General features: G+C 71.1%; 830 protein-coding genes, 8 tRNA genes, 6 rRNA genes, 12 pseudogenes and 3 riboswitches (2 of these 859 cut by a window edge). Of the genes and pseudogenes, 512 read left to right on the forward strand and 344 right to left on the reverse strand.

What is annotated here, in order from left to right; genetic code table 11:
* From OG522_RS27900 to OG522_RS27915, 4 genes are all read left to right on the forward strand, one after another.
* Positions 1-731, forward strand: the 3' portion of a protein-coding gene (locus OG522_RS27900) for a PAC2 family protein (RefSeq protein ID WP_329465761.1). The gene continues 208 nt to the left of window position 1, outside the view; only the last 731 of its 939 coding nucleotides appear in the window; its start codon lies beyond the left edge, outside the window; its stop codon occupies positions 729-731.
* Positions 732-820: 89 nt separating this feature from the next.
* A complete protein-coding gene (coaE, locus tag OG522_RS27905) occupies positions 821-1420 on the forward strand; it encodes a dephospho-CoA kinase (protein WP_329465762.1) in 600 nt (199 codons plus the stop codon).
* Positions 1421-1738: 318 nt separating this feature from the next.
* Complete coding sequence (locus OG522_RS27910; protein ID WP_329465763.1) at positions 1739-2125, forward strand: DUF3592 domain-containing protein; 387 nt, start codon at positions 1739-1741, stop codon at positions 2123-2125.
* A gap of 100 nt (positions 2126-2225) precedes the next feature.
* The gene (locus OG522_RS27915) at positions 2226-2597 is read left to right on the forward strand and encodes a tetratricopeptide repeat protein (protein ID WP_329465764.1); all 372 of its coding nucleotides are present in this window, start codon (positions 2226-2228) and stop codon (positions 2595-2597) included.
* Here OG522_RS27915 and OG522_RS27920 read toward each other — a convergent pair.
* Positions 2594-2764, reverse strand: a complete 171-nt coding sequence (locus tag OG522_RS27920; RefSeq protein ID WP_329465765.1) for a hypothetical protein — start codon at positions 2762-2764, stop codon at positions 2594-2596. The genes OG522_RS27915 and OG522_RS27920 overlap by 4 nt on opposite strands.
* Positions 2765-3023: 259 nt before the next feature.
* Here OG522_RS27920 and OG522_RS27925 point away from each other — a divergent pair, with 259 nt between their 5' ends.
* From OG522_RS27925 to OG522_RS27935, 3 genes are read left to right on the forward strand one after another with little or no spacing between them, the layout of a single operon-like run.
* Positions 3024-3341 (forward strand): type VII secretion target, encoded by a 318-nt coding sequence (locus tag OG522_RS27925; RefSeq protein ID WP_329465766.1) that lies wholly within the window; start codon positions 3024-3026, stop codon positions 3339-3341.
* A 41-nt stretch (positions 3342-3382) separates the two neighbouring features.
* Positions 3383-4096 carry a hypothetical protein gene (locus OG522_RS27930; RefSeq protein WP_329465767.1) on the forward strand — a complete coding sequence of 238 codons (714 nt, stop codon included), beginning with the start codon at positions 3383-3385 and terminating at the stop codon, positions 4094-4096.
* Between the two features lie 24 nt (positions 4097-4120).
* Positions 4121-4435 carry a hypothetical protein gene (locus OG522_RS27935; protein WP_329465769.1) on the forward strand — a complete coding sequence of 105 codons (315 nt, stop codon included), beginning with the start codon at positions 4121-4123 and terminating at the stop codon, positions 4433-4435.
* A 221-nt stretch (positions 4436-4656) separates the two neighbouring features.
* On the opposite strand, the gene OG522_RS27940 is transcribed toward OG522_RS27935, so the two are convergent.
* Positions 4657-4926 (reverse strand): DUF6343 family protein, encoded by a 270-nt coding sequence (locus tag OG522_RS27940; protein WP_329465770.1) that lies wholly within the window; start codon positions 4924-4926, stop codon positions 4657-4659.
* Between the two features lie 137 nt (positions 4927-5063).
* On the opposite strand from OG522_RS27940, the gene OG522_RS27945 reads away from it, so the two are divergent.
* Positions 5064-5960, forward strand: coding sequence for an acyltransferase domain-containing protein (locus OG522_RS27945; protein ID WP_329465771.1), 897 nt, complete (start codon positions 5064-5066; stop codon positions 5958-5960).
* A gap of 38 nt (positions 5961-5998) precedes the next feature.
* On the opposite strand, the gene OG522_RS27950 is transcribed toward OG522_RS27945, so the two are convergent.
* Positions 5999-6367: a hypothetical protein gene (locus OG522_RS27950; RefSeq protein ID WP_329465772.1), complete on the reverse strand. Its 369-nt coding sequence runs from the start codon at positions 6365-6367 to the stop codon at positions 5999-6001.
* A 426-nt stretch (positions 6368-6793) separates the two neighbouring features.
* On the opposite strand from OG522_RS27950, the gene OG522_RS27955 reads away from it, so the two are divergent.
* The 3 genes from OG522_RS27955 to OG522_RS27965 all read left to right on the forward strand — a co-directional run bounded on the left by OG522_RS27955 (position 6794) and on the right by OG522_RS27965 (position 12568).
* Positions 6794-8248 carry a carboxylesterase/lipase family protein gene (locus tag OG522_RS27955; RefSeq protein ID WP_329465773.1) on the forward strand — a complete coding sequence of 485 codons (1455 nt, stop codon included), beginning with the start codon at positions 6794-6796 and terminating at the stop codon, positions 8246-8248.
* Between the two features lie 100 nt (positions 8249-8348).
* The gene (locus OG522_RS27960; RefSeq protein WP_329465774.1) at positions 8349-11327 is read left to right on the forward strand and encodes a DEAD/DEAH box helicase; all 2979 of its coding nucleotides are present in this window, start codon (positions 8349-8351) and stop codon (positions 11325-11327) included.
* Entirely contained in the window at positions 11324-12568 is a 1245-nt protein-coding gene (locus tag OG522_RS27965) for an SWIM zinc finger family protein (RefSeq protein WP_329465775.1), read from the forward strand. Before OG522_RS27960 ends, OG522_RS27965 begins: the two co-directional genes overlap by 4 nt.
* 127 nt (positions 12569-12695) lie before the next feature.
* Here the strand turns inward: OG522_RS27965 and OG522_RS27970 are convergent, their stop codons facing one another.
* On the reverse strand, positions 12696-13238 hold the full coding sequence (locus OG522_RS27970) for a hypothetical protein (protein ID WP_329465776.1): 543 nt from the start codon (positions 13236-13238) through the stop codon (positions 12696-12698).
* Between the two features lie 60 nt (positions 13239-13298).
* Positions 13299-13967: a DUF2293 domain-containing protein gene (locus OG522_RS27975; protein WP_329467763.1), complete on the reverse strand. Its 669-nt coding sequence runs from the start codon at positions 13965-13967 to the stop codon at positions 13299-13301.
* A gap of 155 nt (positions 13968-14122) precedes the next feature.
* Here OG522_RS27975 and OG522_RS27980 point away from each other — a divergent pair, with 155 nt between their 5' ends.
* Together OG522_RS27980 and OG522_RS27985 are read left to right on the forward strand one after the other, a co-directional pair.
* Positions 14123-14854, forward strand: a complete 732-nt coding sequence (locus OG522_RS27980; RefSeq protein ID WP_329465777.1) for a DUF7873 family protein — start codon at positions 14123-14125, stop codon at positions 14852-14854.
* 410 nt (positions 14855-15264) lie between these two features.
* Positions 15265-15903, forward strand: a complete 639-nt coding sequence (locus tag OG522_RS27985; protein ID WP_329465778.1) for a uridine kinase — start codon at positions 15265-15267, stop codon at positions 15901-15903.
* Between the two features lie 3 nt (positions 15904-15906).
* On the opposite strand, the gene OG522_RS27990 is transcribed toward OG522_RS27985, so the two are convergent.
* On the reverse strand, positions 15907-16833 hold the full coding sequence (locus tag OG522_RS27990; protein WP_329465779.1) for a carbohydrate kinase family protein: 927 nt from the start codon (positions 16831-16833) through the stop codon (positions 15907-15909).
* Positions 16830-17744, reverse strand: a complete 915-nt coding sequence (locus OG522_RS27995) for a pseudouridine-5'-phosphate glycosidase (RefSeq protein WP_329465780.1) — start codon at positions 17742-17744, stop codon at positions 16830-16832. Before OG522_RS27995 ends, OG522_RS27990 begins: the two co-directional genes overlap by 4 nt.
* A 208-nt stretch (positions 17745-17952) precedes the next feature.
* Between OG522_RS27995 and OG522_RS28000 the strand changes: the two genes are divergently transcribed.
* Positions 17953-18336 (forward strand): cupin domain-containing protein, encoded by a 384-nt coding sequence (locus OG522_RS28000; RefSeq protein WP_443074845.1) that lies wholly within the window; start codon positions 17953-17955, stop codon positions 18334-18336.
* Here OG522_RS28000 and OG522_RS28005 read toward each other — a convergent pair.
* On the reverse strand, positions 18326-19630 hold the full coding sequence (locus tag OG522_RS28005) for an MFS transporter (RefSeq protein ID WP_329465782.1): 1305 nt from the start codon (positions 19628-19630) through the stop codon (positions 18326-18328). The genes OG522_RS28000 and OG522_RS28005 overlap by 11 nt on opposite strands.
* Before the next feature lie 164 nt (positions 19631-19794).
* Positions 19795-20346 carry a methylated-DNA--[protein]-cysteine S-methyltransferase gene (locus tag OG522_RS28010; RefSeq protein WP_329465783.1) on the reverse strand — a complete coding sequence of 184 codons (552 nt, stop codon included), beginning with the start codon at positions 20344-20346 and terminating at the stop codon, positions 19795-19797.
* Positions 20347-20581: 235 nt separating this feature from the next.
* Between OG522_RS28010 and OG522_RS28015 the strand changes: the two genes are divergently transcribed.
* The 5 genes from OG522_RS28015 to OG522_RS28035 all read left to right on the forward strand — a co-directional run bounded on the left by OG522_RS28015 (position 20582) and on the right by OG522_RS28035 (position 27643).
* Positions 20582-21442: an MHYT domain-containing protein gene (locus OG522_RS28015; RefSeq protein ID WP_329465784.1), complete on the forward strand. Its 861-nt coding sequence runs from the start codon at positions 20582-20584 to the stop codon at positions 21440-21442.
* A 51-nt stretch (positions 21443-21493) separates the two neighbouring features.
* Positions 21494-23617 (forward strand): excinuclease ABC subunit UvrB, encoded by a 2124-nt coding sequence (uvrB, locus tag OG522_RS28020; RefSeq protein ID WP_329465785.1) that lies wholly within the window; start codon positions 21494-21496, stop codon positions 23615-23617.
* Between the two features lie 166 nt (positions 23618-23783).
* The gene (locus OG522_RS28025) at positions 23784-24362 is read left to right on the forward strand and encodes a TerD family protein (RefSeq protein ID WP_329465786.1); all 579 of its coding nucleotides are present in this window, start codon (positions 23784-23786) and stop codon (positions 24360-24362) included.
* A 106-nt stretch (positions 24363-24468) separates the two neighbouring features.
* Complete coding sequence (locus OG522_RS28030) at positions 24469-26379, forward strand: TerD family protein (protein ID WP_329465787.1); 1911 nt, start codon at positions 24469-24471, stop codon at positions 26377-26379.
* A gap of 283 nt (positions 26380-26662) precedes the next feature.
* Positions 26663-27643, forward strand: coding sequence for a TerC family protein (locus OG522_RS28035; RefSeq protein ID WP_329465788.1), 981 nt, complete (start codon positions 26663-26665; stop codon positions 27641-27643).
* Positions 27644-27665: 22 nt separating this feature from the next.
* On the opposite strand, the gene OG522_RS28040 is transcribed toward OG522_RS28035, so the two are convergent.
* The 3 genes from OG522_RS28040 to OG522_RS28050 form a co-directional block, all read right to left on the reverse strand.
* Positions 27666-28952: an MFS transporter gene (locus tag OG522_RS28040; RefSeq protein WP_329467764.1), complete on the reverse strand. Its 1287-nt coding sequence runs from the start codon at positions 28950-28952 to the stop codon at positions 27666-27668.
* A 222-nt stretch (positions 28953-29174) separates the two neighbouring features.
* A complete protein-coding gene (locus tag OG522_RS28045; protein ID WP_329465789.1) occupies positions 29175-29831 on the reverse strand; it encodes an MBL fold metallo-hydrolase in 657 nt (218 codons plus the stop codon).
* Positions 29832-29852: 21 nt separating this feature from the next.
* A complete protein-coding gene (locus tag OG522_RS28050) occupies positions 29853-30542 on the reverse strand; it encodes a maleylpyruvate isomerase family mycothiol-dependent enzyme (RefSeq protein WP_329465790.1) in 690 nt (229 codons plus the stop codon).
* A 209-nt stretch (positions 30543-30751) separates the two neighbouring features.
* Here OG522_RS28050 and uvrA point away from each other — a divergent pair, with 209 nt between their 5' ends.
* Positions 30752-33721, forward strand: coding sequence for an excinuclease ABC subunit UvrA (gene uvrA, locus OG522_RS28055; RefSeq protein WP_329465791.1), 2970 nt, complete (start codon positions 30752-30754; stop codon positions 33719-33721).
* Positions 33722-34173: 452 nt separating this feature from the next.
* Here the strand turns inward: uvrA and OG522_RS28060 are convergent, their stop codons facing one another.
* Entirely contained in the window at positions 34174-35094 is a 921-nt protein-coding gene (locus tag OG522_RS28060; protein ID WP_329465792.1) for a carbohydrate kinase family protein, read from the reverse strand.
* Between the two features lie 163 nt (positions 35095-35257).
* Between OG522_RS28060 and OG522_RS28065 the strand changes: the two genes are divergently transcribed.
* Complete coding sequence (locus tag OG522_RS28065; RefSeq protein ID WP_329465793.1) at positions 35258-35686, forward strand: Rieske (2Fe-2S) protein; 429 nt, start codon at positions 35258-35260, stop codon at positions 35684-35686.
* 135 nt (positions 35687-35821) lie between these two features.
* Here OG522_RS28065 and OG522_RS28070 read toward each other — a convergent pair whose 3' ends face one another.
* A complete protein-coding gene (locus OG522_RS28070) occupies positions 35822-36745 on the reverse strand; it encodes a hypothetical protein (RefSeq protein ID WP_329465794.1) in 924 nt (307 codons plus the stop codon).
* 236 nt (positions 36746-36981) lie between these two features.
* Here OG522_RS28070 and OG522_RS28075 point away from each other — a divergent pair, with 236 nt between their 5' ends.
* From OG522_RS28075 to pgi, 14 genes are all read left to right on the forward strand, one after another.
* The gene (locus OG522_RS28075; protein WP_329465795.1) at positions 36982-37593 is read left to right on the forward strand and encodes a papain-like cysteine protease family protein; all 612 of its coding nucleotides are present in this window, start codon (positions 36982-36984) and stop codon (positions 37591-37593) included.
* A 5-nt stretch (positions 37594-37598) separates the two neighbouring features.
* The gene (locus OG522_RS28080) at positions 37599-38423 is read left to right on the forward strand and encodes a hypothetical protein (protein ID WP_329467765.1); all 825 of its coding nucleotides are present in this window, start codon (positions 37599-37601) and stop codon (positions 38421-38423) included.
* Between the two features lie 109 nt (positions 38424-38532).
* The gene (gene uvrC, locus OG522_RS28085) at positions 38533-40578 is read left to right on the forward strand and encodes an excinuclease ABC subunit UvrC (protein WP_329465796.1); all 2046 of its coding nucleotides are present in this window, start codon (positions 38533-38535) and stop codon (positions 40576-40578) included.
* The gene (gene rapZ, locus OG522_RS28090; protein WP_329465797.1) at positions 40575-41519 is read left to right on the forward strand and encodes an RNase adapter RapZ; all 945 of its coding nucleotides are present in this window, start codon (positions 40575-40577) and stop codon (positions 41517-41519) included. The genes uvrC and rapZ overlap by 4 nt, the downstream gene beginning before the upstream one ends.
* Complete coding sequence (locus OG522_RS28095) at positions 41516-42538, forward strand: gluconeogenesis factor YvcK family protein (protein ID WP_329465798.1); 1023 nt, start codon at positions 41516-41518, stop codon at positions 42536-42538. The genes rapZ and OG522_RS28095 overlap by 4 nt, the downstream gene beginning before the upstream one ends.
* Positions 42529-43518, forward strand: coding sequence for a DNA-binding protein WhiA (gene whiA / locus OG522_RS28100; RefSeq protein ID WP_100574436.1), 990 nt, complete (start codon positions 42529-42531; stop codon positions 43516-43518). The genes OG522_RS28095 and whiA overlap by 10 nt, the downstream gene beginning before the upstream one ends.
* A gap of 159 nt (positions 43519-43677) precedes the next feature.
* Entirely contained in the window at positions 43678-46626 is a 2949-nt protein-coding gene (locus OG522_RS28105; RefSeq protein ID WP_329465799.1) for a M14 family metallopeptidase, read from the forward strand.
* Between the two features lie 209 nt (positions 46627-46835).
* Positions 46836-47840: a type I glyceraldehyde-3-phosphate dehydrogenase gene (gap, locus tag OG522_RS28110; RefSeq protein ID WP_329465800.1), complete on the forward strand. Its 1005-nt coding sequence runs from the start codon at positions 46836-46838 to the stop codon at positions 47838-47840.
* 117 nt (positions 47841-47957) lie between these two features.
* Positions 47958-49169 (forward strand): phosphoglycerate kinase, encoded by a 1212-nt coding sequence (locus OG522_RS28115; RefSeq protein WP_329465801.1) that lies wholly within the window; start codon positions 47958-47960, stop codon positions 49167-49169.
* Positions 49170-49175: 6 nt separating this feature from the next.
* Complete coding sequence (gene tpiA, locus OG522_RS28120) at positions 49176-49952, forward strand: triose-phosphate isomerase (protein ID WP_329465803.1); 777 nt, start codon at positions 49176-49178, stop codon at positions 49950-49952.
* 110 nt (positions 49953-50062) lie between these two features.
* Entirely contained in the window at positions 50063-50296 is a 234-nt protein-coding gene (gene secG / locus OG522_RS28125; RefSeq protein ID WP_329465805.1) for a preprotein translocase subunit SecG, read from the forward strand.
* A gap of 113 nt (positions 50297-50409) precedes the next feature.
* Positions 50410-50745, forward strand: a complete 336-nt coding sequence (locus tag OG522_RS28130) for an RNA polymerase-binding protein RbpA (RefSeq protein ID WP_079110552.1) — start codon at positions 50410-50412, stop codon at positions 50743-50745.
* Positions 50746-50922: 177 nt separating this feature from the next.
* Positions 50923-52146, forward strand: coding sequence for an MFS transporter (locus OG522_RS28135; protein ID WP_329465806.1), 1224 nt, complete (start codon positions 50923-50925; stop codon positions 52144-52146).
* A 66-nt stretch (positions 52147-52212) separates the two neighbouring features.
* Positions 52213-53865 (forward strand): glucose-6-phosphate isomerase, encoded by a 1653-nt coding sequence (gene pgi / locus OG522_RS28140; RefSeq protein WP_329467766.1) that lies wholly within the window; start codon positions 52213-52215, stop codon positions 53863-53865.
* Between the two features lie 70 nt (positions 53866-53935).
* Here the strand turns inward: pgi and pgl are convergent, their stop codons facing one another.
* From pgl to tkt, 5 genes are read right to left on the reverse strand one after another with little or no spacing between them, the layout of a single operon-like run.
* Positions 53936-54718, reverse strand: coding sequence for a 6-phosphogluconolactonase (gene pgl, locus OG522_RS28145; RefSeq protein WP_329465807.1), 783 nt, complete (start codon positions 54716-54718; stop codon positions 53936-53938).
* A complete protein-coding gene (gene opcA, locus OG522_RS28150) occupies positions 54715-55737 on the reverse strand; it encodes a glucose-6-phosphate dehydrogenase assembly protein OpcA (protein WP_329465808.1) in 1023 nt (340 codons plus the stop codon). Before opcA ends, pgl begins: the two co-directional genes overlap by 4 nt.
* Entirely contained in the window at positions 55734-57257 is a 1524-nt protein-coding gene (gene zwf / locus OG522_RS28155; RefSeq protein ID WP_329465809.1) for a glucose-6-phosphate dehydrogenase, read from the reverse strand. Before zwf ends, opcA begins: the two co-directional genes overlap by 4 nt.
* 3 nt (positions 57258-57260) lie before the next feature.
* Positions 57261-58379, reverse strand: coding sequence for a transaldolase (gene tal, locus OG522_RS28160; RefSeq protein ID WP_329465810.1), 1119 nt, complete (start codon positions 58377-58379; stop codon positions 57261-57263).
* 35 nt (positions 58380-58414) lie between these two features.
* On the reverse strand, positions 58415-60502 hold the full coding sequence (gene tkt / locus OG522_RS28165; protein ID WP_329465811.1) for a transketolase: 2088 nt from the start codon (positions 60500-60502) through the stop codon (positions 58415-58417).
* Between the two features lie 307 nt (positions 60503-60809).
* On the opposite strand from tkt, the gene OG522_RS28170 reads away from it, so the two are divergent.
* From OG522_RS28170 to OG522_RS28180, 3 genes are all read left to right on the forward strand, one after another.
* Positions 60810-61763 (forward strand): heme o synthase, encoded by a 954-nt coding sequence (locus tag OG522_RS28170; RefSeq protein WP_329465813.1) that lies wholly within the window; start codon positions 60810-60812, stop codon positions 61761-61763.
* 89 nt (positions 61764-61852) lie between these two features.
* Positions 61853-62194, forward strand: coding sequence for a hypothetical protein (locus tag OG522_RS28175; protein ID WP_329465814.1), 342 nt, complete (start codon positions 61853-61855; stop codon positions 62192-62194).
* Positions 62195-62259: 65 nt separating this feature from the next.
* Positions 62260-63342: an amidohydrolase gene (locus OG522_RS28180; RefSeq protein WP_329465816.1), complete on the forward strand. Its 1083-nt coding sequence runs from the start codon at positions 62260-62262 to the stop codon at positions 63340-63342.
* Here OG522_RS28180 and OG522_RS28185 read toward each other — a convergent pair.
* The 3 genes from OG522_RS28185 to OG522_RS28195 form a co-directional block, all read right to left on the reverse strand.
* Positions 63328-64332 carry a COX15/CtaA family protein gene (locus OG522_RS28185; protein ID WP_329467767.1) on the reverse strand — a complete coding sequence of 335 codons (1005 nt, stop codon included), beginning with the start codon at positions 64330-64332 and terminating at the stop codon, positions 63328-63330. The genes OG522_RS28180 and OG522_RS28185 overlap by 15 nt on opposite strands.
* A 130-nt stretch (positions 64333-64462) precedes the next feature.
* Positions 64463-65230: an ABC transporter permease gene (locus OG522_RS28190; protein WP_329465817.1), complete on the reverse strand. Its 768-nt coding sequence runs from the start codon at positions 65228-65230 to the stop codon at positions 64463-64465.
* Complete coding sequence (locus OG522_RS28195) at positions 65227-66153, reverse strand: ABC transporter ATP-binding protein (protein WP_329465818.1); 927 nt, start codon at positions 66151-66153, stop codon at positions 65227-65229. The genes OG522_RS28190 and OG522_RS28195 overlap by 4 nt, the downstream gene beginning before the upstream one ends.
* A 307-nt stretch (positions 66154-66460) precedes the next feature.
* Between OG522_RS28195 and OG522_RS28200 the strand changes: the two genes are divergently transcribed.
* The 9 genes from OG522_RS28200 (at position 66461) to OG522_RS28240 (ending at position 74734) form a co-directional block, all read left to right on the forward strand.
* The gene (locus tag OG522_RS28200) at positions 66461-67213 is read left to right on the forward strand and encodes a helix-turn-helix transcriptional regulator (RefSeq protein ID WP_329465819.1); all 753 of its coding nucleotides are present in this window, start codon (positions 66461-66463) and stop codon (positions 67211-67213) included.
* The gene (sufB, locus tag OG522_RS28205; protein ID WP_329465820.1) at positions 67210-68631 is read left to right on the forward strand and encodes a Fe-S cluster assembly protein SufB; all 1422 of its coding nucleotides are present in this window, start codon (positions 67210-67212) and stop codon (positions 68629-68631) included. The genes OG522_RS28200 and sufB overlap by 4 nt, the downstream gene beginning before the upstream one ends.
* Before the next feature lie 62 nt (positions 68632-68693).
* The gene (gene sufD / locus OG522_RS28210) at positions 68694-69872 is read left to right on the forward strand and encodes a Fe-S cluster assembly protein SufD (protein ID WP_329465821.1); all 1179 of its coding nucleotides are present in this window, start codon (positions 68694-68696) and stop codon (positions 69870-69872) included.
* Positions 69872-70189, forward strand: coding sequence for a bifunctional 3-phenylpropionate/cinnamic acid dioxygenase ferredoxin subunit (locus OG522_RS28215; protein ID WP_114035884.1), 318 nt, complete (start codon positions 69872-69874; stop codon positions 70187-70189). The genes sufD and OG522_RS28215 overlap by 1 nt, the downstream gene beginning before the upstream one ends.
* A 7-nt stretch (positions 70190-70196) precedes the next feature.
* Positions 70197-70961 (forward strand): Fe-S cluster assembly ATPase SufC, encoded by a 765-nt coding sequence (sufC, locus tag OG522_RS28220; RefSeq protein WP_329465823.1) that lies wholly within the window; start codon positions 70197-70199, stop codon positions 70959-70961.
* Positions 70958-72214, forward strand: coding sequence for a cysteine desulfurase (locus tag OG522_RS28225; protein ID WP_329465824.1), 1257 nt, complete (start codon positions 70958-70960; stop codon positions 72212-72214). Before sufC ends, OG522_RS28225 begins: the two co-directional genes overlap by 4 nt.
* 98 nt (positions 72215-72312) lie before the next feature.
* Positions 72313-72777, forward strand: a complete 465-nt coding sequence (gene sufU, locus OG522_RS28230) for a Fe-S cluster assembly sulfur transfer protein SufU (RefSeq protein ID WP_329465825.1) — start codon at positions 72313-72315, stop codon at positions 72775-72777.
* Positions 72774-73112, forward strand: coding sequence for a metal-sulfur cluster assembly factor (locus tag OG522_RS28235; protein ID WP_329465826.1), 339 nt, complete (start codon positions 72774-72776; stop codon positions 73110-73112). The genes sufU and OG522_RS28235 overlap by 4 nt, the downstream gene beginning before the upstream one ends.
* Positions 73113-73402: 290 nt before the next feature.
* Positions 73403-74734, forward strand: a complete 1332-nt coding sequence (locus tag OG522_RS28240; protein ID WP_443074846.1) for a hypothetical protein — start codon at positions 73403-73405, stop codon at positions 74732-74734.
* 7 nt (positions 74735-74741) lie between these two features.
* Here the strand turns inward: OG522_RS28240 and OG522_RS28245 are convergent, their stop codons facing one another.
* Positions 74742-75767, reverse strand: a complete 1026-nt coding sequence (locus tag OG522_RS28245; protein WP_329465828.1) for a DUF7847 domain-containing protein — start codon at positions 75765-75767, stop codon at positions 74742-74744.
* Between the two features lie 233 nt (positions 75768-76000).
* On the opposite strand from OG522_RS28245, the gene OG522_RS28250 reads away from it, so the two are divergent.
* Both OG522_RS28250 and OG522_RS28255 read left to right on the forward strand, forming a co-directional pair.
* Positions 76001-76537, forward strand: coding sequence for a TetR/AcrR family transcriptional regulator (locus OG522_RS28250; RefSeq protein ID WP_329465829.1), 537 nt, complete (start codon positions 76001-76003; stop codon positions 76535-76537).
* 80 nt (positions 76538-76617) lie between these two features.
* Positions 76618-76941 (forward strand): DMT family transporter, encoded by a 324-nt coding sequence (locus OG522_RS28255; protein ID WP_329465830.1) that lies wholly within the window; start codon positions 76618-76620, stop codon positions 76939-76941.
* Positions 76942-76992: 51 nt separating this feature from the next.
* Here the strand turns inward: OG522_RS28255 and OG522_RS28260 are convergent, their stop codons facing one another.
* Positions 76993-77217, reverse strand: a complete 225-nt coding sequence (locus OG522_RS28260; protein ID WP_329465831.1) for a hypothetical protein — start codon at positions 77215-77217, stop codon at positions 76993-76995.
* Between the two features lie 141 nt (positions 77218-77358).
* Between OG522_RS28260 and OG522_RS28265 the strand changes: the two genes are divergently transcribed.
* Complete coding sequence (locus OG522_RS28265; RefSeq protein WP_329465832.1) at positions 77359-78081, forward strand: GntR family transcriptional regulator; 723 nt, start codon at positions 77359-77361, stop codon at positions 78079-78081.
* A gap of 165 nt (positions 78082-78246) precedes the next feature.
* Positions 78247-79242, forward strand: coding sequence for a 2,3,4,5-tetrahydropyridine-2,6-dicarboxylate N-succinyltransferase (gene dapD / locus OG522_RS28270; protein ID WP_329465833.1), 996 nt, complete (start codon positions 78247-78249; stop codon positions 79240-79242).
* 286 nt (positions 79243-79528) lie between these two features.
* Here dapD and dapA read toward each other — a convergent pair whose 3' ends face one another.
* Positions 79529-80413, reverse strand: a complete 885-nt coding sequence (gene dapA / locus OG522_RS28275; RefSeq protein ID WP_329465834.1) for a 4-hydroxy-tetrahydrodipicolinate synthase — start codon at positions 80411-80413, stop codon at positions 79529-79531.
* 85 nt (positions 80414-80498) lie between these two features.
* Positions 80499-82049, reverse strand: coding sequence for a N,N-dimethylformamidase beta subunit family domain-containing protein (locus OG522_RS28280; protein WP_329465835.1), 1551 nt, complete (start codon positions 82047-82049; stop codon positions 80499-80501).
* Positions 82050-82171: 122 nt separating this feature from the next.
* Between OG522_RS28280 and OG522_RS28285 the strand changes: the two genes are divergently transcribed.
* On the forward strand, positions 82172-82906 hold the full coding sequence (locus OG522_RS28285; RefSeq protein WP_329465836.1) for an SDR family NAD(P)-dependent oxidoreductase: 735 nt from the start codon (positions 82172-82174) through the stop codon (positions 82904-82906).
* 55 nt (positions 82907-82961) lie between these two features.
* On the opposite strand, the gene OG522_RS28290 is transcribed toward OG522_RS28285, so the two are convergent.
* On the reverse strand, positions 82962-83369 hold the full coding sequence (locus tag OG522_RS28290; RefSeq protein ID WP_329465837.1) for a PPOX class F420-dependent oxidoreductase: 408 nt from the start codon (positions 83367-83369) through the stop codon (positions 82962-82964).
* Between the two features lie 68 nt (positions 83370-83437).
* Here OG522_RS28290 and OG522_RS28295 point away from each other — a divergent pair, with 68 nt between their 5' ends.
* Complete coding sequence (locus OG522_RS28295; protein WP_329465838.1) at positions 83438-83878, forward strand: MarR family winged helix-turn-helix transcriptional regulator; 441 nt, start codon at positions 83438-83440, stop codon at positions 83876-83878.
* Positions 83879-84029: 151 nt separating this feature from the next.
* On the opposite strand, the gene OG522_RS28300 is transcribed toward OG522_RS28295, so the two are convergent.
* Positions 84030-85865, reverse strand: a complete 1836-nt coding sequence (locus OG522_RS28300) for an endonuclease/exonuclease/phosphatase family protein (RefSeq protein WP_329465839.1) — start codon at positions 85863-85865, stop codon at positions 84030-84032.
* A gap of 291 nt (positions 85866-86156) precedes the next feature.
* On the opposite strand from OG522_RS28300, the gene OG522_RS28305 reads away from it, so the two are divergent.
* Together OG522_RS28305 and OG522_RS28310 are read left to right on the forward strand one after the other, a co-directional pair.
* Positions 86157-87599 (forward strand): hypothetical protein, encoded by a 1443-nt coding sequence (locus tag OG522_RS28305; protein WP_329465840.1) that lies wholly within the window; start codon positions 86157-86159, stop codon positions 87597-87599.
* Positions 87600-88019: 420 nt separating this feature from the next.
* Positions 88020-89597: a TROVE domain-containing protein gene (locus OG522_RS28310; RefSeq protein WP_329465841.1), complete on the forward strand. Its 1578-nt coding sequence runs from the start codon at positions 88020-88022 to the stop codon at positions 89595-89597.
* Between the two features lie 58 nt (positions 89598-89655).
* Here the strand turns inward: OG522_RS28310 and OG522_RS28315 are convergent, their stop codons facing one another.
* Positions 89656-91092 carry an MFS transporter gene (locus OG522_RS28315; RefSeq protein WP_329465842.1) on the reverse strand — a complete coding sequence of 479 codons (1437 nt, stop codon included), beginning with the start codon at positions 91090-91092 and terminating at the stop codon, positions 89656-89658.
* 127 nt (positions 91093-91219) lie between these two features.
* Between OG522_RS28315 and OG522_RS28320 the strand changes: the two genes are divergently transcribed.
* Entirely contained in the window at positions 91220-91810 is a 591-nt protein-coding gene (locus OG522_RS28320; protein WP_329465843.1) for a TetR/AcrR family transcriptional regulator, read from the forward strand.
* Positions 91811-91862: 52 nt separating this feature from the next.
* Here OG522_RS28320 and OG522_RS28325 read toward each other — a convergent pair whose 3' ends face one another.
* The 4 genes from OG522_RS28325 to OG522_RS28340 all read right to left on the reverse strand — a co-directional run bounded on the left by OG522_RS28325 (position 91863) and on the right by OG522_RS28340 (position 95887).
* Entirely contained in the window at positions 91863-93086 is a 1224-nt protein-coding gene (locus OG522_RS28325) for a beta-ketoacyl-[acyl-carrier-protein] synthase family protein (protein ID WP_329465844.1), read from the reverse strand.
* 193 nt (positions 93087-93279) lie between these two features.
* Positions 93280-93831 (reverse strand): flavoprotein, encoded by a 552-nt coding sequence (locus tag OG522_RS28330; protein ID WP_329465845.1) that lies wholly within the window; start codon positions 93829-93831, stop codon positions 93280-93282.
* A gap of 243 nt (positions 93832-94074) precedes the next feature.
* Positions 94075-95415 carry a hypothetical protein gene (locus OG522_RS28335; protein ID WP_329465846.1) on the reverse strand — a complete coding sequence of 447 codons (1341 nt, stop codon included), beginning with the start codon at positions 95413-95415 and terminating at the stop codon, positions 94075-94077.
* Between the two features lie 25 nt (positions 95416-95440).
* Complete coding sequence (locus OG522_RS28340; protein WP_329465847.1) at positions 95441-95887, reverse strand: DNA-processing protein DprA; 447 nt, start codon at positions 95885-95887, stop codon at positions 95441-95443.
* 63 nt (positions 95888-95950) lie between these two features.
* Between OG522_RS28340 and OG522_RS28345 the strand changes: the two genes are divergently transcribed.
* Positions 95951-96394, forward strand: coding sequence for a hypothetical protein (locus OG522_RS28345; protein WP_329465848.1), 444 nt, complete (start codon positions 95951-95953; stop codon positions 96392-96394).
* Positions 96395-96523: 129 nt separating this feature from the next.
* On the opposite strand, the gene OG522_RS28350 is transcribed toward OG522_RS28345, so the two are convergent.
* Together OG522_RS28350 and OG522_RS28355 are read right to left on the reverse strand one after the other, a co-directional pair.
* Positions 96524-97735 carry a TerD family protein gene (locus OG522_RS28350; protein ID WP_329465849.1) on the reverse strand — a complete coding sequence of 404 codons (1212 nt, stop codon included), beginning with the start codon at positions 97733-97735 and terminating at the stop codon, positions 96524-96526.
* A gap of 222 nt (positions 97736-97957) precedes the next feature.
* Positions 97958-98767 carry an NAD-dependent epimerase/dehydratase family protein gene (locus OG522_RS28355; RefSeq protein ID WP_329465850.1) on the reverse strand — a complete coding sequence of 270 codons (810 nt, stop codon included), beginning with the start codon at positions 98765-98767 and terminating at the stop codon, positions 97958-97960.
* A 296-nt stretch (positions 98768-99063) separates the two neighbouring features.
* Here OG522_RS28355 and OG522_RS28360 point away from each other — a divergent pair, with 296 nt between their 5' ends.
* The 3 genes from OG522_RS28360 to OG522_RS28370 all read left to right on the forward strand — a co-directional run bounded on the left by OG522_RS28360 (position 99064) and on the right by OG522_RS28370 (position 102165).
* Positions 99064-100017: a 5-dehydro-4-deoxyglucarate dehydratase gene (locus tag OG522_RS28360; RefSeq protein WP_329465851.1), complete on the forward strand. Its 954-nt coding sequence runs from the start codon at positions 99064-99066 to the stop codon at positions 100015-100017.
* Positions 100014-101156, forward strand: coding sequence for a hypothetical protein (locus OG522_RS28365; RefSeq protein ID WP_329465852.1), 1143 nt, complete (start codon positions 100014-100016; stop codon positions 101154-101156). The genes OG522_RS28360 and OG522_RS28365 overlap by 4 nt, the downstream gene beginning before the upstream one ends.
* Positions 101157-101376: 220 nt before the next feature.
* Positions 101377-102165 (forward strand): HAD family acid phosphatase, encoded by a 789-nt coding sequence (locus tag OG522_RS28370; RefSeq protein WP_329465853.1) that lies wholly within the window; start codon positions 101377-101379, stop codon positions 102163-102165.
* 64 nt (positions 102166-102229) lie between these two features.
* On the opposite strand, the gene OG522_RS28375 is transcribed toward OG522_RS28370, so the two are convergent.
* The 5 genes from OG522_RS28375 to OG522_RS28395 form a co-directional block, all read right to left on the reverse strand.
* A complete protein-coding gene (locus OG522_RS28375; RefSeq protein ID WP_329465854.1) occupies positions 102230-103690 on the reverse strand; it encodes a peptidoglycan D,D-transpeptidase FtsI family protein in 1461 nt (486 codons plus the stop codon).
* Between the two features lie 118 nt (positions 103691-103808).
* Complete coding sequence (locus OG522_RS28380; protein WP_329465855.1) at positions 103809-104465, reverse strand: response regulator transcription factor; 657 nt, start codon at positions 104463-104465, stop codon at positions 103809-103811.
* The gene (locus OG522_RS28385) at positions 104462-105712 is read right to left on the reverse strand and encodes a sensor histidine kinase (protein WP_329465856.1); all 1251 of its coding nucleotides are present in this window, start codon (positions 105710-105712) and stop codon (positions 104462-104464) included. Before OG522_RS28385 ends, OG522_RS28380 begins: the two co-directional genes overlap by 4 nt.
* A complete protein-coding gene (locus tag OG522_RS28390; RefSeq protein ID WP_329465857.1) occupies positions 105712-106680 on the reverse strand; it encodes a hypothetical protein in 969 nt (322 codons plus the stop codon). Before OG522_RS28390 ends, OG522_RS28385 begins: the two co-directional genes overlap by 1 nt.
* A 213-nt stretch (positions 106681-106893) precedes the next feature.
* Positions 106894-107664: an IclR family transcriptional regulator gene (locus OG522_RS28395; RefSeq protein ID WP_329465858.1), complete on the reverse strand. Its 771-nt coding sequence runs from the start codon at positions 107662-107664 to the stop codon at positions 106894-106896.
* A 104-nt stretch (positions 107665-107768) separates the two neighbouring features.
* Here OG522_RS28395 and OG522_RS28400 point away from each other — a divergent pair, with 104 nt between their 5' ends.
* Positions 107769-109346, forward strand: a complete 1578-nt coding sequence (locus OG522_RS28400) for an aldehyde dehydrogenase (NADP(+)) (protein ID WP_329465859.1) — start codon at positions 107769-107771, stop codon at positions 109344-109346.
* Positions 109347-109479: 133 nt separating this feature from the next.
* Here the strand turns inward: OG522_RS28400 and OG522_RS28405 are convergent, their stop codons facing one another.
* Positions 109480-110862: an MFS transporter gene (locus OG522_RS28405; protein ID WP_329465860.1), complete on the reverse strand. Its 1383-nt coding sequence runs from the start codon at positions 110860-110862 to the stop codon at positions 109480-109482.
* A gap of 70 nt (positions 110863-110932) precedes the next feature.
* Between OG522_RS28405 and OG522_RS28410 the strand changes: the two genes are divergently transcribed.
* From OG522_RS28410 to OG522_RS28420, 3 genes are all read left to right on the forward strand, one after another.
* Complete coding sequence (locus OG522_RS28410) at positions 110933-111892, forward strand: GlxA family transcriptional regulator (RefSeq protein ID WP_329465861.1); 960 nt, start codon at positions 110933-110935, stop codon at positions 111890-111892.
* A gap of 79 nt (positions 111893-111971) precedes the next feature.
* Positions 111972-112679, forward strand: a complete 708-nt coding sequence (locus tag OG522_RS28415; RefSeq protein ID WP_329465862.1) for a DsbA family oxidoreductase — start codon at positions 111972-111974, stop codon at positions 112677-112679.
* Between the two features lie 83 nt (positions 112680-112762).
* Entirely contained in the window at positions 112763-113812 is a 1050-nt protein-coding gene (locus OG522_RS28420; RefSeq protein WP_329465863.1) for an aminotransferase class V-fold PLP-dependent enzyme, read from the forward strand.
* Between the two features lie 52 nt (positions 113813-113864).
* Here the strand turns inward: OG522_RS28420 and OG522_RS28425 are convergent, their stop codons facing one another.
* From OG522_RS28425 to OG522_RS28450, 6 genes are all read right to left on the reverse strand, one after another.
* The gene (locus tag OG522_RS28425; RefSeq protein ID WP_329465864.1) at positions 113865-114527 is read right to left on the reverse strand and encodes a hypothetical protein; all 663 of its coding nucleotides are present in this window, start codon (positions 114525-114527) and stop codon (positions 113865-113867) included.
* Positions 114528-114678: 151 nt separating this feature from the next.
* The gene (gene thpD / locus OG522_RS28430) at positions 114679-115539 is read right to left on the reverse strand and encodes an ectoine hydroxylase (protein ID WP_329465865.1); all 861 of its coding nucleotides are present in this window, start codon (positions 115537-115539) and stop codon (positions 114679-114681) included.
* A 2-nt stretch (positions 115540-115541) separates the two neighbouring features.
* Positions 115542-115946: an ectoine synthase gene (locus OG522_RS28435; protein WP_329465866.1), complete on the reverse strand. Its 405-nt coding sequence runs from the start codon at positions 115944-115946 to the stop codon at positions 115542-115544.
* A 48-nt stretch (positions 115947-115994) separates the two neighbouring features.
* A complete protein-coding gene (gene ectB / locus OG522_RS28440; protein ID WP_329465867.1) occupies positions 115995-117263 on the reverse strand; it encodes a diaminobutyrate--2-oxoglutarate transaminase in 1269 nt (422 codons plus the stop codon).
* The gene (ectA, locus tag OG522_RS28445; RefSeq protein WP_329465868.1) at positions 117260-117781 is read right to left on the reverse strand and encodes a diaminobutyrate acetyltransferase; all 522 of its coding nucleotides are present in this window, start codon (positions 117779-117781) and stop codon (positions 117260-117262) included. The genes ectB and ectA overlap by 4 nt, the downstream gene beginning before the upstream one ends.
* Positions 117782-118094: 313 nt before the next feature.
* On the reverse strand, positions 118095-119192 hold the full coding sequence (locus tag OG522_RS28450; RefSeq protein ID WP_329465869.1) for a pyridoxal-phosphate-dependent aminotransferase family protein: 1098 nt from the start codon (positions 119190-119192) through the stop codon (positions 118095-118097).
* A gap of 89 nt (positions 119193-119281) precedes the next feature.
* On the opposite strand from OG522_RS28450, the gene OG522_RS28455 reads away from it, so the two are divergent.
* Positions 119282-120367, forward strand: a complete 1086-nt coding sequence (locus OG522_RS28455) for an amidohydrolase family protein (RefSeq protein WP_329465870.1) — start codon at positions 119282-119284, stop codon at positions 120365-120367.
* Positions 120368-120821: 454 nt separating this feature from the next.
* Entirely contained in the window at positions 120822-121802 is a 981-nt protein-coding gene (locus OG522_RS28460) for an SCO1860 family LAETG-anchored protein (RefSeq protein ID WP_443074758.1), read from the forward strand.
* 184 nt (positions 121803-121986) lie between these two features.
* Here the strand turns inward: OG522_RS28460 and cobC are convergent, their stop codons facing one another.
* Positions 121987-123504 carry an Rv2231c family pyridoxal phosphate-dependent protein CobC gene (cobC, locus tag OG522_RS28465; RefSeq protein WP_329465871.1) on the reverse strand — a complete coding sequence of 506 codons (1518 nt, stop codon included), beginning with the start codon at positions 123502-123504 and terminating at the stop codon, positions 121987-121989.
* An 87-nt stretch (positions 123505-123591) separates the two neighbouring features.
* Between cobC and OG522_RS28470 the strand changes: the two genes are divergently transcribed.
* Entirely contained in the window at positions 123592-124314 is a 723-nt protein-coding gene (locus tag OG522_RS28470; RefSeq protein WP_329465872.1) for a ZIP family metal transporter, read from the forward strand.
* A 5-nt stretch (positions 124315-124319) separates the two neighbouring features.
* Here OG522_RS28470 and OG522_RS28475 read toward each other — a convergent pair whose 3' ends face one another.
* The 8 genes from OG522_RS28475 to OG522_RS28510 all read right to left on the reverse strand — a co-directional run bounded on the left by OG522_RS28475 (position 124320) and on the right by OG522_RS28510 (position 133763).
* Positions 124320-125789 carry a cobyrinate a,c-diamide synthase gene (locus tag OG522_RS28475; RefSeq protein WP_329465873.1) on the reverse strand — a complete coding sequence of 490 codons (1470 nt, stop codon included), beginning with the start codon at positions 125787-125789 and terminating at the stop codon, positions 124320-124322.
* Positions 125783-126391 carry a cob(I)yrinic acid a,c-diamide adenosyltransferase gene (gene cobO / locus OG522_RS28480; protein WP_329465874.1) on the reverse strand — a complete coding sequence of 203 codons (609 nt, stop codon included), beginning with the start codon at positions 126389-126391 and terminating at the stop codon, positions 125783-125785. The genes OG522_RS28475 and cobO overlap by 7 nt, the downstream gene beginning before the upstream one ends.
* A complete protein-coding gene (locus OG522_RS28485; protein WP_329465875.1) occupies positions 126391-128487 on the reverse strand; it encodes a putative cobaltochelatase in 2097 nt (698 codons plus the stop codon). The genes cobO and OG522_RS28485 overlap by 1 nt, the downstream gene beginning before the upstream one ends.
* Before the next feature lie 52 nt (positions 128488-128539).
* The gene (locus OG522_RS28490) at positions 128540-130045 is read right to left on the reverse strand and encodes a cobyric acid synthase (protein ID WP_329465876.1); all 1506 of its coding nucleotides are present in this window, start codon (positions 130043-130045) and stop codon (positions 128540-128542) included.
* Positions 130027-130983 (reverse strand): cobalamin biosynthesis protein, encoded by a 957-nt coding sequence (locus OG522_RS28495; protein ID WP_329465877.1) that lies wholly within the window; start codon positions 130981-130983, stop codon positions 130027-130029. Before OG522_RS28495 ends, OG522_RS28490 begins: the two co-directional genes overlap by 19 nt.
* Positions 130984-131081: 98 nt before the next feature.
* Positions 131082-131220: riboswitch (cobalamin riboswitch) on the reverse strand.
* Positions 131221-131319: 99 nt separating this feature from the next.
* On the reverse strand, positions 131320-131544 hold the full coding sequence (locus tag OG522_RS28500; RefSeq protein ID WP_329465878.1) for a hypothetical protein: 225 nt from the start codon (positions 131542-131544) through the stop codon (positions 131320-131322).
* 35 nt (positions 131545-131579) lie between these two features.
* Positions 131580-132830 carry an inorganic phosphate transporter gene (locus tag OG522_RS28505; RefSeq protein ID WP_329465879.1) on the reverse strand — a complete coding sequence of 417 codons (1251 nt, stop codon included), beginning with the start codon at positions 132828-132830 and terminating at the stop codon, positions 131580-131582.
* A 165-nt stretch (positions 132831-132995) separates the two neighbouring features.
* On the reverse strand, positions 132996-133763 hold the full coding sequence (locus OG522_RS28510) for a lysozyme (RefSeq protein WP_329465880.1): 768 nt from the start codon (positions 133761-133763) through the stop codon (positions 132996-132998).
* A 130-nt stretch (positions 133764-133893) separates the two neighbouring features.
* On the opposite strand from OG522_RS28510, the gene OG522_RS28515 reads away from it, so the two are divergent.
* The 3 genes from OG522_RS28515 to OG522_RS28525 all read left to right on the forward strand — a co-directional run bounded on the left by OG522_RS28515 (position 133894) and on the right by OG522_RS28525 (position 137351).
* Entirely contained in the window at positions 133894-134544 is a 651-nt protein-coding gene (locus OG522_RS28515; RefSeq protein ID WP_329465881.1) for a class II aldolase/adducin family protein, read from the forward strand.
* Positions 134545-134628: 84 nt separating this feature from the next.
* Complete coding sequence (locus OG522_RS28520; RefSeq protein ID WP_329465882.1) at positions 134629-135756, forward strand: alpha/beta hydrolase; 1128 nt, start codon at positions 134629-134631, stop codon at positions 135754-135756.
* A 287-nt stretch (positions 135757-136043) separates the two neighbouring features.
* Positions 136044-137351 carry a hypothetical protein gene (locus tag OG522_RS28525; protein ID WP_329467769.1) on the forward strand — a complete coding sequence of 436 codons (1308 nt, stop codon included), beginning with the start codon at positions 136044-136046 and terminating at the stop codon, positions 137349-137351.
* A 58-nt stretch (positions 137352-137409) separates the two neighbouring features.
* Here the strand turns inward: OG522_RS28525 and OG522_RS28530 are convergent, their stop codons facing one another.
* Together OG522_RS28530 and ypfJ are read right to left on the reverse strand one after the other, a co-directional pair.
* Positions 137410-137799, reverse strand: coding sequence for a VOC family protein (locus OG522_RS28530; protein ID WP_329465883.1), 390 nt, complete (start codon positions 137797-137799; stop codon positions 137410-137412).
* 90 nt (positions 137800-137889) lie between these two features.
* Positions 137890-138783 (reverse strand): KPN_02809 family neutral zinc metallopeptidase, encoded by an 894-nt coding sequence (ypfJ, locus tag OG522_RS28535; RefSeq protein WP_329465884.1) that lies wholly within the window; start codon positions 138781-138783, stop codon positions 137890-137892.
* A 320-nt stretch (positions 138784-139103) separates the two neighbouring features.
* Between ypfJ and OG522_RS28540 the strand changes: the two genes are divergently transcribed.
* The 3 genes from OG522_RS28540 (at position 139104) to OG522_RS28550 (ending at position 142251) form a co-directional block, all read left to right on the forward strand.
* A complete protein-coding gene (locus tag OG522_RS28540) occupies positions 139104-140702 on the forward strand; it encodes an ABC-F family ATP-binding cassette domain-containing protein (RefSeq protein ID WP_329465885.1) in 1599 nt (532 codons plus the stop codon).
* 378 nt (positions 140703-141080) lie between these two features.
* Complete coding sequence (locus OG522_RS28545) at positions 141081-141302, forward strand: helix-turn-helix domain-containing protein (RefSeq protein WP_006123601.1); 222 nt, start codon at positions 141081-141083, stop codon at positions 141300-141302.
* Between the two features lie 148 nt (positions 141303-141450).
* Positions 141451-142251 (forward strand): enoyl-CoA hydratase/isomerase family protein, encoded by an 801-nt coding sequence (locus tag OG522_RS28550; RefSeq protein ID WP_329465886.1) that lies wholly within the window; start codon positions 141451-141453, stop codon positions 142249-142251.
* Positions 142252-142336: 85 nt separating this feature from the next.
* Here OG522_RS28550 and OG522_RS28555 read toward each other — a convergent pair whose 3' ends face one another.
* The gene (locus OG522_RS28555; RefSeq protein ID WP_329465887.1) at positions 142337-143005 is read right to left on the reverse strand and encodes a hypothetical protein; all 669 of its coding nucleotides are present in this window, start codon (positions 143003-143005) and stop codon (positions 142337-142339) included.
* Between the two features lie 88 nt (positions 143006-143093).
* Here OG522_RS28555 and OG522_RS28560 point away from each other — a divergent pair, with 88 nt between their 5' ends.
* The 5 genes from OG522_RS28560 to amaP are packed head-to-tail and all read left to right on the forward strand — an operon-like array spanning position 143094 to position 145454.
* Complete coding sequence (locus tag OG522_RS28560; RefSeq protein WP_329465888.1) at positions 143094-143591, forward strand: Asp23/Gls24 family envelope stress response protein; 498 nt, start codon at positions 143094-143096, stop codon at positions 143589-143591.
* 52 nt (positions 143592-143643) lie between these two features.
* Complete coding sequence (locus tag OG522_RS28565; protein ID WP_329465889.1) at positions 143644-143835, forward strand: hypothetical protein; 192 nt, start codon at positions 143644-143646, stop codon at positions 143833-143835.
* 3 nt (positions 143836-143838) lie between these two features.
* The gene (locus tag OG522_RS28570) at positions 143839-144189 is read left to right on the forward strand and encodes a hypothetical protein (protein WP_329465890.1); all 351 of its coding nucleotides are present in this window, start codon (positions 143839-143841) and stop codon (positions 144187-144189) included.
* The gene (locus OG522_RS28575; protein ID WP_329465891.1) at positions 144186-144872 is read left to right on the forward strand and encodes a DUF6286 domain-containing protein; all 687 of its coding nucleotides are present in this window, start codon (positions 144186-144188) and stop codon (positions 144870-144872) included. Before OG522_RS28570 ends, OG522_RS28575 begins: the two co-directional genes overlap by 4 nt.
* Positions 144873-144875: 3 nt before the next feature.
* Positions 144876-145454 carry an alkaline shock response membrane anchor protein AmaP gene (amaP, locus tag OG522_RS28580; RefSeq protein ID WP_329465892.1) on the forward strand — a complete coding sequence of 193 codons (579 nt, stop codon included), beginning with the start codon at positions 144876-144878 and terminating at the stop codon, positions 145452-145454.
* Between the two features lie 137 nt (positions 145455-145591).
* On the opposite strand, the gene OG522_RS28585 is transcribed toward amaP, so the two are convergent.
* The 6 genes from OG522_RS28585 to OG522_RS28610 form a co-directional block, all read right to left on the reverse strand.
* A complete protein-coding gene (locus OG522_RS28585) occupies positions 145592-146347 on the reverse strand; it encodes an SDR family oxidoreductase (protein WP_329465893.1) in 756 nt (251 codons plus the stop codon).
* 4 nt (positions 146348-146351) lie between these two features.
* Positions 146352-148160, reverse strand: coding sequence for a glycoside hydrolase family 15 protein (locus OG522_RS28590; protein WP_329465894.1), 1809 nt, complete (start codon positions 148158-148160; stop codon positions 146352-146354).
* 160 nt (positions 148161-148320) lie between these two features.
* Positions 148321-149115 carry an SURF1 family cytochrome oxidase biogenesis protein gene (locus tag OG522_RS28595; protein ID WP_329465895.1) on the reverse strand — a complete coding sequence of 265 codons (795 nt, stop codon included), beginning with the start codon at positions 149113-149115 and terminating at the stop codon, positions 148321-148323.
* A gap of 55 nt (positions 149116-149170) precedes the next feature.
* The gene (locus OG522_RS28600) at positions 149171-149404 is read right to left on the reverse strand and encodes a hypothetical protein (RefSeq protein WP_329465896.1); all 234 of its coding nucleotides are present in this window, start codon (positions 149402-149404) and stop codon (positions 149171-149173) included.
* Between the two features lie 54 nt (positions 149405-149458).
* Positions 149459-150436 (reverse strand): DEDDh family exonuclease, encoded by a 978-nt coding sequence (locus OG522_RS28605; RefSeq protein WP_329465897.1) that lies wholly within the window; start codon positions 150434-150436, stop codon positions 149459-149461.
* 151 nt (positions 150437-150587) lie between these two features.
* Positions 150588-151226 carry a TetR/AcrR family transcriptional regulator gene (locus OG522_RS28610; RefSeq protein WP_329465898.1) on the reverse strand — a complete coding sequence of 213 codons (639 nt, stop codon included), beginning with the start codon at positions 151224-151226 and terminating at the stop codon, positions 150588-150590.
* Between the two features lie 122 nt (positions 151227-151348).
* On the opposite strand from OG522_RS28610, the gene OG522_RS28615 reads away from it, so the two are divergent.
* From OG522_RS28615 to OG522_RS28650, 8 genes are all read left to right on the forward strand, one after another.
* On the forward strand, positions 151349-152146 hold the full coding sequence (locus OG522_RS28615; protein ID WP_329465899.1) for an acetoacetate decarboxylase family protein: 798 nt from the start codon (positions 151349-151351) through the stop codon (positions 152144-152146).
* Position 152147: 1 nt separating this feature from the next.
* Entirely contained in the window at positions 152148-153032 is an 885-nt protein-coding gene (locus OG522_RS28620) for an SDR family NAD(P)-dependent oxidoreductase (RefSeq protein ID WP_329465900.1), read from the forward strand.
* Positions 153033-153042: 10 nt separating this feature from the next.
* Positions 153043-154329 carry an amidohydrolase family protein gene (locus OG522_RS28625; protein ID WP_329465901.1) on the forward strand — a complete coding sequence of 429 codons (1287 nt, stop codon included), beginning with the start codon at positions 153043-153045 and terminating at the stop codon, positions 154327-154329.
* Positions 154326-155552 carry an amidohydrolase family protein gene (locus OG522_RS28630; RefSeq protein WP_329465902.1) on the forward strand — a complete coding sequence of 409 codons (1227 nt, stop codon included), beginning with the start codon at positions 154326-154328 and terminating at the stop codon, positions 155550-155552. The genes OG522_RS28625 and OG522_RS28630 overlap by 4 nt, the downstream gene beginning before the upstream one ends.
* A 24-nt stretch (positions 155553-155576) precedes the next feature.
* The gene (locus tag OG522_RS28635) at positions 155577-156290 is read left to right on the forward strand and encodes a VIT1/CCC1 transporter family protein (RefSeq protein WP_329465903.1); all 714 of its coding nucleotides are present in this window, start codon (positions 155577-155579) and stop codon (positions 156288-156290) included.
* Between the two features lie 188 nt (positions 156291-156478).
* Positions 156479-157363 carry a sterol desaturase family protein gene (locus OG522_RS28640; protein ID WP_329465904.1) on the forward strand — a complete coding sequence of 295 codons (885 nt, stop codon included), beginning with the start codon at positions 156479-156481 and terminating at the stop codon, positions 157361-157363.
* Entirely contained in the window at positions 157360-158046 is a 687-nt protein-coding gene (locus tag OG522_RS28645; RefSeq protein WP_329465906.1) for a lysoplasmalogenase, read from the forward strand. Before OG522_RS28640 ends, OG522_RS28645 begins: the two co-directional genes overlap by 4 nt.
* Before the next feature lie 18 nt (positions 158047-158064).
* Entirely contained in the window at positions 158065-159105 is a 1041-nt protein-coding gene (locus tag OG522_RS28650; RefSeq protein ID WP_329465907.1) for a zinc-dependent alcohol dehydrogenase family protein, read from the forward strand.
* A 47-nt stretch (positions 159106-159152) separates the two neighbouring features.
* Here the strand turns inward: OG522_RS28650 and OG522_RS28655 are convergent, their stop codons facing one another.
* Complete coding sequence (locus tag OG522_RS28655) at positions 159153-160697, reverse strand: S8 family peptidase (protein ID WP_329465908.1); 1545 nt, start codon at positions 160695-160697, stop codon at positions 159153-159155.
* Between the two features lie 340 nt (positions 160698-161037).
* Here OG522_RS28655 and OG522_RS28660 point away from each other — a divergent pair, with 340 nt between their 5' ends.
* The 3 genes from OG522_RS28660 (at position 161038) to moaA (ending at position 164211) form a co-directional block, all read left to right on the forward strand.
* A complete protein-coding gene (locus tag OG522_RS28660; protein ID WP_329465909.1) occupies positions 161038-161406 on the forward strand; it encodes a DUF485 domain-containing protein in 369 nt (122 codons plus the stop codon).
* Complete coding sequence (locus OG522_RS28665) at positions 161403-163034, forward strand: solute symporter family protein (protein ID WP_329465910.1); 1632 nt, start codon at positions 161403-161405, stop codon at positions 163032-163034. Before OG522_RS28660 ends, OG522_RS28665 begins: the two co-directional genes overlap by 4 nt.
* 187 nt (positions 163035-163221) lie before the next feature.
* The gene (gene moaA / locus OG522_RS28670) at positions 163222-164211 is read left to right on the forward strand and encodes a GTP 3',8-cyclase MoaA (RefSeq protein ID WP_329465911.1); all 990 of its coding nucleotides are present in this window, start codon (positions 163222-163224) and stop codon (positions 164209-164211) included.
* On the opposite strand, the gene OG522_RS28675 is transcribed toward moaA, so the two are convergent.
* The 5 genes from OG522_RS28675 to OG522_RS28695 all read right to left on the reverse strand — a co-directional run bounded on the left by OG522_RS28675 (position 164194) and on the right by OG522_RS28695 (position 169576).
* Positions 164194-164433, reverse strand: a complete 240-nt coding sequence (locus OG522_RS28675) for a hypothetical protein (RefSeq protein ID WP_329465912.1) — start codon at positions 164431-164433, stop codon at positions 164194-164196. The genes moaA and OG522_RS28675 overlap by 18 nt on opposite strands.
* A 211-nt stretch (positions 164434-164644) precedes the next feature.
* Positions 164645-165004, reverse strand: a complete 360-nt coding sequence (locus OG522_RS28680; RefSeq protein WP_329467770.1) for a DUF3099 domain-containing protein — start codon at positions 165002-165004, stop codon at positions 164645-164647.
* Positions 165005-165255: 251 nt separating this feature from the next.
* Positions 165256-166524 carry a tyrosine--tRNA ligase gene (tyrS, locus tag OG522_RS28685; protein WP_329465913.1) on the reverse strand — a complete coding sequence of 423 codons (1269 nt, stop codon included), beginning with the start codon at positions 166522-166524 and terminating at the stop codon, positions 165256-165258.
* A 51-nt stretch (positions 166525-166575) separates the two neighbouring features.
* Positions 166576-167973 (reverse strand): metallopeptidase TldD-related protein, encoded by a 1398-nt coding sequence (locus OG522_RS28690; RefSeq protein ID WP_329465914.1) that lies wholly within the window; start codon positions 167971-167973, stop codon positions 166576-166578.
* A 91-nt stretch (positions 167974-168064) separates the two neighbouring features.
* Entirely contained in the window at positions 168065-169576 is a 1512-nt protein-coding gene (locus OG522_RS28695) for a TldD/PmbA family protein (protein ID WP_385098161.1), read from the reverse strand.
* A gap of 209 nt (positions 169577-169785) precedes the next feature.
* Between OG522_RS28695 and fabG (OG522_RS28700) the strand changes: the two genes are divergently transcribed.
* From fabG (OG522_RS28700) to OG522_RS28710, 3 genes are all read left to right on the forward strand, one after another.
* The gene (fabG, locus tag OG522_RS28700) at positions 169786-170505 is read left to right on the forward strand and encodes a 3-oxoacyl-[acyl-carrier-protein] reductase (protein ID WP_329465916.1); all 720 of its coding nucleotides are present in this window, start codon (positions 169786-169788) and stop codon (positions 170503-170505) included.
* Positions 170506-170510: 5 nt separating this feature from the next.
* A complete protein-coding gene (fabI, locus tag OG522_RS28705; RefSeq protein WP_329465917.1) occupies positions 170511-171272 on the forward strand; it encodes an enoyl-ACP reductase FabI in 762 nt (253 codons plus the stop codon).
* Positions 171273-171402: 130 nt separating this feature from the next.
* Positions 171403-171777 carry a hypothetical protein gene (locus OG522_RS28710; RefSeq protein ID WP_443074759.1) on the forward strand — a complete coding sequence of 125 codons (375 nt, stop codon included), beginning with the start codon at positions 171403-171405 and terminating at the stop codon, positions 171775-171777.
* Positions 171778-171784: 7 nt separating this feature from the next.
* On the opposite strand, the gene OG522_RS28715 is transcribed toward OG522_RS28710, so the two are convergent.
* Positions 171785-172468, reverse strand: a complete 684-nt coding sequence (locus OG522_RS28715) for a FadR/GntR family transcriptional regulator (RefSeq protein ID WP_329465918.1) — start codon at positions 172466-172468, stop codon at positions 171785-171787.
* A 150-nt stretch (positions 172469-172618) separates the two neighbouring features.
* Between OG522_RS28715 and OG522_RS28720 the strand changes: the two genes are divergently transcribed.
* From OG522_RS28720 to OG522_RS28735, 4 genes are all read left to right on the forward strand, one after another.
* Positions 172619-173905: a CynX/NimT family MFS transporter gene (locus tag OG522_RS28720; RefSeq protein WP_329465919.1), complete on the forward strand. Its 1287-nt coding sequence runs from the start codon at positions 172619-172621 to the stop codon at positions 173903-173905.
* Between the two features lie 30 nt (positions 173906-173935).
* Positions 173936-174052, forward strand: coding sequence for an SGM_5486 family transporter-associated protein (locus tag OG522_RS28725; protein ID WP_329465920.1), 117 nt, complete (start codon positions 173936-173938; stop codon positions 174050-174052).
* 201 nt (positions 174053-174253) lie between these two features.
* Positions 174254-174460 carry a hypothetical protein gene (locus OG522_RS28730; RefSeq protein WP_329465921.1) on the forward strand — a complete coding sequence of 69 codons (207 nt, stop codon included), beginning with the start codon at positions 174254-174256 and terminating at the stop codon, positions 174458-174460.
* Between the two features lie 84 nt (positions 174461-174544).
* Positions 174545-175063 carry a SixA phosphatase family protein gene (locus OG522_RS28735; RefSeq protein ID WP_329465922.1) on the forward strand — a complete coding sequence of 173 codons (519 nt, stop codon included), beginning with the start codon at positions 174545-174547 and terminating at the stop codon, positions 175061-175063.
* A gap of 110 nt (positions 175064-175173) precedes the next feature.
* Here OG522_RS28735 and serB read toward each other — a convergent pair whose 3' ends face one another.
* The gene (gene serB / locus OG522_RS28740) at positions 175174-176415 is read right to left on the reverse strand and encodes a phosphoserine phosphatase SerB (RefSeq protein WP_329465923.1); all 1242 of its coding nucleotides are present in this window, start codon (positions 176413-176415) and stop codon (positions 175174-175176) included.
* Between the two features lie 108 nt (positions 176416-176523).
* Entirely contained in the window at positions 176524-178125 is a 1602-nt protein-coding gene (locus OG522_RS28745; protein WP_329465924.1) for a streptophobe family protein, read from the reverse strand.
* A gap of 348 nt (positions 178126-178473) precedes the next feature.
* On the opposite strand from OG522_RS28745, the gene OG522_RS28750 reads away from it, so the two are divergent.
* On the forward strand, positions 178474-181017 hold the full coding sequence (locus OG522_RS28750; protein WP_329465925.1) for an ABC transporter ATP-binding protein/permease: 2544 nt from the start codon (positions 178474-178476) through the stop codon (positions 181015-181017).
* A gap of 80 nt (positions 181018-181097) precedes the next feature.
* On the opposite strand, the gene OG522_RS28755 is transcribed toward OG522_RS28750, so the two are convergent.
* From OG522_RS28755 to OG522_RS28765, 3 genes are all read right to left on the reverse strand, one after another.
* On the reverse strand, positions 181098-181769 hold the full coding sequence (locus OG522_RS28755; protein WP_329465926.1) for a transglycosylase SLT domain-containing protein: 672 nt from the start codon (positions 181767-181769) through the stop codon (positions 181098-181100).
* A 269-nt stretch (positions 181770-182038) separates the two neighbouring features.
* A complete protein-coding gene (locus OG522_RS28760) occupies positions 182039-183118 on the reverse strand; it encodes an S-adenosylmethionine:tRNA ribosyltransferase-isomerase (RefSeq protein WP_329465927.1) in 1080 nt (359 codons plus the stop codon).
* Positions 183115-183876 carry an SDR family NAD(P)-dependent oxidoreductase gene (locus OG522_RS28765; protein ID WP_329465928.1) on the reverse strand — a complete coding sequence of 254 codons (762 nt, stop codon included), beginning with the start codon at positions 183874-183876 and terminating at the stop codon, positions 183115-183117. The genes OG522_RS28760 and OG522_RS28765 overlap by 4 nt, the downstream gene beginning before the upstream one ends.
* A gap of 212 nt (positions 183877-184088) precedes the next feature.
* On the opposite strand from OG522_RS28765, the gene OG522_RS28770 reads away from it, so the two are divergent.
* From OG522_RS28770 to OG522_RS28780, 3 genes are all read left to right on the forward strand, one after another.
* Positions 184089-185288, forward strand: a complete 1200-nt coding sequence (locus OG522_RS28770; RefSeq protein WP_329465929.1) for a GAF domain-containing sensor histidine kinase — start codon at positions 184089-184091, stop codon at positions 185286-185288.
* Positions 185281-185925, forward strand: a complete 645-nt coding sequence (locus tag OG522_RS28775) for a response regulator transcription factor (RefSeq protein WP_329465930.1) — start codon at positions 185281-185283, stop codon at positions 185923-185925. The genes OG522_RS28770 and OG522_RS28775 overlap by 8 nt, the downstream gene beginning before the upstream one ends.
* Positions 185926-186067: 142 nt before the next feature.
* On the forward strand, positions 186068-186313 hold the full coding sequence (locus OG522_RS28780) for a chaplin (RefSeq protein ID WP_329465931.1): 246 nt from the start codon (positions 186068-186070) through the stop codon (positions 186311-186313).
* 80 nt (positions 186314-186393) lie between these two features.
* On the opposite strand, the gene OG522_RS28785 is transcribed toward OG522_RS28780, so the two are convergent.
* The gene (locus OG522_RS28785) at positions 186394-187182 is read right to left on the reverse strand and encodes a hypothetical protein (RefSeq protein WP_329465932.1); all 789 of its coding nucleotides are present in this window, start codon (positions 187180-187182) and stop codon (positions 186394-186396) included.
* A gap of 147 nt (positions 187183-187329) precedes the next feature.
* On the opposite strand from OG522_RS28785, the gene OG522_RS28790 reads away from it, so the two are divergent.
* The 4 genes from OG522_RS28790 (at position 187330) to OG522_RS28805 (ending at position 190526) form a co-directional block, all read left to right on the forward strand.
* Complete coding sequence (locus OG522_RS28790; protein ID WP_329465933.1) at positions 187330-188121, forward strand: ABC transporter ATP-binding protein; 792 nt, start codon at positions 187330-187332, stop codon at positions 188119-188121.
* A gap of 47 nt (positions 188122-188168) precedes the next feature.
* On the forward strand, positions 188169-188597 hold the full coding sequence (locus OG522_RS28795) for an NfeD family protein (protein ID WP_329465934.1): 429 nt from the start codon (positions 188169-188171) through the stop codon (positions 188595-188597).
* Between the two features lie 83 nt (positions 188598-188680).
* Complete coding sequence (locus OG522_RS28800; RefSeq protein WP_329465935.1) at positions 188681-189631, forward strand: SPFH domain-containing protein; 951 nt, start codon at positions 188681-188683, stop codon at positions 189629-189631.
* A gap of 121 nt (positions 189632-189752) precedes the next feature.
* Positions 189753-190526 carry a sulfite exporter TauE/SafE family protein gene (locus tag OG522_RS28805; protein ID WP_329465936.1) on the forward strand — a complete coding sequence of 258 codons (774 nt, stop codon included), beginning with the start codon at positions 189753-189755 and terminating at the stop codon, positions 190524-190526.
* Positions 190527-190595: 69 nt separating this feature from the next.
* On the opposite strand, the gene OG522_RS28810 is transcribed toward OG522_RS28805, so the two are convergent.
* The 3 genes from OG522_RS28810 to OG522_RS28820 all read right to left on the reverse strand — a co-directional run bounded on the left by OG522_RS28810 (position 190596) and on the right by OG522_RS28820 (position 192666).
* On the reverse strand, positions 190596-191111 hold the full coding sequence (locus tag OG522_RS28810) for an HNH endonuclease (protein WP_329465937.1): 516 nt from the start codon (positions 191109-191111) through the stop codon (positions 190596-190598).
* 179 nt (positions 191112-191290) lie between these two features.
* A complete protein-coding gene (locus OG522_RS28815; protein WP_329465938.1) occupies positions 191291-191827 on the reverse strand; it encodes a YbhB/YbcL family Raf kinase inhibitor-like protein in 537 nt (178 codons plus the stop codon).
* Between the two features lie 56 nt (positions 191828-191883).
* The gene (locus OG522_RS28820; RefSeq protein WP_329465939.1) at positions 191884-192666 is read right to left on the reverse strand and encodes a sporulation protein; all 783 of its coding nucleotides are present in this window, start codon (positions 192664-192666) and stop codon (positions 191884-191886) included.
* A 94-nt stretch (positions 192667-192760) separates the two neighbouring features.
* Here OG522_RS28820 and OG522_RS28825 point away from each other — a divergent pair, with 94 nt between their 5' ends.
* The 6 genes and pseudogenes from OG522_RS28825 (at position 192761) to OG522_RS28850 (ending at position 201628) form a co-directional block, all read left to right on the forward strand.
* Positions 192761-193402, forward strand: coding sequence for a DNA-3-methyladenine glycosylase (locus OG522_RS28825; RefSeq protein ID WP_329467772.1), 642 nt, complete (start codon positions 192761-192763; stop codon positions 193400-193402).
* A 551-nt stretch (positions 193403-193953) separates the two neighbouring features.
* A 16S ribosomal RNA gene (locus tag OG522_RS28830) occupies positions 193954-195479 on the forward strand.
* Positions 195480-195766: 287 nt separating this feature from the next.
* Positions 195767-198891: ribosomal RNA gene (locus OG522_RS28835) — 23S ribosomal RNA — on the forward strand.
* A gap of 105 nt (positions 198892-198996) precedes the next feature.
* Positions 198997-199113: ribosomal RNA gene (gene rrf / locus OG522_RS28840) — 5S ribosomal RNA — on the forward strand.
* Together the 16S, 23S and 5S rRNA genes form the textbook arrangement of a ribosomal RNA operon.
* Before the next feature lie 700 nt (positions 199114-199813).
* Positions 199814-200659, forward strand: a pseudogene (locus OG522_RS41275) (hypothetical protein); the annotation flags it as partial.
* Between the two features lie 87 nt (positions 200660-200746).
* Positions 200747-201628 carry a tetratricopeptide repeat protein gene (locus OG522_RS28850; protein ID WP_443074847.1) on the forward strand — a complete coding sequence of 294 codons (882 nt, stop codon included), beginning with the start codon at positions 200747-200749 and terminating at the stop codon, positions 201626-201628.
* Between the two features lie 109 nt (positions 201629-201737).
* On the opposite strand, the gene OG522_RS28855 is transcribed toward OG522_RS28850, so the two are convergent.
* Positions 201738-203021: a DUF1015 domain-containing protein gene (locus OG522_RS28855; protein WP_329465940.1), complete on the reverse strand. Its 1284-nt coding sequence runs from the start codon at positions 203019-203021 to the stop codon at positions 201738-201740.
* 71 nt (positions 203022-203092) lie between these two features.
* Between OG522_RS28855 and OG522_RS28860 the strand changes: the two genes are divergently transcribed.
* The 4 genes from OG522_RS28860 (at position 203093) to OG522_RS28875 (ending at position 207169) form a co-directional block, all read left to right on the forward strand.
* Positions 203093-204127 carry an HAD-IIA family hydrolase gene (locus OG522_RS28860; protein WP_329465941.1) on the forward strand — a complete coding sequence of 345 codons (1035 nt, stop codon included), beginning with the start codon at positions 203093-203095 and terminating at the stop codon, positions 204125-204127.
* Positions 204128-204192: 65 nt separating this feature from the next.
* Positions 204193-205248 (forward strand): FecCD family ABC transporter permease, encoded by a 1056-nt coding sequence (locus tag OG522_RS28865; protein ID WP_443074848.1) that lies wholly within the window; start codon positions 204193-204195, stop codon positions 205246-205248.
* Positions 205245-206273 carry a FecCD family ABC transporter permease gene (locus OG522_RS28870; protein WP_329465942.1) on the forward strand — a complete coding sequence of 343 codons (1029 nt, stop codon included), beginning with the start codon at positions 205245-205247 and terminating at the stop codon, positions 206271-206273. Before OG522_RS28865 ends, OG522_RS28870 begins: the two co-directional genes overlap by 4 nt.
* 89 nt (positions 206274-206362) lie before the next feature.
* Positions 206363-207169, forward strand: coding sequence for an ABC transporter ATP-binding protein (locus OG522_RS28875; protein ID WP_329465943.1), 807 nt, complete (start codon positions 206363-206365; stop codon positions 207167-207169).
* A gap of 276 nt (positions 207170-207445) precedes the next feature.
* Here OG522_RS28875 and OG522_RS28880 read toward each other — a convergent pair whose 3' ends face one another.
* Positions 207446-207793, reverse strand: a complete 348-nt coding sequence (locus tag OG522_RS28880; protein ID WP_329465944.1) for an SCP2 sterol-binding domain-containing protein — start codon at positions 207791-207793, stop codon at positions 207446-207448.
* A 42-nt stretch (positions 207794-207835) separates the two neighbouring features.
* Here OG522_RS28880 and OG522_RS28885 point away from each other — a divergent pair, with 42 nt between their 5' ends.
* The 3 genes from OG522_RS28885 to OG522_RS28895 are packed head-to-tail and all read left to right on the forward strand — an operon-like array spanning position 207836 to position 209971.
* Positions 207836-208186: a hypothetical protein gene (locus OG522_RS28885; RefSeq protein WP_443074760.1), complete on the forward strand. Its 351-nt coding sequence runs from the start codon at positions 207836-207838 to the stop codon at positions 208184-208186.
* 49 nt (positions 208187-208235) lie between these two features.
* Positions 208236-209051, forward strand: coding sequence for a TlyA family RNA methyltransferase (locus OG522_RS28890; RefSeq protein WP_329465946.1), 816 nt, complete (start codon positions 208236-208238; stop codon positions 209049-209051).
* Entirely contained in the window at positions 209048-209971 is a 924-nt protein-coding gene (locus OG522_RS28895; protein ID WP_329465947.1) for an NAD kinase, read from the forward strand. The genes OG522_RS28890 and OG522_RS28895 overlap by 4 nt, the downstream gene beginning before the upstream one ends.
* A 21-nt stretch (positions 209972-209992) precedes the next feature.
* Here the strand turns inward: OG522_RS28895 and OG522_RS28900 are convergent, their stop codons facing one another.
* Positions 209993-211345, reverse strand: a complete 1353-nt coding sequence (locus OG522_RS28900) for an FtsX-like permease family protein (RefSeq protein ID WP_329465948.1) — start codon at positions 211343-211345, stop codon at positions 209993-209995.
* Between the two features lie 151 nt (positions 211346-211496).
* Between OG522_RS28900 and recN the strand changes: the two genes are divergently transcribed.
* From recN to OG522_RS28915, 3 genes are all read left to right on the forward strand, one after another.
* Complete coding sequence (gene recN, locus OG522_RS28905) at positions 211497-213233, forward strand: DNA repair protein RecN (RefSeq protein WP_329465949.1); 1737 nt, start codon at positions 211497-211499, stop codon at positions 213231-213233.
* Between the two features lie 47 nt (positions 213234-213280).
* Positions 213281-214003 (forward strand): hypothetical protein, encoded by a 723-nt coding sequence (locus tag OG522_RS28910; protein WP_329465950.1) that lies wholly within the window; start codon positions 213281-213283, stop codon positions 214001-214003.
* A 257-nt stretch (positions 214004-214260) separates the two neighbouring features.
* Complete coding sequence (locus OG522_RS28915; RefSeq protein ID WP_329465951.1) at positions 214261-215340, forward strand: glycosyltransferase family 4 protein; 1080 nt, start codon at positions 214261-214263, stop codon at positions 215338-215340.
* 116 nt (positions 215341-215456) lie between these two features.
* On the opposite strand, the gene OG522_RS28920 is transcribed toward OG522_RS28915, so the two are convergent.
* Together OG522_RS28920 and OG522_RS28925 are read right to left on the reverse strand one after the other, a co-directional pair.
* The gene (locus OG522_RS28920; RefSeq protein WP_329465952.1) at positions 215457-217091 is read right to left on the reverse strand and encodes a PucR family transcriptional regulator; all 1635 of its coding nucleotides are present in this window, start codon (positions 217089-217091) and stop codon (positions 215457-215459) included.
* 139 nt (positions 217092-217230) lie between these two features.
* Positions 217231-219036, reverse strand: a complete 1806-nt coding sequence (locus tag OG522_RS28925) for a glycoside hydrolase family 15 protein (RefSeq protein ID WP_443074761.1) — start codon at positions 219034-219036, stop codon at positions 217231-217233.
* Between the two features lie 424 nt (positions 219037-219460).
* Between OG522_RS28925 and OG522_RS28930 the strand changes: the two genes are divergently transcribed.
* From OG522_RS28930 to OG522_RS28990, 13 genes are all read left to right on the forward strand, one after another.
* The gene (locus OG522_RS28930; protein ID WP_329465953.1) at positions 219461-221137 is read left to right on the forward strand and encodes a CTP synthase; all 1677 of its coding nucleotides are present in this window, start codon (positions 219461-219463) and stop codon (positions 221135-221137) included.
* A 94-nt stretch (positions 221138-221231) separates the two neighbouring features.
* A complete protein-coding gene (locus OG522_RS28935) occupies positions 221232-221858 on the forward strand; it encodes an NUDIX hydrolase (RefSeq protein ID WP_329465954.1) in 627 nt (208 codons plus the stop codon).
* A 162-nt stretch (positions 221859-222020) separates the two neighbouring features.
* A complete protein-coding gene (locus OG522_RS28940; RefSeq protein ID WP_329465955.1) occupies positions 222021-224048 on the forward strand; it encodes a tetratricopeptide repeat protein in 2028 nt (675 codons plus the stop codon).
* A gap of 163 nt (positions 224049-224211) precedes the next feature.
* Positions 224212-225327, forward strand: coding sequence for an alanine dehydrogenase (gene ald / locus OG522_RS28945; protein ID WP_329467776.1), 1116 nt, complete (start codon positions 224212-224214; stop codon positions 225325-225327).
* A 404-nt stretch (positions 225328-225731) separates the two neighbouring features.
* On the forward strand, positions 225732-226883 hold the full coding sequence (locus OG522_RS28950; RefSeq protein ID WP_329467777.1) for a ParA family protein: 1152 nt from the start codon (positions 225732-225734) through the stop codon (positions 226881-226883).
* Entirely contained in the window at positions 226868-227401 is a 534-nt protein-coding gene (locus OG522_RS28955; RefSeq protein WP_329465956.1) for a hypothetical protein, read from the forward strand. The genes OG522_RS28950 and OG522_RS28955 overlap by 16 nt, the downstream gene beginning before the upstream one ends.
* Positions 227402-227455: 54 nt before the next feature.
* Complete coding sequence (locus tag OG522_RS28960) at positions 227456-228460, forward strand: segregation and condensation protein A (protein WP_329465957.1); 1005 nt, start codon at positions 227456-227458, stop codon at positions 228458-228460.
* Positions 228457-229077 (forward strand): SMC-Scp complex subunit ScpB, encoded by a 621-nt coding sequence (gene scpB / locus OG522_RS28965; protein WP_329465958.1) that lies wholly within the window; start codon positions 228457-228459, stop codon positions 229075-229077. Before OG522_RS28960 ends, scpB begins: the two co-directional genes overlap by 4 nt.
* Positions 229077-230234 carry a pseudouridine synthase gene (locus OG522_RS28970; protein WP_329465959.1) on the forward strand — a complete coding sequence of 386 codons (1158 nt, stop codon included), beginning with the start codon at positions 229077-229079 and terminating at the stop codon, positions 230232-230234. The genes scpB and OG522_RS28970 overlap by 1 nt, the downstream gene beginning before the upstream one ends.
* Before the next feature lie 123 nt (positions 230235-230357).
* A complete protein-coding gene (gene pnuC, locus OG522_RS28975; RefSeq protein ID WP_329465960.1) occupies positions 230358-230954 on the forward strand; it encodes a nicotinamide riboside transporter PnuC in 597 nt (198 codons plus the stop codon).
* The gene (locus OG522_RS28980; protein ID WP_329465962.1) at positions 230951-232033 is read left to right on the forward strand and encodes an AAA family ATPase; all 1083 of its coding nucleotides are present in this window, start codon (positions 230951-230953) and stop codon (positions 232031-232033) included. The genes pnuC and OG522_RS28980 overlap by 4 nt, the downstream gene beginning before the upstream one ends.
* Positions 232030-232878, forward strand: coding sequence for an NUDIX hydrolase (locus OG522_RS28985; protein ID WP_329465963.1), 849 nt, complete (start codon positions 232030-232032; stop codon positions 232876-232878). Before OG522_RS28980 ends, OG522_RS28985 begins: the two co-directional genes overlap by 4 nt.
* Positions 232875-233888, forward strand: a complete 1014-nt coding sequence (locus tag OG522_RS28990) for an ADP-ribosylglycohydrolase family protein (protein WP_329465964.1) — start codon at positions 232875-232877, stop codon at positions 233886-233888. The genes OG522_RS28985 and OG522_RS28990 overlap by 4 nt, the downstream gene beginning before the upstream one ends.
* A gap of 27 nt (positions 233889-233915) precedes the next feature.
* Here OG522_RS28990 and OG522_RS28995 read toward each other — a convergent pair whose 3' ends face one another.
* The 3 genes from OG522_RS28995 to OG522_RS29005 all read right to left on the reverse strand — a co-directional run bounded on the left by OG522_RS28995 (position 233916) and on the right by OG522_RS29005 (position 235649).
* Entirely contained in the window at positions 233916-234677 is a 762-nt protein-coding gene (locus OG522_RS28995) for a nucleotidyltransferase domain-containing protein (RefSeq protein ID WP_329465965.1), read from the reverse strand.
* A 17-nt stretch (positions 234678-234694) separates the two neighbouring features.
* Positions 234695-235156 (reverse strand): Rieske (2Fe-2S) protein, encoded by a 462-nt coding sequence (locus tag OG522_RS29000; protein WP_329465966.1) that lies wholly within the window; start codon positions 235154-235156, stop codon positions 234695-234697.
* A 157-nt stretch (positions 235157-235313) separates the two neighbouring features.
* The gene (locus OG522_RS29005) at positions 235314-235649 is read right to left on the reverse strand and encodes a DUF952 domain-containing protein (RefSeq protein ID WP_329465967.1); all 336 of its coding nucleotides are present in this window, start codon (positions 235647-235649) and stop codon (positions 235314-235316) included.
* Positions 235650-235926: 277 nt separating this feature from the next.
* Between OG522_RS29005 and aroH the strand changes: the two genes are divergently transcribed.
* From aroH to der, 5 genes are all read left to right on the forward strand, one after another.
* Positions 235927-236289 (forward strand): chorismate mutase, encoded by a 363-nt coding sequence (aroH, locus tag OG522_RS29010; RefSeq protein ID WP_329465968.1) that lies wholly within the window; start codon positions 235927-235929, stop codon positions 236287-236289.
* Entirely contained in the window at positions 236286-237371 is a 1086-nt protein-coding gene (locus tag OG522_RS29015; protein ID WP_329465970.1) for a prephenate dehydrogenase, read from the forward strand. The genes aroH and OG522_RS29015 overlap by 4 nt, the downstream gene beginning before the upstream one ends.
* Positions 237372-237471: 100 nt before the next feature.
* Positions 237472-238179 carry a (d)CMP kinase gene (cmk, locus tag OG522_RS29020; RefSeq protein ID WP_329465971.1) on the forward strand — a complete coding sequence of 236 codons (708 nt, stop codon included), beginning with the start codon at positions 237472-237474 and terminating at the stop codon, positions 238177-238179.
* Positions 238180-238283: 104 nt separating this feature from the next.
* Complete coding sequence (locus OG522_RS29025) at positions 238284-238871, forward strand: lysophospholipid acyltransferase family protein (RefSeq protein ID WP_329467778.1); 588 nt, start codon at positions 238284-238286, stop codon at positions 238869-238871.
* Between the two features lie 70 nt (positions 238872-238941).
* Positions 238942-240390: a ribosome biogenesis GTPase Der gene (gene der, locus OG522_RS29030; protein WP_329465972.1), complete on the forward strand. Its 1449-nt coding sequence runs from the start codon at positions 238942-238944 to the stop codon at positions 240388-240390.
* 24 nt (positions 240391-240414) lie between these two features.
* Here der and OG522_RS29035 read toward each other — a convergent pair whose 3' ends face one another.
* Together OG522_RS29035 and OG522_RS29040 are read right to left on the reverse strand one after the other, a co-directional pair.
* Positions 240415-240750, reverse strand: a complete 336-nt coding sequence (locus OG522_RS29035) for a hypothetical protein (RefSeq protein ID WP_329465973.1) — start codon at positions 240748-240750, stop codon at positions 240415-240417.
* A 185-nt stretch (positions 240751-240935) separates the two neighbouring features.
* Complete coding sequence (locus OG522_RS29040) at positions 240936-241706, reverse strand: hypothetical protein (RefSeq protein WP_329465974.1); 771 nt, start codon at positions 241704-241706, stop codon at positions 240936-240938.
* 506 nt (positions 241707-242212) lie between these two features.
* Here OG522_RS29040 and OG522_RS29045 point away from each other — a divergent pair.
* The 3 genes from OG522_RS29045 (at position 242213) to OG522_RS29055 (ending at position 245243) form a co-directional block, all read left to right on the forward strand.
* On the forward strand, positions 242213-242875 hold the full coding sequence (locus tag OG522_RS29045) for a LysM peptidoglycan-binding domain-containing protein (protein WP_329465975.1): 663 nt from the start codon (positions 242213-242215) through the stop codon (positions 242873-242875).
* 269 nt (positions 242876-243144) lie between these two features.
* Positions 243145-244425 carry a glycosyltransferase family 4 protein gene (locus tag OG522_RS29050; protein WP_329465976.1) on the forward strand — a complete coding sequence of 427 codons (1281 nt, stop codon included), beginning with the start codon at positions 243145-243147 and terminating at the stop codon, positions 244423-244425.
* Entirely contained in the window at positions 244422-245243 is an 822-nt protein-coding gene (locus OG522_RS29055; protein ID WP_329465977.1) for a hypothetical protein, read from the forward strand. Before OG522_RS29050 ends, OG522_RS29055 begins: the two co-directional genes overlap by 4 nt.
* On the opposite strand, the gene ctaD is transcribed toward OG522_RS29055, so the two are convergent.
* Entirely contained in the window at positions 245240-246958 is a 1719-nt protein-coding gene (gene ctaD / locus OG522_RS29060; RefSeq protein WP_329465978.1) for an aa3-type cytochrome oxidase subunit I, read from the reverse strand. The genes OG522_RS29055 and ctaD overlap by 4 nt on opposite strands.
* 457 nt (positions 246959-247415) lie before the next feature.
* On the opposite strand from ctaD, the gene OG522_RS29065 reads away from it, so the two are divergent.
* On the forward strand, positions 247416-247631 hold the full coding sequence (locus tag OG522_RS29065) for an I78 family peptidase inhibitor (protein WP_329465979.1): 216 nt from the start codon (positions 247416-247418) through the stop codon (positions 247629-247631).
* Between the two features lie 103 nt (positions 247632-247734).
* On the opposite strand, the gene OG522_RS29070 is transcribed toward OG522_RS29065, so the two are convergent.
* A complete protein-coding gene (locus OG522_RS29070; RefSeq protein ID WP_329465980.1) occupies positions 247735-248736 on the reverse strand; it encodes a phosphatase PAP2 family protein in 1002 nt (333 codons plus the stop codon).
* A gap of 508 nt (positions 248737-249244) precedes the next feature.
* On the opposite strand from OG522_RS29070, the gene OG522_RS29075 reads away from it, so the two are divergent.
* Positions 249245-250915, forward strand: coding sequence for an MFS transporter (locus tag OG522_RS29075; RefSeq protein ID WP_329465981.1), 1671 nt, complete (start codon positions 249245-249247; stop codon positions 250913-250915).
* A 73-nt stretch (positions 250916-250988) separates the two neighbouring features.
* A complete protein-coding gene (locus OG522_RS29080) occupies positions 250989-252182 on the forward strand; it encodes an acyl-CoA dehydrogenase family protein (protein ID WP_329465982.1) in 1194 nt (397 codons plus the stop codon).
* Between the two features lie 59 nt (positions 252183-252241).
* Here OG522_RS29080 and OG522_RS29085 read toward each other — a convergent pair whose 3' ends face one another.
* Positions 252242-252679 (reverse strand): cell division protein SepF, encoded by a 438-nt coding sequence (locus tag OG522_RS29085; protein WP_329465983.1) that lies wholly within the window; start codon positions 252677-252679, stop codon positions 252242-252244.
* A 322-nt stretch (positions 252680-253001) separates the two neighbouring features.
* Between OG522_RS29085 and OG522_RS29090 the strand changes: the two genes are divergently transcribed.
* From OG522_RS29090 to OG522_RS29115, 6 genes are all read left to right on the forward strand, one after another.
* Positions 253002-254147 carry a DUF5685 family protein gene (locus tag OG522_RS29090; protein WP_329465984.1) on the forward strand — a complete coding sequence of 382 codons (1146 nt, stop codon included), beginning with the start codon at positions 253002-253004 and terminating at the stop codon, positions 254145-254147.
* 406 nt (positions 254148-254553) lie between these two features.
* Entirely contained in the window at positions 254554-256341 is a 1788-nt protein-coding gene (locus OG522_RS29095; protein WP_329465985.1) for an FAD/NAD(P)-binding protein, read from the forward strand.
* Between the two features lie 55 nt (positions 256342-256396).
* Positions 256397-257410, forward strand: coding sequence for an LLM class flavin-dependent oxidoreductase (locus OG522_RS29100; RefSeq protein ID WP_329465986.1), 1014 nt, complete (start codon positions 256397-256399; stop codon positions 257408-257410).
* The gene (locus OG522_RS29105; protein WP_329465987.1) at positions 257407-258699 is read left to right on the forward strand and encodes an LLM class flavin-dependent oxidoreductase; all 1293 of its coding nucleotides are present in this window, start codon (positions 257407-257409) and stop codon (positions 258697-258699) included. Before OG522_RS29100 ends, OG522_RS29105 begins: the two co-directional genes overlap by 4 nt.
* Before the next feature lie 410 nt (positions 258700-259109).
* Positions 259110-260015, forward strand: coding sequence for a S1 family peptidase (locus OG522_RS29110; RefSeq protein WP_329465988.1), 906 nt, complete (start codon positions 259110-259112; stop codon positions 260013-260015).
* A gap of 164 nt (positions 260016-260179) precedes the next feature.
* Entirely contained in the window at positions 260180-260659 is a 480-nt protein-coding gene (locus OG522_RS29115; RefSeq protein WP_329465989.1) for a hypothetical protein, read from the forward strand.
* 11 nt (positions 260660-260670) lie between these two features.
* Here OG522_RS29115 and OG522_RS29120 read toward each other — a convergent pair whose 3' ends face one another.
* Positions 260671-261567: a DUF4231 domain-containing protein gene (locus tag OG522_RS29120; protein ID WP_329465990.1), complete on the reverse strand. Its 897-nt coding sequence runs from the start codon at positions 261565-261567 to the stop codon at positions 260671-260673.
* A 219-nt stretch (positions 261568-261786) separates the two neighbouring features.
* Here OG522_RS29120 and OG522_RS29125 point away from each other — a divergent pair, with 219 nt between their 5' ends.
* The 4 genes from OG522_RS29125 to OG522_RS29140 all read left to right on the forward strand — a co-directional run bounded on the left by OG522_RS29125 (position 261787) and on the right by OG522_RS29140 (position 266200).
* The gene (locus OG522_RS29125) at positions 261787-261951 is read left to right on the forward strand and encodes a hypothetical protein (RefSeq protein WP_329465991.1); all 165 of its coding nucleotides are present in this window, start codon (positions 261787-261789) and stop codon (positions 261949-261951) included.
* A 139-nt stretch (positions 261952-262090) separates the two neighbouring features.
* Positions 262091-264283 (forward strand): radical SAM/SPASM protein FxsBH, inactivated beta-hydroxylase extension form, encoded by a 2193-nt coding sequence (fxsBH, locus tag OG522_RS29130; RefSeq protein ID WP_329465993.1) that lies wholly within the window; start codon positions 262091-262093, stop codon positions 264281-264283.
* Positions 264273-265058 (forward strand): aminoglycoside N(3)-acetyltransferase, encoded by a 786-nt coding sequence (locus tag OG522_RS29135; RefSeq protein WP_329465994.1) that lies wholly within the window; start codon positions 264273-264275, stop codon positions 265056-265058. The genes fxsBH and OG522_RS29135 overlap by 11 nt, the downstream gene beginning before the upstream one ends.
* A 182-nt stretch (positions 265059-265240) precedes the next feature.
* Complete coding sequence (locus OG522_RS29140) at positions 265241-266200, forward strand: slipin family protein (RefSeq protein ID WP_329467779.1); 960 nt, start codon at positions 265241-265243, stop codon at positions 266198-266200.
* A gap of 30 nt (positions 266201-266230) precedes the next feature.
* On the opposite strand, the gene OG522_RS29145 is transcribed toward OG522_RS29140, so the two are convergent.
* Positions 266231-267247: a DUF3533 domain-containing protein gene (locus OG522_RS29145; RefSeq protein ID WP_329465995.1), complete on the reverse strand. Its 1017-nt coding sequence runs from the start codon at positions 267245-267247 to the stop codon at positions 266231-266233.
* A 166-nt stretch (positions 267248-267413) separates the two neighbouring features.
* Between OG522_RS29145 and OG522_RS29150 the strand changes: the two genes are divergently transcribed.
* The 3 genes from OG522_RS29150 (at position 267414) to OG522_RS29160 (ending at position 272775) form a co-directional block, all read left to right on the forward strand.
* A complete protein-coding gene (locus tag OG522_RS29150) occupies positions 267414-268202 on the forward strand; it encodes a VOC family protein (protein WP_329465996.1) in 789 nt (262 codons plus the stop codon).
* A 119-nt stretch (positions 268203-268321) separates the two neighbouring features.
* Positions 268322-271810 (forward strand): DNA polymerase III subunit alpha, encoded by a 3489-nt coding sequence (locus OG522_RS29155; protein ID WP_329465997.1) that lies wholly within the window; start codon positions 268322-268324, stop codon positions 271808-271810.
* Positions 271807-272775: a DNA polymerase Y family protein gene (locus OG522_RS29160; protein ID WP_329465998.1), complete on the forward strand. Its 969-nt coding sequence runs from the start codon at positions 271807-271809 to the stop codon at positions 272773-272775. The genes OG522_RS29155 and OG522_RS29160 overlap by 4 nt, the downstream gene beginning before the upstream one ends.
* 16 nt (positions 272776-272791) lie before the next feature.
* On the opposite strand, the gene OG522_RS29165 is transcribed toward OG522_RS29160, so the two are convergent.
* Positions 272792-273478, reverse strand: coding sequence for a hypothetical protein (locus OG522_RS29165; protein ID WP_329465999.1), 687 nt, complete (start codon positions 273476-273478; stop codon positions 272792-272794).
* 255 nt (positions 273479-273733) lie between these two features.
* On the opposite strand from OG522_RS29165, the gene OG522_RS29170 reads away from it, so the two are divergent.
* Positions 273734-274594 (forward strand): esterase/lipase family protein, encoded by an 861-nt coding sequence (locus tag OG522_RS29170; protein ID WP_329466000.1) that lies wholly within the window; start codon positions 273734-273736, stop codon positions 274592-274594.
* Between the two features lie 59 nt (positions 274595-274653).
* On the opposite strand, the gene OG522_RS29175 is transcribed toward OG522_RS29170, so the two are convergent.
* Positions 274654-275706 carry a lytic polysaccharide monooxygenase auxiliary activity family 9 protein gene (locus tag OG522_RS29175; protein WP_329466001.1) on the reverse strand — a complete coding sequence of 351 codons (1053 nt, stop codon included), beginning with the start codon at positions 275704-275706 and terminating at the stop codon, positions 274654-274656.
* 203 nt (positions 275707-275909) lie between these two features.
* On the opposite strand from OG522_RS29175, the gene OG522_RS29180 reads away from it, so the two are divergent.
* The gene (locus OG522_RS29180) at positions 275910-276392 is read left to right on the forward strand and encodes a GNAT family N-acetyltransferase (RefSeq protein WP_329466002.1); all 483 of its coding nucleotides are present in this window, start codon (positions 275910-275912) and stop codon (positions 276390-276392) included.
* Between the two features lie 29 nt (positions 276393-276421).
* Positions 276422-276994, forward strand: a pseudogene (locus OG522_RS29185) (class I SAM-dependent methyltransferase); the annotation flags it as partial.
* A gap of 167 nt (positions 276995-277161) precedes the next feature.
* On the opposite strand, the gene OG522_RS29190 reads toward OG522_RS29185, so the two are convergent.
* Positions 277162-277662, reverse strand: coding sequence for a DUF402 domain-containing protein (locus tag OG522_RS29190; protein ID WP_329466003.1), 501 nt, complete (start codon positions 277660-277662; stop codon positions 277162-277164).
* A gap of 99 nt (positions 277663-277761) precedes the next feature.
* Between OG522_RS29190 and OG522_RS29195 the strand changes: the two genes are divergently transcribed.
* On the forward strand, positions 277762-278136 hold the full coding sequence (locus tag OG522_RS29195) for a GntR family transcriptional regulator (protein ID WP_329466004.1): 375 nt from the start codon (positions 277762-277764) through the stop codon (positions 278134-278136).
* A 167-nt stretch (positions 278137-278303) separates the two neighbouring features.
* Here the strand turns inward: OG522_RS29195 and OG522_RS29200 are convergent, their stop codons facing one another.
* Positions 278304-279404, reverse strand: coding sequence for a DUF5925 domain-containing protein (locus OG522_RS29200; protein ID WP_329466005.1), 1101 nt, complete (start codon positions 279402-279404; stop codon positions 278304-278306).
* A gap of 119 nt (positions 279405-279523) precedes the next feature.
* Between OG522_RS29200 and OG522_RS29205 the strand changes: the two genes are divergently transcribed.
* Complete coding sequence (locus tag OG522_RS29205) at positions 279524-280894, forward strand: xylan 1,4-beta-xylosidase (RefSeq protein WP_329466006.1); 1371 nt, start codon at positions 279524-279526, stop codon at positions 280892-280894.
* Positions 280895-280899: 5 nt separating this feature from the next.
* On the opposite strand, the pseudogene OG522_RS29210 reads toward OG522_RS29205, so the two are convergent.
* The 5 genes and pseudogenes from OG522_RS29210 to OG522_RS29230 form a co-directional block, all read right to left on the reverse strand.
* Positions 280900-282189: pseudogene (locus tag OG522_RS29210) on the reverse strand (lipopolysaccharide biosynthesis protein); the annotation flags it as partial.
* Between the two features lie 28 nt (positions 282190-282217).
* Positions 282218-283027 (reverse strand): polysaccharide deacetylase family protein, encoded by an 810-nt coding sequence (locus tag OG522_RS29215; RefSeq protein WP_329466007.1) that lies wholly within the window; start codon positions 283025-283027, stop codon positions 282218-282220.
* Entirely contained in the window at positions 283024-284058 is a 1035-nt protein-coding gene (locus OG522_RS29220; RefSeq protein WP_329466009.1) for a glycosyltransferase family 2 protein, read from the reverse strand. Before OG522_RS29220 ends, OG522_RS29215 begins: the two co-directional genes overlap by 4 nt.
* Positions 284055-284918 (reverse strand): glycosyltransferase family 2 protein, encoded by an 864-nt coding sequence (locus OG522_RS29225; RefSeq protein WP_329466010.1) that lies wholly within the window; start codon positions 284916-284918, stop codon positions 284055-284057. The genes OG522_RS29220 and OG522_RS29225 overlap by 4 nt, the downstream gene beginning before the upstream one ends.
* 317 nt (positions 284919-285235) lie before the next feature.
* A complete protein-coding gene (locus OG522_RS29230; protein ID WP_329466011.1) occupies positions 285236-285625 on the reverse strand; it encodes a hypothetical protein in 390 nt (129 codons plus the stop codon).
* 306 nt (positions 285626-285931) lie between these two features.
* On the opposite strand from OG522_RS29230, the gene OG522_RS29235 reads away from it, so the two are divergent.
* Positions 285932-286741 carry an SGNH/GDSL hydrolase family protein gene (locus tag OG522_RS29235; protein ID WP_329466013.1) on the forward strand — a complete coding sequence of 270 codons (810 nt, stop codon included), beginning with the start codon at positions 285932-285934 and terminating at the stop codon, positions 286739-286741.
* Here OG522_RS29235 and OG522_RS29240 read toward each other — a convergent pair.
* Complete coding sequence (locus OG522_RS29240) at positions 286711-288360, reverse strand: serine/threonine-protein kinase (RefSeq protein ID WP_329466014.1); 1650 nt, start codon at positions 288358-288360, stop codon at positions 286711-286713. The two genes, OG522_RS29235 and OG522_RS29240, sit on opposite strands and share 31 nt — an antisense overlap.
* Positions 288361-288651: 291 nt before the next feature.
* On the opposite strand from OG522_RS29240, the gene OG522_RS29245 reads away from it, so the two are divergent.
* Positions 288652-288915 (forward strand): hypothetical protein, encoded by a 264-nt coding sequence (locus OG522_RS29245; RefSeq protein ID WP_329466015.1) that lies wholly within the window; start codon positions 288652-288654, stop codon positions 288913-288915.
* Between the two features lie 28 nt (positions 288916-288943).
* Here the strand turns inward: OG522_RS29245 and OG522_RS29250 are convergent, their stop codons facing one another.
* The 3 genes from OG522_RS29250 to OG522_RS29260 are packed head-to-tail and all read right to left on the reverse strand — an operon-like array spanning position 288944 to position 291933.
* Positions 288944-290140, reverse strand: coding sequence for a CaiB/BaiF CoA transferase family protein (locus tag OG522_RS29250; protein WP_329466017.1), 1197 nt, complete (start codon positions 290138-290140; stop codon positions 288944-288946).
* 51 nt (positions 290141-290191) lie between these two features.
* Positions 290192-290974: an ABC transporter permease gene (locus OG522_RS29255; RefSeq protein ID WP_329466018.1), complete on the reverse strand. Its 783-nt coding sequence runs from the start codon at positions 290972-290974 to the stop codon at positions 290192-290194.
* On the reverse strand, positions 290971-291933 hold the full coding sequence (locus OG522_RS29260) for an ATP-binding cassette domain-containing protein (protein WP_329466019.1): 963 nt from the start codon (positions 291931-291933) through the stop codon (positions 290971-290973). Before OG522_RS29260 ends, OG522_RS29255 begins: the two co-directional genes overlap by 4 nt.
* Positions 291934-291997: 64 nt before the next feature.
* Here OG522_RS29260 and OG522_RS29265 point away from each other — a divergent pair, with 64 nt between their 5' ends.
* Together OG522_RS29265 and OG522_RS29270 are read left to right on the forward strand one after the other, a co-directional pair.
* A complete protein-coding gene (locus OG522_RS29265; protein ID WP_329466020.1) occupies positions 291998-292705 on the forward strand; it encodes a TetR/AcrR family transcriptional regulator in 708 nt (235 codons plus the stop codon).
* 170 nt (positions 292706-292875) lie between these two features.
* A complete protein-coding gene (locus OG522_RS29270; protein WP_329466021.1) occupies positions 292876-293409 on the forward strand; it encodes a GNAT family N-acetyltransferase in 534 nt (177 codons plus the stop codon).
* Between the two features lie 7 nt (positions 293410-293416).
* Here OG522_RS29270 and OG522_RS29275 read toward each other — a convergent pair whose 3' ends face one another.
* The 3 genes from OG522_RS29275 to hmgA form a co-directional block, all read right to left on the reverse strand.
* Positions 293417-294655, reverse strand: a complete 1239-nt coding sequence (locus OG522_RS29275; RefSeq protein ID WP_329466022.1) for a type ISP restriction/modification enzyme — start codon at positions 294653-294655, stop codon at positions 293417-293419.
* 126 nt (positions 294656-294781) lie between these two features.
* Positions 294782-295534 (reverse strand): GntR family transcriptional regulator, encoded by a 753-nt coding sequence (locus OG522_RS29280; RefSeq protein WP_329466023.1) that lies wholly within the window; start codon positions 295532-295534, stop codon positions 294782-294784.
* A gap of 23 nt (positions 295535-295557) precedes the next feature.
* Positions 295558-296883, reverse strand: a complete 1326-nt coding sequence (gene hmgA, locus OG522_RS29285; protein ID WP_329466024.1) for a homogentisate 1,2-dioxygenase — start codon at positions 296881-296883, stop codon at positions 295558-295560.
* 103 nt (positions 296884-296986) lie between these two features.
* On the opposite strand from hmgA, the gene OG522_RS29290 reads away from it, so the two are divergent.
* The 5 genes from OG522_RS29290 (at position 296987) to OG522_RS29310 (ending at position 304054) form a co-directional block, all read left to right on the forward strand.
* Positions 296987-297607, forward strand: coding sequence for a TetR/AcrR family transcriptional regulator (locus OG522_RS29290; RefSeq protein WP_329466027.1), 621 nt, complete (start codon positions 296987-296989; stop codon positions 297605-297607).
* Between the two features lie 77 nt (positions 297608-297684).
* Entirely contained in the window at positions 297685-299910 is a 2226-nt protein-coding gene (locus OG522_RS29295) for a molybdopterin oxidoreductase family protein (RefSeq protein ID WP_329466028.1), read from the forward strand.
* A gap of 122 nt (positions 299911-300032) precedes the next feature.
* Positions 300033-301412 (forward strand): CitMHS family transporter, encoded by a 1380-nt coding sequence (locus tag OG522_RS29300; protein ID WP_329466029.1) that lies wholly within the window; start codon positions 300033-300035, stop codon positions 301410-301412.
* Positions 301413-301498: 86 nt separating this feature from the next.
* Complete coding sequence (locus OG522_RS29305) at positions 301499-302893, forward strand: aldehyde dehydrogenase family protein (protein ID WP_329466030.1); 1395 nt, start codon at positions 301499-301501, stop codon at positions 302891-302893.
* Between the two features lie 81 nt (positions 302894-302974).
* A complete protein-coding gene (locus tag OG522_RS29310) occupies positions 302975-304054 on the forward strand; it encodes a Zn-dependent alcohol dehydrogenase (protein WP_329466031.1) in 1080 nt (359 codons plus the stop codon).
* An 11-nt stretch (positions 304055-304065) separates the two neighbouring features.
* On the opposite strand, the gene OG522_RS29315 is transcribed toward OG522_RS29310, so the two are convergent.
* Both OG522_RS29315 and OG522_RS29320 read right to left on the reverse strand, forming a co-directional pair.
* Positions 304066-305064: a DMT family transporter gene (locus tag OG522_RS29315; RefSeq protein ID WP_443074762.1), complete on the reverse strand. Its 999-nt coding sequence runs from the start codon at positions 305062-305064 to the stop codon at positions 304066-304068.
* Positions 305065-305104: 40 nt separating this feature from the next.
* Positions 305105-305788, reverse strand: coding sequence for a TetR/AcrR family transcriptional regulator (locus OG522_RS29320; protein WP_329467781.1), 684 nt, complete (start codon positions 305786-305788; stop codon positions 305105-305107).
* Positions 305789-305842: 54 nt separating this feature from the next.
* Here OG522_RS29320 and OG522_RS29325 point away from each other — a divergent pair, with 54 nt between their 5' ends.
* The 3 genes from OG522_RS29325 (at position 305843) to OG522_RS29335 (ending at position 308067) form a co-directional block, all read left to right on the forward strand.
* Entirely contained in the window at positions 305843-306994 is a 1152-nt protein-coding gene (locus OG522_RS29325; protein ID WP_329466032.1) for an acyl-CoA dehydrogenase family protein, read from the forward strand.
* A gap of 77 nt (positions 306995-307071) precedes the next feature.
* The gene (locus OG522_RS29330) at positions 307072-307359 is read left to right on the forward strand and encodes a YiaA/YiaB family inner membrane protein (RefSeq protein ID WP_329466033.1); all 288 of its coding nucleotides are present in this window, start codon (positions 307072-307074) and stop codon (positions 307357-307359) included.
* A gap of 72 nt (positions 307360-307431) precedes the next feature.
* Positions 307432-308067 (forward strand): TetR/AcrR family transcriptional regulator, encoded by a 636-nt coding sequence (locus tag OG522_RS29335; RefSeq protein WP_329466034.1) that lies wholly within the window; start codon positions 307432-307434, stop codon positions 308065-308067.
* A 126-nt stretch (positions 308068-308193) separates the two neighbouring features.
* On the opposite strand, the gene OG522_RS29340 is transcribed toward OG522_RS29335, so the two are convergent.
* Positions 308194-308655 carry a MaoC family dehydratase gene (locus tag OG522_RS29340; RefSeq protein WP_329466036.1) on the reverse strand — a complete coding sequence of 154 codons (462 nt, stop codon included), beginning with the start codon at positions 308653-308655 and terminating at the stop codon, positions 308194-308196.
* A gap of 128 nt (positions 308656-308783) precedes the next feature.
* Here OG522_RS29340 and soxR point away from each other — a divergent pair, with 128 nt between their 5' ends.
* Entirely contained in the window at positions 308784-309245 is a 462-nt protein-coding gene (gene soxR / locus OG522_RS29345; protein WP_329466037.1) for a redox-sensitive transcriptional activator SoxR, read from the forward strand.
* 289 nt (positions 309246-309534) lie between these two features.
* On the opposite strand, the gene OG522_RS29350 is transcribed toward soxR, so the two are convergent.
* Positions 309535-310146, reverse strand: a complete 612-nt coding sequence (locus tag OG522_RS29350; protein ID WP_329466038.1) for a hypothetical protein — start codon at positions 310144-310146, stop codon at positions 309535-309537.
* A gap of 655 nt (positions 310147-310801) precedes the next feature.
* Here OG522_RS29350 and OG522_RS29355 point away from each other — a divergent pair.
* On the forward strand, positions 310802-313630 hold the full coding sequence (locus OG522_RS29355) for a penicillin acylase family protein (RefSeq protein WP_443074763.1): 2829 nt from the start codon (positions 310802-310804) through the stop codon (positions 313628-313630).
* Between the two features lie 168 nt (positions 313631-313798).
* On the opposite strand, the gene OG522_RS29360 is transcribed toward OG522_RS29355, so the two are convergent.
* Positions 313799-315109 carry a serine-threonine protein kinase gene (locus OG522_RS29360; protein WP_329466040.1) on the reverse strand — a complete coding sequence of 437 codons (1311 nt, stop codon included), beginning with the start codon at positions 315107-315109 and terminating at the stop codon, positions 313799-313801.
* 120 nt (positions 315110-315229) lie between these two features.
* Positions 315230-316471: an exo-beta-N-acetylmuramidase NamZ family protein gene (locus OG522_RS29365; RefSeq protein ID WP_329466041.1), complete on the reverse strand. Its 1242-nt coding sequence runs from the start codon at positions 316469-316471 to the stop codon at positions 315230-315232.
* A gap of 341 nt (positions 316472-316812) precedes the next feature.
* On the opposite strand from OG522_RS29365, the gene OG522_RS29370 reads away from it, so the two are divergent.
* From OG522_RS29370 to OG522_RS29380, 3 genes are all read left to right on the forward strand, one after another.
* Complete coding sequence (locus OG522_RS29370) at positions 316813-317586, forward strand: SDR family oxidoreductase (RefSeq protein WP_329466042.1); 774 nt, start codon at positions 316813-316815, stop codon at positions 317584-317586.
* Entirely contained in the window at positions 317583-319238 is a 1656-nt protein-coding gene (locus OG522_RS29375) for a class I adenylate-forming enzyme family protein (protein ID WP_329466043.1), read from the forward strand. The genes OG522_RS29370 and OG522_RS29375 overlap by 4 nt, the downstream gene beginning before the upstream one ends.
* Before the next feature lie 68 nt (positions 319239-319306).
* On the forward strand, positions 319307-319903 hold the full coding sequence (locus OG522_RS29380) for a TetR/AcrR family transcriptional regulator (RefSeq protein WP_329467783.1): 597 nt from the start codon (positions 319307-319309) through the stop codon (positions 319901-319903).
* 760 nt (positions 319904-320663) lie between these two features.
* Here the strand turns inward: OG522_RS29380 and OG522_RS29385 are convergent.
* From OG522_RS29385 to OG522_RS29410, 6 genes are all read right to left on the reverse strand, one after another.
* Positions 320664-321878: an acyl-CoA dehydrogenase family protein gene (locus OG522_RS29385; protein ID WP_329466044.1), complete on the reverse strand. Its 1215-nt coding sequence runs from the start codon at positions 321876-321878 to the stop codon at positions 320664-320666.
* 9 nt (positions 321879-321887) lie between these two features.
* Positions 321888-322910 carry a phosphotransferase family protein gene (locus OG522_RS29390; RefSeq protein WP_329466045.1) on the reverse strand — a complete coding sequence of 341 codons (1023 nt, stop codon included), beginning with the start codon at positions 322908-322910 and terminating at the stop codon, positions 321888-321890.
* Positions 322911-323019: 109 nt separating this feature from the next.
* On the reverse strand, positions 323020-323337 hold the full coding sequence (locus tag OG522_RS29395; RefSeq protein WP_329466046.1) for a DUF202 domain-containing protein: 318 nt from the start codon (positions 323335-323337) through the stop codon (positions 323020-323022).
* Entirely contained in the window at positions 323337-323729 is a 393-nt protein-coding gene (locus OG522_RS29400) for a YidH family protein (protein ID WP_329466047.1), read from the reverse strand. The genes OG522_RS29395 and OG522_RS29400 overlap by 1 nt, the downstream gene beginning before the upstream one ends.
* Before the next feature lie 27 nt (positions 323730-323756).
* Positions 323757-324272, reverse strand: a complete 516-nt coding sequence (locus OG522_RS29405; protein WP_329466048.1) for an NUDIX hydrolase — start codon at positions 324270-324272, stop codon at positions 323757-323759.
* A 58-nt stretch (positions 324273-324330) separates the two neighbouring features.
* Positions 324331-325227, reverse strand: a complete 897-nt coding sequence (locus tag OG522_RS29410) for a DMT family transporter (RefSeq protein WP_329466049.1) — start codon at positions 325225-325227, stop codon at positions 324331-324333.
* Positions 325228-325393: 166 nt separating this feature from the next.
* Between OG522_RS29410 and OG522_RS29415 the strand changes: the two genes are divergently transcribed.
* The 5 genes from OG522_RS29415 (at position 325394) to OG522_RS29435 (ending at position 331355) form a co-directional block, all read left to right on the forward strand.
* A complete protein-coding gene (locus OG522_RS29415; protein WP_329466050.1) occupies positions 325394-327049 on the forward strand; it encodes an FAD-binding dehydrogenase in 1656 nt (551 codons plus the stop codon).
* Between the two features lie 253 nt (positions 327050-327302).
* Positions 327303-328253, forward strand: a complete 951-nt coding sequence (locus OG522_RS29420; protein ID WP_329466051.1) for a hypothetical protein — start codon at positions 327303-327305, stop codon at positions 328251-328253.
* Positions 328254-328328: 75 nt separating this feature from the next.
* Entirely contained in the window at positions 328329-329921 is a 1593-nt protein-coding gene (locus OG522_RS29425) for an APC family permease (RefSeq protein WP_329466052.1), read from the forward strand.
* A gap of 83 nt (positions 329922-330004) precedes the next feature.
* On the forward strand, positions 330005-330748 hold the full coding sequence (locus OG522_RS29430) for a molybdopterin-dependent oxidoreductase (RefSeq protein WP_329466053.1): 744 nt from the start codon (positions 330005-330007) through the stop codon (positions 330746-330748).
* Positions 330690-331355, forward strand: coding sequence for a cytochrome b/b6 domain-containing protein (locus OG522_RS29435; protein ID WP_329466054.1), 666 nt, complete (start codon positions 330690-330692; stop codon positions 331353-331355). The genes OG522_RS29430 and OG522_RS29435 overlap by 59 nt, the downstream gene beginning before the upstream one ends.
* Here the strand turns inward: OG522_RS29435 and OG522_RS29440 are convergent.
* The gene (locus OG522_RS29440) at positions 331341-332747 is read right to left on the reverse strand and encodes a GntT/GntP/DsdX family permease (RefSeq protein WP_329466055.1); all 1407 of its coding nucleotides are present in this window, start codon (positions 332745-332747) and stop codon (positions 331341-331343) included. The genes OG522_RS29435 and OG522_RS29440 overlap by 15 nt on opposite strands.
* A 12-nt stretch (positions 332748-332759) precedes the next feature.
* Positions 332760-333269, reverse strand: a complete 510-nt coding sequence (locus tag OG522_RS29445; protein WP_329466056.1) for a gluconokinase — start codon at positions 333267-333269, stop codon at positions 332760-332762.
* 139 nt (positions 333270-333408) lie between these two features.
* Here OG522_RS29445 and OG522_RS29450 point away from each other — a divergent pair, with 139 nt between their 5' ends.
* Both OG522_RS29450 and OG522_RS29455 read left to right on the forward strand, forming a co-directional pair.
* Positions 333409-334110, forward strand: coding sequence for a FadR/GntR family transcriptional regulator (locus OG522_RS29450; protein WP_329466057.1), 702 nt, complete (start codon positions 333409-333411; stop codon positions 334108-334110).
* Positions 334111-334318: 208 nt separating this feature from the next.
* Positions 334319-335776 carry an amino acid permease gene (locus tag OG522_RS29455; protein WP_329466058.1) on the forward strand — a complete coding sequence of 486 codons (1458 nt, stop codon included), beginning with the start codon at positions 334319-334321 and terminating at the stop codon, positions 335774-335776.
* A 146-nt stretch (positions 335777-335922) separates the two neighbouring features.
* Here the strand turns inward: OG522_RS29455 and OG522_RS29460 are convergent, their stop codons facing one another.
* Positions 335923-336630 (reverse strand): TetR/AcrR family transcriptional regulator, encoded by a 708-nt coding sequence (locus OG522_RS29460; RefSeq protein ID WP_329466059.1) that lies wholly within the window; start codon positions 336628-336630, stop codon positions 335923-335925.
* Positions 336631-336802: 172 nt separating this feature from the next.
* Here OG522_RS29460 and OG522_RS29465 point away from each other — a divergent pair, with 172 nt between their 5' ends.
* From OG522_RS29465 to OG522_RS29480, 4 genes are read left to right on the forward strand one after another with little or no spacing between them, the layout of a single operon-like run.
* Positions 336803-338245, forward strand: coding sequence for an APC family permease (locus OG522_RS29465; RefSeq protein ID WP_329467784.1), 1443 nt, complete (start codon positions 336803-336805; stop codon positions 338243-338245).
* Between the two features lie 28 nt (positions 338246-338273).
* Positions 338274-339917 (forward strand): amidohydrolase, encoded by a 1644-nt coding sequence (locus tag OG522_RS29470; RefSeq protein ID WP_329466060.1) that lies wholly within the window; start codon positions 338274-338276, stop codon positions 339915-339917.
* A 46-nt stretch (positions 339918-339963) separates the two neighbouring features.
* A complete protein-coding gene (locus tag OG522_RS29475; protein WP_329466061.1) occupies positions 339964-341052 on the forward strand; it encodes an S-(hydroxymethyl)mycothiol dehydrogenase in 1089 nt (362 codons plus the stop codon).
* A complete protein-coding gene (locus OG522_RS29480) occupies positions 341052-341687 on the forward strand; it encodes an MBL fold metallo-hydrolase (protein ID WP_329466062.1) in 636 nt (211 codons plus the stop codon). Before OG522_RS29475 ends, OG522_RS29480 begins: the two co-directional genes overlap by 1 nt.
* Before the next feature lie 122 nt (positions 341688-341809).
* Here OG522_RS29480 and OG522_RS29485 read toward each other — a convergent pair whose 3' ends face one another.
* Positions 341810-342772, reverse strand: coding sequence for a pseudouridine synthase (locus tag OG522_RS29485; RefSeq protein WP_329466063.1), 963 nt, complete (start codon positions 342770-342772; stop codon positions 341810-341812).
* A 208-nt stretch (positions 342773-342980) separates the two neighbouring features.
* On the opposite strand from OG522_RS29485, the gene OG522_RS29490 reads away from it, so the two are divergent.
* The gene (locus OG522_RS29490; protein ID WP_329466064.1) at positions 342981-344507 is read left to right on the forward strand and encodes a beta-ketoacyl-[acyl-carrier-protein] synthase family protein; all 1527 of its coding nucleotides are present in this window, start codon (positions 342981-342983) and stop codon (positions 344505-344507) included.
* Between the two features lie 71 nt (positions 344508-344578).
* Here the strand turns inward: OG522_RS29490 and OG522_RS29495 are convergent.
* Positions 344579-344666 (reverse strand) — tRNA-Leu (locus tag OG522_RS29495).
* 186 nt (positions 344667-344852) lie between these two features.
* On the opposite strand from OG522_RS29495, the gene OG522_RS29500 reads away from it, so the two are divergent.
* The 3 genes from OG522_RS29500 (at position 344853) to OG522_RS29510 (ending at position 347542) form a co-directional block, all read left to right on the forward strand.
* On the forward strand, positions 344853-346184 hold the full coding sequence (locus OG522_RS29500) for a M20/M25/M40 family metallo-hydrolase (RefSeq protein ID WP_329466065.1): 1332 nt from the start codon (positions 344853-344855) through the stop codon (positions 346182-346184).
* Positions 346185-346358: 174 nt separating this feature from the next.
* Positions 346359-346592, forward strand: coding sequence for a chaplin ChpH (chpH, locus tag OG522_RS29505; RefSeq protein WP_329466066.1), 234 nt, complete (start codon positions 346359-346361; stop codon positions 346590-346592).
* A 140-nt stretch (positions 346593-346732) separates the two neighbouring features.
* A complete protein-coding gene (locus tag OG522_RS29510; protein WP_329466067.1) occupies positions 346733-347542 on the forward strand; it encodes a chaplin in 810 nt (269 codons plus the stop codon).
* 88 nt (positions 347543-347630) lie between these two features.
* Here OG522_RS29510 and OG522_RS29515 read toward each other — a convergent pair whose 3' ends face one another.
* Entirely contained in the window at positions 347631-347819 is a 189-nt protein-coding gene (locus OG522_RS29515) for a DUF5703 family protein (protein WP_018535088.1), read from the reverse strand.
* Positions 347820-347866: 47 nt separating this feature from the next.
* On the opposite strand from OG522_RS29515, the gene OG522_RS29520 reads away from it, so the two are divergent.
* Positions 347867-348556: a hypothetical protein gene (locus OG522_RS29520; protein WP_329466069.1), complete on the forward strand. Its 690-nt coding sequence runs from the start codon at positions 347867-347869 to the stop codon at positions 348554-348556.
* Between the two features lie 159 nt (positions 348557-348715).
* On the opposite strand, the gene OG522_RS29525 is transcribed toward OG522_RS29520, so the two are convergent.
* Together OG522_RS29525 and OG522_RS29530 are read right to left on the reverse strand one after the other, a co-directional pair.
* A complete protein-coding gene (locus tag OG522_RS29525) occupies positions 348716-350992 on the reverse strand; it encodes a helix-hairpin-helix domain-containing protein (protein WP_329466070.1) in 2277 nt (758 codons plus the stop codon).
* Entirely contained in the window at positions 350989-351972 is a 984-nt protein-coding gene (locus tag OG522_RS29530; RefSeq protein WP_329466071.1) for an aldo/keto reductase, read from the reverse strand. The genes OG522_RS29525 and OG522_RS29530 overlap by 4 nt, the downstream gene beginning before the upstream one ends.
* Positions 351973-352130: 158 nt before the next feature.
* Here OG522_RS29530 and OG522_RS29535 point away from each other — a divergent pair, with 158 nt between their 5' ends.
* The gene (locus tag OG522_RS29535) at positions 352131-353186 is read left to right on the forward strand and encodes an LLM class F420-dependent oxidoreductase (protein WP_329467785.1); all 1056 of its coding nucleotides are present in this window, start codon (positions 352131-352133) and stop codon (positions 353184-353186) included.
* Between the two features lie 217 nt (positions 353187-353403).
* A complete protein-coding gene (locus OG522_RS29540; protein ID WP_329466072.1) occupies positions 353404-354183 on the forward strand; it encodes a ferritin-like domain-containing protein in 780 nt (259 codons plus the stop codon).
* A gap of 17 nt (positions 354184-354200) precedes the next feature.
* On the opposite strand, the gene corA is transcribed toward OG522_RS29540, so the two are convergent.
* Complete coding sequence (gene corA / locus OG522_RS29545; RefSeq protein ID WP_329466073.1) at positions 354201-355196, reverse strand: magnesium/cobalt transporter CorA; 996 nt, start codon at positions 355194-355196, stop codon at positions 354201-354203.
* A 59-nt stretch (positions 355197-355255) separates the two neighbouring features.
* On the opposite strand from corA, the gene OG522_RS29550 reads away from it, so the two are divergent.
* From OG522_RS29550 to OG522_RS29570, 5 genes are all read left to right on the forward strand, one after another.
* A complete protein-coding gene (locus OG522_RS29550) occupies positions 355256-355942 on the forward strand; it encodes a histidine phosphatase family protein (protein ID WP_329466074.1) in 687 nt (228 codons plus the stop codon).
* A 68-nt stretch (positions 355943-356010) separates the two neighbouring features.
* Entirely contained in the window at positions 356011-356601 is a 591-nt protein-coding gene (locus OG522_RS29555; protein ID WP_329466075.1) for a DUF3090 domain-containing protein, read from the forward strand.
* On the forward strand, positions 356565-357413 hold the full coding sequence (locus tag OG522_RS29560) for an SCO1664 family protein (RefSeq protein WP_329466076.1): 849 nt from the start codon (positions 356565-356567) through the stop codon (positions 357411-357413). The genes OG522_RS29555 and OG522_RS29560 overlap by 37 nt, the downstream gene beginning before the upstream one ends.
* A 285-nt stretch (positions 357414-357698) precedes the next feature.
* The gene (mshC, locus tag OG522_RS29565; RefSeq protein WP_329466077.1) at positions 357699-358928 is read left to right on the forward strand and encodes a cysteine--1-D-myo-inosityl 2-amino-2-deoxy-alpha-D-glucopyranoside ligase; all 1230 of its coding nucleotides are present in this window, start codon (positions 357699-357701) and stop codon (positions 358926-358928) included.
* Positions 358929-359043: 115 nt separating this feature from the next.
* Positions 359044-362088: an NPCBM/NEW2 domain-containing protein gene (locus OG522_RS29570; protein WP_329466078.1), complete on the forward strand. Its 3045-nt coding sequence runs from the start codon at positions 359044-359046 to the stop codon at positions 362086-362088.
* A 60-nt stretch (positions 362089-362148) separates the two neighbouring features.
* Here the strand turns inward: OG522_RS29570 and OG522_RS29575 are convergent, their stop codons facing one another.
* The 9 genes from OG522_RS29575 to OG522_RS29615 form a co-directional block, all read right to left on the reverse strand.
* Entirely contained in the window at positions 362149-362670 is a 522-nt protein-coding gene (locus OG522_RS29575) for a hypothetical protein (protein WP_329466079.1), read from the reverse strand.
* Between the two features lie 52 nt (positions 362671-362722).
* Positions 362723-364459 (reverse strand): S8 family peptidase, encoded by a 1737-nt coding sequence (locus OG522_RS29580; RefSeq protein ID WP_329466080.1) that lies wholly within the window; start codon positions 364457-364459, stop codon positions 362723-362725.
* Between the two features lie 247 nt (positions 364460-364706).
* Positions 364707-366113 (reverse strand): NADP-dependent succinic semialdehyde dehydrogenase, encoded by a 1407-nt coding sequence (locus OG522_RS29585; RefSeq protein ID WP_329466081.1) that lies wholly within the window; start codon positions 366111-366113, stop codon positions 364707-364709.
* Between the two features lie 212 nt (positions 366114-366325).
* Complete coding sequence (locus OG522_RS29590) at positions 366326-367309, reverse strand: PAC2 family protein (protein ID WP_329466082.1); 984 nt, start codon at positions 367307-367309, stop codon at positions 366326-366328.
* 249 nt (positions 367310-367558) lie between these two features.
* On the reverse strand, positions 367559-368230 hold the full coding sequence (locus tag OG522_RS29595; protein ID WP_329466083.1) for a FadR/GntR family transcriptional regulator: 672 nt from the start codon (positions 368228-368230) through the stop codon (positions 367559-367561).
* A 120-nt stretch (positions 368231-368350) separates the two neighbouring features.
* On the reverse strand, positions 368351-369961 hold the full coding sequence (locus OG522_RS29600) for a glycerol-3-phosphate dehydrogenase/oxidase (RefSeq protein ID WP_329466084.1): 1611 nt from the start codon (positions 369959-369961) through the stop codon (positions 368351-368353).
* 5 nt (positions 369962-369966) lie between these two features.
* Positions 369967-371508 (reverse strand): glycerol kinase GlpK, encoded by a 1542-nt coding sequence (gene glpK, locus OG522_RS29605; protein ID WP_329466085.1) that lies wholly within the window; start codon positions 371506-371508, stop codon positions 369967-369969.
* 42 nt (positions 371509-371550) lie between these two features.
* A complete protein-coding gene (locus OG522_RS29610) occupies positions 371551-372327 on the reverse strand; it encodes an MIP/aquaporin family protein (protein WP_329466086.1) in 777 nt (258 codons plus the stop codon).
* A gap of 370 nt (positions 372328-372697) precedes the next feature.
* A complete protein-coding gene (locus tag OG522_RS29615) occupies positions 372698-373462 on the reverse strand; it encodes an IclR family transcriptional regulator (RefSeq protein ID WP_329466087.1) in 765 nt (254 codons plus the stop codon).
* Between the two features lie 301 nt (positions 373463-373763).
* Here OG522_RS29615 and metH point away from each other — a divergent pair, with 301 nt between their 5' ends.
* The 4 genes from metH to OG522_RS29635 all read left to right on the forward strand — a co-directional run bounded on the left by metH (position 373764) and on the right by OG522_RS29635 (position 381856).
* On the forward strand, positions 373764-377273 hold the full coding sequence (metH, locus tag OG522_RS29620) for a methionine synthase (RefSeq protein WP_329466088.1): 3510 nt from the start codon (positions 373764-373766) through the stop codon (positions 377271-377273).
* A 129-nt stretch (positions 377274-377402) separates the two neighbouring features.
* Positions 377403-378104, forward strand: a complete 702-nt coding sequence (locus tag OG522_RS29625; RefSeq protein ID WP_329466089.1) for an HAD family hydrolase — start codon at positions 377403-377405, stop codon at positions 378102-378104.
* Positions 378105-378593: 489 nt separating this feature from the next.
* Positions 378594-380195, forward strand: a complete 1602-nt coding sequence (locus tag OG522_RS29630) for an ABC transporter substrate-binding protein (RefSeq protein ID WP_329466090.1) — start codon at positions 378594-378596, stop codon at positions 380193-380195.
* A gap of 71 nt (positions 380196-380266) precedes the next feature.
* Positions 380267-381856, forward strand: coding sequence for an ABC transporter substrate-binding protein (locus OG522_RS29635; RefSeq protein ID WP_329466091.1), 1590 nt, complete (start codon positions 380267-380269; stop codon positions 381854-381856).
* Between the two features lie 90 nt (positions 381857-381946).
* Here OG522_RS29635 and OG522_RS29640 read toward each other — a convergent pair whose 3' ends face one another.
* Together OG522_RS29640 and OG522_RS29645 are read right to left on the reverse strand one after the other, a co-directional pair.
* Complete coding sequence (locus tag OG522_RS29640; protein WP_053723497.1) at positions 381947-382618, reverse strand: response regulator; 672 nt, start codon at positions 382616-382618, stop codon at positions 381947-381949.
* Positions 382619-382750: 132 nt separating this feature from the next.
* Positions 382751-383608: a RecB family exonuclease gene (locus OG522_RS29645; protein WP_329466092.1), complete on the reverse strand. Its 858-nt coding sequence runs from the start codon at positions 383606-383608 to the stop codon at positions 382751-382753.
* 178 nt (positions 383609-383786) lie between these two features.
* Here OG522_RS29645 and OG522_RS29650 point away from each other — a divergent pair, with 178 nt between their 5' ends.
* The 3 genes from OG522_RS29650 to OG522_RS29660 all read left to right on the forward strand — a co-directional run bounded on the left by OG522_RS29650 (position 383787) and on the right by OG522_RS29660 (position 386775).
* Positions 383787-385061, forward strand: a complete 1275-nt coding sequence (locus OG522_RS29650) for a site-2 protease family protein (RefSeq protein ID WP_329466093.1) — start codon at positions 383787-383789, stop codon at positions 385059-385061.
* 59 nt (positions 385062-385120) lie between these two features.
* Positions 385121-386008: a tRNA (adenine-N1)-methyltransferase gene (locus OG522_RS29655; protein WP_100577078.1), complete on the forward strand. Its 888-nt coding sequence runs from the start codon at positions 385121-385123 to the stop codon at positions 386006-386008.
* A gap of 188 nt (positions 386009-386196) precedes the next feature.
* Entirely contained in the window at positions 386197-386775 is a 579-nt protein-coding gene (locus OG522_RS29660) for a hypothetical protein (protein ID WP_329467786.1), read from the forward strand.
* A gap of 49 nt (positions 386776-386824) precedes the next feature.
* On the opposite strand, the gene OG522_RS29665 is transcribed toward OG522_RS29660, so the two are convergent.
* Positions 386825-387103 carry a ferredoxin gene (locus tag OG522_RS29665; RefSeq protein ID WP_329466094.1) on the reverse strand — a complete coding sequence of 93 codons (279 nt, stop codon included), beginning with the start codon at positions 387101-387103 and terminating at the stop codon, positions 386825-386827.
* Positions 387104-387343: 240 nt separating this feature from the next.
* Here OG522_RS29665 and arc point away from each other — a divergent pair, with 240 nt between their 5' ends.
* From arc to prcA, 6 genes are all read left to right on the forward strand, one after another.
* Positions 387344-389110, forward strand: coding sequence for a proteasome ATPase (gene arc, locus OG522_RS29670; protein ID WP_329466096.1), 1767 nt, complete (start codon positions 387344-387346; stop codon positions 389108-389110).
* A gap of 235 nt (positions 389111-389345) precedes the next feature.
* A complete protein-coding gene (gene dop, locus OG522_RS29675; protein WP_329466097.1) occupies positions 389346-390857 on the forward strand; it encodes a depupylase/deamidase Dop in 1512 nt (503 codons plus the stop codon).
* 120 nt (positions 390858-390977) lie between these two features.
* Positions 390978-391196, forward strand: coding sequence for a ubiquitin-like protein Pup (locus OG522_RS29680; protein ID WP_011027899.1), 219 nt, complete (start codon positions 390978-390980; stop codon positions 391194-391196).
* A 72-nt stretch (positions 391197-391268) separates the two neighbouring features.
* Positions 391269-391496, forward strand: coding sequence for an endonuclease domain-containing protein (locus tag OG522_RS29685; protein ID WP_443074764.1), 228 nt, complete (start codon positions 391269-391271; stop codon positions 391494-391496).
* The gene (gene prcB, locus OG522_RS29690; RefSeq protein WP_329466098.1) at positions 391448-392293 is read left to right on the forward strand and encodes a proteasome subunit beta; all 846 of its coding nucleotides are present in this window, start codon (positions 391448-391450) and stop codon (positions 392291-392293) included. The genes OG522_RS29685 and prcB overlap by 49 nt, the downstream gene beginning before the upstream one ends.
* A 55-nt stretch (positions 392294-392348) precedes the next feature.
* Complete coding sequence (prcA, locus tag OG522_RS29695; RefSeq protein ID WP_329466100.1) at positions 392349-393107, forward strand: proteasome subunit alpha; 759 nt, start codon at positions 392349-392351, stop codon at positions 393105-393107.
* A 33-nt stretch (positions 393108-393140) separates the two neighbouring features.
* On the opposite strand, the gene OG522_RS29700 is transcribed toward prcA, so the two are convergent.
* Positions 393141-394184 carry a LacI family DNA-binding transcriptional regulator gene (locus tag OG522_RS29700; RefSeq protein WP_329467787.1) on the reverse strand — a complete coding sequence of 348 codons (1044 nt, stop codon included), beginning with the start codon at positions 394182-394184 and terminating at the stop codon, positions 393141-393143.
* Between the two features lie 153 nt (positions 394185-394337).
* Here OG522_RS29700 and OG522_RS29705 point away from each other — a divergent pair, with 153 nt between their 5' ends.
* From OG522_RS29705 to OG522_RS29765, 13 genes are all read left to right on the forward strand, one after another.
* Positions 394338-395597, forward strand: a complete 1260-nt coding sequence (locus tag OG522_RS29705; protein ID WP_329466102.1) for an MFS transporter — start codon at positions 394338-394340, stop codon at positions 395595-395597.
* A 9-nt stretch (positions 395598-395606) separates the two neighbouring features.
* Positions 395607-396968, forward strand: coding sequence for a Pup--protein ligase (gene pafA / locus OG522_RS29710; protein ID WP_188271644.1), 1362 nt, complete (start codon positions 395607-395609; stop codon positions 396966-396968).
* 173 nt (positions 396969-397141) lie between these two features.
* A complete protein-coding gene (locus tag OG522_RS29715; protein ID WP_329466104.1) occupies positions 397142-398152 on the forward strand; it encodes an FKBP-type peptidyl-prolyl cis-trans isomerase in 1011 nt (336 codons plus the stop codon).
* 40 nt (positions 398153-398192) lie between these two features.
* Positions 398193-398564, forward strand: coding sequence for an FKBP-type peptidyl-prolyl cis-trans isomerase (locus tag OG522_RS29720; RefSeq protein WP_329466105.1), 372 nt, complete (start codon positions 398193-398195; stop codon positions 398562-398564).
* Between the two features lie 147 nt (positions 398565-398711).
* Positions 398712-399662, forward strand: coding sequence for a helix-turn-helix transcriptional regulator (locus OG522_RS29725; protein ID WP_329466106.1), 951 nt, complete (start codon positions 398712-398714; stop codon positions 399660-399662).
* 16 nt (positions 399663-399678) lie between these two features.
* Entirely contained in the window at positions 399679-400653 is a 975-nt protein-coding gene (locus tag OG522_RS29730) for a helix-turn-helix transcriptional regulator (protein ID WP_329466107.1), read from the forward strand.
* A 15-nt stretch (positions 400654-400668) separates the two neighbouring features.
* Positions 400669-400923, forward strand: a complete 255-nt coding sequence (locus tag OG522_RS29735) for a hypothetical protein (RefSeq protein WP_329466108.1) — start codon at positions 400669-400671, stop codon at positions 400921-400923.
* An 11-nt stretch (positions 400924-400934) separates the two neighbouring features.
* On the forward strand, positions 400935-401132 hold the full coding sequence (locus tag OG522_RS29740) for a hypothetical protein (protein ID WP_329466109.1): 198 nt from the start codon (positions 400935-400937) through the stop codon (positions 401130-401132).
* 212 nt (positions 401133-401344) lie between these two features.
* Positions 401345-401629, forward strand: coding sequence for a Sec-independent protein translocase subunit TatA (gene tatA / locus OG522_RS29745; protein WP_329466110.1), 285 nt, complete (start codon positions 401345-401347; stop codon positions 401627-401629).
* Between the two features lie 71 nt (positions 401630-401700).
* A complete protein-coding gene (gene tatC, locus OG522_RS29750) occupies positions 401701-402654 on the forward strand; it encodes a twin-arginine translocase subunit TatC (RefSeq protein WP_329466111.1) in 954 nt (317 codons plus the stop codon).
* A 37-nt stretch (positions 402655-402691) separates the two neighbouring features.
* Positions 402692-403624 (forward strand): diacylglycerol kinase, encoded by a 933-nt coding sequence (locus OG522_RS29755; RefSeq protein WP_329466112.1) that lies wholly within the window; start codon positions 402692-402694, stop codon positions 403622-403624.
* A 45-nt stretch (positions 403625-403669) separates the two neighbouring features.
* Entirely contained in the window at positions 403670-406498 is a 2829-nt protein-coding gene (locus OG522_RS29760; RefSeq protein WP_329466113.1) for a DEAD/DEAH box helicase, read from the forward strand.
* 182 nt (positions 406499-406680) lie between these two features.
* Entirely contained in the window at positions 406681-407310 is a 630-nt protein-coding gene (locus OG522_RS29765) for a TetR/AcrR family transcriptional regulator (protein ID WP_329466114.1), read from the forward strand.
* A 30-nt stretch (positions 407311-407340) separates the two neighbouring features.
* Here the strand turns inward: OG522_RS29765 and OG522_RS29770 are convergent, their stop codons facing one another.
* Positions 407341-408312: an ADP-ribosylglycohydrolase family protein gene (locus OG522_RS29770; protein WP_329466115.1), complete on the reverse strand. Its 972-nt coding sequence runs from the start codon at positions 408310-408312 to the stop codon at positions 407341-407343.
* A 153-nt stretch (positions 408313-408465) separates the two neighbouring features.
* On the opposite strand from OG522_RS29770, the gene OG522_RS29775 reads away from it, so the two are divergent.
* The 3 genes from OG522_RS29775 (at position 408466) to OG522_RS29785 (ending at position 411238) form a co-directional block, all read left to right on the forward strand.
* Positions 408466-409134, forward strand: coding sequence for a PadR family transcriptional regulator (locus OG522_RS29775; protein ID WP_329466116.1), 669 nt, complete (start codon positions 408466-408468; stop codon positions 409132-409134).
* A 275-nt stretch (positions 409135-409409) separates the two neighbouring features.
* Entirely contained in the window at positions 409410-410420 is a 1011-nt protein-coding gene (locus tag OG522_RS29780) for an ABC transporter ATP-binding protein (RefSeq protein WP_329466117.1), read from the forward strand.
* On the forward strand, positions 410417-411238 hold the full coding sequence (locus OG522_RS29785) for an ABC transporter permease (RefSeq protein ID WP_443074765.1): 822 nt from the start codon (positions 410417-410419) through the stop codon (positions 411236-411238). Before OG522_RS29780 ends, OG522_RS29785 begins: the two co-directional genes overlap by 4 nt.
* 240 nt (positions 411239-411478) lie before the next feature.
* On the opposite strand, the gene OG522_RS29790 is transcribed toward OG522_RS29785, so the two are convergent.
* Together OG522_RS29790 and OG522_RS29795 are read right to left on the reverse strand one after the other, a co-directional pair.
* The gene (locus tag OG522_RS29790) at positions 411479-412324 is read right to left on the reverse strand and encodes a siderophore-interacting protein (protein ID WP_329466118.1); all 846 of its coding nucleotides are present in this window, start codon (positions 412322-412324) and stop codon (positions 411479-411481) included.
* Positions 412325-412373: 49 nt separating this feature from the next.
* Complete coding sequence (locus OG522_RS29795; protein ID WP_443074766.1) at positions 412374-413297, reverse strand: 5'-3' exonuclease; 924 nt, start codon at positions 413295-413297, stop codon at positions 412374-412376.
* A gap of 181 nt (positions 413298-413478) precedes the next feature.
* Between OG522_RS29795 and OG522_RS29800 the strand changes: the two genes are divergently transcribed.
* From OG522_RS29800 to OG522_RS29810, 3 genes are all read left to right on the forward strand, one after another.
* Positions 413479-414582, forward strand: coding sequence for a quaternary amine ABC transporter ATP-binding protein (locus OG522_RS29800; RefSeq protein WP_329466119.1), 1104 nt, complete (start codon positions 413479-413481; stop codon positions 414580-414582).
* Entirely contained in the window at positions 414575-416374 is a 1800-nt protein-coding gene (locus OG522_RS29805; protein WP_329466120.1) for an ABC transporter permease/substrate binding protein, read from the forward strand. The genes OG522_RS29800 and OG522_RS29805 overlap by 8 nt, the downstream gene beginning before the upstream one ends.
* A 205-nt stretch (positions 416375-416579) precedes the next feature.
* Complete coding sequence (locus OG522_RS29810; RefSeq protein ID WP_329466121.1) at positions 416580-417134, forward strand: helix-turn-helix domain-containing protein; 555 nt, start codon at positions 416580-416582, stop codon at positions 417132-417134.
* A 170-nt stretch (positions 417135-417304) separates the two neighbouring features.
* On the opposite strand, the gene OG522_RS29815 is transcribed toward OG522_RS29810, so the two are convergent.
* Positions 417305-418417, reverse strand: a complete 1113-nt coding sequence (locus OG522_RS29815; RefSeq protein WP_329466122.1) for a TDT family transporter — start codon at positions 418415-418417, stop codon at positions 417305-417307.
* A gap of 70 nt (positions 418418-418487) precedes the next feature.
* On the opposite strand from OG522_RS29815, the gene OG522_RS29820 reads away from it, so the two are divergent.
* A complete protein-coding gene (locus tag OG522_RS29820) occupies positions 418488-419417 on the forward strand; it encodes a LysR family transcriptional regulator (protein ID WP_329466123.1) in 930 nt (309 codons plus the stop codon).
* Positions 419418-419486: 69 nt separating this feature from the next.
* On the opposite strand, the gene OG522_RS29825 is transcribed toward OG522_RS29820, so the two are convergent.
* From OG522_RS29825 to OG522_RS29840, 4 genes are all read right to left on the reverse strand, one after another.
* Positions 419487-420170, reverse strand: a complete 684-nt coding sequence (locus tag OG522_RS29825; RefSeq protein WP_329466124.1) for a GNAT family N-acetyltransferase — start codon at positions 420168-420170, stop codon at positions 419487-419489.
* Positions 420171-420482: 312 nt separating this feature from the next.
* Positions 420483-421169, reverse strand: a complete 687-nt coding sequence (locus OG522_RS29830) for a gamma-glutamyl-gamma-aminobutyrate hydrolase family protein (protein WP_329466125.1) — start codon at positions 421167-421169, stop codon at positions 420483-420485.
* Between the two features lie 34 nt (positions 421170-421203).
* Positions 421204-422655: an ethanolamine permease gene (gene eat / locus OG522_RS29835; RefSeq protein WP_329466126.1), complete on the reverse strand. Its 1452-nt coding sequence runs from the start codon at positions 422653-422655 to the stop codon at positions 421204-421206.
* 150 nt (positions 422656-422805) lie between these two features.
* A complete protein-coding gene (locus tag OG522_RS29840; RefSeq protein WP_385101876.1) occupies positions 422806-423561 on the reverse strand; it encodes a FadR/GntR family transcriptional regulator in 756 nt (251 codons plus the stop codon).
* A gap of 77 nt (positions 423562-423638) precedes the next feature.
* Here OG522_RS29840 and OG522_RS29845 point away from each other — a divergent pair, with 77 nt between their 5' ends.
* The 5 genes from OG522_RS29845 (at position 423639) to OG522_RS29865 (ending at position 429580) form a co-directional block, all read left to right on the forward strand.
* Entirely contained in the window at positions 423639-425003 is a 1365-nt protein-coding gene (locus OG522_RS29845; RefSeq protein ID WP_329466127.1) for a glutamine synthetase family protein, read from the forward strand.
* A gap of 8 nt (positions 425004-425011) precedes the next feature.
* Positions 425012-426382 carry an aldehyde dehydrogenase family protein gene (locus tag OG522_RS29850; protein WP_329466128.1) on the forward strand — a complete coding sequence of 457 codons (1371 nt, stop codon included), beginning with the start codon at positions 425012-425014 and terminating at the stop codon, positions 426380-426382.
* 6 nt (positions 426383-426388) lie between these two features.
* A complete protein-coding gene (locus OG522_RS29855; RefSeq protein ID WP_329466129.1) occupies positions 426389-427174 on the forward strand; it encodes a 3-oxoacyl-ACP reductase in 786 nt (261 codons plus the stop codon).
* Between the two features lie 137 nt (positions 427175-427311).
* Positions 427312-428589, forward strand: coding sequence for a haloacid dehalogenase-like hydrolase (locus tag OG522_RS29860; RefSeq protein WP_329467791.1), 1278 nt, complete (start codon positions 427312-427314; stop codon positions 428587-428589).
* Between the two features lie 55 nt (positions 428590-428644).
* Positions 428645-429580: a DUF2510 domain-containing protein gene (locus tag OG522_RS29865; protein WP_329466130.1), complete on the forward strand. Its 936-nt coding sequence runs from the start codon at positions 428645-428647 to the stop codon at positions 429578-429580.
* A 14-nt stretch (positions 429581-429594) separates the two neighbouring features.
* Here the strand turns inward: OG522_RS29865 and OG522_RS29870 are convergent, their stop codons facing one another.
* Complete coding sequence (locus OG522_RS29870) at positions 429595-430797, reverse strand: amino acid deaminase/aldolase (RefSeq protein WP_329466131.1); 1203 nt, start codon at positions 430795-430797, stop codon at positions 429595-429597.
* 373 nt (positions 430798-431170) lie between these two features.
* Here OG522_RS29870 and OG522_RS29875 point away from each other — a divergent pair, with 373 nt between their 5' ends.
* The 3 genes from OG522_RS29875 to OG522_RS29885 are packed head-to-tail and all read left to right on the forward strand — an operon-like array spanning position 431171 to position 434017.
* A complete protein-coding gene (locus OG522_RS29875) occupies positions 431171-432040 on the forward strand; it encodes a hypothetical protein (RefSeq protein ID WP_329467792.1) in 870 nt (289 codons plus the stop codon).
* Positions 432037-433230 (forward strand): type VII secretion-associated serine protease mycosin, encoded by a 1194-nt coding sequence (gene mycP, locus OG522_RS29880; protein ID WP_329466132.1) that lies wholly within the window; start codon positions 432037-432039, stop codon positions 433228-433230. The genes OG522_RS29875 and mycP overlap by 4 nt, the downstream gene beginning before the upstream one ends.
* 58 nt (positions 433231-433288) lie before the next feature.
* On the forward strand, positions 433289-434017 hold the full coding sequence (locus tag OG522_RS29885) for an SseB family protein (protein WP_329466134.1): 729 nt from the start codon (positions 433289-433291) through the stop codon (positions 434015-434017).
* A 30-nt stretch (positions 434018-434047) separates the two neighbouring features.
* On the opposite strand, the gene OG522_RS29890 is transcribed toward OG522_RS29885, so the two are convergent.
* Positions 434048-434407 carry a DUF1844 domain-containing protein gene (locus OG522_RS29890; RefSeq protein WP_329466135.1) on the reverse strand — a complete coding sequence of 120 codons (360 nt, stop codon included), beginning with the start codon at positions 434405-434407 and terminating at the stop codon, positions 434048-434050.
* 350 nt (positions 434408-434757) lie between these two features.
* On the opposite strand from OG522_RS29890, the gene infC reads away from it, so the two are divergent.
* From infC to OG522_RS29940, 10 genes are all read left to right on the forward strand, one after another.
* Positions 434758-435450, forward strand: coding sequence for a translation initiation factor IF-3 (infC, locus tag OG522_RS29895; RefSeq protein WP_329467793.1), 693 nt, complete (start codon positions 434758-434760; stop codon positions 435448-435450).
* Between the two features lie 103 nt (positions 435451-435553).
* The gene (rpmI, locus tag OG522_RS29900; protein WP_329466136.1) at positions 435554-435748 is read left to right on the forward strand and encodes a 50S ribosomal protein L35; all 195 of its coding nucleotides are present in this window, start codon (positions 435554-435556) and stop codon (positions 435746-435748) included.
* A 103-nt stretch (positions 435749-435851) separates the two neighbouring features.
* The gene (rplT, locus tag OG522_RS29905) at positions 435852-436235 is read left to right on the forward strand and encodes a 50S ribosomal protein L20 (RefSeq protein WP_003970214.1); all 384 of its coding nucleotides are present in this window, start codon (positions 435852-435854) and stop codon (positions 436233-436235) included.
* A gap of 184 nt (positions 436236-436419) precedes the next feature.
* On the forward strand, positions 436420-437274 hold the full coding sequence (locus tag OG522_RS29910; RefSeq protein WP_329466137.1) for a TrmH family RNA methyltransferase: 855 nt from the start codon (positions 436420-436422) through the stop codon (positions 437272-437274).
* 54 nt (positions 437275-437328) lie between these two features.
* Entirely contained in the window at positions 437329-438453 is a 1125-nt protein-coding gene (locus tag OG522_RS29915) for a sensor histidine kinase (RefSeq protein ID WP_382808518.1), read from the forward strand.
* Between the two features lie 174 nt (positions 438454-438627).
* On the forward strand, positions 438628-439749 hold the full coding sequence (gene pheS, locus OG522_RS29920; RefSeq protein ID WP_329466139.1) for a phenylalanine--tRNA ligase subunit alpha: 1122 nt from the start codon (positions 438628-438630) through the stop codon (positions 439747-439749).
* Positions 439749-442277 (forward strand): phenylalanine--tRNA ligase subunit beta, encoded by a 2529-nt coding sequence (gene pheT, locus OG522_RS29925; protein WP_329466140.1) that lies wholly within the window; start codon positions 439749-439751, stop codon positions 442275-442277. Before pheS ends, pheT begins: the two co-directional genes overlap by 1 nt.
* 229 nt (positions 442278-442506) lie before the next feature.
* Complete coding sequence (locus tag OG522_RS29930; protein ID WP_329466141.1) at positions 442507-443568, forward strand: PP2C family protein-serine/threonine phosphatase; 1062 nt, start codon at positions 442507-442509, stop codon at positions 443566-443568.
* A 251-nt stretch (positions 443569-443819) separates the two neighbouring features.
* Positions 443820-445160 carry a transcriptional regulator gene (locus OG522_RS29935; protein WP_329466142.1) on the forward strand — a complete coding sequence of 447 codons (1341 nt, stop codon included), beginning with the start codon at positions 443820-443822 and terminating at the stop codon, positions 445158-445160.
* Positions 445161-445211: 51 nt separating this feature from the next.
* Complete coding sequence (locus tag OG522_RS29940; protein WP_329466143.1) at positions 445212-445748, forward strand: NUDIX domain-containing protein; 537 nt, start codon at positions 445212-445214, stop codon at positions 445746-445748.
* Between the two features lie 12 nt (positions 445749-445760).
* Here the strand turns inward: OG522_RS29940 and OG522_RS29945 are convergent, their stop codons facing one another.
* Positions 445761-446018 (reverse strand): hypothetical protein, encoded by a 258-nt coding sequence (locus OG522_RS29945; protein WP_329466144.1) that lies wholly within the window; start codon positions 446016-446018, stop codon positions 445761-445763.
* Between the two features lie 192 nt (positions 446019-446210).
* Complete coding sequence (locus tag OG522_RS29950) at positions 446211-447071, reverse strand: 3-hydroxybutyryl-CoA dehydrogenase (protein ID WP_329466145.1); 861 nt, start codon at positions 447069-447071, stop codon at positions 446211-446213.
* Positions 447072-447235: 164 nt separating this feature from the next.
* Between OG522_RS29950 and OG522_RS29955 the strand changes: the two genes are divergently transcribed.
* Positions 447236-448492 carry a glycoside hydrolase family 10 protein gene (locus tag OG522_RS29955; protein WP_329466146.1) on the forward strand — a complete coding sequence of 419 codons (1257 nt, stop codon included), beginning with the start codon at positions 447236-447238 and terminating at the stop codon, positions 448490-448492.
* 49 nt (positions 448493-448541) lie between these two features.
* Here OG522_RS29955 and OG522_RS29960 read toward each other — a convergent pair whose 3' ends face one another.
* Both OG522_RS29960 and OG522_RS29965 read right to left on the reverse strand, forming a co-directional pair.
* Positions 448542-448736: a DUF1918 domain-containing protein gene (locus OG522_RS29960; protein ID WP_329466147.1), complete on the reverse strand. Its 195-nt coding sequence runs from the start codon at positions 448734-448736 to the stop codon at positions 448542-448544.
* A gap of 38 nt (positions 448737-448774) precedes the next feature.
* Positions 448775-449692 carry a DMT family transporter gene (locus tag OG522_RS29965; protein WP_329466148.1) on the reverse strand — a complete coding sequence of 306 codons (918 nt, stop codon included), beginning with the start codon at positions 449690-449692 and terminating at the stop codon, positions 448775-448777.
* On the opposite strand from OG522_RS29965, the gene OG522_RS29970 reads away from it, so the two are divergent.
* Positions 449691-451127, forward strand: coding sequence for an aminotransferase-like domain-containing protein (locus OG522_RS29970; protein ID WP_329466149.1), 1437 nt, complete (start codon positions 449691-449693; stop codon positions 451125-451127). The two genes, OG522_RS29965 and OG522_RS29970, sit on opposite strands and share 2 nt — an antisense overlap.
* 152 nt (positions 451128-451279) lie before the next feature.
* On the forward strand, positions 451280-451711 hold the full coding sequence (locus tag OG522_RS29975; RefSeq protein ID WP_329466150.1) for a GNAT family N-acetyltransferase: 432 nt from the start codon (positions 451280-451282) through the stop codon (positions 451709-451711).
* 26 nt (positions 451712-451737) lie between these two features.
* On the opposite strand, the gene OG522_RS29980 is transcribed toward OG522_RS29975, so the two are convergent.
* On the reverse strand, positions 451738-452295 hold the full coding sequence (locus OG522_RS29980; protein WP_329466151.1) for a sugar O-acetyltransferase: 558 nt from the start codon (positions 452293-452295) through the stop codon (positions 451738-451740).
* Between the two features lie 230 nt (positions 452296-452525).
* Between OG522_RS29980 and OG522_RS29985 the strand changes: the two genes are divergently transcribed.
* The 3 genes and pseudogenes from OG522_RS29985 to OG522_RS29995 form a co-directional block, all read left to right on the forward strand.
* Complete coding sequence (locus tag OG522_RS29985) at positions 452526-452882, forward strand: YciI family protein (RefSeq protein ID WP_329467794.1); 357 nt, start codon at positions 452526-452528, stop codon at positions 452880-452882.
* On the forward strand, positions 452879-454123 hold the full coding sequence (locus OG522_RS29990; protein ID WP_329466152.1) for an RNA polymerase sigma factor: 1245 nt from the start codon (positions 452879-452881) through the stop codon (positions 454121-454123). Before OG522_RS29985 ends, OG522_RS29990 begins: the two co-directional genes overlap by 4 nt.
* A 47-nt stretch (positions 454124-454170) precedes the next feature.
* Positions 454171-454629 (forward strand): annotated as a pseudogene (locus OG522_RS29995) (alpha/beta fold hydrolase); the annotation flags it as partial.
* 164 nt (positions 454630-454793) lie between these two features.
* Here the strand turns inward: OG522_RS29995 and OG522_RS30000 are convergent.
* On the reverse strand, positions 454794-455381 hold the full coding sequence (locus tag OG522_RS30000) for a TetR/AcrR family transcriptional regulator (protein ID WP_329466153.1): 588 nt from the start codon (positions 455379-455381) through the stop codon (positions 454794-454796).
* 69 nt (positions 455382-455450) lie between these two features.
* On the opposite strand from OG522_RS30000, the gene OG522_RS30005 reads away from it, so the two are divergent.
* Positions 455451-456344 (forward strand): NADP-dependent oxidoreductase, encoded by an 894-nt coding sequence (locus OG522_RS30005; protein ID WP_329466154.1) that lies wholly within the window; start codon positions 455451-455453, stop codon positions 456342-456344.
* Positions 456345-456468: 124 nt separating this feature from the next.
* On the opposite strand, the gene OG522_RS30010 is transcribed toward OG522_RS30005, so the two are convergent.
* From OG522_RS30010 to OG522_RS30020, 3 genes are all read right to left on the reverse strand, one after another.
* Positions 456469-457470 (reverse strand): MerR family transcriptional regulator, encoded by a 1002-nt coding sequence (locus OG522_RS30010; protein ID WP_329466155.1) that lies wholly within the window; start codon positions 457468-457470, stop codon positions 456469-456471.
* 3 nt (positions 457471-457473) lie between these two features.
* A complete protein-coding gene (locus tag OG522_RS30015) occupies positions 457474-458145 on the reverse strand; it encodes a HEAT repeat domain-containing protein (protein WP_329466156.1) in 672 nt (223 codons plus the stop codon).
* Positions 458146-458275: 130 nt separating this feature from the next.
* Entirely contained in the window at positions 458276-458740 is a 465-nt protein-coding gene (locus OG522_RS30020) for a MarR family winged helix-turn-helix transcriptional regulator (RefSeq protein ID WP_329466157.1), read from the reverse strand.
* Positions 458741-458897: 157 nt separating this feature from the next.
* Here OG522_RS30020 and OG522_RS30025 point away from each other — a divergent pair, with 157 nt between their 5' ends.
* From OG522_RS30025 to OG522_RS30060, 8 genes and pseudogenes are all read left to right on the forward strand, one after another.
* Positions 458898-459881, forward strand: a complete 984-nt coding sequence (locus OG522_RS30025; RefSeq protein ID WP_329466158.1) for an amidohydrolase family protein — start codon at positions 458898-458900, stop codon at positions 459879-459881.
* Between the two features lie 77 nt (positions 459882-459958).
* Positions 459959-460672, forward strand: a complete 714-nt coding sequence (locus OG522_RS30030) for an SDR family oxidoreductase (protein ID WP_329466159.1) — start codon at positions 459959-459961, stop codon at positions 460670-460672.
* A gap of 83 nt (positions 460673-460755) precedes the next feature.
* Positions 460756-460884, forward strand: a pseudogene (locus tag OG522_RS30035) (MerR family DNA-binding transcriptional regulator); the annotation flags it as partial.
* Between the two features lie 78 nt (positions 460885-460962).
* A complete protein-coding gene (gene argC / locus OG522_RS30040) occupies positions 460963-461994 on the forward strand; it encodes an N-acetyl-gamma-glutamyl-phosphate reductase (RefSeq protein ID WP_329466160.1) in 1032 nt (343 codons plus the stop codon).
* Complete coding sequence (gene argJ, locus OG522_RS30045) at positions 461991-463148, forward strand: bifunctional glutamate N-acetyltransferase/amino-acid acetyltransferase ArgJ (RefSeq protein ID WP_329466161.1); 1158 nt, start codon at positions 461991-461993, stop codon at positions 463146-463148. Before argC ends, argJ begins: the two co-directional genes overlap by 4 nt.
* Positions 463145-464065 carry an acetylglutamate kinase gene (gene argB, locus OG522_RS30050; RefSeq protein WP_329466162.1) on the forward strand — a complete coding sequence of 307 codons (921 nt, stop codon included), beginning with the start codon at positions 463145-463147 and terminating at the stop codon, positions 464063-464065. Before argJ ends, argB begins: the two co-directional genes overlap by 4 nt.
* 35 nt (positions 464066-464100) lie before the next feature.
* Positions 464101-465258 (forward strand): acetylornithine transaminase, encoded by a 1158-nt coding sequence (locus OG522_RS30055; RefSeq protein ID WP_329467795.1) that lies wholly within the window; start codon positions 464101-464103, stop codon positions 465256-465258.
* Between the two features lie 7 nt (positions 465259-465265).
* Positions 465266-465808 (forward strand): arginine repressor, encoded by a 543-nt coding sequence (locus OG522_RS30060; RefSeq protein ID WP_329466163.1) that lies wholly within the window; start codon positions 465266-465268, stop codon positions 465806-465808.
* A gap of 50 nt (positions 465809-465858) precedes the next feature.
* Here OG522_RS30060 and OG522_RS30065 read toward each other — a convergent pair whose 3' ends face one another.
* Both OG522_RS30065 and OG522_RS30070 read right to left on the reverse strand, forming a co-directional pair.
* Positions 465859-466548 carry a L,D-transpeptidase family protein gene (locus tag OG522_RS30065; RefSeq protein WP_329466164.1) on the reverse strand — a complete coding sequence of 230 codons (690 nt, stop codon included), beginning with the start codon at positions 466546-466548 and terminating at the stop codon, positions 465859-465861.
* 91 nt (positions 466549-466639) lie between these two features.
* Positions 466640-467227 (reverse strand): pyridoxamine 5'-phosphate oxidase family protein, encoded by a 588-nt coding sequence (locus OG522_RS30070; RefSeq protein ID WP_329466165.1) that lies wholly within the window; start codon positions 467225-467227, stop codon positions 466640-466642.
* Between the two features lie 244 nt (positions 467228-467471).
* On the opposite strand from OG522_RS30070, the gene argH reads away from it, so the two are divergent.
* From argH to OG522_RS30085, 3 genes are all read left to right on the forward strand, one after another.
* A complete protein-coding gene (gene argH / locus OG522_RS30075; protein ID WP_329466166.1) occupies positions 467472-468899 on the forward strand; it encodes an argininosuccinate lyase in 1428 nt (475 codons plus the stop codon).
* A 68-nt stretch (positions 468900-468967) separates the two neighbouring features.
* Positions 468968-469519 carry a TetR/AcrR family transcriptional regulator gene (locus OG522_RS30080; protein WP_329466167.1) on the forward strand — a complete coding sequence of 184 codons (552 nt, stop codon included), beginning with the start codon at positions 468968-468970 and terminating at the stop codon, positions 469517-469519.
* A gap of 38 nt (positions 469520-469557) precedes the next feature.
* Positions 469558-471051, forward strand: a complete 1494-nt coding sequence (locus tag OG522_RS30085) for an MFS transporter (protein WP_329467796.1) — start codon at positions 469558-469560, stop codon at positions 471049-471051.
* 23 nt (positions 471052-471074) lie between these two features.
* Here OG522_RS30085 and OG522_RS30090 read toward each other — a convergent pair whose 3' ends face one another.
* Entirely contained in the window at positions 471075-471695 is a 621-nt protein-coding gene (locus OG522_RS30090; protein ID WP_388439019.1) for a lysophospholipid acyltransferase family protein, read from the reverse strand.
* 315 nt (positions 471696-472010) lie between these two features.
* Between OG522_RS30090 and OG522_RS30095 the strand changes: the two genes are divergently transcribed.
* The 3 genes from OG522_RS30095 (at position 472011) to OG522_RS30105 (ending at position 474292) form a co-directional block, all read left to right on the forward strand.
* Positions 472011-473171, forward strand: coding sequence for a glycerophosphodiester phosphodiesterase (locus OG522_RS30095; protein ID WP_329466168.1), 1161 nt, complete (start codon positions 472011-472013; stop codon positions 473169-473171).
* Between the two features lie 86 nt (positions 473172-473257).
* Complete coding sequence (locus OG522_RS30100) at positions 473258-473752, forward strand: sigma-70 family RNA polymerase sigma factor (protein WP_329467797.1); 495 nt, start codon at positions 473258-473260, stop codon at positions 473750-473752.
* Between the two features lie 36 nt (positions 473753-473788).
* On the forward strand, positions 473789-474292 hold the full coding sequence (locus OG522_RS30105) for a GNAT family N-acetyltransferase (protein WP_329466169.1): 504 nt from the start codon (positions 473789-473791) through the stop codon (positions 474290-474292).
* A gap of 90 nt (positions 474293-474382) precedes the next feature.
* Here the strand turns inward: OG522_RS30105 and OG522_RS30110 are convergent, their stop codons facing one another.
* Together OG522_RS30110 and OG522_RS30115 are read right to left on the reverse strand one after the other, a co-directional pair.
* Complete coding sequence (locus OG522_RS30110) at positions 474383-474799, reverse strand: hypothetical protein (protein WP_382813397.1); 417 nt, start codon at positions 474797-474799, stop codon at positions 474383-474385.
* 2 nt (positions 474800-474801) lie between these two features.
* Positions 474802-475161, reverse strand: a complete 360-nt coding sequence (locus OG522_RS30115) for a hypothetical protein (RefSeq protein ID WP_329466170.1) — start codon at positions 475159-475161, stop codon at positions 474802-474804.
* A gap of 152 nt (positions 475162-475313) precedes the next feature.
* Between OG522_RS30115 and OG522_RS41280 the strand changes: the two are divergent.
* From OG522_RS41280 to OG522_RS30160, 9 genes and pseudogenes are all read left to right on the forward strand, one after another.
* Positions 475314-475442, forward strand: a pseudogene (locus tag OG522_RS41280) (HAD family hydrolase); the annotation flags it as partial.
* A 406-nt stretch (positions 475443-475848) separates the two neighbouring features.
* Positions 475849-476901 carry a methionine ABC transporter ATP-binding protein gene (locus OG522_RS30125; RefSeq protein ID WP_329466172.1) on the forward strand — a complete coding sequence of 351 codons (1053 nt, stop codon included), beginning with the start codon at positions 475849-475851 and terminating at the stop codon, positions 476899-476901.
* A complete protein-coding gene (locus tag OG522_RS30130) occupies positions 476898-477566 on the forward strand; it encodes a methionine ABC transporter permease (RefSeq protein WP_329466173.1) in 669 nt (222 codons plus the stop codon). Before OG522_RS30125 ends, OG522_RS30130 begins: the two co-directional genes overlap by 4 nt.
* Positions 477567-477633: 67 nt before the next feature.
* Positions 477634-478497 carry a MetQ/NlpA family ABC transporter substrate-binding protein gene (locus tag OG522_RS30135; RefSeq protein WP_329466174.1) on the forward strand — a complete coding sequence of 288 codons (864 nt, stop codon included), beginning with the start codon at positions 477634-477636 and terminating at the stop codon, positions 478495-478497.
* 190 nt (positions 478498-478687) lie between these two features.
* A complete protein-coding gene (locus tag OG522_RS30140) occupies positions 478688-479344 on the forward strand; it encodes a GNAT family N-acetyltransferase (protein WP_382813392.1) in 657 nt (218 codons plus the stop codon).
* 156 nt (positions 479345-479500) lie between these two features.
* Positions 479501-480712 (forward strand): precorrin-6y C5,15-methyltransferase (decarboxylating) subunit CbiE, encoded by a 1212-nt coding sequence (gene cbiE, locus OG522_RS30145; RefSeq protein WP_329466177.1) that lies wholly within the window; start codon positions 479501-479503, stop codon positions 480710-480712.
* Between the two features lie 334 nt (positions 480713-481046).
* On the forward strand, positions 481047-484433 hold the full coding sequence (gene cobT, locus OG522_RS30150) for a nicotinate-nucleotide--dimethylbenzimidazole phosphoribosyltransferase (protein ID WP_329466178.1): 3387 nt from the start codon (positions 481047-481049) through the stop codon (positions 484431-484433).
* 167 nt (positions 484434-484600) lie between these two features.
* Positions 484601-485821, forward strand: a complete 1221-nt coding sequence (gene cobA, locus OG522_RS30155; RefSeq protein WP_329466179.1) for a uroporphyrinogen-III C-methyltransferase — start codon at positions 484601-484603, stop codon at positions 485819-485821.
* Positions 485822-486007: 186 nt separating this feature from the next.
* Entirely contained in the window at positions 486008-486826 is an 819-nt protein-coding gene (locus OG522_RS30160) for a TrmH family RNA methyltransferase (RefSeq protein WP_329466180.1), read from the forward strand.
* Here OG522_RS30160 and OG522_RS30165 read toward each other — a convergent pair.
* A pseudogene (locus OG522_RS30165) lies at positions 486793-488095 on the reverse strand (serine/threonine-protein kinase). The gene OG522_RS30160 and the pseudogene OG522_RS30165 overlap by 34 nt on opposite strands.
* 200 nt (positions 488096-488295) lie before the next feature.
* Between OG522_RS30165 and OG522_RS30170 the strand changes: the two are divergent.
* Positions 488296-488574 (forward strand): hypothetical protein, encoded by a 279-nt coding sequence (locus tag OG522_RS30170; protein WP_329466181.1) that lies wholly within the window; start codon positions 488296-488298, stop codon positions 488572-488574.
* Between the two features lie 198 nt (positions 488575-488772).
* Entirely contained in the window at positions 488773-488982 is a 210-nt protein-coding gene (locus OG522_RS30175) for a hypothetical protein (protein ID WP_329466182.1), read from the forward strand.
* Between the two features lie 217 nt (positions 488983-489199).
* Here the strand turns inward: OG522_RS30175 and OG522_RS30180 are convergent.
* The 5 genes from OG522_RS30180 to OG522_RS30200 form a co-directional block, all read right to left on the reverse strand.
* A tRNA-Val gene (locus tag OG522_RS30180) sits at positions 489200-489274 on the reverse strand.
* 22 nt (positions 489275-489296) lie between these two features.
* Positions 489297-489368 (reverse strand) — tRNA-Val (locus OG522_RS30185).
* Between the two features lie 44 nt (positions 489369-489412).
* A tRNA-Val gene (locus tag OG522_RS30190) sits at positions 489413-489484 on the reverse strand.
* Position 489485: 1 nt separating this feature from the next.
* Positions 489486-489559 (reverse strand) — tRNA-Cys (locus tag OG522_RS30195).
* 39 nt (positions 489560-489598) lie between these two features.
* A tRNA-Gly gene (locus tag OG522_RS30200) sits at positions 489599-489671 on the reverse strand.
* Between the two features lie 190 nt (positions 489672-489861).
* Here OG522_RS30200 and OG522_RS30205 point away from each other — a divergent pair.
* The 3 genes from OG522_RS30205 (at position 489862) to OG522_RS30215 (ending at position 492652) form a co-directional block, all read left to right on the forward strand.
* The gene (locus OG522_RS30205; RefSeq protein ID WP_329466183.1) at positions 489862-490917 is read left to right on the forward strand and encodes a chorismate-binding protein; all 1056 of its coding nucleotides are present in this window, start codon (positions 489862-489864) and stop codon (positions 490915-490917) included.
* On the forward strand, positions 490918-491739 hold the full coding sequence (locus OG522_RS30210) for an aminotransferase class IV (RefSeq protein WP_329466184.1): 822 nt from the start codon (positions 490918-490920) through the stop codon (positions 491737-491739).
* Between the two features lie 79 nt (positions 491740-491818).
* A complete protein-coding gene (locus tag OG522_RS30215; RefSeq protein WP_329466185.1) occupies positions 491819-492652 on the forward strand; it encodes a GNAT family N-acetyltransferase in 834 nt (277 codons plus the stop codon).
* 7 nt (positions 492653-492659) lie between these two features.
* On the opposite strand, the gene OG522_RS30220 is transcribed toward OG522_RS30215, so the two are convergent.
* Entirely contained in the window at positions 492660-493181 is a 522-nt protein-coding gene (locus OG522_RS30220; protein ID WP_329466187.1) for a DsbA family protein, read from the reverse strand.
* A 141-nt stretch (positions 493182-493322) separates the two neighbouring features.
* Between OG522_RS30220 and OG522_RS30225 the strand changes: the two genes are divergently transcribed.
* Positions 493323-493769: a hypothetical protein gene (locus tag OG522_RS30225; protein ID WP_329466188.1), complete on the forward strand. Its 447-nt coding sequence runs from the start codon at positions 493323-493325 to the stop codon at positions 493767-493769.
* A 135-nt stretch (positions 493770-493904) separates the two neighbouring features.
* Positions 493905-494078 carry a hypothetical protein gene (locus OG522_RS30230; RefSeq protein WP_329466189.1) on the forward strand — a complete coding sequence of 58 codons (174 nt, stop codon included), beginning with the start codon at positions 493905-493907 and terminating at the stop codon, positions 494076-494078.
* 27 nt (positions 494079-494105) lie between these two features.
* Here the strand turns inward: OG522_RS30230 and OG522_RS30235 are convergent, their stop codons facing one another.
* On the reverse strand, positions 494106-494663 hold the full coding sequence (locus OG522_RS30235) for a CGNR zinc finger domain-containing protein (RefSeq protein WP_329466191.1): 558 nt from the start codon (positions 494661-494663) through the stop codon (positions 494106-494108).
* A gap of 195 nt (positions 494664-494858) precedes the next feature.
* The gene (locus tag OG522_RS30240; RefSeq protein ID WP_053723613.1) at positions 494859-495275 is read right to left on the reverse strand and encodes an SsgA family sporulation/cell division regulator; all 417 of its coding nucleotides are present in this window, start codon (positions 495273-495275) and stop codon (positions 494859-494861) included.
* Positions 495276-495624: 349 nt separating this feature from the next.
* Between OG522_RS30240 and OG522_RS30245 the strand changes: the two genes are divergently transcribed.
* The 3 genes from OG522_RS30245 (at position 495625) to OG522_RS30255 (ending at position 496379) form a co-directional block, all read left to right on the forward strand.
* A tRNA-Val gene (locus OG522_RS30245) sits at positions 495625-495696 on the forward strand.
* 70 nt (positions 495697-495766) lie between these two features.
* Positions 495767-496234, forward strand: coding sequence for an SRPBCC family protein (locus tag OG522_RS30250; protein WP_329466192.1), 468 nt, complete (start codon positions 495767-495769; stop codon positions 496232-496234).
* A 73-nt stretch (positions 496235-496307) separates the two neighbouring features.
* Positions 496308-496379, forward strand: a tRNA-Val gene (locus OG522_RS30255).
* 51 nt (positions 496380-496430) lie between these two features.
* Here OG522_RS30255 and OG522_RS30260 read toward each other — a convergent pair.
* Entirely contained in the window at positions 496431-497156 is a 726-nt protein-coding gene (locus OG522_RS30260; RefSeq protein WP_329466193.1) for a 3'-5' exonuclease, read from the reverse strand.
* Positions 497157-497347: 191 nt separating this feature from the next.
* Between OG522_RS30260 and OG522_RS30265 the strand changes: the two genes are divergently transcribed.
* From OG522_RS30265 to OG522_RS30280, 4 genes are all read left to right on the forward strand, one after another.
* Positions 497348-497926 (forward strand): DUF4365 domain-containing protein, encoded by a 579-nt coding sequence (locus OG522_RS30265; RefSeq protein ID WP_329466194.1) that lies wholly within the window; start codon positions 497348-497350, stop codon positions 497924-497926.
* Positions 497926-499116: a hypothetical protein gene (locus tag OG522_RS30270; protein WP_329466195.1), complete on the forward strand. Its 1191-nt coding sequence runs from the start codon at positions 497926-497928 to the stop codon at positions 499114-499116. Before OG522_RS30265 ends, OG522_RS30270 begins: the two co-directional genes overlap by 1 nt.
* A 98-nt stretch (positions 499117-499214) precedes the next feature.
* Complete coding sequence (thrS, locus tag OG522_RS30275; RefSeq protein ID WP_329466196.1) at positions 499215-501191, forward strand: threonine--tRNA ligase; 1977 nt, start codon at positions 499215-499217, stop codon at positions 501189-501191.
* Positions 501192-501301: 110 nt separating this feature from the next.
* Positions 501302-501862, forward strand: coding sequence for an HIT family protein (locus tag OG522_RS30280; protein WP_329466197.1), 561 nt, complete (start codon positions 501302-501304; stop codon positions 501860-501862).
* Between the two features lie 3 nt (positions 501863-501865).
* Here the strand turns inward: OG522_RS30280 and OG522_RS30285 are convergent, their stop codons facing one another.
* Entirely contained in the window at positions 501866-503539 is a 1674-nt protein-coding gene (locus tag OG522_RS30285) for a hypothetical protein (protein ID WP_329466198.1), read from the reverse strand.
* 164 nt (positions 503540-503703) lie between these two features.
* On the reverse strand, positions 503704-505902 hold the full coding sequence (locus OG522_RS30290; protein WP_329466199.1) for an elongation factor G-like protein EF-G2: 2199 nt from the start codon (positions 505900-505902) through the stop codon (positions 503704-503706).
* A gap of 272 nt (positions 505903-506174) precedes the next feature.
* Here OG522_RS30290 and pgsA point away from each other — a divergent pair, with 272 nt between their 5' ends.
* From pgsA to OG522_RS30365, 15 genes are all read left to right on the forward strand, one after another.
* Positions 506175-506831, forward strand: a complete 657-nt coding sequence (gene pgsA / locus OG522_RS30295) for a phosphatidylinositol phosphate synthase (RefSeq protein WP_329466200.1) — start codon at positions 506175-506177, stop codon at positions 506829-506831.
* Complete coding sequence (locus tag OG522_RS30300) at positions 506828-507724, forward strand: phosphatidylinositol mannoside acyltransferase (protein ID WP_329466201.1); 897 nt, start codon at positions 506828-506830, stop codon at positions 507722-507724. The genes pgsA and OG522_RS30300 overlap by 4 nt, the downstream gene beginning before the upstream one ends.
* Entirely contained in the window at positions 507721-508881 is a 1161-nt protein-coding gene (locus OG522_RS30305; RefSeq protein ID WP_329466202.1) for a glycosyltransferase family 4 protein, read from the forward strand. Before OG522_RS30300 ends, OG522_RS30305 begins: the two co-directional genes overlap by 4 nt.
* Positions 508882-508983: 102 nt before the next feature.
* On the forward strand, positions 508984-509529 hold the full coding sequence (locus tag OG522_RS30310) for a hypothetical protein (protein ID WP_329466203.1): 546 nt from the start codon (positions 508984-508986) through the stop codon (positions 509527-509529).
* A 131-nt stretch (positions 509530-509660) separates the two neighbouring features.
* Positions 509661-510581: a pyridoxal 5'-phosphate synthase lyase subunit PdxS gene (pdxS, locus tag OG522_RS30315; protein ID WP_053723628.1), complete on the forward strand. Its 921-nt coding sequence runs from the start codon at positions 509661-509663 to the stop codon at positions 510579-510581.
* 6 nt (positions 510582-510587) lie between these two features.
* Positions 510588-511172: a pyridoxal 5'-phosphate synthase glutaminase subunit PdxT gene (pdxT, locus tag OG522_RS30320; RefSeq protein ID WP_329466204.1), complete on the forward strand. Its 585-nt coding sequence runs from the start codon at positions 510588-510590 to the stop codon at positions 511170-511172.
* Between the two features lie 114 nt (positions 511173-511286).
* Positions 511287-512039 (forward strand): YebC/PmpR family DNA-binding transcriptional regulator, encoded by a 753-nt coding sequence (locus tag OG522_RS30325; protein WP_329466205.1) that lies wholly within the window; start codon positions 511287-511289, stop codon positions 512037-512039.
* 117 nt (positions 512040-512156) lie between these two features.
* Positions 512157-512687 carry a crossover junction endodeoxyribonuclease RuvC gene (ruvC, locus tag OG522_RS30330; protein WP_329466206.1) on the forward strand — a complete coding sequence of 177 codons (531 nt, stop codon included), beginning with the start codon at positions 512157-512159 and terminating at the stop codon, positions 512685-512687.
* Positions 512684-513289 (forward strand): Holliday junction branch migration protein RuvA, encoded by a 606-nt coding sequence (ruvA, locus tag OG522_RS30335; protein WP_329466207.1) that lies wholly within the window; start codon positions 512684-512686, stop codon positions 513287-513289. Before ruvC ends, ruvA begins: the two co-directional genes overlap by 4 nt.
* A 55-nt stretch (positions 513290-513344) precedes the next feature.
* Entirely contained in the window at positions 513345-514442 is a 1098-nt protein-coding gene (gene ruvB / locus OG522_RS30340) for a Holliday junction branch migration DNA helicase RuvB (RefSeq protein WP_329466208.1), read from the forward strand.
* A 164-nt stretch (positions 514443-514606) separates the two neighbouring features.
* Positions 514607-515065 (forward strand): preprotein translocase subunit YajC, encoded by a 459-nt coding sequence (gene yajC, locus OG522_RS30345; RefSeq protein ID WP_329466209.1) that lies wholly within the window; start codon positions 514607-514609, stop codon positions 515063-515065.
* A gap of 145 nt (positions 515066-515210) precedes the next feature.
* The gene (gene secD, locus OG522_RS30350; RefSeq protein WP_329466210.1) at positions 515211-516956 is read left to right on the forward strand and encodes a protein translocase subunit SecD; all 1746 of its coding nucleotides are present in this window, start codon (positions 515211-515213) and stop codon (positions 516954-516956) included.
* Between the two features lies 1 nt (position 516957).
* A complete protein-coding gene (secF, locus tag OG522_RS30355) occupies positions 516958-518064 on the forward strand; it encodes a protein translocase subunit SecF (protein WP_329466211.1) in 1107 nt (368 codons plus the stop codon).
* Positions 518061-518612 carry an adenine phosphoribosyltransferase gene (locus tag OG522_RS30360; RefSeq protein WP_329466212.1) on the forward strand — a complete coding sequence of 184 codons (552 nt, stop codon included), beginning with the start codon at positions 518061-518063 and terminating at the stop codon, positions 518610-518612. The genes secF and OG522_RS30360 overlap by 4 nt, the downstream gene beginning before the upstream one ends.
* Positions 518613-518806: 194 nt before the next feature.
* The gene (locus OG522_RS30365) at positions 518807-521278 is read left to right on the forward strand and encodes a RelA/SpoT family protein (RefSeq protein WP_329466214.1); all 2472 of its coding nucleotides are present in this window, start codon (positions 518807-518809) and stop codon (positions 521276-521278) included.
* Positions 521279-521365: 87 nt separating this feature from the next.
* On the opposite strand, the gene OG522_RS30370 is transcribed toward OG522_RS30365, so the two are convergent.
* Positions 521366-522595, reverse strand: a complete 1230-nt coding sequence (locus OG522_RS30370; protein WP_329466215.1) for a DUF349 domain-containing protein — start codon at positions 522593-522595, stop codon at positions 521366-521368.
* Between the two features lie 204 nt (positions 522596-522799).
* Positions 522800-523582 carry a peptidylprolyl isomerase gene (locus OG522_RS30375; RefSeq protein WP_329466216.1) on the reverse strand — a complete coding sequence of 261 codons (783 nt, stop codon included), beginning with the start codon at positions 523580-523582 and terminating at the stop codon, positions 522800-522802.
* A gap of 152 nt (positions 523583-523734) precedes the next feature.
* Between OG522_RS30375 and OG522_RS30380 the strand changes: the two genes are divergently transcribed.
* From OG522_RS30380 to OG522_RS30395, 4 genes are all read left to right on the forward strand, one after another.
* Complete coding sequence (locus tag OG522_RS30380; RefSeq protein ID WP_329466217.1) at positions 523735-524445, forward strand: MBL fold metallo-hydrolase; 711 nt, start codon at positions 523735-523737, stop codon at positions 524443-524445.
* A gap of 14 nt (positions 524446-524459) precedes the next feature.
* Positions 524460-525722, forward strand: a complete 1263-nt coding sequence (gene hisS / locus OG522_RS30385) for a histidine--tRNA ligase (RefSeq protein WP_329466219.1) — start codon at positions 524460-524462, stop codon at positions 525720-525722.
* Positions 525723-525918: 196 nt separating this feature from the next.
* Positions 525919-526557 (forward strand): vitamin K epoxide reductase family protein, encoded by a 639-nt coding sequence (locus tag OG522_RS30390; RefSeq protein ID WP_329466220.1) that lies wholly within the window; start codon positions 525919-525921, stop codon positions 526555-526557.
* A gap of 56 nt (positions 526558-526613) precedes the next feature.
* Positions 526614-527969, forward strand: coding sequence for a replication-associated recombination protein A (locus OG522_RS30395; protein WP_329466221.1), 1356 nt, complete (start codon positions 526614-526616; stop codon positions 527967-527969).
* Between the two features lie 25 nt (positions 527970-527994).
* On the opposite strand, the gene OG522_RS30400 is transcribed toward OG522_RS30395, so the two are convergent.
* Positions 527995-528675, reverse strand: a complete 681-nt coding sequence (locus tag OG522_RS30400; protein WP_329466222.1) for a DUF2470 domain-containing protein — start codon at positions 528673-528675, stop codon at positions 527995-527997.
* Between the two features lie 231 nt (positions 528676-528906).
* On the opposite strand from OG522_RS30400, the gene rpsD reads away from it, so the two are divergent.
* A complete protein-coding gene (rpsD, locus tag OG522_RS30405) occupies positions 528907-529521 on the forward strand; it encodes a 30S ribosomal protein S4 (protein WP_053723667.1) in 615 nt (204 codons plus the stop codon).
* A gap of 29 nt (positions 529522-529550) precedes the next feature.
* On the opposite strand, the gene OG522_RS30410 is transcribed toward rpsD, so the two are convergent.
* The gene (locus OG522_RS30410) at positions 529551-531707 is read right to left on the reverse strand and encodes an ATP-binding protein (protein ID WP_329466223.1); all 2157 of its coding nucleotides are present in this window, start codon (positions 531705-531707) and stop codon (positions 529551-529553) included.
* A 158-nt stretch (positions 531708-531865) separates the two neighbouring features.
* On the opposite strand from OG522_RS30410, the gene OG522_RS30415 reads away from it, so the two are divergent.
* The 14 genes from OG522_RS30415 to nusB all read left to right on the forward strand — a co-directional run bounded on the left by OG522_RS30415 (position 531866) and on the right by nusB (position 545413).
* Positions 531866-532306, forward strand: coding sequence for a DUF948 domain-containing protein (locus tag OG522_RS30415; RefSeq protein WP_329466224.1), 441 nt, complete (start codon positions 531866-531868; stop codon positions 532304-532306).
* A 7-nt stretch (positions 532307-532313) separates the two neighbouring features.
* Positions 532314-532643, forward strand: a complete 330-nt coding sequence (locus OG522_RS30420; protein ID WP_329466226.1) for a DUF6167 family protein — start codon at positions 532314-532316, stop codon at positions 532641-532643.
* The gene (gene alaS / locus OG522_RS30425; protein ID WP_329466227.1) at positions 532643-535312 is read left to right on the forward strand and encodes an alanine--tRNA ligase; all 2670 of its coding nucleotides are present in this window, start codon (positions 532643-532645) and stop codon (positions 535310-535312) included. Before OG522_RS30420 ends, alaS begins: the two co-directional genes overlap by 1 nt.
* The gene (gene ruvX / locus OG522_RS30430; RefSeq protein ID WP_329466228.1) at positions 535312-535776 is read left to right on the forward strand and encodes a Holliday junction resolvase RuvX; all 465 of its coding nucleotides are present in this window, start codon (positions 535312-535314) and stop codon (positions 535774-535776) included. Before alaS ends, ruvX begins: the two co-directional genes overlap by 1 nt.
* A 101-nt stretch (positions 535777-535877) precedes the next feature.
* Complete coding sequence (mltG, locus tag OG522_RS30435) at positions 535878-537623, forward strand: endolytic transglycosylase MltG (protein WP_329466229.1); 1746 nt, start codon at positions 535878-535880, stop codon at positions 537621-537623.
* Entirely contained in the window at positions 537604-538446 is an 843-nt protein-coding gene (locus OG522_RS30440; RefSeq protein ID WP_329466230.1) for a shikimate dehydrogenase, read from the forward strand. The genes mltG (OG522_RS30435) and OG522_RS30440 overlap by 20 nt, the downstream gene beginning before the upstream one ends.
* Before the next feature lie 244 nt (positions 538447-538690).
* The gene (gene aroC / locus OG522_RS30445) at positions 538691-539875 is read left to right on the forward strand and encodes a chorismate synthase (RefSeq protein ID WP_329466231.1); all 1185 of its coding nucleotides are present in this window, start codon (positions 538691-538693) and stop codon (positions 539873-539875) included.
* Positions 539872-540390, forward strand: a complete 519-nt coding sequence (locus OG522_RS30450; protein WP_329466232.1) for a shikimate kinase — start codon at positions 539872-539874, stop codon at positions 540388-540390. The genes aroC and OG522_RS30450 overlap by 4 nt, the downstream gene beginning before the upstream one ends.
* Entirely contained in the window at positions 540387-541481 is a 1095-nt protein-coding gene (aroB, locus tag OG522_RS30455) for a 3-dehydroquinate synthase (RefSeq protein WP_329466234.1), read from the forward strand. Before OG522_RS30450 ends, aroB begins: the two co-directional genes overlap by 4 nt.
* On the forward strand, positions 541478-541930 hold the full coding sequence (aroQ, locus tag OG522_RS30460) for a type II 3-dehydroquinate dehydratase (RefSeq protein ID WP_329466235.1): 453 nt from the start codon (positions 541478-541480) through the stop codon (positions 541928-541930). The genes aroB and aroQ overlap by 4 nt, the downstream gene beginning before the upstream one ends.
* A gap of 131 nt (positions 541931-542061) precedes the next feature.
* Positions 542062-543009 carry a Pro-rich N-terminal domain-containing protein gene (locus tag OG522_RS30465; RefSeq protein WP_329466236.1) on the forward strand — a complete coding sequence of 316 codons (948 nt, stop codon included), beginning with the start codon at positions 542062-542064 and terminating at the stop codon, positions 543007-543009.
* Between the two features lie 227 nt (positions 543010-543236).
* Complete coding sequence (locus OG522_RS30470) at positions 543237-544343, forward strand: M24 family metallopeptidase (protein ID WP_329466237.1); 1107 nt, start codon at positions 543237-543239, stop codon at positions 544341-544343.
* A 69-nt stretch (positions 544344-544412) separates the two neighbouring features.
* A complete protein-coding gene (efp, locus tag OG522_RS30475; protein ID WP_329226688.1) occupies positions 544413-544979 on the forward strand; it encodes an elongation factor P in 567 nt (188 codons plus the stop codon).
* A 2-nt stretch (positions 544980-544981) separates the two neighbouring features.
* On the forward strand, positions 544982-545413 hold the full coding sequence (gene nusB / locus OG522_RS30480) for a transcription antitermination factor NusB (RefSeq protein WP_329466238.1): 432 nt from the start codon (positions 544982-544984) through the stop codon (positions 545411-545413).
* Positions 545414-545567: 154 nt separating this feature from the next.
* Here the strand turns inward: nusB and bldD are convergent, their stop codons facing one another.
* Positions 545568-546068 (reverse strand): transcriptional regulator BldD, encoded by a 501-nt coding sequence (gene bldD / locus OG522_RS30485; RefSeq protein ID WP_014044812.1) that lies wholly within the window; start codon positions 546066-546068, stop codon positions 545568-545570.
* 296 nt (positions 546069-546364) lie between these two features.
* On the opposite strand from bldD, the gene pyrR reads away from it, so the two are divergent.
* From pyrR to OG522_RS30555, 14 genes are all read left to right on the forward strand, one after another.
* The gene (pyrR, locus tag OG522_RS30490) at positions 546365-546967 is read left to right on the forward strand and encodes a bifunctional pyr operon transcriptional regulator/uracil phosphoribosyltransferase PyrR (protein ID WP_329466239.1); all 603 of its coding nucleotides are present in this window, start codon (positions 546365-546367) and stop codon (positions 546965-546967) included.
* A 92-nt stretch (positions 546968-547059) separates the two neighbouring features.
* Positions 547060-548043, forward strand: coding sequence for an aspartate carbamoyltransferase catalytic subunit (locus tag OG522_RS30495; protein ID WP_329466240.1), 984 nt, complete (start codon positions 547060-547062; stop codon positions 548041-548043).
* A 2-nt stretch (positions 548044-548045) separates the two neighbouring features.
* Positions 548046-549332 (forward strand): dihydroorotase, encoded by a 1287-nt coding sequence (locus OG522_RS30500; protein ID WP_329466241.1) that lies wholly within the window; start codon positions 548046-548048, stop codon positions 549330-549332.
* On the forward strand, positions 549329-549958 hold the full coding sequence (locus tag OG522_RS30505) for a PH-like domain-containing protein (protein ID WP_329466242.1): 630 nt from the start codon (positions 549329-549331) through the stop codon (positions 549956-549958). Before OG522_RS30500 ends, OG522_RS30505 begins: the two co-directional genes overlap by 4 nt.
* Positions 549955-551097: a glutamine-hydrolyzing carbamoyl-phosphate synthase small subunit gene (carA, locus tag OG522_RS30510; RefSeq protein ID WP_329466243.1), complete on the forward strand. Its 1143-nt coding sequence runs from the start codon at positions 549955-549957 to the stop codon at positions 551095-551097. The genes OG522_RS30505 and carA overlap by 4 nt, the downstream gene beginning before the upstream one ends.
* Positions 551090-554398 (forward strand): carbamoyl-phosphate synthase large subunit, encoded by a 3309-nt coding sequence (gene carB / locus OG522_RS30515; RefSeq protein ID WP_329466245.1) that lies wholly within the window; start codon positions 551090-551092, stop codon positions 554396-554398. The genes carA and carB overlap by 8 nt, the downstream gene beginning before the upstream one ends.
* Before the next feature lie 68 nt (positions 554399-554466).
* The gene (locus tag OG522_RS30520) at positions 554467-555579 is read left to right on the forward strand and encodes a quinone-dependent dihydroorotate dehydrogenase (RefSeq protein WP_329467800.1); all 1113 of its coding nucleotides are present in this window, start codon (positions 554467-554469) and stop codon (positions 555577-555579) included.
* Positions 555576-556409, forward strand: a complete 834-nt coding sequence (gene pyrF, locus OG522_RS30525) for an orotidine-5'-phosphate decarboxylase (RefSeq protein ID WP_329466246.1) — start codon at positions 555576-555578, stop codon at positions 556407-556409. The genes OG522_RS30520 and pyrF overlap by 4 nt, the downstream gene beginning before the upstream one ends.
* Before the next feature lie 374 nt (positions 556410-556783).
* Positions 556784-557107: an integration host factor gene (locus tag OG522_RS30530; RefSeq protein ID WP_053724505.1), complete on the forward strand. Its 324-nt coding sequence runs from the start codon at positions 556784-556786 to the stop codon at positions 557105-557107.
* Between the two features lie 38 nt (positions 557108-557145).
* On the forward strand, positions 557146-557739 hold the full coding sequence (gene gmk / locus OG522_RS30535) for a guanylate kinase (RefSeq protein ID WP_329466247.1): 594 nt from the start codon (positions 557146-557148) through the stop codon (positions 557737-557739).
* 71 nt (positions 557740-557810) lie between these two features.
* On the forward strand, positions 557811-558083 hold the full coding sequence (gene rpoZ / locus OG522_RS30540; RefSeq protein ID WP_017242218.1) for a DNA-directed RNA polymerase subunit omega: 273 nt from the start codon (positions 557811-557813) through the stop codon (positions 558081-558083).
* A 113-nt stretch (positions 558084-558196) separates the two neighbouring features.
* Entirely contained in the window at positions 558197-559429 is a 1233-nt protein-coding gene (gene coaBC / locus OG522_RS30545; protein WP_329466249.1) for a bifunctional phosphopantothenoylcysteine decarboxylase/phosphopantothenate--cysteine ligase CoaBC, read from the forward strand.
* A gap of 210 nt (positions 559430-559639) precedes the next feature.
* On the forward strand, positions 559640-560848 hold the full coding sequence (metK, locus tag OG522_RS30550) for a methionine adenosyltransferase (RefSeq protein WP_329466250.1): 1209 nt from the start codon (positions 559640-559642) through the stop codon (positions 560846-560848).
* Between the two features lie 112 nt (positions 560849-560960).
* Positions 560961-563093: a primosomal protein N' gene (locus OG522_RS30555; protein ID WP_329466251.1), complete on the forward strand. Its 2133-nt coding sequence runs from the start codon at positions 560961-560963 to the stop codon at positions 563091-563093.
* 78 nt (positions 563094-563171) lie between these two features.
* Here the strand turns inward: OG522_RS30555 and OG522_RS30560 are convergent, their stop codons facing one another.
* Positions 563172-563711, reverse strand: a complete 540-nt coding sequence (locus OG522_RS30560) for a hypothetical protein (protein WP_329466253.1) — start codon at positions 563709-563711, stop codon at positions 563172-563174.
* Between the two features lie 335 nt (positions 563712-564046).
* On the opposite strand from OG522_RS30560, the gene fmt reads away from it, so the two are divergent.
* From fmt to OG522_RS30600, 8 genes are all read left to right on the forward strand, one after another.
* Complete coding sequence (gene fmt, locus OG522_RS30565; protein WP_329466255.1) at positions 564047-564991, forward strand: methionyl-tRNA formyltransferase; 945 nt, start codon at positions 564047-564049, stop codon at positions 564989-564991.
* A gap of 38 nt (positions 564992-565029) precedes the next feature.
* Positions 565030-566487 (forward strand): RsmB/NOP family class I SAM-dependent RNA methyltransferase, encoded by a 1458-nt coding sequence (locus OG522_RS30570; RefSeq protein WP_329466257.1) that lies wholly within the window; start codon positions 565030-565032, stop codon positions 566485-566487.
* A gap of 250 nt (positions 566488-566737) precedes the next feature.
* A complete protein-coding gene (locus OG522_RS30575) occupies positions 566738-567157 on the forward strand; it encodes a hypothetical protein (RefSeq protein ID WP_329466259.1) in 420 nt (139 codons plus the stop codon).
* The gene (locus tag OG522_RS30580) at positions 567154-567897 is read left to right on the forward strand and encodes a hypothetical protein (RefSeq protein WP_329466261.1); all 744 of its coding nucleotides are present in this window, start codon (positions 567154-567156) and stop codon (positions 567895-567897) included. Before OG522_RS30575 ends, OG522_RS30580 begins: the two co-directional genes overlap by 4 nt.
* A 74-nt stretch (positions 567898-567971) precedes the next feature.
* Positions 567972-571361 (forward strand): WD40 repeat domain-containing protein, encoded by a 3390-nt coding sequence (locus OG522_RS30585; RefSeq protein ID WP_329466263.1) that lies wholly within the window; start codon positions 567972-567974, stop codon positions 571359-571361.
* Positions 571362-571414: 53 nt separating this feature from the next.
* Positions 571415-572533, forward strand: coding sequence for a Vgb family protein (locus tag OG522_RS30590; protein ID WP_329466265.1), 1119 nt, complete (start codon positions 571415-571417; stop codon positions 572531-572533).
* A 283-nt stretch (positions 572534-572816) separates the two neighbouring features.
* The gene (gene rpe / locus OG522_RS30595) at positions 572817-573500 is read left to right on the forward strand and encodes a ribulose-phosphate 3-epimerase (protein ID WP_329466266.1); all 684 of its coding nucleotides are present in this window, start codon (positions 572817-572819) and stop codon (positions 573498-573500) included.
* Positions 573501-573592: 92 nt separating this feature from the next.
* Positions 573593-574642, forward strand: coding sequence for a sugar-binding transcriptional regulator (locus OG522_RS30600; RefSeq protein ID WP_329466267.1), 1050 nt, complete (start codon positions 573593-573595; stop codon positions 574640-574642).
* Positions 574643-574661: 19 nt separating this feature from the next.
* On the opposite strand, the gene OG522_RS30605 is transcribed toward OG522_RS30600, so the two are convergent.
* The 3 genes from OG522_RS30605 to OG522_RS30615 are packed head-to-tail and all read right to left on the reverse strand — an operon-like array spanning position 574662 to position 578646.
* Positions 574662-575747 (reverse strand): amidohydrolase family protein, encoded by a 1086-nt coding sequence (locus tag OG522_RS30605; RefSeq protein WP_329466268.1) that lies wholly within the window; start codon positions 575745-575747, stop codon positions 574662-574664.
* The gene (locus OG522_RS30610; RefSeq protein WP_329466270.1) at positions 575748-577097 is read right to left on the reverse strand and encodes a glutamine synthetase family protein; all 1350 of its coding nucleotides are present in this window, start codon (positions 577095-577097) and stop codon (positions 575748-575750) included.
* A gap of 4 nt (positions 577098-577101) precedes the next feature.
* The gene (locus tag OG522_RS30615; RefSeq protein ID WP_329466271.1) at positions 577102-578646 is read right to left on the reverse strand and encodes an ATP-dependent DNA ligase; all 1545 of its coding nucleotides are present in this window, start codon (positions 578644-578646) and stop codon (positions 577102-577104) included.
* Between the two features lie 71 nt (positions 578647-578717).
* On the opposite strand from OG522_RS30615, the gene OG522_RS30620 reads away from it, so the two are divergent.
* The 3 genes from OG522_RS30620 to OG522_RS30630 all read left to right on the forward strand — a co-directional run bounded on the left by OG522_RS30620 (position 578718) and on the right by OG522_RS30630 (position 581055).
* Entirely contained in the window at positions 578718-579140 is a 423-nt protein-coding gene (locus tag OG522_RS30620) for a ribonuclease domain-containing protein (RefSeq protein WP_329466272.1), read from the forward strand.
* A complete protein-coding gene (locus OG522_RS30625; protein ID WP_329466274.1) occupies positions 579137-579484 on the forward strand; it encodes a barstar family protein in 348 nt (115 codons plus the stop codon). Before OG522_RS30620 ends, OG522_RS30625 begins: the two co-directional genes overlap by 4 nt.
* 89 nt (positions 579485-579573) lie before the next feature.
* Entirely contained in the window at positions 579574-581055 is a 1482-nt protein-coding gene (locus OG522_RS30630) for a GuaB1 family IMP dehydrogenase-related protein (RefSeq protein WP_329466276.1), read from the forward strand.
* A gap of 128 nt (positions 581056-581183) precedes the next feature.
* Here the strand turns inward: OG522_RS30630 and OG522_RS30635 are convergent, their stop codons facing one another.
* Positions 581184-582248, reverse strand: a complete 1065-nt coding sequence (locus OG522_RS30635; protein ID WP_329466277.1) for a GDSL-type esterase/lipase family protein — start codon at positions 582246-582248, stop codon at positions 581184-581186.
* A 336-nt stretch (positions 582249-582584) separates the two neighbouring features.
* Between OG522_RS30635 and OG522_RS30640 the strand changes: the two genes are divergently transcribed.
* Positions 582585-584054 carry an amino acid permease gene (locus OG522_RS30640; protein ID WP_329466278.1) on the forward strand — a complete coding sequence of 490 codons (1470 nt, stop codon included), beginning with the start codon at positions 582585-582587 and terminating at the stop codon, positions 584052-584054.
* Between the two features lie 10 nt (positions 584055-584064).
* Positions 584065-584520 carry an Lrp/AsnC family transcriptional regulator gene (locus OG522_RS30645; protein ID WP_053724485.1) on the forward strand — a complete coding sequence of 152 codons (456 nt, stop codon included), beginning with the start codon at positions 584065-584067 and terminating at the stop codon, positions 584518-584520.
* On the opposite strand, the gene OG522_RS41285 is transcribed toward OG522_RS30645, so the two are convergent.
* Positions 584496-584780, reverse strand: a complete 285-nt coding sequence (locus OG522_RS41285; protein WP_443074767.1) for a hypothetical protein — start codon at positions 584778-584780, stop codon at positions 584496-584498. The genes OG522_RS30645 and OG522_RS41285 overlap by 25 nt on opposite strands.
* A 107-nt stretch (positions 584781-584887) precedes the next feature.
* On the opposite strand from OG522_RS41285, the gene OG522_RS30655 reads away from it, so the two are divergent.
* Together OG522_RS30655 and OG522_RS30660 are read left to right on the forward strand one after the other, a co-directional pair.
* Complete coding sequence (locus tag OG522_RS30655) at positions 584888-585685, forward strand: carbon-nitrogen hydrolase family protein (RefSeq protein ID WP_329466279.1); 798 nt, start codon at positions 584888-584890, stop codon at positions 585683-585685.
* A gap of 50 nt (positions 585686-585735) precedes the next feature.
* Entirely contained in the window at positions 585736-587427 is a 1692-nt protein-coding gene (locus OG522_RS30660) for a flavin monoamine oxidase family protein (RefSeq protein ID WP_329466280.1), read from the forward strand.
* A 12-nt stretch (positions 587428-587439) separates the two neighbouring features.
* Here OG522_RS30660 and OG522_RS30665 read toward each other — a convergent pair whose 3' ends face one another.
* Both OG522_RS30665 and OG522_RS30670 read right to left on the reverse strand, forming a co-directional pair.
* Entirely contained in the window at positions 587440-588174 is a 735-nt protein-coding gene (locus OG522_RS30665) for a DUF5995 family protein (protein WP_329466281.1), read from the reverse strand.
* Positions 588175-588322: 148 nt separating this feature from the next.
* Positions 588323-589699, reverse strand: a complete 1377-nt coding sequence (locus OG522_RS30670) for a uracil-xanthine permease family protein (protein WP_329466282.1) — start codon at positions 589697-589699, stop codon at positions 588323-588325.
* Positions 589700-589928: 229 nt separating this feature from the next.
* Between OG522_RS30670 and OG522_RS30675 the strand changes: the two genes are divergently transcribed.
* Positions 589929-591206: an alginate lyase family protein gene (locus OG522_RS30675; RefSeq protein ID WP_329466283.1), complete on the forward strand. Its 1278-nt coding sequence runs from the start codon at positions 589929-589931 to the stop codon at positions 591204-591206.
* Positions 591207-591321: 115 nt separating this feature from the next.
* Positions 591322-591771 carry an acyl-CoA thioesterase gene (locus OG522_RS30680; protein ID WP_329466284.1) on the forward strand — a complete coding sequence of 150 codons (450 nt, stop codon included), beginning with the start codon at positions 591322-591324 and terminating at the stop codon, positions 591769-591771.
* Here the strand turns inward: OG522_RS30680 and OG522_RS30685 are convergent.
* Entirely contained in the window at positions 591731-592942 is a 1212-nt protein-coding gene (locus tag OG522_RS30685; protein ID WP_329466285.1) for an MFS transporter, read from the reverse strand. The two genes, OG522_RS30680 and OG522_RS30685, sit on opposite strands and share 41 nt — an antisense overlap.
* Positions 592943-593064: 122 nt before the next feature.
* Here OG522_RS30685 and OG522_RS30690 point away from each other — a divergent pair, with 122 nt between their 5' ends.
* The 11 genes from OG522_RS30690 (at position 593065) to OG522_RS30740 (ending at position 603282) form a co-directional block, all read left to right on the forward strand.
* On the forward strand, positions 593065-594204 hold the full coding sequence (locus tag OG522_RS30690) for an ROK family transcriptional regulator (RefSeq protein WP_329466286.1): 1140 nt from the start codon (positions 593065-593067) through the stop codon (positions 594202-594204).
* Positions 594205-594488: 284 nt separating this feature from the next.
* Positions 594489-594619: riboswitch (FMN riboswitch) on the forward strand.
* 165 nt (positions 594620-594784) lie between these two features.
* Positions 594785-595873 (forward strand): bifunctional diaminohydroxyphosphoribosylaminopyrimidine deaminase/5-amino-6-(5-phosphoribosylamino)uracil reductase RibD, encoded by a 1089-nt coding sequence (ribD, locus tag OG522_RS30695; protein WP_329466287.1) that lies wholly within the window; start codon positions 594785-594787, stop codon positions 595871-595873.
* Between the two features lie 2 nt (positions 595874-595875).
* Entirely contained in the window at positions 595876-596484 is a 609-nt protein-coding gene (locus OG522_RS30700; RefSeq protein WP_329466288.1) for a riboflavin synthase, read from the forward strand.
* A 5-nt stretch (positions 596485-596489) separates the two neighbouring features.
* The gene (locus OG522_RS30705; protein ID WP_329467801.1) at positions 596490-597134 is read left to right on the forward strand and encodes a nicotinamide mononucleotide transporter family protein; all 645 of its coding nucleotides are present in this window, start codon (positions 596490-596492) and stop codon (positions 597132-597134) included.
* Positions 597131-598429, forward strand: coding sequence for a bifunctional 3,4-dihydroxy-2-butanone-4-phosphate synthase/GTP cyclohydrolase II (locus OG522_RS30710; protein ID WP_329466289.1), 1299 nt, complete (start codon positions 597131-597133; stop codon positions 598427-598429). Before OG522_RS30705 ends, OG522_RS30710 begins: the two co-directional genes overlap by 4 nt.
* 29 nt (positions 598430-598458) lie before the next feature.
* On the forward strand, positions 598459-598944 hold the full coding sequence (gene ribH, locus OG522_RS30715; RefSeq protein WP_329466290.1) for a 6,7-dimethyl-8-ribityllumazine synthase: 486 nt from the start codon (positions 598459-598461) through the stop codon (positions 598942-598944).
* 34 nt (positions 598945-598978) lie between these two features.
* Complete coding sequence (locus tag OG522_RS30720) at positions 598979-599260, forward strand: phosphoribosyl-ATP diphosphatase (protein ID WP_267054274.1); 282 nt, start codon at positions 598979-598981, stop codon at positions 599258-599260.
* Positions 599261-599304: 44 nt separating this feature from the next.
* Positions 599305-600153, forward strand: a complete 849-nt coding sequence (gene hisG / locus OG522_RS30725; protein ID WP_329466291.1) for an ATP phosphoribosyltransferase — start codon at positions 599305-599307, stop codon at positions 600151-600153.
* Positions 600154-600190: 37 nt separating this feature from the next.
* Complete coding sequence (locus tag OG522_RS30730; RefSeq protein ID WP_329466292.1) at positions 600191-600670, forward strand: PH domain-containing protein; 480 nt, start codon at positions 600191-600193, stop codon at positions 600668-600670.
* Between the two features lie 183 nt (positions 600671-600853).
* Positions 600854-602191: a hemolysin family protein gene (locus tag OG522_RS30735; protein WP_329467802.1), complete on the forward strand. Its 1338-nt coding sequence runs from the start codon at positions 600854-600856 to the stop codon at positions 602189-602191.
* Complete coding sequence (locus OG522_RS30740) at positions 602188-603282, forward strand: hemolysin family protein (RefSeq protein WP_329466293.1); 1095 nt, start codon at positions 602188-602190, stop codon at positions 603280-603282. The genes OG522_RS30735 and OG522_RS30740 overlap by 4 nt, the downstream gene beginning before the upstream one ends.
* A gap of 3 nt (positions 603283-603285) precedes the next feature.
* On the opposite strand, the gene OG522_RS30745 is transcribed toward OG522_RS30740, so the two are convergent.
* A complete protein-coding gene (locus tag OG522_RS30745; RefSeq protein WP_329466294.1) occupies positions 603286-605175 on the reverse strand; it encodes an AAA family ATPase in 1890 nt (629 codons plus the stop codon).
* A 374-nt stretch (positions 605176-605549) separates the two neighbouring features.
* Entirely contained in the window at positions 605550-606161 is a 612-nt protein-coding gene (locus tag OG522_RS30750; protein WP_329466295.1) for a uridine kinase family protein, read from the reverse strand.
* A gap of 282 nt (positions 606162-606443) precedes the next feature.
* Here OG522_RS30750 and OG522_RS30755 point away from each other — a divergent pair, with 282 nt between their 5' ends.
* A complete protein-coding gene (locus OG522_RS30755) occupies positions 606444-607808 on the forward strand; it encodes a peptidase C39 family protein (protein ID WP_329466296.1) in 1365 nt (454 codons plus the stop codon).
* Here the strand turns inward: OG522_RS30755 and OG522_RS30760 are convergent.
* Both OG522_RS30760 and OG522_RS30765 read right to left on the reverse strand, forming a co-directional pair.
* Positions 607739-608200 carry a hypothetical protein gene (locus OG522_RS30760; protein ID WP_329466297.1) on the reverse strand — a complete coding sequence of 154 codons (462 nt, stop codon included), beginning with the start codon at positions 608198-608200 and terminating at the stop codon, positions 607739-607741. The genes OG522_RS30755 and OG522_RS30760 overlap by 70 nt on opposite strands.
* Positions 608191-608805 (reverse strand): DUF6230 family protein, encoded by a 615-nt coding sequence (locus OG522_RS30765; protein ID WP_329466298.1) that lies wholly within the window; start codon positions 608803-608805, stop codon positions 608191-608193. The genes OG522_RS30760 and OG522_RS30765 overlap by 10 nt, the downstream gene beginning before the upstream one ends.
* A gap of 103 nt (positions 608806-608908) precedes the next feature.
* Here OG522_RS30765 and OG522_RS30770 point away from each other — a divergent pair, with 103 nt between their 5' ends.
* The 4 genes from OG522_RS30770 to OG522_RS30785 all read left to right on the forward strand — a co-directional run bounded on the left by OG522_RS30770 (position 608909) and on the right by OG522_RS30785 (position 613445).
* Entirely contained in the window at positions 608909-609535 is a 627-nt protein-coding gene (locus OG522_RS30770; protein ID WP_329466299.1) for a TetR/AcrR family transcriptional regulator, read from the forward strand.
* A 314-nt stretch (positions 609536-609849) separates the two neighbouring features.
* Positions 609850-611022, forward strand: a complete 1173-nt coding sequence (locus OG522_RS30775) for an acyl-CoA dehydrogenase family protein (RefSeq protein ID WP_329466300.1) — start codon at positions 609850-609852, stop codon at positions 611020-611022.
* Positions 611023-611202: 180 nt separating this feature from the next.
* Positions 611203-612324, forward strand: a complete 1122-nt coding sequence (locus OG522_RS30780) for a hypothetical protein (RefSeq protein ID WP_329466301.1) — start codon at positions 611203-611205, stop codon at positions 612322-612324.
* A 26-nt stretch (positions 612325-612350) separates the two neighbouring features.
* Positions 612351-613445, forward strand: coding sequence for a phosphotransferase family protein (locus OG522_RS30785; protein WP_329466302.1), 1095 nt, complete (start codon positions 612351-612353; stop codon positions 613443-613445).
* Positions 613446-613510: 65 nt separating this feature from the next.
* Here OG522_RS30785 and OG522_RS30790 read toward each other — a convergent pair whose 3' ends face one another.
* The gene (locus OG522_RS30790; RefSeq protein ID WP_329466303.1) at positions 613511-613930 is read right to left on the reverse strand and encodes a hypothetical protein; all 420 of its coding nucleotides are present in this window, start codon (positions 613928-613930) and stop codon (positions 613511-613513) included.
* 204 nt (positions 613931-614134) lie between these two features.
* Between OG522_RS30790 and OG522_RS30795 the strand changes: the two genes are divergently transcribed.
* The 4 genes from OG522_RS30795 to fxsA all read left to right on the forward strand — a co-directional run bounded on the left by OG522_RS30795 (position 614135) and on the right by fxsA (position 618250).
* On the forward strand, positions 614135-614575 hold the full coding sequence (locus OG522_RS30795; RefSeq protein WP_030116435.1) for an Lrp/AsnC family transcriptional regulator: 441 nt from the start codon (positions 614135-614137) through the stop codon (positions 614573-614575).
* Positions 614576-614638: 63 nt separating this feature from the next.
* Positions 614639-616276, forward strand: a complete 1638-nt coding sequence (locus OG522_RS30800) for an amidohydrolase (RefSeq protein WP_329466304.1) — start codon at positions 614639-614641, stop codon at positions 616274-616276.
* A gap of 576 nt (positions 616277-616852) precedes the next feature.
* A complete protein-coding gene (locus OG522_RS30805) occupies positions 616853-617620 on the forward strand; it encodes a polyprenol monophosphomannose synthase (protein WP_329466305.1) in 768 nt (255 codons plus the stop codon).
* Between the two features lie 60 nt (positions 617621-617680).
* Positions 617681-618250 carry an FxsA family membrane protein gene (gene fxsA, locus OG522_RS30810; RefSeq protein ID WP_329466306.1) on the forward strand — a complete coding sequence of 190 codons (570 nt, stop codon included), beginning with the start codon at positions 617681-617683 and terminating at the stop codon, positions 618248-618250.
* Positions 618251-618346: 96 nt separating this feature from the next.
* On the opposite strand, the gene OG522_RS30815 is transcribed toward fxsA, so the two are convergent.
* From OG522_RS30815 to yczE, 4 genes are all read right to left on the reverse strand, one after another.
* The gene (locus OG522_RS30815; RefSeq protein ID WP_053724453.1) at positions 618347-618721 is read right to left on the reverse strand and encodes an RNA polymerase-binding protein RbpA; all 375 of its coding nucleotides are present in this window, start codon (positions 618719-618721) and stop codon (positions 618347-618349) included.
* 254 nt (positions 618722-618975) lie between these two features.
* Complete coding sequence (locus OG522_RS30820; RefSeq protein ID WP_329466307.1) at positions 618976-620343, reverse strand: MFS transporter; 1368 nt, start codon at positions 620341-620343, stop codon at positions 618976-618978.
* A 48-nt stretch (positions 620344-620391) separates the two neighbouring features.
* Positions 620392-621120 carry a glycerophosphodiester phosphodiesterase gene (locus OG522_RS30825; protein ID WP_443074849.1) on the reverse strand — a complete coding sequence of 243 codons (729 nt, stop codon included), beginning with the start codon at positions 621118-621120 and terminating at the stop codon, positions 620392-620394.
* Positions 621121-621152: 32 nt separating this feature from the next.
* Positions 621153-621848 carry a membrane protein YczE gene (gene yczE, locus OG522_RS30830; RefSeq protein WP_329467803.1) on the reverse strand — a complete coding sequence of 232 codons (696 nt, stop codon included), beginning with the start codon at positions 621846-621848 and terminating at the stop codon, positions 621153-621155.
* A 106-nt stretch (positions 621849-621954) separates the two neighbouring features.
* Here yczE and OG522_RS30835 point away from each other — a divergent pair, with 106 nt between their 5' ends.
* Positions 621955-623460 (forward strand): SCO1417 family MocR-like transcription factor, encoded by a 1506-nt coding sequence (locus OG522_RS30835; RefSeq protein ID WP_329466309.1) that lies wholly within the window; start codon positions 621955-621957, stop codon positions 623458-623460.
* A gap of 73 nt (positions 623461-623533) precedes the next feature.
* On the opposite strand, the gene OG522_RS30840 is transcribed toward OG522_RS30835, so the two are convergent.
* The gene (locus tag OG522_RS30840) at positions 623534-625099 is read right to left on the reverse strand and encodes an ATP-binding protein (protein ID WP_329466310.1); all 1566 of its coding nucleotides are present in this window, start codon (positions 625097-625099) and stop codon (positions 623534-623536) included.
* A 49-nt stretch (positions 625100-625148) separates the two neighbouring features.
* On the reverse strand, positions 625149-625343 hold the full coding sequence (locus OG522_RS30845; RefSeq protein ID WP_329466311.1) for a hypothetical protein: 195 nt from the start codon (positions 625341-625343) through the stop codon (positions 625149-625151).
* A gap of 296 nt (positions 625344-625639) precedes the next feature.
* Here OG522_RS30845 and OG522_RS30850 point away from each other — a divergent pair, with 296 nt between their 5' ends.
* From OG522_RS30850 to OG522_RS30870, 5 genes are all read left to right on the forward strand, one after another.
* Positions 625640-626032, forward strand: a complete 393-nt coding sequence (locus OG522_RS30850; RefSeq protein WP_329466312.1) for an ankyrin repeat domain-containing protein — start codon at positions 625640-625642, stop codon at positions 626030-626032.
* 266 nt (positions 626033-626298) lie between these two features.
* Positions 626299-627726, forward strand: a complete 1428-nt coding sequence (locus tag OG522_RS30855; protein ID WP_329466313.1) for a HEAT repeat domain-containing protein — start codon at positions 626299-626301, stop codon at positions 627724-627726.
* A gap of 131 nt (positions 627727-627857) precedes the next feature.
* Entirely contained in the window at positions 627858-628973 is a 1116-nt protein-coding gene (locus OG522_RS30860) for a glycosyltransferase family 4 protein (RefSeq protein ID WP_329466314.1), read from the forward strand.
* A complete protein-coding gene (locus OG522_RS30865; RefSeq protein ID WP_329466315.1) occupies positions 628970-630136 on the forward strand; it encodes a glycosyltransferase in 1167 nt (388 codons plus the stop codon). Before OG522_RS30860 ends, OG522_RS30865 begins: the two co-directional genes overlap by 4 nt.
* The gene (locus OG522_RS30870) at positions 630133-631110 is read left to right on the forward strand and encodes an SGNH/GDSL hydrolase family protein (RefSeq protein WP_329466316.1); all 978 of its coding nucleotides are present in this window, start codon (positions 630133-630135) and stop codon (positions 631108-631110) included. The genes OG522_RS30865 and OG522_RS30870 overlap by 4 nt, the downstream gene beginning before the upstream one ends.
* Here the strand turns inward: OG522_RS30870 and OG522_RS30875 are convergent.
* From OG522_RS30875 to OG522_RS30895, 5 genes are all read right to left on the reverse strand, one after another.
* On the reverse strand, positions 631011-631880 hold the full coding sequence (locus tag OG522_RS30875) for a biotin-dependent carboxyltransferase family protein (RefSeq protein WP_329466317.1): 870 nt from the start codon (positions 631878-631880) through the stop codon (positions 631011-631013). The two genes, OG522_RS30870 and OG522_RS30875, sit on opposite strands and share 100 nt — an antisense overlap.
* A complete protein-coding gene (gene pxpB / locus OG522_RS30880) occupies positions 631877-632512 on the reverse strand; it encodes a 5-oxoprolinase subunit PxpB (RefSeq protein WP_329466318.1) in 636 nt (211 codons plus the stop codon). The genes OG522_RS30875 and pxpB overlap by 4 nt, the downstream gene beginning before the upstream one ends.
* Positions 632509-633282, reverse strand: a complete 774-nt coding sequence (locus OG522_RS30885; protein ID WP_329466319.1) for a LamB/YcsF family protein — start codon at positions 633280-633282, stop codon at positions 632509-632511. Before OG522_RS30885 ends, pxpB begins: the two co-directional genes overlap by 4 nt.
* Before the next feature lie 63 nt (positions 633283-633345).
* The gene (locus tag OG522_RS30890; protein WP_329466320.1) at positions 633346-634140 is read right to left on the reverse strand and encodes a putative hydro-lyase; all 795 of its coding nucleotides are present in this window, start codon (positions 634138-634140) and stop codon (positions 633346-633348) included.
* Entirely contained in the window at positions 634137-635426 is a 1290-nt protein-coding gene (locus OG522_RS30895) for an MFS transporter (RefSeq protein WP_329466321.1), read from the reverse strand. Before OG522_RS30895 ends, OG522_RS30890 begins: the two co-directional genes overlap by 4 nt.
* Positions 635427-635619: 193 nt before the next feature.
* Here OG522_RS30895 and OG522_RS30900 point away from each other — a divergent pair, with 193 nt between their 5' ends.
* The 4 genes from OG522_RS30900 (at position 635620) to OG522_RS30915 (ending at position 643559) form a co-directional block, all read left to right on the forward strand.
* Positions 635620-636306 carry a GntR family transcriptional regulator gene (locus OG522_RS30900; RefSeq protein WP_329467804.1) on the forward strand — a complete coding sequence of 229 codons (687 nt, stop codon included), beginning with the start codon at positions 635620-635622 and terminating at the stop codon, positions 636304-636306.
* 91 nt (positions 636307-636397) lie between these two features.
* A complete protein-coding gene (locus OG522_RS30905; protein ID WP_329466322.1) occupies positions 636398-637924 on the forward strand; it encodes a hypothetical protein in 1527 nt (508 codons plus the stop codon).
* Positions 637925-637994: 70 nt separating this feature from the next.
* Positions 637995-638903 (forward strand): hypothetical protein, encoded by a 909-nt coding sequence (locus OG522_RS30910; protein WP_329466323.1) that lies wholly within the window; start codon positions 637995-637997, stop codon positions 638901-638903.
* Between the two features lie 48 nt (positions 638904-638951).
* Positions 638952-643559: a hypothetical protein gene (locus OG522_RS30915; protein ID WP_329466324.1), complete on the forward strand. Its 4608-nt coding sequence runs from the start codon at positions 638952-638954 to the stop codon at positions 643557-643559.
* Positions 643560-643592: 33 nt separating this feature from the next.
* Here the strand turns inward: OG522_RS30915 and OG522_RS30920 are convergent, their stop codons facing one another.
* Positions 643593-644075 (reverse strand): hypothetical protein, encoded by a 483-nt coding sequence (locus OG522_RS30920; RefSeq protein WP_385101646.1) that lies wholly within the window; start codon positions 644073-644075, stop codon positions 643593-643595.
* A gap of 198 nt (positions 644076-644273) precedes the next feature.
* Between OG522_RS30920 and OG522_RS30925 the strand changes: the two genes are divergently transcribed.
* The 4 genes from OG522_RS30925 to OG522_RS30940 are packed head-to-tail and all read left to right on the forward strand — an operon-like array spanning position 644274 to position 648699.
* Positions 644274-647201: a sensor histidine kinase gene (locus OG522_RS30925; protein WP_329466326.1), complete on the forward strand. Its 2928-nt coding sequence runs from the start codon at positions 644274-644276 to the stop codon at positions 647199-647201.
* A complete protein-coding gene (locus tag OG522_RS30930; RefSeq protein WP_329466327.1) occupies positions 647198-647644 on the forward strand; it encodes a roadblock/LC7 domain-containing protein in 447 nt (148 codons plus the stop codon). Before OG522_RS30925 ends, OG522_RS30930 begins: the two co-directional genes overlap by 4 nt.
* Positions 647645-647672: 28 nt before the next feature.
* Positions 647673-648113, forward strand: coding sequence for a DUF742 domain-containing protein (locus OG522_RS30935; RefSeq protein WP_329466328.1), 441 nt, complete (start codon positions 647673-647675; stop codon positions 648111-648113).
* The gene (locus OG522_RS30940; protein ID WP_329466329.1) at positions 648094-648699 is read left to right on the forward strand and encodes a GTP-binding protein; all 606 of its coding nucleotides are present in this window, start codon (positions 648094-648096) and stop codon (positions 648697-648699) included. Before OG522_RS30935 ends, OG522_RS30940 begins: the two co-directional genes overlap by 20 nt.
* A 61-nt stretch (positions 648700-648760) precedes the next feature.
* Here OG522_RS30940 and glpK (OG522_RS30945) read toward each other — a convergent pair whose 3' ends face one another.
* The 5 genes from glpK (OG522_RS30945) to OG522_RS30965 all read right to left on the reverse strand — a co-directional run bounded on the left by glpK (OG522_RS30945) (position 648761) and on the right by OG522_RS30965 (position 653481).
* The gene (gene glpK / locus OG522_RS30945) at positions 648761-650272 is read right to left on the reverse strand and encodes a glycerol kinase GlpK (RefSeq protein WP_329466330.1); all 1512 of its coding nucleotides are present in this window, start codon (positions 650270-650272) and stop codon (positions 648761-648763) included.
* A 181-nt stretch (positions 650273-650453) separates the two neighbouring features.
* Entirely contained in the window at positions 650454-651644 is a 1191-nt protein-coding gene (locus OG522_RS30950; protein ID WP_329467805.1) for a lipid-transfer protein, read from the reverse strand.
* Positions 651641-652096 (reverse strand): Zn-ribbon domain-containing OB-fold protein, encoded by a 456-nt coding sequence (locus OG522_RS30955; protein ID WP_329466331.1) that lies wholly within the window; start codon positions 652094-652096, stop codon positions 651641-651643. Before OG522_RS30955 ends, OG522_RS30950 begins: the two co-directional genes overlap by 4 nt.
* Positions 652097-652197: 101 nt before the next feature.
* Positions 652198-652545 carry a DUF962 domain-containing protein gene (locus tag OG522_RS30960; RefSeq protein WP_329466332.1) on the reverse strand — a complete coding sequence of 116 codons (348 nt, stop codon included), beginning with the start codon at positions 652543-652545 and terminating at the stop codon, positions 652198-652200.
* Between the two features lie 129 nt (positions 652546-652674).
* Positions 652675-653481, reverse strand: coding sequence for a M15 family metallopeptidase (locus OG522_RS30965; protein ID WP_329467806.1), 807 nt, complete (start codon positions 653479-653481; stop codon positions 652675-652677).
* A gap of 224 nt (positions 653482-653705) precedes the next feature.
* Here OG522_RS30965 and OG522_RS30970 point away from each other — a divergent pair, with 224 nt between their 5' ends.
* On the forward strand, positions 653706-654230 hold the full coding sequence (locus OG522_RS30970; protein ID WP_329466333.1) for an NUDIX hydrolase: 525 nt from the start codon (positions 653706-653708) through the stop codon (positions 654228-654230).
* 94 nt (positions 654231-654324) lie between these two features.
* On the opposite strand, the gene OG522_RS30975 is transcribed toward OG522_RS30970, so the two are convergent.
* Positions 654325-656679 (reverse strand): glycoside hydrolase family 31 protein, encoded by a 2355-nt coding sequence (locus tag OG522_RS30975; protein ID WP_329466334.1) that lies wholly within the window; start codon positions 656677-656679, stop codon positions 654325-654327.
* 218 nt (positions 656680-656897) lie between these two features.
* Here OG522_RS30975 and OG522_RS30980 point away from each other — a divergent pair, with 218 nt between their 5' ends.
* Positions 656898-658886, forward strand: a complete 1989-nt coding sequence (locus OG522_RS30980) for an acetoacetate--CoA ligase (protein WP_329466335.1) — start codon at positions 656898-656900, stop codon at positions 658884-658886.
* Here the strand turns inward: OG522_RS30980 and OG522_RS30985 are convergent, their stop codons facing one another.
* Complete coding sequence (locus OG522_RS30985) at positions 658887-660206, reverse strand: aminotransferase class I/II-fold pyridoxal phosphate-dependent enzyme (RefSeq protein WP_329466336.1); 1320 nt, start codon at positions 660204-660206, stop codon at positions 658887-658889.
* Between the two features lie 46 nt (positions 660207-660252).
* Between OG522_RS30985 and OG522_RS30990 the strand changes: the two genes are divergently transcribed.
* Together OG522_RS30990 and OG522_RS30995 are read left to right on the forward strand one after the other, a co-directional pair.
* A complete protein-coding gene (locus OG522_RS30990) occupies positions 660253-661527 on the forward strand; it encodes an MFS transporter (RefSeq protein WP_329466337.1) in 1275 nt (424 codons plus the stop codon).
* A gap of 24 nt (positions 661528-661551) precedes the next feature.
* The gene (locus OG522_RS30995; RefSeq protein WP_329466338.1) at positions 661552-662436 is read left to right on the forward strand and encodes a hypothetical protein; all 885 of its coding nucleotides are present in this window, start codon (positions 661552-661554) and stop codon (positions 662434-662436) included.
* Positions 662437-662584: 148 nt separating this feature from the next.
* Here the strand turns inward: OG522_RS30995 and ptsP are convergent, their stop codons facing one another.
* Both ptsP and OG522_RS31005 read right to left on the reverse strand, forming a co-directional pair.
* Complete coding sequence (ptsP, locus tag OG522_RS31000) at positions 662585-664255, reverse strand: phosphoenolpyruvate--protein phosphotransferase (protein ID WP_329466339.1); 1671 nt, start codon at positions 664253-664255, stop codon at positions 662585-662587.
* 81 nt (positions 664256-664336) lie between these two features.
* Entirely contained in the window at positions 664337-664786 is a 450-nt protein-coding gene (locus tag OG522_RS31005; protein WP_329466340.1) for a PTS sugar transporter subunit IIA, read from the reverse strand.
* Between the two features lie 675 nt (positions 664787-665461).
* Here OG522_RS31005 and OG522_RS31010 point away from each other — a divergent pair.
* From OG522_RS31010 to OG522_RS31070, 13 genes are all read left to right on the forward strand, one after another.
* Positions 665462-666987 (forward strand): 16S ribosomal RNA (locus tag OG522_RS31010).
* 289 nt (positions 666988-667276) lie between these two features.
* A 23S ribosomal RNA gene (locus OG522_RS31015) occupies positions 667277-670400 on the forward strand.
* Between the two features lie 88 nt (positions 670401-670488).
* Positions 670489-670605: ribosomal RNA gene (gene rrf / locus OG522_RS31020) — 5S ribosomal RNA — on the forward strand.
* Between the two features lie 174 nt (positions 670606-670779).
* On the forward strand, positions 670780-671388 hold the full coding sequence (locus tag OG522_RS31025; protein WP_329466341.1) for a CDP-alcohol phosphatidyltransferase family protein: 609 nt from the start codon (positions 670780-670782) through the stop codon (positions 671386-671388).
* A gap of 113 nt (positions 671389-671501) precedes the next feature.
* The gene (locus OG522_RS31030; protein WP_329466342.1) at positions 671502-673997 is read left to right on the forward strand and encodes a mannose-1-phosphate guanyltransferase; all 2496 of its coding nucleotides are present in this window, start codon (positions 671502-671504) and stop codon (positions 673995-673997) included.
* 97 nt (positions 673998-674094) lie between these two features.
* Positions 674095-675018 carry a DUF881 domain-containing protein gene (locus OG522_RS31035; protein WP_329466343.1) on the forward strand — a complete coding sequence of 308 codons (924 nt, stop codon included), beginning with the start codon at positions 674095-674097 and terminating at the stop codon, positions 675016-675018.
* The gene (locus OG522_RS31040) at positions 675015-675347 is read left to right on the forward strand and encodes a small basic family protein (protein WP_031069011.1); all 333 of its coding nucleotides are present in this window, start codon (positions 675015-675017) and stop codon (positions 675345-675347) included. Before OG522_RS31035 ends, OG522_RS31040 begins: the two co-directional genes overlap by 4 nt.
* A 5-nt stretch (positions 675348-675352) precedes the next feature.
* Complete coding sequence (locus OG522_RS31045; protein WP_329466344.1) at positions 675353-676156, forward strand: DUF881 domain-containing protein; 804 nt, start codon at positions 675353-675355, stop codon at positions 676154-676156.
* 82 nt (positions 676157-676238) lie between these two features.
* The gene (locus OG522_RS41290; RefSeq protein ID WP_382798982.1) at positions 676239-677183 is read left to right on the forward strand and encodes an FHA domain-containing protein; all 945 of its coding nucleotides are present in this window, start codon (positions 676239-676241) and stop codon (positions 677181-677183) included.
* Between the two features lie 18 nt (positions 677184-677201).
* Positions 677202-677945 carry a transcriptional regulator FtsR gene (gene ftsR / locus OG522_RS31055; protein ID WP_329466346.1) on the forward strand — a complete coding sequence of 248 codons (744 nt, stop codon included), beginning with the start codon at positions 677202-677204 and terminating at the stop codon, positions 677943-677945.
* A 53-nt stretch (positions 677946-677998) separates the two neighbouring features.
* Positions 677999-678472 (forward strand): bifunctional nuclease family protein, encoded by a 474-nt coding sequence (locus OG522_RS31060; RefSeq protein WP_006123076.1) that lies wholly within the window; start codon positions 677999-678001, stop codon positions 678470-678472.
* Positions 678473-678690: 218 nt separating this feature from the next.
* Positions 678691-679284: a MerR family transcriptional regulator gene (locus tag OG522_RS31065; RefSeq protein WP_329466347.1), complete on the forward strand. Its 594-nt coding sequence runs from the start codon at positions 678691-678693 to the stop codon at positions 679282-679284.
* A 57-nt stretch (positions 679285-679341) separates the two neighbouring features.
* Positions 679342-680844, forward strand: a complete 1503-nt coding sequence (locus OG522_RS31070; RefSeq protein WP_329466348.1) for a DNA polymerase IV — start codon at positions 679342-679344, stop codon at positions 680842-680844.
* Here the strand turns inward: OG522_RS31070 and OG522_RS31075 are convergent.
* Positions 680760-681137 (reverse strand): PRC-barrel domain-containing protein, encoded by a 378-nt coding sequence (locus OG522_RS31075; protein ID WP_329466349.1) that lies wholly within the window; start codon positions 681135-681137, stop codon positions 680760-680762. The two genes, OG522_RS31070 and OG522_RS31075, sit on opposite strands and share 85 nt — an antisense overlap.
* Positions 681138-681274: 137 nt before the next feature.
* Positions 681275-681382, forward strand: a riboswitch (glycine riboswitch).
* 190 nt (positions 681383-681572) lie between these two features.
* Here OG522_RS31075 and gcvP point away from each other — a divergent pair.
* Positions 681573-684458: an aminomethyl-transferring glycine dehydrogenase gene (gene gcvP, locus OG522_RS31080; RefSeq protein WP_329466350.1), complete on the forward strand. Its 2886-nt coding sequence runs from the start codon at positions 681573-681575 to the stop codon at positions 684456-684458.
* A gap of 117 nt (positions 684459-684575) precedes the next feature.
* Here gcvP and OG522_RS31085 read toward each other — a convergent pair whose 3' ends face one another.
* Positions 684576-684782, reverse strand: coding sequence for a DUF5999 family protein (locus OG522_RS31085; protein ID WP_329467807.1), 207 nt, complete (start codon positions 684780-684782; stop codon positions 684576-684578).
* A 320-nt stretch (positions 684783-685102) separates the two neighbouring features.
* Positions 685103-685690 carry a hypothetical protein gene (locus tag OG522_RS31090; RefSeq protein ID WP_329466351.1) on the reverse strand — a complete coding sequence of 196 codons (588 nt, stop codon included), beginning with the start codon at positions 685688-685690 and terminating at the stop codon, positions 685103-685105.
* Positions 685691-686178: 488 nt separating this feature from the next.
* Here OG522_RS31090 and OG522_RS31095 point away from each other — a divergent pair, with 488 nt between their 5' ends.
* Entirely contained in the window at positions 686179-687690 is a 1512-nt protein-coding gene (locus tag OG522_RS31095) for a glutamate--cysteine ligase (RefSeq protein ID WP_329466352.1), read from the forward strand.
* A gap of 149 nt (positions 687691-687839) precedes the next feature.
* Here OG522_RS31095 and OG522_RS31100 read toward each other — a convergent pair whose 3' ends face one another.
* The gene (locus tag OG522_RS31100) at positions 687840-689624 is read right to left on the reverse strand and encodes a substrate-binding domain-containing protein (protein WP_329466353.1); all 1785 of its coding nucleotides are present in this window, start codon (positions 689622-689624) and stop codon (positions 687840-687842) included.
* A 182-nt stretch (positions 689625-689806) separates the two neighbouring features.
* Here OG522_RS31100 and OG522_RS31105 point away from each other — a divergent pair, with 182 nt between their 5' ends.
* A complete protein-coding gene (locus OG522_RS31105; protein ID WP_329466354.1) occupies positions 689807-690589 on the forward strand; it encodes a CPBP family intramembrane glutamic endopeptidase in 783 nt (260 codons plus the stop codon).
* Between the two features lie 67 nt (positions 690590-690656).
* Here the strand turns inward: OG522_RS31105 and OG522_RS31110 are convergent, their stop codons facing one another.
* Positions 690657-691472, reverse strand: coding sequence for a PhzF family phenazine biosynthesis protein (locus OG522_RS31110; RefSeq protein ID WP_329466355.1), 816 nt, complete (start codon positions 691470-691472; stop codon positions 690657-690659).
* Positions 691473-691633: 161 nt separating this feature from the next.
* On the opposite strand from OG522_RS31110, the gene OG522_RS31115 reads away from it, so the two are divergent.
* Positions 691634-692236 carry a PadR family transcriptional regulator gene (locus tag OG522_RS31115; RefSeq protein WP_329466356.1) on the forward strand — a complete coding sequence of 201 codons (603 nt, stop codon included), beginning with the start codon at positions 691634-691636 and terminating at the stop codon, positions 692234-692236.
* Between the two features lie 87 nt (positions 692237-692323).
* Here the strand turns inward: OG522_RS31115 and OG522_RS31120 are convergent, their stop codons facing one another.
* Both OG522_RS31120 and OG522_RS31125 read right to left on the reverse strand, forming a co-directional pair.
* Positions 692324-692752, reverse strand: a complete 429-nt coding sequence (locus OG522_RS31120; RefSeq protein WP_329466357.1) for a type II toxin-antitoxin system Rv0910 family toxin — start codon at positions 692750-692752, stop codon at positions 692324-692326.
* A 118-nt stretch (positions 692753-692870) separates the two neighbouring features.
* Complete coding sequence (locus OG522_RS31125; protein ID WP_329467808.1) at positions 692871-693062, reverse strand: hypothetical protein; 192 nt, start codon at positions 693060-693062, stop codon at positions 692871-692873.
* 246 nt (positions 693063-693308) lie between these two features.
* Here OG522_RS31125 and OG522_RS31130 point away from each other — a divergent pair, with 246 nt between their 5' ends.
* The 3 genes from OG522_RS31130 to OG522_RS31140 all read left to right on the forward strand — a co-directional run bounded on the left by OG522_RS31130 (position 693309) and on the right by OG522_RS31140 (position 696052).
* Positions 693309-693827, forward strand: coding sequence for a Clp protease N-terminal domain-containing protein (locus tag OG522_RS31130; protein ID WP_329466358.1), 519 nt, complete (start codon positions 693309-693311; stop codon positions 693825-693827).
* 99 nt (positions 693828-693926) lie between these two features.
* On the forward strand, positions 693927-694910 hold the full coding sequence (locus OG522_RS31135) for an EamA family transporter (protein WP_329466359.1): 984 nt from the start codon (positions 693927-693929) through the stop codon (positions 694908-694910).
* A 191-nt stretch (positions 694911-695101) separates the two neighbouring features.
* Entirely contained in the window at positions 695102-696052 is a 951-nt protein-coding gene (locus OG522_RS31140; RefSeq protein WP_329467809.1) for a DMT family transporter, read from the forward strand.
* Positions 696053-696127: 75 nt separating this feature from the next.
* On the opposite strand, the gene OG522_RS31145 is transcribed toward OG522_RS31140, so the two are convergent.
* On the reverse strand, positions 696128-696799 hold the full coding sequence (locus tag OG522_RS31145) for a pyridoxamine 5'-phosphate oxidase family protein (RefSeq protein WP_329466360.1): 672 nt from the start codon (positions 696797-696799) through the stop codon (positions 696128-696130).
* 35 nt (positions 696800-696834) lie between these two features.
* On the opposite strand from OG522_RS31145, the gene OG522_RS31150 reads away from it, so the two are divergent.
* Complete coding sequence (locus OG522_RS31150) at positions 696835-698175, forward strand: aminotransferase class I/II-fold pyridoxal phosphate-dependent enzyme (RefSeq protein ID WP_329466361.1); 1341 nt, start codon at positions 696835-696837, stop codon at positions 698173-698175.
* On the opposite strand, the gene OG522_RS31155 is transcribed toward OG522_RS31150, so the two are convergent.
* Positions 698169-699158 (reverse strand): DMT family transporter, encoded by a 990-nt coding sequence (locus OG522_RS31155; protein WP_443074768.1) that lies wholly within the window; start codon positions 699156-699158, stop codon positions 698169-698171. The genes OG522_RS31150 and OG522_RS31155 overlap by 7 nt on opposite strands.
* 74 nt (positions 699159-699232) lie before the next feature.
* On the opposite strand from OG522_RS31155, the gene OG522_RS31160 reads away from it, so the two are divergent.
* A complete protein-coding gene (locus tag OG522_RS31160; protein WP_329466363.1) occupies positions 699233-700141 on the forward strand; it encodes a LysR family transcriptional regulator in 909 nt (302 codons plus the stop codon).
* A gap of 93 nt (positions 700142-700234) precedes the next feature.
* Here OG522_RS31160 and OG522_RS31165 read toward each other — a convergent pair whose 3' ends face one another.
* Positions 700235-700711, reverse strand: a complete 477-nt coding sequence (locus OG522_RS31165) for a pyridoxamine 5'-phosphate oxidase family protein (RefSeq protein WP_329466364.1) — start codon at positions 700709-700711, stop codon at positions 700235-700237.
* Positions 700712-700811: 100 nt separating this feature from the next.
* Here OG522_RS31165 and OG522_RS31170 point away from each other — a divergent pair, with 100 nt between their 5' ends.
* The gene (locus tag OG522_RS31170) at positions 700812-701462 is read left to right on the forward strand and encodes an isochorismatase family protein (protein WP_329466365.1); all 651 of its coding nucleotides are present in this window, start codon (positions 700812-700814) and stop codon (positions 701460-701462) included.
* On the opposite strand, the gene OG522_RS31175 is transcribed toward OG522_RS31170, so the two are convergent.
* The gene (locus OG522_RS31175) at positions 701449-701904 is read right to left on the reverse strand and encodes a Rieske (2Fe-2S) protein (RefSeq protein WP_329466366.1); all 456 of its coding nucleotides are present in this window, start codon (positions 701902-701904) and stop codon (positions 701449-701451) included. The genes OG522_RS31170 and OG522_RS31175 overlap by 14 nt on opposite strands.
* Positions 701905-702062: 158 nt before the next feature.
* Between OG522_RS31175 and OG522_RS31180 the strand changes: the two genes are divergently transcribed.
* From OG522_RS31180 to OG522_RS31210, 7 genes are all read left to right on the forward strand, one after another.
* Entirely contained in the window at positions 702063-702917 is an 855-nt protein-coding gene (locus tag OG522_RS31180; protein WP_329466367.1) for a HipA family kinase, read from the forward strand.
* Positions 702914-703297, forward strand: coding sequence for a DUF3037 domain-containing protein (locus OG522_RS31185; protein WP_329466368.1), 384 nt, complete (start codon positions 702914-702916; stop codon positions 703295-703297). The genes OG522_RS31180 and OG522_RS31185 overlap by 4 nt, the downstream gene beginning before the upstream one ends.
* A gap of 149 nt (positions 703298-703446) precedes the next feature.
* Positions 703447-704208, forward strand: a complete 762-nt coding sequence (gene fabG, locus OG522_RS31190; protein WP_329466369.1) for a 3-oxoacyl-ACP reductase FabG — start codon at positions 703447-703449, stop codon at positions 704206-704208.
* A 17-nt stretch (positions 704209-704225) separates the two neighbouring features.
* Positions 704226-704987, forward strand: coding sequence for an SDR family oxidoreductase (locus OG522_RS31195; RefSeq protein ID WP_329466370.1), 762 nt, complete (start codon positions 704226-704228; stop codon positions 704985-704987).
* Between the two features lie 179 nt (positions 704988-705166).
* Complete coding sequence (locus OG522_RS31200) at positions 705167-706702, forward strand: ABC transporter substrate-binding protein (protein ID WP_329467810.1); 1536 nt, start codon at positions 705167-705169, stop codon at positions 706700-706702.
* Between the two features lie 94 nt (positions 706703-706796).
* The gene (gene ung / locus OG522_RS31205) at positions 706797-707480 is read left to right on the forward strand and encodes a uracil-DNA glycosylase (protein WP_329466371.1); all 684 of its coding nucleotides are present in this window, start codon (positions 706797-706799) and stop codon (positions 707478-707480) included.
* Positions 707481-707662: 182 nt separating this feature from the next.
* On the forward strand, positions 707663-708100 hold the full coding sequence (locus OG522_RS31210) for a hypothetical protein (protein WP_443074850.1): 438 nt from the start codon (positions 707663-707665) through the stop codon (positions 708098-708100).
* A 43-nt stretch (positions 708101-708143) separates the two neighbouring features.
* On the opposite strand, the gene OG522_RS31215 is transcribed toward OG522_RS31210, so the two are convergent.
* From OG522_RS31215 to OG522_RS31225, 3 genes are all read right to left on the reverse strand, one after another.
* A complete protein-coding gene (locus OG522_RS31215; RefSeq protein WP_329466373.1) occupies positions 708144-708608 on the reverse strand; it encodes a hypothetical protein in 465 nt (154 codons plus the stop codon).
* A gap of 95 nt (positions 708609-708703) precedes the next feature.
* On the reverse strand, positions 708704-709240 hold the full coding sequence (locus tag OG522_RS31220; RefSeq protein ID WP_329466374.1) for a DinB family protein: 537 nt from the start codon (positions 709238-709240) through the stop codon (positions 708704-708706).
* Positions 709241-709279: 39 nt separating this feature from the next.
* Entirely contained in the window at positions 709280-709882 is a 603-nt protein-coding gene (locus OG522_RS31225; protein ID WP_329466375.1) for a TetR/AcrR family transcriptional regulator, read from the reverse strand.
* A gap of 74 nt (positions 709883-709956) precedes the next feature.
* Between OG522_RS31225 and OG522_RS31230 the strand changes: the two genes are divergently transcribed.
* Both OG522_RS31230 and OG522_RS31235 read left to right on the forward strand, forming a co-directional pair.
* Positions 709957-711195, forward strand: a complete 1239-nt coding sequence (locus OG522_RS31230) for an FAD-dependent monooxygenase (protein WP_329466376.1) — start codon at positions 709957-709959, stop codon at positions 711193-711195.
* Complete coding sequence (locus OG522_RS31235; protein WP_329466377.1) at positions 711192-712097, forward strand: Gfo/Idh/MocA family protein; 906 nt, start codon at positions 711192-711194, stop codon at positions 712095-712097. Before OG522_RS31230 ends, OG522_RS31235 begins: the two co-directional genes overlap by 4 nt.
* Here the strand turns inward: OG522_RS31235 and lnt are convergent.
* Together lnt and OG522_RS31245 are read right to left on the reverse strand one after the other, a co-directional pair.
* Positions 712021-713592 (reverse strand): apolipoprotein N-acyltransferase, encoded by a 1572-nt coding sequence (lnt, locus tag OG522_RS31240; protein ID WP_329466378.1) that lies wholly within the window; start codon positions 713590-713592, stop codon positions 712021-712023. The genes OG522_RS31235 and lnt overlap by 77 nt on opposite strands.
* Positions 713593-713839: 247 nt before the next feature.
* Positions 713840-714325, reverse strand: a complete 486-nt coding sequence (locus OG522_RS31245; protein ID WP_329466379.1) for a nuclear transport factor 2 family protein — start codon at positions 714323-714325, stop codon at positions 713840-713842.
* 103 nt (positions 714326-714428) lie between these two features.
* On the opposite strand from OG522_RS31245, the gene OG522_RS31250 reads away from it, so the two are divergent.
* Positions 714429-715214 carry a crotonase/enoyl-CoA hydratase family protein gene (locus OG522_RS31250; RefSeq protein ID WP_329466380.1) on the forward strand — a complete coding sequence of 262 codons (786 nt, stop codon included), beginning with the start codon at positions 714429-714431 and terminating at the stop codon, positions 715212-715214.
* A 90-nt stretch (positions 715215-715304) separates the two neighbouring features.
* On the opposite strand, the gene OG522_RS31255 is transcribed toward OG522_RS31250, so the two are convergent.
* The 4 genes from OG522_RS31255 to OG522_RS31270 all read right to left on the reverse strand — a co-directional run bounded on the left by OG522_RS31255 (position 715305) and on the right by OG522_RS31270 (position 717201).
* A complete protein-coding gene (locus OG522_RS31255; RefSeq protein ID WP_329466381.1) occupies positions 715305-715652 on the reverse strand; it encodes a hypothetical protein in 348 nt (115 codons plus the stop codon).
* Between the two features lie 198 nt (positions 715653-715850).
* Positions 715851-716651, reverse strand: a complete 801-nt coding sequence (locus tag OG522_RS31260; protein ID WP_329466382.1) for a GNAT family N-acetyltransferase — start codon at positions 716649-716651, stop codon at positions 715851-715853.
* A gap of 53 nt (positions 716652-716704) precedes the next feature.
* Positions 716705-716905 (reverse strand): hypothetical protein, encoded by a 201-nt coding sequence (locus OG522_RS31265; protein WP_329466383.1) that lies wholly within the window; start codon positions 716903-716905, stop codon positions 716705-716707.
* A 119-nt stretch (positions 716906-717024) separates the two neighbouring features.
* The gene (locus OG522_RS31270; protein ID WP_329466384.1) at positions 717025-717201 is read right to left on the reverse strand and encodes a hypothetical protein; all 177 of its coding nucleotides are present in this window, start codon (positions 717199-717201) and stop codon (positions 717025-717027) included.
* A gap of 348 nt (positions 717202-717549) precedes the next feature.
* On the opposite strand from OG522_RS31270, the gene OG522_RS31275 reads away from it, so the two are divergent.
* Positions 717550-717924 (forward strand): hypothetical protein, encoded by a 375-nt coding sequence (locus OG522_RS31275; protein ID WP_329466385.1) that lies wholly within the window; start codon positions 717550-717552, stop codon positions 717922-717924.
* Positions 717925-717961: 37 nt separating this feature from the next.
* Here the strand turns inward: OG522_RS31275 and OG522_RS31280 are convergent, their stop codons facing one another.
* Both OG522_RS31280 and OG522_RS31285 read right to left on the reverse strand, forming a co-directional pair.
* Positions 717962-718834 carry an undecaprenyl-diphosphate phosphatase gene (locus tag OG522_RS31280; protein WP_329466386.1) on the reverse strand — a complete coding sequence of 291 codons (873 nt, stop codon included), beginning with the start codon at positions 718832-718834 and terminating at the stop codon, positions 717962-717964.
* A 238-nt stretch (positions 718835-719072) separates the two neighbouring features.
* Positions 719073-719777, reverse strand: a complete 705-nt coding sequence (locus OG522_RS31285; RefSeq protein ID WP_329466387.1) for a TVP38/TMEM64 family protein — start codon at positions 719775-719777, stop codon at positions 719073-719075.
* A 380-nt stretch (positions 719778-720157) separates the two neighbouring features.
* On the opposite strand from OG522_RS31285, the pseudogene OG522_RS31290 reads away from it, so the two are divergent.
* A pseudogene (locus tag OG522_RS31290) lies at positions 720158-720889 on the forward strand (GTP-binding protein); the annotation flags it as partial.
* A gap of 208 nt (positions 720890-721097) precedes the next feature.
* On the opposite strand, the gene OG522_RS31295 reads toward OG522_RS31290, so the two are convergent.
* The 6 genes from OG522_RS31295 to OG522_RS31320 all read right to left on the reverse strand — a co-directional run bounded on the left by OG522_RS31295 (position 721098) and on the right by OG522_RS31320 (position 728992).
* Positions 721098-721940, reverse strand: a complete 843-nt coding sequence (locus OG522_RS31295) for an alpha/beta fold hydrolase (RefSeq protein WP_329466388.1) — start codon at positions 721938-721940, stop codon at positions 721098-721100.
* A 49-nt stretch (positions 721941-721989) separates the two neighbouring features.
* Complete coding sequence (locus OG522_RS31300) at positions 721990-722715, reverse strand: alpha/beta fold hydrolase (protein ID WP_329466389.1); 726 nt, start codon at positions 722713-722715, stop codon at positions 721990-721992.
* Between the two features lie 281 nt (positions 722716-722996).
* Entirely contained in the window at positions 722997-724634 is a 1638-nt protein-coding gene (locus OG522_RS31305; protein ID WP_329466390.1) for an ATP-binding cassette domain-containing protein, read from the reverse strand.
* On the reverse strand, positions 724631-726364 hold the full coding sequence (locus OG522_RS31310; protein WP_329466391.1) for an ABC transporter ATP-binding protein/permease: 1734 nt from the start codon (positions 726362-726364) through the stop codon (positions 724631-724633). The genes OG522_RS31305 and OG522_RS31310 overlap by 4 nt, the downstream gene beginning before the upstream one ends.
* Positions 726361-727632: a cytochrome d ubiquinol oxidase subunit II gene (locus OG522_RS31315; protein WP_329466392.1), complete on the reverse strand. Its 1272-nt coding sequence runs from the start codon at positions 727630-727632 to the stop codon at positions 726361-726363. Before OG522_RS31315 ends, OG522_RS31310 begins: the two co-directional genes overlap by 4 nt.
* A complete protein-coding gene (locus OG522_RS31320) occupies positions 727625-728992 on the reverse strand; it encodes a cytochrome ubiquinol oxidase subunit I (protein ID WP_329466393.1) in 1368 nt (455 codons plus the stop codon). Before OG522_RS31320 ends, OG522_RS31315 begins: the two co-directional genes overlap by 8 nt.
* A 397-nt stretch (positions 728993-729389) precedes the next feature.
* Here OG522_RS31320 and OG522_RS31325 point away from each other — a divergent pair, with 397 nt between their 5' ends.
* The 3 genes from OG522_RS31325 to OG522_RS31335 all read left to right on the forward strand — a co-directional run bounded on the left by OG522_RS31325 (position 729390) and on the right by OG522_RS31335 (position 732467).
* Positions 729390-730475, forward strand: coding sequence for an LLM class flavin-dependent oxidoreductase (locus OG522_RS31325; RefSeq protein ID WP_329466395.1), 1086 nt, complete (start codon positions 729390-729392; stop codon positions 730473-730475).
* Positions 730472-731086, forward strand: coding sequence for an FMN reductase (locus OG522_RS31330; RefSeq protein WP_329466396.1), 615 nt, complete (start codon positions 730472-730474; stop codon positions 731084-731086). The genes OG522_RS31325 and OG522_RS31330 overlap by 4 nt, the downstream gene beginning before the upstream one ends.
* Before the next feature lie 151 nt (positions 731087-731237).
* Complete coding sequence (locus tag OG522_RS31335; protein ID WP_329466397.1) at positions 731238-732467, forward strand: MFS transporter; 1230 nt, start codon at positions 731238-731240, stop codon at positions 732465-732467.
* Between the two features lie 131 nt (positions 732468-732598).
* On the opposite strand, the gene OG522_RS31340 is transcribed toward OG522_RS31335, so the two are convergent.
* Positions 732599-735352 (reverse strand): helix-turn-helix transcriptional regulator, encoded by a 2754-nt coding sequence (locus tag OG522_RS31340; protein WP_329466398.1) that lies wholly within the window; start codon positions 735350-735352, stop codon positions 732599-732601.
* 204 nt (positions 735353-735556) lie between these two features.
* Here OG522_RS31340 and OG522_RS31345 point away from each other — a divergent pair, with 204 nt between their 5' ends.
* Complete coding sequence (locus OG522_RS31345; protein ID WP_329466399.1) at positions 735557-736567, forward strand: helix-turn-helix domain-containing protein; 1011 nt, start codon at positions 735557-735559, stop codon at positions 736565-736567.
* On the opposite strand, the gene OG522_RS31350 is transcribed toward OG522_RS31345, so the two are convergent.
* Together OG522_RS31350 and OG522_RS31355 are read right to left on the reverse strand one after the other, a co-directional pair.
* Complete coding sequence (locus tag OG522_RS31350) at positions 736568-737482, reverse strand: AraC family transcriptional regulator (RefSeq protein WP_329466400.1); 915 nt, start codon at positions 737480-737482, stop codon at positions 736568-736570.
* Between the two features lie 115 nt (positions 737483-737597).
* On the reverse strand, positions 737598-738752 hold the full coding sequence (locus OG522_RS31355; RefSeq protein ID WP_329466401.1) for an AAA family ATPase: 1155 nt from the start codon (positions 738750-738752) through the stop codon (positions 737598-737600).
* A 322-nt stretch (positions 738753-739074) separates the two neighbouring features.
* Here OG522_RS31355 and OG522_RS31360 point away from each other — a divergent pair, with 322 nt between their 5' ends.
* The 6 genes from OG522_RS31360 to OG522_RS31385 all read left to right on the forward strand — a co-directional run bounded on the left by OG522_RS31360 (position 739075) and on the right by OG522_RS31385 (position 747156).
* Positions 739075-740055 carry a helix-turn-helix domain-containing protein gene (locus tag OG522_RS31360; RefSeq protein ID WP_329466402.1) on the forward strand — a complete coding sequence of 327 codons (981 nt, stop codon included), beginning with the start codon at positions 739075-739077 and terminating at the stop codon, positions 740053-740055.
* A gap of 226 nt (positions 740056-740281) precedes the next feature.
* The gene (locus OG522_RS31365) at positions 740282-743029 is read left to right on the forward strand and encodes an ATP-binding protein (protein WP_329466403.1); all 2748 of its coding nucleotides are present in this window, start codon (positions 740282-740284) and stop codon (positions 743027-743029) included.
* Between the two features lie 83 nt (positions 743030-743112).
* Positions 743113-743883, forward strand: a complete 771-nt coding sequence (locus OG522_RS31370; protein ID WP_329466404.1) for an alpha/beta fold hydrolase — start codon at positions 743113-743115, stop codon at positions 743881-743883.
* A gap of 189 nt (positions 743884-744072) precedes the next feature.
* Positions 744073-745323, forward strand: coding sequence for a sugar ABC transporter substrate-binding protein (locus tag OG522_RS31375; protein ID WP_329466405.1), 1251 nt, complete (start codon positions 744073-744075; stop codon positions 745321-745323).
* 112 nt (positions 745324-745435) lie between these two features.
* Positions 745436-746329, forward strand: a complete 894-nt coding sequence (locus OG522_RS31380; protein WP_443074851.1) for a carbohydrate ABC transporter permease — start codon at positions 745436-745438, stop codon at positions 746327-746329.
* Positions 746330-746340: 11 nt separating this feature from the next.
* On the forward strand, positions 746341-747156 hold the full coding sequence (locus OG522_RS31385; protein WP_329466406.1) for a carbohydrate ABC transporter permease: 816 nt from the start codon (positions 746341-746343) through the stop codon (positions 747154-747156).
* Between the two features lie 120 nt (positions 747157-747276).
* Here OG522_RS31385 and OG522_RS31390 read toward each other — a convergent pair whose 3' ends face one another.
* The gene (locus OG522_RS31390; RefSeq protein WP_329466407.1) at positions 747277-747852 is read right to left on the reverse strand and encodes a Dps family protein; all 576 of its coding nucleotides are present in this window, start codon (positions 747850-747852) and stop codon (positions 747277-747279) included.
* A 241-nt stretch (positions 747853-748093) separates the two neighbouring features.
* On the opposite strand from OG522_RS31390, the gene OG522_RS31395 reads away from it, so the two are divergent.
* On the forward strand, positions 748094-749455 hold the full coding sequence (locus OG522_RS31395; RefSeq protein WP_329466408.1) for a dihydrolipoyl dehydrogenase family protein: 1362 nt from the start codon (positions 748094-748096) through the stop codon (positions 749453-749455).
* An 85-nt stretch (positions 749456-749540) separates the two neighbouring features.
* Here the strand turns inward: OG522_RS31395 and OG522_RS31400 are convergent, their stop codons facing one another.
* On the reverse strand, positions 749541-750023 hold the full coding sequence (locus tag OG522_RS31400; RefSeq protein ID WP_329466409.1) for a carboxymuconolactone decarboxylase family protein: 483 nt from the start codon (positions 750021-750023) through the stop codon (positions 749541-749543).
* Positions 750024-750149: 126 nt separating this feature from the next.
* On the opposite strand from OG522_RS31400, the gene OG522_RS31405 reads away from it, so the two are divergent.
* Both OG522_RS31405 and OG522_RS31410 read left to right on the forward strand, forming a co-directional pair.
* Positions 750150-751139, forward strand: coding sequence for a pirin family protein (locus OG522_RS31405; RefSeq protein ID WP_329466410.1), 990 nt, complete (start codon positions 750150-750152; stop codon positions 751137-751139).
* Positions 751140-751179: 40 nt separating this feature from the next.
* Positions 751180-751518 carry a GNAT family N-acetyltransferase gene (locus tag OG522_RS31410; protein ID WP_329466411.1) on the forward strand — a complete coding sequence of 113 codons (339 nt, stop codon included), beginning with the start codon at positions 751180-751182 and terminating at the stop codon, positions 751516-751518.
* A 252-nt stretch (positions 751519-751770) separates the two neighbouring features.
* Here the strand turns inward: OG522_RS31410 and OG522_RS31415 are convergent, their stop codons facing one another.
* The 4 genes from OG522_RS31415 to OG522_RS31430 all read right to left on the reverse strand — a co-directional run bounded on the left by OG522_RS31415 (position 751771) and on the right by OG522_RS31430 (position 755746).
* Positions 751771-752505 carry a YoaK family protein gene (locus tag OG522_RS31415; protein ID WP_329466412.1) on the reverse strand — a complete coding sequence of 245 codons (735 nt, stop codon included), beginning with the start codon at positions 752503-752505 and terminating at the stop codon, positions 751771-751773.
* Positions 752486-753010 carry a DoxX family protein gene (locus tag OG522_RS31420; protein ID WP_329466413.1) on the reverse strand — a complete coding sequence of 175 codons (525 nt, stop codon included), beginning with the start codon at positions 753008-753010 and terminating at the stop codon, positions 752486-752488. The genes OG522_RS31415 and OG522_RS31420 overlap by 20 nt, the downstream gene beginning before the upstream one ends.
* Before the next feature lie 54 nt (positions 753011-753064).
* Positions 753065-753727, reverse strand: a complete 663-nt coding sequence (locus OG522_RS31425) for a hydrolase (protein ID WP_329466414.1) — start codon at positions 753725-753727, stop codon at positions 753065-753067.
* 129 nt (positions 753728-753856) lie between these two features.
* The gene (locus OG522_RS31430) at positions 753857-755746 is read right to left on the reverse strand and encodes an amidohydrolase (RefSeq protein WP_329466415.1); all 1890 of its coding nucleotides are present in this window, start codon (positions 755744-755746) and stop codon (positions 753857-753859) included.
* Positions 755747-756195: 449 nt separating this feature from the next.
* On the opposite strand from OG522_RS31430, the gene OG522_RS31435 reads away from it, so the two are divergent.
* A complete protein-coding gene (locus tag OG522_RS31435) occupies positions 756196-757167 on the forward strand; it encodes an alpha/beta hydrolase (RefSeq protein ID WP_329466416.1) in 972 nt (323 codons plus the stop codon).
* 20 nt (positions 757168-757187) lie between these two features.
* On the forward strand, positions 757188-757907 hold the full coding sequence (locus OG522_RS31440; protein ID WP_329466417.1) for an alpha/beta fold hydrolase: 720 nt from the start codon (positions 757188-757190) through the stop codon (positions 757905-757907).
* A gap of 678 nt (positions 757908-758585) precedes the next feature.
* Here the strand turns inward: OG522_RS31440 and OG522_RS31445 are convergent.
* The 9 genes and pseudogenes from OG522_RS31445 to OG522_RS41295 all read right to left on the reverse strand — a co-directional run.
* Complete coding sequence (locus OG522_RS31445; RefSeq protein ID WP_329466418.1) at positions 758586-759224, reverse strand: DUF4232 domain-containing protein; 639 nt, start codon at positions 759222-759224, stop codon at positions 758586-758588.
* 215 nt (positions 759225-759439) lie between these two features.
* Positions 759440-759646, reverse strand: a complete 207-nt coding sequence (locus tag OG522_RS31450) for a hypothetical protein (RefSeq protein WP_329467899.1) — start codon at positions 759644-759646, stop codon at positions 759440-759442.
* A 98-nt stretch (positions 759647-759744) separates the two neighbouring features.
* Positions 759745-759954 (reverse strand): annotated as a pseudogene (locus tag OG522_RS31455) (hypothetical protein); the annotation flags it as partial.
* 224 nt (positions 759955-760178) lie between these two features.
* The gene (locus OG522_RS31460; protein WP_329466419.1) at positions 760179-761141 is read right to left on the reverse strand and encodes a hypothetical protein; all 963 of its coding nucleotides are present in this window, start codon (positions 761139-761141) and stop codon (positions 760179-760181) included.
* Entirely contained in the window at positions 761126-761557 is a 432-nt protein-coding gene (locus OG522_RS31465; protein ID WP_329466420.1) for a fumarylacetoacetate hydrolase family protein, read from the reverse strand. The genes OG522_RS31460 and OG522_RS31465 overlap by 16 nt, the downstream gene beginning before the upstream one ends.
* A gap of 36 nt (positions 761558-761593) precedes the next feature.
* Positions 761594-761944 carry an SsgA family sporulation/cell division regulator gene (locus OG522_RS31470; RefSeq protein WP_329466421.1) on the reverse strand — a complete coding sequence of 117 codons (351 nt, stop codon included), beginning with the start codon at positions 761942-761944 and terminating at the stop codon, positions 761594-761596.
* Between the two features lie 480 nt (positions 761945-762424).
* Positions 762425-763630, reverse strand: coding sequence for a low temperature requirement protein A (locus OG522_RS31475; RefSeq protein ID WP_329466422.1), 1206 nt, complete (start codon positions 763628-763630; stop codon positions 762425-762427).
* A 338-nt stretch (positions 763631-763968) separates the two neighbouring features.
* Positions 763969-765639 carry a hypothetical protein gene (locus OG522_RS31480; protein WP_329466423.1) on the reverse strand — a complete coding sequence of 557 codons (1671 nt, stop codon included), beginning with the start codon at positions 765637-765639 and terminating at the stop codon, positions 763969-763971.
* Positions 765640-765869: 230 nt separating this feature from the next.
* A pseudogene (locus OG522_RS41295) lies at positions 765870-766382 on the reverse strand (IPT/TIG domain-containing protein); the annotation flags it as partial.
* Positions 766383-767165: 783 nt separating this feature from the next.
* Here OG522_RS41295 and OG522_RS31490 point away from each other — a divergent pair.
* Positions 767166-768026 (forward strand): spermidine synthase, encoded by an 861-nt coding sequence (locus tag OG522_RS31490; RefSeq protein WP_329466425.1) that lies wholly within the window; start codon positions 767166-767168, stop codon positions 768024-768026.
* Here the strand turns inward: OG522_RS31490 and OG522_RS31495 are convergent.
* Both OG522_RS31495 and OG522_RS31500 read right to left on the reverse strand, forming a co-directional pair.
* Positions 767988-769286, reverse strand: coding sequence for an MFS transporter (locus tag OG522_RS31495; RefSeq protein WP_329466426.1), 1299 nt, complete (start codon positions 769284-769286; stop codon positions 767988-767990). The genes OG522_RS31490 and OG522_RS31495 overlap by 39 nt on opposite strands.
* A 136-nt stretch (positions 769287-769422) precedes the next feature.
* Positions 769423-770475: a hypothetical protein gene (locus OG522_RS31500; RefSeq protein ID WP_329466427.1), complete on the reverse strand. Its 1053-nt coding sequence runs from the start codon at positions 770473-770475 to the stop codon at positions 769423-769425.
* 109 nt (positions 770476-770584) lie between these two features.
* On the opposite strand from OG522_RS31500, the gene OG522_RS31505 reads away from it, so the two are divergent.
* The 3 genes from OG522_RS31505 (at position 770585) to OG522_RS31515 (ending at position 774479) form a co-directional block, all read left to right on the forward strand.
* The gene (locus tag OG522_RS31505; RefSeq protein ID WP_329467812.1) at positions 770585-771022 is read left to right on the forward strand and encodes a DUF4442 domain-containing protein; all 438 of its coding nucleotides are present in this window, start codon (positions 770585-770587) and stop codon (positions 771020-771022) included.
* A 244-nt stretch (positions 771023-771266) separates the two neighbouring features.
* Positions 771267-773747, forward strand: coding sequence for a beta-glucosidase family protein (locus OG522_RS31510; RefSeq protein WP_329466428.1), 2481 nt, complete (start codon positions 771267-771269; stop codon positions 773745-773747).
* A gap of 75 nt (positions 773748-773822) precedes the next feature.
* Complete coding sequence (locus OG522_RS31515) at positions 773823-774479, forward strand: DedA family protein (RefSeq protein WP_329466429.1); 657 nt, start codon at positions 773823-773825, stop codon at positions 774477-774479.
* A 36-nt stretch (positions 774480-774515) separates the two neighbouring features.
* Here OG522_RS31515 and OG522_RS31520 read toward each other — a convergent pair whose 3' ends face one another.
* Complete coding sequence (locus tag OG522_RS31520) at positions 774516-774953, reverse strand: SRPBCC family protein (RefSeq protein WP_329466430.1); 438 nt, start codon at positions 774951-774953, stop codon at positions 774516-774518.
* 95 nt (positions 774954-775048) lie between these two features.
* On the opposite strand from OG522_RS31520, the gene OG522_RS31525 reads away from it, so the two are divergent.
* On the forward strand, positions 775049-775579 hold the full coding sequence (locus OG522_RS31525) for a gamma carbonic anhydrase family protein (protein ID WP_329466431.1): 531 nt from the start codon (positions 775049-775051) through the stop codon (positions 775577-775579).
* Between the two features lie 90 nt (positions 775580-775669).
* The gene (locus OG522_RS31530) at positions 775670-776413 is read left to right on the forward strand and encodes an acyltransferase (RefSeq protein ID WP_329466432.1); all 744 of its coding nucleotides are present in this window, start codon (positions 775670-775672) and stop codon (positions 776411-776413) included.
* 14 nt (positions 776414-776427) lie between these two features.
* Here the strand turns inward: OG522_RS31530 and OG522_RS31535 are convergent, their stop codons facing one another.
* Entirely contained in the window at positions 776428-777294 is an 867-nt protein-coding gene (locus tag OG522_RS31535) for a DMT family transporter (RefSeq protein ID WP_329466433.1), read from the reverse strand.
* 131 nt (positions 777295-777425) lie between these two features.
* Between OG522_RS31535 and OG522_RS31540 the strand changes: the two genes are divergently transcribed.
* The 5 genes from OG522_RS31540 (at position 777426) to fxsT (ending at position 786550) form a co-directional block, all read left to right on the forward strand.
* Positions 777426-777998, forward strand: coding sequence for a helix-turn-helix domain-containing protein (locus OG522_RS31540; RefSeq protein WP_329466434.1), 573 nt, complete (start codon positions 777426-777428; stop codon positions 777996-777998).
* Positions 777999-778405: 407 nt separating this feature from the next.
* Positions 778406-778597: a hypothetical protein gene (locus tag OG522_RS31545; protein ID WP_329466435.1), complete on the forward strand. Its 192-nt coding sequence runs from the start codon at positions 778406-778408 to the stop codon at positions 778595-778597.
* A 20-nt stretch (positions 778598-778617) separates the two neighbouring features.
* Positions 778618-781044: an FxsB family cyclophane-forming radical SAM/SPASM peptide maturase gene (locus tag OG522_RS31550; protein ID WP_329466436.1), complete on the forward strand. Its 2427-nt coding sequence runs from the start codon at positions 778618-778620 to the stop codon at positions 781042-781044.
* 189 nt (positions 781045-781233) lie between these two features.
* Positions 781234-782583 (forward strand): TIR-like protein FxsC, encoded by a 1350-nt coding sequence (locus OG522_RS31555; protein WP_329466437.1) that lies wholly within the window; start codon positions 781234-781236, stop codon positions 782581-782583.
* Complete coding sequence (gene fxsT, locus OG522_RS31560; protein ID WP_329466438.1) at positions 782576-786550, forward strand: FxSxx-COOH system tetratricopeptide repeat protein; 3975 nt, start codon at positions 782576-782578, stop codon at positions 786548-786550. Before OG522_RS31555 ends, fxsT begins: the two co-directional genes overlap by 8 nt.
* A 168-nt stretch (positions 786551-786718) precedes the next feature.
* On the opposite strand, the gene OG522_RS31565 is transcribed toward fxsT, so the two are convergent.
* Entirely contained in the window at positions 786719-787582 is an 864-nt protein-coding gene (locus OG522_RS31565; protein ID WP_329466439.1) for an alpha/beta fold hydrolase, read from the reverse strand.
* A gap of 102 nt (positions 787583-787684) precedes the next feature.
* Positions 787685-788092, reverse strand: a complete 408-nt coding sequence (locus tag OG522_RS31570) for a CoA-binding protein (protein WP_329466440.1) — start codon at positions 788090-788092, stop codon at positions 787685-787687.
* Positions 788093-788190: 98 nt separating this feature from the next.
* On the opposite strand from OG522_RS31570, the gene OG522_RS31575 reads away from it, so the two are divergent.
* From OG522_RS31575 to OG522_RS31585, 3 genes are all read left to right on the forward strand, one after another.
* A complete protein-coding gene (locus OG522_RS31575; protein WP_329466441.1) occupies positions 788191-788817 on the forward strand; it encodes a YigZ family protein in 627 nt (208 codons plus the stop codon).
* A gap of 137 nt (positions 788818-788954) precedes the next feature.
* Positions 788955-790121 carry an exonuclease SbcCD subunit D gene (locus tag OG522_RS31580; RefSeq protein WP_329466442.1) on the forward strand — a complete coding sequence of 389 codons (1167 nt, stop codon included), beginning with the start codon at positions 788955-788957 and terminating at the stop codon, positions 790119-790121.
* Positions 790118-793132 carry an SMC family ATPase gene (locus OG522_RS31585; protein WP_329466443.1) on the forward strand — a complete coding sequence of 1005 codons (3015 nt, stop codon included), beginning with the start codon at positions 790118-790120 and terminating at the stop codon, positions 793130-793132. Before OG522_RS31580 ends, OG522_RS31585 begins: the two co-directional genes overlap by 4 nt.
* A gap of 28 nt (positions 793133-793160) precedes the next feature.
* Here OG522_RS31585 and OG522_RS31590 read toward each other — a convergent pair whose 3' ends face one another.
* Positions 793161-793607 (reverse strand): Lrp/AsnC family transcriptional regulator, encoded by a 447-nt coding sequence (locus OG522_RS31590; RefSeq protein ID WP_329466444.1) that lies wholly within the window; start codon positions 793605-793607, stop codon positions 793161-793163.
* 95 nt (positions 793608-793702) lie between these two features.
* Here OG522_RS31590 and OG522_RS31595 point away from each other — a divergent pair, with 95 nt between their 5' ends.
* Positions 793703-794188 (forward strand): rhodanese-like domain-containing protein, encoded by a 486-nt coding sequence (locus OG522_RS31595; RefSeq protein ID WP_329466445.1) that lies wholly within the window; start codon positions 793703-793705, stop codon positions 794186-794188.
* Between the two features lie 61 nt (positions 794189-794249).
* On the opposite strand, the gene OG522_RS31600 is transcribed toward OG522_RS31595, so the two are convergent.
* Positions 794250-795926 carry a DUF885 domain-containing protein gene (locus OG522_RS31600; protein WP_329466446.1) on the reverse strand — a complete coding sequence of 559 codons (1677 nt, stop codon included), beginning with the start codon at positions 795924-795926 and terminating at the stop codon, positions 794250-794252.
* Between the two features lie 169 nt (positions 795927-796095).
* Entirely contained in the window at positions 796096-797484 is a 1389-nt protein-coding gene (locus tag OG522_RS31605; RefSeq protein WP_443074852.1) for a GNAT family N-acetyltransferase, read from the reverse strand.
* A gap of 384 nt (positions 797485-797868) precedes the next feature.
* Here OG522_RS31605 and OG522_RS31610 point away from each other — a divergent pair, with 384 nt between their 5' ends.
* On the forward strand, positions 797869-798279 hold the full coding sequence (locus OG522_RS31610) for a VOC family protein (RefSeq protein WP_329466447.1): 411 nt from the start codon (positions 797869-797871) through the stop codon (positions 798277-798279).
* 73 nt (positions 798280-798352) lie between these two features.
* Here the strand turns inward: OG522_RS31610 and pdxR are convergent, their stop codons facing one another.
* The gene (gene pdxR / locus OG522_RS31615) at positions 798353-799795 is read right to left on the reverse strand and encodes a MocR-like pyridoxine biosynthesis transcription factor PdxR (protein ID WP_329466448.1); all 1443 of its coding nucleotides are present in this window, start codon (positions 799793-799795) and stop codon (positions 798353-798355) included.
* A 47-nt stretch (positions 799796-799842) separates the two neighbouring features.
* On the opposite strand from pdxR, the pseudogene OG522_RS41300 reads away from it, so the two are divergent.
* Positions 799843-800256 (forward strand): annotated as a pseudogene (locus OG522_RS41300) (EamA family transporter); the annotation flags it as partial.
* Between the two features lie 447 nt (positions 800257-800703).
* On the opposite strand, the gene OG522_RS31625 reads toward OG522_RS41300, so the two are convergent.
* Positions 800704-801573 (reverse strand): alpha/beta fold hydrolase, encoded by an 870-nt coding sequence (locus tag OG522_RS31625; RefSeq protein WP_329466449.1) that lies wholly within the window; start codon positions 801571-801573, stop codon positions 800704-800706.
* A 398-nt stretch (positions 801574-801971) separates the two neighbouring features.
* Here OG522_RS31625 and OG522_RS31630 point away from each other — a divergent pair, with 398 nt between their 5' ends.
* Positions 801972-802736 carry a GntR family transcriptional regulator gene (locus OG522_RS31630; RefSeq protein WP_329466450.1) on the forward strand — a complete coding sequence of 255 codons (765 nt, stop codon included), beginning with the start codon at positions 801972-801974 and terminating at the stop codon, positions 802734-802736.
* A 74-nt stretch (positions 802737-802810) separates the two neighbouring features.
* Here OG522_RS31630 and OG522_RS31635 read toward each other — a convergent pair whose 3' ends face one another.
* From OG522_RS31635 to OG522_RS31645, 3 genes are all read right to left on the reverse strand, one after another.
* Entirely contained in the window at positions 802811-803968 is a 1158-nt protein-coding gene (locus OG522_RS31635) for an ROK family transcriptional regulator (RefSeq protein WP_329466451.1), read from the reverse strand.
* An 88-nt stretch (positions 803969-804056) separates the two neighbouring features.
* The gene (locus tag OG522_RS31640; RefSeq protein ID WP_329466452.1) at positions 804057-804707 is read right to left on the reverse strand and encodes a response regulator transcription factor; all 651 of its coding nucleotides are present in this window, start codon (positions 804705-804707) and stop codon (positions 804057-804059) included.
* 81 nt (positions 804708-804788) lie between these two features.
* The gene (locus OG522_RS31645) at positions 804789-805961 is read right to left on the reverse strand and encodes a sensor histidine kinase (protein WP_329466453.1); all 1173 of its coding nucleotides are present in this window, start codon (positions 805959-805961) and stop codon (positions 804789-804791) included.
* A 108-nt stretch (positions 805962-806069) separates the two neighbouring features.
* Between OG522_RS31645 and OG522_RS31650 the strand changes: the two genes are divergently transcribed.
* The 3 genes from OG522_RS31650 (at position 806070) to OG522_RS31660 (ending at position 808323) form a co-directional block, all read left to right on the forward strand.
* Positions 806070-807002: an ATP-binding cassette domain-containing protein gene (locus OG522_RS31650; RefSeq protein ID WP_329466454.1), complete on the forward strand. Its 933-nt coding sequence runs from the start codon at positions 806070-806072 to the stop codon at positions 807000-807002.
* Between the two features lie 3 nt (positions 807003-807005).
* Positions 807006-807752, forward strand: a complete 747-nt coding sequence (locus tag OG522_RS31655) for an ABC transporter permease (RefSeq protein ID WP_329466455.1) — start codon at positions 807006-807008, stop codon at positions 807750-807752.
* 136 nt (positions 807753-807888) lie between these two features.
* A complete protein-coding gene (locus OG522_RS31660) occupies positions 807889-808323 on the forward strand; it encodes a hypothetical protein (RefSeq protein ID WP_329466456.1) in 435 nt (144 codons plus the stop codon).
* Between the two features lie 132 nt (positions 808324-808455).
* Here the strand turns inward: OG522_RS31660 and mug are convergent, their stop codons facing one another.
* The 3 genes from mug to def (OG522_RS31675) are packed head-to-tail and all read right to left on the reverse strand — an operon-like array spanning position 808456 to position 811206.
* A complete protein-coding gene (gene mug / locus OG522_RS31665) occupies positions 808456-809004 on the reverse strand; it encodes a G/U mismatch-specific DNA glycosylase (protein ID WP_329466457.1) in 549 nt (182 codons plus the stop codon).
* A gap of 10 nt (positions 809005-809014) precedes the next feature.
* A complete protein-coding gene (gene purB, locus OG522_RS31670; RefSeq protein ID WP_329466458.1) occupies positions 809015-810457 on the reverse strand; it encodes an adenylosuccinate lyase in 1443 nt (480 codons plus the stop codon).
* 59 nt (positions 810458-810516) lie between these two features.
* Positions 810517-811206: a peptide deformylase gene (gene def, locus OG522_RS31675; RefSeq protein WP_329466459.1), complete on the reverse strand. Its 690-nt coding sequence runs from the start codon at positions 811204-811206 to the stop codon at positions 810517-810519.
* A 178-nt stretch (positions 811207-811384) separates the two neighbouring features.
* Here def (OG522_RS31675) and OG522_RS31680 point away from each other — a divergent pair, with 178 nt between their 5' ends.
* Complete coding sequence (locus OG522_RS31680) at positions 811385-812104, forward strand: GNAT family N-acetyltransferase (RefSeq protein ID WP_329466460.1); 720 nt, start codon at positions 811385-811387, stop codon at positions 812102-812104.
* A 214-nt stretch (positions 812105-812318) separates the two neighbouring features.
* Here OG522_RS31680 and OG522_RS31685 read toward each other — a convergent pair whose 3' ends face one another.
* Positions 812319-813155: an SGNH/GDSL hydrolase family protein gene (locus tag OG522_RS31685; RefSeq protein ID WP_329466461.1), complete on the reverse strand. Its 837-nt coding sequence runs from the start codon at positions 813153-813155 to the stop codon at positions 812319-812321.
* Positions 813156-813329: 174 nt separating this feature from the next.
* Between OG522_RS31685 and OG522_RS31690 the strand changes: the two genes are divergently transcribed.
* Complete coding sequence (locus OG522_RS31690) at positions 813330-813584, forward strand: holin (RefSeq protein ID WP_329466462.1); 255 nt, start codon at positions 813330-813332, stop codon at positions 813582-813584.
* A gap of 120 nt (positions 813585-813704) precedes the next feature.
* Here the strand turns inward: OG522_RS31690 and OG522_RS31695 are convergent, their stop codons facing one another.
* From OG522_RS31695 to bioB, 8 genes are all read right to left on the reverse strand, one after another.
* Positions 813705-814727 carry a hemolysin family protein gene (locus OG522_RS31695; RefSeq protein ID WP_329466463.1) on the reverse strand — a complete coding sequence of 341 codons (1023 nt, stop codon included), beginning with the start codon at positions 814725-814727 and terminating at the stop codon, positions 813705-813707.
* Positions 814724-816073: a hemolysin family protein gene (locus OG522_RS31700; RefSeq protein WP_329466464.1), complete on the reverse strand. Its 1350-nt coding sequence runs from the start codon at positions 816071-816073 to the stop codon at positions 814724-814726. The genes OG522_RS31695 and OG522_RS31700 overlap by 4 nt, the downstream gene beginning before the upstream one ends.
* A 170-nt stretch (positions 816074-816243) precedes the next feature.
* A complete protein-coding gene (locus tag OG522_RS31705; RefSeq protein WP_329466465.1) occupies positions 816244-816666 on the reverse strand; it encodes a GNAT family N-acetyltransferase in 423 nt (140 codons plus the stop codon).
* Between the two features lie 307 nt (positions 816667-816973).
* Positions 816974-817654, reverse strand: coding sequence for a class I SAM-dependent methyltransferase (locus OG522_RS31710; protein WP_329466466.1), 681 nt, complete (start codon positions 817652-817654; stop codon positions 816974-816976).
* A 61-nt stretch (positions 817655-817715) separates the two neighbouring features.
* Positions 817716-818078, reverse strand: a complete 363-nt coding sequence (locus OG522_RS31715) for a VOC family protein (protein ID WP_329466467.1) — start codon at positions 818076-818078, stop codon at positions 817716-817718.
* Positions 818078-818770 (reverse strand): dethiobiotin synthase, encoded by a 693-nt coding sequence (bioD, locus tag OG522_RS31720; protein ID WP_329466468.1) that lies wholly within the window; start codon positions 818768-818770, stop codon positions 818078-818080. The genes OG522_RS31715 and bioD overlap by 1 nt, the downstream gene beginning before the upstream one ends.
* Position 818771: 1 nt before the next feature.
* On the reverse strand, positions 818772-820061 hold the full coding sequence (locus OG522_RS31725; protein ID WP_329466469.1) for an adenosylmethionine--8-amino-7-oxononanoate transaminase: 1290 nt from the start codon (positions 820059-820061) through the stop codon (positions 818772-818774).
* Positions 820054-821277 carry a biotin synthase BioB gene (bioB, locus tag OG522_RS31730; protein WP_329466470.1) on the reverse strand — a complete coding sequence of 408 codons (1224 nt, stop codon included), beginning with the start codon at positions 821275-821277 and terminating at the stop codon, positions 820054-820056. Before bioB ends, OG522_RS31725 begins: the two co-directional genes overlap by 8 nt.
* Positions 821278-821422: 145 nt before the next feature.
* Here bioB and OG522_RS31735 point away from each other — a divergent pair, with 145 nt between their 5' ends.
* Positions 821423-822565, forward strand: coding sequence for an 8-amino-7-oxononanoate synthase (locus OG522_RS31735; protein WP_329466471.1), 1143 nt, complete (start codon positions 821423-821425; stop codon positions 822563-822565).
* A 7-nt stretch (positions 822566-822572) separates the two neighbouring features.
* On the opposite strand, the gene OG522_RS31740 is transcribed toward OG522_RS31735, so the two are convergent.
* A complete protein-coding gene (locus OG522_RS31740; RefSeq protein ID WP_329466472.1) occupies positions 822573-822794 on the reverse strand; it encodes a DUF397 domain-containing protein in 222 nt (73 codons plus the stop codon).
* Positions 822795-823681: pseudogene (locus OG522_RS31745) on the reverse strand (helix-turn-helix domain-containing protein).
* A gap of 243 nt (positions 823682-823924) precedes the next feature.
* Here OG522_RS31745 and OG522_RS31750 point away from each other — a divergent pair.
* Positions 823925-824359 carry an ATP-binding protein gene (locus OG522_RS31750; protein ID WP_329466473.1) on the forward strand — a complete coding sequence of 145 codons (435 nt, stop codon included), beginning with the start codon at positions 823925-823927 and terminating at the stop codon, positions 824357-824359.
* 135 nt (positions 824360-824494) lie between these two features.
* On the opposite strand, the gene OG522_RS31755 is transcribed toward OG522_RS31750, so the two are convergent.
* The 3 genes from OG522_RS31755 to OG522_RS31765 all read right to left on the reverse strand — a co-directional run bounded on the left by OG522_RS31755 (position 824495) and on the right by OG522_RS31765 (position 826449).
* Positions 824495-824980, reverse strand: coding sequence for a C40 family peptidase (locus tag OG522_RS31755; RefSeq protein ID WP_329466474.1), 486 nt, complete (start codon positions 824978-824980; stop codon positions 824495-824497).
* A gap of 524 nt (positions 824981-825504) precedes the next feature.
* On the reverse strand, positions 825505-825813 hold the full coding sequence (locus tag OG522_RS31760) for a hypothetical protein (protein ID WP_329466475.1): 309 nt from the start codon (positions 825811-825813) through the stop codon (positions 825505-825507).
* 6 nt (positions 825814-825819) lie between these two features.
* Entirely contained in the window at positions 825820-826449 is a 630-nt protein-coding gene (locus tag OG522_RS31765) for an ATP-dependent Clp protease proteolytic subunit (protein ID WP_329466476.1), read from the reverse strand.
* 291 nt (positions 826450-826740) lie between these two features.
* Between OG522_RS31765 and OG522_RS31770 the strand changes: the two genes are divergently transcribed.
* From OG522_RS31770 to OG522_RS31810, 9 genes are all read left to right on the forward strand, one after another.
* On the forward strand, positions 826741-827436 hold the full coding sequence (locus OG522_RS31770; protein ID WP_329466477.1) for a lysophospholipid acyltransferase family protein: 696 nt from the start codon (positions 826741-826743) through the stop codon (positions 827434-827436).
* 150 nt (positions 827437-827586) lie between these two features.
* Complete coding sequence (locus tag OG522_RS31775; RefSeq protein ID WP_329466478.1) at positions 827587-827868, forward strand: type II toxin-antitoxin system Phd/YefM family antitoxin; 282 nt, start codon at positions 827587-827589, stop codon at positions 827866-827868.
* A 404-nt stretch (positions 827869-828272) separates the two neighbouring features.
* The gene (locus OG522_RS31780; protein WP_329466479.1) at positions 828273-828575 is read left to right on the forward strand and encodes an urease subunit gamma; all 303 of its coding nucleotides are present in this window, start codon (positions 828273-828275) and stop codon (positions 828573-828575) included.
* Positions 828576-828588: 13 nt separating this feature from the next.
* Positions 828589-828900 carry an urease subunit beta gene (locus tag OG522_RS31785; protein ID WP_329466480.1) on the forward strand — a complete coding sequence of 104 codons (312 nt, stop codon included), beginning with the start codon at positions 828589-828591 and terminating at the stop codon, positions 828898-828900.
* Complete coding sequence (locus OG522_RS31790) at positions 828893-830614, forward strand: urease subunit alpha (RefSeq protein WP_329466481.1); 1722 nt, start codon at positions 828893-828895, stop codon at positions 830612-830614. Before OG522_RS31785 ends, OG522_RS31790 begins: the two co-directional genes overlap by 8 nt.
* A 14-nt stretch (positions 830615-830628) precedes the next feature.
* A complete protein-coding gene (locus OG522_RS31795; RefSeq protein ID WP_329466482.1) occupies positions 830629-831303 on the forward strand; it encodes an urease accessory protein UreF in 675 nt (224 codons plus the stop codon).
* 144 nt (positions 831304-831447) lie between these two features.
* The gene (ureG, locus tag OG522_RS31800) at positions 831448-832125 is read left to right on the forward strand and encodes an urease accessory protein UreG (RefSeq protein WP_329466483.1); all 678 of its coding nucleotides are present in this window, start codon (positions 831448-831450) and stop codon (positions 832123-832125) included.
* Positions 832113-832922 (forward strand): urease accessory protein UreD, encoded by an 810-nt coding sequence (locus OG522_RS31805; protein WP_329466485.1) that lies wholly within the window; start codon positions 832113-832115, stop codon positions 832920-832922. The genes ureG and OG522_RS31805 overlap by 13 nt, the downstream gene beginning before the upstream one ends.
* Before the next feature lie 166 nt (positions 832923-833088).
* Complete coding sequence (locus OG522_RS31810; RefSeq protein WP_329467814.1) at positions 833089-834612, forward strand: alpha/beta hydrolase; 1524 nt, start codon at positions 833089-833091, stop codon at positions 834610-834612.
* Positions 834613-834688: 76 nt separating this feature from the next.
* On the opposite strand, the gene OG522_RS31815 is transcribed toward OG522_RS31810, so the two are convergent.
* From OG522_RS31815 to OG522_RS31845, 7 genes are all read right to left on the reverse strand, one after another.
* A complete protein-coding gene (locus OG522_RS31815) occupies positions 834689-835717 on the reverse strand; it encodes an NAD-dependent epimerase/dehydratase family protein (RefSeq protein WP_329466486.1) in 1029 nt (342 codons plus the stop codon).
* Between the two features lie 93 nt (positions 835718-835810).
* Positions 835811-836512 carry a lysophospholipid acyltransferase family protein gene (locus OG522_RS31820; RefSeq protein ID WP_329466487.1) on the reverse strand — a complete coding sequence of 234 codons (702 nt, stop codon included), beginning with the start codon at positions 836510-836512 and terminating at the stop codon, positions 835811-835813.
* A 205-nt stretch (positions 836513-836717) separates the two neighbouring features.
* Positions 836718-836879, reverse strand: coding sequence for a hypothetical protein (locus OG522_RS31825; RefSeq protein ID WP_329466488.1), 162 nt, complete (start codon positions 836877-836879; stop codon positions 836718-836720).
* Between the two features lie 63 nt (positions 836880-836942).
* Positions 836943-837899 carry a cytochrome c oxidase assembly protein gene (locus OG522_RS31830; RefSeq protein ID WP_329466489.1) on the reverse strand — a complete coding sequence of 319 codons (957 nt, stop codon included), beginning with the start codon at positions 837897-837899 and terminating at the stop codon, positions 836943-836945.
* 124 nt (positions 837900-838023) lie between these two features.
* On the reverse strand, positions 838024-839049 hold the full coding sequence (locus OG522_RS31835) for a 6-phosphofructokinase (RefSeq protein ID WP_329466490.1): 1026 nt from the start codon (positions 839047-839049) through the stop codon (positions 838024-838026).
* A 171-nt stretch (positions 839050-839220) separates the two neighbouring features.
* The gene (locus OG522_RS31840; RefSeq protein WP_329466491.1) at positions 839221-839949 is read right to left on the reverse strand and encodes a type 1 glutamine amidotransferase; all 729 of its coding nucleotides are present in this window, start codon (positions 839947-839949) and stop codon (positions 839221-839223) included.
* Between the two features lie 25 nt (positions 839950-839974).
* The gene (locus tag OG522_RS31845; RefSeq protein ID WP_329466492.1) at positions 839975-841222 is read right to left on the reverse strand and encodes a Mur ligase family protein; all 1248 of its coding nucleotides are present in this window, start codon (positions 841220-841222) and stop codon (positions 839975-839977) included.
* A 117-nt stretch (positions 841223-841339) separates the two neighbouring features.
* Here OG522_RS31845 and def (OG522_RS31850) point away from each other — a divergent pair, with 117 nt between their 5' ends.
* Positions 841340-841876 (forward strand): peptide deformylase, encoded by a 537-nt coding sequence (gene def / locus OG522_RS31850; protein WP_329466493.1) that lies wholly within the window; start codon positions 841340-841342, stop codon positions 841874-841876.
* Between the two features lie 140 nt (positions 841877-842016).
* Here the strand turns inward: def (OG522_RS31850) and OG522_RS31855 are convergent, their stop codons facing one another.
* On the reverse strand, positions 842017-842673 hold the full coding sequence (locus OG522_RS31855; RefSeq protein ID WP_329466494.1) for a TetR family transcriptional regulator: 657 nt from the start codon (positions 842671-842673) through the stop codon (positions 842017-842019).
* Positions 842674-842846: 173 nt separating this feature from the next.
* Here OG522_RS31855 and OG522_RS31860 point away from each other — a divergent pair, with 173 nt between their 5' ends.
* Positions 842847-844076 carry an acyl-CoA dehydrogenase family protein gene (locus tag OG522_RS31860; protein WP_329466495.1) on the forward strand — a complete coding sequence of 410 codons (1230 nt, stop codon included), beginning with the start codon at positions 842847-842849 and terminating at the stop codon, positions 844074-844076.
* Between the two features lie 21 nt (positions 844077-844097).
* Here the strand turns inward: OG522_RS31860 and OG522_RS31865 are convergent, their stop codons facing one another.
* Positions 844098-844943: a class I SAM-dependent methyltransferase gene (locus OG522_RS31865; protein ID WP_329466496.1), complete on the reverse strand. Its 846-nt coding sequence runs from the start codon at positions 844941-844943 to the stop codon at positions 844098-844100.
* A gap of 143 nt (positions 844944-845086) precedes the next feature.
* Here OG522_RS31865 and OG522_RS31870 point away from each other — a divergent pair, with 143 nt between their 5' ends.
* Positions 845087-845704 (forward strand): TetR/AcrR family transcriptional regulator, encoded by a 618-nt coding sequence (locus OG522_RS31870; RefSeq protein WP_329466497.1) that lies wholly within the window; start codon positions 845087-845089, stop codon positions 845702-845704.
* Positions 845705-845896: 192 nt separating this feature from the next.
* On the opposite strand, the gene OG522_RS31875 is transcribed toward OG522_RS31870, so the two are convergent.
* The 3 genes from OG522_RS31875 to OG522_RS31885 are packed head-to-tail and all read right to left on the reverse strand — an operon-like array spanning position 845897 to position 849906.
* Entirely contained in the window at positions 845897-846385 is a 489-nt protein-coding gene (locus OG522_RS31875; RefSeq protein WP_329466498.1) for a glutathione peroxidase, read from the reverse strand.
* 31 nt (positions 846386-846416) lie between these two features.
* A complete protein-coding gene (locus tag OG522_RS31880; protein ID WP_329466499.1) occupies positions 846417-847301 on the reverse strand; it encodes an acyl-CoA thioesterase in 885 nt (294 codons plus the stop codon).
* Positions 847302-847323: 22 nt separating this feature from the next.
* A complete protein-coding gene (locus OG522_RS31885; RefSeq protein WP_329466500.1) occupies positions 847324-849906 on the reverse strand; it encodes a DEAD/DEAH box helicase in 2583 nt (860 codons plus the stop codon).
* An 84-nt stretch (positions 849907-849990) separates the two neighbouring features.
* On the opposite strand from OG522_RS31885, the gene OG522_RS31890 reads away from it, so the two are divergent.
* The gene (locus OG522_RS31890) at positions 849991-850782 is read left to right on the forward strand and encodes a metal-dependent hydrolase (protein WP_329466501.1); all 792 of its coding nucleotides are present in this window, start codon (positions 849991-849993) and stop codon (positions 850780-850782) included.
* Between the two features lie 333 nt (positions 850783-851115).
* Here the strand turns inward: OG522_RS31890 and OG522_RS31895 are convergent, their stop codons facing one another.
* Together OG522_RS31895 and OG522_RS31900 are read right to left on the reverse strand one after the other, a co-directional pair.
* Positions 851116-852897: an ABC transporter ATP-binding protein gene (locus OG522_RS31895; protein WP_329466502.1), complete on the reverse strand. Its 1782-nt coding sequence runs from the start codon at positions 852895-852897 to the stop codon at positions 851116-851118.
* Complete coding sequence (locus OG522_RS31900) at positions 852894-854723, reverse strand: ABC transporter ATP-binding protein (protein ID WP_329466503.1); 1830 nt, start codon at positions 854721-854723, stop codon at positions 852894-852896. The genes OG522_RS31895 and OG522_RS31900 overlap by 4 nt, the downstream gene beginning before the upstream one ends.
* A 162-nt stretch (positions 854724-854885) precedes the next feature.
* On the opposite strand from OG522_RS31900, the gene OG522_RS31905 reads away from it, so the two are divergent.
* Positions 854886-856493 carry a peptide-N4-asparagine amidase gene (locus OG522_RS31905; protein WP_329466504.1) on the forward strand — a complete coding sequence of 536 codons (1608 nt, stop codon included), beginning with the start codon at positions 854886-854888 and terminating at the stop codon, positions 856491-856493.
* A 235-nt stretch (positions 856494-856728) separates the two neighbouring features.
* Here OG522_RS31905 and OG522_RS31910 read toward each other — a convergent pair whose 3' ends face one another.
* Entirely contained in the window at positions 856729-857187 is a 459-nt protein-coding gene (locus OG522_RS31910) for a MarR family winged helix-turn-helix transcriptional regulator (RefSeq protein WP_329466505.1), read from the reverse strand.
* A 119-nt stretch (positions 857188-857306) separates the two neighbouring features.
* Here OG522_RS31910 and OG522_RS31915 point away from each other — a divergent pair, with 119 nt between their 5' ends.
* Together OG522_RS31915 and mltG (OG522_RS31920) are read left to right on the forward strand one after the other, a co-directional pair.
* Entirely contained in the window at positions 857307-859118 is a 1812-nt protein-coding gene (locus OG522_RS31915; protein ID WP_329466506.1) for an ABC transporter ATP-binding protein, read from the forward strand.
* Positions 859119-859285: 167 nt separating this feature from the next.
* A complete protein-coding gene (gene mltG / locus OG522_RS31920; protein ID WP_329466507.1) occupies positions 859286-860116 on the forward strand; it encodes an endolytic transglycosylase MltG in 831 nt (276 codons plus the stop codon).
* 106 nt (positions 860117-860222) lie between these two features.
* On the opposite strand, the gene OG522_RS31925 is transcribed toward mltG (OG522_RS31920), so the two are convergent.
* Genes OG522_RS31925 through OG522_RS31945 form a run of 5 tightly spaced genes read right to left on the reverse strand, consistent with a single transcriptional unit; the run spans position 860223 to position 865263 of the window.
* Positions 860223-861305 (reverse strand): NAD(P)-binding domain-containing protein, encoded by a 1083-nt coding sequence (locus OG522_RS31925; RefSeq protein WP_329466508.1) that lies wholly within the window; start codon positions 861303-861305, stop codon positions 860223-860225.
* Between the two features lie 54 nt (positions 861306-861359).
* A complete protein-coding gene (locus OG522_RS31930; RefSeq protein WP_329466509.1) occupies positions 861360-862568 on the reverse strand; it encodes an LLM class flavin-dependent oxidoreductase in 1209 nt (402 codons plus the stop codon).
* Positions 862568-863590: an ABC transporter substrate-binding protein gene (locus tag OG522_RS31935; RefSeq protein WP_329466510.1), complete on the reverse strand. Its 1023-nt coding sequence runs from the start codon at positions 863588-863590 to the stop codon at positions 862568-862570. Before OG522_RS31935 ends, OG522_RS31930 begins: the two co-directional genes overlap by 1 nt.
* Positions 863591-863626: 36 nt before the next feature.
* Positions 863627-864376, reverse strand: a complete 750-nt coding sequence (locus OG522_RS31940; RefSeq protein WP_329466511.1) for an ABC transporter ATP-binding protein — start codon at positions 864374-864376, stop codon at positions 863627-863629.
* On the reverse strand, positions 864349-865263 hold the full coding sequence (locus OG522_RS31945; protein ID WP_329466512.1) for an ABC transporter permease: 915 nt from the start codon (positions 865261-865263) through the stop codon (positions 864349-864351). The genes OG522_RS31940 and OG522_RS31945 overlap by 28 nt, the downstream gene beginning before the upstream one ends.
* A 461-nt stretch (positions 865264-865724) precedes the next feature.
* Between OG522_RS31945 and OG522_RS31950 the strand changes: the two genes are divergently transcribed.
* The 5 genes from OG522_RS31950 (at position 865725) to OG522_RS31970 (ending at position 869558) form a co-directional block, all read left to right on the forward strand.
* The gene (locus OG522_RS31950) at positions 865725-866147 is read left to right on the forward strand and encodes a secondary thiamine-phosphate synthase enzyme YjbQ (protein ID WP_329466513.1); all 423 of its coding nucleotides are present in this window, start codon (positions 865725-865727) and stop codon (positions 866145-866147) included.
* A 155-nt stretch (positions 866148-866302) separates the two neighbouring features.
* A complete protein-coding gene (locus tag OG522_RS31955) occupies positions 866303-866878 on the forward strand; it encodes a hypothetical protein (RefSeq protein WP_329466514.1) in 576 nt (191 codons plus the stop codon).
* The gene (locus OG522_RS31960) at positions 866875-868089 is read left to right on the forward strand and encodes an MAB_1171c family putative transporter (protein WP_329466515.1); all 1215 of its coding nucleotides are present in this window, start codon (positions 866875-866877) and stop codon (positions 868087-868089) included. The genes OG522_RS31955 and OG522_RS31960 overlap by 4 nt, the downstream gene beginning before the upstream one ends.
* Positions 868086-869045: a DNA-binding protein gene (locus OG522_RS31965; protein WP_329466516.1), complete on the forward strand. Its 960-nt coding sequence runs from the start codon at positions 868086-868088 to the stop codon at positions 869043-869045. The genes OG522_RS31960 and OG522_RS31965 overlap by 4 nt, the downstream gene beginning before the upstream one ends.
* 36 nt (positions 869046-869081) lie before the next feature.
* Positions 869082-869558, forward strand: a complete 477-nt coding sequence (locus OG522_RS31970; protein WP_329466517.1) for a DUF3574 domain-containing protein — start codon at positions 869082-869084, stop codon at positions 869556-869558.
* Between the two features lie 3 nt (positions 869559-869561).
* Here the strand turns inward: OG522_RS31970 and OG522_RS31975 are convergent, their stop codons facing one another.
* From OG522_RS31975 to OG522_RS32010, 8 genes are all read right to left on the reverse strand, one after another.
* Positions 869562-870275, reverse strand: a complete 714-nt coding sequence (locus OG522_RS31975) for a DUF4142 domain-containing protein (protein WP_329466518.1) — start codon at positions 870273-870275, stop codon at positions 869562-869564.
* A 44-nt stretch (positions 870276-870319) separates the two neighbouring features.
* Positions 870320-870964, reverse strand: coding sequence for a phospholipase domain-containing protein (locus tag OG522_RS31980; protein ID WP_329466519.1), 645 nt, complete (start codon positions 870962-870964; stop codon positions 870320-870322).
* Between the two features lie 125 nt (positions 870965-871089).
* Positions 871090-871668 (reverse strand): PspA-associated protein PspAB, encoded by a 579-nt coding sequence (gene pspAB, locus OG522_RS31985; RefSeq protein WP_329466520.1) that lies wholly within the window; start codon positions 871666-871668, stop codon positions 871090-871092.
* A gap of 38 nt (positions 871669-871706) precedes the next feature.
* Complete coding sequence (gene htpX / locus OG522_RS31990) at positions 871707-872612, reverse strand: zinc metalloprotease HtpX (protein ID WP_329466521.1); 906 nt, start codon at positions 872610-872612, stop codon at positions 871707-871709.
* A 220-nt stretch (positions 872613-872832) separates the two neighbouring features.
* On the reverse strand, positions 872833-875685 hold the full coding sequence (locus tag OG522_RS31995; RefSeq protein ID WP_329466522.1) for an NHLP bacteriocin export ABC transporter permease/ATPase subunit: 2853 nt from the start codon (positions 875683-875685) through the stop codon (positions 872833-872835).
* A 1-nt stretch (position 875686) separates the two neighbouring features.
* Positions 875687-877966 carry an NHLP family bacteriocin export ABC transporter peptidase/permease/ATPase subunit gene (locus OG522_RS32000; protein ID WP_329466523.1) on the reverse strand — a complete coding sequence of 760 codons (2280 nt, stop codon included), beginning with the start codon at positions 877964-877966 and terminating at the stop codon, positions 875687-875689.
* Positions 877963-878769 (reverse strand): HlyD family efflux transporter periplasmic adaptor subunit, encoded by an 807-nt coding sequence (locus OG522_RS32005; RefSeq protein ID WP_329466524.1) that lies wholly within the window; start codon positions 878767-878769, stop codon positions 877963-877965. The genes OG522_RS32000 and OG522_RS32005 overlap by 4 nt, the downstream gene beginning before the upstream one ends.
* Positions 878770-878844: 75 nt before the next feature.
* The gene (locus OG522_RS32010; RefSeq protein ID WP_329467815.1) at positions 878845-879072 is read right to left on the reverse strand and encodes a type A2 lantipeptide; all 228 of its coding nucleotides are present in this window, start codon (positions 879070-879072) and stop codon (positions 878845-878847) included.
* Between the two features lie 654 nt (positions 879073-879726).
* Here OG522_RS32010 and OG522_RS32015 point away from each other — a divergent pair.
* Positions 879727-879855, forward strand: a complete 129-nt coding sequence (locus OG522_RS32015; RefSeq protein ID WP_329466525.1) for a phosphopantetheine-binding protein — start codon at positions 879727-879729, stop codon at positions 879853-879855.
* A gap of 115 nt (positions 879856-879970) precedes the next feature.
* On the opposite strand, the gene OG522_RS32020 is transcribed toward OG522_RS32015, so the two are convergent.
* Positions 879971-880447: an Lrp/AsnC family transcriptional regulator gene (locus OG522_RS32020; protein WP_329466526.1), complete on the reverse strand. Its 477-nt coding sequence runs from the start codon at positions 880445-880447 to the stop codon at positions 879971-879973.
* Positions 880448-880671: 224 nt separating this feature from the next.
* Between OG522_RS32020 and OG522_RS32025 the strand changes: the two genes are divergently transcribed.
* The 3 genes from OG522_RS32025 to OG522_RS32035 all read left to right on the forward strand — a co-directional run bounded on the left by OG522_RS32025 (position 880672) and on the right by OG522_RS32035 (position 884168).
* Entirely contained in the window at positions 880672-882222 is a 1551-nt protein-coding gene (locus OG522_RS32025) for an FUSC family protein (RefSeq protein WP_329466527.1), read from the forward strand.
* 219 nt (positions 882223-882441) lie between these two features.
* Positions 882442-882903: a hypothetical protein gene (locus tag OG522_RS32030; RefSeq protein ID WP_329466528.1), complete on the forward strand. Its 462-nt coding sequence runs from the start codon at positions 882442-882444 to the stop codon at positions 882901-882903.
* Between the two features lie 221 nt (positions 882904-883124).
* Positions 883125-884168, forward strand: coding sequence for a lactonase family protein (locus tag OG522_RS32035; protein ID WP_329466529.1), 1044 nt, complete (start codon positions 883125-883127; stop codon positions 884166-884168).
* Positions 884169-884241: 73 nt separating this feature from the next.
* Here the strand turns inward: OG522_RS32035 and OG522_RS32040 are convergent, their stop codons facing one another.
* Both OG522_RS32040 and OG522_RS32045 read right to left on the reverse strand, forming a co-directional pair.
* Entirely contained in the window at positions 884242-885171 is a 930-nt protein-coding gene (locus OG522_RS32040) for a sirohydrochlorin chelatase (protein ID WP_329466530.1), read from the reverse strand.
* A gap of 121 nt (positions 885172-885292) precedes the next feature.
* On the reverse strand, positions 885293-886276 hold the full coding sequence (locus OG522_RS32045) for an N-acetylglucosamine kinase (RefSeq protein WP_329467816.1): 984 nt from the start codon (positions 886274-886276) through the stop codon (positions 885293-885295).
* Between the two features lie 257 nt (positions 886277-886533).
* Between OG522_RS32045 and OG522_RS32050 the strand changes: the two genes are divergently transcribed.
* Positions 886534-887211 carry a uracil-DNA glycosylase gene (locus OG522_RS32050; protein ID WP_329466531.1) on the forward strand — a complete coding sequence of 226 codons (678 nt, stop codon included), beginning with the start codon at positions 886534-886536 and terminating at the stop codon, positions 887209-887211.
* Positions 887212-887257: 46 nt separating this feature from the next.
* Here the strand turns inward: OG522_RS32050 and OG522_RS32055 are convergent, their stop codons facing one another.
* Both OG522_RS32055 and OG522_RS32060 read right to left on the reverse strand, forming a co-directional pair.
* Positions 887258-888346, reverse strand: coding sequence for a WD40/YVTN/BNR-like repeat-containing protein (locus tag OG522_RS32055; protein ID WP_329466532.1), 1089 nt, complete (start codon positions 888344-888346; stop codon positions 887258-887260).
* Between the two features lie 90 nt (positions 888347-888436).
* The gene (locus OG522_RS32060) at positions 888437-889045 is read right to left on the reverse strand and encodes a TetR/AcrR family transcriptional regulator (RefSeq protein ID WP_329466533.1); all 609 of its coding nucleotides are present in this window, start codon (positions 889043-889045) and stop codon (positions 888437-888439) included.
* A 116-nt stretch (positions 889046-889161) separates the two neighbouring features.
* Between OG522_RS32060 and OG522_RS32065 the strand changes: the two genes are divergently transcribed.
* Positions 889162-889986, forward strand: coding sequence for a class II aldolase/adducin family protein (locus OG522_RS32065; protein ID WP_329466534.1), 825 nt, complete (start codon positions 889162-889164; stop codon positions 889984-889986).
* Between the two features lie 92 nt (positions 889987-890078).
* Here the strand turns inward: OG522_RS32065 and OG522_RS32070 are convergent, their stop codons facing one another.
* The gene (locus OG522_RS32070; RefSeq protein WP_329466535.1) at positions 890079-891170 is read right to left on the reverse strand and encodes an NADH:flavin oxidoreductase/NADH oxidase; all 1092 of its coding nucleotides are present in this window, start codon (positions 891168-891170) and stop codon (positions 890079-890081) included.
* A 107-nt stretch (positions 891171-891277) separates the two neighbouring features.
* Here OG522_RS32070 and OG522_RS32075 point away from each other — a divergent pair, with 107 nt between their 5' ends.
* Positions 891278-891640, forward strand: coding sequence for an ArsR/SmtB family transcription factor (locus tag OG522_RS32075; RefSeq protein WP_329466536.1), 363 nt, complete (start codon positions 891278-891280; stop codon positions 891638-891640).
* A gap of 53 nt (positions 891641-891693) precedes the next feature.
* On the opposite strand, the gene OG522_RS32080 is transcribed toward OG522_RS32075, so the two are convergent.
* The 7 genes from OG522_RS32080 to OG522_RS32110 form a co-directional block, all read right to left on the reverse strand.
* Complete coding sequence (locus tag OG522_RS32080) at positions 891694-893043, reverse strand: FAD-dependent oxidoreductase (protein ID WP_329466537.1); 1350 nt, start codon at positions 893041-893043, stop codon at positions 891694-891696.
* Between the two features lie 94 nt (positions 893044-893137).
* Positions 893138-893740 carry a TetR/AcrR family transcriptional regulator gene (locus OG522_RS32085; RefSeq protein WP_329466538.1) on the reverse strand — a complete coding sequence of 201 codons (603 nt, stop codon included), beginning with the start codon at positions 893738-893740 and terminating at the stop codon, positions 893138-893140.
* A 148-nt stretch (positions 893741-893888) separates the two neighbouring features.
* Positions 893889-894593, reverse strand: coding sequence for an HAD family hydrolase (locus OG522_RS32090; protein ID WP_329466539.1), 705 nt, complete (start codon positions 894591-894593; stop codon positions 893889-893891).
* A gap of 19 nt (positions 894594-894612) precedes the next feature.
* The gene (locus OG522_RS32095; protein ID WP_329466540.1) at positions 894613-895290 is read right to left on the reverse strand and encodes a phosphatase PAP2 family protein; all 678 of its coding nucleotides are present in this window, start codon (positions 895288-895290) and stop codon (positions 894613-894615) included.
* 33 nt (positions 895291-895323) lie between these two features.
* Positions 895324-896259, reverse strand: a complete 936-nt coding sequence (locus OG522_RS32100; protein ID WP_329466541.1) for a M56 family metallopeptidase — start codon at positions 896257-896259, stop codon at positions 895324-895326.
* 105 nt (positions 896260-896364) lie between these two features.
* Positions 896365-896928 carry a DUF5134 domain-containing protein gene (locus tag OG522_RS32105; RefSeq protein WP_329466542.1) on the reverse strand — a complete coding sequence of 188 codons (564 nt, stop codon included), beginning with the start codon at positions 896926-896928 and terminating at the stop codon, positions 896365-896367.
* 149 nt (positions 896929-897077) lie between these two features.
* Entirely contained in the window at positions 897078-897464 is a 387-nt protein-coding gene (locus tag OG522_RS32110) for a VOC family protein (protein WP_329466543.1), read from the reverse strand.
* Between the two features lie 74 nt (positions 897465-897538).
* Here OG522_RS32110 and OG522_RS32115 point away from each other — a divergent pair, with 74 nt between their 5' ends.
* Positions 897539-898087: a GNAT family N-acetyltransferase gene (locus OG522_RS32115; protein WP_329466544.1), complete on the forward strand. Its 549-nt coding sequence runs from the start codon at positions 897539-897541 to the stop codon at positions 898085-898087.
* A gap of 6 nt (positions 898088-898093) precedes the next feature.
* Here the strand turns inward: OG522_RS32115 and OG522_RS32120 are convergent, their stop codons facing one another.
* The 3 genes from OG522_RS32120 to OG522_RS32130 form a co-directional block, all read right to left on the reverse strand.
* Positions 898094-898777: a glycerophosphodiester phosphodiesterase gene (locus OG522_RS32120; RefSeq protein ID WP_329466545.1), complete on the reverse strand. Its 684-nt coding sequence runs from the start codon at positions 898775-898777 to the stop codon at positions 898094-898096.
* A 328-nt stretch (positions 898778-899105) separates the two neighbouring features.
* Positions 899106-899744 carry a PadR family transcriptional regulator gene (locus OG522_RS32125; RefSeq protein ID WP_329466546.1) on the reverse strand — a complete coding sequence of 213 codons (639 nt, stop codon included), beginning with the start codon at positions 899742-899744 and terminating at the stop codon, positions 899106-899108.
* 102 nt (positions 899745-899846) lie between these two features.
* Positions 899847-900488, reverse strand: coding sequence for an HAD family hydrolase (locus tag OG522_RS32130; RefSeq protein WP_329466547.1), 642 nt, complete (start codon positions 900486-900488; stop codon positions 899847-899849).
* A gap of 202 nt (positions 900489-900690) precedes the next feature.
* On the opposite strand from OG522_RS32130, the gene OG522_RS32135 reads away from it, so the two are divergent.
* The 5 genes from OG522_RS32135 (at position 900691) to OG522_RS32155 (ending at position 905318) form a co-directional block, all read left to right on the forward strand.
* The gene (locus OG522_RS32135; protein WP_329466548.1) at positions 900691-902091 is read left to right on the forward strand and encodes a DUF6421 family protein; all 1401 of its coding nucleotides are present in this window, start codon (positions 900691-900693) and stop codon (positions 902089-902091) included.
* Between the two features lie 26 nt (positions 902092-902117).
* A complete protein-coding gene (locus tag OG522_RS32140; protein WP_329466549.1) occupies positions 902118-902864 on the forward strand; it encodes an SDR family oxidoreductase in 747 nt (248 codons plus the stop codon).
* On the forward strand, positions 902861-903922 hold the full coding sequence (locus tag OG522_RS32145) for a threonine aldolase family protein (RefSeq protein ID WP_329467817.1): 1062 nt from the start codon (positions 902861-902863) through the stop codon (positions 903920-903922). Before OG522_RS32140 ends, OG522_RS32145 begins: the two co-directional genes overlap by 4 nt.
* 78 nt (positions 903923-904000) lie before the next feature.
* Positions 904001-904600: a transglutaminase family protein gene (locus tag OG522_RS32150; protein ID WP_329466550.1), complete on the forward strand. Its 600-nt coding sequence runs from the start codon at positions 904001-904003 to the stop codon at positions 904598-904600.
* A gap of 13 nt (positions 904601-904613) precedes the next feature.
* Positions 904614-905318, forward strand: coding sequence for a B3/B4 domain-containing protein (locus OG522_RS32155; protein ID WP_329466551.1), 705 nt, complete (start codon positions 904614-904616; stop codon positions 905316-905318).
* A gap of 4 nt (positions 905319-905322) precedes the next feature.
* On the opposite strand, the gene OG522_RS32160 is transcribed toward OG522_RS32155, so the two are convergent.
* Entirely contained in the window at positions 905323-906054 is a 732-nt protein-coding gene (locus tag OG522_RS32160) for a lysophospholipid acyltransferase family protein (protein ID WP_329466552.1), read from the reverse strand.
* Between the two features lie 263 nt (positions 906055-906317).
* Here OG522_RS32160 and OG522_RS32165 point away from each other — a divergent pair, with 263 nt between their 5' ends.
* The 3 genes from OG522_RS32165 to OG522_RS32175 form a co-directional block, all read left to right on the forward strand.
* Positions 906318-906638 (forward strand): TlpA family protein disulfide reductase, encoded by a 321-nt coding sequence (locus OG522_RS32165; RefSeq protein ID WP_329466553.1) that lies wholly within the window; start codon positions 906318-906320, stop codon positions 906636-906638.
* A 199-nt stretch (positions 906639-906837) separates the two neighbouring features.
* Positions 906838-907353 carry a flavin reductase family protein gene (locus OG522_RS32170; protein ID WP_329466554.1) on the forward strand — a complete coding sequence of 172 codons (516 nt, stop codon included), beginning with the start codon at positions 906838-906840 and terminating at the stop codon, positions 907351-907353.
* Between the two features lie 199 nt (positions 907354-907552).
* Positions 907553-907615, forward strand: the 5' end (the start) of a protein-coding gene (locus OG522_RS32175; protein ID WP_329466555.1) for an electron transfer flavoprotein subunit beta/FixA family protein. It continues 723 nt past the right edge of the window; only the first 63 of its 786 coding nucleotides appear in the window; its start codon is at positions 907553-907555; its stop codon lies off the right edge, out of view.

Genomic DNA, 907615 nt, shown 5'->3' on the forward strand with positions numbered 1-907615 from the left:
TCGACTACCGGGCCCGCCGTCCCCTGTTGACCTTCAAGCGGGACCGCTGGACGGACTTCGAGGTTCCGGCGCTGGAGGTCCGCTTGGTCCAGGACGCCACCGGCGCGCCCTTCCTGCTGATGTCCGGCCCCGAACCGGACGTCGAGTGGGAGCGCTTCGCGCTCGCCGTCCGCCAGATCGTCGAGCGACTCGGCGTGCGCCTCTCCGTCAACTTCCACGGCATCCCGATGGGCGTTCCGCACACCCGCCCCGTCGGCATCACGCCGCACGGCAACCGCACGGACCTGATGCCCGGCCACCGTTCGCCGTTCGACGAGGCACAGGTGCCCGGCAGCGCCGAGTCGCTGATCGAGTACCGCCTGATGGAGTCCGGGCACGACGTCCTGGGCGTCGCCGCGCACGTCCCGCACTACGTGGCGCGGTCGGCCTACCCGGATGCGGCACTGACCGCGCTCGAAGCGGTCACGGCGGCAACGGGCCTTGTCCTGCCGAGTGTTGCGCACGGCCTCCGTACGGAAGCGCAGCGCACGCAGACCGAGATCGAGCGTCAGATCGGCGAGGGCGACGAGGAGTTGGTCACCCTGGTCCAGGGGCTTGAGCACCAGTACGACGCGGTGGCGGGCGCCGAATCCCGCGGCAACCTGGTCGCCGAACCGGCGGACCTCCCGTCCGCGGAGGAGCTTGGCCGCGAGTTCGAACGTTTCCTCGCGGAGCGGGAGGGCGACGCGTAGGGCGGCCCGCCCTCGTCCTGGCCCGACGGGAGGCCGCGTATCCGCCTCCGCGCGGGCGGTGTTCGCACACAGGCTCTAGGCTTCGGCTCATGCTGAAGGTGGGCCTGACCGGCGGTATCGGCGCCGGCAAGAGCGAAGTTTCCCGGCTCTTCGTCTCGTACGGAGCCGTGCTGATCGACGCGGACAGGATCGCGAGGGAGGTCGTCGAGCCCGGAACTCCGGGCTTGGCGGCGGTGGTCGAGGCATTCGGCCCCGGCGTCCTGTCCGCGGACGGCACGCTGGACCGCCCCAAGCTGGGCGGCATCGTCTTCTCCGACCCCGACAAGCTCGCGACCCTGAACAAGATCGTGCACCCACTGGTGGGCGCGCGATCCGCGGCGCTGGAATCGGCCGCGGGCCCCGACTCGGTGGTCATCCACGATGTGCCCCTGCTGGCCGAGAACGGCCTGGCCCCGCTGTACGACCTGGTGGTGGTCGTGGACGCGGCCCCCGAAACCCAGCTCGACCGCCTCGTGCGCCTGCGCGGCATGACGGCGGACGAAGCCCGCGCCCGCATGGCCGCCCAGGCCGACCGCGCCCAGCGGCTGGCCGTGGCCGACATCGTGATCGACAACGACGGCCCTCTGGAGGCGCTGGAACCACAGGTGCGGAAGGTGTGGGAGAGGCTGGCGGAGCGGGCGGGGCGGTAGGGGCTTGTTACCGGCTGGCTTGCGCGGTGGGCTCGGACGGGGGCGAAAGCGGCTCGCTACCGGGGTGGCTTGTGCGGTGGGCTGAGGGCGGTGTTCTGAGGCGGGCAGCGAAACGGCGCGGGGGTAGCAGTGCGGGTGCCGGGACGTTGAATCCGGCACATGGCCGACCCATAGGCGGACACGGTCGCACGCCTCATGGGGGCGCGGACCCGGCTGTCAGGTGAACCGGCGCGTACGAGGACCGTACGGATCCGCCTTCGCGCGGGGTTTCCGCGGCTTGGGCCGCCGCCCCGGCCGAGGCGGGATTACGATCCGACTGTGCTCTTCATACTGGCGGCTTTCACAGTGCTCGGGGGCCTCGTGGCGGTGCTCGCCGGAGCGTACGGGCTGCGGGAGACCCGGCGCGTGGAGGCGGCGGGTGCGCTCGCCTGGGCGCTGGTGAAACCGGCACCGCAGGGCGCGGTGCGCCCCCTTCTGCAATACGAGACGGCTGATGGCAGGGTCCTCGAACTCCCTTCGCCGGTCCCGCCCTGCCGCCGTTCGCCGCTTCCGCCGGGTAGCAGCGTCCGGGTGTCCTACGACCCGGCGGACCCGCGCACCGTCGTCCTCCTCGGCCGGGAACGCACCGGTGTGGACCGGGCGTTCATGGTGTCGGGAGCCGTGATCGTGCTGCTGGGGCTGACGCTGGCGGCAGCCGCGCTCTGAGTACCTGCCTGCCGCTCGGGGCGCGATCACATTCGTATGCGTACGGAATACACCAGCTGGGCATGGCGTTGACAACCCGCAGCGAGGGAAGGACATGTACGTGGCGGAGAGCACTCCCGAGACGCACGTGATCGACTACCGCGCGGCCGAACAGCTCCTGGCCGCCCGGGACCCGCGTGGCGCCGTCAAACTCCTCGACTCGGTCATCGCGGCCCATCCCGAGAACACCGCGGCCCGCCTGTTGCGCGCCCGTGCCTTCTTCGCCTCGGCCCAACTCCGCTCCGCCGAGCTGGAGTTCCAGCTCGTCCTGGAACGCGAACCGGACAACGCCTTCGCCCACTTCGCGCTCGCCCGCACCTACGAACGCGAGTCCCGCCCCGCCCAGGCCAAACGCCATTTCCGCCTGGCGGCAGCGCTTGATCCCAAGCCGGAGTATCTGGCGGCGGCCCGGTTCGAGGAGGAGGGGGACTAGCGGCGGCGCCGGCCGGAAGCAGTGGGCTTCCTGCGCCGCAGGCGTCGGCGTTCGTGGTGGAAATAGGCGGCCGTGCCGACCAGGAAGAAGCCGCCCCGACTCTCGGTCCACCCGAGGTCGCGGACGAAGGCGATCACGATGAACGTGCACCAGAAGATGATCGCCATGGCCGTGAAGGTAAAGGCTGCCATTGACACGATCGAGTGATCCAGAGCAGACCAACGGGCTCGTCGACGCTCATTCTCCGGGGTGGTCAGGTAAGCGAGCACGCGGCCCGCAGGGTCGAGATCTTTGTTTCGCCCGGGCATCGTGCCCCTGATTCCCTCTCGGTGAGTGGTTCTCACTCTGTGTATCTGTCTGATGTCATGACGTTGTCAGCATGCCGCGGCATCGGCATCGAACCACCAACGGACGGAGCACCTTCTGATGGACCGCCTACGCGTCAGGACGACCGATCTCGACGGGTTCGCCGGGCTGGTGCGGAGAGCGGCCGACGACGCGACGGAGGCGACGGGGTATGTGGCGAAGTTCGGGACCATCCCGCAGGGTGAGCTGGGCCTGTTCACCCGTCTCCTCGATCTCCATGGCGATCTGCACCAAGACGTCAAAACCACCATGGAGCGCCTGCGGACCATTCTGGATGGCTCATCCCGGGAACTGTGCAACTCGGCTCGCTACTACCGCGAGACGGATCACGCCGTCGCGGCGTCGATGGACGCCCAGCACCCGGCGCCCCGCCGATGAGCCCGCAGGCGGCGACGCGGTTCGCGGATGTGGCGGAGCCCGTGTCCCATCTCCAACCCCCGTCGAAACCCGATGAGTTCAAGACGCCGTTGGACGCGTTCAACGAAGTGAGTGACCTGGTCAGCCCCACCGCCGGGCTCTCCAAGATCTTCGACTGGGCCTTCGGCGAAGACGTGAACCCGGTGGAACTGGTCAAGAAGTACTTCGCGGGCGACTGGGAAGCGTACGTGAAATGCGGCCAGGTATGGCGGAACCTGTCGGCCTTCTGCGAAGGCGTCTCCGAGAACATCAAGGCCGGCAACGAACTGCTCGACGGAACATGGGACGGCAACGCCGCGGACGCGGCCTTCGTCTACTTCGACACCTTGCGGCGCAACCTGCTTGACATCCAGGGCTCGTTGGCGGCAATGGGAGCGGAGTACGAGACCGCGGCCTACGGGGTGTGGTCCACGGCTGAGGTCCTCGGGCAGATCATCGCGCAGCTCTGCGATCAGGCGCTCCTCGCCCTGATCAAGCTGGCGGCCACCAGTGCGCTGGGGTGGACGGTCATCGGGGCGGTGGCCGGCCTTGCCGCGATCGCTCTGGAGATCGAGCAGATCGCCGACCTCTGGTCGCAGGCCACCGCCAAGATCAACGCTCTCCAGATGGCGATCGACGGCATCTACAGCCAGCTTGCGGCCCTCGGCGGAGAAGTCGCCGCCGGGCTCAACGGATTCCCGTTGCCACGCGCCAGTTACGACTTCCCCGACGCCTGACCGAACCGTACGACGGAGGACCGGATGTCCCACCCCGGGAACGAACGAGAACTCGCCCCCGAAGAGTTCGTCACCCCCTACCGGGGCCTCGCCCAGGCCCGGACCCTGCGTGACTCGCTGCGGACGCTGGCCGGAGGTGGAGCCGGGGCGGCGCTCCAGGAGATGGCGCGGGATGTGCTCGATGGGCGGATCGGGCTGCGGGAGGCGGTGCGAGCGCCCGCGTACGCCGACGCGCTGGGCGAGCGGGTGGCGGAGGCCCGGCGGGCATGGGAACGGATCCCGGCAGAGGAGCGGGAACGGCAGCTGGAGGCGGCTCGCGTCGCTCGGCGGGAGAGGTAGGGCTCACGGTCAGCACGCAGCGGGGCTGGGCACGCCCATGCGGAACCTCTGGCCGGCGGTGCTGGGCACGCCCCGTGCGGTGGCCTCCACGGCGCGGCGACGGCGCCCCGCGCGGAAGCCTCTGACCAGCGGTGCTGGGCACGTCCATGCGGAACCCTCAGCGGTGCTGCTGGAAGCCCGGATGCCCTCCCCGCCGCCCCATCGGCGGCGGGGGCCTGGGGTCACGGCCGCCGGGTGCTCGGGGGCTCGTAGGGAGGGATGTCGCGGCCCGGCTGATAGTGGGGGCCCTGGTGGATGTGGCGGATGATCATGATCAGGTCGACGATGATCACTACCGTCAGCACTGCACACGCCGCGGCCCAGCCCGGTCGGGCCTCCAGGGCGAAGCCCACCGTGCCCCCGAGGGCCCAGATCAACCCCCAGATGCTCAGCCACAGCCGCATCCGCAGGGGGCTGCGGGCGGTGATCGGTTCGTTACCGGTACGCAGCATGACGATCGCCTCTAAAGGGGGTGTACCCGCTGCCACGAGCGTGAAAGCCGCAGCGGGGAACGGATCTCCGGGCTCGGCCGCGGGCCACGCTCGTATTACGGCGGTGTCGCGGGGACGCGGTGACTAGGGTGGCGCGCATGCTGCCAGTCGACGACCTCCCCGCGACTCTGCTCGATCTCGCCGTCCCGCACGAGGACATCAACGAACTGACCGCCCTGGCCGCCCGGTTCGCCGCGGAGCCCGAACTCGGTGAGCTCCTGGAGCGGTCGGCGCACGTGCTTGTGCAGGACATCGGAACCATCGGCCATCACCCCCAACTGCCGGAACTTCCCGAGGGGTTGGGTGAGCTCGAGCGCTGGTTCCCGGTGTGCGTGGCCGTCGCGGCGCTGCCGGACATCAGGGCGTACCACCGTCGCCGGGGGATCCCCGAGGACATCGCTCGCCGCACGCTCGCCGACCTCGGCCGGCACATCGCGGTGCACCGCAGGCGGCGTGGAATCGGCGGGCTCACCGTGCCGGGGTGGATGCGGCTGCACTTCCGCGGGGAGATCTACCAGCTCGGCCGGCTCCAGTTCCAGCGCTCGCGGCTCGGGGAGCGCATGTGCCGGGCCGTGCGGGCCGCCGGTCTTGAAGCGGACCCCGGCGACACCTGCCTCGACCTCCACATCCCGGACTTCCAGGGTCCGTTGACGCCGAGCGCCTGCGCCGACGCCATCGCACAGGCCAGGGAGTTCTTCGCGCGCCACTACCCCGAAGAGCGGTACCAGGTGGGTGCCTGCCACTCCTGGCTGCTCGATCCGCAGTTGCGCGACCATCTCCCCGAGTACTCCAACATCCTGCGCTTCCAAGGTTTGTTCCGTACCGCCTACAAAGACGACGAACCGGCGGACCAGGATCCGGTCGGCTTCGTCTTCGGTGACCCGGAGCTCTCCGTGGCGCGGCTTCCCCAGCGCACCCGGGTTGAGCGGGCCGTCGCCCGGCATCTGCTCGGTGGCGGTCACTGGTACCGGGGCCACGGATGGTTCGAGTTCTAGCAGCGGGCCATGGACTTCGGCGCCGCGTTTGGTGTTGTTCAGTGCACGAAGGTGTAGCTGCGCCAGGGTGCGGTGTTCCGTGCCACGTTGTTGGCGAGCTGGCTGCCGATGTACGTCGTCGGCTCGCCGGTGCAGTTTCGGGCCGGGTACATGATCATGTCGACCAGAGTGTTGTTGTTGACGTACGTCGCGCCGGTCGGGGCGAGCCGGTGGCAGCCCCTCACGTTCGGGCTGACCACCATGACGACCTGCTGCGCCCCGGTCGTGTAGGAGACGACGCCGACTGCCGTACGGTCGAGCTCCGTGCAGGCCGCGGTGGCGAGGGTGAGGAGTACGGCTCCGGCGGCCATCGCCATGCGGCGGCGGCGCGGATCCGGGGCGGGGGACTGGGACGCGGGCACGGACATGAGTGGTCCTCGTCTGTACGGCATGACTGCGGCGGTCAGTGCCGCCAGCCTGCCCCGTGGCCGTGCTTCCGGCATCCGGTGTGCCGCGTTGCTAGCCCGGCCGGGCGACCGGACAGCCGCGACGACACCTACGCCCACACTCTGCCGTCTCGTGTGGCGCGTACACATCACCTTCCACGCCACCCGCTGCCCAGCGTCCAGGCGGTGGCCCACCCCGGTGCCCTGGGCGCCGTGCCCGGCTGGGACGGCACCCCGGCCCAGCCCATGCTCGGCCCAGACCCGGCACGCGCTGGGGCTTTACGCACGGGCCGGCGGCAGGGTACGAGAGATTGTGGTGCCCGCAGCCGGGCACGCGGTTCATGTCGAACGTCCCGAGGAGTTCGGCGCGGCACTGCTCGAAACCCCGTCGGAAGGCGCACGAACCTGATGGAACCCATCCGAACCACCCGCCAGGGTGCGGTGCGAGGCCGGCTCGTCACCGACGACGTGGCCGCCTTCCTCGGCATCCCGTTCGCCGCGCCCCCCTTCGGGGAGGCGCGCTTTCGCGCGCCGGCACCGGCCGCCTCCTGGGACGGCGTCCGCGACGCGCTCTCCTATGGAGCGAGCGCCCCCAGAGCGCCGTACCCGCCGCCCTTCGACACCCTCATCCCGGACGACGGCCCCCAGGGCGAGGACTGCCTCAACCTCAACGTCTGGACGCCGCACCCCACTCCCGGTGGCGGACTCCCCGTGATGGTGTGGATCCACGGCGGAGCCTTCGCGAATGGCTCGGGATCGGCGTCCGGATACGACGGAAGCACCTTCGCCCGCGACGGCGTGGTGTACGTGAGCATCAACTACCGGCTTGGCAGCGACGGCTTCCTGCGCCTGCCCGACCGGCCCGACAACCGCGGACTGCTCGACCAGATCGCCGCGCTGGAATGGGTTCGCGACAACATCGAGGCGTTCGGCGGCGACCCGGGTCAGGTGACCGTCTTCGGCGAGTCCGCGGGAGCCATGAGCATCGGCGCGCTCCTGTCGATGCCCCGCACGCGCGGACTGTTCCGGCGCGCGATCCTCCAGAGCGGCGCCGCCCACCACTTCCTGCGGCCCGCCTCGGCCGAGCTGATCACCGCCAGGCTCGCCGAGAAGCTCGGCATCGAGGCGACTGCCGAGGACTTCGCCGCCGTGCCCCTCGACGAGCTGCTGCCCGCGCAGGCCGACCTGAGGCGCGAGATCGGCGCCCGTCCGGATCCGGCGCTGTGGGGCGAGGCGGCGCTCAACATGATGCCGTTCGAACCCGTCCTCGATGAGCTGCCGCTTCCCGCGCCGGACTGCGGGGTCGAGATCCTGGCCGGGACCAACCGCGAGGAGTACCGCCTCTTCCTGGTGCCGACGGAACGCATCGACGTGCTGCCCCAGTCCAGGCTCCGGGTTGCTGCGACCGCGTACGGACTCGACCCGGACAAAGCCCTGCCGGTGTACGCGGAGCGGCGGCCGGACGCCGTACCCGGTGAGCTGTTCGACGCGGTCACGACCGACTGGTTCTACCGGATCCCGGCGATCCGCATCGCCGAGTCGGTGCCCGGTTCGTACCTGTACGAGTTCGCCAGGCGTTCCCCGGCCCACGGCGGCAGGCTCGGCGCCTGCCACGCCTCCGAGCTGGCGTTCGTCTTCGACCGGCTCGACGACCCGGAGTACGCCCCGATCCTCGGCGAGCGGCCCGAGCAGCCGCTCGCGGACGCCATGCACGGGGCTTGGGTGGCCTTCGCGAAGACGGGCGATCCGGGCTGGGCCGCATACGACCGCGAGACCCGGACGACCAAGGTCTTCGACGTCGCCCCGACCGTCGAGAACGACCTCCGCGCCGAGGAACGTGCCTTGTGGGAGGGGGTGCGCTGAGGTCGAGGGGTCGATTGTCAGACCCCGCCCGTAAGGTCGTAGATCAGTCGCGGACCACGCGCTGAACGATGACCTGCGGACGAAGGGAGGTGACCGGCCCATGATCCAGCCGACACCGACGCACCACCAGGAGCGGGGGCCGGTGACCTCATCGGCCTGGCGGGGACAGCGGGAGCGCCGGTACGGGTCCGAGCTCGGCCAGAGGGCCGCCGGGCCGGGGCCACGGTCGTGGTCCTGGACGGCCGCGGCCGCCGTGTTCCTGCCCGCCGGGTTGCCGCGCGAGGGAAAGGTCGCCTTCTGGGACCCGGCCCAGGGACCGGTTCCGCAGGGGCTGCCGGGCGAGGTGACCGAGCTGACCGTGGTGCGCCGCCACGGCGCGGGCGCCCGCAGCCGCAAGGTGCCCGCGCTGCTGGTGCCCGTCGCCGACGCCCTCCCGGTGCTGACCGGGGCCCGCCGCCACCCCGCCGGGCACCCCGCGGCCGCGTGCTGGGGCGCCGCCGCCCTGCACGCCCTGCACCTCGTCGCGCGGGGCAGACTGCTGCCCGGTCTCACCTCGACCAGCCACGACGCCTGGCGGGCCGGCCCGCTGGACGCCGACGACATCGCCCAGCTGAGGGCCATCGCCGCCGCCATGCCCTACGAGGCGTACGCCGTCCCCGTGCCGGGGCGGGGCGCGCTCCAACTGCCCGACCCCGAAGCCCTGGTGCGGTCCTTCCTGGACGCGGTCGCGGACACCCTGCCGCGCACCCCGGCGGCGGCGTACGCGGCGGGAGCCCCGTTCGCCGCACCCGCCGCCCAGCACCTGCCCGCGGCCCGCGCCTGGGCGGCGGAGGCGGCCGCCGGCATGGACGCCGGCGTGCGGGTGTCGCTGCGCCTGGATCTGTCCGGGTACGAGCTGTTCGACACGGCGTCCGACGAGGAGGGCGAGGCCCGGCGCGCGGGCTCGGCGATCGTCCAGGTGCACAGCCTCGCCGACCCCACCCTCGTGGTCGACGCGGCCCGCCTCTGGGCGGACCAGGAACCAGGCAGCCCGACCGAAGCTGGCGACCGGACGCGAACCGGCCCCGTCACAACCGGAGTTGACGCCTTCGGCCCGCGTGCCCGGATCGACGCGCTGCTCGCCCTGCGCCGCGCCGCCCGCGTCTGGCCGCCGCTCGGACTGCTCCTGGAGCGGAGCGTCCCCGATGTGCTGCCGCTCACCGAGACCGAGCTGTACGAACTGCTCGGCGAAGCATCGGCGAAGCTGGACGCGGCGGGCGTCACCGTCCACTGGCCGCGCGAACTGGCCCGCACCCTGAGCGCCACCGCCGTGGTGCGGCCCGCCCCCGGTTCGGCGACCGACGGGACCTCCTTCTTCGACGCCGGGGAACTCCTCGCCTTCAACTGGCAGTTGGCGCTCGGCGGCGAACCGCTCACCGAAGCCGACATGGACGTGCTCGCCGAATCCCACCGCCCGATCGTGCGGCTGCGCGATCAGTGGGTGGTCGCCGACCCCGAGCTCGTCCGCAAGGCGCGCAAGCGCGACCTGGGCCTGCTCGACCCGGTGGACGCGCTGTCCGTCGCGCTCACCGGCACCGCGGAGATCGACGGCGAGACGGTCGAGGCGGTCCCGGCCGGCGCGCTTGCGGTGCTCCGCGACCGGCTCCTCGAAGGGCCCGCGGCGGCCGAGCAGCCGCCCGGCCTCGACGCGACACTGCGCGACTACCAACTGCGCGGCCTCGCCTGGCTGGAGCTGATGACCTCGCTGGGGCTCGGCGGCTGTCTCGCCGACGACATGGGACTCGGCAAGACGATCACCCTGATCGCCCTGCACCTGCGGCGGGCCCGCACCGAGCCGACCCTGGTGGTCTGCCCCGCCTCCCTGCTCGGCAACTGGCAGCGCGAGATCGCCCGGTTCGCGCCGGGCGTGCCCGTACGCCGCTTCCACGGCAGTAGCCGCACCCTGGAAGATATCGACGGCGGCTTCGTCCTCACCACCTACGGCACGCTGCGCACCAGCGCACCCCAACTGGCCGCCCACACCTGGAACATGGTGGTCGCGGACGAGGCCCAGCACGTCAAGAACCCCTTCTCGGCGACCGCGAAGGCGCTGCGCTCGATCCCGGCCCCGGCCAGGATCGCACTCACCGGTACCCCGGTGGAGAACAACCTGTCCGAGCTGTGGGCCCTGCTCGACTGGACGACGCCCGGCCTGCTCGGCCCCCTGAAGGCCTTCCGCGCCCGGCACGCCCGGCTGGTCGAGAACGGCGAGGACGACGACGCGGCGGCCCGTCTCGCCCGCCTGGTCCGCCCCTTCCTCCTGCGCAGGAAGAAGTCCGACCCGGGCATCGTGCCCGAGCTGCCGCCGAAGACGGAGACCGACCATCCGGTGCCGCTCACCCGTGAGCAGGCCGCCCTCTACGAGGCGGTGGTCCGCGAGGTGATGGCGGCCGTCGAGGCCAGCGAAGGCATCGCCCGCCGCGCCCAGATCATGAAACTGCTCACCGCCCTGAAGCAGATCTGCAACCACCCCGCGCAGTACCTGAAGGAGACGGCGCCCCGCCTCGCGTCCCGCTCGGGGAAACTGGCCCTGCTCGACGAGCTGGTGGACACCATCCTCAGCGAGGATGGCTCGGTGCTGGTCTTCACCCAGTACGTCGCCATGGCCCGGCTGCTCTCCACCCACCTCACCGCCCGCGGCGTGCCCTCCCAACTGCTGCACGGGGGAACGCCGGTGACCGAGCGGGACCGTCTGGTCGACGCCTTCCAGTCCGGCGAGGTCCCCGTCTTCATCCTGTCCCTGAAGGCCGCCGGCACCGGCCTCAACCTCACCCGCGCGGGCCATGTCATCCACTACGACCGCTGGTGGAACCCGGCGGTGGAGGAGCAGGCCACCGACCGCGCCTACCGCATCGGCCAGACCCAGCCGGTCCAGGTCCACCGCCTGATCGCGGAGGGCACGGTGGAGGACCGCATCGCCGACATGCTGGAGCAGAAACGCCAGTTGGCGGAGGCGGTGCTCGGCTCCGGCGAAAGCGCCCTGACCGAACTCACCGACCGGGAACTGGCCGACCTGATCTCGCTGCGGAGGACGCCATGACAATCCGTCCGCCCGTTCGCGGCCCCCGCCACGACGATCGCCGCCGCACCTATCCCGCGCTCGGCGCCCGCTCCGAGCGGGCCGGAACCTGGTGGGGCGACGCCTGGATCGAGGCGCTGGAGGAGCTTGCCCTCGACCCGGCCAGGCTGGCGCGCGGGCGCGCCTACGCGGCGGCTGGCCATGTGGACGCGATCACCGTCACGCCCGGCCGGATCACCGCGTACGTCCACGGCTCCCGCCCGCGCCCGTACCGTACGGAACTGCGCCTGCGCACCCTCCCCGACCAGGCATGGGAGGAGTTCCTCGACACCGCGGCGGCGGCGCCCGCCCACATCGCCGCGCTCCTCGACAAGGACCTGCCGCACGCGCTGGCCGACGAGGCGGCCCTGCTGCCCGGCTCCGGCGACCTCATCCCCGACTGCTCCTGCCCCGACGACGGCTACCCTTGCAAGCACGCGGCGGCACTCTGCTACCAGACCGGCCGCCTGCTGGACGAGGATCCGTTCGTGCTGCTGCTGATGCGCGGGAGAGGCGAGCAGGAAGTCCTCGCCGCGCTCACCCGGCGCAATGCCACCCGCATGGCCGTCGAGCGGGTGGCCCCGACGCCTCAACTCCCCACCGTCCAGGCCCGTACGGCGGTCCAGTCACGCACGCTCCCTCCCCTGCCGCCACCGTTTCCCGCGCCGCCCAGGCCGGGCCACCCGCCCGCCTTCCCCGCGGTGCACGGAGGCCCCGACCCGCTGTCCCTGGACCTCCTCGCCACCGAGGCGGCCATCCGCGCCCACACGCTCCTCACCACCGGCGAGGACCCGACCGGCTCCCTCTCCACCTGGCAGGACGCCGTCCGCCTGGCCGCCGTGCACCCCGGCTCCGGCCTGACCTCCGCGACCCGCGCCCTCTACACCTCCCTGGCCCGGGGCACCGACCGCACCCCCGCCGACCTGGCACGCGCGGTGGCCGCCTGGCGGCAGGGTGGCATGGAGGCACTCGCGGTACTGGAAACCCCCTGGGACCCGCCGGCGGGTCCCTTCGACCGGGCCCGCCCCGCCCTGACCGCCGCCGGTTTCCCGGACTTCCGCCCCAGCCGCAACCGCCTCTCCACCCCCACCACGCAACTCCGCTACGGCCGCGACGGCCTCTGGTACGGATACGAATCGGACCCGGGCCGGGACGACTGGTGGCCGCGCGGCACCCCGGACGCGGATCCCGTGGGGGCGCTCACGGCGCGCCTGGGCGGCTGACACCCAGGTCGGCGGGCCTGGGGACGAGCAGTAAAAGGCCCAATGCGCCGGGGAGTTCAGACGGACGCCGCGACAGCCGGCGCAGGAGAAATGGTGCCCGCGGCCCAGGAGGTGCGCGGCGGTGGCACTACGTGCTCGCCGCCCACCGCGTCAGCTTCCTGAAGTCCGCCTCCCGCAACCCTTGTCGTGGGTGGACGCGCATCAGCAGCGCCGGCGAATCATGGTTGTCGCGCACATAGGCCTCGTCCAGATCGGTGATCATGTCGTCCACCCAGGCGAACGGGCGGCCCGCGGCCCACTTCAGCAGGGGCCTGGTCTTCCAGTACAGGCCGTCGGGGTCGGTGGCGAAGAGCTCGGGCCACGCTATGAAGGGAAGGTCGGGCGGGAGGCCGATGGCCGGGGCGATCATTTCGTTCGCCTCGTTCATCCATGTGGTGGCCCACGCCAGTTCGTACGGCAGGGAGCGCAGTCGTGGGCCGTGGGCCGCGTTGAGGTACACGCGCAGGCCCCACCTGTGGGCGCGCGAGCCCGGCGTCTGACGGGAGAGCCAGCATGACGGGTGGAGGCGATGGGTGCGGTAGCCGCGCAACTGGGGGAGGCGGGCGGCGTACGGGTTGAGCGGGCCGTCCACGTCGAGAAGCAGCAAGGGGCGATCCGGCGCAGTCGTCATGGGGGAGGGATACCCAGGTGAGCGCCTCAAGTGCCGGACGATCAAGGGCGGTTGTGGAGGTCAGGAGTCCGTTCCGGGCGGCTCGGCTTCCCGGGCCCAGGAGGCCATGACCGCGTCAATGGCCGCGGCGACCCTCGCCCGCGCCCGGTTGTGCGGCACCCGGGCCATGAGCAACGCGTCGTACTCCGTGTCCAAATGGCGCACCGAGGCGCGGACGGCGGCCGTCACGGCGGCTTCGTCCAGCGCGCGGCCGGCCGCCGATCGGCCCACCCTGCCACTGCCGCGCACCGAGGTGTGCTCGGCGATGTCGCGGGCCCGTTCGGGCGGGCAGCCCGGAAACAGGCGCTGGATCTCCTCGGTCAGCGCCGCGGTGAACCGTAGGTCCTGGTTGGCCCGGCGCTCGGCGTCCCGGGCGCGTCGGCGGGCGCGGGCCTCCATGTCGGCGAGGCAGGCGGCCTCCGCGGCGGCGAGGGCCCGCTCCTCGACGAAGACGCCCTGACGTTCATATCGCCGCCGACGTCGGTTGAAGCGGACCACGACGGCGGACAGTGAACTGCCCGCGCGTGCCCGGCGGGTCAGTGCGGTGTCGCCGCGCGGCAGGAAGACCAGATGACCCAGGTCCGAACAGTCCAGGCAGCGCGGAGCGCCGGATTCCAGAACGAGATGGCGCAGCGGGGCGCGGTCGCATTCGACGCAGCGATGGCGCCGGCGGGGTTCTATGACGAGAATGGGACAGCCTCCTTGTGCGCGCCGCCCTCAGTGGCGGCGACCGGCCCTGCCTCCACGCTTCCCCCGCAGGACTCTCTTCACGTGCTTTTCCTTGTGTGATTCCCCGGTCAATAACCGGTGGAACAAGCCGGATCGGCCTTGCTACGTTTCCACACGTGGCGAAACTCAATCAGATCATCGCAGTCGAAAAGGGAATCAAGTCGAAGTCCCATCAGGACCTGACGGCCATTCAGCACGGGCTGCATAAGCCCGCGTTGCTGGCCGGGATCTCCCGCACCTACCAGCCCAAGGACGAGGAGGGCGAGCAGCTGCCGCCCGAGTCCACCCGGGTGCAGGTCAAGTCCGAGGACGTGCTGCGCGAGACGGCCGCCACGCTGACCCGGCTGTTCGACGTGACCGCCACCAAGGACTGGGCGAACTGCGAGGCGCGCGCCGACATCACCGTCGAAGGACGGGTCCTCATAGCCGCGGTGCCTGTCTCCTACCTGCTCTTCCTGGAAAAGCAGCTGGCGGACATCAATGCCTTCGTGCGCAAGCTTCCGGTGCTCGACGCCGCCGAGTCGTGGGTGCAGGACCCCTCCACCGACTCCTGGAAGACGGAGCCGGTGCGGACGCTGCGCACGAAGAAGGTGCCGCGCAACCACGTCAAGGCGGAGGCCACCGAGAAACACCCGGCGCAGGTCGAGGTGTACTACGAGGATGTACCGGTCGGATACTGGACGACCGTCAAGTTCTCCGGTGCGCTGCCCGCCCGCCGCGTCAACGAACTCCTCGGCCGCATCGAGAAGGTGCAGCAGGCCGTGAAGTTCGCGCGCGAGGAGGCCAACGGCATCGACGTCACCGACCAGCGAGTGGGCGACGCCGTATTCGGCTACCTTTTCGGCTGAGCGCCGGATAGTTTTCCCAAGACTCCCGGCTGTGCGTCAGCACGGCCGGGTGCGCGAGGAGCGCAAAGCTGAAACTGAAGCTTGTCGTGACGGTGCGGCCGCAACTCAAGCGTGCCGCCATCAATCTCAGACTCTCGCTCCAGACTCAGCATTCGCCGCCGATCGCCGGAACAACCGGGCCCAGGCCCATGTGCGTCGAATTGCCGGTTCAAGTCCGGCCCGCGGAGCTTCAGTCGAGTTCCATCCCGATCCGCGGTGGTCCAAAGGCAGGACGCGACGGCTTGAGACTGACCTGGGCCCTCAAGAGGGCCGGCGTGTGCAGTCCGGTGGCATCACCCAGGGCCCGGGGGCCGGCTACGCCTCCGGGCCCGCTCCCGTTCCACCGCTCACGCACCACGCATGATGGAGGCGTGCGACTCGAAGCGATCACCTGGGAACGGCTGACCGAGGCTCTCACCGAACGGGCCATGGACCTGAAGGCGGCCGACGCCGGCCCCTGGCTGCGCATCGGCATCGACGGCGCCCCCGCGGCCCGCCCCGCGGAACCGGCGGAACGTCTGGCGGAATCGCTCCGCGTGCGCGGCAGGTCCGTCCTCACCGTCTCCACCGAGGGCTTCCTGCGCCCCGCCTCGCTGCGCTACGAGTACGGCCGCGAGGACCCGGACACGTACTACGACGGCTGGTTCGACACCGGCGCCCTGTGGCGGGAGGTCTTCGGGCCGCTGGAACGGGGCGGCACGGGCCGGGTCCTGCCCGACCTCTGGGACCCGGTGACCGACCGGGCGACCCGGACCCCCTACCGGTCGCTCCCCGAAGGCGGCGTGCTGATCGTGCACGGCCCGCTCCTCCTCGGCCGCTGGTTCCCCTTCGACCTCACGGTGCACCTGCGGCTGTCCGCCGCCGCCCTGCGACGCCGCACGGACGAGAGCGCGCGCTGGACGCTCACCGCATTCGAGCGGTACGAAACCGAGGTGCGGCCGGCGGACGCCGCCGATGTGGTCGTACGCGTCGACGACCCCCGGCATCCGGCGTGGACGGTTGAGGGGTGAGCCCTAGCGGGATTCCGCCGGGGGCCTCCCTCCCACGATGCCGACCGCCAGCGCCCCCGCCCGGCACCCCGCCCCCGCCGCCTCCGTCGGGGAGGCTCCCCTCAGACGGGCGGCGAGGAAGCCGCCGGTGAACGCGTCGCCCGCACCCGTGGAGTCAAGAGCCCGCGCCTGCGGGGTCGCCACCTGCGCGATGACCTCCCCGGCCGCGGCCACCAGCGCCCCCGCCGCGCCCAGGGTGACGGCCACGAGGGGGAACTGTCGGCTCAACTTGGCTGCGGCTTCGGCGGGTTGGGGGAGTCCGGTCAGGAAGGACGCCTCGGCCGCGTTGGGCAGCAGGACGTCCGTGCCCTCGGCCATCGCAAGGAAGCGGTCGATGCCGAGGTCGTTGATGAAGCCGGTCGAAGCCGGATCGAGGCTCACGGTGATATTGGCCCGGCGGGCGGACCGGATGGCGGCGCGGGCGAGTTCGCGGCAGGAGTCGGCGAAGAGCAGATACCCGGAGAGGTGGAGGTGAGCCACCCCCTCCAGGAGGGTGGGCGACCAGTCGGCGGGGTTCATGCGGTGGACCGCGCCGCTGTCGGTCAGGAACGTGCGCTCCGCCGTCGCCGTGTCGACTAGGGCGATCACGGTCGCGGTGGGCGCGTCGGCATCCGGGATCAGCAGGGGGCGTACGCCCGCGTCACGTAATCGGAGATCGTGCCAGGCCATCCGGTCCGGGCCGACCCGGGCCAGCAGCCGCACGTCCGGACAGCCCGAATGGGCCGCCCAGCAGGCCGCGTTGGCGCCCGCACCGCCCGGCACCGTAAGGATGTCGGCGGCGGTGTCGGTGGCGGATGCGAGCGGGCCGCGGTGGCGGGCGATCACGTCGGTGACCACGTCCCCGACGACCAGGAGCCCGCCGCCCGCGCCGGCGGCCGCCTCGTCGCTCACAACGCCGCCGCGATGTCCGCGGCGAGCCGCACGTTCGCGCGAACCGCCGCCACGTTCGCCTCCAGGGAGGCGCCGTCCGTGTGCTCGACCAGGTAGCGGAGGAGGAACGGGGTCACCGCCTGGCCGGTGATACCCGCCGAACGGCACGCGGCGAGGGCCGCCGCGAGCACCTCGTCGTGCAGCCGCGGATCCAGTTGTTCGCCCTCCGGGACCGGATTGGCCACGATCAGCGCCGACTTGAGGGCCAGCGAGCGATGGGCCCGCAGGACGTCCGCGGCCTCCTTCGGGGTGCGCACGGTCCAGTCCACCGGCTGGCCCGAGGAGGAGAGGTAGAACCCGGGGAAGTGTTCCGTCCCGTAGCCGAGCACTCCGATTCCCAGAGTTTCCAGCCGCTGGAGCGTGGCCGGGACATCGAGGATGGACTTCACGCCCGCGCACACCACCGCGATCGGAGTACGGGCCAGCAGCCGCAGATCCGCGGACTCGTCCTGCGTCTCGCACCATTGGCGGTGTACGCCGCCGAGGCCGCCGGTCGCGAAGACGCGCAGGCCCGCCCGCTCGGCCAGGAACGCGGTCCCCGACACGGTCGTCGCCCCGCTCGCGCCGGTCGCCACGGCCATCGGCAGATCGCGGTGCCCGAGCTTGCGCACCTCCTCGTTCGCCACCCGCTCCAACTGCCCCTTGTCCAGGCCCACCAGGGGCCGCCCGTCGAGGACGGCGACGGTCGCGGGGACGGCGCCCCTGGTCCGCACCAGCTGCTCCAGCTCCGCGGCGACCCGCAGATTGCGCGGCCGGGGGAGGCCGTGCGAGATGATCGTCGACTCCAGGGCGACGATCGGCCGGCCTTCGCCGAGAGCGGTCCGTACTTCTTCCGACACCTTGATCGCATCAGGTACGTCGTCAAAAGGCATGAACCATCCCTGGCACGTTCGGGAGCCGGGTAAACGTTCTGCCGCAGGCGCCGCTGCGCAACTCCGCCCGGCGGAATCGGGTTTGAGAGGCCGTGCGCTCGCCATGGAGGCGTGCTGGACACACTGTCGCGCAGGGGTGGCCGGAACGGGCCGGACTGTCGGTCGGAGCCGGTGGCGTACACGGCTAGATTGACCGGCCATGAGCACCATGAACCCGGCCCACACCGCCTCCCCCGGCTCCTCACCGGCACCCGCCTCCTTTGCCGTGCACATCGCCGACGCCGAACTGGAGCCGGAGCCCCTGGACCCGGACCAGATCGTCTCCGGCGCCCCGGAGGTGAGCGGCAAGGTGCTGTGGGAGTCCGCGGACGGGAAACAGATCCGGGGCATCTGGCAGATCACGCCGGGCGTGGTGACCGACACCGAGGCCGATGAACTCTTCGTGGTGGTCAGCGGGCGCGCCACCGTCGAGGTGGCGGGCGGCGGGACGCTGGAGATCGGTCCCGGCGACGTATGCGTGCTGCGGGAGGGCGACCGCACCACGTGGACCGTCCACGAGACGCTGCGCAAGGCCTACCAGATCAGTTGCTGAGCCGGTTCTCAGCCGCGTCCCGCACGCCATGGCGACGGGACGTGAACAGGGCCAGACCTGCCATCGGCAGCAGCAACGACGCGCCCACCGCGTTCAGCCAGCCGTATCCCGCGTGGGCCACGATCAGGCCGGCCGTGAGGCCGCCGAGGCCGGCTGCCACGTTCATGGTCAGGTCGCACAGGCCCTGCACGGCGGCGCGGGCGGGGCCCGGCACGGAGTCGGTCAGCAGGGCCGAACCGGAGACGAGCCCCGCCGACCAGCCGAGGCCCAGCAGGAAGAGCCCCGCCATCGTCTGACCGTGGCTCGCGCCCGCGGTGCCCGCCAGCAGGGCGGCGCAGCACAGCAGTCCGGCCGCCAGGCCGATCACCGAGAGACGTCCGAGCCGGTCGGCCAGCCAGCCCATCACCGGTGAGAACGCGTACATCCCCGCGATGTGGATGCTGATGACCAGGCCGATCAGCTCGATGCCCGCGCCGTGACGGGTGAGGGCGACCGGTGTCATCGACATGATCGACACCATGGTGGTGTGCGACACGGCGACGGTGACCAGGGCGAGGCGGGCCCGCGGCGACTCCCTGACCGCGGCGACCCCGGCCCGCAGCGAGCGGGCCGCCGGAGGGTGCGCCGCGCTGCCGTCCAGTTCGCGGGCGGTCAGCAGAGGGTCCGGGCGCAGGAGTACGGCGATGAGGACGGCCGCGACGAGGAACACCCCGGCCGACCAGACGAAGGGGCCCGCGGCCGCCGGTATGCCGAAGCCGGTGACGCTGCGACCGGCGGGCGCGGCGATGTTCGGGCCGAGCACCGCCCCGATCGTGGTCGCCCAGACCACGGTGGAGATGGCGCGGGCGCGCCGTGCGGGCTCGGCGAGGTCGGCGGCCGCGTACCGGGCCTGGAGGTTGCTCAGGGACCCGGCCCCGAAGACGGACATGCCGACGAGCAGCATCGGGAAGCTGCCGAGCACCGCGCTCGTGACCACGACCACGGCCCCCACCACCCCGAGCAGATAGCCGAGGACCAGGCCGGGACGGCGGCCGCGCCTGGATATCAGCGCGGCCAGCGGCATCGCGAGCAGCGCGGGTCCCGCCACCATGGAGGCGGAGGCGAGCCCGGACAGGGCCTGGCTGCCGCTGATATCGGCGGCCAGGACGGCCGCCAGCGCGATCCCCGTGGCGTTCGCGAGGCCGCCGAGTATCTGACTCGCGATCAGCACGGCGGTCGTGCGCCGTCGCAGAGCGGGCAGCGCCGCACGGTCGGGCACACGGCCGGTGTCGGATGCGTCCGGGAGCGTAGTCACTGGCGCAGTGTGCCAGCCCGTACACCCACACGAAACAGACGGCCCCTGGGCCGCGGTCGCCCGCTACCGGGGCCCGGCAGGCCCCGCACGGCTGGGACCGGCGGTCCCGGGCAGCGCCCCCTGAGCAACTCGGCTCGGTGGCACCCCGTTCGCTTCGGCAGCGGTCAGAACAGCGGCTCCGGCAGCACCCCCTCCAGGGCGAGGAGGCGCCGCTTGATTTCCAGGCCACCGCCGAATCCGCCCAGCCCGCCGTCGCTCTCCACCACGCGGTGGCAGGGCACCACCACCGGCAGCGGGTTGGCGCCCATGGCCGCGCCCACCGCCTGGGCGGCCGCGGGCCGGCCCACCCGGCCGGCCAGATCCCCGTAGCCCACCACCGTCCCGTACGGAACGCCCGTCGCCAACTCGCGCAGCACCTGCCGGTTGAAACCGGACGCCAGCGACCAGTCGAGCGGCAGCGTGAACTCCCGCAGCCCGCCCGCGAAGTAGGCCGTGACCTGACGTATGGGCTCCTCCAGCGGGCCCGCGCGGCCGGGCACGGCCGGGGCGGGCTCGGTTCCGAAGCGGGCGGCCAGGGCCCGCACGGCCCGGTCGCGCACCGCTTCGTCCGCGTGGAACACCACGTTCACCAGGCCCTGGCGGGTGGCGGCGAGGAGCAGCGGGCCGATGTCGCTCTCGACCACGGCCCACTCGACGAACTGCGCACTGCTGTCCATGCCGCCCACGGTACGACCGCCCACTGACACCGCCCGCCTCTCACGAGAAGACCGCAGATGGAAAGCGGCACGAAAGCAAACAGATCCGAACGGAACCGGACTCCTGCGGCTTCGGAGTCGATAAATTGCCCGGAAAATGTTTGCCTGTCGCGCAGCGCGCCCTAATGTCGCCCCGAACCAGGCCGCAACAGGAGTAGGGCCTCTTCAGTCGGTACGGGGTGAAGGGCACACGGGTATGCACGGGACGGTCGACGGATTCACCTATGGCCTCGTGACGCCGGTCGCGGCGTTCATCATGGCCTGTCTCGGCGGAGCGCTGGGACTGCGCTGCACCGCCCGGTCCCTGCGGACCGAGCGCTCCTTCAAGGCGCTCTGGCTGGGCCTCGGCGCCACCGCCATAGGGTCGGGCATCTGGACCATGCACTTCATCGCGATGATGGGCTTCACGGTCCGCGAGGCGCCGCTCGGCTACGACCGGGGCATCACCTTCGCCAGCCTCGCCGTCGCGATCGTGATGGTGGGCATCGGCATCTTCATCGTCGGCTACCGCGGCGCCACTCCCATGGCGCTGGTCACCGGGGGCACGATCACCGGCCTGGGCGTGGCCACCATGCACTACCTGGGCATGGCCGGGATCAGGATGAACGGGGAGTTCGAGTACAACACCCTGGTCGTCAGCATCTCCGTGGTGATCGCAGTGGTGGCCGCCACCGCCGCGCTGTGGGCCGCCGTCTCCGTGCGCGGCTTCCTGGCCAGCCTGGCGGCCAGCCTCGTCATGGGCGTCGCGGTCAGCGGCATGCACTACACGGGAATGGCCGCGCTCAGCGTCCGGCTGCACGGCGCCGGCGGCGCGGGCGGTGGGGAGTCGCCGGCCTCGCTGCTCGCACCGATGCTGATCGGCCCCGTCGCCTTCCTGCTCCTCGCCGGGGTGGTCGTGATGTTCGACCCGCTGGTGGTCATGGGCAAGCCCGACTGGGACAAGCGCCCGCCCCGTGCGGTACCGGTGCCGCGGCATCGCCCGTCCTTCCCGGAACGCACCAGCTGGGCGGCGCCCGAGCCCCCGCGCGAGGGCTCGGCCTCCCCGCACGACTGGTGACCGCGAGGCGATCGGAGCCCGGTTGTCAGTGGCGGGTCGTACGGTGGTTGCATGCGGCCCGTTTCCAAGATCGAACGTACGGTGGCGCCCTTCGAGGTCGTCAGTCCCTACCAGCCCAGCGGTGACCAGCCGACGGCCATCGCCGAGCTGGAGAAGCGCATCCGCGCAGGTGAGAAGGATGTCGTCCTCCTCGGCGCCACCGGCACCGGAAAGTCGGCGACGACTGCCTGGATGATCGAGAAGCTCCAGCGCCCCACGCTCGTCATGGCGCCGAACAAGACGCTGGCGGCCCAGCTGGCCAACGAGTTCCGGGAGCTCCTGCCCAACAACGCCGTCGAGTACTTCGTGTCGTACTACGACTACTACCAGCCTGAGGCGTACGTCCCGCAGTCGGACACCTACATCGAGAAGGACTCCTCCATCAACGAGGAGGTCGAGCGGCTGCGCCACTCCGCGACCAACTCGCTGCTGACCCGTCGCGACGTGATCGTGGTCGCCTCCGTCTCCTGCATCTACGGCCTCGGCACCCCGCAGGAGTACGTGGACCGGATGGTCCAGCTCAAGGTTGGCGACGAGATCGACCGCGACCAGCTGCTGCGCCGCTTCGTGGACATCCAGTACACCCGCAACGACATGGCGTTCGCGCGCGGCACCTTCCGGGTGCGCGGCGACACCATCGAGATCTTCCCGGTGTACGAGGAACTGGCCGTCCGCATCGAGATGTTCGGCGACGAGATCGAGGCGCTCTCCACGCTCCACCCGATCACCGGCGAGATCATCAGCGAGGACCAGTCGCTCTACGTCTTCCCGGCCAGCCACTACGTGGCGGGCCCGGAGCGCATGGAGAAGGCCATCAACGGCATCGAGAAGGAGCTGGAACAGCGCCTCGCCGAGCTGGAGAAGCAGGGCAAGCTGCTTGAGGCCCAGCGACTTCGCATGCGCACCACGTACGACATCGAGATGCTCCGCCAGATCGGCAGCTGCTCCGGCGTCGAGAACTACTCGATGCACTTCGACGGGCGTGATCCCGGCACCGCGCCGAACACACTGATCGACTACTTCCCCGAGGACTTCCTGCTCGTCCTGGACGAGTCGCATGTGACCGTGCCGCAGATCGGCGCGATGTACGAGGGCGACGCCTCCCGCAAGCGGACGCTGGTGGACCACGGCTTCCGGCTGCCCTCCGCGCTGGACAACCGGCCGCTGAAATGGGAGGAGTTCCTCGGCCGCATCGGCCAGACCGTCTACCTGTCGGCCACCCCCGGCAAGTACGAACTGTCGCGCGGCGACGGCTTCGTGGAGCAGATCATCCGCCCCACCGGCCTGGTCGACCCTGAGGTCGTCGTCAAGCCCACCGAGGGCCAGATCGACGACCTGGTGCACGAGATCCGCCGGCGCACCGAGAAGGACGAGCGCGTCCTGGTCACCACCCTCACCAAGAAGATGGCCGAGGACCTCACCGACTACTTCCTCGAACTGGGCATCCAGGTGCGGTACTTGCACAGCGACGTCGACACCCTGCGCCGCATCGAGCTCCTGCGCGAACTGCGGGCCGGTGAGTACGACGTGCTGGTTGGCATCAACCTGCTGCGTGAGGGCCTCGACCTGCCCGAGGTCTCCCTGGTGGCGATCCTCGACGCCGACAAGGAGGGCTTCCTGCGCTCCGGCACCTCCCTGATCCAGACCATCGGCCGCGCGGCGCGCAACGTCTCCGGCCAGGTCCACATGTACGCCGACCGCATCACCCCGGCGATGGAGAAGGCCATCGAGGAGACCAACCGGCGCCGCGAGAAGCAGATCGCGTACAACAAGGAGAAGGGGATCGACCCGCAGCCCCTCCGCAAGAAGATCAACGACATCGTCGCGACCATCGCGCGCGAGGAGGTCGACACCGAGGAACTGCTCGGCACCGGATACCGCAAGGGCAAGGACGGCAAGGCGGCCAAGGCACCGGTGCCCTCGCTCGGCGGCAAGGCGGCGAAGACGGCCAAGGGTGCCAAGAAGGAGCTCACGGACCGGCCGGCGGCCGAACTGGCGGGAATCATCGAGGAGATGACCGACCGGATGCGGGCCGCGGCGGCGGACCTCCAGTTCGAGGTGGCGGCCCGGCTGCGCGACGAGGTGGGCGAGTTGAAGAAGGAGCTGCGCCAGATGAAGGAGGCGGGGCTCGCCTGACCGGCGCCACGGGGGGTCGCGGCGGGAGGGCACGCGGTGTGTTGCAACACCGCCACAAAACGCTCCCGTGGGACGGTGCGGCCCGCACCACTGCGTAGGGTCTGCCCGGAGAACGTAGAAGAACGCAAAGCGCATCAGAACAACACATGGGGAGAGGGGACAGCGCGTGACGGTCAATCTGTCCAAGGGCCAGGCCATCAGTCTGGAGAAGCAGGGTGGCGGCACCCTGACCGCGGTGCGGATGGGGCTCGGCTGGCAGGCGGCACCGCGACGGGGCCTGTTCGGCAAGCGGACGCAGGAGATCGACCTGGACGCGTCGGCGGTGCTCTTCGCCGACAAGCAGCCCGTCGACGTGGTCTTCTTCCGCCACCTCGTCAGCGACGACGGCTCGGTCCGGCACACCGGCGACAACCTCGTGGGCGGTGCAGGCCAGGGCGGTGACGACGAGTCGATCCTGGTGGACCTCTCACGAGTGCCCGTCCACATCGACCAGATCGTCTTCACGGTGAACTCGTTCACCGGCCAGACGTTCCAGGAGGTGCAGAACGCGTTCTGCCGTCTGGTCGACGAGACCAACGGCCAGGAGCTGGCCCGCTACACGCTGGACGGCGGCGGTCAGTACACCGCGCAGATCATGGCCAAGGTGCACCGCTCCGGCGCCGGCTGGCAGATGACGGCCATCGGCAACGCGGCCAACGGCCGCACCTTCCAGGACCTGATGCCGGCGATCCTGCCGCACCTGTAACCCGCTCCGGATCACGGACACCGCAGCTCCCGGAGGCCTCGCGCCACCGGGAGCTGCACCACAACCGCACACGCACCACCATCAACTCGACGAGGGGACAGAGGCGATGACGGCCGAGTTGGTACGGGGACAGAACCATCCCCTGGCCCAGACCCGACTGGAAATCAGGGTGTCGGTCGGCACCCCGGTCGTGGTGGGCGCCACACTCGGCGACGAGCACGGCACGGTGCGCGGAGCGGAGCGGGTCTGCCACCCTGGCGCGCCGACCCTGCCCGGCCTGGAAGTCTCCCAGCAGGCCGCCGCCGACCACCGCATGGCCGTCGACCTGGAGGCACTGGACGACGAGGTGCACCGGGTGAGCGTGCTCCTCGCCCTGCCCGCCAACCAGGGCCCCAGCCGTTTCGCGGCCGTCGCAGCCCCCTTCGTCGCCGTCACAGGCCTCGACGGCACCGAGATCGCCGGCTACACCATCACCGGCCTCGGCGTGGAGTCCGCCGTCGTCGCCCTGGAGCTCTACCGCCGCCAGGGCGCCTGGAAGATCCGCGCCGTCGGGCAGGGGTACGCGGGCGGCCTCGCCGAAATGCTCGCCGACCAGGGCCTGCCCGAGGCACGGCAGCTGGCCGCCGCGATCCAGGACGCGATCGCCGTCGGTGCCTCCCGCTCTGTGGCGGCGCCCCTGCCCCGTACGGGCGACGATGCCCGGGTACGGACGTCCGCGCCCGGTCCGGCGGGCGGGCCCGCACCGGTGGACGGTCAACAGCCCCTCGCCCCGCCCCAGTCGGCGGCCGGCGGTGCCATCGACTACGCGCATCCGCGCCGGCAGAGCACCGCGCCACCGCCACCGCCCCCGGCCGCGCCGCCCGCCGCCCCCGGCGAGCCCGCCCGGCCCGTCGCGGGCGACGCCACCGGCTGGTCCATGGACGAGCGGCTCTACAACCAGGTGTGGGGCATGTTCGAGGACCTGGCCCGCACCATCGCCGCCTACCGCAGCGCCGTCGACTTCGCCGACTCGCGGATGGAGCAGGAGCTGGACCGCGCCTTGTCCGACCCGCGCGGCCGCATCGGCTCGGCAGGGGACCAGGCGCGCGAGGAGGCCCGGACCAAGCGCGAGCAGCTCGTCGAGCGGGCCCGGGAGGCGCTGGATCGCGATCTCGCCCAGCTGACCGCCGAATCCGAGGTCGTCGAGCCGGCTCTGCCGCCCGCCTACGCCCGCTGGGACAGTCCGGTGTGGCACGCCTACCGGGCTCCGATGGAGCTCCCCATGGCGCTGCGGATCGGCGATCTGCATCTGCCCGAGCAGCCGGAACTGCGCATTCCGATGCTGGTCCGGCTGCCGCTCGAGCGGGGCCTGTGGATCGATTCAGGTCGTACCGGCTTCGAAGAGGCCGCCTTCATGGACCCCGACCGGATCAAGGGCCTGGCGATGGACACGGCGGTGGCGGTCGCGGCCCGGCTGCTCGCGGTCTATCCGGCGCATGAGTTCGCGGTCCACGTCATCGACCCGGCGGGCTCGGCCGCGGTCCGCCTCGCCCCGCTCACCCGCGCGGGGGTGCTCGCCGCACCGCCCGCGGCGGGAGCCGCCGGGGTAAGCGAAGTACTCGCCCGGCTCACCCAGCGTGTGGACCTCGTGCAGATGGCGGTCCGGGGCGGCGCGGGCGCCGACGCGCTGCCGCCCGGCGTGGACACCGCGGAACAGTTGTTGATCGTCAATGACTTTCCGCACGGTTTCGACGACCGTGCCCTGAACCAACTGCGCTACCTCGCCGACGAGGGGCCGTCGGTCGGCGTGCACCTCCTGATGGTCGCCGATCGCGAGGAGGCCAGCGAGTACGGGCCGGTCCTCCAGCCGCTGTGGCGCTCGCTGCTCAGGCTGACGCCGGTGCCCGACGACCACCTCGCCGACCCGTGGGTGGGGCACGCCTGGACGTACGAGCCGCCGTTGGAGCCGCCCGCCAGCCGGATCCTGGAGCAGGTCCTCGGCCAGGTCGGCGCCGCCCGCGAAGCCGGGCCCCGTTAGCGGCCTCCGCCGCCGGAAACCCGAACCGTCGGCGTAACGACCGGGGCAGCCCAGCCCACCTGGGCATTTGAGCAGTCTTTACCAATCTCTTTACTGTTCCTTGGTGATTCGGGTAGGCTCCCTTCCAGCGGAGGGGAGTACTCCCGGCTGCGGCGTTCCCGTCAATACGGACCCACGGGACGGGTCCCGGGACGCCGGCCCGCGGCGCGAGGAAGGCGCCCGGGTGGAAGAGACCTCCGGCAGCGACGACGCTGATCAGTAGCCGTACGACGCCGGAGGCGCAGTGGACGTTTCAATGACCCTGTGGGTACTGACCATCCTTGGTCTGTGTGCCCTGATCGCGGCCGACTTCTTCATCGGGCGCAAGCCCCATGACGTGTCGGTCAAGGAAGCCGGCATCTGGACCGTGGTCTGGATCGTGCTGGCCGCGCTCTTCGGCCTCGGCCTGCTGTTCTTCGGCAACAGCCAGGCGTCGGGCGAGTTCTTCGCCGGCTTCATCACCGAGAAGTCGCTCTCCGTCGACAACCTCTTCGTCTTCATCCTGATCATGGCGAAGTTCTCGGTCCCCTCGCACCTCCAGCAACGGGTGCTGCTCTTCGGCGTGTTGATCGCCCTCGTGCTGCGCGCGATCTTCATCGCGGCCGGTGCCGCGGTGATCGCCAACTTCTCCTGGGTCTTCTACATCTTCGGCGCGTTCCTGATCTACACCGCGTGGAAGCTCATCCAGGAGGCGCGATCCGGCGACGAGGAGGAGGAGTTCGAGGAGAACCGTCTCCTGAAGTCCGTCGAGAAGAAGTTCGGCGTCGCCGACAGGTACCACGGCACCAAGCTCTTCGTGCGGAAGAACGGCAAGAAGATCCTGACGCCGCTGATGGTCGTCATGCTCGCCATCGGCACCACCGACGTGCTCTTCGCGATGGACTCCATCCCCGCGATCTTCGGCCTGACCCAGGACCCGTACATCGTCTTCACCGCCAACGCCTTCGCGCTGATGGGTCTGCGCCAGCTGTACTTCCTGATCGGCGGACTGCTCAAGAAGCTGGTCCACCTCAGCTACGGCCTCTCGGTGATCCTCGGCTTCATCGGTGTGAAGCTGGTGCTGCACGCCCTGCACGAGAACGGGGTGCACGTCCCCGAGATCTCCATCCCGGTCTCGCTCGCCGTCATCTGCGGAGTGCTGATCATCACCACCATCACCAGCCTCGTGGCCACCAAGGGGCAGGCGCCGGCCGAGGAGCCCCAGAAGGACAGCGTCGGCGCCTGACCGGCGGTGGTGAGGCGGCCCGTTACGCCGGGGCCGCCTCCGGCTTCGCCCCGGAGCCCGGCTCCGCCACCGCGGTGGGCCGGGTCTCCGGAAGCAGCGCGAAACAGCCCAGACTCAACAGCCCGACCCCGGTCAGATATCCGGCGACCCCCCACGGTGTGCCCTCACCGCGGGACAGGGCCGTCGCCACGATCGGGGTGAGCGCACCGCCGAGCACCCCGCCCAGGTTGTAGCCGACCGCGGCACCCGTGCAGCGCACCCTCGGGTCGTACAGCTCCGGCAGATACGCCGCGATCACCGCGAACATCAGGATGAACGCCAGCATCGCGCCGAGGAATCCGGCGAACATCAGCAGCGGCTCGGCGGTCGCGAGCAGCGCGACCATGGGGAACATCCACACGACGGTCGCCGCGCAGCCCGCCAGGCAGAGCGGTCGTCGGCCGTAGCGGTCGCCGAGCAGGGCCGCGAACGGAGTCAGCACGCCCATGACCGCGACGGCCGCCATGATGCAGACCAGCATCACCGTGCGGTCGACGCCCAGCCGTTCCGTCGCGTACGCGAGTGACCAGGTGGACACCGTGTAGAAGACGGCGTAACCGACCGCCAGGGCCCCCGCAGTCAGCAGCACCAACCGCCAATGGCCGCGCGCCACTTCGAGCACCGGCAGCCTGGCCGGCTCGCCCATCTCGCGGAACTGCGGCGTCTCCGCCAGTGAGGTGCGCAGCAGCAGCCCGGTCAGCGCGAGCAGCCCGGCACCCCAGAACGGCACCCGCCATCCCCAGTCGCGGAACTCGGCGTCGGTCAGCCCGGCGGACAGTGCGAGCACCACCCCGTTGGCGAGCAGGAAGCCGGTCGAGGGCCCGATCTGCGGAAAGCTCGCCCACAGGGCGCGGCGGTGTGCGGGCGCGTGCTCGGCGGTGAGCAGCACCGCGCCGCCCCATTCGCCGCCGAGCCCGAGCCCCTGAAGGAAGCGCAGCAACAAGAGAAGAACGGGCGCGGCGACGCCGATCGTGGCGTACGGGGGCACACAGCCGACCGCCACCGTCGCGAGGCCGGTCAGCGTCAGCGAGGCGAACATCACCGGGCGGCGGCCGTAGCGGTCGCCGATGTGTCCGAAGACGACCGAGCCCAGGGGGCGGGCCAGGAAACCGGCCCCAAATGTGCCGAAGGCGGCCAGAGTTCCCGCGAGCGCGGAGAACGTCGGAAAGAAGAGCGGGCCGAGGACGAGGGCGGCAGCGGTCCCGTAGACGAAGAAGTCGTAGAACTCGATGGCGGTCCCCGCGAGCGAGGCGGCCGCGAGGCGGACCATCGAGGGGGCGGCCAGTGCAGTGGTGGTGCGCATGGTGCGCCAACTACCCGCAGTGATCATGTGTTACGGGGGCGCGCGGAAGCTCACCGCACGGCGGTCGGGGGCACTTCCGCGCCCCCGATTGTCAGTGGCGGGTGCCACGATCGAAGCATGGACCACTTCCTCGCGCCGATCGTGCCGGTTCCGCCACCGGACCCGGCGGCGGAACCCGCCGCCGGGCGGCTACCAGCCCCGTGCGTGCCACTCCGGCAGGTGCGGGCGCTCGTCGCCGAGCGTCGTGTCGTCGCCGTGGCCGGGATACACCCAGGTCTCGTCCGGCAGGGCGTCGAAGAGCTTGGCCTCGACATCGCGGATGAGGCTGGCGAACGCCTCCGGGTCCTTCCAGGTGTTGCCCACGCCGCCGGGGAAGAGGCAGTCGCCGGTGAACACGTGGGGGTGGCCGTGCGGGTCGTCGTAGACGAGGGCGATCGAGCCGGGGGTGTGGCCGACGAGGTGGCGCGCGGTCAGTTCGACCCGTCCGACCTTGATCGTGTCCCCGTCCTCGACGGCGACATCGGTCGGCACCGGGATGCCTTCGGCGTCGTACCGGCCGGCATAGGTGCGCGCGCCGGTCGCCGCGACGACCTCGGCGAGCGCCTGCCAGTGGTCGCCGTGACGGTGCGTGGTGACGACGGACGCGATGCCGTCGTCACCGATCAGCGTCAGCAGCGTCGAGGGCTCGGCCGCCGCGTCGATGAGCAGCTGCTCGCCGGTGTTCCGGCAGCGCAGCAGGTACGCGTTGTTGTTCATCGATCCGACGGCGACCTTGGAGATCATCAGGTCTGTCAGCTCGTGCACATCGGCAGGGCCGCCGACCTTCACCGCTCCGCTGTACGTCATGGGCTCAGCCTATCGCCGGGGTCACAGCGGGGGCAGGGCGGGCAACGCCCCGCCGGTCGCCTTCAAGGCCGCGCCGTCGCGCCGTCCCGCGAGCCAGCCGACCAGGTCCGCGGCCGGGCCCGTCACCTGGACCGGGCCGCCCTGGGCGCCGCCGCCGGTGGTCCAGCTCCGGCCCTGGTCGTCGGTCAGGGTGAGGGCGGGGAGGCTCTTGTGCCCGGCGAACCGATCCGTGAGGAAGTCGATCTCGCGGCGCACGAAGTCCCCGGGCAGGTCCTCCAGCTCGTATCCGAGCCCGAGGTCCACGTGGTGCAGCTCGACCTCGATGAGCCGCCTGAAGGGCACGCGGGCGGCCTCGTCGGTCACGCCGTTGCGGAGCTCGACCGTGCGCGACCAGTCGGCGGGGCGGTCGCCCGTAGCCTGGAAGGTGGCCGCGCTCTCGCGCACGTCGGCGAGCTGGACGTCCAGTGGACGCGGCGCGTCCCGGTCGATGTCGGCGTCCCGGGCCTCGGAGCTCGCATACATGGGCCGCCCCTCCAGCACGTTGACGAGCGCATCCGCGTTTCGTGCGATATGGGCCAGCACATGACCGCGGCTCCAGCCGGGGAGCCGTGACGGCTCAGCCACGGAGGCGTTGTCCAGTGCGGCGGCCGCGGTGAGCAGCCGTTCGGTGGCTTCGCGTACAGAGGCCAGGTCGCGCGCGTGATCAATCATGGCGCCGACGATAGCCCCGCCACTCATTTGGGTGAAGGAGGCTGGACGAGTCCGTAAATCGAATGCGCGTGCTATACGCTCGATGTGGGATCGCTCATCGACCTTTCGCTGAGCCGCACAGTTCCCCCAAGACTTCACCGACAGCAATCCGGCGCCCCCCATACCCTGGGACGGGGGCTCCTGTAGCTCCCTCGCTTCTCTCTAGAAAGGTGCGGACCGGCGTGGCCGACCGTCTCATCGTCCGTGGCGCGCGCGAGCACAATCTCAAGAACGTCTCGCTCGACCTCCCGCGCGACTCCCTCATCGTCTTCACCGGGCTCTCGGGGTCGGGCAAGTCCTCCCTGGCGTTCGACACGATCTTCGCCGAGGGGCAGCGCCGGTACGTCGAGTCGCTCTCGTCGTACGCCCGCCAGTTCCTCGGCCAGATGGACAAGCCCGACGTCGACTTCATCGAAGGTCTGTCGCCCGCGGTCTCCATCGACCAGAAGTCGACCTCGCGCAACCCGCGCTCGACGGTCGGCACCATCACCGAGGTCTACGACTACCTGCGTCTGCTCTTCGCGCGGATCGGTAAGCCGCACTGCCCCGAATGCGGCCGGCCGATCTCCCGCCAGTCGCCGCAGGCCATCGTGGACAAGGTGCTCGAACTGCCCGAGGGCAGCCGTTTCCAGGTGCTTTCGCCGCTGGTTCGCGAGCGCAAGGGCGAGTTCGTGGACCTCTTCGCCGACCTCCAGACCAAGGGCTACAGCCGGGCCCGGGTCGACGGCGAGACGATCCAGCTCGCCGAGCCGCCCAAGCTGAAGAAGCAGGAGAAGCACACCATCGAGGTGGTCATCGACCGTCTCACGGTGAAGGACTCGGCCAAGCGCAGGCTCACCGACTCCGTGGAGACCGCCCTCGGTCTCGCAGGCGGGATGGTCGTCCTCGACTTCGTGGACCTCCCGGCCGACGACCCCGAGCGTGAGCGGATGTACTCCGAGCACCTCTACTGCCCTTACGACGACCTCTCCTTCGAAGAGCTGGAGCCGCGCTCCTTCTCCTTCAACTCGCCCTTCGGTGCCTGCCCCGACTGCACCGGCATCGGCACCCGCATGGAGGTCGACCCCGACCTGATCATCCCGGACCAGGACAAGTCCCTCGACGAGGGAGCGGTCTCGCCGTGGTCGCTCGGGCACACCAAGGACTACTTCGCCCGCCTGGTCGGCGCGCTCGCCGACGAACTGGGCTTCCGCACCGACATCCCCTGGGCCGGTCTGCCGCAGCGCGCCAAAAAGGCGCTGCTCCACGGCCACAAGACCCAGATCGAGGTCCGCTACCGCAACCGGTACGGCCGCGAGCGCGCGTACACCACCGCCTTCGAGGGCGCGGTGCCGTTCGTCAAGCGGCGCCACTCCGAGGCGGAGAGCGACGGCGCCCGCGAGCGCTTCGAGGGCTATATGCGCCAGGTGCCCTGCCCCACCTGTGAGGGCACCCGCCTGAAGCCCCTGGTCCTCGCGGTCACCGTGATGGAGAAGTCCATCGCTGAGGTCGCCGCGATGTCGATCAGCGACTGCGCGGACTTCCTGGCCGAACTCAGGCTCAATGCCCGCGACAAGAAGATCGCCGAGCGGGTTCTGAAGGAGGTCAACGAGCGGCTGAAGTTCCTGGTCGACGTCGGCCTCGACTACCTCTCGCTCAACCGCGCGGCCGGCACGCTCTCCGGCGGCGAGGCCCAGCGCATCCGCCTCGCCACCCAGATCGGCTCCGGTCTGGTCGGCGTCCTGTACGTCCTGGACGAGCCGTCGATCGGTCTGCACCAGCGCGACAACCACCGCCTGATCGAGACCCTCGTGCGCCTCCGCGACATGGGTAACACCCTGATCGTCGTCGAGCACGACGAGGACACCATCAAGGTGGCGGACTGGGTGGTCGACATCGGCCCCGGCGCCGGTGAGCACGGCGGAAAGGTCGTCCACAGCGGGCCGTTGAAGCAACTCCTCGCCAACAAGGAGTCGATGACCGGGCAGTACCTGGCGGGCAAGAAGTCGATCCCGCTGCCCGACATCCGGCGTCCCGCGGACCCCACGCGCCGGCTCACCGTGCACGGCGCGAAGGAGAACAACCTCCGCGACATCGACGTCTCGTTCCCGCTGGGCGTCCTGACCGCCGTCACCGGAGTGTCCGGCTCCGGAAAGTCGACGCTGGTCAACGACATCCTCTATACGCACCTCGCGCGGGAGTTGAACGGCGCGCGCAGCGTGCCCGGCCGGCACACCCGGGTCGCGGGCGACGATCTGGTCGACAAGGTCGTCCACGTCGACCAGTCGCCCATCGGCCGCACCCCGCGGTCCAACCCGGCCACGTACACCGGCGTCTTCGACCACGTCCGCAAGCTGTTCGCCGAGACGATGGAGGCCAAGGTCCGGGGCTATCTGCCCGGTCGCTTCTCCTTCAACGTCAAGGGTGGCCGCTGCGAGAACTGCTCGGGCGACGGCACGATCAAGATCGAGATGAACTTCCTGCCGGACGTGTACGTCCCCTGCGAGGTCTGCCACGGGGCGCGCTACAACCGGGAGACGCTGGAGGTCCACTACAAGGGCAAGTCCATCGCCGAGGTCCTGGACATGCCGATCGAGGAGGGTCTGGAGTTCTTCGAGGCCGTCCCCACCATCGCCCGGCACCTCAGGACGCTCAACGAGGTCGGGCTCGGGTACGTCCGGCTCGGCCAGTCCGCGCCCACGCTGTCGGGTGGCGAGGCCCAGCGCGTGAAGCTCGCGAGCGAGCTGCAGAAGCGGTCCACCGGCCGGACGGTGTACGTGCTGGACGAGCCCACCACCGGCCTCCACTTCGAGGACATCTCGAAGCTGATCAAGGTGCTGTCCGGTCTGGTCGACAAGGGGAACTCGGTGATCGTCATCGAGCACAACCTGGATGTCATCAAGACCGCGGACTGGGTGGTCGACATGGGGCCCGAGGGCGGCAACGGCGGCGGTCTGGTCGTCGCCGAGGGCACGCCCGAGCAGGTCGCCTCGGTGCCGACGAGCCACACCGGGAAGTTCCTGCGGGACATTCTGGGGGCCGACCGGATCAGCGACGCCGCGCCCGCGCCGGCGCGGAAGCCTGCGAAGAAGGCCGCGGCCAAGAAGGTGGCCGCCAAGCCTGCGGCCGCCAAGAAAGCGGTCCGGGCCCGCAAGAGCTGAGCCATGCGCCCCGCCCCTCCGCTCCCCGAAACCCTCCTGGGGTGGGGAGCGGCGGGGGCCCCGGGACCAGCAGTCCCGGGGCGCTGCCCCTCTCCCGTGACGGGCTTGGTGGTGGCGGGGCGGGGACGTGCGGGCCGGCGGCTGGGTCTGGGCTCCGCCCCCCCGGCCTCTGCCCCGGGGCCTGGTCCTCAAGCGCCCCAGGGGCTCACGCCGGGTGGCTGGGTCGGGGTTCCCCCGGGGCTTCTCTGCCCCCGGGCTTCGGCCCCGGGCAAGCGCCCCAGGGGCTCACGCCCGGCGGCTGGGTGTGGCCTCCACCCCGGGCTTCGGCCCGCCCGGGTTTCCGCCCCCCGGGCCTTCGCCCCCGGGCCTTCGCCCCCGGGCCTTCGCCCCCGGGCCTCTGCCCCTTGGGTTTCCGCCCCCGGGCTTCGCTCTCCCCCCCCGGGCGTCCGTCCTCAAGCGCCCCAAGGGCTCACGTCCGGTGGCGAAAGGTCGGCTGCCGTTGGGGGCTGGGCTCCCTCTTTTGTGCAGGTCAGGGCTGCTGCCCTTGCTGCGTAACGCAGGACCTCGGGCCAGTTCGCCGACGTGAGGGCCGTGCGGGGGGCGAAGGCGTGCAGTCGGTGCAGCAGCGCTGCGTTCACCGTGTCGCCCGCGCCGATCGTGTCCACCACGTCGACCCGCTCGCCCGACACCGAGACCTCGTCGCCGTCCCGGGTCCACACCGTCAGGCCGGCGCCGCCGCGCGTCAGCACCACCGCCTGCGGGCCCGCCGCGAGCCACTCCTCGACCGTGCCACCCAGCCAGGCGGCGTCCTCCCCTGAGAGCTTCAGGAGTGAGACGTACGGCAGCCAGCTCCTGAACCGCGTCCGGTAGGCCTCGGCGTCCGGGATCAGGCCCGGCCTGACGTTGGGGTCGAGCAGGGTGAGGACCCCGCGGCCGGACTCCCTGCGCAGCAGCGCCTCATACGCGCTCGCGCCGGGTTCGAGTACGAGCGAGCACGTGCCGAGCGCCAACGCGCTGACGGTGGGCGGCAGTTGAGGGGGAAGCTCGAAGAGCCGGTCGGCGGTGCCGTCCGCGTAGAAGCCGTACCCCGCGGAGCCGTCCGCGCCGAGCGACGCCACCGCGAGCGTCGTCGGCTCCGGGCCGCGCTGCACCAGCGAGGTGTCGACCCCGGCCGCGCGCAGCCCGCCCAGCAGGGCCTCGCCGAAGCCGTCCGTGGACACCCGGGAGCAGAACGCGGCCCGCGCGCCGAGCCGGCCGAGGGCGACCGCGGTGTTGTACGGGCCGCCGCCGGGCCGCGGCGCCAGCGGCCCCAGCGGATCCCCAGGCTGCTGCGGCACCAGGTCGATGAGGGACTCTCCGGCGACGACGATCACGGCCCAGAACGTAACCCATCGCGGCGTGCGCGGGCAGCCCCCTCGAAGGGGGCTCGATCTGCGCCGGTATCGTCGGTTCCGCAACCCCCCCCCGAGTCGGTTGCGCGCCGACCAGGATCGGCACGCGGACGACCGGCCGAGACCAGTGATCAGTGGAGAGCCCATGACCGGCCAGCCCGCCGCCCGTCGCACCGTGCTGAAAGGCGCCGCCCTCGCCGGGGCAGCGGGGCTCGGCACGGCCGCCTGCTCCACCGAATCCAAGCTGGGCCATGCCGAGACCCCGACCCCGACCGCGCCCGAGCCGCTCGGCTCGCCCGACGCGGTCCCGGTGGGCGGCGCCAAGCTCTACCGCGAGCAGCGGGTCATGGTGGCCTGCCCGGCGAAGGGCGAGTACAAGGCCTTCAGCGCCCAGTGCACGCACGCCGGCTGCCTCCTGGAGAAGATCGAGGACGGCCACGCCAACTGTCCGTGCCACGGCAGCCGCTTCAACGTGATGACCGGCCAGCCCGTGCACGGCCCGGCCACCGTGCCGCTGCCCGCGGTCCCGGTGAAGCTGAAGAACGGCCAGCTCGTCGCGGGACCGGACGCGTAAGGCGGACCCGGGGCAGCGCGAGGAGCCGGTTCGTCGCGGCACGGGATGTGTAGTGCGGGCGGCGCTTGGAGCGGCCGGTTCGTCGCGTCGGACGCGTAAGCGGAGGCAAACGCGGCAGCGGACGCGTCCGGGGGTTCACTCCCACTCCCAGTCGATCCCCAGGATTCCCGGCCGCACCCCCTGCTCCACCAGGTGCACCGTCCGGTGCCGACCGCTGAGGGTGAGGTCGCTGCGGCCGGAGCGGGTGGCGCCCGTCGAGGTCTGGGCGAAGCGGTGGCAGCGGGCCGGCAGGGCCGCCTCGTCGAACCGCACCTGAAGGACGTACTGGCCGCCCGCGAAGCTGAAGCCGCGCACGTACTCCCGGCTCGGGCCGCCGGTGCCGTCCTCGAAGCCGTAGCCGAAGAAGTACGTTTCACCGGCCCGCAGCCGGGCGTCGAAGAGCAGCTCGGCGACCAGCACCCCGCTCCCGGCGTCCCAGCGGACCCGGCCGGTGCGGCAGTTCTCGCCCGCCCGCACCCGCACCCGGGCCGGATCGCATTCGGCGTCCCCGCGGTGGATGGCCAGATAGCGGTCGATGCCGTCGCGGTGGGAGCGTACGACATGCTGCGAGTCGCGGCAGAGCAGTTGCCGGTCCGTACCGATGCGGACCCGTTCGTGGTGGCCGACGGTGTGCAGGCCGCCGTCCACCGGGGACTCCAGGTCGGCTATGAGCTGTTCCACCACGCCCGACGCCTCGACGAGCGAGCGGTAGGAGCGGCGGCCGGGCCGTTCCACTTCGGCCGCCGAGGGCTCGTCCAGGAGCCGGAGCAGGGAGTGCGCGGGCAGGCCGAGCACCTCTTCGAGGCCGCGCACCGCGCGCAGCGACTCGGGGCGCTGCGGCCGGCGCGCTCCCTGCTGCCAGTAACTCAGGCTGGTCACCCCGACCTTGATGCCGCGGCCGGCGAGATGGTGCTGGACGCGCTGGAGCGGCAGGCCACGGGCGGAGAGGGCGGCGCGCAGCGCCAGGTGGAACGGGCCGGTGCGCAGCGCCTGCGTCAGATCGGCCTCGGTGTGGAACATGAGGGGACTCCTCGGTGAACGTTCACGGTGGGGGGTGGGTCCGCGGTGGCGGCGAGCCCGGAAAACCTGGTGGCGGGGAAGGAGTTGTTCACACTCCGGCCACCTCGTTCACATCCGCGTCCCACTCCGCATTGAAGCGCGTTGACCAGTTCCCGACAACGGCCGATGCTCAACCGCAAGCGTCCGGACGCGATCCTCCACCATCCCCACCCCCCACCCGCCATGGGAGGAACGCGATGCGCAACCGAAAGAGACGACTGTCCGCCGTCGCCCTTGTGGTGACGGCCCTGTTTGCCGCCCCCACGGCAACGGCCACCGCAGCCGCCCCGCACCACGACAAGGCAGTGCCCGCCGCAGCCGCCGCGGCGAACTCCAAGCGCCTCAACATCACCATGCAGGCGCAGCAGAAGGACAACTGGTGCTGGGCGGCGAGCGGAAACACCATCGCCACCTGGTTCGGGCGCGGTTACACGCAGAACCAGTTCTGCAACGCCGCCTTCGGCCGCACGCAGGGCTACGACTGCCCCAACTGGCAGGCGGACCTGGGCAATGTGCAGACTGCCCTGAACTGGGCGGGCATCAACTCGGGCTCCTACGTGACGGGTTGGCTGCGCTACCCGACCGTACAGACCGAGATCAACAACAACCGCCCGATCGAGACGCGGATCCAGTGGTCGAGCGGCGGCGGCCACATGAACGTCCTGTACGGCTACGACGACGCCAACAGCTGGGTGTACTGGGGCGATCCGTGGCCCTCCGACAACCGCTACAACTGGGCCGCGCACGACTGGTACGTCGACAACGACTCCTTCTCCTGGACCCACTCGCTGTACCGGATCGGGGCGTGACGACGATGAAGCCGAACCGCCTCGTCCCCGCGGCCGCTGTCGCCGCGGCCCTCGTCGCCCTGGCCGCGCCGCACGCCGCGGCCGACCAGGCGCCCCTCGCCTCCGCGCAGTCGAAGGCCGCGGCCCGCCAGGCCGCGACCGCTCCCGCCACCCTCGACACGCTCTCCCACTTCTTCGCGCGGGACGGCAAGGTCGCGCTGAAGGCCGCCGCCCCGAAGATCGAGGGCGACACGGTGCCCGTCTACATGCTGTCCCCGCGGTTCGTGGCGGGGAAGGCGGGAGCCCCCGTCGCGCAGCTGGAGTACCTCGCCTCCACGGCCGTCTCCTCGGACGGCCAGAAGGCCTCGCTGTGGACGGTTCAGCAGGGCTCCTCGTGGAAGGTGGTCAACATAGCCACCGGCGACGACGAGTCCCGCTACGCCGCGTCGGGTGCCGCCGAACTGCCCGGCGGCACCGTGTTCCAGGAGCCGCAGATCAACGCCTGGTACGTGCAGAAGGGCAACAAGGTGCTGCCGCTGGACGAGGACGCCGTCAAGGCGATCGGCGCGGGCGGGACCAGCCTCACCGCCTATCAGAAGCGCGTCTCGCGGGCGTACGGAGACAAGCTGCCGGGCTCGGCCTACGACCGGTCGGGCAAGGCCGGCGGCTACAACGAGACGGCCCAGGAGAGCCGGGACCAGGCCGCCCAGGCCGCGGCCGTGGCGGCCGGCCACGAGGACACCTCCCTGACGGTGGTCTCCACTGTGGCCGGTGCCGGCGCGCTGCTTGCGCTCGGCCTGACCGGCGCGGCGGCGCTGCGCAGGCGCCGCCGCGCGGCCGGGCAGGCGTAGCACACACCGCGGTGCGGGGGTTCGACGGCGTGCCCCCGCACCGCGGCGTTCACCGGCCGCCCCCAGGGGAGAGGCCGCGTTGTCAGCCCCCGCCAGTAGGGTGGTGGCCATGGCAGACCCCTCCAGCTACCGCCCCAAGCCGGGACAGATCCCCGACTCGCCGGGGGTCTACAAATTCCGCGACGAACACCGCCGGGTGATCTACGTCGGGAAGGCGAAGTCCCTGCGGCAGCGGCTCGCCAACTACTTCCAGCCGTTGACGAGCCTGCACCCCCGCACGGCCACGATGGTGACCACCGCGGCCTCCGTGGAGTGGACGGTCGTCGCCACCGAGGTCGAGGCGCTCCAGCTCGAATACTCCTGGATCAAGGAGTTCGACCCCCGTTTCAACGTCAAGTACCGCGACGACAAGAGCTATCCGTACCTCGCGGTGACGATGAACGAGGAGTTCCCGCGCGTCCAGGTCATGCGCGGCGCCAAGAAGAAGGGCGTGCGCTACTTCGGTCCGTACGGACACGCCTGGGCGATCCGCGAGACCGTCGACCTCATGCTCCGCGTCTTCCCGGTGCGCACCTGCTCGTCCGGCGTCTTCAAGCGCTCGGCCCAGATCGGCCGCCCCTGCCTGCTCGGCTACATCGGCAAGTGCGCGGCCCCCTGCGTCGGCCGCGTCACCCCCGAGGAACACCGCGAACTGGCCGAGGACTTCTGCGACTTCATGGCCGGCCGCACCGGCGCCCACCTGCGCCGCATCGAGCAGCAGATGATGGCCGCGGCCGAGGAGATGGAGTACGAGCGGGCGGCGCGGCTGCGCGACGACATAGGGGCGCTGCGCAAGGCCCTGGAGAAGAACGCGATCGTCTTCAACGACGCCACCGACGCCGACCTGATCGCGCTCGCCGAGGATGAGCTGGAAGCGGCCGTCCAGATCTTCCACGTGCGCGGCGGCCGGGTGCGGGGCCAGCGCGGCTGGGTCACCGACAAGGTCGAGGCAGTCGACACGGCGGGCCTGGTCGAGCACGCGCTCCAACAGCTGTACGGGGAGGAATCCGGCGAGTCCGTCCCCAAGGAGGTTCTGGTTCCGGCGCTGCCGGAGGACGCGGAGGCGGTCAGCGGCTGGCTCGCGAGCCGGCGCGGCTCGAACGTCTCGCTGCGCATTCCGCAGCGCGGCGACAAGAAGGACCTGATGGCGACCGTCGCCCGCAACGCCCAGCAGGCCCTGACACTGCACAAGACGAAGCGTGCCTCGGACCTCACCACCCGCTCGCGGGCCCTTGAGGAGATCGCCGCCGCCCTGGAGCTGGACAGCGCGCCGCTGCGCATCGAGTGCTTCGACATCTCGCACCTCCAGGGCGACGACGTGGTGGCGTCCATGGTGGTCTTCGAGGACGGCCTGGCACGCAAGAGCGAGTACCGGCGCTTCCAGATCAAGGGCTTCGAGGGCCAGGACGACGTCCGGTCCATGCACGAGGTGATCAGCCGCCGCTTCAAGCGCTACCTGGCCGAGAAGGTGCGCACGGGGGAGTGGGGCGAGGAGGAGGGCCCGGAGGGCGGCGAGGCACCCGGTCGGGCGGCCGACGAGCTGTCCGGTCCGGTGTCCGGGGAGGTGCCCGCCCTCCAGGACGACGACGGCCGCCCCAAGCGCTTCGCCTACCCGCCGCAGCTCCTCGTCGTCGACGGCGGCCAGCCGCAGGTCGCCGCCGCCAAGCGGGCCCTGGACGAGCTGGGCATCGACGACATCGCGGTGTGCGGGCTCGCCAAGCGGCTCGAAGAGGTCTGGGTGCCCGAGGAGGACGACCCGGTGGTGCTGCCCCGCTCCAGCGAGGGCCTGTACCTCCTGCAACGGGTGCGTGACGAGGCCCACCGCTTCGCCATCACCTATCAGCGGGCCAAGCGGACGAAGCGCTTCAAGGCGGGCCCGCTGGACGTGGTGCCCGGTCTCGGTGACACCCGCAAGCACGCCCTGATCAAGCATTTCGGTTCGGTGAAGAAGCTCCGGTCGGCGACAATCGACCAGATCTGCGAGGTGCCCGGCATAGGCCGCAAGACGGCCGAGACCGTTGCCGCGGCCCTCGCCGAAGCGGTCCCGGCCGCGCCCGCCGTGAACACGGCGACAGGAGAGATCATTGAAGAGGACGACGGGGGCAGCACGACATGACTGAGCACCGTGAAGAAGACCGAGAAGCGGGAGTAGACGTGAGTACGGGCACGACGATCGAGGCCGGCGGGGCCGATGCGGCCATCCCCGAGCTGGTGATCATCTCCGGTATGTCGGGCGCCGGGCGCAGCACCGCCGCCAAGTGCCTGGAGGACCTCGGCTGGTTCGTGGTCGACAACCTGCCGCCCGCGCTGATCCCCACCATGGTGGAGCTCGGCGCCCGGTCCCAGGGCAATGTGGCCCGCATCGCGGTGGTCGTGGACGTGCGCGGCCGGAGGTTCTTCGACAACCTCCGCGAGTCGCTCGCCGACCTCGACGCGAAGGAGGTCACCCGGCGGATCGTTTTCCTGGAGTCCTCCGACGACGCGCTTGTGCGCCGCTTCGAGTCGGTGCGCCGCCCGCACCCGTTGCAGGGCGACGGCCGGATCGTCGACGGCATCGCCGCCGAGCGCGACCTGCTGCGCGAGCTGCGCGGCGACGCCGACCTGGTGATCGACACCTCCAGCCTCAACGTCCACGAGCTGCGCGCCAAGATGGACGCCCAGTTCGCGGGCGACGAGGAGCCGGAGCTGCGCGCCACCGTCATGTCGTTCGGCTACAAGTACGGTCTGCCGGTCGACGCCGACCTGGTGGTCGACTGCCGCTTCCTGCCCAATCCGCACTGGGTGCCGGAGCTGCGTCCCTTCACCGGTCTGAACGAGGAGGTGTCGGGCTACGTCTTCAACCAGCCGGGCGCCAAGGAGTTCCTCAACCAGTACAGCGAGCTGCTCCAGCTGATCGCGACGGGCTACCGCCGCGAGGGCAAGCGGTACGTGACGATCGCGGTGGGCTGCACCGGCGGCAAGCACCGCTCGGTCGCCATGTCGGAGAAGCTCGCCGCGCGCCTCGCCTCCGAGGGGATCGAGACCGTCGTCGTACACCGGGACATGGGGCGCGAGTGAAGGTGTACCGCCGGCGCACCGTCGGACCGGTGCTGCGCACCGGCCGCAAGCGGGGCGCCCAGCCCAAGGTCGTCGCCCTCGGCGGCGGCATGGGCCTCTCGGCCTCGCTGGCCGCACTGCGCCGGATCACCGGCGACCTCACCGCCGTCGTCACTGTGGCCGACGACGGCGGTTCCAGCGGGCGGCTGCGCGACGAGCTCGGCGTGCTGCCCCCCGGCGACCTGCGCAAGGCCCTGGCGGCGCTGTGCGGCGACGACGACTGGGGCCAGACCTGGTCCCGGGTCATCCAGCACCGTTTCCAGTCCAAGGGCGACCTGCACGAGCACGCGGTGGGCAACCTGCTGATCGTGGCCCTGTGGGAGCAGCTCGGCGACCATGTACAGGCCCTGGACCTGGTGGGCAAGCTGCTCGGCGCCCAGGGCCGGGTCCTTCCGATGTCCGCGGTCCCGCTGGAGCTCGAAGCCCTCGTACGGGGTCACGACCCGGAGCGCCCCGAGGACGTGGACACCGTGCGCGGCCAGGCCACCGTGGCCCTCACGCCCGGCGAGGTGCTCTCCGTGCAGCTGGTTCCGCACGACCCGCCGGCCGTCCCCGAAGCGGTCGCCGCGGTGCTGGACGCGGACTGGGTGGTGCTCGGTCCGGGCTCCTGGTTCTCCTCCGTGATCCCGCACCTCATGGTGCCCGAGTTGCTCGACGCGCTCACCGAGACCAAGGCCCGCAAGGTCCTCTCACTGAACCTCGCGCCACAACCGGGTGAAACCGATGGGTTCTCTCCGCAGCGTCATTTGGAGGTTTTGGGACGACACGCCCCTAAACTCGCCTTCGACGTGGTGCTGGCCGATACGGCCGCCGTGCCCGACCGGGGGAGCCTGACCGACGCCGCCAAAAGGCTCGGAGCCGAGGTCGAGCTGGCGCCAGTGGCCAGGCCCGACGGTTCTCCGAAGCACGATCCGGAGCTGTTGGCCGCCGCGTACGACCGTATTTTTCGGATGCATGGAAGGATCGGCCCATGGCGATGACGCCGGCGGTGAAGGACGAAATTTCCCGGCTGCCCGTCACCCGGACCTGCTGCAGGAAGGCGGAGGTCTCGGCGATTCTTCGGTTCGCGGGCGGGCTGCACCTGGTGAGCGGCCGCATTGTGATCGAGGCGGAGCTGGACACCGCGATGGCGGCACGCCGGCTGAAGCGGGACATTCTGGAGATCTTCGGGCACAGCTCCGAGCTGATCGTGATGGCTCCGGGCGGCCTGCGCAGAGGCTCGCGGTTCGTCGTACGGGTCGTGGCGGGCGGCGATCAGCTGGCCCGTCAGACCGGGCTCGTCGACGGCCGCGGCCGTCCCATCCGAGGCCTGCCGCCCCAGGTGGTCTCGGGGGCCACCTGTGACGCCGAGGCCGCCTGGCGCGGCGCCTTCCTGGCCCACGGCTCGCTGACCGAGCCGGGCCGCTCCTCGTCCCTCGAAGTGACCTGCCCGGGTCCGGAGGCCGCTCTCGCGCTGGTCGGCGCCGCACGGCGGCTCCAGATCGCGGCGAAGGCCCGTGAGGTCCGCGGTGTGGACCGGGTGGTCGTCCGGGACGGCGACGCGATCGGCGCGCTGCTCACGCGTCTCGGCGCGCACGAGTCGGTGCTGGCCTGGGAGGAGCGGCGGATGCGCCGCGAGGTCCGCGCCACCGCCAACCGCCTGGCCAACTTCGACGACGCCAACCTGCGCCGCTCGGCCCGCGCCGCGGTGGCCGCCGGGGCCCGCGTCCAGCGCGCCCTGGAGATCCTCGGCGAGGAGGTTCCCGAGCACCTCGCGGCGGCGGGCCGGCTGCGCATGGAGCACAAGCAGGCCTCCCTCGAAGAGCTGGGCGCGCTCGCGGACCCGCCGCTGACCAAGGACGCGGTCGCGGGCCGGATCCGCCGGCTGCTCGCGATGGCCGACAAGCGGGCGCAGGACCTGGGGATCCCCGGGACCGAGTCCAACCTGACGGAGGAGATGGCGGACGGCCTCGTCGGCTGACCCCCCGCCCTCAACTCACGTCACCCGGCGCCCACTTGGTGGGCGCCGGTTCCGTTTCCGCTCCTGGCCGCCGTATGTCCGGCGCTATTGACATGATCATGAGGAGTCATGAATCTGGCGTCTGTTCACTTTCGTGGCAGACAACAGCAAGGGGGGCTTATGAGACGCGGAGCGAGAGCGGTCCTCGCCGCTGCATCACTCCTGACGGCCGGACTGGTGGCGGCACCCGTCGCCCACGCCGGCCAGAGCTCCACCGACGGCGAGTCCATCGTCGTCTGGGACGCCCAGGTCAGCCGCGCGCAACTGCCGCTGCTCCTGGAGGCCGGCGCCGACGCCCAGGAACTGGGCCCCGAGCTGCCCGCCAAGGGCTCGGCCGGTGTCGAGCTGTACCTCACCGCGACGCAGGCCTCCGCCTTGCGCGCCAAAGGGGTCGCGCTCGCCGAGCACAAGGTCTCCGCCCAGGCGCAGAACCGGCTCAAGGCGGCGGGTGACGGGGTGTTCCGCCCGTACAGCGGCAAGAACGGGCTGAAGCAGGAGATCATCGACACCGGCAACGCCCATCCGGAGCTCACCAAGGTCGAGTCGATCGGCAAGACCGTCAAGGGCCAGGACATCCTCGCCGTCAAGCTCACCAAGGGCGCGAAGAAGTCCAGGGACGGCTCGAAGCCCGCCATGCTGTACATGTCCAACCAGCACGCCCGTGAGTGGATCACCCCGGAGATGACCCGGCGGCTGATGCACTACTACCTCGACAACTACGGCAAGGACCCGCGAATAACCAAGATCGTGGACTCCACCGAGCTGTGGTTCGTGATCTCCGCCAACCCGGACGGCTACGACTTCACCTTCACGCCCGGCCACCGGCTGTGGCGCAAGAACCTCCGCGACAACAACGGCGACGGCAAGATCACCGCCGGCGACGGTGTCGACCCCAACCGCAACTTCCCCTACAAGTGGGGCTACGACAACGAGGGTTCGTCCCCCGACCCGGCCGACGAGACCTACCGCGGCCCCAGCGCGGGCAGCGAGCCCGAGACCAAGGCGCTGGACTCCTTCGAGAAGCGAGTCCACTTCAACTACGCCATCAACTACCACTCCGCGGCGGAACTGCTGCTGTACGGAGTGGGCTGGCAGGTCGCCACGCCGACCCCCGACGACGTCATCTACAAGTCGCTCGCGGGCACACCCGACAAGCCGGCCATCCCCGGCTACCTCTCCGAGGTTTCCTCCGCGCTCTACACCACCAACGGCGAGGCCGACGGCCACGCGGCGAACGTCAACGGAATGATGATGTTCACCCCCGAGATGTCGACCTGCACCACCGCCTCCAAGGTCGACCCGAACGACGAGTGGAACGCGGCCGACTGCCCTTCCGACTTCAACTTCCCCGACAGCGAGAAGCTGATCCAGGGAGAGTTCCAGAAGAACATCCCCTTCGCGCTGTCGGTCGCCGAGACCGCCGCCCACCCCGACCAGCCCTCGTCCTCGGTCGGCATCGACGCCCCCGACTTCACCCCGGACACCTTCGCCACCTCGTACACCCGCGACGACGACCAGGAAGTGGCCGTCACCGTACGCAAGTCGGTGCGCGACAAGACCCTCAACTACCGCATCAATGGCGGCCGTACGCAGACCGAGGACCTGGAGCCCTGGAAGGGCGGCAAGGTGTTCGGCGGGCACGACAACATCCGCTTCGACCAGTACCGGGCCAAGGTCGAGGACGCGGACGCCGGTGACAAGGTCGAGGTGTGGTTCACCGGGCGGACCGCCGCGGGCGCGAAGACGTCCAGCACACCGTTCACCTACACCGTGGCCGACCGGCCCAGGGCGGACACCCTGGTGCTCGCCGACGAGGGTGGCACCGCCCCGGCCAAGAACGCCGCCCTCTACACCAAGGCGCTGGCCGACAACGGCAAGAAGGCCGCGGTCTGGGACGTCGCCACGCAGGGCACGCCCAGCGCGCTCGGGGTGCTCAGCCACTTCAAGAACGTCATCTGGTACACCGGCGACCACCAGTCGGCGGCCGCCACCATGTTCGCCGTACGCGACTTCGTCAACGAGGGAGGCAAACTCGTCGACGCGGGTGAACAGGCCGGCGGCAGCGTCGACCTCGGCGGCGGCGCCCTGTCCGACGACTTCTCGCAGTACTACCTCGGTGCCTACAACAAGGCCGGGATCAAGGCCCCGCCGGCCTTCGCCGGAACCGGACGGCTCGCGGGGGCGAAGGCGTCGCTGGCCGCGGGCCCCGGCAGCCCGCTGACCGCGGCCGGTACGTACACCGTCACCTCCGACACCCTGAAGCCGAAGGACTTCCCGCAGTTCGCGAGCGCCGCCGCCGGTGACTATCCGGGCGTGCGCACCCCGTTCGAGCCCGCCGAGGGGTCCTGGTTCGCCGCGGCGAAGCACCAGGACAACGCGTACATGAGGCTCGCCCGCACCATAGATCTGACAGGAACGGCCGCCACCGCGAAGCCGAGCCTCGACTTCCAGCTCAGCTACGACACCGAGCCCGGCTACGACCAGGTGGTCATCGAGGCCCACACCGTCGGCCAGGACGACTGGACGACCCTGCCGGACGCCCATGGAGGCACCACCACCAGCGTGCCCAGCCAGTGCGAACAGGGCTTCCTGCTCCAGGCGCACCCCTTCCTCACGCACTACCTCACCGCCGGCTCGCCCGCCTGCAAGGCAACCGGCAGCACCGGCGGCTGGAACCGCTTCACCGGATCCTCCAACGGCTGGCAGCAGGTCTCCGTGGACCTCGGCGCGTACGCGGGCAAGCAGGTCGAGGTGGCCGTCTCCTACGTCAGCGACCCGGGCACCGGCGGCCTCGGCGCCTTCGTCGACGACACCCGGCTCGTCGTCGGCGGCACCCCGCAAGGAGCGGAGGGCTTCGAGACCTCGCTCGGGCCCTGGAGCGTGCCGGGAGCACCGGCCGGCAGCCCCGGAAACAGCGGCGACTGGGCGCGTTCCCAGGCGCTCGTCCACTCCTCTGCAGCCGTCACCACCCGCAACACCGTCCTCCTCGGCTTCGGCCTGGAGAACGTGCCCACGGCCGCCGACCGCAAGCAGGTGATCGCCAAGGCGCTCGGCGCACTGCACCGCTGACACCGCGTCGTGGGGCCGAAGCCCCCCGGAGGCTCGTACCCGCTGGTAGGTACGGGCCTCCCGGTCGCTCCGGGCGTCATTTCGGAATCATCCGGACGCGCTCGATGTCACTCCGGCGGCCCCGGGGAGGTAGGGTCGTAAGCGGTCGGGGACATCCCATACAACTCGCCGGCGTCGAAACCCGGCGTACCTAACGAGGAGATCGGTTCGTGACGATCCGCGTAGGCATCAACGGCTTTGGCCGCATCGGGCGCAACTACTTCCGCGCGCTCCTTGAACAGGGTGCTGACATCGAGATCGTGGCTGTCAACGACCTTGGTGACACCGCGACCACTGCTCACCTGCTGAAGTACGACACCATTCTGGGTCGTCTCAAGGCCGAGGTCACGCACACCGCCGACACCATCACGGTCGACGGCCACACCATCAAGGTGCTCTCCGAGCGCAACCCGGCCGACATCCCCTGGGGTCAGCTGGGCGTCGACATCGTCATCGAGTCGACCGGCATCTTCACCAAGAAGGCCGACGCCGAGAAGCACATCGCGGGCGGCGCCAAGAAGGTCCTGATCTCGGCTCCGGCCAAGGACGAAGACATCACCATCGTGATGGGCGTCAACCAGGACAAGTACGACGCCTCCCAGCACCACGTCATCTCCAACGCCTCCTGCACCACCAACTGCGTGGCGCCGATGGCCAAGGTGCTCGACGAGAGCTTCGGCATCGTCAAGGGCTTCATGACGACGGTCCACGCGTACACCAACGACCAGCGCATCCTGGACTTCCCGCACTCGGACCTGCGCCGTGCCCGCGCCGCCGCCGAGAACATCATCCCGACCACCACCGGTGCCGCGAAGGCCACCGCTCTGGTCCTCCCGCAGCTCAAGGGCAAGCTCGACGGCATGGCCATGCGCGTCCCGGTCCCCACGGGCTCCATCACCGACCTGGTGATCGAGCTGACCCGTGAGGTCACCAAGGACGAGGTCAACGCCGCGTTCCAGAAGGCCGCGGAGGGCGAGCTGAAGGGCATCCTCTACTACACCGAGGACCCGATCGTCTCCTCCGACATCGTCAGCCAGCCGGCGTCGTGCACCTTCGACTCCCAGCTGACCATGGTCGACGCCAAGACCGTCAAGGTCCTCGGCTGGTACGACAACGAGTGGGGCTACTCCAACCGCCTCGTCGACCTGACCGTCTTCGTCGGCGGCCAGCTCTGACACGGTCCGGTAGGCACCTGATGTGAGCTACAGGGCTCGGGCAGCGCAACGAAGCGCTGTACGGGCCCTGTCGCCTGTCCAAGTCCTCCCGTCACGTACCTCCAAGGAGTCCCCGTAATGAAGACGATTGACGAACTTCTCGCCGAAGGGGTCGCGGGCAAGCGGGTATTCGTCCGCGCCGACCTCAACGTGCCGCTGGCAGAAGGCCTGATCACCGACGACGGCCGCATCCGCGCGGTGCTGCCCACCATCAAGGCGCTCGTCGCTGCCGACGCCAAGGTCGTCGTGGCCTCGCACCTGGGCCGCCCCAAGGGCGCCCCGGACCCGCAGTCCTCGCTGCTGCCCGCCGCCGAGCGGCTCGCCGAACTCCTCGGTGCCCCGGTCGCGTTCGCCCAGGACACCGTGGGCCCCGCCGCCCACGACGCGGTGAACGGGCTCCAGCCCGGCCAGGTCGCGGTCATCGAGAACCTGCGTTTCAACGCCGGTGAGACGGCCAAGGACGACGTCGAGCGCGGCGAGTTCGCCGACCAGCTCGCGGCCCTCGCCGATGTGTACGTGGGTGACGGCTTCGGAGCCGTGCACCGTAAGCACGCCTCCGTCTTCGACCTCCCGGCACGCCTGCCGCACTACGCGGGCTACCTCATCGCCACCGAGGTCGGCGTCCTGAAGAAGCTCACCGAGGACGTCCAGCGCCCCTACACCGTCGTCCTCGGCGGCGCCAAGGTCTCCGACAAGCTCGCCGTCATCGACGAGCTGCTCGGCAAGGCCGACCGCCTGCTCATCGGCGGCGGCATGGCGTACACCTTCCTGAAGGCCAAGGGATACGAGGTCGGCATCTCCCTGCTCCAGGAGGACCAGATCCCGGTCGTCCAGGAGTACATGAAGCGCGCCGAGGAGACCGGCGTCGAGCTGGTGCTCCCGGTCGACGTGCTCGTCTCCAAGGACTTCCCCGACCTGAAGACCAAGGCCCCGGCGACCTTCCAGACCGTCGACGCGGACAAGATCCCCGCGGACGAGGAGGGCCTGGACATCGGCCCCAAGTCCCGTGAACTGTTCGCCTCGAAGATCACCGACGCCGAGACCGTCTTCTGGAACGGCCCCGTCGGCGTCGCCGAGCACCCCGACTACGCCGGTGGCACCGCCGCCATCGCGCAGGCCCTGCTCGACAGCAAGGGCTTCACCGTGGTCGGAGGTGGCGACTCCGCCGCCGCCGTCCGCAACCTGGGCTTCGACGAGACGAAGTTCGGCCACATCTCGACCGGTGGCGGCGCCAGCCTCGAATACCTCGAAGGCAAGACGCTTCCCGGCCTCGCCGCACTGGAGGACTGAACACCTGTGAGCACCCGTACCCCGCTGATGGCGGGCAACTGGAAGATGAACCTCAACCACCTTGAGGCCATCGCGCACGTCCAGAAGCTCGCCTTCGCGCTCGCCGACAAGGACTACGAGGCCGTCGAGGTCGCGGTCCTGCCCCCCTTCGTCGACCTGCGTTCCGTGCAGACCCTCGTCGACGGCGACAAGCTCAAGATCAAGTACGGCGCCCAGGACATCTCGGCGCACGAGTCCGGTGCCTACACCGGCGAGATCTCGGGCTTGATGCTGGCCAAGCTGAAGTGCACCTACGTCGCCGTGGGCCACTCCGAGCGCCGGCAGTACCACGCCGAGAACGACGAGATCTGCAACGCCAAGGTGAAGGCCGCCTACAAGCACGGCCTGACCCCGATCCTCTGCGTCGGCGAAGGTCTGGACGTCCGCAGGGCCGGCCAGCAGGTCCCGTACACCCTGAGCCAGCTCGACGGCGGCCTCAAGGACGTCCCGGCCGAGCAGGCCGAGTCCATCGTGATCGCGTACGAGCCGGTGTGGGCCATCGGCACCGGCGAGGTCGCCACGCCCGAGGACGCGCAGGAGGTGTGCGGGGCGATCCGCGCCCGCCTGGCCGAGCTGTACTCGCAGGAACTCGCCGACAAGGTGCGCATCCAGTACGGCGGCTCGGTGAAGTCCGGGAACGTCGCCGCGATCATGGCGCAGCCCGATGTCGACGGCGCCCTGGTGGGCGGCGCGGCACTGGACGCCGACGAGTTCGTCAAGATCGTCCGCTTCCGCGACCAGTAAGTATGCGGTAGCGCGGATCCGTCGTACCCTTGCGGGGGCCGGTTGGGTGTTATGGAACATGACGCCGCCGGCCCCCCTCGTCATATCAGTCCTAGGAAGTTGGTCCAGCCGTGATTGTCGGGTTCTCGATTGCCCTGATCGTCTTCAGCCTGCTGCTGATGCTGCTGGTGCTGATGCACAAGGGAAAGGGTGGCGGCCTCTCCGACATGTTCGGCGGTGGCATGCAGTCCTCCGTCGGCGGCTCCTCGGTCGCCGAGCGCAACCTCGACCGCATCACCGTCGTGATCGGTCTGCTGTGGTTCGCGTGCATTGTCGTACTTGGTCTGCTGATGAAGCTCAAGTAAACCGTCGTCGTTCGGCGTTTCGGGGCCGGGGTGTAACTCCAATCGCTGGACGCGCGTTGGGCCTTACGTAGACTGGGGCATCTTCGAGCACCATCACGCAGGGAGTTACGACCGTGGCAAGTGGCAACGCGATCCGGGGAAGCCGGGTCGGAGCGGGGCCGATGGGGGAGGCCGAGCGGGGCGAGTCTGCGCCGCGCCTCCGCATCTCCTTCTGGTGCTCGAACGGGCACGAGACGCAGCCGAGCTTCGCCAGTGACGCACAGGTTCCGGACACGTGGGACTGCCCGCGCTGCGGATTCCCCGCGGGACAGGACCGGGACAGCCCGCCGGACCCGCCGCGCACGGAGCCGTACAAGACCCACCTCGCGTACGTGCGGGAACGGCGCAGTGACGCGGACGGCGAGGCGATCCTCGCGGAGGCGCTCGCCAAGCTCCGGGGCGAGATCTGACAGATGAAGGGCCCAGAGGGTGAACTCGGTTCGCCTGCCGGGCCCTTCGGCGTATCCGGCCCCTGCCAGGCGCCCGAACCCGCGCGATCTCGCTCCTACGAGGCTGTAAGCCCAGGTCACAGCCGATTGTCAGTGGCGCCCTCTACCTTGTGAAGCAGCCGATCACCAGGGGGAGTTGTGGCAGCAGCGCAGACCGTCCAGAGCGCGGCGGCGACGGTGCCGGCCTGGCGCGGGGGGTTCGGAAGGCTGTGGACGGCTGCGGTCGTCAGCCGTTTCGGTGATTCTCTGCGCACCGCCGCGCTGCCCCTGCTCGCCACCACGCTCACCGCCGATCCGTTCCTCATCGCGCTCGTCACGGCCTGTGGCTATCTGCCCTGGCTGCTGTTCGGACTGCTCGGCGGGGCGATCGCCGACCGGGTGGACCAGCGCCGCGCCATGTGGGCGGTCGACCTGGTCCGGGGCGCCCTGGTGGCCGCCTTCGCACTGGCCGTCGCCCAGGGGTACGCCTCGATGGCCCTGCTGATCGCCCTGGCCTTCGCGCTCACCACCCTCCAGACCCTCTTCGACAACGCCGCCACCGCGCTGCTGCCCTCGCTCGTGCCCAGTACGGCGCTGGGCAGTGCGAACGCCCGGGTGATGACCGGCCAGCAGATAGCGGGCGGCTTCCTGGCCGCCCCGCTGGTGCCGGCGCTCCTCGCCGTCTCGGTCGCGGCGCCGTACGGGGTGGACGCGGCCAGCTACGGATGCGCTGCCGCGCTCGTCGCCTCGCTGCGGCCCGAGGCCCCGCAGCGGGCGGCTGTGAAGCCCGGGTCCACCCTGCGGGCCGAGATCGCCGAGGGGCTACGGGCCCTGTGGGCCGATCGCGGGCTGCGCGGGCTGTGCGCCGCCACCACCGTCTGCAACATCGGCATGGGCGCCCTCATCGCCACCCTGGTCCTCCACGTCACCGGCTGGCTGCACGCCGGGCACGGCGGCTACGCCGTGACCATCACGGCGTACGGGGCGGGCAGCGTGACCGGTGGGCTGCTCGCTCAGCGGCTGGCACGGCGGCTCGGGCGGATACGGAGCGTGCTGGTCGCCACGGTCGTCCAGACCGGCTGTCTGGCGGCCATGGGCACAGTGCGCGCGCTGTGGGTGACCGTCGCCGCCATGGCGCTGTTCGGGCTCATGGGCATGGTGTGGAACGTGAACCTGGCGACTCTGATGCAGGAGCGCGCGCCGGAGGCGATGCTGGGCCGGGTGAGCGCGGCGTTCCGGACGATGGCCGTGGCCGGTGCCCCGCTGGGCGCCCTCGCGGGCGGCGCGGCGGCGGCGTCCTGGGGCCTCAACACACCGGCGCTGCTGGCGTCCGGCTTGTTCGTGGCCGCCGTCGGCGTTCTGATTCCTGCCCTCGCCGCCTGATCAATTAGGTTGGAGGAGCAGCGGGGCAGGTACGCAAGTACGAGAAGAAGTGGGCTGATGCCGCAGATGAACGCAGGAAGCCGTACCAGGCTCAACCAGATGCCGGAGTGGATCGCACTGGGCAAGCACCGGGAGCAGTTGGGCGACACCCATCTGCGTGAGCTGTTCGCCGCCGAACCCGGTCGCGGCACCGGATGCACCCTGCAGGTCGGCGACCTCTACCTGGACTACTCCAAGCACCTGGTGACCGACGAGACCCTCGCGCTGCTGCGCGAACTGGCCGCGGCCGCCGATGTAGACGGCCTGCGGGACGCGATGTTCCGCGGCGAGAAGATCAACACGTCCGAGGACCGCGCCGTCCTGCACACCGCGCTGCGCGCCCCGCGCGACGCGGTGATCGAGGTCGACGGCGAGAACGTGGTGCCGGGCGTGCACGCCGTGCTCGACAAGATGGCCGCCTTCTCGGAGCGGATCCGCTCGGGCGAGTGGACGGGCCACACCGGCAAGCGCATCAAGAACGTGGTCAACATCGGTATCGGCGGCTCCGACCTCGGCCCGGCGATGGCGTACGAGGTCCTGAAGTCCTTCGCCGACCGGGAGTTGACGGTCCGGTTCGTGTCCAACGTCGACGGCGCCGACCTCCACGAGGCCGTGCGCGACCTGGACGCCGCCGAGACGCTGTTCATCATCGCGTCCAAGACCTTCACCACCATCGAGACCATCACCAACGCCACCTCGGCGCGCGACTGGCTGCTCACCGAGCTGAAGGCCGATCAGGGCGCCGTCGCCAAGCACTTCGTGGCGCTGTCGACCAATGCCGACAAGGTCGCCGAGTTCGGCATCGACACGGCCAACATGTTCGGGTTCTGGGACTGGGTCGGCGGACGCTACTCCTTCGACTCGGCCATCGGCCTCTCCCTGATGATCGCCATCGGGCCGGACCGGTTCCGCGAGATGCTCGACGGCTTCCGCCTGATCGACGAGCACTTCCGCACGGCCCCCGCCGAGTCCAACGCACCTTTGCTGCTCGGCCTGTTGGGCGTCTGGTACGGCGCGTTCTTCGACGCGCAGTCGCACGCGGTGTTGCCGTACTCGCACTACCTGTCCAAGTTCACCGCCTACCTCCAGCAGCTGGACATGGAGTCCAACGGCAAGTCCGTGGACCGCGACGGCAACCCGGTCGAGTGGCAGACCGGGCCGGTCGTGTGGGGCACCCCGGGCACCAACGGGCAGCACGCGTACTACCAGTTGATCCACCAGGGCACGAAGGTCATCCCGGCCGACTTCATCGGCTTCGCCGAGCCGGTCGCCGACCTGCTGCCGGGCCTGGTCGCCCAGCACGACCTCCTGATGGCCAACTTCTTCGCCCAGACGCAGGCGCTGGCCTTCGGCAAGACGCCGCAGGAGGTGCGGGCCGAGGGCGTGGCCGAGGAACTCGTGCCGCACAAGACGTTCAAGGGCAACCACCCCACCACCACGATCCTCGCCAAGGAGCTGACCCCCTCGGTCCTCGGCCAGCTGATCGCGCTGTACGAGCACAAGGTGTTCGTACAGGGCGCCATCTGGAACATCGACTCCTTCGACCAGTGGGGCGTCGAGCTCGGCAAGGTCCTGGCCAAGCGCGTCGAGCCCGCTCTGACCGAGGGCGCGGACGTGCCGGGCCTCGACCCGTCCAGCAAGGCCCTGGTCGCCAAGTACCGTGCGCTGCGCGGCCGTTGAGGCCTCGCGAGACACAACGGCCCGGTTCGCCCCCGAGGGGGTGAACCGGGCCGTTGCCCAGGGGCCGGTGTCAGGCGGACGCCGGCGGATACAGCGATCGCGGGAGCCGGGAAGCGGCCGCCGCGTCCAGTAGCCACAGCGTTCGGGCGCGGCCGTAGGCGCCCGCCGCCGGGGCCTGGACCTCGCCGGCGCCCGACAGGGCTATCGCCGCGGCTTGCGCCTTGTCCTCGCCCGCCGCGAGCAGCCACACCTCACGGGCCGCCCGGATCGCCGGAAGGGTCAGCGAGATCCGGGTGGGCGGCGGCTTCGGGGCGCCGTGCACCCCGACGACCGTCCGCTCGGTCTCCCGCACCGCGGGCAACTCCGGGAAGAGGGACGCCACATGGGTGTCCGGGCCGACACCCAGCATCAGGACGTCGAACGTCGGCACCGGTCCGTGGTCCTCGGGGCCCGCGGCCGCCGCAAGCTCCGCCGCGTAGGCGGCCGCGGCCGCGTCGGCGTCGCTGCCGTACGCCCCGCCCGAAGCCGGCATCGCGTGCACCCGCTTCGGGTCCAGCGCCACCGCATCGAGCAGTGCCTCACGCGCCTGCGTGTAGTTCCGCTCCGGGTCGCCCTCGGGCACGAAGCGCTCGTCGCCCCACCACAGGTCGAGGCGCGACCAGTCGATCGCATCCCGGGCCGGTGAGGAGGCCAGCGCCGCGAGGAGGCCGTTGCCGTTGCGGCCGCCCGTGAGGACCACGGACGCCGAGCCGCGAGCGGCCTGGGCGTCCACGACCTTCGTGATCAGGCGGGCCGCGGCGGCCTGGGCCATCAGCTCCTTGTCGCGGTGGACGACGAGCTGCGGCGTGCTCACTTGGCCGCTGCCTTCTTGGCCACGGCCGCCTTCTTCGCCGGGGCCGGCTTGACGTCCGGTTCGGCGGTGGCCGGTGCGGCGGTCGCCCCGCTGCCGTCGCCGAGCCGGTCGACGCCGTACTTGAGCGCGGACGCGTAGGTGTCGTCCGGGTCGAGGCGGCGCAGTTCCTCCGCGATGAGCTCGGCGGTCTCGCGGCGCTTCAGAGCCACCGCGCGGTCGGGCTGGCCCTGCACGGAGAGCGTGGCGAGCGAGCCGTCGGCGCGGTCCAGGACGATCGGGCCGCCCGTCGTCTCCAGGCGTACGGCGGTGAGGCCGGGGCCCGACGACACGGAGCGCTTGACCGGCACGTTCAGCCGGTCCGCGAGCCACATGCCGAGCAGTTCGCAGCTCGGGTTGAACTCCTCGCCCTCCACCTCGACGGCGGTCACCTTGCAGGCGATCTGGTCGAGCGCCGCGGCCAGCATCGAACGCCACGGCGTGATGCGCGTCCACGCCAGGTCGGTGTCGCCCGGGGTGTACGCCTCGGCGCGGGCGGTCAGCTCCTGGATGGGGTGCTCGGCCGCGTAGGTGTCGGTCACCCGGCGCTGGGCGAGCGCGCCCAGCGGGTCCTTCGCCGGATCGGACGGCGCGCTCACCGGCCACCAGACGACGACCGGAGCATCCGGCAGGAGCAGCGGCAGGACCACCGACTGGGCGTGGTTGAGTACCTCGCCGTACAGCCGCAGGACCACCGTCTCGCCGGTGCCCGCGTCCGCGCCCACCCGCACCTCGGCGTCGAGCCGGGAGCTGGTGCGGTCGCGCGGCGAGCGCGAGACCCGCTTGATGACGACGAGCGTGCGCGAGGGGTGCTCGCGCGAGGCGTCACTGGCCGCCCGCAGGGCGTCGTAGGCGTTCTCCTCGTCGGTGACGATGACGAGCGTGAGCACCATGCCGACGGCGGGGGTGCCCACGGCCCGGCGGCCCTGCACGAGGGCCTTGTTGATCTTGCTGGCCGTGGTGTCCGTAAGGTCGATCTTCATGGCCGACGCCAGCTCCGTCCGTCTCGTGCGAGCATTTCGTCCGCCTCGTCCGGTCCCCAGGTCCCGGACGGGTACTGGGCGGGCTTGCCGTGGGCGTCCCAGTACCGCTCGATCGGGTCGAGGATCTTCCAGGACAGCTCGACCTCCTCCACTCGCGGGAAGAGGTTGGAATCGCCGAGCAGGACGTCCAGGATGAGGCGTTCGTAGGCCTCGGGGCTCGACTCCGTGAAGGACTCGCCGTACGCGAAGTCCATGGAGACGTCCCGGACCTCCATCGAGGTACCCGGCACCTTGGAGCCGAACCGCACCGTCACGCCCTCGTCCGGCTGCACCCGGATGACCAGGGCGTTCTGGCCCAGCTCCTCCGTGGCGGTGTGGTCGAAGGGGGAGTGCGGGGCGCGCTGGAAGACGACCGCGATCTCCGTGACGCGGCGGCCGAGGCGCTTGCCGGTACGCAGGTAGAACGGGACGCCCGCCCAGCGGCGGTTGTCGATCCCCAGCTTGATCGCGGCGTAGGTGTCGGTCTTCGACTTGGGGTCGATGCCGTCTTCCTGGAGGTAGCCGACGGCCTTCTCGCCGCCCTGCCACCCGGCCGCGTACTGGGCGCGCACGGTGTCCTTGCCGAGGTCCTTCGGCAGTCGCACGGCGCCGAGCACCTTGGTCTTCTCCGCGGCGAGCGCGTCCGCGTCGAAGGAGGCGGGCTCCTCCATCGCGGTCAGCGCGAGCAGCTGGAGCAGGTGGTTCTGGATGACGTCGCGGGCCGCGCCGATGCCGTCGTAGTAGCCGGCCCGGCCGCCGATGCCGATGTCCTCGGCCATCGTGATCTGCACGTGGTCGACGTAGGAGCGGTTCCACAGCGGCTCGAACATGGTGTTCGCGAACCGCAGGGCCAGGATGTTCTGAACGGTCTCCTTGCCCAGGTAGTGGTCGATCCGGAAGACCTCGTCGGGCGGGAAGACCTCGTGCACGACCTGGTTGAGCTCCTTGGCGGAGACCAGGTCGTGGCCGAACGGCTTCTCGATGACCGCGCGGCGCCAGGAGCCGTCCTTCTGGTCGGCCAGACCGTGCTTCTTGAGCTGCTGGACGACCTTGGGGAAGAACTTCGGCGGTACCGACAGGTAGAAGGCGAAGTTGCCGCCCGTGCCCTGCGCCTTGTCGAGTTCCTGGATGGTCGACTTCAGCGTCTCGAAGGCGTCGTCGTCGTCGAAGTCGCCCTGGACGAAGCGCATCCCCTGGATGAGCTGCTGCCAGACCTCCTCGCGGAACGGCGTACGGGCGTGCGCCTTGACCGCGTCGTGGACCTCCTGCGCGAAGTCCTCGTCCTGCCACTCGCGGCGGGCGAAACCGATCAGGGCAAAGCCCGGCGGCAGCAGACCCCGGTTGGCGAGGTCATAGACGGCGGGCATCAACTTTTTACGGGACAAATCGCCCGTGACGCCAAAGATCACCAGGCCCGACGGCCCCGCGATACGCGGGAGCCGTCGGTCTGCGGCGTCACGCAGCGGATTGCTGCTTGACAAGATTTACGCCTCCGCGGGTGCGAGGCGCTTGAGCTCCGCCTCGGTGGACTTGAGCAGGTCGTTCCAGGCGGACTCGAACTTCTCGACGCCCTCGTCCTCCAGGAGCTGCACGACCTCGTCGTAGGAGATCCCCAGCTTCTCGACGGCGGCGAGTTCGGCGCGGGACTGCTCGTAGGTGCCGGTCACCGCGTCGCCGGTGATCTGCCCGTGGTCGGCGGTCGCGTCGAGAGTGGCCTCGGGCATGGTGTTCACCGTGTTGGGAGCCACCAGGTCGTCGACGTACAGGGTGTCCTTGTACGCCTTGTCCTTCACGCCGGTCGAGGCCCACAGCGGGCGCTGCTTGTTGGCGTGCGCCTTGTCCAGGGCGTTCCAGCGGTCGGAGGAGAAGACCTCCTCGTACGCCTCGTAGGCGAGCCGGGCGTTGGCGACGCCGGCCTTGCCGCGGGCGGCCTTGGCCTCGTCGGTGCCCAGGGCGTCGATCCGCTTGTCGATCTCGGTGTCCACGCGGGACACGAAGAAGGACGCCACGGAGTGGATCTTCGAGAGGTCCAGGCCGCGCTCCTTGGCCTTCTCAAGACCGGTCAGGTAGGCGTCCATGACCTCGCGGTAACGCTCCAGCGAGAAGATCAGCGTGACGTTGACGCTGATGCCGAGACCGATGGTCTCGGCGATCGCCGGCAGGCCCGCCTTGGTGGCCGGGATCTTGATGAGCGTGTTCGGGCGGTCCACCAGCCAGGCCAGCTGCCTGGCCTCGGCGACCGTCGCCCTGGTGTTGTGCGCCAGGCGCGGGTCGACCTCGATGGAGACCCGGCCGTCCTGGCCCTCGGTGGCGTCGAAGACCGGGCGCAGGATGTCGGCGGCGTCCCTCACGTCAGCCGTCGTGATCATGCGGATGGCCTCTTCGACGGTGACCTTGCGGGCGGCGAGGTCGGTGAGCTGCTGCTCGTAACCGTCACCGGACGAGATCGCCTTCTGGAAGATCGACGGGTTGGTCGTGACGCCCACCACGTGCGACTGGTCGATCAGCTCGGCCAGGTTGCCGGACGTGATCCGCTTGCGCGACAGGTCGTCGAGCCAGATCGCGACGCCTTCGTCGGAGAGGCGCTTGAGTGCGTCTGTCATGAGAATTGCATCTCCTACTAGTTCGTGTACCGGCGTCAGCGCGCTGCGGCTTCGAGAGATTCCCGGGCGGCGGCGGCCACGTGATCGGCGGTGAAGCCGAACTCCTGGAAGAGGACCTTGCCGTCCGCCGAAGCGCCGAAGTGCTCCAGCGAGACGATGCGGCCCGCGTCGCCCACGTACCGGTGCCAGGTCAGACCGATACCGGCCTCGACCGCGACCCGGGCGCGGACCGACGGCGGCAGGACGCTGTCCTTGTACGCCTGGTCCTGCTCCTCGAACCACTCGACGGACGGCATCGAGACCACCCGGGTCGGGATGCCGGCAGCCTGCAGCTGCTCGCGCGCGCCGACGGCGAGCTGGACCTCGGAGCCGGTGCCGATGAGTACGACCTGGGCCTGACCGCCCTCGGCCTCGACCAGCACGTAACCGCCCTTGGCGGCATCGTCGTTGGCCTCGTATGTCGGCACGCCCTGGCGGGTCAGCACGAGGCCGTGCGGGGCCCCCTTGCCGAACACCTTGGTGTGGCGCTTGAGGATCTCGCGCCAGGCGATCGCGGTCTCGTTGGCGTCCGCCGGGCGGACCACGTTGAGGCCGGGGATCGCGCGCAGCGAGGCGAGGTGCTCGACCGGCTGGTGCGTGGGGCCGTCCTCGCCCAGACCGATGGAGTCGTGCGTCCACACGTACGTCACCGGCAGGTGCATCAGGGCGGAAAGGCGTACGGCGTTGCGCATGTAGTCGGAGAACACCAGGAAGGTGCCGCCGTAGACGCGGGTGTGGCCGTGCAGCGCGATGCCGTTCATCTCCGCGGCCATGGAGTGCTCGCGGATGCCGAAGTGGACCGTGCGGCCGTACGGGTCGGCCTCCGGCAGCGGGTTGCCGGCCGGCAGGAACGACGACGTCTTGTCGATGGTCGTGTTGTTCGAGCCGGCGAGGTCGGCGGAGCCGCCCCACAGCTCGGGCATGACCGCGCCGAGCGCCTGCAGCACCTTGCCGGAGGCGGCGCGGGTGGCGACGCCCTTGCCCGGCTCGAAGACCGGAAGGTGCGACTCCCAGCCCTCGGGCAGCTCGCCCGCGTTGATGCGGTCGAACTCGGCGGCGCGCTCCGGGTTGGCGGTGCGCCAGGCGGCGAACGTCTTCTCCCAGGCGGCCCTGGCCTCGCGGCCGCGGTCGAGCGCCTCGCGGGTGTGCGCGAGAACCTCGTCGCTCACCTCGAAGGACTTCTCCGGGTCGAAGCCGAGGACGCGCTTGGTGGCGGCCACCTCGTCGTCGCCGAGCGCCGAGCCGTGGGCGGCCTCGGTGTTCTGGGCGTGCGGCGCGGGCCAGGCGATGATCGAGCGCATCGCGATGAACGACGGCTTGTCGGTCACGGCCTTCGCGGCCTCGATCGCGGCGTACAGCGCCTCGACGTCGAGGTCGCCGTTGTCCTTGGGCGCCACGCGCTGGACGTGCCAGCCGTACGCCTCGTACCGCTTCATCGTGTCCTCGGACACGGCCGTCTCGGTGTCGCCCTCGATCGAGATGTGGTTGTCGTCCCACAGAAGGACCAGGTTGCCGAGCTTTTGGTGACCGGCCATCGAGGACGCCTCGGCGGAGATGCCCTCCTGGAGGCAGCCGTCGCCGGCGATCGCGTACACGAAGTGGTCGAACGGGGAGGCGCCGAGGGCGGTCTCCGGGTCGAACAGACCGCGCTCGTAGCGGGCGGCCATCGCCATGCCCACGGCGTTGGCGACGCCCTGGCCCAGCGGGCCGGTCGTCGTCTCGACACCGGTGGTGTGGCCGTACTCCGGGTGCCCGGGGGTCTTGGAACCCCACGTCCGGAACGCCTTCAGGTCGTCCAGCTCCAGGCCGAAACCGGCCAGGTACAGCTGGATGTAGAGGGTCAGGGACGAGTGGCCCGCGGAGAGCACGAACCGGTCGCGTCCGACCCAGTCGGCGTCCGCCGGATCGTGGCGCATCACCTTCTGGAAGAGGGTGTACGCGGCCGGGGACAGGCTCATCGCCGTACCTGGATGGCCGTTGCCGACCTTCTGTACAGCATCCGCGGCCAGTACGCGGCCGGTGTCTACGGCCCGCTGGTCCAGCTCGGTCCACTCGAGGTCTGTGGTGGTCGGCTTGGTGCTCACCCTGAGTCAGGGCTCCTCTCCACATGTTGAATCCCGGTGACTGAGGGCGCACCGGGCGCTGTCGAGCCTACCCCTGCCGGAACGCTCACTTTTTCGACTGTCTGCCCCTTGGGACAGACACCTCAAGGGTGCCGGGAGGCGGCGGATTCCGCCTCCCGATGAACGGCGCCCAACACGACGCCACCCCCGGGGATGGCGTCGTATGGGCAACGTCTACAGTGGCGTGGTACGCGCAAGTCTTTACCGGGCCTTCACGTCCGGGAACGTCCCGGATCACCGGGGACTTGCTGGGAATTCTCTGTCAGGGGTGTGCGTGACGGCCGTCGAGTCCCGACCCGCAGGGGTCGTCTTGACTCCCAGCCCGGGGGGCCACCGGCCATTCGGGGCCCGCGTCAAGGCATTCGTGGCGCTGACCAAGCCACGGATCATCGAGCTGCTTCTCATCACCACCATCCCGGTGATGTTCCTGGCCGAGCAGGGCGTTCCGCCGCTGTGGCTGGTGTTCGCCACCACACTGGGCGGTTACCTCTCCGCGGGCGGCGCAAACGCGCTGAACATGTACATCGACCGCGACATCGACGCGCTGATGGACCGCACCTCGCAGCGACCGCTGGTGACCGGGATGGTCTCGCCGCGCGAGTGCCTGGTCTTCGGCATCTCGCTCGCCGTGATCTCGACGCTGTGGTTCGGCCTCCTGGTCAACTGGTTCTCGGCGGCCCTCTCGCTCGGCGCGCTGCTCTTCTACGTCATCGTGTACACGATGATCCTCAAGCGCCGGACCTCGCAGAACATCGTGTGGGGCGGCATCGCGGGCTGTCTGCCGGTGCTGATCGGCTGGTCCTCGGTCACGAACTCCATGTCGTGGGCGCCGGTCATCCTCTTCCTCGTGATGTTCTTCTGGACGCCGGCGCACTACTGGCCGCTGTCCATGAAGGTCAAGGACGACTATGCGCGCGTCGGCGTGCCGATGCTGCCGGTGGTCGCGTCCAACAAGGTCGTGGCCCGCCAGATCGTCCTCTACAGCTGGGTGATGGTCCTCGTCTCGCTGCTGCCGACCCCGCTCGGCTACACCGGCTGGCTCTACACGGCCGTCGCGGTGCTCGCGGGCGGCTGGTGGCTGTGGGAGGCGCACGCGCTCCAGTCCCGCGCCAAGTCCGAGGCGACGGGCACCCAGCTGAAGGAAATGCGGCTCTTCCACTGGTCCATCACCTACGTGTCGCTCCTTTTCGTGGCCGTCGCGGTGGACCCGTTCCTGCGCTGACCGCACCGCTTCGCGACCTCGGGGGCCAGTGGCGCAAGCCACTGGCCCCTCTTGTCGCACCATGGGCTACCCGCTAGTAGCATCGCGGCATGGCAGACACCCAGGTTGACGAGAAGCAGGCCGCCAGGGCCGAACGGCGCGCGGCCAGGCTGGCCCGCCAGATCGGCTCCTTCGCGCAGAAGCACGGCGGTGCCGAGGGCCAGATCGCGTACATCGGGCAGAAGGGCGCCCGCATCGTCCTCGTCGGCCAGGACGGCGGCTGGGGCGACCTCGTGGCTCCGGATCACGCCGTCGCGCGGAGCGCCGTCGAGAAGGCCGGGATCACCGTCCACGAGGACTTCGACGGTGAGTTCGCGGGCAAGGTGAAGACCGGCCCGTACGAGTGGACCCGCATGGCCGGCATCCAGCTCGGCGGTCCGAAGAACACCTGAGCAACACCGATCCGGGGCTCACCCGTTAGGAGTGGTGGAAACGCGTCCACCGCAGGGAGCCCCGGATGATCGACACCCCGACCCTGGTGGACCAGTACTGCCACGGCGTGCTGCGCACCGAGCTCGGGCTCGGCACCTTCGAGACCGCGCTCGGCCGCACCGGAGCCCTGCCCGCGCCCGGCACCACCTTCTTCGACACCCAGACCGGCTTCGCCGTACGCCGCTGGTGCCCCCCGCTCCTGGGCCTCGAACCGCACTGCGCGCCGGCCCGCTATCTGGCCCGCCGACGCGAGCTCGGCGTACTGGAGTCGGGAAGACGGCTGCTGCGCGGCTCGGGGATCTCCACCTATCTGGTGGACACCGGGCCGCCCGGAGACCTCACCGCCCCGCACGAGATCGCCGCGGCGGGCGCGGCCGACGCCCATGAGATCGTCCGTCTCGAACTTCTCGCCGAACAGGTCGCCGACACCTCGGGGACCGTCGAGTCCTTCCTCGCCAACCTCGCCGAGGCCGTGCACACCGCGGCCGCCTCCGCCGTCGCCTTCGCCTCGGTCGCGGGCCGGCGCGACGGGTTCGACCCCGAGCCGCCGGGGCCGGGGGAGGTGCGCGGCGCGGCCGGGCGGTGGCTGGCGGGGCGGCGCAAACACGGGCGCCTTGAGGATCCCGTCCTGCTGCGGCACCTGCTGTGGAGCGCGGTCGCCTCCGGGCGGCCGCTCCAGCTCAGAATGGGAATGGCGGACCCCATGCCGCTCGGCCCGTTCGCAACCGCGACCGCCGGGCTCGGCACCGATCTGGTGCTGCTGCACGGCTATCCGTACCACCGCCAGGCCGCCCACCTGGCCAGCGTCCATCCGCACGTGTACGCCGACGTCGGGCCGGCCCTGGTGCGCACGGGGGCCGGGGCCGCGGCCGTGCTCGCGGAGATCATGGAGCTGGCCCCGTTCGGGAAACTGCTCTACTCCAGCGGCGCGCGCGGGCTGCCCGAACTGCACGTGGTGGGCGCGCGGCTGTTCTCGGAGGCGCTCGGCCGGGTGCTGGGCGGCTGGGTCGGCGACGGCGCCTGGTCACGCACGGACGCGCAGCGGGTCGCCGGGATGATCGCGGCGGGCAATGCCCGCCGCGTCTACGGACTGTCAGGCGCTGGTTAGGGCGGCGTCGGCCGGTGCCGGAAGCTCGACGGTGGCCTCGGGGCGCTCGCGCAGCGCGAGCAGGACGCGCAGTACCGCCACCCACACCAGGCAGGAGCCGAACATGTGCAGGCCCACCAGGATCTCGGGCGTCTTCGTGAAGTACTGGACGTAGCCGATCACGCCCTGCGCCATCAGCACCACGAACAGATCACGGGCCCTGTCGCGCGGTCCGGCCGGTGCGTCGACGGCCTTCAGGACGAACCAGAGCGCGACGGTCAGCGCCACCACGACCCACGCGAGGTCCGCGTGCAGCTGCGTGATCATCGTCCAGTCGAGCGGGATGCGCGGTACGTCCTTGGAGTCGCCGGGATGCCGCCCGGTGCCGGTCACGATCGTGCCGACCGCGATCAGCGCGGCCGACGCGCCCACCAGAAGCCAGGTCAGCTGCACAACCGCCTTGCCCACCAAGGGCCTTGGCGCGCCGTCGCCCTCCTGGGTGCGCTGCCAGGTGACCACCGCGACCGCGATGAGCGCGCTGGAGAGCAGGAAGTGGGCGGCCACCGTGTACGGGTTGAGGCCGACCAGGACGACGATGCCGCCCAGCACCGCGTTGCCCATGACCACCCAGAACTGCACCCAGCCGAGCCGGGTCAGCGGGCGCCGCCACGGCTTCGCGGAGCGGGCCGCGATGATCGCCCAGCCGACCGCCGCGCACAGCACGTACGTCAGCATCCGGTTGGTGAACTCGATGACGCCGCGGAAGCCCATCTCGCTGGTGACGGTCAGGCTGTCGCTGGTGCACTTGGGCCAGGTGGGGCAGCCGAGCCCGGAGCCCGTGAGCCGGACCGCGCCGCCGGTCACCACGATGGCGACGGACATGACGAGGGCGGCGAGGGCCGCGCGCCGCACGATCCGGGGGGAGGCGGTCCAACGCTCCGCGATGTAGAGGAGCGGATTGCGGGCCGCTGCGGTCACATCGGCGCGGGTCACTTTCGGCATGCGCACTATCGTAGGCGGCCGTTTGTGCATGTTTTCACGAGGGGGGTGCGCCGGGCCGTACCGGGAGGAAGCTCACTCCCGTCCCGGAGCGCCCGGCCGTACCGGGAGGGGCAGCTCACTCCCGTCCCCCGCCCCCCGCTCACTCCCAGCGGAAGAACTTCGCGGCCGCGCCGAGGCCGAGAACCGCCCACACCGCGAGGATCCCGACATCGCCCCACGGCATCGAAGCGCCCTGCTGGAGCACGCCGCGCAGCCCGTCGGACAGGGCCGAGATGGGGAGCAGGTCCAGCACGGACCGCACCGAGCCGGGGAACTTGTCCATCGGCACGATGACGCCGCCCGCCACGAGCAGCAGCAGGAACACCAGGTTGGCCGCGGCCAGCGTCGCCTCCGCCTTCAGGGTGCCGGCCATGAGCAGCCCGAGACCGGAGAACGCCGCTGTGCCGAGCACGAGCAGCAGGAACACCGCGAGCGGGTTGCCGTGCGTGGACCAGCCGAGCGCGTACGCGATGACGGTCAGCAGGACGACCTGGAACACCTCGGTGATCAGGACCGCCAGCGTCTTCGAGGCCATCAGCGCCCAGCGCGGCAGCGGCGAGGCACCGAGCCGCTTGAGCACCCCGTACCGCCGCTCGAAGCCGGTCGCGATGGCCTGGCCGGTGAACGCGGTGGACATCACGGCGAGCGCGAGGATGCCCGGTGCCAGGAAGTCGACGGACTTGCCGCGGCCCGTGTCGATGATGTCGACGGTGGAGAAGAGCACGAGCAGCAGGCTCGGAATGATCACGGTGAGCAGCAGCTGCTCGCCGTTGCGCAGCAGCATCCGCGTCTCCAGCGCGGTCTGCGCCCCGATCATCCGCCCGAGCGGCGCGGCTCCCGGCTTCGGTGCGTACGTACCAGCGCTCATGCGCGCAGCTCCTTGCCGGTCAGTTCCAGGAAGGCGTCCTCAAGGCTGTGGCGCTCGACCGAGATGCCGTCGGGCATCACGCCGTGCTGGGCGCACCAGGAGGTGACGGTGGCGAGCAGCTGGGGGTCGATGGCGCCGGTGATGCGGTAGGCGCCCGGAGTCAGTTCGGCCGCGGCGGTGCCGTCGGGCAGGGCCTTGAGGAGGGAGCCGAGGTCGAGGCCGGGGCGCCCGGTGAAGCGGAGGGTGTTCTCGGCGCCGCCCTTGCAGAGCTGCTCGGGGGAGCCGTGGGCGACGACCCGGCCCGCGTCGACGATCGCGACGTCGTCGGCGAGTTCCTCGGCCTCGTCCATGAAGTGCGTGGTCAGCACCACGGACACGCCGTCGGTGCGCAACTCGCGCACCAGGTCCCAGGTGGCGCGCCGGGCCTGCGGGTCGAGCCCGGCGGTCGGCTCGTCCAGGAAGACCAGCTCGGGGCGGCCCACGACGGCCATCGCGAGAGCCAGGCGCTGCTGCTGGCCGCCGGAGAGCCTGCGGTAGGTGGTGCGTCCGCAGCTGCCGAGGCCGAGGCGCTCGATGAGCGCGTCCACGTCCAGCGGGTGCGCGTGCAGCTTCGCCATGTGGCGGAGCATCTCGTCGGCGCGGGCGCCGGAGTACACGCCGCCGGACTGGAGCATCACCCCGATCCGCGGCTTCAGCAGGGAGGCGTCGGCCACCGGGTCGAGGCCGAGGACGCGGACGGTGCCCGCGTCCGGCCTGCGGTAGCCCTCGCAGGTCTCGATGGTGGTGGTCTTGCCGGCGCCGTTGGGGCCGAGGACGGCGGTCACGGTGCCCGCGCCGACCGTGAGGTCGAGGCCGTCCACAGCGGTCTTGGGTCCGTACCGCTTGACCAGGCCGGTGACCTGGACGACGGGCTCGCTCTTCATGACGGGCAAGTCTAGGCAGGGGCCGGGGATCGAAGTGGCGCGGGGCCCGGGTCCCCCGACTGCCACGTGGGGCGCAGAAAAGGCGACCCGGTCCCTGCCTGGCCGAGTCGCGGACGACAAAGGCCCGGTCACAGGGGGTGCGGGCGGCGCCGCAGGGCCGCTTCGGAGGTCGGCCCAGGAAACCGGAGACTGATCGATCAAAGATCGTTTCCGCAGGTCAGATTAGGTATGCCTAAGTGATGTACCGCACCGGCCGCGATCCGGACGTGGGTTGTCAGGCTCCGAGGAATTACGCAACAATGGCGTTGTGAAAAACATCGGCGAGGCTCCCCAGGAGGAACTCGCGACCGGTGAGCGGTCCACCCGCAACCGGGTCGCGCGGTCCATCCTGGACCACGGGCCCTCGACCGCCCTGGACCTCGCGAAGCGCCTCGGCCTCACCCAGGCCGCGGTCCGCCGCCACCTCGACGCCCTGGTGGCCGACGAGGTCGTGGCCCCCCGCGAACAGCGTGTGTACGGGGCCCGGACCCGCGGCCGGCCGGCCAAGGTCTTCGCGCTCACCGACTGCGGCAGGGACGCCTTCGAGCAGTCCTACGACAAGCTCGCCGTCGACGCGCTGCGCTGGATCGAGCAGTCCGCCGGAGGCGGCGCGGCAGGCCGCAAGGCCGTCGCCGCGTTCGCGCGGACCCGCATCGAGGCTCAGGCGGGGGCGTACCGGGACGCGATCGAGGCCGTGGAGCCCGAAGCGCGGACCGAAGCCCTGGCCAGGGCCTTGAGCGCCGACGGGTACGCTGCTACAGCGCGCAGCGCGCCCCTTCCGCAGAGAGGCGAGCAGCTCTGCCAGCACCACTGCCCGGTGGCCCACGCCGCCGAGCGGTACCCGCAGCTGTGCGAGGCGGAAACGGAGTTCTTCTCCCGCCTCCTGGGAACGCATGTGCAACGCCTGGCCACGATCGCCCACGGCGACGGCGTGTGCACCACGTTCATCCCGCACGGCGCGCCACCACAGACCACACATCAGCAAGCATCCGCTAGCACGGCCGGGAGGAACCCCGCATGACTCTCCCCACGGAGACTGCCCACCCTGAGCTCGAAGGCCTGGGCACGTACGAATACGGCTGGGCCGACTCCGACGCGGCGGGAGCCGCTGCCAAGCGCGGTCTCTCCGAGGCTGTCGTGCGCGACATCTCGCAGAAGAAGAACGAGCCCGAGTGGATGCTGAAGCTGCGCCTCAAGGGTCTGCGGCTCTTCGACAAGAAGCCCATGCCGAACTGGGGCTCCGACCTCTCCGGCATCGACTTCGACAACATCAAGTACTTCGTGCGGTCCACGGAGAAGCAGGCGGAGTCCTGGGAGGACCTGCCCGAGGACATCAAGAACACGTACGACAAGCTCGGCATCCCCGAGGCGGAGAAGCAGCGCCTGGTGGCCGGTGTCGCGGCCCAGTACGAGTCCGAGGTCGTCTACCACCAGATCCGTGAGGACCTGGAGGAGCAGGGCGTCATCTTCCTCGACACCGACACCGCGCTGAAGGAGCACCCGGAGCTCTTCCAGGAGTACTTCGGCACCGTCATCCCCGTCGGCGACAACAAGTTCGCGTCGCTGAACACCGCGGTGTGGTCGGGCGGCTCGTTCATCTACGTGCCCAAGGGTGTCCACGTCGACATCCCGCTGCAGGCCTACTTCCGCATCAACACGGAGAACATGGGCCAGTTCGAGCGGACGCTGATCATCGTCGACGAGGACGCCTACGTCCACTACGTCGAGGGCTGCACCGCCCCGATCTACTCCTCGGACTCGCTGCACAGCGCCGTCGTGGAGATCATCGTCAAGAAGGGCGGCCGCTGCCGCTACACGACGATCCAGAACTGGTCGAACAACGTCTACAACCTGGTCACCAAGCGCGCCGTGGCGTACGAGGGCGCGACCATGGAGTGGATCGACGGCAACATCGGCTCCAAGGTCACCATGAAGTACCCGGCCGTCTACCTGATGGGCGAGCACGCCAAGGGCGAGACGCTCTCCATCGCGTTCGCGGGCGAGGGCCAGCACCAGGACGCCGGCTCCAAGATGGTCCACATGGCGCCGAACACCTCCTCCAACATCGTCTCCAAGTCGGTGGCGCGAGGCGGCGGCCGCACTTCCTACCGCGGCCTGGTCGAGATCGGCGAGGGCGCGCACGGCTCCAAGTCCAACGTGCTGTGCGACGCGCTCCTGGTCGACACGATCTCCCGCTCGGACACCTACCCCTACGTGGACGTCCGCGAGGACGACGTGTCCATGGGCCACGAGGCGACCGTCTCCAAGGTCTCCGACGACCAGCTCTTCTACCTGATGAGCCGCGGTCTGACCGAGTTCGAGGCCATGGCCATGATCGTGCGCGGCTTCGTCGAGCCGATCGCCAAGGAGCTGCCCATGGAGTACGCCCTGGAGCTCAACCGGCTGATCGAGCTGCAGATGGAGGGCTCGGTCGGCTAACGACCGTTCCCCGTCCGGCAGTTGAGCAGATTCTGATCTAGGAAGAGAGCACTACGACAGCCATGGCTGAGGCAAACATCCCGGTGGGCTCCACCACCGCCGGATCCATCGCGGTGGCCGCCGAGTCCACCGTCGCCACCCGCATGAGCGCGCCCCCGTCCTTCGACGTGGCCGACTTCCCGGTCCCGCACGGGCGCGAGGAGGAGTGGCGCTTCACTCCGCTGGAGCGGCTGCGCGGGCTGCACGACGGCACCGCCGTCGCGACCGGTGACGGTGTGAAGGTGGCCGTCGACGCGCCCGAGGGCGTCGTCGTGGAGACCGTCGGGCGCGACGACGCCCGGCTCGGCCGGGCCGGCACGCCGGTGGACCGGGTCGCAGCCCAGGCGTACTCGTCCTTCGAGAAGGCCTCCGTCGTGAGCGTCCCCAAGGACACGGTGCTCACCGAGCCGATCCGCATCGCCGTGCACGGCGAGGGCGGCATCGCCTACGGCCACCAGGTCGTGGAGCTCGGCGCGTTCGCCGAAGCCGTCGTGGTCATCGACCACACCGGTGAGGCGGTGCTCGCCGCCAACGTCGACTACATCCTGGGCGACGGCGCCAAGCTGACCGTCGTATCCGTCCAGGACTGGGACGACAAGGCGGTCCACGTCGGCCAGCACAACGCGCTGATCGGCCGGGACGCCACCTTCAAGTCCTTCGTGGTCACCTTCGGCGGCGACCTCGTACGGCTGCACCCGCGGGTCGCCTACGCGGGCACCGGCGGTGAGGCCGAGCTCTTCGGCCTGTACTTCACCGACCAGGGGCAGCACCAGGAGCACCGCCTCTTCGTCGACCACAACACCCCGCACTGCAAGTCCAACGCGGTGTACAAGGGCGCCCTCCAGGGCGACAACGCGCACGCGGTATGGATCGGCGACGTGCTCATCCAGGCGGCGGCCGAAGGCACCGACACCTACGAGATGAACCGCAACCTGGTTCTGACCGACGGTGCCCGCGTCGACTCGGTGCCGAACCTGGAGATCGAGACCGGTGAGATCGCCGGTGCCGGTCACGCCTCGGCCACCGGCCGTTTCGACGACGAGCAGCTCTTCTACCTGATGTCGCGCGGCATCCCGGCGAACGAGGCCCGCCGCCTGGTCGTCCGCGGATTCTTCGCGGAGCTCGTCCAGCAGATCGGTCTGCCGGACGTCGAAGAGCGCCTGCTTGCCAAGATCGAGACGGAGCTGGAGGCTTCCGTCTGATGGCCTTCGTCAAAGCCTGTGCGCTGAGCGAGCTGGAGAGCGACACCCCCAAGCGGGTGGAGATCGACGGCACGCCGGTGTCCCTCGTCAAGACCGAGGGCGAGGTGTTCGCGATCAACGACATCTGCTCGCACGCGAACGTCTCCCTCTCGGAGGGCGAGGTCGAGGACTGTGCCATCGAGTGCTGGCTGCACGGCTCCAGTTTCGACCTCCGCACCGGCAAGCCGTCCGGCCTTCCCGCGACGCGCCCCGTCCCCGTATACCCCGTAAAGATCCAAGGGGACGATGTGCTCGTCTCCGTCACCCAGGAGTCCTGAGTTCCCCATGGCAACGCTTGAAATCCGCGACCTGCACGTCTCCGTCGACACCGAGAACGGTACGAAGGAGATCCTCAAGGGCGTCGACCTGACCGTGAAGCAGGGCGAGACCCACGCCATCATGGGCCCCAACGGCTCAGGCAAGTCCACCCTCGCGTACTCGCTGGCTGGTCACCCCAAGTACACGATCACCAGCGGCACCGTCACCCTCGACGGCGAGGACGTCCTGGAGATGACCGTCGACGAGCGCGCCCGCGCCGGCGTGTTCCTCGCCATGCAGTACCCCGTCGAGGTCCCCGGCGTCTCGGTCTCGAACTTCCTGCGCACCTCCGCCACGGCGATCCGCGGCGAGGCCCCCAAGCTGCGTACCTGGGTGAAGGAGGTCAAGTCCGCGATGGAGCAGCTCCAGATGGACCCGGCCTTCGCCGAGCGCAACGTCAACGAGGGCTTCTCCGGCGGTGAGAAGAAGCGCCACGAGATCCTCCAGCTCGAGCTCCTCAAGCCGAAGATCGCGATCCTGGACGAGACCGACTCCGGCCTCGATGTGGACGCGCTGCGCCAGGTCTCCGAGGGCATCAACCGCGTCCGTGAGAACGGCGACGTCGGCACCCTCCTGGTGACCCACTACACGCGCATCCTGCGCTACATCAAGCCCGACTACGTCCACGTCTTCGCGGGCGGCCGCATCGTCGAGTCCGGCGGCGCCGAGCTCGCCGACAAGCTCGAGGCCGAGGGCTACGAGTCGTACACGAAGGGCGGCGCTTCCGAGTGACGTTTCTGCCGGGCCTCCTCGACACCGAGGCGATCCGCAAGGACTTCCCCTTGCTGGACCGCGTGGTCCACGACGGGAAGAAGATCGTCTACCTCGACTCCGCGGCGACCTCGCAGAAGCCGCGCCAGGTGCTCGACGCGCTCAACGAGTACTACGAGCAGCACAACGCCAACGTCCACCGTGGCGTGTACCTGGTGGCCGAGGAGGCCACGGCGCTGTACGAGGGCGCCCGTGACAAGGTCGCCACGTTCATCAACGCGCCGAGCCGCGACGAGGTGATCTTCACGAAGAACGCCTCGGAGTCGCTCAACCTCGTTGCCAACATGCTGGGCTGGGCCGATGAGCCCTATCGCGTGGACAGCGACACCGAGATCGTCATCACGGAGATGGAGCACCACTCCAACATCGTGCCGTGGCAGCTGCTCGCGCAGCGCACGGGTGCGAAGCTGAAGTGGTTCGGCCTGACCGACGACGGCCGGCTCGACCTGTCGAACATAGACGAGATCATCAACGAGAAGACGAAGATCGTCTCCTTCACGCTGGTCTCCAACCTGCTCGGCACCCAGAACCCGGTCGAGGCGATCGTGCGCCGCGCGCAGCAGGTCGGCGCGCTGGTCTGCATCGACGCCTCGCAGGCCGCTCCGCACATGCCGCTGGACGTGCAGGCGCTGCAGGCCGACTTCGTGGCCTTCACGGGCCACAAGATGTGCGGCCCGACCGGCATCGGCGTCCTGTGGGGCCGCCAGGAGCTCCTTGAGGACCTTCCGCCGTTCCTCGGTGGCGGCGAGATGATCGAGACGGTCTCGATGCACTCGTCCACCTACGCTCCGGCGCCGCACAAGTTCGAGGCGGGCACGCCCCCGATCGCGCAGGCCGTGGGCCTGGGCGCCGCGGTGGACTACCTGTCGGCGATCGGGATGGACAAGATCGCCGCCCATGAGCACGCGATCACCGAGTACGCGGTCAAGCGCCTCCTGGAGGTCCCCGACCTGCGGATCATCGGCCCCACCACGGCCGAGGACCGCGGCGCCGCGATCTCCTTCGTGCTCGGCGACATCCACCCGCACGACGTGGGCCAGGTCCTCGACGAGGAGGGCATCGCGGTCCGGGTCGGCCACCACTGCGCACGCCCGGTCTGCCTGCGCTACGGAATTCCTGCGACCACGCGGGCGTCTTTCTATCTGTACTCCACGCCCGCCGAGGTCGACGCCCTGGTGGACGGCCTGGAGCACGTACGAAACTTCTTCGGCTAGGAGTCGAGACGTGCTGTGCTTTCCCGGGGGACAACCCCCGGACCCCCGGCCCGTAGGGCACGTCACGCAAGGGACGCGAGGACGCGAGGTAATTCGCTGTGAAGCTTGATTCGATGTACCAGGACGTCATCCTGGACCACTACAAGCACCCGCACGGCCGGGGCTTGCGGGACGGTGACGCGGAGGTGCACCACGTGAACCCGACGTGCGGGGACGAGATCACCCTGCGCGTGAAGTACGAGGGTTCGCGCATCGAGGACGTGTCGTACGAGGGGCAGGGCTGCTCGATCAGCCAGGCGAGCGCCTCCGTGCTGAACGAGCTGCTGGTGGGCAAGGAACTGACCGAGGCGCGACAGATCCAGGAGACCTTCCTGGAGCTGATGCAGTCCAAGGGCCAGCTGGAGCCGGACGACGCGATGGAGGAGATCCTGGAGGACGCGGTGGCTTTCGCCGGCGTCTCCAAGTATCCCGCCCGCGTGAAGTGTGCTCTGCTGAGCTGGATGGCGTGGAAGGACGCGACCGCCCAGGCACTGGGCGAGCTCGCCGAAAGGAAGACGGCATGACCGAGAACGCAGAGGCGGCGATCAAGCCGGCGACCGAAGAAGAGATCCGCGAGGCGCTGTATGACGTCGTCGACCCCGAGCTGGGCATCGACGTCGTCAACCTCGGGCTCATCTACGGCATCCACGTCGACGACTCCAACGTCGTCACGCTGGACATGACCCTGACGTCGGCGGCCTGCCCGCTGACCGACGTGATCGAGGACCAGGCGAAGGCCGCGACCGACGGCATCGCCAACGAGCTGAAGATCAACTGGGTCTGGATGCCGCCGTGGGGCCCCGACAAGATCACCGACGACGGTCGCGAGCAGCTGCGCGCGCTGGGCTTCAACGTCTGATCCCCGCTTGCGAGTTGAGGCCCCCGGCACCGATGGTGCGGGGGCTTTTCGCGTTGCGCGGCCGAGGCCTGCCGTGTTCGCGGGCCCCGGGGCCAACGAGTTTCGCGTGCCGCGGCCCAGGCGGAGCTGATCGGCTGACGTTCGTCTGCCGTACGAGTGGCGTACGCCTCTCATTGGCGGGGTGACCGGAACCTACTCGGCGACACCCCGCCGACGAGAGGCCTCCCGTGCCGCATCACGTACCGCTCCGCCGTGCCAGAACCCTCGCGGCCGCGTCCGGCGTTCTCACGCTGGCCGCCGTGGGACTGAACACCCCGGCAGACGCCGCGAGTTACGGGACGCCGACCATCTCCCTCTCGGCCTCCTACCTGTCGGGGGCCGTGGGAGCCACGGGCGACCCCCAGGTCACCGTCACCGTCGCGCAGAGCGGGGCCGACGTCTCGGCGCTCACCGTGGCCGCGTCCGCCAGCAGCAGGAGCGCGGTGGCCGGGACCGGGGACGTCGGCGTCAGCGGCACCGGCTCCACCCGTCGGCTGGCCGTGACCGCGCACACCAGCGGGTACACCGATCTGACCATCAAGGTCACCGGGCTCGGCGGCAAGACCGCCACCAGGACGCTGCACTTCGCGGCCTCGGCCGCCGTCCAGAAGGCCGCCGACACCCGCTACTTCACCGGGTCCAGTGACGCCTCCGCCGCCGTCGACGTGGGCGGCGGGTACGCCGTCGTCGCCGACGACGAGTCCAACACGCTGCGGCTCTACGACCGTTCGGCCTCCGGGGCGCCCGTGAAGACCTGGGACTTCAGCTCCCGGATCGGGGTGTCCAAGGAGATCGACATCGAGGCCGCGGCCCGGGTCGGCAACACGATCTACTGGACCGGCTCGCTCGGCAACAACAAGGACGGCGAGTACAAGGCCGACCGGAACACCGTGTTCACCACCACCGTCACCGGCTCGGGCGCGAGCACTCAGCTCACGCTCGGCGGCTCGTACCACAAGCTGCGGGACGACCTCGTCGCCTGGGACCACGCCAACGGGGACCGGTACGGCTTCGCGGCCGGCACCGCCGACGGTCAAGTGCCCAAGCAGATCGACGGGTTCAACGTGGAGGGCCTGGAGTTCGCGCCGGGCTCCGCGAGCACCGCGTACATCGGCTTCCGGGCGCCGCTGGTGCCGCCGGCGAACGGCGGCAAGGCGCTGATCGTGCCTGTCACCAACTTCGACAAGGTGGTCGTCGGCGGCGCCAAGCCGGTCTTCGGCGCCGCCATCCAGCTCGACCTCGGCGGGCTCAGCATCCGTGACATCCGCAAGAACGCCGCCGACCAGTACCTGATCGTCGCCGGTTCCTGGGCCGCGGACGACAACTCCGACCCGTACGCCGTCTATTCGTGGGACGGCGTCGCCGGTCACGCCCCCGTCAAGCGGGCCGACCTGCCGACCGGCGACCCGGGCGGCTGGGAAGCCGTGGTGGACGTGCCGGACCTCGGCCAGGCGGGCGCCCGCGCCCAGTTCATCACCGACGACGGCTCGGCCGACCTCTACGGCGACGGCACCGAGGCCAAGGACCTCACCCACCCGGAGTGGAAGAAGTCCCGGGCCACGTGGTTCACGGTGACCAACTGATCCGGCGCTACCAACCGCCCGTGGGCGGGGCTTCCGCCGACGGGACGCCGGCCGCCTCGGCCAGGGCGGCGGCCAGGTTCTCGCGGCGGATGCGCTGGTCGACGTAGAGCAGACCCGCGGCGAGCTGGGGCAGCGTGGTCGACAGGAACTGGCTGATCACCGTGCCGATCAGATACAGCACCGCGATGATGACGACGGCGCTGACCTTGCTGCCGGCCGAGTCGCCGGACAGGGCCAGCGGCATGGCCGCGAAGATCCCGCCGTAGGTGAAGGGCAGTTGGACGAAGTAGCCGATCACTGCGCTGATCATGCCGACGACGATCAGGATGCCGAAGGTGCGCCACCAGGCGTCCTTCACCAGGTGGGCCGAGCGGCGCAGCGCCTCGATGGGCCGCTGGTTCTCCAGGACCGCGGCCGCCGGCGCGAAACCGAAGCGCACCCACAGCCACATGCCGACCGGGACCAACGCGAGGAAGCCCAGGATGAACAGCACAAGCAGCGCGACCGGCGGGTGGTCGTGGTGGGAGGCGGCGAGGACCGTCGCCACCATCAGGCCCATGAACAGGAGCACCGCGCCCAGCATGGCCCCCCACTGGATCGCCAGCGTGCCGAGCACGGCCGGGAACCGGGACCAGGCCTTGCGCCACACCGCGCCGAAGGTGGTGCGTCGTCCGAGCACCGCCTCCTGGAGCACGGCCGGGGCCGCCGAGTACATCACCGCCATCGCCACGAGCCACATCGCCAGCGCCACGACGAAGACGACGACCGCGGCGATCACCACCGGCTGCACGTCGGAACGCGCCGGATCCACTCCGTAGTCCGGGTGGAAGATGGGGTCGAGATGGTCGTGCACCGTGGACACGGCGAGCGCGACCGCCCCGCCGACCACCAGCGCCGCGATCCCGTACGCCACGAGGGCCATGCCGAGCAGCTGCTTCCAGTGGCGGCCCAGGGCCGAGAAGGCGCCGCCGAGTACGTCGCCGAGGTTCAGCGGCCTCAGCGGTATCACGCCCGGCTTCGGTGGCGGCGGCATCCAGCCGCCGCCCCAGCCGGGTCCCCACCCGGGCGGGCCGGGCGGCGGTCCCGGAGGTCCGCCCGGGGCGCCGTAGCCCCACCCCATGTCCTGCGTCACTGAAACCTCGCACTTCCCGCACGTCGCCGTACGTCCCGTCCCCTGATCGATCGGCTTTACCGTAGCCGCGCGCGGCCTGCCGGTACGGTCGGGGGCATGCTCTGTGACCAGGCCGGAACGACCCGGGGCCGCTGATGGCCCGCCGTTACGACCCCGACCGGCGCCGGCGCATCATCGACGCCGCGATGCGGGTGGTCGCCGAGCGCGGCATCGCCGGTCTCAGCCACCGCAGCGCCGCCGCCGAGGCCGATGTGCCGCTGGGTTCCACCACGTATCACTTCAAGACACTCGACGAACTCCTCGTCGCCGCGCTGCGCCAGGCCAACGAGGGCTTCGCCGCGGCGGTCCGCGACTGTCCGCGCCTGGATGCCCCCGGCGCGGACCTGGCCGCCGAACTGGCCCGGCTGATGGGCGACTGGCTCACCGGCGACCGGGCCCGCGCCGAGCTGGAGTACGAGCTCTACCTCGCGGCCCTGCGCCGCCCCGCGCTGCGCCCGGTCGCCGCCGAGTGGACCGACTCGGTGGCCGAACTGCTCGCCCGGCACACCGATCCCGTCACCGCCCGCGGCCTGGTCGCCACGATGGACGGCATCTGCCTCCAGTCGCTCCTCACCGGCGGCGCGTACGACGAGGAGTACGCCCGCGATCTGCTCGGCAGGCTGCTGAGGTAGAGCGGCGGGGAGGGGCAGCGGCGACAAGTCGCGACCCGACGATATGTACGGGCGTACGCATCCTGGATATCCTGATCCGTATGCCCTATGTCCTGCTCGGCTGCGCCATCGGCTCGGAGATCATCGCCACGTCCGCGCTGAAGTACAGCGAGGGATTCACCCGGCTCTGGCCCTCGCTGGTCACCGCCGTCGGCTACCTGTTCGCCTTCTATCTGTTGTCGCTCACGCTCAAGTCCCTGTCCGTGGGCACCGCGTACGCGATCTGGTCCGGCGTCGGGACGGCCGTCATCGCCGCCGTGGGCATGGTCTTCATGGGGGAGGCGATGACGGCCGCGAAGCTCGCCGGAATCGCCCTCGTCATCGGGGGAGTGGTCCTGCTCAACGTCGGTAGCGCCGCGCACTGAGCTGTGGCTCGGGCGCCGTGACCGGATCCCCCGACTCGCCGCCGAAACCGGTCAGTTGGAGGGCGGGAGCGGCAGCTCCGTGCCGTGTTCCCGGCGCATGTGCCGCCTGATCCTTACCCGGGCGTCGACCTCGGCCGACTGATCGCGGTCCTGTACGGCTTGGCGGAGCTGGGCGGCGAGGTGGGAGCAGGGTCCGCACCCTTTTGTCCCCTGGATCGAAGCTGCGGCGGGCGGCATGGAGTAGTAACCGTTCCCCGGCGGTTGGCTCGCGAACATGGTGTTGTTGCTCCCCTCGTCCCCCCGACTCGTCTGTGTACTAGTTCAGTCTCTGGAGTGTTAGAAGCACTCCACAAGGGTGCTCAGTGCACTAGGGTGCCGAGCGTCAGACGTGCTCAACTCCCGTGAGGAGAACGGCAGATGCCCGGAGAGAAGACCTTCACGAAGATCGCTGACCACTTCCGCGAACGGATCATGTCCGGGGAGCTCCAGCCGGGGGCCAGGCTTCCGACCAACCGGGAGATCGCAGGCAGCTGGCAGACCGCTGCGGCCACGGTGTCGCGTGCGTTGCAGGCGCTCCAGGTGGAGGGATACATCAGGACCACCCCGCGTGGCACGTTCGTGGAGGACGACCCGGTGTGGACCCTGACGCCGAAGGACCGGCTGGAGCGTGTCCAGCGCGTCAAGAGCTTCCTCGCCGAGGGCGAGACGTCGCGTGTGACGGCGGCCGAACTCGTCAAACCGCCGCTGTACGTCGCGGACATCCTGGACCTTCAGGCCGGAGACCAGGCTGTCAGGCGGGAGTGGCTCGCCGGGCGCGGCAAGACCCGCACCGTGTTCGCCGTGACCTGGTACCCGGCACCGTTCGCCGCCCTGGTGCCGGATCTCCTCAACACCTCGCCCGGCCGGAACCACGGGCTCACCGCCAGGGTCCTGGAAGCCACGGGGCGCACGATCACGCACGCCCGCGACGACATGCACGCCCGTGAGGCCGACGCCCGCGAAGCGAGTGCCCTGGCCCTGCCGGTGGGCGCTCCAGTGCTGGCGGGCGCCCACCGCTGGTCCGACGACGAGGGGATCATCGAGTACGGGGAGTGGTGCCTGCCGCCGCGGTTCACGATCGGATACGAGTACACGCCCTGACCCCAGGGGCGCAGGGTCTGCGAAGCACCCCGTCATCGCGTCGGCGGCACGTCGCAGGTCAGGCGGACCGGCCGCGCGGGGCCCGGTGCGCCGGCCGGGGCGGACACGGGACCGGGAGGTGAGACCGGTTCGCCCCGGCAGGTCGTGGCCGGTTAGGTTTTGGGCATGACCGACACGACTGCTACTGCTACGACCGGCGCCGCGGCCGCCGGACTCGCCACCATCGCCGCCGACGGCACCATCCTGGACACCTGGTTCCCCGCTCCCGAGCTCGTGGCCGTCGCCGAGCCCGGCCCGGCCGGCACCGAGCGCCTGTCCGCCGAGCGCGCCGCCGAACTGCTGGGTGCCGCCGCGCTCAAGGCCGTCGGCCCGGACGAGCGCCGCGGGGTCGAGGTCGTCGCCGTCCGCACGGTCATCACCTCGCTCGATGACAAGCCCCTGGACACGCACGACATCTACCTGCGTCTGCACCTCCTCTCGCACCGGCTCGTCAAGCCGCACGGCCAGAACCTGGACGGCATGTTCGGGCTGCTCGCCAACGTCGCCTGGACCTCGCTCGGCCCGGTCGCCGTCGACTCCGTCGAGCAGGTGCGCCTGAACGCCCGCGCCGAGGGCCTGCACCTCCAGGTCACCTCGATCGACAAGTTCCCGCGCATGACGGACTACGTCGCGCCCAAGGGCGTACGCATCGCCGACGCCGACCGGGTGCGCCTGGGCGCGCACCTCGCCGAGGGCACCACGGTCATGCACGAGGGCTTCGTGAACTTCAACGCGGGCACGCTCGGCACGTCGATGGTCGAGGGCCGCATCTCGGCGGGTGTCGTCGTCGGCGACGGCTCCGACATCGGCGGCGGCGCCTCCACCATGGGCACGCTGTCCGGCGGCGGCAACGTCCGCATCATCATCGGCGAGCGGTGCCTAGTCGGCGCCGAGGCGGGCGTGGGCATCGCGCTCGGCGACGAGTGCGTCGTCGAAGCCGGGCTCTACGTCACGGCGGGTACGCGCGTGACGATGCCCGACGGCCAGATCGTCAAGGCCCGCGAGCTGTCCGGCGCGTCGAACATCCTGTTCCGCCGGAACTCGGTGACCGGCAAGGTCGAAGCGCGCCCGAACAACGCGGTGTGGGGCGGCCTGAACGAGATTCTGCACGCGCACAACTAGCCGGGGTCGTCCGGCAGCCGGGGTCGCCGGGGGCTCCGCCCCCGGACCCCCTGGGCGTTGGCTCACCCGCCCGCCCGTGCACGGGGTTGGATGGGCCGACCCCTGGGGCTGTGCCCCAGACCCCTGCGGTGGCTCCGCCCCTGCACCCCTCTCGGGGCAACCCCCTTCAGGGGCGCGGGGAACTGCGCGACCAGCCACGTACGGTCCGCAGCCGAACGGGAACGGCTGGGTGGCCGCACGGTTCGTCCGGCCGGTTTCGCCCACCTCAGAGGCGGGCGAAACCCCCTCACCCCCTCAGCAGCGCATCCCGGGCCGCCCGCAGGCGGGTCAGCTCGGCCGGGCTCGCCGGCTGCAAGGGTGCCCGCACCGCGAACCCCAGCAGGGCCTTCGCCGTCACTGTGCCCGGCAGCCCCGACGCCATCATCAACTCCGTGAGCGGCAGCGCCAGTTGGTTGCGGCGGGCCGCCTCGGCCGGGGTGCCGGCGTCATGCGCGTCCAGTACCGAACGCATCGCGCCCGGCGCCACGTTCGCCACCGTGCTCACGTAACCCGCCCCGCCCACCGCGTACAGCGGAAGGTTCAGCTCCTCGCACCCCGAGTAGTACGCCAGCGAGGTGCGGCCGATGACCTTGGTGGAGCCGAGCAGGTCGTACGAGCAGTCCTTCACCGCCACGATGCGCTCGTGCTCCGCGAGCCGGAGCATCGTGGCGGTCTCGATGCGGGTGCCCGTGCGGCCCGGGATGTCGTACAGCATCACCGGCAGGGCGGTGGCGTCGGCCACCGTGCGGAAGTGGGCCTCCACGGCATCCTGGGGCGGCCTGCTGTAGTACGGGGTCACCACCAACAGGCCGTCCGCGCCGGCCTGTTCGGCCGCGCGGGCCAGCGCCACGGTGTGCGCGGTCGACGCGCTGCCGACGCCCGCCACGACCGCGGCGCGGTCGCCGACCGCCTCCACCACGGCCCGCACCAGCGCGGTCTTCTCCTCGTCCGAGGTGGTCGGTGACTCCCCGGTGGTGCCGTTCAGGACCAGACCGTCGCACCCGTTGTCGACCAGGCGCGCGGCCAGCTCCCGCGCCGCCGCGAGGTCGAGCTCGTACGAGGCGGTGAACGGCGTGACCATGGCGCAGAGGGCGCGCCCGAATGGGCGGGCCGGGTGGCGTGATGTCGTCATACGCCAGTTTTGCCCGCCACGACGGTTAACGTCTACTTAGACTTCGTGGAGGGCTGTGGTAGCGCTGCTGAAGTGTCGATGTCTCCTACCAGAGGTTCCGCTTCGCCCAGGTCGGGTCACCCGCGTACGGATGGAAGGTGTCCAGGTTGTCCTTGGCCGGGTGGCTGCGTCCCGCGGGACCCGCCGCGAAGATCCGCAGCAGGTTCTCCGTGACCCGCGAGGTGAACTTCGCGGTCGTGGCGTCGATGCCGTGGCCGCCGTCCCCGATGGTCGACTGGACCCAGCGCATGGTGCCCGTGTTGAAGACGCCGGCACCCGAACTCACCGTGTAGTAAGCCGAGTTGGCGTACGAGTGGACCCCGCGGCAGGTCAGCGGCGAATGCGAGACGACCTCGATCGGCCGGGGTGTGCTCTCCTCGCCGTTGGCGCGGTCGTATTCCGTGCCGACCAGACCCGGGAACGCCGAGCCGTGCTTGACGCCGGTGCCCTCGAACAGCCAGTGGCCGGGCGAGGTGACCACATAGTCGGCGGTGGTCGGGTTGGACTCGTACAACGTGCCGGTCAGGGAGTTCTCCGGCTGGGCGTGCGGGGGCTCGCGGAAGTTGGTGGTCGGCGGCTCGCCCTCGCGGCGGCCGGGGTCCTTGGCCCAGTCGTTCTTGTAGCAGACGATCAGCCGGTGGTCGCCGAGGCCGGTCTTCTCCAGGCGGATGCGGCGGAAGCAGGCGTTCGCGCCGAGGAAGGCGATGTTGGTTCCCCGGTCGCGGACCGCGGTGACCCGCTCGCGCATGGACTGCGTCCAGTACTCGTCATGTCCGAGCGACAGCACGGCAGTCGCGCCGTCCAGGAGTCGCGCGTCGCGCTCGATGTCCATGGTGGTGACGTAGGCGGGCGCCAGGCCCATCTTCTCGGCGAGCGCCACGACGGGCTGCTCGTAGGTGAGGAACAGGCCGTCGCCGTCGCGATGGTAGGGGCGGTCGCAGCTCACCGCGCGCGAGCGGTCCGCGTCGTCGCCGGTCGGCCCGTTGTAGAGGCTGTAGCCGCCCCATTCGTTGTACGCCTGCCAGGTCGCGACCGCGTTGACGATCACCACCCGGCCCTTGGTGGTGGCCGACCTGACGGTGACCGGGACGTAGCGCTGGCCGCCGCTGTCGGCGGTGAGCCGGACGAGGTAGGAGCCCTCGGGCCAGTCCTTGGTGGGGACCTCGGTGCTCGCCGGCCAGTCGGCGGTCACCGTGTACGTCCCCGGCTCCACCTTGGCGGCGGGCTGGCGGACGCCCTTGACGGGGCCCGACTCCCACACCTTGCGGGCCAGCGCACCTGCGTACCAGCCCATCCGGAACGCCTCGGCGCGGAAGGTCTTCGCGGTGGTGTGCACATGCAGCCGGAACGCTTCGCCGGGCGCGACGCTCGTACGGTCCGCGTACCCCTCGACCTCGTGCTCGGCGCCGCGCCCCTTCAGCCGCCAGCCGGCGTCACCGGGCCGGTCGTTCTCCTTCGCGGGCGGCTTCGAGGCGCCGCCTTCCGAGGGCCCGTCCTTGCCGGGGCCCTCGCCGGACGAGCACCCCGCCGCCCCCGCGGCGGCGACGGCTCCCGCCGCGCCGAGGAAGGCCCTGCGACTGAAGGCCGCGCGGTCCATCGCACAACTCCGCTCTGCTGATCGGTCCCTGACAGGCCCAGTGTGCGGGAGCAGGCCGCGGCGCGCGCTGTGGCATGATCGGTGGCGGGCGCGGCTGAACACCGCATGTGGGGAACAGCAGTATGAGCGAAGCACGGGTCGCCCTGGTGACCGGGTCCTCGTCGGGCATCGGCGCCGCGACCGCCCGCCGACTGGCCGAGTCCGGCGTCCGGGTCGTGATCAACTCGCGGTCGCGGGAAGCGGGCGAGAAGCTGGCCGCCGAACTGCCCGGCGCCGTTCACATCCAGGCGGACATCTCGGTGGACGGTGAGGCCGAACGGCTGGTGGGCGCCGTCATCGAGGCCTGCGGACGGCTCGACATCCTGGTCAACAGCGCCGGCACCACCCGGTTCATCCCGCACGACGACCTCGCCGCCGCGAGCCCCGAGGTGTGGCGGGACATCTTCGACGTCAATGTGCTCGGCGTCTGGCAGACCATCACGGCGGCCGCCCCGCACCTGAAGGCGAGCGGTGCGGGCGCCGTGGTCAACGTGTCGTCGCAGGCGGGCATCCGCCCGAACGGCAGCTCCATCCCGTACGCCGTCTCGAAGGCGGCCGTCAACCACCTGACGCGGCTGCTCGCCAAGACGCTCGGACCGGAGATCCGCGTCAACGCGGTCGCCCCCGGCTTCATCGAGACGCCCTGGTACGAGGGTGTCGAGGGCTTCGCCGAGACCAAGCGGCACGTGGAGAGGGCGGTCCCGCTGAAGCGCACCGGCACCGCCGAGGACGTGGCCGAGGAGATCGTCCACCTGCTCAACGCCTCGTACATCACGGGCGACGTGGTGTTCGTGGACGGCGGCGGCAACCTCGTCTGAGCGGTCCCGGGGCTCGCCGCCGAACGCCCGCGGAGCGCCCGGCGGGCGCCGCGCGTCACTGCGAGGTGGTGCGCTCCGGGCGTACGACCAGGACGACCCGGCGCTCGGCGTCGCCGACCGGGGCCTCGTACTCCAGGCCGTACCGCTTGGCGAGGACGTCGAAGAACGCGCCCGAGGGGTCGGGCTCAATGCGCTCGACGGTGCCGCGCACCTCCAGGTAGCGGTAGGGCTGTTCCGGATCGTTGACCGACAGGGACACCTTGGGATCGGCCGTCACGTTCTTGCACTTGCGGCGGTCGGTGGTCGTGGTGAAGCGCAGGAACTCGCCGTCCCAGAGCTGCCAGACGGGGTTGACGTGCGGGATGCCGTTGGGGCCCTTGGTGGCGAGGTGCACGAAGAGGGGGCGGGTCAGCAGGTCGGCGTGGCTGGCCGGGATCACGGAGTCGTTCGAGCTCGTCGTCATGATCCCGAACGTTATCAATGTTTTGATGATGCACAAGGGTTTTATGTCAGCCCCGTATGCTCGGAGCCATGACCATGCCCGCCGAGGAGCGCCTCGGCCTCGACATCAAGCGCGCCGAGCAGGAGCTGATCGCGGCCAAGAGCGCGGCCGTCAAGGCGGCCGGCCTCACCGTGCCGCAGTACGCCGCGCTCTTCGCGCTGTCCGGTGCGCCGGGGATCTCGGCGGCCGCGCTGGCCCGCGCCTGTCTGGTCACCCCGCAGGCCATGAACGTCGTACTGAAGAACCTGGAGGAGCGCGGCCTGGTCGAGCGCAGCCCGCACCCCTGGCACCGCAACGTCCTGGAGACCCGCCTCACCGACCCGGGACGCGCGGCGCTGGCCGCCGCTGACGAGCGGGCGGTCGCCATCGAGCGGCGGATCGCACGCGAATTCACCGACGGGGAACGGGAGTTGCTGCGTTCACTGCTCGGCCGGGCCGTCGCCGCGATCAGGGACTGCGGGACCTCTTGACGTTGGGGGCGTCGCGCCACCTTGCGGCGCTGACCCTCACCCACCCCGCGTGGAAGCCCGGCGCGCTACCGCGCCCTGAAGGGGCGCGGGGGCTGCGACACCGTGCCGCTCCGCCGGGGAACGTCACCTCCGGCGGAGCGCTCGGCGGCCGCTACGGGCGGAAGCGGATGACCTGCGGGTCGTGGTCGCTGGTCTGGTTCGCGAACTCCGCGTTGATGTGCACGCTGTCGTAGGCGAAGCCCCGGATCGCGGGGCTGGTCAGGATCTGGTCGAGGACCTGGGTGTTGCCCTGGTAGACGTAGGAGTAGCGCTCCTTCTCCGGCAGGGTGCGGAACGCCGAGCGCAGCGCGCCGCCGTCCTCCAGCGCCTTGGTCGTGCCCGAGAAGTCGAAGTCGTTGATGTCCCCGATGGCCAGGACGTCCGCGTGCTTGTCGACCGCGAGCAGCTGCTTCACGAACGCGTTGACGGCGCGGGCCTGCTGGAGGCGCTTGTCCTCCGAGGAACGCGGCACCGGCTGGTGCTGCGAGACCAGGCTCTCGTCGCCTCCCTTCGACGCGAAGTGGTTGGCGATCACGAAGACCGTACGGCCCTTGAAGACGAACTCGCCCGCGAGCGGCTTGCGGCTGTCGGTCCAGGCCGGGTTGGCCGGGTCGACGCGGCCGGGGGACAGGGTGAGCGCGGGGTGGCCCTTGCTGCCGGTGACGCCGACGGCGGTCTTGTAGTCACCGCCGGGGCGGTCGGTGAAGGAGACCCGCGCGGGGTTGAAGAGGAAGCCCTGGCGGATGTTGCCGCCGGGCTCGCCGCCGTCCTTGTCGTTCTCGGGGTCGATCGAACGCCACTGGTAGGCCGGGCCGCCCGCCGCGGCGATCGCGTCCGTGAACTTCTTGACGGTCGCCGAGGCGTCCACGGTGCCGTCGGTCTTCGCGCCGTTGTTGTCCTGGATCTCCTCCAGGGCCACGATGTCCGGCGAGGCCAGGTTCGTCACCACGCCCTGCGCCAGCGCGTCGAACTTCGACTGCGGGTCGCTCGGGTCCAGGTTCTCCACGTTGTAGGTGGCGACCGCGAGCTCGCCCGTGCGCTGCTTGCGGGTGATCTCGCGCTTGAGCCCGTTGTCCTTGACGGTGCCGAGGGTGCGCGCGGCGATCGTGTAGCCGCCGAACTGGTTGAAGTCCAGGGGGCCTTCGGTGGTCCCCGTCAGCGCGTCGCCGACGTTCGCCGTCGGGAAGGGCTGCTGGGCGGCCGGCGTCAGGCTCTGGATCTGGAGACGGCCGGTGTTCTGGTCGTGGTACGAGGAGTAGAGCGAGCCGCCGCGAGGGGTCCGGTTCTCGTGCGGCTTCACCGTGACCCACAGCTCGGAGTACGGGTCCGTGGCGCCGACCACCCGCGAGGTGCCGATGCGGACGTTCATGCCCTCCAGGGACTCGTAGTAGTCCAGGGCGTACTTCTTGGGCTGGAGCGTGAGGCCGTTGATGCTGTTGCCGGCCGCCGGATCGCCGTTCGGCGTGTACCGGTCGGGAACCGAGCGGTCGGTGATCACGACCGGCGCGGGCAGCGCGTTGCCCGAGGAGACGACCGTGAGGGTCGGCTTGGAGATCTGGGTGAGGGACTGGTTGCCCGAGGCCAGGCCGCCCGGCACGTACTCGGTGACGGTGCCCGCGACGTTCACCGCGTCGCCCACCGTGACGGCCGGGTTCGACCCCGTGAAGACGAAGATGCCCTCGCTGGTGGCCGGGTTGGCGTCGGGCGCCGTGTCCTGGAACCAGAAGCCCTTCGAGGAGCCGTACGTACGCACACCGGTGACGACACCGGTCACGCCCGTGACCTGCTGGCCCGCCAGCGGCGATATCCGGGTGGTGCCCTGGATGTCGTGGATCTTCGCCGCGACGGGCGCGGCGGGGGCCGCCTGCGAGGAGGCGGCGCCGACCAGGCCGGCGGCGAGTGCGGCGGCGACCACGGCGGACACGGCGGCGGTTCTGGGAACGGGCATTCACGGACTCCGGAGGTGATGAGGGAGGAAGGTGCGGGCGGCGGTGCAGTGTTCTACGCGCGTCAATCTCTTGTCTGGGGTGGGGAGTTGTCAAGACTTGCCGGGTGGACGGAACCTGACGGATGGGTGAACCACCGGGTGCGCCGCGCGCCGGGCGCACCACGCGGCGCGGGTGCGCGCGACCGACGGGGCGGGACCCCGTCCGCAGCGTCTACGCTGGGTGCCGCTCAACCATCGCTGACCCAGCGCGACCAGAGCACCCCAGACCGTACGGCCGAGGAGTACCCCCAGATGTCCCCAGACCGCCCCACCCTGCCGCCGGTACGGCTGAACTCCGAGGCGGAGCTGGCGCGGGACGCGCTGTCCGCCCCGCTGCTCGCCCGCGCCGTACGGCTCGCCCGCTGGGCCGGGCCGCACACGCGGGTCGGGGCCGGCGGCGAGCTCGTCGAGGAGCAGCTGCCGGCGGCCGCCGACGAGCTCGGCCTCGGCGACGACCAGGACGGACCCGCGTACGCCAGCGAGGCCTGGCGGGTCGCGGTCGACACCGGCCTGGTCGAGGTCGAGGACGGCGGTGACGACGAAGAGACGGACGGCACCGCCTCGGTCGGCGAGAACCTCGGCGTGCTCACCTCCGGCTCGCCGCAGGACGTGCTCGCCATCTGGCTCGACGCCTTCGACGTGGTCTTCGCGGACGCCACCGCGCCGATGATCGACGACTTCGCCGATCTGGTCGGCGAGGACGGCGAGATCGACTTCGAGCGCCTGGAGTGGGACCCGGAGGAGGAGGCCGAGTTCCTGGAGGGCGTCCTCGGCAACCTGTACCTGCTGAGCGTGAGCGAGTCCGGCGCCCCCGAAGGGCCCGTGCCGCTGCCCGCCCTCGCCGCCTCGATGATCGTCCCGGACGACATGGGGGAGCCCACCGACGACATCCTGGAGCAGGTCTCCGACGCGATGATGCGGCTGGACGACCAGTTCCGGCTCCTGGAGCCGATCGGTCTGGTCGAGTACGAGCCCGTGGACGAGGCGTTGATGGCCGAGGAGGGCGACGAGCCCGCGCCGCCGGTGGACGACGAGGACGTCTCCCGGTACGGAATGGTCCGGCTGACGCCGCTCGGCCTCTACGGGGTGCGCGCCCGGATGCTGGACGCGGGCGTGGACGCGCCGGCCGTCGGCGATCTGGCCGACAAGGGCGCGGACGTCCTGCTCGACGGCATCGCCTACTTCCCCGAGCTCTCCGCCCGCGCCGAGACCGAGCAGTGGCTGGCCCGCCGCGAACCGGCCGAAGCGGCACGGGAGTTGCTCGCCGCGGCCCGGGGCGGCGACGCGGGCGGCCCGCTGCGCAGGCTGCACTGCCAGCAGGCCCTGGCTCTGACGGGCGCCTCCGCCGAACCGGCCGTGCGCGACGTGCTGCCCGACCCGGAACTGGGCGGCCTCGCCCGGGTCTGGCTCGCCGAGCGCGGCGCACCGGACGTGCCGCCGCCGTCCGAGACGATGATCTTCTGGCTGGCCATCGACACGATCGCCGCGCAGTTGGCGGTGGAGGGCGACCTGGAGGAGCTCCAGGAGCTCGTGGAGGGGCTGGTCGGCCAGCACAGCGGGTTCTTCGACGCGGCCTGGCGGGTGGAGCACCCCGCGACCGCGGACGTCCTGGAGGCGATGGGGCGGCTGCACCCGGACAAGTCCACGGCCAAGGAGGCCCGCAAGGCGGCTTTCAAGGCGCGTTCGCGCGCCTGAATTCCGCGCCGCGTTCAGGGGGTTGAACCCCGCGCCGCATTTCCGCGGTCGAACCGCGTCCGAATCCGGGCCGCCCGGAGGCCGTTGCCTCCGGGCGGCCTTTCGCTTGCCGCCGTCCGTCGTCGCCGCCCGGAAAACACTTGGCGTGCCGTCAGGCGCTCCCTCTATGGTCGTTCTCGTCCGGGTGCGCAGGCACGACCTACTTCCACTGTTAATGGGGAGGCCGCGGGTTCGAATCCCGCCGCCGGTGCTCGTACCGGTGTAGCTCAGAGGCAGAGCACCAACTCGTCGGTTTTGCCGCCCAGTTCTCCGGACACCCACACTTCATTCGTTTTTGTGCACCTCCCGGTGCGCAGGCCGCGGCTACTTCTTCGCAATGAAATCCGCCGTCGCCGAATTGATCTCGGGAGGCCATTCACCATGGCTCGGTTCAATCTGCGCGCCACCAGGAAGCGCCCCACGTCGCCGGTCGCGTCCACCGGCGTCGCCGCCCTCACCCACGAGGGCGGTGCGGGCCGGCTGCGGGACGCCAAGTCGGAACTCTTCGTGCTGGCCGTCGCCAACTTCGTCGCGCAGCGGACCTTTTACGAGACCGGCGCGGCCCGCGACGACCGGTTCGCGACGCTGGTCCGCAAGCTCGCCGTCGAGGACCCCGAGTGGACGGCGGGGCTGCTCGGCTGGCTGCGCGGCGAGGGCGGACTGCGTACCGCCTCGATCGTCGGCGCCGCCGAGTACGTCAAGGCCCGCCTGGACGCGGGCACTTCGGACGGCCCCGCCAACCGGCAGGTCGTCGCCTCGGTGCTGCTGCGCCCCGACGAGCCGGGCGAACTGCTCGGGTACTGGACCGCCACGTACGGCCGCGCCGTTCCCAAGCCCGTGAAGCGGGGCGTCGCCGATGCCGTACGCCGCCTCTACAACGCGCGGTCGCTGCTGAAGTACGACACCGCGTCGAAGGGTTACCGGTTCGGCGACATCCTCAACCTGGTGCACGCGGCGCCCGACCCGGCCAGGCCGTGGCAGGGCGAGTTGTTCCGGTACGCGCTCGACCGCCGCCACCACCCCGACACCGCGGTGCCGCCGGCCGGGGACCCGGTGCTGAGCGCGCACCGGGCGCTGATGGCCCTGCCCGTCGGGGAGCGCCGGGCCGTCGTGCTCGCTCCGGACGGAGCCGAGCGGCTCGCGGCGGCGGGGCTGACCTGGGAGGCACTCGCGGGCTGGCTCCAGGGACCGATGGACCGGGCGGCCTGGGAGGCGGTCATCCCGTCGATGGGCGCGATGGCGCTGGTGCGCAACCTGCGCAACTTCGACGAGGCGGGCGTCTCGGACGAGGTGGCGGCGCGGGTGGCCGCGAAGGTGTCCGACCCCGAAGCCGTCGCGAAATCACGGCAGTTCCCCTTCCGCTACCTCGCCGCGTACCGCCACGCGCCCTCGCTGCGCTGGGCGTACCCGCTGGAGCGTGCGCTGGGCCACTCGCTGGCCAACGTGCCCGCCCTCGGCGGCCGGACACTGGTCCTGGTCGACCGTTCGGGCTCGATGTGGTCGCCGCTCTCGGAGCGCTCCCGCCTCAACCGGGCGGACGCCGCCGCGATCTTCGGTACGGCGCTGGCGCTGCGGGCGGCCGACGCGGACCTCGTGCAGTTCGGCACGGGCAGCGCGCCGGTCACCCACCGGGCGGGCGAGTCAGTCCTGAAGGTCCTGGGCCGCTTCGGCGACCTCGGCGGTACGAACACGGCCGACGCGGTGCGGCGGCACTACCGGGGGCACGACCGCGTGCTGATCGTCACGGACGAACAGACGTCGTACGGCGGCGACCCGACCAGCCTTATTCCTGCCGAGGTCCCGGTGTACACGTGGAACCTCGCGGGCTACCGGGTCGGCCACGGCCCGTCGGGCGACGCGAACCGCCATGTGTTCGCGGGCCTGACGGACGCGGCGTTCCGCATGGTGCCGCTGCTGGAGGCGGGCCGGGACGCACGCTGGCCGTGGACGGCGCCCTGATGCTCCGGTCCGGAGCGGGGGCGCCCACGGCCGGGGCCGCCGACCCACCGGACAGCGCCTAGCGCCGCCCCCGGATCACCACCGCGGCCACCAGCACCGCGGCGAGCGCGATGCAGGCCCCCACGCCGAACGCGCTCGTCGCCCCCAGTGTCAGCAGCTCCGCCGGGCTGTCGGCCGAGTGCCGCGTGGCCGTTCCCGCGACCGTCACCAGGACCGACAGGCCCAATGTGCCGCCCAGCCACTGAAGCGTCTGGAGCAGTCCGGACGCGGCGCCGGCCTGCTCCGGGGTGACCCCGGTCAGGATCGCCGCATTGAGCGGCATGAAGCTCAGGCCCACCCCGGTGCCGAGCACCAGCATCGGACCGAGCAGCCCGGTGGCGTACGAGCCGGTGGGGCTGAGCCGGGTGAGCCAGAGGGCCGCGAGGGTGATCAGGGTCATCCCCGTGACGAGCACGGGCTTCGGGCCGTGGCGCTGGAGCAGTCCGGGCACGAACCGGAGCACGGTGAACATCGCGAAGGTCAGGGGCAGGAAGGAGATTCCCGCCCGCAACGGACCGTAGCCGAGCACGTGTTGCACGTACTGCGTGAGGAAGAAGAACGCGCCGAACATCCCGGCGGGCAGCAGCAGGATATCGAGATAGGCGCCCGCGCGGTTGCGGTCGGCGAAGAGCCTCAGCGGGGCGATGGGCTGACGGGCCCGTGATTCGACGTACACGAACAGCGCGAGGAGAACTCCGGCCGCGGCGAAGGAGAGTTGGGCGAGCGCATCGCTCCAGCCGCTTTCGGCGACGCGTACGAAGGCGTACACGAGGGCGGTCATTCCGGCGGTGCCGGTGACCGCTCCCGCCGCGTCGAAGTGGCCCGCGCGGCGCGGGGTTTCGCGGACGAAGCGGGGCAGCGCGACGGCGACCGCGGCGCCGATGGGCACATTGATCAGCAGGGCCCAGCGCCAGGACGCCCAGGCCGTGAGCGCGCCGCCGAGCACCAGACCGAGGGACGCGCCGATGGAGGCGACCGAGGTGTAGATGGAGAGGGCGTGGTTGCGGCGCGGGCCCTCCTCGAAGTTGGTGGTGATCAGGGCGAGGGTGCTGGGCGCGGTGAGCGCCGAGCCGACGCCCTGGAGCGCGCGGGCCGCGAGCAGCCAGCCGCCGTCGCCCGCGACTCCGCCGAGCAGGGAGGCGAGGGCGAAGACCGTGACGCCGACGGCGAGGGTTCGCCGGCGTCCCGCGATGTCACCGATCCGCCCGCCGAGCAGGAGTAATCCGCCGAAGGTGAGGGTGTAGGCGTTGAGCACCCAGGACAGCGCGGCTGGGCCGAAGTGCAGATCGCGCTGGATGTCGGGCAGGGCCACGTTGACGACGGTGGAGTCGACGCCGACCATCAGGTAGGCGGTGACGATCACGGCGAGTACGGCGCCGGGGCGTCCGGTCCGCGGCGCCCCGGCCGCGGTGCGGCGCGGGGGTGCGGTGGAAGGGGCGGCTGGCGTGGTCGACATGTTCAACTCCCGGTATGCGTGACCCGGTTGAACGCGGGCAGCACGAACCGCCCGCAAACCGGGGAGTGTCTCCGTTTGGTGTCAGGTAAGATACGGAGACAGTCCCCGGTTGGCAAGGAGTTCTGGAATGGCGCAGGTGGGAGCGGGTGCCGCGGCCAAGCCGATGCGGGCGGACGCCCGGCGCAACTACGAGGCCATCCTGAAAGAAGCCGCGATCGCCTTCGCGGAACGCGGTGAACAGGCCTCGCTCGACGACATCGCCAAGCGCGCGGGCGTCGGATCCGGCACGCTCTACCGGCACTTCCCGACCCGGCAGGACCTCCTCGAAGCCGTCTACGTCGAGAGCATCGAGGAAATCGCCGCCCGCGCCGACGAGTTGAGGGCAGGCCGGGATCCCGGCGAGGCGCTCAGCCTGTGGCTGCGCGAGCTCGCCGAGCAGATGATCCGCATCCGGGGGCTCAAGGCGCTGCTCGGCGCGGCCGTCACGGACGGCGGTTCGGCGGTCATGTCGGCGTGCAGCGACAAGCTCAAGACCGCCGCCGACCGACTCCTGTCCGCCGCCCAGGACGCGGGCGCGGTCCGCCGCGACCTCAAGCGCATCGAACTCCTGCGCCTCACGCACGCCCTCGCCACCGCCGCCGAACTGGCACACGGCGGCAGCGAGGACGTGGGCCGCTATCTGACCCTGCTGCTCGAAGGGATCAGGCCGCCGTCCTGAGAGCCCGCGTCCACGGCTCGGGCAGGGGCAGGACGCGGACTCCGAGGAGGGCTCAGGAGGATGCCTTGGCCAGCACCAGGCTCACGTTGTGCCCGCCGAACCCGAAGGAGTTGGCGAGCGCCGCATCCCAGGATCCCGTGCGGTTGCGGCCCGCGGCCACGTCGAGTTCGACCGCCGGGTCGAGGTTGTCCAGGTTGCGGGTTGCGGGCACGGTGCCGTCGCGCAGCGCGAGCAGCGCGGCGATCGCGCCAACCGCGCCGGAGGCGCCCAGCATGTGTCCGGTCATCGACTTGGTGGCCGTGACCACCGGATGCCTGCCGATCGCCAGGGCCACCGCCTGCGCCTCGGCGAGGTCGCCCGACGGAGTCGAGGTGGCGTGCGCGTGCACCACGCCGATGTCCGACGGGCCCAACCGGGCGTCCCGCAGCGCCGATTCGATCGCCCGCACCTGACCGGCCACGTCGGAAGCGGTGATGTGGTCCGCGCTGGAGGTGACGGCGGCGCCGGCCACCGAGCCGTACACCCGCGCCCGCCGCGCCCGCGCGAACTCGGCGCGCTCCAGCACGAGCAGGCCCGCGCCCTCGCCCATGACGAAACCGCTGCGGTCGGCGTCGAACGGCCGGGACACCGACTCCGGGTCCTTGTCCTGGGTCGACAGCGCCTTCATCTGCGCGAACGCGGCGATCGTGAACGGGTGCACACAGGCCTCGGTGCCGCCGGCCACCACGACGTCGGCCCGCCCGGCGCGGATCAGATCCAGCCCCATCGCGATCGCCTCGGCGCCGGACGCGCAGGCGCTGACCGGGGTCCGGGCGCCGCCCTGCGCGCCGAGTTCCATGGACACCCAGGCTGCGGGCCCGTTCGGCATCAGCATCGGCACGGCGTACGGAGAGAGCCGCCGGGCGCCGCTCTTCTCGAACGTGTCGTCCTGGCTCAGGGTCGTCAGGACGCCCCCGGTGCCGGTGCCGATCACCACCGCGAGCCGCTCGGGTGCAACCTCCGGGGCGCCCGAGTCCCGCCAGGCCTCGCGGGCGCTTATCATCGCGAGTTGTTCACACCGATCAAGCTTGCGTGCCTCGACCCGGGCGAGCAGCAAGCTTGGGTCCACCGGCAGCCCGGCGGCGACCCGGACCGGCAGCCCGGCCCCCCACTCCTCCTCGATCAGCCGGACCCCGGACGCTCCGTCCAGCATTCCTGCCCAGGTCGTAGCGGTATCCACGCCGAGCGGGGTGATCGCGCCGAGCCCGGTGACGACTACTTCTCCAAGATCACTCATGCCTCGACTGTGCCAGCGGGGGCGCTCCGCGGGGGATGGGGAGGGGGTAGCGATTTGTCCGGTGGGTGTTGTGGAGTTCCTACAGTGGGTGTGTGTGCGAGTGAGGGTGGGGGGAGGTGGGTCCGGTGTCTGAGGGGGGTGGGGGCGCGGTTGGGATGGCGGGAGGTGGGTCCGGTGCCTGAGGGGGCGGGGGTCACGGTTGGGGGGCGGCCACCGCGCTCACCGTGTCCAACGCGATTCGCCACGGATAGCCTTCTGGCCGCTGCTCGCCCGGCTGGTTCGGTACGAATCCGCTGTCGCCGTACAGCACCGTCACTCCGGCCGCGCGCAGCGTGGCCAGCGACTGCTCGAACTGCGGATGCCGCACGTAGGCCGCGTTCACGCAGGGCATCGCCACCGTCGGAACGCGTTTGCCGATTCCCTCGGCCGCGACCCCCAGGACGAATGCCGAAGTCAGCCCGAGCGCCCACGCGTTGATGCTGTTGAAGGTCGCCGGAGCGAACAGGATCACGTCCGCGGGCGGCCACACGTCCGCCTCCCCGGGCCGCTTGTACTCGCTGCGCACCGGGTGTCCGGTCAGCGTGGCGAGGCCCCCGAGCGACTCCTCCAGCCACCCGGACGCGGTCGGCGTCAACCCGAGGCACACGTCCCAGCCGTCGGCCTGAGCCGCCTCGATGACCCGGGCGACATCGAAGACCGGCGGGGCCGCGCTACAGAACAAATACAGCGTCCGTGAAGTCGTCATGAGACCAGTGGATCACATGCAACTACCGCCGAACCGAAGTGAATTCGGGGGCGGAGCAGCCTCCCTCTCCACCAGTAGCCGCGGCTACTCACCCCATCCCAGCCAGCCCGCCTCAACCAAGCGCCGGATCTCCTCGTTCCTCGGCGCCGCAGCACGCGGCGAAGGCGGCACGGGGCCGTCAGGCAGGGGAGTTGGGGCATGGATCGAGGGCAGTGGCGGGGGTTAGGCAATGGCGCATGGCCGTCAGGATCCGAGGACATCCATCAGATGGTCATCAAGATCGGCCACCCAGTCCTCCCGCCGCCATGGACGCAGCGCCTGACGGGCTCGCCGCAACCGGATCGCCGGAACCCTCCCGCCCGTCGTCGCAGCCGCCAGCACGCACTCGTGCAGCAGACCAGCCGCCGACTGCGGTTCGTCCATCCGGATCCGGGCCAGCGCCTGATCCGTCGTCGTAATCGCCCGCTGCACCTGTTCCCGCGGCGCCACCAGCGCGCCAGCCGCCGCGGCGAACCGGTCGTGCGCCAACGACGGATCACCGACATACAGCTCGCAGACCCCCTCGAAGCCCCGCAGATGCCCAGCCGTGAAACTCGACTCCGACGGGTCACCGCCGCCGTCGCGCTCCATGTCGTACCAGGCCAGCCCCAACGCGGCCTGAGCCTGACGTTGTTCGCCCGCCCGCGCCGCGAGCTCTGCTTGCAGCGCATGCGCCCGAGCCCTCACCACAACGCTGCCCCCGGTGCGGGCATCGCGCACAGCCGAGTCCACCAGTACCCGGGCAGCATCCAGACCCTGCGTTGAATACAGCGTGGTCAGGGCGTGACTCATGTGGACGGTCGCCCGCCGCCATGGGTCGGGCAACAGCCCGGCCTCCCGGGTCGCGACCGTGTACAGATTGCGGGAGGCGACATCATCGCGGGTTTCGAACGCAAGCCTCCCGGCCAGCGTATGGGCGGTCGCAGAAACACTTCTCAGCCTGGGCAGGAGAGGCTGGGGGACCGGACCGGCGGTCAGCTGGCGGCAGGCCTCCAGCGCGGGGGCGAGCAGCAGTTGCAGCCGCACGAAGGGCACACTGCCGACCTGGGCGTTCACGTCGGACACGACCGTCGACAGCCCGGCCACCAACTGGTCGTCAGCCAGGGACGGATCGGCCATAGCGGCGGCGAGCCCCCTCTGCACGCTCGGCGACAGCAGCGCGAGCAGCCCGCCGCCCTGGTCGGTGGCTGTCCTCACCAGCATGGACCGGAGCTCGCCGAGTTGCCGCGCACCTTCGCCGAGGTGCGCGAGGGCGTCGATCAGCCTGGCGAAGTCGGAGCCGGTTCCGAGGGCGATGTCACCGGCGGGGGTGCGCCCGTAGAGGTGGGCGAGGAGGAGCTGGTGGCGGGCGTCAGGCAGCGTGGGGCGGCTGGATTCCCAGCGGGCGACGGACCGCTGTAGTCCCGCGACGGTGGGCAGGGATGTGCGGGGCTGGCCGAGCCGCCCGGCGATGGCGATGAGAGCGCGGGCGGTGTCGGCGAGCGACAGGCCACGGCACTGTCGCAGCCGCTTGAGGGCCGTCGCGCCGGTCGCTCTGTCGTCCATCACGCCATCGTGGCGCACATCGCGTCTACACGGGGACGATCAGGCGCGGTTTCCCCTGCTGGGCCGTGTAGTTGAGGGTCTGCCAGGTGCCGCTCCCTGGCTCGGTGGCGTTCGGGAAGCCGATGGTCATGCTGCTGCGGTCGACCATCCACCGGTTCCGGGCGTGGAATGCGGGGGTGTGGAGTTCGCCGGCGCCGAGCTCGACGATGTCCGTGATGCGGTTCCTCATACGGGCGATGGCCTGACGCGCCTCGGCGGGCTGGTGGTCGACGGTGCCGGGTACGACGACGGTGATGTGCGCGCCGGTGTTCCCGGCGAGCCAGATCAAGCTCAGGCTGTCGATGCCCTTGGCGCCGCCGATATAGAAGTGAGAGTCGGCGAACGGCTGGAGGTACGCCGTGAAGAGGCTGGTGTAGTCGTCCAGGTCGCGGTGCCCGGTTTCGCGCGTGCCGGTAATCGCCACCGTTCGCATGATCAACTCCGTGTCATAGGGTGTCATATCCCGCCCAGCCTTCCGCGTTGAGATCGTTCCTGCATGGACACCGACCTGCAGAAACTCGCAGGCCGCCTGCAGAGTCGCGGACCCCATGTCGCCCTCAGCGACACGGGATCCCTGCGGGCGGCCAGCCCTCTCGGCGAACACCTCACGGAACAGATTGCCGTGGACGGCAGCCGCTACGTCACCTCGTTCGGATACGAGATGGGCGAGCGCGGCCACGAAGCGAGCTGCGCCGAACGCATTGCCCATCCTCGCAGTCCCCATCCGGACAGGCCCCAGAAAGAAGGCGTCATGAAGGCCGAGAGCCGCGTCAAGATCTGCATCTACTGCGACCGGCCCATCGAGGGAGCCTCGATCAAGGTCGCCGACACCAGCCGCGTGGCCGCACCGAGTGGAGCCAGGGGAGACGACTACCGGCACGTGCAGGGCGACCCCGCCTGCCGTCCCCGCGGGTATCGCCCAGCTCAGGCCACGAATTGACGTTCGCCACCGGTTCGCACCCCGCGTACGCATGGAGCCCGCATATTTGTACTGCGCACCGGTAGCGATCACCGGAATTAGGGCAGCACCCAGGGGGCCGCCGCTGCGGGCCCCCCGACCCGCGAATACCTACAGCGCCTCCGCCCCCGGCTTGACCATGCCGCGGACCGTGCGGGACTTGGCGAAGGTGCCGAGGGCGGTCATGTCCCACTCTCCCGAGAACTGCCTGACGAGTTTCGCCATCATGACGCCCGTCTGTGGCTCCGCGCCCGTCAGGTCGAAGCGCACCAGTTCCTCGCCGGTGGCCGCGTCGACCAGGCGGCAGTACGCCTTGGCGACCTCGGTGAACTTCTGGCCGGTGAAGGAGTTCACCGTGAAGACCAGGCCGGTGGCCTCGGCGGGGATGCGGCCGAGGTCGACCACGATCACCTCGTCGTCGCCCGCGCCCTCGCCCGTCAGGTTGTCGCCGGAGTGCTTGATGGCGCCGTCCAGGATGGAGAGCTTGCCGAAATAGCAGCTGTCCAGGTGGTTGCGCTCCGGGCCGTAGGCGATCACCGACGCGTCCAGGTCGATGTCCTTGCCGCCGTACGCGGGCTCCCAGCCCAGGCCCATCTTGACCTGGGAGAGCAGCGGGCGGCCGGCCTTGACCAGCGACACCGTCTGGTTCTTCTGGAGACTGACCCGGCCCTTGTCCAGGTTGACCTTTCCACTGCCCACGGGGGCGGGCGGTGCGGCGGGTGCCGCCGGGGCGGGCGCGGCCACGCGCGGATCGGCCGGGGGAGCGGACGGCATCGCGGGCGCGGCGGACGGCATCGCGGGGGCGGCGGACGGCGCCGCGGGCTCCTCGACCGAGACGCCGAAGTCCGTGGCGATCCCGGCCAGTCCGTTGGCGTACCCCTGGCCCACCGCGCGGGCCTTCCACGCGCCGCCGCGCAGATAGATCTCCATGACCACCAGGGCCGTCTCGGCGCCCAGCCTGGGCGGGGTGAAGGAGGCGATCGCGCTGCCGTCGTCTGCGTTTCGCAGGGTGGCCGTGGGCTCGATGCCCTGGAAGGTCTGGCCCGCCGCGTCCGGGCTCGCGGTGACCACGATCTTCTCGATCCCCGGCGGGACGGCAGAGGTGTCCACGACGATCGCGTCGGGCGCGGTGCCGCCGCCGGAGCGGTGGGTGACACCGGGGCCCTGCGGCTGGTTGTAGAAGATGAAGTCGTCGTCCGAGCGGACCTTGCCGTCGGCGGTGAGCAGCAGGCCCGAGACGTCGAGCCGTACGGGAGCGGCGACATCCACCGTCACGCGGCCGGTCGGGAGCGGAAGATTCGAGCCTGGGGTCATTTCGGTCATGTCCCGGGAACGAGCGGCGCCGCTTTGCGGTTCCTTGAACCTCGGCCGAATGCCGTCGGGGCTTCCGTCGAGCGTGCCGGTGCCCGTCGGTCTGTTCTCTATCGGCCGGAGGCTTGTCGGCGGGTGCCCGTCGGCCTGTTCTCTGTCGGCCGGTGCCCTGCCGGTCTGTTCTCTGTCGGCCGGGAGCCTGTCGGCCGGTGGCCTCTCGGCCCGGGGGCGGTGTCAGTGCGGCCACCTCGGCGGGTCCGTCGCGAAGTGGCCGCCGAGCAGCGTCTGGTCGGGGATTTCCGGGTCGAGCTCGCCCTGTTCCGCCAGGAGCTTCGCGGCGTACGGCTCGGAGTCGTCGCGCGGCTCGTAGCCGAGCGCCCGCGCCGATGAAAGGTCCCACCACAGGCGGGAGTTGGCGGAGGAGCCGTACACCACGGTGTGCCCGACGTGCTCGGCCGTGAGCGCGGCGTGGAAGAGGCGGGCTCCGTCGCCGGGGCTCAGCCAGATCGACAGCATCCGTACGGACGTGGGCTCCGCGAAGCAGGAGCCGATGCGCACGGACACGGTTTCCAGGCCGTGCTTGTCCCAGTAGAGCTGCGCGAGGTCCTCGCCGAAGGCCTTGGACAGGCCGTAGAAGGTGTCGGGGCGGTGCGCGGTGGCCACCGGGATCAGCGGGTCCGTGCCCTGGGGGCGCGGCGTGAAGCCGACGGCGTGGTTGGAGGAGGCGAAGACGATCCGCCGTACGCCCTCCTCGCGCGCGGCCTCGTAGAGGTTGTACGTGCCCTCTATGTTGGCCCGGACGATCTTGTCGAAGGAGGCTTCGAGGGAGATGCCCGCGAGGTGCAGCACTGCGTCGACGCCGCGGACCGCCTCGCGCAGCGCCGCCTTGTCGGCCAAATCGGCGGTGATCGCGTCCGGCTCGCCGGGCACGGGCAGCATGTCCAGGAGCCGCAGTTCGTATCCGTACGCCGGGAGCAGCCCGCGCATCAGGGTGCCGAGGCCGCCGGCGGCGCCGGTCAGCAGGACGGTGCGGGCAGCGGGCACGGGCTCTCCTCGGGGTACGGGGCGTTCCGGGGGAGCCCCAGGTCGCCGGTCTGATCCATTCATGGATGACATTCACATCCGTGGACACGCTAAGGAGCGCGTCCGAACTCCGTCAAGTGGCGCGCCGGGGCGGTGAATTCCCCCGGTGTGGCGGGGTTTCCGGCTTGACCGTCACCAAGGCGCTGCCTTAGCGTGGCGGCGTTCATGAATATAGACGTCAGTCAGAATCATGCACGACGCCTTGTGCAGGCCTCGTTCACGCCTTGTTCGTTCACGCCTTGTTCAGGGAGCAGCCCGTGACCTCAGCCCCGCTCGCCGCCCGTCTCACCCAGGTCCGCGGACCGCTGTTCTTCCCGGTGACCGCGTACGGGCCGGACGGCTCCCTCGAACTCGACGCCTTGCGCGCGCACGTGAGGAACGGGATCGAGGCCGGTGCGGCCGCCGTGTTCGCGTGTTGCGGCACGGGGGAGTTCCACGCGCTGACCCCGCAGGAGTTCCGTGCCTGCGTCGCCGCGGCGGTCGAGGAGAGTGCGGGGCGCGTCCCGGTGGTCGCCGGCGCCGGATACGGCACCGCGCTCGCCGTCCAGTACGCCCGGCTCGCCGAGGAGGCCGGTGCCGACGGGCTGCTCGCGATGCCGCCCTACCTCGTCGCCGCCGACCAGGCGGGCCTGCTCGACCACTACACCGAACTGGCCGCGGCGACCCGGCTCGACGTCATCGTCTACCAGCGCGACAACGCGATCCTCACCCCCGAGACCGCGGTGGCGCTCGCCCGCGTCGATGGCATCATCGGCTTCAAGGACGGCCACGGCGACCTGGACCTGATGCAGCGCATCGTCAGCGCCGTACGCTCGGCGGGGCTCAGCCCGCTGTACTTCAACGGACTGCCCACCGCTGAACTCACCGGCCTCGCCTACCGCGGCATCGGCATCACCCTCTACTCCTCGGCCGTGTTCTGCTTCGCTCCCGACATCGCGCTGGCCTTCCACCGCGCCCTCGACTCCGGCGACGACGAGACGGCCAACCGCCTCCTCGACGGGTTCTTCGTGCCGCTCGTGGAACTGCGCAACCAAGGGCGCGGATACGCCGTTTCGCTGGTCAAGGCAGGCGTGCGGCTCGCTGGTCTGGAGGTCGGCGAGGTCCGGCCGCCGCTGAGCGAGCCCGACGCCGGACACGTCAAGCAGCTGGCCGCGCTGATCGAACGGGGGCGGGCACTGCTCGGCCCGCACGAGCCGGCGGTGGGCGCGTGAAGACCTCCGCGTTCCTCTACCCCTGGGACGTCCTCGGCGATCCCAGCGCCCCCGCCCGTATCGCGGACCTCGGGGTGTGCCAGGTGACCCTGGCCTCCGCCTACCACTCGACGCGGGCCCTGACGCCGCGCCATCCGCGCCACCGCATCGTCACGGCCGAGTACGCGGCGGTGCTCTACCCGCCGGACGAACTGTATTGGCGCAGACGGGAGTTGAGGCCGTACGCGGCCGGTCCCTGGGCGCCCGGAGACGCGTACGGCCGGGCCGCCGAGGCTCTGGCGGCGGCAGGGCTCGACGTGCATTCCTGGGTCGTGCTCGCCCACAACTCCCGGCTGGGCGCCGAGCACCCCGACACCTCGGTGGTCAACGCGTACGGCGACCGCTACCCCTGGGCGCCGTGCATAGCCCAGCCCCAAGTCCGCTCGTACCTCGTCGCGTTGGCCGCCGAGGCGGCGGTACGCCCCGGGGCCCGCGGCACGGAACTGGAGTCCTGCGGCTGGTACGGACTCGCGCACCTGCACGCCCACGACAAGATCGCGGGCGTGCCGCTCGACGACATCGCGCAGTACCTGATGTCACTGTGCTTCTGCGCCGCGTGTGAGGCGGGGTACGCGGAATCCGGCCTGGACCCACAGGAGTTGAGAAGGCGCGTCCAGGGAGCGCTGGAGCCGGTGTGGCGCGGTGGCCCGGTGGGCGCGCGCGGCGCCGAACTGCTGGCGGACACACTGGAGTTCCGCGCGCGCACCGCGCGGACCCTCCAGGAATCCGCCGTGGCGGCGGTACGGGGGCGGGCTCACGCGGGGTTCCAGGTGCTGCTGCACGCGGATCCGGCGGCCCATCGCTGCGGGCCCAACGCGGGCGTCGACCCCGCACACGTTCTCGGCCTGGCCGATGGGGTGGTCGTGCCCTGCACGGGCGGGGCGCGACTCCTTGAACCCTTTGCGGCGTGCGGCGCTCGGGAGGCGGTGATCGCGGCGAACTTCACGGTGGTGTCGGGGATGGGGGGCCGGCCCGGAGCGCTGGCGCAGGACGCCGCGCGCGCCGCGTCGCTGGGAGCGACGGAACTCCGGCTGTATCACGCCGGGTTGGCGTCCACGGCGGATCTTGAGGCGGTGCGGAAGTCGGGGGCGGTGGGGTAGGGGCGGCGTTTCCTCTATACCCGCTCCTTCCCGCAGTGACACCGCGCGGCCTTCGCCGCGTGAGGGCTTCGCCTCCAACTCGCTCCTCCAGGTGCCCGAGCCCCCGTCCGGTCAAGTCCGCGGACCGGGCACCCACGCCTGGTCACGGCAGGACACAGTGCGGCAAAGATTTCCGCGTTTCCCCTGGCGGGGCGCGTGTGATGCGCGTAGACAAGCCACCATGCGCACTCTTACCAAAACCGCAGCCACCGCCGCTGCGCTCGCCGTCACCGGTGTCGCCTTCTACGGAGTCGGCGCGGCCACCGCCGACAACGCGACGCCGAAGTCGGACCGGGAGATCCCCAACATCACCAAGGTCGAAGACAAGATCAACGCGTACTACGGCGGTACGGCGGATGCCGCCGGGAACTACCAGGCCTCGCCCACCAGCAACTACGCCAAGCAGGTCGCCGAGATAGAAGGGCGCGCCAAGCGGCAGATCAAGCACGCCGCCGAGCACCCGGGGCGGGACGGACGCAAGCCCGCCATCGTGCTCGATGTCGACGACACCACGCTGCTGACGTACGACTACGAGAAGAAGAACGGCTTCGCCTACAACGCGGCCGCCTTCAACGCCTATGTGCAGAGCGCGCAGTCGATCGCCGTGTTCGGCATGCCGGACCTCGTCAACTACGCTGCCAAGAACGGTGTCACGGTCTTCTTCCTCACCGGCCGCGACGCCACCCAGCGGGACGCCAGCGCCGCCAACCTCACCAAGGCCGGCTACAACGTGCCGGTCGACGCGGCGCACTTCTTCCTCAAGGACAAGGTCAACCCGCCGGCGTACCTGAGCTGCGGGAAGCCCACCTGGACCTGTTCGACGGTCGACTACAAGGCGGGCACCCGCAAGCACATCGAGTCGCTCGGCTACGACATCGTCGCCAACCTCGGCGACCAGTACACCGATCTCTCGGGCGGCTACGCCGACAAGACGTACAAGATCCCGAATCCGATGTACTTCCTGCCCTGACCCATGCCCCGGTCCGGGGCGCGCGCCGTCCCGCGCGCCCCGGACCGGCCCCAGGGCCCGGGTCTCACTGCGAGGCGAGCGCGGCCTTCATCATCGCCTGGGCGACCGGGCCCGCCAGGCCGTTGCCGCTGACCTCGGAGCGCTCGGCGTCGGAGTCCTGGATGACCACGGCCACCGCGACCTCCTTGCCCGTCTTCGGGTCCTTGGCGAACGAGGTGAACCAGGCGTAAGGCGTCTTGGAGTTGTCCACGCCGTGCTGCGCCGTACCGGTCTTGGCACCGACCTCCAGGCCGGGCGTCTTCGCGTTGGACGCGGTGCCGTCGGTGACCACCGAGACCATCGCGCTGTACATCTGCTGCGCCGTCTTCGAGGACAGAATCCTCTTGCCGTCGGAATCCGGGTACGACTGGAGCGTGGTGCCGGTGGAGTCGGTGACCTTCGAGACCATGTGGGGCGACGACAGTACGCCGTCGTTGGCGATGGCGGCCGACACCATGGCCATCTGGAGCGGCGTCGCGGTCACGTCGAACTGGCCGATGCCCGACAGGGCCGTGGACGACTGGTTCATGTTCTTCGGGTAGACACTCGGCCACGCCCGTACGGGAACGTCCAGCTCGGTGTCGTTGAACCCGAACTTCTCGGCCATCGCCCGCACCTTGTCCTGACCCAGGTCGACGGCCATCTTGCCGAAGACGTTGTTGCACGAGTATTCGAGCGCGGTGCGGATCGAGGCGTTCTCACAGGGCGCGGACGCCGACTCGTTGCGCAGATCGGTCGTCGTACCCGGCATCCGGTACGGGTTGGGGCTCGCGGTCTGCTGGTCGATCGAGGAGTAGAGGCCGTTCTCCAGCGCCGCCGACGCCACCACCAGCTTGAAGGTGGACCCCGGCGCCAGCGGCTGGCGCAGCGCCCGGTTGAGCATCGGCTGGCTCTTGTCCTCGGACAGCTGCTTCCACGCGTCGCCGTCCGCCGACGAGGAACCCGCGATCTTCGACGGGTCGAACGACGGGGTGGAGACCATGCCGAGGATGCGGCCGGTCTTCGGGTCCATCGCGACGGCCGCGCCCTCCTTGCTGCCGAGCGCGGTGTACCCGGCCTTCTGCACCGCCGGGTCGATCGTGGTCAGGACGTCGCCGCCGGCCGCCCGCCGACGCATCAGCGCGTCGAACGGGTTCTGCATGCGCGGATCGCTGCCGTCCAGGACCTTGGAGTAGATCCCCTCCAGCTGGGTCGAGCCGTACACCTGTGAGGCGAAGCCGGTGACCGGCGCGTACATCGGTCCGTCCTTGTAGGTGCGCCGATACGCGAGATCGCCGCTGTTCTTCCTCTCCGAGCCGGTGACCGGCGAGCCGGCCACGATGATGTCCCCGAGCGGCTGCGAGTACTCCGCGATGGTGTTCCGCCGGTTCAGCTTGTCGTCCGCGAGGGCCTGGCCTTTGTAGAACTGCACATAGGTGGCTCGTCCGAGGAGGGCGAGCACCATCAGCAGACAGAAGACCGAGGCGCGCCTGATTGTCTTGTTCATCCCGTACGCAAGACGGCCGGCCGCCGGCAGGAAGTTCCACTTGTCCCGGTTTCTCAGAAAACATTCATCGGGCCGGAGCGCTTTCGGGAAGGAGCCCGGGAGGGCTCGCGGTAGGGCGTCACCGCGGCCGTACGAAGCCCGACTCGTACGCCGCGATCACCGCCTGGGTGCGGTCGCGGGTGCCCGTCTTGGCCAGGACGGAGGCGACATGGGTCTTCACCGTGGCCGGGCCGACGCCCATGCGGGCCGCGATCTCCGCGTTGGTGAGGCCCGTCGTCATCAGCCGCAGCACCTCCGCCTCCCGCTCGGTGAGGCGCGCGGTCCAGGCCGGGGCGGCGGCGCGGGCGGGGGCGTGCCGGGCGGCGAGGTCGCGGACCTGCGCGGGGAAGAGGAGCGAGTCGCTGCGGGCGACCAGGCGGACCGCCTGGATCAGCTCCTCGGCCGCGGCCCGCTTGAGCAGGAACCCGGCGGCGCCCGCGCGCAGCGCGTCGTACACGTAGCTGTCGTTCTCGAAGGTCGTCACGACCACGATCCTCGGCGGTGACGCCAGCGTGGCCAGGATCTGCTCGGTGGCGCGGATGCCGTCGATCTCCGGCATCCGGACGTCCATCAAAACCACGTCGGGCAGTCTGTCGCGGACGACGGAGACGGCCTGGGCACCCGTGGTGGCCTCGCCGACCACCTCCATGTCGGGCTCGGCGTCGAGGATCACCCGCAGCGCGGTGCGCACCATGTGCTCGTCGTCGGCAATCACCACGCGGACCGCGGCGCTCATCGGCCACCGCCCAGCGGGAAGCGCACGCTCAGCCGCCAGACCCCGTCGTGCGGGCCCGACGCCGCGCATCCGCCGAGCAGCCGGGCCCGCTCCGCGATGCCGTGCAGCCCGCGGCCGCCGCCCGGCCGCACCACCGGCACGGCCCCGGACAGGGGGTTCTCCATCACCATCTCCAACTCTCCGCCAGCGATGGCGACTTGAAGGGTCGCGGTCGGACTCCCGCCGTGCCTCAGGGCATTGCTCAGGCCCTCCTGGACGATCCGGAACGCCTCGCGCGAGACCAGTTCGGGCACGGCGGCCGGGTCGCCGTCCAGGGAGTACGCCACCTTCAGACCGGTGCGGGACAGCAGGCCCTCAAGCGCCGTCAGGTCCGGTGCCGTGAAGTCGCCGCCCAGGCCGGCGGCCCCCGTGGCACTCTCGTCGTCCTGCCGCAACAGGCCCAGTACGGCGTCGAGTTCGTCGACGGTGCGGCGGGTGGTCTCCTCGATCGCGGTCAGCGCCTGGCGCACGAACTCCCGGTCCACGTCCAGGACACGGCGCGCGGCACCCGCCTGGAGGGTGACCGCGCTGAGTGCGTGCCCCACCGAGTCGTGCAGTTCGCGGGCGAGCCGGTTGCGCACCGCGAGCTCGGCCGCGCGCTGCTCGGCGACGGCCAGCCGGTCGGCGGGGGTCGGGCCCAGCAGGACCGGAGCGAGCCGAGCGAGCAGGGCGCCGGCCGCCGCCGAACACGCCGCCAGGCCGAGCAGCATCGCGATCCCGGCGAGCGGGGCGAGCGCGACGCCCCAGTCGGTGGAGAGCGGGCCGCCCGCGTCGTACGGAGTGCCGCGCAGGCCGGGGAAGACCGGGAGCACGATGAGGAACACCGAGAACGGCGGCAGGGCCAGGCTCATCCCGCTCAGGATCCCGCCGGCCGCGAGGTGCAGCGTGTACCAGGCGGAGGCGCGAAGGCGGGCGTCCCGGGAGCGCGCGGGGCCGTCGGCGAGCGCCGCGGGGTCGCTCCCGCACAGCGCCCGCACGCCGAACACCAGGAGCGGCCGGGCGATCGGCACCAGTGCGGAGACGGCGGCGAACGGCAGCGCGACGGCGAACGAGAGGAGTGAGAGCGGCAGCGAGGTCAGGATGCCGGGCCCGTGCGTATAAGCGCCGACGATGATGGAACCCACCAGGAAGTACGGCATCAACAAGGCTCCGCCGAGGACCAGATGGACCCAGCGGTGCCGGGCCCGTATCCCGAACAGCGCGCGCATCACGGCGTGAGGTCCGGCTGCCGGGAGCGCTCGGCGAAGAAGTAGGTGCCGACGGTGGCGACCAGAATCCCGGTGATCATCTGCACAGCGTAGGTGAGGTGCATCAGCGCGGTGGGCAGATCCTGGGGGTCGCCCGAGCTGCCGAACGAGGCGAGCGCGAGCCAGCCGCCCCAGCAGGCGGTGGCGCCGGAGCCCAGCCACGCCAGCGCCAGCGGCACCCGCAGAGGCAGCGACCTGCCGAGGCCGAAGGCGAGCATCACGACGCCCGCCGCGGCAAGCACGACGAAGAGCGTGAACACCGCGTCCAGGGTGTACTGGTCCGAGGTGCGCGCCTCGGCCATGCCCCGGCTCAGGCCCGCCGTCGAGCCGGCCGCCCACGTCAGGTGTGCCCCGGCCGGAAGCAGCGAGAGCGCCGCCGCGGCGACGGCGGCCGCGCGCTGTGCGGGCCGGGTGGGGCCGTCCGCCAGCTCGCCGATCCGGCCGCGCCACAGGTGGCCCCAGCGGTCGCGGGCGTAGAGCGCGAACAGGGTGCCGAGCGCGAGGCCCTGGAGGATGAAGCCGGTGTAGACGACGCCGAAGACCCACTCGTCGAGGAAGGGGGCGCCGCCGGTGCCCGACGGTCTGTTCGGACCGGCGCCGAGCGCGCGCACGAGGAGCTGGAGCGGGTAGCCGGTCATGATCGGCGCGAGGAGGCCGGTGGCGACCCACATCGGCAGCGCGAGCAGCCACGCCTTCACGCGCAGGCCCCAGGGGCGGGTCAGGAGCAGCGCGAGCAGGACCACGCAGCCGTCCATCAGCACGCTGCCACTGTTGACCACGGCCATCGAGACGCGGTGTTCGAGCAGGACGCTGTGCTCGGGGATGCCGAGCCGGCTGCCGCAGACCCAGGCGATCTTGAGACAGATGTACGGGAGGCAGGCGACGATGGCGACGGCGCGCAGTGCCGGGCGCAGGGCGGGAGTGGTCATGTCCTCACCCTGGCGGGCCGCCCGGGGTTGCCACGTCCTGCGCCTGGACGATCCGCCTCCGCCGTGCGGAGGAGTGCCGGGTGTCTGCCGGGGGCACGGGGCGCCGCCCCGGACCCCGCTCCTGGCCCCAGGGGCTCGATCCGCCTGCGGCCCACGCCCGTTCCGGCCGGAGTCGGAGGCGGCGCGTCCCCAAGGGGGCCCGACGGCTCGGAGTCAGAGGCGGCGCGTCGCCAGCGTCAGACGGTCCCGGGCGTCGAACAGGGCGTCCTTCACCGTCTGTTCGTGGGCCGGGGTCAGCCGGGCCACCGGGACCGAGCAGCTGATCGCGTCGCGGGCCGGGGTGCGGTACGGGATCGCGACGCCGAAGCAGCGCAGGCCGAGCGTGTTCTCCTCGCGGTCCACGGCGTAACCCTGCTCGCGGATGAGGTGCAACTCCTCGATGAGCTTCTCGCGGTCCGTGATGGTGTGCTCGGTGAGCTGCTGGAGGGTCTCCGGGAGCAGCTTGCGCACCTGCTCGTCGCTGTGGGTGGCGAGCAGCGCCTTGCCGAGCGAGGTCGAGTGGGCCGGCAGGCGGCGGCCGACCCGGGTGAAGGGGCGCAGATAGTGCTGGGACTGGCGGGTGGCGAGGTAGACCACGTTGGTGCCGTCGAGCCGGGCGAGGTGGATGGTCTCGGTGGTGTCGTCCGAGAGGCGGTCCAGGGTGGGGCGGGCCGCCGCCACCACCTCGTCTCCGTCGATGTAGGAAGTGCCCACCAACAGGGCCCGGACACCGATTCCGTACCGGGTGCCCGTCGCGTCGGTCTCCACCCAGCCGAGCTCGACCAGGGTGCGAAGGAGCATGTAGAGACTGGACTTCGGGTAGCCCACCGCCTCCTGGACCGCGGCGAGGGAGTGCATTCCGGGGCGTCCTGCGAAATACTCGAGCAACTCGACGGTCCGCACCGCGGACTTGACCTGTGCTCCACCTGAATCGGCAGCCGACATCCCGCACCCCGCTCCTTCTCGCCAAGGCGTCTTGCCAAGGCGGAACGCCCGTTAATAGAGTCCCAGCATATTCAGCATCGGGAACTCCGTTCAGAATACCGAACATGTCCTGGTGGGCGGCAGTAGTGGAACGGCAGTGGAAGGACAACGCGGTGAGCGCAGCAGCACCAGTCTGGAGTGTCGACCCCCGAACCGGGAAGCCGCGTGAAGAGGTTGCCCTCGAAGCCACGCCCGAAGAGGTCGACCAGGCGGTCCGAGCCGCCTGGGCCACCCGCGGGACGCTGGCCGACCTGAGCGTACGCGCCGTGTTCCTGCGGACCGCGGCCGACCTCCTGGACGCCTCCGCCGAACACGTGGTGGAGGCCGCCGACGCCGAGACGGCCCTCGGACCGGTCCGCCTCGCCGGCGAACTGGCCCGTACCACCGCCCAGTTGAGGGCCTTCGCGGAGGCCGTCGAGGAGGGGTCCTTCCTCGACATACGCATCGACCACGCCGATGCGTCCCGTACCCCGCCGTGGCCGGACCTGCGGCGCGTCAAGATCCCGCTGGGTGTCGTCGCCGTCTACTCGGCCTCCAACTTCCCGCTCGCCTTCTCCGTGCCCGGCGGTGACACCGCGAGCGCGCTCGCGGCCGGCTGCCCGGTCGTCGTCAAGGCGCACCCCGACCACCCGGCCACCTCCGAGCTCTGCGTCTCGCTGCTGCGCCGCGCCGCCGCCCAGGCGGGGCTGCCCGAGGACGTCGTGGTGCTGGTGCACGGCTTCACCGCGGGGGTCGAGCTCGTACGCCATCCGCTGGTGTCGGCCGCCGGGTTCACGGGGTCGGTGCGCGGCGGACGGGCCCTGTTCGACGCGGCGGCCGCCCGGCCCGTGCCCATCCCCTTCCACGGCGAGCTCGGCTCGCTGAACCCGGTGGTCGTCACGGCCGCCGCCGCCGAGGAGCGCGGCGAGCAGATCGGGGCCGCGCTCGGCGCCTCCATGACCATGGGCGTCGGCCAGTTCTGCACCAAGCCCGGCTTCGTTCTGGCCCCCGCCGGCGAGGCGGGCGACGCCCTGCTCAAGGCGCTCACGGCGGCGGTCAGCGACACCGACGCCGGGGTGATGCTCGACCACCGGATGCGGGACGCGTTCGTCGCCGGGGTCACCGAGCGGGCCGCGCTGCCCGGGGTCGAGGCCCCGGTCACGCCCGGTGCGGGCGGCGAGCACACGGTGAGCGGCGGATTCCTGACGGTCCCGGCCGCGCTGCTCACCGAGGAGGGCGCGTACGACCTGCTCCTGGAGGAGTGCTTCGGCCCGGTGACCGTCGTCGCCCGGTACGCGGACGACAGCGAGATCGGCGCGGTGCTCTCCCGGCTGCCCGGCAACCTCACCGCCACTCTCCAGCTCTCCTCGGTCGAGGCGGAAGGCGAGGGACCCGGGGCCCAACTCCTCGCGGAACTCACCCAGTTGGCGGGACGGGTCCTGGTCGACGGCTGGCCGACCGGTGTCGCGGTCGCCCCCGCCCAGCACCACGGCGGCCCCTACCCGGCGACCACCTCCACCTCCACCTCGGTGGGTGCCACCGCCGTGGAGCGCTGGCTTCGCCCGGTGACGTACCAGAGCACCCCGCAGGCCCTGCTGCCACCGGAGCTGCGCGACGACAACCCGCTGGGGCTGCCGCGCCGCGTGAACGGCATCCTCGGGTGACGGCGCGGCTGCTCTGACCGCTGGAGCAGTACGGCCCTGATGAGCCCTGGGTTCCATGGCGACGGCGTGCTCCCGGTACGCGCCGGAGGCCGTTCCCAGGGCCGCTGGCCGGTCCGGGGAAGGGGCGGGGAGGCTACTTCGCCGACCGAAGCCGCAGCGTCGCCGCCGCGGAGATCGCGAACAGCCCCGCCGCGATCAGCAGACTCGTACGCAGACCCGGTACGAAGCCTTCGCCGCCCGCGACCAGCGCGCCGAACACCGCGATGCTGAGGGCGCCCGCGACCTGTCGGCCCGCGTTGAGCACCCCGGCCGCCAGGCCCGCCCGCTCCTGGGGCAGCGCCTCCATCATCGCGGCGGTCAGCGCGGGCACCGAGATGCCGCAGCCGAGCGCCAGCGGAACCATCAGGAACGCGGCGAGCAGCGTAGGGGTGTGCTCGTCGGCGAGCAGCAGCACCAACAGGCCGGCCAGGGCGGTCAGTTGGCCGATCAGCATCGGCACGCGCGGCCCGAAGCGGTTCGACAGCTTTCCGGAGAGCACGTTCATGACCGGGATCAGCGCGGTCATCGGCAGGAACATCAGCCCCGCCGTCAGCGCCGACTCGCCGCGCACCCGCTGGAAGTAGAGGCTGAAGGCGAAGATCACGCCGTAGAAGGCGACGCTGGCCGCGGCGCCCGCGCCGATGGCGACGGTCACGGTGCGGCTGCGGAACAGGCCGAGCGGCACCACCGGATGCGCCACCCGCCGCTCGATCAGCCAGAACGCGACCCCGGCGGCCAGCGCGACCGCGCCCGCCGTGATCCGTACCGTCCCCTGCTCGATCACCGCGAAGGCGAGCGCCGCAAGCGCGACCGCGGCGGCCAGCTGGCCCGGCAGGTCCAGCGGCGCGGGACGGCGTTCGGCGCGCGGGGCGCGGGAGGTCAGGGCGAGGGCGACGAGGCCCAGCGGGAGGTTGATGAAGAAGATCCCGCGCCAGTCCCAGACCGTGGTCAGCGCGCCGCCCGCGACCGGGCCGAGCGCCACCGCGACCGAACCCCCGGCGGCCCAGAGCGCCACCGCCCTGGCCCGCCGCGCCGGATCCGGGTACGCCTGCCGCACCAGGGCGAGCGAGGCGGGCAGCACCACCGCGGCCGCCACGCCCTGCACGACCCGGGCGCCGATGAGCACACCCAGGGTCGGGGCGATGCCGCAGGCCGCCGAGGCGAGGGTGAAGACGATGGTGCCGAGCGCGTACGCCTTCGCCGATCCGACCCGGTCGGCGAAGGCACCGGTCGAGAGCATCAGCGCGGCGAAGGCGAGCGTGTAGGCGTCCACCACCCACTGGAGGCCGGACATGCCGCCGCCGAGGTCGGTGCCGATCGCGGGCAGCGCCACGTTCACCACGGAGGCGTCCAGGGTGATCAGGGCAAAGCCGACGAGCGCGGCGGCCAGGGTGAGAGAGGGGGAGGCTCCGTGCGGCGGCTTCGAGGTCAATTGGCGTTCGGCGGGGGCGGTTTGGAGTGCGGCGTTCGAAGACATGCCCTCAGCCTGACGGGTGGAAGCCGCGTAGAGTAGTGGCCCGAATGCCATACCTCCGGAGGTTCTGGCCATGCCGCTGCACCGGGTCGCCGTCATCGCGCCCTCGCCCGTCTCGATGTTCAACCTCGCCATCCCCGAGCTCCTCTTCAGCAAGGTCGAGGTCGACGGCGGCCCCGGCTACGAGGTGGTGGTCTGCACCCCCGAGCCCGGCCCGATCGCCACGACCGGCGGGCTTGACCTGTACGTGGGCCGGGGCCTGGAGGCGGTCGAAGGCGTCGACACCGTACTGGTCGCCGGGACGGGCCAGCGCTACGTACCCGATCCGCGCACGGTGGCCGCGGTCCGCCGGGCCGCCGCGGCGGGCACGCGCATCGCGTCCATCTGCAGCGGGGCCTTCGTGCTCGCCGAGGCCGGGCTGCTCGACGGGCGCAGCGCCACGACGTACTGGGAACTCGCCGAGGAGCTGCGCAAGCGCTACCCCGCGCTCGACCTCAAGGGCGATGTCCTGTACGTCCAGGACGGCAATGTCATGACCTCCTCCGGGTACGCCGCGGGCATCGACCTGTGCCTGCACATCATCCGCACCGACTACGGCGCCGCCATCGCCAACAAGGTGGCCCGCCAGGCCCTCGTCGCGCCGGTGCGGCCGGGCGGTCAGACCCAGTTCACCCAGACCCCGCTGCCCGCCGAGCGCGGGGTGGTCTGCGCGGACACCCGGGGCTGGGCGATGCGCAACCTCGACAAGCCGCTCACCCTCACCGATCTGGCCCGCCACGCGGGCGTCAGCGTGCGCACCCTGACCCGGCGCTTCCACGCCGAGAGCGGCGCGAGCCCGCTGCAGTGGCTGCTTCACCAGCGCATCGAGCGGGCCAAGGAACTCCTGGAGACGACCACCCTCGCCATGGACCAGGTCGCCGAGGCGAGCGGCCTGGGCAGCGCGGACTCCCTGCGCGGCCACCTGGTGCGGCGCACCGGCCTCACCCCGAGCGCCTACCGGGCCATGTTCAGCAGACTGGCCGCGACGGCCTGACCCCGGGGAATGGTCCCGGTCCGGCAGGTGTTGTGCGGAGGCAAAACGTACGGGGTTCAACAAGTCTGAGAGAAGTGACATGCGCGTCGAGATCTGGAGCGACATCGCCTGCCCGTGGTGCTACATCGGCAAGGCCCGCTTCGAGAAGGGCCTGGCGGAGTTCGCCCACGGCGACGAGATCGAGGTGGTCCACCGCTCCTTCGAGCTCGACCCCAACCGTGCCAGGGGCGACATCGGCCCGGTGATCCCGATGCTGGCCAAGAAGTACGGCCGCACCATCGATCAGGCCCGCGAGATGGAGGCGCACGTCGCCTCCAACGCGCACGCCGAGGGCCTGGGCTACCTGGCCGACGGCCGCGACCACGGCAACACCTTCGACATCCACCGCCTGCTGCACCTCGCCAAGGCGCGCGGCCGCCAGGAAGAGCTGCTCGACCTCGCCTACCGGACCAACTTCGCCGAGGAGCGCTCCGTCTTCGACCCCGAGGTCCTGGTGGAGCTGGCCGTCGAGGCCGGTCTGGACGCCGACGAGGCGCGTACGGTCCTCGGCGACGTGGACGCGTACGCCGACGAGGTGCGCGCCGACGAGCGGGAAGCGGCCGAGCTCGGCGCGAGCGCAGTCCCGTTCTTCGTGCTCGACCGGAAGTACGGGATCTCCGGCGGCCAGCCCGCCGAGGTCTTCACACAGGCCCTTGAGCAGGCCTGGCAGTCGCACACCCCGGCCCTCAAGACCATCGCAGGCGACGCGGAGGCCTGCGGACCCGAGGGGTGCGAGGTCCCCCGCTGACCACCCATTCATAAGCCTCACTTAGGGGCACCAGTCAATTGTTCTCAATTGACTTGGGGTTGGCGGGCGTTCAGGGTGGAGTCATGGAACTGGACTCCCTAGTGCGCGGCGAGTTCGCGCCGCTGACCACCTACCTCAACACCGCGAGCACCGGGCTGCTGCCCGCCCGGACCGTGGCGGCCATGGGTGAGGCCGTGGCCGCCTCGGCGGCGGGGCGGCCGACCGACATGTTCGGCGACGTGGAGGCGGCCCGCGCGAGCTACGCCCGGCTCGTGGGCGTCCCCGTGCGCCGCGTCGCGACCGGCGCGTCCGTCGCCGTCTACACCGGCCTCGTCGCGGCGTCGCTGCCCGTCGGGGCCGAAGTCCTGCTCGCCGAGGCCGACTTCAGCTCCGTGGTGAACCCGTTCCACATGCGCGGCGACCTGAAGGTGCGCACCGCGCCGCTTGAGGGCCTCGCCGAAGCGGTTCGGCCGGGCACCGCGCTGGTCGCGGTCAGCTCGGTCCAGTCCGCCGACGGCCGGATCGCCGACCTCGCCGCCATCCGCGAGGCCGCCCGCACCCACGGCGCCCGGACCCTCGTCGACGTGTCCCAGGGCGTGGGCTGGTACCCGGTCGACGCCGGGGCGTACGACTACACCGTGACCGTCGGCTTCAAGTGGCTCACCACCCCGCGCGGGGTCGCCTTCCTCACCGTCCCCGACGACCTCGGTGGGCTGAACCCCCTGTTCGCCGGGTGGGTGGCCGGCGAGCGTCCCTGGGACAGCTGCTACGGCCCGGTCGAGGAACTCGCGCACTCCGCGCGCCGGTTCGACGAGAGCCCCGCGCTGTTCTCGTACACCGGCGGCCGGCACTCCCTCGCGCTCATCGAGGAACTGGGCACGGACCGCATCCACGCCCACAACACCGCGCTCGCCGACCGCTTTCGCGCCGGGCTCGCCGCGCTGGGCCACGAACCGGTGCCCGCGCCCGGATCGGCGATCGTCTCGGTGCCCGGCCTTGGCCACCGCCAGGCGGAGTTGAGCCGGGTCGGCGTCGAACTATCCGACCGGGCGGGCAACTTGCGCGCGGCCTTCCACTTCTACAGCTCGGCCGCCGACGTGGACCGGCTGCTCGATCTGCTGCCGGGACGCTGAGGGCGGCGCTGCGCCGCCGGGCCGTGACCTGGACGGAGCCTGGCCGCGGGGCTCAGCGGGTCCTCGTGCCGGAGCCGAGTGGCTCGCCGTACCAGCGCCACCTCTCCGGGCGGGGCCTGCCCGGCAGATCGGCCCGGCCGGTGGCCCACAGCAGCACCTGCCAGCGGTCCTGATCGTCCGGCACGTCCCGGAAGAGCCGGGCGAGCACCCGGTCGCACAGGCCGCCCGGCGGGGCCCAGACGAGGCCGAGGCCCTGGGCCACGTCGTGGGTGTGCAGCAGGGTCTCCACGATCCCCATCGCCGCGAAGCCCTCCGGGTCCGAGACCCCGAAGCTGTGATGGGCCCGCACCTGCGGCGAGGTCGTGCGCACCATCGCGGTGAGCAGGGCGCCGCTCGCCTCCAGCGTCTGGAGGAGTCCGGCGGGGCCCGCGGCGCGGTCGGCGTGCACCGCGTTGCGGGGGCCGCCGGGCCGCTTCGCCTCCCACAGGAACGGCACGTCGCCGTCCAGCGGCGGCTGGGCGGGCCCGAGCTGCGCGGCGTACGCGAAGAGGTCGTCCGAGAGGTGCTCGACGGTCTCCCAGCAGTCCCACTCCAGCGAGCCGGCCTTCACGCTCCAGTCCGCGCCGAGTCCGGCGCGCAGTGCGGTGACGGACAGCCGCACGGAGTGCTCGACGTCGGCGGCGGTGACGGGAGTCCGTGAAGATTCATCAGCCATGGGGGGACCGTACCAACGATCTCTGTGCGAATGATCTATCACGGTGTGATCGTTGTGCGAACGCTCAGAGGTGGTCGCGGGGGCGGGCGAAAGGGGCGGCCGACGGGTCGGGAACTCCCTGCCCGTCTGCCGCCCCTTTCGCCGGGTGCGCTCACCGCACCGGCGTGAAGTCCCTCGCCCCGATGAACTCCGGGCGGCGGATCGGAGCCGCGAACGGCTCGACCGCCGCGTTCTCCACGCTGTTGAACACGATGAAGACGTTGCTGCGCGGGTACGGGGTGATGTTGTCCCCGGAGCCGTGCATGGCGTTGCAGTCGAACCAGGTCGCCGAGCCCGCGCGGCCGGTGAACAGCCGGATGCCGTGCCGGTCGGCCATCTTCGTGAGCGCCTCGTCGGACGGCGTCCCCGCGTCCTGCATCTGCAGGGACTTCTTGTAGTTGTCCTTCGGGGTGGCGCCCGCGCAGCCGAGGAAGTCCCGGTGCGAGCCGGGCATGATCATCAGGCCGCCGTTGGTGTCGTGGTTCTCGGTCAGCGCGATCGACACGGAGACCGTGCGCATGTGCGGCAGACCGTCCTCGGCGTGCCAGGTCTCGAAGTCCGAGTGCCAGTAGAAGCCCGAGGCGCCGAAGCCCGGCTTGACGTTGATGCGCGACTGGTGGACGTAGACGTCCGAGCCGAGGATCCGGCGGGCCGTGCCCACGACCCGCTCGTCGCGGACCAGTTGGGCGAAGAGCTCACTGATCCGGTGCACCTCGAAGACCGACCGCACGGACTGCGACTGCGGCTCGATGATCGACCGCTCATCGGCACGAACGGAAGGATCGACGATCAATCGCTCAAGTTCCGAGCGGTAGACCGCGACCTCGTCGTCGGTGAGCAGGTCCTCGATCGCGAGGAAGCCGTCCCGCTCGTACGATTCGAGCCCGGCGGCCGGTCCCCAGACGACCGGGTCCTGGCGGGGGGTGATCACCTCGGCGGTGCCACGCGTGGGGTACAGATCCTGGGCGGTCATGGTCAGCCCTCCTCGGGTTCGGTCAGCAGGGGGTAGACGCCGTTCTCGTCGTGGTCCTCCCGTCCGGTGACGGGGGGATTGAAGACGCAGACGCAGCGGAAGTCGGTCTTGGGGCGCAGGGTGTGGCGCTCGTGGCCGTCCAGAAGGTACATCGTGCCGGGCGCGATCCAGTGGGTCTCGCCGGTCTCCTCGTTGGTGAGCTCGGCCTCACCCTCGGTGCACAGCACCGCCTCGATGTGGTTGGCGTACCACATGGCCGTCTCGGTGCCCGCGTACAGCACGGTCTCGTGCAGGGAGAAGCCGACCTTCTCCTTCGCGAGGACGATCCGCTTGCTCTCCCAGGTGCCGGAGGCGGCCTTGACATGGCGGTCGGTGTTCTCGATGTCCTTGAACGATCGGACAATCACGGTGAGTTGATCCCTTTCGGTGTACGTCGGTGGGGTGCGGGTGGGAGCTCAGACGGTCGCGGCGACCGCGCGGGCCAGCGACCGCAGCCCCTCGTCCAGCTCCTCGGGCGTGATGGTCAGCGGCGGCAGCAGCTTGACCACCTCGCTCTGGGGACCCGAGGTCTCCAGGAGCAGCCCCAGCTCGAAGGCGCGGGCGCAGACCTCGGAGGCGCGGGCCGGGTCGGCGAACTCCAGGCCCCAGACCAGGCCGCGGCCCCGGTAGCTCGCACCGAGCCGGACGTGTTCGGTGCACAGCGCGAGCAGCGCCTGCTCGATCTGCTCGCCGCGCGCCAGGGTGTGCTTCTCCATCTGGCCGTCGGCCCAGTACGCGTCGAGCGCGGCGGTCGCGGTGACGAACGCCGGGTTGTTGCCGCGGAAGGTGCCGTTGTGCTCGCCGGGCTCCCACACGTCGAGCTCGCCCTTGAACAGGCAGAGCGACATGGGCAGGCCGTAGCCGCTGATCGACTTCGAGACGGTGACGATGTCCGGCACGATGCCCGCCTCCTCGAAGGAGAAGAAGGCGCCGGTGCGACCGCAGCCCATCTGGATGTCGTCGACGATGAGCAGCATGTCGCGGCGCCGGCACAGATCGGCGAGCGCGCGCAGCCACTCGGTCCGAGCCACGTTGATGCCGCCCTCGCCCTGCACGGTCTCCACGATCACGGCGGCCGGCTTGTTGAGGCCGGAGCCCTGGTCCTCCAACAGGCGCTCGAACCACAGGAAGTCGGGCACCCGGCCGTCGAGGTAGTTGTCGAACGGCATGGGCGTGCCGTGCACCAGCGGGATGCCGGCCCCGGCCCGCTTGAAGGCGTTGCCGGTCACCGCGAGCGAGCCGAGCGACATGCCGTGGAAGGCGTTGGTGAAGGAGACGATCGACTCGCGGCCCTTGACCTTGCGGGCCAGCTTCAGCGCGGCCTCGACCGCGTTGGTGCCGGTCGGGCCCGGGAACATCACCTTGTACGGCAGGTCGCGCGGCCGCAGGATGACGTTCTGGAAGGTCTCAAGGAACGCGCGTTTCGCGGTGGTCGCCATGTCCAGGCCGTGCGTGATGCCGTCCCGCTCGATGTAGTCGATCAACGCCCGTTTCAGTACGGGGTTGTTGTGGCCGTAGTTGAGTGAGCCGGCGCCGGCGAAGAAGTCCAGGTAGCTGTGGCCGTCCTCGTCGGTGAGGCGGGCACCCTGCGCACGGTCGAACACGGCGGGCCAGCCGCGGCAGTAGCTGCGCACCTCCGATTCGAGCGACTCGAAGACACTGAGGGCGGGCGGGGTGATGGTCACAGCGATTCTCCCTGGGGGTGGAGGGGGCCGATGCGGTAGAGGACCTCGGGTTGGTGCCCGTCGTCGGGGAACAGCCCGGCATCGAAGAGGAGTTCACGGCTGAGCAGGGCACCGCGCCGCTGGGCGTACGAGGTGAACAGCCGGTCGGAAGGGGTGTTGTCCGGCGACACCGTCGTTTCGAGGCGGGTGATCCCGTGCGAGCCGGTCACCTTCGCGGTCAGCGCCTCCAGCAGCAGTCCTGCAAGCCCCCGGCCCCGGTGGGCGTGGTCGACGGCGACCTGCCAGACGACCAGCGTGTCCGGCCGCTCCGGCCGTACGTAGCCGGTGACGAACGCGATCGGCTCGCCGGCCTCGCCCCGGGCCACCACGGAGGTCCGGGCGAAGTCGCGGCACCAGAGCAGATAGCTGTACGAGGAGTTGAGGTCGAGCACCTCGGAGTCACGGGCTATGCGCCAGATTGCGGCTCCGTCCTCCACTCGTGGGCTTTCGATTTGGACTGCTGTTTGGGCGGCGGTCATGCCGAGGGAATTTACCGATCGGAAATTGAAATCGCATTCCCGTCAGGGGGTGTGCAAAGAGAGGTTCTGTGTTATCACGCGAGCATGCGCGCGATCCGATTTGTCCGGTAATTACCGGACAAAAGGGTCGGGTTGTGGAGTCGATCACACCCCTGTGACACCTCGGGAACCTTGTTGAAATCTTTGTGTTTGAGGTCGGGAAGTCGGGGCAGAAGAAAACGGGAAGCTGCGGTGGATAAGCAGCTTCCCGTTATGTGGAACGTTTTGCGGAATTCAGTTGTGCTTTACGCGCCGGAGGGTCGCCGGAAAAGTGTCACCAGGTTTCGGAGACGGCCCTGCGGGCAGCGTCCAGGTCCACCGCCACGCCGTGCTCGCCGAGCGCCGCCCCCAGCGCCGCGAGCGAGGACTGGACCGCACCCCGGGTGGCGTCCACGCCGTAGTGGTTGACCCGGATCATCGTCGCGGACAGCGCGCCGCCGCCCGCGATCAGCGGCAGCGAGGGGTCCGAGGCGAGCGCCTTCGCGACCAGCTCGCGGGCGTCGACCGCCTCGGGGACCCGCAGGGTCGTGGCCACCGGGGCGGCGTCGACGGCCTCGTGGACGTACGGCGCGAGCCCGCCGCCCAGCGCGAGCGCACCCGCCCGGGTCGCGGCGGCCGCCGAAGCGTGCCGGGCCATCACCGCCGCCAGGCCCTCGGACTCGATGCGCTCCACACAGGCTTCGAACGCCAGCATCTCCAGCTGGGCGGGCGCGTGCAGCAGGGCCTTGCGGCCGCCGTCGATCCAGCGCTGCTTCCAGTCCAGGAGCGAGAGGTAGGAGTGGCGCGGCGCGTTCGGGTTCGCGGCGATGCGCTCCCAGGCGCGGGCACTGACCGATACGGCCGACACCCCGGCCGGGCCGCCCATCGCCTTCTGTGCGCCGATCACACACAGGTCCACGCCCCAGGCGTCCGGACGAAGAGGCTCGGCGGCCACCGACGCCACCGCGTCCAGCATGAACAGGGCGCCGTGCCGGCGTACGACCTCGCCGATCTCCGCGACCGGGTTCGTATTGCCGGTCGCCGCCTCCGCGTGCACGAGCGAAACGAAATCGATCTCCGGGTGCTCGGTGAGCGAGCGGTCGATCTGCTCGGCGGTGACCGCGGTGTGGAACGGCACCTCCAGATCGATCACCTCGGCCCCGCAGTCACGCAGCCAGTTCCCGAAGGTCTGCCCGTAGGGACCGGTCACGACGTTGAGCGCCGTGGAGCCGGGGTGCGCGGCGCCCCGGATACAGCCCTCCAGGGGGAGCAGCGCCTCGCCCTGCATGATCACCACGTTCTGCTCGGTGCCGAGCAGGACGGCCACCCGTCGCTCGATCGCCGCGAAGTGGTCGGCGGTCAGCGGGGCCAGGTCCAGGAGCGGGTGTGTCACGGCGATGCCTTCTTCGGTCGGGTCGGGGGCCAAGTCGGGTGTTCGATCCTCTGGATGGAGACTACCCAGCGCCTCGTACAGTGCTGACCATGAGCGATCGCACGGTGCTGCATGTGAAGGGGCGCGTCCTCGCCGGACCCGAGGACGTTCGGGACGAGCTGTGGGCGGTCGACGGGCGGATCACCTACGAGCGGCCTCCGGGCGAGGCCCTCACCCTCACCGGCTGGGTGCTGCCCGGCCTGGTCGACGCGCACTGCCACGTCGGTCTCGACCGGCACGGGCCGGTGCCGGACGAGGTGAGCGAGAAGCAGGCCCTCACCGACCGCGACGCCGGGACCCTGCTGGTGCGCGACGCGGGTTCGCCCTCCGACACCCGCTGGATCGACCACCGCGAGGACCTGCCGAAGATCATCCGGGCGGGCCGCCACATCGCGCGCATCCGCCGCTACATCCGCAACTACGCCCACGAGATCGAGCCCGGCGATCTCGTGGCGTACGTCGCCCGCGAGGCGCGGCGCGGCGACGGCTGGGTCAAGCTGGTCGGCGACTGGATCGACCGCGACACCGGCGACCTGGGCGCCTGCTGGCCGCGTGGCGAGGTGGAGGCCGCGATCGCCGAGGCCCACCGGCTGGGCGCCCGGGTCACCGCACACTGCTTCGCCGAGGACTCGCTCAGGGACCTGGTCGAGGCGGGCATCGACTGCATCGAGCACGCCACGGGGCTGACCGAGGACACCATTCCGCTGTTCGCCGAGCGCGGCGTCGCGATCGTCCCGACGCTGGTCAACATCGCCACGTTCCCGCACCTCGCGGACGGCGGCGAGGCCAAGTTCCCGCTGTGGTCGGCCCATATGCGGCGGCTGTACGAGCGCCGCTACGACACGGTGCGCTCGGCGTACGACGCGGGGGTGCCCGTCTTCGTCGGTACGGACGCGGGCGGCTCGCTCGCCCACGGCCTGGTCGCGGCCGAGGTCGCCGAACTCGTCAAGGCGGGCATCCCGGCGCTCGACGCGCTCTCCGCGACGGCCTGGGGCGCCCGGTCCTGGCTGGGGCGCCCGGGGCTCGACGAGGGAGCCCCGGCCGACCTGGTGGTCTACGACCAGGACCCGCGCGTGGACGTGCGGGCCCTCGCGGCGCCGAGCCGGATCGTGCTCAACGGACGCGTGGTGGGCTGACGGGCGGCCAACTCCCGCTGCGGCGGGGCGATTTGGCGGCGTACCCCGCCGGTCGGTCAGGTCGGCCCGTGGCCCAGGCCGGTCCGGTCGGTCAGCGGGCTGAGCGGGGCGAGCGCGGGGTCGGGCTCGCCGGAGAACTCGCGGTTGACCGGGCGTTACGCGTGGCGTGCCGATTCGTTGAGCACTTTCATGCGTACGCCGGGTGGTGGGGTGGCGTAGGGGGTGCGGCCCGGGGTGGCGGTGACGAGCGGGAACTCCTGTGCCGGAAGAATCGAATACAGGCACGGAAACCACCCTTTGGGGTGAACTCACGCCACGCTACTGTCAGTTCACTCTCAGTGCGTAAAGATTCCGGTGTCTCAAGTCGCAGGCGCGCCCCGTGATTCGCAGGAGTCCCACGAGTCCCCGTGGCGGGCGCCCGGACAGTCATGTCTCCAGTGGGGGTTCCACCATTTTGAACAGCAACAACTTCCGCCTGCCCGCACCCGGTCCGGCCGCCTGTCGTCCCCTCGGCCGCCGCTCCGCCCGGATCGCGGCCTGTGTGGCGCTCGCCGCCGGACCGCTGCTGCTCGCGGCGCCGGCGCGAGCCACCGGCGGACCGGGCGACAGCGGGGGCCGGGCCAGTGCCGTCGTGCTGCGCACCGGGCTCGACGTCTCCCTGCTCAACAAGGCCGTCGACGTACCGCTCAAGGCCACGCTCAACGAGGTACAGGCGCCGGCCGGCGCCGACAGGACCGCGCTGACCGTGAAGCTCGACGCGGTCGGCGGCGGCCGGCCCGTCGATGTGCTGAAGGCGGACGTCGCCACGGCCAGGGCGAGCGCCGACGCGAAGAAGGCGGCGGGCTCCACCCGGCTCGTCAACGCCCGGCTGCATGTGCCGGGGCTGCCGCTGCTCTCCCTGGTGGAGGTCGGCGAAGTGACGTCCAGCGCGGTCTGCGAGGCGGGCCGGGCGCCGGTCGCCCAGTCCAATGTGCTGGGCGCGGTGACCGTGCTCGGGCGCAAGGTCACCCTGTCGTCCGGCGGCACCACGCGCGTGCAGGTACCGGGGGTCGGCGAGGTCACCCTCGACCTGTCGAAGACCACGACGACGTCGCGCACCGCCGCGGCCGTCGCCCTTCAGCTGAAGGTGTCGGTCAACCCGCTCCATCTGAACGTCGCCGACGTCAAGGGCGAGGTCACCCTCGCCGAAGCGACCTGCGAGACGCCCAAGGCGCCCGAACCGCCGGCACAGGGCGGCACCGTGGCCAAGGGCGCCCCGGCGAAGGCTCCGGCCGGTACGGATGTGAAGGCGCAGAGCGGCGCCGCGGACACCAAGCTCGCGCAGACGGGGGGGAGTTCGGCCACGCCGTACCTCGCCGGTGGCGCGGCGGTCCTGCTGGTGGGCGGCGCGGGCGCGCTGGTCCTGACCCGGGCGCGGGGCGGCCGCGCAGAGTAGGCGCTCCGCGGGGAGGGGGGCTCGCCCGGCCGCGGTTGACCGTGTCTTGTGGCGCGGTTCCCGCGCCCCTTCGGGGGCGCGGTGGCGCGCCGGGCTTGCACAGGGCGGTCTCGGCCGGAGGCCCGAAAGGGCTCCCGGACGGGACCGCCCAGCGCTCGGCCTCGTGCGCTTGTCCGCCGCCCCTTCAGCGCCCGGTCAGGGTCAGCGCCTGGTCCAGGGCCTGGAGGAAGCGGTTGGTGGTGGTGCGGTCGCGGACCGCGAGGCGCAGCCAGTCGGGACCGAGGCCCGGGAACGTGTCGCCGCGCCGGACGGCGAAACCGAGACCGCGCAGCCGCTCCCTGACCTCCGCCGCACCCTCGACGCGCATCAGGACGAACGGGCCTTCGGCCGGTTCCACCGTCAGGACGTCCTCGAACTCCCCGAGCCCCGCCAGGAGATGGGCCCGGTCCTCGGCGATCCGCACCGCCGCGGCCTCGGCCTCCGCCAGCGCGTGGGGCTCCACGCAGGCGCCCGCCGCGACCAGCGCCAAAGTCGACACCGGCCACAGCGGCTGGGCCCGCTGGAGTGCGGCGATCGTTTCGGGTCCGGCCAGTACGTAACCGATCCGCAGCCCGGCGAGCCCCCACGTCTTGGTCAGGCTGCGCAGTACGACCAGACCGGGAAGGTCGGTGCGCCCCGCGAGGGCCTCGCGCTCGCCCGGCACCGCGTCCATGAACGCCTCGTCCACCACCAACACCCGCCCCGGGCGCGCGAGTCGGGCCAGTGTGTCGGCCGGGTGCAGCACGGACGTGGGATTCGTCGGATTGCCGACCACCACCAGGTCCGCGTCGTCCGGCACGGCCGCGGGGTCCAGCCGGAAACCGTCCTCGGCCCGCAGCAGCACCCGCCGCACCTCGTGCCCCGCATCGCGCAGTGCCGCCTCCGGCTCCGTGAACTGCGGGTGCACCACCACAGGCTGACGAAACGTCAGGGAACGGGCCAGCAGGACGAAGGCCTCCGCGGCGCCCGCCGTCAGGAGCACCCGCTCCACCGGCAACCCGTGCCGGTCGGCCACCGCCGCGCGGGCCGCCCGGCCGTCCGGGTAGGCGGCGAGCCCGGTCAGCGAATCGGCGATGCGCTCCCGCAGCCAGACCGGGGGCGTGCCCGTGCGGACATTGACCGCGAGATCCGTCAACTCGCCCCCACCGTCACGTACTTCGGCGTCACCGTGATGCCGCAGATCGTGTTCGGCTTCGGAAGGCGCCCCGGCGTTCCGCGGGGCGGCTGGGCGGCGTCGTACGATCGCGCAGGTCGCCATCGCGGGCCGGCCCGCCGGGCTCGACTTCCGCTTGGGCACGAGCAGTTCGCCGCCCCCGGCCAGCGCGGCGGCCTCCGCCACGGAAGGGGTCGCGACGGCGGCCAGTACCGCCTGCGAGCCGCGCGGCACCCCTACCGCCGCCAGCTCATCGGCTCCGTACGAGACGATCGGCACCCCGAGCTTCGCCGCGGCCCGCACGATGCCCGGCTCCCGCGATTTGCCGTCCACCGTGGCTAGCGCGGCGACGGCGCACCCGTCGAGACCCGCGTCCGCGAGCGCGGCCCCGATCAGGCCGAGCACCTCGTCGGCCGAGACCCCCTTCGAGGCGCCGACCCCCACGACGAGCGGGGCCCCGGCGTCCTGCGGGGCGGGGGCGGGTGTGCCGCGGGTGGCGTCGTCGGCCATGGCTGGTTCCTCTCAGGCCGCTCTGGTACCGCGGCGGGGGAAAAGGTGGACGTGCGGAGTAGGGGCCGCGTCGGTTAGCAAGGGCGCATGGCGGTAATCGTCGCGCTCGGCGCGTTCCTGATGACCCTGGTGGGCGGCTGGACCGCCCAGCGGGTCACCGACCGGCGCCACCTCGTGCTCGGCCTCGCCGGCGGGCTCATGCTCGGCGTGGTCGGGCTCGACCTGCTGCCGGAGGCCCTGGACGCGGCCGGCGACGACGTCTTCGGGGTGCCGCGGGCGCTGCTCCTGTTCGTCGGCGGCTTCCTGTTCGCGCACGTCGTGGAGCGGGTACTCGCGGTCCGCCAGGCGGCACACGGAGCGGGCGACGAAAGGGTTCCGCAGGTCGGCCTCACGGCCGCGTCCGCGATGGTCGGACACAGTCTGATGGACGGCGTCGCGATCGGCGCGGCCTTCCAGGTGGGCGGCGGCATGGGCGTCGCCGTGGCCCTCGCCGTGATCACCCACGACTTCGCCGACGGCTTCAACACGTACACGATCACCAGCCTGTACGGGAACGAGAGGCGCAAGGCGGTGGCGATGCTGGTCGCCGATGCGCTGGCCCCGATGGTGGGCGCCGCCTCGACGCTGCTCTTCACCCTTCCGGCGCAGCTGCTCGGCAGCTATCTGGGCTTCTTCGGCGGCGTGCTCCTCTATCTGGCTGCCGCCGAGATCCTCCCAGAGGCCCACCACGACCACCCCGCGCTGTCGACGCTGCTGTTCACGGTCGCGGGCGTGGGATTCATCTGGCTGGTGGTGGGCATCGCGGGCTGAGCGTGTCATCCCGCGCAGCCCTCGGTGAAGCGGCGGGCCACCTCGGGGCGGGCCGCCCAGTGGGTGTGCAGGTAGCTCGCGTGCACGCCGCCCTGCACGAAGCCCTCGACCCGGCGCTCCGGGTGCACCAGACCCCAGGCGGGGGTGGCTCCCGCGCCCGGCTCGATGACGGTGCGGTGGAACTCGTGGCCGCGCAGCCGGGTACCCGCGACGGCCAGGCTGTTGTCGCGCACCGCGACTGCCTCCCGGTAGCCGAGGGTGAGGCGGCCCGACATGCGAGCGTCGGCGTCGAGCACCCCGCACATGGGCTGCCCGTCGAGGGAGCGCGCCAGATAGAGCAGGCCCGCGCACTCGGCGGCCACGGGCGCGCCCGAGCGGGCGAGCTCGGCGACGGCCTTGCGGAGCCGTTCGTTGGCGGACAGCTCGGCCGCGTACACCTCGGGAAAGCCGCCGCCTATCACCAACCCGCCGGTGCCGGGTGGGAGTTGCTCGTCCCGGAGCGGGTCGAAGGTGACGACCTCCGCGCCGGCGGCGGCCAAGAGCTCGGTGTGCTCGGCGTAGGAGAACGTGAACGCGGAGCCGCCCGCGACGGCGACGACGGGCCGCCGTGCCGGGGCCGTCCCCACCCCGTTCCTCCCCGAACCCGGGGCTTTGCCCCCGGACCCTCCCTCCTCAAACGCCGGAGGGGCTGGATTTCGCTGAGCCCGAAGGGCGGCGGCGGAGCCCCGCGCCGACTGGTCGGGGCCGAGTGCGGACCCCGGCTCCCACGGCTGCACGCCCAGCGGCGGAGCCGTCCGCGCCAGGGCGAGCAGCGCGTCCAGATCGCAGCCCGCCCGCACCTGCTCCGCCATCGCCGCCACCGCGGCCACCGCGTCGGCCCGGCGTTCCGCCACCGGTACCAGGCCCAGGTGGCGGGACGGGGTGTCGACCTGAGGGGCGCGGCGCAGGGCGCCGAGAACCGGCACCCCCACGTCCTCCATGGCCTCCCGCAGCAGTGCCTCGTGCCGATCCGAGCCCACCTTGTTCAGGATCACGCCCCCGATCCGCACCTGTGGGTCGAAGGACACGAAGCCGTGCACCAGCGCCGCCACCGACCGCGACTGCGAGGAGGCGTCCACGACGAGGACCACCGGGGCGCGCAGAAGCTTGGACACCTGGGCGGTGGAGGCGAGTTCACCGAGGCCGCTCGCCCCGTCGTACAGCCCCATTACCCCTTCGACCACGGCGAGGTCGCAGCCGCGCGCCCCGTGCGCGAACAGCGGGGCCACGAGCTCGGGGCCGCACATGTACGCGTCCAGGTTCCGGCCGGGGCGGCCGGTCGCCAGCGAGTGGTACCCGGGGTCGATGTAGTCCGGGCCCACCTTGTGCGGCGACACCGCGAGCCCGGCCTGCGCGAACGCGGCCATCAGCCCCGTCGCGACGGTGGTCTTCCCGCTGCCCGACGACGGGGCGGCGATGACGAGACGTGCTACCACTCGATGCCCCGCTGGCCCTTCTGACCGGCGTCCATCGGGTGCTTGACCTTGGACATGTCCGTCACCAGATCCGCGAACTCCACCAGCTGCTCAGGTGCGTTGCGGCCGGTGATGACCACGTGCTGGGTGCCCGGACGGTCGCGAAGCACCGAGACGACCTCCTCGACGTCGACCCAGCCCCAGTGCAGCAGATAGGCGAACTCGTCGAGCACGTAGAACTTGTACGTCTCGGCCGCCAGGTCGCGCTTGACCTGCTCCCAGCCCTCGCGGGCCTTGTCCTCGTGGCTGGGCTCGCCCTCGGCGGGCTCCCGCTGGATCCAGGACCAGCCCTCGCCCATCTTGTGCCAGTCCACCGCGCCGCCCTCGCCGGACGCCCCGAGCACCTTCAGCGCGTTCTCCTCGCCGACCTTCCACTTCGCCGACTTCACGAACTGGAACACCCCGATGGGCCAGCCCTGGTTCCAGGCGCGCAGCGCCATCCCGAACGCGGCCGTCGACTTCCCCTTGCCGACACCCGTGTGCACCATGACCAGATGCCTGTTACGCCGCTGACGCGTCGTCAGACCGTCCTCGGGTACGACACTGACCTGTCCCTGCGGCATTAAGCGGCCCTCCTCGAAGTTCCCTGTACGTCCTTGACAAGACCGGCGATGGAATCCGCCCGCAGTTCGTCCAACGTGACGGCGCTGCCGCCCAGTTCGCGCGCGAGCTCTCCCGCGAGCCCGAGCCGAACCATCCCCGACTCGCAGTCCACCACCACCGACGCGGTGCCCTCGGCGGCGTGCAGCCGGGCGGCCCGGGTGCCGAGCGCCACCGGCTCGGGGCCGCCCGTCGCCCGGCCGTCGGTGACGACCACGAGCAGCGGCCGCCGCGAGGGATCGCGCAGCCGCTCCACGCGCAGGACGTCGTGCGCCTTCAAAAGCCCGGCCGCCAGTGGGGTGCGGCCGCCGGTGGGCAGCGTCGCGAGCCGGGCGGCCGCCGCGTCCACCGACGAGGTGGGCGGCAGCGCCAGTTCCGCGTCCTTGCCGCGGAACGTGATCAGACCGACCTTGTCGCGCCGCTGGTAGGCGTCGAGCAGCAGCGAGAGCACCGCCCCCTTGACCGCGCTCATCCGCTGCCGGGCCGCCATCGACCCCGACGCGTCCACCACGAACAGCACGAGATTGCCTTCGCGGCCCTCGCGGGTGGCCTGGCGCAGATCGTCCCGCCGCACCACCAGACCGCGGCCCGACCGGCCGCGCGCCCGCTGGTGGGGGGCCGCGGCCTGCACGGTCGCCGCCAAGTGCAGCTTGGTGAGCGCCCCTTGGGGCCGCCGCGAACCGGTCGTCCTGCCGTGCTCGGTACGGGCCCGCGAACGCCTGCCCGCCGCGCCCTCGCCAAGACCGGGCACGCTCAGCATCTTCGTCCGGAACGGCTCGGCGGCCTGCACCGCCGCGCGCTCGCCGGGCCCGGCGGGGGAGGGGGCCCCGGAAGTCTCCGGCACCTCGGGGGCTTGTGAGGCTTGGGGACTCCCGGCCGCGCCGTCGGGGGCACCGCCCTGCGGCGGGATGCCCCCGCCCCCGCCGGGACCGCCCGGCCCCTGGGGACCCGGGTCCGGATCGTCGTCGTCCTCGTTCCCGGTGGACTCGGTGGACTCGGTGGACTCGGTGGACTCGGTGGACTCGGGGGACTCGGGGGGCGCGTTGTCGTTCTTGAACCGGTCCAGCGTCTCGTCGAGCTTGTCCTGGTCGAGCCCCGGCGCATCGAAGGGGTTTCGCCTGCGGCGGTGCGGCAGAGCGAGCAGCGCGGCCTGCCGGACGTCCTCACTCGTCACGTCCGTACGCCCGTCCCAGGCGGCCAGCGCCGTCGCCGTCCGCGCCATCACGATGTCGGCGCGCATGCCGTCCACCTCGAACGCCGCGCAGGTGGCGGCGATCTGGAGCAGCGCCGCGTCCCCGAGCACGACGGAGGGCAGGAGCTCGCGCGCGGCCACGATCCTGGCCCGCAGCGCGCCCTCCTCCGCGGCCCAGCGGGAGGCGAACGCGACCGGGTCGTCGTCGTGGGCCAGCCGGCGCCGTACGACCTCCACCCGCTGCTCGGGCTCCCGCGAGGCCGCGACCTCGACGGTCAGCCCGAACCGGTCGAGCAACTGCGGCCGCAGCTCGCCCTCTTCCGGGTTCATCGTCCCCACCAGCAGGAACCGCGCGGCGTGCCGCACCGAGACGCCCTCGCGCTCCACGTACGAGGACCCCATCGCGGCGGCGTCGAGCAGCAGGTCGATGAGGTGGTCGTGGAGCAGGTTGACCTCGTCGACGTACAGGATGCCGCGATGGGCGTCCGCGAGCAGCCCCGGCTCGAAGGCCTTCACGCCCTCGCCGAGCGCGCGCTCGATGTCGAGGGCGCCCACCAGACGGTCCTCGGATGCGCCCACCGGAAGCTCGACCATGCGCGCCGCGCGGGCGACGCCCGGCCCGGCCTCGTGCGGCCCGTCCGGGCACCGGTCGTCGGGCCCCGCGGGGTCGCAGCTGAAGCGGCAGCCCGCCACCACCGCCACCTCGGGCAGCAGGTCCGCGAGGGCACGGACGGCCGTGCTCTTCGCGGTGCCCTTCTCACCCCGGACGAGGACGCCGCCCACGGCCGGGCTCACCGCGTTCAGGAGCAGCGCAAGGCGCAGGTCGTCCATGCCGACGACGGCGGTGAACGGATACCGGGTGCTCATGTGCTGATCTCTCCTTCGAGTAGTGCTGTACGCCACGGGCTCGCGGGGGTGGTCATGGCGCCCCCGGCGGGATGAACGGCAGCCCGGCGGGCGGGCCCTGCTCGATCAGCCTCAACAGGGCGCCGGTGTCCGCGTGTTCTTCGATCAGGTCGCCCAGCCGGTCCAGCTGCTCCTCGCGCAGCGCGCCGAACGACGTGCCGGGCGCGGGCACGAACCGGCGCCCCGCGGCCCGCGCGACCTGCTCCAGGAACCGGCGCCGGAAGCCGTCGCTCTCCAGCGAGCCGTGCCAGTGCGTACCCCACACAGCGCCGGTGCGGCAGCCGTCCAAGAACGGCTCGCCGCCCAGGACTTCGGCCACGCCGTGGTGGATCTCGTACCCCTCGACGCGTTCGCCGAGGGCCTCGCCGACCGGCCTCGCGAGGGTCTTCTCGGCGGCGAACCGCACCCGCACGGGTAGCAGCCCGAGACCGGGCACCGAGCCCGCCTTCGACTCGACGTCGTCCTCGATGTGCTCGCCGAGCAGCTGGAAGCCACCGCAGATCCCGAGCACCGGGCGCCCCTCGGCGGCCCGGCGCGCCAGCTCCGCCGCGAGTCCCCGCTCCCTCAGCCACTCCAATGCCCGGACCGTGCCGCGCGTTCCCGGCACCACCACCAGGTCGGCGTCGGTGAGTTCCTCGGGCCGGTCCACGAAGCGGACGACCACGCCGGGTTCGGCCGCGAGTGCGTCGACGTCGGTGAAGTTGGACATCAGCGGCACCGCGCAGACCGCGACGCGCAGCACGTCCTCGCCGACCGGCGGTGCCACCACGGACTCCCGCACGGCGCCGCGCATGGAGACCCTGAGGCCGTCCTCCTCGTCGATGCCGAGGCCGTGGGCGTACGGCAGGATCCCGTAGGTGTGCCGGCCGGTGAGGCCGCGCAGCATCTCGATGCCGGGGTGCAACAGCGTCACGTCGCCCCGGAACTTGTTCACGACGTACCCCGCGACCAGCGCCTGGTCCTCGGGGCTCAGCAGCGCCGTCGTCCCGAAGAACGAGGCGAACACGCCGCCCCTGTCGATGTCGCCGACCACGACCACGGGCAGCCGCGCGGCCCGCGCGATGCCCATGTTGACGATGTCGGTACGCCGCAGATTGATCTCGGCCGGACTGCCCGCCCCCTCGCAGATCACGGCGTCATATGTGCCCCGCAGCTCGGCCAGGCACTCCAGGACGGTGCCGAGCAGCGCCTGCTGGCGGCCCCCGTGGTAGCCGCGGGCGCTCAACTCGCCCACCGGCTTGCCCATCAGGACGACCTGGCTGGAACGGTCGCTCCCCGGCTTGAGCAGCACCGGGTTCATGAGCGCGGTCGGCTCCACGCGCGCGGCCTGCGCCTGCATCGCCTGCGCCCGCCCGATCTCCGCGCCCTCGCGCGTGACGAACGAGTTCAGCGACATGTTCTGCCCCTTGAAGGGCGCGACCTTGACGCCCTGGCGCACCAGCCAGCGGCAGATGCCGGCCGTGACGACGCTCTTGCCCGCATCCGACGTCGTGCCCGCGATCAGCAGCCCGCCACCCATGTACGTCCCTTCCTCACAGCGGCCCTCGTCGCGACGGCGGTGGCCAGCGTCAGCCAGCCCACCCTGCGCGAGAGCCGTACCGCCCGCTCGATGTCCGCGACTTCGACGGCCCGCCCCGGTGCGTTCAGGACCGGCCGGTGCTCGACGCGCCCCGCGTACGACAGCGTGCCGCCAAGACGCACCCCGAGGGCCCCCGCGAACGAGGCCTCGACCGGGCCCGCGTTGGGGCTGGGGTGCCGGGCGGCATCGGCGCGCCAGGCGCGCAGCGCACCCTTCTTGTCCGGGCCCGCGAGCACCGCGAGGACGGCGGTGAGCCGGGCACCCGGCCAGCCCGCCACATCGTCCAGGCGCGCCGAAGCCCAGCCGTACCTGCGGTACTTGGCCGACTTGTGCCCGACCATCGCGTCCAGCGTGTTGACCGCCCGGAAGCCCACGAGACCCGGCACTCCGGCGAGCGCGCCCCACACCAGGGCGCCGACGACCGCGTCCGAGGTGTTCTCGGCGACCGACTCGACGACGGCCCTGGCGATCTGGTCCGCGTCCAGGGACTGCGGGTCGCGCCCGCACAGGTGCGGCAGCCGCTCCCGGGCCACCTCCACGTCGCCCGCGGCCAGCGCGCCGCCGATGGCCCGCGCCTCGCGGCCCAGCGAGGTGCCGCCCATCACCGTCCAGGTGGCGGCGGCGGTCAGCGCGGCGGCCGCGGCGGGACGGCCTCGTACGGCACGGGAAAGGAGGGTCGCGGCGCCCGCGGCGCCGCCCGCGCACACGAGGGTGTGCAGCGCGCCCCACCCGCGGTGGTCGCGCCACAGGACGCGCTCGACGGCCCCGGCCGCCCGCCCGAACGCGGCGACCGGATGCCCACGGCGCGGATCGCCGAGCAGCAGGTCGCCGAGGAGTCCGGCGGTGGCGCCGTACGCGAAACTGCGATCGGCCGGCACGGGATCAGCCCGCCAGGACGTCGCGTGGAACTGCGGTACTTCTCAACAGGCAGGCGCGCATGGCGGTGGGTCCTCACTCAGGGTGTCCGCGCCCTGGTACGACGTGACCGGCGGTGAGAGTTCCTGGCTCGCGGGGATCGCTCCCCGGTGACAGTGGCGGGACCGCGCCGGATTCGCACCGGCTTCCTCTTCTGCCGCCGTAGCTGGCCGGTGCAGTCCACCACGCTGCGAGAACACCCGTCAACTTGCCGTTGACCTGCGGCGCGGGAGTGTGCCGAGACACACAGCGAACCGCCCCCCGGCGGAGCCGGAGAGCGGTTCGCGAGCACGCGCGGGTCAGGCGACGATCAAGAAGATCCCGTACGCGACGGCCGCCGCGCAGAGCGCGAAGCAGGCGTACGCGCCGGTGCGGGCCAGGGCCGCGCTGCCGGCGGTGCCGGAAGCCGCGGCCTCCTGCTTGGTGAGGCCGACGATGCCGAGGGTGAACAGGCCCACCAGGCCGACGGTCACCGCGAGGCTGACGCCGAAGACGGAGCCGAGGGACGCCCAGTCGATGTGCATGAGGATTCCTTAGCTGTTCCTGGTCGGATGCCCGGTCAGACCGTTGCCGGGGTGGGCGGGTCGGCGGGGGCCACCGGGGCCGGGGCCTGGATCGTGGCCTTGAGGTCGGTGGCCGCGACGGCGACGCCGGTCGGCGGCGGGCTCACCGCGGCGATCGCGGTGGTGATGACACCGGCGGGCTCCGCCTCGTCGTTGGTGACGTGGGTGTGGTCGACGGGCTGGCGGCGCGAGAGCGACCAGATGACGCCGGAGCCGGCGATCAGGAGCACGGCGACGGCGGCGATGCCCCAGCTGCCCTGCTTGGTGAGGAACTCCGCGCCCGCGCCGACCAGTCCGGCCGCCGGAAGCGTCAGACACCAGGCGACGACCATACGGGTGGCGGTGGACCAGCGGACCACGCCGCCCTTGCGGCCGAGGCCCGCGCCCATGACGGAGCCGGAGCAGACCTGGGTGGTGGAGAGCGAGAAGCCGATGTGCGAGGAGGCCAGGATGACGGTCGCGGCACCGGTCTGGGCGGCGAAGCCCTGCGGCGGCCGGAGCTCGGTGAGGCCCTTGCCCATGGTGCGGATGATGCGCCAGCCGCCGATGTAGGTGCCCATCGCGATGGCCATGCCGGCCGAGACGATGACCCACAGCGGGGGGTTCGAGCCCGGGTGCAGCACACCACTGGTGACCAGGGCGAGGGTGATGATGCCCATCGTCTTCTGGGCGTCGTTGGTGCCGTGGGCGAGCGAGACGAGGCCGGCGGAGGCGATCTGGCCGGCGCGGTAGCCCTTGGCGGTGGCCTTCTCGCTGGTGTTGCGGTTGAACCGGTACGTCAGCTTGGTGGCGAGCAGCGCGGCGATGCCCGCGACGATCGGGGCGGCGGCCGCGGGGAGCAGCACCTTGGTGACGACGGTCGAGCCGTGGACCGAGGACCAGCCCGCCGACATGACCGCGGCGCCGATGAGGCCGCCGAACAGGGCGTGCGAGGAGCTGGAGGGCAGTCCGAGCAGCCAGGTCAGCAGGTTCCACAGGATGGCGCCGACCAGCGCCGCGAAGATCACCTCGGTTCTGATGCCTTTTTCATCGATGATCCCGCCGGAGATCGTCTTGGCGACCTCCACTGACAGGAACGCGCCGACCAGGTTGAGCACGGCGGACATGGCGACCGCCATCTTGGGCTTCAGGGCGCCGGTCGAGATGGTGGTGGCCATCGCGTTGGCGGTGTCGTGGAAACCGTTCGTGAAATCGAACACGAGAGCTGTCGCGATCACAATCGCGAGCAGCAGTGTGGTGTGTTCCATTTACCCAGGCAATCGTTCGACGTCAGTGGCGGGACGAACGTAAGTAACCTGGGTGAACGGAAGGTGAACTGGGGCGGGCGCGGCGGTGTATGTGGCCGCTTCTTGACCCCATCAGCCCCGCGGTCGGCCTCCTCGGCCCGCCGTGAGCCCGTTCCCGGCCCGGCCTCAGCCCCTCGCGAACTTCTTCAACTGCGCAAAAGTCCCATTGAAGAGATTCTGGTCACCCGGCAGGCTTCCGCTGCCATTGGCGTACTGCCAGAACGTCCAGCGCGACCAGCCGGCCGGCAGCGCCCCCGGCGAGGCGGCGTACCGCGCGAGCCACAGCGGGTGGGTGGCGGCGAAAGCCCGGCTGTCGCGGGTGCAGTCGTGCCACCAGGGCGCGGTCGTGTAGATCACCGGACGGCGGCCGGTACGCAGGTGCACCTCGTCGCTGAACGCCGTGATCCACTCGGTCATCGCGGCGGGGCTCAGCCCGTAGCACTTGTCGCTGCTGTCGCCGTTGGAGTACGGGTTGTGCTCCAGGTCGAGCGCGGGCGGCAGCGTCCAGCCGTCGCGCCGCCAGCCGCCGCCGTGCTGCACGAAGTACGCCGCCTGCGCCTGGCCGGACGACTGGTCGGGCACCGCGAAGTGGTAGGCGCCGCGGACCAGGCCCGCCTGCCGGGCGCCGTCGTACTGCTGCGTGAAGTAGGGATTGCGGTACCAGGTGGACTCGGTCGCCTTGACGTAGACGAACGACGCGCCCCGGCCCTTCGCGGCACCCCAGTCGACGTTCTTCTGGTGCGAGGAGACGTCGTCGCCGAGCGGCTTGCCGGCGGCCGCCGCGCCGGGCAGCGCGGCGAGCCCGAGTGCCTCCATGGCCAGCGCGGCCAGCACGGCCGCGACCGCGGCCCGGATGCCGAGGTGGCGCACGAACGGACGGTGGTCGCGAGCCATGGTGTCCCCCTGAATCCCGACGTACGTCCCGATGTACGTCCCGGCGTACGGAACAAACGGCCAGAGGCTAGTGGAAGATCGCGCCACGACCGCGTGCCGCGGCCGTGGCGGGCCTGGCAGGATCAGCCGCATGAGTGACGAGGCGGCGACGGCCGCGGCCTGGGCCGAACTGATCGACACCGCGCGCAGGACCGCTGCGGAAGGACTGGTCGTCGGCACCTCGGGCAACGTCTCGGTCCGGGTCGGCGAGCTGGTCCTCGTCACCCCGACCGGCGTCCCCTACGACCGGCTCGGCCCCTCCGACACCGTCGCCGTCGACCTCGAAGGCCGTCAGGTCATGGGCACGCTCCGGCCCACCAGCGAGATCCCGATGCATCTCGCGGTGTACCGGAACACCGACGCACGGGCCGTCGTCCACACCCACGCCGTGCACGCCACGGCCGTCTCCACGCTCGTCGGCGAACTGCCGCTGGTGCACTACATGGCCGCCGAGCTCGGCGGCCCGGTGCGGGTCGCCCCGTACGCCCTGTACGGCAGCGAGGAACTGGCCGAGAACATGCTGCGTGCCCTGGCGGGCCGCACCGGATGCCTCCTCCAGAACCACGGGGCCCTCACGTACGGAACCGGCCTGGCCCAGGCCTACGACCGCACCGCCCAGTTGGAGTGGATGTGCCGCGTGTGGCTCACCGCCGCCGCGCTGCCCGGCCGCACGCCGACCCTGCTCAGCCCCGCCCAGCTCGACGAGGCCGCCGAGCGGCTGCGCGGCTACGGCCAGCCGTAGCGGCGCCCCGGGTCCGCGGCGGCCAGGCCGCCCCGATGGTCCCGCCCACTGGCACCGCGGCCGACCCGGGCCGAGACTGGACGCGTGCGCCCCGCTATGAAGACGGCAGCGGCCGTCACCACACTCATCGGCGTCGGCGCGGCAGCGGTCGTCGCCGGACGCTACGCCAGCGACGCCGCCCTCAAGGCGCCGCCGGGCCGCCCGCTGCCGACCGACCCCCGGCTGACCGTGCACGCCACGGCCCCCGGCCGGATCACCCTGACGCGCTCGCTCGCCGCGCTGCGTCCGGGGACGTACGGCCTGGAGGGCGACGGCGTCCGCGCGGTCGTCGGTGACATCCTCGACGGCGCTCCGCACACCGCGGACACGGTGGTACGCCGACTGGAGCGAGTCACCCAGGGCGGCGTCGCACCGGGCGACCGGGTGCGGCTCACCCCCCAGGTGCACCGCGGGACTCCGCACACCGCGCTCGGCCTGGACCACCGGGACGTCGAGATCCCGGCCGAACTCGGCCCGCTGCCAGCCTGGTTGGTGCCCGGACCCCGCACCACCTGGGTGATCACCGTGCACGGCCTCGGCACCACCCGCGAACACCCCCTGAACATCATGGGCTTCCTGCACCGCCAGCAACTGCCCGTGCTGGACATCACCTACCGCGGCGACGACGGGGCGCCCCGCCCGCCGGACGGCCTCGGCCACCTCGGCGACTCCGAATGGCGCGACCTCGACGCCGCGATCCGGTTCGCCGTCCGGTCGGGGGCCGAGCGCGTCATCCTGCACGGCTGGTCCACCGGCGCCACGATGGCCCTGCACGCCGCCGCGAACTCCCCGCTGCGCGAGCGCATCAGCGGCATCGTCCTCGACTCACCCGTCCTCGACTGGGAGTTCACCCTGCGCGCCCTCGCCACGGCCCGCCGCACCCCGGGCGTGCTGCTGCCGCTCGCCGTCCGCGCCGCCCAGGGCCGCACCGGCATCCACGGCGACCGGCTCCAGGAAGCCGTCGACCCCGCGGCGCTGCGCGTGCCGACACTGCTCTTCCACGGCCCCGACGACACGCTCGCCCCCTGGGGTCCGTCCCGCGAACTCGCCGACCGGCGCCCCGAACTGATCACCCTGCACACGGTCGCCCACGCTCCGCACGCCTCGATGTGGAACGCCGACCCGCCCCGCTACGAGGAAACCCTGCGCCGCTTCCTGACCCCCCTCATGTGAGACCCCGGCGGCAACCGGCACGGCGGCCGTGGCCGGTTCCGGGCGCGCCGCCGGCCCCCGGCGGACGGCCTTCGCCCGGTCGCCCACCCCGGCCCCGGCAACCCCGGCCGTCCCCCCCGAGGGACAGGCGTGGCCGATTCCGTTTGGGCTTTCGGGCCGTCAACGGGAAGACTGCATCCGTGACCTCCCGGAAGCCTGAAGAGAAGTTGCCGCGCGACTCCGGACTGCGGCTTGTCCGCGGTCCGCAGCCGAGGGAAGCCCGACCTCTTGCCACCGCGCGCAGGGCGGTGACCGACCGGCGCACCAGGCCGGCCCCCCGGCCGCCCGCGGGCACCCCTGCCGCCGCCGAACTGGCCCGCCAGGCAAGGGTGGTGCTCGCCGACGCCGTACGCGTCGCCCGCTGGATCGACGCCGAGCGCGCCCGCGGCGGCGCCTGTGGCCCCGGGCGGCCGGGACCACTGCCCGCCCCCGTCGCCGAGCGGGCCGCCGCCGCACTCGGTCTGACGCAGACTCAGGTGCGGGCCGGCTGGGACCGTGCACGGCTCGCCGGGCTCGTCGAGCTGCACGGCGCCACCGTGCGTCCGGGCTGGCGGCTGCGCGCCTGGGACCGCGACGACGCGGCCGTGCTGCGCGGCTGGGTCGCGCTGTTCGACGCCTGGTCCATCGTCCATCCCGCCCCGGACGACATCGCCCCCACCGCGGTCGCCGAGGTCGTCGAGGCCGTGCCCCAGGTGCTCTCCCTCCTTCAGCTCTCGGCCGGGCCCGTGCTGGTCCCGGCCCTGCTCGACCTGCTCGGGCAGCGGGTCGCCGAACTCCGCGAGGAACGCTGCGAGGTCCCCTACCGCCCCGAGCCCGACCCCGAGGCGCTGCCGCCGCTCCTTCCGCACCTGCTCGGCTGGGCCCTGGCCGGCCTCGCCGCCGTCGGCGCGCTCACCCTCGGCGAGGGCCAGGCCACCTTGACCCCGCTCGGCAACTGGGCGGTCTGGGTCAAGCTGGAGCAGATCTGTGTGGCCGCGCAGAGTCCGGCCGGGAACATCGAGCAGTCCGCCGAGGACATGCTGCGCGGTTGCGCGGGCCTGACCCCCGGCCCGGCGCGCGCCGAGTACCGCGCCTGGATCGCCGCCCGCACCGTCGGCAGCGCCGTCACCGAACTCCTCGACGCGGCGCGCGGCGACGACGCGCTGCTGCGGGGGCTCTCCTTCGAGGCGCTGCGCGTGGTGGGGGCACCCGCCGAGCCCGGGGTGCGCGCCGCCGCGACGGAGACCTCCCTGCGCCCTTACGCCCTGCTCTGGCTGGCGGAGTACGAGGGCGGCGATCCGGAGGACGTGCTGGGTGTCCTCACCCGGGAGGAGGCCACCTGGCTGTGGGTCGACACCGCCGCCGCCGTGGCCGACCACGGCGAGAGCGAACTCCTCGTGCGCCACCTCGACTCGGCGGTGCAGGGCACGGTGCCCGCGCTCCTCGACGAGGTGCGGGCCGTGGGACATCCCCGCACCGTGCAGGTCCTGGTCGCACTCGCCGCGGCGCACCCCGACCCGGCCCTGGCCAAGGCGGTCCGCCGGGCCGCCTTCCAGGTCCACAACGGTTCCGCCTAGCAAGCGTGTGCCCGCCCCGGCCGGGGCGGGACCGAGCCGCCCCCCGCCCCCCGCCCCCTCATCCCGCCCCGCCCGGCACGTACGTGCCGAAGCTCCACACGTTGCCCTCCGCGTCCCTCGCCATGTAGTCCCGCGAGCCGTAGTCCTGGTCCGTCGGCTCCATCAGGATCTCCATGCCCTGCTCGGCGGCGTGCTTGTGGTGCGCGTCCACATCGCTCACCACCACGTACACCCCCACCGGGCCCGCGTCCGCCATCGTCTGGGCGAAGAGGCCCGCGCGGTCCTTGGAGCCGATCATCACCAGGCCGGTGCCGTAGGACAGTTCGGCATGCATCACGCTGCCGTCCTCCCCCTCGTACACGCACACCTCGGTGAAACCGAAGGCGTGTGTGAGCCGGCTGATCGCCGCTTTCGCGTCGCTGTAGAGAATCGTCGGACAGACGCTCATACCGATCACTCCTTGGGTGGCCAGGCCGATGACTATGACCTGGATCTCAGTCTCGCACCCGGCACTGACAACGCCCCGGCCCGGCGGACTTCACGGCGTGAAGGTGTTGCAGGCCGCCATGTCGCCGCTCCGGAACCCGGTGTGGAACCACTGCCGGCGCTGCTGTGCCGAGCCGTGTGTCCAGGTCTCCGGGGTCACCCGGCCCTGGAACCTCTCCTGGATCCGGTCGTCGCCCACGGCGGCCGCCGCGTCCAGCCCGTCCTTGATGTCCTGGCCGGTGAGGCTGGTGATCAGCGGGCGGCCCGTCGAGGGGTCCGCGGTGGTCGTCGCGTGGTGTGCCCAGACACCGGCGTAGCAGTCGGCCTGCAACTCCACTTTCACCGCATCGCTGTTGGCGCCCTGTTGGCCGTTCTGCGCCTTTCGCAAGGTGCCCATCAGGTTCTGGACGTGGTGCCCGTACTCGTGCGCCACCACGTACGCCTGCGCGAAGGGGCCGCCGCTGGAGCCGAACTTGGTGCGCAGCTCGTCGAAGAACCCCAGATCGAGATAGACCTGCCGGTCTCCCGGACAGTAGAACGGGCCGACCGCCGAAGTCGCCGCACCGCACGCGGTGTTGACCCGCTGGGTGAAGAAGACGGTCCGGGCGGGGGAGTACGTGCCGCCGCGCCGGGGGAACTCCTGACTCCAGTAGTCCTGCACGCTGTTGACCACCGCGACGATCCGGCAGTCCTCCTTGGTGTTGGCGTCCGAGCCGCGCTTGCAGCTCTGCGACACCTGCGCCTGGGACGAGGAACTGGCCGCCGGTGTCGTGTCGCCCGACGAGAGGCCGAGCTCCTCCGGGCCCACCCCGAAGAACAGCGCCAGGAGCAGGGCGATGAAGCCGACGACGCCGCCGCCCACCGTGGCCCGGCCGCCCGGGATCCGGCTGCCGCGCGCGTCCTGGACCTCGGATGTGTCCAGCTCGGCGTCGTCGTCGAACCGCATGGGGCGCACCACCCTCTGATCCACCGGGGCCGGCACGCGGGCAGCCCTCCGTACGTCACCCCGAGTATCAGACAGTTCACTGCGCTACGCCCGTTTTGTACGGCTGTTTCGCTGCCCCGGCCGATGCGCTCGGCCCGATCACCCCGGACCGCACCCCGCTCGGCAACGATCTCCCTGGTGAGCGGCGCACGGACCGCGGCGAAACCGGGTTGCGTGGCCCAGTTAGAATTGGCCCATGGCAATTCTCCTTGTGCATTAGACGGCGTCGACCTCCGCGACCCCCGTCCCGTCCGCCGTCCATTCCGCCCTGGAGTCTTTCCGTGATCACCGCCACCGGCATCGAGCTGCGCGCCGGCGCCCGAATCCTCATCGAGTCCGCTTCCTTCCGCGTCGCCAAGGGCGACCGCATCGGCCTGGTCGGCCGCAACGGAGCGGGCAAGACCACCCTCACCAAGTGCCTGGCCGGCGAGGGCGTCCCGGCCGCCGGCACCATCACGCGCTCGGGCGAGGTCGGCTATCTGCCGCAGGACCCGCGCACCGGCGACCTCGACGTCCTCGCCCGCGACCGCGTCCTGTCCGCCCGCGGCCTCGACGAAGTCCTGCGCAAGATGCGCGAGAACGAGGAGCGCATGGCGAACGGCAAGGGCGCCACGCGTGAGAAGGCGATGAAGAAGTACGAGCGCCTGGAGACCGAGTTCCTCACCAAGGGCGGGTACGCCGCCGAGGCCGAGGCCGCCACCATCGCCGCGGCGCTAGGCCTGCCCGACCGGGTGCTCGGCCAGCCGCTGCACACGCTCTCCGGCGGTCAGCGCCGTCGCATCGAGCTCGCCCGGATCCTCTTCTCGGACGCCGACACCCTGCTCCTGGACGAGCCGACCAACCACCTCGACGCCGACTCCATCGTGTGGCTGCGCGACTACCTCAAGTCCTACCGCGGCGGCTTCATCGTGATCTCCCACGACGTCGACCTGGTCGAGACGGTCGTCAACAAGGTCTTCTACCTGGACGCCAACCGCGCCAACATCGACGTCTACAACATGGGCTGGAAGCTCTACCAGCAGCAGCGCGAGGCCGACGAGAAGCGCCGCAAGCGCGAGCGCCAGAACGCCGAGAAGAAGGCCGCCGCCCTCAACTCGCAGGCCGACAAGATGCGCGCCAAGGCCACCAAGACGGTCGCCGCGCAGAACATGGCCAAGCGCGCCGAGCGCCTGCTGTCCGGCCTGGAGGCGGTACGCGTCTCCGACAAGGTCGCCAAGCTGCGCTTCCCGGAGCCCGCGCCCTGTGGCAAGACCCCGCTGACCGCGGAGGGCCTGTCGAAGTCGTACGGCTCGCTCGAAATCTTCACCGACGTCGACCTGGCCATCGACAAGGGCTCGCGGGTCGTCATCCTCGGACTGAACGGTGCGGGCAAGACGACGCTGCTGCGGCTGCTCGCCGGCGCCGAGAAGGCGGACACCGGCGAGGTCACGCCGGGCCACGGGCTGAAGATGGGCTACTACGCGCAGGAGCACGAGACCCTCGATCCCAATCGCACGGTCCTGGAGAACATGCGTTCCTCCGCCCCGGACCTCGACCTCGTAGAGGTCCGCAAGACGCTCGGCTCGTTCCTCTTCTCCGGCGACGACGTGGACAAGCCGGCCGGAGTGCTCTCCGGTGGCGAGAAGACCCGGCTCGCCCTGGCCACCCTCGTCGTCTCCTCCGCCAACGTTCTGCTGCTCGACGAGCCCACCAACAACCTCGACCCCGCCAGCCGCGAGGAGATCCTGGGCGCGCTGCGCACGTACAAGGGCGCCGTCGTCCTGGTCACCCACGACGAGGGCGCGGTCGAGGCGCTCCAGCCGGAGCGGATCATCCTGCTCCCGGACGGGGTCGAGGACCTGTGGGGCCCCGACTACGCGGATCTGGTCGCGCTCGCCTGATCCCGGGCGTCAGGCGGCGGGATCCGTGCATGATCCAACCGCTGATCCACTCCTCATGGATCATTCGGCTCAGCCGTGATCCTCAATCTGAGTGAGTGCGTCTCGTACCCCGGCGTGGGATGCGCTGGATCAAGGTTCGTCCCCTCTGGGACGGGCCTTTTTCCTTGTGTGACCCGGAACACAGCGCTGACCTGGCGTTTCGTCTCGACTTTCAGGCCCGGACATGTCCAAGCCCCGCCGGAATGCGCCATTCTGCTCCGGTCGGACGGCTCCCCGGACCCGGAGGTCGTCGTACGGACCTTGCCGAATGGGTGGCCAGGACGGGCGGAAGGGGTGATCATGAGAAGTCCAGAGCGCACTTCCCATGAGGAGGCACGGGTGGCCGAGACTCTGAAGAAGGGCAGCCGGGTAACCGGCGCCGCGCGCGACAAGCTCGCGGCAGACCTGAAGAAGAAGTACGACTCCGGTGCGAGTATCCGGGCGCTGGCCGAGGAAACCGGCCGCTCCTATGGATTCGTCCACCGGATGCTCAGCGAGTCCGGGGTCACTCTCCGCGGACGCGGCGGAGCGACACGGGGCAAGAAGGCCGCCTCGGCCTGACCGAGGCAGGTCCGGCGTCCCCTGTGGTCCCCCGGGTCCGGTGGTGACCACCCGGTCGGCCGTGCGGTCGACCGGGTGGTTACTGTGCAGTCACTTAATGACCGCCGTCGCGGTCATGCACTGACGGCCACTGACCCGGAGGCGCTCCATGGCTTCGCCCGCACCTGAGGTAGAGGTATTCGACAAGGACGGCGTCCGGCTCTCCGTCGCCGACGCGGTCGCCACGGTGACCCTGACCAATCCGGGCAAGCGCAACGCTCAGTCTCCCGCTCTGTGGCGGGCGTTGGCGGACGCCGGACGGTCGCTGCCGGGCAGCGTGCGCGTGGTCGTGCTGCGCGGGGAGGGCAAGTCCTTCTCCGCCGGCCTCGACCGCCAGGCCTTCACTCCCGAAGGCTTCGACGGCGAGCCCTCGTTCATCGACCTCGCGCGCGGCTCCGACGAGGAGCTCGACGCGGTCATCGCCGAGTACCAGGAGGCGTTCACCTGGTGGCGCCGCAACGACATCGTGTCGATCGCGGCCGTCCAGGGGCATGCGATCGGTGCGGGCTTCCAGCTCGCCCTGGCCTGTGATCTGCGGGTCGTCGCGCAGGACGTGCAGTTCGCCATGCGCGAGACCAGCCTCGGACTCGTCCCCGACCTCACCGGCACGCATCCGCTCGTCGGGCTCGTCGGGTACGCCCGCGCGCTCGAAATCTGTGCGACGGGGCGGTTCGTGGGGGCCGAGGAGGCCGAGCGCGTCGGCCTCGCCAACCTTGCCGTGCCGGGTGCCGAACTCGACTCCGCGGTACGGGACTTGGCAGGAGCGCTGCTTGCCGCTCCTCGGGATGCGGTGGTCGAGACGAAGGCACTGCTGAGGGGGGCCGTGGGGCGGGACTACGAGGACCAGCGCGTTGCCGAGCGGGCCGCTCAGGCCCGGCGTCTGCGCGACCTGGCCGGTCTCTCGGACTGAGCCGGCCCGCACCCCGCGGGGTGTTGTCGGGGGCGCTGCCCCTGACCTCGCACGGCTTGGTCGTGCGGTCCGGATCGTGTGCCGGTCAGCCGGACCAGGTGATCAGGACCGCTACCGACTCCGCCTCTGGGACGACCGCTGCTACCGCGCTGCGGACCGCTCGGGCCACCTCCAGGGGGTGGTGCGGGGGTGTTGTCGCCAGTTCCAGCCGGATGTGTCCGGCTGTCGTGTGCACCGGGGAGCCCAGTTCCGCGGTCAGGTGGGCGACGCCCGGGGTCGACAGCGCGGCCGCCGCGGCCGCCGTCGCCGCGGGCTCGGCTGCGCCGGGTGGGGGACCGCCGAGCGGGGGATCGGGGAGGACGTCGAGCAGGGCCGTCACGCGCAGGTCGACGTCCGAGACCACCAGGCCGAGCCGGTCGTCCGCCGCCGCGAGCAGGGCGTCCCGCAGGCCCGCGGCAAGCTCCGGCAGCGGCTGGTCGCCCCGGGCGGTGAGCTCCGCCGAAATGCGCAGCGCCGTCGGCGGCAGGGCGCTCGGCGGGGCCGGAACCACGGGCTCGGCCGGTGCGTCGGGGTCGGCCGGGGCGAGCCGCAGGGACGTCACGGCAAGGCCGGGCAGCTGCCCCACCGCGGCCCTCAGCACCGCGGTCGCGGCCCGTTCGGTGATCCAGGTGCCGTCCTCGGGACCACCGAGAGCGAGCAGCCGGCCCAGGCCCAGTCGACGCCGTACCGCGGCACTCCATCCGTCACCCGTCATGGTTCCAGCCTGCCTCATTGCGGGGGCGAGTCGGGGCAACCACGCTTAATGTGGGCAACGGAGTCCAAGGGCGAAGGGATGAACGGTCATGAGCGACACCGCACAGCGCAACAGGTCCGGCACACCCGAGCACGACCCGTCGGGCGACCCGGCCGAGTACGCCCGGAAGGCCTCGCTCGGCAAGCGGGGCGGCGGCGATCCGGCAGGACGCGGCCGCACCACGATCGCCGACGGCGTGGTCGAGAAGATCGCCGGTCTCGCGGCCCGCGACGTACTGGGAGTCCACGCCATGGGCAGTGGCTTCTCCCGTACGTTCGGAGCGGTGCGGGACCGGGTGCCCGGCGGCAAATCGGCTGTCACGCGCGGGGTGAAGGCCGAGGTGGGCGAGGTGCAGACCGCGCTCGACCTCGAAATCGTCGTCGATTACGGAGTGTCCATCACCGATGTCGCCCGCGACGTCCGCGAGAACGTCATCTCGGCGGTGGAACGGATGACGGGCCTCGAAGTCGTCGAGGTCAACATCGCCGTCAGCGATGTGAAGCTGCCCGACGAGGAAGAGGACGAGCCGGAGTCCCGGCTTCAGTAACCCCTGTCCTCAACCCTGTTTTCCGCGTGTGTCCCTGCGTGAGGAGCTCAGCATGAGCATGGCGGTGGTAGGCCTGGTGGCCGGCATGGCGCTCGGATTCGCCGGATACTTCGGCGGCTTCGGGGCGTTCGTGCTGGTCGCGGCGCTCGGCGCGATCGGCTTCGTGGTGGGCCGGTTCCTGGAGGGCGACCTCGAACCCGGTGACTTCTTCCGGCCCCGCGACCGCGGCGACCGGCGGCGCTGATCGATGACGGTGTCCGGACGGATCGAGGCCGCCGAGCGCGGCGCCACCCGGATCGCCGACCGGGTCGTCGCGAAGATCGCCGCGCAGGCGGCCCGGGAGGCGCTGGACAGGATCCCCGAGGGCGGCGCACCTCCGCGCGCCACGGTCACCGTGCACCAGGAAAGCGCCCGCGTCCGGGTCGGCCTGGAACTCGGCTACCCCGGTGACATCGGCCGCCAGTGCGGTGCGGTGCGTCACCGAGTCGCCGAGCGGGTAAGGGCGTTGGCGGGGATGGAGGTGCCCGAAGTGGCGGTGCAGATCGAACGGCTGCACTCGGCGCACACGGGCGCGGCGGACCCGGGGAGGATCCGATGAGCCAGCCGCAGGAACCCGACGACAGCACGCGACGGCTGCCGGTGATCGAGCAGGATCCGGCCGCCGGCCGTGGCCTCGACCAGTCGGCGTCCGCCGCCGACTACGACCCGGTGCCGGTCCTCGCGCACGGCGAGGCGGGCCGGGCGGGCCGCTTCTGGTCGATGCGCCGGGTGCCCGCCGGGCTGCTCGCCCTGGTGGTCCTGGCGGCGGCCGGACTGCTCCTCTACGACATCGCCGCCGTACGCGCCCACCGCCCCGCGATGTACTGGCGGGTCCGGCTGGCCGGATGGCTCGCGCACCACCCCGTCGATGACGTGGCGGTGCTCGCGGGCGCGGGCGCCGTGGCGCTGATCGGGATCTGGCTGATCGTGCTCGCGGCCACCCCGGGACTCCGCGGCGTTTTGCCGATGCGGCGCGAATCGGCGGCCGTGCGGGCCGGGCTCGACCGGACGGCCGCGGCGCTCGTCCTGCGCGACCGGGTGATGGAGGTGTCCGGCGTCCAGTCGGCGCGGGTACGCATGAGGCGTTCCAAAGTCGTGGTGCGCGCCCTGTCGCACTTCCGTGAACTCGACGACGTACGGGCCGACTTGGACGCGGCGCTGGACGCGGGCATCCGGGACCTCGGCCTGGCCAGGCCGCCCGGTCTCGCGGTCCACGTGAGCCGCCCGGCACGGAAGGGCTGAGACATGCTGCGGACGGTCAACCGGGTGCTGCTGGGCCTTGCCGGGCTTGTGCTGTTCCTCGCGGGCGGCGCGGTACTCGCCGCCGGCTTCGGCCTGGCGGTCCCGTCGTGGTGGCCCTGGGGCGATCGGCACGCGGTGCTCCTGAGCAGGTCACGCCGGGTCCACTGGCACGACCAGGGCTGGTGGTGGCCGGTGGTGCTCGCCGTGCTCGCCGTGGTCGTGCTGCTCGCCCTGTGGTGGCTGCTCGCCCAGTTCCGCCGGCCCCGCCTCGCTGAGATCCTGGTCGACTCCGGGGACGGCGAAGGGGCGCTGCTGCGCGGCCGCGCGCTTGAGGCGGTGTTCGTGGGCGAGGCGGAGTCGCTGGACGGAGTGTCCCGGGCACACGTCGCGCTGGTCGGCCGGCGGTCCGCGCCCGCGGCTCGGGCCGTACTGGTTCTGGAGGCGCATGCCTCGCCGGCGGGGTCGCTCGCGCGACTGGAGGGGGAGGCGCTGGCGCACGCCCGCGACTCGGCGGGGCTTGCGGAGTTGCCGGCGGAGGTGCGGCTGCGGGGGGTCAAGCATGGGGCGCAGCGCGTGAGTTGAGGCGGCCGCGTCTTTCCCCGCCCCGCCCCTTCCCGAGCCCCTCCGGGGGTCTCTCCCGGGTACCGAGGCCGGAAGCGGGGGCCTGCTCCCGCCCCCAGAGGGGGCCCCGAGGGCTGCCCCGGGGCCAGGGTTCGGGCTCAGAAGCCGTGGCGGGCGCCGCCGTCCACCGGGAGCATGATGCCTGTCAGGTACGACGCCGCGGGCGAGAGCAGGAACGCGGCCGTGCGGCCGAACTCCTTCGGTGTCCCGTAGCGGCGGAGCGGGATGCGGGCCTCGTTGGCCGCGCGGGTGGCTTCCGCGTCGCCGGACAGTTCGTCCAGCTGGCGGACCCGGTCGGTGTCGATGCGGGCCGGGAGCAGGCCGACGACGCGGATGCCGCGCGGGCCCAGCTCGTCGGCCAGCGACTTGGCGAAGCCCGCGAGGCCGGGGCGCAGCCCGTTGGAGATGGTGAGGCCGGGGATCGGCTCGTGCACGGAGCCGGAGAGCACGAAGGCGATCACCCCGCCGGCGTCGAGTTCGTCGGCGGCGGTGCGGGCCATCCGCACCGCGCCGAGGAACACCGACTCGAAGGCCGACCGCCACTGCTCGTCGGTGTTGTCCGCCGCGAAGCCCGGCGCCGGGCCGCCCACGCTGATGAGCACCCCGTCGAAGCGCCCGAAGTGCTCGCGGGCGGTGGCGATCAGCCGTGCCGCCGCTGCCGGGTCGGCGTTGTCAAAGACCACCGGGAGCGCGCCGGGGCCGAGTTCGGCGGCGGCCTCCTTCAGCGTCTTCTCGGTGCGGCCGGTGACGACGACCTTCGCGCCGTCCGCGGCCAGTGCGCGGGCGGACGCGAGACCGAGGCCCCGCGAGGCCCCGGTGACTACGTACACGCGGCCCTTCAGTCCAAGATCCATGCGCCTATCCTGCCTCCTGCTCGTAGTCCGGCTCCAGCGCGCAGGCGGTCGCGACCAGGCCGATGTGGCTGAAGGCCTGCGGGAAGTTGCCGACCTGGCGCCCCGCCACCGGGTCGTACTCCTCGGCGAGCAGCCCCAGGTCGTTGCGGAGCGCGAGGAGCCGCTCGAACAGCTCCCGCGCCTCCTCCTCGCGCCCCGTCAGGCGCAGCGCGTCCGCCAGCCAGAACGAGCACACCAGGAACGTGCCCTCGCCACCGGGCAGCCCGTCCACCGTCGTGCTGTCGGTGCTGTAGCGGCGTACGAACCCGCTCGCGGCGAGCTCGGCACGCACCGCCTCCACCGTGCCCACCACCCGCGGATCGTCCGGCGGCAGGAAGCCGAGCCGGGGGATGAGCAGCGTCGCCGCGTCCAGTTCCGTCGAGCCGTACGCCTGGGTGAAGGTGCCCCGGACCGGGTCGAAGCCCTTCTCGCAGACCTCCCGGTGCACCTCGTCGCGCATCCGCCGCCACCGTTCGACATCGCCGTGCAGCGTCGGTTCCGCCTCCAGGGTGCGCACCGCGCGGTCGGCGGCCACCCAGGCCATCACCTTGGAGTGGACGAAGTGGCGGCGCGGCCCGCGCACCTCCCACAGCCCTTCGTCCGGTTCGCGCCACCGCGCCTCCAGGAAGCCGAGCAGGCTGAGCTGGATGCTCCAGGCATGCGGCTGGCTGTGCAGCCCCGCCTCGCGCGCCAGGAACAGCGAGTCGGCCACTTCTCCGTACACATCGAGCTGGAGCTGCTCGACGGCCGCGTTGCCGACTCGTACCGGAGACGAGCCCAAGTAGCCCTTAAGCCAAGGGAGTTCGGCCTCGGGCAGGCGCCGCTCGCCCGCCAGGCCGTACATGATCTGGAGGTCGGCCGGGTCGCCGGCCACCGCGCGCAGCAGCCAGTCCCGCCACTGCCCGGCCTCCTCCAGATAGCCCGCCGAGAGCAGCGCTTCAAGAGTGAGCGTGGAGTCGCGCAGCCAGCAGTAGCGGTAGTCCCAGTTGCGTACGCCGCCGATCTCCTCGGGCAGCGAGGTGGTGGCGGCGGCCACGATGCCGCCGGTGGGCGCGTAGGTCAGCGCCTTGAGGGTGATGAGCGAGCGCACCACGGCGTCCCGGTAGGGGCCCTGGTACCGGCAGCGGGCCGCCCACTCCTGCCAGTCGGCCAGGGACTCCTCCAGAGCCGCGTACGGGTCGCAGAGATCGGGACGCGGCTCGTGCGAGGGATGCCAGGTGAGGACGAAGGCGACCTTCTCCCCCTCGCCGACCGTGAACGACGAGCGGGTGCTCATGTGCTGGCCCCAGGTCTTGACCTCGGGATCGCTGCGCAGCCACACGGAGTCCGGGCCCGCGACGGCCACCCGGTGCCCCTCCGAGCGCCTTATCCACGGCACCACATGGCCGTAGTCGAAGCGCAGCCGCAGGACCGATCCCATCTCGACCGTGCCGCTGACGCCCTCCACGATCCGTACGACGTCCGGGGCCTGGTCGCGCTGGGGCATGAAGTCGAGGACCTTCACGGTGCCGGTGCGGGTCTCCCAGACGCTCTCCAGGATCAGCGATTCGTCCAGATAGCGCCGCCGGGTGCACCGGCCCGCGTGGCCGGCTTCGGTCGGGGCGATGCGCCAGTGGCCGTTGTCCTCGTCGCCGAGCAGCGCCGCGAAACAGGCGGCGGAGTCGAATCGGGGCAGGCACAACCAGTCCACGGAGCCGTCCCGCCCGACCAGGGCCGCGGTCTGCAGGTCGCCGATGAGGGCGTAGTCCTCGATGCGCTGAGTACGTTGGGTCACGCCATGGCGTGTTCCCACCTGGAGAAATTGCTAAGCAGCCACACGGCGGCGAGCGGTCTTGTGGGTCTTTGGTGCGCTGCCGCATCCGGAGGGGGCGTGGGGATCCGCGCGTCGGCCACGGTTGGTCCGCGGCCGGCGAACGCCCCTTCGCACGGAGCGCTCAGGCGGTCGCGGTCGCGGGCTCGGGTGTGGCCGCGGGCCGGGCCGCCGCCTCCTCGCGGTCGCGCTTCTCGCGCCGTACGAGGATGAACCAGCCGACCGGCACCCCGGCCGAGAACAGCCACCACTGCACGGCGTACGCCATGTGCGGGCCGATCGAGCTGTCGTCGGGGGCCGGGATGAGCTCGGGCGAGTTGTCGGCCGACTCGGGGGCGGTCTGTTCGATGTAGCCGCCGAGCACCGGACGGCCCAGCACCTTGGCCTGTTCGGTGCTGTTGATCAGCATGACCTGGCGGGGCGGCAGGCCCTTGACGTCCTTGATGCCGCTGGCCGCGGTCGTCTGGTCGGCCATCAGACGGCCGGTGACCGTGACCTTGTCGGCGGGCGGCGCGGGGATCTTCGGGAAGTCCGTCTGGTTGCCGTTGTCGGCGATCCAGCCCCGGTTGACCAGCACGGTCGTGCCGCCGTCGAGGACGAACGGGGTGAGGACGTGGTAGCCGACCCGGCCGTCCGCCGCGGTCCTGCGCCGTACGACCACTTCGTGCGCGGTGTCGTACGTGCCGGTGGCCGTGACCTTGCGCCAGTAGTCCGACGTCGGGACGGTGTGGCCCGGCGACGTCAGGTCGGTCACCGGGACCGGCTTGGCCTTCAGGTTGTCGGCGATGAGCGTGTTCTGGGCGACCTTGTGCTCATGGCGGTGGAGCTGCCAGAAACCCAGCTCGATCATCGTGGGGATGAGAGCGAGGGCCAGAAGGGTGACGAGCACCCACTGCCGGGACAACAGGAAGCGGTACACCCCATGACCGTACAACTCGGACCACGGGGTGCGCCGAGGGGGGTGGGGAGGGCGGTCAGACCTTGTCTACGATGCCTGCCTTTCCCTCCGCGCGGGCGCAGTGCGCTCCGCAGAACCACATGTCGTCCACCTCGACGCCTTGGCCGATGATCTGGACCCGACAGTGTTCACAGATGGGCGCCATGCGGTGAATGGCGCAGGAGAAGCAGTCGAAGACGTGCACCGCGCCCTGCGCGTGCACCTCGAATGACATCCCGTAGTCGTTTCCGCAGACCTCGCAACGTGCCATGCGCCACAGGGTGCGGGGTGCCGCCCGTTTGAGGCCGGACGGCACGCCCGGCGGTCACCCGTCTGCCGGTGCCACGTCGCGCAGGAGCTGGGTGAAGGCGGCCTCGTCCACGACCGGCGTACCGAAGGACTTCGCCTTGACGGTCTTGGAGGTCGCGGAGTCCGGATCGTTGGTGACCAGGAGGCTGGTGAGGCGCGAGACGCTGGTCGCCACGTGCAGCCCGGCCTCGATCGCACGGTCCTCCAGGAGCTCCCGGTCGACTGAGGTGTCGCCGGAGAACGCCACCCGCATGCCCTGCTTGAGCGGGCGGTCCGGCTCGTAGCGCCCGGGGTTGGGGTACGGGCAGGCGGGCCGCTTGCGCGAGGCCCGCCAGGTGCCGGAGCCGCCGTACGAGGCCTGGTAGCCGATCCGGGGGGTGGCGGGGGTGTCCGTCCACTCGGTGAGCGGGCGGCATTCGAGCAGGGGGAGGCGCACTCCGCCGGCCGCCGCGGCGTGCAGGCTCGGGCGGAACGCCTCGGCGAGCACCCGGGCGTCGTCCAGCGCGTGGTGCGCGCGCTGCTGCACGACGCCGTAGTGCGCCGCGAGCGACTCCAGCTTGTGGTTGGGCAGCGGCAGCGCCAACTCCTTGGACAGCGCGATGGTGCACAGCCGCTGCCGCACCGGCGCGGTGCGCTCGGCGCGGGCGTACTCGCGCGCGATCATCTGCCAGTCGAAGATCGCGTTGTGCGCGACCAGGACCCGCCCGTCGAGCCGCGCCGCGAACTCCTCGGCGACCTCCGGGAAGAGCGGGGCGCCTGCCAGGACGTCACTGGTCAGTCCGTGGATCCACACCGGACCGGGGTCGCGCTCGGGGTTGACCAGCGTGTACCAGTGGTCCTCGACATTGCCCCGGGCGTCCAGCCGGTAGACGGCAGCCGAGATTATCCGGTCGTCGCGGGCGAGGCCGGTGGTCTCCACGTCGACGACCGCGTACCCCTGTGGGTAGGCGGTCGGCCACGGCGCTGCTGTCGTCTGGTCGTCGAGCATGGTCACAGAGAATACGGGGCCGCACTGACAGCCCGGCCCGCGGCCGGGTCCCGCGCCGGGCCCCCGGGGTCCGGCCCCGCCCCGTCACAGCCGTCAACTGGGGCCGTACGAGGCAGACATGGGGCCCCAGCCGCCGTCGCGGAGCCACTCCTGCGTGTCACGGCCGGCCCGTGGAACCGGTGAGCAGCCCCGTCACCAGCGCCCGGACCGAGTCCGTGAAGAGGCGGTCCTGGTCCACCGGTCCGGCCAGGCTGCGGGCCAGTGCCGGGTCGTGCTCGGCGGGGGCCGCACCGGTGTCCCAGAGCTCCTCCTCGTCCGGGCGCTGTACCGGCGCGCGTTCCCGGTTGCGTTCGACCAGGACGTACCCCACCACCTGGAACTGCACGGCCCGCACCGCCTGGGCCGCGCGGGCGCCGCGCAGGCCCGCCGCGTGCACCTCGTGGACAAGGGCCTGCTGGGCGGGCAGGAACATGCGCTCGGTCAGCCCCCGTTCGTGGACCATCGCGATCAGATGTGGGCGTGCGCGCAGTTCGCGGCGCAGCGCGCGGGCGACCGAGACGATGCGGTCGGCCGGGGTGCGCCCGCGCGGTCTGATCTCACCCAGCTCCTCGACGGTCCGCTCGACCAGCGCGTCCAGGAGCGATTCGCGGTTGCCGACGTGCCAGTAGATGGAGGTGACCGCGGTACCCAGTTCGGCGGCCAGCTTGCGCATGGTGAGGGCCGCCGGGCCGTGCTGCCTGACCAGGGATCCGGCCGCGGCCAGCACCTCCTCGCGGGTGAGCGACATACGCGTCATGACCTGATGACCCCTCAATTTCGTTGCCCGCATGGCTCTTTACCCTTCAGCGGGCTCGGTGTAACTGTGTTACAGACCCACGGACAGACCCGGAACGGATGACGTCACGAAGGGTGGTACCAATGGCACGCGTACGGTACGGGGCGCGCACCGAGGCCGAGATCCAGGCCGCGCGCTCCGCGAGCTCCAAGCTCCCCGACATCTGGTCGACGGGTGTGGTGGCCGTCTGGGAGAGCGACCCCGACGCGGTCGCGGCCGTGCTGCCGCCGCCGCTCAAGCCCGCCGAACGCCCGCTGGTGCGGGCCAACATCAGCAAGGTCGACCTGCCCGGCTATCCGCTCGGCGCGGGCTCGGTGGCGGTCGCCGCCGTGCACGACGGCCAGGAGGGCTGGTATCCGCTGGTCATGCCGATGACGCACGAGCGGGCCCTGATCGGGGGCCGCGAGGTGTTCGGCGAGCCGAAGAAGCTCGGCGAGGTGACCGTCGAGCGCGACGGCCCGGTGGTACGGGCCTCGCTGGCGCGGCACCGGATCGCGTTCGTGGAGGTGCGGGGCACCGTGGAGGGACCGCTGCCGCTGCCCGAGCCGACGCAGAAGACCGACTTCTACTTCAAGTTCCTGCCGGCCGTGGACGGCGCGGGCTTCGACGCCGATCCGGTCCTCGTCCACTGCGTACGCAACGAGAAGGTGCGCAAGCTGGAGCGGATCGCCGGTGAGGTGGTGCTCCGCGAGTCGGCGTACGACCCGGTCGCCGACCTGCCGGTGCGCCGCCTCGTGGAGATCACCATCGGCGAGAAGACCACCGACCAGAAGGGCAGGGTGGCCGAACGGGTCAGCGCGCAGGCCCTGTTGCCGTACATCCACCAGCGCTACGACGACCCCCAGCAGATCCTCGACGGGCCGCCCCAGGGGAGCGTGTGAGATGGAGCTGCGCGCAGGACAGGTCGCCGTCGTGACGGGGGCGGCGAGCGGCATCGGGCTCGCGATGGCGAGGCGGTTCGCCGCCGAGGGCCTCAAGGTCGTCCTCGCCGACGTCGAGGAGGCCGCCCTGGAGAAGGCGGCGGGGGAGCTGCGCGAGGAGGGGGCGCGGGTCCTCGCCCGGATCACCGACGTCAGCGAGCGGGAATCCGTGACCGCGCTCGCGGACGCCGCGTACCAGACCTTCGGGGCCGTGCACGTGCTGTGCAACAACGCGGGGGTCGGCTCGGGCGCCGAGGGCCGCATGTGGGAACACGAGGTCAACGACTGGAAGTGGGCCTTCGCGGTCAACGTGTGGGGCGTCTTCCACGGCATCCAGGCCTTCGTGCCGCGCATGATCGAGGGCGGCGAGCCCGGCCGGATCGTCAACACCTCGTCCGGCGACGGCGGGATCGCCCCGCTCCCGACCGCGTCCGTGTACGCCGTCACCAAGTCGGCGGTTGTCACGATGACCGAGTCCCTGTACGCGCACCTGAAGGCGGAGGGCGTCCCGATCGGAGCCTCGGTGCTCTTTCCCGGCCCGCACATGCTGCGCACCGGGCTGTGGGAGTCGCACCGCAACCGGCCCGAGCGGTACGCCAAGGAGCGGCCGCGCAGGACTCCCTACCGCAGCCTCGGCCAGTGGGAGTCCGCGATGAAGGCCGCGGGCCACGAGATCGAGTTCACGCCCGTCGAGTCGGTGGCCGCGGAGGTCGTCGACGGGATCCGCGCCGACCGCTTCTGGATGCTCCCGGCGAGCGAGCACAGCGACCGGCAGATCCGGGCGAGGTCGCAGTCGATGCTCGACCGCGCCAATCCGTCGTACCTGGAAAGCTTCATCCTGGACTGAGGGACGTGTGATGACGGCTCAGAACGACCCGTACCTGATCATCTCCTCCGACTGCCACGCCGGTCTGCCCACCGAGCGGTACCGGCCCTATCTGGACGCCCGTTTCCACCGGGACTTCGACGCGTTCCTCGCGGGGCGCGACCGCCGCCGCGAGGAGATGACCCGGCTCGGCGTGCGCAACGAGGCCTTCGCCGACAAGTGGTTCAGCGACAACGAGGAAGGCCTCAAGGGTGGTTGGGAGGCCACCCAGCGACTCAAGGAACTCGATGGGGACGGGGTGGCCGCCGAGGTCGTCTTCCCCGACGCGGACGCCGTCGACAGCCGCACCGCCGCGCCCTTCGGCGTCGGGCTCGGCCTCTCCGGCGACCAGGATCCCGACCTCGGCATGGCGGGCGCCCAGGCACACAACCGCTGGCTGGCCGAGTTCGTCGGGCAGCATCCCGAACGGCACTGCGGGGTGGCCCTGCTGCCCATCACCGGCGAGGTCTCCCGGGTGGTCGCCGAGATCCACCGCGCCAAGGAGTCCGGGCTCGGCGCGCTGATGATCCCCTCGATGTGGGTGGACCAGGCTCCGTACCACGACCGGCGCTACGACCCCGTCTGGGCGGCGGCCGCCGAGACCGGCATGCCGATGGTGACGCACTCGGGTGCGGCCCCGCGCCACGAGTACGGCGACCACCTGGGCATCTACGTCTCCGAGGTGACGTGGTGGCCCGCCCGCCCCCTGTGGTTCCTGCTCTGGTCCGGGGTCTTCGAGCGCCACCCGGGGCTGAGGTTCGGGGTCGCGGAGTCGGGGTGCTGGTGGCTGCCGAACCTGCTGTGGTTCATGGACCGCCTCTACCTCGGCGCCCACGGCGGCAAGAAGCTCTCCCCGTTCGCGGAGCTGAAGCGCCCGCCGAGCGAGTACCTCGACCGGCAGCTCTTCATCTGCGCCACCAACACCAAGCGCCGCGAACTCGCCCAGCGGTACGAGATCGGCGTCGACAACATCCTGTGGGGCTCGGACTTCCCACACCCGGAGGGGACCTGGCCGAACACCCGGGAGTGGCTGAGGAAGACCTTCCACGACATTCCGGTGACCGAGACCCGGCGGATGCTGGGCCTGGCGGCCGCGGAGGTCTTCGGCTTCGACGTGGCGAAACTGGCCCCGATGGCGCGCCGGATCGGCCCCACCCCCGCCGAACTCGGCCAGCCGGACGACCAGTTGGCCGTGGAGGCTTCCTGGGCGCGCTCGCGCGAGGTGGGCCGCCACTGGTTGACGGAGCACGACTTCCCGGCTCTGGGGGTGACGTCATGACGGACCGCTACACCGTCATCTCGGCGGACTGCCACGCCGGGGCCGACCTGCTGGACTACAAGCCGTACCTGGAGTCGAAGTACCACGACGACTTCGACGCGTGGGCGGCGACCTACGTCAATCCGTACGAGGACCTGATGGCCGACACGGCCGACCGCAACTGGAACTCGGACCGGCGCACGGCCGAGCTGGAAGCGGACGGCATCGTGGCCGAGGTCATCTTCCCGAACACGATCCCGCCCTTCTTCCCCTCCGCCTCCCTGATGGCCCCGGCCCCAACCCGTGCGGAGTTCGAGCAGCGCTGGGCGGGCCTGCGCGCCCACAACCGCTGGCTGGCGGACTTCTGCGGACAGTCGGCCGGGCGGCGGGCGGGCGTGGCGCAGATCCTGCTCAACGATGTGGAGGAGGCGGTACGGGAGATCCGCCGGGCGAAGGAGGCCGGCCTGACGGGGGGCGTCCTGCTGCCGGGCACCCCGCCGGGCTCGGGGCTGCCCGAGCTCCACTCCGCGTCGTACGACCCCATCTGGGCGGCCTGCGCGGAACTCGGCCTCCCGGTGAACCACCACGGCGGGTCCGCGTCGCCGCCGCTGGGGGAGGAGCCTGCGGCGCGGGCCGTGTTCATGGTGGAGACGACGTGGTTCTCGCACCGGGCGCTGTGGCACCTGATCTTCGGTGGCGCGTTCCGCCGCCACCCGGACCTGAAACTGGTCCTCACCGAACAGGGCTCGGGCTGGATCCCCGGCGTGCTGGACATGCTGGACTACTACCACGACCGCCTGGTGGCGGCGGCCACCCGGGCGGCCACCGCCGAATCGAAGTTCGGGGCGGGCCTCGCGCAATCCATGGGCAAGGGCCCCTCCCAGGTCTGGCGGGACAACTGCTTCGTCGGGGCGAGTTTCATGCGGCCGCACGAGGTGCCGCTGCGGGACCGGATCGGCCTCGACAAGATCATGTGGGGCAGCGACTACCCCCACGACGAGGGCACCACGCCGTTCTCCAGGGAGGGACTGCGGATCGCGTACGCGGGCCTGCCGAGGGACGAGGTCGCGGCGATGGCGGGCGGCAACGCGGCCCGCGTGTACGGCTTCGACCTGGCCTTCCTGGACACGATCGCGGCCCGGGTCGGCCCCACGGTGCTGGAGATCGCCGAACCGCTGAAGGAGATCCCGCCCGAGGCGACGAGCCCGGCGTTCGCGCTCGGTGGGTCGGTGCGGGTGTGGTGAGGGGGAGGGTGAGACCCTCCCCGCATGAGCTCAACCGACGACCACGACGAGGCGCACAGCGGGGCGCTCGGCTCGCGGCTGAACTGGCTGCGGGCCGCCGTCCTCGGCGCCAACGACGGGATCGTGTCCACCGCGGGCCTGGTCGTCGGCGTGGCCGGCGCGACGGACAACCGCTCGGCCCTCCTGACGGCGGGCCTGGCCGGACTGCTCGCCGGTTCCATGTCCATGGCGGCCGGCGAGTACGTCTCCGTCTCCACCCAGCGCGACTCGGAGAGGGCCGCGCTGGCGATGGAGCGGCGCGAGCTGAAGGACGCCCCCGAGGCCGAACTCGCCGAACTGACCGGCCTGTTGGAGGAGCGCGGGCTGAGCTCGGAGCTGGCCCGCGAAGCGGCCGTCCAGCTCACCGAACGCGACGCGCTGCGCGCCCACGCCAGCGTCGAGCTCGGCATCGACCCCGACCAGCTCACCAACCCCTGGCACGCGGCCTGGGCGAGCTTCTTCGCCTTCACGGCGGGCGCGCTGCTCCCGCTGCTGGCGATCGTGCTGCCCCCGGCTTCCGTCCGCCTGTACATCACGGTCGGCTCGGTGCTGGCCGCGCTGGCCCTCACCGGCTGGTGGAGCGCCCGTTTGGGCGCCGCCCAGGTGGGCCGCGCATTGCTGCGGAACATGGGCGGGGGAGCGGTGGCCATGGGGGTCACTTACGCGGCGGGGGTCCTGCTGGGGGCGGTGGGGGCGTGAGCCGTCAGGACAACTCCCGGTCCTGACACCGCGGTTGCCCCCCCCAGCGGGCACCGGTGCCGGCGATCGCATGCCCCGCCCCGGAGCGTCATTGGTGGAACTCACCAAAAGCTGCTGACAACTCGTCTCGCATACTTGTCGGTAACAACCTCTAGCCGGGCCTGCCACCGCGCCCCTACGGTGCAGGCATGTCGCCGAACCTGCCCAATGTCGTGCTGTGGTCGATACCCGCCTTCGTGCTGCTCACCGTCATTGAAATGGTGAGCTACCGGCTCCATCCGGACGACGAGGCCGAGGGTTACGAGACGAAGGACGCCGCCACCAGCGTCGGCATGGGGCTCGGCAGTCTGGTCTTCGACGCGCTCTGGAAGATTCCCATCGTCGCGATCTACACCGCGGTGTACGCCCTGACCCCGCTCGCGATCCCGGTCCTTTGGTGGACGCTGCCACTGATGCTGCTCGGGCAGGACTTCTTCTACTACTGGTCCCATCGGGGACATCACGTCATCCGGGTCCTGTGGGCCTGCCACGTGGTGCACCACTCCAGCCGGAAGTTCAACCTCACCACCGCGCTGCGCCAGCCCTGGACGAGCTGGACCGTCTGGCCCTTCTACCTGCCGCTCATCGCGCTCGGCGTGCACCCCGCGGTCCTCGCCTTCTGCTCGTCGGCGAACCTCGTCTACCAGTTCTGGGTGCACACCGAGCGGGTCGGCAAGCTGCCCCGGCCCTTCGAGTTCGTCCTCAACACTCCCTCGCACCACCGGGTGCACCACGCCTCCCAGGGCGGCTACCTGGACCGGAACTTCGGCGGGATCCTGATCGTCTGGGACCGGATGTTCGGCTCGTTCACCGCCGAGACCGAACGGCCCGTGTTCGGGCTCACCAAGAACATCTCCACCTTCAACCCGCTGCGCGTCGCCACCCACGAGTACGCCGCCATCGCCCGCGACGTGCGCGCCGCCCGCACCTGGCGCGAGCGGGCCGGGCGGATCTTTCGCGGGCCCGGCTGGCAGCCACAGCCCCCCGCGGCGCCGCTCGCCGAGCCCGCCGCGGTCGCGGAGCGCGCCGTATGACACGACCCGGCGCGGACGCCGTTCCGCGCGGGCTGCCCGCCCACGCGACCGGGGCGGGCACGCGGCGGACCGCCGCCCGCCCGCTCCTGATCGCCTTCGCGCTGGCCGGTGCCGTCGACCTGGTCTGCCTGCTCGGGGGCTGGCACCTCGGGCACCTGCTCGCCAAGCCGCTCCTCATGCCGCTGCTCGCTGGGCACGTGTACGCACGCGGTGGGCCGCGGCTGCTCGTCGCCGCCCTGCTGTGCGGCTGGGGCGGCGACGTGTTCCTGCTGTCGGACGCGGACACCGCGTTCCTGCTCGGCATGGGCTGCTTCGCCGCCGGGCACGTCTGCTACCTCGTGCTGTTCGGGCGGGGCAGGACGCACGCCGGGCTCGGCGCCGCGTACGGGATCGCGCTGGCCGCCACCGTCGCCGCGCTCTGGCCGGACCTGCCGGCCGGGCTGCGGATCCCGGTCGCCGGATACAGCCTGCTGCTCACCGCGATGGCCTACCGCTCCTCCCGTCCGGGGCCCCTCGTCGGCCTCGGCGGCGCTCTGTTCCTGCTGTCCGACACCCTCATCGCCACCGGCGTCGCCCACTGGCCACAGCCGCCCCGGCCCGACCTCTGGGTCATGCTCACCTATCTCGCCGCGCAGGCGCTCCTTGCACAGGCGTACGGTGAGAAGTCCGGAAGTACCCCCTGACCGGCAAGGACCTGCACCATGCGCGCGACCGTCATCCACGCCCCCCACGACATCCGGGTCGAGGAGGTGCCGGACCCGACGGTGCGGATGTCCACCGATGCGGTCGTCCGCGTCCTGCGCGCCTGCATCTGCGGCAGCGACCTGTGGGCCTACCGCGGCGAGTCCGCGCGGCAGCCCGGACAGCGCATCGGCCACGAGTTCCTCGGCATCGTGGAGGAAACCGGTGCGGACGTGCGGCTGCGCAAGGGCGACCTCGTCGTCGCGCCCTTCGTCTGGTCCGACGGCACCTGTGACTTCTGCGCCGAGGGCCTGACCACCTCCTGCCCGCAGGGCGGGTTCTGGGGCTCGGTCGGCTCCGACGGCGGCCAGGGCGAGGCCGTCCGCGTCCCGTTCGCCGACGCCACCCTCGTCAAACTCCCCGCCGAAGCGGCCGGCGACGACCGCCTGCTGACCGCGCTGCTGGCCCTGTCCGACGTCATGGGCACCGGCCACCACGCGGCGGTCGGCGCGGGCGTCAAGCGCGGCTCGACCGTCGCCGTCGTCGGAGACGGCGCGGTCGGCCTGTGCGCGGTGCTCGCCGCCAAGCGGCTCGGCGCCGACCGCATCATCGCGCTCGGCCGCCACCAGGCCCGTACCGACATCGCCAAGCTCTTCGGCGCCACCGACGTCGTCGCCGAGCGCGGCGAGGCCGCCGTGGACGCGGTCCGCGAGCTGACCCGCGGCCAGGGCGCGCGCGCCGTCATCGAGGCGGTCGGCACCGAGCAGTCCATGCGGACCGCCGTCGAGATCACCCGCGACGGCGGCGCCATCGGCTACGTCGGCGTCCCGCACGGCAGCGGCACCGGACTCGACCTCGGCGTCATGTTCGACCGGAACATCGCGCTGCGCGGCGGCGTCGCCCCCGTGCGCACCTACATCCCCGAGCTCCTCGCCGACATCCTCAACGGCACCATCGACCCGTCCCCGGTCTTCGACCGCACGGTCGGCATCGAGGGCGTACCGGACGGCTACCGGGCGATGGACGAGCGCACCGCCCTCAAGGTCCTCGTCACGCTCTGACGTGCGCGAGGGGGCCGCCCGGCGACCGGGCGGCCCCCTCAACTCCCTTACTGCGTAACGGCGTTGAGGGCATCGGTGATGCCGGCCCCATAGAAGCCGTTGTAGGCGTTCGGGCCCTGGCAGACCGCGTCGGGCTTGCCGTCAGCGTCGATGTCGTACGGCGTGTTGCACGGCGTCCGGTCCGCCTGGAGCGCGAGCAGCGCCTTGATCTGCCACGCCGAGGCGTGCGGGTGCTCCGACTTCAGCAGCGCCGCCACGCCCACCACGTGCGGCGTCGCCATCGAGGTGCCGGCCATGTAGGCCCAGCCGCCGCCGGGGACCGGTCCGAGGATCAGCCCGCTGGTGGCCGGGGCCTGCGGCGGCTGGTACGTGGTCGAGTCGCCGCCCGGCGCGGCGATGTCGATGACGCCGAAACCGTAGTTGGAGAACGACGACTTCATGCCCTTGGCGCCGGTCGAGGCGACCGTCACCACACCCGGCAGCTCGGTCGGGATGTCGAGGCACTCACGCGGGTTGATCACCCGGCTGCCCGGCGTGCTGTCGTTCGGGCTCGACGGGTCCGTGATCGAGTCGGACGCGAGGTCGTAGTTCTCGTTGCCGGCCGCCGCCACGTTGACCGTGCCCTGGGACTCGGCGTACCTCGACGCCCGGGTGATCGCCTCCACCAGCGCCTTCTGGTCCGGGTCGTTCGTGCAGTTGAAGTACCAGGGGTCGGTGTAATAGCTGTTGTTCGTGACGTCGATGTGGTGCTCGGCCGCCCACATGAAGCCGCAGACCACGGCCTCCGTGTAGAAGAAGCTGCCGCCCTGTGTCGACACCTTGATGGCCGCGACCTTCACGCCGGGCGCCACCCCGGTGATGCCGACGCCGTTCTTGGCGCCCGCGATCTCGCCCGCCACATGGGTGCCGTGCGGGGAGCCGCCGGTGGCGAACGGGCGCCAGGCGCCCTGCGTGGTGTCCGGCTTGCCGGTGATGCAGCTGACCGACTTGGCGCGGTCGAAGTTCGGCGCGATGTCCGGGTGGGTGTCGTCGACGCCCGTGTCGATGACGCCGACGGTCACCTTGGAACTGCCGAGCGTCTTCTCGTGCGCCTTGTCCGCCTTGATCGCCTTCAGGTCCCACTGCAACGGCTCCAGCGGATCCTCGCCTGCCGCGGCCTTGGCGCCCGCCGCCTTCAGGTCCGCGGCGGTGAGGTTCTTCGGCGTGCCCACATCGGTCGTGGACTGCGCGGGCAGCGGCGCGGTCCGGGTCGCCCCCGCCGAATCGACGCCCTTGACCTTGCGGATCGCCGCCGCGAACCCCGCGTCGGCGGAGTGCGCCACGATCACCCCGATCCGGTCGTACGCCTGGACGACCGAGCCGCCCGCATCGGCGATCGCTCGCTGAATCCGATCCGAACCGCCTTGCTCCGGGCGGACGTTGACGATGTAGCTCAGCTCGGGCCCGGCCGTCTGCGCCGCCTTCGCGCGCACAAGACCGCCGGCGGTGGACACCGCTGAGGCCGTGCCGGGGAGCAGCGCGAGGGCGGTGGCGGTGGCGAGGCCTGCCGAGAGCGCGACAGCGCGGCGCGTACGGGAGATGTGCAACGTCATGGGGTCTCCATGGGGTTGGCGGAACTCTCGATGCGTACGGGTCTGATACGGGTCTGGACGAAGGCGGCACCGGGTCGCAGCGAGGCGCCGGGTGCCACCGGCGCGTGACCAGTGAAGCTATCGCCGATCATCTCGGCGGATCAACGACTTCCGCGGACTTCGCCAGGAATGCCGCCGATCCGGCCCGAATGGCTCCCGTACGGAGAAAAAACGGCCGGACTGAACCGAGACGCCATGCGCTCCGTGCCGTTGTCAGGGGGACCACATCACCAACCCCCACAGCGAGGTCCCCTTGTCCGGATTCTCAGTTCCCGCCTCACCCGCACCGCAAGGAGATGCCGTGGCCACCGACGCGCCGCCGCCCGAAGCCGGGACGGACCAACGCCGCCCCGCCCAGCCCAGCACCGAGACGTTCGCCGCGGTGCAGGAGAGCGCGGAATTCGGCGAACTCCGCCGCTCCCACCGTTCGTTCGCCTTCCCTCTGACCATCGGCTTCATCACCTGGTACCTGCTGTACGTGCTGCTGTCCAACTACGCGGGCGGCTTCATGGGTGCGAAGGTCATCGGCAACATCAACGTGGCCTTTGTCTTCGGCCTCGCCCAGTTCCTCACCACGTTCCTCATCGCCTGGTTCTACTCGCGGCACGCCGCGGCGAAGCTCGACCCCAAGGCCGAGGCCATCAAGTCCCGCATGGAGGCCGGCGCATGAGCCCCGCACTCGTCCCCCTCGCCGAAGCCGCCTCGACCACCGAGCACCGGCCGCTGATCATCACCCTGTTCGCGGTGTTCGTCGCCGCGACCCTCGCCATCACCGTCTGGGCCGGGCGCCAGACCAAGAGCGCCTCCGACTTCTACGCGGGCGGCCGCCAGTTCACCGCCTTCCAGAACGGCCTCGCGGTCTCCGGCGACTACATGTCCGCCGCGTCCTTCCTCGGCATCGCCGGAGCTATCGCGCTGTTCGGCTACGACGGCTTCCTGTACTCGATCGGCTTCCTGGTCGCGTGGTTGGTGGCGCTGCTCCTGGTCGCCGAGCCGCTGCGCAACTCCGGGCGCTACACGATGGGCGACGTCCTGGCCTACCGGATGCGCCAGCGCCCCGTGCGCACCGCCGCGGGCGCCTCCACCATCGTCGTGTCGATCTTCTACCTGCTCGCACAGATGGCGGGCGCGGGCGTGCTGGTCTCCCTGCTGCTCGGCATCACCACCGACGCGGGCAAGATCCTCATCGTCGCCCTGGTCGGTGTCCTCATGATCGTGTACGTCACCATCGGCGGCATGAAGGGCACCACCTGGGTCCAGATGGTCAAGGCGGTGCTGCTCATCGCGGGCGCGATCCTCATGACCTTCCTGGTGCTGCTCAAGTTCCACTTCAACATCTCCGACCTGCTCGGCTCGGCCGCCCAGAAGAGCGGCAAGGGCTCGGCGTTCCTGGAGCCCGGCCTGAAGTACGGCGTCAACGGCACGTCCAAACTGGACTTCATCTCGCTCGGCATCGCCCTCGTGCTGGGCACCGCCGGCCTGCCGCACATCCTGATCCGCTTCTACACGGTGCCCACCGCCAAGGCCGCGCGTAAGTCGGTGAACTGGGCGATCGGCATCATCGGCGCCTTCTACCTGATGACGATCGCGCTCGGCTTCGGTGCCGCCGCCCTCGTCGGGCCGGCCGCGATCAAGGCCCAGAACCCGGCGGGCAACACGGCCGCCCCGCAGCTCGCCGAGTACCTCGGCGGCGGTGTCGGCACCACCGGCGGCGCGACCCTGCTCGCCGTCATCTCGGCGGTCGCCTTCGCGACCATCCTCGCCGTGGTCGCCGGCCTGACCCTCGCCTCGTCCTCCTCCTTCGCGCACGACATCTACGCGAACGTCATCCGCAAGGGGAAGGCGACCGAGAAGGAGGAGATGGGGGCCGCCCGCTGGGCCACCGTCTTCATCGGCGCCGTCGCGATCGTGCTCGGCGCCTTCGCCCGCGACATGAACGTGGCCGGTCTGGTCGCGCTCGCCTTCGCCGTCGCGGCCTCCGCAAACCTGCCGACCATCCTCTACAGCCTGTTCTGGAAGCGCTTCACCACCCAGGGCGCACTGTGGTCGATCTACGGCGGCCTGTTCAGCTCGGTGTTCCTCGTCCTGTTCTCGCCGGTCGTCTCCGGCAACCCGAAGACGTCGATGTTCAAGGGCGTCGACTTCCACTGGTTCCCGCTGGAGAACCCGGGCCTCATCTCCATCCCGCTCGGCTTCCTGCTCGGCTGGATCGGTTCGCTGCTGTCCAAGGAGGAGCCCGACGCGGGCAAGTACGCCGAGCTGGAGGTCAAGTCCCTGACGGGCATCGGCGCCCACTGACGTAGAACCGCACGGTGGCCGACCGAGGCCGTGTCGTAGAGTCCTACGACACGGCCTCGCCGCACCTCGTGACAATCGGCCCCACCCGTTGTCACACGTCTCGCGTAGGCTCGGTGTATACGCAAGCCGAAGCATTCAGGCCGAAGCATTCGCGACAGCGTTTCCGAGACACGGGAGGGGGCCCACAGTGCTCATCGACACATACGGCCGTGTAGCCACCGACCTGCGTGTTTCGCTCACGGACCGGTGCAATCTGCGGTGTACGTACTGTATGCCCGAAGAGGGCCTGCAGTGGCTCGCCAAGCCCGATCTGCTCAGCGACGACGAGATCGTCCGCCTGATCCGCATCGCCGTCACCGATCTCGGTGTCACCGAAGTCCGCTTCACCGGCGGCGAGCCCTTGCTGCGCCCCGGCATCGTGGGCATCGTGGAGCGCTGTGCCGCCCTGGAGCCGCGCCCCCAGATGTCGATCACCACCAACGGCATCGGCCTCAAGCGCACCGCGGCCGCGCTGAAGGCGGCCGGGCTCGACCGGGTCAACGTCTCGCTGGACACCCTGCGTCCCGACGTCTTCAGGACACTGACCCGCCGCGACCGGCACAAGGACGTCATCGAGGGCATGGAGGCCGCCCGCGCGGCCGGCCTCACCCCGGTCAAGGTCAACACCGTCCTGATGCCCGGTCTCAACGACGACGAGGCCCCCGACCTGCTGGCCTGGGCCGTCGAGCACGGCTATGAGCTCCGCTTCATCGAGCAGATGCCGCTCGACGCCCAGCACGGCTGGAAGCGGGACGGCATGATCACCGCGGGCCACATCCTGACGTCGCTGCGTACGCGCTTCACGCTCACCCCCGAAGGCGACGACGAGCGCGGCTCCGCGCCCGCCGAGCGCTGGGTGGTCGACGGCGGCCCGCACACCGTGGGCGTCATCGCCTCGGTGACCCGCCCGTTCTGCCGGGCCTGCGACCGAACCCGGCTGACCGCCGACGGCCAGGTGCGCACCTGCCTGTTCGCCCGCGAGGAGTCCGACCTGCGCGGCGCGCTGCGCTCGGGCGCCCCCGACGAGGAGATCGCCCGGCTCTGGAAGCTGGCGATGTGGGGAAAGAAGGCCGGATCCGGCCTGGACGACCCCTCTTTCCTTCAGCCGGACCGGCCGATGTCAGCGATCGGCGGCTGACCCGGCCGACTCCCACTCGGCGAGCGTCACCACGTCCTTCAAGAAGCCCCGTACGCCCAGGAATTGGGAGAGGTGCTCGCGGTGCTCCGCACAGGCGAGCCACGTCTTGCGGCGCGTGGGGGTGTGGACCTTCGGGTTGTTCCAGGCGAGCACCCAGACGGCATCCGCCCGGCAGCCCTTGGCGGAACAGATGGGGTTCTCGTCACTCGTCTCGTCACTCACAGAGACATTGTGCGTCATCCGGGCCCGCACAAAAGGGCGACGCCGAGCAGCCACGGGGGGAGCTGCCCGGCGTCGGTCCGTCGCTCCGACGGGGGATGCGGAGCGCCTACGAAGTATGGCATGGGGCACCCGGTGTCGGGCACCGGAACTTCATGATTGATCTGAGGTTTTCCTGAGGTTCGCGGACGGTGACGGATCAAGACCGTCCGTGTCACCGGGGCTCGTGGCTCCCATCCGCGGGTTCCGTCGTGGATTCCGCGGTGCCGCCCACCGGGGCGGCGCCCAGGGCCGGCCGGGTCGGCGCCGGAATGAACGTCGAGGGAAGCGAAGTGACGTTCTCCCGGCCCGCGTTGGCGAACACCACGGCCACATAGGGCAGCAGTGCGCCGAGCACCAGCGTCACGATGGCGACAGGGCGCTCGACGTTCCACAGCACCGCGGTCAGCACCACCGAGACGGTGCGGACCGACATCGAGATCACATAGCGGCGCTGCCTGCCCCGCACGTCCTCGGCCAGCCCCTGGCGCGCCCCCGTGATCCGGAAGACCTGACCGCTGCTCTGCTTCCGCATCACGTTCCACCGCCTGAGTTCCACCGCGGGCGCTCCCCGGCCCGGACTGATATCACCGTACGCCGGGGGTCCGCCGGGTTCGAGACCGGGGCGGCTCTTACCTGCGCGGATGCCGCAGTACCGACCACGTACGGACGTATCCGACATGCACCGTACGGAGTACGGGCAGACACTGGCCGCGGGCAGAGAGCCTGACGGGCAGGAAGAAGGGGCGGCCCCGTGACGGGGCCGCCCCTTCTCGTGTTCTGCGGTCAGACGCCGGTGACCTCGATGGCCGCGAGGTTCTTCTTGCCCCGGCGCAGCACGAGCCAGCGCCCGTGCAGCAGGTCGCCGTCGCCCACCACGGCGTCCTCGGCACTCACCTTCACGTTGTTCACGTAGGCGCCGCCCTCCTTCACGGTGCGGCGGGCGGCCGACTTGCTCGCCACCAGGCCCACCTCGGCGAACAGGTCGGTGACCAGGCCGAGTTCGGACACCTTGGCGTGCGGCAGCTCGGCCAGCGCGGCGGCCAGCGTCGACTCGTCCAGTTCGGTCAGCTCACCCTGGCCGAACAGCGCCTTGGACGCCGCGATCACGGCCGCGCACTGGTCGGCGCCGTGCACCAGCGTGGTCAGCTCCTCGGCGAGCGCGCGCTGCGCGGTACGCGCCTGCGGACGCTCCTCGGTGAGCTTCTCGATCTCCTCGATTTCCTCGCGGGACTTGAAGCTGAAGATCCGCAGGAACTTCGAGATGTCCCGGTCGTCCGCGTTCAGCCAGAACTGGTAGAAGGCGTACGGCGTGGTCTTCTCGGGGTCGAGCCAGACCGTGCCGGACTCCGTCTTGCCGAACTTGGTGCCGTCCGCCTTGGTGATCAGCGGCGTGGCCAGCGCGTGCACCTCGGCGTCGGGCTCGACCCGGTGGATCAGGTCGGTGCCCGCCGTGAGGTTGCCCCACTGGTCGCTGCCGCCGGTCTGCAGCGTGCAGCCGTACCTCCGGTTGAGCTCAAGGAAGTCCATGCCCTGCAGGATCTGGTAGCTGAACTCGGTGTAGCTGATGCCCGTGTCGGAGTTGAGCCGCCGCGAGACGGCCTCCTTCGCGATCATCTTGTTGACCCGGAAGTACTTCCCGACGTCCCGCAGGAAGTCGATCGCCGACAGGCCCGACGTCCAGTCCAGGTTGTTGACCATCGTCGCGGCGTGCGGGCCCTCGAAGTCGAGGAACCGCTCGATCTGGCCGCGCAGCCGCTCGACCCAGCCCGCCACGACCTCCGGCGCGTTCAGCGTGCGCTCCGAGTTGGGCTTCGGGTCGCCGATCAGGCCGGTGGCGCCGCCCACCAGGCCCAGCGGCCGGTTCCCCGCCAGCTGGATCCGGCGCATCGTGAGGATCTGCACCAGGTTGCCCAGGTGCAGGCTGGGCGCGGTCGGGTCGAAGCCGCAATAGAACGTGACGGGACCGTCCGCGAACGCCTTGCGCAATGCGTCCTCGTCAGTGGAGAGGGCGATCAGCCCACGCCACTGCAGTTCGTCGACGATGTCCGTCACGGTTCCGGGTCTCCTTGTGATGGTCGTGGTGGGACCGCCAGTCTAGGCGGGTCACACGCCCTGGCTGACCGAGCTCATATTGAAGTCGGGAACGCGCAGCGCGGGCATCGCCGCCCGCGTGAAGTAGTCGCTCCACTCCCTGGGCAGGGTCTTCCCGGTGCGCCCGGCCTCAGTGGCCCGGGACAGCAGGTCCACCGGGGACTCGTTGAAGCGGAAGTTGTTCACCTCGCCGACCACCTCGCCGTTCTCCACGAGATAGACGCCGTCCCGGGTCAGGCCGGTCAGGAGCAGCGTCGCCGGGTCCACCTCGCGGATGTACCACAGGCAGGTCACCAGCAGGCCCCGCTCGGTGGCGGCGACCATCTCGTCCAGGGTCCGCTCACCGCCGCCGTCCAGGATCAGGTTCCCGGGCGAGGGGGCGACGGGCAGGCCGGTGAGCCGCGCGCTGTGCCGGGTGGTGACCAGGTGCTCCAGACGGCCTTCGCGCATCCAGTCGGTCGGGGTGATGGGGAGCCCGTTGTCGAACACCGACTCGCTGTCGCCCGAGGCGTGCGCCACCATGAACGGCGCGTACTCCAGGCCCGGGTGGTTCGGGTCGCTGCGCAGGGTGAGCGGCAGGGCGGAGAGCTTCTCGCCGATCCGGGTGCCGCCGCCCTTGCGGGAGAAGACGGTACGGCCCTCGTCGGCGTCCCGGGCCGCGGCCGACCACATCTGGTAGATCAGCAGATCGGCCACGGCGGAGGGCGGCAGCAGCGTCTCGTACCGTCCGGCGGGCAGTTCGACGCGGCGTTCGGCCCAGCGGAGCCTGCGGGCGAGCTCCTCGTCGAGGGCGCCCGGGTCGACGTCCTTGAAGTCGGCCGTCGAGCGGCCGGCCCACGCCGAACGCGTGCGGTCCAAGGACTTGGCGTTCAGCTCCAGGGTGCCGTTGGGCTGGTCATGGCGCAGCCGCAGGCCGGTGGACGTACCGAGGTAGGTGGAGGTCAGCTCGTGGTTGGCGAAGCCGTACAGCTCGCGCTCGCCCGCCTTGGCGCGGGCGAAGGCCTCACCGAGCGCGGGCGCGAAGTCGGCGAACACGGCCGAGCCGGTCTCCGCGGGGGCGTCGGTGAAGTCCGGCGACAGCGGGACCCCGGTGATCAGCGGCTGCGCGTCCTCGGCGGGGCCCGCCCCGCGCGCGGCCGCCTCGGCGGCGCGCACCAGCGGCTCCAGGTCGGCCGCGGTGACGGCCGACCGCGACACGACACCGGACGCGGTGCCCTCGGCACCGTCCACCGTCGCGATCACGGTCAGGGTCCGCCCGCGGGTGACTCCGTTGGTGGTCAGCGCGTTGCCGGCCCAGCGCAGGTTCGCAGAGGAGCGCTCGTCGGCGATGACGACGCAGCCGTCGGCGGTGGACAGTTCCAGGGCCCGCTCGACGATCTCGTGCGGCTTGACGGTCGTACGGGAGCTCATCGCCCGGCCTCCTGCGTGGTGTTGAGACTGTGCCGACCCCGGGGAAAGCCCCCGGACCCCCAGCCGGGGGCGCTTCGGTGGGAACCGTGACTCATCGACCCGCCTCCTGCGTGGTGTTCAGAATGTTGACGCCGCGGAACAGCGCGGAGGGGCAGCCGTGCGAGACCGCCGCCACCTGGCCCGGCTGGGCCTTTCCGCAGTTGAAGGCGCCGCCCAGGACATAGGTCTGGGGGCCGCCGACCTTCTCCATGGAGCCCCAGAAGTCGGTGGTGGTCGCCTGGTAGGCGACGTCGCGGAGCTGGCCGGCGAGCCGGCCGTTCTCGATCCGGAAGAACCGCTGGCCGGTGAACTGGAAGTTGTAGCGCTGCATGTCGATCGACCAGGACCGGTCGCCGACCACGTAGATGCCGCGCTCCACACCGCCGATCAGGTCCTCGGTGGAGAGCCCGCCCGGGTCCGGCCGGAGCGAGACGTTCGCCATCCGCTGGACCGGCACGTGCCCGGGGGAGTCCGCGTACGCGCAGCCGTTGGAGCGGCCGAGCCCCGTCAACTTCGCGATGCGGCGGTCGAGTTGGTAGCCGACGAGCGTGCCGTCCTTCACCAGGTCCCAGGACTGCGCCGCCACGCCCTCGTCGTCGTAGCCGATGGTCGCGAGCCCGTGCTCGGCGGTCCGGTCGCCGGTCACGTTCATCACCGGCGAGCCGTACGTCAGCTTGCCCAGCTGGTCGAAGGTGGCGAACGACGTCCCCGCGTACGCCGCCTCGTAGCCGAGCGCCCGGTCCAGTTCGGTGGCGTGGCCGATCGACTCGTGGATGGTCAGCCACAGGTTGGACGGGTCCACGACCAGGTCGTAGCGCCCGCCCTCGACGCTCGGCGCCCGCATCTTCTCAGCCAGAAGCGAAGGGATCTCTTCCAGTTCGGTGTCCCAGTCCCAGCCGGTGCCGGTCAGGTACTCCCAGCCGCGCCCCACCGGCGGTGCGATCGTCCGCATCGAGTCGAACTCGCCGGTCGTGCGGTCCACCGCGATGGCGGTGAGTTGCGGGTGCAGCCGCACTCGCTGCTGGGTGGTCACGGTGCCCGCCGTGTCCGCGTAGAACTTGTTCTCGTGGACGGTGAGCAGCGAGGCGTCCACGTGCTCCACGCCGTCGGCGCGCAGCAGCCGGGCGCTCCACTCGGCGAGCAGCGCGCTCTTGTCCTCGTCCGGCACCGCGAACGGGTCGATCTCGTACGAGGAGATCCAGGTCTTCTCGGAGTGCACCGGCTCGGCCGCCAGCTCGACCCGCTCGTTGGACCCCGCAGCCGCGATGACCTGCGCGGACAGCTTGGCCATGGCCACCGCCTGGGAGGCGACCTTGGCCGCCGCGTCCATCGTCAGATCGACGCCGGAGGCGAATCCCCAGGCCCCGCCGTGCACCACCCGGACCGCGTAGCCGAGGTCGGTGGTGTCGGAGGAGCCGGCGGGCCGGGCGTCGCGCAGCCGCCAGGCCGCGCTGCGCACCCGCTCGAACCGGAAGTCGGCGTGGTCGGCGCCGAGGGCGCGGGATCGGGCGAGCGCCGCGTCGGCGAGGGCCCGCAGCGGCAGCGCCGTGAAGGCTTCGTCGATGGAATGGGTCCCAGATGGCACAGTTGTCTCCCTGTCGTATGAGACCGGACGCCCCGATCATGTCGCGCCGATGGGCCTCGTGACTACGGCTTTCTGTAGGGATCCGACAGCGCTCGTTCTGCGCCACTGTCACGGCTCGATTCCTCGTAGACCGGGCGGTACCGATAGTTTGCGGGGAGTACGAATCCGCCTATCGAAAGGGTGATCCGTTGAGCCGCTCGGTTCTCGTCACCGGAGGTAACCGGGGCATCGGCCTCGCCATCGCCCGCGCATTCGCCGAGAGCGGCGACAAGGTAGCGATCACGTACCGCTCCGGAGAGCCGCCGGCCGTCTTGGCGGAACTGGGGTGCCTCGCCGTCAAGTGCGACATCACCGACGCCGAGCAGGTGGAGCAGGCGTACAAGGAGGTCGAGGACGCGCACGGTCCCGTCGAGGTGCTCGTCGCCAATGCCGGCGTCACCAAGGACCAGCTCCTGATGCGGATGTCCGAGGAGGACTTCACGTCCGTCCTCGACACCAACCTCACCGGCACCTTCCGCGTCGTCAAGCGCGCCAACCGCGCCATGCTGCGCGCCAAGAAGGGCCGCGTGGTGCTGATCTCCTCGGTCGTCGGGCTGCTCGGCTCGGCGGGCCAGGCCAACTACGCCGCCTCCAAGGCGGGCCTGGTCGGCTTCGCCCGGTCACTCGCTCGCGAGCTCGGCTCCCGCAACATCACTTTCAACGTCGTCGCGCCCGGTTTCGTCGACACCGACATGACCAAGGTGCTCACCGAGGAGCAGCGCGCGGGCATCGTGTCCCAGGTGCCGCTGGGCCGCTACGCGCAGCCCGAGGAGATCGCCGCCGCGGTGAAGTTCCTCGCCTCCGACGACGCCTCGTACATCACTGGAGCCGTCATCCCCGTTGACGGCGGATTGGGCATGGGTCACTGATCACCATGAGCGGAATTCTCGACGGCAAGCGCATCCTCATCACGGGTGTGCTGATGGAGTCCTCCATCGCCTTCCACGCGGCCAAGGTCGCGCAGGAGCAGGGCGCGGAGATCATCCTCACCGCGTTCCCGCGGCCCACCCTCACCGAGCGCATCGCCAAGAAGCTCCCCAAGCCCGCCAAGGTCATCGAGCTCGACGTGACCAACCAGGAGCACCTGGACCGGCTGGCCGGTCTGGTCAAGGACGAGCTCGGCGGTCTGGACGGCATCGTCCACTCGATCGGCTTCGCCCCGCAGGGCGCCTTCAACTTCCTGGAGGCGAGCTTCGAGGACGTCGCGACCGCGATGCACGTCTCGGCGTACTCCCTGAAGTCGCTCACCATGGCCTGCCGCCCGCTGATGCCGAACGGCGGCTCCGTCGTCGGCCTCACCTTCGACGCGCAGTTCGCCTGGCCGAAGTACGACTGGATGGGCCCGGCCAAGGCCGCCCTTGAGGCGACCTCCCGCTACCTCGCCCGCGACCTGGGCAAGGAGAACTTCCGCTGCAACCTGATCTCGGCCGGACCGATCGGCTCGATGGCCGCCAAGTCCATCCCGGGCTTCGCGGACCTCGCCGACGTGTGGAACACCCGCTCCCCGCTGGAGTGGAACATGGCCGACCCGGAGCCGGCGGGCCTCGGCATCGTCGCGCTGCTCTCGGACTTCTTCCCGAAGACCACCGGCGAGATCATCCACGTCGACGGCGGCGTGCACATGATGGGCGCGTAACGCCCGTACGCACCCGAGCGGCCGCCCACCGGACCCTTCCGGTGGGCGGCCGCCGTGCGTGGACCGCGACTTCCCCGCAGACTGATCGAAACGGATATGCCGGACGGTTGGCTGGGGAGGAGGTGGGGGTGTGCGCCCCCTGTGCGTGGGACAGCGCCGGGCCCTGGCCCTGCTGTTCCTCCTGCTCGCGGCGGCGGCGGGGCTCGCCACCCCCTCGGCGGTGCGGGCCGCCACCGCGCCCGCTCCGGCGCCCCCCGCGGCGCCGCCCGAGCCGTTCGGCGCCGACTGCCAGACCTCCGTACGGGGCTCCCATGTGACCGCGTACTGCCACAACCCCTATCCGGACGCCGACCGGGTGCGGCTGCACACCGACTGCGCGCTGTGGTGGGACATCGACGCGGACGCGGCGCCCGTGGAGGTGGGCCCCGCGCAGACCGTCAGACTCACCGATCGCTGCTGGAAGGACGTCCGCGCGGTCTGGGTGACCCACGAGAAGGTCCCGTGACCGCTGTTCAGCGGTCTTCGAGCCGGTCCCGCACACAGTTGAAGGCGTGGGCGGCGGCCTCCGTGGCGGCCGTCTCGGCGTCGCCCGTGCGGATCGCGTCGACCATCCGGGCGTGGTCCATGTGGTTGTTCGGCGTCATGTCGAGTCCCACGTCGTCGCGCAGCCAGTCGCGCAGCAGATGCCCGAGGTCGGCGTAGAGCTCGGTCAGTACGTCGTTGTGCGAGGCGGCGACGACGGCCAGGTGCAGGGTGGCGTCGGCCGCGACGAAGGCCTCCCGGTCGCCGGAGGCCCAGGCCTCCTCGCGCCGGTCGAGGAGCGTGTCCAACTGCTTGAGCTCCCGCTCGGTACGCCGCCGCGCGGCCAGCCGGGCCGCCGACGACTCCAGCGTGGAGCGCAGCTCGGCCACGTGACGCGGGTCGGCGTCGGCGAACCGGCGGTGCATCACACCGGCCAGCTCACTGGTGGCCACCACATACGTCCCCGAGCCCTGCCGGATGTCGAGCAGGCCGTTGTGCGCCAGGGCGCGGACCGCCTCGCGGACCGTGTTGCGCGCCACCCCGAGCTGCTCGACCAGTTCGGGCTCGGTCGGGATCCGCGCGCCGACCGGCCACTCGCCCGAGGTGATCTGGTTGCGCAACTGCGCGATCACCTGGTCGGCGAGGGCGGACCGCCGGGGAGAGCTGAGCGTCATGGTGCTCCAGTGCGAGAAGGGGCGAGAAGGGGTGAGGCGGGTGGGACGGGTGACAAAGGCGAGAAGCGTAAGGGACTGCGCGGGACGGCTGCGAAAACGAGGTGGTGCACGATTGGACAACCAATCATCCCATGATTCTATGATGGCACCATGTCCGACGAAGAGACCACCACGCTGAGCCCCGCGCCCCCCGTCCGCGCCGAGACCCCGCACACCCCCACCGGTGCGAGCCGGGCACAGTCGTGGACGCGCCGGCTCGTACCGCTCGCGCTGGTGCTCGCCGCGGTCAACCTGCGCCCCGCCATCACCAGCCTCGGGTCGCTGATGAAGGAAGTCACCGGCGGCCTGCACATGAGCGGCGGCATCGCCGGCGTGCTGACCTCCGTACCGGCGTTCTGCTTCGCCCTCTTCGGCATCATGGCGCCGCGGCTCGCCCGCCGCTTCGGCCCCGGCGCCGTCGTCCTCGCGGGCATGGCCGCGATCACCACCGGACTGCTCCTGCGCTCCCTGGCGGGCGGCACCACAACCTTCCTCGCGGCCAGCGTCCTCGCCCTGATGGGCATAGCCCTGAGCAACGTCCTGATGCCGGTCATCGTCAAGCGGTACTTCCCCGACCGGGTCGGTTCCATGACCGGCCTCTACTCGATGGCACTCGCCGCGGGCACCTCGCTCGCCGCCGTCACCACCGTGCCCATCACCGATGCGCTGGGCGGCAGTTGGCGCCGGGGCCTCGGCATCTGGGCGCTGCTCGCCGTCGTCGCCGTGGCCGTCTGGATCCCGCTGGCACGCGACCGCTCCGGGAACGAGACGCCGGCCCAAAGCACCCGGGCGCAGGCGGCGCCCGCGCTGCGCATCACCCGCAGCGGCACGGCCTGGGCGCTGGCCTGCTTCTTCGGACTCCAGGCGACCGGCGCCTACATCACCATGGGCTGGATGCCGACGATCTTCCGCGACGCGGGCGTCTCGGCCGGCACCGCGGGCCTGCTGCTCTCCATCACCATGGTCATGGGCGTGCCGCTCGGCTTCGTCATCCCGTGGCTGGTCAACCGGCTGCCCCGGCAGGGCCCCATCGTCGTCACGCTCGGCACCTGCGGGCTGGCCGGCTACGCCGGGCTCTACTTCGCACCGGCCACCGGCGCCTGGGCCTGGGCGCTGCTCCTCGGCATCTCCAACTGCGCCTTCCCGCTGGCCCTCACGATGATCAGCAAGCGCTCGCGGACCGGCGCGGGCGTCGTGCGGCTCTCCGCCTTCGCGCAGTGCGTCGGCTACCTCCTCTCCATCCCGGGCCCCCTCCTGGTCGGCGTCCTGCACGACCGCAGCGGCGGCTGGGACCTGCCCATCGCCCTGATGGCGGCGCTGATGGTGCCCCAGATCGCCGTCGGCATCCTGGCCGGCCGCGACCGTACGATCGAGGACGAAGCCGGGGTCGGGCGATAGCGGGCGATACCGGGGTGCGACACTGACCGCATGCCAGTGCTCGAACCGAATCCGCAGGACAGCCACAAGAAGCTCCTTCTCGTGCTCGGCGCGATGCTCGCCGTCACGATCGTCGTCGCCGTCATCGCGACGCTCGCCTCCCCCTGACCGACCCCCTCCCGACCCCGGATCGTCCTCGCGCGGTCGATGGTGGGGCTAGCCCCACCATCCCCTAGGGGGCCAGGGTCAGGGTTGAGTGGGTGGGTCACCGGATGGGACCGGGCCCGCCGAATCCGTAGGTTTTCAGGTACAGCGACGAACGCCCCGTTCGTCGGCGGAATTCGTACCCGGAACCACACGGAGGCGGCCATGTCGGCCCACCCGCACACCAGGTCCTCCCACCCGGCCGCCGGTGGCGTCGACTTCAGGCTGCCGTGGTGGGCGGTCGTACTGCCCGCGATCGCGTTCGGTGTGCTCCTCACGCTCATCATCGGATCGGGCGACACCCAGGCCGTCTCCGGTGACGGCACCCTCAGCCACCTCGTCGACCGGGTCCAGCAGAGCCTGTCCCGCTAGGGCCGGAGCCCCCTTTATCACGCCGGTGGGGGAGCCCTTCGCCGTCCTGCGCCCGGGGCCGTCATTCATGCGAAGCTGGGAGACATGAGCGTCGACACACCCCGCAGGATCGTCCTCCTCCGGCACGCGAAGGCCGACTGGGACCAGCAGTCAGACCACGAACGGCCGCTCGCCGAGCGAGGGCGGAAGGACGCCCCCGTCGCCGGCCGCCGGCTGGCCACCTCAGGCATCTCCATCGACCTTGCCCTCTGCTCCACCGCGGTCAGGACCCGCGAGACCTGGAAGCTCGCCGTCCAGGAACTGCCGCAGCGCCCCAAGACGGTGTACGAGGAGAGGCTGTACGAGGCCTCGCTCGGCGAACTGCTCGCGCTGCTCAACGAGACCCCCGACGACGTCGCCGACCTGCTGCTCATCGGGCACAACCCCGGGATGCACGCGCTGGCCGACGCGCTCGCGGGGGAGACCGAGGGCGATGTGCTGTCGCGGATGAACCGCAGCGGCTTCCCGACCTCCGCCTTCGCCGTGGTCACCTTCACCGGCTCCTGGAAGTCCGTCGAGCACGGCGTCGGCAAGCTCGTCGACTTCTGGGCCCCGCACGCCTGACCCGCCCGCCCGTGACGCGGTGAAGGCCCCGGCGCACGTGCGCACCGGGGCCTTCGCCGCGTCCGGACGTATCCGGAACGTCGTATCCGGACGTCGTATCCCCACGCCGCTCAGTCGACGAGGCCGTCCGCCGCCTCGACCTCTTCGCGGGTGATGCCGAGCAGGTACAGCACGGTGTCGAGGAAGGGCACGTTCACCGCGGTGTGCGCGGCCTCGCGGACCATCGGCTTGGCGTTGAAGGCGACGCCGAGGCCGGCCGCGTTCAGCATGTCCAGGTCGTTGGCGCCGTCACCGATCGCCACCGTCTGCGCCAGCGGCACCCCGGCCTCGGCCGCGAACTCGCGCAGCAGCCGCGCCTTCCCGGCCCGGTCCACGATCTCGCCCGTGACCCGGCCGGTGAACGTGCCGTCCTTGATCTCCAGGGTGTTGGCGGACGCGAAGTCGAGCCCGAGCTGCTCCTTGAGGCCGTCGGTGACCTGGGTGAACCCGCCCGAGACGACGCCGACCTGATAGCCCAGCGCCTTGAGGGTGCGGATCAGGGTCCGGGCACCAGGTGTGAGGCGGACCTCGGCGCGCACCTTGTCCACCACCGAGGCGTCCAGGCCCTTGAGCAGCGCCACCCGCGCGTGCAGCGACTGCTCGAAGTCCAGCTCGCCGCGCATCGCGGCGGCGGTCACTTCGGCGACCTCCTCCTCGCAGCCGGCATGCGCGGCGAAGAGCTCGATCACCTCGTCCTGGATCAGTGTGGAGTCCACGTCCATCACGACGAGCCGCTGGGCCCGCCGGTGCAGCCCCGCCGAGACGACTGCCACGTCCACCCCGAGGGCGGCCGCCTCGGTCGCAAGCGCGGTGCGCAGCGGCGCCGTCTCCACGCCGGACACGGCGAACTCCACGGCGGTGACCGGGTACTTGGCGAGCCGGAAGATGCGGTCGATGTTGCCGCCGGTGGCGGTGATGCTGGCCGCTATGGCCGCCGTGGACTCGGCGGTGAGCGGATGACCCAGCACGGTGACATGCGAACGGCCGCTGCCGCGCGGCCTGTTGTCGCCGATACCGGAGATGATCTCCGCCTGGAGCCTTAGTGACTCGGCCCAGCTGTGCACGGTGGCCCGCAGCTCGCCCGCGGAGGCCACGGTCGGCTCGGTGACGAGCACGCACAGCACGAGACGGCCACGGGAGACGACCTGCTCGATGTCCACGACATCGACGGCGTAGGCGGCGAGGGTGTCGAAGAGCCCGGCGGTGATGCCGGGACGGTCCTTACCGAAGATCTTGACGAGGAGGGTGGGTACGTCAGAGCTCTGACCGGCGTCGGAGGTCTGGCCGGCGGGGGGCAGGGGCGATGGCGTCATGGTGCTTCCACCGTATCCGCCCGCCGCTCCTGTCTCACATCCTGTCCCGCCCTGCGGACATCCCAGGCGCCTTGTACGGCCCTGCCTCGGCGGACCGCGGCCGCCCGGTCAGCGGCGGCCCCGTGGCGTTCCCGGCGGGGGTGGCGGGCCCTCGTACGGGGGCCTGCGCGGCCGGGGCCCGGTCGGCGGGCGGTCGCGGGGGCCGGGCAGCGTGGGGGAGCCGTGCAGCCCCGGCGGCAGCTTCAGATACGGGTTGGTGGCGGGGTTCGGCGGGCGGTAGGGCGGCGCCGGGTTGTACGGGCCCGGCGCCCCCGCCGTCTCCTCGCCCGGCCCCGGTACGCCGGCCGCCTCGCTCGCGAGGTGCGCGGCCCGCCGTCCGGCCGCCCCCGCCACCCGGGCGAGCAGCGCCCCGGCCGCCCCGGCCGCGGCCCCCCACGCGGCCCCGAGGGCCAGTGCGAGCCCCGCGTTCCCGTGCAGCTCGATGCCGGCCCCGAACGCGTCGAACCCCAGCACCGACAGCGAGGCGTTCGCGGACACGCCGGTCAGCCACACCATCAGCGGCAGGGCGAGCGCGGTGGCCCCGGCGAGCGCCAGCGCGCACCTCCCCGTGAACGCGCCGGGGGAGCGCCCGTACACCGGTGTACGCGCCGCGGCGAGCACTCCCGCGTACAGCATCAGTACGGACGTCGCGACGGCCAACACCCATATCCTGCCGTCGAGTTGAGCCAGCCGCCCCAGTGTCACCGCCTGGTCGTCCCCGACGCCGAGCAGTTTGTCGAGCGGGTCGGGGAGCAGCGTGGTGAGGGTGCCGGTGGCCCGGCCGTTCCACGGTACGAACAGCCCCAGCGGGATCGCGAGCCACACCCCGTTCGGGGCGCCGAGCAGCGCGGCGCCCGCTATCCGCCGTGGGTGGGCGTCGCCTACCGCCGCATACGCGGCCGCCGCGAACCCTGCCGCGACCGCCACGAGGACCACCGCAACCAGCGCCGACACCGCGGGCCGCGCCACCCGGTGCAGCGCCTCCCAGCCGCGTGGCAGCGGGGAGCGGCGCGAGGCGAGCAGGGCGATCACCAGCACCCCGGCCACCCAGCACGCCGCGCCCACCAGCGAACGGGCGGCATCGACGCTGAAGCCGACCCGCGCCCTGGCGTCCGCCAGGGCGGCGAGCCGGCCCGGCAGCAGGCCGCCGAGGTCCCCGAGGCCGGGGATTCCCGAGGTGCCCGGAACCTTCACCTCGCCCAGGCCGAGTTGGCCGCCGTCGATCGTGATGAGGTCGTGACCGGCCCAGGCGAGTCCGCCGATGACGGCGACGAACAGGACGGCCACCGCCGCCGCGCGCGCCGCCAGCTCCGCACCCGGGATCCAGCCGCCGGCGGCCCGCAGGGAGTGGAGGAAGAACCAGGCGAGCAGGACCGCGCCCGCGAGAGCGACCCCCAGTGGCGTGAAATCGACGGCGGTGTCGGCCTGGGCGCCGCTCAGACCGAACGCCGAGACGTCGCCGGTCGGCGTCACTGAGCCGCCCGCCCCCAGCACCACCACGGCGGCCGTCATCGGCCCCAGCGCCCCCGCCGCGTCCGCCCCGAGCAGATGCAGGCCGAGCGCCGCCGTCCCCGCCATCGCGACCAGAGCCCAGCTCACCGCGGCGATCGAGGCCAGGACGACATCGCCCCACCGGATCGCGGCCCAGCCGCTGTTGCCGCTCACGCTCATCAGGACCCCCCGACAAGAACCGACTTGCCCCTATTTACGAGAAGAGAGCATGTTGATCCGTTTCCCAAGCTATTTATGGGTGGACATCATGATCCGTACGCACTCGTGGGCGCTTACTACTCTCGGGGGGTGTTTGGCCCACGTCAACGGGCGGGCGTCGGAAGCCTGTTGCGCGCCCGGGACAGGACTGTGCACGGTCTGTGCACGTAATTCACAAGGCCCGGGTTTCGGATACGAGCTCGGGCCTGAAATAGTTCCCCACGATGTTCACCATCCCTAGACTTCCTGTGTCGGGAGTCACAGGCCTCCGGTGCGGAGGTCTTTCGGGGGACGACAAGTGGGGCTGGAGTGCCGGAACTCGTACTGGAATTGAATGGCAGCACCTGGACGCTCGACGCGTCCAGGTCGTACACCCTGGGACGTGATCCGCAGGGCGACCTCGTCGTGGACGACGCCAGAGTCTCGTGGCGGCATGCCACGATCAGCTGGAGCGGCCGCAGTTGGGTCATCGAGGACCACGGATCCACCAACGGCACCTATGTGCAGGGCCAGCGAATCCACCAGATGGAAATCGGCCCCGGCTCCGCGGTCCACCTCGGCAACGCGACCGACGGTCCGCGGCTGAACCTGTCCGGTGCCGCGGCGGCCGCCTACGCGCCGCCCGCCTCGGCCCAGCAGGCTCAGGCGGCGCCTGTGCAGCAGCCTCAGCAGGGCGGGTGGGCTCAGCAACAGCAGCAGCCCCAGCCGCCGCAGCAGGCCCAGCAGGCGCAGGTCCCGCAGCAGTCGTGGCAGCAGCCGCAGCCGCCGCAGGCCCAACAGCAGCCCCCACAGCCGCAGTTCCCGCAGCAGGGTGGCGCGGCGGGCGCTCCGCCCGCCTACGGGGACCGCAGTCCGACCACCTTCCACCACCTGTCGCTCGGCCGGGTCATGCGCATCGGCCGTGCGCTCGAGAACGAGCTGGTCGTCTCCGACCTCCAGGTCTCGCGCCACCACGCGGAGTTCCACGCGACTCCCGACGGCCGCATGGAGATCCGCGACCTCGGTTCGCACAACGGCACCTACGTCAACGGCCAGCCCGTCGCCAAGTCGGGCAGCCAGCTGCTCGCGCCCAACGACATCGTCGGCGTTGGTCACTCGACCTTCCGCATCGTCGGTGACCGGCTCGAAGAGTTCGTCGACACCGGTGACGTCTCCTTCTCCGCCCGCCACCTCACGGTGACGGTCGACGGCGGCAAGGACATCCTCAAGGACGTCTCCTTCGGCGTCCCCGAGAAGTCCCTCATCGCGGTCATCGGCCCCTCGGGCTCCGGAAAGTCCACTCTCCTCAAGGCGCTCACCGGCTACCGGCCCGCCAACAAGGGCGACGTCCTCTACGACAACCGGAACCTGTACAAGCAGTTCGCCGAGCTGCGCCAGCGCATCGGTCTGGTCCCGCAGGACGACATCCTGCACAAGGAGCTGACCGTCAAGAAGGCGCTGAAGTACGCGGCCAAGCTGCGCTTCCCCGCCGACACCACCGAGAACGAGCGCCAGCAGCGCATCGACGAGGTGCTGCGCGAGCTCAAGCTGGACATCCACAAGGAGAAGAAGGTCACCTCCCTCTCCGGTGGCCAGCGCAAGCGCGTCTCGGTGGCTCTGGAGCTCCTGACCAAGCCGTCGCTGATCTTCCTGGACGAGCCCACCTCGGGCCTCGACCCGGGCATGGACCGCGACGTCATGCAGCTGCTCCGCGGCCTCGCGGACGACGGCCGCACGGTCCTGGTGGTCACCCACTCGGTGGCCGAGCTCGCCATCTGCGACAAGCTCCTGGTGATGGCGCCGGGCGGATCGGTCGCCTACTTCGGTCCCCCCGAGGAGGCGCTGAACTTCTTCGGCTACAGCACCTGGGCCGATGTCTTCTCCGCCTTCGAGAGCTACCGCGACTACGACTGGGCGGGCCGCTGGAAGGGCTCGCAGCACTACCAGATGTACGCCGCGGACATCGACGCCGTGGCCCCGCAGTCGGTGCAGATGCCGCCGGCCCAGGCGATGAAGCCGCCGAAGCCGCAGGGCTGGGTCTCCCAGCTGTGGACGCTGATGCGCCGCTACGTGTCGGTCATCGCCTCGGACAAGGGCTTCCTCGCCCTGTCGGTGGCGCTGCCCGCGGTCATCGGCTCGGTGAGCGTCGTCATCCCGGCGAAGTTCGGCCTCGCGCCGCCCACGCCGCCGTCCCGGTTCAACGGCGACGCCGGCACGATCATGCTGATCCTCGCGGTCGGCATGTGCTTCTCGGGCGCCGCCAACTCCGTACGAGAACTGATCAAGGAACGGGTCATCTACGAACGGGAACGGGCCACCGGCCTGTCCCGCTCGGCGTACCTGATGTCCAAGATCCTGGTTCTCGGCGTCATCACGGCCTTCCAGGGCGTGATCCTCTGCGTCATCGGCTTCTCGACCCGCAAGCTGCCCGCCGAGGGTCTGGTGATGCCGCCCGCGGTCGAGATGTGCCTCGTCGTGATCGCGCTCGGCTTCACCTCGATGATGTTCGGCCTGATCATCTCGGCGCTGGTGAAGACCTCCGAGAAGACGATGCCGCTCCTGGTCATGTTCGCCATCGTCCAGGTCGTCTTCACCGGCATCCTCTTCAAGGTGTACGACTCGGTCGGCCTTGAGCAGTTCGCCTGGCTGATGCCGTCGCGCTGGGCCATCGCGGGCGTCGGCACGACGCTCGACCTGTCCCACCTGATGGGGCCGATGGACCAGAACGACCCGACCAACCTCGACCCGCTGTGGAAGCACGACGTCGCGCAGTGGTTCACCGACATCTCGGTGCTGCTCGTCATCGGCGTCGCCCTCGGCTTCGTGGTCGTGCGCCTGCTGCGCCGCCACGAGCCCGAGGTCATGCGCAAGTAGCCCGCGCCTGACGACGCGAGAAGGGCGGCACCCCGCACGGGGTGCCGCCCTTCGGCGTCGTGTACGCCGCCCTGCGTCGCTCAGTAGGCGCTGTTGACGTTGTCCATCGAGCCGTACTTGTCGGCCGCGTAGTTGGCGGCGGCGGTGATGTTGGCGACCGGGTCGTAGATGTTCCACGAGGTGCCGGGCACGTGGTACGCGTTGAAGGTCGGCTGGATGACCTGGAGCAGGCCCTTCGACGGGACGCCGTTGATGGCGTTGATGTCCCAGCCGTTGATGGCGTTGGGGTTGCCGGTCGACTCGCGCATGATGTTGCGGTGCAGACCGTCGTAGGTGCCCGGGATGCCCTTGCTCTTCATGATGTCGAGGGACTGGCGGATCCAGCCGTCGAGGTTGTTGGCGTACACCGGCTTGCGGGCGGCGGAGCGGCTGGCGGCGGCGGCCTGCTCGCGCTGCTTCGCCGCGGCCTCGGCCTTCGCCTTGGCGTCCGCCGCGGCCTTGGCCGTCGCGGCGTCCTTGGCCTGCTTGGCCGCGGTCACCTGCTGCTTGGAGATGGACTCCGAGACCGTCTTGGTGCTCACGACGGTGGCCGAGAAGCCGGCCGGCTCGGCGGCCATGGCCTCGCCCGACGTACCCGTTGCGGGAAGAACCGTGAGAGCGAGAGCGGCGGCGCCGAGGGCGGCGACACCGGCAATCGAGATCTTGTGCGTCTGGGTGAGACGACTATGACCAAGGTTGCTGAACTCGGGCATGGCGGTTGGACCTCTTCCGAATGACGTGGGACGGCGCACCGAAGCGCCGCGGCGGTTGGCCGCAGCGCTGTGCGACGGGAGTCATTGTTAGCGGTCGCAAAATCGCGTGGCAAAGGTGCTACATACGAAGCCGGGTAGTGGATCAGGGGCCCGCGAAAGGCGCCTCGTACCCACTCTCGCCCCGCTCACACCGCCCTTATTTGTCCACTAGTGAGCTTCGTAAGTGATGTGCGTCCTATGCGCGGGCTCACATCGGGCACGCAGCAGTCTCACCGATCGTTGCTGTAGCAATGCATAGCGTGAGGGTTCTCGTCCGGAAGTATGAGGTGGACGTCGCCGAACTCATGCCATAGGTAGCGCTGCCTCAACGCCTGGTCGTAGGCGACGGCCAGCGCATCGCGCCCCGCGATCGCCTCCAGCATCAGAAGGTGCGAGGCCTCCGGCTCGTGCAGCCCGGTCAGCAGGCCGTCCACGACCCGCACCCCGCGCTCCGGTGTCACCACGAGATCTGTCCACCCCGACGCCTTCCGTACCACCCCGTCGGGCCCGGTCGCCGATTCGAGGGCCCGCACCGCCGTCGTACCCACGGCCACGATCGCGCCTCCGCCCGCCTTCGCCGCGTTCACCAGACGCGCCGTGGCCCGCGGCACCTCGAAGCGCTCCGGGTACGGCGGCTCGTGTGCCTCCGCCGACGCCACCCCCGTGTGCAGGGTGACCGGCGCGAACTGCACGCCCCGCCGCACCAGCTCCGCGACCAGCTCGACGGTGAAGGGCCGCGCCGCGCTCGGCATCTCCGCCGAGCCCAGGCCGCCGGGCGCGGGCAGCGCGAACACCGTCTGGTACGCGGCCAGCGGCTGGTCCCGCTCGGTGTAGCCGTACCGGATGGGCCGCCCGTGCCGGTGCAGCAGCCCCGGTACATCAGCCGCCGACGCCCGCGCCCACCACAGGCGGTCCGGGCTCAGCGCCTCGTCCAGGACCAGCCGCTCCCCGCCGGGCAGCGCCACGACCGTCCCCGCGAGGTCCCCGGTCCGCCGCCGCGTACTCCCCGAGGCGAGGGGAGTACGCAGCTCCACCGCCCAGCGCCCGTCGGACCCCAGCGTGGAGAAGTGCACCACCACCGGCCGCCCCGTCGCCGTGCCGTCCACCGCGGCGGGCAGCGTCTGCGAGGTGTTGACGACGAGCACGTCACCGGCCCGCAGCCGGTCCGCGAGATCGCGGAAGGCGTGATGGGACACCGCCCTTCCGCGCGACACCATCAGCCGCACGTCGTCCCGCCCCGCGCCGCGCACCTCCGCCGGCACCGAAGCGAGCAGCCCGTCCGGCACCCGCACCACCATGCGCACCGTCATCGCGCTTCCTCGACGAGAGAGCGACCGGCAGGAGAGGCATCGGCAAAAGAGGCGTCGACAAGAGGGGCGTCCGCAAGAGAGGGGGCGGAGTAGCGCCCGCTCGCGGGCCGCTCGTCGAGCAGCCGCAGGAACCCCGGGACCACCGTCGCGGGCTCCGGCCTGCCGGAGTCGTCGTCCCATGGTGCCGCCGCCGCGTACAGATCAGTCCGCATGTCCCCCGGGTCCACCGCCCACACCCGCAGTGCCGGCTCCTCCACGGCGAGCACCGCCGCCAGCTGGTCGAGCGCCGCCTTCGAGGCCCCGTACCCGCCCCACGTCTCGTACGCCTCGGCCGCCGCGTCCGAGCTGACCGCGGCCACCGCGCCCGCCGCGGACGCCCGCAACAGCCCCAGCGCCTCCTGCACCAGACCGAGCGCCGCCACGACATTCGTCTCCAGCGCCGCCCGCAGGCCCGCCAGGTCCAGTGCGTCCAGCCTTACGAGCGGCTCGGCGCCCAGCGCGGACGCGTTGTTCACCAGCAGATCGAGACCGCCCAGCTCCCGCGCCGCCGCCACCAGCTCCGCGCGATGCCCGGGATCGGTGACGTCGCCGGGCAGCGCCACGACCCGCGTCCCGTACTCCTTCAGTCCGCGGACCGCCTCCTCCAGTACGGGCGCGGTCCTGGCGTCGAGCACCAGGTCCCAGCCCCGCTCGGCCAGCGCCCCGGCGAGCGCGCGCCCCAGGCCCTTCGAAGCCCCCGTGATGATCGCAACCGGCATGATGCCCAGCCCCTCTGTCCCGCGACGAGCTTTCGTCGGTGTCCGTCGGCGCGGGTGCGCCGACGTGCCTTCAGCGTGGCGCCGGGCCGGTCGCGGCCGCCTCGGACGCGGGCCCCACCCCGACAAGGCACTTCGACCTAGGCCCGGGGACGCAGGCCGACACCGTCCACAGGCCGGGGCGGTCCGTCGTACCCCGCCGGTACGGTGACCACATGAGCCGTCCCCGACCCCTCCACCCGCTCCCAGCGGGGCAGAGCCCGTCGCCCAACGCGGGCCTCGCCGCCGTGAGCACCGCCCTGCTCGCGATGAGCCGGCACCTTGAGGTCGGGGACGTCCTGAAGACGATCACCGCGTCCGCGCGCGAACTGCTCGACGCCGAGTACGCGGCGCTCGGCGTGCCCGACGACCACGGCGGCTTCGCCCAGTTCGTGGTCGACGGCATCAGCGACGAGCAGTGGCGCGCGATCGGACCGCTGCCGCGCCAGCACGGCATCCTCGCCGCGATGCTCCACGAGGACCGGGCGGAACGCCTGGCCGACGTCCGCAAGGACCCCCGCTTCGAGGGCTGGCCCTCGGCCCACCCGGACATGTCGGACTTCCTCGGCATGCCGATCCGCGACGGCGACGAGACGATCGGCGCGCTCTTCCTCGCCAACAAGCGCTGCCCCAAGGTCTCCCCTTCCCGCAGGGGCGACCGCTGCGGCTTCACCGAGCACGACGAGGAACTGCTGCGCCTGCTCGCCCAGCACGCCGCGATCGCCCTCACCAACGCCCGCCTGTACGAGCGCAGCCGTGAGCTCACCATCGCCGAGGAGCGCTCCCGGCTCGCCCACGAGCTGCACGACGCGGTCAGCCAGAAACTCTTCTCGCTGCGCCTGACCGCCCAGGCCGCGGCCGCCCTTGTCGACCGGGACCCGGCCCGTGCCAAGGGCGAGCTCCAGCAGGTCGCCGCCCTCGCCGCCGAGGCCGCCGACGAACTGCGCGCCGCCGTCGTGGAGTTGAGGCCTGCGGCCCTGGAGGAGGACGGCCTGGTGAACACGCTGCGCACCCAGATCCACGTCCTTGACCGGGCCCACGCGGCCCGCGTCACCTTCGACAACCGCGGGGTCAGGGCGCTGCCCCCGGCCCAGGAGGAGGCCCTGCTGCGGGTCGCCCAGGAGGCCCTGCACAACGCGCTGCGCCACTCCGGCGCCGACCGGGTCGACGTCGTCCTGGCGAGGCACGGGGCGGGCGCGGTCCTGCGCGTCACCGACAACGGCAGTGGCTTCGAGCCGAGGGCGGTGCGCCGGGCCGGCCGTCATCTGGGCCTGGTCTCGATGCGGCACCGGGCGTCCGGCGTCGGCGGCAGGCTGACCGTGCAATCGGCACCCGGCGAGGGCGCCACGATCGAAATGGAGGTCCCCGGTGGCTGACAAGGTGATCAGGGTCCTGCTCGTGGACGACCATCAGGTGGTCCGGCGGGGACTGCGGACCTTCCTCGAAGTGCAGGACGACATAGAGGTGGTGGGGGAGGCCTCCGACGGCGCCGAGGGCGTGGCCCGCGCCGAGGAGCTGAAGCCGGACGTCGTCCTGATGGACGTCAAGATGCCGGGCATGGACGGGATCGAGGCGCTGCGCAAGCTCCGCGAGCTCGCCAACCCGGCCAGGGTCCTCATCGTCACCAGCTTCACCGAGCAGCGCACGGTGGTCCCCGCGCTGCGCGCCGGCGCCTTCGGCTACGTATACAAGGACGTCGACCCGGACGCGCTGGCCGGAGCGATCCGCTCGGTGCACGCCGGACACGTACTGCTCCAGCCCGAAGTCGCGGGCGCCCTGCTCGCCCAGGACGACGGGCACGGCGGCACCGGCCGCGGCTCCACGCTCACCGAGCGGGAGAAGGAGGTCCTCGCGCTGATCGCGGACGGCCGCTCCAACCGGGAGATCGCCCGTGCGCTGGTCCTCTCCGAGAAGACCGTCAAGACGCACGTCTCGAACATCCTGATGAAGCTGGACCTCGCCGACCGCACGCAGGCCGCGCTCTGGGCCGTACGGCACGGGGTTACCGGCTGACACACACAGTGAAGCGGACCGTCATGGTCCGATTAAAGATTCATACCGTCGTGTGTATGTCACCCACATAGCGCATCCCCTGGGGCCGCCGGGCGTTCTTCATGACGTGCCGCGGCGGCTGGTCGCGGCGATGACCAGGAGGATGCAGAACATGAAGCTCAACAAGGCTCTCGCCGTCACCGTGCTCGCCGGCGGGGCCCTCGTCGCCGCGACCGGTGCCGCCTCCGCCGACGGGGTGGCCAACGGCAAGGCCGAGCACTCCCCGGGCGTCGTCTCGGGCAACCTGGCACAGGTGCCGGTGCACGTCCCGGTGAACGTCGCGGGCAACACGATCAACGTGGTCGGTCTCCTGAACCCGGCCTTCGGGAACGAGAGCACCAACCACTGACCGGCCTCGCGCCCACGCAGTGACGATCGGCCCCCGGGTTCCAACCCGGGGGCCGATCCCGTGCCGGGGCCGGCCCGGACTCACCTTCTGCGCTCCCGCTCCTCCACGTACGCGTTGTACGCCGCGACCCTGGCCCGCCTGGCCACCCGCTCCACCGGGCGCAGCGCCTCCCCCCGCGCCGCGATCTCCGAGGCGCTCACCGCACCCCCGTGGCCACTGTCGTACGCGATCGCGACCAGCAATCCGACCCGCCGGGCCAGCTCAAGCACCCGTACCGCACGCGGCGGATAGCCGGGGGCCAGCACCTCCTCGTCGGGGCCCTCGGCCCGCGCCCGGTACGCGTCGATCGCGGCCGCCGCGGAAGGACCCGAGCCCGCCACATCGAGCCGGGTCAAGGCGGTCGTCGCGTCCCGCAGCGCCTCCGCCAGCTCCCGCTCCGCCTCCCCGAGCGAGGGCACGTCCGCCGGCGGCGCCTCGCGCACCGCCAGACAGTGCCAGAGGACCTCGGCATGCACATCACCGGCCGGCCCCACCTCGTACACCTCCGGGACCAGCCCGTACGGCGCCCCGAACCCGACCACCGCCTCCTCGGCGTCGAGCGCCCGCGCGTTGAACTCCGCGGGACCGCTGAGCCCCAGCGGATGCCCCGCCATAGGCAGCGCCACCCGCCAGCCGCTCACCCCGAGCGTGCGCAGCCGCCCGAGCGCCAGCGTGAGCCCCACCGGCGCGGATTCACCGGGCAGCCCCTCCACGCGGTGCACCGCGTCGTCCCCGACGATCGCGAGCGCCGCGTCGTCCGGAGAAACATTTCCGGCCAACAGGGCATTTCCCCAAGCGGCCAGCCGACCTGAACGTGGTTCCGAGAACATGCCCCAAGCCTAGGGAACCCCCGCTACCGGACCTAAGGGCAGGATCACTTCGCCAGTGGCGTAGGTTTTCCCCTGGGGCCGCGCCCACAGGCGCCCCCGATCGGCACTCGCGAACTCAAGACGATGGCATGGGGAGACAACGCGCTCATGAGCGATGTACTGGAGCTGGTGGACGTATCCGTGGTCCGCGACGGACGCGCTCTGGTGGACGACGTCTCCTGGTCGGTCAAGGAAGGTGAGCGCTGGGTCATCCTCGGTCCCAACGGCGCCGGCAAGACCACCCTCCTCAACATCGCCTCCAGCTACCTCTTCCCGAGCACCGGCACCGCCAAGATCCTCGGTGAACAGCTCGGCAAGGTCGACGTGTTCGAGCTGCGCCCCCGCATCGGAGTGGCCGGCGTCGCCATGGCCGACAAGCTCCCCAAGCGCCAGACCGTCCTTCAGACGGTGCTCACCGCCGCCTACGGCATGACCGCCACCTGGCAGGAGCAGTACGACGCCGTCGACGAGGACCGTGCCCGCGCCTTCCTCGACCGGCTCGGCATGACCGACTTCCTGGACCGCAAGTTCGGCACGCTCTCCGAGGGCGAGCGCAAGCGCACCCTCATCGCCCGCGCCATGATGACCGACCCCGAGCTCCTCCTCCTCGACGAGCCCGCCGCCGGCCTCGACCTCGGTGGCCGCGAGGACCTCGTGCGGCGCCTGGGCCGGCTGGCCCGCGACCCGTACGCCCCCTCGATGGTCATGGTCACCCACCACGTCGAGGAGATCGCCCCGGGCTTCACCCACGTCCTCATGATCCGCCAGGGCAAGGTGCTCGCGGCCGGCCCCATGGAGACCGAACTGACCTCCCGCAACCTCTCCCTCTGCTTCGGGCTCCCGCTGCTCGTCGAGCACCGAGGCGACCGCTACACCGCGACCGGCCTCCCGCTCGGCTGACCAGCGCGCACTGTTGGGGAGAGTCGACCCCGACCTACCATGGCCTGGTGGACATCGAGGCATGGATCTGGTGGCTGGTGGTCGCGGCCGGCCTGGGCATCCCCCTTGTGCTGACCGTCATGCCCGAGTTCGGCATGATGGCGGTCGGCGCGGTGGCCGCCGCGATCGGGGCAGGCCTCGGCTTCGGCCCGGTCGCGCAGGTGCTCGTCTTCGTGGCCGTCTCCGTCGCGCTCATCGCGGTGGTACGCCCCATCGCCGCCCGCCACCGCCGTCAGAGCCCCCAACTCGCCACCGGAGTCGAGGCGTTGAAGGGCCGTCAGGCCGTCGTCCTCGAACGGGTCGACGCCCTCGGCGGCCGGATCAAACTGGCGGGTGAGGTCTGGTCCGCACGCACGCTCGACGAGAACGAGGTGTACGAACCGGGCCGCCAAGTCGATGTCGTCGAGATCGACGGAGCCACTGCCATCGTCATGTGAACCATGCCAGGATCATCATCCGGTCGGGAAATCTCCACCGGCTGCCAGGAGTTACCAAGCGCAAGAAGGGCACGGGGTACGCGATGTCAGCGATCATCATCGTCCTGATCATTCTGGTGGTGCTGGTCTTCATCGCCCTGATCAAGACAATCCAGGTCATTCCGCAAGCCAGCGCCGCGATCGTGGAGCGCTTCGGCCGCTACACGAGGACGCTCAACGCCGGACTGAACATCGTCGTCCCGTTCATCGACTCCATCCGCAACCGGATCGACCTCCGCGAACAAGTCGTGCCCTTCCCGCCCCAGCCGGTGATCACCCAGGACAACCTGGTCGTCAACATCGACACCGTCATCTACTACCAGGTGACCGACGCCCGCGCCGCGACCTACGAAGTCGCCAGCTACATCCAGGCCATCGAACAGCTCACTGTCACCACGCTCCGCAACATCATCGGCGGCATGGACCTGGAGCGGACCCTGACCTCGCGCGAGGAGATCAACGCGGCCCTGCGCGGCGTCCTCGACGAGGCCACCGGCAAGTGGGGCATCCGCGTCAACCGCGTCGAACTGAAGGCGATCGAGCCGCCCACCTCCATCCAGGACTCGATGGAGAAGCAGATGCGCGCCGACCGCGACAAGCGCGCCGCCATCCTCCAGGCCGAAGGTGTACGGCAGTCGGAGATCCTGCGTGCCGAAGGCGAGAAGCAGTCCGCGATCCTGCGTGCCGAAGGTGAGGCCAAGGCTGCCGCCCTGCGCGCGGAGGGCGAGGCACAGGCCATCCGTACCGTCTTCGAGTCGATCCACGCCGGCGACCCGGACCAGAAGCTGCTCTCCTACCAGTACCTCCAGATGCTGCCGAAGATCGCCGAGGGCGACGCCAACAAGCTCTGGATCGTGCCCAGCGAGATCGGCGACGCCCTCAAGGGACTCTCCGGCGCCTTCGGCAACCTGGGCGGCGGCATGCCCGGCTTCAACACCGGCGGCAACGCCGCCAACGCCCCCACCGAGCGCCGCGAGCAACCCCCCGTCGACTGACCGGGGTTGCCCCTGAGCAGTTGAACAGCAGAGGTTGACCGTTCCCTACACCGCTCATGCATGATCAGTGCGGCCCCTCGACCTCCATGGCGGGGAGGCGACTCACTGATTGTGTAAGGAGATGGCCTTGTCCATCTGGGAAGCACTCGCGGTCTTCGCCGCCGGAATCGGCGCGGGCACCATCAACACGATCGTCGGCTCAGGAACGCTCCTCACCTTCCCCGTCCTGCTGGCAACCGGCCTCCCCCCGGTCACGGCCAACGTCTCCAACGCACTCGGCCTGGTCCCCGGCTCCATCAGCGGAGCCATCGGCTACCGGCACGAACTACGCGGCCAGACCCGCCGGGTGCTCCGCCTCGGCGCCACCGCCCTGCTCGGCGGCCTCGCCGGGGCGGTCCTGCTGCTCGCCCTGCCGTCCAAGGCGTTCGACGCGATCGTCCCCGTCCTGGTCGGCGCGGCCCTGGTGCTCGTCCTGTTCCAGCCCCGCATATCGGCCGCCATCAGGCGCCGCCGCGAGGCCCGGGGCACCGAGGCCCACCCCGAAGGCGGCACCGCCCTCCTCGTCGGCCTCTTCTTCGCCAGCATGTACGGCGGCTACTTCGGCGCCGCCCAAGGCGTCCTCTACCTCTCCCTGATGGGCCTGCTGCTCCACGAGAGCCTTCAGCGCATCAACGCCGTCAAGAACATCCTCGGCGCCGTCGTCAACGGCATCGCCGCCGTCTTCTTCCTCTTCGTCGCCCACTTCGACTGGACCGCGGTCCTGCTCATCGCCGTCGGCTCGACCATCGGAGGCCAGATCGGCGCCAAGGTCGGCCGCCGCCTCAAGCCCGCCGTCCTGCGCGGCGTCATCATCGCCGTGGGCGTTGTCGCGATCCTCCAACTGACCCTCAAGTAGCGGCCGTACGCGTGCGAAAGAGCCCGCCCTCATCATGAAGGCGGGCTCCGCGCAAGGAAGTTGACCCCGTTACGCGGCCGGAACAGCGCCCGGAGCCAGCCACTCGGGCAGCTCGGAGCGGTCCGCGGCCGCCATCGCAAGGAGCATCGCATCGGCCGGAGACGGCACGAACGGCTGCCGCAGCAGAGGCATCCCGGCCTCCTGAGGCGTCCGGTCCGCCTTGCGGTGATTGTCCTCGGCACAGGACGCGACCGTGTTCAGCCACGCGTCCCGGCCACCCTGGGCCCGCGGCACCACGTGGTCCACGGTCGTCGCCCGCCGCCCGCAGTACGCGCACCGGTGCTGGTCTCTGATCAGCACCCCCCGTCTCGACCACGGAGCGTGTCTTCGGAACGGCACCCGTACGTACCGGCAGAGCCTGATCACCAACGGCACCGGTATGTCGACCGCCGCAGCGCGCATCCGCAGACCGGGATGAGACTGCTCGACCACGGCCTTGTCCTGGAGGACCAGCACCACAGCTCGGTTGAGCGTCACCGTCGACAGCGGCTCGAAGCTCGCGTTCAGTACAAGCGTGTCCCGCATCGTGCCCACCTCCGTAGTGCCGGCCCACTCCCTGGCGGGCTTGGATCAACTCTGGCCGGGCTCGCCACGATGGACAACGCAATATCCGTGCCGGCCCGAGGCGCCCCGGACCCCGCAACAGAAAAATGCCCTGCCCTGATCTCTCCAAGACCAGGGCAGGGCAAACGGAAAACGAACGCTCAGCTCTGCGCGGGAGCGGTGTACTCACCGATGAGCTGCGCACGACCGAGCGTGTGGAACCGCAGATTGAAACCGACCACGGCGGGCGAGGCCTCCGCGTCCGGACCCAGTTTCTCCGCGTCGACGGCGTACACCGTGAAGACGTACCGGTGGGTCTCGCCGGCCGGCGGCGCAGCGCCCCCGAAGTCCTTGGAACCGTAGTCGTTGCGCACCTGCACGGCCCCGGCCGGCAGCCCCTCGAACTTCCCGCTGCCCGCACCCGCCGGCAGCTCGGTCACCGAGGCCGGGATGTCGAACACCGACCAGTGCCAGAACCCGCTGCCGGTGGGCGCGTCCGGGTCGAAGCACGTCACCGCGAAGCTCTTGGTCCCCGCGGGGAAACCCTCCCAGCGCAGCTGCGGCGAGATGTTCCCGCCCCCGTAGACCTGGGCGTCCTTCAGCACGGCACCCGGTTCGACGTCCTCGCTCACCACGGTGAACGAGGGAACCTCGGGGTGGAAGTCGTGGGGAAGCGGCGGCCTCTTGAGCTCGCTCACGTCGGCACCTCCTGATTCGGCATCAACTGGTGACCCCGAGCGTAGATGCTGTCCCCCTAGAACCAGTTCCGACGCCCGCCGACCTCCGCCAGCCACTGGTTGAGGTAAGCCGCCCAGTCGGTCCCCTGGAAGTCGTGCAGCGAGACCCGGAACGAGCGATAGGAGTCACTGCCCTCGCTGAACAGCCCCGGCTTCTTGTCCATCTCCAGCACCACGTCCATCTCGCGATCGTCCGCGACGAACGACAGCTCCACCTGGTTCAGACCCCGGTACTGCGACGGCGGGTAGAACTCGATCTCCTGGTAGAAGGGCAACCGCTGACGCGTCCCGCTGATGTGCCCCTTCTCCATGTCCGCGCTCTTGAAGCGGAACCCCAGCTGGAGGAAGGCATCGAGGATCGCCTGCTGGGCGGGCAGCGGATGAACATGGACCGGGTCCAGATCGCCCGAGTCGAGCGCCCGCGCGATCTCCAGCTCGGTCGTCACCCCGATGTGCATGCCCCGCAGCTGCTGCCCGGCGACGGACGTGATCGGCGTCTCCCAGGGAATCTCAAGCCCGAACGGCACCACGTGCACCGCCCCCGCCCGTACGACGAAGGCCCCGCCGAGCCGCACCTTGGTGAACTCGATGTCCTGCTTGTGCTCGTGCTCACCGCCCTCGACCTCGACGCGCGCCTGAAGCCCCACCGACAGCCCCTCGATCTGCTGATCGACCGACCCGCCCTGGATCCGCACCTCGCCCTGGACGACCCCGCCGGGCACCACATTGGCCTCGGTCAGCTCGGTCTCCACCGACGCCCCGCCGGCTCCCAAGCTCGCCAGCAGCCGCTTGAACCCCATGCCAGTCCTTCCCATAGATCCGCTCGACCTCAAGGCCTACGAACGCACGACGACGATCTCCGGTTCCGGCCGCCCTCAAGTACGCTCGTACGGCATGATCGCGGCCACCGAACGTACGCCACTTCCCAGGAACTTCTTCGACCGCCCTGTCCTGGAGGTAGCCCCCGACCTCCTGGGCCGCACGCTGGTACGCCTGACTCCGGAAGGCCCTCTGGAACTGCGGCTGACGGAGGTGGAGGCGTACGACGGCCCCAACGACCCGGGCTCGCACGCCTTCCGCGGCCGAACGCCCCGCAACGACGTCATGTTCGGCCCACCCGGACACGCGTACGTCTACTTCACCTACGGGATGTGGCACTGCCTCAACCTGGTGTGCGGCCCCGAAGGCAGGGCGAGCGGGGTGCTGCTCAGGGCGGGGGAGTTCCGGGTGGGCGCCGAGTTGGCCCGCAAACGTCGACTCTCGGCCCGCCATGACAGAGAACTGGCCAAAGGACCGGCCCGGCTGGCCACCGCCCTCGATGTGGGCCGCCCACTGAACGGTACGGACGTCTGTGCCGGCCCGGACACCCCTCTCTCCGTCCTCGCTGGGACCCCTCCCCGTTCCGACCAGGTGCGGAGCGGTCCGCGTACCGGGGTGGGCGGTGACGGGGCCCCGCACCCCTGGCGCTTCTGGATCTCGGACGACCCCACGGTGAGCCCCTACCGGGCCCATCAGCCCAGGCGCCGCCGAACTTGACTCGGCCTCAAGGGCCGCCTAACGTAGCCCGAGCCGCTTGAGACGGGCCCTGCTGTTCAGCAACCCCAAGCGGCCATCCACTACCTACGATCGAACCCCAACGGGTGCGAATTTCGGCATGCCCGCAATTCGAACTCGAATGACTCGATTATGAGTAGCCGGGGAAACCCGCTAACGTAGTGGACACGCCGAAAGGGAAACGCGAAAGCGAATAACTCGAAGCGAACCCCAGTTCCGACGGGGAATCGGACGCGAAAGCGTCTGATAGAGTCGGGAACACGAAATACCGAAGGGAAGCGCCCGGAGGAAAGCCCGAGAGGGTGAGTACAAAGGAAGCGTCCGTTCCTTGAGAACTCAACAGCGTGCCAAAAGTCAACGCCAGATTGACAACCCCGTATCCGTTTCGGCGGATCGAGGTTCCTTTGAAAAGTCCTGTTCCGCTCTTGTGGTGGGCAGGCAACAACACAGCGAGGACGCTGTGGACGACCGGCCTTATTCCGGCTTGGTCGTCCCGCTCTTACGTGATGTGTGCACCCGATGACGGGTAAACATTCATGGAGAGTTTGATCCTGGCTCAGGACGAACGCTGGCGGCGTGCTTAACACATGCAAGTCGAACGATGAAGCCCTTCGGGGTGGATTAGTGGCGAACGGGTGAGTAACACGTGGGCAATCTGCCCTTCACTCTGGGACAAGCCCTGGAAACGGGGTCTAATACCGGATAACACTCCTCAGGGCATCTTGGGGGGTTAAAAGCTCCGGCGGTGAAGGATGAGCCCGCGGCCTATCAGCTTGTTGGTGGGGTGATGGCCTACCAAGGCGACGACGGGTAGCCGGCCTGAGAGGGCGACCGGCCACACTGGGACTGAGACACGGCCCAGACTCCTACGGGAGGCAGCAGTGGGGAATATTGCACAATGGGCGAAAGCCTGATGCAGCGACGCCGCGTGAGGGATGACGGCCTTCGGGTTGTAAACCTCTTTCAGCAGGGAAGAAGCGAAAGTGACGGTACCTGCAGAAGAAGCGCCGGCTAACTACGTGCCAGCAGCCGCGGTAATACGTAGGGCGCAAGCGTTGTCCGGAATTATTGGGCGTAAAGAGCTCGTAGGCGGCTTGTCACGTCGGATGTGAAAGCCCGGGGCTTAACCCCGGGTCTGCATTCGATACGGGCTAGCTAGAGTGTGGTAGGGGAGATCGGAATTCCTGGTGTAGCGGTGAAATGCGCAGATATCAGGAGGAACACCGGTGGCGAAGGCGGATCTCTGGGCCATTACTGACGCTGAGGAGCGAAAGCGTGGGGAGCGAACAGGATTAGATACCCTGGTAGTCCACGCCGTAAACGTTGGGAACTAGGTGTTGGCGACATTCCACGTCGTCGGTGCCGCAGCTAACGCATTAAGTTCCCCGCCTGGGGAGTACGGCCGCAAGGCTAAAACTCAAAGGAATTGACGGGGGCCCGCACAAGCAGCGGAGCATGTGGCTTAATTCGACGCAACGCGAAGAACCTTACCAAGGCTTGACATATACCGGAAACGGCTAGAGATAGTCGCCCCCTTGTGGTCGGTATACAGGTGGTGCATGGCTGTCGTCAGCTCGTGTCGTGAGATGTTGGGTTAAGTCCCGCAACGAGCGCAACCCTTGTTCTGTGTTGCCAGCATGCCCTTCGGGGTGATGGGGACTCACAGGAGACTGCCGGGGTCAACTCGGAGGAAGGTGGGGACGACGTCAAGTCATCATGCCCCTTATGTCTTGGGCTGCACACGTGCTACAATGGCCGGTACAAAGAGCTGCGATGCCGTGAGGCGGAGCGAATCTCAAAAAGCCGGTCTCAGTTCGGATTGGGGTCTGCAACTCGACCCCATGAAGTCGGAGTTGCTAGTAATCGCAGATCAGCATTGCTGCGGTGAATACGTTCCCGGGCCTTGTACACACCGCCCGTCACGTCACGAAAGTCGGTAACACCCGAAGCCGGTGGCCCAACCCCTTGTGGGAGGGAGCTGTCGAAGGTGGGACTGGCGATTGGGACGAAGTCGTAACAAGGTAGCCGTACCGGAAGGTGCGGCTGGATCACCTCCTTTCTAAGGAGCACAGCACCGTCTGCAGACAAATGTTCTGCACGGTCAGCTCATGGGTGGAACGTTGACTATTCGGCGCTCTTGGTCAACTCGGGCCGCTAGTACTGCTCTTCGGAGCGTGGAACACGGAACGAGGCGATGGAGAGGGCCGGGCACGCTGTTGGGTATCTGAAGGCACGGGCTTTGCCTGTTGGTCTTCGGTCGCCGGCCCCAGTGAACTCCACTGCATGGTGGGGGTGATGGGTGGCTGGTCGTTGTTTGAGAACTGCACAGTGGACGCGAGCATCTGTGGCCAAGTTTTTAAGGGCGCACGGTGGATGCCTTGGCACCAGGAACCGATGAAGGACGTGGGAGGCCACGATAGTCCCCGGGGAGCCGTCAACCAGGCTTTGATCCGGGGGTTTCCGAATGGGGAAACCCGGCAGTCGTCATGGGCTGTCACCCATACCTGAACACATAGGGTATGTGGAGGGAACGAGGGGAAGTGAAACATCTCAGTACCCTCAGGAAGAGAAAACAACCGTGATTCCGGGAGTAGTGGCGAGCGAAACCGGATGAGGCCAAACCGTATGCGTGTGATACCCGGCAGGGGTTGCGCATGCGGGGTTGTGGGATCTCTCTTTCACAGTCTGCCGGCTGTGAGGCGAGTCAGAAACCGTTGGTGTAGGCGAAGGACATGCGAAAGGTCCGGCGTAGAGGGTAAGACCCCCGTAGCTGAAACATCAACGGCTCGTTTGAGAGACACCCAAGTAGCACGGGGCCCGAGAAATCCCGTGTGAATCTGGCGGGACCACCCGCTAAGCCTAAATATTCCCTGGTGACCGATAGCGGATAGTACCGTGAGGGAATGGTGAAAAGTACCGCGGGAGCGGAGTGAAATAGTACCTGAAACCGTGTGCCTACAAGCCGTGGGAGCGTCGCTGTATGTGCTTGCACATGCAGTCGTGACTGCGTGCCTTTTGAAGAATGAGCCTGCGAGTTAGCGGTGTGTAGCGAGGTTAACCCGTGTGGGGAAGCCGTAGCGAAAGCGAGTCCGAATAGGGCGTTTGAGTTGCACGCTCTAGACCCGAAGCGGAGTGATCTAGCCATGGGCAGGTTGAAGCGGCTGTAAGAGGTCGTGGAGGACCGAACCCACCAGGGTTGAAAACCTGGGGGATGACCTGTGGTTAGGGGTGAAAGGCCAATCAAACTCCGTGATAGCTGGTTCTCCCCGAAATGCATTTAGGTGCAGCGTCGTGTGTTTCTTGCCGGAGGTAGAGCACTGGATAGGCGATGGGCCCTACCGGGTTACTGACCTTAGCCAAACTCCGAATGCCGGTAAGTGAGAGCGCGGCAGTGAGACTGTGGGGGATAAGCTCCATGGTCGAGAGGGAAACAGCCCAGAGCATCGACTAAGGCCCCTAAGCGTACGCTAAGTGGGAAAGGATGTGGAGTCGCAGAGACAACCAGGAGGTTGGCTTAGAAGCAGCCACCCTTGAAAGAGTGCGTAATAGCTCACTGGTCAAGTGATTCCGCGCCGACAATGTAGCGGGGCTCAAGCGTACCGCCGAAGTCGTGTCATTCATACGTATAGGGCCAACGCCTGTATGGATGGGTAGGGGAGCGTCGTGTGCCGGGTGAAGCTGCAGCGGAAGCTAGTGGTGGACGGTTCACGAGTGAGAATGCAGGCATGAGTAGCGATACACACGTGAGAAACGTGTGCGCCGATTGACTAAGGGTTCCTGGGTCAAGCTGATCTGCCCAGGGTAAGTCGGGACCTAAGGCGAGGCCGACAGGCGTAGTCGATGGACAACCGGTTGATATTCCGGTACCCGCTTTGAAACGCCCAATATCGAATCAGACGATGCTAAGCCCGTGAAGCCGCCCTGATCTCTTCGGAGTTGAGGGGAGTGGTGGAGCCGGTGACCCGGATCTGTAGTAGGTAAGCGATGGGGTGACGCAGGAAGGTAGTCCAGCCCGGGCGGTGGTTGTCCCGGGGTAAGGGTGTAGGACGTTGTCTAGGCAAATCCGGACAACACATAGTCTGAGACCTGATGCCGAGCCGATTGTGGTGAAGTGGATGATCCTATGCTGTCGAGAAAAGCCTCTAGCGAGTTTCATGGCGGCCCGTACCCTAAACCGACTCAGGTGGTCAGGTAGAGAATACCGAGGCGTTCGGGTGAACTATGGTTAAGGAACTCGGCAAAATGCCCCCGTAACTTCGGGAGAAGGGGGGCCATCACTGGTGATCCGATTTACTCGGTGAGCTGGGGGTGGCCGCAGAGACCAGCGAGAAGCGACTGTTTACTAAAAACACAGGTCCGTGCGAAGCCGTAAGGCGATGTATACGGACTGACGCCTGCCCGGTGCTGGAACGTTAAGGGGACCGGTTAGTGATCTTTCGGGGTTGCGAAGCTGAGAACTTAAGCGCCAGTAAACGGCGGTGGTAACTATAACCATCCTAAGGTAGCGAAATTCCTTGTCGGGTAAGTTCCGACCTGCACGAATGGCGTAACGACTTCTCGACTGTCTCAACCATAGGCCCGGTGAAATTGCACTACGAGTAAAGATGCTCGTTTCGCGCAGCAGGACGGAAAGACCCCGGGACCTTTACTACAGTTTGATATTGGTGTTCGGTTCGGCTTGTGTAGGATAGGTGGGAGACTTTGAAGCGGCCACGCCAGTGGTTGTGGAGTCGTCGTTGAAATACCACTCTGGTCGTGCTGGATGTCTAACCTCGGTCCGTGATCCGGATCAGGGACAGTGTCTGATGGGTAGTTTAACTGGGGCGGTTGCCTCCTAAAGAGTAACGGAGGCGCCCAAAGGTTCCCTCAGCCTGGTTGGCAATCAGGTGTTGAGTGTAAGTGCACAAGGGAGCTTGACTGTGAGACCGACGGGTCGAGCAGGGACGAAAGTCGGGACTAGTGATCCGGCGGTGGCTTGTGGAAGCGCCGTCGCTCAACGGATAAAAGGTACCCCGGGGATAACAGGCTGATCTTCCCCAAGAGTCCATATCGACGGGATGGTTTGGCACCTCGATGTCGGCTCGTCGCATCCTGGGGCTGGAGTCGGTCCCAAGGGTTGGGCTGTTCGCCCATTAAAGCGGTACGCGAGCTGGGTTTAGAACGTCGTGAGACAGTTCGGTCCCTATCCGCTGCGCGCGCAGGAACATTGAGAAGGGCTGTCCCTAGTACGAGAGGACCGGGACGGACGAACCTCTGGTGTGCCAGTTGTCCTGCCAAGGGCATGGCTGGTTGGCTACGTTCGGAAAGGATAACCGCTGAAAGCATCTAAGCGGGAAGCCTGCTTCGAGATGAGTGTTCCCACCTCCTTGAGAGGGTAAGGCTCCCAGTAGACGACTGGGTTGATAGGCCAGATGTGGAAGCCTCGTAAGGGGTGGAGCTGACTGGTACTAATAGGCCGAGGGCTTGTCCTCAGTTGCTCGCGTCCACTGTGTTTGTTCTGAAGCAACGAACAGTTGCTGGTTGAGCAGAACCCACTTAATTGAAAAGTGTGCTTGTTCGCTCGAAACCGATAGGGTTTCGGTGGTCATAGCGTTAGGGAAACGCCCGGTTACATTCCGAACCCGGAAGCTAAGCCTTTCAGCGCCGATGGTACTGCAGGGGGGACCCTGTGGGAGAGTAGGACGCCGCCGAACAATATTTCAGGACCCTTGGTCCCAGCGTTCACGCTGGGACCAAGGGTCCTTTTGTTTTTTCTCTTGTTTTTTCCGAAGCGCGTCGGGCAGCCGACTGCGCGAGAATGACTGCAGTACCCGAAGACTAGGAGTCACGATGTCCACCAACTCTCCCGACGATCGTCCGGAGCGCGAGCCGCGCCGCCAGGACGGTGGCGACCGGGGCGGCTACCGCGGTGGTCGAGACGATCGCGGCCCGCGACGTGACAACGACCGCGGTGGCTACGGCGGGCGTCGTGACGACAGTCGTGGTGGATCCTCCACCGGCGGGTACCCCCGTCGTGACGACCGTGGCGGTCGTCCGGCCGGTAGCGGCAGCTCGTACGGCCGTCGTGACGATCGTCCGGCCCCGCGTCGTGACGATGACCGTGGTGGGTTCCGCCGCGACGACAACCGCGGTGGATCCTCCGGCGGTGGTTTCCGCCGTGACGACAGTCGTGGTGGGTCCTCCGGCGGTGGCAGCTCGTACGGTCGTCGTGATGACCGTCCGGCCCCGCGTCGGGACGACAACCGTGCTGGGTCCTCCGGCGGCGGCTATGGCCGTCGTGATGACCGTCCCGCTCCGCGTCGTGATGACGACCGTGGCGGCTTCCGCCGCGACGACAACCGAGGCGGATCCTCCGGTGGCTACGGTCGTCGCGATGACCGTCCGGCCCCGCGTCGCGACGATGACCGTGGCGGCTTCCGCCGCGATGAGCGTTCCGCCCCGCGTCGTGATGACGATCGTGGTGGGTTCCGTCGGGACGACAACCGCGGTGGGTCCTCCGGCGGTGGTTTCCGTCGTGATGACAACCGTGGTGGCGGCAGCTCGTACGGTCGTCGTGATGACCGTCCGGCCCCGCGTCGTGATGACGATCGTGGTGGGTTCCGTCGGGACGACAACCGCGGTGGGTCTTCCAGCGGTGGTTTCCGTCGCGACGACAACCGTGGTGGGTCCTCCGGCGGCTACGGTCGTCGTGACGATCGTCCGGCTCCGCGTCGTGATGACGATCGTGGTGGGTTCCGTCGGGACGACAACCGCGGTGGGTCCTCCGGCGGTGGTTTCCGTCGCGACGACAACCGTGGTGGGTCCTCCGGCGGCTACGGTCGTCGTGATGACCGTCCGGCCCCGCGTCGTGATGATGACCGTGGCGGGTTCCGTCGTGATGAGCGTCCGGCTCCGCGCCGTGATGATGACCGTGGCGGGTTCCGTCGTGATGAGCGTCCCGCGCCGCGTCGCGATGATGACCGTGGCGGGTTCCGTCGTGATGAGCGTCCGGCTCCGCGCCGTGATGACGACCGTGGCGGCTTCCGTCGTGATGAGCGTCCCGCGCCGCGTCGCGATGATGACCGTGGTGGTTACGGTCGTCGTGACGATCGTCCGGCTCCGCGCCGTGACGATGACCGTGGTGGGTTCCGCCGTGACGACCGTGGCGACCGGGGTGGGTACCGCGGGCGGGACGACCGGCGCGATGACCGGGGTCGTGACGACCGCGGTGGCTACGGGCGTCGCGACGACCGGGACCGGGATCGTGACCGCGAGCCGATCAAGCGGCTGCCGATCGACGAAGACGTCACCGGCAACGAGATCGACGAGGACGTGCGTCAGGAGCTGATGAGCCTGCCCAAGGGTCTCGCCGAGGACGTGGCGAGCAACCTGGTGATGGTGGCTCGGCTCATCGACGAGGAGCCCGAGCAGGCGTACGCGTACTCGCGCGTCGCGCTTCGGCTCGCCTCCCGGGTGGCCGCCGTTCGCGAGGCCGCCGGGTTCGCGGCGTACGCCACGCAGAAGTACTCGGAGGCGCTGGCGGAGTTCCGTGCCGCGCGTCGGATGACCGGTTCCGTCGAGCTGTGGCCCGTCATGGCCGACTGCGAGCGCGGTCTCGGCCGTCCCGAGCGGGCGCTGACGATGGCCGGCGAGCCCGAGGTGCAGAAGCTCGACAAGGCCGGGCAGGTCGAGATGCGGCTGGTCGTGGCCGGTGCGCGCCGGGACCTGGGGCAGCTGGACGCCGCCATTGTCACCCTGCAGAGCCCGGAGCTCGCTTCGAACTCCGTACAGCCGTGGACTCCGCGACTGCGCTACGCGTACGCCGACGCCCTGCTGGCCGCCGGCCGCGAGGACGAGGCCCGCGAGTGGTTCGCCAAGGCCCTCGAAGCGGACAAGGACGGCTCGACCGACGCCTCCGACCGGCTCGCCGAGCTGGACGGTGTCGACTTCGTGGACGCCATGGTCGAGGACGACGCCGAAGTCGATGAGGTCGTGGCGGAGCCGCTCGGCGCCGACGACGTGCGCGACGAGCCCGAGTTCGACGACGAGGGCGAAGACGAGGACGACTTCGAGGGCGACGACGCCGATGCCGTGCACGAGGCCGATGTCGTGCGCGACGCCGATGTTGTCCGCGACGCCGATGTCGTCCGGGACGCCGAAGTCGTGGACGCCGACCTTGAGGAGCCCGCTCGGGACGAGTCCGTTCCGCCGATCTCCAAGGACGCCTGACAACTCAGGGCGACTGAAGGCGACTGAGGCGGACGGCTGACGTCCGACTGGTGAAAGAGGCGGCATCCCCACACCGGGGGTGCCGCCTCTTCGCGTCCGTGGTGGGCGGTCAGTTCACCGTCAGGCTGCGCAGGACCAGGCCCGTGGCGGGCTTGGGGCCGAAGGACGTCGACTTGCGGGGCATGGTGACGCCCTGTCGTGCCAGGTCCCGTACGACCTCCTCGCGCACCGGATGCATCAGGACGGCCGTCTTGTCGTGCCGTTCCGCCTGTTCGACGGCGGCCGCGGTGTCGTGGATGTACGCGATGTCGTCGGGGGTGTCGGGGATGTCCCAGATGGCGTCGAGCAGGGTCGAGTGGAGGACCGTGGCGTCCAGGGAGCGCCAGGCCGGCGGCCGGTCCTCGCGGATCGTGCGGGCGAGCAGGGACTGGTCCGGCTGGTCCAGGAGGTGGAAGCGGCCGTCCCCGGCCAGCAGGAAGGCGTTGCCTTCGGACGCGGCCTCGGCGAGCGTCTCCAGGGCGCGGGCGAGCGGGACCTCAAGGGTGCGGATGCGGAAGGCGGCGGAGTCGGCGACCGCGGCGAGGGCCTTGGACACCGGGAGGCGGTGCAGGAGGCGGTGGATCGCGCGGACGCGGAGCGGGTAGCGAGCCGTGTCGACGAGGAGGACCAGACCGAAGTCCCAGGGGCCCGGCGAGGTCTGCTCGTCGCGCAGCCGGAGGTAGGTGGCCCAGCGGTGGTGGCCGTCGGCGATGACCGCCTGGTGGGTCGCGAGGTCGGCCTGGACCTCCGCGACTTCGGCCGGATCCGTGAGCGCCCACAGCCGGTGGCGGAAGCCGTCCTCCGTGGTGGTGCGCAGGAGCGGCTCGCGCAGGACGGCGCGCTCGATGACGGCGGTCGCTCCGGTCGGGGCGCTGCTGCCGTGGTAGGTCAGGAGCAGCGGTTCGAGATGGGCGGCGATGGTCCGCATCAGTGCCGCGCGGTCCTCTACGACGTGGGGCATGACGTCCTCGTGGGGCAGGACGATGCCGGCGGCCGGTTCGGAGAGGGCCAGCGCGCCGATGAGACCGCGCTGGAGTATGCCGTCGCCCTCCTGCTCGTAGACGTACACGGCGGGTTCGGGGTCCGGTGCGAGGACGCCCTCGTCCAGCCAGTCGTCCAGGGTCAGGGCGGCCTGCTGGTTGCGGGCCGCGGGGGAGGCGGCCTGCGGAAGGATCAGCCTGACGATGTTGTAGGGATCCGCCGACTCCAGGTGGAGCAGTCCGTCGGGGCGTACGACCACGTCGTACGGCGGCGAGGTCACGGCGGCGAGGCTGCCGACCCGCTCGGGGACATAGCGCAGTCCGCGGAACGGGATCAGGCGCAGCCCGAGGTCCGCACGCCCAGTTGTGCTCATCTGTGCATGGTAAGTGGGGTGTGGGCATGCGCGATGATCGGGGCAGAGTATCGAACGAGGAGTGGATGAAGATGAGCCAGACCGGCCGGACGATGCCGCGCGGCAGCGCCGAGGCGCTGAACGAGGCCTACGACACGGCTCTGCTGGATCTGGACGGGGTGGTGTACGCGGGCGGTGCCGCGATCGCGCATGCCGTCGAGGCGCTCGGTGTGGCCCGGGACGGCGGGATGCACCTGGCGTACGTGACCAATAACGCGCTGCGGACGCCGGACGCGGTCGCCGCGCACCTCACGGACCTCGGCGTGCCCGCGGAGCCGGGCGACGTGATCACCTCGGCGCAGGCGGTGGCCCGCCTTGTGTCCGACCAACTGCCGCAGGGATCAAGGGTGTTGCTGATCGGTGGTGAGGGCCTGCGGGTGGCGCTGCTGGAGCGCGGCCTCGTACCGGTGGATTCGGCGGACGACGATCCGGCCGCGGTGGTGCAGGGGTACGGCGGTCCCGACATCACGTGGGGGAGGTTCGCGGAGGCCTCCTACGCGGTGGCCCGCGGGGTGCCGTGGTTCGCGTCCAACACCGATCTGACGATTCCCAGCGGGCGGGGGATCGCGCCGGGGAACGGGGCGGCCGTCGAGGTCGTACGCATCGCCACGGGTGCCGAGCCGCAGGTCGCGGGCAAGCCGTTGCCGCCGATGCACCGCGAGACGGTGCTGCGGACGGGGGCGAAGAAGCCGCTGGTGGTGGGGGACCGGCTCGACACGGACATCGAGGGCGCGTTCAACGGCGGAGTGGACTCGCTGCTCGTGCTGACCGGGGTGACGGACGGCGCCCAGCTCCTGGCCGCGCGGCCCGAGCACCGGCCCACCTTCGTGGACGCCGATCTGCGGGGCCTGCTCACCGGGCAGCCTGAAGTGGCTGGAAATGACGGGTTGTTCGAGTGTGGCGGGTGGGCCGCTTCCGTGCGCACGGAGTCCGGCGAGTTTGTGCTCGAAGGCGACGGGAACGCGATGGACGGGCTCAGGGCGTTGTGCGCGGCCGCCTGGTCGCACGCGGGGGACGGCGTGTGCGCGCTGGACCCGGCGAAGGCGCTGGCGCGACTGGGGCTTTGAGCCGGGACGGCCGAGTGAGGGGGCAACTTCGAGCCAGCGCAGGGTAGGCTAACCTAAGTTGCGTGTTGGTAGACAGCCCTCCTCAGCCGCGCGACGGGACCACCGCCGCGCCCCCGGCCCCGACCGCGAAGCGACGTGCGGCGCGCGCCGCGGGTCTGCTCGTGTCCGTGGGCGCGCTGGCGCTCGTCGCCGTCGCCAGCGTCGCGATCGGCGCGAAACCCATGCCGCTCGGCGATGTCTGGCACGGCCTCTTCCACGGCTCGGGCACCGCCAATGACGTACTCGTGCACGATGTGCGGGTACCGCGGACGCTGCTCGGTCTGCTCGTGGGTGCCGCGCTCGGGGTCGCGGGCGCGGTCATGCAGGCCCTCACCCGCAACCCGCTCGCCGAACCCGGCATCCTCGGCGTCAACGCGGGCGCGGCGGCGGCCGTCGTCTCCGCCATCAGCTTCCTCGGTGTCAACTCGCTCACCGGATATGTGTGGTTCGCGTTTCTCGGCGCGGGTGTGGTGTCGGCCGCCGTGTACCTCCTCGGTGGCAGCCGGGCCGCGACGCCCGTGCGGCTCGCGCTCGCGGGGACGGCGGCGAGCGCCGCGCTCTACGGCTACATCAACGCCGTCCAGCTCACCGACTCCGCCGCACTGAACCAGCTGAGGTTCTGGCAGGTCGGCTCGCTGGCCGCGGCCGACATGGCGACCGTCACCAAGGTCGCGCCGTTCGTCCTCGCCGGACTCGTCGTCGCCCTGCTGCTCGCGCGGCCGCTCAACGCGATGGCCATGGGCGACGACACGGCACGCGCGCTCGGCGCCCATCTGACCCGGACCCGCATCGCCTCGATGCTCGTGATCACCCTGCTGTGCGGGGCCGCGACCGCGGCCTGCGGGCCGATCGTGTTCATCGGGCTGATGGTCCCGCACATCGTCCGCGCCATCACCGGGCCCGACCTGCGGTGGATCCTGCCGTACGCGGCCGTGCTCTCGCCCGTTCTGCTGCTGGGCTCCGACGTGATCGGGCGGATCATCACCCGGCCCGCCGAACTCCAGGTCGGCATCGTCACCGCGCTCATCGGCGGACCCGTGTTCATCCATCTCGTCCGGCGCAAGAGGATGGCCCAACTGTGAAGGCGATACGTACCCCCGGCGGCCTCTCCTTCCGGGCCGAGCCGCGCGCGCTGGCCGTGGTCGCCGGGCTCGCCGTGCTGGCGCTCGCGGCCGCGGTCGTCCTGATCGGCACCGGCGACTTCGCCATCGCGCCCGCCGACGTCGTGCGCACCCTGGCCGGATCGGGCACGAGCGCGCAGGACTTCATCATCAACGAACTGCGGCTGCCGCGCGTCCTGGTGGCGCTGCTCGTGGGGGCCTCGCTCGGCATCTCGGGCGCGCTCTTCCAGTCCATCTCCCGCAATCCGCTGGGCAGTCCGGACGTCATCGGCTTCGGCCAGGGCTCCTCGGTAGGCGCGCTCGCCGTCATCGTGTTCTTCCACGGCGGCGCGGTCGCCGTCTCGCTGGGGGCGCTGGTCGGCGGCCTAGCGACCGGGGTCGCCGTCTACCTGCTGGCGTGGAAGAAGGGCGTGCACGGCTACCGCCTGGTGCTCGTGGGCATCGGCGCGGCCGCGATGCTGACCGCCTGCATCCACTATCTGCTCACCAAGTCGAGCCTGGTCGACGCCACCCGCTCGATGGTGTGGCTCACCGGCTCGCTCGACGGGCGCGACTGGGCGCAGGTCTGGCCACTGCTCGCGCTGTTCGCGGTGCTGCTTCCGCTGGTCCTCGCGTACGGGCGTCCGCTGCGGATGCTGGAGATGGGCGACGACGCGGCGCACGCGCTCGGCGTGCCGGTGCAGCGAACCCGCACCGTGCTGATGCTCGCCGCCGTCCTGCTCAACGCATCGGCGACCGCGGCGGCCGGGCCGATCTCCTTCGTCGCGCTGACCGCGCCGCAGCTGGCCCGCCGGCTGACCCGGGCCACCGGGCCCAACATCCTTGCCTCCGCCTGCATGGGCGCAGCCCTCCTGGTCGTCGCCGACTGGGCCGCGCAGCAGTTGTTCGGCGAGAGCACGCTGCCGGTGGGGGTGCTGACGGGGATGGTCGGCGGTGTGTATCTGCTGTGGCTCCTCGTCACCGAACGCAAGGCGGGGCGGATATGAGCCGCACGCCATCCGCTCTCCCCAACTCACCTGTCACATCGGGTACTTGGCCCGCCTCTCCGTCCCGTTCCTCCTCCAGGAGTACGCGCATGCAGCGCCTCAGCGCCGAGTCGGTCACCCTTGGCTACGACCAGCGGGTGATCGCCGAAGACCTGTCGGTCGAGATCCCGGACCACTCGTTCACCGTGATCGTCGGGCCCAACGCCTGCGGCAAGTCGACGCTGCTGCGGGCGCTGTCGCGGATGCTCAAGCCGAGCCAGGGGCGGGTGCTGCTCGACGGGCGGTCCATCCACTCGCTGCCCGCGAAGAAGGTCGCCAGGACGCTCGGGCTGCTCCCGCAGTCCTCGATCGCGCCGGACGGGATCACCGTGGGCGACTTGGTGGCGCGCGGTCGCTACCCGCACCAGGGGCTGCTGCGGCAGTGGTCGCCCGAGGACGAGCGCATCGTGCAGGAGTCGATGGACGCGACGGGGGTGGGCGGTCTCGGCGAGCGGTACGTCGATGAGCTGTCCGGCGGGCAGCGCCAGCGGGTCTGGATCGCCATGGCGCTGGCCCAGCAGACGCCGCTGCTGCTGCTCGACGAGCCGACGACGTTCCTCGACATCCAGCACCAACTGGAGGTCCTCGATCTGTGCGCGGAGTTGCACGAGGAGCAGGGGCGCACCCTGGTCGCGGTGCTGCACGACCTCAACCAGGCGGCGCGTTACGCCACGCACCTCATCGCGATGCGGGACGGGCGGGTCGTGGCGGAGGGGGCGCCGTCCTCGGTTGTCACGGCGGAGCTGGTCGAGCGGGTCTTCGGGGTGCGGTGCCAGGTGATTCCCGACCCTGAGACGGGGACGCCGCTGGTGGTGCCGGCGGCTCGGCGCGGGGCGGGCGCGGTGGTGGCCGGCTGAGTTTCTTCCCCACCCCGCCCCTTCCCGAGACCCTCCGGGGGTGGGGGGTGAGGCTGGTTCTCCGGGGCTTCTGCCCCAGACCCCTGTTCGCGCGCGGAGGCCAGGGGGACCCCGGGCCTCAGCCCCTCTTCGTCTGCGGATCGTGCGGGCGCACTCGCGCAGTTCCCCGCGCCCCTGGCGGCACCGTGTGCGGCCGGTTCGCACGGTGAAGTGGGGCTGGGGGCGCGCGGAGACCGCGCGATTCGGTACCCCGTCCGCACGGGAAAAGGCGGTGGGTCAGAGTAGGGCGCGGAGGCGGAGTAGGTCTCGGAAGCCGGCTTCCAGGCGGACTCTGCCCGATGCCCACGCCTTCGCGAAGTTCAGCTCGCCGTTGACCAGGGCCACCAAATCGTCGCCCTTCATCGACAGGCGGATCTGGGCCTTGTCGACCGGCGGGCCGGGCCTCGTGTCGCGGACCTCGATGCGGCCGTCCTGGAGGCGGCCCGCGAACGTGACGTCGAGGTCCGTGATGTGGCAGGTCAGCGAGCGGTCCAGCGCGGCGGCGGCATGAACCTCGCCATTCGCCCGCGCCATGCTGTCCGAAAGTCTGTCGAGTGCGCCGCGGCACTCCTGAGTGGTCGCCATCGTGATCGACCGTACCGCAGGGCTTCGCGGTAGCGTCTTGGCATGAGCGACCCGATGCCGCGCCCCGAGCTGGAATCCGAGCCGGAATCCAGGGTGGAATCCGAGAGGGATCCCAGGATGGAATCCGAGAGGGATCGCGCTGCCGAGGCGGTCGGCCCCTCGCCCTTGGACGTATCCCGTGCTCCCACCGGCGACGCCGGGGTCGACGCGCTGGTCCAGCGGCTCGGGGACGTCGACCACCTCGGTACCCAGGAGCATCTGGAGGTGTACGAGGATGTACACCGGGGGCTCCGCGACGCGCTGACCGCGCTGGACGCCCGCCAGGGGCCGCCCGCCCCGGGCGGACCGGGAACCTCCGCGCCCGCCCACCCGTTGGCGGACCACCGCCCCTAGCGGCCCACCGGGCCGCCGTGACACTACGACAACAGGAGCTGAACCGAACGTGGCAGGAGTGGCACGCCGCCGCCTCGACGCCGAGCTGGTGCGCCGGAAGCTCGCGCGGTCGCGCGAGCACGCCGCCCAGCTGATCGCCGCGGGGCGGGTGAGCGTCGGCAAGACCGTCGCCACCAAATCCGCCACCCAGGTCGAGACCGCCGCCGCGATCGTGGTGGTGGACGACGACAGCGATCCGGACTACGTCTCGCGCGGCGGCCACAAGCTGGCCGGAGCGTTCGCGGCCTTCGTGCCGCAGGGACTGAAGATCGAGGGGCGCCGGGCGCTGGACGCCGGGGCGTCGACCGGTGGCTTCACCGATGTGCTGCTGCGCGCCGGAGCCGGACACGTCGTGGCTGTCGACGTCGGCTACGGACAGCTCGCCTGGTCCCTTCAGAGTGACGACCGGGTCACCGTGAAGGACCGTACGAACGTACGCGAGTTGACGCTCGACGACATCGACGGGCAGCCCGCGGACCTCGTGGTCGGCGACCTCTCCTTCATCGCGCTCGGCCTGGTGCTGCCGGCCCTCGTGCGGTGTTCGGCGCCCGACGCGGACCTGGTCCTCATGGTCAAGCCGCAGTTCGAGATCGGCAAGGAACGGCTCGGCAGCGGGGGCGTCGTGCGCAGCCCCGAGCTGCGCGCCGAGACCGTACGCACCGTGGCGGCCCAGGCGGCCGGCCTGGGGCTCGGGGTGGTCGGTGTCACCGCCAGCCCGCTGCCCGGCCCCTCCGGCAACGTCGAGTACTTTCTGTGGCTGCGGGCCGGGGCGCCCGCGCTCGATCCCGCGGACGTCGACCGCGCAGTGGCGGAGGGACCTCGTTGAGCTCGTCGGAGAACGCGCAGAACACAGCGGCACGCACTGTCTTCCTGCTCGCCCACACCGGACGGCCCGCCGCCATCCGCAGCGCGGAGCTGGTGGTACGGGGGCTGCTGCGCAGCGGCATCGGGGTGCGGGTGCTGCGGGCGGAGGCGGCGGACCTGCCGCTGCCCGCCGACGCGGAGATCGTCGAGGACGCCATCCCCGAGTGCCTCGACGCCTGTGAACTGCTCATCGTCCTGGGCGGTGACGGCACCCTGCTGCGCGGCGCCGAGCTCGCCCGCGCGTCCGGCGTGCCGATGCTCGGCGTCAACCTGGGCCGGGTCGGCTTCCTCGCGGAGGCCGAGCGCGACGACCTGGACAAGGTGGTCGACCGGGTGGTGACCCGGGCGTACGAGGTCGAGGAGCGGATGACCCTCGACGTCGTCGTGCGCAACAACGGCGATGTGGTGCACCAGGACTGGGCCCTGAACGAGGCCGCCGTCCAGAAGGTCTCGCCCGAGCGGATGCTGGAGGTGGTCCTGGAGATCGACGGCCGTCCGGTGACCGGCTTCGGCTGCGACGGCATCGTCTGCGCGACCCCGACCGGCTCGACCGCGTACGCCTTCTCGGCGGGCGGGCCCGTGGTGTGGCCCGAGGTCGAGGCGCTGCTCATGGTGCCGATCAGCGCGCACGCGCTGTTCGCCAAGCCGCTGGTCACCTCGCCCACCTCGGTGCTCGCGGTCGAGGTGCAGCCGCACACGCCGCACGGCGTGCTGTGGTGCGACGGGCGGCGCACGGTCGAACTCCCTTCGGGCGCACGGGTGGAAGTGCGCCGGGGTGCCGTTCCGGTCCGGCTCGCCCGGCTGCACCACGCCTCGTTCACCGACCGACTGGTCGCCAAGTTCGCGCTGCCGGTGTCGGGTTGGCGCGGCGCGCCGCACTGAGCCCTCCGGCGCGGGCGGGCCTCAGGACGCGGCCAGTGTCGTGATCGCCCGCCGGCGCAGGGCCGCCCGCACCGGAAGCCCCGTGGCCAGCAGGGCGAGCAGCAAGGTGGCGCCCGCCATGCCGAGCGCGGTCGGCCACGGCAGATACGGGACCCAGGATCCGAAGGCGGCCGTCAGCATCGGGGCCAGGGTTGCCAGGGCGACCCCCGTGCCGAGCGACAGCGCCGTGGCGGCGACGATGCCCGCCTCCCAGGCGGCCATCGAGCGGACCTGTCCCGGCAGGGCGCCGACCACCCTCAGCAGGGCGAGGTCGCGGCGCCGCTCGAAGGAGATCATCGCCAGGGTGTTCGCCGCGGCGATCGCGGCGAAGCCCGCGTAGAGACCGGTGCCGAAGTAGTCCAGCCAGACGGAACCCGGGCTGCCCGCCGACCCCGTGTAGTGGGCCGCCGTCGTATGCGTCGCGATCTTGGTGAGGCCGAAGCCGGTCACCAGGACCAGCGGAACCACCGCGGCCGAGAAGCGGCGCGGCTGCGAGCGGACGTTGAGCACGGCCAGGCGCGCGCTGCCGCCGAACCGGCGGGCCGGCGCCGCCACCAGGCGGGCCGCGGGACCGACGACCTTCGGGCCGAGCAGCCCCGTGCCGACGCAGAACAGCAGCAGTACGAGGAACGAGGCCTGCGCCGCGCGGTCCGACGACTGGTGGGCCAGGGACACCGACAGGGCGCCGCCGCCCACCACCGCCAGCACGCCCAGCAGCGCCCGGACCCTGCCCAGCTCACGCCGGCCCGCCACGGCCTCCTCCAGGGCCCGCGCGGGTCGCATCAAGGACACGCGCAGCGAGGCGAGGAGGGCGGCGAGCGCCGAGGTGACCACGGCGACGGCCAGGCAGACGGGCAGCGCGAGCCACGTGAAGCGGTAGCCCACCTCGGCCGGGACCAGAGCGTGGTCGCGCAGCCCGGCGAACCAGACCCGGCCCAACAGGCCGCCGCCGAGCAGGAAACCGGCAAGCGCGGCCGGCCCCGCGGTGGCGACCGCCTGGACCACCACGGCACGCCGCACCTGACGGGGCCGGGCGCCGATGGCCCGCACCAGCGCGAGCTCGCGGTGCTGCTGGGCCACCGCGGTGCCCATCGTCGATGCGATCACGAAAATCGACATGTAGATGGATCCGATCAGCATCACGACGGCCATGTCGCCGATGTCGTTGGCCGCCAGCACGGCCCGCGCCCCTGCGGACAGGCCGTCCGCCGACGTGCTGACCAGCAGGGTCATCGAGGCGCTCACCACGGTCGCGGCGAACAGCGCGGCCACGAACGTCCCGGCGAGCGCCGGGCGGTGGCCGCGCAGGGCGGAACGGACCAGTCCTGTACTCATGTCGTCGAGCCTGGCGGGGAGGGTGGCACCAGGACCATCCGGCGGGCCTCCCGATCATGGTGGGGCTTTCCCCCGCACCGACGGTTGGGGCCCCACGAGAGGGTGACGGCACGGGGGGCGTCGCAATCAGGGCCCCGGACCTCGTAAGGTCATGTCCGTGTTGGAGGAGATGCGGATACGGTCGCTCGGGGTCATCGACGACGCGGTGGTCGAGCTGTCGCCCGGTTTCACCGCGGTGACCGGCGAGACCGGCGCGGGCAAGACCATGGTCGTCACGAGCCTGGGGCTGCTGCTCGGCGGGCGGGCCGACCCCGCGCTCGTGCGGATCGGCGCCAAGGCGGCGGTCGTCGAGGGGCGGATCGCGCTGCGGCCCGGCAGTTCGGCGGTGCTCCGGGCCGAGGAGGCCGGGGCCGAGCTGGACGAGGGCGCGCTGCTGGTCAGCCGTACCGTCTCGGCGGAGGGCCGCTCGCGGGCGTTCCTCGGCGGGCGGTCGGTGCCGGTCGGCGTGCTCGCCGAACTCGCCGACGAGCTCGTCGCGGTGCACGGCCAGACCGACCAGCAGGGCCTGCTGCGCCCGGCCCGGCAGCGCGAGGCCCTCGACCGGTACGCAGGTGACGCGGTGGCCGGCCCGCTGGCCAAGTACGCGGAGGCTTATCGGCGGCTGCGGGCGGTCGCCGGCGAGCTTGAGGAGCTGACCACGCGGGCGCGCGAGCGTGCCCAGGAGGCCGATCTGCTGCGGTTCGGGCTCGATGAGATCGCCGCCGTGGAGCCGCTGCCCGGCGAGGACGCCGAACTCGCGGCCGAGGCCGGCCGGCTCGGGCACGCCGAGGCGCTCGCCTCGGCGGCCGCCGTCGCGCACGCCGCGCTGGCCGGCAACCCCGAGGACCCCGAGAGCGTGGACGCGACGACACTGGTCGCCGGCGCGCACCGGGCCCTGGAGGCTGTGCGGTCCCACGACCCCGCGCTGGCCGCGCTCGCCGAGCGCATCGGCGAGGTCGCGATCCTGCTCGGCGACGTGGCGGGCGAGCTCGCCGGATACGCCGACGACCTGGACGCCGACCCGCTGCGGCTGGCCGCCGTGGAGGAGCGCAGGGCCGCCCTGACCGCGCTGACGCGTAAGTACGGCGAGGACATCGCGGCCGTGCTCGCCTGGGCGCAGGAGGGCTCGGCGCGGTTGACCGAGCTCGACGGCGACGACGGCCGGATCGAGGAACTCACTGCCGAGCGGGACGGTCTGAGGAGCGAACTGTCCGTCCTGGCGCAGGAGTTGACGGACGCCAGGACCGAGGCCGCGGCCCGGTTCGCCGAGGCCGTCACGGCCGAGCTCGCCTCCCTCGCGATGCCGCACGCACGGGTGTCGTTCGCGGTCGGCCAGAGCGAGGATCCCGAGGGCGTCGAGGTCGGCGGCCGCACCGTCGCCTACGGCCCGACCGGCGCCGACGAAGTGGAGCTGCTGCTCGCCCCGCACCCCGGTGCGCCGGCCCGGCCGATCGCCAAGGGTGCCTCCGGCGGTGAGCTCTCGCGCGTGATGCTCGCCGTGGAAGTCGTCTTCGCGGGCACGGACCCGGTGCCGACGTACCTCTTCGACGAGGTCGACGCGGGCGTCGGCGGCAAGGCGGCGGTCGAGATCGGCCGTCGGCTCGCCAAGCTCGCCAAGTCGGCGCAGGTCGTGGTGGTGACGCACCTGCCGCAGGTGGCGGCGTTCGCGGACCGCCAGCTCCTCGTGGAGAAGACCAACGACGGCACCGTCACCCGGTCCGGCGTCACGGTCCTGGAGGGTGAGGACCGGGTGCGCGAGCTGTCGCGCATGCTGGCCGGCCAGGAGGACTCCGAGACGGCCCGCGCCCACGCCGAGGAACTGCTCGCCACCGCCCGCGCCGACGGGTAGTCGCCTGCCGCCCGGCGCCCCCGGGAGGCTTTCGTAGGGTGGCCGGTATGGCTGATGTGATGCGTGGGATCAGGACGTTCGGCGTTGCGGGGGCGGTGGCGCGGGGCGTCGGCGCGGGGCTCAGGACCCGGCGGGACGAGCGGTTCGAGCGTACGAACTACGCGGGGCGGACGGTCGACCTGTACGCCGGACCCGCCGTCGCGCTCGGCTCCCTCGCCGCGGCCGCGACGCTGCGGACCCGGACGGCCGGGCTCCTCGCCATCGGCGCGGGCGCGCTGTGCGGGGCGTACGACGATGTCCGCAAGGACCACCGGCGCGGCTTCCGGGACCATCTCGGGGCGTTGAGGGGTGGCGAAGTCACCAGCGGCGCGGTCAAGTTGATCGGGATCGGGGGCGCCGGTCTGCTCGCCGGGGCGCTGCTCAAGGAGCGGCCCGTCGACAAGGTGCTCGCCGGGGTGGTCGTGGCCGGGACCGCGCACCTCGTCAACCTGCTGGACGTGCGCCCCGGACGGGCCACCGGCGCCGTCCTGGCGCTCGGCGCCCCCGGCCTGCTGCGCGGGCCCGAGGCGGCCGTGCCGATGGGGGCCGCGGCCGCCGTGCTCGCCGACGACCTCGGCGAGCGCACGATGATCGGCGACAGCGGCGCGCATGCCCTGGGCGCGGCGCTCGGGGTCGCCATCGCCACCGGCAACCGGCGGGTCGGGCTCGCCCTGCACGCCGCCGGTCTGCTCGCGGCAGCGGGCTGGGCGGAGTCCCGCATCCCGCGGTAGAGCTCCGCCGGGTGGTGGGTGTCCGGCCGTGTGCGGTCGTGGCCGGTCGTGCGTTTCCCCGCGCTCCTTTCGGGGCGCGGGCGCTCGCCCGGTGCGCGGTTTCGTTCACCCGTGTGGGTGTTTTGGGCGCGTGGATCTGCCCGGCGCGACACGGAAGGAACCTCCGGGCGGTGCCGGAACGTCCGTACGGACTGGCATCCTTGGCCGGGAAGCATCGACCTCCACCGCCGACTCGGCCGCTCCGGGAGCCTGTTCACGTGTCACAGCTGCGTACGGTCCAAGTGCTGGGCGGCGGCAGCGCGGGCAGCAGCGCGCACGTCAGGTCGCTCGCGGCCGGCCTGGTCGCCCGGGGCGTACGCGTCACCGTCTGTGCCCCCGCCGAACTGGAGCGGGAGTACGACTTCCCCGCGGCCGGCGCCCACTTCGTGCCCGTCTCGCGGCGCGCCGATCCGATGGCGGTCGGTGCGCTGCGGGCCGCCTGTGCGGGCGCCGACGTCGTCCACGCGCACGGGCTGCACGCCGCCGTCCGGGCCGTCCTGGCGCTGCGCGGCAGGAAGGGCGTGCCGCTGGTCGTCACCTGGCACACCCGCGCGCACGCCGAGGGCGCCCGCGGCCAGGTACTCGCCCTGCTGGAACGACGCGTCTCGAAGGCCGCCGCGGTGGTGCTCGCCACCTCCTCCGACCTGGTCGACCGGGCCCGGTACCGGGGCGCGAGGGACGCCCGGCTCGCCCCGGTCGCGGTACCCGCGCCCCGTCCGGCGCCCGGTCCGCCCGACGGTAAGGCGCGGGCCGAACTCGGCGCCGTGGACCGGCCGTTGCTCATGGCGGTGGGAAGTCTGGCCGAACACCGCGGCTACGACGTGCTCCTGGACGCGGCCCACACCTGGCGGGACCTCTACCCCGCGCCGCTGCTCGTCATCGCCGGGGAGGGGCCCGAGCGGGCCGCGTTGCAGCGCAGGATCGAGGCGGAGTCCCTGCCGGTCCGGCTCGTCGGGCGGCGCGACGACATCACCGAACTGCTCGCCGCCGCCGACGTCGCGGTCCTGCCGAGCCGCTGGGAGGCCCGCTCGCTGCTCGCCCAGGACGCGCTCAGGCTCGGTGTGCCGCTGGTCGCCACGGCGGTGGGCGGCGTGCCGGAACTGGTGGGGGAGGCGGCGGTGCTCGTCCCGTACGGAGACGCCGGGGCGCTTGCGGACGCGGCTCTGCGGCTGCTCGCGGACCCTCAGGCGCGCCGCGAGCTGGCCGAGGCCGGCCGGGCCCAAGCCGAGACCTGGCCCACGGAGGACGAAACGGTTGCTCAAGTCCTCGCCGTCTACGACGAGTTGGTGGGCCTCTGAGCTGCGCGGGAGGCTCGTCCGTCGGCCGCGGGTCGGCCGCGGCCGGTAGCGCACCGGACCCCCACGAGGACGACCGGCGGCGGGGGTGACACCGGACACCCCGGCGGCGCGAACTCTCAGCCCGTGACGTGCCTGCGGGCCCGGAGCGCCAGCGACAGGGCCAGGACCGTCTGCGGGTCGTCCAGGTCCGTGCCCAGGAGGTCCGCTATGCGGGCCAGCCGGTTGTACAGGGTCTGGCGGTTCAGATGCAGTTCGCGGGCCGTCTCCGCCTTGCGGCCCGCGTGGGCCAGATACGTCTCAAGGGTGGGCATCAGGGCCGGGCGCGCGGCGCGGTCGTGGGTCTGGAGCGGCCCGATCGCGCGCTCCACGAACGCCGCCAGGTCGGGGTGTTCGCGCAGCCGCCACAGGAGCAGGTCGATGTCGAGCCGCCGGGCGTCGTACCAGGGCCGCTCGGGCAGGCCCTGCGCCGCCGTCGCGGTCTCGGCCGCGTGCCGCAGCCCGGCGCCGGCCGCCGCCCAGCCGGCCGCGACGCCGACCACGACCACCGGCTGGGCCCCGGCCCGCGCCCCCATCAGACCCGCCCGCTCCACGCCCGCCCGCAGCGCCGCCGCGACCCGGTCGGCCACCGCCGTGCGCTCCGACTCCGAACGCAGGCCGAGCAGCAGCGGCACCCGTCCCTCGACGGGGCGTACGCCGAGCAGGACGGGCACGCCGACGGAGGACAGCTCTTCGAGCACTGCCCGCGCCAGGACCGCCCAGTTGCCCGTCGGGGCGAGTTCGGAGGCCAGCCGCATCACCACCGGCAGCAGCGGGCCCTCGCCCGGTCTGAAGCCGAGCACCTTGGCCTGGCCGGGCGCGTCCTCGGGGGTGATGCGCCCCTCGGCGAGGTCGGTCAGGAAGTCGCCGCGGCCGCGCGCGGCCAGCTCCTCCTCCTGGCGGGCCTGCATGAGGACGACCGCCAGGATGCCCGCGGCCCGTTCGGCGGCCATGCGGTGGACCGGCAGCAGCGGCGAGTCGACCGCGAGCAGCGCCAGGCGGGCCCGTACCGCGCCCACGCCGTGGCCGCCGCCCGGCACGTCCACCAGCACCGCACCCGTCGGCGGCCCCGACGCACGGGCCTCACGCTGGCCGCGCAGCCCCTCCCAGACCTGGAGCGGATCGGCCGCGGTCTGGGTCGCCTCGCAGGCCGCGGCGTACAGGAGCTGCCCGTCCGGGGTCTCCAGGAAGACCGGGTTGGCGGTGAAGTCGGCCAGGATGCGCAGGACTTGGGGGATGCCGCCGCCACCGAGCAGCGCGCCCGTGCACCGCCGGTGCACCTCCTCGGCGCGTTGCAGCAGGGCGTAGTGGCCGTTGACGATCTCGGTGTGGATCTCCTCGGTCACCGCCACGAACGGCACCTCGCGGTGCAGCTGGACCAGGGGGAGACCCGCGGCGCGCGCGGTCTCCACGATGGTGGCGGGCAGCCGGGCGAAGCGCGGGCCGAGCTCGACGACGAGCGCGGCGATGCCCCGGTCCGCGAGCCGCCGCACGAACGCGCGCTGCTCGGCGGGACGCGTACCGAGGCCGAGGCCGGTGGTCAGGAGCAGCTCGCCGCCCTTGAGCAGCGACGCGATGTTGGGCACCTCCCCGGCGTGCACCCAGCGCACCGTGCGGTTCAGCCGCTCGGCACCGGCGACGACCTCCGGAAGACCGCCGCGCAGCCCCGGCAGCTCCAGCGCCCGCTGCACGGTGATCCCGCCCTGCGTGTCCACTGCGACTCACCTCTCGTCCTGCGGGATCCGGGGGCCGACCCCGGACGCCACCGCATGCGCCGGACGCTACCTGCGGTTACGTTCCGAGGTCAGCCCGCTGTGGCGTACGTCACGCGCACTGCCGCAGGCCTGTTGGGGGTCAGCCGCCGTACGCCCCCGAAGCGGTCAGCCGCAGGGCCGTGTCGATCAGCGGAACGTGGCTGAACGCCTGCGGGAAGTTGCCGACCTGGCGCTGGAGGTGCGGGTCCCACTCCTCCGCGAGCAGTCCCAGGTCGTTGCGGAGCGCGAGCAGCTTCTCGAAGAGCTTGCGGGCCTCGTCGACCCGGCCGATCATCGCGAGGTCGTCCGCCATCCAGAACGAGCAGGCCAGGAACGCGCCCTCCTCGCCCGCGAGGCCGTCCAGGTTCTCCTCGTCGCCGCCCGTCGTCGGGTAGCGCAGGATGAACCCGTCCGGCGTGGACAGCTCGCGCTGGATCGCCTCGATGGTGCCGATCACCCGCTTGTCGTCCGGCGGTAGGAAGCCCATCTGCGGGATGAGCAGCAAGGACGCGTCCAGCTCCTTGGAGCCGTACGACTGCGTGAAGGTGTTGCGTTCCGCGTCGTAGCCCTTCTCGCAGACGTCCCGGTGGATCTCGTCGCGCAGCTCGCGCCACTTGTCGAGCGGGCCGTCCACGTCGCCGGTCTCGATGAGCTTGATCGTGCGGTCGACGGCCACCCAGGCCATCACCTTGGAGTGCACGAAGTGGCGGCGCGGCCCGCGCACCTCCCAGATGCCCTCGTCCGGCAGGTCCCAGTGGCTCTCCAGGTAGCGGATCAGCTTGAGCTGGAGCAGGGAGGCGTAGTCGCTGCGGGTCAGGCCCGTCATGTGCGCCAGGTGCAGCGCCTCGGTGACCTCGCCGTACACGTCGAGCTGGAGCTGGTGGGCCGCGCCGTTGCCGGCCCGTACCGGGGTGGAGTTCTCGTACCCGGGCAGCCAGTCGAGCTCCGTCTCGCCCAACTCCCGTTCGCCGGCGATCCCGTACATGATCTGCAGGTTCTCGGGGTCGCCCGCCACCGCGCGCAGCAGCCACTCGCGCCAGGCGCGGGCCTCCTCGCGGTAGCCGGTGCGCAGCAGCGAGGACAGCGTGATCGCCGCGTCGCGCAGCCAGGTGTAGCGGTAGTCCCAGTTGCGTTCGCCGCCGATGTGCTCGGGCAGCGAGGTGGTGGGCGCCGCCACGATGCCGCCGGTCGGCGCGTAGGTGAGCGCCTTCAGCGTGATCAGGGAGCGGACCACCGCCTCGCGGTAGGGGCCGTGGTAGGTGCAGTGCTCCACCCACTCCCGCCAGAACTCCTCGGTCGCGTCCAGGGACGCCTCCGGCTCCGGCAGCGCGGGCGGCTCCCGGTGCGAGGGCTGCCAGCTGATGGTGAACGCGACCCGTTCGCCGGGCGAGACCGTGAAGTCGGAGTAGGTCGTCAGGTTCTTGCCGTACGTCTCCGCCTCGGTGTCCAGCCACACCGAGTCGGGGCCCGCGACGGCCACCGTGCGGGAGTCCACCTTGTGCACCCAGGGCGTGATGCGGCCGTAGCTGAACCGCATGCGCAGGGTGCTGCGCATCGGGACCCGGCCGCTGACGCCCTCCACGATGCGGATCAGCTGAGGGGCGCCGTCGCGCGGCGGCATGAAGTCGGTCACCCGGACCGTGCCGCGCGGGGTGTCCCACTCCGATTCCAGGATGAGTGAGTCGCCCCGGTAGCGACGGCGGTCGGCCACCGGTGGCGGGTCGTCGGTTCCGTAGGCGGGGCCGACGCGCCAGAAGCCGTGTTCGTCGGTGCCCAGCAGTCCGGCGAAGACGGCGTGCGAGTCGAAGCGCGGCAGGCACAGCCAGTCCACGGTTCCGTCCCGGCAGACCAGTGCGGCGGTCTGCATGTCTCCGATGAGTGCGTAATCCTCGATGCGCCCGGCCACGTGCAATCTCCAGTCGAACGGCCACGTCGCCCCCTCGGGGCGCTTACAGCGACAGCGGTCAAGGGTTCGCCAACGAGCGCATGTTCCGGATGACGGACGGGGTGGTGCCGTGCTACCAGGCGGCTCGGCAAGCGAGTGTCCGAGCAGGATACGACGCACCTTAGTGATCCGCTGGAGCGTTCCTTGAACCGCATTGGGCCGTATGGGTGACCCTCGTACTCAGGGCTGACCGGCGGCATACGGAGCGTGGCCGGGCGCGCTCTGTCGTTGTCGCTGATACCCTGGTAGCCCGTGGCCGGGTGCTGAAAAAAGCCCCGAACCGCAGCGACGGCACCCCAGGAAACGCGTACGGATTCCGTACAAGATCCACACAGGGTGACCGGCACGCACTCCACACAGCGACCACGGGAGCCCCCTCTTGGCCATGCAGCCCACGGCTTTGCGAAACAGCGCAGCCACGACGACCAAGCACATCTTCGTCACCGGGGGTGTCGCCTCTTCCCTCGGCAAGGGTCTGACTGCCTCCAGCCTGGGTGCGCTCCTCAAGGCGCGGGGCCTGCGGGTCACGATGCAGAAGCTCGACCCGTACCTGAACGTCGACCCGGGCACGATGAACCCGTTCCAGCACGGCGAGGTGTTCGTCACCAACGACGGCGCCGAGACCGACCTGGACATCGGCCATTACGAGCGCTTCCTGGACGTGGACCTCGACGGATCGGCCAACGTCACCACCGGCCAGGTCTACTCGCAGGTCATCGCGAAGGAGCGGCGTGGTGAGTACCTCGGTGACACGGTGCAGGTCATTCCGCACATCACCAACGAGATCAAGCACCGCATCCGCCGGATGGCGACCGACGACGTCGACGTCGTGATCACCGAGGTCGGCGGCACGGTCGGCGACATCGAGTCGCTGCCGTTCCTGGAGACCGTGCGTCAGGTCCGTCACGAGGTCGGCCGCGACAACGTGTTCGTCGTGCACATCTCGCTGCTGCCCTACATCGGCCCGTCGGGCGAGCTGAAGACCAAGCCGACCCAGCACTCCGTCGCCGCCCTGCGCAACATCGGTATCCAGCCCGACGCGATCGTGCTGCGCGCCGACCGCGAGGTGCCGCTGTCCATCAAGCGCAAGATCTCGCTGATGTGCGACGTGGACGAGGCGGCCGTGGTCGCCGCCATCGACGCCAAGTCGATCTACGACATCCCCAAGGTGCTGCACACCGAGGGCCTGGACGCCTATGTCGTGCGCAAACTGGACCTCCCGTTCCGCGACGTGGACTGGACGCAGTGGGACGACCTGCTCGACCGGGTCCACAACCCGCTCCACGAGGTGACCGTCGCGCTGGTCGGCAAGTACATCGACCTGCCCGACGCCTATCTCTCGATCACCGAGGCCATGCGCGCGGGCGGCTTCGCCAACAAGGCCCGCGTCAAGGTCAAGTGGGTCACCTCGGACGACTGCAAGACCCCGGCCGGTGCCAAGAAGCAGCTCGGTGACGTCGACGCGATCCTGGTGCCCGGCGGCTTCGGCGACCGCGGTGTCAACGGCAAGATCGGCGCGATCCAGTACGCCCGTGAGAACAAGGTGCCGCTGCTCGGCATCTGCCTGGGCCTGCAGTGCATCGTGATCGAGGCCGCGCGCAACCTGGCCGGCATCCCCGACGCCAACTCCACCGAGTTCGACGCGGCCACCGCCCACCCCGTCATCTCGACCATGGAGGAGCAGCTGGCCTACGTGGAGGGCGCGGGCGACCTGGGCGGAACGATGCGCCTCGGCCTGTACCCGGCGAAGCTCGCCGAAGGCTCGATCGTGCGCGAGGTCTACGACGACCAGCCCTACGTCGAGGAACGCCACCGCCACCGCTACGAGGTGAACAACGCCTACCGCGCGGAGCTGGAGAAGAAGGCCGGCCTCGTCTTCTCCGGCACCTCCCCGGACAACAAGCTCGTCGAGTACGTCGAGTACCCGCGCGAGGTGCACCCCTACCTCGTCGCCACCCAGGCGCACCCGGAACTGCGCTCGCGCCCGACCCGCCCCCACCCGCTCTTCGCGGGCCTGGTCAAGGCTGCTGTCGAGCGCAAGACGGGCAAGCCCGCCAAGTAGTCGCTCATTGTTAACGTTGCCGGGGTACGGACCTTTTCCGAAGGAGCCGTGCCCCGGTTCTGTTTTTGTGCGCGCACTGTGGGAGGACGCCGTCATGGCCATCGAGGACACCGCCGAACACTGGCAGGTCGTGGCGAGTGCCACCCCGTTCACCGGACACAAGACCGGGGTGCGCACCGATGACGTCGTGATGCCCGACGGTTCGGTCCACCAGCGCGACTACCAGGTCCACCCCGGCTCGGTGGCCGTCCTCGCCCTGGACGACGAGGGCCGCGTCCTGGTGCTGCGCCAGTACCGCCACCCCGTACGCCACAAGCTCTGGGAGATCCCGGCCGGGCTCCTCGACGTGCCCGGCGAGAACCCGCTGCACGCCGCCCAGCGCGAGCTGTACGAGGAGGCGCACGTCAAGGCCGAGCAGTGGCACGTCCTGAGCGATGTGTACACCTCTCCCGGCGGAAGCGACGAAGCCGTACGGATCTTCCTGGCACGCAACATCTCCGAGGCGGACGGCGAGCGCTTCGAGGTCGCCGAGGAGGAGGCCGACATGGAGCTGGCGCGGGTGCCGCTCGGAGATCTCGTACGGGGTGTTCTGGCGGGCGAACTGCACAACACCTGCCTGGCGGTCGGGGTTCTCGCGCTGGCCGCGGCACTGAACGGGGAGGGCGTCGAGGGGCTGCGCCCGGCCGCGGCGCCCTGGCCGGCCCGGCCCTTCGAGGAGTGAGCGGACCCCGCATCCATCCGATCTGAAAATCCGCTGATCCGATCGGGGGACATCCCCGCCGTGCTCCACCCGAACGGTCACGAAGCGTGAACTACGCTCGGACACTGCCCGTGCGGGGACCCGCACGGTCTCCAGGTGCGCAGGCGGACGGAGCGTGGGCCCGTGACGGATCAGGCGGTGGACGTGGGCGGCGCTGCCGCCGGGCAGCACACGGGTCAATTCCTCGGCAGGCAGCGGGAGTTGAAGGAACTGCGGGCCGACATCGAGCGGGCCGGTCTTGACACGCTGTCAGGAAAGAAGTCGCCCCGGGCCAGGGTCCTGCTGATCGCGGGCCGCCCGGGATCGGGACGCACCGCACTCGCCGAGGAGCTGGCCCGCCAGGTGGCCGGCGACTACCCCGACGGGGTGCTGCGGGCCCAACTCACGGAGCCGGGCGGGGCCCGGATCCCCGCCGACCGGGTCGCCCGGGACCTGCTCGACGCGCTCGCGGTCCCGGCGCCGCCCGGAGCCGGGCAGGACGAGCTGACCGAACTGGTCCGCGGCGCCCTCGCGGACCGCCGGGCGATCGTGCTGCTCGACGACGCGGCCGACGCGGAGCAGGTCGGCCCCCTGCTCCCCGACACCTCCGCCTGCCTGGTGGTGGCGACCGCCCGGGGTCCGCTCACCGGAATCCCCGACGTCCGCCCCTGCACGCTGGGGGGACTCGACGTGAAGTCGTCCGTCGAACTCCTGGAGACCCACACCGGCTCGGTGCGCGTCACGGTCGACCCGCGCGCCGCCGAGACCCTCGTGGAGGCGTGCGGAGGACAGCCCGCCGCCCTCGTCCTCGTCGGCGGCTGGCTCGCGGCCCGCCCCAAGGCGGCCATCGCCGACGTGGCCAGGCAACTGCGTGCCATGCCCGGCGACGAGCCCGAACTGCCGCTGGCGGAACGGCCGTTGGCGCGCTCCTTCCGGCTCGTGTACGAGTCCCTCTCGCAGCCGTCCGCACGGATGCTGCGACTGCTTTCGCTCGCCCCCGCCGGAATTGCCGACGCGCACACCGCCTCCGCGCTCGCGGGCTGCTCGGTCTCGGGCGCCCAGAGCGCGCTGGTCGACTTCACGGCGTACGGACTGCTGCGGCGCGACGCCGCCGTCCCCGAGCGGTACCGGGTCCCGGCCTCCCTCGCGCCGCTGCTGCGCGCGCTGACCGAGGCCGTCGATCGGCCCGGCGAGGTGCAGCTGGCTCGAGCCAGGATGCTGGAGCGGACCGTGCGGCTGCTCCAGTCCTGCCGTGCGGTCACCGAGCCCCCGGGCTCGCCCGCCCGCAAGAAGCTCGCCGGGCTGCCGCGCGCCCTGCGCTTTCCCAGCGCGGCGGCGGCCGACGCCTGGCTGCGCGCCCACCAGCCCGCGCTGCTGGCTGCCGCCCGGTCGGCGGTCGAGGACGGAGAGCTCGACACGCTGGCCCGCCGCCTGGTGGCCGCGCTGGTGCGGGCCCTCGCCGCGCACCGGGGTGCCGAGGCCGCGGCTCCCGAGCTGTACGGGCTGCACCAGCTCGTCCTCGATGTCGCCGAGCGCCGCGATCTGCACCGGGAGAAGGCCGCGGCCCTGCTGAACCTGGGAGACCTGGACGCGCAGACCGGGCGGACCACCGAGGCGCTGGCCCGCTACCGGGCCGCGCTTGACGCCGGCCGCGCGGCGAACGACCCGTACGCCATCGGCCGTGCGATGGAATCCGTAGGCGGCGCCCACCAGGAGCTGGGGGACTGGCAGCGGGCCTGCGACTGGTACGGGCGGGCCCTCTCGCAGCGCCTCGCGCGCGGCGAGCGCGCCGACGAGGCCCGGCTGTACGGACGGCTCGCCACCGTGCACACGTACGCGGGCCGCTACGGCGAGGCGCTGCGCGGCTGGCGTGCCGCGGTGGCCGGATATCGGCGGCTGGGCGATCTCCCCAGCCAGGCAAGGGCGTTGAGCGAGGCGGCCCGGGTCCAGGAGTACGCGGGGCGCCCCGAGGAGTCGCTGCGCACCTGCCGGGAGGCGGTGGAGCAGGCGCGCACGGCCGGTGATCTGCGGTTGCAGGCCGCGCTCCAGCTCCGGCTCGCCGACACCCTCGACCGGCTCGGCGACCCCACGGCGGCCCGGCTGCACCGGGCGACGGCCGATCGGCTTCTGGAAGATGAGGCAGCAGCCGCAAGGGACCTGCGAAATCCGTAGCGCTTCAGCCAAAGATTGAAGCTTTGTAAGGGTAGACAGCGCGAAAACCTTCATTAGACTGGCTCTGCCGCAACTTCCTGCGGTGTCTCCCGGTGTGCCGCTGTGCGTCCGGGTATGTATGGCATTGCCCCCCTTTTTCCCTGAGCCAAGGACCGTGATCGACGTGAAGGTCGGTATCCCCCGCGAGGTCAAGAACAACGAGTTCCGGGTGGCCATCACCCCCGCCGGTGTGCACGAGCTCGTGCGCCACGGCCACCAGGTCTTCGTCGAGCAGAACGCCGGCGTGGGCTCCTCGATCACGGACGCCGAGTACGTCGGCGCCGGTGCGGAGATCCTCGCCACCGCCGACGAGGTCTGGGCCACCGCCGACCTGCTGCTCAAGGTCAAGGAGCCCATCGCGGAGGAGTACCACCGCCTCCGCAAGGACCAGACGCTCTTCACCTACCTGCACCTCGCCGCCTCCCGCGAGTGCACGGACGCCCTCCTGGAGTCCGGCACCACCGCGATCGCGTACGAGACCGTCGAGACGGCCGGCCGCCAGCTGCCGCTGCTCGCCCCGATGTCCGAGGTCGCGGGCCGGCTCGCCCCGCAGGTCGGCGCCTACCACCTGATGCGCTCGGCCGGCGGCCGCGGCGTGCTGCCCGGCGGCGTCCCCGGCACCCACGCCGGCAAGGCCGTCGTCATCGGCGGCGGCGTCTCGGGTTGGAACGCCACCCAGATCGCCGTCGGCATGGGCTTCCACGTGACCCTGCTCGACAAGGACATCAACAAGCTCCGCGAGGCCGACAAGATCTTCGGCACCAAGGTGCAGACGATCGTCTCCAACGCCTACGAGCTGGAGAAGGCCGTCATCGAGGCCGACCTCGTCGTCGGCGCGGTGCTCATCCCCGGCGCCAAGGCCCCGAAGCTGGTCACCAACGAGCTCGTCGCCAAGATGAAGCCCGGAAGTGTCCTTGTCGACATTGCGATCGACCAGGGTGGCTGCTTCGAGGACTCGCGTCCGACCACCCACGCCGAGCCGACCTTCATGGTTCACAACTCGGTGTTCTACTGCGTCGCCAACATGCCCGGCGCCGTCCCGAACACCTCCACCTACGCGCTCACCAACGCCACGCTGCCCTACATCGTGTCGCTGGCGAACAACGGCTGGGCCGAGGCGCTGCGCCGCGACGCCGCGCTCGCCCTTGGCCTCAACACCCATGACGGCCAGGTCGTTTACGGCCCCGTCGCCGAGGCCCACAGCCTGGAGCACGTCGAACTGCACGCGCTTCTCGGCTAGGGAAAAGCCGGTTCGTCAACGCGAACCGTCAACCTCATACATCCGGCCGGACCTTGTCGACCAAGGTCCGGCCGAATGTGTATCGCGACACTTCCGCCCACCTGTGACGGGCTCGCTCAACTCGCCTCGAACGTAACCCTTTAACCGTTTCGCGCACCGGTGAAACGCGCGCCTGAGTGCCCGTACGCCCTTGACAGAGTGGTGTTCGGTTGCCGACACATCGGGCCGGGTCCGGCGGATTGTGTTGCTGCGGACCGGTGACACGCCATAGAGTCGCCAACCGTCGGCATGGTGCCACGCTGACCTATCGATAAAGTTTCCTGGTCACGTCCAAGGAGGTAAGACGACTTGTGAATGAGTCGACATTTACTCCCGGAGGTGGTCAGTCAGGAATCCCTGCGGGGATTTCCGTACGGGGCCAGAGCCCTTCGGGGCCCGAGGCTGTCGGCTCCGTCGCGGTCCGCACCTCCGAAACCACTCTGCTCCCCATGCAGGCGGGGATGGTCCCCACCCAGCACATGACGACAGCCCCACGGATGATGGACGGCCTACACGTGAACGCCACGGCCGGCAACGAGAGCGGCCGGGACACCGCCGCCCTCGCCGACTTTGACGAGGTGCCCCAGGGGCACTTCTACGACCCCGACGCCGAGTACGAGCCCGACCCCGAGTACGCGGCCACCCTCGCACCCGACGCCGCCCGCCAGCGCCGCGAGCGGATCGGCCCGACCGGACGGCCGCTGCCGTACTTCCCGATCCCGGGTCCGCTGACCGACCACGGTCCCGCGAAGATCATCGCGATGTGCAACCAGAAGGGCGGCGTGGGCAAGACGACGTCGACCATCAACCTGGGTGCCGCGCTCGCGGAGTACGGACGCCGTGTGCTGCTCGTCGACTTCGACCCGCAGGGAGCCCTGTCGGTCGGCCTCGGCGTGAACCCGATGGAACTCGACCTCACCGTCTACAACCTGCTCATGGAGCGGGGCATGTCGGCCGACGAGGTGCTGCTCAAGACGGCGGTCCCCAACATGGACCTGCTGCCGAGCAACATCGACCTGTCCGCCGCCGAAGTGCAGTTGGTGAGCGAGGTCGCGCGCGAGTCCACGCTCCAGCGGGCGCTCAAGCCGCTGATGCAGGACTACGACTACATCGTGATCGACTGTCAGCCCTCGCTCGGTCTGCTCACCGTCAACGCCCTGACGGCGGCTCACAAGGTGATCGTGCCGCTGGAGTGCGAGTTCTTCGCGCTGCGGGGTGTGGCCCTGCTCACCGAGACCATCGAGAAGGTGCAGGAACGCCTCAACCCCGAGCTGGAGTTGGACGGCATCCTCGCCACGATGTACGACTCCCGCACGGTGCACAGCCGCGAGGTCCTGGCCCGGGTGGTCGAGGCCTTCGACGACCACGTCTACCACACGGTCATCGGCCGGACCGTGCGCTTCCCGGAGACCACCGTCGCCGGTGAGCCGATCACGACGTACGCCTCCAACTCCGTCGGCGCGGCCGCCTACCGTCAGCTCGCCAGGGAGGTGCTCGCCCGGTGTCACGCCGAGTGAGTCTGCCCGGGGCCGACGAACTGTTCCGTACGACCGGGGGGATGGCGCTCTCGCCGTCCACCCCGCGGCGGGGGGCCAACGGCGAGGCGAGGGTGCCGGGTCCGGCGGGCGAGAGCGAGCCGGTCGCCGGCGAGCCCGCGCCCGAGGCGGAGCACACCGCCGCCGAGGAGGACTCCAACCCGGCCGAACCGCGCAGCCGCGGCGCCGCCGAGGCGGACGCCGCCAAGACCCGGCGCACGCCCGCGCAGGGTGGCCCCTCCACCGCGCAGCAGCGCCGCCGTCAGCGGGCGGCCAACCGGCGGCCCAGCGGCCGCGAGCGGCACGACGAGAAGATCACGGTGTACGTCTCCGCCGAGGAGCTGATGGACCTGGAGCACGCGCGCCTGGTCCTTCGCGGTGAGCACGGGCTCGCCGTCGACCGCGGGCGGATCGTCCGCGAGGCGGTCGCCGTCGTCCTCGCCGACCTGGAGTCGCGGGGCGACGCGAGCATTCTCGTACGGCGTCTTCGGGGGCGATAGCCGTTAGCCTGCGGCGGAGCCGCTCCGCCCGCCTTTCCACCCCCTGGACCACCCTTGCCGACTGCTGACGAGCCCACCGCCCCCGCCGCGCGTGCGCCGCGCCGTGCGCTGGGGCGGGGGCCGGGCGAGTTCCCCACCCCGCCCCTTCCCGGCGCCGAAGTGCCGGCGGCCGACGAGGAGCGGACCCTGGCCGAAGCCGAAGCCGAAGCCGAAGCCGAAGCCGAAGCCGAAGCCGGAGCTGGAGGCGACCCCGGGCCGGGGGACGGGCGGTTCACCGTTCGGCTGGCCAATTTCGAGGGGCCCTTCGATCTGCTCCTCCAGCTGATCTCCAAGCACAAGATGGACGTCACCGAGGTCGCCCTGTCCAAGGTCACCGACGAGTTCATGACGTACATCAGGGCCATGGGTCCGGACTGGGACCTGGATCAGACGACCGAGTTCCTCGTCGTCGCGGCCACCTTGCTCGACCTCAAGGCGGCCAGGCTGCTGCCCGCCGCCGAGGTGGAGGACGAGGCCGACCTCGCGCTCCTTGAGGCGCGGGACCTGCTGTTCGCGCGGCTGCTCCAGTACCGGGCGTACAAGCGGATCGCGGACATCTTCAGCGAGCGGCTCGACTCCGAGGCGCGCCGTTACCCGCGCACCGTCGGCCTGGAGGCGCACCTCGCCGAGCTGCTGCCCGAGGTCGTCATCAGCATCGGTGCCGAGGGCTTCGCGAAACTGGCCGTGAAGGCCATGCAGCCCAAGGCGAAGCCGCAGGTGTACGTCGACCACATCCATGCCCCGCTCGTGTCCGTGCGCGAGCAGGCCGAGATCGTTGTGGCGCGGCTGCGGGAGGCGGGACAGGCCAGCTTCCGGGTGCTCGCCGAGGACGCGCCGGACACGCTCACGGTGGTGGCCCGGTTCCTGGCCCTCCTGGAGCTGTACCGCGAGAAGGCCGTCGTCCTGGACCAGGACGAGGCGCTGGGGGAGCTGATGGTGCGCTGGAGCGGCGGCGAGGGCGACGGGGTGCCGACGGTGACCGACGAGTTCGACCACGTGGTGACGGAGGAGAAGGCATGAGCGAGGAACTGGAGCTGAAGCCGGCCCTGGAAGCCGTCCTCATGGTCGTCGACGAGCCCGCCTCCGAGGACCACCTCGCGAAGGTGCTGGAGCGGCCGCGACGGGCCGTGGCGGACGCCCTGCGGGAGCTGGCCGACGAGTACACCGTCCAGGGCCGCGGGTTCGAGCTGCGGCTGGTGGCGGGCGGCTGGCGGTTCTACAGCCGGGCCGAGTACGCGGACGCCGTCGAGGGCTTCGTCCTTGACGGCCAGCACGCCCGGCTCACCCAGGCGGCCCTGGAGACCCTCGCGGTCGTCGCGTACCGCCAGCCGGTGAGCCGCTCGCGGGTCTCCGCGGTGCGCGGAGTGAACTGTGACGGGGTCATGCGGACCCTGCTCCAGCGGGGTCTGGTCGACGAGGCGGGCACGGAACCCGAAACAGGTGCGATCCTGTACAGGACGACGAACTACTTTCTGGAGCGGATGGGCCTGCGCGGCCTGGACGAGCTCCCGGAGCTGGCGCCCTTCCTCCCCGAGGCGGACGCGATCGAGGCCGAGACGCTGGAGGGTGTTCCGTCGTTCGACCCGGACGCGCCGGACGCGCCGGAAACCCACGCAGACGACAAGACGGAAATGTGATGCGAAGCAGCAGCGGCAGGAACAGCAGCGGAAACAACGGCGGGAGCCGTGGTGGCAACAGCGGCGGCCGCGGCAGCAGTGGCGGCGGTGGACGGGACGGCCAGCGCCAGGGCGGCGGCCAGCGTCAGGGCGGTGGCCCGCGCCAGAGCGGCAGCGGCAAGCCGCCCCGCCTCCGCCCCGAGGAGCGCACCTACGACGTGGGCGGCGGCTCCTCCGACGCCCCCCGCAGCGGGCGCGGCGCCTCCGCGCGCGGCGGTGCCAAGGGCGGCCCCAAGTCGCCGCAGGGCGGCACCCCGGTCCGGCGCGGCCCGCACGGCCAGCGCCTGGGCCAGGCCCGCCCGCGCGAGCTCGACGCCAAGATCGAGCAGCGCAACCGCGACCGGTACGCGGACAAGCCGGACGTGAAGACCCCCAAGACCTTCCCGGGCGCCGAGCAGGAGGGCGAGCGGTTGCAGAAGGTGCTCGCCAGGGCCGGCATGGGTTCGCGCCGCGCCTGCGAGGAGCTGATCGAGCAGGCCCGCGTCGAGGTCAACGGCGAGATCGTGCTCGAACAGGGCAAGCGCGTCGACCCCGAGAAGGACGAGATCAAGGTGGACGGCCTGACCGTCGCCACCCAGTCGTACCTGTTCTTCGCGCTGAACAAGCCGGCCGGCGTCGTCTCCACCATGGAGGACCCGGACGGCCGCCAGTGCCTCGGTGACTACGTGACCAACCGCGAGACGCGGCTCTTCCACGTGGGCCGGCTCGACACCGAGACCGAGGGCATCATCCTGCTCACCAACCACGGCGAGCTGGCCCACCGTCTGACCCACCCCAAGTACGGCGTGAAGAAGACCTACCTGGCCGCCATCACGGGTCCGCTGCCGCGCGAGATCGGCAAGCGGCTCAAGGAGGGCATCCAGCTGGAGGACGGCTACGCGCGGGCCGACGCCTTCCGCGTCGTCCAGCAGACCGGCAAGAACTACCTCGTCGAGATCGAGCTGCACGAGGGCCGCAAGCACATCGTGCGCCGCATGATGGCCGAGGCCGGCTTCCCGGTCGAGAAGCTGGTGCGCGTCGCCTTCGGCCCGATCGGGCTCGGCGACCAGAAGTCCGGCTGGCTGCGCCGCCTCACCAACACCGAGGTCGGCATGCTGATGCGTGAGGTCGAGCTCTAGAGATCGCCCCGCTTCCCGGCGAGAGCCCGGATCCCGTGTTCGCACGGAATCCGGGCTCTCGCCGTCTTGTGCGCACCCCGGGAACGCCTTTATAGTCACAGTGACCATAAAGGAGGTACGGGCGTGAGCCTCACCTGGACCGAGATCCTCGGATTCGCGACCGGCGCGCTCTGCGTCTGGCTGGTGGCCCGGCAGCACATCGCCAACTGGCCGGTGGGACTCGCCAACAACGTGTTCTTCATCGTGCTGTTCCTCCAGGCGGGCCTGTACGCGGACGCGGGCCTCCAAGTCGTCTTCATCGCCCTCGCCGTGTACGGCTGGTGGACCTGGGCCCACGGGGGTGGACCAGGACCCGGCACGCTCGCGGTCCGGCGGACGACCCGCACCGAGTGGCTGTGGCTGCTCGCGGCGGGGGCGGTGGGGACCGTCGCGCTGACGTTCCTGCTCGGCGCGGCCACCGACTCGACCGTCCCGTTCTGGGACGCGCTCACCACCGCCCTGTCGCTGACCGCGACGTACGGGCAGTGCAAGAAGCTCGTCGAGTCCTGGTGGCTGTGGATCGCGGCGGACGTGGTCTACATCCCGCTCTACGCCTACAAGGAGCTCTACCTGACCTCGCTCCTGTACGCAGGCTTCCTGACCCTGTGCCTCATCGGGCTGCGCGGCTGGCGGCGCGAGCTCGGCGCCCGCCCGGCCCGGCTCGCGGAGGTGGCGGGGTGAAGCGGTACGAACACGGCCTGGTCCTCGGCAAGTTCTATCCGCCGCACGCCGGCCACCACCACCTGGTGCGCACCGCCGCCGACCGCTGCGAGCGGCTCACCGTGCTGGTCTGCGCCGCCTCCGTCGAGTCGGTCCCGCTGGCCGAACGGGTCCAGTGGATGCGCGAAGCGCACCCGGGAGTCCGAGTGGTGGGGGCCGTCGACGACATCGAGATGGACCTGAACGACCCGCACATATGGGACGCGCACCTGGCCGTTTTCAAGGGCGCCGTCCCCGAGCCCGTCGACGCGGTCTTCACCTCCGAGCCCTACGGTGACGAACTCGCCCGGCGCTTCGGCGCCGACCACGTCTGCGTCGACCTGGACCGCACGCTGTTCCCGGTCTCCGGGACGGCCGTCCGCAAGGACCCGGTGGGCTGCTGGGACTTCCTGAGCGAGCCGGTACGGGCCTGGCTCGCCCGCCGCGTGGTCGTGCTCGGCGCCGAGTCGACCGGCACCACCACCATGGCCCGCGCCCTGGCCGAGCACTACCGTGCGCGCGGCGGCGTCTGGGCGCGCACCGGGTGGGTCGAGGAGTACGGGCGCGAGTACAGCGAGGGCAAGCTGGCCGCACTGCGCTCCCGCTACCCGCAGGCGCAGTGGGAGGACGTCGAGTTCGGCTCGGACGAGTTCCCGGTGATCGCCGAGCGGCAGAACGAGCGCGAGGACCGCGCCGCCGGACTCGGCTCGCCCGTGCTGTTCTGCGACACCGACTCGTTCGCCACCACCGTCTGGCACGAGCGCTACCTCGGCCGCCCAAACCCGCGCGTCGAAGCGGTCGCCGAGCGCGCCGCCGCCCACCACCTGTGGCTGCTCACCGACCACGAAGGCGTGCCCTTCGAGGACGACGGGCTGCGCGACGGGGAGGAGCTGCGGCCCTGGATGACCGACCGGTTCCGGGCCGAACTGACCCGTACCGGACGGGAGTTCATGGAGCTGCGCGGCCCGCACGAGGAGCGGCTCGCGACCGCTGTCGCCGCCGTCGACGCGCTGCTCGACCGGGGCTGGGACCTCGCTGACCCGCTGCCGGAGCGACGATGACCGCCGTCGGCGGGGCACGGGCACCGCAGGGGTGCGCCGGGGTGCCGGCGGATGACGGCGGGGCCGGCCGGGTGGCGGGCGACGGCGAGCGGGCGGCAGGGGGCCGGGAGGGGGCGGGGCGGGTGCCCGAGGGGTACGACCCGCACGCCTTCGAGCCGTTCGCCGTCACCGTCGACCTCGCCGTCTTCACGGTCCGCGACGGCGCCCTGCACGCGCTGCTCATCCGACGCGGACAGGACCCGTACGCGGGAGCGTGGGCGCTGCCCGGCGGCTTCGTGCTGCCGCGCGAGTCCGCCGAATCGGCCGCCCGGCGCGAACTGGCCGAGGAGACCGGCCTGTCCGACGAACTCGTCGGCGCGCTGCACCTGGAGCAGCTGCGCACCTACAGCGAACCGGACCGCGACCCCCGCATGCGGGTGGTGTCGGTGGCGTACACCGCGCTCGTGCCGGACCTGCCCGAACCACACGGCGGCGGCGACGCGGACCACGCGGAATGGATCGCTTTCGGCGCGTACGGGCACCTCGCCTTCGATCACGAGCGGATCCTCGCCGACGCCCACGAGCGCATCGGCGCCAAGCTCGAATACACCTGCCTCGCCACGTCGTTCTGCCCGCCCGAGTTCACCCTCGGCGAGCTCCAGCAGGTGTACGAGACGGTCTGGGGCACCGCCCTCGACCGCCCCAACTTCCGCCGCAAGGTCCTTGCCACGCCCGGTTTCGTCGAGCGGGTGGCGGGCGCCTCGCGGCTGACCGGCGGCCGGGGCAAGCCGGCCGCGCTCTACCGGGCGGGTCCGGCGACCGCGCTGCATCCGCCCCTGCTGCGCCCGGAAGGACGACAGACATGAACCGACCAGCGAAACAGACGGCGACCGGCGCATTGCTCGGCCTCGCCCTGGGAGACGCCCTCGGCTACCCGACCGAGTTCAACGACGTGCCCTCGATCCTCGCCAAGTGCGGCCCATGGCGCGAGATGGCGCTGCCCACGCCCGCGATCGTCACCGACGACACCCAGATGACTCTCGCGCTCGGGCGCGCCATCCGCACCGCCATGGACAGCGGCCTGCTCGGCCCGCAGCGCCTTGAGGGGCCGGCCCGCGCGGAGTTCGTCGACTGGTACCACTCGCCCGAGAACAACCGGGCGCCCGGCCGGACCTGCCTGGTCGCGTGCGCGCGCCTGGACAGCGGACTGCCCTGGCAGGAGGCGAGCCAGCTCGGCTCCAAGGGCTGCGGCGCCAACATGCGCGTCGCGCCCATCGGCCTCGTACCCGGAGTCAGCGAGGAACAGCGGGCGGGCGCCGCCCAGTTGCAGTCCGCGCTCACCCACGGCCACCCGACCGCGCTGGCCGCCTCCGACCTCACCGCGCGGGCGGTGTTCCTGCTCGCGCAGGGCGCCGACCCGGTGGGCCTGGTCGGCCAGCTGCGGTCGTACGCCTACGAAAACCGCAGCCGCTACCACGAGCGCTGGCTCGGCGACCTGTGGACGCGCTCGCAGGACCCGACCCCGGGGCACTTCATCGCGCGCGGCTGGGACGACTGCCTGGACGCGCTCGACCGGGTACTGAAGGCGCTCCGCGACCCCTCGCCGGAGACCGACCCCTGCCTGGAGACGGGCGACGGCTGGATCGCCGAGGAGGCCTTCGCCACGGCCCTGCTCTGCTTCCTGCTCTTCCCCGGCGAGCCGCTCACCGCACTGCGCCGGGCGGCCTGCACCCAGGGCGACTCGGACTCGATCGCCTGCCTGGCCGGCGCCTTCGCGGGCGCCCACCTCGGAGCGGCGGCCTGGCCGAAGGAGTGGACCGAACGCATCGAGTACCGCAGCGAACTCCTGACGCTGGGCGCGCTCTGGGATTCGTGATCGATTCGGTGGACCGGGTCCGCCGCGCTACGCGCCGAGGGTGCTGCACGCCCCGCTCGGCGCAGCCGCCCCGAGCGCCGACTCCCGCCGCACCCGGAAAAGGAAGTCGGCCACCCGGGCCCGGTCGGGTTCGGGTGGCAGCGGGCTGCGGGCGACCGCCTCGTCGGATTCGACGGCCAGGCGCGCCATCCGCGCCTCGACCTCCGGCCAGGACACCTCACCGCGCCGCACCGCGAGCAGCCGCTCGCGCTCGGCGCCGACGCCGATGGTGAGCACCCCGGTGCGCAGCAGATCGCGGCAGCTCATGAGCAGCCTCAGCAGATGCATGGCGTGCTTCCACCGAGGGGCGCCGTACTGGCGCACATCGGCGTCCAGCTTCCTGCGCTGGCCGAGCGCGTAGCGGACGAAGGTCTGGTGGGCCTGACGGGACAGGAACGCCTCGCGCAGGGCCAGGAGTTCCCGCCCCGTGCCGTCGGCGTACTCCACGAGCGGGGAGTACAGGCACTCCAGCACGTTCGGATTCGCGCGCAGCGCCAGCTCGCAGAAACGCTCCAGCTCCCAACTGAACCGCTCGACGTTCCCCAAGCCCTCGTCTTCGTTCGAACGGGGGAGAGCCCACCGCCCCTCGACATGCGTCGGGGGCTTCTCGAAGCGCCAGTACAGCGGGGTCGGCGCCAGGTACACGCCCCGCACGTCGGTGTCGCTGTCCTCGGTCGCGAGGCCGAAGGCACGCGAGCCCATGACGCAGGAGTAGACGGTGTGGTCGGCGGCGAGCTGCTCGGGCGTCATGGCGTGATTCTGGCCGGTCAGGCCAGCCGGATCGAACCCTTTTCGACGGCGATCGGCTGGGACGCGAGCGGTCGCGGGGCCGGCCCGGAGGCGACCGAGGCGTCCGCGACCCGGTACTTGCTGCCGTGGCAGGGGCAGTTGATGGTGCCCCCGGACACGGTGGAGACCGTGCAGCCCTCGTGGGTGCAGATCGCCGAGAAGCACTTGAAGGTGCCGGCCTCCGGCTGGGTGACGACGACCTTGTGGTCCGGGAAGATCCTGCCACCGCCGACCGGGATGTCCGACGTCTTGGCAAGGACCGGGCCGGCCTGGGCGGGCGGGCTCGGCCGGCCGGCCGCGGCCGGTCCGGTGACGCTGGGCGGGGCCGGAGGGGGCGGCGTCGAAGCCCCGCCGCTTCCGCCGGACGTCGAGCAACCCGCCAGGGCCGCCGCCCCCGCGGTGGCGGCGAGTACGGTCCTGCGGCTGTTGACGGTTTCCATCCTGTGCTCCTCAAGTCGTCGGACCGTACGCGGAAGTACGCGCGGCAGGAGCATCCTGGCGCCGAAGGAGCCGAAGACGAAGCACCGACGGGCTGATGCGGCCCATCGTGTACTGCCGGGTCCGGGGAGGGACCGCGGAAGAACGACCCGCCGCGGCTCACCCCCAGGGCGCGAGCTCCACCACCCGTCCCTCGGCATCCCGGCGCACTTCGAGCACTGCCGTGACGGCCGCCCGCTCGATCGGCCCGTACACGTGCGGGAACACGGCGCCCCCGGCGCCTTCCCGGCGGACTTCGGCGGCCAGCGCCGACTCGTCGACGCACAGGACCAGCAGTGGGCCCGGTACGTCGCGGTAGTGCGCGTCGGCGATCGCAAGCGCGGTGGCCTCGTCGGCCGAGCAGTGCACGAAGCCCTCGTTGGCCAGGGAGGGCGGGCGGTAGGGCAGGTCCGGACCGGCGGACCACTCGTCCAGGGGAACCACGTGGAGGATCATCCGTCGGTTCTACCGCAGCCCCGGGCCTGCCTGCCCGACAGGCTCACCAAGGGGGCCGGGCTCCGCAGCCCCGGCCCGGCCCGCCCGACAGGCTCACCAAGGCCGGGCTCGGCGCGGTCCTCGGCGGCGCCCACAACGGGCGGATGAGCGGCGTCCGGTGCCGGTGGCCGGGACCGCGGGCGGTGGACGCCCGCGTCCGCAGGGCGGTCGCCGCGCACGCGTGTCAGCGGGGCTGGCTACGCTGAACGGGAACGAAGGTCAACTCTAGGAGCACGTCGTGGCGGTACGAGCGGTCCGCGGGGCAGTCCAGCTGGAGCGGGACGAGGCCGGACACATGGACGAGCAGGTCGGCGCGCTGCTCACCGAGATCCTTGAGCGCAACGAACTGACCCCGAACGACCTGATCAGCATCTGGTTCACCGCCACCCCCGATCTGCACAGCGACTTCCCGGCCGTGGCCGCGCGCCGGCTCGGCATCACCGACGTACCGCTGATCTGCGCGCAGGAGCTCGACATAGCGGGCGCCATGCCCCGGGTGGTGCGCATCCTCGCGCACGTCGAGACCTACCTCGACAAGGCCGAGATCGCCCATGTCTACCTCGGTGCCGCCGCCGCCCTGCGCAAGGACATCGCCCAGTGAGAACCGCGCTCGTCATCGGTACCGGCCTGATCGGCACCTCCGCCGCCCTGGCCCTCGCGAGTCGCGGCATCACCGTGCACCTCGCCGACCACGACCCGGGCCAGGCCCGCACCGCGGCCGCGCTCGGCGCCGGCACGGACGAGCCGCCCGAGTCCCGGGTCGACCTCGCGATCGTCGCGGTGCCGCCGGCGCACGTGGCCGCGACGCTGGCCGAGGCGATCGGCGCCGGGCTGGCCAGGGCGTACATCGACGTGGCCAGCGTCAAGGGCGGCCCGCGCCGCGAGCTGCTCGCGCTCGGCTGCGACCTGAGCTCCTACATCGGTACGCACCCGATGGCGGGCAAGGAACGCTCGGGCCCGCTCGCCGCCACCGCCGACCTCTTCGAGGGCCGGCCCTGGGTGCTGACCCCGACCCGCGACACCGACACCGAGGTGCTCAACCTGGCGCTGGAACTGGTCGCGCTGTGCCGCGCCGTGCCGGTCGTCATGGACGCCGACGCCCACGACCGGGCCGTGGCCCTGGTCTCGCACACCCCGCAGCTGGTGTCCTCCATGGTCGCGGCCCGCCTCGAAGAGGCCGACGAGACGGCGGTCCGGCTGTGCGGCCAGGGCATCCGCGATGTCACCCGCATCGCGGCCTCCGACCCCGGGATGTGGGTCGAGATCCTCTCCGCCAACCCGGGCCCGGTCGCCGACGTGCTGTCGGGGATCGCCGCAGACCTGGACGAGACGGTGCGCGCGCTGCGTTCCCTTGAGTCCGCCGACGAGGACAAGCGCCGCGGCGGCGCCCTGGGCATCGAGGACGTGCTGCGGCGCGGCAACGCCGGCCGGGTCAGGGTGCCCGGCAAGCACGGGGCCGCACCGGCCACGTACGAGATCGTCGCCGTGCTCATCAGCGACGAGCCCGGTGGTCTCGCACGGCTCTTCGCGGACGCGGGCCGGGCCGGGGTCAACATCGAGGACGTCCGCATCGAGCACGCGACCGGCCAGCAGGCGGGCCTGGTCCAGCTGATGGTCGAGCCGGCCGCGGCCCCGGGCCTTGCGGCCGCGCTGCGGGAACGGGGCTGGTCGATCCGGCAGTGAGCGGGTCCCGGGACGGGGCGGGACGGGGGGCTCGCACGAGCCAGTAACCTTGTACGGGGCGGATTTGCGCCCCGAGCAAACCCCGCCCCGTACCAGGAAGGTGTCCGTCACCGTGGAAAGCGCCGCCCGGACCGCTCCGGCAGCAGTGATTGTCGCCATCGACGGCCCCTCCGGCACCGGCAAGTCCAGCACCTCCAAGGCGGTCGCCGCCAAGCTGGGGCTGAGCTATCTGGACACCGGAGCCCAGTACCGGGCGATCACCTGGTGGATGATCAGCAACGGGATCGACATCGGCGACCCCGCCGAGATCGCGGTCGCGGCCGCCAAGCCGGTGATCGTCTCCGGCACCGACCCGTCGGCGCCGACGATCACCGTGGACGGCGAGGACGCCGCCGGGCCGATCCGCACCCAGGACGTCACCTCCAAGGTGAGCGCGGTCAGCGCCGTCCCCGAGGTGCGGGCCCTCATCACCCAGCTTCAGCGCGACATAGCGGCCGCCGCACCGCACGGCATCGTGGTCGAGGGCCGGGACATCGGCACGACCGTGCTGCCCGACGCCGACCTGAAGGTGTTCCTCACCGCCTCTCCCGAGGCGCGCGCGGCTCGTCGCAGCGGCGAGATCAAGGGCTCCGACGTCGCGGCCACCAGGGACGCCCTGATCAAGCGGGACGCGGCCGACTCCAGCCGCAAGACCTCCCCGCTGGCCAAGGCCGGCGACGCGGTCGAGGTGGACACCACCGAGCTCACCCTGGACCAGGTCATCGAGTGTGTGGTCACCCTCATCGAGGAGAAGCGGGCCACCAAGTGACGTCCCTTCCGTCGCCCGGCCGCCCCTCGCAGGGGCGCTCCGCGCCCCGCCGGCCCGCCTCGGAGCGAGGCGCCGAGATCGGCCGCCGGATCGGTGTCGGCCTGATGTACGGGCTGTGGAAGCCGCGGGTGCTCGGCGCCTGGCGCGTTCCGGCGAGCGGTCCGGCGATCCTCGCCGTCAACCACTCCCACAACATCGACGGCCCGATGGTCATGGGCACCGCCCCCCGCGGCACCCATTTCCTGATCAAGAAGGAAGCCTTCGTCGGGCCGCTCGGCCCGTTCCTCGAAGGCATCGGCCAGGTCAAGGTGGACCGGGCGGTCGCCGACCGCACCGCGATCACCGACGCGCTGGCCGTGCTCGACCAGGGCGGCGTCCTCGGGATCTTCCCCGAGGGCACCCGCGGCGAGGGCGATTTCGCCTCGCTGCGGGCCGGCCTCGCCTATTTCGCCGTACGGTCGGGGGCGCCCATCGTCCCGGTCGCGGTGCTGGGAAGCACCGAGCGCCGCGGACGGTTGATAAAGGGGCTGCCGCCGCTGCGCAGCCGCGTCGACGTCGTCTTCGGGGACGCCTTCGAAGCCGGTGACGGCAGCGGGCGGCGGACCCGCAAAGCCCTGGACGAGGCCACCGTCCGCATCCAGGACCGGCTCACCGGCCACCTGGAAAACGCCAGGCGCCTGACCGGGCGCTAGGTCAGACTTTCAGTAGTGGACCGCTCGATCGCGGCCCACCGATCACCACGATGAACGAGGTACGGACTTCATGAACGACCAGCACGAACACGGAGCACTCGGCGACGCCGAGTACGCGGAGTTCATGGAGCTCGCCGCCGAAGAGGGCTTCGACATCGAGGACGTCGAGGCCGCCATCGACGAGGCCGGCCACGGCCCGCTCCCGGCCCTCGCCGTCGTCGGCCGCCCGAACGTGGGCAAGTCGACCCTGGTGAACCGCATCATCGGCCGCCGCGAGGCGGTCGTCCAGGACAAGCCCGGCGTCACCCGCGACCGCGTCACCTATGAGGCCGAGTGGGCGGGCCGCCGTTTCAAGGTCGTGGACACGGGCGGCTGGGAGCAGGACGTCCTGGGCCTCGACGCCTCCGTCGCCGCCCAGGCCGAGTTCGCCATCGAGGCGGCGGACGCCGTGGTCTTCGTGGTGGACGCCACCGTGGGCGCCACCGACACCGACGAAGCCGTCGTCAAGCTGCTCCGCCGGGCCGGCAAGCCTGTCGTGCTCGCCGCCAACAAGGTCGACGGCATGTCCGGCGAGTCCGACGCCGCCGCCCTGTGGTCGCTCGGCCTCGGCGAGCCCTTCCCGATCTCCGCCCTGCACGGCCGCGGCACCGGCGACCTGCTCGACGAGATCCTCAAGGCCCTGCCCGACGCCCCGCCCCAGCGCTTCGGCACCGCCCTCGGCGGCCCGCGCCGGATCGCGCTGATCGGCCGCCCCAACGTCGGCAAGTCCTCGCTCCTGAACCAGGTCGCGAAGGAGGAGCGGGTCGTCGTCAACGAGCAGTCCGGCACCACCCGCGACCCCGTGGACGAGCTCATCGAACTCGGCGGAATCACCTGGAAGTTCGTGGACACGGCGGGCATCCGCCGCCGCGTCCACCTCCAGGAGGGCGCCGACTACTACGCCTCGCTGCGTACCGCCGCCGCCGTCGAGAAGGCGGAGGTCGCGGTCGTCCTCATCGACACCAGCGAGTCCATCTCGGTGCAGGACCAGCGCATCATCACGATGGCCGTCGACGCCGGGCGCGCACTGGTCATCGCGTACAACAAGTGGGACACCCTCGACGAGGAGCGGCGCTACTACCTGGAGCGCGAGATCGAGACCGAGATGCAGCAGGTCGCCTGGGCGCCCCGGGTCAACGTCTCGGCGCTGACCGGCCGCCACATGGAGAAGCTGGTCCCGGCGATCGAGACGGCACTGGCGGGCTGGGAGACCCGGGTGCCGACCGGCCGCCTCAACGCCTTCCTCGGCGAGCTGGTCGCCGCCCACCCGCACCCGATCCGCGGTGGCAAGCAGCCGCGCATCCTGTTCGGTACGCAGGCAGGCACCAAGCCGCCCCGGTTCGTGCTGTTCGCCTCGGGCTTCATCGAGGCCGGCTACCGGCGCTTCATCGAGCGCCGGCTGCGCGAGGAGTTCGGCTTCGAGGGCACCCCGATCCACATCTCGGTGCGGGTGCGCGAGAAGCGCGGCCGTAAGAAGTAACTCCCTTACGGGGGAGGGCTGGAGCTAGAGCCCCCTGCGAGGGCCGGGCGGCAGTGCCGCCGGGAGGTGATGGTGCCCGGTGTGCTGCCGCCCGTTCGCGTGCATCGCGGGGTGCAGATGCCAGTTCCCGGCGTACGTGGTCGGGAAGTGCTGGGTCTGCTGACCCGTCTGGTGAGTGGTCCGGGCGCCGTAGCCACCCAGTCCGCCACCGGCACCGCCGAACCCCCGGAAGTCGAGGTCCTCCTCGCCGGAGCGGTCACCGGGCAGCGTGCGGAAGGACCTGCGGTACTCCGAGCACAGCGCGTCGTAGATCGGCGTGGGGGAGTAATGGCCTCCCAGTGCGTCGCCCGACGCGCGCATGGCGGGGATATGGGACTGGTACGGCTCGCGGGATGGGTCGTATGAGTGCACGTATGTGCCAACGACACCGCGGGGCGGGGGATGCGGGGCGTTTCGGCTTATCGGGAGCACTGGGCGGGGAATTCCACGCCCCTTCCGTGCGCGCCCGTGTCAGCGGGGGCTTCGGGAAGGGGCGTGGCTCAGCCTCAGGTGCCGGCCAGCGGCATGGCGGCGGCCACGAGGCGGCCGTCGGCGGAGGCCTTCTCCAGCGCGTCCCTGAGCAGGTCCTCGCGCGGCTGCTGGCCGATGACGCCGACCGGCGCGGCGAAGACGAGGACCCGCTGTGACTTGTTGGCCGCCGCGCGCCAGCCCTCCGTCACCTGGAGCGGCTGGTGCGCCTGCCACCAGGAGACCGAGCCGCTGCCGCCGGTGCCGGGCTGAAGGATCGCGTGCAGCTGGCCCATCGCGAGCAGCACGGACCAGCCGGACAGCACCGAGGGCAGCCGGGCCATGTCGGTGACCGGCACGAAGCCCTGCTCGATGAGGAGCGGGAGGAATTCGTCGGTGGACCCGCCCGACCCGGCCCGCGCGATCGGGACGGTGGGTTCCACGACGAGCGCCGGGTGCAGGTCGCCCTCGATCAGTACCAGACCGCTGGTGATGCCGAGCACCGCCTGCTCGGGTGCGCCGCCGCCGGGCTCCTCGCCCGTGATGGAACGTACGGCGCCCTGGAGCTGCTCCTCGGCGACCTGGACGACCTGGGAGGGGATGCAGCTGGCGTGGGCGAAGGCGAGCACCGCCGTCTCCTCGCCGACGAACAGGACGGTGCTGGTGCGCTCCTGCTCGGAGTCGCCCGGCGTCCGGCAGGAGGTGCAGTCGTAGCTGCCCGGGGCGTTGTCGCCGGCGAGCAGCCGCTCGGCTTCTTCGTCGCCGATCTCGGCGCGGACGTCCTCACTGACGTCGAGCATGCGCGGCACGGGTGGCTCCTAGGAACTGAGTGGATGCGCCGGGCGGTTCCCGGCTTCTCTCGTACAAACGACAACGGGTGATCTGTGGCCGGAGTCACGCGAGAAGGCGAACGGAATCGAACCGTCCCCAGCGGAGGGTGAATGCGCCCCCGGAACCCTTCACTCCCTGTCAACACCTGCGGGATACACGGAAGTTGACGCGGTGAGCCGGGTCACAGATCATTTCACCGACAGGTCGACAAATGCTGATATCCACGAATCAAGTGGGTGTCCGGAAGTCGCTGATACTCCCGGTAACCATCAACTGGCCTGGAATGACAGGGCGTTGGTTGATGCCGGAGCATGCGGGTCCCTAGATTCCACCGCCGTGTGCACCGAGCACCGCCCGGGAACGCCCGCCGGCCGTACCAGCGAACGACGACCTTCCGGTGGGCGGGGGCAGCGCGGAACGAGGCGCCGGAAGCGCCGGAGACCGCGTTGCTCAGGGGGACCCCGGGTGCTTCGAGAGGGATTTCATGTCTCTTGGTACCAGTGGTTCCGGCCCGCTCCGCAGCCGTGGGGCGGCAGCGCTGATCGCGGCCGCGATGGCGGCCCCGGTCGCTCTGCTCACTGTCGCCACCGGTCCGGCCGCGGCGGCGGACAGCGGGGTGTGGGACCGCATCGCGCAGTGCGAGAGCGGTGGAAACTGGCACATCAACACCGGAAACGGCTACTACGGCGGGCTTCAGTTCGACGCCGGGACGTGGCGGGCGCACGGCGGCGGGGCGTACGCGTCCACGGCCGACCGGGCCAGCAGGACCGAGCAGATCGCTGTCGCCACCCGGGTCCAGCGCTCGCAGGGCTGGGGCGCCTGGCCGTCCTGCTCGCGCCAAGCCGGGGCGTACGGCGGCGCGCCCGCGGCGCAGGCGCCCGCCGAGAGGCGGGCCGCGCCAGCCAAGCCCGTCAAGCAGGCGCCCAGGAGCACGCCGCAGGCCGCGCCGAAGTCGCACAAGCCGGTGGCCCCGCTCCACACCGGGAGCACGCCCGCCGCCGGGACGTACACGGTCCGTAGCGGCGACACGCTCTCCGCCATCGCGGCGGCCCACGGCACCGGCTGGGAGGCGCTGTACGCGGCCAACCGGGCCGTCGTCGGCGTCGACCCGGACCTCATCGTGCCCGGACAGCAGCTCAAGGTCTGAGGCACACCGAGGCACCCAGGGCGTGTCCGGCCAGGACGGCCGAACGCCCCGAGCCCCGTCCGGCCGCCCGGACGGGGCTCCCGCCATCACCCCTCCACACCGTGGTCCCCAGGTGGACGGGTGGTGATCCGCCCCTGGAGTACGGGTGACGGGCGAGCCAAGTACAGTCCGGTGCTGACCGGGCTTCCGGTCCCGACCGGCCTGGCCGGCCGAATGACCGAGCGGATGATCGACGCCATCGATCGCACGACCAAGGGGACGCGTGGCGCATGCACATCTCATTCCTGCTGCACAACGCGTACAGCCTGGGCGGCACCATCCGGTCCACCTTCAACCTCGCCGGTGAACTCGCCCGGCGGCACGACGTCGAGATCGTCTCCGTCTTCCGCCATCACGACGAGCCCACCCTCACCGCGCCCGAAGGCGTCCGCCTCAGGCACCTGGTCGACCTCCGCAAGAACAGCCCCGGCTACGAGGGCGACCACCCCGACCACCGCAGGCCCGCCAAGGTCTTCCCGCGCGGCGACGGACGCCACAGCCAGTACAGCCGCCTCACCGACAGCCGCATCGCGGCCCACCTGAGGGCCGTCGAGGCGGACGTCGTCGTCGGCACCCGGCCGGGCCTCAACGTGCACATCGCGCGCGAGACCCGGCCCGGCGTGGTCCGCGTCGGCCAGGAGCACCTGACCCTCGCGGGGCACAGCTACCGGCTGCGCAGCGAGATCGGCCACTCCTACCCGTTGCTCGACGCGATCACCACGGTCACCCGTGCCGACGCCGCCGCGTACGAGGCCCTGCGCCTGCCCGGCGTACGCGTCGAAGCGGTGCCCAACAGCGTGCCCGCGCCCCGCGTCGAGCCGGCGTCCGGCGACGCCAAGCTGGTCGTCGCGGCCGGGCGGCTCACCCCGGTCAAGCGGTACGACCTGCTGGTGCGGGCCTTCGCGCGGGTGGTCGCCGTACGGCCGGACTGGCGGCTGCGGATCTACGGCTCCGGTGACGCCTTCGGGAACGAACGCGAGGCCCTGCGCAACCTCATTGACGATCTTGGCCTCTACAACCATGTGTTCCTCATGGGCCTGGCGGGCCATCTCGAAGGCGAGTGGGTCAAGGGCTCCCTCGCGGCCGTCACCTCCAGCCACGAGTCGTTCGGCATGACCATCGTGGAGGCGATGCGCTGCGGACTCCCCGTGGTCTCCACCGACTGTCCACAGGGGCCGCGCGAAATCATCAAGGACACGGTGGACGGCAGGCTGGTGGAGACGGGCAACGCCGATGCCGTGGCCGCGGCGCTGCTCGAACTGATCCAGGACGACGAACTGCGTCACCGCATGGCCAAGTCGGCGCTGGCGAACTCCGAGCGTTTCGACCCGGCCCGGATCGCCGAGCGGCACGAGACGATCTTCGCCGAACTGCACGCCCAGGGCGGCGGCAGCCGCTCCGCCGGGGCTCTGCGCGACTCGCTGCACAAGGCTCGCAGCACTGCCCTCGACGGGGCCTACGCCCTGCGTCACAAGGCCGCCGCCGTGCTCCGGAAAGGGCAGACCGCATGACCACCACCGCCGAGTCACCGGACACGGGCAGCGCGTCCGCGGCGCCGCGCGCCGACTGCATCGCCGACTCCGCGGGCGGAGTGACCTTCGACATCACGGGCGCCGGGCGGCCGGGCGCCGCGCTCGTCCTGCGTCGGCGCGGCGCGAAGCCGGGCCCCGACGTGCTCCTCCCGCTCACCCCGGCCGCCGAAGGCCTGCTCCGGGCGGTGCTGCCCAGCACGGTCGAACTCGCCGAAGGGGAGTGGGAGACGTACCTGCGCGCCGGTGAGGGCGAGGAGCGGCGCCTGGAGCCGGGCGTGCGGGACTTGCGCGCCCTGGTCGACCGCGAGCCCGGCCCGGACACCGAAGGGGTCGCGGTGCGCATCCCCTACCCCGGGCGGTCCGGCGAACTCGTCGTCCGCAGCTGGCTACGCAAGCCGCACGCCGAGACCGGCGAGGTCGGCTTCGGCGCCGACGCGGTCACCGTGCGGGGGCGGCTGTACGGCACCGGGCTCGCCCCGGACGCGGTCGTCGAGGCACGGCTGCGGGGCGGCGCCGGCCGGACCCACCGGGTACCCGCGATGGCCGACGCCGACGGCTTCACCTTCACGCTCCCGTACGGGCCGCTCGCCGAGGGGCTCGACGCGAAGGAGTGGCTCTGGGACCTGTGGCTGCTCACCGGCGACGCGAAGGTCCGCCTTGCCCGCATCCTGGACGACGTTCCGCTCAAGCAGGTGATCTTCGTGTACCCGGGTACCCGGGTGGGCCCGGGAGTGGTCCGGCCGTACTACACGGGCGCCAACGATCTGAGCGTACGAGTGGACAGGGCGGCGGGTTAGCGGGTGCCGCCGCGGCCTTCCCCGCCGGTCTCCGCTTGGAGCTCCGGGGCCGGGGCCTGGGTCAGGTCGTCCCGGAACGGGGCGAACTCCGGGTGGTGCAGATCGAACGCCGGAGCCTCGGTGCGGATCCGCGGGATGGTCAGGAAGTTGTGCCGGGGCGGCGGGCACGAGGTGGCCCACTCCAGCGAGCGGCCGAACCCCCACGGGTCGTCGACCTCCACCTTCTTGCCGTACTTCGCCGTCTTCCAGACGTTGTAGAAGAAGGGCAGCGTGGACAGGCCGAGCAGGAAGGCGCCGATGGACGAGATCGTGTTCAGCGTCGTGAAGCCGTCCGCGGCCAAGTAGTCCGCGTAGCGCCGCGGCATGCCCTCCGCGCCCAGCCAGTGCTGGACCAGGAAGGTGGTGTGGAAGCCGATGAACAGCGTCCAGAACTGGATCTTGCCGAGGCGTTCGTCGAGCATCTTGCCGGTGAGTTTCGGCCACCAGAAGTAGAAGCCGCCGAAGGTCGCGAACACCACCGTGCCGAACACCACGTAGTGGAAGTGGGCCACGACGAAGTACGAGTCCGTGACGTGGAAGTCCAGTGGCGGTGAGGCCAGGATGACGCCCGTCAGGCCGCCGAACAGGAAGCTCACGAGGAAGCCGACGGCCCAGAGCATCGGGGTCTCGAAACTGAGCGAGCCCTTGAGCATCGTGCCCGTCCAGTTGAAGAACTTCACCCCGGTCGGCACCGCGATCAGGAAGGACATGAACGAGAAGAACGGCAGCAGCACCGCTCCCGTGGCGAACATGTGGTGGGCCCACACGACGAGGGACAGCCCCGTGATGGCCGCCGTCGCCCCGACCAGCGTCATGTAGCCGAAGACCGGCTTGCGCGAGAAGACCGGGATGATCTCCGTGATGATGCCGAAGAACGGCAGCGCGATGATGTAGACCTCGGGATGGCCGAAGAACCAGAAGAGGTGCTGCCACAGCAGCGCGCCCCCGTTCTGTGCCTCGAAGACCACCGAACCCAGCCTCCGGTCCGCCTCCAGGACGAGCAGTGCCGCCGCGAGCACCGGGAACGCGACCAGCACCAGGATCGAGGTGAACAGGACGTTCCAGGTGAAGACGGGCATCCGGAACATCGTCATGCCGGGCGCCCGCATCCCGATGATGGTGGTCAGGAAGTTGACCGAGCCGAGGATCGTGCCGAAGCCGGAGAGGGCGAGCCCCATGATCCAGAGGTCGGCGCCGGCACCGGGGGAGCGCGTCAGTGAGTTGAGCGGTGCGTAGGCGAACCAGCCGAAGCTCGCGGGCCCCGTCGGCAGCAGCAGCGAACCGAGCACGATCAGCCCGCCGAAGAGGAACAGCCAGTACGCGAGCATGTTCAGCCGGGGGAAGGCCACGTCGGGGGAGCCGATCTGCAACGGCATGATCGCGTTGGCGAACCCGGCGAAGGTCGGCGTCGCGAAGAGCAGCAGCATGATCGTGCCGTGCATCGTGAAGAGCTGGTTGTACTCCTCGTTGGTCATGATCTGGAGTCCTGGCCTGGCCAGTTCGGCCCGCATCAGGAGCGCCATCACCCCGGCGATCAGGAAGAAGACGAACGAGGTGATCAGGTAGAGGTGCCCGATCTTCTTGTGGTCGGTGGTGGTCAGCCAGTCGACGATCACCGCGCCGGGCCGGGCCGCCCGCGCAGGCTCCGCGGTCTCGGTCGCCGTCTCCGTACCCATCGCACCCCCAGAGCTGTCTGGCGTCAGGCCGGGGGCCATGATGCTCGCGGTCCGGCCGGGCGCAACAGGGGGCGTGCGCGATCCGGCCGTGCTCCGACGGTCCCGGCCTCGGGGTTCGCGGTAGGGATTGTGTAAGGGTGCGGTGAATTACGCATGCGTCGTCAATTTCATCCGGAGGGCTGGTGGATGGTAATTCTGCGAGTGTCCGCCGCAGGAATTCCGTCCATTGCGGGAATGCGTTGGAGTGGCTCGAAGCGGTGTGTGCGATAACCGGCCGAGGGGGCAGGAACTGCTCGTTCGAGTGACGGAGTTCGAGGCGTAGCTGACCCTCGATCCTGTGACAGAAGTGTGACTGGCGGGGCACCGGGGGCGGACAACCAGCGGGTTCCCACCGGGTCCGCGGGCCGGCGGCGGCCCCCGCTTCCGTCACCGGGCCGACCCGCCTACGGTGGGGTGCATGGCACCCATACCGTCCCACTCCGCACATCCCGACGACGCTCCCGAGTCCTACGTCGGCCTCGACGCCGAGGGCGCCGAGCGGCTGGCCAGGGCCCGCGGCTGGTCCACCGTCAGGTCGCTGCCGCCAGGCTCGATCATCACCTTGGAATACCTGGCGGGCCGGCTGAACTTCGAGGTCGAGGACGGCACGGTCACCCGCTGCTGGCACGGCTGAGCCCGTTCCGGCGCGACAACGGCGAAGGCCCCCGGTGAGAACCGGGGGCCTTCGTGTGGCGGGGGTTGGTCTGTGCGTACCGCCCCCGCCGTACGGCGGGCCGTCAGCCGCCCAGGGGGCGGGCCGGGGCGGTGCGCGGCGTCCGCTCGGTGTGCGGCGGGCGCCGGGTGCCCGCGGGCACGACCGGGGGCCGCTCCGAACGGGCCGGCTGGTAGGGCCTGGCCGGAAGCGGCCTGGTGGTGGCGCGCCCGCTGCCCGCGCCGACCGGCTCGCGCACCGGCGCCTCGCCCTCGTCGTGGCCGCGCTGGGGCACCATCGCGGGCACCGACGGGGTCGGCACCGGGACCGGAGCGGTGGCGCCGCTGGTCCGCCGGCGCTCGCGCACCTTCTCGCGGACCAGGAAGACGAACGCCTCGGCGCGGGCGATCAGCGGCTCCACCCAGGGCAGCGCGAGCAGGATGAGCAGTCCGGCCGCCCAGCCGAGGAGCACATCGCTCACCCAGTGCGTACCGAGGTAGACCGTGGTGGCCCCGACCCCGAGGGCGACCATGGCGGAGCTGACCGAGAGCCAGCGCCGGGCGCGCGGGGTGGTGGCGAGGTAGGCCAGGATGCCCCAGGTCACGACCGCGTTGGCGGTGTGTCCCGAGGGAAATATGTCGCCGCCCGCGAACAGTTCGGCGGACCCTATCTGTGTGGCGTAGTGCGGGCCGAGCCGACCGAGGCCGAGCTTGACCGAACCGACCGTCATGTTGAGCAACAGCAGGGCCGCCCCGAGAGTCAGGAGCGGCCGGAGGGTGTGCTGGCGCCAGGAGCGCCAGCCCAGCCAGGCCATGACCATCACGGCGGTCGGCCCGCGCTGGCCGAGGACCACGAAGTAGTCCAGGAAGGCGTGCAGCTGCGGCCACTGCTCGTACGGCCGGAACAGCATGACCTTCCAGTCCAGCTCGACGAGCCAGGACGAGGTCAGCACGGCCACGACGATGGCGAGGTAGAACGCCATCGTCGCGCCGAAGAGGACCACGCGGTGACGGCTCATCCGCGGGATCTCTATCTTCGGTGGCTCGGGCTCCCGGTCCAGGCGGGCGAAGATTCGGTCAGTACGCACTCAATCGACGTTACAGCGAGTGAGTGACGGCCCAGGCCGATCCGGGGTCTTTGTGATGACGATGTGATGTGGAGTATGTCTCACGCCCGCCTTTATTCCCGGCCCCTCCCGAATACCCGATGGCTTTGTGCCCTATTCATTCAAGTCGCCGTCGGAAGGCCTGTTTGTATCCCGCGGAATTCCGTTTGCCGGGCGTGGGAGTGGAATTCACACTTCGGTCACCGGGCGGGTACGGAGCGTAAAGATCATCTTCGGGCCGGTCGGGGCGTGGCGCACACCACACCGCCGTGGTCATCGGGGTGAGAGGTGGACCACGCGCCGCCGGGGCGGACTCGCGTACGCTGACGAATCACTCGCCCGTCGACGCCGGCCTTTGGGGACGCCGACCCGATGCCCGGCTGGTCACTGGTCCGCCGGGCCCGCCGACCGCGAGAGTGGTGACGGCAGGTCCGATGCGGCCAAGCCGTCCAGGGTCTGGCCGCGGCCCGCAGTACTGGGAGGTACGTACATGACAGGGACGACCATGGCCGGTGCACGGGCGCGTGCTGCTGCCGGCGGTGCCAACCGCTGGGTCGTCCTCGTCGTCCTCTGCGTCAGCCTCTTGTTCGTGGCCCTGGACGCCACCGTGCTTCATGTCGCGATCCCCTCGGTCACCGAGGACCTGCGCCCCGGCTCGGTGGAACTGCTCTGGATCGTCGACGCCTACCCGCTGGTCTGCGCGGCTCTCCTCATCCTCTTCGGCACACTCGGCGACCGGGTGGGCCGGCGCCGGGTGCTGCTGCTCGGCTACGGGATCTTCGGCGCCGCCTCGGCGGTCGCCGCGCTGGCCGATTCGGCGCCGGTGCTCATAGCCGCCCGCGCGCTGCTCGGCATCGGCGGCGCGATGATCATGCCCGCCACGCTCTCCATCGTCCGCGTCGTCTTCCCCGACCGCCGCGAGCGGGCCACCGCCATCGGCATCTGGACGGCGGTCGCCGCGATCGGCGCCGCCACCGGGCCGGTGCTCGGCGGCTTCCTCGTCCAGCACTTCTGGTGGGGCTCGGTCTTCCTCGTCAACATCCCGCTGATGGCGCTGATGCTGCCGCTCGGCCGCTGGATCGTGGCCGAGTCCAAGGGCAGCTCCGACGGGCCCTGGGACGTGCTCGGCGCGCTGATGGCGGCGGGCGGCATCCTCGCCGTGGTGTTCGGCGTCAAGCGGCTCGGCGGCGGCTCCGGCGTCCTCGACGGGCGCACCCTCGCGGCGCTCTGCGTCGGCACCGCGCTGCTCGTCCTGTTCGTCCGCAGGCAGCGGCGCCGCGCGCATCCGCTCATCGACATCCGGATGTTCTCCCGGCCCGCGTTCGCCACCTCGGTCGGCTGCATCATCGTGGCCATGCTGGCGCTCGTCGGCCTCGAACTCATAGCCGTCCAGTACCTCCAGCTGGTCCTCGGGCTCTCCCCGCTCGACACCGGACTGCGCATGCTGCCGCTCACCTTCGCCGCGATGGCGGCGGGCGCGACCGGTTCGTACACGCTGCGCAGGCTCGGCCCGCGCCGGATGGTGTGCACGGGGTTCGTGCTGACCGCCGCCGCCGTGCTGCTGCTCCTCATGATGGGCCAGACCGACTGGCCGTCCCTGATGTTCGTCTCCTTCGTACTGCTCGGCTTCGGCCTGCAGACCACGCTGTTCGCGGCGTACGAGTCGATGCTCAGCGAGGCGCCGCCCGAGCGGGCCGGGGGCGCGGCCGCGATCGGCGAGACCTCCTACCAGCTCGGCGCGGGCATGGGCATCGCACTGCTCGGCAGCGTGATGAACGCCGCCTACGCCCCCGGGCTCGCCTCCGTCGGCTCGGTCCCCGCCGCGGCATCGGCCCAGGCGGCCAACTCGCTCGGTGAGGCCTACGACGTCGCCGCCCGCCTGGGCGGCCCGGCCGGCGACGCGCTGCGCTCCGCGGCCCGCACCGCCTTCGTGCACGGCCTGCACGTGACGCTGTTCGTCAGCGCCGGGCTCCTGCTCCTGGGTGCGCTGGCCGGGCTGCGGCTGCCGTGGATCATGGACTGCACGGTGGCCGGGCCGGACCCGGCCGCCGAGCCGGAGGCGCGGCAGGCGCCGCTGGCGCAGCAGCTCAGTCTGAAGGTGCCCGCTCCGGCGCGGCCCGCGGACGTGGCGACGGCGGAGTCTGGACGCGCGGGACACTGACCCGTAACGTCAGCGCTCAGGTAATAACTAACACTGCTAGTTTTAGTTGAGCGAGAGCCGCGGAGGCGCCCTCATGTCCGCTCCTTCCTCCAAGCTGCCCCCCTTCGACCCGGCCGACCCGCTCGGCATCGACGACCTGCTGAGCGCGGAGGACCTCGCGATCCGCGACACCGTGCGCTCCTGGGCCGCCGACCGGGTCCTGCCGCACATCGCCGAGTGGTACGAGAACGGCGAACTGCCCGGCATCCGCGAACTGGCCCGCGAACTCGGCTCGATCGGCGCGCTGGGCATGTCCCTGACCGGTTACGGCTGCGCGGGCGCGACCGCGGTCCAGTACGGCCTCGCCTGCCTGGAGCTGGAGGCCGCCGACTCCGGCATCCGCTCGCTCGTCTCCGTACAGGGCTCGCTCGCCATGTACGCGATCTGGCGGTTCGGCTCCGAGGAACACAAGCGGCGCTGGCTGCCCGGCATGGCCGCGGGCGAGATCATCGGCTGCTTCGGTCTCACCGAGCCCGACCACGGCTCGGATCCGGCCGCAATGCGCACGTACGCCAAGAAGGACGGCGCCGACTGGGTGCTGACCGGCCGCAAGATGTGGATCACCAACGGCTCGGTGGCGGGTGTCGCGGTCGTCTGGGCGCAGACGGACGCCGGTATCCGCGGCTTCGTGGTGCCGACCGACGCCCCCGGATTCTCGGCCCCCGAGATCAAGCACAAGTGGTCGTTGCGGGCCAGCGTCACCAGCGAGCTCGTCCTGGACGAGGTGCGGCTGCCCGCGGATGCCGTGCTCCCGGAGGTCACCGGGCTCAAGGGCCCGCTCAGCTGCCTCTCGCACGCGCGGTACGGAATCGTCTGGGGCGCCATGGGCGCGGCCCGTGCCTCGTTCGAGGCCGCCGTCGACTATGCGAAGACCCGCGAGCAGTTCGGCAAGCCCATCGGCGGCTTCCAGCTCACCCAGGCCAAGCTCGCCGACATGGCCGTCGAACTACACAAGGGGATTCTGCTCGCCCACCATCTGGGCCGGCGCATGGACGCGGGAAGGCTCCGCCCCGAGCAGGTCAGCTTCGGAAAGCTCAACAACGTACGGGAGGCGATCGAGATCTGCCGCACCTCGCGCACGATCCTCGGCGCGAACGGGATCTCGCTGGAGTACCCGGTGATGCGGCACGCCACCAATCTGGAGTCGGTGCTCACCTACGAAGGCACCGTGGAAATGCACCAGTTGGTGCTCGGCAAGGCGCTCACCGGACTTGACGCGTTCCGCTAGGAACGATGATCCGGTGAGCGCCCGGCTCGGCGGTGGTCGTGGCCGGGAGCCATCGGGACTCAGCTCTGGTTGAAGAAGCCGCCGGTCTGGCGGCCCGCGGCCTCGCCGCTGACGATCTGGGTGTCGGCGGGGGTCAACAGGAAGACCCTCGTCGCCACGCGCTCGATGGAGCCGCGCAGGCCGAAGGTGAGCCCGGCCGCGAAGTCGACGACGCGCTTGGCGTCGCCCGCGTCCATGCCCGTCAGGTTCACGATCACCGGGACGCCCTCGCGGAACAGCTCGCCGATGCCCCGCGCGTCCCGGAAGCCGTCCGGCGTGACGGTGGCGATCCGGCGGCCCTGCTCCTCGGCCGCGTCGGAGGCCACCCGCACCCGCGGGTCGGTCACCCAGGCCTCGCCCGGCTCGGCGGCACCCTCGGTGTACTCGTCGTCGTAGTAGCGGTCGTCGTTGTCCTCGACAAGCCCCAGCCAGGCACTGGCCTTGCGCACCGATCCCATGGACGCCTCCTCTCACAGCGGACTTCTTCTAGCTACATCTTCCGTTCCGCATCCCTATGGTCGTCCATGATGCGGATACCGCGCCAAGTGGATAGTCGCCGCGCAGGTGATTCGTGACGGTACTGGCACAGAACATGTGGCGATTCGTCAGGAATCCTCTAGGTGTGGGGCGGTACAGGAGATCCGGTGTAACAAAAATATGTATGTCCCTCCACATGAGTGACCTGGGTGTCGTACGGGTGAACGGATCGCTCGATACGATGCGTGCCGCACTGAAGAACGATGCGTGGGGCGCGAGCCCGACGGCACCTGGGGGAGAGTCGTGTTCGGAATCGTCAGGCCCTGTTCACACCGGCTCGGCGAGGGCCTGAAGACCGAGTGGATGGCCCATCTCTGCGGACTCTGCCTGGCACTTCGCTCCGACCACGGGCAGCTCGCCCGGGTCGTGACCAACTACGACGGCCTGATCGTCTCGGTTCTGACGGAGGCTCAGGCCGAACGCACCCCCGGCCGGCGACGCACCGCCGGACCCTGTCCGCTGCGCGCGATGCGAACGGCACCGGTCGCCAAGGGTGAGGGGGCCCGCCTGGCTGCGGCCGTCTCGCTGGTCCTCGCGTCGGCCAAGGTCCGCGACCACGTGGCCGACCGGGACGGTCTGTTGGCCCGCAAGCCGGTCGCGCTCGCCGCCCGCCGGGTCGCCAGGAGCTGGGACCGCGCCGGGGCGCGCACCGGCGCCTCGCTCGGCTTCGACACGGCAGTGCTCCTCGACGCGGTCGACCGGCAGGGCGCCATCGAGGCTCTCGCGGGCCCCGGCACCTCCGTCCTGACGGTCACCGAGCCGACGGAGACCGCGACCGCGGCCGCCTTCGCCCACACCGCCCACCTCGCCGGTAAGCCGCACAACGCGGAGCCGCTCGCCGAGGCCGGCCGGCTCTTCGGGCGGCTCGCCCACCTCCTCGACGCCGTGGAGGACCGCGAAGCTGACGCCGCGTCGGGCGCCTGGAATCCGCTGGCCGCGACCGGCACGGACCTCACCGAGGCCCGCAGGCTCGCCGACGACGCGGTGCACGGCATCAGGCTCGCGCTGCGCGAGGTCGACTTCGTGGACGGAAAGCTCGCCCACGTCCTGCTCGCCCACGAACTGAGCCAGTCCGTGAACCGCTCGTTCAACACGGTGAGCTGCGCGCATCCGCACCAGGGCTCGTTCGGCCCGGCGGGCCCCGCGTTCGACCCCGAGCCGCCGCGCCCCGAGCCGCGCGGCTTCTTCGCGGGCTGCGCCGCCTTCCTCGGGCTCTGCTGCACCTGCAAGTTGTGCTGCGCCGACCAGTACGAGGGCCCCTGGTCGCGCAAGAAGCGCGAGGGCTGCTGCACCGACTGCGATGGCTGCGACTGCTGCGACGCCTGTTCGTGTTGTGAATGCTGTGAATGTTGTGAGTGCTGTGCGTGCGTCGGCGGCGCGAGCTGCTGAACGGCTCGCTCAACCGGCATGACGGCAGGGCGGTTTGGGATCTGGAGATGCGAGGGGAGGGGTGCGTTCAGCGTGAAGGCGTAAGGGAACGGCGCGAGGCGCGTCGCAGGGACCGTGCAGGGGGTCGGCTCAACAGGAAGAGGACCACACTCGACCGAAGTCGATGTGGGAGCGCGTGACCAGCCACTGCTGCGGATGCATGGCCCCAGTGGAACAGGCATCCGATGACGCGTCAACTGCGCTGAGACGCCCGGCTCACAGTGTGGACATGCTTGACAACCTCCAGCATGCGGCGCATAACCTCGGGAGCGGAAACCGTGCTGAGGGGCTCGGTTCCGCGCCGCTCGGCGCCGTGTGTTCGTGAAGGCCGTCCCGTACTCGATCGCCGCATCGATGGAGCCTTCGTATGTCCCTCACCCCTCCCCGCGCGTCCCTCGTGATCGTGGGGGCCGGTCCGCGCGGAACCGGATTCCTGGAGCGGCTCGCCGCCAACATCCCTTCCCTGTACGGGGACGAGCCCCTCGACGTCCACCTGGTGGACCCCTATCCCGCGGGCGGCGGACGGATCTGGCGCTCCGACCAGTCGCCCCTGCTGTGGATGAACTCCATGGCCGAGGACGTCACCATGTTCACCGACGAGACCGTCCAGCTGGAGGGCCCGGTGCGCCCCGGCCCCACCTTCGCCCAGTGGTCCGGCCGGGACGCGCGCGCCTTCCCCAGTCGACGGGCGCAGGGCGAGTACCTGCGCTGGGTGTACGAGGACGCGGTGGCCGCGCTGCCGCCCACGGTCACCGTGCACGAGCACCGCACGCGCGCCCGCCGCGTCACCGGCCCGCGCGAGGGCCGCCAGCGGGTGTGGCTCGACGGCCGCCGCGAGCCGCTGACCGCCGACGTGGTCGTGCTCACCCTCGGTCATCTGAACGCCGGATTAACCGCGGAACAAAGGGAGTTGGCGGACTTCGCCGACCGCCGCGCCCTGGTCTACCTGCCGCCCGCCTTCGCCGCGGACAGCGACCTTGCGCCCCTGCGTCCGGGCGAGCGCGTCATCGTCCGCGGCTTCGGACTCACCTTCATCGACCTGATGACCCTGCTCACGGAAGGCCGGGGCGGCCACTACGACGCCACCGGCGCCTACCATCGCTCCGGCCGCGAGCCCGTGCTTTACGTCGGCTCCCGGCGCGGCGTGCCCTACCACTCCAAGCTCGGCTACGCCTGGCAGGGCGAACGCCCCGCGCTGCCGCGGTACTTCGGCCCCGCAGAGGTGGACGCGCTCCTCGCCCGGCCGGGCCGGCCCGACTTCCGCCGTGACATCTGGCCCCTGATCGACAAAGAGCTGGGCTTCGCCCACTACCACCGGCTGTTCACCGCCCACCCCGAGCGCACCGCCGTCGACTGGCCCGGCTTCGAGGAGAAGTACGCCGCCGCCGACCCCGGCAGCCCCGGCCTGCGGGCGCTGATCGCCGCGGCCGTCCCCGACCCCGCCGACCGCCTCGACCTCGAAGCCCTCGACCACCCGCTCGACGGGCTCCGCTTCCCCTCGTACGAGGCCCTCCAGGACGGCCTGCGCGGCTATCTGCTGGCAGATCTGACCAGACGTCATGATCCGTGCCGCAGCGCCGACTTGGCGGTCTTCCTCGGGCTGCTCTCGGTGTACGGACAGCTGCTGCGGATCGGTGACGTGGGTAGCTGGTGGCACGGGTTCTTCAGCTACCTGGCCTCCGGACCACCCGGCCCCCGGCTGCGTCAACTGCTCGCCCTGTCGGAGGCGGGGGTGGTGCGCTTCCTCGGCGCGGGGCTCGCCGTCGAGGCCGATGAGGCCAAGGGCGTCTTCCGGGCGCGCGGCGCCAGTGTGCCCGGGAAGGGGATCGAGGCGGCCGCGCTCGTCGAGGCGCGGCTGCCCGAGCCCGCCGCCGACCGCGTCGGCAGCCCGCTGCTGCGCTCGCTGTACGCGGCCGGGGCGGGCTCGGCCGCGACCGGCCTGCTCCAGGTCGACCCCGCCGACGGCCGGATCCTCGGACGCGACGGCCGGGCGCACCCGCGCCGGTTCGCGCTCGGGCCCTTCACCGTCGCCCGCTCGGCGGGGGCCTTCACCAGGCCGCGCACCGGGGGGCCCGCCTTCCGGCAGAACGACGCCACCGCCAGGGCCGCACTGAACGTCCTGCGCGACCTTGCGTGTCGCCCCCTCAGCGCCTGACGGCCGTCACCCCCTGCGCTGCCGCGCGCCCACCCATGCCAGAAAGGTCCACCCCATGCCCGCACCCCTGGTCCGGAGCCCCGTGCATCTCGCCGTCGCCATCGACGGCGCGGGGCACTACGACGCCGCCCACTTCACCGCCCTCGCACGGCTCGCCGAGCGGGGGACACTCGACTTCGTGACGCTGGGGGACTCCTTCGCGCGGCCGGGTCTGGACGCCCCGGCCGTGTTGGCCCGCGTCGCGCCCGCCACCGAACGCATCGGGCTCGTCCCCGCCGTGAACACCACCCACACCGAGCCGTTCCACGTCTCCTCGGCCATCGCGACGCTGGACTGGGTGAGCCGCGGGCGGGCCGGCTGGAGCCCCGAGGTGTCCACCACCGAGACCGAGGCGAGGCTCTTCGGGCGGCGGCCCGCCGCGAACGCGGCCGACGCGTGGCACGAGGCGGGCGAAGTCGCCGACGTGGCGGCCAGGCTGTGGGACTCATGGGAGGACGACGCCGAGATCCGCGACGAGTCGACAGGCCGCTTCGTTGACCGCGACAAACTGCACCACGTCGACTTCGAGGGGCGTACGTTCTCGGTGCGCGGCCCCGCCATCGTGCCTCGACCGCCCCAGGGCCACCCGGTCACGGTCATCGACGCGACCGCCGCGAGGCCGCGGGCCGCCGCCGTACGCCACGCCGACGTCGCGCTCGTCCGTACCCAGGACCCACTGTCCGCGCGGACCACCCGCCAGGAGCTGCGCGACCGGGCCCGCGCGCACGGCCGGGACCCCGAACGGCTGCGGGTGCTCGGCTCGGTCCCGGTGGAACTGCACACCACCGCCGACGCCGTGGAACTGGCCGCACTCATCGGCGACTGGCACGCGCAGGGCGCCGTCGACGGCTTCCACCTGCGCCCGGCCGACCCCGAGCGCGACCTCGGCCTCCTCGTCGGCGCCACCGTGCCGGTCCTCCAGCACCGCTGTCTGCTCCGGCGCTTCTATCCGGGCGCCACGCTCCGCGAACACCTGGGACTGGCCCGGCCCGTCAACCAGTACGCCCTCACAGGGGGAAGCCCGTCATGACCGAGCCCAAGAAGCACATCCACCTGGCCGCCCACTTCCCCGGCGTCAACAACACCACCGTCTGGGCGGACCCGCGCTCCGGATCGCAGATCGACTTCTCGTCGTTCGAGCACCTCGCCCGGACCGCCGAACGCGGCACGTTCGACTTCTTCTTCCTCGCCGAGGGACTGCGGCTGCGCGAACACAAGGGCCGCATCCACGATCTCGACGTGGTGGGAAGGCCCGAGTCGATCACCCTGCTCAACGCGCTGGCCGCCGTCACCGACCGGCTGGGGCTCGCCGCCACCGTCAACGCGACCTTCAACGAGCCATACGAGACCGCCCGCCGCTTCGCCTCGCTCGACCACCTCAGCGGCGGGCGGGCCGCCTGGAACGTGGTCACCTCGCCCGATGCCTTCACCGGTGAGAACTTCCGGCGCGGCGGCTACCTCGACCGCGGGGACCGGTACTCACGGGCCGCCGAATTCGTGGCCACCGCACGGCAGTTGTGGGACTCGTGGCCCCCTGGCGGCGAGCCCCGCCCGTTCGCCCACCACGGGCGGCACTTCCGAGTCGAGGGTACGTTCGGCGTGCCGCGCTCCCCGCAGGGCCACCCCGTTGTCATCCAGGCCGGTGACTCCGGCGAAGGCCGCGAGTTCGCCGCCTCGTGCGCCGACGTCGCCTTCACCCGGCACGGGACCCTGGAGGCGGGCCGCGCCTTCTACGCCGACGTGAAGGGGCGCCTGGCCGCGTACGGCAGGGAACCCGGCGACCTCAAGATCATGCCCGGGGTCACCTTCGTCCTCGGCGACACCGCGGCCGAGGCGCAGGAGAAGGCCGCCGAGATCCGCCACCGTCAGATCTCGCCGCAGAACGCGATCCTCGCCCTCGAACAGGTCTGGGGCCGTGACCTGTCCGGCTACGACCCCGACGGCCCCCTCCCCGACATCGACCCGGACCCCGAATCCGCCCTCGCGCAGGGCCGGGTGAAGATCGCCGACCCCTTCGCGACGGCCGCCAAGTGGCGGGCCCTGTCCGAGGCCAAGGGGCTCTCCATCCGGCAGACCGTCATCGAGAACACCGGCCGTCAGTCCTTCATCGGCACCCCGCAGACGGTGGCCGCCGAACTCGACGCGTTCGTTCAGGGCGGCGCGGCCGACGGCTTCATCCTCGTACCCCACCTCACGCCCGGCGGCCTGGACGACTTCGTCGACCAGGTGGTGCCGCTGCTCCGGGAACGGGGCGCGTTCCGCACGGAATACGGCGGGTCCACGCTGCGCTCGCACCTCGGGCTGCACACCCCGGCATGAAGGGCACCAACTGACGCCAGACGGACGGCAGTTGACCGGAGAGGTGCGACTCGGGGGCCGACGCCGGGCCCATCGAGGTGTCGCGCATCGCCCAGGACGAGCGGCGGCTCGTGGTGCCCTGCGCCTTCGCCGACCACTTCATCCGCCCCTTCCCGCCCCCGGGCAACACCCTCCCCATCGACATCGAGGCGGGGGGCGCGACATCCGCACCAACTGAGCCCCGCGCACGCCTCCTTGAGTGGACCGGCCCGAAAGGCGCCCTTGCGCTTGACGGCCGGGCCGCCGAATACTCCTCCGCAGCGCTTGTCAGGAGCACGGCTTGCGTCTTGTTGTGCTGCCGTCATCCCTGGCCGCGCCTCACGGGGTCCCCCCACTCCTGGGCCCCTCGATTCCCCTCGGGAGGAAAAGAAGTGAGGATCAAGCGCACCACCCCCACACACCGCTCCGGTCCCTCAAGACGCACCAAGTTCGCCGCCGTCGCGACCGGCCTGCTCGCGGCCGCCGCCATAGCCGTACCCAACGCCAGCGCCACCCCCAGCCACACCTTCGGGGCCGCCGCCCTGACCGCCGCGAACGACGCCGTGCGCGGGGCGGACGTGGCCGGAACCGCCTGGAGCGTGGACAGCGCGACCGGCAAGGTCGACGTCACCGCCGACTCGACCGTCTCGGCCGCCGACATAGCCAGAATCAAGCGCGAGGCCGGGGCCAACGCGGGCGCCATAAGCATCCAGCGGGTCCCGGGCAGGTTCAGCAAGCTGCTCTCCGGCGGGGACCCGATCTACACCACCAGCTGGCGCTGCTCCCTCGGCTTCAACGTCAAGAAGGGCTCCACGTACTACTTCCTGACGGCCGGGCACTGCACCCAGGGGTACCCGAACTACTACACGAGCACCTCGCACTCGACGAGCATCGGCCCGACCGTCGCCACCAGCTTCCCGGGCAACGACTACGGTCTCGTGCAGTACAGCAACACCTCGCTCGCGCACCCGAGCGCCGTCGGCAGCCAGCGCATCACCAGTGCCGCCAACCCGAGCGTCGGCCAGAGCGTCACCCGCCGCGGCTCGACCAGCGGCATCCACAGCGGCAAGGTCACCGCGCTCAACCAGACGGTCAACTACGGCAACGGCGACATCGTCTCCGGCCTCATCCGGACCACCGTGTGCGCCGAGCCCGGCGACTCCGGCGGCCCGCTCTACTCCGGATCCACCGCCCTCGGACTCACCTCGGGCGGCAGCGGAGACTGCACCTCCGGCGGCACGACCTTCTTCCAGCCGGTGGTCGAGGCCATGAACGCCTATGGCGTGAGCCTTTTCTGACGATACGTCACCATCAGTGCGGCGAACGCCGACGAAGCCCTCGTCCCGGGAGAACCGGACGGGGGCTTCCGACTGGACGTGTTGCGCTGATTTGAGAGGATGTGAAAGGGCGGAGCGGAAAAGGTCCGAAGGTGGCCGGCGCCGGACACACGGGGTGAGACGCAGTGAAGCGCATCGGAGTGACCGGCCACCGGGACATCCCGGCCGAGGCCTTCGCGGAGATCCGCGACCGGCTGCGGTCGCTGCTCTGCGGCCACGACGGCTCCCTGGAGGCGCTCTCCAGCCTCGCCACCGGCGCCGACCAGCTCTTCGCCTCGATCGCCCTGGACTGCGGCGCCGCCCTCACCGTGGTGATCCCCAGCGGCGACTACGAGACGGGCTTCGCGGACGCGGCCGAACTCGCCCGCTACCGGGGCCTGAAGCGCCGTGCCAGCCAGGAGGTCGCGCTCGGCTACCCGCACTCCACGGACGAGGCCTACTACGCGGCCGGGGCCTACATCGCGGACAACTGCGACCGGCTCGTCGCCGTCTGGGACGGGCTGCCCGCCCGCGGGCTCGGCGGCACCGGCGACATCGTCCAGTACGCCCGGAGTCTCGGCCGGCCCGTCACCGTCATCTGGCGCGACGGCACCCGCCGGGCATGAGCCGGATCCGGTCAACTCCGCAGCCGCGCCAGCCAGTCCGTGTGCTGCGGCGAGACGACGCGCTCGGTCTCGTACACGGCCTGCGGCCACTGCCGTTCGGTCACCATGTTCTCCATGGCCACATGCATCTCCATCAGGTCCTGCTCCACGAGGGAATGGGCCGAGATCAGCGGCTGATGGCGCCGGATCTCGCTCCACGCGAGACACGCCGCGGCCGCTGCCGACAGAAGGCCCGCCAGATTCATCCCCTGCACGACCGAGAAGGTCTGGAGCGTGGTGAAGAACAGGGCGAGGAGGGTGAGCAGCGTGATCGCCGTCGACCACAGCCTGGTCGCCCGCCGGGAGGTCTCCTGGCGGCGCCGGTACCAGTTGCGCTGCTCGATCAGCCGGTCGCGTACGTACGTCTCCTTGCGTACGTTGAACGACTTGCCCCGTAAGTCCCGCATGCCCGGCGTGACGAGTTCCCCAAGGCCCGGCTCCCCGTGGTCGCGGGGGTCGCGCCAGCCGACCTTCTTCAGCTCCCGCAGGCCCTCCTCGACGCGGGTGACGAACAGCCCCTCCGGGTCGGGGGCGGACAGATCGAAAGGAGCCCCGTGCACGGCGTAGCGCCAGCACATGGATTTGATGAACTCGGCGGCCGAGCGGTTGAGTTGCCAGTGCGAGGCGGCATGGCGCCGGGCCGCCCCGAAGCCGGCGAGCAGCACCCCCGCGTAGGCCAGCGCGCTCAGCGCGCTGAGCACCTCGAAGTCCTGGCCGACCCGCACCTGCGGCAGTGCCGCCGCCAGTGCGCCGGTGACGAGCAGCGAGAGCTGAGCGCGGGTGATCTTGAGGGCGGACTGCTGGCGGCCGATCGCCAGCGCGTCCGCGTGGTGGAAGAGGCCCGGCAGATCCGCGTTCCGGAAGACCATGCTCTGCAGTGGGCCGGGAATCGCCGTCACGTGCACCCCCGTCTGCGGTTTTGCCTTCATCCATAGGAAGGGACGGCAGCCGCGCGCCTCGATTGCGCGCTCCACCCCCCCGGTGGAGATGAGAGTAAAGTCGTCCCGCCGACACTGCAACGGTGCATGTGCCGGTGCCACTGTCCACGTGCGTTTATCACACACCGAGGGACGAACGTGAAAAGCTCCGTGAATTCAGCCCCATTCGCCGCTGCGAAGAAGGACCGAGTGTCGCTGGCCGAACTGGCCGCGAAGGGTGCGGACAGCAAGGCCGACAAGTCGCTCAGCAGGGTTCTGCCCATCTGTGGTGACGGCCGCCCGGCGGCCGCGGCCACCTTCAACTCGGCGCTCTGACAGGTGCGTTGAGGATCAACCCCCGCCGGGTACGCCCGGCGGGGACCCTGTGACGCACGGCCAGTGCCGGGGCCGGCGAGAATTCCGGGTCAACTCCCGTTGTGGGCGGCCGAATTCCTTTTCTCGCTAAACTGGCCGAATGACAGGACCCCTGGTCCCCTTTCGCGAGATCGTGCTCAAGGTGCACAGCCGGTGCGATCTGGCCTGTGATCACTGTTATGTGTACGAAGCCGCAGACCAGAGCTGGCGCAATCAGCCGAGGGCGGTCTCCGACGATGTCATTTCCCGCACCGCCGGGCGCCTCGCCGAACACGCCCGCAGACACGCTCTGCCGTCCGTCTCGGTGATCCTGCACGGCGGGGAACCCCTGCTCGCGGGACCCGACCGGCTGCGCCGCGTCTGCGAGGAACTGACCGCCGCCGTCACCCCGGTCGCCGCCCTCGATCTGCGGATCCACACCAACGGGGTGCTGCTCGGCCCGCGCTACCTCGATCTCTTCGCGGAGTTCGGCGTGAAGGTCGGCATCTCCCTGGACGGGGACCGGGCCGCCAACGACCGCCACCGGCGCTTCGCGGACGGCCGCAGCAGCCATCCCCACGTCCTGGCCGCCGTCGACCTGCTCCAACAGGACCGCTACCGGCCGCTGTTCCTCGGTCTGCTGTGCACGGTCGACATCGCCAACGACCCGGTGGCCGTGCACGACGCGCTGGTCGCGCTCGCCCCGCCCCGCATCGACTACCTGCTGCCGCACGCGACCTGGCAGGCCCCGCCGGTACGGCCGCAGGGCGCCGCGGCACCCTACGCCGACTGGCTGCTCGCCGTCTTCGACCGCTGGGAGGAGCGGGGCAGGCCGGTCCCGGTGCGGCTCTTCGAATCGGTGCTCTCCACCCTGCACGGCGGCCCCAGCCTCACCGAGTCCCTCGGGCTCGCCCCGACCGACATCGTCGTCGTGGAGACCGACGGCACCCTGGAGCAGGTCGACTCGCTCAAGTCCGCCTACGAAGGCGCCGCCGCCACCGGATTCACCGTGTTCCAGGACGACTTGGACGCGGTGGCCGCCCACCCCGGCGTGCGCGCCCGCCAGCGCGGCCTCGCCGGGGTGGGCGACGCATGCCGTCGCTGCCCGGTGGTGCGGTCCTGCGGGGGCGGCCACTACACCCACCGCTACCGGGCCGGCGCGGGCTTCGACAACCCGTCGGTGTACTGCCCCGACCTGATGGCGCTGGTACGTGGCATCGAGTCCCGCACGCCCGCGCCCGAGCTCCCCGACGTACCCCAACTCCTCGCGTCCGCACTGGAGTTGAACCGCACCTTGCTGGTCCGGCTGCACACCGAGCTCGACGGGCGCGGCGGGGCCGAGTGGGCCGCGCTCTGGGAGCTGACCACCGCCGTCGACGGTGCGGGCCTCGACACCGTCCTCGCCCACCCCTATGCCCGCACCTGGCTGCTTGCCGCCCTGGGCGCCCTGCGCGAGGGCCGCCCCGAAGCGATGGCGAAGGCTCACCGCCTCGGGGCGTACACGGCCGCCGCCGCGGTGCGGGACGGTACCCGGCTGGCCGTGCCCGTGAGCTGGTCCAACGGTCTGCTGCACCTGCCGACCCTCGGCGCCCTGCGCCTGGGAGCCCCCGGCACGGCGGGCCGGGCCGAGGTCCACGCCGACCGGCACGGATTCCGGGTCCGCCACGCGTCGGGCGAGCGACACATCGCCCACCCCGCCGAACCGGCCCCCCACTGGCATCCGGTCCGCAGGCCCGGCCGGGCCGACGCGCCGGTCCTGGAGGACCTCGACCCGTACCGCGACTGCTTCGCCGGCCCCGTACTGCCCCGGCTCGGGCCGCGCCGTGCGCAGGCGTGGGGGAGCGAGGTGGCGCGGGCCCGTGCGCGGCTCGCGGCCACCGTCCCGCGCCTCGCGGCGGCCGGAGCGCTGACCACGCTGACCCCGCTGGCCGGCGGCACGGGGCCGGTGGTGGGGCGGCACGGCTTCGGGGCGCTCGGACTGCCCGCGGGCCTGATGGGCGAACCGCTCGCCGTGGCCCTGCTGCGCGGCTCGCGCCGGGCCGCCCTGCGGGCCCTGCTCGATGTCGAGGACCTGTACGACATGGACGGTGCGCGGCAGCATCCGTCGCCCTGGGGACCGCTGCCGGTCTCCCGGCTGCTCGCCGAGACGTACGAAGGGGTCGCGGTGGCCGCGTACGGCGGCGCAGCGCGGGCCCTGGCGGAGCTCGGGCGCGCGCTTGACGCGCTGGAGCGGGCGGCCGAACTCACTGTGACCGGAAGGCGCCTGGTCTCCACCGTGCGCCAGGAATGGGAAGAGGCATCGCGTGAGTGCTGAGCACCCCGGAGGACTCGAAGGAGCCGATCCGACCGCCCAGTTGCGCGCACTCGGCGTGCGCGAGGGCGGCATCCTGCTCGTGCACGCCGCGCTGCGCGGCACCGGGCTGCGGGACGACGTCCTGCTCGACGCGCTGCGCACGGTGCTGGGCCCGGAGGGGACGCTGGTGGTCCCGGCGTTCACCCCGGAGAACTCCGACACGTCCCCGGCCCACCGCGCGCTCGTACGCCAAGCCCCCGACCCGGCCGCGTTCCGGGCCGCGATGGCGCCCTTCGACCCGGACCGCACCCCGTGCCCCGGGATGGGCCGGCTGGCCGAACGGGTCAGGACCACCGAGGGCGCCGCCCGCAGCGACCATCCGCAGACCTCCTTCGCGGCACTCGGTGCCCGCGCCCCGGAGCTGATGAAGGGCCACGCCCTCGACTGCCACTTCGGCGCCGAATCCCCGCTCGCCCGGCTGATCGCCGCCGCGGCGCAGGTGCTCCTGGTCAACGTGGGCTTTGCGGAGTGCACCGCGTTCCACGCCGCCGAATACCTGGTGCCGTCGAACCCGGTGCGTACCTACCGGGCGGTGATCAGGGACGAGCGGGGCGGTCGCACCTGGTTCGAGTACACCGACGCCGCGCTCGACGACAGCGACTTCGCGCTGATCGGCGCCGCCTTCCCGGCCGAGCACGTACGCCGGGGGCCGGTGGGGCGGGGCAGTGCGCGGCTCTTCCCGATCCGCGAGGCGGTCGACCACGCGGCCGCCTGGATGTCCGAGCACAGGCGGTGAACGACGGCCCGGAAAGCGGTGAGCCCCGATGGACCATGGCCCCCTCACCCGGTCGGGCCGCCGGTCTCCGCGGCTTTTCCCGTGCGGCGCCGGCCCACTCGCGCGGTGACCGGGGCTCCCCTTGGGGGACAAGCAGAGTTACCGTCGAGGTACACGTCCGATTCGGACCCTTGGGGGCCGTGATGGTCGAGGCACTGGTGACAGCCGGCATCGCCGTCGCATCAGCCGGAGTCGTCTATGTGCTGGCGGCGGCACGGGTCATCAAGCAGTACGAGCGCGGGGTGGTCTTCCGGCTCGGGAGGCTGAAGGACTCCGTGCGCGGCCCCGGTTTCACCATGATCCTTCCGTTCGCCGACCGGCTGCGGAAGGTGAACATGCAGATCGTCACCATGCCGGTGCCCGCACAGGACGGCATCACGCGGGACAACGTGACGGTCCGGGTGGACGCGGTCATCTACTTCAAGGTCGTCGACCCGGCGGACGCGGTCATCCAGGTCGAGGACTACCAGTTCGCGGTCGCGCAGATGGCCCAGACCTCGCTGCGCTCGATCATCGGCAAGAGCGATCTGGACGACCTCCTGTCGAACCGGGAGAAGCTCAACCAGGGCTTGGAGCTGATGATCGACAGCCCGGCGATCGGGTGGGGCGTACAGATCGACCGCGTCGAGATCAAGGACGTGTCGCTGCCGGAGACGATGAAGCGCTCGATGGCCCGCCAGGCGGAGGCCGACCGCGAGCGCCGGGCCCGGGTCATCAACGCCGACGCCGAACTCCAGGCCTCGAAGAAGCTCGCCGAAGCGGCCGGAGTGATGTCGAAGGAGCCGGCCGCGCTCCAACTCCGGCTGCTCCAGACCGTGGTGGCGGTGGCCGCGGAGAAGAACTCGACGCTGGTCCTGCCGTTCCCGGTGGAGCTGCTCCGCTTCCTGGAGCGCGCCCAGCAGCCGGCACCGGGGCCCGTGGAGCCCGCTGTGGGGCCCGCGGCCGAGCCCGCTGTGGAGCCCGCTCCCGCAACGACCGCGGTCGAGCCCGCTCCAGAAGCTTCCACTCCTGAGGTCCCCGCCCCAGGGGCCTCCGTTCCTGAGGCTCTCGTTCGAGAGGCTGCCGCTCCTCCTGTTCCCGATGCCGAGCTGCCGATGGCGTAAGGGGGCGCGACCCAAAGCGATGGGGGAGGCTCACGTGCCCACCGGTGGGCCGGCGCGATCCTGGCGCAGCCCGGCCAGGAGCACGGTGACGACGGCGCCGGCCGCCGCCCAGATGGAGAGCACCTGGAGCGGGCTGCTGATCGCGTTCCCCCTGAAGTACGCGATGGAGCGCGCCGCCCAGGTGCCCGCGCCCGGCGGAAGGCCGGGCCCGATCGTCCGCCAGAACGGCGGGAGCAGCGGATACGGATAGGCGCCGCCCGCGCTCGGATTGCCGAGGACGACGATGACCAGGATCGCCAGGCCGATGCCGACGACCCCGGCGAGCCCCTGGAAGGCGAGCGTGGTGGCGCCCACCGCGAACACGACGAGGGCGCCGAGTCCGGCGAGCCCGATGTAGCTGCCCGGCAGCGCGTCGAGCACCGGCCCGATGATGAGCGAGCCGAGCAGCCCGGCGGCGATCGAGTACAGCGCGAGCACCGCGAGCCGGATCAGCGCGCGATGGGGGTTGGCGGGCCGGGCGCCCGCGCTGATCGCGAGGATCGCGGCGCACAGGTAGCCGCCCACGCACCAGCCGACGACGAGGTAGAACGAGGACAGGGTGCGGGAGTCGCCCGCGGCGACGGGGGCGACGTCCACCACCTTCACGGTGCGCTGCTGCGTCTTCTCGGCGGCCGTCACGATCGCCTCCACGGCCTGCGCGAGCGAGGCCCCGCCGCCGCTCGCCACGAGCACCGTGTCGGTGGTGCCCCGCGGATCGACGATCAGGGCCCCGTCGATGCCGCGCTCGCGCAGCTGCCGGGTGGCGTCGGCCGCGTCCTTGGCGGTCCGTACGTCCAGCGGCCCGCCGGGCAGCGCGCCCAGCTTCTGCGTGAGCTGCGGGCTGATCTGCGGGGGAGCGACCACCGCGAAGGGGATGTCCTTCGGCTTCGGGCTGTGGAAGGCACCGGCGTAGGACGCGATGAAGGCGACCATCAGCCCCAGTACGCCGATGACCAGCAGGGCGGCCCGCACGGTGACGGCGGTCTTCACCTCGTCGACGAAAGTCATGCCCCCACGCTCGGCCGCGCCGGGTGCGCACGCAGTCGGGGCGGGGCCGAACGGCTGACTCCCCCCGGCCGGTCCGCCCCCTCGAACGGGCACCGGCTGCCACGCTGGAGGCAGGTTCCCGGGGCTCGCTTCCCCGGGAGGACTACACAGCCGACAGGAGCACTCCATGCTGACCTCCACGCAGGTACCCGGCGGGCTGAACTGGCTCGACCTGGGGACCCCCGACCCCGACGCGGCCGTCGTTTTCTACGCGGGCGTGTTCGGCTGGGATTTCCGGTCCGCGGGACCGGAGGCCGGGGGCTACGGCTTCCTCCAGAAGGACGGCAGGACGCTCGCCGGCCTCGGCCCGCTGACCGAGGAGGGCGCGAGTTCCGCCTGGACGGTGTACTTCCGCACCGTGGACGCCGACGCCACCGCCAAGGCCGTCGAGCAGGCGGGCGGCTCGGTCCGCGTCGCGCCCGCGGAGGTCTTCACGGCCGGGCGGATGGCCGGCTTCACCGACCCGACGGGCGCCGAGTTCGCCGTGTGGGAGCCCCGGGAGATGGACGGCCTGGAGATCGTCAACGAGCCCGGCAGCGTCAGCTGGATCGAGCTGTACACGACCGATGCCGCGGTGGCGAAGGACTTCTACCGCACGGTCCTGTCGTGGGACACCCGCGACATGCCCATGAGTGAGGACATCGTCTACACGATCGCCGGTGCGGCGGGCGGCGGCGAGCAGTCCATGCACGGCGGCCTCATGCAGCTGCCCCAGGAGAACCTGGACGCGGGCTCGACCTCCGAATGGCACCCGTACTTCGAGACCGAGGACTGCGACGCCACGGTGGTCAGGGCACAGGAGCTGGGTGCGACCGTCATCATCCCGCCCGCCGACGCCGAGGGCGTGGGACGGTTCGCGATGCTGCTCGACCCGTTCGGCGCCCCGTTCGCGGTGATCACGAGCGCCACCGCCTGACCTCCCGAGAACGGCCGGCGGACCGCTCCGGCAGACATTCGAACATGTGTGTCGCACGCACGTTCGAACTGGTCTATGGTGGAAGGGAGGGGGTGAGAACGGATCAGTAGGAGGTGCGGATGTCCGGCTTCACGCATCTGCACACCGTTTCGGGATTCTCCCTGCGGTACGGGGCCTCCCACCCGGAACGGCTGGCCGAACGCGCCGTCGACCGCGGCATGGACGCCCTCGCCCTGACCGACCGGGACACCCTCGCGGGCACGGTCCGCTTCGCCAAGGCCTGCGCCAAGGCGGGCATCCGGCCGCTGTTCGGGGCCGATCTGGCCGTGCCGGAACACCTGGAAGACGCCGGGCCCGCTCGGGGGCAGGCCCGGCGCACGCCCGTACGGGGCGGTGCGTTCGTCGACGAATCGGCTCCCCGGGTCACCTTCCTCGCCCGTGACGGCGCGACCGGCTGGGCCGAGCTCTGCCGCCTGGTCAGCGCCGCGCACACCGCCGGGGGGCGCCCGCTGCTCGCCCGCTCCGACCTGCCCGCCGAGGGGCTCACCGTGCTGCTCGGACCGGCCTCCGAGATCGGCCGCGCGCTGAGTGCGGGCCGCCCCGACCGGGCCGCGAGACTGCTCGCGCCCTGGCGGGAGATCTACGGCGACTCGCTCCGCCTCGAAGCCGTCCACCACGGGCTCAGGGGCACCGGGCCCGGCTCGCTGCGGCTGGCCGCGCGCACCGTCGGGTTCGCCGCCGAACAGGGCGTGCGCGCCGTGCTGACCAACGCCGTGCGGTACGCCGATGCCGGCCAGGGCCCGGTCGCCGACGTGCTCGACGCGGCCCGGCGCCTGGTGCCGGTGCGGGCACCGTTCGACAGTGGCGAGCGCTGGCTCAAGGACCCGGACGCCATGTTCAAGATCGCCGAACGGGTCGCCGAGGCGGCGGGCTGGCGGCGCGACGTCGCCCACCGGCTGCTCGCCATGACCGAGCAGACCGCCGCCGAATGCCTCGTCGACCCCCAGGACGACCTCGGCATCAAGACCTTCGCCTACTTCCCGGAGCCGCACCTGGTCGGCGCGGCCCACCGCACCCCGCAGCGCGTCCTCGCCTCCCGGGCCGCCGCGGGCATGGTGCTGCGCGGCTACGGCGACCGGCGCGCGTACTGGGAGCGGATGCACCACGAGCTGGACATCATCGCGCACTGGGGGTACGCCTCGTACTTCCTCACCGTCGCCCAAGTCGTGGACGACATACGGGAGATGGGGATCCGGGTGGCCGCGCGCGGCTCCGGCGCGGGCTCGCTCGTCAACCACCTGCTCGGCATCGCCCACGCCGACCCGGTGGAGAGCGGGCTCCTGATGGAGCGCTTCCTCTCCAAGCGGCGCCCGGTGCTGCCCGACATCGACATCGACGTGGAGTCCGCGCGCCGGCTCGACGTCTACCGCGCGATCATCGACCGCTTCGGCACCGAGCGGGTCGCCACCGTCGCCATGCCCGAGACCTACCGGGTGCGGCACGCCATCCGGGACGTGGGCGCCGCGCTGTCCATGGACCCGGCCGAGACCGACCGGATCGCGAAGTCCTTCCCGCACATCCGGGCCCGCGACGCCCGCACGGCGCTGAAGGAACTGCCCGAACTGCGGTCCCTGGCGGGCGAGATGGAGAAGTACGGCAGGTTCTGGGAGCTGGTCGAGGCGCTCGACGCACTGCCGCGCGGCATCGCCATGCACCCGTGCGGCGTGCTCCTCTCGGACGCCTCCCTGCTGTGCCGCACCCCCGTCATGCCGACCAGCGGCGAAGGGTTTCCCATGTCCCAGTTCGACAAGGAGGACGTGGAGGACCTCGGGCTGCTCAAACTGGACGTCCTGGGCGTGCGGATGCAGTCGGCGATGGCCCACGCGGTGGCCGAGATCGGCCGGGCGACGGGCGAGAAGCTCGACATCGACGACCCGGCGCAGGTACCGCCCGGCGATGCGAAGACGTACCAACTCATCCGGTCCACCGAGACGTTGGGCTGTTTCCAGATCGAGTCACCGGGCCAGCGCGACCTGGTCGGGCGGCTCCAGCCCGCCACCTTCCACGATCTCGTGGTCGACATCTCGCTGTTCAGGCCCGGACCGGTCGCGGCCGACATGGTGCGGCCGTTCATCGAGGCCCGGCACGGGCGGGCCCCGGTGCGCTTCCCGCACCCCGACCTGGCGGACGCGCTGCGCGACACCTACGGCGTGGTCGTCTTCCACGAGCAGATCATCGAGATCGTGAACATCATGACCGGCTGTGGCCGGGGCGAGGCCGACCGGGCGCGGCGCGGACTCGGCGACCCCGAGTCGCAGGGCCGCATCAAGACCTGGTTCGCCCAACGAGCCGAAGAGCGCGGCTACCTGCCCGAGGTGATCGCCCGCACCTGGGAGATCGTGGAGGCCTTCGGCTCGTACGGCTTCTGCAAGGCGCACGCTGTCGCCTTCGCCGTGCCGACCTACCAGTCGGCCTGGCTCAAGGCGCATCACCCGGCCGCCTTCTACGCCGGGCTGCTCACCCACGACCCCGGGATGTACCCCAAGCGGCTGCTGCTCGCGGACGCGCGGCGGCGCGGGGTGCCTATCCTGCCGGTGGACGTGAACCGGTCCTCGGTCGCACACGGAATCGAACTGGTGTCCGGTGTGTGGGGGGTGCGGCTCGCGCTGGCGGACGTCCACGGGATCAGCGAGGCCGAGAGCGCGCGCATCGAGGCCGGCCGCCCCTACGCCTCGCTGCGTGACTTCTGGCAGCGGGCCCGGCCCAGCCGGCCGGTCGCCGAACGGCTCGCCCGGATCGGCGCGCTCGACGCGTTCGGCGCCAACCGGCGCGACCTGCTGCTCCACCTGTCCGAACTGCACGGCGCCCGCCGTGCCGCGGGCGGTCAACTCCCGCTGGACGGCGGCCTGTTGACGGCCAGTACGGGACTGCCCGACCTGGATGACGCGGAACGGCTCAGTGCCGAACTCGGCGTCCTCGGTATGGACGCCTCCCGCCACCTGATGGAGGACCACACGGAGTTCCTGAACGAACTCGGCGTCGTCTCCGCCAAGCGGCTGCGCGATGCCGAGCACGGCCGGACGGTCCTGGTGGCGGGCGCCAAGGCGGCCACCCAGACCCCGCCGATCCGCTCCGGCAAGCGGGTCGTCTTCAGCACCCTGGACGACGGCACGGGCCTGGTCGACCTGGCCTTCTTCGACGACAGTCACGACGCCTGCGCCTACACCGTCTTCCACTCCTGGCTGCTCCTTGTGCGCGGCGTGGTGCAGCGACGCGGCCCGCGCAGCCTCAGCGTGGTGGGCGCCCGCGCCTGGAACCTCGCCGAACTGGCCGAACTGCGCCGGGTGGGCGGCCTGGACGCGGTCTCGGCCCGCCTCGCGACCCCGCCGGAACCCATCGAACCCGCCGCCCCCTCCTCGGAAGCCTCCGAAGCCTTTGAAGCCTCCGAAGCCTTTGAAACGGCGGCCGGGCGGTCCGCCGACAACGGCCGCCGCATCCACCTGTCCACCGGCTACGAACTGAACCCCTGGGCCGACCTGCGACCGGCAGGTGAACAGGCCGCCACCGGACGGAAGTTGTGGCACGCGAGCCCCGGGAGCGCGGGATGATCCTCTGTGCACGGTTCGCCCCGGGAGAGTCGGACGCGGCGCCTTCCTCGCTGGTCACGCTGGCCGAGGGCCTCACCCCCACCGTCCAGGCGCTCCCGCCCGACGGGCTGCTCGCCGATCTGTGCGGCGCCGAGAAGTACTTCGGGCAGGACGCGGAGCGGCTCGCCGCCCTCCTGCGGGTCCGCGCGCTCGCCCACTTCGGCCTGGGCTGCGCCATCGGCCTCGCGCCCAATGCGATGCTGGCCAGGATGGCGGCCCGGGACGCCGGAGCCGGGACGACCCGGGTGGTGCGCCCCGACGAGGTGGACCGGTACCTCGCCGTCAAGCCGGTCCGTGCGCTGGACGGGGTGGGGCGCTCGACCGCTCGCACCCTCTGCGCGTACGGACTCGACACGGCGGGGCGCCTCGCGGACGCTCCGCCGGGCACCGTTCAGCGGATCGTCGGCGCCAGGGCCGGACGCGAACTCCAGGAACGGGCCCGCGGCATCGACCGCACCCCCGTCGTGCCGAACGCCGCAGCCAGGTCCCTGGCGGCCGAACGCACCTTCTCCCGCGACGAGTTGGACCCCGTACACCATCGCAGGGCGCTGCTCGCCCTGGCCGAGGAACTGGGCGTCCGGCTGCGCGGCGCGCACCAGGTGTGCCGTTCCCTCAGCCTCACCGTGCGCTACGCCGACCGGTCCACCACCACCCGCACCCGCGGCCTGCGCGAACCCTCGGCGCACTCGCCCGCGCTCACCGACCTGGCGTACGGGCTCTACGCGGCGCTCGGCCTGCAACGGGCCAGGGTGCGGGGCATCTCGCTGCGGGCCGAGGGACTGATGGCGGCCGAACTCGCCGCCCAGCAGCTGACGTTCGACCCGGCGGACGACCGGGCTCGCCGGATCGAGGCGGTGGCCGACCGGGCCCGCGCCCGCTTCGGTCCGCGGGCCATCGTCCCGGGGACGCTGTCGGACGCGGCCTGAGCGAGGGCGGGCGGGTTCAGGAAGCCAGCCGTTTCCTGACGTCCGCGGCCTGGGGGCCGAAGTCGACCGCCGGGATCCGCCACCGGGAGTCGCCCCCGGCGGCGTCGACGTAGACCAGGATGCCGCCGCCGGCCTGATCCGGCGTCAGATCGAAGACCTCGGAGCGCAGCTGGTGGCCGCCCGGTTCGATCCGGCCGACGCCGTTGTACCCGCTCACCAGGACCTTGTGCGCGGCGCCGGTGCCCTCGAAGACGCTCTGGCCGTTCGCGGCGATCCAGCGCCAGCCGCCCTTCGTGCCGTTGGCGGGCTCCTCGTCGGCCGCGTTCGCCGACAGTGAGGCGTCCTTGGTCGTGATGACGGCGAAGGTCCCGAACCGCGAGGCCGTGCCCTGGGCCTTCCTGGTGTAGACGACGGTCGTCGGCGTGATCTCCAGGATGCCGACGAGCTCGGTTCCCACGGTCCGGGACGCCACGCCGAGGGCCAGGGCGGCGGCATCCGGACCGGGCGCGGCCGGGGTGTTGGCCGCCGGAGGTGTCGGGGTGGCCGACTGCGGGCCGGCGGCCCCCGCGGTGGGCGGCTTGTCAGCAGAGTCGTGGCTGCCACCCGGACCGCCGGTGGCGCAGGCGGTCAGGGTCAGACAGGCGGTGGCAGCGGTGGCGAGCAGGATCTTGCGCATGGTTCCCCCCAAGGCGTTGACGCTCACCGGGAACGTACCGCGACGGTGCCGACACCCAGCGTGAAGTCGCCGAACCGGGACGAAGCGGTGTCCTGTAGTGACGAATCCACCCCATCTGACGGGCCGACAGATTTTTACTGACGCGTAACTTCACTCTTGCGCTACTCGTGCGTAATTTGGCGTGAGCACGACCGTACGTATCCCGTACGGCACCCACTTGTGGTCCGGGCCGCAGGGCGAATCCCCCATCGCAACTCCCTTGAGCCGCAAGGAGATCACCCGATGCTGCCCTGGAAACGCGTGCTCAGACCGCTCTCGGCGGTGCTGCTGGCCGCCGCGGCCACCCTCGTTCCCGCGACGGCCGCGCACGCCCAGTCCGCGCCGAGCAGTGGCTGGAACGACTACTCCTGCAAGCCGTCCGCCGCCCACCCCCGGCCCGTCGTCCTGGTGCACGGCACCTTCGGAAACGGCACCGACAACTGGCTGGCCCTCGCCCCGTATCTGGTCAACCGCGGGTACTGCGTTTTCTCGCTCGACTACGGCCGGCTTCCCGGTGTGCCCCTCTTCGACGGCCTCGGCCCCATCGACAAGTCGGCCGCCCAGCTCGCCACCTTCGTGGACACGGTGCTCGCCGCGACCGGAGCGCCCAAGGCCGATCTGGTCGGCCACTCGCAGGGCGGCATGATGCCGCGCTGGTACCTGAAGTTCCTCGGCGGCGCCGCCAAGGTCAACGCGCTCGTCGGGATCGCCCCCGACAACCACGGCACCACCCTGGACGGCCTGGCCCAACTGCTGCCGTACTTCCCCGGCGCCGAGAACCTCCTGACGCTCGCCACTCCCGGACTCGCCGACCAGATGGCCGGGTCGGCGTTCGTCACCAAGCTCAATCAGGGCGGCGACACCGTCGCCGGCGTCCACTACACCGTCATCGCCAGCAAGTACGACGAGGTGGTCACCCCCTATCGCTCGCAGTTCCTGGACGGCCCGGACGTCCACAACGTCCTCATCCAGGACAAGTGCGCGCTCGACCTGTCCGAGCATGTGGCGATCGGCCTCACCGACCGCGTCGCCTACCACGAGGTGGTGAACGCGCTCGACCCCGCGCACGCCACCTCGACCACGTGCGCCTCCGTCATTGGCTGACGGCCCGTCACATGACCGCCCCTCACCGGCAGTCGGGAGGGGCGGTGCGCCCCGCGAAGTCAGCGGCCGTGGCGCCCGGCCGGAGCGGCCTTGCGGCGCAGTGTCACGAAGAGCGCCGCGGCACCGACGGCGAGCGCGCCCGCGCCGCCCATGGCGAGGTACGGGGTACTGCTGTCGCCCCCGGTCTCGGCGAGGTTCTGCGTGCGGGTCGCGCCGGTGGTGTCGGTCGTGCTCGGCGTTCCTGTCGAGGCGATCGGCGTGGACGCGGCCCCGTCCGCCTGCGGCCCGCTGCCCTTGCCGGCCGGGACGGTGTTCGGCCCCTTACCTGGAGCGGCGCCGTCGTGATGGTGCTGGACGGTCGACTTGGCCGCGCCGTCCGCGATCTCCTGGTCGGTGGGCGCCGAGGCCGCCGGTGCCGGTGCGCCCGCCGTCCCGCTGTCCTTGCCGAACACCACGTCGGAGCAGGTGTAGAACGCCTCGGGGCTGTCCGAGCGCTGCCAGATCGAGTAGATCAGGTGGCGGCCCGACCTGGCCGGGATCTTCCCGTCGAAGACGTAGTCGCCATTTCGCATCGGCGGGTCGGTGACCTTCGCGAACGGCGTCGCCTCCAGGTCCGACCACTTCAGCGGCTTCGACGGGTCGTAGCCGTCCTTGGTGATGTACAGCTCGAACGACCCCTTGTGCGGCGCCGTTCCCTTGTAGTGGAAGGTGTGGCTGCCCGCCGAGAGCTTGGTGGCCGGCCAGTCGGCGCGCGCCAGGTCGAGCCCCCTGTACTTGTCGTTGCCGGCGCTGCACAGCTTCCCGTCCGGGATGATCTGCTTCGAACGGCCGGCGGCGTTGGCCATGTTCACCGCGTTCCAGTCGTAGAACGCCTGCGGGCCGCTCGCCGCGACGGCGGCCTTGCACGCCGCGGACCTGGGGCTCTCGGGGCCCTCGGCGTAACAGGCGGAGACCCGGCTCACCGGGTCCGTCATGGAGCCGTGGGCGGCGGCGGGCCCGGCCGCGAGCCCCGTGAGGGCGAGCGGCGCGAAGCCCAGGGCGGCGACCGCGGCCACCTTGCGACCACGGGGCCCCCGCTGCTCGGACGCGGTGGAGAGCTGGGGGAAGGTCATGGTGGCGTACTCCTTCGAGGGTGCACAGGCGTGGGGCGTGCGAGTCGCGAACCGCCGGACGTCCGTCCGGCGATCAGCACGCTAACCCCGGAAGACCCTGAAATCCCCTGCTGGGAGCGGGCGTTGGCGATCCTTATGGTCGTTTTAAGGAGCCGCTCAGAAGTGATTAAGAACGGGGCTCGGCCGCCCCGTACCGTGTGCCCATGAACGATGAGATCCGGCTCGCGACCCCCGATGACGTTCCCCGGGTGCGGGAGGTGACCGATGCCGCCTACCGCCCCTACATCGAGCGGATCGGCGTCGTGCCCGTCCCCATGGAGGCCGACCATGCGGCGAACGTGGCGGCGGGGCGGGTCTTCGTGACCGGCCATCCGGTCGTCGGCGTCCTGGTCCTGGTCCTGGTCCCGGAGCCGGACCACCTCTTCCTCGACTCGATCTGCGTACACCCGGACGCGAGGGGAACCGGCGTGGGCCGCGCGCTGCTGCACTTCGTGGACGCCCACGCGCGCGCACTCGGCCTGCCCGAAGTGCGGCTCTACACCAACGCGATGATGTGGGAGAACCAGAAGATCTATCCGCGCTACGGGTACGAACTCGTCGAGCGCCGCGCGGAAGGGGCCTACGACCGCTTCCACTACCGCAAGGTGCTCGCGCCGGAATCCGGCTCCGGGGCCGTTCGGGGCTGATTGTCAGTGCTGCCTGGCACGATCGGGGCATGACCATCGACTGGGACGAAGCCGCCGACACGTTCGACCAGGAGCCCGACCACGGGCTGCTCGACCCCGCGGTGCGGGCCGCCTGGGACGAGCGCCTCGCCGGCTGGCTGCCGGACCGCGCGGGCGATCTGCTCGACCTCGGCTGTGGCACGGGAAGCCTGTCGCTGCTCGCCGCCGCGCGGGGCCACCGGATAGCGGCTGTCGACCTCTCGCCCCGGATGGCCGAGCGGGCCCGCGTCAAGCTGGCCGGCACCGGCGCCGAGGTGCTGATCGGCGACGCGGCGCGTCCACCGGTGCGAGGGCGCACCTTCGACGTGGTGCTGGCCCGCCACGTGGTGTGGGCCCTGCCCGACCCGGAGGCCGCGCTGCGCCACTGGTGGTCGCTGCTGCGGCCGGGCGGCCGACTGATCCTGGTCGAAGGGGTGTGGGACGGCCCCGGCATACCCGCCGACCGCCTCACCGACGCCCTCGCCGCGTTGCACGCGGAGCCGCGCTATGAACGGCTGTCCGGGGACGCGCGATTGTGGGGGCGCGAGGTGGACGACGAGCGGTACGTGGTGGTGGCCGAGGCCCCCGCGGCCTGAGGACGGACACGGGGGCAACGCACCTGGCGCGCCGCGCCCGGACACGGGGCCGCGGAAGCGGAACGCACGCGGCACGCGCCCAACGCCCCCACCCCCGCGCCGCGCACCCCCGCGCCCACGCCCCCCGACTCCCGTCCGCCGTTCGACGGCTCGCTTCAGTCGATGAGGGCGGTGAACTTCCCCAGTTTCGCCAGGAGTTCGAGCTCGTCCAAGGCGGCAAGCGCGCGGGCCGCCGCCTTTGGGTCGTGCTCGGACAGGCCGCTGGCGGCGAACTCGTCCTCGTCCAGGCGCAGTACGGTCGCGCCGTCGGCCGAGACCCACAGGTCGAGGTCCAGGTCCTCGGCGATCAGCTCGCCGTCCCGGACCACCGCGGGCCGGGTGATGTCGCAGTACCAGCCCTTGAGTACCGAGCCCGCCCCGCGGACCTCCTTCACGGCGTACCAGCGGTCGCGCCAGTAGTGCTCGGTGAACACATCGCCCGGCTCGAACCGCACGAATCCGAAGTCGCGGACGCCCGCCGCCGCCCAGGGAGCGCGCACGCTCAGCCGCGTCCCGTCGTCGGACTCCACCGACGCCGGGTAACGCAGCTTCGTACGCCCGGCCTTGACCAGGACGACATCAATGGGGGTGCCGGGCTCAACCGTGCTCGTGGACATGACGAACCTCCCTCGCGAACAGGTATCGCACGCTACGCGGGCACCCGGGGCGGGAGCCTTCCATTTTCGCGGCGGAGGCGAGCGGGGGAGAATCGGGTTGTGACCCTCAAGATCGTGATTGACCAGGGCGCGGCCACCGCGCCGTACGAGCAACTGCGCGCCCAGATCTCCGACCGGGCCCGCTCCGGGAAGCTGCCGGTCGGCTACAAACTGCCCACGGTCCGCGGCCTCGCCGAAGAGCTCGGGCTCGCCGCGAACACGGTGGCCAAGGCCTACCGCGCCCTTGAAGCGGACGGCGTCATCGAGACCCGGGGCCGCAACGGGACGTTCGTCGCGGCGGCGGGGGAGGCCTCCGAGCGCCTTGCGGCCGCGGCCGCGGCGGTCTACGCAGGCGAGGCCAGGCGCCTGGGCCTGGGCCGGGAGGCCGCGCGAGCGGCGGTCGACGAGGCCTTGCGGGCGGCGTACGGCAGCTAGGAGCCTCCGCCTGGCCCTTCCCGAAGGCCCACTCTGCCCGAAATCCGGCCCTGCCCGAAGGCCCCCCTCTCCGAATCCCTCCGGCGGACACGTCCTCGGCCGCGGGCCGTCGCGGGCCCATCGCGGGGGTCCCCGCGCCCCGTTGGGGCGCGGCCCCGCGCAGGGGATCAGAGATACAGCCCCGCGTCCGCGTCCGCCCGCTGGTCCGGGACCGACGCCGGCGACGTGCCGCGGCGCAGGGCGAACAGTTCGGCCAGCGTGGTGCCCTCGCGGCCCACGCCCTCCTCGGTGCCCAGCCAGCCGACCGCTTCCGCGCGGGTCAGCGGGCCGACCTCGATGCGGGCCAGGCAGCGGCCGGGGCGCACCACCGCGGGATGCAGCCGCTCCAGGTCCTCGTTGGTGGTGACACCCACCAGCACATTGCGGCCCTGGCCGAGCAGACCGTCCGTCAGGTTGAGCAGACGGGACAGCGCCTGGCCCGCCGTGTGCTTGGCCTCGCCGCGGATCAGCTCGTCGCAGTCCTCCAGGAGCAGCAGCCGCCAGCGGCCCTTCGCCGAGCCGTCGTCCTCACCGATCGCGATGTCCATCAGATAGCCGACGTCGTTGAACAGACGCTCCGGGTCGAGCACACAGTCCACCTGGCACCAGTCCCGCCACGAGCGGGCCAGGGTGCGCAGCGCCGAGGTCTTGCCCGTGCCCGGCGGTCCGTGGAGCAGCAACAGACGGCCCGCGATGTCATCCGGGGTCACCTTCATCAGGCGGTCCATCGCCTCCGCCACCGGCGCCGTGTAGTTGGGCCGCACCTCCTCCCAGGTGCCCGCCGCGATCTGCCGGGTCGTACGGTGCGGGCCGCGTCGCGGAGACACGTACCAAAAGCCCATCGTCACGTTCTCGGGCTGCGGCTCCGGCTCGTCCTCGGCGCCCTCGGTCGACTGCTTCAGGACCTGCTCGGCCAGTTGCTCGGTGGTGGCGGTCACCGTCACGTCCGCGCCCCGGTTCCAGCGCGAGACCAGCAGCGTCCACCCCTCGCCCTCGGCGAGGGTCGCGCTGCGGTCGTCGTCGCGGGCGGCGCGCAGCACCTTCGCGCCGGGCGGCAGCAGGCTGAAGCCCTTCTTGACCCGGTCTATGGAGGAGCTGTGGGAATAAGGCTGCTCGCCCGTGGCGAAGCGGCCGAGAAAGAGCGCGTCGACGACATCGGACGGCGCATCGCTGTCGTCCACGGTCAGCCGGATCGGCAGCGCGGCCTCAGGGTTAGACATGTCGCCCATGATCCGGCAACGCGCCCGCCCGCGCACGTGTTTTGTCCCGTTGGCAGACCGGGGACGTTCCGTACCCGTTCCGCTGAAACCAGCCGGAATGACAACTGCCGCCACTACGCTGCCCCGTGATGGAACGTCATCCCGCCACCGCCTCCCGACAGGGCGGCCCCGCCAGAACGCCCCGGGTCAGGACCTCGGTGCTGCTGGCCTTCGTGTTCCTCGCGGCCCTCGCGCTCCTCCTGACAATGTGCGGTCAAACGAACAGAACCGGCCGGGGCGGCCCAGGCGCCGACGACGCCGCCTCCGCGCTCGGCTGGGGTTTCACGCACACCCAGTACAGCGCCGACACCGGCGCTGACGACGCCGTGGCCCGCGCCCGCGACCTGCTGTCCGGGCAGAGCCTGCCGCAGAACCAGGCGCTGATGGGCTGGGGCGCGGGCAACCCGGAGCCGTCGCCGGGCACGTACGACTTCTCGGATCTCGACCGGCGCGTCGCGTTCATCCGTTCCACTGGCGCCACCCCCGTCATCACGCTGTGCTGCGCGCCCGACTGGATGAAGGGGGGCCGGGCCGGCGCGAGCAGGACCGACTGGAGCGTGCAGTCGCTGGAATCGGCGCCGCTGCCCACCCACTACGAGGACTTCGCGACCCTGGCCGCCCAAGTCGCCCAACGCTACCCGGACGTCCGGCATTTCATCGTCTGGAACGAACTCAAGGGCTTCTACGACGACGCCGCCGGGCGCTGGAACTACGAGGGCTACACACAGCTCTACAACCAGGTCTACAAAGCGGTGAAGAAGGTCAGCAAGGCCGATCTGGTCGGCGGGCCCTACCTGGTCATGGACAGCTACGCGCCCAAGGACCAGTCGTACGCCTCCGGCCTGTCGGGCCCCTGGGGTTCGGTGGACCAGCGCGTGCTCGACGCCTTCACCTACTGGAACGACCACAAGGCGGGCGCCGACTTCGTGGTCGTCGACGGCGCGAGCTTCACCCGGGACGCCCAGCTGCTTCCCGACGCGTTCAGTGCCACTGACAAGCTGACGGCGGTCAGCGACTGGGTGCGCAAGGAGAGCGGCGGGCTGCCGCTGTGGTGGGCCGAGTACTACGTGGAGCCCGACCAGTCCGGCTGGAGCGAGCAGCGGCGGGTCGCCACCCAGGCCGTGGGCATGATGGCCCTGGCGCGCGGCGGCACCAGCACCGCCTTCTACTGGAGCCCCGAGGAGCAGAGCGGACCCTGCCCGGGATGCCTGTGGACACCCACTCAACTCGGCGACGGCGGGCGCGAGTTGGCGATGTACACACTGGTCGCCAAGTTCGCCGGGGCCTTCGGGCCGGGCGCCCGCTTCACCCCCGTCAGTGTGGATCCACCGACCCTGCGGGTGCTGGCGAGCGGCAAGGACGTCCTCGTCGTCAACACCCTCGACCGTGCCGTCGACGCGACGGTCGACGGCAGGCCGCTCTCCCTCGCGGGCTACGAAGTGCGCTGGCTGACCCGGTGAGGCTCGGCCGTCCGCAGCACTCCGAACAGTTTCACCGCCGCGATCGCCGCGATCACCGAAAGGCTCGCGACCTCCGCGATGCCGACGCCGGTCAGCCCCAGTGGGCCAAGGAGCGCCAAGGTGGAGCCGAGCACCAAGGCGCACAACCCGCCCTGCAAAAGGGCCAGGCCGGCCGTCCGGTTCCGCGCGCGCAGCACCGCGAAGTACAGCTCGATCACCACCCGCAGCAGCGCCCCCACCACCAGGCACCGCAGCAGCCCGGTGGCGTGAGCCGCGTACCCCTCGCCGAACACGTGCAGGACGTGCGGGGCGAAGGCGAAGATGAACGCGCAGATCGGTACCACGATCTTGACCATACGGAACAGCGCGGCCCGCGCGTTCCGTCCGAGCCGCTCCGGGTCGTGCGCGCCCTCGACGGTCAGCGAGGCGCCCATGTTGATGGCGAGCAGTTCGACGGTGCCGCCGATGGTGGCGGTGATGTAGAAGTACGCGTTGTCCGCCGAGCTGATCCGCGCGGCGACGATCACCGGGACCAGGTAGACCACGGCCAGCGCGAACAGCGAGCCCGTGTAGTCGCCCGCCAGGAAGCGGCCCAGCTCCCGGTAGGACGGCGGGTGGGCGGTGTGCACGGTGAGTTCGACATGGCGCGGCACCAGACGCCGGAACACCAGCCAGCCCAGCGGCAGTACGGACACCGCGATCGCCGCCACCCAGGACACGAACACCCCACTGGTCGGCAGCGAGGCGGCGATCGCCACCAGGAGCAGCAGTTTGACCGCGGAGAACGCGGTGTTGCCGACCGGCACCCAGAACGCGCTGCGCAGTCCGGTGAGCACCCCGTCCTGGAGGGTGAGCACCGACCAGGCCATGACCGCCGCGATGAAACCGAGCCCCTTGAACGGGCCGTGCAGAAAGCGGTAGGAGGGACCCCAGAAGTCCAGGGTCTCCATGAACACCAGCGCGGCCACGCCGACGACGCAGGTGCTCAGCGTGTAGGCGCGCAGGACGAACCGTCCGGTGGCGGCGCCCGCCACCGGGATGAAGCGGGCCATCGCCCCGGTCAGGGTGAGCGCGGTGATCCCCGCGAGGAACTTCATCGCGGCGATCGCGGCCGAGCCCTGGCCCACCGCGTCATCGGTGTAGTACCGGGCGGCGATCAGCCAGAAGCCGAGCCCGAGCACCGCACTGATGCCCGTGTTGAGCATCAGCGCGTAGGCGTTGCGGAAGAGTGGGGTGCCCCGGTGTCTGCCCCGGGGCTGCGTCCTTCGGTCCTGGGCGGTGGTCACGTCAGCCACGAGTGCCGCTCACCTTCCGGTCGGGTCTTCAGCCGCCGCCGAGCCTGCGCCCGGCCTGCCGGGCCCTGCGCAGTACCGCGTAGCCCTTCGTCAGGACGCGGTCCGCGGCGAAGGCGCGCGCGATGTCGCGGCCGGTGCCCGCGACGAGCCGCTCGAACTCGTCGATGCCGGTGGTGCGCCGGACCGTCACCCGCTCCAGGGCGTACGGTCCCTGGCGCCGCCGGGCGAGCGAGTTGCCCACGGCCAGCGCCTGGGTGAAGCCCGCGGCCCGCACGGTGCGCCGCACCCGGCGGCTGGAGTAGCCGTAGGGATAGGCGAACGAGACCGGCCGCCGCCCCAGCTCGTCGGTGAGGATCTCCTTGCAGCGCAGGGTCTCGAACCACAGCCGCTGGTCGTCGAGTTCGTCCATCCGCGGATGGCTGTGACTGTGCCCGCCGATCTCGGTGCCGGCCGCGACGAGCTCACGCACCTGGCCCCAGTCGAGCATGGTGTCCAGGGCGCCGCCCTCGTCGTACGCGCCGCGCAGCCAGCCCGTCGACACGAAGAGCGTGGAGGCGAAGCCGTACTTGGTGAGGACCGGCAGGGCATGGCGGTGCACGCCCTCGTAGCCGTCGTCGAAGGTGATCAGGACGGGATGGCGTGGAAGCGCTCCCGCGGTGCGCCAGGCGTGCCCGAGCTGCGCCGTGGTGACCGGGGTGAACCCCAGCTCGGCCAGCAGCTCCATCTGGTCGGCGAAGGCGTCCGGTGATACGGACAGGCCGTAGGCCGCCTTCGCGGGGCTGTGGGCCACCGCGTGGTACATCAGGATGGGCACCGGCCCCGTTCCCGTCGCCGTCATGCCGCTTCGTCCTCTCCGGTGCTCCTCTTGCCCGTGTTCTCTTCGTCCGGTACGCGTTCGATGGGAGCCACCTGGAAGCTCGCCGCGCCGCGGCGGGCCCGCACGGTGCCGAGCAGATACCCGCCGGCCGCCACCGCGACGCCCGTCACGATCGCGCCCGCGCGGCCCGCGCCTCCCGGCCGCCCGAGCACCGCGTCCCGCACCCCGCGCACCACACCCGCCGGAAGGACCCGGGTCGTGTAGCGCCGCTCGGACTCAAGTCCCTTGCCAGTACCGACACTTCGGGCCACCAGCGCCTTGGAGAGACCCTCCGCGTACGCCCGCGTACGGAAGTAGCCGAAGCGCTCGCGGGCCGCGGGCACCCGATGGTGGATCACCGCGCGGTCATCGATGAGCAGCACGGCATCGGGCAGCGCCCTGCTGAGCCGGATGCACAGCTCGGTCTCCTCGCAGCCCAGTGGCCGCTTGTCGCCGTCGCGACCGATGCCGGTGGCGAAGCCGCCCGCCGCGTCGAACGCCGACGTACGGAAGGAGGCGTTGCCGCCGAGGACGTTGCGCACCACCACCCGGCCCGGCGGCAGGCCCCGGTAGGTGCAGCCGACGACCCAGTCGAACTCCTCGGGGAACCAGGCGGGACGGTGCCCCGAGGCCCAGGCGGGCATCGTCCTGCCGCCGACCGCCATCACCCGCGGGTCGTCGTACCCCGCGGCGAAGTGGCGCAGCCAGTCCCGCTCGGCCACGGCGTCGTCGTCGAGGAAGGCCACGAACTCGCCCCGGGCGGCGGCGATACCGGTGTTGCGACCGGCCGAGAGGCCGCGGGGGCCCGCGTTGGCGAGCACCCGCACCTTCTCGGCCGGGGCCGTGAACTCCGCGCGGAGCCGTTCCAGGAGCCGCTCGTTGTGGTCCACCACGAGCAGCGTCTCCAGGGCGGGCAGCGACTGCGTGCGCACCGAGGAGACGGCCGCCAGGATGTCCTCCCAGCGGTCCTCGGTGTACACGCAGATCACCACGGAGAATTGACGCTCCGTCAAGAGACCTCTCCCCGCCGTGTGTTCAGGAACACCGCCTGCGTCCGGCGGCGTGCGCGGGGCACCGCCTTCTCCTTGAGGATCACCTTCAGGACGCGGATGCCGTCGCGCACCGCGCTGAGGTTGGAGACGCCGTGGATCCGGTTGTACTCGTAGCTCGGGACCTCTTGTACGCGCAGGCCCGCCTTGACGATCCGGACGTTGATCAGGGTCTCGATCTCGAATCCGGAGCAGTCCAGCACGATCTTGTCCAGGCAGTGCCGCCAGAAGGCGTTGTAGCCGTAGCAGAGGTCGGTGTAGCGGGCGCCGAACTTGCGGTTGACGATGCCGCACAGGACCGCGTTGCCGAGCTTGCGGATCGGTGTCATGTCGTCGGTGCCGCCGCCGTTGGCGAAGCGGGAGCCCTTGGCGAAGTCGGCGCCGCCGACCAGCGCCGAGACGTAACTGACGATCTCCTCGCCGTCCGCCGAGCCGTCCGCGTCGACCATGACGATGATGTCGCCGGTGCAGGCCGCGAAGCCGCTGATCAACGCGTCGCCCTTGCCCTTTCCGACCTGTTTGACGACCTTGACGTCGGGCCACAGTTCGCGGGCCACCCGCACGGTGTCGTCGGTGGAATTCCCGTCGACCAGGACCACTTCGTGGATCCAGTCCGGAAGTGTCTTGAACACATACGGAAGGTTTTCGGCCTCATTCATCGCGGGGATGACCACGCTCACCGGCGGCGCAATGGCGAGATTCGCCGAAACGGGCCGGTACTCAGCTGGTATTCGGTTGTCCGCGGCCGTGGCCGTGCGGCCGTGCGGCGAATCCGGAATTAATTGATCTTGGCCCGGCACGGCCGGGCGCACCGAAGAAGTCATGATGAGTCTCTGTCCCTCTCGTCCGGTGGACCGCCCGCCCCCGGGTGGTCCGGATGAGTTTCCGGTTACGAAAGGGGGGTTCTCACCCCGGTCATGACGGCGCGGAACACCGCACTGATTGGGCGAGCTGGCTTTACTGGCCGCGCGGCCCGTGTTCCGGCCTCCGCACTGCGAGGACCGAGCACGGCACCCCCCTACCGCGCCCCGCTCCGGCACCCATCGTGACGCTTGAGCCCTCCCCTTGCGTCGCAATACCCGATGGACCGATGCGGGTGGATGTAAGACGGTATTGATGCTTGGGACTGTAGGGCAAGACCTCAGGCGAGGCCTCGCGTTTCCTTATTTTCGGCCGTACTTTCACGGCCACGTCCGGAACGATGCGCTCCCGTCCCCACCAGGAATAGAAGAAGGCTGATCACGCCAACTGCCGTGACGCCGCTCCGGATAGACCACATGTGCAGAGCCGCCATGCTTTCGGCGGTCAGCAGATCGATGAGTACTGCTCCTGATATCGACGCCACCGAGCGGCTGAGCGGTTCCAGCCGGTTCAGGGCGAATGCGGCCGCTTCGGCGGGCGCTGCTATCAGGAAGAAGAGCGCGAGCGGTGCGCGCAACGGAGAGTCCAGGCCGCCGAGGGCCAGCACGGCGCCCGCCGCGGACACGGCGAGCGACGCCCCCGCGAGGACGGGCAGCAGATCGGCGCCCACCGAGGCGCTCCCTGCCGGTCTGTCACTGATGGTCTGCATTGGCGACGGTTCCCCCCGATGCGCCGGATGCGAGGCTTCAATGTGGCGCAGTCCGGACACTCCCGTCAAGACCGACTCTCCTGCGACGAACGGAAGTTGACGGTGCGTCAGCGGAGTGTGGGGCTCCGGTGAAGGATTACTCGCGAGTTGCTGACGGATCACCAGATAGGCACACATGTCCATTCGGCGTTCTTGGCATGGACACTTCCCGCGGCCTGTGGGGGCTGGTACCACTGCCGTGGCGGAAAACCCGCTAAAGGAGGTTCCATGAAACTGTCCCGAATCGCGGCATATGCATGGGCGCTCGTGCTGGCAGTCGCGCTTTCCCTCACCGGGGCCGGCGTGGCCGCAGCGGCAACCCAGGCGGCCGGATCCCACTACGTGGCCCTCGGCGACTCGTACTCTTCCGGCCTGGGCGCCGGCAGCTACGACAGTTCGAGCGGCAGCTGCAAACGCTCCACCAAGGCCTACCCAGCCCTGTGGGCGGCGGCGAATTCACCCGTCTCATTCGACTTCACCGCGTGCTCCGGCGCTCGTACGGGTGATGTGACGGCGAGCCAGCTCGGCCCGCTCAGCTCCACCACCGACCTCGTGTCCATCACCATCGGCGGCAACGACGCGGGCTTCGCGGACGTCATGACCAACTGTGTCCTGTACTCGGAGTCCACCTGCCTCAGCAAGGTGGCGGCGGCCCGCGCCTACGTCGACTCGACGCTGCCCGGCCTGCTCGACTCGGTGTACTCGGCGATCAGATCCAAGGCGCCCAACGCCCATGTCGTCGTCATCGGCTACCCGCACTTCTACAAGATCGGCGGCAACTGCCTCGCCGGTCTCAGCGAGAACTCCCGTACAGCGATCAACGGCGCCTCCGACGAGCTCAACGCGGTGACCGCCAAGCGCGCCGCCGACAACGGCTTCAGCTTCGCGGACGTCGTACCGGCCTTCGCCGGACACGAGATCTGCTCCAGCAGCCCGTGGCTCAACAGCGTCCTGTGGACCAACATCGGCGAGTCCTACCACCCCACCGCCGCCGGACAGTCGGGCGCCTACCTGCCGACCTTCACCAACGCGGCCTGACGCGGCCGGACGGCGGGCAAGGACGGCCCGCCCGTCGGCGGCTGCGAGGAGGAGGCCCCGCCCGTCGGGGTCTCCTTCTCACATGTGACCTTGTACGCAACGGAATTGGACGCGACCCGCACCGGACTCCGCACCTCGGCGTGGACCTCGTTGGAGCCGCTCTGCTCGGGGGACTCGGTGTGCGGAACCTGGCGGGTCGACGGGCCGCCCGAGGGGAACGAGAGCGTCTTCCAGCCGGGATCACCGGACTGGCCGTCCCGGGTGACCCAGCGGTACTCCACGTCCGCCGGCGTGCGCCCCACGGTGAAGACGGCGACCATCGCGGGCGCCGAGGCGCTCGGCGCCGGGCACACTCCGTCGTAACTCCCGCGCACCGCCCGCATGGTGACCTCCACCGACTGCGAGGGAGACGGCGAGGGCGACGGGGACGGCGAGGGGCTCGCGCTCGCGGACGGCGAGGCGGCGGATGGGCTCCTGGCGCCGGACGGTGGCGGCACTCCCGCGGAGTGCGACACGGACGGCGCGGACGAGCCGCCGCCCGACGCGCTCCCCTGGTGGCCCTGCCCGTCACCGCGCACCAGCGCGTACAGGAGCCAGCCGAGCGCCAGCAGCAGCACCAGGACCCCGATGAGCAGGACGGCCCCGGTGCGGCGGGGAGGAACGGTGCCGCGGGCCGTCGTGGTGGTGGCGCCCGAAGGGGCCGCGGGCAGCGGGAGGACCGGCGGCGCCCCCGGCGGCCCGGTCACGAGCGTCGTCGCCTCGGACCGCCCCAGCGGGGCCCGCACCGTGCCGCCCGCCGCCACGATCCGCAGCTGGTGCTCGGCCTCTTCGGCGGGCAGGCGCTCGGCCGGGGACTTGCGCAGCAGCCCCTCGATGACCGGAGCCAGCGGGCCCGCCCGGCGCGGCGGCGGCAACTCCTCGTCGACCACCGCCCGCAGCGTGGACAGCGGGGTCTCCTGGCGGAAGGGCGAATGGCCCTCGACCGCCGCGTACAGCAGCACCCCCAGCGACCAGAGGTCCGAAGCGGGGCCCGGCGTGCGCCCCAACGCCCGTTCGGGAGCGAGGAATTCGGGGGATCCGACGACCTCGCCGGTCATGGTGAGCGTCTGGGTACCCATCACCATGGCGATGCCGAAGTCGGTGAGCACCACCCGGCCGTCGGTTGCGAGCAGTACGTTCGCCGGCTTCACGTCGCGGTGCAGCACCCCCGCCTCGTGGGCGGCCCGCAGTGCCGCGAGCACCTCGGCGCCGATGTGCGCGGCGCGTCCGGGACTCATGGGCCCCTCCGCGTCAAGCACGTCGGACAGCGCGAGACCGCGCACCAGCTCCATCACGATCCACGGCCGGCCGTCCTCGGTGGCCACGTCGTACACCGTGACCACATTGCGGTGCGAGATCCGGGCGGCGGCCCAGGCCTCGCGCTCCAGGCGCGCGTACAGCCGCCGGACGTCCGGGGTGTCCAGCGCGGGCGGCGCCAGGACCTCCTTGACCGCGACCTCGCGACCGAGGACCTCGTCCCGTCCCCGCCAGACCACGCCCATGCCGCCCCGGCCCAGCGGAGAGATGAGCCGGTAGCGTCCCGCGATCAATCGCTGCTCACTGCCCGGCACTTCGCTCACTGGCGAGCCTCCCGTCCGCGGCGGAGAAACCCTTCCAAGTTAGCCCAGGGCCGCGCCCCTGCCGCCCCCTTGAACGGCAATCCGCACTCCGTGCGAAATCAGCTCGCGACCCTGCGTGACGACCAGTCAGTGATCTGTCCAACTCACCCTGGAATCAGCAGAATTCGGAGCGTAGTTGTCAACCTGGGGCCTCTCAAGGTGAATCCTGCCACCGGGATACACGAGTGTGATGCGGGGGCGATAGGGTTACCCTGCCCGGGGCCGGGTGCCCTCGTACGGGTGGGGAGTGACATGGAACAGATAACAGTGCGCAGCAGGGCGCGAGTCCCTGCCATCACCTGCGGGAGCAGTGCGACCAGCTCGCGGCTCGACCGCCACCTCTCGGTGCTCGGCGGCCCTGCCGTCCCGCAGCGCGAGGCGGCCGAGGCGACGTTGCTGATGCGTGAGCTGACCTCGCGTGATATTACGCACACCCGCAAGAGCAAGAGCCACCGCGTCTCGCTCTTCGCGCCGCTGCGGCGGCTGCGCCGCTCGCTCTTCGGCAGCCGCGGCTGAACCCACTTCCGACACTGTGAGACCGCGCTCAGGCGATCACGCCGTCCCGGCGCAGCTCAGCCAACTGCTCGTCCGTCATTCCCAGGGCTCGCAGGGTTGCGCGGGTGTGCTCGCCGAGCGCGGGCACCGCACCCATCCGAGCTTCTTGGCCGCCGCCCAGATTGATGGGCGGCAGCAGGGCCCGCAGCGGCCCCACCGGTGACTCCACATCCCGCCAGCGGTCGCGTGCCGCGAGTTGCGGGTGTCCGGCGACATCGCCGACGGTGTTGAGCCGGGCGCAGGCGATTCCCGCCGCTTCCAGTCGGCCGACCGCTTCGGCGGTCGTGCGGCAGGCCAGCGCCCGCGCCACCAGATCGCCCGTCTTCTCCCGGTTCGCCACCCGCGCCGCGTTGGTGGCGAACTCCGGATCGTCCGCCAACTCGGCCTGCTCCAGGACCTGTTCGGCCAGGCGCCGCCATTCGCGGTCGTTCTGCACGGAGAGCAGCACCTGGCCGCCGTCCGCGGTGGTGTAGGCGTCGTAGGGCGCGATCACGGCGTGCGCGACTCCGGTGCGCGCCGGTTCGGTGCCCCCGTGCATCACGTGGTGCAGCGGATGCCCGAGCCATTCGGCGAGCGCCTCCAGCATCGAGATCTCCACCGGACCGCCGCGACCCGTCGTGCCGCGCCGCACCAAGGCCGCCAGGACGCCCGAGAAGGCGTACATGGCGGCCGCGATGTCGGCGGCCGGGATCCCGGCCTTGACGGGCTGCTCCGGCGTCCCGGTGACCGACACCAGACCCGCCTCGCACTGCACCAGCATGTCGTAGGCCCGCTTGTGGGCGTAGGGCCCGTCGGCCCCGTAGCCGGATATGTCCACCGCGATCAGCCGGGGACGAGCCGCGCACAGGCTCGCCGCGTCCAGGCCGAGCCGGGCCGCCGCGCCGTGCGCCAGGTTCTGCACGAACACGTCGGCGTCCGCGATCAGCCGGTGCAGCACGTCCAGGCCGCGCCGGTCCTTCAGGTCGAGGGCCACCGACTCCTTGCCGCGGTTGCACCACACGAAGTGCGAGGCGAGGCCGCGGGCGGCGGTGTCGTAACCGCGGGCGAAGTCGCCGCCGTCGGTGCGCTCGACCTTGATGACGCGGGCTCCCAGGTCGGCGAGCTGCCGGGTCGCGAACGGTGCGGAGACGGCCTGTTCGACGGCGACGACGGTGATTCCCGCGAGGGGCAGTGGCTGAGTGCTCATGACAGCCGTACCTATCGCGTACGGACCGTCCCTGTCACCCCGCGCCCGAGCTCAGCGGCCACAGTTCGCGTACCGGCGGACGGCCAGCGGCACGAACACGGCCAGCAGGAGGGCGCACCAGGCCAGCGAGCCCGCGACGGGGTGGGCGACGGGCCAGGCGGCGTCCGCGGCGGGTCGCGCGTTGCCGCAGAGGTCGCGGACGGCCGCGGCGACGGCGCTGATCGGGTTCCACTCGGCGATCGTGCGCAGCCAGCCGGGAAGGTTGTCGGTGGGGATGTAGGCGTTCGAGAGCAGCGGCAGGACGAAGGTGGCCGAGCCCAGTTGTCCGGCGGCCTCCTCGCTCCGCGTCAGCAGCCCGAGGAACAGCCCCGTCCACGTGGCCGCCAGGCGCAGCAGCATCAGCAGCCCGAAGGCGCCGAGCGCGCCGAGCGGTCCGTCACTGGCGCGCCAGCCCACCGCGAGTCCGACAAGCATCAGCGCCGTCATGCCGAGCGCGGTGGTCAGCAGATCGGCCGCGGCCTGGCCGACGGGCACCGCGGCCCGGCTCATCGGCAGGGTGCGCAGGCGGTCCATCACGCCGCGGTGGGAGTCCTGCGCGGCCTGGAACATCCCGGTCATCAGGCCGCCCGCGGCGGTGGCCACCAGGAGACCGGGCACCAGATAGGCCCGGTACTGATCACCCGGCATGGCCAGCGCGCTGCCGAAGACGTAGCCGAAGAACAGCAGCATCGTGATCGGCATGGTCTGGGTGAGGATGAGCACGCCGGGCGCGTGCCTGAGTCGCTGGAACTGACGGCCGAGCATGGCCGAGCTGTCGTGGGCGAGCGAGGTCATGTCACGAGCTCCTTGCGGCTGGGGGCGGCGTCGGTGAGGCGCAGGTACACCTCGTCGAGGGTGGGCGGGCGCAGGCCGGCGTCCAGGATCGGGACCCCGGCCGCGTCCAGCTCGCGCACGATGCGGGGCAGGGTGAGCGTCGGGTCGGCGGACGCGACGCCCACCGTCAGCCGATCGGCGTCCAGGTGGGGCTCGGCGCCGGTCAACTGGTCCAGAACGGCGGCGGCTTGGGGGAGTGCGTGCGCGTGGGCGACCACGACCTCGGCGTACGAGCCGATCCTGGCCTTGAGCTCGGCGGGGGTGCCGGTGACGGCGGCCCGGCCGTGGTCGATCAGGACCACGTCGTCGGCCAGTTGATCGGCCTCCTCCAGGTACTGGGTGGTGAGCAGCACCGTGGTGCCCTCGGCTGTCAGGGCGCGCACCGCCGCCCAGATCCGGTTGCGGCTCTGCGGGTCGAGACCGGTGGTGGGTTCGTCGAGGAAGAGCACTCGGGGGCGGGTGATCAGGCTCGCGGCGAGGTCGAGCCGGCGCCGCATGCCGCCGGAGTACGTGCCGGCCGCCCGGTCGGCCGCGTCCAACAGGTCGAACTGCTCCAGGAGCTCGGCGGCGCGGGCGCGGCCCGCCGTGCCGCGCAGCTTGTGCAGCTTGGCGAACAGCTGGAGGTTCTGCCGACCGGTGAGCTCGATGTCGACCGAGGTGGACTGGCCGGTCACGCCGATCGCCCGGCGTACCGCGTCCTGGTCGCGCACCACGTCGTGGCCCGCGACCCGTGCCGAGCCCGCGTCCGGCGCGAGCAGCGTCGTCAGCAGCCGTACGGCCGTCGTCTTGCCCGCGCCGTTGGGGCCGAGCACCCCGCAGACGGTGCCTTCGGCGACCGCGAGATCGAGGCCGCGCAGCGCGTGGACCTCGCCGAAGCGCTTCTCCAGACCTTCACTAAGTACAGCGTACGAAGTTGTCATGCGGCCCACCGTACCGCACTACGTACGCCGTACGTAACTACGATGGGGGGCGAGGTGATGATCCATGGCAGGGCGACCTGCTGAACCAGAAGTGATCTGGGCGCGCCCCGAGCGCGCCGGACGGGGCCCCAGGCCCGCATTCAGCCGTGCCGACATCGCGGCCGCCGCCGTGCGGATCGCGGACGCGGACGGCATCGACGCGCTCTCCATGCGCCGGGTCGCGGCCGAGCTCGGCTGCGGAACGATGTCGCTGTACAACTACGTCCCGCGCAAGGAGGACCTGTACGAGCTGATGGTGGACGCGGTCAGCGCCGAGTACGAGCTCAGCGCTCCGACGGGCGACTGGCGGGCGGACATGATCGGCCTCGCCCGGCAGACCCGGGCGCTGATGCACCGCCACCCGTGGCTACCCCGGCTGATGTCCCCGGTGTACGGCTTCAGCCCCAACGCGCTGCGCTACCTGGAGCACTGCCTGGCCTGCCTGGAGCCGCTGGACCTGAAGGCCGGGACGAAGATGGAGCTGATCGCCTCGGTGACCGGCGTCGTCACGACCTACGTCGCCAACGAGATCGCCACGGCGGAGCGGGCGCGCTCGCTGCCGTGGTCGGTGGAACAGGAGCACGGCGTGCGGATCGCCTACCTCTTCAGCCAGGTCTCCACCGGCCGCTACCCCCGCCTCGCCGCCGCCTTCGCCGAGGACTCGGGCCCCATTGACCTGGACGCGGTGTTCGACCGGGCCCTGACCAGGACGCTCGACTCCTTCGGTCGCTGAGCGCTCCGCCGCAGGCGGCGTTCCCCGGCTGCGGGACGGCCGCGGGATGGTCGCGCGGTTCCCCGCGCCCCTTCGGGGCGTGGGTGGCGCACCCGGCTTCCCGCGGGACCGGCCGGGCACTCGCCAACACCGATTTCCGGCTGGGCCCCACAGCCGTGCAGGATGACCCCATGACCGAGATCCGCACCCCCCGCCTCCTCCTGCGCCGATGGACCGACGACGACCTCGTTCCCATGGCGGAGATCAACGCCGACCCGGAGGTCATGCGCTGGATCGGTGACGGCTCGGTCCGTGACCTGGAGCAGACCGCCGAGGACATCGAGAGCTGGGAGGAGGAGTGGGACGAGGAGGGCTTCGGCCTGTTCGCCGTCGAGCTGCTCGCCTCCGGTGAACTGATCGGCTTCGCCGGCCTCTCGGTCGCCGAGTTCCAGCCGGAGGGTGTGCCCGACGTACAGATCAGCTGGCGCCTTGGCCGACCGTTCTGGGGTCAGGGGTATGCCTCCGAAGCCGCCCACGCCACCTTGGAGTTCGCCCTCCAGGACCGCGGGCTCGACGGGGTCATCAGCATCACGCACCTGAGCAACACCGCCTCCGAGAACGTCTCGCGCAAGCTCGGCATGGACCTGGCGAGCGAGATGCGGCACCCGGTGTACAAGACCCCGCAGCACATCCACACCATCGACCTGACGGAATACGCCGGCTGACACCCCCTCAGATGAGGGCGAACTGTCCGCCGGGACCCTCCTCGTGGTGGTCGAACACGGACGCCGGGCGGCGCGCGGCGTGCGGCACCGGCAGCACTCCGGCCGCCGCCAGGTGCTCCCGGGTGAGCGGCGGCCCGATCTCCAACTCGGCCTGATCCGTGCCCAGTTCGGCCAGCAGTGCGAGCACCGTGATCAGTTCGAGCAGGTCGGAGGTCCACTCCTGCGGCCAGCTCGTCGGGCCCACCGCGCGCAGCGTGCCCGGCTCCGTGGGTTCCGTACGCCGCTGGAACCACAGCTCGATCATCCGCACACCGCCCACCCGGAACTCCCAGGCCTGTCGCGGCACCGGAGAGATCCGGCCGCCCTCACCCACGTGCAGGGTCTCCTCCTCGGCCGCGTACCGCAGCTCCCGCGGGCGGGCCGGGAGCGCGGCCCGCACATACGGGCGCCGCCCGCCCGGCAGCCGCGGCTTCTCGCCGCCGTGCGCCCCGCGTAGCATCACCGCACGCATCCGCCTGCCCAACTCCACTCCTGTGAACCAGAGTTGGGGGTCTGCGGTCAGCGGGACCGTACAGCCCCCAGGGCCCGGACGGGCGGCCGCCACGATCCAGGCGAGCACGTCGAAGGGCGTGACATCGCATCCGTACGTCCGGCACAGAAAGGCGAGCAGACCCGGGGCGAGGTTGGGTTCGAGGCCGTCCGGGCGGCGGTGCAGCGGACGGATACGGCCCGGCCGCCCGGTGGGGGAGCGGCCGTCGGGCAGCACCGCCGAGACGGTCAGCGCGGGACCGGCCTCCCCCCAGCCCTCACCTTTCCTTCGAGCACGGGGGACCCCCGTCGATACGTACCCCTGCTCGATCACGAAGAGCTGCCGCTCGTCGGCCACCCGCCACAGTTCGGGGCGGGCCGCGTCGATCAGGCGCTGGTCCGGTATCAGCCACTGCTCGTCGAAGGGGCCGTGCTGGATGCGCACCGGGCCGGGGCAGGTGCCCCGCTCCTGGGCGAAGGGGCCGGTGCCGGCCGTCCGGCCGGGCAGCGCGGCGACCGCGGAGCGCGGCGTACGTGCCCGGCTCGGGCCGAACAGCCGCTCCCGGTCGGCCCCTTCGGACCGTACGAGCAGATCCCAGCGGGCCCGCAGGGTCCGCTCGTCGGGCGCCACCACCCAGTCGCGCCCCAGCCGCAGCGGAGCCACCGACCAGGGCATCAGGTCGTCGAGGAGAGGCACGTCATCGCTCACAGCCAGCATGCTAGGCGCGCGGCGCGAGCGGCGTCGCTCGGCCGCGGGGTCGACCGCGCCTTCCCGGTGCCCCTTCAAGGCGCGGAACCGGACCGGGCTGCCACGCCACCGCTCGGTGCCGCACGCGCCCCCGGATCAGCGGGCCTCGACAGTCACCGAGAACGCGAAGCGGTCGCCGCGGTAGTGGATCCGGGCGACGTCCACCACCTGGCCGGCGCCGTCGTAGGCGATGCCCGTGTAGTGCAGGATCGGTGAGAGCAGCGGCACTTGGAGCAGTTCGGCGGTGACCGGATCGGCGAGGCGGGCCTCCACGGTGTCCGTGATGCGGCCGATGTCCACCCCCACCGCGTCCCGCAACACCTTCGTCATCGGCCAGCGCTCCAGATCGGCGAGGTCGATCCGCTCGGCCACCTCCGGACGCACCGTGTTGTGCGCCCAGTTGGTGGGCTCGCCGTTCTCGCCGTCGCGCCGCAACCGCCGGTACGTCACGACCTGCGGGCACTGCGGGAAGTACGCTGCCAGATCCCCGGGCACCGGCTCCGGGCCGTGGCCCAGGATCGTGGTGTGCTCGCCCGACTGCTGGGCCACGATCGCGTCGATCGAGCCGAGCAGCCGGACCGGGGAAGCGCGGCGGGCGGCGGGGTCGATGAAGGTGCCGCGCCGCCGGTGCCTGGTGATCAGGCCCTCCTCCTCCAGCTCCTTGAGCGCCTGGCGCATCGTGAGCACGCTCACCCCGAAGTGCGCCGCGAGCTGCTCCTCGGTGGGCAGTCGCAGCGAGGCGTCGGGAGAGCGGCCCAGTATCGAGGCGCGCAACGACTGGGAGACCTGGTACCAGAGCGGCAGCTTCCGGTTCAGGACCAGGGAGTCGGGTGCGAAGGAGGAGGTCACAGATGATCCGTATCAGGTGGCGCTCAGGCGGGGAAGTGGCGCTGGAGACCCTGCCACACCTCGTCGTAACCCCGCTGGAGGTGTCCGGCCGTCGCCGCCTGCCCGGTGGCGGTGACCGGCCAGCGCGTCTCGAACATGAAGGCGAGGCCGTCGTCGATCTTCTGCGGCTTCAGCTCGGCGGCGCTCGCCCGGTCGAAGGTCTCCCGGTCCGGTCCGTGCGCCGACATCATGTTGTGCAGCGAGCCGCCGCCGGGCACGAAGCCTTCGGCCTTGGCGTCGTACGCGCCCTCGATCAGGCCCATGTACTCGCTCATCACGTTGCGGTGGAAGTACGGCGGCCGGAAGGTGTCCTCGCCGACCAGCCAGCGCGGCGCGAACACCACGAAGTCGACCCCGGCCAGGCCCGGGGTGTCGGACGGCGAGGTGAGCACCGTGAAGATCGACGGGTCGGGGTGGTCGTAGCTGATGGTGCCGATGACATTGAAGGTGCGCAGGTCGTAGACGTACGGCGTGTGGTTGCCGTGCCAGGCGACCACGTCCAGCGGGGAGTGGTCGTACGTCGCGGCCCACAGGTTGCCGCAGAACTTGTTGACGACCTCGACCGGCCCTTCGGCGTCCTCGTACGCGGCGGTGGGCGCCCGGAAGTCCCGTGCGTTGGCGAGACCGTTGGCGCCGATCGGACCGAGGTCGGGGAGCTGGAAGGGCTGCCCGTAGTTCTCGCACACGTAACCGCGGGCACTGTCGTCCAGGAGCTCGACCCTGAAGCGCACGCCGCGCGGGATCAGGGCGACCTCGCCGGGGCGGGCGGCGAGCAGGCCGAACTCGGTGCGCAGGAGCAGTCCACCCTGCTCGGGGACGATCAGGAGTTCGCCGTCGGCGTCGCTGAACACCCGTGATTCCATCGAGGAGTTGGCGTGGTAGAGGTGCACCGCCATGCCGGTGCGCTGGGTGGCGTCGCCGTTGCCGCCGAGCGTCCACAGGCCCGCCAGCCAGTCGGTGCCGGACGGCGGCTCGGGCAGCGGGTTCCAGCGCAGCCGGTTCGGGTCGGGGACCGTCTCGGTGAAGGGCGCCGAGCGGAGGTGGCCGTTGTCGGTGCGGGTGAACGCCGGGTGCGCGGCCGACGGGCGGATCCGGTAGAGCCAGGAGCGGCGGTTGTGGGCGCGCGGCTCGGTGAAGGCGGAGCCGCTGAGCTGCTCCGCGTACAGGCCCAGCGGGGCGCGCTGGGGGGAGTTGCGGCCGTGCGGGAGGGCGCCGGGGACGGCCTCCGAACTGTGCTCGTTGCCGAAGCCGCAGGAGTAGGCGAGGCCCTGTGCGGTCTTCCTCGCCTGTTCACCGGTTGTCGTCGTCATCGTCCGCTCTCCTGCTTGCCGTGCCGGAATCCTATGCTCAACCGTAGGATTACGATCGGGACGCGTCAACGGGAAAACCGGCCGGGCCGGGCATGATGGGCCCGTGCCTCCTGCTCCTGATGTCCACGCGAACCTCCGTCGCGCGCCCGTGCAGCGGCGCAGCGCCGAGCGGCTGTCCCGGATACTCGACGCCTGCGCCGAACTCCTCGACGAGACCGGCTACGAAGAGCTCTCGACGCGGGCCGTGGCCCAGCGCGCGGGCGTGCCCATCGGTTCCGTCTACCGCTTCTTCGGAAACAAACGGGCCATGGCCGAGGCGCTCGCCGCCCGCAACCTCGACCGCTACGCCGTCATGATCAACGCGCGCCTGGAGAGCATCGACGCGGCCGACTGGCGGGGCGCCGTCGACGCGGTCCTGGACGAGTACCTCGTCCTGAAACAGACGGTGCCCGGCTTCAACCTGGTCGACTTCGGCGGTCCCCAGCCGGTGCCCGACCCCTCCTCCGACGCCAACCACCTGCTCGCAGACCGGCTCGCCGAACTCCTCCCGGCCCAGTTCGGCCGCACCCTGGACGCGGATCTGCGGCGGGTCATCCTGGTCGCGGTGGAGGCTGCCGACGCCACCCTGCGTCTCGCCTTCCGCACGGACCCGCAGGGCGACCCCCACATCGTCGCCCAGACGCGGGAGCTGCTGCACGCGTATCTCGCCCGGACCCTGGACTGATCCGTCCGGGACCTCCCGCGCATGCCTACCGGTCGGTATGCTCGAAGCGCCCGCGCGCCGCCGCCCTGGGAGGACGTATGTCCCGCACCGCCCTGCGTATCTGCCCGCTCTGCGAAGCCACCTGCGGGCTGAGCCTCACCCTGGAGGGCGGCCGGATCACCGGCGCCCGGGGCGACGCGGACGACGTGTTCAGCCAGGGGTTCATCTGCCCCAAGGGCGCCTCCCTCGGGGACGTCGACAGCGACCCCGACCGGCTCACCACACCGCTCGTACGGCGCGACGGCGTCCTTGAGCCGGCCGGCTGGGCCGAGGCCTTCGACGCGATCGCCGCCCGGCTGCGGCCGATAGTCGAGCGGTACGGGCCCGACGCGGTGGGCGTGGTGCTCGGCAATCCCAACGTCCACACCATGGCCGGAGCCCTCTACCCGACCGCCCTGCTGCGCGCGCTGGGCACCCACAACCTCTTCACCGCGAGCACGCTCGACCAGATGCCCAAGCACGTCTCCAGCGGGCTGCTGTACGGCGACCCGTTGGCCATCCCGGTGCCCGACCTGGACCACACCGGACATCTGCTGCTGCTCGGCGCCAACCCGCTCGAATCCAACGGCAGCCTGTGCACCGCCCCCGACTTCCCGGGCAAGCTCAAGGCCCTGCGCCGGCGCGGCGGCACGCTCACCGTGGTCGACCCGCGCCGCACCCGCACCGCGAAGCTGGCCGACCGGCACGTCGCCATCCGGCCCGGCACCGACGCCCTGCTGCTCGCCTCGATCGCCCAGGTGCTCTTCGAGGAGAAGCTCACCGCGCCCGGGGACCTGGCCGAGCAGCTCGAAGGGTTCGATGAACTGGCCCGCGAACTGAGGGAGTTCACGCCCGAGGCCGTCGCCGCCGCCTGCGACGTGGAGCCGGCCGACATCCGGGTCATGGCCCGCGAACTCGCCGCCGCGCCCACCGCGGCCGTATACGGCCGGATCGGCAGCTGCACCGTCGAGCACGGTACCCTGGCCAGCTGGTTGGTCGACGTACTCAACGTTCTCACCGGCAACCTCGACCGGCCCGGCGGCGCGCTCTTCCCGCTCTCCGCCACCGACCGGGCCCCGCGGCCGGCCGGACCCGGCAAGGGATTCGCGCTCGGGCGCTGGCACAGCCGGGTCGCACGGCACCCGGAGGCGAAGTCCGAACTGCCCATCGCCGCGCTCGCCGAGGAGATCGAGACACCGGGCGAGGGACAGATCCGCGCGGTCATCGCGTGCGCGGCCAACCCCGTGCTCTCCGCGCCGGACGGCGACCGGCTCGACCGGGCGCTCGCCGGGCTGGACTTCATGATCAGCATCGACCCGTACCTGAACGAGACCTCGCTGCACGCCGATGTCGTACTGCCCCCGCCGCCGCCCTCGCAGAGCGCGCACTTCGACTTCACCTTCAACGCCTTCGCCGTCCGCAACCAGGTCCGCTACACGCGGGCCGCGGTGCCGCTCGCCGAGGGGCGCATGGACGAGTGCGAGATCCACGCCCGGCTGGTGCTCGCCGTCAGCGGGATGCACGGCGCCGAGCCCGCCGCGGTGGACACCATGGTCATCGACCGCACGCTGGCCGCCGCGGTTGCCGACCCGCACTCCGCCGTGCACGGCCAGGACGCCAAGGCGCTCGCCGCCCGCCTCGCCGGAGCGAGCGGGCCCGAGCGCCGTCTCGACCTCATGCTCAGGCTCGGCCCCTACGGCGACGGCTTCGGGGCGCGGGCCGACGGCCTCACCCTGGAGCGGGTGCTGGCCCACCCTCACGGCATCGACCTCGGGCCGCTTCAGCCCCGTCTCCCGCAGGTCCTCAGGACCCGCAGCGGGCGGATCGAACTGCTCCCCGCGCCCGTCGCCGCCGACCTGCCCCGGCTGCGCGCCGCCCTCGAAGAGCGTCCCGCCTCCCTCGTGCTCGTCGGCCGGCGTCATCTGCGCTCCAACAACAGCTGGCTGCACAACATCCCCGCCCTCAACGGCGGTTCCAACCGCTGCACACTTCAGATCCACCCCGACGACGCGGCCCGGCTTGGCCTCGCCGACGGCGCCGAGGTACGGATCACGTCGGACGGCGGCGCGGTCGCGGCCCCCGTGGAGATCACCGACAGCGTGCGCAGGGGCGTCGTCAGCCTGCCGCACGGCTGGGGACACACCAGGCCCGGCAGCCGGCTCGCGGTGGCGGCCGACCGCCCCGGCGTCAACGTCAATCAGCTGCTCGACGGCTCCCGGCTCGACCCCCTGTCGGGGACCTCGGTGCTCAACGGCTTCCCCGTCACCCTCGTACCCCTGCCGTGACCTGGAGTTTTGCTCGTATTGCTCAGGTGTCAACATCTTGTTAAGGATTGAAACGGCGACCTAACGTCATCCGCACCGCCAGCCCCTGGCGGGAGTTCAAGGGTGAACGTTAGGTGTTCTGAATGCTGACCATCCTCGGCTTCGGCATGATCGCGACCTTCCTGGTCCTGATCATGCTGAAGAAGATGTCGCCGATCGCGGCGCTGGTTTTGATCCCCGCTCTCTTCTGCGTCTTCGTCGGCAAGGGAGCCCATCTCGGCGACTACGTCATCAAGGGCGTCGGCTCGCTCGCGCCGACCGCCGCGATGCTCATGTTCGCGATCATCTACTTCGGCGTGATGATCGACGTCGGCCTCTTCGATCCGGTCGTCCGGGGCATCCTGCGCTTCTGCAAGGCCGATCCGATGCGGGTCGTGGTCGGCACGGCGGTGCTCGCCGCGATCGTCTCGCTCGACGGCGACGGTTCCACCACCTTCATGATCACGGTCTCGGCGATGTACCCGCTGTACAAGCGGCTCGGCATGAGCCTCGTCGTGATGACGGGCGTCGCCGCCACCGCCAACGGGGTCATGAACACGCTGCCCTGGGGCGGCCCGACCGCCCGCGCCGCCACCGCGCTCAAGCTGGACGCCTCCGACATCTTCGTGCCGATGATCCCCGCGCTCGCGGTCGGCCTGGTCGCCGTCTTCCTCCTCTCATACGTGCTCGGCATGCGCGAGCGCAAGCGCGTCGGCTACCTGTCCCTCGACAAGGTGCTCGCGCCGGAGTCGGAGACCGTGCTGGTCGGGGCCGCGGGCTCCGGCGAGGTTCCGCGCAAGGCGAGCGGCGGCGCCGGAGCGGACTCCTTCGAGGGCGACGACTTCCAGGGGCTCGACTCCGCCCGGCCGACGCTGCGACCCAGGCTGTACTGGTTCAACGCACTGCTCACCGTCGCCCTGCTCACCTCCATGATCATGGAGTGGCTGCCGATCCCGGTACTTTTCCTGCTCGGCGCAGCGCTCGCGCTGACCGTGAACTTCCCGCACATCCCGGACCAGAAGGCCCGCATCGCCGCCCACGCGGACAACGTCGTCAACGTCTCCGGCATGGTCTTCGCGGCAGCCGTCTTCACTGGCGTCCTCAGCGGCACCGGCATGGTCAAGCACATGGCGGACTGGCTGGTCGGTGTGGTGCCGGACAGCATGGGCTCGCAGATGGGCCTGGTCACCGGAGTGCTCAGCCTGCCGCTCACCTACTTCATGTCGAACGACGGCTTCTACTTCGGCGTCCTGCCCGTCCTCGCCGAGGCCGGTGCCGCGCACGGCGTCTCCCCGCTGGAGATCGCCCGCGCCTCCCTGGCCGGTCAGGCCCTGCACATGTCCAGCCCGCTGGTCCCCGCGGTGTACGTGCTGGTCGGCATGGCCAAGGTCGAGTTCGGCGACCACACCCGGTTCACCGTGAAGTGGGCCACGATCACCTCGCTGGTGGTGCTGGGGGCGGGGATACTGTTCGGCACCATCTGACAGCTCCGCGGGGGGCCCTGGCGCTGAAAAACTAACAGCGTTAGTTTGAGCGACGGACGACAACGGCTCCGCCCGGGAGGAATGCGATGAAGGCCCACGACGGCATGTACATCGGCGGCGCGTGGCGGCCCGCCGTCGGCCAGGACACCATCGCGGTGGTGAATCCGGCCGACGAGCAGGTCATCGGGCACGTGCCGGCCGGTACGGCCGAGGACGTCGATGCGGCGGTACGCGCCGCCCGCGCGGCACTGCCGGCCTGGGCCGCGACCGAACCGGCCGAGCGCGCCGCCAAGCTCAGCGCGCTGCGGGACCACCTTCTGGCCCGCAAGGACGAGATCGCCGAGACCATCAGCGCGGAACTCGGCGCACCGTTGCCGTTCGCGCAGGCCGTGCAGACGGGGCTGCCGATCGCGGTCGCCGCCTCGTACGCCGAACTCGCCGCCTCGTACCGCTTCGAGGAGAAGATTCAGAACTCCGTCGTCCACCAGGAGCCGGCCGGGGTCGTCGGGGCGATCACGCCCTGGAACTATCCGCTGCACCAGATCGTCAACAAGGTGGCACCCGCATTGGCGGCGGGCTGCACGGTCGTCCTCAAACCCGCCGAGGACACGCCCCTGACCGCGCAGCTCTTCGCCGAGGTGGTGCACGAAGCAGGCCTGCCCGCCGGGGTGTTCAACCTGGTCACCGGCCTCGGCCCCGTCGCGGGCCAGGCCCTCGCCGAGCACGAGGGCGTCGACCTGGTGTCCTTCACCGGCTCCACGGCCGTCGGCAAGCAGATCGGCGCCACGGCCGGCGCCGCCGTCAAGCGGGTCGCCCTGGAGCTGGGCGGCAAGTCCGCCAACGTCATCCTGCCCTCCGCCGACCTCGCCAAGGCCGTCGGCGTGGGGGTCGCCAACGTCATGAGCAACTCCGGCCAGACGTGCAGCGCGTGGACGCGGATGCTGGTCCACGCGGACCAGTACGAGGAGGCCGTCGAGCTGGCGGCGGCCGCGGCCGCCAAGTACACCGTCGGCGACCGCGTCGGCCCGCTCGTCAACGCCAAGCAGCTCGCGCGCGTCCGCGGCTACATCGACAAGGGCGTGCGGGAGGGCGCGCGGCTGGTGGCCGGCGGCGCCGAGGCACCCCTGGAGCAGGGCTACTACGTCGCGCCGACCGTCTTCGCGGACGTCACCCCCGAGATGACCATCGCCCAGGAGGAGATCTTCGGCCCGGTCGTCTCGATCATCAAGTACGAGGACGAGGACGACGCGCTGCGGATCGCCAACGGCACGGTGTACGGCCTGGCGGGCGCGGTCTGGGCGGCCGACGAGGCCGAGGCCGTGGCCTTCGCGCGGCGCATGGACACCGGCCAGGTCGACATCAACGGCGGACGCTTCAACCCCCTCGCCCCGTTCGGCGGTTACAAGCAGTCGGGTGTGGGCCGGGAGCTCGGCGTGCACGGTCTGGCCGAGTACCTCCAGACCAAGTCGCTCCAGTTCTGACCGGACGTCCAGTTCTGACCGGACGCCCTACTCTTTGGCCGCCGCCCTTTCCGTTCTGATCGTTCAGGAGTCACGCACGTCATGGTTCGCGCCGCCGTACTACCTGCCGTCGGCTCTCCGCTGGAGATCACCGAAATCGACCTGCCCGAACCGGGCCCCGGCCAGGTGCGGGTGCGCCTGGCCGCCGCCGGGGTCTGTCACTCCGACCTCTCGCTGACCAACGGCACCATGCGGGTCCCGGTCCCCGCCGTCCTCGGCCACGAGGGCGCCGGGACGGTCGTCGCGGTCGGCGAGGGCGTCGGCTCCGTCGCGCCCGGCGACCGGGTGGTCCTCAACTGGGCGCCGTCCTGCGGCAGTTGCCATCCGTGCTCGCTCGGCGAGGTGTGGCTCTGCGTCAACGCGCTGAACGGCGCGGCCGCGGTGTACGCACGCACCGCCGGCGGCACCGAGCTCCACCCGGGCCTGAACGTCGCCGCGTTCGCCGAGGAGACCGTCGTCGCCGAGAACTGCCTGCTGCCGCTGCCGGACGGCATTCCGCTCACCGAGGCCGCGCTGCTGGGCTGCGCCGTCCTCACCGGGTACGGCGCCGTGCACCACTCGGCGAAGGTGCGCGAGGGTGAGACGGTCGCGGTCTTCGGCGTGGGCGGGGTGGGTCTGGCCACCCTTCAGTCGGCCCGGATCGCGGGCGCCGCGCAGATCATCGCGGTCGACGTCTCGCCGGAGAAGGAGGCGCTGGCCCGCGAGGCGGGCGCGACCGACTTCGTCATCGCCTCCGAGACCACCGCCAAGGACATCCGCAAGCTCACCGGCGGCCAGGGCACCGACGTGGCCGTCGAATGCGTGGGCCGCGCGGTCACCATCCGTACCGCGTGGGAGTCCACCCGCCGCGGCGGGCGCACCACCGTCGTTGGCATCGGCGGCAAGGACCAGCAGGTCAGCTTCAACGCGCTGGAGATCTTCCACTGGGGCCGCACGCTCGCGGGCTGCGTGTACGGCAACTCCGACCCGGCGGCCGACCTCCCGGTCCTCGCCGAGCACATCCGCTCCGGCCGCCTCGACCTCGACTCGATGGTGTCCGAGCGCATCGGCCTCGACGGCATCCCGGCCGCCTTCGACAACATGATCGCGGGCAAGGGGGGCCGGGCGCTGGTGGTGTTCTAGCCGGACCCGGCTCAGCCGATCCGTTCCCCAGGGCTGGGCTCGCCCGCGTCCTTGGGGGCGGAGGGCGCGGCCCCGGCGGCGGGGCCGGCTGCCACGGTGACCCCGCCCGGGGAGGACCGCCGCGGCCGGGACCGCGAAACGGCCACGCCCGCCAGGCAGATCGCGCCGCCGAGCAGCGTGAGCGCGGCCGGGACCTCGTCGAGCACCGCCCAGGACATCAGCACCACCATGGCGGGCACCACGTACGTCGTCGCGCCCATGCGGCTCGCCGCGGTGCGGGCCAGCGCGTACGCCCAGGTCGTGAACGCGAGGGCGGTCGGGAACACACCCAGATAGACGATGTTGAGGGTCGCCGAGGCGGGTGCGTGCGAGGCGTCCGAGATCAGCTGCCCGCTGAACGGCAGACAGGCCAGCGCCCCCACCAGGCAGCTGAAGAAGGTGACTTGGAGCGGGCTGCCGTGCCGCAGCGCGGGCTTCTGCAGGACGACTCCGGCCGCGTACGTGGCCGCCGCTGCCAGACACAGCAGCACGCCGAGCACCGAGGCGTGCCCGTCGCCCGACATCGAGAGGCCCACCGCGACCGCGCCCGCGAACGAGACGGCCATGCCCGCGAGCAGGCGCGGCGGCAGCGCCTCGCCGAGGAAGCGGGAGGCGAGCAGCGCCATGAGGATGGGGCCGACGTTCACGATCATCGCGGCGGTGCCGGCGTCGACCTGCCGCTCGCCCCAGTTGAGGACCACCATGTAGCAGCCGAACCACAGCACGCCGGACGCCACGATGCCGGGCCAGGCAGCCTTCGGCGGCAGCCCCTCGCGGCGTATGAGGAGCAGGAGACCGAGCACGAGCGCCCCGGACAGCAGACGGCCGAGGGCGAGTGCGCCGGGGGCGTAGGCGTCCCCCGCGCTGCGGATCGCAACGAAGGCCGAGGCCCACAACACGACGGAGACCGCCACCGCGGCCAGGGCGAGCCGAGCGGAACGGCGCTCGGGTGAGAAGTTCGTCATGGTCATGCGAGGACAGTAGGCGTCCGGCGGTCGGGATTCGGCCGAATTATCGAGCGGGGCCCGCCGCCTCGGGGGCGGGCTGGTCGCCCAGCGCTCCGTACTGGATCGCGAGCCCGTCGAGCAGGGCCTGGAGCCCGGTCTCGAAGGCGCCCTCGTCGATCCGCTCCTGACGCTCGGCGAGGAGGTGCGCCTGGCCCAGGTGCGGATAGTCCGCCGGGTCGTACGCGCTCTCGTCGTCCACGAATCCGCGCGCGAAGGAGCCGAGCGCCGAGCCCATGATGAAGTACCGCATCAGCGCGCCGATGCGGGTCGCCTGCGCGGGCGGCCAGCCCGCCGCGACCATCGCGCCGAACACCGCGTCGGCGAGCCGCAGACCCGCCGGCCGGCGGCCCGGCCCCTGGGCGAGCACCGGAACGATGTTGGGGTGGCGGGTGAGGACCGCTCGGTAGGCCACCGCCCAGTCGTGCAGCGACGTACGCCAGTCGCGGTCGTCGTCCGGGTCGAACATCGACAGGTCGACCTGTGCGGAGGTGGCGTCGGCCACGGCCTCCAGGATCTCGTCCTTGGTGCGGAAGTGGTTGTACAGGGACGGGCCGCTGACCCCCAGCTGGGCGGCGAGGCGCCGGGTCGAGACCGCCGCGAGGCCCTCCGTGTCCACCAGCGCGCTCGCCGTCGAGACGATGCGGTCGGGGCTCAGGAGGGGCTTGCGCGGTCGGGCCATGCGGCACATAGTAGGGCCTGCCAACCAAAAACTAGCAGTGGTAATTAAAACTGGGGTGCAGGGATGAACCTGGAGCTGAGCGAGGAGCAGGCGGCGGTGCGGCAGCTCGCCGAGGAGTTCGTGGGCCGCGAGATCACCCCGCACGTCATCGAGTGGGACCGTTCGGAGAACGTCGACAAGTCGATCGTGAAGAAGCTGGGCGCGCTCGGGTTCCTCGGGCTCACCATCGACGAGGAGTACGGCGGCTCCGGCGGCGACCACCTCGCCTACTGCCTGGTCACCGAGGAACTGGGTCGCGGTGACTCCTCGGTCCGCGGCATCGTCTCGGTCTCGCTCGGCCTGGTCGCCAAGACCATCGCGTCCTGGGGCGAGGAGGAGCACAAGCGGGCCTGGCTGCCGCGCCTCACCTCCGGCGACGCCGTCGGCTGCTTCGGGCTCACCGAGCCGGGCACCGGCTCGGACGCGGGCAACCTCGCCACGCGGGCCGTGCGGGACGGCGACGGGTACGTCATCAACGGCACCAAGATGTTCATCACCAACGGCACTTGGGCCGATGTGGTGCTGCTCTTCGCCCGCACCAACAGCGAGCCCGGCCACCGCGGTGTCTCCGCGTTCCTCGTGCCCGCCGACACCCCGGGGCTGAGCCGTCGCGCCATCCACGGCAAGCTCGGCCTGCGCGGCCAGGCGACCGCCGAACTCGTCCTCGAAGACGTACGGGTCCCGGCGAGCGCCCTGCTGGGCCCCGAGGGCAAGGGCTTCTCGATAGCGATGTCGGCGCTCGCCAAGGGGCGGATGTCGGTCGCGGCGGGCTGCGTCGGCATCGCCCAGGCCGCACTCGACGCGGCCGTGCGCTACGCCGGTGAGCGCGAGCAGTTCGGCAAGCCGATCGCCCACTACCAGCTCGTCCAGGAGCTGATCAGCGACATCTCGGTGGACGTGGACGCGGCCCGGCTGCTGACCTGGCGGGTGGCCGATCTGGTCGACCGGGGCCAGGAGTTCGCGACCGCCGCCTCCAAGGCGAAGCTGTTCGCCTCCGAGGCCGCGGTGCGTGCCGCCAACAACGCCCTCCAGGTCTTCGGCGGCTACGGCTACATCGACGAGTACCCGGTCGGAAAGCTGCTGCGCGACGCCCGCGTGATGACCCTGTACGAAGGCACCAGCCAGATCCAGAAACTCATCATCGGCCGCGCGGAGACCGGGGTTTCGGCATTCTAGCCCCCGGTCCCAGTGAGTACGTCCCTGAGTACGAGAGCGGATATGGCGCGTGCCGCATCCGCCTCATGCTGTCCGTCATGAGTGACACACCGGTCAAGCAGCAGAACACCGCGGCCTACTACGGGCAGGCCGTGGCCGCCTTCGCGACAGCGCTCTTCGCCACCGCGATCGGGATCCTCCGTCTCCAGGCCGACGCCTGGGTGCGCGCCTTCCTCGGCATCGCCGTCCTCTACCTCGTCACCTCCGCCTTCACGCTGGCCAAGGTGATCAGGGACCGGCAGGAGGCTGGGCAGATCGTCAGCCGCGTCGACCAGGCCCGACTGGAGAAGCTCCTCGCGGAACACGACCCGTTCCAGAAGCTCTAAGCGCTTGCTCACCCTCGGGGTATGGTGTTCGTCCCGCTGAACGGAAGTACGGACGGATGGAAGGGGCGAGCGATGGGCACGGCTGACGTGACTGAGGAGACGGCCGGCGGCGAGGAGAAGCCCTGGGGTGAGGTCACGCCCGAGGCCGCCAGGCGACTGCTCGTCGCCGCCGTCGAGGCGTTCGCCGAGCGCGGCTACCACGCCACCACCACCCGTGACATCGCGGGCCGGGCCGGTATGAGCCCGGCCGCGCTCTACATCCACTACAAGACCAAGGAAGAGCTGCTCCACCGGATCAGCAGGATCGGCCACGACAAGGCGCTGGAGATCCTGGAGTCCGCGGCGGACGCCGAGGGGAGCGCGGCCGAACGGCTCTGTGCCGCCGTGCGCTCCTTCGTCCGCTGGCACGCCGGGCACCACATGACGGCCCGTGTGGTCCAGTACGAACTCGACGCGCTCGGCGACGAGCACCGCACCGAGATCGTGGAACTGCGCAGGCGCAGCGACGCCGCGGTGCGCCGCATCCTCAACGACGGGGTGGCGGCGGGGGAGTTCGACGTGCCGGACGTGCCCGGCACCACGCTCGCCGTGCTGTCGCTCTGCATCGACGTGGCGCGCTGGTTCAACACCCAGGGGCGGCGCACGCCCGACGAGGTCGGCGCGCTCTACGCCGACCTCGTGCTGCGGATGGTGGGGGCCCAGAAGTAGCGGCCCGCGGGGCCCGGCCGGGAAGCGCTCGCCCCGGGTGTCCCGCGGCGCCGGGCTCCACGGGCCGCGGAGCCGGTGTTCAGAAGGACCGCGGCGCCGGGCCCCGAAGGACTGCGGAGCCGGTGCTCAGAAGAAGTAGCGGGAGACCGACTCCGCCACGCAGACCGGCTTGTCGCCGCCCTCGCGCTCGACGGTGACCTTCGCAGTGACCTGGACACCACCGCCCGCCTCCACGACCCCCGTCAGCACGGCGGTGGCGCGCAGCCGCGAGCCCACCGGCACCGGGGCCGGGAAGCGGACCTTCTCGGTGCCGTAGTTGATGCCCATCTTCATGCCCTCGACCCGCAGGACCTGCGGGACCAGTGCCGGGAGCAGCGACAGGGTGAGGTAGCCGTGCGCGATGGTCGTCCCGAAGGGACCGGCCGCGGCCCGCTCGGGGTCGACGTGGATCCACTGGTGGTCGCCGGTGGCGTCGGCGAACAGATCGATTCGCTTCTGGTCGATCTCCAGCCAGTCGCTGTGCCCGAGCTGCTCGCCGACGCCGGCCTTCAGCTCTTCGGCGGACGTGAAGATCCTCGGCTCTGCCATGTCCTTGATCCCTGCCTTTCGCGACGCTCTCGCCGTCATGTACAAGCGCTTGCTCAGCTAGCTCAGCATGGTTGGGGCCGCCGGTCCTGTCAACGACGTACGGAACGTGGACCAGTAGGGTTCGAGGGGTGCCGCAGATTACAGAGAAGATCCACGAGCTCACGGTCGGGCAGTTGTCCGCGCGCAGTGGGGCCGCCGTGTCCGCCCTGCACTTCTACGAGTCCAAGGGCTTGATCACCAGCCGCCGGACCGCGGGCAACCAGCGCCGCTACTGCCGCGACACCCTGCGCCGCGTCGCCTTCGTGCGGGCCGCGCAGCGCGTCGGCATTCCGCTCGCCACGATCCGCGACGCCCTGGCCGAACTCCCGGAGGGGCGCACCCCCACGAAGGAGGACTGGGCCCGCCTCTCCGAGAACTGGCGCTCCGAACTCGACCAGCGCATCAAGCGGTTGAGCCAGCTGCGCGATCACCTCACGGACTGCATCGGCTGCGGCTGCCTGTCGCTGAGCACCTGTGTCCTGTCCAACCCGGACGACGTGTTCGGCACCAGCATGGCCGGCTCCCGCCTGCTCGCGGAACGCAAGGGCTGACGGCGCCCCCGTCCGTTGCCCGCGGCGGACTCGGCAAGCGCGGCCGACCAGAGCGGAACCGCCGCGCTGTCACGCGTACTTCGTGCGCCGTTGAGGCATGCCTGGAGCATGTGGTCGATGGTGCCGAACGGCACTGACACCCCAACGGCACTGGCAACCCGAACGGCACTGAGACCCCAACGGCACTGGCAACCGAACGGCACTGGCAACGCGACCGGCACGGACAACGCGCGGCGCGATGTCGGCCGCACGGACAACGCGGGGGAGAGCCGGCTCGCCCCCGCGCCTCTCACGCCACCGATACCAGCGCTCCGCGCCGTACCGACTTGGCCCGCGCCAGCGCCTCGGAGGTCAGCACCGGCTGCGGCACCAGGATCCCGCAGCCCGAGCAGACCGGTCCGAACCACGGTTCATGGGCCAGATCCTGTTTCCACACCAGCAGTCCTCCGCCGCACGCCGGGCACGCTGCCCCGGGTGCCCCCCGCAGGGCCGAGATCATACGGCCGAGCACCTCGGCCATCGGGCCGTCCGGATGCACCGCCGGATCGTCGCACCACGCCACCCCGAAACCGCCCCAGGTGCGCCGGTGCCAGTCGTCGATGGAGCCCGGCCGCCGCAGCCCCTCGTGCTTCTCGCGCTTCCTGCGCTGGGCGAACTCCACTTCGTAGGCGAGCCAGACGGCCCTGGCCGCCTCCAGCTCGTCCAGCGCGGCCACCAGCCGCGCCGGATCGGGTGCCCGGTCCTCGGGCCCGATGCGGTGCCTGCCGCACAGATGGTCCCAGGTCGCCCGGTGCCCATAAGGGGCGAACCGTTCCAGGCACTTGCGCAGCGAATACCGCCGCAACGCGAGATCGTTCCTCGGGTCGCGCACCTGTCTCGCCAGACTGCGGAAACCAGCCATGGCCCTGCCACCTCCGTCGCTCGTACTTCGGCGTCGAGGAATGGACGTACCGGAAGCCGATCCGGCTCCATCGAAATTCCGATGGCGTCCATTACGGGGGATTCGCCTACCCTGTCCGCTCCCCGGGAATCCGATTCTCACGAAGTGCTCGGGAGCTGGCTCGAATGGCCCCGCCTCCCCGCCCACCTGCTCGAACGTCCCGAGGTGAGGGAAGGGGGCGGGCCGTGCGACGTGCGTGAGCCACGGCGGGAACCGGTCGGTCGGGCATCCGGAATCCCTTCAACCGGTCTGTTCCCCATGGCCACTTGGGCCCCACTGACACGAACCCCATTCGTCCGCCCCACATATCCCTGCGGAGCCCGGAAGAATTACGCGCACCGGCCGAGGCCGAAATGGGATCCACCGCCGGTGGCCGCCGCGGAGATCGCGGAGCTGATCGGGCGGCCGTGTGGGGATTCGGAGAAGGTGACGCATGTTCACCTTACGTTCTGCCGTACCCCTGAGTAGCCTCCGCGCATCGGCCCCCCACTAAGCGCTCCGCCGGAAGACCGGTTCGAAATCCGCGGGTAGTTCGTGGCTGGTCGCGCGGTGCGCCGCGCCCCTCACCGGGCGGGCCATCGCACCGGACTTTCGAGACGACCGCTGAGGAGCGCGCATGCGACGACGCACCGCAAGGCTCAGAACCGCCAACGGGAAACCCCGGGCACTCCCGCGCGTGCGGCGGGGCAGGGCGGCCGCCACCGCCGCCACCGTCATAGCCCTGGCCGCCGCGATGCTCAGCCCCGCGATCCCGGCCGGCGCCGCCGAACCCGCGGACGGCGACCACTGCCAGGGGCAGTGCTCCGACATCCTGCCGCCCGGCGCCAACGGCAACGCGACTCTCGTGGAGATCCTGGGCAACAAGCTGTTCGGGACCCACCCCGCACACAGCGACGATCAACTCGGCAAGTACGACGCCCTGGTGGCCGGTCAGTCCTCGCTCACCGACGACAAGCTCAACGGCTTCTTCAACGACGCCTCCTTCGGGGTGCCGAACGGGCAGGCGGAGTCCACCAGTTCACCGCGCCCCGACGTCACCATCACCCGGGACAAGGCGACGGGCGTACCGCACATCAAGGGCACCACGCGGTACGGGACCGAATACGGCGCCGGGTACGCGGCCGGCCAGGACCGGCTCTGGCTGATGGACCTCTTCCGGCACATCGGGCGCGGCGAGCTCACCTCCTTCGCGGGCGGTGCCCTCGCCAACCAGGGCCTGGAGCAGGAGTTCTGGCCGCAGGCCCCGTACACCGAGGCCGACCTCCAGGCGCAGGTCGACCGCATCCGCACCACCAACGGCGCCCGCGGCGAGCAGGCCATGGCCGACGCCCAGGCGTACGTCGACGGCATCAACGCCTATGCCAAGCAGTCCAAGGACGGCCGCTACTTCCCCGGCGAGTACGTCCTGACCGGCAAGATCGACTCCATTACGAACGTCGGGGAGATCCAGCCCTTCAAGCTCACCGACCTGATCGCGCTGGCCTCGGTCGTGGGCGGACTCTTCGGCGGGGGCGGTGGCGGCGAGGTGCAGGCCGCGCTCTCCCTCCAGGCCGCGCAGGCCAAGTACGGCGTCGCCGAGGGCACCAAAATCTGGGAGTCCTTCCGCGAACGCAACGACCCCGAGGCGGCGCTCACCGTCCACGACGGCACCAGCTTCCCGTACGCGGGCAAGCCCGCCAACGCGCAGGGCACCGCGATGCCCGACCCCGGTACCGTCGTCCCCGAGCAGCTCGTCTACGACCGTACGGGCTCGGCGAACACCAATGCCAAGGCGGACGTGAAAGTTCCGCAGAAGCTCAAGCCGCTCAAGGGCATGTACGACAACGGCGCACTGCCCGGCATAGACCTCGGCAAGCCGCGCGGCATGTCCAACGCCCTCGTCGTGTCCGGCTCGCACACCGCGAGCGGCAACCCGGTGGCGGTGTTCGGTCCCCAAACCGGCTACTTCGCGCCACAGTTGCTGATGCTCCAGGAGATCCAGGGCCCCGGCATCAGCGCCCGCGGCGCTTCCTTCGCCGGGGTCGGCATGTACGTCCAGCTCGGCCGCGGCCAGGACTACGCCTGGTCGGCCACCTCGGCGGGCCAGGACATCACCGACACCTACGCCGTGGAGCTGTGCCAGGACTCCACCCACTACCTCTACCGGGGCGTGTGCACCCCGATGGAGAAGCTGGAGAAGACCAACTCCTGGACACCGACGGTCGCCGACACCACCGCGGCCGGCTCCTACCGGATGCAGGTCTGGCGCACCAACTACGGCATCGTCACCGCCCGCGCCACCGTAGGCGGCAAGCCCGTCGCGTACACCTCACTGCGCTCCACCTACCGTCACGACGCCGATTCGATCATCGGTTTCCAGATGATGAACGACCCCTCCTACGTCAAGGACGCCAAGACCTTCCAGGAGGCGGCCCAGCACGTCGACTACACCTTCAACTGGTTCTACGCGGACTCCCGCACCGCCGCCTACTACAACAGCGGCCTGAACCCGGTCCGCAACCCGAACGTCGACCCCTCGCTGCCCACCAAGGCCGAGCAGGCCTACGAATGGCAGGGCTTCGATCCCGCGTACAACACGGCGGCCTACACCCCGCCCGCCCAGCACCCCCAGTCGATCGGCCAGGACTACTACGTCTCCTGGAACAACAAGCAGGCCAAGGACTTCTCCACGGCCGGCTTCGGTGACGGCTCGGTGCACCGCGCCAACCTCCTCGACGACCGGGTCAAGGCACTGGTCGCCCAGGGCGGCGTCACCCGTTCCTCGCTCACCCGGGCCATGGCCCAGGCCGCCGTCACCGACCTGCGCGGCGAGGACGTTCTGCCCGACCTTCTGAAGGTCGTGCGCAGCGCCCCCGTCACCGACCCCCAACTGGCCACTGCGGTACAGCAGTTGGAGTCCTGGAAGGCGGACGGAACCCAGCGCCGCGAAACCGCGCAGGGCTCGCACACGTACACCCATCCCGACGCGGTGCGCCTGATGGACGCCTGGTGGCCGCTGCTCGTGGAGGCCGAGTTCAGGCCCGGACTCGGCGACCCGCTCTACAGCGCCCTCACCGCCAATCTGAGCACCGACGAATCCCCCTCGGCCGCCCACGGCCCGACCGGGGCGCACGCGGGCTCCGCCTTCCAGTTCGGCTGGTGGAGCTATGTCGACAAGGACCTGCGTACGGTCCTTGGGCAGCCGGTGCAGGGCCCGCTCGGCCGCGCCTACTGCGGTGACGGCAACCTGGCCGCCTGCCGCGACGCCCTGCTCGGCACCCTCAAGCAGGCCGCCGCGAAGACCCCGGCCCAGGTCTACCCCGGCGACGCCGGGTGCTCGGCCGGCGACCAGTGGTGCGCCGACAGCATCGCGCAGCGCCCGCTCGGCGGCATCACCCAGTCCGTCATCAACTGGCAGAACCGGCCGACCTATCAGCAGGTGGTCGAGTTCCCGAGTCACCGCTAGGCGCGCCACGGGCAGCGGGTCAACTGCGGGCCGGCCGTGGTCGGCCCGCAGCGGCCCGCGCCCCCGCACCCCCTCAGGGTGCGGGGGCGCACCGGACTTCCACGAGACCGCTTGAGAAGCCCCGGCCCGTGATCACCGGGCACGCTTCGGCGGATGAGCGGCCGCGGGTCAGACCCTGCCGATCCGGCCCGCGGCCAGCACCACCCGCGCCAGCTGCTCGTGGCAGATGTCGCTGTGCGCACCGGCCGGCGGCCCACCGGCCTTCACCACGGACGCCGCGTCGACGCTGACGCAGCCCGAGTCCGGCACCCCGTCGCGCAGCGCCTCGTCCAGCGTCAGCGTGGTGCACGAGGTGACCGCCTGGATGCCGTCGTGGCCCACCGCCCACCAGCGCTTCTCCAGTCCGGGCAGCTCGCTCGCATCGTCCCCGGACAGGGCTGAGGCCAGTGGGTAGATGACGCCGAGCGCGGTGTCGAAGTGCGAGTAGCAGGAGACGAGCGGGCCGTCGATCCGCTGCTGCATGTCGGACAGCGCGCCCGCCCCGGTGAGGCCGTTGGGGAGCCGCTCGGCGAACGCGTAGTGGGAGAAGGCGCCTTCGAGCAGCGTCACCGACTTCACGGTGCGTGCCCCGCCCCCCAGCCCTTTCAGCGCGAACGCGACCAGCCGCGCGCCCTGGCTGTGCCCGACCAGATGAATTCTCAAGTGGGGCTGAACGGAGGCCAGTTGACTGATGAGTGGCCCGAGACCGAGCTGTCCCACGGTTCCGGCCCGGCGTTTCATCTCGTAGTAGGTGGTCTGGCGCAGCACCTCCTTCGCGCCGTCCCAGAGGTGCTTCAGGGAGCCGCCGATCGAGAACGAGGGGCCGGACGGACCCGGCCGCACCGCCATCCCGGTGTCGGCCAGGGCGGCCGTGAACCGCTGACAGAGGCCGAGTGTGTCGTCCGTCAGGATCGCGGGCGAGGCGCCGGGACCGTCCTCCACCGTCAGGTCCCCGACGGCTCGGGCCGCGCTGCTGGAGGCCGTCACCAGCTGCCGGGTCAGCCGCCCGAACTCGTTGAACGCCGCCTCGTCGTCGGGTTGTTGGGACAGCAGCGTGGCGATCCGGTCGACGGCCGGCCCCTGTCCGGGGAAGGCTCCCTTGAGCGCCGCCACGGTCGCGTCGTCAAGGCCGGGCCCCGCGGTGGCCGCGGCCGGATGCGGGAAGTTGGGGATGGTCTCGTCCGTGAAGCGGATCGACGGCCAGATCACGCCCGAGTACCCCAGCCGCACCCCGGGCGCGTTCGCGAGCAGGGCGGGAAACGGCGCGTAGAAGGCGCGGAACAGGTCTCTCGCGTTGGACGGGGTGTTGTTCCAGCCGTGCGCGAACATCACCAGGTCCGTCGCTTCCACGGTGGCCAGGGCCGCCCGCTGCGCAGGATCGGCGTCGCCGTCCGCGTCGAAGGTGATCTCCCGGTACGGCTCGACTCCGATGTCCGTCATGGCCCGACCTCCGGTCCGCTCGACGATGAGCGAGCCCATCGTCCCGCCGGACGGGGGAGCTGACCATACGTGTGACCCGCGGGGTGTGTACCGAATTACCGCCTGGGCTCGCGGTTCGGTTCACCCGTACATGAGGTACTCGCGGCGCACCGCCTCGAACGCGGCGAGCCCCGGCTGCCAGGCGGCCACCACCTCGTCCGCTCCCGCACCCGCGTCGATCATCGTCCGTACCAGCGCCGAGCCCGTGAGCTTGTCGATCCAGTTGTCCGGGCGCCAGGCGAAGCCGCTCCACACCCGCTTCGCGGTCACGAGCAGCAGGATCCCGGTGCGCACCGGATCGTAGGACTCCCGGTCGTGGACGTGCAGTTGGACCCCGCCGACCGTCTTCCCCTCGAATTTCGAGAACGTCGGCGCGAAGTACGCCTCGCGGAACCGGACGCCGGCCGGGGCGAGTTCATTGAGCGCGGCCGCCCACCGGCCGTCGATCCCGTCGGCTCCCAGCAGCTCGAACGGCCGCGTCGTACCCCGACCCTCGGAAAGGTTCGTGCCCTCGAACAGGCAGGTGCCCGAGTACACCAGAGCCGTGTCGGCCGTGGGCATGTTGGGGCTCGGCGGCACCCACGGCAGTGCGGTGGCGTCGAAGAACCGCGAGCGCCGCCACCCCGTCATGCCCACGGTCGTCAACGCGACCTTTCCGCCGAGGAATTGGGCGTTGAAGAGCCGGGCGAGCTCGGCCGCCGTCATCCCGTGCGCCTGGGCGATCGGCTGCCGCCCGACGAAGGTCGCGAACGCCGGATCGAGCACCGGGCCGGACGCCGCCCGCCCGGTCACCGGATTGGGCCGGTCAAGGACGACGAACCGCTTGCCCGCGAGCGCCGCGGCCTCCATGCAGTCGTACAGCGTCCAGATGTACGTGTAGAAGCGCGCGCCCACGTCCTGGATGTCGAAGACCACCGTGTCGACGCCCGAGGTGGTGAAGACGTCCGCGAGTGGCTGTCCGCTCTTCGTGTACGTGTCGTACACCGGCAGCCCGGTCGCCGGGTCGTTGTAGCGGCCTTCGGAGCCGCCCGCCTGCGCGGTTCCCCGGAAACCGTGCTCGGGGCCGAAGACCGCCACCAGGTTCACCCGGCGGTCGGCGTGCATGACGTCCACGATGTGGCGTACGTCCCCTGTGACCCCGGTCGGGTTGGTGACCACCCCCACCTTCTGGCCGGCCAGGGCGGCGTAGCCGTCGGCGGCGAGCCGGTCGAATCCGGTGCGGAGCGCGCGGTTGCCGTCGGCGCGGGCGGGTGCGGCGGCGAGCGTTCCCCCTGCTCCGGCCGCGACCGTGCCCGCGATCAGACCCCGTCTGGACAGGTTCATCCGCACACCTCCGCGCTACGGCCCACTGTCATGCGCACGCTAGCGGGCGCGGGCCCCGCGCGGAACGAGGCGTGCCGCTGCCCTCCGGTGCGGGAGCCTCCCGGGCTGCGCCCCGGGCTCCGCATCGCGCCCGAACGCCGCTCGCCTTCAACCGCCGGACAAGCCGGGTATGCCCCGCGCCGCACACCGCTGGGGATTGCGGGGGGCGGCCATGCGCGGTCCGCGGGCGGAAGGGCGGGGCGGGGGCAGGGCGCGGGTCCGGAGGGCTCGGGGGGCTTCCCCCGGGACATACCGACTGGTTAGTCTGCCGTAGCAATCGGCACGCAGAGAGGCGGGTCTCGATGAGTACGGTCCAGGCATTCCAGGGCGCCACAGTGGTGGTCACCGGCGCCGGTGGCGGCATCGGGGCCGCCCTCGCCCGCAGATTCGCGGCGGAGGGCGCCCGGGTCGTCGTCAACGACCTGGACGCCGACAAGGCTCGCGCGACCGCCGACGAGATCGGCGCGATCGCCGTCCCGGGCGACGCGTCCGCGATCGTCGCGCCTGCCCGCGAGGCACTCGGCGGGACCATCGACATCTACTGCGCCAACGCGGGCCTGGGCTCCGGCGGTTCGGAGTCGGCGCCCGAGGACGTGTGGGCCGCCGCCTGGGACGTCAATGTGATGGCGCACGTCCGGGCCGCCCGCGAGCTGCTGCCCGACTGGCTGGAGCGCGGCAGCGGCCGGTTCGTGTCCACCGTGTCCGCGGCGGGCCTCCTCACCATGATCGGCGCGGCCCCGTACAGCGTCACCAAACACGGCGCGCTCGCGTTCGCGGAATGGCTGTCGCTGACCTATCGCCACCGCGGCGTCCAGGTCCACGCCATCTGCCCGCAGGGGGTGCGCACCGACATGCTGGCCGCCACCGGTTCGGCCGGTGACCTCGTGCTCAAGCCCACCGCCATCGAGCCGGAGGGCGTGGCCGAGGCGCTCTTCGCGGCGATGGCCGCCGACCGCTTCCTGGTGCTGCCCCACCCCGAGGTCGCCGACTACTACACCGCCCGCGCGGCCACCCCCGACCGCTGGCTGACCAGCATGAACCACCTCCAGCAGAAGTGGGAGGCGAACGCCGGATGACCTCGATCTACGCGGCGAAGCCCTGGCTCACCCAGCTCAGCGAGGCGCAGCGGGCCCCCATCAGCCCGCCGGAGACCGTGCTCCAGTCCTTCCGGGCGGCCGTCGAGCGGGCGCCCGACCGGACCGCGCTCGCCTACTTCGACGGGCGGCTCAGCTACCAGGAGACCGACGCGCTCTCCGACTCCGTGGCCGGCCACCTCGCCGCCCGGGGCCTGGTCCGCGGCGACCGCGTGGCGCTCATGCTCCAGAACACCCCGCACTTCGTGATCGCCCTGCTCGGCGCGTGGAAGGCGGGCGCCACCGTCGTCCCGCTCAACCCCATGTACAAGTCGGCCGAGGTCGCGCACGTCCTGAAGGACTCCGAAGCCGCCGCGCTGATCTGCTCGGACCGCGCCTGGGAGGGCTATCTGCGCGACACCGCGGCCGGCTCCCCGGTGCGCACCGTGCTCACCGCCGGCGAACTCGACCTCCAGACGCGCAACGACGAGCGGGTCCTCGGCTTCGAGCGGCTGCCCCGGCCCACCGACACCGACGACCTCGTCGCCGTCGCCCGGCAAGGGCTGACCGCCCCCGCGGAGCGGGAACTCTCCGCCCACGACACGGCGTTGATCAGTTACACCTCCGGAACCAGCGGCACCCCCAAGGGCGCGATGAACACCCATCGCGGCATCACCTACAACGCGGAGAGGCAGCGCACTGGACATCCGATAGCAGAAGGCTCGGGCTACTTCGCGCTCGCGCCGCTCTTCCACATCACCGGCATGGTCTGTGAACTCGCCGCCTGCATCGCCAACGCGGGCACCCTGGTCCTGGCCTACCGCTTCCACCCGGGCGTCGTCCTCGACGCCTTCGCCGAGCACCGCCCCGCCTACACCGTCGGCCCCTCCACGGCCTTCATGGCGCTCGCGGCCACCCCCGGCGTCACCCGGGAGCACTTCGCGTGCTTCCAGGTGATCTCCTCGGGCGGCGCGCCGCTGCCGCCCGCGCTGGTCGAGAAGTTCCGCGAAGGCTTCGGACCGTACATCCGCAACGGGTACGGACTGACCGAGTGCACCGCCCCCTGTGCCTCGGTGCCGCCCGAGAAGGAAGCGCCGGTCGACCCGGTTTCGGGAACCCTGTCCGTCGGCGTGCCCGGACCCGAGACGCTGGTACGGATCCTGGACCCGGCCGGTGATGAGGTGCCCTTCGGCGAGCAGGGCGAGATCGTGGTGCGCGGGCCCCAGGTCGTGCCCGGCTACTGGCGCCGGCCCGACGCCACCGCCGAGGCCTTCCCGGACGGCGAACTGCGCACCGGCGACATCGGCTTCATGGACCGCGACGGCTGGCTCTATGTGGTCGACCGCATGAAGGACATGATCAACGCGTCCGGGTTCAAGGTCTGGCCGCGCGAGGTCGAGGACGTCCTGTACACCCACCCGGCGGTCCGCGAGGCGGCCGTGGTCGGCATCCCGGACGCCTACCGGGGCGAGAGCGTCAAGGCGTACGTCAGTCTGCGTCCGGGCGCCGAGGCCGGGCCCGAGGAACTCGCCGCGCACTGCAAGGAGCGGCTGGCCGCGTACAAGTACCCCCGCGAAGTGGAGATCCTGCCTGAGCTTCCCAAGACCACGAGTGGGAAGATCCTGAGGCGGGAACTGCGCTCCCAGGCGCACTGACCGGTACGAACGATCAGCACAACACGGTGTGCGGCATGCCGCACACGTACCAGAGAAAGGTGGCGGCGATGGCCAAGGCGACGGACACGAACGGCACCACTCCCGTCCCCCAGCGGCTGCTCGCCGCCGCCACTCGCCTCTTCGCGGAGAACGGCTACGACCGCACCTCCGTGCAGGAGATCGTGGAGGCGGCGGGGGTCACCAAGGGTGCGCTCTACCACTACTTCGGCTCCAAGGAGGACCTCCTCCAGGAGGTGTACGCGCGGGTGCTGCGGCTCCAGCAGGAGCGGCTCGACGCGTTCGCCGACGCGGACGCGCCGGTGGAGCAGCGGTTGCGGGAGGCGGCGGCGGACGTGGTGGTGACCACCATCGACAACCTGGACGACGCCGCGATCTTCTTCCGGTCGATGCATCACCTCAGCCCGGAGAAGAACAAGCAGGTCCGTGCGGAGCGGCGGCGCTACCACGAGCGGTTCCGGGCGCTGATCGAGGAGGGGCAGGCGGCCGGGGTGTTCTCCACGGCGACGCCGGCGGACCTGGTGGTCGACTACCACTTCGGGTCGGTGCACCACCTGTCGACGTGGTACCGGCCGGGCGGCCCGCTGACCCAGCAGCAGGTCGCGAACCACTTGGCGGATCTGCTGCTGCGGGCGCTGCGGCCGTAGCGGGCTGCTTTGCCCCACCCCGCCCCTCGGAGCGCCGGGCGCAGAGCGGGACTTCGGGGCATGCGGGGAGGGGATCGCCTTCCAACGGGCGGGGGAGCCAATTCATCTTCCACGTGCGGGTGAATGAAGGCGTGTCCATTCAATGGGTTAGGCAGTTACAGGGGTGGCTCGAACGAGCCGCCGAGTCGGCGCCAAACTCCATTTCACAGCAAGGGGATTACCGTGCTCCCAATTCTTTCCGTCCTTGGTGGTGTCGTGGTCGGACTCGTCCACGTCGTGGGCGTCCTCCTGAAGGTCCTGCTCGGCTAGCGGGAGAGCAGTGGGCGGGTGAACTCGAACCGCCACCACTCTGCCTTCTCGCCGCTAACACGTGGGGACTGCCCGGGGCGGCGTCTGAGCCCCTTCCGCACCCGTACAGGCTGGTCAAGGCCTGTACGGGTGCAGTGCTGTGGGGAGTCACGCAGGCGCCCGCCCGGGGCAGTCGGCTCGGGGCACGAGAGGCTGCGGCGGTGCTGGAAATTGGCGACCGCAGACAAACAAACAGGATGCGGCACGGATATAACCGATGGCCGGCTTCGCGCGTACGCACCCCAGAAGCTCCGGGAAATACTTACGGACGAAAGGCTGCCCGGGGTCATATCTGCTGCGCCTACTACGTCTACTCGGGTAATCCTGGTGCTGCCCCGGGAAGACCGGGCGTTTTGGATAGGCTCGGGCACTCCGTAATGGCGGCCCGGTGCGCCGCCGCTTCCCTGCGTCGTTATACGTACCTCTTCAGTTCCCGGCGGGCCAGCGAGCGCTGGTGGACCTCGTCGGGGCCGTCCGCCAGCCTCAACGTCCGTGCCGCGGCCCACAGTTCGGCCAGTGGGAAGTCCTGGCTCACGCCGCCCGCGCCGTGCAGCTGGACCGCGTTGTCGATGATGTCGACGACCGTGCGCGGGGTGGCGATCTTGATGGCCTGGATCTCGGTGTGGGCTCCGCGGTTGCCCACCGTGTCCATCAGCCACGCCGTCTTCAGGACGAGCAGGCGCAGCTGCTCGACCGCGACGCGGGCGTCCGCGATCCACTCCTGGACCACGCCCTGCTGGGCGATGGGCTTGCCGAACGCGGTGCGGGTCACCGCCCGGCGGCACATCAGCTCGATCGCGCGCTCGGCCATGCCGATCAGCCGCATGCAGTGGTGGATCCGGCCGGGACCGAGCCGGGCCTGGGCGATGGCGAAGCCGCCGCCCGCCTCGCCGATCAGGTTGCCCGCGGGCACCCGGGCGCTGTGGAAGACGACCTCGGCGTGACCGCCGTGGGAGTGGTCCTCGTAGCCGTACACCTGCATGGCCCGGCGCACCTCGACGCCCGGGGTGTCGCGCGGCACCAGGATCATCGACTGCTGGCGGCGTACGTCCGCGTTGCCCGGATCGGTCTTGCCCATCACGATGAAGATCTTGCAGTCCGGGTTCATCGCCCCGGAGATGTACCACTTGCGGCCGGTGACGACGTACTCGTCGCCGTCGCGCTCGATGCGGGTCTCGATGTTCGTGGCGTCGGACGAAGCCACCACCGGCTCGGTCATCGCGAACGCCGAGCGGATCTCACCCGCGAGCAGCGGCTCAAGCCACCGCTTCTTCTGGTCGTCCGAGCCGAACTGCGCCAGGACCTCCATGTTCCCGGTGTCCGGGGCCGCGCAGTTCAGCGCGGTCGGCGCCAGGTGCGGGGAGCGGCCGGTGATCTCGGCGAGCGGGGCGTACTGGAGGTTGGTGAGCCCGGCGCCGTACTCCGCGTCGGGAAGGAACAGGTTCCACAGGCCCTGCCTGCGGGCTTCGGCCTTGAGGTCCGCCACCACCTGCGGGGTGTCCCAGGGGGAGGCGAGCCGGGCGCGCTGCTCCTCGACGGTGGCTTCGGCGGGGTACACGTGCTCGTCCATGAAGGCGAGCAGCCTGGTCCGCAGTTCTTCGGTACGGGCGTCGAATGCGAAGTCCATGAGGGGAGTTCAGCCTTCCTGGAGGGTCGTGAGGCCGTGCTCGATGAAGACGGGAACCAGCTCGCCGATGCGGTCGAAGCCGGCGCCCACGGTCTGGCCGAGGGTGTAGCGGTAGTGGATGCCTTCGAGGATCACCGCGAGCTTGAACCAGGCGAACGCCGTGTACCAGGCGATGGCGGAGGTGTCGCGGCCGGAGCGGGCCGCGTACCGCTCGATCAACTCGGCGGGGGAGGGGTGCCCGGCCGCGCCCGCCGTGGTGGAGATCGGCGAGTTGGGCAGTTCCAGCTTGGCGCTGTACATCACGAGCAGGCCGAGGTCGGTCAGCGGATCGCCGAGCGTGGACATCTCCCAGTCGAGTACGGCCTTGATCCGGTCGTCGTCGCCGATCAGGACGTTGTCGAGGCGGTAGTCGCCGTGCACGACGGTGGGGGCGGGCGAGGCGGGCAGCTCGCGCCCGAGGGCGGCGTGCAGTTCGTCGATGCCGGCCAGTTCGCGGTTGCGGGAGGCGTCGAGCTGCTTGCCCCAGCGGCGCAGCTGGCGGTCGAGGAAACCGTCGGGCCGCCCGAAGTCGCCGAGGCCGACCGATTCGGGGTCGACGGCGTGCAGCTCCACCAGCGTGTCGACCAGGCCGAGCACGGCCGCCCTGGTGCGCTCGGCGCCGAGCGGGGCAAGCTGCTCGGCGGTGCGGTACGGCGTCCCGGCCACGTACTCCATGACGTAGAACGGCGAGCCCAGCACCGACTCGTCCTCGCAGAGCAGGACCGGCTCGGGGACCGGCACCGCCGTCGGGTGGAGCGCGCTGATCACCCGGTGCTCGCGCTTCATGTCGTGCGCGGTGGCGAGCACATGGCCGAGCGGTGGGCGGCGGACCACCCACTGCCCGGCGCCGTCCGTGACGACGTACGTCAGGTTCGACCGGCCCCCCTCGATCAGCCGGGCCCTGAGCGGTCCGCTCACGAGCCCGGGGCGCGCGCGGTCGAGGTGGGCACGCAGCCGCTCCGGGTCGAGGCCTGGCGGGGGGACTGTGCTCATGGTCGGCACCTCCACAACGGGACGGTCATGCTGTCCCGGGTCACGCTACCGACCAGTCGGTATGCCGTCCAGAGCGGGCGGCGATTCCAGGTCCCGGGTGCGGCACGATTCAGAACAGTATGGCGACGGCGAAACAGGCCAGGGCCACCGTGCAGGCGGTGGCGCCGATCGCGGTGCGCACCCCGAGCACCCGGGGCCGCCCGGCGCCGCTCAGACCCCGGATGCGGCGGTGCGCGACCGTCAGGAAGCCCAGCCACGCCAGCCCGCTGAGCGACACCGCGGCCATCGTCAGCGGCGAACTCCCTTTGTGCAGCGCCTGTTTGGCGGCAAGCAGCGCGGCCACCGTGCAGGCGAGCGTGGTACGCCGCCAGGCGAGCCGGGTCCGCTCCGGCTGGAGCCCGGGGTCCCGGGCGGGCGCGGGGGGCATCAGCCCGCCCAGCCGAAGACGACGACCACCACCATCACGACCGCGACGACCGCGACGGCGAGGCCGAGGAGGGTCGGGAACCGCGTCACCGGCAGGTCCTCGCCGCGCCGCATGGCCCGCTCGCAGCGAACCCAGTGGTTCACCGCGCGCAGCGCGCACAGCACCCCGGCGGCGAGCAGCGCGAGCGCGAGGCCGACCCGCACGCCCCAGCGCAGCTCCGGCAGGAACTGGTCGACCGCGAAACCGCCACCGATCAGCGCGAGCGAGGTCCTGATCCAGGCCAGGAAGGTGCGCTCGTTGGCGAGCGAGAACCGGTAGTCGGGGGTCTCGCCCTCCTCGTCGATGCGCTGCGGCGCGAACCACAGCCGCAGGGTCTGCCCGATCGTGATCACCCGCCGCACCCTACCCGGGGCGACCCCTCAGGACAGGCTGAGCCCCGACGCCCGCAGCCGCCGCCAGGCCGCGAGGCCGTCCGGCACCCACTCCCACTCCCCGATCCGGCGTTCAAGCTCGGCCAGGGTCAGGAAGTCGTGCCAGGCGACCTCCTCCACCTGGGGGTGCACCGCGAGCTCGCAGCGCACTTCGTACACCGAGGACCACCAGGTCTGCGCGCCGTTCTCGTAGAGGAACTTGAACAGGGGCACGGGCCGGGGCAGACCGGACACGCCGAGCTCCTCCTCGGCCTCGCGCAGCGCCGCGGTGTCGTAGGACTCGCCCGCGCCGACCACCCCGCCGACGAACATGTCGTAGAGCGAGGGGAAGACGAGCTTGCCCGGGGTGCGGCGGTGGACGAAGATCCGTCCCGCGCCGTCCCGGGCGAGGACGAAGACGCAGCGGTGGCGCAGGTTCTTCGCGTAGGCCTCGGCGCGCCGGGCCTGCCCCGTCACCGTGTCGTGCTCGTCGACGATGTCCAGGATTTCGTCAGCCGGATTCATGCGGCCATGAAATCACCGGCCGCGGGCACTGCTCCACAGGTCCGCCGGCGACCGGCTCTCAGTGCGGCTGGAGGTCGCGGACCTCTTCGCGCGCGGCCGTGCCCGACGGCATCGCCGGATGCAGCCCGAGCAGCACGATGCCGGTCACGATCGCCGCGAGCCCGGCCGCCTCCCACGCCAGCGCGCCCGCGTCCGTACGCAGCTGGTCCCCCAGGAAGCCGACCCCGCAGGCGATGCCCGCCAGCGGCTGGGCGGCCGTCAGGGCCGGCAGGGACATCCGCAGCGGGGCGGCCTCGAAGGCGCTCTGCACCATGACGAGGCCGCTCACCCCGAGCGCGATCACGGCGTACAGCTGCCAGCTCGTCATCAGCCCCGCCCAGCCGCCGCCGGAAAGACGCTGCCCGCTGACCCGCGTCAGCGCGTCCTGGAGGCCGTAGAGCAGACCCGCGGCGACGGCCAGCATGACGGGGGCCGCCACGCTGAGCCGGTCGTGTTTGGCGAGCGCGGCGAGCAGCAGCGCGATCCCCACCACCAGGCCCACGATCAGCCAGTGGCGCAGCGGGCCCGCCACCGAGGTGCTGCCCTGCGGCTGGCCCGCCACGATGAAGGCCGTCACCCCGCCCGCGAGCAGCGCGAGCCCCGCCCAGCCCTGACGGCCAAGCGGCTGACGGGTCTGGAGTCTGGACAGCCACATGGCGAAGAACAGATTGGTCGCCACCAGCGGCTCGACGAGGGAAACCTCGCCCCGGCCCAGCGCCAGCGCGCTCAGCACCATGCCGGCCACCATCAGGCCTATTCCGGCCAGCCAGCGTGGCATCCGCATGAGGTCGAGCAGGAGCCGTGGCGACATGAAGTCGCTCATCGGGGCGTGTTGCGCCGCGTTCTGCTGCAGCACGAAGCCCGAGCCCAGACAACACGCTGCGCTCACGGCGAGGACGAGGACCACTACCGACACGACGTACACCTCAAGGACGGCCGGGGGCCGCTGACTTGGCCGACGATAGCGCGCCGTGGCCGCGGCCGCCTCCCGGGCGCCGGGCCCCGGGCGGTTGACGCACGCCGACGGGATACCGAAGATCTGACGCACGGGTAACTTGGCGGACGAGCGGAGTGAGCGGCCCATGGCGTACGACGCCGATGTGATCGTGGTCGGGGCGGGGCTCGCGGGCCTGGTGGCCACCGCCGAGCTGGTGGACGCGGGCAAGAAGGTGATCCTGCTCGACCAGGAGCCCGAGCAGTCGATCGGCGGCCAGGCGCACTGGTCGTTCGGCGGGCTCTTCCTGGTGGACTCGCCCGAGCAGCGCCGGATGCGGATCAAGGACAGCCGCGCGCTCGCGCTCCAGGACTGGTACGGCACGGCGGGCTTCGACCGGGCCGAGGACCACTGGCCGCGCCAGTGGGCCGAGGCGTACGTCGACTTCGCCGCCGGCGAGAAGCGGGCGTGGCTGCACGCCCGGGGAGTGCGGTTCTTCCCCGTGGTGGGCTGGGCCGAGCGGGGCGGTTACGACGCCAATGGGCATGGGAACTCCGTCCCCCGCTTCCACATCACCTGGGGCACCGGACCGGGCATCGTGGCCCCCTTCGAGCGGAGGGTGCGGGAGGGCGCCGCCCGTGGCCTCGTTCAGTTCAGGTTCAGGCACCGGGTGACGGGTCTGGGCCGCGGCGCCGGAGCGGTGGACACCGTGACCGGGGAGATCCTGGAGCCGTCCGACGCCGGGCGCGGGACCGCGTCCACCCGGACCGTCACCGGCTCCTTCGAGCTTACGGCGCAGGCGGTCATCGTGACCAGCGGCGGCATCGGAGGCAACCACGACCTCGTGAGGTCCCAGTGGCCCCAGCGGCTCGGCACCCCGCCCGAGCACATGCTGTCCGGCGTCCCCGCCCATGTGGACGGGCTGATGCTGGGCATCGCCGAACAGGCGGGCGCGCACCACATCAACCGCGACCGGATGTGGCACTACACCGAGGGCATCCAGAACTGGAACCCGATCTGGGCCCGGCACGGCATCCGCATCCTGCCCGGACCCTCCTCGCTCTGGCTGGACGCGCGCGGCAGCCGGCTGCCCGTGCCGCTCTTCCCCGGTTTCGACACCCTCGGCACGCTCGACCACATCATGAAGACCGGCCACGACTACACGTGGTTCGTGCTCGACCAGAAGATCATCGGCAAGGAGTTCGCGCTGTCGGGCTCCGAGCAGAACCCCGACCTGACCGGCAAGTCGGTCCGGGGCGTCATCGGGCGGGCGCGGGCCGACGTGCCGGGCCCGGTGAAGGCGTTCATGGACCACGGCGCCGACTTCGTGGTCGAGAAGGACCTCGCCTCGCTGGTGCGCGGCATGAACGCGCTCACCAAGGAACCCCTGATCGAGGAGGCCGCGCTGCGCCACGAGATCGTGGCCCGCGACCGCGAGATCGCCAACCCGTTCACCAAGGACCTCCAGGTCACCGCCATCCGGGGGACCCGCAACTACCTCGGCGACAAGCTCATCCGCACCGCGCCGCCGCACCGCATCCTCGACCCGAAGGCCGGCCCGCTGATCGCGGTCAAGCTGCACATCCTCACCCGCAAGTCGCTCGGCGGCCTGGAGACCGACCTGTCCTCGCGCGTCCTGACGGCGGGCGGGGAGCCCCTGCCCGGTCTGTACGCGGCGGGCGAGGCGGCCGGGTTCGGCGGCGGAGGCGTGCACGGCTACCGCTCCCTGGAAGGCACCTTCCTCGGCGGCTGCATCTTCTCGGGACGGGCGGCGGGCCGGGCCGCAGCGAAGGCGGTGGACTAGCGGGTGGCCGGTGGGTGTCGGCCGGGCCGCGGGGATGTCCGCAGGGGCAGAACCGGAGCCGGGCCTGCCCCGACGGCCCACGGCCGCTGCCCCGCCGGTCAACTGCCTTGAGCGCGGCTCGGGTTGAATGATCAAACAGGCCGCACGGCCTTGACGCGGAGCACGGGGTGCCGCTTTGCTGTCGGCGACCATCGCGCACAGGTTCTGCGCACACCCATGCCCATGAGGCCCCGCCCATACAGGAAGTACGCGGATGTCCCCGCCGCCGCCCCCGCTCGGCCGCCCCCGCCGACGGGGCAGCCGGTCCTTCGACCCGGCCCTCGACGACATCGAACTCGCCACCGTCCGGGACCAGTTGGCCCAGGGCCGGTGGACCAGGGCCCGCTCGCTGCTCGCCGCCACCGGGGACGACTGGGATCGCAGGGGCCACCGGATGACCGTGCTGGCCGAGCCCGCGACCAGCGCCGGCTGGGCCCGCGAATGGCTGCTGGCCGAACCCGACAGCGCCGATGCCGCCACCCTCTTCGCCTGCGCCGCTGTCCAGCGCTGCCTGCGCGGCAAGGAGTCCGCGGACCGCGCCCGCCAGGCCTGCCTGACCGCGGCCGAGCGCGCCCCGGGCGATCCCACCCCCTGGCTCGCCCTGCTCGCCCTGGCCCGCGCGCACGGCACCGAGGACGAGACCGTGCGCGCCTTCGAGGAGGTGCGCGCCCGCCACCCCGAACACCACCACGCCCACCACCTGATGGCCGCGCGGCTGGCCGAGCGCCGCCCCGCCGAAGGCCCCGACCCGCTGCACGAGGTGTACGACTTCGCCGCCGCGTCGGCCGCCCGCGCCCCCGCCGACTCCCCGCTCGCCCTGTTGCCGCTGATCGCGCACGCCGAGCGCTACCGGGTACTGGCCGGCGCCGGGGGCAGGCCGGGTGATGCCGCGGCGTCCGGGCACTGGAGCGGCCGCCGGGCCGCCCAGGTGATCCGGACCGCGTTCGACTGGTGGCTGGAATGGGAGCGCGAGGACCACCCCAGGGCCGGCGTCGACCTCAACTTCCTGGCGCACGCCAAGCACTGCGAGGGCCGCACCGCCGAGGCCGCCGCCCTCTTCCACCGCATCGGGCGCCACTTCACCCCCGCGCCCTGGTCCTACCCCGACCGCGATCCGTACCGCGCCTTCCACGCCGCCCGCAGCGCCGCGCTCGGCTCCGTGTAGCACCACCCCGGCCGCGACCACGGCCGGGCCCCACGTCCCCGTTTCCGATGGCAGCTCCGAAAGGGCAGACCCCGCATGCCGAGCCAGACCAGCGAGACCGAGATCAGTACGTACAAGGGGCAGGACCGGGCGCTGCGCGCCGACCGCCTCGGCACGCCGGGGCTGCTGCTCTCGGTCCTCGCGGCGAGCGCGCCCCTGATGGTGGTGGCCGGGGTGATGCCCACCGCCTTCGCGGCCATGGGCGTCGTCGGACAGCCGCTGCTCTTCCTGATCCTCGGCGCGGTCCTCGCGCTGTTCAGCGTCGGGTACGCCGAGATGAGCCGCCACGTGCACAACGCGGGCGCGTTCTACGCCTACATCGCGCGGGGCCTGGGCCCGACCGCGGGCGCCGCGGCCTCCTATGTGGCGCTGGCCGCCTACAGCGCGCTCCAGGTCGGCATCTACGGCATGTTCGGCTTCGAGGTCTCCGGGCTGCTCGACACCTATGTGCACGTCACCATCGACTGGTGGGTGCCCGCGCTACTCGCGGTCGCGGTGGTCGGCGGGCTCGCCTGGCTGAAGATCGACATCAATGCCAAGGTGCTCGGCGTGCTCCTCGTCATCGAGGTCGCCCTCGTCGTTGTCTTCGACGGCGCCGCCCTCGCGAAACCGGCCGCCGACGGGCTCTCGCTGCACGCCTTCAACCCGCACACCCTGACCGGACCCGGCGTCGGCATCGCGCTGTGCTTCTGCGTCGCCGCGTTCACCGGCTTCGAACAGGCCCCGGTGTACGCGGAGGAGACCAGCCGCCCGAACGTGGTCGTCAAGCGCGTCATGTTCCTGGCCGTCGGATTCACCGCCGTCTTCTTCGCGCTCAGCTCCTGGGCGCTGACGCTGGCGACCGGCCCGCGCGACATCGTGGACTCCGCGCAGAAGCAGGGCCCCGGGCTGCTGTTCGCGCTGGCCCAGAAGAACCTCGGCACCACGTTCACCGACGTGCTGCACGTCCTGTTCGTCACCGGCATGTTCGCGGCGCTGCTCAGCTTCCACAACGTCGTCGCCCGGTACGTGTTCGCGATGGGCCGCGAGGGTCTGCTGCCCGCCGGGTTCGGCCGGACCAGCAGCACCAGCGGCGCCCCCGCGGGCGGCTCGCTGCTACAGACCGTGATCTCGGTGGTCGTCGTCGCCGCCTTCGCGCTCACCGACCACTGGCCGGACGGCGACCCGACGGCCCCGGTCATGCACCTGTTCACCTGGATGGGCAACGTGGGCGCGCTCGGCGTGATCCTGCTGATGGCCGCCGCCTCCCTCGCCGTGATCGTCTTCTTCGTCCGCAGGGGAGCGGCCGGGGCCCAGCTGTGGCGGCTGCTCGCCGCGGGAGCCGCGGGCATCGCGCTGCTCGGCATCGCCGCGTACACCGTCAAGGACTTCCACGTGCTGGTCGGCGCGGGGCCCGAGGACGCGCTCAACTGGGTGCTGCCCGCGATCATCGTGGTGGCGCTGCTCGTGGGCCTGTCCTGCGGACTCGTGCTGCGCGCGAAGAAGCCGGAGACGCACGCCCGGATCGGTCTGGGCAACGAGGCCTTCCAGCTGGAGCGGACGGCGATCGCGGAGCAGGCCACGCGGGGCGGCGTGCCGGGCCGGCGCGCACCCGGTCACGAGGAGTCCGGGCGGGCCGCCGAGCTGTGAGTGGGCCGGGGGAATTCTGACGGAACGGTGACGGACGGCCGTGACCCCTGGCAGGACCGGGCCGACGGTGTTCGAATCGTCGGGTGACAGCAGATCAACCGGAACCGCCCCCGCGGACCCAGCCGCGCGGCGCTCCCGTCGGCCGCCGGCTCGTGCTCGGCATGCTCGGCCTCGGCGTGGCCGGGGTCGCCTCCGCCCGCTACGTCCAGCAGGGCCTGGAGTCATTCCTGGGCGCCGCCGCCGACAAGGACCCCACCGGCCTCACCAGCCTGCTGCCCAACGGCGGCGGCTTCCGCTACTACTCGGTCACCTCTTCCGTGCCGAACAGGAGCGCCGCCGACTACCGGCTCACCGTCGACGGCATGGTCACCCGGCCCTCGACGTACACGCTCGACGCGCTGCGCGCGCTGCCGCAGACCCGGCTGGTGCGCGACGTGCAGTGCGTGACCGGCTGGCGGGTGCCCAGCACCCCCTTCGCCGGGGTGCGGCTGTCCCGGCTCCTTGACGCGGCGGGCGTGCGGCCGGGGGCCGGGGCGGTCCGCTTCACCTGCTTCGACGGCGCCTACAGCGAGAGCCTCACCCTCGAACAGGCGCGCCGTGACGACGTGTTGATCGCGCTGAGCATGCAGGACAAGCCGGTCAGCCACGCCCACGGCGGGCCGGTCCGGCTGTATGTGGCGCCCATGTACTTCTACAAATCGGCGAAATGGCTCTCCGGGATCACCGTGACGGAGCAGGTCCAGCGGGGGTTCTGGGAGGAGCGAGGCTATGACACCGACGCCTGGGTCGGCCGGTCCAACGGACGCGGAGACACCCCCACCGGCTGAACTCCCTTACAAAGTAGGGAGGTTCACGCCGGCGGAGCGCTGGGTGCACCGGGCCACCGCCTGGCTGATGGGAGCCTGCGTGGTCACCGCGGCGATTCTGTACGTCCCGCAGTTCGCCGAGGCGGTCGGCCGGCGGGAACTGGTGGTGCGGGTACACGAGATCTGCGGGGTGCTGCTGCCCGTGCCGCTCCTGGTCGGCCTCGTCTCCCGGGCGCTGCGCGCGGATCTCGCCCGGCTCAACCGCTTCCTGCCGTACGACCGCACCTGGCTGCGCAGCGCGCTGCGCCGGGACCCCGAGCCGCGCCCGGCCGGGAAGTTCAACGCCGGGCAGAAGGTGTACGCGGGCTGGATCGCGGGAGCCGTTCTGGTGATGCTGGGCACCGGCCTGCTGATGTGGTTCACGCACCTCGCGCCGATCGAGGTGCGGATCGGGTCCACGTTCGTGCACGACTGGCTGTCGCTGGCCGTGGGCATCGTGGTCGCCGGGCACGTGTGGATGGCGTTCGGCGACCCGGAGGCACGCCGTGGCATGCGCACCGGGTCGGTGGGGCGGCCCTGGGCGAAGCGGGAGCACCCCCTGTGGGAGCCCGAGCTAGACGAGGAGTGACAGCAGCAGGACGAAGCCCAGCGAGACCACGGAGATGATCGTCTCCATCACCGACCAGGTCTTGATCGTCTGGCCGACGTCCATCCCGAAGTACTCCTTCACCAGCCAGAACCCGGCGTCGTTGACATGGCTGAAGAAGAGCGAACCGGCGCCGACGGCCAGCACGAGCAGGGCCGCGTGCGCGGTCGACATGTCGGCCGCCAGCGGCGCCACGAGCCCGGCCGCCGAGATGGTCGCCACCGTCGCGGAGCCGGTCGCGAGCCGGATCGCGACCGCGATCAGCCAGGCGAGCAGCAGTGCGGGGATCGCCCAGTTCTTGGAGAGGTCCAGGATCATCTGGCCCACGCCCACGTCGATCAGCGTCTGCTTGAAGCCGCCGCCCGCGCCCACGATCAGCAGGATGCCCGCGATCGGCGCGAGCGACTTCTCGACGGTCGTGGAGATCCGCTCCTTGGTGAACCCGGCCGCCCGCCCCAGCGTGAAGATGCCCACGAGGACGGCCGCGAGCAGCGCGATCAGCGGCGAGCCGATGACGTCCGTGACCCGCTGGAGGGGGTTCTTCGGATCGTCGATCACGATGTCGACCAGCGCCTTGGCCAGCATCAGGACGACCGGAAGCAGCACGGTGGCGAGGGTCGCGCCGAAACTCGGCCGCCTCTCCAGGTCCTCGGAGGGGCGGGCGGGGACCATCTTGTCCGGGGCCGGTATGTCGACCCAGCGGGCCGCGTACTTCGAGAACAGCGGGCCCGCGATGATCACCGTGGGAACGGCGACCAGCACACCCAGAGCGAGTGTCACGCCGAGGTTGGCGCCGATCGCGTCGATGGCGACCAGCGGGCCGGGGTGCGGCGGTATCAGCCCGTGCATCACCGAGAGGCCGGCCAGCGCGGGGATGCCGATCCGCATCAGCGAGTAGTTGCCGCGCTTGGCGACGAGCAGCACCACCGGGATCAGCAGCACGATGCCGACCTCGAAGAACAGCGGAAGCCCGATGATCGAGGCGATGGCCACCATCGCCCAGGGCATCGCCCGCCCGCCGGACTTCCCGGCCTTGGCCAGGATGGTGTCGACGATCTGGTCGGCGCCGCCGGAGTCGGCGAGCAGCTTGCCGAGGATCGCACCGAGCGCGATCAGCACGCCCACTCCGGCGACCGTGGCGCCGAGGCCGGTGCTGAAGCTGGCGATGGCCTTGTCGAGCGGTGCGCCCGCGAAGGCGCCGAGCGCCAGCGAGCCGATGGTCAGGGCGAGGAAGGCGTGCAGCTTGAACCTGGTGATGAGCAGGACGATGACGGCGATGCCCGCGAGTACGGCGATGCCCAGCTGGGTGTTGCCGGCCGAGGTGATCGGCTGCGTGGCGCCCGCTGCCAGGAACTCGACGCTGAGTCTGGTCACGGTGGTGATTCCTTAGGTGGAGAGCGGCCGCAGCGCGGCGGCGGCCCGCTCGGCGATTTCCTCGGGGGTGCCGGACACATCGACGGCGACGCCGGCCTCGTCGGCCCCCAGCGGCTGGAGGGTGGCGAACTGCGAGTCGAGCAGCGCGGCAGGCATGAAGTGGCCCCTGCGCTCGGCCATCCGCCGCTCGATGAGCGTGCGGTCGCCGGTCAGGTGCAGGAAGACGAGCCCGGGGGCGGCCGCCCGCAGCCGGTCGCGGTAGCTCCGCTTGAGCGCGGAGCTGCTGACGACCCCGCCGCGCCCGGCCCGCCCGTGTGCCCAGGCGCCGATGGCGTCCAGCCAGGGCCACCGGTCGGCGTCGTCCAGCGGGATGCCCGCGGACATCTTGGCGACGTTCGCGGCGGGGTGGAAGTCGTCGCCCTCGGCGTAGGGGACGCCGAGCCGTGCTGCGACCAGCGGCCCGATGGTGGTCTTGCCGGTACCGGCGACACCCATCACGACGATGGTCAGGGGGGAGTTCATGCGGGTGGTGCCTCGCTGTCTTCCTCGACATCGATGTCCGTCGCGGCACACTCAAACCCATTACGTACGACATATTCAAGAGCTCGTGATGTAAAAGTCATACTTTTGAGGCCTCGATGGTGGCCCGTAGGCTTGGCCCATGACGACTCGGGCCCGGGGCCTTCACATGCATGTGCTCGACAGCCTGGGTCTGGCCATCACCGCGGGGGAGTACCCATCGGGCAGCGTGCTGCGCACCGACGAGCTCGCCCAGCGCTACGACGTCTCGCGCACGGTCGTCCGCGAAGTGGTGCGGGTCCTCGAATCCATGTACCTGGTCGAGTCCAGACGCCGGGTCGGCGTGACCGTACAGCCGCCCGAGCAGTGGAACGTGTACGACCCGCAGGTGATCCGGTGGCGGCTCGCGGGCGCCGACCGGCCGCGCCAGCTGCGCTCCCTGACCGTGCTGCGCTCCGCCGTTGAGCCGGTCGCGGCAGGCCTCGCCGCACTGAAGGCCACGCCCGCCCAGTGCGCGGACCTCACCGAGCAGGCCCTCGGCATGGTCGCCACCTCGCGCGGCCGCCAGCTGGAGGCGTACCTCGTGCACGACGTGGCCTTCCACCGGATCGTGCTCAACGCGTCCGGCAACGAGATGTTCGCCCGGCTCGGCGACGTGGTGGCCGAGGTCCTCACCGGCCGCACCCACCACCAGGTGATGTTCCCCGACCCCGACCCGGCCGCCGTCACTTTGCATGTGCGGGTGGCCGAGGCGGTGCGCGAGCGCGATGCCGCCGAGGCCGAGCGACTGACCCGGGAGATCGCGGTGGGGGCCCTCCAGGAGCTGGACGTCCTCGCACCATAGGTACCCTGGGCAACAAAAAACGTTCCGTTGCTACCTGTCGGTTACCTCAGAAACACCTCAAATCTATCCCTACGTGACATTGGCCACTGCCAAACTGCACCGACAGCCGGGACCATGGGCCACTAGTCCGTGCCAAGGTGACGACTTGCATCACCGGTACGGCCGGTCCCGCACGACCGCATGACCCCTCACAAAGGCGAACAACTCCATGAGTGACCGCACCATGCCTGCGGCCGAGACCCAGAGCGCCCCTGCGGGGGCTGCGACGGGCACCCCCCACATCGACGCCGGTGACGCCGGTTACAGCAAGGACCTCAAGTCCCGCCACATCAACATGATCGCCATCGGCGGCGCGATAGGCACCGGCCTCTTCCTCGGTGCCGGCGGCCGCCTGGCGGGCGCGGGCCCCTCGCTCGCGATCGCGTACGCGGTCTGCGGCGTCTTCGCGTTCTTCGTCGTACGGGCCCTCGGTGAGCTCGTGCTCTACCGCCCCTCCTCGGGCGCCTTCGTCTCCTACGCCCGTGAGTTCATGGGCGAGAAGGGCGCCTACACGGCCGGCTGGCTGTACTTCCTGAACTGGTCGACCACCGCCGTCGCCGACATCACCGCGGCCGCGACCTACGCCCACTTCTGGGCCATGTTCAGCAACGTCCCGCAGTGGGTCTGCGCGCTCGTCGCGCTCGCGGTCGTCCTCACCGCCAACCTCATCTCGGTGAAGTACTTCGGCGAGATGGAGTTCTGGTTCGCGATCATCAAGGTGGTCGCGCTGGTCGCCTTCATGCTGGTCGGCATCTACCTGGTGGTCACCCAGCACGACGTGGACGGCACCATGCCGGGCTTCGCCAACATCACCAGCCACGGCGGCATCTTCCCGATGGGCATGCTGCCCATGCTGCTCGTCATCCAGGGCGTCGTCTTCGCGTACGCCTCGGTCGAGCTGTGCGGCGTCGCCGCCGGTGAGACCGAGAACCCGCAGAAGATCCTGCCCAAGGCGATCAACTCGATCATGTGGCGGGTCGGCATCTTCTACGTCGGCTCGGTGGTGCTGCTCGCGCTGCTGCTCCCGTACACCGAGTACTCCGAGGGCCAGAGCCCGTTCGTCACCGTCCTGGACAAGCTCGGCGTGCCGGGAGCGGCCGGCGTGATGAACCTGGTGGTCCTGACCGCCGCCCTCTCCAGCCTCAACTCGGGCCTGTACTCCACCGGCCGCATCCTGCGATCCATGTCGCTCGCGGGCTCCGCGCCCAAGTTCGTCGGCGTCATGAACAAGGGCCGCGTCCCCTACGGCGGCGTGCTGTTCACCGCGGCGTTCGGCGTCCTCGGCGTCGCCCTGAACAAGTTCGTGCCCAACGACGCGTTCGAGATCGTGCTGAACTTCGCCTCCATCGGCATCCTCGGCACCTGGGCGATGATCATGATCTGCTCGCTGCTCTTCTGGCGGCGCTCCCAGCAGGGCGGCGTCGAGCGCCCGTCCTACAAGCTGCCGTGGGCCCCGTACACGCAGATCGTCACGCTGGTCTTCCTCGCGAGCGTGGCCTTCCTGATGTGGTACGGCGGCGGTGTCGGCCGCACCACGATCTACTGCCTGCCGATCATCGCGGCGCTGCTCGTCGGCGGCTGGTACCTCGTGCGCAAGCGGGTCTTCGCGATCGCCTCGGGCGAGTAACCCGGTCCCCCAAAGAGGGCGGCACCCCCTGGTGGGGGTGCCGCCCTTTTCTGTGCGCAAGCGCCATGTGGGTCGGCGGGCGCCACGTGTGCGTACCCGCCATGTGCCCAGGCGCTGTACGTGCCTGTTCGCCACGGGGACGCGCGTTATGTGCGTACGTGCTGCAAACGGGCCGCGGCCGCGGCGAGGACCATATCCAGGGCCGCGGGATAGGCGCTGCGCCGCATCTCCGCCACCAGGACCGGCGCGGTCGCGGCCACATGCGGATGGGTGTCCGCCGGAAGCCGTGCGTACCGCTCCGGCCAGGCCCGCTCCTCCAGTGCCCGGGACTCCTCGGGCAACGTGAACACCGCCGCGTCCAGGGCCGCGAACGACAGCGCCTGGTCGACGAAGACGTGGTAGATCCGCACCGCCTCGGCGTCCGGGAAGCCCGCGCCCCGCAGGATCCCGAGGATCGTCTCCACCGACCGCATCTCGTTGGCCCGCCCGGTCACCCGGGTGAAGGTGAGCAGCGCCGCCTGCGGATGGGCCTGGTAGTCGGCGTGGATGCGCAGCCCGAGCGAGCGCAGGTCGGCCCGCCACTCGCCGGTCGGCCGCCAGGACCGCAGTGTGCGGCCGATGAGTTCGTCGGCCACCGCCAGCAGCAGGTCGTCCGTGTCGCGGAAATAGCGGTAGAGCGCGCTCGGATCCGCCCCGAGCGCCGTCCCGAGCCGGCGCACGGTGAGCGCCGCCGCCCCGTGCTCACCGATCAGCCGCAGGGCGGTGTGGACGATCAGTTCCTCGGACAGGACCGTGCCCCGCTTGGTGGGCCGCCGGCGCCGCCGTTCCCCGTCCGGTACGACTCGCTCGCTCATGGGCCGCCACCCTACGAAGCCCTCACTCTTATGACAACAGCGTTGACGGACCGACTTCACCAGGAGTTCGATGTGCCGCCATCGGGGCCGATCAGCGCCCCTCGGCGAAGGAGCGACCGTGCGCACTCCCTACGGCAGTGACCCACCCGTTCTCCCCAAGAGTCTCGGCGTCATGGACGGCATCGCCATCGCCGCCTCCTCAACGGCGGCCACCACCTCCATCGGCATCGGACTCGGCGTCACCGCCGGCGTCGTCGGCCTGCATCTGCCGATCATCATGCTGCTCGGCTTCATCCCCATCCTGGGCATCGCGAGCGCCTATTCGCGGCTGAACAAGGTCGAGCCCAACATGGGCAGCGGCTATGTCTGGGTGGGCCGCTCGCTCAGTCCCTGGCTGGGGTTCCTGACCGGCTGGATCGGCATCGTCTCCACCGTCGTCTTCCTCTCCTACACCACCGCCGTCACCGGCTCCGCCCTGATCCAACTGGCGGGCGAGGCGGGCCTGCACGGACTCGGCGGCCTGCACCTGGACCCCGACTCCACGGCGCAGTCCACCATCCTCGGCATCGTCGTCCTGATCGGGGTCACCTGCACCGCCGTCGCCGGCGCGCGCTCGGCCGCCAACCTCCAGAAGTGGCTGCTCGTCTTCGAGTACGCGGTGCTGCTCACCTTCTGCGGGTACGGCCTGTTCAAGGGCCCGCACCCGTTCAGCCTCGACTGGCTGAACCCCTTCACCATCCCGTCGGGCCAGGCGCTCGCCCAGGGCCTGTTGCTGTCCGTCTTCTGCTACTGGGGCTTCGACGCGACCTTCAGCGTCAACGAGGAGATCCGCGACCCCAAGGACGCCTCCAAAGCCGGCACCATCACCCTGTTCACCATGCTCGCCCTCTTCCTGCTCGGCTCCTTCGCCTTCCAACGGGTGCTGTCCGCCGATGAGTTGGTGGGCCACGGCGCCCAGGGCCTCACCTTCTTCGGTGACCGGCTGGCCGCCCAGCCGCTCGCCGCCCTGCCGCTGATCGCACTCACCTTCTCGGCCATCGCCTCGCTCCAGTCGGGTGTGATCCCCACCGTCCGCGGCATGTTCGCGATGAGCCGGGACCGCACGCTCGGCCCGCTCTGGCTCAAGGTCAGCCCCAAGTACGGGACTCCGGCGGTCGGGACGGTGGTGATCTGCTGCATCGCCATGGGCATCGCCATCCTCTCCCTGCTCATCCCGAAGATCGGCGACCTGATCCTGGCCTCCGTGAACGCCATCGGGATCGTCGTCTCCCTCTACTACGCCCTGACCGCGCTGGCCGCCGCCAACCGCTTCCGGGGCGCCCTGCGGGAGAGCGTGGGCGAGGCCGTGCGCGCCGTCGTGATCCCCGTCCTCAGCGCGCTGTTCCTGCTCGGCCTCGGCGGCTACCTCGGCTGGACCTTCTACACCTCCGCCGACCACTTCGAAGTGAGCCCCGACAACGGGTGGTTCATGCTTTTCTGCCCCACCGTGATGCTGCTCAGCGGCTTCGTCGCCGCCGCCTGGGCGAAGTGGGTAAGGAAGTCGCCGTACTTCGTCACCGGGCTCTCGACCGTGGAAACCGACCCGGCGCCGCTCGGCGCCCCCGAAACCGCCTGATCCACCCCCGTACAGAATGGATTCGCACATGCGCCACACCCCCGCCGACCTCGTGTTCACCGGCGGCCCGGTCCTCACCCTGGACGCCGCCCGCTCCCGCGCCACCACCGTGGCCGTCACCGGTGAGCGCATCACCGCCGTCGGCCACGACGAGGTGCGCGAGCTGATCGGCCCGAAGACCGAAGTCGTCGACCTCGCGGGCAAGTTGCTGATCCCGGGATTCCAGGACGCCCATGTGCATCCGGTGTCGGCGGGCATCGAGCTGGCGCGCTGCGACCTCACGGGCACGCGTACGGCGGCCGACACCCTGGCGGCCGTACGGGCCTACGCCGACGCCCACCCCGACCAGGAGTGGATCACCGGCGGCGGCTGGTCCATGGAGGCCTTCGACGGTGGCAGCCCCACCCGGGAGCTCCTCGACCGCGTGGTGCCCGACCGGCCCGTCTACCTTCCCAACCGGGACCACCACGGAGCCTGGGTCAACAGCCGCGCGCTCGCGCTCGCCGGGATCACCCGGGACACCCCCGACCCGGCCGATGGCCGGATCGAGCGCGACGCCTCGGGCGAGCCGACCGGGCTGCTCCAGGAGGGCGCCATGGACCTGGTCGGCCGGCACACCCCCCGCTCCACCCCCGCCGAACGCCTCGCGGCCCTGCTGCGCGCCCAGGCGCACCTCCACTCGTTCGGGATCACCGCCTGGCAGGACGCGATCGTCGGCAGCTTCGGCTCGATGGACGACCCCGCGGACGCCTACGTGGCCGCCGCCCGCGACGGCTCGCTCACCGCCCGGGTCGTCGGCGCCCTGTGGTGGGACCGAGAGCGCGGCGCCGAACAGATCCCCGAACTGGTGGAGAAGCGACGGGAGTTGAGCCACGGCCGCTTCCGCGCTGGCTCGGTGAAGATCATGCAGGACGGCGTGGCGGAGACCGGCACCGCGGCGCTGCTCGGCCCCTACCTCGACGCCTGCGGCTGCGCCACCGCCAACACCGGCACCAGCTTCGTCGACCCGGTCCAACTGCGCTCCTACGTGACCCAGTTGGACGCCCTCGGCTTCCAGGCCCACTTCCACGCGCTCGGCGACCGGGCCGTGCGCGAGGCGCTCGACGCGGTGCAGGCGGCCCGCGAGACCAACGGCTGGACCGACACCCGGCCGCACCTCGCCCACCTCCAGATCGTGCACCCCGACGACATCGGCCGGTTCCGGGCGCTCGGCGCCACCGCCAACATCCAGCCCCTGTGGGCCGCCCACGAACCCCAGATGGACGAGCTCACCATCCCCTTCCTCGGCAAGGAACGGGCAGGCTGGCAGTACCCGTTCGCGGCACTGCTCCGCTCCGGGGCCACCGTGGCGGCCGGATCCGACTGGCCGGTCAGCAGCCCCGACCCGATGCACGGCATCCACACCGCCGTGAACCGGATCACCCCTGAGGAGGAGGGGCCGGTCTTCCTGCCCGAGCAGCGGATCACGCTGACCGCCGCGTTCGCCGCGTACACCGCGGGCACGGCTCATGTGAACCACTTGGACGACAGCGGCTCGATCCGCGCGGGCGCGCTCGCCGACCTGGCGGTGCTCGACCGGGACCCGTACGCGGGCCCGCCCGAGGAGATCGGCGCCACCCGGGTGCTGGGGACATACGTCGCGGGCCGACGCGTGCACGACGCCACCTCATAGGGTGTATTCCTGATACATCCGACGGCACGGAACAGGGAGTGGCGGCATGTCGCAGCAGGTCCAAGGGGTCATCGCGCCGGGCAGGAACCAGCCCGTACGGGTCGAGACCATCGTGGTGCCGGACCCGGGGCCCGGCGAGGCGGTGGTGAAGATCCAGGCCTGCGGCGTCTGCCACACCGATCTGCACTACAAGCAGGGCGGGATCAACGACGACTTCCCGTTCCTGCTCGGCCACGAGGCGTCCGGGATCGTGGAGTCGGTGGGCGAGGGCGTCACCGACGTCGCGCCCGGCGACTTCGTGATCCTCAACTGGCGTGCGGTGTGCGGCAATTGCCGCGCCTGTCTGCGCGGGCGTCCGCAGTACTGCTTCAACACCCACAACGCCCGGCAGAAGATGACGCTGCTTGAGGGAGGGGCCGAGCTGTCGCCCGCCCTCGGCATCGGCGCGTTCGCCGAGAAGACCCTGGTCGCGGCGGGCCAGTGCACCAAGGTCGACCCGGCGGTGTCCCCGGCCGTGGCGGGGCTGCTCGGCTGCGGTGTCATGGCGGGCATCGGCGCGGCCATCAACACCGGCAACGTCGGCCGGGGCGACTCGGTCGCCGTCATCGGCTGCGGCGGCGTCGGCGACGCGGCGATCGTGGGAGCCCGGCTCGCGGGCGCGGCGCGGATCATCGCCGTCGACATCGACGACCGCAAGCTGGCGACGGCGAAGACCATGGGCGCCACGCACACGGTCAACTCCCGGTCCAAGGACGCGGTCGAGACGATCCGCGAACTGACCGGCGGCAACGGCGCGGACGTCGTCATCGAGGCGGTGGGCCACCCGGAGACGTACAAGCAGGCGTTCTACGCCCGCGATCTGGCCGGCACGGTGGTCCTGGTCGGCGTGCCGACTCCGGAGATGACGTTGGAGCTGCCGCTGTTGGACGTCTTCGGCCGCGGCGGCGCCCTGAAGTCCTCCTGGTACGGCGACTGCCTGCCGTCCCGGGACTTCCCGATGCTGATCGACCTGCACCAGCAGGGCCGGATCGACCTCGCGGCGTTCGTCACCGAGACGATCGCGCTCGACGAGGTCGAGAAGGCCTTCGAGCGCATGCACGAGGGCGATGTGCTGCGCTCGGTGGTGGAGTTCTGATGGCCGTTCGCGCACGAATCGATCATCTGGTCACGTCCGGCACGTTCGCTCTCGACGGCGGTACGTGGGACGTCGACAACAACGTGTGGATCGTCGGGGACGACGAGGAGGCGGTCGTCATCGACGCCGCGCACGACGCCGAAGCGATCCTGACGGCGCTCGGCGGCCGGACGCTCAGGGCGATCCTGTGCACCCACGCACACAACGACCACATCGACGCGGCCCCGGCCCTGGCGGACGCGACGGGTGCCCCGATCCTGCTCCACCCGGACGACCTCCCGCTGTGGAAGCAGACCCACCCGGAACGCCTCCCGGACGGCGAACTGGCCGACGGCGAGCGGGTGTTGGTGGCGGGCGCGGAACTGGAGGTCCTGCACACCCCGGGCCACGCCCCCGGCGCGGTCTGCTTCCACGCCCCCTCCCTCGGCACGGTCTTCACCGGCGACACCCTCTTCGCCGGCGGCCCCGGCGCCACGGGACGCTCGTTCTCCCACTTCCCGACGATCATCGACTCGATCAGGGACCGGTTGCTCACGCTTCCACCGGAGACGGTGGTACGCACGGGGCATGGCGACGCGACGACGGTGGGCGCGGAGGCGCCGCACCTGGCGGAGTGGGTGGCACGGGGGCACTGAGCGCGACTGTTCGCGCGTGGGGGTGGGTCGCGTGACACCTGCGGCCCACCCCCGGTCGCCCGCGCCCACCCGGGGGGCGCCCTTCAGCCGTGAACGGGGGCCAATTTCCCTACGTGGAGGCCTTATTGGTCCGACGTCGGAGAGGTCGGCCACTCCGACAGCCGCAGCCCACTCTCAAATCTGCGAGCCCGCCCGTCCACCGGATCGGTGAATTCGAGCACCTTGGCCAGCAGTTGCAGCGGCGCCCCGAAAGCCGCGGGGCCGCCCTCGGGTTCGTGCTCGGGAAGGACCACCGGATACACCGGGTCGTTCAGGATCGGCAGGCCGAGCCCGTTCATGTGAACACGCAGCTGATGGGTGCGTCCGGTGGCGGGCAGCAGGCGGTAGCGGCCCAACCCGCCGCGCCGCTCGACCAGTTCGATGCGGCTCTCCGCGTTCGGCTCGCCCGTCTCCTCGCGGGCGGCGATCACTCCGCGCTCCTTCACGATCCGGCTGCGCACGGTCACGGGCAGCGTCACACCGGGGTCGTACGCCGCCACCGCCTCGTACTCCTTGCGCACCCGGCGCCCGCTGAACAGGTTCTGGTACGCGCCCCGGTCCTCGGGCCGCACGACGAACAGGGCCAGGCCCGCCGTCAGCCGGTCCAGGCGGTGGGCGGGCTGGAGCTCGGGCAGCGCCAGATCCCGCCGCAGCCGGGCCATGGCCGTCTCGGTGACGTGCCGGCCCCGTGGCGTGGTGGCGAGGAAGTGCGGCTTGTCCGCGATCACGATCCGCTCGTCGAGGTGGACGATGCCCACCTCGAACGGCACCGGCACTTCCGGCGCGAAGTCCCGGTGGAACCACACGTGCAAGCCGGCCCGGTACGCCTCTGCCCCGCTGAGTACCCCCTCGGCGCCGACGAACCGTCCCTCGCGCAGCATCGCGGCCACCCGGTCCGCGCCGATCGCCCCCTCGAACCGGCCCACCAGGTGATCACCGACCGTCGCCCACGCTCCCTCAGGGTCGACGGGCAGCCGCACACGCACCGGGTCGATGCCGTCGCGCTGCGCGAGCGGGGCGGCCGGGGTTCGGGATCTGCGTCTCACGGAACCAGAGAACCCCACCCCGCCCCGCAGAAGCAAGACAAGCCCAGGTCAGGCCCCCCTTTCCCGCTGTGTCCCGCTCGATGCCGACGAGTGCGCACCGCGGGACCGCTCGCCCCGTACTGCCTTCCGCGCGATCGAGAGGCATGCTTCCAAAGAGGATTCCTCGCAAAATATCCTCACCTGCCACATATAGGGCAAAGAGGCCGTAATGAGCGAAGAGTCAGTCATGGGCGGCAAATGCTGTCTGCTCACCACGGGTGAACTGATGCCCGGAGACGTCATCGCGACGGATCCGGACGGCCCCTGGCTCGTGGTGGTGCGCACCGCGCCCGCGACCGAGACGAAGACCAGACTGCAATTGCGCCCGCTGACCGGCGGTCCCGACCTGGAGCGCGTACTGCCGCGCTATGAACGCCAGGTCGTCCGTACGAGCCGGCAGGACCCGGCCGCACTGCCGCAGCCCGTCCGGCACGATGCCGAGCGGCGCCGCCGGGTCGTGGTGACCGGCCTGGGCGCGGTCAGCCCGCTCGGCGGCGACGTTCCGCAGCTGTGGCAGGGGCTGCTCGACGGCCGCTGCGGGGTGTCGGTGGTGAGCGGCCCGGAGTTCGACGGGCTGCCGGTGCGGCTCGCCGCCCGCGCCGCCATCGAGCCCGCCGAGCTGTTCCCGAAGCCGGTGGCCCGCCGGATGAACCGCTCCACCCAGTTCGCGGTGCTGGCCGCCCGCGAGGCCTGGCGGGACGCGGGGCTCGACGTCTCGGGGACGGTTTCCAGCGGTCTGCGGCCGTCCCGCACGGGGGTGTCGATCGGCACGATCATCGGCGGCGCGCCGGTTCTGGTAGAGAGCAGGCTGACGCTCAACGAACGCGGGCCGCGGGCCGTCTCTCCGTACACGACGCCCATGATCGTGCCGTCCGCCTCGGCCGCCCGGATATCCACGGACCTGGACATCCGGGGCGAGGCCAGGACCGTGGTGTCCGCCTGCGCGTCCGGTACGGAGGCGATCGGGCAGGCCATCGACGCCATCCGGACCGGGCGGCTCGACCTGGTCGTGGCGGGTGGCACCGAAGCCGTCATCACCCCGGAGATCCTCGCCGCGTTCGCCGCGCTGCGGGCCGTCTCGACGCGCAACGACCAACCGGCCGACGCATCAAGGCCGTTCGACGCCCGGCGGGACGGATTCGTGCTGGGGGAGGGCGCCGGCGTACTCGTCCTGGAGGAAGAGGAACACGCCCGCGCGCGCGGCGCCCGCGTCTACTGCGAGGCGGCGGGCTGGGGCCTGTCCGCCGACGCGTTCCACATGGCGGCCCCCGAACCCCAGGGCCGCGGCATCGAGGCCGCGCTGCGAGCGGCCCTCGCGGACGCGGGGGCCACGCCCGCCGACGTGGCGCACATCAACGCGCATGCCACCGCGACGGTGGAGGGGGACCGCACGGAGGCCCGCGCGTTGGGCCGCCTCTTCGGCCGCCACATCCGCGACGTCCCCGTCACCGCGAACAAGGGCGCACTGGGTCACCTCCAGGGCGGCGCCGGCGGCGTCGAGGCCATCGCCACCGTGCTCACCCTGCGGGACGGCCTGATCCCGCCGACCGTGGGCTGCGACGACCCGGAGGAGGGCCTGGGCCTGGACGTGGTCCGCTCCACCCCGCGTCCGCTCCCACCGTGCGGCGACATCGTCCTGAGTAATTCGTTCGGCTTCGGCGGGCACAACGCGGTGCTGGCCTTCCGGCGGCTGTGAACCCCTGGTGGGGCGGGCGGCACCGCACAACGAGAAGTCCCCGTGATCGCTGTGCGATCACGGGGACTTGCTGGTGTCCGAGGGGGGACTTGAACCCCCACGCCCGATAAAGGGCACTAGCACCTCAAGCTAGCGCGTCTGCCATTCCGCCACCCGGACAAGGTGTCTGTCTCGCGGGCCGTGCCCGTTCCGACGTGGAAAACAATAGCAAACATCTGGGGGTGGTCGATCACCCCCCTGGCCTGCATGAACACCGGATGTCGGCGGGAAGCCGCCCTTGGGTGGCCAGGTGGTGCGAGGGAGGATGGGGGCGGACCACACGGAGCGACAGCGGGAGGAAGCAGCGTGAGCGAGTCGAGCACGACCCGGACCGGCGGCGTCACCGGTGAGGACGAGGTCGTCGACCTCTGCCGCGATCTGATCAGGATCGACACCAGCAACTACGGGGATCACTCCGGGCCGGGGGAGCGCGCGGCGGCCGAGTACGTCGCGGAGAAGCTCGCCGAGGTCGGCCTCGAACCGCAGATCTTCGAATCGCACCGGGGCCGGGCCTCCACGGTCGCCCGGATCGCGGGCGAGGATCCGTCGCGGCCCGCGCTGCTCATCCACGGCCACACCGACGTCGTACCGGCCAACGCCGACGACTGGACGCACCACCCCTTCGCCGGCGAGATCGCCGACGGCTGCGTGTGGGGCCGGGGCGCGGTCGACATGAAGGACATGGACGCGATGACCCTCGCGGTCGTACGCGACCGGCTGCGCAGCGGCCGCAAGCCCCCGCGGGACATCGTGCTGGCCTTCCTCGCCGACGAGGAGGCCGGTGGCACCTACGGCGCGCGCTTCCTGGTGGACAAGCACCCCCAGCTCTTCGAGGGCGTCACCGAGGCGATCAGCGAGGTCGGCGGGTTCTCCTTCACCGTCAACGAGAACCTGCGGCTCTACCTGGTGGAGACGGCCCAGAAGGGCATGCACTGGATGAAGCTGACCGTGGACGGCACCGCCGGACACGGCTCGATGATCCACAAGGACAACGCCATCACCGAGCTGTCCGAGGCCGTGGCGCGGCTCGGCCGCCACAAGTTCCCGGTGCGCGTGACCAAAACGCTGCGGCACTTCCTCGACGAGCTGGGCGACGCACTCGGCACCGAGCTCGACCCGGAGAACATGGACGAGACGCTCGCCAAGCTCGGCGGCATCGCCAAGCTCATCGGCGCCTCGCTCCAGAACACCGCCAACCCGACCCAGCTGGGCGCCGGTTACAAGGTCAACGTCATCCCGGGCCAGGCCACCGCGCACGTGGACGGTCGGTTCCTGCCGGGGTACGAGGAGGAGTTCCTGGCCGATCTGGACCGGATCCTCGGCCCGCGCGTGAAGCGCGAGGACGTGCACGCGGACAAGGCCCTTGAGACCACCTTCGACGGCGCGCTCGTCGACGCGATGCAGACCGCGCTCCAGGCCGAGGACCCGATCGCCCGTGCGGTCCCGTACATGCTCTCGGCCGGCACCGACGCCAAGTCCTTCGACGACCTCGGCATCCGGGGCTTCGGCTTCGCCCCGCTGAAGCTGCCGCCGGAGCTGGACTTCGCCGGGATGTTCCACGGCGTGGACGAGCGGGTGCCGGTCGACGGCCTGAAGTTCGGCGTACGGGTCCTGGACCGCTTCATCGACGCTTCGTGAGGGCCCGCGAACCTCGCGGGCGCACCGGGACGACACTCAAATAATCGTCTGAACGTACGCACACGACTGAAAAGAGTGAATGAACTCATAAGCTCGTAGCTCCATAACTTTCTCCTCGTTACAGGGTGTGCGGTCCGCGGCTGGGATCGCACATATGCCAACAAGGAGGAAGTAATGATCAAGAAGGTCGTCGCTGCTGCGGCTGCTACCGGTGGTCTCGTTCTCGCGGGTGCGGGCCTCGCCGTCGCCGACTCGGGTGCCCAGGGTGCCGCTGTGCACTCCCCGGGCGTCGTTTCCGGCAACGTCGTCCAGGCGCCCATCCACATCCCGGTGAACGTGTGCGGTAACACGATCTCCGTGATCGGGCTGCTGAACCCCGCCTTCGGCAACACCTGCGTCAACAAGTGACGTTGTGCCTCAACCCGTGAGGGTTTGAGCCCGGCGGCCCCGGAGTGCGCGCCATGCACTCCGGGGCCGCCCGGCATTTTCAGCTCGGGCGCAACGGCGCAGCCGGGCTTTCCGGAAGGCAGAAGGCAGGGAACGGAAATATGCGACAGGTCACCCGCAAGGGACTGATCACCATGGCGGCCGCGACCGGCGTCATCGCCATGGGCGGCGGCGCCGCGCACGCCGACTCGATGGCCCAGGGCAGTGCCGCCAACTCACCGGGCGTACTGTCCGGCAACGCGGTCCAGGTTCCGGTGCACGTGCCGGTCAACGCGTGCGGCAACACCGTCAACGTGATCGGCGCGCTCAACCCGGCGTTCGCCAACCACTGCGTCAACAAGGGCGGCGGCCAGCACGCCGGCGGCGCCACGGCCGCCGGCCACACCAGTAACTCGCCCGGCGTCGGCTCCGGCAACACCATCCAGGTGCCCATCGACGTGCCCGTGAACGCGTGCGGCAACAGCGTGAACGTCGTGGGCGTCGGCAACCCGGCGTTCGGCAACGACTGTGTGAACGACGAGAGTGGCCGGCCGGGTCACCCCCAGCACCCGGGTCACCCGGGGCACCCCCAGCACCCCGGCCACCCGCAGCACCCGGGCCAGCCGGGTCACCCCGGTCAGCACCAGCCGCCCTGCACCCCCGGGCAGCCGGGCCAGCCGGGTCACCCGGGCATCCCCGAGCACCCGGTCAGCCCGATCGCGCACCAGCCGGCCAAGCCCGGCACGCCCGTCGGGCCCGCCGCTCCCGGCAAGCCCGGCACGCCGGTCACGCAGACCGTGACCGCGCCGCACGCTCCGGCCGCGCTGGCGCACACCGGCGCCGACGGCGTGGGCTTCGCCGCCCCGGCCGCCGCGGGCCTGCTGCTCGGCGGCGCGGTGCTCTACCGCCGCGGACGTGCCGCGCAGCGGTAGTCCCCGAGGCCGTGGCGCACGGCCGTCATGATGGAGCGGGCCCCGCAGCCGCGGGGCCCGCTCCGTCCTTGTCGCACACTCGCCACTGTCACCACGTGGCGCGCACCTGGCGGATGATCCGCCTGCGGAGCCGCACTCTGCGGCTGCCGTCCCGGCGCAGACTCAGTCGGTCCAACTCCCAGTGTCCGTACTCGGCGTGGTCGGTCAGCAGACGCGTCGCCTCCTTGCGGGACACCCCGCGCGGGACGTACACGTCGACAAATTCGTATTCCGGCATCGCATCTATTGTGCGGGCAGCGGCCCGGTACGGATAGCGTCTGCACTATGTCTGATGCTGCGCAGCCCACCGCTGCCGAGGTACGTGCCGCCGCCGAGGCGGTCAAAGCCGCGCTGGACCGTCACCTCGATGCGGTGGAACGCCGCACGGGGGACGACGATCCCGCCGTGTACGAGGCCTTCAACGCGCTGGCGGCGGCGGCCGAGGCCTACGACGAGCGGCTCTACGACCGGTACGACGAGGTCACCCCCTTCGAGATCCCCGGCGCCGACGACTCCCTGCCGCCCTATGCGGGCCCCGAGGAACCCAACGCCCTCAGCGTCCTGATCCGGCGCGACTACGCGGTCGTGGAGCCCCAGCGGCTGCTCGCCCAGGCTCAGCGGATCGCCGATCTCGACCCCGAGGCGGACGAGGTGACGGCGGCGGGCGACGACGCCGAGCGCGCGGGGGCGGTGGTCGGAAGCAGCATCCACGCAGCCCTCGGTGTGCTCTTCGGCGAGTACGAACCAGACGAAATCGCCTCCCGCCACAAGGAGTTCGGCCTTGAGGAGGGCGATTCCACGCTGTGGGTGTCGGCCGCCGACGACCTTCCGGAGCCGGGCGAGTGGCTGAGCACACCGTTCGACCAGGCCGACCCGCAGCGGGTGGTGTGCCGCTTCGATGTGAGCGCCGTCTTCGACGAGGAGGAGCTGGGGGACGACCTGGACGACGAGGACGACCTCCGCTCGACCTCCTGACCTGAAGTGGACGCGCGTCCGCCGATCAAACGGCGGCCCGCGTCGCACGCCCGGACAAGGGCAGCCCGGCCTCCCGAAACAGGGCCGCGCGCCCGTCGGCCGGAGCACAGGCCGCGCGGCCCGGGAACGTCCGGGCCGCGCGGCCTGTGCCGTCGGCGGCTACTCGGCGGTCATCAGGAGACCCTTGAGGAGCGGAGCGAGGCGAGTGGTGCGCGGTGCCGGGAGGACCTCCGCAACGGCCCGGGGGAGCGCCTGGTCCACGCCGTGGACGACGGACAGATGACGCTCGGCCCGGCTGAACGCGGTGTAGACCCACGCCCGGTTGAGGCCCTGCGCCGCGTCCCCCGGCAGCACCACGACCACCGCGGGCCAACGCATCCCGGTCGCCTGGTGCGCCGTCAGCGCCCAGCCGTGCCGCAGCGCCGACTCGACCCGCTCCTTCGGTACGAGGACGGGGGCTCCGGCGCAGTCGAGCCGCAGGCCCTCCGCGTCCGCCCCCACGACCGTGCCCGTCACCGTGCGCCCGGGGGCCGGTGCGTACGCCACCCGGTCCGCCGGGTCGAAACCGCCGAAGCGGCCGGGGCCGGGGTTCAGGCGCTGCTTCAGGGCCGCGTTCAGCGCGCGGGTGCCCGCCGAGCCGCCGTGGCCGACCGTGATGACCTGGGTCTGTTCGGCGGGAATGCCGATCGCCCGGGGGATCGAGTCGGCGAGGAGCTGCACGCTGCGGTGCACGGCCTCGCCCGCGTCCCGCACCGGGACGATCACGACTTCCCTGCCGGGCGCCTCGACCTGGTTCAGCTCGCCGATGCCGACGCCCGAGACCAGTTCGCCGACCGGCCCCGGATCCGGCAGCCGCGAGGCGACCACCGGGCAGACCCGGGCGGCCAGCACATCGGCGAAGACCCGCCCGGCGCCCGCGGAGCCGAGCACCCCCGGATCCCCGCTCAGTACCAGTCGGCAGCCGTCGGGCAGCGACTCCACCAGCATGGCCGCGGTCTCCACGTCGAGCTGCGGCGCGTCCTGCACGACCAGGACGTCGAGAGCGAGCGCGCCGTCCGCGTCCCGGCCCGGACCCGCGCCGGAGAGCAGGCCCGCCACGGTGAACGCGGCCAGCGGGCCGGTCAGTTCGGCCAGGCGACGCTGCCCGTCCGCCGTGTGCGCGGCGCCCGCGGCCCGCAGTCCGGCTGCTGCCGCCGCCGTCACCACGGCGGCGGATTCGGTGCGCGCGGCCTCGCCGCCGGTGTGCGCCACCAGACCGCTGCCCGCGACCGCGCGGACCAGCTCGCCGACCTCCGGCCACACCGAACCGTCGTCCCGCACCGGCGAGTTGAGCAACCGGGCGAGCCCGTCGGCCAGGCTCTCCTCGGCCAGCGCGTAGCGGTCGAGCCCGAGCAGTACCTCCACCGGTTCCGCCGGCGGCGCGCCCTCCTCGCCGCTCTCCGGAGCCTCGGGCTCCTCGGCTCCCTGCGGAACGCCGTCCTGGAAGACCAGCACCACGCCCTCGGCGATCGCCTGCTGCACCGCCGCGTCCGGGTCCGGAACGGACCGGGCCGCAAGGGACTTGCGCACCTCGTCGGCCGCCAGCGCCGTGTGCCCCAGAAGGGCCGCCTGCTCAAGGATCCAGCCCACCAGCGCGGCGCCCCGGCGCTCGTCGTCGGGCCGGCACTCGGCGCCGAGCAGCGCCCTGGCGAAGCCGTCGGCCTGCTCGGGCCGCACTCCGGGCACGGCCAGGAGCTGCCAGGGGTCGGCACCGAGCACGTCGGCCCCCTGTTCGCCGAGGGCCCCGGTGACCTGGGCGGCCAGGGCCTCGGGCGCGCCGCCCCGGGTCAGTACGTCGCGCACCGAAGCGAGGGCTTCGGCCGACGTGGTCGGCGTCCGCGCTGGTTCGGGCGCGCGGGGACGTACCGGAGCGGTGGCCACGGGGGTGGGCGCGGGCTTGCGGGGGGCGGGCGGCGGGCCCGCGAAGAACGCGGCGCCCGACTTCTCGCCGCTCTCCACAGCCCGGACCGCCGCCAACAGGTCCGCGGCCGGTCCGCTCAGCTTGGCGCCGGCCTCGATCGGCGCCTCCTTCTCGGCCTTGCGCTGCTCGATCCTGGCCCGCAGTTCGCGCTGGGCGGCCAGCTCGGCCGCCGCCTCGGACACCTCGGGCGCCGCGGGTTCTGCCGTCGTGTCCGCCGGCGCCTCCGTTGTCGAGCCCCCGTCCTCGTCCGGCGTCGCGTCCGGTGCCGCATCCGTCGGTGCGTCCGCGTCCGCGTTCGTGTCAGCGTCCGTCGTCCCGGGTCCGGCCGGGGTGTCGGATGCGGCGCGCTCCACGGCGGTTTCGGCGCCGGCGGTCTCCGCGTCGGCGGCCACCTCGGTGATGTCCGGCGCCACCGCCGCCTGGGCGGTGTCGTCGGCCGTGGATCCAGGGGCCGAGCCCTGGGGAAGCGCAGTCACAGCGTGCTCCAGTCCTGATCGGGATAGCGGTGCACGGGCGCCGACACATCGTCCAGCGCCTGGCAGATCTCGTCAGGAAGACTAAGCGTCTCCACTGACAATGCCGCCGCGAGCTGGTGCGCGTTGCGCGCGCCGACGATCGGCGCCACCACTCCCGGCCGGTCCCTCACCCATGCCAGCGCCACCTGCAGGGGTGTCGCGGCGAGCCCGTCCGCCGCTATCGCGAGGGCGTCGACGATGCGGCTCGCCGGGTCGTCGAGATAGGGCGCCACGAACGCCGAAAGCCCCTCGGACGCCCCCCGCGAGTCGGGCGGCGTCCCGTGCCGGTACTTGCCCGTCAAAACGCCCCGCCCCAGCGGCGACGAGGGCAGCAGACCGATGCCCAGGTCCAGCGCGGCCGGCAGGACCTCACGCTCCACCCCGCGCTGGAGCAGCGAGTACTCCATCTGGGTGCTGGCGATCCGGGTGCGCAGGCCGGGCGCGGCGAGCTGCCAGGTCCCTGCCTTGGCGAGCTGCCAGCCGCTGAAGTTGGAGACGCCCGCATACCGCGCCCGCCCGCTGGTGACCGCGATGTCCAGCGCCTGGAGGGTCTCCTCCAGCGGGGTCTCGCAGTCGAACGCGTGCACCTGCCACAGGTCGACGTAGTCGGTCCCGAGCCGTTCCAGCGAGGCGTCGAGGGCGGCGAGCAAATGGCCGCGCGAGCAGTCGAAGCGGCGGTAGGGGTCGGGCACGCTGCCCGCCTTGGTCGCGATCACCAGGTCCCTGCGCGGCACGAGCCGCTCCATGAGCTGCCCCAGCAGATACTCGGCGTCCCCGCCGCCGTACACGTCGGCCGTGTCGACCAGCGTGCCGCCCGCTTCCCAGAAGGCCTTCAGGAGATCGGCGGCATCGTGCTCGCCGACGTCCCGGCCCCAGGTGAGGGTGCCGAGCCCGATCCGGGATACGCGCAGGCCCGTGCGGCCGAGATGCCTCTGCTCCATGGGCGCTGAGATTACTGGCCAGGGGCCCACAGGGAGAGAGCCTGTGGACAACTCTGCCCTGCCGCACCGCGCCCGCGCGCGCTAGAGTCCGGGGCACAGGGACATTACTCATGAGTAAGACGCGTGGGTACGGGTCAAGACGAGTAAGGGGATCGGCCATGCGGCTCGGCATCAACCTCGGCTACTGGGGCGCGGGAATGGACGGCGACAACCTCGCCGTCGCCAAGGAGGCGGACCGGCTCGGCTACGACGTCTGCTGGGCCGCCGAGGCCTACGGCTCGGACGCGCCGACCGTGCTCGCCTGGGTCGCCGCCCAGACCGAGCGCATCGACGTGGGCTCCGCGATCCTCCAGATCCCGGCCCGCCAGCCCGCCATGACCGCCATGACGGCCGCCACCCTCGACTCGCTCTCCGGCGGGCGCTTCCGCCTCGGCCTCGGGGTCTCGGGACCGCAGGTCTCCGAGGGCTGGTACGGCGTCAAGTTCGACAAGCCGCTGGCCCGCACCCGCGAGTACGTCGAGATCGTACGGAAGGCGATGACGCGGGAGCGGCTCTCCTACGAGGGCGAGCACTGGACGCTGCCGCTGCCCGACGGCCCCGGCAAGCCCATCAAGCTGACCGTGCACCCGCAGCGCGAGCACATTCCGCTCTACATCGCCGCGATCGGCCCCAAGAACCTGGAGCAGACCGGCGAGATCGCCGACGGCGCGCTGCTGATCTTCCCCGCCGCCGAGCACATCGAGGCGACCGCGATCTCCCACCTCCGCGCGGGCCGCGAGAAGGCCGGCCTCACCATGGACGGCTTCGACGTCTGCCCCACCCTGCCGATCGCGCTGGGCGCCGACGAGGACGTACCCAAGATGGCCGACATGTTCCGGCCGTACACCGCGCTGTACGTCGGCGGCATGGGCAGCCGCAAGCAGAACTTCTACAACCAGCTCGCGCAGCGCATGGGGTACGAGAAGGAGGCCGCCGAGATCCAGGACAAGTACCTGTCCGGTGACAAGGCGGGTGCGAGTGCCGCCGTTCCGCAGCAGCTGATCGACTCGACCACGCTGCTCGGATCGGTCGAGCGGATCGCCGACCGGATGGGGGCCTACGCCGCCGCCGGTGTCACCACGCTGACCCTGGCGCCGGCCGGCTTCACGCTCGACGAGCGGCTCGCGGCGCTGCGGGCGGGCACGGAGGCACTGGAGCGGGCGGGTCTCGCCTAGGGGGAGTCTCTGCGGCCGTGGTGGGGGCTCGGGGGGTCTTCCCCGCCACGGCCGTCACGCCTACCAACGTCCGCCCGCGTCCGCTGGTTACGGCGCGGCGGGTACCGCACATTCCTTCGTTCGGCGCAGTGGACCACGACCCCTGTTGCCGCCGTGGTCGCGCCCGCTTTGACTCGGTCTGCAGCGTCCGTGTGCGGCGCACCCCGGAGGTACGGCGATGCTCTCGGCCAAGAGCGTGTTCCAGGAGATCCTCGGCAACGACGAGTCGTTCCGGCTGTTCTGCTCCATCGCGGCCAGCGGAGAGGCTCAGGGCGGCTGGGAGAACGGCCGGATCGCCGCCCTCCTGCCCGAGGGCTGCCGCGCTCTGGCACCCAAGGTCACCCGCCACGGCGCCGACGAGGACAAGCACGGGCGGATCTTTCGCGCGCTGATGAAGAAGCGCGGGCTCAGCCCCATCGGCGTACCGCGCGAGACCGACTACACGATGCTGCTCGAACGGCACGGCATCGGTCTGGGGCACGGCCGGCTCAGAGAGGACGAGCCGCTCACCGAACGGGACGTCATCGTCTACCTCGCCCACAGCCGCGTCACCGAGCAGCGCGCCTCCGAGCAGATGGCGCTGCTGCGCAAGCACTTCGGGGACGACCCGGGCATCGGCCGCGCGGTGCGGATGATCTCCGCCGACGAGGACAACCATCTGGCTTACTGCCATGAGGAGTTGCTGCGCCTGGCCCGCGCCGGGCACGGCCGCACCATCCAGCGCGTGCTGCGCGAATGCGCGCTCGCGGAGATCCGGGTGTACCGCGACGTCAGCCTCGCTGTGATGTCGCACATGGGGCGGATCCTGGGCTGGCCGTGGAGCCGGACAGCGGTGCTCGCGGCGGGGATTCACGCGGTGTACGCCTACGAGCGGCTCGGCGGCTGGCGGCGGATGGTCAGCCTTTCCATGCCGCGGCGCCGCGATGCGCTCGGGGCTCCCGCGGTGGAGTTCGCCTAGCCCGGAGCGCCGAAGTCCTACAGCCAGCCCCTTCGTTTGAACAGGCGGTACAGGCCGACCTCCAGTGACGCCATCAGCAGGATCACCGCCGGGTACGCCCACCCCCAGTGCAGTTCCGGCATGTGGTCGAAGTTCATGCCGTAGATGCCGGCCACCATCGTGGGGACCGCCGCCATCGCCGCCCACGCCGAGATCTTCCGCATGTCGTCGTTCTGGCGCACGCCCACCTGGGCGAGGTGGGCCGAGAGGATGTCGGAGAGCAGGCGGTCCAGACCGTCCACCGTCTCGTTCGTCCGCATCAGATGGTCGTTCACATCGCGGAAGAACGGCTGCGACTTGGCGTTCACGAACGGCACGCCCGCACTCGCGAGCCGCTGCATGGGCTGCGCGAGCGGGCCCGTGGCCCGGCGGAACTCCTGGAGCTGGCGCTTGAAGGTGTAGATGCGCGACGCGGTGTTCTTCGCGTCGCGCCCGCCCGTCGGGGAGAAGATCTCCGCCTCCAGCTCCTCCAGGTCGGTCTGGAGCTCCGCCGCCACGTCCGTGTAGTGGTCCACGACCGCGTCGCTCACCGCGTACAGGACCGTGGTGGGCCCGTGCTTGAGCAGGCCCGGCTCCGCCTCAAGGCGGTGCCGCACCGCCTTGAGCGGCGCGCCTTCGCCGTGCCGGACCGTCACCACGAAGCAGTCGCCCACGAAGAGCATCAGCTCGCCCGAGCTGACGGTGTCGCTGTGCGGCTCGTACGTGACCGGCTTGAGCACCGCGAACAGCGAGTCGTCGTAGACCTCCAGCTTGGGCCGCTGATGCGCCTTGAGGGCGTCCTCAACGGCCAGCGCATGCAGCCCGAACTCGCTGCTGACCAGGTCGAACTCTTCCTCCGTCGGCTCGTAGAGCCCCACCCAGACGAAGCTGTCGCCGGCCGCGCGCGCCTGGGCCAGGGCATCCGAGAAGTCCCCTGGGCCCCGCGTGCGGCGGCCCTCGCGGTAGATGGCGCAGTCGACGATCATTGCAGGCATTGTCCCTTGATCGGGAGCCGCCCGCACCTGTGGTCCGCCGGGCGCCTAGGCTGGCGGCCATGCCCACGCTGATCCTCGTACGTCACGGACGTTCCACCGCCAACACGGCGGGGGTGCTGGCCGGCTGGACGCCGGGTGTCGCCCTCGACGAACGCGGCCGTGCCCAAGCCGCCTCCCTGCCCGGCCGGCTGGCCGGGGTGCCCTTGGCGGCCGTCGTCACCAGCCCGCTGCAACGCTGCCGGGAGACCGTACAGCCGCTCCTGGACGCCCGCCCCGAACTGCCGCTGCACCCCGAGGACCTGATCGGCGAGTGCGACTACGGCGACTGGTCGGGCGGCAAGCTCTCCGAACTCTCCGGCGACCCGCTCATGGAGGTCGTGCAGCAGCACCCGTCGAACGCCACCTTCCCCGGCGGCGAGTCGATGCGCGCCATGCAGAACCGGGCCGTCGAGGCCGTACGGGACTGGAACGCGCGGATCGAGACCGAGTACGGCCCCGACGCGGTCTACGCCATGTGCTCGCACGGCGACATCATCAAGTCCGTCGTTGCGGACGCCCTCGGCATGCATCTCGACCTCTTTCAGCGCATCTCGGTTGAACCGTGTTCCCTCACCGTGATCCGCTACACCCGGCTGCGGCCTTTCCTGGTAAGACTCGGGGACACCGGCGACCTCGCGTCGCTCGTCCCGCACGAGACGCCCGCCGGGGAACAAGCCGAGGTCGGTGGCGGTGCGGGAGCACCGTGATCGCCGGGCGCAGTAGGGTGGACGCGCCGAAAACCGCTGCTCCAACTCCGAACTAGGGAGACCAGAACGTGTCCCGTCAGGTGTTCTTCTACGACCCGCCGGACCGTTTCGTGGCCGGCACGGTCGGGCTGCCGGGCCGCCGTACGTTCTTCCTCCAGGCGTCCGCGGGCGGCCGCACCACCAGCGTCGCCCTGGAGAAGACCCAGGTCGCGGCGCTCGCCGAACGGATCGACGAGCTGCTCGACGAGGTCGTGCGCAGGACCGGAGGAAACGCTCCTGTACCGGCCGTCGCCCCGCCCGACGTCACGGACACCGCCCCGCTCGACTCGCCCGTCGAGGAGGAGTTCCGGGTCGGCACCATGGCGCTGGCCTGGGACGGCGACGAACAGCGCATGATCATCGAGGCGCAGGCCCTGGTCGAGCTGGACGCCGAATCCGAGGACGACCTCGCCGAGGCCGAGGAGCGGATGCTCCAGGACGAGGAGAACGGGCCGCCGATGCTGCGGGTGCGCCTGACCGGAGCGCAGGCCCGCGCGTTCGCCAAGCGGGCCCTGGACGTCGTGAACGCGGGCCGGCCGCCGTGCCCGCTGTGCAGCCTGCCGCTCGACCCGGAAGGACACGTATGCCCGCGCCAGAACGGATACCGTCGCGGAGCCTGACCGCAGCGGAGCAGCTCACCCTGCTCACCCTGCTCACCAAGGGGGAGCTCACGGTCCTCGGGCGGATCCGCGAGGCGTCCAACGCGGTGCTGTACTGCACGGTCGCGTACGGCGACGAGAGCGTGGAGTGCGTCTACAAGCCGGTCGCCGGTGAGCGCCCCCTGTGGGACTTCCCCGACGGCACCCTCGCCCAGCGCGAGGTCGCCGCGTACGAGGTGTCCCTGGCGACCGGCTGGGACCTGGTGCCGCCCACCGTGCTGCGCGACGGGCCGCACGGCGAGGGCATGGTCCAGCTGTGGATCGAGCCGGTCGAGCCGGCCGAGCAGGAGGCCGGGCTGCTCGCGCTCGTCGAGGGCGAGGAGCCCGGCGAAGGCTGGAAGGCGATCGGGTTCGCCGAGGTCGACGAGGGACGCACCGCGCTGCTCGTGCACGCCGACGACGAGCGGCTGCGGCGGCTCGCGGTGCTCGACGCGGTGATCAACAACGGCGACCGCAAGGGCGGCCACCTCCTGCCCGCGCCGGGCGGGCGGCTGTACGGGATCGACCACGGGGTCACGTTCAACGCGGCTGACAAGTTGCGAACGCTGTTGTGGGGGTGGGCGGGGGAGCCGCTCACCGCGGAGGCGGTGGGTGCCTTGAAGGGCCTGGCCGAGGCCCTTCGCCCCGGGGAGCCGCTTGCCGTGCGGCTGGGTGGCCTGATCACGTCGGTGGAGCTCGATGCGGTGCGCTCCCGGGTGGCGGCACTGCTGGCCGCCGGAGTGCACCCCAGCCCGTCAGGAGAGTGGCCGGCCATTCCCTGGCCGCCGGTCTGATCCCGTTCCGGCCGGGTGCGCTCGGGCTCCGCCCCAGACCCCGGTGGCCCCCGGCCCGCCGCCCCTTCCCTCAAGTCTCCGGCGGATGGCGGAGGGCGCTGCCTGACGTCGGTCCGCTGCCCACCGTGCGTGGCTGGGCGCGCAGTTCCCCGCGCCCCAGCAGCACCGATCCTGGCCGGCGCCGGCCCCAGCCGCACTTCTCGGGGTTCTCGCGCAAGGGGCCCGATTCGGCCAAGCGCGGTATCCGGTTCGTATCCGGAACGTGCGTCCGGTTACGCTCATGACATGTATGCCTGGCCCGCTTCTGAGGTCCCCGCCCTGCCTGGCAAGGGCCGCGACCTCCGGATCCACGACACCGCGACCGGCGGTCTGGTTTCCCTCGACCCCGGTCCCGTCGCCCGTATCTACGTCTGCGGGATCACCCCGTACGACGCGACCCACATGGGTCACGCGGCGACCTACAACGCGTTCGACCTCGTTCAGCGCGTGTGGCTCGACACCAAGCGGCAGGTTCACTACGTCCAGAACGTGACGGATGTGGACGATCCGTTGCTGGAGCGGGCCGAACGCGACGGCAAGGACTGGGTGGAGCTCGCGCAGAGCGAAACCGCCCTGTTCCGCGAGGACATGACGGCCCTGCGGCTGCTGCCGCCCCAGCACTACATCGGAGCGGTCGAGTCGATACCCGGCATCGTTCCGCTGGTCGAGCGGCTGCGGGACGCGGGAGCCGCGTACGAGCTCGAAGGCGACATCTACTTCTCCGTCGAGAGCGACCCGCACTTCGGCGGGGTCTCGCACTACGACGCCGAAGCCATGCGGGTCCTGTCCGCCGAGCGCGGCGGCGACCCCGAGCGGCCCGGCAAGAAGAACCCGCTGGACCCGATGCTGTGGATGGCCGCCCGTGAGGGCGAGCCGAGCTGGGACGGCGCTTCGCTGGGGCGCGGGCGCCCCGGCTGGCACATCGAGTGCGTCGCCATCGCGCTCGACCACCTCGGCATGGGCTTCGACGTGCAGGGCGGCGGCTCCGACCTCGTCTTCCCGCACCACGAGATGGGCGCCTCGCACGCCCAGGCGCTGACCGGTGAGTACCCGTTCGCCAAGGCGTACGTCCACGCGGGCATGGTCGCCCTGGACGGCGCGAAGATGTCCAAGTCCAAGGGCAACCTGGTCTTCGTCTCCAAGCTGCGGCGCGACGGCACCGACCCGGCCGCCATCCGCCTCGCGCTGCTCGCCCACCACTACCGGGCCGACTGGGAGTGGACCGGCCAGGTGCTCCAGGACGCCGTCGAGCGTCTCGGGCGCTGGCGCGCCGCCGTCTCGCGGCCCGACGGCCCGTCCGCGGACGCGCTGGTCGAGGAGGTCCGCGAGGCCCTCGCCAACGACCTGGACGCGCCTGCCGCGCTGGCCGCCGTGGACCGCTGGGCCGAGCGCCAGGAGGCGGACGGCGGCACGGACGAGTCCGCCCCCGGCCTCGTGTCCCGCCTGGTCGACTCGCTCCTTGGCGTGGCTCTGTAGCGCCAACCCGCCCGCGCCGAACCGCCCTTGGACTCCTCGCGAGTCCGGGGGCGGTTTCGTTTTTCCTGCCTCCCGCCCCATGGTCGAATGCTCGTTTCTGCGCTAAACACGCTCTATGCAATCACCAATACGCACGAGAGTCGCGCTCGCCGGTGCGGCGGCGCTCGGTCTGCTGGCGGTGTTCGCGGGGCCAGGCAGCGCGCAGGCCGCCCCGTCCGCCAACGCCCCGGCCGACACCTCCGTCGGGAACGTGACCGGTTTCGAGGCGGCCGCGGGCTCCGTCTTCACGCTGCACGCGGGCGCGGCCGAGGCCCGCGTCAGCTTCGTGGCGGCCGACACCTTCCGCATCGAACTCGCCCCGGACGGGAAGTTCACCGACCCGACCGGCTCCGACATCGTCCTGCCCCAGGGCAAGCCGCCGGCCGCCCGCTGGAAGGACAAGGGCGACCGCTACGAGCTGAGCACCGACAAGGTGACCCTGCGCGCCTTCAAAGCCCCGCTCCGCTTCGCCCTCTACAAGGCGGACGGCACCCAACTGTGGTCCGAGACCAAGCCGCTCAGCTGGACCAGGGACACCACCACCCAGACCCTGTCCCGCGGCGCCACCGAGCAGTTCTACGGCGGCGGCATGCAGAACGGCCGCGGCAACACCTCGCACCGCGACCAGACCGTCCAGGTCGGTGTCGACGACAACTGGAACGACGGCGGCCACCCCAACTCCGTCCCGTTCTACCTCTCCACGGCCGGCTATGGCGTCTTCCGCAACACCTACGCCCCCAACACGTACGTCTTCGGGCAGCCGGTCACCGCCAGTGCCAAGGAGCAGCGCTTCGACGCCTACTACTTCGCGGGCGACGCCAAGCAAGTCATCGGCGACTACACCCAGTTGACCGGCAAGCCCTTCCTGCCGCCGGTGTACGGGCTCGAACCCGGCGACTCCGACTGCTATCTGCACAACGCCAACCGCGGTGAGCGCCACACCCTCGACGCCCTCAAGGTCGCGGACGCGTACCGGACGAACGACATGCCCAACGGCTGGATGCTCGTCAACGACGGCTACGGCTGCGGCTACGAGAACCTCCCCGAGACCGCCAAGGGCCTTCAGAACGACTCCATGCGGATGGGCCTGTGGACCGAGGACGGGCTCGACAAGCTCGCCGATCAGGTCAAGGCGGGCCAGCGGGTCGCGAAACTCGACGTCGCCTGGGTCGGCGACGGCTACAAGCACGCGCTCGACGGCTGCAAGGCCGCCTATCAGGGCATCGAGGCCAACAGCGATGCCCGCGGCTTCACCTGGGCCCCCGAGAGCTGGTCGGGCGCGCAGCGCTGCGGAGTGCAGTGGTCCGGCGACCAGTCGGGCAGCTGGGACTACATCCGCTGGCAGATCCCGACGTACGCGGGCGCCGCCATGTCGGGGCTCGCCTACACCAGCGGTGACATCGACGGCATCTTCGGCGGCAGCCCCAAGACGTACACCCGAGACCTCCAGTGGAAGTCGTTCCTGCCCACCGTGATGACGATGGACGGCTGGGCCGCCAGTGACAAGCAGCCCTACCAGTACGGGGAGCCCTACACCTCCATCAACCGCGACTACCTGAAGCTCAAGGAGTCGCTGCTGCCCTACATGTACTCCTACGCTCACGAGGCGACGAAGACCGGAGTGGGGCCGGTGCGCCCGCTCGCGCTCGAATACCCCGACGACCCGAAGGCCTCAACCGACGCCGCCAAGTACGAGTTCCTGTCCGGCCAGGACTTCCTCGTCGCGCCGGTCTACCAGGACACGGCCGTACGCAACGGGATCTATCTGCCCAAGGGCACCTGGATCGACTACTGGAGCGGGCGTACCTACCAGGGTCCGGCCACCGTCGACGGCTACAGCGCGCCGCTCGACACGCTGCCGCTGTTCGTGAAGGCCGGGGCGGCTGTCCCGATGTGGCCGGGCATCCGCTCCTACCAGGACCGGACCGCGAGCTCGCCGCTCGCCTGGGACGTCTACCCGCAGGGCAACTCGTCCTTCCAGCTGTACGAGGACGACGGGGTGACGCGGGCGAGCCGGACCGGCGCCTTCGCCACCCAGCGTGCCGAGGTCTTCGCGCCGCGGCGGGGCGCGGGCGATGTGACCGTCCAAGTGGGCGCCAGCAAGGGCGAGTTCACGGGCAAGCAGGCTGCCCGCCCCTACCAGCTGACGCTGCACACCGGGAGCGCGCCCTCGCAGGTGGAGGTCGCGGGGCACAAGCTCGCGCGGCTGGGGTCCAAGGCCGCGTACGACAAGGCCGCCACGGGCTGGTTCTACGACCCGAGCGACCGGGGCGGGGTGGTCGAGGTGAAGACCTCGACTCTGCGTACGGACAAGCCGTTCGAGGTGAAGCTCAAGAACACCAGCGCGGTGGGCGGGCGGACCCCGGGTGCCGCGGTCACGCTGGCGGCGCCGGCCGGTCAGGAGCTCGGTGCGGGGGCGTCCGGCACGGTGGCCGTGGACGTCACCGCGGGCACCAGGGACGCGACCGGCGTCCAGGTGTCCCTCACCGCTCCGGCCGGGTGGACCGTGACCCCGGCCGCGGTGGACCGCGTCGCGGCCGGAACCACGCGGCGCGTCCAGGTGGGCGTCACCCCGGCCCGGGACGCCAAGCCCGGCGAGGTCACGCTGACCGCCAACTCGGCGTACAGCAGCGGGAGTTCGCAGCAACGGATCGCGGTCTCGGTGATGCCTGCGCCGCCCTCGGGGGACACCTGGGCCAGTGACATGGCCTGGCTGACATCGACCAACGGTTACGGCCCGCCCGAACGCGACCGGTCCAACGGCGAGTCGGGCGCCGCCGACGGCCACACCCTCACGCTCGCCGGAAAGACGTACGCCAAGGGCATCGGCGCCCACGCCGACTCCGACATCGAGGTCTACACCGGCGGGCGGTGCACCGCCTTCACCGCCGACGTGGGCATCGACGACGAGATCAACGGGTACGGGGAGGTGGCTTTCTCCGTGGAGGCGGACGGCAAGGTGCTGTGGAGTTCGCCGAAGGTGACCGGCGCCTCCGCGACCGTGCCGGTCGACGTGCCGCTCGGTGGGGCACGGCACGTCCACCTCAAGGTCACCGACACCAACAACTCCAAGTCCGGTGACCACGGGGACTGGGCCGCCGCGAAGTTCAGCTGCGCCTAGGAACGCGACGGGCGCCGGATGGGGACCGCCCCCGTCCGGCGCCCTCTGTGCGGGAGTTGGCTACTGCTTGTTGACGATGACGGCCTGGATGGTGCTGTTGGCGCTGTCGTAGAACGCGATGACCTGCTGGCCGAACGCGAAGGCCTCCTGGACCTCGTCATGCGTGATCTGGTTGGGGTTCACCAGCTGACGCCAGTTGCCGTCGACGAACAGGTAGAGGATCGAGGGCTGGCCGGGCAGCGGTGTCACGACGTCCCAGAACTTCGTGGCGATGCCGCTGACGAGCGCCAGGCTCTCGACCGCGCTCGGCAGGACGAGCGGCTGCTGCTGTGCCTGCCGGCCGCCCATCTGCTGGAGCAGCTGCTGGTAGGGCTGCTGCTGGCCGAGCTGCTGGAGCTGCTGCTGGACCTGCGGCGGGATGGTCTGCTGCTGGCCGATGCCCTGCTGGCCGTAGCCCTGCTGGGTGAAGCCCTGGTGCTGGCCGATGTTCTGCGGCGGGGACGTGCTGGGGCCCTGCTGGCCCAGCTGCTGTCCGTACTGCTGCTGTTGGTGCTGCTGGCTCATCTGCGGGGTGGTGCTCATGCGGTGTCACCTTCCCTTGTGTGAGTTCCGTTCGCCGTCCGGTGTCGTACGGTCAGCCGGCGACCACCAGGCCGACGACCTCGTCGTCCGAGAACCAGACCCGTACGTCCGGCCGTCCGGCCGCGAAGGCGGTGTGCACCGCCTGGCGGAGTTCGGGCGCGGGGTTGTTGAGGTTGCGCCATGCCCCGGCCACGAACAGCCGGAGCCTCGGGGGCAGTTCACGGGGGTACGGGAGCAGTTCGTCCCAGTACCGTTCGGCCTGGCCGGTGCCTACCGTCGAGGGCAGCAGACGGGCCACCGCGGCCTTGATGGCGGGCCGGTCGCCGATGCGCTGGGAGGCGGGCCGGCCCGGTGCGTCCTGCTGAGGCGCACCGGTCGACCGCAGGATCGCGCGGGCCCGCTCCGGTGACATCGGTGGTTGTCCCAGGGCCTTCAGCATGCCCTGGAGCGAGGCGAGGGCGCCGGCCACGATGGGCGAGGCCGCCGACGTACCGGAGAACGCGTCCGTGTACCAGGCGATCTCCTCGGTGCCGCCCTGGAGGTCGCCCGGCCGGTCCCAGAACCCGCCGGTCGTCGTGGTCTCGCGGCCCCAGCCCTGGGCGTCCAGACGGGCGCCGTAGTTGGAGAACGCGAGCCGCGAGCGGTCCGGGCCGTGGTCGCGGCCGTGCGTACCGGGCGGCGGGGCACCCGCGCCGACCAGGACCGCGCCCGAGGACCGGTTGGACGGGTTGAAGGGGTTGCGCCACCCCTCGGGGAAGCCGTCGGGGCGCCGCTCGTAGAGCGCGTCGTCCAGACTCTCCGCGCCGTTGCCGCCCGCCGCCACCACCAGGATGCCCCTGGCGGTCGCGTGGCGGATCGCGGCGAAGTCGTCCGGCCACCACTCCAGCGGGATGTACCCCGCCTGGTCGTCGCGGTCCCGGAAGTCGAACCTCGGCCCGGGGCGGTGCAGTGCGACCAGCACGATGTCACCGGCCGAGAGGCGTTCGGCCGCGGCATGGATCGCCGCCGCCGTGCCGATGCCCTGGAACGAGGCGGCCGCCGTGACCGCCTCCGGGACGATCCCGTTGATGCCCTTCTCGTCCTGGTCGCCGCCGATGACTCCGAGGACGGCGGTGCCGTGGTTGCGCCACGCCAAGTCCTGGACGGGGGTGCCCACCACGATCCCGGCGAGCCGGTCCGCCAGGTCCTCGTGGCCCAGCTGCCAGGCACCCTCGACGTCGATGACGGTGACGCCCTCGCCGCGGCCACCGGGGCGCAGCCGGGCCCAGGAGGCGTCGACGCCCTCGGGTGCGGGGTTCAGATAGCCCTGGCGTCCCGTGAAGTTGGGTGTCTCGGGCGTGCCCTCCTTGAGCCGCTCGACCGTTTCCTCGTCGCGGCCCGTCAGCGAGGCGGGGACCGCTCCCGGCTTCACGTACGCCGTCTCGATCTCCGGCAGCGCGGCGAGCCGGGTGGTCAGTTCCTCGGCCCGCTCGGTCCCGCCGCGTACCCGGTAGTAGAGCGACAGGTCCACCAGGGCCTCGCGGGGGCTTGCCTGTGGTGCCCGTGCCGGCCGCTCCGCACGGCCGAACAGCGGCTCCAGCGCGATCTGTTCATCGGCGAGGAACATCGACAGGGCCGAGGTGTCGGCCCCGGAGGCCGAGCGGACGCCCTCCGCGCCGAGGCGCAGCCGGGCTTCGGCCCGCGCGACGACGATCAGTTCCGGCTCGGCTCCGTGATAGGTGAATCCAGCTCCATCGGGTCCAGGGCCCGCCGTTCCGGGGCCCTGCCCCGGGAGAATCCGATCGGTCATCGCTTCCGCCGCTCCCCTCGGGTGCTGTGCTTGGCGTGCCTACGGGGAGACACCCTGCACCCGTCGCGCCGGATCGTCCACCCCGTTTGCGCGAACGGCGTTTGAAATCAAGCTGAATGGGAAACCCGTGCATTCCGGCTGGAAAACGATGTCCCGCCGCAATCACGCCAAACACCGCCGAGGCAGGCGGTGTTCGGTGGGGCCGGAGCGGCGGTCCGGTCCCCCCGGACCGGACCGTGGCCCGGGGTCAGTCGTCGGACGGCTGAGCGCCGTGCCACACCGTCGTCACGTTGCAGAACTCGCGGATGCCGTGGCCGGAGAGCTCGCGGCCGTAGCCGGAGCGCTTGACGCCGCCGAACGGGAAGGCCGGGTGGGAGGCGGTCATCCCGTTGAAGAACACACCGCCCGCCTGGAGGTCCCGTACACAGCGGTCCACTTCGGCCGGATCGCGCGTCCACACGTTGGAACTCAGCCCGAACGGCGTGTCGTTGGCGACCGACACCGCCTCGTCCGCGTCCCGCACCCGGTAGAGCGTGGCCACCGGCCCGAAGGTCTCCTCGCGGTGGATCCGCATGTCGGCGGTGATGCCGGCGAGGACGGTCGGGGAATAGAACCAGCCCCCGTCGAGCCCGTCGGGCCGACTCCCGCCGCACAGTGCGGTGGCCCCTTTGCGGACCGCGTCCTCGACCAGTTCCTCCAGGTCGGCGCGGCCCTGCTCGCTGGCCAGCGGGCCCACGTCGGTGTCGTCCAGGAGTGGATCGCCGACCTTCAACTCCCGCATACCGGCGGTGAATTGCTCGGCGAAGGCGTCATAGACATCGGTGTGCACGATGAAGCGCTTCGCGGCGATGCAGGACTGGCCGTTGTTCTGCACCCGGGCGGTCACCGCGGTCCGCGCGGCGCGCCCGACGTCCGCGGAGGCGAGCACGAGGTACGGGTCGCTGCCGCCGAGTTCGAGCACGGTCTTCTTGATCTCGTCGCCGCAGATCGCGGCGACCGACCGGCCCGCGGGCTCGCTGCCGGTCAGGGTCGCCGCCGCCACCCGCCGGTCGCGCAACACCCGCTCGACGCCGTCCGAGCCGATCAGCAGGGTCTGGAAGCAGCCGTCGGGGAACCCGGCCCGGTGGAAGAGTTCCTCCAGGTACAACGCGGTCTGCGGCACGTTCGAGGCGTGCTTGAGCAGGGCGACGTTGCCCGCCATCAGGGCGGGCGCCGCGAACCGTACGACCTGCCAGAGCGGGAAGTTCCACGGCATCACGGCGAGGACCACGCCGAGTGGCCGGTAGTGGACGCGCGCCCGGTCGGCCCCGGAGTCGCGGACGTCGTTCGGGGAGGGCTCCTCGTCGGCGAGCAGCCGGGGCGCGTGCTCGGCGTACCAGCGCAGGGCCTTCGCGCACTTCGCAGCCTCGGCGCGGGCCGCCGCGACCGGCTTGCCCATCTCCAGAGTCATGGTCCGCGCGATGTCGTCCCGGTCGCCGTCCAGGAGATCGGCTGCCCGCACCACCAGCCGGGCCCGCTGCTCGAACCCGGTCCTGCGATACGCATCGAACGCGGCTTCGGCGGTGGCGAGCCGCCGCTCGACCTCCTCGGGCTCCATGGCCCCGAAGCTCTTGAGCGTCTCTCCGGTAGCCGGATTCACGGTGGCGATGGCCATGACGTACGACACCTCCTGAAGGCACTGGTCCTTCGACCTTCCCGCGAGGCAGGAGGCACCGCAACGCGAGACTTCGCGTGTGAGGGCTTCGAAACCAGGCCCCGGCCGGGACCGGCGCCGGGGCCTGCGTCGGGGGCTCGACATGACGCCCCTTCGGCGCTTGAGGAGCGGGGGTCCGGGGGCCGAGCCCCCGCAAGCCTCGGCGCCGCGGCCTACTCCTCGGGTGATTCCTCGTCGTCGGCGTCCTCCGGCGGCTCCGCCGCCTTCGGTGGTTTCGGGGGGCGGGTCCGGCCGCTGGACGTGTCGCGCAGGTACGAGCCGTCGCCCTCCGTCGCGAGGCCGCCGGGGCCCGGCCCGCCGTCCCGGCGCCGCAGGTACCGCTCGAACTCCCGGGCGATCGCCTCGCCGGACGCCTCCGGCAGGTCCGCGGTGTCCCGCGCCTCCTCCAGCGTCTGGACGTACTCGGCCACCTCGCTGTCCTCCGCGGCGAGTTGGTCGACGCCGAGCTGCCAGGCGCGGGCGTCCTCGGCGAGTTCACCGAGCGGGATGCGCAGGTCGATGAGGTCCTCAAGGCGGTTGAGCAGGGCGAGGGTGGCCTTCGGGTTGGGTGGCTGCGAGACGTAGTGCGGGACCGCCGCCCAGAGGCTGACCGCCGGAACTCCCGCGTGCGTACAGGCCTCCTGGAGGATGCCCACGATGCCCGTCGGGCCCTCGTAGCGGGTCTCCTCCAGGTCCATCGTGCGGGCGAGATCCGGATCCGAGGTCACGCCGCTCACCGGTACCGGCCGGGTGTGCGGGGTGTCGCCGAGCAGCGCGCCGAGGATGACCACCATCTCGACGCCCAGCTCATGGGCGAACCCGAGGATCTCGTTGCAGAACGAGCGCCAGCGCATCGACGGTTCGATACCGCGCACCAGGACCAGATCGCGCGGCTTGTCGCCGCCGACGCGGACCACGGAGAGCCGGGTGGTGGGCCATGTGATCTTGCGGACCCCGCCGTCCAGCCACACCGTCGGCCGGTTGACCTGGAAGTCGTAGTAGTCCTCCGCGTCGAGCGCGGCGAAGACTTCGCCCTTCCATACCCCGTCCAGGTGCGCGACCGCGGAGGAGGCGGCGTCGCCCGCGTCGTTCCAGCCCTCGAACGCGGCGATCATGACCGGGTCGACCAGCTCGGGAACGCCCTCCAGCTCGATCACCCAGTGCCTCCCTCAGAAGTTCCTTGCGTACGCCCCAACCTTACGGCTTCAGTCATACCCAGCCGCAGCCCCCGTGCACGGCTCGCCGAGTCCGGCGGGGATGAGCCGACGGCCGTTGAGGCAGCCAGGACGGACGGTGATTCATCCGATCTGTCAGACGAAAACTACCGGCGAACCCTGGAATCTGGCGCTCAACCGGCGATTTACATCGGATGACCGTGAAGATCCAGGGCGGCTGGTGGGTCGCGGTCACAGTGTGGATCGCAGCCACTGCTCCACGCTGGCGATGTGCACCGTCGCCCAGGAACGCGCGGCCTCCGCGTCGCGATCCCGCAGCGCCCCCAGGATCGCCCCGTGCTCGTGCAGGGTGCGGCTCACCGCGTCCTCCTGGGTGAGCCCGCGCCAGATGCGGGCCCGCGTCGTCGGACCGGACAGCCCGTCCAGCAGGGAGCACAGCACCGAGTTCCCCGAGCCCGCCACGATGCCGCGGTGGAATTCGAGGTCCGCGGCCACCAGCTCCTCCACCGACGGCGCCGACCCCAGGGCGTCCAACTGCGCCGAGAGCGCGTCGAGTTCGGACTCGGTGATCCGTGACGCCGCCATCGCTGTCGCGGCGGGCTCCAGGATGCGGCGTACCGCGAGGAACTCCAGGACCGTGTCGTCGCGGTGGAAGTCCACCACGAAGCTCATCGCCTCCAGCAGGAGCTGGGGATCCAGGCTGGTGACGTACGTTCCGTCGCCCTGCCGCACATCGAGGATGCGGATCAGCGACAGCGCCCGCACCGCCTCGCGCAGCGAGTTGCGCGACAGACCGAGCTCGGCGGCGAGTTCGCTCTCCTTGGGGAGCCGGTCGCCCGGCCGCAGCGCACCCGAGACGATCATTTCCTTGATCTTCTCGATGGCCTCGTCGGTGACAGCCATGGTCGGCCTCCTCCATACATCCGATGTATGGGCCCCATTATGCGGTCCCGGTCGTCGCGGGGTACACGAAAGGGGCGGCCGCCTCGCGGAAGCCGCCCCTCGCCGACGTGTGACGTACCGTCAGATCTTCTTGTTCAGCAGGTCGTCCACCTTGCCGCGGATCTCGTCCGTGGCCAGACCCCGGATCGTCAGGGTCGTGCGGCGGCGCAGCACGTCGTCGGCAGTTTCGGCCCACTCGTGGTCGCGGGCGTACACGACCTGCGCCCAGATCTCCGGCGCGTCCGGGTGGATGCGCTCGGCGAGCGAGGCGTCCTCGTTGGCCAGGCGCGCGATGTCGAAGGACAGCGAACCGTAGTGCGTGGCCAGGTGCTTGGCGGTGTCGGCCGCCATCCGCGGGCCGGGCGCCGGGCCGTCCACCATGAGACGGTGGGCGACCGCGCGCGGGTTGGCTATGCCGGGCAGCGGCATCTTGCCGGGCAGCTGCGAGATGGGCTCGAAGTCGTCGCCGAGCGGGTGGCCAGGCAGCTGCTCCAGCTTCTTCATCACCGTACGGCCGATGTGGCGGAAGGTCGTCCACTTGCCGCCGGCCACCGACAGCATGCCGCCGCGGCCCTCGGTGACGACCGTCTCGCGCTTGGCCTTCGAGGTGTCGCCGGGACCGCCGGGCAGGACACGCAGACCCGCGAAGGAGTACGTGATCAGATCGCGGGACAGCTGCTGGTCGCGGATCGAGAACGCGGCCTCGTCCAGGATCTGAGCGGTGTCCGCCTCGGTGACCTTCACGTCCGCCGGGTCGCCCTCGAACTCCTCGTCGGTGGTGCCGAGCAGGAGCATGTCCTCCCAGGGCAGGGCGAAGGTGATGCGGTACTTGTCGATCGGGGTGGCGAGCGCGGCCTTCCAGGGGGCGGTGCGCTTGAGGACCAGGTGCGCGCCCTTCGACAGGCGGATGGAGGGAGCCGAGTTCGGGTCCTCCATCTTGCGCAGGTGGTCGACCCAGGGGCCGGTCGCGTTCAGGACGAGGCGCGCGTTGACCCCGAACTCCTCGCCCGACAGACGGTCCTTGAGGTCGGCGCCGGTGACCCGGCCCCTGGTGAAGCGCAGGCCGGTGACCTCGGAGTGGTTGAGGACGACCGCGCCGGCCTCGGTGGCCGCACGGACCGTCATCAGGGCCATGCGGGCGTCGTTCATCTGGTCGTCGCCGTACACGGCCACGGCCTTCAGGTTGTCCGTACGCAGCTCCGGCACGTCCGCCGCGGCCTTCGCGGGGGAGAGCAGGTGGCCGACGCCGTCGCCGAAGGCGGACAGCGCCGAGTAGGCGAAGACGCCGGCACCCAGCTTGGCGGCGCCGTGCGGGCCGCCCTTGTACACGGGCAGGTAGAACGTGAGCGGGTTGGCGAGGTGCGGGGCCACCTGACGGGACACCGCACGCCGCTCGAAGTGGTTCTCCGCGACCAGCTTCACCGCGCCGGTCTGCAGGTAGCGCAGACCGCCGTGGAGCAGCTTGGAGGAGGCGGAGGAGGTGGCGCCGGCGAAGTCACCGGCGTCCACCAGTGCCACCCGCAGTCCGGACTGCGCGGCGTGCCAGGCGGTGGAGATGCCCAGGATGCCGCCGCCGATGACCAGGAGGTCGTACGTCGCCTTGGACAGTTGCTCCCGAGTCTCGGCGCGGCTCGGGTGAGAGCCGGAGGCCGGGTGCGTCCCGAGGGCAGGGACGCTCTGCAGGGTGGTCATGTCGATTACTCCTCGTCCTCGATCCAGCCCATGGTCCGCTCTACGGCCTTGAGCCAGCTCTTGTACTCGCTGTCACGCTTGTCGGCGTCCATGCGAGGGGTCCATTCCGCCGCCCGGCGCCAGTTGGCGCGCAGCGCGTCGGTGTCCGGCCAGAAGCCGACGGCCAGACCGGCGGCGTAGGCGGCGCCGAGGCAGGTCGTCTCGGCGACCATCGGACGCACGACGGGCGCGTCCAGGAAGTCCGAGAGGGTCTGCATCAGCAGGTTGTTGGAGGTCATGCCGCCGTCGACCTTCAGCGCGGTCAGCTCGACGCCCGAGTCCTTCGTCATGGCGTCGGTGATCTCGCGGGTCTGCCAGGCGGTGGCCTCAAGGACGGCGCGCGCGATGTGCGCCTTGGTGACGTACCGGGTGAGGCCGGCGATCACACCGCGGGCGTCGGAGCGCCAGTACGGGGCGAACAGGCCGGAGAAGGCCGGTACGAAGTACGCGCCGCCGTTGTCATCGACCGAGGAGGCCAGGGTCTCGATCTCGGCGGCGGTCTTGATCATGCCCATCTGGTCGCGCATCCACTGGACGAGCGAGCCGGTGACGGCGATGGAGCCTTCGAGGGCGTAGACCGGCTTCTGGTCGCCGATCTGGTAGCCGACGGTGGTCAGCAGGCCGTTGTAGGAGTTGACGGGCTTGTCACCGGTGTTCATCAACATGAAGGTGCCGGTGCCGTAGGTCGACTTGGCCTCGCCCTCGGAGAAACAGGTCTGGCCGAACAGGGCCGCCTGCTGGTCGCCGAGCGCGGAGGCGACCGGGATGCCGTCCAGGACGCCGCCCTTGGCGTGTCCGTACACCTCGGCGGAGGAGCGGATCTCGGGCAGCACGGCCGCCGGGATGTCCATGGACTGGAGGATCTTGTCGTCCCACGCCATCTCGTGCAGGTTCATGAGCAGCGTGCGCGAGGCGTTGGTGACGTCCGTGACGTGCACACCGCCGTCGGTGCCGCCGGTCAGGTTCCAGATGACCCAGGAGTCCATGGTGCCGAAGAGAATGTCGCCGCGCTCGGCGCGCTCGCGCAGACCCTCGACGTTGTCGAGCAGCCAGCGCACCTTCGGGCCCGCGAAGTACGACGCGAGCGGCAGCCCGGTCTCGCGGCGGAAGCGGTCCTGGCCGACGTTGCGGCCGAGCTCCTTGCAGAGCGCGTCGGTGCGGGTGTCCTGCCAGACCAGCGCGTTGTGCACGGGCTCGCCGGTGTGCTTGTCCCACATCAGCGTGGTCTCACGCTGGTTGGTGATGCCGATCGCCTTGACGTCGGCGGCGGTGATGCCCGCCTTCTCGATCGCGCCGGCCACGACTTCCTGGACGTTGGTCCAGATCTCGGTGGCGTCGTGCTCGACCCAGCCCGGCTTCGGGAAGATCTGCTCGTGCTCCTTCTGGTCGACCGAGACGATCCGGCCGTCCTTGTCGAAGACGATGCAGCGGCTGGAGGTGGTGCCCTGGTCGATGGCCGCGATGAACGGCCCGTGGCCGTGGGAGGACGTGGTGTGCGTGTCGCTCATGGGTGCTCCTGGGAAGTCCGAAGGGGTGCGATCAGCGTCTCGTCAGGCGAAGGCGATGTTGTAGAGGCCACCGGCGAGCGCGCCGCCGATCAGCGGGCCCGCGACCGGTATCCACGCGTAGCCCCAGTCCGAACCGCCCTTGTTGGGCAGCGGCAGCAGCGCGTGCATGATGCGCGGGCCGAGGTCGCGGAACGGGTTGATGGCGTATCCGGTCGGGCCGCCGAGCGAGAGGCCGATGCCGACCACGACCAGCGAGGTGATCAGCACTCCGATGACGCCCAGGCCCTTGCCGTCCGCGTTGAGGCCCTGGGTCAGGATCGCGAGCACCAGCACCGCGGTGCCGATGATCTCCGTGACCAGGTTCTGCACCGTGTGGCGGATCTCCGGGCCGGTCGAGAAGACGCCGAGCACCGGCCCCGCCTCGCTCTCGCGGGCCTCGACCGACTTGCCGTCGCCCACGATCTCGGGGTCGGTGAGGTGCGCGAGGAACTGGCCGTAGTAGGCGAGCCACACGAGCGCCGCGCCGAGCATGGCGCCGAGGAGCTGTCCGCCGAGGTACACGGGGACGTCGCTCCACTTGGTGCCGCCCTCGATCGCGAGACCGAGGGTCACCGCGGGGTTGAGGTGGGCACCGGAGAGCGGTGCGGAGATGTAGGCACCGGTCAGTACCGCGAAGCCCCACCCGAAGGTGATCGCGAGCCAGCCGGCGTTCTGTGCCTTCGAGCGCTTCAGCGTGACGGCGGCGCACACGCCACCGCCCAGCAGGATGAGAACGGCGGTACCTATGGTCTCGCCGATGAAGATGTCGTGGCTGGACACCCGCGACTCCTTTGTCCTTCGTCCAGGGGAAGGCGGGCCACCGGGTCCCTCCGGTGGTCCGCGCCCTCAATGGCTGAGGGCCCGGCCCATGGCGTTGTCACACTCTAACTCGTATTGCCGGTAGGTGTTCGACAATGCCGACCGCTGAACGGCAGTTTTGTCCTCGGGTTAACTCGGCGTCAAGGCTTCTGAGCCCGGAATCCCTGATCGTTACCACGTGGTACGAAGCGACAAACGCGGCCCCGATGCGACCACCAAGATCATGTAGTGCTATGGGGAGTCCCGGGATGCGGCGAGGAAACCGCGGGGAATCCGGGGCGGAGCCCCGGAGTGGCTGGCGCGGAGCCCCGGAGTAACCGGCGCGGAACCGTCAGAAGCGGCCGGCGCCCAGGTCGCGCGAGACCGCGCGGGCGCAGTCCCGTACCGCGGCGACCAGCTCGGGCCGCACCTCGCCGTCCTTGCAGACCCGCTCCACGGCGCCCGTGACGCCCACCGCGCCGACCGGCATCCGGCGGCGGTCGTGAATGGGCGCGGCCACCGAGGCCACGCCGTCCCAGGTCTCCTCGATGTCCGAGGCCCAGCCGCGCGCCCGGGTCAGGTCGAGCAGCTCCTCGAAGTCCTCCGCCACCGTGACCGTGCGCGGCGTGAACGCCTCGCGCATGGCATCCACGGCCTCCGTGTGCGCCACCGGGTCGTACGCGGAGAGCACCTTGCCGAGCGCCGTGGAGTGCAGCGGCTGCATGGCGCCCACTTCGAGGACCTGGCGGCTGTCGTCGGGCCGGAAGACGTGGTGCATGATCAGTACGCCCTGCTGGTGCAGCACCCCCACGTACACGCTCTCGCCGCTCGACCTGGCCAGGTCGTCCGTCCACACCAGCGCGCGGGCCCGGAGTTCGTGGACGTCCAGGTAGCTGTTGCCCAGGCGCAGCAGCTCGGCCCCCAGCTGGTAGCGGCCCGAGGCCGGCTCCTGCTCCACGAAGCCCTCGGCCTGCAGGGTGCGCAGGATGCCGTGCGCCGTACCCTTGGCAAGCCCCAGCGCGGAGGCCACCTCGGACAGACCGAGCCGCCGCTCGCCTCCCGCGAGCAGCCGCAGCATGGCTGCCGCCCGTTCGAGCGACTGGATGTTGCGCGCCATCGCGCTCCCTCCCTTTCGGGCACTGCTGGAACCGGCTGTCGCCGCTGGAGCGGCCGGTTCTGAATCAACGTGTTCGACAATGCTGAACAGTATCGGCCGTTGTCGACCTTGTGTCACCGTGCGTGCGAACGCTCCGACCACATCAAGCCTGCGTCCGACCCGCGGCAGGCGGGCGCGCGCAGGGCGTCCGCCCCCTGATACGCCTGAGCGGACCCCTGGGCCGCCCGGTTAGGCTGGCGGCGTGCGCCCTCCCTCCGGACGGCGCAAAGCCGACAGCCGTCGCACTCCAGGGAGCACATCCATGGCCTTGTTGCCGACCCCTTCCGCTGACAGCCGGACCCGTATCGACGCCCTCCGTGAGGCGCTCGCCACCCGGGTGGTGGTGGCCGACGGTGCCATGGGCACCATGCTGCAGGCGCAGGACCCCACCCTGGAGGACTTCCAGGACCTCGAAGGCTGCAACGAGGTCCTGAACGTGACGCGCCCCGACATCGTGCGCTCGGTCCACGAGGCCTACTTCGAGGTCGGCGTGGACTGCGTGGAGACCAACACCTTCGGCGCGAACCACACGGCGCTGGGCGAGTACGACATCTCCGAGCGCACCTTCGAGCTCTCCGAGTCCGGTGCCCGGATCGCCCGCGAGGTCGCCGACGAGTTCACCGCGTCGAGCGGACAGCGGCGCTGGGTACTGGGTTCCATGGGCCCCGGTACGAAGCTGCCGACGCTGGGCCACATCGGCTACACCACCCTGCGCGACGGCTTCCAGGCGAACGCCGAGGGCCTGATCGCCGGCGGTTCGGACGCCCTGATCGTGGAGACCACCCAGGACCTCCTCCAGACGAAGGCCGCCATCCTCGGTGCGCGCCGCGCCATGGAAGCCTGCGGCACCGACCTGCCGCTGCTGTGCTCGCTGGCGTTCGAGACCACCGGCACCATGCTGCTCGGCTCCGAGATCGGCGCCGCGCTGACCGCGCTCGAACCGCTCGGCGTCGACATGATCGGCCTGAACTGCTCGACCGGCCCCGCCGAGATGAGCGAGCACCTGCGTTACCTCACCCGACACTCCCGTATCCCCTTGCTGTGCATGCCGAACGCGGGCCTGCCCGTCCTGACCCGGGACGGCGCGCACTTCCCGCTCGGCCCCGAGGGCCTGGCCGACGCACAGGAGAACTTCGTCCGCGACTACGGCCTGTCCCTGGTGGGCGGCTGCTGCGGTACGACCCCCGAGCACCTGCGCCAGGTCGTCGAACGGGTCCGCGGCACCGCCCCCGGCGTGCGCGACCCGCGCCCGGAGCCGGGCGCGGCCTCCCTCTACCAGACGGTGCCGTTCCGGCAGGACACGGCGTACCTGGCGATCGGTGAGCGGACGAACGCGAACGGGTCGAAGAAGTTCCGCGAGGCCATGCTGGAGGCCCGCTGGGACGACTGTGTGGAGATGGCCCGGGACCAGATCCGTGAGGGCGCCCACATGCTCGACCTGTGTGTCGACTACGTGGGCCGTGACGGTGTGGCCGACATGGCCGAGCTGGCGGGCCGGTTCGCGACCGCCTCCACGCTGCCCATCGTCCTCGACTCCACTGAACTCCCCGTCATCGAGGCCGGGTTGGAGAAGCTCGGCGGCCGCGCGGTCATCAACTCCGTCAACTACGAGGACGGCGACGGGCCCGAGTCGCGGTTCGCGAAGGTCACCAAGCTGGCTGTCGAGCACGGTGCGGCGCTGATCGCGCTCACGATCGACGAGGAGGGCCAGGCCCGAACCGTCGAGCACAAGGTCGCCATCGCCGAGCGGCTGATCGAGGACCTGACCGGGAACTGGGGGGTGCACGAGTCGGACATCCTCATCGACACCCTGACCTTCACGATCTGCACCGGTCAGGAGGAGTCGCGCGGGGACGGGATCGCGACGATCGGGGCGATCCGTGAACTCAAGCGCCGCCATCCGCAGGTGCAGACCACGCTGGGGCTGTCCAACATCTCCTTCGGTCTGAACCCGGCCGCCCGTGTGGTCCTCAACTCCGTGTTCCTGGACGAGTGCGTGAAGGCCGGTCTGGACTCGGCGATCGTGCACGCCTCGAAGATCCTGCCGATCGCTCGCCTGGACGAGGAACAGGTCAAGGTCGCCCTGGACCTGATCTACGACCGGCGCGCCGAAGGCTATGACCCGTTGCAGCGGCTGATGGAGCTGTTCGAGGGCGTCAACATGAAGTCGATGAAGGCGGGCAAGGCCGAGGAGCTCCTCGCGCTGCCGCTGGAGGAGCGGCTGCAACGCCGGATCATCGACGGTGAGAAGAACGGTCTGGAGGCCGACCTGGACGAGGCGCTCCAGACCACGCCCGCCCTGGACATCGTCAACAACACGCTGCTCGAAGGCATGAAGGTGGTCGGTGAGCTGTTCGGCTCCGGCCAGATGCAGCTGCCGTTCGTGCTCCAGTCGGCGGAGGTCATGAAGGCCGCGGTGGCTCATCTGGAGCCGCACATGGAGAAGTCGGAGGCGGAGGGCAAGGGCACCATCGTGCTGGCCACGGTGCGCGGTGACGTCCACGACATCGGCAAGAACCTCGTCGACATCATCCTGTCCAACAACGGCTACAACGTGGTCAACCTGGGCATCAAGCAGCCGGTCTCGGCGATCCTGGAAGCCGCCGAGGAGCACCGCGCCGACGTCATCGGCATGTCCGGCCTCCTGGTCAAATCCACCGTGATCATGAAGGAGAACCTGGAGGAGCTCAACCAGCGCAAGCTGGCGGCCGAATACCCGGTGATCCTCGGCGGCGCCGCGCTCACCCGGGCCTACGTCGAGCAGGACCTCCACGAGATCTACGAAGGCGAAGTCCGCTACGCGCGAGACGCCTTCGAGGGCCTGCGCCTGATGGACGCCCTGATCGGCGTGAAGCGCGGGGTGCCCGGCGCGGTCCTGCCGGAGCTCAAGCAGCGCCGCGTCCCCAAGCGGGACACGCCCGTCCTGGAAGTCAACGAGCCCGAGGGCTCGGTGCGCTCCGACGTGTCCACCGACAACCCGGTGCCCACCCCGCCGTTCTGGGGCACCCGCGTCGTCAAGGGCATCGGCCTCAAGGAGTACGCGTCCTGGCTGGACGAGGGCGCCCTGTTCAAGGGCCAGTGGGGTCTCAAGCAGGCCCGCGCGGGCGGCCCGACCTACGAGGAGCTCGTGGAGAGCGAGGGCCGGCCGCGGCTGCGGGGCTGGCTGGAGCAGCTGCACACCCGCAACCTGCTCGAAGCGGCCGTCGTCTACGGCTACTTCCCGTGCGTGTCCAAGGGCGACGACCTGATCCTGCTGAACGAGGACGGCTCGGAGCGCACCCGCTTCACCTTCCCCCGCCAGCGCCGCGGCCGCCGGCTGTGCCTGGCGGACTTCTTCCGCCCGGAGGAGTCCGGCGAGCGGGACGTGGTGGGCCTCCAGGTGGTCACGGTCGGCTCGAAGATCGGCGGGGCGACCGCCGAGCTCTTCGAGGCCAATTCCTACCGCGACTACCTCGAACTGCACGGCCTGTCCGTCCAGTTGGCCGAGGCGCTCGCCGAGTACTGGCACGCCCGGGTGCGTTCCGAGCTCGGCTTCGCGGGCGAGGACCCGGCCGAGGTCGAGGACATGTTCGCGCTGAAGTACCGCGGCGCCCGCTTCTCGCTCGGTTACGGGGCCTGCCCCGACCTGGAGGACCGGGCCAAGATCGCTGAGCTGCTCGAACCGGAGCGGATCGGAGTCCACCTCTCCGAGGAGTTCCAGCTCCACCCCGAGCAGTCCACCGACGCCATCGTCATCCACCACCCCGAAGCCAAGTACTTCAACGCCCGATGACAGAGCGCGGGAGATAATTCAGCGCGCGTTCAGCGGGGCGGACGTACACTGGTCGGCCCAGTAAAGGCCGGTCGCTTTTCCCAGCTGGGGAAGGCGCCCGGCCTTCTCGTCCCTCCAGGAGGTGTGCCGATGACCAGTACGGTCCCCGCAGCCATGACACGTACGGCCGAAGGCTCCGCGCTCCAGGCCGTCTTCCTCGACATGGACGGCACCCTCGTCGACACCGAGGGTTTCTGGTGGGATGCCGAAAGGGAGGCCTTCGCCGCCCTCGGGCACACCCTGGACGAGTCGTGGCGGCACGTGGTGGTGGGCGGGCCGATGACGCGCAGCGCGGGCTTCCTCATCGAGGCCACCGGCGCCGACATCACCCTGGCCGAGCTGACCGTACTGCTCAACGACCGCTTCGAGGAGCGCATCGCGCGCGGGGTGCCGCTGATGCCGGGCGCGGCCCGGCTGCTGAGCGAGCTCGCCGCCCACAGCATCCCCACCGCGCTGGTCTCCGCCTCGCACCGCCGCATCATCGACAAGATCGTCCACTCGCTTGGCCCGGCGAACTTCGCCCTGACCGTCGCGGGCGACGAGGTGGCCCGCACCAAGCCGCACCCCGACCCTTACCTGATCGCGGCCCGCGGGCTCGGCGCCGACCCGTCGAGATGCGCGGTCGTCGAGGACACCGCGACCGGTGTCGCCGCCGCCGAGGCGGCCGGCTGCCGGGTCGTCGCGGTGCCGTCCGTGGCCCCCATCGCGGCCGCGGCGGGGCGGGCCGTGGTGGGCTCGCTCGAACAGGTCGACCTGGCTTTTCTGCGGACCTTGATCACGCGGATGAACTGACCCGGGCACCGAGCGTGCCCCGCTGAATGCGATGGAAACTCATCGCAGCCGCGCGTTCATTTTCCGTGACGTCGCACGAGCTGAATTCACACCCTGTCAAAGGGACCCCGGTGGTGACGTTCGTCACCCCGTGGAGGGTCGACAGGGGGGCGCACCAGTGCTGCCCGACCCCCGGGACGTGCCCTTGTGTCCCGTTTGGTGATCCGGTGTACGAATCATTCCGGTACCCCGATATCGGCGGGCCGGTATTTCTGTGCGCCGATTGATTCCCTGTGTGCCAGAGCCAGTTCCAGCTTTTCGTGCGCGGCCCACTAATCTCATCGCGAGAACTTCGCCGCACCCTCATCTGCCCCGCCGCACACCCAGCGACCGGGAGCGCAGGTCCGATCGCACATACCCGGCCCGATCGCCCCGCCCCGAACGGGCGGCCGCGGCGGAGTGTCCCGCCACCGCTGTACCCCCAGTGCCGGACAAGGGAGATCGTCCAGGATGAACCGCAAGACTTTGGTGCTGCCGGCCGTACTGGGCCTGCTCGCTCCCGTACTCGTCGCGTGCGGGGGTTCGGAGAGCGGGGGAGGCGGCGGCAAGGCCATCGTCGTGGGTACCACGGACCAGTTCGTGGCGACCAAGGACGCCCCCGCCCCGTTCGACCCGGCGCACGCCTACGAGACGGGCATCTGGAACGTGATGCTCCAGACCACGCAGTCGCTGGTCCACGTCCCGCGCGGCGGCGGCCAGCCCGTCCCGGACGCGGCATCGTCGTGCGGCTTCACCGACAAGGAGAACGAGAGCTACCGCTGCACCCTGCGCAGCGGTCTGGAGTTCTCCGACGGCACCAAGGTGACCGCCGACGACGTCAAGTACTCCATTCAGCGCGTGATCGAGATCAAGGACGACAACGGCCCGGCCGGTCTCCTCGACAACATCGACACCATGGAGACCAAGGGTGACGCCGAGATCGTCTTCCATCTGAAGACGCCGGACGCCACCTTCCCGTACAAGCTGGCGACGCCCGCCGCCGCGATCGTGCCGCGGGACAAGTACGAGCCGAAGAAGCTCCGCAACGGCTTCGACATCGACGGGTCGGGGCCGTACAAGCTCAAGGCCGAGGTCAAGGGCGACCAGGCGGTGAAGTTCACCTTCACCAAGAACCCCAACTACAAGGGTGACCTGAAGCTCTCCAACGACAAGGTCGAGCTGCGCTCCTTCCCGAGTGCCGAGGCCATGGGCGTCGCGCTCGACAAGGGGGACATCGACCTGATGACCCGTGCCATGACGCCGGCCCAGATCCAGCAGATGACGGTCAGCCCGAGCAAGGACATCAACCTGGTCGAGATGCCCGGCCTGGAGATCCGCTACCTGGGGTTCAACACCGACGACCCGTCGGTGAAGAACAAGGCCGTGCGCCAGGCGATGGCCCAGGCCATCGACCGCAGCTCGCTCGCCTCCAAGGTGTACGGCACGACCGCCGAGCCGCTGTACTCGCTGATCCCCACCTCGATCGCCGGGCACACCAACTCGTTCTTCAACAAGTACGGTGAGGCCAGCAAGGCCAAGGCGCAGAACATCCTGAAGGCCGCCAACGTCCCGACCCCGGTCAAGCTCACCCTCAACTACACCAAGGACCACTACGGTTCGAGCACCGAGGAAGAGTTCAAGCTCCTGTCGCAGCAGCTGAACGCGACCGGCCTGTTCAACACCACGGTCCAGGGCACCGAGTGGACGAAGTTCCGCCCGGCGCAGAAGAAGGGCGACTACGCGGTCTACGGCCTCGGCTGGTTCCCCGACTTCCCGGACCCGGACAACTTCATCGCGCCGTTCTTCGGCAAGGACAACTTCCTCCACACCCCGTACGCCAACGACGAGATCCGCAACACGCTGATCCCGGCGTCCCGGGTGGCCGCGGACCGCAACCAGGCGGCCAAGTCCTTCGAGCAGATCCAGGACATCGTGGCCAACGACGTCCCGGTCATCCCGCTGTGGCAGGGCAAGCAGTACGTCGCGGCCCGCACCGATGTCACCGGCACCGAATGGGCCATCAACTCCTCGTCCAACCTCCAGCTCTGGGAGCTGGGGCGGGGCAAGAGCTAAAGCACGACCCGGCCGCGGTTCTTCCGTGCCGGCCAGCAATTTCCGTGGGTAGGACTGTGAGGCACGTGTACGTGAAGAATCGGAACCGATGGCTGACGATGCCGCTGGCGGCGGGCGTAGCGGCCGGTCTGCTGAGCGGCTGCGGTTCGCAGCAGGGCAGCGGCGCCGCGTCCGGCGGCGGTTCGGTGGTCATGGGGATGTCTGACGACATCCTGGCCACCGACCCCGCCTCCGGCTACGATCCCGGTTCCTGGCTGCTGTTCAACAATGTCTTCCAGTCGCTGCTCAGCTTCCCCAAGGGCAGTTCGACGCCCGAGCCCGAGGCTGCGCAGGCGTGCAGCTTCGACCGGGGCGGCTCCACGGTCTACCGCTGCACCCTGCGCCCCGGCCTCACCTTCAGCAACGGCGACGCGCTCACCTCCGAGGACGTCAAGTACTCCTTCGAGCGCGTGCTGAAGATCAACGACCCCAGCGGTCCGGCGTCGATGCTCACCAGCCTGGGGAAGATCGACACCCCCGACGCCAAGTCGGTCGTCTTCCACCTCAAGGTCCCGGACGCGACCTTCCCCAGCAAGATCGCCTCCGGCGCCGGCTCCATCGTCGACCACAAGGAGTACCCGGCCGACAAGCTCCGCACCGACGGCGAGGCCATCGGCTCCGGCGTCTACAAGCTGGACTCCTTCAGCGACAAGCAGGCCGTCTTCTCGGTCAACTCCGCCTACAAGGGCACCGTCAAGGCCAAGAACTCCGGCCTGACCATGAAGCTCTTCCACGGTGACCGCAAGGCCCTGGCCCAGGCGCTGGAGAACGGCAAGATCGACCTCGCCTACCGAGGCCTGAGCGCCAAGGACACCGCGGCGCTGCAGAACTCGGCCAACGCCGACAAGCAGGGCATCAACGTCGTCGAGGGCACCAGCGCCGAGGTCCAGGACCTGGTCTTCAACATGAAGGACCCGGTCGCCGGCAAGATCGGCGTGCGCCAGGCGATCGCCTACCTCGTCGACCGCGAGGCGCTGGTGCGCAACGTCTACTCCTCGACCGCGAGCCCGCTGTACTCGATCATCCCGAGCGGCATCACGGCCCACAGCACCGCCTTCTTCGACCAGTACGGGAGCAGCCCCCAGCCCGCCAAGGCGAAGGCGGCCCTGCACTCGGCGGGCATCACCGGCAAGGTGAAGCTGACCCTGTGGTCCACGCCGAGCCGCTACGGACCGTCCACCGACGAGGAGTTGAAGGCGATCGCCGGCCAGCTCAACGCGAGCGGGCTGTTCGACGCGGACGTGAAGTCGGTGGAGTTCAAGCAGTACGAGAAGGACATCGAGGCCGGAAAGTACGGCGTCTATGTGAAGGGCTGGGTCCCCGACTACCCGGATCCGGACAACTTCACCCTGCCGTTCTTCGGCAAGGGCAACGTGCTGTCCAACAACTACACCAACAAGCAGATCACCGACGAGATCCTCCCGGCGACCGCGGCCACCGCCGACCGCTCCATGACGGAAGGTCAGTTCGCCCAGCTCCAGGACGTCGTCGCGAACGAGGTCCCGGTCCTGCCGCTGTGGCAGGGCAAGCAGTACGCGGTGGCCCGCACAGGCATCACCGGCCTGGAGTGGACCCTGGACGCGTCGACGGTGTTCCGTTTCTGGGAGATCAAGAAGGGCTGAGTTCCGGGAGATCCAGCCGGAAAATCACGCCCCTTCGGCGTTCGAGGAGCGGGGTGCGCTACGGGGAGAGCCCCGGCGCACCCCGCTCTCTCACTGGGCCCCGGGCCGAACCAGTCCGCTCTCGTAGGCGTACACGGCCGCCTGCACCCGGTCCCGAAGCCCCAGCTTCGTCAGCACGTGCCCCACGTGCGTCTTGACCGTCGTCTCACTGACGAACAGGTCCGCCGCGATCTCCGCGTTGGAGAGCCCCCGCGCCACCAGCTTCAGCACCTCGACCTCTCGGTCGGTCAGCGTGTGCAGCGTGTCCGGCACCGGCTCCTCGCCGGACGGCAGGTGGTCGGCGTACTTGTCGAGCAGACGACGGGTGATCGACGGCGCCAGCATCGCCTCGCCGGCCGCCACCACCCGGATCGCCTGCACCAGCTCATTGGCGGGCGCGTCCTTCAGCAGGAAGCCGCTGGCCCCCGCCTTCAGGGCCTCCACCACGTACTCGTCGAGGTCGAAGGTGGTCAGCACGAGTACCTTCGCGGGGCCGTCCTTGCCGGGCCCGCTGATCTGCCGGGTCGCCTCCACGCCGTCCATCCGGGGCATCCGGATGTCCATGAGGACCACATCGGGCTGGAGCGCCCGGACCTGATCGAGGGCCTGCAGACCGTCACCGGCCTCGCCGACCACCGCGATGTCCTGCTCGGCCTCAAGGATCATCCGGAAGCCGGTGCGCAGCAGCGGCTGGTCATCGACCAGTAGGACGCGGATCGCCACGGGTACTCCTCATCGGGATTGCTGGACCGGGCCCATTCTGCCCTGCTCAACCGCGGTGGGTTGGGCCGGGCGCGGGCCGGGACGGCCGTGCCGCCCGGCGACCGCGGCCGGGTGGCGGGCCGCCGCCGGGACTCAGCCTGCCGACTCGGGGGCCGGGGAGATGGACAACGGGTATACCGGGGGAGTCCCGCCGAATTCGGGACAGACCGCCTGATGGTCGCACCAGCCGCACAGCTTGGTCGGCCGCGGCCGCCAGTCGCCCGTCTCGGTGGCGAGCCGGATCGCCTCCCACAGCGCGAGCAGCTTCCGCTCCACCTGGAGGAGATCGGCCTCCGCCGGGTCGTAGGTGAGCACATCGCCGCTGCCCAGGTACACGAGCTGCAGTCTGCGCGGTACGACCTGCTTCAGCCGCCACACCACCAGGGCGTAGAACTTCATCTGGAACAGCGCGCCCTCCGCGTACTGAGGCCGCGGGGCCTTGCCCGTCTTGTAGTCGACGATCCGCACCTCGCCGGTCGGCGCCACGTCGACCCGGTCGATCACGCCGCGCAGCCGCAGCCCCGACTCCAGCTCCGTCTCGACGAAGAACTCCCGCTCCACCGGCTCAAGGCGCGTCGGGTCCTCGAGCGAGAACCACCGCTCGACCAGCCGCTCCGCCTCGCCCAGCCACTGCGCCAGCCGCTCGCCCTCGGCGTCCTCGGCGAACAGCTCCGTCAGCTCCGGCTTCGATTCGAGGAGCCGGTCCCACTGGCCGGGGATCATCGCCTTGGCGCGCGGCGCGGTGCGCTCGGCCGCCGGGTCGTCGAAGAGCCGCTCCAGGACGGCGTGCACCAGTGTCCCGCGGGTCGCCGCCTCGCTCGGCTTCTCGGGCAGCTTGTCGATCACCCGGAACCGGTACAGCAAGGGGCACTGCATGAAGTCGTTCGCCCGCGACGGCGACAGCGACGTGGGCCGCTGTGCGGCCGCGGCCCCACCGGTGCTCTCACTCATGACACAGACCCTACGACCCGCCACTGACAGCGAGCGGAATACCATCGACGGCAGGAGCCCTCACCCTGCATGATCGTGACATCGCACCATGCAGTGAAGACGCGGCCGGACGAGGAGAGTCCGGCCGGGCTCCGGGGCAGGTTCCCCGGGGCAGCCATCGTACCGACGAAGGGAACCCGTGGAAGACAGCGGCGAGAGCGGCAAGCGCGAACAGCCGCCAACCGGGGACTCCGGGGATTCGGGGGGCAAGGACAAGAACCCCGGCTCCGCTCCCGGCAACGGCAAGCCGCCCCGCTCCGGGCCCGGCGGCGGCCTCCTGATGGGCCGCCCCTTCGGCGTGCCCGTCTACGTCGCCCCGAGCTGGTTCCTGGTCGCGGCCCTGATCACCTGGGTCTTCGGCGGCCAGCTCGACCGCGTGCTGCCGGAGCTGGGCGCCGCCCGCTACCTCGTCTCGCTCTTCTTCGCCGTGGCCTTCTACGCCTCCGTACTGGTCCACGAACTCGCCCACACGGTGGCGGCCCTGCGCTTCAAGCTGCCGGTGCGCCGCATCCAGCTCCAGTTCTTCGGCGGTGTCTCCGAGATCGAGAAGGAGACCGAGACCCCGGGCCGCGAATTCGTCCTCGCCTTCGTCGGACCGCTGCTCTCGCTGGTCCTGGCCGGCGTCTTCTATCTCGGCATGAAGACCGTCGAGCCCGGCACCGTACCCGGTGTACTGCTCGCCGGACTGATGGTGTCCAACCTGATCGTCGCCGGCTTCAACCTGCTGCCCGGCCTCCCCCTCGACGGCGGCCGGATGCTCCGCGCCGTGGTGTGGAAGATCACTGGCAAGCCCATGAGCGGCACCATCGCCGCCGCCTGGGTCGGCCGCGCCCTCGCCGTCACCGTCCTCATCGGCCTGCCACTGCTCACCCAGACCGGGGTCCTCGGCAACTCGCCCGACGAGGTCAGCGGCATGGACACCGTCACCGACGCGCTGCTCGCCGCCATCCTCGCCGCGATCATCTGGACCGGCGCCGGCAACAGCCTGCGCATGGCCCGGCTGCGCGAACACCTCCCCGAACTGCGTGCCCGCACGCTCACCCGGCGCGCGGTGCCGGTCGAATCCGCCACCCCGCTCTCCGAGGCGCTGCGCCGCGCCAACGAGGCCGGGGCCCGCGCCCTGGTCGTGGTCGACGGGCACGGCGACCCGACCGCGCTGGTCCGCGAGGCCGCCATCGTCGGCGTGCCCGAACACCGCCGCCCCTGGGTCGCCGTCAGCGGCCTTGCCCAGGAGCTCACCGACGGCATGCGAGTCCCCGCCGAACTCGCCGGCGAGCCCCTGCTCGACCTGCTCAGGGCCACCCCGGCCACCGAGTACCTCGTCGTGGAGGAGACCGGCGAGATCTACGGCGTGCTCTCCGCCGCCGACGTCGAGAAGGCCTTCGTCGCGGCCATGGCGCGGCCCGGCAGCTAGCGCCGCCCCGCCCGGCGGCCGTGGCGTTCGCGGCCCCGTACGGCCGGTACTCTGGTCGTATGTCCGAACCGACCGGTGCCGCCCGCCGTCGCGGGCCCTTCAAGGTCGGGGACCAGGTCCAGCTCACCGACCCCAAGGGACGCCACTACACGTTCACGCTCGAAGCCGGGAAGAATTTCCACACCCACAAGGGTTCCTTCCCGCACGACGAGCTGATCGGTGCTCCCGAGGGCAGTGTTGTCCGTACCACGGGAAACGTCGCCTACCTCGCGCTGCGCCCCCTGCTCCCCGACTTCGTCCTGTCCATGCCCCGCGGCGCCGCCGTGGTCTACCCCAAGGACGCGGGGCAGATCCTGGCCTTCGCCGACATCTTCGCCGGCGCCCGCGTCGTCGAGGCCGGTGTCGGCTCGGGCTCGCTGAGCGCCTTCCTGCTGCGCGCCATCGGCGACCACGGGATGCTGCACTCCTACGAGCGCCGCGAGGACTTCGCCGAGATCGCCACGCAGAACGTGGAGCGCTACTTCGGCGGTCCGCACCCCGCCTGGCAGCTCACCGTCGGCGACCTCCAGGACAACCTGTCGGACACCGAAGTCGACCGCGTCATCCTGGACATGCTCGCCCCCTGGGAGTGCCTGGACGCCGTGTCCAAGGCGCTCGTGCCCGGCGGCATCCTCTGCTGCTACGTGGCCACCACCACCCAGCTGTCGCGCACCGTCGAGTCCATCCGCGAGATCGGCTGCTTCGCCGAGCCGCAGCCCTGGGAATCGATGATCCGCAACTGGCACGTGGAGGGCCTGGCCGTCCGCCCCGACCACCGGATGATCGGCCACACCGGCTTCCTGGTGACCGCCCGCCGCCTCGCGGACGGCGTGGAGCCCCCGATGCGCCGCCGCCGCCCCGCCAAGGGCGCCTACGGCGACGACTACGAAGGCCCGAACAAGGACTGACTCAGGTCCCCGCTTCGAGGTTTTCGTACAACGAACCGGCGCCGCCGCCGAGTTCCCGGACCGACCCGGGAACTCGGCGGCGGCGCCTTTTCGTTGAGCTGTTGCCCCGGTGTTCCGCACCGCCTGTGACGTGTGGCACGATGCTGGCCACCCCCACCGCCCGCACCGCCCCACAGGAGACCTCCCGCGTGCAGAATGCCGCCGTCCCTGAGCTCGCGCACACCCACGCCCGCCCCGTCCACTGGATCGCGACCGCCACCGCCATGGCTGCCGTCGTCGCCCTCGCCGGCTTCCTCCAGCCCGACGCGGCCAAGGCCTCCCAGGCACCCCGCGAGCACGGCGCCCCCCTCACGACGGCGGCCGCCCCCGACCCGGGCGCGGTCGTCCTCCCGCTCCAGTGCGGGAGCGTGGGCTCGACGGTGGAGAAGAAGGCCTCGGGCGACCTGGACGGCGACGGCATCCCCGAGACGGTGGCGGTCGCGCACTGCCGGGCCGGCGGCGGCACCCCGCCCAGCGGGATGTACGTCCTCACGCAGCCGGTGGTCAAGGGGGCCCCGCCGCGTCTGGTGGCCACCCTGCTCGACCCCAAGGACAAGCAGACCGTCGCCGACCTCATCGTGCGGGACGGGGCGGTGACGGCGACGCTGCTCGGTTACTCCTCCAACGACGTGCCGCGCTACGAACCCGATGTGCGCGAGCAGGTCAAGTGGCGCTGGCAGGGCGGGAAGTTCATCCGCTCGACCCAGGCCGCAGCCCTCGGCGTCTGAAGACTCGTAAGGGCCCGAGGACCGCAGGTAGCGGCCCGTCACGCCCCGACTACTGCGCGTCCGGTCCGTAGACCTCGACGCTGTCCGAAACCCGACGCACGTGAATGCAGTCGCCGGGGCACTCCTTCGCGGAGTCCACCACGTCCTGGAGCAGCGGCAGCGGAACGGGTGTTGTGGCCCGCGGGGTCTGCAGCAACTCGTCGTCGGGGCTCTTCACATAGGCGAGCCCGTCGATGTCCAGCTCGAAGACCTCGGGCGCGTATTGCACGCAGATGCCGTCGCCGGTGCACAGGTCCTGGTCGATCCAGACCTCAAGAGCCTCGTTCATGTGCCTGCCGTTCCTGCGCGAGTGAATCAATCGATGCCAGCCCTGACGGGTGTTGACCCACTCGACGATAACAACCGCCCGCTTTCCGATGTTGTTGGGTGGGTATCCCCCTGACGTGAGGGAGAGCGCAAGGGTGAAGATCGGACACACCCTGGAGTCTTTGTGATCTAGGGGTTTCAATCACCACCAGCCCAGGTAGGGTCAGGAAGCGTCCAGCTCCCCTTGGAGGAGGTGAGGACCGTGGCAGCCCACGACGACGACATCAACCGCGGCATCCGGCCCGCGCGGGGGTCCGAGGACCCAGCCGGCCAGGTTGCCTATCTAGAGCAGGAAATCGCCGTCCTGCGACGTAAGCTCGCCGACTCGCCGCGTCATACGAGGATTCTCGAAGAGCGGATCGTCGAGCTGCAGACCAATCTGGCGGGCGTGTCCGCACAGAACGAGCGGCTCGCCAACACGCTCCGCGAGGCCCGCGACCAGATCGTGGCCCTCAAGGAGGAGGTCGACCGGCTCGCGCAGCCGCCGGCCGGCTTCGGTGTCTTCCTGCAGTCCAACGAGGACGGCACCGCGGACATCTTCACCGGGGGCCGCAAGCTCCGGGTGAACGTCAGCCCCAGCGTCGAACTCGACGAACTGCGGCGCGGCCAGGAAGTCATGCTCAACGAGGCGCTCAACGTGGTCGAGGCCATGGAGTTCGAGCGCGCCGGGGACATCGTCACCCTCAAGGAGATCCTTGAGGACGGCGAGCGCGCCCTGGTGATCGGGCACACCGACGAGGAACGGGTGGTGAGGCTCGCCGAGCCGCTCCTGGACATCACCATCCGCCCCGGCGATGCGCTCCTGCTGGAACCCAGGTCGGGCTACGTCTACGAAGTGGTCCCCAAGAGCGAGGTCGAGGAGCTCGTCCTCGAAGAGGTGCCGGACGTCGACTACGACAAGATCGGCGGACTGGGCAACCAGATCGAGCTGATCCGCGACGCGGTCGAACTGCCCTACCTCTACCCCGACCTCTTCAAGGAGCACGAACTGCGGCCGCCGAAGGGCATCCTGCTCTACGGACCGCCCGGCTGCGGAAAGACTCTGATCGCCAAGGCGGTCGCCAACTCCCTTGCCAAGAAGGTCGCCGAGGTGACCGGCCAGCCCGCGGGGAAGAGCTACTTCCTCAACATCAAGGGCCCCGAGCTCCTCAACAAGTACGTCGGCGAGACCGAGCGGCACATCCGCCTCGTCTTCCAGCGCGCTCGGGAGAAGGCGAGCGAGGGGACCCCCGTCATCGTCTTCTTCGACGAGATGGAATCCCTCTTCCGTACCCGCGGATCCGGCGTCAGCTCGGACGTGGAGAACACCATCGTCCCCCAGCTGCTCGCCGAGATCGACGGTGTGGAGGGCCTGGAGAACGTCATCGTCATCGGCGCCTCCAACCGCGAGGACATGATCGACCCCGCGATCCTGCGGCCCGGCCGGCTCGATGTGAAGATCAAGATCGAGCGTCCGGACGCGGAGGCGGCCAAGGACATCTTCGCCAAGTACCTCCGCTCCTCGCTGCCGTTGCACACCGACGACCTCGCCGAGCACGGCGGCGACGCCGACGCCACCACCCACGGAATGATCCAGTCCGTGGTGGAACAGATGTACGCGGAGTCCGAGGAGAACCGCTTCCTGGAAGTCACGTACGCCAATGGTGACAAGGAAGTCCTGTACTTCAAGGACTTCAACTCCGGCGCCATGATCCAGAACATCGTGGACCGGGCCAAGAAGATGGCCATCAAGGCCTTCCTCGACCAGAACCAGAAGGGCCTCCGGATCTCCCACCTCCTCCAGGCATGCGTGGACGAGTTCAAGGAGAACGAGGACCTGCCCAACACCACCAACCCGGACGACTGGGCCAGGATTTCCGGAAAGAAGGGCGAGCGGATCGTATTCATCCGCACCCTCGTCACCGGAAAGCAGGGCGCGGACACGGGACGCTCCATCGACACGGTGGCCAACACCGGTCAATACCTGTAAAAGGCAGGCCGGCTGCGGATGCCCGGGTCGGGCATCCGCAGCCGACTGCTTTTCAGGCCACAAGCAGGGCAAGAGCAATGACGGAATTGATCTCCCCACCAGCGCAAAGGCGTTCTAGGCTCTTCGGTACCGCCGAGTCGCGCAGTGCGGGGACGGGCACCGCACACGCACCGGAGAACCAGCGGTACTTGAGCGCCGCTCCCGCGGGGGAGCGCCGCCGGGCAAGGAGGGCCGCATGACCGTACGGCGAGTAATGGGCATCGAGACGGAGTACGGGATCTCCGTCCCCGGCCACCCCAACGCCAATGCCATGCTCACCTCGTCCCAGATCGTCAACGCCTACGCGGCGGCGATGCACCGGGCGCGCCGCGCCCGTTGGGACTTCGAGGAGGAGAACCCGCTGCGGGACGCCCGCGGCTTCGACCTCGCCCGCGAGGCCGCCGACTCAAGCCAGCTCACCGACGAGGACATCGGCCTCGCCAACGTCATCCTCACCAACGGGGCGCGCCTCTACGTCGACCACGCGCACCCCGAGTACAGCTCACCGGAGGTCACCAACCCGCGCGACGCCGTCCTGTGGGACAAGGCCGGCGAGCGCATCATGGCCGAGGCGGCGGAGCGCGCCGGGCAGCTTCCCGGCGCCCAGCCCATCCACCTGTACAAGAACAACACCGACAACAAGGGCGCCTCGTACGGCACGCACGAGAACTACCTGATGAAGCGGGAGACCCCGTTCTCGGACATCGTGCGCCACCTGACGCCGTTCTTCGTCTCGCGCCAGGTCATCACCGGCGCCGGCCGCGTCGGCATCGGCCAGGACGGCCACGAGCACGGCTTCCAGATCAGCCAGCGCGCCGACTACTTCGAGGTCGAGGTGGGCCTGGAGACGACCCTCAAGCGCCCGATCATCAACACCCGCGACGAACCGCACGCCGACGCCGAGAAGTACCGCCGCCTGCACGTCATCATCGGCGACGCGAACCTGTCGGAGATCTCGACGTACCTCAAACTGGGTACGACCTCCCTGGTCCTGTCCATGATCGAGGACGGCTTCATCAATGTCGACCTGGCCGTGGACCAGCCGGTCCGCGCCCTCCACCAGGTCTCGCACGACCCCGCACTGCAACACCTGGTCACCCTGCGCAGCGGCCGCACCCTGACCGCGGTGCAGCTTCAGATGGAGTACTTCGAGCTGGCGCGCAAGTACGTCGAGGACCGGTTCGGGGTGGACGCGGACGAGCAGACCAAGGACGTCCTCGGCCGCTGGGAGGACGTGCTGAACCGGCTGGAGAACGACCCGATGAGCCTGTCGGGCGAGCTGGACTGGATCGCCAAGCGCGAGCTCATGGAGGGCTACCGCCGCCGTGACAGCCTGGGCTGGGACGCGGCACGGCTCCACCTCGTGGACCTCCAGTACGCCGACGTACGGCCCGAGAAGGGCCTCTACAACCGGCTGGCGGCCCGCGGCAAGATGAAGCGGCTCCTGGACGAGCCCGCGGTCGTACGGGCCGAGACCACGCCTCCCGAGGACACCAGGGCGTACTTCCGCGGCCGCTGCCTGGAGCAGTACGCGGACGACGTCGCGGCGGCCTCCTGGGACTCGGTGATCTTCGATCTGCCGGGCCGTGACTCGCTCCAGCGGGTACCAACCCTGGAACCCCTACGCGGAACGCGTAATCACGTGAAGGCGCTGCTCGACCGGTGCCGGACGGCGGAAGATCTGGTGCGGGTGCTCTCAGGGGGCTGAAAGGCCGCTGGTGTGGGAATCACAGAGGTGGGCTCCGCACGTTGCACCAAGTGCGGGGCCGATGTCGGACCCTGCTTGTAGGGTCTGATCAAGGACATCGAACCGAGCGGGGTGAGGTAGATGGCGACCAAGGACACCGGCGGCGGCCAGCAGAAGGCGACGCGCTCCACCGAGGAGGTCGAGGAGCAGGCGCAGGACGCGCAGGCTTCGGAGGACCTCAAGGAGCGGCAGGAGAAGTTGTCGGACGACGTGGACTCGGTTCTGGACGAGATCGACGACGTGCTTGAGGAGAACGCCGAGGACTTCGTCAGGTCATTCGTCCAAAAGGGCGGAGAGTAGTTCACGGATGTGAACGGGGTTCGTCGTGGGAAGCCCGGGTCGGGGACCGGGGCCTCCCGCGACGGCACCGCCGTGCCCCTCGCTGGCACCGCCCCAACCCGCCCGTCCGGCCCGGCCGTTCACGTGGATCACTCCCGCGAGCGGGGTAGGGTCCCAGGCGTAATGTGCTTCAACTTCAATACGGCTATCGGCCTGTTGGGAGAAATCCCCGACATCCTCCGTCGGGCTGCCGCCTACGTGGAAGGAAACTCGTGGAAGCCAACACTCGTGGCACCGGGCGTCTACCAGCTGCCTTCCTGACGCCTGGCTCTTCCTCATTCATGGACTTCCTGTCCGATCACTCGCCGGAGATGCTCCCCGGCAAGCGCTCCCTGCCGCCCGTGCAGGGCCACATCGAAGCGCCGCACGGCACCACCATCGTCGCGACGACCTTCCCCGGTGGAGTCGTCCTGGCCGGTGACCGGCGCGCCACCATGGGCAACATGATCGCCCAGCGCGACATCGAGAAGGTCTTCCCCGCCGACGAGTACTCGGCGGTCGGCATCGCCGGCACCGCCGGCCTCGCGGTGGAGATGGTCAAACTCTTCCAGCTGGAGCTGGAGCACTTCGAGAAGGTCGAAGGCGCCACGCTCTCCCTGGAGGGCAAGGCGAACCGGCTCTCCACGATGATCCGCAGCAACCTCGGCATGGCCATGCAGGGCCTCGCCGTGGTTCCCCTCTTCGCGGGTTACGACGTCGACCGCGAGAAGGGCCGGATCTTCTCCTACGACGTCACGGGAGGCCGCTCCGAGGAGCACGGCTTCGCCGCCACCGGCTCCGGGTCCATCTTCGCCCGGGGCTCCATGAAGAAGCTCTACCGCGAGGACCTGACGGAGCAGCAGGCGACCACGCTGGTCATCCAGGCGCTCTACGACGCCGCCGACGACGACTCGGCGACCGGCGGTCCCGACGTGGCCCGGCGGATCTACCCGATCGTCACCGTCATCACCGAGGACGGATTCCGCAGGCTCACCGAGACGGAGTCCTCCGAGCTCGCCCGCGCCATCCTGGAACGGCGGCTGGAGCAGCCCGACGGCCCCCGGGCCTCCCTCCTCTGAGGCCCGCGCAGGCCCCGAGATGACTTCGCCACTGACAGAAAGGGACGGTTAGCCGGTGTCGACCCCGTTCTATGTCTCACCCCAGCAGGCCATGGCCGACCGTGCGGAGTACGCCCGCAAGGGCATCGCCCGCGGCCGCAGCCTGGTCGTGATCCAGTACGCCGACGGAATCGTGTTCGTCGGTGAGAACCCGTCCCGCGCGCTGCACAAGTTCAGCGAGATCTACGACCGGATCGGCTTCGCGGCCGCCGGCAAGTACAACGAGTACGAGAACCTGCGCATCGGCGGCGTCCGGTACGCGGATCTGCGCGGATACACCTACGACCGCGATGATGTGACGGCCCGTGGGCTCGCCAACGTCTACGCACAGACGCTGGGCACCATCTTCTCCAGCGTCGGCGAGAAGCCGTACGAGGTGGAGCTGGTCGTCGCCGAGGTGGGCAGCACGCCGGAGGAGGACCAGATCTACCGGCTGCCGCACGACGGCTCGATCGTGGACGAGCACGGCTCGGTCGCGGTCGGCGGCAACGCCGAGCAGATCAGCACCTTCCTGGACCAGCGCCACCAGGACGGCATGTCGCTCGCCGAGGCGCTGCGGCTCGCCGTGCAGGCCCTGTCGAACCAGACGAACGGCGCCGAGCGGGAGATCCCCGCCGAGCGCCTGGAAGTCGCCGTCCTGGACCGGACGCGGCCCCAGCAGCGGAAGTTCAAGCGCATCGTCGGCCGCCAGCTCTCGCGGCTGCTCCAGGCCGATGTGGCCAAGACCGAGCCGACGGAGGCCCCCTCGGACCTGGAGGAGACGGAGGACGAGTAGTCCCCGTGTTTCCTTGCGCGCCCCGGTTCCGCCTCAGGCGGGCCGGGGCGCGGCCGTTGAGCCCCGCACCGCCAGCGAGACGGGCAGGTCCCCGGTCTCGGGCGGGCGCCCCTCCAGGACGGCGAGCAGCGCCGCCATACCGCGGGCGCCGACCTGCTCGGCGGGCAGCGCGAGCGTGGTGAGTTCCGGCTCCAGGGCGGTGGCGAGGGTGAGGCCGTCGAACCCGGTGACCGACACGTCGGCGGGGACGCGCAGCCCGAGCCGGTGGGCCGCCTTGCAGGCGCCCGCGGCCAGGAAGTCGTCGTCGCAGACCAGCGCCGTCGGGCGCGGCCCGGGAGCGCGCAGAGCCCCTTCCGCCGCCTCCCGCCCGGAGGCCACCCCGAGCGCCGCCCGCACCGTACGCAGCTCGGCGCCCGGCACCGCGTCGAGCGCCTTCGCCAGCGCGCGGGCGCGCACCACGAACGTCCACGAGTCCACGTCGGCCGCGACATGGACGAACCGGCGGTGGCCGAGTTCGAGCAGATGCTCCGCCAGACGCCGTACGCCGTCCGCGATGTCGAGATTGACGTGCGCGGCGGGTCCGGGCTCCTCGGGGTCGCTGTCGAGCATCACCAGGGGCAGGTCGCTGCCGCGGATCGAGGCGAGCGCGTCCGCGGCCATCGAGGACGCGATGACACCGTCGAGTGCGGTGCGCGCGGAGTCGAAGGGGTCCCGGGCCGGGCCGATGCCTTCGGGGGAGGGGTAGAGCACCACGCCGAAGCCGTGCTCGGCCGCGACCCGGGCCGCGCCCGCGTAGACCTGCGCGAAGAACTCGCTGGTCATCGCGGGCACCACGAGGAGCGCCGTCCTGGTGCGGCCGAGCCGCAGGCTGCGGGCGGCGAGGTTGGGCCGGTAGCCGAGCTCGCGGGCGGCCTCCCGGACCAGTTCGGCGGTGCGCTCGGAGACCCGGCCGCGCCATTTGTCGCCCAGGACGAGGGAGACGGTGGCCTGGGACACCCCGGCCGCGCTCGCCACGTCCCTGCTGGTGGGCCGGGCCCCGGCGGGCCGGCCGGACAGCGCGGCGCGGGCGGCGCGCACCCCGGCGCGGGCCGCCACCGATGCGGATTCCGGGGTGTCCGGGCTGGTCACGGGGCCTCCAGGGCGGCGTTTCTACGGCGCGGGGTGGACCCGCGGACTCGCCACATGGTACGTATGACCTCGGAAGTTATACGTAACACTTGAGGAGTGGCCATGGCGGCGGGATACGCGGAGATCCTTCGGACCCGGCATGCCGCGCGGCTGCTCGCGGGCACGCTCACCGGCCGGCTGCCCAACGCGACCGCCGCCATCGCGGTCGTCTTCTTCGTCCGGGCCGAGGGCGGCAGCTACTCGCTCGCGGGCGCGCTGACCGCCGTGTACGGCGTCGCCACGGCCGTGGGCCAGCCGCTGCTCGGACGGGCCGTGGACCTCTACGGCCAGCCCCGCGTGATGCTCCCCGCCTCGGTCGTGGCCGCCCTTGGCATGGTCCTGCTCGCCGTCGCGGGCATCGAGCCGGTCGCCGTGGCGTACGTGGCGGTGCTGGTGGCCGGGCTCGCCACCCCACCACTGGAGGGCGGGCTGCGGGCCCTGTGGCCCAGCGTCCTCGAACGCGAGGACCAGGTGCACACGGCGTACGCCATGGACGCGATAGCCCAGGAGGTGATGTTCACGGTCGGCCCGCTGCTCGTCACCGTCGCCATCGCGCTCTGGTCGCCCGCCACGGCGCTCCTGCTGATCAACGCGCTCGGGATCCTGGGCGCGCTCAGCGTCGTACTGTCCAAGCCGTCCAGGAGCTGGCGCTCGGCGCCCCGGGAGGCGCACTGGCTCGGCGCGTTGCGCTCGCCCGGACTGCTCGCGCTGCTCGGCGCCTTCTTCTTCGTGGGACTCGCGCTCGGCGCCATCATCGTCGCCGCCTCCGCCTACGCCGACGACCACGGCAGTGACGCCATCTACGGCTGGCTGATGGCGGCCAACGGACTCGGCGCCCTCCTCGGCGGGCTCGTCTACGGAGCCCGCAAGTGGAGCGGCGCCCCCGAGAAGCGGCTGCGGGTCCTCGTCGGGCTCCTCGCCGTCGGCTATCTGCCCCTGACCCTGGTGCCCGATGTCCCCGCGATGGCCGCGCTCACCGTGGTCTCGGGCCTCTTCCTCGCGCCGTCCATCGCCTGTGCGTTCATCGTCGTCGACCGGCACGCCCCGCGCGGCACGGTCACCGAGGCGTTCTCCTGGCTGGTGACCGCCTTCGGCGTCGGCACCGCGCTCGGCACGGCGGCCGCCGGACCGGCCGTCGAACTCGGCGGAACGGGCGCCAGTTTCGCGGTCGCCGGCGGCGGCGGTATCGCCGCACTCGTCGTCCTGCTCGCCACCCAGCGGGTCCTCGCAGCTCCCGGGCATACGCGCACGGTCGCGGGAGTTGACGAAAATGATCGAAACCGTGCCGTCGAACCCGGTTTCAGCTCAGGCCATCAGGCGTAATGTTCACTCATGGACCGCCGCATTTTCGGGCTGGAGAACGAGTACGGCGTCACGTGCACGTTCAGGGGACAGCGCCGACTGTCTCCTGACGAAGTGGCGCGCTACCTCTTCCGCCGTGTTGTGTCATGGGGCCGCAGCAGCAACGTCTTTCTGCGGAACGGCGCCCGCCTCTACCTGGACGTGGGATCGCATCCGGAATACGCAACTCCCGAATGCGACAACGTGACCGAACTGGTCACGCACGACAAGGCCGGCGAGCGCATTCTCGAAGGCCTGCTCGTCGACGCCGAACGCCGCCTGCACGAGGAGGGAATCGCGGGCGACGTCTATCTCTTCAAGAACAACACCGACTCGGCGGGAAACTCCTACGGCTGCCACGAGAACTATCTGGTGGCCCGTCACGGAGAGTTCTCCCGGCTCGCGGACATCCTCATTCCGTTCCTTGTCACGCGCCAGTTGATCTGCGGTGCCGGCAAGGTTCTGCAGACCCCGCGCGGCGCGGTTTACTGCGTCAGTCAGCGCGCCGAGCACATCTGGGAGGGCGTCAGCTCCGCCACCACGCGCTCGCGTCCCATCATCAACACCCGCGACGAACCGCATGCGGACGCCGAGCGCTACCGCCGGCTGCACGTCATCGTCGGCGACTCCAACATGTCCGAGACGACCATGCTCCTCAAGGTCGGCGCCACCGACCTCGTGCTGCGCATGATCGAGGCGGGCACGGTGATGCGCGACCTCACCCTGGAGAACCCGATCCGGGCGATCCGCGAGGTCTCGCACGACATCACCGGCCAGCGCAAGGTGCGCCTGGCCAGCGGACGCGAGGCCTCCGCCCTCGAAGTGCAGCGCGAGTACTACGAGAAGGCCGTGGACTTCGTGGAGCGCCGCGGCATCCGCACCGGCACCGTCGACCAGGTCCTCGAACTGTGGGGCCGCACCCTGGACGCGATCGAGGCCGAGGACCTCGACCGGATCGGCACCGAGATCGACTGGGTGATGAAGTACCAGCTCATCGAGCGGTACCGGGCCAAGAACAACATGACCATGTCGCACCCCCGGGTCGCCCAGATAGACCTCGCCTACCACGACATCCACCGCCGGCGGGGCCTGTACTACCTGCTGGAGCGCAAGGGGCAGGCCGCCCGCATCTGCAACGACCTGAAGATCTTCGAGGGCAAGTCGGTGCCCCCGCAGACCACTCGGGCCCGGCTGCGCGGCGACTTCATCCGCCGGGCGCAGGAACAGCGGCGGGACTTCACCGTCGACTGGGTGCATCTGAAGCTCAACGACCAGGCACAGCGCACCGTGTTGTGCAAGGACCCGTTCCGGTCGGTGGACGACCGGGTGGAGAAGCTGATCGCCGGGATGTGATCAGAGGAATGTAGACGGCATGTGGGACGGGACATGAGACCCGACGAGCCGTCGTGAGCAGGGGCCCCGCGCGCTGTCGCGTACGGGGCCCCTGGGCATGCCGCACCCTTGTGGTACGGGAGTGGGGCCGTAGAGTGGCCGCTCCGACCATTCCAGCTACCCCGAGGACCACTGTGCGACGCCGACTTGCTGCCGCGCTCATCGTGCCGGCCCTGATGCTCACCGCGGCCTGCGGAGGAGGTGGCGACAGCGCGAAGAAGAAGGACGCCTCCGCCTCCCCCTCCGACTCGGCGTCGCAGCCCGCCGCTCCCAAGCCGGTGTCCGACGCCTCGCCGATGCCCACCGTCGCGGGCGACCTGGGCAAGAAGCCCACGATCACCATCCCCAAGGGCGACCCGAGCGGGAAGTTCGTCGTCAAGACGCTGACCGCGGGCACCGGCCCCGAGGTCAAGAAGGACGACCTCGCGGTCACGAAGTACACCGGAAAGATCTGGAAGAGCGGCAAGGACCTCGCCGGTTCCTACGACCAGGGCGGCGCGCCCCAGGTCATCCCGGCGGGCTCGCAGACGTACATCCCGGCGTTCAGCGAAGCGGTGCTCGGGCAGAAGGTCGGCAGCCGCGTCCTCGTCGTCGCCCCGCCGGCCGCCGCGTTCGGCTCCGCGGGCAAGCAGGAGCTGGGCGTCGGGCCCACCGACAACCTGGTCTTCGTGCTCGACATCGACAGCGTGATGCCGAAGAAGGTCGAGGGCACCCAGGCCGCGATCCCGTCCAACCTGCCGCAGATCAAGGCGGACAAGGACGAGGCCGCCACGATCACCGTCCCGAAGAACGACCCGCCCAAGAGCCTCGTGGACCAGGTCCTCATCGAGGGCAAGGGCGCCGAGGTCAAGAGCGGCCAGACCGTCTTCATGCAGTACAGCGGAGCCACCTGGAAGCCGAACGAGGGCCTGCCGCAGGCGAAGCTGTTCGACACCTCCTGGAAGACCGGCGCCCCGTTCTCGACCGTGATCGGCCAGGGCCAGGTCATCGAGGGCTGGGACAAGGGCCTGGTCGGCAAGAAGGTCGGCAGCCGGGTCCTGCTGGTCATCCCGCCGGAGCAGGGCTACAAGGACAAGGCCCAGGGCGCCGACATCCCGGCCAACTCGACCCTGGTCTTCGTCGTGGACATCGTCGGAGCAATGTAAGACTGTTCCGGTTGCACATAGCGATTAGTAGGAGCATTACGTGAGCATCGACAAGCCCGAGATCGACTTCCCCGAGGGCCAGCCGCCGGCGGACCTGGAGATCAAGGAGGTCTGGGAGGGCGACGGCGCCGTCGCCAAGGCCGGAGACTTCGTCAAGGTCCACTACGTGGGCGTGGCCTTCTCCACCGGTGAGGAGTTCGACGCCTCCTGGAACCGCGGCAACCCGCTGGAGTTCAAGCTCGGCGCCGGCCAGGTCATCGAGGGCTGGGACAAGGGCATCCAGGGCATGAAGGTCGGCGGCCGCCGCCGGCTGACCATCCCCGCCCACCTCGCCTACGGCGACCGCGGCGCCGGCAACGCCATCGCCCCGGGCGAGACGCTGATCTTCGTCTGTGACCTGGTCGCCGTCTGAGACGCATCTCGATCAGTCCTGAGCGATCGGACCTGATCAGAGCGAGGGCCCGTGCCTGCCGGCACGGGCCCTCGGCTTTTGCCCGGACAGCCCGGGGCGGTACGGTCAGCGGTCGTAGCGCAATACGAGAGAGGGCGTAGGGCATCGATGGCGATTGCCAAGGCCGAGCGGCTGATGAACCTGGCGCTGTGTCTGCTCGGGACACGGCGTCCGCTCAGCAAGCGGGAGCTGCGCGCATCCATCGAGGCCTACCTCGAAGCCGGGTCCGACGACTCCTTCAACCGAATGTTCGAGCGCGACAAGGACGACCTGCGCGAACTCGGCCTGGTCATCGAGACCGTGGAGAACATCGACGGCGAGACCGGCTATCTCGCCCGGCGGGACAGCAACCGGCTGCCCCCGGTACAACTGGACGCCGAGGAGGCCGCGGCCCTGGGGCTCGCCGCCCGCGTCTGGCAGCAGGCCCGGCTCGCGGGAGCGGCCAGCGGCGCACTCCAGAAGCTCCGCGCCGCCGGTATGCCGGAAGCCGACAATCCGTATGAGCACAGTGCGATCGAACCGCGCATCCCGGTCCACGAGGCGGCCTTCGAACCCCTCATGCTGGCCTGCCGCGACCGGCGCCCGGTCGTCTTCGACTACCGCAAGGCCAATGCTGTACGCCCCGAAACCCGGCACGTCGAGCCGTGGGGCCTGGAGTGCTGGCGTGGCCACTGGTACCTGGCCGGCTGGGACCGTGACCGGGGCGCCGAGCGGGTGTTCCGGCTCAGCCGCATCACCGGCAAGCTCCGCTCCCGGGCGGGCGCCTTCACCGCCCCCGTGCCCGATGTCGTCACCGTGCGCGAGACCGTGGAGAGCTGGGCGGGGGAGACCGCGACCCGCTCCGCCAGGATCCGGCTGCGGGCCGGGGCCGGCTACCCGCTGCGCTCCCGCGCCACCTCGGTACGGGAACTCGGCGACGGCTGGGCGGAGTTGGAGATTCCGTACGGGCACGGGCTCGATGCCCACCTGGTGGAATTCGGCCCCGATGTCGTCGTGCTGGAACCGGCCGACCTGCGGGCCGACGTGATCGACCGGCTGCGCGCCGTGGCCAAGGGCTGAGGGGGACCGTACGACCATGGCTGCCAACGCCATCGACCAGACCCGGCGGATGCTGTCGCTGGTGACCTATCTTCGTGAGCGCCCCGGCGCCCGCGTCGCAGACGTCGCCCGTGCCTTCGGCATCACCGAGGACGAACTGATCTCCGACCTGGACGTGCTGCCCATGTGCGGCACCAGCTTCCGCGGCGGTGACCTTCTGGACATCGACACCGACGGCGACCGCATCTGGTGGCACAACCCGGACGACGTCGCGGAACCGCTGCGCCTGGCCGCCGACGAGGCGACCGCGCTGCTCGTCGCGGCGCGCGCGGTCTCCACGCTGCCCGGTCTGCGCGAAGGCGACCGGCAGGCGCTGCTGCGCGCCACCGCCAAGCTGGAGGCCGCCGCCGGTGAGGCCGCCGGTGCGAGCTCGCGGCTCTCGGTCACCTTCGAATCCGAGGGCGGCGTCTTCGCCGAGGTCGACCGGGCGATCTCGGAGCGCCGCCGGCTGTGGGTGAAGTACTACTCGCCCGCGCGCGACGAGCTCACCGAGCGCGAGGTCGACCCGATCCGGCTCTTCGCCGTCGGCCACACCTATATGGAGGCGTGGTGCCGGCTCTCGGAGGCCCGGCGCACGTTCCGCCTGGACCGGGTCGCCGAGATCCGCCTGCTCGACGAGGCCTCCGCACCGCCCGAGCTCGAACTGCGCGACCTGTCGGAGGGCCTGGTGCAGCCGTCCGCCGAGGACCCCGAGGTCGTCGTGGAGGTCGCTCCAGGCGGGCGCTGGGTCGCCGAGTACTACCCGCACGACAGCGCCGAGGAGCTCCCCGACGGGGGCCTGCGGATCAGTCTGCGCACGCCCGACCCGGCCTCGCTGCGCCGCCTGGCGCTGCGGCTCGGCCAGGACGGCCGGATCGTCTCGCCCGACGACCTCGCCCAGAGCGCCCGGCGTGCGGCCCGCGAGGCGCTCGCCGGATACGAGGAAGCTCCCACGTCCGACCACCAGAGCTGAGGAGAGTTGCGGAACATGTCGGTGCTGCCCGGTCTTTCCCGCCCCGTGATCCCGGTCCTCTTCAAGGCGGCCTGCCCGCAGTGCCGCGCCCGCTTCGAGCTCGGCGCGGCGGCGCTCCGGCTGGCGATCGGCGCCAGCCGCCGCACCACCTTCTACTCCTTCACCTGCCCCGAGTGCGGCTCGGCCGTCCGCAAGCCCGCCGGCGAGCGCATCATCGAACTGCTCACCGGCGGCGGTGTCCGCACCCTCCGCCTCCACTCCACCGTCTAGGGTCCGCATCCATGTTCTGGCCGATGACCGCCATCGCCCTCGGTTTCCTCGGGATCGCCGTGCTCGGCGTCCTCGCCGTCAAGGTGTTCGTCGAGGCGCAACGGCTCGGCCGCCAGGTGGCAGCCACCACAAGCAAGATCAACCGCGCCGCCGAGGACCTGGAGCGCGCCGCCGTCGATCTCGCGGCCGCCGGGGAAACGCTGAGGTGACCGGTGCGCTCCGACGTCGCACGTTTCGGGGCGGTACGCTGCACAACGCGGTCCAGGCAGCGAGGCACGGTCCGCAAACGGGAGTACGCACGGGGATTGCCCAGCGTTCACCCCTGCGCGTTACGATCGCTGGACGCAAGGCGGCCGGACACCAGTCCGGCCGCCACCCACAGCCCCCATCCCATGCAGCCTCGGTGAGAAGGTAAACGCTTATGTTCGGAAGGCTCGGCGCCCCCGAGATCATTCTCATCCTCATCGTCGTCGTCCTGCTGTTCGGCGCGAAGAAGCTCCCGGACATGGCGCGGTCGCTCGGCAAGTCGGCCCGCATCCTCAAGAGCGAGGCCAAGGCCATGAAGTCCGACGGTCAGCAGACCGCCCCGGCCGACCCGCCGGTCCCGGGCGAGCAGCCGCCGGCGCAGCGCACCATCCAGTCCGCTCCGGGCGATGTGAACAGCGCGCGTCCGGTGGCCGAGCCGACGGACTCGACGCAGCGCTGACACCGGGCCGAAGCAGGGCGCTGTTCACCCCCGTGACCAGAGCGACCTGCCGCACGAGATGAGGACGTGGGTTGCTCAAGTCTGCCCGCAAACAACAAAGGGACCCCGAGGGGCGGATGCCGCTCTCGGACCATCTTCGCGAGCTGCGCAACCGGCTCGCGAAGTCGGTGTTGGCGGTTCTGCTCTGCGCCGTGGTGGCGGCGTTCTACTACAAGCAGATCGTCGAAGTCATCACCGAGCCGATCAAGACCGCGGTGAACTGCAAGGTCGCCTTCGGCGACCTCGCCAAGCAGGACGGCGGCAAGTGCGGCAACATCACGATGTCCGGCCTCATGGGGCCGTTCACCCTGATGATCAAGGTGTCGCTGGTCGCCGGCGTCGTGGGGGCGAGCCCGGTCTGGCTCTACCAGCTGTGGGCTTTCGTGGCGCCCGGTCTGCACAAGCACGAGAAGAAGTACTCGCTCGGGTTCGTGGCGGCGGGTTTCCCGCTGTTCCTGGCCGGCGGTTACTTCTCGTACCACGTGCTGCCCGCCGCGGCCACGGTGCTGCTCGACTTCACGCCCGCGGGAGTGGCGAACCTCCTGCCGCTGAACGAGCTCCTCGACCTCGTCACACGCATGATCATCGTCTTCGGCCTCTCCTTCGAGCTGCCGCTCTTCCTCGTCATGCTCAACTTCAGCGGCATCATCAGCGGCCGCCGCATGCTGGGCTGGTGGCGCGGAATGATCATGGGTGTCACGATCTTCGCGGCGTTCGCGACGCCGACCGTCGACCCGGTGTCGATGCTCTCGCTCGCCGCCCCGATCGTGCTGCTCTACTTCCTCGCCGTCGGCATCGCCCTGATGAACGACAAGCGCCGCAAGGAGCGCGCGGACGCGGAGCCAGACGACGACGAGGCCTCCGACCTCGATCTCACCCCCGAGGACGTCGGCGCGGTCGAATCCGTGAGCGCGGTCGCGGCCCTGCCCGAGCAGGCCGACGGCGGCCGGTCCAGCAAGCTCGGCGGGTACGACGACATCACCTGACCTTGACGTGATCGCCGGACCTTGTAGGGTCCGGCGGGTGACCAGCGAGATCACCCTCTTCGTCAATCCCACCGCGGGACGCGGCCGGGGCGCGCACGCCGCGCAGCCGGCCGCTTCCGCGTTGCGGGCCGCCGGATTCTCCGTGCGCACCGTCCTCGGTGAGAACGCCGAGGACGCCCTGCGCCGCGCCCGCGAGGCCGTCGAGGACGGGACCGGGGCGCTCGTCACGGTCGGCGGCGACGGAATGGTCAACCTCGCCCTCCAGGCGGTCGCGGGCACCCGGACCCCGCTCGGCGTCGTCGCTGTCGGCACCGGCAACGACTTCGCGCGCGCCCTCGGCCTGCCGATACGCGACCCGGTCCGCGCCGGGGAGCTCGCCGCCCGTGCCCTCAAGGGCGCACACATCCGGGACATCGACCTCGGCCGGACCGACGGCCGCTGGTTCGCCACCGTGCTCGCCTCCGGCTTCGACTCCCGGGTCAACGACCGTGGCAACCGCATGCGTTGGCCGAGCGGCCGCTTCAAGTACGACCTCGCCATGCTCGCCGAACTCGCCTCCTTCAAGCCGATCCCGTACAAGATTGCGCTCGATGACGGCGAGATCCGGGAGATCGAGGCGACGCTCGTCGCCGTCGGAAACGCCTCCTCCTACGGAGGAGGCATGCGCATCTGCGCCGGCGCGGATCTGACCGACGGCCTCTTCGACGTCACCGTCGTCGGCGACTGCTCGCGCACGACGCTCATCAAGGTCTTCCCGAAGGTCTACCGGGGCACCCACCTCGGCCACCCCGTGGTCACCACCCACCGCGTCGCCTCGATCACGCTGGCCGCCGACGGCATCACGGGATACGCCGACGGGGAACGGCTCGGGCCGCTCCCGCTCACCGCGGAGTGTGTACGCGGTGCCGTGCGGGTATTGGCACCCGTACCGGCGCCCGGCCGGAAGGCCGCCAATCCCGGCCTCCGATAAAGATCGCGACCTCTGTCAGAGGCGGCGGGTAGGCTCGAAGACAAGATGACAGAGGACCTCTCACCAGCCGAAGCGTACGCAGCTGCCCGGCTCCGCGCCGTCGAGCAGGCCACCGCGCTCGCACCCTTCCGTGACCTGTACGACTTCGATCTGGACCCGTTCCAGATCGAGGCGTGTCAGGCCCTCGAAGCCGGAAAGGGCGTGCTCGTGGCCGCCCCCACCGGCTCCGGCAAGACCATCGTCGGCGAGTTCGCCGTGCACCTGGCCCTGGCACAGGGCCGCAAATGCTTCTACACCACGCCCATCAAGGCGCTGTCCAACCAGAAGTACGCCGATCTCGCACGACGCTACGGCGCGGGCAAGGTAGGCCTGCTGACCGGCGACAACAGTGTCAACGCCGACGCACCCGTGATCGTGATGACCACAGAGGTGCTCCGCAACATGCTGTACGCGAGCTCCCAGGCGCTCGTGGGCCTCGGCTACGTGGTGATGGACGAGGTGCACTACCTCTCCGACCGCTTCCGCGGCGCCGTCTGGGAAGAAGTGATCATCCACCTCCCGGAATCGGTCACGTTGGTCTCGCTCTCCGCGACGGTCTCCAACGCCGAGGAGTTCGGCGACTGGCTCGACACGGTGCGCGGCGACACCGAGGTGATCGTCTCCGAGCACCGCCCCGTGCCGCTGTGGCAGCACGTCATGGCCGGGCGGCGGATGTACGACCTCTTCGAGGAGGAGTCCGACCACGGCGGGCGCGGGGTCGCCCGGCGCGAGGTCAACCCCGACCTGCTGCGCATGGCGCGGATGGAGAACCAGAAGACCTACAACCCGCGGGACCGGCGCCGCGGCAAGATGGTCCGCGAGGCCGACCGCGAGCGCGAACGGCGCTCGCGCTCCCGGATCTGGACGCCCGGCCGTCCCGAAGTCATCGAACGGCTCGACGCCGAGGGCCTGTTGCCGGCCATCACCTTCATCTTCAGCCGCGCCGCCTGCGAGGCGGCCGTCCAGCAGTGCATGTACGCGGGCCTCAGGCTCAACGACGAGGACGCGCGCCAGCAGGTCCGCGAGATCGTCGAGGAGCGCACCGCCTCCATCCCCGGCGAGGACCTGCACGTCCTTGGCTACTACGAGTGGCTCGAAGGCCTGGAGCGCGGCATCGCCGCCCACCATGCGGGCATGCTGCCCACCTTCAAGGAGGTCGTGGAGGAACTGTTCGTACGGGGCCTGGTGAAGGCCGTGTTCGCCACCGAGACCCTCGCCCTCGGCATCAACATGCCCGCGCGCTCGGTGGTGTTGGAGAAGCTCGTCAAGTGGAACGGCGAGCAGCACGCCGACATCACCCCAGGTGAGTACACCCAGCTCACCGGCCGGGCCGGGCGGCGCGGTATCGACGTCGAGGGCCATGCGGTGGTCCTGTGGCAGCGCGGCATGGACCCGGGCGCGCTCGCGGGCTTGGCCGGCACGCGCACCTATCCGCTGCGCTCCAGCTTCAAACCGTCCTACAACATGGCCGTCAACCTGGTCCAGCAGTTCGGCAGGCACCGCTCGCGCGAGCTGCTCGAAACCTCCTTCGCGCAGTTCCAGGCCGACAAGTCGGTCGTCGGCATCTCGCGCCAGGTGCAGCGCAACGAGGAGGGCCTGGAGGGCTACCGGGAGGGCATGCACTGCCACTTGGGGGACTTCGAGGAGTACGCGCGGATGCGGCGCGACCTCAAGGACCGCGAGACCGAGCTCGCCAAACACGGTGCGGCGCAGCGCCGGGCGGCCGCGGCGGCCTCCCTGGAGAAGCTCAAGCCGGGCGACATCATCCACGTACCGACCGGCAAGTTCGCGGGCCTCGCCCTCGTCCTCGATCCCGGCATTCCGGCCGGGCGCACCAACGGCCACCGCGGCTTCGAACAGCACGACGGGCCGCGCCCGCTGGTGCTGACCGCCGAGCGACAGGTCAAGCGGCTCGCCTCCATCGACTTCCCGGTGCCCGTCGAGGCGCTGGAGCGGATGCGGGTGCCGAAGTCGTTCAACGCGCGCTCGCCGCAGTCCCGCCGGGACCTGGCGTCCGCGCTGCGCACCAAGGCCGGGCACATCGTCCCCGAGCGGCACCGCAAGGCCCGCTCGGAGGCGGCCGACGACCGCGAGATCACCCGGCTGCGCACGGCGCTGCGCGCCCACCCCTGCCACGGCTGCGACGAGCGCGAGGACCACGCGCGCTGGGCCGAGCGCTACCACCGCCTCCAGCGCGACACCAAGCAGCTGGAGCGCCGCATCGAGGGCCGCACCAACACCATCGCGCGCACCTTCGACCGCATCGTGGCGCTGCTCACCGAGCTCGACTACCTGCGCGACGACGAGGTCACGGAGAACGGCAGGCGCCTGGCCCGCCTCTACGGCGAACTCGATCTCCTGGCCAGCGAGTGCTTGCGCGAGGGGGTCTGGGAGGGCCTCACCCCGGCCGAACTGGCCGCCTGCGTATCGGCGTTGGTGTACGAGGCGCGGCAGGCCGACGACGCCGTGGCGCCCAAGACGCCGTCCGGCAAGGCCAAGGCCGCGCTCGGTGAAATGGTGCGGATCTGGGGGCGGCTCGACGCCCTCGAAGAGGACCACAAGATCAACCAGGCGGAGGGCGTGGGCCAGCGCGAGCCCGACCTCGGCTTCGCCTGGGCCGCCTATCAGTGGGCCTCCGACAAGGGCCTCGACGAGGTGCTCCGCGAGGCGGACATGCCCGCGGGCGACTTCGTGCGCTGGTGTAAGCAGGTCATCGACGTCCTCGGCCAGATCGCGGCGGCGGCCCCGCGCGAGAACAGCACCGTCCCGAGGAACGCCCGCAGGGCGGTCGACGCGCTGCTGCGTGGCGTGGTCGCGTACAGCTCGGTGGGCTGAGAGGCCGACTGGAAGTACGGGGTGGGGCCCTGCCGGTGTTCGTCCGGTGGGGCCCGTTCCGTCTCACGCCCCGCCGCCCCAGAAGCCGGCGGCGGGGGCGGCATCGCGGGGGAACCGGAGCGGAAGGGCGGCGCGATCCTCGCCCCGAACCGTTGTCAGAGGCGTGTGCGACGATCGGCTCCATGAGCACCACGACGGGACGACGGGTCGGACGGCCGCGGGCGATGCAGCGGCCGGACAGCGGCCTTGCGGCGCGCGATGAACTGCTGTGCGCGGCGGCCGAGTTGTTCACGTTGCGCGGATACGCGGCGACCACCACCCGCGCGGTGGCGGACCGGGCGGGCTTGCGGCAGGCCACGATGTACCACTACTTCGCCGGCAAGGAGGACCTCCTCGCCGAGCTGTTGGAGTCGACGGTGACCCCTTCGCTGGAGCTGGCCCGCCGCCTCCTGGCCGACGCGTCGCGCGGCGCCGAGGACCGGCTACGCGAGCTGTGCCGCTCGGACGTGGAGCTGCTGTGCGGCGGCCCGTACAACCTGGGCGCGCTGTATCTGCTCCCCGAGGTGCGGGCCGAGCGCTTCGCGGTGTTCCACCGCATACGCGCCGAGCTGAAGGAGGCGTACGGGGAGCTGCTCGCCGGGACGCGGGCGTGCGCCACCCTGGACGCGGACGCACTGGCGCTGCGTACGGATCTGGTCTTCGGCCTGATCGAGGGCGTCATCCTGATCCACCGCTCGGCGCCGGGGCGCGACGTCCCGGTCTTCGCCCAGGCCACGGCGGACGCAGCCCTGCGCATAGCAGGAACACCCTGACCCCACCCCGGCCCACCACGGCTCCGGCTGCTAGCGGGCCAACTCCCTTGCCAGGTAGGCGAGTTGGGGTGCCTTCAGCACTCGGCTGCCGAAACCGGGCAGAGGAACGTGGAGCGGGGTCGTCCAGCGGGCGGGGATGGCTGCCAGACCGTAGCGGCAGCCCGCGAGCCCGCCCGTCACCGCGGCCACCGTGTCCGTGTCGCCGCCCAGGTCGATCGCCGCGACCAGGGCCCGTTCGAACGAGTCCGTCGTGCGCAGCGCCCAGAGGGCGGAGCCCAGGCACGGCCAGATGGCGCCGTTGAACTCGGTCGCGTCGTCGGGGTGCCAGTCAGGCGCCAGAACCGCCGACCAGCGGGCCCGGTGGTCGGGGTGCGCGGCGGCCAACGCGTCGGGTACGGCCGTCAGCGGGTCGGCCCCGCTCAGCGCCACCCGCACCAGCTCGTGGTAGATCGCCGTGCCTTCCCAGGCGGCCCGATCGCCGTGGGTGAGTGCGGCGATGCGGCGGGCCGCAGCCATGGTCGCCTCGCGTCCGGCGGCCGCGAAGTAGACCGCGGACGTGGTGGCCCGCATCAGTGAACCGTTGCCTGCCGCACGGCGGTTGACCTGGAAGTGCAGTGCGGCGGCGCGGTCCCAGGGTTCGCCGTTCGTCAGGACGTCCTCCGTCTGGAGCCCGATGTCCTTGGGACCCGCGGCCGCCCAGCGCTGGAACCGCCGGAACATGTCAGCCGGTTCGAGCCCGCAGCACTCCAGCAGGGAATCGGCCACGAGTACGGCCATCTGCGTGTCGTCGGTCGCCTCACCCGGGTCCCAGCCGCCGCCCCCGCACATGGTGCCGATGCCGTCGGGGAACCGCGCCGTGTACACGCCGGGCGGCCCGAACTCGAACGGTGCACCCAGCGCGTCACCCACCGCGGAGCCGACCACGGCACCCGCCGCTCGATCTGCGATGTCGGCGCGCTCATCCGCGCTGCGGAGCGGGATCTCAGGGTCGTCGCAGGTCATGTCGTGCACGCTAACCAATGGCTTGGCGGGGCCGCGAACAGATTTCCGCACGAGGCCCCGGCGGTCCCCGCGCAATTCGCGATACGTCGCGATTGACGCTCGCGACTCTTCGCGATATGTTCGGCTACGAGTATTCGGAGACGAGGTGACGTGATGACCAGGCGGCGCAAGCTCGGGAATCCGTTGGCGTTGGCTGTCATGGTGCTGCTCTCCGAGCGGCCGGCGATGCATCCGTACGAGATCGCCCAGACTCTGCGCCGACGCGGCAAGGAGTACAGCATCAAGATCAATTACGGTTCGCTGTACACCGTCGTCCAGAACCTCCAGAAGCACGGATTCGTCGAGGTCGCCGAGGTGCAGCGGCAGGGCAACCGGCCCGAGCGCACCCTCTATGCCCTCACCGCGACGGGTCGCGAGGAGATGGCCGACTGGATGGCGGACATCGTCTCGGTGCCCGTGCACGAGTTCCCCATCTTCGAGACGGCGCTGTCCCTCATGGGCGTACTTCCGCCCGACGAGGTGACCGCGCTGCTTCAGCAGCGGCTCGGCACACTGGAAGTGCAGGCTGCCGGGCTCAGGGGAGCCCTGCGGAAGCTGTGCGAGACGCTGCCCCGGATCTTCCTGGTGGAGACCGAGTACCAGCTCCACATGATGGACGCCGAGGCGGAGTGGGTGCGCGGCTTGCTGAAGGAGATGGCCGAAGGCACCCTCAGCGGCATCGACGGATGGCGCAGTTGGCATTCCACGGGCGAAGTCCCGCGGGAATGGAGGGACTTGGAGGGCGAGGACCACTCCCGTACGCAGTCCGCGGACAGCCCCTAGTCGCGGACATCGCGCTTGCGGGCCGCCGGACCGTGCTTACGGACTCACCGATGACGACGGCGCACCGTTCACGACGGCACACCGTTGACAGTTGACAGAAGAACCCCGGCGCGGGCTGTTGCAGCAGCCCACACCGGGGTTGCGACCCCGGACCGGACCCGCGCGGAGCAGGCCAGGCGATCGAGGGTGCGGCACGCCAAGGGTAGCCCGGCGCTCCTCACGCGGATCGGTCCATCACCACCGACCACCCCCGCTCACCACAGGAGAGCCCCGTCATGAGCACCCGGGCGCCCGCAGTAGAGGCGCGCAACCTGATCAAGACGTACCCCGGTGATGTCACCGCCCTCAACGGCATGGGCATCACCGTCGAAGCCGGCACGGTCTTCGGGCTGCTCGGGCCCAACGGCGCCGGCAAGTCCACCACCGTGAAGATCCTCACCACCCTCGCGCGCCCCGACAGCGGCACCGCCACCGTCGCCGGGCACGATGTGCTGCGCCACCCCGACCGGGTGCGGCGCGCGATCGGCGTGGTGGCGCAGAAGTCCGGCGCCGACCCCGTCGCCACCGGCCGCGAGAACCTCCAGTTGCAGGGGCGGCTGTACGGTCTCACCGGCCCGACCCTCAAGCGGCGCGTGGACGAACTGCTCGAACGCTTCGACCTCGCAGGCGCCGGCAAGCGCATCGTCAAGGGGTACTCCGGCGGTATGCAGCGCCGCCTGGATGTCGCGCTCGGCCTGGTGCACCGGCCCGAGGTGCTGTTCCTCGACGAGCCGACCACCGGGCTCGACCCCGAGGCCCGCACCGCGATGTGGGAGGAGATCTCCCGTCTCGCCGGTGACGAGGGGCTCACCATCGTGCTGACCACCCACTACCTCGAAGAGGCCGACCGGCTCGCGGAGCGGATCGCGATCGTCGACCGTGGCCGGGTCGTCGTGGAGGGCACGCCCGACGAGCTGAAGGGCGAACTCCGCGGCGACGCCGTCCATGTGGAGCTCCGCGAGTCCGTCACCGAGCGCTCCCTGCTCCGCGAGGCGCTCACCGGGCTGCCCGGAGTGCACGAAGTGCTGCTGGACGGCCGCCGGGTCAGCGCCCGCGCCGACGACGGCGCGGCCGCCGTGCCCGTCCTGCTCGCCGCCCTGGAGCGGGCGGGCGCCTCGGTCGCCGCGGCGACCGTCGCCCGTCCCTCCCTCGACGACGTCTACCTCCGCTACGCCGGACGCCGTTACTCCGAGGCCGAAGCCGCCGCCGAAGCCCCCGCCCTCGCCACCGCGGGAGACGCGCGATGACCACCGACACCGTGAACCCCACCCCGAGCAGCCGTCTCAAGGGCTCCAACGCCCTCGTGCAGACCTGGTACATGACACAGCGTCAGCTCATGGCGATCTTCCGGCAGCCCGCCTATCTCCTGATCACTCTCATCCAGCCGGTGATCTGGCTGTTCCTCTTCGGCAACCTCTTCAAGAAGGTCGTCCAGCTCGGCGGCTTCGGCACCACCTCCTACCTGGACTACCTCGTGCCCGGCATCGTGCTCATGAGCGCGCTCGGCTCCAGCATGTGGGCCGGCATGGGCACCCTGGAGGAGATCGAGCGGGGCACCCTCAACCGCTTCCTCACCACGCCGGTCAGCCGCAGCGCACTGATGAACGCCAACGTCGTCCAGCAGGGCATCAGCATCACCGTCCAGACCGTGATCATCCTGCTGCTCGGCAAGCTGGGCGGAGCTCACTATCCGGGCGGGTTCGGCGGCCTTGTGATCCTCGCCATCGCGGCGATCCTGCTCGGCACGGTGTTCGGCGCCTTCTCCAACGCACTCGGCATGCTGGTTCGCCAGCGCGAGTCGATCATCGGCATCAACACCTTCCTCCTGCTGCCGCTGACCTTCCTGTCGTCGGCGTTCATGGCGGCCGCCCAGATGCCGTCCTGGATGCGCCACATCGCCGACTTCAATCCGCTCAACTGGGGCATGGTGGCAGGCCGTTCGGCCATGTCCGCGAGTCCCGACTGGGGCATCGTGCTCGGCCGCGGCGGCGCGCTCCTCGCGCTGGCCGTCATCGCGGTCTGGCTCTCGACCCGCACGTTCCGCTCGTACCAGAAGTCGGTGTAGCGGTTACGAGGTGCTGCCGGCCCCGCCGACCTGGCAGGACCGGCCGCTGATCCACCCCGGCGGGGCGGCGCCGCCCCGCCGGGCTGATCGCGGCCGAAGTCGTACTGGCTCAACGGCCGCCCGGCGCCCGCCGGTTGGCTGGTCGCGGACCAAAGCGCCGGCGTGCCGGGAGGCGCGTGGGCGGGGGCGACCCCGGTCGGGATGCGGCTCCGGCGGCCGGGGTCCCGGCTCGGCGACGCCTCAGGCCCCCGCAGCCTCCTGCTCGCGCTCCACCTGCTCGTTCCACTCCCGCTTCGTCGCGCGCCAGGCGTCGTCGTTCTGGCCCAGGCGCCAGTACCCGGAGATCGACAGGCGCTCACGCGGTACGCCACGCTCGACCCGGAGCAGCCGGCGCAGGTCCTTCACGAAGCCCGCCTCGCCGTGGACGAAGGCGTGCACGTCGCCGGGCGGGAACTCCAACTCCTTGACGGCGGTGACCAGTTGGGAGCCCACCGCGGCCTCGCCCCGGTGCAGCCAGGTCACCGTCGCACCGTCCGGAGTGGTGATCTTCTGCTCCTCCTCGGGCCCGGTCACCTCGACGAAGGCGCGCACCACGGCGCCCGCGGGCATGCGCTCCATCGCCGCCGCGATCGCGGGCAGCGCGCTCTCGTCACCGGCGAGCAGGTGCCAGTCGGCCGCCGGATCCGGGGCGTACCCGCCGCCGGGGCCGAGGAAGCGCACCGTCTCGCCGGCCTGGACGCTGGTGGCCCAGGGGCCCGCCAGGCCCTCGTCGCCGTGGACCACGAAGTCCACCGTGAGCTCGCCGAGCTCCGCGTCCCAGGCCCGTACGGTGTAGGCGCGCGTGCTCGGCCACTGCTCGCGCGGGAACTCGGCACGGATCCGCTCCATGTCGAAGGGCTCCGGGTAGCTCACGCCCGCGGCCGGGAACAGCAGCTTGATGTAGTGGTCGGTGTGCTCGCCGACGGTGAAGGCGGCCAGCGACTCGCCGCCCAGGACGACGCGCACCATGTGCGGAGTGAGACGCTCGGTGCGCACCACTCGCGCCTCGTTGATCCTAGGTGCCTTGCGAGACGGGCGTTCTGCCACAGTGCGCTCCCCTGATCCAGCATTAGTTAGGATTGCCTAAGTTAGCATCTCAGGGGCGCAGGGTGGAGAGCAGACGGCCCGCCGCGCCGCCCAGGCCCCACCGGGCCACCAGTTCATCGAGTGCGGCCGGATGGCGCGGGTCGGCGGGCAGTGCGGCATCGAACTGGGGCAGCGGCACGTCCAGAGCGACCCGTACGACCTTCGGAGCGACGTCCAGGTAGTCCGCCGCCTCCAGGATTCCCCTGCGCTTGGCCGGGGTCAGCCGGGAGAAGCGGTCCGCGGCGGCGGTGCGAACGCCGGCCAGGTCGCCGTACTCCGTGATCAGCTGGGCGGCGGTCTTCTCGCCGATGCCCTTCACGCCGGGCAGCCCGTCGCTCGCGTCGCCCCGCAGCGCCGCGAAGTCCGCGTACTGATCGGGCCGCACCCCGTACTTCGTACGGATCATCTCGTCGTCCACCCGGTCGCAGTCGCCCACGCCCTTGCGCGGGTAGAGCACCCGCACCTCGCGCTTGTCGTCCACCAGCTGGAACAGGTCGCGGTCGCCGGTGACGATGTCGACCGGGCCGGACGCGCGGGCGGACAGCGTGCCGATGACGTCGTCCGCCTCGTAGCCCGCGACGCCGACGCGGGCGATGCCCAGCGCGTCGAGGACGGCCTCGATCACCGGAACCTGCGGGGCCAGGGTGTCCGGGACCTCCTCCTCGTCGGGCAGGCCCGCCGGAGTCTCCCGTGCCAACCGGTGCGTCTTGTAGGAGGGGATCAGCTCGACCCGCCAGTGCGGCCGCCAGTCCGCGTCCATGCAGGCGACCAGCTCGTCGGGCCGGTGGTCCTGGACCAGTCGGCCGATGAAGTCGAGCAGGCCGCGCACGGCGTTGACCGGCGTGCCGTCCGGGGCCCTGACGGTGTCGGGGACCCCGAAATAGGCGCGGAAGTACAGGGAGGCGGTGTCGAGGAGCATCAGGCGTCGCGTCACACCCCGATGATGCCGCACCCCACTGACACCCACCTCACACAGCGGTGAGCTGGGTCACTGTCGTGTTTGCTCCCGGCAAAGCGGGGCAGGCGCGACGCCGGAGCGGACCCAAGTGTGGTTTTCAACCACTTCTCGGGCTGCGGGCCGAATCCGCGCCGCTCCACGGCCCGCCCGCGGGGGGATGCGGGCCGTTCTCAGTTCGACCCGTGAGGTGTATGTGTCCAGGCTGCAAGCCGAGCAGCTCTACAAGGTGTTCGGCAGACGACCCGACGAAGCCGTCCGCAAGCTCGAAAGCGGCTCCGACCGCGACGAGCTGCGGGCGGACGGGACGACCGCGGCGGTGATCGACGCCTCGTTCACGGTCGACCCCGGCCAGATCTTCGTCGTGATGGGTCTCTCCGGATCCGGTAAGTCGACCCTGCTCCGCATGCTCAACGGACTCCTTGAGCCCACCGCGGGCCGCGTCCTGTTCGACGGCCAGGACCTGACCAGCCTGCCCGCCCGTGAGCTGCGCACCGTCCGCTCGACCAAGATCAGCATGGTGTTCCAGCACTTCGCGCTGTTCCCGCACCGCAGCGTCCTGGAGAACGCCGCGTACGGCCTCGAAGTGCAGGGCGTACCCCGCGCCGAGCGCGAGAAGCGCGCCGCCGAGGCCCTGGAGTTGACCGGCCTCGCGGGCTGGGGCGACTCCTGGCCCGACGAACTCTCCGGCGGCATGCAGCAGCGCGTGGGCCTGGCCCGTGCGCTGGCCACCGACGCCGACCTGCTTCTGATGGACGAGTCGTTCAGCGCCCTCGACCCGCTGATCCGGCGCGACATGCAGGACCAGCTCCTCGAACTGCAAAAGCGTCTCAAGAAGACGATCGTGTTCATCACCCACGACCTCAACGAGGCCATGCGACTCGGCGACAAGATCGCCGTGATGCGCGACGGGCGGATCGTCCAGCTCGGCACGGCCGAGGACATCCTGCTCACCCCGGCCAACGACTACGTGTCCTCCTTCATCCAGGACGTCGACCGCTCCCGGGTGCTCACCGCGCTGTCCGTGATGACCACCCCGCACCGCCCCGACGCGGGCGACTGCGCCTGCGAGACGGTCCTGCCCGACACCCCCGTCGCCGACGTCTGCACCGTGGCCGCCCGGGTCCCGCACCCGGTCACCGTCAAGGACACCGGCGGCGCCGTGCTCGGCGTCGTACCGCAGGAGCGGCTCATCGCCTTCCTCGGGGACGACAAGCTGGGTCCGGTCGCCTGCTCGGCGAAGGAGGTGGCCGCCCATGCCTAGGCTCCATCTCGGCGACTGGGTCGACAGCGCCGTCAACTTCCTCCAGGCCCACCTCTCCTGGCTGTTCGACGCCGTCACCCAGGTCGTGAACGGCATGTACGACGGCATCAACGCGGTGCTCGACTGGCCGCAGCCGCTGCTCTTCGCGGGCATCCTCGCCGTCGTCGCCTGGTGGCTTCGCGGCCTGTTCGCGGGCGTCCTCACCTTCGCCGGTTTCGCGCTGATCGACTCGATCCAGCTGTGGGACGACACCATGTCGACGCTCTCGCTCGTGCTCGTCGCGGCGATCGTCACGCTGGTCATCGCGATCCCGCTCGGCATCTGGGCCTCGCGCTCCAAGACGGTGAGCGCCGTCCTGCGACCGGTGCTCGACTTCATGCAGACCATGCCGGCGATGGTCTACCTGATCCCCGGCATCATCTTCTTCGGGGTCGGCGTGGTTCCCGGCATCATCGCCACCATCGTCTTCTCGCTGCCGCCGGGCGTGCGCATGACCGAGCTCGGCATCCGCCAGGTCGACGGGGAGCTGGTCGAGGCGGCCGAGGCGTTCGGCACCACGCCGCGCAACACGCTCCTTCGGGTGCAGCTGCCGCTGGCGCTGCCCACCATCATGGCGGGCATCAACCAGGTCATCATGCTCAGCCTCTCCATGGTCGTCATCGCGGGCATGGCGGGCGGCGGCGGCCTCGGCGGCGCCGTCTACCGGGCCATCGGCAACGTCGACATCGGGCTCGGTTTCGAGGCCGGCATCTCCATCGTGGTCCTCGCCATGTACCTGGACCGGATGACCGGAGCGCTCAGCCGCCAGGTCTCGCCGCTCGGCCGGCGCGCGCTGGCCAAGGCGAAGGCCGCCACGGGCGGTCTCAAGATCTGGAACTACCGGCCGCAGCCCGCCGTCGCGGTCGTCGGCGTGGTCGTGCTCGCCCTCGTCGCGGGCGGGATGGGCGTGTTCGGCTCCTCCGGCACGGCCACCGCCACGGGCGCCAAGGACGTCGGCAAGGGCAAGAAGATCTCGCTCGGCTACATCCCGTGGGACGAGGGCGTGGCCTCCACCTTCCTGTGGAAGGAGCTCCTGGAGCGGCGCGGCTTCACGGTCGATGCCCGCCAGTACGAGGCCGGAGCGCTCTACACCGGCATGGCCGGCGGCCAGATCGACTTCGAGACCGACTCCTGGCTGCCCACCACCCACGCCCAGTACTGGGCCAAGTACAAGGACAAACTGGAGGACCTGGGCTCCTGGTACGGGCCCACCTCCCTGGAGCTGTCGGTGCCGTCCTACGTCAAGGACGTCAACTCGCTGGCGGACCTCAAGGGCAAGGGCGCCGAGTTCCAGAACCGCGTCGTCGGCATCGAGCCGAGCGCCGGTGAGACCGGGATCCTGAAGGACAAGGTCCTCAAGGCGTACGGTCTGGACGGCGAGTACAAGGTCGTCGACGGCTCCACGCCGGGCATGCTGGCCGAGCTGAAGCGGGCGTACGCCAAGAAGGAGCCCATCGTGGTTCCGCTCTGGTCGCCGCACTGGGCGTACAACACCTACGACCTGAAGAAGCTCAAGGACCCCCAGGGCGTCTGGGGCAAGGGCGACGGTGTGCACACCCTGGCCCGCAAGGGCTTCGGTGCCGACAACGCCCAGGTCGGCAAGTGGCTGAAGAACTTCAAGATGGACGAGAAACAGCTCACCAGCCTTGAGGCGAAGATCCAGTCGACCGGCAAGGGCAAGGAGCAGGACGCCGTCCGCGCCTGGCTCAAGGAGAACCCGGGCCTGGCCGACAAGTGGACCCCGGTGGCCTAGGGGAAGACCCCTTGGCACCTCCTGTTTCCGCAGCCGCGGCCGGTCTTCCGGCCGCGGCTGCCAAACGTCGAAATCCGGCCTGATCTCGGGCGGTACCCTTGGTGATCTTGGCGTGACGGTCCCCTCGGGAGCCGAAGCTGCGTAGGGTGCAGGGAAACGCAGCCGGTGCCCACGCGGAGCGAGTGACAGGGAGGGAGCCCGGGAGATGGACGACAAGGAAACTCTTCGGGTGGGGGTGGCGGTGCGGCGCCTGCGCCGCAGCCTCGGTCTCACCCTGGCCGTGGTCGCCGAGCGCAGTGGCCTCTCGGTGCCCTTCCTCAGCCAGGTCGAGAACGAACGCGCCCGCCCCAGCGCCCGTTCCCTCCAGCGCGTCGCGGACGCCCTGAACACCACGGTCGGCGACCTGTACGACGCCGCCGACTGCACCCGCACCGTCGACGTGGTGCGGGCCGAGCCGGAGGCGGACGCCCCCGGCGTACGGTCCCTGCTGCGCGGCCACCACCAACTGCACGCCATGGAGTTCACCGGAGAGCAGGACACCGGGCGCGAATTCCAGCACCGCAACGACGAGTTGATGTACGTGGCCGACGGGGCCGCCGAGGTCGAGGCCGAGGGCCGGGCCTACCGGCTGGAACGCGGCGACACCCTCTGCCTGTCCGGTGGGGTCCGCCACCGCTGGCGGGCCGCACTGCCCGGCACCCGGATCCTGGTCGTGGCGGTCGCCGACCACATCGAGGCCATCGAGGAGACCCGCCACTGATGAGGGTGGTCTGCCTCGTCCCGTCCTTGACGCGGGCGGTCGCGGTCACGGCCCCCGCCTCCGGGCTCCTGGTGGCGTGACGTACGGCCGAAGCGCCGGCCGTATTCGGCGCGGCGCTCGGGACCGGCGGCTGACGTACGGAGGCCGCCTGTGCGGGCTCCCTCCTCGGGTTACTTCTTCACGGGCGCCGCGAGCAGTCTGCCGTTGAGCAGGCCGCGCACCGTGTGAAAACCGGCCACCAGCCAGGCCGCCACGAGCAGCGCGTACAGGGCGGCGGCCAGCCAGTTGAAGGCGTCCAGACCGGTGTGGCGCGCGAGGCCCTCGGCGCCGGTGACGCAGGTGCCCACCGGGAAGGTGAAGGCCCAGAAGGTCATCGCGAAGCGCATCCCGTTGCGGGCCGCTCGGACGGCCATGGCCAGCGCGAGTGCCAGCCACATCAGGGCGAAGCCCATCACCGGCACGCCGTACAGCACGGCGAAGGCGCCCATGCCGTGCGCGTACGGGGCGGCGATCGCGCCGGGTGCCACATCGGCCAGCTTGTTCACGGCGGTGGTGGACTGGCCAAGAGGACCGAGCACCAGGAAGAGGGTCGGGGTCAAAAGCAGGGGCAGCGCGCCTTGGTGAATCAGGCGCGAGAACACCACGGGCAGGATGACCAGGGTGGCGAGCAGGCTCATGCCGAACATGGCGTACGAGCCGAGCAGCAGCGCCTCGCGGGCCTGGCCGGCCGGCAGGCGGGGGATGAGCAGCGGGCCGAGGGTGGCCGAGACCATGGGGGCGACCACGGGGAGCAGCCAGACCGGGGACGCGCTGCCGGGCGCCACGTCATGGCGTACGACCATCAGATACGGGACGGCGACGGTGGCGGCCAGGCCGATCAGGGTGCCCACGCCGTACAGCACCCACGCCAGCGGGACGGCCGCGCTCTCGCCGATCACGTCGGCGCCGACGCCCAGGGTGCCGATGCCGACGGCCAGGAACGCCATCGACAGACAGCCGTAGAAGGGCGCGACCGCCGGATCGAGGAGGTGGGCGCGGGCTTGGTCGCGGTGGTGCAGCCAGTGTCCGGCGCGAGCGCCGAGCAGCACCACGAGCATGGCCAGTGAGAGCGCCCAGACCACCGGGAGGCCGGGGACGTGGAACGGCAGTCCCGCACCCGCGTTCGCGATGATGGCGGTGCCCATGACCGCGGCGTACCAGTTCGGGCCGAGGTGTCGCAGGACGGGAGGCCGGCCGGCGGCGAGGGGCTGGGTGCGGGGGCGCAGATGCGCGAGGGTGGCCATGAATGCAGCTTCGCCCCGGCAGAACGCACCCGCCACGCCTGCTGGGTCTATGAGCCCATAAGCTGGGTTTATGAGCTTGAGCGGTCCTGAGGAGATCAGCCCCCTTGCCCACCGGGTGCCGGACCTGGGGGCGATGGAGTTGCTGCTCGCGGTCGCCCGGCACGGCAGCCTCGGGCGGGCGGCCCGCGACCTCGGCATCACCCAGCCCGCCGCGAGCAGCCGCATCCGTTCGATGGAGCGGCTGCTCGGCGTCACTCTCGTCGACCGCTCCCCGCGCGGGTCCCGGCTCACCGCCGAGGGCGTGCTGGTGACGGACTGGGCACGGCGGGTGGTGGAGGCGGCCGAGGCGTTCGACGCGGGTGCGCAGGCGCTGCGCGGCCGCCGGGACTCGCGGCTGCGGGTCGCCGCGAGCATGACCATCGCGGAGTACCTGCTGCCGGGCTGGCTGATAGCCCTGCGCGCCGAGCGCCCCGGCACCGCGGTCTCGCTCAGCGCCGGGAACTCAGCCGTGGTCGCTCAGCGGCTGCTCGCCGACGAGGCCGAACTCGGCTTCGTGGAGGGACTCGGCGTGCCCGCGGGCCTGGACTCGGCGGTCATCGCCCACGACCGCCTCGTCGTCGTCGCGGCCCCCTCGCACCCGTGGGCCCGCAGGCGCCGCCCGCTCGACCCCGCGGAGCTGGCCGCGACGCCGCTCATCCTGCGCGAACGCGGCTCGGGCACCCGCCAGGTCCTGGACGCCGGGCTCGCCGCGCACGGCGGTCTCGCCGAACCCCTCCTCGAACTCGCCTCCACCACCGCGGTGAAGGCGGCCGTCGTCAGCGGCGCGGGGCCCTCCGTGCTCAGCGAACTCGCCCTGGGGGAGGAGCTGGCGGCCCATCGCCTGGTGAAGGTCCAGGTCGAGGGCGTACGGCTGCGGCGCGAGCTGCGCGCGGTGTGGCGCCAGGGCCCGCTGCCCGCGGGACCCGCCCGCGACCTGCTGTCCCTGACGCGACACCCGTGACCCCGGGCCCCCGACGCGAAGGTTCAGGCCTTCACAACGCGGCACACACCGGCGCCCCTGACGCGGGGGTCAGGCGGGCACGAGCCGACAGCCGTCCGCGTCCTGGCGGGCGCGGGCCAGGCGCTGCTCGATGGTGTGCCGCACCACCGGCCACTCCTCGTACAGGACCGAGTAGAACGCCGTCCCGCGCACGATTCCGTCCAGGCCCCGGGTGTGGACGCGGCGCACCCCCTCGCACACCGCGCCGAGGCGCTCGATCGCGGCCCGCGAGCGGATGTTGCGGGCGTCGGCGCGCAGCGAGATCCGGCGCACCCCCCAGGTGTCGAAGGCGTGCTGGAACATGAGCAGCTTGGCCTCGGTGTTGATGCCGGTGCCCTGGGCGTGCGCGGAGAGCCAGGTGGCGCCGATCTCGGCGGCGTCGGGGACCGCGTCGGCGGCGCCGGTCAGCGGGCCGCGCGGCGCGGGCGGCCACACCACGGGCCCGTCCCAGTAGTCGAGTTCGCAGAACCGGGTCGAGCCGACGACCAGGCCGTCGCCGGCTCGCACGGTCGCGAACACCAGGGACCGGCCGGCCTCCTGGTCGGCCAGCGCGCTGTGGACGTAGGCGTGCGCCGATTCGATGCCGTGCGGCACGGGTGTGAAGGCGTACGAGCTCCGGTCGGCCGCCGCGGCGGCGGCCAGAGCCGGAGCATGGGATGCGGTGAGCGGTTCGAGCCGTACGAAACGGCCCGACAGGATGACGGGTACGGGCACGGGGCCTTCAGGTCCTTCGGGGCGCGGCGGAGCCTCCCCGCCGGCGGGCGGAGAGAGCGGGGACACGGAGACACATTGTCAGGATGTGTCCGTGAAATGGCCGGGGAAGGAACGAGTACGCGAAGAGGAACGAGCGGCCAGATGAAGGCGAGGAGTCTCGGGGAATCCGCCCGTGTGAGGGGCGGCGAAAGGAAGATACCCGGACGATCGCCCAAACGTCACCCCCTTGACGGGGCGAGGGATTCCGGGCGTGTCGTACGGCCCCCGGCCACCAGCGGCCGGGGGCCGTCGCCGAGGGCGCGGCGTGGGTCTTCAGCGGGTTGACGCGGCCCGCACAAGACCGTCGGTGACGCGGGTGTCCGTGCCCATCTCGGGATGCCACTGGACGGCCAGGACCCAGCCGGGGCCGGGCAGTTCGGCCGCCTCGACCGTGCCGTCCGCCGCGTGGGCCGAGGCCACCAGGCCGCTGCCGAGCCGGTCCACGCACTGGTGGTGGTAGGTCGGCACGTCCGATGCCTCGGGCACCAGCGAGGCGTACAGCGTGCCCGGCACCGGTTTCACGGTGTGGGCGCCGAACACGCCCGGCCCGCCGGTGTGCCCCTCCAGGTGCTGGACCAGGGTGCCGCCGAGGGCCACGTTGAGGAGCTGAAGACCCCGGCAGATGCCGAGCAGCGGGGTGCCGGCGGCCAGGGCCGCGTCGATCAGGGCGAGCTCCCAGGCGTCCCGCTCCCGGGCGGGTGGTCCGGTACGGGGCGACGGCTCAGCCCCGTACCGGACCGGCTCGACATCGGCCCCGCCCGCGACGATCAGGCCGTCCAGGCGCGCCACGACCTCGGCCGCGGCCGCCGGATCGTCGTCGGGGGGCAGCATCGCGGCGAGTCCGCCGGCCGCCCGGACGAGCCGGGGATAGGCGGCGGGCAGCAGGGCGGCGGGCAGGTCCCACACACCCCACCGGGCGGGCTCCAGGTACGTACTGATGCCGATGAGCGGCTTGGACACGGCGGTGGTCTCCGTTCTTCGGGCCGGTGCTGGTTCAGTCCCGGGCGAGTTCGGCCTCGGCGGCGGCCAGGGCGGCGAACTCCTCCTCGGGCGCGTGGGCGACCAGCCGGTGGCGACTGTAGAGGGCGAAGTAGGCCAGCGCGATCGCGTAGACGCCGAGCGCGATGAACGCGGCGTCCTTGTCCACCAGGAACGTCGCCACCAGCGCGGACAGCGCGAGGACGAAGGCGACCGCCGAGGTCAGGACCCCTCCGGGGGTGCGGTAGGGCCGCGCGAGGCCCGGCTCGCGGCGCCGCAGCACCATGTGCGAGAGCGCCATCAGGGCGTAGGAGATCGTGGCGCCGAACACCGCCACGTTCAGCATCCGGCCGCCGTTGCCGCTCCAGGCGGCGAGTGTGAAGCCGATCGCGCCGGGGATCAGCAGACCCAGGTACGGCGACTTGCGGCGGCTGGTCAGCGACAGGAAGCGGGGCAGGTAGCCGGCCCGCGACAGCGCGAACAGCTGGCGCGAGCCCGCGAAGATCAGCGAGAAGAAGGACGCCACCAGGCCCGCGAGCCCCGCGTAGTTGACGAACCGGCTCAGCGCGGTCGGGCCGCCGTCGCCCTGGAGCGCCACGACCAGCGGGTTGCCCGCGTCCTTGATGGCGGCGGAGCCGTGCGCCCCGGTCGCGGCGAAGAAGGTCACCACGGCGAGCAGCACCAGAATCGACAGTGAGATGGCGAGCGCGCGCGGCATGGAGCGCACCGGGTCCTTGGCCTCCTCGGCCGCCAGCGGCACCCCTTCCACGCCGAGGAAGAACCACATCCCGAAGGGGAACGCGGCCCAGATGCCGAGCACGCCGAACGGCAGCCACGAGCTGGACCCGAGCGCGGAGGTGTCCACCGGGATGTCGTTGAGGCGGGACGCGTCGAAGTCGGTGAGGGCGCCGACGGCGAAGACCAGCAGGGCGGCGACGGCGATCGCGGTGACGACCAGGCTGAAGCGCAGCGCCTCGCCCACGCCCCACAGATGGATCCCAATGAAGATCGCGAAGCAGGCGAGGTAGACGGGCCAGCCGGACGTGAGGCCGAACAGGCCGAGCGACTGGACGTAGTCGCCGATGAACAGGGAGATCGCGGCGGGCGCCAGGATGTACTCGATGAGGATCGCGGTGCCGGTCAAGAAGCCGCCCCAGGTGCCGAGCGCCCGGCGCGCGAAGCCGTAACCGCCGCCCGCGGTGGGCAGGATGGCCGACAGTTCGGCCAGCGAGAACACGAGACAGGCGTACATGACCCCCATCAGGACGGTGGCGACGGCAAGCCCGCCGAAGCCGCCCTTGGAGAGGCCGATGTTCCAGCCGGAGAAGTCGCCGGACACCACATAGGCGACGCCGAGGCCGGTGAGCAGCAGCCAGCCCGCGCTGCCGCGGCGCAGCGTGCGCCGGTGCAGGTAGTCGTCCTCGGCGGAGGTGGATGCTGCGGTGCGGAGGTCGGTGCCCTCGGCCATGAGCCGCTCCAGATGATCGTCAAGGGAGATCAGGTCAATGGTTCGGCTGCATACCTTTGCTGGAGGGCAGGGTGATGCGCAAGGGGTGCGTGTAAAACCGCGGTTACGGAAATCGCCGGTGAACGACGGCCGGGCGGCCGGGAGTTCCCGTCAGGTCAGGAATCCGCGCAGCAGGGCCGCCGTGCCCGCGCAGTGCTCCCGCATCACTTCCCGGGCCCCGTCCGCGTCGCCGTCGAGCACCGCCTCGACCAGCGCGGTGTGCTGGTGCTGCGAGTGCTCCAGGTTGCGGACCAGGAGCGGGATGCAGTCCAGGAGGTCGTTGGCGGTGGCCCGGACGGCCGCGTACTGGGCGGTGAGCGTGGGCGATCCGGAGAGCTCCGCGAGGGTGAGGTGGAGCAGGGTGTCCTGGCGGCGGTAGTCGCCGAGCTCGGCGTCATGGGTCGCGGTGAGCGCGGCCCGCAGCCGCCCGGCACCCTCGTCGGTCAGCCCGTGGGCCGCGCACAGCCCGGCCGCGCCGACCTCCAGAACCTCCCTGAAGCGCAGGACGTCCTCCACGTCCACCGCCGCCACGCGGCGGCGCAGCTCGACCTCCCCGCCGCCCTCGCTGGGTCTGGGCAGCACGAACGTGCCGCCGTACCGGCCGCGCCGGCTCTCGACCATGCCCTGGTCCTGGAGCACCTTGAGCACCTCGCGCAGGGTGACCCGGCTGATCCCCATGCGCTCCGCCAACTCCCGCTCGGAGGGCAGCCGTTCGCCCGGCGGGACCAGGCCGAGCCGCAGTAGCTGGAGGATCTGCTCCAGCGCTTCCTCGAAGCCGTTGCCGGCCCGTACGGTCCGCAGTACGGGGACGAGGGCGTCCGGCGACCTGTCGTCCGCACCGGCCGCCGAGTCGATCTTCTTCGCCACGTCGTGGATTCCCCTTCCCAATCAATGGTCTTACCCCATACCTTATGGCTCTCGGCTGACCCAAGGAGGAGCATCCCGTGGCAGACCGCACACCCCCGCTCTCGATCGAGAAGCTGCGCGCTCTCGTCGCCAGCGGTGAGATCGACACTGTCGTCCTCGCCTTCCCCGATATGCAAGGGCGACTGCAGGGCAAGCGCTTCGCGGCCGGGTTCTTCCTCGACGAAGTCCTGACGCACGGCACCGAAGGCTGCAACTACCTGCTCGCCGTCGACACCGAGATGAACACCGTCGACGGATACGCGATGTCCTCCTGGGAGCGCGGCTACGGCGACTTCGCCATGCACGCGGACCCGGCGACGCTGCGCCGCGTCCCGTGGAACGAGGGCACCGCGATGCTCATCGCCGACCTCGGCTGGAACGACGGCTCGCCGGTCGTCGCGGCCCCCCGCCAGATCCTGCGCCGCCAGCTGGAGCGGCTCGCCGAGCTCGGCTACACCGCCCAGGTCGGCACCGAACTCGAATTCATCGTGTTCAAGGACAGCTACGAGCAGGCCTGGGACGCCGGATACAAGGGCCTCACCCCGGCCAACCAGTACAACATCGACTACTCGGTGCTCGGCACCGGCCGCATCGAGCCGCTGCTTCGCCGCATCCGCAACGAGATGCAGGCGGCGGGCCTGACCGTCGAGTCCGCCAAGGGCGAGTGCAACCCCGGCCAGCACGAGATCGTCTTCCGCTACGACGAGGCCCTGGTCACCTGCGACCAGCACGCCATCTACAAGACGGGCGCCAAGGAGATCGCGGCCCAGGAGGGTGTCTCGCTCACCTTCATGGCCAAGTACGACCAGCGCGAAGGCAACTCCTGTCACATCCACCTCTCGCTCACGGACGAGGACGGCCGCAACGTGATGGCGGGCGACGGCCCCGACCACATGTCGCCGGTCATGCGCCACTTCCTGGCCGGACAGCTCGCCGCGCTGCGCGACTTCTCCCTCCTGTACGCGCCGAACATCAACTCCTACAAGCGCTTCCAGCCCGGATCCTTCGCGCCCACCGCCGTCGCCTGGGGCCACGACAACCGCACCTGTGCGCTCAGGGTCGTCGGCCACGGCGCCGGAACCCGCTTCGAGAACCGCCTCCCGGGCGGCGACGTCAACCCGCACCTGGCCGTCGCCGGACTCGTCGCGGCGGGCCTGTACGGCATCGAGAACAAGCTCGAACTCCCCGAGGCCTGCACCTCGAACGCCTACGTCGGCGACTACGCCCATGTGCCCACCACCCTGCGCGAGGCCGCCGAGCTGTGGGAGAACAGCCCCATCGCCAAGGCCGCCTTCGGCGACGAAGTCGTCCAGCACTACCGCAACATGGCGCGGGTCGAACTCGACGCGTTCGACGCCGCGGTGACCGACTGGGAGCTCCGCCGCTCCTTCGAACGCCTGTGAGGAACGACTTGTCCACTGCGTACGAGCTACAGGTACTCAACCCGGCCACCGCGGAAGTCATCGCGACCGTCCAGGGTGCGACCCCCGCCGATGTCGACGCCGCGGTCGGGCGGGCCCGCTCCGCCCAGCGCGGCTGGGCCGCCGCGGCCCCCGCGGACCGGGCCCGCCTCCTTCGCCGGTTCGCGGCCACCGTTGACGAACACATCGAGGAACTGGCCCGGTTGGAGGTCCGTGAAGCCGGACACACCATCGGCAACGCCCGCTGGGAGGCGGGCAACGTCCGCGATCTGCTCGACTTCTCGGCCGGGGGAGTGGAGCGCCTGAGTGGCCGTCAGATTCCGGTCGCGGGCGGCCTCGACATCACGATCCTCGAACCGCTCGGCGTGATCGGCGTGATCGCTCCCTGGAACTTCCCGATGCCGATCGCCGCCTGGGGCGTCGCCCCGGCGCTCGCCGCCGGCAACGCGGTGATCCTCAAGCCCGCCGAGACGACCCCGCTCACCGCGCTGCGGCTGGCCGAACTCGCCCTGGAGGCAGGACTTCCCGAAGGCCTCTTCCAGGTGCTCCCGGGTGCGGGCACGATCGCTGGTGACGCGCTCGTCGAGCATCCCGGAGTCGCGAAGATCGTCTTCACCGGATCGACCCGCGTCGGCAAGCAGATCATGGCCAAGTGCGCCGACCGCGTGAAGCGCGTGACCCTCGAACTCGGCGGCAAGAGCCCCAACATCGTCTTCGCCGACGCCGACATCGAGGCGGCCGCCGCGGCCACGCCCATGTCCTTCCTGGACAACTCCGGCCAGGACTGCTGCGCCCGCACCCGCATCCTGGTCCAGCGGACCGCGTACGACCGCTTCATGGAACTGCTCGCCCCCGCGATCGAGGAGGTCGTGGTCGGCGACCCGGCCGACGAGAAGACGCAGATGGGCCCGCTGATCTCGCGGGCGCAGCTCCAGCGGGTCCGGTCATACGTGCCCGACAGTGCGCCCGGCATCCGCGGCAGCGCGCCCGAGGGGCCCGGCTTCTGGTTCCCGCCGACCGTCCTGACCGGCCTCGACGCGGACGCGGCCGCCGCCGTCGAGGAGGTCTTCGGGCCCGTCGCCGTGGTGCTCCCCTTCGAGGACGAGGCGGACGCCGTGCGGCTCGCCAACGCCACCGAGTACGGGCTCTCCGGATCGATCTGGACCCGGGACGTCGGCCGCGCGCTGCGCGTCTCGCGGGGCGTCGCCGCGGGCAACCTCTCGGTCAACTCCCATTCCAGCGTGCGCTATTCGACCCCGTTCGGCGGCTACCGACAGTCCGGCCTCGGCCGGGAACTCGGGCCCGACGCCCTCACCGCTTTCACCGAAACCAAGAACGTCTTCATCAGCACGGAGGCCTGAACCACCATGTCTTCTGACGCCAGCATCTGCCGCCGCCTGGTCGGCCGCACCGCCGTCATCACCGGGGCCGGCAGCGGCATCGGCCTCGCCACCGCCAGGCGCCTCGCCGCCGAAGGCGCCAACGTCGTGTGCGGCGACATCGACGAGACGGCGGGCAAGGCCGCGGCCGAAGCCGTCGGCGGCACCTTCGTCAAGGTCGACGTCACCGACCAGGAGCAGGTCGAGGCGCTCTTCAAGGCCGCGTTCGACACCTACGGCAGCGTCGACATCGCGTTCAACAACGCGGGCATCTCGCCACCCGACGACGACTCCATCCTCACCACCGGCCTCGACGCCTGGCGCCGGGTCCAGGAAGTCAACCTCACCTCCGTGTACCTGTGCTGCAAGGCAGCGCTGCCCTACATGCAGCGTCAGGGCCGGGGTTCCATCATCAACACCGCCTCGTTCGTGGCGATCATGGGGGCCGCCACCTCGCAGATCTCGTACACCGCCTCCAAGGGCGGCGTGCTCGCCATGTCGCGCGAGCTCGGCGTGCAGTTCGCCCGCGAGGGCATCCGCGTCAACGCGCTGTGCCCCGGGCCGGTCAACACCCCGCTGCTCCAGGAGCTGTTCGCCAAGGACCCCGAGCGCGCCGCGCGCCGTCTGGTGCACATCCCGGCGGGCCGGTTCGCGGAGGCCGACGAGATCGCGGCCGCGGTCGCCTTCCTCGCCAGTGACGACTCCTCGTTCATCAACGCCACCGACTTCCTGGTCGACGGCGGCATCTCGGGGGCGTACGTCACCCCCCTCTAGGCATCCCTCCCCGAATCCGTGAACCCCGATGTTCACCTCGGGTCCACGCAGAAGGCAGCCGGGCGTCGCGCGACGCCCGGCTGTGCTGTCTAGCGTCCGCGATGATCTTCCGACGACAGGAGCCCCACAGCGTGTCCATGTCCAGCATCGCCCGCCGCCTGCCGGTCCTCGCCACGGCCCTCTGCATAGCCGCCACCGGCGTCGTCGCCGCCCAGCCCGCCGAGGCGCGCACCGCCCACTGCCCTCAACTGACCATCTCCCAGGGCTGGTACGGGGACAACAAGGCCCGGCTGCAACAGCTGATCGACAGCTACGGCACCTGCGGCGCGAGCGCCCGGCACGGCAAGAAGCCGGTCGCCGTCTTCGACTGGGACAACACCGTCGTCAAGAACGACGTCGGCGACGCCACGATGTACTGGATGCTGCGCAACGCGAAGATCCAGCGTCCGACGGCCGGCGACTGGCACACCACCAGCCGCTATCTGACCGACGACGCCGCGACCGCCCTGGCCGCGTCCTGCCCGGCCGGTTCCTCCAAGACCCTGCCCACCGCCACCGACACCGGGTGCGCGGACGAGATCCTCGCGGTGTACGGCGAGGGCAGGACCAGCAAGGGCGCGGCGGCCTTCGCCGGATACGACCGCCGCACCATCGAGCCCGCGTACGCCTGGCTCGCCCAGCTCCTGCACGGCTGGACCCCGGCCCAGGTCAAGTCGTTCGCGTCGGCGGCCCGCGCCGAGAACCTGGCCGCCCCCGCCGACGCCGTGCAGACGGTCGGCAGCAACACCAAGGCGACGGCCTGGGTGCGCTACTACGACCAGCAGCGCGATCTGATCCGTACGCTCCAGAAGGCGGGCTTCGACGTCTGGATCACCTCGGCCTCGCCCGAGCCCGTCGTGGACGTGTGGGCGCGCGGCGCGGGCGTCGACCCCGACCACGCGATCGGCATCCGCTCCACCACCGAGCACGGGCGCATCACCTCGCACCTCAAGGGCTGCGGCGCGGCCAAGGACGGCGACGACTCGGTGATCACCTACATCGACGGCAAGCGCTGCTGGATCAACCAGGAGATCTTCGGCGTGCGGGGAGCCGCGGCCGACAAGGTCCAACCCCCCTCGAAGCGCCAGGTGTTCGCGGCCGGGGACTCCGACACCGACGTCTCCTTCCTGCGCGACGCGACCGGCCTGCGGCTCGCCCTGAACCGCAACAAGAACGAGCTGATGTGCCGCGCGTACGACGACAGTGACGGCCGCTGGATCGTGAACCCCATGTTCATCGAGCCGAAGGGGCAGAAGGCGGCGCCGTACCCGTGCGCCACCACCGGCTACACCGACCACGACGGCACCCCGGCCCCGGTCCGGCGCGGCGACGGCTCGGTGGTCCCGGACCAGCGGGACACGGTGTACGCGGGCTGAGTCCCGGACCGGCGGGACACCCCTGGGGCAGAGCCTCAGGCTCTAGGGTGTGGCCATGACCATGACGACCCCGCCCGGCTGGTACCCGGACCCGGGCGCGCCCGGTGTCGAGCGCTGGTGGGACGGCACAGCCTGGACCGGCCACACCAGAGCGCAGGGAGAGCAGGCTTACGGGCCGAGCCGGCCGGTCACCCCGTCCCAGCCGGTCACCGTCGTCGCCGGGTCTCCCACGCCGCGGCGCCGTGGTCCGCTGGTGGCGGCCGCGGTCGTGGTCCTGGTGGCCGCGGCCGTCGGCGGGGTCGCGCTCCTCGGTAAAGGCGACGCCGGGACGCCGAAGGCGGCGGGCAGCACCACGGGCATCACGGCGACCGGTGCCACCAACTCCCCGACGCCGAAGGCGAGTTCGCAGCCCTCCAGCGACCCGCACACCCTCGTGGACCAGCTCAACGGCATCACCCTGCCGATCCCGGACGGCTGGGAGAAGACGGACGACATGGTCAGCGGGCTCGTCACCATGCAGACCAAGGACACCTACAACTGCCCCGGGGACTCCGGCTTCTGCCCCCACGGCAGGGTCACCACCACCACGGCGACCTCCACCGACCTGAAGACCGCCGAGGCCATCGCCAAGCACGACATCGGCGACGCGGCGAACGCCACCTACGACCGCGACCCGGCCGGTAGCCGCCTGTACGGCGGGATCACCTCGCACCGCGAGGTCAGGACCGGCCCCGTGGTGGTGAACGGCCGCACCGGCTACCTGGTGCGCTGGGAGGTCAGGACCGGTGCGGGGCCCGGCGGTTACGTCGAGTCGCTCGCCTTCCCCTCGACCGTCGGCAGCGAGGCGATGATCATCGCGAGGTTCGCCTTCGACGCGGGCCCCGCCGGGCCGCCGCTCGCCCTCATGGACACCATCACCCGGGGCATCACGCCCATCGGAGGCGGACAGAACGGCGGCGTCGGCAGCAGTCTCGCCCCGCCGTCCCTCTGACCTCGGCCGCCCCCCTACAGGAACGTGCGGCCCTCGCCCCGGTACGTCGGCACGGTCGCCGTCACCCGGTCGCCCTCGACGAGCTGCAACTCATCGAAACGCTCGCACAGTTCGCCCGCCTTCGCGTGCCGGAACCACACCTTGTCGCCGATCAGCAGATCGTCGGCGGGGGAGCCGAGCAGCGGTGTCTGCACCTCTCCCGCGCCCTCCTGCGGGTCGTAGCGCAGCCCCTCCGGCAGGTACGGCACCGGAAGGCGGTCCGCGCCGGGCGCGCCGGACGCCGGATAGCCGCCGCCCAGGACCGTGACGACCCCGACCCCCGGCCGGCGCACCACCGGCTGGGCGAACAGCGCCGCCGGACGCCCGCTGAACGACGTGTAGTTGTCGAAGAGCCGCGGCACGTACAGGCCCGACCCCGCGGCGACCTCGGTCACCGCGGCCTCGGCCGCCGTGTGCTGGACGCTGCCCGTGCCGCCGCCGTTGACGAACTCCAGGTCCCCCGCCACCGCCCGCACCGCGCGCACCACCTCGCCGCGCCGCGCCGCCAGCTCCCTGCGGGCCGCCGCCTGCATCAGCCGGATCGCGCGCGAGCGCACCGGGCGCCCCGCCACCGCGTCCCCGACCCCGGCCACATGGCCCTCGTACGCCATCAGGCCCACCAGCGTGAAGCCCGGCCGCCGCACCACCGAGCGGGCCAGATCGGCGAGTTGGGCCGGGGTGCGCAGCGGGGAGCGGCGCGCGCCGACGCGCACCCGGCCGCCGAGGAGCTGGAGCGAGGTGTCCAGTTCCAGGCAGACCCGTACCTCCAGGTCGTCGCGCTCGCGCGCCCGGTCCACGAGGTCGAGCTGTGCCGGATCGTCGATCATGACGGTGACGGCCGCCGTCAGCTTGGGGTCCGAGGTCAGCTCGGCGAAGGAGGCCCGGTCAGCCGACGGATAGGCCAGCAGGACATCGTCGAACCCGGCCCGCGCCAGCCATAGCGACTCGGCGAGCGTGAAGGACATCAGGCCGGCGAAACCGGGCCGGGCGAGCACCCGTTCAAGCAGGGCGCGGCACCGCACCGACTTGCTGGCCACCCGGACCGGCTTGCCGGCGGCCCGGTGCACCAGATCGTCCGCGTTGGCGTCGAACGCCTCCAGATCGACGATCGCGACGGGCGCGTCGAGATGAGCGGTCGCCCGGTCGTACCGGGCGCGGTCAGCGGCGCGGGGTGTCATGGCCAAAGCCTGCCAGACCCGGTTACCACAAGGTAGGGGGACGATCGGGGCAGATGCCGCGACGGCCCGGACCGGTCTCGGCCCGCACAGGATCAGCCCGTAGAGTGACGCCCGAGCGGAACGGGCTGAACTGGACGGCAAGAGGGGCACGAGGGGGGGGCGTATGACCACCGACGCACGACCCCCCAGCACCCCCCAACCGCCGCCACCCGCACCGGCGCCCGAGCATGCCGACGACCCCGCACAGACCCCCGCACAGCCGGACGCACGGGTCCCCGCCCAGCCGGACGCCGACGACGCCGCGAGCCGGCTCCGCTCGGCCCTCGACCTGATCGACCCGGGCCCGGTCCTGCCGAACAAGCCCATACCGCGCATGAATTCGACCCCCGTGCCGCCTGTCATACCCCCGCCGCCCCCCGCCCCGCCGCGGCCGCTGCTGCCCCCGGAACCCCTCTCGGACGAGCCCACCGCGCTGCGTCCGGTGCCCGCGCGGCGGCCCGGAATCGTCGCCGCGGCCGCCGTCTGCGTGGTTCTCGGCGCGGGCCTGCTCGGCGGGGCCGCCGCCGGAACCTGGCTCGGCGACGACTCCGGCGGCCCCGCCGACCGCAGCAACTACACCGCCGCCCGCGACCTCTGGCACAGCGTGCCGGTCGACACGCTCTTCCCCCGCACCATCACCGGCACCGGCGCGGGCCCCGGCGGCGCCGACCGCGACTGGATCCGGGTCGGCGTCGCCCCCGACAGCGACTGCGCGGGCACCCTCGACCCGCTGCTGCTCAAGGTGCTCGAACCGGTCGGCTGCGCCCGCATGGTGCGCGCCACCTACACCGACGCGACCGCCAGCAGCGTCACCACCGTCGGCCTGATCTTCACCCAGGCCGAACCCGACGCGATGACCGCCCTGGAGAACCGGTTCGCCACCGAGAAGCTCGGCGACCGCACCGATCTGATGCCGCGCAGCTACCCCGTCAAGGGCACCGAGGCCGCCGCCTTCGGCGACAAGCAGCGCGCGAGCTGGACCGTACGGGTCCTCACCGACGCACCCGTCGTCGTCACCGCTGTCTCCGGGTTCGCCGACGGCCGCCCGGTCGCCGTGCCCCAGTCCGCCGACCAGGCCACCGCCGAGGGAGCGAGCGGCTCCGTCGCCGAAGCCGGCCTGGGCTTCGAGGCGAAGGGCATCGCGGACAACGTCGCACGCGGTCTGCGCAAGAAGGCCGCCGCCACCCCGGAGCCCGCCCGATGACGAAGCCCGCCCTCCGGCTGCGCCGCACCGCCGCACTCGCGTCGGCCGCTGCGCTCACCCTGCTGCTGACCGCGGCCCCGGCCCGCGCCGACGGCATCCGCGACCGCCAGTGGGAGCTCGGTGCGATGCACACCCAGCAGGCGTGGCGTACGACCAAGGGCAAGGGCATCACGGTGGCGGTCCTCGACACAGGCGTCGACGCCGGCCACCCCGACCTCGCCGGGCAGGTACTTCCCGGCACCGACCTCATCGGTTTCGGCGCGGGCCAGGGCAGCCGCGACTGGGCCCGGCACGGCACCGCCATGGCCGGCATCATCGCGGGCCACGGGCACGGCGCCGGAAACGAGTCCGGGGTGCTCGGCATCGCCCCCGAGGCCAGGATCCTCCCGGTCCGCGTCATCCTGGAATCCACCGACCCGGCCCGCAAACAGGCCCGCGAGACCAAGGGCGGCGCGCTGGCCGACGGCATCCGCTGGGCCGCCGACAACGGTGCCGACGTCATCAACCTCTCGCTCGGCGACGACAGCGCCTCCGCCCACCCCGAACCCGCCGAGGACGCAGCCATCCAGTACGCCCTCGGCAAGGGCGCCGTCGTGGTGGCCTCCGCGGGCAACGGCGGCGACCAGGGCGACCACATCTCCTACCCGGCCGCCTACCCCGGCGTCATCGCGGTGGCCGCCGTCGACCGGAACGGCACCCACGCCTCCTTCTCCACCCGCCGCTGGTACGCCACCGTCAGCGCCCCCGGCGTCGATGTCGTCATAGCGGACCCGGACCGCAAGTACTACGAGGGCTGGGGCACCAGCGCCGCCTCCGCGTTCGTCTCCGGCGCCGTCGCCCTCGTCCGTTCCGTGAACCCCGGGCTCACCCCGGCGCAGATCAAGACGTTGCTCGCCGACACCGCTCGGGACGCCCCCCAGAGCGGCCGCGACGACGCGCGCGGCTACGGCATGGTCGATCCGGCCGCGGCCCTCACCGCCGCCGCGAAGCTGAAGCCCGCCGGGCTGCGCTCGCAGTCCACGGCGTACTCCAAGACCTATTTCGGCAGCGGCCCCAACGCGCCCGCCGCCGACGACTCCCCGGCCGACTGGCTGGCCCCCGTCTCCGCGGGCGGTGGCGTCCTGCTGCTGGCCGCGGGCGTCGTCCTGTGGCGCTCCACCCGCGTCAGGACCCCGCGCGAGTGGCTCTGAGGCCGGGCCTTTCGAAGGCCGTGCCGGACCCGGCACCGCCCCCGGTTAGGCTCGTGCCGTGGCGCTCAAGAACATTCCGGATTCCGGTTTCTCCGACGACGACGGCACTGCCGCCCCCGAACTGACCGCGGCGCTCGCCGCCTGGGCGCAGGACCGGGCGGCCGAGCCGCGGGTGCTCGCCGCGCTGAGCACGGCCAGGCTGCTCGTGCCCGTGGTGGCGATGCTCGGCGAGAGCGAGATCGACGGACACGGTCTGAAGCGGGAGAAGACCAGTGACATGGCCGTCCCCACCCTGAAGGCGGGCGACCGCACGGCGCTGCCCGCGTTCACGTCGATCGAGGCGCTGGCCCGGTGGGACCCCGAGGCCCGGCCGGTCGCCGTCCCGCTGCACCAGGCGCTGGCGGCCGCCGTGCACGAGAAGGCCGACACCGTGGTCATCGACCTCGCGGGTCCGGTCGCCTACGAACTGAAGGGCGCGGCCCTGCTGGCCCTGGCGGAGGGGCGCACCAGCGCGGACCCGCTGGAGGATCCGTCGGTGCTGGGCGCGGTGCGCTCGGCGGTGGCAGCCGTCCCGGCGGTGCTGCGTGCCCACCTCGGCCCCGGCAGCGCGGACGGCACGCTCGCCCTGGTCCTCGCCGACGGGGAGGTGCCGGCCGAGGCGGCCCGCCGGGTCGCCGAGCTGATCGCCGCCGACGAGACCCTGCGGGCCAGGCTGGTACGTGGCCTGGACCTCGCGCTGCTGCCGCCGCAGGCCCCGCCGCCGAACGAGCCGCTCTTCACCCGCTGAAAGGGGAGGAGCGGCCCGTGCTGAAGGGGCTCAGCCGAAGACGGCCCCGGTGTACTTCTCGCCCGGCCCCTGGCCCGGCTCGTCCGGCACGACCGACGCCTCGCGGAACGCCAGCTGGAGCGACTTCAGGCCGTCGCGCAGCGGGGCCGCGTGGAAGGACGAGATCTCGGTCGCCCCGGCGTCGAGCAGACCGGCCAGGGCGTGCACCAGCTTGCGGGCCTCGTCGAGGTCCTTGTACTGGTCGCCCTCCTCGGTAAGACCGAGCTTCACGGCGGCGGCGCTCATCAGGTTCACGGCGACCGTCACGATCACCTCGACGGCGGGAACCTCCGCGATGTCGCGGGCCATGGTGTCGAAGTCTGCGGGCTGATTGGGGGGCGTTTCACTCATGCCCCACACGATATGCGGTGCGGGCCCGCGCTCCGCCCAGGCACTCGATTAGCCCGTCCGTCCCGTTGCTGCTAACCTTGTGTAACGACCGGCCAGGCACGTGTGCCCGGCCCACAAGTGGAGGCTCCGATCTCCCACCCGACCACCCTCCGGGGCGGCGGGTCATCCGGTCAGGTGGCCACCATCGTTCCGTACGGACGATGGAGCCGCCCGATGTGCGCCCCGCGGTAGACCGCGGCGGTGTTCCGGTTTTCTTGGAGCCCCGCCTGTGTCCGTCCCGGGGCATTTTTTGTGTCCCGAGTCGGTTGGTCACGTCAATACAGACGTACGCGGCTGTCTGCCAGGCAGTCGTGTGGTGCTACCGAGGAGGATCCATCAGCGCCGAGCCCCGCATCAACGACCGGATTCGCGTGCCCGAGGTGCGACTTGTCGGCCCCAGTGGCGAGCAGGTCGGAATCGTTCCGCTTGCCAAGGCCCTGGAGCTCGCACAGGAGTACGACCTCGACCTGGTCGAGGTGGCGGCGACCGCCCGTCCGCCCGTGTGCAAGCTCATGGACTACGGGAAGTTCAAGTACGAGTCGGCCATGAAGGCCCGTGAGGCGCGCAAGAACCAGGCGCACACGGTCATCAAGGAGATGAAGCTCCGGCCGAAGATCGACCCGCACGACTACGACACCAAAAAGGGTCACGTCGTCCGGTTCCTCAAGCAGGGCGACAAGGTCAAGATCACGATCATGTTCCGTGGTCGCGAGCAGTCCCGGCCGGAACTCGGCTACCGACTGCTCCAGCGCCTCGCTTCGGACGTGGAGGACCTCGGCTTCGTCGAGTCCAGCCCGAAGCAGGACGGCCGAAACATGATCATGGTTCTCGGTCCGCACAAGAAGAAGACCGAGGCGATGGCCGAAGCCCGCGAGGCCCAGGCGGCCCGCAAGGCGGAGCGTCAGGGTCTGTCGGCCCAGGCGGACGAGTCCGCCCAGGACGAGGCCGTTGCGGAGGCGCCCGTCGCTGAAGCCGTGGCCGAGGAACACCCCGCCGAGGCCTGATTCCGGGACAGCCCGTTCCGGATATCAACCGATACATATGACGCTCCCGAGCGCCGGTCCCCGGACCGGCTGGGAGCGCCACTGACGAGGAGATAACGGCGCTATGCCGAAGAACAAGTCGCACAGCGGTGCCAGCAAGCGCTTCAAGATCACCGGCTCCGGCAAGGTGCTCCGTGAGCGCGCCGGCAAGCGCCACCTGCTCGAGCACAAGTCGTCCAAGAAGACCCGCTCGCTGACGGGCACGGTCGTCGTGGCTCCGGCCGACGCCAAGAAGATCAAGAAGCTTCTCGGCAAGTGACGTCCTCCGCCTCCTCACCACGGAGGCGGAACGTCGAGACCGGGACCTATTCGATTTCGGGTCGTGTGAGTCCAACCACGGCCCCGCTACAAGGAGTTAACAAGTGGCACGCGTCAAGCGGGCAGTAAACGCCCACAAGAAGCGCCGGGCGATCCTCGAGGCGGCCTCCGGCTACCGCGGTCAGCGTTCGCGCCTGTACCGCAAGGCCAAGGAGCAGGTCACCCACTCGCTGGTCTACAACTACAACGACCGCAAGAAGCGCAAGGGCGACTTCCGTCAGCTGTGGATCCAGCGCATCAACGCCGCTGCCCGCCAGAACGGCATGACGTACAACCGCCTCATCCAGGGTCTGAAGGCCGCCAACATCGAGGTGGACCGCAAGATCCTGGCCGAGCTCGCGGTCAACGACGCCAACGCGTTCGCCGCGCTCGTCGAGGTGGCCCAGAAGGCCCTCCCGAGCGACGTCAACGCCCCGAAGGCCGCGTAAGCGCCTGACGGCTTGTTGAGCCGGACCGGACCCGCAGGCCGATGGCCTGCGGGTCCGTGCGTTCCAAAACCCCGGCCTTCTTGGGCCGGCCCGCTTGTGACGGCGGGTTGTGCGTGGCTGGTCGCGCGGTTCCCCGCGCCCCAGCGGGACTGCCCCCGCCCCCTCGTAGAGAGACCGCGAGTACATGCCCACCCCCGAGTTGATCTCCCCGCGTTCCCCGCGCGTCGCCGCCGCCCGCCGGCTCGCCCGGCGCAACTTCCGGGGCAAGGAACGCCGGTTCATCGCCGAGGGGCCGCAGGCCGTGCGCGAGGCCGTCGAGCACCGCAGCGACGGCGAGCCCACCCTCATCGAGCTGTTCACCACCGTCGAGGCCGCCGAGCGGTACGCGGACATCGTGACCGCCGCCCTCGAAGCGGGCGCCCGCGTCCACCACGCCGACGACGAGGTGCTCGCCGAGGTGTCGCAGACGGTCACCCCGCAGGGCATCGTCGGCGTCTGCCGCTTCCTGGACTCCCCGTTCGAGGAGATCCTCAAGGCGAAGCCGAAGCTCGTCGCCGTGCTCGCGCACGTCCGCGACCCCGGGAACGCGGGCACCGTGCTGCGCTGCGCGGACGCCGCCGGCGCCGACGCGGTCGTCCTCACCGACGCCTCCGTCGACCTCTACAACCCCAAGTCCGTGCGCGCGTCGGTCGGTTCGCTCTTCCACCTGCCGGTCGCCGTGGGCGTCCCGGTGGAGCAGGCCGTCCAGGGCCTGCGGGACGCGGGCGTGCGCATCCTGGCGGCCGACGGCGCGGGCGAGGACGACCTCGACGCCGAGCTCGACGCGGGGACCATGGGCGGGCCCACCGCGTGGATCTTCGGCAACGAGGCCTGGGGCCTGCCCGAGGAGACCCGCGCACTCGCGGACGCCGTGGTACGCGTGCCCATCCACGGCAAGGCCGAGAGCCTCAACCTCGCGACCGCCGCCGCCGTGTGTCTCTACGGCTCCGCCCGTGCGCAGCGAGCTGCGGGAGGGTGCCGCTCCGTGACCTCGTACTAGTAGTGTTGCGGGCTCGGGGGCCCACTCAGCGCTTCGGAGAGGTGGGATACGGGGATGGCTGTCGGCATGAGCAGCACCGGCAACAGCACCGCGCTGTGTCCGTCCGCCCGTCCTGATGTCCTCGGCTTCGACCCCGACGACCTGCCCGACGGCATCGTGGTCGCCGACGACAAGGGGCAGGTGATCTGCTTCAACGCCGCCGCGGTGAGGATCACGGCGGTCGCCAAGCACGAGGCGCTCGGCTTCCCGCTGGAGCGCGCGCTGCCGCTCGAAGACCTCAAGGGCCGCCGCTGGTGGCAGCTCACCGACCCGTACGGCGGCCTCGCCATCCGGGTCGGCCAGCCCGAACGCAATCTGCTGCTGCCCGGCGGCCGCGAGGTGCTGGTCTCCGCACGCTACGTACGCGAGCGCCCGACCGGGCCCGTGCGCCGGGTCGTCGTCAGCCTGCGCTCCACCGAGGCCCGGCGGCGCACGGAGCGCTCGCACGCCGAACTCATCGCCACCGTCGCCCACGAACTGCGCTCCCCGCTGACCTCCGTGAAGGGTTTCACCGCGACCCTGCTGGCCAAGTGGGAGCGGTTCACCGACGACCAGAAGCGGCTGATGCTGGAGACCGTCGACGCGGACGCCAACCGCGTCACCCGGCTCATCGCCGAACTCCTCGACATCTCGCGCATCGACTCCGGGCGGCTCGAAGTGCGCCGCCAGCCGGTGGACGTCCCGGCCGCCGTCGGCCGCCACCTCCAGGCCCACGTCGCCTCCGGTCAGTCCCCGGACCGCTTCCTGGTGCGCGTCCAGCGGCCGCTGCCCGACCTCTGGGCGGATCCGGACAAGATCGACCAGGTACTCGGCAACCTGCTGGAAAACGCGGTGCGCCACGGCGAGGGAACCGTCACCATTGAGGTGGCACCAGCGCCCGTCCGCATTGACGAGCACGACGAGAAGGGAACGGCCGTCACCGTGAGCGACGAAGGCCCCGGCATCCCCGAGGAGTCGATGGGCCGCGTCTTCACCCGCTTCTGGCGGGGGAGCAAGCGCGGCGGGACGGGGCTCGGCCTGTACATCGTCAAGGGCATCGTCGAGGCGCACGGCGGCACCATCACGGTCGGCCGCGGCCCCGGCGGCGGCGCCCAGTTCCGATTTATCCTGCCCGTGGCGGCTCCGGCGTATCTCCAGTAGATCGCCCCCCGAGCCGCCCACGGGCGCACTCACATTCCTCCACCCCGTTAGACTCGACCTTTGGCGCGTTTGTGTCCGCGCGCTATTCGCGGTATCGCTGTCGCGTCGCGGGGACCCCCGGCTTGGGGGCACCTCCCAGCGTTGGCTGGGGGACAATCGGAAGCACGGGAAGAGATGTCGGCACCCAATAAGTCGTACGACCCTGTTGAGGTCGAGGCGCTGAAACCGGAAGAGATCGAGCGCATGCGGGACGAGGCGCTTGCCGCCTTCGCCGCCGCGAGCGACCTCGAAGCGCTCGCCCAGGCGAAGACCGCGCACACCGGAGGCACCTCGCCCCTCTCGCTCGCCAACCGCGAGATCGGCGCGCTGCCGCCGCAGGCCAAGGCCGCGGCCGGCAAGCTCGTGGGCATGGCCCGCGGCGCCGTGAACAAGGCCCTGACCGCCCGCCAGGCCGAGCTGGAGGACGAGCGGGACGCCCGCGTCCTGGTCGAGGAGGCGGTGGACGTCACGCTGCCCCACGACCGGGTACCGGCCGGCGCCCGCCACCCGCTGACCACGCTCTCCGAGCGCATCGAGGACGTCTTCGTGGCCATGGGCTACGAGGTCGCCGAGGGCCCCGAGGCCGAGGCCGAGTGGTTCACCTTCGACGCGCTCAACATCGGCCCGGACCACCCGGCCCGCACCGAGCACGACACCTTCTTCGTGCAGGGACCGGAGGGTTCCGCGAACTCCGGCGTCGTGCTGCGCACGCACACCTCGCCCGTGCAGATCCGCTCGATGCTCGACCGCGAGCCGCCGGTGTACGTGATCTGCCCCGGCCGCGTCTACCGCACCGACGAGCTCGACGCCACGCACAGCCCGGTCTTCCGCCAGGTCGAGCTGCTCGCCGTCGACGAGGGCCTCACCATGGCCGACCTCAAGGGCACCCTCGACCACATGGTCAAGGCGCTCTTCGGCGAGGACATCAAGACGCGGCTGCGGCCGAACTTCTTCCCGTTCACCGAGCCGTCCGCCGAGATGGACATGGTCTGCTACGTCTGCCGCGGCGAGTCCGTCGGCAACCCGGACCGCCCCTGCCGCACCTGCTCCTCCGAGGGCTGGATCGAGCTCGGCGGCTGCGGCATGGTCAACCCGAAGGTGCTCACCGCCTGCGGCGTGGACCCCCAGAAGTACAGCGGATTCGCCTTCGGCTTCGGCATCGAACGGATGCTGATGTTCCGCCACAACGTCGAAGACATGCGAGACATGGTCGAGGGTGACGTCCGGTTCACCCGGCCGTTCGGGATGGAGATCTGATGCGGGTCCCGCTTTCTTGGCTGCGGGAGTACGTCGACCTGCCGGCCACCGAGACCGGCCGCGACGTGCAGGCCAAGCTCGTCGACGCCGGCCTTGAGGTCGAGACCGTCGAGCAGCTCGGCGCCGGGCTCAAGGGCCCGCTCGTCGTCGGCAAGGTCCTCACCATCGAGGAGCTGGAGGGCTTCAAGAAGCCCATCCGCTTCTGCACGGTCGACGTCGGTCAGGCCAACGGCACCGGCGAGCCCCAGGAGATCGTCTGCGGCGCCCGCAACTTCGCGGTCGGCGACAAGGTCGTCGTGGTGCTGCCCGGCGCCGTGCTGCCCGGTGACTTCGCGATCGCCGCGCGCAAGACGTACGGCCGGACCTCGCACGGCATGATCTGCTCCGGCGACGAGCTCGGCATGGGCCCGGACACCACCGGCGGCATCATCGTGCTGCCCCCCGAGCACGAGGTCGGCACCGACGCCATCGCGCTGCTCGAACTCGTCGACGAGGTCCTCGACATCGCGGTCACCGCCAACCGCGGCGACTGCCTGTCGATGCGCGGCGTCGCCCGCGAGACGGCCATCGCCTACGGCCTGCCGCTGCGCGACCCGGCTCTGCTCGACGTGCCCGCGCCCAACTCCTACGGCTACCCGGTGAAGATCGCCGACCCGATCGGCTGCGACCGCTTCACCGCGCGCACCGTGACCGGTCTCGACCCCGAGGCCCGCTCGCCGATCTGGCTCCAGCGCCGGCTGCAAAAGGCCGGGATGCGTCCGATCTCGCTCGCCGTCGACATCACCAACTACGTGATGATCGAGCTCGGCCAGCCGCTGCACGCCTACGACCGCACCCGGGTCGAGGGACCCATCGGGGTCCGCCGGGCCGAGCAGGGCGAGCTCCTCGTCACCCTCGACGGCACCAAGCGCAAGCTGGACGCCGCGGACCTGGTCATCACCGACAGCCGGGGCCCCATCGGGCTCGCCGGTGTGATGGGCGGTGCCAACACCGAGATCGCCGACTCCGTCGCGGACCCCGAGACCGGCGTGGTCGCGGGCACCACCGACGTCGTCATCGAGGCCGCGCACTTCGACGCGGTGGCCATCGCCCGCACCGCGCGCCGCCACAAGCTGTCCTCCGAGGCGTCCAAGCGCTTCGAGCGCGGCGTCGACCCGCAGGCCGCGGCGGCCGCCGCCCAGCGGACCGTCGACCTGCTCGTGCTGCTCGCGGGCGGCACGGCCGAGGCCGGCGTCACCGAGATCGTCTCGCCGTCCGCGCCGCGCACCATCGCCATGCCCGCGGACCACCCGGACCGCGTGGCGGGCATCGAGTACGGCCGCGAGACCGTCGTACGCCGCCTCCAGGAGGTCGGCTGCGACGCGTACGGGCAGGACGAGCTGATCGTCACCGTGCCGTCCTGGCGCCCCGACCTCGCCGAGCCCAACGACCTCGCCGAAGAGGTCATCCGTCTGGAGGGCTACGCCAACCTGCCCTCCACGCTGCCCAAGCCGCCCGCCGGACGTGGTCTGACGGAGCGTCAGCGCCTGCACCGCCGGGTCGGCCGCGCGCTCGCCGGGGCCGGGTACACCGAGGCGCCGAGCTACCCGTTCATCGCCGAGTCGGTCTTCGACCAGCTCGGGCTCGACGCCCAGGACCCGAACCGCCGCGTCGTGAAGCTGGTCAACCCGCTCAGCGACGAGGAGCCGGCGCTGCGCACCACGCTCCTGCCGGGGCTGCTCGCCACGCTGCGCCGCAACGACGGCCGCGGCAGCCACGACCTGGCGCTCTTCGAGACGGGCCTGGTCTTCCACCCGTCGGCCAACCCGGGTGTCGCCGCCCGGCTGCCGGTCGACCGCCGCCCCACCGACGAGGAGATCGCCGGCCTCGACGCCGTGCTGCCCGTGCAGCCGCGGCACGTCGCCGTCGTCATCGCCGGTGCCCGCGAGCAGGCCGGCTGGTGGGGCAAGGGCCGCCCGGCCGACTGGGCCGACGCGGTCGAGGCCGCCCGGACCGTGGCCCGTGAGGCAGGGCTCGAACTCGCCGTGGACCAGGGCCAGTACGGCCCCTGGCACCCGGGCCGCTGCGCCGAGCTGTACGTGTTCCCCGAGGGCGTCAAGACCCTCGTCGGGCACGCCGGCGAGCTGCACCCGCGCGTCGTCAAGGCGTTCGGGCTCCCCGCCCGCAGCTGCGCGATGGAGCTCGACCTGGACCTCCTGGAGCGGGCCGCCGAGGGCGCCGTGCAGGCACCCTCGATCTCCACCTTCCCGGTGGCCACCCAGGACGTGGCGCTCGTCGTCGACGCCGGTGTCCCGGCCGCCGCGGTGGAGAACTCCCTGCGCATCGGCGCCGGTGAACTCCTTGAGTCCATCCGCCTGTTCGACGTCTACAGCGGCGAGCAGGTCGGCGAGGGCAAGAAGTCGCTGGCGTACGCGCTGCGGTTCCGTGCCGCCGACCGCACCCTGACCGTCGAGGAGGCATCCGCCGCCCGCGACGCGGCGGTGGCTCTCGCGGCCGAGCACACGGGCGCGGTGCTGCGCGGGGCGTAGCCCGCGCGAGAACGGACCGACAGGGGCGTACCGGGGTTCCCGGTGCGCCCCTGTCGCCGTCCACGGACGAGCCCTGGCGATCTCACTCGTTCGGGTGAGAAGTCCGGTCGAGCTGCGCAAAAGGATGCGGGCGGTCGAAAGAATCAACCCGGCCGTGCAGGCCGGTGCGGCTTCCGGCCCCTGCGGTCCCGAGTACTACAGGGCGCAGTGGCGTAGGGGGGCCGACGGCATGATCCGTACACCGGGTAGGACCTCGGCCTGCGCGGCCGCACTCCGCTCCCGCCGGGCCTTCGCCCTCGTCCTGCCGTCCTGCTGGCTCGTCCTGGTCGTCGCCTGGCAGCTGGGCTGCCCGCTGGCCGGCGAGAGCGGCATGGGCCTGCGGATCGCCACCTGCCTCGCCTTCCTGATCGCCGTGGTGTGGCTGGCCAACGGTGTACGGGTCACGGCGGAGCGGGAGCTGCGGCGGATCCGGCACATCGCCGAGGTCACCCAGCGGGTGCTGCTGAGGCCGCCGCCCCCGCGGCTCGACGGGATCGCGCTCGCCGCCGGACAGCTCTCCGCGAGCCGCGGGGCATCGGTCGGCGGCGACCTCTACGAGGTGATGTCGACGCCGTACGGGGTGCGCGTCGTGATGGGCGATGTACGCGGCCACGGGCTCGCGGCGATCGGCGCGGTCGCCGCGGTGCTCGGCAGCTTCCGCGAGGCCGCCCACGACGAGCCCCAACTGGCCGGTGTACTGCGGAGGTTGGACCGGACGCTGGCCCGGCATCTGCGCGAGCGCTGCCGCGCCGAGCACCCGGCCGCGGGCGGCGGCGACCCGGAGAGCCCGCTCGCGGAGGAATTCGTCACCGTACTGCTCCTGGAGATCGCTCCCAACGGCGATGTGCACGCCCTCAACTGCGGCCACCCCTGGCCCCATCGGCTCGGCCTCGGCGTGCGTCAGCTCAGCCCCGGCGACCCGCTGCCGCCGCTCGGCCCCTTTCCGCTCCCGGCCGAACTGCCCTCGCTGCACTGCACCCGGCTGCTGCCCGGCGAGGCGCTGTGCCTGCACACCGACGGCGCCGAGGACGCCCGCGACGGCGCCGGCCGCTTCTTCGCGCTGCGCGACGCGCTCGCGGCCGCAGCGTCGCCCGTGTCGCCGCGCCGTGTGGTGGACGAGGTGCAGCGGGCGCTGCTGCGGCACACCGGCGGCCGGCTCTCGGACGATGTGGCCCTGCTGGTCCTGCGCAACGACCGGGTCCGGGTGCCCGTCCAGTCGACGGCCGGTGGCACGGCCCGGGTCGGCCATTGACGTGTGGGGCGCCGTCGCCCTGCCGGGAGTGCCGGGCAGCGCGGACAGGGCGGACGGCGCCGGGTGCGGGCCGCCGCACTGTACGAGGGGGAGCCGGCGGCCCGGCCGCCTCGCTGAGGAGGCGGTTCCGAGTCAATCGACTGGCGGCGCCCACGGGCAGAGAGCGCGGCGCGTAAATGCGGGTACTCGGTTCACACCCCGTGTGAACCGGGCTCCATTACGCTGACCCCACCGAGCCAACGGAGGGCCTCATGCAGCCCAATACCCTGCTCGACGCGCTGGTGGACGAGGCGGGGATCTCGCACGCGGGGCTCGCGGCCCGGGTGAACCAGGCGGGCCGGGCCAGAGGTCTCGCACTCAGATACGAACACACCGCGGTGGCGCGGTGGTTGAAGGGCCAGCGGCCGCGCGGCCAGGTGCCCGACCTGATCTGCGAGGTGCTCGCGGGCCGGCTGCGCCGCCGGGTCACCCTCGACGACGTGGGCCTCGGGGTGCCGGGGGAGCCGCTCTCCGCGCACGGCTCGCCGCTCGCCGGATTCGTGGAGCGGGCCACCGCCCTGTGGCGCTCGGACGAACAGCAGCGCACCCACATACTCGACGCCCCGGCCGTCACCGGCACCCCGGCCGTGATGCCCGTCTGGGAGTGGGAGAACCCGCCGGAGGACACCGACGTCTCCCGCAACGGCCAGACCGCGGTGGGCGAGTCCGACATCGAGATGCTGCGGGCGGCGCGCGAACACTACGAGCTGATGTACCGCAAGGCGGGCGGCATCGCCACCCGTTCCCGCATCGTCGGATTCCTCAACGCCGAGACCGCCCCCTTACTTCGCGGCGGCTACACGGACGCCACCGGGCGCCAACTCCACCGCGCCACCGGCGGGTTGGTGGCCATCGCAGGAATCTGTGCGTACGACTCCAACGCCCAGGGCCTCGCCCAGCGCTACTTCCACCAGGCGCTGCGGCTCGCGAAGGCCAGTGGGGACAGGGGACTTGGGGCTTATGTCATCGCGCTGCTCGTCAACCAGTCGCTGTTCATGCGGGACCACCGCCAGGCGGTCGCCTTCGCGGAGGCGGCCCTGCGGGCGGCGGGCGGGCGCCTGAGCCCCGCGCTCGCGGCCGACCTGCACGCCATGCAGGCCAAGGCGTACGCGCATCTGGGAGACGGCCACAGTGCGCTGTCCTCCATCAGGAGCGCCGAGTCGGCGGCGGGGCGGATCAGGCCGGGCCAGGAGCCGGCCGAGACCGGTTATGTGCAGCCGGGCCTGGTCAACGTCCAGGTGGCCGAGGCCCTGCTCAGCCTCGGCGATCTGACGGCCGCGCGCGAACAGGCGGCGCTGGCTGCCGATGAGCCCTCCCACGACAGGGGCAGGGTGCACCGCCTTGCGATGCTCGCGCAGATCGAGCTGCGGCAGGGCGAAGCGGACCGGGCCGTGGCCACCGCGGTCGAAATGGCGGAGCGGGCCCGGGGGATGGAGTCGCAGCGATTGCGTGACCGGCTGCGCCTGGTGCGCGAGCACCTGGTCGAGAGCGGTTGCGCCGGCGCCGAGGAAGCCGCCGAGCTGATCGACGGGGCGCTTCGCGTTCCGCTCTGACCGTCAGCCTGCTGCGATATTGCCATCTACTTGTCGGAAGGTGGCAGAAACGTGCAGTGGACGAACCTGAGCGAACAAACTGTGTATGAGAATCGCTGGTTCCGGGTCAACCTCGCGGACGTAGAGCTTCCGGACGGGCGACACCTGGACCACTTCCTGATCCGGCTGCGGCCGGTCGCCGTGGCAACCGTCGTCAACGAGGCCAACGAGGTGCTGCTGCTCTGGCGGCACCGGTTCATCACCGACAGCTGGGGCTGGGAGCTGGCCGCCGGAGTCGTCGAGGACGGCGAGGACATCGAAGCCGCCGCGGCCCGCGAAATGGAGGAGGAGACCGGCTGGCGGCCGGGGCCGCTCAAGCCCCTGCTCACCGTCGAGCCGGCCAACGGGCTCATCGACGCCCGGCACCATCTGTTCTGGTCCGAGTCGGCCGAGTACATCGGCCACCCCGAGGACGACTTCGAGTCGTCGCGACGTGAGTGGATACCCCTCAAACTGGTGCCCGACATGGTCGCCCGGGGGGAGGTACCGGCCGCCAACATGGCGGCCGGACTCCTGCTCCTGCACCATCTGCGGCTCGCCGACGGCTGACCGCGGACCCCGCTAGTGACCGAGGGCCTGCCATACGGCGAGCGAGAGCGCGCCGAGGGCGCTGAGTACGGTGATGGCGGGCAGCGGCCACCTCATGTGTTCGAGGGCCGCCACCCGTCCCACCAGAGCGGTCAGTTCGCGCTCGGTCTGCTCACCCCGCTGGGCGAGCAGCGCGTGCTGCCCGTCCATGCGGGTCAGGCCGACGTCCAAACAGCGGCGTAACTCCGCGAGTTCGTCGACGGTCGTCGGATGTCCCGGGTCGGTGGACACGGCGTGGCTCCTTAGTCCTGCTCCGGACGTGCCATTGATGTGATGGCTTCGAGTCAACTAGCCGTGTTCCAGGGACGGGAGAGTGTGCGATGGGCATATGCGGGCTCGTTCCGCACACCCGGTGTGCGCGGAACGAGCCCGGCCCGTGCCTTTCGGGCGTACCCCTGCGGAGCAGGAGGTAGGCCGCCCAACTCAGGCGTACGAGTAGAAACCGGACCCGGTCTTGCGGCCGAGGCGGCCCGCGTCGACCATGCGCTGGAGCAGCGGGGGAGCGGCGTACAGCGGCTCCTTGAACTCGTCGTACATCGAGTCCGCGACCGAGGCGACGGTGTCCAGGCCGATGAGGTCGGACAGCTTCAGCGGGCCCATCGGGTGGGCGCAGCCCAGCTCCATGCCGTTGTCGATGTCCTCACGGCTGGCGATGCCCGACTCGAACATCCGGATCGCCGAGAGCAGGTACGGGATGAGCAGTGCGTTGACCACGAAGCCCGAGCGGTCCTGGGCGCGGATCGAGTGCTTGCCGAGCACCTTCTCGACCAGGACCTGGGCGCGGCTGATGGTGCCCTCGGAGGTGGTGAGCGCGGGAATCAGCTCGACCAGCTTCTGCACCGGGGCCGGGTTGAAGAAGTGGATGCCGATGACCTGGTCGGGGCGCGAGGTCGCGACCGCGAGTTTCACCAGCGGGATCGAGGAGGTGTTGGAGGCCAAGATCGCGTCCGGGCGGGTCACCACCTGGTCGAGGATCTGGAAGATCTCGGTCTTGACCTGCTCGTTCTCCACGACGGCCTCGATCACGAGGTCGCGGTCGGCGAACTCGCCGAGGTCGGTGGTGAAGCTGAGCCGGCCGAGCGTCGCGTCGCGCTCCTCCTCGGTGATCTTGCCGCGTTCGGCGGCCTTCGAGAGGGAGTTGTGGAGCCGGGTGCGGCCGATCTCCAGGGCCTCGCCGGTGGTCTCGGCCACCATGACGTCCAGGCCGCTGCGGGCACAGACCTCCGCGATGCCCGCGCCCATCTGGCCACAGCCCACAATTCCGACGCGTTCGATGTCGGTCACATCGTGCCTTTCGCTCTACTGCGGTCCCCGGCGGGTCCCCCGTGTGATTCCGGCGCCCGCCTTCGGCCCTTGACGTTACTCCGGACGCGCGAGTGCATGAGCTGCCGGGGCGGGCCTGCGGTCCGGTACACCTGGGACATCCGACCGGATCGAGGGGTGCGAACGTGGGACTAATCACTCGGCGGGGCTTCGTGGCGGGCACGGCGGGAGCGCTGAGCGGGCTCATCGCGGCCGAAGGGGCATTCGCCTCGGACCGTGACGAAACATCGCAAAAGCCCGTGCGGGCGGCGGCCACGGAAACGCGGCCCGAGTTCCGCGGCGTATGGCTGGCGAGCGTGGCCAACCGGGACTGGCCCTCCAAGCCGGGCCTGACCGCCGCCGCCCAGCGCGCCGGGCTCCTCGCCCACCTGGACAAGGCGGCCGAGCGCCGGCTCAACGCGGTGCTCCTCCAGGTCCGCCCGACCGCAGACGCCCTCTGGCCGTCCCCGTACGAGCCCTGGTCGCAGTGGCTCACCGGGGAGCAGGGCGAGGATCCCGGCTGGGACCCGCTGGGCACCGCCGTCGCCGAGGCACACCGGCGCGGCCTGGAACTGCACGCCTGGTTCAACCCGTACCGGATCGCCAACCACACCGACCCCACGCGGCTCGTCGCGTCACACCCCGCGCGCGTTCACCCCGACTGGGTCGTCCCGTACGGCGGCTCGCTCTGCTACAACCCGGGCCTGCCCGAGGTCCGCCGCTTCGTCCAGGACGCCATGCTGGACGCCGTACTCCACTACGACCTCGACGGGGTGCACTGGGACGACTACTTCTACCCCTATCCGGTGGCCGGCCAGAGCTTCGACGACGACGAGGCCTACGCGCGCTACGGCTCCGACTTCGCGGACCGGGACGCGTGGCGGCGCGACAACATCGACCTGCTCGTGTGCGAGACGGCCGCCCGGATCAAGGCGCACAAGCCCCAAGTCCGGTTCGGGATCAGCCCGTTCGGGGTGTGGCGCAACGCCGCGAGCGATGAGCGCGGTTCGGCGACCTCGGCCGGTGCGCAGAGCTATGACGACCTGTACGCGGACACCCGAAGGTGGGTGCGCGAGGGATGGCTCGACTACATCTGCCCGCAGCTCTACTGGAACATCGGCCTGCCCGCCGCCGACTACGCCGTCCTGGTGGAGTGGTGGGACGAGGTCGTCCGGGGCACCGGTGTCGACCTGTACATCGGGGAGGCGCTGTACAAGGCGGGTGATCCGGCCCAGCCCGCCGCCTGGCAGGACCCGGCCGAACTGTCCCGCCACCTGACCCTGGCCCAGCGGTACGCCTCGGTGCGCGGGCACTGCTTCTTCGCCGCGAAGGAGGTCACCGCGGACCGGATCGGGGCCATGGCCCGCGTCGTCGCCGACCACTACCCCGTTCGGGGCCGCTGAGGGGCCCGGACCGCGGGGCCCTCAGTGCGGGGCCCGCGACCGTACGCCGCTACGCGTCCTCGGCGATGTGCCGCACCACCGTGTCCGGACCCGGTGACATCAGGGTTTCGTGCCCGTCCTCGAACCGGACGCGGAACGGCGGAGTGCCGTCGGGTCCGAGGACCTCGATGACCTCGGCCTGCCGGTCGTGCTGGCCGACGGTCCTGCCGTGTACAAGGATTCGATCGCCCACGGTTGCTCGCATGCGGCCAGTCTAGGGCGGCACGCGAATGTCGCCACCGGTCAGGATCTGGCCCGCTGGGTCACCGCGATGCACACCAGGACGCCGACGGCGGCGAGCGGCGCGGCCGGGGACAGGTGCTCGCCGAGCAGCAGCACCGACCAGACGAGGGTGAGCAGCGGCTGGGCCAGCTGGAGCTGACTGGCCTTGGTGACACCGATGGCGGCCATGCCCCGGTACCAGAGGTAGAGGCCGAGGAAGGTGGAGGCGCCGGCCACCCAGAGCAGCCCAGCGGCCCCGTGCACGGTGAGGTGCCAGGGTTCGAGGGTGAGGCCGAGGACGGCGCCGGCCAGGGCGAGCGGGACGCAGAGCACCAGGGCCCAGCCGACGACCTGCCAGCCCGGTATCAGCGCGGAGAGCCGGCCGCCCTCGGTGTATCCGGCCGCGCACAGCAGGAGTGCTCCGAACAGGTAGAGGTCTGCCCGTGACAGCGAGCCGCCGCTCTGCTCGACGGTGAAGGCGACCACCACCGCGGCACCGGCGAGCGCGGCCGCCCAGAAGGCGCGCGAGGGCCGCCGCCGGGTGCGGACCGCCGCGAAGGCGGCCGTGGTGAGCGGCAACAGCCCCACCACGACGGCCGCGTGCGAGGTCGTCGCCGTTCCGAGCGCCAGTGTGGTCAGGACCGGGAAGCCGATCATCACTCCCGCCGCGACCACCGCGAATCCGGCCCAGTGCGACCGGTCGGGGAAGGGCGCCCGGCCCCGCCACAGGAAGGCCCCGGCGAGCAGTGCGGCGATCAGCAGGCGCAGCGAAACCATCGACCACGGGCCGAAGCTCTGAAGTCCCCACGCGGTGCTGGGAAAGGTCAGCGAGAACGAGAGCACGCCGAGCGCCGCGAGTGCCGTCCCGCGCGGGACGGCACTGCCGTCGGTGGCGACCGCTATCGACCTGAGGGGAGTAGCGCTATTCTGTGCTGTCATGCACGAGCGTAGCAGTGTCACGGAACTGGCAGAATCCCTGCGGGTCGAACTGGACCGCTACCCGGTGGGCGGAAAGCTGCCGTCGAGCCGGGCCCTGGTCGAGCGCCATCGGGTATCGCCGGTGACGGTCTCCCGCGCGCTCGCCCAGCTCGTCGCCGAGGGCCTGGTCGTCACCCGGCCCGGCGCCGGCGCCTACCGCGCCGAGCCGCGCACGCTCACCGCGCGCCCCGGCGACACCTCCTGGCAGGAGGTCGCGCTGAGCGCCGACGGCGCCACGGACCCGGCTCCGCGCGCGGTCGACGCCGGCGGCGTCCTGGTCAGCCTCACCGCACCGCCGACCGGTGTCATCGACTTCAGCGGCGGCTATCTCGACCCGGGCCTGCGGCCCGAGCGGGCCATGGCCGCCGCCCTCGCACGGGCCGGGCGCCGCCCCGGAGCCTGGGGGAGCCCACCCGTGGACGGGCTCACCGAGCTGCGTTCATGGTTCGCCCGCGAGATCGGCGGCACGCTCACCGCCGCCGACGTCCTGGTCACCGCGGGCGGCCAGACCGCGCTGACCACCGCGCTGCGCGCGCTCGCCGCACCCGGCGCCCCCGTCCTGGTCGAATCACCCACCTACACCGGCATGCTGGCCATCGCCCGCGCCGCGGGCCTGCGCCCCGTCCCGGTCCCCGTCGACCCCGACGGCGTACGCCCCGAACTCCTCGCGCGGGCCTTCCGGGCCACCGGCGCCCGCGTCTTCGTCTGCCAGCCCCTCTTCCAGAATCCGACCGGCGCCCTCCTCACCGCAGACCGCGGCCGCGAAGTGGTCGACATCGCGCACTCCTTCGGCGCGTTCGTCGTCGAGGACGACTTCGGCCGCCGGCTGGTCCACGAGGATGCGCCCGCACTGCCCGCCCCGCTCGCCGCCGACGACCCCGACGGCGTCGTCGTCCATGTCTCCTCCCTCACCAAGGCGACCTCGCCGAGTCTGCGGGTCGGTGCGCTCGCCGCCCGCGGGCCCGTGCTTGAACGGCTGCGCGCCATCCAGGTCGTCGACTCGTTCTTCGTTCCGCGCCCCTTGCAGGAGACCGCCCTCGAACTCGTCGGATCCCCGGCCTGGAGCCGTCATCTGCGGGGCGTCTGCGCCGAGTTGACGGCGCGCCGACAGACCCTGGCCGCCGCCGTCCTGCGCCACCTCCCCGAGATCGCCCTGCCCCACATCCCCTCCGGCGGCTACCACCTGTGGCTCCGGTTGCCCGAGGGCGCCGGTGAGGCCGCCTTCCTGTCCGCGGCGCTGCGCGCGGGCGTCGCCGTCACCCCCGGCCGCCCCTACTTCAGCGCGGAGCCCCCCGCCGCCCACATCCGCCTCAGCTTCGCGGGCGTGGCCGGCCGCACGGAGATCACCGAAGGCGTGCGCAGACTGCGCACCGCGCTGGACGAAGTGCTGGGCTAGGGGCGGGATATGAGGGTGGCCGCCCGGCCGCACGCCGCGGGCGGCCCGGGGCGTACGGCCTCGTACCAGAGGTGGTCCGGCGCGTTCGTTTTCATGGGAACAGCGTGGCATCCGCCACTGACAATCGGCCCGGCACCTGCGAGGCTCCGGGCATGAGCGATGTGATCTTCCGTGAGTACGTGATCTCCAGCGACCCCGCGCGCATCGACCCGGCCCGGGTCCACCACTGGCTGTCCACCGACGCCTACTGGGCGCTCGGCCGCAGCCGTGCGAAGCAGGACGCCGCGATCGCCGGTTCCCTCAACTTCGGTGCGTACGACCGGAGTTCGGGTGAGCAGGTCGCCTATGCGCGGATCGTCACCGACCACGCCACCTTCGCCTGGCTCTGCGACGTGTACGTCGATCCCGCCGTGCGTGGCAACGGGCTCGGCACCGCGCTGGTGACCGCGGTGCGCGACGAGCTGGAGCCTGCCGGGCTGCGCCGGGTCCTGCTCGCCACCGCGGACGCGCACGGTGTCTACGAGAAGATCGGTTTCCGCACCCTGGAGACGACGGACAAATGGATGGCGCTGGGCGTCCAGTAGCCCCGCACCCGCAAGGCCCCACGGGATCAGGGCAGTTCGCGCACGATCCGGGCCGGGTTGCCCACCGCGAGGACGTTCGGCGGCAGGTCCCTGGTGACGACGGCGCCCGCACCCACCACCGTGTTGGCGCCGATCGTCACGCCGGGGCAGACGATCACCCCGCCGCCCAGCCACACGTTGTCCCCGATGGTGACGGGCTCGGCCTTCTCCCAGCCCGCCCGTCGCCGTTCGGTGTCCAACTCGTGGGTGGGCGTGAGGAGTTGGACGTACGGCCCGATCTGGACATCGGCGCCGATGGTGATCCGGCCGGTGTCCAGGAAGACGGCGCCGAAGTTCACGAACGTACCGGCGCCGATGCTGATGTGGTAGCCGAAGTCGCACTGGAACGGCGCTCTGATCCGGGTCGACGCGTCCACCGAACCCAGCAGTTCCGTCAGGATCCTGTGCCGCTCGGCCGGCGGTGCCGCACCCGCCGCGTTGAAGGCGGCGCACAGGGCGATGCGGCGCTCGGTGTCGGCGGCGAGTTCCGGGTCGTCGGGGATGTACCACTCGCCGGCCAGCATCAGCCGCTTGTTCTCACCCACAGGGTGTCCTCCCAGCTCGGTTGCCCGGAACCGTACGACATCCACCGGCCGACCGGAGTGCCGGACCCGACGCGAGGCAGGAGGCCGTCCCGGCGAGCTCGGGCGGTGGCGCGGAAAAATTTCGCCTCGCGGGCGCGCCCCGTGTCGATCCGGCGCCCTCCCGTTCGTATAGAGAGTGAAGGCGCCCGGGTGGGCGCCACCGTCCGAGGAGAAGAACAGCGATGACGAACATGAAGCACTACCTGCTCAGCGTGCTCCAGCCGGCCGACGGGACGCCGCCCCCGCCCGAGGAGATGGCGCGCATCACGGCGAACCTTGAGGTCTTCCACCAGGAGCTGAAGGACGCCGGGGCCTGGGTGTTCGCGGGGGGCCTCGCCGCCCCGAGCACCGCCACCGTGCTCCGCGCGAAGGGCGGCGACGTGCTGACCATCGACGGTCCCTACATCGAGAGCAAGGAGTATCTCGGCGGGCTGTGCATCGTGAAGGCGCCCGACCTCGACGCCGCGCTGGAATGGGGCCGCAAGGCCAACCGCGCGACGACGCTCCCCATCGAGGTGCGGCCCTTCCACGGCCGTCCCGAACAGTGACGCGGCCCGAGCCACTGGGGCAAGCCGCGATCGAACGGGTCTTCCGCGCGGAGTACGGCCGCGCGGTGGCCGTCCTGATCGGCGCCCTCGGCGACATCGACCTCGCCGAAGAGGCCGTGCAGGAGGCGTTCACGACGGCGGTGGCCCGGTGGCCCGCCGAGGGGCTGCCGCCGAGCCCGGCGGGCTGGATCATCACCACCGCCCGCCACCGGGCCGTCGACCGGCTGCGCAGGGAGGCGACCCGCGCGGACCGGCAGGCCGAGGCCGCCCGCCGCGAGCAGCTGTACGCCACCGACGACCCCGCCGAGGAGGGTCCCGTGCGGGATGACCGGCTCCGCCTGATCTTCACCTGCTGTCACCCCTCGCTGGCCCCGACCGCCCAAGTCGCCCTGACGCTGCGGCTGTTGGGCGGCCTCACCACCGCGGAGATCGCCCGCGCCTTCCTCGTGCCCGAACCGACCATGGCCCAGCGCCTGGTGCGGGCCAAGGGCAAGATCCGCGATGCCCGCATCCCCTACCGCGTCCCGCACGAGGCGGACCTGCCGGACCGGCTCGACGCGGTGCTCGCCGTCGTCTACCTGATCTTCAACGAGGGGTACGCGGCGAGCTCGGGCGAGCGTCTCGTGCGGGAGGACCTGTGCGCGGAGGCCGTGCGTCTTGGCCGGCTCCTCGTGGAGCTCATGCCCGACGAGCCCGAGGCCCTCGGCCTGCTCGCGCTGATGCTGCTCACCGAGGCGCGCCGGGCCTCCCGCACGACCCCGGACGGTGACCTCGTGCTCCTCGCCGACCAGGACCGCACCCGCTGGGACCGTGAACTCATCGCACAGGGGCAGGAGTTGGTGCGCCGCTGCCTGCGCCGCAATCGGCCGGGCCCCTACCAGATCCTGGCCGCCATCAACGCCGTGCACAGCGACGCCGGGTCGGCCGCGACGACGGACTGGCACCAGATCAGGGCCCTTTACGACCAACTGCTCGCCCTCGCCCCGACGCCGGTGGTGGCCCTGAACCGGGCGGTCGCGGTCGCCGAGACGCAGGGTCCGGCCGAGGCCCTCGCGCTGGTCGACGCGCTCGCCCTGGACGCCTACCACCTCTTCCACGCCACCCGCGCGGACCTGCTGCGCCGCCTGGGCCGTGGCGAAGAGGCGGCGAGGGCCTACCGGAGTGCGCTCGACCGGACCGGCAACGCGGCTGAACAGGCCTTTCTGCAAAGGCAGTTGGAGGCGCTGGGCGGGGACGGCTGAGGTCTGCCGCAGCTGCCGGATTTGCCAAACCGGCAAGAAGCCTCGCCGTACGCGGCTGGCTCGCCGGTTCCACGCCGCGCTCTGCGCCGACACCATGCCCGGACCCGCCGCCCCGACCCGCACTTCGCCGGCCGGGGCGGCGGCACCCTGCGCCAGCGCTTCCCCACGGGCCGGCTGCCCGGCTGGCTCGGCGAGGACGAACTCGACCTGTACACGGGGGAGTTCGAGCGGACGGGCTTGACGGGTGCGCTCAGCCGATACCGCACCATGGACCGGGACCGGGAGGGCCTGGCCGCCCACGTTGGCGCCCCCGTCACCCAGCCGTCCCTGTTCATCGCAGCCCTGGACGCCTCCACCACCTGGCTGGCGGATGCGATCCGGCCTTTCCCGTCACCCTGCCGGGCCTGGTCTCCTCGCACCTGCTCGACGGCTGCGGCCACTGGATCCAGCAGGAGCGCCCCGACGAGGTGAACCGCATCCTGATCGACTGGCTCGGCGCGCTGTAGCCGAACGGGCGAACCGCCCGCCCAGGTGATGTTTCAGTCGGCCCCGTAGGAACCGGCGCCGGTCCCGCACGGGGCGGGCAGGTCGGGGCAAGGCTCAACTCCCTTGCCCCGCAGGCCGGTTGACTCCCATGGTTCGCCGTCGCCTGTCCCGGCGGCGACGAACGTCATGCGCGGGGAGAAGGTCGGGTGACTTTCCAGGCCGCCTCGATCATCCGGAAGATCTCGTCCACCGCGGCCTGGGGATCGTCCGCCTCGCGGGCCAGTGAATAGGCGTCGATCACGAACCTCGCGATCGTCCGGCAGGCCGTCGTGCTCTGTGTCAGGTCGGGATCGGCGGCGATGGCCGCTGCCAGCGACTCCGCGTGGCGCAGCCGCATCGACTCCTCGTACTCCCGCAGGGCGCGTGACTCGTCGATCATGCGGTAGATCGGGGCGGTGCCGTCCCCCGTGCAGTGCCGGACCATGGCCTGGATCTCGCGGCGCAGCGCGGGGATGAGCGGCTCGTGCGGCGCCCGGCCGGTGGCCGCGAGGGTGAGCCGTTGCTCGAAGTCCGCGTCCTGCTCGAACACCAGGGCCTCTTTCGAGGCGAAGTGGGAGAAGAGCGTGGTGACGGCCACGTCGGCCTCCGCGGCCACCTCGCGGATCCCCACCGCGTCGTACCCGCGTTCCAGGAAGAGCCGAAGCGCGGTGTCGGCGATCTTCTGGCGGGTCGCGGCCTTCTTGCGCTCGCGGCGTCCGGACGGTTCGGTCATGGCCTAACGCTATCAGGTATGAAACAACAACCGTTGTTAATTCATAACCGTTATGGTTATGTTCGCGGCATGAAGAAAGTGAGCTTCGCCGAGTTCGGCGGTCCGGACGTCCTGCAACTCATAGATGCCGAGGAGCCCCACGCGGGTCCTGGCCAGATCCGCATCGCCGTGCGCGCGGCGGGCGTGAACCCCGTCGACTGGAGGGTCCGCGAAGGCCAGATCCTGAAGGCCCATCCGATCGAGTTGCCCGCCGGGGTCGGGCTCGACGCCTCCGGGGTGGTGGACGAGGTGGGCGAGGGCGTCGAAGGGGTCGAGGTCGGCGACCGCGTGTTCGGCGAAGGGTCGAGTACGTATGCGGAGTTCGCCGTGCTGTCGGCCTGGGCCCGTATGCCCGAGGGCCTGACGTTCGAAGAGGCGGCCGGGTACCCCTCCGTGGTGGAGACCGCGCTGCGCGTCATCCGCGAGGTCGGTGTGCGGTCCGGGCAGACGCTGCTGGTCAGCGGCGCGTCCGGGGGAGTCGGCTCGGCGGTGCTACAGATCGCTCGCGAGCGCGGCATCACGGTGATCGGCACCGCCGGGGCCGCAAACCAGGACTATCTGCGGAGCCTGGGTGCCCTCGCGGCGACGTACGGCGACGGCTGGGCCGAGCGGGTGCGGCGGCTCGGCCGTGTCGACGCGGCTCTCGATCTGGCCGGGTCGGGCGTGATCCGCGAACTCGTCGAACTGACCGGGGACCCGCACAAGGTGGTCTCCATCGCCGATCTCGGCGCGCCGGAGTTCGGTGTCCGGTTCTCCGGCGTGGCCGGGAGCGTGCCCCGAGCGCTCGCCGAGGCCGCCGACCTCATCTCGCGGGGAAAGTTGCACATCCCGGTCGAGAAGTCGTACACGCTGGCCGAGGCCGCGACGGCGCACATCGACAGCCAGGCCGGTCACACGCGCGGGCGCCGGGTCGTGGTCGTCTGACCGGCTCCTGCACCGTCGTTGGAGGGCGGTAGGCCGCCTCAGCTGCTCAGCCCCGTGCGATGGGGCTGAGCGGCCCGGAACCCCTTGGCCCCGGTCGCGCCCGGGGCATCCAGGGCGAGATCCGTCACCGTGTCTCGCGTAGCCGAATGAGGTACGCCGCAGTCAGCGCAACGGCTCGGTCCCCGTCCTGCGACAGCTCCACGAGGGCTCGTGAGGACGTCGTCCCCGGGATGCCCGCCAGCGCCTGGGTCAACCGTCCGCGGGCAGGCGCTTCGGTGCTGTCGTGGGCGAGGCGGTCCACGAGCCGGGTCGCGATCCGCTCCGCCGCCGCGGGGTCGTCCGCCAGCACGCTCAGCGCATCGGCCGCGTCGGTGTCGTTCCTCCCCTCCACGATCATGTCGATGAGCGTCGGGACCGCCTCGGCCACTCCGCGTGTCCCGAGCGCCAGAGCCGCGTGCCCGCGGACGACGGCATCGGGACTCGCGAGGGCGTCCCGCAGCAGCGCGGCCGCCTCGCCACCGGGCATCTCGGCGAGGGACAGAACCGCACGCTCGCGCACCGCGGCCACGGGCGAGCCGAGGCCCTCGGCCAGCAGTGCCGGGCCGCCGTCGCCCGATCGCGCCAGCGCCCAGCGAAGGGCTCCGGCGACGTTCGGCTCCGTCTCGCTCAGTGCCGCCTCGACCAGGGCCGCCACCGGCACCGTGACCGCGACCGGGGAAAGCGCCGCGCTCTGGCGCGCGTCGGCACTCTTCGATCCCAGGGCCTGGAGGAGCGCGACCACCTGGAGGACGTCCTCCCAGCCCGCGGGTTCCGCGGCGTCGATCCGGCGCAGTCGCGTGAGCAGTTCGGTCTCGGCGGCGATGCGTTCGCGAGTCTGATGGATGAGGTCGCCGACGAGCGCGGAGGGCGTGAAGCCGGGATCGTCGAGCGCGCGCCCGATCTCACGCAGCGAAAGGCCCAGCGACCGCAGGCTCTCGATGTGGAAGATCCGCCGGATGTCCTGGCCGGAGTACTCCCGATAGCCGGAGCCCGTACGACCCGAAGGCCGCACCAGGCCGAGCGACTCGTAGTGCCGGAGCATGCGGGCGCTGACCCCGGACCGTCGCGCCACCTCGCCGATCAACACGTCCTATCGTCCCTCCCGGCCGGACCCGCCGAGGGCGACGACGCGCTTGGCCTCCTCGATCGCGAACTCGAACCCGGTGTCCGGCTCGCGCAGCAGCCGTTGGGTGGCGAGCGCGTGTGCGCGCACCCGGGGGTCGGGGGCCGTCGTCGCGGCATGCAGAGCCGGCCCGGTCAGTTCACCCAGCGCGACCAGGGCCCGGCTGAGACTCAGCTGCAACTCCCGCTCACCGCGCCCGAGTTGCGTCGCCAGTATCACGGCCAGGGCGGACTCGCCGCCTTCCGGTACGAGCACGACCGCGGCCCGCCAGGCGCTCCGCGCCACCTCGTCGTCGGCGTCGGACAACAGTGCCCGTGTGATGGCCGGCCACGCCTGGCGGTCCCCGATCTTGGACAACGTGTGCAGCGCCTGGCTGCGTGCCTGCGCACGCTCCGAGCGGACCTCGCGGACCAGGGCGGGGAGCGTGATCGACACCGGGTGGCGGGTGAGCGCCCAGGTCAGCATCTCGCGAACGGCGAAGTCGGGCTCGATCGCGCAGCGTTCGACGAGCTTGGCGACGAAGCGCGGGTCAGGTGTCGTGCCGATCGCCATGGCGGCCCGCAACCGCTCGGACGATCGGCCGTTCTCCAGTCCTTGGAGCACTGGTACCGCATCGGTGTCCTGCCTCGTGGTCGTCATCGAGACCACCTCCTCGGTCAGCAGTGAAGACCCTGTCACCGTGTCAAGGTCAAAAAACAGGGCCCGCTTCGCGACCACGCGTCGCCGGGTGCGTCCCGAGCGCCAACCGGAACGCCGAGTGGGTCGGACCTCAGCGGCCTGTTCGGTCGCGGTCCGCGCCGCCGCGCATTCGATCGAGGAGCTGCGACTCGATGCGGCGCAGGGTGGCGATCACCGCGTCCGTCTCAGCGGCATCGGGGACTGCCTCGCCCAGGAGGCGGCTCCAGGTGTCCTGGAGGTAGCCCAGGTTTTCGCCTGCCTTCTGCGTCGGATACAGGCGCACGCGCCGGGCGTCGTCGGGATCGGCTTCCCGGCGCACCAGCCCCTTCTGCTCCAGCTTGCGCAGCGCCCGGCTGAAGTTGCTGGAGATCAGCCGGGTCGCCTCGGCAGCCTGGGTGGACGTGGCGCCCGGGTGGTGGTCGATGTAGCGCATGACCGCCGCTTCGAGCGGCGTCCACGGCTCCGCCGCGTTCGCCTTGGCGGCGTGAAGGTGCCGACTGATCGCCAGGATCAGGTCGGCGAGCTCGAACAGTCTGGCCTTCTGCTTGTCATCCACGTCCACCATGGTATTTTACCTGTCAAATGATAGCTGTCATTTGACAGGTAACTGGCCCTCCGTGTGAGGTGAGGACCAGTAATCCCGCCAACTCCCCCTCCATCCGATCCGGTAGCGCGCACGAGTGTGCGCTCGCGACACCGAAGGAACGCTGACCATGCCCCTCATCGGCATCGAAGAGCACTGGATGCTGCCGGAGCTGACCTCCGCCCTCAAGGCCGTGTCCCACCCCGACGAGAGCCTCTTCTTCAACGAGCGCGGTGACGCCGCTGAGCGGCTCGAAGACCTCGGCGCCGGGCGGATCGCCGCCATGGACGCCCAGGGCATCGACCTGGCCGTCCTCGCCCTGACCCCGCCGGGAACCCAGGCACTGCCCGCCCAGGAGGCCGTCGCACTCAGCCGCCTCGCGAACGACACCGCCACCGAAGCGGTCCGCACCCACCCGGCACGGTTTCGGTCCTTGTCGACCCTGCCGCTCTCGTCCCCGCCGCATGTCGCCGCCGAGCTCGAACGCGCCGCGGCTCAGGGGCATGTGGGAACCATGGTCTACGGCCGGTCCGGCGACCGCTTTCTCGACGATCCCGTATACGACGAGTTCTTCGCCGCCGCCGCCGAACTGCGCCAGCCGGTCTTCATCCACCCGCAGATTCCCTCCGACGCGCTGCGCGATGCCTCCTACCGCGGCTTTGATCCCATGACCGACCTGGGCCTGGCCACCTTCGGCTGGGGCTGGCACGTGGAAGCGGCGACCGCGGCGCTGCGACTCATCCTGCGCGGCACCTTCGACCGCCACCCCGACCTGCGGATCGTGCTGGGCCACTGGGGCGAGCTACTTCCCTTCTGGCTCGACCGTGCCGACAGCCTCTCCCGCCTCGCCGGCCTCAAGCGGCCGGTCTCCGACTACATCCGCACCAACGTCTTCCTCACGACCTCGGGAATGCTCAACCCCGCCCTGCTGCACCACGCCCTGACGGTGACGACCACCGACCGGCTGATCTTCTCCACCGACTACCCCTTCCAGCAGCCCACCCGAGCCGAGATCGACGCCTTCTTCGGTCACCTCGCCACCGACGCCGACCGGCGCAAGGTCCGCTCGGCCAATGCCGCCGCCCTCTTCGGCATCGACCACACCGACCTCTGACCGGCAGCCCGATCCAGCCAGTGTTCGCCACTCCGACCTCGCATGAGGCCACACGACAGTTACGGAGAGGACGCGACATGTCGCAGCCCACCACAGACCAGCACACCCCCACCGCCCTGATCGCCGGAGCCTCCCGTGGGCTTGGATGTGCCATGGCCGCCGAACTCGCCGACCGGGGCTGGTGGGTCATCGGCACCGTCCGGGGCACCACCCGGACCCCCCTGCACGACCTTGCCGACCGCCACCCCGAACGCGTCCGCGTCGAGCACCTCGACATCACCGAGCCCGAAGAACTCACGCCCCTGTACGAGCGCCTGGCCGGACAGCGGCTCGACATCCTGTTCGTCAACGCGGGCATCACCGACAAGGGGCAGGCTCCCATCGGAGCCGTCCCCACCCAGGACTTCGTCGATGTCATGGTGACCAACGCGCTCAGCCCCCTGCGCGTCATCGAGGCCCTCGACGACCTGGTCACTCCCGGCGGCCTGATCGGCGTGATGTCCTCGGGCCAGGGCAGCATCACCAACAACACGCGCGGACTGCACGAGCTGTACCGCGGCAGCAAAGCCGCACTCAACATGTTCATGCGCAGCTACGCCGCCCGCCAGACCGACCCCGACCGCGCCCTGCTCCTCATGGCCCCGGGCTGGATCCGCACCGCCCTCGGCGGCGACGACGCCCGGTACACCGTGGAGGAGAGCACCCCGCTCCTCGTGGACGTACTGCTGACCCACCTCGACACGAAGGGCCTGGCATATCTGGACCGCTTCGGCGAGCCCGTCCCCTGGTGACGCCACGAAGCGGCTGTGACATGGACGGACAGGGGCCCCTCCGGACATCGGGTCGGAAGTCAACACCGGCTCTTGACCCTCACGTGTCGTCAGGCTCCCTAGTCGGTGCCGCGGAAGATCACTGGACCGCGGGACGCGTGGCCGAGCTGGCCGGCGTGAGCGTCCGCACGCTGCACCACTACGACGAGTTCGGGCTCGCGCGCCGCGGCGCGACGAGTTGGTACTGCGGAACCTTTGCATAAAACTGCATAGATGCGTATAGTCATGCCATCACCGAGGAGGATGGATTCATGGCAGCGGTACGTGCGGCAGTAGCGGGGGCCAGTGGGTATGCGGGCGGGGAGCTGCTGCGTCTGCTGCTCGGGCACCCTCAGGTCGAGATCGGCGCGCTGACGGCGAACTCCAATGCCGGTCAGCCGCTCGGTTCGCTCCAGCCGCATCTCGTGCCGCTCGCCGGACGCATCCTGGAGCCGACCACCGCCGAGGTGCTGGCCGGGCACGACGTCGTTTTTCTGGCGCTGCCGCACGGGCAGTCCGCGGCCGTCGCCGAGCAGCTCGGCGATGACGTACTGGTCATCGACATGGGCGCCGACTTCCGGTTGCGCGACGGGGGCGACTGGGAGAAGTTCTACGGCTCGGCGCACGCCGGGTCCTGGCCCTACGGGCTGCCCGAACTGCCCGGCGCGCGCGCCGCGTTGGAGTCGACCCGGCGCGTCGCCGTGCCCGGCTGCTACCCGACCGCCGTCTCCCTGGCGCTCTTCCCTGCCTACCTGGGCGGACTCGTGGAGCCCGATGCCGTGATCGTCGCGGCCACCGGCACCTCCGGCGCGGGCAAGGCGCTCAAGCCGCACCTGCTCGGCAGCGAGGTGATGGGCTCGATGTCGCCGTACGGCGTCGGCGGCGGCCACCGGCACACCCCCGAGATGATCCAGAACCTGAGCGCCGTGGCGGGCGAGGCCGTCACGGTGTCCTTCACGCCCACGCTCGCGCCCATGTCCCGCGGCATCCTCGCCACCTGTTCCGCCAAGGCGAAGCCCGGCGTCAGCGCCCAGAGCGTGCGGGCCGCGTACGAGAAGGCCTACGCGGACGAGCCGTTCGTCCACCTGCTCCCCGAGGGGCAGTGGCCCGCCACCGCCTCCGTCTACGGGTCCAACTCCGTTCAGGTGCAGGTGACTTACGACGAGGGCGCCGGGCGCGTCATCGCCATCGGCGCCATCGACAACCTCACCAAGGGCACCGCCGGCGGCGCGGTGCAGAGCATGAACATCGCCCTGGGGTTCGAAGAGACCCTGGGCCTGACGACGATCGGAGTTGCGCCGTGAGCGTGACCGCAGCGAAGGGATTCACGGCGGCGGGCATCGCCGCCGGGATCAAGCAGAACGGCAACCCGGACCTGGCCCTCGTGGTCAACACCGGGCCCCGCCGCGCCGCCGCGGGCGTCTTCACCTCCAACCGCGTCAAGGCCGCGCCGGTCCTGTGGTCCGAGCAGGTACTCAAGGGCGGCGAAGTGAGCGCGGTCGTCCTCAACTCCGGTGGCGCCAACGCCTGTACGGGCCCCAAGGGCTTCCAGGACACCCACGCCACCGCCGAGAAGGTGGCCGAGGTACTCGAAGGGCACAGCGCGGGCGAGGTGGCCGTCGCCTCCACCGGGCTCATCGGCATCCTGCTGCCGATGGACAAGCTCCTTCCCGGCATCGAGCGGGCGGCCGCCGAACTCTCCCCGCACGGCGGTGAAAAGGCCGCCATCGCCATCAAGACCACCGACACCGTGCACAAGACCAGTGTCGTCACGAAGGACGGCTGGACCGTCGGCGGCATGGCCAAGGGTGCGGGCATGCTCGCCCCGGGGCTCGCCACCATGCTCGTCGTACTCACCACCGACGCCGACCTGGATGCGGCCACCCTCGACAAGGCGCTGCGTGACGCGACGCGGCAGACCTTCGACCGGGTCGACTCCGACGGCTGCATGTCCACCAACGACACCGTGCTCCTGCTCGCCTCCGGGGCGTCCCAAGTGGCCCCCGAATACGGCGAGTTCGCCGAAGCCGTGCGGACCGTCTGCGACGATCTGGCCCGCCAGCTCATCGGCGACGCGGAGGGCGCGTCCAAGGACATCCGCATCGAGGTGATCAACGCCGCGACCGAGGACGACGCCGTCGAGGTCGGGCGCTCCATCGCCCGCAACAACCTCCTCAAGTGCGCCATCCACGGCGAGGACCCCAACTGGGGCCGGGTGCTCTCCGCGATCGGCACGACCAGGGCCGCCTTCGACCCCGACCGGCTGAACGTCGCCATCAACGGCGTATGGGTCTGCCGGAACGGCTGCGTCGGCGAGGACCGCGACCTGGTCGACATGCGCTACCGCGAGGTCAAGATCACCGCCGACCTCGCCGCGGGCACCAGTGACCCCGTCGTCATCTGGGCCAACGACCTCACCGCCGACTACGTCCACGAGAACAGCGCGTACAGCTCATGAGCACTCGCAAACACACCGCACTGCCCAAGGTGCAGATCCTCATCGAGGCGCTGCCCTGGCTGACCCGGCACCACGGCAAGACCGTGGTCATCAAATTCGGCGGCAACGCCATGATCGACGAGGAGCTGAAGGCCGCCTTCGCCCAGGACGTGGTGTTCCTGCGCCAGTCCGGCCTCAAGCCCGTCGTCGTGCACGGCGGCGGACCGCAGATCAGCGCCCAGCTCGACAAACACGGCCTGGTCAGCGAGTTCAAGGCGGGCCTTCGGGTCACCACGCCCGAGGCCATGGACGTGGTGCGCATGGTGCTCGCCGGGCAGGTGCAGCGCGAACTGGTCGGGCTCCTCAACCAGCACGGTCCGCTCGCCGTCGGCATGACCGGCGAGGACGCGCACACCATCACCGCGACCCAGCACCGCCCCGAGATCGACGGCGAACTGGTCGACATCGGCCGGGTCGGGCAGATCACCGCGATCGACCCGGGCGCCATCAAGGCGCTCCTGGACGACGGCCGGATCCCGGTCGTTTCCTCGATCGCCCGCTCCCAGGACGACGGACATGTCTACAACGTCAATGCTGATACGGCGGCTGCGGCACTTGCGGCTGCGCTGGGCGCCGAGACCCTGATGGTCCTCACCGACGTCGAGGGCCTGTACGAGGACTGGCCCAACAGCGACGAAGTGATCAGTAAACTGACGGCCAGTCAGCTGGAGAAGCTGCTGCCCGAGCTCTCCAGCGGCATGGTCCCCAAGATGGAGGGCTGTCTGTTCGCCGTGCGCAACGGGGTCAACACCGCGCGCGTCATCGACGGGCGGGTCCAGCACTCGATCCTGCTGGAGATCTTCACCGACGAGGGCATCGGCACGATGGTCGTGCCCGACAGGCCACACGCAAGCGACGGACAAGGGGGAGCGCGGTGAGCAACGAGGAACTCGCACAGCGCTGGCAGCACGTCATGACGGACAACTACGGCACGCCGAAGCTGTCGCTCGTGCGCGGCGCCGGCGCCACGGTGTGGGACGCCGACGGCACCCAGTACGCCGACTTCGTGGGCGGCATCGCGGTCAACGCGCTCGGCCACGCCCACCCGGCCGTCGTGCAGGCCGTGACCCAGCAGATCGCCTCGCTCGGCCACGTCTCGAACCTGTTCGTCGCCGAGCCGCCGGTGGCGCTCGCCGAACGGCTGCTCCAGCTCTTCGGCCGACCGGGACGTGTGTACTTCTGCAACTCCGGCGCCGAGGCCAACGAAGCCGCCTTCAAGATCGGCCGACTGACCGGACGCACCCACATGGTCGCCACCGACGGCGGCTTCCACGGCCGGACGATGGGCGCGCTCGCGCTCACCGGCCAGCCCAGGAAGCAGGAGCCGTTCCGGCCGCTGCCCGGCGACGTCACCCACGTACCGTACGCGGATGCCGAGGCGCTGCGGGCCGCGGTGACCGAGGAGACCGCGCTGGTCGTCATCGAGCCCATCCAGGGCGAGAACGGCGTCGTCGTCCCGCCGGCCGGATACCTCAAGGCCGCCCGGGAGATCACCCGCGCCACCGGCACGCTGCTCGTCCTCGACGAGGTGCAGACCGGCATCGGCCGGACCGGCACCTGGTTCGAGTACCAGCAGCACGAGGGCGTCGAGCCGGACATCGTCACGCTCGCCAAGGGGCTCGGCGGCGGGCTGCCGATCGGCGCCGCCGTCGCGTTCGGCGAGGCGGCCGAGCTCTTCGGGCCGGGAATGCACGGCACCACCTTCGGCGGGAACCCGGTCGCCTGCGCCGCCGGACTCGCCGTGATCGACACGCTGTCCGCCGAGGGAGCGCTCGACCAGGTCAAGCGGATCGGCGAGAAGCTGCGGGACGGGATCGAGGCGCTGGGGCACCCATTGGTCTCCCACGTCCGTGGTGCGGGGCTGCTGCTGGGTATCGTGCTCAACGAGCCCCTCGCACCTCAGGTGCAGCAGGCGGCTCAGGGTGCCGGCTTCCTGGTCAACGCGCCCGCCCCCGATGTCGTACGGCTCATGCCGCCGCTCATCATCGGTGACGCGGAGGTGGATGCGTTCGTCCGGGCGCTGCCCGGCATTCTTGAAGCAGCAGGCGGGGACGGACGATCCGGAGAATGAGACGACGATGACCGACGAGGCGCAGGACTTCGAGCCGGGCGGCCCCGCCGTACCGCAGACCCGCACCGCCCGCCACCGCCGGATCGTGGACATCCTCAACCGGCAGCCGGTGCGGTCCCAGAGCCAGCTCGCCAAGCTGCTCGCGGACGACGGACTGAGCGTCACCCAGGCGACGCTCTCCCGCGACCTCGACGAGCTCGGCGCGGTGAAGATCCGCAACACCGGCGGCGAGCTGATCTACGCGGTGCCGAGCGAAGGCGGCTTCCGCACGCCGAAGGCACCGCTGGGGGAGTCGGCGAAGGAGGAGCGGATGCGCAGGCTCTCCGCGGAGCTGCTCATCTCCGCCGAGGCCTCCGCCAACCTGGTGGTGCTGCGCACCCCACCCGGCGCCGCCCAGTTCCTCGCCTCGGCCATCGACCAGGCCGAACTGCACGACATCCTCGGCACGATCGCGGGCGACGACACGCTGATGCTGATCAGCCGCGACCCGTCGGGCGGCCAGGCACTGGCCGACCATCTGCTGCGGCTCGCCCAGAACGACCCTCGCTAGCGCGGCGGTTGGGGGCCTCGGCCCCCGACCGCCGTATCCGCCGCCCGGGTTCAGTACCGCGTAATCGCGGTCGGTCCGCCGCTCGTGCCGATCGCGATGTGCGGGCTCCGCGAGAACCTCACCCAGGTGAGCAGCCGGGCCATCGCCTCGGCGGGCACCGACACACAACCGGCCGTCGCGCCGCGCCCGTTGACGTGCAGGAAGATCCCGGCGCCCCGCCCGCGCACCGGGTGGTGGTAGTTGAAGCCGATGACGAGACCGTGGGCGTACTGGCTCGCGTACCCCGTCAGGTGCTCCGACTCCCCGGCCCGGCAGTCCGCGGGCAGCCCCTCCACCCAGCGGTTGTACGCGCGGGACGCGTTGTCCTGGCACCACCAGGACCGCTCTGTCGCGCGCCGGTAGGGATACCGGGTGTGGCGCGGGGCGGCCGCGACGCCGAACGCGTACGGCAGGTCGTACAGACCGGTCGGCGTGGTGTCGGTGCCCTGGACGCGCCGGTCGCCCTCGACCAGGCCGTGCGCGCCGAACCTGGCAGGCGCCGAGCCCGCCTCAACCCACCGCCCGCCGCGCCGGTCCCACCAGGTGAGCCGCCCCGTGGTGGAACCGGTGGCCGGCGCCTCGGCGGTGATGAGCTGCCTGCCGCCGCCGGTGCCGGCCATTCGTTCGGGCAGCGGCACGGTGTGGGCGGGCGCGGTGGGCGGGATCAGCAGGGACACCAGGAGCAGAGCGGCGATACGCATGCTCCGGACCGTATGCGCCCCGGTCGCCGCCGGGCGGCCGACCGGGCCCGGGTTGCTCCGTACGCGTTCGGGCGCGGACCGGCGAGCCGGGTCAGGCCGTACGCCCGGGGAGCGGAAGCGGCAGTCCGGGCAGGCCGTCGATGCTGGTGGCGACGTGCTCCTTCTTCGCGAAGTACTCGCTCAGGCTCTCGTCGTCCTCCCGCGCGAAGCGCTTGCCGTGCAGGTCGCGGTCCTCGTCGTACGTCATGAAGGGCACGGCGTATCCGCAGGTGTCGCGGACGAGTTCGGCGGTGACGACGACGATGGCGCGCAGGCCGTGCTGTGTGACGTCGATGCCGGTGAAGTGGCCGAGCAGTTCCTCGAAGCGCGGGTCGTCGCGGAAGACCGGCTCGCCCCTGCCGTGCACCCGCACGATGTTCGGCGGCCCCTGGAAGGCGCACCACATCAGGGTGATGCGGCCGTTCTCGCGGAGGTGGGCGATGGTCTCGGCGTTGCTGCCCGCGAAGTCGAGGTACGCCACGGTGTGGTCGTCCAGCACCGCGAAGGAGCCGCCCAGGCCCTTGGGCGAGAGGTTGACGGTCCCCTCGCCGTCGAGCGGGGCGGTGGCGGTGAAGAAGATGTGCTGCTCTTCGATGAAGGTCCTGAGGCGTCCGTCTATGCGTTCGTAGGTCTTTCCCATGGGGCGGATTATCCATCGCCCCGGGTGGGGGCGTCAGGCGGTTCTGCCCATGAGACGTGGTGGCCGGCGGGGAACGGCCTTTGAGAGCGTTGACAGAACATACGGCTCATTGCATAGTTATGCCTATCGCCGAGATCGTCGCCAGGCGCGACTTCACGTGAGCAGGACTCGTTACAAGACCGCCTCCCCGTTCCTTCGCGGCGGGGAGGCGGTGGCACATCCATCCTTCTGAGGAGCTTGAGCTGTGAGCAGCAACAACGGTGACGTCCGGCTCTGGGGCGCCCGCTTCGCCGACGGGCCCGCTGAGGCGCTGGCGAAACTGTCCGCGTCGGTCCACTTCGACTGGCGGCTCGCGCCGTACGACATCGCGGGCTCCCGCGCGCACGCCCGGGTGCTCCACAAGGCGGGCCTGCTCACGGCCGACGAGCTCCAGCGGATGATCGCGGGCCTGGACCAGCTCGAAAGCGACGTCGCCGACGGCTCCTTCGCCGGCACCATCGCCGACGAGGACGTGCACACCGCCCTGGAGCGGGGCCTGCTTGAGCGCCTCGGACCCGACCTCGGTGGCAAGCTGCGGGCCGGCCGCTCCCGCAACGACCAGGTCGCCACGCTCTTCAGGATGTACCTGCGCGACCACGCCCGGATCATCGGCGGCCTGATCGCCGAGCTCCAGGACGCGCTGGTCGGCCTCGCCGAGGCGCACGCGGACGTCGCCATGCCGGGCCGTACGCACCTCCAGCACGCCCAGCCGGTCCTCTTCGCCCACCACGTGCTCGCCCACGTCCAGTCGCTGTCCCGGGACGCCGAGCGCCTTCGCCAGTGGGACGAGCGGACCGCCGTCTCGCCCTACGGTTCCGGGGCGCTGGCCGGTTCCTCGCTCGGGCTCGACCCGGAGGCGGTCGCCGCCGACCTCGGCTTCGAACACGGCTCGGTCGGCAACTCCATCGACGGCACGGCCTCGCGGGACTTCGTGGCCGAGTTCGCCTTCATCACCGCGATGATCGGCGTGAACCTGTCGCGGATCGCCGAAGAGGTCATCATCTGGAACACGAAGGAGTTCTCCTTCGTCACCCTGCACGACGCCTTCTCGACCGGATCGTCGATCATGCCGCAGAAGAAGAACCCGGACATCGCGGAGCTGGCGCGCGGCAAGTCCGGGCGCCTGATCGGCAACCTGACCGGGCTGCTCGCGACCCTGAAGGCGTTGCCCCTCGCGTACAACCGGGACCTCCAGGAGGACAAGGAGCCCGTCTTCGACTCCTGCGACCAACTGGAAGTCCTGCTGCCCGCCTTCACCGGCATGATGGCGACGCTGACCGTCAACCGGGAGCGGATGGAGGAGCTCGCCCCGGCCGGCTTCTCACTCGCCACCGACATCGCCGAGTGGCTGGTCAAGCAGGGCGTCCCGTTCCGCGTCGCGCACGAGGTCGCGGGGGAGTGCGTCAAGGAGTGCGAGGCGCACGGCATCGAGCTGGACCAGCTCACCGACGCGCAGTTCGCCAAGATCTCCGAGCATCTGACGCCCGAGGTCCGTACGGTCCTCAACGTCGCGGGCGCGCTCGCCTCCCGCGACGGCCGGGGCGGCACGGCCCCCTCGGCGGTCGCCGTCCAACTGGCCGAGGTGAAGGCCGACTTGACGGTGCAGCACGCCTGGGCGACCGCGAAGAAGTAGCCGGCCCAGCCCCGGCGCCCCATAGCCACGATGAGACATTCTTGTCTCATCGTGGCTATGGTTGTCTCATGACCGTGGACCGAGACCAGGTGCTCCGCACCGCAGCCGCCCTGCTCACCCGCAAGGCCACCGCCACCATGGACGAGGTGGCCCGCGCGGCCGGAATCGGCCGGGCCACCCTGCACCGCCACTTCGCCGGGCGCGAAGCCCTGGTCAGGGCGCTGGAGGAGCTCGGCATCCGGGAGCTGGAGTCGGCCCTGGACGCGGCCCGGCTCGACGAGGGCAACGCCTGCGAGGCGCTGCGGCGCCTGGTGGCCGAGGTGGAGCCGGTCGCGGGTCTGCTCGCCTTCCTCGTCACCGAGAACCAGCTCTTCGAGGGCGAGCAGATGAACGAGGGCTGGGCCCGCCTCGACGCCCGCGTCTCCGCGCTCTTCCGGCGCGGCCAGGAACAGGGCGAGTTCCGCATCGACCTCACCCCCGCCTGGCTCACCGAAGCCCTGTACGGGCTGATCGGCGCGGGCGCCTGGTCCGTGCAGGACGGCCGGGTCGCCGCCAAGGACTTCCAGTACATGATCGCCGAGTTGCTGCTCGGCGGCGTACGGCGGAGCGTGGAGAAGTGACCGCAACCCAGCCCCGGGCGCACCACGAGATCGGCCCGATGGGCCGCTGGCTCGCGCTCGCCGTTCTCGTGCTCGCTGTGCTGCTCGTCGCCGTGGACGCGACCGTGCTCGGCCTCGCCACGCCGTTCCTCAGCGAAGACCTCCAGCCGTCCGCCACCCAGCTGTTGTGGATCGGCGACGTCTACTCGTTCGTCATCGCCGGTCTGCTGGTCTCGATGGGCAGCCTCGGCGACCGCATCGGACGCAAGAAGCTGCTGCTCCTGGGTGCCACGGCCTTCGGCGCGGTGTCCGTGCTCAACGCGTACGCCTCCAGCCCGGAGATGATGATCCTCGCGCGGGCCCTGCTAGGCGTCGCGGGCGCCACCCTGATGCCGTCCACCCTCGCGCTGATCCGCAACATCTTCCACGACCCGAAGGAACGCAGCCTAGCCGTCGGCGTCTGGGGCGCCGCCGCCTCCGCGGGCGCGGCCGTCGGGCCGGTCGTCGGCGGGTTCCTGCTGGAGAACTTCTGGTGGGGCTCGGTCTTCCTGATCAACCTGCCCGTCATGGCCGTACTGGTCCTCGTCGGCATCAAGCTGCTCCCCGAGTCGCGCGACCCGAACCCCGGGCCCTGGGACCTCCTCAGCGTCGCGCTCTCCCTGGTCGGCGTGGTCGCCGTCATCTACGGGGTGAAGGAGGCCGCCGTCAACGGGTTCCACTGGGGCAGCGTGGCGGCGGGCGTGCTCGGCATCGCCGCACTGGTGTGGTTCGTACGGCGGCAGCGGACCCTGGACTCGCCGCTCCTGGACATCCGGCTCTTCCACCACCGCGGCTTCTCCGGCGCCGTCCTCGCCGACCTACTCGCGATCCTCGGCCTGTCGGGCCTGGTGTTCTTCCTCTCCCAGTTCCTCCAACTGGTCCAGGGACGCTCGCCGTTGGAGGCCGGGCTCATCGAACTGCCCGCCGCCGTCGGCGCGGTGGGCGCCGGACTCGCGGCCGGCACGATCGCCCGCCGGACCTCGGTGAGTGCCGTGGTAGCCGGGGGCCTGGCGGCCATCGGCGTGGCGCTGGCCGCCTGCGTGGTGCTGGGCGCGGACACCAGGATCGTGTCCCTCGGCATCGCCCTGTTCGTCGGCGGCGTCGGCGCGGGCCTCGCGTTCACGGTGACGTCCGACGTCATCCTCTCCAGCGTCCCCAAGGAGCAGGCCGGCGCGGCATCGGCGGTCTCCGAGACCGCCTACGAACTCGGCGCCGCCCTCGGTATCGCCCTGCTCGGCTCGGTGGTGACCGGCATCTACCGGGGCTTCCAGGCGCCGCCGGGCGTCCCCGCGGACGTCTCGGCCGCGGCGCACGACTCGCTGGGCGGGGCGGTGGAGGCGGCCGCGAAGCTCCCGCCCGAACAGGGGCAGGCCCTCTTGGCCGCGGCGAGGCACACGTTCACCGACGGCTTCCAGACGGCGGCGGGGGTCGGCTGGGGGGTGCTGTTCGCCACCGCGCTCGTGGCGTGGTTCTTGCTGCGCGGCCAGAAACTGGCCGACGGGGTCGAACACTGACCCCCCGGGCAGGGGCCGGGCGGTCAGGCCGCCTTCGCCTTCGTGGCGTACATGTCCACGTACTCCTGCCCGGACAGCCGCATGACCTCGGCCATCACCGAGTCCGTCACGGCCCGCAGCACATACCGGTCGCGGTCCATGCCCTCGTAACGCGAGAACTCCATCGGCTCGCCGAACCGGACCGTCACCTTGCCGGGGCGCGGCATGCCGGCACCGCCCGGCTGGAGCTTGTCGGTGCCGATCATCGCGAACGGCACGACGGGCGCGCCCGTCATCAGGGTGAGCCGCGCGACGCCGGTACGGCCCCGGTACAGGCGGCCGTCGGGGGAGCGGGTGCCCTCGGGGTAGATGCCGAACATCCGGCCGTCCTCCAGGACCCGGCGGCCGGTCATCAGGGCTGCCACACCGCCGTTGGCGCCGTCCCGGTCGACCGGGATCATGCCGACCCCGGTGAAGAACCACGCCATCAGACGGCCCTTGAGTCCCTTGCCGGTGACGTACTCGTCCTTGCCGATGAAGGAGACCTGCCGGTCGCACACGATGGGCAGCACGATCGAGTCGATGAACGTCACGTGGTTGCCGGCGAGGATGACTGGACCGGTGCCCGGGATGTTCTCGGCGCCTTCCACCTGTGGGCGGAACATCAGGCGCATGATCGGTCCGAGCACTGCCTTGATGAGCGCGAAGCGGGACAACGGGCCCTCCGGGGTCGTCTGGGTCGGGGTGGGATGTCTGTGCAGGTGAGGACGATACTCGCGGGTCAGCGCTGATCGCACATCGGGTTCACGGAGTGGATACGCACTGTTGACATGTGTTTCCGCCGGGTTCCCCGCCCCTTCGCTCCCATGTACCCGCGAAGTACCCCGTTTTTAAGGCCGGTCGGCCTAGGCTCGTCCTCTCGCTTTGACAGGTGCGGGACAGCAGGAACCAGTGGGGTCCAGTACGGCGAAGGAGTGTTCATGACTGAGGGTGAGCGGATGAGCCCGGGGCGGCGTGCGGTGCTCGGGGCGGCGGGCGCGGCCGTGCTCGGTACGGCGGCCGCCGGACTCACGGCCCCGCCGGCTTCGGCCGCGCAGCGCGGCGGCGCGGGCCGGGGCGGCTACCGGGACCTGCCTGTTCCGTACGTCATAGGACACCGCGGCACCGCCGGGTACCGGCCCGAGCACACGCTCGGCTCCTACCAGCACGCCCTCGACCTCGGTGCCCACGTCATCGAGCAGGACCTGGTGCCCACCAAGGACGGGCATCTGGTGTGCCGCCACGAGAACGACATCTCGGCCACCACGAACGTCGGCGACCACCCCGAGTTCGCGGCGCGCAGGACGACCAAGAGCGTCGACGGGACCGCCGTCACCGGCTGGTTCACCGAGGACTTCACCCTCGCCGAGCTCAAGACGCTGCGGGCCAAGGAGCGCATCCCCGGCAACCGCCAGCACAACACGCTGTACGACGGCCGCTGGGACGTCCCCACCTTCGAGGAGGTGCTGCGCTGGGCGCAGGAGCAGGGCCGGCGCCTGGGCCGCCGGATCTGGCTGCACTCCGAGACCAAGCACCCCACCTACTTCCGGGGCATCGGGCTGCCCCTGGAGGACCGGGTCGCCGGGCTCCTGCGCCGCTACGGGCGCCACCGCGCCGATTCCCCGCAGTTCCTCGAATCGTTCGAACCCAGCAGCATCCAGCGCCTGGCCGAGCTGGTGGACACCCCGTCCGTGGTGCTGCTCTCCAACGCCGGCACCAAGCCGTGGGACTTCGTGGTCAGTGGCGACCCGCGCACCGTGGACGACCTGGTGAAGCCCGAGGGCCTGCGATGGATCGCCTCGTACGCCCAGGGCATCGGCCCCACCCTCGACCTGATCATCCCGAAGGACGCGGCTGGGAAGCTGACCCGGCCGACCACGCTGGTGCGCGACGCCCACCGGCAGGGTCTGATCCTGCACCCCTACACGATGCGCAACGAGAACACCTTCCTGCCCGCCGACTTCCGGCGCGGCGCCGACCCCAATGCCTACGGGGACGCGTTCGGGGCGTTCAAGACGTACTTCGCGACCGGCATCGACGCGGTGTTCTCCGACAACGCGGACACTGCGCTCCTCGCCGCCAACGACTTCCGCAAGCAGTGACGGGGCCGCGCGGGAATTTCCCCACGTACGAGTGACAAGTGCCCGCCGTGGAAACCGCCTTCCGCGGCGGGCGCGTCCCGCCCGGCATGGATCTCGTCACAGAGCTCAGCCCGCTGCTCGCCGCCGAGGCCGCGGCCGAGGCACCCGGTACCGGAGTCGATGCCGCCGACCTCGAACAGGCCGTCTGGGTAAGGCTGTTGGAACAGCACCCGTCCGACCCGGCGCACTGGGTGCGCACCGCCGTACGGGCCGAAGCACGCCGCGCCCGCCGGCTTAGGCGTCAGGAACGGCCGTACGGCAGCGCCCCCGCCGCCGACCCGGACCCCGGTCCCGAACTCGCCGCCATCACCGCCGAGCGGCGCCGCATCCTGCGCGCGGCGATCGGCCGTACTCCGGGCAACTGCCCCCGTCTGCTGACCGCGCTGCTCTCGCCCAAGGACCCCACCTACCGGGAAATCGCAGGGGAGTTGGATATCTCACAGGGCAGTCTGGGGCCGATGCGTTCCCGTTGCCTGGGATGCCTGCGCAGAATGCTGGCGGCGGAGGTTGCGGCTCCTGAACGCGGGGGAAAGGAGCGGTAGACAACCGGGGACCAGTTGAGCGAGAGGCATGCACACATGGGCATGAGCGTGACCATCTCTGCGGCCGGCGCACAGGATGCCGAGCAGATACTGAAGCTGCAGTACCTGTGCTACCAGAGCGAGGCCGAGCTGTACGGCGACTACTCGATCGAGCCCCTGACGCAGACCCTGGACGGCCTGCGGAGCGAACTCTCCACGGGATACGCCCTGGTGGCCCGGCTCGGCGGCGAGGTGGTGGCCTCGGTGCGAGGCCGGGTCGACGAGTCCGGAACCGGCCGGATCGACAAGCTGATCGTCCACCCCCGGATGCAGCGGCACGGCCTGGGCGGCCGTCTCCTGAACGCCATCGAGGCCCATTTCGCGGCGCGGCTCGCCGCCAAACGCTTCCAGCTCTTCACGGGCCACCGCAGCGAGTCGAACCTGCGGCTGTACCGCAAGCACGGTTACGCGACCATCGGCACGGAGTCGGTGAGCGCGCGCCTTTCCCTGATCACCCTCGAAAAGGAAGCGGCACCGCAGGAGTTCGTCGCGAGCGCGTAGGCGCTCCGCGGGGCGTGCGGACACCCGGCTGCGGGCCGACCGCGGCTGATCGCGCGGTTTCCCGCGCGCCCCTTGTGGCGCGGCAGCGCCTCAGCGCTTGGCCCGCCTCAGCCACAGCATGCCCAGCACCGGCAGGATCACCGGGATGAACACGTAGCCCATGCCGTAGTCCGACCACACCGTGGCGTCCGGGAAGGCGGAGGCGTCCGCCAGCGTCCAGGTGCCGACGATCAGCACGAAGAGGAGCTCCGCCGCGCAGCACACCAGCGCTGCCCGGCGGGCCTTCTCGCCGCCGCGCACGAGCGAGTACGTGATGAAGCCGTAGACGCAGGCCGCGATCGCGGACAGCACGTACGCCAGCGGCGCCTTGCCGAAGTCCATGATCATCTGGACGATCGAGCGGGACGCGGCGGCGACGGTGAACACCCCGTAGAACCAGACGAGTACCCGGCCGGGCCCGGAGCCGAGCTTCGGGGCGGGCGTGGTGTCAGTGGCGGACTCGGTCACGGTCAGCCTCCCCAGATGTCGTAGAGACGCACTTCGAGCACGGCCAGCACCACGGCGCCCGCCGACACCGTCACCGACCCCCACTTGGTCCGCTCGGACAGCGAGAGGAACCCCGCCGCCGGGACGGCCGCGAAGGCTCCGGCCAGATACGCGATGAAGATCGCGGTGCCCTGCGCGGGCTTCTCGCCGCGACCGAGCTGCACCAGACCGACCACCAGCTGCGCCAGCGCCAGGACGGCGACCACGGCCATGCCGATGAAGTGCCAGTCCTTGGTGGGCTGGTCCCGGTATGCGGCGAAACCGCACCAGGCTGCGAGGGCGAGCGCGGCGGCGGCGACCGCGACCGTCAGGGCGTCGAGCATGGGGACGAGGGTATTACGGGCCGAAAGGCCCGATGCGCTCACCCCCACCCCCGCCCGTAGGGTCGGGAAGCGTGAAGATCCACGCCGATGCCCTGCTGTTCGACAACGACGCAACCCTCGTCTCCTCCATGGAGTCCGTCACCCGCTGCCGCATGACGACCGTGGCCTTGACCACAACGCACCGGGCCGACGAGCTCGTCGCGGACGTGGTGGTGGGCGACCTCTCGGCGGTGTCCGCGCAGGCCACGAGTGGTGGAGTGGAGATCACCACGGCGGAGTGAGCCCGTCCGGATCGGTCCGGGTGGCAGTCCACGAATGTCCGGTATTCGGACATCCTTGATCCGTTCCTGACCGGTTCTGCTTTACTTGCCGCATGACCACGACGAGCAGCCGCACCCTTGCGACCGAGGCGATGATGACGCCCGGTGCTCGTTGTATGTGTCGAATGTGCGCCTTCTGAGGGCCCCCGCCTGAGCCTCGCGCCCCGAAGCGAGACGCCCCCGAGGTCCGAAGGACCAAGGAGGCCACCCCAGGCCGCGCCCGGTCCCGTATCGAACATGCGGATCCGGCCCGCCCCCGCGCACCCGTGCCCCCGGTAGCCACCGATGAGGCCGAGCCGCGCCCCGAACACGTTTGCCCCGTGCCCGGCATACCCCGCGCCGCGCACTCGACAGTGACGGAAATCCTGTGATCACCACAACGGGCCTGACCAAGGTCTACCAGTCTCGCGGACGAGATATCACCGCGCTCGACGGCGTCGACCTGCACGTCCGCGAAGGCGAGGTGTACGGCGTCATCGGCCAGAGCGGCGCCGGCAAGTCCTCTCTCATCCGCTGCGTCAACCTCCTTGAACGCCCCACCTCCGGCACGGTGACCGTCGACGGCGTCGACCTCACCGCGCTCGCCGGACGCGGCCGCCGGGCCGGCAAGGACCTTCGCCGGGCCCGCTCCCGCATCGGCATGGTCTTCCAGCACTTCAACCTGCTGTCCGCGCGCACCGTGCAGGACAACATCGAGCTGCCCCTGGAGATCCTCGGCGTCTCCGGCAAGGAGCGCTCCCGCAAGGCGCTCGAACTGCTCGACCTGGTGGGCCTCGCCGACAAGGCGAGGGCCTACCCCGCCCAGCTCTCCGGCGGTCAGAAACAGCGCGTCGGCATCGCCCGCGCCCTGGCCGGCGACCCCAAGGTGCTGCTCTCCGACGAGGCGACCAGCGCCCTCGACCCGGAGACCACCCGCTCGATCCTCCAGCTCCTGCGCGACCTCAACCGGCAGCTGGGCCTGACCGTCCTGCTCATCACGCACGAGATGGACGTGGTGAAGACGATCTGCGACTCGGCCGCCCTGATGAAGAAGGGCAGGGTCGTGGAGTCCGGAACCGTCAGCGAACTCCTCGCCACCCCCGGTTCGGAACTCGCCGCCGAACTGTTCCCGGTGAGCGGCGCCGCCTCCGGCCCCGAGCGCACCGTCATCGACGTCACCTTCCACGGCGAAGCCGCCACCCAGCCGGTCATCTCCCAGCTCTCGCGCACGTACAACATCGACATCTCGATCCTGGGCGCCGCCATGGACACCGTCGCCGGCAGGCAGATCGGCCGGATGCGGATCGAACTGCCCGGCGGTTACGAGGACAACGTCGTGCCGGTCGGCTTCCTGCGCGAGCAGGGGCTCCAGGTGGACGTGGTGGACGACGGCGTGGACGAGGGCCAGGCGCTCGACCTGGTCAAGGAAGGTGCCAAGTGAGCTGGTCGGAGATGCAGCCGCTGCTGTCCCAGGGAACGTACGACAGCTTCTACATGGTGTTGTGGGCGACCGTCGTCACCATCGGGCTCGGGCTGCCGCTCGGTGTGCTGCTCGTACTCACCGACAAGGGCGGTCTGCTCCAGAACCGCCCGGTGAACAAGGTCATCGGCGTGATCGTGAACATCGGCCGCTCGCTGCCCTTCATCATCCTGCTGATCGCCCTGATCCCCTTCACCACCTGGGCCGTCGGCACCTTCATCGGCCCCAGCGCCATGATCGTGCCGCTCTCCATCGGCGCCATCCCGTTCTTCGCGCGGCTCGTGGAGACCGCGGTCCGCGAGGTCGACCACGGCCTGGTGGAGGCCGTCCAGTCGATGGGAGGCGGCATCCCCACCATCGTGTGGAAGGTGCTGCTTCCGCAGGCGCTGCCCTCCCTCGTCTCCGCGATCACCACCACCGTGATCACCCTCGTCAGCTACTCCGCCCTGGCCGGCGCGGTCGGCGGCGGCGGACTCGGCTCGGTCGCCATCACCTACGGCTACCAGCGCTTCGAGACCAACTTCATGCTCATCACGGTGGCCGTCCTGATCGCCATCGTCACCGTGATCCAGCTGCTCGGCGACGGCGTCGTGCGCCTGCTCGCCCGCCGCGGCCGGACCTCCTGACCTTTCTTCCCAGAGCCCGCACTCCTTGTCCGGGCGATTACCGCACCACCAGAAAGAGGCACTTTTCGTGCGTAAGAACACCAAGATCACCGCTGCCGCCCTCGCCACCGCCGCGCTCGCCGTCGGCCTCACCGCCTGCGGCTCCGCCTCCGACCCGAAGCCCGCCGCCAAGGCCGACGGCGCCAAGGCCGACGCGTCCAAGGCGCTGGTCGTCGCCGCGTCGCCGACCCCGCACGCCGACATCCTCAAGTTCGTCAAGGACAACCTGGCGGCCAAGGCCGGACTCAAGCTGGAGGTGAAGGAGTTCACGGACTACGTCCTGCCGAACACCGCCACCGAGCAGGGCCAGGTCGACGCCAACTTCTTCCAGCACAAGCCCTACCTGGACGACTTCAACAAGAAGAACGGCACCCACATCGTGCCGGTCGTCGACGTGGAGCTGGAGCCGCTCGGCCTCTACTCCCACAAGGTCAAGTCGCTGAAGGACATCACGTCCGGCCAGACCGTCGCCGTCCCCAACGACACCACCAACGAGGGCCGCGCGCTCCAACTGCTCGCCGCCAACGGCCTGATCACGCTGAAGGACGGCGCGGGCGCCGGTGCCAAGCTCTCCGACATCAAGGACAGCAAGGGCCTGAAATTCAAGGAGTTGGAGGCGGCAACGCTGCCCCGCGCCCTCAACGACGTGGACGCCGCGGTCATCAACGGCAACTACGCCATCGAGGCCAACCTGAAGCCGGCCAAGGACGCCCTCGCCCTGGAGAAGGCGGACGGCAACCCGTACGCCAACTTCCTCGCCGTCAAGCAGGGCAACGAGAACGACCCCCGCGTCCAGAAGCTGGCCAAGCTCCTGAACTCCGACGAGGTCAAGAAGTTCATCACCGACAAGTACGCGGGCTCGGTCGTCCCCGCGTTCGGTCCCGCCAAGTAGCCCTGCGGGCACGGCAGTACGAAGGCCCCGGACACCCCGTCAGGTGTCCGGGGCCTTCGGCGCAACGCCCACCCGGCCATGCGCACCGCGGGCCCGATGCTGCATGCTGTCCCTTTACGGTCCTTAATGGTCGACGGCCCCGAAGTCCCCTGGCGTTCGCGGTCACCACGGCCCCACGGCGGTCCACGGCATGGAGCGGCACATGACTACCCCCTTTCCAGTGTTCCCGGACATCTCCATCAACACGGACCGGCTGGTGCTGCGCCCCTTCGACGACGGTGACATCCCCGCGCTCATCGAGATGATGAACGACGAGCAGACCGTCGCCTGGACCTCGGTGCCCCACCCCTACACCGTGCGCGACGCCGAGGACTGGGTCCGCCACATCGCTCCCGGCGAGCGCACCGCCGGGCGAGGAATCGTTCTGGCGGTCACCGAGTTCCTCACTCAGCGGCTCGTCGGCATCGTCCACCTCCAGAAGACCAACTGGCGCACCCGGGCCACCGAGGTCGGCTATGTCGTGGGGCCCTGGGCGCGCGGTGAGGGCTACGCGACCGAAGCCGTGCTCGCCATGGCCCAATGGCTGTTCAGGGACCAGCGGTTCGAGCGCCTGGAGCTGCGCACCGCCGCCGACAACACCGCCTCCCAGCAGGTCGCGCAGAAGATCGGCTGCATCAGCGAGGGCGTCCTGCGCAACGCGTGGATAGCCCGGACCCAGACGGAGGACGGCGGCTGGACGGACTTCCGCACCGACCTCATCGTGTGGAGCCTGCTCCCGGAGGACCTCGACGGCGTCGCCGACCAGTTCGCGGACGCCGGATACGGCTCCTTCACCGACTGGAGCTGACCGGATACGCCCCCGGGGCGACCGGATACGGTGCTCCACCGACCGGCTCCGGCCCGCGCCCGCCGACCGGAACACACATCCGCGGCTACCCTCGATCTGTACCCGCGCATTCGCCGGGGCGCCCCGACCTGCGACAGCACCTGGAGACTGACCACGATGGCCGACCGCGTCACGGTGATCGGCTGGGACGGCTCGCCCCTCACCTCGGCGGCCACCTCCGCGCTCTCCGCCGCCACTCTGGTGGCCGGCGCCGCACACCACCTCGAGCTCCCCGAAGTGCCCGCGGGCGCCGAGCGCATCCGGCTCGGCAGCGTGAGTCTGGCCGCCCGCCGCATCGCCGGACACCGCGGAAGCGCCGTCGTCCTCGCCGACGGCGACCCCGGCTTCTTCGGCGTCGTACGCACCCTCAGGGCTCCCGAGCACGGCCTGGAGGTCGAGGTCGTGCCCGCCGTCTCCTCGGTCGCCGCCGCCTTCGCGCGAGCCGGGATGCCCTGGGACGACGCCCAGATCGTCGTCGCCCACCGGCGCACCCTGCGCCGCGCCGTCAACGTCTGCCGCGCCCACGCCAAGGTCGCCGTCCTCACCTCGCCCGGCGCCGGACCCGCGGAACTCGCGCTCCTCCTCGACGGCGTCCACCGCACCTTCGTCATCTGCGAGGAGCTCGGCAGCGACCGCGAGCAGGTCACCGTGCTCACCTCGGAGAACGCCGCCGACCACGCCTGGCGCGACCCCAATGTCGTCATCGTCCTCGGCGGCCCGGCGACCGAGGGCGACGGCTGGCTCGCCGGACCCGCCCCCGGGTACCCGTCCGCGCTGCGCGGCTGGGCGCTGCCCGCCCGTGAGTACGGCGGCGACCTCGGCTCCGGCGAGGCCACCGAGCTGCGCGCGGCCCAACTGGCCAGGCTCGGCCCGCGCGTCGGCGACCTCGTGTGGGACATCGGCTGCGGCAGCGGCGCCCTGGCCGCCGAGGCCGCCCGGTTCGGCGCCGCCGTGATCGCCGTCGACGACAGCGCGGACGCCTGCGCGCGCACCGAATCGACCGCCCGCCGCTTCGGAGTTCAGGTCCAGGTCGTCCGCGGCAGGGCCCCGCATGTCCTGGAGTCGCTGCCCGAACCCGACGTCGTACGCGTCGGGGGCGGGGGCGCGGCCGTCGTGGAGGCGTGCGCCGATCGCAGGCCGGAGCGCATCGTGACGCATGCGGCCACCCGGGACGAGGCGGAGGCCGTGGGCGCCGCGCTGGCCGCCGGCGGATACGAAGTGGAGTGCGCGCTCCTCCAATCGGTCGACCTCGACACGAGTGCCTGGTCGGAGCGCGAACGCTCGGTCGTCTTCCTGCTCTCCGGACGGAGGAAGGAAAGATCCCCGTGACCCCTTCGGCGCGTCACGGGGGGTAGGCTGGCCGATCGTTGTACCGCACCCGGCCGTTCGGCGCTCCGCCGGTCAATGTCCGGAACGGGGAACCGCTTTGGCCCCCGTTGCGCGGTACGGCACATCCGGGGGACGCGCAACGTGGCGCAGCCCACACGGTCCGTGGCCGAGACTGACCGCGACGGCGGCGAAGGCCCGCGACAATGCATGGTGTCGTTGACGCCTGCGGGCCGTTCGCACCGCGCGGCGCACACGTTCTGAGCGACGGGTGCCGGCCGGCTGTGCGGTCCCGGGCGCAGGCCGAAGGAGCACTACAGATGGGCAAGGGGTACGCATGACTGACACCGGCCAGGTCCCGGGCGAGGGACTGCCGGAGAACGCAGGCATGGTGGAACAGCCGGGCGTCCCCGCTCCCGGTGCCTACACCTTCCTCGATCCCGCAGACAGCTCGGCGAACACCGCGGAAGACGACGATCTGCTCCTGATGCCGGGCGCCCAGGGCGCCTGGATCGACCCGCAGTCCGCGCCCGCCCAGGTGCCGCCCCTTCAGGCCGCCCCCGCCGAACCCGGCGCGCACGAGACCGGCGGCCGTGACACGGGCTCCGTCGACCTCGGTGGCGTGCGGGTCGCGGCGCAGGCACCCGCCTCGGCGACCCCGCCGCCCGCCCGCCGCCCGCTCCACCTCGGCCCGCAGGTGCCGGACGCCTCGTCCGGTGTCGTACGTTCCCTCGCCGACCGGGGCCCCGCCGCCGGCGCGCCCGTGAACCCGGCGCCGGTGCGCACCCCCGGGCCGGCGAACGCCGGGCCCGAGTACCTCGACGTCCCGCGCGAGGAGCCCGCGCCGCAGCTGATGGACTTCCCGCCGCAGCCCGGTATGGCATGGACGCCTCAGCAGCGTTCCGCGCCCCACGAGTCACTCAACACCACAGTGCCCCCTGCAGAAACGGTCGTCCCGGAGGACTTCGCGGTCCGGGCACAGGTTCCGGCCGTTCAGCCGCAGCCCGCCGAAGAGGCGGCACAGGCCGCGAGCCGGCCCGTCGCGCAGCCCGCCCTGCTCGTGGACCAGCTCGTCGCCCAGCAGGCGGCGCCGCAGTCCGGACAGCCGCAGCCGGTGGGCCAGTTCGTCCCGGTCGAGGGCTCCCTTCCGAGCGGCCCCCACCTTTCGCCCGCGCCGGTCCAGGCCGCTGCCGCGCCCCAGTCGCCGGGTCCGCAGCACACAGCCGAGCAGCCGGAGGTCCAGCAGCCGCAAGCCCAGCAGCAGGCGCCCGAGCCGGTCGCGGTCCCGGCCCAGCCGGAGCCGGTCGCCGCCGAGCCCGTCGTCCCTGCCCCGGCGGGGCCCGTCGCGGTCGGACCGGCCGCCCCCGAGGCCCCGGCCGCGGTGCCGGCCGCCGAGCCCGTGGCCGCCGAACCGGCCGTCGCCGAGGCGGTGCCCGCCGAGCCCGTTCCCGCGCCGGCCGAGCCGCTCGTGGCGCAGCCCGTCGCCGAACCCGTACCCCCGCAGCCCGTGGCCGCCGAGGCCGCGCCCGCCGAAGCCCCGGCCGCCGAGCCGGAGCCGGTGGCGGTCGCGGTCGCCCAGAACCCCGCGCCGATCGCGGTGGCCGTGCCCGCAGCCGCCGCGAGCCCGGCAGCCGAGAGTCCGGAAGCAGCAGGTCCGGAAGCCGTGAGCCAGGAGCAGGCGCCGCAGCCGATGGCCCAGACCGCGCCCGAGCCGCCCCAGCCGGTGATCGAGGCCCCGGCAGCCGCCGCCGAGCCGACTCAGGCCGCCGAGTCCGTGCTCGTACCGCGGCAGGAGCAGCCGGCCGCGGTCGCGGAGCCGGTCGTGCAGGCGGCCCCCGAAGCCCCCGCCGCGGTGCAGGAGACGCTCGAAGGGAGCGCCGCGCCGCAGCCCGCCGCCGAGCCGGAGCCGGTCGCCGAACCCCTGGCCGGGACCGCGCCCGCGGACGCCGATGCCGCCGACGGGACCGCCGAGATCATCGACGCCCCCGAGCAGGCCGCCGCGCCCGGCTACGACGACGCCGAGCGCGAGGCCGTGCTGCGCGTCATGCGCGAGCGCCGCGACATCCGCAACGGCTTCCGCAGCGACCCGATCCCGCACGAGGTGCTGCTCCGCGTCCTGGAGGCGGCCCACACGGCGCCCTCCGTCGGCCACTCGCAGCCCTGGGACTTCGTGGTCATCCGGTCCGCCGAGACCCGCCGCACCATGCACGAACTTGCCCAGCGCCAGCGCGAGGCGTACGCCAAGTCGCTGCCCAAGGGCCGGGCCAAGCAGTTCAAGGAACTGAAGATCGAGGCGATCCTCGAAACCCCGGTCAACATCGTGGTCACCGCGGACCCGACCCGCGGCGGCCGGCACACCCTGGGCCGTTACACCCAGCCGCAGATGGCCCCGTACTCCTCGGCGCTCGCCGTGGAGAACCTGTGGCTCGCCGCCCGCGCCGAGGGCCTCGGCGTCGGCTGGGTCTCCTTCTTCGACGAGCGCGAGATGGTCCGCTCGCTCGGCCTGCCCGAGCACCTCGAAGTCGTCGCCTACCTCTGTGTCGGCTACGTCGACGAGTTCCCGGACGAGCCCGAGCTGATGCAGGCGGGCTGGTCCAAGCGCCGCCCCCTGGCATGGGTCGTCCACGAGGAGACGTACGGCCGCCGCGCGCTGCCCGGCGAGGACCCGCACGACCTCCTTGAGGAGACCGTCGCGGGCATCCGCCCGCTGGACGCCAAGGCGCTCGGCGAGGCGTGGGAGCGCCAGAAGCGGATGACCAAGCCCGCGGGCGCGCTCGGCATGCTGGAGATCATCTCCGCGCAGTTGTCGGGTCTGTCGCGCAAGTGCCCGCCGCCGATCCCGGAGCCGGCCGCCGTCGCGATCTTCGCCGGCGACCACGGCGTGCACGCGCAGGGCGTCACCCCCTGGCCCCAGGAAGTCACCGGCCAGATGGTCGCCAACTTCCTCGGCGGCGGCGCGGTCTGCAACGCCTTCGCCAACCAGGTGGGCGCCGAGGTCTGCGTCATCGACGTGGGCGTCGCCTCCGAACTCCCGGCCACGCCCGGCCTGTTGCCCCGCAAGGTGCGACCTGGCACCGCCGACATGACGGCCGGCCCCGCGATGACCCGCGAGGAAGCGGTCGCCGCGATCGAGGTCGGCATCGAGACCGCCCGGGACCTGGTGGCAGCCGGCAACAAGGCGCTCCTGACCGGCGAGATGGGCATCGCCAACACCACGGTGTCGGCGGCCCTCATCTCCCTGTACACGGGCGTCGACGCGGCCGAGGTCACCGGCCGCGGCACCGGCATCAACGACGAAACCCACGCCCGCAAGGTCGACGTCGTACGCCGCGCCCTCGAACTGCACCAGCCGGACCCGGCCGACCCGATCGGTGTCCTCGCGGCGATCGGCGGCCTGGAACACGCGGCCCTGGTCGGCTTCCTGCTGGGCGGCGCGTCGCTGCGTACGCCGGTGATCCTCGACGGCGTCAGCACGGGAGCGGCCGCCCTGGTCGCCCGCGCGATTGCCCCCGAGGTGCTCTCCGCCTGCATCGCGGGCCACCGCAGCGCCGAGCCCGGTCACGTGGCCGCCCTCAACAAGCTGGGTCTGCGCCCCCTGGTCGACCTTGACCTCCGCCTCGGCGAGGGCACCGGCGCCCTGCTCGCCCTCCCGGTGGTGCAGAGCGCGGCCCGCGCGATGCACGAGGTCGCCACGTTCGACTCGGCCGGTGTCACCGAGAAGTAGCCCGTACGCGTGCGGTGGGGGCCGGGGTCGCTGACCCCGGCCCCTGCCCGTGCCACCGCACCCGCCCGCCCCTTAGGCTGTCGGCGGGACCGCTTACCCCTCCCACCAGCCGCTTCACCGCCGCAGCGGCCCATCCACGCAAGCGCCGCCCGAGGAGCACCGCTGCCATGGCCGAATACCCCGCGTACCCCGTAGGCCTCCGCCTCACCGGTCGCCGAGTCATCGTCGTCGGCGGCGGCCAGGTGGCCCAGCGCCGCCTCCCGGCCCTCATCGCCGCCGGGGCCGACGTCACGCTGATCTCCCCGAGCGCCACCCCTTCCGTCGAGGCGATGGCCGACGCGGGCGAGATCGGCTGGGAGCGCCGCCGCTTCCAGGACGGCGACCTGGCCGACGCCTGGTACGCCCTGGTCGCCACCGCCGACGCCGAGGCCAACGAGCGGATCTCCGCCGAGGCCGAGCGCTCCCGCGTCTGGTGCGTACGCTCCGACGACGCGAGCGCCGCCACCGCCTGGACCCCGGCCACCGGCCGCTCCGAGGGCGTCACGGTCGCCGTCCTCACCACCGACACCCCCGACCCGCGCCGCTCCGCCGCGATCCGCGACGCGGTCGTCGAGGGCCTGCGCGACGGCACTCTGGTCGCCCCGCAGCAGCGCACCCGCACCCCGGGCGTCGCACTGGTCGGCGGCGGCCCCGGCGACCCGGACCTGATCACCGTGCGCGGCCGCAGGCTGCTCGCCGAGGCCGACGTGGTCATCGCCGACCGGCTCGGCCCCCGCGACCTGCTCGACGAACTCCCGCCGCACGTCGAGGTGATCGACGCCGCGAAGATCCCCTACGGCCGCTTCATGGCGCAGGAGGCCATCAACAACGCGCTGATCGAGCACGCCAAGGCCGGCAAGGCGGTCGTCCGGCTCAAGGGCGGCGACCCGTACGTCTTCGGCCGCGGCATGGAGGAGCTCCAGGCGCTCGCCGAAGCCGGCGTCGCCTGCACCGTGGTGCCCGGCATCTCCAGCTCCATCTCGGTGCCGAGCGCGGCCGGCATTCCGGTCACGCACCGGGGCGTGGCCCATGAGTTCACGGTGGTCAGCGGGCATGTGGCCCCGGACGACCCGCGCTCGCTCGTCGACTGGAAGTCGCTGGCCCAACTGCGCGGCACCCTCGTGCTGTTGATGGCCGTCGACAAGATCGGTCCGATCGCGCAGGCGCTCATCACGCACGGCAAGAACCCGCGGACCCCGGTCGCGCTCGTCCAGGAAGGCACCACGGCGTCCCAGCGCCGCGTGGACGCGACGCTGGAGACCGTCGGCGAGGTCGCCAGGGCCGAGGAAGTGAAGCCCCCGGCCGTCATCGTCATCGGCGACGTCGTCACCGTGAACGCCCGCCCGTAACCACCGCGAACCCATGTGCCCCGCCGGCGTGCGCACCCGTAACCACCGCGAATCCACGTGCCGCCGGCGTGCGCACCCGTAACCACCGCGAATCCACGTGCCCCCGGCGTGCGCACCCGTAACCACCGGTAACGGATCTCCGTCCCAGCCGTTGGCACCACACCCAGGACAAGGCAGTATCACCCTGTGGCTGATCTCATCACCATCGAGGACCCCGACGACCCCCGTCTGCGCGACTACACGGGCCTGACCGACGTGGAGCTGCGGCGGCGCCGCGAACCCGCCGAGGGCCTCTTCATCGCCGAGGGCGAGAAGGTCATCAGACGGGCCAAGGACGCCGGCTACGAGATGCGCTCGATGCTGCTCTCGGCCAAGTGGGTCGACGTCATGCGGGACGTCATCGACGAGCTTCCGGCGCCGGTGTACGCGGTCAGCCCGGACCTCGCCGAACGCGTCACCGGCTACCACGTGCACCGCGGCGCGCTCGCCTCCATGCAGCGCAAGCCGCTTCGGGCGGCCGAGGAACTCCTCACCACGGCCCGTCGGGTCGTGGTCATGGAGGCGGTCAACGACCACACCAACATCGGCGCCATCTTCCGCAGCGCGGCCGCCCTCGGCATGGACGCGGTCCTGCTCTCCCCGGACTGCGCCGACCCGCTGTACCGGCGGTCGGTGAAGGTGTCGATGGGCGCGGTCTTCTCGGTCCCGTACGCCCGCCTGGAGTCCTGGCCCAAGGGACTTGAGACGGTCCGCGCGGCGGGCTACCGGCTGCTCGCGCTGACCCCCGACGAGAAGGCCTCCAGCATCGACGACGCCGCGGCCCACAAGCTCGCCAAGGTGGCCCTGATGCTGGGCGCCGAGGGCGACGGCCTGTCGCGGCAGGCCCTGGTCGCGGCCGACGAGTGGGTACGCATCCCGATGGCGCACGGGGTCGACTCCCTGAACGTGGGAGCGGCCGCGGCGGTCGCCTTCTACGCGGTGGCGACGGGCCGCCCGACAGACTGAGGACGGCAAGCCGCGCGACCGGCCCGAGCCGGTCCGCGGCCCCCGGACAACGCCCTGGCGGAGCGTTCAGAACTGCTTGACCGCGGCGATCCCCAGCAGCACGATCAACGTCACCAGGACGAAGACCGTGAGCCGCTGCCGCAGCAGCCGAGGGTTGGCGGGCCGCAGCCCACCGCCCGAGGTGCGCGCCCCGGGCCGGGTACCCGGACGCCCCCCGGGACGAGAGGCGCTGCCGCGCGGCCCGCCAGGACGCGAGCCACCGGTGTGCGGCGCCGAGCCGCCCGTGCGGGGCCCGGACCGGGACGCCGAGGCTCCCGTGCTCCGGCCGCCCTGCGTGTACGGCTGCGTGCGCTCGTCGAGGCGTCCGGTGGGCCGGTCAAGCTCGACGCGCTCGCGCTGGACCGGAGGACGTGCGTCCAGGGCGGCCGAAGGGCCGTGCAACGAGCCCTGGGCCTCCCGGGCGGCGATCTCCTTGAGCCGCATCGACAGCTGGAGCGTGCTGGGGCGCTCCTCCGGGTCCTTCGCCAGACAGGCCCGCACCAGCGGGGCCAGCGCGTCGGGCACGCCGCGCAGCTGCGCCTCCTCGTGCACCACGCGGTAGAGCATCACCTCGGAACTGCCGTGCCCGAAGGGCGAGTCGCCCATGGCGGCGTACGCCAGCGTCGCTCCCAGCGAGAAGACGTCGGTGGCGGGCGTGACCGCGGCGCCGCGCACCTGCTCGGGCGCGAGGAAGCCGGGGGAGCCCACGGCGGTGCCGACGTGGGTCAGCGTCGAGGCACCGGTCGCCCAGGCGATTCCGAAGTCGATGATCCTGGGCCCCTTCGGGGACAGCAGGATGTTGGACGGCTTGAGGTCGCGGTGGACGACCCCGGCCTCGTGGACGGCAACCAGGCCCTCGGACAGCGCGGCCCCGATCGCGGCGGCCTCGGCGGCCGTCAGCGGGCCCTCCTCGGCCACCTTGTCGTGCAGCGAGGGCCCGGGGACGTACTGCGTGGCGAACCAGGGCCGCTCCGCCTCCAGATCGGCGGCGACCAGCCGGGCCGTGCAACCGCCCCGGATCCGTCGCGCCGCGGAGACCTCGCGGGCGAACCGGGACCTGAACTCCTGGTCCTCGGCGAGGTCGGGCCGGATCACCTTCAGCGCCACCCGCTGCCCGCGCCGGTCGGAACCGAGGTACACGACCCCCATGCCGCCCGCGCCGAGACGCCGGTGAAGCCTGAAAGAGCCGACGACACGCGGGTCCTCGCGCCGGAGCCGCATCATCGCCATTTTCATCCCCGCTGCCAGTCCTGTTGACGTGGCACAGCTTACGTACCCGCCGCCCGGTGTGCTCATAGGCCGCGCCCTCTCGGGCCGCACGATTGTCAGTGCCGGGTGGGAAACTTGAGGAGTGGTCAGCAGGCCGCGGATCCATGGCTGCTGACCCGTGCGAGATCTCAACGGTCCGTCGCAGAAGGGGGTTTGGATCAATGAAGGGTGACCGCGTGGAGATAGTGGTGGACGCCGGAGACACCACCCGGACGTACGAAGTGGTGGCAAGCCGGGCGGGCCGCAGGGTGGAGACGGCGGTCCGTCGCGGGGTGGTGGAAGTGAGCGAAGTCACGCGCAGCGGCACGGTCGTGCGCACCGCCCGATTCATGGCCACCCGGGTGCTCGCCCTGGTCGAGCAACCGGTACCCCGGCAGGACGCGGGGGAGGCGGAGCCCGGGGACCGCGCCCGACCCCTCCGGGAAGACCCCAAGGCGTAGGGGTCGCGTCTCCACCCAGGGGAGTACGTCCACAGGGGAGGGCTCATCCCCTGGGAGGCCAGCAGAGCGGTACGAGGGCATGACGTCCCGGGCCGTGCCGGTCCCTACTGTTGAAGACAAGCGGCGGGTGGTGCACTCGTCCCCCGAGGTCAGACACCCGCCGCGGTCAAGAACCAATGAATCGAACAGGAGAGGACCATGGCGGACACGGCTGCGCGGACGATCATCCGTACGCAGGGACGCAGGGCGTACAGCGCCGCGTTCGGTGCCCGCCGGGCCGGTCCGCGCCACCCCCTGGTGGCGACGGCCATGGTCCTTCCCCTGGCGGCCCTGCTCGTAGTCGTCTTCGGCGGCTGGGACGCGGTGGTCACACAGGCGTCGTCCGTGGGTGTGATGCTGGGGCGCTGAGCGGCGCCCCGGACCCGGTAGAGCGGACCGGGTCGGGGACATCCGGCCCATTTCAGCCCCGTGGGGACGGGGGTGCGGCGGACGGCAGTAAGAGGCGTTGTCCGATCGGCTGGGGAGCCGATCGGACAACGCCTTTTGCACGTACGGGAGTTGGGCAGCACGAGCGGCTGCGGCAACGACGGAGCCCCCGGCCTTCGAGAAGGCCGGGGGCTCCGGTTGGTGCGCGATACTGGGATTGAACCAGTGACCTCTTCCGTGTCAGGGAAGCGCTCTCCCGCTGAGCTAATCGCGCGGGATCAGGTGCTGTTACTGCGTGCGCGATACTGGGATTGAACCAGTGACCTCTTCCGTGTCAGGGAAGCGCTCTCCCGCTGAGCTAATCGCGCGGGACGGCCCCAAGCCTCGGGACCGGTTACTTCGTGTTACTGCGTGCGCGATACTGGGATTGAACCAGTGACCTCTTCCGTGTCAGGGAAGCGCTCTCCCGCTGAGCTAATCGCGCTTGGAGGTGGAGACGGGATTTGAACCCGTGTAGACGGCTTTGCAGGCCGTTGCCTCGCCTCTCGGCCACTCCACCAGGAGTGCATATGAGGGTCCGGGAAGATCCCCCACATCGAGCGGACGACGAGATTCGAACTCGCGACCCTCACCTTGGCAAGGTGATGCTCTACCAACTGAGCCACGTCCGCTTGTCGTTTCCGTTTCGCTTGCGCGTCCCGGCGACGTGTTGAACTCTAGCGGATTCCCGGGCCAGTACAAAAACGCGTTTGCGCAGCGTGCTGCGTTACGCCTGGTCGGCGCCCGTGCGGGGTCCGGGCGACTGTTCGCCTCCCGGCCGCTCAGGGGCACCCGGCCCGCACCGGTCATAGACTCGCACCCGTGCACGACCTCGCTCCTCTGGCCCGCTTCGGCGGCCTCGTCGCCTCGGACCTGCGTGATGTCACCAGTGACCCCGAGGCTCTTGACTCCGCCGGCTTCTGGGCTGTCTCCGCCGACTTCGAGGGCCGCCTCGTCTGCGCCCGCTTCGGGGACGTCCGTACGGAGCCGGTCCCCGCGCCCGTCCCCGGCGCCTGGCGCGGGCCCGCCGCCGGTGACTGGACGTCCTCCCTCGACCGCGCCGCGTACACGGCGGGCGTACGCCGCATCCGCGAGCACATCGCGGCCGGTGAGGTCTACCAGGCGAACCTCTGCCGGGTGCTGGCCGCGCCGCTGCCCGACCCGGCGGCGGCCGACGTGGACGCGCTCACCGCGCTGCTCGCCCGGGGCAACCCCGCTCCCTACGCCGGAACGATTCGGCTGCCCGCCCACGGGGTGGAGATCGCGACCGCCTCGCCCGAACTGTTCCTGCGGCGCACGGGGCGGGTCGTGGAGTCCGGGCCCATCAAGGGGACCGGGCGGACCGCGGCGGACCTCCTGGAGAAGGACCACGCCGAGAACGTGATGATCGTGGACCTCGTCCGCAACGACCTGGGGCGGGTCTGCGCCACCGGCTCGGTGACCGTGCCGGAGCTCTGCACGGTGGAGGAGCACCCCGGCCTCGTCCACCTCGTTTCCACCGTGCGCGGTGAACTGGCGCCGAAGGCCGGCTGGCGGGATCTGTTCGGTGCCGCGTTCCCGCCGGGCTCGGTCACCGGGGCGCCCAAGTCGAGCGCGCTGCGGATCATCGAAGCCCTGGAGACCGCGCCCCGCGGCCCCTACTGCGGCGGCATCGGCTGGGTCGACGCCGACCGGGGGCTCGGCGAGCTCGCCGTCGGCATACGCACCTTCTGGATCGACCGGGCGAGCGGGGTGCTGCGTTTCGGCACCGGGGCGGGCATCACCTGGGGCTCGGACCCCGAGCGGGAGTGGGACGAGACCGAGCTGAAGGCCTCGCGACTGCTCGCGGTAGCGTCGGGCGCGTATGCCCACGGCGGGCACACGGGAAGGACCGCGTAAATGCAGATCTGGGTCAACGGCGGACTGAAGAACGCCGATGCCGCGCAGGTGTCCGTGCTCGACCACGGGCTCACCGTGGGCGACGGCGTCTTCGAGACGGTGAAGGCGACACAGGGCCGCACCTTCGCGCTCACCCGCCACCTGGACCGGCTGACCCGCTCGGCTCGCGGCCTCGGCCTGCCCGACCCCGACCTCGACGAGGTGCGGCGAGCCTGCGCGGCCGTGCTCGACGCGAACCCGATGCCGCTCGGCCGGCTGCGGATCACCTACACCGGCGGGCTCTCGCCGCTCGGCTCCGACCGGGGGGACGCGGGAGCGACCCTGGTCGTCGCGCTCGGCGAGAGCACGCGCCGCCCCGACACCACCGCCGTGATCACCGTGCCGTGGACCCGCAACGAGCGCAGCGCCGTCGTGGGCCTGAAGACCACCTCGTACGCCGAGAACGTCGTCGCCCTCGCCAAGGCGCACGGGCAGGGCGCCTCCGAGGCCCTCTTCGCGAACACGGCGGGACAGCTCTGCGAGGGCACCGGATCCAATGTCTTCGTGGTGCTCGACGGCCAGTTGCACACCCCGCCGCTCGCCTCCGGCTGCCTCGGCGGCATCACCCGCGCGCTGACCGTCGAGTGGACCGGGGCGCAGGAGACGGCACTGCCGCTGGAGGTCCTGGAGAGCGCGGACGAGATCTTCCTGACCTCCACGCTGCGCGACGTGCAGTCCGTGCACCGCGTCGACGGGCGGGTGCTGGCCCAGGCACCCGGTCCGGTCACCGCGAAGGCGATGCGGATCTTCGACGAGCGGGCCGGCTCGAATCTGGACCCGTAGGACCGGACGCGCGGATCCCGGCGAACCGGACCCGTAAAAGCCGGTGACGTGCGGCCCCGGGACCGGTACAACGGCCTTGATGACCACCACCATTCGGCCGACCGAGCCGCTCCAGCAGGGCGCCGAGGGCGCCAAGTCGCGTACGTACGACGTGTGTGTGAACAGCAGACGCGTCGGACGGATCAAGATCGCCACGGACACCCGGTTCGGGGCCGGTACGGGCCGGATCGGGGAGCTGTGGATCGACGAGGCCGACCGGGGGCGCGGGCGCGGCACCGTCGCCGCCCTCGCCGCCGAGGAAGTGCTGCGGGGCTGGGGCTGCGGCCAGGTCGGCCTCACGGTGCCCGCGGACGCGCGGGCGGCGCTGCGGCTGGCCGGTGCGCTCGGCTACGTCGAACGCAGCCGCAACATGGTCAAGCAACTCCCGCCCACCGCGCCCGAGTTGCCGGTGGGAACCGTCGGGCGGCCCATGAGCGCCGCCGAGTTCGAGCAGTGGCAGCGCGCGGACCTGGAGACCTACGCGCAGAGCTGGATCGACCGGGGCGTGCCCGAGGCGCAGGCCCGGACGAAGGCGGAGTCGGAGCACCGCGCGCTGCTCCCGGACGGCGTGGCCACCGCAGGCGTGCACCTGCGGGTGCTGGAGGGCCGGGGGAGCGCCGTGGGCAGCGTGTGGGTGGCCCGGCGCACGCCGCCCGGCGAGGGCGCCTACGTCTTCGACGTCCGGGTCGCCGAGGAGTACCGCGGCCGGGGCCACGGGCGGTCGCTGATGCTGCTCGCGGAACGAGTGGCCCTGGCTGACGGAATGGACACGCTGGGCCTGCACGTCTTCGCCGACAACACCCCGGCGCTCCGCCTCTACGAGTCGCTCGGCTACCGGCCCACCCGGTACCACCACTACAAGAGCCTGCTCTGAGCGGCGGCTACCGGTCGGCGAGCAGCCCGTCGGCGATCTCCTCGATGCGCGCGCGCAGCCCGTCCTGGCTCTTGCCGCCGTCGAGCCGCTCCTCGCCGATGACGTAGGTCGGTGTGCCGGTCACCCCGATGGCCTTGCCCTCGGCCTGGTCCGCGTCGACGATCAGGATGTGCCGCCCGTCGATGAGGGCGGTCTCGAACTCGTCGGTGTCCAGGCCGAGTTCGCCCGCCGTCTCCACCAGGACGCGCTCGCCCTGCTCGGCGAGGCGCCCGGTGCGGGCGAGCACCGCCTCCACGTACGGCCAGCCCCGCCCCTGCTCGAAGGCCTCCTCGGCGGCCTGGGCCGCGGCGAAGGCGTGCTTGTGCTTGTCCAGCGGGAAGTGCCGCAGCCGGATGTCGAGGCGGTCGCCGTAACGGGCGCGCAGCGCGCGGATGTCGTCGAGGGCGTTGTGGCAGTCGGGGCACTGCAGCTCGCACCACACGTCGAGGACGACGGGGGCGGTGGCGCTGCCGGGGGTGGTGTCGCTCATGGGTCCCAGTCTCCCAGCAACCGGGACCTGGGGAGGATCCCGCCCCGGAGATCTCCCTGAGGTCGCGGCCGGCCGTGGCCCGACGGGCGGGTTGCGGTGCACGATGGAAGAAAGCCACACCCCCATGCCTGGAGGAACCGGATGCTCGCCGAGACCGTCTGCTCCGCCGTTTCCGCGGCCGGACTGGGCATCGCTGCCATCACGGCGTACCGCAAGCGCTTCCTCGCGGCCACGCGCATCGCCGCCTACTCCCTCATCCCCGTCGGCCTGGTCATGACCGGTGTCGTGCAGTGGGTGTCCGGCATCGTCTTCAAGCCGAGCGTGTGGCTGGGCTTCGGGCTGCTCGGGGTCGCCTGGCTGCTGTTCATGACGACCCGCGCCGTGGAGCGGCGCGGCGGCGGCACCCGCAAGGAACGCAAGGCCGCGGCGGCCGCCCAGCGCGAGGCGGTGGCCCCCACGGCCTCGGCCCCCTCGCTCGCCGCCGGGCGTGCGCCGGCCGCGCAGCCCGTCCCGAAGGCCAACGCCAAGCCCGCCGCGAGCGAGGACTTCAGCGACATCGAGGCCATCCTGAAAAAGCACGGCATCTGACCGTCCGGGTACGCCGGGGCGTGGGCGCCCCCGCGCGGCCGCTCGTGTCGTGCGCGACAAGATCGGGCGAACTGCCGCTTGATATGGGCGTGTTGGTATACCCATGCGGTGTGGCTGAGTCATCATCGCCCCGAGATGCTGGACAGTTCCCAGGGCTCCACCCCTGCACCGACCGACGAGCCGCGCGCGCCCGACCCCGAGGCGAAGGGCTGCCTCTTCGCGCTCTCCCAACCACCCCTGATGATCTTCCTGGGGGTGATCGGCTGCCTGCTGCTCATGGCCGCCGTGCACGACCTCTTCCTGCTGTGAGGCTCACGCGGCGAGCCCCGGCCGGGATCAGCCCGCGGCTTCCTTGCGGCGGGCCCGGTACGCGGCCACGTGCAGGCGGTTCCCGCAGGTACGGCTGTCGCAATAGCGCCGGGAGCGGTTGCGCGAGAGGTCCACGAAGGCCCGTCCGCAGTCCGGCGCCTCGCATCTGCGAAGACGTTCCTGCTCGCCCGTGACGACGATGAAGGCGAGCGCCATGCCGCCGTCCGCGGCCAGGTGGTCGGCCACCGAGGCGCCGGGCGCGAAGTAGTGCACATGCCAGTCGTAGCCGTCGTGGTCGGTCAGCTGTGGAGTGGTGCCGGCGGCTGCGACCAGCTGGTTGACGAGCTCGGCGGCGCTGTGGGCGTCCGGCGCCGCGAAGATCTCCGCGAACCTGCTCCTGACCCCCTGAACGCCCAGGAGGTCACGGATGGAGAGTCGTTCCACCCCGCTCACGCTATGGTCCTGGACGAACCGGTACAGCGCGTCCACGTCGGCGAGGCGGTCCGTCTCCTCGCTCTCCGGCGCGGTGTTCACCAGATCGACCACCATGTCGAGCGCGATCCGGGTGTCGTGAGGGATCAGCACGATTCGCTCCCTGGCCTGCGGCGGGCGGGCGCCCGTCGGATGCTGGCCGACTCTAGCCCCTCGTGCCGTGAGCGCACCGGTGCCGTCCCCCACGACGGCTTCGTGGGGGACGGCACCGGTGACTGCCGTTGTGTGGTTGTCCGCGCGGCGCCGTCGCCCCGAGTCGGACGGCGCCGTGCGGCTCTCTCCGTGGCCTCAGTTGTTCTCGGCCAGGATGTGTGAGAGTTCCGTGTCGAGATCGAAGTGACGATGCTCGGTGCCGGGTGGCACCGCGGCGTCGGTCCGCTTCAGGAACGACTCCAGGGCCCGCGCCGGGGCTTCGAGCAGGGCTTCTCCTTCCGGCGAGCTCAGGGCGATACAGACGACGCCCTGGCCGTGGCTGCGTGATGGCCAGACTCTGACGTCGCCGGTTCCGGTGGGCCGGTGGAGGCCCTCGGCGAGGAGGTCGCGGGCGAATACCCACTCGACGGTCTCCTCGGCTCCGGTGTGGAAGGTGGCGTGCACGGCATAGGGATCGGCCGTGTCATACCGCAGGCCCGCGGGTACAGGCAGTGAGGACTCGCTCGACACAACGAGGCGCAGGTGCAGCTCGCAGCTGACCGTGGTGTTCATAAGCGCCAGGGCCTTTCGCTCAGTGTGCGCTCGGGGATTCGCACGTCGGCGAAATCGACATGCCACCTACGGTGCCGTTGTAAACCCCTCTGACCGTTTTGCAGTGGTTCACGTAGCTCGTACGGCCGACTATTACTTTGCGTTATAGGTCCATTTCGGTGAAGTCGATTTCGGGCAACGGTGCCTGAAATCGGACGGCGCGAATACGAAGAGTGACGAACGGGCCCCGGGCAGGCGCTCGGCAGGAGCGGCGCACGACGGATCGGCAACGTGGTGCCGGGGAAGATCGACGAGTGACCATGCGTGGTCCAGGGCCCCGCTGACATGGGGTAATGTTTGCGGTGCGCCCGGGCGATTAGCTCAGTGGGAGAGCGCTTCGTTCACACCGAAGAGGTCACTGGTTCGAACCCAGTATCGCCCACCCGGACCGCAGGCCCCGGAGATCACCAAGATCTCCGGGGCCTGTGGCGTTCCACGGGCACACTGGGGGCATGGACTGGTGCCACTACCGCTTCCGCAGTGTCTGGGACCTGCCCCGCGCGCCCGCCGCCGTGTTCGCGGTTCTGGAGCGCGCCGAGGAGTACCCGCGGTGGTGGCCCGAGGTTCGCGAGGTCACCCCCCTCGACGACCTCACCGCCACCTCCCGGCTCCGCTCGCTCGTCCCGTACGACCTGTACGTCACCGGGCGCGAGAGTCGCCGCGATCCGGCGGCCCTGGTCCTCGAAGCCGAGCTGAGCGGCGACCTGGAGGGCTGGGTGCGCTGGACGCTGGCCGAGCGCCCCGGCGGTACCCGTGTCGTGTACGAGCAGGAGGTCGAGGTGCGCAAGCCGCTGATGCGGCGGTTCGCGCTGCCCGGCCGCCCGCTGTTCCGCGCCAACCACGCCTTGATGATGAGGTCCGGGCGGCGCGGGCTGCGGCGGTGGCTCGAACGGGAGCAGCCGAGCGGGACGCGTCGTTGAGGGGCCGTCGCCGGGTGCCGGGCGGGCGGTTTGAAAGCTGGGCGTGCGGGCCTGTATTGTTCAGTCCGTTCCCGGGCGATTAGCTCAGTGGGAGAGCGCTTCGTTCACACCGAAGAGGTCACTGGTTCGAACCCAGTATCGCCCACCGGGAAAGGCCGGTCCGTCACTGACGGACCGGCCTTTTTGCTGTCGACGTTCAGGCGGCCGCCGGGAGTTCGGGACGCAGCGGCCATGCCGTGTCCACGAGTTCCACCGTGCCCTGCCGCGCGAACCAGGCCTGCAGGCCGCGCGCCTGCGCCGCGTGCCAAGTCGCCTGCAAGGTGTGCAACTCGGTCGGCGAGAGCCGCTCAAGGCGGGCCGCGAACCTGCGCCCCACGGCCCGTACGACCTCCAGGGCGGCCAGCGCGTCGGCGGCCGCGTCGTGCGCGCCCTCCAGCGTCACGTCGTAGTGGTCGCACAGGTCGGTGAGGGTGCGGCGGCCCTTGCGGTAGCGGTCGAGGTGCTTGTCCAGGACCCGGGGATCCAGAACGCGCAGTGGACCCGCGCCGAGGTAGTGGCCCAGGCGGGCGGCGCGGTGGCGCTTCAACTCCCGGTCCAGGATCGTCAGATCGAACGGCGCGTTCATGATGACCAGCGGACGGCTCGCCGAGCACTGCTCGGCGAGGCCCTTGGCGATCTCCTCCATCACGGGGGCCGGCCAGCGCCCGTTCAGCTGGAGGTGCTGATCGGTCAGCCCGTGCACCGCGGTGGCGCCCTCCGGGACCGGAACGCCCGGATTGACCAGCCAGCGCGTCACGCGCGGCCGCGCGCCCGGACCGTCCTGGACGACCAGCGCGGCCGAAACTATCCGGTCCTCCTCGACGTCGACCCCGGTGGTCTCGGTGTCGAACGCCGCCAGGGGACCCTCGTACCAGCACGTCATGTCTACTCAACTCCTCGCGCACTCCTGGCAGATGGCGTGCTTCCCCTGCCCGATTCCGTGATACCCGGGCCGTTTGCGACATACGCCGTTTGCGGGGATCGGAGTGCGGAGACAACACAGGTAGCGGGCTTGGTGATTGACGGTCCGTCACGGAAATACGTACGGCACGGTCCGGAAGGCCTACGACAGCCATGGCGCTCGCGCAGCCCGATCCGGCCGCGCCCGGTCACGGTCTGCTGCCCGAGCCGATCGCACCGCTGCGCGGCTCACTCGCCACCACCGCCTGCATGGAGACCCTCCAGGTGGGCTACCTGCACGCGGTGGCGGCGGCAGCGGGGTGCTCGCTCTCGCAGCCCTTTCCGGACAACGGGATCGACTGGCACGTGAGCCACAGCGCTCCCGGCCACACGGTCGACGACGAAGTGACGATCAAGGTGCAGCTCAAGTGCACGTACCAGATTCCGCCGCATCCGCCGGGCGGGGCCTTCTCGTTCACGCTGGACAACGACCACCTGGTGAAACTGGCCCGCACGCCGGTGTCGGTGCACAAGATCCTGGTCGTGATGCTGGCGCCGAGGAACCGGGACGAGTGGCTGCGCGCGGGCCACGACCGGCTGGCGCTGCGGCACTGCTGCTACTGGACCAATCTGGCCGGACACCCGGTGACCGGCCGCCGCAGGACCACGGTGCGCATACCGACATCGCGGATCTTCGACGACCGCGCGCTCTGCGAGATCATGACGCGGGTCGGGGTGGGAGGGAGGCCCTGATGCGCTGGTCCGGGGAAGAGGGCGGGGCGACCTTGCCGGTCGGACAGGTCGATCCGGCCGTCCTGGGGGCGCTGCTGCACCGGCACGGCTGGCGGCGGCGCGGCGGAGCGGCGGGACGGTACGCCCGCTGGACACCGCCCGGGGCGGTCGGCTCCGGTACGAGTCTGCTCGTTCCGGAGAGCCGGGCCTACCCGGACTGCGAGGACCTGCTCGGCGAGGCGCTGACCGCGCTCGCCCGCAGCGCCGCGCCCTGTGCCCGCGAGGTCCTGCTGTCGCTCGCGGTGCCCAGCGACGAGGTGCGGTGGTGGCGCGAGGTGCCCGAGGGGCCGCTCGGCACCGCCTCCTGGAACGAACAGGAGCAACTGCGCGACGCCGCGCACCGGATGCTGCTCGCCGGCGCGCTGGCGGTGCGCGGGCCGGCCGGTTACCACGGGGCGCGCCACCGCAGGCAGGCCGTCGCCTCCCTCACGGACGTGCTGGCCGGACCCGGCCCGGACGGACGGCTCACCGCCTTCGTGCCGGTGGCGTCCGGGCGGCCCGCGGTGGTGCGCCTGTACGAGGCCCTCAACGCGGTCCGGGACGCGGTCGACTACCAGCGCGCCACGGGCGGCATGGAGGCCTTCGACGCCGCCGTGCGCGCCGGGGTCAGCCGGGAGCTGACCGAGTCGGTGGTCGCCCTGGTGCACGGCACGGAAGGCGTCCGGATCGCGCTGGAGTGGGCGCCGGCGGCCGGGGTGCCGACGGGCTGCGCGCCCCGCCCCGAGCCCGTCGAGTTCTCGCCCGGCGACCTGCCCGCGCTGCGGGCGGCGGGCGCCCGGTACCTGAGCGTCGAACCGTCCGTACCCGTGCGGATCACCGGCGCCGTGGTGCGGCTGAGGCGGTCGGGCCCCGGCGGGCCGGGCGTCGTGCGGCTGCGGGTACTGGCCGGCGCCGAGGTCCCGCACGTCCGGATGGAGCTCGACGAGGAGGCGTACCGCATCGCCGGGCACGCGCATCTGGTGGGGCTGCCGATCCGGGTCGTGGGGAGACTGGAGAGCCGGGGCGGGTTCCGCCGGCTCTCCCAGGCGCGCGACGTGACCCCGGTGCAGGTGGACGACGCCGAGCGGGACCGCCTGATGAAGTCGCTCCAGGAGAACCTGGACTTCTTCGAGGAGGCCTGCGGGTCCGAGGCGGACCCCGCGACCGACTGAGCGGCCCGTTAACCGTTTCGCGGCGTACCCCGCGGGCTCGGTAGGATCGTCTCGCGTACGCGACACGCTGCGCGCCCCCCTACGGCAGGAGAAGTCCGGTGTCAGACGTCCGTGTGATCATCCAACGCGATTCCGAGCGGGAAGAGCGCGTGGTGACGACGGGCACTACGGCGGCCGAGCTCTTCGCCGGTGAGCGCACCATCGTCGCGGCCCGCGTGGCCGGTGAGCTGAAGGACCTCGCGTACGAGGTGAAGGACGGCGAGGAGGTCGAGCCCGTCGAGATCTCCTCCGAGGACGGCCTCAACATCCTGCGCCACTCCACCGCGCACGTCATGGCCCAGGCCGTCCAGGAGCTCTTCCCCGACGCCAAGCTGGGCATCGGCCCGCCGGTGCGGGACGGCTTCTACTACGACTTCGACGTCGAGAAGCCGTTCACGCCCGAGGACCTCAAGGCCATCGAGAAGAAGATGCAGGAGATCCAGAAGCGCGGCCAGCGCTTCTCGCGCCGCGTCGTCACCGATGAGGCCGCCCGCGAGGAACTGGCGAACGAGCCGTACAAGCTGGAGCTCATCGGCATCAAGGGCTCGGCCTCGTCCGACGACGGCGCCGACGTCGAGGTGGGCGGCGGCGAGCTGACCATCTACGACAACCTGGACGCCAAGACCGGTGACCTGTGCTGGAAGGACCTGTGCCGCGGTCCCCACCTGCCCACCACCCGCAACATCCCCGCGTTCAAGCTGATGCGCAACGCCGCCGCCTACTGGCGCGGCAGCGAGAAGAACCCGATGCTCCAGCGCATCTACGGCACCGCCTGGCCCTCCAAGGACGAGCTGAAGGCGCACCTGGAGTTCCTCGCGGAGGCCGAGAAGCGCGACCACCGCAAGCTGGGCAACGAGCTCGACCTGTTCTCCATCCCGGAGCAGATCGGCTCCGGCCTCGCCGTCTTCCACCCCAAGGGCGGCATCATCCGCCGGGTCATGGAGGACTACTCGCGCCGCCGGCACGAGGAGGAGGGCTACGAGTTCGTCTACACCCCGCACGCCACCAAGGGGAAGCTCTTCGAGACCTCGGGCCACCTGGACTGGTACGCCGACGGCATGTACCCGCCCATGCAGCTCGACGAGGGCGTGGACTACTACCTCAAGCCCATGAACTGCCCGATGCACAACCTGATCTTCGATGCGCGCGGGCGCTCCTACCGTGAACTGCCGCTGCGCCTCTTCGAGTTCGGCACCGTGTACCGGTACGAGAAGTCGGGTGTCGTGCACGGCCTGACCCGGGCCCGCGGTTTCACCCAGGACGACGCGCACATCTACTGCACCAAGGAGCAGATGGCGGCCGAGCTCGACCGCACCCTCACCTTCGTGCTCGGGCTGCTGCGCGACTACGGCCTCACCGACTTCTACCTGGAGCTCTCCACCAAGGACCCGGAGAAGTTCGTCGGCTCGGACGAGATCTGGGAGGAGGCGACCGAAACGCTGCGCCAGGTCGCCGAGAAGCAGGGCCTGCCGCTGGTCCCCGACCCGGGCGGCGCCGCCTTCTACGGCCCGAAGATCTCCGTGCAGTGCAAGGACGCCATCGGTCGCACCTGGCAGATGTCGACCGTGCAGCTCGACTTCAACCTGCCGGAGCGCTTCAACCTGGAGTACACCGGCCCCGACGGCACCAAGCAGCGCCCGGTGATGATCCACCGCGCCCTGTTCGGCTCCATCGAGCGGTTCTTCGCGGTGCTCCTGGAGCACTACGCGGGCGCCTTCCCGGCGTGGCTGGCCCCGGTCCAGGCGGTCGGCATCCCGATCGGCGACGCCCACATCCCCTACCTCCAGGAGTTCGCCGCCGAGGCGCGGAAGAAGGGCCTGCGGGTCGAGGTGGACGCGTCCTCGGACCGGATGCAGAAGAAGATCAGGAACCAGCAGAAGCAGAAGGTCCCGTTCATGATCATCGTCGGTGACGACGACATGAACGCCGGCACCGTCTCCTTCCGCTACCGCGACGGCTCGCAGGAGAACGGCGTTCCGCGCGAGGAGGCGCTGGCGAAGCTCGTCGACGTGGTGGAGCGTCGCGTGCAGGTGTGATCGCTCCCCGCCGACGCGGGGCTCGGCCCCCGGGAAGCCCGTCTTCCCGGGGGCCCTCGCGCGTGCGGGCCACCGGCCACCCGGACGACGCTCCCGACCGCCGAAGTCATATGCTGCACACCATGACGAGTGAGCCGGAGCAGCAGATCGGAGTGGGGACGCAGGACGCGTTCCAGCGCCTGTGGACGCCCCACCGGATGGCGTACATCCAGGGCGAGAACAAGCCGACGGGGCCGGGATCCGGCGACGGGTGCCCGTTCTGCTCGATCCCGGCGAAGTCGGACGAGGACGGCTTGATCATCAAGCGCGGCGAGCGCGTGTACGCGGTGCTCAACCTCTACCCGTACAACGGCGGGCACCTCATGGTCGTGCCCTACCGCCACGTCGCCGACTACACCGAGCTCGACGCGGCGGAGACGGCCGAGCTCGCCGAGCTCACCAAGCAGGCGATGACCGCGCTGCGCACCGCCTCCGGGGCGCACGGGTTCAACATCGGCATGAACCAGGGCACGGTGGCCGGTGCCGGGATCGCCGCCCATCTGCACCAGCACCTCGTGCCGCGCTGGGGCGGCGACACCAATTTCATGCCGGTCGTCGGCCACACCAAGGTGCTGCCCCAACTCCTCGCGGACACCCGCAAGATGCTGGCCGACGCCTGGCCCCGTAGCTAGTCCTCACGCGTCGTACATGTCCGCCTTCCTCGGCGCCGCGTCCTGGACCATGCCGCTGAGGATGAGCGAACGGTTGGTGAAGCGCTCGGTGTTCACACCGTGCTCGTCGAGCACCTTCATCGCCGCCGCGTGCACCGTCCGCAGCACGGGGGTCGCCGCGCGCATCGCGTCGTCGGCCATGAAGCGGTGGCGCCAGGGCTGGTCGGCCCAGGCGTGCCGCAGGCCGAACGGTTCGGGCAGCGCTATCTTGCCGCCCAGGTAGTCGAGCAGCGGCGGGTACCAGGTCAGCGGGGCTCGCGCGGCGAGGCGCACCACCTCGGTGGCGTCGACCAGGGGGAGCGCGATCGTCTTCTTCTCCCAGAACCTGAAGGTCTTGTCGACCTCCCTGGTCTTGGGCGCCGGCTTGGTCGTGAACAGCGCGTGCACCGGGCCGAGCGCGTGCCCGGTCACCTCGATCCGCAGCGTCTCGTGCAGCACGGTGACAGTGACCATCATGGTGATGACCAACTGGCCGTCCCAGAGCGTGAATTGGACGCCCAGGTAGTGGCGGTTGCCGCTGGAGAACTGCTGCTCGTTGCAGATGCGCTGGATCTCGTGCTGACGCACCTGGAAGTTGTCGATGTCCTGGCCGCTGGGCCGCGACACCTCCTTGGCGCCCTCGCCGATCGGTGAGACCACCCAGTTCCTGATGGACGGGGTGGGGAAGCCGCCGGTGTGCAGCGGGCCGCGCTCAAGGAGCAGCAGGCGGTCCTGGACCGCCCTGATGACGTCCCAGCTGCGGAAGCCGTGGATCTCCTTGCCCGCCTCCTTGGGCACGAGTTCCTCGGCGAGCTGCCAGCTGCCCCAACGGGTGCCCATGCCCAGTATTCCCTTGGGGCCCGCGTAGAAGACGATGTTGCTCTGGTCCTCGGCGGCCAGTTTGACCAGGGACTGGCGCAGCTGCTCCGCGGAGCCCGCCGCCGAACTCTTGGGAACCGCCTCCGGGATCTTGGCGCCGATGCCGCCGCCGCCGAGCAGGCTGTCCCAGCGGGAGCGCAGATCCCGAGCGGTCTTCTCGCAGATGACCTTGGCCCAGTACCAGCCGACGACCGGAGCCACGATCATCGCGCGCAGATACAGCGCGAGCACGCCGTGGAAGGGCAGCTTGATCAGGAAGAGCACCGCGAGGCCGCCGACCGCCACGAGCAGGATCGTGCCAAGTGCGCCGACCCGCCGGTCCTTGGCGCCCGCGAGCGTGCGGCGCAGCTGGAAGACGGCGAGCCAGATCAGCATCCCGGGCAGGAACAGCAGCCCGAAGACCACCATGACCAGGGTGAGCCTCATGTCCCGCTCCTTGCGGATGCGGATCGAGGCCAGACAGTGCTCGACGATGGTGCCCGGCTCGGTGCCGAACGACTGGATGATGCCCTTGCGGGTGGCGCCCAGCATCCGGGACTGCACGGCGCGCGAGAACGCCTCGCCGAGGTTGGGCTCGAAGAGCGAGAGCTTGCCCTTCTTCACCTCGGACTCGTGCCACTCGTTGTTGGCCTTGAGTATGTCCTCGACCGGACTGTCCCGGTACGCGGCCGAAGCGAGCGCCTGGGTCGCGGCCGTCTGGCCGGCGGAGCCCTGGAGCGGCACCTGTGGCCTGGGAAGGAAGTCGAAGAATGGTTCTTCTGCCGTCACTGCCGCCCCCATCGCCGCGTGTCATCGCTCTGCGGCCTGTTCCCGGTCACCGCACTCCGCACACCTGCTGAGCTGGGACCACAGCGTATCGGGCGAGCGCCCCGCTCGTCAGGGGACATCGGAATGCCGCCCACCGCAAGGAGGTTGAGGTGGACGGCTTTCTGAGGAAGTGTCAATTAACGTCCCTCTTCCGCCCGTTCACGGATTTTGTCGGTCAGCTGGGGTGGCATCGGCTCGTGCCGGGCGTACCTGCGGCTGAACCGCCCGGTGCCGTGCGACAGCGACCTCAGGTCCACCGCGTACCGCCCGATCTCGATCTCCGGGACCTCGGCGCGCACCAGCGTGCGCCCCGGGCTCGCCTGTTCGGTGCCGACCACCCGGCCCCGGCGCCCGGACAGATCGCTCATCACGGGACCCACGTAGTCGTCGGCGACGAGCACCTGCACCTCGGCGACCGGTTCGAGCAGGTGGATGCGCGCCTCGGCGGCCGCCTCGCGCAGTGCGAGGGAGCCCGCGGTCTGGAAGGCCGCGTCGGAGGAGTCCACCGAGTGCGCCTTGCCATCCAGAAGCGTGACCCGCACGTCCACCAGCGGATACCCGGCCGCCACCCCCCGCGCCGCCTGGGCCCGTACCCCCTTCTCGACGGACGGGATGAACTGCCGCGGCACCGAGCCGCCGACCACCTTGTCCACGAACTCGATGCCGCTGCCCGGCGGCAGCGGATCCACCTCGATCTCGCAGATCGCGAACTGGCCGTGCCCGCCGGACTGCTTGACGTGCCGGCCCCGCCCGCCCGACGGCGCGCCGAACGTCTCGCGCAGCGACACCTTGTGCGGTACGGCGTCGACCTGGACCCCGTACCTGCTGCGCAGCCGCTCAAGGGCGACGTCCTTGTGCGCCTCGCCCAGACACCACAGCACCAACTGGTGGGTGTGCGGGTTCTGTTCGAGCCGCATCGTCGGGTCCTCGGCGACGAGGCGCGAGAGCCCCTGCGAGAGCTTGTCCTCGTCGGCCTTGCTGTGCGCCTCGATGGCCAGCGGCAGCAGCGGGTCGGGCATGTCCCAGGGCGCCATGAGCAGCGGATCGTCCTTGGCGGAGAGCGTGTCCCCGGTCTCGGCCCGGGTCAGCTTCGCCACCGAGGCGATGTCGCCCGCCACGCATTTGGCCAGCGGACGCTGCTGCTTGCCGAACGGTGAGGACAGGGCGCCGATCCGCTCGTCGACGTCGTGGTCCTGGTGGCCGCGGTCCTCCATGCCGTGGCCGGACACGTGCACCGTCTCGTCGGGGCGCAGGGTGCCGGAGAAGACCCGCACCAGGCTGACCCGGCCCACGTACGGGTCGGAGGAGGTCTTGATCACCTCGGCGACCAGCGGTCCGTCGACGGCGCAGGCCGGGGCCGGACGGGCCGCGCCCTGCGGGGTCGTGATCTCGGGCGCGGGCCGTTCCAGCGGGGTCGGGAAGCCGCCGGTGATCAGTTCGAGCAGTTCGATCGTGCCCAGGCCCTGCTTGGCGCCGTCGGCGGCGGGCGCGGCGGCCAGGACGGGGTGGAAGGTGCCGCGCGCCACCGCTCGCTCCAGGTCCGCGACCAGTGACGTGAAATCGATCTCCGCGCCGCCGAGGTAGCGGTCCATGAGGGTCTCGTCCTCGCTCTCCGCGATGATCCCCTCGATGAGCCGGTTGCGGGCCTCCTCGATCAGCGGGAGCTGCCCCGCGTCGGGCTCGGTCTCCTTGCGCTCGCCGGAGGCGTAGTCGAAGACCCGCTGGGAGAGCAGCCCGATCAGGCCGGTCACCGGCGCGTGCCCGTCGGGCCCGGCCGCGCCGTGCACCGGCAGGTACAGCGGGAGCACGGCGTCGGGGTCGTCGCCGCCGAACTCCTCGGCGCAGATCCGGGTCATCGCCTCGAAGTCGGCGCGGGCCGCCTCCAGATGCGTGACCACGATCGCCCGCGGCATCCCGACCGCCGCGCACTCGTCCCAGACCATGCGGGTCGACCCGTCGACCCCGTCCGCGGCCGAGACGACGAAAAGGGCCGCGTCCGCCGCTCGCAGACCGGCCCTGAGTTCCCCGACGAAGTCGGCGTATCCCGGGGTGTCCAAGATGTTGATCTTGAAGCCGCCCCATTCGACCGGGACCAGCGACAGCTGTACGGAGCGCTGCTGCCGGTGCTCGATCTCGTCGTAGTCGGAGACGGTCCCGCCGTCCTCGACCCGGCCCGCGCGGTTGACGGCCCCCGCCGCCAGCGCGAGCGCTTCCACCAGGGTGGTCTTCCCGGATCCGCTGTGGCCGACCAGCACCACGTTCCGTACGGATGAGGGGTGGTCGGCCGCCGTAGCCCTGCCGGCGGCCCCGGGGTGTGAGTTCGCCTTGTCGCCCATGTCCGTTCCTCCCGGTTTCGTGCGCGGTGAGGTGGTGAGAGGGCGCGGACACGCGGATCCCGCGTGCCAAGGCGGCATCAGCGACGCCCGCGGTAATTCGAGCTTTCCACTCCGGTCACTGTGCGTCCATACGTCGTACGCGACCGCACGCGGACCGTGGCCCCCCGGTCACCCAGCGGGTGCCCGGCGGTGCGCCCCCGCAGTCGTGGCTACGATGGGTCGGCCGGTGGCCAGCAGGGGCCGCGCGGCCACACCGACCCCTCGGGAAGGCCATGCTGAACAAGTACGCGCGTGCATTCTTCACGCGTGTCCTCACGCCGTTCGCCGCATTTCTGCTCCGCCGCGGAGTCAGCCCCGACGCGGTGACCCTCATCGGTACGGCCGGAGTGATGGCGGGAGCGCTGGTCTTCTTCCCCCGCGGAGAGTTCTTCTGGGGCACGATCGTCATCACCCTGTTCGTCTTCTCCGACCTGATCGACGGCAACATGGCCCGCCAGGCCGGGATCTCCAGCCGCTGGGGCGCGTTCCTCGACTCCACGCTCGACCGGGTCGCCGACGGCGCGATCTTCGGTGGCTTCGCGCTCTGGTACGCCGGACGGGGAGACGACAACGCCCTGTGCGCCGTGGCCATCTTCTGCCTGGCCAGCGGCCAGGTGGTCTCGTACACCAAGGCGCGCGGCGAGGCCATCGGACTGCCCGTCGCGGTCAACGGCCTGGTGGAGCGCGCCGAGCGCCTCGTCATCTCGCTCGTCGCCGCGGGTCTGGCCGGACTCCACGCATTCGGCGTGCCGGGCGTCCAGGTGCTGCTTCCCATCGCCCTGTGGATCGTCGCCGTCGGCAGCCTCATCACGCTCGTCCAGCGGGTGGTGACGGTCCGCCGGGAATCCGCGGAGGCCGACGCCGCGGCGGCCGGTGAGGCGGGCGCATGAAGGACAGGCTGACCGACGCGCTGTACGGCCTTGGGTGGGCCACCGTCAAAAAGCTGCCGGAACCGGTCGCGGGCCGGCTCGGCCGCCGCATCGCGGACACCGTCTGGAAGCGGCGCGGAAAGAGCGTGCTGCGCCTTGAGTCCAATCTGGCCAGGGTCGTGCCCGACGCCTCGCCCGAGCGCCTCGCGCAGCTGTCGCAGGCCGGGATGCGCTCGTACATGCGGTACTGGATGGAGTCGTTCCGGCTGCCCGCGTGGAGCAAGGAGCGGATGAAGAACGGCTTCGAGCCGCAGGACGTCCACCACCTGACCGACGCCCTCGCCTCCGAGCGCGGGGTCGTCCTCGCCCTGCCCCACATGGGCAACTACGACCTCGCGGGCGCCTGGGTGACCACCAAGCTGGCCACCCCGTTCACGACGGTCGCCGAACGCCTCAAGCCCGAGACGCTGTACGACCGCTTCGTCGCCTACCGCGAGGGCCTTGGCATGGAGGTGCTGCCGCACACCGGCGGCTCCGCCTTCGGCACGCTGGCACGCCGGTTGCGCGCCGGCGGCCTGGTCTGCCTGGTCGCCGACCGCGATCTGTCGGCGAACGGCGTCGAGGTGAAGTTCTTCGGCGAGCCGACCAGGATGCCCGCAGGACCGGCCATGCTGGCCCAGCAGACCGGTGCGCTGCTGCTGCCCGTGACGCTCTGGTACGACGACACGCCGATCATGAAGGGGCGGGTCCATCCGCCCGTCGACGTGCCCGAGACCGGCGACCGGACCGAGAAGACCTCCGTGATGACGCAGGCGCTGGCCGATGCCTTCGCCACCGGAATCGCCGACCACCCCGAGGACTGGCACATGTTGCAGCGATTGTGGCTGGCCGACCTGGAGGAGCGCAGGCCGTGAAGATCGGCATCGTGTGCCCGTACTCCTGGGACGTACCGGGCGGAGTGCAGTTCCACATCAGGGACCTGGCGGAGCATCTGATCCGGTGGGGCCACGAGGTGTCGGTACTCGCCCCGGCCGACGACGAGACACCGCTGCCGCCGTACGTCGTCTCGGCGGGCCGGGCCGTCCCGGTCCCGTACAACGGCTCCGTGGCGCGGCTCAACTTCGGGCTCCTGTCGGCCGCGCGGGTGCGCCGCTGGCTGCACGACGGCACCTTCGACGTCATCCACATCCACGAGCCGGCCTCGCCCTCGCTCGGCCTGCTCTCCTGCTGGGCGGCGCAGGGCCCCATCGTGGCGACCTTCCACACCTCCAACCCCCGCTCCCGCGCGATGATCGCGGCCTATCCGATCCTGCAGCCCGCCCTGGAGAAGATCAGCGCGCGGATCGCGGTGAGCGAGTACGCGCGGCGCACCCTGGTGGAGCACCTGGGCGGCGACGCGGTGGTGATCCCCAACGGCGTCGACGTCGACTTCTTCGCCAGGGCCGAGCCGAAGCCCGAGTGGCAGGGGGGCACCCTGGGCTTCATCGGCCGCATCGACGAACCGCGCAAGGGCCTGCCGGTCCTGATGAAGGCGCTGCCCCGCATCCTCGCCGAGCGCCCGGAGGCCCGGCTGCTGGTCGCGGGCCGCGGCGACGAGGAGGAGGCGGTCGACTCCCTGCCGTCCGAGATGCGCTCCCGGGTCGAATTCCTCGGCATGGTCAGCGACGAGGACAAGGCGCGGCTACTGCGCAGTGTGGACGTGTACGTCGCCCCCAACACCGGCGGCGAGAGCTTCGGCATCATCCTGGTCGAGGCGCTCTCGGCGGGCGCCGCGGTCCTCGCCAGCGACCTGGACGCCTTCGCGCAGGTCCTGGACCAGGGCGCGGCGGGCGACCTCTTCGCCAACGAGGACGCCGACGGGCTCGCGGACGCGGCCCTGCGGCTGTTGTCCGACCCGGCCCGCCGAGCCGAACTCAGCGCCCGTGGCTCCGCCCACGTGCGCCGGTTCGACTGGTCGACGGTGGGGGCGGACATCCTCGCGGTGTACGAAACGGTGACGGACGGCGCGGCGTCCGTGGCGGCGGACGAACGCCCGGGGTTCCGGGCGAGGTTCGGGTTCGCGCGCGACTGACGGCCTGGGGGAGTCCGAGCGCCGGAGCCCCGGGGCCCTGGCGCTTCGGGCCCCGGAGTCGGCGGGCCGGGGCAGCCGCGCCTCCCGGTAGCCTTGCGGCCCGTGACCGTAACCCTCATCTGGATCGCCGTCGCCCTCGTCGCGATCGGCCTCTATCTCAGCTGGACCGCGGGCCGGCTCGACCGGCTGCACGCCCGCATCGACGCGGCCCGCGCCGCCCTGGACGCCCAACTGCTGCGCCGCGCCTCGGTCACCCAGGAACTCGCCACCAGCGGGGTCCTCGACCCCGCCGCCTCCATCGTGCTGTACGAGGCCGCACACGCGGCGCGCCAGGCGGAGGAGGAGCACCGGGAGGTCGCCGAGAGCGAGCTGAGCCAGGCGCTGCGGGCCGTCTTCGGGGAACCCGCGCAGGTCGACGCCGTACGGGAGGCCCCCGGCGGCGTGGCGGCCGCCGAGGAGCTGGCGCAGGCGGTGCGCAGGGTGCCCATGGCGCGGCGCTTCCACAACGACGCCGTACGGGCCGCACGGGCGCTGCGCAGGCACCGAACGGTGCGGTGGCTCCGGCTGGCCGGCCACGCCCCGTTCCCGCTCGCCTTCGAGATGGACGACGAACCACCGACGGCGCTCGCCGACCGGCCGGGCAGCTGATTTCAGGTCCGGGGGACCGGCCACCTGGCGCAGAACGATCCACCGGCTGTCCATTGGCCCTTGATGTGGACCGGGACACCGGGGTTCCCTCAGGGCAGCAGAATCCCTTCTTCACCCAGTGAGGTCGCTCCGTGTCCAGCACGCCTTCCAGCACCCCCCAGTCCGACAGCCCCGCGATCGGCACCGCCCGCGTCAAGCGCGGCATGGCCGAGCAGCTCAAGGGCGGCGTGATCATGGACGTGGTCAACGCCGAGCAGGCGAAGATCGCCGAGGACGCGGGCGCCGTCGCGGTCATGGCCCTGGAGCGGGTTCCGGCCGACATCCGCAAGGACGGCGGCGTGGCCCGGATGTCCGACCCGAACATGATCGAGGAGATCATCGGCGCGGTCTCCATCCCGGTGATGGCCAAGTCCCGCATCGGCCACTTCGTCGAGGCTCAGGTCCTGCAGTCGCTCGGCGTCGACTACATCGACGAGTCCGAGGTCCTCACCCCGGCCGACGAGGTCAACCACAGCGACAAGTTCGCCTTCACCACGCCGTTCGTCTGCGGCGCCACCAACCTGGGCGAGGCCCTGCGCCGCATCGCCGAGGGCGCGGCCATGATCCGCTCCAAGGGCGAGGCCGGCACCGGCAACGTGGTCGAGGCCGTCCGCCACCTGCGTCAGATCAAGAACGAGATCGCCAAGCTGCGCGGCTTCGACAACAACGAGCTGTACGCCGCCGCCAAGGAGCTGCGCGCCCCGTACGAGCTGGTCAAGGAAGTCTCCGAGCTCGGCAAGCTCCCGGTTGTGCTGTTCTCCGCCGGCGGCGTGGCCACCCCCGCCGACGCCGCGCTGATGCGCCAGCTCGGCGCCGAGGGCGTCTTCGTCGGCTCCGGCATCTTCAAGTCGGGCGACCCGGCCAAGCGCGCCGCCGCCATCGTGAAGGCCACCACCTTCTTCGACGACCCGAAGATCATCGCGGACGCCTCCCGCAACCTGGGCGAGGCCATGGTGGGCATCAACTGCGACACCCTGCCCGAGACCGAGCGCTACGCCAACCGCGGCTGGTAGTCACTCATGAACACCCCAGTGATCGGTGTCCTGGCTCTCCAGGGCGACGTACGGGAGCACCTCATCGCCCTGGCCGCGGCGGACGCCGTGGCCAGGCCGGTCAGGCGTCCCGAGGAGCTCGCCGACGTGGACGGCCTGGTCATACCCGGCGGCGAGTCCACCACCATCTCCAAGCTGGCCGCGCTGTTCGGCATGCTGGAGCCGCTGCGCGAGAGGGTGCGGGCGGGCCTGCCCGTGTACGGCACCTGCGCCGGGCTGATCATGCTCGCCGACAAGATCCTCGACCCGCGCTCGGGCCAGGAGACCATCGGCGGCATCGAGATGATCGTCCGCCGCAACGCCTTCGGCCGCCAGAACGAGTCGTTCGAGGCGACCGTGGAGGTCTCCGGAGTGGGCCCCGTGGAGGGCGTGTTCATCCGCGCCCCCTGGGTCGAGTCCGTCGGCGCCGAGACCGAGGTGCTCGCCGAGCACGGCGGCCACATCGTCGCCGTACGCCAGGGAAACGCGCTGGCGACCTCGTTCCACCCCGAGCTGACGGGCGACCACCGCATGCACGCGCTGTTCGTGGACATGGTGCGCGCCGCCGCCTGAAAGGCGCGCGCGTGAGCGCCCGATGAGGGGCGGGGGCCGGGCGACGGGTGGCCCGGCTCCCGGTAGGATCTCTGCCGAACGACGCAGAATGGGTTACGCGAAGGAGACAGGCAGATGTCCGGCCACTCTAAATGGGCTACGACGAAGCACAAGAAGGCCGTGATCGATGCCAAGCGCGGCAAGCTCTTCGCGAAGCTGATCAAGAACATCGAGGTCGCGGCCCGCACCGGCGGCGCCGACATCGATGGCAACCCGACCCTCTTCGACGCCGTGCAGAAGGCCAAGAAGCAGTCGGTGCCCAACAAGAACATCGACTCCGCGCTCAAGCGCGGTGCCGGTCTCGAAGCGGGCGGTGCCGACTACGAGACGATCATGTACGAGGGTTACGGCCCGAACGGCGTCGCGGTGCTCATCGAGTGCCTCACCGACAACCGCAACCGTGCCGCCTCCGACGTACGTGTAGCGATGACCCGCAACGGCGGCTCGATGGCCGACCCGGGCTCGGTCTCGTACCTGTTCAACCGCAAGGGCGTCGTCGTCCTGCCCAAGGGCGAGCTCTCCGAGGACGACGTCCTGGAGACGGTCCTGGAGGCGGGCGCCGAGGAGGTCAACGACCTCGGCGACTCCTTCGAGATCATCTCCGAGGCCACGGACATGGTCGCGGTCCGTACGGCGCTCCAGCAGGCCGGCATCGACTACGACTCGGCCGAGGCCAACTTCGTCCCGACCATGCAGGTCGAGCTGGACGAAGAGGGCGCGCGGAAGATCTTCAAGCTCATCGACGCGCTGGAGGACAGCGACGACGTGCAGAACGTCTTCGCCAACTTCGACGTCTCCGACGAGGTCATGGAGAAGGTCGACGCGTAGCGCTGCCACGTGCTGAGCGGTTTCGGCGGGCCGATGGGACACGTCCCATCGGCCCGCCGCCGTTGTCAGTGGCAGCGGATAGCCTGGCAGGAAGTCAAAGATCATTGGGGAGGGGCCGTGCGCGTACTCGGGGTGGACCCCGGACTGACGCGGTGTGGCGTGGGCGTCGTCGAAGGGGTGGCGGGCCGACCGCTCACCATGCTCGGTGTCGGTGTCGTACGGACCCCGGCGGACGCCGAGTTGGGCCACCGGCTCGTCGCCATCGAGCGCGGCATCGAGGAGTGGCTGGATGCCCACCGGCCCGAATTCGTCGCCGTGGAGCGGGTGTTCAGCCAGCACAACGTGCGCACCGTGATGGGCACCGCCCAAGCCAGCGCCGTCGCCATGCTATGCGCGTCCCGGCGCGGCATCCCCGTCGCCCTGCACACCCCCAGCGAGGTCAAGGCCGCCGTCACCGGAAGCGGCCGCGCCGACAAGGCGCAGGTCGGTGCCATGGTGACCCGGCTGCTCCGGCTGGACGCGCCGCCCAGACCGGCCGACGCGGCCGACGCCCTCGCTCTCGCCATCTGCCACATCTGGCGCGCCCCGGCCCTGAACAGGCTCCAACAGGCCCACGCCCAGCACTCCGTACGGAAGGTCACCCGATGATCGCCTTCGTCAGCGGCCCGGTCGCCGCCCTCGCTCCCGACACCGCGGTGGTCGAGGTCGGCGGCATCGGCATGGCCCTCCAGTGCACGCCCAACACACTGGCCGAACTGCGCGTCGGCCAGCACGCCAAACTCGCCACGTCCCTGGTCGTACGCGAGGACTCGCTGACCCTGTACGGCTTCGCGGACGACGACGAGAAGCAGGTCTTCGAACTGCTCCAGACCGCCAACGGGGTGGGCCCCCGGCTCGCCCAGGCGGTGCTCTCCGTGCACACCCCGAACGCGCTGCGCCGTGCGTTCGCCACCGGTGACGAGAAGGCGCTCACCGCGGTGCCCGGCATCGGCAAGAAGGGCGCCCAGAAGCTCCTCATCGAGCTGAAGGACCGGCTCGGCGCGCCCGTCGGGAACGCCCCGGCGGCAGCGGCGCCGGTCACCGCGGCCTGGCGGGACCAGCTGCACGCGGCTCTCATCGGGCTCGGCTACGCGACCCGGGAGGCCGACGAGGCGGTCGCCGCCGTCGAGCCGCAGGCCGAGGCCTCGGACAAGCCGAACGTCGGCGCCCTCCTGAAGGCCGCCCTGCAGAGCCTCAACCGCGCCCGCTGAGCCCGTCCGCGCCCCACCGGCCCACCCATCGCGACCACGATCCGAGGCACACCGCATGAACTGGGAAGACAGCTCCGACACGGCGGATCTGTCCGCGACGGCCGGTCCCGGCGACCGCCTGGTCGGCGCCGACGCCGACGGCGAGGACACCGCCGTCGAGGCCGCGCTGCGCCCGAAGGACCTGGACGAGTTCGTCGGCCAGGAGAAGGTCCGCGAGCAGCTCGACCTGGTGCTGCGCGCCGCCCGCGCCCGCGGCGCCACCGCCGACCACGTCCTGCTCTCCGGCGCGCCCGGCCTCGGCAAGACCACCCTCTCGATGATCATCGCGGCCGAGATGGGCGCCCCGATCCGCATCACCAGTGGCCCCGCCATCCAGCACGCGGGAGACCTCGCCGCGATCCTCTCCTCCCTCCAGGAGGGCGAGGTCCTCTTCCTCGACGAGATCCACCGGATGTCGCGCCCCGCGGAGGAGATGCTCTACATGGCGATGGAGGACTTCCGGGTCGACGTCATCGTCGGCAAGGGCCCCGGAGCCACCGCCATCCCGCTCGAACTGCCGCCCTTCACGCTGGTCGGCGCCACCACCCGGGCCGGTCTGCTGCCGCCCCCGCTGCGCGACCGCTTCGGCTTCACCGGCCACATGGAGTTCTACGAGCCCTCCGAGCTGGAGCGGGTCATCCACCGCTCGGCCCGGCTGCTCGACGTGGAGATCGACTCCGCCGGCGCCGCAGAGATCGCGGGTCGCTCCCGCGGCACCCCGCGCATCGCCAACCGCCTCCTGCGCCGCGTCCGCGACTACGCCCAGGTCAAGGCCGACGGCGTCATCACCCCCGCGATCGCCTCAGCCGCACTGGGGGTCTACGAGGTCGACGCCCGGGGCCTGGACCGCCTGGACCGGGCCGTGCTCCAGGCGCTCCTGAAGCTGTTCGGTGGGGGGCCGGTCGGCCTGTCGACCCTGGCGGTCGCGGTGGGGGAGGAGCGCGAAACGGTGGAGGAGGTGGCCGAGCCCTTCCTGGTGCGCGAGGGCCTGCTCGCCCGCACCCCGCGCGGCCGGGTGGCCACCCCCGCCGCCTGGGCCCACCTCGGTCTCGTACCGCCGCAGCACGGCGGGGGCGCGCCAGGAAGCGGACAACAGGGTCTCTTCGGGGCGTGACGGCGCGGAGGGTCGCAGCCCGAGGAACCCCGGTGGGATGCTGGGCGTTGTTCCATCTGTGCGGACTCGCTTAGACTCCGCCGATGCCGCCCTTCCAGGCCGGCGTACCCACCCCCGAAGATCAGGCCGCGATCCACCGCGGTCGTGCGAAGGAAGTTCCCCCCGTGAGTCTCGTGACCCTCCTCCCCTTCATCGTGCTCATCGGGGCCATGTTCCTGATGACCCGGTCCGCCAAGAAGAAGCAGCAGGCGGCCGCCGCCATGCGCAACGAGATGCAGCCCGGCACCGGTGTCCGCACCATCGGGGGCATGTACGCCACCGTCAAGGAAGTCGGCGACGAGACCGTGCTTCTCGAGGTGGCTCCCGGCGTCCACGCCGTCTTCGCCAAGAACGCCATCGGCGCCGTGCTTGACGACGCCGAGTACAACCGCATCGTGCACGGCGACACCGAAGAGGAGCTCCCGGCGGTGCCGGACGACGCCTCTTCGCTGACCGAGGCCGCCGAGGCCGAGGACACCAAGGACGCCAAGATCGACCTGGGCAAGAAGGACGAGGCGGCGGACGTCGCCGCGCCCAAGGACGACAAGGACGGCAAGGCCGACGGCGGGGCCGACGCGAAGTAGTCACGCACCCAGGCCGCGCCGCGCCCGACCGGTGCGCGCGGTCCTCACAGCGGGCCGACTTCCACGGGGGAACGTCCCCACAACACTTCGTGGCCGCCCACGCGCACACCCGGCGCGGGGCGGTTGGACAGGGAGAAACGACAAGGTGGCAGCACCGAACAAGGGCCGAAGGCCGGCGGCGGGGGGCCAGAGCAAGCCGGGGCGTGCCCTGGCCTTCATCCTCATCGCCATGGTCGCGCTCACCGGTGGGATGTTCCTTTCCCACAACACCACCCCGAGGCTGGGCATCGACCTCGCGGGCGGTACGAGCATCACGCTCAAGGCGAAGGCCGAGCCCGGCCAGGAGTCGGCGATCAACAAGGCCAACATGGACACCGCCGTGTCCATCATGGAGCGGCGCGTCAACGGCCTTGGTGTGACCGAGTCCGAGGTTCAGACCCAGGGCAGCGACAACATCATCGTCAACATCCCCAAGGGTACGAACTCCGAGCAGGCCCGCGCGCAGGTCGGCCAGACCGCCAAGCTGTACTTCCGGCCGGTCCTGACCGCCCAGCAGAGCGCGGCACCCGCGCCGAGCGCCTCCCCGAGCTCCTCGACAGGCGGCAAGGCCACCCCTTCGGGCAGCCCGAGCGCTTCCAGCTCCGCCAAGAGCAAGCCCTCAACGAAGCCGAGCACGAACAGCAGCCCCCAGGGCCGTGCGGTCTCCGACGCGCTGAAGGCCTCGCCGACCCCGAGCGGCAAGCCCAGCAGCCCCACGCCCAACCCGTCCGGGTCCGCCTCCTCCGGTGACGCGGCCGCGGCGGCCAAGCTGCAGGCGCAGTTCGCGGCGCTCGACTGCTCCACCAAGGAAGCCCGCTCCAAGGCCGGAGAGGGCGCCAAGCCCACCGACCCGACGGTGTCGTGCAGCCAGGACGGCAGCGAGAAGTACATCCTCGGCCCGGCCGAGGTCGACGGCACCGACGTCGCCAAGGCGCAGGCCGTGATCAACCAGAACGGTCAGTGGATCGTTCAGATGGACTTCACCGGCGGCGGCTCGAAGAAGTTCGCGTCGATCACCGGCAAGCTCTCGCAGCAGCAGTACCCGAACAACCGCTTCGCGATCGCCCTGGACAACCAGGTCGTCTCGGCCCCCACCGTGAGCTCCACGCTCAGCGGCTCCGCCGAGATCTCCGGCAGCTTCACCCAGCAGTCCGCGCAGGACCTGGCCAACGTGCTCTCCTACGGTGCGCTGCCCCTCTCCTTCCAGGAGCAGAGCGTCACCACCGTGACCGCGGCCCTCGGCGCCGACCAGCTGCACGCCGGTCTGATCGCCGGCGCCATCGGTCTGGCGCTGGTCATCATCTACCTGGTGGCCTACTACCGCGGCCTCGCGATGATCGCCATCCTCAGCCTCGTCGTCTCGGCGATCCTGACCTACACGATCATGACGCTGCTCGGCCCCGGCATCGGCTTCGCGCTGAACCTGCCCGCGGTCTGCGGTGCGATCGTCGCGATCGGCATCACCGCGGACTCGTTCATCGTGTACTTCGAGCGCATCCGCGACGAGATCCGCGAGGGCCGCACGCTGCGCCCCGCCGTCGAGCGGGCCTGGCCGCGCGCCCGGCGCACCATCCTGGTCTCCGACTTCGTGTCGTTCCTCGCCGCGGCGGTGCTGTTCATCGTCACCGTCGGCAAGGTCCAGGGCTTCGCGTTCACGCTCGGTCTGACCACCCTGCTCGACGTGGTCGTGGTGTTCCTCTTCACCAAGCCGGTGATGACGCTCCTCGCCCGCACGAAGTTCTTCGCGAGCGGCCACCCGTGGTCCGGTCTGGACCCGAAGCGGCTCGGCGCCAAGCCCCCGCTGCGCCGTGCCCGCCGCACCTCCGCCCCCGTAGACCCGAAGGAGGCGTGAGATGTCGAAGCTCGGCACTCTCGGCGCCAGGCTGTACCGCGGTGAGGTCGGTTACGACTTCGTCGGCAAGCGGAAGATCTGGTACGGCGTCTCGATCCTGATCACCATCACGGCCATCGTGGGCCTGGCGGTGCGGGGTCTGACGATGGGCATCGAGTTCGAGGGCGGTGCGGTCTTCACCACCCCGAAGACCGCGGTATCGGCCTCGCAGGCGGAGACGGCCGCGCAGGCCGCCTCCGGCCACGACGCGATCGCCCAGAAGCTCGGCAACGGCGGGCTCCGCATCACCATCGGCGGGGTCGACACCGCCAAGTCCGACCAGATCAAGACGGAGCTCGCCAAGGACCTCAAGGTCCAGGCGAACGACATCAACGCCGATCTGGTGGGCCCCAGCTGGGGTGAGACGATCGCCAACAAGGCCTGGACCGGCCTGGTCGTCTTCATGATCCTGGTGGTGATCTATCTGGCCATCGCCTTCGAGTGGCGCATGGCACTCGCGGCCCTGGTCGCCCTGATCCACGACCTCACGATCACGGTCGGCGTCTACGCGCTGGTCGGCTTCGAGGTCACCCCGGGTACCGTGATCGGTCTGCTAACCATCCTCGGTTACTCCCTCTACGACACCGTCGTCGTCTTCGACGGACTCAAGGAGGGCCAGAAGGGGATCACCAAGCAGACCCGGGTCACCTACAGCGAGATGGCGAACAAGAGCCTCAACGGCACCCTGGTCCGCTCCATCAACACCACGGTCGTGGCGCTGCTTCCGGTGGCGGGCCTGCTGTTCATCGGTGGCGGCGTGCTCGGCGCCGGCATGCTGAACGACATCTCGCTGTCGCTCTTCGTCGGCCTCGCGGCCGGTGCGTACTCCTCGATCTTCATCGCCACTCCGCTGGTCGCCGACCTGAAGGAGACCATGCCGGAGATGAAGGCCCTCAAGAAGCGGGTGCTCGCCAAGCGCGCGGCGGCCGCCGCCAAGGGCGAGACCGAGCAGGACCCGCAGGACGAGGCGCCGTACGACGACGAGGCCGACGACGACGCGGCGCCCGCCGGCGCGGTCGTCGGCCAGCGCCGCCAGCCCAACCGCAACAACCGGGGGAAGCGTCGATGACCAGCGTCTCCACCGAGACCGCCGGGCTGCTGCTCAGCCGCATCCGTGACGTGCCCGACTATCCGCTGCCGGGCGTGATGTTCAAGGACATCACCCCGCTGCTCGCGGACCCGGAGGCGTTCACGGCCCTCACCGACGCGCTCGCGGCGCTGTGCATGGAGCACGGCGCGACGAAGATCGTCGGCCTGGAGGCGCGCGGCTTCATCCTTGCGGCCCCGGTCGCGGTCCGCGCGGGGATCGGCTTCATCCCCGTACGCAAGGCGGGCAAGCTCCCCGGAGCGACGCTCAAGCAGGCGTACGAGCTGGAGTACGGCACCGCTGAGATCGAGGTGCACGCCGAGGACCTCAGCGCGGGCGACCGCGTCATGGTCATCGACGACGTGCTGGCCACCGGCGGCACCGCCGAGGCCTCGCTGGAGCTGATCCGGCGGGCCGGTGCCGAGGTGGCCGGGGTCGCGGTCCTGATGGAGCTCGGCTTCCTCAGCGGCCGCGAGCGGCTGGAGCCCGCCCTGCGCGGCGCCCCGCTGCACGCGCTGATCACGGTCTGAGCCGCACGGCGAACGGCGCGGAGGCGGGCCCGGAGGAATCCGGTGCCCGCCTCCGGTGTTTCTCCAGGCAGAGCCGTCACACCCGGCCGAGGGCGAGCGGAGGCTCCTGGCTCGATACCATGTACTTCCGGGCCTGACCGGGGGACCCGGACCCTCCCCCAGACTTCGTCCGGGGGGACCCCAGAGGAGCGCTTTTGCCAGACGAGGCCCAGCCACTCTCCGCCGCGCAGCCCGACCAGCAGGCCAAGGAGGCCGCGGCGGCCCCGGCCACGCCCCCCGAGCCCGCGGCGGAGCCGAAGCCCACGACGCCCGAACCGGCCGCGGCCCCGGTCGCCAAGCCGGTGGTGCCGGCCGGTTCCGTCTCGCGGTCCGCCGGCTCCTCCAACCGGGTACGCGCCCGCCTCGCCCGGCTCGGCGTGCAGCGCTCCTCCGCGTACAACCCGGTGCTCGAACCGCTGCTGCGGATAGTGCGCAGCAACGACCCCAAGATCGAGACGGCCACGCTCCGCCAGGTCGAGCAGGCCTACCAGGTCGCCGAGCGCTGGCACCGCGGCCAGAAGCGCAAGAGCGGCGACCCGTACATCACGCACCCGCTCGCCGTCACGACCATCCTCGCCGAGCTCGGCATGGACCCGGCCACCTTGATGGCGGGTCTGCTGCACGACACCGTCGAGGACACCGAGTACGGCCTCGACACCCTGCGCCGCGACTTCGGCGACCAGGTGGCGCTGCTCGTCGACGGCGTCACCAAGCTCGACCGGGTGCAGTTCGGCGACGCCGCGCAGGCCGAGACCGTACGCAAGATGGTCGTGGCCATGGCGAAGGACCCGCGCGTCCTGGTCATCAAGCTCGCCGACCGCCTGCACAACATGCGCACCATGCGGTACCTCAAGCGCGAGAAGCAGGAGAAGAAGGCGCGCGAGACCCTGGAGATCTACGCGCCGCTCGCCCACCGCCTGGGCATGAACACGATCAAGTGGGAGCTGGAGGACCTCGCCTTCGCGATCCTCTACCCCAAGATGTACGACGAGATCGTGCGGCTGGTCGCCGAGCGCGCGCCCAAGCGCGACGAATACCTCGCCATAGTGACCGACGAGGTCCAGTCCGACCTGCGCGCGGCCCGCATCAAGGCGACCGTCACCGGCCGCCCGAAGCACTACTACAGCGTCTACCAGAAGATGATCGTCCGCGGCCGTGACTTCGCGGAGATCTACGACCTGGTGGGCATCCGCGTCCTGGTCGACACGGTGCGGGACTGCTACGCGGCGCTCGGCACGGTGCACGCGCGATGGAATCCGGTCCCCGGCCGGTTCAAGGACTACATCGCGATGCCCAAGTTCAACATGTACCAGTCACTGCACACCACGGTGATCGGCCCCAACGGCAAGCCCGTCGAGCTCCAGATCCGTACCTTCGACATGCACCGCCGCGCCGAGTACGGCATCGCCGCGCACTGGAAGTACAAGCAGGATCCGTCCGCCGGAGCCTCCAAGGTGCGCACCGACGTGCCGAAGAAGACCGGCAAGGACGACCACCTCAACGACATGGCGTGGCTGCGCCAGCTGCTCGACTGGCAGAAGGAGACCGAGGACCCCAGCGAGTTCCTGGAGTCGCTGCGCTTCGACCTCTCGCGCAACGAAGTCTTCGTCTTCACGCCCAAGGGCGACGTCATCGCGCTCCCGGCGGGCTCGACACCCGTCGACTTCTCGTACGCCGTCCACACCGAGGTCGGTCACCGGACCATAGGCGCACGGGTCAACGGGCGCCTCGTACCGCTCGAATCGACCCTGGACAACGGCGACTTGGTGGAGGTCTTCACCTCCAAGGCGGCCGGCGCCGGACCCTCCCGCGACTGGCTCGGCTTCGTCAAGTCGCCGCGCGCTCGCAACAAGATCCGCGCCTGGTTCTCCAAGGAGCGCCGCGAGGAAGCGATCGAGCACGGCAAGGACGCCATCGCGCGCGCCATGCGCAAGCAGAACCTGCCGATCCAGCGGATCCTGACCGGCGACTCGCTCGTCACCCTCGCGCACGAGATGCGCTACCCCGACATCTCCTCGCTGTACGCGGCGATCGGCGAGGGCCATGTGGCGGCCCAGGGCGTCGTCCAGAAGCTGGTGCAGGCGCTCGGCGGCGAGGAAGCCGCCAACGAGGACATCGCCGAGTCGGCGCCGCCCTCGCGGGGCCGCAGCAAGCGCCGCAAGAACGCCGACCCGGGTGTGGTCGTCAAGGGCGTCGACGACGTGTGGGTGAAGCTGGCCCGCTGTTGTACGCCCGTACCCGGCGACCCCATCATCGGCTTCGTAACCCGCGGCAGCGGCGTCTCGGTGCACCGCGCGGACTGCGTCAACGTGGACTCGCTGTCCCAGCAGCCCGAGCGGATCCTCGAAGTGGAATGGGCGCCCACCCAGTCCTCGGTCTTCCTGGTCGCCATCCAGGTCGAGGCCCTGGACCGCTCGCGCCTCCTGTCGGACGTCACCCGCGTGCTGTCCGACCAGCACGTCAACATCCTGTCGGCGGCCGTGCAGACCTCCCGCGACCGGGTGGCCACCTCGCGCTTCACCTTCGAGATGGGCGACCCCAAGCACCTCGGCCATGTGCTCAAGGCCGTCAGGGGAGTCGAGGGCGTGTACGACGTGTACCGGGTGACCTCCGCCCGCCGGCCGTAACCGCCGACCGCGCCGAGCGGCCCGCAACCGGAACGCCAAGGGGCCCCCTGTCCAACAGGGGGCCCCTTGCCGGTACTTGACGGAGCGTCAGCCGCCGAACTCCTCAAGCCCCTTCAGCGCCTGGTCGAGCAGCGCCTGGCGGCCTTCCAGCTCGCGGCCCAGCTTGTCGGCCTTCGCGTCGTTACCGGACGCGCGGGCCGCGTCGATCTGCCGCTGCAACTTGTCGACCGCGTCCTGGAGCTGGCCCGTCAGGCCCGCGGCGCGCGCCCGCGCCTCCGGGTTGGTGCGCCGCCACTCGGCCTCCTCGGCCTCCTGGATCGCCCGCTCCACGGTGTGCATCCGGCCCTCGACCTTGGGACGCGCGTCCCGCGGTACGTGGCCGATGGCCTCCCAGCGCTCGTTGATCGAGCGGAACGCGGCGCGGGCCGCCTTCAGATCGGTCACCGGGAGGATCTTCTCGGCCTCCTCGGCCAGCTCCTCCTTCAGCTTCAGGTTCTCGGTCTGCTCGGCGTCCCGCTCCGCGAAGACCGAACTGCGCGCCGCGAAGAAGACGTCCTGGGCGCCGCGGAAGCGGTTCCACAGCTCGTCCTCGGCCTCGCGCTGGGCGCGGCCCGCCGCCTTCCAGTCCGCCATCAGGTCGCGGTAGCGCGCCGCCGTCGTGGCCCAGTCCGTGGACCCGGACAGCGACTCGGCCTCGGCGACCAGCTTCTCCTTGACCTTGCGGGCGTCCTCACGCTGCGCGTCGAGCGACGCGAAGTGCGCCTTGCGACGCTTGGAGAACGCCGAGCGGGCGTGCGAGAAGCGGTGCCACAGCTCGTCGTCGGACTTCCGGTCGAGCCGCGGCAGGCCCTTCCAGGTGTCCACCAGGGCGCGCAGCCGCTCGCCCGCCGAGCGCCACTGCTCGCTCTGGGCAAGCTCCTCGGCCTCGGCGACCAGCGCCTCCTTGGCGTGCTTCGCCTCGTCGGTCTGCTTGGCCTTCTGGACCTTGCGCTCCTCGCGGCGCGACTCGACCGTCCGCACCAGCTTGTCGAGGCGCACCCGCAGCGCGTCGAGGTCGCCGACCGCGTGATGCTCGTCGACCTGCGTGCGCAGGTGGTCGATGGCGGTCTGGGCGTCCTTCGCCGACAGGTCGGTGGTCTTCACCCGCCGTTCGAGGAGGCCGATCTCAACAACCAGGCCCTCGTACTTGCGCTCGAAGTAGGCCAGAGCCTCCTCGGGAGAGCCCGCCTGCCACGATCCGACGACCACTTCGCCATCGGCTGTACGCACATACACGGTGCCCGTCTCGTCGACGCGGCCCCACGGGTCGCTGCTCACAGCGCCTCCTCCACATGATGCCTGCGCGGGGGGTTCGTCCCCCGGGGCATCGTCCACAGTTCCCGGCGGGCCTCGCCCGCCCTCCACAGCGCGGGTACGAGCCCGCGCTGCACAACGCCAATCTAGGCGACCGGCCGCCCGGCTGTCCGCACTCAGCGCGGCCGAATTCGGCGGTTCACGCTCGGTGCCGGGCGCCCGGCCCGGTCACCCCTTGGTGACCGACGCCGTCTGGATGGTGACGGCCTTCTTGGGGGCTCCGTCACCCGCGCCGCCCTCGACACCCTCCTTGGCGACGTCCTGGACGGCCTTCAGGCCGTCCGCGTCGATCGTGCCGAACGGCGTGTAGGTGGGCGGCAGTTTGCTGTCCTTGTAGACCAGGAAGAACTGGCTGCCACCGGTGTGCGGTTGGCCGGTATTCGCCATCGCGACGGTGCCCGCCGGGTAGGTCACCGTGCCGTCCGCGCCCGCCTTGCCGAGCCCCGTCAGGTTCTCGTCGGGAATCGTGTAGCCGGGGCCGCCGGAACCGGTGCCCTGCGGGTCGCCGCACTGGAGCACGTAGATGCCCTGCGTGGTCAGCCGGTGGCACTTGGTGTTGTTGAAGAACCCCTTGTCGGCGAGGTACTTGAACGAGTTCGCGGTGTGCGGCGTCTTGGCCGCGTCCATCGCGAACTTGATCTCGCCGACGTTCGTCTTCAGCGCCATGTCGTACGTGCCCTTGGCGTCGATCGCCATCTTGGGCTCCGCCGCGCCGCTGGGCTGCGCCGACGGGCTGTCCGAAGGGGCCGAGGCATCCGGCTTCTTGTTGCTGTCGCCGGAGAAGGCGCCCGTCGCGAAGGCGGCACCGCCCGCCGCCACGACCACCGCGAGCGCGGCCGCGATGACGGTGTTGCGACGCCTTGCCTTGCGCCGTGCTTCCTCCCGGCGCTGCTGCTGCCGCTCGAACTTCTCGCGGGCGAGCTGGCGCCGACGCTGTTCGCTGCTGACCACCGGTCGTCTCCTTGTACGGTCTCGTGAGCTGTGGGTACGGGCGTGCGAGCTGACTTTGCCCCGTACCGTATATGGGTTCGCTGTGACCCGAGCAGCGCCGGTAGGCTCTGAGCAGCCGTAATCACCCGCCGCGCAAGAAATCGAGGACGATCGTGCTGATTGCCGGGTTCCCCGCCGGAGCCTGGGGGACCAACTGCTACCTGGTCGCCCCCGCCGCAGGCGAGGAATGCGTGATCATCGACCCCGGCCACCAGGCCGCCCAGGGCGTCGAGGAAACGCTGAAGAAGCATCGGCTCAAGCCCGTCGCCGTCGTCCTCACCCACGGCCACATCGACCACTGCGCCTCGGTCGTCCCGGTCTGCGGAGCCCATGACGTACCCGCCTGGATCCACCCCTCGGACCGCTACATGATGAGCGACCCGGAGAAGGCTCTCGGCCGGGCCTTCGGCGCGCAGCTCATGGGCGAGCTGACGGTGGGGGAGCCCTCGGACGTCAAGGAGCTGACCGACGGCGCCGCCCTGAGGCTCGCGGGCCTGGAGCTCGCCGTGTCGCATGCGCCCGGCCATACCAAGGGGTCGGTGACGTTCGGGCTGCCCGAGGCGGAGGACATTCCTCCGATCCTGTTCTCGGGCGACCTGCTCTTCGCCGGCTCCGTCGGACGCACCGACCTGCCCGGCGGCAGCCACGCCGAGCTCCTCGAGTCGCTGGGCCGCGTGTGCCTGCCGCTCGACGACTCGACCGTGGTGCTGTCCGGCCACGGCTCCCAGACGACCATCGGCCAGGAGCGCGCCACCAACCCGTATCTGCGGCAGGTGGCGGCCGGCCAGGGAGAGAGCACCGCCTCTCCCCGACGAGGAATGTGACGAGAAGCCTTCCCATGAGTACTTTCCAGGCCCCCAAGGGCACGTACGACCTGATCCCGCCGGACTCGGCGCGCTTCCTCGCCGTGCGCGAGGCCATCTCGGCACCCCTGAAGCGGTCGGGCTACGGCTACATCGAGACCCCGGGCTTCGAGAACGTCGAGCTCTTCGCACGCGGTGTTGGCGAATCGACCGACATCGTCACGAAGGAGATGTACGCCTTCGAGACCAAGGGCGGCGACAGGCTCGCGCTGCGCCCCGAGGGCACCGCCTCCGTGCTGCGCGCGGCCCTGGAGGCCAACCTGCACAAGGCGGGCAACCTCCCCGTCAAGCTCTGGTACTCGGGCTCGTACTACCGCTACGAGCGCCCGCAGAAGGGCCGCTACAGGCACTTCTCGCAGGTCGGTGCCGAGGCGATCGGCGCGGAGGACCCGGCGCTCGACGCCGAGCTGATCATCCTGGCGAACGACGCGTACCGCTCGCTGGGGCTGCGCGACTTCCGCATCCTGCTCAACTCGCTCGGCGACAAGGAGTGCCGCCCGGTCTACCGCGACGCGCTCCAGGACTTCCTGCGCGGGCTCGACCTCGACGAGGACACGCTGCGCCGGGCCGAGATCAACCCGCTGCGGGTCCTCGACGACAAGCGGGACGCGGTCCAGAAGCAGCTCGTGGGTGCGCCGCTCCTGCGCGACTACCTGTGCGACGCCTGCAAGGCGTACCACGAGGAGGTCCGTGACCTTCTGATCGCGCAGGGCGTGGCCTTCGAGGACGACGAGAAACTGGTGCGCGGCCTCGACTACTACACCCGCACGACCTTCGAGTTCGTCCACGACGGTCTGGGCTCGCAGTCCGCGGTGGGCGGCGGCGGCCGCTACGACGGCCTCTCCGAGATGATCGGCGGCCCCGCGCTGCCGTCGGTGGGCTGGGCCCTCGGCGTCGACCGCACGGTCCTGGCCCTGGAGGCCGAGGGCATCACCCTCGAACTCCCCTCCACGACCAGCGTGTTCGCGGTTCCGCTCGGCGATGAGGCACGGCGCGTGCTGTTCGCGAAGGTCGCGGAGCTGCGGCGGGCGGGCATCGCGGCGGACTTCAGCTTCGGCGGGAAGGGCCTGAAGGGCGCGATGAAGAACGCCAACCGCTCGGGCGCGCGCTTCACCCTGGTCGCGGGCGAGCGCGACCTCGCGGAGGGCGTGGTCCAGCTCAAGGACATGGAGTCCGGGGAACAGGGACCGGTCCCGCTGGAGGAGATCCTCCCGACCCTGCGGGCTCGCCTGGCCTGAGGGCCCGAGAGCGGGGCGGCACCGGGGGCTGGACCCATCGGTGCCGCCCCGCGCCGAACAGCCCGGGTTGCCCCGTGCGTACTTCCTTATGTCCATCTTCCTTATGTCCATCGAACGGTGGACAGTGCCCGCGGTGCGGCAGAATGAAGCCGTCCAGCAGGCCGAGCACACGATGACGGGATGACGGAACGGCGCTATGACAACAACAGTTGACGACGTCTCCTCCGGCTCCGACCACCAGGAGGTGAGCACCAAGGGGACGATCGGCGGCAGCCGCGCCTTCGCCTGGCTGCTCGTGATCACCGGCGCGGCCGGTGTGCTGGCGGCCTGGGTCATCACGCTCGACAAGTTCAAACTGCTCGAAGACCCGAACTTCGTGCCGGGATGCAGCCTCAACCCCGTCGTGTCCTGCGGCAACATCATGAAGAGCAGCCAGGCGGCGGCCTTCGGGTTCCCCAACCCGATGCTGGGTCTGGTCGCGTACGGCATCGTCATCTGCGTCGGCATGAGCCTGCTCGCGGGCGGCCGCTTCCGCCGCTGGTACTGGCTCACCTTCAACGCGGGCACGCTCTTCGGCGTCTGCTTCGTCAGCTGGCTCCAGTTCGAGTCGCTGTACCGGATCAACTCGCTGTGCCTGTGGTGCTGCCTGGCCTGGGTCGCCACCATCTTCATGTTCTGGTACGTGACGTCCTTCAACCTCCGCAAGGGCCTGCTCCCCGCGCCGCGCTGGGCGAAGAACTTCCTGTCCGAGTTCACGTGGGTGCTGCCGGTGCTGCACATCGGGGTCATCGGGATGCTGATCCTGACCCGCTGGTGGGACTTCTGGACCAGCTGACCGGCGTTTTCGCAGGTCAGGCTGGATTGTCAGAGGCGTGCCATAGGCTCGTGGACGTGGAACCCGACTTGTTCACCGCAGCCGCAGAGGACCGCCAGGAGAAAGACCCGGCGGGCAGCCCCCTCGCCGTCAGGATGCGCCCGCGCGTCCTGGACGAGGTGGTCGGCCAGCAGCACCTCCTGAAACAGGGCTCGCCGCTGCGGCGCCTGGTGGGGGAGGGTGCGGGTGGACCCGCCGGGCCGTCGTCGGTCATCCTGTGGGGCCCGCCGGGCACCGGGAAGACGACGCTCGCCTACGTGGTGTCGAAGGCCACGAACAAGCGGTTCGTGGAGCTATCCGCCATCACCGCCGGGGTGAAGGAGGTGCGCGCGGTCATCGACGGCGCGCGCCGGGCGATCGGCGGCTTCGGCAAGGAGACGGTCCTCTTCCTGGACGAGATCCACCGCTTCTCCAAGGCCCAGCAGGACTCGCTGCTCCCGGCGGTCGAGAACCGCTGGGTCACGCTGATCGCGGCGACCACGGAGAACCCGTACTTCTCGGTGATCTCCCCCCTCCTGTCCCGCTCCCTCCTGCTCACCCTCGAACCGCTCACGGACGACGATCTGCGGGCCCTGGTGCGGCGGGCGCTCACCGAGGAGCGGGGTCTTGGCGGAGCGGTCACTCTGCCCTCCGACGCGGAAGCGCACCTGCTGCGCATCGCGGGCGGCGACGCGCGCCGGGCGCTGACCGCGCTGGAAGCCGCGGCCGGATCGGCCATCGCCAAGTCCGAGCAGGAGATCACCCTCCAGACCGTCGAGGAGACCGTCGACCGCGCGGCGGTCAAGTACGACAAGGGCGGCGACCAGCACTACGACGTCGCCAGCGCCCTGATCAAGTCCATCCGCGGCTCCGACGTCGACGCGGCGCTGCACTACCTGGCCCGGATGATCGAAGCGGGCGAGGACCCCCGCTTCATCGCACGGCGACTGATCATCTCCGCGAGCGAGGACATCGGTCTGGCCGATCCGACCGCGCTGCCGACGGCGGTGGCCGCGGCCCAGGCGGTCGCCCTGATCGGCTTCCCCGAGGCCGCCCTGACGCTGAGCCACGCCACGATCGCGCTGGCGCTCGCCCCGAAGTCCAACTCCGCGACGACTGCGATCGCCGCCGCGATGGAGGACGTACGCAAAGGGCTGGCGGGCCCCGTCCCGCCGCACCTGCGCGACGGCCACTACAAGGGCGCGGCCAAACTGGGGCACGCGCAGGGGTACGTCTATCCGCACGACGTGCCCGGCGCGATCGCCGCCCAGCAGTACGCCCCGGACGCCGTGGCGGACCGGCGCTACTACGAACCCACGCGCTACGGAGCGGAGGCGCGCTACGCGGACGTGGTGGAAAAGGTCCGCGAGCGCCTGGGCCGAGACCCGGAGTAGCCCCGAGCCCCGCGGGGAGCCCTGTCTAGCGGGCCGCGGCGGCGAAGAGCCGCCGCATCGCGCGCCGCAGGGCGGCGAGGTCGCCCACCGGCTCCGGGAAGTCGAAGCGCGCGTCGAAGGTGTGGCCGTCGACCCCGGTGAACCGCACCCGCAGCCCGAACCGGTCGAGCGCCAGCGGTGTGACCCGTGCCATACCCTCCCGCTCGACCACCGTGCACAGCGTCCGCACCTGCTGGCCATGGGCCGAGTCGAGGTGCTGGAGCAGCTCGCTCTCGTGGCGTACGAACGGATCAGGCTCGGCCAGGGCGAACTCCTCGGCCTCCACCGCGCTCGCGCCCCACAGGTCGTCCACGTACGCGTCGCCGATCTCCAGGCGGAGCATCGTGCGGCCGGGCCCCGCCTGGCCGGGCACCCGGGTCAGCCAGCCGGAGATCCAGGCGCGGCCCCGGATACGGTGGGGGACGGACACCGGAGCCACGTCCGTGATCTCCACGACGGCCGGGACGTCGTCGTCCTGCGCGTGTGTGGCGGCCCTTACGGCCGGGGAGTCGGCCGGGAAGACCATGAATAGGTCGCCGTCCGGGCCGACGCCGCGGACATCGGCCGCCACCGGCTCGGGACGGGCTCCGGCAAGGCCGGGAATGACCAGCGCCGCCGAGCAGGTACTATGTACGAGAGTTCGTGTGCGCTCGGCTGCTGACGGCATCCGTGCGATTTCAAGTCCGCTGGGACGCGGCTGACCACGATCTGATCGGACCTCCGTCACGTGCCCGGCCCCATGCTTCAACTGGGGGCCGGTGGAGTCGACTTCTCCTGTGGGAGCAGAGTCGGCCTTCTTCGTGCTGTCCGTGATGTGACTGGTGTTCCCCGGACGCGACATGCGATCTCCTTGAGTAAGGTGAGCCTAACCTAACCCAACCATGGAGGTTTGGAGAACGTGCCTAACCAGTCGCGTCCCAAGGTCAAGAAGTCTCGTGCGCTCGGCATCGCGCTGACGCCGAAGGCCGTCAAGTACTTCGAGGCCCGCCCCTACCCGCCGGGCGAGCACGGCCGTGGCCGCAAGCAGAACTCGGACTACAAGGTCCGTCTGCTCGAGAAGCAGCGTCTGCGCGCCCAGTACGACATCAGCGAGCGCCAGATGGCGCGTGCCTACGACCGCGCCAAGAAGGCCGAAGGCAAGACGGGCGAGGCGCTGGTCGTCGAGCTCGAGCGTCGCCTCGACGCCCTGGTTCTGCGTTCGGGCATCGCCCGCACCATCTACCAGGCCCGCCAGATGGTCGTGCACGGTCACATCCAGGTCAACGGTGGCAAGGTCGACAAGCCGTCGTTCCGTGTCCGTCCGGACGACGTCGTGACCGTCCGCGAGCGCAGCCGCGAGAAGGTCCCCTTCCAGGTCGCCCGCGAGGGTGGCTACGCCGGCGAGGGCGAGACCCCGCGCTACCTCCAGGTGAACCTGAAGGCCCTGGCCTTCCGCCTGGACCGCGACCCGAACCGCAAGGAAATCCCGGTCATCTGCGACGAGCAGCTCGTCGTCGAGTACTACGCCCGCTGATCCGGACGTAGCACCGGAGCCTCAGCGCTTCAGCCCGCCGTCCCCCGCTCCGCACGGAGCGGGAGGCGGCGGGCTTCCGCATGTCCGGACCCTTCGCGCCGCTGCGCTGGGGAGGCCGGCGTCTCGCGTGCCGGGGTCAACTCCCGTACGCCGTCGCCCTCGTGGCCGCCGCCAAGGGCGCGCGCCACCGCCTGCGCCGCGTCGAGCCGGGCGCCGCGCCGCCGGTGTTCCAGGTACCCGGTGTCCCCGAGCCGCTCCCTGGTCCGCTCCTCGCACAGTACGTGCGCCGCGTAGAAGTACGCCGAGCCGAACAGGGGCAGGCCCACCGATGGCCAGATCCGCTCGGCGGCCCCTTGCAGCACGGCCGCCTCCACCGGGTCCCCGTCGTCCACCGCGATGAGCGCCAGCATCTCCAGGGTGAGCACCGTGCCCACCAGATCGTGGAAGGCGTGGTTGGTGGCGAGGGTCTCACGGAGCAGCTCGCGCGCGCGGCGCCGGTCGCCGCCGTGCCAGGCCGCGTACGCCAGGACGTACAGCGCATAGCCGCGCGCCCAGCGCTCGCCGTGGTCCTCGCAGACCTCCACGACCTGCTCGCAGAGGGACACAGCTTCGTCGAGCCGGCCGCGGAAGCCCACCGCCATCGCCAGCTCGATGCGGCACATCAGGACATTGCTGTTGAGCTCGCCGGCCTCCTCGTAACCGGCCAGCGCCGAACCGAGCAGCTCCTCGGCGCGCGCCATGTCGTCGGTGACCAGGGACAGACAGCCGGTGCGGTGCACCGCGTACGCCGTGGCCACCGCGTCGCCGCACCCCTCGGCCTGCTCGCGGCACTCGTGCAGCGCCGCGATCGCCGCCACCGCGTCGCCCTGCAACACCGCGACATAGCCGAGCACCCACAGCGCCCTGAGGCGGGAACTGCCGTGCTCGCCCTCGGCCTCCAGGACGTGCGCGAGCCAGTGCCGCCCCTCGGCGAGCCGCCCGCAGCCGACCCAGTAGAACCAGAGCGTCCCCGCCAGGTACTGCGCCAGGTGGGCGTCCCGCGCGGACTGGAGCGAGAACTCCATCGCGGCCCGCAGGTTGGGGAGTTCGCCCTCCACGCGCGCCGCGACCTCCGCCTGCCGGGGGCTGAACCAGTCCAGCTCGCACCAGGTGGCGAGGCCCAGGTACCAGTCGCGGTGGCGTCGGTGCAGGCGGACCGCGTCGCCCGACGCCGCCAGCCACTCGGCGCCGTACTCGCGCACCGTGTCGAGCAGCCGGTAGCGGACGCCGCCCGCGGTGTCCTCGCGCACCACCACCGACTGGTCGAGGAGCTCGCCGAGCACGTCGAGCACCGCCTCCTGCGGCAGATCCGGACCCACGCAGATGTACTCGACGGCCTCCAGGTCGAAGGGCCCGGCGAAGACCGAAAGCCGCGCCCACAGCAGCCGCTGGGCCGTCGTGCACAGCTCGTGGCTCCAGCCGATGGTCGTCCGCAGCGTCTGGTGGCGCGGCAGCGCACCCCGCCCGCCGCCGGTCAGCAGCTGGAACCGGTCGTCGATGCGGCGCAGCAACTGCTCCACCGAGAGCGCGCCGAGCCGTCCGGCGGCCAGCTCAAGCGCCAGCGGGATCCCGTCCAGGCGCCGGCACAGCTCCGCGGCCGCCGTCTCGTGCCCGTCGACCGGTCGCTCGCCCGCCCGCTCGCAGAAGAGTCGCAGCGCGTCCTGTCCGTTCAGCGGCGCCAGCGTCAGCACCCGCTCGCCGTCGATCCTCAGCGGCAGCCGCCCCGCCGCGAGCACCCGCAGTCCGGGCGCGCCCCGCAGCAGCTCCCGCACGAGCTCGGCACAGGCGTCCACCAACTGCTCGAACCCGTCGACGATCAGCAGCAGTTGACGCCTGGCCAGATGGTCGAGCAGCGCCTGGCGCGGCGCCCGCGCGGTGTGGTCGGTCAGGCCGAGCGCCTCCACGACGGCGTGGTCGAGCAGGCCGGGATCGGTCAGCGCGGCCAGTTCCACCAGCCGCACACCGTCGCAGTACCGTTCCTGCTCGGCCAGGCCCGCTGCGGCCCGCAGCACGAAGCGCGTCTTGCCGACCCCGCCGACGCCCGTCACGGTGACCATGCGCGCATCGCGGAGCAGATCGTCCAGTTGGGCCAGTTCACGGTCTCGGCCGACGAAGCGGTTCAACTCTGCGGGCAGATGGGAGCGCATGGAACACGCAGCGTACTCAGGGGCATGCGCTGCGTACAATCCGCTTGCCCAAGCCCGCTCGCGGCGGCCCGGAATGCGGTACGGGAAGCCACCCCCGGCGCGATAGGGTCGGAGGACGACTTTTTTCGGGTTCCGACGGGTTGCGGGGAGCGGTGCAAGTGTCCGGTGGAGAGGTGGCCGGGATCCTGGTGGCCGTCTTCTGGGCGATCCTGGTGTCCTTCCTCGCGGTCGTTCTCGTGAGGCTGGCCCAGACGCTGAAGGCGACGACCAAACTGGTCGCGGACGTGACCGACCAGGCCGTCCCGCTGCTCGCGGACGCCTCATCGGCGGTGCGCTCGGCGCAGACCCAGCTGGACCGGGTCGACGCGATCGCCTCCGACGTCCAGGAAGTCACCTCCAACGCGTCCGCGCTCTCCACCACCGTCGCCTCCACCTTCGGCGGACCGCTGGTGAAGGTGGCGGCCTTCGGGTACGGCGTGCGCCGGGCCCTCGGGCGCAAGGGCGCCGCACCGGCCGATGTGCCCGCCCGGGAGAGCCGACGTAACGTGATCGTCGGGCGGACCGTGCCGGCCGCGCGGCGCTCGAAGCGAAAGGGCTGACGCTGCGATGTTCCGCCGTACGTTCTGGTTCACCGCGGGCGCTGCCGCCGGAGTCTGGGCCACCACCAAGGTCAACCGGAAGCTGAAGCAACTGACCCCGGAGAGCCTGGCCGCGCGCACCGCCGACAAGGCGGTCGAGGCCGGCCACCGGCTCAAGGACCTCGCCCTCGACATCAAGTCCGGCATGGCGCAGCGCGAGGCCGAACTCAACGACGTCCTGGGCATCGGCGAGAGCGGGTCGCCGCGCGAACTCCCGGCGCAGCGCCGCCTCGTCGCCATCGAGACCACACAACAGCAGTACACCAAGCATTCGTACAACCGGAATGAGGACCACTGATGGAGTCGGCCGAGATTCGCCGCCGCTGGTTGAGCTTCTTCGAGGAGCGCGGGCACACCGTCGTCCCTTCGGCGTCGCTCATCGCGGACGACCCGACTCTGCTGCTCGTCAACGCGGGCATGGTCCCCTTCAAGCCGTACTTCCTCGGTGAGACCAAGCCGCCCGCCCCGCGCGCCACCAGCGTGCAGAAGTGCGTGCGCACGCCGGACATCGAAGAGGTCGGCAAGACCACCCGGCACGGCACGTTCTTCCAGATGTGCGGCAACTTCTCCTTCGGCGACTACTTCAAGGAAGGCGCCATCAGCTACGCCTGGGAGCTGCTCACCAGCCCCGTGGCGGACGGTGGCTTCGGCCTGGAGCCGGAGAAGCTGTGGATCACCGTCTACCTGGACGACGACGAGGCCGAGCAGATCTGGCGCGACAAGATCGGCGTGCCGGCCGAGCGCATCCAGCGCCTGGGCAAGAAGGACAACTTCTGGTCCATGGGCGTGCCCGGACCGTGCGGCCCCTGCTCCGAGATCAACTACGACCGCGGCCCCGAGTTCGGCGTCGAGGGCGGCCCGGCCGTCAACGACGAGCGGTACGTGGAGATCTGGAACCTGGTCTTCATGCAGTACGAGCGCGGCGCCGGCGAGGGCAAGGAGGACTTCCCGATCCTCGGCGACCTGCCCTCCAAGAACATCGACACCGGCCTCGGCCTCGAACGCCTCGCGATGATCCTGCAGGGCGTGCAGAACATGTACGAGACCGACACCCTGCGCGTGGTCATGGACAAGGCCACCGAGCTGACGGGCGTCCGCTACGGCGACAAGCACGAGTCCGACGTGTCGATGCGCGTGGTCGCCGACCACATCCGTACGTCCGTGATGCTCATCGGCGACGGTGTGACCCCGGGCAACGAGGGCCGCGGCTATGTGCTGCGCCGCATCATGCGCCGCGCCATCCGCAACATGCGGCTCATGGGCGCCACCGGGCCGGTCGTCCAGGACCTGATCGACGTCGTGATCAACACGATGGGCCAGCAGTACCCGGAGCTCATCACCGACCGCAAGCGTATCGAGACCGTCGCCGGCGCCGAGGAGGCCGCCTTCCTCAAGGCCCTGCGCGGCGGCACCAACATCCTCGACACCGCCATCACCGAGACCAAGGCCACCGGTGGCACGGTCCTGGCCGGCGACAAGGCGTTCCTGCTCCACGACACCTGGGGCTTCCCGATCGACCTCACCCTGGAGATGGCCGCCGAACAGGGCCTCTCGGTGGACGAGGACGGCTTCCGCCGCCTGATGAAGCAGCAGCGCGACCAGGCCAAGGCCGACGCCAGGGCCAAGAAGACCGGCCACGCCGACCTGTCCGCCTACCGCGAGGTCGCCGACCGGTCCGGCGAGACCGACTTCACGGGCTACACCCACACCGGGAACGAGTCGACCATCGTCGGCCTGCTCGTCGACGGCGTGCCCTCACCCGCCGCCACCGAGGGCGACGAGGTCGAGGTCGTCCTCGACCGCTCGCCGTTCTACGCCGAGGGCGGCGGCCAGCTCGCCGACCAGGGCCGCATCAAGCTCGACAGCGGCGCGGTCATCGAGGTCCGCGACGTACAGAAGCCGGTCCCCGGCGTCCACGTGCACAAGGGTGTCGTGCAGGTCGGCGAGGTCACGGTCGGCGCCGCCGCCTACGCCGCCATCGACACCAAGCGCCGCCGCGCCATCGCCCGCGCCCACTCCGCCACCCACCTCACCCACCAGGCGCTGCGCGACGCGCTCGGCCCGACGGCCGCCCAGGCCGGCTCCGAGAACTCGCCCGGCCGCTTCCGCTTCGACTTCGGTTCGCCCGCCGCCGTTCCCGGCACGGTCCTCACCGACGTCGAGCAGAAGATCAACGAGGTGCTCGCCCGCGAGCTGGACGTGCAGGCCGAGGTCATGTCGATCGACGAGGCCAAGAAGCAGGGCGCCATCGCCGAGTTCGGCGAGAAGTACGGCGAGCGGGTGCGCGTCGTGACCATCGGCGACTTCTCCAAGGAGCTGTGCGGCGGTACGCACGTGCACAACACCGCCCAGCTGGGTCTGGTGAAGCTGCTCGGCGAGTCGTCCATCGGCTCCGGCGTGCGCCGCATCGAGGCCCTGGTCGGCGTCGACGCGTACAACTTCCTGGCCCGCGAGCACACGGTCGTCGCTCAGCTCCAGGAGCTGGTCAAGGGCCGTCCCGAGGAGCTTCCGGAGAAGATCTCCAGCATGCTCGGCAAGCTGAAGGACGCCGAGAAGGAGATCGAGAAGTTCCGCGCCGAAAAGGTGCTCCAGGCCGCCGCCGGTCTCGTGGACTCCGCCAAGGACGTCCGCGGTACGGCGCTGGTCACCGGGCAGGTGCCGGACGGCACCTCCGCCGACGACCTGCGCAAGCTGGTCCTGGACGTGCGCGGCCGCATCCCGGGCGACCGCCCGGCGGTCGTGGCGCTGTTCACCACGGCCAATGGCCGCCCGGTGACGGTCATCGCCACCAACGAGGCGGCCCGCGAGCGCGGTCTCAAGGCCGGTGAGCTGGTCCGTACCGCCGCCAAGACCCTCGGCGGCGGAGGTGGCGGCAAGCCGGACGTCGCCCAGGGCGGCGGTCAGCACCCGGACGCGATCGGCGACGCCATCGACGCCGTCGAGCGCCAGGTAGCCGAGACCGCCTGATGCGACGAGGACGCCGACTGGCGATCGATGTCGGGGACGCCCGGATCGGGGTCGCCTCGTGCGACCCCGACGGGGTGCTCGCCACGCCGGTGGAGACCGTGCCGGGACGCGACGTCCCGGCCGCCCACCGGCGGCTGCGGCAGCTCGTCGCCGAGTACGAACCGATCGAGGTGGTCGTCGGACTGCCCCGCTCCCTCAACGGGGGCGAGGGCCCGGCCGCGGCCAAAGTCCGCCTGTTCGCCCGGGAGTTGGCGCGCGGCATCGCCCCCGTCGGGGTGCGTCTCGTGGACGAACGGATGACGACGGTGAGCGCGAGCCAGGGGCTGCGCGCCTCGGGCGTGAAGTCCAAGAAGGGCCGATCCGTCATCGACCAAGCCGCCGCGGTGATCATTCTTCAGACCGCTCTTGAGGCCGAACGGGTGTCGGGTAACGCCCCCGGGGAAGGCGTCGAAGTGGTTATCTGATCGCGATACGGTAACGTTCCGCGCGATGCGGAGGCATTCGAACAGTCGCCGCACAGCACAAGAGGCGGACCGTCCGGATGCCTCGCGGCTCTAGGGGACCGATGACTGAGTATGGCCGGGGCGCAGGCTCCGAACCGTGGCACCCAGAGGACCCCCTCTACGGGGACCAGGGGTGGGGAGCGCAGCAGGCTGCCTCCGGTCAGGCTCCGCACGGCGGCCAGCAGCAGCCGCAGCACCAGCAGCAGTACTACCCGCAGGACCAGTACGCGCCCCAGCCGCAGGAGCAGTACGTCCCGCAACCTCAGGGCCAGTACGTCCCGCAGCCGCACTACGCCGAGCAGCCCCAGCAGGGCTACCCGCAGCAGCAGTACCCGGCGCAGCCGCACTATCCGGACCAGTACGCGCAGCAACCCCAGCAACCCCAGCAACCCCAGCAGTACAACGGGGGCTGGGACACCGGTCAGCAGGCCGCCATGCCGTACGCGGGTCACCAGGCCGACCCGTACAACGACGGCTACGCGGGCGAGAGCCACGACTTCTACGGCACGCCTGAGGCGTATCCGCCGCCGCAGCCGCCCGGCCAGCGTCAGGCGCCCGTCGTCCCCGAGGTCCCCGAGCAGGGCCAGGAGTGGGACGCGGAGGCCGAGCCGGAGGAGGAGAAGCACCCGTTCTTCACCGGCGTTGGCGACAGCGAAGGCGAAGACGACGACCCGCGCGAGTCCCGCCGCGGCGGCCGTGACCGGCGGGGCAAGACCAAGAACAAGAAGAAGGGCAAGAGCGGCCGCGCCTGCCTGGTCCTGACGGTCATCTTCGCCGTGGGCGTGGGCGGAGTCGGCTATGTCGGCTACGAGTTCTACCAGAGCAAGTTCGGCGCGGCCCCCGACTATGTGGGCGAAGGGTCCGGCGAGACGGTCACCGTCGAGGTGCCGACGGGCGCGGGTGGCTCCGAGATCGGCCAGCTCCTCAAGCAGGCCGGTGTCGTCAAGAGCATCGACGCTTTCGTCCAGGCCCAGAACGACAACCCCAAGGGCAAGACGATCCAGGCCGGCGCCTACACGTTGAAGAAGGGCATGTCCGCGGCCAACGCGGTCGCCCTCATGCTCAATCCGAGCAGCCGTAACGCGCTCATCATTCCCGAAGGCAAACGCGACGCGTGGGTCTACGAGCAGATCGACAAGCGGCTCGGCGTCCCCGATGGAACCACCAAGAACGTCGCCTTCAAGAGCGCCGACAGCCTCGGCCTGCCCGACTGGGCCAAGGGCCACAAGAACGTCAAGGACCCGCTGGAAGGTTTCCTGTACCCGGCGAGCTACCCCGTCGCCAAGGGCATGAAGCCCGAGGACGTACTGCGGAAGATGGTCAACAGGGCCAGCTCGGAGTACGGCAAGCAGGATCTGGCTGCGGAGGCCAGGAAGCTCGGGCTCGAAGGCCCGTGGCAGGTCATCACCGTCGCCAGCCTCGTGCAGGCCGAGGGCAAGACCCACGACGACTTCACCAAGATGGCCGAGGTCGTCTACAACCGCCTCAAGCCGGACAACACCCAGACCAACCAGAAGCTCCAGTTCGACTCGGCGTACAACTACCTCACCGGCAAGAGCAACATCAAGATCGGTCTGGCCGAGATCAACAGCAACCCGGACCCGTACAACACGTACAAGTGGCGGGGCCTGACACCCGGACCCATCGGCAACCCGGGCAGCGAGGCGCTGGCCGCCGCGCTCAGCCCGACGAACGAGGGCTGGATGTACTTCGTGGCCACGGACGGTGAGCAGAAGACCGAGTTCGCCAAGACCCTTCCCGAATTCAACAAGCTGAAGGAAAAGTTCAATGGCCAGTCCGGCCAGTGAGGGCGCGCGCCGGGCGGCTGTGCTCGGCTCGCCCATCGCGCACTCGCTCTCCCCGGTCCTGCACCGGGCCGCGTACGCCGAACTCGGCCTCGGCCACTGGTCTTACGACCGCTTCGAGGTGGACGAGGCCGGGCTCCCCGGCTTCGTCGCGGAACTCGACGCGTCCTGGGCGGGGCTCTCGCTCACGATGCCGCTGAAGCGGGCGGTCATCCCGCTGCTCGACGGCATCAGCGACACGGCGGCCTCGGTCGAGGCGGTCAACACCGTCGTCCTCACCCATGACGGGCGCCGCCTCGGCGACAACACCGACATCCCCGGCCTGGTCGCAGCCCTGGACGAACGAGGCGTGAGCAAGGTGGAGTCCGCCGCCGTCCTCGGCGCGGGCGCGACCGCCTCCTCGGCGCTCGCCGCGCTCGCGCGGATCTGCGCCGGCCCGGTCACCGCGTACGTCCGCAGCGAGGCGCGGGCCGCGGAGATGCGGGGCTGGGGCGAGCGGCTCGGCGTCGACGTCCGTACCGCCGACTGGTCGCGCGCGGCGGAGGCCTTCGAGGCGCCGCTCGTCATCGCCACCACCCCGGCCGGCACCACCGACGCCTTGGCCGCGGCCGTCCCCGAGCACCCCGGCACCCTCTTCGACGTGCTGTACGAACCGTGGCCGACGCCGCTCGCAGCCGCCTGGGCCGGGCGCGGCGGAGCGGTGGTCGGCGGGCTCGACCTCCTCGTGCACCAGGCGGTGCTCCAGGTCGAGCAGATGACGGGGTGCGCGAGCGCTCCGCTGGAGGCGATGCGCAAGGCGGGCGAGGCGGCACTGGCAGGCCGCTGAGCCCGGCGGGGTTGCCGACCTGCGTCGGACGCGCCGCACGCACGGGGGTGCGTCACCTACAGGGGCGCGCGGAACCGCGCGAGCGGCCCACGACGGCCCGCACCTGCCCGGATCACAGTCCGCCTGCTGGACCACGGCCCGGCCCACCGTCCGGGACGTGGGAGGATCAGGGGTGGCGGGCCAGGGCCGCGCACCCCGGCCGCGCCGTAGTGGTACAAGGACGCGCGAGCAACGAGGAGCACCGTTGAGCAGGCTGCGCTGGCTGACCGCTGGGGAATCCCACGGACCCGCACTTGTCGCGACGCTGGAGGGCCTTCCCGCCGGCGTACCGATCACCACGGAGATGGTGGCCGACCACCTGGCCCGGCGGCGGCTCGGCTATGGACGCGGCGCCCGCATGAAGTTCGAGCGCGACGAGGTGACCTTCCTCGGCGGCGTCCGGCACGGTCTGACCATGGGCTCGCCCGTCGCGGTCATGGTCGGGAACACCGAGTGGCCCAAGTGGGAGCAGGTCATGTCGGCCGACCCGGTGGACCCCGAGGTCCTCGCCGAACTGGCCCGCAACGCCCCGCTGACCCGGCCCCGGCCCGGCCACGCCGACCTCGCTGGCATGCAGAAGTACGGCTTCGACGAGGCCCGCCCGATCCTGGAGCGCGCCAGTGCCCGGGAGACCGCCGCCCGCGTCGCGCTCGGCGCGGTCGCCCGCTCCTACCTCAAGGAGACGGTCGGCATCGAGATCGTCTCGCACGTCGTGGAGCTGGCCGCGGCCAAGGCGCCGTACGGCGTCTACCCGACCCCCGCCGACGTCGAGAAGCTGGACGCCGACCCGGTGCGCTGCCTGGATGCGGACGCGTCGAAGGCGATGGTCGCCGAGATCGACCAGGCCCACAAGGACGGCGACACTCTCGGCGGAGTCGTCGAGGTGCTCTCCTACGGAGTGCCGGTCGGCCTCGGCTCGCACGTGCACTGGGACCGGCGTCTGGACGCCCGGCTCGCCGCCGCCCTCATGGGCATCCAGGCCATCAAGGGCGTCGAGGTCGGCGACGGCTTCGACCTGGCCCGGGTGCCCGGCTCGCAGGCCCACGACGAGATCGTGAACACCGCCGAGGGCGTCAAGCGCACCTCCGGCCGCTCCGGCGGCACCGAGGGCGGCCTGACCACCGGTGAACTGCTGCGCGTACGGGCCGCCATGAAGCCCATCGCGACCGTGCCGCGCGCGCTCGCCACCATCGACGTCGCCACCGGCGAGGCCGCCAAGGCCCACCACCAGCGCTCCGACGTGTGCGCCGTACCGGCCGCGGGCATCGTCGCCGAGGCCATGGTCGCGCTCGTCCTGGCGGACGCGGTCGCCGAGAAGTTCGGCGGCGACAGCGTGGCCGAGACCCGCCGCAACGTCCGCTCGTACCTCGACAACCTGCAGATCCGGTGAGCACCGGACCGCTGGTCGTCCTGGTCGGCCCGATGGGCTCCGGCAAGTCCACCGTGGGCGCGCTGCTGGCCGAGCGGCTCGGTGTGCCCTACCGGGACACCGACGCCGACATCGTGGCCGCCGAGGGCCGGGAGATCTCGGACATCTTCATCGAGGACGGCGAGCCGCACTTCCGCGACCTGGAGCGTGCCGCTGTGCGGGCCGCGCTCGCCGAGCACACGGGGGTGCTGTCCCTCGGCGGCGGCGCGATCCTCGACGCCTCGACGCGCGCGCTGCTCGCGCCGCATCCCGTGGTCTATCTGTCGATGGACGTGGAGGAGGCCGTCAAGCGCGTCGGCCTGAACGCCGCCCGGCCGCTCCTCGCCGTCAATCCGCGCCGGCAGTGGCGCGAGCTGATGGACGCGCGCCGCCATCTGTACACCGAAGTCGCCCGTGCGGTCGTCGCGACCGACGAGCGCACGCCCGAAGAGGTCGCCCAGGCGGTCCTCGACGCACTGGAGTTGAAGGACGCATGACGGAGCAGGCACCCACCCGGATCCAGGTCGGCGCCACGGCCGGGACGGACCCGTACGACGTGCTCGTCGGCCGCAACCTGCTGGGCGAACTGGCCGGGCTCATCGGCGACAAGACCCAGCGGGTCGCGATCATCCACCCGGAGGCGCTGGCCGGTACCGGCGACGCGATCCGCTCGGACCTCGCGTCCGAGGGCTACGAAGCCATCGCCATCCAGGTCCCGAACGCCGAGGAGGCCAAGACCGCCGAGGTCGCCGCCTACTGCTGGAAGGCGCTCGGCCAGTCCGGCTTCACCCGCACCGATGTCGTCATCGGCGTGGGCGGAGGCGCCACCACCGACCTCGCGGGCTTCGTCGCGGCCACCTGGCTGCGCGGGGTGCGCTGGATCTCGGTGCCGACCACCGTGCTCGGCATGGTGGACGCGGCCGTCGGCGGCAAGACCGGCATCAACACCGCCGAGGGCAAGAACCTCGTCGGCGCCTTCCACCCGCCCATCGGCGTCCTGTGCGACCTCGCCGCGCTGGACTCGCTGCCGGTCCACGACTACGTGTCCGGCATGGCCGAAGTCATCAAGAGCGGCTTCATCGCCGACCCGGTCATCCTCGACCTCATCGAGGCCGACCCGGCCGGCGCCCGCACCCCCGAGGGCCCGTACACCGCCGAGCTGATCGAGCGCTCCATCCGGGTCAAGGCCGACGTGGTCTCCAGCGACCTGAAGGAATCGGGCCCGCGCGAGATCCTCAACTACGGCCACACCCTCGCGCACGCCATCGAGAAGAACGAGCGCTACAAGTGGCGGCACGGCGCGGCCGTGTCCGTCGGCATGGTCTTCGCGGCCGAACTCGGCCGCCTGGCAGGGCGGTTGGATGACGCCACCGCCGACCGGCACAGCGCCATCCTGGAGTCCGTGGGCCTGCCGCTCACCTACCGCGGCGACCAGTGGCCCAAGCTCCTGGAGAACATGAAGCTGGACAAGAAGTCCCGCGGCAACCTGCTCCGCTTCATCGTCCTGGACGGCCTCGCCAAGCCGTCCGTCCTGGAGGGCCCGGACCCGGCGGTGCTGCTCGCCGCGTTCGGCGAGGTCTCCGCGTGAGCCGGCGGGTGTTCGTCCTCAACGGCCCGAACCTCGGCCGCCTCGGCTCCCGCGAGCCGGACGTCTACGGCGCCACCACGTACGCGGGTCTGGTCGAGGTGTGCGAGGAACTCGGCAAGGAACTCGGCTTCGAGGTGTCGGTCCGCGAGACCAACGACGAGGGTGAACTCGTGCGCTGGCTGCACGAGGCCGCCGATGGCCGGATTCCGGTGGTCATCAACCCGGGCGCGTTCACCCACTACTCGTACGCGATGCGAGACGCGGCCGCTCAGCGCACCGCGCCCCTCATCGAGGTGCACATCTCCAACCCGTACGCCCGTGAGGCATTCCGCCACACCTCGGTGATCGCGCCGGTCGCGACCGGCACCGTCGCGGGCTTCGGCATCGGCTCCTACCGGCTGGCCCTGCGCGCGCTCGCCGGCGAACTCGCCGACGACAGCCACGGCTGACGGGCACTGTCGCCGCTCCCCGGCCGTTCACACTGTGACGGCCGGGGGAGGTACGGTTCTGCACCGGGCCGTCCGCCGCCGACGGGCGCCCGACCAGCGCCAGTTGCCTGTACGAGACGGAGTGGCACCGGATGCAACACGCAGGGGGGGCTCCACTGCCGCCGCCCCACGCCCCGGGGCAGCCCCCGCACGACTGGGCCCAGGGGACCGAGCCCGAGCGGACGACCGCGCTGCGGCCGGGCGCGCCCACGGCCGGGCCGACCGTCCCGATCCCGCAGCCGCCGCCGTACCAGCCCGGCCCCCCGCGGCCGGAGCCGACGACCGCACAGCTCCCCGCGCCCCCACACCCGCCGGCCCCGGCCCCGCATCACGCCGGGGCTCCGCAGCCGCCCGGTCAGGGCTGGCACGGACCGGCGCCCCAGCACGCTTCGGCGCGCCCGCCGTCCCGCGACACCACCGGTCATGTCGCCCTGCCGCCCGGTGGCCCCGTCCCGCTGCCCCAGGCGCCCGAGGGGACCGGGGCGACGACGCTCGCGGTGCTGCTCATCGGCCCGGCCGGGGCCGGGAAGACGACCGTGGCGCGGTACTGGGCCCAGCACCGCCGCGTGCCGACCGCGCACATCAGCCTCGACGACGTACGCGAATGGGTGTGTTCGGGGTTCGCCGACCCGCAGTCGGGCTGGAACGACCATTCCGAGGCCCAGTACCGCCTCGCCCGCCGCACCTGCGGCTTCGCCGCGCGCAACTTCCTGGCCAACGGCATCTCCTGCATCCTTGACGACGCCGTGTTCCCCGACCGGCCGGTCGTGGGTCTCGGCGGCTGGAAGCGGCACGTGGGTCCGGGCCTGCTGCCGGTCGTGCTCCTGCCGGGCCTCGAAGTGGTCCTGGAGCGCAACGCGGAGCGCAGCGGCAACCGCCGCCTGTCGGACGAGGAGGTCGCCGGCATCCACGGCCGCATGGCCGGCTGGTACGGCTCGGGCCTGCCGATCATCGACAACTCCCAGTACGACGTCCCCACCACGGCCCGCCTCCTGGACGACGTCCTGGCCCGAACCATCGCCAGCCCCCCGAGCTGGTAGCGGGCTCGAAAACGAGCCCGCGCAGGACAACACCCGGGCCGGCCGATAACCGGGCCCGTCCGGCACCTGAGGACAGGGCGCCGGGGCTGCCGGGGCCGGCCGAGCGGGGCAACCCCGAGCCCGTCCGGCGACCGAGAACGGACCGACTCCCGGACCGACTCCCGGGGCGGCCCCCGGTCGGACGCGCTCGGACAGCCAACCCCCGCCCGCGCTCATACGCTCAAGTCATGTCAGAGGTGTTCGCGGTGCGCCGGGGCTGGCTGCGGGACCGCTGCGCGGCCGCAGGCAGCGCGGCGGCCCTCGTCTCGCGTCCGGCCAACGTCCGCTATCTCGCGGGCGGTGCCCCGCCCGGCGCGGTCCTGCTGATCGGCCCCGCCGAGGACGTCCTGCTGTGCCCGCGCACTCCGTCGGGCGACCTCATCGAGGGGCACCTGGACGAGCAGCTGCGTCTCATCGTGCTGCCCGCACCCGGCGGCGACCCCGCTGTCGCGGCCGCCGACCTCGCCCAGGCCACCGGCGCGGACTCGCTCGCCGTGGAGGAGCACCACCTCTCCGTGGCCCGCCACCGCGCCGTCGGTTCGGTGGCGACCCGGCTGCTCCTGAGCGATCTCGGCAGCGCCGTCGAGCAGCGCCGCCTCGTCAAGGACGAGGAGGAGATCGCCTGCCTGCGCATCGCCGCCGAGATCGCCGACCAGGCGCTGGGGGAGCTCCTGGAGTCGATCCTGGTGGGCCGCACCGAGCGCCACCTCGCCCTGGAGCTGGAGCGCCGCCTGGTCGACCACGGCGCCGACGGGCCCGCTTTCATGACCTCGGTCGGCACCGGCCCCAACTCCGGCCGGGCGGGCCACCGTCCAGCCGATCGAAGGGTCGAGGAGGGCGACTTCCTCTCCGTCTGCCTGGGCGCCTCCTACCGCGGATACCGCTGCGAGATCGGCCGTACGTTTGTGATCGGCACCACCCCCGCCGACTGGCAGATCGAGCTGTACGACGCTGTTTTCGCAGCCCAGCGGGCCGGCCGGGAGGCCCTGCTGCCGGGCGCGGAGTACCGCGCGGTGGACCGCGCGGCCCGACAGGTACTGGATGCCGCGGGCCACGCCGAGGCCTTCGGACCCCTCACCGGACACGGCGTCGGCATCGAAATCGACGAGGAGCCGCAGCTCGCACCTGGAGCCATGGGTAAACTGGACACTTGCGTGCCGGTCACCGTCGAACCGGGGGTCCACCTCCCGGGCCGGGGCGGCGTCCGGATCGATGACACGCTCGTCGTGCGCCCCGAGGCGGACGGCGGCCCCGAGCTACTCACCATCACGACCAAGGAGCTGCTAGCGCTCTAGCACGCGTACGCGCCCCAGGTGCGTACCCTCGGTCGTCCACCAGCTTTCAGTCCAGGAGATTCCGCAACCGTGGCTTCCACGAACGACCTCAAGAACGGCCTGGTGCTCAAGCTCGACGGAGGCCAGCTCTGGTCCGTCGTCGAGTTCCAGCACGTCAAGCCCGGCAAGGGCCCGGCCTTCGTGCGCACCAAGCTCAAGAACGTGCTCTCCGGCAAGGTGGTCGACAAGACCTTCAACGCCGGTGTGAAGGTCGAGACGGCCACCATTGACCGCCGCGACATGCAGTTCTCGTACATGGACGGCGAGTACTTCGTCTTCATGGACATGAGCACGTACGACCAGCTGATGGTCGACCGCAAGGCTGTCGGCGACGCCGCCAACTTCCTGATCGAGGGCTTCACCGCCTCGGTCGCGCAGCACGAGGGCGAGGTGCTCTACGTCGAGCTGCCGGCCGCTGTCGAGCTGACGATCCAGCACACCGACCCGGGCGTCCAGGGCGACCGCTCCACCGGCGGCTCCAAGCCGGCCACCCTGGAGACCGGTTACGAGATCGGCGTCCCGCTCTTCATCACCACCGGTGAGAAGATCAAGGTCGACACCCGCACCGGCGACTACCTCGGCCGGGTGAACAGCTAACCGTGGCTGCCCGGAACAAGGCCCGCAAGCGCGCCTTCCAGATCCTCTTCGAGGCCGACCAGCGCGGTGAGTCCGTGCAGACGGTCCTCGCGGACTGGGTGCGGCACTCGCGGTCCGACGACCGTCAGCCGCCGGTCGCCGAGTACACGATGCAGCTCGTCGAGGGGTACGCGGGTCACGTGGACCGCATCGACGACCTGATCTCCACGTATGCGGTGGGCTGGACGCTCGACCGGATGCCGGTCGTGGACCGGAACATCCTGCGGCTCGGCGCGTACGAGCTGGTCTGGGAGGACGAAACGCCCGACGCGGTCGTCATCGACGAAGCCGTGCAGCTGGCGAAGGAGTTCTCCACGGACGACTCGCCTGCCTTTGTGAACGGGCTGCTGGCCCGTTTCAAGGACCTCAAGCCGAGCCTGCGCCGCGACGCCTAGCCGTCCGCCGCACCACCGGCCACGAAGGGCCCGCAGCACGAACGTGCTGCGGGCCCTTCGGCGTCGCCCCGGGAACACCCGAAAACGCCGTCGGGGTGGGCCGGAAGCAATTACTTCCGGCCCACCCCGACGGCACGTTTCTGCTGAAGTGGCGTCAGCCCTCTTCGTGGGCGACCGCACGGCGGGCATCCGCGTCCAGGACGCCCCAGCTGATCAGCTGCTCGGTCAGCACCGAAGGCGACTGGTCGTAGATCACGGCAAGCGTGCGCAGATCGTCCTGGCGGATCGAGAGGACCTTGCCGTTGTAGTCGCCGCGCTGCGACTGGATCGTCGCGGCATAGCGCTGCAGCGGGCCCGCCTTCTCCGGCGGCACGTGCGCGAGGCGCTCAAGGTCGAGGACCAGCTTCGGCGGCGGCTCGGCGGCTCCGCCCGGCGTGGTGCCCGGCAGCAGCTCCTGCACCGGCACCCCGTAGAAGTCCGCCAGCTCGGCAAGGCGCTGTACGGTCACGGCGCGGTCGCCACGCTCGTACGAGCCCACCACTACGGCCTTCCAGCGGCCCTGCGACTTCTCCTCCACACCATGGAGGGAGAGGCCCTGCTGGGTGCGGATGGCGCGGAGCTTGGCCCCGAGCTGTTTTGCGTATTCGCTGGACATATAGCTCCCCGGACGCTGTGACAACGTGCGGCTCCGCCGCGCGGCTGTAACTCACTGTGAGGTTACGCAGCGTTACTTGGCCGCGTCAAGCCGAATGGTCCACACCCCCGTCCCAGAGGAGTGACGGGCTCCGCCCGGCGCACGCCCTTGCGGGCCACCGTGATTCCTCACGCGTATTCACCCGTTCGGGTGACGACCCCGTGCCGGGCGCCCATCGGCCCCTGGTACCGTTGACCAAGCAATTCCGACGTCCTTTAAGGTCCGTCCCGTGAGGCGGAGAAGGAGGTCCGTTTCATATGGACACGCAGCACCAGCACGACCCGCAGGATCCGGCGCACTCCGATGTGGCGCGGCCCGTTCTCGAAGGCCCCGACATCGCCCGCGTCCTGACCCGTATCGCGCACGAGATCGTCGAACGCGCCAAGGGTGCCGACGACGTGGTTCTCCTCGGCATCCCGACCCGCGGCGTCTTCCTCGCCGAGCGGCTCGCCGCCAAGCTCGAATCGATCACCGGGCGCAAGACCCCGGTCGGTTCCCTCGACATCACCATGTACCGCGACGACCTGCGGATGAAGCCCGCCCGCGCGCTCGGCCGCACCGAGATCCCCGGTGACGGCATCGACGGCCGCCTGGTCGTCCTGGTCGACGACGTCCTCTTCTCCGGCCGCACCATCCGCGCCGCCCTCGACGCGCTCGGTGACATCGGCCGTCCCCGCGCCGTCCAGCTCGCGGTCCTCGTCGACCGCGGCCACCGCGAACTTCCGATCCGCGCCGACTACGTCGGCAAGAACCTCCCCACGTCGCTGCGGGAGACGGTCAAGGTCCAGCTCGCCGAGGAGGACGGCCGCGACGCCGTGCTGCTCGGCGTCAAGCAGACCGCCCCGGCCGGCGAGCAGTAGCTGCCACCCCGCCGTACGGCCACCCAAACCCGTACGGCCTGCTTCTGCGCGCCCGCACGCCCAAACCTCCACCACACCTGGAGAACCCCCAGATGATGCGTCACCTCATCTCGGCCGCCGACCTCACCCGCGACGACGCCGTGCTCATCCTCGACACCGCCGAGGAGATGGCCCGGGTCTCCGACCGGCCCATAAAGAAGCTCCCCGCGCTGCGCGGCCGAACGATCTGCAACCTCTTCTTCGAGGACTCCACCCGCACCCGGATCTCCTTCGAAGCCGCCGAGAAGCGCCTGTCGGCAGATGTCATCAACTTCGCGGCCAAGGGCTCCTCGGTCTCCAAGGGCGAGTCCCTCAAGGACACCGCGCAGACCCTGGAGGCCATGGGCGTCGACGCCGTCGTCATCCGGCACAGTGCGTCGGGCGCCCCCTACCGGCTGGCCACCTCCGGCTGGATCGACGCCCCGGTGATCAACGCCGGTGACGGCACCCACCAACACCCCACCCAGGCGCTGCTCGACGCGTTCACCATGCGCCGCCGCCTGGTCGGCAAGGACGCGCTCGGCCAGGACCTGGCCGGCAAGCGCATCACCCTCGTCGGCGATGTGCTGCACAGCCGGGTGGCCCGCTCCAACGTCGACCTGCTGCACACGCTCGGCGCCGAGGTCACCCTGGTGGCCCCGCCGACCCTGCTGCCGGTCGGCGTCGAGCACTGGACCTGCGACGTGTCGTACGACCTGGACGCCGTGCTGCCGAAGTCCGATGCGGTGATGATGCTGCGTGTGCAGCGCGAACGTATGAACGCCGCCTTCTTCCCGACCGAGCGCGAGTACTCGCGCCGCTACGGGCTCGACGGCGAGCGGATGGCCAGGATGCCGGAGCACGGCATCGTCATGCACCCCGGCCCGATGGTGCGCGGCATGGAGATCACCGCAGAGGTCGCCGACTCCGAGCGCTGCACGGTCGTCGAGCAGGTCGCCAACGGCGTCCACACCCGCATGGCGGTCCTGTACCTGCTGCTCGGCGGCAACGAGCCCGCCGTCAGCCACGCCCGTCCCACCGATTCGGAGAACAAGTAACCATGAGCAAGATCCTTATCCGTGGTGCGAAGGTCCTCGGCGGCGAGGTCCAGGACGTCCTGATCGACGGCGAGGCCATCGCGGCCGTCGGCACCGGCCTGGACGCCCAGGACGCCACCGTCGTGGACGCCGAGGGCCAGATCCTGCTGCCCGGCCTCGTCGACCTGCACACCCACCTGCGCGAGCCCGGCCGCGAGGACTCCGAGACGGTGCTGACCGGCACCCAGGCGGCCGCACGCGGCGGCTACACCTCGGTGTTCGCCATGGCCAACACCTTCCCGGTCGCCGACACCGCGGGCGTGGTCGAGCAGGTCTGGCGGCTCGGCAAGGAGTCCGGCTACTGCGACGTGCAGCCCATCGGCGCCGTCACCGTCGGCCTTGAGGGCAAGAAGCTCTCCGAGCTCGGCGCCATGCACGACTCGGCCGCGGGCGTCACCGTCTTCTCCGACGACGGCAAGTGCGTGGACGACGCCGTGATCATGCGCCGCGCCCTGGAGTACGTGAAGGCCTTCGGCGGCGTCGTCGCCCAGCACGCCCAGGAGCCGCGCCTGACCGAGGGCGCCCAGATGAACGAGGGCGTCGTCTCGGCCGAGCTCGGCCTCGGCGGCTGGCCCGCCGTCGCCGAGGAGTCGATCATCGCCCGCGACGTGCTGCTCGCCGAGCACGTCGGCTCCCGCGTCCACATCTGCCACCTGTCGACCGCCGGTTCGGTCGAGATCGTCCGGTGGGCCAAGTCCCGCGGCATCGACGTCACCGCCGAGGTCACCCCGCACCACCTGCTCCTGACCGACGAGCTGGTCCGCTCGTACAACCCGGTCTACAAGGTCAACCCGCCGCTGCGTACGGAGAAGGACGTCATGGCGCTGCGCGAGGCGCTCGCCGACGGCACCATCGACATCGTCGCCACCGACCACGCGCCGCACCCGCACGAGGACAAGGACTGCGAGTGGGCCGCGGCCGCCATGGGCATGGTCGGCCTGGAGACCGCGCTCTCCGTCGTCCAGCACACGATGGTGGAGACCGGGCTGCTCGACTGGGCCGGCGTCGCCGACCGCATGTCCCACAAGCCCGCCCAGATCGGGCAGGCCACCGGCCACGGCCGCCCCGTCTCGGCAGGCGAACCCGCCAACCTGACGCTGATCGATCCGGCATACCGTGGAGAGGTGAACCCGGCGGGCTTCGCCTCCCGCAGCCGCAACACCCCTTACGAGGGTCGCGAGCTGCCCGGACGCATCACCCACACCTTCCTGCGGGGCCGGGCAACGCTCGTGGACGGGAAGCTGGCGTGACGTACGCATCACTGATCAACCTGGCCGCCGAGGAGAAGTCCGCCGAGGTGACCAACTGGGGCGGACGGATCGGCTGGCTCGTCGGTCTCGCGCTCTTCGTGGCGCTCGTCTACTGGCTGATGCGCCAGGGCTGGCAGTGGCGCGGTCGCCTCCAGTCCGACCTGCCGGACCTCCTCACCCGCCCGTCTCCCACCGCCGCCCTCAACGGAGGCGGCGAGCCGCCGCTGCCTGGGATGCCCGAGACGCCGGGCGACGCGAAACTGAGGCTGAGCGGCCGCTACCACGGCTCCACCACCGCCGGGCAGTGGCTCGACCGCATCGTCGCGCACGGTCTGGGCGTGCGCAGCAGGGTCGAGCTCACCCTGACGGACGCGGGTCTGGACGTCGTACGCCCCGGCGCGAACGACTTCTTCGTCCCGGCCGCCCAGCTGCGCGAGGCCCGCCTCGACAAGGGCATCGCCGGCAAGGTCCTCACCGAGGGCGGTCTGCTCGTCGTCACCTGGAGCCACGGCGACAAGCTGATCGACTCGGGCTTCCGCTCCGACCGGGCCGAGCAGCACGCCGCCTGGGTCGAAGCCATCAATTCCATGATCACCACCAACACGACGGAAGGCGCCGCACGATGACGACCTCCACCAGGGGAGCCGCCAAGGCTCCCGCCGTACTCGTCCTGGAGGACGGCCGCATCTTCCGCGGCCGTGCCTACGGGGCCGTGGGGGAGACCTTCGGCGAGGCCGTGTTCTCCACCGGCATGACCGGCTACCAGGAGACCCTCACCGACCCGTCGTACCACCGTCAGGTCGTCGTGATGACCGCCCCGCACGTCGGCAACACCGGCGTGAACGACGAGGACCCCGAGTCCGAGCGGATCTGGGTGGCCGGCTACGTCGTGCGCGACCCCGCCCGCCTCCCCTCCAACTGGCGCTCGCGCCGCACGCTGGACGACGAGCTCGTCCAGCAGGGCGTCGTCGGGATCTCCGGCATCGACACCCGCGCGCTCACCCGCCACCTGCGCGAGCGCGGCGCCATGCGCGTCGGCATCTTCTCCGGCGCCTCGGTCGCCGACGACGCCGCACTGCTCGCCCGCGTGAAGGAAGCGCCCCAGATGGTCGGCGCGAACCTCTCCGCGGAGGTCGCCACCAAGCAGACCTACGTCGTCCCCGCCATCGGTGCGAAGAAGTTCACCGTGGCCGCCGTCGACCTCGGCATCAAGGGCATGACCCCGCACCGCATGGCCGAGCGCGGCATCGAGGTGCACGTGCTGCCCGCGACCGCCACCGCCGAAGACGTCTACGCCGTGAACCCCGACGGCGTGTTCTTCTCTAACGGCCCCGGTGACCCGGCCACCGCCGACGGACCGGTCGCCGTGATGCAGGCCGTCCTGGAGCGCAGGACCCCGCTCTTCGGCATCTGCTTCGGCAACCAGATCCTCGGCCGCGCGCTCGGCTTCGGCACGTACAAGCTGAAGTACGGCCACCGCGGCATCAACCAGCCGGTGCAGGACCGCACCACCGGCAAGGTCGAGGTCACCGCGCACAACCACGGCTTCGCCGTGGACGCCCCGCTCGACAAGGTCTCCCAGACGCCCTACGGGCGCGCCGAGGTCTCACACGTCTGTCTGAACGACCAGGTCGTCGAAGGACTCCAGCTGCTCGACCAGCCGGCCTTCAGCGTCCAGTACCACCCCGAAGCCGCCGCGGGACCGCACGACGCCGCGTACCTCTTCGACCGCTTCGTAGAGCTCATGGAGGGCCAGCGTGCCTAAGCGTTCCGACATCCAGTCCGTTCTGGTCATCGGCTCCGGCCCGATCGTCATCGGCCAGGCCGCCGAGTTCGACTACTCCGGCACCCAGGCCTGCCGCATCCTCAAGGCCGAGGGCCTGCGGGTCATCCTGGTCAACTCCAACCCCGCGACGATCATGACCGACCCGGAGATCGCCGACGCCACGTACGTCGAGCCGATCACCCCCGAGTTCGTCGAGAAGATCATCGCCAAGGAGCGCCCCGACGCGCTCCTGCCCACCCTCGGCGGCCAGACCGCGCTCAACACCGCCATCTCCATGCACGAGCAGGGCGTCCTGGAGAAGTACGGCGTCGAGCTGATCGGCGCCAACGTCGAGGCCATCAACAAGGGCGAGGACCGCGACCTCTTCAAGGGCGTGGTCGAGGCCGTCAAGGCCAAGATCGGTTACGGCGAGTCCGCCCGCTCGGTCATCTGCCACTCCATGGACGACGTGCTGGCGGGCGTCGAAGAGCTCGGCGGCTACCCCGTCGTCGTGCGCCCCTCCTTCACCATGGGCGGCGCCGGCTCCGGCTTCGCGCACGACGAGGAGGAGCTGCGCCGCATCGCCGGGCAGGGCCTCACGCTCTCGCCGACCACCGAGGTGCTCCTTGAGGAGTCCATCCTCGGCTGGAAGGAGTACGAGCTGGAGCTGATGCGCGACAAGCACGACAACGTCGTGGTCGTCTGCTCCATCGAGAACTTCGACCCGATGGGCGTGCACACCGGCGACTCGATCACCGTCGCCCCGGCGATGACGCTGACCGACCGCGAGTACCAGCGCCTGCGCGACATCGGCATCGCGATCATCCGCGAGGTCGGCGTCGACACCGGTGGCTGCAACATCCAGTTCGCGATCGACCCGGTCGACGGCCGCGTCATCGTCATCGAGATGAACCCGCGCGTGTCGCGCTCCTCGGCGCTCGCGTCGAAGGCCACCGGCTTCCCGATCGCCAAGATCGCGGCCAAGCTCGCCATCGGTTACACGCTGGACGAGGTTCCCAACGACATCACCGAGAAGACCCCGGCCTCCTTCGAGCCGACCCTCGACTACGTCGTCGTGAAGGCTCCGCGCTTCGCCTTCGAGAAGTTCCCCTCCGCCGACTCCACCCTCACCACCACCATGAAGTCGGTGGGCGAGGCCATGGCGATCGGCCGCAACTTCACCGAGGCCCTCCAGAAGGCGCTGCGCTCCCTGGAGAAGAAGGGCTCGCAGTTCGACTTCACGGGCCCGGTCGGCGCCAAGGAGGTGCTCCTTGAGGAGGCCCAGCGGCCGACCGACGGGCGCATCAACACCGTCATGTACGCGATCCGGGCGGGCGCGACCCAGGAGGAGGTCTTCGAGTCCACGAAGATCGACCCCTGGTTCGTCGACCAGCTCTTCCTGATCAAGGAGATCGCGGACGAGCTGGCCGCCGCCGACAAGCTCGGCCCCGAGCTCCTCGCCGAGGCGAAGCGGCACGGCTTCTCCGACGCCCAGATCGCCGACATCCGCGGTCTGCGCGAGGACGTCGTCCGCGAGGTCCGGCACGCCCTCGGAGTGCGCCCCGTCTACAAGACGGTCGACACCTGCGCCGCCGAGTTCGCCGCCAAGACCCCGTACTTCTACTCCTCCTACGACGAGGAGAGCGAGGTCGCGCCGCGCACCAAGCCCGCGGTGATCATCCTGGGCTCCGGCCCCAACCGCATCGGCCAGGGCATCGAGTTCGACTACTCCTGCGTCCACGCCTCCTTCGCGCTGAGCGAGGCGGGCTACGAGACCGTGATGGTCAACTGCAACCCGGAGACCGTCTCGACGGACTACGACACCTCCGACCGCCTGTACTTCGAGCCGCTCACGCTCGAAGACGTCCTGGAGATCGTCCACGCCGAGACCCTCGCGGGCCCGGTCGCGGGCGTCGTCGTCCAGCTCGGCGGCCAGACCCCGCTGGGCCTGGCGCAGGCGCTCAAGGACAACGGCGTCCCGGTGGTGGGCACCCCGCCCGAGGCGATCCACGCCGCCGAGGACCGCGGCGCCTTCGGCCGCGTGCTCGCCGAGGCCGGTCTGCCCGCCCCCAAGCACGGCACCGCCACCACCTTCGCGGGCGCCAAGGCCATCGCCGACGAGATCGGCTACCCCGTCCTCGTACGCCCCTCGTACGTGCTCGGCGGCCGCGGCATGGAGATCGTGTACGACGAGGAGCGGCTGTCCTCGTACATCGCGGAGTCCACCGAGATCAGCCCGACCCGGCCGGTCCTCGTGGACCGCTTCCTGGACGACGCGATCGAGATCGACGTGGACGCCCTCTACGACGGCACCGAGCTCTACCTCGGCGGCGTCATGGAGCACATCGAGGAGGCCGGCATCCACTCCGGCGACTCGGCGTGCGCACTGCCCCCGATCACGCTGGGCGGCTTCGACATCAAGCGCCTGCGCGCCTCAACGGAGGCCATCGCCAAGGGAGTTGGCGTCCGCGGACTGATCAACATCCAGTTCGCGATGGCGGGCGACATCCTGTACGTCCTCGAAGCCAACCCGCGTGCCTCGCGCACCGTCCCCTTCACCTCGAAGGCGACCGCGGTGCCGCTCGCGAAGGCCGCCGCCCGCATCTCGCTGGGCGCGACCGTCGCCGAACTGCGCGCCGAGGGCATGCTGCCCAAGGAGGGCGACGGCGGCACCCTGCCGCTGGACGCGCCGATCTCCGTCAAGGAGGCCGTGATGCCGTGGAGCCGCTTCCGCGACGTCCACGGGCGCGGCGTCGACACGGTGCTCGGCCCGGAGATGCGCTCCACCGGTGAAGTCATGGGCATCGACTCGGTGTTCGGCACCGCGTACGCCAAGTCGCAGGCGGGCGCCTACGGCCCGCTGCCGACCAAGGGCCGCGCCTTCATCTCGGTGGCCAACCGGGACAAGCGCACGATGATCTTCCCGGCACGTGAACTGGTCGCCCACGGCTTCGAGTTGATGGCCACCTCCGGCACCGCCGAGGTGCTTCGCCGCAACGGCATCAACGCCACCGTGGTGCGCAAGCTCAGCGAGGGCGAGGGCCCGAACGGCGAGAAGACGATCGTCCAGCTGATCCACGACGGCGAGGTCGACCTCATCGTCAACACGCCGTACGGCACCGGCGGCCGTCTCGACGGCTACGAGATCCGTACGGCCGCGGTCGCCCGCTCCGTGCCCTGCCTGACCACGGTCCAGGCGCTCGCCGCCGCCGTGCAGGGCATCGACGCGCTCAACCGCGGTGACGTGGGGGTGCGTTCCCTCCAGGAACACGCGGAACACCTGACCGCGGCCCGCGACTAGCAGACGGCGACGAGGGGGACACCGGAAACGGTGTCCCCCTCTTCATGAGCCTCCTGAGGACACCGAACATGTACAAGCTCTTCTTCAACCTCGTCTTCAAGCGTATGGACCCCGAGCAGGCCCACTATCTGGCCTTCCGCTGGATCCGCGGCGCGGCCCGCGTCCCCGTCCTGCGCACGTTCGTCGCCGCCGTGCTCGCGCCCCGCTACAAGGAGCTGCGCACCGAGGCGCTCGGCCTGCGCATGCACGGCCCGTTCGGCCTCGCGGCCGGCTTCGACAAGAACGCCGTCGCGATCGACGGCATGTCGATGCTCGGCTTCGACCACATCGAGATCGGCACCGTCACCGGCGAGCCCCAGCCCGGCAACCCGAAGAAGCGCCTCTTCCGCCTCGTGCCGGACCGCGCGCTGATCAACCGCATGGGCTTCAACAACGAGGGCTCGGCGGCGGTGGCGGCCCGCCTGGCGGCCCGCACCGCGGTCTTCAGGACCGTCGTGGGCGTCAACATCGGCAAGACCAAGGTCGTCCCCGAGGCGGAGGCCGCCGCCGACTACGTGAAGTCGACCGAGCGCCTCGCCGCGCACGCCGACTACCTCGTCGTGAACGTCTCCTCGCCGAACACGCCGGGCCTGCGCAACCTCCAGGCCACCGAATCGCTCCGGCCGCTGCTCACGGCGGTACGCGAAGCCGCCGACCGCAGCGTCACCGGTCGCCGCGTGCCGCTGCTCGTCAAGATCGCGCCCGACCTCGCCGACGCGGACGTCGACGCGGTCGCCGACCTCGCCGTCGAACTCGGCCTGGACGGCATCATCGCCACCAACACGACGATCGCCCGCGACGGGCTCGGCCTGAAGTCCTCGGCGGACCTCGTCAAGGAGACCGGCGGCCTGTCCGGCGCTCCGCTCAAGGAGCGCTCCCTTGAAGTGCTCGGCCGCCTGTACGCCCGCGTCGGCGACCGCCTCGTCCTGATCGGCGTCGGCGGCATCGAGAACGCCGAGGACGCCTGGCAGCGCATCCTCGCCGGCGCCACCCTGGTCCAGGGCTACAGCGCCTTCATCTACGAGGGTCCGTTCTACGCCCGCGCGATCCACAAGGGCCTCGCCGCCCGGCTCGCCACCTCCCCGTACGCAACGCTCGCCGAGGCCGTCGGCGCCGAGACCCGGAAGAAGGCAGCCGCATGATCCCCTTCGGTACCCGACTGCGCGAGGCGATGGACACCCGCGGACCGCTCTGCGTGGGCATCGACCCGCACGCCTCCCTGCTCGCGGACTGGGGCCTGAACGACGACATCGCCGGCCTTGAGCGCTTCACCCGCATCACGGTCGAGGCGCTGGCGGACCGGGTGGCGGTGCTCAAGCCGCAGTCGGCGTTCTTCGAGCGCTTCGGATCGCGTGGGATCGCGGTCCTGGAGAAGGCGGTCCAGGAGGCGCGGGCGGCCGGAGCACTGGTCCTGATGGACGCCAAGCGGGGCGACATCGGCTCCACGATGGCGGCGTACGCGGCCACCTATCTGGACCCCGCCTCCCCGCTCTTCTCGGACGCCGTGACCGTCTCGCCGTACCTGGGCTTCGGTTCGCTGCGCCCGGCGCTCGACCTGGCGGCGAAGTCCGGCTCGGGCGTCTTCGTGCTCGCCCTCACCTCCAACCCGGAGGGCGCCGAGGTCCAGCGCTCGACGGCGGCCGACGGCCGGTCCCTGGCCCAGCTGATGCTGGACCACATGGCGGCGGAGAACGCGGGCGCCTCGCCCATGGGCTCGGTGGGCGCGGTGGTCGGCGCGACCCTGGGCGACGCGGGGGCGAACCTCGACATCAACGGCCCGCTCCTCGCCCCGGGCATCGGTGCCCAGGGTGCGACCCCGGCCGACCTTCCCGGAGTCTTCGGCTCCGCCGTGCGCAACGTGGTCCCGAGCGTCAGCCGCGGCGTCCTGCGCCACGGGCCGGACGCCGGCGCCCTGCGCGCGGCGGCGGCCCGCTACGCCGACGAGGTCCGCGCGGCGATCCCGGGGGCCTGATCGGGGGCGGTGCCCCGGTGTGACATGTGTCGCACCGGGGCACCGCGCTTCGCGGACGTGCCGCGATGGCCACCCGGCCGCCTCCCGGAAGGGGGAAACCGTTCCTCCGGGGAGCCCGTGAGGTGCGCGCACACGGAAAGTTGACAATTTCCTTACACGAAACCAGGGTGTTTTGTCCGGAAAGTCCCGGTCGGCTGAGGCTGACCAGGACTTTTCGTCTGTTCTCGCTGACTGGAGCGGCCTTGGCCGCTAGTCTCCGACGAGAGCAGCGAGCACGTGCGCGAGTGCGTTGTCCGTTGCTCGCCCCTGGTGCGGGGCGACTAGGTTCCGCACCGGTCCGTATCCGACAGTTCGACATCCGAGGTGACGTAGGCGTGGCTCTTCCGCCCCTTACCCCTGAACAGCGCGCAGCCGCGCTCGAAAAGGCCGCCGCGGCTCGCCGGGAGCGGGCCGAGGTCAAGAATCGACTCAAGCACTCCGGCGCCTCCCTCCACGAGGTCATCAAGTCGGGCCAGGAGAACGACGTCATCGGGAAGATGAAGGTCTCCGCCCTCCTTGAGTCCCTGCCCGGCGTGGGCAAGGTCCGTGCCAAGCAGATCATGGAGCGGCTCGGGATCTCCGAGAGCCGCCGCGTGCGGGGGCTCGGCTCCAACCAGATCGCGTCCCTTGAGCGTGAGTTCGGCGGCTCCGGGGCCTGACGTCTCGGGCATACCCGAGAAGCTGGAATAATCGCCGCATGGCAGCAACACTCCGGGGGACCACCCCCGTACCCCCGGACGCACGTCCGCGGCTGACCGTGCTCTCCGGCCCCTCCGGGGTCGGCAAGAGCACGGTCGTCGCCCATATGCGCAAGGTCCACCCCGAGGTCTGGCTCTCCGTGTCGGCCACCACCCGCAAGCCGCGGCCCGGTGAGCGGCACGGCGTGCAGTACTTCTTCGTGGACGACGAGGAGTTCGACAAGCTCGTCGCCAACGGCGAACTGCTCGAATGGGCCGAGTTCGCGGGGAACCGTTACGGCACCCCGCGCGCGGCCGTCCTTGAGCGCCTCGAAGCGGGCGAGCCCGTCCTCCTGGAGATCGACCTCCAGGGCGCCAGGCTCGTACGCGAGTCGATGCCCGAGGCCCAGCTCGTCTTCCTCGCGCCGCCGAGCTGGGACGAACTGGTCCGCCGGCTCACCGGCCGCGGCACCGAGGCGCCCGACGTCATCGAGCGCCGGCTCACCGTCGCCAAGGTCGAACTGGCCGCCGAGGCCGAGTTCGACACCACGCTGGTCAACACCTCGGTCGAGGACGTGGCCCGCGAGCTGCTAGCCTTGATGCGAGTTGTCTGATCGAGTCGTGTGCCGTTCACCGGCCCACCTCGGTTCAGCTCACATCTTCGATCCCCATCGGAAGGCAGAGAGTGTCCTCTTCCATGACCGCGCCCGAGGGCATCATCAACCCTCCGATTGATGAGCTCCTCGAAGCAACCGACTCGAAGTACAGCCTGGTGATCTACGCGGCCAAGCGTGCCCGCCAGATCAACGCGTACTACTCGCAGCTCGGTGAGGGCCTGCTCGAGTACGTCGGCCCGCTGGTGGACACCCACGTCCACGAGAAGCCGCTCTCGATCGCGCTGCGCGAGATCAACGCGGGTCTGCTGACCTCCGAGGCCATCGAGGGCCCCGCTCAGTAGGCACCAGATGTTCCACCACAGGCCCGGCAGCGCGACTGCCGGGCCTGTGGTGTGTCATGGGTACGTACACGCAGACCGAAGGTCGCAGGGCGCGGGGAGAGGCGAAATTTCCGATGGGCAAGCCGAAGGTCGTTCTCGGGGTCAGCGGTGGCATCGCCGCCTACAAGGCGTGCGAGCTGCTGCGCAGGCTGACCGAATCGGGCCATGACGTCCGGGTGGTGCCGACCGCGTCCGCGCTGCACTTCGTCGGGGCGGCCACGTGGTCCGCGCTCTCCGGCCACCCCGTCTCGACCGAGGTCTGGTCGGATGTCCACGAGGTGCCCCACGTGCGGATCGGACAGGGCGCCGATCTGGTGATCGTGGCTCCGGCCACCGCCGACATGCTGGCCAAGGCGGCCCACGGTCTCGCCGACGACCTGCTCACCAACACCCTGCTCACCGCGCGCTGTCCGGTCGTCTTCGCCCCCGCGATGCACACCGAGATGTGGGAGCACCCCGCGACCCAGGAGAACGTGGCGACCCTGCGCCGCCGTGGCGCCGTCGTCGTCGAGCCCGCCGTGGGGCGCCTCACCGGCGTCGACACCGGCAAGGGCCGACTGCCCGACCCCGACGAGCTGTTCGAGGTGTGCCGCCGGGTGCTCGCGCGGGGGAGCGCGGGGCGGGACCTCGCCGGGCGGCACGTCGTGATCAGCGCGGGAGGCACGCGCGAGCCGCTCGACCCGGTGCGCTATCTCGGCAACCGCTCCTCCGGGAAGCAGGGGTACGCGCTGGCCCGCACCGCCGTCGCGCGCGGGGCAAGGGTCACCCTGATCGAGGCCAACACCTCTCTCGCGGACCCGGCGGGCGCGGACGTGGTCCGCGTCGGCACCGCCGTCCAGCTGCGCGACGCCGTCCTGAAGGCGGCGCCGGACGCCGATGTCGTGGTGATGGCCGCGGCCGTCGCCGACTTCCGCCCCGATTCGTACGCCACTGGGAAGATCAAGAAGAAGGACGGCCAGGAGCCCGCGCCGCTCACTCTGGTGCGCAATCCGGACATCCTCGCCGAGATCTCGGCCGACCGGGCGCGGCCCGGACAGCTCGTCGTCGGCTTCGCCGCCGAAACCGACGACGTCCTCGCCAACGGCCGCCTCAAGCTCGCGCGCAAGGGATGTGACCTGCTCGTCGTCAATGAGGTCGGGGAGCGCAAGACGTTCGGGTCCGAGGAGAACGAGGCGGTCGTCCTCGGCGCCGACGGCTCACAGACCCCGGTGCCGTACGGCCCCAAGGAGGCCCTCGCGGACACCGTGTGGGACCTGGTGGGCCAGCGTTTCGGACAAACAGGCGACGCGCCCGGCGACCGGACCTAGTGCCGCGGGACCGCGTGCCCCGGCCTCTTTCCCGGCCTCCTTCGGCGTCTCGCTGCGACCGGTTCCGGAGATCTCCGGACTCCACGGAGCGAGACACGTGGTCCAACGAGTACAACCGACCGATAAACTGGTCTCGGAACGCAGCCGGGCGCAGCTCCCGGCGCGACCTACCATGATCAGCCAGCAGCCGCTGCAACCCCAGGGAGCGTTGTGTCCCGTCGTCTCTTCACCTCGGAGTCCGTGACCGAGGGTCACCCCGACAAGATCGCTGACCAGATCAGCGACACGATCCTCGACGCGCTCCTGCGCGAGGACCCGACCTCCCGCGTCGCCGTGGAGACCCTCATCACCACGGGCCTCGTGCACGTGGCCGGCGAGGTCACCACCAAGGCCTACGCGCCCATCGCGCAGCTCGTCCGCGACAAGATCCTCGAGATCGGCTACGACTCGTCGAAGAAGGGCTTCGACGGCGCCTCCTGCGGCGTGTCGGTGTCCATCGGCGCCCAGTCCCCGGACATCGCGCAGGGTGTCGACACCGCGTACGAGAAGCGGGTCGAGGGCGATGAGGACGAGCTCGACAAGCAGGGCGCCGGCGACCAGGGCCTGATGTTCGGGTACGCAACGGACGAGACCCCCGAGCTGATGCCGCTGCCGATCCACCTCGCGCACCGGCTCTCCCGCCGGCTCACCGAGGTCCGCAAGAACGGGACCATCCCCTACCTGCGCCCCGACGGCAAGACCCAGGTCACCATCGAGTACGACGGTGACAAGGCCGTGCGCCTGGACACGGTCGTCGTCTCCACGCAGCACGCGAGCGACATCGACCTGGAGTCGCTGCTCGCTCCCGACATCCGCGAGTTCGTGGTCGAGCACGTCATCAAGCAGCTGGTGGACGACGGCATCAAGCTGGACACCGACGGCTACCGCCTGCTGGTGAACCCGACCGGCCGCTTCGAGATCGGCGGTCCGATGGGTGACGCGGGCCTGACCGGCCGGAAGATCATCATCGACACCTACGGCGGCATGGCCCGCCACGGTGGCGGCGCGTTCTCGGGCAAGGACCCGTCGAAGGTGGACCGCAGCGCCGCGTACGCGATGCGCTGGGTCGCCAAGAACGTCGTGGCCGCGGGTCTCGCCGCGCGCTGCGAGGTCCAGGTCGCGTACGCGATCGGCAAGGCCGAGCCGGTGGGCCTGTTCGTCGAGACCTTCGGCACCAACACCGTCGACAACGAGAAGATCGAGACGGCCATCACCGAGGTCTTCGACCTCCGCCCGGCCGCGATCATCCGCGACCTCGACCTGCTGCGCCCGATCTACGCCCAGACCGCCGCGTACGGCCACTTCGGCCGCGAGCTGCCCGACTTCACCTGGGAGCGCACGGACCGCGTGGACGCCCTGCGCAAGGCCGCGGGCCTGTAGCCCAACGCCACTCCACGAGGGCCCCGGACCGGTTTTCGGTCCGGGGCCCTCGTGGTGCCCGGCGGGCCTCCGCCCGGCGCCGTTGTCAGTAGGGTCTGGTAGGAATTTGGCTGTGAGCAGCGAGAACGAACGGCCGGGCGGGGTGCCGGAGCAGCTTGCGCTCATTCGCGAGAGCGTGCGCAACGCCAAGGTGCCCAAGGCCAAGCCGCGGACCTGGCGGGGGGCGGCGCTGGCCAAGGAGCTGCCCGTGGCCCGGGTCGTGGTGAACAAGGGGGTGCTGCACCTCGATCAGTACTTCGACTACGCCGTGCCCGAGGAACTGGACGCCGACGCGCAGCCGGGCGTGCGGGTGCGGGTGCGTTTCGGGGCCGGGGCGCGCAACGTGCGGGAGGGGCGCCGGGAGGGCGGCGGCCTGATCGACGGGTTCGTCGTCGAGCGGCGTGCCGATTCGGACTACTCGGGTCCGCTGGCCGCGCTCGCCGGTGTCGTCTCACCGGAGCGGGTGCTGAGCGCGCAGATGCTCTCCCTGGCCCGCGCCGTCGCGGACCGGTACGCGGGCAGCCTCGCCGATGTGCTCCAGCTCGCCGTCCCGCCCAGGAACGCGAGGGCCGAGGCCAAGCCGTCGCCCGAGCCGTCCGCGCCACCGGCCGAACCGGACGCCGGGACCTGGGAGCGCTATCAGCAAGGGCCCGCGTTCCTGCGGGCGTTGGGGAGCGGCGGGGTGCCCCGGGCGGTGTGGACCGCGCTGCCCGGACCGCACTGGGCCGAGGAGATCGCGCGGGCGGTCCGGGCGACGCTCGCCTCCGGGCGGGGCGCCCTGGTCGTCGTGCCGGACGGGCGCAGTGCGGGCCGCCTGGACGCGGCGCTGACCGCGCAGCTCGGCGAGGGCCGCCACGCGCTCCTCACCGCCGATTCGGGCCCCGAGCGGCGCTACCGGCAGTGGCTCGCGGTGCGGCGCGGCGCGGTGCGGGCCGTGGTCGGCACCCGCGCGGCGATGTTCGCACCCGTGAAGGACCTCGGGCTCGTCGTGGTGTGGGAGGACGGGGACTCCAGCCACAGCGACGACAACGCGCCGTTCCCGCACGTGCGGGAGGTGCTGGAACTACGGGCAGCGCACGACAAGTGCGCCTTCCTCCTCGGCAGTACGAGCTGCACGGTCGAGGCCGCCCAGCTCGTACAGAGCGGCTGGGCCGCGCCGCTGGTCGCCGACCGCACGGTGGCGCGGGCCGCGGCTCCGCTCGTACGCACCGTCGGCGACGGGGAGCTGGCGCGCGACGAGGCCGCGCGGGCGGCCCGGCTGCCGAGCCTGGCCTGGCAGGCGGTGCGCGAGGGACTCAAGAGCGGCCCCGTCCTCGTGCAGGTCCCGCGGCGGGGGTACGCCCCGCGGCTGGCCTGCGCCCGGTGCCGTACGCCGGCCCGGTGCAGACACTGTGCGGGCCCGCTTGAAGCCCCGGACGAGCGCGAGCTGCGGTGCGCCTGGTGCGGGACGGCGGAGGGCGACTGGCACTGCGTGGAGTGCGGCTCGACGCGGCTGAGGGCGCAGGTGGTAGGCGCCCGGCGGACCGCCGAAGAGCTAGGGCGGGCGTTTCCCGCGGTGCCCGTGCGGACTTCGGGGCGCGACCACGTTCTGGACAGCGTGCCGGGACAGCCCGCGCTCGTCGTGTCCACCCCCGGCGCCGAACCCGTCGCCGACGGCGGCTACGCGGCGGCGCTGCTCCTCGACGGCTGGGCGATGCTCAACAGGCCCGACCTCAGGGCCGGCGAGGAGGCACTGCGGCGCTGGATCAACGCGGCCTCGCTGGTACGCGGGCAGGACGAGGGCGGCACCGTGGTCGTGGTCGCCGAGCCGACGCTGCGGCCCGTGCAGGCCCTGGTCCGCTGGGATCCGGTCGGGCACGCGCTGCGCGAACTGGCCGAGCGCGCCGAGCTGGGTTTCCCCCCGGTCTCCCGGATGGCCGAGGTCATCGGACGCCCGGACGCGGTCGAGTCCTTCCTGCGCGCGGCCCAACTGCCGCCCGACGCCCAGGTGTTGGGGCCGGTGCCGCTGCCCGTCGCCGATCCCGGCCGGGCCCGGCGGCCCGGCGACCCACCGGTCGGGGAGCAGTGGGAGCGGGCGCTGGTGCGGGTGCCGCCGGGCAGCGGGGCGGCACTTGCCGCCGCGCTGAAGGCGGCCCAGGCCGGGCGGCTGGCACGCGGCGGTGGCGACCCGGTGCGGCTCAGGATCGACCCGCCCGACATCGGCTGAGGACCCGCGTCGAAATCCACATGGGTGTGCCCTCGCGGTATGTCGGGACGCGAGGGCACGAATGGCGGAACGCGGCGGTCAGCCGTTGCGGGGACCGGGGAAGGCGCTGGTGCGGACCTCCTCGCGCAGGGACTGGCTGCTCGCCGTCGGCTGCGGCGGCATGGAACGGGCGGCGGGGACCGCGGGCATGGGCGGCAGCGGCGGCAGCGTGCGGGTCACCGTGGTCTCGGCCGGACGCTCGGCCTCGGCCTGCCCCGCGCTCTGGGCGCCCGCGCGGCGGGACCCGTAACGGCGGTGCACGGCCTGCTTGGTGACGCCGAGAGCCGAGCCCACCGCGTCCCAGGAGAAGCCGAGGGAGCGGTCGAAGTCCACAGCCGCCGTCACCAGTGTCTCGACGCTGTCCCGCAGCTCCTGGGCGAGCCGCACGGTCGGGGCGGGAGCGCGCCCGTACACGACGAAGCCCGTGGAGGGGCCGGAGCGGCGCGGGCGGTACACGTTGCCCAGCTGCGCGGTGAGGGTGCGCAGTGCGTCCACCTGACGGCGGACCCGCTCGATGTCCCGCACCAACAGGTGCAGGCTGGCCCGCGCTTGGGCGTCGTGGGTGGCGTGGTCGGCCATGAGCAAGCCTCTCGAACCGGCGATGGATGGGGTGATGAAGACGGTGCTGGTACTGCGTGGTGCTGGTACTGCGTTGACGGTCGTACGGTGCTGAAATGGAGCGGGCCGCACAAGCGGCCCGGTTCGGTCAATCTCTCTTGACCAACGCGCCACCCGCTGTTGTGGTCACGCTGCGGGGGCGTATGGGCATATGCACAGGGCGCACGAGTGTCCGTACGCCCCTTCCGTACGGCTCCCGGCGGCCGGTCGCCAAGCACCCGGCACCGGGGCGTACGCCCGCCGCGCCGGGCCCCATAGACTGGGACGCCGCTCTCGACAAAGCGAGGTAACCCCCAGTGAAGCTCGTCTTCGCAGGCACCCCCGAGGTCGCCGTACCCGCCCTGGACGCCCTGATCGCCTCCGGGCGGCACGAGGTCGCCGCGGTGGTCACCCGGCCCGACGCACCCGCCGGACGGGGCCGCCGCCTGGTGGCGAGCCCCGTGGCCGAGCGCGCCGAGGAGGCCGGCATCGAGGTCCTCAAGCCCCTCAAGCCGCGCGACGAGCAGTTCCTGGCCCGGCTGCGCGAGATCGCGCCGGACTGCTGCCCGGTCGTCGCGTACGGGGCGCTGCTGCCGAAGGTCGCCCTCGACATCCCGGCGAAAGGCTGGGTCAACCTGCACTTCTCGCTGCTGCCCGCCTGGCGCGGGGCCGCGCCTGTGCAGCACGCGGTCATGGCCGGCGACGAGATCACCGGCGCCTCCACCTTCCTGATCGAGGAGGGCCTCGACTCGGGTCCCGTGTACGGCACGGTCACCGAGGAGGTGCGGCCCACGGATACCAGCGGTGACCTGCTCACCCGGCTCGCCTTCGCGGGTGCCGGGCTGCTCGCCGCGACCATGGACGGCATCGAGGACGGCTCCCTGAAGGCCGTCGCGCAGCCCGCCGAAGGGATCTCGCTCGCGCCGAAGATCACCGTCGAGAACGCGCTGATCGACTGGTCGGCCCCGGCGCTGCGGGTCGACCGGGTGGTGCGCGGCTGCACGCCCGCCCCCGGGGCCTGGAGCGTCTTCCGCGGCGAGCGCCTCAAGCTCATCCAGGCGGCGCCCGTCACCGACCGGACCGACCTCGCGCCCGGTGAGCTGTCCGTCGCCAAGAACAACGTGTACGTGGGCACCGGCTCGCACGCCGTGGAACTGCTCTGGGTCCAGCCGCAGGGCAAGAAGCCGATGCGCGGCGCGGACTGGGCGCGCGGGGTCCGGATCGCCCCGGGTGAGCGCCTCGGGGCGGCGGACGTACGCTGAGAGGGTTCGCCCCATCTGATCCGCGGAGCACCTTTCACGTGAACGATTCGCCACCTCGCAGCCCGAACAACAGCGCGGGCAAGGCCGCAAAGCCCTACCGCCGTCCCAAGAAGGACCCGGTCCGCATCCTGGCCTTCGAGGCGCTGCGGGCCGTCGACGAGCGGGATGCCTACGCCAACCTGGTCCTGCCGCCGCTGCTGCGCAAGGCGCGCGACGGCGGGAACTTCGACGCCCGGGACGCGGCGCTCGCCACCGAGCTCGTCTACGGGACGCTGCGCCGCCAGGGCACGTACGACGCGATCATCGCGGCCTGCATCGACCGGCCGCTGCGCGAGGTCGACCCGCCGGTGCTCGACGTGCTCGCGCTCGGCGCGCACCAGCTGCTCGGCACGCGGATCCCGAGCCACGCCGCGGTCTCGGCGAGCGTGGAACTCGCCCGGGTGGTGCTCGGCGACGGGCGGGCCCGGTTCGTCAACGCCGTCCTGCGGAAGATCGCGGCGGACGACCTCGACGGCTGGCTGGAGAAGGTGGCGCCCTCCTACGAGGAGGACGCCGAGGACCACCTCGCCGTCGTCCACTCGCACCCGCGCTGGGTCGTCTCCGCGCTCTGGGACTCGCTCGGCGGCGGCCGGGCGGGCATCGAGGACCTCCTGGAGGCGGACAACGAGCGCCCCGAGGTGACTCTGGTCGCCCGTCCCGGCCGCTCCACCACCGACGAGCTCCTCGACGCCCTGGGTGAGGACGGCGGTCTGCCCGGCCGCTGGTCGCCGTATGCCGTGCGGATGGCCGAGGGCGGCGAACCAGGAGCGCTGGACGCCGTGCGCGAGGGCCGGGCGGGCGTCCAGGACGAGGGCAGCCAGCTGGTGGCCGTGGCCCTCGCCAACGCGCCCATCGAGGGCCGCGACGAGCGCTGGCTGGACGGCTGCGCGGGCCCCGGCGGCAAGGCCGCCCTGCTCGCCGCGCTCGCCGCCGGGCGCGGCGCCGCGCTGCTCGCCTCCGAGAAGCAGCCGCACCGGGCCCGCCTGGTCGAGCGCGCGCTGGCCGGCAACCCGGGCCCGTACCAGGTCATCGCGGCCGACGGCACGCGCCCGCCGTGGTTGCCCGGATCCTTCGACCGCGTCCTGGTCGACGTCCCCTGCTCGGGCCTCGGCGCGCTCCGCCGTCGCCCGGAGGCCCGCTGGCGGCGTCGCCCCGAGGACCTGGAGGGCTTCGCCCCGCTCCAGCGGTCGCTGCTGCGCGAGGCGCTGTCGGCGGTGCGGGTCGGCGGGGTCGTCGGGTACGCCACGTGCTCGCCGCACCTGGCCGAGACGCGCATCGTGGTCGAGGACGTCCTCAAGGGCCGCGGCGGCGCCGAGCCGGTCGAGGCCGACTGGATCGACGTGCGCCCCCTGATGCCGTCGGTGGCGGGCCTGGGCGACGGCCCTGACGTCCAGCTGTGGCCGCATCTGCACGGCACGGACGCGATGTACCTCGCGCTGCTCCGGCGGACGGCCTGACCCCTGACCCCGGGGCGACAGGACCTGAAGCCGCGGTTGTGCCGCTTCCTTGAAGGGTTCGTGCCTTTCTCGGGGAGACGGGGTATGGCATGGACAGCTCAGGTGGACAGTGGCCTGCGTGGTAGGGGAGGAGTGCCGGGCCGCGTTCGGGACGGGGCCCGCCCTTGTCGGCGGAGTGAGGCTGTGGTGACGGGTTTTCATGTCACCGGGCGGTCACTGGCGTGCGTTGTCCAGCGAGGGGCGGGGGCCAGTGCTGACGTGGGTCGAGGCCGCGGCGTGCGGCGCGGGCGGTGGGCTGATCGTTGAGGCGGTCGTCACTTTCGGGCGGCTGAACGCCTGGCAGCAGGCCAGGCACATGGCGAGAGCGGCGGCGGCCGAGTTGCCTCGCATCGACGCGTACGTCGATCCCCTCGCGGATTCGCTCGCCGCGCTCTTCCGGGTGGCACTGGGCGGTACAGCCGCCTGGCTGCTCCATGCCGAGGTCACCGGCGTGTACGCGGCCGTGACCGTGGGAGCCTCAGCGCCCGCGCTGCTCGCCCAGGTCGGTAGGGCGACCTCCGCCGCCGATGCGCTTCGGGGTGGGCCGGAGCCGGGTGGGGAGCCGAGTGGCCCCGTGCCCCCGTCCGGGCCTCCAGGACCTCTCCCGACCCGCGAGGAGACGGCTTCATGAGTGCTGGTTCGGTCGCCCGGCGCAGCTGGGGGTCGTTCATCGGAGGGCGGCCGCACGTCCCGCGCGCAGGGGGACGGGCACGTGACGGATACACCGTGCGCCAGCGGTTCTGGGCGTCGTTCACCGGCCTGGACCTGCCCTGGGCCCGTGTCGGCTCGGTGTCGGCGCCCGAGGCGCCGGTCCGCCCACCCGCGCCGTCGGCCCGGCCCGCCGCCAGCAGCGATGCGATCGCAGGGCGACTCGAACCGGGCTGGTTCGCCCTGCCCCCGATCCTGACGGTCGCCGGTCTGACCGCTGCGGGAGGCGACGCGGTGATTCTGGAGACGTCGTCCCCCGACGGCGGAGCCAGGTTCCTGCTGCGCACGCAGGGTGCCGGCCGGCCCGAGTACTGGCTGGAGCTGGTCCTGCGGGGCGTCGACGCCGCCCGGCCGCTGGTGTCCCCGGTCCGGTACACAACGGCGGGCGGCGGTGAGAAAGTGCTGCTCGTGCCGGTGGTACGGGGTCGGCTCGGACCTCCCGCCTCATTGGTCCGCCTCCCCGGTTTCGCCGCCGACTCGTCGTCGGGAGGGTGGACGGCCCGTGCTCCCGCTCCGGTGACGCCGGACACCGACTGGGACGCCGCCACGGTGGCCGACTCGGTTCGGGCGGCGCTCAACGAGGCGACCCGCGACGCCTGGCGCCAGGTGCGGGAGATCGTCGGCGACGACCTGCGCGCGACCATCGACGGTGAGCTGTCGTGAGGCCGCCGTGGTCGTCCCGGCGCCGGTCCGAGGCCCCGCCGGATTCGTTCCCGTATCGCACGGAACTCGACGGCGTGGTGGAAGACGCGAGCCCGCAGACCGCCGTGCAAGCCCTGCTCGGTGGACGGCAGCTGTGGTGGCGGTGCTGTAGCGAAGCAGTGCGCACCGATCCGTCCTGGCTGTCCCGAACACGCGGCAAGGATCTGCTCGCCTGGCTCAACAGCACGGCGGCGGGCCGCGCGAGCGCGGCCGTAACGGCGGCCGACCACGCGTGGCTGCTGGGCAGAGCCCTGACGGCAACCGAGGACCACGACGGGGAACACGACGAGGCGCTGGACCGGTTGGCGCGGGCGTGGAAGCAGAGCGGACTGGTCTCGGCGGAGGCGGCTCCCGGTCCGGCTCAGCTGTCGGGAAAGGGACTTGAGTGCCTTGCGCCGGACGTCGCGGACGCTCTGAACGTCGCCGTCGGGCGGATTCAGGCCCGGTGCGAGGCTCCCGCCGAGCAGCCGGAAGCGGGCGTCCTGGTGATCGCCGCCCTGCTGATGGCAGGGGCCGAAGCAGGCGGGCGGCCCCGCGTCAGCGTGCCGGTGGTGTTCGGCCGATCCGCCGGCCCCGCCGGGCAGTCCGCCGTGGAAGAGGGCGACACCGGCGTGCTGGAACTGCGCGAATTCCCCGCCGGTCCGGCCGGCCTGTATCCCGATCCACGGGCGATGGCGGGGGTGCGGAGCCCGAACGGGCAGTTCGCCGCCTCGCTGGGCCACGCGTGGAACGCGGCCGGCTCCCGGCGCGAGGGACGCTGTGTCCTGTGGCGCCTGGTCCTGTCGGACGACCCCATGCCTCCGGCGCAGATCGACGGCCCCTCCCTCGGCGCGGCGTTCGCGCTCGGCCTGCGCGACCTCTTACGGCACCCGCCGTCCCGTCGGCCCAGCATGGCCGGGCTTCGCGGCTTCTTCTACGGGCTGCGCCCGCGGACCGCGGTGACCGGCGCGCTCGACGGTGGGGAGCGCCTCCTCCAAGTAAGCGACATGAACGCCAAGTTGCTCGCCGCGCGCCGCAGGAGACTGCGGCTCGTGGCGCCCGAGGCGAACCGGCTCGACGTCACCAGGGCGCCCGAGCCCGGCGACGTGAAGTTCGCCGCGACCCTGCGCCAGGCCGACCGGTACGCCCGCCGGTTCCGCACCGGCAGGCTGGCCGTCGCCCTGGCCCTCATCGCCACGGCCGCCACCACCGGATCGGTGGTGACACAGCGGGACCAGGCGGACGCGCAGCGGCTGGCCACCGCGCATCGGCTCGTCCAGGTGGCACAGAGCCTGCTCCCCAGCGATGTCGGACTCGCCGAACTGTTCGCCGTGCAGGCCTACCGCCGGCACGCCGATTCGCTCACCCGCACCGCGCTCCTCCAGGCCGTCACGGCTGGCCCGTACCTGGCGGGCGGCATGCAGGCGAGCGGGCCGGTCTCCGCACTCACAAGCTCGGCGGACGGACATGTCGTGCTCGCCGGAACCCAGCAGGGCGACGTGGAGCAGTGGACCCTCACCGGGACGCGAGCCGGCCCCCCGAAGCGGCTGGGCCAACTGCCCGGACCCGTCACCTCGGTCGCGGCCGGCACCGACGGCGCGACGGTCGCCGCGATCGACCACAGCACGGTCCGTCTCTGGGTGGGCGGGCGGCAGACCACGGCTCCGCAGCTGCCCGCCGAGCAGAGCCCCACGGCCGTGGCGGTCTCCCCCTCGGGACGCTTCACCGTCGTGGCCACCACGAACCGTTCGACGACACAACCGCCCGTCCTCTCGGTGCTGGACCGGACCACGGGACGCACCACTCACCTCGACCTCCACCTGGCCTCCGCCGCCGGCGCCATCGCCTTCCGCGACGACTCGACCGTGGTCGCCTTCGAGGACGCCTACGGCTCCTGGCAACGGATCGCCCTTCCGGCCCTGGCCCCAACCGGCGGAAGCACCCTCGGCTTCGGTGTCCACAACCAGGCATCCGCACTCGCCCCGGACGGCAGCTACTTCAGCTACACCAACGGCGGGGCGATACTCCCGCTCTGGCCGTCCCAAGGCACGCCCGACATCGACAAACCGGCCTTGCAGGCGCAGACCCAGACCGGTCATCCGGCCGCGGCCCTGGCCGTCAGCAGCGGCGGCTCCTGGACCGGCGAAGCCGTGGGCAGCAGCATCTACGTCTCACGGACCGAGGCATCGGGCCAAAAGCTTTCCGCGCCCATCACTCTGGCCGGAGCAGGGGCGGTGACGCGCGGCGCCCTCGCCTTCCTCGGCAGGGACGGGGGCAGACTGCTCTCGGCCTCCGGCGCCGTCCTGAGCCTGTGGGACCTCGGGCAGTACGCCGGGATCGCGACGGGCGTGGGAGTCACCGTCCCGCATTCGTGCAACGGCTGCCGGGGGCCGGGTCTCTCGCTGTCTCCCAACGGCCGCTCCGCGGCGGTCATCGACGGCAACGGGACGACCCTCGATCTCCAGAGCCTGGACGCGGCCGGAGCCGTACGGAAGTCCTTCGCGGCGGGCGGGCCCCTGATGAAGGACCAGGGCTTCGCGGCGGCGCTGTGGCAGAACGACGACAGGGTCATCGTGGTCTCCGCGCAGGACGGCAGTGCCCAGATCCTCACCCCCTCCCAGGGGTTCCGGATCACTGGCAGCTGGCAGCCGCCCCCGGACCCGCTCCAACTCGCCGATCCCGCGGCTCTGTTGCGGCTGCTGCCGGACGGTCGGCAGGTGGCCGAGGTGGACACCTCCGGCACCATCCGCTTGCGGGACGTGGCGACGGGGAAGGTGCTGCGCCGGCTGGACGGCCCCCGTGACATGGCCCCGACGGGGGGCGGCGGCCGGGAGCTCTCGCAGGGAAGGGTGGCCCTGGACTCCACGGGCGGCCACGCGGCCGTCATCGACACGAGCTCCCTCGGCCTCGCGAGCGACAAGGTGGTTGTCACCGACACCGCCACGGGCCACTCGCGGCTGCTGCCCGGGACCAACGCCGTGGGCGTCGCCTACGCCGGGGACCACCTGCTCGTCCAGCGGCTGAGCGGCGGCATGGAGGAGTGGACCGCCGCGGGGGACCGGCGCCTGGGCACGCTCGCAGGCGAAGGCCGCACGAGCGTGGGCCCGGCCGTCGGCGAAGACGTCATCGCCGAGAAGCTGGACGACGACACCGTACGGCTCATCGACCTCGCGTCCGGCCACGCCTTCGGCACCCTCCAGCTCCCGCCCGGCAGCAAAGCCGAGTCCACCGCTCTCGCCTTCTCGGCCGACGGCGGCGAACTGGTCACCGTGACGGAGTCCGGCGGGGACGTCACCGGCGACGTGGGCACCCTGATCACCTGGAAGCTCGACCCGGACGCCTTGACGCGCGCCGCCTGCGCGTCGGCCGGGCGGGACCTCACTCCCGATGTCTGGAGTCAGTACATGGGATCCGGCACCCCTTCGAACCTGCACTGCCTGACATGAGAGGGCCCCGCGGCGGACGTGAGCCCCGCCCTCGGGGACGGGACGGCCACAGCATGCGCGACCGCGGCACGGGAGGTTCCCGCCGCGCGAGGGGCCCGGGGCGGGGCCGTCCCGGGCCCGCACCGAACCCGCTCAGCCCGCTCCCCACGCGCTCCGCCGTACGCGCCCTTTCCAGCATCGCGCTGACGCTCGCCCTCACGCTCACCGGGTGCACCGACGCCCCCCGTCGTGCCGCCCCCGAGAACAGCGCCACCGTGACCGCGGCCCCACGCTCGCCCCAGGCCGTCGAGCTGCCCGGCAACTCCTGGCCGGCCGAACTAGCCGTGGCGCCGGACGGCACCGTATGGACCGCGGAGTCCTCCCTCGGCTTCCTCGCGTCCATCAGTCCCGACGGGACGATCACCCAGCACCGCCTCGCCGACGCCCTCCACGCCCCCTCCCTCGACCCCACCTACCTCGCGGTCGCCTCCGACGGCTCCGTCTGGTTCACCTGTCCGAACCACGTCGGCCGACTCGCACCGGACGGGAAGGTCAGCCTCTTTGACGGACCGGTCATGGGGCCCGGCTCGCCCGACGCCATCACCGCGGGCGCCGACGGCTCCGTCTGGTACGGGAGCGCGTCCGTCGACGCGTCGCAACTGACCCACCTGACCCCCTCGCTCTCGGCCACCCGCGTTCCTGTGCCACTGGCGCCGTTCGCACCGCACGTCACGTCACTGACGTTCGGACCGGGCGGACGCCTCTGGTTCGCCGAGTCCCCGATCACCGACCAGCCCAGCGAAATCGGCTACGTGGACACCGGCGGGCACCCCAAGGTCTGGCTGCTGCCGACCGCCGCCACGCCCGTCGGGTCGCTCGTGCCCGGCCCCGACGGAGCGCTCTGGTTCAGCGAGACCAACGCCATCGGGCGGATCACACCGAGCGGCGCCATCTCGTCCTACCGGACGGGCGCCATGCGATACGTCCGGTCCGTGATCGCCGGACCCGACCAAGCGCTGTGGTTCACCACCGACACGGCCGTGGGACGGATCACCACGGCGGGTGTGATCACCCTCTGGCCTCTTCCCGGCGCCCAGGGCCTCGCAGATCTTGTCTATGACTCTCGCCACCGCGGATTCCTGATCGCCGACGCCAAGGCCGCGGTGCTGCGCTGGTTCCCGATGCCCGCCTGAGGTGCGATCACGGTCGGCCACGCGGGCCAGGCCCTCGCCCGCACCGGTTCCGCGCGTGCGGCCCGGTCAACTCAAGCTGAATGAAAGGGAGTTGGACCCTGCGGCCACATTCCGTCGACCGGTCCGGCTCGTCTCCCGGCCCGTCGCGATCGCGAACTCCACCGGCCGCCGGCGCGGCCGGCCACGCGCCCGGTGTGCCCGCCCGGCCCCGGCGGCCGGATCCCCGCAGGGTTCGTCCGCCGCCGTGGCAGGCAAGTCGCCCAGGGCATGGCAGGCTTGTGGCATGGCTCAGATCAACCCCAGCATTCTCTCCGCGGACTTCGCCAGGCTGGCCGACGAGGCCCGAGCCGTCGAAGGCGCCGACTGGCTGCACGTCGACGTGATGGACAACCACTTCGTGCCGAACCTCACGCTGGGGGTGCCCGTCGTGGAATCCCTCAGCCGGGCGACGGACACGCCACTGGACTGTCATCTGATGATCGAGGATCCGGACCGCTGGGCCCCGCAGTACGTGGAGGCGGGTGCCGGATCGGTCACCTTCCACGTGGAGGCGGCCGCCGCCCCGGTACGGCTGGCCCGGGAGATCCGCGCCAAGGGTGCCCGCGCGTCGATGGCGCTGAAGCCCGCGACGCCGATCGAGCCGTACGAGGACCTGCTCCCCGAGCTCGACATGCTGCTGATCATGACAGTGGAGCCGGGCTTCGGCGGCCAGTCCTTCCTGGACATCATGCTGCCGAAGATCCGCCGGACCCGTGAGCTGATCAGCAAACACGGACTTGAACTCTGGCTCCAGGTCGACGGTGGCGTCTCGGCCTCCACCATCGAGCGGTGCGCCGAGGCGGGCGCCGATGTGTTCGTCGCCGGTTCGGCCGTCTACGGGGCCCACGACCCGGCCGAAGCGGTGCGGACCCTGCGTTCCATGGCCGAACGGAGCACGGCCGGCGCACCCTGGGCGTGCGCACACTGAGCCACGGCTCGGTGAACGGGAGGCCGCGGGGCTGATCAAGGTCCGTTGGATCTGACAGGATGAACAGCGAGTCCGGTGTGTGAACAGCAGTTGTGAACAGCAGTGAGGAGATCGCGGTGTCTGCAATGTCGGCGGGTCGGTCAGCCCTGCGGATGGGACCCGCGGAGCTGGTGCAGGCGGCGGCCATGGCCCGCCGCTTCTACCTGGAGGGGAAGTCCAAGATCCAGATCGCCGAGGAGTTCGGCGTGAGCCGCTTCAAGGTGGCCCGGGTCCTGGAGACCGCCCTGGAGCGTGATCTCGTACGGATCGAGATCCGCGTCCCCGCCGAACTGGACGCGGAGCGCTCCGACGCGCTGCGGGCCCGGTACGGACTGCGGCACGCGGTGGTGGTGGAATCCCCGGCGGAGGGCGAGGAGACCTCGCCCGACCCCGAGAACCTCGGCGAGGTCGCCGCCGACCTGCTCGGCGAGCTGGTCAGCGAGGGCGATGTGCTCGGCCTCGCCTGGGGCCGCTCCACCATCCACATGGCCGCGGCCCTCGACCGGCTGCCGCCCTGCACCGTCGTCCAGCTGACCGGTGTCTACGACGCGGGCACCGCCGAGCGCGGCTCCGTCGAGGCGGTCCGCCGGGCCGCCCAGGTCTCCGGCGGCGAGGCGCACCCCATCTACGCCCCGATGCTGCTGCCCGACCCCGCCACGGCCGCGGCCCTGCGCAACCAGACCGGGATCGCCCGCGCCTTCGAGTACTTCGACAAGGTCACCGTCGCCGCGGTGTCCATCGGATCGTGGGAGCCCGGCATCTCCACCGTGCACGACATGCTGAGCGACGAGGAGCGGGCGCACTACGCCTCGCTCGGTGTCGCCGCCGAGATGTCCGCCCACCTCTTCGACGCCCAGGGGCGCCGGGTCGGGCGCGATCTGGGCGAGCGCTGCATCACCGTCGAGGCCGACCGGCTTCGCCGGATCCCGGAGGTCGTCGCGATCGCGGGCGGCCAGCGCAAGGCGTCCGCGATCGACGCGGTCCTGCGGTCCGGGCTCGTGACGAGCCTGGTCACGGACACGGCCGCGGCGGACTTCCTCCTCAACGAGACCGGCCCCCAGCCCCGGCCCGCGCTGGACCGCGCGGACCCGGACGGGGTCTGACCACCCGCACGGGGCGGGGTCAGTACAGCCGCTCCGCGTTTTCCGCGGACACGAGGCGGGCCACCCGCCCGGCGTCCTCGGCCGACCAACTCCCGGACGCGGTCCACCCGTTGAGGAGCCGGTCCAGGGCGTCCTGGTAGAGACGGGCGCCCACCACGTACAGCTCGGCCAGACCGTAGGCGTCCGTCGAGAAGAGCAGCTTGCCGAACGGGGCCAGTTCGAGGAACTCGGCGAGCACCGCCCCGGCGCGCGCCCCGGTGTGCGAGAGCGAGAGGCCCACGTCCGCGTACACATGCGGATACACCTGCGCCAGATAGCCCGCGCCGCGGTGGTACGGGTAGCCGTGCAGCAGGACCAGGCGGCAGCCCGTCGGTCGGACGGCCCGGATGAAATCGGTGAGCAGCAGCGGATCGCAGCGGTGCAGCCGCAGATCGGGGTCGCCGAACCCGGTGTGCAACTGGAGCGGCAGCCCCGTCGCCGCCGCCGACCACAGCAGATGGCGTAGCAGCACGGGATCGGTGAGCCGGCCCGCACCGGCCGCCAGCCAGGCGGCGGTGGCGGCGCGGAGCTCGGCCGGGCCCGGCGGCTCGGGGGCGAGATCCAGGCCATGGCGGTAGCCGGCGACCGATTTGAAGCCCGCCGCCGTGCGGGCGGCCGCCCCGACGGCGTCGGCGAGGGCCACCAGGAACTGGTCCGGATCCGGCGTCGCCTCGGCGGCGATGGTTTCCGCCAGGAGTTCCAGGCGTACGATCTCGCGCGCGGTGGCCCCGCTCAGCTCGGCGAGCTCCGCCGGGCTCGTCAGGTCGCCCGGCAGACCGGTGTCCACCAGGAACGCGGTGATGCCGCTGGCGCTCAGGAGCAGCTGGTTGGCCTCCCGGGCGCCCACCTCGTGGCGGCGGGCCAGATAGCGCTCCGGCGGGCAGTGCGCTTCCAGACCGAGCAGCGGCGGGCACCAGCGGCGCACCGCGAAGCCGAGCTGGGTGTCGAAGAAACTGGTGCCGGGCGCGGCCGGGGCGTCCGACTCGGTCAGGAACGACGCGAAGAGCGCGTCGTCGGGATCGGAGCGCAGCACGCCGTGGCAGTGGTGGTCGACCAGCGGCGGCATTCAGTACCTCCCGCGGGTGGCTTCGGCGATCTCCCGCGGCGTCAGGCCGTCGAAGAGCTTCGTCTCGGCCTGGCGCACCGCGGTGACCGCCTCGAAGAGCGGATCGCCGAGCGCCTCGCGCAGCACCGCCGATCCGGTGAAGTGCCCGAGCGCCTCGGGGAGCGAGGAGGGGAGCCTTCGTTGCCCGTGCAGGTGGACGGGGTCGCCCGACACCGGCTCGGGCAGGCGCAGGCCCGCGTCGATCCCGGCGAGCCCCGCGGCGATCACCGCTCCGGTCACCAGGTACGGGTTGGCGGCCGGGTCGAAGCACTTGACCTCCGCGTTCGCGGCGTCCTCGGCGCCGGGTGGCCCGGCGATGAAGCGCAGCGCCGCCTCCCGGTTCTCCAGACCCCAGCACTGGAAGGCCCCCGCCCAGCGTGACGGCGCGAGGCGGAGGTAGCTCGCGGGGGAGGGGGCGCCGATGGCGAGCAGCGCGGGCAGCGCGTCCAGGATCCCGGCGAGGAAGGCCTCGCTGGTCGCGCTCATGTCGAACGGGCCCTCGCCGCCCCGGCACAGGTTGCGGCCGCCCTGCCAGAGGCTGAGGTGGAGGTGGCCGCCGTTGCCCACCCCGTCGGGGTCGATCACCGGCCCGAACCAGGCCGCGAGGCCGTGCCGGAGCGAGACCGCCCGGATCGTCTCGCGGACCAGCACCGCGAGGTCCGCGGCTCCCACCGGGTCGGACGGCGCGACCGACACCTCGAACTGGCCCGGGGTGTACTCCGGATGGATCTGGAGCACCTCCACGCCCTGCGCCGCGAGCGCGCCGAACACGTCGGCGACGTACTCCGAGCGCTCGACGACGCGCGCCATCCCGTACGCCGGGCCCGCCAGCGGCGGGTCGACCATCCACTCCGTCTCGAAGCCCATCCGCAGCTCGATGCCGTGCCCCGCCGCACGCTCCGCCATCCGCCGGGCGAACTGCCGCTGGCAGGCGGTGTACGGCTGCCCCGACTGCTCGAAGCGGTCGACCGGCGCCCACGCCCAGCCGGGCTGGGCATGGAGCACGGTGAGCCGCTCCAGGTCGGGGATCAGCCGCAGATCGCCGTCCGGGCCGCCGATGTGCGGGCTGCTGGTGACGGAGTCGTCCACCAGGTACACGTCGAAGACCGGCGACATGCCCACCCCGTGCGCGGCGACCTGGGGCAGCCGGGCGGTCGGGACGGCCTTGACGCGGGTGAGACCCGCCACATCCACCCAGGTCAGCGCGACAGCCCGGATCCCTTCCACGGTCAGCCGGGCGGCCTCGATCCTGGCCGCCCCCGCCCGTTCCCGCGCCTGCTCCTGCTGCCTTGCGCCATGACCCTGCTCCACCGGTTCAATCCCTCCCGCCGCGCAGTGCGATGACTGTCGCGACCGTGTCCGCGTCCGAGGCGCTCTTGTCCTCGCGATAGCGCACTACCCGCGCGAAGCGCAGTGTCACCCCCTCCGGGTAACGCGATGATCTCTGTACGCCGTCGAAGGCCACCTCGACGACGAGTTCCGGCCGCACCCGCACCCCCCAGGGCTCCTCGGCGACCGCCAACTCCCGCAGTCGCTCGGTCTGCCAGGCGAGCAGCGTGTCGGTGAGGCCCTTGAACGTCTTGCCGAGCATCGCGAACGTGCCGTCCGGGCGGCGCGCCCCCAGATGGAGATTGGAGAGCGTGCCGGTGCGCCGGCCGTGCCCCCACTCGGCCGCCAGGACCACCAGGTCCAGCGTGTGCACGGGTTTGACCTTCAGCCAGGAGGCGCCGCGCCGCCCCGCCGCGTACGCCGAGTCCAGCGCTTTGAGCACCACGCCCTCGTGCCCGCGCTCCAGCGTGGCGGCGTTGAACTCCTGGGCCGCTCCGCGCAGTTCGGGATCGGCCGGATCCGCGATCACCACCCGCCGTACGCGCCGGGGCTCGGGTGCGATGCGGGCGAGTTCCGCGTGCCGCTCCCGGACCGGCAGATCGAGCAGGTCCCGGCCGTCCACCGACAGCAGGTCGAAGAACACCGGCAGCAGTGGCAGCCGGTTCTGGGCGGCCTCGACGTCCAGCCGGGAGCCGACGCGCCCCGCGATGTCCTGGAACGACCGGGGCCGCCCGGCCGGATCCAGTGCGATCACCTCGCCGTCGAGCACCGCGCGCTGTGCCGCCAACTCCCGTGCGGCGGCCACCACTTCGGGCAGCCGGTCGGTGATGTCGTCCAGGGTGCGGGTGAAGACCCGTACCGAACTCCCGTCCTTGTGGACCTGGGCGCGGATGCCGTCGAGCTTCTCCTCGACCGCGCACGGGCCGAGCCGGTCGAGCGCCTCGGCCACGTCCTTCGCGCTCTGCGCGAGCATCGGCAGGACGGGGCGGCCCACATCGAGCCGGAAGGCGGCCAGCGCGGCGGGGCCCTCGGCGAGCAGGGCGCGGGCCACGGTGCCGAGCGAGCCGCCCAGCATCACGGCGCGCCGCACGTCCGCCGACGGTGCGCCGGCCGCCGCCGCGAGGCCCTCCACCGCCGCCGCGTCCAGCGCGCCCTGCCGCACCTCACCGACGATCAGCGCGACCAGGAAGTCCTGCTCGACCTCGGTGGCCGCCGCCATCAGCTCGCCGGCCAGCCGCTTGCGCTCGCCCTGTGCGCCCGTCCCGGCCACCGCCGAGATCGCGTCCAGCCGCTCGTCGACCTCCCGGACGGTGAGCCGGGCCGAAGCGGCGGGCGGCGGGCGGTCCTTGAGGGTGTTCCAGCCGAGCCCGGTGCGCCGCTGTGGCAGCCGGCCCGCCAGATACGTCACCACCAGCGGCGCCTCGTCGGGCTCGGTGTCCCTGAACAGCCGGGCGAGCAGGGCGGACTTCTCCGAGCGCGACGCGGTGGCGGCGATCTCGGCCGAGGTTCTTGCCACGTCGGCGAGCAGCATGCATCCATCGTGACCCGAAAACATTCACCAACGCATTCGCTCAGGCCGCCGTTCGATGGCAGCATCGGGGCATGATCAACAGGTTCGCCCGGATCGCCCTCGCCTCAGTGCTGGCGTGTCTCGCCGTGCTCCTGGTGGGCTGCGGCGGCAAGGACAGCGCGAAACCCGCGAGCGCCCCGCCGTCCGCGGCCGGCTCAGCGCCCGCGTGGGTCAAGGGCCGGGCCACGGTTCAGGCCGACCGTCTGCCGCCCGAGGCGCAACGCACCCTCCAGCTCATCGACAAGGGCGGCCCGTTCCCGTACAGCAAGGACGGCGCGGTGTTCGGCAACTTCGAGAAGGCCCTGCCGCAGCAGAAGCGCGGCTACTACCACGAGTACACCGTCGACACCCCCAACTCCCGCGACCGCGGCGCCCGTCGCCTCGTCACCGGGCAGGGTGGCGAGATCTACTACACCGGGGACCACTACAAGACGTTCAAGGCGGTGCTGCGATGACGGCCGACCCGTACGACGGACTGCTCGCCGGTGCCCGCGCCGAGGGCTGGGCCACCCAGGTGCTCGACCTCGCCGGGGTCACCGGCAAGGCCGCCCTCATGGACCGCTTCGCCCGCGCCCTGCACCTGCCCGACTGGTTCGGCCGCAACTGGGACGCGCTGGCCGACTCGCTCGGCGACCTGCCCGCCCGCCCCGGCGCCGACCGCGGCCTGCTCCTCCTCGTCACCGGCTGGCAGGGGTACGCCGAAACACGGCCAGAGGAGTGGGCGGTGGCCCGCGAGGTGATGGACGCGGCCACCGGCCCCGAACTGTGCGTCCTGCTCGCGCTCGGAGGATCGCACTAGGCCCGGGTTCCCAGTCCTGGACGTTCGGACCGGGCGGCGCAATCGTACGAACATGGGACAATGAACTACGTGCTCTTCCCCTGGCTGAAATGCCTGGGGCCACCTCGAACGACTGGGATGTTCAGCACGTGCGTTTCCTCAACGACATCAAGCCGCCGTACGACCTGACGTACGACGACGTGTTCATGGTGCCGAGCCGCTCCGCGGTGGGCTCCCGCCAGGGCGTCGACCTCACCTCCCCCGACGGCACGGGCACCACCATTCCGCTCGTCGTCGCCAACATGACCGCGATCGCCGGCCGCCGCATGGCCGAGACCGTGGCCCGCCGCGGCGGCATCGTCGTGATCCCCCAGGACATCCCGATCGAGGTCGTCACCGACGTCATCACCTGGGTCAAGACCCGCCACCACGTCCTCGACACGCCGATCGTGCTCGCCCCGACGCAGACGGTCGCCGACGCGCTGGCCCTGCTGCCGAAGCGGGCGCACAACGCCGGGGTCGTCGTCGACGCCGACCAGAAGCCGATCGGTGTCGTCACCGACGCCGACCTGACGGGCGTGGACCGCTTCACCCAGCTGTCCGAGGTCATGTCCAAGGACCTGCTGCTCCTGGACGCGGACATCGACCCGCGCGAGGCCTTCAACAAGCTGGACGGCGCCAACCGCCGCTACGCCCCCGCCGTGGACAAGGACGGCCGCCTGGCCGGCATCCTGACCCGCAAGGGCGCCCTGCGCGCGACGCTCTACACCCCGGCCACCGACGCCAACGGCAAGCTGCGCATCGCCGCCGCCGTCGGCATCAACGGCGACGTGGCCGGCAAGGCCAAGCAGCTCCTGGACGCCGGCGCGGACACCATCGTGGTGGACACCGCGCACGGCCACCAGGAGTCGATGATCGCCGCGATCAAGGCCGTCCGCGGCCTCGATCCGCAGGTCCCGATCGTGGCAGGCAACATCGTCGCCGCCGAGGGCGTGCGCGACCTCATCGCGGCCGGCGCGGACATCATCAAGGTCGGCGTGGGTCCCGGCGCCATGTGCACCACGCGCATGATGACCGGAGTGGGCCGCCCGCAGTTCTCCGCGGTCCTGGAGTGCGCCGCCGAGGCCAAGAAGTTCGGCAAGCACGTCTGGGCCGACGGTGGCGTGCGGCACCCGCGCGACGTGGCCATGGCGCTCGCCGCCGGTGCCTCCAACGTCATGATCGGCTCCTGGTTCGCGGGTACCTACGAGTCCCCGGGCGACCTCCACACCTCCGCCGAGGGCCACCTCTACAAGGAGTCCTTCGGCATGGCCTCCGCGCGCGCGGTCAAGAACCGCACGAGCGACGAGTCGGCCTACGACCGCGCCCGCAAGGCGCTGTTCGAGGAGGGCATCTCCACCTCGCGCATGTTCCTCGACCCGGGCCGGCCGGGCGTCGAGGACCTGATCGACTCGATCATCGCGGGCGTCCGCTCCTCCTGCACCTACGCCGGTGCCTCCTCGCTCGCCGAGTTCGAGGAGAAGGCCGTCGTCGGCATCCAGTCCGCCGCCGGTTACGCGGAGGGCAAGCCGCTCCACGCCAGCTGGAGCTAAGCGCTCTCCGCGCCGTGTGACGGCCCCCGTGAATCTCCTTGATTCCGGGGGCCGTTGACGTACCGGGCCGTGGGCATGCCGGGCCGTTGACGTGCCGGTCCGTGGTGTGCCGGGCGGTCGGCGCGTCCTCAGAGGATTTCGCGCAGGGCCGCCGTCACCGCGGCCGCGATCCGGGCATGTCCCGAGTCGTTGGGGTGCAGACCGTCCGCGAGGTCGTCGGGGCCGAGCAGATCCCGGCCGGGCAGCACGTGCAGCCGGTCGTCACCGCACCCGATCAGATCCCGGCCCGCCTCCTCCATCGCGGTGCGCAGCTCGGCCAGGGTGGCGCCCAGCTGGTTCGCCGAGGCCTCCGCCTCCGGGCGCAGCACGGGGGAGAGCAGCAGGACCGGAACGTCCGGATGGCCCAGGCGTATGAGCCGGACGAACGCCAGCGTCGTCTCATAGAGCAAAGTGGCCGAAAAAGGCGTACGAGACCAGCAGTTGGTGCCGAAGGCGAGGGTGATGGCATCGGCCGGAAGGCGTGCGAGCTGTTCGGCGGTGGGGAGTTCGCCGCGGGCCCCGCCCGCGTAGCCGAGGTTCACCGTGTCCAGGCCGAGCGCGCGGCCCGCGACGGCCGGCCAGGCGTGCGCGGGCCTGGTCGACCACCAGCCCTCGGTGATGGAGTCGCCGTGCACCACCCAGCGCGGCCCGCGCGGGGCCGGCGCCATGGCGCCTCCGACTCCGCGCACCGCGAGGATCAGCGGGCCCTGCGCCTCGGGCGGGTGAATGGTGAACGGCCCGTCACAGGGCGGAAGTTGAAGGCGTACGTAGCCCTCCTCCAGTGGCGCTGGGGCGCTCTCGCCGAGGCAGCGGTCGCCCTGCCAGAGCGCGAAGGTGTGCGCGAGTTCGTGCAGCGCCTCGGCGGGCTCCGGGACCCGTGCGCGGTAGCGGATCTCGACGGCCGACGCGCCGTGCGCCGTGAACTCGATCCGCATCCCGATGGGCAGCGCGGCCCGCTCGCCGGTGTCCCACGGCAGCCGCATCGCGTCCTCGGGGTCCGCGCGCACCGCCCGCCCCTCGGCGTCGAGCCAGGCCACCCCGCGCAGAAAAGGGGCTGGATCCAGCCATCTCGAACCGTCGGTCCCGCGCCCCTCGGGACCTGTCTCGGTGCCCTGCTCCGCCGCCCATGTCCCGCCCCGCACATCCGGCTCCATGGGGCCGGACCCTGCAACACCTCCGGCCAACTGTCAATGGCGCCCTGTGGGCGACCCTGAGCAGGCCCGACGCACGGATCGAACGTTGATGTGCAACAAACACCCATCCGCCGCACTTGTGCGCAATGATCAACCGTCGATGCGCAAGGTTGCTGCATTACGACTGGGAAGCAGAAACCCATAAGGTTCTCGCCGTACGTGGAGTGGCGGGGACCGCCTGCTCGGCGGAACCGGCCACGGGAAGGCTCCATGCTGCCCGAAATATCCCTGAATGCGGGAAGGCCGGGCCGTCGTGGTCACCCGCCGCCCGATCGGCAGCGATAAGGAGCCACCTCAGTGTTGGATCACGGCGCAGCGCCACCCTCGACCGACGCCCCCGCCTCCGGGGGCCCGCGCCCCGGCCGCGGCTTCATGCGGCGCAAGCCGGTGGAAGCGCTGGTCGCGGAAGGTGGCCAGGGTGAGGGCGGCTCGCTGAAGCGCTCGCTCGGCATGTGGCAGCTGACCATGATCAGCATTGGCGCGACGCTGGGCACCGGCATCTTCGTGGTGCTCGGCGAGGCCGTTCCCAAGGCCGGCCCCGCCGTCACGATCTCGTTCGTCATCGCGGGGCTCACCGCCCTCTTCTCCGCGCTGTCCTACGCCGAGCTGGCCGGCTCCATCCCGGTCGCCGGCTCCTCGTACTCCTACGCTTACGCAACGCTCGGCGAATTCATCGCCTGGATCTGCGGCTGGTGCCTGATCCTGGAGTACGGCGTCTCGGTGGCGGCGGTCGCCGTCGGCTGGGGGCAGTACCTCAACGAGTTCCTGGACGGCACGATCGGCGTCACCATCCCCGACGCGCTCTCCGCGCCGCCCGGCGACGGCGGGATATTCAACCTGCCGGCCCTGATCGTCGTGGTCCTCGCGATGGGCCTGCTCCTGGGTGGTGCCCGCGAGTCCGCGCGCATCAACACGATCATGGTCGGCGTGAAGATCGCCGCTCTGGTGCTCTTCTGCGTGATCGGCTTCATGGGCTTCAAGTCCGGCAACTACTCCGACTTCATGCCGCTGGGCAGGGCCGGGGTCACCGGCGCCGCCTCGACCCTGTTCTTCTCCTACATCGGTTTCGACGCGGCCTCCACGGCCGGCGAGGAGGCGAAGAACCCCAAGAAGGACCTGCCCCGCGCGATCATGCTTTCGCTGGTCATCGTCACCGCGCTGTACGTCCTGGTCGCCTTCGTCGCCGTCGGCGCCCGCCCCTGGAAGCAGTTCCAGGGCTCCGAGGCGGCGCTCGCCGGAATCATGAAGGACGTCACCGGGCACTCCTTCTGGGCCACCCTGCTCGCCGCCTGCGCCGTGATCGCCATCGCCAGCGTCGTCCTGACCGTGCTCTACGGCCAGACCCGCATCCTCTTCGCGATGTCCCGCGACGGGCTCGTCCCCAAGGTCTTCGCCAAGGTCAGCCCGCGCTCCGGCACGCCCGTCGCGAACACCCTGGTCGTGTCGCTGTTCTGCGGCGTGCTGGCCGCGGCGGTGCCGCTCGGCAAGCTCGCCGACGCCACCAGCATCGGCACGCTGTTCGCGTTCGCGCTGGTCAACGTCGCGGTCGTCATCCTGCGCCGCACCCGCCCCGACATGGCGCGCACCTTCCGGGTGCCGCTGGGCTGGACCGTGCCGATACTCGGCTTCGTGAGCTGCGCGTACCTGATGTGGAACCTCGACCTGATCACCTGGGAGTACTTCGGAGGCTGGATGGTCGCCGGTCTCGTGATCTACTTCGGCTACGGCTACCGCCGCTCCAGGCTGGCCACCGCCTCACAGAAGTGATCCACCCGCAGTGCGACTCAATGACCTCGACGAGCGCATCGTCCACGCGCTCGCTGAAGACGCCCGCCGCTCCTACGCCGACATCGGCTCGCTGATCGGCCTGTCCGCGCCCGCCGTCAAGCGGCGCGTCGACCGGCTGCGGGCCGAGGGAGCCATCACCGGGTTCACCGTCCGCGTGGACCCGGCGGCGCTCGGCTGGGAGACCGAGGGGTTCATCGAGATCTACTGCCGCCGCAACACCTCGCCCGACGCCATCAAGCGTGGCCTTGAGCGCTACCCCGAGGTCGCGTCCGCCTCCACCGTCACCGGTGAGGCGGACGCGATCGTCCAGGTCTTCGCCTCCGACATGCGGCACTTCGAACGCGTCCTGGAGCGGATCGCGGGCGAGCCGTACGTGGAGCGCACGAAGTCGGTGCTGGTTCTCTCCCCGCTGCTGCGCCGCTACACCTCGGGCTCGCCCGCCTGATCCGGCGCGCCGAGCGCCATGGTGTCCTTGGTCGCGAGGTGCGCGTCGAAGCCGAACGTGATGTCGTCCCCGGCCGGCCGGTACAGCTTCGCGGTGCCGGTCGGCGCGGCGGCCTCCCGGCGCTTGCCACCACCCCTGCCCGGCCCGCACGTCGCACCGTGGGCGGGGCCCGCCGCCGCGCGGGGGAGCGGACCCGGTCCGGCGTAAGGCCCTGCTCCCGGCGACGCAACGAATCGCCGCTGACCGGCCCGGACGCGCAACGAATCATGCGGAGGCGCGCAACGGTGGCGCCTTGTCCGGGCGGATCGCCGGAACGTACCGTCTATCAGACCCCACCACGCACTTCCGCCCCTGCCGAGGACTGCCCATGCCGCCGTTGCGCACCGCCCTGCTCCAGAGCTCCGGCCGTCTCAGGGATGTCGCCGCGAACCTGACGGCGCTGGACGACGCGGCCGGGCGGGCCGCCGCGACCGGGGCCGGGCTGCTCGTCAGCTCCGAGCTGTTCCTCACCGGGTACGCCATCGGCGACGACATGGCCAAGCTGGCCGAGGCCGCCGACGGCCCCGCCGCGCACGCCGTCGCCGCCATCGCGGTACGGCACCGTCTGGCCGTCGCCTACGGCTACCCCGAGCGCGACGGCGAGAGCGTCTACAACGCGGTCCAGCTCATCGGCCCCGACGGCACGCGCCTCGCGAACTACCGCAAGACCCACCTCTTCGGCTGCTTCGAGCAGGAGGCGTTCACGCCCGGCGACCAGCCGGTCGTCCAGGCCGAGCTGAACGGCCTCCGCGTCGGCCTGATGATCTGCTACGACGTGGAGTTCCCGGAGAACGTGCGGGCGCACGCGCTGGCGGGCACCGACCTCCTCCTGGTGCCCACCGCGCAGATGCACCCCTTCCAGTTCGTCGCCGAGTCGGTCGTCCCGGTGCGCGCCTTCGAGAACCAGCTGTACGTCGCGTACGTGAACCGGACCGGCCCGGAGGGCGACTTCGAGTTCGTCGGGCTGAGCGCGCTGGCCGGTCCCGACGGCGCGGCACGGGCCCGCGCCGGACGCGGCACCGAGCTGGTCGTGGGCGACGTCGACCCCGAGTTCCTGGCCGCCTCGCGCGCGGACAACCCGTATCTGCGCGACCGCCGCCCCGGCCTCTACGCCTCCCTCGTCTGAGCCTCCCCCCACCCCCTCAACCTCCGTACTGTGCAAGGAGTCCGTACCCCATGACGTCCACGGTGCCCACCGCCGTCCAGCACATCGACGAGCAGCCGCCCGTCACGATGTTCGGGCCGGACTTCCCTTACGCGTACGACGACTTCCTCGCGCACCCGGCCGGGCTCGGCCAGATACCCGCGACCGAGCACGGCGCGGAGGTCGCGGTCATCGGCGGCGGTCTGTCCGGCATCGTCGCCGCGTACGAGCTGATGAAGATGGGCCTCAAGCCGGTCGTGTACGAGGCCGACCAGATCGGCGGCCGGCTGCGCACCGTCGGCTTCCCGGGCTGCGACCCCGAGCTGACCGCCGAGATGGGTGCGATGCGGTTCCCGCCCTGCTCCACCGCGCTCCAGCACTACATCGACCTGGTGGGCCTGGAGACCAAGCCGTTCCCCAACCCGCTCGCGCCCGACACCCCGTCGACCGTGGTCGACCTCAAGGGCGAGTCCCACTACGCGACGTCCGTGGACGAGCTGCCGGCCGTGTACCGCGAGGTCATGGACGCATGGAACGCCTGCCTCGAAGAGGGCGCCGACTTCTCCGACATGAACCAGGCGATCCGCGAGCGCGACATCCCGCGCATCCGCGAGATCTGGGCGAAGCTCGTCGACAAGCTCGACAACCAGACCTTCTACGGCTTCCTCTGCGAGTCGGAGGCCTTCAAGTCCTTCCGGCACCGCGAGATCTTCGGTCAGGTCGGCTTCGGCACCGGCGGCTGGGACACCGACTTCCCGAACTCCATCCTGGAGATCCTGCGCGTCGTCTACACCGAGGCCGACGACCACCACCGCGGCATCGTCGGCGGCTCCCAGCAGCTCCCGACGCGCCTGTGGGAGCGCGAGCCGGGCAAGCTCGTGCACTGGGCGCCGGGCACCTCGCTGAGCTCGTTGCACGAGGGCGCGCCCAAGCCCGCCGTGACCCGGCTGCACCGCACCGCGGGCAACCGCATCACGGTGACCGACGCGGACGGCGACATCCGCACCTACCGTGCGGCGATCTTCACCGCGCAGTCCTGGATGCTGCTCTCCAAGATCGCCTGCGACGACTCGCTCTTCCCGATCGACCACTGGACGGCGATCGAGCGCACCCACTACATGGAGTCCTCGAAGCTGTTCGTGCCGGTGGACCGCCCGTTCTGGCTGGACAAGGACGAGCAGACCGGCCGGGACGTCATGTCGATGACGCTCACCGACCGCATGACGCGCGGCACTTACCTGCTGGACAACGGCCCGGACAAGCCCGCAGTCATCTGCCTGTCCTACACCTGGTGCGACGACAGCCTGAAGTGGCTGCCGCTGTCGGCGAGCGAGCGCATGGAGGTCATGCTCAAGTCGCTCGGCGAGATCTACCCGAAGGTCGACATCCGGGGCCACATCATCGGCAACCCGGTCACGGTCTCCTGGGAGAACGAGCCTTACTTCATGGGCGCGTTCAAGGCCAACCTGCCCGGCCACTACCGCTACCAGCGTCGGCTGTTCACCCACTTCATGCAGGACTCGCTGCCCGAGGACAAGCGGGGCATCTTCCTCGCGGGCGACGACATCTCGTGGACGGCCGGCTGGGCGGAGGGCGCCGTGCAGACCGCGCTGAACGCGGTGTGGGGCGTCATGCACCACTTCGGCGGCGCCACCGACGCCTCGAACCCCGGGCCTGGCGACCTGTACGACGAGATCGCCCCGGTGGAGCTTCCGGAGAACTGAGCCCGCTCGGGCTCAGGGCCCCGGCCGGGCGGCGCCCCGGGCGCCGGCCGACAGGGGCGTCAGCAGGCACCGGGTCACCAGGCCGACGCCGTCGTCGAGGCGGTCGGTGAACTCCCGGGCCAGGCACGGGAGTTCACGCAGCTGCCACAGCACCTTGGCCGCCGACCAGGAGGCGTCCCGGGCCCGCTCCAGGCTCCAGGACGCGAGGAGGTGGGTCATGGGATCGGCCACCTCCAACAGGTCGGGCCCCGGCATGAGTTCCTCGCGGATCCGCTCCTCCAGGACCGCGAGGGTGTCGCCCACCCGGTCGAAGTCCCGCTCCAGGGCGGCTGGTTCGGCGTCGAGCTCGCGGCAGCTGTCCACCACGGCGAGCGTGAGGTCGTGCCCGATGTGCGCGTTGATCCCGGCCAGCGCGAACTGCAGGGGATGGATGCCGGGATGGCGCCGGTACTGGAACAGCGGGCGCCAGCAGGCCGGTGGGCGCCGCCCGGCCGTCGCCGCCTCCACGGCCGCGAGGTAACGGCCCGCGAACAGCACGTCGAGGGTGGCCGCGGCCCGGGGATCGGCGAAGGCGCCGTGCGCGAGGAGCCGGCCGATCTCCTCGGTGACCGTCAGATAGATCCGGTTGAAGACCGCGATGCCGTCGCGGGCCGGCAGATCGGCCCGCAGCGCGCGCATCCGCCGCACCACGGGGTCGAGCGGCGCGGCGAACCGGTCGGTGTGCGCGAGGTGTCCGGTCTGCGTCATGGGGGCAGCGTCCCAGCCCGGCGCCGCGGCGAGCGCCGCCGGACCGGGGGCTTGACCGGAACGGATGAATAAGCGGACCAGCGGGCCGCGGCCTCCGGGGCCGGCCCCTCGTCGCGTACGCCCCGGCCTCCGCCGCCCGGGTCCCGTGCTACTCGGCCGTCTCGTACGACGACGTGCCCGAATCCAGCAGCGGCTCCTGCTGCTTGAGGTGGGCCGGGGCCAGCGCGCGCAGCGTGTGGTAGCCGGTGATGACCACGATCGTGCCCAGCGCGATGCCGCTGAGCTGGAAGTTCTGGGTGAACTTCAGCGTGACGCCGCCAATGCCGATGATGATGCCCGCGGCGGCCGGGACCAGGTTGAGCGGGTTGCGCAGATCGACCTTCGCGTTGATCCAGATCTGCGCGCCGAGCAGGCCGATCATGCCGTACAGGATGACGGTGATGCCGCCGAGCACACCGCCCGGAATGGCCGCGACGATCGCGCCGAACTTGGGGCACAGGCCGAAGAGCAGCGCGAATCCGGCGGCCGCCCAGTAGGCGGCGGTCGAGTAGACGCGGGTGGCGGCCATGACGCCGATGTTCTCGGAGTACGTGGTGTTCGGCGGCCCGCCGACCGCGGTCGACAGCATGGAGGCCGCGCCGTCGGCGGCGATGGCGGTGCCCAGCTTGTCGTCGAGGTCGTCGCCGGTCATCTCGCCGACGGCCTTGACGTGTCCGGCGTTCTCCGCGATCAGGGCGATGACGACGGGCAGCGCGACCAGGATCGCGGACCACTCGAAGCTCGGGGCGTGGAAGGTCGGCAGTCCGATCCAGTCGGCCTTGGAGACGCCCGAGAGGTCCAGGCGCCAGTGGTCCACGGGCGCCGCACCGCCGTGAACCGAGTGGATCTTCCCGAAGACCCGGTCGAGGACCCAGGAGATGCCGTACCCGAAGACCAGCCCGAGGAAGATCGCGATCCGGGACCAGAATCCCCGCAGGCACACCACGGCCAGACCGGTGAACAGCATCACCATGAGCGCGGTCCACTGGTCCTGTGGCCAGTACGTGGACGCGGTGACCGGCGCCAGGTTGAAGCCGATCAGCATGACGACGGCGCCCGTGACGATCGGCGGCATCACGGCATGGATGATCCGGGCTCCGAACCGCTGCACCGCGACACCCGCGAAGAACAGCACCACGCCGACGACGAAGACCGCGCCGGTGACGGTGGCGCTGGTGCCGCCGGTCGCCCGGATCGCGGCGGCGACACCGACGAAGGACAGCGAGCATCCCAGGTAGCTGGGCACCCGGCCTTTGGTGGCGAGCAGGAAGATGACCGTCGCGACGCCGGACATCATGATCGCGAGGTTCGGGTCGAGGCCCATCAGCACGGGGGCCACGAACGAGGCGCCGAACATGGCCACCACGTGCTGGGCACCCAGGCCGACGGTGCGGGGCCAGGAGAGCCGTTCGTCGGGGCGTACGACGGCTCCGGGAGCGGGGGTCCGCCCGTCGCCGTGCAAGGTCCAGCGCACGCCGAGGCGCATGGTCGCTCCAGTTCGTCCGTGGGTGTGGGTAAGGCCGAAAAGGCCAGGCCAAATGCTAATGCCGGACGGAGGGCGCTCCGTGCCGCCGCCCTCGCCCGAAGGTCCCATCCGTGAATCCGGGTCCGACGCATTGTCAGCTGGAACTGCGGGCCCTACGCTCGCACGGTCTCGTTCATGAACCTCATTCACATACGTGAGCCTGATGGGCTCGATTCGATGGGAGTGCTCGATGAGCGGAAGATCACGCGGCGGGCCCCTGGCGGTGCTGTCCCTCGCGGTGGCGTGTGCCTTCGCGCTCGTGCCCACGACGTCGCACGCGGCTTCTGCCGGTGCCGCGGCGCCGCGCACGGTGGTCATCGACGGCACCCGGCTCCAGGACGCCAAGCGGCGGCTCGACCACGGTGACGCCCAACTGGCTGTAACCGTAAGGGAGTTGAAGGCGAAGGCGGACGGTTGGCTCGGTCAGGGCCCCTGGACGGTCGTCGACAAGCCGAAGCCGGCCCCGGGCGGCGATCCGCACGAGTACCTCAGCCAGGCCCCGTACTGGTGGCCCTCTCAACCGAAGACCGCCGACAACCCGTGGGGCTGCCCGTACGTCCAGAAGGACGGACAGCGCAATCCCGAGGTCGACACCGGCACCGACCGTCCCGACCTCGGCAAGGTCTTCGACTCCGTCACCAGCCTCAGCCTCGCCTGGTACTACACCGGCGACAAGCGGTACGCCGAGCACGCCTCCACCATCCTGCGCACCTGGTTCCTGGACCCGGCGACCCGGATGAACCCCAACCTCGACCACGGGCAGTTCATCCCCTGCAAGTACGACGGCCGGGCCATCGGCATCATCGACTTCTCGCAGCAGTACACGAGCGTGCTCGACGCGGTGGCGATCCTCGACACCGGCGCCCCGGGCTGGAACGCGGGCGACCACGCCGCCATGCTCGACTGGAACAGGAAGTTCCTCGACTGGCTGGTCGACTCGCCCTTCGGCAAGGAGGAGTCGGCGGCGCGGAACAACCACGGCACCTTCCAGGACATGCAGATCGCCGCGCTCGCGCTGGCCACCGGCGACAAGGCGCTCGCCCGCAGAACCGTCCTGGGCGCCGAGAAGCTGCGCATCGACGCGCAGATCGCGTCCGACGGCAGTCAGCCGCAGGAGCTCGCCAGGACCCGCAGCTGGCACTACTCGACCTTCGACCTCGTCGCCTACACCCGGCTAGCGGCCATCGGCAAGCAGGTCGGGGTGAACCTGTGGGCCTATCGGGGGCCGCAGGGCCAGAGCCTGTCCAGAGCCGTCGACTACCTGCTGCCCGCCGCGACGGGCGCCGCCGCGTGGCCGCACCCGGAGCTGGAGTTCCACCGGTACGCGGCGAGCGACGTCGTCCACGCGGCGGCCGACGCGGGGGACAAGGGCGCGGAGGCGGCCGTGCCCCGGCTCCAGGCGCCGCCCGCCGGTGATCTCTGGGCACTGCGGCCGGCCGCCGAACAACTCGACTCCATCGCGGGCTGACCTCCGCGCGGTGCCCCACCCGGGCGGGGCGCATGAGCGTTTGCTTAGGATGGCTGGAAATCGCCTCGTCGGCGCTGTCCCATCAGCCTTGTCCAGCAGCTCAGGAGCCCAGCCCGTGACCGCCGAAACCCTGCCCGTCTCCTACGGCTGCCTGGTCCCCGTCGCCGTCCACTTCGACGACCTCGACGCGCTCGGCCTGCTGCACAACGCCCGGTACCCGGTGCTGGTCGAGCGCGCCTGGACCGGCTACTGGAACGAGCGCGGCTACGGCTTCGACGGGGACTGGGTGGCGGCCGGCGACTCGTGCAACGCCGTCAAGGAACTGCGCATCGGCTACGAGGCGCCGGTCAGCCGCCCCGGCGCGTACGCCGTCCACCTCTGGCTGGAACGACTCGGCAGGACCGGACTGACCTACGGCTTCAGGTTCTGCTCGGCCGACGGCTCGCGGACGTACGCCCACGGCACCCGGGTGCTGGTCCGGCTCGACCCAGCCGATCTGCGGCCGACCCCGTGGAGCGACCGGTTCAGGGCTGACGGACAGGCGCTGCTGCGTCCGCAGGACTGACCTCCTCCTGCGGGCGGGCCCCCGCCCGCAACACCCGCGCCCCCGCGACCAGTCCGAGCGCCAGCACCGTCACCAGGCCGAACGACACCACGAGCGAGGTCACGTCCGCGAGGGAGCCGATCGCGGACGGGGCGATCAGGCCCGAGGTGTACGTGATGGTCGCGACGCCCGCGATGGCCTGGCTCGGGTTCGGCCCGCTGCGCCCCGCCGCCGCGAAGGCCAGCGGGACGACGACCGCCACCCCAAGCCCCATCAGCGCGAATCCGCTCATCGCCACCGCGGGGCCCGGCGCGACCACCACGAGCAGCCCGCCCAGGGTGGCCAGCACGCCCCCACCGCGCACCGTGCGCACGGCGCCATGGCGGTCGACCACCCTGTCCCCGGCGATCCGCGCCGCCGCCATCGTCAGTGTGAACGCGGTGGTGCAGGCCGCTGCCGCCCCGGCCGAACCGCCGAGCTCGTCGCGCAGATAGACCGCCGACCAGTCCAGGCTCGCGCCCTCCGCGAACACCGCGCAGAACCCGACCAGGCCGATGACCAGTGCCGACCTGGGCGGCAGTGCGAACCGCGGCGGCGCCGAGCCGGGCGCGCTGCGCAGGTCGAGCACGCCCTGGCAGGCCGCCAGGCCGAGCAGGGTGAGTACGGCGGCGGCGACGAGATGGTGCAGCCGCGCATCGGTCCCCAGGTGCGCGGCCAGCGTGCCGGCCGCCGAGCCGACCAGCGCACCCACGCTCCACATGCCGTGCAGACCGGACATGATCGAACGGCCCAGGCGGTTCTCGGTCTCCACGCCCAGCGCGTTCATCGCCACGTCCGCCATGCCCGCGCTCGCGCCGTACAGGAACAGCGCGGCGCACAGCGCGTAGACGTTCGGGGCGAGCGCGGGCAGTGCCAGGGCCAGCGTCCACAGGGCGAGCAGCCCGCGCAGCGCGGCGCGGGCGCCGAACCGGTGGGTGACGGCGGCGGACAGCGGCATCAGCAGGGACGAGCCGATCGCGGGGAAGGCGAGGGCGAGGCCGAGCTGCCCGGTGGAGACCCCGGCGTGCTCCTGGATCCAGGGGACCCGGGTGGCGAAGTTGCCGGTGACCGCCCCGTGCACACAGAACACCGCGGCGACCGCGATCCTCGCGTGCCTCAACTGCCTTTGTTCTCCAGTGGGTTCGGATTTCATCGGCCGCGTTTCCCCCTCCTCCGGGACGGCCCTCCCGCCGCCGGGCCGTAAACTATCAGGAACCCTGCCTGATAAATAGAACGGGCAGCGGCCGACTTCGGTGATCTGGAAGGATTCCCGGCATGCCCGCATCTCCGAGCACCGCACGGGCCATCAACGACCGGCTCGCCCTGCGTCATCTGCAGGACGAAGGCCCGTTGACGGCAGGCCAGTTGAAGAAGCTCACCGGTCTGTCCCGGCCCACCGTCGCCGACCTCGTGGAACGCCTCCAGGGGGCCGGACTGGTGCACGTCGTGGGGGAGTCGGGCGCCGAGCGGCGCGGTCCGAACGCCCGGCTGTACTCCATCGTCGCCGACCGGGCCCACCTCGCCGCCCTGGACGTCCGCACCCGCGGCGTCTCCCTGGTGGTCGCCGATCTGCTGGGCCGCACGCTGGCGGAGGCGACGCTGCCGATCGGGCCGGACGCCGGGACGGGACCCGCCGTCGAGCAGGCCGTGGCCCTGCTGGAGCGGACCGCGAAGGAGGCGGGCGCGGAGCGGCTGCACAGCGTGGGCATCGGCGCACCCGGCCTCATCGACCCGTCGAGCGGCGAACTGCGCGACACCAGCGGGCTGCCCGCCTGGCACCGCGAACTCGTCGCCGTCCTCGCGCGCCGCCTGCCCGCCGCCGTCCTCGTCGAGAACGAGACCAACCTGGCCGCGGTCGCCGAACAGCGCCTCGGCGCGGCCCGCGGCCAGGACACCTTCGTCCTGCTCTGGCTCGGGCAGGGCATCGGCGCGGCCGTCGTCCTGGACGGGAAGCTGCGCCGGGGAGCCTCGGGCGGCGCGGGGGAGATCGGGTTCCTGCCGGTGCCCGGCACCGCGGGGCTGCCGTCGGCGACCAGCTGCGACGGGGGCTTCCACGAGCTGGTGCACGTGGGCGCGGTCACCCGCCTTGCCGCCGAGCACGGCCGCACGGGCGACGCACGGCAGGCGGTGCGCGACGCCGACGGCCCCTTCCTCGACGCGCTGGCCGAGCGGATCGCCCTCGGGGCGGCGAGCGTGGTGGCCGTCCTCGACCCCGGCCTGATCGTCCTGGGCGGTGAACTGGGCCATGCGGGAGGGGAGTTGCTCGCCTCCCGCGTGCAGCGCCGGCTCGCCGGACTGACCCCGCTCGCCACCGAGGTCAGGCCCACCGAGCTCGGTGACCGCGCGGTGCTCGGCGGCGCCCTGCTCACCGCGCGGGACGCGGCCCAGGACGAGCTCTTCGCGCCGAAGCCGTAGCGGCTCGGCAGGGTGAGGCCGTGGGCACCGGAGAACAGAGCCCGACGGCGGCCAAGGGCCGGGAGACCGCCGTCGGGCGTCAGGGGCGGGGCGAACCGGCCGGGCCTCTGCGCGGAGGTGACGGAGAGAGTAAAAGGACTAGACCATTGAGTCAAGGGGCGGAACCACCGGAACCGGAAGCCCCGCTCGACCGGCGCTCGAATCCGGCCTCCTGTGAGCCAGGCCACAGGCATCCGCTCACGTGGCCCAGGAACAGGCGTGGCACACTGGCCCTGTACCAGCAGCAGCGCACTCCGGGGTCGGTGTAATTCCGAACCGGCGGTAATAGTCCGCGACCCGTCCGCATCCAGCGGCCGGTTGACCAGGTGAAATTCCTGGACCGACGGTGAAAGTCCGGATGGGAGGCAGTGCGCGGCGGGCGGACCGTTCCACGGTCACGCCGGCCGTCTGTTACCGGTCGCCGTCCAAGGCACCGGTCTCTTTCGGCCGTGGCGTGAGCTGTGCGCGATGGTCCCGTTTCCCGCTCCCTGTCGTCATCGACAGACCCCGGAGTCCGTGCCCGAAGAGGCAGGAGGACCCGGTGGCCACCGCAGCCGACGCAGACGCCATGCGCCGAGCCATTGAGCTCGCCGCGCGCGGACTCGGCTCCACCAGCCCCAACCCCGTCGTCGGATGCGTCATCACCGACGCCTCGGGCGCGCTCGTCGGCGAGGGCTTCCACCAGCGGGCCGGCGGCCCGCACGCCGAGGTTCACGCCCTCGAAGCCGCGGGCGACAGGGCCCGCGGCGGCACGGCGTACGTCACCCTCGAACCCTGCGACCACACCGGCCGCACCGGCCCCTGCGCCCAGGCGCTCCTCAAGGCCGGCGTCACCCGCGTCCACTACGCCGTCGGCGATCCGAACCCCCAGGCCACCGGCGGCGCCGACACCCTGCGCGCGGCCGGCGTCCAGGTCGAGCAGGGCCTCCTCGCCGACGAGGCCGAGGCGGTCAACGCCGCCTGGCTCACCTCCGTACGGCTCGGCCGCCCGCACGTCACCTGGAAGTACGCGGCCACCCTCGACGGCCGGACCGCCGCCGCGGACGGCACCAGCCGCTGGATCACCTCGGCCGAGTCCCGCGCCGACGTCCACCGGCTGCGCGCCGAGTGCGACGCGGTGGTGGTCGGCTCCGGCACCGCCCGCACCGACGACCCGCACCTCGCGGTGCGCGGCATCGACGGAGCAACTCAGCCTCTGCGCGTGGCCGTTGACACCAACGCCGGCGCCGTCGAGCCGGGCGCCCGCATCCTCGACGACGCCGCGCCCACCCTGATCGCGGTCGCCGAGGACGCCGCCGCGGCCCACCTGCCCGCGGAAGCGGTCGTACGCCTTCCGCGCGCCGCGTCCGGCCTGGACATCCCGGCGCTGCTCGCCACCCTGCACGCGCGGGGCGTGCGCTCCGTACTCCTCGAAGGCGGCCCGACACTCGCCGGTGCCTTCGTCGCCGCGGGCGCCGTCGACCGGGTCATCGGCTACCTCGCCCCCGTACTGCTCGGTGCCGGCCCCGCGGCCCTGGCCGACGCGGGAATCCCCACCATCGCCCAGGCGTTGCGGCTCGACATCACCGAGACCGTGCGCATCGGCCCCGACCTGCGCATTACTGCCACCCCCTTTGCCAAGGAGCGTTGAGCGTGTTCACCGGAATCGTCGAAGAGCTGGGTGAGGTCACCGCCATCGAGAACCTCGGTGACGCCTCCCGCTTCCGTCTGCGCGGCCCCGTCGTCACCGAGGGCGCCGGGCACGGCGACTCGATCGCCGTCAACGGCGTGTGTCTGACCGTCGTGGAGTTCGGTGACGGCGAGTTCACCGCGGACGTCATGGAGGAGACGCTGAAGCGCTCCAGCCTCGGCGCCCTCGACATCGGCTCCCGGGTCAACCTGGAGCGGCCGATGGCCGTCGGCGGGCGGCTCGGCGGACACATCGTGCAGGGCCACGTCGACGGCACCGGCACGATCATGGCGCGCACGCCCTCCGAGAACTGGGAGATCGTCAAGATCTCGCTCCCCGGCGACCTCTCCAAGTACGTCGTGGAGAAGGGCTCCATCACGGTGGACGGCGTCAGTCTCACCGTCGTGGAGGCCGCCGCCGACTACTTCACCATCAGCCTCATCCCGACCACCCTCGCGCTGACCACGCTCGGCATCAAGCAGCCCGGCGACCCGGTCAACCTGGAGGTCGACGTCATCGCGAAGTACGTCGAGCGGCTGCTCGGCGCGAGCCACGGGGGGAACGACAAGTGAGTGCGGTGAACTGGCTGAACGGCGAGGCCTTCACGGTCTTCGGGCAGCACATCAAGTGGTCGGACATGATCGGCAACACGATCGGACTCATCGCGCTCGCGCTCGGCTGGCGGCGCTCCATATGGACCTGGCCGGCCCAGTTCGTGTCGGGCCTCATCCTGTTCGTCGCCTTCGCCGCCGGACACCTCTCGGGCAGCGCCGGCAAGCAGGTCGTGGTGATGGTGGTGGCCGCGGGCGGCTGGATCGCCTGGACCCGCGGCAGGCAGCAGGCGCAGGACGGCACCATCGCCGTGCGGTTCGCCACCTGGCGCGAGCGGGCCTACCTGCTCGGCGGCGCCGCCCTCGGCACGGTGGCCGTCGCGGGCCTCTTCACTGCCTACCCGTCGCTGTCCTGGGACCCGTGGCCCGACGCCTACGTCTTCGTCGGCACCATCGCAGCGATGTTCGCCCAGGCCCGCGGCATGGTCGAGTTCTGGTTCGCCTGGCTGCTGGTCGACCTGGTGGGCGTGCCCCTCAACTTCGCCAACGGATACGCCTTCTCCGGTTTCGTCTACGTCATTTACGGCGCGCTCGTCCTGTGGGGCCTGCGCGACTGGTGGCTGCGCTCGCGCACGAGCGTCAAGCCCGTCCTGGAAGGAGCGACGGCATGACCACGCACGCACCCACCTGGTACTCCACCGACAACCGCGAGGACCTCTCCCTCGACCCGGTCGAGCAGGCCATCCGCGACATCGCGGCCGGTCGGCCCGTGGTCGTCGTGGACGACGAGGACCGGGAGAACGAGGGCGACCTCGTCATCGCAGCCGAGAAGGCCACCCCCGAGATCATCGCGTTCATGATGAGCGAGTGCCGCGGCCTGATCTGCGCTCCCATGGAGGGCGACGCGCTCGACCGGCTCGAACTGCCGCAGATGGTCGACCACAACACCGAGTCGATGAAGACCGCCTTCACCGTCTCCGTCGACGCGAGCGCCGCCCACGGCGTCACCACCGGCATCTCCGCCGCCGACCGGGCCACCACCCTGCGCCTGCTCGCCGATGGGCGCTCCGCCTCCGGCGACTTCGTACGCCCCGGCCACATCTTCCCGCTGCGCGCCAAGCCCGGCGGCGTGCTCGTCCGCAACGGCCACACCGAGGCCGCGGTCGACCTCGCCCGGCTCGCCGGGCTCGCCCCGGCCGGCGCCATCGTCGAGATCGCCGGCGAGGACGGCGTGATGCTGCGCCTTCCCGAGCTCATCCCGTTCGCCCGCAAGCACGGCCTGACGATCATCTCCATCGAGGACCTGATCGCCTACCGGCGCTCCAGCGAGCCGACGGTGCGCCGCGAGGCCGAGGTCCATCTGCCCACCGCCTACGGCGAGTTCACGGCGTACGGCTACCGCTCCACCGTCGACGGCGTCGAGCACGTGGCGCTGGTCCACGGCGACATCGGCGACGGCCAGGACGTCCTGGTCCGGGTCCACTCCGAGTGCCTGACCGGCGACATCTTCCACTCCCTGCGCTGCGACTGCGGCCCCCAGCTCCAGGCCTCCATGCAGCGCATCACCGAAGCGGGCCGCGGCGTCGTGGTCTATCTGCGCGGCCACGAGGGGCGCGGTATCGGCCTGCTGTCCAAGCTGCGGGCGTACGAACTCCAGGAGCGCGGCCGCGACACGCTCGACGCCAACCTGGAACTCGGCCTGCCCGCCGACGCCCGCGACTACGCCGCCGGCGCGCAGATCCTCGCCGACCTCGGCGTGCACAGCCTGCGGCTCATGACCAACAACCCCGACAAGATCACCGCGCTGGTACGGCACGGCCTGAAGGTGTCGGGCCGCGAGCCCATGCCCGTCCAGGCGGGCGAGCACAACCTGCGGTACCTGCGGACCAAGCGGGACCGGATGGGCCACGACCTGCCGTGGCTGGACACCGCCCCGACGACGATGTCCGCCTGCGGCAACCAGTAAGCAAACCGAGAAACACCCAAGGAGAGCACGTGAGTGGCAAGGGCGCACCCGAACTGTCCGTACGCAACTGCGGAGACCTCCGTGTCGCGGTGATCGCGGCGCAGTGGCACGAGAAGGTGATGGACGGACTCGTCGACGGCGCCCTGCGCGCCCTGCACGAACTCGGCATCGACGAGCCGACGCTGCTGCGCGTCCCCGGCAGCTTCGAGCTGCCGGTCGTGGCGAAGGTGCTGGCGGGCCGCGGCTACGATGCCATCGTCGCGCTCGGCGTCGTCATCAGGGGCGGTACCCCGCACTTCGAGTACGTGTGCCAAGGTGTCACCAACGGCCTCACCCAGGTCAGCATCGACACCGGCGTACCCGTCGGCTTCGGCGTACTGACCTGCGACACCGAGGAGCAGGCCCTGGACCGGGCCGGCCTCGAAGGGTCGAACGAGGACAAGGGGCACGAAGCGGTCACCGCCGCCGTCGCCACCGCGGCCACACTGCGCACCGTCAGCGAACCCTGGCGCTGAGCGAGCGACCCCACCCCTTACCCTAAGAAGCATCATGGCGAACAAACCCTCCAAGAGTTTCGAAGAGCTTTTCACCGAGCTCCAGCTCAAGGCCGCCAACGGCGACCCCTCCACCTCCCGCACCGCCGAGCTGGTGGGCAAGGGCGTACATGCCATCGGCAAGAAGGTCGTCGAGGAGGCCGCCGAAGTCTGGATGGCCGCCGAGTACGAGGGCAAGGAAGCCGCCGCGGAGGAGATCTCGCAGCTGCTGTACCACGTCCAGGTGATGATGGTCGCGCGCGGGATCTCCCTCGACGACGTCTACGCCCACCTTTAAGCACGCCGCACTTCACACCTCACCCGACGAAGGAAGCTGACCTCATGCTGCGCATCGCCGTCCCCAACAAGGGTTCACTGTCCGGACCTGCGTCGGCGATGCTCCATGAGGCCGGCTACCAGATGCGCAAGGAGTCGAAGGAGCTCGTCCTCGTCGATCCCGCGAACGAGGTCGAGTTCTTCTACCTGCGCCCCAAGGACATCGCGATCTACGTGTCCGCGGGCAAGCTCGACATCGGTATCACCGGCCAGGACCTCCTGGTCGACTCCGGTGCGAACGCAGAGGTGATCCTGCCGCTCGGCTTCGCCCGCTCCACCTTCCGCTACGCCACCAAGCCCGGCACCGCGAGCGGCATCGGCGACTTCGGCGGCATGACGATCGCGACCTCCTACGAGGGCATCGTCGCCAAGCACCTCGCGGACAACGGCGTGGATGCCTCCGTGGTCCACCTCGACGGTGCCGTCGAGACCGCCATCGAGCTGGGCGTCGCCCAGGTCATCGCGGACGTCGTGGAGACCGGCACCTCGCTGCGCAACGCGGGCCTCGAAGTGATCGGCGAGCCGATCATGAAGTCGGAGGCGGTCGTCATCCGCCGCACCGGCGCCGCCGCCGACGACCCGAAGGTCCAGCAGTTCCTGCGCCGCCTCCAGGGCGTCCTGGTGGCCCGCAGCTACGTGATGATGGACTACGACTGCCGCGCCGAGCACCTGGAGCGCGCCGTCGCCCTCACCCCGGGCCTGGAGTCGCCGACCATCTCGCCGCTGCACAACGAGGGCTGGGTCGCGGTCCGTTCGATGGTCCCCGCCAAGGACTCCCAGCGCGTCATGGACGACCTGTACGAGCTGGGCGCCCGCGCGATCCTCACCACCGCCATCCACGCCTGCCGCCTCTGACCGCCGGCCCGCGACAGTTACGAAAGCGAACGACACCGTGTCCGCCCCCGCGCCCCAGCCTCCCGCCCTGCCGATCACCTTCAGGCCGACCCGCACCCGGGCCGTCCTGCTGATCAGCGGAGCAGCCGTGTTCGTCGCCATTACGGCGATGTCGCTGCTCCTGGAGGGCCTGAGCGGGGGCGCGCGGGGCAGCTTCATCCTCATGGCCGCCCTGTTCGCCGCGGTACTCGTGCTGCTCAGCCGGCCCAAGATCGTCGCCGACGACGCGGGCGTCACGGTGGTCAACCTCACCGCCAGGCGCCGGCTCGCCTGGGCGGAGATCCTCCGGGTGAACCTCCGTCCGGGCGACCCCTGGGTCTTCCTCGATCTGAGCGACGGCACGAGCCTGCCCGCGCTCGGCATCCAGCCCGGCATCGGCAAGGACGGGGCGATCCGCGATGCCAGGGCGCTGCGCGCGCTCGCCGAAACCCACGGCACGCGCCCCGATTCACCCGATGCGGCTCACGACAACGGCTGAGCCGCCTGCCCCACCCGGCACCATCTTGACTACCCTGATGTAGGCGGCGCCGAGCGCGCCGCGCCCCGCACACAAGGCAGCACCACCGGCCGCGGGGCACCAGCGACCCGAGGAGTGACTCCCTCCAGCAATGGACGGACCGTCCGGTAGTATCTGCGCCGCCCCCTCCCAGGAGGCGGCGGCATCATGACGATCACTCTGCTGCTAGCCGCGGCATTCCTTCTCATCCTCGCCAACGGATTCTTCGTGGCCGCCGAATTCGGCCTGGTCACCGTCGACCGGCCGGACGCCGAGCGCGCCGCCGCCGAGGGCGACCGCCGGGCCCGCACCGTGGTGGCGGCCCTGCGCGAGCTGTCCTTCCAGCTTTCGGGCACCCAGCTCGGCATCACCATCACCTCCCTGGTCGTCGGCATGCTCGCCGAGCCCGCGCTCGCCGACCTGCTCGACGGGCCGATCGGCGCCACCGGCCTTCCCGCCGGCGCCGTCTCCGGCATCAGCGTCGTGCTCGGCATGCTGCTCGCCGCCGCCGTGCAGATGGTGATCGGCGAGCTCGTCCCGAAGAACTGGGCGGTCTCCCGGCCGCTCCAGGTGGCCCGCTTCGTCGCCGGACCGCAGAACCGCTTCTCGCGGCTCTTCCGGCCGGTGATCGCGCTGCTCAACACCGTCGCCAACCGCCTGGTGCGGGCGCTCGGCGTGGAGCCCGCCGACGAACTGGCCTCCGCCCGCACCCCGGGCGAACTGGTCTCCCTGGTCAGGCACTCGGCGCAGGCCGGCGCCCTGGAACAGGACACCGCCGACCTCTTCGTACGCACCCTCTCGCTCGGCCACCTCACCGCCGAGAACGTCATGACGCCGCGCGTCAAGGTCAGCGCCCTGCAAACCACCGCGACCGCCGCCGACGTCCTCAACCTCACCCGCGCCACCGGACTCTCCCGCTTCCCGGTCTACCGCGAGCGGATCGACGAGGTCGTCGGCATGGTCCACCTCAAGGACGCCCTCGCGGTGCGCCCGCCGGAGCGGCTGCGCACCCCGGTCGGCCTGATCGCCGTACCGCCGCTGCTCGTCCCGGAGACGCTGCCCGTGCAGCAGCTCCTGGAACGGCTGCGCAGCGAACAGCCGATAGCCGTCGTCGTGGACGAGTACGGGGGCACGGCCGGCGTGGTCACCCTCGAAGACATCGTCGAGGAACTGGTCGGCGAGGTCCGCGACGAACACGACGGCGCGGACGCCGCCCGCCCCGAACTGGCCGTGGTGGCCGGCGAGGACGGCCGTCCCGCCTGGGAGGCCGACGGCAGCTGCCGCGTCCTCTCGCTGAGCCGGATAGGCCTCGCCGCACCCGAGGGCCCGTACGAGACCGTCGCCGGACTCGTCGCCGATCTGCTCGGCCGGATCCCAGTGCCGGGCGACCGGGTCGAACTGCCCGGCTGGCGGATCCAGGTCCGCCAGGTGGAGCGGTATCGCGCCGAGCGGGTCCGCTTCGTACGGGCCGCCGACGCACCGGTGGCGGAGGCCGTGCGATGAGCCTGCTCCAACTCCTGTTCGCGCTGCTCCTCGTGCTCGCCAACGGCTTCTTCGTCGGCGCCGAGTTCGCACTCGTCTCGGTGCGCCGCAGCCAGATCGAACCGCTCGCCGGTGAATCGGCGCGGGCCCGCCAGGTGCTGCACGGCCTGGAGAACCTGCCGCAGATGATGGCCGCGGCCCAATTCGGCATCACCGTCTGCTCGTTGACGCTCGGCGCGGTCGCCGAGCCGACCGTGGCCCGGCTCCTGGAGCCCGTGTTCCAGGCGGCCCACCTCCCCGAGGGTCTGGTCCACCCGCTCGGCTACGTCATAGCCCTGGCCCTGGTGGTCAGTCTCCACCTCGTCATCGGCGAGATGGTCCCGAAGAACCTGGCGATGGCGGCGCCCGAGAAGACCGCGCTCTGGTTCAGTCCGGGCCTGGTCGCCTTCGCCCGGGTCTGCAAGCCCGTGACGATCGCGCTCGGCGCCTGCGCACGGCTCATCCTGAAGCTGTTCGGGGTCGAGCCGAAGGACGAGGTGGAGGCCGTCTTCACCAGCGTCCAGCTCGGCCGGCTCGTCGAGGACTCCGGCCAGGCCGGACTGCTCGCGCCGGAAGCTCAGGAACGCCTGGAGGACGCCCTGGAACTGGGCAGCCGCCCGGTGACGGACGTCCTGCTCGACCGGGACTCGCTGATCACCGTCGGCTGCTCGGTCACCCCCCGCGAGGTGGAGGAGCTGACAGTACGCACCGGGTACTCCCGCTTCCCGGTGTGCGCGGAGGGCGGCGCCTTCATGGGCTTCCTGCACGTCAAGGACGTACTCGACGTGGAGGACCGGGAGCGCGCGGTGCCGCAGCAGCTGTGGCGGCCGCTCGCCACGCTGCGGGCCGAACTGCCCCTGGACGACGCCCTGACGGTGATGCGCCGGGCGGCGGCCCACCTCGCCCAGGTCGCCGACGGCTCGGGCCGGGTGCTCGGTCTCGTCGCCCTGGAGGACGTCCTCGAAATGCTCGTGGGCGAGGTCCGCGACCCCGCCCACCGCGAGGAGCCCACCCCGCTGACGCGCTTCGCCGAGCCCCGCAGCGAACAGGCGGAACAGGCGCTGGCGGGCTAGCCCTCACAGAGGTTCCTGCGGGTCGCGGCGCGTCGGGCCGCGACCCGACAGGACCTCTCCGTAGGCCTGCATCAGATCGGGCAGACGCAGCGTGGACAGATCGTCCCGGGTGGGCGTCGACGGATACATCGACAGCCTCAAGTCCCGGTAGGCGCAGCTCTTCTCGTACAGGGTGCGCAGGAACCGGCCGTTGCCCAGCTCGTCGATCCAGCCCTGGTCGACGACGTGCCCGCTGATCGAGCGCAGCTCGTCGAGGGCCTCCTCGTCCCACGCGTCGCCGTTCTCGGCGGCGAGCACCTCGCCGATCGAGGTGAGTTCGAGCGGCCGGTAGGAGGGGAAGTCGACGCGGGTGGTGAAGCGTGAGGACAGACCGGGGTTGGTGGCGAGCAGGCGGTCCATGCCCTCGGGGTAGCCCGCGAGGATGACCACCAGGTGATCGCGGTTGTCCTCGGCACGCTTCAAAAGCACCTGGAGCGCCTCGTCGCCGTAGGCGTCGCCCTTGCTGTAACCGGAGTTGGAGAGCGAGTACGCCTCGTCGACGAAGAGCACCCCGCCGAGCGCCGAGTCGATCAGCTCATTGGCCTTGACGGCGGTCTGGCCGAGGAACTCGCCGACCAGATCGGCCCGTTGGGCCTCCACCAGATGATCGCCGCCGAGCAGCCCGAGCGCGTAGAACACCCGGCCCAGGATGCGTGCCACGGTGGTCTTGCCGGTGCCCGAGGGGCCGGAGAAGACAAAGTGACGTTTCGGCGGCTGGACCGGTAATCCCTGACTGGCCCTGAGCCGCGCCATGTTGAGCTGCGCGGACAGCGCCTTGACCTGACGCTTGACGGGTTCGAGGCCCACCATCCGCTCCAGCTCGGCGAGCGCCTCGGCAAGCAGCACGGCGTCGGTGGGCCCGGCCGGGAACTGCGGGGGTCCGGGCTGCGCGGGCACGCCTGGCTTCTCCCGTACCCCGCCCGGCAGCGCTGGCGGCGGACCGGCCGGCTGCGCCTCGCCGCCGAGTCTGAGTTCGCGGCCCTCGGGCGGATCGAGGCCGAGGGCGGAGTCGGCGTCCGCCTCCACGGTGTCGCCGAAGCCGGACAGGGCGACCGCGGCGAGGTCGGGGGCTTCCTCGGAACCGTCGAAGCCGTCGTTCTCGGTGATCGCGGTGAGCCGCGCCGCGGTGTCCATGAACGCCGGGTCGACCCGGTGCACCGCCCGGTACAGGGGGAGGGCCGCGGCCGAGCGCCCGGTGCCCTCGTGGGCGCGGGCCAGCCAGTAGCGCAGCTCCTTGCGCTGGGGCTGTTCACTGCGGCAGCGCATCAGCGCCGCCGAGAGCAGCGGCTCGGCCTGGCCGAACATCTCCAGGCGGACCCGGGCCATCCCGCCGAAGAGACCGGCCTCGATGCCCAGCAGCGGATCGTCCACCAACGGCTCGGTGTGGCGGACGAGTTGCTCCCAGTCCTTGACGAGATAGGCGCGGCAGGCGTGCAGGAAGCGCACCTGCGGATCGGTGTCGACGGGGGGCAGGCCCGCCAACGCCCGGTCCAGTTCCGGGACATGGCGCCCGTCGAGCCAGTGCGACGCGTGGGCGAGCAGCAGATCGCGTGGGCTCTCCAGGACCGGCTGCACCCACCAGCCCAGCCAGTACCACGAGTTGAGGGTCCTTCGGTGGCCCGCCCGCTGTTCGCCGAAGCGCGCGCGGTGGCGGTACATCCGCAGCAGCGCGGTGGTGGTGTCCACGCGCAGCGCGTGCAGCCCGAGCCAGCCGTCCGCCATCGAGGGGTCGAGCCGCACGGCCGTGCGGAACTCCTCCTCGGCCTGCGGATAGGCGCCCATCGTGTACGCGTCCACACCGCGCAGCCAGGCGAGCTCGGCCGGGGCGTGCGCGCCCGTAGTGCCGAAGTCCATCACGTCCCCCACCACCGTGCCCCGTGCTGAACCGCCAATTCGCGCAAGGGAATTGACGGGAGTTGACCGCACCGATGTGCATCGTACCTGCGGGAAGGCCCGCTGCCGAAGGGGGCGCGGGAGGCGCCCTGGTGGTGACCCAGGGTGAGCGGCAAGCGCTGTGTGACGGTCCCGATGGGGAGAATAGGGGCAGAACGAAGCCCCCGATCACGGGGGAACAACCGGGGGCTTCGCGTCTGCGGCAGCTTCGGAAAGCCGCACATTGAGAACGTAAGACCTGTATGGCCCCTGGGTCAAGCGGAGTTGAGGCTCTGTCGGGGCTGTTTTGCGCCGGTTCGGCGCGTCGGGACGAGCTCGTCACACACGGTGATGAATCAGTCCGTACCCGCTGCCGAATCCGGTCTCGGGAGCCACTCGTACCCCGCCTGTCCCTGACGTACCAGGGTGTCGGCGAAGGGCCTCGACGGGTCCTCGGTGAAATGGCGCATCTCCGCCTGCGTCCAGTCGTCCCAGAAGGCGGAGAGTCCGATTCCGTCGCGTTGGCGACCCCGGATCCAGGAGGCCTGTGCGTCGAGCTCCATCCACAGGAGCAGCGCGAGGGCGGGCCGCAGCGCCCGGCGACCCGCCCCGACGCCCTCGATCAGCACCACGGGCGCGGGCTCCAGGACGCGCGCCGCCCCGAAGCGCCGCAGGTTCCAGTCGTACGGGTCGTAGCGCGCGGCCTCGCCGCGCCCGAAGGGGTCGAGCACCTGCCGGCGGAACCGGTCCGTCCAGTCGAAGAACTCCTCGTGGGTGGCCAGGTCGTCCAGATGCAGCACCGGCGCCCCGCCGAGCGCGTCGGCGAGCCGAGCCGCGAACGTGGACTTGCCGGAACCCGCGTGCCCGTCGACGCCGACCAGCCGCACCGGACCGCAGGAAGGCGTCAACGCGCCGACGCGGACGGCCAGTTGGCGCAGCTCGGCGCCGGGGGGCGGGGTGCTTTTCATGTGTCCTTCCTGGGGCCGCGGAGATCGGTGTGAATCCCGCGGGGCGGGCCGATGGGACCTTGACCGTACCCGGTGGCCGACGGGCATCCGGGCGCGGCGCTTCGGGCCCGGGGCGGGGCGCGCCGGGCAGCCGCGCCCCGCCGGCTCGCGTCAGTGGTCGAGACCAATATTGGTGGCGGGACGCGGGGTCGCAGCGCTGGCCGAAGGGACCCTGGACCCGCGATAGTTGGCCCGCTGACGTGCATCCGCCTCCCCATCCGCGACCGACTGGGGGTCCTCACCGTGACCAGCTCCACCCCGCGCAGAACCGTCCTCGCCGCGGCCGTCGCCGTCGCGGCCGGTGCCGCCGTGACCGCCTCGGCGGGCCCGGCCGCGGCCGCCGGCGGCGCGTCCCGACCGAAGCAGGCACCGAAGCCCGTGGACAACCGCGCCTGGACCTCGCACGCCCAGTGGCGCTCGGGCACCGCGAACGGGGTGCGCGCCGTCGAGGGCCGCCGCCCCGGCATCGTCATCGACGCGCCCGCCGGAAGCACCGCCTACACCGACCCGCACACCGGCAGGACCGCCACCTGGGAGTACGCGGCCTGGACCTCGCCGCGGCACCGCTGCCCGGTCCCCGCGACCGAGGCCGTCGCCCACTGGAACGCGCACACCCCGACCGGCACCTGGCTCCAGGTCGAGCTGCTCGGCACCTATACGGACGGGACCGCGACCCCGGCCTACGTCATGGGCCGCTGGACGGCGGGCGACGGCGACAGCGACATCCGGCGCACCTCCCTCGACGGCCAGGCCGACGGCAAGAGCTCCATCTCCACCGACACCTTCGCGATCGACACCCCGGCCGCGGGCCTGCGCCTGGCCTCCTACCAGCTGCGGATCACGCTCTACCGCCTCCCGGGCAGCCGGCTCACGCCCACCGTGTGGCGGCTCGGCGCGATGGCCTCCGACATTCCGGACCGGTTCACGGTGGAGGCCTCGACGCCGGGATTCGCTGGCGAGCTGGAGGTGCCGCGCTACTCGCAGGAGATCCACAAGGGGCAGTACCCCCAGTACGACAACGGTGGCGAGGCCTGGTGCAGCCCCACCTCCTCCGAGATGATCATCGAGTACTGGGGGCGCCGGCCCGGCCCGGCCGACCTCGCCTGGGTCGATCCGTCCTACGCCGACCCGCAGGTCTGCCAGGCCGCCCGGCGCACCTACGACTACCAGTACGCGGGCTGCGGCAACTGGCCCTTCAACGCCGCGTACGCCGCCACGTACCAGGACATGAGCGCGGTGGTGACCCGGCTCGGCTCACTGAACGACCTGGAGACGCTGATCCGTGCGGGCATCCCCGCCATAACGTCGCAGTCCTTCCTGAAGACGGAGCTGACCGGCGCGGGCTACGGCACCTCGGGTCACCTGATGACGGTGATCGGGTTCACCGCGGACGGCGACGTGATCGCCAACGACCCGGCCTCGGCGGATGACGCGGCCGTACGCCGCGTGTACAACCGGCGAGAGTTTGAGAACATCTGGCTGCGGACCAAGCGCTACAACGCGAGCGGGAAGGTGGTCTCGGGCACGGGAGGCGTCTGCTACCTGTACTGGCCCGCCCGCCCGACGGCCAGGCAGCGCAAGGCACTCGCGGCCGTGGGCATCGGCTGAGCCGCCACCGGCGACCCCCAGGGCACCGGGTACGTGAGTGCCAGGCCGAGGTCGGCCTTCCAGTGTCGCTTCGGGACGCCGACCAGACCGTAGAGCAGCCGTACCGGTGAACGCCGGGTCAGCAGCGCGAAGCCCGCCACCGCGGCGAAGGCCGCGAGGCCGAGCGGCCACCCCGCGAGACGGCCGAGCAGCGCGGCGACGACGGTGCCGCCCGCGTACAGGAGCACGAAACCAGCCCAGATCCCGTGGTGGCCCCGGGCCACCTGCATCGTCGCCCACGACGGGTTCTGCCACATCATGAAGAGCCCGGCGACCCGGCCGCCTTGCCCGGCCGGGTCGCCGGGACCGGGCACCCGGAGCAGTCCCAGTCGCCCCAGTCGTCTCAGAAGCACTTCTTGCCGCCGATGCTCACATCGACCTTCATCCCCTTCAGCCGGAAGTTGCCGCCGGTCGCCGACCAGGCGTGCGACCTCACCCCGTTGACCTCGATGTCCCCGGCCTGGAGGCCGAACTTCCCCTTCTCGTCCCGGACGCCCTTCACCGCGTCCAGAGTCGAGGTGTCCCGGCCGATCTGTGCCGTGCCGAAGTGGGCGTCGCCGACCAGGTCCGCGCCGTCGATCACCAGGTTGCCGGCCGTCACCTCGCCCGCGTCGCCGCCCGCGGTCAGCTTGAACACCACTGTCCCCACCGGGGTGTTGACCTCGGCCGACTGGCAGATGTCGCTGAGCCTCGCGTCGCCGATGCCGAGCAGCGCCACCGGGTGGCCCTTGCCGTCGGCCGACCTGTCGGTCTGCACGAACGAGGAGAGCCCCGAACTGGTCAGCTTCCCCGACGCGACCTGAAAACTCGTGCCGGAGACCGCGAACGACGCGGCCAGCGCACCCTCGGCCATCACATTGGCCATGATCCCGACCGCGACCACCGCCGGCAGGGCGACGGCGGCGGTCTTCTTCCACGCTGTTCTGCCTTCGGCCAGCGGCCGGCCAGCTGCGCCCACTTGATCCTCCCGTACGATCCGTCGTCCAGCGGTGCAGGGGGAGTGCGAATGCAGGTCTGCCATACTGCGGGCATCCTGTGGCAGTTGGAGACTAGGGCCGAATTTGAATAATAGTCAACAGGGCGGCACGACCGAGAAATCGCAGGTCCGCCGCACCGAACTCATCGCAACCGGCCGGAAGTTGTTCGCGGACACCTCGTACGACGCGCTGTCGATGGACGACATAGCGCAGCACGCCGGGGTGGCGAAGGGCTTGATCTACTACTACTTCAAGTCCAAACGGGGCTACTACCTGGCCATCGTCGAGGACTCCGTCACCGACCTGGTCTCGCGGGCCGGCAGCGACACCGACCTGCCCCGCGCCGAACGGGTCCACCGCACCATCGACGGCTACCTCCGGTACGCCCAGCACAACCAGGCGGCGTACCGGACGATCGTCACGGGCGGCGTGGGCTTCGACACCGAGGTGCAGGCCATCCGGGACGGCGTGCGCGAGGAGCTGATCGCCACCATCGCCGAGGGTGCCTACGGAACCCGGGAGATACCGGCGCTGGCGCGGCTCGCCCTGCTCGGCTGGCTGGGCAGCGTGGAGAGCGTCACCCTGGACTGGCTCGGCACCCTTGAGCCGCCGCGCGGCACCGTGCGCGAACTGCTCGTACGGATGCTGCGGCACACCCTCGACACCATCGCGGAGTTCGAGCCGTCGTGCCCGGTGCCGGAGCCCGCCTAGTCATGTCGCAGGGGCGGACCGGCGCCGCCGTCCGGGAACGCCGGAAGGACTGGACCAGTGCGGCCAATGGTTCGGACCAATTGCGGAGCGCTCAATTCCAAGGGGCAACACGGCAAGGCGGCCGGGCAAATCGTGATCTTGGAGCCAGTGACGGGACGCGTCCGATCGGGCATACTCACAGCGCCACGGCCGCCCGCCTGCTACTTCCGTGACCCGGAGGGGAAGGCAGCGGCTGTAGAGCAGATTCACCGGCGGCGCCGCCATACCCTGCGCGTGCGGCCGTCGAAGCGCCCGACAGGGAGGAGAGCGCCGCTATGCCCGACCGTGCCCAGCAGCCGGTGGAACGACAGCTGCCCACCGAGGAGGCCCGGGACCTTGTAGCGCTGGTGCGCGACATCGTCCAGCGGGAGATCGCGCCTGGGGCCGCCGAGCAGGAAGACGCCGGGCACTTCCCGCGCGAGATCTTCACCCTGCTCTCCGAATCCGGGCTGCTCGGTCTGCCCTACGACGCCGAGTTCGGCGGCGGCGACCAGCCGTACGAGGTCTACCTCCAGGTGCTCGAAGAGCTCGCCTCGGCCCGCCTCACGGTCGGCCTCGGCGTCAGCGTCCACTCGCTCGCCTGCCATGCCCTGGCCGGTTACGGCACCAAGGAGCAGCAGGCCGAGCACCTGCCCGCCATGCTCGGCGGCGGCCTGCTCGGCGCGTACTGCCTCTCCGAGCCGTCCTCCGGATCCGACGCGGCGTCGCTGCGCACCAAGGCCGTACGCGAGGGTGACGACTGGGTCATCACCGGTACCAAGGCCTGGATCACCCACGGCGGGCTCGCCGACTTCTACACGGTCCTGGCCCGCACCGGGGGCGAGGGCGCCCGCGGCATCACGGCCTTCCTGGTCCCGGGCGACGCCGAGGGGCTCAGCCCGGCCGCGCCCGAGAAGAAGATGGGCATGAAGGGCTCGCCCACCGCCCAGCTCCACTTCGACGGGGTGCGGGTCCCCGACGCGCGCCGCATCGGCGACGAGGGCCAGGGCTTCGCCATCGCGCTCTCGGCACTCGACTCGGGCCGGCTCGGCATCGCCGCCTGTGCGATCGGGGTCGCCCAGGCCGCCCTGGACGAGGCGCTCGCGTACGCCACCGGGCGCCGCCAGTTCGGCCGCCCCATCGCCGACTTCCAGGGCCTGCGCTTCATGCTCGCCGACATGGCGACCCAGATCGAGGCGGGCCGCGCGCTGTACCTGGCCGCCGCCAGGCTGCGCGACGCGGGGCGCCCCTTCTCCCGGCAGGCCGCGATGGCCAAGCTGTTCTGCACCGACGCGGCGATGAAGGTGACCACCGACGCGGTCCAGGTCCTGGGCGGCTACGGCTACACGGCTGACTTCCCGGTCGAGCGGTACATGCGCGAGGCGAAGGTGCTCCAGATCGTCGAGGGCACCAACCAGATCCAGCGCATGGTCATCGCCCGCCACCTCGCGGGCCCGGAGACCCGCTGACCTCCAGCTCCCGGCCACACTGAGGCCGCCGCGATCCGGGACCACCCCTGATCGCGGCGGCCCGGCGCGCTCCTGGCGGGGTGCGGACCGGCGTTCCCGGCCGCTCCCCGCGCCCGGGGTCTGGCAAGCGCGGCCCGGCTGACGTACCGTCAGCTCCCCGCGTCCGGCCGGAGGTTGACCATGCCCCAGGACCGTCCCGTCCCTCTTGACGAGTACCCCGTCCATCAGGCCCCGCTCTCGATGAAGCACCTCGTCACCGGTGACCGCAACGCCTACGACCGCTGCATCTTCCACGTCTTCGACCACCAGGGCCGGGCCCTGCTCATCGCGGGCCTCGGGGTCTATCCCAACGCCGGGGTGATCGACGCCTACGCCACCCTCCGCATCGGCGACCGGCTGCACGCCGTCAGGGCGTCCGACGCCCTCACCGACGACCGAATGAACCTTTCCGTCGGTCCCCTGCGGATCACCGTCGACACCCCCTTGCGCCGCCTCACCCTGCACTGCGCTCCCGATCCGGGCGACCCGAACTCGCTCTCGTACGACGTGACGTGGCACGCGGACTTCCCCGCACTGTGGGAGCCCCATCACACCCAGCGCAAGGGGGACCGCCTCACGCTGGAGGGGCGCCGGTTCGTGCAGGCGGGCCACTGCACCGGCGTGATCCGGGTCGGGGGCCAGGAGATTCCCGTCACGGCGGGGGAGTGGACCGGCACCCGGGACCGCAGCTGGGGCGTGCGGCCGATCCCCGGTGAGGAGGCCGGACGCGGTGACGAGTACCGGCCGGAGGGATTCCACTGGCTCTGGGTGCCGGCCCGCTTCGACGACCGGTTCCTCATGGTCATCACCCAGGAGGACGCCGACGGATACCGCACCCTCAACGAAGCGGTACTCGTCCAAGACGGCCACCCCGACACCCAACTCGGCTGGCCCCAGACCGACATCACCTACCGCAGCGGCACCCGCCACCCCGAGCGCGCGGTCATCCACCTCACCGACACGTCCCGCAAACCCCTCGAACTCGGCGTCGAGATCCTCGCCTCCTCGCCCCTCGCGGTGGGCGCCGGCTACCCGCCCGCCGACGGCTGGCAGCACGGCACCTGGCAGGGCCGCGGCTGGAGTGACCGCCAGACCTACGACCTGTCGGACCCGGCCGCCCACCCCATGGCCGCGTTCGGCGTCACCGACCACGCGGCCCGTTTCACCCTTGACGGGCAGACCGGTTACGGCATCTTCGAGCACGGCAGCTTCGGCCGCCACGACCCGAGCGGCTTCATGGACTACACCTCCCTCGCGCCCTGAGGGCCTTTTGTGAAGGGAGCACCGCCTTGACCAGCGCGCCACGCCCCCGCACCTCCACCCGCGACCCCGAGGACGTCGGCCGCCGGCTCACCGGCTGGCTCGACGCCCGGCTGCCCGGCGCACGCGTCACCGGCATCCGGGTGCCGTCGTCCAACGGCATGTCGAGCGAGACCCTCCTCTTCGACATCGAGCACCCCGAAACCCCGGTCCGCGCCTGCGCCCTGCGGCTCGCCGCCGACCCGGCCGCGTACACCGTCTTCCCCGTGTACGACATGGCCGGCCAGCACCGCGTGATGCGCCTGGTCGCGGAGCACACCGACGTACCCGTGCCCCGGGTCCGGTGGCTGGAAGAGGACCCCGGGCCGCTCGGCGCGCCGTTCTTCGTGATGGACCGGGCCGAGGGGCGCGTACCGCCGGACGTCATGCCCTATACGTACGAAGGCAATTGGCTGTACGAGGCCACCGACGCCGAACGCGCCCGCCTCCAGGACGCCACCGTCTCAGTGATCGCCCGGCTGCACGACCAATTCCCGCCCGGGGAAGCCGAGTTCCTGCTTCCGGGCGGCAAGGGTTCGGCGCTGAGCCGTCATGTCGGGGCCCAACGGGACTACTACGAATGGGTGGTTGACGGGGTGCCGCGTTCCCCGCTCATAGAGGCGGCTTTCGACTGGCTCGACGCGCACTGGCCCGAGGACGAAGGTTCCGCCGTCCTCAACTGGGGCGACGCCCGCATCGGAAACATCGTCTACGACGGTTTCGAACCCGTGGCCGTGCTCGACTGGGAGATGGCCGCCTGCGGCCCGCGCGAACTCGACCTCGGCTGGACCGTCTATCTGCACCGTTTCTTCCAGGACTTGACGGTGAGTTTCGGCCAGCGGGGCCTCCCCGGCTTTCTGCGGCGCGAGGACATCGAGCGGCGCTACGCCCAACTCACCGGTCACACCCCGCGCGACATGGACTTCCACATCTTGTACGCGGCGCTGCGGCACGCTGTCGTCATGCTGAGGGTCGCCTACCGGCAATTGCACTTCGGCGAGGTCGAACCGCCCGCGGACCCGGACGCGCTGATCCTGCACCGGGCCAGTCTGGAGGCCATGGTGCTCGGTACGTACTGGAGTTGAGTGTTCGCCGGCTCAGCGGCCGGACGCGCCTTCGGCGTCGTCCGGTCCACCGGTCTGCCGCGCGCTCAGGCGGCGCGGCGCATCCGCGGCACGCGCATCGGGCGCGAGCCCGGACCGCCGACGTGCGAGAAGGGCTGGGTGCGCCAGTCGAGCCCCTGGGGGAGCGTGAGCAGCAGCGCGGTGTCCTGCTCCTGGACGTCGAGCGACTCGTCCGCCGCCTCCGCGTCCCTCGCGGCGCGCCCGGTCCCGGCACAGACCGTCAGGACGAACGGGTTCCACGGGCTCGGGCACAGCGCGTGCTCGGGCAGCTCGTCCTCGTCGGCGAGCAGGGCGATCGGCTGCGCGCAGTCCGGGCAGATCACCCGGTACATCTCGAAGGTGTCGTAGGCGTCGAGCGAGTCCTCCTCGTCGATGAACTCGCTGATATCGACAGGCTCCGGTTCGCTGCGTTCGCGTTCCATACGGGTGCGCTTGGGATTCTGCATTGGGACACTCCCCCTCGGGTGGGCCGGCATGTGCGCCGTGGCCGCGACCAAAGCAAGCACTTCCCGCCACGCCCGGGCGGTAACCACGCGGGCCCCCGCGACCCTTCCGCAAACCTGTGGCGTTCGTCACATGCCGCCCGCAGGTGCCGATTCCCGCGCCGTCCGACTGTGCCGGAAGCGACCTGGGGCAATAGGTTGATCGCCATGGAGGAGCTGGACCGTCAGATCGTGGATCTGCTCGTCAAGGACGGGCGGATGAGCTACACCGACCTGGGCAAGGCCACCGGCCTGTCCACCTCGGCGGTGCACCAGCGGGTACGCCGTCTCGAACAGCGCGGGGTCATCCGCGGATACGCCGCCGTCGTGGACCCCGAGGCGGTGGGCCTGCCGCTGACCGCGTTCATCTCGGTGAAACCCTTCGACCCCAGTGCCCCCGACGACATCGCGGAGCGCCTGGCGGGCGTACCGGAGCTGGAGGCCTGCCACAGCGTGGCCGGGGACGAGAACTACATCCTCAAGGTGCGGGTGGCGACGCCGCTGGAGCTGGAGCACCTGCTGACCCGCATCCGCACCCTGGCCGGCGTCTCGACCCGCACGACCGTCGTCCTGTCCACCCCGTACGAGGCGCGGCCGCCGCGTATCTAGCGGGTGTCGCGCGGGCCCCGACCCCGGCCGGGGCCCACCGGACGCCCGCCTAGGCTGTCCCTCATGAGTTCCGCGACTGAAGAGACCGCCCAGCGCACCGTCCTGCTGCGCGGCGGCGACGTGCACAGTCCCGCCGACCCCTTCGCCACCGCGATGGTGGTCGAACGCGGACACGTCGCCTGGGTGGGCTCGGAGGGCGCCGCGGACGCCTTCGCCTCCGGTGTCGACGAGGTCGTGGACCTCGAAGGCGCTCTGGTCACTCCCGCGTTCACCGACGCGCATGTGCACACCACCGCCACCGGTCTCGCCCTGACCGGCCTCGACCTCTCCTCGGCCCGCACCCTCGCCGAGGCCCTCGACGCCGTACGCGCCCACGCGGCCGCCCGCCCCGACGACGACGTACTCCTGGGCAACGGCTGGGACGAGAGCCGCTGGCCGGAGCGCAGGGCCCCGCGCCGAGCCGAACTCGACGAGGCGACTGGCGGTCGCCCGCTCTACCTCCCGCGCATCGACGTGCACTCCGCCGTCGTCACCACCGCCCTCCTGGACCGGGTGCGCGGCGTCCGTGACCTCGCCGGTTTCCGCGACGGTGAGCCGCTGACCGGGATCGCACATCACGCGGTCAGGGGCGCCGCGCACCGCGCGATCACCCCCCGGCAGCGGGCCGAGGCCCAGCGTGCCGCGCTCGCCCGCGCCGCCTCACTCGGCATCGGCACCGTCCATGAGTGCGGTGGCCCGGAGATCTCCGACGAGGCGGACCTCACCGCGCTGCTCGAACTCGCCCGCGCCGAGCGGGGACCGCGCGTCTTCGGCTACTGGGCCGACCTGGTGGCCAGTGCCGAGGACGCCGGTCGCATCCGCGAACTCGGCGCGATCGGCGCGGCCGGCGACCTCTTCGTGGACGGCTCGATCGGCTCCCGTACGGCCTGCCTGCACGCCCCCTACGAGGACGTTCCGCACACCGGCGCCGCCCACCTGGACGCCGCCGACGTCGCCGCCCATGTGGCCGCCTGCACCGAGGCGGGGCTCCAGGCCGGCTTCCACGCCATCGGCGACGCCGCCGTCAGCGCGGTGGTCGAGGGCGTCCGGGCCGCCGCCGAGAAGGTCGGCCTGCCCCGCGTCCGGGCCGCCCGGCACCGCGTGGAGCACGCCGAGATGCTCACCCCCGCCACCGTCGCCGCCTTCGCCGAGCTCGGCCTCACCGCCTCCGTGCAGCCTGCCTTCGACGCTCTGTGGGGCGGCGACGAGGGCATGTACGCCGACCGGCTCGGCGTCGAGCGGGCCCGCACCCTCAACCCGTACGCGGCGCTGCTGCGGGCCGGGGTGCCGCTCGCGTTCGGCTCCGACGCCCCGGTGACCCCGCTGGACCCGTGGGGGACCGTCCGCGCCGCCGCCTTCCATCGCACCCTCGACCACCGGATCTCGGCCCGCGCCGCCTTCACCGCCCACACCCGGGGCGGCTGGCGCGCGATCGGCCGGGACGACGCGGGCATCCTGGTGCCCGGCGCTCCGGCCGACTACGCGGTCTGGCGCGCCGAGGAGCTCGTGGTCCAGGCCCCGGACGACCGGGTGGCCCGGTGGTCCACCGACCCGCGCTCGGGCACTCCGGGCCTGCCCGACCTCACCCCGGGCACCGCCCTGCCGGTCTGTCTGCGCACCGTAGTGTTCGGACAAACGGTATTCGCGCGGCCGAACGAGTGACATAGGGACATTTCGTACCGTTGATGGGCGGCCGTCACGGCATCGCCACGACCTGCGGATCTTCGGCCATGACCTGGCGATTTGTGAAAACGCCGCAGCTCAAACGGCTGTTGACAGAAAGCGGCCAGGGGCCGGTAGGTTCGGCCGAGTCCACCACAGGACGTCCGACCGGTTAAGCCTCCACGCAGTCGTCGAACGCCGCTGGGTCATGGGGTGGTGTGCCGCACCGGCACACCACCACTGGGAGCCAGGTTCAGCGCCCGCGCCTCGGGGGCGAGGGAAGGTTTCAGCCGGGCGGCCGTCCCCCCAGCCCACGGCGGGCCCAGGGGACGGTGCGACCCGGGTGGGGCCCGGACGCTCAGTAGACAACGGCTTTCGGTTGGCCCGCAGCCAGCGGGTCCCAGGTCGGCCCGAAGGGCGCCGGGCCCCGGTACCGACCCCGTTCCGCGGCACCCGGCATACCGGCGGATCTCCGCCGCCATCCGGGCGCATCCGACACCACACACCCTCGCGGTGCGGCCTGATCGTGACCGCTCGCTATGGTGGTCCCCTGCGTACGGACAATAAGGGGCAGCAGTGAACGACGGCGGTCAGAGGCGGTACGGCCCGCTGGGCAGAGCCTTGGTGATCATTCCGACCTACAACGAGGCGGAGAACATCAAGCCGATCGTCGCCCGCGTCAGAGCGGCGGTCCCCGAGGCCCACGTTCTGGTCGCCGACGACAACAGCCCCGACGGCACGGGCAAGTTCGCGGACGAGATCGCGGCCGACGACGAGCAGGTCCACGTCCTGCACCGCAAGGGCAAGGAAGGCCTCGGCGCGGCCTATCTGGCGGGCTTCCGCTGGGGCATCGAGCACGACTACGGCGTCCTCGTCGAGATGGACGCCGACGGCTCCCACCAGCCCGAGGAACTGCCCCGGCTGCTCACCGCCCTCAAGGGCGCCGATCTGGTGCTGGGATCGCGCTGGGTGCCCGGCGGCCGGATCGTGAACTGGCCCAAGTACCGCGAGTTCATCTCGCGCGGCGGCTCCACCTACTCGCGGCTGCTGCTCGGCGTCCCGATCCGCGACGTGACCGGCGGCTACCGGGCCTTCAGGCGCGAGACCCTCGAGGGCCTCGGCCTGGACGAGGTCGCCTCCGCCGGCTACTGCTTCCAGGTCGACCTGGCCCGCCGGGCGGTCGGTGCGGGCTTCCACGTCGTGGAGGTCCCCATCACGTTCATCGAGCGCGAACGCGGCGACTCCAAGATGAGCAACGACATCCTGGTCGAGGCGCTCTGGCGGGTCACCGCCTGGGGCGTCGGCTCGCGCGCCAACAAACTCCTGGGCCGCAAACCCTCATGACCAGCGCCGACTGATCTCCTCCTTACGCCGTACGGATCGGCTGCCAGGCACACTGGGAACATGACGACCGGCACTCCGCCTCCGACAGTTCCCAATCGCTCGCGCGCACGCACCTTCGTACCTCTGGGGATCGCCGCCTGGCTGGTCCTGGAGATCTGGCTGCTCACCGTGGTGGCCGGTGCCACCAGCGGCCTCACCGTCGTACTGCTGCTGATCGGCGGCTTCATGCTCGGTGGATACGTCATCAAACGGGCCGGGCGCCGTGCTTTCAGCAAGCTGACCGAGGCGTTCAAGGAGCAGCAGTCCGGGGCCGCCCCCGCCGCCGCCAAGTCGGGCGGCGAGGGCAACGCTCTGACCATGCTGGGCGGTCTGCTGCTGATCATCCCCGGCTTCCTCTCGGATGCGGTGGGGCTGCTGTGCCTGGTCCCGCCGGTACGGAAGTTCGCGGTCCGCTACGTCGAGCGCTCGCTGGACAAGCGGATGCGGACGGCCCCTCCCGGCAGCTTCGGTGACGCCTTCCAGCAGGCCCGCATCCACTACCCGGACGGCAAGGTCGTACCCGGCGAGGTCATCCGGAACGACGCCCCCGCGCGCGAGGACCGGAGCCCCCGCCCGCCGCTGACTCCCTGAACAGCCCAGGCATCACAGGCAAAAGCTGAGGGCCGGTCACACCAGGTGGTGTGACCGGCCCTCAGCTTTTGTGTGCTGTGTCGCCGAACTGCGCGACTAGGCGGACTTGCGGCTGTCGCGCGGATGCACGGCAATGTTCATGGTGCCGGAACGAAGGACCTCCAGCCTCTCGGCCAGAACCTCCTCCAGCTCCTCGCGGGTGCGCCGCTCCATGAGCATGTCCCAGTGCGTACGCGCGGGCTTGCCCTTCTTCTCTTCAGGGCCGTCGCCGTCCACCAGGAGTGCGGGGGCCCCGCAGACCTTGCACTCCCACTCCGGCGGAATCTCCGCCTCCACCGAGAAGGGCATCTCAAAGCGATGTCCCTTCTCGCATGCGTACTCCACGGCCTGGCGCGGGGCCAGATCGATGCCGCGGTCGGTCTCGTAGCTGGTCACCACGAGGCGCGTGCCGCGAAGAGCTCGCTCACTCATGAATCGTGCCTCCCGGGCTTGTCGCCCACAGGACAGGTGTCACTGTCGTCGTCATCCGGTCAACGTCCGGTCGGCGGTAAAGATTCCCGTTCTGGGTCATGCGTCGCCGTCGTGCCGCCCCTTGTTGTACCCACCAGTGACCGGTTTGTCACATCTGACAGCAGATGTCACCCAGCGTCTTCTCTACTTGAGCACGCAGTAACGGTCCGCCTGGCAGGCCAAAGGCGTACACTACCGGCCTTTCACTTCAACGTCTAAATCCGCGCCGGAACAGGGTTTCCGGCGGCGGCGACAGCGGCCCGCACCGGCACCCTGGCGAGCAGCACGAATCCGGCCGCGAAGAACACCACCAGCGAGATGATCGCATCCCGGTAGCTGCCGGTCAGCTGATACGCGAGACCGAACACCAATGGCCCCAGCCAGCTCAGCCCCCGGTCGCTCATCTCGTAGGCCGAGAAGTACTCGGCCTCCTTGCCGCTCGGAACCATGTGTGAGAAAAGCGACCTCGACAGGGCCTGGCTGCCGCCGAGTACCGTTCCGATCGCCCCCGCCAGCACGAAGAAGAGGACCGGGTGACGGGCCGGCAGGAAGAAGCCGACCCCCAGGATCACCGTCCAGACGGCGAGCGAGCCCAGGATCGTGAGCTTCGCCCCGTACGTCTGGGCAAGGCGCCCCATCCCGAGCGCGCCCGCCACCGCCAGGACCTGCACGAGCAGCACGGCCACGATGAGTGTGTTCTGGTCGAGCCCGAGTTCCTCGGATCCGTAGATCGAAGCCTGCGAAATCACTGTCTGCACACCGTCGTTGTAGATGAGGTACGCGGCCAGGAAGGCGAGCGTCAGCGGGCGGGCGCGCATGTCCCGCAGTGTCGCGATCAGCTGCCGCCAGCCCGCGCCGACCTTCCCGTCGGCCGCCGGCCCCGCCACCGCGCGGTCGCGCAGCCGCCTGAGCGGTACGAGGGTGAACGCACCCCACCAGATGCCGGCCGACGCCAGACAGATCCGTACCGCCGTCGACTCGGAGACGCCGAAGCCGTCGTGGCCCGAGTAGAGGATCAGGTTGAGGACGAGGACGCCGGCGCCCGAGGTGTAGCCGAAGGCCCAGCCCCGCGAGGAGACCCGGTCGCGTTCCTCGGGGCCCGCGATCTGCGGCAGATAGGCGTTGTAGAGGACCATCGACACCGACAGCGAGGCGTTCGCCACGATCAGCAGGACCGCGCCCAGCAGATAGCGGTGCCCGTCCAGGAAGAACATCCCGGCCGTCGCGGCCGCGCCCGTGTAGGCGGCGGCCGCCAGGAGCGGCTTCTTGCGGCCGCGGCGGTCGGCGGCCGCCCCCACGATCGGCATGAGGACCACCGCGAGGAGCACCGACGCGGACACGGCGTACGCGAAGAGCGAGCCCGCGCGCACCGGGATCCCCAGCGGACGCACGAACCCGTCGGGGTCCGCCGCCGACTTGGCGATCGAGGTCAGATAGGGGCCGAGGAACACCGTGAGCACGCTCGTCGAATACACCGAGCAGGCGAAGTCGTAGAAGTACCAGCCGCGTTGTTCCCGTTTGCGGTCGGCCCGGCTCACCGGCTGTTCCGCCCGGCCCGTGATCTCAGAGATCTCGGCGCTCATCCCGCGTCCCCCCGCTCGTGGCCGTACGCGAGCGGGGGCCGCGGGGGGTCAGTGCCAGACTCCCCGGTCGGTCAGTACCGTGCGCAGTGTCTCCAGATGATCGGTCATGATGCCATCCACACCAAGGTCGAGAAGAGCTCTCATCCGATCGGGATCGTTGACCGTCCAGACGTGGACCTGCAGGCCGAGCGCGTGCGCGGTCCGCACGAAGCGGTGGTCGACCACCGGGATGCCGCTCTGGCGCTCGGGCACTTGCGCGCTGACGGCGCCCGGCCGCAGCGGCACCCGAATCCCGTAGGAGCGCAGCCGCAGCGCCGCGACCCCGCGCACGCCGTACGACGTGGCAAGGCGCGGCCCCGCGAGCCGGTGCGCCCGCGCGACCCGGGCCTCCGAGAACGAGCCGACGCAGACCCGGTCCCAGGTGCCGGTGCGTCGGATCAGGTCCACCAGCGGGGCGAGCGCGGACTCGGCCTTGAGGTCGACGTTCCAGCGGGCCTGCGGGAAGGCCTCCAGGAGTTCCTCGAACAGCGGCAGCGGCTCACGGCCGGCCACCCGGGCCCGCCGCACCTCGGCCCAGGGCAGCTCGGCGATCCTTCCCCCGGCGTCGGTGACGCGGTCGAGTGTCGGGTCGTGGAAGGCGACCAGGCGCCCGTCGGACGTGGTGTGCACATCGGTCTCGAAGTATCGGTAGCCCGCCGCGGCCGCCCGTGCGAAGGCGGCCGCGGTGTTCTCGATGCCGTCCGCCGCCCCGCCGCGGTGGGCGAAGGGGATCGGCATCGGGTGGTCCAGATAGGGGTGGCGTACGCGAGTCACCCGGGAAGTATGGCGCGCTCCGGTGTCGCCCCCGCGACGACCGCGCTTCCCGCGGGCGGCGGGGACGTGACGGTGGGGCCGGACGCGCCCTCGCGGGCCGGTTCGGGGATCGCGAAGACGCGGAGGAAGAACTGGGCGAGCGGCCCGATCGACAGCGCGTAGAGGACTGTCCCGATGCCGAGCGAGCCGCCGAGCAGGAAGCCGCTCGCCACGACGACCACCTCAAGTCCCGTGCGCACGAGCCGAATTGAGCGGCCGGTCGCCTTGTGCAGGCCAGTCATCAGCCCATCCCGCGGCCCGGGGCCGAAGCGGGCCGAGATGTAGAGGCCGGTCGCCACGCCGTTGCAGACGATGGCCCCGGCCATGAGCGGAACCTGGGCGAGCAGACCGTGTGCGTCCGGCACGACGGCGAGCGTTCCGTCCATGAAGACGCCGATCGCGAAGACATTGGAGACGGTGCCGAGTCCCGGCCGCTGCCGGATCGGGATCCACAGCAGCAGGACCGCCGCGCCGACGATGATGGATACGACACCGATGGAGAGGCCGGTGTGCCGGGCGAGACCCTGGTGCAGCACTCCCCACGGTTCGAGGCCGAGCCCCGCGCGGACGAGCAGCCCGGAGCTGACGCCGTACAACGCGAGGCCGACATAGAGCTGCAGCAGCCTCCGCGTGAGGTGCGTGGACAAGGTGATGCCCCCTGGATGGATCCTGTGTGGTGGAAGTGGACTGACCCATGACACTCTGTGGCGGGGAAATGGACTCCGACCATGGCCAATTCGAGGAAGGTGGACTGACTTCATGGCTCAGTGGACCTCGGCGATCGGGCCGGCCCAGCTCGCCCGTCAGCTCAAGGCGCAGCAGCCCCGCCCGGCCGGTGCGGGGCTGCGCAAACCGCCCGCCTACCGGGCGCTGGCCGACGGCATCCGGCTGCTCGTTCTCGAAGGCCGGGTCCCGGCCGCCGCCCGGCTGCCCGCCGAGCGCGAACTGGCCCTCGCCCTGTCGGTGAGCCGCACGACGGTCGCCGCCGCCTACGAGGCGCTGCGCGCCGAGGGCTTCCTCGAATCAAGACGCGGCGCCGGCAGCTGGACCGCCGTGCCCGCCGGGCACCCGCTGCCCGGCCGCGGCCTCGAACCGCTCCCGCCCGAGCAACTCGGCTCGATGATCGACCTGGGCTGCGCGGCCCTGCCCGCCCCCGAGCCCTGGCTGACCCGGGCGGTGCAGGGCGCGCTGGAAGAGCTCCCGCCGTACGCGCACACCCATGGCGACTACCCGGCCGGGCTGCCTGCCCTGCGCCAGATGCTCGCCGAGCGCTACACCGCGCGCGGCATCCCGACGATGCCGGAGCAGATCATGGTGACGACGGGTGCGATGGGTGCGATGGACGCCATCTGCCATCTGTTCGCCGGTCGCGGTGAACGCGTCGCCGTCGAATCGCCCTCGTACGCCAACATCCTTCAGCTCATGCGCGAGGCGGGCGCCCGCCTGGTGCCCATCGCCATGGCGGAGGGGCTGACCGGCTGGGACCTGCCGCGCTGGCGCCAGGTGCTCAGGGACGCCGCGCCCCGGCTCGCCTACGTCGTCGCCGACTTCCACAACCCCACCGGCGCGCTCGCCGACGAGGACCAGCGGCGCCAGCTGGTGGACGCCGCCCGCTCGGCCGGAACCGTGCTCGTCGTAGACGAGACGATGAGCGAGCTGTGGCTCGACGAGGACGTGGACATGCCGCGCCCGGTCTGCGCGTTCGACCCGGCCGGGGCCACGGTGCTCACGGTTGGCTCGGCGAGCAAGGCGTTCTGGGCGGGCATGCGCATCGGCTGGGTGCGGGCCGCCCCCGACGTCATCCGTTCCCTCGTCGCGGCCCGCGCGTACGCCGATCTGGGCACCCCGGTGCTGGAGCAGCTGGCCGTCAACTGGCTTATGGCGACGGGTGGTTGGGAGCAGGCCGTCGACATCCGCCGGGCCCAGGCCCGCGAGAACCGCGACGCGCTGGTCGCGGCGGTGCGCCGGGAGCTCCCCGACTGGGAGTTCCACGTGCCACACGGCGGCCTCACCCTGTGGGTCCGCACGGGCGGTCTCTCGGGATCCCGCCTGGCCGAGGTCGGCGAACGGGTCGGCGTACGGGTGCCTTCCGGACCCCGCTTCGGCGTCGACGGCGCCTTCGAAGGCTACGTCCGGCTGCCGTTCACGGTGGGCGGCCCGGTCGCCGAGGAAGCCGCGGTACGGCTCGCGGCGGCGGCCCGGCTGGTGGAGACGGGCGGCGGCTCGGGGAGCGCGGAGCCGCCGCCGCGGACGTTCGTGGCCTGAGGGTGTGGGGCGGGGCTGAGGGTCCAACGGCCCAGCGGATCCCGAAATGTGTCGGACGCGGAGGCCCGATCCGTCACCCCTCCGCCGGAACCGCCTCCACCGGCGGTGTCTCCCGGGAGGTCGCCTCCACCGGCACGTCGCGGGCGGGCAGCAGGTCCAGGACCGCCTGGCGATGGGCTTCCGTCGTCGCGTCGTCGTACGGGTCGGGGGTGGCGGGGACCTGGAGCCGCAGGACCGGTCCCGTGCCCAGGCGGGCGTAGCCGCGGCCCGGCGGGACGTCGGGGGTGGGGGTGGTGTGCGGCGGGGTGCCGAGGACCGACTCGACCTGGGCCAGGGACGCGGGGCCGAGGACGACGCGGGCCCGGGTGTGGGAGCGTACGGGCTCGGTCAGATCGTCCAGGGTGTCGAACTGTTCCGCGACGACCACCGTCACCCCGGCCGCCCGGCCGTGCCGGAGCGGGACCTGGAGCAGGTGCTGCGGGTCGGTGCGGCCGTCGGCCGCGGCCAGGTCGGCGAAGACGCTGGGGCGGTCGAGGAGGATCCACAGCGGCCGCTTGGTGTCCTCGGGAGCCGGGTGGCCGGCCTGGCGGGCCCGGTTGGCGCAGATCAGGCGCCGCTCGGTCTCGTGCGAGGCCCACTCCAGGGTGGCCAGCGCCCCGGCGAGCCCGCATTCTACGGCGAGGACGCCCGAGCGGCCCGTCAGGCAGGCGTACTCCCCGGTGCCGCTGCCCTCGACGATCAGCACGTCGCCGTCCTTGAGGGCCTGGAGGGCGATGGAGCGGAGCAGGGTCGTGGTGCCCGTGCCGGGCCGGCCGACGACCAGGAGGTGGGGCTCGGTGGAGCGCGGCCCGGTGCGCCAGACCACCGGCGGGGCGTCGTGGCTCCCGTCGCCCGCGATCACCGGAACGGTGCGCCGCACGGCGTCGGCGTCGGTGAAGCCGAGGACGGTCTCGCCGGGGGAGGTCACGAAGCGCTGGGCGGCGATCGAGGTGGGCAGCGCGTCCAGGACGCTCATGACGAGCTGGTTGCCCTCCTCGTCCCAGGCGAAGTGGTATTCGCGGCCACGGCCCGACTTGGCGTGCAGGAGTTGCTCGATACGGGCGCGCGAGGCGGCCTCGCCGTCGGTGAAGTACGCCGGGTAGCGCACCCGGAGCCGGGTCGGGCGGCCGCTGTCGTCGAACTCGTGGTCGCTGAAGGCCTTGTCCCACTCGCCGCCGTGGGAGAACAGCGGGGCCGGGTCCTCCGGTACGGAGAAATACGGCACGAGTGCCTCGTAGAGGGACTGGAGCCGGGCGAGCTCCGCCTCGTCGGGACCCGTCTTGACGACCGGTTTCTCGCGGCCCTTCCAGGCGGCCGCGCCCATCACCGTGATCAGGGCGAGCAGCGGCCCGTACGGAATGAGCGCGACGACCAGGACCACGGCCGCCGTCAGGAACAGCGCGGGACCACGCCGTTCCTTGGGGGTGGCGGCCCATTTGGCGCGCAGGGCGGCGCCGATCACCCGCAGGCCGCGGGTGATCGTGATGAGCGGATGAAGGACGTCGGTGGCGCTGTCGGCGGCCGTGCGCGCGATTTCGCGGCTGCGAGCGATCGGTGCGCTGTAGCTGCTCAGAATGCGGGGGAGCGGTCGCCGGGCCACGTCGTTCTCCTGGTGTCGATTGTGCAGTTGTGCGCAGGACAGCGGGAATTCAGAACTTGATCCCGCCCAGCAGACCGGCGAGGCTCGCGCCTCCCGCCGTGATGCTCGGGGCGATCGCGGTGCCGGCGAGGTAGAAGCCGAAGAGCGCGCAGACGAACGCGTGCGAGGCCTTGAGCCCGTCTTTGCGGAAGAAGAGGAAGACGATGATTCCGAGCAGCACCACACCTGAGATGGAAAGGATCATTTCGGGATCTCCTGGTTGTCGGGACAGTCACCATGAGTCCTTCCAGGCTCACAGGAAGTATCTATGCGATAAAAGGTGCGAATGGGTGAAACATCCCCAATTTCACTGGGGTGGCGGATACGAAAAGCCGACCGGAGCGGGACACTGTGCGCCCACCATCGCGGAACTCGTCACTCCCGGTGATCTTTGCCGCCGACCGGCCGCCTCATGTCGGCCGCTGGCCAGTACCCTGTCGATTCACTCGTACGGCGCAGTTGCCGCGCGGGTTTGTTCCGTTGCCCCGTAAGGAGTTTTCGATGAGTGAGGAACTCGATCCCGAGGTGGTCGAGCTGGCGTCCAAGGTCTTCGACCTGGCTCGCCACGGAGACGCCGAAGCGCTCGCCGCGTACGTCGACGCCGGGGTGCCCGTGAACCTCACCAACGACCGCGGGGACTCCCTCGTCATGCTCGCCGCCTACCACGGGCATGCCGAGGCGGTGAGCGCCCTGCTCGCCCGCGGCGCCGACGCCGACCGCGCCAACGACCGCGGCCAGACCCCGCTCGCCGGTGCCGTCTTCAAGGGTGAGGACGCGGTGATCAAGGCCCTGCTCGCCGGCGGAGCCGATCCTTCCGCCGGGACGCCCTCCGCGGTCGACACCGCCCGGATGTTCGGCAAGGCGGAGCTGCTCGCGCTGTTCGGCGCCAACTGAGCGTCCACCAACCGTTTACGGGGGATCCACCGAAGAGCCCGCGGAGAGGGGCGCCGTAAATGTGGTCGCGATGGCGAAATGGCTGGGTCATCATGACGTCGAACCCCTACATCGGGGGCAGGGTCCCTCCATCGGGGACCGCGACGAGAGGCAGGACAATGGTCTACACCAAGCAGAAGACAGCGGGCGGCCCAACATGTTGCTGCGCGGCCTAGGGCAAGGCACGAATCCCGGTTGCGTCGACAGCTTGATGTGAGGCTATTTCCATGTTCGATCCAGTCATAGCGCCGAGCGGCACGTTGCTCGGCCTCCTGCAGCGGGGCCGCGGCGACGGCACCCTGCACGCGCTGGCCGCCCCGCGCGACGAGGCCCTGGCGGCCCTCAACCACTGCGTACTGAGCGACCCCCGCCACGACTGGCAGGTCGAGAACCGCTCCCTGTACTACGCGCGCCTCTACCTGGATCTCGACGGCGGGCTCGACCAGATCGAGCGCCACCTGTTCGGTGCCGAGGACATCCTCGACCCCGAGGACTCCAGGACCGGGCTTGCCCTCGCCGTCCTCGGCCACCTCGCCTCGTACGGCAGGACCGACGCGCTGGCGCTGCTGCGCCGCTACGCCGCGTCCGGCTCGAACTGGGCCTGGGCCCTGGACGAACTGGCGCTGCGCGACGACGACGCGGGCCTGCGCGGCCTCGCCACTTCCGTGCTCGGCCGCTTCCCGGCCACCGCGGAGGGCGACGCGGAGCTCGCCGTCACCGTGCGGGACGCCTATGAGCCGCGTCCCTGGCGGCTGTGGGCGGAGGATCCGCGCGAGAGCGTGGGCGCCCGGGTGCGGGCCGCCCGGGAAACCGGCTCCTTCGACCGCTGGCAGCGCCAGATGCGGCCGTCCGGGCCGCGCCCCGGATGGAGCGTCCAGGCCGTCTTCGACTGGGCGGACCAAGGCCTGGAACGCGGTGCGGTCCTGCATCTGCCCGCGGCCAGGTGCCTCGGCGCGGTCGCCGGACCGGAGGACCGTGACGCCATCATCGAGGCCGCCCGGTGCGGCACCGACGGCGCACGCGGCGCCGCCCTGCACTATCTCGCCGAGTCACGCGACCCCCGCGTACTCGACCTCATCGAAGCCGCCTTCTCGGCGGGACCGGCCGGCTCGCGCACCGCCGCCGAGGCCGCCGTGCACGCCTTCGAGCGGATGTGCGGCCCCGAGGCCGTCGACCGGGCGCGCCGCTGGGTCCAGCGGCCCGACGCACTGGGCGCATCGGCAGCCAGCGTGCTCGCCGCCCGGGGCGAGGCGGGTGACGAGAAGCTGGTGCTCGGCGCGCTCCGCGACACCGTGCGGTCCGAAGGACCCGACGCGCCGCTCCTGAGGGCGCTCGTTGACGGGGCGGGACGGCTCGGCATCGTCTGCGCCGCCCCCGTCCTGCGACACGTGTACCGGGAGACGGCCTCCTCCGAGCTGCGCGGCCGCACCGCCCGTGCGCTCGCCGCCACCGACCCCTCCTTCGCCACCGGATTCGCCGTCGAATGCCTGTGGGACTGCGAGGAGACCACGAGGGAGGTGGCCGCCCAGTACGCCGAGCTCGTGGACGCCCGCGTCGCCGAGCGGCTGCGCAGGCTCGCCGCCGACCCGGCCGAGGAGGCCGAGGTGCAGAGCGCCATCCACGACCGGCTCGGCCCGGACCCGACGGCCGTGTGATCCATGTCTCTCGCGGGAACGGCGCCGTGCGATCCACGGCCGGACCCGGGTGAGACAACGCTCACGGGACGTTCCCCGGGCGGAAAGATCCAAGTCGGCCGGACCACCCCCGGCGCGACGACAACACGGGTATGCGTGTCGTCATCGTCACCGAGTCCTTCCCGCCCGACGTCAACGGCGTTGCCCACTGCGCCCTGCAGACCGCACGGCATCTGGCCGTACGCGGTCACCAACCGCTCGTCATAGCCCCGGCCACGGCCACGGGGGAGGGCTCTGACGTGCCGTGCCCCGTCATACGGGTGCCCTCACTGCCACTGCCCGGCTATCCAGAGGTGCGCCTCGCCCTGCCGAGCCGCCGCGTCGCCGCCGCGATCGAGGCCCACCGGGCCGACCTGGTGCACCTCGCGAGTCCGTTCGTCCTCGGGGTGCGCGCCATGGCCGCCGCCGCCCGGCTCCAGGTCCCCGCCCTCGCCGTCTACCAGACCGATCTGGCCGGATACGCCCGCACCTACATGGGCACCGGCGAAGGCACGGCGTGGCGCCGGCTTCGGGCCGTGCACCAAGCCGCCGACCGCACCCTCGCACCGTCCACCTCGGCCATGCGCGACCTGGCGCGGCACGGCGTCCGGCGCCTGCGGCTGTGGCCGCGCGGCGTCGACACCGACCGCTTCCACCCCGGGCGGCGGGATGTGGCACTGCGCCGCGAGCTCGCCCCCGACGGTGAACTGCTCGTCGGCTACGTGGGCCGGCTCGCCCCCGAGAAGCAGGTGGAGCTCCTCGCGGACGTCTGCGCGCTGGACGGCGTACGCGTCGTGATCACGGGAGACGGGCCGAGCGGCCCCGCGCTGCGCGGCGCGCTGCCCCGTGCCGTCTTCCTCGGCCGCCGCACCGGGGACGAACTCGCCCGGATCTTCGCCTCGTTGGACGTCTTCGCGCACACCGGGCCGCATGAGACGTTCTGTCAGACCGTGCAGGAGGCGATGGCGAGTGGCGTCCCCGTGATCGCGCCCGCGGCGGGCGGTCCGCTCGATCTCGTACGCCACGGTGCGACCGGCCTGCTGGTGGCGCCGCGGGACTCCGAAGCGCTGCGCGAGGCCGTGCTGCGGCTCGCCGACCCGGCTCTCAGAGCGGCCTACGGGCGCGCCGGGCGGGCCGCCGTCGAGGGCCGGACCTGGACCGCCGTCGGAGACCTGCTGCTCGGCCACTACGCCGAGGTGCTCGGCGACCGGGCGCGGGTGGCGGCATGAGCGGTCTCAGGATCGTGCGGCTCGCCAACTTCGTCACCCCCGCGTCCGGCGGCCTGCGCACCGCGCTGCGCGAGCTCGGCCGGGGCTATCTGGCCGCCGGACACGAACCCGTACTCATCGTGCCGGGCGAGCGCGCGCGGGACGAACACACCGAGCAGGGACGGGTGATCACGCTGCCCGGCGTCGTGCTGCCGGGCACCGGCGGCTACCGGGTGCTCGCCGACCGGCGCCGGGTGCGCCGCGCCCTCGACGGCCTCGCGCCCGACCGCATCGAGGTCTCCGACCGCACCACGCTGCGCTGGACCGGCGAGTGGGCCCGCCGGGCCCGGGTGCCGTCCGTGATGGTCTCGCACGAGACGGCGGACGGCGTGCTGCGCACCTGGGGCGTGCCCGAAGCCGTGGCTCTGGGCGCCGCCGACCGGCTCAACAGGCGTACGGCCTGGGCGTATGCGCGGATCGTGTGCACCACGGAGTGGGCGGAGCGCGAGTTCGTCAGGATCGGCGCCCGCAACGTGGCCAGGGCGCCGCTCGGCGTCGACCTGGCGCGGTGCCGGCCCACCCGGCGCTCGACCGTACTGCGCGCCCGCCACGCGCGCGGGGCGAGGGTGCTGCTCCTGATGTGCTCGCGACTGTCGGTGGAGAAGCGGCCCGGGACCGCCCTGGACGCGCTCGCGGAACTGCGGCGCAGGGGCGTGGGGGCCGCGTTGGTGGTCGCGGGGGACGGCCCGCTGGCGGGAGCCCTGGCCCGCCGGGCGGTCGCCGAGCGGCTGCCGGTGGAGTTCCTGGGGCACGTCCGCGACCGGGAGGAGCTGGCCGACCTTCAGGCCGCCGCCGACCTCTGCCTGGCACCGGGCCCGGCGGAGACGTTCGGCCTCTCGGCACTGGAGGCACTGGCCTGCGGCACCCCCGTGGTGTGCAGCGCCTTCTCCGCGCTGCCCGAGGTGATCGGGGACGCGGGCCTCGCGGCCGGAGACACCGGGGGCGAATTCGCCGCAGCGGTACGGGAGTTGATGGCCCGGCCCGAGAAGGACCGCCGGGCGGCGGCGCGGGCGCGGGCCGAACTGTTCGGCTGGGAGACGTCGGTCGCCTCCTTCCTCGCCGCGCACGACGCTCCGGAGGTGCGCCGCGCGAGGTCGGATGCCGCCGCGGAGGTGGTCGCGTGAGCGCCCTCGCGGCAGAACGGCCGCCCCGACCTCCGCTCGAAGGGCTGCGGTTCGCTGCCCTGGGCGACTCGCTCACCGAAGGCATCGGCGACCCGGTGCCAGGCGGATGGCGCGGCTGGGCGGCGCTGCTCGCCGGTCACCAACCGGGCTGGGAATTCCGGAACTTCGCCGTCAGCGGGGCCCTCACCCTCGATGTGGAGCAGCAGGCGTCGGCGGCACGGGAGTTCGCCCCCCATCTCGCCTCCGTTGTTGTCGGCGTCAACGACACCCTGCGCCACACCTTCGACATCCATCGCATCGCCGTACGGCTCGACACGGTGTACGGCGGCCTCGCCGGACAGGGCGCGCTGCTGCTCACCGCCTGTCTGCCCGACCCGGGCGCGATGCTGGGGCTGCCGGGGCCGCTCGCCCGGCCGCTGGCCCGGCGACAGCGGGCCGTCAACGCGGTGGTGCACGCCCTGTCCGCGCGGTACGGGGCGGTCCATCTGCACCTCGCCGGCCCCGCATGGGTCGAGGACCGAGCCCTGTGGAGCGCGGATCGCCTGCACCCGGGCGAACGCGGGCACCGTCTGATCGCCGCCCGCTGTCACACGCTGCTCGCCGGACGCGGGCTCGCCTCGGGCCTCCCGCCCTCCTGCGAACCCGAGCAGCCGCCACCCGGAACTGCCGCCTCCCTGTTCTGGCTGGCCACCGCCGGTACCGCCTGGCTGGCCCGGCGCTCCACCGACCTTCTGCCCCAACTGCTGAGCCTGGCCGGCGACGAACTTCGCCACGCCGCGCGAGGGACCGCGCCCCACCTCGATCTGCGGGCCGCCGACGCCCTGTCCCGCGCACTGGCGGCCGTCTCACCCGGGTGGGGGCCGGAGCCGGGGGATCAGAACCGTCCCACCGGCACGAAACGCAGCGGTGTGCCCGGCGGGGCCTGCGCGGCCGCCGCGAGGTCGCCTTCGGGGACCACGCCGATCACCGGGTAGCCGCCGGTCGTCGGGTGGTCGGCGAGGAAGACCACCGGACGGCCGTCCGGTGGCACCTGCACCGCCCCCAACACCATTCCCTCGCTGGGGAGTTCGACTTCCACCGCACGCCGCAGCGCGGGCCCCTCGGTGCGCAGTCCGATGCGGTTGCTCGCCGAGGACACCCGGTAGCGGCCGCCCGCCAGGACGGCACCCGCGTCCGCGGTGAACCAGTTGGCCCGCGGCCCCGGCAGCACGCGCAGCACCAACTCACCGGGCGGCCCCGGCGCGGGCGCCGCGTCCACCGCCGGGTAAGTGTGCGAGGGGCGGCCCAGCGGCAGCACCGCGCCGTCCCTCAGCGGGGGCGGCCCGAGGCCCGACAGGAGGTCCGTGGAGCGGCTGGCCAGCACCGGTTCGACGGTGATGCCGCCGGCGAGCGCCAGATACGACCGCACCCCGCGCGTCGCCGCGCCCACCTCCACCACCGCCCCCGAAGCCACCCGCACCGGTGCGCCCCACGCCACCGGCCGACCGTCGACCGTGACCGGGCAGGGCGCCCCGGTCACCGCCACGGTGACCGCACAACGGGGGCGTACCGCACAGCCGTTGAGGGTCGTTTCGAGGACGGCGGCCCCCTTCGCGTTGCCGACCAGCCGATTGGCGAGCCGGCTCGCGGGCAGGTCGAGAGCGCCCGAGCGCGGCACCCCCAGGTGCGCGTACCCCCGGCGCCCCTCGTCCTGTACGGAGGTGAGCGCGCCGGCCCGTACGACGGACAGGGCACGGTCGGTCATCGCGTCTCCTGCCGCACGAAGCGGACCCGGGTGCCGGGGGTGAGCAGGGCGGCGGGCTCGCGGTGCGGGTCCCACAGGGCGGCGTCCGTGGTGCCGATCAGCTGCCAGCCACCGGGGGAGGAGCGCGGATAGACGCCGGTGTACGGGCCCGCCAGGGCCACCGAACCCGCCGGAACCGAGGTGCGCGGAGTGTCCCGGCGGGGCACCTCGTACCGTTCCGCGAGCCCCGTGAGATAGCCGAAGCCGGGCGCGAACCCGCAGAAGGCGACCCGGAATTCGGCCGAGGAGTGGATGCGTACCGCCTCCTTGGGCGACACCTGCCACAGGGCCGCGACGTCCGCGAGATCCGGGCCGTCGTAGCGCACCGCGATCTCGACGGTCTCCCGCGCTCCCGCCTCCAGGGGAGGGATGTCCCAGGTGCGTACCAGGGCGCCGAGCGCGACGGGATCGCTCACGCCGTCCAGGAGCACGGTGCGGGCCGCGGGCACGATCTCCCGCACCGGGGGGAGCGTCCCGGCGGCGCGGCGGCGCAGCAGTTCGGCGTGGAGCGCCTCGGCTGCCTCGCCGCCGGCGACCTCGATCAGCAGGGCGCTCGCGCCGACCGGCAGGATGCGCAGGGCGTCGGCCGTCATGCGAAGGCCGCCACGCGGACGCCCGCCGACTCCAGAGCGGCCCGCACCCGGCGGGCCAGCCCCACCGCGCCCGGCGTGTCACCGTGCACGCACAGCGACCGCGCACCGACCGGGACGGGCTCTCCCGACTCGGCCACGACCGTGCCGTGCAGGGCCATCGCGACGGAGCGCGCCACGACCGCGTCGGGGTCGCTGACGACGGCCCCCTCCCGGCCGCGCGGCACCAGCGTGCCCTCGGCGGTGTAGGCGCGGTCCGCGAACGCCTCGGTGACGACGGGCAGTTGGGCCTTCTCGGCCGCGGCGAGCAGCCGGGAGCCCGGCAGGCCGAGGACGGGCAGAGCGTCGCCCGCCAGGAGTACCCCCGCCACGACCGCGGCGGCCTGTTCCGCGTCGTGCACCACGCGGTTGTAGAGCGCGCCGTGCGGTTTGACGTACGCGACCCGGCTGCCGGCCGCGCGGGCGAAGACCTCCAACGCACCGATCTGATAGGCGACTTCGGCCGCCAGCTCCGCGGGCGGCACGTCCATCGAGCGGCGGCCGAAGCCCGCCAGATCGCGGTAGGAGACCTGCGCGCCGATGCGTACGCCGCGCTCGGCCGCCAGCGCGCAGACCCGCCGCATGATGACCGGGTCGCCCGCGTGGAAGCCGCAGGCCACGTTGGCGCTGGTGACGACGGACAGAAGTTGTTCGTCGTCGGTCAGTCGCCAGTGACCGAAACCCTCGCCGAGGTCGGCGTTGAGATCGATCGAATTCGTCCCGGACCGGGTCATGGCTGCGGTGTCTCCTGTTCCAGACGGTGGGTGGCCCTGTGGTGCAGTCTGCCCCGGGCGGGCTCAGGGCGCTCGGTAGTGCTCGTCACGGATGTCGGTGACGAGCATCCGGCCCGGCGCGTGGGTGAGCGCGAACGGCGGCCGGGACGCCATCACGGCGGCCTGCGGAGTGACCCCGCAGGCCCAGAACACCGGCACGTCGCCGGGCAGCGCCGCCACCGGGTCGCCGAAGTCCGGCCGGGCCAGGTCGCCGATACCGAGCGCCCGGGGATCGCCTGAGTGGACGGGGGCCCCGTGCACCGCGGGCATGGCCCGGGTCACCCGGCAGGCCGTGCCCACCAGGTCGGCCGGTATCGGCCGCATCGACACCACCAGGGGCCCGCTGAGCCGCCCCGCGGGCCGGCACGCCCGGTTCGTCACGTACATCGAGACGTTGCGGCCCTGCTCGATGTGGCGCAGCGGCACGCCCTCGGCGGTCAACTGCGACTCGAAGGTGAAGCTGCACCCGATGAGGAACGTCACCAGGTCGTCCCGCCAGAAGTCCGTGACCTCGGGCGGCTCGGCGAGGAGTTCGCCGTTCTCCCACACCCGGTAGCGCGGGACGTCCCGGCGCAGATCGGCGTCGGGGGCGAGCCGCGTCCGCCAGGAGCCCGCCCGCGTGACGTCGAGGACCGGACAGGGCTGCGGATTGCGCTCGCAGAACAGCCGTACGTCCTCGGCCCAGTCGGCCGGTACGGAGATCAGGTTCACCTGGACGTGGCCGGGCGCCCAGCCCGCGGTCGGTACGTCCGTACCCGAACGGAAGAGGGCGCGGGCCTGGTCCGGTGACGTCAGGGACGCCGGTTCCACCGCGCTCACAGCAGCTCCTGCCCGCGGGTCTCGGGCAGGCCGAGCAGGGCGAGCCCGGCGATGGCGTAGCCGACGGCGCCGCACACGAGCGCGCCGCCGACGCCCCAGCTGTCGGCGAGGTAGCCGACCAGGGTGGGGAAGAAGGCGCCCACCGCGCGCCCGGTGTTGTACGTGAACCCCTGCCCGCTGCCGCGCACGGCGGTCGGGTACAGCTCGCTGAGATAGGAGCCGAAGCCGCTGAAGATCGCCGACATGCAGAAGCCGAGGGGGAACCCGAGCACCAGGAGAAGGGTGTTCGCCCCCGAGGGAAGGTGGGTGTAGAGGAGGATGCAGAGCGCCGACAGGACCGCGAACAGGGCGATGTTCTTCTTGCGGCCGAGCCGGTCGGTGAGGTATCCGCCGGTCAGATAGCCGATGAAGGCGCCGGATATCAGGAACGTGAGATATCCGCCGGTACCGACGACCGTGAGGTGGCGCTCGCTCTTCAGGAAGGTCGGCACCCAGGTGGCGAGCGTGTAATAGCCGCCCTGGACACCGGTGGAGAGCAATACCGCGAACAAGGTGGTGCGCAGCAGCGGGCCCCGGAAGATCGCGGCGAAGGTGGCGCCGCCGCTCGTGGTGCGGGCGGTGGCGAGCCGCTGCTCGGTGGCCTCGGGCGCGTCACTGACGTTGCGGCGCACATAGACGAGCAGCAGGGCCGGTAGCGCCCCGGTCCAGAACATCACGCGCCAGGCGGTGCCCGCGTCGACGTACTGGAACACCAGCGTGTACACGATCACGGCGAGCGCCCAGCCCGCCGCCCACGCGCTCTGGACGGCGCCCAGGGTGCGCCCGCGGTGCCTGGCCGAGGCGTACTCGGCGACCAGGATCGCGCCGACCGCCCACTCGCCGCCGAAGCCCAGACCTTGCAGGGCCCGCAGAACCAGCAACGTCTCGTAGTTCGGGGCGAATCCGCAGAGCACGGTGAAGACCGCGTAGGTGCCGACGGTGATCATCAGCGCCCTGACCCGGCCGATGCGGTCGGCCAGCACCCCGGCGAACGCGCCGCCGACGGCCGAGACGACCAGCGTGACCGTGGTCAGCAGCCCGGTCTGGCCGGTGTCGAGCCCGAAGTACGCGGAGATCGCGACCATGGTGAGCGGGAGCGTGAAGAAGTCGTACGAGTCGAGGGCGTAGCCGCCGAAGGCGCCCCCGAAGGCGCGCCGGCCACCGGGGCCGAGCGCCCGCAGCCATCCGAACGGGCCTTTGTCGTGCGGGTGTTGACCTTGCTGAGGCTGGGCCTGGGTCGTGCTCATGTGCACCTCGCAGGAGGGGATGAGAGGGCTGCCGAGACTGTGCGGATTCCTCAAGGTAGGGGATTGTTGAACGATCCGACAAGACTCATGCAGGCACGTTCCCGCTTCCTCGCGATGCTTCTACGATGGGGCCACACGTCGGCGGGAGCGGCCGGCGAGAAGAGAGGGCGCTGTGGCCACGACGGACTCCGAGATGGGCGCTCTCGCCCAGGACCGCGCGCTGCTGGGCCGCACCAGCACCGCCGAACGGGTCGCGGACATCCTGCGCGGCCGGATCGCGGAGGGCTACTTCCCGCCCGGGGAGCGCCTGGCGGAGGACGCCATCGGCAAGGCGCTCGGGGTCTCGCGCAACACCCTGCGCGAAGCCTTCCGGCTGCTCACCCACGAACGGCTCCTGGTCCACGAACTGAACCGCGGGGTCTTCGTGAGAGTGCTCGCCGTCGAGGACGTGACGGACATCTACCGCACCCGACGCCTGGTCGAATGCGCCGTCGTCCAGAGTCTCGGCGAGCCGCCCTACCCCCTCGAAGGCCTCGACGCCGCCGTGGCCGGGGGCGAACGGGCCGCCGAACAGGGCGACTGGAAGGGCGTGTCCACCGCCAACATCCACTTCCACCGCGAACTCGTGGCCCTCGCCGGCAGCGCCCGCACCGACGAGCTGATGCGCGGCGTCCTGGCCGAACTCCGCCTCGCCTTCCACGTGGTGGACGACCCGCGCCGGCTCCACCAGCCCTACCTCGTACGCAACCGGGAGATCCTGGAAGCGCTGCGCGCGGGGGAGCGGGCGGCGGCCGGGCGCCTGCTCGCCGGATACCTGGACGACTCGCGCGCCCAGCTCGTCGAGGCGTACGGGAAACTGGTCGAGGACACTCCCGCCTAGCGGGGTCCGCGCGGGTCCCTCCCCGGGGGCGGGGGCGGGCGGATCTGCGCCGTTTCGACCGTTGTCAGTGCGAGGACCTAATCTGTCCAGCGTGACTTCGCCTGCCTCGACGGAACCCGTTCCGCCCCAGCTCAGCGCGGCGCCGCGCCCCGCACCGGGCCCGGCCGCCGACGAGGGGCTCGCGCGGCGCCTGCGCGCGCTGGCGTGCACGGCGCCGCTGCACGACCTCGACGTGCGCAAGGCCAACCTCGCGGGCGAGTACTCGGTGTACGCCATGGCCGAGGTGGCCCTCGCCTCCATCGACCTCGTCACGCTGAACATGGACTTCGACACCGGCGCCGACCACGAGCAGATCGTGGCCCGGCTCATCCCCCGCGTGGCCGCCCAGGCACCGCACCGGCCCGCCGCCGAGCACGAGCGGGTGGCGCGCTGGGTCCTGGAGAACCTGATCAACGTGGGCAGCGTGGACCGGGGCTTCCGCGCGGTGTACGGCACGTTCAACCCGGACGGCGTCTACGTCCGCAGGGACTACGACTTCAAACTGCTCGAAGAGGTCCCCGGCTACGGCGGCGCCGTCTACCTGCGCACCACCGACGAGGCGGTCAACGTCCTGGTGGGCGCCCTCGACACCGACGTCACCAGCGCCCAGATCGCCGCCGAGGTCAAGCTGGAAGTCCTGATCAACCGCGGCCGCCTCGCCGACGCCCAGCTCGCCGCCGAACAGGCCCGCTACCGCACCGTGCAGTACGCCGAGACGCTCCGGCGCACCCTGGAGGCGACCCGCCGCAACGTGCGCGCGGTCGACTGGCTCAACGCGGTGCCCGACATGATCGCCGAGGCCCTCGACCACGTCGCCGACCGGTACCGGCACGAGAACGCGATCCTCACCAACATCCGCAAGGCCCGCGACGAGTCGGAGGAGCCCGAGCACAAGCGGCGCGCCGCCGAGCTCGTCGACATCGTCAAGGACTGCATCCGCCGCCACACCCAGCTCCAGTCCCGCCTCCTGGAGGCCGGGCCGCTGTTCCGCGCCGAACAGGACCGCCAGGCCTTCGCCCGCCCGACCGCCCGCTGTGGCCTCGACCTGTACGGACAGCTGGTCGCCCCGGTGCTGCCGCTCCCGGTGGAACAGGCGATCCGCGTCACGGACGCCTTCTTCGCCCGCGGCACCGGCCTGCGCACCCCGGTGTCCGTACGCGTCGGCGACCTGGTGGACATACTGCTCACGCCGCCCCTGGAGCGTGAGCACCTCGGGGCGGAGATGCCCGAGCCCGACCTGATCGCCACCCCCGACGACAGCCGCTTCAGCGACGAGCAGCTCGCCGCCGCCATGGAACTGCTCGACCTGGAGCACGACGCACCGCGCCGCCTGTCCGGCCTGCTCGCCGAAGCGCGCCGCCAGGATCCCGAACTGCCGTACCTGGTCGCCCTGTTGGCGGTCCACGCGGCCAGCCCACCGGTCGGCACGGCGTACCGCCAGGGCGAGGAGCGGCTGCTCTTCGCGGTGGACGACGGCACCCAGCTGGACGACCCCGAGTTCGGCGGCGCCGACCTGATCGTGGGCACGGCGCTGCTGGACACGGTGGGCATGGCGGCGGGCCGGACGGAGGCGGCGTGAGTTCTTCCCCACCCGCCGCAGGCTCCCAGCACCCCGCAGCAGAGCACGTACGCACCAAGGAGACGACCCCGTGACCGACCACCACCCCGAGCCCGCGTTCGGCGACGACGCCGAGGCCCCGGCGCCCGCCGGGACGGGCACCGGCGGCGAAGGCCGGATCACCCCCGCCGACGCCGCCGACGCCGCCCGGCTCGTCGCCTTCGGCCTCCAGCCCAAACTGCTGCCCGCGCGCGACGCCGAGTACGGCGAGCTGCTGCGCCGCCACCGCGAGGACCCCGCCTTCGCGCGCCTGGCCGACGCGGTCGCCGCGGGCCTGGGGCTGATCGTCCTGGAGGTGTCGCCCCGCGCCGGCATGGCCGTGACGGCCGCCGAGGACTCGGTCTTCGCCGTCCGCATGGGCGACTACGCGCGCCGGGCCGCCGCCCCCGACTCCGCCGACCGCTTCCTGCACGGCCTGGCCCATCTCGCCGTCGCCGCCATGGCGTTCCCGAGGCCCGAAGACCTCGCCGACGACGGCTACATCGGACGGATCACCGTCAACGGTGTGGACGCCTTCGTACGGCAGGCCTGTCGCCGCCTGGAGGAGCGCGCCGAGGAGACGGGCGAGAACACCGACCCCGAGAGCGGCGCCCCCGGCCTGGAGGCCGCCTGGCGGATCTACGCCCGGCGCAGTTCCACCGGAGCCACCAAGGACGCGCGCCGGCTCGCCGGTTCGACCACCGGCATCGTCGCCAAGGCCGTCGCCTTCCTCACCGAATCCGGCTTCCTCCAGCGGACCGGCGACGACGCGGGCGGCGCCTACCGCACCACCGCCCGCTACCAGTTGCAGGTCCGCGACATGGCGGGCAGCGCCGCCATGGCCGAGCTGATCGAGCTCGGCGTGGTCACGGTCACCGACGGCAGTGCCACCCTGCTGCCGCCCCGCGACGCCGATGACCTGGAGCTGGCGGCCGACGCCGGACTGCCCTTCCACTCCTGACGCCGCTTCCCGTTCCAGCCGCCCCCACCACCACGAGAGTCCGCCGACATGTACGAGCTGTCCCGGGTCCGCCTCTACTCCATCGGGCCCGCCGGTGCGCGCTACGCCGACACCGTGCTTGACCTGCGGGGAGTCGGCGCGCGCGTGCCCAACCCGGCTCCCACGCAGGCCGAGTTCTTCGAGGACGAGCCGGTCGGCCCGCCGCGCCGCCCGGCACCCGCGGGCGTGCTCTTCCTGGAGAACGGCGGCGGCAAGTCCGTACTGCTCAAGCTGATCTTCTCGGTGATGCTGCCCGGCCACCGCAACACCCTGGGCGGCGCGAGCTCGGGTGTGCTGCGCAAGTTCCTGCTCGCCGACGACTGCGGCCACGTCGCCCTTGAGTGGCAGCACACCCTCACCGGCGAACTGGTCGTGGTCGGCAAGGTCAGCGAGTGGCGCGGGCGCCAAGTCTCCAACGACCCGCGGAAGTTCGCCGAGGCCTGGTACTCCTTCCGGCCCGGCCCCGGGCTCAGCCTGGACTCGCTGCCGGTCGCCGAGTCCAGCGCGATGCGGCCCACCACGGAAGGCGCCTCGGGCGCGCAGGGCCGCCGCCGCACCATGAAGGGCTTCCGCGACGCCATCACCGAGGCGACCAAGGCGTACCCGCACCTGGAGGTGTACTGGGAGGAGATCCACGACCGCTGGAACGAACACCTCGGCGACCTGGGCCTCGATCCCGAACTCTTCCGCTACCAGCGGGAGATGAACGCCGACGAGGGCGAGGCCGCCGGCCTCTTCGCGGTCAAGAAGGACTCCGACTTCACCGACCTGCTGCTTCGCGCGGTCACCGACACCCGCGACACCGACGGCCTCGCCGACCTGGTCAGCGGCTTCGGCAACAAGCTCGGCCGGCGCGCCGAACTCACCGCCGAACGCGACTTCACCGCCGGTTCGGTGGACCTCCTCGGCCGGATCGTCGACGCCGCCGAGACCCGGTCGCGGGCCCGCGACATCCACACCGCGGCCGAGCGCCGCACCCGCGTTCTCGCCCGCCGGCTCTCCGCGCGCGCCGCCGACGAACGCGGCCGCGCCGCCGACCTGGCCCAGCAGGTCACCGCCGCCGCCCACCACGTCACCCGCGCCGAGCAGGCGCGCGCCACCAGCTCCCTGATCGCCTCCGAACTCGCCTACCGGCACGCCTCGTTGGCGCTCGCCGTCGCCGAGAAGGCGGCCGCGGCGCAGCGCCGCGAACTCGCCGACGCCCGCACGCTGCACTCCGCCTGGCAGGCCGCCGAAGCGGTGCTGCGCCACCGCGCCGCCGCCGACCGTTCGGCGCGCGTCGCCGCCGCGATCCAGGAGGCCGAGCGGGATGCGGCCCCCGCGCTCGCCGCCCGCGCCCGAGCCGCCGCCGACCTCGTACGGGCCCTGCACACGGCCGCCGAGGACGGCGAGCGGGTCGCGGCCGAGGAAGAGGAGCGCTCCGCCGCCCTCCAGGAGGCGGGCGAGGCCGCCCACCGCGATGCCACGGCCGCCGCGACCGAGGCGCAGCGGGCCCGCAGCGAGGCCGGGCACCTGCGCCAGCGCCTGGCGGAGGTCGAGCAGGAGACCGCCGAGGCGGTACGTGCCGGATGGCTGGACGACAGCGCCCCGGATGCCGACCCCGCGCGGGCCGCGCTCGCCGCCAGCGATGCCGAGAAGACCGCGGTCGCCGCCTGGGACGCGGCCCGCGAAGCCGCCCGTACCGCTGCCGAGCGGGCCCGCGAGGCCGGCTCCGTCGAAGCCCGCGCCGAACTGGCCGCGGCCCGCGCCGAGGACGCCGCCCGCGCGGCCGAGAGCGCCCACGACGCCGAGCGCCGGGCCGCCGAATCCATCGCGGCGGACGACCGACTCGCCGAACTGCTCAGCCTGCCCGGGGCCCCGGCCGCGGTGCCCGGACCGCGCCGACCCGACGGCCAAGGCCCTCAAAGCCCGCTCACCGCTGCGGAGTTGGACCGCTGCGCCGACGAGCTGCGAAGCCTCCTGGACCAAGGCATCGCCTCCGCCGAGCGCCAGCTCTTCGACCTGCGCACGGCCGCCGCCGACGACGCCCGCATCCTCGGCGCGCTCGGCGACGGCGGGCTCCTTCCGCCCAGCCCCGATGTGCTGGCCACCGTCGAATACCTCGGCGAGCACGGCATCCCCGCACTGCCCGGCTGGCGCTACCTCGCGCAGGCCGTGGCCCCCGCAGACCACGCCGCGGTGCTCGCGGCGCGCCCCGAACTCGTCGACGGCGTGGTCATCACCGACCCGGCCTCGCACACGCGGGCCCGTGAGGCGCTCGCCGGGGCCGCACTGCTGCCGCGCTCCGCCGTCGCCGTCGGCACCACGGCCGCGCTGCTCGCCCCCGTTCCGGCCGCCGACTCGGGCGCCGAGAGCGGGATCTTCCTCGTACCGCCGAACCCGGCCATGCACGACGAGCACGCGGCCGACGAGGAGCGCCAGACGCTGCGCGCCCGCGCCACCGCCCGCGACGAGGAGATCCGCTCGCTCGCCGCCCGGCTCGCCGGGGACCGTTCGCTGGCCGCGCGGATCGGATCCTGGCGCGCCGACTGCCCGCCCGGCATGCTCGCCGAACTCGCCACCGCCGCCCACGTCGCCCGCGAGGCCGCCGGGCAAGCCGCCCAGGAGCTGACCGAGGCCCGCGCCGCACGGGCCGAGGCGGACGAAGCCGCCGCCGACACCGCACGCGTACGCGACGAACGCCAGGAGGTCGCCCAGCGCGCCCGCCGCGCCGCCGACGCGCTCGCCGGACTCGCCTACCGGCTGCGCGAACGCGCCGGCTGGCAGGTCAAGCTCCGCGAACTCGCCGACGAGGCAGCCGAGTCGGAGGCCCGCGCCCAGACGCTCCTGGAGCGCGCCAAGGCCGCCGACGAGGACCGCCGCGCAGCCCAGCGGGCCGCCGACGACGCCCACCGCACGTCCCGCGCGCTGCGCGCCGAGCGTGCCGAGATCGCGGGCGCCCCCGAAAATCTGCCCGAGCCCGACGCCGACGCCCCGCGTGCCGCGCTGCCCGCCCTGCGCGAGGCCTACCGCGCCGCGTCGCAGCTGTACGAGAAGGTCGGCGTCGGCGCGGACCTGCGCGCCGAACAGGCCCGCGCCGAAAGCGACGAGAGCGCCGCCCTCGCCGAACTCGACCGCCTCACCAACAAGGTCCGCACCCGCGCCGCGACCCTCCTCGAAGGAACCGACGGCGCCGACGGGCCGTCCCGCCAGGCGGCCGCCGCCCGCGCCGAATCGCTCGTACAGATGCTGGAGACCCGGGCGTCCACGGCGAGCGAACAGCTCGGCCGACTGCGCGGCGAGGCCGAACGGCTGGCACCCGCCGACGGCGCCGCGCACACCGAGCTGCCCGAGGACCGGGTGCCCGCCGACGCCGAGCAGGCCCAGGCGCTGCTGCGCACCGCCACGGCCGAACTGGCCACCCGTACCGATGAGTTGGAGACCTCCCGCGCCGTCCATGCCGAGCTCCTGGGCGCCCACCGGGCCGCCGAGGACGCGGCGGGCGGCTTCGACGAGACGGCCGCGCTCCTGCGCGACCTGCTGCGGGACAACAGCCAGGGGCCGGAGGAAGCCGCCGCCCCCGAGCCGTACCCGGGCAGCCTGGAGGAGGCCCGCCAGTCCGCCGCCGAGGCCCGCCGCTCTCTGCGCGGTTGCTCCGGCGACCTCTCGGCCGCCGAGTCCGCCCTCCGCGAGGCGAGTGACATCCTGGTGCGCCACGCCAACGCCACCCGCTACGAGCAGGTCCGCACCCCCGCCCGCCAGCAGATCCGCGAACTGCCCGCGGCAGCCCTGCCCGAGCACGCCGCCGCCTGGGCCGCCGCGTTCGAACCCCGACTGCGCGTCCTGACCGACGAGCTGGCGCAACTGGAGCGCAACCGCGACTCGATCGTCGACCGGCTGCGCGGTCTGGTGGAGTCGGCGCTCACCACGCTCCGCTCCGCCCAGCGGCTGTCCCAGCTGCCCGAGGGCCTCGGCGAGTGGTCCGGCCAGGAGTTCCTGCGGATCCGCTTCGAGGAGCCCGACCAGGCCACCCTCACCGAACGGCTCGGCGAGGTCATCGACGAAGCCACCCGCGCCGCCCTCAAGAAGAACTCCGATCTGCGCAGGGACGGCATGTCGCTGCTGCTGCGCGGAGTGCAGGCCGCGCTGGAACCGCGCGGTATCGCCGTCGAGATCCTCAAGCCGGACGCGGTGCTGCGCGCCGAGCGCGTACCCGTCGGGCAGATGGGCGACGTGTTCTCCGGCGGCCAGCTGCTCACCGCCGCGATCGCCCTCTACTGCACGATGGCGGCGCTGCGCAGCAACGACCGGGGCCGCGACAAGCACCGGCACGCCGGCACGCTCTTCCTCGACAACCCGATCGGCCGCGCCAACGCGACGTACCTCCTGGAGCTCCAGCGGGCCGTCTCCGACGCGCTCGGTGTTCAACTCCTCTACACCACCGGCCTGTTCGACACGACGGCGCTCGCCGAGTTCCCCCTCGTGATCCGGCTGCGCAACGACGCGGACCTGAGAGCGGGCCTGAAGTACATCAGCGTCGAGGAGCACCTGCGGCCGGGCCTTCCCCAGCAGGAGACCACGGGCGAGACCGTGCACGGCGAGATCACAGCGACGCGCATGTTCAAGAAACCGGCCTGACCGGGCCGTTGTCAGTCGAACGGGCGCGGGGCCTCATACCTCGGAGAGGCGCTGGTCGCCGCCCCTCCCGCGCGGTATCCGGGCCCCCGCCCGCTCGGCCGCGCGGGCGGTCCGCCGGGACCGGCGCCGCTCCCTGCGCAGCCGCCGGGCCGTACTGCTGGGCATGGACACCACGCCGTTGCGCTGGTTCCACACCTGGCGGGTGACCCAGACGTCCAGGACTCCCCACGTGGCGAGGACCGTGCTGCCCACGCTGCTCATCACCATCGGGAAGGCCAGCCAGGAACCGGCGACGGTGCACAGGAACGCGACCATCGCCTGCATCAGAGTCGCCGCGACGATGATGACGGCGCGCACCGCCGCGGTACGGATCGGATCGGCCAGCCGCGGTCGCACCGCGGCCTCCTCCACCCACAACGGCTGCTGCTCAACGCTCATGCGTTCATACCTCCCCAACCGGAGACGAACCGAAGTCCCCCAAGATTCCCGGGATATGCCCGGAACGCAGAATTCCAGCCATCTGCCCCCGGCGTCGAAAAGACGCCATGACGGGTGTCCCCGGCCACAGTCGCGGTTGTCATCTCCCGGAATACCAGGACAACTCGTGATCGCCGCTCGGAAGGGCGGCCGAAAATCGCCCGGACGCGCCTTCGAGTTGTCTCTGTGTCAGTAGTAGGCTCACGCCGTTTGCTGACGGTTGATCTGGGGGAGGCCATGCGCTTTCGCGGGAAGTCCATCCGCCGGAAGATCGTGGCGTTGTTGCTGGTGCCGCTCGTCTCCCTCACCGCTCTGTGGGGCTTCGCCACCTATCTCACCGGCCGTCAGGCCCATGAGCTGATGGGCGTGGCGAACATCGTCAAGAAGGTCGGCTACCCCATCGAGGACACGGTCCGTGTCATCCAGCAGGAGCGCCGCCAGACCCTGGTCTACCTCGCCGACGAACGCCCCGCCGACGCGCTCGCCTCGCTGCGCAGCCGCCGTTCGGCCACCGACACCGCGATAGCCAGGATCCGGACCGCCGCCCAGGACTCGCACGTCCGCGGCGACCTCCAGCCCGTCGCGAAGGCCCGCCTCAAGGAGGTGCTCGCCGGTTTCGACTCCATAGCCGCGCTGCGCCAGTCCATCGAGCAGGGCGGCGTCGACCGGCCCCACGCGCTGCAGTTCTACAACCGCCTCATCGACCCCTGCTACAGCTTCCTCATGAATCTCCACGCCCTCGAGGACGTGGACATGGACAAGCAGGGCCGGGCGCTCGTCGGCATCACACGGGCCCGCGAGATGCTCTCGCGCGAGGACGCCCTGGTCGCCTCCTCCCTGATCACCCCGAAGACGACGGCGCCCGAACTGCGCCGGATATCCGACCTGGTGGCCAGTCGGCAGCTGCTCTACGACACCAACCTGGAAGTCCTGCCCGCCGCCGACCGCGACATCTTCGACCAGTACTGGCGCGGCCCCGACACCGAGGCGCTGCGCACCGCGGAGGCGGCCATCGTTGACGCGGGCCCCGCGAAGGACCCCCGCCACATCGACGCCGCCCGCTGGCAGCAGGCCGCGACGCCCGTGCTCGACCGCCTCGCCCAACTGGGCACCGAGGCCGGAAACCGCTACCAGGACCGGGTCGAGCCCCTCGCCTTCAATGTCCTGGTCAAGGCCGGCCTCGCCGGTGTGCTGGGCTTCCTCGCCCTGCTGATCTCCCTGTTCATGTCGGTACGCATCGGTCGCGAACTGATCCGTGACCTCACCCGGCTCCGCAAGGAGGCCCACGAGGTCTCCGGCGTCCGCCTGCCGAGCGTGATGCGCCGCCTCGCCGCCGGCGAACAGGTCGACGTGGAGACCGAGGCGCCGCGCCTCGACTACGAACGCGACGAGGTCGGCCAGGTCGGCCAGGCGCTCAACACCCTGCAACGGGCCGCCGTGGAGGCCGCCGTCAAGCAGGCCGACATGCGCCGCGGAGTCTCCGAGGTCTTCGTCAACCTCGCCCGCCGCAACCAGGTTCTGCTGCACCGGCAGTTGACGCTCCTGGACACCATGGAGCGGCGTACCGAGGACACCGACGAACTCGCCGACCTCTTCCGCCTCGACCACCTCACCACCCGCATGCGCCGGCACGCCGAGGGCCTGGTGATCCTTTCGGGCGCCGCCCCCTCGCGTCAGTGGCGCAAGCCGGTGCAGCTGATGGACGTCGTACGGGCCGCGGTCGCCGAGGTCGAGGACTACGAGCGCATCGAGGTGCGCAGGCTGCCGAGGCTGGGAGTGGGCGGCTCGGCCGTCGCCGACCTCACCCATCTCATCGCGGAACTCCTGGAGAACGCGACGGTGTTCTCGCCCCCGCACACCGCCGTCCAGGTGCACGGCGAGCGGGTCGCCAACGGCTTCACCCTGGAGATCCACGACCGGGGCCTGGGCATGGCACCCGAGATGCTGCTCGACGCGAATCTGCGGCTCGCCGAGACCCCCGAGTTCGAGCTCTCCGACACCGACCGGCTGGGCCTGTTCGTGGTCAGCCGGCTCGCCCAGCGTCAGAACGTCCGCGTCTCGCTCCAGCCCTCCCCGTACGGCGGCACCACCGCGATCGTGTTCATCCCGGCGACGCTGCTCACCGACGCGCCCGACACCGAAGGCACCGGATTCCGCCTCGACCGCACCTCCGCCCGGGAGGACGGCAAGGACATCCCCGACGCCCCGCGCCGCGCACTGTCCCCGCTGCCCGTCGGCATCCCCGGCGAGTCCGTCCTGGACGGCCCGGTCGAACTGGAGCCCCCGCTCGACCCGTTGGGCCTCGAAGCGCCCGGTGTGCTGCAAGCGCCCGACGGCCCGGACGGGATCGATGCGGGCCGCGGCGGGCTGCTGCGCTCCGCCCGCCTGGTCTCCGAGTCCGCCGCCGACCGCCACCAGCACCAGCAGGCCGCCGACGAGGGCCAGGAGCGTGGACCGGTTCCGCTGCCGCGCCGGCACCGGGTGCCCACCCTGGTCAGCGACAACGGTCGCCGGGTGGACGGCCCCGGGCGCGGCCACCCGGCCCCCGGGCCGGACCCGGACCCGCAGGAGATCCGCGCCGCGAACACCCCGGCTTCCGAGCGACGCCCCGCCGGCAGCCCGGCCTCCGAACGCCGTGACCCGGACGGCCGCGCCGTCGAACCCCGCGCGCCCCAGCCGCTGCGCCCCGCCGCACCCCGGCCCCAGCCCCCGGCCCCGCACCCCCTGCGGCCCGCACCGCAGCCCCCCGGACTCCAGCCCGTGAAGCCCGCCGGTCTGACCGACGGGCCTTCCGGGCCGCCGGCCAACCCCGCCGACCTGCCGGGCCCACCCAGCTCCGCACCCTCCTGGGGCAGCGTCCCGAGCCCGCGGCACAACGCCGAGAGCGAGACCCCGCTCGGCGGCCTTCCCCGCCGGGTCCGCCAGGCCAGCCTGGCCCCCCAGCTCAAGGACGCCCCCGAAAGCCGTCACACCCCGCCCGAGCCCGACCTCGGGCCCGAGCCGGAGCGCGACGCCGACGAAGTGCGCGACCGCATGGCCGCCCTACAGCGCGGCTGGCAGCGCGGCCGTCGGCAGAACGCCGCATCGGACACCGCGGAAGGACCGTCCGCGCCTGCCCGAGGCACCACCGCACAACGAACCACACCGGAGGGGGACGGTCGATGACCGCGCCACACAGTTCACCCGCAGCACGCAACACCCCAGGGAGCGCCTCCGGCGAACTCAACTGGCTCCTGGACGAGTTGGTCGACCGCGTCGCCTCCATCCGCGAGGCCCTGGTGCTCTCCAGCGACGGCCTCGCCACCGGAACCTCCCGCGACCTGACCCGCGAGGACGGCGAGCACCTGGCGGCCGTCGCCTCCGGGTTCCACAGCCTCGCCAAGGGCGTCGGCCGCCACTTCGAGGCGGGCAGGGTCCGCCAGACCGTGGTCGAACTCGACGACGCCTTCCTCTTCGTGACGGCCGCAGGCGACGGCAGCTGTCTGGCCGTGCTGTCCGACGCCGACTCCGACGTCGGTCAGGTCGCGTACGAGATGACACTGATGGTCAAGCGGGTCGGCGTCCATCTGACCACCGCACCACGGACCGGCCTGCACACCGGAGGGTGAGTGGGGTACGTCATGAGCGGGGGACGCGATGAGTGACGCAGACCAACGGGCCAAGGACCGGGCACCGGACCGGTCGGCGGCGGCCCAGGGCCGGCCGCACCACTGGTTCGACGCGGACGCGGGCCCGGTGGTGCGTCCGTACGCCATGACGCGGGGGCGCACCACCAGCGTGGGCCAGCACCGTCTGGACCTCATCGCCGTCGTCGTCCCCGAACCGGCCGCCGACGACCCGGGCCGCGATCAGACGCTCTCCCCGGAGCACGTGGAGATAGTCGAACGCTGCGGTGACGCGCCGCAGTCCATCGCCGAACTCGCGGCCGGACTCGACCTTCCCGTCGGGGTGGTCCGGGTCCTGGTGGGCGATCTCGTCGCCGACGCCCTGGTGCACGTAACCCGACCCGTACCGCCGGCCGAGCTGCCGGACGAGTCCCTTCTCCGCGAGGTGATCAATGGCCTTCGGGCGCTCTAGCCGCAAGAAGCGGCACATCGACCCGGTGACGCTCAAGATCCTCGTCGCGGGCGGCTTCGGCGTCGGCAAGACCACTCTGGTCGGCGCGGTGAGCGAGATCCGGCCACTGCGCACCGAGGAGCGCCTCACCGAGGCGGGCCGCCCGGTCGACGACCTCGCGGGCGTGGAGGGCAAGAACACCACCACGGTCGCCATGGACTTCGGGCGCATCACGCTCCGCGAGGACCTGGTGCTCTACCTCTTCGGCACCCCGGGCCAGGACCGCTTCTGGTTCCTGTGGGACGAGCTGGCACAGGGCGCGCTCGGCGCGGTCGTCCTCGCCGACACCCGCCGCCTGGAGGACTGCTTCGCGGGCATCGACTACTTCGAGCGCCGCGGCATCCCGTTCACGGTCGCCGTCAACTGCTTCGACGACGCCACGCGTTATCCCGCCGACACCGTGCGCTCCGCCCTCGACCTCGACCCCGAGGTGCCGCTCCTCATGTGTGACGCGCGGGTTCGCGAGTCGGTCAAGGAGATCCTGGTCGGCGTGGTCGAGCACGCCATGGCGATGAAGGCGAAGGGCCGCCAGCCCGCGGTGACCTGAGCACGCGCGACACGGCCCGGACCCCCACCGACCGGGGTACGGGCCGTGCGTCCGTGGGCGCCTACCGGCCGCTCTCCTCGTGCCAGCCCAGGCTCCGCTCCACCGCTTTGCGCCAGTTGGCGTACTCGCGCTCGCGAAGCCGCGCCTCCATACGCGGAGACCATTGCACATCGCGCTGCCAGTGCGCCTCGAGTTCGCCGAGGTCCGACCAGACCCCGGTGGCGAGACCGGCCGCGTACGCGGCACCCAGACAGGTCGTCTCGGACACCCTGGGGCGGATCACGGGCACACCGAGCACGTCCGCCTGATGCTGCATCAGCAGATGGTTGGCGGTCATGCCGCCGTCCACCTTGAGCGTCGTGATCTGCACACCTGAGTCCTGGTACATGGCGTCCACGACCTCGCGGGTCTGCCAGCTGGTCGCCTCCAGGACCGCGCGGGCAAGGTGGGCCTTCGTCACGTACCGCGTCAACCCGGTGATGACACCCCGCGCATCGGAGCGCCAATAGGGCGCGAAGAGCCCGGAGAAGGCGGGCACGATGTACGCCCCGCCGTTGTCCTCGACGCTCGCCGCGAGGGTTTCGATCTCGTCGGCACTGCGGATGATGCCGAGCTGGTCCCGGAACCACTGCACGAGCGCCCCGGTGACCGCGATCGACCCCTCCAGGCAGTAGACCGGCGCCTGTTCGCCTATCTTGTAGCCCACGGTGGTGATGAGCCCGTTCTTCGAGGCGACCGGCCTGTTACCGGTGTTCAGGAGCAGGAAACTCCCCGTCCCGTACGTGTTCTTCGCGGTGCCGGTGTCATAGCAGGCTTGGCCGAAAATCGCCGCTTGCTGGTCGCCGAGCGCAGAAGCGACCGGCACACCCGCCACCGGTCCCACGGCGGTGCCGTAGACCTCGGCCGAGGACCTGATCTCCGGAAGCATCGTCCTGGGCACGTTCATCACGGCGAGGATCTCGTCGTCCCACTGAAGGGTTTCCAGGTTCATCAGCAGGGTGCGCGAGGCGTTGGTGACGTCGGTGACGTGCACCCCGCCGGCCGTGCCGCCGGTCAGGTTCCAGATCAGCCAGGAGTCGACGGTGCCGAACGCGATCTCGCCGCGCTCGGCGCGGGTCCGGAGCCCGGGTACGTTGTCGAGCAGCCAGGCCGCCTTGGGGCCCGAGAAGTAGCTGGCCAGCGGGAGCCCGGTGGCGTCGCGGAACCGGTCCTGCCCGTCGCTCCCGCCGAGTTCTGCGCAGAGCGCGGAGGTCCGGGTGTCCTGCCAGACGATCGCGTTGTGTACGGGTTTGCCGGTCGCGCGGTCCCAAAGGACCGTCGTTTCACGCTGGTTGGTGATGCCGAGCGCGCTGAGCTGGTCCGCGCGCAGTCCGGCCCTGGCGAGGGCGCCCGCGACCACGGCCTGCACCTTGGACCAGATCTCGGTGGCGTCGTGCTCCACCCAGCCGGGCTTGGGAAAGATCTGCCGGTGCTCGCGCTGGTCGACGGCGACGATCGCACCGTCCTGGTTGAAGATGATGCAGCGGCTGGAGGTGGTGCCCTGGTCGATCGCGGCGACGAACTTGTCCGTCATGGCTACCCCTGGTTCCGAAGGCCGGGAGAACGGCGATGCCGAGAGACAACGGGAAGTTTTCACCGGACGTGATGGAGCGTCAAGGTCGTTGACCACAACGGCTGTTGAGCTGATCGCCAGTGACCACCGGCCGGTACGTGCCGGATGTCCGCTACCTGTACGCGTGGTCCCGCATGTCGGTTCAGCGCACCGCCAGCACGGCCGAACCGTGTCCGAACAAGCCCTGGTTCGCGGTGATTCCGGCCCGTGCCCCGACCACCTGGCGAGACCCCGCGGCTCCCCGTAACTGCCAGGTGAGCTCGCAGACCTGCGCGATGGCCTGAGCGGGCACGGCCTCCCCGAACGACGCGAGGCCGCCACTGGTGTTGACCGGGATGCGCCCCCCGAGTGCGGTCGCCCCGTCCCGTACGAGCTTGGCCCCCTCGCCCGCGCCGCACAGCCCGAGGTCCTCGTACCACTCCAATTCCAGGGCCGTGGACAGGTCGTACACCTCGGCCAGCGACAGCTCGTCCGGCCCGATGCCCGCCTCCTCGTACGCGGCCCGCGCGATGGATGACCGGAAGGAGTGCGGGGACGGTTCCGCGCCGGCCGCCGAGTCGGTCGCGATGTCGGGCAGGTCGAGCACCGCCTTGGGGTAGGTGGGCGTGACCGTGGAGACCGCGCGGATGCGGACCGGGTCGGTGGCGCCGTGCCGACGGGCGAAGTCCACACTGCTCAACACGAGGGCAGCGGCGCCGTCCGAGGTGGCGCAGATGTCGAGCAGCCGCAGCGGGTCCGCGACGACCGCGGATGCGGCGACCTCCTCGACGGTGACCGCCTTGCGGTAGCGGGCGTTCGCGTTGAGCGCGCCGGCCGCCGCGTTCTTCACCTTGACCTGCGCGAAGTCGTCCACGGTGTCCCCGTACAGGGCGATGCGGCGGCGGGCGTAGAGCCCGAAATAGGCCGGGTTCGTCGCGCCGAGCACCCGGAACCTCAGCCAGTCCGGATCGTCGGGCCGGTCGCCGCCGGCCGGTGCGAAGAACCCCTTCGGCGCCGCATCGGCCCCCACCACGAGCACCACATCGGCGAGCCCGGCCAGGATCTGCGCCCGCGCCGCGCCGATCGCCTGGGCCCCCGACGCGCAGGCCGCGTACACACTGGTCACCCGCGCGCCCTGCCAGCCGAGCGCCTGCGCGAAGGTCGCCCCCGCCACATAGCCCGGATACCCGCAGCGCACGGTGTCGGCGCCCACCACCGACTGCACGTCGCTCCAGTCGATCCCCGCATCCGCGAGCGCGGCCCGCGCCGCGACGGTCCCGTACTGGACGAAACTCCGTCCCCACTTGCCCCACGGGTGCATCCCCGCCCCCAGGACCGCGATGTCACCGCTCATGCCGTCGCCTCCACGGGCCGCCAGTTCCAGGTCGTCCAAGTGGTCTCCGTGTCCTCGTTGAGCACCCCGGGCACCACCTCGACCTCCATCCCGACCGCCAGGTCGGCGGTGCTCACCCCGGGCGCGGCCTGGCCGAGCACCACCATCCGCTCGGCAGCCAGCTCGACGGCGACGAGGGTGTACGGCTCCCACGGCGTCCCGGGGTCCGAGGCGTAGGGAGCGGGTGGCCGGTAGCGCCCGTCGGTGTACGACCACACGCGCCCCCGCTTGGAGAGCGGCACCTGGGTGAGCTCGCCGCCCTCGCAGGCGGGATTGCGGCAGAAGGAGTCCTCGCGCGGGAAGAACACGGAGGCGCAGGCGCCGCACCGGGTGCCGAGCAGCCGGAAGTCCTGCCCCTCCGTCCCCTCGGTGACCGTGAACCAGCCCGCGACCACAGGCGTACGCGTGCGCATGTCTGTCAAGTCCCCTTCCACTACTCACTTCTGACGGAACGTCAGAAGTGTGCCACGGGCGTGCCGGCTTGGGGAGGGGCCATGGGTCGACGGCCGTGTACTCAGCGGTTCTCGGCGAGCCACTTGGCGGCGATCTCCCCCAGCTCCCGGTCACGCCCGGCCAGCATCATCCGGATCATCTGGCGGTCCCCGCGCAGCGACCATCCGGGGTGGCCGAAGGTGGCCGGATTGTTCCCCTCGATGAACCAGTGCGCGGGCCAGGCGGTGCCGTACCCGATGAGCGGCAACGCCAGCGCGTACCGCTTGCGTCCGCGCGCCAGCCCGTACGCGCTCACGGCGAGTCCGGTGAGAGTGCCGGTCAGATGCACCCAGCGGGTGGCGGCCCTGGAGTGCATCGCCACGTAGTAGGGCCAGAATTCCTCGTACGAATCGAACGTCGGCTGCGTCATGGGGGCGAACCTAGTCGTTCGTCGCAGAACCGGATACGGCCGGTTCGCGTCCGAGAAGACACGGGGGCGGCGAAGGCGGAGCGGGCGTCCAGGGCCCACGGGGTGGCCCCGGACGCCCGCCCGCGTCGCTCAGTGCCCGGCCACCGAGCGTCGCGCCACCGGGAAGTCGAAATAGGTGTCGGGGAACGGCTCCGGCTGGAAGGTGAAGTGCCACCACTCCTCGGGGAGGTTCACGAAGCCCTGCGCTTCCAGCGTGCTCTTCAGGAACTGGCGATGGGCCCGCTGAACGCCCTGGATGCGCGGGTCGTCGGTGTGCGCCAGGGTGTCGAAGCAGTCGAATCCGGTCCCCATGTCGAGGGAGTTGTCCGGGAACCGCTGGCTCTGCGGCGCGTAGCACGGCACGAGGGGCTGCCCGGGGTGGTACGGCGGGGTCGGCAGCGCGGGCAGCTTCACGATCGTCAGATCCATCGTGCTGCCCCGGCTGTGCCCGGACTTCGCCGCGATGTACCCGTCCGCGAACAGCCTCGACTTGTCGACGTCCGGATAGAACTCCGCCTTCATCTTCACGTCGTCCAGATCCTTCGCCCAGCGCACGAACTGGTCGACGGCCCGCTGCGGGCGGTAGCAGTCGTACACCTTCAGGGAGTAGCCCTGTCGCAGCAGTCCCAGCTGCGCCCGGTGCAGCGCCTCGGCGGCGGGGCGGGTCAGGATGCACAGGGGCTGCCGGTAGCCGTCGATCGGCTCGCCGACGAAGTCGTGCGGGGTGATGTAGCGCATCTCCTGGATGATCGAGCGGTCGACGGAGCTGAGCGCCACGAACTCCTCCGGCGCCTTCGGCTCGGGCGCCGCCTGCGCGGTGGGGGAGAGGAGGGCGACGGCGAGCAGCGCGGCAGCGGCCGCGACCAGGCCGCGCAGTCCCGTCCTCGGTGATGTCATACGGATTCGTGTCATGCGCACACCGTCTATCAGCTCAACTGGGCGGCGGGAAAGGCGAATCGGGGGAATAGAGGATCGGGGGAATCGGCGGGGGCGGTCGGCGGGAATGGTGGATCGGGGAGGGAGACGGATCGGGGAGGGAGGGGGCGGGCGCGGATTGCGACGGGCGAGGTGTGCCAACTGGTGGGGCAGTCGGATCGGCTGGAGTCCGCTAGGGTCCGCGCGTGACCGCATCCTCGAAGCTTCCCCTCCTGGATTCCCACTGCGGTGCGTGCGGGGCACGGTACCCCGAGCCGGACGGCGAGTGGCCCCGCGTCTGCACGCCCTGCGGCACCATCGCGTACCGCAATCCGCTCCCCGTTGCCATCGCGCTGCTTCCGGTCTTCGACGCGCGCGGTACGGGGCTCGTCGTCATCACCCGCACCATCGAACCGCAGCGGGGCGGCGTCGCCCTGCCCGGCGGTTTCGTGGACCTTGGTGAAACCTGGCAGAACGCGGTCATCCGCGAACTCAAGGAGGAGACCGGCATCGAGGCCACGGTCACCGAGGTCCGCCTCGCCGACGCGCTGAGCTCCCCGCAACACCTCCTGCTGTTCGGCCTGTTGCCGCCCCGCCCGGCCGCCACGCTGCCGCGCTCGCTCCCGACCGACGAAACCGAAGGCTGGCAACTTCTGTACGAGCCAGCCGAGTTGGCGTTTCCGCTGCATACGGAAGCAATGCGGAAGTGGTTCGAGGGGGCGTACGGATAGGGGATACCTCGGCGTGGGCCGAGCGGCATGCCGACGAGGAGCGGGCGCCGAAGGCGGCCGCCAGCCAGTCGACGAGCCTCGGGCATACCCGGTCTCAGCGCACCAACCCCCGCACCCGGACCGGGTACCCGACCTCGCCGTTCGCGCCGCCGTTGGCTCGCTCGACCACGACCCGGCCGTTGATCACGCGGGTGACGAACCGCTCGACCTTCGCCCCGTCCCATCCGTCCCCGGTGTCCCGTACGACTGTTCCGCCCCCGGTCCGCCCGGCGGCCGGTGCCCACACCTCCAGTTCCAGCCCGCCGTCGTCGCCGCGCACCGGAACCACCGAACCCGCCCGTGCGAGCACCGGGATCCGGGACAGCGGGGCGTTCAGCAGCACCTGGCCGGGGCCGTCGTGCGCCTCGCCGGTCGCGGTGTCGTACCACCGCCCGCGCGGCAGCCGCACCGCCCGCCGGACGGTGCCCCGCTCAAGGACCGGAGCCACCAGGAATGCGTCGCCGAGGAGGAAGGAGTCCTCGCAGTCGCGCAGCGCCCGGTCGCCCGGCGCACCCCACCACACGGGGCGCACATAGGGCGCCCCGCTGAGCCGGGCCAGCTGGGCCAGGGTCACGAAGTACGGGCGCAGCCGCTCCCGTTCGGCCAGCGCGGCCCGCGCCTGCTCCAGCACCTTCGGTCCGAACTCCCAGGGCTCGCGCCGACCCGCCCAGATCGCCGCGTGCGTACGGAAGAGGGGCAGCCAGGCACCCAGCTGGAACCAGCGCAGATACAGCTCCGGCGAGGGGCTTCCGTCGAAGCCACCCACGTCCGGCCCCGAGTACGGCACCCCGCACAGGCCGAGGCCCAGCACCAGGGAGAGCGAGGCGCGCAGCCCCGGCCAGCCGGTGGTCACATCGCCGGACCAGGTGCCTCCGTAACGCTGCATCCCGGCCCACCCGGAGCGTGTGAAGAGGAACGGCCGCTCATCGGGGCGCAGCAGGCGCAGCCCCTCGTACCCGGCGCGGGCCATGGAGAGGCCGTACACATTGTGGGCCTCACGGTGGTCGCCGCCCCGGCCGTCGAGGTCGTGCCGGGCGGAGCGGGGCAGCGTCGGATCGCCGAAGGGCGCGAAGGACACCGGCTCGTTCATGTCGTGCCACACCCCGGCGAACCCCTGGTCGAGCCGTTCCTGGTAGAGCCCGCCCCACCAGATACGTGCCTTCGGATCGGTGAAGTCCGGATAGGCGCACTCCCCGGGCCACACCTCTCCCCGCACCTCGTGCCCGCGTGCGTCCTGGACGAAGGCACCGGCGGCGAGGCCGCTCTCGTACACCGGGTTGCCGCCGTCCGCCTTGACCGCCGGGTCGACGATCGAGACGAGCCGCACCCCGTTCTCCGCCAGATCCTTGGCCAGCCGCGGCAGGTCGGGGAAGGCGTCCCGATCGACCGTGAAGACCTGGTGCGCGTCGTAGTGGTCGATGTCCAGATGCAGCGCGGACAGCGGCAGCCGGCGCTCGGTGTACCCGGCGACGACCCGCCGCACCTCCCGCTCACTGCCGAATCCCCAGCGCGCGTGCTGGTACCCGAGCGCCCACGACGGCGGCAGTGCGGGCGCGCCGGTGAGCCCGCTCCAGCCCCGCAACACGCGGGCGGGTGTGCCCGCCATCACCCAGCAGCGCAGCGGGCCGCCGTCCATGCGCAGCTCGCTCGCACCCGGCCTGTCGTGCCCCGACCCCGCACCCTCCTCTCCTTCGCGCAGCATCACCCGGCCGTCCCAGGTGTTGTCGTAGAACGCCAGATGCGTCCCCGCGTCGGCCACGACCAGCTGCACCGGCATGGTGATGTACAGCGGGTCGTCGCCCGGGGCGAAGCCGCCGCGAGGGTCGGTGTTCCACAGGCGGTACGTCCCGTCGCGCAACCGGGGCCCGTCGGCGCGACCGCCGAGCCCGAAGAACCGCGCGTCGGCGGCCACTTCGGACCGCTGCTGCCAGCGGGCCGGTCCGCCGCCGACCGGCTCCCACCAGCGCGGCGGCAGCTCCCGCCGCAGCACGATCCCGCCCGGTGTGCACACGTCCACCGCGCCGTGCCGGGAGATGACCACCGTCAGCCGCTCGGAGACGACCCGCCAGCCGCCGTCCTTGTCCGGCTCCAGTGACGCCCTCGGGTCCGGCTCGGGCGCGCTGCCGTTCAGGGCGTACGACGGCTCGGGCCCGGCCCCGTCCCAGCCCCAGAACACCGCGCCGCCCGCCGCGACCCGCACGTCGAGCTCGGAGCGCGCGAACCGCACGACCCCGCCGCCGGGCCGGGGCTCGGCATCGGTCACCGCTCCCGGCACCCGAGCCCGCTCCGGCCCGCGCGCCGACAGCTCCCGGGCATCCGCCCGACGCCGCCGCAGCGCCGAGCGCATCGCCCGAAGGCCCTGTACCGTGCCGACCGCCTTCACCGAGCGCACCAGGTCATCGCCGTTCATGCAGCTCACCCTGCCACCCGGACGGCCCTGCGTGCGGTTCGTTCAACTGCCGTTCATCCGTGGTGGCACCACATGGCCCGGTATCCGACTATGGGTGGCACACCCTGGTGCGGAAGACGATCACATGGCATCGTCCCTGTCAGCCGCCTCACGCGCACACCCCTGAGCGTGTGCGCGGGAAACACGCACATCACGCGTTACAGCCCGGGAGCCGACCCATGACCTCAGCAGCGCACCCCGCTCCGCAGCCCGAGCCCTTGTGGCAGCCGGACTCCGACCGCATCGCCGCCGCGCGGATCACCCGCTTCCAGGCCTGGGCCGCCGAGCGCTACGGAGCACCGGCCGAGGGCGGATACCCGGCTCTCCACCGCTGGTCCGTCGCGGAGCTCGACACCTTCTGGCAAGCCGTGGCCGACTGGTTCGACATCCGCTTCTCCTCCCCGTACGAAGCTGTCCTTGCTGATCGAACGATGCCCGGTGCCCAGTGGTTCCCGGGCGCCACACTGAACTACGCGGAACACGCCCTGCGCACAGCCGAGGACTCCGCCCGCGCCGAAACTCCGGCACTGCTTCACGTCGACGAGACGCACGAACCCGTGGGGATCAGCTGGTCCGAACTCCGGCGCCAGGTCGGCTCGCTCGCGGCCGAACTGCGCGCCCTCGGCGTCCGCCCCGGCGACCGGGTGAGCGGCTATCTGCCCAACGTCCCGCAGGCCGTCACCGCGCTGCTCGCCTCCGCCGCCGTCGGCGCGGTCTGGACCTCCTGCGCCCCCGACTTCGGTGCCCGCAGCGTCCTCGACCGCTTCCAGCAGGTCGAGCCGGTCGTCCTGTTCACCGTCGACGGCTACCGCTACGGCGGCAAGGAGCACGACCGCACGGACGTGGTCGCGGAACTGCGCCGCGAACTGCCCACGCTGCGCGCCGTGGTGCACATCCCGCTCCTCGGCACACCGGCCCCCGAAGGCACCCTCGAATGGTCCGCCCTCACCTCGGCCGACACGGAGCCGGTCTTCGAGCAGGTGCCCTTCGACCACCCCCTGTGGGTCCTGTACTCCTCCGGTACGACGGGGCTGCCCAAGGCGATCGTGCAGTCCCAGGGCGGCATCCTGCTCGAACACTTCAAGCAGCTCGGCCTGCACTGCGACCTCGGCCCCGAGGACCGCTTCTTCTGGTACACGTCGACCGGCTGGATGATGTGGAACTTCCTCGTCTCCGGCCTGCTCACCGGCACCACGGTCGTGCTGTACGACGGCAGTCCGGGGTTCCCCGACACGGGCGCCCAGTGGGGGGTGGCCGAGCGCACCGGGGCCACCCTGTTCGGCACGTCGGCCGCGTACGTCATGGCCTGCCGCAAGGCCGAGGTCCACCCGGCCCGCGAGCACGACCTGTCCCGCGTCAAGTGCGTGGCCACCACCGGCTCGCCGCTGCCGCCCGACGGTTTCCGCTGGCTCCACGACGAGGTGCGCGAAGACCTGTGGATCGCCTCGGTCAGCGGTGGCACCGACGTCTGCTCCTGCTTCGCAGGAGCGGTCCCGACGCTTCCGGTGCACATCGGCGAGCTCCAGGCGCCCTGCCTGGGCACCGACCTCCAGGCCTGGGACCCGCAGGGCAGGGCCGTCACCGGCGAGGTCGGCGAACTCGTCGTCACCAACCCCATGCCGTCCATGCCGATCCGCTTCTGGAACGACCCCGACGGCGGCCGCTACCGCGACAGCTACTTCGACATGTTCCCGGGCGTGTGGCGCCACGGCGACTGGATCACCCTCACCGACCACGGCTCGGTGATCATCCACGGCCGCTCCGACTCCACCCTCAACCGCCAAGGCGTGCGCATGGGCTCGGCCGACATCTACGAGGTCGTCGAACGCCTCCCGGAGATCCGCGAATCGCTCGTCATCGGTCTCGAAGAGCCGGACGGCGGCTACTGGATGCCGCTCTTCGTGCACCTCGCCGAGGGCGCCGTCCTGGACGAGTCCCTCCGTGCGAAGATCAAGCAGGCGATCCGCGAACAGCTCTCGCCCCGCCATGTCCCCGACGAGATCATCGAGGCCCCGGGTGTCCCGCACACCCTTACGGGCAAGCGCATCGAGGTCCCGGTCAAGCGCCTCCTCCAAGGCACAGCCCTCGACAAGGCGGTCAACCCCGGCTCGGTCGACAACCTCGACCTGCTGCGCTTCTACGAGGACATCGCCCGCAAGCGCGCCTGATCAGCCCCCGTACGTGGCCTCGGACTCGCCAAGCACATCGGCGAAGTCCGAGGCCAGCCGCGCCGCCGCAGCGGGCTCCAGACCGGCCACGGTGATGCGTACCCCAGGCGGCGCGGCCATCCGGAAGCGCGCCCCGGCCGCCACCCACCAGCCGCGCGTGCGCAGCCCGTTGACGACGGCCGACTCGTCGCGCACCGGCACCCACACGTTCATCCCGCTCGCCGCGTGAGCCGCGATCCCGCGCTGCCCCAACTCCTTGACGAACGCCCCACGCCGCTCCCTATAGGCGTCCTCGGCCCGCCTCACCAATAGCTGAGCCGACGGGTCGTCCAGCAAGGTCAGCACCGCCGCTTGCAGCAGATGACTCACCCATCCGGAGGTGAGCAGCAGCCGCCCGTCGTGCCGCGCCAGCGTCACCGGATCGCACGCCGCCGCCGCCCACCGCAGATCCGTTCCCAGGTACTTCGTCACGGTCCGCACCTGTGCCCACCGCGAAAGCCCGCCATCCGTAAGGGTGTTGAGCGCAGAGCCCGCGATCTCGGCGGCGTGGTCGTTCTCGATCACCAGCACTTCGGGCGTCTGCCTCAGCACCTCGACCAGCTCATCGCGCCGCCGCCCGGAGAAGCAGCCTCCGTACGGATTCTGCGCCCGCGGGCTGTACACGACGGCCCGCGCTCCGGCGCGCAGTGCCTCCCGCAGAGCCTGAGGCCGCATGCCCTCGTCGTCGACGGCCACCGCGATCGTGCGCAGCCCCATCGCCTGGAGCAGATCGAGCAGATGGTGGTAACCGGGATCCTCCATGGCCACCGCGTCCCCGGGCCGCAGCTCGGTCGTCAGTAGTCGCGCGATGCAGTCGAGCGCCCCGTGCGCGAACGTCACGGCGCCGGACGGTACCCCGTCGGCGTCAAACCAGGCCCGTACCCGCCGCTCCAACTCCGGCAGCCGGGGCGCGGACCGGTGCGAGCGGGGCCCCGTCGACGGTGTGACGAGCCTCGGCAGATCCGGCAGGAACGCGGCGTCGGGGTGGCCGCCCGCCAGATCGATCAGCCCGTCGGGCACCTTGGGCGGCCGCCGCGACGCCACGGCCGGCGCCGCGGCCACCACGGTTCCGCCGCGTCCGCGGGTGACGACCAGACCGCGCCGACGCAGCTCCTTGTAGGCGGTGGCCACCGTGCCGGGGCTCACCGTCAGCTCGTCGGCAAGCCTGCGCACCGGCGGAAGTGCGTCGCCGGGCTCCAGGGCCCCGTCGGCGACCGCACGCTCCACGGACGCGGCAATCCCCTTGGCTGTCGTACCAGAGATCGAATATTGTGTTGCCACGTTCCAAATTATGTATCAATACATAAGTCGGGTCAAGGGGGAAGCGATGAGCTGGAACAGTAGGCGTGCTGCACTGTGGGAACGCATCCCAGGAGGCCTCGACGGCCGCCGGATGCTCTCGGTCGCCTTCGTCGACCGAACCGGCAGCGGCCTCTGGGAAGCCGTCTCCGTTCTCTACTTCACCTACGTGGCAGGGCTCTCCCTCGCCCAGATCGGCACCCTGGTCGCCGCGTCCGGAGCCATCGGCATCGCGGGCGCCCCCATCGGTGGCCGCATCGCCGACCGGCTGCCCCTCACCCGCGTACTGGTCGCCTTCCAAGTGCTGCGCGCCATCGCGGCGTTCGCCCTCCTGACCACCGACAACTTCGCGCTCCTGCTCCTGTTCGCATCCATGGGGAGCTTCGGCGACCGCTCGGCGAACGTCCTCACCAAGCTGTACGCGGCCCGGATCGCCGGCGCCGACCGCGTCCGCTACCAGGCCGTCAGCCGGACCGTCGCGAACGCGGGCTGGGCCGTGGGCGGCCTGGCCGCCGCGGGAGCCCTCGCCGTCGGCTCCGTCGGCGCCTACCAGTGGCTGCTCGCGTGCAACGCCGTCTCCTTCCTCGGCTCCGCCCTCATCACTGCACTCTGCGCGGAACCCGAGACGCCCTCGCGCACAGTCGCCAAGTCCGGCGATCCAGTAGCCCAGTTGAAGTCGGCCAACCCCTGGCGTGACCGCCGCTACCTGGCGTTCGTAGCCACCGAGACCGTGCTCTTCCTCGACGACGCAGTGTTCAAGATCGGCCTGCCGCTCTGGATCGTGCACGCCACCGACGCCCCGCACGGACTCGTCCCCCTGCTCATGGTGCTCAACAACGTGATGGTGGTGGGCCTTCAGGTCCCGCTCGCGCGATGGGGCGCCACCACCCCGAAGGCTCGCCAACTGCTCCTGCCGCTCAGCGGGGTCTTCGCCTTCGCGGGTGTGGCGATCGCGGCCTCCGCGGCCCATGGAGCGGCCCTCGCCACCGTCTTCCTCGTCACCGCGGCGGCCGCCTTCACCCTCGCCGAAATCCTCCACGCGACCATCTCCTGGGAACTCTCGATCGCCCTCGCACCCGACCACGCTCAAGGCGCCTACCTCGGAGTGCACGGGCTCGCGCAGTCCGTCCAGCGCAGCGTGGGCCCGCTCGCGGTCACCGCGGCCATCGCGACCGGCCCGGCCGGCTGGCTCACCTTCGGCACCGTCATCGCGGGGACCTGCCTGGTCCAGCACCGCATGGTCGGACGAAGCCTGGAACGGACGGCACTGTCAGTGCCATCGGTTACGTTGAGTGAGCATTGATCGACACCGTGCTCAGGGGGAAACATGGCGCACGCCCACCACACCCGGACCATCCGGCGCACACTGCGCCGTGAAATGCCGAGCACCGTCGGCCTCATCGCCGACGCGCACGACTTCACGGCCATGACGAGATACCGCTCCTTCGTCTTTGACGACCACGCGACCTATCTGCGGCAGGTGGACGGACTCCTCCGCTCGCTGGCCGCCCAGGGCGCACACACGACGGTCGCCCTCTTCGACCCGGACGAGTTCACCGAGTTCTGTACGTCGGCGGGCCTGGACCCGGACAGTCCCGACAGCCGCACCCGCTTCACCGCGGAACTGGCGGCGGGCGGCGCCTGCGTGGCGTACGCGGGTCAGCCCATCGACAGCCTCGTCCCGCAGCTCATCAACACAGCTGTCCGGAAAGCCACTTGGGAGTACGCGACACTGGTCCTCGCCGAGGCGGGGGAGTGCGCGGAATGCGGTCAGGACATCGGCCGGGCCGCGTTCGACAGTGCTTCGCACCTCCTCCTGACCCTGCTGGAAACGGCCGGTTCGGGGACCCACCACCTCGTGTGCAGCGTCCCCGCACAGAAAGAGCACCTCATCGCGGTCCTCCACGCCCACCGGCAGGGGACCGACCCGGCGCACCTCGACGAGACGGACACCGCGCAGTTCGTCACCGTCCTCGCGGCAGGCATCGCCCTGAACAGCTCGGGAGGGCTGGTACTCCGCACGACCGAACCGGGATGCCCGGACCGACTGCACGGCTGGCGCCTGCACCACGGACGGCTCGATCCGCTGACCGAGGGCGAGGTCTTCAGCGCCTACTGCACGGACGCCGAGACGGGCGATCCCCTCTCTCCCGAACCGGACGTCGAATACCGCCCCGGCTTCCCCATCGATCAACCGGACAACCACCACTGACATCACGGCATCCAGCTTCAGCGACGTCACCGGAGGGACAAAGAAGAGGGACAGAGAAACAGAGGAAGGGAACGGGAAAACAGGGGAGGGGCTCCCTGCCGCGCTCGCGACGGGAAGCCCCTCTCACACCGGATTCACCACCCGGAGGTCACTCGCCGGACAGCACCGCCTGGGCGGCCTTGCGGGCATCCTCGGCAGTGTCCGCGGCGCGCGCCGCGGCAGCCGCACGCTCGCACTGCGCCAGCGTGTACTTCGCCAGCGTCGCACGCACGTAAGGAATGGACGCCGCACCCATCGACAGGCTGGTGACGCCCAGACCAGTCAGCACACACGCCAGCAGCGGATCGGAGGCAGCCTCACCACACACACCACAGCTCTTCCCCTCGGCTTTGGCGGCCTCGGCGGACATGGCGATCAGGTCGAGCAGCGCGGGCTGCCACGGGTCCTGAAGGCGGGAGACCGCGCCCACCTGACGGTCGGCGGCAAAGGCGTACTGCGCCAGGTCGTTGGTGCCCAGCGACAGGAACTCGACCTCCTGGAGGATCGAGCGGGCCCGCAGCGCGGCGGAGGGAATCTCCACCATCGCACCGAACTTCGCCTGCAGCCCGGCCGCGCGGCACGCGTCCGCGAACGCCTTGGCGTCGGTACGGTCGGCCACCATCGGCGCCATGACCTCTAGGTACACGGGCAGCCCCGCAGCGGCCTTGGCCAGCGCGGTCAGCTGCGTCCGCAGCACCTCGGGGTGATCGAGCAGCGAGCGCAGACCGCGCACGCCGAGCGCCGGGTTCGGCTCATCGGCCGGAGTCAGGAAGTCGAGCGGCTTGTCCGCGCCCGCATCCAGGACCCGCACCACGACACGCCCCTCGGGGAACGCCTCAAGAACCTTGCGGTACGCCTCGACCTGCTTCTCCTCCGACGGCGCCTTCGCCGAGTCGTCGAGGAAGAGGAACTCGGTACGGAAGAGACCGACACCCTCGGCGCCCGCGTCCACCGCGGCCGGAACATCGGCGGGACCACCGACGTTGGCAAGCAGCGGAACCTTGTGGCCGTCCGAGGTCGCACCCGGACCGGAGGAGGCGGACAGCGCGGCCCTGCGCTCGGCCGCGGCCCGCTCAAGCTCGGCGCGCTTCTCCTCGCTCGGCTCCACGAAGATCTCGCCCGTGCTGCCGTCCACAGCGACGAGCGTGCCTTCGGCCAGCTCACCTGCGCCCGGCAGGGCCACGATCGCGGGCACTCCGAGCGCCCTCGCGAGAATGGCACTGTGGCTGGTGGGCCCGCCCTCTTCGGTCACGAAACCGAGCACCAGCGTCGGGTCGAGCAGCGCGGTGTCGGCCGGCGCGAGGTCCCGGGCGATGAGCACGTACGGCTCGTCGCTGTCCGGTACGCCCGGCATCGGCACGCCGAGCAGACGCGCCACGATCCGGTTCCGTACATCGTCGAGATCGGCGACGCGCCCCGCCATGTACTCACCGGCGCCCGCGAGCAGCTCACGGTAGTGCGAGAACGCGTCGTACACGGCCCGCTCGGCGGTGCTGCCGACGATGATGCGCCGGTCGACATCGGCCATGAGCTCCGGGTCCTGGGCGATCATCGCCTGGGCTTCCAGCACGGCCTGAGCCTCGCCGCCGGCCAGATTGCCACGCGCCATCAGGTCGGCCGCCACAGCTTCCACGGCCTGGCGAGCGCGCCCCTGTTCGCGCTCGTGCTCCGACGCCGGAATCTGCTTGGCAGGCGGTTCCAGAACCGCCGTGCCCATGTGCCGAACCTCGCCGATCGCCACACCGTGGCTCACGCCGACGCCTCGCAGCGTTGTCTCCATCTCACCCGTCTCCGATAGTCGCGGCGGTCAACGCCGCCGCAGTGGTTGTCCGTCCAGCGCGCCGCCGCAGCGGCGCAAACGTCACTGCCAGCTGAACAGTGCGTCGCCGGCCTTCACGTCGCCGCTCTCGACGACATCGGAGAGGGAGTCGGTGGTGGCTTCGAGAGCCACGACCGGACAGATGGCCGACTTGCCGGCGGCTTCGACGGCGGCCGGGTCCCAGCGCACGATCTCCTGGCCACGCGTCACGGTGTCGCCCTTGCTGACGAGGAGCTCGAAGCCCTCGCCGTTGAGCTGAACGGTGTCGATTCCGAGGTGTGTCAGTACACCGTGGCCCTCTTCGTCGACGACGACGAAGGCGTGCGGGTGCAGGGACACAACCACGCCGCCCACGGGCGCCACGGCCGCCGACGGCTCACGTACGGGATCAATAGCGGTGCCGGGGCCCACCATCGCGCCGGAAAAGACGGGGTCTGGTACTGCAGCGAGCCCGATGGCCTGTCCGGCAAGTGGGGACATCACGGTCGTCATGGGGAGCCTCCCAGGGGTGGAGCTTCAAGTGTCGCCGTCACTACCTGTCCTGGACGGCGTACTGGTCAGAAGGGTAAGTCACAGGAAGTCCCAGTTCCGCATGAGAGGTGCCAGTTGGCGGCCCTAGGTGCACACCGGAAACGATTTGCCTCAACTCCCGGTGGCCTGTACTGTCGTACTCCTGCCTGACCCCATCACGACACTGTGATTCGGCGGTCGGCGGCACCTACCAAGTCCCGATCCTAACCCGGATCTTCGGCTCTGCATGCTTGCGGAGACGGTGGTCCGGAAGACGGAAAAGACTTGCTAGAGTCTGAATCGCCGGAAAGCCGAAAGGCCGGAAAGCGAAAGCCCGCTCCAGCGGGTGGCAGAAACGGAATTCGGATCTGCTAAGCTGGAAACACGAAATACCGAAGGGAAGCGCCCGGAGGAAAGCCCGAGAGGGTGAGTACAAAGGAAGCGTCCGTTCCTTGAGAACTCAACAGCGTGCCAAAAGTCAACGCCAGATTGACAACCCCGTATCCGTTTCGGCGGATCGAGGTTCCTTTGAAAAGTCCTGTTCCGCTCTTGTGGTGGGCAGGCAACAACACAGCGAGGACGCTGTGGACGACCGGCCTTATTCCGGCATGGTCGTCCCGCTCTTACGTGATGTGTGCACCCGATATCGGGTAAACATTCATGGAGAGTTTGATCCTGGCTCAGGACGAACGCTGGCGGCGTGCTTAACACATGCAAGTCGAACGATGAAGCCCTTCGGGGTGGATTAGTGGCGAACGGGTGAGTAACACGTGGGCAATCTGCCCTTCACTCTGGGACAAGCCCTGGAAACGGGGTCTAATACCGGATAACACTCCTCAGGGCATCTTGGGGGGTTAAAAGCTCCGGCGGTGAAGGATGAGCCCGCGGCCTATCAGCTTGTTGGTGGGGTGATGGCCTACCAAGGCGACGACGGGTAGCCGGCCTGAGAGGGCGACCGGCCACACTGGGACTGAGACACGGCCCAGACTCCTACGGGAGGCAGCAGTGGGGAATATTGCACAATGGGCGAAAGCCTGATGCAGCGACGCCGCGTGAGGGATGACGGCCTTCGGGTTGTAAACCTCTTTCAGCAGGGAAGAAGCGAAAGTGACGGTACCTGCAGAAGAAGCGCCGGCTAACTACGTGCCAGCAGCCGCGGTAATACGTAGGGCGCAAGCGTTGTCCGGAATTATTGGGCGTAAAGAGCTCGTAGGCGGCTTGTCACGTCGGATGTGAAAGCCCGGGGCTTAACCCCGGGTCTGCATTCGATACGGGCTAGCTAGAGTGTGGTAGGGGAGATCGGAATTCCTGGTGTAGCGGTGAAATGCGCAGATATCAGGAGGAACACCGGTGGCGAAGGCGGATCTCTGGGCCATTACTGACGCTGAGGAGCGAAAGCGTGGGGAGCGAACAGGATTAGATACCCTGGTAGTCCACGCCGTAAACGTTGGGAACTAGGTGTTGGCGACATTCCACGTCGTCGGTGCCGCAGCTAACGCATTAAGTTCCCCGCCTGGGGAGTACGGCCGCAAGGCTAAAACTCAAAGGAATTGACGGGGGCCCGCACAAGCAGCGGAGCATGTGGCTTAATTCGACGCAACGCGAAGAACCTTACCAAGGCTTGACATATACCGGAAACGGCTAGAGATAGTCGCCCCCTTGTGGTCGGTATACAGGTGGTGCATGGCTGTCGTCAGCTCGTGTCGTGAGATGTTGGGTTAAGTCCCGCAACGAGCGCAACCCTTGTTCTGTGTTGCCAGCATGCCCTTCGGGGTGATGGGGACTCACAGGAGACTGCCGGGGTCAACTCGGAGGAAGGTGGGGACGACGTCAAGTCATCATGCCCCTTATGTCTTGGGCTGCACACGTGCTACAATGGCCGGTACAAAGAGCTGCGATGCCGTGAGGCGGAGCGAATCTCAAAAAGCCGGTCTCAGTTCGGATTGGGGTCTGCAACTCGACCCCATGAAGTCGGAGTTGCTAGTAATCGCAGATCAGCATTGCTGCGGTGAATACGTTCCCGGGCCTTGTACACACCGCCCGTCACGTCACGAAAGTCGGTAACACCCGAAGCCGGTGGCCCAACCCCTTGTGGGAGGGAGCTGTCGAAGGTGGGACTGGCGATTGGGACGAAGTCGTAACAAGGTAGCCGTACCGGAAGGTGCGGCTGGATCACCTCCTTTCTAAGGAGCACAGCACCGTCTGCAGACAAATGTTCTGCACGGTCAGCTCATGGGTGGAACGTTGACTATTCGGCGCTCTTGGTCAACTCGGGCCGCTAGTACTGCTCTTCGGAGCGTGGAACACGGAACGAGGCGATGGAGAGGGCCGGGCACGCTGTTGGGTATCTGAAGGCACGGGCTTTGCCTGTTGGTCTTCGGTCGCCGGCCCCAGTGCACTCGAACCGGTTGGTTCGGGGTGATGGGTGGCTGGTCGTTGTTTGAGAACTGCACAGTGGACGCGAGCATCTGTGGCCAAGTTTTTAAGGGCGCACGGTGGATGCCTTGGCACCAGGAACCGATGAAGGACGTGGGAGGCCACGATAGTCCCCGGGGAGCCGTCAACCAGGCTTTGATCCGGGGGTTTCCGAATGGGGAAACCCGGCAGTCGTCATGGGCTGTCACCCATACCTGAACACATAGGGTATGTGGAGGGAACGAGGGGAAGTGAAACATCTCAGTACCCTCAGGAAGAGAAAACAACCGTGATTCCGGGAGTAGTGGCGAGCGAAACCGGATGAGGCCAAACCGTATGCGTGTGATACCCGGCAGGGGTTGCGCATGCGGGGTTGTGGGATCTCTCTTTCACAGTCTGCCGGCTGTGAGGCGAGTCAGAAACCGTTGGTGTAGGCGAAGGACATGCGAAAGGTCCGGCGTAGAGGGTAAGACCCCCGTAGCTGAAACATCAACGGCTCGTTTGAGAGACACCCAAGTAGCACGGGGCCCGAGAAATCCCGTGTGAATCTGGCGGGACCACCCGCTAAGCCTAAATATTCCCTGGTGACCGATAGCGGATAGTACCGTGAGGGAATGGTGAAAAGTACCGCGGGAGCGGAGTGAAATAGTACCTGAAACCGTGTGCCTACAAGCCGTGGGAGCGTCGCTGTATGTGCTTGCACATGCAGTCGTGACTGCGTGCCTTTTGAAGAATGAGCCTGCGAGTTAGCGGTGTGTAGCGAGGTTAACCCGTGTGGGGAAGCCGTAGCGAAAGCGAGTCCGAATAGGGCGTTTGAGTTGCACGCTCTAGACCCGAAGCGGAGTGATCTAGCCATGGGCAGGTTGAAGCGGCTGTAAGAGGTCGTGGAGGACCGAACCCACCAGGGTTGAAAACCTGGGGGATGACCTGTGGTTAGGGGTGAAAGGCCAATCAAACTCCGTGATAGCTGGTTCTCCCCGAAATGCATTTAGGTGCAGCGTCGTGTGTTTCTTGCCGGAGGTAGAGCACTGGATAGGCGATGGGCCCTACCGGGTTACTGACCTTAGCCAAACTCCGAATGCCGGTAAGTGAGAGCGCGGCAGTGAGACTGTGGGGGATAAGCTCCATGGTCGAGAGGGAAACAGCCCAGAGCATCGACTAAGGCCCCTAAGCGTACGCTAAGTGGGAAAGGATGTGGAGTCGCAGAGACAACCAGGAGGTTGGCTTAGAAGCAGCCACCCTTGAAAGAGTGCGTAATAGCTCACTGGTCAAGTGATTCCGCGCCGACAATGTAGCGGGGCTCAAGCGTACCGCCGAAGTCGTGTCATTCCAGCACATACCTCTAACGGGGGCTGGGATGGGTAGGGGAGCGTCGTGTGCCGGGTGAAGCTGCAGCGGAAGCTAGTGGTGGACGGTTCACGAGTGAGAATGCAGGCATGAGTAGCGATACACACGTGAGAAACGTGTGCGCCGATTGACTAAGGGTTCCTGGGTCAAGCTGATCTGCCCAGGGTAAGTCGGGACCTAAGGCGAGGCCGACAGGCGTAGTCGATGGACAACCGGTTGATATTCCGGTACCCGCTTTGAAACGCCCAATATCGAATCAGACGATGCTAAGCCCGTGAAGCCGCCCTGATCTCTTCGGAGTTGAGGGGAGTGGTGGAGCCGGTGACCCGGATCTGTAGTAGGTAAGCGATGGGGTGACGCAGGAAGGTAGTCCAGCCCGGGCGGTGGTTGTCCCGGGGTAAGGGTGTAGGACGTTGTCTAGGCAAATCCGGACAACACATAGTCTGAGACCTGATGCCGAGCCGATTGTGGTGAAGTGGATGATCCTATGCTGTCGAGAAAAGCCTCTAGCGAGTTTCATGGCGGCCCGTACCCTAAACCGACTCAGGTGGTCAGGTAGAGAATACCGAGGCGTTCGGGTGAACTATGGTTAAGGAACTCGGCAAAATGCCCCCGTAACTTCGGGAGAAGGGGGCCATCACTGGTGATCCGATTTACTCGGTGAGCTGGGGGTGGCCGCAGAGACCAGCGAGAAGCGACTGTTTACTAAAAACACAGGTCCGTGCGAAGCCGTAAGGCGATGTATACGGACTGACGCCTGCCCGGTGCTGGAACGTTAAGGGGACCGGTTAGTGATCTTTCGGGGTTGCGAAGCTGAGAACTTAAGCGCCAGTAAACGGCGGTGGTAACTATAACCATCCTAAGGTAGCGAAATTCCTTGTCGGGTAAGTTCCGACCTGCACGAATGGCGTAACGACTTCTCGACTGTCTCAACCATAGGCCCGGTGAAATTGCACTACGAGTAAAGATGCTCGTTTCGCGCAGCAGGACGGAAAGACCCCGGGACCTTTACTACAGTTTGATATTGGTGTTCGGTTCGGCTTGTGTAGGATAGGTGGGAGACTTTGAAGCGGCCACGCCAGTGGTTGTGGAGTCGTCGTTGAAATACCACTCTGGTCGTGCTGGATGTCTAACCTCGGTCCGTGATCCGGATCAGGGACAGTGTCTGATGGGTAGTTTAACTGGGGCGGTTGCCTCCTAAAGAGTAACGGAGGCGCCCAAAGGTTCCCTCAGCCTGGTTGGCAATCAGGTGTTGAGTGTAAGTGCACAAGGGAGCTTGACTGTGAGACCGACGGGTCGAGCAGGGACGAAAGTCGGGACTAGTGATCCGGCGGTGGCTTGTGGAAGCGCCGTCGCTCAACGGATAAAAGGTACCCCGGGGATAACAGGCTGATCTTCCCCAAGAGTCCATATCGACGGGATGGTTTGGCACCTCGATGTCGGCTCGTCGCATCCTGGGGCTGGAGTCGGTCCCAAGGGTTGGGCTGTTCGCCCATTAAAGCGGTACGCGAGCTGGGTTTAGAACGTCGTGAGACAGTTCGGTCCCTATCCGCTGCGCGCGCAGGAACATTGAGAAGGGCTGTCCCTAGTACGAGAGGACCGGGACGGACGAACCTCTGGTGTGCCAGTTGTCCTGCCAAGGGCATGGCTGGTTGGCTACGTTCGGAAAGGATAACCGCTGAAAGCATCTAAGCGGGAAGCCTGCTTCGAGATGAGTGTTCCCACCTCCTTGAGAGGGTAAGGCTCCCAGTAGACGACTGGGTTGATAGGCCAGATGTGGAAGCCTCGTAAGGGGTGGAGCTGACTGGTACTAATAGGCCGAGGGCTTGTCCTCAGTTGCTCGCGTCCACTGTGTTTGTTCTGAAGCAATGAACAGCTGTCAGAGCCCCTGCTTGGGGTTCCGGTGTTCAACTTCATAGTGTTTCGGTGGTCATAGCGTTAGGGAAACGCCCGGTTACATTCCGAACCCGGAAGCTAAGCCTTTCAGCGCCGATGGTACTGCAGGGGGGACCCTGTGGGAGAGTAGGACGCCGCCGAACAATTTTTGGGGAAAGCCCCGCATCATGGTCCTTCGGGATCACGGTGCGGGGCTTTTCTGCGTTTACAGCCGCACTGGAAGGAAGGGTTCCCCCGCCCCCCTGTGCATCCGCCGGCCCGCCCTGACGGTAGGGTCAGGGAGCATCGTTGGCACGTTTCCCACAGGAGGCCCCCGGGTGGAGGTCCAGGAGACTCGCGTTCAGACGGACCGGGTGCTCACCATCCCCAATATTCTCAGCATGGCGCGCCTCGTTGGCGTACCCCTCTTCCTGTGGCTGATTCTTCGCCCCGTCTTTGGCGGACCCAACAGTGATGGCTGGGCCCTGCTGGTCCTCGCGCTGAGTGGCGTCAGTGACTACCTGGATGGGAAGCTGGCCAGGCGGTGGAACCAGATCAGCAACCTCGGGCGGCTACTCGACCCGGCCGCCGACCGGTTGTACATCCTTTCCACTCTGGTCGGGCTCACCTGGCGAGAGATCCTCCCGATTTGGTTGACCGCTGCCCTTGTCGCCCGAGAGCTGATGCTTCTGGTGATGGTGGGAATCCTTCGCCGCCACGGCTATCCGCCGCCCCAGGTGAACTTCTTGGGGAAGGCGGCCACGTTCAACCTGATGTACGCCTTCCCTCTGCTACTGCTCAGCGACGGGCATGGGTGGCTGGCCTACCTTGCGGCGATTTTCGGATGGGCGTTCGCAGGGTGGGGTACAACTCTGTATTGGTGGGCAGGAATCCTCTACGTGGTTCAGGTCCGTCGGTTGGTCAAGGCGGACGTAGCGGCCGATTGAGCTCGGCGGCGCGGCCCCGGTGGTGAGCCGGCATACGCGCGTGACGCCAGTGGGCCTCGCCGGACGGGCGAAGTCGGCCAGACCGTCGTCTCTTCAAGGAGGACGTTTCCGACATGAAGGCCGTCGTTATGGCTGGTGGCGAAGGCACACGCCTTCGCCCCATGACCTCGAGCATGCCCAAGCCGCTCCTGCCGGTGGTCAACCGGCCGATCATGGAGCATGTGCTGCGGCTACTCAAGCGGCATGGGCTCAATGAGACCGTCGTAACCGTGCAGTTCCTGGCATCGCTCGTCAGGAACTACTTCGGTGACGGAGAAGAGCTCGGGATGGAGCTCACCTATGCCAATGAGGAGAAGCCGCTCGGCACCGCGGGTAGCGTAAAGAACGCCGAGGAAGCCCTCAAGGACGATGCCTTCCTGGTCATTTCCGGTGATGCCCTCACCGACTTCGATCTGACCGATCTCATCAACTTTCACAAGGAGAAGGGCGCACTGGTCACGGTGTGCCTGACCCGCGTGCCCAATCCCCTCGAATTCGGCATCACCATTGTCGACGAAGAGGGGAAGGTCGAGCGTTTTCTGGAGAAGCCCACCTGGGGTCAGGTGTTCTCGGACACCGTCAATACGGGCATCTATGTGATGGAGCCCGAGGTATTCGACTATGTCGAGGCGGACAAGTCCGTCGACTGGTCAGGGGACGTGTTCCCCCAGCTCATGAAGGAAGGCAAGCCGATCTACGGCTATGTCGCCGAGGGCTACTGGGAGGACGTCGGCACGCACGAAAGCTACGTCAAGGCGCAGGCCGACGTGCTGGAGGGCAAGGTCGACGTCGAGATCGACGGCTTCGAGATCTCGCCCGGGGTATGGGTCGCGGAAGGTGCGGAGGTCCACTCGGACGCAGTGCTCCGGGGCCCCCTTTACATCGGGGACTACGCGAAGGTCGAAGCGGATGTGGAAATCCGTGAGCACACCGTCGTCGGTTCCAATGTCGTCGTGAAGAGCGGTGCCTTTCTGCACAAGGCCGTCGTCCACGACAACGTCTACATCGGGCAGCACAGCAATCTGCGTGGCTGCGTGATCGGCAAGAACACCGACATCATGCGGGCCGCCCGGATCGAGGACGGCGCCGTCATCGGGGACGAGTGCCTCGTCGGTGAGGAATCGATCGTCCAGGGCAACGTCAGGGTCTACCCCTTCAAGACCATTGAGGCGGGGGCCTTCGTCAACACCTCCGTCATCTGGGAATCGCGAGGGCAGGCCCATCTGTTCGGGGCGCGCGGCGTCTCCGGCATCCTCAACGTGGAGATCACTCCGGAACTCGCCGTACGTCTTGCGGGCGCGTACGCCACGACGCTGAAGAAGGGCTCGACCGTCACCACGGCCCGCGACCACTCCCGTGGCGCGCGAGCGCTCAAGCGGGCCGTCATCTCGGCGCTTCAGGCCAGCGCCATCGACGTAAGGGACCTGGAGAACGTTCCGTTGCCGGTGGCGCGGCAGCAGACCGCGCGGGGCAGCGCCGGCGGGATCATGATCCGTACGTCGCCCGGGGTCCCGGACTCCGTGGACATCATGTTCTTCGACGAGCGGGGAGCCGACCTCTCGCAGGGCGGGCAGCGCAAGCTTGACCGGGTCTACGCACGCCAGGAGTACCGGCGAGCCTTCCCCGGAGAGATCGGCGATCTGCAGTTTCCCTCCAGTGTCTTCGACTCGTACACCGGATCCCTGCTGCGCACGGCGGACACCACCGGCATCGCGGAGGCCGGTCTGAAGGTGGTCGTGGACGCCTCCAACGGAAGTGCCGGCCTGGTGCTGCCCAGCCTGCTGGGACGGCTCAAGGTGGACTCCCTGACCATCAATCCGGGTCTGGACGAGTCCCGGCCGACCGAGTCCGCCGAGAGCCGGCGGGCCGGGCTCGTGCGGCTCGGCGAGATCGTCGCCTCGGCGCGGGCCGCGTTCGGGGTGCGGTTCGACCCGGTCGGCGAGCGCCTCTCGCTGGTGGACGAACGGGGGCGGATCGTCGAGGACGACCGGGCGCTGCTCGTGATGCTTGACCTGGTCGCGGCCGAACGGCGCAGTGGGCGGGTGGCGCTGCCCGTCACGACCACCAGAATCGCCGAGCAGGTCGCGGCCTACCACGGCACGCAAGTGGAGTGGACGACCACCTCGCCCGACGATCTCACCCGGGTGTGCCGCGAAGAGAACACCATCTTCGGCGGGGACGGGCGTGGCGGGTTCATCGTGCCCGAGTTCAGCAGCGTCTTCGACGGCGCGGCCGCCTTCGTACGGCTCATCGGTCTCGTCGCGCGAACCCAGCTCACGCTCAGCCAGATCGACGCGCGGATTCCGCAGGCACACGTGCTGCGGCGGGACATCGCGACGCCGTGGGCGGTGAAGGGCATGGTGATGCGCCGGGTCGTGGAGGCGGCCGGTACGCGGTCGGTGGACACGACCGACGGCGTACGCGTGGTTGAGGCCGACGGCCGCTGGGTGATGGTGCTGCCCGACCCGGCGGAGGCGGTCACCCATTTGTGGGCCGAGGGGCCGGACGACGTATCGGCTCAGGCTCTTTTGGACGAGTGGGCCGCGGTGGTTGACAGCGCAGGTCACTGACGTCGTACGGGTGCGCCGGGCCGGCCGTGGAGGCGCGGCCCGGCGCATCGGTGGGGCCATTCGGTGGTAACGGCGCCGACGTGCGACGATGTGCGGCATGCCGCAGCAGCCCCCCGTTCGGAGCACCCCGTCTCCGCCTCCGCGTCCCGACGCGTCGATGTCGCTGCTGACCAACGTCATGGACCATGCCCTCGATGACGGGTACGCCGAGGCGACCGCCCGCCGCAAGGCCGAGGGCGATACGGGGGTGCCGCGCCCGTTGCGGGCCAAGCTCGGCCTCGCCGCGGGTCTGGTGCTCGCCGCCCTCGTGGTCACCGTGGGAGCCGCTCAGGCCCGCATCACCGCGCCCGTGGTCGCCAAGGAGCGCCAGGAGCTGATCAACCGGGTCGACTCCGAGACCAAGGCCGCGGACAAGCTGCAGAGCGATGTGGACGGCCTGCGGACCGAGGTCGGCGACCGGCAGCGCAAGGCGCTGGAAAAGCACGGCGGTGACCAGGGTGAGCTCGTGGCGCTGCTTTCCGGCGCCACCGAAGTGAACGGGCCGGGTGTGAAGCTGGTGGTCGACGACGCCAAGGACACCACTCAGGGCGACGGCAGCAGGCCGCGCGAGAGCACGACCTTCGCCGACACCGGCCGGGTGCGTGACCGGGACATGCAGCGGGTGGTCAACGGGCTGTGGCAGAGCGGGGCCGAGGCCATCGCCATCAACGGGCAGCGCCTGACCTCGTTCTCGGCGATCCGGGCCGCGGGCGACGCCATACTGGTCGACAACAAGCCACTGGTGCCGCCGTACACGGTGCTCGCGGTGGGGGACGGCAAGAAGTTGAGCAGCGACTTCCAGGACAGCGCGGACGGTCAGTATCTGCATGTGCTGCAGCAGAACTATGGCATCAGGAGCAGCATTTCGGTCGAGGCCGACGTGCGCCTCCCGGCGGCGCCGAGCCTCACCGTACGTACAGCAGAGCCAATGGCCACGGGCGCCGGCAAGGGCGCGGCCGACACAGGGAAAGGCACATCGTGATCGCCGTACTTGGCCTCGTCGTGGGAGTCGTGGTCGGACTGTTCGTCCGGCCCGAAGTGCCTGCGGTGGTCGAGCCGTATCTGCCGATCGCCGTGGTCGCGGCACTCGACGCGGTCTTCGGCGGGCTCCGGGCGATGCTCGACGGCATCTTCGTCGACAAGGTCTTCGTGGTGTCCTTCCTGTCGAACGTGGTGGTCGCGGCGCTGATCGTGTTCCTCGGTGACAAATTGGGTGTCGGCGCGCAGCTGTCGACCGGCGTCGTCGTGGTGCTCGGCATCCGGATCTTCTCCAACGCGGCCGCCATCCGGCGGCACGTCTTCAGGGCCTGAGGCGTATGAGCGACGTAGAGAACGCGCACGGGAACGACGACGAGCGGCCCGTCGACGCGCCGGGTGAACAGCCCGAGGCGAAGCCCGAGTTGACCGGGCGGCAGCGGCTCGTCGAGGGGCTGTGGCCGCCGCGGGCCAGTCGTGCCCAGCTCATCGTGGCGCTGCTCTTGTTCGTACTCGGCCTCGGGCTCGCCATCCAGGTGCGCTCCAACAGCGACAACAGTGCGCTGCGGGGCGCCCGCCAGGAGGACCTGGTGCGCATCCTCGATGAACTCGACTCGCGTACCAAGCGTCTTGACGATGAGAAGCAGCGCCTGGAGGGCCAGCGCACCGAGCTGGAGACCAGCTCCAACCAGGCGGAGGAGGCGCGCAAGCAGACCGTGGAGAAGGAGCGGCAGCTGGGCATCCTGGCCGGTACGGTCGCTGCGCAGGGCCCGGGGATCACGTTGACGATCAGCGATCCCAAGGGCGGTGTCGAGTCCGACAAGGTGCTTGACACGGTGCAGGAACTGCGTGCCGCGGGCGCCGAGGCGATGCAGATCAACGGGGTGCGGGTGGTGGCCAATACGTACTTCTCGGATGAGACGGGCGGCATCGGCGTCGACGGCAAGAAGATCGGCGCGCCCTACGTCTTCAAGGTGATCGGGAATCCGCAGGACCTTGAGCCGGCGCTCAACATCCCCGGTGGAGTGGTGCAGACTCTGGAGAAGGAGCAGGCCACGGCCACGGTGGCCCGTTCGGAGAAGATCATCGTGGACGCCTTGCGAGCCGCGAAGCGGCCTGACTACGCTCAGTCGTCATCGCACTGATGGGGGCAGGCGTGGGAGCTGCCGCACAAGGGCAGGAGGTTGCGGGGGGTCGCCGCTTCGTAACAGTGGTGCGTGATGGAAACTGTTTGGCGGATACGGACGTTGTGAGGATGTCCGGGTCGGCAGGTGTGTTGATTCTGGGTTCGTCCTGCCCCACGGGCGGGTCTATTTCGGTCAAGGGGAATCGCCCGTGAAGTTGTTTGCGAAGTTGTTCGGCAAGAGCGCACGCCAGGATGGCGGCAGTGCCGCCAGGCACCGTGCTCAGCGCCCCGGTGGGGCGGAGGAGCAGGGTGGTGAGCGCCCGCTGTTCCGCGACGAGGTGGCCGGTTCCGGTGGTGACATTCCGGGCGCGTCGTCGGTTGACCCTGCCCGTGCCGGGCGCATAGGTTTCGGGGAACCGTCAACCTCAAGTACGGGTGGAGGGTTTGACTCCGATCCGTATGCCACCAGTGCGCACGCGGTGCCGCCGCGGCAGGAGGATCCGTCGATGTCGGGCATGCCTGTTTGTACGAGGTGCGGGCACACCAATGCCGCCGCCAGCCGATTCTGTTCCAACTGTGGCGCCCCGCTGCGTCCCGGTGTCGTTCCGGAGCGCGCTTCCGAGACGACCTCGACCATCTCGATCTCCGGCCTGGAGGCGTACGACGCCGAGGTGACCGGCCAGACGCAGCTGCCCTCGCTCTCTCCGGAGGCGCAGGCGGCCGTGGACGCACTCCCGCAGGGCTCGGCGCTCCTGGTGGTGCGCCGCGGGCCGAACTCGGGAAGCCGCTTCCTCCTGGACGGTGAGCTGACCACGGCGGGCCGGCACCCGCAGAGCGACATCTTCCTGGACGACGTGACCGTGTCGCGCCGCCACGTTGAGTTCCGGCGCGGTCCCGACGGGCGTTTCACCGTCTCCGACGTCGGCAGCCTCAACGGCACGTACGTGAACCGCGAAAGGATCGACTCCGTCGAGCTGGCCAACGGCGACGAGGTCCAGATCGGGAAGTACCGGCTGGTCTTCTACGCGAGCCAGCGCGCCCTCTAAGGCCGCCAGGGAAGGTTCATGCAGCAGACACCGACGGGCGGTGCCGGATCCGGCACCGCCACCGCGGGCGACCGGTTGATGAGTATCGGCGGGGTACTCAACCAGCTGCGCGAAGAATTTCCCGAAGTGACCATCTCGAAGATCCGCTTCCTTGAGTCCGAGGGGCTCGTAGAGCCTCGGCGTACGCCGTCGGGGTACCGGAAGTTCACCGCTGAGGACGTCGAGCGCCTCGCTCAGGTGCTGCGGATGCAGCGGGACCACTATCTGCCGCTCAGGGTCATCCGCGAGCACCTGGACGCCCTGGGGCGCGGTGAACAGCTTCCCGTGCCCGCTCCGGGGGGCTCCAGGGAGCTCCTCGACGGTTGGGGCGAGCCGGATGCGGACCGGCCGACTGCCGCCCGGGTCGGCCGCGCGGAGCTGATGGCGGCCGCCGAGGTGACCGAGGCCGAGCTGACCGAATGGGAGGCGTACGGCCTGGTCACGCCCGGCCCCGAGGGCGGTTTCGACGCCGAGTCGGTGAATGTGGCGCGCCTTGTGGCGGATCTGGGGCGATTTGGCCTGGAACCGCGTCATCTGCGGGCGATGAAAGCCGCCGCGGACCGCGAGGCCGGGCTGATCGAGCAGGTGGTGACGCCGCTGCGGTTGCACCGCAATCCGCAGACCAGGGCCCATGCGGAGGCCACCACCAAGGAGCTCGCGGCGCTCTCCGTACGGCTCCACGCGGCACTGGTACAGACCGCCCTGGGTGTCCGGCTTCACTGATCTTGTAGGTGCCCGACTACCCAAACCTGCCGAGCACGTCCTAGGGTTGCTGTGTGAACGAGCTCGACGTCGTGGGTGTCCGGGTGGAAATGCCCTCCAACCAACCGATCGTGCTCCTGCGTGAAGTGGGAGGCGATCGGTACCTCCCCATCTGGATCGGTCCAGGGGAGGCGACCGCGATTGCCTTCGCCCAGCAGGGGATGGCACCGGCGCGGCCGCTGACGCACGACCTTTTCAAGGACGTGCTGGAGGCCGTCGGCCAGGAGCTGACCGAAGTCCGCATCACGGACCTGCGCGAAGGCGTCTTCTACGCGGAGTTGGTCTTTGCCAGTGGCGTGGAGGTGAGCGCCCGGCCCTCCGATGCCATAGCGCTCGCGCTGCGCACCGGAACGCCGATCTACGGCAGTGACGGGGTCCTCGACGACGCGGGAATCGCCATCCCGGACGAGCAGGAGGACGAGGTGGAGAAGTTCCGCGAGTTCCTCGACCAGATCTCCCCCGAGGACTTCGGCACCAACAGCCAGTGAGCACCGGATACCGGTGAAGCGACGGCTGTGGGAGTGGCGCTGTGCATGGCGCTCACGCCCGAGCGGTTCGGGCGCATTCGAGCAGCCTTTCCCGGCAGAGAGACACGGGAAACCACTCTCAGGGTGATTATCACTCGGCGTGCCGAGTGTGGCGATCGTTGACGCACCCCGAGTGACTGCCTACCGTCGAGTGGGCAGGTCAAGGACGGAGGGTCGGCGTGAGAATCAGCGGCGACGGTACGGCAGGGGGCGCTCCCGGACGCAGTCCGGGGGAAGGCGGGCCGTACCCGCTTCACGGCAGTGCGGCCGACCCGAGTACCGACACGATCGGATACCGGGGGCCGACCGCGTGCGCGGCGGCGGGGATCACCTATCGGCAGCTCGACTACTGGGCGCGTACCGGTCTGGTCGAGCCCAGCGTGCGTCCGGCCTACGGATCGGGCACCCAGCGCCTCTACAGCTTCCGGGACGTCGTCGTCCTGAAGATCGTCAAGCGTTTCCTCGACACCGGTGTCGCGCTCCAGAACATCCGCACCACCGTGCAGCACCTGCGCGAGCGCGGTTTTCGCGATCTGGAGCAGATGACGCTGATGAGCGACGGGGCCACGGTGTACGAATGCTCGTCCCCGGACGAGGTCGTGGACCTGCTCCAGGGGGGCCAGGGGATCTTCGGGATCGCGGTGGGCGTGGTGTGGCGCGACGTCGAGGCGGCGCTGTCGCAGCTGCACGGCGAGCGCGTGGACACCGGCGAGACACTGGTCGGGCACAACCCGGCGGACGAGTTGGCCAGGCGCCGCAACCGCGCGGTCTGAGCGCCCGGCGGCCGCGCGGACGGCCGATTGTCAGTGGCGTACGGCAGCATCGATGGTGTGAGAGCCGCGCCGACCATCCTGCATCTGGACATGGATGCCTTCTTCGCCGCCGCAGAGCAGGCGGCGAAGCCCAGCCTGCGCGGAAAACCCGTGATCGTGGGCGGTCTGGGGCCGCGCGGCGTGGTGTCGACGGCTTCGTACGAGGCGAGACCGTTCGGGGTGCGCTCGGCGATGCCGATGGCGCAGGCCAGGCGGCTCTGTCCGAACGCGGCCTATCTGGTGCCGCGCTTCCAGCTGTACCGGACGGTCAGCGACCAGGTCATGGAGTTGCTCCGGCGGCTGTCACCTCTGGTTGAGCCGCTGAGCCTGGACGAGGCCTTCGTGGACCTGGAGGCCGGCGGGGTGGCCTTCGGTCCGGCCGAGGCGCTGGAGGCCGGTGAGCGGCTGCGCAGGGACATCAGAGCGGTCACCGGGCTCACCGGCTCGGTCGGCCTCGCCGGATCCAAGATGATGGCCAAGATCGCCTCCGAGCAGGCGAAGCCGGACGGCCTCGTGCTCATAGAGCCGGGCACCGAGCGCGAGCTGCTGCGCCCGATGCCGGTGCGCACCCTGCCGGGGGTGGGCCCGGCCACCGGTGAGCATCTGCGGCGGGCCGGGATGACGACGGTCGCGGACCTCGCCGAGGCGGGCGAGGACGAGCTCGTACGGCTGCTGGGGAAGTCGCACGGGGCGTCGCTGTTCCGGATGGCGGCGGGGGGCGACAACCGGCCGGTGGTGGCCGAACGGGACACCAAGTCGGTGTCGGTGGAGGACACCTTCGACGTGGACCTGCACGACCGGGTGCGGATCACCACCGAGGTCGGGCGCCTCGCGGACCGGTGTGTGCAGCGCCTGCGAGCGTCCGGACACTCGGGCCGGACCATCGTGCTCAAGGTCAGGCGCTACGACTTCTCGACGCTGACCCGCTCCGAGACGCTGAGGGGCCCCACGGACGACCCGTCGGTGGTCCGGGAGGCAGCCGGCCGGCTGCTGGACTCGGTGGACACCACGGGCGGCGTGCGACTGCTCGGGGTGGGCGTCAGCGGGCTCGCCGACTTCACGCAGGAGGATCTGTTCGCCCAGGCCGCCGGCGAGCGGGCCGCGGGAGAGCGGGCCGAGGAGGAGCCGACAGGTGAGGAGGCCGCGCCGCCCGCCGAGGAGGCGGAGAGCGCGGCGGACCCGGCGCAGCGGCGGTGGCTGGCCGGGCACGACGTGCGGCACGCGGAGTACGGGCCGGGCTGGGTGCAGGGCAGCGGCCTCGGCAGGGTGACCGTCCGGTTCGAGACCCCGCTGTCGACGCAACCGGGGCGGGTGCGGACCTTCATGGTGGACGACCCCGAGCTGGAGCCCTCCGAACCGCTGCCTCTGGTGGCACAAGGGACAGCGGAGGCGGCGGCGCAGCCGGAGGCAGGAGCGGGAGAGGCGGGGGGTGCGGGTCAGGATTCGCCGTTCGCGAGCCGGCCGAAGTCCCGGTCGGGCGGCGGCGGCCCGGGATCGGGGGCCGAGATGTCCAGACCGTAGTGGTGGTAGAGCTGGAGTTCCTGGTCGGGGGAGAGATGGCGGCCCACGCCGAAGTCGGGGGCGTCCTTGATCAGCGAGCGTTCATACGGGATGTGCAGCGCCTCGTCGATGAGGGTGCTGGGCTCCAGGGGTACGAAGGCGTCCCGGCTGAACAGCCCGGTGCGTACGGCGGCCCACTCGGGTGCGCCGGTCGCGTCATCGAGGTAGACCTCGTCCACCGTCCCGATCTTGTGTCCATCGCGGTCGTACGCTTTGCGGCCGATCAGGCTGCGCGGATCGATATCGGTCTGCACGGTCCCTCCAATTGGTCGCAACAGGGTCACAACTGGTCCATAACTACTACGAAAGTGCACATCGTGGGTGTCGGCCACTTGAGCAGGTGAACAAAGAATCGAGCCCGGAGCTCGCTGGTAGGCTGGCAAGCGGCCGCTGACCCCGTGCGGGAGAGTCGTCCGAAGTGCTCACTGGAGCTCATCGGCGGCGCCGAAGGAGCAAATCCTCCCCGGAATCTCTCAGGCCCACGGACCGCACGGACGAGGTCACTCTGGAAAGCAGGACGGGGGACGCAAGGGCAGTCGTGCCCAAGCGCCTCTTCCTCACCGACGGTGAAAACCGGTCGCCGCCATGCGCCCGGTGAAGCTCTCAGGTTGAGATGACAGAGGGGGAGGCCGTCCGGGTACCCGCGCCGTGGTGCCCCTCGCAGGTCGTGCGACCAGGAGGCCTCCGTAATGACCGCCAACCGCATTCCGCTCAGCCAGCTGGAGCGTGGCATCCCCTTCGAGCAGCGCCACATCGGGCCCGATGCCGGGGCCCAGGCGAAGATGCTCGCGCAGGTCGGCTACGGCTCGCTCGACGAGCTGACCGACGCCGCCGTGCCCGACGTGATCAAGAGCGCGGGTGCGCTGGGGCTGCCCGAGGCGCGGACCGAGGCCGAGGTGCTCGCCGAGCTGCGCCGGCTCGCGGACCGCAACCAGGTGCTCGCCCCGATGATCGGCCTCGGTTACTACGGCACGTTCACGCCGCCGGTGATCCTGCGCAACGTGATGGAGAACCCCGCCTGGTACACGGCGTACACGCCCTACCAGCCGGAGATCTCGCAGGGCCGCCTGGAGGCGCTGCTCAACTTCCAGACCATGGTCGCCGAGCTGACCGGCCTGCCCACCTCCGGCGCCTCGCTGCTCGACGAGGGCACCGCCGCCGCGGAAGCCCTGGCTCTCTCCCGCCGGGTCGGCAAGGTCAAGGGCGGGGTCTTCCTCATCGACGCCGACACCCTGCCGCAGACCGTCGCCGTGATCCAGACCCGCGCCGAGCCGACCGGCGTCGAGGTCGTCGTCGCCGACCTGAGCGACGGCATCCCGGCCGAGATCGCCGAGCGCGGCGTCTTCGGCGTACTGCTCCAGTACCCGGGCGCCTCCGGGCAGGTCCGCGACCTCAAGCCCGTCATCGATGCGGCCCACGAGCTCGGCGCGATCGTCACCGTCGCCGCCGACCTCCTCGCGCTCACCCTGCTCGCCTCGCCCGGCTCGCTCGGTGCGGACATCGCCGTCGGTACGACCCAGCGCTTCGGCGTCCCGATGGGCTTCGGCGGCCCGCACGCCGGGTTCATGGCCGTCCAGGAGAAGTTCGCCCGCTCCCTGCCCGGCCGCCTCGTCGGCGTCTCCGTCGACGCGGACGGCAACAAGGCCTACCGCCTGGCCCTGCAGACCCGCGAGCAGCACATCCGCCGCGAGAAGGCCACCAGCAACATCTGCACCGCCCAGGTGCTGCTCGCCGTGATGGCCGGGATGTACGCGGTCTACCACGGCCCGGACGGGCTGAGGCAGATCGCGCAGCGCACCCACCGGTACGCCGTGCTGCTCGCCGAGGGTCTCAAGGCCGCCGGCGTCGAGGTCGCCCACGGCGCGTACTTCGACACGCTGACCGTGCGCGTCCCCGGCAAGGCCGCCCAGGCCGTCGCCGCGGCGCGCGAGGGCGGGGTCAACCTGCACCTGGTCGACGCCGACACCGTCTCCATCGCCTGCGACGAGACCACCGCGCGGGACCAACTGGCAGCGGTCTGGGCCGCGTTCGGGGTCGACGCCGACATCGAGGCGCTGGACGCCGCGGCCGCCGACACGCTGCCCGCCGCCCTGCTGCGCACCGACGACTTCCTGACCCACCCGGTCTTCCACCAGCACCGCTCCGAGACCGCGATGCTGCGCTACCTGCGCAAGCTCGCCGACCGCGACTACGCGCTGGACCGCGGCATGATCCCGCTCGGCTCCTGCACCATGAAGCTGAACGCGACGACCGAGATGGAGCCGGTGACCTGGCCCGAGTTCGGCCAGATCCACCCCTTCGCGCCGGTCGAGCAGGCCGCCGGCTACCTCACGCTCATTCGTGAGCTGGAGGAGCGGCTCGCCGAGGTCACCGGGTACGACGCGGTGTCCATCCAGCCCAACGCCGGCTCCCAGGGCGAACTCGCGGGCCTCCTCGCGGTCCGCGCCTACCACCGCGCCAACGGCGACACCCAGCGCACCGTCTGCCTCATCCCGTCCTCCGCGCACGGCACCAACGCCGCGAGCGCCGTGATGGCCGGCATGAAGGTCGTCGTCGTCAAGACCGCCGACGACGGCGAGGTCGACGCCGACGACCTGCGCGCCAAGATCGAGCAGTACCGCGACGAGCTCTCGGTGCTGATGATCACCTACCCGTCCACGCACGGTGTCTTCGAGGAGCACGTCGCCGAGATCTGCGGTCTGGTCCACGAGGCCGGCGGTCAGGTGTACGTCGACGGCGCCAACCTCAACGCCCTGGTGGGGCTCGCCAAGCCCGGCAAGTTCGGCGGCGACGTCTCGCACCTCAACCTGCACAAGACCTTCTGCATCCCGCACGGCGGCGGCGGCCCCGGCGTCGGCCCGGTCGGTGTGCGCGCCCACCTCGCGCCGTACCTGCCGAACCACCCGCTTCAGCCCAGCGCCGGTCCCGCGACGGGCGTCGGCCCGATCTCGGCCGCGCCGTGGGGCTCGGCGGGCATCCTGCCGATCTCGTGGGCGTACGTACGTCTCATGGGCGGCGAGGGCCTCAAGCGTGCGACCCAGGTCGCCGTGCTCGCCGCGAACTACATCGCCAAGCGCCTGGAGCCGCACTACCCCGTGCTCTACACCGGCCCGAACGGGCTCGTCGCGCACGAGTGCATCGTTGACCTGCGCCCGCTGTCGAAGGCGACCGGCGTCAGCGTCGACGACATCGCCAAGCGTCTGATCGACTACGGCTTCCACGCGCCGACCATGTCGTTCCCGGTGGCCGGCACGCTGATGATCGAGCCCACCGAGTCCGAGGACCTCACCGAGATCGACCGGTTCTGCGACACCATGATCGCGATCCGCGGCGAGATCGAGAAGGTCGCCTCCGGCGCCTGGCCGGCCGACGACAACCCGCTCGCCAACGCCCCGCACACCGCGGCAGCGCTCGGCGGCGAGTGGAACCACGCCTACAGCCGCCAGGACGCCGTCTTCCCGGCCGGTGTGTCGGCCGCCGACAAGTACTGGCCGCCGGTCCGCCGCATCGACGGCGCCTTCGGCGACCGCAACCTGGTCTGCTCCTGCCCGCCGCTGGACGAGTACGACAACTGATCCGCACATGCGTAAGGGCCGGTTCGGGGTGGATTCCCCGGGCCGGCCCTTGTGTGTCCGTACGCGACGGGCCCGCGGGGGACCGGTGCGTACGAGAGCTGTCCGTACGAGACCGCGCTAGGCGGCCGTCGCCACCTGCTCCGCCGTGAGCGACCGGTGCGGGGCGATGATCTGCCCGTCCGGCAGCAGCTCACCGGTGTCCTCGAAGAGCAGGACGCCGTTGCACAGCAGGCTCCAGCCCTGCTCCGGATGGTGCGCCACGGGCTGCGCGGCTTCCCGGTCGGCGGAGAAGGCTGTGGGACAGGCTGGCTGGTGCTGGCACATGGATGCGTTCTTTCGCTGCGTCGTGGTGAGTGTGCTGCGGCTCGATGCGTTGTTCATGGCCGCCCCCCGTAGTCAAGTCGGTCGGTCCGATCCCAGTGTTGCCCCACGGGCGTCAATCCGCAGGGATTTCGCGGCAGCGCTTCCTACTGCTTAATGACGTATCACCCGTGCGGACGGTTCAGCTCAACTGGCCTGTCTTTTCGGGTGGTTCGCCGTGGCCCGCTCGGACTAGGCCGGATGGCGGAGGCAGCGCGTACGCAGCATAGACACCCCGGTGCCCCGCGGCCACACCGGTCGCGGGGCACTTTTTTCGTACGAGGTCAGACGGGCTGGCCGAGCAGCGGCGCGGGGGCCAGGCGCAGCGTCAGGACCGGCAGCAGTTCCGAGACTCGCAGCGGGCGGTGGGCGCAGATGCCGGGCGGCGCGGGCGCCAGCGGCACCAGGAGGTCGTGCGGCGCGGGGGTGCCCGAGGCGCCGTCGGCCGAGGTGTCGCCGTGCAGCCACAGTGTGAGCATGTACAGCTCAGGAACCGAGAGGAGCCGGGGCTGGAAGTGAGTGGTGAGCAGTTCGGCCTGGCGCAGGGCACGCGCGGTCGAGGTGATGTAGGGGCCCTCGAAGAAGTGCGAGAAGGCCCAGCCGTCCGGGGTGAGCCGGGTGTCCGCCGCGGCGACCGGGTGCTCGGGGTCGCTGATCAGGAAGCGCCAGCCGGCCAGTCGGACGCGCGGGGTCCGGCCGCCCGCGGTGATCCCGTCCAGCACGTGCAGCGGGAGCGGGAGTTCGGGGGTGAGCGGGCCGGGGGCGGCACGGAGGGCCGGTGTGCGGGCCTCGCGGACGGCGGTGGGGGAACCGAGTGCCGCGAGGACGCTGCGCAGGGCGGGCGCGGGAGCCGGGGGGACATGCAGCGGCATGGTGGGTCGCCTCTCAGTTCTGAGACACGGTGATGCGTGGGCAGTGCGGACGGCGCTGTCTGCGGTGCGGGGTCAGAGGGGGGCCGTCGAGCGATGGCCGGGGCGCCAACTCTCTGCCTCGTTTGCAGAGTTTATACGACACGTGTTCACACAGGGTTTCGTCTAGCCGTCGCCGATATTGCCGGCAAGTCGGTATCAGGCCTTCCTGCCGAGGTGATTCACCCGGGGAAACATCTTCCGCGGGGTCTCCACCTGGAAAGGTGTCCCTTCGGCGGTCGGCTGAATCCCATCGGTCTTTTTCACGATTCCCGGCAAGCCGGTAACTGCATGTTGCCGTATGCCCGCCGAATGTGCCGGAGGCGGTCTCCCGTGACGCTACTACGCCGCCTCCGGTCGCGCATGCGTTATGGATCAGTCAGCCTGGGCATTATCGACCAAGACGCGAGCGGCCGGTGTCGCTGGCTGCCCATTCGAGGAGGGACACTTCGATGGGGGAGAAGGTCGTGGCAGGCGGTTTCGACCTGTCCGATCGGCACCGGTACCGGGACAAGCTCCAGCAGTGCCTGGCGGGACTCGCCAGGCTGCTGGCGCAGAAGCGGTTCGACCGCCCCCGGAACCTGATGGGCCTGGAGATAGAACTGAATCTCGCGGGCCCCGACGGCATGCCGCGCATGATGAATGCCGAGGTGCTCGAGCGCATCGCGAGCAGGGATTTCCAGACCGAGCTCGGAATGTTCAACCTGGAAGTGAACATAGCCCCGCACCGGCTCGGCGGCCGGGTATTTGATCAGCTCGCCGAGGAGCTGCGCACGGGGCTCGGCTACGCCCATCGCAAGGCGGCCGAAGTCGACGCCGGGATCGTCATGATCGGAATTCTGCCGACCCTGGCCCAGGACGATCTCGTATCGGCGAACCTTTCCGACGTGGACCGCTACACGCTGCTCAACGATCAAATAGTGGCGGCCCGCGGTGAGGATTTCACCCTCGACATCCAAGGGGTGGAACGCCTGGTCTGCACATCGACGTCGATCACTCCCGAAGCTGCCTGCACCTCTGTGCAGTTGCACTTGCAGGTGACGCCGGGCAGGTTCGCGGCGGTGTGGAACGCGGCGCAGGCCATCGCGGCCGTGCAGATCGCCGTGGGCGCCAACGCGCCGTTCCTGTTCGGGCGTGAGCTGTGGCGCGAGTCGAGGCTGCCGCTGTTCGAGCAGGCCACCGACACCAGGACGGCCGAGCTGCGCACCCAGGGAGTGCGTCCGCGCACCTGGTTCGGGGAGCGCTGGGTGACGTCCGCGTACGAGCTCTTCGAGGAGAACCTGCGCTACTTCCCGCCGCTGCTGCCCATCTGCGACGAGGAGGACCCGCTGGGGGTCATCGCGGACGGCGGGGTGCCGCGCCTTCAGGAACTGGTGCTGCACAACGGCACCATCTACCGCTGGAACCGGCCGGTGTACGGGATCGCCGACGGGGTGCCGCACCTGCGGGTGGAGAACCGGGTGCTGCCGGCGGGCCCCACCGTCGCCGATGTCCTCGCCAACGCGGCCTTCTACTACGGTCTGGTACGCGCCCTGGCGGAGGACAGCCGGCCGGTGTGGAACCGGCTGCCGTTCGCCTCGGCGGCCTCGAACCTCGAATCCGCGTGTCGCCACGGCCTCGACGCGGAACTGCTGTGGCCGGTGTCGCGGCGCGGCAGCTCGGTCGCCCCAGTGCCCGCGGTCAGGCTCGTGCGGGAGGAGTTGCTGCCGCTCGCCGCGGCCGGGCTCGACGCGTGGGGCATCGAGCCGGCCGACCGGGATCACTACCTCGGCATCATCGAGCAGCGGTGCCGGCGTCGCGTCAACGGGGCGTCCTGGCAGGTCGACACCTACCACCGGGCGCGGAACGCGGGCCTGGGCGGGGAGGCCGCGCTGGCGGCCACCACGCGCCGCTACATCGAGCTGATGCAGACGGGCGAGCCCGTGCACACCTGGCCCACCGGCTTTCCCGGCCGGGGCCACTGAGCGTTCCGCGGGAAGCGGCGTTCGCGGACTTCGGGCCAGGCGGGCCCATGGTGGCGGAGCCGCACGAGGTCGCATGCCGCTCAAGGCGCGGATAGCGCCCAGGCCCCCAGACCGCTCAGGCGGCGCGGGGCCACGTGCACGGCAGCCCGCTATCCGTGGTGCTGGGCCTGGCCCAGTGCCACGATGGCTTCGAGGATCACGGCCTGGATGTCGGCGGGGTCGTTCACCTGGTACCCGGCGCCGCCGGTCGCCTTCGCGATCTGCCGTACCTCGTCCTTGTCCGCGTCGGGGCCGACCGCGATCGCGATCAGCGGCACCGGTTTCGCCGGGTCGGTGAGCTTCTGCAACCGTGCGATGAGGTCGGCGCGCGAGATGCTGCCGGGGTCCTCGTTGGCGCCGTCCGTGAGCAGCACCACCGCGTTGAACTTGCCGCTCGCGTACGAGGCGGTCGCCTCCTGGTAGGCGGCCAGCGTCGTGTCGAACAGGCCGGTCGCACCGCCCCGTACCGGTTGCAGCGCGGCGAACGCGTCCGTGAGTCTGTCGCGCTGGGTGCGGCCGCCCGCCACCGGGTCGCCGAGGCGGGCGGTCGGCACCAGTCTGCGGTAGTCGCGGGAGCCGTCGAGATGGGTGGCGAAGTCCCACAGACCGATCTCGTCCTGAGGCGTGAACTGCGAAAGGGCTTGCAGCAGCGAGGACTTGGTGACGTCCATCCGGGACTTGCCGCCCGAGCCCGGCACGAGGTCCGCCATCGATCCCGAGGCGTCCACCACCGTCATCAGCCGGGCGCTCTGCACCGTGATCGTCCACATGCCGAGGGTCTCCTGGAGCTCCGGCGCCGTGGGCGGCTCGGCGGTGGAGCTCGCGTACGGCTGGGGGGCGCTGCCCCCGGCGGCCGACACGACTTGACCGTTGGCAGGCCCGCCGGGGGCACGGAAGCCCTGCGCGGCGAGGACGCCGACGGACTCGGGGTCGCCGAGGAGGGTGAGGAAGCGCATCGCCGCCCGGCTCTCGTTGGTGCTCATGCCCGCCTCGCGGACCATCGTGTACGGATAGTCGAGCTGCGGCGAGCCGTCCTTCGGGTAGAAGAGCCGCAGCCGCCGGCCCGGCCCGCGCGTGGCGTTGTACGCGAAGGCCGCCTGCTCGGACAGGACCACGGCCTGGTTGCGGCGCGGATCGCCCGTCTCGGCGGCGGAGTTGTCCCGCGCCAGCGTGTCCACCACTTGGCCGTCGCTCGCCGAGACCCGCTGCGAGAGCAGCTTGGCCACGGCGGCGGCCTGCGTGCCGCCGTCGGCCCCCCGGCTCGCCGCCGACTTGCCGATGCAGCTCAGGGCGAGCAGCGCCGAGGCGCTGCGGGCGGGATCGGCCGAACCGAGGCGCATCTTGTCGCTCCGGGCCGCGGCTGCCGTGGTCAACTCGGCCCAGCTGTAGGTCTTTTGGGGCCAGCCGAGCGAGGCGGCGGCCGCGGGCACCGTCGCGAGCGTGATGGGCGAGGTGGCCACGTGCCCCGCGGTGACGACGGTGGCCGACTCCCCGGTGTCCTTCGTCCGGTCCACCCACATTGACGCGTCGGGGATCCAGACCGAGAAGTCGGGTTTGGCGCGCGAACCGAACGAAGCGGCGACCTCGTACGAGGTGCGGGCGGTCACCCGGACGTCCATGCAGGAGCCGTCCGAGGTGATCTTCTCGTTGCGGGCCCGGTCGGCGACGGCCTTGACGGCGGGCGCCACATCGGGGGAGGCGACCAGATTCAGCCGCACGGCGGAGGCCGCACAGCGGTTGAAGGACAGCAGTCCGCTCTGTACGGCGACGGCCGTACCTCCGGCGACGGCCAGGACGAGGGCGGTGGCGAGAGCGATGGTGCGACGCCGAGCGGACGCCCGGCCCTCCCCGGTGCCTGCGGTCGCGCCGCCGTCGGGCAAGCTGTGACGTCCCATGGCGATGGTGCCCCTCCTTGATCCTGAACAAGGAAAGGGGACCCGCACCATCGCGATGGCGCTCGTCCCCCGGCCTGTCGCGCGCGATCTTCGCAACTTCTTTCGAGACCCTAGCGGGGCGGCGTCGGGCTTGGAGCGGGATTCGTCAAGTGGAGGCAGGTGTGCAGGTGGAGGCGGAGCGGGTGGCTGATTCTCTTCCCGACGGGGGGATTTCGCCGCGGATCTTGCGGTCCGAAACGGTGCTCGTACTGGCGCTCTCGCTGGGGGCGAGTGGGTTTTCGGCGCTGATCAGCTTTGTCGGGTCGCTCACGAAGCCGGGCGGCCTCAAGCATCAGGCGGCGAACCTCAACACCTCCTACGCTCCCGGGCGGCCGTGGCTCGATCTCGCCTGGCAGCTGTTCGGCATCGCGACGGCGCTGGTGCCGGTGGCCCTCGTGGCGCACCTGCTCCTGCGCGAGGGCGCGGGCGGACTGAAGGTGATCGGCTTCGACCGGACGCGGCCCTGGCCCGACCTCGGCCGGGGCGCCCTGATCGCGGCAGGCATCGGGAGCGCGGGGCTCGCGTTCTACCTGGCGGCGCGTGCGGCGGGCGGCAATCTGACCGTCGTCCCCGAGTCGCTGCCCGACGTGTGGTGGAAGTACCCGGTGCTGATCCTCTCGGCGCTCCAGAACGCCGTCCTCGAAGAAGTGATCGTCGTCGGCTATCTGCTGCGCAGGCTCGGGCAGTTGGGGTGGACGCCGATGGGCGCGCTGGTGGCGAGCGCGGTGCTGCGCGGCTCGTACCACCTCTACCAGGGCGTCGGCGGCTTCATCGGGAACATGGTGATGGGCGTGGTCTTCGTCCTGCTCTACCGGCGCTGGCAGCGGGTCGGACCGCTGGTGGTGGCGCATGCGCTCCTCGACATCGGAGCGTTCGTGGGGTACGCGCTGCTGGCGGGGAACGTGAGCTGGCTGCCGACGATGTGAGCAGGAGTGGGAACGGTAAGGGGCGTACGGCTATTGCGTACGCCCCTTACCGCGTTCCCGCGTACCTCTATGGCGCGGTCAGGAGCTCGCCGTCAATGACCGTGACGGCGCGGCCGGTGAGCAGGGTGCGCTCGCCGCGCAGCGCCGTACGCACGAGGCCGGAGCGGGCCGAGGCCTGGAGGCCGGTCAGTTCGGCGCGGCCCAGGCGCGCCGACCAGAACGGGGCGAGGGCGGTGTGGGCGCTGCCCGTCACCGGGTCCTCGTCGATGCCTACGTTGGGGAAGAAGCAGCGCGAGACGTAGTCGTAGCCGGCGGCGGGATCCGCGGCCGCAGCCGTTGCGATGATGCCGCGCCGGGAGTGCCGACCCAGCGCGCGGGCGTCGGGGGCGAGGGCGCGTACAGCCTGCTCGTCGGAGAGTTCCACGAGGAGGTCGCCGATGTCGGCCGAGGTGTCGTGGACCGAGACGACGTCCGCGCCCAGCGCTTCGCCGAGGCCGTCCGGGACGGCCTCCTCCCTCAGCGTCGAGGTGGGGAAGTCCAGGGTGATCGTGCCGTCCTCGCCGGCGGTAGCCGTGAGGATGCCGCAGCGCGCGGCGAACCGCACCGTCCCGGTCGCGCCTTTGGTGGCGTGCAGCACGTGGGCGGTGGCCAAGGTGGCGTGGCCGCACATGTCGACCTCGGTGGCCGGGGTGAACCAGCGCAGCGCCCAGTCGGCGTCGCTGCCCGGGGGCAGCGGGTGCGCGAAGGCGGTCTCGGCGTGGTTGACCTCGCGAGCCACGTCCTGGAGCCAGTCGTCGTGGGGGAAGGCGTCGAGCAGGAGGACGCCGGCCGGGTTGCCGGCGAAGGGGCGGTCGGTGAAGGCGTCGACGATTCGGATGCGCATGGCGGCACCGTACGGGACGGGAAAACCCGCAGGACAAGGCCAATTCGAGATGTCTGGACCGATTCCGGGGAGGGTTCCGCTCCGGAACGGGGTTGCCAAGCCAAAGTCACCGATATATCGTTGACGCATCGCGACAGATCAACGATGGAAGGAAGCGAACTATGCGTTCCCATGGACACGGACAGCAAGGACCCGGCCATCGCGGTCGGGGTGACTTCGAGGGGCGGCGTGCTGCCTTCGGGCCCTTCGGTCCCGGCGGCGGGGGCCCCTGGGGCGGTGGACCGTTCGGTCCCGGCCGTGGTGGCCGGGGCGGTCCGCGGGGCAGGGCGCGGCGCGGCGATGTACGTGCGTCGATACTGGCCCTCCTGAAGGACCGGCCGATGCACGGCTACGAGATGATCCAGGAGATCGGCGAGCGCAGCGGCGGGGCCTGGAAGCCCAGCCCCGGCTCGGTCTACCCCACCCTCCAACTCCTGGAGGACGAGGGTCTGATCACCAGCGCCAGCGAGGGCGGCAAGAAGCTGTTCACGCTCACGGACGCCGGGCGGCAGGAGTCCGACTCGGGGGCCGACGCCCCCTGGGAGGACGCCGGACGCGGGGTCGACTGGGAGGCCATGCACGAGATCCGGCAGGCCGGTTTCGGTCTGATGGAGGCGTTCGGCCAGGTCTGGAAGACCGGCTCGGCCGGGCAGCGTGACAAGGCGCTCGCCGTCATCAACGACGCCCGTAAGAAGCTCTATCTGATCCTCGCCGACGAGGACTGAACCCCGGGCACACACAAGCCCCGCGGCCGCTGGAAACCAGCCGCCGCGGGGCTTTCGCCCGCTCGGAGTCTGTGCCGGTCCGCCTTTTCAGGCGCAGAGTCCCCCGAGTTTGCGCAGCGACTCATTGAGCGCGGCTGTCGCCGAGTCCTTCAGCTTGCCCGCCATGAGCGAGACCGCGGCCCCCGTGAACTCGCCCTCGATGCGGACCGTGGTGGCCGCGCCGTCGGGGATGACCGTGTACCGGTTGGCGACGTTCACGCCCATCGGGCCCTTGCCCTTGACGGCGAACACCCGGCCGGCCTCGAACTCGTCCACGGTCCACGCCACTTCGGCGGGAAAGCCCATCAGCTTCATGTTCTCGGCGTACGTCGCTCCCAGTTCGAGCTTCTCGGGGCCGCCCGCGGGGAAGCTGGTGTGCGTGGCGTTCCACTCACCGTACGAGGAGAAGTCGGTGAGCCGTGCCCAGACCTTCTCGGCCGGAGCCTCGATACGTGCCTCCGCGCTGACCTCGGCCATGCGACCACTCCTTCGTGGGACGGTGACGGGGACCTGTCGCGGAACGTAGCGGGGTGTCGGTGAACATTCAATACTGATGAACCGTCAGATATCTGAACTCCCGGACTCCGGCGCCCAGTCAGATCCGCTGGGGCTCCAGCGCCCAGATCGCGGCGGAGTCGAACAGGTCCGAGGCGCGCGGCCGGTCCGACTCGTCGTGGCAGTGGAACGCGGCCCAGAACAGATCGCCCGGCAGCGCGTCGCGCGGGGCGTACACCCGGTACACGTACTGCATGCCGTCCTGGGCCAGGAGGGCGATCATCCAGCACATCGACGCTCCCTCGGCGGGCGGTGGGGACGGCTGTGTCACGGGAGGAGGACGAGCCGGGGTGGTGGCGCGGTTGCGCCGGCGGCGCGACGCAGGGCGGCACGCGCCGTCGGGTTGCCCTGTCAGGGGAGATTTCCGAGATCTCATCCGTAAGGAGGAGAACCCGGTCATCCGTACCCACCTTCTGCTGGAGAACGAATGCTCCCTCACGGGGATGTTCCGGAACGTGACAGCTGATGGAGTTGAGGGGTGCACAGTCCTATCCAGGGGACCTCTCGCCAGGACCCGTCAGCCGCGGAGCCCGACGCCGCGCTCACCGCTGAGCTCGCCCCGGTGGTCGCGGGCGCTCGCAGGCGTGCCCTGCGCGACGGCGACCGCCAGGTGGACACGGCGCATCTGCTGCACTCGCTGATGGAGAGCGACCCCGAGGTCCGCGCCGCCTTCGAGAGCGGGCCGCGGGTGGCGCGCGTGCTCGGCTATCTGGTGCAGCGCAGCATCGGGTACGGGCTGCGCTGGCAGGGTTCGGTCGAGGACTCGGGTGCCGTGCCGCTGCTGGGCCGGCCCGGCTGGTCGCCGGGTGCGCTGTCCGCCATCGAGTTCGCGCGGCGCCGCGCCTTCGCGCTGCGCGGCCAACAGGTCACCGGGCGGGATCTGCTGGCCGCGCTCGCCGCCGATCCGCGGTGCCGTGCCGTCGAGGTGCTCCGGCACGCCGGGGTGGATCCGGCGGCCCTGAGCGACCGTCTGAACGAGCCGTCCCCGCAGCGCTGAGGGGCCTTGCGGCGAGGTTCTTCGAGGCCGCGAGCCGTACAGCGTCTCGACAGGTGTCATGCGGATGACGCTCCTGACCCGGCCTGTCATCATGTGCCGATGCACGCGTCTCAGGGGAGAAGCGTCGGCCTGGGACTCGCCCTGGCGTCGGCCTTCGCATTCGGTGGTTCAGGTGTGGCGGCCAAGCCGCTCATCGAGGCGGGGCTCGACCCGCTGCACGTGGTGTGGCTGCGGGTGACCGGGGCCGCGCTCGTCATGCTCCCGGTGGCCTGGCGCCACCGCCGCCTGGTGCTGCGCAAACCCGCGCTGCTCGCCGGGTTCGGACTGCTGGCCGTCGCGGGCGTCCAGGCCTGCTACTTCGCGTCCATCTCGCGGATACCCGTCGGCGTCGCCCTGCTCGTCGAATATCTCGCACCCGCGCTCGTCCTGGGGTGGGTGCGCTTCGTCCAGCGCAGGCCGGTGACCCGTGCCGCCGCGGCCGGAGTGGTCCTCGCCGTCGCCGGTCTCGCCTGCGTCGTGGAGGTCTGGTCCGGGCTGAGCTTCGACGCGGTCGGACTGCTGCTCGCGCTCGGCGCCGCCTGCTGCCAGGTCGGCTACTTCGTGCTGTCCGACCACGGCGGCCAGGGCACACAAGCGGCCGACCCGCTCGGCGTGATCGCGTACGGACTGCTGATCGGCGCGCTCGTCCTGACCGGGGTGGCCCGGCCCTGGGACATGAAGTGGTCGGTGCTCGGCGGCAGCGCCGACATGAACGGCGCGCACGTGCCCGCGGTGCTGCTGCTGTGCTGGATCGTGCTGATCGCGACCGTCATCGCGTACGTCACCGGGGTCATCTCCGTGCGCAGACTCTCCCCACAGGTCGCCGGAGTGGTCGCCTGTCTGGAGGCGGTGATCGCGACCGTCTTCGCCTGGGTGCTGCTCGGCGAGCACCTGTCGGCGCCGCAGATCCTGGGCGGCGCGGTGGTTCTGACCGGCGCGTTCATCGCCCAGTCGGCGGCGCCCAAGGCCGCTTCGGGGCCGGTCGCCTCGGGCGGGCCGGCGGCCGCCGAAGGGGAGTTGTCGGCCGGCCGCACCGCCGCATAGGGTGCCGGACATGCACAAGACCGTCCTGCCGCCTCCCGCCGCGTAACGCGGGCGGCCGCACTCCAGACGAAGACCCCGGCTCGGGCAGTCCCCGAGCGGCTCGTCGCTGCCCGCGTACTCCTGTCACGCGACCAGCCAGCCGTCTTCCTCTCCGGAGTACGCACGTGTCGAACCCTTCCACGAGCCTTGCCATGGGCCCGTCCATCACCGCCCTGCCCGTCGGGCGCGGCCTGCTCTACCTCGCCTTCGCCGGGGTCGCCTGGGGCACCGCCGGCGGTGCGGCCGCCCTCGTCTTCGGCGCCAGCGACCTCGGTCCGCTCGCCCTCTCCTTCTGGCGCTGCGCGGGCGGACTCGTCCTGTTGCTCGGCGCGATGGCGCTGCGCCGCCGCCCCGCACCCGTGGCGCCCGAACCGCGCGGCCGCCGGCTGCTGCGCATCATCGGCAGCGGCATCGGCCTGATGATCTTCCAGAGCGCCTACTTCGCGGCCGTCGAGGCGACCGGCCTCGCGGTCGCGACCGTCGTGACACTGGGCGCCGGACCCGTCCTGATCGCACTCGGGGCCCGCCTCACCATGGGCGAGCGGATCGGCTGGGCGGGCGCGGCGGCCGTAGCCGGGGCACTGGCCGGGCTCGCCGTGCTGTGGATCGGCAATGGCGGCGGCACGGTCCGGCCCGCCGGGGTCGTCCTCGCGCTGGTCTCGGCCGCCGGATACGCGGCCATCACGCTGCTGACCAGGTGGCTCGGCCGCAACGGCGGCGCCGCCGATCCCTCGGCGACCACGGCCTGGGCCTTCGGCGTGGCCGCGCTCTGCCTGCTGCCGTTCGCGGGCACCGAAGGCCTGCTGCCGCACACCGCCGAACCGGTGCGGGTGGTGGTCCTGATGCTGTACGTGGCCGCCATACCGACGGCGCTGGCGTACGCCCTCTACTTCGCCGGTGCCGCGGTCGTGCGGGCCGCGACCGTCTCCGTGATCATGCTTCTGGAGCCGGTGAGCGCGGCCGTGATCGCGGTGTCGGTGCTCGGCGAACGGATCACCGCGGCGACCGCGGTGGGCACCACCCTGCTGCTCCTCGCGGTCATCGCACTTGCGGCGACCGAGGCGAGGGACGCCAGGACCCGGCGCGCGGCGATGGCCGCGTAAGGAGCCCCGGGCCCCCGTCGGCAACGTCGTTCTCGGGGGCCCGCCGAGGCCGGATCGGCGTGCCGGGCCCCTCTCTCACAGGGCCGTCAGGTAGTCCGGCACGCCTACCGACGGGTCGAGGTCGTCCGCCGGGATCAGGGCGCCGTGACGCGGGGCGAGCGGCACGACGCCCGCCCAGTGGGGAAGCGCCAGGTCCTCGGCGTCGTCGCTCGGGCCGCCGGTGCGGAGCTTCGCCGAGACCTCGTTCAGATCGAGGCTGATCACGGCGGTCGCGGCCAGCTCCTTGGCGTTGGGGGGTCGCGAGTCGTAGGAGCGTCCCGGCACCACGTGGTCCACCAGCGCGTCCAGCGCGGTGCGCTTCTCCTCGGGGTCGGTGACCTCGTGGGCGATGCCGTGCACCACGACCGAGCGGTAGTTGATCGAGTGGTGGAAGGCGGACCGGGCCAGGACCAGACCGTCGACGTGGGTGACCGTCAGGCACACCGGGAGCCCCGGGTCGGCCTGGCCCGCCGCGCGCAGCGGGCCGGAACCGGTGGAGCCGTGTATGTAGAGCCGCTCGCCGACGCGGCCGTAGAGGGTCGGCAGCACGACCGGCGCGCCGTCGCGGACGAAGCCCAGGTGGCAGACGTACGCCTCGTCGAGGATGCCGTGCACCAGCGCGCGGTCGTACGAGGCGCGTTCGCGGTAGCGGGTGGGTGCGGTGCGGTCGGTCGCCCGGTAGGGGGCCGCGGCGGCAGTGTCCGACATTGCGATCTCCATTGCACTAGTGCATAATGTTGTTTGTGCTAGGAGAATATCGGATTGTTGGGCGGCGCGCATCGGAGATTGCCGAGAGCGTGGAGCGCGCGGTGGGCTCAGGCGGGCTCGAGCCCGGTCAACTACTGCCCCCGCTCAGGGAGTTGGCCACAGAGCTCGGAGTCAATCCCAATACCGTCGCGGCCGCCTACCGGCTGCTGCGCGACCGCGGGGTGATCGAGACGGCGGGCCGGCGAGGCAGCCGGGTGCGCGCGCGGCCCGCGAGCACCGCCCGTGACCTCATCCGTGTGGACGTGCCCCAGGGCGTGCGCGACGTCGCGGACGGCAACCCGGATCCGGCGCTCCTGCCGCCGCTCGCCGACGCGCTCGCGGCCGCCGCCCGCCGCAACGCCGAATCGCCCGGCCGGTACATGTACGGGCAGGACCCCGTGGACGAGGACCTGGCCCGCCTCGCCCGTGCCGCCTTCGACGAAGGGGGCGTGCCGGACGGGCCGATCGGGGTGTTCTCGGGTTCTCTCGATGCCATCGAGCGGGTGCTCACCGCACACCTCCGGCCCGGCGACGCGGTGGCGATCGAGGATCCCGGCTGGGGCGCGGTGCTCGACCTGGTACCGGCGCTCGGACTGCGCCCCGAACCCATGGCCCTGGACGACGAGGGCCCGCTGCCCGAGGGACTGGAGCGCGCCCTGGCCGCGGGTGCCAGGGCAGTGGTCATCACCTGCCGCGCGCAGAACCCGACGGGCGCGGCCGTGAGCGCGGCCCGCGCCCGCGCCCTGCGCGAGGTCCTCAGCGCGCACCCTGGCGTGCTGCTCATCGAGGACGACCACGGGCACGGCATGGTCGATCTGCCGCTGCACCTGGTCTCCCCGGTCACCGAGCGCTGGGCCTTCGTGCGGTCGGTGGCCAAGGCGTACGGTCCGGATCTGCGGCTCGCGGTACTTACTGGTGACGCGGTCACCCTCGACCGGGTGCGCGGGCGCCAGCGCCTCGGCCCCGGCTGGGTCAGCAGACTGCTTCAGCGGGCCGTGGTCGAACTCTGGACGTCGGGTGCCGTCGATCCGGTGAAGGTGGCCCGCTCCTACCGGGAGCGCCGGGAGGGTCTGCTGCGGGCGCTGCGCGAGCGGGGGATCGAGGCCCGTGGGCGCAGCGGCTTCGTGGTCTGGGTGTCGGTGCCCGACGAGACGGGGGCGGTGTCCCGGCTGCTGCACGCCGGGTGGGCGGTGGCGCCTGGCGCCCGCTTCCGGATGGCCTCGGCGCCCGGGGTGCGCATCACGGTCTCAAGTCTGGGCCGCGACGAGATCGGGCCGCTCGCGGACGCCATCGCCTCCGCGGTCGGCCCGGGACCCGGGAACCGCTACGACTACTGAGCCGGGGACTTCGCGGGGGCGGGCCTGGGGGACCGGGACTTCGCGCGCGGGCGGCTCTGGGTCAGGGCCGCGCCCGCGAGCACGATGGCCGCGCCGACCGGGGTGTTCCAGCTGAGGCTCTCGCCGAGGACCGCGACCCCGGCGGCGGTGGCGATCACCGGGATGAAGTAGGTGACCATCTGCGCCGTCGTCGGGCCCACCTCATTGACGAGCCCGTACTGGACGAGCACCGCGAACCCGGTACCGAAGGCGCCAAGCGCCGCGACGGCCAGCAGCGGGACGAGGGGGAACGAGCTCGGGAATCCGGCGAACAGCGGTGTCACCAGGGCCAGTTGGAGCGTGGCGACGCCGAGCTGGGCGCCGATCAGGGACAGGTTCGAGTGCCCGCTGCCCGCCAGCGTGCGGCGGACGTAGATCCAGCCGACCGGATAGCAGAGCGAGGCGAGCAGGGCCATCGCGGTGCCGGTGACGTCCAGACCGTGGAAGCCCTGCCAGGCACCGAGAACCGTGAGCACCCCGAGGAAGCCGAGGCCGAGCCCCGCGACGCGGCGGCGGGTCGGCCGGTCCTCGGAGAGCGCGACCAGCGACAGCGCCATGCCCCACAGTGGCGAGGTCGCGTTGCAGATGCCGGCCAGCGTCGAGGGGATCGTCAGTTCCGAGTACGCGAACAGCGAGAAGGGCGCGGCGTTGAGGAGCAGCGCCGCCACCGTCAGATGCAGCCAGGTGCGGGCTCCGCGCGGCAGTCGCTCGCGCTTGACGGCCATGGCCACGGCGAGCACCACCGTGCCGAAGAGCAGTCGTCCGAAGGTCACCTGGAACGGGGCGTAGCCGTCCGTGCCGACCTTGATGAGCAGGAAGCTGAAGCCCCAGATGAGCGAGAGCGCGGCGAACCGGACGCGCCAGTCAAGGGCGGGACGGCGCGCTGCGGGCGAGGTGGGGGAGGCCGGTGCGGAGAGGGCCCGGGAAGGGGCTGCGGTGCTCATGGCGACCAGGATGGCGCCAGCAATCACGTAGCACAAGCGAGAAAAGGCGAAGGTGATCGGTTAGCATTGCTTATATGTTGAACCTGGAGCGCCTGCGCACCCTCGACGCGGTGGCCCGGCACGGCTCGGTCGGCGGCGCCGCCGACACGCTGCACGTGACCACCTCAGCCGTCTCCCAGCAGCTCGCCAAGCTGGAACGGGAGGCCGGTCAGCCGCTGCTCGCCAAGAACGGGCGCGGGGTGCGGCTCACCGACGCCGGCCGGCTGCTCGCCGAGCACGCCGCCCGCATCCTGTCCCAAGTGCAACTGGCCCAGGCGGAGTTGGAGGCTCAGCGTGGCAGGGTCGTCGGCGACCTCAGGATCGCGGGCTTCGCCACCGCCGCCCGCGGGCTCTTCCCCGCCGCGCTCGCCTCGCTGCGTGCCGAGCACCCGCGGCTCAAGGTCCGCTCCGACGAACTGGAGGCCGACGAATCGGTGCAGGGTGTGCTGCTCGGCGACCTCGACCTCGCGCTCGTACTCGACTGGTACAACAAGCCGCTGCCGCTGCCCGACGGGCTCGCCAAGCGGGCGGTCCTTGACGACCTCGCGGACGTCGCCATGTCCGCCGGTCATCCGCTGGCCGGTCGCGAGACGGTGGGCCTGGAGGAGTTCGCCGAGGACGAGTGGATCACCTGGCCCGAGGGCGAATTCTGCAGCGAGTGGCTGATGTTCACCCTGCGCGGCAAGGGCGTCGAGCCGCGTATCGCCCATGTGGCCCGCGAACACGCCACCCAACTCGCCCTGGTGGAAGCCGGGTTGGGCGTCAGCATCGCCCCGCGCCTGGGCCGGGGTCCGGTGCCGGACGGGGTGCGGGTGGTGCCGGTGCGCGATGCGATGAGCCGCCATGTGTACGCCGTGTGGCGCGCGGACGCCGACCGCAGGCCCTCGATCCGGGCCGCCGTCGACGCCCTGGCCGCGGCGGGCGAGCGGCTCGCCCAGCGGTAGCCCGCGGCCGGGCGACCCCGAACCCCTGAACCGCGACCCGGAAGCCGTTGTCGCCGCACGGAATTCCGGCGCCCGGGTTCTACCGAGCCCTGCCTACCGCCCGAAGTCGCCCCCCAGCTTGCGGAAGTCCCAGGAGACCACCGTGTCCGGCGTCAGCCGCAGCCACGCGTGCCGCCCGTCGTGGAACATCTCCTCCAGGCCGAAGTTCTTCGCCGCGAACAACCGCTCGGGGACGGCGAGTTCGGGGCAGGGCTCGCCCGTGCGCGGGGCCTCGCCGACCGGGACGGCGCTGCCGGTCAGCTCCACCCCGCGCAACTCTCCGTACTCCGTGCCGTCGTCCACCACCACCGCCACCCGCGGATCCTTGCCGAGCTGCGCCCAGCGGCGGCTGCGCGTGATCGAGTACAGCCAGAGCGAGGTGCCGTCCCAGACGTACCAGAGCGGGGCGACGTGCGGACTGCCGTCCGCCGAGACCGTGGCGAGGCGGCAGGTGCGCTGCTCGCCGAGGAAGGCGTCCTGCTCCTCGTCGGTCATCATGATCCGGCGGCCCCGGCGCTGTGTGGCGGTCATCGGCGCCTTCCCTTCCAGTGATGGCAGGCATTCTGACGGTTCGTCAGGAATCATGGCGCGCTCTTCCCTCGTCGCGCAATGGCCGTTAGCCTCCCGCGCCATGGCGACGAAGGAACACCTCGCGGAACAGCTGGCCCCTGCCACGACGGTGCTCATGACCGTCGAGTGCCAACAGGGCGTGGTCGGCAAGGACAGCGCACTGCCCGAACTCGCCACGCAGGCACGGGCTTCGGGGGTGCTGCACAACGTGGCCCGGCTGGTGGCGGGAGCCCATGTGGCGGGCGTCCAGGTGCTGCACGCGGTAGCCGAGCGCCGGCCCGACGGCCGCGGGGCCAGCCGCAACGCCCGACTGTTCCGCGCCGCCGAACGGCTGCCGATCCAGCAGTACTCGGGCTCGCGGGCGGTGCGCGTGGCCGAGCCCATCGAGGTGGCGGACGAGGACATCGTCGTGCGCCGGCTGCACGGCCTGTCGCCGGTGTCCGGCACGGACGTGGACCCGCTGCTGCGCAATCTGGGCTGCCGCACCCTGATCGTTACCGGCGTCTCGGCGAACGTGGCGATCCCCAACGCCGTCTTCGACGCCGTCAACCTCGGCTACACGGCGGTGGTCGCGGCCGATGCCATCGCGGGGGTGCCCGCCGAGTACACCCCCGCAATGATCCGTCACACCCTCGCGCTCGTCGCCACGGTGGCCACCACGGACGAGATCCTGGACTGTCTGAAAGCGCCCCGCCGCGTCACGCGAGCTTGATCGAGCCCCCTTCGACGGAGATCGCGGCGGCGGGCAGCGGGGAGGGCGCGGGCCCACCCTTGACGCTGCCGTCCACAACGTCGAACTTGCTGCCGTGGCAAGGGCAGTTGATGGTGCCGCCGGACACCGACGACACCGCACATCCCTGATGCGTGCACTTCGAGGAGAACGCCTTGAACTGCCCGGCCGTCGGCTGGGTGACCACCACCCCCTGGTCCGCGAAGATCTTCCCGCCGCCCTGCGGAATGTCGGAAGTCTTGCCGAGCACGGTCCCGCCGGCGGCGCCCCCGGCGGGCTTGGCGGAATCGGAACCGGCCGCCTTGTCGGAGCCGCCGCCGCACGCGGTGAGCGCGGCGGCGAGCCCGGTCGCGCCGACCGCCGCGATGACGGTGCGGCGCGCCGGAACCGACGCCGGGCCGGACGGGAGCGATTCGATGCTCATGCTGGCTGTCCTCTCGATCTACGTCACGAAGTTGCGTGCAGTTGTACGGGAACGGGGCGCCCGGTGTTCAGCGGCCCGGCCGGTTGTCCGACCGCGGCCTCCTTCCGGCGGGGAGAAATGGGAGTGGGGACCCGATTGCCGCGAAGTAGCCTGTGGCCATGCTCACTGAAGTCACCGCGACCCGCTATGTCACGCCGTTGCGTGAGGGAGGCTCGCTTCCGGGCATCGTCGAGGCCGACGATCTCGGAACGTACGTCATGAAGTTCACCGGCGCCGGGCAGGGCCGCAAGACGCTCGTCGCGGAGGTCATCTGCGGGGAGCTCGGCCGTCGGCTCGGGCTGCGCGTCCCGGAACTGGTCACCATCCAGCTCGACCCGGTGATCGGCCTCTCCGAGCCGGACCAGGAGGTGCAGGAACTCCTGAAGGCGAGCGGCGGCCTCAACCTCGGGATGGACTACCTGCCCGGCTCGCTCGGCTTCGACCCGCTCGCCTACCAGGTGGACGCGGCCGAGGCCGGCAAGGTCGTCTGGTTCGACGCGCTGATCAACAACGTCGACCGGTCGTGGCGCAACCCCAACATGCTGGTCTGGCACGAGGACCTGTGGCTCATCGACCACGGCGCCACCATGATCTGGCACCACAACTGGCCCGGCGCCCAGGCCTCCGCGGCCAAGCCGTACAACGCATCCGACCATGCGCTGGCGCCGTTCGCTCCCGAGATCGCCGCCGCGGCCGCCGAGCTCGCGCCGCTGGTGACCGAGGAACTCCTGACCGAGGTCGCGGCCCTGGTCCCCGACGAGTGGCTGGTCGACGAGCCCGGTTTCGACACGACCGACGCGCTGCGCCGCGCGTACGTCGAGCCGCTGCTCGCTCGTGCTGGGACGATTCACGAGCGCATCACGCTGGACGCGCCGGCCACCGTCAAGCCCTCGCAGGCCCCCGGCTGGCTGACCGACCACGTCAAGCCCTGGCCGCACCCCACCAAGCAGAGCAAGAAGGACGACGACCGTTGAGCAAGCGCGATGTGTTCGAGTACGCGCTGCTGCGCGTGGTGCCGCGGGTCGAGCGCGGTGAGTGTTTCAACGCGGGCGTGCTGGTGTATTGCCGCGCCCGGTCCTACGTCGCCGCGCGGACATATCTGGACGAGGCGAAGCTGAAGGCGCTTGACCCGCGGGCGGACGTGGTGGGCGTACGGGCCGCCCTGCGCGCCGTCGAAGGCGTCTGTGGCGGCGGCGAGGGGGCCGGGCAGGCGGCGGGCGACGACGCGGGCCGCCGTTTCCGCTGGCTGATCGCGCCGCGCTCCACCGTCGTCCAGCCGGGGCCGGTGCACACCGGTCTGACCCATGACCCGGCGGCCGAGACCGAGCGCCTTCTCGACCTGCTGGTGCGCTGAATCGCGCCCCGGCGGGGGTGTGACATCCGCCAGGGGGATCCGCAGGCCGTTGACACCGGGTGCCAGGGCTTCTAGCGTCACGTCTGCTGAAGCTACTAAGCGGTTGCTCAGTGACTGAGGGCCGCGGATCCCAGGGCGAGGAGAACAGCATGTCCACCACCGAGCAGCGCGTCGCCATCGTGACCGGGGCGGCGCGGGGCATTGGCGCCGCGACCGCCGTCCGGCTTGCGGCCGAGGGCCGGGCCGTCGCCGTACTCGACCTCGACGAGGCGGCCTGCAAGGACACCGTCGACACGATCACCGCGGCGGGCGGGCGAGCCATCGCCGTCGGCTGCGACGTCTCCGACAGCGCCCAGGTGGAGGCGGCCGTCCAGCGCGTCGCCGCGGAACTCGGCGCCCCCACCATCCTCGTCAACAACGCCGGCGTCCTGCGCGACAACCTGCTCTTCAAGATGAGCGAGCTGGACTGGGACACCGTGATGAACGTGCACCTCAAGGGTGCGTTCCTGATGGCCAAGGCCTGTCAGAAGCACATGGTGGACGCCCAGTGGGGCCGGATCGTCTCGCTCTCCTCGTCCTCCGCGCTCGGCAACCGCGGCCAGGCCAACTACTCCGCCGTCAAGGCGGGCCTCCAGGGCTTCACCAAGACCCTCGCCAAGGAACTCGGCAAGTTCGGCGTCACGGCCAATGCGGTGGCCCCCGGCTTCATCGTCACCGAGATGACCGCGCAGACCGCCGCCCGCGTCGGCATGGGCTTCGAGGAGTTCCAGGCCGCGGCCGCCACCCAGATCCCGGTCCAGCGCGTCGGCCACCCCGAGGACATCGCCAACGCCATCGCCTTCTTCACGGGCGACGCCGCCGGATTCGTCTCGGGCCAGGTCATGTACGTGGCCGGCGGCCCGCTCAACTAAGGCCAGGTGCAAGGAACATGACTGAACTTCCTGAACTCTCGGGCAAGGTGGCCCTGGTCACCGGCGCCAGCCGCGGCATCGGCTACGGCATCGCCGAGGCGCTCGTCGCCCGCGGTGATCGCGTGTGCATCACCGGCCGCGGTGAGGACGCCCTCAAGGAGGCCGTCGAGCGGCTCGGCTCCGACCGGGTCATCGCGGTCCCGGGCAAGGCGGCCGACGAGGCCCACCAGGCCACCGCCGTCGAGCGCACCATGGAGGCCTTCGGCCGCGTCGACTTCCTGGTCAACAATGCAGGTACCAACCCGGTGTTCGGCCCGATCGCCGAGCTCGACCTGAACGTCGCGCGCAAGGTCTTCGAGACCAACGTGATCTCCGCCCTCGGCTTCGCCCAGCAGACCTGGAAGGCCTGGCAGCGGGACAACGGCGGAGCGATCGTGAACATCGCCTCCATCGCCGGAGTCTCCGCCTCGCCGTTTATTGGCGCGTACGGCATGAGCAAGGCGGCCATGGTCAATCTGACCCTCCAACTGGCGCACGAGTTCGCGCCCGTGGTCCGGGTCAACGCGATCGCGCCGGCCGTGATCAAGACCAAGTTCGCGCAGGCGCTCTACGAGGGCCGCGAGGCGGAGGCCGCCGCGGCCTATCCGATGGGCCGGCTCGGTGTGCCCTCCGACATCGGCGGCGCGGCCGCGTTCCTCACCTCCGAGCAGTCCGAGTGGGTCACCGGACAGACGCTGGTCGTGGACGGCGGGCTGTTCCTGAACGTCGGAGTGCACTGAGCGGCCGCTTCCGCACCCCACTGTGTCGATTTGTTCCTGAATGTACCAAGCATCCCGCTGAGATGACCGGTTGACTCAGCGGGACGCTGCGGTATGGTCTGCCGATCCACGGCCGACCTAGGAGCGTGCACGTGTTCAAACGGACCATCTGCCGACGCACCACGGCGGCCATGGCGTCCATGTCCCTGCTCGGTGGCTGCGGACTGCTCTCGGCGGGCGGTTCGCAGGCCGGGCAGCAGATCACGGTGGGGACGACGAGCGAGCCGAGCACCCTCGATCCGGCCGCGTCCTGGGACGGCTCGTGGGAGCTGTACCGCAACGTCTTCCAGACGCTGGTGAGCTTCCCGACCGGCAGCAGCGCCCCGCAGCCCGACGCCGCGCAGTCCTGCCGGTTCCAGGACAACTCCAGCCGGACCTTCACGTGCACGCTGCGCAAGGGGCTGACCTTCTCCGACGGAACGACACTCGACGCGAACGCGGTCAAGTACTCCATCGACCGCATCGTGAAGATCAATGTGAAGGCCGGTCCCAAGGGGCTGCTCACCAGCCTGGACCGGGTCACCGCGGACAACGGTCTGACCGTCACCTTCCACCTCAACAAACCCGACGCGACCTTCCCGTTCGTGCTCGGCGCCCCGGCCATGTCGATCGTGGACCCCAAGACGTATCCGGCCGACAAGATCCGCGACGACGGGGGGCTCACCGGCTCGGGCCCCTACACGCTGCAGTCGTACAAGGCCGGCGACCGCGCGGTGCTGAAGAAGAACGCCCATTACGAGGGCTTCGCGGAGCGCCAGAACGACGGCGTGACCATTCGCTACTTCCACGATTCCACCGACATGGTGGACGCCCTCGAACACCATCAGATCGACATCACCTACCGGGGCATAACCGCCGACGAGGTGGAGGACGTCCGCAACCAGAAGGCCGCGGGCAAGCCGCTCCAGCTGATCGAGAACACCGGCACCGAGATCCGCTTCCTGGTGTTCAATCCCAAGGACCCGCAGGCCGCCAACCCGGCGGTGCGCAAGGCCGTCGCCCAGCTCGTGGACCGCGACGCGCTGGTCGCCAGGGTCTACAAGGGCACGGCGGAGCCGCTGTACTCGATGGTCCCCACCGGCGTCACCGGACACACCACCAGCTTCTTCGACACCTACGGATCGCCCAGCGTCCCCAAGGCGAGGGACATCCTGCGCAAGGCCGGCATCACCGGGCCGGTGCCGCTCTCCCTCTGGTACACCACCGACCGCTACGGCTCGTCCATGGCGGCGGAGTTCAAGGAGCTCAAGCGGCAGCTGGATGCCTCGGGACTGTTCCAGGTGACGCTCAACAACCGCCCGTGGAAGACGTACACCGAGGGGTTCCAGGCCGGTGACTTCCCGGTCTTCGGCCGCGGCTGGTTCCCGGACTTCCCCGACCCCGACAACTTCATCGCGCCCTTCGTCGGCAAGGAGAACGCGGTCGGTACGCCCTACGAGCCGCACGAGATCACCACTCAGTTGCTCCCGCAGTCCCGCGAGGTCTCCGACCGGGGTGCCACCAGCAACTTGTTCGAGCGCGCCCAGGACGACCTGGTGGACGACGTGCGGCTGCTGCCGCTGTGGCAGGGCAAGGTCTACCTCGCGGCAAGTGACGACGTCGCGGGCGGCGAGCGCGCCATCGACCAGCAGACCGTCATGCAGATGTGGGAGCTGCACCGCAAGACCAGCTGGTAGGGGCGGGCGCGGGCGGCGTTGTCAGTGGTGGCGGGTAGGTTCGGGAATCTGCGCCGGTGGTGCAGGAACCGAACGTCCCACGGAGGTTGTTGACGTGACCGATATCGCCATGCTGCCCGAGTCCTGGCGCGGCGTCCTCGGCGAGGAGCTCCAGAAGCCGTACTTCAAGGAGCTCACCGACTTCGTCGAGGCGGAGCGGGCGAAGGGCCCCGTCTTTCCGCCCCGCGAGGAGGTCTTCGCGGCTCTGGACGCGACGCCGTACGACCGGGTGAAGGTCCTGGTGCTCGGCCAGGACCCCTACCACGGCGAAGGCCAGGGTCACGGCCTGTGCTTCTCGGTGCGGCCGGGGGTCAGGACGCCGCCTTCGCTGCGCAACATCTACAAGGAGATGAGGGACGAGCTCGGCCTGGACATCCCGGACAACGGGTATCTGATGCCGTGGGCCGAGCAGGGCGTCCTGCTGCTCAACGCGGTGCTCACGGTCCGCTCCGGCGAGGCCAACTCGCACAAGGGCAAGGGCTGGGAGAAGTTCACCGACGCGGTGATCCGCGCGGTGGCCTCGCGGCCCGACCCGGCGGTCTTCGTGCTCTGGGGCAACTACGCGCAGAAGAAGCTCCCGCTGATCGACGAGGAGCGCCACGTCGTGGTGAAGGGCGCGCACCCCTCGCCGCTGTCCGCGAAGAAGTTCTTCGGCTCGCAGCCCTTCACGCAGATCAACAAGGCCGTCGCGGCCCAGGGCCACGCCCCGATCGACTGGCGCATCCCGAACCTGGGCTGAGGGGGGACGGCGGGGGCGGGGCCGGGGGCGTGACGACGTCCGGCTGACAGGGCCGGGTCCCCGCCCGAGCCTGAGGCCGATTGTCAGTGGCGGCGGCTAGCGTCGAGATCGTTCGAGTTTTCTGAACGAGCGGCTGGAGACGCGCAGTGACGGACAGGCTGGAAGCTCCGGGGGACATCGTGATGACCCGGATCGGGCAGGCGATGATGCTGCTGCACGGCGGGGATCGCGAGGAGGCGCGCAACCGCTTCGGCGACCTCTGGGCGGAGATCGGTGAACACGGGGACCCGCTGCACCGCTGCACCCTCGCCCACTACCTGGCCGACGCGCAGGACGACCCCGGGGACGAACTTGCCTGGGACCTGCGGGCATTGGCGGCGGCCGACGGGCTCAGCCAGGAGCGCCTGGAGGAGCACCACGCCTCGCTCGCGGTACGCGCCTTCTACCCCTCGCTCCACCTCAATCTCGCCGCCGACTATCTGAAGCTGCACCGTCCCGCGGAGGCCCGGCTCCATCTCGACCGGGCCCACGTCTCTTTGGACGCTCTCAGCGACGACGCGTACGGGAAGGGCATCCGGGAGGCGCTCGGCCGCCTGGAACGGCAGCTGGACACCGCATGACCCGAGCTGCGTGAGGGCGACCTACGGTTCGTATGACGGCTCATCAATTTCCGTAGGTGTCACGGCAGATGCGTGCCTCGGGGCTGTCGTCGGCCCAGCCTCCGTAGCCTTTGCCCAGGGCGCAGATGCCGCCCGCCGGGGGAAGCGCTGGGCCGGGGCGGGGGCGCTTCGTCGGGGGGTGTGCGGCGGGCACGTGTCCGTGCGCTTCGGGGCGGCCGCGCGGATGATGCCGCCTGGCGGGAGCCTCGGGTTCGGCGGCCTTCGGCGTCGCGGGCCGCGGCGGCGGGGTACTGGGAGGCATGACCGGGTCCAGAGCCTCGCGGGCCGGCGCCTGGACGACCTGGTGGCCGACCCGCTGATCGTGATCGCGATCGTGCCGGGTCGGTTGTGCGGGCGGCGGGGCGGAGGCGGGGCGGGCCTGCACGGAGACGCAGCCCGAGACGCATCCGCAGACGGTCAGGGCCGCGGCGGCCGTCAGGAGCTTCAGCGCGTTTCTGGTTCGGTGCATCCGTCAACTGTGCTGCGCAGAGCGGGAGTTGGGCCAGGTCATGGCCGTTCAATGGCCCGCACGAGTGACACGGCCGTCCCACCGGGTGGACTCGTTCAGTCTCCGGTCGAGCCGTCGATCGCCTCGCGGATCAGGTCGGCGTGCCCGTTGTGGCGCGCGTACTCCTCGATCATGTGGGTGTAGATCCAGCGCAGACTGAAATGTTGGCCGTTGCGGCTGGTGCCCGTGCTCAGCTCGTCGAGCTCGTGCGGGGCGGCCTGTGCGCGGGCGGCGGCGAGCTCGCCGCGCCAGGTGTCCAGCGCCTGTGCGTACGTGTCCTCGGGTTCGACGTGGAAGTCGCGGTCCGCGTCCTCGTCGGTCGCGTACACCGGAACATCGGGCTTCCCGTCGAACACCGTGGTGAACCACCATCGTTCGACCTCCGCCATGTGCCGCAGCAGTCCGAGCAGCGTGAGCGACGAGGACGGCACCGCGGCCGACCTGAGCTGTTCGTCCGTGAGCCCGGAACACTTCCAGGCCAGTGTCTCGCGGTGGTACTCCAGCCAGCCGTCGAGCATGGCCCGCTCGCCGGCGTCGAGAGCGGGCTCGCTGCGCTCGGCCGGCGCGGCCGAGGGTGCTTCGGGGGTCGTCATGGCGTCATCCTCGCGGACCGCCCGGCCGTTGGCGAGCGATTATCCGAGGGGCTCGGCGGTCAGCATGCCGCGCAGAAGCTCGGTGAAGCCGCGGCGGATCTCCGCCTCGGCGGGCACCTCGTCGTGGTACGAACCCGCGACGCAGGAGAACATCAACCCCTCGCTCCAGGAGATCAGGGAGAGAGCGTGGCGTTCGGGCGCGCGGGAGCCGGCCGCGTTCATCAGCGCCACCAACGGCTCCCTGAACTGCCGCGCCGCAGCGTCGTAGTACGCCCGCAGCTCGGGGCGCCGGGTGGCCTCCAGGGCCAACTCGTAGCGCGAGACCAGCAGTTCGCGGTGGTCGGTGAGATGGCGGTGCAGTGCGAGAGCCAGCGCCGCCGCCAGCTCCTCGATGTCGCCGCCGGGTACCGGAAGCTCGGGCGGAACGAGCACCTTGGCCTCCCGTTCGGCCTGCCGTGCGACGGCCGCTTCGAGCAGTGCCTGGCGAGTCCGCGCCTGATTGGAGGTGGAGCCCTGCGGCAGCCCCGCGCGCTCGTCCACGGCCCGGTGGGTCAGCCCGCGCATGCCCCGCTCGACGAGCAGGGTCAGCGCGGTGTCGGCGATGAGGTGGGCACGTGGGGTGCCCGGAGTGCGTGCGGCCATGGGGTCAACCTATCGCTGCCACTACTCCTGTAGTACCGTACGAGTCACTACAGACGTAGTATCCAGGAGGCGTCATGAGCGAGCGAAGCGGGAACGGGGCATCCCGGGCGGTCGTCGTCGGCGGCGGCATCGGCGGACTCACCGCCGCCGCGGCCCTGATCCGGCGCGGCTGGCAGGTCACCGTCCTGGAGCGGGCCGCGCAACTGAGGCCGGTCGGCGCGGGCATCGGCCTCGCCCCCAACGGCCAGCGAGCGCTCGACGTCATCGGTCTGGGGGACGAGATCAGAGCGCTCGCCGCCTGGCAGGGCGACGGCGGCCTGCGCACCCCGGGCGGCCGCTGGCTCTCGCGCACCGACCCGCAGGCCGCGGCCGAGGCCTTCGGGGGCTCGGTCGTGCTGCTGCACCGGGCCACCCTGATCGGCATCCTGGCCGCCGCGCTCCCCGCGGGGACGCTGCGCACCGCAGCCGCCGCCGAACTGGTCGAGTGCGGCGGCGCCGACCGCCCCGCGGTGGTCCGCACGGCCGAGGGCGACATCGAGGCCGAGCTCGTCGTGGCCGCCGACGGCATCCACTCCACCCTGCGCAAGGCCCTCTTCCCCACTCACCCGGGCACCGAGTACTGCGGGTTCACCACCTGGCGCGTCGTGGTGCCCCACCCCGGCCGGCCGTTCGCGCCGCACGAAACCTGGGGGCCCGGCCGGATCTGGGGCACCCAACCCCTCAAGGACGGCCGCGTGTACGCGTACGCGGCGGCCAGGACCCGGCCCGGCGGCCGGGCCGTCAACGGTGAACTGGCCGAACTGCGCCGCCTGTTCGGCACCTGGCACGACCCGATCCCGGCGGTCCTCGACGCCGCCCGGGACACCGACGTGCTGCGCAACGACGTCCACCGCATCGCCGGGGCGCTACCCGCCTACCACCGTGGCCGGGTCGCGCTCATCGGCGACGCCGCCCACGCCATGGCGCCGTCGCTGGGACAGGGCGGCAACCAAGCCATCGAGGACGCGGTCGTCCTCGCCCACCACGCGGACCCGGCGGGGGAACTCGCTGCCGGGCTCGCCCGCTACAGCGCCGAGCGGCTGCCGCGCACCATGGACGTCGCCGGCCGGGCGGAGCGGACCGCACGGCTCACCATGCTGATCAACCCGGTCGGCATCGCCGTCCGCAACTCCCTGATCAGGGCGGCCTCCACGCTCGGCCCCCAACTGATGCTGCGCACCTTCGCGGACATCGCCCTCTGGCAGCCGCCCCGGCGCCCGTATGCTGACCAGGCAAGGAAGCAGGACACCGCGCGGCGACAGGAGACCCCGTGAAGATCGGCTGCATCGGACTCGGGGACATCGCGCAGAAGGCGTATCTGCCCGTGCTGACCACATTGCCGGGCACGGAACTGCACCTGCAGACCCGCACCCCGGCCACCCTCGCGGCGGTGGCCGACACCCACCGCATCGCGGCCGAGCGGTGCCACGCCGACCTCGACTCACTGCTCGCGCAGGGCCTCGACGCGGCGTTCGTGCACGCCCCCACCGCGGTGCACCCCTCGATCGTGACCCGGCTGCTCGAAGCGGGCGTACCGACGTACGTGGACAAGCCCCTGGCGTACGAACTCGCCGAGTCCGAGCGGCTCGTGGCGCTCGCCGAGGAGCGCGGCGTCAGCCTCGCCGTCGGCTTCAACCGGCGCTTCGCGCCCGGTTACGCCCAGTGCGCCGACCACCCACGCGAACTCATCCTGATGCAGAAGAACCGCGTCGGCCTGCCCGAGGACCCGCGCACCCTGGTGCTCGACGACTTCATCCACGTCGTGGACACCTTGCGATTCCTGGTTCCCGGACCCGTCGAGCACACCGTCGTACGGGCTCGGGTCCGCGCGGGTCTCATGGAACACGTGGTGCTCCAGCTCTCCGGCGACGGCTTCACCGCGATCGGCACCATGAACCGGATGAACGGGTCCCCCGAGGAGATCCTGGAGGTCTCGGGCCAGGACACCAAGCGCCAGGTCCTCAACCTCGCCGACGTCGTGGACCACAAGGGCCAGCCCAGCGTGCGCCGCCGCGGCGACTGGGTCCCGGTCGCCCGCCAGCGCGGCATCGAGCAGTCCGTCCTCGCCTTCCTCGATGCCGTACGGGCCGGGAAGACGCTCAGCGCACAGGATGCGCTGGCGACCCATGAGCTGTGCGAGCGGGTGGTGCGGGAGGCCGTCGAGCAGGCCTCCTGAGGGCGCGCGCGCCCTCGGCCGCGCAGAACGCGGCGACCACCGCGAGCGCCGTATACACCGCCCAGTCACCCAGGCGCACGTACAGGGTGGCGCCGCGGGCGAGCGGGACGTCGTACACGGCCGCCGTGCTGGCGCTGGTGCCGAGCCGTTCGCCGATGCGTTCACCGTCCGGACCGTAGACCGCGCTGATCCCGGTCAGCGTGGCATGGACCATGGGGCGGCCCGTCTCGGCGGCGCGCAGGGCGGCGAGCGAGGCGTGCTGGGCGGGCGCCCAGGTGTCCTGGAACGACGATGTCGACGACTGCGCGATGAGCAACTGGGCGCCCATCCGCACCAGATGACGGCTCATGTCGGGGAACGCGGACTCGAAGCACACCAGCGGCCCCACGTGCACTCCGTCCGGCAGTGTCATCACCACGGGAGCGGTGCCGCGTCGGCGGTCCTCGTCCGCGGCCTTGCCGACCGAGGTCGCCCAGCCGAGCAGGGAACGCGCCGGGATGTACTCACCGAACGGCACGAGCCGCATCTTGTCGTAACGCTGTCCGGTCGGCCCCCCGGGCCCGACGAGGACCGAACTCTTGAAGATCCCCGGCTTGTCGGACCTGCGCGCGTCCACGTTGACCAGGATGTCCGCATGGACGTCCTGGGAGAGCGTCGCGATCCGCGCGGCCAGATCCGGCCGGGCCGCCAGGTCCTGGCCCACACTGCTCTCGCCCCACACCACGAGATTCACGTGCCGGCCCGCCAGCGAACGCGTCAGTGCCTCGCTGCGGGCGAACCGGGCATCACCGTCCTCGATCACACCGGGCTGCACCACCGCGACCCGCAGCCGGCCGTCCCGCTCGGTGTGCGGAGCCCACATCCATGCCGCCCCCGTGATGAGGGCGCACACCACGAGCGCGGACACCGCCGCGGACCGCACATGGGGGAGCACCACACCAAGGGCCACGGCCGTGTTGACCGCCACCACGAGCAGGCTCACCAGCCAGACCCCGCCCACCGACATCAGGCGCAGCGCCGGAGTGACCTCCCATTGGCTGGCGCCGAGCAGTCCCCAGGGACCGCCGAGCCCCTGCCAGGACCGGACGAGCTCCACCATCAGCCAGCCCGACGGCACCACGGCGATGGCGGCCAGAGCGCGAGCTGCACGAGGGCGGCCGCCCAGCGTCGAGCGCACGAGCACGCCCCACGGCGCCCACAGCAGCCCGAGCAGCGCGGCCAGGACCACGATGAAGACGTTCAGGCTCGGCATCAGCCAGTGATGCACGGCGATCATGAACCCGGTGCCGCCGAGCCACCCGTCGAGTGCCGCCCGGCGCGCACCGGGCGCGGAACGGATCAGGAGCAGCCACGGTACGAGGGCGACATACGCGAACCACCACAGCGAGGGAGCCGGGAAAGCGAGCGCGGGCAGCGCCCCCGCCAGCAGCGCGGCGGTGCCGCGCCACCACGCGGAGTCCAGACGCGGACGATGACGACCGACCGGAATCCGCATACCGCGCCTCCTTGCCCACCCCCGTGATCCCATGTGTTCTGGCACCACCCAGTGTGCGGGAGCACAACGGCCCCGCACAGATGGCGGGAGCGCCCGGCGCGCCCACGGTGAGACTCAGGCCCGTTCCCGGCTCGCGCGCGCCCCGGCCGGCGCGAGTCCTGGCCCGCGCTCGCTTGGCCCGTGCACGCCGCCCGTGCACGCCCCCGCTCGCGCGCGTCCGGGCGCCCTGCGCACCCGGGCCGCGGGTTCAGGCCCCGGCGAGTGCCCCCGAGACGCGCCGCCATTTCTCGTGCACGGTCACCGACCGGAGCCGCCACCCGGCATCCGTACGGACCAGCGAGAAGGCGTAGCGTCCGCCGGACTCGAAATCGGGCGCCGGCGAGCCGCCCGCACCGTTCCCTGAGCCCCCGAAGCACATGGGGTTGAAGTAGTCGGCGCGGACTTCCGCGCGGTCGCCCGGGTAGCCGCCGAGGTCCTGGAGGGTCAGCGTCCGGTTGGTGATCAGATGCTGGCGGACCGGGAAGAGCCGCATGGTTTCCGCGAGCCACTGGGCCACCTCATCGGCGGAGCCCGCGATGCCGCCCGAAGCGCGGTAGTCGGCGCGGCCGTCCGCGGCGAACAGGGCGCGGTAAGCCGGCCAGTCCCCGTCGTCCACCGCCGCGGCGTAGCCGGTGATGAGTTCGTCGATGGCCAAGCGGTCCAACACGGTCCCGAGATCCACGCGCTGCGTCATCGGCTCAGTCTCCGGCAGCGGACCCCGAAGTCCAAGGGCCCTGCACTTGTGGCTCGTTGGCGGGCCGTGCTACCGCTGGCCCATGATGGAAGAGACGGCCTGCGTGCCTGATGAGACTGCTCCCGTGGTACGCAGCGAACGACGCGGCCCGGTCACGACCGTGGTGCTCTCGCGGCCCGGAGCGCGCAACGCGGTGGACGGCCCGACCGCACGGGCGCTCGCCGACGCCTTCCGCGCCTTCGAGGCCGACGAGCAGGCCGCGGTGGCCGTGCTGTGGGGCGAGGGCGGCACGTTCTGCGCGGGTGCGGACCTGAAGGCCATCGGCACCGAGCGCGGCAACGCGGTGGCCGAGGACGGGGACGGGCCGATGGGACCGACCCGGCTGCGGCTGTCCAAACCGGTGATCGCGGCCGTCGCCGGACACGCCGTGGCGGGCGGCCTGGAACTCGCGCTCTGGTGCGATCTGCGGGTCGTGGAGGAGGACGCTGTATTTGGAGTGTTCTGCCGACGTTGGGGCGTTCCCCTGATCGACGGCGGAACGGTACGCCTGCCGAGGCTGATCGGGGCGGGCCGCGCCATGGACCTCGTCCTGACCGGGCGGCCGGTGGACTCGGCGGAGGCTCTGGCCATCGGCCTCGCCGACCGGATCGTGCCGAGCGGGACGGTCCGCGCCGCCGCCGAGGAACTCGCCGCGCAGATTGCCGCGTTCCCCCAGACCTGTCTGCGCCACGACCGGATGTCCCTGCTCGAACAGGAGGGCCTGGCCGAACCGGAAGCGCTGCTCAACGAGGTGCGCCACGGGGTCCGCGCACTGGGGGAGGCGACCGAGGGGGCGGCGAGGTTCGCCGCCGGGGCGGGCCGGCACGGAACCTTCGAGGGTTCCAACTGATCGGTGCCGGGGCCGAGTTGCGGCGCCTGAGGTTCGGTGCCGCACCCGGTACGGGCGGGTGAGGCCCGTACCGGGGAGTCTGCTGGGCGATCAGCGGAAGATGACGGAGCGGAACTTCAGCTTGTCGGAGGCGTGCCCGCCGTGCGGACGCAGGCTGAAGTGCGCACCCTTGCAGTGAATGTCGGTGAATACCGTCGCCTTGGCGTCGGTGCGGTTGCGCGGGGAGTGGGCGGGACTCGACGCACGTCGGCCGGTGACCTCGCGCAGGTTGATGCACTCCCGGCCGTGCGGGTGCTTCAGCCGGGCTTCCCGGACGTGTCCGTGGGGGCCGCTGTAGGAGTAGACGAACTCGCCGCCGACGGCGTTGGCCGAGGTCGGCAGGGTGATGACCAGCGCGAGCGCGCCGAGGGCGGCGGCGACGGAGGCACGAAAACGCATGAAGAACACTCCTGAATACGGAGAAAAGGATTCCGATTCAGGCTGTCCCGGCCTGCCGCCGATTGTGGTGCTCACCACAGCGCGTCACTCGTAAGGGAGCCGACGAACCGATTCGCCTTGGGCTCTGTGGGCTAGGCGTGCCGGGCCCGCGATTGACCGGCCGCGTGGTACCTGGAACGGCTGGACGGCGGGCCGTGGCTACGGCCGGCGGATGTACGGCGTCGTGACGGTCAGCGGTACGAAGCCGAGGCGTCGCAGGATGGGGCGGCTCTGGTCGGACGCGTCGACCTGGAGGTAGCGGTAGCCGCGCTCGGCGGCGACGCGGGTGCGGTAGACGATCAGCGCGCGGTAGATGCCCTTGCCCCGCCACTCGGGCAGGGTGCCGCCGCCCCACAGGCTCGCGAACTCCGTCCCCGGGTGGAAGTCCATGCGGGCCGCGCTCACGGGTAGGGCACCGGCCATGGCGACGACCGCGGTGACGGTCTCGGGCGCCTCGGCGAACTGGGCGAGCAGTCGCTCCCTGACGCGGGTGGAGTCGTTGTCGAAGGCGCGGTCGTGGACGTACGTCATCAGGTCGACACCGGCCGCATCGGTCACCGGACGCAGCGTGATGCCCTCGGCGGGCTCGACGTCGTGCGGCAGGTCCGCGACGCGGGCGACCATGACCGTCTCCGCGGGTTCGGCGTCGAATCCGGCCGCGCGCAGGCGCTCCCCGAGGTCGGCGGGGCGGTCGTGGTCGTACAGCTTCCACTCGAATTCGTTGCCGAGGGAGGCGAAGTGGCGTACCTGCGCCGCGATCTCGGCGTCGGCGGACGTGGCCGTCAGAGCCGACCACAGGACGCCGTTCCACACGTGGCCGGGGCCCACCTGCCGTACGACATCGCCGACCCGCTCGACCGTGGCACCCGGCCCGTCCGCCAGGGCGTTCTCGCGCAGCTGCCGGTCGAAGACGGCCAGCAGTGTGTCGGCGGTGTCGCTGTCAGGCGTGGTGGTGTTCATCCGGTCACTCCAGCACCGTGATGAGGACCACAGCAACTGAGATTCGGGGCGGGTCAGGCGCGGGGCTCCGAGGAGGCGGCGCTGGCGAGGGGTGCCGCCTCGCCCACGGCGTCGGCCCAGTCGGCGAGCAGCCGCTCGTACTCCTCCGCGGGCCACTGGCCGTCCGCGCCGTCGACGAGCGCGCGGATGGCGTCGTTGGCGGCGTCGGCGTCGGGCGGCACGCAGGCGGCGGCCCGGTCGGAGGAAGAAGACATGCGACCAGGCTACGGGGCCGGTCGGACATTCCGCTCTGCTTTACAGCTGAAGAGCAGGTGAGCGCGGTCAATGGTGTGCGAGATCACATGCCGCGGGGCGTTTGAGCGCGGGTTCGGCGTCAGGCTGCCTGGGCGGTGTCGCTGCGTATCGCCGTCGCCCACTCGATCAGGAGCCACCGGTAGCGCTCCTCCTCGCCGGGGGACAGATGTCCGTCGGACCGCTCCCACAGGGAGCGGATCTCCGCGTTCACCACGTCGGCGGAGCGAACGGACCGGAAGTCGGAAGTCGGGGGCATGGGGCAAGCCTACGGCCACGAGGTGACCCACGGACACGAAGTGGGAACTCTCAGCCACCAATTGGCTGTTGAGCAGGGTGGAGCCGGGGCGGCGCGGGAGCGGCACCGGCCCGTGCGGAGGCGAGTGGGGCAAGTGGCCGCGGGGTTCGGTCGGCAGGGAGGGCGAGTGGAGCAAGGTGCTGCGAAATTCGGTCGGTACGGGGGGGCGGTGGGGCAAGTGGCCGCGGCGTTCGGTCGGTACACGGGCCGCGCGGGGTTCGGTCGGTACGCATGTCGGCGGGGTAAATGGTCCTGGGGATCCGGTCGTTGCCGGGGCCCGGGTGCGCGGGCGCCGCCTATCCTCACGGCATGGAGCAGAGCGAGGTTCTCAAGCGAGTGATCGGCATCCTCACCGAGGCCGGGGACTACCGCCGCCGCATCGAGGAGGACGGCGAACAGGGGCGGGACATCGGGACCGGCATCGTGACGGCTCTGCTCAACGAGACGATGCCGCACATCGAGATCCCGGCGGACGCCACCCCGCAGGAGATGGCGACCCTCGTGGCGCGGGAGGTCGGCGGGGCCATCAGCCAGCTGGTCGCCGCGTTCAGCCTGGCCTATGTGGCCCTGGCACATGTCCACGACTCCGGCGCGCAGGACATGTCGTCGGCCGACGTGTTGCAGGACCTGGCGCTGCGCGCGGAGGAGTTCAACGGGGACGGCCCCGAGCCGTCGGCGGACTGAGGTCGGCGGGCCTCAACTGGGCCCCCGTGGAAGGCCCTTAGAGCCCGTCGCCCGCCTCCGGGCTCAGGGAGCCCGCGCCGACCAGGGCGAACAGCGCGGTGCCCAGCAGGACGCGATAGACCACGAACGGCATGAAGCTCTTGCTGGAGATGAACCGCATGAACCAGGCGATCACGGCGTACCCGACGGCGAAGGCGATGACCGTGGCGAGGAGCGTGGGCGCCATCGGCGCCTGGCCCGCCCCGCCCGCGTCCTTCAACTCGAAGACGCCCGAAGCCAGTACGGCCGGAACGGCGAGCAGGAACGAGTAACGGGCCGCGGCCTCACGGGTGTAGCCCATGAGCAGACCGCCGCTGATGGTGGCACCGGAGCGGGAGACGCCCGGGATGAGGGCCATGGCCTGGCACATGCCGTAGATCAGACCGTCTCTGGTGCTGAGTTCCTGGAGCGGCTTGCGTTCCCTGACCGCCCGGTGGCGGCCACCTGACGCGTCGCGGGCCGCGAGACGGTCGGCGACGCCGAGCACGACACCCATCGCAACCAGGGTGGTGGCGATCACCCGCAGATCACGGAAGGAGGTGTCGATCTGGTGCTTCAGGACGATGCCGAGCACGCCGATCGGTATCGAGCCCACGATGACGAGCCAGCCCATCCGGGCATCGTGGTCACCGCGCAGCGAACGGTCGGTGAGCGAGCGGAACCACGCCGACACGATGCGCGCGATGTCCTTGCGGAAGTAGATGAGGACGGCCGTCTCGGTGCCGATCTGCGTGATGGCGGTGAACGCGGGCCCGGGGTCCGTCCAGCCCGCGAAGGCGGCGGTCAGCCGCAGGTGCGCGCTGGAGGAGATGGGCAGGAACTCCGTCAGCCCCTGGACGAGCCCGAGTATGAACGATTCGAACCAAGACATGGGGTTGCTGCGCCATCCAGGAGGGGTCGGGGGCGACGGCCGGGCAGCCCGAGGCGGCCGGTGTACGTCACCGTGAGCAGACCGGCGAAACCACCGAGCAGCGCCGCTGCACCGGTGGTTTCGCCCGGGTCGGGGCAGAGTAACGACCCAGGGTGAACGCGGAGTTGTGCGGACGAAGGCGGTGGGTTAACGGCACCGCCCCGTTCTCACGGGCCGCCCTACTCCTGCCGCCCCCGCCCTACCGGCCCCGAAGGCGGTGGCGCTTGCGCCAGGCGACCGCGGCGGCGCCGACCGCGCTCAGCACGATGAAGCCCATCGCGATCAGGAAAGTGGGCGAGGTCGGCGACGCGGCGCTGTTGCCCGCGATGACGTAGGCGAGCGTATTGGGGATCGAGCCGAGGCCGGTGGCCAGCAGGAACGGAGTCCAGCCCATGCGCGAGACCGCCGCACAGTAGTTGGCGGCGGCGAACGGCACCCCGGGGAACAGCCTGATCGCCATCATCGAACGGAACCCGTGCCGCGACAGCTGCCCGTCCGCCGCCGTCAGCCAGCGCCCGCGCAGCAGGGGCCGTAGCGCGTCCTGCCCCAGCACCCGGCCGAGCCCGAACGAGATGCCCGCACCCAGCACCGTCCCCGCGAGCGAGGAGGCGAGACCGGCCTGGGCGCCGAACAGAGCGCCGGCCGCCAGGTTCAGGATGGGGCGCGGCACGAACGCCGCCGTGCACAGCCCGTACGCCACCGCGAAGAGCACCACCGCCCCGGCCCCGCCCAGCTCCGGCGGCCAGCCGTCGGCGAGCAGTCGCTGCGGCTGGACGATCAGCACGGTGGTCCCGGCGGCCGCCAGGACCAGCACGAGCAGCGAGAGCCGCGACCACGGCGAGAGCAGCGCTCTGGTGCAGCGCGCGGCGAGGCCGGGGGAGGGACGGGCGGCGGGGTCGAGCATCCCGGGAGACTAACCGACGGGGGGAAGTGACCGCGGCAACGGACCGCGCGTATGCGCAGGGGCGAGGCCGCCGGAAGCAGCCGCGCCGCTGCGGGACAGGTGCGGCGCCGTCCCAACCCCCGCCCGCCGAAAACCATTCGACGCGGCTCCGACCGCCCGGCATGCTCAGCGGTATGTCCGCCCTCCTCGCAGCGCCCTCCGCAGTCGCGGACGCGCCGAAGGATGCCGTCTTCGCAGCGGACGCGATCGCACCCGCGGCGCCCTTCTCGGGCGCCCGAAGCTGACCCTCTCCGGAACACCCGGCGGACCCCGCCCAGGGAGGGTCGGCCGGATCCAGGGGTCCCGGCACAGCTCCGCGACCATGCGAGGGACCACCAGCCATGCCCAAGACGGCATACGTACGCACCGAGCCCCACCTCAACATCGGCACCATGGGCCACGTCGACCACGGCAGGACCACCCTGGCCGCCGCCATCACCAAAGTGCTCGCCGAGCGCGGCAACGGCACGCTCGTACCGATCGACCGCATCGACGGGATCGACCCCATCGACCGCATCGACGGGATCGACGGGATCGACCGCATCGGCCGGGCCCCGGAGGAGGCCGCCCGCGGCATCACCAGCAACATCGCGCACGTCGAGTACGAGACCGACACCCGCCACTACGCCCACCTCGACATGCCGGGCCACGCCGACTACGTCAAGGACATGGTGACCGGCGTGGCCCAGCTGGACGGGGCGATCCTTGTCGTCTCCGCGCTGGACGGGGTCATGCCACAGACCGCCGAGCACGTACTTCTCGCCCGGCAGGTGGGTGTCGACCACATGGTGGTCGCGCTCAACCAGGCCGACGCGGGCGACGAGGAGCTGACCGACCTGGTCGAGCTCGAAGTGCGTGAGCTGCTCTCCGCGCACGGATACGGGGGCGACTGGGTGCCCGCCGTCCGGGTCTGTGGACTCAAGGCCCTGGAGGGCGACCCGCGGTGGACCGAGGCGATCGGCGCGCTGCTCGACGCGGTGCACACCTATGTGCCCATGCCCGAGCGCTATGTCGACGCGCCGTTCCCGCTGCCGGTCGAGAACGTGCTCACCATCACCGGGGTGGGGGATGTGGGTGGTTTCACGTTTCGAAGCGAGTGCGGTGGGTGTGTTGCGGGGTTGCGCGCGGCCGGGGTGAGGGACTGGCCCTTCCGTCGCGATGAGTGATCTGACATGCAGGAGGAGAGCCATCCGGAGCGGGTGCCAGCAGCAACACGGCGGCGGGGATACAGGCGTCGGCGTGCCCGCGCTGATCCAGCGCTCGCCCGCACCGGTGGCCCGTTCAGCAGGCCGAGTGGGCGGCGCGCAGGATCAGTTGGGTGACCGGGGCCGGGTCGCTCACGGCGACCGCGTGGGGTGCGCGGACCCTGACGGTGTGGGCGTGGGCGCGTTCGGCCATCCACTGCTCGGCGGCCGGGGGGATGTTGCGGTCCTCGGTTGCGACGAGGCACCAACTGGGGAGCCTCTTCCACGCTGCCGCGGTGGCCTTCTCCTGAAGCGCGGCCAGAGCGATCGGACGCTGCCCCACCGCCATCGCCTGAGCGGTCGTGGCGGGTACGCCGGCCGCGAACTGCTCCCGGAACAGCTCCTGCTTGATGACCAGTTCCTCCCCCTCGCCCCCGCCGGGCAGCGGGTAGTACTGGGGGCTTGCGGCCTGCGCCAGGGTGCTTCCGGGGTACTTGTCCGTGAGCTCCAGGGCGCTTTCGCCGACGTCCGGCACGAAGGCGGCTATGTAGACCAGCGCCTTGACCCGAGGCGCGTCAGCTGCCGCGACGCTGATGACGGCTCCGCCGTAGGAGTGGCCCACGAGCACGATCGGTCCCGGAACGCTGTCCAGCACGCTGCGGATGTAGGCGGCGTCACTCGCGAGCCCGCGCAGGGGAAGGGCCGGCGCGAGGGCATGGTGCCCAAGCCGCTGGAGCCGTTCGACGACCGCGCTCCAGCTGGAGGCATCGGCGAACGCGCCGTGGATCAGGACGATGGTGGGCTGCTCATGGTGGTGTGGTCGGGACGCCAGGTCCGCTGAGGGTGACGGAGTGGCGAAGGCGGCGCCCGGAGTTCCCAGGGCGGCGGCGCCGGCCAGAAGTGAAACGGTCACGGTGCGGCGTGAGATCGGTGAGTTCATCGTTCGCTTCCTGCGGTCGTGTCAAGGGGATCGGGTGGGCGTGGACGGTTCACCGGGCGGTGGCTCGGACCGCCTCGTGGATCAGTTCGGCGACCCGCTCGGGGTGCGTGAGCATCACCAGGTGCGAGGAGTCGACCTCGACGGTGGTCATTCCGGCCCGCTGGTAGCCAAAGCGCTCCACATCGGGGTTGATGGTGCGGTCGGCCGAGGCGACCAGGCCCCAGGAGGGCTTGGTCTTCCAGGCCGCGACCGGGGCCTTTTCAGCGAATGCCTGTGCGGCCAGGGGGCGTTGGGAGACGGCGAGCACGGAGGCGAGGTGGGGTTCGACGCCCGCGGCGAAAATCGTCGGGAACTTGTCGATCCGGACGGACACGTCGGTGCCTGGATCGGTGGAGCCCTCGATCGGGAAGGGCGTGTAGACCAGCGCGTCGGCGAGGTCGGAATCCGGGAAGCGGCCTTGTAGTGCACCGAGGCTTTCGCCCTGCTCCAGGGCGTATCCGGCCAGGTAGACCAGGGCTGCGACGTTGTCCTCCGCGCCCGCGACGGTGATGACGGCACCGCCGTAGGAGTGGCCCACCAGGACGACCGGGCCGGGAATCCGGCGGACGAGCGAGGCGATGTAGGCGGCGTCACCGAGCAGGCTGCGGTTGGGCACGGCCGGGGCCACCACGTTCAGGCCGCGGGCGATCAGCTCGGGGATCACACGGGAGAAGCTCGACGCGTCGGCGAAGGCACCGTGAACAAGGACGACCGTCGGGCTATCGGAAGGGGACATGCGTAACTCCATGGGAAGCGGTACGGGGAAGTGCGCGACGGAGCGATCCGCACATGACGTTCCGTCAGGGGCGAAGAGCCACTGGCACGAACGCAACCGTAAGGAGGAACAGAGAGCACACATTGCCTGTCAGCGCCCGAGCGCTGTCCTGTCCGCGCCCGCACTCGTGATCGCGACACCTGCGGGCAAGCGGGGGTGCACTGCGCCACAACTGGCGCGCAGCGTACGGCCCAGCGTGATCGAGTCGTCCTGCGGCTGTTGGCCCTTGCCGGAAGGCCCGGCTAGGCCACCCTCTCGGGCCGCAGTGGTCGTTCCGCGGCACGGCTGAGGTGCACGACCACGGTCGGTGTCCGTTTGACTAGGCCAAGGTCCTGTTCCTGCAGGGCGATCACCAGTGCGGTGTCGGGCAGTGCCTCGGGCAGCGCGGCCAGGAGTGCCTCGGCGGTGGGACGGTCCAGGCCGGCCACCGGCTCGTCGAGCAGGAGCACCGGTGGCTGTCTCAATACGGCGCGTGCCGTGGCAAGTCGCCGTCGCTGGCCCTGCGACAGCAGGCGTCCGCCGGGGCCCGCCGGTGTGTCGAGCGGCAAGGCCGACAGGCCCACCACTTCCAGCGCGGCGCGTAGTGCGGTGGAGTCCGCCGACGGTGCCGCCTGACGCAGATTGGCCGCGATCGTGTCGTCGGCCAGCCAGTCGTCGGCCTCGACGAGGGTGACCGTCCGGGCGATGGCGGAGGCGGGCAGTTCGTGCACGGGCGTGCCGTTGAGGAGGACCGTACCGGCAGGGGCGAGTACGCGCCCGGCCAGTTGGCAGAGCAGCGTCGACTTCCCGCTGCCGTTGGGGCCGGTGACCAGGACCAGTCCGGGGCCTTGCACGGTCATCGTGAGTTTGGCGGGCGAACCAAGGAGCGGGAGGCCATCCGTCTCGATGGAGCGGATGGCCTTTGACCCGCGGTCCGCCGGGGGCTCCTCGTCGGAGAGAGCGGCCAGGCGCCCAGCCGCGTTCCCGGCTTGGGTCAGGTGCTGCATCAGCCGGGGAAGTCTCTCCAGGAGCTCCCACCCGGCGGCCACCAGCAGTACTTCGCCCACGGTGACGCCGATCATCTGGGTCGGGGCGGCGCGCAGGGCGATGAGCAGCACCGACGCTTGCGCCACTGCGGCGAGGAGACGCAGTGCCAGGCGCCCCTGCCGCTCGGCGCGGGCAGCGGCCCATTCGGCGGACTCGACATCGGCCATGGCGCTCGTCGCCGCCAGCCGAGCCTGCGGCAGGGCGTCCAGGCACCGCAGTTCGTTGAAGGCGGCCCGACTGCCGAGCAGCGCGGTACCGAATGCGGCCCTGGCCTCCGCGGCGTTGGCCAGATGGGCGCGTGCGCTGCGTTGGGCGTGCCGGGCGCAGGCGAGGCCGGCTGCCCATACGGCGAGTTGGGCGATCCCGAGGGCCGGCCTGGCCCACAGCAGCAGTGCCTCGACCAGGCACGCGGTCGTGACCGCCGCCACCAGCGGTGCGATGGCGTTCGCGGGCAGGCCCGCGACGGTCTCCACATCGGCGGTGAGTCGGGTGAGCAACGTCCCGTCGCGTTGTCCGCGCAACTCGCGGGGGGTGAGGCGGGCAGCGCCGCGGGCCAGCCGGGCTCGCAGGGTCACCTGGGTGGCCAGCAGTGTCCGGTGGTTGTCCAGGCGTTCGAGGTAGCGCAGGCCGGTGCGGGTCAGCGCCAGTGCCCGGACGGCGCCCGAGGGGTACATCCAGGACCAGGTGGTGTTGGCCTGGAGGGTGACCACGGCGCAGGTCGTCAGGAACCAGCCGGACACGCCGAGCAGTGCCGCGCCGCTGAGTTCCGCCGCTGCGGCGAACAGCATGCCGGTCACCAGGGTGCGGCGCGGAGCCGCTGTACGCAGCAGCCGCCAGGCGCTGATCCGGTTCATCGGGCTCTCCCGTGGTCCAGCGTGATGACGTGGTCGGCCAGCGGCAGCAGCGCGGGGCTGTGCGTGGCGAGCAGGACCGTACGGTCGCGGGTCAGCGTGCGCAGCGCGGACAGGACGCGTCGCTCCGCGTCCGGGTCGAGGTGGGCGGTGGGTTCGTCCAGGCACAGCACGGGTGCGTCCCGCAGCAACGCCCTTATGAGGGCGAGCTGTTGGGACTGGCCGGAGGAGAGGCCGGTGCCGCGTTCGCCGAGCGGTGTGTCAAGTCCCCGCGGCAGTGCCGCGAGGAGGTCTTCGAAGCCGAGCGAGGCGACGGCGTCCAGCAGGTCGTCGTCGCTCGCGGTGGGTCGGGCCAGGAGGAGGTTCTCGCGCAAGGTGCCGGGCAGCAGGTGCGCCGGCTGGCCCACCCAGGCGACCCGGCTGGGGTCGGCGGGAATGGGCAGGCGGTTCAGCAGGTGGAGCGCGCTTCCACCGTGCGGGGCGCGGAGCCCGGCCGCGACGGCGAGCAGGGTGGACTTGCCGGCCCCGCTGGGGCCGGTGACGGCGAGGCACCGACCCGGTGCGAGGTACACGCTGACACGGTCCATCGCGGGCGCTGCCTTTCCGGGGTGATGGACCGTGACGGCTTCCAGGCACACCCCGGTTGGCGCCGAGGTCCGCCGGGCGTGCGGGGCGGGTGGCACCACGGTTTCGCGAGGCGCGTCCAGGACCGGGGCCAGCAGGCCGGCGGCAGCGGTCGCGCGGGCGCGGGCGTGGTAGCCGGCGGCCAGGTCCCGGGCCGGCGCGAAGTAGGCGGGCACCAGGACCAGGACGAACAGCGCGGCGGACAGGCTCATGTGATCCGGTACGACAGGCAGGTCCAGGTAGTCGAGCAGGGCCAGTCCGCAGTAGGTGGCCACCACGGCGAGGGTGCCGGTGATGAGCAGTTCGACCCATGCGGTCGACAGGAAGGCGATCCGCAGCACCTTCTCGGTGCGACCGGAGACCTCCCGGTCGTGCCGGGTCAGCGACGCGGCCGCCTGGTCGTGCGCCCCGAGACCGACCAGGGTGGGCAGGCCGCGCAGATGGTCCAGCATGCGGGCCCGGTGGGTGCGGATCGCCGCCAGCTGGGCGCGTACGGCGCTCTGCGTGCCCAGGCCGATGACCTTCAGGTTGGCCGGCAGCAGCGGGGTGGCGGCCAGCACGAGCAGGGCGACGAACCAGCTGCGGGAAGCGATCGCGGCCAGGGTGAGGCCGCTGCTGAGCAGCATGGTGGTCCGGGCGGGCAGGTAGTCGGTGAGCCAGTCGGTGAGCTGGCAGACCTCGCCGTCGACGGCTTGGACCAGTGCCGCGTCGTCCAGGCCAATGCGGGCCGGGCCGTGTGCGGGCAGCGCTGTCGCGATGAGCCGGCCGCGCAGGGTCTCGCGTACGGTGCGGGCGCCGCGTGCGGCCGCCGCGTCGCCCGCGGCCAGCAGTACGGCGCGCAGGGCCACGCCGGCCGCTATGAGCAGGGCGGGAAGCAGTACGGCCGCCGCGGGGTGAGGGGCGCCCCGGAGTGCGGACAGGCCACGCTCGGCGGCCCAGGAGAGCCCGCCCGCCCAGATCACCGTGCCCAGTTGGGCCGCGCCGCGCAGCAGGCCCGCGCGGCGCAACTCCCGTCGGCCGAAGGCCGCCCATTGCTGCAATGGGGCGGGCACCGGGTCTTCGGCCCGGTCCGCGGCCAGTTCGTCCAGGAGTACGGCGGCACTGCTCACGAGGTGGTCTCCGCCTCGATGCCCACGATGTCCGCGTGGAAGTACCCGGCCCGCCGATCCCGGCGGTCACCCACGATCCACGCGGCCAGCGATGTGCAGCACAGGACGACGACGCCGACCGGGTCGATCCAGTCGGCCACACCGCCGAACACGTCCTGGGACAGGGCGGTCGCCAGGATGCCGAGTGCCACCAGCAAGGTCCGTCGCACGATCGTCCGCAGGGCACCGGAGGGCGCCGGGGAGACCGCCAAGGGGAAGGTACGGGCCGGGGGCGGCGGGATCGGACGCTCCAGGGGATCGGTGTACTTGCCGCGGAAGCTCCGCCAGGCGTAGGCGTTGTAGGCCAGTACGAACGGCATGCACAACCCGACACCCACGACCAGGAAGAGCTGGGAGGAGTGCGGGCTCGCAACCTGATGGACCGTCAGTGCGGGCGGTACGACGACCGGTACGGAGAGCACCGCCAAGCCCACCAGTCCACAGGCCGTCATCGTGGCCACAGCGGCGAACGGCCGCCAGTCGGGGCGACGGCCGAAGCCGTACCAGGCGACGGCGCCGGCCGCGACGGCGGCGAGGACCGCGAGCCAGAACAACACGGCCCGCAGAGGCTGGCTCAGCTGCGACTGCTGAGGGTCGGCGCTCGGCATCAGCAGACCGAGTACGGCCGTCATGATCGCCGTGACCACCAGCAGCGACCGTCCGGTGCGGCGGATGCCCGACCGCGACCAGCCCTCGGTCTTGTCCTGCAGCCAGGCGGCCCCGGCCAGCAGGTATACGGCGACCAGGCCGAGCGCGCACAGCACGCTGTAGCGGCTGAACCAGTCGAAGGCCCCGCCCTGGAACATGCCGTCGCGCTGGCTCGGGCCGGTGAGCAGGGCGCCGAGGACGAGACCTTGGCACACGGTCGCGGCGAGCGACGCCCCGCCGAACAGCAGCGCCCAGCCTCGCCGGTAGCCGTCGGCCGCGCTCTGCATCTCCAGGCCGAGCCCGCGCAGGATGACGGCGATGAGCATGCCGATCAACGGCAGGTAGACACTGGGCAGAATCACGGCGTAGGCACCCGGCAGGCCGGCCCAGAGGACTACGCCGGCCAGGATGATCCAGCTCTCGTTGGCGTCCCAGGCGGTGGCGACGATCTCGCCGTACTCCCGTCGGCGCTCCGACCGGGCAGCCAGGCTGAGCATGCCCACCCCGAGGTCGTAACCGTCGAGTACGACATACATGGCGAGGGAGAAGAGGACCAGGGCGTAACTGGCGTACTCAAGCAACGAGGGCCTCCGATGCGTCGGGCGAGGCGGGCCCGGTGGTCAGTGACTCGGGGCCCGCCTTGACGGTGCGGACGATGTAGCGGGCCCAGATGGCCAGCAGAGTGACGTAGAGCAGGACGAAACCGGCCAGGCTGGCGGCGACTTCGGCCGCGGAGAGGTGGGAGACCGCGTCGGCGGTGCGTAGTTGGCCGTAAACGACCCACGGCTGGCGGCCCGTCTCGGCGACGATCCAGCCGCCGGTGATGGCGATGATCCCGGCCGGGGTCATCCACACCATCCACCGCAGGAAGCGCGGGGAGTCGAACAGCCGGCGCCGCATGCGCAGGACCATGCCCGCGAAGGCCGTGCCGAACATGAGCAGCGCGGTGAAGTACATCGCGCGGAAACCGTAGAAGGCGGTCCACATGTTGGGGCGTTCGCCGGGTGGGGTCCCCAGCAGTCCGGGCGTTGTCGTCCTGCCGGTGAGGTCCTGGGCGATGACCGAGCCGAGATGGGGAATCTCGACGTGCAGCCGGTTCTCGCCCTTGTCGGTGTCGGGGACGACGAACAGGTTGTAGCCGTTGTTGTCGCTCTTCCAGTTGCCCTCGAAAGCCTCCAGTTTGGGGAGCTGGTGCCCGCCCATGAAGACCGCGGTGCCGTCTCCCACGTACAGCTGCACCGGCATCAGGACTCCCAGCACGCCGAGCGCGATGGACAGGCAGCGGCGGGCCATGGGCTGGGCGTGGATCCGGTTCTTCACCAGGTACCAGGCGGAGATCCCGCCGACGAACCAGGCGGCGCTGATCAGCACGGCCAGCAGCATGTGCGGGAAGCGGTGGGCGAAGGCGGGGTTGAACAGGATGCTGATCCAGTCCCTGGCGTGGAACTGTCCGGCGACCTTGTCGTAGCCGACCGGGTCCTGCATCCAGCTGTTGGCCGACAGGATCCAGGTGGTGGACAGCAGCGTTCCGAGGGCGACCATCCAGCTGGCCAGGGCCATGGTGCGCGGGCGGATCCGCCCGTCTCCGTACAGCATCAGGCCGATGAACCCCGCCTCCAGGAAGAAGGCGGTGATCACTTCCATGCCTATGGTGACTCCGATGATCGGCCCGACGGCGTGGGCGTACACGCCCCAGTTGAGGCCGAACTCGAAGGTCATCACCGTGCCCGCGACGACGCCCAGGCCGAAGCCCACGGCGAAGATCTTCTTCCAGAACCGGAAGATCTGTAGGTACAGAGGGTTCCCCGTGCGCACGTAGACCGTGTAGACGACGGCGAGGAGCACCGAGAGGCCGACGGTGAGCGCGGGGAAGGTCATATGAAAGATCGCGGTGATCGCGAACTGCCATCGGGACAGTTCGACGACGGTTGACGAAGCCATGGGTACTCCCGGGGAGGCATCGGTTCTTGGCGGGGCTCGCGCGTGTTCACGGCCCGCGCGGGGCGAGGCATCAGGCACGGGGGGCCTGGTGGGCGTTCGCCGGGGTCTGCCTCGCGTGCCTGGTCCGTCACGGCGGCCGGGCCGGACAGGGGGAGGGGACGCGATCGCCACCCTCTGGCACTGCCCACGCTAGACGGCTGACCGGCTACGACGATTGCCTGCGAGCGCAGTGCACTTGCCCGACACTGCACACTTCCGGTCGGCGGGGCAGCGGCCCACCCCACGGACCGAGACAGGGCGCTGACGGGCAAGCTCCGCTGCACGCACAGGCATGACGGCCGTCCGATCGATGCCTACGTTTCCGGCAGCCACACAGTTGCCGGAACGAAGAGGCCCCATGCAGTTCGGAATTTTCTCGGTCGGGGACGTGACCCCCGACCCGACCAACGGTCGTACCCCCTCGGAGCGTGAGCGCATCAAGGCGATGGTCGCCATCGCGCTGAAGGCGGAGGAGGTCGGCCTGGACGTCTTCGCGACCGGTGAGCACCACAACCCGCCGTTCGTGCCGTCGTCCCCGACCACGATGCTCGGCTACATCGCCGCCCGTACCGAGAAGTTGATCCTTTCCACCGCCACGACGCTGATCACCACGAACGACCCGGTGAAGATCGCCGAGGACTACGCGATGCTCCAGCACCTGGCCGACGGCCGGGTCGACTTGATGATGGGGCGCGGCAACACCGGCCCGGTGTATCCGTGGTTCGGCCAGGACATCCGGCAGGGCGTCAACCTCGCCAAGGAGAACTACGCGCTGCTGCGCCGGCTGTGGCGCGAGGACGTCGTGGACTGGGAGGGCACGTTCCGTACGCCACTACAGGGGTTCACATCCACGCCCCGCCCGCTGGACGGCGTCCCGCCGTTCGTGTGGCACGGATCGATCCGTTCCCCGGAGATCGCCGACCTGGCGGCCTTCCACGGCGATGGCTTCTTCCACAACAACATCTTCTGGCCGGCCGACCACACCAGGCGGATGGTCCAGCTGTACCGGCGGCGATACGCGCACTACGGGCACGGCACGCCCAAGCAGGCGATCGTCGGGCTGGGCGGGCAGGCGTTCATGCGGAAGAACTCCCAGGACGCCGTACGGGAGTTCCGCCCCTACTTCGACAACGCGCCGGTCTACGGGCACGGGCCTTCGCTGGAGGAGTTCACCGAGCAGACTCCGCTGACGGTGGGCTCTCCCCAGCAGGTCATCGAGCGGACGCTGTCCTTCCGTCAGATTGTCGGTGACTACCAGCGGCAGCTGTTCCTCATGGACCACGCGGGTCTGCCCCTGAAGACCGTCCTGGAGCAGCTCGACATCCTCGGCGAAGAGGTGGTGCCCGTGCTGCGCAAGGAGTTCGCGATCGGCCGCTCGGCCGACGTGCCGGACGCTCCAACTCACGAGTCCCTGCGGACCGTTCAGCAGGTGCCCGCCGCATGAAACTCCTCGCCGTGTCCGCGGGGCTGAGCACCCCGTCCTCCACGCGCCTGCTCGCCGACCGCCTCGCCGAGTCGGCCCGCGGTGAACTCGCCTCCCAGGGCCATGACGTGGAGACAGACGTCATCGAGCTGCGGGAACTGGCCGTCGCCATCGCCAACAACCTCGTGACCGGCTTCCCGGCGCCGCAACTGGCCGCCGCGATCGACGCGGTGACGGGCGCCCACGGCCTGATCGCCGTTACCCCCGTTTTCACCGCTTCCTACAGCGGGCTGTTCAAGTCCTTCTTCGACCTGATCGACCCGGACGCCCTCACCGGGAAGCCGGTGCTCGTCGCGGCCACGGGGGGCACAGCCCGGCACTCCCTGGTCCTCGAACACGCCCTGCGTCCCCTCTTCGCCTACCTGCGCGCCACCACCGTCCCCACCGCCGTGTACGCCGCCTCCGAGGACTGGGGATCCGGCGGCGATCAGTACAGCGAGGGCCTGCCCGCGCGCATCCGGCGGGCCGGCGACGAACTCGCCGCCCTCATGGCCGCCCGCCCGGTGAAGGCCGGGGCCGAGGACGACATCACCGCGCTCGAACGACAGCTCTCTGATCTGCGCTTCGACTGAGGCGACCCGCGGCGGGCCCCGAAGCGAGCGCGTCGTCACGCAGTGTCCGTCCAGCGATCCGGTCGCGCACCGGTCCGGGCTCGCCGAGGCAGGTTCTGCCCCGCCGGGTTCTCGGGCCGGGCTGCCCGGGTTCCTCTCCAAGAAGGTGCCCATGTCCGAGCCACCCGACCTCCAGACCCCACGCCCGACCGCCCCGGGGAGGACCTCGCACGGCGTGCCGGGCTGGTTGGTGGCGCTGCTGGCCGTCGCCTCCGGCATGACCGTCGCCAACCTGTACTACGCCCAGCCGCTGCTCTCCTCACTGCGTGACGCCTTCCACGTCAGCACGACCGGGGCGGGTTGGCTGATCACCCTCACCCAGGTCGGCTACGTGGTCGGCATGATCTTCCTGGTCCCGCTCGGCGACCGGCTGGAGAAGCGCCGCCTGATCACCGTGCTCCTTGCGGTCACCACGCTGGCCCTCGTCACGGCCGGGCTCGCCACGAACTTCCCCCTGCTGCTGACCGCGTCCTTGATCAGCGGTGCGACGTCGGTCGTCGCCCAGATCCTGGTTCCTTTCGCCGCGAGCCTTGCCCCGGACCACGCCCGCGGCCGCATCGTCGGCCGGGTGATGAGTGGACTGCTCACCGGCATCCTGCTCTCCCGGACGCTCAGCAGCCTGGTCTCCGACCTCGCGGGCTGGCGCGTCGTCTACCTCGGCTCCGCCGCCCTCATGGTCGTCCTGGCCGTGGCCCTGCACGCGGCCCTGCCGCAGCACGCGCCCACCACGAGCATTCCCTATGCACACGTGCTGCGCTCCACCGTCCAACTGGTGCGCACCCACCCGGAGCTGCTGCGCCGCGGGCTGTACCAGGCGGCGATGTTCGGTTCGTTCAGCGCTTTCTGGACGACCATCTCGTACGTCCTCACCGGGCCCCGGTTCCACTACTCCGCGGTCGGGGTCGGTGTCTTCGCCCTCGTCGGAGCGGCCGGTGCGGCCGTGGCGCCGCTCGCGGGGCACTGGGCCGACCGCAAGTTGGCACGGCCCATGACCGGTGCCGCGCTCGCCGTCGCGGCTGTGGCGTTCGCACTCGCGGGCTTCGGCCCGCACAGCATCGTCCTGATCGGTCTGGCCGCGATCCTGATCGACATGGCCGTGCAGACGACCCTCATTCTCGGCCAGCACACCATCTACCAGCTCGACCCCGATGCGCGTGCCCGTCTCAACAGCGCCTTCATCGCCACCTTCTTCCTTGGCGGCGCCCTCGGCTCCCAACTCGGCTCGCTCACCTACTTCCGCGGCGGCTGGACGGCGGTGACGATTCTCGGCGGCGCTCTGCCGCTCCTGGCACTCCTGTACTGGCTCTCGGAACGCCGGGTGGGCACCCCCACCGCACAGTGACGGAACGAGCACCGGCACGCGGATCCGGCGACCGAGCCGCGGCCTGCCGCGCTCGGGCTGTAGGAACTGTAGGAAGTCGAAGGCGTAAGAGGGCGAAAGCAGGGGCGCGGCAGGCGGCCGTCAGAACGCGGTTACCCTCCGCCCAGCTGGAGCTTCTCCCGCAACTGGCCACGGGAGGTGATCCGCAGCTTCGGATAGATGCGGTACAGGTGGGCTCCGATGGTGCGGTGGGAGAGGTAGAGCTGCTGGCCTATCTCCCGGTTGGAGAGCCCCGTCGCGGCCAGCTGCGCGATCTGCAGTTCCTGCGGCGTGAGCAGATCCCAGTCCGCGGGCATGCTCTGCTTGCCCCCCTCGCCCGCGGAGCGGAGTTCCTGGCACGCCCGCTCGTGCCAGGGCTGAGCCCCCAGCGAGGCGAAGGACTCCCTGGCGATGCGCAGGGGCGCCCGGGACTCCATCACCCGGCGTCTACGCCGCAGCCATGCGCCGTAGGCGAGCAGCAGGCGCGCCCGCGTGAAGGGATCCCGGGACAGGTCCAGATCGAGCGCCGAGCGAAACGGTGCCTCGGCGTCCTTGTCGTCTGCCAGGAGGGCGCGCGCGAACCTCAGGTTCGCCCTGATCAGCCGGGCCGTTGTGGGCGCGGCCGATTCGTCGAGTCGGCTGAGGGCGTCGCGCGCCACGGCCCGTTCCTGGTCGCTCACTGCGGCCTCGGCGAGCGTCGGGATCGCGATGGTCTGGAGATAGGGATGGTGTGCGGGGTCCGCGGGGTCGAAGACCCGCCACACACAGGCGAACGCTTCGGCGTGACGGCCGGCCGCGAGTCCGATCATGCCTCGCGTGATCTGGATGAAGGCCAGGTGGCCGGCGTTCGCCGTGGCGAGTCCGTGGCGTTCAGCCTGTCCGTTGGTGGTCCGCGCCGTTTCCAGATCCCCGAGTACCGCCAAGAACTGGGCCTTCGCGATGAGCGCACCGGTGAGCCAGCGAGGCCGGGCGTTCTCCTCCGCGAGCCGGATCGCCTCGGCCAGGCTCGGCAGGCCCGATTCCCAGTCCACGATGTGCGCCGAGGTGTACGACAAGGACACCAAGGTCTGGGCCAGAAGTCCCAGCCGTCCCTGGGCCCGCAGACCGGCCGCCCCCTGCCGGAGGAAGCCCGCGGCCTGGTCGTATCCACCGACCATCGTGGCCGCCGTACCGAGCGTGGTGGCGGCGGAGGCGTCGTAGCCGCCCTCCCTCTCCAGGCGCTCCAGCCGCTCGATCACCGTCGCGCCGCGCTCCAGCGGAGTCGCGCCGGCCAGGACGAACACCAGGTCCGGGTGCAGCTCCGGCACGGGCAGCCGCTCGGCCACGGCCACCACACGCTCGCGCAGAACGCGCCCCGGGTTGTCCCACCAACACCGTGTTGCCGCCGCCCGGAGAAGCCGCAGCGCGAGTTCGGGATCACCGGCGGCCGCCGCTTCCTGCGCCGTGGTGATCAGGAGGTGCAGCCGAGGGATGCTTCTCGACACGTCGATTTCGAGTCCCTCGCCCAGCAGCACCGTCCGCGCCCGCTCCAGCACGTCGAGCTCAAGCGGTGCCGCCAGATGGAGCAGGGCCGCTGTCTGATCCGTCCTGCCGAGTTCGAGGGCCAGTTCCGCTGCTTTGAGCAGGCGCCTTCCCTTGTTCGAGGGGATTTCGCTGAGTGCGATGGAACGCTCAAGGGCCGCCAGGGCCACGGCCGGCGCGCCTTGCGCCTCGGCTCTGGCGGCGGTCCGGTCAAGTTCCGCGGCGACGGATTCGTCGCGCCGGCCACTGGCCGCGGCCCTGTGCCAGGTCCGGCGGTCGGACTGACCGTCCAGCACGGCGGCCAGTGCGCCATGTGCGGCGAGGCGCTCGATGAGCGAAGCGGTGTGCAGGATCGCCGACCGCACCAGAGGGTGGCAGAACCGGATCCGGTGTTCGTCCGCGGTGACCAGGCCGATCGCCAGCGCGGGAGACAGGGAGTCCGCCGAGACGTCGGTGCCCGCCAGCACCGAAGCGGCCGCGAGGACCTCGCCCAGCGCCCCTTCGTCGTCGGAGGCCGCGATGAGCAGCACGCTCCACGTGTCGGGCGGGAGGTCGACCAGCCGGAATGAGAATGCTTGTTCGAGTCTTGAGGTGAGCGGAATGGCTGAGGAGGTCAGGGCCGCAGACGGAGCGGGCTGCTCGCGCAGCGCTACAGGAAGTTCGATGAGGGCCAACGGATTGCCCTCGGCCGCATCGAGCACCCGGTACCGGAGCGGCGGTTCCAGCTGTGGCTCCGCGGCTTCCAGGAGCGCCACGGCATCGGTCGTCGTGAGGGGGCGGAGCCGGAGCTCGCGCAGCGTGAGGGCGTCCAGGGGCGTCGGATGCCCGTCGCGGATGCCGAACACCATCCCCAAGGGCTCGGCCCCGAGCCGCCGGGCGATGAACGCGAGAACGTCCAGGGTCGGCGAGTCGAGCCACTGCGCGTCGTCCACGACCAGCAGCACGGGCGCCTGGCCGGCGGCTTCGCCGAGCAGGTCGAGCGTCGCCAGAGCGATCATGAAAAGTTGCGGAGCACGCTCCGTGGGGGAGGGCTCGGCCATTCCGAAGGCCCCCAGCAGCGCTTGTGCCTGAACCGGCGGCAGACCTGCGACGCGGTCCAGCATCGTCCGCGTCAGCTGGTACAGCCCGGCGAAGGGCAGATGGGTCTCGGCCTCCACCCCGGACGCGGTGAGCACGGTGAGACCCGAGCGCTTCGCCCGGCGCTCGGCCCGCGAGAGGAGCGCCGACTTTCCGATGCCAGGAGCACCGCGGACCATCAGCGCCCCGCCGCTCTTGGGCAACCCGTCGACGAGCGCATCGAGAGCTGTGAGCTCCTCGCCCCGTCCGAACAGTTCCTGGTCCGACACCCGATGACCCCCAGGCCCAGTGCGTATGAGAAGCAGAAACATTCTAGGTGGGTCCACGGAGCGCGGTGGTGCGGGCAGAGCGCGGCGTACGCCCCTCACGCCCCACGACGACAGTCACTTCGCAGTCAACGTGCCGATGCGCCGGGCGCGGGCCGGGCCGAGGCTTGCTGCTGCAACGATGAAAAGTTCGAAAGGCCGCAAACCATGACGACAGGCGCACCGCCACCCGATGACCACGGCTTCGCCGGCAACCTGTTCACCACGGCTACGGTGCCCGCCCACCAACGACGGGCCTACTGGCGCGACGCCCTGTCCATGACGTTCGGCGCGGTGGACATGTCCGTCCCCGACGAGGTGAACTCCGGAACGATCCGCACGGCACCGCTGGGCAGGCTCCAGGTCACCACGGTGGACGGCGATCCCCTCGACGCCAGGCGCACGCGGCGGCTCATCGCACAGGGCGACGAGGACGAGTACGTGGTCGTGAAGCTTCTGAGCAAAGGCGTTGCCAGACTTGAGCAGGATGCCCGCGACGTGGGCGTACGGCCCGGGGAAGTCTTCATCTACGACATGGCGCGGCCGGTTCGGCTGCTCCTGCCCGAGTGCTTCCAGACGAAAGCCCTTGTTCTGCCTCGGCAGGTTCTGGGGCTGAGCGAATCGGACCTGCGGCAGATCACGGCGTCTCCCATACGCTTCGACACGGCACTCGGCGGACTGCTGTCCATCCTCGTGTCCCGGCTCGCGGACACCGCGGGGTCGTATCGACCGCACACGGGTGAGCTGCTCGCCCGCAATGTCGTGGATCTGCTGACGGCGCTGGCCGATGAACAGCTCGGCAGGACCACCGAGGGGACACCGAGCGGTGATGCGGCGATGCTGCTGCGGATCCGGTCGTTCATCGGCCGACACCTGGCCGATCCCGACCTGACCCCGGAGGTCATCGCTCGGGCCCACCACATCTCCGTGCGGTATCTGCACAAGATCTTCGAGGGCCAGGACACCACGGTCAGCCGCTGGATCCAGAGCCGCCGCCTGGAAGCGTGCCGTCGGGATCTGCTGCACCGGGAGGCCGCGAACCGCACCATCATCGCGGTGGCACACCGGTGGGGTTTCACCAGTGCCGCACACTTCAGCCGAGTGTTCAGGGCCGCCTATGGGATGTCCCCCAGCGAGTGGCGCGACAGCCACGGACGACAGGGAGTCGCCGGGTGTTGATCAATGGGCGGCTACCGCCCGCGGGCAAGCGGCATCGCTGATCACAACGCTCTCCCGGTGGAAGGGAACCTCGGCTTCGGCGAGCGGCGATTCCAGGACCGACCACGTGGATGCCTGCCACTCACTGGGAGGCATGCCGTAGGCGTCGCGGAATACCCGGCTGAAATGCGAAGCGCTGGTGAAACCCGACCGGCGGGCCACAGCCGCCACGGTCATCATTTGGCTCGACGTCCGACCCAGCTCCTGCCGACTGACGTCGAGCCTTCGCTGCCGCAGCCACCGGCCCACCGTCGTGCCGTCGTTCTGGAACAGCTTGTGCAGATAACGAACCGAAACATGGTGCGCGAGCGCGATCGATGCGGGTGACAGGTCGGGATCCATCAGATTCGCTTCGATGAATTCCTTGACCCGAGTCAGCGTCTCGTTGCCGACGTTCGAGACGTCGGACGCCTCTGGCCCCCTCTCCTCTGCCAGGAGTTCCATGACGAGTACGGTGACGAGGTCCAGGGCGCTGCGGGCGAGCCGGTCGCCGATCCTCGACCTGTGCTCCGCCTCGGCGGCGAGTGCGGACAGGAAGATCGACACGATCGCGCCCACGCCTGCGCCACCCGGGATGGGCACACCGGCGAGACGGTGCAGGTCTGACTCGGACACTCCCAGGTGGCGCCGCGACATGCGGAAGGCGACCATTTGGCAATCTTCGCCGAGGTGGCGGAAAGGAATCCGAGCCGGGTCGCAGAAGACCAGGTCGCCCGGCTCAAGGAGAACCTCCGTTCCGTGCTGGGAGACAGCGGTGGATCCGCGTACCTGCAATCCCAGATGAAGGAATTCGGAATTGTCCTCTCCTGGCAACTGGCAGAGAGAATGGATCTGTTCGGAATCGCGGAGTGGAGCGAAGGACAGTATGTGTTCCACGGTGGTCCTTGAAATGTGGGACGTCGCCGATTCGGGCATGAGAGCTCCAACCGTGCGTGACCGTCGCGCTCTGGTCGCGGGCAGATGGCCACGGACGGCGTCGGTCAGCGAAGGTTCAGGCGCGCAGCGCTTCGTGGAGGAATTCGCCGCTCTGCTGCATCGCCGCGGTTCTGCCGGACTCGCCCTCAGCTGCGAGGCGGTGATCTGCGCCCGCTCGGCCGGATCGGTTGTGTACTGGTCGCAGAACCACTTCATGTGAGGGCGCCAGGTCCCGGTGCGCTTGCTGACGGAGGTGGGCGTTGGCTCCGTGGTAGGAGCCCGCGCGTGCCAGCGGATGCCGGAAGACCACGCGTCCGTCCGCGACGGTCACCAGACCGGCCTCCTCGGCGGGGCCCCATGCCCTGAGCGCCGTCCCCACGTCGGCGGCGGCCATGATGGTGGCAAGGTCTTCGTACTCCGACGCGGTGGCGTACAGGATCAGCCGCTGCGTCGTCACGGGAAGGCCGCGCAGGCGGGCGGCGTACAGCTCCTGGATACGCTCCGTCTGCGGCAGCCCGCCGCCGGGCAGCGGGCCCGCGCCGCCCGTTGTGGCCGCGCGGCACAGGTCGATGATGGCCGGCGGATTTCCGCCGGCCTGGCGCAGCAGATCGATCCGGGTCCGGCCGGCGGGCGCGTGCGGCTGGGCGTCCAGGATTTCGGCCGCCGCCCGTTCGCTCAGCGGCCTCAAGAGCAGAGTGCGCAGGTCCGCGACACCGTCCGGGGGCGTCTGTCCACGGGCCGCCAGCAGCACCGGCACGGCGTCCGCCGTGATACGGCGCATCACGAAGCCCAGAACGTCGAGAGAGTCTCGATCGAAGTGCTGGATGTCGTCGGCGGCCAGCAGGATGCCCTGTCGGCGAGAGACCTCCGTCAGGAGGGTCAGCACCGCCACACGCAGCAGCATCGGGTCGGGCGGCCCATCGGCGGGAGCGATGCCGAACGCGGACTCAAGTGCCCCCCGCAGATGCTCGGGCAACGTGCCAAGGTCGGGCAGGAGGGGCAGCAGCAACTGGTGCAGGGACGCGAAGGACTGCCGTGACTCCGCCTCGCTGCCCTGGGACGCCAGCACCAGCGTTCCGTTGTCCCGCGCGCGGCCGACGGCGACCGCCATCAGTCTCGACTTGCCCGTGCCGGCCTCGCCGAGCAGGAGCAGCATCCGCGGTTCGCCGCGTCCCCCCTCGACGATGTCCAGGAGTTCAGCGATCTCGGCCTGCCGGCCCACCAACTCCATGACGGGAAGGGAGCGGTTCGACGTGCCGCGCCCAGTCCCATCGGCGAGCTTCGGTCGCGACGGGTCTTGGTGGAACGTCGGCAAAGCGATCTCCGGAAGCAGTCTTCGGGGCAAACACTCGTGAACTGTACGGGACCGAACTCGCTCCGCCCGCGCACTCAAGAGCACCCCCGATCTAGCGGATTCACGCGATGTGCCGGCACCCGCCCGTTGGCACGGTGTCCGAAAAGCACCTGGCTGAAGGGCGGAGTTCATGTCGCCGGATTCATCGATACCGAGACCCGGGAGGCAGTTCCCGGACACCCACCGCACCACGGATTCGGTGCCCACCCAGCAACGGGAGGAGTACTGGCGGGCCGCCCTGTCCCAAACGTTCGCCGCGGTCGACATCGCCGTCCCAGAGGTCTGCTCGGGATCCGTCCGAACGTCCCGGCTGGGCCATCTGCGAGTCGCCACGGTGGATGGCGACCCCTTGTGGGTGCGGCGGACTCCGCGGCTGATCGCGCCGGACAAAGACCAGGACCTGATCGTCAAGCTCTTGGTCACCGGCGCCGCCCGAGTCGAGCAGGACGGCCGCGAGGTCCACCTCAAGGCCGGGGAGATCGTCTTCTGCGACATGGCACGCCCGCTGCGCATGACGTTCCCCCACCCCTTCCAGACGAAATCCCTGATCCTGCCTCGGCGGCTGATGGGCCTTGGAGAGTCCGACCTGCACCGGCTCACCGCGACAGCCATCCGCCCCGACACGACGATGGGCTCGCTCCTGTCACCCCTTGTGACCCAGCTCGTGGACACGGCGGCAACGTACCCGTCGACCACCGGTGAGGTACTGGCCCGCCACGTCGTCGACCTCCTCACCGTCCTGGTCGGAGAGCGACTCCACCAGGAGGTGGGTGACACCCCGAGCACAACTCAGGTGCTGTTGACGCGAATTCAGGCATTCATCGACGGGCGCCTCGCCGATCCGGACCTGACGCCGGACGCCATAGCGCGCGCCCACCAGATCTCCGTGCGCTACCTGCACAAGGTTTTTCAGACCGCGGACGTCACCGTCAGCCGGTGGATCCAGCGCCGCCGGCTACAGGAGTGCCGACGTGAGCTCGCCCGTCGGGAGGCGGCGGGCCGGACCATCGCCGCAGTGGCCTGTCAGTGGGGTTTCACAAGCGCCGCCCACTTCAGCCGGGTGTTCCGGGAGGCTTACGGATTGTCCCCCGCCGAGTGGCGGGACTCCGCGGCGCGAGCGCCGCACGTACCTCCGGTGCCGAGTGGCGCGTCAAGCGTGCCGGCGGCCGCAACGGCCTGAGGTGGGAACCAACCGGCCCAGATCCTGAGCTGCCCCTCCTGCCCCTCCTGCCCCTCCTGCCCCTCCTGCCCCTCCTGCCGCTCCTGCCACAGCGGCCCCCCTCGTCGTCAGCAACCGCCGTTGCCGCCTTCCGGCACCCGGCAGCCGGCACCGAAGGGGCGCAGGTACCAGTCGGCATAGGATGAGCGCCGCTCCGGTCGGCGAGCGCGGACTGGGAGGGGCGCGAGTGGCGAGGTCAGGCGGATCGCTGTCCAGAAGCGGTCTGCGCGGCCGAGAGGCCGAGCTCGAAGAGCTGGGCACGCTGATCGCCTCGGTGGACCGCACCGGAAGCAGCGCGCTGGTTCTGGTCCGGGGCGAACCGGGCATCGGCAAGAGCACGCTCCTGGCCGAGGCCGTCGCCAGGGCCAGGGCAGCGGGATTCTCCGTCGGTCTCGGCAAGGCCGATGAGCTGCATCACATCGTGCCGCTGTCGTCGTTGGCGACCTGCGTCCTGCAAGGCGATGAACCGCTGCTGTCCAGTGGGACCCTCGCCGATCTCGCGCGCAGTCACGATCAGCGGATCTGGCTGGTGGAGCGCCTCGCGGAGGCGATCGAAGCCAGAGCCGGCGACGTGCCGGTGCTGATCGCCCTGGACGACGTGCAATGGGCTGACCCGCTGAGCCAGTTCGCCCTGAAGCAGCTTCCGACCCGCCTGCGGACCTCGCCGGTGCTGTGGATGCTGACCGGCCGACAGGGCCACCCCGGGCCTGCGGAGGAGATCGTCGCGGCTGCGCGGGACGAACTCACCACGGTCACCGTGCCCTTGGGCCCACTGTCCGGGGCGGCCATCGGTCAACTGGCCGGCGACACACTGGGGACAGCCGTCGACGCGCGCCTGCGGGATCTGCTCGACGGAGCCGGCGGGAACCCGTTTCTGGCGGTCGAGATGCTCACCGGACTGCGGACCGCCGACGCCTCGGGTGAGTGCGTGCCTCCAGGGCTCGTGGTCGGTGCGCGGGCCAGGCTCGGGTCGCTTCGGCCCGGCACACTGCGTTTCCTTCAGATGGGATCGGTACTGGGACGCAGGTTCGCCTTCCACGACGTCGCCGCGCTCTGCGGCCAACCCCCGGCCACGTTGATCGGGGCGCTCGATGAGGTGGTGCGCGCCGGACTTCTGGAGGACGACGGCGACCATCTGGTCTTCCGCCATGATCTGCTGCGCCAGGCGGTCTACGTCGACATCCCGCCGTCGGCCCGGAAGGCTCTGCACCGAGAAGCCGCCAACCACCTTGTCTCCGCGGGCCACCAGCCGATCGACGCGGTGTCGCACATCCTCAGGGGGGCTGTGCCCGGAGACGAGGAAGCGGTGGCGCTGTTGCGGCGGGCCGCTGACGACGTGCTGCCGGTCACGCCGGGGCTCGCGGCCGACCTCATGACCCGCGCCCTGGAGTTGGTGCCGGCCGCCCGGCCGTTGAGGTTCGTCGTGGGCGAGGAGGCGATCGTCTGCTTGACCCGGGCAGGCAGGAACCGGGAAGCACTGTCGACCGGCGACCGACTGCTGGCCGGCCGCCCGCCCCTGGAGGCGTTGGGCCGGCTACAGGCCGCCCTCGGCGGGACGCTGTGGAACCTGGATCTCGCCGACGAGTTGCGCCGCCGGGCCGAGACGGCCCTCGCGCTCGGGGGAGTCGCCCCGGAGGTCGAGGCGCGGCTGACCGCCCTGCGCGCTCTGGCCCTGTCCCGGAGCCGCGATCTCGTCGCGGCGCGTGAGGCGGGCGAGAAGGCGCTGCGTGCCGCCATCGCGATCGGTGAACGGGAGGCGCACGTCCTTTCGCTGTTCGGGCTCGGTGAGATCGCGCTCAACGCGGGGGAGAACGCCACCGCACTGGAGCGGTTCACCGCGCTCAGCGCCGTCGACTCCGCCTTCCTTCCCGAAGAGATCGTCGCGTACCAGCACTTGGACGACTTCCAGGCCGGCGAACGGCTGCTCCTGCGGGCAGCGGACTATGCCGGGGCACCCCGTCAGGCGATGCTGCTCTGGGCGCACGGTCAGCAGAATCTGGGTCTTGGCAGGCTCGACGACGCCGAAACCGACTTCGTGACCATGGAGCGCCTGGAAGACGACGTACAGGTACCCGTCCAGCAGGTGAACGCCCGCGTGATTCGCTCACGGGTCGCCCTCTGGCGCGGCGACCGGGCAGCGGCGCGGCAGCACCTGGACGCAGCGCGCGAAGGACTGGCGGTCAAACCGAACCCGGGCAACACGGCCGCCGTCCGCTTCCTGGAAGCGGTCGTCGCCGAGGACCACGGGGACATCGGGCTCGCCATCGACAAGATTCGGCAGGTGCAGCAGGAAGGCCCCTTCATGCGCTGGCGGTTGCTGCGCACCTGGGTCGACACCGCGATACGCATCGCCCTGAGAGGTGCGGACCGCGGGCTCGCCGAGGACCTGGCCGGACAGGCCGAAGCCCACGCCGCACGCAACCCGGCCGTACCCACCGCCGCGGGTGTCGCGGCGCAGGCGCTCGGGCTCGTGCACAACGATCTCGCCCTGCTGGAGCGTTCCGTCGACTTGCTCAAGGCGAGCCCTCGTCCGCTGGTCCGGGCCGCCGCCTGCGCCGACCTCGGACAGGCACTCGTGGCAGCAGGCCGCAAACCTGAGGGGGTGGTCGCCCTGACCCACGCCCAGGCCACGTTCGCCGCGTCAGGCGCACACGCCGCGGTGGCACGCGTACAGCACGAGCTGAACGGTGCGGGGGCCGGCAGCCGCAGAACAGCGAGCACGCGGCGCCCGGTCCAGGGATGGGAGGCGCTGACGAACTCGGAGAAGAAGGTCGCGCGCCTCATCGCCGAGGGCCACACCAACCGGTCCGCCGCCGACGCGCTCGTCGTCTCCCCGCACACGGTCAACACTCACCTGACGTCCGTCTTCCGGAAGCTGGCGGTCAACTCCCGGGTTCAGCTTGCCAACATCGTGACGGCCCTGGGCGACGCCTGAGCACGCGTTGGTACGTTCGCGCGATGCCGGTCGTCCCCGAGTGAGCTTGGCTGGTCTACCCAGCTCGTTCGGAGGCCACCCACATGCACCGATACACCCTCGTGCCACCGGTGATCGTGCTCGTCCACGGAGCGTTCACCGACGCGTCGTCCTGGGCGAGGGTCATCGGCCTCCTTCATACGGCGGGACTGACAGTGCGCGCCCCGGCGAACCCATTACGCGGGCTGGCGCAGGACGCCGCCCACATCAGGAGCGTGGTGCGGCACATCGGCGTCCCGGTCGTGCTGGTCGGCCACGGCTACGGTGGCGCGGTCATCACCAATGCCACTTCCGACGCCGACAACGTGGTGGCGGTGTGCTACGTCGCGGGGCTCGGCCTCGACCTCGGGGAGTGCGTCCTGGACGTCACGAGCCGATTTGCCCCGATGCCGGTGTCCGACGCGACCATCACCGTGGCTCTCCCCACTCGGTGCTCCGCCGATCAGGACCGCGAGCTGTACATCCGCGACGAACGGTTCTCGCAGGTGTACGCCACCGACCTGCCGCCCCACGTCAACCAGGTGCTGTCCGTGACGCAACGCCCGATCGCCCAGAACGCGCTGACGGATGGATCGGGCCCGCCGGCATGGGCCTCGAAGCCGTCCTGGTACGCCATCGCGACCGCCGACCGGATGCTCAACCCCACCGCTCAGCGCTTCATGGCTCAGCGCATGGCGGCGACCGAGTACGTGCTGCACGGTTCGCACGCCGTGCTTCTCTCCCAGCCCGGCGCCGTGGCGGCGATGATCCGGGAAGCCGCCGGTCAGAGCCGCTCTGGCCGCGGCGACGGCGGCGGAGTCCGGCATAACTACTAAGTAGTTGATGAGGTAACATCCCCGCTCGACTGGGAAGACGCTGGCATGAACCGCCTCCTCGGCGACGTGCACGCTTGACTTTCACCAGCGGGCTCAGGCTGAACGAGTCGCCATGGGACCCCTTGAGTTCCGCCTTCACCTCCCGAGACCGACACTCCAGCAGCAGGTATCACTCGGGAAGGCACCACCATGACCTCACCGGTCAGACCGTCGGCGCGGCGGATCACCGCGCTCTTCGCAACCATCGCCCTGGTACTGACCGCCACCGGGTGCAGCGGCGAAACCGGATCCGGATCCGCCACAGGCGCGGTGACCTCCATCACCGCGCTCGACTATTACACCGACGCGTCCGAACACGCCCAATGGGGCGAACGGCTCACCGCCTGCGGCAAGACCGCCGGGGTAACGGTCGAGCAGAGAAGCGTTCCCGGGGCGTCCCTCATACCCAAGGTCCTGCAACAGGCGTCGTCGCGGACCCTTCCCGACCTGTTGATGCTGGACAACCCCGACCTGCAGCAGATCGCACAGACCGGCGCGCTGACCCCGCTGGACCAGTACGGCATCGACTCCAGCGGCTTGGCCAAGGGCATCCTGTCAGCCGGCACCTACCAGGGGAAGGTGTACGGACTGGCGCCCACCGTCAGCACGATCGCCCTCGTCTACAACAAGGACATGCTCGCCGAGGCCGGTGTCGCCGTGCCGCGGACCTGGGACGAGCTGGAGACGGCGGCGGCCAAGCTGACCCGCCCGGGGCGCTACGGCATGGCGGTCGACGCGAATGCCACGTTCGAGGGCGCTTGGCAGTTCCTGCCGTTCCTGTGGTCCAACGGCGGGGACGAGAAGCAACTCGACACCCCGCAGGCCGCGCAGGCACTCCAGCTGTGGGTCGACCTGGTCAAGCGCGGATCCATGTCGAAGTCGGTACTGAACTGGACGCAGGCCGATGTCCACGACCAGTTCGTCGCCGGCAAGGCAGCCATGATGATCAACGGCCCCTGGCGGATCAACGCGCTGAACGAAACCAAGAACCTGCATTGGGGGGTGGCTCCCATCCCCGTCCGCCAGATGGGGCAGACCCTTGTCACACCGCTCGGCGGTGAAACGTGGACGGTCCCGCACAGCGCGTCGAAGGCCCGGCAGGAGAAGGCCGCCCAGGTGCTCGCCTGCCTGAACGACTCCACGAACATGCTCGCCCTGGCCAAGCAGTACTTCACCGTGCCTTCCCGCACCGCGGTGGCGTCCCGGTATGTCGAGCAGGTCCCCTCGATGGCTGCCTTCGTCAAGAGCGTTGAGAGCTCCCGCGCCCGCACCGGCGAACTCGGCGTCAAGTGGCCCAAGGCAGCGACCGGCATATACACCGCCATCCAGGCCGCGTTGACGGGCGGGCAGACACCGGAGGAAGCACTCAAGCATGCGCAGCAGATCGCGACCGGTTCCTGACCGGTCTCCGATCCCTTGGAGCAACGGACAAGAAGACCGTGCCGTCGCCGTGGAGACATCCGCCACGGGTGCGGCGGAGAAGGACGAAGCCGCGCCCGGCAGGGCCTGGACCGTGGCCCGTGCGCGCTACTGGGAGCCGATCGCCCAGTGGATGTTCATCGTGCCCGCCGGGGCCTACCTGCTGCTGTTCTTCGGCTATCCGATCGTCAAGAACGTCGTGATGAGCTTCCAGCAGTACACGACGACGACCTTCTACACCGGTGCCGCGCCGTTCGTGGGGCTGCGGAACTACTCGGAGATCCTTTCGTCGGCCCTGTTCTCCAAGGCCCTGCTGACGACGGTCCTGTTCACCGCTGGCTCGATAGCCGGGCAGTTCGTGCTCGGCCTGGCCTTCGCTCTTTTCTTCCACCGCCGATTCCCGCTGGGAGGCGTTCTGCGGTCGCTCCTGTTGCTGCCGTGGCTGCTGCCGCTGGTCGTCTCGGCGACGACGTGGAAGTGGATGCTCGACACCGACACCGGAGTCGTGAACGACGTGCTGCGCGACCTCCATCTCCAGTCGTCCGGCATACCCTGGCTCACCGGCACCTCGCAGGCGCTGGTGTCGGTGATGGTCGTCAACATCTGGGTGGGCATCCCCTTCAACACCACGATCCTGTACTCCGGACTGCAGGAGATCCCGGCGCATCTGTACGAGGCGGCGAAGCTGGACGGCGCCGGTCCAATGGCGTCGTTCCGCCATGTCACCTGGCCACTGCTGCGCCCCGCGGTGAACGTCGTGCTCGTGCTGGGGGCGGTCTACACGGTCAAAGTACTGGACCTCATCCTCGTAGTGACGGGGGGAGGACCGGCCAACGCCACAGAGACCCTGGCCACCCAGTCCTACGAACTGTCCTTCCAGCAGTTCGAGTTCGGGCGCGGCGCCGCGATGAGCAACGTACTCGTCGCCATCTCGCTCACTTTCGCCTTCGTCTATCTGCGCGCCCACCGGCGCGCCCAGCACGCCTGAGAGGGGACCCGGTGAAGCACGCTCCGAACCGTGGCCGGCCGTCCACGATCGTCGGGATCGTCCTGCTCGCGGTGATGCTGTTTCCCGTCTACTGGATGGTGAACGCCTCCCTCCAGCCGGCGGGCAACACGCTGCAAGGAGGCTGGTTCCCCTTCCACCCGGACTTCAGCGGTTACGTCACGGCGCTGCGCGATCAAGGACGCAACCTCGTCACCAGTCTCATCGTGGCCCTGGGCAGCGTGGTGCTCAGCCTCGGGCTCGCCGCACCGGCGGCCTACGCGCTGGCCCATCTCCCCATCCGAGGAACCAACTTCGTCCTCTTCGGGGTCCTGATCACGCAGATGGTGCCGGGCATCGTCGTGGCCAACGCGCTCTACAGCGCCTACAACGACCTGGGACTGCTGAACTCCTACCTCGGACTGATCCTGGCCGACTCCACCGCCGGGGTCCCCTTCGCCATCATCGTCCTGCGGTCGTTCATGCGGGGCATTCCCAGGGAGATCATCGAGGCCGCGCGCGTGGACGGCGCCGGGAGGCTGCGCATCTTCCGCTCCGTGGTGCTCCCGGTGAGCGCGAACTCGTTGATCACTGCCGCCCTCTTCACCTTCCTCTTCACCTGGAGCGACTTCCTTTTCGCCCTCACGCTGACCACCACGGAGACCGTACGGCCGATCACCCTCGGCATCTACGAATACATCGGCGCCCACACGAACCACTGGAACGCCATCATGGCCACCGCGGTGGCGGCGTCCGCCCCGGCGGCTGTGCTGCTCGTCATCGCTCAGCGCTACGTCGCCGCCGGGGCCACCAGCGGAGCCATGAAGTGAGGGGCGGCCCCGTCTCCGTCAGCCGGTCGAAGACCGCGTCGTCGTCGGCCGACTGACCCAGCGGCGCCGCCTGGTGGAGTGCGTTACTGGGCGCGAAGAGCGCCTGCACGGGAATGCCGCTCAGGTGCGCACCAGGGGAGTGTCCACCAGGTGTTCGGCCAGGAACCAGGCTTGCAGTTCGCCGGTACGGATCACCTGTGAGACCAGGAGGTCGTTGGTGCCGTCGTCGCCCAGCTCGCCGGTCCGGGAAGCCGCGTCATGGGCCTGGATCAGGATGGTCTCGTGGGCCTCGAGCAAACGCGAGAGCATGGCCGGGACCTGCTCCACGCCGTCCGGCGGGCGCGGAATCGACGTGATCTCCGCGACGTGCCGAGAATCCCCCAGGGCGACCCCGCCCAGGGTCTGGACCCGTTCGGCGATCGTGTCGACGAGTTCCAGCTGCTCTCCCGCGTGCTTGTCCAGGAGGAGATGCAGTTGGTAGAAGGTCGCGCCCCGCAGGAGCCAGTGGTGCTTCTTGTACAGGCCGTAGAGGATCTGGGTGTCCGCGAGGACCTTGTTCAGGCGCTGGCAGGAGTACATGCGCGCGTCGTGCGACAGGCCGAGCGGGAACTGCTTGACGGTCCCGAACTCCTGGATGACCGCGCTCTTCTGATGCAGCCACGGCTGGCTGCTGGTGGGCTTGGAACTGGTGGTCATGGCGCGCCTCCTGGTGCGGTGCTGTGCGTACGCCGGCCACGCTAGGCGCCGCAGACGGCGGCGAGTTGCCCAGCAGCGCACGCGGCGGCGCCCGTGAGCGCACCGATCGCACGGCCCCTCCCGAGGTGTTCACTCTCGGGCTTACAGCCGTGCGCTCAGGGACTCGCGACGCCGTCCCACCGCCTTAACGTCGGTGCCCGGCGGCACGTTGGACGGCCGTTCGCACAGGGAGGGCATGGGCATGAACGAGCAAGTGGATGTGGTCGTCGTCGGCCTGGGACCAGGCGGCGAATACGTCGCGGGCACACTGGCCGAGGCCGGTCTTGACGTGCTCGGGGTCGAGGCGGGACTCGTCGGAGGCGAATGCCCGTACTGGGGGTGCGTGCCCAGCAAGATGATGATCCGGGCCGGGAACCTGCTGGCCGAGGCGCGGCGTGCGCCCGCCCTCGCGGGACACGTGGACGTGACGCCGGACTGGACGCGGGTCGCCGGACGGGTCCGCGGGGAGGCCACCGACGACTGGAACGACCAGGTGGCGGCCGACCGCCTCACCGCCAAGGGCGGCCGCCTGGTCCGCGGCACGGGACGCCTCGGCGGCCCGCGCCGGGTGACCGTCGGCGACCGCACCTTCGAGGCCCGCCGGGGTGTGGTGCTGGCCACGGGCAGCCGGCCGCGCATTCCCCCGGTGCCCGGACTCGCCGGGACGCCGTACTGGACCAACCGGGAAGCCATGGCCACCAAGGACCTGCCGGCGTCGATGGTCGTCCTCGGCGGGGGTGCCATCGGCGTGGAAGTCGCCCAGGTCTTCGCCCGCTTCACCTGCCGTGTCACCGTAATCGAGGGACAGGAACGGCTGTTGTCCCAGGAGGAGCCGGAAGCGGGGGAGTTCGCCGCGAAAGCCCTGCGGGCCGACGGCGTGACCGTCCTGACCGGGGTGCGGGCCCGTCAAGTGAGCCATGATGGGAGCGAGTTCACCGTTCTGCTCGACGGTTCGGCGGAACCCCTGCGCGCCGAGCGGCTGCTCGTCGCCACCGGACGTCACGTCGAACTCGCCGGACTGGGCGTCGAAACCGTGGGGCTCGATCCGGCGGCCAACTCCGTGCGCACGGACGGGCAGATGCGGGCGGGGGAGGGCTTGTGGGCGGTCGGCGACATCACCGGCCGCGGCGCCTTCACCCATGTGTCGATGTACCAGGCCCAGATCGCCGTCCGCGACATCCTCGGCAGCCCCGGTCCCGACGCCGATTACCGGGCACTGCCCCGTGTCACCTTCACCGATCCCGAGATCGGCGCCGTGGGACTCACCGAGCGACAAGCCCGCGACCGGGGTCTGCGCGTGCGGACCGCGGTGCTGCCCAACGCCTCCTCGACCCGCGGCTGGATCCATGGGCCGGGCGGCGAAGGATTCGTCAAGCTGGTCGAGGACGCCGACCGGGGAGTCCTGGTCGGCGCGACCTCGGCGGGACCGGCCGGGGGCGAGCTGTTGTACGGACTGAACGTGGCCGTCCACGCGCAGGTGCCGGTCGAGCGCCTACGGCACATGATCTACACCTATCCGACGTTCCACCGGGCCGTCGAACCGGCCCTGGCGGCGCTTCGCTGACGGTGCAGGGCAGTCGGGCGCGAGTCGGGCGACGACACCGTCCACACCGTTGGGGCGGTGCTCGGTGCCTGACGGCACCACCGATTCATCGCTCCGCCCGTACCGGATGCTTGCTCATGATCGAGACCCGGTTGAACGCGTTGATGGTGACCGCCACCCAGATCGCCGCGGAGATCTGGTCGTCGGTGAGTACGTCTCGGGCGGTGGCGTAGGCGGATTCCTGTGCGGCGGTGTCGGCCGGCTCGGTCGTCGCCTCCGCCAGTGCGAGCGCCGCCCGTTGGGTGGGAGTGAACAGCTGGGTGTCCCGCCAGGCCGCCAGCACTCCCAGCCGCTGTGTCGTCTCGCCTGCGCGGAGGGCGGCCCGGGTATGCACGTCGAGGCAGTAGGCGCAGCCGTTGATCTGCGACACGCGCAGATTGATCAGCTCCACGGCGGTCCGGTCGAGCCCCGCCTCGGCCGCGACCGCCCGCACCGCTTCCGATGTCTGCACCAGCGCGTGGTGGGCCTTGGGGCTCTGCTTGTCGATGAAGATCCGCCGGACCGCGGACTTCGGCGTGAGGCTGCTCAACCTGGACTCCTTCAGGGGCCGCTTCCGGGTCCCTTTGCTCCGTCGTGCACATGGTGCTGTTGGCGTCGTATGATCGGAACGGTTTTGTTGAATGTGAAACTATCATGCGTCTGAGAGGTGGTTCCGATGAGCAACGTCGAAGCAGGGCCCGTCGAAGTGCGCCGCGGATCCCGGATGGACGGCACACAGTCGGCGCGGGTGGCGCGGGTCGACGTGCTCTCCCCACGTGACGTGCCGCTGGGCGGCCCGCGAGCGATGACCGTGCGGCGCACACTGCCGCAGCGTGCCCGGACCCTGATCGGAGCCTGGTGCTTCGCCGATCACTTCGGCCCCGACGACGTTTCCGAGACGGGCGGGATGGACGTCGCCCCGCATCCGCACACCGGACTGCAGACGGTCAGCTGGCTGTTCAGCGGGGAGATCGAGCACCGCGACAGCCTGGGCAGCCACGCTTTCGTACGGCCCGGTGAGCTGAACCTCATGACCGGCGGGCACGGCATCAGTCACTCGGAGGTCTCCACCCTCCGCACCACCGTCCTGCACGGGGTTCAGCTGTGGGTAGCGCTTCCCGGGGAACACCGCGACACCGAGCGGGACTTCCAGCACTATGTGCCCGAACCGGTGCGCGTCGACGGGGCCGAGATCAGGGTCTTCCTCGGCGCCCTCGGCGGAGCCGCCTCGCCGGTGCCGACTTTCACACCCCTGCTCGGCGCCGAAGTCGTCCTCGAACCGCGTGCGGCGCTCACGCTCTCAGTGAACCCCCGCTTCGAGCACGGTGTCCTCGTCGACCGCGGGGACGTCCGCCTGGCCGACACCCCGTTGCGTACCGCGGAGTTGGGCTACGTCCACCGCGGGACCGACGCGCTGACGCTGTCGAACGAGTCCGACGAGACCGCTCGGATGGTCCTGCTCGGCGGAACGCCGTTCGAGGAGGAGATCGTGATGTGGTGGAACTTCATCGGCCGCAGCCACGAGGACATCGTCCAGGCCCGCGCCGACTGGCAGAACCTGTCCGATCGCTTCGGCGCGGTCGACGGATACCCGGGGGAGCGTCTCGCCGCGCCGGTCCTGCCGAACGCCGTCATCACGCCGCGCGGGAACCCACCCCGGGACTGAACCCTCCCCGCACATCACCCACTTCTGAAAGGCACACCCCATGAGCCAGTCCTCCGCCGCTCCGATCGTCGAGCGGGCAGACGCAAGGCACCGTTACGAGATCTTTGTCGACGGCGAGCGCGCGGGCCTGACCGCGTACCGCGACCACGATGACCAGCGGGTCTTCTACCACACGGAAATCGATGACACCCATGCCGGTCAGGGCCTGGCCGCGCAACTGGTCCAGCAGGCGCTCACCGATGTCCGCGACCTGGGAAAGCGAATCGTGCCCGTGTGCCCCTACGTGGCCAACTACCTGAAGAAGCATGAGGAGTTCGGCGACATCACCGACCCGGTGACGCCCGGCATACAGCGGTGGCTGAAGGCGGAACTGGGCTGACAGCCTCCGTTCCCTCCGCCGCGAAGCCGTGATGAATCCTCTGCAACGCAGGTGTCCGGTGCGATCGGCGGCGGGCCGGTGCGCCGCCGCAACCGATCTCATGCGCGGGCCGGGTTCATGTTCACGGCACCGAGCGCGGCCGCCTCAGGTAGTGGCGCCGCGCTCGGGCTGGATCGCCTGCCGGACCGGGCCCCATCAGTGCGGTGACGCAGCCCGGAATCCCCGCGGCCGGGGATGGTTCCCGCCTCGCTCTTACGCCGGCCGGGCCCAGGCGGCGTCGGTGGTCGCGAGGCGGTGGGTGATCACGGAGGTGGCCGCGAGGAGCAGCAGGGCGAGGCCCAGGGTGAGCACGAGGTGGCCGTGGCGCAGGAGTTGGGCGCCGACGAGAGCTCCGAGGAACATGGCCAGTACGGACAGGATCCGGCGGCCGGGCCGTGGTGCCGCGCCGCCGGCCGGAGTGGAGTCCGCGGCGAGCCCCGTCAAGGTCAGGGTCAGCACAGTGGTGGTGAGGTCCGGGACGCCGAGGCGCCGGGCAACCGCGTTCTGCAGCCCCATGGCGAGCCCGAGGAACACGATCAGCGGGTACTGGACGCCGGTACCGACCCGCCCGTCCGCCACCGCGGCGACCACCACGGCGACCGCGACCAGGACCGTCTGCACGGCTGTCGACGCCCTCAGCAGATATCCGCGGTGGGTGGCGAACCGGCTGCCGAGCCTGCCTCCGGCGAGGGCGCCGACGAGGAAAGCGGCCATCGAGACGACCGAGGCGAGCGCGGACAGGCCCTGGGCGCCCGCGAGCGCGAACCCCAGGAAGACCACGTTGCCGGTCATGTTGGCGACGAAGACATGACCCAGGGCCAGATAGCTCACGGCGTCCACCAGGCCGGTGACCACGGTCAGGATCAGCAAGAGGGGAGGCAGGGGACCGTGACGGTCCCCTCCGGCCGGTTTGAGGGTACGGACCGCGTCACTCAGCAGCCTGTGCATACGACTTCCTTTCCACTGTGGCGCGCGGGCGGTGCAGCACCGCGCGGGTGAGCAGTCCGCTTGCCGGGCCGATCACGATCGCCGCGAGGGCGACCCACACCGGCCAGTGCGTGATTCCCAGTGCTTGGTCGAGGGACCAACGCCCGGCCCCGGTGAGGGCCAAGGCGGCGCAGACGGCTACGAGCACCAACGGGTACTCATAGCCGTCGTGCTGCACCCACAGCCCCTTGGACCACTTGACGGTGCCCGCGACCGTCATCACGCCCATCGCGGCCATGGCGGCCGCCGGCGTGAGCAGTCCGACGGCCAGGAACAGGCCGGCACCGATCTGACTGCCTCCAGCGGCGAGCGCGGTCGGACGACCGCCGCGGAAGCCATCACGGCGGAACTCCTCGGTCCCGCCCGCCAATCCATTGCCTCCGAGCCGGAAGCTCACCTTCTGCACCCCGTGGCCGGCGATGAGCAACCCCACCACCAGCCGGAGGACCAACAGTCCAGCGTCCATCGTGTTCCCGCCTGTTCCTGACTCACATCGTCACTGCTGGGTGAACCGGCGCGATCAGCCGGCGGCGTGAGCTCCGATGACGGCCTGCGCGTAGACCATCCCGAGGCCGTAGGCGCCGCCGTGCTCCTTGACCACGTCGCCCACGGCGGCGTACGTCTCGGTGCGGGCCCAGTCGCGCTGGAGCTCCAGGAGCACCTGCACCCAGGTCACCGGGACCGCTCCGCCCTGCACCATGCGCTGGATCGCATGCTCGTGAGCCTGCGGGCTGACACCACCGGACGCGTCGGTGACCACGTACACCTCATAACCCTGGGCAATGGCGGAGAGCGCGGGCAGCACAACGCAGACCTCGGTCCACAGACCGGCGATGACGAGCTTCTTGCGGCCGGTGGCCTTGACTGCCTCAACGAAGGCGAGGTCCTCCCAGGCGTTCATCGTGCTGCGGTCAATGATCTTCCGATCGGGGAAGACCGCTGCCAGCTGCGGCATGATCGGCCCGGAGAACGATTCGGCGGCCACGGTGCTCAGGACGACGGGGACATCGAACGCCTTGGCCGACTTGGCCAGGCCCACGGTGGAGTTGATGATCGCGGTGCGGTCGCCGCTGCCGGTGCCGAAGAACATCTGCGGCTGGTGGTCCACGAACAGTACGGCGCAGTTGTCGGGGGTCAGCAGGTCGGGGCTGGGAGCCGCGGTGACCTCGTTGATGTTGACCATGAGTGTGACCTCTCTCGGTAAGGGATGGCGCGGACTGCTGCCCGCGCTGTGGGAAAACCCGCCCGGTGGACGGAAGTTGGTGGGTGTCCCGGAAGGGGGCGGCGCAACGGCGTGCCCTCTTCCGGGAGTTCAGAGGACGAAGCAGGGATCGAAGGGGATGTTCACGGCGTCCGCCGTGAGGCCCCGCGCGACGCGCCACTGGCGGTGCTGCTCCGACTCGGCGATGGCCTGGCCGAGCAACTCCGCCTGGTGGGCGCCGGGAAGGCTTGACCGGCGGGACGCCTGGTAGCCGCCGAAGTGCGCCACCGGGCTCCAGGCCGGGCTGACGGGGGGAAGTTCCTCATCGAGCCCCTCGTATTCGGCGGTGGCGTAGACGATGCGGCCGCCGGTCACCGTCAGCAGTGACTCGATGTGTGCGATGTCCGGCTCGGGCACGGCGAAGTAGTCCTCGGACAGGATCGCCAGGTCCCCGTAACACCCGGGCCGGAGTACGCCCTTGACCTCGTCCTCGCCGGTCAGCGCGGCACCGGCGCGGGTGAACATCGCCAGCGCCGTCTGCCGGTCGACGCGGTTCGTCGGCGGGCGGAGTGCCAGATCGCCGACGGTGCGGCCGCTGACGAGCCAGTGCAGGGCGACCCAGGGGTTGTATGTGGAGACCCGGGTGGCATCGGTGCCGGCGCCCACCGTCAGGCCGCGGTCCAGCATGGCCCGGATGGGCGGGGCGTCCGCGGCGGCACCAGGGCCGTAACGGCCTACGAACGCCTCGCCCTGGAAGGACAGGCGGTTCTGCACAGACATCGCGCCGCCGAGGGCGGCGACGCGGTCGAGGCTGTCCGGGGAAGCGGTCTCCGCGTGATCGAACAGCCAGCGGTTCCCGGCCGGAAAGAGCCCTTCCACGGCGAGCTTCTCGAATACCGCGAGATCGCGGCGGATGGTCTCGTCATACGTGGCGTGCAGCCGGAAACCCCACCCGTTCTCCATGAGCAGGCGCACTGCCTTCTCGAACTCCACCTCGTAATCAGGGGAGTGCTCCGGACGCGGCTGGGCGAAGTTCTCGAAATCCGCCGCCGCCCAGGTGAGGTTCTCGCCCGCGCCGTTGAGGCGCAGCCATTCGTCACCGTCCTCGGGACGGGCCATTTCGATCCAGCGGGTCAGATCATCGATCTCCTGGCCCGCAGTCTGCGGAAACAGGTGATAGGCGATACGCAGCGACAATTGTCCTGCCTTGGCCAGCTCGACAACGGTCGCGTAGTTCTCGGGGAAGCTCTGGAATCCTCCGGCGGCGTCGATCGCCGACGTCAGCCCGAACCTGTTCAACTCGCGCAGGAAATGCCGGGTCGACGTCTTCTTGTCCTCGCCCTCCAGCACCGGCGCCCTGGCCAGGGTCGAGTAGAGGATGAGGGCGCTGGGAGCCGCCAGGAGCATGCCCGTCGGTTCCCCGTCCCGGCCCCGGACGATCTGACCGCCCTTGGGGTCGGGTGTGTCCCGGGTGTATCCGGCGGCCTTGAGGGCCGCCCGGTTCAGCACCGCCGACTGGTACAGGTGCAGGACGAACACCGGGGTGTCGGGCGCGGCGGCGTTCAGTTCGGCGACGGTCGGCAGCCGGCGTTCGGCGAACTGCTCGGCCGACCACCCACCCACCACCCGAACCCACTGGCCCTTGGGGGTACGAGCGGCCTGCTCACGCAGCATCGCCAGACCCTGACGCAGGCTGCGCACGCCGTCCCAACGCAGCTCCAGTACGTAGTTGAGGCCCCCACGAATCACGTGCAGGTGGGCGTCGTTGAGGCCGGGGATCACCCGTCGCCCGAGCGCGTCGACCACCTTCGTGCCCGCGCCAATGTGGGGAGCCACGTCCTTGTCGTCACCGACGACGGTGATGACACCGTCGCGGACGGCGATTGCCTGGGCGTGCGGGCGACCCGGGTCGCCGGTGTGGATCTTCGCGTTGCGGACGACGAGGTCTGCGGCATCCTCGACGGCATGCGGAACCAGTCCGCCGATGGGCATGGTTGACATCTCTTGAAACCCCCTCCGGGAAAACGACTTCGATTCACGTCATGGCCGATAGCGGCAGACCTTGGCGATTCAGGCATGCTCGAATGCCGGATTGCTCGAATCGAACCGAGTGAACCCACCGACACTCGTCGTGCCCTGAACGAGGGCAGGCCCCGTGGATGACGGGCCGCGGTCGCATGGCCATCACCCTAGACGCGACTAATGGGCCGTCATGTCCTGGCAGTGCACAGGACTTTGCCTCACTGTGCACTGGTCATCGCGATGTTCTGAATCTCATTGGAGAGGCTCTAAACTAGCTGTGCACTGTGAGGACAGCGGCGGTGCGCCCACGGGCAATTGCCGCCCGGCCCCGGGGTTTAGCGTGCCGAAAGCAGCTTCGGGACATCCTTCGCACCCCGGTCGTATTGCCGGAAGGGCCAACGTCCCCATGACCAATTCAGGAGATTCACATGCCCGACACCGTCAAGCCGGTTCAGCCGGTGCTGGAGCCCGCGGCGGCCGCGTTCGCGGAGGCGACCGCCAATCCGCCGTATCTGTTCGACCTGCCTCCGGCGGAAGGGCGCAAGGCCGTCGACGACGTGCAGTCCGGCGAGATCGAGAAGCCGCAGATCGACGAGGAGTGGATCACCGTCTCGGGCGGTCCGACCGGCAGCGTACGGGCCCGCATCGTCAAGCCCGCGGGCGCGGAGGGAACCCTGCCGGTGATTCTCTACATCCACGGCGCCGGCTGGGTGTTCGGCAACGCCCACACCCACGACCGCCTGGTGCGCGAACTCGCCGTCGGTGCGGGCGCCGCCGTGGTCTTCCCCGAGTACGACCTGTCGCCCGAGGTCCGCTACCCGGTCGCCATCGAGCAGAACTACGCGATCGCCCGGTGGGTGGTCCAGCAGGGCGCCTCCAAGGGCCTGGACGGTACGCGGCTGGCGGTGGCCGGCGACTCGGTGGGCGGCAACATGAGCGCCGCGCTGACCCTGATGGCCAAGGAGCGCGGCGACGTTCCCCTGGTGCAGCAGGTGCTGTTCTACCCGGTCACCGACGCGAGCTTCGACACCGGTTCGTACCACCAGTTCGCCACCGGCTACTTCCTGCGCCGTGACGGTATGCAGTGGTTCTGGGACCAGTACACGACCGACGAGGCGGAGCGCGCCCAGATCACGGCGTCTCCGTTGCGCGCCACCACCGAGCAGCTCACCGGCTTGCCCCCGGCCCTGGTCATCACCGGCGAGGCCGACGTGCTGCGCGACGAGGGCGAGGCGTACGCGGCCAAGCTGCGCGAGGCCGGTGTGGCCGTCACCGCCGTGCGGTTCCAGGGCGTCATCCACGACTTCGTGATGCTCAACGCCCTGCGCGAGACCCACGCCGCCGAAGCCGCCATCACGCTGGCCGTCGCCACCCTGCGCGCCGCCCTTCACACCGCCTGAACCCGAAGAGAGACCCTGACATGACTACCTCCACTCCCACCGTCGTTCTCGTCCACGGCGCCTTCGCCGACGCGGCCAGCTGGTCCGGGGTCATCGCCGAGTTGCAGAGCCACGGCATCCCGGTGATCGCGCCGCCCAACCCGCTGCGCGGACTGGCCTCGGACGCCGCGTACGTCGCCTCCGTGGCCGCCCAGATCGACGGCCCCGTCGTCCTGGTCGGCCACTCGTACGGTGGCGCGCTCATCACCGTGGCCGGAACCACCGAGAACGTCGTCGGTCTGGTCTACGTGGCCGCGTACGTCCTCGAAGAAGGCGAGAGCCTCGGCGAACTCCAGGGCCGGTTCCCCGACAGCCCGCTGGTGAGCAACCTGAAGCAGTGGACGTACCCCGTCGAGGGCGCGGATCCCGCGGTCGAGGTCACCATCACGCCCGACGCCTTCCCGGATGTCTTCGCCGCCGACGTGCCCGCCGACGTCACCAAGGTCCTCGCGGCCGCCCAACGACCGCTGGCCGCCGCGGCGTTCGAGGAGACGGCCGCCGCGGCCGCGTGGAAGACCAAGCCTTCCTGGGCCCTGGTGGCCTGCGCCGACCACGCGATCAACCCCGAGGTCGAGCGGTTCGGCGCCGAGCGGGCCGGGGCGACCATCGTCGAGATTGAGGGTGCCTCGCACGCGGTCGCCGTGTCCCAGCCGAAGCAGGTCGCCGCGCTTGTCCTGGACGCGGTACGCGCCACGAGCTGACCAGGCGGAACAAGCAGCCGCGCGGACGGATTCCCCTGCGTCCGCGCGGCCCCGTGTCGGGTCTCCCGCGATGTATTCGCGAGCAGAGCCACTGAGGCGACTGACCATGGGCACCGCTTGGCCCGCCGCGCTGGTCGGCGAGCGCGGCTCCCCGGACCGCCCCTTCCCCTTGCCTCGTGTTCCGTTCCCGGCCGGCCCGGCCACCTGCCCGGCCAGCACGCCGACATACGGCTCACCGCCGCCGACGGCCACCGGACGGTACGCGGTCACGACCTTGCCGCATCCGCCGACGGCGATGACATCGAACCGGGCGTACACGGCGTGTCCGACGGGAGCCCCCCTCACCTGCCCACGGCCTGGCGCCGGCACCCGACCGGGAGCCGCGCGGCCCGCTCGGCAACGTGGTTCGTCCGCGGCCCGAACAGACCGAGCCGGTGCTCCTGGTGGTCGGCGGCCCCGGCGTCGTCCCGCCGACGCAATGACCCGCATCCGCCGCCGGACAGGGACGCGCAGCCCTTTTCACCCGCTGTACTCCGCGTGCACCCATGACGAGGTCTGGTCCCGTGACCACTTGGCCGCCGGGACCCGCAACTCAACGCCCGCACCCGTACTGATCCAACCGGCCGCGCCCGCATGGAGCCGCCACCGCCACGGGGCGCGGGCTGTCCGGCAGCGTGCTCAGCCGCCGTCGCCCGGCCTGACCGGACTCACTTGAGGAACCGACGCCTTACCCGTGTTGGAGACCTTTCCGCCGGTCCAGCGGACTCTGATCGACTCCGTCTCATCGGGCGGGGTGACGAGCACGGCCGCAGGTGTCACGGTAGTGACGCCGGAGACCGCCGGATTGGTGAAGACCAACGCCGACCACGCACTCGCTCCCGGGGTAAGCGTCACGATCCGTTGCTCCTGCCCGGTGGTCCGCTCGGGGTCCGGTGTGACGGCCTCGCCGGCACTGTTGACGAACGCCACCCCGGGAAATCCGTACACCGTGCAGGTGCGGTGGGAGCCGTTGACCAGGATGATGGCGAAGTTCTCCTGCCCGGCTCCCGGGTGATCCGGGCCGATGGATGCCCGCAGCTCGGAACTGTGGCATCGGGCTGCCGTCGGTGACTGAGGGGCGGACGCGGTCGGCGTCGGTGTCGGCCCGCCCGACGAGTCGGCGGTGCCGCCGTTGGCGGTCCCCGAGCTGGCGGCCGACGACGGGTTTGCGGAGTTGCTCGGAGCCGGGCTGCCGTCCGTGGCGCTGCCTGTGCCGGTGCTCGTACAACCAGCCAGCGCGGTTGCCAGCGCGGCGCAGCAGGCGAGTGTGGCGGACACGGTTCTACGGTGCGTCATCTTCTGCCTTCCTCGGTGTGCCGGATGGGCCGGCCTGCGCGCCCCCGGTATCGGCCCGCGTGGTCTTTGCCAGGGGGCGGGGGCGAGGATCGGGTCCTCACCCCCGGCAGGAGCGGGGTTGAGCAGGTTGTGGTTGGCGGAACGCGACCTGCCGCGCGCCGCACGAACGCCGGGGCAGTTCGGCCGTCCTCTACGTTCTACGGCCTAGTGACGCCGTAGGAGGTACTTCTCTGCCCGGACAGCACGAGTTGGCGGTGCTGGTTGTGAACGGTGGCCGCGGTGACCACGATGCCGTTGCCGTCCTTCGGCTCCAGGCCGGTGATGGTGAGCGCCGGGTAGAGGGTGTCGCCGGAGTGCACCTCGGCCAGGAAGGTGTACGACACTTCGAGGAATCTGATGAACACCTCACCGATGAAGTGCGGGAACAGGGTGGCCCCGGTGCGGTGAAGGCCAGTACTTGGAGGCCGTGTACCACCGGCGCGGAGTGTCCGTGTTTGCGCGCCCATTCGGCGTCGTAGTGCACCGGGTGATTGTCCGCGGACACCGTCTGGAAAGCCGCGGCATGCCCGTCCGTCAGGGTGCGGCTGGGAGCCCGGAAGACCTCGCCGATGCGCAGGTCCTCGAACGTCCTGGCCGGGACGACCAGGGACGCGTCGGGGTCGAACTCGGCCGATTCGGCGGCTGTCTGTGTCTCTGTGTGCCGCTTCCCCATGACATGGTCCTCTCCGCTCGCTTCTTCGTGTGTTCGGCTCTCCAGCGACGTGCCCGTCCGTGCCCTCGACGGCTTCGAAGACAGCCGCTGCGGCCCATGTCCGGTGTCCGGCCCGCGCGGTATCGGCGGGTACCGCCTGGGGCTGGCTCTATTCGCCGGCCCTGATCTGGGCTGGTCCGGTGCCCGGCCCGCGCGGTATTGACGGGTACCGCCCAGGGTGGGCCCTATTCGCCGGCCCTGATCCGGGCGGCGAGGAGGTTGGGGTCGTTGTTGGTCGAGTAGGCGCCGTTGGCGATGTAAACCGTGGTGCCGTGTACGGCGAGTGAGGTCGGGTTCTCAAGCCCGTTGGCGGCGGTCAGCACTGTGGTGTGGCTGCCGTCCGGCTTGACCAGGGCGACCTCGTTGTCCGCGTTGATCGCGGCCAGCAGGGTGTCACCGGCGCCGGTGAACGCGATGTCGTCGATGTTGACGAGGCCGTTGGCTCGGGTCTCGACGGGACCGGCGGTGCCGTGGCACGTGATCGGGATGCGCAACACGGTGCCCTTGTCCAGGTTGGACACCCAGACCGCGCCCTTGTGGATCTTGATGCCGTTGGCTCCCAGGAAGCCGGTGGCTTCCAGTTCGGGGGCGGCGGCCCACTTGGTGGGCGTGCCCCCAGTGGCCGGCACCCGCCAGACCGTGCCAAGGACCGAGTCGGCCATGTACAGCAGGCCGCTCTGCTGGTCGAGGGCAAGACCGTTGGGCAGGCTGTCGGCCGGGAGCCCGGCGATGCGCTCCGGGGTACCGCCCGGACGCAGGCGCCACAGGCCGGTCAGGTCGCTGCCGGTGGCGTACAGGAAGTACAGCGTTCCGTCGGGTGCGCGGACGATCCCGCCGAGGAACGGTGAGGTGAGGACAGGGGTCTTGGCGCCGGCCGGGGGCGCCGGCAGGGTCGCCAGGACATGTACGTGACCATCGGGGCCGACCCGGGCGACCTGGCGGCTGAAGGCGAAGGTGACGTCGGCGCCGCCGCCGGGTTCCAGGGTTATGTTCTCCGGCCGCTGTCCCTCGGCCATGTTCAGATGCGACACGAAGTGGACGTGCGATACGGGGGCGGTGGCCGCGGTGGCGTGGCCTGCGGCAGTCATGGCGAGGGCCGCCACCACGGCCAGGAGGCCGGTCCGCTTGCCCTTCATGGTTCTTGACATGTTTTTCTCGTCCATTGTGTTGCTTCGTACTCGGCGATACATGTGCGTCTTCCTGGTTGCAGGGGGCGCGGCAGGGCGCGGCGCCAAGCGGGCGATTGATCGGATATCGGATGGGGGCCGGGACGGAGAAGAGGAGTTTCCCGGCGCGACCGCCCCGCAGCTACCGACGACCGGGCGTCCGGTACGCCAGGCACCCGGCGGGAGGATCTGGTCCCTCTGCTGAGTCCTCCCAAGGTGCTGCACTCCTCACCATTGATGGCGGAGGTCAGGTCCAGATCGTCGGGGGTGGTGAACCCGTCCCAAGTGCCCAGCCAGGGGCCCATCGGTGCGAAGCTCCGACAGGGCTCGCCGAGGTTGAACCGGGGAGGCGGCGGCCCGGCCATCTGGACAAAACGCTCGGAGACGTCCTGGCCCACCTGGCCTTTCGTGGCGCGCGGTTTGCCGTTGGTTCCTCACTCGCTCCCGTCCATGAGCCCGGCGACGAGGCGGTCCAGGTCGATGTGGAGTTCCTCCGTGCCGGGTGCCACCACCAGGTGGGTCGCCTCCAGAAAGGCGGTGACCGCCGACACCGCGATCTCCAGCAGTGCCACTCCGGCTGGTGATCTCAGGACGATGCGCACAGAGCCCCGATGGCCGCGACGAGGCGGTCTCACCAGTACGTCTCCGAGACCCCTCGGTCGGCGCAGGCCCTCCGACAGGAGGCTGCGGGCGAAGACCCAGTCGACCGTGCCGGTCGACGGCACGCCGAGTGACAGGCATACGGCGTAGGGGTCAGTGCTGTCGTAGCGCAGCGTCGCCGGCACAGATACCGGTCGTCCTTCCGGGACGCCGGCGCGCACCATTACCTCGTGCATGACCGGGAGCCCGGCTGCTGCACCGGAAGAAGACTGATTCACTACATCCCCCGATCGCTGGATTTCTAGAGGCAGGCCGTGTGAATGACCGTAAAGCCTGCGAATAGGAGCACCGTGCCGAGGAATGCACGAGATGTTGCCTGAGAGAGCACGGCACGCGGATTCTCGCGATGGTCAAGGCTCTGTCATGGCGGGCTCAGCCGAAGCGCAGAGCGGCTGAGCGATCTGCCCCGAGCGCCCGCAACTCGCGGCGCCCTGGGAACGGCAGGTCGACGGTCGGCATCCTCCGCGCGCACTCGTTGCCCAGGAGCGAGGGTTCCAACTTCGGGCGAGGTGGCGACAGATCCAGGGCGGGACGAAGGGAGTGGAGGGCGCGCGTCGGTCCCGGCGCCAGATGGCTGATGGGGGCCTTCTGCTCGCGCGGCCTGTTCATTGCCTCTCCCACCGCCGCCGGGTCGGACCGGCCACCGTCACCACGACGACCAGACCTGCCAGCACCAGCCCGGCGGCGAGGGCCGGCGCCGGTGAGAGCGCGGCCGTCAGGATGAGGACAACGGCGGCGGGAAACGGAAGTTGTTCGACCCGGGACGTTCGGTGAGGGCGGACGTGTACGGCCCACGCGCTGATCAGGAAGATCGCCGCAGGAAGGGTGACCGCGGCACCGGCCACCAGTGGTGGGACATGGGTGCGGCCCGTGATGTGGTCCGCGTACACCGCGAGACCGGCTCCCTCGGCGGCCGCCGCCGCGAAGATCAGGTAGTGACCGTAAGCCCAGGTGAATCTCTTGTGGTGCGCCTGGTGCGTCGTGGCGAGAAGGATGTGCGCCGGCCGCGCGAAGTACAGCCACCACATGGCGAAGACCATGAGCAGGCCCCCTGCCGCCAGTGCGTACAGCGCACCGGCGTCGTGATTTTGGTCGAAGGCGCTGCGGACCGCTGCCGTCGCGGCCGCGACGGACTCCCCGAGCACGATGAGAGTGAAGAGTTCGTAGCGCTCGGCGATGTGGTGCGGATGCCACGGTGTCATCCCAGCAGCCTGGGCCCATACGGGGACGGAGAGTTCGGCAATGATCATCACGATGATGCCAGCGAGTTGAGCCGAGACCGGGACGAAGAGCAGCCCGATCCAGCCGACCTGACAAACCGTCACCCCGGTCGCGAAGCGAAGAGCGGTGCGCCGCCGACCGGTGTCCGACCGTGCGGCACGCAGCCACAGTGCGGCCAGGGCTGTGCGCAGCAGCACGTATCCCAGGGTGATGACGCGCAAATCGCCTTCCTGGAAGGCTCGGGCGACTCCAGCGGCCAGCACGAGAGAGCCCGTGATCTGAACCAGCACCGCCAACCGGTAGGGCACGTCGTCCGGGTCGTAGGCGGAAGCGAGCCACGTGAAGTTCATCCACGCCCACCAGATGGTGAAGAACACCAGCGCGAAACGCAGGGAGCCAGTGACGCAGTGGCCGTCGGACACCGCCTCGCGCAGGCTTGCGGACGCCTGTGACACCGCGATGACGAAGCAGAGGTCGAAGAGGAGTTCCAGCGGGGTGGCGGTCCTGTGCGGTTCGCGGGGGTCGCGGCCCGGCATCGTGATGCTCGGCCCCCGGTTCCGGCGAAGCACCTGATAGACGAGTCGGCTCAACGAAAGGCTCCGGGAACGGCTTCCACGCTCGGTGGAAGGTCGAATGTGTGCAGATCAGGTGTGTAGATCAGGTGCTGGAGGCGTGTGACGGGCACGATCCATCGGTCTGATCGCTCGCTGTCACCGTTCTCCTCATTGCTATTCGGACGGAAGTCAGCCGATTCCCCAGACGTCGGCTCCGCAGGCCGACGCTAGGTCGGCTGAGCGCCGGGACGTGCCCACCAGCGCACGGCTGCTTGCCCAGGAAGGAACACCATGAACGGCCGCTCCCTCAGTACGCTGCCGAGCCTCACGGCATGCGCTCGTGGGTGACATGTCCCGCGGCCGGGTGCCCGGCGCTACGCGCGTGCACTGGGCTGCGCTGCAGGGGGCGGGTCGTGACCACGAGCCCTGCCCTGTGGCGCCGCTCGCGTGCACTGGGCTGCGCTGCAGGAGGCGGGCCGCGACCGCGAGCCCACCCTGTGAGCTGCCAGCCGTCGATGCATCAGAAGGGCGAGGCTGGTACCAGTCCTTGCCCGAGCGGGCCAGGCGGGACATCTCGATGCCGAGCACGAGTCCGACGCGCTCCAGGCCGATCTCGGTGACCAGCCGCTGGAACCCGGTGCGGGCCAACGCTGCTGTCGCGGACAGCCGTTGATCGCCGCCGGTGACCATGACCCGGTCCGCCTTCCAGCCCAACGCGGCCGCCCGAGCGGTCCTTCAGCGCGTACTACAGCCGCGTCGACTCCTGGTGATTCAGAAGCTGTTGTCGCGGTGGACGGCCGGACATGAACGACCCGGACATGGACGGTCGCGGGGCGCTGCGGGTGACGCCCGCCCACCTTGTAGTTGGCCCGTTCCCAGGGCAGTACCGCGCTCACGGTCGGCCCCGCTTGCCCGTGGCCGCGGTGATCAGGCGCCCGGCCAGCATCACCAACTACCGGACGGGTACGGCCCATTCGACTCCGGCAGGGCCGTGGGGTCGATACCGCAGCGAGCCTTCGCCGCCGCCAAATGAAAAGCCAGCACGTCGGAACGCTCAAAATCGGAGGTTTCAATCCGGCCAAGCCTTTCCTGTGCAAGGGCACCAGGTCGGACACGTTGAACATGGCACCGTGGAAGGCCCACACCCGGGTGGTGGCATCCGGGACGACCTGCCTGCCGTCCCGGCTGACCTGTCCGTGGCCGTAGACGTACCAGCCCTTGGCCTTGGGGTCGTAGTCCATGAACTCCACGCGCGTACCGGGCGGTTCGTGCGTGTAGTTCGGGTAGATGACCTGCGCGCCCAGCGGGAAGATGTACGTGCCGCCGGGCTGCACGGTGAAGAACACCGGCACCACACCGTGCTTCGGGAGCGGGAACGGCGCCCGGTCCAGCGCGATCGGGGTGATGCCGAGCTCGGTAACCGGCTTGCCGTGCTCGTCCCGTACGACCGAACCCTTGGGGATGCGGACCTCAAGCCCCGGGATCTGCGGGGTCTTCAGCACCACCTCGGACTTGGCCGGGGCCTCGAAGTGCACGGTGTGCTGGGTGTCCAGTGGCGTCATCCACACGGGGAAGCCGAGCTCGGACGTCTGTCCGGCCTTCGGCTCGATGTGGATGTCGAACCGGCCGTAGGAACGGTCCTTGGTGTTGGCCGTGGTTCCATCCACCACCAGCGTGGTGTCCTGCGTGCTGATCCCGGCCAGCAGGAAGCGGCCCTGCTCGTCCGTGTGCCCGCTCTTGGCTCCGATCCGGACAGCCACCCTCGCTCGCGGCGACCCGTCCAGCTTCAACACCTGTCCGGACAGGGCTGTTTGGGACGGCGGACCCCGCAGCGCGGGCGGCGTCTTCGGGGCCGCTCCCTTCCCGGTGAGCCAGTCCCGGCCGGCCAGGTTCTGCTGCGAGGGCTGCCACGCGTCCGCACCCGACGGCACCACACCCACCGTGGTCGCCTTGTCGGCCGTGGGCTTTGCTGACTGGGTGGAGGCCGCCGTCTTCTGAACTGCGGAGGGCTTCGCGGCCGGGGTGGCTGCGGCAGTCGCCCGCACCGGGCAGGACGCCGAGGCACGGTGACGGCGACCGGATCGCTCAGGTGCCCCGGCGTCGTGACCGCCACCGACGGCGGATTGGCGTCCGAGACCGTGGTGGTCACCACCGAGTCGTAGACCGGCCCACCACTGCCGACCACACTGAAATTGGCGGCCGAGGCGCCCCGGCCGTCCCGGGTCGCCACCTCGATCAACCCGTCCGACGCGCCCGGCGGAACCTCCACCGTCAACGACGTGGCCGACGCCGAAACCACCTGCGCCACACGCCCGTTGAACCGCACCACATTGTCCGTGGGCGCCGTCGCGAACCCCGAACCGGAGATCACCACCTGCGCCCCGGCCACCGCCGACGTCGGCGCGAACGACGAGACCACCGGAGCGGGCGTGGCGAGCGTGAACGCCTCCACGGACTGCGCGCTCACGCCGGCGACCGTCACCGACACCGCCCCGGCCTTCGCCCCGGCGGGAACCGTCACCACCAACCGGGTCGCGGTCGCCGACACCACCGTGGCCGCCGTGCCACCGAAGGACACCGCGTTGCTCGCAGCCGTCGTGGAGAAGCCGGTCCCCGACAGCGTCACCCTCGCCCCGGCCGCCGCCCGTACCGGCACCACCGACAGGACCGACAACTGGCTGGAAGGAAAGCGGTCGATGCCAAGCCGGTTACCCGGCGGGTCATAGCGGTAGCGCGCCGTCTCCCCGGCCGGGTCGGTCAGCCCCACCAAACGACCCCGCCGCGTCATACGCGTACACCGCGTTACTCGTCGAAGCGGCACCCGCAGCGACCTTCGGCGCGACCGATTTGACCGAGGGCTTGGGCGCCGGCTTCGCACTGGCGCCAGACGACGGCGAAGCCGCAGGCAACGACGGGGACTTGGGCGAGGACGATGGCGACGGGGCACCCGACGCAGCCGTGGGTGGAGAACCGGACGGCGACGGCGACGCCGCCCCCGCCGACACCACACTCGCACTCAGTGCCAGTACGAGCGCCCCCACAGTCAGCACCCGCCGACGCGCTCCCCGATACAACCCGAACCCCTCGCCGTGCAGACGCACGCGCCCTCCCCAGAGCAAAAAACACAGGCCACAACAGGGCCTCAGAACCCGCACTCCCCATGCGGGCGTCACAAGCCACCCACAGCTGAGCGTGTGTGCGAATAGATTTGGCGTGAAGCCGTCAGGCGGAAGCAGGCCGCCCCGAGAGGGCGAAGCTGCCCCTTGACCACAAATATTCAGGTTGAGGAAGTACGCGAGGGGCCTGACTACGGAGCACCCATAAGAGGGATCCAACCTCGGCCGCCGCCCAGGTCTGGCTGGAAATGCGGCGATCCGGGGACGTCCATGCACGGGCTCCGGATCGGATCTGGAGCCCAGGACCTGCGTGTCCGGCGTCAAAGTCGCCCTGCTGGCCACTGTTCTTGCCAGGGCTCACGGCGATCCAGCCGGACCCCGAGGGGTCGGTCTGCTCCGGCCCCACAGCCCGGCCCCGGCGGCCCGGCGCGGGCCGTCGGGCGCACAATGGGACGGTGAATGACGATCCGCGTGCCGAACCGATTCCCGTGATCCGGGACGTCGATGAGGGCACCGCCCGACTGTTGCCCGATGTCGATCGGGAGCGGGCCTGGCTGCTGACCGTGAACGGCGCCCCCCAGTCGTACGTGGACCTCGACGATCCGACGTACATCGAGTTCGAGTACGTGCGCCGGCTCGCCCATGTCGTGGACTGCGCCGCCGACGAGGGCGCCCCGCTGGACGTGCTGCACCTCGGGGGCGGGGCGTTCACCCTGCCCCGCTACGTCGCGGCGACCCGGCCCGGATCGCGCCAGGACGTCGTGGACGCCGACCGGGCGCTCCTCCAGCTCGTCCTGGAACACCTGCCGGTGCCGGCCGGTGCCGGGATCGCCGTGCACGCCGCGGACGCCAGGGCGTGGGCCGGGCGGGCGCCGGCCGGCTCGGCGGACCTGCTGATCGCGGACGTCTTCGGCGGCTCACGGGTGCCCGCGCACCTCACCTCCATCGAGTACGCGCGGATCGCCCAACGGGTGCTCAAGCCCGGCGGCATCTACGCGGCCAACCTCGCCGATGGCGCGCCCTTCACCTTCCTGCGCTCCCAACTGGCCACGTTCCGGGCGGTGTTCGCGGAGGTGGCGTTGATCGCCGAACCGTCCGTGCTGCGCGGCCGCCGCTTCGGGAACGCGGTGCTGCTCGCCTCCGCACGACCGCTGGACGTTGCGGCGCTCGCCCGGCGCACCGCGGGCGACGCCTTCCCCGCCCGGGTCGAGTACGGCGACGCGCTGAGGCGCTTCATCGCGGACGCCGCCCCGGTCGGCGACGAGAACGCGCAGGCCTCACCCGAGCCGCCCGACGGCGCCTTCAGCATCGGCTGACGCCTGCGGACCGGCCCCGGCCACCGTCGCGCCGCGCCGGGTCAGACGGCGTACCTCGGGGACGAACAGGACCGCCGCGGTGAGCAGCACGATCAGCGCCGAGCAGCCCCACAGTGCGGAGGTCCGGCCGACCGCGCTCTCCACGGGGCCGGTCAGTGCGGTGGCCAGCGGCACCATGGCGATGGAGCCCAGCCAGTCGTACGCCGAGACGCGGGAGAGCTTGTCCTCCGGGACTTCCTGGTGGAGGCAGGTCATCCACGAGACACCGAAGACCTCGATGGAGACACCCGTCAGGAACATGACCGCCGTGAGCGCCACGATCGGCAGCGGCACCGCGAGCGCGGCCGACGGCAGGGCCAGTGGGAAGACGCAGAGGGTGCCCGCGAGCAGCAGTCGGCGCGGTTTCCAGCGCGTCATCAGGAGCGCCCCGCCGACCGTGCCGACGCCGAACGCGGCGAGCGCGAACCCCCACGGGCCGGGGCCGCCGAGTTCGTCACGGGCCACCAGCGGGCCGTACACCGCCTCGGCCGCCGCGACCACGGCGTTGACCACCGCGAACTGCACGACGATCGACCACAGCCACGGCCGGGTGATGAACTCGCGCCAGCCGTCGCGGAGATCGGCGACCATGCCGCCGCCGGGTTCACGCGCGGGGATGTGACTCACATCGAGGAAGGCCCGCAGCGCGCCCGCGACCGCGAAGGCGGCCGCGTCGATGGCGAGCACCCAGCCCGGACCGAAGGCCGCGATGAGCGCGCCGCCGAGCGCGGCCCCGCCGATGCCCGCGCCGTGCATGGCCATCCGGTAGAACGCGAAGGCGCGGCCGGCCTCCGAGCCGCTGACACTGGACATCAGCATGCCCTCGGAGGCCGGGCCGAAGAAGGCCTGGCCCACGCCGCCGAGCGCGGTGAGCGCCATCATCTGCCACAGCCGCGGCTCGCCGGTCAGGACGAGCAGCGCGAAGGCGCCCTGCGAAAGGAAGTTGAGGGAGTTGGCGGCGACCATCACGCGGTGTCGCGGCAGCCGGTCCGCCAGCGCGCCGCCCACCAGCAGGAACAGGACGAGTGGAACGGTGCGGGCCGCCGCCACGAGCCCCACGTCACCGCCGCTGCCCCCGGCCCTGAGCACCGCGAACGCCGAAGCGATCAGGGCCCCCTGGCTGCCCAGGTTCGTCGCGATCGCGGCGGCGGTCAGCAGGGTGTAGTTGCGGCCCGCCCATGAAGGGCGGCGGGAATGCGAAGGGGCGGCGGCGGAAGTCACCCAGGGACTATCGCCGCCGCCACCCCGTGGCGCCAACTCGTTTGCGGCCCGGCACCTGTCAGGAGCCGTCGACCGTCATCACGAGCTCAGGAGCTCCAGAGCTCGGGAACCGTTTCGTCATCAGGAGCTCAGGAGCTCAGGAGCTGGTGACGGGTACCAGGCGAATGGTGCTGAGGATCTTCTGGATGGTGTCCTCGTCGACTGCGCCGGGCACGCCCGTGTTGGCGATGAAGCTCCAGGCGGCGAGGTCGCCCTTGGCGGTCTTGAAGCCGAAGAGCACGGACTGGCCGTCGGTGGAGCACTTGTCCGTCTTCTTCACGCCCGTCGCCTTGGCGCGGACCACGCTGCCCTGGAGACCGGACTTGGTGGTGAAGGGGACCGGCTTGTCCGAGGTGATGTGGTTCTTGTCCGGCTGGGTGTAGGCGTAGTACAGCCAGTCGTCGGCCTGCTGGGCCGCATCGTCCGTCGACTTGGCGCCGTTCGCGCCCTTGGTGCCGATGGTGGCCAGCGCGGTGTTCTCGTCGCGGCCGCTGGAGCCCTTGGTGGTGCACCACTTGGACTTGTAGTAGGCGGGGGCCGACATCATCATGCCGCCGAACCCGTTGGGGTCCGCCTTGTCGGACCAGCCCACGCTCATGCTGGGGCTGTCGACCTCCCAGTCTGGCGGAACGTCGAAGGCGTCGCCGCGAGTGGGGTTGACCACGACCTTCCAGCCCGCGATGACCGGCGCCACCTCGGTACCGGCACCACGCGGGTTGGGGGCCGGGGAGGACGGCGCCGCGGACGCGGAGGCGGACGGCGACTGCTTCTTGCCGTCGGCCTGGTCGCTCTTGCCGTTGCCGCTGAGGACCACGACGCCCGTGACACCTGCGGCCACGACCACCGCCGCGGCCGCGACGATGGCGATGATCGTGGTCTTCTTCTTGTTGTTGTCGTCCTGCGACGGCTGCGGCGCCCCCGGCGGGCTGCCCACCGGATACGACGGCTGCTGCTGGTACGGGTTGGGCGTCTGGTAACCCTGCTGCGGGTACCCCGGCTGCGTGGGCGGCTGCGCGGGCTGCTGCCCAGGCTGCTGGTATCCCGGCTGCTGATAGGGATTCGGCTGCTGGTACCCCGGCTGCTGGTACGGGTTCTGATTCGGATCCTGCGGGTTCTGCTCGCCCCCGGGCGGCTGCTGTCCTGGCCACATGGCCAGTAACCATAGAGGTGCCGCCCCGCTCCTGCTACGGCCGCCCCCGCCAGGGATGGCCAAGGGCGGCTACTCATGGGTAACATCGACTCCCATGAGCGCTGATCAGATGTCCGTCGGCGAGATGCTCGCCGCCACGGTCCCGATGGCCAGGACCCTCAACCTGGAGTTCCTGGAGACCACCCCCGAGCGTGCCGTGGTACGGCTGCCGGACCAGCCCGACTACCACAACCACGTGGGCGGACCACACGCCGGAGCGATGTTCACGCTCGCCGAGTCCGCCAGCGGTGCCATCGTCATCGCCGCCTTCGGCGACCAGATGGGCCGGGCCGTGCCGCTGGCCGTCAAGGCCGAGATCGGCTACAAGAAGCTCGCCATGGGCGTCGTCACCGCGACCGCGACCCTGGGCCGCCCCATCGCCGACGTGGTGGCCGAACTGGACGCGGGGCAGCGCCCCGAGTTCCCCGTCCACATCGAGATCCAGCGCGCGGACGGCGCCGTGACCGGCGAAATGGTGGTTGTCTGGACGCTGCGTCCGAACTCCTGACCCTCCGCGGCACGCGCCACGGAACCCCAAGGCGTCCCGGCCCACACCGGGGCGCCTTCTCCGTGTCCCGCTCGCTCTCGCCGGCTCTTCCACCGGACGGTCCTACGTTTCCGGCGCCTCGTGGCGCCTGACGGGTTGTCAACTCGGTCGTGACGCATAGTGCGTTCACAGGTCGAACGTCGGCCCGCCGCCTGCTGTGCCGCGGTCCACATGTCGTGCCCGCCCACACAAGGAGTGACGGTCCATGCCCGACCCCGTTTCCCGAAGGTCAGCACTGCGCCGACTCGCCGGTGCCGTCGCGGTCGCGGCGGCCGCGACCGGCCCGTTCGCCGCCCCGGCCGACGCCGGTACGGCCACGGGGGCCTCCCGCCGGGTGGAAGACCTCCTCGCCCGGCTCACCCTGGACGAGAAGATCGGCCTGCTGCACGGCGCCGACGATCCGCACAGCCTCGGCCAGGCCGGATACGTCCCCGGAGTGCCGCGGCTCGCCATCCCCGCCCTCAGACTCGCCGACGGACCTGCGGGCGTCCGCGTCACCGAGCACGCCACCGCCCTGCCGGCGCCGGTGCTGCTCGCCGCCGCCTTCGACCCCGCGCTGGCCCGCGAATACGGCGAGGTCATCGGCCGCGAGGGCCGCGCGCTCGGCCAGGACGTCCTCCTGTCGCCCATGGTCAACCTGATCAGAACCCCGTACGCCGGACGCAACTACGAGACCTTCTCCGAGGACCCACTGCTCAGCGCCGACCTCGTCGCCGAGGAGATCCGCGGCATCCAGAGCCAGGGACTGATCGCCACCGTCAAGCACTTCGCCCTGAACAACCAGGAGCAAGGCCGCACGTCCGTCGATGTGCGGATCGCCCAACAGCCGCTGCGTGAGCTGGAGTTCCGTGCCTTCGAGGCGGCCGTCGCCGCCGGAGCGGGCGCCGTGATGGGCGCCTACAACAAGGTCAACGGCACCTTCGCCTGCGAAAACAAGCCAATTCTCGGCGACGTGCTGCGCGGCGACTGGGGCTTCGACGGCTGGGTGATGAGCGACTGGCAGGCCGCGCACAGCACCGCCGCCGCCCTCACCGCGGGGCTCGACATGGAGATGCCGAGCGGCGACCACTTCGCCGACGCCCTGAAGCAGGCCGTACGCAGCCGCAGCCTCCCCGAAGCGCTCGTCGACCGTTCCGCACGCCGCGTCCTGTCCGTCATGGAGCGCTTCGGACTGCTCGACGGCAGCGCCCCCGCCCGGCCGGAGCGTGACCCGCGGGCCGGGGCGCGCACCGCGCTCAAGGTCGCCAAGGCGGGCGCCACCCTGCTTCGCAACCGGCACGCCACCCTGCCGCTGACCGGCCAGGCCGCCCACCACATCGCCGTGATCGGGCCCACCGGAGCCATCCCGTTCGTCAGCGGTGGTGGCAGCGCACATGTGGTCGCCGCACATGTGCGGAGCCCGCTCGACGCACTCCGAGTCCGGGCCGGAGAAGGTGCCCGCGTCAGCTACGCCCTGGGCGAGGACATCTTCGGCAAACCGCTCCCCGGGGCCTCGCCCGGCGCCGACTTCGAGGGCCGGCACATCGCCCCCGGCGCCACCTGGACCTACGATGCCCCCCTCACCGTGGACGAACCCGACGAGTGGACCTTCTACATCCACTATTCCGGCGACCGGCCCAAGGTGTTCCTCGACGGCACCGAACTCTTCCCACCGGCCCCGGGCCTCGGTGAGTCCTTCGCCGGAGGGTTCGTCAGCGCCGCTCCCGACGGACTCGCCGTCCGTCGCCGCACGCTGGGCCTTGACGCGGGACCCCACCGGCTCACCATTACCGCGAAGGGCGGCGAGAAAGGCCAGGTCTTCCGGCTGCGCCGCACCACCGGTGCCACCCGCGCCGCCGACGTCGCCGAGGCGGTGCGCGCCGCCCGCGCGGCCGCGAGCGTCGTGCTGTTCGCGTACGAGGACGCCACCGAGGGCGCCGACCGCACCGGTCTCGCCCTGCCCGGCCACCAGAACGAGCTGATCGAAGCCGTCGCCGCCGCCAACTCCCGTACCACTGTGGTGCTCAACACCTCATCCAGCACCACCATGCCGTGGCTGGACCACACAGGTGCCGTACTCCAGATGTACTACCCGGGCCAGGAAGGCGCCGAGGCCACCGCGGCCGTCCTGTTCGGGGACTGCGACCCGGGCGGCCGACTCACCCAGACCTTCCCCGCCTCCGACACCCTGCATCCGGTCGCCGGGGACCCGCACCGCTATCCCGGTGTGAACGGCACCGAGGAGTACTCCGAGGGAGTCCACCTCGGCTACCGCTGGTACGAGGCCGAGGGCGTGGCCCCCCTCTTCCCCTTCGGGCACGGGCTCTCCTACACCACCTTCGAATACTCCGGCCTCACCGTCGAGCCCGACGACGACGGGCTCGCGGTCGGCTTCACCGTCCGCAACACAGGTCCGCGCACCGGAACCACGGTGGCCCAGGTCTACGTCGGTCCCTCGCCCGACCTCAGCCTCGACCAGGCGCACCGTGCCCTGGCCGGCTACCGCCGCCTGGAACTGGAGCCCGGCCGGGCGCGGCACGTGACCGTACGCGTTTCGGCGCGCTCGCTGTCGTCCTGGGACCCGGCGCGGCACGGCTGGGTCCTGGGCACCGGAACGCGCGAGGTCACCGTGGGCGTCTCCGCTCGTGAGCAGCGCCTCACCGGCCGGGGCCGGGTCCGATCACGCGAGGCGGCCGGCCGACCCTGAGCGGGTAGGCTGGCCGGGGTGCGCCAAGGGGGGCGCACGCCGGGCTCCGGCCCGGTACGAGCGGGAGGAAGCGCGTTGCACATCCAGGAGTGGCTGGAGCACATCCCCGCCGTCAGTGTCTATCTCCTGGTGGCGCTGGTCATCGGGGTCGAGAGCCTCGGAATCCCGCTGCCCGGCGAGATTGTCCTGGTGAGTGCGGCACTGCTCGCCTCGCAGCAGGGGCACATCGATCCCGTCGTGCTGGGCGCCTGCGCGACGGCCGGTGCGGTGATCGGCGACTCGATCGGTTACGCCATCGGCCGCAAGGGCGGCAGGCCGCTGCTCGCCTGGCTCGGCAACAAGTTCCCCAAGCACTTCAGCGACGGCCATGTCGCCATGGCGGAACGATCCTTCCAGAAGTGGGGCATGTGGGCCGTCTTCGTCGGCCGGTTCATCGCCCTGCTCCGCATCTTCGCGGGACCCTTGGCGGGCGTCCTGCACATGCCGTACTGGAAGTTCCTCATCGCCAACGTCCTCGGCGGCATCTGCTGGGCCGGCGGCACCACGGCCGTCATCTACTACCTCGGCATCGTCGCCGAGTCCTGGCTGAAGAACTTCTCCTACCTCGGCCTGGTCGCCGCGCTGCTGGTCGGACTGGCCTCGATGCTGGTCGTCAAGAACCGTGCCAAGAAGTCGATGGCCGAAGCGGAAGCGGCGGAGTCCGTCCCGGAGAACGTGCCTGCCGCGGACTAGTCGGCCACCGCGGCACCCGGCTTCGGGGCACCCTGCTCACCGGTCCCGCAACAGCACCCGCACGGCGCGCCCGAACACCAGGCGCCCGGCGAATGCCGTCAACGGGTCGAGGGCGCGCGGCAGTCCGCGTACTCGCAGGTCCTCGCGCCAGACCAGATACGCCCCCGATCCGGCCGCGCCGACCTCGATCTCGGCCCAGCCCGTGACGGCCCGGCCGCGCTTCTCCAGGCGGCACCGGCCCGGCCTGCGCGCGCCCGGCGGCTCCCAGCGCACGATCTCCATCCGGTCGTCGAAGCCCAGCCGGCCGAGCCCGGTGCGCGCGACGATCAACGTGCCGAGGCCGCTGGGCGGCGCGGTGCTCACCGCGATCCGGGTCAGCGGGACGCCTTCGCCGTGCCGCTCCCAGTCGGTGAGCCGCCGCCACGCCTCGGCGGGGGCCAGCTCGGTACGCCGGTCGATCCGGAAGAGTGCCATCGCGTGATCGTAAGCGGCCCCCCGGCCGCGCGGGCCGGGGCGAGGTCCCTTAGCGTTCCGGTGGGCGCGAACGAATCCGTACCAAGGAGTGGCGCATGGCAGAGCAGGCGTTGGTCACGGCGGTGGGCGGCAAGACGCCCGAGATCGCGGCGACCGCATTCACCGCACCCACCTCGGTGGTGCTCGGCGAGGTCACCCTGGCCGAGGGCGCGAGCGTCTGGTACCACGCGGTCCTGCGGGCCGACTGCGGGCCGATCGTGATCGGCGCCGACAGCAACATCCAGGACAACTGCACCGTCCACGTGGACCCCGGCTTCCCCGTCACGGTCGGCGAACGGGTCAGCGTCGGCCACAACGCGGTGCTGCACGGCTGCACCGTCGAGGACGACGTCCTGGTCGGCATGGGCGCCACCGTCCTCAACGGGGCCCGCATCGGCGCCGGTTCGCTGGTCGCGGCGCAGGCCCTGGTGCCGCAGGGCATGGTCGTACCGCCCGGTTCGCTGGTCGCGGGCGTGCCCGCCAAGGTGCGGCGCGAATTGACCGAGGAGGAGCGCGAGGGCATCAAGGTCAACGCCCTGATGTACGCGGGCCTGGCCACCGACCACCGCACGGCGCACGGCGGCTGAGCCCGCGGGGAGTCCAGTCGCGCGGCGCTGAGCGGAAGATCACAGGTGTCGGCCGTGATCAGCCGGGCCGGCGATGAGTACCGTGAGCGGGTGCCCAAGAACAGAAACACGTTCTCATCGCTGACCGCCTGGCGGCGCCGGATCGCCTCCCGCGCGGTCCACGGCGGTTGGAGCTGGATCAAGGAGGCGGGCGCGGTCACCGCCGAGCACCCGGGGAAGCTGCGCTTCGGCCGGATCGGCTCCGGGACCCGCCTCGCCTTCCCGCAGGGCACCGTCTTCGGCGAGCGGTGGATCGAGCTGGGCGACCACTGCATCATCGGCGAACAGGTGACCCTGACGGCCGGGATGATGCCGGGCCTGGACCTCGGCGCCGAACCGATCCTGACCCTCGGCAACGGAGTCGTACTCGGCCGCGGCAGCCACGTCATCGCCGACACCACCGTGACCATCGGTTCGGACACGTACTGCGGCCCGTACGTCTACATCACCTCGACCAACCACAGCTACGACGATCCCCGCCAGCCCGTGGGCAAGCAGTGGCCGCGCATGGAGCCCGTCGAGATCGGCCCCGGGTGCTGGCTCGGGACGGGTGCGGTGGTGCTGCCCGGCGCCCGACTCGGCCGCAACGTGGTCGTGGCGGCGGGCGCCGTCGTGCGCGGAGAGGTGCCCGACCACGCGGTGGTGGCCGGGGCGCCCGCGCGCATCGTGCGCACCTGGGACGAGGAGAACGGCTGGCAGCCGCCGCTGCGCACGCCCGCGCCGGTGCCGATTCCGGAGGGCGTCACCCCCGAACAGCTGCTCGCCGTCGCCGAGTTGACCCCGGAAGAGGCCTGAGGGCCACGTTCCGCTCAGCCGGTGGCGAGCAGCACCGTGCCGACCAGTGCGAGGCCCGCTCCGGCCGCCTGCACCGCCCGCAGCCGCTCCTTGAGGACCCCGCGGGCGGCGAGGGCCGTGACCACCGGGTAGAGCGAGGCGAGCACCGCCGCGATGGTGACCGGGCCCTGCTGGGCGGCGATGGAGTACGTCCCGTTCGCGGCCACGTCGGCGAGGCCCACGAAGGCGAGCGCGGGCAGCGCGAGCCACACGGTGCGGGGGCCGCCCTCCTCGGGCAGCGCCGGGGCGCCGCGCCGCACCGAGACGTACAGGGCGGTGCCACCCACCGCGACATTGGTGACGCGCTGCACGAACAGTGCGAGGAACAGCCCCGGCACGCTCGTCGACGCCTCGGAGATCAGTGCCATCACGGCTCCGAAGCCGAAGGCTGCGAGCAGGGTGAGCGCGATCGCCTGGCGCCGCACCGCCTCGCCGCGGAATTCCGGGCCCCCGGCCAACAGCACGCCCACCACGGCCACCGCGATGCCGGCGAACTGGAGCAGCCCCGGCCGTTCGCCGAGCACGAGACCGACACCTACCGGTACGGCGACGCCCAGCGAGCCGAGCGGCGAGACGACACCCATGGGCCCCAGCGCCAGGGCCTTGTAGAAGCTGAGCATGGCGACCGGGCCCACCGCGCCCGCCGCGACCGCGAACCAGAGCTGCGGGCCCGCCTCGTGCCAGCCGCTGGTGGCCACGACGACGGTGCCGAGGACGACCACGGCGAGGGACTGCGAGGCGACCACGACGGTAAGCGCGGGCATCCGCCGGGTGAGCAGCCCGCCGCCGAAGTCGGCCAAGCCCCACAGCAGGCTGGTGGCCAGGGCGAAGAGTGCTGTCATGACGGGGCCTCGCAGTACAGTGCAGTGACACGGATGAGCAGTAGGTTGCACTGCACTGTAGTGCAGTCGATTGAACCCTGTCATCTAAAATATTGGACGGCCTTCCTGGAGGCCCACCTCATGGACGGAATGTGTCGGACCTCGAACTGCTGACCCAGTCACTGGGCCGCAACGTCAAGCGCTGGCGCACCGAGCGCGGCTTCACCCTGGACGCGCTCGCGACCCGTGCCGGGGTCAGCCGCGGCATGCTCATCCAGATCGAGCAGGCCCGGACGAACCCCAGCGTCGGCACCGTGGTGAAGATCGGCGACGCACTGGGTGTGAGCATCACCACCCTGCTCGACTACGAGAGCGGCCCCAAGGTGCGGATCGTGCCGCCGGACCAGGCGGTGCGGCTCTGGTCCACCGAGCGCGGCAGCTACAACACGCTGCTCGCGGGCACCGAGGCGCCCGGCCCGCTGGAGATGTGGCACTGGCGGCTGATGCCCGGCGACGGGAGCGCCTCCGATCCGCACCCCACCGGCACGGTCGAACTGATCCACGTCACCGAGGGCACCCTCACGCTCGTCGTGGACGGTGTCGACCATCCGGTGCCGGCCGGGCATTCGGCATCCTTCGAGGCCAACGCGGCGCACACCTACCGCAATGACGGCTCGGAGCCGGTCGTCATGACGATGGCCATCTCGGTCCCGTTCGAACGCTGAGACGCCCAACCGCCGTACCCGCGCGGCCTGTTACCGTTCTGGAGCGATGATTTTGGCCCTGTATCTGGTAATCGGGCCCGAGTCGGGTGGACGCTGACTATCGTCTACTTTCGCGGCCGCGGGCGCGAGGAAGGCGGGCCGCGTCGATTTCGAACGAAACCACTCATGAGGGTGGTTTCGGCGTCAACGCCGAACCTGGTTACGGCCCAACGCAGTTGGGGTGTCCCGGGGAGGCGGCAGTGGTCGGACCAGTCGCTCGTGGCGCATGAGCGCACATGGGCACGGCGTGCGGCCGAATTGCACGACGTACGAAAAAGCCCATGAAACAGACTAAAAGCCGTGTTCTGTGCAGTGATCCAGAAGAGACTCCGCTGCGGAGACGGCGCTCCGATCTGAAAGGCGCTCACGTGGAAGCTCTCGTCTCGGCGGCCGAACGGCCCGGCCCCGCCTCGCACAGGCCGGTCACCCGGCGCCTGCCGCTGGTGAAGCGGGCGGCGGCGCAGAGCGCCGGGAAGGCCCCGGCGAGCCTGGCCCGGGTGATGTCGGGGGGCGCGAGCCCCGCCGTTCCCGGCACCTCCGCCTTCCAGTCGGCGCTCTGACGGGCGGACAGACCCCGACCATGGACCGGCCGCTTCCACCTGCCCTCTCGCAATTCGTGCTGAAGATCCACAGCCGCTGCGATCTGGCCTGCGATCACTGTTACGTCTACGAACACGCGGACACGAGCTGGCGCGGGCGGCCCAGGGCCGTCTCCGAGGAGATCCTCGCCCAAGTCGCCGACCGCATCGCCGAGCACGCCGCGCGTCACGCGCTCTCCATGGTCCATGTCGTCCTGCACGGAGGCGAGCCCCTGCTCGCGGGCCCCGACAGGATCAGGCGGGCCGCCGAGGAACTCCAGCGGGCCCTGAGCGGAGTGAGCGCACTCGATCTGCGCATGCACACCAACGGTGTGCTGCTCGACGAGAAGTTCTGCGAGCTCTTCCTCGAACTCGGCATCAAAATCGGCGTCTCCCTCGATGGTGACAAGGCCTCCAACGACCGCCACCGCCGATACGCCGACGGCCGCAGCAGCCACGACAAGGTGATCCGAGCGGTCGAGCTGCTCGGCCGCCCGCGCTACCGGCGCCTGTTCGCCGGTCTGCTGTGCACCATCGATGTCGAGAACGACCCGGTGGCGGTCTACGACGCCCTCGTGGCCCTGTCGCCGCCCCGCATCGACTTCCTTCTCCCGCACGCCACTTGGGACGTCCCGCCGCCCCGCCCCGGCGGCGCCGCCACTCCCTACGCCGACTGGCTCGACGCCGTCTACCGGCGCTGGGACGCGGCGGGACGCCCGGTGCCGGTCCGCATCTTCGAGTCCGTGCTGCGCACCCTGCGGGGTGAGAGCAGTCTCACGGAGTCCCTCGGCCTTGCCCCCGCCGACCTCGTGGTGATCGAGACCGACGGCACCTTCGAGCAGGCCGACAGCCTCAAGACGTCGTACGACGGAGCCCCGGCCACCGGCATGGACGTCTTCACGCACTCGCTCGACGACGTCCTTGAGCACCCGGGCATGCTCGCCCGCCAACAGGGCATCGAGCAGCTCTGCGAGCAGTGCCGCGGCTGCCCGGTGGTCGAATCCTGCGGCGGCGGCCTCTACGCCCACCGGTACCGCACCGGCAGCGACTTCGACAACCCCTCCGTGTTCTGCCCCGACCTGCTGGCACTGGTCACCACCATCAAAGACCGGGAGGCGGCCGTGCCCGCACCTAAGCCGACGCCCGCCCCCCAACTGCCCATGGAGCAGGGAGACTTCCAGGCGCTGGCGGCGGGCTTCGGTACGGCGGACACCATCCGGCGCCTGGCGGACACCCAGCTGGACATCAACCAGGAGCTGCTGGCCGCCGTCAGCGAGCGCATCGCACTGTCCGACCGGCAGGCCGCGGCGGCCTGGGAGCTGGTGGCGCACCTCGACGCCGAGGCGTCCGCCGACCTCGACGCGGTGCTCGCGCATCCGTACACCAGGCCGTGGGCGCTGAGCGTGCTCGACGGCCGAGCGGCGCCCGCGGCCGGCCTCGCCGAGATCGCCGCGGCCACCGTGCTGCGGGCCCGCCTCGACCACCCCGTCACGGTGCCGCTGCGCGGCGGTGCGCTACGCCTGCCCGGCCTCGGCTCCGTACGGCTCGCGGGCGATGTCGGCCACGCCGAAGTGAGTGCCGGGCCCGAGGGGTTCACGGTGCGCGGCGGCGCCCGCCGCCTCGACATCGGCTGGCACGAGGGCATGGACGGCCTCACCCCGCACTGGCAGCCGGTGCGCCTCTTCCAGGGCGAGGGCTGGAGCGTGGCCATCGAGGACACCGACCCGCTGCGCGACTGCCACAAGTGGCCCGTCGCGGAGCGGCTCCCGGCGGACGAGGCCAAGCTGTGGGCCGAGGACCTGACGGGCGCCTGGTCGCTGATCCGGCGCGAACTGCCCGTCTACGCCGAAGGCGTGGCCGCCGGACTGCGGCTGATCACGCCCCTGCACGCGCCGGCCGGCAGCGACGTCAGCGCCGCCTGCAAGGAGGCCTGGGGCGCGATCGGGGCGGCCAGGCCCGCCTCGCCCGAGCTGCTTGCCCTGCTGATCGTGCACGAGTTCCAGCATGTGAAGCTCGCCGCGGTCCTGGACGCCGTCGATCTGTACGACAAGACCGACCGACAGCTCTACTACGCCCCCTGGCGCGACGATCCGAGGCCGATCGGGGGGCTGCTCCAGGGAACGTACGCCCATATCGCGGTGACCGACTTCTGGCGGGTGCGTCGCCGGAGCGCACCGGGAGCCCTCGAACGCGACACGGCCCAGGCGCAGTTCGCCCGCTGGCGGCAGCACACGGTCCAGGCCGTTGAGGAGTTGCTCGGCTCGGGATCCCTCACCGACCTGGGACTACGCTTCGTCAACGGCATGGGGGAGACGGTGCGCGGCTGGCTGGACGAGCGCGTCCCGGGCGCCGCTCTGGACGAGGCGGCCGACTCCGCGCGGCGCCATAGGGCAGCGTGGGAGGCGCGGGCGACGAGGGGAACAGCTTGAATTCCGCTGCGAATTGAGCGAATTCTCCCCCGATTCTTTGATCCACTCGACGGGCACCGCATGATTCCGGTCATGATCTGATCGAATTTCCGTGGGTGGATCGACCATCGGGTTTGTTCGTTCTGTTCCGCCGGAGAAACCTCCGTTCCTACACTGAGGACCCATCCACTTGGACCGGGGGAGACAGTGGTGCAGGGATCAGTGGGGGCTCAGGGCGACGAGCAGAAGCCGTACTTCTTCCTCAGCTACGCGCACACGCCGAAGAGCGACCCCAAGGACAAGGACCCCAACCTCTGGGTGCAACGGTTCTTCCGGGACCTCTGCGCGCATGTGATGCAGCTGACGCCGCTCCCGGCGGGCAGTGCCGGCTTCATGGACCAGCAGATGCAACCCGGAGAGGGCTGGCAGGAGCGGCTCTCCGAAGCGCTCGCGTACTGCCGCGTGTTCGTTCCGCTGTATTCCCCGCGCTATTTCCTCAGCGAGCAGTGCGGCCGGGAGTGGTTCGCCTTCTCCGGCCGTGCCGCCGTCCAGAACACCCGCGTGAGCCACAACAACAGCAACCCGGTGACCGGGATCGTGCCCGCGCTCTGGGTGCCCGTCCCCACCCGCCAGTTACCGCAGCCCGCCGAGCGGCTCCAGTTCAACCACGCGACGTTCGGCGACGAGTACGCCGACGAGGGCTTCTACGGCCTCATCAAGCTCAACTACCTGCGGGACCAGTACGAACGCGCCGTCTACCGGCTGGCCAAGCGCATCGTGAGCGTGGCCCAGCAGACCCAGCTGGAGCCCGGCGACCCGCACCAGGACTACGCCAAAGTGCCTCCCGCGTTCGGCCCCAGCGGAGGACCCGCCCGCGACATGGAGGTGTCCGTCCTCGCCTGCTCGCGCTCCAGCCTCCCCACCGGCCGCAGTCCCGACTGCTACGGATCCGAGGCCCTCGACTGGAACCCCTACCATCCGGCCTCCTCCAGACCGCTCGCCGACCACACCGTCGATGTCGTACGCAACCTGAACTACACCGTGCACCTGAGCGACTTCGAGGCCGAACCCCAGCGGATCCTGGCCTCCGGACCGCCGACCGGGCCCGGTCTGCTGCTGCTCGACCGCTGGGCCCTGGACGCCCGGCGCCGCCGCGAGCTGGTCGACCAGCTCTGCGCCGCCCCCCGACCGTGGATCAGCGTGATGGTCCCGGGGAACGCGGCCGACCCTCAAACCCGCGCGTACAACGAAGAGTTGACGCAGCAGACCGACAGCGTGCTGGCCTCCCGCACCGACGAGAGCGACGGGCACCGCACGCCGAGCGCCGGACTGCCCACCCTGGAAGCCTTCAGCAAGGCGATCCCGGGGGCGGTCAAGGCGGCGGTCAGACACTACGAGGCCAACGCGCCGACCTATCCACCGCCCGGCAGCGGAGGGCCCATGCCCCGCGTGCTTCCGGGCGGCATCGGCTACGGCACCAATGGCCCGGCCAGCCGCGGTCAGAGCACGGACCAGGACAAGAACAACGGGGATAAGGCGGAGGGCTCATCAGATGACTGAGAACCGCAACGGGACCGTCGTCACGTTCTATTCGTACAAGGGCGGCACCGGACGGACCATGGCGCTGGCCAACTGCGCATGGATCCTGGCGGCCAACGGATACCGGGTACTCGCGGTCGACTGGGACCTGGAGGCGCCCGGACTGCACCGGTTCTTCCACCCCTTCCTCGACCTCGCCGACCTGGAGGCGACCCCGGGCCTGATCAACCTGATCACCGACTACCAGGACGAGGCCCGGCGCCCCGCCGACCGCGATCCCGACTGGCACCGCGAGTACGCCCGGGTACGCCCCCACGCGACCTCCCTCAACTGGAACTTTCCGCAGGGCGGCAGTCTCGACTTCCTCTCCGCCGGCCGCCGCAACCGCGACTACCCGTCCATCGTCGGCAAGATGGACTGGGACGACTTCCACGAGCGCTTCGGCGGCGGCCAGTTCTTCGACGCCATGCGCGACGACATGCAGCGCCACTACGACTACACCCTGATCGACAGCCGCACCGGCCTGAGCGACATCGCCGACATCTGCACCGTGCAGATGCCCGAAGTCCTCGTCGTCTGCTTCACCTTGAGCGACCAGAGCATCGACGGCGCCTCCGCGGTCGCCCGTGACATCGAGGAGCGCTACCACGAGCGGCGCATCCGCATACTGCCGGTGCCGATGCGCATCGACGACGGCGAGAAGGAGAAGGCGGACGCCGGACGGGCGCTGGCCCGCGAGAGCTTCCCCGGCTTCCCCAGCGGCCTGAGCACCGAGGAACTGGCCAACTACTGGGGCACGGTGGAGGTTCCCTACCGCCCCTTCTACGCCTACGAGGAGATCCTGGCCACCTTCGGCGACGCGCCCAACGTCAGCAGCTCCATGCTCAGCGCGTGCGAACGGCTCACCTCGGTGCTCACCGGTGGTCTGGTGAACTCGCTGCCGCCGATCGACGAGGCGGACCGGCTCACCCATGTCGCCGCCTACACCCGGCGCAGGCCCATGCCGCCGTCCAACCTCATCCTCACGTACGTCGCCGAGGACCAGATGTGGGCGGACTGGCTGGCCTCCGTGCTGACCACGGCCGGCTTCCACGTCGTGCCGGTCGACGTCCGCACCCCCCAAGTGGCGGCTGTGGAGGCCCAGTTCACCTCCGGCGTCGGATACCGCGTCATCCCGGTGGTGTCGCAGGCCTACCTGAACACCGAACGGGCCAGGACCTTCTGGGAGAGCGGCACCGGGCTCGACGCGGCGGGCGGTCGGCGTCAGATCCTGCCGGTGCGCGTCGGCGACGTGCGGCTCAGCCCGCCGCTCAGCAGCCGCGGCGTCATCGACCTCGTACGCCTCGACGAGCCCGACGCGGCCGCCACCCTGCTCCAGGCGCTCGACCGGACCGAGGCCGCCGCCGCCGTGGCGGCCGGGCCCGCCGGCCCGCGCTACCCGGGCAGCGTGCCCAAGGTCTGGAACGTACGGCCCCGGCACGCCTGGTTCACCGGCCGCACCTCCGTCCTGGAGCGCCTGCGCGACCAGTTGCGCGGCGACAGCCGCTCCGCGCAGCGCTTCCCACAGGTCCTCTACGGGCTCGGCGGCGTCGGCAAGACGCAGGTGGCACGCGAGTACGCACACCGGTTCCGCGCCGACTACGACCTCGTGTGGTGGATCGAGGCCGAGCAGCCCGACCGGGTGGTGTCCTCGCTGGCCGAACTGGCGGCCGAGATGGACCTGAGGGCCGGTGACGTGGTCGCCGAGGCGGCCACCGCGGCACTCCAGGCGCTGCGGCGCGGGGCGCCGTACTCGCGCTGGCTGCTGATCTTCGACAACGTCGAGGACCTCGACCGGGCCCTGAAGCTCCTCCCCGAGGACATGGAGCCGATCCCCGGCGAGACCTACGGCCACATCCTCGCCACCTGCCGCAACAAACCGGCCTCGACGCAGGTGGAAGCCATTGAGGTGGAGGTCTTCACGCGCGCCGAAAGCGTCGAGCACCTGTGTCGCCGGGTGACCAAACTGCCGGCCGCCGACGCCGACCGGGTCGCCGACGCGGTCGGTGACCTGCCGCTGGCGGTCGAGGTCGCGGCAGCTTGGCTCGCCGAGACCGCGACCCCCGTGGACGCCTATGTGGAACAGCTCAAGGAACAGAGCACCAAGGTGCTCTCCCTCGGCAAGCCCGAGGACTACTCACAACAGATCGGCGCGACCTGGAACATCTCGATCAGCCGGCTGCGCGACGAATCCAAGGCAGCGGTACGGCTGTTGGAGCTCTGCTCGTTCTTCTCCGCCGAGCCGATCTCGATGCGCCTGATCGGCAGTGACTCGATGTTCGAGTCCCTCCTGCCGTACGACCCCGATCTGCGCGAGCGGTACATGCTGGGCAAGGTCATCCAGACGCTGAACCGGTTCGCGCTGGCCAAGGTCGACCCCGCGGACAGCAGCATCCAGGTGCACCGGCTCGTCCAGGCCGCGGTGCGGGCCGGGCTCAGTGACGAGGAGGTCGACACGGCCAAGCACGAGGTGCACCGCATCCTCGCCGAGGCCCGCCCGGTGGAGGGCGTCGACCGAGACAACCCGGTCAACGACCCCAAGAGCTGGCCCAGTTTCGAACTGATCTGGCCGCACCTGAGCGCCTCCGGCATCGCCGACTGCGACGAGGAGAAGGTCCGCCAGCTCATGGTCGACCGCATTCGCTACCTGCTCAAGCGCGGTGAGCTGGAGAGCGCCCGGGTGCTCGGCATGCAGCTCAACAAGGTCTGGACCCGCGAACTCGGCGAGAACGACCTCCAGACGCTGAACATCCGCTTCGAGCTCGCCAACGCCCTGCGCGCCCAGGGCAAGTACCAGGAGGCGCGGGCGATGGACGAGGACACCCTCGCCCGCCAGATCAGCGTCCTGCACAAGGACCATCCGAACGACGACCACCCCAGCATCCTCATCACCACCGGAAGCCTCGCCGCCGATCTGCGCGCGCTCGGCAGGTTCGACGAGGCACTCACCCGCGACCTGCGGATCTACCACGGGCTGCGCCAGATCTTCGGCGAGAACCACCCGCGCACCCTGATCGCCGCCAACAACCTCGCCATCGACTACCGGCTCAGCGGCGACAGCGAGGCGGCTCGCAGGCTGGACGAGGAGACCGTGGAACGCCGCAGCGCCTTACTCGGCGACGACCACCCCTTCACCCTCACCACCAAGGGCCACCTCGCGCGCGACCTGCGCGAGAGCGGCGAGTACACGGCCTCGGTGCAGGTGCTGCGGGAGGTGGTGGCGGCGTTCGAGCGCGTGCTGAACGCCGACGTTCCCGAGGCGCTGCGCACCGCCAAGAGCCTGGCGGTGTCCCTGCGCAAGTCGGGCCACCCGCACGAGGCGAAACGGCTGACCGAGGAAACGTACAACCGCTACCGCGGCCGGTATGGGACGAAGGCTCCCGACGCCCTGGCGTGCTGCCTCAACCTGGCCGCCGACTTCTCGGCGACCGGCGACAAGCAGGCCGCGCTGGACCTCGCCGTGCAGGCCCTGGACGGCTACCGGAGCACCCTGGGCGAGGAGCATCCCTTCACGCTGGCCTGCCGCAACAACGTCTACATCTACCAGCGCGGGCTCGGCGCCGCCGAGGAAGCGGTGCGGGGCGGTGAGGACGTGCGCGCCGCGCTTGAGGAAGTGCTGGGCGCGCGCCATCCGTTCACCCTCTGCGCCGCGGTCAACCTAGCCAACGCGTACGGCGACATCGGGCGCCCCGACCTCGCCGAACGCTGGGAACGGACGGCGCTCAAGGGCCTGTTGGAGCGGTTTGGACCGACCCACCCCGATGTGCTCGCCTGCCGCTCCAACCTGGCGATCACACTGCGGGCGGCCGGCCGCGAGGAGGAGGCCCAGCGGCTGCGCGCCTCCATCCTGGAGCCGGCCGCGAAGCAACTGGGCGTCGACCATCCCATCGCCGAGGCGGCGCGCGCCTGGCGCCGGATCAACCGCGACCTGGAGCCGCAGCCGGTGTGAGCAGCGCCGAAGCGCTCGGGCCCACGGACCCGAGCGCTCCCGGCGGGTCACGACGTAGCGCTCGGGCCCGACGGGCGGGTGCTCCGGGCGGTCCACCGCGTTCGCCCCGGGCGGGGGTTCAGTGGGCCGGCGGGCGGCCCTGGCCCTGGACCGCGCACCCTTGACGGATCACCAAGTGGCCCAGCCCAGCACGCGGGTGAGCACCCGCAGGGCCCCGAAGTGCGCCGCGCCCCGCTCGACTATCAGCTGGGCGCCCGGAATCCGCTCGGCCAGCCACCGGGTGTGCTGCACGGGTGCGAACACGTCCTGCTCGCCGTGCCACAACAGCACCGGCGCCGTGATGTCCTCAAGCCGGAACTCCCAGTCGGTGCTGAACGCCATCACGTCGTCCACCCAGCCGTCGGCCGAACTGCGCAGCGCCTCCTCGAAGTTGCGCTCCAGCATCGCCCGAATCCCCGCGTCGGCGACGATGCCCCGGTCCGGCTTCGGCAGCCCGGGGCGCATGTCGTCCACCGAACGCCGCGGATCGGACCGGATGGTGATCGACCGCATCGTCAGGGCGGCCGTCAACTGCCGTTTCCCGGCGGCCGCGTTGACGTACTCCCGCACATTGGACTCGGTCATCCCCTCGAACCAGTCGAGCCCCTGGGCATCGCGCGGCGCGAGCCCCACCAGGGCCGCCGCCCGCGCCGTGCGGTCCGGGAGCAGCGCCGCGCAGGCCAGTGCGTGCGGGGCGCCGCCGGACCGTCCGACCACGGCGAACTCGTCAATGTCCAGCGCGTCTGCGATCGCCTCCACATCGGCGGCCGCATGCGCCACCCGGCGCCCCGGCAGCCGGTCCGAATCGCCGTATCCCGGCCGGTCGAACGTGATGAGGCGGACGCCGAGCCGGTAGAGCACCGCACTGCGCGGCGCCGGACCGAGCCGGCTCCCCGGGGTGCCGTGCAGCAGGAACACCGGTCTGCCCTGTGGGTTCCCGTAGTCTTCGACCGCTAAGTCCCGCCCGTCCCTGGTACGAATCAGCTCCCCCAACTGGTGCCTCCCCGTAGGTCTGGTTGGCGACAGTATGAGCGCGTGCCATTCAGTGGTACATACCCGCACCTGTCGAATGCTCCGGGACGCAACCCGGTGTGCTCAGCCCAGGAGCGGTATCTCGATCGCCGGGCACCGGTCCATGACCATGTCGAGCCCGGCGGCGCGGGTGCGGTGGTACGCGTCCTGGTCGATGACGCCGAGCTGGAACCAGACGGCCTTCGCGCCGATGGCGACGGCCTGGTCGGCGACCTCCCCGGCGAGGTCGCTGTTGACGAAGACGTCGACGACATCCACCGGGAACGGGATCGCGTCGAGCGAGGTGTACCCCCGCTCGCCGTGCACGGTCTCCGCCTTGGGGTGGACGGGCACGACCCGCTTGCCGAAGTGCTGTAGGACACGGGCCACGCCGTGGGCGGCACGGTGCTCGTTGGTGGAGAGGCCCACGACGGCCCAGGTGTCCCCGCTGTGGGTGAGGATCCTGCGGATGGTCTCCTGGTCGCCGTACATGCGCCGCCTCCGATGGTGCCGTGCCACGTGTCACTGTCCTCGTGGTAACGGGCGGCCGCGCCGGAGGATTCCCGCCGGCCGCCGCATAGGGTGGGCGGATGCAGGAGCAGTACCGCACCATCGCCCGAGAGGGCGTGCACGAGAGCGAGATCAACCGGTCGCGCTTCATCTGCGCGCTCGCGCCCGCCGCGACCGAACAGGAGGCGCAGGCGTTCGTCGCCCGCATCCGCAAGGAGCACCCGACGGCCAGCCACAACTGCTTCGCGTACGTCATCGGCGCCGACGCGTCCGTCCAGAAGGCGAGCGACGACGGCGAGCCCGGCGGCACCGCCGGAGTGCCTATGCTCCAGATGCTGACCCGTCGCGAGGTCCGGTACGTCGTCGCCGTCGTGACCCGCTACTACGGCGGGGTCAAACTCGGCGCGGGCGGACTGATCAGGGCCTACGGCGGAGTGGTCGGCGAGGCCCTGGACGCGCTCGGCACCATTGTCCGCCGCCGGTTCCGGCTCGCCACGGTCACCGTCGACCACCAGCGCGCGGGCAAGCTGGAGAACGACCTGAGGGCGACGGGCCGCGCGGTCCTGGAGGTGCGCTACGCGGAGGCCGTGACCATCGGGATCCAACTGCCCGAGACGGACGTGGAGGCCTTCCGCGCCTGGCTGGCCGACGCCACCGCCGGCACGGCGAAGGTGGAGCTGGGCGGAGAGGCGTACGGGGACGCGTGAGGTGTGCGGGGATGCATGAGCTGTGCGGCGCCGTCATGTGCGCGGCGATGCGCGCGGGCATGGGTGAGAGGTCGTAGAACCTTGGATCTCCCGGTTACCGCCCGTGATGTCAGACCCCACCGTTACCCTTTGGGATCATGAGATTCCTCCATACCTCGGACTGGCACCTGGGCCGGTCCTTCCACCGGGTCGACCTGCTCGGTGCCCAGGCGGCGTTCCTCGACCACCTGGTGGCGACGGTGCGCGAGCGGGGTGTGGACGCGGTTCTGGTCGCCGGGGACGTGTACGACCGGGCACTGCCGCCGCTGGCCGCCGTGGAGCTCTTCGACCGGGCGCTGCACAGTCTGGCCGAGGCCCGGGTGCCCACCGTGATGATCTCCGGCAACCACGACTCGGCGCGCAGGCTCGGCGTCGGAGCGGGTCTCATCCAGCGCGCCGGAATCCACCTGCGCACCAACCCGGAGGGCTGCGGCACTCCGGTGGTGCTCAGCGACGTGCACGGCGATGTGGCCTTCTACGGGCTGCCGTACCTGGAGCCGACACTGGTGCGGCGCAGGCTCAAGGCGGCGAAGGCCGGGCACGAGTCGGTGCTGAGCGCCGCGATGAAGCGGGTGCGGGCGGACCTCGCCACACGTCGCGAGGGCACCCGGTCCGTCGTCCTCGCCCACGCCTTCGTGGCCGGCGGCGCCCCCAGCGACAGCGAGCGCGACATCACCGTCGGAGGAGTCAGCGCGGTGCCCGCCGGTGTCTTCGACGGCGTGCACTACGTGGCGCTCGGCCACCTCCACGGCGCTCAGCGGATCACCGACCGGGTCCGCTACTCGGGCTCGCCGCTGGCGTACTCCTTCTCGGAGACCAACCACCGCAAATCCATGTGGCTCGTGGACCTCGACGCCGAGGGCGGCGTCACGGCGGAGCGGCTCGACTGCCCCGTGCCGCGCCCCCTCGCCCGGATCCGGGGGCAGCTCGACGTGCTCCTGGAGGATCCCGCGCTGGAGCGGCACGAGGCGTCGTGGATCGAGGCGACCCTGACCGACCCGGTGCGGCCGCACGACGCGATGGCCAAGCTCTGCGAGCGCTTCCCGCACACGGTGAGCCTGATCTTCGAGCCGGAGCACACCGGTACCGAGGCGCACGGCTCCTACGCCCAGCGGCTCAAGGGCCGCACCGACCAGCAGATCGCGGAGGACTTCGTGGCGCACGTACGAGGCGGCAGCGGCCCCGACGACCGCGAGCGCACGGTGCTGCGCGGCGCCTTCGAGGACGTGCGCGTCGACGAGAGCGTGCGCGAGGTTGCCCGGTGAGACTGCACCGCCTGCGCGTCACGGCCTTCGGTCCGTTCGGCTCCACCGAGGAGGTCGACTTCGACGCCCTGTCCGCCGCCGGCCTGTTCCTGCTGCACGGACCGACCGGCGCCGGCAAGACCTCCGTCCTGGACGCGGTCTGCTACGCGCTGTACGGAGCCGTCCCCGGCGCCCGCCAGGGCCCAGGCACCACCTTGCGCAGCGACCACGCGGCATCCGGCACCGTCACCGAGGTGCTGCTCGAACTCACTGTGGGCGGGCGGCGGTTGGAGATCCGGCGCACGCCGCCCCAGCACCGGCCCAAGAAGCGCGGCGGCGGCTACATCACCGAGCGGGCGACCAGTGAGCTGCGGGAGTACGACGCGGAGCTCGGGGAGTGGCAGGGGCTGAGCCGTTCGCACCAGGAGATCGGCGAGGAGATCGGGCAGCTCCTCGGGATGAGCCGGGAGCAGTTCTGCCAGGTCGTGCTGTTGCCCCAGGGTGAGTTCGCGAAGTTCTTGCGGTCGGACGCGGAGGCGCGCGGCAAGCTGCTCGGCCGGCTCTTCGACACGCGCAGGTTCGCCGCCGTGGAGGAGCACCTCTCCGAGCTGCGCAAGGCCGCCGAGCGCGAGGTGAAGTCCGGTGACGAGCGGCTGCTCGCGGTCGCCCAGCGCATCGCGCAGGCCGCCGGCGCGAGCGCGGACGTACGGGACTGGCCGCTGCCCGCCGCCAAGCCGGGCGAACCGGGCCTCGCGGAGGCCGTCCTGCAGTGGGCGGCCGTAGCCCGCAGCGGCGCACGCGAGCGCCTCGACATCGCGGAGATCGCCGTGCGGGCGGCCGAGTCCCGGGCCGCCGCGGCCCGCCGCATCGCCGAACAAGCGCGTGAACTGGCGGCGCTTCAGCAGCGGTACGCCGAAGCCCGGCTCCGTGCCGAGGAGTTGGCGGCAGCACGGCCCGAACAGGACGCGCTGCGCGGTCGCCTGGAGGTGGCCCGCAAGGCCGAGCGGGTTTCGCCCGCGCTGTCCCTGCGCGACCAGGCCGAGCGGGACCACCGCACGGCCGCCGCCGCCCGCGAGCGCTCGCGGGCCCAGCTGCCGCCCGCCCTCGCCGACGCCGGTGCCGAGCAACTCGCGGCCCTGGAGCGGAGGATGCGCTACGACCTGGGCGCGCTGGACTCCGCCCGCCGGGCCGAGCGGCGCAGCGCCGAGATCGACGCCGAGCGGGCCACCCTTGAGCGGCAGGCCCGAGCCGACGAGGACGTGCTCGCCGAATCGGCGGGGTGGCTCGCCGACTGGGAGCGCACCCGGCTCGCCCACCAGGGCAGGATCGACGCGGCCCACGAGGCTGCCGCGCGCGCCGAACACCTGGCGGGCCAGCTCGAACCGGCCGTCCACCGACTCGAAGCGGCCCGCGAAAGGGACGCTCTCGCAGCCCGCCTGGCCGCCGCCGACGAGCAGCTGCGGGCCACCCGCGACCGGGCCAACGCCGCGCACGAACAGTGGCTGGCGCTGCGCGAGGAGCGGCTGCGCGGCATAGCCGCCGAGCTCGCCGCCGGGCTCCGCGACGGCGAGGCCTGCACGGTCTGCGGCTCACCCGAGCACCCGGCGCCCGCGAGGGCGGCCACCGGGCAGGTCGACCGCGCCACCGAGGAAGCGGCGCAGCAGGCCTACCAGCGCGCCGACGAGGCTCGTGGCCATGCCGAGCGCGCCGTGGCCCTGGTACGAGAGCAGCACGCGGCCGCGAAGGCCGCCGCGGGGACCGCAGACGTGGCCGAACTGGCCGATTCCGTAGAGGAGTTGCGGCGTCGGCATGCCGAGGCGCACGGGGTGGCCGGGGGGCTGCACGCCGCCCGCGAGGCCCTGGTAACGGACGAGCGGGAGCACGAGCGGCGCCTGGCCGACCAGCGCACCGCGCAGCAGAACACGGCGGCCCGCACCGCCCGCCGCGAGGCGCTGGACCAGGAACAGGCGGCGCTGGCACAGGAGTTGAGCCAGGCAAGGGCGGGAGCCGCCAGCGTCGATGAGCAGGCCGTGCTCCTGGAGCGCCGCACCGCCATCCTCGCCGAGGCCGTCGAGACCGTGCGTGCCGTCGAGGCCTGCGCCGAACGCCTCAAGGACGCCGACGGACGGTTGTCCGAAGCGGCCTTCCGCGCCGGATTCGAAACCCCGGCGGCAGCGTCGGCGGCGCTGATCGACGAGCGCGGCCAGCGCGAGATCCAGCAGCACATCGACGCCTGGCAGCGCCAGGAAGCGGCGGTCGCCGACCGCCTCGCCGAGCCGGAAACGGTGGCGGCGGGCAAGCTCCCGCCGGCTCGCACCGAGGAGTTGGAAGCCGCGTACGCCAAGGCCGAGCGAGTCCTGCGGGAAGCCACGTCGGCCCTGGCGGCGGCCCGGGTCCGCTGCGAGGACCTGCGCGCACTGAGCGGCCAGGCCGTCCGCGAGACCAGCGCCCTCGGACCGGTGCGCGAACGGTACAACCGGGTGGCGCGCCTGGCCGGGCTGACCGCGGGCACCTCGGCCGACAACGTACGCAAGATGCGCCTTGAGTCGTACGTCCTGGCGGCCCGGCTCGAACAGGTGGCGGCCGCCGCCACGGCGCGGCTCCAGCACATGTCGGGCGGCCGCTACACCCTGGTCCACTCCGCCGATCGCACCGGAACCAAGCGCTCGGGCCTCGGGCTGCACGTCGTGGACGCCTGGACGGGCCGTGAGCGCGACACCGCGACGCTGTCGGGCGGCGAGACCTTCTTCGCCTCCCTCGCGCTGGCCCTCGGCCTGGCCGATGTCGTCACTGACGAGGCGGGCGGGACACGCCTGGACACCCTGTTCATCGACGAGGGCTTCGGCAGCCTCGACGAGCAGACCCTGGACGAGGTGCTGGACGTCCTGGACTCGCTGCGCGAACGCGACCGCAGCGTCGGCATCGTCAGCCACGTGGGCGACCTGCGCCGCCGCATCCCGGTCCAGCTGGAGGTGGTGAAGGCCCGCACGGGGTCTTCGGTGCGGCTGCGCGGCGGCGGGGCCGAGGGCTGAGCCGTGCGCCCCGGGCCGGAGCCCGCGGTCAGTGGCCGATGGCGCGCCTGGGCAGTGGCGACGAGTAGACCACGCTCGTCGTCACGGCGCCCAGCGAGCCGATCTTCCCGGAGATCTCCTCCAGGTGGCTCATGGAGCGGGCGCCCACCTTGATCACGAAACAGTCGTCGCCCGTCACATGGTGCGCCTCCATGATCTCCGGCGTCGCCTCCACCAGATCATGGAACGGCTTGTAATTGCCGTTCGGATAGCGCAGCCGCACAAAGGCGAGGATCGGGCGGCCGAGGCGTTCCTGGTCCACGACAGCCGTGTAGCCCGCGATCACCCCGGCCTCCTCAAGACGCCGTACCCGCTCGGTGACGGCGCTCGCCGACATCGACACGGTCCGGGCCAGCTCGGCGAAGCTGGCCCGGCCTTCCTGCTGGAGGGCCTCCAGGATGCGCCAGTCCGTGGCGTCCGGGGAATACGCGGTCATGGCCACCAGACAACAGTGAAATCCCCGGCAGATCAAGAGATGTCCCGGGGATCGGGCCTTCCAGGAGTTGATCATCGGGACATAGATTTTCAGCCATGACCACACAGCTCACCGCCCCCGCGAACCCGGTCCTGCGCGTGGCGCCCGCCGCTCCCGCCGTCGCCGCCGCCTACTTCCGCGCCAGTCTCGTCTTCCACGCGGATGTCTCCGACGTGGCCGCCGCGCTCGCCGCCGACGGCGAGCCGGGCTTCGTCGTCCTGGACTCCCGTTCCACCGCGTCCTGGGACCAGGGCCATGTGCCCGGCGCCGTCCATCTGCCGACCGCCCTCATCGCCGAGCAGGCCGAGCAGCTCCTGGACAGGTCCGTCCCGGTCGTCACGTACTGCTGGGGCCCCGGCTGCAACGGTGGCACCCGCGCCGCCCTGGCGCTCGCCGAACTCGGCTTCCAGGTCAAGGAGATGCTGGGCGGCTTCGAGTACTGGGTGCGCGAGGGCTTCGAGTTCGAGACCTGGGAGGGCCTTGAGCGGCGCGCCGCCGACCCGCTGACTGCTCCGCTCGACGCGCGGGACTGCGGCTGCTGACACCGCCGCGCCGCAGGACGGGGCGGGGCGGCCCCGGCTGGGGACCGCCCCGCGACCGCGCTCAGAGCTTGGCGAGTTCGTCCACCAGGTCGTCCAGGCCGAGCGAGCCCTGCGAGAGGGCCGCCATGTGCCAGGCCTTCGGGTCGAAGGCCTCGCCGTGGCGTGCCTTCGCCTTCTCGCGGCCGAGCAGCCAGGCCCGCTCGCCCAGCTTGTAGCCGATCGCCTGGCCCGGCATCGACAGATAGCGGATCAGTTCACTCCGTACGAAGTCGGCGGGCCTGCTGCTGTGGCCGCTGAAGAACTCGTGAGCCAGCTCCGGCGTCCAGCGCTCGCCCGGGTGGAACGGCGAATCCGCCGGGATCTCCAGCTCCAGGTGCATGCCGATGTCGATGATCACCCGGCAGGCGCGCATCATCTGCGCGTCCAGGTAGCCGAGTCGGCGTTCGGGGTCGGTGAGGAAGCCCAGCTCGTCCATCAGGCGCTCCGCGTACAGCGCCCAGCCCTCGGCATTGGCGCTGACGTGGCCGACGGTGGCCTGGTAGCGGGAGAGCTGGTCGGCGACGTGCACCCACTGCGCGATCTGGAGGTGGTGGCCGGGCACGCCCTCGTGGTACCAGGTCGACACCAGGTCGTACACCGGGAAGCGGGTCTCGCCCATCGTGGGCAGCCAGGTGCGGCCGGGCCGCGAGAAGTCCTCGGAGGGGCCCGTGTAGTAGGGGGCCGCGGCGCCGCCCGGCGGGGCGATGTGGGACTCCACCTTGCGTACCCGCTCGGCGAGTTCGAAGTGCGTGCCGTCCAGCGCTTCGATGGCCTCGTCCATCAGGGCCTGGAGCCAGTCGCGCACCGCGTCGACGCCCTCGATGTGCGTGCCGTGCTCGTCGAGGTGGGCGAGGGCCTCCCAGGGGCCCGCACCGGGCAGGATCTTGGCGGCCTCGGTCTTCATCTCACCGAGCAGCCGGTGGTATTCGGACCAGCCGTAGGCGTAGGCCTCGTCCAGGTCAAGCGCCGTGCCGTTGTAGAACTGCGACCAGCGCTGGTACCGCTCGCGGCCCACGGTGTCGGACGCTCCCTCGATGGCGGGCGCGTACACGTCGCGCAGCCAGTCGCGCAGCGCGGCGAGCGCCGCCGACGCCTGGCCGGCCGCGGCGTCGAGTTCGGCGCGCAGCGGCTCGGGGCCCGGCGCGGCGAGGTTCTCGAAGAAGCGGGTGTCGACCCACTCGCCGAGCTGGCCGATGACCGTGGCGGTGGCGCGCGGACCGCCGAACAGCTTGCGCTCCAGGCCCAGTTCGAGGGAGACACGGTAGCCCTCGGCGGCGGCCGGCACCGCGCGCAGCCGGGAGGTGACCGCCTTCCAGTCCTCCTCGGTCTCCGTCGGCATGATGGTGAACGCCATGCGGACGCTGTGCACCGGCGAGTGCAGATTGCTGACGGTGCGCAGTCCCTCGTCCGCCTCGTGTACGGCGAGTTCGGAGGTCAGCCGCTCCCGCAGGAGGCGGCCGCAGCGCCGTTCGGCATCGCTGTCGCCGCCGGGCTGCCGCTCGGCCTCGTCGAGGCGGGCGAGCGTCGTGCGCGCCAGGTCGGCCAGGGCCGACTGTCCTGCGGGGGAGAAGTCGGGCAGGAGGGCGTGGCTCGCCCGGACGCCCAGATAGCTGCCGGTGATCGGGTCGAGTTCGATGAGTGCGTCGACGTAGGCGTCGGCGACCTGGCGGGGCAGCGCGCTGCTGGAAGTGACTGACATGCGGACATCCTCTACGAGTGAGGGCTTCGCGTCACCACCAATCTTGCCGGGGCACCTGACCATTCTCCGCCGGGCACCCCTGGGCAACGCCCCCTCGGCGGCTGTGCCCGCCGCCGGTTGCGCCTGCCGTGAACCGAGAAAACGGCAGGCGCAACCGACCGATGCGGTCCTAGTTCTGCCCGCCCCGCGCGGCCGGGGTCACGGTGGCGGTCCTGCCGAGGCGGGCGGTGACGACCAGGGTGCCCTCCTCGATCTGGTAGTCGAGCGGCAGGCCGAGGCCGCGCATGGCCGCGACCATGCCGGTGTTGGAGGACTGGGTGACGGCATAGACGCTGTCGCAGCGGGCCTCGACGGCGAGTTCGACCAGCCGGCGCAGCAGCTCCGAGCCGATGCCACGGCGCTGCCAGGAGTCCTCGATGAGCAGCGCGACCTCGGTTTCGTCGCCGTCCCAGAGCAGATGGCCGAGCCCGACGAGTCGCCCCGACGCGGTCTGTACGGCGAGGGTGCGGCCGTAGCGCGGGCTGAGGAGGTGGCCGAGGTATCGGTCGGCGTCACCGACGGGGCCGTGGTAGCGCAGGCTCAGCGTGCGGTCCGAGCAGCGCTCGTGCATGGCCTTGGCGGCCTCGATGTCGTTCTGGTCGGCCCGCCGTACCGTGATCTCGTTGCCCTCCGGCAGGGTCAGGACGTGCTCACCGCGCGGGACGCGCGGCCCGAGGCGGGCGTCCAGCTCGACCAGCGCGCGGGCCCGCGCGAACTCGGTGGGCGTGAACGGCAGATAGGGCCGCTCGATGGTGATCACTCCGCCGCTCGGGTCGCGCAGCCGCATCGTGGTCGCTTCCAATACGCCCTCGACCGGGGCCGTCTCACCGGTGGGGCGGCCGGTCAGGGAGACCGCGGGCAGCGAGTGGATGGTGCAGCGGCCGAGCAACTGGCGCAACGCTAGCGGGAGTTCGGCCGCGTCGAGTGCGGTGCGGGTGGCGAGGCCGAGCACCCGGGTCGGCGCGTCCACGAGGTCGTGGGCGTCCGCCCGCTCGGTCCAGGTGTCGCGGGCGCCCACCGCCGCGACCACCCGGGACAGTTCGGCGGCCGACAGTTCGGCAGGCGTACGCAGCAGGAACTCGTCCACCGTGCCGTCGGCGAGCGGATGCGTCTGGAGGGTGAGGATGTCCACGCGGTGGCCGGCCAGCGCGGTGCACAGCGCCGCGAGGCTGCCGGGCTCGTCCCGCACCGTCGTCCGCATCCGCCACAGCGCCGTCTCGCGGGGCGCGTTCTCGGCTGCGGTGTCGTCGGTGCTGGAGGCCCCCGTCGCACCGCCGCCGGTATCGACGGCGGGCGGCGCATGGCTGTGGCGGCGTGCCCACCACGTGTGGAACGCGGCCGTGGCGACCAGTGCCACGGCCGACACGATCAGGAGGAAGGGCCCCTTGGGGCCGTGTGCGACCAGGTTCGCGAGCCCGTCGGCGACGGCCACCGCCGTGAACACCGCGGCGAGTTCGACGAGGTCCCGCCGCCAGTGGTGTCGGCGGCGGGGGTGCTGGCCGGAGGTCATTGCCTGCATATCAGTCATGGCATCACTGTGACTCACCGGTGTTGCGTGATCACGAACGCTTTGTGACTGACGGGTTAAGTGTGCTTCTGATGCTCTTTTGGCTGTTTTCTACGGGCCGCTGGCCTGGACTGGCCGCTTCCGGTACCGGGCCCGTCCGCCCCGCCGTGGATCACTGGCCCACGAGACCGGGCCTCAGCGCCTGGCTGAAGAGTACCGACCCGCCCTGCGCCCTGCCGGAACGGGCGAACGCGGGCGCCGCGGCGACCGTTTCGCGCGGACCGTCCTAGGCCCATCGGCCCAGGGCCAAGGAACGATCGACCGGCCGATCTTCGTTGGTTAGGTTGCCGGTACGGGACGCCGACGGGGGCGGACCGGCAGACAGAGGGGGAGCGCATGCCCATCAGTGGCCGTTCGCACATCCGCATCGCCCGACCGTCCCGAGACCTGGCGGCGGCCGAGCGCTTCTGGGCCGGGGGGCTCGGCCTCAAGGTCGTCTACCGCGCCGAGGGCGGTGACGCGCCGGGCGAGCACTCGCTCCTGATGCTCGGTCGGCCGGACGCCGACTGGCATCTGGAACTGGTCCACGAGGCGAGCCGTCCGGTCGAACCGCGGCCGACCGAGGAGGACCTTCTGGTCATCTATCTGGACGACGACGTGCCCGACGAACTGGTGGGCCGCCTGGTGGAGCACGGCGGCACACGCGTCCGTTCGCCGAACCCGTACTGGAACGAATGGGGCGTGACCGTGGCCGACCCGGACGGATACCGGCTGGTGCTCTGCAAGCGCGGGTGGTCCAACGCGTGATGTGACAACTGCTTGACGCGGCGGCCCTCGCGACGCTTCCCGGCACGGCCGCCTGTCACGCCTGCCGCCGCCGCTACCCGACCGCTTCCGCCAGGAGACCGATCCCGTGCCTGATGTCGCCGGGTGCGACATGGGCGTACCCGAGGACCAGGGTCACACCCGGGCGGGGCGCTGACTCGGAGCCGTAGTCGGTGAGCGGTCGGACGGCGACGCCCGCGCGAGCCGCCCGTTCCAGGAACTCCGGCTCGGGACCGTACCGCTGGGGCAACCGGACGATGATGTGCAGTCCGGCCGCGATGCCACTGACCTCGGCACCGGGGAAGTGCCGGGCCAGCGCCGCCACCAGGACGTCCCGGCGCTCGCGGTAGGCGCGTTGGCAGCGGCGCAGCTGGCGGTCGTAGGCGCCGCTCGTGATGAAGTCGGCCAGCAGCGCCTGGTCGAGGGACGGGTTGCCGAGGTCCATGGTGCGCTTGCGCGCGACGACGGCCGCCGAGAGCGGCTCGGGTGCGAGCAGCCAGCCGAGCCGCAGCCCCGGAGCCAGTGACTTGCTCACCGAGCCGGTGTAGGCGACGTGTTCGGGGTCCAGGCCCTGGAGTGCGCCCACCGGCGCCCGGTCGTAGCGGAAGTCCCCGTCGTAGTCGTCCTCGACGACCACGCCGTCCACTGAGCGTGCCCAGTTGAGGAGTTGGGCGCGCCGGTCGGCGGAGTAGCCGATTCCGGACGGGAATTGATGGGCCGGAGTCGCAACCACCGCCCGCACCCCGCTCGCGCGCAGCGGCTCGGTGGCCAGACCTTCGGCGTCGAGCGGCAGGGGCAGGGTGCGCACTCCCGCGGACGCGAACAGCGCGCTGTGCTCGGGGCTCCCCGGATCCTCCACCCCGACCACGGTCACATCACGTTCGGCCAGGGCGAATCCGAGCAGGGTCATCGCCTGCGCCACCCCCGAGCACACCACGATCCGCTCCGGGTCCGCGACGACGCCGCGCCTGCGGGCGAGCAGCCCGGCCAGCGCGGTTCGCAGTTCCGGAATTCCGCGAGGGTCCGGATATCCCAGTGCCCGGTGCGGCAGCGTGCCGAGGACCCGCTTGTGCGCGGCCGCCCAAGCCGCCCTCGGGAACAGGGACAGATCCGGGGTCCCCGGCAGGAAGTCGGTCACCGCACCACAGGGCCTCGGCGCCAGATCACGGATCGGCGGATCCGGCGCGGCGCGCACCGCGGCACCCACCCAGGTTCCCGCCCCCCGGCCGCTGCGCAGATACCCCTCGGCGGTCAGCTGCTCATACGTCTCTGTCACCAAGCCGCGCGAAACCCCCAGATCGGCGGCGAGTTCACGGCTTGAGGGCAGCCGGGTACCCGCCGCGAGCCGCCCGGAACGCACCGACTCGCGCAGCGCCGATTGGAGCATCCGCCCGCGCTGCCGGGCCGGAGCCGCGGCGGCGGGCACCAGCAGCTCCCAGGCCGCGTTCCAGGCCGCCCGGCCTTCGCCCCGCGACGCATTGGCCCCCGATGACGTCATGGAAGTGGACCTTAAAGGGGGCCGCCGTGCTCCTTAGCGTCGACCCCATGCACCCCACGAACGTGACCCAGCTGCGCGGCGCGGCGCTCGCCGCACTCGCCTGCGTCCTGGTCGGCGGCTCCTTCACCGCCAACAGCCTCCTCGGCGACTACCCGTACGCGACCGGCCAGGCACTGCGGTACGCCCTCGCCCTGCTGCTGCTCCTGCCGCTGCTCGGCCGTGGTGGCACAGCCCCGCTGCGACGGCTCGGCGGGCGTGCGTGGGGGCGTCTCGCACTGCTCGCCGCGGTCGGGATGGTCGGCTTCAACCTGGCGGTGCTCGCCGCGGAACGCACCGCCGAACCGGCCGTTCCCGGCGTTTTCGTCGGCTGCGCGCCCGTCGTGGTGGCCGTGCTCGTACCGCTCCTCGACGGGCGTCGCCCCGCCCGGCCGGTGCTGTACGGGGCGCTGCTGGTGGCGGCGGGTGCCTTCACCGTGCAGGGCTGGGGCCGCACGGACCTGGCCGGAATCGCCTTCTCCGCCTTGGCCTTGCTCGGCGAGGTGGGCTTCGCCGTGCTCGCCGTTCCGGTCCTGCGACCGCTGGGTCCCAAGCTCCTGTCGGCGACCGTGTGCGCGGTCGCCGCCATCGAGTCGGCGTTGGCCGCCGTCGTCCTCAATGGCAGTGCGGCGCTGAAAGTTCCCGGTCCGGCCGAGGCCGCCGCGTTGCTGTGGCAGGCCGCGATCGTCACCGTCATCGGGTTCGTCTGCTGGTACAGCGGGATGCAGCGGATCGGCGCCGAGAAGGCGACGCTGTTCTCCGGCCTGATCCCGGTGGCGGCCGCCCTCACCGCACCCTTCGTCGGTACGGGTTCCTACGGCGTGGCCCAGGCTGTCGGCAGCGCACTGGTCGGCGCCGGAGTCGCCCTCGGGTCAGGCGTGTTGGGCCTGGGCCGGGGTGCTGGTTGCGACGGGGCGGCTCGTGTCCAGGATGACGCGCGCGACCAGGGCCGGGTCGTCGTTCATGGGTACGTGGCCGCAGCCGGGCAGGCGCACCAGGCGGGCGCCGGGGACGGCGTGCTTGGCGCGGACGCCTTGGCGGCGCAGCAGCAGCCGGTCCCTGCTGCCCCAGGCGACGGTCACCGCGACCCCGGGCACGTCGTCGGTGAACAGCACCTCGCGTCCGGCGGCCAGGGTCTGCTCGAAGCCGGGCGAGTGGCGCAGCGCGAGCGTCTCGGCGACGACGGACTCGGGTGAGCGGCGGCCGGGGCGGGCGTAGATGGTGCTGGTCAGCGCGGTACGACCGGCGGCCGTGCGCGACATCCGCTCGATGACCGGCACCGGCAGCGCCTGGGCCACCTGTCGCATGGTGCGCAGCATCGTGAACGCGTACTGCCGCTCGGCCGGCGTCCAGAAGCCCGCGGGGGAGAGCGCCGTCACGGACCGTACGAGCTTCTCGCGGCCCAGTTCCAGGGCGAGCAGTCCACCGAGGGAGTTGCCCGCGACATGCGGTCGGTCGATCTTGAGGGCCTGGCACAGTGCGGCGAGGAACGGAACGACCGTGGTGAGCCCGTAGGAGACGCCGTCCGGAAGACCGGGCGACGTACCGAAACCGGGCAGATCGATCGCGATCACGTCCCGCTCGGCGGCGAGCAGGTCGAAGACCGGGTCCCAGGCCTGCAGGTGGTGGCCTACGCCGTGGAGCAGCAGGAGCGGTTCGCCCGTGCCCTGCCTGCGGTAGGTGACGGAGACGGCGCGGCTCCCACGGGGAGTGTCGACCATGAACGAGACCTCTGCGGCCATGCTGCTGCTCCCTGTCCTGGGATCCACACTTAGACGTGCTGTCAGCAACAATTACCGTTCGGTAGCTTGGAGTTCAAGAGACGTGCCGGACAAGTCCTCGGCTGCTTGCGGGGGAATCGCGGTCCGCGGACGTCATCCTCAGAGGGCCCCCGCGTACGCCGCTCCCGGAAAAACGGGCAAATCCATCTACCTGGCCCGTGCGCCGCACAGCATCCTCACAGCGGCGCGAACGTCGCGTGAACGCTCTGCGGCAACCCCCGTGTTCGCTCCGTAACGGTACGAGGATTGGTCTTGACCAAGGGGGTGCGCAGCCCTATGGTCGCAGAGTTAGTGCAGGAACCTTTAATAAACAAGGGCACGGAAAGCCGCCGCGCACACGGCGATTGCGGAGGATCAGGGTGGGGACCACGCAGCTGGAATCGGTGCCGGAACCGAAGTACTGGCACCTCAAGACGGTACTCAGCGAGGCGCTCGACTCGGACTTCGCGGTGGGCGAGATCCTGCCCAACGAGCGTGATCTCGCGGCCCGGTTCGGCGTCGCGCGCGCCACCCTGAGGCAGGCTCTGGAACAGCTCGAACTCGAAGGCCGGCTCCAGCGCCGCCGCGGGGTCGGCACCACCGTCGCCCCGCCGCGCACGGCCGTCTCCGTCGCCACCGCGCGACACGACTGGCCCGGCGCCCCCGGAGACGACTGGCAGACCGCCGACGCGACGACCGCCGTGGCGCCCGCCGCCGTGAGCCGCCTCTTCGAGAGTGCGACCGGCGAGGAGATGCACACCGTCCGGCGGATCCGGGTGAGCCACGGCCAGGCCGTCGCGGCCGAACTCCTTCACGTCCCGGTCGCCTCGGTGCCCGAGCTCTCCGCCATCGACGCGCCCTCGGGCCCGGCCCGTGGCCGCGCCGTACTGCGCGAACTGCGGCGCCTCGAACTCGAAGGCCAGGACCGAGCCGTGGAACTCGGCTCCGCACGCGCCGACGACGCCAAGGAACTCGACCGCCTGCCCGGCGCCCCCGTCCTCGTCGTGACCACCCGCTACTTCTCCGCGGGCCGCACCGCGGCCGTCTCGGTGGCCACCTACCGCGCGGACACCTGCCGCCTCACCTTCGGCGACTCGGGTGACCTGGAGATCAGCCACCCCGGCCAGCAGCGTCAGGCCTCCTGACCCAAGGGGCGCCCGTAAAACGTACGGCCCGCAGCTCCCGGAGTCGCGGGCCGTCGGCCTTCCGAAGGGGCGTTTCAGCGCCGCGCGGTGACCGTCCCTTCGACGGCGAACAGCTCTTCCTCCACGTGGTCGAGGGCAAGCCGCAACGCGCCCGTCGCCACCGCCGCCTCGCCCAGCATCGACAGCGCCACCCGAGGCGGCCGCAGGCAGTAGCGCGCCAACTCCTCGCGCAGCGGCTCCAGTACGCCATCTATACCGGCCGCCCAGCCGCCCACGACGACCAGTTCCGGATCGAGCGCGAGCACCAGCGCGGCCACGTCGTGCACCAGCCGTTGAAGGAACCGTTCCACCGCCGCCCGAGCACGCTCATCGCCCTGCTTGGCCAGCGCGAACACATCGGCGACGGCCTGCTCGTCCAGCGGGTGCAGCGGCTCGCCCGTCGTGGAGAGCAGCTTCTCCGGCGTGACGTCACGGCCGAGCAGATGGAGCGCCCCGATCTCGCCGGCCGCGCCGCCGAAGCCCCGGTGCAGCCGCCCACCGATCAATGAACCCGCCCCCGGGCTCAGGCCCGCCATCACGAAGACGATGTCGTCGGAGTCGGTGGCCGCGCCCTTCCAGTGCTCCGCCACGGCGGCCGCGTTGGCGTCGTTCTCGACCAGGACCGGGCAGCGGAAGGAACGCCGCAGCCGCTCGCCCAGCGCCAAGCCCGTCCACTCCGGCAGCGCCGTGCCGAGCCGCACGGTGCCGTCCGCCTCGACGATGCCGGGGCTGCCGACGCCCACCGCCCGTAGCGAGCTGCGGGCGACACCGGCGCGGCGCAGCACATCGGCGACGGTCATCCTCACCCGCTCCAGGCGCTCGTCGGCCGAAGCCGTCTCGGGGACCTCGCGGGAACCCGCGCCGAAGATCCGCCCGTCCAGGCCCGAGAGCAGGGCGGAGACCCGGTGCGGACCGATCTCTATGCCGAGCAGGTGCCCCGCCTCGGCCCGGAACCGGAAACGCCGAGCGGGCCGGCCCTGACGCCGGGCCCCGCCCTCTTCGGGAGCCGACTCGACGACCAGCCCGGTCTCCATGAGCCCCTCGACCACACCCTCGACGGTCGGCCGGGACAGCCCGGTGATCCGGGTCAGATCGGTCAGAGTGGGAGATTCCGCGCCTCTCAGGGCGTGCAGCACCACCGCGGAATTGATCCGCCGCAGCAGAGAGGGGTCCCCGCCGGTCAGCCGCCCCAACGTGTGTCCTCCCAGCTCGTGCGCGTGTCTGCCGGATCGTACTCGCTGGTCAGGTGTACGGCGAGCGGCGGCCGGTAACGGAGCCGCATCAGCTCGGGGCGACGAAACCCGACTCGTACGCGGCGATGACCGCCTGCGTGCGGTCGCGCGCGCCCAACTTCGCGAGCACGGCGCTGACATGCGTCTTCACGGTCTCCGTGCCGACGACGAGATGGGCGGCGATCTCCGCGTTGGACAGCCCACGGGCCATCAGCCGCAGCACCGCGGCCTCCCGGTCGGTGAGTGCCGCCTCGGCGAGCGCCGAGCGCGCCGAAGCGCTGCCGTACTCGGCGGCGAGCGCGCGCACCGCGGCCGGGAACAGCAGCGAATCGCCCTCGGCCACCAGCCGCACCGCATGGACGATCTCGGCGGGCCGGGCCCGCTTGAGCAGGAAGCCGTCGGCTCCTGCCCGCAGCGCCTCGTACACGTACTCATCGTTCTCGAACGTCGTGACGACGAGGATCTTCGGCGGGTCCTGGACCGTACGCAGCACGGCTCGCGTCGCCTCTATCCCATCGAGCAGCGGCATCCGCACATCCATCGCCACCACGTCCGGGCGCAGCTGCCGCACCAGCGGAATCACGGCCGCGCCGTCAGCGGCTTCGCCCACCACCTCGATGTCGGGCTGCGCTTCGAGCACGGCCCGCAACCCTGCGCGGACCAGGGGCTCGTCGTCGACCAGAAGAACGGTTACCGGCATCCGGCCACCCTAACGGCAGGCCACGGAACGGATCCGAGGCCTGTGGACAACCTCCGATCAGGCGGGCCGGGAGACGGTTCCTCAGACCAGGCTCTCCAGTGGCAGCCGCACCCGCACCCGCCACTCGCCCTCGTGCGGCCCCGTCTCCGCCTGCCCGCCGAGCAGCGCGGCCCGCTCCCGCATCCCGCGCAGTCCGCTGCCGCCCTTCCCGCTCGGTGCCGCACCCGTCAGCCGATTGGTCACATCCATCTCAAGTCGCATGCCGAGCACGGCCATACGGACCCGGACGGGCACCGGGCCCGCGTGCCGCAGCACATTGGTGAGTGCTTCCTGAAGGATGCGGTAGCCCTCCCGTGACACCGGGCCCGGCACTTGCTCCAGGGCGCCCGAGAGCTCCGCGTCGACGTGCGCTCCCGAACTGCGGGCCGACTCGAAGAGCCGGTCGGCTTCCATGAGGGTGGGCCGCTGACTGGCCGGCAGGCTCGTCTCGCGCAGCACGAGCAGCACCCGTTCCAGATCCTCCAGCGCGGCCCGGCCGGTCTCCTCGATCGCCGCGAGGGCCCGGTCGGTGAAGGCCGGATCCCGGGCCGCGCGGGCCGCGCCCGCCTGCACGACGGCGACGGTCAGGGCATGGCCGATGGAGTCGTGGATCTCGCGGGCGATGCGGTTGCGCTCCAGGAGCAGCTCGGTCCGCTCCTCAAGAGCGGTGAGCCGCTCGGCGGGCGACGGACCGAGCAGCCTGCGGGCGAGGAAGATGACGAGGTTCCCGGCCGACACCAGACAGACCAGCATGAGGGCGACCGGTACCAGCGCGAGCGGTACGAGCCACCCGTGCGACGGCCACGATTGCATCCAGCGGAAGACGACCGGCGGCTCTCCGAACCCACGCGCCACCAGATCCACGGACAGCGCCGGAAGCCAGACCGTCGACACCATCGTCACGCCGGACAGCACGAGCCGCGCCTCCAGCCAGAGCACGGTGCGCCACCGGTCGCGCCAGGTGGCCGACGGCGCGACCGCGATCGACGCGTCGGGCCTGCCCCGCTCGCCGGGCGTGAGGAGCAACTGCGCCTGTATGCCCTCTTCGAGACGCACCGCGGGAATCAACCCGAGCGGCACGACCAGCAGCCCCACGACGTAGAACCGGTCCATGTCGATGAACAGCCAGATGGCCACGAACGCGAGGGGGATGAGTAGATGCAGCCATCGGGTGTACGTGACCGGATGGCCAAGCAGGCGAAGAGAGCGGCGCATTCGCCCATCGTCCCAGCGCGGTGATCCCCGCGGCTCCCTCGCGCGGGGGAGAAGGTCCCCGCTGTCGGGGGAGGCCACTGACCTGCGCCGACGGGCAGGCTTGGGGGCATGACAAGGATCGACGTCCAAGAGCTCTGCAAGGAGTACGGCACCACGCGGGCCGTGGACCGCCTCACGTTCGGGGTGCGGCCCGGCCGGGTCACCGGCTTCCTCGGCCCCAACGGCGCGGGCAAGTCCACCACGATGCGCATCCTGCTCGGCCTCGACCGGCCGACCTCGGGCACCGCGCTGATCGGCGGCCGACGGTACACGGAGCTGGTCGAACCGTTGCGCGAAGTGGGTGCCCTGCTCGACGCCCAGGCGGCACACGGCTCCCGCACGGCCCGCAACCACCTGCTGGCCCTCGCGGTGAGCAACCGCATACCGGTGCGGCGGGTGGACGAAGTCCTTGAGGAAGCCGGACTCACGGGTGTCGCGGGCCGTCGGATCAAGACGTTCTCGCTCGGCATGAGGCAGCGGCTGGGGATCGCCGCCGCCCTGCTCGGCGACCCCGCGGTCGTGATCCTGGACGAGCCGTCGAACGGCCTGGACCCCGAAGGGATCATCTGGGCAAGGGAGTTGATGCGCGGCCTGGCCAGGGAGGGAAGGACAGTGCTCGTCTCCAGCCACCTGATGAACGAGACCGCCTCGTTCGCGGACCACTTGGTCGTCCTGGGCCGGGGACGGCTCCTGGCCGACACTCCGATGCGGGGCTTCATCGACTCCCGCATCCGGCCGAAGGTCCGGCTGCGCACCACCGAAGGCCCTCGGCTGCGGGCCGCGCTGCTCGGCAAGGGCTTCGACCCGGTCCAGGGTGAGGACGGATGCTGGACGGTGGAGGGAGCCCGGGTCGAAGAGATAGGTCCGATCGCGGCCCATGAGGGCATCCCGGTCCTCGAACTCACCAATGTGGAAGCCACGTTGGAACAGGCCTACCTCGATCTGACCGTCGGCGAGGCGGAGTACAGCTCGGCGCCCGCGACGCTGACCCAGGAGGTGTGAACCATGTCGTTCCCCGCAGTGCTCCACACCGAGTGGATCAAGGTCCGCTCGCTGCGCTCCCTCGTGGGCTCCCTGCTGACCGTGCCCGTCGCGACCGCGGGCCTCTCCCTCCTCATCTGCGGCTCCCTCGGCCGCCCAGAGCCCGGCAGTACGGACTTCGACCCGGTGCTGTTCTCCTACTACGGCCTGAATTTCGGCCAGTTGGCCGCGATCATTTTCGGCGCCATAGCGATGGCGGGTGAATACAAGGACTCCGGGATCCGGATATCCCTGGCGGCCGTGCCCGACAGGAGACTGTTCTACGGGGCCAAGCTCGCGGTGGTGGGCGGATGCGTCCTCGCCGTGGGCCTGGTGACCAGCTTGATCAGTTTCCTCGGCGGTCAGGCGCTGATGGACAAGGGCTTCGGCATAGGCATCGCGGATCCGGGCGCGTTGCGGGCCGTCGTGGGGTGCGCCCTCTACCTTGCCCTGACGAGCCTGCTGGCGGCGGGAGTCGCAGCCGTGCTGCGTAGCGTCACCGGCGCGCTGAGCGTGCTCGTGCCGCTGTTCCTGATCGTTCCCTTCGTGGTGGGAGACGCGTCGCAGGGAGGCGGCGCGGCCGACTTCCTGCCGGACCGGGCAGGGCAGCAGATCCTGCTGCAAGACCCGGTCGGGACGCTGGGGCCGTGGAGTGGCATGGCCGTCATGGCGGCCTGGACGGCACTCGCCGTGGGGCTCGGCTGGTGGGCGCTGCGACGGCGCGACGCCTGACCGGGAAGCGGGGCGTGCGACGGGGTGGCGCATGACCGGAAGGCGGGGCGTGCGATGGCGTGGTGCATGACCGGAAGGCGGCGCCTCAGGGGCTGACGGGCCGCCAATTGTCAGTGCCAGCAGGTTTACTGACGGCATGACCACCGCCCTGTATCTCCAGCGCATCGACTGGTTGCGCTCCCGGGAATTTCCCCAGGAGCGCAGCCGCAGCAGTTCGGGTGTGAGCGGGCCGGGATACCACTCCTCATGCCTGAGCGCCGACGAGGAGGAATGGGAGGACCTGACGGAACGGCTGGCAAAGCGCGCGCAATGCGTCGCCGACCACGACGCCCTGGTGGCGGAGCTCACGCGCCGCTGGGAGGAACCGCAGTGGATAAGTCTCTGGGGCGCCCAGGCCCGGCTGGTCGCGGGTGAGGTGATACCGGAGCCCTGGGCGGAGTTCGCCGTCGGATTCGACTTCCTGAACCTGTGGCGGGTCGACGGGCGGTGGATCGCGGTGGGCCTCGACCTGGAGGAGGAGGGCCCGGGGTGGGACCTGAGCGTCACGGTGACGGAGGTGGACCCTCCCTAGGGACGGCGACGTCCGCGGGGTGGGAATGGCGACGCCGGACGGGGAGGGCGACGACGTTCACCCGGGGAGGAACCGCGACGCCACCGGAGGGGGAAGACCCTGGGTGCCGGGCGCCCAACAGGCGCGACGGCCCTAATCGACGGGGGCCTGCGCCGCGAGGCGTAGGCGGGCGTACTCGTCAGCCATGGTCCGTGCGGTCCAATGGGCGTTGAGACCACTGGGGTTGGGCAGCGCCCACACCCTGGTGGAGCCGATCATGTGCTCCTGCGGGCCGATCTGGGCCCGGCGGTCGCCGAACGCCGTACGGTATGCCGTCACTCCCACGACGGCCAGCCAACGCGGTCGCAGCCGCTCCACCTTCGCGGTCAGCAGGCGCCCGCCCTCGCGGAACTCCTCGGCGTCTATCTCGTCGGCGCGAGCGGTGGCCCGCGCAACCACATTGGTGATGCCGAGACCGTACGAAAGGAGCTCGTACTGCTCCGAGGGCTTCAACTGCCTCGGGGTGAAACGGGACAGATGAAGTACCGGCCAGAACCGGTTGCCGGGGCGGGCGAAGTGGTGGCCCGTGGCGCCCGACATCAGACCGGGGTTGATGCCACAGAACAGCACGGACAGGCCGCCCGTGATCACGTCGGGAATGACGGTGTCGCGGGCGGCCTGGAGTTCCTCGGGAGTCAGCATGGGAGCAGGATCACAGGATCGAACCGGGGGCGTAACCGGCGGCCGCCGGATGCTGCTTGACGATCTCCTCGATACGGGAGAGCACCGCGGTGACCTGGTCGCCGGCCGCGCCGGTGAAGGACAGCTTGTCGGCCATCAGCGCGTCGAGCTGAGCCCGGTCGAGCGGCATACGCTCGTCGGCGGCCAGCTTGTCGAGAAGCTCATTGCGTTCGGCACCCTGCTCGCGCATGGCGAGCGCGGAGGCGACCGCGTGCTCCTTGATGACCTCGTGCGCGGCCTCCCGGCCGACCCCGGCGCGGACGGCAGCCATCAGGACCTTCGTCGTGGCCAGGAAGGGCAGGTAGCGGTCCAGCTCACGGGCGACGACGGCAGGGAAGGCGCCGAACTCGTCGAGGACCGTCAGGAAGGTTTCGAGGAGTCCGTCGAAGGCGAAGAACGCGTCCGGCAGGGCGACCCGGCGCACCACCGAGCAGGAGACGTCGCCCTCGTTCCACTGGTCGCCGGCCAGCTCGCCGGTCATCGACGCATAGCCGCGCAGGATCACCATCAGGCCGTTGACGCGCTCGCAGGAGCGGGTGTTCATCTTGTGCGGCATCGCGGAGGAGCCGACCTGGCCGGGCTTGAAGCCCTCGGTGACCAGCTCGTGCCCGGCCATCAGCCGGATCGTCTTGGCGACCGAGGACGGCGCGGCGGCCAGCTGCACAAGGGCGGTCACCACGTCGTAGTCGAGGGAGCGCGGGTAGACCTGGCCGACGGAGGTGAAGGCCTGCGCGAAGCCGAGGTGGCCCGCGATGCGCTGCTCCAGGTCAGCCAGCTTCGAGGCGTCGCCTCCCAGCAGGTCCAGCATGTCCTGAGCGGTGCCGACCGGGCCCTTGATCCCGCGCAGCGGGTAGCGGGCGAGGAGGTCCTCCAGGCGCCCGTACGCCACGAGCAGTTCGTCGGCGGCGGTCGCGAAACGCTTGCCCAGGGTCGTGGCCTGCGCGGCCACGTTGTGCGAGCGCCCGGCCATGACCAGCTCGGCGTACTCGCCGGACAGCTTGCCGAGACGGGCAAGCACGGCCACCGTGCGATCGCGCATCAGCTCAAGGGACAGCCGGATCTGGAGCTGCTCGACGTTCTCGGTCAGGTCGCGGGAGGTCATGCCCTTGTGGACCTGCTCGTGCCCGGCGAGCGCGTTGAACTCCTCGATGCGAGCCTTCACATCGTGCCGGGTGACCTTCTCGCGCTCCGCGATGGAGGCGAGGTCGACCTGGTCGATGACGCGCTCGTAGTCGGCGAGTGCGGCCTCGGGCACCTCGATCCCCAGGTCCTTCTGGGCACGCAGCACGGCGAGCCACAGCTGGCGCTCCAGCTTGACCTTCTGCTCGGGGGACCAGAGGACGGCAAGCTCCGCGGAGGCGTAGCGGCCGGCCAGAACGTTGGGGATGCGAGGCTTCGCAGACACAGCAGTCACATGTCGAGAGTCTACTGGCGATTTCTGCAGGCCAGCGCCCCACCCCGGTTTGTGCCTTGCTACGAGTGGGCGTGCGGCCCGCCGGACGGCGTGGGCGGGCGGGAGTCCGAGTGTGCCGCTCCCAGGTCGAAGCCCAGGGCTTCGGCCGCCGCAGCCGGGGTGGGCTGGGCCCAGCGTTCGGTCATCGCCTCTCGCGAGGACAGCGAGCGCAGCTCCGCCAGGTCCAGGTACAGGGTGCCGTCGAGGTGGTCGGTCTCGTGCTGCACGATGCGGGCGGGCCAACCGGTGAACACCTCGTCCACCTCGCGGCCGTGCTCGTCGAGCGCGCGGAGCCGCACCTTCTCGTGGCGGGCCACGACCGCTCCCCAGCCGGGCACGCTCAGGCAGCCCTCGAAGAACGCGGCCCGGTCCGACCCGACGGCCTCGTACGACGGATTGACCAGCACCCGGAACGGCTGCGGGACACGGCCCCGCACCTGCCTGACCTCATCCGACACCTCCGCCGCGTCCTCAATGACCGCGAGTCGCAGGGGGAGGCCGACCTGCGGCGCGGCGAGGCCGACGCCCGGCGCGGCGTGCATCGTCTCGCGCATCGCCTCGATCAGCCGGCCGAGCCGCCGATGGTCGAGCCGGTCGTCCACCGGCTCGGCGGGACGGCGCAGCACGGGGTCTCCTGCGGAGACGATCGGCAACGGGCCGGAACCGGAGAGGAGTTCGTCGATGAGGTCGGACAGCTGAGGGGACGCCATGCGCACAGCATGCCAAGAACGATCACGTCATGCGTCCCTCGGGGTCATGTCGCCTCTGTCAACAATCGGGTCTGGCGGGAATGTACGACCGGAATCAGATCTTTCCCTTGAGGGACGTGGTCGGCAGCCGCCGACGGTCCGGTGTTGCCCGATACCGCTCCAGGAAGACGAGGAGACCATGCCTCACGCGTCCGTCCGCACCGGGATCCCGGCGCATCCGCTGGACAATCCCGCGTACGACTCGCTGACCGGTGCGCACGCCCGGTTCGCCGAGGGTCGCGGCCGGGTGCTGCGCTATCAGACCGATGTGTCGCCCTGGCTCGGCCTGCCCGCGGATCCGGACGCCACCGACTGGGCTGATCTGGCCGCACTCGCCGGGCCCGGCGCGGAGGTGGCGTTGCCCGGAGTACGGGTCGCGCTGCCCGAGGGCTGGGAGGTGACGTTCGATATGGAGGGTGTGCAACTGGTCGACGAGGCGGTGGACGCCCGGCCCGACGAGGAGGCGGTGCGGCTCGGCGCGGACGATGTGCCCGAGATGCTCGCGCTCGTGGAGCGCACCCGGCCGGGCCCGTTCCTGCCCCGTACCGTCGAGCTCGGCACCTACCTGGGCATCCGCCGCGGTGGGGAGCTGATCGCGATGGCCGGCGAGCGCCTGCACCCGCCGGGCTGGACCGAGATCAGCGCGGTCTGCACCGATGCCGCGTTCCGTGGTCAGGGTCTCGGTTCCCGCCTGGTCCGCGCGGTTGCCGCGGGCATCAGGGAGCGGGGCGAAACACCGTTCCTGCACACCGCCGCCGCCAATACAGGCGCGATCAGCCTCTACGAGTCGCTCGGCTTCCGGCTCCGCCGCACGACCCGGTTCCTCGCTGCCCGGGTGCCGGAGCACAGCGCCGGATAGCGGGCGCCCCACACCCCACGTGCTGGCCCCCGTACCCTGCCCCGACGCCCCGACGCCCCGACGCCCCGACGCCCCGACGCCCCGACGCCCCGACGCCCCGACGCCCCGACGCCCCGACGCCCCGACGCCCCGACGCCCCGACGCCCCGACGCCCCGACGCCCCGACGCAACGGCCCCGCCATCCCGGCCATTGCCAGGTCGGGCGGTCAGGCGGTCAGCCGTCCACGCGGATCCAGTCCGATACCGGACCCGGCGCCGTCCCGGCCGGCGGTGTGACCCAGAACGCCTGGCTCTTCGACGCGTTGAAGTGGGCCCCGCTCCGGCCGTCGCCCGAGGACTTTCCGGTGATCCGGCGCCCTATCCACGGCACCAGATGCTGCCGGGCGAAGCGCAGGTCGGCGCTTCGCCGCGCGCTCCAGCCGGGCTGGACGGCGGGCGGCAGTGGCGTCCGCCAGTCGTCCTCGGGGTCGTGGCCGAGGGTCTGCCAGACCGCTTCGGCCACCCTGCGGTGCCCCTCCGCCGTGAGATGCAGCCGGTCCACGTCCCAGAGCCGCTGGTCGCCGAGGACCGGGGCGCCGTACAGGTCGACCACCAACGCGCCGTGCCGGGCGGCGAGTTCGTCGACGTACGAGAAGAGTTCCTCCATGCGGGGCCGGAACCGTTCCATCACCGGGCCGTTCCGCCCGGGGCTGCGCATCAGGACGAGCCGTTTGCAGGAGGGGGCCAGCTGCTCGACCGCGTCCGTCAGGAGCCCGCGGACGCGGCCCATGTCGCACTTGGGCCGCAGCGTGTCGTTGAGGCCGCCGACCAGGGTGACGACGTCCGGGCGGAGCGCGGCCGCCGCGGCCACCTGCTCCTCGACGATCTGCCCGATCAGCTTGCCGCGGACTGCGAGGTTCGCGTAGCGGAAGCCGGGGGTTCGGGCGGCGAGGCGGGTGGCCAGCACATCGGCCCAGCCCCGGTAGGACCCGTCGGGGAGCAGGTCGGACATGCCTTCGGTGAAGGAGTCACCGATCGCGGCGAAACTGGTGTAGGTGGCATTCATCTCCATGGCGGAGCGATCGTACCGCGCGGTATGCAGCTGCTGCTCGGGTGGCGGGATCCCGCTCCGGTCGGACCGGCCGCGCACGGGACCTGTCCGAACGGACCGTTTCGCGGTATGCCGGGAACACGTCAAGTTTTCGTTCCGCGGCCGGCGTCGGCCCCGCGAGAGAGCGAGCGTGCGATGTTGTTCACCGCGGCCTTCTGGAAGGCCACCGCCGAGCGTGCCATCCGTACCTTCGCCCAGGCACTGGCCGCCGTGCTGACCGCCGGCGCGACCAACCTCTTCGACGTGCGGTGGACCGCGGCCTTCGCGACCGCGGGCCTGGCCGCGGTACTGGCCGTCCTGATGGCGGTCGGGACGGGCCAGCTGGGGCAGTCGGGCCCCGGCCTCACCGAGACCACGAACCCGCCGCACCCGGCCAAGCCCGCCCCCTGAACAAACCCGGCCCGCCCTCCGACACCCGACCGCAGCCACCTGGCCGCCCCCGACGCCAGACCGCAGACAGCCGGGCCCGCCCCCCGCACCGGCCCGCAGCCACCCGGCCCGGCTCCGGCGCTACACCGCGGACCCTGGCTGGCCCACCAGCTCCCGCAGTACGTCCTCCATGGTCACCAGGCCCGCCAGTTTGCCGTCCTCGTCCAGCACCGCCGCCAGGTGGGTACGGCTGCGGCGCATCGCGGTCAGCACGTCGTCCAGCGGGGTTGCGTCGCGGACCCGGGCGATCGGCCGCAGGGCCGCGACCGGGAACGCCACATCCCGCGGCGCCGCGTCGAGCGCGTCCTTGACGTGCAGATAGCCCAGGATGCCGCTGGCCTCGTCCACGACGGGGAAGCGGGAGAACCCGGAGCCGGCGGAGAGCCGCTCCAGTTCCGCCGGGGTCGTGCCGACCTCGGCGCGCACCACCTTGTCCAGCGGCATCACCACGTCCCGCACCGGGCGGCGGCCCAGCTCAAGGGCGTCGTGCAGACGCTCGGCCGCACGGTCGTCGAGCAGCCCGGCATGGCCCGCGTCAGTGACCAGGCGGGCCAGCTCGTCGTCCGTGAACGTGGCCGCGACCTCGCTCTTGGCATCCACCCTGAGCAGCTTCAGAAGAGTGTTGGCGAAGGTGTTGACCGCGAAGATCACCGGGCGCAGCGTCCGCGCCAGCGTCACCAGCGGCGGACCGAGCAGCAGCGCGGTCCGCACCGGTTCGGCCAGCGCGATGTTCTTCGGCACCATCTCGCCGAGCAGCATGTGCAGATACGTCGCGACCGCGAGGGCGAGCACGAAGGACACGGGGTGGACGAGTCCGGTCGGCATGCCCACCGCGTCGAAGACCGGCTCGACCAGGTGCGCGATGGCCGGTTCGGCCACCACACCGAGCACCAGGGTGCACAGGGTGATGCCGAGCTGCGCCGCCGCCATCAGGGCCGAGAGGTGTTCGAGGCCCCAAACAACGCTGCGGGCCCGGCGGTTCCCGTCCTCGGCGAAAGGTTCGATCTGACTGCGGCGTACGGAGATCAGCGCGAACTCGGCGCCGACGAAGAAGGCGTTGACGACCAGGGTCGCCAGGCCGATCAGAATCTGGATCGCGATCACCGGCGGGCTCCCTGGTCCTCGTCGCCTTCGTCGCCCTCGGCGTCAAGGGGCGCGTGCAGCAGCACGCGGGCCGCGCGCCGCCCCCTCGCGTCGACCACGTCCATCCGCCAGCCGCCCAGCTCCACGCGGTCGCCGACCCTGGGGATGCGTCCCAGCTCGGTGGCGATCAGACCCGCGAGGGTCTCGTAGGGGCCGTGTGGCACCCGCAGCCCGATGGTGGCGAGCTGGTCGTCGCGGGCGGCGCCGTCCGCGGAGTAGAGGGTGCGGCCGTCGGTGTCGTGCCCGGCGGGCGCGAGGTCGGGGGTCTCGTGCGGGTCGTGCTCATCGCGCACCTCGCCGACCACCTCCTCGACGATGTCCTCCAGCGTCACGACGCCCGCGGTTCCGCCGTACTCGTCAATGACGACGGCCATGGTGCGCTTCCCGTACAGCTGGTCGAGAAGCCGGTCCACAGTGAGCGTCTCGGGGACGAGCAGGGGCTCGCGCAGCAGCGAGGTCACCGGATGTCGGCGTCTGCGCTCGGCCGGGACGGCGAGGACGTCCTTGATGTGCGCTATGCCGACGACCGAGTCGAGGCTGCCCCGGTAGACGGGGAAGCGGGACAGGCCGGTGGCGCGGGTCGCGTTGGCGACGTCCTCGGCGGTGGCCTGGATGTCGAGCGCGGTCACCTGCACGCGGGGAGTCATCACGTTCTGGGCGTTGAGCTCGGCGAGGTTGAGCGTCCTGACGAACAGTTCCGCGGTGTCCGGCTCCAGCGCGCCCGCCTTGGCCGAGTGACGGGCGAGCGCCACCAGTTCCTGGGGGCTGCGCGCGGAGGCCAGCTCCTCGGCGGGCTCCAGACCGAAACGGCGCACCAGGTGATTGGCCGACTCGTTGAGGTGGCTGATCAGCGGGCGGAAGGCCGCACTGAACACGCGCTGCGGGGTCGCGACGACCTTCGCCACGGCGAGCGGCGAGGAGATCGCCCAGTTCTTGGGGACCAGTTCGCCTACGACCATCAGGAACACGGTCGAGATCACCATGCCGAGGACCAGGGCCACCGAGCTCGCGGCCGACGCGGACAGCCCCAGCCCTTCCAGCGGGCCGCTCAGCAGCCTGGCGATCGACGGCTTGGCGATCATGCCGATGACCAGGCCGGTGACGGTGATGCCGAGCTGGGCGCCGGACAACTGGAAGGTGAGGCTTCGGACGGCCTTCAGCGCGCTGGAGGCGCCCCGTTCGCCGCGCTCGACCGCGCGCTCCAGGTCGCTGCGCTCCGAGGTGGTGAGGGAGAACTCGGCTGCCACGAACACACCGCACACCAGCGAGAGCAGCACGGCCACCAGGAGCAGGAGCACTTCGGTCATCGGGTCACCTCCGTCCCATGATCGGCCAGGGGGAGGCGGGGCGCGCGGTGTCGCGCGGCGGTACTGGTACTGGGAGGCTCGCCCATGGGCGGACGCTCACACCTTTCAGTCAAGGGGACAATGCGATGCCCCCATGGTAAAGCAGTGGCAAAGGGCGCTGGGGTGTCCGCTCAGCCGAGCGGCTTCACCCAGCGGCGCCACTGTTCCTGGGGACCGTACCCGGCGGCGTGCCAGGCGTGGTGGGCGAGCTCGTTGCGGACGAGGACCATGGCGTCGACGCGGCGTCCGCCGAGGCGTACGAAGCGCTCCTCGGCCGCGTCGAGCAGCGCCGCCGCGATGCCCTGGCGGCGGTGGCCGGGGTGGACGGCGAGGCGGTACAGATGGCAGCGCCAGCCGTCGAACCCGGCTATGACGGTTCCGACGAGGACGCCGTCGCGCTCCGCCAGAATCAGGGCTTCGGGGTCCCGGTCGACGAGGCGGGCCACCCCGTCCCGGTCGTCGCTGATGCTCGTTCCCTCAGCGGCTTCGCGCCAGAACCGCAGCGCGGTGTCGATGTCCGTTGGGGTGGCGCAGCGGATGTCGAGATCACTCATGGGGCGAGCCAAGCAGAGCACCGGAGCATCTGGCGAACGGTTTGCGTGCCGCTGTGCCGCTGTGCCGCTGTGCCGCTGTGCCGCTGTGGCGCTCGGCCGACCGGGGCAGCCCGACGTCATCGCCTTTCCAACTCTCGTACGGCTTAAGCGAATAGAGGCCGTGTGAGCGCCGTCGCCGGGACCGGTCGCGGTGGGCGGGGGCGCGGAAGGACGGGCCGAGCGGGGTCGCTGCGCCATCCCGAGGACCCGGGAGGCGGAGGCCGGACGTCGCCGTGGACCCGGTCGCCGTCGCCGGGGGTGCGGAAGCCTACTCGTCCGGGCCCAGCGCGGGTCGCCGTGCCGTCCCGAGGACGCAGGGGGAGGGCGGGGTCCAGACGCCGCTCGCGGGCACCCGCAGATGGCGGTAACCCACGATCTCGAAGCCCGCGGCCTCGATCGCGCCGATCGGATCGCGCGCGGTGTGGCAGCCCCCGAACAGCCTCGGCCACACCGTGCGGTCCACCCCGCGCTGCACCGCCGCCAGGGCCCGCCCCTCGGCCCGGCCGTGCTCGAAGAACCGCAGCTCACCGCCCGGACGCAGGACCCGGCGGATCTCACTGAGCGCCCGGGGCAGGTCCCGCACCGAACACAGCACCAGCGAGGCGACCGCCGCGTCGAAGGCCTCGCTCTTGACCGGGAGCGCCTCCGCCGCACCGGGCACGACATCGACCGGCACCTCGGCCCGGAGCGCCGAGCGGACCGCCAACTGCCGCAGTGTGCGCTCCGGTTCGATGGCCACCACTTCGGAGACGGCGGCCGGATAGTGGGCGAAGTTGAGCCCGTTGCCCGCGCCGACCTCGATGACACGCCCCGAGAGCCCGTCGAGGAGCTCACCGCGGTACGCGGCGATTCCGGCTCGGTCGTCGGCCGCCACGCTGAACCGCGCGTAGAAGCGCGCGAAGAGGGGGTGGTGCACGGCATCCGGGGCGATCTTCGTGCGCTGCGCCATGTCGGACCTCCTGAGCCGGGCGGGCAGCCGATTACCGCCATTGTCCCCACCCGTGGAGTCCTCACCCGTCCGCGGACTCCACGAAGCAGAACTCATTGCCTTCGGGATCGCGCATCACCTGGAAGGCACCCTGGGCGTCGGTCACCTGCTCGCCCACGGCCGCCGCACCGCGCCGCACGGCCGCGGCCCGCGCCCGGCGCACGTCCTCGACCGAGAGGTCCAGGTGCAGCCGGTTCTTGCCCGCCTTCTCCTCCGGCACGCGCTGGAATGCGAGGCGCGGGGCGCCCGGCGGATCGACGTACGCCCAGGAGGAGTCCCGGACCACCGGCCGTCCGCCGAGCACCCCGGACCAGAACCGGGCCAGCCGGGCCGGGTCGGCGCAGTCCACGACGAGCTGCCCGAGGCGGGCCCGTAACACAGCCATCAGATGCTCCAAACACCGCCGAGCGCCGGGGCGAGCCAGCTGGCCGCTCGGGTACGGAAGTCGGCGGGCGCCAGCCGTCCGGCGCCCTCGGGCACGGTGCCAAGCAATGGTGCACCGGCCGACTCCGGAAGGTCCGCGAGATTGCACCGCGAGGCCAGATCCGGTTCGGTCGGCCAACTGCCCACGACGACCCCGGTGAACTCGATACCGCGGGACCTGAGGGCCTCGCCGGTCAGGGACGTCGAGTTGAGTGTGCCCAGTCCGGCGGGCGTCACCACCAGGACGGGCGCCTGAAGCAGCCGGGCCGCGTCCGCGAGGGTGCCGCCCGCGTCGTCGAAGCGGACCAGGAGGCCGCCCGCCCCCTCGACCAGGACCAGATCGTGCTCGGTGGCCAGTTTCGCCGCCGCCTCGGCGGTCTGCTCGGGCCCCACGGGCACCATCGACGCCCGACGGGCCGCGGTGTTCGGCGCCAACGGCTCGGGGAACCGGGCCAGTTCGACCCCGGTCACCGCCTCGCCCGCGAGTCGGCGCACCTCGAAGACATCGCCGGGCTCACCCGGCGCCACCCCGGTCTGGGCCGGTTTGAGCACGGCCACCGAACGGCCACCGGCGAGCGCGAGGGCGGCGATCGCCGCCGTGGTGATCGTCTTGCCGATCTCGGTGCTCGTACCGCTCACGAACAGAACCGTCATCTCAGCCCTCCCGCGCCGCAGCGCACACCGCACGGCAGATGCGCGCCAGATCGTCGTCGCCCGTCACATAGGGCGGCATCGTGTACACCAGATCCCGGAACGGCCGCAGCCACACGCCCTCGCGGACCGCGGCCCCGGTCGCCGCCGCCATGTCCACCTCGTGGTCCAGCTGGACGACGCCAATGGCACCGCGCACCCGGACATCCCGTACGCCCTCGATGGAGCGGGCCGGGTCGAGCCCCTCGCGCAGTCCGGTCTCCAGGCGCTTGACCTCGCCCTGCCAGTCCTGGCCGAGCAGCAGGTCGATCGAGGCGAGGGCCACCGCGGCGGCCAGCGGATTGCCCATGAACGTCGGGCCGTGCGCGAGCACCGGGACGTCGCCCGACGAGATGCCCTCGGCGACCCGGGTCGTGCACAGCGTCGCGGCCATCGACAGATAGCCGCCGGTCAGCGCCTTGCCGACACACATGACGTCCGGCGAGAGCGCCGCGTGATCAGCCGCGAACAGCGCGCCGGTGCGGCCGAAACCGCTGGCGATCTCGTCGAAGACGAGCAGTACACCGTGCTCGTCGCAGGCCTCGCGCAGCACCCGCAGGTAGTCGGGCGAGTGGAAGCGCATGCCGCCCGCACCCTGTACCACCGGCTCCACGATCACCGCGGCCAGCTCGCCGGAGTGCCGTGCGATCGTCTCGCGCAGCTCCCGGGCGTAGGACTCCTCGAACTCCACCGGCGGCGGACCCACGAACAACTGGCGGGGCAGTGCGCCCTGCCACAGCTCGTGCATGCCGCCGTCCGGATCGCACACCGACATCGGCTGCCAGGTGTCGCCGTGGTACCCGCCGCGCCAGGTCATCAGCCGCTGCTTACGCGGCTGTCCGACCGAGCGCCAGTACTGCAGGCACATCTTCACGGCGACCTCGACCGCGACCGAACCCGAGTCGCTGAGGAACACGTGCTGGAGCGGATCGGGGGTGATCTCGACCAACCGGGCGGCGAGGCGGACGGCGGGCTCGTGGGTGAGGCCGCCGAACATGACGTGGCTCATCCGGTCGAGCTGGCCGCGCGCCGCCTCGTTGAGCACCGGGTGGTTGTAGCCGTGCACGGCCGACCACCACGACGACATGCCGTCGATCAACTCACGCTGCCCGTAAGCCGGTTCGGCCAGCCGCAGCCGGACGCCCGACGCTGATTCGACCAGCAGTTGCTCCTGCCGGTTGGGCATCGGGCCGTACGGATGCCAGACGTGCCGGCGGTCCAGGTCGAGCAGGTGTGCGGGGGAGTGGTCAGGCATTGGGGGCGAGATCCGTCCCCGCGCCCCGGCGGCGCACGGCCACGAGATCGGTGCGCGCCTGGTCCGCGGGCGCCTGCTCGGGCGCCGCGGAGGCGCTCTCGCCGCAGGGGCCGCAGCCGCCGCCCGCGTGGGACCCGCAGGCGCTCTCGGCGTGCGAACCGCAGCCCGCGCCGGCCGGGGCCGAACCGCAGCCCGCGGCGGCGATCGCGTCGGCGCGGTGCTCGGGCAGGGTGGTGGTGCCCGCCCCCTCCACCTCGAACCCGGCGTCCGCGATCATGTCGAGGTCGGCCTGGCCGGCCTGACCCTCACTGGTCAGGTAGTCGCCCAGGAAGATCGAGTTGACCAGGTGCAGCGCGAGCGGCTGCATCGAGCGCAGATGAACCTCGCGGCCGCCCGCGAGCCGTACCTCGACGTCGGGGCAGACGAACCGGGTCATCGCCAGGATGCGCAGGCAGCGCTGCGGAGTGAGGTTCCACTCCTTGGCCAGCGGGGTTCCCTCGAACGGAATGAGGAAGTTCACCGGCACCGAGTCGGGATCCAGCGCGCGGAGCGCGAACACCACGTCGACCAGGTCCTCGTCGGACTCGCCCATGCCCGCGATCAGACCGGAACAGGCGGACAGACCGGCGTCGTGCGCCTTGGTCACCGTGTCCACGCGGTCCTGATAGGTGTGCGTGGTCGTGATGTCCCCGTACGTCCCCTCGGACGTGTTGAGGTTGTGGTTGTACGCGTCGGCCCCGGCCGCGCGCAGCCGCTCGGCCTGGCCGTCGGAGAGCAGACCGAGGCAGGCGCAGACCTCGACGCCCTCGTTCTGCTCCTTGATCGTCTCGATCGTCTCGGAGACCCGGGCGATGTCACGGTCCGTGGGGCCACGGCCGCTGGCCACCAGGCAGACCCGCTTCGCGCCGCCCGCGACGCCGGCGGCGGCCGCCTTCGACGCCTCGTCGGGCTTGAGCCAGGTGTACTTCAGGATGTCGGCCTTGGAACCGAGCCGCTGGGAGCAGTACGAACAGTCCTCGGGGCACAGGCCCGACTTCAGATTGACCAGGTAGTTGAGCTTCACCCGCCGCCCGAACCACTGCCGGCGCACCCGGCCGGCCGCGGCCACCACATCGAGCAGTTCGTCGTCGGAGGTCGCCAGCACGGCGAGAGCCTCTTCGCGGGTCGGCAGTTCGCGCCGCAACCCCTTGTCCACCAGCGTGTTCAGCAGGTCCATGGCGCCGATCTTCGCCTACCGAACCGCCTGAGGCCAAGGTAGGGATCCCACAACACAGGTGGTTTGAGGTGTGTGTATCGCCACACCCTGACCCGGCTTGGCTTTGGCTAGGGTCTGTGGGCAGCCTACAAAAAGGGACTCCACCATGCCCCGAGCGCCGTTCGACTGGATCGATGTGGAATCGGAGCGCCGCGAGCGCGCCGGTCTGGTCCGTACGCTCCGGCCGCGCGCCGCCGACCAGGATCTCCTGGACCTGGCGAGCAACGACTACCTGGGGCTCACCCGCCACCCCGCGGTCACCGCGGGCGCGGCCGAAGCGGCCCACCGCTGGGGCGCCGGCGCCACCGGTTCCCGTCTGGTCACCGGCACCACCGCGCTGCACGCGGAGCTGGAGCGCGAAGTGGCCGAGTTCTGCGGTTTCGAGGCCGCCCTCGTCTTCTCCTCGGGGTACGCGGCGAACCTGGCCGCGCTCACCGCGCTGGGTCCCCACGGTTCGCTGATCGTCTCCGACGCCGGTAACCACGCCTCCATCGTCGACGGCTGCCGCCTCGCACGGGCCCACACGGAGGTCGTCGCGCACACCGACCCGGAGGCGGTGCGCAAGGCACTGGACACCCATGGCGCAGGGGGGCTCGTGGTATCGGACTCGGTGTTCTCGGTGGACGGAGACGCCGCCCCGCTGACCCAACTGGCCGCCGTCTGCCGCGAGTTCGGTGCCGCGCTGGTCGTGGACGACGCCCACGGTCTCGGAGTGCTCGGCGAGGGCGGCCGCGGCGCACTGTACGCGGCTCGACTGGCCGGAGCCGACGACGTGGTCGCCACCGTCACCTTGTCGAAGTCGCTCGGCAGCCAGGGCGGCGCGGTCCTCGGCCCCGCCCGGGTCATCCGGCACCTGGTGAACGCGGCCCGCACCTTCATCTTCGACACCGGGCTCGCACCCGCGTCGGTCGGCGGGGCGCTCGCGGCCCTGCGGCTGCTGAGCGCGGAACCGGAACGCGCCGGCCGGGCCCGCGCCGTGGCGGGCGAACTGCACCGGCGGCTCACCGACGCGGGGCACCACGCGGTACGCCCCGACGCCGCGGTGGTCTCGGTGCGGGCCCCCTCGCCGGAGGCGGCCGTCGCGTGGGCGGCCGACTGCCGTGCCGCCGGGCTCGTGGTCGGCTGCTTCCGGCCGCCGTCGGTCCCGGACGGCATCTCGCGCATCCGGCTGACCGCGCGCGCGGATCTGACGGAGCAGCAGATCGACACGGCGGTGGGCACGATCCTGCGGACCGCGCCCACCAGCTGACGGCCTGTCAGCTAGCGTCTTGGAGTGCCGAGATGAAGCGGTGCCAGGCCTGTACGCCGAAGAGCAGCGCGGGCCCCTCGATCCGCTGGGAGTCGCGCACGGCAAGGAGCTCGCCCTTGAGCCCCGCCGTCTCGACGCAGTTGTTCATGCCCACGCTGCGGCTACTGCGCTGCCACCGGGCTCCGTTGAGGGATGTACTGGAAGGAACGTGCGCAGGGCGTGCGGACATTCATGCCTCCCCACTCGCCCCGGAGCGGCCCGGGGCTTGCCGGGCTGTCCGGGCGATGAGATCCAACGAGTCCTCGCAGGAGAGTGCGAGCGACTGAACGGTCTGGAACGCGGCGATGTACGCCTCAAGGTCTTCTCTCCGTTCGAGATAGAGGCTACTCGTCAAGTGGTCGAGAACGACCACATCCAGATCTGAAATGTCCGGAGACGAAAAGATAATGAAAGGGCCGGTGAGTCCGACATAGCCGCCGTACTGGAACGGAATGACCTGCAACCGGACGTGCGGCCACGCGGCCGCCTCCAGTAGGTGCCGTAACTGACCGCGCATGGCGGCCGGACCGCCCACCTGGCGCCGCAGCACCCCCTCGTCGAGCACCGCGTTGAGGGCGAGCGGCGGATCTCCCCGCAGCACCTCCTGGCGGGCCAGCCGCACCTCCACCAGCGAGTCCACCTTGTCCGGCGGCAGGGAGCCGAGCGAGGCCCGGGTCACCGCCCGCGCGTACGCGGGGGTTTGCAGCAGCCCCGGCACCACCGACGTCTCCAGCGTGCGCGCCGTGCGCGCCCGCGACTCCAGGCTGATGAAGTCGCGGTACTGCGGCGGCAGCAGACCCCCGTACGCGCGCGCCCAGTGCTGCCCGGCGTCGTCCGCCGAATCGGCCAACGCCCCCAGGAGCACGCGTAGTCGGGCGTCCCGCACCTCGTACGCGTCGAGCAGCCGGATCACGTCCGCGGGCTTCACGCCGCTGCGGCCGGTCTCGATCCGGCTCACCTTCGACTGGTGCCAGCCGACCAGACGGGCGGCCTGCCCGCTCGTCAGACCTCGTCGGTCGCGCAGTCCGCGCAGTTCCTCGCCGAGTTTGGGCGGTGCACCGCCGGTCCGTGCCACATGGTTCTCCCTCGCCTCCGGCGTCTTCGGCGATGGGTAAGTGTGAGCCCAAATACGCGCTGCCGTCGCAGAGTTCACTGCTTTGAGCGACAGATATATGCGTATCTTGGTGGATCGCACCCGAGACCGGCACGATGAGTGCCACTCTGGCGCGAAGCACAATCCGAGGCCACCGTCGTCTCCGTGAGCGCTCATCCGCCAAGGAGTCGTAGAGCCGGCCCGGGTGGGAAAGGGACAGCGTCGCCATGGCAGACCATCTCGAAGAATCAGTCACTCTGCCGAGCGAACCCGCCTCGGTCTCCGCGGCACGGCGCTACGTCGCCGAGGTTCTCACCGATTGGGGTCTGCCCACCGATGCCGAGACCGCCGACACGGTACGGCTCATCGTCTCCGAGCTCGCCACCAACGCCGTGCAGCACACCTTCGGCCAGTCACCCACCTTCACCGTGGACGTCCAGCTGGAACGCGCGGAGGAACTGCGGGTCGGGGTGACCGACAGTCATCCGCGCTGGCCGAAACGATTGCCCGCCGCGGTCCAGCAGGACAACGGCCGGGGCATGGTGATCATCCGCTGGCTCGCGGCCGAGTGCGGCGGCCGGCTCTCGGTCGCTCCCACCGCGGACGGCGGCAAGACGGTCTGGATCGCCCTGCCATGGGCGGCGGCGGTGCAGAGCGGCTAGTGGGCCCATGGCTCACCACCCGCCCCCGGAGCCGCTCCGGGGGCGCGCGGGCCGTCCCGGTGCGTGGGCGCGCGCATCGGGACGGCCTGGTTGGCAGGCCGTCGGCCGGACCGCCGCCCGGCGGCGGGCCCGAGCTCAGCCCACCCGCCCGTACCAGACGCGGTGGCTCCAGATCCGTTCGAGACGGACCACCGCGCCGGTCTTGGGGGAGTGCCAGATCTTTCCGTCCCCGGCGTAGATCCCCACGTGGTACACGTGTCCTCCGGAATGGAAGAACACCAGGTCTCCGGCCTTGCGGGCAGAGGCGCCGACATGCCGGGAGCTGTTGTACTGCTGCTGGGCGGAGCGGGGCAGCTTGCGGCCCGCCTGCTTGAACGAGTAGAGCGTCAGCCCCGAGCAGTCGAAACGGTGTGGTCCCGCGGCCCCGTACTGATAGGGCGATCCCTTCTTCGACTCGGCCACGTGGAGCGCCTTGGCGGCGATGGCCGCGGCCATCGCGTCGGGCGTGGCGCCGGGCGCCAGTAGGCTTCCCCCCACCACGGCGAGCGTGAGGGCCGTGACGGTGCCGAGACGGAGCAGCACAGCCGGGACATGTGACGGGACATATGTCTGCGCGGTCATGCGCAACCCTTCGTCAAACCGCCTGCGAAGGATGACCTGTCGGGTTCGGGCCGGCGAAGACGCCCGGCCGCCTGAACGGCTTCACCCCGAGGGACAACCGGCGATCGGCCGTCCCGAAGTACCTGGGTCCTCCACTCCTGCCGGTCCACTCCTGTCGACCAGTCGTCCGGAGCGGCGGCAGGACTCGGCGTCCGCCCGGACCGCCCCGCCGGGGTGGCGGGGGCTTGTCGTCCCAGGGATCTTCACGCACCTACTGTCATATTTCTGTGACAAAACGGCTTTCCGTCAGGGTGCTCACGACTGGCCGGTCCGGGCGGACATGAGTGGTTCGCTTCCCCGGACGGAGGGTCGACGAGCCGTCTACCAGCGACGGAAGGAACGATTCAGCACTGTGCGCGGGCTCTGTAAGCAACTCATAAGGGGCAGCGGTTTCAGCCGCTGATGAGCCGAACGGGGGTAGCCCGTCTGGATCGTTTCGCCGGTCGTGTCGGCGTGTTGGGAGGCGCAGCGGTGTCGGGAGTCCCTCAACCGGTGCTCTGCGGCGGCACCGTGAGCCGCCCGGCGCGCCGCTCGCCGTCCAGTACCCGCAGGGCGCGGGTCAGCGTCCGGGCGTGAATCCGCGCCTCGCCGCGCAGATGCATCAGCGTGAGCGCGTCCTTCAGCGCCGCCGCCCGGCCGGTCAGGGCCTGCGCGGCCCGCAGCGCGCTGTAGGTGTCATGACCGTGCGCGGGATTGATGCGGCCGAGGAGATCGACCACTTCGAGGTAGCTGTCGATGAACTCGGCCTCGGCCCGCGTCAGCGCGGGAAGCGGTGGAAGTTCCGGTGGCAGCACGGCCGTTCACCTGCCGCGCAGCGACGTCTTGCGGTTTTCGATCACCTGGTCGGCGAGCCCGTACGCCACGGCGCCCGCGGCGTCGAAGACCACGTCCCGCTCGATGTCGGCGGCCACCTGCGCGGCCGTACGCCCCGTGTACCGGGCGAGCAGCTCGGTCACGAGCGTGCGCCCCCTCAGCAGTTCGGCGGCCTGGATCTCCAGGTCGGACGGCTGGCCGCGCAGCGGCTCCTCCATCGCGGGCTGCTGGAGGAGCACCCGGGAAGCGGGCTGCACCAGGCGCTTGCCGGGCGTGCCGGCCGCGAGCAGCACCGCGGCGACCGAGCTCACCTGGCCCAGGCAGAAGGTCTGCACGTCGCAGGTGACGAACCGCATCGTGTCGTGGATCGCGGTCATCGCGGTGAGCGAGCCGCCGGGGGAGTTGATGTAGAGCGAGATGTCCCGATCGGGATCGGCGTGCTCCAGGTGCATGAACTGGGCCATCACATCGTTGGCGCAAGCGTCGTCGACCGGGGTGCCGAGGAAGACGATCCGCTCCTCGAAGAGCTTGGAGTACGGATCGAGCGTGCGCACCCCGGAGGAGGTGCGCTCCGAGAACTCGGGCAGGACGTAGCGGGCGGCAGGGCGGTGGGTCATGGCGTACCTCTCCTCGACCGGATGGCCGGATCCTCGACCGGATGTAAAAAATGTACAGGACGTACAGAAGAGTGCCGGTGGGTTTCGCTCTCGGCGAGCGAGCGCCCGGGGCGGGCACGCAGCGGGCGCGGCAGGCGCGAGCGGGCGGCCGTAAGCGGGGGCGTCGGGGGCCGGTCTCCGATTCCCGCCAGCGGCGCGGCGCGCTGGCTCAATAGGCGCTCTCCCGGTGATCCCCGGGGGTGGCCTAGCGTGCGTCGGCGCGGGGGTCACCTGGGGAGAGGGCTCACTGAAGTGTTCTATTACGCATTCCGCCTCGTGCTGCTGCCGCTGCTGCGGTGGCTGTTCCGCCCGCGCGTCGAAGGGGCCGGGCGGGTGCCGGAGGCCGGTGCGGTGATCCTCGCGGGGAATCACCAGTCGTTCACCGATCAGTTCCTGCTGGGGGTGACGCTCAGGCGCCGGCTGACCTTCCTGGCCAAGCAGGAGTACTTCACCGCGCCGGGGCTCACCGGCCGGGCGACCGCGGCGTTCTTCCGCGCGCTCGGGCAGATCCCGGTCGACCGCTCCGGCAAGGACGCGGCGCGGGCGGCGATCGACACGGCGCTCCAAGTGCTGGGCGGCGGAAGCGTGTTGGGGGTGTTCCCGGAGGGGACCCGGTCGCACGACGGGAGGCTCTACAAGGGCAAGGTGGGGGTGGCGGCGATGGCGCTGCGGTCCGGTGCCCCGGTCGTTCCGGTCGCGATGATCGGCACGTTCGAGGCCCAGCCGAAGGGGCGCCGGCTGCCCCGCCGCGTACCGGTCACCATCCGTTTCGGCGAGCCGCTGGACTTCTCCCGCTACGCGGGGATGCAGGACGAGCGCTTCGTGCTGCGTGCGGTGACCGACGAGATCATGTACGCGGTGCAGAAGCTGTCGGAGCAGGAGTATGTGGACGTGTACGCGGCGGAGGCGAGGCTGACGATGAGGGAAGCGGAGGTGGCCGCCGCCTGATCCGCGAGGCGCGGGCCGGGTCGGGGCGCCGGGCTGTCGCCCACGCCGCCGCTCCGACCGGCTCGCACACCGTGCGCAGGGCTCTGACCTGCGCACCAGCCGATTCGTGCGGCCCATGGCGGCGCGGGAGGCGGAGTCTAAGCTGGAGGCATGGCCTACGAGATTCCGGTGACGCAAGCCCGCGCAGAGCTCGCCGAGCTGATCAACCGCGTTGTCTACGGCGGTGAGCGCGTGGTGGTGACGCGCCACGGGAAGCCGCTCGTCGCCCTGGTCTCCGCCGCTGACCTGGAGAAACTGGAGAGTCAGCCGGAGCAGGAGGGCGAGCACGTGGCCAGCTCCGTCTCGTCCGTACGGCCCCTGACCGCCGCCCCCGGCGAGAACCGGCGCTTCGGGATCGCCGCAGAGCACCGGGGGCCGCGCATCGGCGACTGAGGCCCGAGCGCGGCCCGTCGCGATCCGCCCCACAGGTTCGTCGCAACCCCGCCCCGGAGGTTCGCCGCGACCCGCCCCGCCCTCGGAGCGGGGCCCTTGGCAGGGCCATCGTCATCCCGCCGCCGGACCCGTCCGTATACGGGGAGAGCCTGCCCGCGGCAGTGTTCGGTTGCGAAGATCATGCATTCGCAAAGCGCCAGTTAACGCGCCGGAAAAACTTCCGCTCTAACGTGCAATGCCTGGCCGAGGGGCCGGGAGAGGCCGGTCAACAGGATGTTGAAATCGGATACGGTTCCGCTGCGCTCGGGCGGAAGCGCCTGGTCCGGTCGGCCCCGCCCCAGACGCTCGCTGGGTCCGTCCACGGCTGTCCGTGAACGGAAGGGCACAAGTGTGAGGTGAAAAGCGTGCAACTGACGCCGCATGAGCAGGAACGCCTGCTCATCCATGTAGCCGCCGATGTGGCCGAGAAGCGCAGAGCCCGCGGGGTGAAGCTCAACCACCCCGAGTCGGTCGCGCTCATCACCTCGCACATCCTCGAAGGCGCCCGCGACGGCCGCACCGTCGCCGAACTCATGGCGTCGGGACGGAAGTTGCTCTCCCGCGACGAGGTCATGCCGGGCATCCCGGAGATGATCCACGACGTCCAGGTCGAGGCCACCTTCCCCGACGGCACCAAGCTCGTCACCGTCCACGACCCGATCGTCTGAGGTGGGCGCTGCCGTGATCCCCGGAGAGATCCTCTTCGCCGACGAACCCGTTGTTCTCAACGAGGGCCGCGCGACCGTGCGGCTGACCGTCCTGAACGCCGCCGACCGTCCCGTCCAGGTCGGCTCCCACTATCACTTCGCTGAAGCGAACCCCGGGCTCGACTTCGACCGAACGGTTGCCCGGGGCAAGCGGCTCAACATCGCCGCGGGTACCGCCGTCCGCTTCGAACCCGGAATCCCCGTCGACGTGGAACTCGTCCCCCTGGCCGGACTGCGCATCGTCCCGGGCCTGCGCGGCGAAAGTGGAGGTGCCCTCGATGGCTGAGCTCGACCGTGCCGGCTACGCCGATCTGTTCGGCCCCACCACTGGTGACCGCATCCGGCTCGCGGACACCGACCTGCTGGTCGAGATCGAGGAGGACCGCTCGGGCGGACCCGGCCGCGCGGGCGACGAGGCCGTGTTCGGCGGTGGCAAGGTCATCCGCGAGTCCATGGGGCAGGCCCGGACCACCCGGGCCGAAGGCGCTCCCGACACCGTTGTCACCGGCGTCGTGATCATCGACCACTGGGGCATCGTCAAGGCGGACGTCGGCATCCGCGACGGCCGCGTCACGGGCATCGGCAAGGCCGGCAACCCGGACACCATGGACGGAGTCCACCCGGAGCTCGTCATCGGCCCGGAGACCGAGATCATCGCGGGCAACGGGAGGATCCTCACCGCGGGAGCCGTCGACACCCACGTCCACTTCATCTCGCCCACCCTCATCGACCAGGCGCTCTCCTCCGGCATCACCACGCTGGTCGGCGGCGGCACGGGCCCCGCCGAGGGCACCAAGGCCACCACCATCACGCCGGGCCCCTGGCATCTGGCCCGGATGTTCGCCGCCCTGGAGAACGCGCCCGTCAACATCGGTCTGCTCGGCAAGGGCAACACCATGTCGCGCGAGGCCATGTACTCCCAGCTGCGCGGCGGCGCCCTCGGGTTCAAGATCCATGAGGACTGGGGCGCCACCCCCGCCGTCATCGACGCCTGCCTGAGCGTCTGCGACGAGACCGGCGCCCAACTCGCCATCCACACCGACACGTTGAACGAGGCGGGCTTCGTCGGCGACACGCTCGCCGCCATCGCGGGCCGCTCGATCCACGCGTACCACACCGAAGGCGCGGGCGGCGGCCACGCCCCCGACATCATCACCGTGGTCTCGCAGCCCAACGTGCTGCCCAGCTCCACCAACCCGACCCGGCCGCACACCGTCAACACCATCGAGGAACACCTCGACATGCTGATGGTCTGTCACCACCTGAACCCGGCGGTTCCGGAGGACCTCTCCTTCGCAGAGTCCCGCATCAGGCCCTCGACCATCGCGGCCGAGGACTTCCTGCACGACCTCGGAGCCATCTCGATCATCTCCTCCGACTCCCAGGCGATGGGCCGGATCGGCGAGGTCGTACTGCGCACGTGGCAGACCGCGCACGTCATGAAGGTGCGCCGCGGCGCGCTGCCCGGTGACGGGCGGGCCGACAACCACCGGGTGCGCCGCTATGTCGCCAAGTACACGATCAACCCGGCCGTCGCCCAGGGCCTCGACCACGAGATCGGCTCGGTCGAGAGCGGTAAGCTCGCCGACCTCGTGCTGTGGGACCCCGCGTTCTTCGGTGTCAAGCCGCAGCTCGTCATCAAGGGCGGCCAGATCGCGTACGCGCAGATGGGCGACGCGAACGCGTCGATCCCCACCCCGCAGCCGGTGCTGCCCCGGCCGATGTTCGGTGCGTACGGCAAGGCGCCCGCGGCCAACTCGTTCAACTTCGTCTCATCGGCGGCCATCGAGGACGGTCTTCCCGAACGGCTCGGTCTGGACAAGGAGTTCGTGGCGATCAAGAACACCCGCCGGGTCGGCAAGGCGGACATGCGCCAGAACGACGCCCTGCCGGACGTCAAGGTCGACCCGGACACCTTCACGGTGACCATCGACGGCGACGTGGTGGAACCGGCACCGGCCGCCGAACTCCCCATGGCCCAGCGGTACTTCCTCTTCTGACGGGCTGTCATCACATGAGTCGCGCAGCACTGCTCGTCCTCGCCGACGGCCGGTTCCCCGCCGGTGGCCACGCCCACTCGGGCGGGGCCGAACCGGCCGTCAAGGCGGGCCGCATCAAAAACCCGGCCGACCTCGCGGAGTTCTGCCGGGGCCGACTGCATACGGCGGGCCTCACCGCCGCCGCGCTGGCCGCGGCGGCGGCCGCGGGCCTCGACCCGCTCGCCCTCGACGAGGCGGCCGACGCCCGCACTCCGTCGCCGGCCCTGCGGGCCACGGCCCGCAAGCTCGGCCGCCAGATGATGCGCGCGGCCCGTGCGACCTGGCCGTGCGCCGAGCTCGACGCGCTGGCCGCGGCCCGCCCGCGCGGCGCCCACCAGCCGATCGTGCTCGGTCTCGCCGCGCGCGCGGCCGGGCTCGGGCCGACGGACGCGGCGCACTGCGTGGCGTACGAGACGGTCAGCGGCCCGGCGACGGCGGCCGTACGGCTGTTGAGCCTCGACCCGTTCGACGCGACGGCCGTGCTGGCGCGGCTCGCGCCGGAGCTGGACTCGGTGGCGCGGGATGCCGCGCTCGCCGCCGCTCAGGCGGCGGTCGAGGGTCTCGACGCGCTCCCCGCGGCGTCTGCCCCGCTGCTGGACATCTCCGCGCAGGCGCATGCCGCTTGGCCGGTGCGGCTGTTCGCGTCATAGAGGGGCGCCGGCCCCGTACCGGGGGCTCTGCCCCCAGATCCCGATCGCGCCTGAAGGGCGCTCGTTCTCGAACGCCGGACGGGCCAACGGTGTTGACCCCAACCGAACCCCCAACGGCGTAACCCATCCCTCCCTGGAGCCCCCATGCACCTCGACCACTCCCACGAAGGCCCCGCCGCCGTCAGCGCGGATGCCCGCCGTCCCGATGGCACCCGGCGTGCTCTGCGCATCGGGCTCGGGGGGCCCGTCGGGTCCGGGAAGACCGCTACCGTCGCCGCGCTCTGCCGGGCCCTGCGCGACGAGCTCTCCATCGCCGTCGTCACCAACGACATCTACACGCGCGAGGACGCCGCCTTCCTGCTGCGCAACGCCGTGCTGCCGCCCGAGCGGATCCAGGCCGTGGAGACCGGGGCCTGCCCGCACACCGCGATCCGCGACGACATCTCCGCCAATCTCGAAGCGGTCGAGGACCTGGAGGAGGCGGTCGGGCCGCTCGATCTGATCCTCGTCGAGTCCGGTGGCGACAACCTGACCGCCACCTTCTCCAAGGGTCTGGTCGACGCCCAGATCTTCGTCATCGACGTGGCCGGCGGCGACGACATCCCGCGTAAGGGCGGCCCCGGCGTCACCACCGCCGACCTGCTCGTCGTCAACAAGACCGACCTCGCCCCGTACGTCGGCTCCGACCTCGGCCGGATGGCCCGCGACGCCAAGGAGCAGCGCGCCGAACTCCCCGTGGTCTTCCAGTCGTTGAGGTCCAAGGACGGGGTCGCCGAGGTCGCCGGATGGGTACGAGGGCAGCTCGCGGCATGGGTGGCCTGACCGCCGGCGCGACGGGCCTGCGCGCCACCGCCCGCATCGTCGCCACCCCCGAAGGCCTGCCCGTGCTCGAAGGGGAGGGCCCGCTCGCGCTGCGCCGCACCCGGGCGAAGGGGCCGTGGCACCGCGTCACCGTCATCGGCGCGATGAGTGCCCCGCTCGGCGGCGACCGCATCGCCCTCGAAGCGGAGGCGCGCGCAGGCGCGCGGCTCGCCGTGGACTCGGCGGCCGCCACCATCGCGCTGCCCGGCCGCGGCGGCGAACAGGCGCACTACGACGTACGGCTCACCGTCGGCGAGGGCGCCGAACTGCGCTGGCTGCCCGAGCAGCTCATCTCCGCGCACGGCAGCGACCTGCGGATGCGAACACGGATCGACCTCGCGGCCGGCGCCCGCCTGGTGTTCCGCGAGGAACAGGTGCTCGGCCGTCACGGTGAGGCGCCCGGCACCCTCACCAGCCGCCTCACCGTGTACCGCGCCGGCCGCCCGCTCCTGGACCAGGAGCTGGCCTTCGGGCCCGGCGCACCCGGCGGCTGGGACGGGGGAGCGGTGCTCGGCGGCCATCGGGCGGCGGGCCAACTGCTCGTCGTGGAACCGGAGTTCGCCGACCGGCTCGCCGAACCCCGGATGCTCGGCGAGCACGCCGTGCTCACCCCGCTCGCCGGACCGGCCTTCCTCGTGACCGCGCTCGCCCCGGACGCCCGGCTGCTGCGCCGCACACTCGACGAGGCCCTCGCCACGGCACCCCGCGACATGGCGACCGCTCAGCGGAACACCTCGTACCGGCTATCGGTTCGGTAAAGAAACGCCCGTACGGCCTGTGCACAGCGGGCACACAGACGAAAGGATCCCCCAACAGGCCCAAACGGTGCGCTGTTGAGCGACAGCGCACTTCAGCAGGGGGAGGTACCACTTGAGACGCACCGCAGTGCTCGGCTCGGCCGGCACTCTGATCGCGGGCACGCTGATGGTGGGCGCGATAGCGGCTCCGGTCGCCAGCGCCGACAACCGCGACCACGGCTGGTCCGAGGCGCGTGGCGTACAGGTCGCCGCCGACCGGGCGGCCAAGCAGGGCATCAACTGGACGGACTGCCCCGCCGACTGGGCCATCGCCAAGCCCATTCAGTGCGGTTACGTGAGCGTCCCGCTCGACTACGCCCGTCCCAACGGCAAGCAGATCAAGCTCGCCGTGGACCGCATCGGCAACACCGGCACCAAGGCCGAGCGCCAGGGTGCCCTCGTCTACAACCCGGGCGGCCCCGGTGGTTCGGGCATGGCCTTCCCGACCCGGGTGACCAAGAAGAACCCACTGTGGACGAACACGTCGAAGGCGTACGACTTCGTGGGCTTCGACCCGCGCGGCGTGGGCCACTCGACGCCGATCTCCTGTGTCGACCCGCAGGAGTACGCCAAGGCGCCGAAGCCCGACCCGGTTCCGGCCGGCGAGGCCGACAAGCGGGCCCAGCGCAAGCTCGCCGCCGAGTACGCGGACGGCTGCGCGGAGCGCAGCGGCTGGATGCTGCCGTACATGACCACCCCGAACACCGCCCGCGACCTGGATGTCATCCGCGCCGCCCTCGGGGAGAAGAAGATCAACTACCTGGGCGTCTCCTACGGCACCTACCTGGGCGCGGTCTACGGCACCCTCTTCCCGTCGCACGTGCGACGCATGATCGTGGACAGCGTCGTCAACCCGGCCCAGGACAACATCTGGTACCAGGCCAACCTGGAGCAGGACGTCGCCTTCCAGGCCCGCTGGAACCAGTGGGAGGACTGGGTCGCGAAGTACGACGCCACCTTCCACCTGGGTACCACCCGGGCGCAGGTCGAGGCCCAGTGGCTGAAGCTGCGCGCGGACGCCAAGAAGAGCCCGCTGGGCGGTCAGGTCGGTCCCGCCGAGCTCATCGGGTACTTCCAGAAGGCCCCGTACTACGACTCGTACTGGGTGCCGGTCGCCAAGGCCCTCAGCGCCTACGCCGCGGGTGACAGCAAGCCCGTCATCGCTGCCGCTGCCCCCGACATGTCGGACATCAAGGGCAACATCGCGTCGGAGAACGGCAATGCCGTCTACACCGCCGTCGAGTGCGCGGACGCCAAGTGGCCCACCAGCTGGCGCAAGTGGGACCGCGACAACACCAAGCTGAACAAGGACTACCCGTTCATGACCTGGGCGAACGCCTGGATGAACCTGCCGTGCGCCACCTGGCCCGCCAAGCAGCAGACTCCGGTCGAGGTCAAGACGGGCCGCGGCCTGCCGCAGGTCCTCATCGTGCAGAGCACCAATGACGCCGCCACCCCGTTCAAGGGCGCCGTCGAGCTGCACAAGCGCTTCAAGAACTCGCGCCTCATCATCGAGAAGGGCGCCGGCTCGCACGGTGTGACCGGACTCGTCAACCCGTGCATCAACTCGCGCGTCGACGACTACCTGCTCACCGGCAAGACCGACAGCGCGGACTTCACGTGCACCCCGCACGCGACGCCCGCGCCGTAGCGGCCAGTTGAGCCCAGCGGGGCGGCCGGAGCTTCCGGCCGCCCCGCTGCTGTCGTGTCCGCCGTCCTGACGTCCGTCAGGTGCGGCGCGCGGCCAGCCAGGCGTCCTCGGCCGCGTAGTCGAAGAGGTCGCCGTACCTGGCCATCGGCGGGAACGCCGCGCGCCAGTCCCGGCCCTTCAGCTCGGCGGCGAGCCACTCGACCGTCTGCGGCAGCGATGAAACGTACCCGGTCACCGGCCGGTAGCCCAGCTCCCGTTCGGCCGCCGACATGTCGTACACGACCGGATGCGGACCACTCCACGGTGTAAGCCCGACCATCGCCTCCGGCGCACCGTCCATCGGCACGATCTCGCTGCGCACCCCCAGCACCTCATCGACGGCAGCGCTGATCTCCGCGACCGTCGGTGCCTCGGGATCCGCCGCGTTCAGCACCCGCGAGCCGGGCTTGAGCGCGGCCAGCCGGATCAGCTCGGCGATGTTGGCCACGTGCGAGGGATGGAAGCGGCTGCGGCCGCCGTACGCCAGGATCCGCACCGGCCGCCCGTCCAACGCCCGCTTCACGAAGTGGAGTTCACGCGGGCTGCGGCAGTGCGGACCATGGATGGCGCCCGCACGCAGCAGCGTCGAAGGCACCGCCGACTCAAGGAGCTCCCGCTCCAGCGCGACCTTCCTGGTGCCGTACGTGGCATCGCCGGGCGCCACCGTGGCCAGCGATTCGACGATCGGGACCGGGTAGCGCGGCGATCCGTCCGGTTCGCTCTGGGTGTCGAAGCTGCGCCCCTTGTCGTCCTCGTACACCGCGCCGCTGGAGATCACCACCGCCGACCCGATCCGGTCGCCGAGGCCGGTCAACTGCCGTGCGTGCCGCTGCCCGTAGGCCACCACGTCGACCAGCACGTCGACGCCGTCCCCGAGCGCCGCGGCGAGCGCAGCGTCGTCCTCCCGGTCCAGGCGCACCCGCTGTACGCCCCCGGACCAGTCGGCGTCCCCGCCGCCGCTCCGTGACGCGGCCCGCACCTCCCAGCCGTCCTCGGCGAGCGCGCGCACCGCGGCCCGCCCGATCTGTCCCGTAGCTCCTATGACGAACGCCGATCCCTTGGTCATAGCGGGAAGCTACGCCGCGATGATCACCGCGGTCCGATCGTTTCGCCCTGCGCGGATCCGCCCAGGGCTGAGGGCACGCGGGAACTTTCCACCTCAGCTGATGATTCCGCGGAACTTCCGCGACTGCTCCGCTTTCACATCGGCCGCGTACCGGTCCACGTATTCCTGACCCGACAGCTCCATGACCTTGTACATGATTTCGTCGGTGATGGCCCGCAGTACGGCCTTTTCGTCCTCCATCCCCGCATAGCGGGAGAAGTCCAGCGGTTCGCCGAAGCGAATGGCGACCCGTTTGATCCTCGGTACGACCTGGCCGGGCGGCTGGATCTCGAAGGTGCCGACCATGGCACACGGGATCACCGGGACCCGCCCCCGGATCGCCATCACCGCGACGCCGACCTTGCCCTTGTAGAGCTTGCCGTCGGGAGAGCGGGTGCCCTCCGGGTAGATGCCGAGCAGCTCGTCCTTGCCGAGCACCCCGAGCCCCTCCCGGATCGCGGCCCGGCCCGCCTCCTTGCCGGATCGGTCCACCGGGATCTGCCCGATGGCACGGAAGAAGGCGGCGGTGAGCCTGCCCTTGATCCCGGGCCCGGTGAAGTACTCCTGCTTGGCGAGGAAGGTGATGCGCCGCTTCAGCATCACCGGCATAAGGAAATGATCGGAGAAGGAGAGGTGATTGCCCGCGATGATCGCCGCGCCCTCCTCGGGAATGTGCTCCAAGCCCATCATCCTCGGCCGGAACAGCAGTCTCAACAAGGGCCCCAGGACTGCGTATTTGAGGACGTAGTAGAGCACCCGCACGCTCCTCACCATTCGGGGGTGGTCAGTTTAGGGGGAGCGTCGCGCCCCTGTAACCACCGATGACCGGGCCGAGGCGCATCGATCAATCGGTCATTTCTGACGAGGTTCTTGAGCGTACGAAGCGCGCTTAGTGTACAAACGGGCACCGTCACCCGCACCCCCAGCGGCTCGGCTGACAAACGGGCTCGGGCGATGCCGCTCAGGTGCTGCCCGACACCGCGGCCGTTCCGATCGTGGCGAGCCCGAGCACCACCCAGCCGAACCACAGCCAGCCGCTGCTGCCGAGCGCCACCGTGTACGCCGTGACCAGGACCAGCATCACGACGGTGAGCATCATCATCGACTTCGTCGAACGGGGCATCGCGTCCCCTTCCTCCCGGCAGGCGCCGTGAAGACCATCGTCTCCCCGCGGAGGGTCCCGCCGCTACTGCCCGCGCGTGTTCAGGGAGGCGAGATAGGCGTTGTAGGCCTGAAGCTCCCGGTCACCGTCCCGGTCGGCGGCCCGGTCCGTACGGCGCGCCTGGCGCTTCTCGGTCGCGTACCACTGGAAGACCAGCGCGATCAGCACGAGGACCGAGGGGATCTCGCTGAACGCCCAGGCGATGCCACCGGCGGCCTGCTGGTCGGTGAGCGCGTCGATGCCGAGGGAAGCGGGCGGATTCCGGTACGTGCCGATCATGGGCTCGCTCGCCATCATCAGCGCGATGCCGAAGAAGGCGTGGAAGGGCATGCCCGCGAACAGCTCCAGCATCCGCATCACATAGCCGGGCCGGTGCGGTCCCGGGTCCACGCCCATGATCGGCCAGAAGAAGACGAGGCCGACCGCGAGGAAGTGCACCATCATCGCGATGTGCCCGGTCTTGGACTCCATGAGGAAGTCGAAGACCGGCGTGAAATAGAGCCCGTACAGGCTGGCGATGAACAGCGGAATGGTGAACGCCGGATGCGTGACGATCTTCATGTACCGGCTGTGCAGCAGCATCAGGAGCAGCTCGCGCGGACCCTTGCGGCCCCGCGCGGCGACCGGCAGGGCGCGCAGCGCGAGGGTGACCGGCGCGCCGAGCAGCAGCAGGATCGGCGACAGCATGCTGATCACCATGTGCTGCACCATGTGCACGCTGAACATGGACATGCCGTATTCGTTGAGCTTGGTGCACATGACGAGCGCGATGGTCAGGACGCCGACGGTCCACAGGATCATCCGGCTGACCGGCCAGCTGTCCCCCCGCCGCCTCAGCCGGACCACACCCCAGGCGTACAGGGCGAGCCCCAGCAGACAGCCGGTGAGGAAGAAGGGGTCCGCAGACCATTCGAGGCCCCGCGTCAGCGTGAACGGCGGCAGGTCCATGTTCATGTCCATGCCGTGCCCGCTGTGATCCATCCGCTGACTCCTGATTCGTACCGGTTGTCCCCGACCAGACTAGAACCGCCCCCGGCCGCTGCTGCGGCCGGGGGCGGTCCTTGCCTACTGAACAAACCGGGAACGAGCGGAACCGGTCCGGAAACTAGAGCACGCACTCCGCTTCGGCGTACCGCTCGGCGGGGACGGTCTTCAGGGTGGCCGTCGCCTCGGCGAGCGGGACCATCACGATGTCGGTGCCGCGCAGCGCGGTCAGCATCCCGAACTCACCGCGGTGGGCGGCCTCCACCGCGTGCCAGCCGAAGCGGGTGGCGAGCACCCGGTCGTACGCGGTGGGCGTGCCGCCGCGCTGGACGTGGCCGAGGATGACCGGGCGGGCCTCCTTGTTCAGGCGCTGCTCCAGCTCGATGGAGAGCTGGCGGGCGACGCCCGCGAAACGCTCGTGGCCGTACATGTCGGTGCCGCCCACGTCGAACTGCATGGAGCCCTCGCGCGGCTTGGCGCCCTCGGCGACCACGACGATCGCGAACTTCTTGCCCGCCGAGAAGCGCCGGCCGACCAGCTCGGTCAGCTCGTCGATGTCGAAGGGGCGCTCGGGGACGACGATCGCGTGCGCGCCGGCGGCCATGCCCGAGTGCAGCGCGATCCAGCCGGTGTGCCGGCCCATGACCTCGACGATCAGCACGCGCTGGTGCGACTCGGCGGTGGTCTTCAGACGGTCCAGGGCCTCGGTCGCCACGCCCACGGCGGTGTCGAAGCCGAAGGTGACGTCGGTGGAGGCGATGTCGTTGTCGATGGTCTTCGGCACGCCGACGATGGGCAGGCCCGCGTCCGAGAGCAGCGTCGCGGCCTTGAGGGTGCCCTCGCCGCCGATCGGGATGATCGCGTCGAGGCCGAGCTCGGCGACGTGCCCCTTCGCCCGCTCGACGCCGTCACGCAGATGCGCGGGCTGGACGCGGGAGGAGCCGAGGATGGTGCCGCCGCGGGCGAGGATGCCGCCGACCGCGTCGAGGTCGAGTTTGCGGTAGTCGGCTTCGAGGAGGCCCCTCCAGCCGTCGTGGAAGCCGATGACCTCATCGCCGTGGTCGACCACCGCGCGATGCACGACGGATCGGATGACGGCGTTCAGGCCGGGGCAGTCGCCGCCGGAGGTGAGCACACCAATTCGCATTGCCCGGAGAACCTTTGCAACGTGGGCCGACGACCGGACCACGTCGTCCGGTTGGATCCCCGTCACCCTACCGGCGCAAGGTGACGGGGGCCGAATCGGAGGTCCGACTGATGGACGTCGTGCGAACGTACGAACCGTCCACCCGACGATCCCGGTTGTCCGTTATGTGTATTATGCGGGCTGGGTCGCCGACGCGATGCGCTCCGCGCGCAGCGCCTCGTACCACCGGTCGTCGGTCGGCGGCAGCGCGTTCACATCGAGGGCCAGCTTCAGCAGCAGGTCCGCGATCTGCGGATTGCGCGCGAGCACCGGGCCGTGCATATACGTACCGAACACCGTGTCGTTGTACGCGCCCTCGGTACCGTCGCCGGTGCCGTTGCCCTTGCCCAGGCGTACCCGGGCGAACGGGCGGGCCGTCGGGCCGAGGTGGGTGATGCCCTGGTGGTTCTCGAAGCCGGTCAGCTGGGGCAGGCCGAGCCGCTCGTCGATGTCGCCGAGTACGTCGCCGACGCACCGCTCGCCCTCGCCGCGCGTGGAGATCACGTCGATCAGGCCGAGGCCCGGCTCGCGCTCCCCGAGGTCGTTGATGAACTCGTGGCCGAGGATCTGGTAGCCGGCGCAGACCGAGAAGATGATCGCGCCGTTGGACGCGGCGCGCTCCAGGCCGCCGTCGCGGCGCAGCCGCTCGGCCGCGAGGCGCTGCGGCCGGTCCTCGCCGCCGCCGATGAGGTAGATGTCACCGGACGTCGGGATCGGCTGGTCGCTGCGGACGTCGAGCCGGTGCACGTCCAGGCCGCGCTGGCGGGCCCGGCGCTCCACGACCAGCGCGTTGCCCTGGTCGCCGTAGGTGCTCAGCAGGTCGGGGTAGACCCACACGAGGCGCAGGCTGTTGTCTGCCATGTCGCTTGCTTGCTCCTTGCTTGGGTCAGTTGCCGACGACGCGGCGGACGTCCTGGAACGCGGTGTAGTTGGCGATCAGCTCGATCCGGCCGGGCGGCGCCAACTGCGTGCACTCCTCAAGGTTTTCGCAGACCCGGAAGTCCAGGTTCGCGACCTCGAGGCGGACGGCCAGGTCCAGCTTGCGGTCGCCGATCACGAAGATCGGGTGGCCGGCGAGCCGGGTGTAGTCGACGTCCCACAGCCAGGACGTGTCCGTGCCGTCCGCGCCGCGGGCGTTGACGGACAGCACGACCGGCGTGGGCGGCGGGTCGATGAGGGAAAACGTTTCGAGCCAGCCCGCCGGGTTCTTCGCGAGCAGCAGCCGAAGCTCCCGGCCCTGGAAGTTCACGACGTCGTAGCGACCGGCCACCGCCTGCACCTGGTACATGCGCTCCAGGGCGACCTGCGGCGGCACCCCGAACACCGCGGCGACCGCGGCGGAGGTGGCGGCGTTCGCCTTGTTGGCGCGGCCCGGCAGTTGCAGATGGATCGGCCAGGCCGAGCCGTGCGGGTCCAGCACGTAGTCGCCGCTGAGGACCCAACTGGGCGCCGGGCGGCGGAAACCGCACTCGCCGCAGAACCAGTCGTCGCCCGGCCGCTGCATCACACCGCCGCAGGCGGGGCAGGACCAGGCGTCGTCCTTCCACTCCTGACCGGCCGCCACCCACACCACGTTGGGGGAGGAGGACGCCGCCCACACCACCAGCGGGTCGTCCGCGTTGGCGATCACCACGGCCTTGGAGCCGGAGAGGCCCTCGCGCCACTTCTCGGCGAGCATCCGGGTCTCGGCGGCCCGGTCGAGCTGGTCGCGCGAGAGGTTGAGCAGCGCGATCGCCTTCGGCGTCACATCGCGCGCGACACCCGCCAGATACTTCTCGTCCACCTCGATCACGCCGTACTTGGCGTCCGATCCGCCCGCCAGCGCCGAGGTGATGCCCGCCGGCATGTTGGCGCCCAGCGCGTTCGACACCACCGGGCCGCTGGCCCGCAGTGCCTCGGCGATCAGCCGGGTCGTGGTCGTCTTGCCATTCGTCGCCGACACCAGGACGACGTCCAGATGAGTGGCGAGCCGGCCGAGCAGATCGGGGTCGAGCTTGAGCGCGACGCGCCCGCCGATCACCGATCCACTGCCCCGCCCCGCCGCGCGCGACACCGCCGCGGCGGCCTTGCCCGCGGTCACGGCCAGCTTGGCTCGCGGTGACAGGGGCCCGGCACCTCCAACGTGTCCTGACATCGTCCTTGATCCTCCTTGTGCCTGGGTCGGGTGTCAGCCTATCGAGATCCGGTCTGCGCCCCGAACCGCGCCACCATCCGGAATGCTCCGGGCTCCCCGGAACGTACGCTTGCGACCATGCGTCACCGCCCCATTCCCGGCAGTTCCGGCTCCGTACGAGAGATGAGTCTCCTCGGCGACCGGTTGCTCCACGCCCCGTGCGAAGCCGTCACCGACTTCGGTCCCGCGCTGCACCGCCTCGTCCAGGACATGTTCGCCACGATGTACGCCGCCGACGGTGTCGGTCTGGCGGCGAACCAGATCGGGGTGGCCCAGCGGGTGTTCGTGTACGACTGCCCCGACGACGAGGACGTGCGCCACCTGGGGTACGTGGTGAACCCGCGGCTCGTGGTGGCGGACGGGGCGGAGGTGCGCGGCCCCGAGGGCTGTCTGTCGCTGCCCGGCGTCGAGGCGCAGACCGCGCGCTTCGACCGCGCGGTGGTGGAGGGCGTGGACCTCTCCGGCGCTCCCGTGCGGATCGAGGGCACCGGGTTCTTCGCCCGCTGCCTCCAGCACGAGTGCGACCACCTGGAGGGCGTGGTGTACGCCGACCGCGTCACGGGCCGCCACAAGTCCCGCTTGCGGCGCGCCATCCGAAAGGCCCCCTGGAGCTGAGGTACTGGGGCTCCGCCCCCGACCCCGCAGGTCCCGCCCCGCCCCTTTCCGAAAGCCTCCGGCGGAGTGCGTCGGCCGCGGGGCGTGCGGGGCTGGTCGTGCGGTTCCCCGAGCCCCTGACAGCGTTCCACCCCCGGGGGTCAGAAGCCGGGTCCGCTCAGCCGGTCGCCCGCCGCGGCCAGCCTGCCCCACAGAAGGTCGGCCAGGGCGCGCACCAACTCCGCGCGGGAGCAGGGGCGTTCACCCAGCCACCAGTCGCCCGCCGCGTGCATCATGCCGACGATCCCGTGGCCCCAGACCCGGGCCAGCGTCTCGCTGCCCGGCCCCAGGTCGATCCGCTCGGCTATGACCACTCCGAGGTCCTCTCCCATACGGCGCAGCAGCGGCGCGGAATGGCGGCCCACGTCGAAGCCCTGCTCGGGCTCGGGCGCCGGGGCGTCCTCGGCGGGGTGCATCAGGAACCGGTACACCTGCGGGCGCGCCTCTATCGCCGCCAGATAGGTGTCCAGGGTCGCCTCGACCCGCTCGCGGCGCTCGGCGGGTGCGTCGAGCGCGGACCGCAGAGCGGCCAGCAGGGCGTCGGTGTGCCGCTTGGCGAGGGCGCGGTAGAGGCCGCCCTTGTCGCCGAAGTGGCGGTAGAGGATGGGCTTGGTGATGCCCGCCTCCGCGGCGATGGCGTTCATCGAGGCCTTCGGGCCGTCCCGGAGCACCACCCGGTCCGCCGCTTCCAGCAGTTCGCGCCGCCGGCGCTCGGCCGCCGTGCGTTGCTGTCCGGCCTGGTGCTGCGTGGTCTCCATGGGTTCTTCTCCCCGCCCGTACTGCCTGTCGCTTTTCCGTCTTACGGAATCCCTGCGCAACGTAACACCCCACTCGGTTACGACGCTGCCCCGCGGGTCGTCGGTTGACAGGGGCTACCCGTCAGTAACAGACTGCGGTTACCGCAAGTAACGCTTGGAGTGGTGGAGGGGACATGGCCGAGTTCACGATGGATCTCAACGACGACCAGAAGCAGGTCCAGGACTGGCTGCACGGATTCGCCAAGGATGTGATCCGCCCCGCGGCCGCCGAGTGGGACGAGCGCGAGGAGACCCCCTGGCCGGTGATCCAGGAGGCGGCCAAGGTCGGAATCTACTCCCTCGACTTCTACGCGCAGCAGTTCTTCGACCCGACCGGGCTCGGCATTCCGGTGGCCATGGAGGAGCTGTTCTGGGGCGACGCGGGCATCGCGCTGTCCATCGTCGGCACCGGGCTCGCCGCCGTCGGTGTCCTGGCCAACGGCACCGAGGAGCAGATCGGCACCTGGATTCCGCAGATGTACGGCGATGTGAACGACGTGAAGGTCGCGGCGTTCTGCTCCTCCGAGCCGGACGCGGGCTCCGACGTCGCCTCGATGCGTACGAAGGCCGTGTACGACGGGGCCAAGGACGAGTGGGTCCTGAACGGCACCAAGACCTGGGCGACCAACGGCGGCATCGCCAACGTTCACGTCGTGGTGGCCGTGGTCGACCCGGAGCTGGGCTCCAAGGGCCATGCCTCCTTCATCGTGCCGCCGAACACCCCCGGCCTGACCCAGGGGCAGAAGTTCAAGAAGCACGGCATCCGCGCCTCGCACACCGCCGAGGTCGTGCTCGAAGACGTCCGCGTGCCCGGCCACTGCCTGCTCGGCGGCAAGGAGAAGCTCGACGAGCGGCTCGCCCGCGCCCGCGAGAGGGCGAAGACGCAGGGCGGTGAGCGCGTGAAGAACGCCGCGATGGCCACCTTCGAGGCCTCCCGCCCCGCCGTCGGCGCGATGGCGGTCGGCACCGCACGGGCCGCGTACGACTACGCGCTCGAATACGCCAAGACCCGTGAGCAGTTCGGCCGCCCGATCATCGACAACCAGGGCATCGCCTTCCAGCTCGCCGACATGCGCACCCAGATCGACGCCGCCCGGCTCCTGGTGTGGCGCGCGTCATGGATGGCCACCACGGGCAAGAAGTTCGAGTCGGCCGAGGGCTCGATGTCCAAGCTGTACGCGAGCGAGACGGCCAAGAAGGTCACCGCCCAGGCGATCCAGATCCTCGGCGGCAACGGCTACACCCGCGAGTACCCGGTGGAGCGTATGCATCGAGATGCTGCCATTTACACCATCTTCGAAGGCACCAGCGAGATCCAGCGGCTGGTCATCGCCCGCACCCTGTCGGGCATGCCGATCCGCTAGCGGCAGGCACCGCCTGGCTGGTCACACCGGGCGTTCCGCCGTGACCAGCCAGGCCGTGCTGCGCAGCCGGACGGAGCCGTTCCGCTCGTGCGCGCGCAACCGCCCGGTGAGCGCCTCGCGAGCCCGCGCCGCGCTCTCCTCGGGCACCTGGGCGGTGATGTGCCGGCCGGGGCCGCTGTTCAGGAGGAAGTCCGCGGCGTCCTGCGCCGTGCGTCCCCAGATTCCGTACGCCTCGACCCGCCGCGCGGCCACCTCGCTGAACCCGGCGGCGCCGAGCACTCCGCGGACGCGGTCCGGATCGGCGAGGGAAAACATGCCGGGGAGGCCGGGCGCGCCGAAGTCGCCGACGGGAAGGTGCTCGCGCAGTACGGTCATCGCCGCCACCCACTCGTTGCGCGCGGGCTCCGCCGCGCAGATGAACGCGAGCCGTCCACCGGGGCGCAGCGCGGCGGCGACATTGGTGAACGCGGCGACCGGATCGGCGAAGAACATCACCCCGAATCGGCTGATCGCGATGTCGACGGCGCGGGGTGCGAAGGCGTGGACCTGGACGTCCGCCTGCTCGAACTCCGCGTTGCCGATGCCCTCTTCGGCGGCGCGGGCGCGGGCGCGCGCCAGCATCGGCTGCGACAGGTCGACGCCGAGCACCTGCCCCTGACCGGCCGCACGCGCGGCGAGGAGGGTGCTCTGCCCCGCCCCGCAGCCGATGTCGAGCACGCGGTCGTGCGGGCCGATCGCGGCGGCGTCGAGCAGCGGCTGGTTGAAGCCCGCGTTCACGGCGTCCCAGCGGTCCTGGTGATCGGCCCAGTAGGTGCCTTCATAGCCGTTCCAGGCCTGGGCCTGCTCGGTGTTGGCGATGTCGCGCATGGGGTGCCTCCTGTCGGCCGCCGGGTGGGCGGACCTATGATGGGCGGGTGCCCAAACAGTATGGGCACGTGCCCATACTGGCAACCCCCTTGAACGCGCGGCGTGTTGGGGGCGTGCCGCGACAGCGCATCGGGAGAGGCCTCATGTCACCGCGTGGAGTGGCGATACCCGACATCAAGGAGCGGCTGTTCGCGGCCGCCGAACGGGTCCTGGCCCGGGACGGGGCCGGCGCCCTCACCAGCCGGGCCGTAACCGCCGAGGCCGACTGCGCCAAGGGCATGCTGCACGCGCATTTCGCCGGGCTCGACGAGTTCGTGGCCGAGCTGTGCCTGGACCGCTTCGCCCGCACCGCGACCCGGGCCGCCGAACTCTCCGCCCGCGTCGGCGAGGGCTCCGTGGCCGAGAACCTGCGCGGCGTCGCCCTTGCGCTCTTCGACTCGGGCGGTCCGACCATCGCGGCCCTGGCCATGACCCGCCCCGCCGCCGCCCTCCGTATTCGCGAGGCCCTGGAATCGGGGGCACCCGGCTTCGCGGCGATCCAGGGTTCCATCGCCCAATACCTGGCGGCAGAACGCGAGTTGGGCCGGATCGCGCCGGCCGCCGACACCGAGACCCTCGCCCTCGCCCTCGTCGCCACCGTCCACCACCTCCTGATGACCGGCTGGCCGGGCGCACCCGACCCGCGCGAGCAGGTGGAGCGCCTGGTGAGGCTCGCGGCGCCGGGCGCGGGACCTGCGCAGGCGGCGCCGCACGCGGTGTAGCAACCCGCCCGAGACGGTGGTCGAGGGCGGCCCGCGCCACCGGCACGCCGCTCGGCGGCCGCTGCGATCGGCACCGTCCAGCCGCCGCGGCCCGTTGCCCTGCTGGGTGCCGCTGGACCGGCCCGGAACGCGCGAAGGCGCCCCGCTCTCCGGAGAGGGTGGGGCGCCCGTGTGCCGCGCAAAGCGGCGGGGTCAGACCGGCAGGTTCGCCTCGATGAGCGCGACGACCTCGGGGGACTCCGGCTCCGTGCGCGGGCGGATGCGTGCGGCCACCTCGCCCTGCGGGGAGATCAGGAACTTCTCGAAGTTCCACTGGACGTCGCCCGCCGCACCCTCGGCGTCCGCCGTCCGGGTCAGCTCGGCGTACAGCGGGTGCCGGCTCTCGCCGTTCACGTCGGTCTTCTCAAGGAGCGGGAAGGTCACGCCGTATGTCGCCGAGCAGAAGGTCCCGATCTCCTCGGCGGTGCCGGGCTCCTGGCCGCCGAACTGGTTGCAGGGCACGCCGAGCACGGTGAAGCCGCGGTCGCCGTACTGCTTCTGGAGGTTCTCCAGGCCCGCGTACTGCGGGGTCAGGCCGCACTGGGACGCCACGTTCACCAGCAGCACCGCCTTGCCCTTGTAGTCGGCGAGGGAGGTGGGCCCACCGGTCAGGGTGCGCAGCGGGATGTCGTACAGGCTCATCGGTAACTCCTTCTGGAAAAAGGTGAGTTGATCAGTCGCGGGAGACGGTGACCAGCGGGCGGAAGAGACCCTCCTGGACCACCGACACCAGCAGCCGGCCCTCGCGGTCGTAGATCCGGCCCCGGGCGAGGCCCCGGCCGCCGGTCGAGACGGGGGACTCCTGGTCGTACAGGAACCACTCGTCGGCGCGGAAGGGGCGGTGGAACCACATCGCGTGGTCGAGCGAGGCCATGTCGAAGCCGCGCGGCCCCCACAACGGCTCGACCGGGATGCGCACCGCGTCCAGAAGCGTCATGTCGCTCGCGTAGGTGAGCGCGCAGGTGTGGACCAGCGGGTCGTCGCCGAGCGGGCCGACCGCGCGCATCCACACCGCGCTGCGCGGATCCGCGTCCCTGATCTCGTCCGGGGTCCAGCGCAGCCGGTCCACGTACCGGATGTCGAACGGCTGGCGGCGGGCCATCCGCTCCAGCGCCTCGGGCAGCGCGCCCAGGTGCTCGCGGATCTCCTCGGTCACCGTCGGCAGCGACTGAGGATCGGGGAAGTCCAGGCGCGGCGGGAGCTGGTGCTCGATGCTGCCGGGCTCCGGGCGGTGGAAGGACGCCGTCAGGTTGAAGATCGTGCGGCCCTGCTGGACCGCGGTGACCCGCCGGGTCGTGAAGGAGCGCCCGTCGCGGACCCGCTCCACCTGGTAGACGATCGGCACGCCGGGGCGGCCCGGCCGCAGGAAGTAGGCGTGCAGCGAGTGCACCGGGCGCTCGCCGTCCGTGGTGCGCCCGGCCGCGACCAGCGCCTGGCCGGCGACCTGGCCGCCGAAGACCCGCTGGAGCGACTCCTGCGGGCTGCGGCCACGGAAGATGTTGACCTCGATCTGTTCGAGGTCGAGCAGATCGACGAGTCTTTCGGCGGGGTTCGTCATGGGTGCGTCTCCACTCTCGTGATCACAGCTCGCCTACGTCCGTCACCCGGATCACCGCGCGGCCCTCCTCGTCGGAGGCCGCGAGGTCGACCTCCGCGCTGATGCCCCAGCCGTGGTCGCCGTTCGGGTCGGCGAAGGCCTGGCGTACGCGCCACAGCCCGTGCGCAGTGTTCTCGGGGGACTCGTCGATCGCGAGCAGCTTGGGGCCACGCGCGTCGGGACCGGTGCCCAGGTCGTCGTACTCGTCCCAGTACGCGTCCAGCGCCTCGCCCCACGCGTCCGCGTCCCAGCCGGACTCGGCGTCCAGCTCACCGAGCGCGGCCACGTTGTCGAGCGCGGCCAGCTCCACCCGCCGGAACATCGCGTTGCGCACGAGGACCCGGAAGGCACGGGCGTTGGCCGTGACCGGCTTGACCTCGTCGGCCTTCTCCTGCGCCTCCTCGGCGGTCTGCACCTCGGGGTTGGCGAGCTGCTCCCACTCGTCCAGGAGCGAGGAGTCGACCTGGCGGACCATCTCGCCCAGCCAGGCGATCAGGTCCTCCAGGTCCTCGGTCTTGAGGTCGTCGGGGATGGTGTGGTCGAGCGCCTTGTACGCGCTCGCCAGGTAGCGCAGGACGATGCCCTCGGTGCGCGCCAGCTCGTACCAGGACGTGAACTCCGTGAAGGTGAGCGCCCGTTCGTACATGTCGCGGATGACGGACTTCGGCGAGACCGGATGGTCGGCCACCCACGGGTGCGACTTCTTGTAGACGTTGTAGGCGTGCCAGAGCAGCTCTTCCAGCGGCTTCGGGTACGAGATGTCCTGGAGCCGCTCCATGCGCTCCTCGTACTCGACGCCGTCCGCCTTCATCTGGCCGACCGCCTCGCCGCGCGCCTTGTTCTGCATCGCGGCGAGGATCTGGCGCGGGTCGTCGAGCGTCGACTCGACCACCGAGACCATGTCGAGCGCGTACGACGGCGACTCCGGGTCCAGGAGGTCGAAGGCGGCCAGGGCGAACGTCGACAGCGGCTGGTTCAGCGCGAAGTCCTGCTGGAGGTCGACGGTCAGGCGGATCGTGCGGCCCTCGGCGTCGGGGGTCTCCAGCTGCTCCACCACTCCGCCGTCGAGCAGCGAGCGGTAGATCGCGATGGCCCGGCGGATGTGCCGCAGCTGGGCCTTGCGCGGCTCGTGGTTGTCCTCCAGGAGGTGGCGCATCGCCTCGAAGGCGTTGCCGGGCCGGGCGATCACCGAGAGGAGCATGATGTTGGTGACCCTGAAGCGCGAGGTCAGCGGTTCCGGCTCGGCCGCGATCAGCTTCTCGAAGGTGGTGTCCGACCAGGCCACGAAGCCCTCGGGCGCCTTCTTGCGGACCACCTTGCGCCGCTTCTTCGGGTCGTCGCCCGCCTTGGCGAGCGCCTTCTCGTTCTCGATGACGTGCTCGGGCGCCTGCGCGACGACATAGCCCGCGGTGTCGAAGCCGGCCCGGCCCGCGCGGCCCGCGATCTGGTGGAACTCGCGGGCCCGCAGGGTGCGTACGCGCGTGCCGTCGTACTTCGTGAGCGCCGTGAACAGCACGGTGCGAATGGGGACGTTGACGCCCACCCCGAGGGTGTCCGTACCGCAGATGACCTTCAACAGGCCTGCCTGGGCGAGCTTTTCGACCAGGCGGCGATACTTGGGCAGCATGCCCGCGTGGTGCACACCGATGCCGTGGCGGACGTAACGGGACAGGTTCTGACCGAACTTGGTAGTGAAGCGGAAGTTGCCGATCAGGTCGGCGATCCTGTCCTTCTCCTCCCGCGTACACATGTTGATCGACATGAGCGACTGCGCGCGCTCGACCGCCTGGGCCTGCGTGAAGTGCACGATGTAGACCGGCGACTGCTTGGTCTCGAGCAACTCGGTCAGCGTCTCGGTGATGGGCGTCGTGACGTACTCGTACGAGAGCGGGACCGGGCGGGTCGCCGAGCGGACCACGGAGGTCTCGCGGCCGGTGCGGCGGGTCAGGTCCTTCTCGAACATCGACATGTCGCCGAGGGTGGCCGACATCAGGACGAACTGGGCCTGGGGGAGCTCCAGGATCGGGATCTGCCACGCCCAGCCGCGGTCGGCCTCGGCGTAGAAGTGGAACTCGTCCATCACGACCTGGCCGATGTCGGCGTGCTTGCCGTCGCGCAGCGCGATGGAGGCGAGCACCTCGGCGGTGCAGCAGATGACGGGCGCGTCCGCGTTGACGGAGGCGTCGCCGGTCAGCATGCCGACGTTCTCCGTGCCGAACAGCTTGCACAGGTCGAAGAACTTCTCCGAGACCAGCGCCTTGATGGGCGCGGTGTAGAAGGTGACCTCGTCACGAGCCAGCGCCGCGAAGTGCGCACCCGCCGCCACCAGGCTCTTTCCGGAGCCGGTCGGGGTGGACAGGATGACGTTGGCCCCGGACACGACCTCGATCAGCGCCTCCTCCTGGGCCGGGTACAGGTTGATGCCCTGGTCCTCGGCCCAGGTGGAGAAGGCCTCGAAAAGGGCATCGGGGTCGGCACTCGGCGGCAGCTGATCGATAAGGGTCACGCCCCCATCTTGCCTGTCCCGTGCCCGGAAACGGGAACCGGCCACCGGTACGAAGATCACCGAAGGTAGGCTGCCTGCTCGGCCCGTCGCCGAACGGGCCGTCAACTGAGGCACAGAGCAAGAGGAATGGGGCGGGGCACGGTCATGATGGGACCTGCGCACTCACTGTCGGGGGCCGCGGCCTGGCTCGGGGTGGGCGCGGCCGCGGCCGCCGCCGGGCACCCCATGCCGTGGCCGGTGCTCGCCGTGGGCGCCCTGATCACGGCGGGGGCGGCACTGGCCCCCGACCTGGACCACAAGTCGGCGACCATCTCGCGCGCCTTCGGGCCGGTGTCCCGGGGCCTGTGCGGCATCGTCGACGAGCTGTCGCACGCCGTGTACAAGGCGACCCGCGGACCTGGCGACCCGCGCCGCAACGGCGGTCACCGCACGCTGACCCACACCTGGCTGTGGGCCGTCCTGATCGGGGCGGGCGCATCCGCGGCAGCCATGTTCGGCGGCCGCTGGGCGGTCCTCGCGATCCTCTTCGTCCACCTCGTCCTCGCCGTGGAAGGTCTGCTGTGGCGGGCCGCCCGGGTCTCCAGCGACGTACTGGTGTGGGCGCTCGGCGCGACCAGCGCATGGATCCTGGCCGGTGTTCTGGACAAGCCGGGCAACGGCTCGGACTGGCTGTTCAGCGGGCCCGGCCAGGAGTACCTGTGGCTGGGCCTGCCGATCGTGCTGGGCGCCCTCGTTCACGACATCGGCGACGCCCTCACGGTCTCGGGCTGCCCGATCCTGTGGCCGATCCCGCTGGGCCGCAAGCGCTGGCACCCCGTCGGCCCGCCGAAGGGCATGCGCTTCAGGGCCGGCAGCTGGGTGGAACTGAAGATCCTGATGCCGGCGTTCATGGTGCTGGGCGGCATAGGCGCGGCGGGCGCGCTGAACTTCATCTGACGCGCCGGGATCCCGGGCTCCCGACGGCCCCCCACCCCACCCCTCCTCGACCCCCCGCCGGGGGTAGAAAGGGGGGTGCGGGTCCTTCGGGCGCCGGGGGAGCCGAGAACGGGGCATTTGCATTGAGGGGCGCGGGGAACTGCGCGGTGAGCCACGCATGGTCTGCGGATGATCACCGGTTGGGGGCCGGGGCTCTTCGGTGCTGGGTGGCCTTGAAGGGGCGCGGGGAACTGCGCGATCGCTCACGTACAGCCGGCGGATGGACATCGGCGGGGCAGGGGCCCGGGGCCCGGCCCCGGGCGGGAAGCGCACCCAACCCGGAGCCCGGCAGGGTCAGCCGTGCCAGGATCGCCACAGCGCCGCGTACGCCCCATCCGCCGCGACCAGCTCGTCATGGCTCCCCAGCTCGCTGATCCGGCCGCGCTCGACCACCGCGATCACATCCGCGTCGTGCGCCGTGTGCAGTCGGTGGGCGATCGCCACGACCGTACGGCCGTCCAGTACACGGGCCAGTGAGCGCTCCAGATGGCGGGCCGCCCGTGGGTCCAGGAGCGAGGTCGCCTCGTCCAGGACCAGCGTGTGCGGATCCGCCAGGACCAGCCTGGCCAGCGCGATCTGCTGGGCCTGGGCCGGGGTGAGCGCGAGGCCGCCCGAGCCGACCTCCGTGTCGAGGCCCTCGTCCAGCGCCCGCGCCCAGCCGTCCGCGTCGACCGCGCCGAGCGCCGCCCACAGCTCCGCGTCGTCGGCGCCCGTGCGCGCGAGCAGCAGGTTGTCGCGCAGCGAGCCCACGAACACGTGGTGTTCCTGGTTGACCAGCGCCACATGCGCGCGCACCCGTTCCGCCGGCATCCGCGACAGCTCGGCCTCGCCGAGCGTGACGCGGCCCTCGCGCGGGGCGTAGATCCCGGCGAGCAGTCGGCCGAGGGTCGACTTGCCCGCGCCCGACGGCCCGACCAGGGCCAGCCTGGTCCCCGGAGCCACCGACAGCGACACCTCGTGCAGCACGTCCACGCCCTCGCGGTAGCCGAAGCGGACCGCGTCCGCCTCGACGTCCCGCCCGTCCGGAAGCACCCCAGCGTCACCCGCGGCGGGCTCGATCTCCCGGACGCCCACCAGGCGGCCGAGCGACACCTGGGCCACCTGCAACTCGTCGTACCAGCGCAGAATGAGGCCGACCGGTTCGACCAGCATCTGGGCGAACAGCGCCCCCGTGGTCAGCTCGCCGACCGTGATCCAGTCGTGCAGGACGAAGACCCCGCCGATCATCAGCACCGACAGCATGATCGTCATGTGCGTCACGCTGACCACCGGAAAGAGCACCGACCGCAGCCAGAGCGTGTAGCGCTCCCATGCGGTCCACTCCTTCACCCGCTGGTCGGACAGGGCGATCCGGCGCGCGCCGAGGCGGTGCGCCTCGACTGTCCGCCCCGCGTCGACCGTCTCGGTCAGCGCGGAGGCGACCGCCGCGTAGCCGGCGGCTTCCGAGCGGTACGCCGACGGTGCCCGCCGGAAGTACCAGCGGCAGCCCACCACGAGCACCGGAAGCGCGATCAGAACCGCGAGCGCCAGCGGCGGCGCCGTGACACCCAGCGCCCCGAGCAGCAGCGCCGCCCACACCACCCCGATCGCCAGCTGCGGCACCGCCTCGCGCATCGCGTTGGCGAGCCGGTCGATGTCCGTGGTGATCCGGGACAGCAGGTCACCCGTACCGGCCCGTTCGAGCACGCCCGGCGGCAGGCCGACCGACCGCACGAGGAAGTCCTCGCGCAGATCCGCCAGCATCTCCTCGCCGAGCATCCCGCCGCGCAGCCGCACCATCCGGACGAACACCGTCTGGACGATCAGCGCGATCGCGAACAGGGCGGCAGTGCGGCCCAGTTGGAGGTCGCGGACGCCTGAGGACAGGTCCTCGACGATGCCGCCGAGCAGGTACGGGCCGACCATCGAGGCGAGGACGGCGACCGCGTTGGTCCCGACCAGGATCCCGAACGCCCGCCGGTGGCGCCGCAGCAGTCCGCGCACGTACGAACGCACCGTCGCCGGGGTGCCGACCGGCAGGGTGGTGGCCGACTGCGGGGCCGCCGGGTCGTACTCCGGTGCTGCCACGCCGATCATGCCGACTCCTCCACTTTCTCCAGGTCCTCAAACGACGTGAGCTTCGTCGTCTGCCGTACTTCGTCGTCGTTCTCGCGGGTGACGACCGCGCGGTAGCGGGCGTCGGAGTGCAGCAGTTCCCGGTGCGCTCCGACCGACGCGACCTCGCCGTCGTGTACGAACACGACGCGCTCGGCCAGGTCGAGCAGGAGCGGTGACGACGTGAACACGACCGTCGTGCGGCCGGTCCGCAGCCGCTTGACGCCGTCGGCGACCCGCGCCTCGGTGTGCGAGTCGACCGCGGAGGTCGGCTCGTCGAGCACGAGCACCTCGGGATCGGTCACCAACGACCGTGCCAGTGCCAGGCGTTGGCGCTGCCCGCCCGACAACGACCGGCCGCGCTCGGTGATGCGGGTCCGCATCGGGTCGCCGTCGGCGTCCACCGACGCCTGGGCCAGTGCTTCGAGCACATCGCCGCACTGCGCCGCCGTGAGCGCGTCGGCGGCGTCGATGTGACCGGAGGACGGCACGTCGAGCAGCTCACGCAGCGTGCCGGAGAGCAGCACCGGGTCCTTGTCCTGGACGAGGACGGCGCTGCGGGCGCCGTCGAGCGCGAGACCGTCGAGCGCGACCCCGCCGAGCTGCACGGACGGCAGGTCGCCGGTCTCCTCGGCGTGGCCGCCGAGCCGCGCGGCGAGCCGCCCCGCCGCGTCCGGGTCGCCGCACACCACGGCCGTGAGCCGCCCCTGGGGTGCGAGCAGCCCGGTCGCCGGGTCGTACAGATCGCCACAGGGCGCCTTCGCGGAGTCCGGCCGGGACGGCACCCCCGTGTCCGTCCCGGCCGGGTCGGTGACCCGCCGCAGCGCAAGCACCCGGGCCGCCCGCTTGGCGGAGGGCCGGGAGAAGGAGTACGCCATCGCGATCTCCTCGAAGTGCTGGAGCGGGTACAGCATCAGCGTCACCGCGCTGTACACGGTGACCAGTTCACCCACCGTGATCCGTCCGGCAAGGGCGAGGTGCGCGCCGTACCAGACCACCGTGATGAGCAGCAGGCCCGGCAGCAGCACCTGGACGGCCGAGATCAGCGACCACATGCGGGCGCTGCGCACGGCGGCCCGGCGGACCTCCTGGGAGGCCTCGCGGTAGCGGCCGAGGAACAGCTCCTCGCCGCCGATGCCGCGCAGCACCCGAAGTCCGGCGACCGTGTCCGACGCCAACTCCGTTGCCCGGCCCGCCTTTTCACGCTGGATGTCGGCGCGCTTGGTGGCGCGCGGCAGCAACGGCAGGACGGCCAGGGCCAGTACGGGCACGCCGATGGCGACGATGACGCCGAGGGCGGGCTGGTAGATCACCAGGCCGACGCAGATGATCACGAGGGCGGCGGCCGCCGCGGCGAACCGCGAGAGCGCCTCCACGAACCAACCGATCTTCTCGACATCGCCGGTGGAGACCGCCACGACCTCACCCGCCGCCACCCGGCGCGTCAGCGCCGAGCCCAGCTCGGCCGTCTTGCGTGCGAGCAACTGCTGCACCCGGGCAGCCGCGGTGATCCAGTTGGTGACCGCGGTGCGGTGCAGCATGGTGTCGCCGAGCGCGATGGCCACGCCGAGCAGCACGTTCAGCGCGCCGGCGACCGCGAGCCGGCTGCCCGAACGGTCCACGGCCGCCTGCACGGCGAGGCCGACCGTGAGGGGCAGCCCGGCGATGCCGCACTGGTGAAGCAGCCCCCAGGCGAGCGACTTGAGCTGCCCGGCGAGCTGATTGCGGCCCAGCCAGTACAGGAACCGGGGGCCTGAACGGACATCCGGTTCGCCTGGATCCGAGTAGGGAAGATCGCGAATCTGCATGGCGTTCCAGAAGTCCTCGGTTCGAATGGTTCAAGGGGTGCAAGGTTCGCCTTCCGGACGCGCCGAAAGCAATTGGTTTTCCCGCTCCGGGGCACACAACCCGCCAAGGTCGGCCTACGGGGTCTGGCGCCCCGGGCCCCGCCCGCGCTTCACTCCTTTCCCATGAGACGACGAAGGATCATGTCCATGCTCGGTGGCCTCACCCTGGCCGCCGGTCTGGTGCTCGGCGCGGGTCCGGCCGCGGCCGCCGACACACCGCCCACCGAGTTCGGCACCGACTGGCACGACCCGCTGACCGCGGCGCCGCCGGTGGCGACCCCGCACACCAAGTCCTGCCAAGTCACCCTCGCCGAGGCCCAGTTCCGCGACTTCACCCCGTACAAGGGGAGTTACACGCCTCCGCTCGGCTGCGGCGACCGCTGGAGCAAGGTGGTGCTGCGCCTCACCGGCAACGTCAAGGGGCGCCAGTACGACCGCCTCGGCTACCTCCACGTCGGAGGGGCCGAGGTGCTGCGCACCTCGACGCCCGAGCCCTCCATGGACGGCATCGCGTGGAACGTCGAGAAGGACGTCACGCGCTACAGCGACACCTTCCGCTCCGCGCAGCCCGTCGAGATGCTCATCGGCAACGTCGTCGACGCCACCTACACCGGTGTCATCAACGTCAAGGTGACGCTCACCTTCTACGCCGCCGACGGCCGCACCCCGCCGGCCGCCGTCCCCGACAAGGTGCTCCCGCTCGGCAGCCCCCAGGTGACCACGCCGCGCAACTCCGAGAAGATCGTCGCCGAGGTGTACGCCACCGGCTCCGGCGGCGGCTGCGAGGAGTTCTGGTACCTGGCGGTCCCCGACCCCGCCCCGTACTCCTGCAAGGCGACGGCCGGGCCCAACCGCGAGGTGCAGATCAAGGTCGACGGCCAACTCGCGGGCATAGCGGCCCCGTTCCCGACGGTATGGACCGGCGGCTGGTCCAACCCCTTCCTCTGGTACGTGATTCCGGCGCCCCGCGCCTTCGACGTGAAACCGGTCGACTACGACCTGACGCCGTACGCCGCGCTGCTCAACGACGGCAGGCCGCACCAGGTCGAGGTGTCCGTCGCCGGGGTCCCGGCCGGTCAGGACGGCTGGTCGACGCCGACCAACCTGCTCATCTGGCAGGACAAGGCGAGCTCTGTCGTCTCCGGTGCGCTGACCCGCCACGACGAGAGTTCGCCGGTCGACGTGACCACGTACAAGCCGGGCTCACCGGAACTGCGGCTGGACGCGAACAGCAGCCACCGGCTCACCACGGCCGGGTACCTGAACACCTCGCACGGCCGCGTCACGACGACGGTGGCCCGCTCGGTCTCCAGTGACTCGGTGCACCGCTGGACCGAGGGCGAGAACACCGATGCGCTGAAGGGGAGTTGGCGCGACGACCAGAGCGTCACCACCGACGGCCGGGGTCCCGCGGTGACGGTCCGCGACAACCGCACCTACACGATGGACGGCACCACGACCATCGGCACGGACAACCGGCTGCGCACCGCGATCACCCTCGGCGACCGCGCCGAAGCCGTCACCCTGCGCGGTGCGCACACCACCGCCTGGTCGCACCTCGACGACACGTACCAGGGCGACGCCTCGTGGACCATGAACGTGCCGCGCGAGCAGCGCCACGCGGTGGGCACCTCCGCGGAGCGCTACCGCCTGTACACCCAGGACAGCTGCTGGGACCGCGGTCTGAAGACGGCCCAGGGGACCCTGACCCAGGACACCCGCCGCTGCTGACGCCCCCTCAGCACACCTGCACACCTGCACACCTGCACGGCGTCACGCCCCGGCAGGCTTCTCGGAGCCCATGCCGGGGCGTGGCCGTTTCCACCAGGTGGCCGCGCCGTACCCGCCTCGCCGGGGCGCTCAAGGGGCGCGGGCGACTACCGCGCACGGTCCGCGGGCGAGTTCCCGCGCCGTGCCGAACGCCCGGCCGTGCCCGAGGCGCCGCGGCCCTGCGTGACGCGGACTCTCAGCAGCGGCGCTCCGCGGATCCGTCCACCAGAGCGTTCAGCAGACCGCCGAGCACCTCGCGCTGGTCGGCGGACAAGGGGGCCAGGATCTCCTCGGCGGCGCCCCGGCGGGCGCTGCGCAGCGCCCGCAGCGTGGCGCGGCCCGCGTCGGTGAGCTCGATCCGGATCACGCGGCGACTGGCCGGATCCGGGACCCGGCGGACGTCGCCGCTCTCCTCCAGCGCGTCGACCAGGGTGGTCACCGCGCGCGGGACGACTTCGAGGCGGGCGGCCAGATCGGCCATGCGCGGCGGCTCCGCGCAGTGCGCGACCGTGCGCAGCAGCCGGGACTGCGCCGGCGTGATGCCGACCGGCTCCAGGTACTGCTTCTGGATCCGGTGCAGTCGGCGGGTCAGCCGCAGCAACTGCTCGGCCAGCAGACCGTCGGCGTCGGGGGCCCGGGAGATGTGAGGCTGCATACCGGGAACAATAACAGGACCTCGTACATTGTGAGTATAGGTAACAGTGAGCTATGCTCCCGAAATCGTCGTCCTCCCGCCCGCCGGCGGGCGGCCCTCACACCCTGTCGAAGGAGCCCATGCGCCCCGAACACTCCACATGGACACCCCCGCCGCGCGGCACCGAGCCCCAGGAACCGGCCCAGGTCCGCCGCATCCTCGGCCTCTTCCGTCCCTACCGGGGGCGGCTCGCGATCGTCGGGCTGCTCGTCGCCGCGTCTTCGCTCGTCTCGGTCGCCTCGCCGTTCCTGCTGCGCGAGATCCTCGACGTGGCCATCCCGCAGGGCCGTACCGGCCTGCTGAGCCTGCTCGCCCTCGGCATGATCGCCACGGCGGTCGTCACCAGCGTCTTCGGAGTTCTCCAGACCCTGATCAGCACCACCGTCGGCCAGCGCGTCATGCACGACCTGCGCACCGCGGTCTACGCCCAGCTCCAGCGGATGCCCCTCGCCTTCTTCACCAGGACCCGCACCGGTGAGGTGCAGTCCCGCATCGCCAACGACATCGGCGGCATGCAGGCGACCGTCACCTCCACCGCGACCTCGCTGGTCTCCAACCTCACGGCCGTCGTCGCCTCCGTCGTCGCGATGCTCGCGCTCGACTGGCGTCTGACGATCGTCTCGCTGCTCCTGCTGCCCGTGTTCGTATGGATCAGCCGCCGGGTCGGCCGCGAACGCAAGAAGATCACCACCCAGCGCCAGAAGCAGATGGCCGCCATGGCCGCCGAGGTCACCGAATCGCTGTCGGTCAGCGGCATCCTGCTCGGCCGCACCATGGGCCGCTCCGATTCGCTGACGAAGTCCTTCGCCGCCGAGTCCGAGCTCCTCGTCGATCTCGAAGTGCGCTCCAACATGGCCGGACGCTGGCGGATGTCCACGATCGGCATCGTCATGGCCGCCATGCCCGCGGTCATCTACTGGGCGGCGGGCCTGGCGCTGGATGCGGGTGGCCCCGCGGTCTCCATCGGTACCCTCGTCGCCTTCGTCTCGCTCCAGCAGGGCCTGTTCCGGCCCGCCGTGAGCCTGCTGTCCACGGGGGTCCAGATGCAGACCTCGCTCGCGCTCTTCCAGCGGATCTTCGAGTACCTCGACCTGCCGGTCGACATCACCGAGCCCGACGAGCCGGTCCGCCTGACCGAGGCGCGCGGCGCCATCCGTTTCGAGGGCGTCGACTTCCGGTACGACGAGAAGCAGCCGCAGCCCACGCTGTCCGGCATCGACCTGGCCGTCCCCGCCGGTGGCAGCCTCGCCGTCGTCGGCCCCACCGGCTCCGGCAAGTCCACGCTCAGCTACCTGGTGCCGCGGCTGTACGACGTCACCGCGGGCCGCGTCACCCTCGACGGGGTGGACGTGCGCGACCTGGACTTCGACAGCCTGGCCCGCTCGGTCGGCGTGGTCTCCCAGGAGACGTACCTCTTCCACGCCTCGGTCGCCGAGAACCTCCGCTTCGCGAAGCCGGAAGCCACCGACGAGGAGTTGGAAGAGGCTGCCCGCGCCGCCCAGATCCACGACCACATCGCCTCCTTGCCCGACGGCTACGACACCCTCGTCGGCGAGCGCGGCTACCGGTTCTCCGGCGGCGAGAAGCAGCGCCTCGCCATCGCCCGTACGATCCTGCGCGACCCGCCCGTGCTCATCCTCGACGAGGCGACCAGCGCGCTCGACACCCGTACCGAACACGCGGTCCAGCAGGCCATCGACGCGCTCTCCGAGGGCCGCACCACCATCACCATCGCCCACCGCCTCTCCACGGTGCGCGACGCCGACCAGATCGTCGTCCTCGACGGCGGCCTGATCGCCGAGCGCGGCACCCACGAGGAACTGCTCGACCGCAACGGCCGGTACGCGGCCCTGGTGCGCCGGGACGCCGAGCTGGCCCCGATCCATTCATGACCCGCGGGTTCGGCTGCCCGCCCGGTGCTGGACATGGCGACGTCGCCCGCCGCTCCGTGGGAGGGGGAGCGAAGGTGACGGGCGTGACGATCGGCGAGGGCTCCCCGGATCGTGTCGGATACTGTCCGATGTCGGATTTGTCTTACAAATCGGGGTAGCGTGCCGCCATGAGTGAGTCACCGACGCGCCCGCGGTCCCGGCCGACCCGCCGAAAACAGCTGCTCCTGGCGCTCCTCGCGCTGCTGCTCGCCGTGGCGGGTGCGGTGCTCGTTCTGGTGCTGCGGGAAACCGGCGCCCCGGCCAGGACCCTCGTCGTTCCCGAGGGGTGGCGGGCGAGCCAGGTGTACGCGGCCGTCGACAAGCGCCTCGATCTGCCGCCCGGCACCACCAACGGGGTCGCCGCGACGACGCACCTCAAGCTGCCGCCGGAGGCGAAGGGCAACCCCGAGGGGTATCTGTTCCCGGCGACGTACCCGGTCAAGGACGACGCGACCCCGGGCGGGCTGCTCCAGTACATGGTGGAGACGGCCAACAATCGCTTCGGCCGGGACCGGATCGCGGCAGGGGCCCAGCGTGCTCGACTGACGGTCTATCAGACGGTGGTCATCGCCGGGATCGTGCAGGCCGAGGCCGACTCTCCGGCCGACATGGGCAAGGTGTCCCGCGTCATCCACAATCGCCTCGCCCGCGGCATGCCACTGCAAATGGACTCGACGCTGAACTATGCGCTCCACCGCTCGACGCTCACCACCACGACCGCCGACACCAAGACCGACAGCCCTTACAACACCTATGAGCACAAGGGCCTGCCGCCGACCCCCATCGGTAACCCGGGGCAGCAGGCGGTGGACGCCGCGATCAACCCGGCACCGGGCAACTGGCTGTACTTCGTGACGGTGGGCCCCGGCGACACGCGCTTTACCGACAGCTACGCCCAACACCAGCTGAACGTAAGCGAGTTCAACGAACGCCGGCGCAACGCGGCCACAACCACCTGACCCCACCGATCACACCAGGCCGCCTCCGTGCCGCCCTGCCTGCCTCCCCCGATCAGGCCCGGCCGCCCCCACACCGCCCCGGGTGCCCCCGCCGACATCTCGCCACTCACACCACAGCCCGCTCGCGTTCGAGGAGCTGCCTGATGTCCCGGACCGCGGACCGGCCCGCCCGGTTCGCGCCGATTGTCGATGCGGAGGGGCCGTAGCCGACGAGATGGACGCGCTCGTCCCTGACCGCCCTGGTTCCTTCCAGCCGGATTCCGCCTCCTGGCTCGCGCAGCCGCAGGGGAGCGAGATGGTCGATGACCGGACGGAAACCGGTGGCCCAGATGATCACATCGGCCTCGATCGACCGGCCGTCGTCCCAGGCCACCCCGTCCGGAGTGATCCGGTCGAACATCGGCAGCCGGTCCAGGACGCCCTTCGCCCGCGCCGCACGGACGGCGTCGTTCAGTGGCAGCCCCGTCACCGACACCACGCTCCTGGGCGGCAGTCCGAGCCGGACCCGCTGCTCGACCATCGCCACGGCCTCGCGGCCGGCTTCCTCATCGAAGGGGCCGGCACGGAAGACCGGTGGCCGCCGTGTCACCCACGTCGTCTCCGCCGCGACGTCGGCGATCTCCATCAGATGCTGGGTGCCCGAGGCCCCGCCGCCGACCACGACCACCCGCAGCCCCGCGAACTCGGCGGGGCCCGGATAGTTCGCCGTGTGCAACTGCCGCCCACCGAAAGTCTCCTGGCCCGGGTACCGAGGCCAGAACGGCCGGTCCCAGGTGCCGGTGGCATTGATCAGCGCGCGTGTCGCGTAGCCGCCCCGTGACGTCTCGACGAGCAGTCGCCCTCCCTCGCCCTCCCGCACGGCGCTCACGTCGACCGGCCGGCGCACCCGCAGATCGAAGGCGTCCTCGTACGCGGCGAAATAGGCGCCGATGACCTCGGAGGAGGGGCGGTCGGCCGCCGCGCCGGTCAGTTCCATACCGGGCAGCGCATGCATGCCGTGCACCTTGCCGTACGTGAGGGACGGCCAGCGGAACTGCCAGGCGCCGCCCGGTCGCGGCGCGTGGTCGAGGACCACGAAGTCGCGGTCCGCCACCAGCCCGGACCGGCGCAGATGGTAGGCGCCGGACAGCCCCGCCTGCCCGGCGCCTATGACCACCACGTCCACGTCTCGTACCGCGAAGTCGTTCACGGTTCTACCAACCGTGGACGGTGCCTGGATCTTCCCGTGCTTCCGTGGGCCGATTCAGCGCCCGCCGCCCACCAGGAGCGGAGCCCCGCCCGGCGCAGAGGCCGGGCGGCCGTTCGCGGCGGGCACGCCGAGCAGCGGCGAAGCCGGAATCCTCGGCAGCAGCCCGCGTGCGGACAGCTCGGGTGTCACGCCCTCGCCGAACCAGTACGCCTCCTCCAGATGCGGGTAGCCGGACAGCACGAAGTGCTCGATCCCGAGGTCGTGGTATTCCTCGATCCGGTCGGCGACGTCCGCATGGCTGCCGACCAGCGCCGTGCCCGCGCCGCCCCGCACCAGGCCGATGCCCGCCCACAGGTTCGGCGAGATCTCCAGGCCGTCCCGAGATCCGCCGTGCAGGGCGAGCATCCGCTGCTGGCCCACCGACTCGCTCCTGGCGAGCGCCTGTTGGGCCGCGGTCACCGTCTCGGTGTCGAGGTCGCCGAGCAGCCGGTCCGCGGTCGCCCACGCCTCGCGCGCGGAGTCCCGGGAGATGGTGTGCAGCCGGATGCCGAACCGCACGGTGCGCTCGCGCTCCGCCGCGAGCCCCCGGATCCAGTTGATCTTCTCCTTCACGAGGGCGGGCGGCTCGCCCCAGGTCAGATACACATCGGCGTGGTCCGCGGCCACCGGACCGGCCGCGGCCGACGAGCCGCCGAAGAAGATCTCCGGCAGCGGGTCCGGTGGCAGCGCCGTCAGACCACCCTCCACCCGGTAGTGCTCGCCGTCGAAGTCGTACGGCTCCCCGCGCCACACACCGCGTACGACCGACAGGAACTCCGAGGTCCGTGCATAGCGCCGGTCGTGGTCCAGGTGATCGCCGAAGCGCCGCTGCTCCGTCGAGTCGCCGCCCGTCACCACGTTGAGCAGCAGCCGCCCGCGTGTGATGCGCTGGTACGTCGCCGCCATCTGCGCCGCGAGAACGGGGGAGATGACGCCCGGCCGGAAGGCGACCAGGAACTTCAGACGCTCGGTGTGCTGGGCGAGCGCGGCTGTCGTCAGCCAGGCGTCCTCGCACCAGGTGCCCGTCGGCGTCAGGACCGCCTCGAAACCCAACTGTTCGGCCGCCTTGGCGATTTGGGCCAGGTACTCGATGTCGGGCGCCCGCACCCCGCTCGCCGGGGCGATCCGCGAGCGCTTGATGCCGCTGTCGGTGTAGGCGTGCCGGTCGACCAGCGTGCGGCCGTCGCCGCCGGTGGGCAGGAACCAGTGCAGATGGACGGTCATCAGGAGGAGGCCTTTCCGTACGAGCGGGGTGCGGTGGTGGAGGGCGGCAGCGAGCCGTTGTAGCGGGTGTCGACGTAGTCGTTGAAGGAGACGCGGCCCGGGATCAGCTTCAGATCGGCGAAGGTGTCGGCGATCTGCTGCTCGGAGGCGACCGCGGCCGCGTCCACGGCGACCCGGACGCGGGTGCCGTTGCTGCGCTTCACCGAGTCGAGCGCCACCTCGTACGGCAGCCCGGTCTCCTTCGACCAGACCTTGGCCCAGGCTTCCGGATGCTTGAAGACCCAGTCCTGGGCTCGGTTCAGCCGCTGGAGGTAGTCCCCGACGGCCCTCGACTTGGCCCGGTCGCCCAGGGCGCCGGGCGCCGCCACCTGGAACCCGAGGCCGCTGGTGACCCCCTCGCCAGTGGTCAGCACATGCCCCTTGGCCGAGCGCAGCACCTGGGAGACGTACGGGTCCCACACCGCCCAGGCCTCGACCTTGCCCCGGTTGAACGCCGCCAGCGCGTCGGCGGGCTGGAGGAACCTGAGCCTCACGTCGCCAAGACCGAGACCGGCCTTCTTCAGCGAGGCCACCAGCTGGTAGTGCGCGGAGCTGCCCTGGGCGACGGCGATCGACTTGCCCTTCAGGTCCTGCGGCCGCTTGATCGGGGAGCCGTCCGGGACGAGGACCGCCTCGCCCGCGGACGACCCGTGGTCGGCCGCCACCACCTTGAACTTGGAGTGGGCGCCCGCGGCGAACACCGGTGGCGTGTCGCCGACGCCGCCGATGTCGACGGCTTTGGCGTTGACGGCTTCGAGCAGGGGCGGCCCGGAGGTGAACGTGGACCACTTGATCTTGTAGTCGAGGTGGTCGAGTTCACCCGCCGCCCGCAGTACGGCCTGCGCACCTCCCTTCTGGTCGCCGACGTTGAGCGTGACATCGCCGGAACCCTTGTCGGCGGTTTCGGCGGCCGAGTTGCCACCGCACGCGGCCAGCAGCAGGGCGAACGGCAGGACCAGAACGGGCAGGGTGTGGCGTCGCATGAGTACGTGCTTCCTTCGCAGGGGTCGGCAGAGGGGTCAGGCGGCGGGGGCAGCAGCGGGCTGATCCACACCCAGTTCGCTCAGCAGCCCCGAGCGCAGAGCCGCGAACCCCGGCGCGCCGAGCGTGCGGGGCCGGTCGAGAGCGATGGACGTGTCGTGGGCGATGGCGCCGTCCCGCATGACCAGGACGCGGTCGGCAAGCAGCAGCGCCTCGTCCACGTCGTGCGTGACGAGCAACACCGCGCAGCCGCGCCGCCGCCACAGTTCGGCGACCAGCTGCTGTGCCTTGATCCTGGTCAGGGCGTCCAGCGCCCCGAACGGTTCGTCGAGCAGCAGCAGCTCGGGCTCGCGTACCAGGGCCCGCGCGAGCGAGGCGCGCTGGGCCTCGCCGCCGGACAGCGTCTTGGGCCAGGCCCCGGACCGGTGCCCGAGCCCCACCTCTTCCAACGCGCCCTCGGCGACATGCCGTTGGGGCTTTCCGGGCAGGCCGAGCAGGACGTTGCGCCATACCCGCTTCCACGGCATCAGCCGCGGCGCCTGGAAGGCGACGGCCCGCCGTTTCGGTACCAGCACCGTGCCCTCGATCTCCCGGTCGAGCCCGGCGAGCACCCGCAGCAGTGTCGACTTGCCGCAGCCGCTGCGCCCGAGCAGCGCCGTGAACTCGCCCGCCCGCAGCGTCAGATCGAGCCCCTCGATGACGGGCCGCCCGTCGAAGGCGCGCGTGAGGCCCTCGACCCGTACGGCATCGGCGGTGGTGGTCACTGGCCCTTGAAGGTCGGTCGCCATTGCAGCAGCAGCCTTTCGAGAGTGCGGACGACGGCATCGGCGAGCAGGCCGAGCGTGGCGTACACGACCAGGCAGACGACGATCACGTCGGTACGGAAGAACTCGCGGGCCTGGTTCATCAGGAAGCCGATGCCGGCGGCCGCGTTGATCGACTCGCCGAACACCAGGGCCAGCCAGGCGGTGGCGAGCGAATAGCGCAGCCCTGTCATGGCGCCGGGCAGCGCGCCCGGCAGCACCACGTGGCGCACCAGGCCCCATCGCCCGAGCCCCAACGCCTGTCCCGCTTCCACGAGTTGGGCGTCCACGCCGCGGATTCCGGCGTACACGTTGAGATACAGATGGAAGGCCACGCCGAGCGCGATGAGAGCCACCTTCGGGGCCTCGCCGATGCCCAGCCAGATGATGAACAGCGGGATCAGGCCCACCCAGGGCACGGTGCGCAGCATCTGCACCGTGGCGTCGATCAGGTCCTCGCCGAGCCGCGACAGCCCGGAGACCAGAGCCAGGGCGATCCCGGCCACTCCGCCGATGAGCAGGCCCACGGCCACCCGCTGGAGCGAGATGCCCATCGCCGACGGGAGCGTGCCGTCCTTGACCAGATCGGATCCGGCGCGGGCGACGGTGCCGGGCGAGGCGAGCGTGTCAGGGCTCAACAACCCCGTGGCGCTGAGGACTTGCCACAGGACGAGCAGGGTGAGCGGTCCGACGGCACGCCGCAGCCAGCGCGGCACCGGGCGCAGCCGACCGCGCCGGGAAGCGAGCGGAACGACCGGTTCGAGAACGAGTGGTACGGGAGCGGGGGTTTCGGGGCGAGGGTCGGCAGATGCGGCGCTCGCCGCATGGCCGGATTGGGCGGATATATCCGGCGGAGCATGGTCGACGGTCATGGGGACTCCATGGTCAAAAGCGAGGGCCATCCCTAAGGACCTGGCCCTGGGCATGGTCGGGTGGTGGGGGAGACGCTTGAGGGCGCGGCCCGGAGGGCGACGGACCCGCCACGGCGCACGGAGGCGCAAGAGCGCGCCGTCGTGCGGCAGGGGGATGCGGGCGTCACCTGCCGACGGGCGCGCTTCAGCGCACGGCGGCAGGACTCAAGAAGGCGAAGAGAGCGAACGAAGGCGCTGAGGGCGCGTCAGCAGCCGCGGCAACAAGCGGCGGAGGCCACCCGCAGCAGGTCGATGTGACCGCGCGTGGTGAGCAGTGCTGTTCGCAACATGGCGCGAAGGTAGCGACCCGTTCCGGACGGGGTCAATGGCGTCTCGTTCCTTGGACGCGCGATCCCGCCCATGGGGCGCGGCCCCGGTGCGCCCGCGCGCGAGCCCCGTGCGAGGACGGGAAGATGGGGTCCATGTCCGACGTCTTCACCACCCACATCCTGTACATCGCGACCGGCTCTCGCGAAACGGTCGCCGATCTGACCGGGGACTGCGAGGAGTTCCTGCGGCAGCGATCGGCGGGCCGCGACGGTCTGCTCAACATCTTCGTGCCGCACGCCACGGCCGGCATCGCCATCCTGGAGACCGGCGCGGGCAGCGACGACGACCTCCTCGCGGCCCTGCACGCCCTGCTCCCCGCCGACGACCGCTGGCAGCACCGCCACGGCAGTCCCGGCCACGGCCGCGACCACGTACTGCCCGCACTGGTGCCGCCGCACGCGACGCTGCCCGTGATCGGCGGGCGCCTCGAACTCGGAACCTGGCAGTCCATCTGTCTGGTGGACACGAACAAGGACAATCCCAACCGGCAGGTCCGGCTGAGTTTCCTCGGCTGAACCGGGAGAAACTCACGTCAATCGTCGGTGAGTTGGGGGTGTGGCATCATGGCCGCGTTGTCCCTGCCGGGAATCGGGAGCCCGAAATCCCGGGGATTGCTGAATCGGCATCGCAACGCCTGCTTCTCCAATGTGGAAGGCGTGGAAGGCTAAGGATGAAGGTGTCTGGCTCTGCGTTACCGTCGCCGGAGGACCGTCGGCTCAGGCGCCGTCTCAAAAAGGTTCGCCAGACCTGTGAGGCGCTGCTCGCGGACTGGGGCATGGAGCACGGTTGCGGCATCGATGAACTCCACCGCTATCTCAGCGCCCAGAACCAGCGGCCGATCCATCTGATTCCGATGCCCTTCCCGGAACGTCATCTCTTCGGTCTTTGGCTGAAACTCGACGACTTCGACATCATCGCTTACGAGAAGGCGGCCTCGCCGTCACACAAAGAGCACATCATCGCCCATGAACTGGCCCATATTGCGTTCGCCCACCGCGGTTCCGTGGAATTCGACCGCAGTGATACGAGTCAATTGTTCACGGATGTCGAACCGGCCGTCGTGCAGAGCATGTTGATGCGCTCCCGCTACAGCGACGACGAGGAGCAGGAGGCCGAGACGATGGCCTCGCTGATCCTGGCCCGGGCCACCAAGCGGTGGCTGGAACCCGCCTGGGGAGTTCCGGACGAGGCGGCCGAAATCGTCGCTCGTATCGAGAACGGCGTCGGCAACCCGGACCAGGCATGAACACCGTCAACAGCGCCCTGTCCTGGACCTGCGCCCTCGGTGGCCTCGCGGCCTTCGGCTACCGGCTGCCCGATCTGCTGCGCAGAAAGCACGATGTCGCCCTGTGGGCGCTGTGCGTCTACTTCCTCTGCTCCGGGATCAGCTTCCTGGTCGACCTCGACGTACTGCGGGTGCACATATCCGACCTGTTCGGCCGCCCCAACATCACCTCGCTGATCGTCCAGGCCGCCGTCGTCGTGCTCACCGCCGCCCAGCAGGTCGTCCTCGTCCACTGGTCCTCCCCGCCCGAGGAGGCCCGCCGCAGGGCCGGGCGCCGGGTGACGTTCTTCGGCGCCGCGCTGTGTGTCCTGGTGGTGGCCTCCATCGCCGTCAGCCCGGTCGCGAGTTCGAAGACCGCAACGTCCACCATCCTGCTCAGCATCCAGGACGGCAGGTACGCGCTGTACATGTCCTTCTACCTGGTGATCTGCGGGATCGGGCAGTTCGAGACGGTCCGGCTCTCGCTGCGCTTCACCAAGATGGCGAACCGGCAGTGGCTGAAGGTCGGCATGCGCACGGTGACCCTCGGCGCGAGCCTGATCATGGTGTACTGCGTGACGCGCAGCATCCAGATCGCGGGCACCCGACTGCATTTCGACGGCTCGGCCCTCGACCCCATCCAGTGGTCGTGCGGCAGCATCGGAGCCCTGCTCCAGATCACCGGCTGGACCATCCCGTCGTGGGGAATCCACATCACCCGTGCCCTGGGCTGGCTGCGCAGCTACCGCTCCTACCGTCGGCTCCGGCCTCTGTGGTGGGCGCTGTACCAGGCGTCGCCGGACATCGCGCTCGACCCGCCCCGGTCCTGGGCGCGCGACCTCGTCCCGCCGCGCGATCCGCACTACAGCCTCTACCGCCGCGTCATCGAGATACGCGACGGGCAGCTGATGCTGCGCACCTCGCTCTCCCTTGCCGACTTCACGCGGGTGGCCCACTCCCTCGGCCTTCCCGAGGACCCCACCTCGCCGCTGGGTGAAGCGATCCAGTTGAGGGCCGTCCTTGACCGGCCGGCGCAGGAGCGGGCCGAGCAGGCCGACGCGTCCGACATTCCCGCGCGAGCGCCGTACGAGGACTTCCGCGACGAGGTGGAGTGGCTGGCCCAGGTCGCGTCCTGCTTCACCGCGCTCACCCAGGGCCGCGCGGTGCACGCGGCCGACCGCATCGCGTCATGACCCAGCCGAATCCCGCGCGCACCGCGGGGCGTGGTGAGACCCGCGGTGCCTCAACCAGCCTCGTTCTGCGGGCAGTTGAGCGCCTGGTCTGCCTCGACGCCGGGCACGGCGCTCGGGCCGCGCTGTCCGCCGCGTACGACACGCTGCGTGACATCCCCGAAGCGTCCGCCGCCCCGGCCGGTCTGCGCGGCGAGGACAGCGACCTGCTCGCGGCACTCGCCGAACTCTGCGAAGTGATCGGCTGGATCCTCTTCGACGCGGGCCGCTACCGCGCGGCCCACCGCATGAACACCCAGGCGCTGGCCCTCGCCGAACTCTGCGGCGACCGCTCCATCGCCCGCCTGGTGCTGCTCAACGACAGCATGGTCCACACCCACACCGGCCACGCCCCGGCAGCCCTGGACACCGCCGCCCGGGTGGCCGGGCCCCGCCCGCTGCCCACGCTGGTCGGCAGCCTCATGCTGATCCGCCGCGCACATGCGACCGCGCTGCTCGGCGGCCGCGGCGAGGCCATCGACCTCATCGATCGAGCCCGGAGCCGGTTCCTGGACGGCGCCTCGCGCCACGACCCGCCCTGGGCCTGGTGGATCGACGAGGCGGAACTGACCGGCCACCAGGGCTGGGTGCTGGCCCGGCTGCACGACTGGGACCGCGCCATCCCCCTCCTGTACGAGGCCGCGACCGCCCCCGGCCCCTCCTACCGGCACCTGTTCACCGCGGAACTCCTGGCGGCCCTCACCGGGGCCGGAGCCTGGAGCGAGGCGGAGGACCTCATCGCCGGACTCGCCCCGCGTGCCGGGGTCATCGGCTCCGTACGGACCACCGAGACCCTGGCTGGGACCGCCGCTCTGCTGATCGGCCACGCCGACGCACCGGCGAACCTGCGGGACGCGGCAGCCTTCCTGAGGGATTCCGTCACCACGCACCCCAGTGGCCCGGACCGCCCCTCCCGCTAGGCGCCACCCCCACCTCGGACAACAGACAGGGACAACATGCTCCACATACGCGTGTCGACGCCCGCGGCCGCCGCTTTCGTGGCGGTCGTTCTCCTCTTCGCCACCGGCGGACCGGTGGCCGACGTCGCCTACGGCACGTCAACAGCACCGGTGGCGGTGTCGGACACCGCCAAGGGCACCGGCAGCCCCTATCTGGCCACCCACCTCTACTTCGGGACGGGCCGCCACGGAGGCCAACCGCCCATCACCGACGACGAGTTCATGAAGTTCGTCGCCGATGTGGTCACCCCCCGGTTCCCCTCCGGGCTGACCATCCAGCAGGGCCGCGGCCAGTGGCGTGACAAGACGGGGAGCATCAACCGCGAGATCTCCTACGAGCTGACCGTGCTGTATCCCACATCGGAGGCCCGCACACACGATCCCGAGATCGAGTACATCCGCCACCTGTACTGCACGATGTACGGCCTGGAATCCGTCGGCCGGGCCGATGTCAAGGCCCAGGCCGCCTTCTGACCCCTACGGCTGGTAGGTGGGCACGGCCTGAACAGGAGCCGCCGGAGGGGGAGTTGACCCCGCAGCGGGCGGCGGCGGTCCGGTGGGGCTCGCGGTCGCGGAGGCCACGGCGCCCCGGGCCAGGCCGTCGAAGTCGACGAAGCCGGTCCCCTCCAGGACCTTCATGTGGTCGAGGACGGTCGTGTTCGTGTCGTCGGCCAGTGAACGGACCAGGGAATTACGGGTGTTCGCCCGGATCTGTGCGATCAGGGCGAAGACCTGGCCGTGCGCGGAACGCAGCAGGTTGGCGAAGTCGCGCTCGTACGCCGTGCCCGTGTCGGCCGTCAGGGTGCGCAGCCAGCCCTGTTGCAGCGTATTGGGCTGGCTCGGCAGCTCCATGCCGAGCTGCGCCGCCACCTCCCGCACCCGGGCGTCGAGGAACGTATGACCCTGGACGAGGTGCTCGCCCGCCGTCTTGACGGCCTCGGTGGGCGCCCGCTCCATGGCCTGCTGCCCCGCGGGCAGCTCCCAGAGCCCCGCGAGTCTGACGCGGGTGATGAAGTCGCGGTCGGCGGCGGAGAGCGGGCCCCAACGGGTCGGCACCGTACTGGAGTTGAGATTGGCGAGCCCGGTTCCCGAACGGCTCGCGTAGGACCAGACCGGATAGGACAGTGCGCCCACCGTCGCTATCAGGGCGAGCAGGACCAGGCCGGTGCTGGAGAAGACGATGCGACGCATGAGAGAAGTGCCTCCTGAAGTGGGTCGCGCGCGAGGGCGACGTCCTAGGGGATGCGGAGCCGGCGGATGACGAAGACCATCACGCCGAGCAGGACCAGGACCGTGCCCGTGAACAGCGAGTCGAGGTCGGTGATCCCGGCGATCGCCAGGCGGCGGTCGCCGGGATCCGCGGGGGAGCCGCGGGGCGTGACGGGGATGAGCAGCGTGCCGGCCCCCCGGTCGCTGCCGGTCGCGGGCGGCGGGGAGGGCGGGGAGGGCGGGGAGGGCGTCGTGCCATCGCCGGCCGCCACGGAGTTCGCCGCGCAGGTCAGGACGCCCGTCACGTCCTGGTGGAAACCGCCGGGCCCCAGCACGGTGAAGTCGTAGCTCTGGTGCTCGGCGACCGGCACGGTGACGGTCCTGGAGCGGCCCGGCCCGACGGTCACCGCGACTCCCGCCAGGGCGAAGCCGAACGGCGCGTCGCCCGTGTTGCTCGCCGTGACGTCCACGCCGCCGCCGGCGCAGTCGTCCGCCGAGGTGACGGACGGCACGGGCCCGCGGGCCGCCGACCGGTGCGCGGAGCGGGCTTGTGCGGCCGCCGCCGTGCCCGTCGCGACCGGGCCGGCCGTCATGGCCGTGGCCACCAGGACGGCGGCCCAGCCGAGCGTGCTCCGCCTGCTCGCACGGCGTGCGTTCCTCGCAGAAGGCATGTGCGTCCCTTTCGTAGTGAGGGGGCGCGACAGGGACTTCCTTCACTACGGGAAAGAGGAGGCGGATGTTCATCTTGGGGCGGAAGAAGATCTGTTGATGGTGTGAGCGGCGTGGGCAGGCCCGCTCACAGGCCGGGTGCGCCCCAGACCGGGAACCAGCGGGACAGGTCCGGTTCGACGCGCAGGTCGTCGGCGAGGACGGCCCTGACGCGGAGTTCGAGCGCGTTGTCACGCCGCTCGCCCGGCAATGGGGCGAACGGGTAGAAGGTGCCGCGTTTGTACAGGTACACCAGGGCGAACCGATGCCCCTGCGGATCGGCGAACCCGACCAGGGAGCACAGGAGTTGGGGCCCGAAGCCGGATCCTTCGAGGGCGGTGTTCACGGCGTGCAGATCACCGACGAGCGCGGTGAGGTCGCCCGGCTCCCGGCGGGAGAGCAGCCATGAGTATCCGTACGCGTCCCGGCTGAACTCCACCGAGGCGCGGGCCCGTTCGCTGTCCGCGTTCAGTAGGTCCGTGACGTCCTGGCGGATCTGGGCGAACGCCGTGCCCTCGACCGTGCTGAAGCACACCGAGCCCTGCCCGGTCGGCGTGAATCCGGCGGCCGCCTGCACGGTGACGGCCGCCGACGGCAGCGCGAACAGCTGGTCCAGATCGGGCGGGGCGGGCCGGGTACGGCCCAGCAGGATGTCCAGGAATCCCATGTGCTCCGTCCTCGGTCAGGGGGTGACGGCTGGTGCGGTCAGGCCGGACGTCCCAGCTCGGCGGAGATCGTGGCCAGCCGGTCCAGGCGCTGTTCCAGGCTCGGGTGGGTGGCGAAGAGCCGCGCGATACTGCTTCCCTCGCCGAGGGCCGGGACGAAGTAGAAGGCGTTGAACGCGCTCGCCGTCCGCAGGTCCTTGCTGGGGATCCGGGAAATGTCCCCGTCCAGCTTGGTCAGCGCCGAGGCGAGGGCGGAGGGATGCCCGGTGAGCAACGCCCCGGCCCGGTCGGCGGCCAGTTCCCGGTAGCGCGAGAGCGCCCGGATCAGGAGGAAGCTGAGCGAGTACACCAGCGCGGCCACCGCCATGACGGCCATCAGCACGGCGACGGTGTTCTGGTCGCGACGGCCGCGCCCGCCGTACAGCTCGGAGTAGAACGCGAAGCGGACGATCAGCCCGGCGATGACGCCCAGGAACGAGGCGACGGTGATCACCGCCACGTCGCGGTGTGCGACGTGCGAGAGTTCGTGGGCCAGCACCCCCTCCAGCTCGTCGGGCTCCAGCCGGCGCAGCAGCCCGGTGGTGACACAGAGCACGGCGTGATCGGCGTTGCGTCCGGTCGCGAACGCGTTCGGCAGATCGATGTCGGAGACGGCGATCTGAGGCCTCGGCATGTCGGCGGTGGCGCACAGGCGGTCGACGATGCCGTGCAGCTGGGGCTGCTGCTCGCGGGTCACGACCCGGCCGTGCATCGCGTACAGGGCGACCCGGTCGGAGAACCAGTACTGCGAGAACAGCACGGCCGCCGCCACCACGACGACCACCACCGTCGACCTGAGCAGGACCAGGAGCGCGGCCACGAACGCCACGTACAGCAGCCCGAGCAGGAACACCGTGAGCAGCATGCGCGCGGTCAGCTGCCGGTCGGGGGCGAAGCGGCTGTGCACGGCCGTCACTCCGTCCCCGCGTCGGTGCCGCCCGAGCGGGCGCGGGCCCGCGCGGGAAGCCTCGGGACGAGTGGCGCATTCCTGTTGATCATGGCGTGCTCCAGAACCGGTGCAGTGGTGCTCACCCTCCACCATGCCACCGCGCGGGCCCCGGCGGCGGTGCTCGTACGGGACGAATCCCGCGCGGGGGACGTGGGCCGTTCCGAAGGCCACGGACCGGTCAGCGCAGCTGTCGGCGCACCAGCTCGTGCAGACGTCCGGACGGGTCGGCGAGGAGCTCGGCGGGCGGGCCCTGCTGGACGATGCGGCCCTCGGACATGACGATCACCCGGTCGGCGTCCAGGACCGTGGACAGCCGGTGGGCGATCACGAAACGGGTGGCGCGCAGCGCCCGGGTGCTCTCGATCACGACCCGCTGGGTCTCGTTGTCGAGAGCGCTGGTGGCTTCGTCGAAGAACAGCACGCGCGGGCGCCTGACCAGCGCCTGGGCGATCATGAGCCGCTGCCGCTGGCCGCCCGAGATGGCGCCGCCGCCGGAGATCATGGTGTGCAGGCCCATCGGCATCCGCTTGATGTCCTCGGCCAGGCCCGCCATCGCGGCCGCCTCCCACGCCTCCTCCTGCGTGAACACCTCCGCACCGCAGATGCAGTCCAGGATCGACCCGCTGAGCGGCTGGGCGTTTTGCAGCACCACTCCGCACTGGCGGCGCACGGCCGCCCGGTCGAGGGCCGCCAGGTCCTGGCCGTCGTAGAGCACGCTGCCCGCGACCGGGGTGTCGAAGCCGATGAGCAGCCGCAGCAGCGTCGACTTGCCGCAGCCGCTGGGGCCGACGACGGCCACGAACTCGCCGGGCCGCACCTTCAGGGACACCTCGTCCAGGACCAGCGGCCCGTCGTCGGTGTAGCGGAAGGACAGGCCCCTGGCCTCGATCTCGCCGGACAGCTCGCCGGGCTGGGTGCTGGCCCCACGCACCTCCGGCGCCTCGTCGAGCACCGGCCTGATCTGCTCGAACATGGGCAGCACCGCGGCGGCCGAGATGAACGCCCCGGTGAGCTGGGTGACCGCCGTGAGCAGCATCGTCACCGCCGTGTTGAACGTCAGGAACGCACTGGCCGACAGGGACCCGCGGGCCGGTCCGGCGAGCAGCACGAACATGACGAGCGAACACAGCGGCAGGTACACCGCGTTGAGGACCGTCGTCAGGTTCTTGATCCGGCCCGCCCGCTTGTGCAGCTCCCTGCTGCGGGCGAACTCCCCCGCCCAGGCTCCGTACGCGAAGCTCTCCGCCGCCGCGACACGTAGCTTGGGCAGCCCGCGCAGGGTCTGGAACGCCTGGTTGTTGAGCTTGTTGCCGAGCTCCACCAGCCGGCGCTGCCAGCGCAGTTCCCACAGTCCCATGGTGAGGAAGACCGCCGCGATCACGACCAGCATCGCGAGCGCGGTGAGCGCCAGCGGCACACTGAAGCACAGCAGCAGGACGAGGTTCATCACGCCGACCGTGCCCGCCTGCACGGCGACCGGGCCGATGCCCGAAAGGACCCGGCGGATCGCGCTGACCCCCATCGCCGCACTCGCCAGCTCACCGGTGGAGCGCTCGGTGAAGAACTTCGTCGGCAGCCTCAACAGCCGGTCCCACACGGCGGGTTGGAGGGTGCTCTCGATGCGTCCCTCCATACGCAGGATGGTCAGGTTCTGGAGCAGCATGAAGGCCGCCGACACGATGCCGGTGACGATGACGGCGAGCGAGACCTGCACGATGAGGTCGTTCTCGGCGCGCGGTACATAGACGCCGAGCACCTGGCCGGTGGCGATCGGCACCAGTGCGCCGAGCGCCACCGTCACCAGACCGGCGAGCACCAGACGGCGCACATCGCCCCGGGTGCCGCGCAGACTGAACCGCAGCAGCCCCCACTTGCCCAGCGGGCGCTCCGGCAGGGGCCGGTAGAACATGACGGCACGCTGCTCGAACTCCTGCGCGTTGCCGGCGTCCACGCGGGTACGCCGGCCGGACACCGGGTGTACCGCCTCGTACCCGCCGCGGCGCCACAGCAGCGCGACCGCGGTGCCGCTCGCCGTGCGGTGCCCCACCAGCGGGCCCGCGTCCTGCTGCCACCAGCGGCCGTCGAGCCGGACCGGCCGGGTACGGATGCGGGAGGCGACCGCGACCTGCTCGACCGGATCGATCCGGTCGCTCACCGCACCGCCGTGCGCGGGGTCCGCGAGCGTGATCCCGGCCGCGTCGGCGACGAGCCGGCAGGCCGCGTACGTCGCGTCGTCACCGGAGCCCGCCGTGCGCGAAGGGGCCTTGCGGGTCCGGCCCATGGAGGTGAGCAGCGCCCGGTCGGCCTCGTCGCGAACGGCTTCGCCCGCCTTGATCCCGGCCGCCGTACGGTCCTCGTGGGCACGCTCCATGCGCTCGATCCAGCGGTCGAGCGCGGCCAGCAACCGATACTGCCGGTTGACCATGCCCTGCCACAGCTCACCGTCGACGAGCAGGTCACCGGTGGCCTCGGCGCTGAACGCCGCGCCGTACTGCACACTGCCCGGCGACACCGGAAGCCACAGCACGTCGTCGTCGGCGACCGCCTCGTCGGGGGTGGTGCGGCCGTCCAGCGGCGCCTCGAACAGCACCCGCTGGCCGCGCCCGGCACCGAGCGAGAAGGCGTGCTCCAGGAGACTGAGCGCCGCGTCCCCGGTGTCGTACTGGCTGCCGTACGGGACCTCGTGGCCGCCGGCGCCGGGATACCGGTACAGCTCCCGCAGCGGTATCCGGCGCAGCACGCACTCCCGCAGAGGGCGGCCGACGAGGGTGTGCCGAAGGCCGTCGACCGGGCCGAGCAGCAGGGTGCCCGGTTCGAGGCGGCCGAGGAAGTGCCAGTGGCCCTGCTCCGCCGCGTCGACCGCGAACAGGTCGAGCGCGCCGGCCACGACGAGCCACAGCACCTGCGGCCCCTCAAGGGACAGGCTGCGCAGACCAGTGCAGTCGACCTGGTGGCCCAAGCCGCCGAGCGCGCCGATGACCGGGTCGTGCCCGGCCGCGCCCGGGTCCGCCAGGGGATGTACGGACGTCACCTCAGTGCTCCCTGACCAGCTCGGCGTACGGTCCCCCGGCGGCCACCAGCTCCTCGTGGCGGCCGCGTTCCACCACACTGCCGTGGTCGAGCACCAGGATCTCGTCGCTGTCGCGGACCGTGCTCAGACGGTGCGCGATCACCACGCAGGCGCAGCCGCGGCGGCGCAGGTTGTCGATGATGAGGTGCTCGGTCTCGGCGTCCAGGGCGCTGGTGACCTCGTCAAGGACCAGGATGCTCGGCCGGCGCACCAGCGCGCGGGCGATCTCAAGACGCTGGCGCTGCCCGCCGGAGAAGTTGCGCCCGTCCTGCTCCACCCGGCTGTGGATGCCGCCGGGCCGGCGTGCGACGACCTCGTACAGGGCCGCGTCCTTCAGGGCGGCGATCACCGCGTCGTCGGGGATCGAGGGGTCCCACAGCGCCACGTTGTCGCGCACCGTGCCCTCGAAGAGGAACACGTCCTGGTCGACGAAGGAGACCGAGGCGGCGAGCGCCCCGCGCGCGATGTCCTCAAGGCGCTGCCCGTCGATGCGGATCGTGCCCTCCCACGGCGCGTACAGGCCCGAAATCAGCCGGGAGACAGTCGACTTGCCGCTTCCCGAGCCACCGACCAGCGCCACCTGCTGCCCCGGCCCGACGGTCAGCGAGAACCCCGTCAGGAGGGGCTTGTCGAGCGGGCTGTAGCCGAAGGTGATGTCCTCAAGGGTCACATGGCCCTTGAGCCGGCGCGTGCTCATTGCCGGTTCGGGGCGCGAGTGCAGCGAGTCCACCGGGAAGTTCTCGACGTCCTTGAGCCGGGCGACGTCCGCCGCGAAGTCCTGGATGCGGCCCGCCACCCCGTTGAGCCGGGTGACGGGCGCCGTGAAGCGGGTCACCAGCGCCTGGAAGGCGACGAGCAGCCCGATCGAGATGTGCCCCTCCACCGCCCGCAGCCCGCCGATCCACAGGATCAGCGCACTGTTCAGGGTGGCGAGCAGCGGCGCGACGACACCGAGCCAGGCGCTCGGCACACCGAGCCGCTGCTGCTCCTCAAGCGTGGTCGCGTGCTGGCCCGCCCAGCGGCGGAAGTACCCGTTCTCGCCACCGGTGGCCTTCATCGTCTCGATCAACTGGAGCCCGGTGTACGAGGTGTTGGTGAGCCGGGCGCTGTCGGCCCGCAGCTTCTGCGTGCGGGTGGCCCGCAGCCGGACGACGATGCGCATCGCGACGACGTTGAGCAGCGCGATGCCGACCCCGATGACGGTGAGCTGAGGATCGTAGCTCCAGAGCAGGAACGCGTAGAGCAGTACGACGATGCCGTCGACGCCCGCCGCGGTGAGATCGCGGGCCAGGGTCTCGGCCACCGCGTCGTTGGACTGGAGCCGCTGGACGAGATCGGCGGGGCTGCGCTGCGCGAAGAAGGTGACCGGCAGCCTCAGCAGGTGCCGGAAGAAGCGGGCGCTGCTCAGCGTGGACGAGATGATGCGCCCGCGCAGCAGATTCGCCTGCTGTAGCCAGGTCAGCACCGCGGTCAGCGCCACCATGGTGCCCATCGCCGCGAACAGCACGCCGAGCAACGAGGTCTGATGGCCTATCAGAAATAGGTCGATGTAGGTGCGGCTCAGCGCGGGCAGCGTCGCACCGACCGCGACGAGCAGCAGGCTGGCGAGCAGCGAGGCCAGCATGGTGCCCGTGGTGCCGCGCAGCCGCGCGGGCAGCGCGCCCAGGACGCCGGGCTTGCGTCCGCCGCGCCGGAAACCGGGACCGGGTTCCAGGACCAGGACGACACCGGTGAAGCTGGTGTCGAAGTCCTCGGCCGGCACGAAGCGGCGGCCCTTGTCCGGGTCGTTGATGTGTACGCCCCGGCGGCCCAGGCGCCGTCCCATGCCGTCGTACACGACGTAGTGGTTGAACTCCCAGAACAGGATCGCGGGCGCCTGCACGTCGGCGAGCGCGGCGGGTTCCATCTGCATGCCCTTGGCGGTGAGCCCGTAACTGCGGGCGGCCTTCAGGACGTTGCTGGCCCGCGAGCCGTCGCGCGAGACGCCGCACGCGATGCGCAGTTCTTCGAGGGGGACGTGGCGGCCGTAGTGGCCGAGCACCATGGCCAGCGAGGCGGCGCCGCACTCCAGCGCCTCCATCTGGAGGACCGTGGGAGTGCGTACGGTCGTGGTCCGCTTCGCCTTCGGCGCCTGGCGGCCCCGCGAACGGCGGCCGCCGTCGGGCGAGTTGGCCGGCCGACGGCGCCCGTGGCCGGTGGGCGGAAGCTGCTGGGCGGTGGGGGAGGTTTGTGGTGCGGTCACGGGAGCAGCCAATCGATGGGACGCCGGTCGGCCAGATGGACGGTGCCGGTGGCCTGGGTCATGGAGTCGACGGCGAACGGCGGGCCCCCGGCGGACGACCATGTGTACCCGGACTTCGTGGCGGGCGCGGGCGTGAGACGCACCAGGACCGCCAGCGGCCTGCCGTGCTGCGAGAACTGTTCGGCGAGTTGCCCGTCGCCGAGGAAGGCGGAGATCTGCTCACGGGTTTCGGGCGTCCGCCCGACCGCGGCGACCGTGCCGCGCAGCACCCCGTACTGCTCGGCCGGTACCGACTGCACGGTGAGATCGACGGGGGCGCCCACCGGGACGGTCGTCGCGCCGTCGCCGGGCAGGTACAGCATCGCGATCAGGGGGTCGTCGGCGCCGTCGGTGCGTTCCACGCTCGCGACGTTCGTGCCCGTGGCGACGACCGAGCCGATCGTGGCGACCAGGCTCGTCAGGTGCCCGGCCGCGATCGTGCGGACCACCCGGTCGCCCTGGGCGGTACGGACCTTGAGGAGCGGCGCATCGGCCGGCAGGTTCTGGCCCTCGCGGGCGAACACCGTGGTGATCTGGCCCGCTACCGGGCTCTGCAGGGCGTAGCTGCCCTGTGCGTGAGTGAGGATGCCGGGTGCGTCCACTGTGGAGGAAACGGAACCCGTAACGGCCCAGAACGTGGCGGCCGCCATGACGACCACCGTGATCAGCAGAACGAGCCGGCCCTGCGGGCGCGCAAAACGCACCGGAAGGTCGAGTTCCTCCGGTGACTGCAGTTTGGAAAGGGCCTGCTGGCGAAACTGCACGGAACCTTTTCCTTAACCTTTAACCATCCGCAATGAGCCCCGGAACCGAGCGGGTTCCGGGGCTCACGCGCGATATCAGAGACCCGCGACGAGACCGGTGGCGAGACCGGTGACGGCGCCGGTGTTCACACCGGTGACCGAGCCGACGAGGCCCGTGACCGAGCCGACGATGCCGGAGACCGGCAGAACGGAGTCGGCGGTGCCGGTCACGTTGCCGAGCGCGGTGCCGACCAGGCCGCCGGACACGTTGTCCAGGTCGGCGTCGGAGATTTCGAGGGTCTCGACCTGGGGAGCGTTGTTCATGGGGAGACTGCCTTTCATGGGGACATTTCTTCATCTCGGGAACCCGTTGGCGGGGCTCCCGCAGTGGCCAGGATCAAAGCACGCCGACTGCTGTCACTGCGAATCGAACGGGCTTTGAACAGGGGTTCCCCACCGCCTTGAATTACCGGCGCGTGCAGGTGCGTTCATGGTTCGGGGGCAATTCCTTCACACGCTTCACGAGCCTTCACGCGACGAATTCCTCCGGCCGGTGTCTGGCGACCCGTCAAGTCGGACACTCCCGTACCAAAGCCCCCGCCCCCGAACCAGAAGCGGAACCTGTCGATTGCCCGGGTGACGGGTCTGCGCGCGCGATGTGCAGATCTTCGGAAGGTGCGGCTCCGCTTGTCTGTGGTGCGGTTGTCCGGCCCGCTCCGTGATCCATCGGGATTGCGTTCGAGACGCATCCCCCTGCCCGGGGTGGATCAGCCGAGACAGGAGAGAGGCCCATGAGCCGTCCGACGGCGGATGCCGAGATGAGCGGGGACGCCCCGGCCCCCCTCGACGCCGAGCGGCCGGGGCCCGGCATACCGGCCTGGCCGGTGCTGTTGGCCGACGCGCTGGAGCGGGGTCCACAAGAGGTCCGGGCTCAGGAACAGGCGGCGCCGGCGACCGCGGGCACCGCGCACACCTCCCATGAGCCAGATCTCGGCCCGGCTCCTGGACCGGCTCGGCGTCGACGTCCCCCTGGACGCGTACTTCGACGCACCCACCCTGGAAGAACTCGCCACGGTCGTCGCCGGGCTCCAGTCGGTACAGGAGTGACGACCACGGCGTGAGCTCACGGTGTGACGGCCCGTCAACTTCATTGGCGCGCCCGTAAGTTGGTGCCGAACGGGGACTTCTTCCCGTCACCTGCTGGTCGTGGGGCACCCCGCCTTCATCTTTCCGCGGTGCGCCCCACCGACTCGACGAGGGGGAGGAGGCGGTGCGCCACGCGCTCACGCAGTACGACCTCGGTGCGGGTGCGCACGACCCCCGGGAACTGGATGAGCCGCTGGATGACGTCTTCGAGGTGGGCGTTGTCGCGAGCCGCGACCCGCGTCAGCAGATCGCCGCCGCCCGTGATCGAGAACGCCTCGATGATCTCGGGGACCTCCGCGAGCGCGTCGCCGACCTCGTTCAGATGGCCCTGGGTCACCTCGATGTGGACGAAGGCGAGCACCGGGTGGCCGAGGGCGGCGGGGGAGAGGACCGGACCGGTCCCCGTGATCACCCCGTCCCGCTCCATCCGGTCGAGCCTGGCCTGGAGCGTGCCGCGGGCGATGCCGAGAATGCGCGCGTACTCGCGGATGCTGGTGCGCGGCTGCTCGATGAGCAACCGCAGGATCTTGGTGTCGAGTGTGTCCACCGTCATGTCCCGTTGGCTCCCTTCTGGCCGTGCAGTGAGGCATTCGACTGTACCAATGGCGTAGTCCTACGGAGTCCGGTTGAGCCAGTGTCGCTCCGGATGCTTTCCTCTCAATACAGATGGCGCTGCGCAGCGCGCGGGACGGTGATGAAGCCGGTCCGGGCCCGCGGCGCCTTCGTCATGCCTGAGCGAACGTGGAAGAAAGGGGCGCCGCGACCGCCGTGAAGAGGATGTTTGTGACTCCGGACCCGGGGCTGTTGCGACTGCGCGTACCGGTACGGGCCGTTGTGGGCGTGTTCGTTGCGCCGGATCCGGGGCGGCTGCGTTTGCGCAGTGCCGCGCGGGGTGTCCTGGGTGTCGCTCTGGCGGTGACGGTGTCGGATCTGGTCACGCAGTCGCTGCCGGCGGCGATCGCCGGTGGGCTGGCCGCGCTGCTGGCTCTGTTCACGGTGGCCGACTCGTCGGTGCGGGGGCAGGCGGTCACGACGGCTCTGTTGCCGGTGGTGGGTTTCCCGGTGCTTGCTCTCGCGGCGGTGTTGCACGATTTCCCGTGGGTGCGGGACGTGGCCTTCATCGCTGTCCTCGGCGCGGGGATGTATGCCCGCAGGTGGGGGCCGCGCGGCCACTCGCTGGGGACATTCGCGTTCATGATGTTCTTCGCCGCGCAGTTCCTGCACGCGGTGCCGGGCCAGTTGCCGGAGCTTTATGCGGCGGTGGCCCTTGCCCTGCTGGCATCGTCGGCGGTGCGCTTTGGCCTGTGGTGTTACGAGAGGCGTCTGTCGCCGACCGCTGTTGCGGCGGTGGCGCCGGGAGGTTCGGGTTTCGCCCGGGTGACCACGCGCCAGGCGGTCCAGGGAATGGCGGGCGGCGCTTTCGCCCTGCTGGTGGGGCAGCTGGTGTCGCATGAACGCTGGTATTGGGCCGTGGGTGCGGTGTGGTGGATCTTCGTGAACACCACCTCGCGCGGTGAGACCCTGGTGCGCGGTTTCCGAAGGGTTTTGGGGACCGTGATCGGTATCGCTCTTGGCCTGGTGATCGCTGTCCCGCTGGATGGGGCCGGTGCTCCGACCGCTGTGCTGGTCGCGGTGTGTGTGTTCGGCATCTTCTATTCGGCCGCGGTGTCGTACACGTGGATGATGCTGGCGGTGACGGTGATGGCCGGGCTGCTGTATGGCCTACTGGGAGTGCTGAATCCGGGGCTGCTCGCTCTGCGGGTCATGGAGACGGGAGTGGGGGCGCTCGGCGCCGGGCTGGCTGTGCTGTTGGTGCTGCCGGTGACCACGCATGCCACCACCGACGCGTGGATCCAGCGGGCCCTGCACTGTGTCCATGCGTGCACGTCCGAAGCCGCGGCCCGGCTGGCCGGCTCTGCGGCTGCGGATCCGGCCCGGTACGTCGCGGAACTGGAAATGCTGTTGGGGCGGGTGAGGCTCTCGGTGGCTCCCCTGGTGCATCCGTTCACTCCGCTGCGGGCCCGTAAGGCGCGGGCCCGTCAAGTGATCGAACTGCTGGACCGGTGTGCCCGGGAGGTGCGGGGCCTGGCGTCCGTCGCGGCGGATCCCGACGCTTCCCACGACGCGCGGCTCGCCGCCGCCTGCTGGCGGGTGGAGGCGGCGGTGCAGGCACTGACCACGCCCGAAGCGACGCGGAGCGAGATCGACGTGCCCGTCGCCGTACCGCATCCTTCCGGCGGCGAGCTGGCTCTGGCCCATCTGCATGGCCTGGAACAGGCACTGAAAGCGCTGGCAGTACCGCTGCGAGGACCCGTCGCCCCGGTCTGATGGTGGCCGGAATTGTGGTGACCGGGGCTCATGCACCGTGACGGCTCCCCCTACGCGTTCGCATTGATTCGCTTTGGGTCCGAACCGCCTGCACCGACCCGGCGCGGGAGCGCGCCCGCCGGGCCGGGGCCGTCACCGGCCGTGCGGGGCGGCAGGTACCGTGGGGAGAACCGATCTCATGAGCCTCCTGACGGGCTGCGTGAACCCAGGAGGAACAAGATGACGACGAACCGCGGACGCAAGGACGTGATCCGGGACCGGATGGAGGCGACCGGCGAGTCGTACAACGTCGCCGCCCGCAACCTGAAGGCGATGAAGGACATGGGCGCCACCGGTGACGCCGTCCGCACCCAGCGCTGGCGGCCCGCCGACTCGCTCGACCTGCCGTGTCCGTGCGGAGGGACGTGCGAGCCCGGCGAGAGGTGCGACCGCTGCCACGCGTGGCACCGGCACGTGGCGCGGGTCCCCGGCAGCCTCACCGAGGTCGAGGTCTGGGCCGACCGCTACGACTGCACCGGCTGCTCGTCCTCGTACACGCTCACCGTCACCCTCCCCGGCCGTCCCTGGGGCATCGCCGAGACGGTCATCCAGGGCGGCTCCGCCGAGCCGGTCGTCCGCGCCCGGGTGTTCCCCGGCGTCGTACACCCGCTGCTGCGCCCCGGGGCCACCGAAGAGGGCTGACGCCCACTCGCCCTGCGGCCGTGCCACGGCGGCCAGTTGGTCCGGACCGGCTGCTACGGTCGGCCGAGCAGCCGGATCATGGGCCGCAGTCCAATCACGGGCAGTCTCCGAAGACGGGCCGGGCCGGTCGGCGAGCAGTACGTCGCGTTCGCGGCGCCGCCACGTCCACGGGCGGCCGCGGACCGGCGGGGAGTGCCGGTTCAGCGGAGAGGGGAAGCACGGTGGGCACCAGCAGCGCCGCGCGGGCATTCATCGGGTCGTTCACCACGGCGGGCGGCCACGGGATCACCGCGGCCGCCGTGGACGAGGAGACGGGCGCGCTCACCCCGCTCGGCGCCTCGGCCGCCGTCCTCAACCCGTCCTTCCTGGCTCCCTCGCCGGACGGAACCGTCCTGTACGCCGTGGGGGAGAGTGCGCAAGGCACCGCGGCCGCGTTCGACATCAGCGGGGCGCTGCCTCGGCGGTTGGGCGAGGCCGTCCCCGTTGGCGGCGCGGGCCCCACCCACCTCGCCCTCGCCGCCGGGCACCTCGTCACCGCCAACTACGACTCGGGGAGCGTCACCGTGCTCCCGGTCCGTCCCGACGGCAGCCTCGGGCCGGCCGCGTCCGTCCTGGAACACCGGGGTTCGGGGCCGGACCCCGACCGCCAACAGGGCCCGCACGCCCACCAGGTGCTCGCGGACCCGAGCGGGCGCTGGGTCGTCAGCGTCGATCTCGGCAGCGACTCCGTACGCGTCTGCGAACTCGCCCCCGACACCGGTGTGCTCCGGCCGCACTCCGAGACCGCGCTGCGGCCCGGCAGCGGCCCACGCCACCTCGCCTTCCACCCCGGGGGGCGGTACGCCTACGTCCTCAACGAGCTGGCGCCGACGCTGGCCGTGTGCCGCTGGGACGCCGGGGCCGGCACCTTCGAACCGCTCGGCGAGAGGCCGGTCGTCGAGGACGGCGCGAGCGGCGAGGCCCACCCGTCCGAAGTGGTCGTCGCGGACGACGGCCGGTTCCTGTGGGCGGCGATCCGCGGGCAGGACTCGATCGCCGTCCTCGCGCTCGACGCGACCGGCGAGAAGCCCGTCCTGGTGGCCACCGTGGACTGTGGCGGGCACTGGCCCCGCGACCTCACCCTGGACCCGTCAGGACGCCGTCTGTACGTCTCCAACGAGCGCTCCGGCGACGTCACCTGGTTCGACATCGACGCGGCCACCGGGATTCCCACCCCGGCCGGCTCGATCGCGGCCCCCGCGGCCTCCTGCGTGGTCTTCTGCTGAGCGCCGTCCGCGACGCGGTGGGGCCCGCACCGGAGATCCGGTGCGGGCCCCACCCGTCATGTCGTACGCGCGGTCAGTGCACCGGCGAGCCCTGCGGCTGCGGGGTGATGCCGAGCGCGGCCGCGTACTGCGAGAGCACCAGCTTGCCGATCGCCGGGTAGGCGCCGAGCGCCTCGGCGACCGCGCATTCGGCCTCCTTCGCGGCGGCGTCGAGCAGACCCTCGGCGATCTCCGGGCCGATCAGGTACGGGGCGACGGCGAGCTGCACCGAACCCGAGCCGCGCAGCTGTGCGGCCATCGCCGCGATCGCGCCCTCCTGGTCCAGGGCGGCGGCCATCACCGGCACGGCGAGCCGCGCGGCGAGCAGCATGCCGGTGATCCCGGCGGCTTGCACGGCCTCCTCGCCGCCGACCGTCGTCAGGATGATCCCGTCGGCGGCGGTCGCGACCGTGAAGAGCCGGGCGCGGTCGGCGCGGGCCAGACCGGCCTCGGAGAGCCGCACGTGCAGGCCCTCGGCGAGCAGCGGGTGCGGGCCAAGCACATCGGTCAGCTCGGCGGCGGCGCGGCTGTCCATGACGGCCTGCCGTATCCGGCGGATCAGGGCGCTGTCGGGGCCCGCGAGCAGCGGCACCACGACGGCGACCGGACCCTGGGGGTCGGCGACCTCGCGGCCGGCCGCGCGCGCCTGCTCGACGCGCGCGGTGCGCTCGGCGGCGGTGCGGGCGAGCACGACATCGAGGGTGGGGTACTCGACGGACTCGGCGTCCTCGCTGTCCAGGTAGCCGATGCGGGCATCGAGGCCGGGCAGCTCGGAGCGGGCGATGCTGGTGACCTCTTCGGCGAGGCTGCGCACAGCCGGGCCGGGAACGCCGGGAACGGCGAGAACGAGCGCGGGCGCGCCCTCCGGAGCAACCACCGGTTCCGGGCGGCGGTGCCGGCCGGACTGACGGGGTCGCGGCATTCGTACGGGCAGGCCGGGTGCTGGCCCAGTGGGGGTGCTCATGCGGCCGCATGCTACTGGTTTTGCGTGGGCGGCTGTTCGGGGAGGGGGCAGCTGAGCGGTATCTGTCCGCATTTACCCGGAGAGTGGCATAAAGATCAACTGCCCTGATCTGTCTCGGCACTCACTCGGTCGGGATCCACAGCATGCGCGGGTCCCGCGGCAGTCGCAGACGGCCCTCGGCCAGCGCGGCCGCGATGAGCAGCGAACCTTCGAGCGGGTCCCCGGCCGCCTCGACCGTGCGCGCGCGGGGCAGTTGCCGCCGGAACTCCTCCCGCACGGGGGCGAGAAGGGGCTCTCCCAGTTTGAACAGGCCGCCCGTGAGCGCCACTTGGCCGTCCTGCCCGCCATCGCCCGGACAGACCGCCGCGGCGCTCGCGGCGATGTGCCGCGCGGCATCCCGCAGGATGCCGGCCGCCACTGGGTCCGTCTTCGCGCAGGCGGCGACCTCGGGCGCGAACGAGGCCAGCACGGCGGGCCGGTCGCTCCGCGGATACAGCAGCCCCGGCAGTTCGCCGGGCGCACCGAACACCGCCTCGACGCGGGCGAGCAGCGCGGCCGAGCCGCCGGGCCGCCCGTCGCGGCGGCGCAGGGCCGCTTCGAGGCCCGCTCGGCCGATCCAGGCGCCGCCGCCGCAGTCCCCGAGCAGATGCCCCCAGCCGTCGGCCCGCCGCCAGTCCGTGAGATCCGTGCCCAGCGCGATCATCCCGGTCCCGGCAGCGACCATCGCGCCCGGCCGCTGGCCGAGCGCACCCGCGTACGCGGTGACGCCATCGGCGGCCAGCGCGATCCTGCGCACCCCGAGCGAACCGGCCAGTGCCCCGGGCAGTTGGGCGCGCAGGTCGTCCCCCAGCGCGACCATCCCGGCCGCGCCGACCGCCGCCGCGACGATCCGGCCGGCCTCGGATCGCACGCTCAACTCATCGACAGCGGGCAGCAGTTGCTCGATGAAGTGTCCTGCGTCGATCCCGCCGGGACCCGTACGCACCGGCTCCTTCGAGACGACCACCTCGGCGACCGCGCCCGGTTCGAGGCGGCGCAGCGCGAACCGCACCCCCGATCCGCCCGAGTCGGCCCCGAGTACCCACACGCGCTCGCCGCCCGTCACAGCGGCCACCGCCGACCCGAGCGGCCGCCCGGGTTCTCGCTCGTACGGCTGAAGGTCACCGGACGCAAGGCAATCCCCTCCTTCGGGGTGACCGGGCGGGCGCTGAGCCGTTCCGCCCGGCCGACTCGACGACTGCGCAGGCCCCGGGGGCCTCGAAGTCTCGGACGAGGGGGAAGAGTAGCGCCGTGAGACGTTGTGGCGGGCGATGGTCGGCTGCTTGTGCACCGCCCTGGCCTGGGCCAGTAGAGTGACGCGTCGTGGCACCACGACCCTTGCATGAACTTGTCGAAGCGGGCTGGGCGAAGGCCCTGGAACCCGCGGCCGGACGCATCGCGGCGATGGGGGACTTCCTCCGGACCGAGATCGCCGCCGGACGGACCTATCTCCCGGCGGGGGCGAACGTGTTGCGGGCCTTCCAGCAGCCCTTCGACGACGTACGCGTCCTGATCGTGGGCCAGGATCCCTATCCCACGCCGGGGATGGCCATCGGCTTGAGCTTCGCGGTCTCGCCCGAGGTGCGGTCGCTGCCGGGCAGCCTGGAGAACATCTTCCGGGAGATGCACTCCGACCTGGGTCTGCCGCGCCCTTCCAACGGAGATCTGACGCCCTGGGCCCGGCAGGGCGTGCTGCTGCTCAACAGGGCGCTGACGACGGCCCCACGCAAGCCGGCCGCCCACCGCGGCAAGGGGTGGGAAGAGGTCACGGAGCAGGCGATCCGGGCGCTGGTCGCGCGCGGCACACCGCTGGTGTCGGTGCTGTGGGGCAGGGACGCCCGCAACCTGCGGCCGCTGCTCGGCGACCTCCCGGCGATCGAATCCGCCCACCCCTCACCGATGTCCGCCGATCGCGGCTTCTTCGGCTCGCGTCCCTTCAGCCGCACCAACGAACTCCTGGAGCGCCAGGGCGCCCAGCCGGTCGACTGGCGACTGCCGTAGCTGCCAAGCGGCCCCGGCGGGGGCCGCGACAGGCTCCCGTGGTGTGTCAGCCGATCACCGCCGCCCGTACGCAGAGCACGTCCGCCAGGTGTGAGGCGAGCAGGCTCCAGCTGTCGCCGTCGTCGGCGCTCGCGTACACCTCTCCGTTGCGGTTGCCGAAGTAGACCCCCGCGGGGTCGGCGTCGTCGGTGCAGAGCGCGTCGCGCAGGACCGTGCCGTAGTGCGGGTCCTGCGGGAGGCCCGCCGAGAGCGCGTCCCAGGTCTTGCCCGCGTCCTCGGTACGGAAGACACGGCACTTGTTGTCCGCCGGGACCCGGTCGGAGTCGGCGGTGATGGGGAAGACGTACGCGGTGCCCGGCCGGCGCGGATGGGTGGCGGCCGCGAAGCCGAAGGTGGACGGCAGCCCGGCGCCGATGTCCGTCCACCGGTCGCCCGCGTCGTCGCTGCGGTACACCCCCCAGTGGTTCTGCAGATACATGCGGTCCGGGTCGCCCGGGTCCTGGGCGATCTTGTGGACGCACTGGCCGAACTCCGGGTTCGGGTCCGGCAGGAACACCGCCGAGACGCCCTTGTTGGCGGGCGCCCAGCTCGCCCCCGCGTCACGGGTGCGGAACACCCCCGCCGTGGAGACCGCCACCGTCAGCGCCCGGCTGTCACGCGGGTCCGTGACGATGGTGTGCAGTCCCTCGCCCCCGCCGCCGGGGACCCATCGGGAGCGGGTCGGATGCTCCCACAGCGGCCGTACGAGCTCGAAGCTCTCCCCGCCGTCCTCGGAACGGAACAGTGCCGCCGGCTCCGTGCCCGCGTACACCACGCCGGGCGCCTCGGGTCCGGCCGGGCGCAGTTGCCACACCCGCTCCAGTGAGGCACCCGTGAACTCGGGGAACTTCACGGCCGGTTGCTTCGGTTCGGTCCAGCTCCGGCCCAGGTCGTCCGAGTGGAACACCGATGGGCCCCAGTGCGCGCTGTCCCCGCCGACGAGCAGTCGGGGCACCGGGCCGTGCCGGGTGTCGATGGCGATGGAATACACCGCCTGGGCGTTGAAGTGAGGCCCGTCGAACTCCCATGTCCCGCCGCGCCTGCGGCCGAGAAAGAGTCCCTTGCGTGTACCCACCGTGAGCAGTACCTCGGTCATGCCGGTCCCTCCAAAACGCCGTTGTTCCGGATAGGGGCCAGTGTGCACCCGGCCACTGACAAAGGCCTCTGAGTGAAGGAAAGCAGCAGTTCAGAGCGGTTCGGTCACGGATGCCACGAGGAGCGGCAGAAACTTCTCGGCCAGTGCCCCGGGCTCCAGGGCCCCCGGTTCCACATAGCTCTGCCCGAGCGCACCCTCACGCAGAGCGATCACGACCCGCAGGAATTCGGTCAGATCTCCGCGCGGCCTGAGACCGACGCGCGCGAGCAGTCCCGCGAGCAGTCCGGCCGCCTCCTCGCGCAGCTTGGCGTCGTGCTCGGCCAGGCGCGCGGCGGCCTCGGGATTGCGGATCGCGTACAGGGTGAACTCGGTCGTCACCAGGAACCAGGTGCGCTCGTCGGGCCCGATGTGAGCGAGCAGCGCGGCGATCCGCGCCACCGACAGGTCGTGGTCCTGTGTGGCCGCGGCCAGCCTGCCGATCCGCTCCAGCTCGCGTTCGGCGTGCGCGTCGAACAGCGCGAAGAAGAGCTCCTCCTTGGAGGAGAAGTTGGAGTAGAAGGCGCCCCGGGTGTATCCGGCACGTCGGCAGACGTCCTCGATCCTGGCCGCGCCGAACCCCGACTCGGCGAACACCTCCAGTGCGGCGTCGAGCAGCCGGGCCAGCGTCTGCGGTCGGCGCTTCGTCGTTCCCTTGGGCACATCCGGCTCCCGGACCCTTGACAGCACATGCGTCCTCGGAAAGCATCCGGACGCGTATCGGATACACGAATGTATCCGATGGTGCTCCCCGGCAGCTCCCTCCAGGAGGAACGCTCATGAGTGACCACGAAACCGCCCCCACGACCGCCCAGGTCATCGCGGGAGCCGCGGGCCCCACGCCCGAAGGGGCCGGTGTTCCGATGCCGCCGGTCTTCGAGGACGCCGAACAGGAGCGCCGCTACCGCAAGGAGCAACTCGCCGCCGGATTCCGGCTGTTCGGTCGCTTCGGATTCTCCGAAGGGGTCGCGGGGCACATCACCGTCCGCGACCCCGAGCACCCCGACCGGTTCTGGGTGAACCCGTTCGGCATGAGCTTCGGCCAGATCAAGGCGTCCGACCTGATCCTCGTCGACCACGACGGCAACCTCCTGCACGGGGCCCGCCCGGTCAACCGCGCCGCGTTCGTCATCCACTCCGAGGTCCACAAGGCCCGCCCCGACGCGATCGCGGCCGCCCACTCGCACTCCCTGCACGGCAAGGCGTTCTCCTCGCTGGGCGTCCCCCTCGACCCGATCACCCAGGACGCCTGCGCGTTCTTCGAGGACCACGGCCTCTACACCGACTACCGGGGCGTGGTCAGCGACGCCGAGGAGGGCAAGCGGATCGGCGCGGCGCTCGGTGCGTACAAGGCGGTGATCCTGCAAAACCACGGGCTGCTGACCGTCGGGCACTCGGTGGCCGAGGCCGTGTGGTGGTTCATCACCATGGAGCGCTCCTGCCAGGCCCAGCTGCTGGCCATGGCTGCCGGCACCCCGAAGCACATCGACCGCGAGACCGCCCTGCGCACCCGGGATCAGCTCGGCGGTCACTTCGCGGGCTGGTTCCAGGCGCAGCCGCTGTACGACCAGATCGCCGCATCCGATCCGGATCATGTCAACTAGCTGATGGAGAAACGCGGGTGAGGCCGGGGTCCGGTATGGCCGAGGGGCCCGTTCATCGAAGTGAACGGGCCCCTCGGACGGCCGACCAGAGGTCAGACCGAGCGGTGGTACTGCTCCGGCACGTGCACCTCGCCGCCCAGTTCACGGGCCGCGTGGCGGGCCCACGACGGGTTGCGCAGGAGTTCGCGGCCCAGCAGGACCGCATCGGCCTCGCCGTTGGCGAGAATCTTCTCGGCCTGCCGGGGTTCGGTGATCAGGCCGACCGCCGCGACCGGCAGCGGGGTCTCCTGCTTTACTCGCGCGGCGAACGGCACCTGGTAGCCGGGCCCGGTCGTGATGCGTACGCCCGAGGCGTTGCCGCCGGACGAGACGTCCAGGAGGTCCACGCCGTGCTCCTTGAGCAGCGCGGCCAGGCGGACCGTCTCATCAGCGGTCCAGCCGCCCTCGTCCAGCCAGTCGGTGGCCGAGACGCGGAAGAACAGCGGCAGTTCCTCGGGCCACACGGCCCGGACGGCGTCGGTGACTTCGAGGGCGAGGCGGGTGCGGTTCTCGAACGAGCCGCCGTACGCGTCGGTGCGCTTGTTGGAGTGGGGCGAGAGGAACTGACCGATCAGATAGCCGTGCGCACCGTGGATCTCGGCCACCTTGAAACCGGCGTCCAGCGCCCGGCGGGCGGCGTCGGCGAACTGGCCCACCACCTCCTGGATTTGATCGACCGTCAGCTCGGTCGGTACGCTGTGGTGCTCGTCCCAGGCGAGGGGGCTCGGGCCGACCGGCTGCCAGCCCTCCTCGCTCTGCGGCTTCAGCGGGGCGCCGCCCAGCCAGGGCCGGTCCGTGGAGGCCTTTCGTCCGGCGTGCGCGATCTGGATGCCCGGGACGGTGCCCTGGCTCCGGAGGAAACGGGTGATCCGGCGGAACGCCTCGACCTGGGTGTCGTTCCAGATGCCCAGGTCCCCGGGGGAGATCCGGCCCTCAGTGCTGACGGCTGTGGCCTCCACGAGGACCAGTCCCGTGCCGCCGGTCGCGCGGGCCGCGTAGTGCGCGAAGTGCCAGTCGGTCGCCACGCCCGCCGCGTCCCCTGAGCTCTCGGCGGAGTACTGGCACATGGGCGCCATCCAGACCCGGTTCGGGAAGGTCAGGGACCGCAGGGTGTAGGGCTCGAAGAGGGCACTCGCAGCAGGCACGGCAGACTCCAGTCGGGGTGGCCCGGGGCGCCGGGGCGGCGCCGGGATCGCTTCGTACGATACTCGTCGTAGTACGGTGGATGTCAAACTACGATGAGTCTCGTACAATGGCTGTCGTGACCACCGCAACGAACACCCGTGAACTCGCCCACCCGGCGCGCGAGGAGATCCGCCTGGAGTGCGTGCTGCACGCGCTGTCCGATCCGATGCGCATGCGGGTGGTCCGGGCGCTCGCGACGGCCGAAGGAGAGCTCTCCTGCTCGCACTTCGTGCTGCCCGTCACCAAGTCCACGACCACCCACCACTTCCGCGTGCTGCGCGAGAGCGGTGTGATCCAGCAGGTCTACCGGGGCACCGCGAAGATGAACGGCCTGCGCCGGGCGGACCTGGACGCGCTCTTCCCCGGCCTGCTCGACAGCATCCTCGGCGCGGCCGACCGTGAGGCGCAGCGGCTCGGCGACGAGGCCTGACCCGGCCGGGCAGGCGACGTGGTGCGGCGCGCTCCCGCCCCATCGCCCCCGTGTCACCCCTGCCGCGGCGCGGCTGCCGACAGCAGTCCCGCCCAGTCGGCGATCTTCACGGAGCGGCGTCCCAGCGAGCGACCGAGTTCGGCTTCGGCGCGTTCGATCGCCAGCCAGCCCTGCCAGGTCACCGGGTGCAGCCCCAACTCCCGCATGGCGTCGAGCGGTTCGCTCGGGACCTGACGCAGCGCGAGCCGGGGCGCGTCCTGGAGGAGGGAGGCGACCGTCTCCTTCGCGCAGGGCCGGTTGGTGCCGATCACGCCCGTCGGCCCGCGTTTGATCCAGCCCGCCACGTACTCGCCCGGCGACGGCGCCCCCGCGCGCAGCACCCGGCCCGCGGCGTGCGGCACCGTCCCGGACACCGGGTCGAACGGCAGGCCATCCGGCGGCATCCCGCGGTAGCCGACCGCCCGAAGCACCAGCTGGGCGTCGATCTCCTCGTACACCCCGGTGCCCACCACCCCGCCCGATCCGTCCGGCGCGGTCCGCTCGAAACGCACCGCGCCCACCCGGCCCGCACGCGCGAGGATCTCGACGGGGCGCAGATAGAACCTCAGCCGCAGCAGGCGGGCGGCGGGTCGCGGTGGGCGCCCTACCCAGCCCCGCAGCACCTCCACGTTGCGCCGCACGGGCGCCGGCAGCGCGGCCGGATCGGCGAAGTCCGGGTCGAGGGTCAGCTCGTCCTCGGCCACCGTCACGTCGGCGCCCGGCAGTGCGCCCAGCTCGCGCAGCTCCTTGGTGGTGAACCGGGCCTGCGAGGGGCCGCGCCGGGCCGCCATGTGCACCTCGCGCACCCGGCTGACGGCGAGCGCGCCGAGCGCGGCGTGCGGCACATCGGTCGGCCGCAGCTCATCGGCGCCGCGGACCAGCATCCGCGCGACGTCGACCGCCACGTTGCCCGCGCCGATCACCACCGCCGAACGGGCGCCCAGGGCAAAGCCGTTGGGGTCGGCATCGGGGTGCGCGCTGTACCAGGAGACGAACTCGGTGGCGGAGAAGCTGCCCGGCAGCTCCTCGCCCGGAATGCCGAGGTGCCGGTCGGTCTTCGCGCCGACGCAGTACACCACCGCGTGGTAGAGCCGCAGAAGCAGCTCGGGCGGCACGCCGCCGGGGCCCACCTCGACATGTCCGAGGAAGCGGACCCGGTCGTCCTCCAGGACCGTGCGCAGATTGTTCTGGAGCGACTTGATCTTCTCGTGGTCCGGTGCGACGCCGTAGCGGACGAGACCGTACGGGCAGGGCAGCCGGTCCAGGACGTCCACCCGCACGCCGGCCACCGCGCTCTGCTCCACCAGGCCCTGGGCGGTGTAGACCCCGCTCGGCCCGGACCCGACGACGGCGATGCGCAGCATGGCGGGCACTCCTCAAGAAGGTGAACCGCAGAAGACCGCAGTGGACCTTCAGGATGCCACCGGCGCGCACCGCCGGACAGATGGCTGCCGCCGGTCAGGTGCCCTGCTCGGGCGGTACGCCCATCTCCCAGTCGAGTCCGTAGCGCTGGAACAGCTCGGCCCGCAACTTGCCCGTGTCCATCGGCGCGCCCGGCAGCAGTGCGGCGAACACCGCGCCCATCAGGTTGGCGCGCAGCAGCGGGTAGTCGGCGTCCACGTCGGGCGAGCCGTACCGGTGGACCGTGTCCCGCAGCAGGGCCGCGAGCCGCTGCTGCTCGGGGCACTGCACGAAGCCCTGGGCCTGGAGAATGCCCGCCATGTGCGCCCGCATGAGGACCGGCTGGTCCCGCGAGAGCCCGAGGATCGCGTCGATCGCACGCGCCAGGCGCTCCCTGCCGTCGGCGGTCCGCGGCTCGCGCTCCAGGCCCGCCTCCAGGCTCAGATGCATGAGGCGGTGCACGGCGGTCTGGAGCAACTGCCGCTTGCCCGGGAAGTAGTACGAGACGAGACCGCGGGCCGAACCGGCCCGGTCCGCGATAGCGCCGAGCGTCGTCGCCTCGTAGCCGCGTTCCGCCACCAGTTCCACCGTGGCTTGCAGCAGCCGCTCGCGAGAACGTCTGCGCAACTCTTCATTGACCGATGCGCTGCGCGGGGACATGCTGTAACTCCTGCGTTGACTGGCTGAGAGCCAATATACTCAGGCTGTCGCGGGACGATACCCCTACGCGGGGGCCGGCCCGCGAACGGGCTGCTCGTTCGGGGTGACGCGGGGGATCACCCCGGACGGGTAGCCCCTTGACCGCCGGTCAGCGGCCTTCCCCGGCCAGCGCGAGCACCGCCCGCAGAGCCTCCGGACGCTCGTCCACCGGCAGATGGTCCACGAAGTGCACCGCGCAGCCGAGCGCCGCGGCCCCGCCGTCCGCACGCCGGTCGTCACCGACCATCAGCACCTCCCGGGGATCCTGCCCCAGCGCGTCACAGGCCAGCTGGAACAGCCGCTCGTGTGGCTTTTGCACCGCGTGCTCGAAGGACAGCAGGTACGCGTCCACGAAAGAGTCCAGGCCGTGCGCGCGAAAGACCGGCCGCAGGTCCCAGCCGATGTTGCTGACGACGGCGACGGGGATGCCCCGCTCCCGCAACCCGGCGAGCACCGCCTTCGTGTCGGGGTACGGGCGCCAGGCCGCCGGGGTCATGTGGCGTTCGTAGAGCAGGTCGTACAGGCGCGGATCGGGCAGCGCCACCTGGCGCGCGAGAGCGGTGTACGTCTCGCGGTGGAGCTCGGTGCTCCGGTCGCGCACGGGCCACAGCTCCGCCAGGTGCTCGGGCAGGCGGAGCGGATTGGCGCCGCCGGGCAGCGCTCCCGCCTCCTCCAACTCCCTTGCACGCATGGCGAGTTCGTCGTCCGGCAATGTGATGCCGCAGGAGTCGAGCACGGCGGAGAGCCAGTCGCCGACCGGTTCGATGCGAAACAGGGTCCCGGAGAAGTCGAAGAGAACGCCCTTGATCGTCATGATCGCGATCCTCGCGCGCTCACCCGCGTCGGTTCAAGGCCCATCGCTCGTGGGCCGCCGCGCTGAGCGTGACGACCGCCACACCGATCAGCCAGCCGCCCACCACGTCCGAGAGCCAGTGCACCCCCAGGAACAGCCGGGTGAACCCCACGCCCAGTGCACAGAGGGCCCCGGCCGCGAGCACGCCCCGGCGGGCCCGGGGTCCGGCCCCGTACAGGGCGAGCAGCCACACCAGGAGCCCGAAGGCGACCGTCACGCTCAGCGCGTGGCCGGAGGGGAAGGCGGAGTAGCCGGCCGAGTCCACCGGGTCCGGCCAGCGCGGCCGGTCCCGCCCGACGGCCGCCTTCACCCCTTGCTGAACGGCCGTGCCGATCGCGCTCGTTGCTGCCACCCACAGCGCCACGAGCCGCTCGCCGCGCCACAGCAGCACCCCGACGACGACCGCGAGCAGGGCCCGCATCGCCCACGGGTCCCACACCCAGTCGGTCAGCACCCGGTTGACACGGGTGAGTCCGGGGTCGGCGACCGCTTCCCGGTGCAGCCCCTCCGCGACCGCACGGTCCAGGGACATCAGCGGACCCCACGCGGCCACGACCAGGGCCAGGAGCAGCGTGGCGAGGGCGAGGCAGACGATGCCGACGCGCAGGGGAGCGGTGGGACGGGTGCGGGTGCGGGGCACGACGGGAGCGAGCTGCATGGGGAGGATCCAAGCCGACGCCGCCCGGTACGGCTAGCCCAGGGCGCGCAGTCCCGGTACGAGAGCCACCAGGAGCGGCACCGCCGGAACGAGCGCGGCGTACGCGGTCAGCCGCAGCCGGTGGGCCGCCGTCAGCCTCGGAGCCGCCGACAGGAGCCGGTGCACGCGCTGGGGGAGCTGGCCGTCCGGGGCGGGGCAGGGCCCGAACACCCCGCGGTGCTCGTTGAGTTCGACCAGGGCCAGCGCGATCGTGAGGCGGCCGAAGCGGCGGGAGGCCACGTCGTCGGCGGCCAGCTCCACCAGGCGGTGCATCTCGTCGCGGAACGCCGCGAACACCGGCACCTGGGGGAAACCCCGGGCGAGGGCGCCCGAGCAGTGCAGCAGCCAGTCGTGCCGGGCCCGCGCGTGCCCCACCTCGTGGGCGAGCACCGCGTCGAGCTGACGGCCCTTCAGACGCTGAAGTGCCGCTGTAGTGATGACCAGTTGAGGGGTCTGGCCAGGCAGCCACCAGGCGTCCGGCCGCGCGGCCTCCAGCACCACCAGGCGCTCACCCGAGGGTTCCTCGCCGGGCAGCAGGGGCGAGCGCAGCCGCAGCTCGGCGCGGCTGCGGTGACGGCGCGCCCAGCTGTCCCGGATCTCCCGGGTGAGCATCGCCCCGGTCCAGGCGCCACCGAGGAACAGCACCACCGCCAGCGCCGCCGACCAGGGGCCGTACGGCCCCAGCGCGTACGCCTCGACGACGGCCCGGGGCGCGGACGCGAAGACCTGGCCGCGCACGGTCTGCCAGGCCGACGCGGCACTGAACACCATCGCGAGCCCGAAGCAGAGCAGCACCGCGGCCACCACGCACTGCCACACCCACAGGGCCACCACCGGCTCGCGCTCGACCCAGTCGGCGCGGGCGAGCAGTCGCGGGGCGGCGACGGCGGACACCAGGCCGAGCACCAGCAACGCGAGGGAGACCGTCATGGCTTCAGCCTATGAGCGGGCCCGCCGTCATAGGTATGGCCGGAGACGCCAAGTGACGTACGCCACGGCGCCCACCGCGCGGCGGGCTCGGGCGCGCCGGGCCGCTCAGACGGCGATCAGCATCGCGAGCATGGCGATGCCCATCGACAGGCGGCAGGCCAGTGCCAGTTCCGGCCGTGCTCCCCACGAGACGGCCCCGCTCGGGGCACCGCCGGCCGCGACCGGCAGCAGCCGCACCCCCGTCGAGAGCACATAGGCCGCGAAGTACAGCAGCAGCACTCCGGTCAGCGCCGGCACCCCGCCCGCGGTGTGCCCCGTGTGGCCGGCGTGCGCGGCGTCCCCGGCCGCCGGCACCATCGCGAGCGCCATGTAGACCATCGCAAGCGAGCCCACCGCGTGGTGCAGATGGTGCGCCGCTCCCCGGGCCAGCCACAGCGCCCGCAGCGCGGCACCGCCGAAGACCACCGCGTACGCGCTCAGGATCCAGGGCGGGGGCGCGAGGAACGCGGCTGGAACGGCCATCGCGGCCATGCCGAACCCCATCACGGCCTCACCCCCCGCCGCACTGCGCGCCGTCGGCGAACCGCTGCGCATCCGCAGCAGACAGTACGAACCGGTCGCCGCGCACAGCGCGACGAGCAGCCAGCCGGGCACCACCGGACCGTGCACGGAGTACCTCCCCCGCTCGACGTCTCGCCCTGCCGACAAGTCGATGCCCGCGCTCGGCGCGGCATACGCGGGCGCGCGGACACACAAGGGGAGCGCGTAGGGGATCTCCACCGGTCAGAAGCCGTCCCAACCGGTCGGGGCGCCGGGCCTCAGGGGCGGAAGCGCATCGGATGGTCGGCGGGGACCTCCACGACCGCGATGCGGACGCCGTCCGGGTCCGCGATCCACATCTCGACCAGCCCCCACGGCTCACGCACCGGCGGCCGCACGATCGGCACGCCCCGGCCCCTCAGCTCCTCGTGCGCCTGCTCGGCGTCGGCGACCTGGAGCCACAGCTGAAGACCCGGCGCCGACGGGTGGTCAGAGCGCCCCGACACCTCAAGGAACCCGCCGCCCAGGAAGTACACCGTGCCGCGCTCCGGCCCCGTACCGAACTCGCGGTAGACCGCGAGGCCGAGCTGCTCGCCGTAGAAGGCGCGCGAACGCTCGGGGTCGGTGGGACGCAGGAGGGTCCGGCTGCTCAGTACGTGCACCATGGAAAGGCACCCTAACCGCCGGGTTAGGCTCGTCGGGGCCGCAGCGCAACCGAATCCTGGGGAGAGGGCACACGATGGACACCACCAGCCGGACCGACGGAGAGCTGACCTACCGGGACGCCACCGAAGCAGACGTCGAGGCGCTGGTGCCGCTCATCGAGTCGGCCTACCGCGGGGACTCCAGCCGCACCGGCTGGACCACCGAGGCCGACATCCTCCAGGGACAGCGCACGGACCCGGAAGGCGTCCGCGCCGTCATCGCGACGCCGGGCAGCCGACTGCTCACGGTGGCCCGGGACGGCGTCCTCGTCGCCTGCTGCCAGCTGGAGCACCGCGGCGACGCGGCCTACTTCGGGATGTTCGCGGTCTCTCCCGCCCTCCAGGGAGCGGGACTTGGCAAGCAGATCATCGCCGAGGCGGAGCGCACCGCCAAGGCCGAGTGGGGCGTCAGTGAGATGCACATGACCGTGATCTCGGTGCGCGACGAGCTGATCGCGTTCTACGAGCGGCGCGGCTACCGCCGTACGGGAAAGATGACGCCCTTCCCGTACGGCGACGAGCGCTTCGGGGTACCGCAGCGCAACGACCTCGAATTCGAGCTGCTGGTCAAGCAGCTGGACTGAAGCGCGTTACGCGGTGAAGCGGCCGGTGCGGCGGATCTCCGGGTAGTCGGTCGTCGCGCCGTCCAGTTCGAGGGCGCGCACCAGCCGCAGCTGCTCCTGGGTGTTCACCGTCCAGCCGATCACCTTGAGACCCGCGGCGTGGGCCTGCTGGACGGTCTCCAGGGTGAGCCGGTGGATGCTCAGCACCAGGGTCTTCGCGCCGACGGCCCTGGCCCGGTCCAAGAGGTCGGGCCCCCAGCTGTCGTCGACGAGCCCGGTGCGCACCCCCGGCACCAGCACGGCGATCTCGGCGAGCGCTTCGTCGTGGAACGACAGGACCTCGACGCGGCTCACCAGATCGCGCCGCAGCATCACCTCCGCGAGTGTGCGTGCCGCGGCGACGTCCTTGATCTCCGCCTGGATCGGGGTCTTCACCGCGTCCAGGACTTCCTCGAACACGGGGACGCGTTCGCCCTGGCCCGCGTCCAGCTCGCGCAGTTCGGCGAGGGTCAGTTCACCGATCGGGCCGTTCCCGTCCGTGGTGCGATCGACCTCGGCGTCGTGCATGACGACCAGGGCGCCGTCCTTGCTGAGGTGCAGATCCAGTTCGATGACGTCCATGCCCGCGCGTTCTGCGCGGACGAAGGAACGCAGGGTGTTCTCCGGTTCGACACCCATGATCCCGCGATGACCGATGGTGAGGAACGTCAAGACAGGCCTCGCTTCCGTCGACGGCGGTATTGCGCGCGATGCAGTCCCGTGCGCACGCGGCAGTCCCGCAGCCTAACGGCCCGCCACCGCAACGGACCCCGGCTCGCGTGGGCCATCGGAGTCATCCGCCCGGGTTGACGCGATCCCGAGGATGAAGCCGGTGATCAGTGCTGCGACAAGGACGGCGCGGGTACTCATGGGCGCGGCTCCGGGGGTGCGGGCACGGGACGGAAGTCTCCGTCCTACCTGGGAGCACCCGCATCGGGCCAACTCGTGTCACCCGCCCGTGGGCGAGTCCTTCCGGGCTTGACGCGCCCGCCGCGCGCGGTCACCCGGGGCCGGGCCAGCCGTCGTCATTGTCCGGTTCCGCACCCCGCGGCGGTGGCGCCAGCCGGTCGAGATCGGCGAGCATCGCCCGCGCCAGCTCCAGCTCGGCCAGCTCCCGCAGCTCGCTCCAGCGCAGCGCGATCCGTGGATGCGCCCAGTCCCCGCTGTCCTCGGCGTGCGCCAGGGCGGCCCGCACGTTCCCCAACTCGGCCTCGGTACGGGCGAGATGCTCCTCGACCAGTTCGCGCAGCCGCTCCGGCGCGGCCAGGTGCCCGAGCCAGACCCGCAGCACGAGGGGATGCTTCAGCACGGGCGGCCCGGCCGCGGTGGGGGAGTGCGCCCACTCGGCGAGCGCGCGCCGCCCGGCCTCGCTGATGGCGTAACGCCGCTTGGTGCGCGCCTCGTCGGGCCCCGAGTGCCGGGAGGTGGCGTAGCCGAGCGCCTCCAGGCGGCGCAGTTCGGCGTAGATCTGGCTGATCGCCGGAGACCAGTAGAAGAACCGCAGCGAGGCGTCGGCCCATTTCTTGAGCTCGTAGCCGGTGCGCTCGCCGGGGAACGAGAGCAGCCCGAGCACTGCCCATGCCGTCGCCGGCAACGGCCGTACCGCATCATGACTGCTGGGGATCTGACGGCTGGTCATATGGCGAATTGAAGTGAGCGGGGAGCCCGTGCACAACCCCCGCAGGGGGCGTGCGAATCTCCGTGATCCCGTGGGCGCGGTTGGCGGATCCCACCGCCGCGGTCAGCCGGCGACGAGCGCCTTGAGGTCGGTGAGGGCGTCGATCCGCCAGTCCGCCGCCGCGACGACGTCGGGGTCGTCCGCCCACCAGTGTCCCCACGGGCCGCGTCGCAGGTGCGCCACGCGAAGGCCCGCCTGCTTGGCCGGGAAGACGTCCTGGTGGGGATGGTCACCGACGTACACCGTCGCGTGCGGGTCGGCCTGGGCAGCCTCCAGGACACGGGCGAAGAACTCCGGTGACGGCTTGTCGACGCCCCACTCGGCGGACGTGGCCACCACGTCGGCCGGAAGGTCCAGGCCGCGCAGGAGCTCGCCCACGCGGGCCGTCTGGTTCCCGGCGACGACGACCCGGAGGCCGAGATCGCGCAGTCCGCCGAGCGCGGGCCGCACGTCGTCGTACAGGTCCGTCTCGTCCAGGTGCTCCCCGCGGCCCGCCGCCTCGCGGGCCTCATGGGCCGCGCGGACGTCCATGCCGGGCTTCAGGAGCCGCAGTGCGTCGGCGTTGTCGCGGCCCTGTACGACGACCGCGCCGACGAGCGCGGAGACCGTGTGCCGTGGGAAACCGAGCCAGTCGGCCCACGAGGCCCAGTAGCGGTCGTCGCGTACGAGTGTTTCGCCCACGTCGAGGACGATGGTCTCAATCATCACCGTCACCATAAGGGCGAGGGCCCCCGAGGACCGGCAGGGCCGCGCCGACCGAAGTCATCGCTGCAACATTGCGGTAACACAGGAAGAAGAGCGGTGCGAAGCTGGGGCGGCAGGATAATTTGTCGAGTTCCCTCTTGAGTGGAAGAACCGAACGCGGATACGGTGTCTTAACGCGAGGTTCTCCTGTGGAGGAAGTGACATGACGGAAATTCTTGTGCAGGACCCGGCCGTGGGGGGCGCAGCAGCCGAGGGGCGGGTGGTCGAACACCCTGCCTGGCCCGCGCTCAAGAATGCCGTCGAGGAGATCCGGCCCTGGCAGTCCAAGGATGGATCGATCGACTTCGACGCCGAGGGCGCCCCGTCCCGCGCCGCCGCCGAGGCGACCCTTGACCAGGTGATAGCAGCCGTCGAGGAGCTCTCGCCGCTGCTGTCGCACGACGAGGCGTACCACCGTGCCCTGGTCGGCGACCTGCGCAAGTGGGCCGACAGCGGCTTCGACGTACCGGACTTCCTGGACTCGCTGCTCGCCTTCCACCCGGCCGCCGACCGCGCCGACGGACTCCAGCGCCTGGTCGTGTTCCCCATGTACACGCAGAACGGCAACCCCGACCGCAACCTCGAAGCGGTCGTGCTGCGCATGGTGTGGCCCGAGTGGCTCGCCGAGCTGGAGGCCACCCGCTACGACAACCCGCTGTTCTGCGGCATCACCTTCGAGGACTTCACCGCCGGGTACGACACGCACTCGGCCGTCCTGTTCCCGGAGACCATCGCGGTGCGCGAGGCCCCCGAGCGCTTCACCTGGGGCGGCATCTTCTGCGACCGCGAAGCGGCCCGCTTCCGCGCCGTGACCGAAGCCTCCGTGCGCATCCTCGGCCTCGAACTCCCCGACGACATCCGGGAGATGGTGGCCGACCAGGAGCGCTGCGAGAAGGCCTTCGTGCTGTGGGACATGGTGCACGACCGCACGCACAGCCACGGTGACCTGCCGTTCGACCCCTTCATGATCAAGCAGCGTCAGCCGTTCTGGATGTACGGCCTCGAAGAGCTGCGCTGCGACCTCACCGCCTTCAAGGAGGCCGTGAAACTGGAAGCCGAGGGCAACCAGCACGGCCGCGACGTCCAGTACGCCGTGCTGTTCGACCGGATGTTCCGCTTCCCGGTCTCCGGCGACCGCGTACGCAACTACGACGGGCTCGGCGGCCAGCTCCTCTTCGCCTACCTGCACAAGCACGACGTGGTGCGCTGGACCGACAACAGGCTGCACATCGACTGGGACCGCGCCCCGCAGGTCACCAACCAGCTGTGCGCCGAGATCGAGAAGCTGTACCGGGACGGCATCGACCGTCCGAAGCTGGTGCACTGGTTCGCGGCGTACGACCTGGTCTCCGAGTACCTCGCCCCGCACCCCGGATCGCGCTGGGCCAAGGGTCCCGACGCCCTCGACCTGACGCTGCCGCCCCGCAAGCTCGTGGACGACGTGCTTCCGGACGAGTTTCCGCTCAGCATGTTCTATGAGGCGCTCTCCAAGAAGCTGAAGAACGTGATCGCCTCCACCAAGGGGATCACCGCCACTTCCGCCTCGGTCGGGGCCGCCGCGTGAGCTCTCGTACGGAAGGGGCGAGGAAGATGAACAACGGACCTCTCAACGGCGCCGTCGTCGCCGTGGCGGGAGCCGCGGGACCCGCCGGCCGGGCCGCGCTGCTGCGGCTCGCCGAGGCGGGCGCGGTCGTCGTCGGAGCCGACGCGGACGCCGCACGCCTCGCCGAGGCCGTGGACGCCGCGCGGTACGCGCACGGCGGGGCGACCGTCACCGGTGACACCGTGGACCTCCTCGACCTCCAGGCCACCCGCGACTGGGCCGACCGCATACAGAAGGACTTCGGCCGGATCGACGGCATGGTCCACCTCGTCGGCGGCTGGCGCGGCAGCACCTCCTTCCCGGAGACCGATCTGGCCGACTGGGAACTCCTGGAGAAGCTGCTGGTCAAGACCGTGCAGCACACCTCGCTCGCCTTCCACGACGCGCTGTTGCGCAGCGACCGGGGCCGTTTCGTGCTGGTGAGCCAGTCCGGCGCGCACAAGCCCACCGCGAACAACGCCGCGTACAACGCGGGCAAGGCCGCCGCCGAGGCGTGGACGCTCGCGCTCGGCGACGCGTTCCGCAAGGCGGGGGGCGAGAACGGGCCGAAGGCCGCTGCTGCGATCCTGGTGATCAAGGCACTGGTGCACGACGCGATGCGCGCCGAGCGACCCAATGCGAAGTTCGCGGGCTTCACCGATGTCACGGAGCTGGCCGACGCCATCGCCGGAGTCTGGGACCGGCCCGCCAAGGAAGTGAATGGACAGCGCCTGTGGCTGACCCCCAAGCCGTGACGACGGACGCGCGAGCGCACCACGACCCGACAGTGCGCGGCTTCGCCAGCGACAACTACGCGGGCGCGCACCCCGAAGTCCTGGCCGCGATCGCGCTCGCCAACGGCGGTCACCAGATCGCGTACGGCGACGACGAGTACACCGACCACCTTCAGCGCGTCATGCACAGCCACTTCGGCGCGAGTGCGGAGGCCTTCCCGGTCTTCAACGGGACCGGCGCGAACGTCACCGCGCTCCAGGCGCTGACCGACCGCTGGGGCGCGGTGGTCTGCGCCGAGACCGCGCACATCAACGTGGACGAGGGCGGCGCTCCCGAGCGCATGGCCGGGCTCAAGCTGCTCACGGTGGCGACACCGGACGGCAAGCTGACGCCCGAGCTCATCGACCGGCAGGCCTGGGGCTGGGACGACGAGCACCGCGCGATGCCGCAGGTCGTCTCGATCACCCAGAACACCGAGCTGGGCACGGTCTACACGCCCGGCGAGATCAAGGCGATCTGCGACCACGCCCACGAGCGCGGCATGAAGGTGCACCTCGACGGGGCGCGGATATCCAACGCGGCCGCCTCCCTCGACGTTCCGATGCGGACGTTCACCAACGCGGTCGGTGTCGACGTGCTGTCGTTCGGCGGCACCAAGAACGGGATGCTGTTCGGCGAGGCGATCGTCGTCCTCAACCCGGACGCCGTGCGGCAGATGAAGCACATCCGCAAGATGTCCATGCAGCTCGCCTCCAAGATGCGCTTCGTGTCGGTGCAGTTGGAGGCGCTGCTCGCCAAGGACCTGTGGCTGCGCAACGCCCGCCACTCCAACGCGATGGCCCAGCGCCTCGCCGAGGGCGTGCGCCAGGTCGACGGCGTGGAGATCCTCCACGAGGTGCAGGCCAACGCGGTGTTCGCGCGGCTGCCGCACGACGTCAGCGAGCGGCTCCAGAAGCGCTACCGCTTCTACTTCTGGGACGAGGCGGCCGGTGACGTCCGCTGGATGTGCTCCTTCGACACCACCGAGGACGATGTGGACGGCTTCCTCGCGGCGCTGAAGGAAGAGATGGCCCGCTAGCCCCTCGAAGCGGATACTTATGCGACCGACCGCAAAGCTATTGACGCGCGGCCGGTCGCATTCGTACCCTCACGGGCCATGGATCCAATACAGCGGAACCCTCAACTCTCCGCCTATCTAGTCGCGGACGAGGTCGTCGACCATGAGCACCCCACGGTGCGCGAGAGGGCGGCCCGACTCAAGTCCGGCACCACCGACGCATACTCATACGCGAAGGCGGCCTTCGAGTACGTACGGGACGAGATCCCGCACTCCACCGACTCCGGCGACCCGCGGGTCACCTGGCGCGCCTCCGACGTCCTCGCGCAGCGCACCGGGATCTGCTGTGCCAAGGCGCACGCCCTCGCCGCGCTGCTGCGGGCCGAAGGCATCCCGGCCGCGTTCTGCTATCAGCGCCTGACCGAGAACGGTGCGGACCCGGCCCTGCACGGCCTCATCGCCCTCAAGCTGCCCGGCACCGATACCTGGGCGCGTCAGGACCCGCGGGGCAACGTGCCGCCCGGTGTGGACGCCCAGTTCTCCCTCGATGAGGAGCGGCTGGCCTGGCCCGTCCGCGCGGAGTTCAGCGAAGTGGACTATCCAGTACTCTTTGATGAACCGCACCCGGCGGTGGTCGCCGCGCTCAAGGCCGCGCCCGACCGGCCGTCGCTGTGGACGATCTACCCGACCGAACTGTGAGGCACCACCGATCATGACGCTCACGCTCACCGTGTCCGACGACGTCGCGGCTCTCGCGCCCGGCTTCACCCACGTCGCCATCGAAGCGGCCGGACTCGTCAACGCCCCCAGCGACAGCGCGAGTTCGGCACTCCTGGACGACGCGGCGCGGCGACTGTCCGAGCGGCTCGGCTCGCGCGCCCCGCACGAGGACCCGCACCTCAACGCCTGGCGCGAGGCCTACGCCGCCTTCGGCGCCAAGCCGAACCGCACCCGCAACTCGGCGGAGGCGCTCGCCAGGCGCGCGGTGGCCGACGGCGGCCTGCCGCGCATCAACCGCCTCGTGGACGTGTACAACGCGATCAGCGTCGCCCACCTCGTTCCGGTCGGCGGCGAGGACACCGACCACATCAAGGGAGCGATGCGGCTGGTGCGGGCCACTGGCCGGGAGCCGTTCCACACGGTCGCGGGCGGCGAGGCGGTCGTCGAGTATCCGGAGACGGGTGAAGTGGTGTGGTGCGACGACGAGGGCGTCACCTGCCGTCGCTGGAACTGGCGTCAGGGAGTGCGGACCCGGCTCACCGAGGAGTCGGTCAACGCGCTCTTCCTGCTCGAAGGCATGGCCCCGCACTGCGACCTGGTGACGGCCGGCGCCGAACTGGCCGACCTCCTGGAGAAGTTCAGCCCCGGGGCCCGGATCACCGTCCACGCCCCGGTCGGCGGCTTCGTGAAGGCGTGACGATTCAGCCCGCTGTCTCCCGGGCCTTCACCTGCTCGGGCGTCGGCGCCGTGCCGCCGAGGTGGGCCGGCACCCACCAGGTGTCGCTCGCGTCCTTCGGGCGGACCGGATAGGCGCGCTGGGCGGCTTCGAGCAGCTCCTGGCAGCGCTCGCGAAGCCGCCGGGTGATGGCGCCCGCGAACTGGTCCGCGGGCGCCTCCACCGGCTCGCCGACGCGGATGGTGACGGGGATGTGGCTGCGCTTGAAGTTGCGCGGGCGGCCCTTCGTCCAGACCCGCTGGGTGCCCCACAGTGCCATCGGGATCAGCGGGACCCCCGCCTCCTGCGCGAGCCTGGCCGCACCCGACTTGAAGCTCTTCAGCGTGAACGACTGAGAGATCGTCGCCTCCGGGAACACCCCGATCACCTCACCGGAGCGCAGCGAGGCCAGCGCGTGCTGGTAGGCGTCCTCGCCCTGCTTGCGGTCCACCGGGATGTGCTTCATGCCCCGCATCAGCGGGCCGGAGATCTTGTGCCGGAACACCGACTCCTTGGCCATGAACCGGACGAGGCGCTTCTGTGGCAGCGCCGCGAGGCCGGTGAAGATGAAGTCCAGATAGCTGATGTGGTTGCTGACGAGGACCGCCCCGCCCGTGCGAGGGATGTTCTCCGAACCCTGGGTGTCGATCTTCAGGTCGAGCGCCTTGAACATCGTGCGTGCGGCGCCGATGACCGGCTGATAGACGAGTTCTGCCATCTGAGGGGGGACCCTTCGTGTGCCCGGGGAGGGTGCTCCCGGAGATAAGTTACGCAGCCGTAGGTTTTAGGCTTTGGGCAGATGGTGCCCGATGCGCGCCGAGCTGGCCAGTCCTGGCGCTGTGCACAGGGGAGATTCTCGTCACGTCTTCGCAGGTCGGGGCCCCGGGAATCATTGCGGACCGATACGCGCTGCAACCGTACGACAGTGCAGGTAGTGGCGGCGTGAAGACGCGGGCGGGGGCGGTTGTGGGAGGCGGCGCTGTGGACGACGGCGGGCGCAGGCTCGGCGAGGCAGAACTGGGGGCCGGGCTCGGGCGGCGGGCCACGCTGGTGCAGTTCTCCAGCGCCTTCTGCCAGCCGTGCCGGGCGACGCGACGCACCCTGGCCGAGGTGGCCGCCATGGTGGAGGGCGTCGCGCACGTGGAGATCGACGCCGAGGAGCGGCTCGGCCTCGTACGCGATCTGGAGATCGTGAAGACGCCGACGGTGCTGGTGCTCGACGCCGCGGGCCGCATCGTGCGCCGGGCGTCCGGACAGCCCCGCCGCGCGGACGTCATCGCCGCGCTGGGGCAAGCGGTATGAGGGGGCGCAGTGAGGGATCTCCCACATTCCGATGGGCACTTGACTGTGAGCGCCCCCAATCGTCAGTCTGACGATGTGCCGACCGACCTCCTTCTTTATGGACGCGCCCATGTGGACCTCGCCCGCAACGCGAGCGCGCGCTGTCCAGGCTGCTGACCATCCGCAGCCCACGTCGCACCCACCGCAGAAGGACATTTCGATGACGGCCTCGCCCGATCTCGGTACCGCACGCACCGCCTCCCCGGACCTGCTCAAGTCGGTCTTCCGCCAGCACGCCGCGGGTGTCGCGGTGATCACCGCCCAGCGGGGCGGCCGCCCCGTCGGTTTCACCGCCACCTCCCTCAACTCCGTCGCCGCCGAGCCCCCGTTGGTCTCCTTCGGGATCGGCACCGGCTCGTCGAGCTGGCCCGTGGTGGCCGAGACCCGCCACATCGGCGTGCACATACTCGGCGAGCACCAGCAGGACCTGGCCGCGACGTTCGCCCGCAGCGGCGCCGACCGGTTCGGGGCCCCCACGCGCTGGCGCACCGGCCCCGAGGGCGTGCCGATCCTGGACGGCGTACTGGCCTGGCTGGTCTGCGAGGTGGTGGCCCGCGTCCCGGCGGGCGAGAGCGACCACCGCATCGTGCTGGGCCGTGTGGTCACCGGCGACCCGGCCGGCGCCGGGCGTCCGCTGCTCTACCACCAGGGCCGCTTCAACGCTCTGCGCGACTGAGAGTTCCGCCGCGCGGCGATTACTCAGCGTTGGCAAGGTCACAGTTCAAAGCGCTTGCTTACTTGGGACAAGCTGGGTGTACTGGCGAGTAATATTTCGGTTGGAGCGCCGGTCGCCCCGACCGGAAACCGCCCCATCAGGCGCCTATGCTGCGTGCAACAAGGCAGCCCAGAAATGACGATGCAGTAGGAGAGCCGGCGTGAGCTTGAGGATCGTTGTCTGTGTGAAGTACGTGCCCGACGCCACCGGCGACCGGCACTTC

It is taken from the genome of Streptomyces sp. NBC_01431 (assembly GCF_036231355.1).
Lineage (GTDB): Bacteria > Actinomycetota > Actinomycetes > Streptomycetales > Streptomycetaceae > Streptomyces.

What these genes read in the sequence shown, in the direction of transcription:
- coaE (WP_329465762.1), top strand. Translation starts at nt 821, where the DNA reads ATGCTGAAGGTGGGCCTGACCGGCGGTATCGGCGCCGGCAAGAGCGAA.
- OG522_RS27920 (WP_329465765.1), bottom strand. Translation starts at nt 2,764, where the DNA reads ATGGCGATCATCTTCTGGTGCACGTTCATCGTGATCGCCTTCGTCCGC.
- OG522_RS27925 (WP_329465766.1), top strand. Translation starts at nt 3,024, where the DNA reads ATGGACCGCCTACGCGTCAGGACGACCGATCTCGACGGGTTCGCCGGG.
- OG522_RS27935 (WP_329465769.1), top strand. Translation starts at nt 4,121, where the DNA reads ATGTCCCACCCCGGGAACGAACGAGAACTCGCCCCCGAAGAGTTCGTC.
- OG522_RS27940 (WP_329465770.1), bottom strand. Translation starts at nt 4,926, where the DNA reads ATGCTGCGTACCGGTAACGAACCGATCACCGCCCGCAGCCCCCTGCGG.
- OG522_RS27945 (WP_329465771.1), top strand. Translation starts at nt 5,064, where the DNA reads ATGCTGCCAGTCGACGACCTCCCCGCGACTCTGCTCGATCTCGCCGTC.
- OG522_RS27950 (WP_329465772.1), bottom strand. Translation starts at nt 6,367, where the DNA reads ATGTCCGTGCCCGCGTCCCAGTCCCCCGCCCCGGATCCGCGCCGCCGC.
- OG522_RS27955 (WP_329465773.1), top strand. Translation starts at nt 6,794, where the DNA reads ATGGAACCCATCCGAACCACCCGCCAGGGTGCGGTGCGAGGCCGGCTC.
- OG522_RS27960 (WP_329465774.1), top strand. Translation starts at nt 8,349, where the DNA reads ATGATCCAGCCGACACCGACGCACCACCAGGAGCGGGGGCCGGTGACC.
- OG522_RS27965 (WP_329465775.1), top strand. Translation starts at nt 11,324, where the DNA reads ATGACAATCCGTCCGCCCGTTCGCGGCCCCCGCCACGACGATCGCCGC.
- OG522_RS27970 (WP_329465776.1), bottom strand. Translation starts at nt 13,238, where the DNA reads ATGACGACTGCGCCGGATCGCCCCTTGCTGCTTCTCGACGTGGACGGC.
- OG522_RS27995 (WP_329465780.1), bottom strand. Translation starts at nt 17,744, where the DNA reads ATGCCTTTTGACGACGTACCTGATGCGATCAAGGTGTCGGAAGAAGTA.
- OG522_RS28000 (WP_443074845.1), top strand. Translation starts at nt 17,953, where the DNA reads ATGAACCCGGCCCACACCGCCTCCCCCGGCTCCTCACCGGCACCCGCC.
- OG522_RS28010 (WP_329465783.1), bottom strand. Translation starts at nt 20,346, where the DNA reads ATGGACAGCAGTGCGCAGTTCGTCGAGTGGGCCGTGGTCGAGAGCGAC.
- OG522_RS28015 (WP_329465784.1), top strand. Translation starts at nt 20,582, where the DNA reads ATGCACGGGACGGTCGACGGATTCACCTATGGCCTCGTGACGCCGGTC.
- uvrB (WP_329465785.1), top strand. Translation starts at nt 21,494, where the DNA reads ATGCGGCCCGTTTCCAAGATCGAACGTACGGTGGCGCCCTTCGAGGTC.
- OG522_RS28030 (WP_329465787.1), top strand. Translation starts at nt 24,469, where the DNA reads ATGACGGCCGAGTTGGTACGGGGACAGAACCATCCCCTGGCCCAGACC.
- OG522_RS28040 (WP_329467764.1), bottom strand. Translation starts at nt 28,952, where the DNA reads ATGGTCCGCCTCGCGGCCGCCTCGCTCGCGGGGACCGCCATCGAGTTC.
- OG522_RS28045 (WP_329465789.1), bottom strand. Translation starts at nt 29,831, where the DNA reads ATGACGTACAGCGGAGCGGTGAAGGTCGGCGGCCCTGCCGATGTGCAC.
- OG522_RS28050 (WP_329465790.1), bottom strand. Translation starts at nt 30,542, where the DNA reads ATGATTGATCACGCGCGCGACCTGGCCTCTGTACGCGAAGCCACCGAA.
- OG522_RS28065 (WP_329465793.1), top strand. Translation starts at nt 35,258, where the DNA reads ATGACCGGCCAGCCCGCCGCCCGTCGCACCGTGCTGAAAGGCGCCGCC.
- OG522_RS28070 (WP_329465794.1), bottom strand. Translation starts at nt 36,745, where the DNA reads ATGTTCCACACCGAGGCCGATCTGACGCAGGCGCTGCGCACCGGCCCG.
- OG522_RS28075 (WP_329465795.1), top strand. Translation starts at nt 36,982, where the DNA reads ATGCGCAACCGAAAGAGACGACTGTCCGCCGTCGCCCTTGTGGTGACG.
- OG522_RS28080 (WP_329467765.1), top strand. Translation starts at nt 37,599, where the DNA reads ATGAAGCCGAACCGCCTCGTCCCCGCGGCCGCTGTCGCCGCGGCCCTC.
- uvrC (WP_329465796.1), top strand. Translation starts at nt 38,533, where the DNA reads ATGGCAGACCCCTCCAGCTACCGCCCCAAGCCGGGACAGATCCCCGAC.
- rapZ (WP_329465797.1), top strand. Translation starts at nt 40,575, where the DNA reads ATGACTGAGCACCGTGAAGAAGACCGAGAAGCGGGAGTAGACGTGAGT.
- whiA (WP_100574436.1), top strand. Translation starts at nt 42,529, where the DNA reads ATGGCGATGACGCCGGCGGTGAAGGACGAAATTTCCCGGCTGCCCGTC.
- OG522_RS28105 (WP_329465799.1), top strand. Translation starts at nt 43,678, where the DNA reads ATGAGACGCGGAGCGAGAGCGGTCCTCGCCGCTGCATCACTCCTGACG.
- OG522_RS28115 (WP_329465801.1), top strand. Translation starts at nt 47,958, where the DNA reads ATGAAGACGATTGACGAACTTCTCGCCGAAGGGGTCGCGGGCAAGCGG.
- pgi (WP_329467766.1), top strand. Translation starts at nt 52,213, where the DNA reads ATGAACGCAGGAAGCCGTACCAGGCTCAACCAGATGCCGGAGTGGATC.
- opcA (WP_329465808.1), bottom strand. Translation starts at nt 55,737, where the DNA reads ATGAAGATCGACCTTACGGACACCACGGCCAGCAAGATCAACAAGGCC.
- tal (WP_329465810.1), bottom strand. Translation starts at nt 58,379, where the DNA reads ATGACAGACGCACTCAAGCGCCTCTCCGACGAAGGCGTCGCGATCTGG.
- OG522_RS28175 (WP_329465814.1), top strand. Translation starts at nt 61,853, where the DNA reads ATGGCAGACACCCAGGTTGACGAGAAGCAGGCCGCCAGGGCCGAACGG.
- OG522_RS28180 (WP_329465816.1), top strand. Translation starts at nt 62,260, where the DNA reads ATGATCGACACCCCGACCCTGGTGGACCAGTACTGCCACGGCGTGCTG.
- OG522_RS28190 (WP_329465817.1), bottom strand. Translation starts at nt 65,230, where the DNA reads ATGAGCGCTGGTACGTACGCACCGAAGCCGGGAGCCGCGCCGCTCGGG.
- OG522_RS28195 (WP_329465818.1), bottom strand. Translation starts at nt 66,153, where the DNA reads ATGAAGAGCGAGCCCGTCGTCCAGGTCACCGGCCTGGTCAAGCGGTAC.
- sufB (WP_329465820.1), top strand. Translation starts at nt 67,210, where the DNA reads ATGACTCTCCCCACGGAGACTGCCCACCCTGAGCTCGAAGGCCTGGGC.
- sufD (WP_329465821.1), top strand. Translation starts at nt 68,694, where the DNA reads ATGGCTGAGGCAAACATCCCGGTGGGCTCCACCACCGCCGGATCCATC.
- OG522_RS28215 (WP_114035884.1), top strand. Translation starts at nt 69,872, where the DNA reads ATGGCCTTCGTCAAAGCCTGTGCGCTGAGCGAGCTGGAGAGCGACACC.
- sufC (WP_329465823.1), top strand. Translation starts at nt 70,197, where the DNA reads ATGGCAACGCTTGAAATCCGCGACCTGCACGTCTCCGTCGACACCGAG.
- OG522_RS28235 (WP_329465826.1), top strand. Translation starts at nt 72,774, where the DNA reads ATGACCGAGAACGCAGAGGCGGCGATCAAGCCGGCGACCGAAGAAGAG.
- OG522_RS28245 (WP_329465828.1), bottom strand. Translation starts at nt 75,767, where the DNA reads ATGCCGCCGCCACCGAAGCCGGGCGTGATACCGCTGAGGCCGCTGAAC.
- OG522_RS28250 (WP_329465829.1), top strand. Translation starts at nt 76,001, where the DNA reads ATGGCCCGCCGTTACGACCCCGACCGGCGCCGGCGCATCATCGACGCC.
- OG522_RS28255 (WP_329465830.1), top strand. Translation starts at nt 76,618, where the DNA reads ATGCCCTATGTCCTGCTCGGCTGCGCCATCGGCTCGGAGATCATCGCC.
- OG522_RS28260 (WP_329465831.1), bottom strand. Translation starts at nt 77,217, where the DNA reads ATGTTCGCGAGCCAACCGCCGGGGAACGGTTACTACTCCATGCCGCCC.
- OG522_RS28265 (WP_329465832.1), top strand. Translation starts at nt 77,359, where the DNA reads ATGCCCGGAGAGAAGACCTTCACGAAGATCGCTGACCACTTCCGCGAA.
- dapD (WP_329465833.1), top strand. Translation starts at nt 78,247, where the DNA reads ATGACCGACACGACTGCTACTGCTACGACCGGCGCCGCGGCCGCCGGA.
- dapA (WP_329465834.1), bottom strand. Translation starts at nt 80,413, where the DNA reads ATGACGACATCACGCCACCCGGCCCGCCCATTCGGGCGCGCCCTCTGC.
- OG522_RS28280 (WP_329465835.1), bottom strand. Translation starts at nt 82,049, where the DNA reads ATGGACCGCGCGGCCTTCAGTCGCAGGGCCTTCCTCGGCGCGGCGGGA.
- OG522_RS28285 (WP_329465836.1), top strand. Translation starts at nt 82,172, where the DNA reads ATGAGCGAAGCACGGGTCGCCCTGGTGACCGGGTCCTCGTCGGGCATC.
- OG522_RS28290 (WP_329465837.1), bottom strand. Translation starts at nt 83,369, where the DNA reads ATGACGACGAGCTCGAACGACTCCGTGATCCCGGCCAGCCACGCCGAC.
- OG522_RS28295 (WP_329465838.1), top strand. Translation starts at nt 83,438, where the DNA reads ATGACCATGCCCGCCGAGGAGCGCCTCGGCCTCGACATCAAGCGCGCC.
- OG522_RS28300 (WP_329465839.1), bottom strand. Translation starts at nt 85,865, where the DNA reads ATGCCCGTTCCCAGAACCGCCGCCGTGTCCGCCGTGGTCGCCGCCGCA.
- OG522_RS28305 (WP_329465840.1), top strand. Translation starts at nt 86,157, where the DNA reads ATGTCCCCAGACCGCCCCACCCTGCCGCCGGTACGGCTGAACTCCGAG.
- OG522_RS28310 (WP_329465841.1), top strand. Translation starts at nt 88,020, where the DNA reads ATGGCTCGGTTCAATCTGCGCGCCACCAGGAAGCGCCCCACGTCGCCG.
- OG522_RS28315 (WP_329465842.1), bottom strand. Translation starts at nt 91,092, where the DNA reads ATGTCGACCACGCCAGCCGCCCCTTCCACCGCACCCCCGCGCCGCACC.
- OG522_RS28320 (WP_329465843.1), top strand. Translation starts at nt 91,220, where the DNA reads ATGGCGCAGGTGGGAGCGGGTGCCGCGGCCAAGCCGATGCGGGCGGAC.
- OG522_RS28325 (WP_329465844.1), bottom strand. Translation starts at nt 93,086, where the DNA reads ATGAGTGATCTTGGAGAAGTAGTCGTCACCGGGCTCGGCGCGATCACC.
- OG522_RS28330 (WP_329465845.1), bottom strand. Translation starts at nt 93,831, where the DNA reads ATGACGACTTCACGGACGCTGTATTTGTTCTGTAGCGCGGCCCCGCCG.
- OG522_RS28335 (WP_329465846.1), bottom strand. Translation starts at nt 95,415, where the DNA reads ATGGACGACAGAGCGACCGGCGCGACGGCCCTCAAGCGGCTGCGACAG.
- OG522_RS28340 (WP_329465847.1), bottom strand. Translation starts at nt 95,887, where the DNA reads ATGCGAACGGTGGCGATTACCGGCACGCGCGAAACCGGGCACCGCGAC.
- OG522_RS28345 (WP_329465848.1), top strand. Translation starts at nt 95,951, where the DNA reads ATGGACACCGACCTGCAGAAACTCGCAGGCCGCCTGCAGAGTCGCGGA.
- OG522_RS28350 (WP_329465849.1), bottom strand. Translation starts at nt 97,735, where the DNA reads ATGACCGAAATGACCCCAGGCTCGAATCTTCCGCTCCCGACCGGCCGC.
- OG522_RS28370 (WP_329465853.1), top strand. Translation starts at nt 101,377, where the DNA reads ATGCGCACTCTTACCAAAACCGCAGCCACCGCCGCTGCGCTCGCCGTC.
- OG522_RS28375 (WP_329465854.1), bottom strand. Translation starts at nt 103,690, where the DNA reads ATGAACAAGACAATCAGGCGCGCCTCGGTCTTCTGTCTGCTGATGGTG.
- OG522_RS28380 (WP_329465855.1), bottom strand. Translation starts at nt 104,465, where the DNA reads ATGAGCGCCGCGGTCCGCGTGGTGATTGCCGACGACGAGCACATGGTG.
- OG522_RS28385 (WP_329465856.1), bottom strand. Translation starts at nt 105,712, where the DNA reads ATGCGCGCGCTGTTCGGGATACGGGCCCGGCACCGCTGGGTCCATCTG.
- OG522_RS28390 (WP_329465857.1), bottom strand. Translation starts at nt 106,680, where the DNA reads ATGACCACTCCCGCCCTGCGCCCGGCACTGCGCGCCGTCGCCATCGTC.
- OG522_RS28395 (WP_329465858.1), bottom strand. Translation starts at nt 107,664, where the DNA reads ATGTCGGCTGCCGATTCAGGTGGAGCACAGGTCAAGTCCGCGGTGCGG.
- OG522_RS28400 (WP_329465859.1), top strand. Translation starts at nt 107,769, where the DNA reads ATGTCCTGGTGGGCGGCAGTAGTGGAACGGCAGTGGAAGGACAACGCG.
- OG522_RS28405 (WP_329465860.1), bottom strand. Translation starts at nt 110,862, where the DNA reads ATGTCTTCGAACGCCGCACTCCAAACCGCCCCCGCCGAACGCCAATTG.
- OG522_RS28410 (WP_329465861.1), top strand. Translation starts at nt 110,933, where the DNA reads ATGCCGCTGCACCGGGTCGCCGTCATCGCGCCCTCGCCCGTCTCGATG.
- OG522_RS28415 (WP_329465862.1), top strand. Translation starts at nt 111,972, where the DNA reads ATGCGCGTCGAGATCTGGAGCGACATCGCCTGCCCGTGGTGCTACATC.
- OG522_RS28420 (WP_329465863.1), top strand. Translation starts at nt 112,763, where the DNA reads ATGGAACTGGACTCCCTAGTGCGCGGCGAGTTCGCGCCGCTGACCACC.
- OG522_RS28425 (WP_329465864.1), bottom strand. Translation starts at nt 114,527, where the DNA reads ATGGCTGATGAATCTTCACGGACTCCCGTCACCGCCGCCGACGTCGAG.
- thpD (WP_329465865.1), bottom strand. Translation starts at nt 115,539, where the DNA reads ATGACCGCCCAGGATCTGTACCCCACGCGTGGCACCGCCGAGGTGATC.
- ectA (WP_329465868.1), bottom strand. Translation starts at nt 117,781, where the DNA reads ATGACCGCCGCCCAAACAGCAGTCCAAATCGAAAGCCCACGAGTGGAG.
- OG522_RS28455 (WP_329465870.1), top strand. Translation starts at nt 119,282, where the DNA reads ATGAGCGATCGCACGGTGCTGCATGTGAAGGGGCGCGTCCTCGCCGGA.
- cobC (WP_329465871.1), bottom strand. Translation starts at nt 123,504, where the DNA reads ATGGCCGACGACGCCACCCGCGGCACACCCGCCCCCGCCCCGCAGGAC.
- OG522_RS28470 (WP_329465872.1), top strand. Translation starts at nt 123,592, where the DNA reads ATGGCGGTAATCGTCGCGCTCGGCGCGTTCCTGATGACCCTGGTGGGC.
- cobO (WP_329465874.1), bottom strand. Translation starts at nt 126,391, where the DNA reads ATGCCGCAGGGACAGGTCAGTGTCGTACCCGAGGACGGTCTGACGACG.
- OG522_RS28485 (WP_329465875.1), bottom strand. Translation starts at nt 128,487, where the DNA reads ATGAGCACCCGGTATCCGTTCACCGCCGTCGTCGGCATGGACGACCTG.
- OG522_RS28490 (WP_329465876.1), bottom strand. Translation starts at nt 130,045, where the DNA reads ATGGGTGGCGGGCTGCTGATCGCGGGCACGACGTCGGATGCGGGCAAG.
- OG522_RS28500 (WP_329465878.1), bottom strand. Translation starts at nt 131,544, where the DNA reads ATGCACATCGACTGGGCGTCCCTCGGCTCCGTCTTCGGCGTCAGCCTC.
- OG522_RS28505 (WP_329465879.1), bottom strand. Translation starts at nt 132,830, where the DNA reads ATGGAACACACCACACTGCTGCTCGCGATTGTGATCGCGACAGCTCTC.
- OG522_RS28510 (WP_329465880.1), bottom strand. Translation starts at nt 133,763, where the DNA reads ATGGCTCGCGACCACCGTCCGTTCGTGCGCCACCTCGGCATCCGGGCC.
- OG522_RS28515 (WP_329465881.1), top strand. Translation starts at nt 133,894, where the DNA reads ATGAGTGACGAGGCGGCGACGGCCGCGGCCTGGGCCGAACTGATCGAC.
- OG522_RS28530 (WP_329465883.1), bottom strand. Translation starts at nt 137,799, where the DNA reads ATGAGCGTCTGTCCGACGATTCTCTACAGCGACGCGAAAGCGGCGATC.
- ypfJ (WP_329465884.1), bottom strand. Translation starts at nt 138,783, where the DNA reads ATGCGGTTCGACGACGACGCCGAGCTGGACACATCCGAGGTCCAGGAC.
- OG522_RS28550 (WP_329465886.1), top strand. Translation starts at nt 141,451, where the DNA reads ATGGCTTCGCCCGCACCTGAGGTAGAGGTATTCGACAAGGACGGCGTC.
- OG522_RS28555 (WP_329465887.1), bottom strand. Translation starts at nt 143,005, where the DNA reads ATGACGGGTGACGGATGGAGTGCCGCGGTACGGCGTCGACTGGGCCTG.
- OG522_RS28560 (WP_329465888.1), top strand. Translation starts at nt 143,094, where the DNA reads ATGAGCGACACCGCACAGCGCAACAGGTCCGGCACACCCGAGCACGAC.
- OG522_RS28565 (WP_329465889.1), top strand. Translation starts at nt 143,644, where the DNA reads ATGAGCATGGCGGTGGTAGGCCTGGTGGCCGGCATGGCGCTCGGATTC.
- OG522_RS28570 (WP_329465890.1), top strand. Translation starts at nt 143,839, where the DNA reads ATGACGGTGTCCGGACGGATCGAGGCCGCCGAGCGCGGCGCCACCCGG.
- OG522_RS28575 (WP_329465891.1), top strand. Translation starts at nt 144,186, where the DNA reads ATGAGCCAGCCGCAGGAACCCGACGACAGCACGCGACGGCTGCCGGTG.
- amaP (WP_329465892.1), top strand. Translation starts at nt 144,876, where the DNA reads ATGCTGCGGACGGTCAACCGGGTGCTGCTGGGCCTTGCCGGGCTTGTG.
- OG522_RS28585 (WP_329465893.1), bottom strand. Translation starts at nt 146,347, where the DNA reads ATGGATCTTGGACTGAAGGGCCGCGTGTACGTAGTCACCGGGGCCTCG.
- OG522_RS28600 (WP_329465896.1), bottom strand. Translation starts at nt 149,404, where the DNA reads ATGGCACGTTGCGAGGTCTGCGGAAACGACTACGGGATGTCATTCGAG.
- OG522_RS28610 (WP_329465898.1), bottom strand. Translation starts at nt 151,226, where the DNA reads ATGACGCGTATGTCGCTCACCCGCGAGGAGGTGCTGGCCGCGGCCGGA.
- OG522_RS28615 (WP_329465899.1), top strand. Translation starts at nt 151,349, where the DNA reads ATGGCACGCGTACGGTACGGGGCGCGCACCGAGGCCGAGATCCAGGCC.
- OG522_RS28620 (WP_329465900.1), top strand. Translation starts at nt 152,148, where the DNA reads ATGGAGCTGCGCGCAGGACAGGTCGCCGTCGTGACGGGGGCGGCGAGC.
- OG522_RS28625 (WP_329465901.1), top strand. Translation starts at nt 153,043, where the DNA reads ATGACGGCTCAGAACGACCCGTACCTGATCATCTCCTCCGACTGCCAC.
- OG522_RS28630 (WP_329465902.1), top strand. Translation starts at nt 154,326, where the DNA reads ATGACGGACCGCTACACCGTCATCTCGGCGGACTGCCACGCCGGGGCC.
- OG522_RS28635 (WP_329465903.1), top strand. Translation starts at nt 155,577, where the DNA reads ATGAGCTCAACCGACGACCACGACGAGGCGCACAGCGGGGCGCTCGGC.
- OG522_RS28640 (WP_329465904.1), top strand. Translation starts at nt 156,479, where the DNA reads ATGTCGCCGAACCTGCCCAATGTCGTGCTGTGGTCGATACCCGCCTTC.
- OG522_RS28645 (WP_329465906.1), top strand. Translation starts at nt 157,360, where the DNA reads ATGACACGACCCGGCGCGGACGCCGTTCCGCGCGGGCTGCCCGCCCAC.
- OG522_RS28650 (WP_329465907.1), top strand. Translation starts at nt 158,065, where the DNA reads ATGCGCGCGACCGTCATCCACGCCCCCCACGACATCCGGGTCGAGGAG.
- OG522_RS28655 (WP_329465908.1), bottom strand. Translation starts at nt 160,697, where the DNA reads ATGACGTTGCACATCTCCCGTACGCGCCGCGCTGTCGCGCTCTCGGCA.
- OG522_RS28665 (WP_329465910.1), top strand. Translation starts at nt 161,403, where the DNA reads ATGAGCCCCGCACTCGTCCCCCTCGCCGAAGCCGCCTCGACCACCGAG.
- OG522_RS28680 (WP_329467770.1), bottom strand. Translation starts at nt 165,004, where the DNA reads ATGCGGAAGCAGAGCAGCGGTCAGGTCTTCCGGATCACGGGGGCGCGC.
- OG522_RS28690 (WP_329465914.1), bottom strand. Translation starts at nt 167,973, where the DNA reads ATGAGCTCCCGTACGACCGTCAAGCCGCACGAGATCGTCGAGCGGGCC.
- fabI (WP_329465917.1), top strand. Translation starts at nt 170,511, where the DNA reads ATGAGCGGAATTCTCGACGGCAAGCGCATCCTCATCACGGGTGTGCTG.
- OG522_RS28715 (WP_329465918.1), bottom strand. Translation starts at nt 172,468, where the DNA reads ATGACGCTCAGCTCTCCCCGGCGGTCCGCCCTCGCCGACCAGGTGATC.
- OG522_RS28720 (WP_329465919.1), top strand. Translation starts at nt 172,619, where the DNA reads ATGTCCGACGAAGAGACCACCACGCTGAGCCCCGCGCCCCCCGTCCGC.
- OG522_RS28725 (WP_329465920.1), top strand. Translation starts at nt 173,936, where the DNA reads ATGCCAGTGCTCGAACCGAATCCGCAGGACAGCCACAAGAAGCTCCTT.
- OG522_RS28730 (WP_329465921.1), top strand. Translation starts at nt 174,254, where the DNA reads ATGTCGGCCCACCCGCACACCAGGTCCTCCCACCCGGCCGCCGGTGGC.
- OG522_RS28735 (WP_329465922.1), top strand. Translation starts at nt 174,545, where the DNA reads ATGAGCGTCGACACACCCCGCAGGATCGTCCTCCTCCGGCACGCGAAG.
- serB (WP_329465923.1), bottom strand. Translation starts at nt 176,415, where the DNA reads ATGACGCCATCGCCCCTGCCCCCCGCCGGCCAGACCTCCGACGCCGGT.
- OG522_RS28745 (WP_329465924.1), bottom strand. Translation starts at nt 178,125, where the DNA reads ATGAGCGTGAGCGGCAACAGCGGCTGGGCCGCGATCCGGTGGGGCGAT.
- OG522_RS28755 (WP_329465926.1), bottom strand. Translation starts at nt 181,769, where the DNA reads ATGCCCGAGTTCAGCAACCTTGGTCATAGTCGTCTCACCCAGACGCAC.
- OG522_RS28760 (WP_329465927.1), bottom strand. Translation starts at nt 183,118, where the DNA reads ATGACGGTGCGCATGGTGGTGCGGGTGCCGGACGGGCTGCTCGCTTCG.
- OG522_RS28765 (WP_329465928.1), bottom strand. Translation starts at nt 183,876, where the DNA reads ATGCCGGTTGCGATCATCACGGGGGCTTCGAAGGGCCTGGGGCGCGCG.
- OG522_RS28770 (WP_329465929.1), top strand. Translation starts at nt 184,089, where the DNA reads ATGAGCCGTCCCCGACCCCTCCACCCGCTCCCAGCGGGGCAGAGCCCG.
- OG522_RS28780 (WP_329465931.1), top strand. Translation starts at nt 186,068, where the DNA reads ATGCAGAACATGAAGCTCAACAAGGCTCTCGCCGTCACCGTGCTCGCC.
- OG522_RS28785 (WP_329465932.1), bottom strand. Translation starts at nt 187,182, where the DNA reads ATGTTCTCGGAACCACGTTCAGGTCGGCTGGCCGCTTGGGGAAATGCC.
- OG522_RS28790 (WP_329465933.1), top strand. Translation starts at nt 187,330, where the DNA reads ATGAGCGATGTACTGGAGCTGGTGGACGTATCCGTGGTCCGCGACGGA.
- OG522_RS28800 (WP_329465935.1), top strand. Translation starts at nt 188,681, where the DNA reads ATGTCAGCGATCATCATCGTCCTGATCATTCTGGTGGTGCTGGTCTTC.
- OG522_RS28805 (WP_329465936.1), top strand. Translation starts at nt 189,753, where the DNA reads ATGGCCTTGTCCATCTGGGAAGCACTCGCGGTCTTCGCCGCCGGAATC.
- OG522_RS28810 (WP_329465937.1), bottom strand. Translation starts at nt 191,111, where the DNA reads ATGCGGGACACGCTTGTACTGAACGCGAGCTTCGAGCCGCTGTCGACG.
- OG522_RS28820 (WP_329465939.1), bottom strand. Translation starts at nt 192,666, where the DNA reads ATGGGGTTCAAGCGGCTGCTGGCGAGCTTGGGAGCCGGCGGGGCGTCG.
- OG522_RS28825 (WP_329467772.1), top strand. Translation starts at nt 192,761, where the DNA reads ATGATCGCGGCCACCGAACGTACGCCACTTCCCAGGAACTTCTTCGAC.
- OG522_RS28850 (WP_443074847.1), top strand. Translation starts at nt 200,747, where the DNA reads ATGAGCCTGCCCAAGGGTCTCGCCGAGGACGTGGCGAGCAACCTGGTG.
- OG522_RS28855 (WP_329465940.1), bottom strand. Translation starts at nt 203,021, where the DNA reads ATGAGCACAACTGGGCGTGCGGACCTCGGGCTGCGCCTGATCCCGTTC.
- OG522_RS28860 (WP_329465941.1), top strand. Translation starts at nt 203,093, where the DNA reads ATGAGCCAGACCGGCCGGACGATGCCGCGCGGCAGCGCCGAGGCGCTG.
- OG522_RS28875 (WP_329465943.1), top strand. Translation starts at nt 206,363, where the DNA reads ATGCAGCGCCTCAGCGCCGAGTCGGTCACCCTTGGCTACGACCAGCGG.
- OG522_RS28880 (WP_329465944.1), bottom strand. Translation starts at nt 207,793, where the DNA reads ATGGCGACCACTCAGGAGTGCCGCGGCGCACTCGACAGACTTTCGGAC.
- OG522_RS28885 (WP_443074760.1), top strand. Translation starts at nt 207,836, where the DNA reads ATGAGCGACCCGATGCCGCGCCCCGAGCTGGAATCCGAGCCGGAATCC.
- OG522_RS28900 (WP_329465948.1), bottom strand. Translation starts at nt 211,345, where the DNA reads ATGAGTACAGGACTGGTCCGTTCCGCCCTGCGCGGCCACCGCCCGGCG.
- recN (WP_329465949.1), top strand. Translation starts at nt 211,497, where the DNA reads ATGTCCGTGTTGGAGGAGATGCGGATACGGTCGCTCGGGGTCATCGAC.
- OG522_RS28910 (WP_329465950.1), top strand. Translation starts at nt 213,281, where the DNA reads ATGGCTGATGTGATGCGTGGGATCAGGACGTTCGGCGTTGCGGGGGCG.
- OG522_RS28930 (WP_329465953.1), top strand. Translation starts at nt 219,461, where the DNA reads ATGCAGCCCACGGCTTTGCGAAACAGCGCAGCCACGACGACCAAGCAC.
- OG522_RS28935 (WP_329465954.1), top strand. Translation starts at nt 221,232, where the DNA reads ATGGCCATCGAGGACACCGCCGAACACTGGCAGGTCGTGGCGAGTGCC.
- scpB (WP_329465958.1), top strand. Translation starts at nt 228,457, where the DNA reads ATGAGCGAGGAACTGGAGCTGAAGCCGGCCCTGGAAGCCGTCCTCATG.
- OG522_RS28970 (WP_329465959.1), top strand. Translation starts at nt 229,077, where the DNA reads ATGCGAAGCAGCAGCGGCAGGAACAGCAGCGGAAACAACGGCGGGAGC.
- OG522_RS28985 (WP_329465963.1), top strand. Translation starts at nt 232,030, where the DNA reads ATGACCGCCGTCGGCGGGGCACGGGCACCGCAGGGGTGCGCCGGGGTG.
- OG522_RS28990 (WP_329465964.1), top strand. Translation starts at nt 232,875, where the DNA reads ATGAACCGACCAGCGAAACAGACGGCGACCGGCGCATTGCTCGGCCTC.
- OG522_RS28995 (WP_329465965.1), bottom strand. Translation starts at nt 234,677, where the DNA reads ATGACGCCCGAGCAGCTCGCCGCCGACCACACCGTCTACTCCTGCGTC.
- OG522_RS29000 (WP_329465966.1), bottom strand. Translation starts at nt 235,156, where the DNA reads ATGGAAACCGTCAACAGCCGCAGGACCGTACTCGCCGCCACCGCGGGG.
- OG522_RS29005 (WP_329465967.1), bottom strand. Translation starts at nt 235,649, where the DNA reads ATGATCCTCCACGTGGTTCCCCTGGACGAGTGGTCCGCCGGTCCGGAC.
- OG522_RS29025 (WP_329467778.1), top strand. Translation starts at nt 238,284, where the DNA reads ATGTACGGGCTGTGGAAGCCGCGGGTGCTCGGCGCCTGGCGCGTTCCG.
- der (WP_329465972.1), top strand. Translation starts at nt 238,942, where the DNA reads ATGAACGACCAGCACGAACACGGAGCACTCGGCGACGCCGAGTACGCG.
- OG522_RS29035 (WP_329465973.1), bottom strand. Translation starts at nt 240,750, where the DNA reads ATGCGCGCGTCGGGCGACGCACTGGGAGGCCATTACTCCCCCACGCCG.
- OG522_RS29045 (WP_329465975.1), top strand. Translation starts at nt 242,213, where the DNA reads ATGTCTCTTGGTACCAGTGGTTCCGGCCCGCTCCGCAGCCGTGGGGCG.
- OG522_RS29050 (WP_329465976.1), top strand. Translation starts at nt 243,145, where the DNA reads ATGCACATCTCATTCCTGCTGCACAACGCGTACAGCCTGGGCGGCACC.
- OG522_RS29055 (WP_329465977.1), top strand. Translation starts at nt 244,422, where the DNA reads ATGACCACCACCGCCGAGTCACCGGACACGGGCAGCGCGTCCGCGGCG.
- ctaD (WP_329465978.1), bottom strand. Translation starts at nt 246,958, where the DNA reads ATGGGTACGGAGACGGCGACCGAGACCGCGGAGCCTGCGCGGGCGGCC.
- OG522_RS29065 (WP_329465979.1), top strand. Translation starts at nt 247,416, where the DNA reads ATGGCACCCATACCGTCCCACTCCGCACATCCCGACGACGCTCCCGAG.
- OG522_RS29075 (WP_329465981.1), top strand. Translation starts at nt 249,245, where the DNA reads ATGACAGGGACGACCATGGCCGGTGCACGGGCGCGTGCTGCTGCCGGC.
- OG522_RS29080 (WP_329465982.1), top strand. Translation starts at nt 250,989, where the DNA reads ATGTCCGCTCCTTCCTCCAAGCTGCCCCCCTTCGACCCGGCCGACCCG.
- OG522_RS29085 (WP_329465983.1), bottom strand. Translation starts at nt 252,679, where the DNA reads ATGGGATCGGTGCGCAAGGCCAGTGCCTGGCTGGGGCTTGTCGAGGAC.
- OG522_RS29095 (WP_329465985.1), top strand. Translation starts at nt 254,554, where the DNA reads ATGTCCCTCACCCCTCCCCGCGCGTCCCTCGTGATCGTGGGGGCCGGT.
- OG522_RS29100 (WP_329465986.1), top strand. Translation starts at nt 256,397, where the DNA reads ATGCCCGCACCCCTGGTCCGGAGCCCCGTGCATCTCGCCGTCGCCATC.
- OG522_RS29105 (WP_329465987.1), top strand. Translation starts at nt 257,407, where the DNA reads ATGACCGAGCCCAAGAAGCACATCCACCTGGCCGCCCACTTCCCCGGC.
- OG522_RS29120 (WP_329465990.1), bottom strand. Translation starts at nt 261,567, where the DNA reads ATGGTCTTCCGGAACGCGGATCTGCCGGGCCTCTTCCACCACGCGGAC.
- fxsBH (WP_329465993.1), top strand. Translation starts at nt 262,091, where the DNA reads ATGACAGGACCCCTGGTCCCCTTTCGCGAGATCGTGCTCAAGGTGCAC.
- OG522_RS29140 (WP_329467779.1), top strand. Translation starts at nt 265,241, where the DNA reads ATGGTCGAGGCACTGGTGACAGCCGGCATCGCCGTCGCATCAGCCGGA.
- OG522_RS29145 (WP_329465995.1), bottom strand. Translation starts at nt 267,247, where the DNA reads ATGACTTTCGTCGACGAGGTGAAGACCGCCGTCACCGTGCGGGCCGCC.
- OG522_RS29150 (WP_329465996.1), top strand. Translation starts at nt 267,414, where the DNA reads ATGCTGACCTCCACGCAGGTACCCGGCGGGCTGAACTGGCTCGACCTG.
- OG522_RS29155 (WP_329465997.1), top strand. Translation starts at nt 268,322, where the DNA reads ATGTCCGGCTTCACGCATCTGCACACCGTTTCGGGATTCTCCCTGCGG.
- OG522_RS29160 (WP_329465998.1), top strand. Translation starts at nt 271,807, where the DNA reads ATGATCCTCTGTGCACGGTTCGCCCCGGGAGAGTCGGACGCGGCGCCT.
- OG522_RS29170 (WP_329466000.1), top strand. Translation starts at nt 273,734, where the DNA reads ATGCTGCCCTGGAAACGCGTGCTCAGACCGCTCTCGGCGGTGCTGCTG.
- OG522_RS29175 (WP_329466001.1), bottom strand. Translation starts at nt 275,706, where the DNA reads ATGACCTTCCCCCAGCTCTCCACCGCGTCCGAGCAGCGGGGGCCCCGT.
- OG522_RS29180 (WP_329466002.1), top strand. Translation starts at nt 275,910, where the DNA reads ATGAACGATGAGATCCGGCTCGCGACCCCCGATGACGTTCCCCGGGTG.
- OG522_RS29190 (WP_329466003.1), bottom strand. Translation starts at nt 277,662, where the DNA reads ATGTCCACGAGCACGGTTGAGCCCGGCACCCCCATTGATGTCGTCCTG.
- OG522_RS29200 (WP_329466005.1), bottom strand. Translation starts at nt 279,404, where the DNA reads ATGGGCGACATGTCTAACCCTGAGGCCGCGCTGCCGATCCGGCTGACC.
- OG522_RS29205 (WP_329466006.1), top strand. Translation starts at nt 279,524, where the DNA reads ATGGAACGTCATCCCGCCACCGCCTCCCGACAGGGCGGCCCCGCCAGA.
- OG522_RS29215 (WP_329466007.1), bottom strand. Translation starts at nt 283,027, where the DNA reads ATGACGGCGACGGGAACGGGGCCGGTGCCCATCCTGATGTACCACGCG.
- OG522_RS29225 (WP_329466010.1), bottom strand. Translation starts at nt 284,918, where the DNA reads ATGACTTCTTCGGTGCGCCCGGCCGTGCCGGGCCAAGATCAATTAATT.
- OG522_RS29235 (WP_329466013.1), top strand. Translation starts at nt 285,932, where the DNA reads ATGAAACTGTCCCGAATCGCGGCATATGCATGGGCGCTCGTGCTGGCA.
- OG522_RS29245 (WP_329466015.1), top strand. Translation starts at nt 288,652, where the DNA reads ATGGAACAGATAACAGTGCGCAGCAGGGCGCGAGTCCCTGCCATCACC.
- OG522_RS29250 (WP_329466017.1), bottom strand. Translation starts at nt 290,140, where the DNA reads ATGAGCACTCAGCCACTGCCCCTCGCGGGAATCACCGTCGTCGCCGTC.
- OG522_RS29255 (WP_329466018.1), bottom strand. Translation starts at nt 290,974, where the DNA reads ATGACCTCGCTCGCCCACGACAGCTCGGCCATGCTCGGCCGTCAGTTC.
- OG522_RS29260 (WP_329466019.1), bottom strand. Translation starts at nt 291,933, where the DNA reads ATGACAACTTCGTACGCTGTACTTAGTGAAGGTCTGGAGAAGCGCTTC.
- OG522_RS29265 (WP_329466020.1), top strand. Translation starts at nt 291,998, where the DNA reads ATGGCAGGGCGACCTGCTGAACCAGAAGTGATCTGGGCGCGCCCCGAG.
- OG522_RS29270 (WP_329466021.1), top strand. Translation starts at nt 292,876, where the DNA reads ATGACCGAGATCCGCACCCCCCGCCTCCTCCTGCGCCGATGGACCGAC.
- OG522_RS29275 (WP_329466022.1), bottom strand. Translation starts at nt 294,655, where the DNA reads ATGCTGGCTGTGAGCGATGACGTGCCTCTCCTCGACGACCTGATGCCC.
- hmgA (WP_329466024.1), bottom strand. Translation starts at nt 296,883, where the DNA reads ATGACGACGACAACCGGTGAACAGGCGAGGAAGACCGCACAGGGCCTC.
- OG522_RS29295 (WP_329466028.1), top strand. Translation starts at nt 297,685, where the DNA reads ATGTCCCGCACCGCCCTGCGTATCTGCCCGCTCTGCGAAGCCACCTGC.
- OG522_RS29300 (WP_329466029.1), top strand. Translation starts at nt 300,033, where the DNA reads ATGCTGACCATCCTCGGCTTCGGCATGATCGCGACCTTCCTGGTCCTG.
- OG522_RS29305 (WP_329466030.1), top strand. Translation starts at nt 301,499, where the DNA reads ATGAAGGCCCACGACGGCATGTACATCGGCGGCGCGTGGCGGCCCGCC.
- OG522_RS29310 (WP_329466031.1), top strand. Translation starts at nt 302,975, where the DNA reads ATGGTTCGCGCCGCCGTACTACCTGCCGTCGGCTCTCCGCTGGAGATC.
- OG522_RS29315 (WP_443074762.1), bottom strand. Translation starts at nt 305,064, where the DNA reads ATGACCATGACGAACTTCTCACCCGAGCGCCGTTCCGCTCGGCTCGCC.
- OG522_RS29320 (WP_329467781.1), bottom strand. Translation starts at nt 305,788, where the DNA reads ATGTGCCGCATGGCCCGACCGCGCAAGCCCCTCCTGAGCCCCGACCGC.
- OG522_RS29325 (WP_329466032.1), top strand. Translation starts at nt 305,843, where the DNA reads ATGAACCTGGAGCTGAGCGAGGAGCAGGCGGCGGTGCGGCAGCTCGCC.
- OG522_RS29330 (WP_329466033.1), top strand. Translation starts at nt 307,072, where the DNA reads ATGAGTGACACACCGGTCAAGCAGCAGAACACCGCGGCCTACTACGGG.
- OG522_RS29335 (WP_329466034.1), top strand. Translation starts at nt 307,432, where the DNA reads ATGGGCACGGCTGACGTGACTGAGGAGACGGCCGGCGGCGAGGAGAAG.
- OG522_RS29340 (WP_329466036.1), bottom strand. Translation starts at nt 308,655, where the DNA reads ATGGCAGAGCCGAGGATCTTCACGTCCGCCGAAGAGCTGAAGGCCGGC.
- OG522_RS29350 (WP_329466038.1), bottom strand. Translation starts at nt 310,146, where the DNA reads ATGGCTGGTTTCCGCAGTCTGGCGAGACAGGTGCGCGACCCGAGGAAC.
- OG522_RS29355 (WP_443074763.1), top strand. Translation starts at nt 310,802, where the DNA reads ATGCGACGACGCACCGCAAGGCTCAGAACCGCCAACGGGAAACCCCGG.
- OG522_RS29360 (WP_329466040.1), bottom strand. Translation starts at nt 315,109, where the DNA reads ATGACGGACATCGGAGTCGAGCCGTACCGGGAGATCACCTTCGACGCG.
- OG522_RS29365 (WP_329466041.1), bottom strand. Translation starts at nt 316,471, where the DNA reads ATGAACCTGTCCAGACGGGGTCTGATCGCGGGCACGGTCGCGGCCGGA.
- OG522_RS29370 (WP_329466042.1), top strand. Translation starts at nt 316,813, where the DNA reads ATGAGTACGGTCCAGGCATTCCAGGGCGCCACAGTGGTGGTCACCGGC.
- OG522_RS29375 (WP_329466043.1), top strand. Translation starts at nt 317,583, where the DNA reads ATGACCTCGATCTACGCGGCGAAGCCCTGGCTCACCCAGCTCAGCGAG.
- OG522_RS29380 (WP_329467783.1), top strand. Translation starts at nt 319,307, where the DNA reads ATGGCCAAGGCGACGGACACGAACGGCACCACTCCCGTCCCCCAGCGG.
- OG522_RS29385 (WP_329466044.1), bottom strand. Translation starts at nt 321,878, where the DNA reads ATGGACTTCGCATTCGACGCCCGTACCGAAGAACTGCGGACCAGGCTG.
- OG522_RS29390 (WP_329466045.1), bottom strand. Translation starts at nt 322,910, where the DNA reads ATGAGCACAGTCCCCCCGCCAGGCCTCGACCCGGAGCGGCTGCGTGCC.
- OG522_RS29395 (WP_329466046.1), bottom strand. Translation starts at nt 323,337, where the DNA reads ATGCCCCCCGCGCCCGCCCGGGACCCCGGGCTCCAGCCGGAGCGGACC.
- OG522_RS29405 (WP_329466048.1), bottom strand. Translation starts at nt 324,272, where the DNA reads ATGAATCCGGCTGACGAAATCCTGGACATCGTCGACGAGCACGACACG.
- OG522_RS29415 (WP_329466050.1), top strand. Translation starts at nt 325,394, where the DNA reads ATGGCGTACGACGCCGATGTGATCGTGGTCGGGGCGGGGCTCGCGGGC.
- OG522_RS29420 (WP_329466051.1), top strand. Translation starts at nt 327,303, where the DNA reads ATGTCCCCGCCGCCGCCCCCGCTCGGCCGCCCCCGCCGACGGGGCAGC.
- OG522_RS29425 (WP_329466052.1), top strand. Translation starts at nt 328,329, where the DNA reads ATGCCGAGCCAGACCAGCGAGACCGAGATCAGTACGTACAAGGGGCAG.
- OG522_RS29435 (WP_329466054.1), top strand. Translation starts at nt 330,690, where the DNA reads ATGACACCGACGCCTGGGTCGGCCGGTCCAACGGACGCGGAGACACCC.
- OG522_RS29445 (WP_329466056.1), bottom strand. Translation starts at nt 333,269, where the DNA reads ATGAACTCCCCCCTGACCATCGTCGTGATGGGTGTCGCCGGTACCGGC.
- OG522_RS29450 (WP_329466057.1), top strand. Translation starts at nt 333,409, where the DNA reads ATGACGACTCGGGCCCGGGGCCTTCACATGCATGTGCTCGACAGCCTG.
- OG522_RS29455 (WP_329466058.1), top strand. Translation starts at nt 334,319, where the DNA reads ATGAGTGACCGCACCATGCCTGCGGCCGAGACCCAGAGCGCCCCTGCG.
- OG522_RS29460 (WP_329466059.1), bottom strand. Translation starts at nt 336,630, where the DNA reads ATGAGCGAGCGAGTCGTACCGGACGGGGAACGGCGGCGCCGGCGGCCC.
- OG522_RS29465 (WP_329467784.1), top strand. Translation starts at nt 336,803, where the DNA reads ATGGACGGCATCGCCATCGCCGCCTCCTCAACGGCGGCCACCACCTCC.
- OG522_RS29470 (WP_329466060.1), top strand. Translation starts at nt 338,274, where the DNA reads ATGCGCCACACCCCCGCCGACCTCGTGTTCACCGGCGGCCCGGTCCTC.
- OG522_RS29475 (WP_329466061.1), top strand. Translation starts at nt 339,964, where the DNA reads ATGTCGCAGCAGGTCCAAGGGGTCATCGCGCCGGGCAGGAACCAGCCC.
- OG522_RS29480 (WP_329466062.1), top strand. Translation starts at nt 341,052, where the DNA reads ATGGCCGTTCGCGCACGAATCGATCATCTGGTCACGTCCGGCACGTTC.
- OG522_RS29490 (WP_329466064.1), top strand. Translation starts at nt 342,981, where the DNA reads ATGAGCGAAGAGTCAGTCATGGGCGGCAAATGCTGTCTGCTCACCACG.
- chpH (WP_329466066.1), top strand. Translation starts at nt 346,359, where the DNA reads ATGATCAAGAAGGTCGTCGCTGCTGCGGCTGCTACCGGTGGTCTCGTT.
- OG522_RS29510 (WP_329466067.1), top strand. Translation starts at nt 346,733, where the DNA reads ATGCGACAGGTCACCCGCAAGGGACTGATCACCATGGCGGCCGCGACC.
- OG522_RS29515 (WP_018535088.1), bottom strand. Translation starts at nt 347,819, where the DNA reads ATGCCGGAATACGAATTTGTCGACGTGTACGTCCCGCGCGGGGTGTCC.
- OG522_RS29520 (WP_329466069.1), top strand. Translation starts at nt 347,867, where the DNA reads ATGTCTGATGCTGCGCAGCCCACCGCTGCCGAGGTACGTGCCGCCGCC.
- OG522_RS29530 (WP_329466071.1), bottom strand. Translation starts at nt 351,972, where the DNA reads ATGGAGCAGAGGCATCTCGGCCGCACGGGCCTGCGCGTATCCCGGATC.
- OG522_RS29535 (WP_329467785.1), top strand. Translation starts at nt 352,131, where the DNA reads ATGCGGCTCGGCATCAACCTCGGCTACTGGGGCGCGGGAATGGACGGC.
- OG522_RS29540 (WP_329466072.1), top strand. Translation starts at nt 353,404, where the DNA reads ATGCTCTCGGCCAAGAGCGTGTTCCAGGAGATCCTCGGCAACGACGAG.
- corA (WP_329466073.1), bottom strand. Translation starts at nt 355,196, where the DNA reads ATGCCTGCAATGATCGTCGACTGCGCCATCTACCGCGAGGGCCGCCGC.
- OG522_RS29550 (WP_329466074.1), top strand. Translation starts at nt 355,256, where the DNA reads ATGCCCACGCTGATCCTCGTACGTCACGGACGTTCCACCGCCAACACG.
- OG522_RS29560 (WP_329466076.1), top strand. Translation starts at nt 356,565, where the DNA reads ATGCCCGCGCCAGAACGGATACCGTCGCGGAGCCTGACCGCAGCGGAG.
- mshC (WP_329466077.1), top strand. Translation starts at nt 357,699, where the DNA reads ATGTATGCCTGGCCCGCTTCTGAGGTCCCCGCCCTGCCTGGCAAGGGC.
- OG522_RS29570 (WP_329466078.1), top strand. Translation starts at nt 359,044, where the DNA reads ATGCAATCACCAATACGCACGAGAGTCGCGCTCGCCGGTGCGGCGGCG.
- OG522_RS29575 (WP_329466079.1), bottom strand. Translation starts at nt 362,670, where the DNA reads ATGAGCACCACCCCGCAGATGAGCCAGCAGCACCAACAGCAGCAGTAC.
- OG522_RS29580 (WP_329466080.1), bottom strand. Translation starts at nt 364,459, where the DNA reads ATGACCGATCGGATTCTCCCGGGGCAGGGCCCCGGAACGGCGGGCCCT.
- OG522_RS29585 (WP_329466081.1), bottom strand. Translation starts at nt 366,113, where the DNA reads ATGGCCATCGCCACCGTGAATCCGGCTACCGGAGAGACGCTCAAGAGC.
- OG522_RS29595 (WP_329466083.1), bottom strand. Translation starts at nt 368,230, where the DNA reads ATGGCTGTCACCGACGAGGCCATCGAGAAGATCAAGGAAATGATCGTC.
- OG522_RS29600 (WP_329466084.1), bottom strand. Translation starts at nt 369,961, where the DNA reads ATGACCACCCTGCAGAGCGTCCCTGCCCTCGGGACGCACCCGGCCTCC.
- glpK (WP_329466085.1), bottom strand. Translation starts at nt 371,508, where the DNA reads ATGAGCGACACGCACACCACGTCCTCCCACGGCCACGGGCCGTTCATC.
- OG522_RS29615 (WP_329466087.1), bottom strand. Translation starts at nt 373,462, where the DNA reads ATGGCGCGCAACATCCAGTCGCTCGAACGGGCGGCAGCCATGCTGCGG.
- metH (WP_329466088.1), top strand. Translation starts at nt 373,764, where the DNA reads ATGGCCTTGTTGCCGACCCCTTCCGCTGACAGCCGGACCCGTATCGAC.
- OG522_RS29625 (WP_329466089.1), top strand. Translation starts at nt 377,403, where the DNA reads ATGACCAGTACGGTCCCCGCAGCCATGACACGTACGGCCGAAGGCTCC.
- OG522_RS29630 (WP_329466090.1), top strand. Translation starts at nt 378,594, where the DNA reads ATGAACCGCAAGACTTTGGTGCTGCCGGCCGTACTGGGCCTGCTCGCT.
- OG522_RS29645 (WP_329466092.1), bottom strand. Translation starts at nt 383,608, where the DNA reads ATGAGTGAGAGCACCGGTGGGGCCGCGGCCGCACAGCGGCCCACGTCG.
- OG522_RS29655 (WP_100577078.1), top strand. Translation starts at nt 385,121, where the DNA reads ATGTCCGAACCGACCGGTGCCGCCCGCCGTCGCGGGCCCTTCAAGGTC.
- OG522_RS29665 (WP_329466094.1), bottom strand. Translation starts at nt 387,103, where the DNA reads ATGAACGAGGCTCTTGAGGTCTGGATCGACCAGGACCTGTGCACCGGC.
- dop (WP_329466097.1), top strand. Translation starts at nt 389,346, where the DNA reads ATGACCGTACGGCGAGTAATGGGCATCGAGACGGAGTACGGGATCTCC.
- OG522_RS29680 (WP_011027899.1), top strand. Translation starts at nt 390,978, where the DNA reads ATGGCGACCAAGGACACCGGCGGCGGCCAGCAGAAGGCGACGCGCTCC.
- OG522_RS29705 (WP_329466102.1), top strand. Translation starts at nt 394,338, where the DNA reads ATGGCGGCGGGATACGCGGAGATCCTTCGGACCCGGCATGCCGCGCGG.
- pafA (WP_188271644.1), top strand. Translation starts at nt 395,607, where the DNA reads ATGGACCGCCGCATTTTCGGGCTGGAGAACGAGTACGGCGTCACGTGC.
- OG522_RS29725 (WP_329466106.1), top strand. Translation starts at nt 398,712, where the DNA reads ATGGCGATTGCCAAGGCCGAGCGGCTGATGAACCTGGCGCTGTGTCTG.
- OG522_RS29730 (WP_329466107.1), top strand. Translation starts at nt 399,679, where the DNA reads ATGGCTGCCAACGCCATCGACCAGACCCGGCGGATGCTGTCGCTGGTG.
- OG522_RS29735 (WP_329466108.1), top strand. Translation starts at nt 400,669, where the DNA reads ATGTCGGTGCTGCCCGGTCTTTCCCGCCCCGTGATCCCGGTCCTCTTC.
- OG522_RS29740 (WP_329466109.1), top strand. Translation starts at nt 400,935, where the DNA reads ATGTTCTGGCCGATGACCGCCATCGCCCTCGGTTTCCTCGGGATCGCC.
- tatA (WP_329466110.1), top strand. Translation starts at nt 401,345, where the DNA reads ATGTTCGGAAGGCTCGGCGCCCCCGAGATCATTCTCATCCTCATCGTC.
- OG522_RS29760 (WP_329466113.1), top strand. Translation starts at nt 403,670, where the DNA reads ATGACAGAGGACCTCTCACCAGCCGAAGCGTACGCAGCTGCCCGGCTC.
- OG522_RS29765 (WP_329466114.1), top strand. Translation starts at nt 406,681, where the DNA reads ATGAGCACCACGACGGGACGACGGGTCGGACGGCCGCGGGCGATGCAG.
- OG522_RS29770 (WP_329466115.1), bottom strand. Translation starts at nt 408,312, where the DNA reads ATGACCTGCGACGACCCTGAGATCCCGCTCCGCAGCGCGGATGAGCGC.
- OG522_RS29775 (WP_329466116.1), top strand. Translation starts at nt 408,466, where the DNA reads ATGACCAGGCGGCGCAAGCTCGGGAATCCGTTGGCGTTGGCTGTCATG.
- OG522_RS29780 (WP_329466117.1), top strand. Translation starts at nt 409,410, where the DNA reads ATGAGCACCCGGGCGCCCGCAGTAGAGGCGCGCAACCTGATCAAGACG.
- OG522_RS29785 (WP_443074765.1), top strand. Translation starts at nt 410,417, where the DNA reads ATGACCACCGACACCGTGAACCCCACCCCGAGCAGCCGTCTCAAGGGC.
- OG522_RS29800 (WP_329466119.1), top strand. Translation starts at nt 413,479, where the DNA reads ATGCGGGCCGTTCTCAGTTCGACCCGTGAGGTGTATGTGTCCAGGCTG.
- OG522_RS29805 (WP_329466120.1), top strand. Translation starts at nt 414,575, where the DNA reads ATGCCTAGGCTCCATCTCGGCGACTGGGTCGACAGCGCCGTCAACTTC.
- OG522_RS29810 (WP_329466121.1), top strand. Translation starts at nt 416,580, where the DNA reads ATGGACGACAAGGAAACTCTTCGGGTGGGGGTGGCGGTGCGGCGCCTG.
- OG522_RS29815 (WP_329466122.1), bottom strand. Translation starts at nt 418,417, where the DNA reads ATGGCCACCCTCGCGCATCTGCGCCCCCGCACCCAGCCCCTCGCCGCC.
- OG522_RS29820 (WP_329466123.1), top strand. Translation starts at nt 418,488, where the DNA reads ATGAGCTTGAGCGGTCCTGAGGAGATCAGCCCCCTTGCCCACCGGGTG.
- eat (WP_329466126.1), bottom strand. Translation starts at nt 422,655, where the DNA reads ATGGCCGAGGGCACCGACCTCCGCACCGCAGCATCCACCTCCGCCGAG.
- OG522_RS29855 (WP_329466129.1), top strand. Translation starts at nt 426,389, where the DNA reads ATGTCTTCTGACGCCAGCATCTGCCGCCGCCTGGTCGGCCGCACCGCC.
- OG522_RS29860 (WP_329467791.1), top strand. Translation starts at nt 427,312, where the DNA reads ATGTCCAGCATCGCCCGCCGCCTGCCGGTCCTCGCCACGGCCCTCTGC.
- OG522_RS29865 (WP_329466130.1), top strand. Translation starts at nt 428,645, where the DNA reads ATGACCATGACGACCCCGCCCGGCTGGTACCCGGACCCGGGCGCGCCC.
- OG522_RS29870 (WP_329466131.1), bottom strand. Translation starts at nt 430,797, where the DNA reads ATGACACCCCGCGCCGCTGACCGCGCCCGGTACGACCGGGCGACCGCT.
- OG522_RS29875 (WP_329467792.1), top strand. Translation starts at nt 431,171, where the DNA reads ATGAATTCGACCCCCGTGCCGCCTGTCATACCCCCGCCGCCCCCCGCC.
- mycP (WP_329466132.1), top strand. Translation starts at nt 432,037, where the DNA reads ATGACGAAGCCCGCCCTCCGGCTGCGCCGCACCGCCGCACTCGCGTCG.
- OG522_RS29890 (WP_329466135.1), bottom strand. Translation starts at nt 434,407, where the DNA reads ATGAGTGAAACGCCCCCCAATCAGCCCGCAGACTTCGACACCATGGCC.
- rpmI (WP_329466136.1), top strand. Translation starts at nt 435,554, where the DNA reads ATGCCGAAGAACAAGTCGCACAGCGGTGCCAGCAAGCGCTTCAAGATC.
- OG522_RS29910 (WP_329466137.1), top strand. Translation starts at nt 436,420, where the DNA reads ATGCCCACCCCCGAGTTGATCTCCCCGCGTTCCCCGCGCGTCGCCGCC.
- OG522_RS29915 (WP_382808518.1), top strand. Translation starts at nt 437,329, where the DNA reads ATGGCTGTCGGCATGAGCAGCACCGGCAACAGCACCGCGCTGTGTCCG.
- pheS (WP_329466139.1), top strand. Translation starts at nt 438,628, where the DNA reads ATGTCGGCACCCAATAAGTCGTACGACCCTGTTGAGGTCGAGGCGCTG.
- pheT (WP_329466140.1), top strand. Translation starts at nt 439,749, where the DNA reads ATGCGGGTCCCGCTTTCTTGGCTGCGGGAGTACGTCGACCTGCCGGCC.
- OG522_RS29930 (WP_329466141.1), top strand. Translation starts at nt 442,507, where the DNA reads ATGATCCGTACACCGGGTAGGACCTCGGCCTGCGCGGCCGCACTCCGC.
- OG522_RS29935 (WP_329466142.1), top strand. Translation starts at nt 443,820, where the DNA reads ATGCAGCCCAATACCCTGCTCGACGCGCTGGTGGACGAGGCGGGGATC.
- OG522_RS29960 (WP_329466147.1), bottom strand. Translation starts at nt 448,736, where the DNA reads ATGCGAGCAACCGTGGGCGATCGAATCCTTGTACACGGCAGGACCGTC.
- OG522_RS29970 (WP_329466149.1), top strand. Translation starts at nt 449,691, where the DNA reads ATGCACGAGCGTAGCAGTGTCACGGAACTGGCAGAATCCCTGCGGGTC.
- OG522_RS29965 (WP_329466148.1), bottom strand. Translation starts at nt 449,692, where the DNA reads ATGACAGCACAGAATAGCGCTACTCCCCTCAGGTCGATAGCGGTCGCC.
- OG522_RS29975 (WP_329466150.1), top strand. Translation starts at nt 451,280, where the DNA reads ATGAGCGATGTGATCTTCCGTGAGTACGTGATCTCCAGCGACCCCGCG.
- OG522_RS29985 (WP_329467794.1), top strand. Translation starts at nt 452,526, where the DNA reads ATGAAGCACTACCTGCTCAGCGTGCTCCAGCCGGCCGACGGGACGCCG.
- OG522_RS30000 (WP_329466153.1), bottom strand. Translation starts at nt 455,381, where the DNA reads ATGACCGAACCGTCCGGACGCCGCGAGCGCAAGAAGGCCGCGACCCGC.
- OG522_RS30005 (WP_329466154.1), top strand. Translation starts at nt 455,451, where the DNA reads ATGAAGAAAGTGAGCTTCGCCGAGTTCGGCGGTCCGGACGTCCTGCAA.
- OG522_RS30015 (WP_329466156.1), bottom strand. Translation starts at nt 458,145, where the DNA reads ATGACGACCACGAGGCAGGACACCGATGCGGTACCAGTGCTCCAAGGA.
- OG522_RS30025 (WP_329466158.1), top strand. Translation starts at nt 458,898, where the DNA reads ATGCCCCTCATCGGCATCGAAGAGCACTGGATGCTGCCGGAGCTGACC.
- OG522_RS30030 (WP_329466159.1), top strand. Translation starts at nt 459,959, where the DNA reads ATGTCGCAGCCCACCACAGACCAGCACACCCCCACCGCCCTGATCGCC.
- argC (WP_329466160.1), top strand. Translation starts at nt 460,963, where the DNA reads ATGGCAGCGGTACGTGCGGCAGTAGCGGGGGCCAGTGGGTATGCGGGC.
- argB (WP_329466162.1), top strand. Translation starts at nt 463,145, where the DNA reads ATGAGCACTCGCAAACACACCGCACTGCCCAAGGTGCAGATCCTCATC.
- OG522_RS30055 (WP_329467795.1), top strand. Translation starts at nt 464,101, where the DNA reads ATGACGGACAACTACGGCACGCCGAAGCTGTCGCTCGTGCGCGGCGCC.
- OG522_RS30060 (WP_329466163.1), top strand. Translation starts at nt 465,266, where the DNA reads ATGACCGACGAGGCGCAGGACTTCGAGCCGGGCGGCCCCGCCGTACCG.
- OG522_RS30065 (WP_329466164.1), bottom strand. Translation starts at nt 466,548, where the DNA reads ATGCGTATCGCCGCTCTGCTCCTGGTGTCCCTGCTGATCCCGCCCACC.
- OG522_RS30070 (WP_329466165.1), bottom strand. Translation starts at nt 467,227, where the DNA reads ATGGGAAAGACCTACGAACGCATAGACGGACGCCTCAGGACCTTCATC.
- OG522_RS30080 (WP_329466167.1), top strand. Translation starts at nt 468,968, where the DNA reads ATGACCGTGGACCGAGACCAGGTGCTCCGCACCGCAGCCGCCCTGCTC.
- OG522_RS30085 (WP_329467796.1), top strand. Translation starts at nt 469,558, where the DNA reads ATGGGCCGCTGGCTCGCGCTCGCCGTTCTCGTGCTCGCTGTGCTGCTC.
- OG522_RS30090 (WP_388439019.1), bottom strand. Translation starts at nt 471,695, where the DNA reads ATGTTCCGCCCACAGGTGGAAGGCGCCGAGAACATCCCGGGCACCGGT.
- OG522_RS30095 (WP_329466168.1), top strand. Translation starts at nt 472,011, where the DNA reads ATGACTGAGGGTGAGCGGATGAGCCCGGGGCGGCGTGCGGTGCTCGGG.
- OG522_RS30100 (WP_329467797.1), top strand. Translation starts at nt 473,258, where the DNA reads ATGGATCTCGTCACAGAGCTCAGCCCGCTGCTCGCCGCCGAGGCCGCG.
- OG522_RS30105 (WP_329466169.1), top strand. Translation starts at nt 473,789, where the DNA reads ATGGGCATGAGCGTGACCATCTCTGCGGCCGGCGCACAGGATGCCGAG.
- OG522_RS30115 (WP_329466170.1), bottom strand. Translation starts at nt 475,161, where the DNA reads ATGCTCGACGCCCTGACGGTCGCGGTCGCCGCCGCCGCGCTCGCCCTC.
- OG522_RS30140 (WP_382813392.1), top strand. Translation starts at nt 478,688, where the DNA reads ATGGAGCGGCACATGACTACCCCCTTTCCAGTGTTCCCGGACATCTCC.
- cbiE (WP_329466177.1), top strand. Translation starts at nt 479,501, where the DNA reads ATGGCCGACCGCGTCACGGTGATCGGCTGGGACGGCTCGCCCCTCACC.
- cobT (WP_329466178.1), top strand. Translation starts at nt 481,047, where the DNA reads ATGACTGACACCGGCCAGGTCCCGGGCGAGGGACTGCCGGAGAACGCA.
- cobA (WP_329466179.1), top strand. Translation starts at nt 484,601, where the DNA reads ATGGCCGAATACCCCGCGTACCCCGTAGGCCTCCGCCTCACCGGTCGC.
- OG522_RS30170 (WP_329466181.1), top strand. Translation starts at nt 488,296, where the DNA reads ATGAAGGGTGACCGCGTGGAGATAGTGGTGGACGCCGGAGACACCACC.
- OG522_RS30175 (WP_329466182.1), top strand. Translation starts at nt 488,773, where the DNA reads ATGGCGGACACGGCTGCGCGGACGATCATCCGTACGCAGGGACGCAGG.
- OG522_RS30210 (WP_329466184.1), top strand. Translation starts at nt 490,918, where the DNA reads ATGCAGATCTGGGTCAACGGCGGACTGAAGAACGCCGATGCCGCGCAG.
- OG522_RS30215 (WP_329466185.1), top strand. Translation starts at nt 491,819, where the DNA reads ATGACCACCACCATTCGGCCGACCGAGCCGCTCCAGCAGGGCGCCGAG.
- OG522_RS30220 (WP_329466187.1), bottom strand. Translation starts at nt 493,181, where the DNA reads ATGAGCGACACCACCCCCGGCAGCGCCACCGCCCCCGTCGTCCTCGAC.
- OG522_RS30225 (WP_329466188.1), top strand. Translation starts at nt 493,323, where the DNA reads ATGCTCGCCGAGACCGTCTGCTCCGCCGTTTCCGCGGCCGGACTGGGC.
- OG522_RS30230 (WP_329466189.1), top strand. Translation starts at nt 493,905, where the DNA reads ATGCTGGACAGTTCCCAGGGCTCCACCCCTGCACCGACCGACGAGCCG.
- OG522_RS30240 (WP_053723613.1), bottom strand. Translation starts at nt 495,275, where the DNA reads ATGAACACCACGGTCAGCTGCGAGCTGCACCTGCGCCTCGTTGTGTCG.
- OG522_RS30250 (WP_329466192.1), top strand. Translation starts at nt 495,767, where the DNA reads ATGGACTGGTGCCACTACCGCTTCCGCAGTGTCTGGGACCTGCCCCGC.
- OG522_RS30260 (WP_329466193.1), bottom strand. Translation starts at nt 497,156, where the DNA reads ATGACGTGCTGGTACGAGGGTCCCCTGGCGGCGTTCGACACCGAGACC.
- OG522_RS30265 (WP_329466194.1), top strand. Translation starts at nt 497,348, where the DNA reads ATGGCGCTCGCGCAGCCCGATCCGGCCGCGCCCGGTCACGGTCTGCTG.
- OG522_RS30270 (WP_329466195.1), top strand. Translation starts at nt 497,926, where the DNA reads ATGCGCTGGTCCGGGGAAGAGGGCGGGGCGACCTTGCCGGTCGGACAG.
- OG522_RS30280 (WP_329466197.1), top strand. Translation starts at nt 501,302, where the DNA reads ATGCTGCACACCATGACGAGTGAGCCGGAGCAGCAGATCGGAGTGGGG.
- OG522_RS30285 (WP_329466198.1), bottom strand. Translation starts at nt 503,539, where the DNA reads ATGGGGGCGGCAGTGACGGCAGAAGAACCATTCTTCGACTTCCTTCCC.
- OG522_RS30290 (WP_329466199.1), bottom strand. Translation starts at nt 505,902, where the DNA reads ATGGGCGACAAGGCGAACTCACACCCCGGGGCCGCCGGCAGGGCTACG.
- pgsA (WP_329466200.1), top strand. Translation starts at nt 506,175, where the DNA reads ATGCTGAACAAGTACGCGCGTGCATTCTTCACGCGTGTCCTCACGCCG.
- OG522_RS30300 (WP_329466201.1), top strand. Translation starts at nt 506,828, where the DNA reads ATGAAGGACAGGCTGACCGACGCGCTGTACGGCCTTGGGTGGGCCACC.
- pdxT (WP_329466204.1), top strand. Translation starts at nt 510,588, where the DNA reads ATGAACACCCCAGTGATCGGTGTCCTGGCTCTCCAGGGCGACGTACGG.
- OG522_RS30325 (WP_329466205.1), top strand. Translation starts at nt 511,287, where the DNA reads ATGTCCGGCCACTCTAAATGGGCTACGACGAAGCACAAGAAGGCCGTG.
- ruvA (WP_329466207.1), top strand. Translation starts at nt 512,684, where the DNA reads ATGATCGCCTTCGTCAGCGGCCCGGTCGCCGCCCTCGCTCCCGACACC.
- ruvB (WP_329466208.1), top strand. Translation starts at nt 513,345, where the DNA reads ATGAACTGGGAAGACAGCTCCGACACGGCGGATCTGTCCGCGACGGCC.
- secF (WP_329466211.1), top strand. Translation starts at nt 516,958, where the DNA reads ATGTCGAAGCTCGGCACTCTCGGCGCCAGGCTGTACCGCGGTGAGGTC.
- OG522_RS30360 (WP_329466212.1), top strand. Translation starts at nt 518,061, where the DNA reads ATGACCAGCGTCTCCACCGAGACCGCCGGGCTGCTGCTCAGCCGCATC.
- hisS (WP_329466219.1), top strand. Translation starts at nt 524,460, where the DNA reads ATGAGTACTTTCCAGGCCCCCAAGGGCACGTACGACCTGATCCCGCCG.
- OG522_RS30390 (WP_329466220.1), top strand. Translation starts at nt 525,919, where the DNA reads ATGACAACAACAGTTGACGACGTCTCCTCCGGCTCCGACCACCAGGAG.
- OG522_RS30400 (WP_329466222.1), bottom strand. Translation starts at nt 528,675, where the DNA reads ATGCCGTCAGCAGCCGAGCGCACACGAACTCTCGTACATAGTACCTGC.
- OG522_RS30410 (WP_329466223.1), bottom strand. Translation starts at nt 531,707, where the DNA reads ATGCGCTCCCATCTGCCCGCAGAGTTGAACCGCTTCGTCGGCCGAGAC.
- OG522_RS30420 (WP_329466226.1), top strand. Translation starts at nt 532,314, where the DNA reads ATGTTCCGCCGTACGTTCTGGTTCACCGCGGGCGCTGCCGCCGGAGTC.
- alaS (WP_329466227.1), top strand. Translation starts at nt 532,643, where the DNA reads ATGGAGTCGGCCGAGATTCGCCGCCGCTGGTTGAGCTTCTTCGAGGAG.
- ruvX (WP_329466228.1), top strand. Translation starts at nt 535,312, where the DNA reads ATGCGACGAGGACGCCGACTGGCGATCGATGTCGGGGACGCCCGGATC.
- mltG (WP_329466229.1), top strand. Translation starts at nt 535,878, where the DNA reads ATGACTGAGTATGGCCGGGGCGCAGGCTCCGAACCGTGGCACCCAGAG.
- OG522_RS30440 (WP_329466230.1), top strand. Translation starts at nt 537,604, where the DNA reads ATGGCCAGTCCGGCCAGTGAGGGCGCGCGCCGGGCGGCTGTGCTCGGC.
- aroB (WP_329466234.1), top strand. Translation starts at nt 540,387, where the DNA reads ATGACGGAGCAGGCACCCACCCGGATCCAGGTCGGCGCCACGGCCGGG.
- OG522_RS30465 (WP_329466236.1), top strand. Translation starts at nt 542,062, where the DNA reads ATGCAACACGCAGGGGGGGCTCCACTGCCGCCGCCCCACGCCCCGGGG.
- OG522_RS30470 (WP_329466237.1), top strand. Translation starts at nt 543,237, where the DNA reads ATGTCAGAGGTGTTCGCGGTGCGCCGGGGCTGGCTGCGGGACCGCTGC.
- bldD (WP_014044812.1), bottom strand. Translation starts at nt 546,068, where the DNA reads ATGTCCAGCGAATACGCAAAACAGCTCGGGGCCAAGCTCCGCGCCATC.
- pyrR (WP_329466239.1), top strand. Translation starts at nt 546,365, where the DNA reads ATGGACACGCAGCACCAGCACGACCCGCAGGATCCGGCGCACTCCGAT.
- OG522_RS30495 (WP_329466240.1), top strand. Translation starts at nt 547,060, where the DNA reads ATGATGCGTCACCTCATCTCGGCCGCCGACCTCACCCGCGACGACGCC.
- OG522_RS30500 (WP_329466241.1), top strand. Translation starts at nt 548,046, where the DNA reads ATGAGCAAGATCCTTATCCGTGGTGCGAAGGTCCTCGGCGGCGAGGTC.
- carA (WP_329466243.1), top strand. Translation starts at nt 549,955, where the DNA reads ATGACGACCTCCACCAGGGGAGCCGCCAAGGCTCCCGCCGTACTCGTC.
- OG522_RS30520 (WP_329467800.1), top strand. Translation starts at nt 554,467, where the DNA reads ATGTACAAGCTCTTCTTCAACCTCGTCTTCAAGCGTATGGACCCCGAG.
- pyrF (WP_329466246.1), top strand. Translation starts at nt 555,576, where the DNA reads ATGATCCCCTTCGGTACCCGACTGCGCGAGGCGATGGACACCCGCGGA.
- gmk (WP_329466247.1), top strand. Translation starts at nt 557,146, where the DNA reads ATGGCAGCAACACTCCGGGGGACCACCCCCGTACCCCCGGACGCACGT.
- coaBC (WP_329466249.1), top strand. Translation starts at nt 558,197, where the DNA reads ATGGGCAAGCCGAAGGTCGTTCTCGGGGTCAGCGGTGGCATCGCCGCC.
- OG522_RS30560 (WP_329466253.1), bottom strand. Translation starts at nt 563,711, where the DNA reads ATGGCCGACCACGCCACCCACGACGCCCAAGCGCGGGCCAGCCTGCAC.
- OG522_RS30580 (WP_329466261.1), top strand. Translation starts at nt 567,154, where the DNA reads ATGAGTGCTGGTTCGGTCGCCCGGCGCAGCTGGGGGTCGTTCATCGGA.
- OG522_RS30590 (WP_329466265.1), top strand. Translation starts at nt 571,415, where the DNA reads ATGCGCGACCGCGGCACGGGAGGTTCCCGCCGCGCGAGGGGCCCGGGG.
- rpe (WP_329466266.1), top strand. Translation starts at nt 572,817, where the DNA reads ATGGCTCAGATCAACCCCAGCATTCTCTCCGCGGACTTCGCCAGGCTG.
- OG522_RS30605 (WP_329466268.1), bottom strand. Translation starts at nt 575,747, where the DNA reads ATGCCGCCGCTGGTCGACCACCACTGCCACGGCGTGCTGCGCTCCGAT.
- OG522_RS30615 (WP_329466271.1), bottom strand. Translation starts at nt 578,646, where the DNA reads ATGCTGCTCGCCGACGTGGCAAGAACCTCGGCCGAGATCGCCGCCACC.
- OG522_RS30620 (WP_329466272.1), top strand. Translation starts at nt 578,718, where the DNA reads ATGATCAACAGGTTCGCCCGGATCGCCCTCGCCTCAGTGCTGGCGTGT.
- OG522_RS30625 (WP_329466274.1), top strand. Translation starts at nt 579,137, where the DNA reads ATGACGGCCGACCCGTACGACGGACTGCTCGCCGGTGCCCGCGCCGAG.
- OG522_RS30630 (WP_329466276.1), top strand. Translation starts at nt 579,574, where the DNA reads ATGCCTGGGGCCACCTCGAACGACTGGGATGTTCAGCACGTGCGTTTC.
- OG522_RS30635 (WP_329466277.1), bottom strand. Translation starts at nt 582,248, where the DNA reads ATGGAGCCGGATGTGCGGGGCGGGACATGGGCGGCGGAGCAGGGCACC.
- OG522_RS30655 (WP_329466279.1), top strand. Translation starts at nt 584,888, where the DNA reads ATGCCGCCGTTGCGCACCGCCCTGCTCCAGAGCTCCGGCCGTCTCAGG.
- OG522_RS30660 (WP_329466280.1), top strand. Translation starts at nt 585,736, where the DNA reads ATGACGTCCACGGTGCCCACCGCCGTCCAGCACATCGACGAGCAGCCG.
- OG522_RS30665 (WP_329466281.1), bottom strand. Translation starts at nt 588,174, where the DNA reads ATGACGCAGACCGGACACCTCGCGCACACCGACCGGTTCGCCGCGCCG.
- OG522_RS30670 (WP_329466282.1), bottom strand. Translation starts at nt 589,699, where the DNA reads ATGCGCCTCGGCGTGCGCTGGACCTTGCACGGCGACGGGCGGACCCCC.
- OG522_RS30675 (WP_329466283.1), top strand. Translation starts at nt 589,929, where the DNA reads ATGAGCGGAAGATCACGCGGCGGGCCCCTGGCGGTGCTGTCCCTCGCG.
- OG522_RS30685 (WP_329466285.1), bottom strand. Translation starts at nt 592,942, where the DNA reads ATGAAATCCGAACCCACTGGAGAACAAAGGCAGTTGAGGCACGCGAGG.
- OG522_RS30690 (WP_329466286.1), top strand. Translation starts at nt 593,065, where the DNA reads ATGCCCGCATCTCCGAGCACCGCACGGGCCATCAACGACCGGCTCGCC.
- OG522_RS30710 (WP_329466289.1), top strand. Translation starts at nt 597,131, where the DNA reads ATGACCACGCACGCACCCACCTGGTACTCCACCGACAACCGCGAGGAC.
- OG522_RS30720 (WP_267054274.1), top strand. Translation starts at nt 598,979, where the DNA reads ATGGCGAACAAACCCTCCAAGAGTTTCGAAGAGCTTTTCACCGAGCTC.
- hisG (WP_329466291.1), top strand. Translation starts at nt 599,305, where the DNA reads ATGCTGCGCATCGCCGTCCCCAACAAGGGTTCACTGTCCGGACCTGCG.
- OG522_RS30740 (WP_329466293.1), top strand. Translation starts at nt 602,188, where the DNA reads ATGAGCCTGCTCCAACTCCTGTTCGCGCTGCTCCTCGTGCTCGCCAAC.
- OG522_RS30745 (WP_329466294.1), bottom strand. Translation starts at nt 605,175, where the DNA reads ATGGACTTCGGCACTACGGGCGCGCACGCCCCGGCCGAGCTCGCCTGG.
- OG522_RS30750 (WP_329466295.1), bottom strand. Translation starts at nt 606,161, where the DNA reads ATGAAAAGCACCCCGCCCCCCGGCGCCGAGCTGCGCCAACTGGCCGTC.
- OG522_RS30775 (WP_329466300.1), top strand. Translation starts at nt 609,850, where the DNA reads ATGCCCGACCGTGCCCAGCAGCCGGTGGAACGACAGCTGCCCACCGAG.
- OG522_RS30780 (WP_329466301.1), top strand. Translation starts at nt 611,203, where the DNA reads ATGCCCCAGGACCGTCCCGTCCCTCTTGACGAGTACCCCGTCCATCAG.
- OG522_RS30790 (WP_329466303.1), bottom strand. Translation starts at nt 613,930, where the DNA reads ATGCAGAATCCCAAGCGCACCCGTATGGAACGCGAACGCAGCGAACCG.
- OG522_RS30795 (WP_030116435.1), top strand. Translation starts at nt 614,135, where the DNA reads ATGGAGGAGCTGGACCGTCAGATCGTGGATCTGCTCGTCAAGGACGGG.
- OG522_RS30800 (WP_329466304.1), top strand. Translation starts at nt 614,639, where the DNA reads ATGAGTTCCGCGACTGAAGAGACCGCCCAGCGCACCGTCCTGCTGCGC.
- fxsA (WP_329466306.1), top strand. Translation starts at nt 617,681, where the DNA reads ATGACGACCGGCACTCCGCCTCCGACAGTTCCCAATCGCTCGCGCGCA.
- OG522_RS30815 (WP_053724453.1), bottom strand. Translation starts at nt 618,721, where the DNA reads ATGAGTGAGCGAGCTCTTCGCGGCACGCGCCTCGTGGTGACCAGCTAC.
- OG522_RS30820 (WP_329466307.1), bottom strand. Translation starts at nt 620,343, where the DNA reads ATGAGCGCCGAGATCTCTGAGATCACGGGCCGGGCGGAACAGCCGGTG.
- OG522_RS30825 (WP_443074849.1), bottom strand. Translation starts at nt 621,120, where the DNA reads ATGCCGATCCCCTTCGCCCACCGCGGCGGGGCGGCGGACGGCATCGAG.
- OG522_RS30835 (WP_329466309.1), top strand. Translation starts at nt 621,955, where the DNA reads ATGGCTCAGTGGACCTCGGCGATCGGGCCGGCCCAGCTCGCCCGTCAG.
- OG522_RS30845 (WP_329466311.1), bottom strand. Translation starts at nt 625,343, where the DNA reads ATGATCCTTTCCATCTCAGGTGTGGTGCTGCTCGGAATCATCGTCTTC.
- OG522_RS30850 (WP_329466312.1), top strand. Translation starts at nt 625,640, where the DNA reads ATGAGTGAGGAACTCGATCCCGAGGTGGTCGAGCTGGCGTCCAAGGTC.
- OG522_RS30855 (WP_329466313.1), top strand. Translation starts at nt 626,299, where the DNA reads ATGTTCGATCCAGTCATAGCGCCGAGCGGCACGTTGCTCGGCCTCCTG.
- OG522_RS30860 (WP_329466314.1), top strand. Translation starts at nt 627,858, where the DNA reads ATGCGTGTCGTCATCGTCACCGAGTCCTTCCCGCCCGACGTCAACGGC.
- OG522_RS30865 (WP_329466315.1), top strand. Translation starts at nt 628,970, where the DNA reads ATGAGCGGTCTCAGGATCGTGCGGCTCGCCAACTTCGTCACCCCCGCG.
- OG522_RS30875 (WP_329466317.1), bottom strand. Translation starts at nt 631,880, where the DNA reads ATGACCGACCGTGCCCTGTCCGTCGTACGGGCCGGCGCGCTCACCTCC.
- pxpB (WP_329466318.1), bottom strand. Translation starts at nt 632,512, where the DNA reads ATGACGGCCGACGCCCTGCGCATCCTGCCGGTCGGCGCGAGCGCCCTG.
- OG522_RS30885 (WP_329466319.1), bottom strand. Translation starts at nt 633,282, where the DNA reads ATGACCCGGTCCGGGACGAATTCGATCGATCTCAACGCCGACCTCGGC.
- OG522_RS30895 (WP_329466321.1), bottom strand. Translation starts at nt 635,426, where the DNA reads ATGAGCACGACCCAGGCCCAGCCTCAGCAAGGTCAACACCCGCACGAC.
- OG522_RS30900 (WP_329467804.1), top strand. Translation starts at nt 635,620, where the DNA reads ATGGGCGCTCTCGCCCAGGACCGCGCGCTGCTGGGCCGCACCAGCACC.
- OG522_RS30915 (WP_329466324.1), top strand. Translation starts at nt 638,952, where the DNA reads ATGTACGAGCTGTCCCGGGTCCGCCTCTACTCCATCGGGCCCGCCGGT.
- OG522_RS30925 (WP_329466326.1), top strand. Translation starts at nt 644,274, where the DNA reads ATGCGCTTTCGCGGGAAGTCCATCCGCCGGAAGATCGTGGCGTTGTTG.
- OG522_RS30930 (WP_329466327.1), top strand. Translation starts at nt 647,198, where the DNA reads ATGACCGCGCCACACAGTTCACCCGCAGCACGCAACACCCCAGGGAGC.
- OG522_RS30935 (WP_329466328.1), top strand. Translation starts at nt 647,673, where the DNA reads ATGAGTGACGCAGACCAACGGGCCAAGGACCGGGCACCGGACCGGTCG.
- OG522_RS30940 (WP_329466329.1), top strand. Translation starts at nt 648,094, where the DNA reads ATGGCCTTCGGGCGCTCTAGCCGCAAGAAGCGGCACATCGACCCGGTG.
- glpK (WP_329466330.1), bottom strand. Translation starts at nt 650,272, where the DNA reads ATGACGGACAAGTTCGTCGCCGCGATCGACCAGGGCACCACCTCCAGC.
- OG522_RS30950 (WP_329467805.1), bottom strand. Translation starts at nt 651,644, where the DNA reads ATGAGCGGTGACATCGCGGTCCTGGGGGCGGGGATGCACCCGTGGGGC.
- OG522_RS30955 (WP_329466331.1), bottom strand. Translation starts at nt 652,096, where the DNA reads ATGCGCACGCGTACGCCTGTGGTCGCGGGCTGGTTCACGGTCACCGAG.
- OG522_RS30960 (WP_329466332.1), bottom strand. Translation starts at nt 652,545, where the DNA reads ATGACGCAGCCGACGTTCGATTCGTACGAGGAATTCTGGCCCTACTAC.
- OG522_RS30965 (WP_329467806.1), bottom strand. Translation starts at nt 653,481, where the DNA reads ATGACATCACCGAGGACGGGACTGCGCGGCCTGGTCGCGGCCGCTGCC.
- OG522_RS30975 (WP_329466334.1), bottom strand. Translation starts at nt 656,679, where the DNA reads ATGAACGGCGATGACCTGGTGCGCTCGGTGAAGGCGGTCGGCACGGTA.
- OG522_RS30980 (WP_329466335.1), top strand. Translation starts at nt 656,898, where the DNA reads ATGACCTCAGCAGCGCACCCCGCTCCGCAGCCCGAGCCCTTGTGGCAG.
- OG522_RS30990 (WP_329466337.1), top strand. Translation starts at nt 660,253, where the DNA reads ATGAGCTGGAACAGTAGGCGTGCTGCACTGTGGGAACGCATCCCAGGA.
- OG522_RS30995 (WP_329466338.1), top strand. Translation starts at nt 661,552, where the DNA reads ATGGCGCACGCCCACCACACCCGGACCATCCGGCGCACACTGCGCCGT.
- ptsP (WP_329466339.1), bottom strand. Translation starts at nt 664,255, where the DNA reads ATGGAGACAACGCTGCGAGGCGTCGGCGTGAGCCACGGTGTGGCGATC.
- OG522_RS31005 (WP_329466340.1), bottom strand. Translation starts at nt 664,786, where the DNA reads ATGACGACCGTGATGTCCCCACTTGCCGGACAGGCCATCGGGCTCGCT.
- OG522_RS31030 (WP_329466342.1), top strand. Translation starts at nt 671,502, where the DNA reads ATGAAGGCCGTCGTTATGGCTGGTGGCGAAGGCACACGCCTTCGCCCC.
- OG522_RS31035 (WP_329466343.1), top strand. Translation starts at nt 674,095, where the DNA reads ATGCCGCAGCAGCCCCCCGTTCGGAGCACCCCGTCTCCGCCTCCGCGT.
- OG522_RS31045 (WP_329466344.1), top strand. Translation starts at nt 675,353, where the DNA reads ATGAGCGACGTAGAGAACGCGCACGGGAACGACGACGAGCGGCCCGTC.
- ftsR (WP_329466346.1), top strand. Translation starts at nt 677,202, where the DNA reads ATGCAGCAGACACCGACGGGCGGTGCCGGATCCGGCACCGCCACCGCG.
- gcvP (WP_329466350.1), top strand. Translation starts at nt 681,573, where the DNA reads ATGACCGCCAACCGCATTCCGCTCAGCCAGCTGGAGCGTGGCATCCCC.
- OG522_RS31085 (WP_329467807.1), bottom strand. Translation starts at nt 684,782, where the DNA reads ATGTGCCAGCACCAGCCAGCCTGTCCCACAGCCTTCTCCGCCGACCGG.
- OG522_RS31090 (WP_329466351.1), bottom strand. Translation starts at nt 685,690, where the DNA reads ATGCCGCTGCATGTCCCCCCGGCTCCCGCGCCCGCCCTGCGCAGCGTC.
- OG522_RS31095 (WP_329466352.1), top strand. Translation starts at nt 686,179, where the DNA reads ATGGGGGAGAAGGTCGTGGCAGGCGGTTTCGACCTGTCCGATCGGCAC.
- OG522_RS31100 (WP_329466353.1), bottom strand. Translation starts at nt 689,624, where the DNA reads ATGGGACGTCACAGCTTGCCCGACGGCGGCGCGACCGCAGGCACCGGG.
- OG522_RS31110 (WP_329466355.1), bottom strand. Translation starts at nt 691,472, where the DNA reads ATGCGCATCCGAATCGTCGACGCCTTCACCGACCGCCCCTTCGCCGGC.
- OG522_RS31115 (WP_329466356.1), top strand. Translation starts at nt 691,634, where the DNA reads ATGCGTTCCCATGGACACGGACAGCAAGGACCCGGCCATCGCGGTCGG.
- OG522_RS31120 (WP_329466357.1), bottom strand. Translation starts at nt 692,752, where the DNA reads ATGGCCGAGGTCAGCGCGGAGGCACGTATCGAGGCTCCGGCCGAGAAG.
- OG522_RS31125 (WP_329467808.1), bottom strand. Translation starts at nt 693,062, where the DNA reads ATGTGCTGGATGATCGCCCTCCTGGCCCAGGACGGCATGCAGTACGTG.
- OG522_RS31135 (WP_329466359.1), top strand. Translation starts at nt 693,927, where the DNA reads ATGCACGCGTCTCAGGGGAGAAGCGTCGGCCTGGGACTCGCCCTGGCG.
- OG522_RS31140 (WP_329467809.1), top strand. Translation starts at nt 695,102, where the DNA reads ATGGGCCCGTCCATCACCGCCCTGCCCGTCGGGCGCGGCCTGCTCTAC.
- OG522_RS31145 (WP_329466360.1), bottom strand. Translation starts at nt 696,799, where the DNA reads ATGTCGGACACTGCCGCCGCGGCCCCCTACCGGGCGACCGACCGCACC.
- OG522_RS31155 (WP_443074768.1), bottom strand. Translation starts at nt 699,158, where the DNA reads ATGAGCACCGCAGCCCCTTCCCGGGCCCTCTCCGCACCGGCCTCCCCC.
- OG522_RS31160 (WP_329466363.1), top strand. Translation starts at nt 699,233, where the DNA reads ATGTTGAACCTGGAGCGCCTGCGCACCCTCGACGCGGTGGCCCGGCAC.
- OG522_RS31165 (WP_329466364.1), bottom strand. Translation starts at nt 700,711, where the DNA reads ATGACCGCCACACAGCGCCGGGGCCGCCGGATCATGATGACCGACGAG.
- OG522_RS31170 (WP_329466365.1), top strand. Translation starts at nt 700,812, where the DNA reads ATGGCGACGAAGGAACACCTCGCGGAACAGCTGGCCCCTGCCACGACG.
- OG522_RS31175 (WP_329466366.1), bottom strand. Translation starts at nt 701,904, where the DNA reads ATGAGCATCGAATCGCTCCCGTCCGGCCCGGCGTCGGTTCCGGCGCGC.
- OG522_RS31180 (WP_329466367.1), top strand. Translation starts at nt 702,063, where the DNA reads ATGCTCACTGAAGTCACCGCGACCCGCTATGTCACGCCGTTGCGTGAG.
- fabG (WP_329466369.1), top strand. Translation starts at nt 703,447, where the DNA reads ATGTCCACCACCGAGCAGCGCGTCGCCATCGTGACCGGGGCGGCGCGG.
- OG522_RS31195 (WP_329466370.1), top strand. Translation starts at nt 704,226, where the DNA reads ATGACTGAACTTCCTGAACTCTCGGGCAAGGTGGCCCTGGTCACCGGC.
- OG522_RS31200 (WP_329467810.1), top strand. Translation starts at nt 705,167, where the DNA reads ATGTCCCTGCTCGGTGGCTGCGGACTGCTCTCGGCGGGCGGTTCGCAG.
- OG522_RS31210 (WP_443074850.1), top strand. Translation starts at nt 707,663, where the DNA reads ATGACCCGGATCGGGCAGGCGATGATGCTGCTGCACGGCGGGGATCGC.
- OG522_RS31215 (WP_329466373.1), bottom strand. Translation starts at nt 708,608, where the DNA reads ATGCACCGAACCAGAAACGCGCTGAAGCTCCTGACGGCCGCCGCGGCC.
- OG522_RS31220 (WP_329466374.1), bottom strand. Translation starts at nt 709,240, where the DNA reads ATGACGACCCCCGAAGCACCCTCGGCCGCGCCGGCCGAGCGCAGCGAG.
- OG522_RS31225 (WP_329466375.1), bottom strand. Translation starts at nt 709,882, where the DNA reads ATGGCCGCACGCACTCCGGGCACCCCACGTGCCCACCTCATCGCCGAC.
- OG522_RS31230 (WP_329466376.1), top strand. Translation starts at nt 709,957, where the DNA reads ATGAGCGAGCGAAGCGGGAACGGGGCATCCCGGGCGGTCGTCGTCGGC.
- lnt (WP_329466378.1), bottom strand. Translation starts at nt 713,592, where the DNA reads ATGCGGATTCCGGTCGGTCGTCATCGTCCGCGTCTGGACTCCGCGTGG.
- OG522_RS31245 (WP_329466379.1), bottom strand. Translation starts at nt 714,325, where the DNA reads ATGACGCAGCGCGTGGATCTCGGGACCGTGTTGGACCGCTTGGCCATC.
- OG522_RS31255 (WP_329466381.1), bottom strand. Translation starts at nt 715,652, where the DNA reads ATGCGTTTTCGTGCCTCCGTCGCCGCCGCCCTCGGCGCGCTCGCGCTG.
- OG522_RS31260 (WP_329466382.1), bottom strand. Translation starts at nt 716,651, where the DNA reads ATGAACACCACCACGCCTGACAGCGACACCGCCGACACACTGCTGGCC.
- OG522_RS31265 (WP_329466383.1), bottom strand. Translation starts at nt 716,905, where the DNA reads ATGTCTTCTTCCTCCGACCGGGCCGCCGCCTGCGTGCCGCCCGACGCC.
- OG522_RS31270 (WP_329466384.1), bottom strand. Translation starts at nt 717,201, where the DNA reads ATGCCCCCGACTTCCGACTTCCGGTCCGTTCGCTCCGCCGACGTGGTG.
- OG522_RS31275 (WP_329466385.1), top strand. Translation starts at nt 717,550, where the DNA reads ATGGAGCAGAGCGAGGTTCTCAAGCGAGTGATCGGCATCCTCACCGAG.
- OG522_RS31280 (WP_329466386.1), bottom strand. Translation starts at nt 718,834, where the DNA reads ATGTCTTGGTTCGAATCGTTCATACTCGGGCTCGTCCAGGGGCTGACG.
- OG522_RS31285 (WP_329466387.1), bottom strand. Translation starts at nt 719,777, where the DNA reads ATGCTCGACCCCGCCGCCCGTCCCTCCCCCGGCCTCGCCGCGCGCTGC.
- OG522_RS31295 (WP_329466388.1), bottom strand. Translation starts at nt 721,940, where the DNA reads ATGAACTCACCGATCTCACGCCGCACCGTGACCGTTTCACTTCTGGCC.
- OG522_RS31300 (WP_329466389.1), bottom strand. Translation starts at nt 722,715, where the DNA reads ATGTCCCCTTCCGATAGCCCGACGGTCGTCCTTGTTCACGGTGCCTTC.
- OG522_RS31305 (WP_329466390.1), bottom strand. Translation starts at nt 724,634, where the DNA reads ATGAACCGGATCAGCGCCTGGCGGCTGCTGCGTACAGCGGCTCCGCGC.
- OG522_RS31320 (WP_329466393.1), bottom strand. Translation starts at nt 728,992, where the DNA reads ATGGCTTCGTCAACCGTCGTCGAACTGTCCCGATGGCAGTTCGCGATC.
- OG522_RS31325 (WP_329466395.1), top strand. Translation starts at nt 729,390, where the DNA reads ATGCAGTTCGGAATTTTCTCGGTCGGGGACGTGACCCCCGACCCGACC.
- OG522_RS31330 (WP_329466396.1), top strand. Translation starts at nt 730,472, where the DNA reads ATGAAACTCCTCGCCGTGTCCGCGGGGCTGAGCACCCCGTCCTCCACG.
- OG522_RS31335 (WP_329466397.1), top strand. Translation starts at nt 731,238, where the DNA reads ATGTCCGAGCCACCCGACCTCCAGACCCCACGCCCGACCGCCCCGGGG.
- OG522_RS31345 (WP_329466399.1), top strand. Translation starts at nt 735,557, where the DNA reads ATGACGACAGGCGCACCGCCACCCGATGACCACGGCTTCGCCGGCAAC.
- OG522_RS31355 (WP_329466401.1), bottom strand. Translation starts at nt 738,752, where the DNA reads ATGGAGTTGGTGGGCCGGCAGGCCGAGATCGCTGAACTCCTGGACATC.
- OG522_RS31370 (WP_329466404.1), top strand. Translation starts at nt 743,113, where the DNA reads ATGCACCGATACACCCTCGTGCCACCGGTGATCGTGCTCGTCCACGGA.
- OG522_RS31375 (WP_329466405.1), top strand. Translation starts at nt 744,073, where the DNA reads ATGACCTCACCGGTCAGACCGTCGGCGCGGCGGATCACCGCGCTCTTC.
- OG522_RS31390 (WP_329466407.1), bottom strand. Translation starts at nt 747,852, where the DNA reads ATGACCACCAGTTCCAAGCCCACCAGCAGCCAGCCGTGGCTGCATCAG.
- OG522_RS31395 (WP_329466408.1), top strand. Translation starts at nt 748,094, where the DNA reads ATGAACGAGCAAGTGGATGTGGTCGTCGTCGGCCTGGGACCAGGCGGC.
- OG522_RS31405 (WP_329466410.1), top strand. Translation starts at nt 750,150, where the DNA reads ATGAGCAACGTCGAAGCAGGGCCCGTCGAAGTGCGCCGCGGATCCCGG.
- OG522_RS31410 (WP_329466411.1), top strand. Translation starts at nt 751,180, where the DNA reads ATGAGCCAGTCCTCCGCCGCTCCGATCGTCGAGCGGGCAGACGCAAGG.
- OG522_RS31415 (WP_329466412.1), bottom strand. Translation starts at nt 752,505, where the DNA reads ATGCACAGGCTGCTGAGTGACGCGGTCCGTACCCTCAAACCGGCCGGA.
- OG522_RS31420 (WP_329466413.1), bottom strand. Translation starts at nt 753,010, where the DNA reads ATGGACGCTGGACTGTTGGTCCTCCGGCTGGTGGTGGGGTTGCTCATC.
- OG522_RS31425 (WP_329466414.1), bottom strand. Translation starts at nt 753,727, where the DNA reads ATGGTCAACATCAACGAGGTCACCGCGGCTCCCAGCCCCGACCTGCTG.
- OG522_RS31430 (WP_329466415.1), bottom strand. Translation starts at nt 755,746, where the DNA reads ATGTCAACCATGCCCATCGGCGGACTGGTTCCGCATGCCGTCGAGGAT.
- OG522_RS31435 (WP_329466416.1), top strand. Translation starts at nt 756,196, where the DNA reads ATGCCCGACACCGTCAAGCCGGTTCAGCCGGTGCTGGAGCCCGCGGCG.
- OG522_RS31440 (WP_329466417.1), top strand. Translation starts at nt 757,188, where the DNA reads ATGACTACCTCCACTCCCACCGTCGTTCTCGTCCACGGCGCCTTCGCC.
- OG522_RS31460 (WP_329466419.1), bottom strand. Translation starts at nt 761,141, where the DNA reads ATGTCAAGAACCATGAAGGGCAAGCGGACCGGCCTCCTGGCCGTGGTG.
- OG522_RS31500 (WP_329466427.1), bottom strand. Translation starts at nt 770,475, where the DNA reads ATGTGGCCAGGACAGCAGCCGCCCGGGGGCGAGCAGAACCCGCAGGAT.
- OG522_RS31505 (WP_329467812.1), top strand. Translation starts at nt 770,585, where the DNA reads ATGTCCGTCGGCGAGATGCTCGCCGCCACGGTCCCGATGGCCAGGACC.
- OG522_RS31510 (WP_329466428.1), top strand. Translation starts at nt 771,267, where the DNA reads ATGCCCGACCCCGTTTCCCGAAGGTCAGCACTGCGCCGACTCGCCGGT.
- OG522_RS31520 (WP_329466430.1), bottom strand. Translation starts at nt 774,953, where the DNA reads ATGGCACTCTTCCGGATCGACCGGCGTACCGAGCTGGCCCCCGCCGAG.
- OG522_RS31525 (WP_329466431.1), top strand. Translation starts at nt 775,049, where the DNA reads ATGGCAGAGCAGGCGTTGGTCACGGCGGTGGGCGGCAAGACGCCCGAG.
- OG522_RS31535 (WP_329466433.1), bottom strand. Translation starts at nt 777,294, where the DNA reads ATGACAGCACTCTTCGCCCTGGCCACCAGCCTGCTGTGGGGCTTGGCC.
- OG522_RS31550 (WP_329466436.1), top strand. Translation starts at nt 778,618, where the DNA reads ATGGACCGGCCGCTTCCACCTGCCCTCTCGCAATTCGTGCTGAAGATC.
- fxsT (WP_329466438.1), top strand. Translation starts at nt 782,576, where the DNA reads ATGACTGAGAACCGCAACGGGACCGTCGTCACGTTCTATTCGTACAAG.
- OG522_RS31570 (WP_329466440.1), bottom strand. Translation starts at nt 788,092, where the DNA reads ATGTACGGCGACCAGGAGACCATCCGCAGGATCCTCACCCACAGCGGG.
- OG522_RS31575 (WP_329466441.1), top strand. Translation starts at nt 788,191, where the DNA reads ATGCAGGAGCAGTACCGCACCATCGCCCGAGAGGGCGTGCACGAGAGC.
- OG522_RS31580 (WP_329466442.1), top strand. Translation starts at nt 788,955, where the DNA reads ATGAGATTCCTCCATACCTCGGACTGGCACCTGGGCCGGTCCTTCCAC.
- OG522_RS31590 (WP_329466444.1), bottom strand. Translation starts at nt 793,607, where the DNA reads ATGACCGCGTATTCCCCGGACGCCACGGACTGGCGCATCCTGGAGGCC.
- OG522_RS31595 (WP_329466445.1), top strand. Translation starts at nt 793,703, where the DNA reads ATGACCACACAGCTCACCGCCCCCGCGAACCCGGTCCTGCGCGTGGCG.
- OG522_RS31600 (WP_329466446.1), bottom strand. Translation starts at nt 795,926, where the DNA reads ATGTCAGTCACTTCCAGCAGCGCGCTGCCCCGCCAGGTCGCCGACGCC.
- OG522_RS31605 (WP_443074852.1), bottom strand. Translation starts at nt 797,484, where the DNA reads ATGCAGGCAATGACCTCCGGCCAGCACCCCCGCCGCCGACACCACTGG.
- OG522_RS31610 (WP_329466447.1), top strand. Translation starts at nt 797,869, where the DNA reads ATGCCCATCAGTGGCCGTTCGCACATCCGCATCGCCCGACCGTCCCGA.
- pdxR (WP_329466448.1), bottom strand. Translation starts at nt 799,795, where the DNA reads ATGACGTCATCGGGGGCCAATGCGTCGCGGGGCGAAGGCCGGGCGGCC.
- OG522_RS31625 (WP_329466449.1), bottom strand. Translation starts at nt 801,573, where the DNA reads ATGGCCGCAGAGGTCTCGTTCATGGTCGACACTCCCCGTGGGAGCCGC.
- OG522_RS31640 (WP_329466452.1), bottom strand. Translation starts at nt 804,707, where the DNA reads ATGCCGGTAACCGTTCTTCTGGTCGACGACGAGCCCCTGGTCCGCGCA.
- OG522_RS31645 (WP_329466453.1), bottom strand. Translation starts at nt 805,961, where the DNA reads ATGCGCCGCTCTCTTCGCCTGCTTGGCCATCCGGTCACGTACACCCGA.
- OG522_RS31650 (WP_329466454.1), top strand. Translation starts at nt 806,070, where the DNA reads ATGACAAGGATCGACGTCCAAGAGCTCTGCAAGGAGTACGGCACCACG.
- OG522_RS31655 (WP_329466455.1), top strand. Translation starts at nt 807,006, where the DNA reads ATGTCGTTCCCCGCAGTGCTCCACACCGAGTGGATCAAGGTCCGCTCG.
- OG522_RS31660 (WP_329466456.1), top strand. Translation starts at nt 807,889, where the DNA reads ATGACCACCGCCCTGTATCTCCAGCGCATCGACTGGTTGCGCTCCCGG.
- mug (WP_329466457.1), bottom strand. Translation starts at nt 809,004, where the DNA reads ATGCTGACTCCCGAGGAACTCCAGGCCGCCCGCGACACCGTCATTCCC.
- def (WP_329466459.1), bottom strand. Translation starts at nt 811,206, where the DNA reads ATGGCGTCCCCTCAGCTGTCCGACCTCATCGACGAACTCCTCTCCGGT.
- OG522_RS31680 (WP_329466460.1), top strand. Translation starts at nt 811,385, where the DNA reads ATGCCTCACGCGTCCGTCCGCACCGGGATCCCGGCGCATCCGCTGGAC.
- OG522_RS31685 (WP_329466461.1), bottom strand. Translation starts at nt 813,155, where the DNA reads ATGGAGATGAATGCCACCTACACCAGTTTCGCCGCGATCGGTGACTCC.
- OG522_RS31690 (WP_329466462.1), top strand. Translation starts at nt 813,330, where the DNA reads ATGTTGTTCACCGCGGCCTTCTGGAAGGCCACCGCCGAGCGTGCCATC.
- OG522_RS31700 (WP_329466464.1), bottom strand. Translation starts at nt 816,073, where the DNA reads ATGACCGAAGTGCTCCTGCTCCTGGTGGCCGTGCTGCTCTCGCTGGTG.
- OG522_RS31705 (WP_329466465.1), bottom strand. Translation starts at nt 816,666, where the DNA reads ATGAGTGATCTCGACATCCGCTGCGCCACCCCAACGGACATCGACACC.
- OG522_RS31710 (WP_329466466.1), bottom strand. Translation starts at nt 817,654, where the DNA reads ATGGCGCAGCGCACGAAGATCGCCCCGGATGCCGTGCACCACCCCCTC.
- OG522_RS31715 (WP_329466467.1), bottom strand. Translation starts at nt 818,078, where the DNA reads ATGGCTGTGTTACGGGCCCGCCTCGGGCAGCTCGTCGTGGACTGCGCC.
- bioD (WP_329466468.1), bottom strand. Translation starts at nt 818,770, where the DNA reads ATGACGGTTCTGTTCGTGAGCGGTACGAGCACCGAGATCGGCAAGACG.
- OG522_RS31725 (WP_329466469.1), bottom strand. Translation starts at nt 820,061, where the DNA reads ATGCCTGACCACTCCCCCGCACACCTGCTCGACCTGGACCGCCGGCAC.
- bioB (WP_329466470.1), bottom strand. Translation starts at nt 821,277, where the DNA reads ATGGACCTGCTGAACACGCTGGTGGACAAGGGGTTGCGGCGCGAACTG.
- OG522_RS31735 (WP_329466471.1), top strand. Translation starts at nt 821,423, where the DNA reads ATGCCCCGAGCGCCGTTCGACTGGATCGATGTGGAATCGGAGCGCCGC.
- OG522_RS31740 (WP_329466472.1), bottom strand. Translation starts at nt 822,794, where the DNA reads ATGTCCGCACGCCCTGCGCACGTTCCTTCCAGTACATCCCTCAACGGA.
- OG522_RS31750 (WP_329466473.1), top strand. Translation starts at nt 823,925, where the DNA reads ATGGCAGACCATCTCGAAGAATCAGTCACTCTGCCGAGCGAACCCGCC.
- OG522_RS31755 (WP_329466474.1), bottom strand. Translation starts at nt 824,980, where the DNA reads ATGACCGCGCAGACATATGTCCCGTCACATGTCCCGGCTGTGCTGCTC.
- OG522_RS31765 (WP_329466476.1), bottom strand. Translation starts at nt 826,449, where the DNA reads ATGACCCACCGCCCTGCCGCCCGCTACGTCCTGCCCGAGTTCTCGGAG.
- OG522_RS31775 (WP_329466478.1), top strand. Translation starts at nt 827,587, where the DNA reads ATGGCCTACGAGATTCCGGTGACGCAAGCCCGCGCAGAGCTCGCCGAG.
- OG522_RS31790 (WP_329466481.1), top strand. Translation starts at nt 828,893, where the DNA reads ATGGCTGAGCTCGACCGTGCCGGCTACGCCGATCTGTTCGGCCCCACC.
- OG522_RS31795 (WP_329466482.1), top strand. Translation starts at nt 830,629, where the DNA reads ATGAGTCGCGCAGCACTGCTCGTCCTCGCCGACGGCCGGTTCCCCGCC.
- ureG (WP_329466483.1), top strand. Translation starts at nt 831,448, where the DNA reads ATGCACCTCGACCACTCCCACGAAGGCCCCGCCGCCGTCAGCGCGGAT.
- OG522_RS31805 (WP_329466485.1), top strand. Translation starts at nt 832,113, where the DNA reads ATGGGTGGCCTGACCGCCGGCGCGACGGGCCTGCGCGCCACCGCCCGC.
- OG522_RS31810 (WP_329467814.1), top strand. Translation starts at nt 833,089, where the DNA reads ATGGTGGGCGCGATAGCGGCTCCGGTCGCCAGCGCCGACAACCGCGAC.
- OG522_RS31815 (WP_329466486.1), bottom strand. Translation starts at nt 835,717, where the DNA reads ATGACCAAGGGATCGGCGTTCGTCATAGGAGCTACGGGACAGATCGGG.
- OG522_RS31825 (WP_329466488.1), bottom strand. Translation starts at nt 836,879, where the DNA reads ATGCCCCGTTCGACGAAGTCGATGATGATGCTCACCGTCGTGATGCTG.
- OG522_RS31830 (WP_329466489.1), bottom strand. Translation starts at nt 837,899, where the DNA reads ATGGATCACAGCGGGCACGGCATGGACATGAACATGGACCTGCCGCCG.
- OG522_RS31835 (WP_329466490.1), bottom strand. Translation starts at nt 839,049, where the DNA reads ATGCGAATTGGTGTGCTCACCTCCGGCGGCGACTGCCCCGGCCTGAAC.
- OG522_RS31840 (WP_329466491.1), bottom strand. Translation starts at nt 839,949, where the DNA reads ATGGCAGACAACAGCCTGCGCCTCGTGTGGGTCTACCCCGACCTGCTG.
- OG522_RS31845 (WP_329466492.1), bottom strand. Translation starts at nt 841,222, where the DNA reads ATGTCAGGACACGTTGGAGGTGCCGGGCCCCTGTCACCGCGAGCCAAG.
- def (WP_329466493.1), top strand. Translation starts at nt 841,340, where the DNA reads ATGCGTCACCGCCCCATTCCCGGCAGTTCCGGCTCCGTACGAGAGATG.
- OG522_RS31855 (WP_329466494.1), bottom strand. Translation starts at nt 842,673, where the DNA reads ATGGAGACCACGCAGCACCAGGCCGGACAGCAACGCACGGCGGCCGAG.
- OG522_RS31860 (WP_329466495.1), top strand. Translation starts at nt 842,847, where the DNA reads ATGGCCGAGTTCACGATGGATCTCAACGACGACCAGAAGCAGGTCCAG.
- OG522_RS31865 (WP_329466496.1), bottom strand. Translation starts at nt 844,943, where the DNA reads ATGCGCGACATCGCCAACACCGAGCAGGCCCAGGCCTGGAACGGCTAT.
- OG522_RS31870 (WP_329466497.1), top strand. Translation starts at nt 845,087, where the DNA reads ATGTCACCGCGTGGAGTGGCGATACCCGACATCAAGGAGCGGCTGTTC.
- OG522_RS31875 (WP_329466498.1), bottom strand. Translation starts at nt 846,385, where the DNA reads ATGAGCCTGTACGACATCCCGCTGCGCACCCTGACCGGTGGGCCCACC.
- OG522_RS31880 (WP_329466499.1), bottom strand. Translation starts at nt 847,301, where the DNA reads ATGACGAACCCCGCCGAAAGACTCGTCGATCTGCTCGACCTCGAACAG.
- OG522_RS31890 (WP_329466501.1), top strand. Translation starts at nt 849,991, where the DNA reads ATGATGGGACCTGCGCACTCACTGTCGGGGGCCGCGGCCTGGCTCGGG.
- OG522_RS31895 (WP_329466502.1), bottom strand. Translation starts at nt 852,897, where the DNA reads ATGATCGGCGTGGCAGCACCGGAGTACGACCCGGCGGCCCCGCAGTCG.
- OG522_RS31900 (WP_329466503.1), bottom strand. Translation starts at nt 854,723, where the DNA reads ATGCAGATTCGCGATCTTCCCTACTCGGATCCAGGCGAACCGGATGTC.
- OG522_RS31905 (WP_329466504.1), top strand. Translation starts at nt 854,886, where the DNA reads ATGAGACGACGAAGGATCATGTCCATGCTCGGTGGCCTCACCCTGGCC.
- OG522_RS31910 (WP_329466505.1), bottom strand. Translation starts at nt 857,187, where the DNA reads ATGCAGCCTCACATCTCCCGGGCCCCCGACGCCGACGGTCTGCTGGCC.
- OG522_RS31915 (WP_329466506.1), top strand. Translation starts at nt 857,307, where the DNA reads ATGCGCCCCGAACACTCCACATGGACACCCCCGCCGCGCGGCACCGAG.
- mltG (WP_329466507.1), top strand. Translation starts at nt 859,286, where the DNA reads ATGAGTGAGTCACCGACGCGCCCGCGGTCCCGGCCGACCCGCCGAAAA.
- OG522_RS31930 (WP_329466509.1), bottom strand. Translation starts at nt 862,568, where the DNA reads ATGACCGTCCATCTGCACTGGTTCCTGCCCACCGGCGGCGACGGCCGC.
- OG522_RS31935 (WP_329466510.1), bottom strand. Translation starts at nt 863,590, where the DNA reads ATGCGACGCCACACCCTGCCCGTTCTGGTCCTGCCGTTCGCCCTGCTG.
- OG522_RS31940 (WP_329466511.1), bottom strand. Translation starts at nt 864,376, where the DNA reads ATGGCGACCGACCTTCAAGGGCCAGTGACCACCACCGCCGATGCCGTA.
- OG522_RS31945 (WP_329466512.1), bottom strand. Translation starts at nt 865,263, where the DNA reads ATGACCGTCGACCATGCTCCGCCGGATATATCCGCCCAATCCGGCCAT.
- OG522_RS31950 (WP_329466513.1), top strand. Translation starts at nt 865,725, where the DNA reads ATGTCCGACGTCTTCACCACCCACATCCTGTACATCGCGACCGGCTCT.
- OG522_RS31955 (WP_329466514.1), top strand. Translation starts at nt 866,303, where the DNA reads ATGAAGGTGTCTGGCTCTGCGTTACCGTCGCCGGAGGACCGTCGGCTC.
- OG522_RS31960 (WP_329466515.1), top strand. Translation starts at nt 866,875, where the DNA reads ATGAACACCGTCAACAGCGCCCTGTCCTGGACCTGCGCCCTCGGTGGC.
- OG522_RS31965 (WP_329466516.1), top strand. Translation starts at nt 868,086, where the DNA reads ATGACCCAGCCGAATCCCGCGCGCACCGCGGGGCGTGGTGAGACCCGC.
- OG522_RS31970 (WP_329466517.1), top strand. Translation starts at nt 869,082, where the DNA reads ATGCTCCACATACGCGTGTCGACGCCCGCGGCCGCCGCTTTCGTGGCG.
- OG522_RS31975 (WP_329466518.1), bottom strand. Translation starts at nt 870,275, where the DNA reads ATGCGTCGCATCGTCTTCTCCAGCACCGGCCTGGTCCTGCTCGCCCTG.
- OG522_RS31980 (WP_329466519.1), bottom strand. Translation starts at nt 870,964, where the DNA reads ATGCCTTCTGCGAGGAACGCACGCCGTGCGAGCAGGCGGAGCACGCTC.
- pspAB (WP_329466520.1), bottom strand. Translation starts at nt 871,668, where the DNA reads ATGGGATTCCTGGACATCCTGCTGGGCCGTACCCGGCCCGCCCCGCCC.
- OG522_RS32010 (WP_329467815.1), bottom strand. Translation starts at nt 879,072, where the DNA reads ATGAACAACGCTCCCCAGGTCGAGACCCTCGAAATCTCCGACGCCGAC.
- OG522_RS32015 (WP_329466525.1), top strand. Translation starts at nt 879,727, where the DNA reads ATGAGCCAGATCTCGGCCCGGCTCCTGGACCGGCTCGGCGTCGACGTC.
- OG522_RS32020 (WP_329466526.1), bottom strand. Translation starts at nt 880,447, where the DNA reads ATGACGGTGGACACACTCGACACCAAGATCCTGCGGTTGCTCATCGAG.
- OG522_RS32025 (WP_329466527.1), top strand. Translation starts at nt 880,672, where the DNA reads ATGTTTGTGACTCCGGACCCGGGGCTGTTGCGACTGCGCGTACCGGTA.
- OG522_RS32030 (WP_329466528.1), top strand. Translation starts at nt 882,442, where the DNA reads ATGACGACGAACCGCGGACGCAAGGACGTGATCCGGGACCGGATGGAG.
- OG522_RS32040 (WP_329466530.1), bottom strand. Translation starts at nt 885,171, where the DNA reads ATGAGCACCCCCACTGGGCCAGCACCCGGCCTGCCCGTACGAATGCCG.
- OG522_RS32055 (WP_329466532.1), bottom strand. Translation starts at nt 888,346, where the DNA reads ATGACCGAGGTACTGCTCACGGTGGGTACACGCAAGGGACTCTTTCTC.
- OG522_RS32065 (WP_329466534.1), top strand. Translation starts at nt 889,162, where the DNA reads ATGAGTGACCACGAAACCGCCCCCACGACCGCCCAGGTCATCGCGGGA.
- OG522_RS32075 (WP_329466536.1), top strand. Translation starts at nt 891,278, where the DNA reads ATGGCTGTCGTGACCACCGCAACGAACACCCGTGAACTCGCCCACCCG.
- OG522_RS32080 (WP_329466537.1), bottom strand. Translation starts at nt 893,043, where the DNA reads ATGCTGCGCATCGCCGTCGTCGGGTCCGGGCCGAGCGGGGTCTACACC.
- OG522_RS32085 (WP_329466538.1), bottom strand. Translation starts at nt 893,740, where the DNA reads ATGTCCCCGCGCAGCGCATCGGTCAATGAAGAGTTGCGCAGACGTTCT.
- OG522_RS32090 (WP_329466539.1), bottom strand. Translation starts at nt 894,593, where the DNA reads ATGACGATCAAGGGCGTTCTCTTCGACTTCTCCGGGACCCTGTTTCGC.
- OG522_RS32095 (WP_329466540.1), bottom strand. Translation starts at nt 895,290, where the DNA reads ATGCAGCTCGCTCCCGTCGTGCCCCGCACCCGCACCCGTCCCACCGCT.
- OG522_RS32100 (WP_329466541.1), bottom strand. Translation starts at nt 896,259, where the DNA reads ATGACGGTCTCCCTCGCGTTGCTGGTGCTCGGCCTGGTGTCCGCCGTC.
- OG522_RS32110 (WP_329466543.1), bottom strand. Translation starts at nt 897,464, where the DNA reads ATGGTGCACGTACTGAGCAGCCGGACCCTCCTGCGTCCCACCGACCCC.
- OG522_RS32115 (WP_329466544.1), top strand. Translation starts at nt 897,539, where the DNA reads ATGGACACCACCAGCCGGACCGACGGAGAGCTGACCTACCGGGACGCC.
- OG522_RS32125 (WP_329466546.1), bottom strand. Translation starts at nt 899,744, where the DNA reads ATGACCAGCCGTCAGATCCCCAGCAGTCATGATGCGGTACGGCCGTTG.
- OG522_RS32130 (WP_329466547.1), bottom strand. Translation starts at nt 900,488, where the DNA reads ATGATTGAGACCATCGTCCTCGACGTGGGCGAAACACTCGTACGCGAC.
- OG522_RS32135 (WP_329466548.1), top strand. Translation starts at nt 900,691, where the DNA reads ATGACGGAAATTCTTGTGCAGGACCCGGCCGTGGGGGGCGCAGCAGCC.
- OG522_RS32140 (WP_329466549.1), top strand. Translation starts at nt 902,118, where the DNA reads ATGAACAACGGACCTCTCAACGGCGCCGTCGTCGCCGTGGCGGGAGCC.
- OG522_RS32150 (WP_329466550.1), top strand. Translation starts at nt 904,001, where the DNA reads ATGGATCCAATACAGCGGAACCCTCAACTCTCCGCCTATCTAGTCGCG.
- OG522_RS32155 (WP_329466551.1), top strand. Translation starts at nt 904,614, where the DNA reads ATGACGCTCACGCTCACCGTGTCCGACGACGTCGCGGCTCTCGCGCCC.
- OG522_RS32160 (WP_329466552.1), bottom strand. Translation starts at nt 906,054, where the DNA reads ATGGCAGAACTCGTCTATCAGCCGGTCATCGGCGCCGCACGCACGATG.
- OG522_RS32170 (WP_329466554.1), top strand. Translation starts at nt 906,838, where the DNA reads ATGACGGCCTCGCCCGATCTCGGTACCGCACGCACCGCCTCCCCGGAC.